The 911667-nt window shown below is 54.1% G+C and carries 865 protein-coding genes, 4 tRNA genes, 1 other RNA gene, 13 pseudogenes, 1 riboswitch and 2 other annotated features (2 of these 886 running past the window's edge); of the genes and pseudogenes, 433 read left to right on the top strand and 450 right to left on the bottom strand.

What is annotated here, in order from left to right; translation table 11 throughout:
• The 10 genes and pseudogenes from ACN9MQ_RS12880 to ACN9MQ_RS12835 all read left to right on the top strand — a co-directional run.
• A pseudogene (locus ACN9MQ_RS12880) lies at window positions 1–513 on the top strand (RHS repeat-associated core domain-containing protein); its annotated part reaches 15 nt to the left of the window's first position; the annotation flags it as partial.
• A 71-nt stretch (window positions 514–584) separates the two neighbouring features.
• Window positions 585–905, top strand: coding sequence for a hypothetical protein (locus ACN9MQ_RS12875; RefSeq protein WP_175556441.1), 321 nt, complete (start codon window positions 585–587; stop codon window positions 903–905).
• Entirely contained in the window at window positions 902–1333 is a 432-nt protein-coding gene (locus tag ACN9MQ_RS12870) for an immunity 26/phosphotriesterase HocA family protein (RefSeq protein ID WP_049023296.1), read from the top strand. The genes ACN9MQ_RS12875 and ACN9MQ_RS12870 overlap by 4 nt, the downstream gene beginning before the upstream one ends.
• Window positions 1334–1474: 141 nt before the next feature.
• On the top strand, window positions 1475–1957 hold the full coding sequence (gene comJ / locus ACN9MQ_RS12865; protein WP_426020996.1) for a competence protein ComJ: 483 nt from the start codon (window positions 1475–1477) through the stop codon (window positions 1955–1957).
• A 205-nt stretch (window positions 1958–2162) separates the two neighbouring features.
• A pseudogene (locus ACN9MQ_RS12860) lies at window positions 2163–2920 on the top strand (RHS repeat-associated core domain-containing protein); the annotation flags it as partial.
• Between the two features lie 68 nt (window positions 2921–2988).
• The gene (locus tag ACN9MQ_RS12855; RefSeq protein ID WP_131828540.1) at window positions 2989–3396 is read left to right on the top strand and encodes a hypothetical protein; all 408 of its coding nucleotides are present in this window, start codon (window positions 2989–2991) and stop codon (window positions 3394–3396) included.
• An 18-nt stretch (window positions 3397–3414) separates the two neighbouring features.
• Window positions 3415–3660, top strand: a complete 246-nt coding sequence (locus ACN9MQ_RS12850; protein WP_049022524.1) for a hypothetical protein — start codon at window positions 3415–3417, stop codon at window positions 3658–3660.
• Window positions 3661–3838: 178 nt separating this feature from the next.
• Window positions 3839–4363 carry a hypothetical protein gene (locus ACN9MQ_RS12845; RefSeq protein WP_426020997.1) on the top strand — a complete coding sequence of 175 codons (525 nt, stop codon included), beginning with the start codon at window positions 3839–3841 and terminating at the stop codon, window positions 4361–4363.
• 101 nt (window positions 4364–4464) lie between these two features.
• Window positions 4465–4845 carry a hypothetical protein gene (locus tag ACN9MQ_RS12840; protein ID WP_426020998.1) on the top strand — a complete coding sequence of 127 codons (381 nt, stop codon included), beginning with the start codon at window positions 4465–4467 and terminating at the stop codon, window positions 4843–4845.
• Between the two features lie 486 nt (window positions 4846–5331).
• Window positions 5332–5624: pseudogene (locus ACN9MQ_RS12835) on the top strand (YciI family protein).
• Between the two features lie 54 nt (window positions 5625–5678).
• Here ACN9MQ_RS12835 and ychF read toward each other — a convergent pair.
• Window positions 5679–6773, bottom strand: coding sequence for a redox-regulated ATPase YchF (gene ychF / locus ACN9MQ_RS12830; protein WP_014170508.1), 1095 nt, complete (start codon window positions 6771–6773; stop codon window positions 5679–5681).
• A gap of 126 nt (window positions 6774–6899) precedes the next feature.
• Entirely contained in the window at window positions 6900–7484 is a 585-nt protein-coding gene (pth, locus tag ACN9MQ_RS12825; protein ID WP_006175913.1) for an aminoacyl-tRNA hydrolase, read from the bottom strand.
• Between the two features lie 274 nt (window positions 7485–7758).
• Here pth and ychH point away from each other — a divergent pair, with 274 nt between their 5' ends.
• Together ychH and ACN9MQ_RS12815 are read left to right on the top strand one after the other, a co-directional pair.
• Complete coding sequence (gene ychH, locus ACN9MQ_RS12820) at window positions 7759–8034, top strand: stress-induced protein YchH (protein ID WP_014170506.1); 276 nt, start codon at window positions 7759–7761, stop codon at window positions 8032–8034.
• A 124-nt stretch (window positions 8035–8158) separates the two neighbouring features.
• A complete protein-coding gene (locus ACN9MQ_RS12815) occupies window positions 8159–9217 on the top strand; it encodes a MerR family transcriptional regulator (protein ID WP_426020999.1) in 1059 nt (352 codons plus the stop codon).
• Here ACN9MQ_RS12815 and dauA read toward each other — a convergent pair.
• From dauA to lolB, 4 genes are all read right to left on the bottom strand, one after another.
• Complete coding sequence (gene dauA / locus ACN9MQ_RS12810; RefSeq protein WP_426021000.1) at window positions 9203–10882, bottom strand: C4-dicarboxylic acid transporter DauA; 1680 nt, start codon at window positions 10880–10882, stop codon at window positions 9203–9205. The two genes, ACN9MQ_RS12815 and dauA, sit on opposite strands and share 15 nt — an antisense overlap.
• Before the next feature lie 124 nt (window positions 10883–11006).
• Window positions 11007–11954 carry a ribose-phosphate diphosphokinase gene (prs, locus tag ACN9MQ_RS12805; protein ID WP_003856663.1) on the bottom strand — a complete coding sequence of 316 codons (948 nt, stop codon included), beginning with the start codon at window positions 11952–11954 and terminating at the stop codon, window positions 11007–11009.
• 126 nt (window positions 11955–12080) lie between these two features.
• On the bottom strand, window positions 12081–12950 hold the full coding sequence (gene ispE, locus ACN9MQ_RS12800; protein WP_106504203.1) for a 4-(cytidine 5'-diphospho)-2-C-methyl-D-erythritol kinase: 870 nt from the start codon (window positions 12948–12950) through the stop codon (window positions 12081–12083).
• On the bottom strand, window positions 12947–13558 hold the full coding sequence (gene lolB / locus ACN9MQ_RS12795; RefSeq protein WP_025203912.1) for a lipoprotein insertase outer membrane protein LolB: 612 nt from the start codon (window positions 13556–13558) through the stop codon (window positions 12947–12949). Before lolB ends, ispE begins: the two co-directional genes overlap by 4 nt.
• Before the next feature lie 201 nt (window positions 13559–13759).
• Here lolB and hemA point away from each other — a divergent pair, with 201 nt between their 5' ends.
• Genes hemA through kdsA form a run of 6 tightly spaced genes read left to right on the top strand, consistent with a single transcriptional unit; the run spans window position 13760 to window position 19063 of the window.
• The gene (gene hemA / locus ACN9MQ_RS12790; protein WP_073397392.1) at window positions 13760–15016 is read left to right on the top strand and encodes a glutamyl-tRNA reductase; all 1257 of its coding nucleotides are present in this window, start codon (window positions 13760–13762) and stop codon (window positions 15014–15016) included.
• A gap of 41 nt (window positions 15017–15057) precedes the next feature.
• The gene (gene prfA, locus ACN9MQ_RS12785; RefSeq protein WP_014170499.1) at window positions 15058–16140 is read left to right on the top strand and encodes a peptide chain release factor 1; all 1083 of its coding nucleotides are present in this window, start codon (window positions 15058–15060) and stop codon (window positions 16138–16140) included.
• A complete protein-coding gene (gene prmC, locus ACN9MQ_RS12780) occupies window positions 16140–16970 on the top strand; it encodes a peptide chain release factor N(5)-glutamine methyltransferase (protein ID WP_032678346.1) in 831 nt (276 codons plus the stop codon). The genes prfA and prmC overlap by 1 nt, the downstream gene beginning before the upstream one ends.
• A complete protein-coding gene (sirB2, locus tag ACN9MQ_RS12775; RefSeq protein ID WP_025203913.1) occupies window positions 16967–17359 on the top strand; it encodes an invasion regulator SirB2 in 393 nt (130 codons plus the stop codon). The genes prmC and sirB2 overlap by 4 nt, the downstream gene beginning before the upstream one ends.
• 3 nt (window positions 17360–17362) lie before the next feature.
• The gene (gene sirB1, locus ACN9MQ_RS12770; protein WP_014170496.1) at window positions 17363–18172 is read left to right on the top strand and encodes an invasion regulator SirB1; all 810 of its coding nucleotides are present in this window, start codon (window positions 17363–17365) and stop codon (window positions 18170–18172) included.
• 36 nt (window positions 18173–18208) lie between these two features.
• The gene (kdsA, locus tag ACN9MQ_RS12765) at window positions 18209–19063 is read left to right on the top strand and encodes a 3-deoxy-8-phosphooctulonate synthase (protein ID WP_014170494.1); all 855 of its coding nucleotides are present in this window, start codon (window positions 18209–18211) and stop codon (window positions 19061–19063) included.
• Window positions 19064–19155: 92 nt separating this feature from the next.
• Here the strand turns inward: kdsA and chaA are convergent, their stop codons facing one another.
• The gene (gene chaA / locus ACN9MQ_RS12760) at window positions 19156–20250 is read right to left on the bottom strand and encodes a sodium-potassium/proton antiporter ChaA (RefSeq protein ID WP_020882349.1); all 1095 of its coding nucleotides are present in this window, start codon (window positions 20248–20250) and stop codon (window positions 19156–19158) included.
• 269 nt (window positions 20251–20519) lie between these two features.
• On the opposite strand from chaA, the gene chaB reads away from it, so the two are divergent.
• Both chaB and ACN9MQ_RS12750 read left to right on the top strand, forming a co-directional pair.
• Window positions 20520–20750: a putative cation transport regulator ChaB gene (gene chaB, locus ACN9MQ_RS12755; protein ID WP_032680829.1), complete on the top strand. Its 231-nt coding sequence runs from the start codon at window positions 20520–20522 to the stop codon at window positions 20748–20750.
• A gap of 177 nt (window positions 20751–20927) precedes the next feature.
• The gene (locus ACN9MQ_RS12750) at window positions 20928–21623 is read left to right on the top strand and encodes a gamma-glutamylcyclotransferase (RefSeq protein WP_020882351.1); all 696 of its coding nucleotides are present in this window, start codon (window positions 20928–20930) and stop codon (window positions 21621–21623) included.
• Between the two features lie 40 nt (window positions 21624–21663).
• On the opposite strand, the gene ACN9MQ_RS12745 is transcribed toward ACN9MQ_RS12750, so the two are convergent.
• The 3 genes from ACN9MQ_RS12745 to ACN9MQ_RS12735 form a co-directional block, all read right to left on the bottom strand.
• Entirely contained in the window at window positions 21664–21903 is a 240-nt protein-coding gene (locus ACN9MQ_RS12745; RefSeq protein WP_014170489.1) for a DUF1883 domain-containing protein, read from the bottom strand.
• A 211-nt stretch (window positions 21904–22114) separates the two neighbouring features.
• Window positions 22115–23899, bottom strand: a complete 1785-nt coding sequence (locus ACN9MQ_RS12740) for a methyl-accepting chemotaxis protein (protein WP_063924865.1) — start codon at window positions 23897–23899, stop codon at window positions 22115–22117.
• Window positions 23900–24005: 106 nt separating this feature from the next.
• Window positions 24006–24359, bottom strand: a complete 354-nt coding sequence (locus ACN9MQ_RS12735; protein WP_020882353.1) for a DsrE/DsrF/TusD sulfur relay family protein — start codon at window positions 24357–24359, stop codon at window positions 24006–24008.
• A 72-nt stretch (window positions 24360–24431) separates the two neighbouring features.
• Here ACN9MQ_RS12735 and nasR point away from each other — a divergent pair, with 72 nt between their 5' ends.
• The 7 genes from nasR (at window position 24432) to ACN9MQ_RS12700 (ending at window position 36749) form a co-directional block, all read left to right on the top strand.
• On the top strand, window positions 24432–25616 hold the full coding sequence (gene nasR, locus ACN9MQ_RS12730; RefSeq protein ID WP_426021001.1) for a nitrate regulatory protein NasR: 1185 nt from the start codon (window positions 24432–24434) through the stop codon (window positions 25614–25616).
• 228 nt (window positions 25617–25844) lie between these two features.
• Window positions 25845–27092, top strand: a complete 1248-nt coding sequence (locus tag ACN9MQ_RS12725; RefSeq protein ID WP_426021002.1) for a CmpA/NrtA family ABC transporter substrate-binding protein — start codon at window positions 25845–25847, stop codon at window positions 27090–27092.
• A 2-nt stretch (window positions 27093–27094) separates the two neighbouring features.
• Complete coding sequence (gene ntrB / locus ACN9MQ_RS12720) at window positions 27095–27976, top strand: nitrate ABC transporter permease (RefSeq protein WP_014170482.1); 882 nt, start codon at window positions 27095–27097, stop codon at window positions 27974–27976.
• A 9-nt stretch (window positions 27977–27985) separates the two neighbouring features.
• Complete coding sequence (locus ACN9MQ_RS12715) at window positions 27986–28774, top strand: ABC transporter ATP-binding protein (protein WP_014170481.1); 789 nt, start codon at window positions 27986–27988, stop codon at window positions 28772–28774.
• An 11-nt stretch (window positions 28775–28785) separates the two neighbouring features.
• Window positions 28786–32772: a nitrite reductase large subunit NirB gene (gene nirB / locus ACN9MQ_RS12710; protein ID WP_426021003.1), complete on the top strand. Its 3987-nt coding sequence runs from the start codon at window positions 28786–28788 to the stop codon at window positions 32770–32772.
• On the top strand, window positions 32769–35267 hold the full coding sequence (locus tag ACN9MQ_RS12705; RefSeq protein WP_426021004.1) for a molybdopterin-dependent oxidoreductase: 2499 nt from the start codon (window positions 32769–32771) through the stop codon (window positions 35265–35267). Before nirB ends, ACN9MQ_RS12705 begins: the two co-directional genes overlap by 4 nt.
• Before the next feature lie 75 nt (window positions 35268–35342).
• Window positions 35343–36749: a YchO/YchP family invasin gene (locus ACN9MQ_RS12700; protein WP_426021005.1), complete on the top strand. Its 1407-nt coding sequence runs from the start codon at window positions 35343–35345 to the stop codon at window positions 36747–36749.
• 3 nt (window positions 36750–36752) lie between these two features.
• On the opposite strand, the gene narL is transcribed toward ACN9MQ_RS12700, so the two are convergent.
• Window positions 36753–37403: a two-component system response regulator NarL gene (gene narL / locus ACN9MQ_RS12695; protein ID WP_003856701.1), complete on the bottom strand. Its 651-nt coding sequence runs from the start codon at window positions 37401–37403 to the stop codon at window positions 36753–36755.
• Window positions 37396–39192, bottom strand: a complete 1797-nt coding sequence (gene narX, locus ACN9MQ_RS12690) for a nitrate/nitrite two-component system sensor histidine kinase NarX (RefSeq protein ID WP_025203922.1) — start codon at window positions 39190–39192, stop codon at window positions 37396–37398. Before narX ends, narL begins: the two co-directional genes overlap by 8 nt.
• Before the next feature lie 309 nt (window positions 39193–39501).
• Here narX and ACN9MQ_RS12685 point away from each other — a divergent pair, with 309 nt between their 5' ends.
• The 5 genes from ACN9MQ_RS12685 (at window position 39502) to narI (ACN9MQ_RS12665) (ending at window position 47940) form a co-directional block, all read left to right on the top strand.
• Window positions 39502–40899 carry a NarK family nitrate/nitrite MFS transporter gene (locus ACN9MQ_RS12685; protein WP_020882361.1) on the top strand — a complete coding sequence of 466 codons (1398 nt, stop codon included), beginning with the start codon at window positions 39502–39504 and terminating at the stop codon, window positions 40897–40899.
• 381 nt (window positions 40900–41280) lie between these two features.
• A complete protein-coding gene (locus ACN9MQ_RS12680; protein ID WP_041162693.1) occupies window positions 41281–45024 on the top strand; it encodes a nitrate reductase subunit alpha in 3744 nt (1247 codons plus the stop codon).
• Window positions 45021–46556 carry a nitrate reductase subunit beta gene (gene narH / locus ACN9MQ_RS12675; protein WP_014170471.1) on the top strand — a complete coding sequence of 512 codons (1536 nt, stop codon included), beginning with the start codon at window positions 45021–45023 and terminating at the stop codon, window positions 46554–46556. The genes ACN9MQ_RS12680 and narH (ACN9MQ_RS12675) overlap by 4 nt, the downstream gene beginning before the upstream one ends.
• Window positions 46553–47263: a nitrate reductase molybdenum cofactor assembly chaperone gene (narJ, locus tag ACN9MQ_RS12670; protein WP_040017698.1), complete on the top strand. Its 711-nt coding sequence runs from the start codon at window positions 46553–46555 to the stop codon at window positions 47261–47263. The genes narH (ACN9MQ_RS12675) and narJ overlap by 4 nt, the downstream gene beginning before the upstream one ends.
• Window positions 47263–47940, top strand: coding sequence for a respiratory nitrate reductase subunit gamma (narI, locus tag ACN9MQ_RS12665; protein ID WP_014170469.1), 678 nt, complete (start codon window positions 47263–47265; stop codon window positions 47938–47940). The genes narJ and narI (ACN9MQ_RS12665) overlap by 1 nt, the downstream gene beginning before the upstream one ends.
• Here the strand turns inward: narI (ACN9MQ_RS12665) and ACN9MQ_RS12660 are convergent.
• A complete protein-coding gene (locus tag ACN9MQ_RS12660) occupies window positions 47937–48833 on the bottom strand; it encodes a DMT family transporter (RefSeq protein WP_426021006.1) in 897 nt (298 codons plus the stop codon). The genes narI (ACN9MQ_RS12665) and ACN9MQ_RS12660 overlap by 4 nt on opposite strands.
• Window positions 48834–48940: 107 nt before the next feature.
• Here ACN9MQ_RS12660 and ACN9MQ_RS12655 point away from each other — a divergent pair, with 107 nt between their 5' ends.
• Complete coding sequence (locus ACN9MQ_RS12655; protein WP_014170457.1) at window positions 48941–49384, top strand: Lrp/AsnC family transcriptional regulator; 444 nt, start codon at window positions 48941–48943, stop codon at window positions 49382–49384.
• 61 nt (window positions 49385–49445) lie between these two features.
• Here the strand turns inward: ACN9MQ_RS12655 and ACN9MQ_RS12650 are convergent.
• The 4 genes from ACN9MQ_RS12650 to ACN9MQ_RS12635 form a co-directional block, all read right to left on the bottom strand.
• A tRNA-Tyr gene (locus ACN9MQ_RS12650) sits at window positions 49446–49530 on the bottom strand.
• A 35-nt stretch (window positions 49531–49565) separates the two neighbouring features.
• Window positions 49566–49650, bottom strand: a tRNA-Tyr gene (locus ACN9MQ_RS12645).
• A 157-nt stretch (window positions 49651–49807) separates the two neighbouring features.
• Window positions 49808–50650: a formyltetrahydrofolate deformylase gene (gene purU / locus ACN9MQ_RS12640; protein ID WP_014170456.1), complete on the bottom strand. Its 843-nt coding sequence runs from the start codon at window positions 50648–50650 to the stop codon at window positions 49808–49810.
• 48 nt (window positions 50651–50698) lie between these two features.
• Window positions 50699–51157, bottom strand: coding sequence for a YchJ family protein (locus ACN9MQ_RS12635; RefSeq protein WP_426021007.1), 459 nt, complete (start codon window positions 51155–51157; stop codon window positions 50699–50701).
• Between the two features lie 114 nt (window positions 51158–51271).
• On the opposite strand from ACN9MQ_RS12635, the gene rssA reads away from it, so the two are divergent.
• The 3 genes from rssA (at window position 51272) to galU (ending at window position 54388) form a co-directional block, all read left to right on the top strand.
• On the top strand, window positions 51272–52174 hold the full coding sequence (gene rssA / locus ACN9MQ_RS12630; protein ID WP_032669742.1) for a patatin-like phospholipase RssA: 903 nt from the start codon (window positions 51272–51274) through the stop codon (window positions 52172–52174).
• A gap of 91 nt (window positions 52175–52265) precedes the next feature.
• A complete protein-coding gene (rssB, locus tag ACN9MQ_RS12625; RefSeq protein ID WP_014170453.1) occupies window positions 52266–53279 on the top strand; it encodes a two-component system response regulator RssB in 1014 nt (337 codons plus the stop codon).
• 200 nt (window positions 53280–53479) lie between these two features.
• On the top strand, window positions 53480–54388 hold the full coding sequence (gene galU, locus ACN9MQ_RS12620) for a UTP--glucose-1-phosphate uridylyltransferase GalU (RefSeq protein WP_014170452.1): 909 nt from the start codon (window positions 53480–53482) through the stop codon (window positions 54386–54388).
• A 200-nt stretch (window positions 54389–54588) separates the two neighbouring features.
• On the opposite strand, the gene hns is transcribed toward galU, so the two are convergent.
• Window positions 54589–55002, bottom strand: a complete 414-nt coding sequence (hns, locus tag ACN9MQ_RS12615; protein ID WP_008502781.1) for a histone-like nucleoid-structuring protein H-NS — start codon at window positions 55000–55002, stop codon at window positions 54589–54591.
• A gap of 549 nt (window positions 55003–55551) precedes the next feature.
• On the opposite strand from hns, the gene tdk reads away from it, so the two are divergent.
• Window positions 55552–56166, top strand: a complete 615-nt coding sequence (gene tdk, locus ACN9MQ_RS12610; RefSeq protein ID WP_025203928.1) for a thymidine kinase — start codon at window positions 55552–55554, stop codon at window positions 56164–56166.
• Window positions 56167–56231: 65 nt separating this feature from the next.
• Here tdk and adhE read toward each other — a convergent pair whose 3' ends face one another.
• Window positions 56232–58910 (bottom strand): bifunctional acetaldehyde-CoA/alcohol dehydrogenase, encoded by a 2679-nt coding sequence (gene adhE / locus ACN9MQ_RS12605; protein ID WP_025203929.1) that lies wholly within the window; start codon window positions 58908–58910, stop codon window positions 56232–56234.
• A 479-nt stretch (window positions 58911–59389) separates the two neighbouring features.
• On the opposite strand from adhE, the gene ACN9MQ_RS12600 reads away from it, so the two are divergent.
• The 7 genes from ACN9MQ_RS12600 (at window position 59390) to ACN9MQ_RS12570 (ending at window position 67278) form a co-directional block, all read left to right on the top strand.
• Window positions 59390–60037, top strand: coding sequence for a YchE family NAAT transporter (locus ACN9MQ_RS12600; protein ID WP_014170449.1), 648 nt, complete (start codon window positions 59390–59392; stop codon window positions 60035–60037).
• 772 nt (window positions 60038–60809) lie between these two features.
• Window positions 60810–62441: an oligopeptide ABC transporter substrate-binding protein OppA gene (gene oppA, locus ACN9MQ_RS12595; RefSeq protein ID WP_020882381.1), complete on the top strand. Its 1632-nt coding sequence runs from the start codon at window positions 60810–60812 to the stop codon at window positions 62439–62441.
• An 83-nt stretch (window positions 62442–62524) separates the two neighbouring features.
• On the top strand, window positions 62525–63445 hold the full coding sequence (gene oppB / locus ACN9MQ_RS12590; protein WP_014170447.1) for an oligopeptide ABC transporter permease OppB: 921 nt from the start codon (window positions 62525–62527) through the stop codon (window positions 63443–63445).
• Window positions 63446–63459: 14 nt separating this feature from the next.
• Complete coding sequence (gene oppC, locus ACN9MQ_RS12585) at window positions 63460–64368, top strand: oligopeptide ABC transporter permease OppC (protein WP_014170446.1); 909 nt, start codon at window positions 63460–63462, stop codon at window positions 64366–64368.
• Between the two features lie 11 nt (window positions 64369–64379).
• Entirely contained in the window at window positions 64380–65393 is a 1014-nt protein-coding gene (locus ACN9MQ_RS12580; protein ID WP_014170445.1) for an ABC transporter ATP-binding protein, read from the top strand.
• Window positions 65390–66394 (top strand): murein tripeptide/oligopeptide ABC transporter ATP-binding protein OppF, encoded by a 1005-nt coding sequence (oppF, locus tag ACN9MQ_RS12575; RefSeq protein ID WP_014170444.1) that lies wholly within the window; start codon window positions 65390–65392, stop codon window positions 66392–66394. The genes ACN9MQ_RS12580 and oppF overlap by 4 nt, the downstream gene beginning before the upstream one ends.
• A 14-nt stretch (window positions 66395–66408) precedes the next feature.
• Window positions 66409–67278, top strand: coding sequence for an ion transporter (locus tag ACN9MQ_RS12570; RefSeq protein WP_041162688.1), 870 nt, complete (start codon window positions 66409–66411; stop codon window positions 67276–67278).
• A 31-nt stretch (window positions 67279–67309) separates the two neighbouring features.
• On the opposite strand, the gene ACN9MQ_RS12565 is transcribed toward ACN9MQ_RS12570, so the two are convergent.
• Entirely contained in the window at window positions 67310–67639 is a 330-nt protein-coding gene (locus tag ACN9MQ_RS12565; protein ID WP_006810881.1) for an HI1450 family dsDNA-mimic protein, read from the bottom strand.
• 33 nt (window positions 67640–67672) lie between these two features.
• Complete coding sequence (gene cls / locus ACN9MQ_RS12560; RefSeq protein ID WP_014170441.1) at window positions 67673–69133, bottom strand: cardiolipin synthase; 1461 nt, start codon at window positions 69131–69133, stop codon at window positions 67673–67675.
• 144 nt (window positions 69134–69277) lie between these two features.
• Between cls and ACN9MQ_RS12555 the strand changes: the two genes are divergently transcribed.
• The 4 genes from ACN9MQ_RS12555 (at window position 69278) to leuE (ending at window position 70822) form a co-directional block, all read left to right on the top strand.
• A complete protein-coding gene (locus ACN9MQ_RS12555) occupies window positions 69278–69451 on the top strand; it encodes a YciY family protein (RefSeq protein WP_086463573.1) in 174 nt (57 codons plus the stop codon).
• A gap of 116 nt (window positions 69452–69567) precedes the next feature.
• A complete protein-coding gene (locus ACN9MQ_RS12550; RefSeq protein ID WP_223399121.1) occupies window positions 69568–69696 on the top strand; it encodes a KPN_01571 family protein in 129 nt (42 codons plus the stop codon).
• A gap of 12 nt (window positions 69697–69708) precedes the next feature.
• Window positions 69709–70119 (top strand): Exc2 family lipoprotein, encoded by a 411-nt coding sequence (locus tag ACN9MQ_RS12545; RefSeq protein WP_426021008.1) that lies wholly within the window; start codon window positions 69709–69711, stop codon window positions 70117–70119.
• 67 nt (window positions 70120–70186) lie between these two features.
• Window positions 70187–70822, top strand: a complete 636-nt coding sequence (leuE, locus tag ACN9MQ_RS12540; protein WP_020882385.1) for a leucine efflux protein LeuE — start codon at window positions 70187–70189, stop codon at window positions 70820–70822.
• Window positions 70823–70857: 35 nt separating this feature from the next.
• Here the strand turns inward: leuE and ACN9MQ_RS12535 are convergent, their stop codons facing one another.
• Entirely contained in the window at window positions 70858–71154 is a 297-nt protein-coding gene (locus ACN9MQ_RS12535; RefSeq protein WP_014170437.1) for a YciI family protein, read from the bottom strand.
• A gap of 221 nt (window positions 71155–71375) precedes the next feature.
• Between ACN9MQ_RS12535 and tonB the strand changes: the two genes are divergently transcribed.
• Complete coding sequence (tonB, locus tag ACN9MQ_RS12530) at window positions 71376–72098, top strand: TonB system transport protein TonB (RefSeq protein ID WP_025203933.1); 723 nt, start codon at window positions 71376–71378, stop codon at window positions 72096–72098.
• A 38-nt stretch (window positions 72099–72136) separates the two neighbouring features.
• On the opposite strand, the gene yciA is transcribed toward tonB, so the two are convergent.
• From yciA to ACN9MQ_RS12510, 4 genes are all read right to left on the bottom strand, one after another.
• The gene (gene yciA, locus ACN9MQ_RS12525; RefSeq protein WP_014170435.1) at window positions 72137–72532 is read right to left on the bottom strand and encodes an acyl-CoA thioester hydrolase YciA; all 396 of its coding nucleotides are present in this window, start codon (window positions 72530–72532) and stop codon (window positions 72137–72139) included.
• Window positions 72533–72636: 104 nt separating this feature from the next.
• Entirely contained in the window at window positions 72637–73176 is a 540-nt protein-coding gene (locus tag ACN9MQ_RS12520; RefSeq protein WP_020882387.1) for a septation protein A, read from the bottom strand.
• Between the two features lie 52 nt (window positions 73177–73228).
• Entirely contained in the window at window positions 73229–73972 is a 744-nt protein-coding gene (locus ACN9MQ_RS12515; RefSeq protein ID WP_020882388.1) for a YciC family protein, read from the bottom strand.
• A 25-nt stretch (window positions 73973–73997) separates the two neighbouring features.
• Window positions 73998–74402: a YkgJ family cysteine cluster protein gene (locus ACN9MQ_RS12510; RefSeq protein ID WP_346589110.1), complete on the bottom strand. Its 405-nt coding sequence runs from the start codon at window positions 74400–74402 to the stop codon at window positions 73998–74000.
• A 282-nt stretch (window positions 74403–74684) separates the two neighbouring features.
• Between ACN9MQ_RS12510 and ompW the strand changes: the two genes are divergently transcribed.
• Complete coding sequence (gene ompW / locus ACN9MQ_RS12505) at window positions 74685–75317, top strand: outer membrane protein OmpW (protein ID WP_014170432.1); 633 nt, start codon at window positions 74685–74687, stop codon at window positions 75315–75317.
• Between the two features lie 334 nt (window positions 75318–75651).
• Here ompW and uspF read toward each other — a convergent pair whose 3' ends face one another.
• The 4 genes from uspF to ACN9MQ_RS12485 form a co-directional block, all read right to left on the bottom strand.
• A complete protein-coding gene (gene uspF / locus ACN9MQ_RS12500) occupies window positions 75652–76086 on the bottom strand; it encodes a universal stress protein UspF (protein WP_014170429.1) in 435 nt (144 codons plus the stop codon).
• A 140-nt stretch (window positions 76087–76226) separates the two neighbouring features.
• Window positions 76227–76460 (bottom strand): sulfurtransferase-like selenium metabolism protein YedF, encoded by a 234-nt coding sequence (gene yedF / locus ACN9MQ_RS12495; RefSeq protein ID WP_014170428.1) that lies wholly within the window; start codon window positions 76458–76460, stop codon window positions 76227–76229.
• Complete coding sequence (gene yedE, locus ACN9MQ_RS12490; RefSeq protein WP_014170427.1) at window positions 76457–77668, bottom strand: selenium metabolism membrane protein YedE/FdhT; 1212 nt, start codon at window positions 77666–77668, stop codon at window positions 76457–76459. Before yedE ends, yedF begins: the two co-directional genes overlap by 4 nt.
• 177 nt (window positions 77669–77845) lie before the next feature.
• Entirely contained in the window at window positions 77846–78394 is a 549-nt protein-coding gene (locus tag ACN9MQ_RS12485; RefSeq protein WP_148576749.1) for a TetR/AcrR family transcriptional regulator, read from the bottom strand.
• A gap of 239 nt (window positions 78395–78633) precedes the next feature.
• Between ACN9MQ_RS12485 and ACN9MQ_RS12480 the strand changes: the two genes are divergently transcribed.
• The 4 genes from ACN9MQ_RS12480 (at window position 78634) to ACN9MQ_RS12465 (ending at window position 81761) form a co-directional block, all read left to right on the top strand.
• Entirely contained in the window at window positions 78634–79413 is a 780-nt protein-coding gene (locus tag ACN9MQ_RS12480) for an SDR family NAD(P)-dependent oxidoreductase (RefSeq protein WP_063156509.1), read from the top strand.
• A 98-nt stretch (window positions 79414–79511) separates the two neighbouring features.
• Entirely contained in the window at window positions 79512–80330 is an 819-nt protein-coding gene (locus ACN9MQ_RS12475) for an oxidoreductase (protein WP_426262633.1), read from the top strand.
• A gap of 4 nt (window positions 80331–80334) precedes the next feature.
• Window positions 80335–80745 carry a hypothetical protein gene (locus ACN9MQ_RS12470; protein WP_138013927.1) on the top strand — a complete coding sequence of 137 codons (411 nt, stop codon included), beginning with the start codon at window positions 80335–80337 and terminating at the stop codon, window positions 80743–80745.
• Window positions 80742–81761 carry an NADP-dependent oxidoreductase gene (locus tag ACN9MQ_RS12465; protein WP_138013926.1) on the top strand — a complete coding sequence of 340 codons (1020 nt, stop codon included), beginning with the start codon at window positions 80742–80744 and terminating at the stop codon, window positions 81759–81761. Before ACN9MQ_RS12470 ends, ACN9MQ_RS12465 begins: the two co-directional genes overlap by 4 nt.
• Window positions 81762–81848: 87 nt before the next feature.
• On the opposite strand, the gene attM is transcribed toward ACN9MQ_RS12465, so the two are convergent.
• Window positions 81849–82640 carry an AttM family quorum-quenching N-acyl homoserine lactonase gene (gene attM / locus ACN9MQ_RS12460; RefSeq protein ID WP_047744768.1) on the bottom strand — a complete coding sequence of 264 codons (792 nt, stop codon included), beginning with the start codon at window positions 82638–82640 and terminating at the stop codon, window positions 81849–81851.
• Between the two features lie 161 nt (window positions 82641–82801).
• Between attM and ACN9MQ_RS12455 the strand changes: the two genes are divergently transcribed.
• Window positions 82802–83701, top strand: a complete 900-nt coding sequence (locus tag ACN9MQ_RS12455; RefSeq protein WP_426021010.1) for a LysR family transcriptional regulator — start codon at window positions 82802–82804, stop codon at window positions 83699–83701.
• 160 nt (window positions 83702–83861) lie between these two features.
• Here ACN9MQ_RS12455 and ACN9MQ_RS12450 read toward each other — a convergent pair whose 3' ends face one another.
• Window positions 83862–84764, bottom strand: coding sequence for a LysR family transcriptional regulator (locus tag ACN9MQ_RS12450; RefSeq protein WP_426021011.1), 903 nt, complete (start codon window positions 84762–84764; stop codon window positions 83862–83864).
• Between the two features lie 98 nt (window positions 84765–84862).
• On the opposite strand from ACN9MQ_RS12450, the gene ACN9MQ_RS12445 reads away from it, so the two are divergent.
• Window positions 84863–85585: an SDR family oxidoreductase gene (locus ACN9MQ_RS12445; protein ID WP_079230902.1), complete on the top strand. Its 723-nt coding sequence runs from the start codon at window positions 84863–84865 to the stop codon at window positions 85583–85585.
• A gap of 141 nt (window positions 85586–85726) precedes the next feature.
• Here the strand turns inward: ACN9MQ_RS12445 and ACN9MQ_RS12440 are convergent, their stop codons facing one another.
• From ACN9MQ_RS12440 to ACN9MQ_RS12430, 3 genes are all read right to left on the bottom strand, one after another.
• Window positions 85727–86473, bottom strand: coding sequence for an SDR family oxidoreductase (locus ACN9MQ_RS12440; RefSeq protein ID WP_426021012.1), 747 nt, complete (start codon window positions 86471–86473; stop codon window positions 85727–85729).
• A gap of 102 nt (window positions 86474–86575) precedes the next feature.
• Window positions 86576–87457, bottom strand: a complete 882-nt coding sequence (locus tag ACN9MQ_RS12435) for a helix-turn-helix domain-containing protein (RefSeq protein WP_426021013.1) — start codon at window positions 87455–87457, stop codon at window positions 86576–86578.
• Window positions 87458–87588: 131 nt separating this feature from the next.
• The gene (locus ACN9MQ_RS12430) at window positions 87589–88080 is read right to left on the bottom strand and encodes an NADPH-dependent F420 reductase (protein WP_426021014.1); all 492 of its coding nucleotides are present in this window, start codon (window positions 88078–88080) and stop codon (window positions 87589–87591) included.
• Window positions 88081–88215: 135 nt separating this feature from the next.
• On the opposite strand from ACN9MQ_RS12430, the gene ACN9MQ_RS12425 reads away from it, so the two are divergent.
• Complete coding sequence (locus tag ACN9MQ_RS12425) at window positions 88216–89106, top strand: LysR family transcriptional regulator (protein WP_426021015.1); 891 nt, start codon at window positions 88216–88218, stop codon at window positions 89104–89106.
• Between the two features lie 46 nt (window positions 89107–89152).
• On the opposite strand, the gene ACN9MQ_RS12420 is transcribed toward ACN9MQ_RS12425, so the two are convergent.
• Window positions 89153–89929, bottom strand: coding sequence for a MipA/OmpV family protein (locus tag ACN9MQ_RS12420; protein WP_426021016.1), 777 nt, complete (start codon window positions 89927–89929; stop codon window positions 89153–89155).
• A gap of 105 nt (window positions 89930–90034) precedes the next feature.
• On the opposite strand from ACN9MQ_RS12420, the gene ACN9MQ_RS12415 reads away from it, so the two are divergent.
• Window positions 90035–90721, top strand: a complete 687-nt coding sequence (locus ACN9MQ_RS12415; protein ID WP_426262632.1) for a response regulator — start codon at window positions 90035–90037, stop codon at window positions 90719–90721.
• The gene (locus ACN9MQ_RS12410) at window positions 90718–91920 is read left to right on the top strand and encodes a sensor histidine kinase (RefSeq protein WP_044868160.1); all 1203 of its coding nucleotides are present in this window, start codon (window positions 90718–90720) and stop codon (window positions 91918–91920) included. The genes ACN9MQ_RS12415 and ACN9MQ_RS12410 overlap by 4 nt, the downstream gene beginning before the upstream one ends.
• A gap of 247 nt (window positions 91921–92167) precedes the next feature.
• On the opposite strand, the gene ACN9MQ_RS12405 is transcribed toward ACN9MQ_RS12410, so the two are convergent.
• Window positions 92168–93058 (bottom strand): GNAT family N-acetyltransferase, encoded by an 891-nt coding sequence (locus tag ACN9MQ_RS12405; RefSeq protein ID WP_020882406.1) that lies wholly within the window; start codon window positions 93056–93058, stop codon window positions 92168–92170.
• 248 nt (window positions 93059–93306) lie between these two features.
• On the opposite strand from ACN9MQ_RS12405, the gene ACN9MQ_RS12400 reads away from it, so the two are divergent.
• The 3 genes from ACN9MQ_RS12400 to ACN9MQ_RS12390 all read left to right on the top strand — a co-directional run bounded on the left by ACN9MQ_RS12400 (window position 93307) and on the right by ACN9MQ_RS12390 (window position 95786).
• Window positions 93307–93654: a MerR family transcriptional regulator gene (locus ACN9MQ_RS12400; RefSeq protein ID WP_020882407.1), complete on the top strand. Its 348-nt coding sequence runs from the start codon at window positions 93307–93309 to the stop codon at window positions 93652–93654.
• A gap of 37 nt (window positions 93655–93691) precedes the next feature.
• A complete protein-coding gene (locus tag ACN9MQ_RS12395; RefSeq protein ID WP_426021017.1) occupies window positions 93692–94444 on the top strand; it encodes a glucose 1-dehydrogenase in 753 nt (250 codons plus the stop codon).
• 136 nt (window positions 94445–94580) lie between these two features.
• Window positions 94581–95786, top strand: a complete 1206-nt coding sequence (locus ACN9MQ_RS12390) for an NAD(P)/FAD-dependent oxidoreductase (RefSeq protein ID WP_426021018.1) — start codon at window positions 94581–94583, stop codon at window positions 95784–95786.
• Between the two features lie 39 nt (window positions 95787–95825).
• Here ACN9MQ_RS12390 and ACN9MQ_RS12385 read toward each other — a convergent pair whose 3' ends face one another.
• Complete coding sequence (locus ACN9MQ_RS12385; protein WP_426021019.1) at window positions 95826–96722, bottom strand: helix-turn-helix transcriptional regulator; 897 nt, start codon at window positions 96720–96722, stop codon at window positions 95826–95828.
• 174 nt (window positions 96723–96896) lie between these two features.
• Here ACN9MQ_RS12385 and ACN9MQ_RS12380 point away from each other — a divergent pair, with 174 nt between their 5' ends.
• The gene (locus tag ACN9MQ_RS12380) at window positions 96897–97838 is read left to right on the top strand and encodes an MBL fold metallo-hydrolase (protein WP_426021020.1); all 942 of its coding nucleotides are present in this window, start codon (window positions 96897–96899) and stop codon (window positions 97836–97838) included.
• 106 nt (window positions 97839–97944) lie between these two features.
• Here ACN9MQ_RS12380 and ACN9MQ_RS12375 read toward each other — a convergent pair whose 3' ends face one another.
• Together ACN9MQ_RS12375 and ACN9MQ_RS12370 are read right to left on the bottom strand one after the other, a co-directional pair.
• Window positions 97945–98712, bottom strand: a complete 768-nt coding sequence (locus ACN9MQ_RS12375) for an alpha/beta fold hydrolase (RefSeq protein WP_086532431.1) — start codon at window positions 98710–98712, stop codon at window positions 97945–97947.
• Window positions 98713–98787: 75 nt separating this feature from the next.
• Window positions 98788–99609, bottom strand: coding sequence for an alpha/beta fold hydrolase (locus ACN9MQ_RS12370; RefSeq protein WP_047955710.1), 822 nt, complete (start codon window positions 99607–99609; stop codon window positions 98788–98790).
• Between the two features lie 140 nt (window positions 99610–99749).
• Between ACN9MQ_RS12370 and ACN9MQ_RS12365 the strand changes: the two genes are divergently transcribed.
• Window positions 99750–100229: a MarR family winged helix-turn-helix transcriptional regulator gene (locus ACN9MQ_RS12365; protein ID WP_025203961.1), complete on the top strand. Its 480-nt coding sequence runs from the start codon at window positions 99750–99752 to the stop codon at window positions 100227–100229.
• 181 nt (window positions 100230–100410) lie between these two features.
• Here the strand turns inward: ACN9MQ_RS12365 and ACN9MQ_RS12360 are convergent, their stop codons facing one another.
• The 4 genes from ACN9MQ_RS12360 to ACN9MQ_RS12345 all read right to left on the bottom strand — a co-directional run bounded on the left by ACN9MQ_RS12360 (window position 100411) and on the right by ACN9MQ_RS12345 (window position 104529).
• Window positions 100411–101559 (bottom strand): MFS transporter, encoded by a 1149-nt coding sequence (locus ACN9MQ_RS12360; protein WP_279257603.1) that lies wholly within the window; start codon window positions 101557–101559, stop codon window positions 100411–100413.
• A gap of 62 nt (window positions 101560–101621) precedes the next feature.
• Window positions 101622–102605: an adenosine deaminase gene (gene add, locus ACN9MQ_RS12355; protein ID WP_040017659.1), complete on the bottom strand. Its 984-nt coding sequence runs from the start codon at window positions 102603–102605 to the stop codon at window positions 101622–101624.
• Window positions 102595–103560, bottom strand: a complete 966-nt coding sequence (locus ACN9MQ_RS12350; protein ID WP_426021021.1) for a nucleoside hydrolase — start codon at window positions 103558–103560, stop codon at window positions 102595–102597. The genes add (ACN9MQ_RS12355) and ACN9MQ_RS12350 overlap by 11 nt, the downstream gene beginning before the upstream one ends.
• Before the next feature lie 303 nt (window positions 103561–103863).
• The gene (locus tag ACN9MQ_RS12345; RefSeq protein WP_063214333.1) at window positions 103864–104529 is read right to left on the bottom strand and encodes a Crp/Fnr family transcriptional regulator; all 666 of its coding nucleotides are present in this window, start codon (window positions 104527–104529) and stop codon (window positions 103864–103866) included.
• 254 nt (window positions 104530–104783) lie between these two features.
• On the opposite strand from ACN9MQ_RS12345, the gene ACN9MQ_RS12340 reads away from it, so the two are divergent.
• Window positions 104784–105317 (top strand): hypothetical protein, encoded by a 534-nt coding sequence (locus ACN9MQ_RS12340; RefSeq protein ID WP_025203966.1) that lies wholly within the window; start codon window positions 104784–104786, stop codon window positions 105315–105317.
• Window positions 105318–105634: 317 nt separating this feature from the next.
• On the opposite strand, the gene ACN9MQ_RS12335 is transcribed toward ACN9MQ_RS12340, so the two are convergent.
• Entirely contained in the window at window positions 105635–106240 is a 606-nt protein-coding gene (locus tag ACN9MQ_RS12335; RefSeq protein ID WP_063925456.1) for a hypothetical protein, read from the bottom strand.
• A 589-nt stretch (window positions 106241–106829) separates the two neighbouring features.
• Here ACN9MQ_RS12335 and cspE point away from each other — a divergent pair.
• The gene (cspE, locus tag ACN9MQ_RS12330; RefSeq protein WP_014170400.1) at window positions 106830–107042 is read left to right on the top strand and encodes a transcription antiterminator/RNA stability regulator CspE; all 213 of its coding nucleotides are present in this window, start codon (window positions 106830–106832) and stop codon (window positions 107040–107042) included.
• 166 nt (window positions 107043–107208) lie between these two features.
• Here cspE and ACN9MQ_RS12325 read toward each other — a convergent pair whose 3' ends face one another.
• From ACN9MQ_RS12325 to ACN9MQ_RS12315, 3 genes are all read right to left on the bottom strand, one after another.
• Complete coding sequence (locus ACN9MQ_RS12325) at window positions 107209–108465, bottom strand: mechanosensitive ion channel family protein (RefSeq protein ID WP_032678302.1); 1257 nt, start codon at window positions 108463–108465, stop codon at window positions 107209–107211.
• Between the two features lie 314 nt (window positions 108466–108779).
• Window positions 108780–109649 (bottom strand): aldo/keto reductase, encoded by an 870-nt coding sequence (locus tag ACN9MQ_RS12320; RefSeq protein ID WP_063156494.1) that lies wholly within the window; start codon window positions 109647–109649, stop codon window positions 108780–108782.
• 143 nt (window positions 109650–109792) lie between these two features.
• Window positions 109793–110557 carry an SDR family NAD(P)-dependent oxidoreductase gene (locus ACN9MQ_RS12315; protein WP_014170397.1) on the bottom strand — a complete coding sequence of 255 codons (765 nt, stop codon included), beginning with the start codon at window positions 110555–110557 and terminating at the stop codon, window positions 109793–109795.
• Window positions 110558–110821: 264 nt separating this feature from the next.
• Here ACN9MQ_RS12315 and ACN9MQ_RS12310 point away from each other — a divergent pair, with 264 nt between their 5' ends.
• A complete protein-coding gene (locus ACN9MQ_RS12310) occupies window positions 110822–111721 on the top strand; it encodes a LysR family transcriptional regulator (RefSeq protein ID WP_014170396.1) in 900 nt (299 codons plus the stop codon).
• Window positions 111722–111796: 75 nt separating this feature from the next.
• On the opposite strand, the gene ACN9MQ_RS12305 is transcribed toward ACN9MQ_RS12310, so the two are convergent.
• The 8 genes from ACN9MQ_RS12305 to ACN9MQ_RS12270 form a co-directional block, all read right to left on the bottom strand.
• Entirely contained in the window at window positions 111797–112588 is a 792-nt protein-coding gene (locus ACN9MQ_RS12305) for a carboxymuconolactone decarboxylase family protein (RefSeq protein WP_193162236.1), read from the bottom strand.
• Window positions 112588–113085 (bottom strand): (R)-mandelonitrile lyase, encoded by a 498-nt coding sequence (locus ACN9MQ_RS12300; protein WP_346589153.1) that lies wholly within the window; start codon window positions 113083–113085, stop codon window positions 112588–112590. Before ACN9MQ_RS12300 ends, ACN9MQ_RS12305 begins: the two co-directional genes overlap by 1 nt.
• Before the next feature lie 109 nt (window positions 113086–113194).
• On the bottom strand, window positions 113195–113551 hold the full coding sequence (locus ACN9MQ_RS12295; RefSeq protein ID WP_020882425.1) for a cyclophilin-like fold protein: 357 nt from the start codon (window positions 113549–113551) through the stop codon (window positions 113195–113197).
• Window positions 113552–113723: 172 nt separating this feature from the next.
• A complete protein-coding gene (locus ACN9MQ_RS12290) occupies window positions 113724–114827 on the bottom strand; it encodes a flavin monoamine oxidase family protein (protein ID WP_426021022.1) in 1104 nt (367 codons plus the stop codon).
• Window positions 114824–115507, bottom strand: a complete 684-nt coding sequence (locus tag ACN9MQ_RS12285) for a cupin domain-containing protein (protein ID WP_426021023.1) — start codon at window positions 115505–115507, stop codon at window positions 114824–114826. The genes ACN9MQ_RS12290 and ACN9MQ_RS12285 overlap by 4 nt, the downstream gene beginning before the upstream one ends.
• A gap of 43 nt (window positions 115508–115550) precedes the next feature.
• The gene (locus ACN9MQ_RS12280; RefSeq protein ID WP_014170390.1) at window positions 115551–115895 is read right to left on the bottom strand and encodes a carboxymuconolactone decarboxylase family protein; all 345 of its coding nucleotides are present in this window, start codon (window positions 115893–115895) and stop codon (window positions 115551–115553) included.
• Between the two features lie 38 nt (window positions 115896–115933).
• Entirely contained in the window at window positions 115934–116215 is a 282-nt protein-coding gene (locus tag ACN9MQ_RS12275; RefSeq protein WP_014170391.1) for a hypothetical protein, read from the bottom strand.
• 216 nt (window positions 116216–116431) lie between these two features.
• On the bottom strand, window positions 116432–117346 hold the full coding sequence (locus ACN9MQ_RS12270) for a LysR substrate-binding domain-containing protein (RefSeq protein ID WP_014170388.1): 915 nt from the start codon (window positions 117344–117346) through the stop codon (window positions 116432–116434).
• Window positions 117347–117522: 176 nt separating this feature from the next.
• Between ACN9MQ_RS12270 and ACN9MQ_RS12265 the strand changes: the two genes are divergently transcribed.
• Together ACN9MQ_RS12265 and ACN9MQ_RS12260 are read left to right on the top strand one after the other, a co-directional pair.
• The gene (locus ACN9MQ_RS12265) at window positions 117523–118299 is read left to right on the top strand and encodes an SDR family NAD(P)-dependent oxidoreductase (RefSeq protein WP_014170387.1); all 777 of its coding nucleotides are present in this window, start codon (window positions 117523–117525) and stop codon (window positions 118297–118299) included.
• Window positions 118300–118324: 25 nt separating this feature from the next.
• A complete protein-coding gene (locus ACN9MQ_RS12260; protein WP_426021024.1) occupies window positions 118325–119353 on the top strand; it encodes a zinc-binding dehydrogenase in 1029 nt (342 codons plus the stop codon).
• A gap of 43 nt (window positions 119354–119396) precedes the next feature.
• Here the strand turns inward: ACN9MQ_RS12260 and trpA are convergent, their stop codons facing one another.
• The 6 genes from trpA to trpL all read right to left on the bottom strand — a co-directional run bounded on the left by trpA (window position 119397) and on the right by trpL (window position 126071).
• Entirely contained in the window at window positions 119397–120206 is an 810-nt protein-coding gene (gene trpA / locus ACN9MQ_RS12255) for a tryptophan synthase subunit alpha (RefSeq protein ID WP_014170385.1), read from the bottom strand.
• Window positions 120206–121399, bottom strand: a complete 1194-nt coding sequence (gene trpB, locus ACN9MQ_RS12250; protein WP_020882431.1) for a tryptophan synthase subunit beta — start codon at window positions 121397–121399, stop codon at window positions 120206–120208. Before trpB ends, trpA begins: the two co-directional genes overlap by 1 nt.
• A gap of 10 nt (window positions 121400–121409) precedes the next feature.
• Window positions 121410–122768 (bottom strand): bifunctional indole-3-glycerol-phosphate synthase TrpC/phosphoribosylanthranilate isomerase TrpF, encoded by a 1359-nt coding sequence (gene trpCF / locus ACN9MQ_RS12245; protein WP_014170383.1) that lies wholly within the window; start codon window positions 122766–122768, stop codon window positions 121410–121412.
• A 3-nt stretch (window positions 122769–122771) separates the two neighbouring features.
• Window positions 122772–124367, bottom strand: a complete 1596-nt coding sequence (gene trpD, locus ACN9MQ_RS12240) for a bifunctional anthranilate synthase glutamate amidotransferase component TrpG/anthranilate phosphoribosyltransferase TrpD (protein ID WP_014170382.1) — start codon at window positions 124365–124367, stop codon at window positions 122772–122774.
• On the bottom strand, window positions 124367–125929 hold the full coding sequence (locus ACN9MQ_RS12235; protein ID WP_025203978.1) for an anthranilate synthase component 1: 1563 nt from the start codon (window positions 125927–125929) through the stop codon (window positions 124367–124369). Before ACN9MQ_RS12235 ends, trpD begins: the two co-directional genes overlap by 1 nt.
• A 26-nt stretch (window positions 125930–125955) precedes the next feature.
• Window positions 125956–126050: a sequence feature (Trp leader region), on the bottom strand.
• Complete coding sequence (gene trpL / locus ACN9MQ_RS12230) at window positions 126027–126071, bottom strand: trp operon leader peptide (RefSeq protein ID WP_106993556.1); 45 nt, start codon at window positions 126069–126071, stop codon at window positions 126027–126029. It overlaps the preceding feature by 24 nt.
• A 127-nt stretch (window positions 126072–126198) precedes the next feature.
• Between trpL and rnm the strand changes: the two genes are divergently transcribed.
• The 3 genes from rnm to ACN9MQ_RS12215 all read left to right on the top strand — a co-directional run bounded on the left by rnm (window position 126199) and on the right by ACN9MQ_RS12215 (window position 129340).
• Window positions 126199–127092, top strand: coding sequence for an RNase RNM (gene rnm, locus ACN9MQ_RS12225; protein WP_020882434.1), 894 nt, complete (start codon window positions 126199–126201; stop codon window positions 127090–127092).
• Complete coding sequence (locus tag ACN9MQ_RS12220) at window positions 127089–127709, top strand: L-threonylcarbamoyladenylate synthase (RefSeq protein ID WP_003856793.1); 621 nt, start codon at window positions 127089–127091, stop codon at window positions 127707–127709. The genes rnm and ACN9MQ_RS12220 overlap by 4 nt, the downstream gene beginning before the upstream one ends.
• A gap of 929 nt (window positions 127710–128638) precedes the next feature.
• Window positions 128639–129340 carry a YagK/YfjJ domain-containing protein gene (locus ACN9MQ_RS12215; protein WP_112047590.1) on the top strand — a complete coding sequence of 234 codons (702 nt, stop codon included), beginning with the start codon at window positions 128639–128641 and terminating at the stop codon, window positions 129338–129340.
• Window positions 129341–129624: 284 nt separating this feature from the next.
• Here the strand turns inward: ACN9MQ_RS12215 and ACN9MQ_RS12210 are convergent, their stop codons facing one another.
• The 4 genes from ACN9MQ_RS12210 to ACN9MQ_RS12195 all read right to left on the bottom strand — a co-directional run bounded on the left by ACN9MQ_RS12210 (window position 129625) and on the right by ACN9MQ_RS12195 (window position 135869).
• The gene (locus ACN9MQ_RS12210) at window positions 129625–132009 is read right to left on the bottom strand and encodes a DUF4238 domain-containing protein (RefSeq protein ID WP_112047591.1); all 2385 of its coding nucleotides are present in this window, start codon (window positions 132007–132009) and stop codon (window positions 129625–129627) included.
• Window positions 132010–132102: 93 nt separating this feature from the next.
• The gene (locus ACN9MQ_RS12205; protein WP_112047592.1) at window positions 132103–132672 is read right to left on the bottom strand and encodes a recombinase family protein; all 570 of its coding nucleotides are present in this window, start codon (window positions 132670–132672) and stop codon (window positions 132103–132105) included.
• An 862-nt stretch (window positions 132673–133534) separates the two neighbouring features.
• A complete protein-coding gene (locus tag ACN9MQ_RS12200; protein WP_112047593.1) occupies window positions 133535–134185 on the bottom strand; it encodes a hypothetical protein in 651 nt (216 codons plus the stop codon).
• Between the two features lie 160 nt (window positions 134186–134345).
• Window positions 134346–135869, bottom strand: coding sequence for a tyrosine-type recombinase/integrase (locus tag ACN9MQ_RS12195; protein WP_349665012.1), 1524 nt, complete (start codon window positions 135867–135869; stop codon window positions 134346–134348).
• Window positions 135870–136122: 253 nt separating this feature from the next.
• Between ACN9MQ_RS12195 and rluB the strand changes: the two genes are divergently transcribed.
• Window positions 136123–136998: a 23S rRNA pseudouridine(2605) synthase RluB gene (gene rluB, locus ACN9MQ_RS12190; RefSeq protein ID WP_008502809.1), complete on the top strand. Its 876-nt coding sequence runs from the start codon at window positions 136123–136125 to the stop codon at window positions 136996–136998.
• Window positions 136999–137033: 35 nt separating this feature from the next.
• Here the strand turns inward: rluB and cobO are convergent, their stop codons facing one another.
• Together cobO and ACN9MQ_RS12180 are read right to left on the bottom strand one after the other, a co-directional pair.
• Window positions 137034–137624 (bottom strand): cob(I)yrinic acid a,c-diamide adenosyltransferase, encoded by a 591-nt coding sequence (cobO, locus tag ACN9MQ_RS12185; RefSeq protein ID WP_020882435.1) that lies wholly within the window; start codon window positions 137622–137624, stop codon window positions 137034–137036.
• A complete protein-coding gene (locus ACN9MQ_RS12180; RefSeq protein WP_020882436.1) occupies window positions 137621–138382 on the bottom strand; it encodes a YciK family oxidoreductase in 762 nt (253 codons plus the stop codon). Before ACN9MQ_RS12180 ends, cobO begins: the two co-directional genes overlap by 4 nt.
• Before the next feature lie 250 nt (window positions 138383–138632).
• On the opposite strand from ACN9MQ_RS12180, the gene sohB reads away from it, so the two are divergent.
• On the top strand, window positions 138633–139679 hold the full coding sequence (gene sohB, locus ACN9MQ_RS12175) for a protease SohB (protein ID WP_020882437.1): 1047 nt from the start codon (window positions 138633–138635) through the stop codon (window positions 139677–139679).
• A gap of 34 nt (window positions 139680–139713) precedes the next feature.
• Here the strand turns inward: sohB and ACN9MQ_RS12170 are convergent, their stop codons facing one another.
• On the bottom strand, window positions 139714–139965 hold the full coding sequence (locus tag ACN9MQ_RS12170; protein ID WP_020882438.1) for a YciN family protein: 252 nt from the start codon (window positions 139963–139965) through the stop codon (window positions 139714–139716).
• A 399-nt stretch (window positions 139966–140364) separates the two neighbouring features.
• On the opposite strand from ACN9MQ_RS12170, the gene topA reads away from it, so the two are divergent.
• The 6 genes from topA (at window position 140365) to acnA (ending at window position 147854) form a co-directional block, all read left to right on the top strand.
• Window positions 140365–142962 carry a type I DNA topoisomerase gene (gene topA / locus ACN9MQ_RS12165; RefSeq protein ID WP_020882439.1) on the top strand — a complete coding sequence of 866 codons (2598 nt, stop codon included), beginning with the start codon at window positions 140365–140367 and terminating at the stop codon, window positions 142960–142962.
• A gap of 187 nt (window positions 142963–143149) precedes the next feature.
• The gene (gene cysB / locus ACN9MQ_RS12160) at window positions 143150–144124 is read left to right on the top strand and encodes an HTH-type transcriptional regulator CysB (RefSeq protein ID WP_006175683.1); all 975 of its coding nucleotides are present in this window, start codon (window positions 143150–143152) and stop codon (window positions 144122–144124) included.
• Between the two features lie 338 nt (window positions 144125–144462).
• Entirely contained in the window at window positions 144463–144603 is a 141-nt protein-coding gene (locus ACN9MQ_RS12155) for a YmiA family putative membrane protein (protein ID WP_214579162.1), read from the top strand.
• A 2-nt stretch (window positions 144604–144605) separates the two neighbouring features.
• The gene (locus tag ACN9MQ_RS12150; protein WP_032669764.1) at window positions 144606–144776 is read left to right on the top strand and encodes a hypothetical protein; all 171 of its coding nucleotides are present in this window, start codon (window positions 144606–144608) and stop codon (window positions 144774–144776) included.
• Window positions 144777–144916: 140 nt separating this feature from the next.
• Window positions 144917–145015, top strand: coding sequence for a small membrane protein YmiC (gene ymiC / locus ACN9MQ_RS12145; RefSeq protein WP_426021116.1), 99 nt, complete (start codon window positions 144917–144919; stop codon window positions 145013–145015).
• Between the two features lie 163 nt (window positions 145016–145178).
• A complete protein-coding gene (acnA, locus tag ACN9MQ_RS12140) occupies window positions 145179–147854 on the top strand; it encodes an aconitate hydratase AcnA (RefSeq protein WP_047955698.1) in 2676 nt (891 codons plus the stop codon).
• Between the two features lie 44 nt (window positions 147855–147898).
• On the opposite strand, the gene ribA is transcribed toward acnA, so the two are convergent.
• The gene (gene ribA / locus ACN9MQ_RS12135; RefSeq protein ID WP_003856813.1) at window positions 147899–148489 is read right to left on the bottom strand and encodes a GTP cyclohydrolase II; all 591 of its coding nucleotides are present in this window, start codon (window positions 148487–148489) and stop codon (window positions 147899–147901) included.
• Window positions 148490–148686: 197 nt separating this feature from the next.
• Between ribA and pgpB the strand changes: the two genes are divergently transcribed.
• From pgpB to yciH, 5 genes are all read left to right on the top strand, one after another.
• Window positions 148687–149454, top strand: coding sequence for a phosphatidylglycerophosphatase B (gene pgpB / locus ACN9MQ_RS12130; RefSeq protein WP_020882442.1), 768 nt, complete (start codon window positions 148687–148689; stop codon window positions 149452–149454).
• A 148-nt stretch (window positions 149455–149602) separates the two neighbouring features.
• Complete coding sequence (locus ACN9MQ_RS12125; protein ID WP_013096374.1) at window positions 149603–149911, top strand: LapA family protein; 309 nt, start codon at window positions 149603–149605, stop codon at window positions 149909–149911.
• Window positions 149912–149917: 6 nt separating this feature from the next.
• A complete protein-coding gene (gene lapB, locus ACN9MQ_RS12120; protein ID WP_014170367.1) occupies window positions 149918–151087 on the top strand; it encodes a lipopolysaccharide assembly protein LapB in 1170 nt (389 codons plus the stop codon).
• A 185-nt stretch (window positions 151088–151272) separates the two neighbouring features.
• Complete coding sequence (pyrF, locus tag ACN9MQ_RS12115) at window positions 151273–152010, top strand: orotidine-5'-phosphate decarboxylase (RefSeq protein ID WP_410388106.1); 738 nt, start codon at window positions 151273–151275, stop codon at window positions 152008–152010.
• Window positions 152010–152336 (top strand): stress response translation initiation inhibitor YciH, encoded by a 327-nt coding sequence (yciH, locus tag ACN9MQ_RS12110; protein WP_014170365.1) that lies wholly within the window; start codon window positions 152010–152012, stop codon window positions 152334–152336. The genes pyrF and yciH overlap by 1 nt, the downstream gene beginning before the upstream one ends.
• A gap of 103 nt (window positions 152337–152439) precedes the next feature.
• Here the strand turns inward: yciH and osmB are convergent, their stop codons facing one another.
• The 3 genes from osmB to ACN9MQ_RS12095 form a co-directional block, all read right to left on the bottom strand.
• Window positions 152440–152658 (bottom strand): osmotically-inducible lipoprotein OsmB, encoded by a 219-nt coding sequence (osmB, locus tag ACN9MQ_RS12105; protein ID WP_008501216.1) that lies wholly within the window; start codon window positions 152656–152658, stop codon window positions 152440–152442.
• Between the two features lie 263 nt (window positions 152659–152921).
• Entirely contained in the window at window positions 152922–153674 is a 753-nt protein-coding gene (locus ACN9MQ_RS12100) for a DNA-binding transcriptional regulator YciT (protein ID WP_032680886.1), read from the bottom strand.
• Between the two features lie 43 nt (window positions 153675–153717).
• Window positions 153718–153900, bottom strand: coding sequence for a hypothetical protein (locus tag ACN9MQ_RS12095; RefSeq protein ID WP_025204000.1), 183 nt, complete (start codon window positions 153898–153900; stop codon window positions 153718–153720).
• A 192-nt stretch (window positions 153901–154092) separates the two neighbouring features.
• Between ACN9MQ_RS12095 and ACN9MQ_RS12090 the strand changes: the two genes are divergently transcribed.
• Window positions 154093–154959: a crotonase/enoyl-CoA hydratase family protein gene (locus tag ACN9MQ_RS12090; protein ID WP_426021025.1), complete on the top strand. Its 867-nt coding sequence runs from the start codon at window positions 154093–154095 to the stop codon at window positions 154957–154959.
• On the opposite strand, the gene pdeR is transcribed toward ACN9MQ_RS12090, so the two are convergent.
• The 4 genes from pdeR to fabI form a co-directional block, all read right to left on the bottom strand.
• Window positions 154956–156947, bottom strand: a complete 1992-nt coding sequence (gene pdeR / locus ACN9MQ_RS12085; RefSeq protein ID WP_025204002.1) for a cyclic di-GMP phosphodiesterase — start codon at window positions 156945–156947, stop codon at window positions 154956–154958. The genes ACN9MQ_RS12090 and pdeR overlap by 4 nt on opposite strands.
• A gap of 324 nt (window positions 156948–157271) precedes the next feature.
• Complete coding sequence (locus ACN9MQ_RS12080; RefSeq protein WP_020882446.1) at window positions 157272–159206, bottom strand: exoribonuclease II; 1935 nt, start codon at window positions 159204–159206, stop codon at window positions 157272–157274.
• Between the two features lie 88 nt (window positions 159207–159294).
• Window positions 159295–160281 carry a CMD domain-containing protein gene (locus ACN9MQ_RS12075; protein WP_014170359.1) on the bottom strand — a complete coding sequence of 329 codons (987 nt, stop codon included), beginning with the start codon at window positions 160279–160281 and terminating at the stop codon, window positions 159295–159297.
• A 156-nt stretch (window positions 160282–160437) separates the two neighbouring features.
• A complete protein-coding gene (fabI, locus tag ACN9MQ_RS12070; protein ID WP_020882447.1) occupies window positions 160438–161226 on the bottom strand; it encodes an enoyl-ACP reductase FabI in 789 nt (262 codons plus the stop codon).
• 317 nt (window positions 161227–161543) lie between these two features.
• Between fabI and ACN9MQ_RS12065 the strand changes: the two genes are divergently transcribed.
• Complete coding sequence (locus ACN9MQ_RS12065) at window positions 161544–162437, top strand: helix-turn-helix domain-containing protein (RefSeq protein ID WP_257805691.1); 894 nt, start codon at window positions 161544–161546, stop codon at window positions 162435–162437.
• 238 nt (window positions 162438–162675) lie between these two features.
• Entirely contained in the window at window positions 162676–164025 is a 1350-nt protein-coding gene (locus ACN9MQ_RS12060) for a sensor domain-containing diguanylate cyclase (RefSeq protein ID WP_426021026.1), read from the top strand.
• Between the two features lie 52 nt (window positions 164026–164077).
• Here the strand turns inward: ACN9MQ_RS12060 and ACN9MQ_RS12055 are convergent, their stop codons facing one another.
• Entirely contained in the window at window positions 164078–164902 is an 825-nt protein-coding gene (locus ACN9MQ_RS12055) for a helix-turn-helix domain-containing protein (protein WP_426021027.1), read from the bottom strand.
• Window positions 164903–164974: 72 nt separating this feature from the next.
• Window positions 164975–165370, bottom strand: coding sequence for a RidA family protein (locus ACN9MQ_RS12050; protein ID WP_426021028.1), 396 nt, complete (start codon window positions 165368–165370; stop codon window positions 164975–164977).
• Window positions 165371–165502: 132 nt separating this feature from the next.
• Between ACN9MQ_RS12050 and ACN9MQ_RS12045 the strand changes: the two genes are divergently transcribed.
• Window positions 165503–166093: a TetR/AcrR family transcriptional regulator gene (locus tag ACN9MQ_RS12045; RefSeq protein ID WP_426021029.1), complete on the top strand. Its 591-nt coding sequence runs from the start codon at window positions 165503–165505 to the stop codon at window positions 166091–166093.
• A 147-nt stretch (window positions 166094–166240) separates the two neighbouring features.
• Here ACN9MQ_RS12045 and sapF read toward each other — a convergent pair whose 3' ends face one another.
• The 6 genes from sapF to pspF all read right to left on the bottom strand — a co-directional run bounded on the left by sapF (window position 166241) and on the right by pspF (window position 172586).
• The gene (gene sapF / locus ACN9MQ_RS12040; RefSeq protein WP_014170351.1) at window positions 166241–167047 is read right to left on the bottom strand and encodes a putrescine export ABC transporter ATP-binding protein SapF; all 807 of its coding nucleotides are present in this window, start codon (window positions 167045–167047) and stop codon (window positions 166241–166243) included.
• A 1-nt stretch (window position 167048) separates the two neighbouring features.
• On the bottom strand, window positions 167049–168041 hold the full coding sequence (gene sapD, locus ACN9MQ_RS12035) for a putrescine export ABC transporter ATP-binding protein SapD (protein ID WP_014170350.1): 993 nt from the start codon (window positions 168039–168041) through the stop codon (window positions 167049–167051).
• Window positions 168041–168931: a putrescine export ABC transporter permease SapC gene (gene sapC / locus ACN9MQ_RS12030; protein WP_014170349.1), complete on the bottom strand. Its 891-nt coding sequence runs from the start codon at window positions 168929–168931 to the stop codon at window positions 168041–168043. The genes sapD and sapC overlap by 1 nt, the downstream gene beginning before the upstream one ends.
• A complete protein-coding gene (gene sapB / locus ACN9MQ_RS12025) occupies window positions 168918–169883 on the bottom strand; it encodes a putrescine export ABC transporter permease SapB (RefSeq protein ID WP_014170348.1) in 966 nt (321 codons plus the stop codon). Before sapB ends, sapC begins: the two co-directional genes overlap by 14 nt.
• Window positions 169880–171520, bottom strand: a complete 1641-nt coding sequence (gene sapA / locus ACN9MQ_RS12020; RefSeq protein ID WP_044857369.1) for an ABC transporter substrate-binding protein SapA — start codon at window positions 171518–171520, stop codon at window positions 169880–169882. Before sapA ends, sapB begins: the two co-directional genes overlap by 4 nt.
• A gap of 88 nt (window positions 171521–171608) precedes the next feature.
• Window positions 171609–172586 (bottom strand): phage shock protein operon transcriptional activator, encoded by a 978-nt coding sequence (gene pspF / locus ACN9MQ_RS12015; RefSeq protein ID WP_193162225.1) that lies wholly within the window; start codon window positions 172584–172586, stop codon window positions 171609–171611.
• 166 nt (window positions 172587–172752) lie between these two features.
• On the opposite strand from pspF, the gene pspA reads away from it, so the two are divergent.
• The 15 genes from pspA (at window position 172753) to ACN9MQ_RS11940 (ending at window position 187182) form a co-directional block, all read left to right on the top strand.
• Window positions 172753–173421 carry a phage shock protein PspA gene (gene pspA, locus ACN9MQ_RS12010; RefSeq protein WP_014170345.1) on the top strand — a complete coding sequence of 223 codons (669 nt, stop codon included), beginning with the start codon at window positions 172753–172755 and terminating at the stop codon, window positions 173419–173421.
• 54 nt (window positions 173422–173475) lie between these two features.
• Window positions 173476–173700, top strand: a complete 225-nt coding sequence (gene pspB, locus ACN9MQ_RS12005; RefSeq protein ID WP_025204011.1) for an envelope stress response membrane protein PspB — start codon at window positions 173476–173478, stop codon at window positions 173698–173700.
• Window positions 173700–174059: an envelope stress response membrane protein PspC gene (pspC, locus tag ACN9MQ_RS12000; RefSeq protein ID WP_014170343.1), complete on the top strand. Its 360-nt coding sequence runs from the start codon at window positions 173700–173702 to the stop codon at window positions 174057–174059. Before pspB ends, pspC begins: the two co-directional genes overlap by 1 nt.
• Before the next feature lie 12 nt (window positions 174060–174071).
• Window positions 174072–174296, top strand: a complete 225-nt coding sequence (pspD, locus tag ACN9MQ_RS11995; protein WP_014170342.1) for a phage shock protein PspD — start codon at window positions 174072–174074, stop codon at window positions 174294–174296.
• Window positions 174297–174481: 185 nt separating this feature from the next.
• On the top strand, window positions 174482–176179 hold the full coding sequence (locus ACN9MQ_RS11990) for a sugar phosphorylase (protein ID WP_426021031.1): 1698 nt from the start codon (window positions 174482–174484) through the stop codon (window positions 176177–176179).
• Window positions 176180–176194: 15 nt separating this feature from the next.
• Complete coding sequence (locus tag ACN9MQ_RS11985; RefSeq protein WP_032678282.1) at window positions 176195–177487, top strand: ABC transporter substrate-binding protein; 1293 nt, start codon at window positions 176195–176197, stop codon at window positions 177485–177487.
• Window positions 177488–177509: 22 nt separating this feature from the next.
• Window positions 177510–178391 (top strand): carbohydrate ABC transporter permease, encoded by an 882-nt coding sequence (locus tag ACN9MQ_RS11980; RefSeq protein WP_426021032.1) that lies wholly within the window; start codon window positions 177510–177512, stop codon window positions 178389–178391.
• Window positions 178378–179220, top strand: coding sequence for a carbohydrate ABC transporter permease (locus ACN9MQ_RS11975; protein ID WP_025204015.1), 843 nt, complete (start codon window positions 178378–178380; stop codon window positions 179218–179220). The genes ACN9MQ_RS11980 and ACN9MQ_RS11975 overlap by 14 nt, the downstream gene beginning before the upstream one ends.
• A gap of 28 nt (window positions 179221–179248) precedes the next feature.
• Window positions 179249–180301 (top strand): zinc-dependent alcohol dehydrogenase, encoded by a 1053-nt coding sequence (locus ACN9MQ_RS11970; protein WP_284942444.1) that lies wholly within the window; start codon window positions 179249–179251, stop codon window positions 180299–180301.
• A gap of 16 nt (window positions 180302–180317) precedes the next feature.
• Window positions 180318–181106, top strand: a complete 789-nt coding sequence (locus tag ACN9MQ_RS11965; RefSeq protein WP_426021033.1) for a sugar phosphate isomerase/epimerase family protein — start codon at window positions 180318–180320, stop codon at window positions 181104–181106.
• Window positions 181107–181117: 11 nt separating this feature from the next.
• Window positions 181118–182176, top strand: coding sequence for a Gfo/Idh/MocA family protein (locus ACN9MQ_RS11960; RefSeq protein WP_154820319.1), 1059 nt, complete (start codon window positions 181118–181120; stop codon window positions 182174–182176).
• On the top strand, window positions 182170–184449 hold the full coding sequence (locus ACN9MQ_RS11955; RefSeq protein ID WP_426021034.1) for a glycoside hydrolase family 65 protein: 2280 nt from the start codon (window positions 182170–182172) through the stop codon (window positions 184447–184449). Before ACN9MQ_RS11960 ends, ACN9MQ_RS11955 begins: the two co-directional genes overlap by 7 nt.
• Window positions 184439–185116, top strand: a complete 678-nt coding sequence (pgmB, locus tag ACN9MQ_RS11950; protein WP_426021035.1) for a beta-phosphoglucomutase — start codon at window positions 184439–184441, stop codon at window positions 185114–185116. The genes ACN9MQ_RS11955 and pgmB overlap by 11 nt, the downstream gene beginning before the upstream one ends.
• 2 nt (window positions 185117–185118) lie before the next feature.
• Window positions 185119–186201: an ABC transporter ATP-binding protein gene (locus ACN9MQ_RS11945; RefSeq protein WP_032669771.1), complete on the top strand. Its 1083-nt coding sequence runs from the start codon at window positions 185119–185121 to the stop codon at window positions 186199–186201.
• Window positions 186202–186267: 66 nt separating this feature from the next.
• Entirely contained in the window at window positions 186268–187182 is a 915-nt protein-coding gene (locus tag ACN9MQ_RS11940; protein ID WP_025204021.1) for an OmpG family monomeric porin, read from the top strand.
• Between the two features lie 34 nt (window positions 187183–187216).
• Here ACN9MQ_RS11940 and ACN9MQ_RS11935 read toward each other — a convergent pair whose 3' ends face one another.
• Window positions 187217–188227, bottom strand: a complete 1011-nt coding sequence (locus tag ACN9MQ_RS11935) for a LacI family DNA-binding transcriptional regulator (RefSeq protein WP_025204022.1) — start codon at window positions 188225–188227, stop codon at window positions 187217–187219.
• Between the two features lie 155 nt (window positions 188228–188382).
• Here ACN9MQ_RS11935 and ACN9MQ_RS11930 point away from each other — a divergent pair, with 155 nt between their 5' ends.
• The 3 genes from ACN9MQ_RS11930 to tyrR all read left to right on the top strand — a co-directional run bounded on the left by ACN9MQ_RS11930 (window position 188383) and on the right by tyrR (window position 192484).
• Window positions 188383–189780, top strand: a complete 1398-nt coding sequence (locus ACN9MQ_RS11930; RefSeq protein WP_049021890.1) for a YcjX family protein — start codon at window positions 188383–188385, stop codon at window positions 189778–189780.
• Window positions 189777–190829, top strand: coding sequence for a YcjF family protein (locus ACN9MQ_RS11925; RefSeq protein ID WP_138614097.1), 1053 nt, complete (start codon window positions 189777–189779; stop codon window positions 190827–190829). Before ACN9MQ_RS11930 ends, ACN9MQ_RS11925 begins: the two co-directional genes overlap by 4 nt.
• Before the next feature lie 113 nt (window positions 190830–190942).
• Complete coding sequence (gene tyrR / locus ACN9MQ_RS11920) at window positions 190943–192484, top strand: transcriptional regulator TyrR (RefSeq protein WP_014170325.1); 1542 nt, start codon at window positions 190943–190945, stop codon at window positions 192482–192484.
• 36 nt (window positions 192485–192520) lie between these two features.
• Here the strand turns inward: tyrR and ACN9MQ_RS11915 are convergent, their stop codons facing one another.
• Both ACN9MQ_RS11915 and tpx read right to left on the bottom strand, forming a co-directional pair.
• On the bottom strand, window positions 192521–193729 hold the full coding sequence (locus ACN9MQ_RS11915) for an aldose 1-epimerase family protein (RefSeq protein WP_426021036.1): 1209 nt from the start codon (window positions 193727–193729) through the stop codon (window positions 192521–192523).
• A 332-nt stretch (window positions 193730–194061) separates the two neighbouring features.
• On the bottom strand, window positions 194062–194568 hold the full coding sequence (tpx, locus tag ACN9MQ_RS11910; RefSeq protein ID WP_020882472.1) for a thiol peroxidase: 507 nt from the start codon (window positions 194566–194568) through the stop codon (window positions 194062–194064).
• 107 nt (window positions 194569–194675) lie between these two features.
• Between tpx and ycjG the strand changes: the two genes are divergently transcribed.
• Window positions 194676–195641 (top strand): L-Ala-D/L-Glu epimerase, encoded by a 966-nt coding sequence (ycjG, locus tag ACN9MQ_RS11905; RefSeq protein WP_126488165.1) that lies wholly within the window; start codon window positions 194676–194678, stop codon window positions 195639–195641.
• Here the strand turns inward: ycjG and mpaA are convergent.
• A complete protein-coding gene (mpaA, locus tag ACN9MQ_RS11900) occupies window positions 195632–196345 on the bottom strand; it encodes a murein tripeptide amidase MpaA (RefSeq protein ID WP_020882474.1) in 714 nt (237 codons plus the stop codon). The genes ycjG and mpaA overlap by 10 nt on opposite strands.
• Before the next feature lie 185 nt (window positions 196346–196530).
• Between mpaA and ACN9MQ_RS11895 the strand changes: the two genes are divergently transcribed.
• Both ACN9MQ_RS11895 and ACN9MQ_RS11890 read left to right on the top strand, forming a co-directional pair.
• Window positions 196531–198147, top strand: coding sequence for a peptide ABC transporter substrate-binding protein (locus ACN9MQ_RS11895; RefSeq protein WP_426021037.1), 1617 nt, complete (start codon window positions 196531–196533; stop codon window positions 198145–198147).
• 169 nt (window positions 198148–198316) lie between these two features.
• Entirely contained in the window at window positions 198317–199021 is a 705-nt protein-coding gene (locus ACN9MQ_RS11890; RefSeq protein ID WP_237772142.1) for a hypothetical protein, read from the top strand.
• Between the two features lie 69 nt (window positions 199022–199090).
• Here the strand turns inward: ACN9MQ_RS11890 and ACN9MQ_RS11885 are convergent, their stop codons facing one another.
• The 4 genes from ACN9MQ_RS11885 to ACN9MQ_RS11870 form a co-directional block, all read right to left on the bottom strand.
• The gene (locus ACN9MQ_RS11885; RefSeq protein WP_131828543.1) at window positions 199091–199654 is read right to left on the bottom strand and encodes a DJ-1/PfpI family protein; all 564 of its coding nucleotides are present in this window, start codon (window positions 199652–199654) and stop codon (window positions 199091–199093) included.
• Window positions 199655–199871: 217 nt separating this feature from the next.
• Window positions 199872–200012 (bottom strand): Ecr family regulatory small membrane protein, encoded by a 141-nt coding sequence (locus ACN9MQ_RS11880; RefSeq protein WP_020882478.1) that lies wholly within the window; start codon window positions 200010–200012, stop codon window positions 199872–199874.
• Between the two features lie 73 nt (window positions 200013–200085).
• A complete protein-coding gene (locus ACN9MQ_RS11875) occupies window positions 200086–201318 on the bottom strand; it encodes a sensor domain-containing diguanylate cyclase (protein ID WP_196355538.1) in 1233 nt (410 codons plus the stop codon).
• 92 nt (window positions 201319–201410) lie between these two features.
• Window positions 201411–203540 carry a putative bifunctional diguanylate cyclase/phosphodiesterase gene (locus ACN9MQ_RS11870; RefSeq protein WP_426021038.1) on the bottom strand — a complete coding sequence of 710 codons (2130 nt, stop codon included), beginning with the start codon at window positions 203538–203540 and terminating at the stop codon, window positions 201411–201413.
• A gap of 457 nt (window positions 203541–203997) precedes the next feature.
• Here ACN9MQ_RS11870 and ACN9MQ_RS11865 point away from each other — a divergent pair, with 457 nt between their 5' ends.
• The 4 genes from ACN9MQ_RS11865 to dbpA all read left to right on the top strand — a co-directional run bounded on the left by ACN9MQ_RS11865 (window position 203998) and on the right by dbpA (window position 208191).
• The gene (locus ACN9MQ_RS11865; protein WP_426021039.1) at window positions 203998–205149 is read left to right on the top strand and encodes a methyl-accepting chemotaxis protein; all 1152 of its coding nucleotides are present in this window, start codon (window positions 203998–204000) and stop codon (window positions 205147–205149) included.
• Window positions 205150–205349: 200 nt separating this feature from the next.
• Complete coding sequence (gene zntB / locus ACN9MQ_RS11860; protein WP_047356423.1) at window positions 205350–206333, top strand: zinc transporter ZntB; 984 nt, start codon at window positions 205350–205352, stop codon at window positions 206331–206333.
• 271 nt (window positions 206334–206604) lie between these two features.
• Window positions 206605–206790, top strand: coding sequence for a hypothetical protein (locus ACN9MQ_RS11855; RefSeq protein ID WP_271661392.1), 186 nt, complete (start codon window positions 206605–206607; stop codon window positions 206788–206790).
• Window positions 206791–206817: 27 nt separating this feature from the next.
• Window positions 206818–208191: an ATP-dependent RNA helicase DbpA gene (gene dbpA / locus ACN9MQ_RS11850; protein WP_426021040.1), complete on the top strand. Its 1374-nt coding sequence runs from the start codon at window positions 206818–206820 to the stop codon at window positions 208189–208191.
• 74 nt (window positions 208192–208265) lie between these two features.
• Here the strand turns inward: dbpA and ttcA are convergent, their stop codons facing one another.
• Both ttcA and ACN9MQ_RS11840 read right to left on the bottom strand, forming a co-directional pair.
• The gene (gene ttcA / locus ACN9MQ_RS11845; protein ID WP_032678259.1) at window positions 208266–209201 is read right to left on the bottom strand and encodes a tRNA 2-thiocytidine(32) synthetase TtcA; all 936 of its coding nucleotides are present in this window, start codon (window positions 209199–209201) and stop codon (window positions 208266–208268) included.
• A gap of 141 nt (window positions 209202–209342) precedes the next feature.
• Window positions 209343–209459 (bottom strand): annotated as a pseudogene (locus ACN9MQ_RS11840) (site-specific integrase); the annotation flags it as partial.
• Between the two features lie 90 nt (window positions 209460–209549).
• Between ACN9MQ_RS11840 and ACN9MQ_RS11835 the strand changes: the two are divergent.
• From ACN9MQ_RS11835 to ACN9MQ_RS11815, 5 genes are all read left to right on the top strand, one after another.
• A complete protein-coding gene (locus ACN9MQ_RS11835; protein ID WP_020884005.1) occupies window positions 209550–209894 on the top strand; it encodes a DUF1294 domain-containing protein in 345 nt (114 codons plus the stop codon).
• Window positions 209895–210038: 144 nt separating this feature from the next.
• Complete coding sequence (locus ACN9MQ_RS11830) at window positions 210039–210488, top strand: hypothetical protein (RefSeq protein ID WP_025204100.1); 450 nt, start codon at window positions 210039–210041, stop codon at window positions 210486–210488.
• 134 nt (window positions 210489–210622) lie between these two features.
• Window positions 210623–210820: a hypothetical protein gene (locus ACN9MQ_RS11825; protein WP_014170281.1), complete on the top strand. Its 198-nt coding sequence runs from the start codon at window positions 210623–210625 to the stop codon at window positions 210818–210820.
• Between the two features lie 3 nt (window positions 210821–210823).
• A complete protein-coding gene (locus tag ACN9MQ_RS11820; RefSeq protein WP_020884007.1) occupies window positions 210824–211237 on the top strand; it encodes a GFA family protein in 414 nt (137 codons plus the stop codon).
• A gap of 69 nt (window positions 211238–211306) precedes the next feature.
• Window positions 211307–211384, top strand: coding sequence for a hypothetical protein (locus ACN9MQ_RS11815; protein ID WP_223263916.1), 78 nt, complete (start codon window positions 211307–211309; stop codon window positions 211382–211384).
• A 408-nt stretch (window positions 211385–211792) separates the two neighbouring features.
• Here the strand turns inward: ACN9MQ_RS11815 and ompC (ACN9MQ_RS11810) are convergent, their stop codons facing one another.
• Together ompC (ACN9MQ_RS11810) and nifJ are read right to left on the bottom strand one after the other, a co-directional pair.
• Window positions 211793–212902 (bottom strand): porin OmpC, encoded by a 1110-nt coding sequence (gene ompC / locus ACN9MQ_RS11810; protein ID WP_020884010.1) that lies wholly within the window; start codon window positions 212900–212902, stop codon window positions 211793–211795.
• Window positions 212903–213294: 392 nt separating this feature from the next.
• Complete coding sequence (gene nifJ / locus ACN9MQ_RS11805; protein ID WP_426021041.1) at window positions 213295–216819, bottom strand: pyruvate:ferredoxin (flavodoxin) oxidoreductase; 3525 nt, start codon at window positions 216817–216819, stop codon at window positions 213295–213297.
• Window positions 216820–217090: 271 nt separating this feature from the next.
• On the opposite strand from nifJ, the gene ACN9MQ_RS11800 reads away from it, so the two are divergent.
• Complete coding sequence (locus ACN9MQ_RS11800) at window positions 217091–217357, top strand: putative hemolysin (RefSeq protein WP_014170276.1); 267 nt, start codon at window positions 217091–217093, stop codon at window positions 217355–217357.
• Here the strand turns inward: ACN9MQ_RS11800 and hslJ are convergent, their stop codons facing one another.
• From hslJ to ACN9MQ_RS11780, 4 genes are all read right to left on the bottom strand, one after another.
• Entirely contained in the window at window positions 217358–217795 is a 438-nt protein-coding gene (hslJ, locus tag ACN9MQ_RS11795; RefSeq protein ID WP_014170275.1) for a heat shock protein HslJ, read from the bottom strand. It lies immediately after the preceding gene.
• 127 nt (window positions 217796–217922) lie between these two features.
• Window positions 217923–218051 (bottom strand): DUF2474 domain-containing protein, encoded by a 129-nt coding sequence (locus ACN9MQ_RS11790; RefSeq protein ID WP_014170274.1) that lies wholly within the window; start codon window positions 218049–218051, stop codon window positions 217923–217925.
• Window positions 218051–219061, bottom strand: a complete 1011-nt coding sequence (gene cydB, locus ACN9MQ_RS11785; protein WP_138614059.1) for a cytochrome d ubiquinol oxidase subunit II — start codon at window positions 219059–219061, stop codon at window positions 218051–218053. Before cydB (ACN9MQ_RS11785) ends, ACN9MQ_RS11790 begins: the two co-directional genes overlap by 1 nt.
• Window positions 219061–220461, bottom strand: coding sequence for a cytochrome ubiquinol oxidase subunit I (locus tag ACN9MQ_RS11780; protein ID WP_151712334.1), 1401 nt, complete (start codon window positions 220459–220461; stop codon window positions 219061–219063). The genes cydB (ACN9MQ_RS11785) and ACN9MQ_RS11780 overlap by 1 nt, the downstream gene beginning before the upstream one ends.
• 394 nt (window positions 220462–220855) lie before the next feature.
• On the opposite strand from ACN9MQ_RS11780, the gene ACN9MQ_RS11775 reads away from it, so the two are divergent.
• The 9 genes from ACN9MQ_RS11775 (at window position 220856) to ACN9MQ_RS11735 (ending at window position 229349) form a co-directional block, all read left to right on the top strand.
• The gene (locus ACN9MQ_RS11775) at window positions 220856–221044 is read left to right on the top strand and encodes a hypothetical protein (protein WP_020884014.1); all 189 of its coding nucleotides are present in this window, start codon (window positions 220856–220858) and stop codon (window positions 221042–221044) included.
• Between the two features lie 82 nt (window positions 221045–221126).
• Window positions 221127–222536: a PLP-dependent aminotransferase family protein gene (locus ACN9MQ_RS11770; RefSeq protein ID WP_044866726.1), complete on the top strand. Its 1410-nt coding sequence runs from the start codon at window positions 221127–221129 to the stop codon at window positions 222534–222536.
• A gap of 273 nt (window positions 222537–222809) precedes the next feature.
• The gene (ydcS, locus tag ACN9MQ_RS11765) at window positions 222810–223955 is read left to right on the top strand and encodes a putative ABC transporter substrate-binding protein YdcS (protein WP_020884016.1); all 1146 of its coding nucleotides are present in this window, start codon (window positions 222810–222812) and stop codon (window positions 223953–223955) included.
• Between the two features lie 15 nt (window positions 223956–223970).
• Window positions 223971–224984 (top strand): ABC transporter ATP-binding protein, encoded by a 1014-nt coding sequence (locus ACN9MQ_RS11760; protein ID WP_063214367.1) that lies wholly within the window; start codon window positions 223971–223973, stop codon window positions 224982–224984.
• Between the two features lie 43 nt (window positions 224985–225027).
• Complete coding sequence (locus tag ACN9MQ_RS11755; RefSeq protein WP_279262259.1) at window positions 225028–225930, top strand: ABC transporter permease; 903 nt, start codon at window positions 225028–225030, stop codon at window positions 225928–225930.
• Window positions 225920–226726, top strand: coding sequence for an ABC transporter permease (locus ACN9MQ_RS11750; protein WP_073396930.1), 807 nt, complete (start codon window positions 225920–225922; stop codon window positions 226724–226726). Before ACN9MQ_RS11755 ends, ACN9MQ_RS11750 begins: the two co-directional genes overlap by 11 nt.
• A 24-nt stretch (window positions 226727–226750) precedes the next feature.
• Window positions 226751–228175 carry an aminobutyraldehyde dehydrogenase gene (gene patD / locus ACN9MQ_RS11745; RefSeq protein WP_050736870.1) on the top strand — a complete coding sequence of 475 codons (1425 nt, stop codon included), beginning with the start codon at window positions 226751–226753 and terminating at the stop codon, window positions 228173–228175.
• A gap of 155 nt (window positions 228176–228330) precedes the next feature.
• Window positions 228331–228504 (top strand): GhoT/OrtT family toxin, encoded by a 174-nt coding sequence (locus tag ACN9MQ_RS11740; protein WP_032670341.1) that lies wholly within the window; start codon window positions 228331–228333, stop codon window positions 228502–228504.
• Window positions 228505–228590: 86 nt separating this feature from the next.
• Window positions 228591–229349, top strand: coding sequence for an alpha/beta fold hydrolase (locus ACN9MQ_RS11735; protein WP_426021042.1), 759 nt, complete (start codon window positions 228591–228593; stop codon window positions 229347–229349).
• Between the two features lie 33 nt (window positions 229350–229382).
• Here ACN9MQ_RS11735 and ACN9MQ_RS11730 read toward each other — a convergent pair whose 3' ends face one another.
• From ACN9MQ_RS11730 to ACN9MQ_RS11720, 3 genes are read right to left on the bottom strand one after another with little or no spacing between them, the layout of a single operon-like run.
• Complete coding sequence (locus tag ACN9MQ_RS11730) at window positions 229383–231557, bottom strand: virulence factor SrfC family protein (RefSeq protein WP_426021043.1); 2175 nt, start codon at window positions 231555–231557, stop codon at window positions 229383–229385.
• Window positions 231554–234535 carry a virulence factor SrfB gene (locus ACN9MQ_RS11725; protein ID WP_041162655.1) on the bottom strand — a complete coding sequence of 994 codons (2982 nt, stop codon included), beginning with the start codon at window positions 234533–234535 and terminating at the stop codon, window positions 231554–231556. Before ACN9MQ_RS11725 ends, ACN9MQ_RS11730 begins: the two co-directional genes overlap by 4 nt.
• A gap of 4 nt (window positions 234536–234539) precedes the next feature.
• Complete coding sequence (locus ACN9MQ_RS11720) at window positions 234540–235892, bottom strand: SrfA family protein (RefSeq protein ID WP_426021044.1); 1353 nt, start codon at window positions 235890–235892, stop codon at window positions 234540–234542.
• Between the two features lie 283 nt (window positions 235893–236175).
• Here ACN9MQ_RS11720 and ACN9MQ_RS11715 point away from each other — a divergent pair, with 283 nt between their 5' ends.
• Together ACN9MQ_RS11715 and ACN9MQ_RS11710 are read left to right on the top strand one after the other, a co-directional pair.
• Window positions 236176–237774 (top strand): ABC transporter substrate-binding protein, encoded by a 1599-nt coding sequence (locus tag ACN9MQ_RS11715; protein WP_426021045.1) that lies wholly within the window; start codon window positions 236176–236178, stop codon window positions 237772–237774.
• Between the two features lie 51 nt (window positions 237775–237825).
• Window positions 237826–238059 (top strand): YdcY family protein, encoded by a 234-nt coding sequence (locus ACN9MQ_RS11710; RefSeq protein WP_059305726.1) that lies wholly within the window; start codon window positions 237826–237828, stop codon window positions 238057–238059.
• Between the two features lie 14 nt (window positions 238060–238073).
• On the opposite strand, the gene ACN9MQ_RS11705 is transcribed toward ACN9MQ_RS11710, so the two are convergent.
• Both ACN9MQ_RS11705 and ACN9MQ_RS11700 read right to left on the bottom strand, forming a co-directional pair.
• Complete coding sequence (locus tag ACN9MQ_RS11705; protein WP_014170257.1) at window positions 238074–238523, bottom strand: DMT family transporter; 450 nt, start codon at window positions 238521–238523, stop codon at window positions 238074–238076.
• Window positions 238520–239038 (bottom strand): GNAT family N-acetyltransferase, encoded by a 519-nt coding sequence (locus ACN9MQ_RS11700; protein WP_020884028.1) that lies wholly within the window; start codon window positions 239036–239038, stop codon window positions 238520–238522. The genes ACN9MQ_RS11705 and ACN9MQ_RS11700 overlap by 4 nt, the downstream gene beginning before the upstream one ends.
• 150 nt (window positions 239039–239188) lie before the next feature.
• Between ACN9MQ_RS11700 and ACN9MQ_RS11695 the strand changes: the two genes are divergently transcribed.
• The 3 genes from ACN9MQ_RS11695 to ACN9MQ_RS11685 all read left to right on the top strand — a co-directional run bounded on the left by ACN9MQ_RS11695 (window position 239189) and on the right by ACN9MQ_RS11685 (window position 241792).
• Window positions 239189–239764 carry a helix-turn-helix domain-containing protein gene (locus ACN9MQ_RS11695; protein WP_426021046.1) on the top strand — a complete coding sequence of 192 codons (576 nt, stop codon included), beginning with the start codon at window positions 239189–239191 and terminating at the stop codon, window positions 239762–239764.
• A gap of 65 nt (window positions 239765–239829) precedes the next feature.
• The gene (locus ACN9MQ_RS11690) at window positions 239830–240870 is read left to right on the top strand and encodes an NADP-dependent oxidoreductase (RefSeq protein ID WP_426021047.1); all 1041 of its coding nucleotides are present in this window, start codon (window positions 239830–239832) and stop codon (window positions 240868–240870) included.
• Between the two features lie 253 nt (window positions 240871–241123).
• Window positions 241124–241792, top strand: coding sequence for a GntR family transcriptional regulator (locus ACN9MQ_RS11685; protein ID WP_020884031.1), 669 nt, complete (start codon window positions 241124–241126; stop codon window positions 241790–241792).
• Between the two features lie 133 nt (window positions 241793–241925).
• Here ACN9MQ_RS11685 and pqqU read toward each other — a convergent pair whose 3' ends face one another.
• Entirely contained in the window at window positions 241926–244040 is a 2115-nt protein-coding gene (pqqU, locus tag ACN9MQ_RS11680; protein WP_426021048.1) for a TonB-dependent receptor PqqU, read from the bottom strand.
• Window positions 244041–244281: 241 nt separating this feature from the next.
• Here pqqU and ACN9MQ_RS11675 point away from each other — a divergent pair, with 241 nt between their 5' ends.
• Window positions 244282–245343 carry a YncE family protein gene (locus ACN9MQ_RS11675; protein ID WP_032680940.1) on the top strand — a complete coding sequence of 354 codons (1062 nt, stop codon included), beginning with the start codon at window positions 244282–244284 and terminating at the stop codon, window positions 245341–245343.
• Window positions 245344–245414: 71 nt separating this feature from the next.
• On the opposite strand, the gene ansP is transcribed toward ACN9MQ_RS11675, so the two are convergent.
• Both ansP and ACN9MQ_RS11665 read right to left on the bottom strand, forming a co-directional pair.
• Complete coding sequence (ansP, locus tag ACN9MQ_RS11670) at window positions 245415–246911, bottom strand: L-asparagine permease (RefSeq protein WP_020884034.1); 1497 nt, start codon at window positions 246909–246911, stop codon at window positions 245415–245417.
• 347 nt (window positions 246912–247258) lie between these two features.
• Window positions 247259–248794 carry a methyl-accepting chemotaxis protein gene (locus tag ACN9MQ_RS11665; protein WP_426021049.1) on the bottom strand — a complete coding sequence of 512 codons (1536 nt, stop codon included), beginning with the start codon at window positions 248792–248794 and terminating at the stop codon, window positions 247259–247261.
• Window positions 248795–249136: 342 nt separating this feature from the next.
• On the opposite strand from ACN9MQ_RS11665, the gene ACN9MQ_RS11660 reads away from it, so the two are divergent.
• From ACN9MQ_RS11660 to pptA, 10 genes and pseudogenes are all read left to right on the top strand, one after another.
• Window positions 249137–249676 (top strand): AAA family ATPase, encoded by a 540-nt coding sequence (locus ACN9MQ_RS11660; RefSeq protein ID WP_421513972.1) that lies wholly within the window; start codon window positions 249137–249139, stop codon window positions 249674–249676.
• Window positions 249677–249786: 110 nt separating this feature from the next.
• On the top strand, window positions 249787–250806 hold the full coding sequence (locus tag ACN9MQ_RS11655) for an LLM class flavin-dependent oxidoreductase (protein WP_047356439.1): 1020 nt from the start codon (window positions 249787–249789) through the stop codon (window positions 250804–250806).
• On the top strand, window positions 250785–251906 hold the full coding sequence (locus ACN9MQ_RS11650; protein ID WP_079230998.1) for an amidohydrolase: 1122 nt from the start codon (window positions 250785–250787) through the stop codon (window positions 251904–251906). The genes ACN9MQ_RS11655 and ACN9MQ_RS11650 overlap by 22 nt, the downstream gene beginning before the upstream one ends.
• 16 nt (window positions 251907–251922) lie before the next feature.
• Window positions 251923–254186, top strand: a pseudogene (locus ACN9MQ_RS11645) (NtaA/DmoA family FMN-dependent monooxygenase).
• Window positions 254187–254195: 9 nt separating this feature from the next.
• On the top strand, window positions 254196–254705 hold the full coding sequence (locus ACN9MQ_RS11640) for a GNAT family N-acetyltransferase (RefSeq protein ID WP_014170241.1): 510 nt from the start codon (window positions 254196–254198) through the stop codon (window positions 254703–254705).
• 9 nt (window positions 254706–254714) lie between these two features.
• Window positions 254715–255641: an amino acid ABC transporter permease gene (locus ACN9MQ_RS11635; protein WP_073396907.1), complete on the top strand. Its 927-nt coding sequence runs from the start codon at window positions 254715–254717 to the stop codon at window positions 255639–255641.
• Window positions 255625–256398, top strand: coding sequence for an amino acid ABC transporter ATP-binding protein (locus ACN9MQ_RS11630; RefSeq protein WP_014170239.1), 774 nt, complete (start codon window positions 255625–255627; stop codon window positions 256396–256398). The genes ACN9MQ_RS11635 and ACN9MQ_RS11630 overlap by 17 nt, the downstream gene beginning before the upstream one ends.
• Before the next feature lie 9 nt (window positions 256399–256407).
• Window positions 256408–257295: a transporter substrate-binding domain-containing protein gene (locus ACN9MQ_RS11625; RefSeq protein ID WP_014170238.1), complete on the top strand. Its 888-nt coding sequence runs from the start codon at window positions 256408–256410 to the stop codon at window positions 257293–257295.
• Window positions 257296–257335: 40 nt separating this feature from the next.
• On the top strand, window positions 257336–257953 hold the full coding sequence (locus ACN9MQ_RS11620) for a glutathione S-transferase family protein (protein ID WP_426021050.1): 618 nt from the start codon (window positions 257336–257338) through the stop codon (window positions 257951–257953).
• A gap of 37 nt (window positions 257954–257990) precedes the next feature.
• Window positions 257991–258221: a tautomerase PptA gene (gene pptA, locus ACN9MQ_RS11615; protein WP_020884045.1), complete on the top strand. Its 231-nt coding sequence runs from the start codon at window positions 257991–257993 to the stop codon at window positions 258219–258221.
• A gap of 43 nt (window positions 258222–258264) precedes the next feature.
• Here the strand turns inward: pptA and ACN9MQ_RS11610 are convergent, their stop codons facing one another.
• Window positions 258265–258564, bottom strand: a complete 300-nt coding sequence (locus ACN9MQ_RS11610) for an ArsR/SmtB family transcription factor (RefSeq protein WP_014170235.1) — start codon at window positions 258562–258564, stop codon at window positions 258265–258267.
• A 160-nt stretch (window positions 258565–258724) separates the two neighbouring features.
• On the opposite strand from ACN9MQ_RS11610, the gene fusA reads away from it, so the two are divergent.
• Entirely contained in the window at window positions 258725–260824 is a 2100-nt protein-coding gene (fusA, locus tag ACN9MQ_RS11605; protein ID WP_221716285.1) for an elongation factor G, read from the top strand.
• 42 nt (window positions 260825–260866) lie between these two features.
• Here fusA and ACN9MQ_RS11600 read toward each other — a convergent pair whose 3' ends face one another.
• Window positions 260867–261442: a flavin reductase family protein gene (locus ACN9MQ_RS11600; RefSeq protein WP_020884047.1), complete on the bottom strand. Its 576-nt coding sequence runs from the start codon at window positions 261440–261442 to the stop codon at window positions 260867–260869.
• Between the two features lie 143 nt (window positions 261443–261585).
• Between ACN9MQ_RS11600 and nhoA the strand changes: the two genes are divergently transcribed.
• On the top strand, window positions 261586–262431 hold the full coding sequence (gene nhoA / locus ACN9MQ_RS11595) for an N-hydroxyarylamine O-acetyltransferase (RefSeq protein WP_020884048.1): 846 nt from the start codon (window positions 261586–261588) through the stop codon (window positions 262429–262431).
• Window positions 262432–262473: 42 nt separating this feature from the next.
• Here the strand turns inward: nhoA and narI (ACN9MQ_RS11590) are convergent, their stop codons facing one another.
• The 6 genes from narI (ACN9MQ_RS11590) to ACN9MQ_RS11565 all read right to left on the bottom strand — a co-directional run bounded on the left by narI (ACN9MQ_RS11590) (window position 262474) and on the right by ACN9MQ_RS11565 (window position 271361).
• Window positions 262474–263154: a respiratory nitrate reductase subunit gamma gene (narI, locus tag ACN9MQ_RS11590; protein ID WP_014170231.1), complete on the bottom strand. Its 681-nt coding sequence runs from the start codon at window positions 263152–263154 to the stop codon at window positions 262474–262476.
• The gene (gene narW, locus ACN9MQ_RS11585) at window positions 263151–263846 is read right to left on the bottom strand and encodes a nitrate reductase molybdenum cofactor assembly chaperone (protein ID WP_277492106.1); all 696 of its coding nucleotides are present in this window, start codon (window positions 263844–263846) and stop codon (window positions 263151–263153) included. Before narW ends, narI (ACN9MQ_RS11590) begins: the two co-directional genes overlap by 4 nt.
• Window positions 263846–265390, bottom strand: coding sequence for a nitrate reductase subunit beta (narH, locus tag ACN9MQ_RS11580; RefSeq protein ID WP_426021051.1), 1545 nt, complete (start codon window positions 265388–265390; stop codon window positions 263846–263848). The genes narW and narH (ACN9MQ_RS11580) overlap by 1 nt, the downstream gene beginning before the upstream one ends.
• Window positions 265387–269127: a nitrate reductase subunit alpha gene (locus tag ACN9MQ_RS11575; protein ID WP_063156456.1), complete on the bottom strand. Its 3741-nt coding sequence runs from the start codon at window positions 269125–269127 to the stop codon at window positions 265387–265389. The genes narH (ACN9MQ_RS11580) and ACN9MQ_RS11575 overlap by 4 nt, the downstream gene beginning before the upstream one ends.
• A gap of 66 nt (window positions 269128–269193) precedes the next feature.
• On the bottom strand, window positions 269194–270579 hold the full coding sequence (locus ACN9MQ_RS11570; RefSeq protein WP_025204128.1) for a NarK family nitrate/nitrite MFS transporter: 1386 nt from the start codon (window positions 270577–270579) through the stop codon (window positions 269194–269196).
• Window positions 270580–270785: 206 nt separating this feature from the next.
• Window positions 270786–271361: a TetR family transcriptional regulator gene (locus ACN9MQ_RS11565; RefSeq protein WP_020884053.1), complete on the bottom strand. Its 576-nt coding sequence runs from the start codon at window positions 271359–271361 to the stop codon at window positions 270786–270788.
• Window positions 271362–271477: 116 nt separating this feature from the next.
• Between ACN9MQ_RS11565 and ACN9MQ_RS11560 the strand changes: the two genes are divergently transcribed.
• Window positions 271478–272965 (top strand): MFS transporter, encoded by a 1488-nt coding sequence (locus tag ACN9MQ_RS11560; protein WP_426021052.1) that lies wholly within the window; start codon window positions 271478–271480, stop codon window positions 272963–272965.
• A 38-nt stretch (window positions 272966–273003) separates the two neighbouring features.
• Here the strand turns inward: ACN9MQ_RS11560 and ACN9MQ_RS11555 are convergent, their stop codons facing one another.
• From ACN9MQ_RS11555 to yddG, 3 genes are all read right to left on the bottom strand, one after another.
• Window positions 273004–273462 (bottom strand): GFA family protein, encoded by a 459-nt coding sequence (locus ACN9MQ_RS11555; protein ID WP_020884055.1) that lies wholly within the window; start codon window positions 273460–273462, stop codon window positions 273004–273006.
• Window positions 273463–273541: 79 nt separating this feature from the next.
• Window positions 273542–274615, bottom strand: coding sequence for a porin OmpC (gene ompC, locus ACN9MQ_RS11550; RefSeq protein ID WP_032678230.1), 1074 nt, complete (start codon window positions 274613–274615; stop codon window positions 273542–273544).
• Between the two features lie 630 nt (window positions 274616–275245).
• Window positions 275246–276124, bottom strand: coding sequence for an aromatic amino acid DMT transporter YddG (yddG, locus tag ACN9MQ_RS11545; RefSeq protein WP_014170222.1), 879 nt, complete (start codon window positions 276122–276124; stop codon window positions 275246–275248).
• A gap of 221 nt (window positions 276125–276345) precedes the next feature.
• Between yddG and fdnG the strand changes: the two genes are divergently transcribed.
• Genes fdnG through fdnI form a run of 3 tightly spaced genes read left to right on the top strand, consistent with a single transcriptional unit; the run spans window position 276346 to window position 280935 of the window.
• Window positions 276346–279393 carry a formate dehydrogenase-N subunit alpha gene (gene fdnG, locus ACN9MQ_RS11540; RefSeq protein ID WP_426021118.1) on the top strand — a complete coding sequence of 1016 codons (3048 nt, stop codon included), beginning with the start codon at window positions 276346–276348 and terminating at the stop codon, window positions 279391–279393.
• 11 nt (window positions 279394–279404) lie between these two features.
• Window positions 279405–280289 (top strand): formate dehydrogenase subunit beta, encoded by an 885-nt coding sequence (gene fdxH / locus ACN9MQ_RS11535; RefSeq protein ID WP_426021053.1) that lies wholly within the window; start codon window positions 279405–279407, stop codon window positions 280287–280289.
• Window positions 280282–280935 (top strand): formate dehydrogenase-N subunit gamma, encoded by a 654-nt coding sequence (gene fdnI, locus ACN9MQ_RS11530; protein WP_044859317.1) that lies wholly within the window; start codon window positions 280282–280284, stop codon window positions 280933–280935. The genes fdxH and fdnI overlap by 8 nt, the downstream gene beginning before the upstream one ends.
• A gap of 43 nt (window positions 280936–280978) precedes the next feature.
• Here the strand turns inward: fdnI and ppk2 are convergent, their stop codons facing one another.
• Window positions 280979–281797, bottom strand: a complete 819-nt coding sequence (ppk2, locus tag ACN9MQ_RS11525; protein ID WP_025204134.1) for a polyphosphate kinase 2 — start codon at window positions 281795–281797, stop codon at window positions 280979–280981.
• Window positions 281798–281963: 166 nt separating this feature from the next.
• On the opposite strand from ppk2, the gene araJ reads away from it, so the two are divergent.
• Window positions 281964–283142: an MFS transporter AraJ gene (araJ, locus tag ACN9MQ_RS11520; RefSeq protein WP_426021054.1), complete on the top strand. Its 1179-nt coding sequence runs from the start codon at window positions 281964–281966 to the stop codon at window positions 283140–283142.
• A gap of 30 nt (window positions 283143–283172) precedes the next feature.
• On the opposite strand, the gene ACN9MQ_RS11515 is transcribed toward araJ, so the two are convergent.
• Window positions 283173–284375, bottom strand: a complete 1203-nt coding sequence (locus ACN9MQ_RS11515) for an NAD(P)/FAD-dependent oxidoreductase (protein WP_059306107.1) — start codon at window positions 284373–284375, stop codon at window positions 283173–283175.
• Window positions 284376–284574: 199 nt separating this feature from the next.
• Here ACN9MQ_RS11515 and ACN9MQ_RS11510 point away from each other — a divergent pair, with 199 nt between their 5' ends.
• Complete coding sequence (locus ACN9MQ_RS11510) at window positions 284575–285081, top strand: RrF2 family transcriptional regulator (RefSeq protein ID WP_014170178.1); 507 nt, start codon at window positions 284575–284577, stop codon at window positions 285079–285081.
• A 43-nt stretch (window positions 285082–285124) separates the two neighbouring features.
• Here the strand turns inward: ACN9MQ_RS11510 and adhP are convergent, their stop codons facing one another.
• From adhP to ACN9MQ_RS11480, 6 genes are all read right to left on the bottom strand, one after another.
• Window positions 285125–286135: an alcohol dehydrogenase AdhP gene (adhP, locus tag ACN9MQ_RS11505; protein ID WP_025204137.1), complete on the bottom strand. Its 1011-nt coding sequence runs from the start codon at window positions 286133–286135 to the stop codon at window positions 285125–285127.
• A 205-nt stretch (window positions 286136–286340) separates the two neighbouring features.
• Window positions 286341–288050 (bottom strand): ABC-F family ATP-binding cassette domain-containing protein, encoded by a 1710-nt coding sequence (locus tag ACN9MQ_RS11500; RefSeq protein WP_426021055.1) that lies wholly within the window; start codon window positions 288048–288050, stop codon window positions 286341–286343.
• 323 nt (window positions 288051–288373) lie between these two features.
• Complete coding sequence (locus tag ACN9MQ_RS11495) at window positions 288374–290071, bottom strand: NAD-dependent malic enzyme (protein WP_020884079.1); 1698 nt, start codon at window positions 290069–290071, stop codon at window positions 288374–288376.
• Window positions 290072–290247: 176 nt separating this feature from the next.
• Entirely contained in the window at window positions 290248–290385 is a 138-nt protein-coding gene (gene sra, locus ACN9MQ_RS11490) for a stationary-phase-induced ribosome-associated protein (protein WP_013096533.1), read from the bottom strand.
• Between the two features lie 95 nt (window positions 290386–290480).
• Window positions 290481–290696, bottom strand: coding sequence for a biofilm-dependent modulation protein (gene bdm / locus ACN9MQ_RS11485; RefSeq protein WP_020884080.1), 216 nt, complete (start codon window positions 290694–290696; stop codon window positions 290481–290483).
• A gap of 231 nt (window positions 290697–290927) precedes the next feature.
• Window positions 290928–291779 (bottom strand): Vmh family MBL fold metallo-hydrolase, encoded by an 852-nt coding sequence (locus ACN9MQ_RS11480; RefSeq protein WP_426021119.1) that lies wholly within the window; start codon window positions 291777–291779, stop codon window positions 290928–290930.
• 111 nt (window positions 291780–291890) lie between these two features.
• Here ACN9MQ_RS11480 and ACN9MQ_RS11475 point away from each other — a divergent pair, with 111 nt between their 5' ends.
• Window positions 291891–292766, top strand: coding sequence for a LysR family transcriptional regulator (locus tag ACN9MQ_RS11475; protein ID WP_020884082.1), 876 nt, complete (start codon window positions 291891–291893; stop codon window positions 292764–292766).
• Window positions 292767–292789: 23 nt separating this feature from the next.
• Here the strand turns inward: ACN9MQ_RS11475 and ACN9MQ_RS11470 are convergent, their stop codons facing one another.
• Entirely contained in the window at window positions 292790–293749 is a 960-nt protein-coding gene (locus tag ACN9MQ_RS11470) for a hypothetical protein (protein ID WP_426021056.1), read from the bottom strand.
• Between the two features lie 127 nt (window positions 293750–293876).
• Between ACN9MQ_RS11470 and ACN9MQ_RS11465 the strand changes: the two genes are divergently transcribed.
• Window positions 293877–294305, top strand: a complete 429-nt coding sequence (locus ACN9MQ_RS11465; protein WP_014170171.1) for an OsmC family protein — start codon at window positions 293877–293879, stop codon at window positions 294303–294305.
• 23 nt (window positions 294306–294328) lie between these two features.
• Here ACN9MQ_RS11465 and ACN9MQ_RS11460 read toward each other — a convergent pair whose 3' ends face one another.
• Window positions 294329–295234 (bottom strand): LysR family transcriptional regulator, encoded by a 906-nt coding sequence (locus ACN9MQ_RS11460; protein WP_426021057.1) that lies wholly within the window; start codon window positions 295232–295234, stop codon window positions 294329–294331.
• A 153-nt stretch (window positions 295235–295387) separates the two neighbouring features.
• Between ACN9MQ_RS11460 and ACN9MQ_RS11455 the strand changes: the two genes are divergently transcribed.
• The gene (locus ACN9MQ_RS11455) at window positions 295388–296137 is read left to right on the top strand and encodes an SDR family NAD(P)-dependent oxidoreductase (RefSeq protein WP_020884087.1); all 750 of its coding nucleotides are present in this window, start codon (window positions 295388–295390) and stop codon (window positions 296135–296137) included.
• A 26-nt stretch (window positions 296138–296163) separates the two neighbouring features.
• On the opposite strand, the gene ACN9MQ_RS11450 is transcribed toward ACN9MQ_RS11455, so the two are convergent.
• The 7 genes from ACN9MQ_RS11450 to ACN9MQ_RS11420 are packed head-to-tail and all read right to left on the bottom strand — an operon-like array spanning window position 296164 to window position 303001.
• Window positions 296164–297096 (bottom strand): ABC transporter ATP-binding protein, encoded by a 933-nt coding sequence (locus ACN9MQ_RS11450; protein WP_025204144.1) that lies wholly within the window; start codon window positions 297094–297096, stop codon window positions 296164–296166.
• Window positions 297089–298075, bottom strand: a complete 987-nt coding sequence (locus tag ACN9MQ_RS11445) for an ABC transporter ATP-binding protein (protein ID WP_032678220.1) — start codon at window positions 298073–298075, stop codon at window positions 297089–297091. The genes ACN9MQ_RS11450 and ACN9MQ_RS11445 overlap by 8 nt, the downstream gene beginning before the upstream one ends.
• Window positions 298072–298968, bottom strand: a complete 897-nt coding sequence (gene ddpC, locus ACN9MQ_RS11440) for a D,D-dipeptide ABC transporter permease (protein WP_032678219.1) — start codon at window positions 298966–298968, stop codon at window positions 298072–298074. Before ddpC ends, ACN9MQ_RS11445 begins: the two co-directional genes overlap by 4 nt.
• Window positions 298965–299987: an ABC transporter permease gene (locus ACN9MQ_RS11435; RefSeq protein ID WP_032678218.1), complete on the bottom strand. Its 1023-nt coding sequence runs from the start codon at window positions 299985–299987 to the stop codon at window positions 298965–298967. Before ACN9MQ_RS11435 ends, ddpC begins: the two co-directional genes overlap by 4 nt.
• Window positions 299988–300010: 23 nt before the next feature.
• Window positions 300011–301543: an ABC transporter substrate-binding protein gene (locus ACN9MQ_RS11430; protein WP_025204146.1), complete on the bottom strand. Its 1533-nt coding sequence runs from the start codon at window positions 301541–301543 to the stop codon at window positions 300011–300013.
• Between the two features lie 15 nt (window positions 301544–301558).
• Window positions 301559–302134 carry a D-alanyl-D-alanine dipeptidase gene (gene ddpX / locus ACN9MQ_RS11425; RefSeq protein ID WP_014170160.1) on the bottom strand — a complete coding sequence of 192 codons (576 nt, stop codon included), beginning with the start codon at window positions 302132–302134 and terminating at the stop codon, window positions 301559–301561.
• Between the two features lie 12 nt (window positions 302135–302146).
• Window positions 302147–303001: a MurR/RpiR family transcriptional regulator gene (locus ACN9MQ_RS11420; RefSeq protein WP_025204147.1), complete on the bottom strand. Its 855-nt coding sequence runs from the start codon at window positions 302999–303001 to the stop codon at window positions 302147–302149.
• Between the two features lie 266 nt (window positions 303002–303267).
• Here ACN9MQ_RS11420 and ACN9MQ_RS11415 point away from each other — a divergent pair, with 266 nt between their 5' ends.
• The 9 genes and pseudogenes from ACN9MQ_RS11415 to ACN9MQ_RS11375 form a co-directional block, all read left to right on the top strand.
• On the top strand, window positions 303268–304749 hold the full coding sequence (locus ACN9MQ_RS11415; protein ID WP_426021058.1) for an alpha/beta hydrolase: 1482 nt from the start codon (window positions 303268–303270) through the stop codon (window positions 304747–304749).
• Between the two features lie 93 nt (window positions 304750–304842).
• On the top strand, window positions 304843–306054 hold the full coding sequence (locus ACN9MQ_RS11410; RefSeq protein WP_025204149.1) for a diguanylate phosphodiesterase: 1212 nt from the start codon (window positions 304843–304845) through the stop codon (window positions 306052–306054).
• Window positions 306055–306143: 89 nt separating this feature from the next.
• Window positions 306144–307049 carry an aminoimidazole riboside kinase gene (locus ACN9MQ_RS11405; protein WP_410397948.1) on the top strand — a complete coding sequence of 302 codons (906 nt, stop codon included), beginning with the start codon at window positions 306144–306146 and terminating at the stop codon, window positions 307047–307049.
• 173 nt (window positions 307050–307222) lie between these two features.
• Window positions 307223–308740: a carbohydrate porin gene (locus tag ACN9MQ_RS11400; protein ID WP_014170154.1), complete on the top strand. Its 1518-nt coding sequence runs from the start codon at window positions 307223–307225 to the stop codon at window positions 308738–308740.
• Between the two features lie 67 nt (window positions 308741–308807).
• On the top strand, window positions 308808–310178 hold the full coding sequence (locus ACN9MQ_RS11395) for a sucrose-specific PTS transporter subunit IIBC (RefSeq protein ID WP_014170153.1): 1371 nt from the start codon (window positions 308808–308810) through the stop codon (window positions 310176–310178).
• Entirely contained in the window at window positions 310178–311584 is a 1407-nt protein-coding gene (locus ACN9MQ_RS11390; RefSeq protein ID WP_426021059.1) for a sucrose-6-phosphate hydrolase, read from the top strand. The genes ACN9MQ_RS11395 and ACN9MQ_RS11390 overlap by 1 nt, the downstream gene beginning before the upstream one ends.
• Before the next feature lie 28 nt (window positions 311585–311612).
• A complete protein-coding gene (locus tag ACN9MQ_RS11385; protein WP_014170151.1) occupies window positions 311613–312629 on the top strand; it encodes a LacI family DNA-binding transcriptional regulator in 1017 nt (338 codons plus the stop codon).
• Between the two features lie 97 nt (window positions 312630–312726).
• Window positions 312727–314277, top strand: coding sequence for a methyl-accepting chemotaxis protein (locus tag ACN9MQ_RS11380; RefSeq protein WP_426021060.1), 1551 nt, complete (start codon window positions 312727–312729; stop codon window positions 314275–314277).
• A gap of 148 nt (window positions 314278–314425) precedes the next feature.
• Window positions 314426–314914, top strand: a pseudogene (locus tag ACN9MQ_RS11375) (replication endonuclease); the annotation flags it as partial.
• Between the two features lie 232 nt (window positions 314915–315146).
• Here ACN9MQ_RS11375 and ACN9MQ_RS11370 read toward each other — a convergent pair.
• Window positions 315147–317363 carry an AAA family ATPase gene (locus ACN9MQ_RS11370; RefSeq protein WP_426021065.1) on the bottom strand — a complete coding sequence of 739 codons (2217 nt, stop codon included), beginning with the start codon at window positions 317361–317363 and terminating at the stop codon, window positions 315147–315149.
• A gap of 439 nt (window positions 317364–317802) precedes the next feature.
• Between ACN9MQ_RS11370 and ACN9MQ_RS11365 the strand changes: the two genes are divergently transcribed.
• The 6 genes from ACN9MQ_RS11365 (at window position 317803) to dsbG (ending at window position 322749) form a co-directional block, all read left to right on the top strand.
• On the top strand, window positions 317803–318222 hold the full coding sequence (locus ACN9MQ_RS11365; protein WP_014170113.1) for a hypothetical protein: 420 nt from the start codon (window positions 317803–317805) through the stop codon (window positions 318220–318222).
• Window positions 318223–318227: 5 nt separating this feature from the next.
• On the top strand, window positions 318228–318788 hold the full coding sequence (locus ACN9MQ_RS11360; RefSeq protein ID WP_426021121.1) for an RNA polymerase sigma factor: 561 nt from the start codon (window positions 318228–318230) through the stop codon (window positions 318786–318788).
• 87 nt (window positions 318789–318875) lie between these two features.
• Complete coding sequence (locus tag ACN9MQ_RS11355) at window positions 318876–319247, top strand: hypothetical protein (protein WP_068794644.1); 372 nt, start codon at window positions 318876–318878, stop codon at window positions 319245–319247.
• A 47-nt stretch (window positions 319248–319294) separates the two neighbouring features.
• Entirely contained in the window at window positions 319295–321328 is a 2034-nt protein-coding gene (locus ACN9MQ_RS11350; RefSeq protein WP_426262727.1) for a protein-disulfide reductase DsbD family protein, read from the top strand.
• Between the two features lie 7 nt (window positions 321329–321335).
• Entirely contained in the window at window positions 321336–321947 is a 612-nt protein-coding gene (locus ACN9MQ_RS11345) for a DsbA family protein (protein ID WP_020884110.1), read from the top strand.
• A gap of 43 nt (window positions 321948–321990) precedes the next feature.
• Window positions 321991–322749, top strand: a complete 759-nt coding sequence (gene dsbG, locus ACN9MQ_RS11340; RefSeq protein ID WP_426021066.1) for a thiol:disulfide interchange protein DsbG — start codon at window positions 321991–321993, stop codon at window positions 322747–322749.
• A 46-nt stretch (window positions 322750–322795) separates the two neighbouring features.
• Here dsbG and ACN9MQ_RS11335 read toward each other — a convergent pair whose 3' ends face one another.
• From ACN9MQ_RS11335 to ACN9MQ_RS11325, 3 genes are all read right to left on the bottom strand, one after another.
• Complete coding sequence (locus ACN9MQ_RS11335) at window positions 322796–324088, bottom strand: glycoside hydrolase family 10 protein (protein ID WP_014170106.1); 1293 nt, start codon at window positions 324086–324088, stop codon at window positions 322796–322798.
• A 7-nt stretch (window positions 324089–324095) separates the two neighbouring features.
• On the bottom strand, window positions 324096–324383 hold the full coding sequence (locus ACN9MQ_RS11330; protein ID WP_014170105.1) for a VF530 family DNA-binding protein: 288 nt from the start codon (window positions 324381–324383) through the stop codon (window positions 324096–324098).
• Between the two features lie 153 nt (window positions 324384–324536).
• On the bottom strand, window positions 324537–326027 hold the full coding sequence (locus ACN9MQ_RS11325) for a UbiD family decarboxylase (RefSeq protein WP_020884113.1): 1491 nt from the start codon (window positions 326025–326027) through the stop codon (window positions 324537–324539).
• A 115-nt stretch (window positions 326028–326142) separates the two neighbouring features.
• Between ACN9MQ_RS11325 and ACN9MQ_RS11320 the strand changes: the two genes are divergently transcribed.
• Entirely contained in the window at window positions 326143–327027 is an 885-nt protein-coding gene (locus tag ACN9MQ_RS11320) for a LysR substrate-binding domain-containing protein (RefSeq protein WP_059306093.1), read from the top strand.
• Here the strand turns inward: ACN9MQ_RS11320 and ACN9MQ_RS11315 are convergent.
• From ACN9MQ_RS11315 to ACN9MQ_RS11300, 4 genes are all read right to left on the bottom strand, one after another.
• Window positions 327018–327929, bottom strand: coding sequence for a LysR family transcriptional regulator (locus tag ACN9MQ_RS11315; RefSeq protein WP_426021067.1), 912 nt, complete (start codon window positions 327927–327929; stop codon window positions 327018–327020). The two genes, ACN9MQ_RS11320 and ACN9MQ_RS11315, sit on opposite strands and share 10 nt — an antisense overlap.
• A gap of 13 nt (window positions 327930–327942) precedes the next feature.
• Entirely contained in the window at window positions 327943–328929 is a 987-nt protein-coding gene (locus ACN9MQ_RS11310) for an MBL fold metallo-hydrolase (protein WP_014170098.1), read from the bottom strand.
• Window positions 328930–329071: 142 nt separating this feature from the next.
• A complete protein-coding gene (locus ACN9MQ_RS11305) occupies window positions 329072–329815 on the bottom strand; it encodes a 5'-nucleotidase, lipoprotein e(P4) family (protein ID WP_194372958.1) in 744 nt (247 codons plus the stop codon).
• Between the two features lie 178 nt (window positions 329816–329993).
• Window positions 329994–330521, bottom strand: coding sequence for a GNAT family N-acetyltransferase (locus ACN9MQ_RS11300; RefSeq protein ID WP_014170096.1), 528 nt, complete (start codon window positions 330519–330521; stop codon window positions 329994–329996).
• 132 nt (window positions 330522–330653) lie between these two features.
• Between ACN9MQ_RS11300 and treZ the strand changes: the two genes are divergently transcribed.
• From treZ to glgX, 3 genes are read left to right on the top strand one after another with little or no spacing between them, the layout of a single operon-like run.
• Window positions 330654–332441: a malto-oligosyltrehalose trehalohydrolase gene (gene treZ, locus ACN9MQ_RS11295; RefSeq protein WP_410377089.1), complete on the top strand. Its 1788-nt coding sequence runs from the start codon at window positions 330654–330656 to the stop codon at window positions 332439–332441.
• Entirely contained in the window at window positions 332438–334906 is a 2469-nt protein-coding gene (gene treY, locus ACN9MQ_RS11290; protein ID WP_426021068.1) for a malto-oligosyltrehalose synthase, read from the top strand. Before treZ ends, treY begins: the two co-directional genes overlap by 4 nt.
• Window positions 334907–334922: 16 nt before the next feature.
• Window positions 334923–336998: a glycogen debranching protein GlgX gene (gene glgX, locus ACN9MQ_RS11285; protein WP_032680984.1), complete on the top strand. Its 2076-nt coding sequence runs from the start codon at window positions 334923–334925 to the stop codon at window positions 336996–336998.
• Here the strand turns inward: glgX and ACN9MQ_RS11280 are convergent, their stop codons facing one another.
• The gene (locus tag ACN9MQ_RS11280) at window positions 336999–337547 is read right to left on the bottom strand and encodes a winged helix DNA-binding protein (RefSeq protein WP_426262726.1); all 549 of its coding nucleotides are present in this window, start codon (window positions 337545–337547) and stop codon (window positions 336999–337001) included.
• Between the two features lie 244 nt (window positions 337548–337791).
• On the opposite strand from ACN9MQ_RS11280, the gene ACN9MQ_RS11275 reads away from it, so the two are divergent.
• Genes ACN9MQ_RS11275 through ACN9MQ_RS11265 form a run of 3 tightly spaced genes read left to right on the top strand, consistent with a single transcriptional unit; the run spans window position 337792 to window position 340519 of the window.
• Window positions 337792–338514, top strand: a complete 723-nt coding sequence (locus ACN9MQ_RS11275; protein WP_014170091.1) for a DUF969 domain-containing protein — start codon at window positions 337792–337794, stop codon at window positions 338512–338514.
• Window positions 338511–339497, top strand: coding sequence for a DUF979 domain-containing protein (locus ACN9MQ_RS11270; protein ID WP_014170090.1), 987 nt, complete (start codon window positions 338511–338513; stop codon window positions 339495–339497). The genes ACN9MQ_RS11275 and ACN9MQ_RS11270 overlap by 4 nt, the downstream gene beginning before the upstream one ends.
• Before the next feature lie 26 nt (window positions 339498–339523).
• Window positions 339524–340519 carry a DUF2891 domain-containing protein gene (locus ACN9MQ_RS11265; RefSeq protein ID WP_426262725.1) on the top strand — a complete coding sequence of 332 codons (996 nt, stop codon included), beginning with the start codon at window positions 339524–339526 and terminating at the stop codon, window positions 340517–340519.
• 35 nt (window positions 340520–340554) lie between these two features.
• Here the strand turns inward: ACN9MQ_RS11265 and ACN9MQ_RS11260 are convergent, their stop codons facing one another.
• Window positions 340555–341964, bottom strand: a complete 1410-nt coding sequence (locus tag ACN9MQ_RS11260) for an MFS transporter (RefSeq protein WP_426262724.1) — start codon at window positions 341962–341964, stop codon at window positions 340555–340557.
• Between the two features lie 116 nt (window positions 341965–342080).
• Between ACN9MQ_RS11260 and ACN9MQ_RS11255 the strand changes: the two genes are divergently transcribed.
• Complete coding sequence (locus ACN9MQ_RS11255) at window positions 342081–343004, top strand: LysR family transcriptional regulator (protein WP_044868033.1); 924 nt, start codon at window positions 342081–342083, stop codon at window positions 343002–343004.
• Here the strand turns inward: ACN9MQ_RS11255 and ACN9MQ_RS11250 are convergent.
• The gene (locus tag ACN9MQ_RS11250) at window positions 342991–344451 is read right to left on the bottom strand and encodes a Cu(+)/Ag(+) sensor histidine kinase (RefSeq protein WP_426021072.1); all 1461 of its coding nucleotides are present in this window, start codon (window positions 344449–344451) and stop codon (window positions 342991–342993) included. The two genes, ACN9MQ_RS11255 and ACN9MQ_RS11250, sit on opposite strands and share 14 nt — an antisense overlap.
• Window positions 344441–345124, bottom strand: coding sequence for a copper/silver response regulator transcription factor SilR (gene silR, locus ACN9MQ_RS11245; RefSeq protein ID WP_032670366.1), 684 nt, complete (start codon window positions 345122–345124; stop codon window positions 344441–344443). Before silR ends, ACN9MQ_RS11250 begins: the two co-directional genes overlap by 11 nt.
• 190 nt (window positions 345125–345314) lie before the next feature.
• Between silR and ACN9MQ_RS11240 the strand changes: the two genes are divergently transcribed.
• From ACN9MQ_RS11240 to ACN9MQ_RS11220, 5 genes are all read left to right on the top strand, one after another.
• A complete protein-coding gene (locus ACN9MQ_RS11240; protein WP_047356475.1) occupies window positions 345315–346700 on the top strand; it encodes an efflux transporter outer membrane subunit in 1386 nt (461 codons plus the stop codon).
• Between the two features lie 33 nt (window positions 346701–346733).
• Window positions 346734–347075, top strand: coding sequence for a cation efflux system protein CusF (gene cusF, locus ACN9MQ_RS11235; protein WP_044867030.1), 342 nt, complete (start codon window positions 346734–346736; stop codon window positions 347073–347075).
• Between the two features lie 11 nt (window positions 347076–347086).
• On the top strand, window positions 347087–348337 hold the full coding sequence (locus tag ACN9MQ_RS11230) for an efflux RND transporter periplasmic adaptor subunit (protein WP_426021073.1): 1251 nt from the start codon (window positions 347087–347089) through the stop codon (window positions 348335–348337).
• A gap of 10 nt (window positions 348338–348347) precedes the next feature.
• Window positions 348348–351482 (top strand): Cu(+)/Ag(+) efflux RND transporter permease subunit SilA, encoded by a 3135-nt coding sequence (gene silA, locus ACN9MQ_RS11225; protein WP_047356477.1) that lies wholly within the window; start codon window positions 348348–348350, stop codon window positions 351480–351482.
• 221 nt (window positions 351483–351703) lie between these two features.
• Complete coding sequence (locus tag ACN9MQ_RS11220) at window positions 351704–352012, top strand: hypothetical protein (protein ID WP_047356478.1); 309 nt, start codon at window positions 351704–351706, stop codon at window positions 352010–352012.
• A gap of 156 nt (window positions 352013–352168) precedes the next feature.
• On the opposite strand, the gene ACN9MQ_RS11215 is transcribed toward ACN9MQ_RS11220, so the two are convergent.
• The 5 genes from ACN9MQ_RS11215 to ACN9MQ_RS11195 form a co-directional block, all read right to left on the bottom strand.
• Window positions 352169–353371 (bottom strand): serine hydrolase domain-containing protein, encoded by a 1203-nt coding sequence (locus tag ACN9MQ_RS11215; RefSeq protein ID WP_426021074.1) that lies wholly within the window; start codon window positions 353369–353371, stop codon window positions 352169–352171.
• Between the two features lie 77 nt (window positions 353372–353448).
• Complete coding sequence (locus ACN9MQ_RS11210; RefSeq protein WP_426021075.1) at window positions 353449–354180, bottom strand: putative quinol monooxygenase; 732 nt, start codon at window positions 354178–354180, stop codon at window positions 353449–353451.
• Window positions 354181–354209: 29 nt separating this feature from the next.
• Window positions 354210–355229 carry an aldo/keto reductase gene (locus ACN9MQ_RS11205; protein ID WP_032678162.1) on the bottom strand — a complete coding sequence of 340 codons (1020 nt, stop codon included), beginning with the start codon at window positions 355227–355229 and terminating at the stop codon, window positions 354210–354212.
• An 18-nt stretch (window positions 355230–355247) separates the two neighbouring features.
• Window positions 355248–355805 carry an NAD(P)H-dependent oxidoreductase gene (locus tag ACN9MQ_RS11200; protein ID WP_047744661.1) on the bottom strand — a complete coding sequence of 186 codons (558 nt, stop codon included), beginning with the start codon at window positions 355803–355805 and terminating at the stop codon, window positions 355248–355250.
• Between the two features lie 94 nt (window positions 355806–355899).
• Window positions 355900–356202, bottom strand: coding sequence for a hypothetical protein (locus tag ACN9MQ_RS11195; RefSeq protein WP_032678161.1), 303 nt, complete (start codon window positions 356200–356202; stop codon window positions 355900–355902).
• A gap of 139 nt (window positions 356203–356341) precedes the next feature.
• On the opposite strand from ACN9MQ_RS11195, the gene ACN9MQ_RS11190 reads away from it, so the two are divergent.
• Window positions 356342–357241 carry a LysR family transcriptional regulator gene (locus ACN9MQ_RS11190; protein ID WP_426021076.1) on the top strand — a complete coding sequence of 300 codons (900 nt, stop codon included), beginning with the start codon at window positions 356342–356344 and terminating at the stop codon, window positions 357239–357241.
• A 49-nt stretch (window positions 357242–357290) separates the two neighbouring features.
• Here ACN9MQ_RS11190 and ACN9MQ_RS11185 read toward each other — a convergent pair whose 3' ends face one another.
• Together ACN9MQ_RS11185 and ACN9MQ_RS11180 are read right to left on the bottom strand one after the other, a co-directional pair.
• Window positions 357291–357875 carry a hypothetical protein gene (locus ACN9MQ_RS11185; protein ID WP_426021077.1) on the bottom strand — a complete coding sequence of 195 codons (585 nt, stop codon included), beginning with the start codon at window positions 357873–357875 and terminating at the stop codon, window positions 357291–357293.
• Window positions 357876–358167: 292 nt separating this feature from the next.
• Window positions 358168–359787: a mechanosensitive ion channel family protein gene (locus ACN9MQ_RS11180; protein WP_426021122.1), complete on the bottom strand. Its 1620-nt coding sequence runs from the start codon at window positions 359785–359787 to the stop codon at window positions 358168–358170.
• Between the two features lie 225 nt (window positions 359788–360012).
• Here ACN9MQ_RS11180 and ACN9MQ_RS11175 point away from each other — a divergent pair, with 225 nt between their 5' ends.
• Complete coding sequence (locus ACN9MQ_RS11175) at window positions 360013–360375, top strand: DUF4406 domain-containing protein (RefSeq protein WP_020884136.1); 363 nt, start codon at window positions 360013–360015, stop codon at window positions 360373–360375.
• Between the two features lie 60 nt (window positions 360376–360435).
• Here ACN9MQ_RS11175 and ACN9MQ_RS11170 read toward each other — a convergent pair whose 3' ends face one another.
• Window positions 360436–361209, bottom strand: a complete 774-nt coding sequence (locus ACN9MQ_RS11170) for a DeoR/GlpR family DNA-binding transcription regulator (RefSeq protein ID WP_153852957.1) — start codon at window positions 361207–361209, stop codon at window positions 360436–360438.
• Window positions 361210–361295: 86 nt separating this feature from the next.
• Between ACN9MQ_RS11170 and ACN9MQ_RS11165 the strand changes: the two genes are divergently transcribed.
• A complete protein-coding gene (locus ACN9MQ_RS11165) occupies window positions 361296–361880 on the top strand; it encodes an NUDIX domain-containing protein (protein ID WP_025204189.1) in 585 nt (194 codons plus the stop codon).
• An 82-nt stretch (window positions 361881–361962) separates the two neighbouring features.
• On the top strand, window positions 361963–362721 hold the full coding sequence (tam, locus tag ACN9MQ_RS11160; protein WP_073396807.1) for a trans-aconitate 2-methyltransferase: 759 nt from the start codon (window positions 361963–361965) through the stop codon (window positions 362719–362721).
• Window positions 362722–362727: 6 nt separating this feature from the next.
• On the opposite strand, the gene ACN9MQ_RS11155 is transcribed toward tam, so the two are convergent.
• The 5 genes from ACN9MQ_RS11155 to ACN9MQ_RS11135 form a co-directional block, all read right to left on the bottom strand.
• Entirely contained in the window at window positions 362728–363918 is a 1191-nt protein-coding gene (locus ACN9MQ_RS11155; protein WP_426021078.1) for a cytochrome c biogenesis protein/redoxin, read from the bottom strand.
• A 137-nt stretch (window positions 363919–364055) separates the two neighbouring features.
• Window positions 364056–365354, bottom strand: a complete 1299-nt coding sequence (locus tag ACN9MQ_RS11150; protein WP_138613989.1) for an ATP-binding protein — start codon at window positions 365352–365354, stop codon at window positions 364056–364058.
• On the bottom strand, window positions 365351–366091 hold the full coding sequence (locus tag ACN9MQ_RS11145; RefSeq protein ID WP_025204193.1) for a response regulator: 741 nt from the start codon (window positions 366089–366091) through the stop codon (window positions 365351–365353). The genes ACN9MQ_RS11150 and ACN9MQ_RS11145 overlap by 4 nt, the downstream gene beginning before the upstream one ends.
• Window positions 366092–366135: 44 nt before the next feature.
• On the bottom strand, window positions 366136–367131 hold the full coding sequence (locus tag ACN9MQ_RS11140) for an alpha/beta fold hydrolase (protein WP_032678150.1): 996 nt from the start codon (window positions 367129–367131) through the stop codon (window positions 366136–366138).
• A gap of 145 nt (window positions 367132–367276) precedes the next feature.
• Window positions 367277–367717 carry a GNAT family N-acetyltransferase gene (locus ACN9MQ_RS11135; protein WP_014170062.1) on the bottom strand — a complete coding sequence of 147 codons (441 nt, stop codon included), beginning with the start codon at window positions 367715–367717 and terminating at the stop codon, window positions 367277–367279.
• Between the two features lie 143 nt (window positions 367718–367860).
• Between ACN9MQ_RS11135 and ACN9MQ_RS11130 the strand changes: the two genes are divergently transcribed.
• Window positions 367861–368409 carry a GNAT family N-acetyltransferase gene (locus tag ACN9MQ_RS11130; protein WP_426021079.1) on the top strand — a complete coding sequence of 183 codons (549 nt, stop codon included), beginning with the start codon at window positions 367861–367863 and terminating at the stop codon, window positions 368407–368409.
• On the opposite strand, the gene ACN9MQ_RS11125 is transcribed toward ACN9MQ_RS11130, so the two are convergent.
• The 9 genes from ACN9MQ_RS11125 to sad form a co-directional block, all read right to left on the bottom strand.
• Entirely contained in the window at window positions 368397–369311 is a 915-nt protein-coding gene (locus ACN9MQ_RS11125; RefSeq protein WP_014170060.1) for a bestrophin family protein, read from the bottom strand. The two genes, ACN9MQ_RS11130 and ACN9MQ_RS11125, sit on opposite strands and share 13 nt — an antisense overlap.
• Before the next feature lie 202 nt (window positions 369312–369513).
• Window positions 369514–370965: a tagaturonate reductase gene (locus tag ACN9MQ_RS11120; RefSeq protein ID WP_160890618.1), complete on the bottom strand. Its 1452-nt coding sequence runs from the start codon at window positions 370963–370965 to the stop codon at window positions 369514–369516.
• Window positions 370966–371082: 117 nt separating this feature from the next.
• On the bottom strand, window positions 371083–371610 hold the full coding sequence (locus tag ACN9MQ_RS11115) for a GNAT family N-acetyltransferase (RefSeq protein WP_020884147.1): 528 nt from the start codon (window positions 371608–371610) through the stop codon (window positions 371083–371085).
• 82 nt (window positions 371611–371692) lie between these two features.
• On the bottom strand, window positions 371693–372658 hold the full coding sequence (locus tag ACN9MQ_RS11110; RefSeq protein WP_426021080.1) for a sensor domain-containing diguanylate cyclase: 966 nt from the start codon (window positions 372656–372658) through the stop codon (window positions 371693–371695).
• Between the two features lie 109 nt (window positions 372659–372767).
• Window positions 372768–374213 carry a sensor domain-containing diguanylate cyclase gene (locus tag ACN9MQ_RS11105; protein WP_426021081.1) on the bottom strand — a complete coding sequence of 482 codons (1446 nt, stop codon included), beginning with the start codon at window positions 374211–374213 and terminating at the stop codon, window positions 372768–372770.
• Between the two features lie 113 nt (window positions 374214–374326).
• On the bottom strand, window positions 374327–374683 hold the full coding sequence (locus ACN9MQ_RS11100; RefSeq protein ID WP_047356499.1) for a DUF4186 domain-containing protein: 357 nt from the start codon (window positions 374681–374683) through the stop codon (window positions 374327–374329).
• The gene (glsB, locus tag ACN9MQ_RS11095) at window positions 374683–375585 is read right to left on the bottom strand and encodes a glutaminase B (protein ID WP_153852981.1); all 903 of its coding nucleotides are present in this window, start codon (window positions 375583–375585) and stop codon (window positions 374683–374685) included. The genes ACN9MQ_RS11100 and glsB overlap by 1 nt, the downstream gene beginning before the upstream one ends.
• Window positions 375586–375671: 86 nt before the next feature.
• Window positions 375672–377261 (bottom strand): methyl-accepting chemotaxis protein, encoded by a 1590-nt coding sequence (locus ACN9MQ_RS11090; protein WP_421633430.1) that lies wholly within the window; start codon window positions 377259–377261, stop codon window positions 375672–375674.
• Between the two features lie 116 nt (window positions 377262–377377).
• Window positions 377378–378766, bottom strand: coding sequence for a succinate-semialdehyde dehydrogenase (gene sad / locus ACN9MQ_RS11085; RefSeq protein WP_041162600.1), 1389 nt, complete (start codon window positions 378764–378766; stop codon window positions 377378–377380).
• Window positions 378767–378865: 99 nt separating this feature from the next.
• Between sad and ptrR the strand changes: the two genes are divergently transcribed.
• Window positions 378866–379744, top strand: coding sequence for a putrescine utilization regulator PtrR (gene ptrR, locus ACN9MQ_RS11080; protein ID WP_426021082.1), 879 nt, complete (start codon window positions 378866–378868; stop codon window positions 379742–379744).
• Here ptrR and ACN9MQ_RS11075 read toward each other — a convergent pair.
• Complete coding sequence (locus tag ACN9MQ_RS11075; protein WP_426021083.1) at window positions 379698–380180, bottom strand: GNAT family N-acetyltransferase; 483 nt, start codon at window positions 380178–380180, stop codon at window positions 379698–379700. The genes ptrR and ACN9MQ_RS11075 overlap by 47 nt on opposite strands.
• A 61-nt stretch (window positions 380181–380241) precedes the next feature.
• A complete protein-coding gene (locus ACN9MQ_RS11070) occupies window positions 380242–381153 on the bottom strand; it encodes a LysR family transcriptional regulator (protein ID WP_426021084.1) in 912 nt (303 codons plus the stop codon).
• Between the two features lie 92 nt (window positions 381154–381245).
• Between ACN9MQ_RS11070 and ACN9MQ_RS11065 the strand changes: the two genes are divergently transcribed.
• Window positions 381246–382208: an NmrA/HSCARG family protein gene (locus ACN9MQ_RS11065; RefSeq protein ID WP_426021085.1), complete on the top strand. Its 963-nt coding sequence runs from the start codon at window positions 381246–381248 to the stop codon at window positions 382206–382208.
• Window positions 382209–382259: 51 nt separating this feature from the next.
• On the opposite strand, the gene ACN9MQ_RS11060 is transcribed toward ACN9MQ_RS11065, so the two are convergent.
• Both ACN9MQ_RS11060 and ACN9MQ_RS11055 read right to left on the bottom strand, forming a co-directional pair.
• Window positions 382260–383060, bottom strand: coding sequence for a PhzF family phenazine biosynthesis protein (locus ACN9MQ_RS11060; RefSeq protein WP_032681016.1), 801 nt, complete (start codon window positions 383058–383060; stop codon window positions 382260–382262).
• Window positions 383061–383087: 27 nt separating this feature from the next.
• A complete protein-coding gene (locus tag ACN9MQ_RS11055; RefSeq protein WP_025204207.1) occupies window positions 383088–383876 on the bottom strand; it encodes a PhzF family phenazine biosynthesis protein in 789 nt (262 codons plus the stop codon).
• A gap of 177 nt (window positions 383877–384053) precedes the next feature.
• Here ACN9MQ_RS11055 and ACN9MQ_RS11050 point away from each other — a divergent pair, with 177 nt between their 5' ends.
• On the top strand, window positions 384054–385250 hold the full coding sequence (locus tag ACN9MQ_RS11050) for a sugar transporter (RefSeq protein WP_020884157.1): 1197 nt from the start codon (window positions 384054–384056) through the stop codon (window positions 385248–385250).
• Window positions 385251–385308: 58 nt separating this feature from the next.
• On the opposite strand, the gene ACN9MQ_RS11045 is transcribed toward ACN9MQ_RS11050, so the two are convergent.
• Window positions 385309–385974, bottom strand: a complete 666-nt coding sequence (locus ACN9MQ_RS11045; RefSeq protein ID WP_014170045.1) for a MarC family NAAT transporter — start codon at window positions 385972–385974, stop codon at window positions 385309–385311.
• A gap of 256 nt (window positions 385975–386230) precedes the next feature.
• Between ACN9MQ_RS11045 and marR the strand changes: the two genes are divergently transcribed.
• The 3 genes from marR to marB are packed head-to-tail and all read left to right on the top strand — an operon-like array spanning window position 386231 to window position 387317.
• Window positions 386231–386665 (top strand): multiple antibiotic resistance transcriptional regulator MarR, encoded by a 435-nt coding sequence (gene marR / locus ACN9MQ_RS11040; protein ID WP_020884159.1) that lies wholly within the window; start codon window positions 386231–386233, stop codon window positions 386663–386665.
• A 20-nt stretch (window positions 386666–386685) separates the two neighbouring features.
• Entirely contained in the window at window positions 386686–387066 is a 381-nt protein-coding gene (marA, locus tag ACN9MQ_RS11035) for an MDR efflux pump AcrAB transcriptional activator MarA (protein WP_008502237.1), read from the top strand.
• Between the two features lie 32 nt (window positions 387067–387098).
• The gene (gene marB, locus ACN9MQ_RS11030; protein WP_014170042.1) at window positions 387099–387317 is read left to right on the top strand and encodes a multiple antibiotic resistance protein MarB; all 219 of its coding nucleotides are present in this window, start codon (window positions 387099–387101) and stop codon (window positions 387315–387317) included.
• Between the two features lie 38 nt (window positions 387318–387355).
• Here marB and eamA read toward each other — a convergent pair whose 3' ends face one another.
• Window positions 387356–388255 (bottom strand): O-acetylserine/cysteine exporter, encoded by a 900-nt coding sequence (eamA, locus tag ACN9MQ_RS11025; RefSeq protein ID WP_223397828.1) that lies wholly within the window; start codon window positions 388253–388255, stop codon window positions 387356–387358.
• A 247-nt stretch (window positions 388256–388502) separates the two neighbouring features.
• Between eamA and ydeE the strand changes: the two genes are divergently transcribed.
• Window positions 388503–389696: an efflux MFS transporter YdeE gene (ydeE, locus tag ACN9MQ_RS11020; protein WP_025204210.1), complete on the top strand. Its 1194-nt coding sequence runs from the start codon at window positions 388503–388505 to the stop codon at window positions 389694–389696.
• A gap of 48 nt (window positions 389697–389744) precedes the next feature.
• Here the strand turns inward: ydeE and zinT are convergent, their stop codons facing one another.
• From zinT to ACN9MQ_RS10980, 8 genes are all read right to left on the bottom strand, one after another.
• Window positions 389745–390383: a metal-binding protein ZinT gene (gene zinT / locus ACN9MQ_RS11015; RefSeq protein WP_041162947.1), complete on the bottom strand. Its 639-nt coding sequence runs from the start codon at window positions 390381–390383 to the stop codon at window positions 389745–389747.
• 52 nt (window positions 390384–390435) lie between these two features.
• Complete coding sequence (gene urtE, locus ACN9MQ_RS11010) at window positions 390436–391134, bottom strand: urea ABC transporter ATP-binding subunit UrtE (protein WP_014170038.1); 699 nt, start codon at window positions 391132–391134, stop codon at window positions 390436–390438.
• A 9-nt stretch (window positions 391135–391143) separates the two neighbouring features.
• A complete protein-coding gene (gene urtD / locus ACN9MQ_RS11005; RefSeq protein ID WP_063214471.1) occupies window positions 391144–391941 on the bottom strand; it encodes an urea ABC transporter ATP-binding protein UrtD in 798 nt (265 codons plus the stop codon).
• Window positions 391941–393014 carry an urea ABC transporter permease subunit UrtC gene (gene urtC, locus ACN9MQ_RS11000; protein WP_426021087.1) on the bottom strand — a complete coding sequence of 358 codons (1074 nt, stop codon included), beginning with the start codon at window positions 393012–393014 and terminating at the stop codon, window positions 391941–391943. Before urtC ends, urtD begins: the two co-directional genes overlap by 1 nt.
• The gene (gene urtB / locus ACN9MQ_RS10995; RefSeq protein WP_426021088.1) at window positions 393014–394588 is read right to left on the bottom strand and encodes an urea ABC transporter permease subunit UrtB; all 1575 of its coding nucleotides are present in this window, start codon (window positions 394586–394588) and stop codon (window positions 393014–393016) included. Before urtB ends, urtC begins: the two co-directional genes overlap by 1 nt.
• A gap of 24 nt (window positions 394589–394612) precedes the next feature.
• Entirely contained in the window at window positions 394613–395884 is a 1272-nt protein-coding gene (gene urtA / locus ACN9MQ_RS10990; protein WP_426021089.1) for an urea ABC transporter substrate-binding protein, read from the bottom strand.
• A 203-nt stretch (window positions 395885–396087) separates the two neighbouring features.
• Window positions 396088–397191, bottom strand: a complete 1104-nt coding sequence (locus ACN9MQ_RS10985; RefSeq protein WP_047356507.1) for a cobalamin-independent methionine synthase II family protein — start codon at window positions 397189–397191, stop codon at window positions 396088–396090.
• 156 nt (window positions 397192–397347) lie between these two features.
• Window positions 397348–397761, bottom strand: coding sequence for a rhodanese-like domain-containing protein (locus tag ACN9MQ_RS10980; protein ID WP_059305983.1), 414 nt, complete (start codon window positions 397759–397761; stop codon window positions 397348–397350).
• A gap of 73 nt (window positions 397762–397834) precedes the next feature.
• Here ACN9MQ_RS10980 and ftrA point away from each other — a divergent pair, with 73 nt between their 5' ends.
• Window positions 397835–398836 (top strand): transcriptional regulator FtrA, encoded by a 1002-nt coding sequence (gene ftrA, locus ACN9MQ_RS10975; RefSeq protein ID WP_426021090.1) that lies wholly within the window; start codon window positions 397835–397837, stop codon window positions 398834–398836.
• Window positions 398837–398994: 158 nt separating this feature from the next.
• Here ftrA and ACN9MQ_RS10970 read toward each other — a convergent pair whose 3' ends face one another.
• Window positions 398995–399357, bottom strand: coding sequence for a hypothetical protein (locus ACN9MQ_RS10970; protein ID WP_020884170.1), 363 nt, complete (start codon window positions 399355–399357; stop codon window positions 398995–398997).
• 242 nt (window positions 399358–399599) lie between these two features.
• Between ACN9MQ_RS10970 and ACN9MQ_RS10965 the strand changes: the two genes are divergently transcribed.
• Window positions 399600–399830, top strand: coding sequence for a DUF2554 family protein (locus ACN9MQ_RS10965; protein WP_025204219.1), 231 nt, complete (start codon window positions 399600–399602; stop codon window positions 399828–399830).
• On the opposite strand, the gene ACN9MQ_RS10960 is transcribed toward ACN9MQ_RS10965, so the two are convergent.
• Window positions 399831–401795, bottom strand: coding sequence for a peptidase U32 family protein (locus tag ACN9MQ_RS10960; RefSeq protein ID WP_040017455.1), 1965 nt, complete (start codon window positions 401793–401795; stop codon window positions 399831–399833).
• Window positions 401796–401875: 80 nt separating this feature from the next.
• Window positions 401876–402403 (bottom strand): helix-turn-helix domain-containing protein, encoded by a 528-nt coding sequence (locus ACN9MQ_RS10955; protein ID WP_014170026.1) that lies wholly within the window; start codon window positions 402401–402403, stop codon window positions 401876–401878.
• A 92-nt stretch (window positions 402404–402495) separates the two neighbouring features.
• Between ACN9MQ_RS10955 and ACN9MQ_RS10950 the strand changes: the two genes are divergently transcribed.
• Complete coding sequence (locus tag ACN9MQ_RS10950; protein ID WP_426021091.1) at window positions 402496–403662, top strand: benzoate/H(+) symporter BenE family transporter; 1167 nt, start codon at window positions 402496–402498, stop codon at window positions 403660–403662.
• Here the strand turns inward: ACN9MQ_RS10950 and ACN9MQ_RS10945 are convergent.
• Window positions 403642–404514, bottom strand: coding sequence for a helix-turn-helix domain-containing protein (locus ACN9MQ_RS10945; protein ID WP_113656205.1), 873 nt, complete (start codon window positions 404512–404514; stop codon window positions 403642–403644). The two genes, ACN9MQ_RS10950 and ACN9MQ_RS10945, sit on opposite strands and share 21 nt — an antisense overlap.
• 173 nt (window positions 404515–404687) lie before the next feature.
• Between ACN9MQ_RS10945 and ACN9MQ_RS10940 the strand changes: the two genes are divergently transcribed.
• On the top strand, window positions 404688–405584 hold the full coding sequence (locus tag ACN9MQ_RS10940) for a DMT family transporter (RefSeq protein WP_270291634.1): 897 nt from the start codon (window positions 404688–404690) through the stop codon (window positions 405582–405584).
• A gap of 32 nt (window positions 405585–405616) precedes the next feature.
• On the opposite strand, the gene ACN9MQ_RS10935 is transcribed toward ACN9MQ_RS10940, so the two are convergent.
• Entirely contained in the window at window positions 405617–406291 is a 675-nt protein-coding gene (locus ACN9MQ_RS10935; RefSeq protein ID WP_020884175.1) for a DUF3313 domain-containing protein, read from the bottom strand.
• Between the two features lie 135 nt (window positions 406292–406426).
• Window positions 406427–408022: an ABC transporter substrate-binding protein gene (locus tag ACN9MQ_RS10930; RefSeq protein WP_032681027.1), complete on the bottom strand. Its 1596-nt coding sequence runs from the start codon at window positions 408020–408022 to the stop codon at window positions 406427–406429.
• Between the two features lie 111 nt (window positions 408023–408133).
• On the opposite strand from ACN9MQ_RS10930, the gene pepT (ACN9MQ_RS10925) reads away from it, so the two are divergent.
• Entirely contained in the window at window positions 408134–409363 is a 1230-nt protein-coding gene (gene pepT, locus ACN9MQ_RS10925; protein WP_020884177.1) for a peptidase T, read from the top strand.
• Here pepT (ACN9MQ_RS10925) and tehB read toward each other — a convergent pair.
• Window positions 409360–409953, bottom strand: a complete 594-nt coding sequence (gene tehB / locus ACN9MQ_RS10920) for a tellurite resistance methyltransferase TehB (RefSeq protein WP_395014669.1) — start codon at window positions 409951–409953, stop codon at window positions 409360–409362. The two genes, pepT (ACN9MQ_RS10925) and tehB, sit on opposite strands and share 4 nt — an antisense overlap.
• Window positions 409953–410954: a dicarboxylate transporter/tellurite-resistance protein TehA gene (gene tehA / locus ACN9MQ_RS10915; protein WP_044867108.1), complete on the bottom strand. Its 1002-nt coding sequence runs from the start codon at window positions 410952–410954 to the stop codon at window positions 409953–409955. The genes tehB and tehA overlap by 1 nt, the downstream gene beginning before the upstream one ends.
• A 122-nt stretch (window positions 410955–411076) precedes the next feature.
• Between tehA and ydcK the strand changes: the two genes are divergently transcribed.
• Window positions 411077–412057: a YdcK family protein gene (gene ydcK, locus ACN9MQ_RS10910; protein WP_047366223.1), complete on the top strand. Its 981-nt coding sequence runs from the start codon at window positions 411077–411079 to the stop codon at window positions 412055–412057.
• Here the strand turns inward: ydcK and rimL are convergent.
• From rimL to ACN9MQ_RS10890, 4 genes are all read right to left on the bottom strand, one after another.
• Complete coding sequence (rimL, locus tag ACN9MQ_RS10905; RefSeq protein ID WP_426021093.1) at window positions 412052–412600, bottom strand: 50S ribosomal protein L7/L12-serine acetyltransferase; 549 nt, start codon at window positions 412598–412600, stop codon at window positions 412052–412054. The genes ydcK and rimL overlap by 6 nt on opposite strands.
• A 47-nt stretch (window positions 412601–412647) precedes the next feature.
• Window positions 412648–414303: a glucan biosynthesis protein D gene (locus ACN9MQ_RS10900; RefSeq protein WP_068794621.1), complete on the bottom strand. Its 1656-nt coding sequence runs from the start codon at window positions 414301–414303 to the stop codon at window positions 412648–412650.
• 242 nt (window positions 414304–414545) lie between these two features.
• Window positions 414546–415319, bottom strand: coding sequence for a transporter substrate-binding domain-containing protein (locus ACN9MQ_RS10895; RefSeq protein WP_025204230.1), 774 nt, complete (start codon window positions 415317–415319; stop codon window positions 414546–414548).
• Between the two features lie 10 nt (window positions 415320–415329).
• Window positions 415330–416499 (bottom strand): pyridoxal phosphate-dependent aminotransferase, encoded by a 1170-nt coding sequence (locus tag ACN9MQ_RS10890; protein ID WP_104439969.1) that lies wholly within the window; start codon window positions 416497–416499, stop codon window positions 415330–415332.
• 113 nt (window positions 416500–416612) lie between these two features.
• Here ACN9MQ_RS10890 and ACN9MQ_RS10885 point away from each other — a divergent pair, with 113 nt between their 5' ends.
• Window positions 416613–417470, top strand: a complete 858-nt coding sequence (locus ACN9MQ_RS10885; protein ID WP_426021094.1) for a LysR family transcriptional regulator — start codon at window positions 416613–416615, stop codon at window positions 417468–417470.
• Here ACN9MQ_RS10885 and ACN9MQ_RS10880 read toward each other — a convergent pair.
• Both ACN9MQ_RS10880 and hglS read right to left on the bottom strand, forming a co-directional pair.
• Window positions 417442–418947 carry a carboxylesterase/lipase family protein gene (locus ACN9MQ_RS10880; RefSeq protein WP_138278272.1) on the bottom strand — a complete coding sequence of 502 codons (1506 nt, stop codon included), beginning with the start codon at window positions 418945–418947 and terminating at the stop codon, window positions 417442–417444. The two genes, ACN9MQ_RS10885 and ACN9MQ_RS10880, sit on opposite strands and share 29 nt — an antisense overlap.
• Before the next feature lie 42 nt (window positions 418948–418989).
• Window positions 418990–420333, bottom strand: a complete 1344-nt coding sequence (gene hglS / locus ACN9MQ_RS10875) for a 2-oxoadipate dioxygenase/decarboxylase HglS (protein WP_014170009.1) — start codon at window positions 420331–420333, stop codon at window positions 418990–418992.
• Between the two features lie 645 nt (window positions 420334–420978).
• Between hglS and ACN9MQ_RS10870 the strand changes: the two genes are divergently transcribed.
• The 8 genes and pseudogenes from ACN9MQ_RS10870 (at window position 420979) to ACN9MQ_RS10835 (ending at window position 427508) form a co-directional block, all read left to right on the top strand.
• Window positions 420979–421158 (top strand): general stress protein, encoded by a 180-nt coding sequence (locus tag ACN9MQ_RS10870; RefSeq protein ID WP_020884187.1) that lies wholly within the window; start codon window positions 420979–420981, stop codon window positions 421156–421158.
• Between the two features lie 91 nt (window positions 421159–421249).
• Window positions 421250–421744, top strand: a pseudogene (locus ACN9MQ_RS10865) (ferritin-like domain-containing protein).
• Between the two features lie 23 nt (window positions 421745–421767).
• A complete protein-coding gene (locus ACN9MQ_RS10860; RefSeq protein WP_020884189.1) occupies window positions 421768–421971 on the top strand; it encodes a hypothetical protein in 204 nt (67 codons plus the stop codon).
• 25 nt (window positions 421972–421996) lie between these two features.
• Complete coding sequence (locus ACN9MQ_RS10855) at window positions 421997–422503, top strand: ferritin-like domain-containing protein (RefSeq protein WP_014170004.1); 507 nt, start codon at window positions 421997–421999, stop codon at window positions 422501–422503.
• A 16-nt stretch (window positions 422504–422519) separates the two neighbouring features.
• Window positions 422520–423392, top strand: a complete 873-nt coding sequence (locus tag ACN9MQ_RS10850; protein WP_020884190.1) for a manganese catalase family protein — start codon at window positions 422520–422522, stop codon at window positions 423390–423392.
• 68 nt (window positions 423393–423460) lie between these two features.
• On the top strand, window positions 423461–424864 hold the full coding sequence (locus ACN9MQ_RS10845) for a cytochrome ubiquinol oxidase subunit I (RefSeq protein ID WP_426021095.1): 1404 nt from the start codon (window positions 423461–423463) through the stop codon (window positions 424862–424864).
• Entirely contained in the window at window positions 424864–425874 is a 1011-nt protein-coding gene (cydB, locus tag ACN9MQ_RS10840; RefSeq protein WP_047955589.1) for a cytochrome d ubiquinol oxidase subunit II, read from the top strand. The genes ACN9MQ_RS10845 and cydB (ACN9MQ_RS10840) overlap by 1 nt, the downstream gene beginning before the upstream one ends.
• A gap of 8 nt (window positions 425875–425882) precedes the next feature.
• Window positions 425883–427508 (top strand): alpha-amylase family protein, encoded by a 1626-nt coding sequence (locus tag ACN9MQ_RS10835; RefSeq protein ID WP_020884193.1) that lies wholly within the window; start codon window positions 425883–425885, stop codon window positions 427506–427508.
• Here the strand turns inward: ACN9MQ_RS10835 and ACN9MQ_RS10830 are convergent, their stop codons facing one another.
• The 4 genes from ACN9MQ_RS10830 to ACN9MQ_RS10815 are packed head-to-tail and all read right to left on the bottom strand — an operon-like array spanning window position 427509 to window position 430002.
• Window positions 427509–428495: an SDR family oxidoreductase gene (locus ACN9MQ_RS10830; RefSeq protein WP_025204235.1), complete on the bottom strand. Its 987-nt coding sequence runs from the start codon at window positions 428493–428495 to the stop codon at window positions 427509–427511.
• 17 nt (window positions 428496–428512) lie between these two features.
• A complete protein-coding gene (locus tag ACN9MQ_RS10825) occupies window positions 428513–429031 on the bottom strand; it encodes a 2-oxo-tetronate isomerase (protein ID WP_426021096.1) in 519 nt (172 codons plus the stop codon).
• An 11-nt stretch (window positions 429032–429042) separates the two neighbouring features.
• On the bottom strand, window positions 429043–429489 hold the full coding sequence (locus tag ACN9MQ_RS10820; RefSeq protein ID WP_020884195.1) for a DUF421 domain-containing protein: 447 nt from the start codon (window positions 429487–429489) through the stop codon (window positions 429043–429045).
• 9 nt (window positions 429490–429498) lie between these two features.
• The gene (locus ACN9MQ_RS10815; RefSeq protein ID WP_410380689.1) at window positions 429499–430002 is read right to left on the bottom strand and encodes a hypothetical protein; all 504 of its coding nucleotides are present in this window, start codon (window positions 430000–430002) and stop codon (window positions 429499–429501) included.
• Window positions 430003–430140: 138 nt separating this feature from the next.
• On the opposite strand from ACN9MQ_RS10815, the gene ACN9MQ_RS10810 reads away from it, so the two are divergent.
• The 4 genes from ACN9MQ_RS10810 (at window position 430141) to ACN9MQ_RS10795 (ending at window position 435253) form a co-directional block, all read left to right on the top strand.
• Window positions 430141–430530, top strand: a complete 390-nt coding sequence (locus ACN9MQ_RS10810) for a YdeI family stress tolerance OB fold protein (protein ID WP_020884197.1) — start codon at window positions 430141–430143, stop codon at window positions 430528–430530.
• A 64-nt stretch (window positions 430531–430594) separates the two neighbouring features.
• Window positions 430595–431479, top strand: a complete 885-nt coding sequence (locus ACN9MQ_RS10805; RefSeq protein WP_014169994.1) for an SDR family oxidoreductase — start codon at window positions 430595–430597, stop codon at window positions 431477–431479.
• A gap of 186 nt (window positions 431480–431665) precedes the next feature.
• Window positions 431666–432589 (top strand): LysR substrate-binding domain-containing protein, encoded by a 924-nt coding sequence (locus tag ACN9MQ_RS10800; protein ID WP_014169993.1) that lies wholly within the window; start codon window positions 431666–431668, stop codon window positions 432587–432589.
• A 282-nt stretch (window positions 432590–432871) separates the two neighbouring features.
• Window positions 432872–435253 (top strand): glucose/quinate/shikimate family membrane-bound PQQ-dependent dehydrogenase, encoded by a 2382-nt coding sequence (locus ACN9MQ_RS10795; RefSeq protein WP_113656196.1) that lies wholly within the window; start codon window positions 432872–432874, stop codon window positions 435251–435253.
• Window positions 435254–435309: 56 nt separating this feature from the next.
• Here ACN9MQ_RS10795 and ACN9MQ_RS10790 read toward each other — a convergent pair whose 3' ends face one another.
• From ACN9MQ_RS10790 to ACN9MQ_RS10780, 3 genes are all read right to left on the bottom strand, one after another.
• On the bottom strand, window positions 435310–437001 hold the full coding sequence (locus ACN9MQ_RS10790) for a methyl-accepting chemotaxis protein (RefSeq protein ID WP_219372983.1): 1692 nt from the start codon (window positions 436999–437001) through the stop codon (window positions 435310–435312).
• Between the two features lie 161 nt (window positions 437002–437162).
• A complete protein-coding gene (locus tag ACN9MQ_RS10785; RefSeq protein ID WP_014169990.1) occupies window positions 437163–438281 on the bottom strand; it encodes an S-(hydroxymethyl)glutathione dehydrogenase/class III alcohol dehydrogenase in 1119 nt (372 codons plus the stop codon).
• A 33-nt stretch (window positions 438282–438314) separates the two neighbouring features.
• Entirely contained in the window at window positions 438315–438590 is a 276-nt protein-coding gene (locus tag ACN9MQ_RS10780) for a metal/formaldehyde-sensitive transcriptional repressor (RefSeq protein WP_014169989.1), read from the bottom strand.
• Window positions 438591–439514: 924 nt separating this feature from the next.
• Here ACN9MQ_RS10780 and ACN9MQ_RS10775 point away from each other — a divergent pair.
• The 4 genes from ACN9MQ_RS10775 to ACN9MQ_RS10760 all read left to right on the top strand — a co-directional run bounded on the left by ACN9MQ_RS10775 (window position 439515) and on the right by ACN9MQ_RS10760 (window position 442116).
• Window positions 439515–440339, top strand: coding sequence for an RNase A-like domain-containing protein (locus ACN9MQ_RS10775; RefSeq protein WP_032679680.1), 825 nt, complete (start codon window positions 439515–439517; stop codon window positions 440337–440339).
• Between the two features lie 3 nt (window positions 440340–440342).
• A complete protein-coding gene (locus ACN9MQ_RS10770; protein WP_050595736.1) occupies window positions 440343–440639 on the top strand; it encodes a contact-dependent growth inhibition system immunity protein in 297 nt (98 codons plus the stop codon).
• 416 nt (window positions 440640–441055) lie between these two features.
• Complete coding sequence (locus ACN9MQ_RS10765; protein ID WP_138013818.1) at window positions 441056–441724, top strand: epoxyqueuosine reductase QueH; 669 nt, start codon at window positions 441056–441058, stop codon at window positions 441722–441724.
• 119 nt (window positions 441725–441843) lie between these two features.
• Window positions 441844–442116 carry a DUF883 family protein gene (locus ACN9MQ_RS10760; protein WP_014169987.1) on the top strand — a complete coding sequence of 91 codons (273 nt, stop codon included), beginning with the start codon at window positions 441844–441846 and terminating at the stop codon, window positions 442114–442116.
• A gap of 33 nt (window positions 442117–442149) precedes the next feature.
• Here the strand turns inward: ACN9MQ_RS10760 and ACN9MQ_RS10755 are convergent, their stop codons facing one another.
• Window positions 442150–443613 (bottom strand): EAL domain-containing protein, encoded by a 1464-nt coding sequence (locus ACN9MQ_RS10755; RefSeq protein WP_426262723.1) that lies wholly within the window; start codon window positions 443611–443613, stop codon window positions 442150–442152.
• 290 nt (window positions 443614–443903) lie between these two features.
• On the opposite strand from ACN9MQ_RS10755, the gene ACN9MQ_RS10750 reads away from it, so the two are divergent.
• Window positions 443904–444788, top strand: a complete 885-nt coding sequence (locus ACN9MQ_RS10750; RefSeq protein ID WP_014169985.1) for a MarR family transcriptional regulator — start codon at window positions 443904–443906, stop codon at window positions 444786–444788.
• A 35-nt stretch (window positions 444789–444823) separates the two neighbouring features.
• Here ACN9MQ_RS10750 and ACN9MQ_RS10745 read toward each other — a convergent pair whose 3' ends face one another.
• The 5 genes and pseudogenes from ACN9MQ_RS10745 to ACN9MQ_RS10725 all read right to left on the bottom strand — a co-directional run bounded on the left by ACN9MQ_RS10745 (window position 444824) and on the right by ACN9MQ_RS10725 (window position 467716).
• On the bottom strand, window positions 444824–445999 hold the full coding sequence (locus ACN9MQ_RS10745; RefSeq protein ID WP_020884204.1) for an HlyD family type I secretion periplasmic adaptor subunit: 1176 nt from the start codon (window positions 445997–445999) through the stop codon (window positions 444824–444826).
• On the bottom strand, window positions 445996–448176 hold the full coding sequence (locus ACN9MQ_RS10740) for a type I secretion system permease/ATPase (RefSeq protein ID WP_047955582.1): 2181 nt from the start codon (window positions 448174–448176) through the stop codon (window positions 445996–445998). Before ACN9MQ_RS10740 ends, ACN9MQ_RS10745 begins: the two co-directional genes overlap by 4 nt.
• Before the next feature lie 76 nt (window positions 448177–448252).
• Window positions 448253–464647, bottom strand: coding sequence for an Ig-like domain-containing protein (locus tag ACN9MQ_RS10735; RefSeq protein WP_426262731.1), 16395 nt, complete (start codon window positions 464645–464647; stop codon window positions 448253–448255).
• Window positions 464639–466258 (bottom strand): annotated as a pseudogene (locus ACN9MQ_RS10730) (Ig-like domain-containing protein); the annotation flags it as partial. The gene ACN9MQ_RS10735 and the pseudogene ACN9MQ_RS10730, both read right to left, overlap by 9 nt.
• Before the next feature lie 120 nt (window positions 466259–466378).
• Window positions 466379–467716, bottom strand: coding sequence for a TolC family outer membrane protein (locus ACN9MQ_RS10725; protein WP_063924974.1), 1338 nt, complete (start codon window positions 467714–467716; stop codon window positions 466379–466381).
• A gap of 736 nt (window positions 467717–468452) precedes the next feature.
• Here ACN9MQ_RS10725 and ACN9MQ_RS10720 point away from each other — a divergent pair.
• Both ACN9MQ_RS10720 and ACN9MQ_RS10715 read left to right on the top strand, forming a co-directional pair.
• On the top strand, window positions 468453–469196 hold the full coding sequence (locus ACN9MQ_RS10720) for a DeoR/GlpR family DNA-binding transcription regulator (protein WP_020884208.1): 744 nt from the start codon (window positions 468453–468455) through the stop codon (window positions 469194–469196).
• 13 nt (window positions 469197–469209) lie between these two features.
• Window positions 469210–470277, top strand: coding sequence for an oxidoreductase (locus ACN9MQ_RS10715; RefSeq protein ID WP_047744621.1), 1068 nt, complete (start codon window positions 469210–469212; stop codon window positions 470275–470277).
• Between the two features lie 49 nt (window positions 470278–470326).
• On the opposite strand, the gene cybB is transcribed toward ACN9MQ_RS10715, so the two are convergent.
• A complete protein-coding gene (gene cybB, locus ACN9MQ_RS10710) occupies window positions 470327–470857 on the bottom strand; it encodes a cytochrome b561 (protein WP_025204247.1) in 531 nt (176 codons plus the stop codon).
• A gap of 189 nt (window positions 470858–471046) precedes the next feature.
• On the opposite strand from cybB, the gene gap reads away from it, so the two are divergent.
• Window positions 471047–472048 (top strand): type I glyceraldehyde-3-phosphate dehydrogenase, encoded by a 1002-nt coding sequence (gap, locus tag ACN9MQ_RS10705; RefSeq protein ID WP_020884211.1) that lies wholly within the window; start codon window positions 471047–471049, stop codon window positions 472046–472048.
• A gap of 48 nt (window positions 472049–472096) precedes the next feature.
• Here the strand turns inward: gap and ACN9MQ_RS10700 are convergent, their stop codons facing one another.
• Window positions 472097–472900 carry a YdcF family protein gene (locus ACN9MQ_RS10700; protein WP_044866483.1) on the bottom strand — a complete coding sequence of 268 codons (804 nt, stop codon included), beginning with the start codon at window positions 472898–472900 and terminating at the stop codon, window positions 472097–472099.
• Between the two features lie 202 nt (window positions 472901–473102).
• Between ACN9MQ_RS10700 and ACN9MQ_RS10695 the strand changes: the two genes are divergently transcribed.
• From ACN9MQ_RS10695 to ACN9MQ_RS10680, 4 genes are all read left to right on the top strand, one after another.
• Window positions 473103–474755, top strand: a complete 1653-nt coding sequence (locus tag ACN9MQ_RS10695; protein ID WP_014169975.1) for an MFS transporter — start codon at window positions 473103–473105, stop codon at window positions 474753–474755.
• Window positions 474756–474786: 31 nt separating this feature from the next.
• On the top strand, window positions 474787–475869 hold the full coding sequence (locus ACN9MQ_RS10690) for an HlyD family secretion protein (RefSeq protein WP_014169974.1): 1083 nt from the start codon (window positions 474787–474789) through the stop codon (window positions 475867–475869).
• Window positions 475866–477245, top strand: coding sequence for an efflux transporter outer membrane subunit (locus tag ACN9MQ_RS10685; protein ID WP_044857165.1), 1380 nt, complete (start codon window positions 475866–475868; stop codon window positions 477243–477245). The genes ACN9MQ_RS10690 and ACN9MQ_RS10685 overlap by 4 nt, the downstream gene beginning before the upstream one ends.
• Before the next feature lie 88 nt (window positions 477246–477333).
• Entirely contained in the window at window positions 477334–477993 is a 660-nt protein-coding gene (locus ACN9MQ_RS10680; protein WP_020884214.1) for an O-methyltransferase, read from the top strand.
• Between the two features lie 43 nt (window positions 477994–478036).
• Here the strand turns inward: ACN9MQ_RS10680 and hrpA are convergent, their stop codons facing one another.
• Complete coding sequence (gene hrpA / locus ACN9MQ_RS10675) at window positions 478037–481939, bottom strand: ATP-dependent RNA helicase HrpA (RefSeq protein WP_426021098.1); 3903 nt, start codon at window positions 481937–481939, stop codon at window positions 478037–478039.
• 205 nt (window positions 481940–482144) lie between these two features.
• On the opposite strand from hrpA, the gene azoR reads away from it, so the two are divergent.
• Both azoR and ACN9MQ_RS10665 read left to right on the top strand, forming a co-directional pair.
• The gene (gene azoR, locus ACN9MQ_RS10670) at window positions 482145–482750 is read left to right on the top strand and encodes an FMN-dependent NADH-azoreductase (RefSeq protein WP_025204253.1); all 606 of its coding nucleotides are present in this window, start codon (window positions 482145–482147) and stop codon (window positions 482748–482750) included.
• 96 nt (window positions 482751–482846) lie between these two features.
• Entirely contained in the window at window positions 482847–483530 is a 684-nt protein-coding gene (locus ACN9MQ_RS10665) for an RluA family pseudouridine synthase (RefSeq protein WP_073396722.1), read from the top strand.
• 7 nt (window positions 483531–483537) lie between these two features.
• On the opposite strand, the gene ACN9MQ_RS10660 is transcribed toward ACN9MQ_RS10665, so the two are convergent.
• Window positions 483538–484077, bottom strand: coding sequence for a DUF2058 domain-containing protein (locus tag ACN9MQ_RS10660; RefSeq protein ID WP_014169968.1), 540 nt, complete (start codon window positions 484075–484077; stop codon window positions 483538–483540).
• Between the two features lie 171 nt (window positions 484078–484248).
• Between ACN9MQ_RS10660 and ACN9MQ_RS10655 the strand changes: the two genes are divergently transcribed.
• Window positions 484249–485223, top strand: coding sequence for a DUF1852 domain-containing protein (locus ACN9MQ_RS10655; RefSeq protein WP_073396720.1), 975 nt, complete (start codon window positions 484249–484251; stop codon window positions 485221–485223).
• 26 nt (window positions 485224–485249) lie between these two features.
• On the top strand, window positions 485250–486278 hold the full coding sequence (locus tag ACN9MQ_RS10650) for a methionine synthase (protein WP_032681068.1): 1029 nt from the start codon (window positions 485250–485252) through the stop codon (window positions 486276–486278).
• A gap of 3 nt (window positions 486279–486281) precedes the next feature.
• Here ACN9MQ_RS10650 and ACN9MQ_RS10645 read toward each other — a convergent pair whose 3' ends face one another.
• Window positions 486282–487214, bottom strand: coding sequence for a LysR family transcriptional regulator (locus ACN9MQ_RS10645; RefSeq protein WP_032681069.1), 933 nt, complete (start codon window positions 487212–487214; stop codon window positions 486282–486284).
• A 99-nt stretch (window positions 487215–487313) separates the two neighbouring features.
• Here ACN9MQ_RS10645 and ACN9MQ_RS10640 point away from each other — a divergent pair, with 99 nt between their 5' ends.
• Together ACN9MQ_RS10640 and ACN9MQ_RS10635 are read left to right on the top strand one after the other, a co-directional pair.
• Window positions 487314–487748, top strand: coding sequence for a DMT family transporter (locus tag ACN9MQ_RS10640; protein ID WP_063215436.1), 435 nt, complete (start codon window positions 487314–487316; stop codon window positions 487746–487748).
• A gap of 4 nt (window positions 487749–487752) precedes the next feature.
• Entirely contained in the window at window positions 487753–488223 is a 471-nt protein-coding gene (locus ACN9MQ_RS10635; protein WP_426021099.1) for a DMT family transporter, read from the top strand.
• A 2-nt stretch (window positions 488224–488225) separates the two neighbouring features.
• On the opposite strand, the gene ACN9MQ_RS10630 is transcribed toward ACN9MQ_RS10635, so the two are convergent.
• Genes ACN9MQ_RS10630 through ACN9MQ_RS10595 form a run of 8 tightly spaced genes read right to left on the bottom strand, consistent with a single transcriptional unit; the run spans window position 488226 to window position 494100 of the window.
• Complete coding sequence (locus tag ACN9MQ_RS10630) at window positions 488226–488753, bottom strand: DUF3833 domain-containing protein (protein WP_032681071.1); 528 nt, start codon at window positions 488751–488753, stop codon at window positions 488226–488228.
• Window positions 488750–489274, bottom strand: a complete 525-nt coding sequence (locus tag ACN9MQ_RS10625) for a hypothetical protein (protein WP_426021100.1) — start codon at window positions 489272–489274, stop codon at window positions 488750–488752. The genes ACN9MQ_RS10630 and ACN9MQ_RS10625 overlap by 4 nt, the downstream gene beginning before the upstream one ends.
• On the bottom strand, window positions 489271–489756 hold the full coding sequence (locus tag ACN9MQ_RS10620; RefSeq protein WP_032678106.1) for a DUF2878 domain-containing protein: 486 nt from the start codon (window positions 489754–489756) through the stop codon (window positions 489271–489273). The genes ACN9MQ_RS10625 and ACN9MQ_RS10620 overlap by 4 nt, the downstream gene beginning before the upstream one ends.
• The gene (locus ACN9MQ_RS10615; protein ID WP_163326685.1) at window positions 489753–490973 is read right to left on the bottom strand and encodes an SAM-dependent methyltransferase; all 1221 of its coding nucleotides are present in this window, start codon (window positions 490971–490973) and stop codon (window positions 489753–489755) included. Before ACN9MQ_RS10615 ends, ACN9MQ_RS10620 begins: the two co-directional genes overlap by 4 nt.
• A complete protein-coding gene (locus ACN9MQ_RS10610) occupies window positions 490970–491692 on the bottom strand; it encodes a DUF1365 domain-containing protein (protein WP_050736757.1) in 723 nt (240 codons plus the stop codon). The genes ACN9MQ_RS10615 and ACN9MQ_RS10610 overlap by 4 nt, the downstream gene beginning before the upstream one ends.
• 1 nt (window position 491693) lies before the next feature.
• Window positions 491694–492953: an NAD(P)/FAD-dependent oxidoreductase gene (locus ACN9MQ_RS10605; protein WP_049022881.1), complete on the bottom strand. Its 1260-nt coding sequence runs from the start codon at window positions 492951–492953 to the stop codon at window positions 491694–491696.
• Window positions 492950–493669, bottom strand: coding sequence for an SDR family NAD(P)-dependent oxidoreductase (locus ACN9MQ_RS10600; RefSeq protein WP_426021102.1), 720 nt, complete (start codon window positions 493667–493669; stop codon window positions 492950–492952). Before ACN9MQ_RS10600 ends, ACN9MQ_RS10605 begins: the two co-directional genes overlap by 4 nt.
• Window positions 493666–494100 carry a nuclear transport factor 2 family protein gene (locus tag ACN9MQ_RS10595; RefSeq protein ID WP_014169955.1) on the bottom strand — a complete coding sequence of 145 codons (435 nt, stop codon included), beginning with the start codon at window positions 494098–494100 and terminating at the stop codon, window positions 493666–493668. The genes ACN9MQ_RS10600 and ACN9MQ_RS10595 overlap by 4 nt, the downstream gene beginning before the upstream one ends.
• Before the next feature lie 263 nt (window positions 494101–494363).
• Between ACN9MQ_RS10595 and ACN9MQ_RS10590 the strand changes: the two genes are divergently transcribed.
• Both ACN9MQ_RS10590 and ACN9MQ_RS10585 read left to right on the top strand, forming a co-directional pair.
• Window positions 494364–494561, top strand: a complete 198-nt coding sequence (locus tag ACN9MQ_RS10590) for a hypothetical protein (RefSeq protein WP_008502331.1) — start codon at window positions 494364–494366, stop codon at window positions 494559–494561.
• Between the two features lies 1 nt (window position 494562).
• Entirely contained in the window at window positions 494563–495333 is a 771-nt protein-coding gene (locus ACN9MQ_RS10585; protein ID WP_014169953.1) for a hypothetical protein, read from the top strand.
• A gap of 86 nt (window positions 495334–495419) precedes the next feature.
• Here ACN9MQ_RS10585 and ACN9MQ_RS10580 read toward each other — a convergent pair whose 3' ends face one another.
• A complete protein-coding gene (locus ACN9MQ_RS10580) occupies window positions 495420–496004 on the bottom strand; it encodes a TetR/AcrR family transcriptional regulator (RefSeq protein ID WP_073396715.1) in 585 nt (194 codons plus the stop codon).
• Window positions 496005–496107: 103 nt separating this feature from the next.
• Between ACN9MQ_RS10580 and ACN9MQ_RS10575 the strand changes: the two genes are divergently transcribed.
• A complete protein-coding gene (locus ACN9MQ_RS10575) occupies window positions 496108–496575 on the top strand; it encodes a DUF1348 family protein (RefSeq protein WP_014169951.1) in 468 nt (155 codons plus the stop codon).
• Between the two features lie 111 nt (window positions 496576–496686).
• Here the strand turns inward: ACN9MQ_RS10575 and ACN9MQ_RS10570 are convergent, their stop codons facing one another.
• The 3 genes from ACN9MQ_RS10570 to ACN9MQ_RS10560 form a co-directional block, all read right to left on the bottom strand.
• Window positions 496687–497226, bottom strand: coding sequence for an ester cyclase (locus ACN9MQ_RS10570; RefSeq protein WP_108648333.1), 540 nt, complete (start codon window positions 497224–497226; stop codon window positions 496687–496689).
• 72 nt (window positions 497227–497298) lie between these two features.
• Entirely contained in the window at window positions 497299–498021 is a 723-nt protein-coding gene (locus ACN9MQ_RS10565) for an SDR family oxidoreductase (RefSeq protein WP_175556440.1), read from the bottom strand.
• Window positions 498018–499130, bottom strand: a complete 1113-nt coding sequence (locus tag ACN9MQ_RS10560; RefSeq protein ID WP_073396712.1) for an alkene reductase — start codon at window positions 499128–499130, stop codon at window positions 498018–498020. Before ACN9MQ_RS10560 ends, ACN9MQ_RS10565 begins: the two co-directional genes overlap by 4 nt.
• Window positions 499131–499229: 99 nt before the next feature.
• Here ACN9MQ_RS10560 and ACN9MQ_RS10555 point away from each other — a divergent pair, with 99 nt between their 5' ends.
• The gene (locus ACN9MQ_RS10555; RefSeq protein ID WP_426021103.1) at window positions 499230–500165 is read left to right on the top strand and encodes a LysR family transcriptional regulator; all 936 of its coding nucleotides are present in this window, start codon (window positions 499230–499232) and stop codon (window positions 500163–500165) included.
• A 36-nt stretch (window positions 500166–500201) separates the two neighbouring features.
• Here ACN9MQ_RS10555 and ACN9MQ_RS10550 read toward each other — a convergent pair whose 3' ends face one another.
• The gene (locus tag ACN9MQ_RS10550) at window positions 500202–500570 is read right to left on the bottom strand and encodes a MerR family transcriptional regulator (RefSeq protein WP_020884230.1); all 369 of its coding nucleotides are present in this window, start codon (window positions 500568–500570) and stop codon (window positions 500202–500204) included.
• Between the two features lie 96 nt (window positions 500571–500666).
• Here ACN9MQ_RS10550 and ACN9MQ_RS10545 point away from each other — a divergent pair, with 96 nt between their 5' ends.
• The 4 genes from ACN9MQ_RS10545 (at window position 500667) to ACN9MQ_RS10530 (ending at window position 506613) form a co-directional block, all read left to right on the top strand.
• Window positions 500667–501485: an SDR family NAD(P)-dependent oxidoreductase gene (locus tag ACN9MQ_RS10545; RefSeq protein ID WP_426021104.1), complete on the top strand. Its 819-nt coding sequence runs from the start codon at window positions 500667–500669 to the stop codon at window positions 501483–501485.
• 273 nt (window positions 501486–501758) lie between these two features.
• Window positions 501759–502373 carry a TetR/AcrR family transcriptional regulator gene (locus ACN9MQ_RS10540; RefSeq protein WP_014169944.1) on the top strand — a complete coding sequence of 205 codons (615 nt, stop codon included), beginning with the start codon at window positions 501759–501761 and terminating at the stop codon, window positions 502371–502373.
• Window positions 502374–502447: 74 nt separating this feature from the next.
• Complete coding sequence (locus tag ACN9MQ_RS10535) at window positions 502448–503557, top strand: efflux RND transporter periplasmic adaptor subunit (RefSeq protein ID WP_025204274.1); 1110 nt, start codon at window positions 502448–502450, stop codon at window positions 503555–503557.
• On the top strand, window positions 503554–506613 hold the full coding sequence (locus ACN9MQ_RS10530; protein WP_063156026.1) for an efflux RND transporter permease subunit: 3060 nt from the start codon (window positions 503554–503556) through the stop codon (window positions 506611–506613). The genes ACN9MQ_RS10535 and ACN9MQ_RS10530 overlap by 4 nt, the downstream gene beginning before the upstream one ends.
• Here ACN9MQ_RS10530 and ACN9MQ_RS10525 read toward each other — a convergent pair.
• A complete protein-coding gene (locus tag ACN9MQ_RS10525) occupies window positions 506536–507516 on the bottom strand; it encodes a LysR family transcriptional regulator (RefSeq protein WP_073396708.1) in 981 nt (326 codons plus the stop codon). The genes ACN9MQ_RS10530 and ACN9MQ_RS10525 overlap by 78 nt on opposite strands.
• Before the next feature lie 128 nt (window positions 507517–507644).
• Here ACN9MQ_RS10525 and ACN9MQ_RS10520 point away from each other — a divergent pair, with 128 nt between their 5' ends.
• A complete protein-coding gene (locus tag ACN9MQ_RS10520) occupies window positions 507645–509039 on the top strand; it encodes an amidohydrolase family protein (protein WP_073396706.1) in 1395 nt (464 codons plus the stop codon).
• On the opposite strand, the gene ACN9MQ_RS10515 is transcribed toward ACN9MQ_RS10520, so the two are convergent.
• On the bottom strand, window positions 509036–509323 hold the full coding sequence (locus ACN9MQ_RS10515; RefSeq protein WP_014169939.1) for a DUF1330 domain-containing protein: 288 nt from the start codon (window positions 509321–509323) through the stop codon (window positions 509036–509038). The genes ACN9MQ_RS10520 and ACN9MQ_RS10515 overlap by 4 nt on opposite strands.
• A 149-nt stretch (window positions 509324–509472) precedes the next feature.
• On the opposite strand from ACN9MQ_RS10515, the gene ACN9MQ_RS10510 reads away from it, so the two are divergent.
• A complete protein-coding gene (locus ACN9MQ_RS10510; protein ID WP_068794593.1) occupies window positions 509473–510378 on the top strand; it encodes a LysR family transcriptional regulator in 906 nt (301 codons plus the stop codon).
• A 220-nt stretch (window positions 510379–510598) separates the two neighbouring features.
• Window positions 510599–511510: an omptin family outer membrane protease gene (locus ACN9MQ_RS10505; protein WP_426262730.1), complete on the top strand. Its 912-nt coding sequence runs from the start codon at window positions 510599–510601 to the stop codon at window positions 511508–511510.
• A 93-nt stretch (window positions 511511–511603) separates the two neighbouring features.
• Here ACN9MQ_RS10505 and paaY read toward each other — a convergent pair whose 3' ends face one another.
• From paaY to paaA, 13 genes are all read right to left on the bottom strand, one after another.
• A complete protein-coding gene (gene paaY / locus ACN9MQ_RS10500; protein ID WP_020884237.1) occupies window positions 511604–512200 on the bottom strand; it encodes a phenylacetic acid degradation protein PaaY in 597 nt (198 codons plus the stop codon).
• 9 nt (window positions 512201–512209) lie between these two features.
• Entirely contained in the window at window positions 512210–513145 is a 936-nt protein-coding gene (paaX, locus tag ACN9MQ_RS10495) for a phenylacetic acid degradation operon negative regulatory protein PaaX (RefSeq protein WP_014169935.1), read from the bottom strand.
• 130 nt (window positions 513146–513275) lie between these two features.
• Window positions 513276–514592, bottom strand: coding sequence for a phenylacetate--CoA ligase PaaK (paaK, locus tag ACN9MQ_RS10490; RefSeq protein ID WP_014169934.1), 1317 nt, complete (start codon window positions 514590–514592; stop codon window positions 513276–513278).
• A gap of 26 nt (window positions 514593–514618) precedes the next feature.
• The gene (pcaF, locus tag ACN9MQ_RS10485) at window positions 514619–515824 is read right to left on the bottom strand and encodes a 3-oxoadipyl-CoA thiolase (RefSeq protein WP_426021106.1); all 1206 of its coding nucleotides are present in this window, start codon (window positions 515822–515824) and stop codon (window positions 514619–514621) included.
• The gene (gene paaI, locus ACN9MQ_RS10480; protein WP_426021107.1) at window positions 515824–516246 is read right to left on the bottom strand and encodes a hydroxyphenylacetyl-CoA thioesterase PaaI; all 423 of its coding nucleotides are present in this window, start codon (window positions 516244–516246) and stop codon (window positions 515824–515826) included. The genes pcaF and paaI overlap by 1 nt, the downstream gene beginning before the upstream one ends.
• Entirely contained in the window at window positions 516236–517663 is a 1428-nt protein-coding gene (gene paaH / locus ACN9MQ_RS10475; protein WP_395014606.1) for a 3-hydroxyacyl-CoA dehydrogenase PaaH, read from the bottom strand. Before paaH ends, paaI begins: the two co-directional genes overlap by 11 nt.
• A gap of 1 nt (window position 517664) precedes the next feature.
• Complete coding sequence (gene paaG / locus ACN9MQ_RS10470; protein WP_025204280.1) at window positions 517665–518453, bottom strand: 2-(1,2-epoxy-1,2-dihydrophenyl)acetyl-CoA isomerase PaaG; 789 nt, start codon at window positions 518451–518453, stop codon at window positions 517665–517667.
• Complete coding sequence (gene paaF, locus ACN9MQ_RS10465; RefSeq protein ID WP_014169929.1) at window positions 518453–519220, bottom strand: 2,3-dehydroadipyl-CoA hydratase PaaF; 768 nt, start codon at window positions 519218–519220, stop codon at window positions 518453–518455. The genes paaG and paaF overlap by 1 nt, the downstream gene beginning before the upstream one ends.
• A complete protein-coding gene (paaE, locus tag ACN9MQ_RS10460) occupies window positions 519217–520287 on the bottom strand; it encodes a 1,2-phenylacetyl-CoA epoxidase subunit PaaE (RefSeq protein WP_426021108.1) in 1071 nt (356 codons plus the stop codon). The genes paaF and paaE overlap by 4 nt, the downstream gene beginning before the upstream one ends.
• A 7-nt stretch (window positions 520288–520294) precedes the next feature.
• Complete coding sequence (paaD, locus tag ACN9MQ_RS10455) at window positions 520295–520792, bottom strand: 1,2-phenylacetyl-CoA epoxidase subunit PaaD (protein ID WP_073396700.1); 498 nt, start codon at window positions 520790–520792, stop codon at window positions 520295–520297.
• Window positions 520793–520806: 14 nt separating this feature from the next.
• Window positions 520807–521553: a 1,2-phenylacetyl-CoA epoxidase subunit PaaC gene (paaC, locus tag ACN9MQ_RS10450; protein WP_108648337.1), complete on the bottom strand. Its 747-nt coding sequence runs from the start codon at window positions 521551–521553 to the stop codon at window positions 520807–520809.
• A gap of 8 nt (window positions 521554–521561) precedes the next feature.
• Complete coding sequence (gene paaB, locus ACN9MQ_RS10445) at window positions 521562–521849, bottom strand: 1,2-phenylacetyl-CoA epoxidase subunit PaaB (protein ID WP_003857353.1); 288 nt, start codon at window positions 521847–521849, stop codon at window positions 521562–521564.
• An 11-nt stretch (window positions 521850–521860) separates the two neighbouring features.
• Complete coding sequence (gene paaA, locus ACN9MQ_RS10440) at window positions 521861–522790, bottom strand: 1,2-phenylacetyl-CoA epoxidase subunit PaaA (RefSeq protein ID WP_014169925.1); 930 nt, start codon at window positions 522788–522790, stop codon at window positions 521861–521863.
• Window positions 522791–523074: 284 nt separating this feature from the next.
• Between paaA and paaZ the strand changes: the two genes are divergently transcribed.
• From paaZ to ACN9MQ_RS10420, 4 genes are all read left to right on the top strand, one after another.
• Entirely contained in the window at window positions 523075–525114 is a 2040-nt protein-coding gene (gene paaZ, locus ACN9MQ_RS10435) for a phenylacetic acid degradation bifunctional protein PaaZ (RefSeq protein WP_113656171.1), read from the top strand.
• A 165-nt stretch (window positions 525115–525279) separates the two neighbouring features.
• Window positions 525280–527556: a primary-amine oxidase gene (gene tynA, locus ACN9MQ_RS10430; RefSeq protein WP_138013800.1), complete on the top strand. Its 2277-nt coding sequence runs from the start codon at window positions 525280–525282 to the stop codon at window positions 527554–527556.
• A gap of 167 nt (window positions 527557–527723) precedes the next feature.
• Complete coding sequence (locus ACN9MQ_RS10425) at window positions 527724–529697, top strand: alkyl/aryl-sulfatase (protein WP_068794589.1); 1974 nt, start codon at window positions 527724–527726, stop codon at window positions 529695–529697.
• Between the two features lie 74 nt (window positions 529698–529771).
• Window positions 529772–530878: a GGDEF domain-containing protein gene (locus tag ACN9MQ_RS10420; protein WP_044858382.1), complete on the top strand. Its 1107-nt coding sequence runs from the start codon at window positions 529772–529774 to the stop codon at window positions 530876–530878.
• 41 nt (window positions 530879–530919) lie between these two features.
• Here the strand turns inward: ACN9MQ_RS10420 and ACN9MQ_RS10415 are convergent, their stop codons facing one another.
• Complete coding sequence (locus tag ACN9MQ_RS10415; RefSeq protein WP_073396694.1) at window positions 530920–532419, bottom strand: aldehyde dehydrogenase family protein; 1500 nt, start codon at window positions 532417–532419, stop codon at window positions 530920–530922.
• 241 nt (window positions 532420–532660) lie between these two features.
• On the opposite strand from ACN9MQ_RS10415, the gene feaR reads away from it, so the two are divergent.
• A complete protein-coding gene (gene feaR / locus ACN9MQ_RS10410; protein ID WP_014169920.1) occupies window positions 532661–533569 on the top strand; it encodes a transcriptional regulator FeaR in 909 nt (302 codons plus the stop codon).
• Here the strand turns inward: feaR and ACN9MQ_RS10405 are convergent, their stop codons facing one another.
• The 4 genes from ACN9MQ_RS10405 to ACN9MQ_RS10390 all read right to left on the bottom strand — a co-directional run bounded on the left by ACN9MQ_RS10405 (window position 533570) and on the right by ACN9MQ_RS10390 (window position 537263).
• Complete coding sequence (locus ACN9MQ_RS10405) at window positions 533570–533887, bottom strand: YdbL family protein (protein WP_014169919.1); 318 nt, start codon at window positions 533885–533887, stop codon at window positions 533570–533572.
• 7 nt (window positions 533888–533894) lie between these two features.
• Window positions 533895–534086 (bottom strand): YnbE family lipoprotein, encoded by a 192-nt coding sequence (locus ACN9MQ_RS10400; protein ID WP_014169918.1) that lies wholly within the window; start codon window positions 534084–534086, stop codon window positions 533895–533897.
• The gene (locus ACN9MQ_RS10395; RefSeq protein ID WP_047366268.1) at window positions 534083–536722 is read right to left on the bottom strand and encodes a YdbH family protein; all 2640 of its coding nucleotides are present in this window, start codon (window positions 536720–536722) and stop codon (window positions 534083–534085) included. Before ACN9MQ_RS10395 ends, ACN9MQ_RS10400 begins: the two co-directional genes overlap by 4 nt.
• Window positions 536723–536939: 217 nt before the next feature.
• Window positions 536940–537263, bottom strand: coding sequence for a hypothetical protein (locus ACN9MQ_RS10390; RefSeq protein WP_032678076.1), 324 nt, complete (start codon window positions 537261–537263; stop codon window positions 536940–536942).
• 252 nt (window positions 537264–537515) lie between these two features.
• Between ACN9MQ_RS10390 and ACN9MQ_RS10385 the strand changes: the two genes are divergently transcribed.
• Window positions 537516–538505 carry a 2-hydroxyacid dehydrogenase gene (locus ACN9MQ_RS10385; RefSeq protein ID WP_014169916.1) on the top strand — a complete coding sequence of 330 codons (990 nt, stop codon included), beginning with the start codon at window positions 537516–537518 and terminating at the stop codon, window positions 538503–538505.
• Between the two features lie 38 nt (window positions 538506–538543).
• On the opposite strand, the gene ACN9MQ_RS10380 is transcribed toward ACN9MQ_RS10385, so the two are convergent.
• Complete coding sequence (locus ACN9MQ_RS10380) at window positions 538544–539740, bottom strand: MFS transporter (RefSeq protein WP_426021109.1); 1197 nt, start codon at window positions 539738–539740, stop codon at window positions 538544–538546.
• A 219-nt stretch (window positions 539741–539959) separates the two neighbouring features.
• Between ACN9MQ_RS10380 and ACN9MQ_RS10375 the strand changes: the two genes are divergently transcribed.
• The 3 genes from ACN9MQ_RS10375 (at window position 539960) to iraP (ending at window position 541996) form a co-directional block, all read left to right on the top strand.
• Window positions 539960–540568, top strand: coding sequence for a TetR/AcrR family transcriptional regulator (locus ACN9MQ_RS10375; RefSeq protein WP_426021110.1), 609 nt, complete (start codon window positions 539960–539962; stop codon window positions 540566–540568).
• A gap of 51 nt (window positions 540569–540619) precedes the next feature.
• Entirely contained in the window at window positions 540620–541525 is a 906-nt protein-coding gene (locus tag ACN9MQ_RS10370; RefSeq protein WP_014169913.1) for an alpha/beta fold hydrolase, read from the top strand.
• 135 nt (window positions 541526–541660) lie between these two features.
• Complete coding sequence (iraP, locus tag ACN9MQ_RS10365; RefSeq protein WP_014169912.1) at window positions 541661–541996, top strand: anti-adapter protein IraP; 336 nt, start codon at window positions 541661–541663, stop codon at window positions 541994–541996.
• A gap of 88 nt (window positions 541997–542084) precedes the next feature.
• Here iraP and asd read toward each other — a convergent pair whose 3' ends face one another.
• The 3 genes and pseudogenes from asd to ACN9MQ_RS10350 form a co-directional block, all read right to left on the bottom strand.
• Window positions 542085–543203, bottom strand: coding sequence for an aspartate-semialdehyde dehydrogenase (gene asd, locus ACN9MQ_RS10360; RefSeq protein ID WP_106504068.1), 1119 nt, complete (start codon window positions 543201–543203; stop codon window positions 542085–542087).
• 234 nt (window positions 543204–543437) lie between these two features.
• A pseudogene (locus tag ACN9MQ_RS10355) lies at window positions 543438–543632 on the bottom strand (M3 family metallopeptidase); the annotation flags it as partial.
• A gap of 37 nt (window positions 543633–543669) precedes the next feature.
• Window positions 543670–544122, bottom strand: coding sequence for a cyclophilin-like fold protein (locus tag ACN9MQ_RS10350; protein ID WP_106504067.1), 453 nt, complete (start codon window positions 544120–544122; stop codon window positions 543670–543672).
• Window positions 544123–544347: 225 nt separating this feature from the next.
• On the opposite strand from ACN9MQ_RS10350, the pseudogene ACN9MQ_RS10345 reads away from it, so the two are divergent.
• Window positions 544348–544523 (top strand): annotated as a pseudogene (locus tag ACN9MQ_RS10345) (helix-turn-helix domain-containing protein); the annotation flags it as partial.
• 172 nt (window positions 544524–544695) lie between these two features.
• Window positions 544696–545442, top strand: coding sequence for an SDR family oxidoreductase (locus tag ACN9MQ_RS10340; RefSeq protein WP_032681105.1), 747 nt, complete (start codon window positions 544696–544698; stop codon window positions 545440–545442).
• Window positions 545443–545725: 283 nt separating this feature from the next.
• Here the strand turns inward: ACN9MQ_RS10340 and ACN9MQ_RS10335 are convergent, their stop codons facing one another.
• Both ACN9MQ_RS10335 and ACN9MQ_RS10330 read right to left on the bottom strand, forming a co-directional pair.
• Window positions 545726–546400 carry a glutathione S-transferase family protein gene (locus ACN9MQ_RS10335; protein ID WP_032681106.1) on the bottom strand — a complete coding sequence of 225 codons (675 nt, stop codon included), beginning with the start codon at window positions 546398–546400 and terminating at the stop codon, window positions 545726–545728.
• Window positions 546401–546479: 79 nt separating this feature from the next.
• Window positions 546480–547226, bottom strand: a complete 747-nt coding sequence (locus ACN9MQ_RS10330) for an SDR family oxidoreductase (protein ID WP_040017378.1) — start codon at window positions 547224–547226, stop codon at window positions 546480–546482.
• Window positions 547227–547362: 136 nt separating this feature from the next.
• Here ACN9MQ_RS10330 and ACN9MQ_RS10325 point away from each other — a divergent pair, with 136 nt between their 5' ends.
• Together ACN9MQ_RS10325 and ACN9MQ_RS10320 are read left to right on the top strand one after the other, a co-directional pair.
• Window positions 547363–548265, top strand: coding sequence for a LysR family transcriptional regulator (locus ACN9MQ_RS10325; RefSeq protein ID WP_426262722.1), 903 nt, complete (start codon window positions 547363–547365; stop codon window positions 548263–548265).
• A gap of 288 nt (window positions 548266–548553) precedes the next feature.
• Window positions 548554–549060 (top strand): AAA family ATPase, encoded by a 507-nt coding sequence (locus ACN9MQ_RS10320; RefSeq protein ID WP_032681109.1) that lies wholly within the window; start codon window positions 548554–548556, stop codon window positions 549058–549060.
• Window positions 549061–549136: 76 nt separating this feature from the next.
• Here the strand turns inward: ACN9MQ_RS10320 and ACN9MQ_RS10315 are convergent, their stop codons facing one another.
• The 3 genes and pseudogenes from ACN9MQ_RS10315 to dcp all read right to left on the bottom strand — a co-directional run bounded on the left by ACN9MQ_RS10315 (window position 549137) and on the right by dcp (window position 552385).
• Window positions 549137–549646: a DUF1963 domain-containing protein gene (locus ACN9MQ_RS10315; protein ID WP_426262721.1), complete on the bottom strand. Its 510-nt coding sequence runs from the start codon at window positions 549644–549646 to the stop codon at window positions 549137–549139.
• Window positions 549647–549978: 332 nt separating this feature from the next.
• Window positions 549979–550268, bottom strand: a pseudogene (locus ACN9MQ_RS10310) (DUF4113 domain-containing protein); the annotation flags it as partial.
• Between the two features lie 83 nt (window positions 550269–550351).
• A complete protein-coding gene (gene dcp / locus ACN9MQ_RS10305) occupies window positions 550352–552385 on the bottom strand; it encodes a peptidyl-dipeptidase Dcp (protein ID WP_426021468.1) in 2034 nt (677 codons plus the stop codon).
• A gap of 142 nt (window positions 552386–552527) precedes the next feature.
• Between dcp and ydfG the strand changes: the two genes are divergently transcribed.
• Both ydfG and ACN9MQ_RS10295 read left to right on the top strand, forming a co-directional pair.
• Window positions 552528–553274: a bifunctional NADP-dependent 3-hydroxy acid dehydrogenase/3-hydroxypropionate dehydrogenase YdfG gene (gene ydfG / locus ACN9MQ_RS10300; RefSeq protein ID WP_068794576.1), complete on the top strand. Its 747-nt coding sequence runs from the start codon at window positions 552528–552530 to the stop codon at window positions 553272–553274.
• Between the two features lie 91 nt (window positions 553275–553365).
• Complete coding sequence (locus ACN9MQ_RS10295) at window positions 553366–554052, top strand: GntR family transcriptional regulator (RefSeq protein WP_014169893.1); 687 nt, start codon at window positions 553366–553368, stop codon at window positions 554050–554052.
• A 35-nt stretch (window positions 554053–554087) separates the two neighbouring features.
• On the opposite strand, the gene ACN9MQ_RS10290 is transcribed toward ACN9MQ_RS10295, so the two are convergent.
• On the bottom strand, window positions 554088–554519 hold the full coding sequence (locus tag ACN9MQ_RS10290) for a universal stress protein (protein ID WP_426021467.1): 432 nt from the start codon (window positions 554517–554519) through the stop codon (window positions 554088–554090).
• Between the two features lie 289 nt (window positions 554520–554808).
• Between ACN9MQ_RS10290 and ydfZ the strand changes: the two genes are divergently transcribed.
• Complete coding sequence (gene ydfZ, locus ACN9MQ_RS10285; RefSeq protein ID WP_013096785.1) at window positions 554809–555012, top strand: putative selenium delivery protein YdfZ; 204 nt, start codon at window positions 554809–554811, stop codon at window positions 555010–555012.
• Between the two features lie 43 nt (window positions 555013–555055).
• On the opposite strand, the gene ACN9MQ_RS10280 is transcribed toward ydfZ, so the two are convergent.
• From ACN9MQ_RS10280 to ACN9MQ_RS10260, 5 genes are all read right to left on the bottom strand, one after another.
• Window positions 555056–556519: a mannitol dehydrogenase family protein gene (locus ACN9MQ_RS10280; RefSeq protein ID WP_426021466.1), complete on the bottom strand. Its 1464-nt coding sequence runs from the start codon at window positions 556517–556519 to the stop codon at window positions 555056–555058.
• A 220-nt stretch (window positions 556520–556739) separates the two neighbouring features.
• Window positions 556740–558119 carry an MFS transporter gene (locus ACN9MQ_RS10275; RefSeq protein WP_025204303.1) on the bottom strand — a complete coding sequence of 460 codons (1380 nt, stop codon included), beginning with the start codon at window positions 558117–558119 and terminating at the stop codon, window positions 556740–556742.
• A 73-nt stretch (window positions 558120–558192) separates the two neighbouring features.
• Window positions 558193–559212, bottom strand: coding sequence for a Zn-dependent oxidoreductase (locus ACN9MQ_RS10270; protein WP_020884261.1), 1020 nt, complete (start codon window positions 559210–559212; stop codon window positions 558193–558195).
• A gap of 14 nt (window positions 559213–559226) precedes the next feature.
• Window positions 559227–560441, bottom strand: a complete 1215-nt coding sequence (gene rspA / locus ACN9MQ_RS10265) for a starvation-sensing protein RspA (RefSeq protein WP_020884262.1) — start codon at window positions 560439–560441, stop codon at window positions 559227–559229.
• Window positions 560442–560554: 113 nt separating this feature from the next.
• Window positions 560555–560881, bottom strand: coding sequence for a YnfA family protein (locus ACN9MQ_RS10260; RefSeq protein ID WP_183516402.1), 327 nt, complete (start codon window positions 560879–560881; stop codon window positions 560555–560557).
• 152 nt (window positions 560882–561033) lie between these two features.
• Between ACN9MQ_RS10260 and ACN9MQ_RS10255 the strand changes: the two genes are divergently transcribed.
• Window positions 561034–561372 carry a DUF1283 family protein gene (locus ACN9MQ_RS10255; RefSeq protein WP_020884264.1) on the top strand — a complete coding sequence of 113 codons (339 nt, stop codon included), beginning with the start codon at window positions 561034–561036 and terminating at the stop codon, window positions 561370–561372.
• The gene (gene speG / locus ACN9MQ_RS10250; protein ID WP_020884265.1) at window positions 561372–561932 is read left to right on the top strand and encodes a spermidine N1-acetyltransferase; all 561 of its coding nucleotides are present in this window, start codon (window positions 561372–561374) and stop codon (window positions 561930–561932) included. The genes ACN9MQ_RS10255 and speG overlap by 1 nt, the downstream gene beginning before the upstream one ends.
• Window positions 561933–561948: 16 nt before the next feature.
• Here speG and ACN9MQ_RS10245 read toward each other — a convergent pair whose 3' ends face one another.
• The gene (locus tag ACN9MQ_RS10245) at window positions 561949–562659 is read right to left on the bottom strand and encodes a YnfC family lipoprotein (RefSeq protein ID WP_121340241.1); all 711 of its coding nucleotides are present in this window, start codon (window positions 562657–562659) and stop codon (window positions 561949–561951) included.
• Between the two features lie 422 nt (window positions 562660–563081).
• Here ACN9MQ_RS10245 and catA point away from each other — a divergent pair, with 422 nt between their 5' ends.
• The 6 genes from catA to dmsD all read left to right on the top strand — a co-directional run bounded on the left by catA (window position 563082) and on the right by dmsD (window position 568966).
• Window positions 563082–563780 carry a type A chloramphenicol O-acetyltransferase gene (gene catA / locus ACN9MQ_RS10240; protein WP_426021465.1) on the top strand — a complete coding sequence of 233 codons (699 nt, stop codon included), beginning with the start codon at window positions 563082–563084 and terminating at the stop codon, window positions 563778–563780.
• Between the two features lie 167 nt (window positions 563781–563947).
• A complete protein-coding gene (locus ACN9MQ_RS10235; RefSeq protein WP_044867985.1) occupies window positions 563948–564241 on the top strand; it encodes a DUF1161 domain-containing protein in 294 nt (97 codons plus the stop codon).
• A gap of 145 nt (window positions 564242–564386) precedes the next feature.
• Window positions 564387–566825: a selenate/tellurate reductase subunit YnfE gene (ynfE, locus tag ACN9MQ_RS10230; RefSeq protein WP_426021464.1), complete on the top strand. Its 2439-nt coding sequence runs from the start codon at window positions 564387–564389 to the stop codon at window positions 566823–566825.
• Between the two features lie 10 nt (window positions 566826–566835).
• The gene (locus ACN9MQ_RS10225) at window positions 566836–567453 is read left to right on the top strand and encodes a DMSO/selenate family reductase complex B subunit (RefSeq protein ID WP_014169373.1); all 618 of its coding nucleotides are present in this window, start codon (window positions 566836–566838) and stop codon (window positions 567451–567453) included.
• 1 nt (window position 567454) lies between these two features.
• Window positions 567455–568309: a dimethyl sulfoxide reductase anchor subunit family protein gene (locus ACN9MQ_RS10220; protein WP_020884269.1), complete on the top strand. Its 855-nt coding sequence runs from the start codon at window positions 567455–567457 to the stop codon at window positions 568307–568309.
• A 42-nt stretch (window positions 568310–568351) separates the two neighbouring features.
• Window positions 568352–568966, top strand: a complete 615-nt coding sequence (gene dmsD, locus ACN9MQ_RS10215) for a Tat proofreading chaperone DmsD (protein ID WP_104440200.1) — start codon at window positions 568352–568354, stop codon at window positions 568964–568966.
• Window positions 568967–568984: 18 nt separating this feature from the next.
• Here the strand turns inward: dmsD and atzF are convergent, their stop codons facing one another.
• The 8 genes from atzF to ACN9MQ_RS10175 form a co-directional block, all read right to left on the bottom strand.
• Window positions 568985–570784: an allophanate hydrolase gene (gene atzF, locus ACN9MQ_RS10210; protein WP_426021463.1), complete on the bottom strand. Its 1800-nt coding sequence runs from the start codon at window positions 570782–570784 to the stop codon at window positions 568985–568987.
• Window positions 570781–574383 carry an urea carboxylase gene (gene uca, locus ACN9MQ_RS10205; protein ID WP_426021462.1) on the bottom strand — a complete coding sequence of 1201 codons (3603 nt, stop codon included), beginning with the start codon at window positions 574381–574383 and terminating at the stop codon, window positions 570781–570783. The genes atzF and uca overlap by 4 nt, the downstream gene beginning before the upstream one ends.
• Before the next feature lie 152 nt (window positions 574384–574535).
• Entirely contained in the window at window positions 574536–575168 is a 633-nt protein-coding gene (locus ACN9MQ_RS10200) for an urea amidolyase associated protein UAAP2 (protein ID WP_025204312.1), read from the bottom strand.
• Between the two features lie 11 nt (window positions 575169–575179).
• Window positions 575180–575887 carry an urea amidolyase associated protein UAAP1 gene (locus ACN9MQ_RS10195; RefSeq protein WP_040019021.1) on the bottom strand — a complete coding sequence of 236 codons (708 nt, stop codon included), beginning with the start codon at window positions 575885–575887 and terminating at the stop codon, window positions 575180–575182.
• A gap of 13 nt (window positions 575888–575900) precedes the next feature.
• Window positions 575901–576677, bottom strand: coding sequence for an ABC transporter ATP-binding protein (locus tag ACN9MQ_RS10190; protein ID WP_014169870.1), 777 nt, complete (start codon window positions 576675–576677; stop codon window positions 575901–575903).
• Window positions 576674–577489 carry an ABC transporter permease gene (locus ACN9MQ_RS10185; RefSeq protein ID WP_014169869.1) on the bottom strand — a complete coding sequence of 272 codons (816 nt, stop codon included), beginning with the start codon at window positions 577487–577489 and terminating at the stop codon, window positions 576674–576676. Before ACN9MQ_RS10185 ends, ACN9MQ_RS10190 begins: the two co-directional genes overlap by 4 nt.
• 17 nt (window positions 577490–577506) lie before the next feature.
• The gene (locus ACN9MQ_RS10180) at window positions 577507–578565 is read right to left on the bottom strand and encodes a putative urea ABC transporter substrate-binding protein (protein ID WP_032681129.1); all 1059 of its coding nucleotides are present in this window, start codon (window positions 578563–578565) and stop codon (window positions 577507–577509) included.
• 57 nt (window positions 578566–578622) lie between these two features.
• Window positions 578623–578721: riboswitch (guanidine-I (ykkC/yxkD leader) on the bottom strand.
• A gap of 216 nt (window positions 578722–578937) precedes the next feature.
• Complete coding sequence (locus ACN9MQ_RS10175) at window positions 578938–579390, bottom strand: MarR family winged helix-turn-helix transcriptional regulator (RefSeq protein WP_040017354.1); 453 nt, start codon at window positions 579388–579390, stop codon at window positions 578938–578940.
• A gap of 68 nt (window positions 579391–579458) precedes the next feature.
• Between ACN9MQ_RS10175 and ACN9MQ_RS10170 the strand changes: the two genes are divergently transcribed.
• The 8 genes and pseudogenes from ACN9MQ_RS10170 to clcB all read left to right on the top strand — a co-directional run bounded on the left by ACN9MQ_RS10170 (window position 579459) and on the right by clcB (window position 586548).
• The gene (locus ACN9MQ_RS10170) at window positions 579459–579752 is read left to right on the top strand and encodes a DUF1330 domain-containing protein (protein WP_410378561.1); all 294 of its coding nucleotides are present in this window, start codon (window positions 579459–579461) and stop codon (window positions 579750–579752) included.
• Window positions 579753–579858: 106 nt separating this feature from the next.
• Entirely contained in the window at window positions 579859–580482 is a 624-nt protein-coding gene (locus ACN9MQ_RS10165; RefSeq protein ID WP_047955528.1) for a glutathione S-transferase family protein, read from the top strand.
• 156 nt (window positions 580483–580638) lie between these two features.
• Entirely contained in the window at window positions 580639–581382 is a 744-nt protein-coding gene (locus tag ACN9MQ_RS10160; RefSeq protein ID WP_032678052.1) for a YoaK family protein, read from the top strand.
• 273 nt (window positions 581383–581655) lie between these two features.
• Window positions 581656–582366, top strand: coding sequence for an osmoprotectant ABC transporter permease OsmY (osmY, locus tag ACN9MQ_RS10155; RefSeq protein ID WP_032678051.1), 711 nt, complete (start codon window positions 581656–581658; stop codon window positions 582364–582366).
• Between the two features lie 18 nt (window positions 582367–582384).
• Window positions 582385–583265 (top strand): annotated as a pseudogene (gene osmX / locus ACN9MQ_RS10150) (osmoprotectant ABC transporter substrate-binding protein OsmX).
• 8 nt (window positions 583266–583273) lie between these two features.
• Complete coding sequence (gene osmW / locus ACN9MQ_RS10145) at window positions 583274–583921, top strand: osmoprotectant ABC transporter permease OsmW (protein ID WP_014169860.1); 648 nt, start codon at window positions 583274–583276, stop codon at window positions 583919–583921.
• Complete coding sequence (gene osmV / locus ACN9MQ_RS10140) at window positions 583921–585069, top strand: osmoprotectant ABC transporter ATP-binding protein OsmV (RefSeq protein ID WP_047357361.1); 1149 nt, start codon at window positions 583921–583923, stop codon at window positions 585067–585069. The genes osmW and osmV overlap by 1 nt, the downstream gene beginning before the upstream one ends.
• A gap of 168 nt (window positions 585070–585237) precedes the next feature.
• Window positions 585238–586548, top strand: coding sequence for a voltage-gated ClC-type chloride channel ClcB (gene clcB, locus ACN9MQ_RS10135; protein WP_426021461.1), 1311 nt, complete (start codon window positions 585238–585240; stop codon window positions 586546–586548).
• Here clcB and bioD read toward each other — a convergent pair.
• The 3 genes from bioD to ACN9MQ_RS10120 form a co-directional block, all read right to left on the bottom strand.
• Window positions 586483–587178, bottom strand: a complete 696-nt coding sequence (bioD, locus tag ACN9MQ_RS10130) for a dethiobiotin synthase (RefSeq protein ID WP_014169857.1) — start codon at window positions 587176–587178, stop codon at window positions 586483–586485. The two genes, clcB and bioD, sit on opposite strands and share 66 nt — an antisense overlap.
• A 130-nt stretch (window positions 587179–587308) precedes the next feature.
• Complete coding sequence (mlc, locus tag ACN9MQ_RS10125) at window positions 587309–588529, bottom strand: sugar metabolism global transcriptional regulator Mlc (protein WP_020884286.1); 1221 nt, start codon at window positions 588527–588529, stop codon at window positions 587309–587311.
• Window positions 588530–588623: 94 nt separating this feature from the next.
• The gene (locus tag ACN9MQ_RS10120) at window positions 588624–589556 is read right to left on the bottom strand and encodes a LysR family transcriptional regulator (RefSeq protein WP_426021460.1); all 933 of its coding nucleotides are present in this window, start codon (window positions 589554–589556) and stop codon (window positions 588624–588626) included.
• A 121-nt stretch (window positions 589557–589677) separates the two neighbouring features.
• Here ACN9MQ_RS10120 and ACN9MQ_RS10115 point away from each other — a divergent pair, with 121 nt between their 5' ends.
• On the top strand, window positions 589678–590931 hold the full coding sequence (locus ACN9MQ_RS10115) for an MFS transporter (protein WP_020884288.1): 1254 nt from the start codon (window positions 589678–589680) through the stop codon (window positions 590929–590931).
• A gap of 1 nt (window position 590932) precedes the next feature.
• Here ACN9MQ_RS10115 and ACN9MQ_RS10110 read toward each other — a convergent pair whose 3' ends face one another.
• Window positions 590933–591295 (bottom strand): cell envelope integrity protein TolA, encoded by a 363-nt coding sequence (locus tag ACN9MQ_RS10110; RefSeq protein ID WP_426021459.1) that lies wholly within the window; start codon window positions 591293–591295, stop codon window positions 590933–590935.
• 155 nt (window positions 591296–591450) lie between these two features.
• On the opposite strand from ACN9MQ_RS10110, the gene ACN9MQ_RS10105 reads away from it, so the two are divergent.
• From ACN9MQ_RS10105 to ACN9MQ_RS10095, 3 genes are all read left to right on the top strand, one after another.
• A complete protein-coding gene (locus tag ACN9MQ_RS10105) occupies window positions 591451–592938 on the top strand; it encodes a carboxypeptidase M32 (RefSeq protein ID WP_426021458.1) in 1488 nt (495 codons plus the stop codon).
• Window positions 592939–593115: 177 nt separating this feature from the next.
• Complete coding sequence (gene asr, locus ACN9MQ_RS10100) at window positions 593116–593505, top strand: acid resistance repetitive basic protein Asr (protein WP_032670412.1); 390 nt, start codon at window positions 593116–593118, stop codon at window positions 593503–593505.
• 278 nt (window positions 593506–593783) lie between these two features.
• Window positions 593784–594605, top strand: coding sequence for a trypsin-like serine peptidase (locus tag ACN9MQ_RS10095; RefSeq protein WP_020884292.1), 822 nt, complete (start codon window positions 593784–593786; stop codon window positions 594603–594605).
• A gap of 1 nt (window position 594606) precedes the next feature.
• Here the strand turns inward: ACN9MQ_RS10095 and ACN9MQ_RS10090 are convergent, their stop codons facing one another.
• The 4 genes from ACN9MQ_RS10090 to ACN9MQ_RS10075 form a co-directional block, all read right to left on the bottom strand.
• Window positions 594607–596769, bottom strand: a complete 2163-nt coding sequence (locus ACN9MQ_RS10090; RefSeq protein ID WP_426021457.1) for a bifunctional diguanylate cyclase/phosphodiesterase — start codon at window positions 596767–596769, stop codon at window positions 594607–594609.
• Between the two features lie 85 nt (window positions 596770–596854).
• Window positions 596855–597184, bottom strand: a complete 330-nt coding sequence (gene mdtI / locus ACN9MQ_RS10085; protein WP_014169849.1) for a multidrug/spermidine efflux SMR transporter subunit MdtI — start codon at window positions 597182–597184, stop codon at window positions 596855–596857.
• The gene (mdtJ, locus tag ACN9MQ_RS10080) at window positions 597171–597533 is read right to left on the bottom strand and encodes a multidrug/spermidine efflux SMR transporter subunit MdtJ (protein WP_025204323.1); all 363 of its coding nucleotides are present in this window, start codon (window positions 597531–597533) and stop codon (window positions 597171–597173) included. Before mdtJ ends, mdtI begins: the two co-directional genes overlap by 14 nt.
• Before the next feature lie 117 nt (window positions 597534–597650).
• On the bottom strand, window positions 597651–597821 hold the full coding sequence (locus ACN9MQ_RS10075; RefSeq protein WP_086463355.1) for a hypothetical protein: 171 nt from the start codon (window positions 597819–597821) through the stop codon (window positions 597651–597653).
• A gap of 133 nt (window positions 597822–597954) precedes the next feature.
• On the opposite strand from ACN9MQ_RS10075, the gene ACN9MQ_RS10070 reads away from it, so the two are divergent.
• Window positions 597955–598998, top strand: coding sequence for an AI-2E family transporter (locus tag ACN9MQ_RS10070; protein ID WP_014169847.1), 1044 nt, complete (start codon window positions 597955–597957; stop codon window positions 598996–598998).
• An 89-nt stretch (window positions 598999–599087) separates the two neighbouring features.
• Here the strand turns inward: ACN9MQ_RS10070 and ACN9MQ_RS10065 are convergent, their stop codons facing one another.
• Window positions 599088–600113, bottom strand: coding sequence for an LLM class flavin-dependent oxidoreductase (locus ACN9MQ_RS10065; protein ID WP_014169846.1), 1026 nt, complete (start codon window positions 600111–600113; stop codon window positions 599088–599090).
• A gap of 178 nt (window positions 600114–600291) precedes the next feature.
• Between ACN9MQ_RS10065 and yajD the strand changes: the two genes are divergently transcribed.
• Window positions 600292–600639, top strand: a complete 348-nt coding sequence (yajD, locus tag ACN9MQ_RS10060; RefSeq protein WP_014169845.1) for an HNH nuclease YajD — start codon at window positions 600292–600294, stop codon at window positions 600637–600639.
• 56 nt (window positions 600640–600695) lie between these two features.
• Window positions 600696–600965, top strand: a complete 270-nt coding sequence (locus ACN9MQ_RS10055) for a hypothetical protein (protein WP_014169844.1) — start codon at window positions 600696–600698, stop codon at window positions 600963–600965.
• Between the two features lie 120 nt (window positions 600966–601085).
• On the opposite strand, the gene ACN9MQ_RS10050 is transcribed toward ACN9MQ_RS10055, so the two are convergent.
• A complete protein-coding gene (locus ACN9MQ_RS10050; RefSeq protein ID WP_025204325.1) occupies window positions 601086–601853 on the bottom strand; it encodes an arylamine N-acetyltransferase family protein in 768 nt (255 codons plus the stop codon).
• A 36-nt stretch (window positions 601854–601889) separates the two neighbouring features.
• Between ACN9MQ_RS10050 and ACN9MQ_RS10045 the strand changes: the two genes are divergently transcribed.
• Window positions 601890–603398, top strand: a complete 1509-nt coding sequence (locus tag ACN9MQ_RS10045) for a PLP-dependent aminotransferase family protein (RefSeq protein WP_426021456.1) — start codon at window positions 601890–601892, stop codon at window positions 603396–603398.
• A 66-nt stretch (window positions 603399–603464) separates the two neighbouring features.
• Here ACN9MQ_RS10045 and ACN9MQ_RS10040 read toward each other — a convergent pair whose 3' ends face one another.
• Window positions 603465–604520 carry an SDR family oxidoreductase gene (locus ACN9MQ_RS10040; protein WP_059306016.1) on the bottom strand — a complete coding sequence of 352 codons (1056 nt, stop codon included), beginning with the start codon at window positions 604518–604520 and terminating at the stop codon, window positions 603465–603467.
• A 97-nt stretch (window positions 604521–604617) separates the two neighbouring features.
• Here ACN9MQ_RS10040 and ACN9MQ_RS10035 point away from each other — a divergent pair, with 97 nt between their 5' ends.
• A complete protein-coding gene (locus ACN9MQ_RS10035) occupies window positions 604618–605499 on the top strand; it encodes a LysR family transcriptional regulator (protein ID WP_426021455.1) in 882 nt (293 codons plus the stop codon).
• A 7-nt stretch (window positions 605500–605506) separates the two neighbouring features.
• Here the strand turns inward: ACN9MQ_RS10035 and umuC are convergent, their stop codons facing one another.
• The 3 genes from umuC to ACN9MQ_RS10020 all read right to left on the bottom strand — a co-directional run bounded on the left by umuC (window position 605507) and on the right by ACN9MQ_RS10020 (window position 608287).
• Window positions 605507–606769: a translesion error-prone DNA polymerase V subunit UmuC gene (gene umuC / locus ACN9MQ_RS10030; RefSeq protein ID WP_014169839.1), complete on the bottom strand. Its 1263-nt coding sequence runs from the start codon at window positions 606767–606769 to the stop codon at window positions 605507–605509.
• Window positions 606753–607187, bottom strand: coding sequence for a translesion error-prone DNA polymerase V autoproteolytic subunit (umuD, locus tag ACN9MQ_RS10025; RefSeq protein WP_014169838.1), 435 nt, complete (start codon window positions 607185–607187; stop codon window positions 606753–606755). The genes umuC and umuD overlap by 17 nt, the downstream gene beginning before the upstream one ends.
• Window positions 607188–607420: 233 nt before the next feature.
• Complete coding sequence (locus ACN9MQ_RS10020; RefSeq protein WP_020884301.1) at window positions 607421–608287, bottom strand: aldo/keto reductase family oxidoreductase; 867 nt, start codon at window positions 608285–608287, stop codon at window positions 607421–607423.
• 144 nt (window positions 608288–608431) lie between these two features.
• Between ACN9MQ_RS10020 and tcp the strand changes: the two genes are divergently transcribed.
• Window positions 608432–610093: a methyl-accepting chemotaxis citrate transducer gene (tcp, locus tag ACN9MQ_RS10015; RefSeq protein ID WP_426021454.1), complete on the top strand. Its 1662-nt coding sequence runs from the start codon at window positions 608432–608434 to the stop codon at window positions 610091–610093.
• A 37-nt stretch (window positions 610094–610130) separates the two neighbouring features.
• On the opposite strand, the gene smrA is transcribed toward tcp, so the two are convergent.
• On the bottom strand, window positions 610131–610694 hold the full coding sequence (gene smrA / locus ACN9MQ_RS10010; RefSeq protein WP_044866938.1) for a DNA endonuclease SmrA: 564 nt from the start codon (window positions 610692–610694) through the stop codon (window positions 610131–610133).
• Window positions 610695–611049: 355 nt separating this feature from the next.
• Window positions 611050–611961: a LysR family transcriptional regulator gene (locus ACN9MQ_RS10005; RefSeq protein ID WP_014169834.1), complete on the bottom strand. Its 912-nt coding sequence runs from the start codon at window positions 611959–611961 to the stop codon at window positions 611050–611052.
• A 175-nt stretch (window positions 611962–612136) separates the two neighbouring features.
• Between ACN9MQ_RS10005 and ACN9MQ_RS10000 the strand changes: the two genes are divergently transcribed.
• The 7 genes from ACN9MQ_RS10000 to uspE all read left to right on the top strand — a co-directional run bounded on the left by ACN9MQ_RS10000 (window position 612137) and on the right by uspE (window position 619315).
• Entirely contained in the window at window positions 612137–613447 is a 1311-nt protein-coding gene (locus tag ACN9MQ_RS10000) for a M20 family metallo-hydrolase (protein WP_426021453.1), read from the top strand.
• Window positions 613447–614892 carry a M20 family metallopeptidase gene (locus tag ACN9MQ_RS09995; protein WP_063925037.1) on the top strand — a complete coding sequence of 482 codons (1446 nt, stop codon included), beginning with the start codon at window positions 613447–613449 and terminating at the stop codon, window positions 614890–614892. The genes ACN9MQ_RS10000 and ACN9MQ_RS09995 overlap by 1 nt, the downstream gene beginning before the upstream one ends.
• Before the next feature lie 44 nt (window positions 614893–614936).
• The gene (gene abgT, locus ACN9MQ_RS09990) at window positions 614937–616463 is read left to right on the top strand and encodes a p-aminobenzoyl-glutamate transporter (protein ID WP_426021452.1); all 1527 of its coding nucleotides are present in this window, start codon (window positions 614937–614939) and stop codon (window positions 616461–616463) included.
• A gap of 10 nt (window positions 616464–616473) precedes the next feature.
• A complete protein-coding gene (gene ogt, locus ACN9MQ_RS09985) occupies window positions 616474–616989 on the top strand; it encodes a methylated-DNA--[protein]-cysteine S-methyltransferase (protein WP_020884306.1) in 516 nt (171 codons plus the stop codon).
• Window positions 616990–617172: 183 nt separating this feature from the next.
• Window positions 617173–617925: a fumarate/nitrate reduction transcriptional regulator Fnr gene (gene fnr, locus ACN9MQ_RS09980; protein ID WP_014070017.1), complete on the top strand. Its 753-nt coding sequence runs from the start codon at window positions 617173–617175 to the stop codon at window positions 617923–617925.
• Between the two features lie 176 nt (window positions 617926–618101).
• Entirely contained in the window at window positions 618102–618254 is a 153-nt protein-coding gene (locus ACN9MQ_RS09975) for a hypothetical protein (RefSeq protein WP_223398027.1), read from the top strand.
• A 110-nt stretch (window positions 618255–618364) separates the two neighbouring features.
• Complete coding sequence (gene uspE, locus ACN9MQ_RS09970; protein WP_014169827.1) at window positions 618365–619315, top strand: universal stress protein UspE; 951 nt, start codon at window positions 618365–618367, stop codon at window positions 619313–619315.
• Window positions 619316–619364: 49 nt separating this feature from the next.
• Here the strand turns inward: uspE and pntB are convergent, their stop codons facing one another.
• The gene (pntB, locus tag ACN9MQ_RS09965; RefSeq protein WP_025204333.1) at window positions 619365–620753 is read right to left on the bottom strand and encodes a Re/Si-specific NAD(P)(+) transhydrogenase subunit beta; all 1389 of its coding nucleotides are present in this window, start codon (window positions 620751–620753) and stop codon (window positions 619365–619367) included.
• Window positions 620754–620763: 10 nt separating this feature from the next.
• On the bottom strand, window positions 620764–622293 hold the full coding sequence (gene pntA, locus ACN9MQ_RS09960; protein WP_020884308.1) for a Re/Si-specific NAD(P)(+) transhydrogenase subunit alpha: 1530 nt from the start codon (window positions 622291–622293) through the stop codon (window positions 620764–620766).
• Between the two features lie 535 nt (window positions 622294–622828).
• Between pntA and ydgH the strand changes: the two genes are divergently transcribed.
• The 3 genes from ydgH (at window position 622829) to folM (ending at window position 626103) form a co-directional block, all read left to right on the top strand.
• Window positions 622829–623773: a DUF1471 family protein YdgH gene (gene ydgH / locus ACN9MQ_RS09955; protein WP_020884309.1), complete on the top strand. Its 945-nt coding sequence runs from the start codon at window positions 622829–622831 to the stop codon at window positions 623771–623773.
• Between the two features lie 185 nt (window positions 623774–623958).
• Window positions 623959–625341 (top strand): amino acid permease, encoded by a 1383-nt coding sequence (locus ACN9MQ_RS09950; protein ID WP_020884310.1) that lies wholly within the window; start codon window positions 623959–623961, stop codon window positions 625339–625341.
• Window positions 625342–625380: 39 nt separating this feature from the next.
• Window positions 625381–626103: a dihydromonapterin reductase gene (folM, locus tag ACN9MQ_RS09945; RefSeq protein WP_020884311.1), complete on the top strand. Its 723-nt coding sequence runs from the start codon at window positions 625381–625383 to the stop codon at window positions 626101–626103.
• Here folM and ACN9MQ_RS09940 read toward each other — a convergent pair.
• Window positions 626100–626435, bottom strand: coding sequence for a GlpM family protein (locus tag ACN9MQ_RS09940; protein WP_025204336.1), 336 nt, complete (start codon window positions 626433–626435; stop codon window positions 626100–626102). The two genes, folM and ACN9MQ_RS09940, sit on opposite strands and share 4 nt — an antisense overlap.
• Window positions 626436–626563: 128 nt before the next feature.
• Between ACN9MQ_RS09940 and rstA the strand changes: the two genes are divergently transcribed.
• The 3 genes from rstA to tus all read left to right on the top strand — a co-directional run bounded on the left by rstA (window position 626564) and on the right by tus (window position 630068).
• Window positions 626564–627280: a two-component system response regulator RstA gene (gene rstA / locus ACN9MQ_RS09935; RefSeq protein ID WP_025204337.1), complete on the top strand. Its 717-nt coding sequence runs from the start codon at window positions 626564–626566 to the stop codon at window positions 627278–627280.
• Between the two features lie 485 nt (window positions 627281–627765).
• On the top strand, window positions 627766–629064 hold the full coding sequence (gene rstB / locus ACN9MQ_RS09930; RefSeq protein WP_014169816.1) for a two-component system sensor histidine kinase RstB: 1299 nt from the start codon (window positions 627766–627768) through the stop codon (window positions 629062–629064).
• A 74-nt stretch (window positions 629065–629138) separates the two neighbouring features.
• Window positions 629139–630068 carry a DNA replication terminus site-binding protein gene (tus, locus tag ACN9MQ_RS09925; protein WP_232946585.1) on the top strand — a complete coding sequence of 310 codons (930 nt, stop codon included), beginning with the start codon at window positions 629139–629141 and terminating at the stop codon, window positions 630066–630068.
• On the opposite strand, the gene fumC is transcribed toward tus, so the two are convergent.
• Both fumC and fumA read right to left on the bottom strand, forming a co-directional pair.
• The gene (gene fumC, locus ACN9MQ_RS09920; RefSeq protein ID WP_047357350.1) at window positions 630069–631463 is read right to left on the bottom strand and encodes a class II fumarate hydratase; all 1395 of its coding nucleotides are present in this window, start codon (window positions 631461–631463) and stop codon (window positions 630069–630071) included.
• A gap of 137 nt (window positions 631464–631600) precedes the next feature.
• On the bottom strand, window positions 631601–633247 hold the full coding sequence (gene fumA, locus ACN9MQ_RS09915; protein WP_426021450.1) for a class I fumarate hydratase FumA: 1647 nt from the start codon (window positions 633245–633247) through the stop codon (window positions 631601–631603).
• A 197-nt stretch (window positions 633248–633444) separates the two neighbouring features.
• Here fumA and manA point away from each other — a divergent pair, with 197 nt between their 5' ends.
• The gene (manA, locus tag ACN9MQ_RS09910; protein ID WP_020884317.1) at window positions 633445–634620 is read left to right on the top strand and encodes a mannose-6-phosphate isomerase; all 1176 of its coding nucleotides are present in this window, start codon (window positions 633445–633447) and stop codon (window positions 634618–634620) included.
• Between the two features lie 99 nt (window positions 634621–634719).
• Window positions 634720–636279: a YdgA family protein gene (locus ACN9MQ_RS09905; RefSeq protein ID WP_106503998.1), complete on the top strand. Its 1560-nt coding sequence runs from the start codon at window positions 634720–634722 to the stop codon at window positions 636277–636279.
• Between the two features lie 71 nt (window positions 636280–636350).
• Here ACN9MQ_RS09905 and ACN9MQ_RS09900 read toward each other — a convergent pair whose 3' ends face one another.
• Window positions 636351–637379 carry a Mal regulon transcriptional regulator MalI gene (locus ACN9MQ_RS09900; protein WP_014169810.1) on the bottom strand — a complete coding sequence of 343 codons (1029 nt, stop codon included), beginning with the start codon at window positions 637377–637379 and terminating at the stop codon, window positions 636351–636353.
• A 177-nt stretch (window positions 637380–637556) separates the two neighbouring features.
• On the opposite strand from ACN9MQ_RS09900, the gene malX reads away from it, so the two are divergent.
• The 3 genes from malX (at window position 637557) to add (ACN9MQ_RS09885) (ending at window position 641468) form a co-directional block, all read left to right on the top strand.
• Complete coding sequence (gene malX / locus ACN9MQ_RS09895; protein WP_025204342.1) at window positions 637557–639149, top strand: maltose/glucose-specific PTS transporter subunit IIBC; 1593 nt, start codon at window positions 637557–637559, stop codon at window positions 639147–639149.
• Window positions 639150–639197: 48 nt separating this feature from the next.
• On the top strand, window positions 639198–640370 hold the full coding sequence (locus ACN9MQ_RS09890) for a MalY/PatB family protein (protein ID WP_426021449.1): 1173 nt from the start codon (window positions 639198–639200) through the stop codon (window positions 640368–640370).
• Between the two features lie 96 nt (window positions 640371–640466).
• Window positions 640467–641468 (top strand): adenosine deaminase, encoded by a 1002-nt coding sequence (gene add / locus ACN9MQ_RS09885; protein WP_014169807.1) that lies wholly within the window; start codon window positions 640467–640469, stop codon window positions 641466–641468.
• Between the two features lie 45 nt (window positions 641469–641513).
• Here the strand turns inward: add (ACN9MQ_RS09885) and ACN9MQ_RS09880 are convergent, their stop codons facing one another.
• Window positions 641514–642554 carry an oxidoreductase gene (locus ACN9MQ_RS09880; RefSeq protein ID WP_014169806.1) on the bottom strand — a complete coding sequence of 347 codons (1041 nt, stop codon included), beginning with the start codon at window positions 642552–642554 and terminating at the stop codon, window positions 641514–641516.
• Window positions 642555–642797: 243 nt separating this feature from the next.
• Here ACN9MQ_RS09880 and blr point away from each other — a divergent pair, with 243 nt between their 5' ends.
• The 12 genes from blr to gstA all read left to right on the top strand — a co-directional run bounded on the left by blr (window position 642798) and on the right by gstA (window position 653092).
• Window positions 642798–642923, top strand: a complete 126-nt coding sequence (gene blr / locus ACN9MQ_RS09875; protein ID WP_168112406.1) for a division septum protein Blr — start codon at window positions 642798–642800, stop codon at window positions 642921–642923.
• A gap of 232 nt (window positions 642924–643155) precedes the next feature.
• Entirely contained in the window at window positions 643156–643371 is a 216-nt protein-coding gene (gene ydgT, locus ACN9MQ_RS09870) for a transcription modulator YdgT (RefSeq protein ID WP_006174966.1), read from the top strand.
• A gap of 86 nt (window positions 643372–643457) precedes the next feature.
• The gene (locus ACN9MQ_RS09865) at window positions 643458–643898 is read left to right on the top strand and encodes a DUF2569 domain-containing protein (protein ID WP_025204344.1); all 441 of its coding nucleotides are present in this window, start codon (window positions 643458–643460) and stop codon (window positions 643896–643898) included.
• A gap of 76 nt (window positions 643899–643974) precedes the next feature.
• Window positions 643975–644556 carry an electron transport complex subunit RsxA gene (rsxA, locus tag ACN9MQ_RS09860; protein ID WP_014169803.1) on the top strand — a complete coding sequence of 194 codons (582 nt, stop codon included), beginning with the start codon at window positions 643975–643977 and terminating at the stop codon, window positions 644554–644556.
• Entirely contained in the window at window positions 644556–645134 is a 579-nt protein-coding gene (gene rsxB, locus ACN9MQ_RS09855) for an electron transport complex subunit RsxB (RefSeq protein ID WP_032678028.1), read from the top strand. Before rsxA ends, rsxB begins: the two co-directional genes overlap by 1 nt.
• The gene (gene rsxC, locus ACN9MQ_RS09850) at window positions 645127–647250 is read left to right on the top strand and encodes an electron transport complex subunit RsxC (RefSeq protein WP_251884766.1); all 2124 of its coding nucleotides are present in this window, start codon (window positions 645127–645129) and stop codon (window positions 647248–647250) included. Before rsxB ends, rsxC begins: the two co-directional genes overlap by 8 nt.
• Entirely contained in the window at window positions 647251–648303 is a 1053-nt protein-coding gene (rsxD, locus tag ACN9MQ_RS09845) for an electron transport complex subunit RsxD (protein WP_014169800.1), read from the top strand.
• 10 nt (window positions 648304–648313) lie between these two features.
• Window positions 648314–648934, top strand: coding sequence for an electron transport complex subunit RsxG (rsxG, locus tag ACN9MQ_RS09840; RefSeq protein WP_251884767.1), 621 nt, complete (start codon window positions 648314–648316; stop codon window positions 648932–648934).
• A gap of 2 nt (window positions 648935–648936) precedes the next feature.
• Window positions 648937–649623, top strand: coding sequence for an electron transport complex subunit E (locus tag ACN9MQ_RS09835; protein WP_014169798.1), 687 nt, complete (start codon window positions 648937–648939; stop codon window positions 649621–649623).
• Window positions 649620–650255: an endonuclease III gene (nth, locus tag ACN9MQ_RS09830; protein ID WP_014169797.1), complete on the top strand. Its 636-nt coding sequence runs from the start codon at window positions 649620–649622 to the stop codon at window positions 650253–650255. The genes ACN9MQ_RS09835 and nth overlap by 4 nt, the downstream gene beginning before the upstream one ends.
• Before the next feature lie 617 nt (window positions 650256–650872).
• Entirely contained in the window at window positions 650873–652381 is a 1509-nt protein-coding gene (gene dtpA, locus ACN9MQ_RS09825) for a dipeptide/tripeptide permease DtpA (protein WP_014169796.1), read from the top strand.
• A gap of 105 nt (window positions 652382–652486) precedes the next feature.
• The gene (gstA, locus tag ACN9MQ_RS09820) at window positions 652487–653092 is read left to right on the top strand and encodes a glutathione transferase GstA (RefSeq protein WP_014169795.1); all 606 of its coding nucleotides are present in this window, start codon (window positions 652487–652489) and stop codon (window positions 653090–653092) included.
• Window positions 653093–653151: 59 nt separating this feature from the next.
• Here gstA and pdxY read toward each other — a convergent pair whose 3' ends face one another.
• The 5 genes from pdxY to anmK all read right to left on the bottom strand — a co-directional run bounded on the left by pdxY (window position 653152) and on the right by anmK (window position 657733).
• On the bottom strand, window positions 653152–654012 hold the full coding sequence (gene pdxY / locus ACN9MQ_RS09815; RefSeq protein ID WP_014169794.1) for a pyridoxal kinase PdxY: 861 nt from the start codon (window positions 654010–654012) through the stop codon (window positions 653152–653154).
• Between the two features lie 65 nt (window positions 654013–654077).
• Window positions 654078–655352, bottom strand: a complete 1275-nt coding sequence (gene tyrS, locus ACN9MQ_RS09810) for a tyrosine--tRNA ligase (protein WP_047744554.1) — start codon at window positions 655350–655352, stop codon at window positions 654078–654080.
• A 125-nt stretch (window positions 655353–655477) separates the two neighbouring features.
• Window positions 655478–656134, bottom strand: coding sequence for a pyridoxamine 5'-phosphate oxidase (gene pdxH / locus ACN9MQ_RS09805; RefSeq protein WP_025204349.1), 657 nt, complete (start codon window positions 656132–656134; stop codon window positions 655478–655480).
• A 57-nt stretch (window positions 656135–656191) separates the two neighbouring features.
• Window positions 656192–656515 (bottom strand): C-type lysozyme inhibitor, encoded by a 324-nt coding sequence (gene mliC, locus ACN9MQ_RS09800; RefSeq protein WP_020884329.1) that lies wholly within the window; start codon window positions 656513–656515, stop codon window positions 656192–656194.
• A 93-nt stretch (window positions 656516–656608) separates the two neighbouring features.
• Window positions 656609–657733 (bottom strand): anhydro-N-acetylmuramic acid kinase, encoded by a 1125-nt coding sequence (gene anmK, locus ACN9MQ_RS09795; RefSeq protein ID WP_020884330.1) that lies wholly within the window; start codon window positions 657731–657733, stop codon window positions 656609–656611.
• Window positions 657734–657988: 255 nt separating this feature from the next.
• Between anmK and slyB the strand changes: the two genes are divergently transcribed.
• Both slyB and ACN9MQ_RS09785 read left to right on the top strand, forming a co-directional pair.
• Entirely contained in the window at window positions 657989–658456 is a 468-nt protein-coding gene (gene slyB / locus ACN9MQ_RS09790) for an outer membrane lipoprotein SlyB (protein WP_014169789.1), read from the top strand.
• A gap of 248 nt (window positions 658457–658704) precedes the next feature.
• The gene (locus ACN9MQ_RS09785) at window positions 658705–660066 is read left to right on the top strand and encodes a sensor domain-containing diguanylate cyclase (protein ID WP_251884768.1); all 1362 of its coding nucleotides are present in this window, start codon (window positions 658705–658707) and stop codon (window positions 660064–660066) included.
• A gap of 35 nt (window positions 660067–660101) precedes the next feature.
• Here ACN9MQ_RS09785 and slyA read toward each other — a convergent pair whose 3' ends face one another.
• Complete coding sequence (gene slyA / locus ACN9MQ_RS09780) at window positions 660102–660542, bottom strand: transcriptional regulator SlyA (protein WP_014169785.1); 441 nt, start codon at window positions 660540–660542, stop codon at window positions 660102–660104.
• Window positions 660543–660728: 186 nt separating this feature from the next.
• Here slyA and ACN9MQ_RS09775 point away from each other — a divergent pair, with 186 nt between their 5' ends.
• From ACN9MQ_RS09775 to ACN9MQ_RS09765, 3 genes are read left to right on the top strand one after another with little or no spacing between them, the layout of a single operon-like run.
• On the top strand, window positions 660729–660965 hold the full coding sequence (locus ACN9MQ_RS09775; RefSeq protein ID WP_251884769.1) for a DUF1656 domain-containing protein: 237 nt from the start codon (window positions 660729–660731) through the stop codon (window positions 660963–660965).
• Window positions 660966–660967: 2 nt separating this feature from the next.
• Window positions 660968–661828, top strand: a complete 861-nt coding sequence (locus ACN9MQ_RS09770) for an efflux RND transporter periplasmic adaptor subunit (protein WP_041162561.1) — start codon at window positions 660968–660970, stop codon at window positions 661826–661828.
• A complete protein-coding gene (locus tag ACN9MQ_RS09765) occupies window positions 661828–663861 on the top strand; it encodes an FUSC family protein (protein ID WP_251884770.1) in 2034 nt (677 codons plus the stop codon). Before ACN9MQ_RS09770 ends, ACN9MQ_RS09765 begins: the two co-directional genes overlap by 1 nt.
• Here the strand turns inward: ACN9MQ_RS09765 and sodC are convergent.
• From sodC to ACN9MQ_RS09750, 3 genes are all read right to left on the bottom strand, one after another.
• Window positions 663840–664358, bottom strand: coding sequence for a superoxide dismutase [Cu-Zn] SodC (sodC, locus tag ACN9MQ_RS09760; RefSeq protein ID WP_020884336.1), 519 nt, complete (start codon window positions 664356–664358; stop codon window positions 663840–663842). The genes ACN9MQ_RS09765 and sodC overlap by 22 nt on opposite strands.
• Before the next feature lie 79 nt (window positions 664359–664437).
• Window positions 664438–665334: an aldo/keto reductase gene (locus ACN9MQ_RS09755; protein ID WP_014169781.1), complete on the bottom strand. Its 897-nt coding sequence runs from the start codon at window positions 665332–665334 to the stop codon at window positions 664438–664440.
• A gap of 48 nt (window positions 665335–665382) precedes the next feature.
• Complete coding sequence (locus ACN9MQ_RS09750) at window positions 665383–665622, bottom strand: DUF1289 domain-containing protein (protein ID WP_020884337.1); 240 nt, start codon at window positions 665620–665622, stop codon at window positions 665383–665385.
• Between the two features lie 149 nt (window positions 665623–665771).
• On the opposite strand from ACN9MQ_RS09750, the gene eptA reads away from it, so the two are divergent.
• The 5 genes from eptA to rnt all read left to right on the top strand — a co-directional run bounded on the left by eptA (window position 665772) and on the right by rnt (window position 670444).
• Window positions 665772–667397: a phosphoethanolamine transferase EptA gene (eptA, locus tag ACN9MQ_RS09745; protein ID WP_251884771.1), complete on the top strand. Its 1626-nt coding sequence runs from the start codon at window positions 665772–665774 to the stop codon at window positions 667395–667397.
• 41 nt (window positions 667398–667438) lie between these two features.
• On the top strand, window positions 667439–668038 hold the full coding sequence (locus tag ACN9MQ_RS09740) for a TetR/AcrR family transcriptional regulator (protein ID WP_014169778.1): 600 nt from the start codon (window positions 667439–667441) through the stop codon (window positions 668036–668038).
• A 53-nt stretch (window positions 668039–668091) separates the two neighbouring features.
• A complete protein-coding gene (locus ACN9MQ_RS09735) occupies window positions 668092–669189 on the top strand; it encodes an alkene reductase (protein ID WP_020884339.1) in 1098 nt (365 codons plus the stop codon).
• 100 nt (window positions 669190–669289) lie between these two features.
• A complete protein-coding gene (gene gloA / locus ACN9MQ_RS09730) occupies window positions 669290–669697 on the top strand; it encodes a lactoylglutathione lyase (protein ID WP_020884340.1) in 408 nt (135 codons plus the stop codon).
• Between the two features lie 96 nt (window positions 669698–669793).
• The gene (rnt, locus tag ACN9MQ_RS09725; RefSeq protein ID WP_014169774.1) at window positions 669794–670444 is read left to right on the top strand and encodes a ribonuclease T; all 651 of its coding nucleotides are present in this window, start codon (window positions 669794–669796) and stop codon (window positions 670442–670444) included.
• A gap of 45 nt (window positions 670445–670489) precedes the next feature.
• Here rnt and grxD read toward each other — a convergent pair whose 3' ends face one another.
• On the bottom strand, window positions 670490–670837 hold the full coding sequence (gene grxD / locus ACN9MQ_RS09720; RefSeq protein WP_003832760.1) for a monothiol glutaredoxin 4: 348 nt from the start codon (window positions 670835–670837) through the stop codon (window positions 670490–670492).
• 339 nt (window positions 670838–671176) lie between these two features.
• Here grxD and ACN9MQ_RS09715 point away from each other — a divergent pair, with 339 nt between their 5' ends.
• Together ACN9MQ_RS09715 and sodB are read left to right on the top strand one after the other, a co-directional pair.
• Window positions 671177–671950, top strand: coding sequence for a C40 family peptidase (locus ACN9MQ_RS09715; RefSeq protein ID WP_014169773.1), 774 nt, complete (start codon window positions 671177–671179; stop codon window positions 671948–671950).
• Window positions 671951–672072: 122 nt separating this feature from the next.
• Entirely contained in the window at window positions 672073–672654 is a 582-nt protein-coding gene (gene sodB, locus ACN9MQ_RS09710) for a superoxide dismutase [Fe] (RefSeq protein ID WP_148575809.1), read from the top strand.
• Window positions 672655–672692: 38 nt separating this feature from the next.
• Here sodB and ACN9MQ_RS09705 read toward each other — a convergent pair whose 3' ends face one another.
• Window positions 672693–673859: an MFS transporter gene (locus ACN9MQ_RS09705; protein WP_014169771.1), complete on the bottom strand. Its 1167-nt coding sequence runs from the start codon at window positions 673857–673859 to the stop codon at window positions 672693–672695.
• A gap of 163 nt (window positions 673860–674022) precedes the next feature.
• Window positions 674023–674112, bottom strand: a complete 90-nt coding sequence (locus ACN9MQ_RS09700) for a YnhF family membrane protein (protein WP_032670423.1) — start codon at window positions 674110–674112, stop codon at window positions 674023–674025.
• 297 nt (window positions 674113–674409) lie between these two features.
• Between ACN9MQ_RS09700 and purR the strand changes: the two genes are divergently transcribed.
• A complete protein-coding gene (gene purR / locus ACN9MQ_RS09695; protein ID WP_014169769.1) occupies window positions 674410–675435 on the top strand; it encodes an HTH-type transcriptional repressor PurR in 1026 nt (341 codons plus the stop codon).
• A 16-nt stretch (window positions 675436–675451) separates the two neighbouring features.
• Here the strand turns inward: purR and punR are convergent, their stop codons facing one another.
• Complete coding sequence (punR, locus tag ACN9MQ_RS09690) at window positions 675452–676363, bottom strand: DNA-binding transcriptional activator PunR (protein ID WP_014169768.1); 912 nt, start codon at window positions 676361–676363, stop codon at window positions 675452–675454.
• Window positions 676364–676478: 115 nt separating this feature from the next.
• Here punR and punC point away from each other — a divergent pair, with 115 nt between their 5' ends.
• Window positions 676479–677678 (top strand): purine nucleoside transporter PunC, encoded by a 1200-nt coding sequence (gene punC, locus ACN9MQ_RS09685; RefSeq protein WP_426021448.1) that lies wholly within the window; start codon window positions 676479–676481, stop codon window positions 677676–677678.
• Between the two features lie 299 nt (window positions 677679–677977).
• Window positions 677978–679126 (top strand): cyclopropane fatty acyl phospholipid synthase, encoded by a 1149-nt coding sequence (cfa, locus tag ACN9MQ_RS09680; protein WP_014169766.1) that lies wholly within the window; start codon window positions 677978–677980, stop codon window positions 679124–679126.
• Between the two features lie 29 nt (window positions 679127–679155).
• On the opposite strand, the gene ACN9MQ_RS09675 is transcribed toward cfa, so the two are convergent.
• The gene (locus ACN9MQ_RS09675; RefSeq protein WP_020884345.1) at window positions 679156–679797 is read right to left on the bottom strand and encodes a riboflavin synthase; all 642 of its coding nucleotides are present in this window, start codon (window positions 679795–679797) and stop codon (window positions 679156–679158) included.
• Between the two features lie 225 nt (window positions 679798–680022).
• Between ACN9MQ_RS09675 and mdtK the strand changes: the two genes are divergently transcribed.
• From mdtK to ACN9MQ_RS09655, 4 genes are all read left to right on the top strand, one after another.
• Window positions 680023–681396 (top strand): MdtK family multidrug efflux MATE transporter, encoded by a 1374-nt coding sequence (mdtK, locus tag ACN9MQ_RS09670; protein WP_014169764.1) that lies wholly within the window; start codon window positions 680023–680025, stop codon window positions 681394–681396.
• A 153-nt stretch (window positions 681397–681549) separates the two neighbouring features.
• Window positions 681550–681626 (top strand) — tRNA-Val (locus ACN9MQ_RS09665).
• 4 nt (window positions 681627–681630) lie between these two features.
• Window positions 681631–681707, top strand: a tRNA-Val gene (locus ACN9MQ_RS09660).
• Window positions 681708–681825: 118 nt separating this feature from the next.
• Window positions 681826–683421, top strand: coding sequence for an FAD-NAD(P)-binding protein (locus ACN9MQ_RS09655; protein ID WP_426021447.1), 1596 nt, complete (start codon window positions 681826–681828; stop codon window positions 683419–683421).
• Between the two features lie 28 nt (window positions 683422–683449).
• On the opposite strand, the gene ACN9MQ_RS09650 is transcribed toward ACN9MQ_RS09655, so the two are convergent.
• Together ACN9MQ_RS09650 and ACN9MQ_RS09645 are read right to left on the bottom strand one after the other, a co-directional pair.
• Window positions 683450–684085: a carbonic anhydrase gene (locus tag ACN9MQ_RS09650; RefSeq protein WP_014169762.1), complete on the bottom strand. Its 636-nt coding sequence runs from the start codon at window positions 684083–684085 to the stop codon at window positions 683450–683452.
• A 72-nt stretch (window positions 684086–684157) separates the two neighbouring features.
• Window positions 684158–684940 (bottom strand): MBL fold metallo-hydrolase, encoded by a 783-nt coding sequence (locus tag ACN9MQ_RS09645; RefSeq protein WP_426021446.1) that lies wholly within the window; start codon window positions 684938–684940, stop codon window positions 684158–684160.
• Window positions 684941–685065: 125 nt separating this feature from the next.
• On the opposite strand from ACN9MQ_RS09645, the gene ACN9MQ_RS09640 reads away from it, so the two are divergent.
• Entirely contained in the window at window positions 685066–685206 is a 141-nt protein-coding gene (locus tag ACN9MQ_RS09640; protein ID WP_020884349.1) for a hypothetical protein, read from the top strand.
• A gap of 35 nt (window positions 685207–685241) precedes the next feature.
• Here ACN9MQ_RS09640 and ACN9MQ_RS09635 read toward each other — a convergent pair whose 3' ends face one another.
• The 4 genes from ACN9MQ_RS09635 to ACN9MQ_RS09620 form a co-directional block, all read right to left on the bottom strand.
• Window positions 685242–685721: a GlcG/HbpS family heme-binding protein gene (locus tag ACN9MQ_RS09635; RefSeq protein WP_426021445.1), complete on the bottom strand. Its 480-nt coding sequence runs from the start codon at window positions 685719–685721 to the stop codon at window positions 685242–685244.
• A gap of 89 nt (window positions 685722–685810) precedes the next feature.
• Window positions 685811–686422 carry a response regulator transcription factor gene (locus tag ACN9MQ_RS09630; RefSeq protein WP_014169758.1) on the bottom strand — a complete coding sequence of 204 codons (612 nt, stop codon included), beginning with the start codon at window positions 686420–686422 and terminating at the stop codon, window positions 685811–685813.
• Entirely contained in the window at window positions 686415–687740 is a 1326-nt protein-coding gene (locus ACN9MQ_RS09625; RefSeq protein WP_426021444.1) for a sensor histidine kinase, read from the bottom strand. Before ACN9MQ_RS09625 ends, ACN9MQ_RS09630 begins: the two co-directional genes overlap by 8 nt.
• A gap of 107 nt (window positions 687741–687847) precedes the next feature.
• Entirely contained in the window at window positions 687848–688015 is a 168-nt protein-coding gene (locus ACN9MQ_RS09620; RefSeq protein ID WP_014169756.1) for a hypothetical protein, read from the bottom strand.
• Window positions 688016–688259: 244 nt separating this feature from the next.
• On the opposite strand from ACN9MQ_RS09620, the gene ACN9MQ_RS09615 reads away from it, so the two are divergent.
• From ACN9MQ_RS09615 to ACN9MQ_RS09600, 4 genes are read left to right on the top strand one after another with little or no spacing between them, the layout of a single operon-like run.
• Window positions 688260–689090 carry an ABC transporter substrate-binding protein gene (locus ACN9MQ_RS09615; protein WP_150343758.1) on the top strand — a complete coding sequence of 277 codons (831 nt, stop codon included), beginning with the start codon at window positions 688260–688262 and terminating at the stop codon, window positions 689088–689090.
• Between the two features lies 1 nt (window position 689091).
• A complete protein-coding gene (locus ACN9MQ_RS09610; protein WP_014169754.1) occupies window positions 689092–689907 on the top strand; it encodes an amino acid ABC transporter ATP-binding protein in 816 nt (271 codons plus the stop codon).
• Complete coding sequence (locus tag ACN9MQ_RS09605) at window positions 689907–690653, top strand: amino acid ABC transporter permease (protein WP_426021443.1); 747 nt, start codon at window positions 689907–689909, stop codon at window positions 690651–690653. Before ACN9MQ_RS09610 ends, ACN9MQ_RS09605 begins: the two co-directional genes overlap by 1 nt.
• Entirely contained in the window at window positions 690637–691323 is a 687-nt protein-coding gene (locus ACN9MQ_RS09600; RefSeq protein WP_047744540.1) for an amino acid ABC transporter permease, read from the top strand. Before ACN9MQ_RS09605 ends, ACN9MQ_RS09600 begins: the two co-directional genes overlap by 17 nt.
• On the opposite strand, the gene fumD is transcribed toward ACN9MQ_RS09600, so the two are convergent.
• The 4 genes from fumD to ACN9MQ_RS09580 all read right to left on the bottom strand — a co-directional run bounded on the left by fumD (window position 691304) and on the right by ACN9MQ_RS09580 (window position 694146).
• Window positions 691304–691513: a fumarate hydratase FumD gene (fumD, locus tag ACN9MQ_RS09595; protein WP_014831602.1), complete on the bottom strand. Its 210-nt coding sequence runs from the start codon at window positions 691511–691513 to the stop codon at window positions 691304–691306. The genes ACN9MQ_RS09600 and fumD overlap by 20 nt on opposite strands.
• Window positions 691514–691621: 108 nt before the next feature.
• Window positions 691622–692434, bottom strand: a complete 813-nt coding sequence (locus ACN9MQ_RS09590) for a MetQ/NlpA family ABC transporter substrate-binding protein (protein ID WP_014169750.1) — start codon at window positions 692432–692434, stop codon at window positions 691622–691624.
• Window positions 692435–692462: 28 nt separating this feature from the next.
• Window positions 692463–693131: a methionine ABC transporter permease gene (locus ACN9MQ_RS09585; protein WP_025204366.1), complete on the bottom strand. Its 669-nt coding sequence runs from the start codon at window positions 693129–693131 to the stop codon at window positions 692463–692465.
• Complete coding sequence (locus tag ACN9MQ_RS09580) at window positions 693124–694146, bottom strand: methionine ABC transporter ATP-binding protein (RefSeq protein WP_020884357.1); 1023 nt, start codon at window positions 694144–694146, stop codon at window positions 693124–693126. Before ACN9MQ_RS09580 ends, ACN9MQ_RS09585 begins: the two co-directional genes overlap by 8 nt.
• Window positions 694147–694545: 399 nt before the next feature.
• On the opposite strand from ACN9MQ_RS09580, the gene ACN9MQ_RS09575 reads away from it, so the two are divergent.
• The 5 genes from ACN9MQ_RS09575 (at window position 694546) to lpp (ending at window position 699410) form a co-directional block, all read left to right on the top strand.
• Window positions 694546–695916, top strand: coding sequence for a pyridoxal-phosphate dependent enzyme (locus ACN9MQ_RS09575; protein WP_014169746.1), 1371 nt, complete (start codon window positions 694546–694548; stop codon window positions 695914–695916).
• Between the two features lie 11 nt (window positions 695917–695927).
• Window positions 695928–697073 (top strand): trans-sulfuration enzyme family protein, encoded by a 1146-nt coding sequence (locus ACN9MQ_RS09570; protein WP_040017288.1) that lies wholly within the window; start codon window positions 695928–695930, stop codon window positions 697071–697073.
• Window positions 697074–697146: 73 nt separating this feature from the next.
• Window positions 697147–697443, top strand: a complete 297-nt coding sequence (locus ACN9MQ_RS09565) for a hypothetical protein (RefSeq protein WP_419145756.1) — start codon at window positions 697147–697149, stop codon at window positions 697441–697443.
• Window positions 697444–697450: 7 nt separating this feature from the next.
• On the top strand, window positions 697451–698863 hold the full coding sequence (gene pykF / locus ACN9MQ_RS09560) for a pyruvate kinase PykF (RefSeq protein WP_014169744.1): 1413 nt from the start codon (window positions 697451–697453) through the stop codon (window positions 698861–698863).
• Between the two features lie 310 nt (window positions 698864–699173).
• Window positions 699174–699410, top strand: coding sequence for a murein lipoprotein Lpp (gene lpp / locus ACN9MQ_RS09555; protein WP_001082307.1), 237 nt, complete (start codon window positions 699174–699176; stop codon window positions 699408–699410).
• A 60-nt stretch (window positions 699411–699470) separates the two neighbouring features.
• Here the strand turns inward: lpp and ldtE are convergent, their stop codons facing one another.
• The 9 genes from ldtE to ACN9MQ_RS09510 all read right to left on the bottom strand — a co-directional run bounded on the left by ldtE (window position 699471) and on the right by ACN9MQ_RS09510 (window position 708550).
• The gene (gene ldtE / locus ACN9MQ_RS09550; RefSeq protein WP_014169743.1) at window positions 699471–700484 is read right to left on the bottom strand and encodes a L,D-transpeptidase LdtE; all 1014 of its coding nucleotides are present in this window, start codon (window positions 700482–700484) and stop codon (window positions 699471–699473) included.
• Between the two features lie 97 nt (window positions 700485–700581).
• Window positions 700582–700998: a cysteine desulfuration protein SufE gene (gene sufE, locus ACN9MQ_RS09545; RefSeq protein ID WP_020884362.1), complete on the bottom strand. Its 417-nt coding sequence runs from the start codon at window positions 700996–700998 to the stop codon at window positions 700582–700584.
• Window positions 700999–701012: 14 nt separating this feature from the next.
• Window positions 701013–702233, bottom strand: coding sequence for a cysteine desulfurase SufS (gene sufS / locus ACN9MQ_RS09540; RefSeq protein ID WP_426021442.1), 1221 nt, complete (start codon window positions 702231–702233; stop codon window positions 701013–701015).
• On the bottom strand, window positions 702230–703501 hold the full coding sequence (sufD, locus tag ACN9MQ_RS09535) for a Fe-S cluster assembly protein SufD (RefSeq protein ID WP_059305564.1): 1272 nt from the start codon (window positions 703499–703501) through the stop codon (window positions 702230–702232). The genes sufS and sufD overlap by 4 nt, the downstream gene beginning before the upstream one ends.
• Window positions 703476–704222 (bottom strand): Fe-S cluster assembly ATPase SufC, encoded by a 747-nt coding sequence (gene sufC / locus ACN9MQ_RS09530; RefSeq protein ID WP_020884365.1) that lies wholly within the window; start codon window positions 704220–704222, stop codon window positions 703476–703478. The genes sufD and sufC overlap by 26 nt, the downstream gene beginning before the upstream one ends.
• 9 nt (window positions 704223–704231) lie before the next feature.
• Window positions 704232–705722, bottom strand: coding sequence for a Fe-S cluster assembly protein SufB (gene sufB, locus ACN9MQ_RS09525; RefSeq protein ID WP_020884366.1), 1491 nt, complete (start codon window positions 705720–705722; stop codon window positions 704232–704234).
• A gap of 8 nt (window positions 705723–705730) precedes the next feature.
• The gene (gene sufA / locus ACN9MQ_RS09520) at window positions 705731–706099 is read right to left on the bottom strand and encodes a Fe-S cluster assembly scaffold SufA (protein ID WP_014169736.1); all 369 of its coding nucleotides are present in this window, start codon (window positions 706097–706099) and stop codon (window positions 705731–705733) included.
• 313 nt (window positions 706100–706412) lie between these two features.
• Window positions 706413–707141, bottom strand: coding sequence for a MerR family transcriptional regulator (locus ACN9MQ_RS09515; RefSeq protein WP_410377407.1), 729 nt, complete (start codon window positions 707139–707141; stop codon window positions 706413–706415).
• 188 nt (window positions 707142–707329) lie between these two features.
• Window positions 707330–708550 (bottom strand): diguanylate phosphodiesterase, encoded by a 1221-nt coding sequence (locus ACN9MQ_RS09510; RefSeq protein WP_047744529.1) that lies wholly within the window; start codon window positions 708548–708550, stop codon window positions 707330–707332.
• A 341-nt stretch (window positions 708551–708891) separates the two neighbouring features.
• Here ACN9MQ_RS09510 and ycgZ point away from each other — a divergent pair, with 341 nt between their 5' ends.
• The 4 genes from ycgZ to fdhF all read left to right on the top strand — a co-directional run bounded on the left by ycgZ (window position 708892) and on the right by fdhF (window position 712107).
• The gene (ycgZ, locus tag ACN9MQ_RS09505; protein ID WP_020884368.1) at window positions 708892–709131 is read left to right on the top strand and encodes a regulatory protein YcgZ; all 240 of its coding nucleotides are present in this window, start codon (window positions 708892–708894) and stop codon (window positions 709129–709131) included.
• Window positions 709132–709135: 4 nt separating this feature from the next.
• Window positions 709136–709456, top strand: a complete 321-nt coding sequence (locus ACN9MQ_RS09500) for a hypothetical protein (RefSeq protein ID WP_426021441.1) — start codon at window positions 709136–709138, stop codon at window positions 709454–709456.
• 29 nt (window positions 709457–709485) lie between these two features.
• Window positions 709486–709764 carry a biofilm development regulator YmgB/AriR family protein gene (locus ACN9MQ_RS09495; protein WP_014169732.1) on the top strand — a complete coding sequence of 93 codons (279 nt, stop codon included), beginning with the start codon at window positions 709486–709488 and terminating at the stop codon, window positions 709762–709764.
• A gap of 192 nt (window positions 709765–709956) precedes the next feature.
• Window positions 709957–712107 carry a formate dehydrogenase subunit alpha gene (gene fdhF / locus ACN9MQ_RS09490; protein ID WP_068794541.1) on the top strand — a complete coding sequence of 717 codons (2151 nt, stop codon included), beginning with the start codon at window positions 709957–709959 and terminating at the stop codon, window positions 712105–712107.
• A gap of 95 nt (window positions 712108–712202) precedes the next feature.
• On the opposite strand, the gene ACN9MQ_RS09485 is transcribed toward fdhF, so the two are convergent.
• The 6 genes from ACN9MQ_RS09485 to ACN9MQ_RS09460 are packed head-to-tail and all read right to left on the bottom strand — an operon-like array spanning window position 712203 to window position 718224.
• Window positions 712203–712871, bottom strand: a complete 669-nt coding sequence (locus ACN9MQ_RS09485; protein ID WP_426021440.1) for a response regulator transcription factor — start codon at window positions 712869–712871, stop codon at window positions 712203–712205.
• Window positions 712872–712918: 47 nt separating this feature from the next.
• Entirely contained in the window at window positions 712919–713434 is a 516-nt protein-coding gene (locus ACN9MQ_RS09480) for a fimbrial protein (protein ID WP_014169728.1), read from the bottom strand.
• 8 nt (window positions 713435–713442) lie between these two features.
• Window positions 713443–714390 (bottom strand): fimbrial protein, encoded by a 948-nt coding sequence (locus ACN9MQ_RS09475; RefSeq protein ID WP_426021439.1) that lies wholly within the window; start codon window positions 714388–714390, stop codon window positions 713443–713445.
• A 2-nt stretch (window positions 714391–714392) separates the two neighbouring features.
• Window positions 714393–716918, bottom strand: a complete 2526-nt coding sequence (locus ACN9MQ_RS09470; protein WP_426021438.1) for a fimbria/pilus outer membrane usher protein — start codon at window positions 716916–716918, stop codon at window positions 714393–714395.
• Window positions 716919–716962: 44 nt separating this feature from the next.
• Window positions 716963–717640 carry a fimbrial biogenesis chaperone gene (locus ACN9MQ_RS09465; RefSeq protein ID WP_426021437.1) on the bottom strand — a complete coding sequence of 226 codons (678 nt, stop codon included), beginning with the start codon at window positions 717638–717640 and terminating at the stop codon, window positions 716963–716965.
• A gap of 53 nt (window positions 717641–717693) precedes the next feature.
• Window positions 717694–718224, bottom strand: coding sequence for a fimbrial protein (locus tag ACN9MQ_RS09460; RefSeq protein WP_020884377.1), 531 nt, complete (start codon window positions 718222–718224; stop codon window positions 717694–717696).
• Between the two features lie 452 nt (window positions 718225–718676).
• Here ACN9MQ_RS09460 and ACN9MQ_RS09455 point away from each other — a divergent pair, with 452 nt between their 5' ends.
• Complete coding sequence (locus ACN9MQ_RS09455; RefSeq protein ID WP_025204381.1) at window positions 718677–719336, top strand: winged helix-turn-helix transcriptional regulator; 660 nt, start codon at window positions 718677–718679, stop codon at window positions 719334–719336.
• Between the two features lie 67 nt (window positions 719337–719403).
• On the top strand, window positions 719404–720033 hold the full coding sequence (locus ACN9MQ_RS09450) for a winged helix-turn-helix transcriptional regulator (protein WP_044858819.1): 630 nt from the start codon (window positions 719404–719406) through the stop codon (window positions 720031–720033).
• Between the two features lie 56 nt (window positions 720034–720089).
• On the opposite strand, the gene ACN9MQ_RS09445 is transcribed toward ACN9MQ_RS09450, so the two are convergent.
• The 3 genes from ACN9MQ_RS09445 to ydiJ form a co-directional block, all read right to left on the bottom strand.
• Complete coding sequence (locus tag ACN9MQ_RS09445; protein ID WP_003857766.1) at window positions 720090–720284, bottom strand: YdiH family protein; 195 nt, start codon at window positions 720282–720284, stop codon at window positions 720090–720092.
• A gap of 85 nt (window positions 720285–720369) precedes the next feature.
• A complete protein-coding gene (gene menI, locus ACN9MQ_RS09440; RefSeq protein WP_138013762.1) occupies window positions 720370–720780 on the bottom strand; it encodes a 1,4-dihydroxy-2-naphthoyl-CoA hydrolase in 411 nt (136 codons plus the stop codon).
• Complete coding sequence (gene ydiJ / locus ACN9MQ_RS09435; RefSeq protein ID WP_014169719.1) at window positions 720777–723833, bottom strand: D-2-hydroxyglutarate dehydrogenase YdiJ; 3057 nt, start codon at window positions 723831–723833, stop codon at window positions 720777–720779. The genes menI and ydiJ overlap by 4 nt, the downstream gene beginning before the upstream one ends.
• Before the next feature lie 197 nt (window positions 723834–724030).
• On the opposite strand from ydiJ, the gene ydiK reads away from it, so the two are divergent.
• Both ydiK and rprA read left to right on the top strand, forming a co-directional pair.
• Complete coding sequence (gene ydiK, locus ACN9MQ_RS09430; RefSeq protein WP_020884383.1) at window positions 724031–725146, top strand: AI-2E family transporter YdiK; 1116 nt, start codon at window positions 724031–724033, stop codon at window positions 725144–725146.
• Between the two features lie 208 nt (window positions 725147–725354).
• Window positions 725355–725462, top strand: an RNA gene (rprA, locus tag ACN9MQ_RS09425) — antisense sRNA RprA.
• 4 nt (window positions 725463–725466) lie between these two features.
• On the opposite strand, the gene ACN9MQ_RS09420 is transcribed toward rprA, so the two are convergent.
• The 3 genes from ACN9MQ_RS09420 to ppsA all read right to left on the bottom strand — a co-directional run bounded on the left by ACN9MQ_RS09420 (window position 725467) and on the right by ppsA (window position 731856).
• Window positions 725467–727842 (bottom strand): glycoside hydrolase family 3 N-terminal domain-containing protein, encoded by a 2376-nt coding sequence (locus ACN9MQ_RS09420; protein WP_426021436.1) that lies wholly within the window; start codon window positions 727840–727842, stop codon window positions 725467–725469.
• Window positions 727843–727845: 3 nt separating this feature from the next.
• Complete coding sequence (locus tag ACN9MQ_RS09415) at window positions 727846–729246, bottom strand: MFS transporter (RefSeq protein ID WP_020884385.1); 1401 nt, start codon at window positions 729244–729246, stop codon at window positions 727846–727848.
• Window positions 729247–729477: 231 nt separating this feature from the next.
• Window positions 729478–731856, bottom strand: coding sequence for a phosphoenolpyruvate synthase (gene ppsA / locus ACN9MQ_RS09410; RefSeq protein ID WP_020884386.1), 2379 nt, complete (start codon window positions 731854–731856; stop codon window positions 729478–729480).
• A gap of 335 nt (window positions 731857–732191) precedes the next feature.
• On the opposite strand from ppsA, the gene ppsR reads away from it, so the two are divergent.
• The 8 genes from ppsR (at window position 732192) to ACN9MQ_RS09370 (ending at window position 740299) form a co-directional block, all read left to right on the top strand.
• On the top strand, window positions 732192–733025 hold the full coding sequence (gene ppsR, locus ACN9MQ_RS09405) for a posphoenolpyruvate synthetase regulatory kinase/phosphorylase PpsR (RefSeq protein ID WP_020884387.1): 834 nt from the start codon (window positions 732192–732194) through the stop codon (window positions 733023–733025).
• Between the two features lie 152 nt (window positions 733026–733177).
• Entirely contained in the window at window positions 733178–734224 is a 1047-nt protein-coding gene (aroH, locus tag ACN9MQ_RS09400; protein ID WP_014169714.1) for a 3-deoxy-7-phosphoheptulonate synthase AroH, read from the top strand.
• A gap of 166 nt (window positions 734225–734390) precedes the next feature.
• Window positions 734391–734579 (top strand): hemin uptake protein HemP, encoded by a 189-nt coding sequence (hemP, locus tag ACN9MQ_RS09395; RefSeq protein ID WP_041162553.1) that lies wholly within the window; start codon window positions 734391–734393, stop codon window positions 734577–734579.
• Window positions 734580–734655: 76 nt separating this feature from the next.
• Window positions 734656–736641, top strand: coding sequence for a TonB-dependent hemoglobin/transferrin/lactoferrin family receptor (locus tag ACN9MQ_RS09390; protein WP_025204386.1), 1986 nt, complete (start codon window positions 734656–734658; stop codon window positions 736639–736641).
• A gap of 47 nt (window positions 736642–736688) precedes the next feature.
• Window positions 736689–737717 carry a hemin-degrading factor gene (locus tag ACN9MQ_RS09385; RefSeq protein WP_134179188.1) on the top strand — a complete coding sequence of 343 codons (1029 nt, stop codon included), beginning with the start codon at window positions 736689–736691 and terminating at the stop codon, window positions 737715–737717.
• Window positions 737714–738535, top strand: coding sequence for a heme/hemin ABC transporter substrate-binding protein (locus ACN9MQ_RS09380; protein WP_153853322.1), 822 nt, complete (start codon window positions 737714–737716; stop codon window positions 738533–738535). The genes ACN9MQ_RS09385 and ACN9MQ_RS09380 overlap by 4 nt, the downstream gene beginning before the upstream one ends.
• Complete coding sequence (locus ACN9MQ_RS09375; RefSeq protein ID WP_032681198.1) at window positions 738535–739527, top strand: FecCD family ABC transporter permease; 993 nt, start codon at window positions 738535–738537, stop codon at window positions 739525–739527. The genes ACN9MQ_RS09380 and ACN9MQ_RS09375 overlap by 1 nt, the downstream gene beginning before the upstream one ends.
• Window positions 739520–740299 carry a heme ABC transporter ATP-binding protein gene (locus tag ACN9MQ_RS09370; RefSeq protein ID WP_041162550.1) on the top strand — a complete coding sequence of 260 codons (780 nt, stop codon included), beginning with the start codon at window positions 739520–739522 and terminating at the stop codon, window positions 740297–740299. Before ACN9MQ_RS09375 ends, ACN9MQ_RS09370 begins: the two co-directional genes overlap by 8 nt.
• On the opposite strand, the gene ACN9MQ_RS09365 is transcribed toward ACN9MQ_RS09370, so the two are convergent.
• Window positions 740266–741189 (bottom strand): LysR family transcriptional regulator, encoded by a 924-nt coding sequence (locus tag ACN9MQ_RS09365; RefSeq protein WP_020884395.1) that lies wholly within the window; start codon window positions 741187–741189, stop codon window positions 740266–740268. The genes ACN9MQ_RS09370 and ACN9MQ_RS09365 overlap by 34 nt on opposite strands.
• Before the next feature lie 140 nt (window positions 741190–741329).
• Here ACN9MQ_RS09365 and ACN9MQ_RS09360 point away from each other — a divergent pair, with 140 nt between their 5' ends.
• From ACN9MQ_RS09360 to ACN9MQ_RS09340, 5 genes are read left to right on the top strand one after another with little or no spacing between them, the layout of a single operon-like run.
• Window positions 741330–742037, top strand: a complete 708-nt coding sequence (locus ACN9MQ_RS09360) for a CoA transferase subunit A (protein WP_032677981.1) — start codon at window positions 741330–741332, stop codon at window positions 742035–742037.
• A gap of 2 nt (window positions 742038–742039) precedes the next feature.
• Window positions 742040–742696: a 3-oxoacid CoA-transferase subunit B gene (locus tag ACN9MQ_RS09355; RefSeq protein ID WP_252068151.1), complete on the top strand. Its 657-nt coding sequence runs from the start codon at window positions 742040–742042 to the stop codon at window positions 742694–742696.
• A 9-nt stretch (window positions 742697–742705) separates the two neighbouring features.
• A complete protein-coding gene (locus ACN9MQ_RS09350; protein WP_426021435.1) occupies window positions 742706–743887 on the top strand; it encodes an acetyl-CoA C-acetyltransferase in 1182 nt (393 codons plus the stop codon).
• A gap of 53 nt (window positions 743888–743940) precedes the next feature.
• The gene (locus ACN9MQ_RS09345; protein WP_223145393.1) at window positions 743941–745335 is read left to right on the top strand and encodes a GntP family permease; all 1395 of its coding nucleotides are present in this window, start codon (window positions 743941–743943) and stop codon (window positions 745333–745335) included.
• A 10-nt stretch (window positions 745336–745345) separates the two neighbouring features.
• A complete protein-coding gene (locus ACN9MQ_RS09340; protein ID WP_032681201.1) occupies window positions 745346–746116 on the top strand; it encodes a 3-hydroxybutyrate dehydrogenase in 771 nt (256 codons plus the stop codon).
• 58 nt (window positions 746117–746174) lie between these two features.
• Here the strand turns inward: ACN9MQ_RS09340 and selO are convergent, their stop codons facing one another.
• The 14 genes from selO to thrS form a co-directional block, all read right to left on the bottom strand.
• Window positions 746175–747617, bottom strand: coding sequence for a protein adenylyltransferase SelO (gene selO, locus ACN9MQ_RS09335; protein WP_426021434.1), 1443 nt, complete (start codon window positions 747615–747617; stop codon window positions 746175–746177).
• 64 nt (window positions 747618–747681) lie between these two features.
• A complete protein-coding gene (locus ACN9MQ_RS09330; RefSeq protein ID WP_020884402.1) occupies window positions 747682–748392 on the bottom strand; it encodes an EAL domain-containing protein in 711 nt (236 codons plus the stop codon).
• A gap of 294 nt (window positions 748393–748686) precedes the next feature.
• The gene (locus ACN9MQ_RS09325; RefSeq protein ID WP_020884403.1) at window positions 748687–749151 is read right to left on the bottom strand and encodes an NlpC/P60 family protein; all 465 of its coding nucleotides are present in this window, start codon (window positions 749149–749151) and stop codon (window positions 748687–748689) included.
• Window positions 749152–749225: 74 nt separating this feature from the next.
• Entirely contained in the window at window positions 749226–749981 is a 756-nt protein-coding gene (gene btuD, locus ACN9MQ_RS09320; RefSeq protein WP_196087758.1) for a vitamin B12 ABC transporter ATP-binding protein BtuD, read from the bottom strand.
• Complete coding sequence (locus ACN9MQ_RS09315; protein WP_014169696.1) at window positions 749981–750532, bottom strand: glutathione peroxidase; 552 nt, start codon at window positions 750530–750532, stop codon at window positions 749981–749983. Before ACN9MQ_RS09315 ends, btuD begins: the two co-directional genes overlap by 1 nt.
• A gap of 33 nt (window positions 750533–750565) precedes the next feature.
• Window positions 750566–751546 (bottom strand): vitamin B12 ABC transporter permease BtuC, encoded by a 981-nt coding sequence (btuC, locus tag ACN9MQ_RS09310; protein ID WP_025204397.1) that lies wholly within the window; start codon window positions 751544–751546, stop codon window positions 750566–750568.
• Between the two features lie 103 nt (window positions 751547–751649).
• Entirely contained in the window at window positions 751650–751949 is a 300-nt protein-coding gene (gene ihfA, locus ACN9MQ_RS09305; protein ID WP_003857805.1) for an integration host factor subunit alpha, read from the bottom strand.
• Between the two features lie 4 nt (window positions 751950–751953).
• Complete coding sequence (gene pheT, locus ACN9MQ_RS09300) at window positions 751954–754341, bottom strand: phenylalanine--tRNA ligase subunit beta (protein ID WP_073396608.1); 2388 nt, start codon at window positions 754339–754341, stop codon at window positions 751954–751956.
• A gap of 15 nt (window positions 754342–754356) precedes the next feature.
• Window positions 754357–755340, bottom strand: a complete 984-nt coding sequence (pheS, locus tag ACN9MQ_RS09295; RefSeq protein WP_020884406.1) for a phenylalanine--tRNA ligase subunit alpha — start codon at window positions 755338–755340, stop codon at window positions 754357–754359.
• Between the two features lie 62 nt (window positions 755341–755402).
• Window positions 755403–755527, bottom strand: a sequence feature (Phe leader region).
• Window positions 755478–755522 carry a pheST operon leader peptide PheM gene (pheM, locus tag ACN9MQ_RS09290; RefSeq protein WP_001386830.1) on the bottom strand — a complete coding sequence of 15 codons (45 nt, stop codon included), beginning with the start codon at window positions 755520–755522 and terminating at the stop codon, window positions 755478–755480. It overlaps the preceding feature by 45 nt.
• Before the next feature lie 118 nt (window positions 755528–755645).
• Window positions 755646–756002, bottom strand: coding sequence for a 50S ribosomal protein L20 (rplT, locus tag ACN9MQ_RS09285; protein WP_000124850.1), 357 nt, complete (start codon window positions 756000–756002; stop codon window positions 755646–755648).
• Between the two features lie 50 nt (window positions 756003–756052).
• A complete protein-coding gene (gene rpmI / locus ACN9MQ_RS09280; RefSeq protein WP_003030583.1) occupies window positions 756053–756250 on the bottom strand; it encodes a 50S ribosomal protein L35 in 198 nt (65 codons plus the stop codon).
• 97 nt (window positions 756251–756347) lie between these two features.
• The gene (gene infC, locus ACN9MQ_RS09275) at window positions 756348–756890 is read right to left on the bottom strand and encodes a translation initiation factor IF-3 (protein ID WP_023616141.1); all 543 of its coding nucleotides are present in this window, start codon (window positions 756888–756890) and stop codon (window positions 756348–756350) included.
• Window positions 756891–756893: 3 nt separating this feature from the next.
• A complete protein-coding gene (gene thrS, locus ACN9MQ_RS09270; protein ID WP_014169692.1) occupies window positions 756894–758822 on the bottom strand; it encodes a threonine--tRNA ligase in 1929 nt (642 codons plus the stop codon).
• A gap of 143 nt (window positions 758823–758965) precedes the next feature.
• Between thrS and yncL the strand changes: the two genes are divergently transcribed.
• Both yncL and yniD read left to right on the top strand, forming a co-directional pair.
• Window positions 758966–759238 (top strand): stress response membrane protein YncL, encoded by a 273-nt coding sequence (gene yncL / locus ACN9MQ_RS09265; protein WP_071605471.1) that lies wholly within the window; start codon window positions 758966–758968, stop codon window positions 759236–759238.
• Window positions 759239–759337: 99 nt separating this feature from the next.
• On the top strand, window positions 759338–759445 hold the full coding sequence (gene yniD / locus ACN9MQ_RS09260) for a small membrane protein YniD (RefSeq protein ID WP_008500658.1): 108 nt from the start codon (window positions 759338–759340) through the stop codon (window positions 759443–759445).
• 212 nt (window positions 759446–759657) lie between these two features.
• On the opposite strand, the gene ACN9MQ_RS09255 is transcribed toward yniD, so the two are convergent.
• Both ACN9MQ_RS09255 and ACN9MQ_RS09250 read right to left on the bottom strand, forming a co-directional pair.
• Window positions 759658–759891 carry a hypothetical protein gene (locus ACN9MQ_RS09255; protein WP_020884407.1) on the bottom strand — a complete coding sequence of 78 codons (234 nt, stop codon included), beginning with the start codon at window positions 759889–759891 and terminating at the stop codon, window positions 759658–759660.
• A gap of 262 nt (window positions 759892–760153) precedes the next feature.
• On the bottom strand, window positions 760154–760912 hold the full coding sequence (locus tag ACN9MQ_RS09250) for a DUF481 domain-containing protein (protein WP_025204400.1): 759 nt from the start codon (window positions 760910–760912) through the stop codon (window positions 760154–760156).
• A gap of 295 nt (window positions 760913–761207) precedes the next feature.
• Here ACN9MQ_RS09250 and pfkB point away from each other — a divergent pair, with 295 nt between their 5' ends.
• The 3 genes from pfkB to ACN9MQ_RS09235 all read left to right on the top strand — a co-directional run bounded on the left by pfkB (window position 761208) and on the right by ACN9MQ_RS09235 (window position 763502).
• The gene (gene pfkB / locus ACN9MQ_RS09245; protein ID WP_426021470.1) at window positions 761208–762140 is read left to right on the top strand and encodes a 6-phosphofructokinase II; all 933 of its coding nucleotides are present in this window, start codon (window positions 761208–761210) and stop codon (window positions 762138–762140) included.
• A gap of 105 nt (window positions 762141–762245) precedes the next feature.
• Window positions 762246–762536: a type V toxin-antitoxin system endoribonuclease antitoxin GhoS gene (gene ghoS, locus ACN9MQ_RS09240; RefSeq protein WP_050736661.1), complete on the top strand. Its 291-nt coding sequence runs from the start codon at window positions 762246–762248 to the stop codon at window positions 762534–762536.
• Between the two features lie 105 nt (window positions 762537–762641).
• A complete protein-coding gene (locus tag ACN9MQ_RS09235) occupies window positions 762642–763502 on the top strand; it encodes a fructosamine kinase family protein (RefSeq protein ID WP_014169687.1) in 861 nt (286 codons plus the stop codon).
• Window positions 763503–763538: 36 nt separating this feature from the next.
• Here ACN9MQ_RS09235 and ACN9MQ_RS09230 read toward each other — a convergent pair whose 3' ends face one another.
• The gene (locus ACN9MQ_RS09230) at window positions 763539–764075 is read right to left on the bottom strand and encodes a YniB family protein (protein ID WP_014169686.1); all 537 of its coding nucleotides are present in this window, start codon (window positions 764073–764075) and stop codon (window positions 763539–763541) included.
• Window positions 764076–764223: 148 nt separating this feature from the next.
• On the opposite strand from ACN9MQ_RS09230, the gene hxpB reads away from it, so the two are divergent.
• The 4 genes from hxpB to ACN9MQ_RS09210 all read left to right on the top strand — a co-directional run bounded on the left by hxpB (window position 764224) and on the right by ACN9MQ_RS09210 (window position 767990).
• A complete protein-coding gene (hxpB, locus tag ACN9MQ_RS09225) occupies window positions 764224–764895 on the top strand; it encodes a hexitol phosphatase HxpB (protein ID WP_426021433.1) in 672 nt (223 codons plus the stop codon).
• A 130-nt stretch (window positions 764896–765025) separates the two neighbouring features.
• On the top strand, window positions 765026–765787 hold the full coding sequence (gene kduD / locus ACN9MQ_RS09220; protein WP_426021432.1) for a 2-dehydro-3-deoxy-D-gluconate 5-dehydrogenase KduD: 762 nt from the start codon (window positions 765026–765028) through the stop codon (window positions 765785–765787).
• 93 nt (window positions 765788–765880) lie between these two features.
• Complete coding sequence (locus ACN9MQ_RS09215) at window positions 765881–766471, top strand: metal-dependent hydrolase (RefSeq protein WP_333191998.1); 591 nt, start codon at window positions 765881–765883, stop codon at window positions 766469–766471.
• Between the two features lie 127 nt (window positions 766472–766598).
• Complete coding sequence (locus ACN9MQ_RS09210) at window positions 766599–767990, top strand: L-cystine transporter (protein ID WP_014169681.1); 1392 nt, start codon at window positions 766599–766601, stop codon at window positions 767988–767990.
• 47 nt (window positions 767991–768037) lie between these two features.
• Here ACN9MQ_RS09210 and cedA read toward each other — a convergent pair whose 3' ends face one another.
• Window positions 768038–768277, bottom strand: a complete 240-nt coding sequence (cedA, locus tag ACN9MQ_RS09205; RefSeq protein ID WP_025204404.1) for a cell division activator CedA — start codon at window positions 768275–768277, stop codon at window positions 768038–768040.
• A 202-nt stretch (window positions 768278–768479) separates the two neighbouring features.
• Between cedA and katE the strand changes: the two genes are divergently transcribed.
• The gene (katE, locus tag ACN9MQ_RS09200) at window positions 768480–770729 is read left to right on the top strand and encodes a catalase HPII (protein WP_183516436.1); all 2250 of its coding nucleotides are present in this window, start codon (window positions 768480–768482) and stop codon (window positions 770727–770729) included.
• 87 nt (window positions 770730–770816) lie between these two features.
• On the opposite strand, the gene chbG is transcribed toward katE, so the two are convergent.
• The 7 genes from chbG to osmE form a co-directional block, all read right to left on the bottom strand.
• Window positions 770817–771575, bottom strand: coding sequence for a chitin disaccharide deacetylase (chbG, locus tag ACN9MQ_RS09195; protein WP_251884802.1), 759 nt, complete (start codon window positions 771573–771575; stop codon window positions 770817–770819).
• A gap of 11 nt (window positions 771576–771586) precedes the next feature.
• A complete protein-coding gene (locus ACN9MQ_RS09190; protein WP_025204406.1) occupies window positions 771587–772942 on the bottom strand; it encodes a 6-phospho-beta-glucosidase in 1356 nt (451 codons plus the stop codon).
• Between the two features lie 110 nt (window positions 772943–773052).
• Window positions 773053–773871, bottom strand: coding sequence for a transcriptional regulator ChbR (gene chbR, locus ACN9MQ_RS09185; RefSeq protein ID WP_020884416.1), 819 nt, complete (start codon window positions 773869–773871; stop codon window positions 773053–773055).
• A 29-nt stretch (window positions 773872–773900) separates the two neighbouring features.
• Window positions 773901–774248, bottom strand: a complete 348-nt coding sequence (gene chbA, locus ACN9MQ_RS09180) for a PTS N,N'-diacetylchitobiose transporter subunit IIA (protein WP_032681213.1) — start codon at window positions 774246–774248, stop codon at window positions 773901–773903.
• A gap of 47 nt (window positions 774249–774295) precedes the next feature.
• Complete coding sequence (gene chbC, locus ACN9MQ_RS09175) at window positions 774296–775654, bottom strand: PTS N,N'-diacetylchitobiose transporter subunit IIC (protein WP_014169674.1); 1359 nt, start codon at window positions 775652–775654, stop codon at window positions 774296–774298.
• 79 nt (window positions 775655–775733) lie between these two features.
• On the bottom strand, window positions 775734–776051 hold the full coding sequence (gene chbB, locus ACN9MQ_RS09170; RefSeq protein ID WP_008500676.1) for a PTS N,N'-diacetylchitobiose transporter subunit IIB: 318 nt from the start codon (window positions 776049–776051) through the stop codon (window positions 775734–775736).
• 281 nt (window positions 776052–776332) lie between these two features.
• Complete coding sequence (osmE, locus tag ACN9MQ_RS09165) at window positions 776333–776677, bottom strand: osmotically-inducible lipoprotein OsmE (protein ID WP_014169673.1); 345 nt, start codon at window positions 776675–776677, stop codon at window positions 776333–776335.
• A gap of 232 nt (window positions 776678–776909) precedes the next feature.
• Between osmE and nadE the strand changes: the two genes are divergently transcribed.
• Together nadE and cho are read left to right on the top strand one after the other, a co-directional pair.
• The gene (gene nadE, locus ACN9MQ_RS09160; RefSeq protein ID WP_020884418.1) at window positions 776910–777737 is read left to right on the top strand and encodes an ammonia-dependent NAD(+) synthetase; all 828 of its coding nucleotides are present in this window, start codon (window positions 776910–776912) and stop codon (window positions 777735–777737) included.
• Window positions 777738–777860: 123 nt separating this feature from the next.
• Complete coding sequence (cho, locus tag ACN9MQ_RS09155) at window positions 777861–778739, top strand: excinuclease Cho (protein ID WP_014169671.1); 879 nt, start codon at window positions 777861–777863, stop codon at window positions 778737–778739.
• On the opposite strand, the gene ves is transcribed toward cho, so the two are convergent.
• From ves to astC, 7 genes are all read right to left on the bottom strand, one after another.
• Entirely contained in the window at window positions 778717–779274 is a 558-nt protein-coding gene (gene ves, locus ACN9MQ_RS09150) for an environmental stress-induced protein Ves (protein ID WP_041162545.1), read from the bottom strand. The genes cho and ves overlap by 23 nt on opposite strands.
• A 297-nt stretch (window positions 779275–779571) precedes the next feature.
• Window positions 779572–780069: an ATP-independent periplasmic protein-refolding chaperone Spy gene (gene spy, locus ACN9MQ_RS09145; RefSeq protein ID WP_020884420.1), complete on the bottom strand. Its 498-nt coding sequence runs from the start codon at window positions 780067–780069 to the stop codon at window positions 779572–779574.
• Between the two features lie 338 nt (window positions 780070–780407).
• Window positions 780408–781373 (bottom strand): succinylglutamate desuccinylase, encoded by a 966-nt coding sequence (astE, locus tag ACN9MQ_RS09140; protein ID WP_040017244.1) that lies wholly within the window; start codon window positions 781371–781373, stop codon window positions 780408–780410.
• Between the two features lie 10 nt (window positions 781374–781383).
• Window positions 781384–782709 (bottom strand): N-succinylarginine dihydrolase, encoded by a 1326-nt coding sequence (gene astB, locus ACN9MQ_RS09135; protein WP_426262720.1) that lies wholly within the window; start codon window positions 782707–782709, stop codon window positions 781384–781386.
• On the bottom strand, window positions 782696–784183 hold the full coding sequence (gene astD, locus ACN9MQ_RS09130; protein WP_149376649.1) for a succinylglutamate-semialdehyde dehydrogenase: 1488 nt from the start codon (window positions 784181–784183) through the stop codon (window positions 782696–782698). The genes astB and astD overlap by 14 nt, the downstream gene beginning before the upstream one ends.
• Entirely contained in the window at window positions 784180–785214 is a 1035-nt protein-coding gene (astA, locus tag ACN9MQ_RS09125) for an arginine N-succinyltransferase (RefSeq protein ID WP_044857183.1), read from the bottom strand. Before astA ends, astD begins: the two co-directional genes overlap by 4 nt.
• Window positions 785211–786431 (bottom strand): succinylornithine/acetylornithine transaminase, encoded by a 1221-nt coding sequence (astC, locus tag ACN9MQ_RS09120; RefSeq protein WP_014169663.1) that lies wholly within the window; start codon window positions 786429–786431, stop codon window positions 785211–785213. The genes astA and astC overlap by 4 nt, the downstream gene beginning before the upstream one ends.
• Before the next feature lie 433 nt (window positions 786432–786864).
• Between astC and xthA the strand changes: the two genes are divergently transcribed.
• The 6 genes from xthA (at window position 786865) to ACN9MQ_RS09090 (ending at window position 793040) form a co-directional block, all read left to right on the top strand.
• Window positions 786865–787671: an exodeoxyribonuclease III gene (gene xthA / locus ACN9MQ_RS09115; RefSeq protein WP_020884424.1), complete on the top strand. Its 807-nt coding sequence runs from the start codon at window positions 786865–786867 to the stop codon at window positions 787669–787671.
• Between the two features lie 6 nt (window positions 787672–787677).
• Window positions 787678–788361: a TVP38/TMEM64 family protein gene (locus ACN9MQ_RS09110; protein ID WP_025204411.1), complete on the top strand. Its 684-nt coding sequence runs from the start codon at window positions 787678–787680 to the stop codon at window positions 788359–788361.
• A gap of 15 nt (window positions 788362–788376) precedes the next feature.
• Window positions 788377–789537, top strand: coding sequence for an ABC transporter substrate-binding protein (locus ACN9MQ_RS09105; protein ID WP_426021469.1), 1161 nt, complete (start codon window positions 788377–788379; stop codon window positions 789535–789537).
• Window positions 789510–791039 carry a thiamine ABC transporter permease gene (locus tag ACN9MQ_RS09100; protein ID WP_426021429.1) on the top strand — a complete coding sequence of 510 codons (1530 nt, stop codon included), beginning with the start codon at window positions 789510–789512 and terminating at the stop codon, window positions 791037–791039. The genes ACN9MQ_RS09105 and ACN9MQ_RS09100 overlap by 28 nt, the downstream gene beginning before the upstream one ends.
• On the top strand, window positions 791039–791659 hold the full coding sequence (locus ACN9MQ_RS09095; protein WP_126488355.1) for an ATP-binding cassette domain-containing protein: 621 nt from the start codon (window positions 791039–791041) through the stop codon (window positions 791657–791659). Before ACN9MQ_RS09100 ends, ACN9MQ_RS09095 begins: the two co-directional genes overlap by 1 nt.
• A gap of 73 nt (window positions 791660–791732) precedes the next feature.
• Complete coding sequence (locus tag ACN9MQ_RS09090) at window positions 791733–793040, top strand: rhodanese-like domain-containing protein (protein WP_228175627.1); 1308 nt, start codon at window positions 791733–791735, stop codon at window positions 793038–793040.
• On the opposite strand, the gene ACN9MQ_RS09085 is transcribed toward ACN9MQ_RS09090, so the two are convergent.
• Together ACN9MQ_RS09085 and ACN9MQ_RS09080 are read right to left on the bottom strand one after the other, a co-directional pair.
• Window positions 793037–793654 carry a CDP-alcohol phosphatidyltransferase family protein gene (locus tag ACN9MQ_RS09085; RefSeq protein ID WP_228175629.1) on the bottom strand — a complete coding sequence of 206 codons (618 nt, stop codon included), beginning with the start codon at window positions 793652–793654 and terminating at the stop codon, window positions 793037–793039. The genes ACN9MQ_RS09090 and ACN9MQ_RS09085 overlap by 4 nt on opposite strands.
• Complete coding sequence (locus ACN9MQ_RS09080; protein ID WP_014169655.1) at window positions 793647–794216, bottom strand: carboxymuconolactone decarboxylase family protein; 570 nt, start codon at window positions 794214–794216, stop codon at window positions 793647–793649. The genes ACN9MQ_RS09085 and ACN9MQ_RS09080 overlap by 8 nt, the downstream gene beginning before the upstream one ends.
• Window positions 794217–794291: 75 nt before the next feature.
• On the opposite strand from ACN9MQ_RS09080, the gene ACN9MQ_RS09075 reads away from it, so the two are divergent.
• Window positions 794292–794708, top strand: coding sequence for a pyrimidine (deoxy)nucleoside triphosphate diphosphatase (locus ACN9MQ_RS09075; protein ID WP_025204417.1), 417 nt, complete (start codon window positions 794292–794294; stop codon window positions 794706–794708).
• On the opposite strand, the gene ACN9MQ_RS09070 is transcribed toward ACN9MQ_RS09075, so the two are convergent.
• Window positions 794668–794940: a YnjH family protein gene (locus ACN9MQ_RS09070; RefSeq protein ID WP_032677956.1), complete on the bottom strand. Its 273-nt coding sequence runs from the start codon at window positions 794938–794940 to the stop codon at window positions 794668–794670. The genes ACN9MQ_RS09075 and ACN9MQ_RS09070 overlap by 41 nt on opposite strands.
• Window positions 794941–795168: 228 nt before the next feature.
• Here ACN9MQ_RS09070 and gdhA point away from each other — a divergent pair, with 228 nt between their 5' ends.
• Window positions 795169–796512, top strand: coding sequence for an NADP-specific glutamate dehydrogenase (gdhA, locus tag ACN9MQ_RS09065; RefSeq protein WP_014169652.1), 1344 nt, complete (start codon window positions 795169–795171; stop codon window positions 796510–796512).
• Between the two features lie 49 nt (window positions 796513–796561).
• Here gdhA and ACN9MQ_RS09060 read toward each other — a convergent pair whose 3' ends face one another.
• The 3 genes from ACN9MQ_RS09060 to ACN9MQ_RS09050 all read right to left on the bottom strand — a co-directional run bounded on the left by ACN9MQ_RS09060 (window position 796562) and on the right by ACN9MQ_RS09050 (window position 800185).
• Window positions 796562–798469, bottom strand: a complete 1908-nt coding sequence (locus tag ACN9MQ_RS09060; RefSeq protein WP_277492291.1) for a DNA topoisomerase III — start codon at window positions 798467–798469, stop codon at window positions 796562–796564.
• A gap of 4 nt (window positions 798470–798473) precedes the next feature.
• Entirely contained in the window at window positions 798474–799517 is a 1044-nt protein-coding gene (gene selD / locus ACN9MQ_RS09055) for a selenide, water dikinase SelD (RefSeq protein WP_020884436.1), read from the bottom strand.
• 116 nt (window positions 799518–799633) lie between these two features.
• The gene (locus tag ACN9MQ_RS09050; RefSeq protein ID WP_014169648.1) at window positions 799634–800185 is read right to left on the bottom strand and encodes an NAD(P)H nitroreductase; all 552 of its coding nucleotides are present in this window, start codon (window positions 800183–800185) and stop codon (window positions 799634–799636) included.
• Window positions 800186–800352: 167 nt separating this feature from the next.
• On the opposite strand from ACN9MQ_RS09050, the gene sppA reads away from it, so the two are divergent.
• The 4 genes from sppA to ACN9MQ_RS09030 all read left to right on the top strand — a co-directional run bounded on the left by sppA (window position 800353) and on the right by ACN9MQ_RS09030 (window position 805370).
• Complete coding sequence (sppA, locus tag ACN9MQ_RS09045; RefSeq protein WP_426021428.1) at window positions 800353–802209, top strand: signal peptide peptidase SppA; 1857 nt, start codon at window positions 800353–800355, stop codon at window positions 802207–802209.
• A gap of 63 nt (window positions 802210–802272) precedes the next feature.
• Window positions 802273–803289: an asparaginase gene (gene ansA, locus ACN9MQ_RS09040; protein WP_020884438.1), complete on the top strand. Its 1017-nt coding sequence runs from the start codon at window positions 802273–802275 to the stop codon at window positions 803287–803289.
• A gap of 9 nt (window positions 803290–803298) precedes the next feature.
• Entirely contained in the window at window positions 803299–803940 is a 642-nt protein-coding gene (gene pncA, locus ACN9MQ_RS09035; protein ID WP_020884439.1) for a bifunctional nicotinamidase/pyrazinamidase, read from the top strand.
• 170 nt (window positions 803941–804110) lie between these two features.
• A complete protein-coding gene (locus tag ACN9MQ_RS09030; protein WP_020884440.1) occupies window positions 804111–805370 on the top strand; it encodes a glycoside hydrolase family 18 protein in 1260 nt (419 codons plus the stop codon).
• A gap of 54 nt (window positions 805371–805424) precedes the next feature.
• Here ACN9MQ_RS09030 and ACN9MQ_RS09025 read toward each other — a convergent pair whose 3' ends face one another.
• Window positions 805425–805688, bottom strand: coding sequence for a YeaC family protein (locus ACN9MQ_RS09025; RefSeq protein WP_198921897.1), 264 nt, complete (start codon window positions 805686–805688; stop codon window positions 805425–805427).
• 56 nt (window positions 805689–805744) lie between these two features.
• On the bottom strand, window positions 805745–806158 hold the full coding sequence (gene msrB / locus ACN9MQ_RS09020; protein ID WP_020884441.1) for a peptide-methionine (R)-S-oxide reductase MsrB: 414 nt from the start codon (window positions 806156–806158) through the stop codon (window positions 805745–805747).
• 341 nt (window positions 806159–806499) lie between these two features.
• On the opposite strand from msrB, the gene gapA reads away from it, so the two are divergent.
• Both gapA and ACN9MQ_RS09010 read left to right on the top strand, forming a co-directional pair.
• Window positions 806500–807495: a glyceraldehyde-3-phosphate dehydrogenase gene (gapA, locus tag ACN9MQ_RS09015; RefSeq protein WP_020884442.1), complete on the top strand. Its 996-nt coding sequence runs from the start codon at window positions 806500–806502 to the stop codon at window positions 807493–807495.
• 74 nt (window positions 807496–807569) lie between these two features.
• Window positions 807570–808454 carry a D-hexose-6-phosphate mutarotase gene (locus ACN9MQ_RS09010; RefSeq protein WP_014169640.1) on the top strand — a complete coding sequence of 295 codons (885 nt, stop codon included), beginning with the start codon at window positions 807570–807572 and terminating at the stop codon, window positions 808452–808454.
• 47 nt (window positions 808455–808501) lie between these two features.
• Here the strand turns inward: ACN9MQ_RS09010 and ACN9MQ_RS09005 are convergent, their stop codons facing one another.
• Together ACN9MQ_RS09005 and ACN9MQ_RS09000 are read right to left on the bottom strand one after the other, a co-directional pair.
• Window positions 808502–809356: an aldo/keto reductase gene (locus tag ACN9MQ_RS09005; RefSeq protein WP_251884810.1), complete on the bottom strand. Its 855-nt coding sequence runs from the start codon at window positions 809354–809356 to the stop codon at window positions 808502–808504.
• Window positions 809357–809447: 91 nt separating this feature from the next.
• Window positions 809448–810197: a MipA/OmpV family protein gene (locus ACN9MQ_RS09000; RefSeq protein WP_251884811.1), complete on the bottom strand. Its 750-nt coding sequence runs from the start codon at window positions 810195–810197 to the stop codon at window positions 809448–809450.
• A gap of 432 nt (window positions 810198–810629) precedes the next feature.
• Between ACN9MQ_RS09000 and yeaG the strand changes: the two genes are divergently transcribed.
• The 4 genes from yeaG to ACN9MQ_RS08980 all read left to right on the top strand — a co-directional run bounded on the left by yeaG (window position 810630) and on the right by ACN9MQ_RS08980 (window position 816442).
• The gene (gene yeaG / locus ACN9MQ_RS08995) at window positions 810630–812564 is read left to right on the top strand and encodes a protein kinase YeaG (RefSeq protein WP_014169637.1); all 1935 of its coding nucleotides are present in this window, start codon (window positions 810630–810632) and stop codon (window positions 812562–812564) included.
• Between the two features lie 99 nt (window positions 812565–812663).
• On the top strand, window positions 812664–813944 hold the full coding sequence (locus tag ACN9MQ_RS08990) for a YeaH/YhbH family protein (protein ID WP_049022945.1): 1281 nt from the start codon (window positions 812664–812666) through the stop codon (window positions 813942–813944).
• Between the two features lie 640 nt (window positions 813945–814584).
• Entirely contained in the window at window positions 814585–815688 is a 1104-nt protein-coding gene (locus ACN9MQ_RS08985) for a glycosyltransferase family 9 protein (RefSeq protein ID WP_044868256.1), read from the top strand.
• 253 nt (window positions 815689–815941) lie between these two features.
• Window positions 815942–816442: a YbaK/prolyl-tRNA synthetase associated domain-containing protein gene (locus ACN9MQ_RS08980; protein WP_014169635.1), complete on the top strand. Its 501-nt coding sequence runs from the start codon at window positions 815942–815944 to the stop codon at window positions 816440–816442.
• A 19-nt stretch (window positions 816443–816461) separates the two neighbouring features.
• Here ACN9MQ_RS08980 and yoaI read toward each other — a convergent pair whose 3' ends face one another.
• Window positions 816462–816566, bottom strand: coding sequence for a small membrane protein YoaI (gene yoaI, locus ACN9MQ_RS08975; RefSeq protein WP_014169634.1), 105 nt, complete (start codon window positions 816564–816566; stop codon window positions 816462–816464).
• 145 nt (window positions 816567–816711) lie between these two features.
• On the opposite strand from yoaI, the gene ACN9MQ_RS08970 reads away from it, so the two are divergent.
• Window positions 816712–817158 carry a DUF441 domain-containing protein gene (locus ACN9MQ_RS08970; RefSeq protein WP_014169633.1) on the top strand — a complete coding sequence of 149 codons (447 nt, stop codon included), beginning with the start codon at window positions 816712–816714 and terminating at the stop codon, window positions 817156–817158.
• Here ACN9MQ_RS08970 and ACN9MQ_RS08965 read toward each other — a convergent pair.
• Window positions 817142–817933, bottom strand: a complete 792-nt coding sequence (locus ACN9MQ_RS08965; RefSeq protein ID WP_422711920.1) for an AraC family transcriptional regulator — start codon at window positions 817931–817933, stop codon at window positions 817142–817144. The two genes, ACN9MQ_RS08970 and ACN9MQ_RS08965, sit on opposite strands and share 17 nt — an antisense overlap.
• Window positions 817934–818032: 99 nt before the next feature.
• Between ACN9MQ_RS08965 and ACN9MQ_RS08960 the strand changes: the two genes are divergently transcribed.
• The gene (locus tag ACN9MQ_RS08960) at window positions 818033–819220 is read left to right on the top strand and encodes a CynX/NimT family MFS transporter (protein ID WP_014169631.1); all 1188 of its coding nucleotides are present in this window, start codon (window positions 818033–818035) and stop codon (window positions 819218–819220) included.
• Between the two features lie 29 nt (window positions 819221–819249).
• On the opposite strand, the gene ACN9MQ_RS08955 is transcribed toward ACN9MQ_RS08960, so the two are convergent.
• Window positions 819250–819957 carry a CTP synthase C-terminal region-related (seleno)protein gene (locus ACN9MQ_RS08955; protein WP_014169630.1) on the bottom strand — a complete coding sequence of 236 codons (708 nt, stop codon included), beginning with the start codon at window positions 819955–819957 and terminating at the stop codon, window positions 819250–819252.
• Between the two features lie 151 nt (window positions 819958–820108).
• On the opposite strand from ACN9MQ_RS08955, the gene ACN9MQ_RS08950 reads away from it, so the two are divergent.
• Complete coding sequence (locus tag ACN9MQ_RS08950) at window positions 820109–820453, top strand: DUF488 domain-containing protein (protein WP_073396579.1); 345 nt, start codon at window positions 820109–820111, stop codon at window positions 820451–820453.
• Here ACN9MQ_RS08950 and ACN9MQ_RS08945 read toward each other — a convergent pair whose 3' ends face one another.
• Window positions 820454–820759 carry a hypothetical protein gene (locus tag ACN9MQ_RS08945; protein WP_020884446.1) on the bottom strand — a complete coding sequence of 102 codons (306 nt, stop codon included), beginning with the start codon at window positions 820757–820759 and terminating at the stop codon, window positions 820454–820456. It lies immediately after the preceding gene.
• Between the two features lie 80 nt (window positions 820760–820839).
• On the bottom strand, window positions 820840–821094 hold the full coding sequence (locus tag ACN9MQ_RS08940; RefSeq protein WP_020884447.1) for a putative hemolysin: 255 nt from the start codon (window positions 821092–821094) through the stop codon (window positions 820840–820842).
• 304 nt (window positions 821095–821398) lie between these two features.
• Here ACN9MQ_RS08940 and ACN9MQ_RS08935 point away from each other — a divergent pair, with 304 nt between their 5' ends.
• Genes ACN9MQ_RS08935 through yoaJ form a run of 3 tightly spaced genes read left to right on the top strand, consistent with a single transcriptional unit; the run spans window position 821399 to window position 822646 of the window.
• Complete coding sequence (locus ACN9MQ_RS08935) at window positions 821399–822427, top strand: sensor domain-containing diguanylate cyclase (RefSeq protein WP_219372899.1); 1029 nt, start codon at window positions 821399–821401, stop codon at window positions 822425–822427.
• Between the two features lie 45 nt (window positions 822428–822472).
• Window positions 822473–822571 carry a YoaK family small membrane protein gene (locus ACN9MQ_RS08930; RefSeq protein ID WP_014883431.1) on the top strand — a complete coding sequence of 33 codons (99 nt, stop codon included), beginning with the start codon at window positions 822473–822475 and terminating at the stop codon, window positions 822569–822571.
• Window positions 822572–822646, top strand: a complete 75-nt coding sequence (gene yoaJ, locus ACN9MQ_RS08925) for a protein YoaJ (RefSeq protein WP_071605476.1) — start codon at window positions 822572–822574, stop codon at window positions 822644–822646.
• A 54-nt stretch (window positions 822647–822700) separates the two neighbouring features.
• Here the strand turns inward: yoaJ and ACN9MQ_RS08920 are convergent, their stop codons facing one another.
• The 3 genes from ACN9MQ_RS08920 to ACN9MQ_RS08910 all read right to left on the bottom strand — a co-directional run bounded on the left by ACN9MQ_RS08920 (window position 822701) and on the right by ACN9MQ_RS08910 (window position 826399).
• Window positions 822701–822949: a GlsB/YeaQ/YmgE family stress response membrane protein gene (locus tag ACN9MQ_RS08920; protein WP_006174788.1), complete on the bottom strand. Its 249-nt coding sequence runs from the start codon at window positions 822947–822949 to the stop codon at window positions 822701–822703.
• A 275-nt stretch (window positions 822950–823224) separates the two neighbouring features.
• A complete protein-coding gene (locus tag ACN9MQ_RS08915; protein ID WP_032679672.1) occupies window positions 823225–824697 on the bottom strand; it encodes a sensor domain-containing diguanylate cyclase in 1473 nt (490 codons plus the stop codon).
• A gap of 181 nt (window positions 824698–824878) precedes the next feature.
• The gene (locus tag ACN9MQ_RS08910; RefSeq protein WP_082209474.1) at window positions 824879–826399 is read right to left on the bottom strand and encodes an EAL domain-containing protein; all 1521 of its coding nucleotides are present in this window, start codon (window positions 826397–826399) and stop codon (window positions 824879–824881) included.
• A 237-nt stretch (window positions 826400–826636) separates the two neighbouring features.
• Here ACN9MQ_RS08910 and ACN9MQ_RS08905 point away from each other — a divergent pair, with 237 nt between their 5' ends.
• On the top strand, window positions 826637–828148 hold the full coding sequence (locus tag ACN9MQ_RS08905; protein WP_025204430.1) for an EAL domain-containing protein: 1512 nt from the start codon (window positions 826637–826639) through the stop codon (window positions 828146–828148).
• Here ACN9MQ_RS08905 and ACN9MQ_RS08900 read toward each other — a convergent pair.
• The 5 genes from ACN9MQ_RS08900 to icd all read right to left on the bottom strand — a co-directional run bounded on the left by ACN9MQ_RS08900 (window position 828145) and on the right by icd (window position 832841).
• Window positions 828145–828840 (bottom strand): hypothetical protein, encoded by a 696-nt coding sequence (locus ACN9MQ_RS08900; protein WP_032677945.1) that lies wholly within the window; start codon window positions 828838–828840, stop codon window positions 828145–828147. The genes ACN9MQ_RS08905 and ACN9MQ_RS08900 overlap by 4 nt on opposite strands.
• A gap of 243 nt (window positions 828841–829083) precedes the next feature.
• Window positions 829084–829329: a YmjA family protein gene (locus ACN9MQ_RS08895; protein ID WP_014169620.1), complete on the bottom strand. Its 246-nt coding sequence runs from the start codon at window positions 829327–829329 to the stop codon at window positions 829084–829086.
• 76 nt (window positions 829330–829405) lie between these two features.
• The gene (locus ACN9MQ_RS08890; protein ID WP_020884453.1) at window positions 829406–829756 is read right to left on the bottom strand and encodes a DUF1304 domain-containing protein; all 351 of its coding nucleotides are present in this window, start codon (window positions 829754–829756) and stop codon (window positions 829406–829408) included.
• Between the two features lie 198 nt (window positions 829757–829954).
• Entirely contained in the window at window positions 829955–831001 is a 1047-nt protein-coding gene (locus ACN9MQ_RS08885) for a glycosyl hydrolase (RefSeq protein WP_426021427.1), read from the bottom strand.
• A 589-nt stretch (window positions 831002–831590) separates the two neighbouring features.
• Entirely contained in the window at window positions 831591–832841 is a 1251-nt protein-coding gene (gene icd / locus ACN9MQ_RS08880) for an NADP-dependent isocitrate dehydrogenase (RefSeq protein WP_014169617.1), read from the bottom strand.
• Window positions 832842–832958: 117 nt separating this feature from the next.
• On the opposite strand from icd, the gene rluE reads away from it, so the two are divergent.
• The 7 genes from rluE (at window position 832959) to ACN9MQ_RS08845 (ending at window position 839877) form a co-directional block, all read left to right on the top strand.
• Window positions 832959–833612, top strand: a complete 654-nt coding sequence (rluE, locus tag ACN9MQ_RS08875; RefSeq protein WP_020884455.1) for a 23S rRNA pseudouridine(2457) synthase RluE — start codon at window positions 832959–832961, stop codon at window positions 833610–833612.
• A 9-nt stretch (window positions 833613–833621) separates the two neighbouring features.
• Complete coding sequence (locus tag ACN9MQ_RS08870) at window positions 833622–834095, top strand: NUDIX hydrolase (protein ID WP_020884456.1); 474 nt, start codon at window positions 833622–833624, stop codon at window positions 834093–834095.
• Between the two features lie 40 nt (window positions 834096–834135).
• Complete coding sequence (mnmA, locus tag ACN9MQ_RS08865) at window positions 834136–835248, top strand: tRNA 2-thiouridine(34) synthase MnmA (protein WP_032670452.1); 1113 nt, start codon at window positions 834136–834138, stop codon at window positions 835246–835248.
• 27 nt (window positions 835249–835275) lie between these two features.
• Window positions 835276–835905 carry a high frequency lysogenization protein HflD gene (gene hflD / locus ACN9MQ_RS08860; protein ID WP_014169611.1) on the top strand — a complete coding sequence of 210 codons (630 nt, stop codon included), beginning with the start codon at window positions 835276–835278 and terminating at the stop codon, window positions 835903–835905.
• 19 nt (window positions 835906–835924) lie between these two features.
• On the top strand, window positions 835925–837295 hold the full coding sequence (purB, locus tag ACN9MQ_RS08855; protein WP_047955424.1) for an adenylosuccinate lyase: 1371 nt from the start codon (window positions 835925–835927) through the stop codon (window positions 837293–837295).
• 409 nt (window positions 837296–837704) lie between these two features.
• Entirely contained in the window at window positions 837705–838385 is a 681-nt protein-coding gene (locus ACN9MQ_RS08850) for an SOS response-associated peptidase (RefSeq protein WP_426262719.1), read from the top strand.
• Between the two features lie 178 nt (window positions 838386–838563).
• Window positions 838564–839877 carry a hypothetical protein gene (locus ACN9MQ_RS08845; RefSeq protein WP_079230981.1) on the top strand — a complete coding sequence of 438 codons (1314 nt, stop codon included), beginning with the start codon at window positions 838564–838566 and terminating at the stop codon, window positions 839875–839877.
• A gap of 50 nt (window positions 839878–839927) precedes the next feature.
• Here the strand turns inward: ACN9MQ_RS08845 and ACN9MQ_RS08840 are convergent, their stop codons facing one another.
• The 3 genes from ACN9MQ_RS08840 to ACN9MQ_RS08830 all read right to left on the bottom strand — a co-directional run bounded on the left by ACN9MQ_RS08840 (window position 839928) and on the right by ACN9MQ_RS08830 (window position 842348).
• Window positions 839928–841196 carry a Y-family DNA polymerase gene (locus ACN9MQ_RS08840; RefSeq protein ID WP_426262718.1) on the bottom strand — a complete coding sequence of 423 codons (1269 nt, stop codon included), beginning with the start codon at window positions 841194–841196 and terminating at the stop codon, window positions 839928–839930.
• A gap of 2 nt (window positions 841197–841198) precedes the next feature.
• Window positions 841199–841618, bottom strand: coding sequence for a translesion error-prone DNA polymerase V autoproteolytic subunit (locus ACN9MQ_RS08835; protein ID WP_041162658.1), 420 nt, complete (start codon window positions 841616–841618; stop codon window positions 841199–841201).
• Between the two features lie 172 nt (window positions 841619–841790).
• On the bottom strand, window positions 841791–842348 hold the full coding sequence (locus ACN9MQ_RS08830; RefSeq protein WP_079231998.1) for a recombinase family protein: 558 nt from the start codon (window positions 842346–842348) through the stop codon (window positions 841791–841793).
• Between the two features lie 130 nt (window positions 842349–842478).
• Between ACN9MQ_RS08830 and ACN9MQ_RS08825 the strand changes: the two genes are divergently transcribed.
• A complete protein-coding gene (locus ACN9MQ_RS08825; RefSeq protein WP_426262717.1) occupies window positions 842479–843084 on the top strand; it encodes a pyocin knob domain-containing S74 family peptidase in 606 nt (201 codons plus the stop codon).
• On the opposite strand, the gene ACN9MQ_RS08820 is transcribed toward ACN9MQ_RS08825, so the two are convergent.
• The 19 genes from ACN9MQ_RS08820 to ACN9MQ_RS08730 form a co-directional block, all read right to left on the bottom strand.
• Entirely contained in the window at window positions 843081–844376 is a 1296-nt protein-coding gene (locus ACN9MQ_RS08820) for a tail fiber domain-containing protein (protein ID WP_426262716.1), read from the bottom strand. The genes ACN9MQ_RS08825 and ACN9MQ_RS08820 overlap by 4 nt on opposite strands.
• Window positions 844377–844802: 426 nt before the next feature.
• Window positions 844803–848801 carry a phage tail tip fiber protein gene (locus ACN9MQ_RS08815; RefSeq protein ID WP_426262715.1) on the bottom strand — a complete coding sequence of 1333 codons (3999 nt, stop codon included), beginning with the start codon at window positions 848799–848801 and terminating at the stop codon, window positions 844803–844805.
• 42 nt (window positions 848802–848843) lie between these two features.
• Entirely contained in the window at window positions 848844–849461 is a 618-nt protein-coding gene (locus ACN9MQ_RS08810) for a tail assembly protein (protein ID WP_100166207.1), read from the bottom strand.
• A complete protein-coding gene (locus ACN9MQ_RS08805; protein ID WP_100166208.1) occupies window positions 849454–850173 on the bottom strand; it encodes a C40 family peptidase in 720 nt (239 codons plus the stop codon). The genes ACN9MQ_RS08810 and ACN9MQ_RS08805 overlap by 8 nt, the downstream gene beginning before the upstream one ends.
• Before the next feature lie 2 nt (window positions 850174–850175).
• Entirely contained in the window at window positions 850176–850913 is a 738-nt protein-coding gene (locus ACN9MQ_RS08800) for a phage minor tail protein L (protein WP_016063063.1), read from the bottom strand.
• Window positions 850914–850969: 56 nt separating this feature from the next.
• A complete protein-coding gene (locus tag ACN9MQ_RS08795) occupies window positions 850970–851308 on the bottom strand; it encodes a phage tail protein (RefSeq protein ID WP_001704112.1) in 339 nt (112 codons plus the stop codon).
• Window positions 851305–854442, bottom strand: coding sequence for a phage tail tape measure protein (locus ACN9MQ_RS08790; protein WP_426262714.1), 3138 nt, complete (start codon window positions 854440–854442; stop codon window positions 851305–851307). Before ACN9MQ_RS08790 ends, ACN9MQ_RS08795 begins: the two co-directional genes overlap by 4 nt.
• On the bottom strand, window positions 854426–854698 hold the full coding sequence (locus tag ACN9MQ_RS08785) for a phage tail assembly protein T (RefSeq protein ID WP_426262713.1): 273 nt from the start codon (window positions 854696–854698) through the stop codon (window positions 854426–854428). The genes ACN9MQ_RS08790 and ACN9MQ_RS08785 overlap by 17 nt, the downstream gene beginning before the upstream one ends.
• A gap of 50 nt (window positions 854699–854748) precedes the next feature.
• Entirely contained in the window at window positions 854749–855180 is a 432-nt protein-coding gene (gene gpG / locus ACN9MQ_RS08780) for a phage tail assembly chaperone G (RefSeq protein ID WP_032638505.1), read from the bottom strand.
• A gap of 10 nt (window positions 855181–855190) precedes the next feature.
• A complete protein-coding gene (locus ACN9MQ_RS08775) occupies window positions 855191–855934 on the bottom strand; it encodes a phage tail protein (protein WP_426262712.1) in 744 nt (247 codons plus the stop codon).
• 9 nt (window positions 855935–855943) lie between these two features.
• Window positions 855944–856345, bottom strand: a complete 402-nt coding sequence (locus tag ACN9MQ_RS08770) for a phage minor tail U family protein (RefSeq protein WP_001704117.1) — start codon at window positions 856343–856345, stop codon at window positions 855944–855946.
• Window positions 856342–856920: a phage tail protein gene (locus tag ACN9MQ_RS08765; protein ID WP_032623278.1), complete on the bottom strand. Its 579-nt coding sequence runs from the start codon at window positions 856918–856920 to the stop codon at window positions 856342–856344. The genes ACN9MQ_RS08770 and ACN9MQ_RS08765 overlap by 4 nt, the downstream gene beginning before the upstream one ends.
• 9 nt (window positions 856921–856929) lie before the next feature.
• Window positions 856930–857172, bottom strand: a complete 243-nt coding sequence (locus ACN9MQ_RS08760; protein ID WP_230852446.1) for a DNA breaking-rejoining protein — start codon at window positions 857170–857172, stop codon at window positions 856930–856932.
• A gap of 25 nt (window positions 857173–857197) precedes the next feature.
• The gene (locus ACN9MQ_RS08755) at window positions 857198–857524 is read right to left on the bottom strand and encodes a DUF2190 family protein (protein WP_426262711.1); all 327 of its coding nucleotides are present in this window, start codon (window positions 857522–857524) and stop codon (window positions 857198–857200) included.
• Window positions 857525–857606: 82 nt separating this feature from the next.
• On the bottom strand, window positions 857607–859640 hold the full coding sequence (locus ACN9MQ_RS08750; RefSeq protein ID WP_426262710.1) for a ClpP-like prohead protease/major capsid protein fusion protein: 2034 nt from the start codon (window positions 859638–859640) through the stop codon (window positions 857607–857609).
• Window positions 859567–861066 carry a phage portal protein gene (locus tag ACN9MQ_RS08745; protein WP_426262709.1) on the bottom strand — a complete coding sequence of 500 codons (1500 nt, stop codon included), beginning with the start codon at window positions 861064–861066 and terminating at the stop codon, window positions 859567–859569. Before ACN9MQ_RS08745 ends, ACN9MQ_RS08750 begins: the two co-directional genes overlap by 74 nt.
• A complete protein-coding gene (locus ACN9MQ_RS08740; protein ID WP_001704123.1) occupies window positions 861063–861278 on the bottom strand; it encodes a hypothetical protein in 216 nt (71 codons plus the stop codon). The genes ACN9MQ_RS08745 and ACN9MQ_RS08740 overlap by 4 nt, the downstream gene beginning before the upstream one ends.
• Complete coding sequence (locus ACN9MQ_RS08735; RefSeq protein ID WP_426262708.1) at window positions 861275–863377, bottom strand: phage terminase large subunit family protein; 2103 nt, start codon at window positions 863375–863377, stop codon at window positions 861275–861277. The genes ACN9MQ_RS08740 and ACN9MQ_RS08735 overlap by 4 nt, the downstream gene beginning before the upstream one ends.
• Window positions 863377–863865: a DUF1441 family protein gene (locus ACN9MQ_RS08730; protein WP_426262707.1), complete on the bottom strand. Its 489-nt coding sequence runs from the start codon at window positions 863863–863865 to the stop codon at window positions 863377–863379. The genes ACN9MQ_RS08735 and ACN9MQ_RS08730 overlap by 1 nt, the downstream gene beginning before the upstream one ends.
• 32 nt (window positions 863866–863897) lie before the next feature.
• On the opposite strand from ACN9MQ_RS08730, the gene ACN9MQ_RS08725 reads away from it, so the two are divergent.
• Together ACN9MQ_RS08725 and ACN9MQ_RS08720 are read left to right on the top strand one after the other, a co-directional pair.
• Window positions 863898–864248, top strand: a complete 351-nt coding sequence (locus ACN9MQ_RS08725) for a hypothetical protein (RefSeq protein WP_426262706.1) — start codon at window positions 863898–863900, stop codon at window positions 864246–864248.
• An 18-nt stretch (window positions 864249–864266) separates the two neighbouring features.
• The gene (locus tag ACN9MQ_RS08720) at window positions 864267–864764 is read left to right on the top strand and encodes a helix-turn-helix domain-containing protein (protein WP_426262705.1); all 498 of its coding nucleotides are present in this window, start codon (window positions 864267–864269) and stop codon (window positions 864762–864764) included.
• A gap of 611 nt (window positions 864765–865375) precedes the next feature.
• Here ACN9MQ_RS08720 and ACN9MQ_RS08715 read toward each other — a convergent pair.
• From ACN9MQ_RS08715 to ACN9MQ_RS08670, 10 genes and pseudogenes are all read right to left on the bottom strand, one after another.
• Window positions 865376–866002 (bottom strand): hypothetical protein, encoded by a 627-nt coding sequence (locus ACN9MQ_RS08715; protein WP_426262704.1) that lies wholly within the window; start codon window positions 866000–866002, stop codon window positions 865376–865378.
• Window positions 866003–866222: 220 nt separating this feature from the next.
• Window positions 866223–866492 carry a hypothetical protein gene (locus ACN9MQ_RS08710; protein ID WP_426262703.1) on the bottom strand — a complete coding sequence of 90 codons (270 nt, stop codon included), beginning with the start codon at window positions 866490–866492 and terminating at the stop codon, window positions 866223–866225.
• Window positions 866493–866499: 7 nt separating this feature from the next.
• The gene (locus tag ACN9MQ_RS08705; RefSeq protein ID WP_426262702.1) at window positions 866500–867129 is read right to left on the bottom strand and encodes a glycoside hydrolase family 19 protein; all 630 of its coding nucleotides are present in this window, start codon (window positions 867127–867129) and stop codon (window positions 866500–866502) included.
• The gene (locus ACN9MQ_RS08700) at window positions 867126–867422 is read right to left on the bottom strand and encodes a phage holin family protein (RefSeq protein WP_331704393.1); all 297 of its coding nucleotides are present in this window, start codon (window positions 867420–867422) and stop codon (window positions 867126–867128) included. Before ACN9MQ_RS08700 ends, ACN9MQ_RS08705 begins: the two co-directional genes overlap by 4 nt.
• Window positions 867419–867823 (bottom strand): putative holin, encoded by a 405-nt coding sequence (locus ACN9MQ_RS08695; protein ID WP_047056281.1) that lies wholly within the window; start codon window positions 867821–867823, stop codon window positions 867419–867421. Before ACN9MQ_RS08695 ends, ACN9MQ_RS08700 begins: the two co-directional genes overlap by 4 nt.
• Before the next feature lie 342 nt (window positions 867824–868165).
• Entirely contained in the window at window positions 868166–868771 is a 606-nt protein-coding gene (locus ACN9MQ_RS08690; protein ID WP_426262701.1) for a hypothetical protein, read from the bottom strand.
• Complete coding sequence (locus ACN9MQ_RS08685; RefSeq protein ID WP_426262700.1) at window positions 868768–869124, bottom strand: RusA family crossover junction endodeoxyribonuclease; 357 nt, start codon at window positions 869122–869124, stop codon at window positions 868768–868770. The genes ACN9MQ_RS08690 and ACN9MQ_RS08685 overlap by 4 nt, the downstream gene beginning before the upstream one ends.
• A 1-nt stretch (window position 869125) precedes the next feature.
• Window positions 869126–870649, bottom strand: a pseudogene (locus tag ACN9MQ_RS08680) (DNA cytosine methyltransferase); the annotation flags it as partial.
• Complete coding sequence (locus ACN9MQ_RS08675) at window positions 870642–870938, bottom strand: Ref family recombination enhancement nuclease (RefSeq protein ID WP_426262699.1); 297 nt, start codon at window positions 870936–870938, stop codon at window positions 870642–870644. The pseudogene ACN9MQ_RS08680 and the gene ACN9MQ_RS08675, both read right to left, overlap by 8 nt.
• 144 nt (window positions 870939–871082) lie before the next feature.
• Window positions 871083–871301, bottom strand: coding sequence for a hypothetical protein (locus tag ACN9MQ_RS08670; protein ID WP_426262698.1), 219 nt, complete (start codon window positions 871299–871301; stop codon window positions 871083–871085).
• A 468-nt stretch (window positions 871302–871769) separates the two neighbouring features.
• Here ACN9MQ_RS08670 and ACN9MQ_RS08665 point away from each other — a divergent pair, with 468 nt between their 5' ends.
• Complete coding sequence (locus ACN9MQ_RS08665) at window positions 871770–873152, top strand: hypothetical protein (protein ID WP_426262697.1); 1383 nt, start codon at window positions 871770–871772, stop codon at window positions 873150–873152.
• On the top strand, window positions 873149–873547 hold the full coding sequence (locus ACN9MQ_RS08660) for a hypothetical protein (RefSeq protein ID WP_426262696.1): 399 nt from the start codon (window positions 873149–873151) through the stop codon (window positions 873545–873547). The genes ACN9MQ_RS08665 and ACN9MQ_RS08660 overlap by 4 nt, the downstream gene beginning before the upstream one ends.
• Window positions 873548–873705: 158 nt before the next feature.
• Here ACN9MQ_RS08660 and ACN9MQ_RS08655 read toward each other — a convergent pair whose 3' ends face one another.
• The 4 genes from ACN9MQ_RS08655 to ACN9MQ_RS08640 are packed head-to-tail and all read right to left on the bottom strand — an operon-like array spanning window position 873706 to window position 875645.
• A complete protein-coding gene (locus ACN9MQ_RS08655; protein ID WP_426262695.1) occupies window positions 873706–874668 on the bottom strand; it encodes a helix-turn-helix domain-containing protein in 963 nt (320 codons plus the stop codon).
• Window positions 874665–874922, bottom strand: a complete 258-nt coding sequence (locus tag ACN9MQ_RS08650) for a DUF4222 domain-containing protein (RefSeq protein WP_420278083.1) — start codon at window positions 874920–874922, stop codon at window positions 874665–874667. Before ACN9MQ_RS08650 ends, ACN9MQ_RS08655 begins: the two co-directional genes overlap by 4 nt.
• A 16-nt stretch (window positions 874923–874938) precedes the next feature.
• Entirely contained in the window at window positions 874939–875388 is a 450-nt protein-coding gene (locus ACN9MQ_RS08645; protein ID WP_426262694.1) for a toxin YdaT family protein, read from the bottom strand.
• Window positions 875388–875645 carry a transcriptional regulator gene (locus ACN9MQ_RS08640; RefSeq protein ID WP_426262693.1) on the bottom strand — a complete coding sequence of 86 codons (258 nt, stop codon included), beginning with the start codon at window positions 875643–875645 and terminating at the stop codon, window positions 875388–875390. The genes ACN9MQ_RS08645 and ACN9MQ_RS08640 overlap by 1 nt, the downstream gene beginning before the upstream one ends.
• Before the next feature lie 94 nt (window positions 875646–875739).
• Between ACN9MQ_RS08640 and ACN9MQ_RS08635 the strand changes: the two genes are divergently transcribed.
• Entirely contained in the window at window positions 875740–876135 is a 396-nt protein-coding gene (locus ACN9MQ_RS08635) for a hypothetical protein (RefSeq protein WP_044158267.1), read from the top strand.
• A gap of 438 nt (window positions 876136–876573) precedes the next feature.
• Here the strand turns inward: ACN9MQ_RS08635 and ACN9MQ_RS08630 are convergent, their stop codons facing one another.
• The gene (locus ACN9MQ_RS08630; protein WP_251884993.1) at window positions 876574–876828 is read right to left on the bottom strand and encodes a hypothetical protein; all 255 of its coding nucleotides are present in this window, start codon (window positions 876826–876828) and stop codon (window positions 876574–876576) included.
• A 120-nt stretch (window positions 876829–876948) separates the two neighbouring features.
• Window positions 876949–877452 carry a hypothetical protein gene (locus tag ACN9MQ_RS08625; protein ID WP_251884994.1) on the bottom strand — a complete coding sequence of 168 codons (504 nt, stop codon included), beginning with the start codon at window positions 877450–877452 and terminating at the stop codon, window positions 876949–876951.
• Between the two features lie 460 nt (window positions 877453–877912).
• On the opposite strand from ACN9MQ_RS08625, the gene ACN9MQ_RS08620 reads away from it, so the two are divergent.
• The 8 genes from ACN9MQ_RS08620 (at window position 877913) to ACN9MQ_RS08585 (ending at window position 885538) form a co-directional block, all read left to right on the top strand.
• Complete coding sequence (locus ACN9MQ_RS08620; RefSeq protein ID WP_251884995.1) at window positions 877913–878185, top strand: hypothetical protein; 273 nt, start codon at window positions 877913–877915, stop codon at window positions 878183–878185.
• Window positions 878186–878407: 222 nt separating this feature from the next.
• Window positions 878408–880327, top strand: coding sequence for an exodeoxyribonuclease VIII (locus ACN9MQ_RS08615; protein WP_251884996.1), 1920 nt, complete (start codon window positions 878408–878410; stop codon window positions 880325–880327).
• Window positions 880248–880529 carry a DUF4060 family protein gene (locus ACN9MQ_RS08610; protein WP_422710189.1) on the top strand — a complete coding sequence of 94 codons (282 nt, stop codon included), beginning with the start codon at window positions 880248–880250 and terminating at the stop codon, window positions 880527–880529. Before ACN9MQ_RS08615 ends, ACN9MQ_RS08610 begins: the two co-directional genes overlap by 80 nt.
• An 85-nt stretch (window positions 880530–880614) precedes the next feature.
• Window positions 880615–880830 (top strand): excisionase family protein, encoded by a 216-nt coding sequence (xisR, locus tag ACN9MQ_RS08605; protein ID WP_010429804.1) that lies wholly within the window; start codon window positions 880615–880617, stop codon window positions 880828–880830.
• Window positions 880830–882116 (top strand): Arm DNA-binding domain-containing protein, encoded by a 1287-nt coding sequence (locus ACN9MQ_RS08600; RefSeq protein WP_426262729.1) that lies wholly within the window; start codon window positions 880830–880832, stop codon window positions 882114–882116. The genes xisR and ACN9MQ_RS08600 overlap by 1 nt, the downstream gene beginning before the upstream one ends.
• Window positions 882117–882189: 73 nt before the next feature.
• Window positions 882190–882861 carry a two-component system response regulator PhoP gene (phoP, locus tag ACN9MQ_RS08595; protein WP_032670531.1) on the top strand — a complete coding sequence of 224 codons (672 nt, stop codon included), beginning with the start codon at window positions 882190–882192 and terminating at the stop codon, window positions 882859–882861.
• Entirely contained in the window at window positions 882862–884325 is a 1464-nt protein-coding gene (gene phoQ, locus ACN9MQ_RS08590) for a two-component system sensor histidine kinase PhoQ (protein ID WP_032677895.1), read from the top strand.
• Between the two features lie 91 nt (window positions 884326–884416).
• Window positions 884417–885538, top strand: coding sequence for a cupin domain-containing protein (locus ACN9MQ_RS08585; protein WP_032677894.1), 1122 nt, complete (start codon window positions 884417–884419; stop codon window positions 885536–885538).
• Between the two features lie 82 nt (window positions 885539–885620).
• Here ACN9MQ_RS08585 and tnpA read toward each other — a convergent pair whose 3' ends face one another.
• The gene (gene tnpA, locus ACN9MQ_RS08580) at window positions 885621–886055 is read right to left on the bottom strand and encodes an IS200/IS605 family transposase (protein WP_041162689.1); all 435 of its coding nucleotides are present in this window, start codon (window positions 886053–886055) and stop codon (window positions 885621–885623) included.
• A 171-nt stretch (window positions 886056–886226) separates the two neighbouring features.
• Entirely contained in the window at window positions 886227–887450 is a 1224-nt protein-coding gene (gene pepT, locus ACN9MQ_RS08575; RefSeq protein WP_073395923.1) for a peptidase T, read from the bottom strand.
• A 233-nt stretch (window positions 887451–887683) separates the two neighbouring features.
• Between pepT (ACN9MQ_RS08575) and potA the strand changes: the two genes are divergently transcribed.
• From potA to potD, 4 genes are read left to right on the top strand one after another with little or no spacing between them, the layout of a single operon-like run.
• Window positions 887684–888835, top strand: coding sequence for a spermidine/putrescine ABC transporter ATP-binding protein PotA (gene potA, locus ACN9MQ_RS08570; protein WP_337275739.1), 1152 nt, complete (start codon window positions 887684–887686; stop codon window positions 888833–888835).
• Window positions 888819–889676, top strand: coding sequence for a spermidine/putrescine ABC transporter permease PotB (gene potB, locus ACN9MQ_RS08565; protein ID WP_020884651.1), 858 nt, complete (start codon window positions 888819–888821; stop codon window positions 889674–889676). Before potA ends, potB begins: the two co-directional genes overlap by 17 nt.
• A complete protein-coding gene (potC, locus tag ACN9MQ_RS08560; RefSeq protein WP_014169603.1) occupies window positions 889673–890464 on the top strand; it encodes a spermidine/putrescine ABC transporter permease PotC in 792 nt (263 codons plus the stop codon). The genes potB and potC overlap by 4 nt, the downstream gene beginning before the upstream one ends.
• On the top strand, window positions 890461–891495 hold the full coding sequence (gene potD / locus ACN9MQ_RS08555) for a spermidine/putrescine ABC transporter substrate-binding protein PotD (protein ID WP_047744357.1): 1035 nt from the start codon (window positions 890461–890463) through the stop codon (window positions 891493–891495). Before potC ends, potD begins: the two co-directional genes overlap by 4 nt.
• Before the next feature lie 47 nt (window positions 891496–891542).
• Here the strand turns inward: potD and ACN9MQ_RS08550 are convergent, their stop codons facing one another.
• Window positions 891543–892772: an EAL and HDOD domain-containing protein gene (locus ACN9MQ_RS08550; protein ID WP_223398143.1), complete on the bottom strand. Its 1230-nt coding sequence runs from the start codon at window positions 892770–892772 to the stop codon at window positions 891543–891545.
• A 237-nt stretch (window positions 892773–893009) separates the two neighbouring features.
• Here ACN9MQ_RS08550 and ACN9MQ_RS08545 point away from each other — a divergent pair, with 237 nt between their 5' ends.
• Window positions 893010–894941: a methyl-accepting chemotaxis protein gene (locus ACN9MQ_RS08545; RefSeq protein WP_047357241.1), complete on the top strand. Its 1932-nt coding sequence runs from the start codon at window positions 893010–893012 to the stop codon at window positions 894939–894941.
• A gap of 46 nt (window positions 894942–894987) precedes the next feature.
• Here the strand turns inward: ACN9MQ_RS08545 and cobB are convergent, their stop codons facing one another.
• From cobB to lolC, 5 genes are read right to left on the bottom strand one after another with little or no spacing between them, the layout of a single operon-like run.
• Window positions 894988–895809 carry a Sir2 family NAD+-dependent deacetylase gene (gene cobB, locus ACN9MQ_RS08540; RefSeq protein ID WP_014169599.1) on the bottom strand — a complete coding sequence of 274 codons (822 nt, stop codon included), beginning with the start codon at window positions 895807–895809 and terminating at the stop codon, window positions 894988–894990.
• Between the two features lie 14 nt (window positions 895810–895823).
• Window positions 895824–896735, bottom strand: a complete 912-nt coding sequence (gene nagK, locus ACN9MQ_RS08535) for an N-acetylglucosamine kinase (RefSeq protein WP_020884655.1) — start codon at window positions 896733–896735, stop codon at window positions 895824–895826.
• Window positions 896736–896789: 54 nt separating this feature from the next.
• A complete protein-coding gene (gene lolE / locus ACN9MQ_RS08530) occupies window positions 896790–898034 on the bottom strand; it encodes a lipoprotein-releasing ABC transporter permease subunit LolE (protein WP_014169597.1) in 1245 nt (414 codons plus the stop codon).
• Window positions 898034–898735 (bottom strand): lipoprotein-releasing ABC transporter ATP-binding protein LolD, encoded by a 702-nt coding sequence (lolD, locus tag ACN9MQ_RS08525; protein ID WP_020884656.1) that lies wholly within the window; start codon window positions 898733–898735, stop codon window positions 898034–898036. Before lolD ends, lolE begins: the two co-directional genes overlap by 1 nt.
• Complete coding sequence (lolC, locus tag ACN9MQ_RS08520; protein ID WP_032681244.1) at window positions 898728–899927, bottom strand: lipoprotein-releasing ABC transporter permease subunit LolC; 1200 nt, start codon at window positions 899925–899927, stop codon at window positions 898728–898730. The genes lolD and lolC overlap by 8 nt, the downstream gene beginning before the upstream one ends.
• 256 nt (window positions 899928–900183) lie before the next feature.
• Between lolC and ACN9MQ_RS08515 the strand changes: the two genes are divergently transcribed.
• The 3 genes from ACN9MQ_RS08515 to ldtC all read left to right on the top strand — a co-directional run bounded on the left by ACN9MQ_RS08515 (window position 900184) and on the right by ldtC (window position 905967).
• On the top strand, window positions 900184–901257 hold the full coding sequence (locus ACN9MQ_RS08515) for an acyltransferase family protein (RefSeq protein ID WP_410377393.1): 1074 nt from the start codon (window positions 900184–900186) through the stop codon (window positions 901255–901257).
• 148 nt (window positions 901258–901405) lie between these two features.
• Window positions 901406–904852, top strand: a complete 3447-nt coding sequence (gene mfd / locus ACN9MQ_RS08510; protein WP_020884658.1) for a transcription-repair coupling factor — start codon at window positions 901406–901408, stop codon at window positions 904850–904852.
• Window positions 904853–905001: 149 nt separating this feature from the next.
• A complete protein-coding gene (ldtC, locus tag ACN9MQ_RS08505; protein ID WP_032681246.1) occupies window positions 905002–905967 on the top strand; it encodes a L,D-transpeptidase LdtC in 966 nt (321 codons plus the stop codon).
• A 79-nt stretch (window positions 905968–906046) separates the two neighbouring features.
• Here ldtC and bhsA read toward each other — a convergent pair whose 3' ends face one another.
• Complete coding sequence (bhsA, locus tag ACN9MQ_RS08500) at window positions 906047–906304, bottom strand: multiple stress resistance protein BhsA (RefSeq protein ID WP_013097102.1); 258 nt, start codon at window positions 906302–906304, stop codon at window positions 906047–906049.
• Between the two features lie 244 nt (window positions 906305–906548).
• On the opposite strand from bhsA, the gene comR reads away from it, so the two are divergent.
• Complete coding sequence (comR, locus tag ACN9MQ_RS08495) at window positions 906549–907184, top strand: TetR family copper-responsive transcriptional repressor ComR (RefSeq protein ID WP_193161891.1); 636 nt, start codon at window positions 906549–906551, stop codon at window positions 907182–907184.
• A 59-nt stretch (window positions 907185–907243) separates the two neighbouring features.
• On the opposite strand, the gene ACN9MQ_RS08490 is transcribed toward comR, so the two are convergent.
• From ACN9MQ_RS08490 to thiK, 5 genes are all read right to left on the bottom strand, one after another.
• Window positions 907244–907783, bottom strand: a complete 540-nt coding sequence (locus ACN9MQ_RS08490; protein ID WP_008500779.1) for a glycine zipper 2TM domain-containing protein — start codon at window positions 907781–907783, stop codon at window positions 907244–907246.
• A gap of 192 nt (window positions 907784–907975) precedes the next feature.
• Window positions 907976–909280: an NAD(P)/FAD-dependent oxidoreductase gene (locus ACN9MQ_RS08485; RefSeq protein WP_025204449.1), complete on the bottom strand. Its 1305-nt coding sequence runs from the start codon at window positions 909278–909280 to the stop codon at window positions 907976–907978.
• A gap of 236 nt (window positions 909281–909516) precedes the next feature.
• Window positions 909517–910059, bottom strand: coding sequence for an alpha/beta hydrolase YcfP (gene ycfP / locus ACN9MQ_RS08480; RefSeq protein ID WP_013097106.1), 543 nt, complete (start codon window positions 910057–910059; stop codon window positions 909517–909519).
• A 34-nt stretch (window positions 910060–910093) separates the two neighbouring features.
• Complete coding sequence (gene nagZ / locus ACN9MQ_RS08475; protein ID WP_020884661.1) at window positions 910094–911119, bottom strand: beta-N-acetylhexosaminidase; 1026 nt, start codon at window positions 911117–911119, stop codon at window positions 910094–910096.
• Between the two features lie 11 nt (window positions 911120–911130).
• A protein-coding gene (gene thiK, locus ACN9MQ_RS08470) for a thiamine kinase (protein ID WP_426021599.1) crosses the window boundary here: on the bottom strand, window positions 911131–911667 show its 3' portion. 288 nt of this gene lie beyond the right edge of the window; the window shows 537 of its 825 coding nt (coding positions 289–825); the start codon falls outside the window, past its right edge — the gene reads right to left on this strand; the stop codon is at window positions 911131–911133.

Genomic DNA, 911667 nt, shown 5'->3' with positions numbered 1-911667 from the left:
CATCCTGCTCTCAATAAGCTGTCGGTCTCAGATTTTAGCCGCGACGAACTTCACCGTGAGATCAGCCGCACCCAAGGGTTGCTGACCACCTGTCCGTCTTAGCCGACTGCATCGCCGCTGGGATTACGACTACCGCAATAATCTGGTGCGGGAAGAGCATGACGATAACCCGTTCAGCTGGTACCGCTGGCAATACGACAGCGCCGGGCGTTTGCTGGTTCAGGACGGTACGCTGCCTGGGCAGGTGCGCAGGGAAGCGGTGAACAGCGCCGGGGCAAGCTGCTGTGGGAAAGCGAGACGCAGGTATCAGGATATTCTCAGAACCTGCGCATGCAGGGGCAATACTTGGACCGTGAGACAGGGCTACACTACAATCTGTTCCGGTATTACGACCCGGACTGCGGGCGGTTTACGCAGCAGGACCCGATAGGGTTAAATGGCGGGTTAAATCTTTACAGCTATGCTCCTAATCCTATAATCTGGACTGATCCTTTAGGTCTAACACCTTGTAAGGTTTTACCTTCTACACGTAGGGGTGGGGGGCAGGTAAACATTATGATCCTGTAAATGGACAAGGGTTGTATGTGCTACACGATGGAAAGAATATTATCTATGTAGGACGTGGGGATGCACCAACGCGTTTGAATAGCCATGCGAATACACAGGGTAAATCTCATTTGGAACAGTTGACCATAGCTGAAGCTAAATACTTGGAACAAAGAATTATGGATCTTAATGGTGGAGCTAAGTCAACGAATTCTTTAACAAATCTCCTCAATGAAATCAGATCGTATAGTCCTAATAACCCAAAGGCTGGCACATATGATATTGTGGGTCAAAACAGTGATTGGGGTGGAAAAGTATTGAATGATGCGTTATCAATACTGAAAGGTAATGGCTTATGAAAGTAAAATACAAAGAGGGTGACATCTTTGTCATTCCATTGAGCAATGGGAAATATGCGATTTGTCATATTTTTTTTGCTCCAAGCAAAAAATTTAAGCAAGCAATAGGGTTCTGCATATTATCAATACAGCAGGCTGAAGAACTTATTGATGGCGGTTCATTAACACCGCTAAGTTTTGAAAGGTTTGGTAAAGAGACGAAAGTTATCTTTACCGGCAACCAAAATATCAGCAAGGGCGTTTGGAAAATTATTGGTCACACTGATCTTACAGAAGAAAAAAAACAATTGAAAATATTTAATTATGCTGGTGGTTTATATAATGGAGAGGACGAAATCAGGCGGTTATCTGTTGCCGAATACCCTAATTACACAACAATGGGGGTTTCAGGGTTTGAGCTTGCCGATAATATCCTGACCAATATTTGAGCATCAGGGGTAGGGTGCTTCCCCTGTAAGATTTCGTATTACCGCCACTCATTAACACCTTAAAAATATCACAGGTATTTTATTTTTGATGGCCTGGACTCACATTATTGGTAGAACGATAATAAAAATCGAGGTAATGTAATGAATGATAAAAAAATACAAATAGTTGATCTACTGATTTCACATAGTCAAATAGTGTTACGATCCCGAGACTATGACGAAAAGCTGAGTCAGTGGGGAAAGGGTAATGTTTCTCAAGGTGCTATTCTTCACAAGGATTATGTTATATTCGATCCATTACCAGAGGACGCGTTTGGAGCAAACGTCAATATCAAAATAGAGAATGCTTTCAAATTGGATGAAAATGCTCAGCGCTGTATTGTTGTACCATTTTTCATTACGGATAAACATAAGCTGCAAATCGCTTCTGCAACTGAGAAGTTTTATTTGAATTTAGAGTTGCACGATGAACTTTATTCGCTCTTCTATGAGGTTTGTGAAGGAGATGAAATTTACTATAATTTCACCCTTGTACCTACAAAAGAAGCTATTGCTGCTAAGTTTTTGTTAGACGACACTTGGGGGGGGATTAAGGAACATCCTCTCAAAGATGGTATTTTTTAAGGTTAATAGTAATTAAATTAAAACTTAAGAAATATAAAAACCACGCTTTGACGTGGATTTTTTCATTCAAATCAAATGCTAAACAAGAAGTTCATCACATCGTCATGTATAACGATAATCTTTCCCTTCCGCACGCGTTTTGGCTGCCTCTTACGCTCCTTGCTTATCCTTATTCACAACAAGTGTCAGCATACCCGTGAGGTCCCACCGGGAGGCCAGCCGCACCCAGGGGTTGCTGACCACCCTCAGCGAGTACGAACTTCTTGGTCGACTGCATCGTCGGGATGTATTCACTGACGATGCCCAGCGCCGCTGGGATTACGACTAGCGCAATAACTGGTGCGGGAAGAGCGTGACGATAACCCGTTCAGCTGGCAGTACGACAGCGCCGGGCGTTTGCTGGTTCAGAACGGTACGCTGCCGGTAACCCGCAGGAAGACTCTGCTGAGAAGGTCACGCACAACCGCCTGACGCAGCTGAACGACATTCGCTGGAGTTGTAACATACACGCCCGCACCATGGAGAAGGATAACAGCCAGACCCGCTGGCATTACCGCTACGACGGCGAGCACCGTCTGACGGAAGTCATCAGCCAGCCACGGGACCGCAACAAAACGCAGACGCAGGTCAGCTTCCGCTACGATCCGCTCGGCCGCCGCATCAATAAAACGCGACGCCAGATGATGGGCGGACAGCCAACAGGCAAGCCGGGTCAGCATCCGGTTTTTCTGGGAAGGGTTCCGTCTGCTGCAGGAAAGTGAAACGTAGGTATCAGGATATTCTCAGAACCTGCGGATGCAGGGGCAATACCTGGACCGTGAGACAGGGCTGCACTAGAATCTGTTCCGGTATTACGACCCGGACTGCGGGCGGTTTACGCAGCAGGACCCGATAGGGCTGGCGGGGGGGATAAACCTTTACCAGTATGCGCCGAATGCGCTGGGATGGGTGGATCTGTGGGGGGGAGTCGTGAGTGTAGCGGTAAAACAAAACCTGATTTCTATGTTGGGCCTGCTGGTCCAGGCGCTACAATGCCTTCAACTGCTTATCGTTATGTCCGATATTTGAATGACGATGGCAGTTTAGATAAATGGGTTCCTGGTCTTCTCGAAACTAAAAAAGCGCCTGTAACGTATTTTGGATTCGAAAAATTTTATATGGGTAAAGCGACTCGTGATGCGTTTCAGATAAAAGGTCCTGATAAAGTTGATCCGACTTTACCAGCGGATGTTTCTTGGAGTGATGCAAGAATTAGAGGGATATTTGATACATTGCAACCTTATGAAAATGGTACTTCTCAAGTGAGGCATCCAAGAATGTTTGGGGATGAAGTTGGTGCACCATTAGAACAATTTACAAATGCTTATCCGCAGTATGGGAAAGGGGGGCGTAGAACAAATGCACGCAGAAAAACGGGGAATTACTTTCGACAAAATTGATATTTTTCCGGAGGAATAATGAATTACGATTCATACAATGAGGTGCTCGACTATCTCAAGGAGTTTTTTAAGTCAAGAGTAGAGTCAGCACGTTATTTAGAAAAGCTAATAACTTTGATTGAAGCTTCTCGCTCTGACAAAACTGTGACAATAAGAGCTATTTATGAAACGTACATGCAGTATGTAAAAGAAAATAGAGAAAATATAAAAGTCATCGCTGGAGAAAAAGAAATGTGGATTAATTTATTGAACCATTGGCAATAAGGTTTTATTGTCACAAAGATTCCATTGGAAATGGTTCTTACATACCAGCGTTAATAAATTGATGTAAGTGAATTTTGGTGCCATGGTGAAAATTCCAGCATGCGCCTTGCGTATAAAGTATGTGATTTGCACGCATGGAAAATGCTTTTCATATAAGTGCTATGAGAAGGTAATTATATTGCCATTATCTATGGGTTACTCAAAATTGGAGCAAGGCAATATGCTTGAATTAAATTTAAACCCGATTACCGGTGAGCTAAACCTGGATGGTCTAAGTTTAGAGATAGATAGTGAAGAAGGATTTTGTAATTGTGACTTTTACCACAAATCAATAAAGCACAAAGCTATAAAAAAAATTATGCCTCATCACTATCTTATTGACTCAACAGTATTTTTCGAAAAAGAATTTCAAGCTATTATACGTCCAATATGTTTTGGTTTTCCTTTTATGGTTCATCTTGTCGATAAAGATAGTGAATATTATAAATCCCTAAAGGACTGGGATGCGAGAACTAATATTAACATGCTAAATAACTCAGTGAAAAGCTTGTCTGATTGGCTAAGCCTTTCTCTGAATTTAGGGGTTCCTGATGTTACGAAAACAGAAATGATTAGATGGGATTATGAATGGGGTCGAATTTCTGTCTCGTATGAGACAAAGTCATTCAACCATGGTATATATATAGTTTGGAATTCAATATAATCAATAACCAAGGCTTGCCTAAATTAAGTTATTGACTAATAACATCATTCATTTACTTTTAATCTTACTTGTTATTATTGGAGTTAAAGGTTATAGAGGAAATGAAAATAACTAATCGACTTAAAAAGAAGTTATTAGTCCTCGATGGCATTGACAATGATTTCATAGAGTATGGAAAGGAAATATCATGCCCTGAATGTGACGGGGTAATAGTCTACTCTATCGTAAACTCATATGAGTTTGACACGCTTACTGAAGAGGTAAAAAGCTTTTTGGTTAAGAAAATGAGAGGTGTGAAGCTTGTTAGTGAACATAAGAAATATAGCTACGACGGTAGCCAATTAGATGTTTCGAAAAATACATGTTCAAAGTGTTTGAAAGATTTTTCTAGTGTATTAACGTATAAAGAAGTGCAACCAGCACGATACCGGGTATATCTTGTGGGGCTTTTTGAAGGTTATTTGAAAAAGATCAAACTTTAAAAGTTGAGGTTTACGAAGGATTGAAAATCTCATTTATTTTAAAGAAAATAACCTGCTTCATTGGGCTAGTGGTGAAAGTAACAGAGTGGTTAGTATGCCATTTTTAGACCATGCAATGGTCGACTCAACACGCCAGTTAGTCTTTGCGTTAAGCGAGTCTAAGCCATTACCAACCGTTTTGACCATCTTCGATGCTCAGGGCGAAAAACTATTTTGATCTGCACCTCCTGAAGGTGCGACTTTCTATTACTTAACATTCAATCTGTCAAAGGAAGTGGTCGTTTTCTGTAGCTATCCAGCAAAACAAAATGGTTGGCATGATTGGTTTTATTCCTGGGATATGAAGCGTAACGCGTTGTCTCAATCGGGCCCTGCATATTAAGATCAAAAGCGCTAAAAAGAATGATAACTATAACCGGTGGCAAAACAGGGACTGTATCAGCAGTTCCAACAAGCGGTTTAAAAAACAGAGTTAAGAGGCAAAGGATGAGCACGGTTTACATTGTCATTTTGACCTATATAAAACCACTCGATGAAATCGACGCAGCGATACCTGCTCATGTTGAGTGGCTAAAAAAGGGGTATGCAGAGGGATTTTTCTGGCGTCCGGTAGACGGATCCTAAGAAACAGCGGTGTCATTCTCGCTAAGTGCGAGAGTCTTGCCTCTCTTGAAGAGCGCTTACGCGAGGATCCTTTTCAGAAGTTAAAACTTGCGACTGTTGAAATCATTCCCTTTGAACCCAGCATGAAAACAGAACTCCTGGAAAATGTGTTTTAACCCCGGAATAAAAAAATCCACGCCAAAGCGTGGATTTTTTTCATTCAAAACAAATCAAACGTTAAACAGGAAGTTCATCACATCGCCATCTTTAACGATGTAATCTTTCCCTTCCGCACGCATCTTGCCTGCTTCTTTCGCGCCTTGCTCACCCTTGTAGGTGATGAAGTCTTCAAACGCGATAGTCTGCGCACGAATAAAGCCTTTCTCGAAGTCGGTGTGGATCTTACCGGCCGCCTGAGGCGCAGTCGCACCCACAGGGATGGTCCACGCGCGCACTTCTTTCACGCCAGCGGTGAAGTAGGTCTGCAGGTTCAGCAACTCATAGCCTGCGCGGATCACGCGGTTCAGGCCCGGCTCTTCCAGACCCAGCTCGGCCATGAATTCGTCACGGTCAGCGTCGTCCAGCTCTGCGATGTCGGATTCAACGGCAGCGCAAACCGCTACAACCACTGAACCTTCAGCCGCGGCGATTTCACGCACTTTGTCCAGGTACGGGTTGTTCTCGAAACCGTCTTCGTTAACGTTGGCGATGTACATAGTTGGCTTCAGAGTCAGGAAGCTCAGGTATTTGATCGCCGCCTTGTCTTCTTCTGTCAGGTTTTTCAGCGCGCGCAGCATGCCCGCGTTTTCCAGCTGTGGCAGACATTTTTCCAGCGCAGCCAGTTCTGCTTTCGCATCTTTGTCGCCACCTTTGGCTTTCTTCTGCACGCGGTGAATAGCGCGTTCACAGGTGTCGAGGTCAGACAGTGCCAGCTCGGTGTTGATCACCTCGATGTCGTCAGCCGGGTCCACTTTGTTGTTAACGTGGATGATGTTGTCGTTCTCGAAGCAACGTACAACGTGACCAATTGCTTCCGTTTCACGGATGTTGGTCAGGAACTGGTTACCGAGGCCTTCGCCTTTGGATGCACCTTTCACCAGGCCCGCGATGTCCACGAACTCCATGGTGGTCGGCAGAATGCGCTGCGGCTTCACGATTTCCGCGAGCTGGTCCAGACGCGGATCGGGCATTGGCACAACGCCGGTGTTCGGTTCGATGGTACAGAACGGGAAGTTCGCCGCTTCAATACCTGCTTTGGTGAGCGCGTTGAACAGGGTGGATTTGCCCACGTTTGGCAGACCGACGATACCGCATTTGAATCCCATTTCTAAATCACCTTAATATCTTGATAATCAATCCGTTAACGATAACCGATTGATGAAAAGTAAATAACTACGCCTATTATACACGTAACCCGCACCACGCGCGGTAAAAAAGCCGTATCGGGCGGATTATTGCGCTTTGAAAGCGTGTAAGCGGTTTGTCGCTTTGGTTAGGCCATCCTGCAGCCAGATTTCAGTGCAGCGCACCGCTTCGTCGACCGCTTCGTCAATCAGTTTCTGCTCAGAAACCGGTGGCTTACCCAGTACGAAACCGACAACTTTGTTTTTATCGCCCGGATGGCCGATTCCCACGCGCAAACGATGGAAATTGGGGTTATTGCCCAGCTTGCTGATAATGTCTTTCAGACCATTGTGACCGCCATGACCACCGCCCAGTTTGAATTTTGCCACACCGGGGGGCAGGTCCAGCTCATCGTGGGCCACCAGAATTTCATCCGGGTTAATGCGATAAAACGTCGCCATGGCTGCAACAGCTTTGCCGCTCAGGTTCATAAAGGTGGTGGGCACCAGCAGACGGACATCTGCGCCAGCAAGATTGATACGTGAGGTATACCCGTAGAATTTTGGTTCTTCACGCAGGGGAGCACGTAACCGTTCGGCCAGCAGATCAACGTACCAGGCACCGGCATTGTGGCGGGTCGCCGCGTACTCTGCGCCTGGGTTCGCGAGGCCGACAATCAGTTTAATCGTCACGATTCAATTCCTAATGGGTTCCAGATCTGGCGCGTAGTTTACTGTCTGACGCGCCGCTTGACAAAATTCTGCTGCCCGAACCGCGAGATATGAATAATTACTTATCTGAACAATTAGAATTTCAAGCTGTTCAATGTCTTATTTGTAAACTTTTGTCTGGGAGTTATCTGTAAATGTGATCATTCACGCAACTCATAAAAGAGCCGTTGTCTATACTTTACACACAAGGATCAGGGGCTTTTCCCCTTACAACCCAAAGTTCCGGAGGTGACATATGAAACGCAAAAACGCTTCGATACTCGGTAATGTGCTGATGGGGTTGGGACTGTTTGTGATGGTCGCTGGCGTGGGTTATTCAATTTTAAACCAATTGCCGCAGCTTGACCTTCCGCAATACTTCGCGCATGGCGCGGTATTGAGTATTTTCCTTGGTGCAGTGCTATGGCTTGCCGGTGCACGCGTGAGTGGACATGAAGAAGTCTGCGACAAATACTGGTGGGTGCGCCATTACGATAAGCGCTGTCGCAGGGACCAGCACAAACACAGCTAACGTGCTACGGCGAAAGAACACCGAAACGGCTCCTCATGGAGTCGTTTTTTTTTGCATGAAAGGTTGACCCTCACGTAACGTAAGGCTTCAGAGTGGTGCCACTGGCAAAGTAAAAGGAGCAGTTATGTTGATTCAGGTGGGTGAACTCGCGAAACGTGCCGGGATCACCGTGCGAACATTGCATCACTATGAGCAAACAGGGTTGTTACTGCCTTCTGCCAGAAGTGCGGCAGGTTACCGGCTGTATAATCTGGCGGATGTACAACGTCTGCATATGATTCAGGTGCTGGCAAAAGCCGGGCTGGAACTTGCTGAAATCAGGGATTTTCTGAAACAGGAGTCGCTGTCGTTAACCGAATTACTCGATGCGCAAATCAGTTTGCTGGATAAGCAACTGCGTAGCATGCTGACGCTGCGCGAGAGGCTGGTGGAATTGCGTACCGGGCTTACCGACGATGCGGCACCCAATCTGGAATCCTGGCTACAGACTCTGGAGTTAATGAATATGTACGAACGCTGGTTTAGCAAAGAGGAGTTACAGCAGTTGCCGTTTGCCGTACAGAAGGAGGCACTTGCGGATATCTGGTCAGGTCTGGTTGCTGAGGCAAATAGCCTGCTGAAGCATAATATCGACGTTTCGGATCCCCGTGCCAGGGATCTGGCGGCGCGCTGGATGTCACGCCTGGAGCAGGATACGGCAGGTAAGCCGGAATTTCTCACCCGGCTGAACGAGATGCACAGCGTCGAGCCGCAGATGCGTGAGCAGACGGGTATTACGGCGGAAATGACTGACTATATTACGCGGGCGTTTGCCGAATCGAAGCTTGCCATCTGGGAAAAGTATCTCTCTGCAGAAGAGATGACCTTTACCCGCGCGCACTATTTTGATCGCATGATGGAGTGGCCGCCACTGGTAGCGAAATTGCATCAGGCGCAGCGGGAAAACCTTGACCCGTCTTCCGATGAGGCGCAAATGCTCGCTGAACACTGGCGGGTATTGTTCCAGTCATACGCGGGAACGAATCCTGAAACCCAGCAAAAGTTTCGCGTTGCCATGCAGCAGGAGGCGCATCTGATGAAAGGGACATGGATGACGCCTGCCGTGCTTGCATGGCTCCAGCAGGCGATAGCCGTGATGATGCAGAGACGTTTCTCTGCATCAGGGCATTCACAGATCCGCTAACGCGGCTTCACGGTTGGGATAAAAGGCCAGGCGGCCAGGGATAGGCTGCACGCCCGCGCGCGCCATGGTGCGCAGCGGCTGGAATTCGAGATTACTCACCCGCAGTTCGCAGCCTTCCGGCAGACGCGAAACGAAGCGCTGGAAGGCATCCAGACCACCCGCATCCAGCACCGGCACGGCATCCCATTTCAGCACCACAATGCGTTTGCCCACGATACGGGTTTCCAGTTCGCTGAACAGACCTTCCGCGGCGGCAAAGAACAACGGGCCAATCACACGCAGCACCAGCACATCGTCAGGTACCTCTACGTTAACCGGGGAAAGGCGCGTCATCTGCGCTATACGGCGCATAAACAGCAGGGAGGCCAGCACGATCCCGACGCTGATGGCGATAACCATATCGAACAGCACGGTCAGCGACATACAAATCAGCATCACGATGATGTCGTCTTTCGGTGCGCGACGCAGCAGATTGACCACCTTATGTGCTTCGCTCATGTTCCACGCCACCATCAGCAGCAGGGCAGCCATGGCTGAAAGCGGCAGCCAGGAGAGCAGCGGAGCGAGGACCAGCAGGGCGAGGATCACCAGCACGGAGTGGATAACTGCCGATACCGGCGACGTCGCCCCGGCACGTACGTTTGCCGCAGAGCGGGCGATGGCCGCTGTTGCCGTAATACCGCCAAAGAACGGGGCGATGAGGTTGCCCAGACCCTGCCCAACCAGTTCGCTGTTGGCTTTATGCTTGGTGCCGGTCATGCCGTCCAGCACGACGGCACAGAGCAGGGATTCAATGGCCCCCAGCATCGCCATTGAGAAGGCCGCGGGTAGAAGGGCGCGCAGGGAGTCCCAGCTTAAGGTGAAGCTGGAACCCGGCATATCCCATGGCAGTACCAGTTGTGGTAACAGTTGAGGAATACCGCTTCCCTGTGAACCGTCAGCCAGAACATAGTGGAACTGAGATCCAATGGTCGCGACGTGCCCACCAAAGAGATTAACGATGGCCATCATCGCACAGCCCAGCAGCAGGGCGGGCAGGTGGCCAGGCAGACGAATGCCTAAACGAGGCCAGATAATCAGCGTGCCCAGGGTAACAATCCCGATGGCGGCATCGCCGGGGTTGGCGGTGGGGAGCGCCATAAACAGCGCCCCGACTTTTTGCAGGTAATGTTCAGGGACGTGGGCTATCTGCAGGCCGAGGAAGTCCTTGATCTGCATTGTCCCGATGGTAATGCCAATCCCGGAGGTGAACCCCAGCGTCACGGAAAGGGGGATGTATTCAATCAGCCGGCCAAAACGGGCCAGACCAAACAGGATCAAAAAGACGCCGGACATCAGGGTGGCGACCAGCAGGCCTGCCAGGCCAAACTGCTGAGAAACGGGATAGAGGATCACCACAAATGCGGCTGTCGGGCCGGAAACGCTGAAGCGAGACCCGCCCGTTAGCGCAATCACAATCCCGGCGACGGCCGCCGTGTAAAGCCCATACTGCGGTGCTACGCCGCTGCCAATTGCCAGTGCCATGGCGAGCGGAATGGCGATAATCCCGACGGTGATACCGGCAATAAGGTCACGCATAAAACGTGAAGCGGTGTATTTCTCTTTCCAGCAAGCGTCGATGAGGGCGCGAAAGGGAAGAACATGTGAGGAGGTTACGTGTTTCACAATTATCTCTCATCCGTGTGCGCATCATCTGTCATATGAATGGCAGGTGAAGGAGGCATTGATCATACAAATAAATATCAGAGACAAAAAAACCCGCCGCAGCGGGTTTTTCGGCCGTGTTCGATTAGTGTTCGAACATTGCTGAGATAGATTCTTCGTTGCTGATACGACGAATCGCTTCGGCCAGCATCCCGGACAGGGTCAAGGTGCGCACGTTTGGCAGCGCTTTGATCTCGTCACTCAGTGGGATGGTATCGCACACCACTACTTCGTCGATAACGGAGTTGCGGAGGTTGTTTACTGCATTACCGGAGAAGATCGGGTGAGTCGCGTAGGCGAATACGCGCTTGGCACCACGCTCTTTCAGCGCTTCTGCTGCTTTACACAGCGTACCGCCGGTATCGATCATGTCGTCAACCAGCACGCAGTCACGGCCAGCAACGTCACCGATGATGTGCATCACCTGAGAAACGTTAGCGCGTGGACGGCGTTTGTCGATGATTGCCATGTCGGTATCGTTCAGCAGCTTAGCGATAGCACGAGCACGTACCACGCCGCCGATGTCCGGAGAAACCACGATTGGGTTATCCAGATTCAGCTGCAGCATGTCTTCCAGCAGGATTGGGCTACCGAATACGTTATCAACCGGAACGTCGAAGAAGCCCTGGATCTGTTCTGCATGCAGGTCAACGGTCAGAACACGGTCAACGCCAACGCTGGAGAGGAAATCAGCGACAACTTTGGCAGTGATTGGCACACGCGCGGAACGGACTCGACGGTCCTGACGGGCATAGCCGAAGTAAGGAATAACAGCAGTGATACGGCCTGCTGAAGCGCGACGCAGGGCGTCGACCATAACAACCAGTTCCATCAGGTTGTCATTTGTTGGAGCACAGGTGGACTGGATGATGAAAATATCACCACCGCGTACATTTTCATTGATTTGTACGCTGACTTCGCCGTCGCTAAAGCGACCTACAGCGGCGTCGCCGAGGGAAGTGTACAGGCGGTTGGCAATACGTTGTGCTAGTTCCGGGGTGGCGTTACCAGCAAAAAGCTTCATATCAGGCACGAGAAGAACCTCAGGCATGCGTCCAGTGGTGGATAGCGTTCGCCGCAAACTGTGCGGGCCAGGCGAAATGCTATCCAGGCGGTGTATTAAAGAGCGCGATGCAACGTCTGGAACAGGGTGACGTTGTCACCGAAACTCAGTCTGCGCCAGAATGGCTTGCTGTAGGGGGGAGGTGTTCATCCCACGTGCTACAAAACCATGCAGCCAAACCGGCGCTTGCTCAAGCACCTGACGAGCGGCGGATTCGGTGTCAAATTCAGCAAAGACACAGGCCCCTGTGCCAGTCAGGCGCGACGGCGCGTATTCTAACAGCCAGGAAAGCACCGCATCAACCTCGCGAAAACGTTTTCTTGCGATAACCTCGCAATCGTTGCTGAATTCACAATTTAATAACGTTTCTATTGACCGCACCGGGGTATTCCGTGGCAGGTCAGGATCGTTGAAGATGACCGGGGTCGGAATGCTGACGCCCGGGTGGGCCACCAGGTACCATTTTTCCGGCGGCTCGACCGGGGAAAGTATTTCGCCCACCCCTTCAGCAAACGCCGCATGACCGCGCACGAAGACCGGGACGTCCGCCCCCAGCGTTAAGCCTAACGCTGCCAGCTCATCCTGAGATAATCCGCAGCCCCAGAGGTGATTCAGGGCAACCAACACGGTGGCGGCATTTGATGAGCCACCGCCCAGTCCACCGCCCATCGGCAGACGCTTCTCAATACGGATATCCGCGCCGCTTCCTGCCGGCAGACGACCGGTGTCCGACGCCGTTTTCATCAGCAGACGTGCAGCGCGCACGATCAGGTTATCTTCATGCGCCACGCCATCAACCGGCGTCAGCAGGCAAACCTCGCCGTCCTGACGCGGGCCAATCGCGATCGTGTCGCCGTAATCAAGGAACTGAAACAGCGTCTGCAGGGTATGATATCCGTCAGCACGCTGTCCGGTGATGTATAAAAACAGGTTCAGTTTTGCCGGAGAAGGCCAGTGGGTCATCATTTAACGATCCAGTTGTCCATTTTCAGCTTGATGCGCTGGCTACCCTGGGTCAGTTCCATGTTGGATGGCAGGGAAGGCCTGGTGTTGCTGTCATAGGCGCTGTACACCACTTTCCAGGTTTTGCCGTTCTGGGTGTAGTTCACCTGGCTCAGACGGTACTGGTCGTCAAGCTGGTAGTCGGTCGCGTCACCCGGCAGGCCCAGGATCCACTGGCGCAGGCTGTTCAGCGGAATAGGCATTCCGGTCAGCTTGCCGATCATCTCTTCGGCGTCGGTGGCGGTATAGTGCTGGCCTTTGTTGTCGGTGATCTGCGCTTCACCCGGTTTGGCGATAAGCTCCAGTTCGGTGCTGCCCAGTGGGTTTAACAGCAGCAGGCGATAGTTGTCCTGCCCGGTTTGCTGCCAGAAGAAACGCGCATACACTTTTTGTTCATCAGAGAGATAAGCGAAGGCACCACGGGTCTGGTACTGGCTCAAATTGCGGACGTCCTGCTGGTGCTGACGCCACTGCGGTGAATCAGGGCTTTTGCCTGGGCCTTTAGGTTGGGTGACGGTACATGCGGTCAGAACCAGTGCCGCCAGGGGCAGCAGGCGAATCAGTCGGGTCATAATGAGGACAAATCCTTGAGATACGTTGCAGTTATAACTGTTAATGCTAGCGTCGAAGGGTGCCACCGTCTACGTTCAAATTATCTCAAAGCATTGTATAAGCTATTACTCCGAAAGGGGGCAGTCTCTTTTATTGATCTCGCGCATCCTGTATGATGCGTTCTGCTAACCTTATTAACGCTGGTACTACTCCCGCTCAACATGACCCTATTAGCACTCGGTATTAACCACAAAACAGCCCCGGTTTCGCTGCGAGAACGCGTCACGTTTTCGCCGGATACGCTTGACCTGGCGCTGGACAGCCTGCTTGCACAGCCGATGGTGCAGGGTGGCGTGGTGCTCTCGACGTGCAACCGTACTGAACTCTACCTAAGCGTTGAAGAGCAGGACAACCTGCATGAAGTGCTGATCCGCTGGTTATGTGATTACCACAACCTCAACGAAGAAGAGCTGCGTAATAGCCTCTACTGGCATCAGGATAACGATGCAGTCAGCCATCTGATGCGTGTGGCCAGCGGCCTGGACTCGCTGGTGCTCGGCGAGCCGCAAATTCTCGGTCAGGTGAAAAAGGCGTTTGCCGATTCGCAAAAAGGGCATCTGAAAGCCAGTGAACTGGAGCGTATGTTCCAGAAGTCATTCTCCGTGGCGAAGCGTGTGCGAACCGAAACCGACATTGGTGCCAGTGCGGTTTCTGTTGCTTTCGCGGCCTGTACCCTGGCCCGTCAAATCTTTGAATCCCTGTCGACCGTCACTGTGATGCTGGTCGGGGCGGGCGAAACCATCGAACTTGTGGCGCGCCATCTGCGCGAACACAAAGTTAAAAAGATGATTATCGCTAACCGTACCCGCGAACGTGCACAGGTGCTGGCGGACGAGGTGGGTGCCGAGGTGGTTGCGCTGAGCGACATCGATGAGCGCCTGAAAGAGGCAGATATTATCATCAGCTCTACCGCCAGCCCGCTGCCGATTATCGGTAAAGGGATGGTCGAGCGAGCGCTGAAATCCCGCCGTAATCAACCGATGCTGCTGGTGGATATTGCCGTCCCGCGCGATGTCGAACCGGAAGTCGGTAAACTGGCGAACGCCTATCTTTACAGCGTGGACGACCTGCAAAGCATCATTTCGCATAACCTTGCCCAGCGTAAAGCGGCGGCGGTTCAGGCGGAAACCATTGTAGAGCAGGAAACGAGTGAGTTTATGGCCTGGCTGCGCGCGCAAAGCGTCAGCGAGACTATCCGTGAGTACCGCGGTCAGGCGGAGCAGGTGCGTGATGACCTGACCGCCAAAGCGCTGGCCGCCCTTCAGCAGGGCGGCGACGCAGAAGCCATTATGCAGGATCTGGCCTGGAAACTGACCAACCGCCTGATCCATGCACCAACCAAATCTCTTCAGCAGGCTGCCCGTGACGGGGATGATGAACGCCTGACTATTCTGCGCAACAGCCTCGGGCTGGAATAGCGCCCTATACCCATTTTCTATTACAAGGTGCATTTACGCCTATGAAGCCTTCTATCGTCGCTAAACTGGAAGCTCTGCACGAGCGCCATGAAGAAGTACAGGCGCTGCTCGGCGATGCCGGGACCATTGCTGACCAGGAACGTTTTCGCGCGCTCTCGCGTGAATACGCGCAGTTGAGTGATGTATCAAAATGCTTTACCGACTGGCGACAGGTCCAGGAAGATATTGAAACTGCGCAGATGATGCTCGACGACCCTGAAATGCGCGAGATGGCGCAGGAAGAGTTGCTGGACGCAAAAGCGCGTTCTGAAGAGATGGAGCAACAGTTGCAGGTGCTTCTGCTGCCAAAAGATCCGGACGATGAGCGTAACGCCTTTGTCGAAGTCCGCGCCGGGACCGGCGGTGACGAAGCGGCACTGTTTGCCGGCGATCTGTTCCGTATGTACAGCCGCTACGCCGAAGCGCGTCGCTGGCGCGTTGAGATCATGAGCGCCAACGACGGTGAACATGGCGGCTACAAAGAGGTTATCGCTAAAATCAGCGGTGACGGCGTGTACGGTCGTCTGAAGTTTGAATCCGGCGGTCATCGCGTGCAGCGCGTACCTGCCACCGAATCTCAGGGGCGAATTCACACTTCTGCCTGTACGGTTGCGGTGATGCCAGAGTTGCCTGAAGCAGAATTGCCGGACATCAACCCGGCGGACCTGCGTATCGATACCTTCCGCTCCTCCGGGGCAGGGGGTCAGCACGTTAACACCACCGATTCCGCTATCCGTATTACCCACCTGCCAACCGGCATCGTGGTGGAGTGCCAGGACGAACGTTCACAGCACAAGAACAAAGCCAAAGCCTTATCCGTGCTGGGCGCGCGTATCCACGCGGCTGAAATGGCAAAACGTCAGCAGGCGGAAGCCTCCACGCGTCGTAACCTGCTGGGCAGCGGCGATCGCAGCGACCGTAACCGTACCTATAACTTCCCGCAGGGCCGTGTTACCGACCACCGCATCAACCTGACCCTGTACCGTCTGGACGAAGTGATGGAAGGAAAGCTGGATATGCTGATTGAGCCTATCGTGCAGGAATACCAGGCTGACCAGCTGGCAGCACTGTCCGAGCAGGAATAATGGAGTTTCAGCACTGGTTACGGCAGGCCGCCAGTGAGCTTTCCGCGAGCGAAAGCCCTAAACGTGACGCCGAAATTTTGCTTGAGTTTGTGACGGGGAAAGCCCGCACTTACCTGCTGGCTTTCGGCGAGACTCAGCTGAGCGCTGAGCAGGAAGCGCAGCTCGCTACGCTGCTTGCCCGCCGCAAAACCGGTGAGCCGGTGGCGCATCTGGTCGGGGAGCGTGAGTTCTGGTCACTGCCGTTGTACGTCTCCCCAGCGACCCTGATCCCACGTCCGGACACCGAGTGTCTGGTGGAGCAGGCGCTGTCGCGTTTACCCGCACAAGCCTGCCGAATTCTCGATCTTGGAACCGGCACTGGCGCAATTGCCCTGGCGCTGGCCAGCGAGCGTCCGGACTGCGAGGTGACGGCGGTTGACGTGATGCCCGATGCGGTAGCGCTGGCGCAGCGTAACGTGGCGCGTCTGGGCTTCCCGAACGTCACCGTTCTGCAAAGCAGCTGGTTTAGCGCGCTGGATAACCGCACGTTCGGGATGATTGTCAGCAACCCTCCCTATATCGACGAGCATGACCCGCACCTGACGCAGGGGGACGTGCGTTTCGAACCGCTGACGGCGCTGGTCGCTGCCAACGAAGGGCTGGCGGATATTGTGCATATTGTGACAACGTCACGACAGCATTTGCTCCCCGGCGGCTGGCTGCTGGTCGAGCACGGCTGGACGCAAGGGGACGCGGTGCGTGACGTGTTCATCGCAGCAGGTTATCGTGCGGTGGAAACCTGTCGCGACTATGGCGGCAACGACCGTCTGACGCTGGGACAATGGGCATGAGTCTCTTTACCGTGCTGATCACGGCCCACCTGATAGCCGTTGCCCTGACCATCAGCTTTTTCATCGTCCGTTATTGGTGGCGTTACAGCAATAATCCGCTGATTGACGCCCGCTGGGTGCGTATTGCGCCGCACTGTATTGACACGGTGCTGTTTCTCTCAGGGGCCGGATTAATGTGGAAGACCGGCTATCTGCCATTTACTGATAAAGGCGCATGGCTGACTGAAAAGCTGTTTGGCGTTATCATCTACATCGTTTTGGGTTTTATCGCGCTTGGGCGTCGTCGTCCGCGCAGCCAGCAGACCGGTTTTATCGCCTTTCTGCTGGGGCTGGTGGTGCTGTACATCATCATTAAACTCGCCACCACAAGAATACCGTTACTGGGGTAAGTCATGAGGTCCTTAGCCGATTTCGAATTTAATAAAGTGCCGCTTTGCGATGGCATGATCCTGATTTCGGAGATGATCCGCGACGATTTTACGTCGCAATACGTCTACGAAGAGCTGGAGAATCTGGTCAGCCTGGCGCGTGAAGAGATCAATCAGGCGCGCCCGCAGGACTGGCAATTAGAGAAGCTGCTTGAGCTTTTCTACGGCGAATGGGGTTTCTGCGACACGCGTGGCGTGTATCGTCTGTCTGACGCACTATGGCTGGATCAGGTCTTAAAAAATCGTCAGGGCAGCGCGGTTGCGCTGGGTTCCATTTTGCTGTGGGTCGCGCATCGTCTGGATATTCCACTGGTGCCGGTCATTTTCCCGACGCAGATGATCCTGCGAGCGGAGTGGCTGGACGGTGAGATGTGGCTCATCAATCCGTTTAACGGCGATACGCTGGATGAGCATACGCTGGACGTCTGGTTAAAAGGCAATATTAGCCCGGTTGCCGAGCTCTTTAATGAAGATCTCGACGAGGCGGATAACGCTGAGGTGATCCGTAAACTGCTGGATACGCTGAAATCTGCGCTGATGGAAGAGCGTCAGATGGAGCTGGCATTACGTGCCAGTGAAGTGCTGCTGCAGTTTAATCCGGAAGATCCGTACGAAATCCGCGATCGCGGGCTGATTTATGCCCAGCTTGATTGCGAGCATGTGGCGCTGAACGATCTGAATTATTTCGTTGAGCAATGCCCGGAAGACCCGATCAGCGAAATGATTCGTGCGCAGATCAACGCGATCTCGCACAAACAAATTACACTGCATTAATCTTAATTCCGATTCACACCTGAATAAGGCGATCCTATGAAACAAAAAGTGGTTAGCATTGGTGATATCAACGTGGCAAACGACCTGCCGTTCGTGCTGTTTGGCGGTATGAACGTGCTGGAATCCCGTGATCTCGCGATGCGTATCTGCGAGCACTACGTGACCGTGACCCAGAAACTGGGTATCCCGTACGTGTTTAAGGCCTCTTTTGACAAAGCCAACCGTTCCTCCATTCACTCTTACCGTGGCCCGGGCCTGGAAGAGGGGATGAAAATTTTCCAGGAACTGAAACAGACCTTTGGCGTGAAAGTGATCACCGACGTGCACGAAGCTTCTCAGGCGCAGCCTGTTGCGGACGTTGTCGACGTTATCCAGCTGCCGGCGTTCCTGGCGCGTCAGACGGACCTGGTGGAAGCGATGGCGAAAACTGGCGCGGTCATCAACGTGAAGAAACCTCAGTTCGTGAGCCCTGGCCAGATGGGTAACATCGTCGATAAATTTATCGAAGGCGGCAACGATAAAGTGATCCTGTGTGACCGTGGCGCAAACTTCGGTTATGACAACCTGGTCGTTGATATGCTCGGCTTCAGCGTGATGAAGAACGTGTCCAACCAGTCTCCGGTCATCTTCGATGTGACCCATGCGCTGCAGTGCCGCGACCCGTTTGGTGCAGCTTCTGGCGGCCGCCGTGCGCAGGTCACCGAGCTGGCGCGCGCCGGTATGGCGACTGGCCTGGCCGGTCTGTTCATTGAAGCGCACCCGGACCCGGACAACGCGAAGTGCGACGGCCCGTCCGCATTGCCGCTGGCTAAACTGGAGCCGTTCCTGAAACAGATCAAAGCGATTGACGATCTGGTGAAGAGTTTCGACGAGCTGGATACCAGCCACTAATAAAAAAACCCGCTTCGGCGGGTTTTTTTTGGTTATTCCTCTCCCGATGGAAGAGGTGTCGGGTGTGGCCTCAGAGCCTCACCGAACAACGCTTAGGCAAATATCGTCATCAGATAGGCCACAAACAGCGCCATGTGCGCCGCGCCGTTCAGCACGTTGGTGCGCCCGGTCGAGAAGGATATCTGGCACAGCAGCAGTGAAGCCACCATCACAATCATCTCTGGCGCACCCAGCGCGAACTGCAGCTCGTTACCGGTCATAAAGGCAATCAGCGTCACCACCGGCACGGTGAGTGAGATTGTCGCCAGGACCGAGCCAAAGAACAGATTCATTGCGCGTTGCACCTGATTGTTCAGCACCGCTCTCAGCGCCCCCAGCCCCTCAGGCGACAGGATAAGCAGCGCCACCAGGAAACCGGTAAACGCGACCGGGGCATTCAGCTCGGTTAATAGCGTCTCCAGCGGGTTGGCGTTCATTTTGGTCACGGCGATAACCGCAATCAGATGTACGATCAACCAAACCGTATGCCACGCGCTGCTATGAGCCGACGGCTTACCGTGATGCGGGTCGTCGCCGTCATCTTCATGTTCATAGACGAACAGGCTCTGGTGCGTTTTGGTCTGAATCAGCAGGAACACGCCGTACATGGCTGCGGAAATCAGCGCAACCAGCAGCGCCTGACCGGTTGAGAAGTTGGCCCCCGGCAATGCCATCGGAAAGACCAGCACAATAATCGCCAGCGGGAAAAGGGCAATCAGATACTGTTTTATGCCGAACAGATTCATGTACTGGGTCGCAAATTTGCGGCCGCCCAGTAACAGTGAAAAGCCCACCAGACCACCTGTCACAATCATAATGATGGAGTAGAGGGTGTCACGCATCAGGGTCGGTGCGGCGTCACCGGTCGCCATCAGCGCGGAAATCAGGCTGACTTCGAGGATAACCACCGAAAGGCTGAGAATTAACGAGCCGTAAGGCTCACCCAGGCGGTGGGCTAATACGTCCGCATGGCGAACGACGCTAAAGGCGCTGGTTAAGATACCCACCAGAGCAAGAATATTGATACCAACTACCACTGGCAGTGACTGACTGCTTCCCCAGAAGAGCAGCACAGCCAGTGCCAGGACCGGGAAAATGAGTGATGTCTCCTTGTGGCGGGTCTTCACCGCCTCGTGTGCTGCTGTCATGTGCTTCTCCATCAATGCAGGTGCTTGTAATTATAGATAGAATTTTCGGTCATTAAATTAACAGATCTCTGTTAAATACCCTTGATTTTTTACTCAATTTTACTGTTTGTAATGTTTTGGCTTTGGGGTGTCGATAATGGAACGTGTTCTGTAATTAATCCTTTAATAACATAATATTAAAATTATCATTTACGCATAATTCTCAATTGACTGGCACCATGCCGTATCGTCGTCCACACTTATCTCTTTAACCAAAAGAGGGGTTAGCGATGCCATATAAAACGAAACGCGAATTACCAGACAGCGTGCAACACGTATTGCCCGCGCACGCGCAGGATATCTACAAAGAGGCCTTTAACAGCGCCTGGGATCAGTACAAAGATAAAGAAGATCGACGTGATGATGCCAGCCGTGAAGAGACCGCGCACAAAGTCGCCTGGGCCGCAGTAAAACATGAATATGAGAAAGGAGACGACGATAAATGGCATAAAAAGAAATAGCCGTGAAATCATTCGCTGCCTTCGTTTTGACTTTTCAGGCGGTTGAACTTCCGTTGTATTGCAACTGGCCCGTGAATTGCTTATCGTTACTCAACTGCTGGCAAAATGACCAGCACACAATGCCGGGAAGGCGGATTACAGATGTCGCAAGGAAGCATGCAGTGGCGGAGGTGGAAAGTGTTAACGCGTGATTTCTTAATGAAGGCAGATTGTAAGACGGCATTTGGTGCTATTGAGGAATCGCTTCTCTGGTCAGCTGAACAACGTGCGGCGTCGCTCGCTGCCACGCTGGCGTGCCGCCCGGATGATGGCCCGGTATGGATTTTTGGCTACGGTTCGCTGATGTGGAACCCGGCTCTCGAATTTGTCGAATCGGCAACAGGCACACTTCCTGGCTGGCATCGCGCATTTTGTTTGCGCCTGACAGCCGGTCGAGGTAGCGCGTGTCAGCCGGGACGCATGCTTGCACTAAAAGAGGGCGGACGCACCACGGGGGTGGCCTACCGCCTGCCGGATGCAACGCTGGAAGACGAACTGACGCTGCTGTGGAAGCGCGAGATGATCACCGGCTGCTATATGCCGAGCTGGTGCAAGCTGGAACTCGATGACGGACGTACCGTTAACGCGCTGGTGTTTATTATGGATCCGCGCCATCCGCTGTATGAAGCGGATACCCGCACGCAGGTTATTGCCCCGTTGATCGCTGCCGCCAGTGGGCCGCTGGGCACCAACGCGCAGTATCTCTTTTCGCTCGACCAGGAGCTGACCCGCCTCGGCATGAAGGACGATTGTCTGAATGAGCTGGTGGTGAAAGTGAAAGCGCTGCTGGAAGGGAACCCGCTGAATAATACGCTGCGTCCCGGTTTTGCCTGAGAATGCGCCCGGCTGCGTGAGCAGACCGGGCGTTTGTGACTTATGCAGCAACGTAGCTTACGGAATGCTCCAGTGACTGGCTATGGCTGTCAATCAGGACATCCCACGTGCCGGTGTACGGCACGGTAAGCCATGCCTTGTCATCCTGCACGGTCAGGATATCCGCCTGCGAGTGTTGTTGTGCTTTCGAACTCATCAAATGAATGCGGCAGCGCTCAGAACACCGCACCACGACCGTATCCCCGCCAAACAATTTCAAACTTGTTTTTACCAGTGCCATTTTTTACCCCGTAGTCTTAAACAACGCTCTCCCTGCTGCCATATCCGAGCGTGATATTGTTCACAATTCACTCATGGCATAACACCAAAGGGGGAGGGTGAGGATGCTGACTTTGATCAAAAAATGGCGTAACGATTAAACAAAAATGACAAAATTTCTGAAAATTTACTCTGGCGCGCGTTTTGCCCGGTGAACGCGCGCCACCCTAAAATTAAATGCGGAAATGTCCGGCAGTTTCAGCAAGGTCGCCCGCCTGGCTCTGCAGCGCGCCGGCTGCAGCCGCAGATTGCACCACCAGTTCGGCGTTCTGCTGAACCATTCTGTCCAGATGGGTCACCGCATGGTTAATCTCCTGGATGCCTTTCATCTGCTCGCTGGTGGCGATGGAGATTTCACGCATGATGCCCGACACGCTACCGATGCTGGAGCGGATTTCGTTCATGCTTTCCCCGGCCAGATGAACGTAGCGGGAGCCGGTAGCCACGCTGTTGGTGGTGGAATCGATAAGCGTTTTAATCTCTTTCGCCGCCTGCGCGCTGCGGCTGGCCAGATTACGCACTTCGCCGGCCACCACGGCAAACCCACGGCCTTGCTCTCCGGCGCGTGCGGCTTCCACCGAGGCATTCAGCGCCAGGATATTGGTCTGGAAGGCAATCCCGTCAATCACGCTGGTGATGTCGCCAATCTTCGCGGAAGCCACTTCAATGGACTGCATGGTGCTGATGGCCTGCGATACCACCTCGCCGCCGCGAGCTGCCGCCGCAGAGGCCTTACTCGCCTGGTCATTGGCTTCAGCCGCAGACTCGTTCGACTGGGTTACCGACGCGGTGATCTCTTCCACGGCGCTGGCCGTTTCGCGAAGGCTGGAGGCGGCCTGCTCGGTACGCCCTGAGAGGTCCTGGTTACCTGCCGCAATTTCCCGCGCGGCGTTTTTCACCGATGCGCTGGCATCCCGCAGTTGTACCATCACCACCGAGAGCTTGTCGCTGAAGGCGTTAAACGCCTGCGCTATTTGCGCCACTTCGTCATCGCCGCTCTCCGGCAGGCGTTGCGACAGATCGTTAGTGCCGTTCGCAATGTTATGCATCGCATCGCGAATGTCAGACAGGCGCTTCAGCAGACGCGCAATCAGGAAGTGAACAATGGCGCCGCTGAGTAAGGCCAGGATCACCAGCGAGATGGCCGAGGCTTTCAGCAGCGAGCGCATTCCGGAGGTGGCATCGCCTGTGTCCAGGGCAACAACCAGCATCCAGTTCGTGCCCGGCACGGCGGTTGCCACGAAGGTTTTTTCGGCGCCATTGAAGGTCCCGTTTACCGGGTTTCCGCTTTTCAGCGCCGCAAAGTCGATGCCTTTGAGGGTTTCGGCGAACGGTTTAAGCGTCAGGGCAGGGTCGCTGGCGGCAATGACGGTGCCATCGCTATTCAGCAGCAGTCCGCTGCTTGCCGGGGTTGGGTGGATCCCGCGCACGTTAGCAACCACGCTGTCCATCGCCACATCGCCAGCCACCACGGCTTTCAGGGTACCGTTTTCTTTCACCGGCACGGCAAACGTCACCACCAGTTTTCCACTACCGGCGTCAACATATGGCGCGGTCACGACCGGGCTATCCTGGTTTACGACCTGCTGATACCAGGGACGGATCGTGGGGTCATAATCCGCCGGTACACCCGCTGGTTCAGAGAATTTCGCCGTTTTGCTGGCATAGCCAACGTATACGTTAGTGAACCCACCCGCCTGGGCAAGCTGTTTAAAGACCGGAACCGGATCGTCACTGAGCGCAACGGTTTGTGCGGAGGCGATAACCGTCATTTTGCTCTTCACCCAGTCGGCAATCGCCATGTTATGGCTGGCGCTGGTGCTGGTCAGGATGTCGCGCTGTGACTGCTGGTTATCCTGGCGTGTGACCTGAAAATTGATGACAGTATTAAGAAGAAGGGCGACGACCAGACAACCTGTCGTCGCGGCAATGATGCGTGCACGAATGGATCTGAACATAAGTGAAATACCTGCTGTGTTGTTTCCATGCCTATCGGCAACCCTGCAGGTAAACTTGATGCTGAAACCGCGTCCATAAGAAAATAATATTTTTACGGGTTTATTATTAAAAAGTTAATACTTTATCGGCGCGCAGAGTCCACTCGGCCAGTTCAACGAGCGTGCCGATTTCCACACCTTCAATCAGCGGTAATCCGGTGATGCCGCGCCCGTCGGTGCAGGTCTTGCACAGTTTGACCGGAACGTTTTGCGCGGTCAGGATCTCCAGCATCTGCTGGATGTTGTAACCTTCTGCCGGTTTTTGTCCCTTCAGCCCGGCGGTGACCGCATCCGACATTAAAAAGAGCCGTAACTCCAGTTCACTCTCTTTATCACGTAGCGCGATCGCCAGACGCAGGCTGTTAAAAAGGGATTCGCTGCCGTAAGCCGCACCGTTGGCGACGATAACAATCTTTTGCATGTTGACTCCTGTTCTTTTAAAGGCACGAATATTGCTTAGCTATCCAGGGTTTCGCTGTCCGGGAGAGTAAGCATGACATTAATGGCTGGCATTTCGCCAGGTGCGACCGAATGGCTCCAGCGTGCAAGGTCGATGCGCCGGGAGCAACTGAGCAGGCTGGCACAGCTTGGCGTGCTGGTTAACGCGATCAGCCTTCTGGTGCATATGCTGCAGTGCGAGCGTGGAGCCTCTAACGTCTGGCTCTGCTCACAGGGTAAGCTGTACGCTGCCGAATGCAAAGCGAGCCGGGCGCTGGTGAATGAAAACCTCACTGCGCTTTATGACGTTCTGGATAATCACTCCCCGTTCCAGGGCAGCGGCGTATGCGAACGTATAGCCGCCGCGCTGCTCAGTCTGGATAACCTGTCAGCCCTTCGTGATGGCGTTATTCAGCAAACCATTACGGCCCCGCAGGCGATGGATCACTATTGTCGCATCCTGCGTCATCTGCTCAGTATCGTACCGCAGCTTAATGACAGCATTGACGATCCGCAAATCGCAGGCCGTTTTGTCGCGCTTTATAGCCTGATGCAGGGTAAAGAGCTGGCGGGACAAGAGCGGGCGCTGGGCGCCATTGGCTTCACGCAGGGCTATTTTGACGATGGCATCCGTCAGCGGCTGGTGGACCGGATTGACGGACAGCAGGCCTGCTTCGAGATTTTCATGACCCACAGCACGGCGGATGTGCAAACCACCTTTTCCCAGAATTGCCAGCCTGACCGTGAGACGGAGCAACTGAGGCGCGTGGCCTGTACCCGCCAGCCAGCCGCTGACAATGGCCATACCGCACTGGCCTGGTTTGCTCTGCAAACGGCACGCCTTGAGCATCTGCGTACCCTGGAGGAGATGGTTATCGCCGATCTGATGATCGCGGTGGACGAGCGTATCCATCGACAGGAGGACTACACGCTACCGGCTGAGGAGCAGGACGATCCGCTGGCCTCTTATCCGGGTAAGCCCTTGTTAACCCTGGTTCGCCAGCAGGCGCGCGAGATAGAACAGCTTTCCCGTCAGCTCGCGTCACTGCGCGATACGCTCGAAGAGCGCAAAACCATCGATAAAGCGAAAAGCGTACTGATGACCCATCAAAAGATGAGTGAGGAACAGGCATGGACGGCGCTGCGTAAAATGGCGATGGACAAAAATCAGCGCATGGTAGATATCGCCCGCGCGCTGCTCACCGTGAAGAGCTTGTGGCAGGTAACCCCTAAGGAGTAGCTGCACAATCAGTGGGCATTTAGTGCCTGATTGAGGTGCGCGGTCGTGGGGAATTCCCGGTAAACGCCCGGAAAACAGGGCAGTAAAACCTGGCATTCCCTTTGCATTATCTGATTAACCATTTTTGACGGTGCGCCAACGGCGGTGCATCTGTCTTCGGGATAAAGGCGTCCAGCGGTGCTTCGGCACGGGTGGGCGCTTTTTTTTGTCTTTTTTTCAGGAGTGGTCATGGCGGATTTGTCGAGACGGCGGTTTTTACAGGCCAGCATGCTGGCGAGCGGCGCCATGTTGTTACCGGGCGTCATGCAGGCCGCGTGGGCGGCCGGCTCGGATAAACCGGAGCAGGAGACGGTGCGCATCGGGTTTATACCGTTAACCGACTGCGCGCCGGTGGTTATCGCGGCGCTGAAGGGGTTTGATAAAAAATATGGCATCACCATCGTGCCAACCAAAGAGGCAAGCTGGGCAGCCGTGCGCGATAAGCTGGTGGCAGGCGAACTGGACGCCGCCCACATTCTTTACGGCCTGCTGTACGGGCTGGAGCTGGGGCTTGCCGGTAAGCCACAGCAGATGGCAAACCTGATGACCCTGAACCAGAACGGTCAGGCCATCACGCTCTCCAGCGATCTGGCCGAGAAGGGCGTTCGCGATCTCGACGGGTTGAAAACGCTGATTGGGCAGCAGGCACCCGGCACTTACACCTTCGCACACACTTTCCCGACCGGTACGCATGCGATGTGGCTGTACTACTGGCTGGCCAGCGCGGGCATTAATCCGTTCGATGACGTCCGGACCGTGGTTGTGCCGCCGCCGCAAATGGTGATGAACATGCGGATTGGCAACATGGTCGGCTTTTGCGTTGGTGAGCCGTGGAATGCGCGCGCCATTAACGACCGCATCGGGTTTACCGCCGCAACGTCCCAGTCGATCTGGGCCGATCATCCGGAAAAAATTCTTGGCACACGCCGCGACTGGGTGGAGAAAAACCCGAACACCGCGCGGGCGCTGGTGAGTGCGGTACTGGAAGCCGCACGCTGGATCGATGCATCACCAGACAACAAACGTGAGACCGCCCAAATCCTCTCTCGCCGGGCGTGGCTGAACACCAAAGAGCAGTATCTCACCGGACGGATGCTGGGAGAGTACGACAACGGGCTTGGCCAGCGCTGGCAGGATGCGCATCCGATCCGTTTCTTCAACGAGGGTGCCGTCAGCTATCCGTACCTCTCCGACGGGATGTGGTTTTTAACCCAGTTCCGCCGCTGGGGCTTGCTCAAATCGGCGCCGGATTATGCCGCCATCGCGCAGCGCATTAACCAGACCTCGGTCTGGCAGGATGCCGCCACGGCGGTGGGAGGCATATCCACCCCGTCATCACCGTATCGCAGCAGCACCCTGATGGACGGTACCATCTGGAACGGTACCGATCCGGACGGTTACGCCAACCGCTTCGCTATTCACCGTAAAGGGGCCTGATTATGCAGCATCTGCACAGCACGAAATCGAAAGACGAGACGCCGGCGAGCGGGGAAGTGATTACCCTCCCTCCGGTACAGGTTCGCCGCCGCGCACCGACGTTCACGCGACGGATGAATGACCTTCTGCAGCGCGTGATCCCGGCGCTGCTGGGGCTCGGGTTACTGGTGTTGCTCTGGCAGCTGGCCGCGATCAACAGCAAAGGGTTCCCGACGCCGCTCAGCACGCTGGATTCCGCATTAACGCTCTTCGCTGACCCGTTTTACCGCGACGGGCCAAACGATATGGGTATCGGCTGGAACGTGCTCGCTTCGCTGCAGCGCGTGGCGGTGGGCTTTGGTCTGGCGGCGCTCGCGGGGATCCCGCTCGGTTTCTTGATCGGTCGCTTCACCTTTTGTTCGCGCATGTTCAGCCCGTTGATTGCACTGTTACGCCCGGTCAGTCCTTTAGCCTGGCTGCCTATCGGCCTGCTGCTGTTCCAGAAAGCGGAGCCCGCCTCCAGCTGGACCATTTTTATCTGCTCAATATGGCCAATGGTGATTAACACCGCCGAAGGGGTACGTCGTATTCCGCAGGATTACCTTAACGTTGCCCGCGTGCTGCAGCTCTCCGAGTGGACCATCATGCGGCGGATCCTCTTCCCGGCCGTGCTGCCCGCAGTGCTGACCGGGGTTCGCCTCTCTATTGGCATCGCCTGGCTGGTCATTGTCGCCGCCGAGATGCTCACCGGTGGGCTGGGGATCGGCTTCTGGATCTGGAATGAGTGGAACAACCTCAACGTCGAAAACATTCTCATCGCCATCGTCATCATTGGCGTGGTCGGGTTGCTGCTGGAGCAGGGGCTGATGCTGATCGCCCGTCGCTTTAGCTGGCAGGAAAAATAAGGAGCGAAGATGAAACCATTAATTCAGGTCCAGGCCGTGAGCCAGCGTTTTTCTACCGCCAGCGGCGAGTTTCTGGCGCTGCAGAACGTCTCTTTTGATATTCACGAAGGCGAAACCGTGAGCCTGATTGGCCACTCCGGGTGCGGCAAATCGACGTTGCTCAACCTGATTGCCGGGATCACCCTGCCGACCGAAGGTGGGCTGATTTGCGATAACCGCGAAATCGCCGGGCCAGGACCGGAGCGTGCGGTGGTATTTCAGAACCATTCTCTGCTGCCGTGGCTCACCTGCTTCGACAACGTTGCGCTGGCGGTGGATCAGGTCTTTCGCCGCACCATGAGCAAGGCGGAGCGCAAGGAGTGGATTGAACACAACCTCGATCGCGTCCAGATGGGGCATGCCCTGCATAAACGGCCTTCGGAAATCTCCGGCGGCATGAAACAGCGCGTTGGTATTGCCCGTGCGCTGGCGATGAAGCCGAAGGTCCTGCTGATGGATGAACCGTTTGGCGCGCTGGATGCGCTCACGCGCGCGCATCTGCAGGACTCGGTGATGCAAATCCAGCAGGCGCTGAACACCACCATCGTGCTTATCACCCACGATGTGGACGAGGCTGTGCTGCTTTCTGACCGGGTACTGATGATGACTAACGGCCCGGCGGCCACCGTCGGCGAGGTGCTGCACGTTGACCTGCCTCGCCCGCGTAATCGGGTTCAGCTGGCGGACGATAGCCGCTATCACCATATGCGTCAGCAGATCCTCCATTTCCTCTATGAAAAACAGCCTAAAGCGGCGTAACGGAGGCGGTGATGCGACTGATCGTTATCGGTAATGGGATGGCCGCAACACGGCTGATTGCCTCGCTGACCGAGCGTGCGCCCGGTCGCTTCACGATCACCGTGTTTGGCGAGGAGTCGGAACACGCTTACAACCGCATCATGCTCTCGCCGGTACTGGGCGGGGAAAAACAGGCGCAGCAGATCCGCCTGCAGGATGACGCCTGGTATCACGCACGGGGTGTGACGGTACGACGGGGCGAAAAGGTGCTCTCCGTGGATGTTGAGAAACGCGAGGTCCGTACCACAGCAACCACGCTGGCCTGGGACGAACTGGTCTTTGCCACCGGGTCGACGCCTTTTGTACCTCCCATTCCGGGCGGTGACGCTCCGCATGTCTTCACCTTTCGTACGCTGGCCGATATCCGCGCGATTCAGGAGAACCCGGGGCCAGCTGTAGTGCTGGGCGGTGGGGTGCTCGGCGTTGAGGTCGCTGCGGCACTGGCCCGGTCTTGTGACAACGTCACGCTGGTGCATCGTAGTGCGTGGCTGATGGAACAGCAGCTCGATCGGCAGGCAGGCGTTTTGCTTGAAGAGGCGCTGGCGGAGCGCGGCGTTCGCTGCGAACTGTCATCGGGAGTGACCGCCATTGCGGCGGATGCCGTGACGTTACACAACGGACGCAAGATTAACGCCTCTCGCGTGGTGCTGGCGACCGGCGTGCAGCCCAATGTCGCACTGGCAAAAGCCAGCGGCATTCACTGCGCCCGCGGCATTGTGGTCAACCACCAGATGCAGACCTCAGTCCCGGCGATCAGCGCCATCGGTGAGTGCTGCGAAATCGACGGCCAGACGTTCGGCCTGGTCGCACCTTGCCTGGCGCAGGCGGATATCCTCGCCGCCCGGCTGGCTGGGGAGGCTAGCACGCCATTTGCCCTGACCGACAGCGGCATGCGCCTCAAAGTGCCCGGTGTGGAGCTGTTCAGCGCCGGGCGAGCAGAGGTTCTGCCGGACGATGTGGTCTGGAGCGCCTGGGATCCGCTGACCCGTCACTATCGCCGTTTGTTACTGCATCGCGGTGCGCTTGCTGGGGTACTGCTGATGGGGGATTGCCGCAGCGCGGCAACATTCACCGATTTACTGGCAACGGCTGCGCCCGCCCACGCGGACTGGCTGTTCAATCGATTCACTACGCAACCGCAGGTTGCAGGACAAAACGCTATGACAAAACCTACGCTGGTGGTGGTTGGACACGGTATGGTCGGCCATCATTTTCTTGAAGACTGTGTGAAGCGCAATTTGCACCGGCAGTACCAGATTATCGTTTTTGGCGAAGAGCGCTATGCCGCCTACGATCGTGTGCATTTGTCAGAGTATTTTGGCGGACGAAGCGCAGAATCGCTCTCGCTGGTGGACGGTGATTTCTTTGCTGAACACGGCATTGAGCTTCGCCTCTCGCAGCAAATTGTGAGTATCGATCGCGACGCACACGTCGTGCGTACCGCCAGTGGGCATGAAACCCACTGGGACAAACTGGTGCTGGCGACCGGCTCGTACCCGTTTGTGCCTCCGGTACCGGGCAGCACGCTGCCAGGCTGCTTTGTTTACCGTACGCTGGACGACCTGGATAACATCGCCGCACAGGCAAAGCAATCCCGTCGCGGGGTGGTCATTGGCGGTGGCCTGCTGGGACTGGAAGCCGCGAATGCCCTGAAACAGCTGGGCCTGGAAACGCACGTCGTGGAGTTTGCGCCACACCTGATGGCGGTACAACTCGACAACGACGGCGCGGCCATGCTGCGCAAAAAAATCGAAGCGCTTGGCGTGGGCGTTCACACCAGCAAAGCCACCACCGACATCGTCTCTGCGAACGGCGGGCTGGTGATGCGCTTTGCGGACGGTGAACAGCTGGAAACTGACATCGTGGTCTTCTCTGCAGGTATTCGCCCGCAGGATGCACTGGGGCGCAGCAGTGGCCTGGCGACCGGAGAGCGCGGCGGGATTTGCATTGATAACCAGTGCCAGACTTCCGATAAAGACGTGTTCGCTATCGGCGAATGTGCGCTGTGGGAGAGTAAAATTTTTGGTCTGGTCGCCCCGGGTTATCAGATGGCGCGGGTGGCATCGGCCACGCTGGCGGGAGAGGCGAGCGCCTTTACCGGGGCTGACATGAGCACCAAACTGAAGCTGCTGGGGGTAGATGTGGCCTCGTTTGGCGATGCCCATGGAAGAACACCCGGCGCGCTTAGCTATCAATGGACGCATGGTCCGCAGCAAATCTATAAAAAGATCGTGGTCAGTGAGGACAATAAAACCCTGTTGGGCGGCGTACTGGTGGGGGATGCCAGCGAATATGCGACCCTGGTGCAGATGATGCTCAACGGCATAGCGTTGCCCAAAGAGCCTGAAACGCTGATTTTACCTTCCTTCGCCGGGAGCGCGCCAAAAGCCCTCGGCGTGGCGGCACTGCCTGACAGTGCGCAGATCTGCTCCTGCCATAACGTCAGCAAAGGTGATATCTGTCAGGCGGTAAGTGCCGGTGCCGCGGATATTGGAGCCATAAAACAGTGCACCAAAGCCGCGACCGGTTGCGGAGGATGCAGCGCGCTGGTGAAACAGGTGATGGAGTACCAGCTTGCGGAGCAGGGCGTGGAGGTGAAAAAGGACATCTGCGAACACTTCCCGTGGTCGCGTCAGGAAATCTATCACCTGGTGCGCGTCAATCATATTCGTACCTTCGACCAGCTTATCAGCCGTTACGGGCAGGGGCACGGTTGCGAAATCTGTAAACCGCTGGTGGGGTCAGTGCTCGCCTCCTGCTGGAATGAGTACCTGCTGAAACCGGCACATCTGCCGTTGCAAGATACCAACGACCGTTATTTTGCCAATATTCAGAAAGACGGGACGTACTCCATCGTGCCCCGGATGCCTGCAGGGGAAGTGTCGGCCGACGGCTTGATAGCTATCGGCCAGATTGCCAAACGCTACCAACTGTACAGCAAAATCACGGGCGGGCAGCGTATCGACCTCTTTGGCGCCACGCTCGACCAACTGCCGGCGATCTGGCAGGCGCTGGTGGAGGCCGGATTTGAGACCGGTCACGCGTACGGTAAATCCCTGCGCACGGTGAAATCCTGCGTCGGGTCGACCTGGTGCCGCTATGGCGTGCAAGATTCCACGCGTCTCGCGGTCACGCTTGAGCACCGCTATAAAGGCTTACGCGCGCCGCACAAAATTAAAATGGCCGTGTCCGGTTGTACCCGTGAATGTGCGGAGGCTCAGAGCAAGGACGTGGGCGTCATTGCGACCGACAAAGGCTGGAACCTTTATCTCTGCGGTAACGGCGGCATGAAACCGCGCCATGCGGATCTTTTTGCCAGCGATCTGGATGACGAGACGCTGATCCGCACCGTCGACCGTTTCCTGATGTTCTACATCCGCACGGCGGATCGCCTGCAGCGTACCAGTACGTGGATGGACAATCTGGAAGGGGGGATTGACTACCTGCGCGAGGTGATTCTTCACGACAGCCTGGGCATTGCGCACGAGCTGGAACAGGAGATGGCCCGCGTGGTGGAAACCTACCAGTGTGAATGGCAGACCACGCTTAACGATCCGAGCCGTCTGGCGCTGTTCCGTACCGAAGTGAACCGTCAGCCGGTAGAAGAGAATAAACGCTGGCAAGCGGTCTGCGCTATCGATGAGATCCCTGAGCAGGCGGGGATCGGCGCCCGGCTGGGGCGAAAACCGATTGCGCTTTTCCGCTTTGGTCAATCCGTCTATGCCCTCGACGACCTCGAGCCGGGCAGCACAGCAAACGTGCTTTCACGCGGTATTCTCGGCGATGCTGCCGGCGAGCCGGTAGTCATCTCTCCGCTCTATAAGCAGCGTATCCGTCTGCGCGACGGCTGTCAGGCCGATAACGGGGAACCTGCGGTGCGCGCCTGGCCGGTGAAAATAGAAAACGGTCAGGTGTGGGTCGGGAACGACGCGCAGATCTTGCGTGCGGAGGCGTCATGAATGAAACCCGAACGACGTGCCCTTACTGCGGGGTGGGTTGCGGCGTGATCGCAACGGTAGAGGGTGAGAAGGTCACCGTGCGCGGAGATGAACGCCATCCCGCCAGTTTTGGACGCCTGTGCGTTAAAGGCTCGGCATTAGGCGAAACGACCGGTCTGCAGGGGCGACTGCTGCACCCGGTGGTCGACGGGCAGGAGGTGAAATGGTCCCGGGCGCTGGCGGCGGCTGGTGAACGGCTGCAGACCATCATCGACACCTGGGGACCGCAGGCGGTGGCGTTTTACGCCTCCGGCCAGCTGCTGACCGAAGACTATTACGCCGCCAATAAGCTGATGAAAGGGTTTATCGGTGCGGCAAACATTGATACCAACTCGCGGCTCTGTATGTCGTCCGCGGTGACAGGCTACAAGCGCGCGTTTGGTGAAGATGTGGTGCCGTGCAGCTATGAGGATGTGGAAAACAGCGATCTGGTGGTGCTGGTCGGGTCGAATGCGGCATGGACCCATCCGGTGCTGTATCAGCGGCTGGTACAGGCGCGCCAGAACAACCCTGCGATGAAAGTTGTGGTCATCGACCCACGCAAAACGGCCACCTGTGATATCGCTGACCTGCATCTGGCACTTACGCCCGGCAGTGACGCCGGGCTGTTTGTCGGTTTACTCAATCTGATTCAGGGAACCGACGCGTGGCCCATCGCCCGGGTGGCTGAGTTTTGTGGCCTCTCAACCGAGGACGTGGGGGCCTTCTACGACTGGTTTGTGACTGCGCCGCGGGCCATCACGCTCTACACCATGGGCATTAATCAGTCCTCAAGCGGCAGCGACAAGTGTAATGCCATCATCAACGTTCATCTGGCCAGCGGAAAATTCGCCCGTCAGGGTTGCGGACCGTTTTCGCTGACCGGACAGCCTAACGCGATGGGGGGGCGGGAGGTGGGTGGGCTGGCGAACCAGCTTGCCGCTCACATGAATTTCGAGCCGGAGTCTCTTTCGCGGGTGGCGCGTTTCTGGGGTACGGAAAGACTGGCCCAGACGCCGGGCCTGATGGCGGTGGAGTTGTTTGATGCGATCGCCCGCGGCGAAGTGAAAGCGGTGTGGATCATGGGCACCAATCCTGCCGTCTCGCTGCCGGACAGCCACGCGGTGTGCCAGGCGCTGGAACATTGCCCGCTGGTGATTGTCTCCGAGGTGATGCAGGAGACCGACACCAGCCGCTATGCCCATATCCGCTTCCCGGTGCAGGCGTGGGGGGAGAAAGACGGTACGGTAACCAATTCCGAGCGGCGTATTTCGCGCCAGCGCGCCTTTCTGCCGACGCCGGGAGAGACCAAACCGGACTGGTGGGTCATCGCCCGGGTGGCACAGGCGCTGGGCTATGGTGAAGCCTTCGCCTGGGAACATCCGCAGCAAATTTTTTGTGAGCATGCAGCACTCTCGGCCTTTGAAAATGACGGTGCGCGGGCGTTTAACCTTCATGAACTGGCGTCACTTACCCGTGAGGAATGGGACCGGCTTGAGCCTTATCAGTGGCCAGCGGGGGCCTTTGCGCGCCGGGAAATTGTGCCGGTAGAGCCTCAGCCACACGGTGCGGCAATAAACGCGCTATACCCGCTGATTCTCAATACCGGGCGTATCCGCGATCAGTGGCACACCATGACCCGGACGGGGTACGTCCCGAAACTGATGCAGCATAGTGCTGAGCCGTGTGTTGAGATCGGCGCCGCAGATGCCATGCGCTTCTCACTGTGCGACGGACAGCTGGCGCGCATCAGTTCTCCGCGTGGGGTGATGCTGGCAAAAGTGCGTATCACTGACGGGCAGCGAGAAGGTGAGCTGTTTGTGCCAATGCACTGGAATGCCCAGTTTGCCCGCCAGGGGAAGGTGAATGCGCTGGTGGAGGGGCGTTGTGACCCGCTGTCCGGTCAGCCCGAGAGTAAACAGACGGCCGTCAGGATTATGCCCTGGCAGCCGGGCTGGCAGGGTGAGCTTTATGCCCGTGAACTGCCGGAGCTTCCCCCCTCTGTCTGCTGGTGGCGTAAAGTCTCACGTCTGACGGTGGCGGGGGATAAGCCGTTGCTGGCGTGGGTTATGCAGTACGCCAGTGAACGGGGCTGGCAGCTGCAGGTCGCGCAGACCAGCGAGCGCAGCAGCGTGCTGGCCTGGCATGACGGACAACTGATGCTCGGGTTCTGGGAAGGCACTGCGTTACCGCCACTGGCGCACGCGGTAATTGAAGCCGCGTTTCGTTCACCTCCCGTGACGCTTGCTGAGCGCCACGCGTTGTTGAATGGACAGGGATCCGGGGACAGTGTCGATCCGGGCCGGATCATCTGCAGCTGTTTCAGCGTGGGGGAAAACGTCATACGCGAGGCGATTGGGGGAGGGTGTGATTCCGTCGCGGCGCTGGGTGCCAGGCTGCGCTGCGGAACGAACTGCGGCTCCTGTGTGCCTGAACTAAAAACAATGTTTCAGGATATTCCGGAAAATTCCTCTTAAGGCTGCAAAACGTGAGAAATAACGGTAAGGTACCCGGTGTTCTCACGTAAGCATCGGGTATTTCTTACGACGTTAATGGCTGTTTCATCTCATCTTCGTTTGCTTGTTTTACTCCCCCTCATTCCGGTCGGAGCCGTTCACGGTGCGCCGAATTCCTTTGTGCAACAGGCACAGAACCCCTTTGATAACAACGGGGATAATCTGCCCGATCTCGGCATGGCGGCGCCCACGACCGAGGGCGAAAAACATCTGGCAGAAATGGCGAAAGCGTTTGGCGAAGCCAGTATGACCGATAACGGCCTGACGACAGGCGAGCAGGCGCGTCAGTTTGCCTTTGGCAAGGTTCGTGACGCGGTGAGCGGCGAAGTGAACCAGCATATTGAATCCTGGCTTTCACCGTGGGGGAACGCCAGCGTGAACTTGCTGGTGGATGACGACGGCAAATTTAACGGCAGCAGCGGCAGCTGGTTTATTCCGTGGAACGATAACAACCGTTATCTGAGCTGGAGCCAGCTTGGCCTGACGCAGCAGACTGACGGTCTGGTGAGCAATGCCGGCATTGGGCAGCGCTGGGTTGCCGGAAAATGGTTGCTCGGCTACAACACCTTTTACGACAACCTGCTGGATGAAAACCTGCAGCGTGCCGGGTTAGGTGCGGAAGTGTGGGGCGAGAACCTGCGTCTGTCTGCGAACTATTATCAGCCCTTTGCCGGCTGGCGCGATCGCTCTGATATTCAGGAGCAGCGCATGGCCCGGGGGTACGACGTGACCGCTAAAGCGTGGCTGCCGTGGTTCCATCACCTGAATACCAGCGTCAGTTTTGAGCAATATTTTGGTGATAACGTTGACCTGTTCAACAGCGGTACCGGTTATCACAACCCGGTGGCGGTCAATCTGGGGCTGAATTATACCCCCGTTCCGCTGGTGACCCTCACCGCCGGGCATAAGCAAGGGGAGAGTGGGGTGAGCCAGAATAATCTTGGCCTCAAGCTCAACTACCGCTTTGGCGTGCCGCTGGTGAAGCAACTTTCTGCCAGTGAAGTCGCCGCCACCCGTTCTCTGCGCGGCAGTCGCTATGATTCGCCAGAGCGGGATAACCTGCCGGTGATGGAGTTCCGCCAGAGCAAAACGTTGTCCGTCTACCTGGCGACACCGCCGTGGGATCTTAAAGGGGGCGAAACCGTGATGCTTAAGCTGCAGATCCGCAGTAAGCACGGGATTCGCCAGCTTCACTGGCAGGGAGATACGCAGGCGCTGAGTCTGACATCGCCGGCCAACAATACCAGCGAAGACGGCTGGAGCGTGATTATGCCTGCCTGGGATGACAGTGAAGGCGCGAGCAACCGCTGGCGGCTTTCGGTGGTGGTCGAAGATAATGATGGCAAGCGCGTCTCGTCCAATGAGATCACGCTGGCTGTGGCGCAACCGCTTGTGGCATTACCCACCGACGATCCGCGCTGGAAGCTGCTGCCGGATGAATAATGCTTAAAAAATACGTTCCTGGTGTACCCATACCGCGGCTTCAACCCGGGATTTTAACTTCATTTTCTTCAGCATATGTTTCACATGCACTTTGACCGTGCTTTCGGTGATATCCAGGCGACGCGCAATCATTTTATTCGGCAGGCCCTGGGCAATCAGCTTCAGAATATCGCGCTCACGCGGCGTTAGCTGGCTGACATCGCGATCCGAGGTGGCGCGGTTTGCCCGCAGGCTGGCGGCCAGCACCGGGGTTAAGGCTTCGCTCAGTACCATCTCACCCGCGGCGGCCTGTTGCAGGGCCTTGAGCAGATCTTCTGGCTCCATATCTTTCAGCAGGTAGCCGTCCGCGCCACGCTTGAGCGCCGTCACCACATCCTCTTCATGATTTGAGACGCTAAAGACCACTACGCGTCCGGAGAGCGATTTTTCCCGCAGCTTGTCGAGCGTTTCCAGACCGTTCATGCCCGGCATGTTGAGATCGAGCAGGATCAGATCGGGATCAAGCGATTCGGCAAGCTCAATGCCCTGTTCGCCATTGCTGGCTTCGCCAACGACGGTGATATCGGGTGCCATGCTGACCAGCTGTTTAACGCCAGTACGCAGCATCGGATGGTCGTCAATCAACAGGATGGATGCCGGTTCCTGATTAGTCATGGGTTTCTCCTTGAGCAGTTGTGAGCGGTTTTTCGGGAATAAAGGTGACCACGACTTCCGTGCCACCTGTCTCTCGCCGGCGAACCTGGCAATCACCGCGCAGGCTTTGGGCGCGGTCTCGCATGATAATTAAACCATAATGGTTAGTTCTTTCGGCATTTTCCGGCACGCCGCAGCCGTTGTCATGAACCGTGAGCCTGACCTGATTATCGTGCTGGCTGACGGTAACGGTGACCGCCGTCGCGTCAGCGTGTTTGAGCACGTTGCTCAGGGCTTCACGGGCGATCTGCAGTAAATGAATCGCCTGATGGGAGGGGACAAACCGCGGCGGCAGCTGATAATCAAGCTTCACCGGGAACCCCAGTCGGGCGCTAAATTCATGGCAGCTGGACTCCAGCGCGGGGCGGAGGCCAGGCTCGGTCAGCTGCAGGCGGAAGGTGGTCAACAGCTCGCGAAGCTGAATCCATGAGGTATTGAGTTCGTTGCGGATCTGGCTCAGCAGCTGTTTGTTGCTTTCCGGCATCTCCGCATCCTGCATCTGCAGACAGCTGACCTGCATTTTCATACAGGAGAGCGACTGGGCGATGGAGTCATGCAGTTCGCGCGCGATAGTCGCACGCTCTTCCATGACGATCAGCTGCTGTTGCTTTTCCTGATGGCGGTCGAGCGCCAGCGTAGCGGTCAGCTGTTCGACCAGCGTATCGACCAGCTGCTGCTGATCGTGGCTCAGATGCCGCCCGGCGGGCAACGTGGCCAGCAGGATACCGTACTGGGTATGGCTGTCCGTCAGTCGCCACTTCAGCGTCGTACCGCCGGAGGTCAGGGGCGGCAAGCCTCGCGGGCAAAGATGACAGCCTTTGTCATCGCAGGACATGTCGGACTGACAGGTAAATTCCTGATGATTATCTTCATCTTCAACATCGTAGACCCGCAGCTCCAGGTCATGCAGCAAGGTCAGATTTTGCAGGCCATTCAGCACCGGCGAGAGGCGTTCACATAACGGCACCTGCATATGCAGACGACGATTGGCCTGCCACAGGAAGGAGAGGATTTCATTTTTCTGCTCCAGCCCTGCCGTTTTCTCCTGCACGCGTTTTTCCAGCACGGCGTAGCTTTCAGAGAGTTCTTCCGACATGGTATTGAGCGCCTGGCCCAGCATCGCCATTTCATTCCGCCCGCTGATATGCGTGCGCTGAGTAAAATCGCGTGCGGTTACCGCGCGGGCCATTGCCAGCAACTGTTTCCAGGGGTTCAACAGCCGGGCGCGCAGCCAAAGAATGGTGAAAATCAGCAGCAGCCCCATAAACAACGCCATGGCACGGTGAACCATCAGCACCCGGTCGATACGCAATTCTGTGGTCTGATCGAAAGAGGAGACCAGCGCGTCAATGCGCGACACAAAGCCCGCGACGTCCCGTGCTACGGTCTCAGTATTGCGCGCCTGTTTCAGACCAGGCTGAAGCTGGGTGTGCCAGTAGTTTTGCAGGGATTTAAGCTGTGATTCCTGCCCGTCACGGATGGCGGCACGTTCCAGCTCCGGGCTGAACGCGGTACGCTCCATTTCGTCGATCAGAGGCTGATCGTCTTCCGTCAGCGGTACCGACGCCAGCAGGCGATAACTCTGCATGCGCAGAGAGCCTGCCTCGTTGATGGCATGCGCATTACCCTGTACGCCCTGTACCAGCCAGCCAGAAATCGCCATACCGGTCACACCGAGGGCGGTGGACAGCATAACGATCAGTGCCAACTGGTTAACCAGTGTTAGCGGAGATAAACATCTTTTTAACATAGAGTTGCCGGGCTCCTGACGTGGCCTGCTTGCAGGAATGGCGCTATTCTGGTGCATACCCAGGAGTATACCCATACCAATAAAGGATTACCCCTAAATTGCCAACGGAGTAAGCGGCAGGAGGAGGCAGTATCGGAGACGCTTCAGTGCCGTGAAAAACCACGTCTTTTTTACTGAAATAGCCTACTCACTAAGGATAAGGGCTTTTTTCGCGCCGTAAAACCTCCCACTTTTCCTTTGATTTATATCAACTTACCGCCGCCCTAAAACCCTAATGTTTGCAGCATCATTCGAGAATCAGAGGTGTCTATGAGTCACTCATCCGCTCCCGAAAGGGAAAATGGTGCCGTTATTACTGAATGGCGTCCAGAGGATCCGGCGTTCTGGCAACAGCGCGGCCATCGTATAGCGAGCCGGAATCTGTGGATTTCCGTTCCGTGTTTGCTGTTAGCGTTTTGCGTATGGATGTTGTTTAGTGCAGTGGCAGTCAATCTGCCAAAAGTGGGTTTTACCTTTACGACCGATCAGCTGTTTATGCTGACCGCGTTGCCGTCGCTGTCCGGTGCGCTGCTGCGCGTCCCTTACGCGTTTATGGTGCCGGTGTTTGGCGGTCGTCGCTGGACGGCGTTCAGTACGGGCATCATGATCGTACCTTGCGTGTGGCTGGGTTTTGCGGTGCAGGATACCTCCACGCCTTTCAGCGTGTTCGTGATTATCTCCCTGCTGTGCGGTTTTGCTGGCGCTAACTTCGCCTCCAGTATGGCGAACATCAGCTTCTTCTTCCCGAAAGCGAAGCAGGGCGGTGCGCTGGGTATTAACGGCGGTCTGGGAAACATGGGCGTAAGCGTGATGCAGTTAATTGCACCGCTGGCAATCTCTGTCTCCATTTTTGCAGCCTTTGGTGGCGGTGGCGTCGAGCAGGCGGATGGTTCTTCCCTGTACCTGCAGAATGCGGCGTGGATTTGGGTTCCGTTCCTGGTGGTCTTCACCCTGGCGGCATGGTTCTTTATGAACGATCTGTCGGCATCTAAGGCTTCGCTGAGCGAGCAGTTGCCGGTGCTGAAACGCGGGCACCTGTGGGTCATGGCGCTGCTTTATCTGGCAACCTTCGGGTCGTTTATCGGTTTCTCCGCAGGCTTTGCCATGCTGTCCAAAACACAGTTCCCGGAAGTGCAGATCCTGCAGTTTGCCTTCTTTGGTCCGTTCATCGGTGCCCTGGCGCGTTCGCTGGGCGGTATGGTGTCTGACCGTCTGGGCGGAACACGCGTGACGCTGGTGAACTTTGTGATCATGGCTGTTTTCTGTGCGCTGCTGTTCCTGACGCTGCCAGCCAATGGCCAGGGGGGCAACTTTACCGCCTTCTTCGGCGTGTTTATGGTGCTGTTCCTGACGGCCGGTCTGGGTAGCGCATCGACCTTCCAGATGATTTCCGTTATCTTCCGTAAACTGACGATGGATCGCGTTAAAGCGCAGGGCGGAAGCGAAGAGCAGGCCATGCGTGAAGCCGCGACGGATACGGCTGCTGCACTGGGCTTTATCTCTGCCATCGGCGCAATTGGCGGCTTCTTTATTCCGAAAGCGTTCGGTATCTCTCTGGACCTGACCGGCTCTCCGGCAGGGGCAATGAAAGTCTTCCTCGTTTTCTATATCGCCTGCGTAGTGATTACGTGGCTGGTATATGGCCGTAATACCAAGAAAAATAAGTAAGTGTGATTATCCGTTTGCGCGGCCTTCGGGCCGCGTTTTTTTATTACCACAGTAGTTACAACATACTGATGGCGTTTAAGGAACAATGCCTGCGGGTAACACTGTGATCGCCATCGCTTTACAGGGCGGTCTACCCCTTAATACCTGAGATGTTAAATTTAGCCCTCCTTTTTGTACGGTAAATTATAAATATCATTATAAATTAATGGCTTATAAAAATTAAAAACCTACCGCTTTGGTGGTATCCGATCTAATACCCCACCTGAAACTCCCTCTCCGCCTTGATCGTTATCAATTCTCGCCATCTATCAGAGCGTTACCTTCGCTGCAAATCAGCAATGTCGATTTAGAGAGCCACAGGCTCCACACAGGAGATACCCGATGAGCAAATTTTTGGACCGGTTTCGCTACTTCAAACAGAAGGGTGAAACTTTTGCCGATGGGCACGGCCAGGTTCTGGAGACCAACCGGGACTGGGAAGACGGTTACCGTCAGCGCTGGCAGCATGACAAAGTCGTCCGTTCGACCCACGGCGTGAACTGCACTGGCTCATGTAGCTGGAAGATTTTCGTTAAAAACGGTCTGGTGACATGGGAAATGCAGCAGACCGACTATCCGCGTACCCGTCCGGATATGCCAAACCACGAACCTCGTGGCTGCCCGCGTGGTGCAAGCTACTCCTGGTATCTGTACAGCGCCAACCGTCTGAAATACCCTCTGATGCGCAAACGCCTGATGAAAATGTGGCGTGAAGCGAAAGTGCTGCACAGCGATCCGGTTGATGCCTGGGCATCCATTATCGAAGATGCCGACAAAGCAAAAAGCTTTAAGCAGGCGCGCGGTCGCGGTGGTTTTGTTCGTTCTTCCTGGAAAGAGGTCAACGAACTGATTGCCGCTTCAAACGTTTATACCGTTAAAACCTACGGACCGGACCGCGTCGCAGGCTTCTCGCCTATCCCGGCGATGTCGATGGTCTCTTACGCCTCAGGTGCTCGCTATCTGTCGCTTATCGGCGGAACCTGTCTGAGCTTCTACGACTGGTACTGCGACCTGCCGCCAGCCTCTCCGCAGACCTGGGGCGAGCAGACCGACGTGCCGGAATCCGCTGACTGGTACAACTCCAGCTACATTATTGCCTGGGGCTCTAACGTTCCACAGACCCGTACGCCGGATGCCCACTTCTTCACGGAAGTGCGTTACAAAGGCACCAAAACCGTTGCGGTGACCCCGGACTATGCGGAAATTGCCAAGCTGTGCGACCTGTGGCTGGCCCCTAAACAGGGTACCGACTCCGCGATGGCGCTGGCGATGGGCCACGTGATGCTGCGTGAGTTCCACCTCGATAAACCCAGCCAGTACTTTACTGACTATGTCCGTCGTTATACCGACATGCCGATGCTGGTCATGCTGGAAGAGCGTGATGGCTACTATGCAGCGGGCCGTACGCTGCGTGCCGCCGATCTGGTGGATGCGCTGGGTCAGGAAAACAATCCTGAGTGGAAAACGGTCGCCTATAACAATAACGGCGAGCTGGTGGCACCCAACGGCTCTATCGGTTTCCGCTGGGGCGAGAAGGGCAAGTGGAACCTCGAGCAGCGTAACGGTACCACCGGTGAAGAGACTGAACTGCGTCTGAGCATGTTGGGTAGCCAGGACGAAATTGCTGATGTGGGCTTCCCGTACTTCGGCGGCGAAGGGTCCGAGCATTTCAACAAAGTTGAGCTGCAGAACATCCTGATGCATAAGCTGCCGGTCAAACGTCTGCAGCTGGCGGATGGGTCGACGGCGTTAGTGACAACCGTGTATGACCTGACGCTGGCCAACTACGGCCTGGAGCGCGGCCTGAATGATGAAAACTGCGCAACCAGCTACGACGACATCAAAGCGTATACCCCGGCCTGGGCAGAGCAGATCACCGGCGTGCCGCGTGGACACATCACCCGTATCGCCCGTGAATTCGCTGAAAATGCTGACAAGACGCATGGCCGTTCAATGATCATTGTTGGTGCCGGTCTGAACCACTGGTATCACCTTGATATGAACTATCGTGGCCTGATCAACATGCTGATCTTCTGCGGTTGTGTGGGTCAAAGCGGCGGCGGCTGGGCGCACTATGTCGGCCAGGAAAAACTGCGTCCGCAGACGGGCTGGCAGCCACTGGCGTTTGCCCTCGACTGGCAGCGTCCGGCGCGTCATATGAACAGTACGTCTTACTTCTACAACCACTCCAGCCAGTGGCGCTATGAGACGGTAACGGCCCAGGAACTGCTGTCGCCAATGGCGGATAAATCCCGCTACAGCGGCCACCTGATCGACTTTAACGTCCGCGCAGAACGCATGGGCTGGCTGCCGTCTGCACCTCAGTTAGGGACTAACCCGCTGCGCATTGCCGACGAGGCGAAGAAAGCGGGCATGACCCCGGCGGATTACACCGTCAAGGCACTGAAAGACGGCACCATTCGCTTTGCGGCCGAGCAGCCTGAAAACGGCAAAAACCATCCGCGTAACCTGTTTATCTGGCGCTCTAACCTGCTGGGCTCCTCCGGTAAAGGCCACGAGTACATGCTGAAATATCTGCTGGGTACTGAAAACGGTATTCAGGGGAAAGATCTGGGCAAGCAGGGCGGCGTGAAACCAGAAGAAGTGGAGTGGAAAGACAACGGTCTGGACGGCAAGCTGGATCTGGTTGTGACGCTGGACTTCCGTTTGTCCAGTACCTGCCTGTATTCCGATATCGTGCTGCCAACCGCCACCTGGTATGAAAAAGACGACATGAATACCTCGGATATGCATCCGTTTATTCATCCGCTGTCTGCAGCTGTTGACCCGGCGTGGGAATCCAAAAGCGACTGGGATATCTACAAAGATATCGCGAAGAAATTCTCCGAAGTGTGCGTAGGACATCTGGGCAAAGAGACCGATGTGGTGACCCTGCCGATTCAGCACGACTCTGCAGCCGAACTGGCGCAGCCGCTGGACGTGAAGGACTGGAAAAAAGGCGAGTGTGACCTGATCCCGGGCGTGACTGCGCCGCACATTATTCCCGTTGAACGTGACTACCCGGCAACGTACGAACGCTTTACCTCTATCGGCCCGCTGATGGAAAAAATCGGTAACGGGGGTAAAGGGATTGCGTGGAATACCCAGAGCGAAATGGACCTGCTGCGTAAGCTCAATTACACCAAAGCGGACGGCCCGGCCAAAGGCCAGCCAATGCTGAATACGGCCATTGATGCTGCAGAAATGATCCTGACTCTGGCACCGGAAACCAACGGTCACGTGGCGGTGAAAGCATGGGCGGCACTGAGTGAGTTTACCGGTCGCGATCATACCCATCTGGCAACGAATAAAGAGGAAGAGAAGATCCGCTTCCGCGATATTCAGGCTCAGCCGCGGAAAATTATCTCCAGCCCGACCTGGTCTGGCCTGGAAGATGAACACGTCTCCTACAACGCTGGCTACACCAACGTTCACGAACTGATCCCATGGCGTACCCTGTCCGGTCGTCAGTCCCTGTATCAGGATCACCAGTGGATGCGCGACTTCGGTGAGAGCCTGCTGGTTTATCGTCCGCCAATCGATACCCGCTCCGTGAAAGCGGTAATGGGTACGAAATCGAACGGTAACCCGGAGAAGGCGCTGAACTTCCTGACGCCGCACCAGAAATGGGGCATTCACTCCACCTACAGCGACAACCTCCTGATGCTGACGTTGTCCCGCGGTGGCCCAATTGTGTGGATGAGCGAGACGGACGCCAAAGATCTGGGCATTGAAGATAACGACTGGATCGAAGTGTTCAACAGCAACGGTGCGCTGACGGCGCGTGCGGTTGTCAGCCAGCGTGTCCCGGCCGGGATGACCATGATGTATCACGCGCAGGAACGTATCGTTAACCTGCCGGGTTCTGAAATCACCGAGCAGCGCGGCGGCATTCACAACTCCGTGACCCGTATTACGCCAAAACCGACGCACATGATCGGCGGCTATGCGCAGCTGGCCTACGGCTTTAACTACTACGGCACGGTAGGATCTAACCGCGATGAGTTCGTGGTGGTACGTAAGATGAAGAATATTAACTGGTTAGACGGCGAAGGTAATGACCAGGTACAGGAGAGCGTAAAATGAAAATTCGTTCACAAGTCGGCATGGTGCTGAATCTGGATAAATGCATCGGCTGTCATACCTGCTCAGTCACCTGTAAAAACGTCTGGACCAGCCGCGAAGGGATGGAGTACGCGTGGTTCAATAACGTGGAAAGTAAACCCGGCACAGGCTTCCCAACCGACTGGGAAAACCAGGAGAAATGGAAGGGCGGCTGGATCCGTAAAATCAACGGTAAACTGCAGCCGCGCATGGGTAACCGTGCGATGCTGCTCGGTAAAATCTTCGCCAACCCGCATCTGCCGGGCATCGATGATTACTACGAGCCGTTTGATTACGACTACCAGAACCTGCATAACGCGCCGGAAAGCAAACATCAGCCGATCGCACGTCCACGCTCGCTCATTACCGGACAGCGTATGGATAAGATCACCAGCGGTCCAAACTGGGAAGAGATTCTGGGTGGCGAGTTCGAAAAACGCGCCAAAGACCAGAACTTCGAGAACATGCAGAAGGCGATGTACGGCCAGTTCGAAAACACCTTCATGATGTATCTGCCACGTCTGTGCGAGCACTGCCTTAACCCGGCGTGCGTGGCGACCTGTCCGAGCGGAGCCATCTATAAGCGTGAAGAAGATGGCATTGTGCTGATCGACCAGGACAAGTGCCGCGGCTGGCGTATGTGTATTACCGGTTGCCCGTACAAAAAAATCTACTTCAACTGGAAGAGCGGCAAGTCTGAGAAGTGCATCTTCTGCTATCCGCGTATTGAAGCCGGTATGCCAACCGTCTGCTCTGAGAGCTGCGTGGGCCGTATTCGTTACCTCGGCGTGCTGCTGTACGACGCGGACGCGATTGAAAATGCAGCCAGCACCGAGAACGAGAAAGATCTCTATCAGCGTCAGCTGGACGTCTTCCTCGATCCTAACGATCCGAAAGTGATTGAGCAGGCGCTGAAAGATGGCGTTCCACAGAGCGTGATTGACGCGGCGCAGCAGTCTCCGGTGTACAAAATGGCGATGGACTGGAAGCTGGCGCTGCCGCTGCATCCGGAATACCGCACGCTGCCGATGGTCTGGTACGTGCCGCCGCTGTCTCCGATCCAGTCTGCTGCGGATGCGGGTGAGCTGGGCAGCAACGGCATTCTGCCAGACGTGGAAAGCCTGCGTATCCCGGTTCAGTATCTGGCAAACCTGTTAACCGCAGGGGATACCCAGCCGGTCCTGCTGGCGCTGAAACGTATGCTGGCGATGCGCCACTTCAAACGCGCTGAAACCGTTGACGGTGTTAACGATACCCGTGCACTGGAAGCGGTAGGTCTGACCGAAGCCCAGGCGCAGGAGATGTACCGTTACCTGGCGATTGCCAATTACGAAGACCGTTTCGTGGTGCCGAGCAGCCATCGTGAACTGGCTCGCGAAGCCTTCCCGGAGAAAAATGGCTGTGGCTTTACCTTTGGCGACGGTTGCCACGGTTCAGACACGAAATTCAATCTCTTCAACAGCCGCCGCATCGATGCCCTGGATGTGACGAGCAAAACGGAGCCGCACCAATGATTGAACTTGTCATTGTTTCGCGTCTGCTCGAGTACCCGGATGCTGCGCTTGCGCAGCATCAGCAGGAGCTCTTTGATGCACTCGCGTCATCTGAAAATCTTGAGAAAGAGGATGCCCAGACACTGGCCGTTTTCCTCCGGGACCTGTTAGCGCGCGATTTACTGGATGCGCAGGCGGATTACAGCCAGCTGTTTGACCGCGGACGCGCGACGTCGCTGCTGCTGTTCGAACATGTTCACGGTGAGTCACGTGACCGCGGTCAGGCGATGGTTGACCTGATGGGACAGTACGAGCAACACGGCCTGCAGCTCGACAGCCGCGAGCTGCCGGACCACCTGCCGCTCTATCTTGAGTATCTGGCGCAGTTGCCTAAAGAGGAGGCGCTGGGGGGGCTGCAGGACATCGCGCCGATCCTGGCGTTGCTCGGCGCACGACTTCAGCAGCGCGAGAGCCGTTACGCGGTGCTGTTCGACCTGCTGGTGAAACTGGCCAATGCATCGGTCGACAGTGAAAAAGTTGCGGAGAAGATCGCCGATGAAGCCCGCGATGATACGCCACAGGCGCTGGATGCGGTCTGGGAGGAGGAGCAGGTGAAATTCATGGCTGACCAGAACTGCGGTGAGTCTGAAATCTCCGCTCACCAACGTCGTTTTGCCGGAGCCGTTGCCCCGCAATATTTGAATATCTCTAACGGAGGACAGCAATAATGCACTTCCTGAATATGTTCTTCTTTGACATTTACCCGTATATCGCGGGCACCGTGTTCCTGGTGGGAAGCTGGCTGCGTTATGACTACGGCCAGTACACCTGGCGTGCTGCCTCCAGCCAGATGCTCGATCGCAAAGGGATGAACCTGGCTTCTAACCTGTTCCACATCGGGATCCTGGGGATTTTTGCGGGTCACTTCCTCGGAATGCTGACGCCGCACTGGATGTATGAGTCATTCCTGCCGATTGAGGTGAAGCAGAAAATGGCGATGATTGCCGGCGGTGCCTGCGGCGTGATGACGCTGGTGGGCGGTTTACTGCTGCTCAAACGCCGTCTGTTCAGCCCGCGCGTTCGCGCGACCACCACCGGCGCGGACATTCTGATTTTGTCCCTGCTGATGGTGCAGTGTGCGCTGGGTCTGCTGACCATTCCGTTCTCGGCTCAGCATATGGATGGCAGCGAAATGATGAAGCTGGTCGGCTGGGCGCAGTCTGTGGTGACTTTCCACGGTGGTGCGTCTGAGCACCTTGACGGTGTGGCGTTTATCTTCCGCGTGCACCTGGTGCTCGGGATGACGCTGTTTGTGCTGTTCCCGTTCTCTCGTCTGGTGCATATCTGGAGCGCACCGGTGGAGTATCTGACGCGCAAATATCAGATTGTTCGCGCCCGTCGCTAATTTGCTGATTTGATCCCAACCCCGCACTCGCGGGGTTTTTTCTCGCCCCAGCCCAGGTTATTACCTGCCGCCGCAAACAGTATCAATGCACCTCCTGCCAGTTGCGTGATATTCAGCGAGTGTCCGAACACCACGTTATCGACAATTATGGCCACCACGGGATAGATAAAAGACAGAGAACCGGTAACGGGCGTCGGGAGCTTCTGGATCGCGCTATACAGCAACTGATACATGATCCCGGTGTGGACGACACCTAACGTCAGTAAAATCGGCCATGGGAAATCAGCTGAAAATGACGGCTGGTGGGCGAAGGGCAACAGCATGACCACGCCGGTCAGTACCTGAATAAAGGCGATATGCTGGGGAGCAACTGATTTAAGTCTGCGGGCGATTATGGCTGTCAGTGCGTAGAAGAAAGCGGCCCCCATCGCCAGACCGATTCCTGCGAGCCAGCCTTTGCCCTGTGCGCCATTCAGCTCACTGGAGAGCAGGATGATCACGCCGCCAAAGGCGAGAACGAGCCAACCCCATTTCACCAGGCTCACGCGTTCACCTAAAAACATCCCCATCAACACCAGCATAAACGGCTGAGTGTTATAAACCACGGTAGAAAGGCCGATTGAAATACGTTCATAAGCCGCGAACAGCAGCAACCAGTTCACCACTAACGCAACACCGCCCAGAATTGCCAGCAACAGCGTGACACGGGTGAGCGGACTAAATGGTTTTCGACTTATTCGGATGAAAATAAAAAGGGCCATCGCCCCGATCAGGCATCGCCAGAAAACCACTTCCGTCACCGGCAGGCCGGAAAGCAGAACAAACGCGCCAATCGAGCCGGAAATTAACATCGCCAGGCTCATCTGCCAGACGCCTTTTTGTACATCACCCATTATTCACCTCCTGATTAATGACGATATTGTCGAATACCGGTGTCGGGAATAACATGGCTGATATAAGGTGAAATACAGTAATGGCTTTTTTAAATTAGGTAAAAACGATGGAAAACCTTCTCGATGACATCGATCGCCAAATCCTGGCCTGTCTGGTTGAGGATGCGCGCATGTCGCTAAAGGTACTCAGCGGACGTATTGGACTGACATCTCCCAGTACAGCAGAGCGTCTGAAAAGACTGGAAGAGCGTGGGGTGATTGAAGGGTATGGCGCGCGCGTCAATCTGACGGCGTTGGGGTATACGTTGCAGGCGCTGGTGCGGGTTCGTCCTTTACCGGGGTTGCTGCAAAAAGTAGATAAGTACATTCAGGCCATGCCGGAATGTATTGAGAGCGATAAAGTCACCGGTGAAGACTGCTTTGTTATCAGGCTGGTCGTGCGGTCGATTGAGCAACTGGATGCGTTGCTTGATGGTCTGGCGGAACATGCTCAGTGTAATACGTCGATCGTGAAAAGTTCACCGGTGAAGCGCCGGTTGCCACCAATGTGATCGTCTGTTGCTATGCATGACACATCGTTTGAAATACATCACTGGATTGGCTTTGAAATGATGGTGGTGGGGGAAGGATTCGAACCTTCGAAGTCGATGACGGCAGATTTACAGTCTGCTCCCTTTGGCCGCTCGGGAACCCCACCAGGGGTAATTCAAATTTTGAGGTAATGCTGAGAGATGGTGGTGGGGGAAGGATTCGAACCTTCGAAGTCGATGACGGCAGATTTACAGTCTGCTCCCTTTGGCCGCTCGGGAACCCCACCACGGGGTAATGCTATTTACTGGCCTGCTTCCTGCTGGAAGCGGGGCGCATCATATCAAATGAGACGCCCCTGTAAAGCGTTACCACAATAAAAATAAACTGGTTGCCTGAATTTTACGCGTTAAGCTGTAAAGCTAACCAGTTCATTTTCTTGTCGATTAAAGAATAATCGTTCTGTTACCGTAAACGAACACACGTTGCGCAAGCACCTGATAGAGCGCACGACTGAGTACGTTCTTCTCTACGTCACGCCCGGCGCGCATCATATCTTCTGCGGTATAGGTGTGATCCACGTGAATCACGTCCTGCATAATGATTGGGCCTTCGTCCAGGTTGTCATTCACGTAGTGCGCGGTGGCGCCGATGATTTTCACACCGCGTTCGTACGCCTGGTGATAAGGACGTGCACCGATAAAGGCTGGCAGGAATGAGTGATGGATGTTGATGATCTTGTTCGGGAAACGCGCCACGAAGGATGGGGTCAGCACACGCATGTATTTCGCCAGTACCACGTAATCCGGGTTATGCGCTTCGATAGCATTGGCCATCAGGTTGTCATGTTCTTCACGGGTATGGCCTTCATGGCTGACCAGCTCAAACGGAATATCAAAACGTTCAACCAGCGTGCGCAGCGTCTCGTGGTTACCGATAACGGCAGCGATTTCAACATCAAGGCCACCGTAGTTTGCTTTCATCAACAGATCGCCAAGACAGTGGGCTTCTTTCGTCACAAGAATAACCACGCGACGACGGCCAGCGGGGGTCAGTTCACGCACGGAGCCTTCAGGCAGCGCGCTGTCGAGATCGGCAAGCAGGGTGGTGTCGTTGAAAATCCCTTCGAGTTCGGTACGCATAAAGAAGCGTCCGGTACGGTGGTCAACGAACTCGTTGTTCTGCACGATATTCAGTTCATGCTTGTAACAAATGTTGGTAATTCGTGCGATCAGCCCTTTTTGATCGGGACAGATGGTGCGCAGAACTTTACGTTGTAGTGATTGCATCGCCGGGAAATCCTGTTTGAGTATTTGCGAAGTCTGGGTTGTCAGGCATTACTGCCCGCAACACTTTTTAAATTTTTTACCTGAACCACAAGGGCAGGGATCGTTACGACCAAACTGTGGGCGCGTTCCGTCAATATAATACCATTGCCCGCTTTCCTTTAAGAACCGGGAACGTTCGATAATGACACCGGGCTTATTGCGTTCGATAAAGCGGGCAACGAAGCTGACATAACCTTCATCAGCATCACTTTCCGTTGACGATTCATAGACGGTAAGGCCGAGCCATTGGGTATTAGCAAACCCGGCTTCAATATCCTGTCTGAAATCGGCAGCGTGGCAGGACGGGTGCCAGGTTTTAATCAGGTAGTCTGCGTCTTTGATCACAAAAGCAGTATACCGTGAACGCATGAGGTGTGACGGGTCTGGTGCAACCTGATCGCCAGACAGATATCGCTGGCAACATAGGCTATACTCCAGAGCGCTACCACAAGGGCAGAGTTGAGACACGATTCTCTTCCTGGAACAAAAAATAAGGGCGTTAAACGCTTCGGGTAGCACCATGTTAACTGAGCAGTTGCGTTGATGCTATGTCAGGAATCCAGGGGACGTAAAACAGGGCTAATGAGAAAGGTTAAAATTGGACTGGCGCTGGGCTCAGGTGCAGCCCGGGGATGGTCGCACATCGGCGTGATAAATGCCTTAAAGCAGATGGGCATTGACGTTGATATTGTTGCAGGGTGTTCAATCGGATCGCTTGTGGGGTCCGCATACGCGTGCGGAAAGCTTCCGGAACTTGAAACCTGGGTACGCTCCTTCAGTTACTGGGACGTATTGCGCCTGATGGATCTCTCGTGGCAGCGCGGTGGGTTGCTGCGCGGTGAACGGGTCTTTAACCAGTTCCGTCAGATTATGCCTCTCGATGACTTCAGTCATTGTCAGTTACCCTTCGGTGCCGTTGCGACGAACCTCAGTACCGGCCGCGAACTCTGGCTTACCGAAGGGGATATCCATCTTGCCGTTCGCGCGTCCTGCAGCATGCCGGGCTTAATGGCCCCTGTTCCGCACAACGGTTACTGGCTTGTCGACGGAGGCGTTGTTAACCCGGTCCCCATTTCCCTGACCCGCGCTATGGGTGCCGATATCGTTATTGCTGTGGATTTACAGCACGACGCTCATCTGATGCAACAAGACCTGATGCCAGTCAATCTTCAGAGTGAAGATGCCGAGGGCGAAAAACTGGCCTGGCATGAGCGTCTGCGCGGACGTCTCGGGCGCATGGCCGCCCGGCGTGCGGTAACGGCACCCACGGCGATTGAAATTATGACGACCTCAATCCAGGTCCTGGAGAACCGCCTCAAGCGCAACCGCATGGCTGGCGACCCGCCGGATATTCTGCTTCAGCCGTATTGTCCGCAAATTTCTACCCTTGATTTCCATCGGGCTGAGGCCGCCATCGCAGCGGGCTCGTTAGCCGTCGAAAAGAAAATAGATGAGTTGCTGCCTTTTGTGCGAACAGCACGTTAAGCACCTTTTTTTGACTACTTCAGCAAAATCTGACAGGCGACAGTGCCGATAGCATGCCACTATGTAGTTACTGTCAGCCAGGGGAGGAACCATGACGAAGCCATTGGCCGGAAAACACATTTTGATTGTTGAAGACGAGCCCGTTTTCCGATCGCTACTGGATTCGTGGTTATCATCACTGGGGGCAAACACTTCACTGGCTGACGATGGCATCGACGCGCTGGAAAAAATGGTCAATATCACGCCTGATCTGATGATTTGTGACCTTGAAATGCCACGGATGAATGGACTGAAGCTGGTCGAACATCTGCGCAATGAAGCCAACCAGATGCCGATACTGGTGATTTCCGCCACAGAGAACATGGCGGATATAGCCAAAGCCTTGCGTCTGGGGGTTCAGGATATTCTGCTTAAACCGGTTAAAGATCTTAACCGGCTTCGTGAAACCGTCTTAGCCTGTCTTTATCCCAATATGTTTAATTCCCGGGTTGAGGAAGAGGAACGCCTTTTCCAGGACTGGGACGCCTTAGTGAGTAATCCCCCTGCGGCGGCGAAACTGTTGCAAGAACTTCAACCGCCGGTACAACAAAATATTTCTCACTGTCGTGTGAATTATCGCCAGCTGGTGGCCGCTGACCAGCCAGGGCTGGTGCTCGATATTGCGCCATTATCGGATTCAGACCTTGCATTTTATTGTCTTGATGTCACCCGGGCAGGGGATAATGGTGTATTAGCCGCGTTATTACTTCGTGCGCTATTTAACGGGTTGCTGCAGGAACAACTCTCCCATCAGGGACAGCGGCTTCCCGAGTTAGGCAGTTTACTCAAACAGGTAAACCAGCTTTTCCGTCAGGCCAATTTACCCGGACAGTTTCCGCTGTTGGTAGGTTATTACCACAGCGGTTTGAAAAATCTTATCCTCGTTTCTGCGGGGCTTAATGCCTCGCTGAATACCGGGGAACATCATATTCAGGTCAGTAACGGTGTACCGCTTGGAACATTGGGTACGGCTTATCTTAATCAAATTAGCCATCGTTGTTCCTCCTGGCAGTGCCAAATTTGGGGTGCCGGGGGACGGCTACGCTTAATGTTGTCCACGGAATAAGCAGTTGGATCTTAATTTTAAGATTGCTTTACCTGTGATTTATGGGGAGTGCTACTATCGCTGCCCGGAATCATGCGTATTTGTCCTAATTGATCGGCAACGCGTTCTTTTCAGACCCGGACTGCGGGATGAGGCTGATATACTTAACGCGTTATTTATTGCATAAAAGTTCAAAACTTGAACAGCTCAGGAGAATTTGAATGGCTGCCCTAAATTCGAAAGTCAGAAAGGCCGTCATCCCGGTAGCGGGATTGGGGACCAGGATGTTACCAGCAACTAAGGCGATTCCTAAAGAGATGCTGCCTCTGGTTGATAAGCCATTAATTCAGTATGTCGTTAACGAATGTATCGCGGCCGGCATTACTGAAATTGTGCTGGTTACACATTCATCAAAAAACTCTATCGAAAACCATTTCGATACAAGTTTTGAACTCGAAGCCATGCTGGAAAAACGTGTTAAGCGCCAGCTGCTGGAAGAAGTTCAGTCTATTTGCCCGCCACACGTCACCATTATGCAGGTACGTCAGGGTCTGGCTAAAGGTCTGGGTCACGCAGTCATGTGTGCGCATCCCGTTGTAGGTGATGAGCCTGTTGCGGTGATCCTGCCTGACGTTATTCTGGACGAATATGAATCAGATCTTTCTCAGGACAATCTGGCTGAGATGATCAAACGCTTCGATGAAACAGGCAGCAGCCAGATCATGGTTGAACCTGTGGATGACGTTACCGCTTACGGTGTTGTTGACTGCAAAGGCGTTAACCTTGAACCGGGTGAGAGCGTGCCGATGATTGGCGTGGTTGAGAAGCCTAAGGCCGACGTAGCGCCTTCTAATCTGGCGGTTGTAGGTCGTTATGTCCTGAGTGCTGAAATCTGGCCTCTGCTGGCGAAAACGCCTCCAGGAGCGGGTGATGAAATCCAGCTTACCGATGCCATTGATATGCTGATCGAGAAAGAGACCGTTGAAGCTTACCATATGAAAGGTAAGAGCCATGACTGCGGTAATAAGCTCGGTTATATGCAGGCGTTTGTAGAATATGGCATTCGCCACAATACGCTCGGTGAAGAATTTAAAGCCTGGCTCAAAGAGAGCGCGGGTATTAAGAAATAACTCAGGCTTCATTTGATCTGAACCGGTGAGGCTCTGCCCACCGGTTTTTTTATGCCCATAACACGCCGTCATCACGTCCGATTGTAAGGTAAGCTAAATAGCCAAATAACGCTTTATGACAGAGTGTAAGGGGATGTTTGCGGTAAATTGCGGGTAAAAAAAATCCCGCATTACGCGGGATTTTTCTGGAAGCGAGATGATTAATCCTTGATCAGGAAGTCATCCAGCTGTTTACCTTGCTCGTCCATTGCTTTCTTGATAACAGCAGGAGTACGACCCTGGCCGGTCCAGGTTTTAGTTTCGCCGTTCTCGTCAACATAGCTATATTTAGCAGGACGAGCAGCGCGTTTTGCTTTGGTACCGGTTTTAGCTGCAGCCATGCTGTTCAGCAATTCATTTGGATCGATACCATCAGCAATCAGCATTTCACGATATTGCTGCAGTTTACGAGTACGCTCTTCGATTTCAGCAGCAGCAGCGCTTTCTTCTTCGCGACGTTCATTAACTACAACTTCTAATTTTTCCAGCATTTCTTCAAGCGTTTCGAGGGTACATTCTCTTGCCTGCGCACGAAGAGTACGGATGTTGTTCAGAATTTTAAGTGCTTCGCTCATTGTAGTAATCTCAAACTTATAATGGGGGGTGGTTTGTTGTCCTAATAATAGAGCGATAAATTCAGTTGTGCAATAGCTGGGAATGTAAGGAATTCAAAAAATAGTGAATATTGCCGCTATTATTAATTACGCTAACTTAAATTTCATAACCCGCCAGTCTCGCTTGTTATCACGTAAAGTGGCTTAACGCAGTCGATTGCATCTTTTTTTTGTGACATTTGCCTCAGGAATTATAGTTGCGGCGGATAAATATCAGCCTTTTGTATTAGTTTACACCGGGTATGCTAAGGCAGAAATAGTTAATAAATAGTGAATTTTAATGAACGATGATTCCACTATAAAATGAAGTGTTATGTTTGGCTGGCCCTATAACATATTGGCTGGGGTGGATGCGTTTACTTCATGTTTTAACGCAGTATTTTTGCAAAATGCCGGCGGTAAACCTCGCGCTGAACCGCATAGTCTGTGCGTCGTATCGCTGATAACCAGACAAAATATGGTACAATGAATCATCGGTAATATTACACATTGATTAGGGTTTTACGGCCAATGGCACAACTTTATTTCTACTATTCGGCAATGAATGCCGGGAAATCGACAGCGCTACTGCAATCCTCATACAATTACCAGGAACGTGGGATGCGTACCGTTGTTTATACGGCTGAAATTGACGACCGCTTTGGTGCAGGGAAGGTGAGTTCCAGAATAGGCCTCTCATCGCCTGCGAGGCTGTTTAACCCGCAAACTGACCTGCTGGAGGATATCCGCACAGCGCATGCTTCACAGCCCATCCATTGTGTTCTGGTTGATGAAAGCCAGTTTCTGACGCGTGAGCAAGTTCATGCGCTTTCAGAGGTTGTCGATGAGCTTGATATTCCCGTTCTGTGCTATGGGTTGCGCACTGACTTTCGTGGTGAGCTATTTGCCGGCAGCCAGTATTTACTTGCGTGGTCGGATAAACTCGTTGAACTTAAAACCATCTGTTTTTGCGGCCGTAAAGCCAGCATGGTGCTTCGCCTCGACCAGGCCGGAAAACCCTATGCTGATGGCGAGCAGGTGGTCATAGGAGGCAATGAGCGCTACGTATCGGTGTGCCGTAAGCATTATAAGGAAGCGTTGATTGTCGGCTCACTGACGGCGCTTCAGCCTGACAACCGCAAATAATCCTTCACAGTAAAATGCAGACATAAAAAAACCCGCCAGAGGCGGGTTTTTTATCAGGCTGTCAGTTACGCGTTTTTCTTCGCTTTCTTGTCAGCTTTAATGACAGGTGCGTCTACTTTCACAGCAACAGTGTCATTTTCTTTGAACTCGCGGCCGTAGAAGGTATCCAGCAGGATCTGTTTCAGCTCAGAGATCAGCGGGTAGCGCGGGTTGGCGCCGGTACACTGGTCATCGAATGCATCTTCAGACAGCTTATCAACATGCGCGAGGAAGTCAGCTTCCTGAACGCCCGCTTCACGGATAGATTTAGGAATACCCAGCTCAGCTTTAAGGCTTTCCAGCCATGCCAGCAGTTTCTCAATCTTCGCCGCAGTACGGTCGCCCGGTGCGCTCAGACCCAGGTGGTCTGCAATTTCAGCGTAACGACGACGTGCCTGTGGACGGTCGTACTGGCTGAAAGCAGTCTGCTTGGTTGGGTTGTCGTTCGCGTTATAACGGATAACGTTGCTGATCAACAGGGCGTTCGCCAGACCGTGAGGAATGTGGAACTGTGAACCCAGTTTGTGTGCCATTGAGTGGCAAACACCCAGGAAGGCGTTAGCAAACGCGATACCGGCGATGGTTGCTGCACTGTGAACACGTTCACGGGCAACCGGGTTTTTAGACCCTTCATTATAAGACGCTGGCAGGTTTTCTTTCAGCAGTTTCAGAGCCTGCAGAGCCTGGCCGTCAGAGAACTCAGAAGCCAGTACGGAAACGTAAGCTTCCAGGGCGTGAGTCACGGCATCCAGACCACCGAACGCACAGAGTGATTTCGGCATTTCCATGACCAGGTTGGCATCAACGATAGCCATGTCTGGCGTCAGCGCGTAGTCAGCCAGTGGGTATTTCTGACCGGTTGCATCGTCGGTTACAACGGCAAACGGCGTGACTTCTGAACCTGTACCGGAAGTGGTAGTAACGGCGATCATTTTCGCTTTTACGCCCATTTTCGGGAACTTGTAGATACGTTTACGGATGTCCATAAAGCGCAGCGCCAGTTCTTCGAAGTGTGTTTCTGGGTGCTCGTACATAACCCACATGATTTTCGCGGCGTCCATTGGGGAACCACCACCCAGTGCGATGATCACATCGGGTTTGAAGGAGTTCGCCAGTTCAGCACCTTTACGTACTACGGTCAGGGTTGGGTCAGCTTCAACTTCAAAGAACACTTCAGTTTCAACGCCAGCCGCTTTCAGAACAGAAGTGATCTGATCTGCGTAGCCGTTGTTGAACAGGAAACGGTCAGTCACGATGAGCGCACGTTTGTGGCCATCAGTAATCACTTCATCCAGCGCGATTGGCAGAGAGCCACGGCGGAAGTAGATAGATTTCGGAAGTTTGTGCCACAACATGTTTTCAGCTCGCTTAGCAACGGTTTTCTTGTTGATCAGGTGTTTTGGACCAACGTTTTCAGAGATGGAGTTACCACCCCAGGAACCACAACCCAGAGTCAGGGAAGGTGCGAGTTTGAAGTTGTACAGGTCACCGATACCACCCTGAGAAGCCGGGGTGTTAATCAGGATGCGCGCAGTTTTCATCATCTGACCGAAGTGAGCAACGCGCTCTGGCTGGTTATCCTGGTCGGTGTACAGGCAAGAGGTATGACCGATACCCCCCATTGCAACCAGTTTCTCCGCTTTTACTACCGCGTCTTCGAAATCTTTCGCACGGTACATAGCAAGCGTAGGCGAGAGTTTTTCGTGAGCGAACGGTTCGCTTTCGTCGACAACTTTAACTTCGCCGATCAGAATCTTGGTGGTTGCCGGAACGGTAAAGCCGGCGAGTTCAGCGATTTTATAGGCTGGCTGACCAACGATGGCGGCGTTCAGCGCGCCGTTTTTCAGAATGATATCCTGAACGGCTTTCAGCTCTTTGCCCTGCAGCATGTAGCCGCCGTGGCTGGCGAAACGTTCGCGAACCGCATCATAGACGGAATCTACAACAACAACGGACTGTTCAGACGCACAGATAACACCGTTGTCGAAGGTTTTAGACATCAGTACAGATGCAACAGCACGTTTAATATCGGCCGTTTCGTCGATAACAACAGGCGTGTTACCCGCACCTACACCGATAGCCGGTTTACCGGAGCTGTATGCTGCTTTAACCATGCCAGGACCACCGGTTGCCAGGATCAGGTTAATGTCCGGGTGGTGCATCAGGGCGTTAGACAGTTCAACAGACGGTTGGTCGATCCAGCCGATCAGATCTTTTGGCGCACCTGCAGCGATAGCAGCCTGCAGCACGATATCCGCTGCTTTGTTGGTGGCATCTTTAGCACGTGGGTGAGGGGAGAAGATGATTGCGTTACGGGTCTTCAGGCTGATCAGCGATTTGAAGATGGCAGTAGACGTTGGGTTAGTCGTTGGAACGATACCGCAAATAATACCGATAGGTTCAGCAATGGTGATGGTACCGAAGGTATGATCTTCAGCCAGGACGCCGCAAGTCTTCTCATCTTTATAGGCGTTATAGATATACTCTGAAGCAAAGTGGTTTTTGATCACTTTATCTTCAACGATACCCATGCCGGATTCAGCAACGGCCATTTTAGCGAGAGGGATTCGAGCATCTGCAGCAGCCAGAGCGGCCGCGCGGAAGATTTTATCAACCTGTTCTTGGGTGAAATTGGCGTATTCACGCTGGGCTTTTTTCACGCGCTCGACGAGTGCGTTCAGTTCAGCGATATTAGTAACAGCCATAATGCTCTCCTGATAATGTTTAAACTCTTTTAGTAAACCAGCGCTCGATACGTCTGACAGTATAGACAGAGCCACTACGACTTGCGTTAGATAAAGTAAAACAAAGAGTTACTTTATGCTCTGGCGCGCTAACTTACTAAAAGAGCCTTACCTTAACATCATCCCTTTGTGACAGGTGACCTTCCTGGGGGGCGTAATCAAGATTACTCACTTCTGAGTACGAAAATCATGATCTGCGTCAATTTTTCCCCAAGCTGATACCTTTCAGCAGGGTTATTTATTGTAGATATTTCCAGTGTTAAATAATTAAGTAACTATTGGAAGTGATGCTATCACTGATTCTACATCTGTTTAACATCCTGAAAGGATAACGTTTAGGCACAGATTTCTGGTGAAGTATGCTCATAAAAAGCGTATCTTCAGCGCGATTTTTCATGACAAAGTGTCAGTCCCGGGCATGTGCATAAGCGGAGCAAAACGTGATCCAAACGCTCTTTGATTTTCCAACGTATTTTAAATTTTTTATTGGTCTGTTTGCCCTGGTCAACCCGGTAGGGATCATCCCTGTCTTCATTAGTATGACCAGTTACCAGACGGCGGCGGCCAGGAACAAAACCAACCTCACCGCTAACCTGTCAGTGGCCATTATCTTGCTCACCTCGCTTTTCCTGGGTGATGCCATTCTCCAGCTGTTCGGCATTTCAATTGATTCTTTCCGCATCGCGGGCGGCATCCTGGTGGTGACCATTGCCATGTCGATGATCAGCGGTAAGCTGGGTGAGGATAAGCAGAACAAACAGGAGAAATCAGAAACCGCCATTCGCGAAAGTATCGGCGTGGTCCCGCTTGCGTTGCCTTTAATGGCAGGGCCGGGGGCGATCAGTTCCACCATTGTCTGGGGGACACGTTACCATAGCCTGATGCACCTGATTGGCTTTTCTGTCGCCATCGCTATCTTCGCACTGTGTTGTTGGGGTGTTTTCCGCATGGCACCCTGGCTGGTGCGCTGGCTGGGGCAAACGGGCATCAACGTCATTACGCGTATTATGGGCCTGTTGTTGATGGCGTTAGGCATCGAATTTATTGTCACCGGTATTAAAAGCATTTTCCCCGGCTTACTGCACTAATATTTCAAATGAAAGAACGGGGCCTGAGGCTCCGTTTTTTTACGTGATTATCAGCAAATCATATAACTAAAGTTGAAATGCTCACATATCATAATAAATTCTACTAATAATCCGCTTTTCTTATATTTCAATAAGTTATCAATTTACCTCGTGCCTCTCTGCGCATAAAACCTTCAATCGATCTGTTATTTTACTCACATGATACTCTGGGGCTTGCTGAGTCATAACCGAAATGATATTAGTAATTTCAACGTTCCCCTAGAGGAATGTGCTAAATAATAATCAGTTGTTAAATTTTTGTACAAAACCACTCGATGATAGCGCAGCGACGCGCTCGTAGAGAATGTTTTCTCTATCATATTGAATACCAATGTTTTTATGCGGTATTTGATGTCAGGCAGGGCTGCCCCCCGAGATACGGCACTCACCGTAAAAGAGAATTGCTTAACAAATTTGCAAAATGTATTGGCGCGCGTTTACGCCATTTGATACTTTCCGGCCTAATATTTTGCAGCATAAAACAAGCAGATGAGAATTATTTTCATATAGTCCTCTTCTCAGATATCCAGCGCAGGCCTCAGACAGGGGAGACCTGTGAAGAATCGACGCAAGACGGCCATACGAGCGGTCAGTAATAAAAAAGTCGGTGATAGCAAGAAGTAAAAAGAAGAACCTGACAGCAGCAAAAAAAACTCCTGCGCTGTACAGGCCCCAACAGGGGATTACACAGCTGGCGAAGGCCAGTAATTATAATGAGTGGAGTACCAACACAATGTCCATCATCACAAAAAAAAATCTGGTAGCGGCGGGGATTTTAACTGCGCTAATCGCGGGCAACGCTGCAATGGCTGCGGACGTTCCTGCAGGCGTTCAACTGGCTGAGAAACAGACGCTGGTTCGTAACAACGGTGCGGAAGTTCAGTCTCTTGACCCGCACAAAATTGAAGGTGTTCCGGAGTCTAACGTCAACCGCGACCTGTTCGAAGGCTTGCTGGTGACCGACGTAGACGGCCACCCGGCACCGGGTGTGGCGGAAAAATGGGAAAATAAAGATTTCAAAGTCTGGACCTTCCATCTGCGTAAAGATGCGAAATGGTCCGACGGTACGCCGGTTACCGCCGAAGATTTCGTGTATAGCTGGCAGCGTCTGGCGAATCCAACCACCGCCTCTCCGTATGCGAGCTACCTGCAATATGGCCACATCGCCAATATTGATGACATCATCGCCGGTAAAAAACCGGTCACCGACCTGGGTGTGAAAGCGATTGATGCCAATACCTTTGAAGTGACGTTGAGCGAGCCTGTTCCGTACTTCTACAAATTACTGGTTCACCCGTCCGTTTCCCCGGTACCAAAATCCGCGGTGGAAAAATTTGGTGAAAAATGGACCCAGCCTGCCAATATCGTGACCAACGGTGCTTATAAACTGAAAGACTGGGTGGTCAACGAACGTATGGTTCTGGAGCGTAACCCGCAGTACTGGGATAACGCGAAAACCGTCATTAATCAGGTAACCTACCTGCCAATCTCTTCTGAAGTTACTGACGTTAACCGTTACCGCAGCGGCGAAATCGACATGACCTATAACAACATGCCGATTGAACTGTTCCAGAAGCTGAAAAAAGAGATCCCGAAAGAAGTGCATGTTGATCCGTATCTCTGCACTTACTACTACGAAATCAACAACCAGAAAGCACCATTCACTGATGTGCGCGTGCGTACAGCGCTGAAGCTGGCACTGGATCGCGATATTATCGTGAACAAAGTGAAAAACCAGGGCGACCTGCCGGCATACAGCTATACCCCTCCTTATACCGACGGTATGAAACTGGTTGAGCCTGAGTGGTTCAAGTGGTCACAGGAAAAACGTAACGAAGAAGCGAAAAAACTGCTGGCTGAAGCCGGTTATACTGCTGACAAGCCGCTGACGTTTAACCTGCTGTACAACACGTCTGACCTGCATAAAAAACTGGCTATCGCCGTCGCGTCTATCTGGAAGAAAAACCTGGGCGTGAACGTGAAGCTGGAAAACCAGGAGTGGAAAACCTTCCTGGATACCCGCCATCAGGGGACGTTCGACGTGGCTCGTGCTGGCTGGTGTGCGGACTATAACGAACCAACATCCTTCCTGAACACCATGCTGAGTGACAGTTCGAATAACACCGCGCACTATAAGAGCCCGGCATTCGATAAGATCATTACTGATACGCTGAAAGTCACAGACGATGCGCAGCGCGCTGATCTGTACGCGAAATCAGAAGAGCAGCTCGATAAAGACTCTGCAATTGTACCGGTCTATTACTACGTTAACGCCCGCCTGGTGAAACCGTGGGTAGGGGGTTATACCGGTAAAGACCCGTTGGATAATATTTCCGTTAAGAATCTTTATATTATCAAGCATTAATGGCAATACGTGGGGCAGGCCTGGCTTGCCCCACTGTGTCTACTTTGTAACATTCATCAGGCACACGCCAGAAGGTACGGGCAATGTTGAAATTTATCCTGCGTCGCTGCTTAGAAGCGATACCAACGTTATTTATTCTAATTACGATTTCCTTCTTTATGATGCGTCTCGCGCCGGGAAGTCCATTTACCGGTGAACGTACGCTGCCACCGGAAGTGATGGCCAATATCGAAGCGAAGTATCATTTAAACGATCCTATCTCCACGCAGTACTTCAACTATCTGAAGCAACTGGCGCACGGTGATTTTGGGCCGTCATTCAAATACAAAGACTATTCCGTTAACGACCTGGTGGCGTCCAGCTTCCCTGTCTCGGCGAAACTGGGTGCTGCGGCATTCATCCTTGCCGTCGTTCTCGGCGTCACCGCGGGCGTTATTGCCGCGCTCAAACAAAATACCAAATGGGATTATACCGTAATGGGGGTGGCGATGACCGGGGTGGTTATACCCAGCTTCGTTGTCGCGCCATTACTGGTGATGATATTTGCCATTACGCTGAAATGGCTGCCCGGAGGCGGCTGGAACGGTGGGGCGCTGAAGTTCATGATTTTGCCAATGGTGGCACTCTCCCTGGCTTATATCGCCAGTATCGCGCGTATCACCCGCGGTTCCATGATTGAAGTGCTGCACTCGAACTTCATCCGCACCGCGCGTGCGAAAGGGCTGCCGATGCGCCGGATTATATTCCGCCATGCACTCAAGCCTGCGCTCCTGCCCGTGCTCTCCTACCTGGGGCCGGCATTCGTTGGGATCATCACCGGCTCAATGGTTATCGAAACCATCTACGGTCTGCCGGGCATTGGTCAGCTGTTCGTTAATGGCGCGCTGAACCGCGACTATTCACTGGTACTGAGCCTGACAATCCTTGTCGGCGCACTGACCATTTTGTTTAACGCTATCGTCGATGTGCTGTATGCCGTTATCGACCCGAAAATCCGTTACTGATACTGGAGCACGCCATGATGTTGAGTAAGAAAAACAGCGAGGCGCTGGAAAACTTCAGTGAAAAACTGGAAGTAGAAGGTCGTAGCCTCTGGCAAGACGCCCGTCGTCGCTTTATGCATAACCGCGCCGCGGTCGCCAGCCTGGTTGTTCTGGTGCTCATCGCGCTGTTTGTCACCCTGGCGCCGATTCTGTCGCAATTTACCTATTTCGACACCGACTGGGGCATGATGTCCAGCGCACCCGATATGACGTCCGGGCACTATTTTGGTACGGATTCCTCAGGGCGCGACCTGCTGGTGCGTGTCGCTATCGGTGGCCGCATTTCGCTGATGGTCGGTATTGCTGCCGCCCTGGTGGCGGTGATCGTGGGTACGCTTTACGGCTCACTCTCAGGCTACCTTGGCGGTAAAGTGGACTCCGTCATGATGCGTATGCTGGAAATCTTAAACTCCTTCCCGTTCATGTTCTTCGTTATCCTGCTGGTGACCTTCTTTGGCCAGAATATCCTGTTGATCTTCGTGGCAATCGGGATGGTGTCCTGGCTGGATATGGCGCGAATCGTTCGTGGTCAGACGCTGAGTCTTAAGCGTAAAGAGTTTATCGAAGCGGCGCAGGTGGGCGGTGTCTCCACCGGTAATATTGTGGTTCGCCATATCGTTCCTAACGTGCTCGGCGTGGTGGTGGTATATGCCTCGCTGCTGGTACCAAGCATGATCCTGTTTGAATCTTTCCTGAGCTTCCTGGGTCTGGGTACACAAGAGCCACTGAGCAGCTGGGGCGCGCTTCTGAGTGATGGTGCAAACTCAATGGAAGTCTCACCGTGGTTGCTTCTGTACCCGGCGGGCTTCCTGGTCGTCACCCTGTTTTGTTTCAACTTTATCGGCGATGGCCTGCGTGATGCCCTCGACCCGAAAGACCGTTAAGGAGCGCCGTCATGACGATTATTGAAACGGCCACTGCGCCACAGGCGCAACAGCAGGGTAACCTTCTGCTGGACGTAAAAGACCTCCGCGTGACCTTTAAAACGCCGGATGGCGATGTGACCGCCGTGAACGATCTCAACTTCAACCTGCGTGCGGGTGAAACGCTGGGGATCGTGGGCGAGTCGGGTTCCGGTAAATCCCAAACCGCCTTTGCGTTGATGGGGCTGCTGGCGTCTAACGGTGTCATTGGCGGTTCCGCCAAATTCAACGGGCGTGAGATCCTCAACCTGCCGGAATACGAGCTGAACAAGCTGCGCGCTGAGCAGATTTCGATGATATTCCAGGACCCGATGACCTCGCTGAACCCGTATATGCGTGTCGGCGAGCAGCTGATGGAAGTGCTGATGCTGCACAAAGGCCTGGGCAAAGCGGAAGCCTTTGAGGAGTCCGTCAAAATGCTCGACGCGGTGAAAATGCCGGAAGCGCGCAAGCGTATGCGCATGTTCCCGCATGAGTTCTCCGGCGGTATGCGTCAGCGTGTCATGATTGCGATGGCGCTAATGTGCCGGCCAAAACTGCTGATTGCCGATGAACCGACCACCGCGCTTGATGTGACCGTCCAGGCACAGATCATGACGCTGCTGAACGAGCTTAAGCGTGAGTTCAACACCGCGATTATCATGATCACTCACGATCTGGGCGTAGTGGCCGGTATCTGTGACAAGGTACTGGTGATGTATGCCGGTCGCACCATGGAATATGGTAAGGCGCGCGACGTGTTCTACCAGCCTGCACACCCTTACTCCATTGGTCTGCTGAATGCGGTGCCGCGCCTCGATGCAGAAGGGGAATCCCTGCTGACCATCCCTGGCAACCCGCCAAACCTGCTGCGTCTGCCGAAAGGCTGTCCGTTCCAGCCACGCTGCCCGCACGCGATGGAAATCTGCAATACCGCGCCGCCGCTGGAAGAGTTTGCACCAGGCCGACTGCGCGCCTGCTTTAAGCCGCAGGAGGATCTGGTATGAACGCATTAGATGAAAAAAGAAATGTCCTGCTCGAAATTGCTGACCTTAAGGTGCATTTCGACATTAAAGACGGAAAACAGTGGTTCTGGCAGCCGCCGAAAACCCTGAAAGCGGTCGATGGCGTAACGCTTCGTCTGTATGAAGGGGAAACCCTGGGGGTGGTGGGTGAGTCCGGTTGCGGTAAATCCACGTTTGCGCGTGCCATCATAGGCCTCGTGAAAGCCACCGACGGCAAAGTTGCCTGGCTGGGTAAAGATCTGCTGGGCATGAAGCCAGACGAGTGGCGCGATGTGCGTAGCGACATCCAGATGATTTTCCAGGATCCGCTGGCCTCATTGAACCCGCGTATGACCATCGGGGAGATCATTGCTGAGCCACTGCGGACCTATCATCCGAAGATGCCGCGTCAGGAAGTACGCGACCGTGTGAAGGCAATGATGATGAAAGTGGGCTTGTTGCCTAACCTCGTCAACCGTTACCCGCACGAATTCTCCGGTGGTCAGTGCCAGCGTATCGGTATCGCCCGCGCCTTGATCCTTGAGCCGAAGCTGATTATCTGTGACGAGCCCGTCTCGGCGCTGGACGTCTCTATTCAGGCGCAGGTGGTTAACCTGCTGCAGAAACTGCAGCGTGAAATGGGGCTGTCGCTGATCTTCATTGCGCATGACCTCGCGGTGGTGAAACACATTTCTGACCGCGTACTGGTGATGTATCTGGGTCATGCGGTGGAATTAGGGACTTACGATGAGGTGTACCATAACCCACTGCACCCCTATACCCGGGCACTGATGTCTGCGGTACCGATTCCCGATCCGGATCTGGAAAAAAATAAAACCATCCAGCTTCTGGAAGGTGAATTACCGTCCCCGATTAACCCTCCGTCCGGTTGTGTATTCCGTACGCGATGCCCGATGGCCGGGCCGGAATGTGCAAAAACACGTCCGGTTCTGGAGGGCAGTTTCCGACATGCTGTTTCCTGCCTGAAAGTAGACCCGTTATAATCGCAAGGGCTGACATGATGTCAGCCCTTATTATTTGCGAGGTTAATGTGTCGCGATTATTCACCTCCGTCCGTCGGCGGCTCTATCATCTTTTATTCGATCCTGAAACGGTAACCGGACGGCGTTTTGAAGCCCTCTGCGCGCTGTTTGCGCTGCTCAGCGTGGTGATCATTTTTATCGAATCGGGCGTCGGAACGCAGTATCACCTGACGCTGGAAGAATGGCATCTTTTTGTCTGGCTGGAGCTGGTCATTACGCTGGTCTTTACCGCTGAATATTTCCTGCGGGTATTCTGTTGGCCTGATCCGGCCAAATATGTCTTCAGCTTCTGGGGATTTATTGATTTAGCCACGATCCTGCCGCTCTATGTCATGTGGCTATGGCCGGAAATCAGTCTGAGCTATGTTTTTGCCTGGCGAGCGATGCGCGTTATTCGGGTGTTACGCATTCTTAAACTGCTGCGGTTTATGCCGTCATTGCGGATATTCTGGAGTGCCATCGTCAGCGCGCGGCATCAGCTGATCCTGTTCTATTCATTTATTGCCATCGTCATGGTGATATTCGGCGCGTTGATGTATTTGATAGAAGGGCCGAAGAATGGCTTCTCAACGCTGAATGCTTCTGTCTATTGGGCGATTGTGACCGTCACGACCGTTGGCTATGGTGATATAGCCCCTCATACTCCGCTGGGACGGATTGTCGCCTCGGTACTGATTCTGATTGGTTATTCGGTGATTGCGGTCCCGACAGGGCTCATTACTACGCACATGAGCAGCGCCTTTCAGAACCGTAAGGCGCAACGAAAATGCCCGAAATGTCACCGGGGTGAACATGAACACAGCGCGCGGTTTTGTAATCAGTGCGGAAGTGAGTTACCGGATTAAATAAAAAAGGCTGCAATCGCAGCCTTTTTTATTATTCGCGCCAGAGAATATGACACAGCTTGTGGTCTTTCTCGCGACACAGCAGGACGCGGGCGAAGATGTCGTTAATTTCACCGCCATCTTCATCGGCCAGGCCAATCACCACTTCGGCAAAGAAGTCAGGATTAAGGTCGAAATCCACATGTTCAGCCCAGTCTTCAGAAGGGTCGAACAACTCGGCGCCCCCGCGCTCTTCAAACTGGAGATTAAAGAGGATCACGTCTGCGGGATCGAGGTTATCAACCGCCAGTTCGAGAAAAATGTCATAGGCCTGTTCGAGCGTTTCGTCTTCGGTCAGGCGATTGTTCAGATCCATTTCCATGATGACTACCTGTTTAACATCGTTGGGCACGTTTTACAGCAACGGACTAAAGAAGTAAAACAGTCGTTCGGTAATTCTCTGCCACAGCGGGCGTTTAACCCACAGTCTGGCATCCAGCAGTCGCGAGCGGGAGATATAATCATCCTGGACCGCGGCCAGATCGCCGCCAAAGCCGGCATCATCGATCACCAGTGTGATTTCAAAGTTCAGCCACAGACTGCGCATATCCAGGTTAACCGTGCCCACCAGACTTAACTCACCGTCGACAAGCACGCTCTTGGTGTGGAGTAATCCGCCTTCAAACTGGTAAATTTTCACCCCCGCGGCCAGCAGTTCACTGAAGAATGCCCGGCTGGCCCAGCCCACCAGAAGCGAGTCATTTTTGCGTGGCAAGATGATACTCACATCGACACCGCGCTGTGCCGCGGTACAGATGGCGTGCAGCAGGTCATCGCTGGGAACAAAGTAGGGGGTGGTCATGATCAAATATTCACGCGCTGCGTAAGTGGCCGTCAGCAACGCCTGATGGATCAGGTCCTCCGGGAAGCCCGGTCCGGAAGCGATAGTATGGATGGTGTGCCCGCTGGCCTCTTCAAATGGCATGATATTGCCATCCGGTGGTGGCGGCAAGATACGTTTCCCGGTTTCTATCTCCCAGTCGCAGGAATAAACGATGCCCATCGAGGTGGCAATGGGCCCCTCCATTCTCGCCATCAGGTCTACCCACTGCCCGACACCCGAGTCCTGCTTGAAGAACCGCGGGTCAACCATGTTCATGCTGCCGGTATAGGCTATATAGTTGTCGATCATGATCATTTTACGGTGCTGGCGAAGGTCCATCCGGCGCAGAAACACACGCAAGAGATTGACCTTCAGCGCCTCAACCACTTCAATACCGGCATTACGCATCATGCCCGCCCAGGGGCTACGGAAGAAGGCGACGCTGCCAGCGGAGTCCAGCAACAGGCGGCAATGAATGCCCCGACGCGCAGCGGCCATCAGCGATTCAGCAACCTGATCGGCCATGCCGCCAGGCTGCCAGATATAGAACACCATCTCGATATTATGGCGAGCCAGTTGAATATCGCGGATGAGGGCCTGCATGACGTCATCCGAGGAGGTCAGCAACTGGAGCTGGTTGCCCTTAACGCCGCCAATACCCTGACGGAGTTCGCACAGCTTAAACAGCGAGGAGGCAACACTGCTGTTCTCCTCGGCAAAGATATGTTTACAGGCTTTGAGATCGTTGAGCCATTTGGCGGTTGAAGGCCACATGGCGCGGGCACGCTCGGCACGGCGTTTACCCAGATGAAGCTCACCGAAAGAGAGATAGGCAATAATCCCCACCAGCGGCAGGATGTAGATTATCAGCAGCCAGGCCATGGCAGAGGGTACGGCTCTGCGCTTCATCAGGATGCGCAAAGTCACACCCGCGATTAACAGCCAGTATCCCAGAATGACCAGCCAACTCACCACGGTGTAGAAGGTTGTCATAGGTAAAAAAATCCTTTTGAAAGCGTATTGTTATGAGTGTACGCATCAGGAATCATCTGGCAAATAAAAACGCCAGTTAAAAGCGCTGGTTTGCTGCGGGGTTGGGTTTATAATGGGGATTCTGTTAGAGAAAGAGTTGTAAACATGAAGCGCAGTAGAACAGAAGTAGGGCGCTGGCGCATGTTGCGACAGGTGAGTCGTCGCAAGGCTCGTTGGCTGGAAGCACAATCCCGCCGCAATATGCGTATACACGCCATCAGAAAATGTGGAATGACCAGACACCGTAACGCGTTGCTGTTCGCTACACAGGTTATCTGAGAACCATCAGGGCACCGTTAAGGTGCCCACTGATTTTCAGGCTATCATTTTTCGCAGTCTCTCCCCCGATTCATTCCGCGATATACTCCGCCCTCTTAATCTTATGCATTTCAAAGATGAATCCTTATCTCTGGGTATTTATTGTGCTGCTTGCGCTGGATGCGATCAGGGAAAAAGCAGGATTATCGTCATTATCCGCGTTGATTAATTTACTGCTCAGCGGGATATCGCACTGGATAAACTAAAAAGGAAAAGAGATGAACGGAAAAGTGGTTGCTGCCCTTCTTGGGATTGCCGTGTTGAGCGGTTGTGCCAGCAGTAAAACGTCACCGGAAAGGCATGCTTATTATTTCGTGTCGCATAAAACCAATTTTACTGGCGGCAATTTTACGTCAAGTGTATCGCAAAATTATCGTCTGAATGTCCCTCAGTTCCGTGAGCTGTATGAGCAGGGGAAAACCGATCGCGCTGCAGGACGCACACTGTCTGAGGCAAACCAGTACGCCCAAAGCATTCGCGATCAACTGAAGAAACAGGCGAAAACGGAGCATGCTTTCGACGGTAATACCGCGGATAAATGGACGTCTCGAATGGAAGAGAAGGACGCCGTTTTATTTGGTAACGAACTGGCTGCGACTTATCTTGATGGCTATAACGGCGTACAATAGCGTCTGATTTTGGGGATATCGTTTTTGCAGCGGTATTCCCGTCGTTTTTTAGCAAAAGGAGGGAGAGGTGTTTGCGGAGTTTGGTGTACTTAATTTCTGGACCTATGTTGTAGGGGCATTTTTTATCGTGCTGGTGCCTGGACCGAACACATTGTTTGTACTGAAAACCGGTATTGGGCACGGCGTTAAAAAAGGGTATCTCGCCGCCACTGGCGTATTTATCGGCGATGCAGTGCTGATGTTTCTGGCCTGGGCGGGCGTCGCAGCATTAATTCAGACGACCCCGGTTCTGTTTAATATTGTGCGCTACCTCGGTGCTTTCTATCTCCTGTGGCTCGGCGGCAAAATGCTCTGGTCAGTCATCACCCGTCAGAAGAATACCCATGAGAGCGGAACCGAGCCTGCGAGCATGATCATGAAACGCTCGCTGGTGCTGAGCCTGACGAATCCAAAGGCTATTTTGTTCTATGTCTCGTTCTTTGTGCAGTTCATCGATGTGAATGCGAAAAACACGGGCACGTCTTTCCTGATCCTCGCGACCACGCTGGAGCTGATTAGCTTCATGTATATGAGCTTCCTGATCTTCTCTGGTGCGTTTGTCACGCGTTATCTGAAAACCAAAAAGAAACTGGCAAAGCTGGGGAACGGGCTGATTGGGCTGCTGTTTGTCGGATTTGCGGCGCGCTTAGCGTCACTGCACTGAAGAGATGAGTGGCTCCTTTCGGAGCCACTTTTGCATCAAAACACTTTCTTGTACGGGCGAACCGTCACCTTCGCATAGACACCTGCGGCAACGTACGGGTCTGCATCAGCCCAGGCCTGAGCCGCTTCCAGGGATTCAAACTCGGCAATCACCGTGGAGCCCGCGAAACCGGCAGCGCCAGGGTCATTGCTGTCTACCGCAGGCATTGGACCCGCGGTCAGTAATCGACCTTCATCCTGGAGCAGTTGTAAACGCGCCAGATGGGCAGGGCGAACGGACTGGCGTTTTTCGAGGGAATCAGCGACATCTTCAGAGTAAATCACGTAAAGCACGGTGAAGCTCCTTAACCATTAAAAGTGTCAGTAACGTTATGTGAAAGGGCAACTGACTGCAATGTAAAGATAAAAACAATGTTAAAACCCTGATCTGAATGCGCCTTTTTTGGCCTCTCTTGCGCTTAAATTGCGCCAGGACAAAGTGTCTTATTGAATATGATTGCTATTTGCATTTAAAATCAGTGTTCGGTTTTTTAACGTTGATGATTATGACTTCGATGACCCTTGATTTACCTCGCCGCTTTCCCTGGCCGACGTTGCTTTCTGTCGTTATTCACGGTGCTGTCGTGGCGGGTTTGCTTTATACCTCGGTTCATCAGGTTGTTGAAATGCCAGCGCCCGCACAGCCTATTTCTGTGACGATGGTCTCGCCAGCGGATCTCGAACCGCCGCAGGTTGCGCCTCCGCCGCCACAGCCCGTCGCCGAACCGGAACCCGAACCTGAACCGGTGCCGGAACCGCCAAAAGAAGCTCCGGTGGTGATCCACAAACCCGAGCCGAAGCCGAAACCTAAGCCGAAGCCAAAACCGGTGAAAAAGGTAGAAGAACGTCCAAAACGCGAAACGCGTCCGGTTGAACCCCGCGCCACGCAGACGGTAGAAAATGCAGCACCTTCGCGTCCGGTGATGAATAACACCACGACGACAGCCAAACCGACAGTCACCGCACCCGCGGGACCGCGTGCGGTCAGCCGTAATCAGCCGCAGTATCCGGCTCGTGCTCAGGCATTACGTATTGAGGGGCGTGTACGGGTGAAATTTGATGTTACGCCGGAAGGGCGTGTTGAGAACGTGGAAATACTGTCCGCGCAGCCGTCTAATATGTTCGAAAGAGAAGTGAAAACGGCGATGCGCAGATGGCGTTATGAAGCCGGTAAACCGGGCAACGGACTGATCGTGAATATTGTCTTCCGCCTGAATGGCGGGGCACAGATGGAATAAAAAAAGCCTCCGCAAGGAGGCTTTTTTTTACCGGGCAATCAGGCCTGAGGAAGCGGTCGGGGTTTACCTTCGTTGTCCACGGCCACATAAATAAACAGCGCTTCTGTCGCTTTATAACGCTGTCCAATGGGTTCGGACGAGACCTTTTTCACCCACACTTCGATGTTAATGGAGATGGAGGTATTGCCACGTTTTACGCAACGCGCGTAACAGCAAACCACATCACCCACTGCAACCGGGCGCAGGAAGGTCATGCCATCCACTCTCACCGTCACTACCCGGCCATGTGCAATCTCTTTTGCCAGAATAGCGCCGCCCATATCCATTTGCGACATCAGCCAGCCGCCAAAAATATCGCCATTGGCATTGGTGTCAGCGGGCATTGCCAGTGTGCGTAAAACCAGTTCGCCCTGAGGGGCGTTATTTGTTGTCATTGTTTTAACTCGTAACTGAAGACTTCAGGCGGGATGCTACTATGATTTCAGGCTGGAGAGAATAGACCAGAACGCCTGCTGCACACGTTCTGGTCGGTGAACGATCAGTGCTGGTCGTCCTGTGGCATGTGGCGATAGATATAAACGCCACTTAACAGCGTGAAGATGAGCGTCAGAGCCGTCAGGCCAAAGACCTTGAAGTTGACCCAGATATTCTGCGGCAGCCAGAAAGCAATATAGATATTGGCAAGACCACAGAGAATAAAGAAGATCGCCCAGGCGATATTCAGTCGAGACCACACTTCCTGAGGCAGCGTCAGCTCTTTGCCCAGCATGCGCTGGATCAGCGGCTTCTTCATCACCCACTGGCTAATCAGTAACGCACCCGCAAACAGAGCGTAAATTACCGTGACTTTCCATTTGATGAATTCATCGTTGTGGAAGAACAGGGTTAGTCCACCAAACACCGCGACCAGGACGAAGGTCACCAGCGCCATTTTTTCAACTTTACGGTAGCGAACCCAGCTGTAGATCAGCACAACCGCTGTGGCCACGATCAGTGCAGTCGTGGCGGCATAAATGTCATACAGCTTGTAGAAAGCGAAAAAGACCACGAGCGGTAAAAAATCAAGAAACTGCTTCATTCTGTGATTCCATCTTCTGTGTAGGGCCGGGCTGACGTTCCCGGCCACAGGATTACTGACGAATTAACATATACAGGCGGAACAGATAGACCAGCAGTACCGCTGAAATGAGGTTGCTCAGCGTATTTGCCACCACCGCGCCAACATTTGGCGTGAGTACCGCAAAATTCGGGGCAAACAGCAGCAGGAGCGTTTTCGCCAACAGCCAGCCGATAACAGCCGGTGCCACCAGGCGTATATTTGCCCAGGCGAGCCGGATGCTGCTGCGCATCGCGGTAAAGATCCCCAGTTTATCCTGCACGACCATTACCGGCGCGAAGGAGAGCACGATAGCCAGTAATACACCCGGCACGACGACCAGCATAATCCCCATCTGCACCAGCATGGTGGTTAAAAAGATGAGGATAAACAGCTTCGGTAATACCGGCGCGCTGGCACCAATCGCCCGCAGGGCGCTGACACGCTGACCGGCGGAAACCAGCTGAATCATCAGCAGAACGCCACCTGCCAGAATCGCATTGCCGATAAGACCAGAGAATGTCGAAGCAGCGGAAGCCCGCAGCAGGATTTGTTGCTGCTCCGGCGTCATGTTTTGTACCAGTTCAAACAACCCCACGCTATCTGCAAGGTTGTCGCCCTGGCTCAGGCTGGCAATCTGTTCGTCACTTGGCGAGAACGCATGGCCAAGCACCACTGTAATGAAGGCGCATAGCAACGCGATCAGTAAAAAGGTTAAGAACTGATTGCGGAAAAAGTTTCCCGTGTCACGGTAGACAGACTTCGCCGTGATAGACATGCACTCTCCTTGAGTATTGCAGGTGTTAATTAGCCGGCAATTGTACACCGGATAACACTGTCGTGGCAGCATCAAGGCTTGTATGGAAAAGCATATCTTTGTAAAGCGGCGGTAATCCAAAGCGCGCACGGGCACGATTACAGGCTTCATTGACCTGCCCATCCTCACCTGACATGGAAAATTCCCGGCACGGGCTGGGGCGGTGCTCGTAGATAGAGCACCGGGTGGACACCCCAGGTTCACCTTGAAGCGCAGCGCATCGGCACGGTTTTTGGTTGGTGCCACTCATGCAGCGCAGAAAAGGCGTTAACGGTTCAGTGAGATGAACCGGAACGGTACCGCCGCCATCGTTGGCTTCGGCCCAGTAGAAAGAGACTCGAAAATACGCACAACAGGCTCCGCACGTCATGCACGGGTTAACATCACTCATGGCACACCTGCAAAAGAAGAACGCATCAAATCAACTTGTGAGAGCGCTAAATTATCCAGCCGCGAGAGGAAGAGCAAGAGGGTGAAAAGAGAAAATTTTGTAACGCCGAAATGCCAGAAATTGACCTGGCGACAACTTATCGCTTTACGGTGTGTCACCAAAAATTAACCCAGATCAATGAATGTTAACTTACTGGTTTTAATGTGATCTGTAGCAGATCACTTATTACTCATTTGTGAGTATATTCTCCTCCGCGACTAAAACCACAACGATGGAGCGGATATGAAAAAATTAGCGGTGGCAGCCCTTGTATTAAGCAGTCTCTCTGGCGGCGCGTATGCGCATGAAGCAGGTGAATTCTTTATTCGTGCCGGTTCGGCAACGGTGCGTCCAACAGAAGGCTCTGATAGCGTACTGGGTATGGGCGGTTTTAACGTCAGCAACAATACCCAGCTCGGTTTGACCTTTACGTATATGGCGACGGAGAACATTGGTGTTGAGCTTCTGGCAGCAACGCCATTCCGTCATCGCGTCGGTTTAGGGCCAACCGGGGATATCGCGACGGTGCACCATTTACCGCCAACACTGATGGCGCAGTGGTACTTTGGTGATGCTAACAGTAAGGTGCGTCCGTATATTGGCGCAGGGGTGAACTACACCACCTTCTTCGACGAGAAATTTAACGATACCGGTAAAGAAGCCGGGCTTACCGATCTCAGCCTGAAAGACTCGTGGGGTGTTGCGGGGCAGGTGGGGCTGGATTATCTGATTAACCGTGACTGGTTAATTAACGCCTCGGTCTGGTACATGGACATTGATACCGACGTTCGCTTTAAAGCGGGCGGTGAACAGCAAAGTATCAGCACTCGCCTCGATCCGTGGGTGTTTATGTTCTCCGCGGGTTATCGTTTCTGATTTATCCCCTGAGACTGGCCTGGTTATGGCCAGTCTTGCTTCGGGGGGCGATTAAGGTTGCCCCTCCATATTCCAGCGTGCTGTACTCATCTCATCAAATACATGCTGAACCGTAAACGGCGGAAATACTGCCCGTTTAGCCGCGTCAGCCAACGCCTGACAGTAACCTAATCACACCATCCCTAAAGTCGAGGTGCAGATTGCATCATTTACCGCTTCATGCGTGAGGATCGGTCAGGGCGGCGTCCAGTGATTGCTCAATGGCGCAGGCCTGTGGCCCTGGATACGATAATAAGCCCCGATAGCCCGGGGCTTATCTTTCCTCGCAGGCACGCTAACGCACCACCAGCACCGGGCATTTTGCGTGGCGCACGACGACCGCAGCGTTAGAGCCTAACAGATAGGTCGAAATATCAGGTCGATGAGACGCAATAATTATCAGGTCTGCATTGATACTCTCAGCCAGTTTCAGGATCTGATCTTTAGGCGTGCCAGAAATGGCGTGGGTCTGAATGCGGTCGGCCGGTAAATTGAACTGCGTAACGATCTCATTCAATTTCGCCAGCGCCTCCTGCTGCATTTCTTCCAGTTTTGGCATCTCAACGGAATAGGCCAGACCAAGAGAGGAATAGTAGGGGAAAGAAGGAACGACAGTCAGAAAATGCACTTTGCCGTTACTGATTGCTGCGTTCGCCTGAACATAGGGAATCACCTGTTCGGTCAGGCGACGCTCTGAAATATCGACAGGAACGAGAATTGACGCAAACATGCCACACCTCCTGTTTGTTTTTTATCCACTTTAAGTGTAGTTCCGGGGGAGAACAGGGGACTGTATTTACCGCCAAAGTGGGACGTAAGGCGGATTTTTGGGGCAGGAGACGCCCCGGTTAAGGAGCGTCTGTGGCGGGATTATTTCTGTATCAAATAACGAATGGTTGGCCCATCCTGTTGAATGTCCAGCACGGTGTAACCGTGGTTTTTAGCATCCAGAGGAATGTTGTTGATGGACTGCGGGCAGTCGCTCACCACCTCCAGAATTTCCCCTTTCCTGAGCTGAGGCAGGGCTTCCAGCGTAGCGACAGCGGGATAAGGGCAGGGTTCGCCCACCATATCCAGACGATAGTCAGGCACGATCTCTTTCATGCGGCATTCTCCTGCGTTTCATTTTTGACAGCAGCACGGCGGAAGAACCGTTTCTCCTGCGCAATCACCAGTAAAAAAGCGACCAGCAGCAGGGCGTACGTCACTAACAGGCCACCGAGCGGGCCGAACGTGCTGAGCAGGTTGACCTTATCCCAGTTCGTCGCGAGGACAGGAGAAAGGGAGTCCCAGTAGTACGCAAGGAGAGTTGACCCGAGCACGTTCCCCAGGCCAACCCACCAGTAATGCACTTGGCCTTCAACGGCGCGGTACATCCAGCCGGTTTCACAACCGCCAGCCAGCACAATCCCGAAGCCAAACAGCAGGCCGCCAATCACCGCATTCGGGCCGGCCCACATGATTTTCGGTTCAACGCCTAACTGAACATAGCTGAAGATGCCAATAGCACTCACCGCCATCCCGGCAATAATCGCTTTTGCCATCATTGTTCGCCCGGTGATCCACATATCGCGAAACGCTGAAGTAAAGCAGATCTGCGCGCGTTCAATAAGCAAACCAAAGCCCACGCCAAACAGCATTGCCAGACCCAGTTTAGGTTGATTGAGCGCTGTACACAGTGCCCATGCCACCATGGCGAAAAAGACCAGCATTCCCAGGCGGAAACGACGGTGTGCCTGAGCCGGTTTTTGCGTCAGCGGCGATGCGGCGCTGACCTTAACCATCCTGACGGGAATACGGAACAGCGGCAAAAGGGTAAATTTTGCGCCAAAGTAAGAACCGATGGCGGTAGCGACGGCAAAGAACCAGGCATGTAGCGAAAACTGTGGGATACCGGTAAAGAAGGCGGCAAGGTTACAGCCCATCGCCAGGCGCGCACCGAAACCGGCAATCATGCCGCCGATGACCGCCTGTACGATGCGGATCCGACTTTTTGGCATTCTCAGCTTAACGTTGTTTGCCCACAGCGCGGCGGCAAAACAGCCGCCGAACATGCCGATGATCATCATCCCGTCGATGCGGGTCAGCGGAGTGCCTTCCAGATGAATGAGCTTAAAGTAACCCCACTCTTCAGCATGCACGCCCGCAAGCTGCAGCAGCTGTCCACCCCAACGGGTAAACTCGCCGGTTACAGCCCAGAACGTACCGGTAATGCCAAAGTAGTAAGTAGACAGGATCCCCGCTGCGATAACGGCGGGTACAGGTGACCAGAACTTAACCAGGTAAGTCTGTTTGAAGTATTGCCATGACATGAGTAAGCCTCTGAACTCAGAAGGTATATTTGGATTTAACGGGCTGGAATATATAACTTTTTTTCTTTCTCCAAAACCTCTCCAAAACTTTTCTCAAAAATACCTACCTTTTTTATGACCTCCGTCATCAAATCTTCCTGATATCTTCTGGCAATCACTCACCCGGCTGCAAAATATTCACTCTTTTCGCGGCTCCTCACGCAGAATACGCGAGCGGCAGACATCCAGAATTTCGTCAGCGAGTGCAGAATTATCCGGGCAGGCACGGGACAACACCAGAGCACCGACAAGATGTGCAAAGGTGTCTATCAGGTCAGCACGTGAGACATTTTCGTCGCTTAACATTGCCAGCTGACGTTCAACCCCGGCTGCAAAGGTCGCTTTGATGGACCCGGACTGACGGGCGGTGTCGGTGCCCAGGGCTGACATCACACAACCCCTGGCCATATCATCGCGATGCTGTCGGGAGAGGTAATATTCAATGAATTTTTCTCGATCCACACCCGCCAGGTTTTCCGCGGCGTGTACAAAACCACAGTTCATGGCTTCTGACATCAGGTCAGCCTTTGAACCAAAGTGCTTATAAAACCCGCCGTGGGTTAAACCCGCCGCAGACATCAGCTCCGCCACGCCCACGCCGTCATAGCCGCGCTCACGAAAAAGTTCTGATGCCGTTTCAACAATGCGCATCCGGTTTTCCCGAACCTGCTCTTTTGACACTTTCATGCTTTCCCGCCCCCTTACAAAACAAGGCTCAATTATACATTGATGATGATCATAATCAAACCAGTTGACTTTATAGATTATGATAATCATCATTAAATCCATGTCCCCGACGGTGCTTCGCAGAGGTATGCGCGCTCTGCCAGTCTGACGGAGATCAGCAAAGAGAGCCGGACATATCCCGGATTTACCTGCATCGAACAGTGCAGATTCTGTTCAACATTGAATAAAGAAGATCACATATGACGAAAACTTCAGTTCTCATTACAGGCGCATCGACGGGTATTGGTGCTGTTTATGCGCAAAGATTTGCGAGCCGTGGACATGACCTGGTTCTGGTTGCCCGCGATAAAACAAAATTAGACGCACTCGCCGAGCGTCTGCGACAGGAGAAGGGCGTTTCTGTAGATGTTCTGCCAGCCGATCTCACTCAGGCAGCGGATTTAGCGACGGTGGAAGCTCGTCTTCGTGAAGACGAAAAAATAGGGGTGCTGATTAACAACGCAGGCATGGCACAGTCGGGCAATTTTACCGGCCAGACGCCTGAGGCAATTGAGCGTCTTATCGCCCTGAACGTCACTGCGCTGACGAGGCTTGCCAGTGCCGCGGCGCCACGGTTTGTCAAAACCGGAGAAGGCGCAATCGTCAATATCAGTTCCGTCGTTGGGCTCGCCCCGGAATTTGCCATGACGGTTTACGGGGCAACCAAAGCCTTTGTGCTTTTCCTGTCGCAGGGATTGCATCTTGAGCTGTCCTCCGCGGGCGTTTACGTCCAGGCGGTACTTCCGGCCGGCACTTACACCGAAATCTGGGAGCGTGCAGGTATTGATATCAGTAAGGCGCCCGAGATGATGGAAGTGGGTCAGTTAGTTGACGCAGCCCTGGCCGGCTTTGATCGTCGCGAACTCGTCACCATCCCTCCTTTACAAAATGCTGCCCACTGGGATGACCTGGAGAAGGCGCGTCAGGCTCTGCTGGCGGATATCAATCAGGCTAAAGCGGCAGAACGGTACACAGTGTAGCCACGGGGATTCGGCATAACCCTATGCCGCGTTGTTTCCCTGCAGCGTGTTGTTGCGCTGCAGGGTGAGCAGGACTCCATCAAGAGAGCGTAGTGAGAATGACAAAAAAACGTGTAGCACTGGTGACCGGAGCTTCTTCGGGGATCGGTGAGGCGTCGGCTAAAAAACTGCTGGCCGCGGGGTATACGGTCTATGGCACCAGACGGCGCGGTGCGCAGGCAGGTACACATCCCTTTGCGTTATTAACGCTTGATGTGACGGACGATGCGTCCGTGAGCGCCGCCATTGAGGCGTTACTGCACCTGGAAGGGCGGATAGATTTGCTGGTGAATAATGCGGGCTTTGGGGTTGCTCCTGCGGCCGCGGAAGAAAGTTCGATTGATCAGGCCAGGCGTACTTTCGACACCAACTTTCTTGGCCTGGTCAGAATGACGCGGGCAGTGATCCCGCACATGCGCCGTCAGGGCAGTGGGCGCATCATCAACATTGGTTCGATATTAGGGATTGTCCCGCTACCTTACGTGGCACTGTATGCAGCCAGTAAGCATGCGGTTGAAGGGTATACGGGCGCGCTGGACCATGAACTGCGCACACAGGGTATCAGGGTTTCCGTGATCGAGCCGGCCTATATAAAGACACAGTTCGACGTAAACAATGTAGAACCTGACGCGAAGCTAGAAGAATATGAACCGCTCCGGGCTAAGCTGAACAACGTCGTCAGCAAGGCAATGGACGAGGCGGAACGTCCGGAAGTGGTGGCTGATGTGGTGGTAAAGGCTGCCCAGTCTTTACGGCCTAAGGTGCGTTATACGGCGGGCACGCTGGCGGGGAAACTGAATTTCATTCGCCGCTTTGCGCCTGCTTCACTTCTGGACAAGGTAGTACGCAACAGTCTTCAGCTCGACGCGAAAGAATAAGAATATGAAATTTTCTCAACTGGCTATTCTGACTGCCGGGTTGTTTTTCATCCTGACGGCGATATGGATGTTCTTCCCGCAACTGCTGTTAACGCAGTGGGGAATCACGCCGACACCGGGAACTGATGTGCTCGGCCATCGCTCTGCCGCCCTGTACGCGGGCCTGGGGGTGATGTGTTTATTCGCCAGGCACGCAGAGCCCTCGCTGGCACGCTATGCCCTGGCAGCAGGGATCGGTACGTTATGTTTGATTTTAGCCGTGTCCGGCGTTGTTGAGTGGTATGCAGGACACGTTAATGGGCAGATCGTTATTGCAGTATTTATCGAGCTATTCCTGGGTATCGCTTTTTTACTCAGCAACAGCGTTGGTAAGAAACACGCCACCGGCAAACCCGGCAGAGTAAAAGACAAATGAATAAGAAGACGATGAAAGCATTTACGTTCAAACGCTATGGTAAATCCCCTGAACTGGGATTTGACGACGTAGATTTTCCGTCCCCTGGTGATGATGAAATTCTGGTCAAAGTGTATGCAGTAGGTCTGAACCCGATCGATAACATGATCCCGACCGGCATGTTCAAACGTGTTCTGCATTTCAGTCTCCCCGCGACGTTGGGCAGTGACGTGTCCGGCGTTGTCGTTGCCACAGGACGTCGCGTGACGCGTTTCAACGCAGGCGATGAGGTGTTTGCCAGTATTTTTGACAGGGGAACGGGTTCTCTTGCTGAATTTGTGCGGGTGCCAGAAAACCTTGCAGCGTTAAAACCCGCCACTCTGGATTTCGTACAGGCAGCGTCGCTTCCGATGGTCAGTCTCACCTCCTGGCAAGCGCTGACGGAACGCGCGAAGCTGCGAGCGGGGCAGAAAGTATTTATCCCGGCCGGCTCCGGTGGAATTGGCAGTTTTGCTATCCAACTGGCAAAACACCTTGGCGCAACGGTAGGGACGACAACCAGCACCGCCAACATTGACTGGGTGAGCCGCCTTGGTGCAGATGAGGTGGTTGACTATAAAAAGCAGGAATTCGAAAAAGTGCTGAGCGGCTACGATATTGTCCTCGGGACTATCAGAGGTGACGCGATTGAGAAATCCACCCAAATCCTTAAACCGGGAGGGAAGATAGTTTCCCTGATCGGGCCGTTAGATACGGCTTTCGCACGGGAAAGACACCTCAATGTTTTCCTGCGTTTTGTATTAGGACTGTTGAGCCGCAAAATCATGCGACTGTCAAAAAAACGAGGATTAACCTATTCGTTTCTCTTTGTCCGCCCTGATGGCAGCCAGCTTAGCCAAATCGCTGAACTCATGGACGCTCAACGCATCAAGCCTGTTATCGACAACGTTTTCCCCTTTGCCGAAACTGGCGACGCCTTCGCCTATCTGGCTCGCGGGCATGCAAAGGGGAAAGTGGTGGTTAAAATTCATGAGTGATAGAGACGAAGGCTTGCCTCTGCGCTAAGCATAAATGACCAGGGTTATCGCCTCAGGGAAGAGGTATAGTCACTATCACCGTTCGTATCAGTTATAGCCCTCCGTCTTCATCGCATAATGCGGCCAGATGTCAGGATCGTGCCCGGGAATAATTTCCGCATTATGCATCTGGGTAACCACTCTTAGTTTTGCCACCGATCGTGCCACCTCACTGGCCGATGTCATCAAGCCAGGCAGGGCTTTATCCTGAAAATGGTCAAGCGTATAGGCAGCATCTATCGCCAGGGTGAACGATTTTCCACTCGGCAGGGAGACGACAAAAGATTGATGACCCGGGGAGTGGCCTGGCGTGTAAATGATTTTCAGAACGCCATCGCCATACAGATCAAAACCGTCATCGGCATCTCCTGCCAGAAACTGCCATTTGAGACCTTCGCGATGAAAATCTTTCCGACAGTAGGCCCCGGCGGTAAACCAGTCCGGTGAAAAGGCATAGTCGTACTCAGCACGTTGCACAAGATGAGTGGCTTCAGGAAAGCGGCCAATCGCGCCGGTATGGTCAGAGTGGAGGTGGGAGAGTAAAACATAACGCACCGATTCTGGCCTTATTCCGAGCTTCGCCAGTTGTCTTCTACAGCCCTGGTTTGTATCCATGATGGGTTGATACTGGTCAACAGTCGGTCCCCAGTAGGCGCGGGGATCCTTCAGCCCTTCCACCGCAAGACCACCGTCAATAACAACATTCCCCTGCGGATGCGTCAGTAAAAACCAGGGGACAGGTATAATGTAGTCGGAGCCTTCACCCTGATTCATCCTGATATCGTGATATTTACAACGCTGATAGCCCGACTGGAACATATAAAGCCTGATATCTGACATGCTTCTTTTCCCGTAAAAAATGAAATGTTCTGTACGCCATAGCTACAACAGCCGTGGACGCACAGATTTTCATTAACAGAAGGGCCTGGCAGTAGAGGGGCGGGACCACTTTCATTTATCGGTTTTACCAATATAATCGGTGAATGGATTTACTTACGGCAATGCGTATTTTCATTCGGGTGGTTGAGCGCGGAAGCATGTCTGCCGCTGCGCGCGATCTCGGCATCGGACAGCCGGCGGTCAGTGAAAGGATAGAGCGTCTGGAAGCTCATCTTAATACCCGCCTGCTGCGACGTCACACGCGCCGAATGTCTCTCACCAATAGCGGGACGCTGTTCTATGAACGGAGCAAAAGCGCCGTTGCAGCGGCTGACCATGCGCTGGCAATCGCGGATAATGGTGAGGCAATTAGTGGAATCCTGCGCATTGCCGCACCCTATGGTGCCGGGGAAGAGTTACTTATGCCCGCCCTGCTTAAACTGCAATTGGCCTATCCGGGCATCAACATTGATCTGGTGCTCAGTGACAGAGTGACGGACCCGGTCACCGAAGGTGTGGATATCTCGCTACGTCTTGGTGAGGCGGGGGAAGGATATTATGTTGTCCGCCCGTTGGGGAAAATTGAGCGGTTGCTGGTGGCCTCTCCCGAATATTTGCAGCGTTATGATATGCCCCGTACACCGGGTGAGCTCGCCCGACATGCGTTTGCTCGTGTTTCGGGCCTGTTTATGAATAACCATGTGACGCTGATCGCGCCTGACAACGCATTACTCACCGTCCCTGTGAGAATAACATTCACTTCCAGCCACTGGCGGCCGTTACGTACTGTGCTTCTGGCAGGAAAGGCAATCGGGGTATTGCAGTCTCCGGTTTGCCGACAGGAGATTGCCGACGGGCATCTCGTACCTGTGTTACCCGACTACATTGTTCCTTCATTCCCTGCATATCTACTTTATCCCCCGGCTAATATCATCTCCGCTGAAACACGAGCATGTGTCGCTTTCCTTGAAAACGAACTTCGCACAAGCCTTACGCGCCCGGTAACAAAAGGGCAGCCATAGTTCTCAAGCTGGAATACGAGGTTGTTAAATGAACGTTGAAAAAAATTTCTTGCCTGCCTGAGGTACACCCCGGTTAATGGCTTGCCCAGTCGAGCATGCGTCATTCGCTGCTACGGTGCGGCAACTCTCCGGAAGCTAAATATTCTGCGCGGGTTTGAAACTACTGCAGTGACGTCTTCCCCCACTGCCTGACGTGTTCAATCAGAGCCCGCAGCTTGGGGGCCATATTTCGACGTTGCGGGAAGTACAGATAAAACCCAGGAAAAGGCGGAAGAAAATCATCCAGTAATGAAACAAGCTGTCCTTTTTCAATAAATGGCCTGAATGTTTCATAGGTTGCAAAGGTAATTCCTCCCCCCGCAAGCGCGAGCCTGAGCATGAGACGGAGATCGTTGGTGGTAATATGCGGTTCAACCGCCACGTCGAAAGGTATTCCCGCTTCCTCAAATTCCCAGCGATAGGGCGCGACGTCTGGCGATGGGCGCCAGCCGATACAGCGATGGCGGATAAGCTCTCGCGGATGGCGCGGTGCGCTGTGGGCCGCCAGATACGTTGGTGATGCCACCACCACTTCCCGTTGCTGTCCCGTCAGAGGGACAGCAATCATGTCTTTTTCGATCACGTCACCGAGCCTTACGCCGGCATCATAGCCCGCTGCCACGATATCAAATTCGTCATCCGACACGACGATATCGATGGTGACGGCAGGGTTAGCAGCTGCAAATGACGCGAGCAGAGGGCCTGAAAGAAATTCTTCTGCAATTGAGGTGACAGCAATTTTCAGATGCCCTCGCGGCCCGTTGTCAGAGAAAACGTCTTCGCACGCCGCGTCAATCGTTGATAGCGGTACGGACAACGATTTTCGCAGCCGTTCTCCCGCTTCAGTCAGGTTTACCGAACGCGTGGTGCGCATGACAAGCAGGGTCCCGAACGTATCCTCCAGGCGTCTGATCCCCTGGCTGACCGCCGATCGCGTCACGCCAAGACGTTCGGCGGCAGCGCTGAAGCTACGTTCCTCCGCGACAGCCAGAAACAGAGGTAAAAGATTAAGGTCAATTTTCATTGTTTAGATTTGCTAACCAGTGTGTACACCAGTGGCAGGATACACGAAACAATGCCCTCGTTCTATTATCCCTCTGAACTCAACTGAAGGAGTAAATCATGGATAAAGTCATCTTGATCACCGGTGCATCCAGCGGTATCGGAGAGGGTATTGCACGAGAGCTTGGTAATGCAGGCGCGAAGTTATTACTTGGGGCACGCAGGAAAGATCGTATTGAAGCTATCGCTGCAGAAATCCGCAGTACAGGCGGGCATGCTGAAGCCTGCGAGCTGGATGTCACAAATCGCCAGTCGATGTCTGATTTCGTGCAGGCGGGATTGACTACGTGGGGGCGTATTGATGTTCTGATCAACAACGCGGGAATAATGCCCCTTTCTCCGCTGGCAGCGGGTAAATATGATGAATGGGAACGTACCATTGATGTGAATATCAAGGGCGTGCTATGGGGGATTGGCGCCGTGCTTCCCACCATGGAAGCGCAGGGCTCCGGTCAGATAATCAATATTGGCTCTATCGGCGCGCTCTCTGTGGTGCCGACAGCCGCCGTCTATTGCGCCACAAAGTTCGCCGTTCGGGCGATTTCAGATGGCTTGCGACAGGAAAGTGCCAGCATCCGTGTCACCTGCGTCAACCCCGGTGTGGTGGAAAGCGAACTTGCCTCGACCATTACTCATCCGGAAACGCAGGCGGCAATGGAGGTATACCGTTCCATTGCACTCCAGCCGGCTGATATTGCCCGCGCTGTTCGGCAAGTGATTGAAGCGCCTGAAAATGTTGATACAACAGAAATCACGATTCGACCTACCGCGTCTGCGAACTGAACTGGCTAACGCATATTCACCACGAAAGCTGCCTGTAAGGCAGCTTTTTTTGTCGCGTCACAGAGTGCAGGGTGAAAATTGTATGTGTATTGAAAAGGTCATAACGCGGGCCAGACAACCGGTTTGGCCCGCATGACAAACTTACCACTGCTGCTCTGTGGGCATGATGAACAATTCTGCCACGTCGACATGGTCCGGCGCGCGCAGCACATAAAGGATGGAATCAGCAATATCCTCTGACTTCAGGAACATCATGTGTTCCTTCAGGTTTTCCATCTGTGCACGGTAGTTTTCGTCAGTAATGTGCTCGAATAATTCACTTTCAACCGCGCCTGGCTGAAGTGAGGTTACGCGAATATTGTATTGAGACGAAAGCTCCATGCGTAATACATCTGAAAATGCGGCTACCGCATGTTTCGTCGCGCAATATACCCCGAGTCCAGCGAACGTTTTTCTGCCCGCAATCGAGGACGTATTGATGATATGCCCTGACTTTTGCGCTTGCATCACAGGGAGTACCGCGGCAACCGTGTTCATTAAGCCCTTAATATTGACATCAACCATACGATGCCACTCCTCCAGTTTGAGACTGGCGATGTCTGAAATGGGCATGAGTCCGGCATTGTTAAAGGCGATATCAATGTGGCCATAGGCGTCGTGCAGTTTCTTCACGCCGTCGAAGACTGACGCCTGGTCAGTCACATCCATTTCCAGCGCAATGGCTTCTCCGCCGAAGGCCTTGAATTCTGACACCAGCGCCTGGAGACGATCCCGGCGGCGGGCCGCGAGTCCCACTTTGACCCCCTCTCTGGCCAATTTAATGGCGGTGGCTGCGCCGATACCGCTTGATGCACCGGTCACGATGGCTGATTTACCGTTGAGTTCCATGATTGATCCTCTTATGCGTTTGTTTCAGCGCTTCAGCAAAGAACATCTGAAGTTCGGGTCAATCATGTCTGCAAAAGGCACTCTCTTCGCGCGGTGGTTTGCTCACACTGTCGGTGTTTTGCTACGCATATTTTCGTGGCGATATTGGGAGGGCGAAATACCGGTGTGCTTGCGGAATATGGCAGCAAAATGGCTGGGGCTGTTGTAGCCCACGGTCAGGGCAATGCTGATCATCGAATCCTCTGTCTCGGACAACAGGCGGCGCGCCGCTTCCATTCGCAAGCGGATAAAATAATGGGAAGGCGAAAGCCCGGTAGACTGTTTAAAGACCCGGCTGAAATGGAATTCGCTAAGCTCGGCAAGGCCAGCCAGACGTGCTAAGTCAAAGGGGTGAGCCAGCTCTTCATGCATCGCCTTAAATACCCGGTGTAATTTATATGCCTGCAACCCGCCGTGGTGTCGCTTTGCCGATGTCCGGTAAGCACGGGAGAGATGTACGGCAAGGGCTTGAGCGATACCCTGGATGTAAGGTCCACTGGGTGGGTGCTGAAAATAAAGCTCTGCGCGCATAAGTTCCAGCAGGGCTGACAGTGTTTCATCGCGTTCGCCTGACACTTCCCGCAGCTCAATATCCTGCATCATGGACACACCAATATAGACGTGCATAACGATGAAAGGGCAGTCTGGCTCGGCTTGCCATCTCATCTCTGTCGGAGAGGTGTCGGTCGTGAGAAAAAAATCACCTGCGGCAACGTGGTTTTCTGACCACTCTCCGCCCAGAGGCCGTTCTTCAACGACGGCCCGTCCAGAGAGTATCCAGACAATAAAGGGCTCTGGCACAGCCGGGATAATAACGTTGTCCTGTCTCTGCCGGCGCGCCAGAATTTGAATGAAGACATCCCGGGAAGATTGTGCCCGATGTTCCTTGAGCAATTCGCCCGGAATGTACGCTTCGAATGATTCAGCGGAAGTACGTTGAGCCATATTCGTCAATAACGTCTCTTAAGCCAGTTTCACAAGGTTTAGCGCGGGAAGGGGACCACCCGGGAATTGTTGCAGATATCCCCCCATCTCAAGACTCCCTAAGTCTATACTGGCGAAGCCCATTCGGGTGGCTAATTCCTCAACGTCCGCTTTTGCATCAGCGTGGTCGCCGGACATAAAGACCACGCGGCGCCCGCCAGATTGGGACGGGTCTTGCGCAAGAACGTTTGCCAGAAGCGTGTTGAAGGCTTTGACGACCCGGGCTCCCGCTGCCCATTCTGAAACACGCTGGGATGAATTTTTACCCCCAGATCTGCAAGGGTGTAGCCCGGCAAAAGTACCGGGTTAGTCGCGTCAATCAGAATACGACCCTCCCAGTTCAACTCACTTAATGCGGCCTCGGTTCTGTTCCAGTTGGTACTTATAAAAACGATTTCGGCTTCGGCAGCCTGTTGTACCGTTCCGGCGCGAGCTTTGTCGCCCAATGCCTCAATCACTTCAGCCAGGCTGTCCGGGCCACGACTGTTACTGAGGATGACATTCACGCCTGCGTTGACCAGCTGGTGGGCAAAAGCTTGTCCGATGGCGCCTGCACCAATAATGCCGACAGTATTTGTTTTCATAGTTTGTTTCCTTAAATGAACAGATGCGTTGATGTGTTTGGCTACGTTGCTTAAAAACATGAAAGAAGAATAGTGCTCACCGATCTATCTGTGTAGCCTATATAATTAGATGGTATACATCTAAAGGGGCGATACATGCTGGATGGTATGTCGATTGATCAACTGCGTACTTTCATTGCAGCGGTTGATGAAGGCAGTTTCTCGGCCGCAGGTCGCAAACTTCGCCGGGCGCAGTCCGTCGTTAGCGCTACGCTGGCAAATCTGGAATCTCAGGTAGGCTTTCCTTTATTTGAGCGAACGGGACGTTACCCGAAACTGACGGAGGCGGGGGCAGCCTTACTGGAGGCCGCACGCCATACGCTTGCCGGAATGGACGCGTTTAAGGCTAAGGCGCGAATCCTGGCAGAAGGCCTGGAACCCGAACTCGCCGTGTCTGTGGATGTGATGTTTCCGATAGAGGTCCTGACCGCAGTCGTGAAGGAATTTCATCTGGCCTTTCCCGGCACACCGTTGCGTCTTTATGTTGAGGCGCTGGGGGCGGTACTTCAGCCGTTGCTGGCCGGCTACTGTCGGGTTGCGATTATCGGCTCGCTACCGGATGTTCCGACCGGGTGTGCCTCTGAGTTCCTGCTCAGTGTTCCTGCCGTGGCTGTGGTCTCACCCGATCATCCTTTGGCTAAAATGGCTGGCCCAATTCTTCGGCCGGTTATGGAGAACGCTGTGCAGCTTGTATTGGCTGACCGCTCATCACTCACGGCGGGTCGCAACTTTGGCGTGATGTCGGCTAAGACGTGGCGTTTGGGTGACATGGGGGCAAAACATGCATTCTTGCGTGCGGGCCTCGGTTGGGGTTATATGCCTTTGCCTATGGTTGAGGACGATCTTGCTAATGGCAAGCTGGTTATCCTGAACCTGGAGATGCAGCCCGATGTTGGCCCTGGTTTTTCCATGCATGCGGTACATATGACGCAATATCCTCCAGGGCCAGCCGGACGCTGGTTTATTAATAAACTTAAAACGCAATAAACCAGGTTATCTGGCGGTCAGAGCACCAGATAACCGATATCCTGCATCAGAATGTATAAAATGCCCCGACGGTAAAGAGAAGATATTCATCCTTTTGCACAATGGGGCTGCTGCTTACACGGTCTGCAAGCGTGATATACCCTAAATCCGCATAGCCGGACCAGTTATCATTAAATATGTGTTGCCAGTTAATATCGTAATTCACACTGTTTAATCCGCTACCCGCGTTGAAAGTCCTATATCCGGAATGGGTACTCTGATTTTCATTCACCCCAAACCAGGTATTATTATACCGTGCGTCGCCGTATTTTCTTTCGGTACTGATTAGCAGAGTATCTGTATCGTTAGCAAAAAGAACGACATTAAGTTTAATTTTATATTGCATTCCCTGGCTTTCAGTCAGCGGTGCCGTAATATTTCCCTCAAAGCCTATCCAGGGTGCCATCCACCATCCTGCCGTGGTGGTGGTATTCATTACGGTATTAATCTTACCCATACCTTTAAGTTTATCAGAGCCTTCCTGAAGCCAGGCGTTTCCGCTATCCGTGCGGCCAAGGGAATACCCCAGAGCTTGCCCCAGGTAAACGCCATTACTGAACTGATGGGAATAGACGATACCTTTGTCGGTATTGACGGACCAGTCATCGTAAGTCCATCCGAAATACGGCAGCGTATTGACATCATATTTATTCGAGCCGGTATATTCAGGCGCATATTGTGAACCCACGCCAATCGTGACATAAGATGCTTTTTTATCTGATGATGCCTGTGAAGTGAACGATGCTGCGATGAGTGTTACTAAGGCGATTTTTATTTCCTTCATAAAACTTCCTGAATGAATTATGCTTATATCTATGAATTGCGGAGTATGCGGGCGGTCAATCAATATTCCTGCAAGATTTAATCAAGATTCCATCAAGGTGCGAATGTGAAACGTGTTTTAATTATTGAAGACGATTTGGATGCCGCGAATGTGCTTGAGGCTTACCTTAAGCGCGATCAGTTTCAGACCTCTTCGGCCAGCAGCGGTAACCGGGGGCTTGAACTGGCATTCAGCTGGAAGCCCGACATTATTTTGCTGGATGTGATGTTACCCGGCATGAGCGGGAACGATGTTCTGCTGGCCCTGCGCCGGCGCAGTGATATTCCCGTGATTATGATCACCGCCATCCGCGACGGCAGCGACAAAATCAGCGCCCTGCGATTTGGCGCGGATGACTATGTGGTGAAGCCCTATAACCCGGGTGAGGTGGTCGCCAGAGTCCATGCTGTACTCCGTCGTTATTCCGGCGAGCGCAGCAGCACGCTTATTGAGTACCGGGGACTGCAGGCAGATACAGAGTCCATGACGGTAAGCGTTGAGAGCGAGAACGGGCAACGGACAGCGCTGGATTTAACGCCGACGGAACTGCTGCTGATGATGACATTTCTTAAGTCACCGAATAAGGCTTTCACCCGTCAGGCGCTTCTTGAAGCGTGTCTCCCAGAAAGTGAAGCCCTGGAGCGCGTTGTGGACACGCATATCTATAACTTGCGAAAAAAACTCGAGTCAGCGGGGCAGACTGATTTGCTGATAAACGTAAGAGGGATCGGTTACCGATTTGCAAATGCATGAAAAAGTTTACGTTATCTCCACGAGGCGAACCGAGTACGCTGTGGAACTGGATATGCAAGCGGCTGATATCTCTGGCAGTCGGAAGTATTATTCTTATCGCCTTTTTTATGTGGGTGCGATTTTTTGTTGAAAACAAATGGCACGCCTACCGGATGCCAGAGGCCGTCAGGGCTGAACTCTCAGTTCTGAGCAAGCACCCTGAACAGAACATCAACCGCTATCATGAAATTATCGACACCTGGTATGGGCTGTCCTACTCAGATCCGACGATGGGGATTAAGGACTGGGTCATTCTTGGCATCCTGGTTCTGATATTCATACCGATTATTTTTATGCTTACGCTGAAAACAGCGCGACCCATTTCCCATCATATTAGCCGGCTTGCCGGTGCGGCACGGTCTGTTGCTGAAGGCGGGTTTGGGACCCGCGTGCCCGTGCCGGACAATCTGCCGCTTGAATTGCGTAGCCTCAGCGAGAACTTTAACGGGATGTCGATGCAGCTGGAACGCTACGAGAAAGATTTGAAAAAATCGCATGTGATCATGGCACATGAATTGCGCTCGCCGCTGACGGCTGCCATCGGTCGTCTGCAGGGCATTATGGACGGCGTATTTGAACCCAGTCAGGCCCAGTTGAACATGATTATGCAGCAGATGAATGATTTAAACAGACTGGTTGACGATCTGCATCTGTTAAAACTGGCTGATGCCAACCAGCTGAATTTGAGCCTGGTATCAACCAGCCTGGACCAGATAATCCGCGAGAAAGTGGCATGGACGATGCCTTCAGCCCAAAGGGTGGGAGTGAACATTATCTACCATGAGGGGGAATCTGTGACCTGTCGGGTTGATCCGTACCGGATAGGCCAGGTCTTTTTGATCCTGATGGACAATGCTCTGCGCTACGCTGCGGAAGGGGGCATCCTGGATATTCGTTATCATGTCAGCGATAAAAAGGTATCCGTTATTTTCCGCGACAACGGTCCGGCAGTCCCGGACGCACTGCTTGAAACCATATTTTCACCGTTTGTGCGTGAGGAGCAGTCCCGTTCACGACATACCGGTGGGTCCGGGCTTGGGCTCTCTATTGCCCGAGCGATATGCGAGGCTCATCGCGGTACTGTCTTTGCAGAACGGAATGCCAGCGGAGGGCTATCGTTCACGATGACGATACCGCTAAGCGAAAAGGAGCAGCATTGACGGTTCCTTAACAAAGGGTGAACTGAATCTTGTAAAAATTGAGTTTAAATACATGGTAAACGGGGGTTTACCATGTCACCTGAATTACTTCTCTCTCTGCTTTCTGCCTTTCGTAAAATGGTACGATGTGGATGTTTTTTACTGTACATCGCACCGGTGATTGTCATATTTCAGATTATCATTATTGTTTTATTGGATGCGCCGAAAGGAGATAAATAATTGTTGAGGGCAGGGCGGCGAATACAGTTCAAAGAACCAGTGATTTACCTGTGGGCTGGGTTTCGGCCCAAAGCAGTTTATAGTCCCATTTTTTATCATACAATCCGATTGAAAATTGCATTGCCTTATTTTCATTGCGACACACTTCTCGTGCATCAACAATATTTTTCCACATGAGCAGACTTCCTGGGCTGAATGCGGTGATCGACGGGTCAATCCCTCCGTTAGGAACATCAAAATACAGGCTTTTTTCACTACGGGCACACAGTACGAGATCTATCGCAATGGGGGCACCTTCAAAGAAAAGTACATTGCCGGTGACCATATGTGGCAGGGCGGTTAACAGTTCAGTGATGTTTTTCCTGTTATAGCATCTGACGCTGTCAGCAAAACGCAGCCTGAAAAGATGCACGTAAATATCAGCAATATCCGCCGGTGACATCTCTCTGAGCGGGATGCATTCTCCGCCCGCAGTCAGCATTTTTTTTAGCTCGCCGTTTCTTTTTTTCACCGTTTTACCTGAGAAAGACGTTTTAATCAGGCAAACCTTACGTTTTTCACGAAAAGCATAGGTGGCATTTATTATATTCCCACGCAGCGATGAAGACAGCCGGTTTGTTTTTACTGGCAGAACGATTTTTTGATCGGCAGCCATGGGGATAATAATTTCATCATAAGATACCGGGTAATCGCGCCAGACATTCAGGCCGAAGGTATTTTCATCACTGGTAAAGTACGCTGCGGTGACCTCGCCATCGCGTCGGTAATGCCAGAATGCGAAATCTTTTTCCTTCTTCTGCATAAAGAAATTGATAATGTCGGGATGAGTATTAACACTGCCGCCGTACTTATAATAAGCCGCCTGGTAATGCGTGAAGTTTGAACGTTCCCATCCAAAAAGCGAATGTCTGAAGCCCATTATTGTTTCTCCTTGCAATCTCATCAGAGGGCGCTGTCAGCGCCGGGCAGTTCTGTCTGAACAGGCTGATTATCCCGACCGTTAATCAATAAACGGTCAAGGCAAAATCAAGATTGCTGCAATCTTCGTTGGCGGAGTTAATTTTTCCTGTCTCAGGAAATATCTGCTTACATTCCAGCTAACGCTATGCTCTTTACATTGACACTAGTGTCAATGTTGTAGAGTGCATCTATGACGAGGAGAAAGGTATGCGACCATCTGAACTGGCGGCGCTCACTGGCGTCAGCACCCGAGTGCTAAGACATTATGAAGCTAAAGGACTGATTGTTTCTCAGCGGTTGGACAACGGTTATCGGAATTACGACGCGAAAGACGTCGAGAAAGTGAGATGGATAATCTCGCTTTTAAAATGTGGGTTCAGTACCCGACAGATTGCAGAGCTGGAAAAGTTTTCTCAGGTAAGCGACATGGATGATGCGCGTTTTATCCAGTGTCTGGCGCAGCACAGAGAAAAACTTCGGGCACTGGACACGCTTATCGAATTACTTAATGAACGCAGAAATACACTTGCCACGCGTATTCACGCCTACGAGTGATCGCTCTGTCTGAGCAGTAATAACAGGAAATATCATCATGAAACAGTTAGACAATAAAGTCGCGTTAATTACCGGAGGCAGTAGCGGTATCGGGCTGGCCACGGCTAAACGGTTTAGTGAAGAAGGTGCAAAGGTGATTATCACTGGCAGGAATGCAGAAACCCTGCAGCAGGCGATGAATGAACTCGGTGACGATAATGCACTGTCAATACAACACGATAACGGTGACATACGAAGCCATGAAAACCTCTTTCGCATTATTAACGAAAAGTACGGCAAGCTGGATGTGATGTTTGCAAATGCTGGCGTTATTGTGCTTTCCGATTTCCCGGCCTCCACCGAAGATGATTTTAATACGCAGTTTGATATCAACGTAAAAGGGACGTTTTTCGCCGTGCAACAGGCCCTCCCGTTAATGTCCGACGGTGGCTCGATAATATTAACGTCCTCCATTGCGCATTATAAAGGGTTAGATGGCCACACTATCTATGCCGCCTCAAAAGCCGCGCTGCGATCTTTTGCCCGCAGCTGGACGACCGACCTTAAAGGTCGTGGGATCCGCGTGAATTGCCTGAGCCCAGGACCCGTCGCCACACCGATTATCAGTAAAATGGGCGTTTCCCTGAGCGATCGCGAGATTTTTGACGCCAGCATCGCAAGTCGTATTCCGTTAGGTCGATTAGGCAAGCCTGACGAGGTGGCCGCGGCAGCGCTGTTTCTTGCATCGGATGAAAGCAGTTTTATTTCGGGTATCGACCTGTCTGTCGATGGCGGGATGGGGCAAATTTAGCGGCGCGCGCAGCGCTGATAAAAAAACATCAAATTTGATTAAAGCACATCAATTTTGCTAGAGCAGGCAGGTTTGACTTTCACTACTCTTGGTGCGGTAACGACATTTTCATTATCCGCTGTTAACAGGTATCGCTATGAAAAAACGTATTATTATTGCCGGTTCGGGTTTTGCAGGTATGTGGGCCGCCATTTCAGCAGCAAGGCTGGTACATATGGAAAAGGCAAATGATCGGATTGAGATTTTTTTGGTTTCTCCGGAACCCGCATTAACCATTCGTCCAAGATTGTATGAAGCCGTACTGGAAAATATGGCACCCTCTATTCTGCGTGTTCTTGAGGCTGCGGGTGTGCACTATATTGCCGGTTATGTCACCAATATTGATGCAGAAAATAAAACTATCTTGGTAAAAAAAGAGAGTGGCGAAACCTCGGTTAATTTTGACAGTTTTGTGCTGGCCACCGGAAGCCAGGCATTTCACCCTGAACTGCCGGGGATCACGGAATACAGTTTTGACGTGAACTCATTGAATGCTGCTCATGAACTGGAGCAACACCTCATGTCGTTATCTTCAGAGCCTTATTCTCCCGCAAGAAATACTGTTGTTGTCGCCGGTGGGGGCCTGACCGGGCTTGAGACCGCCACTGAAATGCCGGAACGCCTCAGAGACCTCTTGGGTTCGGAGCGCCATTTGCAGGTTATTATTGTGGACAGTTCGAACAAAATTGGTCAGGCGATGGGCGAGGATGCCTGTGAGATCATCAATCAGGCGCTGGCCAGTAATGGCGTGACTGTTCGAACGGGCGTCAGAGTGCGCGCAATCAACGCTGAGGGGGTGATGCTTTCGGACGATGAATTTATCCCCAGCAAAACGGTGATATGGACGGCGGGAATGCGGGCCAGCGCGTTAGCCGGGCTCATCCCGGGCGACCACGATAATCTGGGTCGTGTTATAGGGGATGCGTATCTGCGGGCACCTGGCGCCAGGGGTATCTTCGTTACCGGCGATACCGTAAAAGTCCCTACGGATGATGAAGGTAATTATAACGTCATGTCCTGCCAGCATGCGATGAGCCTGGGGCGCGTCGCCGGTCATAACGCGGCAGCAGAAATACTGGGATTACCGCTACATCCTTACAGCCAGCCAAAATATGTTACCTGTCTTGATCTGGGCAAATGGGGGGCGGTCTACACGGAAGGCTGGGATCATCAGGTTATGTACCAGGGCATGGAAGCGAAAAAAATAAAGCAGGAAATTAATACTCAGTGGATTTATCCGCCAGAACCCGACAGAGAGAAAATGTTTTCTGTTGCTAACCCTGATTATATTATTGTTCCGTAACAGGGCATCTCTGTTGATGCTGTCTGGCGGCAGGCAGCATCAACGCGTGTTCTTTTTTTCACGCCATTGACCGGGGGTCAAGCCTGTTATTTTTCTGAAGGCCTGGGTAAATGCATTTTGCGAGCCATAGCCGCTTTCAATGGCAATTTCTGTAATCAGTTTATCGGTGTGTTGTAACTCGTGGAAAGCACGTTCCATTACGCGCTGCTTAAGCCACCCGTACGGGGTTAAGCCGGTACTGTTTTTAAAGGCACGGCAGAAATGAGCGGAGGAAACTCCCAGCTCAAAAGCCAGTGATTTAATTGTGACATCACCTATGGGGCTGTTATCCAGTTTTTCCAGCGCCATTTTTAATGCGCGCGAAGACAATACTCCTTGCGACTGACCTGCGGCTGTCAGCGTGTTGGAGTGGTTTTTTATTAACTGTAATATTAATGACAGTGTTAAGTGCTCGCAGAGCAGTTGGTTAATTTTGTTATTGTCCGAAATGATTTCCGCAACGGCCAGCGTAATTTTTGATGCCGTCTCATCAAAATGCGCTGTGCGTAAGAGTAACTCTGCAGTGGGTATCTCCATTTGATTCAGAAGATCGGCGAAAATATTATCAGGAATATATAAATGCATAACATCTACAAGACCAGCAATATCCCAGCGAGACGTACTTCCCTGAGGAATTGTCGTGATGGCGCCTTTCCGGATCGTGTTTTTAACGATTTTATTTTCTGTTTTTCGCTCAACACGTTGCATATGTCCAACGTGAGCAATAATCACATGTTGATCGAGTGGCGGGATAGTTTCATGCAATGGCCCATGCGGCCAGTGATAACAGCGAATTTGCAGCGCATCTCCACTGTCTATGCCTAATTCAGGTCGGTTCTTTAATACCTGAGCCATTTTATGAACGGCATCGTCAAGAGGAATGTCATGATTTTTCATGAGTATACCTGTTAATAACAGTGGGCATCATAAGAGTATAGCGATGTTTTAACCCTGTTTCATTGTGTTCTGTCTGCATGTTTATTTTTGATGATGGGAAATAACAGAGGGGGAAAAGTCATTTCTACGGTGTGTATACCCTTAAATCGATTAATTATGTTGTCTGGAGGAAATATGGCGATATCTAAGAATGATGCAGCGTCGTTAGCACCTGTTAATGGTACCTCGCATGTGGAAGCCGTTTATGAAAAGGTGCCATCACGTTATGCACTACAGGTCGGTAAGATTGATGTTCTGGTGATCAGTGACGGCGTGTTGTCATTACCTGGACCCATGTTGGGTCATAACGCGGAGGCCTCCGAACGTACCCACTGGTTTGAAGATAAGTTTCTGCCTGCCGATTTTCTCGACTGGGCATTAAATGTGGTTCTCGTGCGTAGCGGGGAGCGGACGATCCTGGTTGATGCAGGGATGGGGGAGGCTTTCCCTGATTTACCCCGCGCCGGTCGAACGGTTAACCGCCTGGCGTCAGCGGGGATAGATCTTGCCAGCGTCACGGATGTGATTATCACGCATCTGCATATGGATCACGTTGGTGGGCTGCTTATTGAGGGGGTGAAAGCGCGCATGCGGTCAGACCTTCGCATTCATGTCGCTGCTGCTGAGGTGGAATTTTGGCGTGACCCCGATTTTTCACAGGTTTCCATGCCGCCTGGTTTCCCGGAAGCACTGCGCCAAACCGCTACCCAATTTTTGCAAGCGTACCAGACTCAACTGCATACATTCGAAGAGGAATACGAGGTTGCACCCGGCGTGCGTGTTGTTCGTACAGGCGGGCATACTCCCGGACACAGCGTGGTAAGGCTGGCCTCTGAGGGGGAACGACTCACCTTTGCCGGCGATGTTATTTTCCAGGTTGGGTTTGAACATCCTGACTGGTTCAATGGTTTCGACCATTATCCCGAAGAAGCGGCACAGTTTCGCATTCGTCTGTTGCAGGAACTGGCAGATAACAGGGAGTCATTGATCGCTACTCATCTCTCATTCCCGTCTGTCTGCCATGTTGCTGTCGACGGCGATACGTTCCGTTGCATTCCGGGTCCCTGGGATTATTAAGAATACCGCTGACATCATTTTCACGGATACCGGCAGGAACATAAGAGGCATTACTTATACGGCCATCCCTCAGATGAGGGATGGCGTTCAGGGGGGAGAGCGATGTTTACTTCGCCGCTTCCTCAATAAGTGTGGCGACATCCTGCGGATGAGAAACCATCACGACATGGGATGCGCCCTTGATCACCACGGTGTGTTTTGAGCCCGCGCGTTCAGCCATGAATCGCAAACCCTGGGCGGGGATATTCTTGTCGCCGTCACCGTAAATGAAGTAAGAGGGCAGTTTTTTCCAGGCAGGCGCACCTGACTTTTCAGTTAAAGCCGCTTCGGTAATCGGTCTTTGCCCTGCGGCCATCAGCGCCGCCTCTTTAGCTGAAACGTCATGTGCGAATTGCTGGTGGAACTTCGCCTGGTCGATGGAGAGATCGACGCTACCATCAGCCAGCTTCACCGGTGCGGCGAGCGCCTGGCCAAGCGTGCCGCCAGGATATTTTCCGGCCAGGTCGGCTGCCGCTTCACCGGCATCCGGAGCAAATGCGGCGACATACACCAGCGATTTCACATTGTTTGTATCACGGGCCGCGTTCGTAATGACCTGGCCACCATAGGAATGGCCGACAAGGACGACCGGTCCCTTAATATTGTTCACCACGGAAGAGACGTAAGCCGCATCAGTCGAAACACTGCGCAGCGGATTCGCCGCAGCGACGACGTTATACCCGTCCTTTTGCAGGATTTGGGTAACGCCATTCCAGCTAGAAGAGTCGGCAAAGGCACCATGAACCAGGACAACAGTCGGCTTAGTGGTTTCTGCGATAGCGCTGGCAGACAGCAAAACGGTGGCAACGGCAAGGGAGGCAGCAAATTTGGACATGATCGTTCCTCTTTTCAATTCAGTTTAAAGGCTATGCGTATGATGGTTGCGGCCTGTCTGGAACAGGCCACCTTGTTAGCTGCGAATAAAGGCCAGTACGTCAGCGTTAAAGCGATCGGCTTCTGTCTCCGCCAGTCCATGTGAACCGCCGGCATATATTGTCAGCGTTGCATTCTCGACGATCTCAGCGGCGCGGTGTGCGGATGCCTTAATGGGGACAATCTGGTCGTCGTCGCCATGAATAATCAGGGTAGGGCGATCAATCTGCTGCAGGTCGTGTGTGTAATCGACTTCAGAGAACTCATGGATGCAGTCATATTGCCCCTTAATACCGCCCTGCAGGCCGATTCTGCGGAAGTTTTCCCGCAACCCGTCATTGGTGGGGACATGGTCACGGTTGAAGCCATAGAACGGAACCGTCAGGTCGAAGTAAAACTGTGAGCGGTTTTTGGCCGTGCCTTCGCGGATGGCATCAAACACCTCCATTGGGGTGCCGTCAGGATTGGCATCCGTCCGGAGCATCAGAGGAGGGACTGCGCCGACCAGAACGACTTTAGCCACACGTGAGGTACCATGACGACCGATATAATGTGCAACTTCGCCGCCCCCTGTTGAGTGACCCACTAAAATCAGATCCTTCAGATCCAGCGCCTCAATCAGCTCAGCGAGATCGTCCGCATACTGATCCATATTGTTACCGTGGAAAGTCTGGTCCGAACGCCCGTGGCTGCGACGGTCGTGTGCGATGACCCGGAACCCCTTCTGGCTGAAAAACAGCATCTGCTGATCCCAGGCATCAGACGATAACGGCCATCCATGAGCGAAGAGGATAGGCTGACCTGAACCCCAGTCTTTGTAGAAAATGCCTGTTCCGTCTGTGGTGGTGAAAGTTGTCATTTCGTTCTCCTGTCATGTGTTGTGCTATTAGTTTGTGTACGACTTGTTTGTGTGCAAATTAATATGGCAGCCCTTTTTGCCTTTGTCAATCGCTTGCAATTAAATCGTATGCAAATTATTTTAGGGGGACTGGAGGACATATGACTAAACACACTACTTCCGAGGATTCCCTGCCCGATGTGCACGGTATGCTCTGTTTCTCTCTTTACTCAGCGGGACATGCTTTTACCCAGCTCTATCGTCCCATGCTCGATAAGCTTGGCCTGACCTATCCCCAGTATCTGGTGATGGTCACCTTGTGGAATCAGGATGGGCGAACAGTGAAGGAACTGAGTGGAATTCTTTTTCTTGAGTCCAGCACGCTGACCCCTTTACTGAAACGGCTGGAGACTGCGGGGTTGATCACCCGGACACGCAATCCGAAGGATGAGCGCGAAGTGCTTATCCACCTAACGGAGAAGGGTGAGGCGCTGAAAAGCGAGACCAGCACTATCACGCGCTGTATTGTGGATACCCTTGGGATGGACGCCGACATCATTGCTGACATCAAAGCATCAGTTGATAAGATCCGTGACAAGATCCACCGTGCGCAGAAACCGGACGCCGATGACCTATCCTGATTGAGGCGGATTCGGGTTCCTGATAAGTGTACGTCTGGTGACTGACAAGACAGGTACCGGGGAGTTACTTTGCTTTAACTGCCGGGGTGGGCGGGTGCAATGTCCGCTGCGCCCCGAAGCGACTCTTCAACAGCGTTCATGCACTGCTGTAAAGAATATTGACTTACCCATTGTTGTTTATTCACTGGCGGTTCAGTTTTGGCAATAACACAAAAAGCAAAAATGACAGTAAGAACATGGCGGTGACTGACATGGCAAGAGGGGTGAGCCCACCCGTAATAAAATGTCCAGTTATGAGTGACCCCAGCGCAGTCGTTATGAAGGTGAGGAAAATCATAAGCGCAGATCCTCTGGCATCATTACTGCCTGCAGAAACGATACCCCTGTAGAAGGCGACGGGGCCCCTTAACCCCAGCGCAAAACCCATTGGCGTAAAGAGTATGGTCATAACAAAAGCCCGGCTTCCGTTCAGGAAACCATATCCCGATAGCGCGAAGGCGCTGAGCAATGCCATAAGCGTGCCGGCAAGAATTACTTTTTCATGGCTAAAACGTTCAGCCAACCCCGGAGAAATGTTGGCGGCGATGATGTAACCTCCTACGTTCAACATTTGCATAAGGATGAAGTCATTCAGGTTCCCGCCCATGGAAAGGATAATGACGCTTGGTGCTCCGAATACGAACGTTATCAGACCGCCAACGGCCAAAGCCTGGCTCAATGCATAGCGAAGATAAACAGCATTTTTCAATAATTGTACGTACGTTCCAGGCGTGTGCTGGCCTGGGTTTCGTTCTGGTCCCTTTGCAAACCTTATCATTACAGCTAAAGCCATCGTCAGTACGCCCAGAGAGATAAACGTGATTCTCCAGTTAAAGAACTGCAGGATAAGTGTACCTACTACAGGGGCTATCGCCGGAACTAATGCCTGTATGCTCCCTAACAATCCAATTGCCCGGGCTGCCTTCCGATGAGGAAACAAACCTCTAATAAATCCAGGGATGAAAACTGATGCTGCAGCAGAAGCCATCCCTTGTATAAATCGTAATATTAAAAGAAGTGTTATTTCTGGAGCATACGCGCAACCAAAAGAAGTTAGTGAAAATAAAAGTAGCGCAAAGAAGAGCATCCTGATTTTGCTGAAGCGATCGGCCAGGTTACCAAATAGTAATAAACCACAGGCATTACCTGCTACATATATGGAGAGTATCCTTTGTGATATCTCCGATGAGATATTAAAGACTGTAGCAAAAAGTGGAATAGCAGGCAAAACCATATCGGTGCCGGCGGCGGTAGACATCGCACAGAGTATTAGATAAAAAAATGTGGTCATGTTATTTCATATTCGATGTAATGAGCGCTCATGCCTGTTGTTTAAATGTATGTCTAGGATTATCACCCCGTAAGATTGGCTTTGAGTTGTTTCTTCAGCGGTAGCGAGGCAAAACATGCGTCAATAGCATTGATATTGCAAACCAGAAATTCTTCTGTGTCCCATCCAAAAACATGATGTAATAGTTGATATTCTTTATCCAGTGAGGTGTTGGCAACGGTTCTGGCATCAGTATTAATGCTTAATGAAATGCCTTCACGAAAAAGCGCATTAACAGGGTGCTCTTCAATGGAAGGATAAATATTACAGACAATGTTACAACCCGGGCAAATCTCCAGATGGATATGCTCTTCAAGCAACCGATCTAGTGTCGCTCTGTCAGCAATGCTTCTGACGCCATGTCCGATGCGAGAAACTTTCAGTTTATTAAGCGTTTCATTTACGCTGACGAAATCCTTAGCCTCTCCTGCATGTGCGATACAGTTGCCTCCATGCTGGCGTACATAATTAAACGCCTCAACATGGTTATCCAGCGGGTAGCGGGCTTCATCAGCTGCAAGGTCAAGCGCGACAACCCCATAATGCAGGTATTTTGTCACCAGTCTTGCCGTCTCAAGGCTCTGTTCTGCCGTAAAATGACGCAGTGTACATAATATTAAATTGGCTTTGATATCAAAAATATGGCTATTTATCTGCATGGCATCCAGGACGGTTTCAATGACCTCTTCAGCCGTAAGATATTGATTAAGATGTAAGAGTGGCGCAAAGCGTAACTCAGCATAAATTACCCCATCAGCATGGAGTTGATCAAACATGTCTTCGACGGCCTGACGTAATGCAGTGTGGGTTTGTAATAAGCTCAGCTGCGGAGAAATTCTTCTTAAAAAATCTCCCAGGTCAGTACATTGACTCGGTGCGATAAAATTCGACTGAAATACTTTAAGATTCAGTGCAGGCATCAGCATTTTTGCGCAATGATAGCTAATACAAGTATCCAAATGAACGTGAAGCTCAATTTTCGGAATCCTTCGGGAATTAAAATGCATCTAAAGTTCCTCTATACATCATTGCGGAGTCTGCGAGTAACGAGAATAATTTCTCTTTGAACATACCACTTTTTATTTTAAGTATAATTCTGGCATTGGGTGCTTTCCCTGTAAGGTTTGTCGCATCGATAACATAATGTCCATACGATGACTCACATTTGTACTCCACCCAGGAATAACGGGAAAACGCCTCCTCAACAATATCAGGAAAAAGCGCTACTGCCATGGTGGTGGGGTCTGGCAAATCAAAACCCTTGCGTACCGTTCGGCCTGCATTAAACTCCATCAAGGATTTGTTGCATCTTACGGCGAACTGACCCAAGGGGCTCAGTTGATTGAGGTATGCTATATCATCTTCATTAATGAAAGCTTCTCCCATGCCTATTTCCCACCCAACGACTGTCATAGGGAGCCCTGATTGCATCACTATATTTGCGGCTTCCGCATCAACAAAAAAATTGAACTCAGCCAGAGGCGTGATATTTCCCGAAGTAAGGCCGGCACCGCCCATGATATAAACATGTTTAATTTTTTTCGCAAGCGTTGGTTCCTTCAGTACTGCCATTGCCAGATTAGTCAGAGGTCCCAGGATAACGATCTCAAGTTCACCTTTGAATTTTTCTGCATAAAGAAGAATCGCATCTACCGCATGAAGTGATTCCGACTTTAGGGTGGTGGGGGGATTTTCCATATTACCCATACCATCTTTGCCATGAATATGGTGAGAAGTGAAGTGGGTTTTAAAAAGCGGCTTTGTCATTCCGGAAAATACAGGAGGAGCATATGTTCCAGCTTTTTCAATACTCACTAATGCGTTTTGAACACACTGTTCGATCTCACAGTTACCAACGACTACTGTGATTGCTTCAACCCTAACGGTACGCTCTCTGAGTGCCATCACAATAGCGACTGCGTCATCAGAAGCGGTATCAGTATCAATAAGTAATTTTCTCATAGTATTTCTCTCAGAAGGAAGCTTGTCACGAGATAAGATGACGAACAATGCATCCAAAAAAAAGGACATCTATCTCTTTTTAGTGGACATGCCAGTCGGTCTCGCTTCAATAACGATTAGTATTCTGAGCGCTAACTTCGCTAAGATATTTGTGAAAAAATCGCGCGCCATAGTTTTTATATATGGTTAGTGCTTTTATAAAATAAAAAACTTGTGATTAAAAAAGGCTTCATATAAATGAACCATCTTCCGATGGCGTTGAAAGCGGCTGTGGTAGAATGTGGTGCGAAGGTTATTTGCAGATTACTCTGGCTTTAATAATTCACTGTCTTTCACTATAATCGTTTTATTCTTGAGTTCTATGATTTGATTTTCTTGTAACTCTGCTAAAACTCGATTGAGATGTCTCACCGAAATGGAAAGAAATGAGGCGACCAATTCTCTTCGCTCAAGCCTGATAACGGAACCATGTTTATTATATTCATTCATGAGGTAATTTGACACTCTCTGTAATGAACTTAAACACATAGTGGTTTTTAATTGAGAAGAGATGAGTAATTTATTTGCAAGTTGTTTGCAAAGGAAACGAAGAAAAACTGGCTCATTTAATCCAATAGTATTTATATAGTTAAGTGAAAAATAAACTATCGTTGACGTCTTAAGGATCTTTACTGTACTCAGATTTCTGCTGGTGCTATCATGTTGGAAAATTTCAATGGCACCAATCACAGAGAGAGGTTCTTCTATACAAAAAGTAATATCTTTACCATCTTTAGATAAATGCTCTATTTGTACCTTACCTTTAATTAAACAGTAAACTCCCGATGGGGAATCTCCTTGGTGGAGTAAAATCTCTCCCTTATTAAAAATCAGTAATTTAGCTCTGCTGAGTATGTCATCTGGTAAAATGAATTTAAGTTTAGAGTTCAGAATGTCAGAATGTGATAAATCTATTTGTAATGATTTCATAAAGGTGACTCAACGCTTTGTTTGTGAATTATTATAGATTGCGCATGAAATAATCTCAAGTCATATGCCTGGCATCCCCAGGTTAACCTGTCAGCGATGATATTTCTGGCGCATCTATACCATTTTCTCAAATCGTCATCAACTCTTATAATAAAACTCCTTTCGAAAAAAGGACATGCGTCCTTTTTTTTCGATAAAGCGTTTTTTATACTCCAGGTAAATGGTCTGAGAGTTATTTTATTTGGGGCGGGTTTATGCATTCAGCAACCACTATCGTTACTTTTAGCGGCAAGAAAATTGATTTTCTTAATCTCAGTATAAATGATATAGATATAATTGATATCGCTAAGGGCTTGTCAAATGAATGCCGTTTTGGTGGGCAATGCGAAAGTTTCTATTCAGTGGCTCAGCATTCCGTTCTGGTAAGTTATTTAACGCCAGTGCATTTGGCTCTGGAAGGGCTTCTTCATGATGCCACCGAGGCTTACATAAAAGATTTCCCTTCTCCTTTAAAAAAATGTATGCCGCAGTATATAAACCTTGAGAAAGAAATTGAGTCATTGATCAGAGTGAAATTTAATATTTCCTCCTGTAAAGCCTCAGAAGTTAAGCATGCTGATCGGATCATGCTCGCTACTGAAGCGAGGGATCTGGGTATGGAAAAGGTATTAGACTATCCTTCCCTGCGAGATATATCACCATCGGTTATAATTAAAGTCGTTCCGATGCTACCGAAAGCGGCATTTAGTGCATTTCTTGAGAGATTCGCCGAATTAATAGAGCGTTAAGATGTTAGTCTGCGAATTCACATATAATCACGTGAATTTTTGCTGCGAGGGAGATTGACTTCACCATTAAAAATCTGAAGAAGAGATTTTTGATGTTGTTTTTTTATCTTCATCTGTTCAACGACTATTGATTCTTTTTCACTTTATAAGGGCATTACCTGAACACGGAGCACGCGGATGGCGTTAAGAGAGATGTAACGTATTATATTGGGCGCTACAACGTTTGCTTTTGAGAATAGAAGTCCGCTCTCCCTGTGGCGTTCAACTCATCGTCACAGGAAGATTGGCGTGTTTATCGTGCTCTCTAAATACCAGAATCATTTCTGGCGGGGAAGCGACCGGAAAGAGCAGTAGTACCCTACAGATGCTATAAGGCAGAGCATATACCCGAATGACTCGCTGCCTTCCTCCACGACATTTTTGACCACCCTGACGTAGCTTTGATCAAGTATCGCGTACCATAACCCGTGCATTCCAAACAGTCGGGAGAAGACCAGGACTGCCAACAGACCACTGAGCATCACGCCGTACCACGGGGTACGGGTATAGTCTGCCAGTTGCGTAAGGGTAAGACGATAATGCATAACGGGATAAAGCAAAGCGCAAACGGCGGAAAGCAGTGCAAACCATACCCAACTTCCGTGAGCCAGAAGATCGAAAAATGCATCCAGTTCTCGAATCAGCATGGAGAGGAAAAAGCCGCCAATCAGGATGTTGCAATAGCGCATGAATGCCCATTTCTTCGCCAGCAGGAAGTGTATAAATACGATGCCCCCTAAAACTGTTTCCTGCACAATTTCGGTCAGCGATATCTCCGGTATATCCAGATTAAATAAATAGATATCCGCCCACAGGCAAAGCACGGGCACAGTGCAGGCTGCTGACGCGAAGAGAAAGAAGAAAAAGCTTTTGAGCACAGACATTAACACCACCACTTTCATTCAAAACACTTATGATAAGTGGCTTCGAACGAAAATCTATTTCACTTTGTGCGCTATAGGCATGAATTTTAAGCATTTTGAGCTACTTAGCGAGGGCGCATTACCTTTCCACCTCAGACTTCAGCCTTGCATCAGAAATCCAGGTGGAAAGTCGCCTGAGCGATGTAATCCCATGCCACACGAGATCAGCCTCTGGTTGAGCAGTCACGCGCATACGATGACCCATCATCAGACGAGTATCCACCCTCAAAAGGGGCGGTATGCTTTAGCTAAACAGGGCGTGAATACGCTGCGCCAGCGCCTTAATTTCCATAGCCATTCAGCCGTCCGGGTGTTTAAGTGGTTATAATAAAAAATAAAAACTTTGCTTAAAAAATTTTTCTGTGCCTAAATAGCGTCATCGGTTTGGAATACAGACCTTATTAAAGCAGTTTAGTAAAGCAGTCCTCAGTTCAGGTGTTATCAATAGATACTCTTCTTCGTGAGCCTCCTCCTAAGTGCCAAATAAGTTACTCTCTAAATACAGGCCATCATCGCCGCGCTTAGTGGCTCAAAAAATAAGGAATTATCTATGTCTAATAAAATGACTGGTTTAGTAAAATGGTTTAACTCTGATAAAGGTTTTGGCTTTATCACTCCTGACGACGGCAGCAAAGATGTATTCGTACACTTCTCTGCTATTCAGAGCGACAGCTACAAATCTCTTGATGAAGGCCAGAAAGTGTCCTTCACCATTGAAAATGGCGCTAAAGGCCCAGCAGCGGGTAACGTTTCTCCGCTGTAAGTCGCGCACATTGTCGGTAAGCCTTACGATAGCGATGAAGACGCGAGTCTGAGCAGTTAAGCTTCACCGATAATAAAAAAACCCGCCGAGTGCGGGTTTTTTTATGGCTTCAGGATGGTGATAGGCTGTCTATTATTCCGTTTGACCGGCCTGTTTTCAAAAAAGCTTAACCTTCACCCGGAGGTGGGGTGCGGTCCCGAAGGCTGTGTTCCTGTGATAAACGCCAGAAATCATGTCCTGCCGGATACTGATATAAGCGGAGCGAGAATTGACCGGCGACAGCCGTGATGTATTCAAATATCGCTGACTGAGTATTTTCATACTCCATCCACAGTACGGAAGAGGTAAAGCAATAAATTTCCAGGGGAATACCCGACGGCGTAGGCTTCAACGTTCTCACCACAATATACATATCTTTGATAATATCAGGCCGATCGGCGAGCCAGGCCATCAGGTAGTGCCGAAAGAGCGTTAAATTTGTCAGGCCATTATCCATAAACCAACTGTCCGGTACGCCCAGGGGATCACGCCCGTCGATGAGTTTTGCCAGTGGTTCATTCGTGCCGCGCAGGGCCAGCATCGGGGCCAGCGTTTCCTGCGTGAGAAATGTAACGGAGTGCTGATCGATCGTGGTGCTGCGCATAATCCGGCGCGCGCCTGACGAAAACATGGCCTGCCAGTTGGTATACGTTTCGGTCAGAAAGTTTTTGGTCGGGATACGCGAGATCGTGTTATCCCAGTTACGGATAGTAATGGTGTGCAGCGCAATGTCGGTCACTTCGCCACTCAGGTTTTTATCGGGCATTTCAATCCAGTCCCCCAACTGCAGGACGTCATTTGACGAAAGCTGGATATTGGCAACGAGCGAAAGCAGGGTATGCTGAAAGACTAACATCAGCACGGCCGCCACGGCCCCGAGGCTGGAAATAATAATCGCGGGGGATTTATTCGACATGACGGCAAGGATCATGATCGCGGCGATGACGTGAATAAATATTTTCCCTATCTGGATATAGCCTTTGATAGAGTGATTTTTACGCTTCGTCTTGCGTAAATATGAGCTGTTGACAATATCCAGCATCTCATTGAAGAAAACCGACAGAAAAATAAAGAATAGAATCCCACAAATGGTATTTATTGCCGTCACCAGCGATGCTGGCATATTGGGCATAAACTGCAGGACGTAATAAACGATAATAACCGGAATGAAATTCGACAGCTTTTCGGCTATGCGGCGATCTTTTTCCAGCGGGACATCCTGTTTATGGCTGGCAAAGAAGACCTTACGAACGATTTTTATGAGCAGGAATTTGCACATCAGGTGCGCAAAGAAACCTGAGATGACCAACAGAATAAGATTAAATCCAATGGCCAGAGCCGGATTGCTTTCTATAAATGTTAATAAATAATCCAAGTACACCATCGCTTATCGCCTGAATAAGTATGCCATTTTGTATTAACCTTATTCAAAAGATAAATACAAAGATTTAACCAAATCATATAATGGCATATCCGGTACAGACAAGTCCACGGCCTGAATCCTAAGTCGCACAGACCTATTTTGTTTCGGTCGGTAACTTTATTTCCAGAACCGTTCCAGGCAATAAAAGCAGACGATGCCCACCTTCAGCATCTGGATCGCTAAAACATATATCCTCTCCCTGTTCGGTACCGAAGCAGGGAGAGGGGCGTAACATTCTCTGCAGAAGTGGAAGAGGGTGGCACGCCGCGTCGCGCTTAGTCGTGGATTTTTACACCCAGACACCCGCGAACAAACTCAGGGTTAAAGTGTTTAACCGCATCGCCAACATAGCCTAAGTCGAGCGAACTGATTTGCGCCATTTCGGCATCAGTCAGAGAGAAGTCCCAGATAGCCAGGTTCTCTTCAATCCGGTTCTGGTGCGTGGATTTAGGAATGACGGTAACGCCACGTTGCACATTCCAGCGCAGAATGATCTGAGCGATGGTTTTTTGATGCGCTTCGGCAATCCCCTTGAGCATTTCATTTTCGTACGGTTTGTGCCTTCCGCCGCCAAGTGGTGCCCAGGCTTCTGGCTGAACGTTGTAATATTTCATGGTCTCGAGCGCGTCAGATTGCGCAAAGTAAGGGTGTAATTCCACCTGATTTACCATGGGCTTAATTCTGACCGTTTCACAGAAGTTGGTGAGCACGTGGGCGTAGAAATTAGACACGCCAATCGCTTTTAGCTTTCCGGCATCATACGCATCTTCCAAAGCCCGCCACGCGCTGAAATAATCACGCATTGCCTGATGCAATAAGTAGAGATCGAAATAGTCTAATCCCGATTTTTTTAACGAGGCCTCAATACCTGCTTTGGCGGTCTCGTAGCTTGCCATGTCCTGCACCCACAGCTTAGAGGTAATAAATAACTCCTCGCGGGTACACAGACCTTCAGCGATGGCTTCACGAACGGCATCGCCCACGGCGTCTTCATTGCCGTACACTGCTGCGGTATCAATGAGGCGATAGCCTGTACGAATGGCGCTCAGCACTGACTGTTTACATTCTTCTTTATCGGTGACCTGAAAAACACCAAAACCCGCCATCGGCATTCTGAGGTTGTTGCTTAATACTGTATATTCCACTGAAGAGTTCCTCCACCCTGTTTAGACACCATTCAAAAGTATAAACAGAACCACGACGACCCCGTGGTAATCGTCTTTATTCTTTCAAATCGCTGAATACGCTGGTCTACACCCTGTCGGGAATAAACCAGAATGACATCTGATTACTGAACCGTATAACCGCCATCAATTGCCAGAGCCTGTCCGGTGACGAAGCTGGCATCGGAACTGCACAACCATAAGACGGCGCGCGCGATCTCTTCGGGCTCGCCCAGGCGACCAATTGGCTGCAGCTTCATGAGCTCGGCCATCGCATCAGGCTCGCTGTTCAGCATATTTTCGACCATTGGCGTGCGGATAATGCCGGGACAAACGGCGTTGATCTGTATTCCACGCGCGGCATATTCCAGCGCTGCGCTTTTGGTCAGCCCGAGGACGCCATGCTTTGTCGCATGATAAACGCCGCGCCCGGCAATGCCGACCAGCCCGCCCAGAGACGAACAGTTAACGATAGCGCCACTTTTCTGACGGCGCATTTGTTGCAGCTCATATTTCATGCAGTTCCAGATACCCCGCAGGTTAATCGCGTTGACGCGATCAAACTCTTCGCCGCTGGCATCTGCGGTTTCTGCAATGGGGCTCTGAATTCCGGCGTTGTTATAGGCGGCGTCGAGCTGACCAAACGCCTGTACTGCGTTCTCAATCATGCGTCTGACCTGCTCTTCGTCAGTCACGTCGCAGACAACGGGTTTCACGGTATACCCTTCAGCCAGTAGCGCATCCGCTTCGCGAGATAACGCATCCTCGCGAATATCCGCCATCACCACCGTTGCGCCAGATTCGCAAAATGCCCTGACGGTCGCGAGCCCCATACCGGAAGCCGCGCCGGTGACCAGCGCCACCTTGCCACTAAAATCATACTTAACCATTTGATACCTCTTACCGTGGAATCACGTGCAATGAAGACATCTCGCGTTGTGTAAAAGTATTCTGCGTGAAATGTGATGTTGTTAAAACTGACTAAATCAAAATGCAGTAATGAGGAATTTTCATAAATTAGATAGACTGCTTCTCGTACAGCGCAGGCGGCCGTCATTTATAATGAACGCCATACCGCCAGAACGCTTTTCGTCTGAAGAGACAGTGTATTGGGATGAATCAGCCACCCATTTTCCGGATATCAGAGGCCCAGATTGGCACGAGAAAATCTTAATGACTTAATGGCTTTTATTGCCGTTGCGCGCGAAAAAAGCTTCACCAAAGCTGCGGCCCAATTAGGCGTATCGCAGTCAGCCCTGAGCCATACTATGCGTACCCTCGAATCTCGGCTGGGGATGAAACTGCTGACTCGCACCACGCGCAGTATTGCGTTAACCGATATTGGTCAGTCCATGCTGGATGACCTGGGGCCTTACATCGATGGTATTCAGGGTCGTTTGCAGTCCCTGAAAGATCTCAACAGCAAACCCGCGGGTACGGTACGTATATCAACGTCAGATTATGCTATCGGGTCTGTTATCTGGCCGAAGCTGGAACCGCTGCTTAAAGAATATCCTGACATTAGTCTGGAGCTGATTGATGACTATGCCTTGACGGATATTGTTTCCGGGCGGTTTGATGCAGGAACCCGTCTGGGGGAACAGATCTCCAACGGCATGATTTCCGTGCGTATTGGCCCGGATGTCCGTTTTGCCGTGGTCGGCTCACCTGATTATTTTTCCCGCAATCCTCAGCCGCAGCACCCTAACGATCTGATTGATTACAACTGCATCAACCTGCGGTTTCCTACGCATGGCAATTTATACGTCTGGGAATTTGAAAAAGAGGGTAAAAGCCTGAACGTGAAGGTCACTGGTCAGCTGGTCTTTAGCCGGATCTATCAGTGTCTTCAGGCTGCAGTGGAAGGGTACGGCCTGGCGCATGTTCCGCGTGATATCGCAGAAAAGCATATCGCCCGTGGGGAGCTTATTAGCGTGCTCGACGACTGGTGCCCCTACTGGGATGGCTATTATATTTACTATCCCGAGAACCGAAATCTATCGAAAGCATTCCAGCTGGTGGTCGACGCGCTACGCCATTACAAACATCCCTGAAGAGAGACGTTTGTCAGCAACGCAAAGCCAGGCCCCTCATCCGGTGCCTGGCGTTTACAGTTGCGTGGCTAAACGTCAGGCTGGATCCCTGCCGGCAAACACCTCTTTAAAGACCGGCATCGCCGAGAAAACATTGGGCCAGCCCGCAACAAAGGCCAGTTGCGTCAGGACTTCGGACGCCTGGGTCCGGGTTAAACCATTGTCCATGGCGCGGTTGAGATGGTAAGGAACCTGGGCCACCTGGCCGGCAGTGACCAACGCGCTGACCGTGATCAGACTTCTGTCCCGTGGCGCCAGTCCGGGCCTGAGCCACAGGTTCTGGAATAGCGCGTCGGTCGTGTATTTCACTACGCCCGGCGAGACCTTGCCAAAGTTTGATTCAACCAGCGTGGCACGCTTGTTTTCCGACTCTTCATCCAGCGGCAGGAAATCCACCTTTCCGCCTGGCAAGGAAGCGGTATCGATATGGCGTTGAGCAAACAGCTGACGCGTGATCAGCGCCGCAGAGGTGGCGTTCGGCCAGCCGGCGTAAAAAGCCAGGTGGGTGATTGTTTCTGAGATTTCCGCAGGTTTTACGCCGCTGTCCAGCGCCACGTTGAGGTAGTGGGGAAGTTCCGCCGTATCATTGCGGCTGATCAGCGCTGCAACCGTCACCAGGCTTCGATCGCGTCGCGACAGTTCCGGGCGATTCCAGAGATCTTTTTCAATAAACTGTTCTGAATAGGCAGCCATTGCTGGCGCGACCTGGGCTACAGCGTCCCGTGAGTCTTCCGGTTTCATTGTCGAACTCCTGTTTTGAGTAGTCTGGGAGACACATCCGTTAATCAATAAGAGTGAAACGATAAGCAGGGCGGTTCTTTTCAGCATTAATGCCCTCCCGCCTGCAGGTACTGCGCATCGCTGACTTTTTCAAGCCAGTTCACGTTTTGCCCCTGCTCATTCGATTCCTGAATGGCCATATGCACCATCGTGGTTTTATCCGTTGCGCCGTGCCAGTGTTTAACCCCTGGCGGGCATTGAATGACATCCCCGGCGTGCACGGTTTTTCGCTCCTGCCCCCACTCCTGCACCCAGCCCGTCCCGGACGTGACCACCAGTGTTTGCCCAAGCGGATGGGTATGCCAGTCGGAACGTGCGCCGGGCACGAAGGTGACATACGCAGCGCCTGCTCTTTGCGGGGCGACAGGTGAGAAGAGGGGGTCAATGTAAGCACGTCCGGTAAAGTGGTCAGCGGGTTCGGCAATCGTCGCGCGACTGCCCATTTCAGACACGGTCATTTGAGCTGAAGGGGTGGTTTCGCTGTGTGCGGACATACCTGCAAATAACAATAGTGATGCTGCTACAGAGGTGAAACGGATCATCATACTCTCCTGTTGTGAATGAAACGGCAAACCCGGTACCGGGAAAAAGAGAAGGGGATAAATGTGTTGTGATGAGATTTGCCGGCTGTGCCGGAAATACATATTCGGGCGGCTACTTATCCGTCAGTAGCTCAAATCGGGCAGTATATTCAGCAGGTGATACGGGCAAGGCATCCGGTTCGTCTAATTGCCCCAGCGTAATTAATCCCGACGCATATCCGTGTGCTTTATAGAAAATCGCCAGATTTCCCCACGGGGCATATAGCGTGATATCACCCTTAGCGGCCGCGGTACCCGCAGGTGCGCCGGCCGTGGACAGGCGGCGAGGAAGATCGCCGATTTTCTCTTCCCCGGCATAATCTTTCAGCTGCAGCGTGAGGGGCAACAGTGCGATAAAGTCACGACTGGTTTGGCTGCTATTCAACGTTGCGGTCAGCGTCTTGTCGTTCAGTATAATTTTTATCTTCATCGGGTTTTCCTGTATGAGTTCGTTGCGCCAGCCGGCAATCGTCTGCAGTCATTGGCAACTATTCTTAACAGAAATAAACCTCGTGTTAATAGGCGTTATCAGAATAGAAAAATGAATAAATTTCATTAATCCGGTCCGGGAAGCAAATGTTTGTTATCGGCAGATACAGGCCTCAGGGTCTGGCAACGTGGCGTAACCAGTGCCCAACGCCTTCAGCAGCAGCGTCAATTGCGCCGGCCAGATAACCCGAAAATTGCGGTGACCATTCGCTGGCAATCCCGGTTAATTTATCAGCCCATTCTTCCTGCGCCGGAATCTGTTGCGGCTGTGCGTGCCCGACGTCCTGCTGCAGGTCAAATTCTGTCGTCGTAAACGGATCGGCGGCCCAGTCTTTTATCCACTCGGCTTCAGGCTCTGCCGCGTCTTCTCCGAAGAGTCGCACCAGTTGCTCCCGGCACAGTCGCTTGAGTTCGGCCTCGCTCACCGTCCATCGCGATTTTGCCGGTACGCCAATAAAACCAAAGATAGCCGTTTTGCTGGTATCGGGCTCTGACACATCGTGAATTTCAACCATCGGACCCACACGGCTGCTTACGTCGCCGGAGAGATACTGTGACTGCAAAAAGTCGGCCTGGTACAGGGCGACATATTTTGCGTGAGGCGCCATCCAGGTTGGCGTTTTACGCCAGTGTGAAAGTATCTGCTCCGGCAATGCCGGCTCGAACGTCATTTTTGCTGCCAGCGCGGGAGGCAGGGCGAGGAAAACGTGTTCACCGGTGAAAAGTGAGCCTTCGCCCGTTTCGGACTGCGTCGCGACCTGCATACCCTCGCCGAGACGGGAAATGGAAACCACCTGATGATCTGACTTAATCTTCTGCGCCGGGAGCTGGCGTGTTAATGCGCTCGTCAGCGCCTGCATTCCACCCTGAAGCCTGAACGACTCCGGTGATGTCCCATAGGCAGGATAACGTTGCGCAGGGGTCGTCGTCTGGCGTTCATAAAGCATATCCCCCGGTCGCCCCTGAGGGAGAGGCGTTAATCCAAGTTGATGAACCAGGTGTGCGAAGTCAGGCTGAATTTCCGGCCAGAACCAGGTCGCGCCCATGTCCACATGAACCCCATCAGGCGTGTTTGCTAACGCCTGACCTGAAAGTACGCGACCGCCGGTTCTTTTCCTCGCTTCCAGTATCACGTAATCCACTCCCGCTTTTTCAAGCACTGTGCCCGCATACAGGCCGCTGACACCCGCACCAATGATAATAACGCTGCCTTTCATGGTATCGCTCCGGTCAGTGTGGTGGGGCTGAGATGTCCCGTTTTAAGATAAAAAATTGCCCCAGAAGCGGCGGCCGTCAGCGCCGGCAAATCGCCTTCAGGAAATCTGAGCCAGCTTCCTTTCGGGTAACGACCTTCCGGTGCGCTGATTTCCCCTTCGAGAAGCAGGAGCTCGGCTCCTCCGGCGAGCGGAGCGCAGAAGAGTCGTTCACCCGGTGCGATCCTCTGAAGCTGGGTGGTTTCCGCTACGCTTGCGAACAGGGGACAAATGAGTCTGTGCGGCTGGCCGTGCCAGCGACTCGCCTCGTTGGTATTGATCCTGACCGGTTCCTGTTCTTCGGCGGTGAACTGGCGCAGCTTAACGAAAAGGGTGGTGCCGTCACGACTGGACGGTCGATGCGACGAGCCGTCCGGGCTGCGCAGATACCAGCCAGCCGGATAATCGGTTCCGTTTTCCGTAAAGGTACCGCTCAGCACCAGAATCTCTTCTCCGCCGGGGTGGGTGTGCTCAGGAAACACAGAATCAGGGGCATACCTGACAAGGCTGGTTGCGCGGGCCTGCTCGCGGCCAATGCGATCAAGCATGACGCGCTCCACACCGGGCTGCGGGGACGGCACCCAGCGGTAGTCATCAGGAGTAATGATGGCTCGCTGTGAAAAATCAGAATTCAGTAACATCATAGTCAGTCATTAAACGGCACCGCAGGCGGTGCCGTATACAGGTTTATTTTGTTGGCAGGTTGTCAAAAACATCCAGAGCCCGGGCGGTGTAGGTTAACGCAGCACCGGCGTTCAGACTGATGGCAACGGAAAGCGCTTCAGCTATCTCTTCACGCGTTGCGCCTTTCTTAACCGCAGCTTCCACATGTACCGCCAGGCAACCATCACAGCGAGTGGTAACGGCAACAGCCAGCGCAATCAGTTCGTGGGTCTTGGGATCAAGGTGCTGATTTTCAGAAGCCCCTTTATCCATCTGCTGTAAGCCTTTCATAAATTCAGGCTGCAGTCTGGCAAATTTCCCGACGGTGGCCAGCAGGCTGGTGCGATATTCATTCCAGTTTAAAAACATTCATAGCTCCGGTACGTGTAGGTTTCAGAAAATGCCCGTTACAGGACGTCGTAAATGCGGATTTCAGGCGCGCTGTTCAGATACGGTTTCAGTGCTTCAACGACATCCTGGGTGAAAAGCGGACTGCTGAGATACGCCTGTGCCTGGGACACGGTTTTAAATCCGTGCAGGACCTGTACGTCCTCGTCACGAACAAGCAGTTCTTTAGAGGTGGCACCGTCGATGGTGGTTAGGAACGGGGTTTTGTATTGCTGGTAGACCCCGGCGGCTGCCGCACGGTTTTCATTACTGATATCAAGGCTGATTTGCAGATAAGCCATCGTTCTCTCCTTCGCTCAGGGTTAAGGCAAGGCGGCCGGATAAGGTACCGGTCTGCTTTACCGTTCGTTGAGGGCGATTATGAGAAAGCCGGTGATCTTCAACAAATCAGTTAATCTTGCGTTGCAGAAAAGAAAAACTATGTCGGGCGTCTGAAGAGAGAAGCATCATGCCGGTACGCGATGACCCTTGCCGCATGATGCTTAAAAAAGGGGGAGTTAAGGATTGTCAGAGACCACGTCATGAAGAAGCCAGTCGTGAAATATTTTTACTTCTTCACGCATGGCGGTGTGCTGCGGGGTCACCAGGTAGTAAGACCATGTTAACGGCCAGCGATGGTCTGGGTGCAATTGAACCAGTTGCCCGGTTTCAATCAGCTGTTTCACCAGCGCGTGACGCACAATCGCCACCCCCCGGCCGCTCAGGGCCGAGAGAATAACCGCGGAGGTGGAGTTAATATGCAGCCTGCTTTCCAGCGCGCCAGGGGCATTGACGGTACGGAGAACGTCATCCCATGAGGGAAAATTCGCGCCCGGGTGCGGCGTGTCATCGTGGATCAGCTTCTGCGTGGCGAGCCAGTCACCACAGGCAATTTTCTCCGGAGGCACCAGGCGGGGGCTACAGACCAGCACCGCCTCTTCATCCATCAGCCAGGTTTTATTCACGCCGGGCCAGTCTCCCTGTCCGCAGCGAATGCCGATATCCGCCTCGCCGTGCGATACGTCCATCAGCTTTTCCGTGACGTTAAGCCGCAGATCGATTGTGTCATGCGTTTCTGAGAACCGGTTAAGACGCTCCATCAGCCAGTTCATCATCAATACCTGAGAGGCGGTGACGACCACGACAGAACGTGCGCGACGTCCGCGCAGTTTGTTTAACCCGCTTTCCAGCTTGTCCAGGCCCTGCGTAATGTCCTGCAGCGCATCCTGAGCCTCATCCACCAGCGTCAGGCGCTCCTTACCCGAACGCGTACGGCGAAGCAGCGGGTGACCAACCCAGTCTTCGAGCGAACGAACAAGCTGGCCCACTGCGGCAGGCGTCACGCCAAGCTCTTGTGCCGCACCGGTAAAGCTACCGTGACGGGCGGTCGCTTCAAAAGCATGTAGCCATTTAAGTCTGTTCAGGGAACGCATTGCAGGTACTCCGACTTATTCTTTCTTTCAGTATACCTGAGCGAAGAAGATTTTCTTTCCTGTGTCGCAATTTCTTCTCAGTCGTCAACCCTGATGCAGGGTGGCATTCTGGATGCACACGATGAGGAGCGAGGCTTTTCATCAATGACAACCAAATGTTTTAAAAGAGGTTAGCGATGAACGCATCTTTTGCCGGTAAAAAGCTGTTAGTGGTCGGTGGTACAAGTGGTATGGGCTTCGAAACGGCGAAGCGGGTTCTGAAAAACGGTGGCAGCGTGGTGCTGGTGGGGAACCGCAAGGACAAAGCGGAGCAGGCTCGTCAGGCGCTGGCGGTCGACGGACCGGTATCCATCATCGTGGCTGACCTGATGAAAGAAGAGGGTATGCAGCACGTGATGAATACCCTCAATGCTGAACACAAAGACATCAGCCTGCTGGTCAATGCCGCTGGCGTGTTCTTCCCGAAACCGTTTACTGAACATGAAGCGTCAGATTACGACATGTATATGAGCATCAACCGCGCAACCTTCTTCATCACCCGTGATGTGGTGCGCAATATGGTTGATGCCGGTATTAAAGGCTCCATCGTCAATATCGGCTCTATGTGGGCACAGCAGGCCATCGGGGCCACGCCGTCTTCCGCATATTCCATGGCGAAAGCCGGCCTGCATGCGTGGACCAAAAACCTGGCTATTGAGCTGGGCGGGAAAGGCATTCGCGTCAATGCCGTGTCTCCGGCCGTTGTTCACACGCCAATTTATGAAGGCTTCATCCCGAAAGACGATGTAAAAGAGGTGATGAACAGCTTCGACAGCTTCCATCCGATTGGCCGCGTGGGTACGCCGGGCGATGTGGCTGAAACGGTAGCCTTCCTGCTTTCTGACAAGACAGGCTGGGTCACCGGCGCAATCTGGGACATTGACGGCGGCGTCATGGCTGGCCGTAACGCATAATACACCGCTCATCACAGGTGATACCGTGAATAAAACTTTTCGTGCTATGCAGGTTTCCTCGCCGGGCGTGCTTGAAATGGTCGTCAGACCGTTGCCCGAGCCGGGACCCGAGGACGTACTGATTAAAATTGAGGTATGCGGGGTTTGTGGTGCCGATCTTCAGGACGCGGAGAAGGTACCGGAAGCGGGGCAGCCCGGGCGCATTCCGGGCCATGAAATTGTGGGCCACATTACCCGGATAGGAGATGCAGTTCCCGGGATCTGGCACACCGGTCAGCGCGTGGGCGTCGGGCGTCTTGGGGGATATTGCCAGCATTGCCTGCCTTGCCGCAACGGGCTTTTTCACCTGTGTGAAAATCAGCTAACGCCGGGGCTGAGCTGTGACGGAGGTTATGCCGAGTATGTTGTTATCCGCCATACCGCGCTGATTGCCATTCCTTCAGCGCTCACTTCCGTTCACGCGGCCCCGATCTTGTGCGCCGGTACGGCAACCTTTAACGCGTTGCGTCAATCCGGTGCCAGCGCGGGAGACAGGGTGGTTATTCTCGGTATTGGTGGCTTAGGCCATATGGCGATTCAGTACGCCCGTAGGATGGGGTTTGAGGTTATCGTGATTGCGCGCGGCAGTGAAAAGGCGCATGACGCTTTACAGCTGGGCGCTCATCACTATATCGATGCGCAGACGGAAAACGCGGCGGAACGGCTGAGAGCGGAAGGCGGTGTCGAGATTATTGTGGCCACTGCCCCGGATGCAGACGCGGTTTCAGCGTTATTGCCAGCCCTGGCCCCCAGAGGAAAAGCGATCCTGTTGGGTGCCGGACGCACACCGTTGCAGGTCATGCCGGGTATGATGATTGGCGCGGAACGCACCCTGACAGGTTCATTTGTCAGCACCCCGTCGCAAACCGAACGCGCGCTGCGCTTTAGCCACCTCTTTCAGACGCTGCCAGTCACAGAGCTGATGCCCTTTGAACAGGCAAATGAGGCGCTCGACAGGTTACGGCAGGGAAAGGCGCGCTACCGGATAGTGCTTACGATGAACCCGGATAACTGATCGGCAGAAACACCGTCTGGCGGGGAGCCAGACGGTGGAGAGGTTACGCTTTACGCGTTGCCGCTTTCATTGCGCTCACAAACGTTTTCAGCTCAGCCAGCATTTGCTCTGGCTTGTCCACGTTCTTCTCAATGATTTTAACGATAGCGGAGCCTGAAATTGCACCGGCTGCGTTAGCGTCAATTGCCGCCGTGACCTGATCGGGAGATGAAATCCCAAAGCCCTGCAGCGGAGGAGCCGCGTGGTATTCAGCCAGCTTCTCGACCAGATGATGCAGAGGCAGCGCCGCTTTGTTCTCCGCGCCAGTTACACCCGCACGGGAGAGCAGGTAGGTATACCCGCGACCATAAGAGGCAATCTGGCGCAGCAGTTCATCATCGGCGTTTGGCGGGCAGATGAAGATAGGTGCCACGTTATGGCGCATCGCCGCCTGGCGGAACGGCGCAGATTCTTCAACCGGTACGTCTGCCACCAGCACCGAGTCAACGCCCACGCGCGCGCATTCTGCATAAAAGGTATCAATACCGCGACTGAAGACCAGGTTGGCATACATCAACAGGCCAATCGGAATGGTCGGGTGCTTCTGGCGGATAGCGGCCAGCATCTCAAAACATTGCCCCGGGGTGACACCGGCCGCGAATGCCCGCAGCGTTGCGTTCTGGATAGTCGGGCCATCGGCCAGAGGATCGGAAAACGGAATACCCAGTTCCAGCGCGTCGGCACCGGCCTCAATCAGGGTGTCGATAATTTTCAGCGACTGCTCAGGACCCGGGTCACCCAGCGTCACGAAGGGAACGAACGCGCCTTCCTGGCGAGATTTCAGTGCTGCAAATGCGTTATCGTAGCGTTCCATCAGATTTCCCCTCGTGCTTTCAAAATATCGTGAACGGTGAAGATGTCTTTATCACCGCGACCGGAAAGGTTAACCACCAGCAGTTGCTCTTTTTCCGGGTTCTCTTTCATCATTTTCAGCGCATGCGCCAGGGCGTGAGAGGACTCCAGAGCAGGAATGATCCCTTCGTGGCGACAGAGCGTTTTAAACGCCTCCAGGGCTTCGTCATCGGTAATGGAAACGTAGTCCGCACGACCGGTACTGTTCAGGAAGGCATGCTGAGGCCCAACGGAAGGGAAATCCAGGCCTGCCGAGATAGAGTATGACTCTTCAATCTGGCCGTCATCGGTCTGCATCATCGGCGCTTTCATACCGAAGTAGATCCCCACGCGACCATGTTTCAACGGTGCGCCGTGCTCACCGGTTTCAATCCCGTGGCCTGCAGGTTCAACGCCAATCAGCCCGACGCTGGTTTCGTCGATGAAATCAGCGAACATGCCGATAGCGTTAGAGCCACCGCCAACGCAGGCGATCACCGCATCCGGCAGGCGACCCTCTTTTTCCAGGATCTGCGCTTTGGTCTCTTCGCCAATCATGCGCTGGAATTCACGCACTATCGTCGGGAACGGGTGCGGGCCGGCAGCGGTGCCAAGCATATAGTGCGCGGTTTCATAGCTGCCAGACCAGTCGCGCAGCGCTTCGTTACACGCATCCTTCAGCGTCGCGGAGCCGCTGTGCACCGGGATCACTTCAGCGCCCATCAGACGCATACGGAATACGTTAGGCGACTGGCGCTCAACGTCTTTTGCGCCCATGTAAATGCGGCATTTCAGACCGAGAAGGGCGCTGGCAAGGGCTGATGCCACCCCGTGCTGGCCTGCGCCAGTTTCAGCGATGATTTCGGTTTTACCCATCCGTTTTGCAAGCAGCGCCTGACCCAACACCTGGTTAGTTTTATGCGCGCCGCCGTGCAGCAAATCTTCACGCTTAAGATACAGCGTGGTTTTGGTGCCTTCGGTCAGGTTACGGCATTTCGTCAGGGCCGTTGGACGGCCAGCGTAGTTTTTCAGCAGGTCGGTAAACTCAGCCTGAAACGCCGGATCTTTCTGCGCGCTCACGAACGCTTCTTCCAGCTGGCGCAGGGCGGGCATCAGGATTTGCGGGACGTACATCCCGCCGAACTCACCAAAATAGGGGTTTAGTAATGTCGTCATCTTCTCTTCCTTAATATGCACGCAGAGTTTTAAATACCGAGGCCAGCTTACTGGCATCTTTGATGCCCGGTTGCGACTCTACGCCTGAATTGAAATCGAGGCCCGCGCAGCCCGCTTTGGCGGCTTCCACGCAGTTATCCGGGCTAAGTCCACCCGCCAGCAAAACATTGTCCAGCACTTCGCCGTGCAACAGGGACCAGTCAAAACGCTGTCCCGTGCCGCCCTGGCCATTATCGAGTACGTATTTATCAACATGATTCAGGTTACGCTCAGGCAACCTGTCGCCCACGCTCTGCGCTTTCCAGATTTGCACCTGAGGTGCCAGTGCGCTGCGCAGGGCATCGATATAGGCCTGATCTTCGTTGCCATGAAGCTGCACCGCATGCAGAGATAACGCTTCGGCTTTTGCTACCACGTCGGCGATATCCGCGTTGCGAAAGACCCCCACATAGCTGAGTGGCGCTGCCGTCATCACCTGACGCGCCTGCGCTTCGGTCACCACGCGAGGGGAGGAGGCGACAAAAATCAGCCCGCCGTAAATCGCACCGGCTTCATACGCGGCCAGGGCATCCTCTTCACGGGTCAAGCCGCACACTTTGTTTTCACCCAACAGTACGCGGCGCACCGCGGCATTGAGATCGTCATGTTCCATCATTGCTGAACCAATCAGGAAACCGTTGGCGAAATGGCTCAGCTCGCGGACCTGTGCGTAGCTGTTAATACCGGATTCACTGATCACGGTGACGCCAGAGCCCAGACGCGGCGCCAGCTGGCGCGTGCGGTTCAGGTCAATCGACAGGTCACGCAGATCGCGGTTGTTGATGCCGACCACTTTGGCTTTCAGCGCAATGGCGCGTTCCAGCTCCTCTTCGTTGCTCACTTCGGTCAGCACGCCCATATTCAGACTGTGCGCAACCGCAGCGAGCTGGCGATACTGTTCGTCATCCAGCACTGAGAGCATCAGCAGGCAGGCATCGGCCTGGTAAAAGCGAGCCAGCCAGATCTGATACGGGTCGATAATAAAGTCTTTGCACAGGATCGGTTGTGGCGCGATCCCGCTGACAACAGGCAGGAAATCGAAGCTGCCCTGGAAATACTTCTCATCCGTCAGCACGGAGATGGCTGACGCATGATGTTTGTAGATACCGGCAATTCGCGCCGGATCGAAATCGTCACGGATAACGCCTTTCGACGGGGACGCTTTTTTGCACTCGAGAATAAACGCGGTGCGTGCGCCCTGCAGAGCATCATAGAAACGACGGCTGCTCGGGACAACGTCATTCTGGAAGCTGGCCAGCGGCTGCTGTGCTTTACGTGCTTCCACCCAGATGGCCTTATCGGCAACGATTTTCGCTAAAACGGTCTGCATTCTTTACCCTCTTGCCGCAAGTGCGGTAACGCGATCGTAAGCTGCACCTGAGCGCAGTACGTTCAGAACTTTTTGTGCGTTGGCTTTGAGATCTTCCTCGCCGTGTAAACGCATCAGCATCGCGACGTTGGCAGCGACGGCGGCCTCGTGGGCGACCTCTCCTTTACCTTGTAATAAGCGCGTCAGAATGTCACGGTTTTCTTCAGGCGTGCCGCCCGCCAGCGCTTCCTGATGGTAAGGCGTTAAACCAAAGTCGCTCGCCTCCAGCTGATAGCTCAGGATTTCACCGTCGCGCAGTTCGGCCACCAGCGTTGGCGCATGCAGCGACACTTCATCCATTCCCCCGCTGTGAACCACCGCGGCACGTTGATAACCCAGCACGCGCAGGGTCTCTGCAATCGGCAGAACCAGCTCCGGGCTGTAGACGCCAATCAGCGCCAGCGGCGGATGGGCCGGGTTGATCAGCGGGCCGAGCACGTTAAACAGCGTGCGGGTTTTAAGCTGCTGGCGAACCGGCATCGCATGGCGGAAACCGGTGTGATATTTCGGCGCAAACAGGAAGCAGACGCCCAGGTCGTCCAGGGCTTCACGCGAACGTTCGGCGTTCATCTCGAGGTTGATGCCGAATGCGGCCAGCAGGTCTGACGATCCCGACCGGCTGGAGACGCTGCGGTTACCGTGCTTTGCCACTTTCAAACCACAGGCAGCCGCCACGAAGGCGCTGGCGGTGGAGATATTGATGCTGTTGCTGCCGTCACCACCGGTACCGACGATATCCGCAAACATATAGTCCGGGCGCGGGAATGGGGCGGCATTTTCCAGCAGCGCCGTTGCCGCACCGGCAATTTCCTGCGGGCTTTCACCGCGAACTTTCATGCTCACCAGCGCGGCCGCCAGTTGTTCAGGCTTCAGTTCACCGCGAACCACGGCGGAGAAGAGCTGGTGGCTCTCCTGCTGGCTCAGAGTCTGTGCCTGATACAATTTTTCCAGAACAGGTTGCAGGGTGTTGGTCTGTTCCAGTTTCTGCAGCGCCCAGTCCAGGGTCTGTTCCAGCAGACGCGCGCCGTGAGAGGTGAGGATTGATTCCGGATGGAACTGCATCCCACAGACACGATCGGTATCGTGACGTACGGCCATCACCATGCCTTCGAACGAGGCGTTAATGGTCAGGCCAGCCGGGATGTTGCTGCCGACCAGCGAGTGGTAGCGTGCCACCGGCAGCGGATTCGGCAGCCCGGCAAACATCGCCTGACCGTCATGTTCAATGCTGGAGGCTTTACCGTGCAGGATTTCACCCGCCTGGCCGACGTATCCGCCATAGGCTTCAACAATCGCCTGATGCCCCAGGCAGATGCCGATAATAGGCAACTTGCCGCGCATACGGGTCAGCAGTTCAGGCATACAGCCCGCTTCACTGGGGGCGCCGGGGCCAGGAGAGAGCATTAGCACCGGGTTTTGCATGGTTGCCAGACGCTCAATCAGGGTTTGCGCCGGCACGTGGTTACGATAGATAACGACGTTGTGACCATTCGCACGCAGCTGATCTGCCAGGTTATAGGTAAATGAGTCGATGTTATCGAGCAGCAGAATGTCAGCCATCAGAAAATCTCCTGTGCATGGTGTGCGGTAGCGATGGCGCGCAATACCGCGCGAGCTTTATTGCGCGTTTCGTCAGCTTCAGACTGCGGAACAGAATCAAGAACCACCCCGGCGCCCGCCTGGACGGTGGCAATGCCGTCTTCAACATAGGCAGAGCGGATAACGATGCAGGTATCAAGGTCACCATGCGCAGTGAAATAACCCACCGCACCGCCATAGCTGCCGCGACGACGCCCTTCGGCGGCGGCGATAAGCTGCATCGCACGGACTTTCGGCGCACCGCTCAGGGTGCCCATGTTCATGCAGGCGCGATAGGCGTGCAGCACGTCGAGGTCGTTGCGCAGTTCACCCACCACGCGGGAGACCAGGTGCATCACGAAGGAGTAACGGTCGACTTTCGTTAAGTCAGCCACATAGCGGCTGCCGGGAGTACAAATACGGGCCAGATCGTTACGCGCCAGGTCGACCAGCATCAGGTGCTCGGAGAGCTCTTTGTGGTCGGTGCGCATTTCCAGTTCGATACGGCTGTCGAGATCGCGATCCAGAGAGCCATCGGCGCGACGCCCGCGCGGACGAGTACCGGCAATCGGGTAGATCTCGATCTGGCGGCTGGTGGCGTCGTATTTCAGGGAGCTTTCCGGTGACGCGCCAAACAGGGTGAACTCGTTGTCCTGCATAAAGAACATATACGGGCTTGGGTTGCTCTTTTTCAGCACGTCATAGGCCGCCAGCGGCGACGGGCAGGGCAGTGAGAAACGACGGGACGGGACGACCTGGAAAATTTCCCCGGCGCGAATCGCCTTTTGCATCTGACGCACCACGGCACCGTACTGATCGTCGGTCTGGTTAACCTCACAGGTCATCTTCTCTACATGCTGAACCGGCAGAGCGGGTGGCGCTTCGGTCATTTGCTGTTGCAGCTGAGCAATGCGCTGCTCAAGACGTGTTTTCTCGGTCACGGATGGCGTGAACAGACTCGCCTGAATACGGGTGTATTTTTTCTGATGGTCGATCACCAGCAGGGTTTCGGCCAGGTAGAAGCAGTAGTCAGGGCAGCGGTTGCCCTGTTCGGTTTCCGGCAGGTCTTCGAAACCGGCGACCAGATCGTAAGCAAACAGCCCGCCAAAGAACATCGCTTCGCGTTCATCTTCTGGTACCGAGACCAGGTTTTGCAGCAGGCGGAAGGCATCGAAGACTGACAAAGAACAGAGGCGTGCATCTTCGTCCAGCAGTTGGCTGACCGGCGGGAAATGCAGTACCCGCACTTCCGGGTGACGTTCATTCTCGATGCCCGCTGGGAGGGAGGCGTCCAGCAGTGGCAGCAGCGCGGCACCGTTCTCAGAGAGCGCCTTAATCGTGACAGTGTCACCCAGCGCGGTAATGCGCAATGCGCTGTCGACCAGCAGCAGGCTCTTAAGATCGTCTTTACTGTCAATATCTGCGGATTCCAGCAGCAACGTCGCCGGACGCGCACCGCAGACCTGATGAAACAGCGCGGTTGGGTTGTGGCGATAGACCGCCTCGCAGGTCAGCAATTCGAGGTGTGGTTTGGCTGTTTGCATTATGTTGTTCTCATTTATTCTGTTCAAAAAAAAAGCCCGCTTAGTCGCGGGCTGGGTATCTGTTTGCATTTCGCAGACGTGTGACACTGCCCGATAATCAGGATGTGCGCCACCAACCGTGCAGAGTGAAATGTGCTGTCATTTTCAGATACCTTTCTCGTGTGAACTTGCGTACTAGTTAACTAGTTCGATGGCAAGTTGTCAACCCTTGATTTCAGAATTTCGCGCCAAGCCGTTATCATAGGGGTTTCGGATGTCTTTAACCTGCTATGGGAAGTGCTTTGAGCGATACCACCTACGCCGTAATTTATGATTTACACAGCCATACTCAGGCCTCTGATGGCCTGCTGACACCCGAAGCCCTGGTTCATCGCGCCGTTGAAATGCGTGTTGGCACGCTGGCGATAACCGATCACGATACGACAGATGCTATTCCCGCGGCGCGCGCCGAAATTGCCCGCAGCGGACTGGCGCTGAATCTGGTGCCCGGCGTCGAAATTTCGACAGTCTGGGAAAATCACGAAATACACATTGTCGGCCTCAATATCGATATTGAACATCCGGCAATGCGTGCGTTTTTGCAAGAACAAAAATCGCGCCGCAATGAACGCGCCGAAATGATTGGTGAGCGACTGGAAAAAGCGCATATTCCCGGAGCGCTGGAAGGTGCACAGAAACTGGCAAACGGTGGGGCGGTGACGCGCGGCCATTTTGCCCGTTTTCTGGTTGAGGCGGGCAAAGCCACGACGATGGCGGACGTGTTTAAAAAATATCTGGCACGCGGGAAAACCGGTTACGTTCCGCCACAGTGGTGTACAATAAAACAAGCTATTGATGTCATTCATCATTCTGGCGGTAAGGCTGTGCTCGCCCATCCGGGGCGGTATAATCTTTCTGCTAAGTGGCTGAAAAGACTGCTGGCACACTTTGCCGAATGTGGCGGTGAGGCGATGGAAGTCGCCCAGTGTCAGCAGGCGCCCAATGAGCGTGCGCAGCTCGCAACCTACGCGCGTCAGTTCGGTCTGCTGGGTTCGCAAGGGTCGGATTTCCATCAACCCTGTGCGTGGATCGAGCTGGGACGCAAGCTCTGGTTGCCCGCAGGCGTTGAGCCCGTCTGGCAGCTCTGGGAACAGCCGCAGAAAATTGAAGAGAGGGAAGTATGAGTCAGTTTTTCTATATTCATCCGGATAACCCGCAGCCACGCTTAATTAATCAGGCCGTGGAGATCGTTCGCAAAGGCGGCGTGATTGTCTACCCGACCGATTCTGGCTACGCGCTGGGCTGTAAAATTGAAGACAAAGGGGCGATGGAGCGCATTTGCCGCATTCGTCAGCTGCCGGACGGCCATAACTTTACCCTGATGTGCCGCGATCTTTCTGAACTGTCGACCTACGCGTATGTCGATAACGTGGCGTTTCGTCTGATCAAAAATAACACGCCGGGCAACTACACCTTTATTCTTAAAGGAACCAAGGAAGTGCCGCGCCGACTGTTACAGGAAAAGCGTAAAACCATCGGGATGCGCGTACCGTCCAACCCGATTGCGCAGGCGCTGCTGGAAACCCTCGGCGAGCCGATGCTTTCGACTTCTTTAATGTTGCCTGGCAGCGAGTTCACCGAATCCGATCCCGAAGAGATTAAAGACCGTCTGGAAAAGGTGGTCGAGTTGATTATTCATGGCGGCTACCTTGGTCAGCAGCCAACCACCGTTGTTGACTTAACCGAAGATGCGCCAGAAGTGATTCGTGAAGGCGTGGGTGATGTTAAGCCTTTCTTGTAAGGGTGTAAGCAGATATACTACGCGGCCATCAAAGCAGGGCTGAGCCCTCTTTTGACCTGATTCGACGCCTGTGAAGGCGTACAAGATAAAATTAATATCATTACAAATCAATGCATTGCCTTGTTAGCATAAAGGGCAATCATCGTTTTGTATGACAGCTTTAATTACACTCAGAATCCCATTTTTTATGCACACCGTTTTCCCCTTGGTCCATTCAGATTTAACTTGAATGGAGATATACATAGACTCGGGCATATACCGGTATCTGTGCTTAATATCATTATTGTCTCAAAGCTCAATTGAGAACAATTCTCAATTGAGCGGTTTTATGATAAAATATCATTCTTGATAACTTGACTCAAAGAGAGTGAATATTGCTTACAGGGTCCATTTTGCCTGCGTTTACCCCCCCGTTAAGGGATGATTATAATCGGATGGCTATTATCCTGAAGTCAGCAGGATTAACACTGACAACTTCACGTATAAATATTTCGCACCACCTTACTCAAACGTCTATTCCTAGCTCGGCTTTAGAACTTTCAAAGCTCCTGAACATCCCGCTTTCAACAACACACCGTAATCTTTCATCATTGGCCTATGCTGGTTTAGCCAATAACATCATTGACCGCTCAGGGATATCTCGTTGGTTTTGGTTAGTCGCGGGAAAGGTCAATTTTTGTCCATGCTGCAATCAGGAATTCACGACCTACAGTTAGAAACTCTTGCCGAACACAAAAGGTAGTGGTAATCTGATAGAGAAGCTGGTTTTTACCAGAAACTTTTCTAAGTGAAAATTTTCAATCATGCCTGTATTCCAATGCCAGAAGTGGTGTGGGTCTGCTGGGCTTTTTGCGTTTCAGTTTTCTACTGGTTTTTATTAATACCTATACCCTACATGAGGAACTATCTAACACTACTGAAGGAGGCGTATGCAGCAATCTATCTTATCTGTACAACAATCAACTAATTTACTGACATCTCACCGTGACAATGGTCATTACACCTTGATCCATTCCTCAACCTATCTCCACGATGGTTTGACCTATAAGCTTAACCATAATCCGTTAAGTAAGCGTAGCAGTCCAATACGAAAAGAAATTATCGACAGATTTATTGACCAGCTTCGCGCTATGTTGTCGCACTATAACGAACTGTATGGATTCCGCTTTGATTTGTCTGTCCCTGAAGGGATGTCTGTTGATGAAAGCAACAAACTGGTAAGTGAATTGTTTACTCGTCTGCGAGGCGAGTTCACCGCAAAAGCCTGGAACAATCAGCCTATCAAAAAATTCGCTTATGGCTGGGTTAGGGAGAAAGAAAGGGCTAAACAAGTTCATTACCACTGCTGGATAGCTTTACCATATTTCCAGGTAAACACTGCTGGTTTTGAAGACAAAGGGATTATTGGAAGGGTAAGCCGTATCTGGTCAGAACTCACGAATGGAGTTTCTCGGGTCCATCTTCCCGAGGATGGATACAGAATCAAAAGAGGTGATCACGATTCACTTACTAGGATGGTCAAACGGATTTCATATCTTGCCAAGAATCGCGGGAAGTATTCTAACGGTAAAGGGCAGCAAACATTCTCTGCGTCGAGGGTAAAATTCAAGACGGCTAATACGCTGCATTAGAATCCTTCGTAGGAAGCCCTGTATCGAACTTTACTTAGCAAGTAGTCCAGCGATCATCTACATGCAAAAAACCTCTCAGGGAGCGATACAGGCTGTTTAGCCGGGTTCTTTATTCCTTCTTTCAGCTCAGCATTTAAATTACTGAGCATTATTCTCATTTTTGTGCAGTGAATGACCATAGGGCTACTGCTTTCATCGGCATAGCCCTTTTTGCATTTCTCAGTTTTAAACCGAATTTAAAATGAGCTCATGCAACATTCTCAAAAAAACTAAAATGGCAATGATTACATCGTTGCAATGTCAATGCCTAAGATTGACCTAACATTATCATCATATTTAAGACAACTTGAACGGGCCAGCAATCGCTGAACATTCCTATCATAAAACCCACCCTCTGGAGAAGATATCATCATATTTTTAAGGACCAATGACTTGTTATCTGCATTTAGCTGTTTGATTAAGGCATTGATGTTAGTAGTTAGGAGCTGTATATGTGCTGTTGTACGATTATTTCTCAAAATGGTTTGGTCAACTTCTTTAAGCAGGTTTCTTGTCTTGGAGAATGGTCCTTGGGACTTCGTGAACGTGTCCTCAAACTGAAGGTCAAGAGGTACAATATTAAAGGCATCAAGTGCTTTACCCCATGGGAAAGAAGATATTCCTTGATCGCGGTGTTGTGCAGAATATAACTGTTTCCATCTGGAAATACTATCGGTCACAATAACTGAGCCTGTTACTTGGGCTATAAATAAAGCCATTTCATAATTAGGCCCATTCCGCGACATCATTAATTGCCCGCCACTACCTACTGATGTTTTTTGTAATAGTGTCAGAGGTGAAGACTCTGCATTTAGTTCAGATGTAGTAATTATATCACTTGCTGACACTTCATTTAAACCAAACTGACTTACAAGGAAATTAACTCTCATGTCCCTAGGCATTAATGCCGTTGAATTTAGTAAGTCCTCAGTCGATAAGATGAAGTGTCGTTGTAAATCTTGTTTGTGTATAGGTTCCTTTCTTTGACCTCTCTCCCTAGCCATGTCTAACGTTGCTCGCATGAGTCCAGTATCAAATTCGACCGGTTCAGGAATGATGTTTATCAAACCAAGTCCAATAAATGGTTCCATCTGAAGGAAAAATAAAAAATCCTTGAGTGATTGATACTTATATTGTGATGGGGATTTGATGGGGCTGAATTCTGGATTGGTAATGTTAGGGTTACATATGGGAGTCTCAATCAAAAATTCATCAAATAATGATGCCATTGGTACAGCATTTTCAGTTATGGTACGGACATCTACAGGCCCTGAATACAGCGCTCGTAGTTTTCCATCCGATTTTGGCAATAAATTATATATGTCTGTATCAACAGGCCATAGTATTGAATAGAATTCATATATCTTTGTTATATGATCTTCGGTAATTTCTTTTCTGACGTCTAGCCACGTTTTACCATTATTTAAACCTAAAACATCTTTAATACAATTACAAAATGCGAGATTTCTTTCTCTTATGCTTACTACATCCCACGATGTACGTAAGTTCTCAGCAAGATTGAGGCAGCAGTGTTTGTATTTTCTGCCGCTGCCACATCCGCAAGCGGAGTTACGGCCAATCTGAACTTTACTTGTCGTTTTCTGGAGGAACTCATGTGAGTGAGTTGTTCTACCAAGTGCATCTTGATAGTGTACTGAGCCATCCTCAAATTTGGCATACATGTCTCCGCCAAAACCAAATATACCATTTAACGATGGTAAAAGTAGATGACGTAGTTCAGCCCAATCAACTTCGATATCCTTTTCAGGGTAAAGCCAGTTTTCTCGACCTGCTGCGACTGATTTGTTAGATCTACTTTTAATAATATAATTTATCTTTTTAACTTCATCATCCGAAAGTTGGCGGCTATTAATGAAATTAATAGTATTTACCATGCTATTTCTAAGGCGAGTGGCATTGGTTCGCTGTTGAAGTGGGTTTGCATTTTCGGGATCTTGTGCATATTCAAGATTCGTTAAAATCAAACAACGATTTTTATCTAAAGGAAATATCGTCTGTGAACCTTTTAATGTAATATCTGGGTCGTTAGGATAATTACAAAGTTCATGATTTGGAGGGCAAGCATAGTTATAGATAGTGACTGGATGATCTGAAAGAATGAATTTTGTTTCTGCTTCTGAAGCTGAGACTAACTCACGCACCCCTTCAGCCCACAATGTACAATGCATTGTTCTAAGGGATTGCATTTCCATCATGAGTTGACTTTGATTGAGTTCAGGGTATTTGTTTTTAATCCAATCCAAACCTTTAGGGGTTCGTAGTTTCTGAGCATCAATATAAGTAAATAGATCACGGAAGTTATCATGCCATTCAGCTTGATTATTTCCAAGGAAGGCTCGAATAGATGTTGAGCCGCTGTTATCTATCGGGCCGAATAGTTTTCGCTCTATTTCATCATTAACTTCAGAACCAAAAAAAGTTGAATATAAATCGACTTCATAAAATCTCTGCGTTGGTGTTTGCCATTTTTTTGATTCGACTATCCTTGTTTCATCTCCGGGAATATTAATTTTACGACGCATTAAGTGGCAGAGTTGTTGTTCCCGTTCCTCCATAAATCCTTTTTGATACCATTGAGGCACATAGTGATTATCTCTAGTCTTTGTCACACTAAACTCCTTTATCGATCTTTGTCTCTGAGATAGTTGCCTGCACTAAGGACTCACTATCATATTGATAGCTACTTCACTGATACAAAAATATCAGATGTTCCAATGGCGCTTTATCGTGGCAATCCCTAGACCTAACGAGGAAGCCGCTTTTGCCTGACTCAGACCACTAGCTTTAGCCTCTTGTACACGCTTACACGTGTTTGCTGCCACAGGACGGCCTAATTTCTTGCCTTCTTTCTTAGCTCGCTCTAGACCTTCTTTAGTGCGCTCTGTAATACGTGATTTTTCAAACTCCGCAAATGCAGAGAACATTTGAAGCATCAACTTTCCTTCGGCACTGGCAAGGTTGCTCGCAGGCAGATCCAACGATACAACGTCTATTCCTTTGTCTACTAACATAGAGATTGTCTGTTGTACATCGATGTTATCACGTCCCAAACGGTCTAGTTTGAGCACGACCAGTTGATCACCTGACTCCAACTTGTGATTTACCATATCGGCAAAAGCTTTACGCTTCATTGCCTGTACACCACCTGAAACAACTTCGGATACGACACGGCTATCAATTACATCATAACCAGCATGACGGATTGCCATGATTTGGTTTTCAGTCGTTTGCTCGCTGGTGGACACACGACAATATGCAAAAGTACGGCTCATAACATCCTCTCAAGTGGTATCAAAAACGGTATCATAATTGATCGTTAGTATCTTTAAGTCAATATGGTAATTTATTGATACCAGATTTGTAGGAGATAGATTGGTATCGAAAAACGTTCGATTGTTGATACCAAGTGATTTGCACCATGAACCAAGCAGTGATATTTGATAAACATGATCAAGACCCACCTCCGTCCCTATTAGTGGTGCCTGGTTGCAATATCCAAACTCCCAGATATTTTTCCACCCAACTGGAAGGAATCCGCCCCTATTTTATGTTCGTGTATAGGTTAGGCTGAGGGAGGCTCGCCATTGTACACCCCCTGGATTTGGTGATCTGTTAAGTCATTGATTTTGATCGAATTTAGATCAATTATCCGTTACCGGGATTACCCACGCCCAGACGGATGGAACACAATGAATAACGATAAGTCAAACCACCCTAAATACTTCCAATACTTGGGCCGCATGATCACCGCTTACCCTACATACATCATTATTGACGGTATCAAGATTAGCCGTTCCCGCTTGTCATTTGCCTTTCAGTTGGAGTTAGCGAAAGCGCTACGGCTTCATGAGGAAAAGAACCAATAAAAAACCCCGCACAGAGGCGGGGTTAGTCATTACTTGCGCTTGCGGCTTTTGGCTCGGTGCCTATGTTCGGCGATGTACGCACCCACTAGACTGATGGCAGCTTATCACTCATTCTCAAGTCTAGTCCGTCGTGCTCTCGTAGAAACTATATTGAAGCCCATACATATCTCGAACCTATATATTCTGGATTCATCCCTTTATCTGTGGGTAATTTTGTGTGAAGCAGTCAGGAACTGTTTTTATTACCGATAGCGTCAATTAGACTTGCCTATATTAGTTTATTAGTACGAAGGGTGTTATAAAGGGATAGATATTCATTCGCCAAAAGCTCAATTGCATATTCAATATCTAATATGGGGAAATTGCACTGTTTCCCAAAGACAGATTCAAATATTGTTCCTAAACTACGTCCATGGGTATCAAAGCTTGTAATTCGATAGAGTGGGTAAAGGTATTTTAAAGTACCACCGCTATGGTTTTTTACATACCCAAGCATGGTATTTACATCGGGAAGTTTTTTGAGATTTTTCCATGTAGGGTCCGCTGGTTCTAGATTATTTCCATGTTGGGTCATGAAATTAGACCATACAGGCGCGTTAAGGTCATTCATTAATTTTCGATAGTTATCTTTAAATGTGTTTTTCTGTTCTTCATATCGTGCTGACATAAGTGAAAAATCATCAAAAATGTAGAGTATTGTAAAGTATGGCTCTAGCAGAGAGCGTGATAAAACATGTGTTAAGTATCTTCCGTCAACAGTAGAACTAGTATTAAGGCAGATATCACTAGTTAACAAAGTTCCCGCGATTGAGTAGAAACGAAGTACTTCCTGAAGGAAGAAGCCTGTTGCATCTGGATTTTGCTTTAACCCCTTGATATTGTTGAGTTCTTTCCCTAGTAAGTCGAAGTGTTGTGGCATGAGATTCCTTGTTTATTCAGATGTATGCGATGCGGATGTTGTACCATGTAACTTAGACAGCACGGTTGTATAAGAAATACCTTTTTAACTATATGCTACCATGTATCAATTGAATAAAAATACTCGTGTAATTAATATGTTGTAACTCATGTGAATCCATTCATGACTTGATTGTATAATCAATCACCGGAAGTAGATCTTTCAAGGGTGGTGTATGAGTATACCTTGAGGTGATACCTAGCGATTGTGTTCTGCTGTGACCAACAACAAACTGGATCAGTGCTGCGTTTCCAACGGATGCAATAGCATTGCTTATAAATGTGTGTCTCAGTGAGTGGACCCGGCGCTTGAGTCCGAACTCGTTGTAATCGGGGATGTCTAGTCCATTCATCATATCCACCCAATCTGTGGTTACGGTGGTGTAGTTGGGAAGTTTGCCAAATACACGGTCGGAATCCTTGAGGTTTTTTACACAAGCCAAAAGCCCCGCCTCAATAGTCTTATGTATTGGAACCTGGCGACGGGCGTGTTCGGTTTTCCCACCTTCAATAAAGATATACCCGCGCCCGGTCTCCTCATCTTTCCGTATGTGGTGCTTACGGATATCCGCTATTTCACCACGTCGAGCACCTGTATAAATCAAGGTCAGGAAGTACCATTTCCGATAATCACTGCTTGGTAGTGCAAAGAGATGCTCTTTGATTCGACTCAGTTCATTGGCTGTATAGTTCCCACCCCGGTTGGATTTAACCTCGTAACTAATCCCATCAGTAGGGGATTTGGTAAGAACATCTTTCTGATCGACTAGATACGTTTTGAACAATGAACGCCATAGCTTTAAATGTTTGTGGACATGCTCACTGGCGATCAGGTCATCCTCAGGGACATCGTAATCAATGCACTCGGCAAGACTCATTTTGGAGTAGGGTAGTTTAGTTCGAGTAGGCAGATTCTCTGCCACCTTGAGAGAATCCCTTAAATCCTGTTTCTTAACGCTATCAACAGGGACATCACCCACAACATGATAGAGGACATCAAAGAAACGCTGATTTTCATTTGCTGTTTGCTTGCGCCACTTTTGACCCTTATCCTTTATATAGTCGTTCCACGCTTCCAACAATCTTGGGCTGTGTGCTGGTTCAGTCTCGGCAGTTGTCGCTGTATTTTGCTCCATTGGTACTGGGGTAACTGCCGGGATTGCATTTTGTAAAGCTGACCCCATCGAATTAATGATCTGCTGGTATCGTGTCAAATCACCTGAATAGAATGCTTCATAAGCCTGTGACATAAGGGCCTGATTCATATCTATCTGGCTGGCGATATGGTGAACCTGATCAAGGTCGGATTCATTAACTGTTAACATCTGCTTTCTGAGTGCAGCGGTCATCATCCTGGCGGAAATATCGTTACCATTATACATATGCCCCATATAGGAGTTGGCGTAGCCTTGCGCCTTGTTTGCGGTGTCTAGGGGCGATAAAGATTCACCTGTAATCTGTTTATGGTACCTGCCTAATTCTGGTAACCTTTTAGCCTCTTCAAGGCCACCTTTAAGCCAATTCAAAAGATATTCATCAAAGTCCTGCTTGGTGGCGGTGCGGTAACCCTGCATTTTGTGTTTGAACTCTTCGAGGCTCATCGTTCCATTCTGTACAAGGGGTATGAAAGGGCGGATCTGATTCATGATCACTTCCGCTTGCTTTCGGCTATCAGTACCGAGACTTAAGCGCACAAAACTTGTTGAATCATTTAGTCTAAAGTTAGTGTAGTATGTGCGCCCACGAATCATTGTGTGTGACAGCTTGTGTGACATATTGTTTGCCATGCTGTGTACCATGAAATAGTTACATATCAGTGAGTTAAGTTGTTATTGATGCTAACTCGTTGTTTTTGAAAGTATACCAGACGCCTGTGAAGGCGACACCTGAGGAAGCTCAATGAGCGAGAAGTTACAGAAAGTGCTGGCGCGTGCCGGCCACGGTTCACGCCGTGAAATCGAAGCCATTATTGAAGCGGGTCGCGTGAGTGTGGACGGTAAAATCGCCACGCTGGGTGACCGCGTAGAAATCGTACCGGGATTGAAGATCCGCATCGACGGTCATCTTATCTCCGTGAAAGAGTCCGCTGAGCAGATTTGCCGCGTGCTTGCGTATTACAAGCCAGAAGGCGAGCTGTGCACGCGCAACGACCCTGAAGGTCGCCCGACGGTGTTTGACCGTCTGCCTAAACTGCGTGGCGCTCGCTGGATTGCCGTGGGGCGTCTGGACGTGAATACCTGCGGCCTGCTGCTGTTTACCACTGATGGTGAACTGGCAAACCGTCTGATGCACCCTAGCCGTGAAGTGGAACGCGAATACGCCGTGCGTGTCTTCGGCCAGGTTGATGAGAATAAACTGCGCGATCTGTCACGCGGCGTTCAGCTGGAAGACGGTCCTGCGGCATTTAAAACCATCAAATTCACCGGTGGCGAAGGCATTAACCAGTGGTACAACGTTACCCTGACTGAAGGCCGTAACCGCGAAGTGCGTCGTCTTTGGGAAGCGGTAGGTGTTCAGGTGAGCCGTCTGATCCGTGTCCGTTATGGCGACATCCTGCTGCCAAAAGGTCTGCCACGGGGTGGTTATACCGAGCTGGATCTGACACAGACTAACTACCTGCGTGAACTGGTTGGCCTGACGCCAGAAACCACCTCTAAAGTGGCGGTGGAAAAAGATCGTCGTCGTATGAAGGCGAATCAGATCCGTCGTGCGGTGAAACGCCATAGCCAGGTGAGCAGCAACCGCCGCTCTGGCAGCCGTAACAACAACGGTTAACATAAAAGCCCGGTGAAGATCACCGGGCTTTTTTCTTAGTAATCAATACCGATTTGCGCTTTGATTCCCGCGTCAAACGCATGTTTGACCGGACGCAGTTCGCTGACGGTATCAGCAAGCTCCAGTATTTCCCGATGACAGCCACGCCCCGTGACGATAACCGTCTGGTGCGCCGGGCGTTGTTGTAACGCCTCCAGTACCGCATCCAGCGGGAGATAGTCGTAGGCCACCATATAGGTTATCTCATCCAGCAGAACCATATTCAGGGCGGGGTCTGCCAGCATTCTTTTGGCGTGCTCCCAGACTGCAAGACAAGCTGCAGTATCGGTTTCACGGTTCTGCGTATCCCATGTAAAACCTGTCGCCATCACCTGAAATTCAACGCCATGCGGTTCAAGCAGATTACGTTCGCCGTTCGGCCATTCGCCTTTGATGAACTGAATGACGCCCACTTTCTGCCCGTGACCGACAGCACGCGTGGCGGTGCCAAATGCCGCGGTAGTTTTACCTTTGCCGTTACCGGTAAAGACGATAATTATCCCGCGCTCGTCCTGTGCGGCCGCAACGCGCGCATCGACCTGTTCCTTCAGACGCTGCTGGCGTTGTTGATGACGTTCTTCACTCATTGCGAAATCCCTGGTTTACGGCCCGGCTGGGCATCGAAGGTCATCCCCGTTTTACGACGGCTGTCGTCGCCCATCAGCCAGAGATAGAGCGGCATAATGTCTGCGGGTGTTTTCAGTTTCTGCGGGTCTTCCGACGGGAAGGCGCTGGCGCGCATTTTGGTGCGCGTTCCACCCGGGTTAATGCAATTTACGCGCAGATGGCGGCTTTGATACTCTTCCGCCAGCACCTGCATCATCCCTTCAGTCGCGAATTTTGAGACGGCATATGCTCCCCAGTTGGCTCGACCTTCGCGGCCTACGCTTGAGGAGGTAAAGACCAGCGAGCCGGACTCGGATTTAAGTAATAAAGGAAGCAAAGCCTGCGTCAGGAAAAACGTGCCGTTGACGTTGACCTGCATCACCTGCTGCCAGATATCGGGATCCTGTTCGTCCATAGGACGGACTTCTCCCAGCAAACCCGCATTGTGCAGGACACCGTCCAGCCGCGGATAGTGGGCGCTAATACGGTGAGCAAGCTCCTGGCACACCGCTGGCGTGCAGGTGAGTAAATCGAGGGTATACCACGGGGCCGGAATGCCGCCTGCCGCCTCTATTTCCTGCGCGACGCTTTTCAGTTTCTCTTCGTTACGACCAATAAGAATAACGCTCGCGCCATAGTCAGCGTAGGTCAGGGCCGCCTCGCGACCAATTCCGTCGCTGGCACCGGTGACCAGAATGATGCGATTTTGCAGCAGATTTTTTTGCGGTTGATAATGCACGGGGACTCCTCTGGCGCGCAGTGACGCAATGACGCCTTCTTTATGACTTTTCGGCTTTATGCCCGAATTAGCATGAGAATTCAATCAGTCTACAGGAGGCATTACTGTAAAATTAACAATTTGCAAATATTTAAACCCCCATGAGGGGATTCCTGAAGCAGGCTCGCAGAGGTAATGTCACGAGCGAGACGCATGGGCAGGGCTGTTGTACACTGCCGTGAAAGAATCGTGGTTAAACAAGGTGGAACGCGTGGAATTACTTTCTCAGTATGGGTTGTTTTTGGCCAAAATCGCAACGGTGGTGATTGCCATTGCGGTGATTGCCGTTCTGATTGTAAACCTGACGCAGCGTAAGCGTCAGCGTGGGGAGTTACGCATTACCCGCCTGAGTGAGCAGTATAAAGAGATGCAGGAAGATATGTCTCTGTCGCTGCTCGATAGCCATCAACAGAAGCAGTGGCTTAAAGCGCAGAAGAAAAAGCATAAACAGGAAGCCAAAGCGGCAAAAGCGAAAGCCAAGCTCAATGCACCGCAGGATGAGGCAAAGCCACGCGTCTATGTGCTCGACTTTAAAGGCAGCATGGATGCGCATGAAGTTTCTTCTCTGCGCGAAGAGGTCACTGCCGTTCTTGCCGTGGCAAAACCGCAGGATCAGGTGGTGGTGCGTCTTGAAAGCCCGGGCGGTGTGGTACACGGTTATGGACTGGCTGCGTCACAGCTGCAGCGCCTGCGTGAAAAACAGATCCCGCTGACCGTTGCGGTGGATAAAGTCGCGGCGAGCGGTGGCTACATGATGGCCTGCGTCGCGGATAAAATTGTGGCGGCACCGTTTTCTATTATTGGTTCAATCGGTGTGGTTGCGCAAATCCCTAACTTTAACCGCTTCCTCAAAAACAAAGAGATCGACATTGAACTGCACACGGCCGGGCAGTACAAACGCACTCTGACGCTGCTGGGGGAAAACACGGAAGAGGGGCGTCAGAAATTCCGTGAAGATCTCAATGAAACGCACCACCTCTTTAAAGACTTTGTGCACCGCATGCGCCCATCGCTCGATATTGAGCAGGTCGCGACGGGGGAGCACTGGTACGGTATCCAGGCCCAGGAGAAAGGACTGGTAGATGAAGTGGGCACTAGCGATGACCTGCTGTTGAACCTGATGGATGGCCGTGAGCTGGTGGGCGTGCGCTTTACGCAGCGCAAGCGTCTGCTCGATCGCTTTACCAACAGTGCGGCAGAAAGTGCCGATCGGCTGTTGCTCCGCTGGCTACAGCGCGGACAAAAACCGTTGCTGTAAACAAAAACGCGAGGCTCAGGCCTCGCGTTTTGCATTAATCAACCAGGTGATATTTCTCTGAAAGCGTATGCGCCAGGTATTTAAACATGTTAAACACGGCGGTGCTTTTCGGGGTAGGTAGCCCCTGTTCGTCAAGGAAGTATTCGCCGCTGAAAACCAGCACGCCATTACGCTGTTCTACGCCGGTGGCTTCAATGCCCGCCAGAGTATCTTCATGATCACGGATAAGCTTGTTTGCTTCGATAAGCAGAGAGACTCGGTCAATTGGTTGGGTCGTATTGTGCATAATCCACTCCTTAAACAGTGACAATAGTCTACGCCGAGGGCGCTTTGGGGGCAAATTTTCCCTGTAATCTGAGGGGATAAGGCGCAGGAGCCTGGCTGGCGTGATTTGCTTTTGCATGCTAATAAAGTTGCGTAACGGATTTTATCAGGTAGAGTGTGCGCTTTCGTCATTCTGGCAACAGAATTGCTTGACATTCGACCGGTAATTCGTCACGAATCATATGAGGCGTGAGAAAAATACCCGAAAACTCAATCACCTGGGCGTCTTTTCTCTGACGTTCGGTAAGACAAAGGGGTTGATATCCCCTGACGCAGTCGCAATATCAATGACGCGTCGTCAGTGGAAGGGAAATCAACGTGCGGCGTATTCCTGGAAGAATTAAATTAGGTAAAGGTGAATATGGGTAAAGCTCTCGTCATCGTTGAGTCCCCGGCAAAAGCCAAAACGATCAATAAGTATCTGGGTAATGACTACGTGGTTAAGTCCAGCGTGGGTCATATCCGCGATTTGCCGACCAGTGGCTCAGCCAGCAAAAAGAGCGCAGACTCTACCTCCACCAAAGGGGCTAAAAAGCCTAAAAAGGATGAACGTAGCGCGCTTGTCAACCGCATGGGTGTTAACCCATGGCACAACTGGGATGCACAATACGAAGTGCTGCCCGGGAAAGAAAAAGTTGTTAATGAGCTGAAACAGCTTGCTGAAAAAGCAGACCACATCTATCTCGCAACCGACCTTGACCGCGAAGGGGAAGCCATTGCGTGGCACCTGCGGGAAGTGATCGGTGGTGATGACAAACGCTACAGCCGTGTAGTGTTTAACGAAATTACGAAGAATGCGATTCGTCAGGCGTTTGAAAAGCCGGGCGAACTGAACATTGACCGTGTAAACGCGCAGCAGGCACGTCGCTTTATGGACCGTGTTGTAGGCTACATGGTGTCTCCACTGCTGTGGAAAAAGATTGCCCGTGGTCTGTCCGCAGGCCGTGTGCAATCCGTTGCCGTGCGTCTTGTCGTTGAACGTGAACGCGAAATTAAAGCGTTTGTGCCAGAAGAGTTCTGGGAAGTCGACGCGAATGTCACCACGCCGGGCGGGGATGCTCTGCCGCTGCAGGTGAGCCATCAGAACGACAAGCCTTTCCGTCCTGAAAACCGTGACCAGACCATGGCCGCAGTGGCGCTGCTGGAAAAAGCACGCTATCAGGTTCTGGAGCGTGAAGACAAACCGACCAGCAGTAAGCCTGGCGCACCGTTTATTACCTCTACGCTGCAACAGGCCGCAAGCACGCGTCTGGGTTATGGCGTGAAGAAAACCATGATGATGGCCCAGCGTTTGTATGAAGCGGGTTACATCACCTACATGCGTACTGACTCGACTAACCTGAGTCAGGATGCGGTTAACATGGTGCGCGGCTATATCGGTGACAATTTCGGTAAGAAATACCTGCCGGAAAGCGCTAACCAGTACGCCAGCAAAGAGAACTCACAGGAAGCGCACGAAGCCATTCGTCCTTCTGACGTCTCTGTGTTAGCGGAATCGCTGAAGGATATGGAAGCCGACGCCCAGAAGCTGTACCAGCTTATCTGGCGCCAGTTCGTCGCGTGTCAAATGACACCCGCGCAGTACGATTCCACTACGCTTACCGTTGGTGCGGGTGATTTCCGTCTGAAAGCGCGTGGCCGTATCCTGCGTTTCGACGGCTGGACGAAAGTCATGCCTGCACTGCGTAAAGGCGACGAAGACCGAACGCTGCCGGCGGTGAACAAAGGGGATGAACTCTCTCTGGTTGACCTCGTGCCAGCTCAGCACTTTACTAAGCCGCCTGCGCGCTTTAGCGAAGCATCGCTGGTAAAAGAGCTGGAAAAACGCGGTATTGGTCGTCCGTCAACCTATGCGTCAATCATTTCGACCATTCAGGATCGTGGTTATGTGCGTGTTGAAAACCGCCGTTTCTACGCTGAAAAAATGGGTGAGATCGTAACCGACCGTCTGGAAGCCAACTTCCGCGAGTTGATGAACTACGACTTTACCGCACAGATGGAAGACAGCCTTGACCAGGTTGCCAGTCATCAGGCGGAATGGAAGAAAGTGCTCGACAGCTTCTTCAGCGACTTTACCAACCAGCTTGAAAAAGCGGAGAAAGATCCTGAAGAGGGCGGCATGCTGCCTAACCAGATGGTACTGACCAGCATCGATTGCCCAACCTGTGGCCGTAAGATGGGGATCCGTACTGCGACAACAGGCGTCTTCCTCGGTTGCTCTGGCTATGCGTTATCGCCGAAAGAGCGCTGCAAAACCACCATCAACCTGGTACCTGAGAACGAAGTTCTTAACGTGCTGGAAGGTGACGATGCAGAAACCAATGCCCTGCGTGCCAAACGTCGTTGTAAGAAATGTGGCACGGCGATGGACAGCTACCTGATCGATCCGAAACGTAAATTGCACGTCTGCGGGAATAACCCAACGTGTGATGGTTATGAGATCGAAGAGGGTGAGTTCCGCATCAAAGGCTATGACGGCCCTATCGTTGAGTGCGAGAAGTGTGGCTCGGAAATGCACCTGAAAATGGGGCGTTTCGGGAAATACATGGCGTGCACCAACGACGAGTGTAAGAACACCCGTAAGATTCTGCGTAACGGTGAAGTCGCGCCGCCGAAGGAAGATCCGGTTCCGCTGCCAGAATTGCCGTGTGAGAAGTCTGACGCCTATTTCGTGCTGCGTGACGGTGCTGCCGGGGTCTTCCTCGCGGCCAACACCTTCCCGAAATCGCGTGAAACCCGCGCGCCGCTGGTGGAAGAGCTGCATCGCTTCCGCGACCGTCTGCCTGAGAAACTGCGTTATCTGGCCGATGCGCCACAGCAGGATCCTGAAGGCAATAAAACGGTGGTACGTTTTAGCCGTAAAACAAAACAGCAGTACGTTGCGGCTGAGAAAGAGGGGAAAGCGACCGGCTGGTCCGCCTTCTTTGTCGACGGAAAATGGGTTGAAGGCAAGAAATAATCTTCCCGTACAGTAACTTACCTGTAAAAGGGCCGGACTTCCGGCCCTTTTTTATTACCTTGTTATTATTTTTTGTTCCGTACTATACAGTCAGGCTATAAATGATATAGTGGTTATAGTTAACCCTTTTCTTATTATCAAATCGTCTTAAGCGATTGACCGCGTGCGCTAAATCGGATGGTCTGGCATGAAATTACAGCAGCTTCGTTATATCGTTGAGGTGGTGAATCACAACCTCAACGTCTCTTCTACCGCTGAGGGGTTATATACCTCGCAACCGGGCATCAGCAAACAGGTTCGTATGCTGGAGGACGAATTAGGTATCCAGATTTTCGCTCGCAGCGGTAAGCACCTCACGCAGGTGACACCCGCCGGGCAGGAAATCATTCGTATTGCCCGGGAAGTCCTCTCCAAAGTTGACGCTATTAAGTCCGTGGCGGGTGAACATACCTGGCCGGATAAAGGCTCGCTTTATATTGCCACAACGCATACTCAGGCGCGTTATGCGCTGCCAGGCGTTATTAAGGGCTTTATAGAACGTTATCCGCGCGTCTCTTTGCATATGCATCAGGGCTCGCCCACGCAAATCGCTGAAGCGGTTTCAAAGGGCAACGCGGACTTTGCCATCGCGACAGAAGCGCTTCACCTGTATGACGATCTGGTTATGCTACCGTGCTACCACTGGAACCGTTCTATTGTAGTGACCCCGGATCATCCGCTAGCGGGGAAAGGGTCGGTGACTATTGAAGAGCTGGCGCAATATCCTTTAGTGACATACACCTTCGGCTTCACCGGACGCTCTGAGCTTGATACGGCCTTTAACCGGGCGGGATTAACGCCGCGCATTGTCTTTACCGCCACGGATGCTGATGTCATTAAAACCTATGTGCGGCTTGGCCTGGGCGTTGGGGTGATTGCCAGCATGGCCGTCGACCCGGTTTCAGACCCGGATTTGGTTCGTCTTGATGCGCACGATATTTTCAGCCACAGTACGACCAAAATTGGTTTCCGTCGCAGCACCTTCCTGCGCAGCTATATGTATGATTTTATTCAACGCTTTGCCCCGCATTTAACGCGTGACGTGGTCGATACGGCTGTTGCATTACGCTCAAATGAAGATATTGAAGAGATGTTTAAAGACATCAAACTTCCGGCAAAATAATCACTCCCGGTATCTTTCCCTCACGGAAAGATACCGAATTAACTCCTCAAAGCTAAATCATAATTATCATCATCTACATTTTCCCTGCCATATAATGTCATTACCCATTTAATCTGTATGGTTTTAATGTCGTGAATTGGCGACAAAAGTAGAAAGTAATTTACGGCTACGCAAATATTTCTTTTCAATTATTTATTTCTGGTCAAAAGATTGAATATTTCCCACCCATTGATGCGTAAATTCACTGGCTTTTCGGCTAAAGTTTCTTTAGGATTTATCTCAACAGATGATTAATTGTACCAATTGTTTGGTCCTAAATGATAAGCGATATCGATTGTATGAGGTTAGCAATGCCTTCAGGAAGTGAAGAACCGCAAAGGGATCCTGCGCTCAAGCGTAAAGCCTGGCTGGCGGTCTTTCTCGTCTCCGCCCTGTTTTGGGTAGTGGTTGCTCTCCTTGCCTGGAAATATTGGGGTTGAATATGGCAGTGACGGTACGTACAGAAACGGTAAAACAGATGTGTCAGCATCGTGACAGTGGTCACAAAGGACGCAAAGCACCTGCGACCGTTGTCCCCGCGTCCTGGAAACTGACGCCACAGCAGCAAGCCTTTATTGATGTGTTCGCAGAAGACGAACCCAAAAAACAATAATTTAGTTAATTGCGTAATGATGCAAATAGTCTGAATAAAGACTCTGCACCTTTGTACTCTTTAATAAATACACATCAGCAATATAGAACTGAGGGCAAACCTCGGAGCCTTTTTAAAAATAATGCCTGGTGTACCCTATGATGATTAACATGATGTCTCACAAATACTGGTCATGGCTCGGCGTTTTTTCTGTGTCGATCCTGTTCTGGTCTCAGCTCATCTGGCTGGCCTTCCTGTAAATCCAAAACCTCGCTGCGGCGGGGTTTTTTGTTTTTGCACTTCACTGGACCATTCCTAAATTTATCAATTCGGGTTGTTATCAAAACGTTACGACATCTTTGTGTTATCTTTAATTACAGCCCTGATGATTGTCAGGACATCTCTGTAATTAAGGAGGAGCTTATGTCGTTAACCCTACGCGAAGCCAGTAAGGACACATTACAGGCAGAAAACAAAACCTGGCATTACTATAGCCTGCCACTGGCTGCCAGAACGCTTGGGGATATTTCGCGTTTACCCAAGTCCTTGAAAGTCTTGCTGGAAAACCTCTTACGCTGGCAGGATGGCGATTCCGTCACCCTCGAGGATATCCAGGCGCTGGCGGGGTGGCTGAAGAGTGCCCATGCCGACAGAGAAATAGCCTATCGCCCTGCGAGGGTCCTGATGCAGGACTTTACCGGTGTTCCTGCCGTGGTTGATTTAGCCGCCATGCGCGAAGCCGTTAAGCGCCTCGGTGGCGATACGGCAAAAGTGAATCCGCTTTCTCCCGTTGACCTCGTGATTGACCACTCCGTGACCGTTGACCACTTTGGTGATGATGACGCTTTTGGCGAAAACGTACGTCTGGAGATGGAACGTAACCACGAGCGCTATGTCTTCCTGAAATGGGGGCAACAGGCGTTCAGCCGCTTTAGCGTGGTTCCGCCTGGAACCGGTATTTGCCATCAGGTTAACCTCGAATATCTGGGCAAAGCCGTCTGGAGTGAATTGCAGGATAAAGAGTGGGTGGCTTATCCGGATACGCTGGTCGGGACGGATTCACATACCACCATGATTAACGGCCTCGGTGTGCTGGGGTGGGGCGTCGGGGGTATTGAAGCGGAAGCGGCTATGCTTGGTCAGCCGGTGTCGATGCTCATTCCTGATGTGGTGGGCTTCAAGCTCACCGGTAAGCTGTCGGAAGGCATTACCGCGACCGACCTGGTGTTGACCGTTACCCAGATGCTGCGTAAGCATGGGGTGGTGGGTAAATTTGTTGAATTCTACGGTGACGGACTGGATTCGCTGCCGCTGGCCGATCGCGCCACGATCGCCAATATGGCGCCGGAATATGGCGCGACCTGTGGCTTCTTCCCCATCGATGACGTCACGCTGGAATATATGCGCCTGAGTGGTCGCAGTGAAGAGCAGGTCGCGCTGGTCGAGGCCTACACTAAAGCGCAGGGGATGTGGCGAAACCCGGGCGATGAGCCGGTATTTACCAGCACGCTTGAGCTGGATATGGGAAGCGTCGAGGCGAGCCTTGCCGGGCCAAAACGCCCGCAGGATCGGGTCGCGTTACCGGACGTGCCGAAAGCTTTTGCCGCCAGCAATGAACTGGAAGTCAATGTCGCGAAAAAAGATCACCGTCCAATAGACTATGTCCTGAACGGACATCAGTATCAACTTCCGGATGGCGCGGTGGTTATTGCCGCTATCACCTCCTGCACCAACACCTCGAACCCAAGCGTTTTGATGGCCGCGGGACTGTTGGCCAAAAAAGCCGTTGAGCTTGGCCTGAAACCGCAGCCGTGGGTTAAGGCTTCGCTGGCCCCGGGCTCTAAAGTGGTTTCAGATTACCTGGCGCAGGCAAAACTCACCCCGTACCTTGACGAGCTGGGCTTTAACCTCGTGGGTTACGGATGTACTACCTGTATCGGTAACTCCGGTCCGCTGCCTGAGCCGATTGAAACGGCGATCAAGCAGGGCGATCTTACCGTGGGTGCGGTTCTTTCCGGTAACCGCAACTTTGAAGGGCGTATTCATCCGCTGGTGAAAACCAACTGGCTGGCCTCGCCGCCGCTGGTTGTGGCTTACGCGCTGGCGGGAAACATGAACATCAATCTCACGACAGACCCGATTGGTCACGATCGCAAGAACGAGCCTGTTTACCTGAAAGATATCTGGCCGTCTTCACGCGATATCGCGCGAGCCGTTGAAAAGGTCTCAACCGAAATGTTCCGCAAAGAGTATGCGGAAGTGTTTGAGGGCACGCCGGAATGGAAAGCAATTAACGTCGTGGGCTCGGATACTTATGGCTGGCAGGATGATTCGACCTATATTCGTCTGTCACCGTTCTTCGATGACATGCTGGCTGAACCTGCTCCGCTTAAGGATATCCACGGGGCGCGTATTCTGGCGATGCTGGGCGACTCCGTTACCACGGACCACATCTCGCCGGCGGGCAGTATCAAAGCCGACAGTCCGGCAGGCCGCTATCTGCAAAGCCGTGGGGTGGAACGCCGGGACTTCAACTCCTACGGATCGCGTCGTGGTAACCACGAAGTGATGATGCGCGGGACGTTTGCCAACATCCGCATCCGCAACGAAATGGTTCCGGGTGTGGAAGGGGGCATGACGCGTCATTTACCTGGCACGGAAGTGGTTTCGATTTATGATGCCGCCGTCAAATACCAGCAGGAAGGCACGCCGCTGGCGGTGATTGCCGGTAAAGAGTACGGCTCCGGCTCCAGTCGAGACTGGGCAGCGAAAGGTCCGCGCCTGCTTGGGGTTCGCGTGGTGATTGCCGAATCTTTCGAGCGTATTCACCGTTCGAATCTTATCGGGATGGGGATCCTGCCGTTAGAGTTCCCGCAGGGCGTCACCCGTAAAACGCTGGGACTGACCGGGGAAGAGCAGATTGATATTAGTGGTCTGCAAAACCTGCAGCCGGGTAAAACGGTTCCGGTGACGTTAACGCGAGCAGACGGTAAAACGGAAGTGCTTGAATGCCGGTGTCGCATTGATACGGCAACCGAGCTGACCTACTACCAGAACGATGGCATATTACATTACGTGATTCGTAAAATGCTGGATTGACGCAGTCAGCCCGGCTCGCGATGGCGATGCCGGGCATCTCGCGATCACTCGCTCAGGAGGTGACCCATTTTGGCGGCTTTGGTATCAAGATAGTGGGCATTTTTCGGGTTACGGCCGACAATCAGCGGAACACGTTCGACGATATTAATCCCCGCTTCGGTCAGGATTTCCACCTTTTTCGGGTTATTGGTCAGCAGACGGACCTCATCTACCCCAAGAAGCTTGAACATATCGGCGCACAGGGTAAAGTCGCGCTCATCGGCAGCAAACCCGAGCTGGTGGTTCGCTTCAACCGTATCGTATCCCTGATCCTGCAGCGCGTAGGCGCGGATTTTATTCAGCAGGCCAATATTACGACCTTCCTGACGGTGATAAAGCAGCACCCCACGACCTTCTTCAGCGATGTGAGAAAGGGCGGCTTCAAGCTGGAAACCGCAATCACAGCGCAGGCTGAACAAGGCATCGCCAGTCAGACACTCCGAATGTACGCGAGAGAGTACCGGCGTCTGTCCTGAAATGTCACCGAACACCAGCGCGACATGATCCTGTCCGGTTGCCAGTTCTTCAAATCCCACCATCAGGAAATCGCCCCATGGGGTTGGCAGTTTGGCTTCTGCCACACGTTTAAGCTGCATGTGATTCTCCAGAGTAGGCTGACACGTTTCGTGCCTTTCGCCTGTTTGGCTTTCTGTATCTGTTCATTTTGCCACAAGCTCAGCACGTTCGCCTAATGGGCGCCATGCTATATGGACGTTAAACGCACGATCCGACATATCCACCCAACAGATGAATTTCAGTTATGATTGTGGTGCTTAGCGAAAAAGGAGAAGACATGCTTTCAATCGCCAGACGTACGGCAGCAGGTGCGGCCATTCTACTTATTATGCCGCTGGCCGTATGGGTCTCAGGCTGGATGTGGCAGCCGGGGCAGAACGCCACATGGCTGAAAACATTATACTGGATAACGGAGACGGTCACCCAGCCATGGGGAATTATCACGCACGTGATCCTTTGCGCCTGGTTTCTGTGGTGTTTGCGCTTTCGTCTGCGTGCGGCGCTGATGCTCTTTGCGATACTGGGTGGGGCGATCCTCATCGGTCAGGGCGTGAAGTCCTGGGTTAAAGATCATGTCCAGGAGCCGCGTCCTTTTGTCGTCTGGCTGGAAAAAGCGCACCATGTTCCGGTGGATGAGTTCTACAATTTAAAACGTAAAGATCGTGGTGCGCTGGTCAAAGAACAGCTTGCGGAACAGCAGGATATCCCGAAGTTCTTACGTAAACACTGGCAAAAAGAGACCGGGTTTGCTTTTCCTTCCGGCCATACCATGTTTGCCGCCAGCTGGGCGTTACTGGGAGTAGGGCTGCTTTGGCCACGGCGACGTACGGTCACGATCGCGATTTTACTGGTCTGGGCCACAGGGGTGATGGGCAGTCGTTTGCTGCTGGGGATGCACTGGCCGCGGGATTTGGTGGTGGCTACGCTGATCTCATGGCTGCTTGTGACGCTGGCAACATGGCTTGCTGAACGCATCTGCGGTCCGTTAACGCCACCGCCTGTCGAGGAAGAAGAGATCGCCGAAAGGGACCAAAGCGACGCCTGACGGTTGATATTCCGTGTTTTGCCCATAAATCCATGACTGGCGCGTCACTTTTTCCGTTTCGCGCCCGTCACTAAAATGGTAGTTTATAAGGCTGATTGCGGTGAGTTGAACACACTTTATTCGCTTGAACCACATAACGGGAAGTAATGTGAAATATTTACTCATTTTCTTACTGGTATTGGCGATTTTTGTCATTTCAGTCACATTGGGTGCACAAAACGATCAACAGGTGACGTTTAACTATCTGCTGGCGCAGGGCGAGTATCGTGTATCGAGCCTTCTGGCGGTTTTATTCGCCGCGGGCTTTGCGATTGGCTGGCTGGTATGCGGTCTTTTCTGGTTGAAAGTTCGTGTTTCACTTGCGCGCGCTGAACGTAAAATTAAACGACTCGAACATCAAATTGCGCCTGCGTCCGACATTCCGGAAAGCTCTGGTGTACCGGTCGTCAAGGAATAATCGACTATGCTGGAGTTGTTGTTTCTGCTTTTGCCTGTAGCCGCAGCCTATGGCTGGTATATGGGCCGCAGAAGTGCGCAACAAACAAAACAGGATGAGGCTAACCGACTCTCCCGCGACTACGTTGCTGGGGTGAACTTCCTCCTGAGCAATCAACAGGACAAAGCAGTAGACCTGTTCCTCGATATGCTCAAAGAGGATACGGGCACCGTTGAAGCGCATCTCACCCTGGGAAACCTGTTCCGCTCGCGCGGCGAGGTTGACCGCGCCATTCGTATTCACCAGACCCTTATGGAAAGCGCCTCGTTGACCTACGATCAACGCCTGCTGGCGGTACAACAGCTGGGCCGTGATTACATGGCGGCGGGGCTGTACGACCGTGCAGAAGACATGTTCTCGCAGCTGGTGGATGAAACGGATTTCCGCGTCAGTGCCTTGCAGCAGCTGCTGCAGATTTATCAGGCCACCAGTGACTGGCAGAAAGCCATTGATACGGCCGAGCGTCTGGTGAAGCTGGGCAAAGATAAGCAGCGAGTTGAGATAGCCCACTTCTACTGTGAACTGGCCCTTCAGCAAATGGGCAACGACGACATGGACAAAGCCATGGCGTTGCTTAAAAAGGGTGCCGCCGCTGACCGTAACAGCGCACGTATCTCCATTATGATGGGGCGGGTATTTATGGCAAATGGCGACTATGCCAAAGCTGTAGAGAGCCTGTTGCGAGTTATTGACCAGGATAAAGAGCTGGTCAGTGAAACACTCGACATGCTGCAAACCTGCTACCAACAACTGGATAAGCAGGATGAATGGGTAGCGTTCCTGCGTCGTTGCGTGGAAGAGAACACCGGTGCGACTGCCGAACTGATGCTCTCGGACGTGGTTGAGCAGTATGAGGGCAGTGATACCGCGCAGGTCTATATTACGCGTCAGCTGCAGCGTCATCCGACCATGCGGGTATTCCATAAGCTGATGGACTACCACCTCAACGATGCAGAGGAAGGGCGCGCCAAAGAGAGCCTGATGGTACTGCGCGACATGGTAGGCGAGCAGGTACGAAGCAAACCGCGCTATCGTTGCCAGAAGTGTGGGTTTACGGCGTATACACTGTACTGGCACTGTCCTTCATGCCGGGCATGGTCCACCATCAAGCCAATCCGTGGCCTTGATGGGCAGTAATTTTTAAAAACGCTCTATTTTAGTTACAACATACTGATGGGTTTTCAGAACCCATCGAGTCCGTGCGGTTTGCCGGCCAGCCAGGAGAGTAAATCGATCCTGTCAATTTGCAGCGCTGGCAGGTAGAATGCTCGCCGTTTATCTGTTCCGCGCCGCTGCGCGCCCATAGACGAAAAGGGCTGGTCATGACGTCTGTTACTTCCTCCGCTTCCCGCGTAATTACTGATTCTCCTGTTGTTGTTGCGCTTGATTACAATAAACGTGACGCGGCACTGGCCTTTGTCGACGGTATAGACCCTCGCGACTGCCGTCTGAAAGTTGGCAAAGAGATGTTCACGCTGTTTGGACCGCAAATCGTACGCGACCTGCAACAGCGCGGTTTTGACGTTTTCCTCGACCTTAAATTCCACGATATCCCGAATACTACCGCGCACGCCGTTGCTGCTGCTGCAGAACTGGGGGTATGGATGGTCAATGTGCATGCATCGGGTGGGGCAAGAATGATGACCGCGGCCCGTGAAGCGCTCCTGCCGTTCGGCAGCGACGCACCGTTGCTGATTGCGGTTACCGTGCTGACCAGTATGGATGAGAGTGATTTACACGATCTCGGCGTGACGTTGTCACCTGCTGAGCATGCAGAGCGTCTCGCGCGCCTGACGCAAAATTGCGGGCTTGATGGTGTCGTTTGTTCCGCGCAGGAAGCCGTGCGTTTCAAATCAGAACTGGGCCAGGCTTTCAAACTTGTTACCCCAGGTATCCGCCCGGCCGGCAGCGAGGCAGGCGATCAGCGTCGCATTATGACGCCTGAACAGGCGCTGGCGGCAGGGGTAGACTATATGGTCATTGGGCGTCCTGTGACGCAGTCTGCTAACCCGTCAGAGACGCTCAAGGCGATCAACGCATCACTGAAAAAGGGGGGGTAATGACTGATTCCAACAGTCGTCTGGTCTACTCAACAGAAAGTGGGCGTATAGACGAACCAAAAGCGAAAGCCGAGCGCCCGAAGGGGGACGGTATTGTTCGTATCCAGCGTCAAACCAGTGGACGCAAAGGTAAGGGCGTATGCCTTATCTCCGGCATTGATCTTGACGACGCGGAACTGGTTAAGCTGGCCGCCGATCTGAAAAAGAAATGTGGCTGCGGTGGTGCCGTGAAAGACGGCATTATCGAAATCCAGGGCGATAAACGTGATTTAATTAAATCCCTGCTCGAAGCCAAAGGCATGAAAGTGAAACTGGCGGGCGGCTAAAATAGATGAGCCACGGCATTTGCCGTGGCTCTTTTTTTTACGTGCGTAAGTCAGACCTGAAATGCGTTCTAATATCGCAGTACGGTGGAGGCTTATTTAATAATTATTTGCCGACCTGGTGACCGATAATACCACCGACAGCAGCGCCACCTAATGTACCCAGCGTACTACCATCTGTTAATACCGCACCGCCCAGAGCACCAGCACCGGCACCAATTGCGGTGTTGCGGTCACGTTTAGACCAGTTAGAGCAAGCGCTCAGGGACATTGCTACAGTGATTGCCAGAACAGCGGCGGCTAATTTTTTGCTGGTTAAGGTCATAATACTTTCTCCTGAATTATCGATTCACGGAAAGAGCTACGCTTTAAGTATAGACGAATTGAATACTTAAAAACTGTTTTCCGTGAAAGCTGGTCGCGCAGGCGTTACGTAATCACGCAGGTGATAGTCACTTCCTGTTATATCGCTAACATTAATTTTACGACTTTAAGGCGGGTTAAACAGGTAAAAACTCTTAAAGGAGGGTTAGGAATCATCTCAGACAGTAGGGACATAGGCGCCCGACATTCGGGCGCTTAAAGGACTCAGGGCGACTTTTTAATAATATTGACGATAAGACCGTCATCTTCCAGTTTAATACGATGCTCATCGCTCAAACGTTCGTCGGTAATTACACGGCTAAAGCGAGAGACTGGCCCCATGGTATAAGGGTGAACGGCGCCAAATTTTGAGCTATCAGTCAGCACAATGGCCTCACACTCTTTTTCCAGCACCGCATTCACCACATCAGAACGCATCATATCGCGGCCGGTGAAGCCCGTTTCTGGCTGCCAGCCATCAATACCAATAAAGGCCTTACTGAAATGGACCTGCTGAACATACTGGCGGGTCAGGGGACCAACCATGCTTTCGCTTTTTTTCTGGTAAATGCCGCCCAGCAGGATCACCTCGCAGCGGGTCTCTTTGAGCAGGTGCGCGATATAGCTACTGACCGTGATGATAGTAACGTCTTTCTGTTCGGCAAGCGTGCGCGCCAGTAAGGCATTGCTACTGCCGTTTTCGATAAACACCGTCTCACCATTGTTGACTAAAGACGCGGCAAACTCCGCCAGTTCACGCTTCAGGGCGTAGTTGTTCATCATGCGCGTCTCAACATCCTCGCTATCGAGCGGGACCGCATACCCATGCGCACGACGCAGGTAGCTCTGTTTCTCCAGCAGGTTAAGATCCTGGCGGATGGTGACTTCTGAAACGCCGGTGGTTTTAGCGAGATCGACTACGCTGACGCGTCCCTGGTCAATGACCATCTGCAAAATGATTTGTTGTCGGGAATTCATAGCATCCAATTAATAAAGCGAAACAGGTTCGAAAACAGCAGGATCAAACTTCCCACGGCGCTTTTGGCTGTCCGTTCTCGGGCGCGTTTTCAGCACCCTTCTGAGCAAGAAGTTCAGACTTCAGGATCTCCAGATTACGGATCGCCGAGTGATAATCGCCTGCCACCAGGATATCCAGCACGGTATCAATACGTTGTGCTACAGCTTGTGCATCAATAGTAGACATAATCTCACCCCAGGTGCGAAAAGGTAATATTTTCAATGATGCAGAAAATGGGATCAAAAGAGAAGGGAAAAAATGCAATAACTAAATCACATAAATGAAAGTGATAAATTTATTCCCCCACATGCTGCGGGCTTAATGAGTGGATTAGTCTAAAACTGCGCGCAAGGCGCTTTTTCTGTGAGGAATTAGACTATGACAGTTATCAACCAGCCTACCTGCACCCTGTTTACCGATACTGAACGTTTCACACAGTTGTCAGCCTACTACGAGGAAGAGCGGCACACCATCTGGATGATGCTACGGGCGCAACCTCGTCCTTGTTTTAATCATGCGTTAATTGAGGAGATCATGAACCTCTCCTGGCTGGTTCGCCAGTCCGGGTATCTGGTCGATTTTTGGGTAACCGGGTCACTGGTTCCTGAAATGTATAATGCGGGAGGCGATTTACAGTTCTTCGTAGAGTGCATTCAAAATGGACGGCGTGAAGCGTTACGCGCGTATGCACGTGCCTGCGTCGACTGTGTGCACGCAGCGTCGCGGGGGTTTGATACGGGCGCGGTCTCTCTGGCAATGGTTGAAGGCAGCGCGCTAGGCGGTGGGTTTGAGGCTGCGCTGGCACACCATTTTGTTCTCTCTCAGCGCGATGCCCGTCTGGGCTTCCCGGAAATTGCCTTCAACTTGTTCCCGGGCATGGGGGCATATTCGCTGGTCGCACGTCGGGCAGGCATGAAACTGGCGGAAGAACTCATCTACAAGGGGGAGTCGCATACGGCAGAATGGTACGAACAACATGGATTGGTCGATGTGCTGTTTGAGCCCGGGCAGAGCTACGTCTGCGTCAGAACCTTCATCGACACGCTGCGGCCGAAGCTGAACGGGGTAAGGGCGATGTTGCGCGCCCGAACCCGGGTACTGCAACTGCCGCGCAGTGAACTGATGGATATCACGGAAGACTGGGTTGATGCGGCGTTCTGCCTCGAGCCAAAAGATATCGCCTATATGGAGCGTCTGGTGATGCTGCAAAACCGCCATCATGGGGCGTTACGCAAAGCCAGTTAACGTTGTTTTCGCGACTGATATCGCTTTAGCCATCGCTCGAATGCGGCAGCGGGCATCGGCTTAGCGAAGAGAAAGCCCTGCCGTTCGTTGACGCCGTTCTTGGTCAGAAAGGCGTCTTCTTTCGCGCTCTCGACCCCTTCAGCGATGACCTGCAGGTTTAAGGCCTGTGCCACCGCGACGATGGCCCGCACCAGAGACTGGGAGATCGATTGTTTATGTATATCCCTGACGAAGGATTGATCGAGTTTAATGGCGTCGATAGGGAACCGCGCCAGCTGCGACAGAGACGAGTAGCCGGTGCCGAAATCATCAAGATGAATTTGCGCGCCAAGTTTGCTGAACTGCTGGATCACAGAGAGCGCCAGCTCTTCGTTTTCGATAAGGCAGCTTTCCGTGAGTTCAACGTCGATAGGGCAGTATTCAAAATCCAGATCCTTCAGCGCCTGCTTTAAATCGCTGAAAATGGTCTGGTCGGCCAGCTGACGTGCGGAGACGTTGACCGCCACGCGCAGGTTAATCCCCTTATCGCGCCATTTAGCCACCTGGCGCACCACATCAAGCATCACCCAGCGGCCCAGCGGGACAATCAATCCCGACTCCTCGGCATAAGAGATAAACTCCAGCGGAGGGATTAAACCGCGTTCCGGCGACTGCCAGCGCACCAGCGCTTCAAGACTTCGGATTTCACCCCGCCAGGTAATTTTAGGCTGGTAATGAATCAGAAGCTGATCGTTATCCAGCGCTTTACGCAGGTTGGTATCCAGCCAGAGATATTCAAATACGCGCTGGTTCATCTCAGGTGAGAAGACGCAGAACTTGCCCCGGCCATTCTCTTTCGCCGTGTACATGGCGGTATCGGCATTACGGATGACGCTTTCCCTGTCGTTACCGTGCTGCGGGGCGAGGGCGATACCGAGCGAGCAACCGGTGTAAATTTCTATCAGGCCGATTCTGAACGGCTGGCGCAGACGGGTTAAGATCCGCGACGCCATGGCTTCCAGAGAGCCCTGAGAGGTATCTGTGGCCATGACAATAAACTCATCGCCGCCAAGTCGCGCCAGCACCTGACCGTCATCCAGACAGCTCAGAATGGCCAGAGCGACAGCCTGCAATAGCTGGTCGCCAAACATATGGCCGTAGGCATCGTTGACCTTTTTAAAGTTATCCAGGTCGAGATACACCACGCCTACCTGCGTTTCACCGCGGCTGGCGATGGCATCAGAAATCAGTTCGTGGATCGCATTACGGTTTGGTAAACCGGTAATGGTGTCGGTATTGGCCAGCACGCGCAGACGCTCCTGGGCGCGGCGCTCCTCGGTAATGTCGGTGCCGGAACAGATAAGGAAAATTTCATTTTTGCCGCTGCCGCTATGAACAAACTTGTTTCTGAACAAAAACAGCCGTTGCCCTTTACGCGTTTTGATCCAGCGTTCGACCTCGTAGGAGCTGCCGTTGCGAAAAAAACCGGTGATATTGCGCTTTGAAGCTGCCGCTTCGCTCCGGCTCATAAACAGCTTGAACACGTTCTGGCCAATAACTTCTTGTTCTTTCAGACCGGTATATTCTTCACTCAGCCGGTTAAAACGCTGAATATTGCCGTTATGATCGAGAATAACGATGACGGAGTTGGCTTCAGAGACAACCTGTTCAGCAAAAGAGAGGCCCTGAGCCAGGTCACGAGCCACGGAGGGCGTATCGTTCCACGCTGACGCGGTGCCGGCCCATTCATTTCGGGTTATTTTGCGCCCCACAAGATGAACCGGGACATCTTCGCCGTACAACGAGAGCGTCATGGAGATGCTGGAGGTAATGACGGTTAACTGGCGGATAAGTTCGGCTTGTTCATCATCCAGCGCCACCACCTCAGTCACATCGGCATTTTCGCTGGCGGCAAGGTGCAGAGCATTGCTGTCAGCTGTCATTCGCCACCAGGGGCTATGCGTACCCATGTAACGAAACAGCAAATTCTGCTCCAGATCGTCCATCATGTTTTCTCCCGCAGCTGCTCATTAGCGCACAAATTATTCATTTGCCGTCGACTTTTCCGTTGTGAAACAGCGGCAACCCCAAAATGAACGTCGTGTTTTTTCCCGGTTTTCTTATAAAAAACGCGTCTGGCGAAAAAGGCTATTTATTGTATAAAAATTCACGTAACCGAATATAACGGCACTCTTTTACTGTAGATAATTATGGCAATTTTGGGCGGGAAGGCGCTGAAAATAGTACGAAAAAATAATGATTTTGCGGCGGGGGTTCAAAAGAAAAATTGTCGGCGCTTCCCGAAGGGAAACGGCCGACAATTTAAGCGGTTATCAGGCGACCGGGCGCGCGATAACGCTGCGGGTTTCCATGCGAACTTCAGCGATGTTTACGTCAATCACGTCTGTGACTTTGTAAACTGTTTCACCTTTGATTTGCACAGTACCATTCTCCTGACTGCAGACCAGTTCGTCACGGACGGCATGCAGGAACGGGGCAGGGATAAAGGCGACGGCGCCGTTATCCACCAGGCGAACGCGCATACCGCCCCGGCTGATATCAATGATTTCTGCGGCGAAGCGAGTATCTGTACCCGCTTTATCCTGCAGGTAGCGTGCGTACAGCCAGTCTCCCACGTCACGTTCCGCCATACGGTTCAGGCGACGTCGTTCGGCCATCTGCAGGGTGGTGTCATTTTGCGGACGCGCAATGGACTCACCCTTAATGATCGCCTTCAGCAGACGGTGGTTGACCATGTCACCATACTTACGAATAGGTGACGTCCAGGTCGCGTAGGCTTCCAGGCCGAGGCCAAAGTGTGGACCCGGCTCGGTGCTGATTTCAGCAAAGGACTGGAAACGACGGATACGGCTGTCGAGGAAACCGGATGGCTGTGCATCCAGCTCGCGGCGCAGCTTACAGAAGCCCTGCAGCGTCAGCACTTCTTCAGGGTCAACGTGCACATCGTGGTTCTTCAGCAGGGCCGCCAGCGCTTCGGTATTGGCCGGATCAAAACCGGTGTGGACGTTGTAAATACCAAAGCCCAGCTTGTCACGCAGGACGCGAGCGGCACAAATGTTGGCAGAAATCATCGCTTCTTCAACAATGCGGTTCGCAATGCGACGCGGTTCGGCCACGATATTCAGCACTTCACCTTTCTCACCCAGCACAAAGCGATAGTCCGGACGATCCTTAAAGACCAGCGCATGGGTTTTACGCCACTCGCCGCGGTTCAGACAAATGCGGTGCAGCAGGCGGATCTGTGCGGCAATCGCGTCTGATTCCGGTTTCCAGGTGCCGGTATTCTCAAGCCAGTCGGAAACATTGTCATACGCCAGCTTGGCTTTCGATTCGATGGTTGCGGCAAAAAATTCAATATCGTCTTCGATCGCGCCATCGGCGGCGATGGTCATGCGGCAGGCAAGGACCGGACGCACTTCATTTGGACGCAGTGAGCAGAGGTCATCAGACAGTTCGCGCGGCAACATGGGGATGTTGAAGCCCGGCAGGTAGTTAGTGAACGATCGGACTTTTGCCATATCGTCCAGCTTGCTGCCTTCAACGATCCATGCGGTGGGATCGGCAATGGCGACGGTCAAATGCAATTTGCCATCAGCGCTCTCTTCCGCATACAGCGCATCATCCATATCTTCTGTGCTGGCGCTATCGATAGTGACAAACTCCAGGGCAGTGAGGTCGCGACGCGTCAGGCCTTCGTCCTGCATTTCAGTCGCTACGCCGTCTGGCGCTTCTTTCTCAAGATTATGGCGTGCAAGCGTCACCCACCATGGCACGAAATGGTCGTCGCCAAAGGTGATGAACTGGGTCAGTTCAGCATAAAAGCCACGATCGCCTTTCAGAGGATGACGGCGCATTTCTGCTACGGCCCAGTCACCTTCTTTGAAATCATGCTCAACACCACGGGCGGCGCGGCAAGGAATAGCATCTTTCAGCAGGGGATGATCCGGCACGATAGAAAGACGATCGTCTTTTCGCTGGACCTTGCCCACGAAGCGGGTCAGGAACGGTTCGATCAGTTCTTCCGGCTCGGCGGACTCACGTTCCTTTTCGGTATGAATGACGGCCGTAATGCGGTCGCCATGCATCACTTTCTTCATCTGCGGTGGCGGAATGAAGTAGCTTTTCTGCGCATCAACTTCAAGGAAGCCAAAGCCCTTTTCCGTGGCTTTTACGACCCCTTCTGCACGCGGCGTCTGGGAATGCAGTTGCTGTTTAAGCTGCGCTAGCAGCGGGTTGTCCTGAAACATAATGTTCTATTTTCGTAGCCATTGAGCGGCTGACAGTTTTACGCGATTCTCACTGTCACAGCAAGCGGTCTTTGGGTAATTAGTATGGTTATTCCCCTTTGCCAAACGCGACTTTCAGGCGTTCAAGCCAGCCATCCATCGCGCTCCGGGTGAGCAGTTTTATCGCCCGTACCGCAGGCAGTCCTTGTTCAGTGAGCGGGGTGAACTGTGCGGCACTGAAGCGGTCCGGAGAACGCGTCAACAAGTCGATTGCCGCCGAAAGCGCCGGCGAATCAAGAGAAATATCATCATGGCTGTTTACCAGGATCTCACCCGTCAGGTCGAGCAGGATGGGCTCATGGCTGAGTACCGGCGTCAGCGCTTCAAGGGCGGGTTCGGCCTGCCAGCGGGAAAGCGATTCAAGCTGATGCGCGCTGGCATAACGCAGTTCAACGACAGGTAAAAGCGCCACCCAGGACTCAGGAGCGGCTGGCAGCGTGTGCGGCTGAATATGGTGGCCGGGTAGCCAGCGTACAGGATGCCCCAGCAGGGCCTGAAAGACGGCCACCACGCGTGCCTGAAAACCGATAAAGCCGATAATCTGATTAATAAGCACCATGTCGTAGGTTGTCAGACCCACCTCATCAAGCTGCTGCTGTGCTTTATCATCGATGACATCAGGTGAGCTGGCGAGCTGACGGGCGTACTGGGTGATTTGTGCCAGGCGGCGGTTACTTTCGCGTGAGGAGTCAGGGCCGGGAAGCGGGGCGAGGAGGGCGGCATAGTGGTTACACAACCGTTGGACGCCACAGGCCTGCGCGACCGTTAATGCAGTACTCAATCTGTCGTAGGCGCTGAGCGTATGCAGCCGGTTAACGGAGATTGAGAGCGGAAACAACAGGTGGCATAAGGTTCTGGCAGGGGTGAGCCAGCCAGTACAGGCGGCGACAATCTCGTCAGGCAGGGCTAAATCGAGCAAAAAACGATCGTCGACGTTAGCGGCTTCGGGCACCAGAGGCAGAACATCCGTCTGCGCGTGGTTTGACTGGGTTTCGTGGTACCAGTGGCCTTTGCCGGAAAAACGGCGTTGTTCCATGGGCGTTCCTTGATCTCAAAATGGCGATCAATATCCTGGCGTAAGGTAGATGTGGGGAAAAATATTGTTAGGTGATAACAAATAGCTGAACGGAATAACGAAGGGGTCGGGCGGAGGAAGGAAAACTCTCTTCCCGTGAGGGAAGAGAGTCACAGCTTATTTAATTTCCAGCTCGTTCATTGCAGCGATGTTGAAGCCGCCGTCAACGTGAACCACTTCGCCGGAGATACCCGCGGAAAGGTCAGAGCACAGGAACGCTGCAGAGTTACCCACATCTTCAATGGTAACGGTACGACGAATCGGCGTAACCGCTTCGCAGTGCGCCAGCATTTTACGGAAATCTTTGATACCGGAAGCTGCCAGGGTACGGATTGGACCCGCAGAGATAGCGTTCACACGCACACCTTCTGGACCCATCGCGTTCGCCATGTAGCGGACGTTTGCTTCCAGAGACGCTTTAGCCAGACCCATAACGTTGTAGTTAGGGATAGCACGTTCTGCGCCCAGATAGGACAGGGTCAGCAGAGCTGCGCCGGGGTTCAGCATCGCACGGCAAGATTTAGCCATTGCCACGAAGCTGTAGGAGCTGATGTCGTGAGCGATTTTGAAGCCATCACGGGTTACCGCGTTCACGTAGTCGCCGTCCAGCTGATCGCCAGGAGCGAAGCCGATGGAGTGAACGAAACCGTCGAATTTCGGCCATGCTTTTGCCAGTTCAGCAAACATGCCATCGATGCTTTCGTCTTGTGCAACGTCGCATTCCAGAACAAGGCTGGAACCCAGCTGCGCGGCAAACTCTTCTACACGGCCTTTCAGCTTGTCGTTCTGGTAGGTGAACGCCAGCTCAGCGCCTTCGCGATGCATAGCCTGTGCGATGCCGTATGCGATGGACAGTTTGCTGGCAACGCCAGTTACCAGAATGCGCTTACCGGAAAGAAAACCCATAGATTTAATCCTTATATTCATTGCTTATTTTTTGCCTTGTAAATCATAGCATTACAGGCAACATTTCAAAGTCATTCGAAATTAGCTCGAAATTATATCCCACTCAGTGCCCCTTGTGTCACGCTATTTCTCGCTCAAAGCCCGTGACGTATGTCATGGAAGGGGGTGAGCGAACGCGTTATCACGCTGTTTCACAGGCATCCGTCCATTATATCACTGCGCGACCGGTTCGCCTCATCCAACCAGAGGCGGGCGTTTTTGCGCAAAATGATCCGTTCAGTGGATTTTACGTATTACAATCCAGTTAGAGTCAAAACATGAAAGAAATCATTAACAAACACGTTATAGACTGGGTTGAAGATAATATTTTATCTCTGGAGCATATCGATCGGCTGGTCGTAAAAACGGGTTACAGCAGAAGGACGCTCGAAATCTGGTTTAAACACCAATACCACCAGTCGCTGGGTGAGTATATGCTCAGGAGACGAATGAGCTATGCCGCGTCTTTATTAAGGATGACGTCTCTGCCGGTCACCGAAATCGCTCACATTTTTCAGTATCATAGTGGACAGGGTTTTGCCCGCGCGTTTAAGAAATTGACCGGGAAAACACCGTCTCAATATCGAAGCGATGAAATATGGGACTTCCAGCGTTACCATCCTTCACTGTTATTAGAAGGGCTCCGTAAACCTGACGTGAAGATTTGTCGGCTGGCGCGGACGTTTTCCTATAACGATACCCTGACGGAATATGATCATATTTTTAATCCTGCGATACAGGATGTGACCAAAAGACTGAGAAAACTTTTGCTTGATCATCGTGGGGAGGTAAAAGAAATCGCCATCAGGGGACGGCGTCCAGAAGGCCTGGATAAAAGCCGGGAAAACATGGCTGAAGTCATAATTGATTATCTGTCACCGGATAATACGTCGCACCAAAAACAGGAATATCATTTTTCCGGTAAATATGCCGTTATGCGGTATGACGGTAGCTGGTGCGCCTACGGTAAGCTCAGCAAAAAGAACTATTTTTATAACCGCTATAGACACCAGAATCTCGCCGTTCCTGCCTCTCATGTGGCAGGCCAGACGGAGCTGGCAACGAGCCTTGCGCTTTCGGAATCGGTTTATCAGACGTTTCAGAACAATAAGCGGCTGTATGTAGACTTCAATAGCCACGGCGATGTGGTGAATGTCAGCACATGGCGCTAGCGTTGCCTCTGGCCTTGCCGGTAAGGGTGATCTCACTGGTGAGTAAAGCGCAGTAGGGAATATCCCGGTTCGGTACGACATCGACCGGGATAATCCACTTCAACAGACTGAGGTCGGTTAACTGAAGCATCTGAAAAGAGGGTGGCAAGCCTGACCGGTTTGCCCCTCGATGTTAAGCAGAGAATGGTGTAAATCGCTCTGCCGTTTCACGTCTTTTATTTATGCGGTATTAATGAACATGAATAACATTACGTTGGCTGAGAAAATGATCGTGCTGTCCGGTGCGCTGCTGTTTGCACTGATGATCGCGGTGAACTCCTTTTTTGTTAATGATAATCCAGGTTTCAGGGTACCCATGACAACCTATTTGATCGTCATGATTGCGCTATTTTTTCTGGATACCATTATCTCTATTTTTATCCAGATGCAGTATGCGTCTGAACGATCTCATTTATCCCTGTTAATCCTGAGCATGGCGTTTCTGAGCGGTCTCATCTATTTCATAGAAACGATTATCGTCATTCAGCTTCCTGAAGACGCAGGGTTAACCCATACGCTAAAAACTAACGATACGGCGGTATTTTATTTTTTCCGCCAGTTAAGTTTTATTTTTTTGCTGGGGCTTGCTGTATGGGTGGAGAAACACACGGCACGGCGACGGTTCACATTACGGAATAAGGTCTGGCTGGCGCTAATATCGTTAATCCCCCTGGTTATGTTCCCGGTGCTGGCCCATGCGTTGAGCAGCTACAATCCAACCTGGACATTAACGATAGCCGCGTATCGCCCCGATCAGTATCATCCTGTCTGGGATGTCCGCTACGTTAACGCTCTGATAGTTCTCTGGTCGGCCCTGGCCTGCTACATGACTTACGTGACACGCTTTTCATCTGGCGTCTGGAACAGCATCATCGTGGTGTGCCTTTCTGCGATCACCTATAACTTTTTCCTGCTCTTACTCGATACGTATAACCTGTCGCTCTGGTATATCAGCCGGGCGGTAGAAGTGTTCAGTAAACTATTTGTTATCTGTACCTTACTGTTACATGTCTTCAGCTTGCTGAGATTTTTTGGCGATCGGGTTAACCGCGATCCCCTTACGCAGATCTTCAACCGCAAGTATTTTTTTGAGGCACTTCAGCGGCTCCGCATGCTCAGAACAGAAAAGGGCACCAGCATTATGATGCTGGATATCGATAACTTTAAGACCATTAATGACACCTGGGGACATCCTGTGGGGGACCGCGTCATTCTGGCGGTCGTGGATATTATTAAAGACAGTATTCGTGATAATGACGTCTTTGCCAGACTGGGAGGTGAAGAGTTTGGCCTGCTGTTGCCCGACACGGACAGGAGTATGGCCGTAGTCGTCGCAGAACGTATTCGCAAGAATGTTGAGCAACGCACCGGGCAGGGTAACCTGTACGCGGTGCCCCTGACGGTAACGTTAAGTATTGGCGTGTGCTCAGCCATTCAGGAAAACGTCAACAGTAGCGATATCATTCGTGATGTGGATGAAGCACTGTATGAGGCCAAGCACGGTGGTAAAAACAGAACCGTGTGCAGACAGGCCGCAGGGTCGGTCTGAACCGGCGTTGCGCGCCTCCCGCGGTGTGATTTACGCGCAAGAAAAAACGGGGTTATAACACAGGGATGTAAATATCAAAGTTAACGCGCTCATCGCTGCAGGCGTTAAAACGCATTAAATGAATGCCATCGCGCAACGTCAGGCGGTTCGTCACCATTGCCTTAACAAACGCAATTTTGTTATAGGCGCTATAACATTCCCAGCTGCCTTCAAAGGACATTTTTGCATATTTTCCGGTAAATAAAAGTGTGTCTTTCTTTGTTGTTTTAGTGCTGTCTAAACAATATGAAATTAAGACTTCTACCAGATAGGAACGGCTTTTACCCAGACGTTCTGGTCGGCGCGGCACTATGGCAAGCTGTTGGATCCGATCGCGATTCTCAAGCAGGAGTTTTTTGATTTTTTTAGTGACATCGTGCACCGCAGTATCAAAAAGATGATCGTGCTCTATAATCTCATGGGTATACGGAAAAATCTCATTGAGTTCACAGAGTGTTATTTCGGGTGTTTTAAGATCGTCTAATAAAAATGAGGGCTGAAGGATATCAAAATCCCACTCTTTTGCATTTCTGTATTCAGAAGGGGTGAGTCCCGACATCTTTTTAAAGGCTCTTGAAAACCCCTGGCTGCTTTGGTAGTGAAATAAATAAGCAATGTCCGTAACGGGAAGCGACGTCATTCTGAGCATGATGGCTGCAAGGCTCAGCCTTCTCCTTAGGATGTACTCACCTAAAGAGAGGTGATATTTCTCTTTAAACCATGTTTCCATGGTTCTTCTGCTATACCCGGTATCTTTAACCAATTGATCAATATGTAAAATAGAAAAATTATTTTCCTCTACCCAGGTGAGAATATATTTACTAATACTTTCTTTCATTCGATATCTACAGCATGTGGCGTCATGACGTAATTAATAAATTGCCGGTGGGGCTTATGCCGAATACTCGCGTTATTGCGGTGGGATTCTGCCAATGACCTTAATTTCAAAATCAAAGCCCGCAAGCCAGTTTACCCCCACGGCCGTCCAGTTTGGATAAGGGGGGCGGGGGAACGCTAATTTTTTGGCTTCCATGATGGTTGAAAACTGATTTTCAGGATCGGTATGAAACGTCGTCACGTCGATCACATCATCAAACGTACATCCCGCGGCAGAAAGCGTAGCCTGGAGATTATCAAAAGCCAGTTGTACCTGAGCGCCGAAATCCGTTTCAGGTGTGCCGTCGCTGCGGCTTCCAACCTGGCCTGAGACAAATAACAGATCGCCAGAGCGAATGGCAGCAGAATAGCCATGTTCTTCATAGAGGGCATGACGATTAGCGGGAAATACAGGTTCACGTGGGTGCATGGCATTTCCTTTTCGATTGGGGGTATTGTTGAGATCACGCGGTCGTATTAACATACGCGGCGTATGTCAAAATCTAAACCACATACGCCACGTATGTCAAACGGAAAAACACAACGTAACCAAGGACGTCTTATGGCTGCAAAAAGCCGTGCCGAAACGGCCCAGGAAAATCGCGAAAAAATGATTCAGGCAGGGCGCAAAGCTTTTGCCGAGAAAGGCTATGCCGGAGCCTCCATGGATGAACTGACCGCAAGCGTGGGGTTAACACGTGGAGCGCTATACCATAATTTCACTGACAAGAAAGGCTTGCTGGCTGCGGTGGTCGCCCAGATAGACAGCGAAATGGCACGAAAGGCGAAGGCAATTGCCGCCAGCGCCGAGAATGACTGGGAGCGACTACTGGCGGAAGGCGTCGCTTACATCAAAATGGCGCTCGATCCGGAAGTGCAGCGTATTGTACTGCGTGATGGTCCGGCTGTTCTGGGGGACCCGGCCCACTGGCCCAGCCAGAATAGCTGCCTGGAATCTACCCGTCAGACCATAGAAAAAATGATTGAATGCAAGGTCCTGAAAGACATGGATGCAAACGTCGCTGCGCAGCTGTTAAATGGCGCTGCGCTCAATGCTGCACTGTTGATAGCCGCCAGTGACGATCCGCAGAAGACGTTGCCACATGCGATTGAGGTGTTTGTCCTGCTTGCAAGCGGGTTACGCCATCAGTGAAAGGAAAGGGTTAACGCGCGCGAGCTGCTATTTAACCCTTAAAGGAACGGGGGTGCCGGGGGCATTTTTGTCGGATAAGGGGCGCTAAAACGTCGCGAGGATTTCGCGTGTAGTGAGCGTTGTTAATTCGCCCCTTGCACCAACGCGCTAGCGGTCTTTTCTCCACGCATCCGCGGTTAATGCTTCACCGAAATGGCCGGCAATCAATCGCTTAGTCAGTTCATGAAGCGGAGAGGCCATAACATCTGCGGTACTGCCACGTTCAACAACCTCACCCTGATGCATGACCATCACCTGGTCGCTGATGTGTTTCATCATCCCCAGATGTTGGGTCACGTAGATATACGAGATACCCTGTTTTTCCTGTAATTCGAGCATCAGGTTAATTAACTGCGACCGCATCGACATATCCAGCGAGGCGAGCGCTTCGTCGGCGATGATCACTTTCGGGCGCAATATCAGCGCGCGCGCGAGCCCAAGACGCTGTTTCTGGCCGGGGGCGAGCATGTGCGGGTAATAGCTCTCGTGATCGGGCAGCAGCCCAACCATCCGCAGGGTTTCAAAAACGCGTTTGCGTCGCGCTTCTGGCTCGAGATCGGTATTCAGACGCAGCGGAAAATCGAGGATTTGCGAAATACGCTGACGCGGGTTGAGCGATGTCGACGGATCCTGGAAGATCATGCGGATACGCTGGCTGCGGAAAGAGTAATCGCCGAATTCCAGCGGATGGTCATCTATCAGCACTTCGCCGCCGGAGGGTTCAACCATGCCTGCCAGCATCTTCGCCAGCGTGGATTTACCGGAACCGTTCTCACCGATGATCGCCAGCGTCTGTTTTTCGCGCAGGGTAAAGCTGAGCGGCTTCACGGCTTCAACGGTCTGACGATGGAACAGTCCGGTACGGTAGCGAAAGGTCTTACTCAGGTTACGGACTTCCAGTAAGGTTTCGACCATTTCACTCTCTCTCCATGTTCAGCGGGAAATGACAGGCATATAGATGATTTTTGGCCCCTGTCAGGCGTGGCGTCTCAATACATTTACGCTGCGCATACGGGCACCGCGGCCCCAGACGACAGCCAATCGGCAAGGACTCCAGCAGCGGGATAGCCCCGGGCAGGGTATTCAGGCGACTCTTGTGCGGCATGGCGCTGCCAAAATCTGGAATGGCGCGGATCAGCGCCTGCGTATACGGATGATGCGGCGCGGTGATGAGGTCTTCACTCGGGGCGGTTTCGACCGTCTGCCCGCAGTACATCACATCAATCTTATCAGCCCATTTGCTGAGCATTTGCAGGTCGTGACTGATTAACAAAATGGTGGTGTTGTTGTTCTGGTTCAGACGCGTCAGCAGGCGGAAAATCTGCGCCTGCGTGGTCGGTTCCATCGCGTTGGTCGGTTCATCCGCAATCAGCAGACGCGGCTGATTGGCCAGCGCGATGGCAATCATCACTTTCTGACACTCACCGTCGGTCAGTTCGTACGGAAAACTGCGCATGGCATCTTTATGATCTTTGATCCCGACGCGGTGCAACAGCTCAATTGCACGACGCTTACGCCAGCCGAACCGTTGCCACCAGCGGCCTTTATAGGTCCATCCGGGAATGTTCTGCATCAGCTGTTTGCCCACGCGCTCGGAAGGGTCAAGACAGGATTGCGGCTCCTGGAAAATCATTGATACGTTATGGCCGACCAGCTTGCGACGCTCGCGGGGAGAGAGGCGTTGCAGGTCGATATCATCAAAACGCATACGGTCAGCGGTGACGCGCCAGTTATCCTTCGCCACGCCACAGATGGCTTTGGCGATCAGGCTTTTCCCTGAACCGGATTCACCCACCAGCCCGCGAATTTCACCCTCAGCAAGGGTGATACTGATGCGATCGACGGCTTTCACCCAGCCTTCACCGGTTTTGAACTCGATGGTCAGGTTGCGAATATCAAGAAGCGGCATTATTGCACCCCCGCATTAATTGCACGGCGTATACCATCGCCCAGCAGGTTAACAAGCAGCACACTCACCATAATGGCTGCGCCCGGTAACATGACCGTCCACGGCGCAACGTAGATAAGCTCAAGCGCGTCACCGAGCATCGCGCCCCATTCAGGCGACGGCAGCTGCGCGCCGAGATCGAGAAAACCGAGCGCCGCGATGTCCAGAATCGCCATCGACAGGGCGCGGGTGATCTCCGTGACCAGCCCGGCAGCGATGTTCGGCAGTACGGCAAACCAAAGGATGTTTAAGGTTGTTGCACCGTCCAGGCGAGCTGCGACGACATACTCTTTTTCCAGTTCGTCATGCACCATGCTGTATACCGAACGCACGATGCGGGGCAGGATCGCCAGCCAGACCGCGAACATGGCATGCGACAGATGTGGCCCGACAAACGCCACCACAATGATGGCCAGCAGCAGGGACGGAATAGAGAGCAGGGTGTCGAGAATGTGGTTCAGTGCCGCCGAGCGCAGGCCATGCGTCGACCCGGCAAAGATGCCGAGCGCCAGACCGCAGATGGTGGCAGCAAACGTCACCACAAATGCACCGCCGACCGTCGGCGCCGCACCACTCAACAGGCGGCTCAATACGTCACGCCCGAGGTCGTCCGTACCGAGGAAGAAAGAGACTTCACCGTAGCGCGACCAGGATGGGGGCAGCAGTTGATAGCCAAGGAACTGCTGATCAATACCATAGGGCGCAAACCAGGAGCCAAAAACGCAGAGCAACACCAGCCCGGCGAAGCCATAAAGGCCAATCATTGCCGTGGTGTCACCATAGAATTTACGCCACACGGTACGCAGCGCTCCGGGCGTGCGCTTTTCACTGTATACGTTATCGTAGGGCATACCATTCCTTATGCTTCAACGGGTTGGCCATAGCACCCAAAATATCGGAAATCACGTTAACAATAATCACCAGAGAGCCAATCACCATGACGCCCGCCGAAATGGCGGCGTAGTCCTGCTGGCGGATAGCGTTGATCAACCATCGACCCAGCCCCGGCCAGCTGAAGACCATTTCGGTAATCATCGCCAGGGTGAGCATGGTGGAAAACTGGAGCCCCAGTCGCGGGATAACAGGCGGCAGGGCGTTATGCAGCACATTACGGCGCAAGATAGTCAGGCGCGATAAGCCGCGCGTGGCGGCCGCTTTGACATAGTTCTGATCGAACACCTCGATGGTACTCAGGCGCATCAGGCGGATCACTTCGGTTGTCGGTGCCACCGCCAGCGTCAGTACCGGCAAGACCATATGGCGTACGGCGCTGACGATCATCTCATGTCGCCAGGCTGAATCAGACAGCCAGGCGTCAACGATAGCAAACCCGGTCACCGTTTTTACCGTATACAACAGGTCAAAACGGCCAGAAACCGGTAGCCAGCCCAGGTTGAGGGAGAAGAAAAGCGTCAGCAGCAGCGCCAGCCAGAAGATCGGGATCGAGAAGCCGAGCAGGGCGAGGGCGCTGATAAATTTATCCTGCCATTTGTTGCGATAAATCCCTGCCAGCATTCCTACCGGAATACCAACCATTAAGGCAAAACCGAACGCCAGAATGCACAGCTCCATTGTCGCCGGGAAAACCTCTTTCAGCTGCTCAGAGATGAGCTGTCCGTTGATGCTTGAAACACCGAAATCCCAGTGCAGCAGACCGTTAAACCAGAAGAGCCACGCATCCCACAGCGACGACCCCTGAAGCGGGGCGTGCGGGGTGAAATAGCTCAGGCTGAAACCAACAAAGGTCAGGAAAAAGAGCGTCACCAGCAACAGCAGAAGGCGGCGCAAGGTAAAAATGATCATGGTTTTTTCACCTCTTGTTCTTTTTCGCGAGACACGCCAGCGAAGGAGGCGTTGCCAAACGGACTCAACACCAGGCCTTTAATATCATAGCGATAGGCCTGCAGGCGCAGGGACGAGGCCAGCGGCAGCACGGGCAGCTCTTCGGCAAGGATCTTCTGCGCTTCATCATAGGCGTCTATGCGTGACGCCAGCTGTTGGGACGCCAGCGCTTTTTGCAGCACGCCGTCAAATTCCCGGTTGCACCAGTGGGCGTAGTTGGTCTGGGAGTTAATCGCCGCACAGCTCAGCAACGGACGGAAGAAGCTGTCCGGATCATTACTGTCGGTCGCCCAGCCTGTCAGGGTTAAATCATGGTTCATGTCCATCAGGCGCGCCTCCTGGAAACGACCCTCAACCGGCACGATGATCACTTTCACCCCCACCTGCGCCATATCTGCCTGCAACAGCTCGGCGGTCTTCAGCGGGCTTGGGTTCCAGGCCTGAGAGCTGGTCGGTACCCAGAGTTGCAGCGTCAGGTTTTCTGCCCCCAGCGCTTTCAGCTGTTCACGCGCTTTTGCCGGGTTGTATTCCGTAATTTTAGCTTCACTGTCATAGGCCCACGAGGCTCGCGGCAAAATAGAGGCGGCGGTTTCTGCCGTACCGTAATAGATCGACTGCATCAGACGCTGGTTGTTAATGGCCAGCGCCAGCGCGTGGCGTACGGCAGGGTTGTTCAGCGGCGGCTTATCGGTATTAAACGCCAGATAGGCGATGTTCATGCCGGGGCGTAACGTCAGGCGCAAACGCGGATCGTCGCGCAAAATGGTGAGCTGGCTGGCAGCAGGCCACGCCAGCACGTCGCACTCCCCGGTCAGCAGTTTTGATAAACGCCCCGTCCCGCCAGAGCCAAGATCGACCACTACCTGTGGCATCAGCGGCGTGCCGCGCCAGAAATGCGCATGGCGCTGCAGGCGGATATATTGTCCGGAGCGATATTCGGCCAGCTGGAACGGACCGGTGCCGACTGGCTGACGGTCGATTAACTCCTGACGATCGATTTTGCTCAGGTTCGCGGCATATTCAGCAGACATAACGGACGCATAGTGGGTGGCCAGGTGCCAGAGGAAAGAGGCATCCGGGCGCTTCAGCGAAAACTCCACCGTGCGGTTATCCAGCTTGCGAACGCTTTTAACGGTATCGGCAAACTGCAGGCTGTCGAAGTAGGGGAAGTTGCTGCCGTTAACGTTATGCCACGGGTGATTACGGTTAAAGATACGCTGGAACGTAAAGACCACATCATCTGCGTTCAGTTTGCGCGTTGGGGTAAACCATGGCGTGTGCTGAAATGCGACATCATCGCGCAGGTGGAAACGGTAGGTCGCGCCGTTATCCAGGACTTCCCAGCTTTCGGCAAGCTCTGGCACCAGACGGTAGGTGTAGGGATCCACATCAAGCAGACGGTCATAGAGTTGCGCGGCAAGGGTATCCACAATCAAGCCGCTGCCCGCTTTTTGCGGGTTAAATGTATCAACCTGACCGCTTACGCAATAGACGAAGCCGCTGTCGCGAATATCAGGTTGCGTAGCGGGGTCGGGCGCAGCAAACGCCAGGCTGCTGAACAGACCAAGTGCAAAGAAGGACGATAAAACCAGACGCATAATTTTTAAGGTTTTTAGGTTCGATCTGCAAAGTGTATCGCACTTACGCCTGCTTCGTAAAAATGTCTGCGGGTAAGTGCTGATATTGTCAGCGCATTTGATGCTTTTTGAGCAATGCCCTTAATTGATGGTAGGTCAGACCCAGGAGTTCAGCCGCCCGTTTCTGGTTATATTTCGCCACCTTCAGGCTCTGCTCAAGCAGCTGTTGTTCCTGTTCATGCTGGAACTGCCGCAAATCCAGGGGAAGTGCAGGGGCAGCCCCGGACACGGGCGGAGCGGTAGCTGGCTGCAGGCTACGCTGAAAAGGATCGAGAATAATGTTATCCAGCTCGGTCTCACTGCTGTCGTGGCGATAGACAGAACGCTCCACGACGTTTTTTAACTCACGGATATTTCCCGGCCAGTGGTAAGCGAGGAGTGTCTCCTTTGCATACTCGCTGAACCCCGGAAAAAGCGGCAGGCCGAGCTCGCGACACATCTGAATCGCAAACTGCTCTGCCAGCAGCATGATGTCGCTTCTTCGCTCGCGCAGCGGCGGGAGCTGAACGACGTCAAAGGCCAGCCGATCGAGCAGGTCGGCACGGAATTTATCCTCTGCCACCATTTGCGGGAGATTGGCATTGGTCGCGCACACCAGACGCACGTTGACCTGCAACGGCTGGCTACCGCCGACACGCTCCAGCTCGCCATACTCAATCACGCGCAGCAGCTTTTCCTGTACCAGCATGGGCGCGGTGGCCAGTTCATCAAGAAACAGCGTGCCGCCGTCGGCGCGTTCAAAACGACCCGGATGGCGTTTTTGGGCACCGGTAAAAGCACCAGCTTCATGACCGAAAAGCTCCGTGTCGAGCAGATTTTCATTCAACGCCGCGCAGTTAAGCGAAATGAAGGGGCCATCCCAGCGTCCGGATAAATAATGTAGACGGTTAGCAATCAGTTCCTTACCCGTGCCGCGCTCACCGATAATAAGCACTGGCTTGTTGAGCGGCGCGAGACGGGAGACCTGTTCGAGGACTTCCAGAAAACTGTTGGCTTCGCCGAGTAAATTGTCTTTGTATCCAGCCATGATGAAATTAACCACTCCTTAGTGATATTCACCAGGTGAGCATAGTGTGCCGATGCCTGGAAATCAACCACATCAAATAAAATCAACAAGATAAAAACTTGGCACGGTATTTGTATTAGCTATTTAGCAGGGCATCGCCCGATAACAGAACTATGAGGATCACATTATGGGTATTTTTTCTCGTTTCGCCGACATCGTGAACGCCAATATCAACTCACTGCTTGAGAAAGCGGAAGATCCGCAGAAGTTGGTGCGCCTGATGATTCAGGAAATGGAAGATACGCTGGTTGAAGTGCGTTCTACCTCCGCCCGTGCGCTGGCTGAGAAAAAACAGTTAACGCGCCGCATTGAGCAGGCGACCGCTCAGCTTAACGAATGGCAGGAAAAAGCAGAACTTGCGCTGCGTAAAGATAAAGAAGACCTGGCCCGCGCCGCGCTGATTGAAAAACAGAAGCTGGCAGACATGGTCGCGACGCTCGAGCATGAAGTCACACTGGTCGATGATACCCTTTCGCGTATGAAGAAAGAGATTGGTGAGCTTGAGAATAAACTGAACGAAACGCGTGCGCGTCAGCAGGCGCTGGCATTGCGCCACCAGGCGGCAAGCTCATCCCGCGATGTACGTCGCCAGCTGGATAGCGGTAAGCTGGATGAAGCAATGGCACGTTTTGAGTCGTTTGAACGCCGTATCGACCATATGGAAGCGGAAGCGGAAAGTCACAGCATTGGTAAACAAAAGTCACTGGATCAGCAGTTCGCTGACCTGAAAGCGGACGATGAAATCAGCGAGCAACTTGCTGCGCTGAAAGCCAAAATGAAGCAAGACAACCAATAATAATTTGTGCGGCACCTGAGTGTGCCGCCACGCATCGTAAGACAAGGAGTACACATGAGCGCGCTTTTTCTGGCTATTCCCCTGACCATTTTCGTGCTGTTTGTTCTGCCGATTTGGTTATGGCTGCACTACAGCAACCGTTCTTCACGTGGTGAACTTTCCCAGAGTGAACAACAGCGTCTCGTACAGCTGACCGAACAGGCGAATAAAATGCGCGAACGCATTCAGGCGCTGGAAGATATCCTCGATGCAGAACATCCAAACTGGAGGGACCGTTAATGGCCGGACTGAACCTGAACAAAAAATTGTGGCGCATTCCGCAGCAGGGAATGGTACGCGGCGTCTGTGCCGGACTGGCCCATTATCTTGATGTCCCGGTCAAACTGGTTCGCGTGGTAACGGTGCTGTCGATCTTCTTCGGTCTGGCGTTTATCACCCTGGTGGCGTACATCGTACTGTCGTTTGTACTCGACCCGATGCCGGAAGGTGAACTGGCCGCAGAAGGCGCACCGACCAGCAACGATCTTCTCAACGCGGTTGACGATCAACTCGCCGCTGGGGAGAAGCGGTTACGTGAGATGGAGCGCTATGTCACGTCTGACACCTTCACGCTGAGAAGCCGTTTTCGTCAGCTTTAAGAGAGAATATACATGAAGCAAAACTGGCAACAGGCCGGTCAGAAGGTAAAACCCGGCCTGAAAATCGCAGGTAAACTGGTCCTGCTGACGGCATTACGTTTCGGCCCGGCAGGTGTGGCGGGTTGGGCGATAAAATCTGTTGCCCGCAAGCCGGTAAGAATGTTGCTGGCTGTGGCGCTCGAACCTCTGCTGCAAAAAGTGGCAAAACGGCTTTCACGCCGCTACTTTCCCCAATAATTCCTGCGTACGTTAGCCTTTCTCGTTTTCGGGGCAGGCTAGCGATACTTCTTCGCTTTCCCTTTCTTTCTTTGCGGCAGCTCACAATACTGCGTTGAGCTGCTTTGCAATCGCCTTTTTCTGCGTCCCGGTCCGTTGACAGATATTTTTCATGAGAGTAGATTGCGTTCCGTGGGACCGCTACCATGGAAAATAAAATGCAGGCTAAAATTAAAGAAATCATTAATCTTGTTTACGGGGAATCATTTTCCGATACCCATTTTTCGGTGTTGCTGGAAAAGATTGATAACGCGATTTCTGTTATTACAGATAAGCGTAAGGTGGGGTGGGATGAAAAAGATGTTGTCCTGATTACGTATGCCGATCAGTTTTCGGCAGAAGGGGAGAAAGCCCTGCCGGTTTTCACACGGTTTTATAATAAGTGGCTCTCTCACTCCTTTTCACATGTTCATCTTTTACCTTTTTATCCGTGGTCTTCTGACGACGGTTTTTCTGTTATTGATTACCACGAAGTTGCACCGGAAACAGGAACGTGGCAGGACATCGCCGAATTAAAACAATCAGCCAGTTTGATGTTTGATTTCGTCTGCAATCACATGTCGGCGCAAAGTCAATGGTTCGCGAATTACCTTAAGCAAATGCCGGGGTATAACGATTTCTTCATTTCTGTTGACCCTGAAACGGATCTGTCGGCCGTCACGCGACCGCGTGCTTTGCCCCTCCTCACGCCGTTTACGCTTCACGATGGCAGCGTACGCCACCTGTGGACCACCTTCAGCAGCGACCAGGTCGATCTCAATTTTGCCTCTCCTCAGGCTCTGATTGCGATGGTAGACGTGCTGCTGCACTACCTGACTGAAGGGGCGCGCTACATTCGTCTGGATGCCGTTGGGTTTATGTGGAAGATACCCGGAACGAGCTGTATCCATCTGGAACAAACCCATCAGCTTATCCAGCTTTTCCGTGCCATTACCGAGGCTGTCGCGCCGGGTACGGTGATAATCACTGAGACCAATGTCCCGCATAAAGACAACGTTGCCTACTTTGGTGACGGCAACAATGAAGCGCAGATGGTGTATCAGTTCTCCTTGCCGCCGCTTGTGCTGCATGCGCTACACCGTCAGGATGTCCGGGCGCTGTGTCAGTGGGCGTCGTCGTTGGCGCTTCCTTCCACGAAAACCACCTGGTTTAACTTTTTGGCCTCGCATGACGGGATTGGCCTCAATCCGTTACGCGGAATTTTACCCGAGTCTGAGATCCTCTCGCTGGTAGAGAAACTTCAGGCCGAGGGGGCGCTGGTCAACTGGAAAAACAATCCGGATGGAACGCGAAGCCCGTATGAAATCAATGTCACTTATCTTGATGCGTTAAGCACAAGGGACTGCGATGACAATCACCGTATTGCCCGGTTTATTCTGGCTCATGCTGTACTCCTGAGTTTCCCCGGTGTGCCTGCCGTCTATATCCAAAGTATTCTTGGCTCGCGTAATGATTATGAGGGCGTGGAGCGCCTGGGATATAACCGTGCGATTAACCGCAAAAAATACCTCGCCGGTGCAATCGACAGTGAACTTGAGAACGAAAATAGCCTGCGGCAGAAAGTCTATTATAGATTGCGTGAATTAATCGCCCTGAGGCGTGCAGAAAAAGCATTCCACCCTGACAGTCAGGCTTGTTTTAGTACGGCAGGCGAGCATGTATTAAAAATAATGCGTATTGCGCAAAGCGGCGAAAAAGTTACCGCGTTATTTAATTTCAGCGATCGCGTTCAAACGCTTGAGTCGAATATTCCATCCGGCAGGGAATTGATCGCCGGGAAAGATATTACTGGTACGACTCTGACCCTTAATCCATGGCATGTGTTGTGGGTTAAAGAAAACTAAAAAAGGACCTTAAACATGAATATGCCCAAAATTGTGCTGATATCAGCACTGGTTTCGTGCGCCTTGTTGTCAGGCTGTAAGGATGACAAACCCTCTGCTGTCACCATTGAGTTTATGCACTCCTCAGTTGAACAGGAGCGTCAGGCGGTAATTACAAAACTGATTGAAAAATTCGAGAAAGAGAACCCGACGATTACGGTGAAACAGGTACCGGTAGAAGAGGATGCCTACAACACCAAAGTGATTACGTTGGCCCGCACCGGTGCGCTGCCTGAGGTCATTGAGGTCAGCCATGACTACGCAAAAGTCATGGATAAAGAGCAGCTGCTGGACCGGGATGCGATCAACGCCGCCATCAAAGCGGTGGGCGAAAACACCTTCTATGACGGAATTTTACGTGTCGTTCGCACGGAAGACGGCTCAGCCTGGACGGGGGTGCCAATCAGCGCCTGGCTGTCTGGCGTCTGGTATCACAAAGATGTGCTTGCTGCGGCGGGTATTGAGGAGCCGCATAACTGGGAACAGCTGCTGAAAGCCAGCCAACGCCTCAGCGATCCGGCTAAAAAACGTTATGGCATAGCGCTACCCACGGCAGAAAGCGTGATGACCGAGCAGGCGTTTTCTCAGTTTGCGCTTTCCGGTGGCGCGAACGTTTTTGACGCCAACGGGAAAATCAACATCGATACCCCGGAAATGGTGAACGCGCTGGCGTTCTATAAAGCACTGGCCGCGACCACCATGCCGGGCTCGAACGATGTCATGGAGATTAAAGATGCCTTTATGAATGGTTCGGCGCCGATGGCGGTGTATTCCACCTATATCCTGCCGGCGGTCTATAAAGACGGCAACCCAGCCAACCTGGGCTTTGTCGTTCCGACTGAAACGTCTTCAGCGGTCTACGGCATGGTCACATCGCTGACGATCACCTCCGGTCAAACAGAAGATGAAACCCAGGCTGCACAGAAGTTTGTCACCTGGATGGAGCAGGCACAGAACGCGTCTGACTGGGTGATGATGTCCCCGGGTGCCGCGCTGCCGGTGAACAAACTGGTCGTCGGCACGGACTCCTGGAAAGACAACGAGGTCATTAAAGCATTTGGTCAACTTCCCTATGAGCTTATCGCCCAGTTCCCGAATGTGCAGGTATTTGGCGCCGTGGGCGACAAAAACTTTACCCGCATGGGTGATGTAACGGGGTCCGGCATCATCAGTTCCATGGTGCATAACGTCACAGTAGGTCAACAAGATCTCACTGCAACGTTAAGCAACAGCCAAAAGCGACTGACTGACCTGATTTCACAACGATAGGAGCGCTCTGCGGAAGGAAATTATGAAGACGTTGTTTTCTGGTCGTTCAGATATGCCTTTCGCCATGCTGCTGTTGGCCCCCAGCCTGATTTTGCTGGGGGGCCTGGTGGCCTGGCCGATGATTTCCAATATTGAAATCAGCTTTTTACGTTTGCCGCTTAACCCGCGCATTAGCGCCGTGTTTGTCGGGCTGGATAACTATGTTCGTATCCTCAGCGATGGCGCATTCTGGCACTCCCTGTGGATGACGTTCTGGTACACCGCCCTGGTGGTGATGGGCAGCACGGCGCTGGGGCTGGCCGTTGCCCTCTTTTTTAACCGGGAATTTCGTCTGCGGAAAACGGCACGTTCACTGGTGATTTTGTCCTACGTCACACCATCCATCTCGCTGGTGTTTGCATGGAAATACATGTTCAACAACGGCTACGGCATTGTGAACTATCTGGGTGTCGATCTGTTGCACCTGTATGACCAGGCGCCGCTGTGGTTCGACAACCCGGGCAGCAGTTTTGTGCTGGTGGTGCTGTTCGCCATCTGGCGTTACTTCCCCTACGCGTTTATCTCGTTCCTCGCGATATTGCAGACCATCGATAAATCGCTGTACGAAGCCGCGGAAATGGATGGGGCAAATGCCTGGCAGCGTTTTCGTATCGTCACGCTGCCCGCCATTATGCCGGTGCTGGCCACGGTGATTACACTGCGAACCATCTGGATGTTCTATATGTTCGCTGATGTTTATCTCCTGACCACCAAGATCGATATTTTGGGCGTCTATCTCTACAAGACCGCATTTGCCTTCAATGACCTCGGGAAAGCCGCTGCCATCTCCGTGGTGCTGTTCGTGATCATCTTCGCCGTCATTCTGCTGACCAGAAAAAGGGTAAACCTCAATGGCAACAAATAAACGCGTACTGGGTCGTCTCGGTTTTTATCTGGGGCTGGCGGTGTTTCTGATCATCACGCTGTTCCCGTTCTTTGTGATGTTAATGACCTCGCTTAAGAGCGCGAAAGAGGCGATATCGCTCCATCCGACCATCCTGCCGCAGGCGTGGACGCTGCAGCATTACATCGACATCTTTAATCCGCTGATCTTCCCGTTTGTGGACTACTTCAGAAACAGCATGGTGGTCTCGCTGACCTCGTCGGTAATTGCCGTTTTTCTCGGCACGCTGGGGGCTTACGCGTTATCCAAACTGCGTTTTAAAGGACGCACGACGATCAATGCGAGTTTTTACACCGTCTATATGTTCTCGGGGATTTTGCTGGTGGTGCCGCTGTTCAAAATCATCACCGCGCTGGGGATCTATGACACGGAGCTGGCGCTGATTATCACCATGGTGACCCAGACGCTGCCGACAGCCGTCTTTATGCTGCGCAGCTATTTCGACACCATTCCGGATGAAATAGAAGAAGCCGCGATGATGGACGGGCTTAACCGCCTGCAAATTATCTTCCGCATTACCGTTCCGCTGGCGATTTCCGGCCTCGTGTCGGTGTTCGTCTACTGCTTCATGGTGGCATGGAACGACTACCTGTTTGCATCCATTTTCCTGTCCAGCGCCAGCAATTTCACCTTGCCGGTTGGGCTGAACACCCTCTTTAGCACGCCAGATTATATCTGGGGTCGCATGATGGCGGCATCGCTGGTGACAGCGCTTCCGGTGGTCATCATGTACGCACTGTCTGAACGTTTTATCAAAAGTGGTTTGACCGCCGGTGGCGTTAAAGGCTGAGGCGGCCAGTTTTAACTAGGAGTCAGTCATGAAAAAGTTAGTTGCGACAGCGCCTCGTGTAGCGGCGCTGGTGGAATATGAAGATCGTCCTGTTGCCGTCCATGAAGTGAAAATTCGTGCGCGCTTCGGCGCGCCAAAACACGGCACCGAAGTGGTAGATTTCCGTGCGGCAAGTCCCTTCATTGATGAGGAGTTTAACGCGGAGTGGCAAATGTTTACCCCGCGTGAAGAGGGCGCGGCGCGGGGCATTGAGTTTGGTAAGTTCCAGCTGGGCAACATGATTGTTGGCGACATTATCGAATGCGGCGATGACGTGACGGAGTACCAGACGGGCGACCGTGTCTGTTGCTATGGGCCGCTGCAGGAGACGGTCATCGTGAATGCCGTTAATAACTACAAGCTGCGCAAAATGCCGCAAGGGTCTTCCTGGAAAAATGCCGTCTGTTACGACCCTGCGCAGTTCGCCATGAGCGGCGTGCGTGATGCTAACGTGCGGGTAGGGGATTTTGTCGTTGTGGTCGGACTGGGTGCCATTGGGCAGATTGCGATTCAGCTGGCGAAAAAAGCCGGTGCATCCATCGTCATCGGTGTCGATCCTATCGAACATCGCTGCGAAATTGCCCGCCGTCACGGGGCCGATTACTGCCTCAATCCGTTTGGCACCGATATCGGTCTGGAGATTAAAAAACTGACCGGAAAGCAGGGCGCTGACGTGATTATCGAAACCAGCGGTTTTGCCGATGCATTGCAGTCTGCGCTGCGCGGGCTCGCCTACGGTGGAACGATCTCCTACGTGGCTTTCGCGAAACCGTTCGCAGAAGGGTTCAATCTGGGGCGTGAAGCCCACTTCAATAACGCGAAAATCGTTTTCTCGCGCGCCTGCAGCGAACCCAACCCGGATTACCCGCGCTGGAGCCGCAAGCGTATTGAAGAGACCTGCTGGGAACTGCTGATGAACGGTTATCTGAACTGCGAAGATCTGATTGACCCGGTTGTCACCTTTACCACCAGCGCTGAGAGCTACATGAAGTATGTCGATCAGCATCCGGAACTGAGCATCAAGATGGGCGTCACTTTTTAAGCTAAGGAGAGCATCAATGAAAATCGCAACGCAAAACCAGGCCTTTTTCCCGATTTCTATTCTGGAGAAATTCCAGTACATCAAAGCGATGGGTTTTGATGGCTTTGAAATTGACGGCAAACTGCTGGTGGATAATCTCGATGAAGTGAAAGCCGCAATCACCGCCACGGGCCTGCCGGTGACCACCGCCTGTGGGGGATATGACGGCTGGATTGGTGACTTCATTGAAGAACGTCGTCTGAACGGATTAAAACAGATCGAACGCATCCTGGAAGCGCTGGCTGAAGTGGGTGGAAAGGGGATTATTGTGCCCGCCGCCTGGGGAATGTTTACCTTCCGTTTGCCGCCGATGACCTCTCCACGCAGCCTGGCGGGTGACCGCGAAGCGGTGAGTGCTTCGCTGCGTTGGCTGGATGAAGTGGCGGCGCGTACCGGGACCACCGTTTACCTTGAGCCGCTCAACCGCTACCAGGATCACATGATCAACACGCTCGCGGATGCGCGTCGCTATATCGAAGAAAACGCGCTCAGACATGTGCAGATCATCGGCGACTTTTACCACATGAATATCGAAGAAGATTCGCTAACAGAGGCGCTGCATCGCAACCGGGATCTGCTGGGTCATGTGCATATCGCCGATAACCATCGCTATCAGCCTGGCAGCGGGACGCTGGATTTTGCCACGTTGTTCGGGCAGCTTCGTGCGGACAACTATCAGGGCTACGTGGTGTATGAGTGCCGTGTCCGCGCCGACGATCCGGCCCAGGCTTACCAGGATTCACTCACGTATCTGCGTGAATGCTAAGGATGACGAGCGTGATGAGTGCTTCAACACCTTCGCTTCTGCGCGTCGCCATTATTGGCGCCGGGCAGGTCGCGGACAAAGTGCATGCCTCGTATTACGCCACACGCAGTGATGTTCAAATGGTCGCTGTCATGGACAGCGGCCTTGAACAGGCACAGGCGTTTGCGGAACGTCATGCAATTCCTTCGGTCTGGCAGAATGCATCTGAAATGCTGCAGGCGGCAAAACCTGATGTGGTCAGCGTCTGCTCCCCAAACCGGTTCCATTTTGAACATGTCATGGCGGCACTGGAGGCCGGATGTCATGTGATGTGCGAAAAACCGCCTGCCATGACGCCGCAACAGGCTGACCAGATGCGCAGGGCGGCCCGTAAAGCGGGAAAAGTGCTGGCGTATGATTTTCACCATCGGTTTGCGCTCGACACGCAGCTGCTACGTGACGCTGTCACAAACGGGGCGTTAGGTGAGATCTACTTTACGTCGGCGCAGGCGCTGCGTCGTTGCGGCGTGCCGGGCTGGGGCGTCTTTACGAACAAATCGCTACAGGGTGGCGGACCGCTTATCGATATCGGTATTCATATGCTGGATGCCGCGATGTATGTGCTGGGTTTCCCGGCGGTAAAAAGGGTGACCGCCCACAGCTTCCAGAAGCTGGGGAACCGTAAAAACAGTGGACAGTTTGGCGAGTGGGATCCCGCCCGGTTTACCGTTGAAGATGCTTTGTTTGGCACAATTGAATTCTGCAATGGCGGCGTTCTGCGCCTGGATACCTCGTTTGCGCTGAATATCCGCGAGCAGTCGATCATGAATGTTTCATTCTGTGGCGAAAAGGCGGGGGCCACGCTCTTCCCGGCTCACATTTACCACGATGAGGCGGGCGTTTTACAGACCCTCATGCAGCGTGATGAGGCAGACGACCAGCGTCACCTGCGCAGCATGGAGGCGTTTGTACGCCATGTGCTGGGAGAGCCGGTTATGATCGCAGATGCGGAACAGGGGCTGGTTATCCAGCAACTTGTTGCCGCGCTTTATGAATCGGCGGATACAGGGGAAAGCGTGACGTTATGCTGAATGTGTCTGTTTTAACCGAACCGGGCTTCTCTCCCCACAGTCTGAATAAATACGCCTCCATCATGGCTTGCGGCAATGGCTACATGGGCATTCGCGCGGCACACGAAGAGGATTACACCCAGCAAACCAGAGGCATGTATCTCGCCGGGCTTTACCATCGCGCAGGTCGCAATGAGACCACGGAGTTAATCAATCTGCCGGATATTACCGGTATTGAGGTTGAACTGGATGGTGTGAATTTTACCCTGCTTTCCGGGGCGCTTCTTGAGTGGCAGCGCGAGCTGGCGTTTGCCAATGGTGAACTGCGTCGCAGCGTGCTCTGGCGCTCGCCCGACGGGAAACGCTATCGCCTGGAGAGCCGTCGTTTCGTTTCTCTCGCTCAGCTGCCGTTAGTGGCAATGCAACTCGCCATCACTCCCCTTGATGGGCCCTCGCAGGTGGTGTTGAAAACCGGAATTGATGCGACGCAAACCAACAGCGGCAGGCAGCATCTGGATGAGATTTCAGTCCGGGTATTCGACCAGAACTGTATGCAGGGCGTGTATGAAACGCAGGACCGGGTCTCTGACGTCGTTATATCCGCGTTCTGCCGGCTTTCAGCGGGTAGCGAAAGCTGCTTTACCGCTAAAAATCGTCGCATCAGTGCGCATTACGACCTGAACGTTTCGCAGGGTGACACTGTCACGCTTGAAAAGATCGTCTGGGTCGCCCACCGCAGTGACAAAGCCCTTTCGCAGTCGTCGTTTGCGCGTAACGCACTGGCCGAACTCAAGGTGTGCGCAGCGCGAGGCTACGCATCGTTGCTGGAGAGCTCTGCCTGCGCCTGGGAAGACGTCTGGCGAGATGCGCGGGTGGCGGTAACGTCTGCGGAACCGCAGGATCAGCTCGCGCTGGATTATACCGTCTGGCATCTGACCGCCATGACGCCTGCCGACAATGAGCGCTGCAGTATCGCCGCGAAAGGATTGACCGGCGAAGGGTATAAAGGCCACGTCTTCTGGGATACCGAAATTTTCCTGCTGCCTTTCCATCTCTTTACGCGTCCGCAGGTCGCCCGCAGTCTGCTGCGTTATCGCTGGCTCAACCTGGCCGGGGCTCGTGAAAAAGCGCGTCGCAACGGCTGGCCTGGCGCACTTTTCCCCTGGGAGAGTGCCGCGAGCGGTCAGGAGGAAACGCCGGAATATGCGGCAATCAACATCCGCACGGGCACGCGCCAGAAAGTGGCCTCTGCGCTGGCAGAACATCACATTGTGGCGGACATTGCCTGGGCTGTCGTGGCCTACTGGCAGGCGACACATGATGACGCTTTTATGCGTAACGAAGGGCTGACGCTACTGATAGAGACGGCAACGTTCTGGATGGGGCGGGCGACGGAAGTCAATGGTCGCCTGGAAATCCACGATGTGATCGGGCCGGATGAGTACACGGAGCACGTCAATAACAATGCCTACACCAACTATCTGGCCTGGCACAATGTCGCCTGTGCGCGCCAGTTTATGGCGATGTTCAATCGTGAAGATGATGGCTTCATGGAGAATGCCAGCCGGTTTATGTCCCGTTTGTGGTTACCGCAAGCCAACGCAGAAGGGGTCCTTCCTCAGGATGATACCTTCATGGCGAAACCGGCTATCGATCTGAGCCGCTATAAGGCGAAAGCGGGTAAACAGACCATTCTGCTCGATTACTCCCGCGCGGAAGTGAACGAGATGCAGATCCTTAAACAGGCCGACGTGGTGATGCTCAACTACCTGCTGCCGGAACGGTTTACCCCACAGCAGTGTGCTGCCAACCTGGCGTACTACGAGCCGCGTACCATACACGACTCTTCGCTGAGCAAAGCGATTCACGGAATTGTTGCTGCCCGGTGTGGCGATACGGAAAGGGCCTACGCCTTCTGGCGCGAGGGTATCGCCATCGATCTGGGCGACGATCCGCACAGCTGCGATGACGGGATTCATGCTGCCGCCACCGGGGCTATCTGGTCCGGCGTTATTCAGGGATTTGCCGGCATGCAGATCGTCCAGGGGGAATTGCATCTTGCCCCGAAGCTGCCTGCCCACTGGCGAAAACTGGCTTTCCCGCTGCGATGGAGAAACGCGCGCATGCACTTCACGTTTGAAAATGATGTTTTAACGATTGAAACCACTGCACCGGTGACCTTAACGCTGTGGGGTAAAACCCTGTGCATAACGGATCGGCAGGTCTGCTCTTTCAGGGATTTTTTTACATCTCTTGGTGGGACCGCTACCACAGGAGCACATCATGAAGCCTGAGGCCGTTGTCTTCGATCTTGATGGTGTGATCACCGATACCGCGCATCTGCATTTTCTGGCCTGGCGTGCCGTGGCGCAGGAAATTGGCATCTCGCTCGACGTGGCGTTCAACGACGAGCTGAAAGGCATAAGCCGTATGGAATCACTGCAGCGGATCTTGCGCCATGGCGGAAAAGAGGGGGAGTTTAACGACCAGCAGCGGCAGGCGCTCGCGGATAAAAAGAACGCGCGCTACGTCGGGTCTCTGGCGTCGTTGACGCAGGATTCTCTGCTTCCGGGTATCCGCGAGGTGCTGGCGGAAATTCGTGCGGCGAACGTCAAAATCGGGCTGGCCTCAGTGTCCCTTAACGCCCCCGGTATTTTGCAGGCGCTGGGCATTGAGAGGGCCTTTGATTTCTGCGCCGATGCCTCGCGCATTGCCCGCTCAAAACCGGACCCGGAGATCTTTCTTGCGGCCTGCGCCGGGCTGAACGTGCGCCCCGAGCAGGCTATCGGAATAGAAGATGCTGCAGCCGGTATTGAGGCAATCAACGCGGCGGGAATGCTCTCGGTCGGGATTGGGCCTGGCCTGAACCATGCGGGATTACAACTTCATTCAACGCAGGAACTGACCTGGAAATGCCTGACGGATTTCTGGGCATCCCGAACGGTAATGATAAGGAATTAAAAATGGCTCAACTGTCTCTGAAACATATTCAGAAAATCTACGATAACCAGGTCCATGTGGTTAAGGATTTTAACCTCGAAATTGAGGACAAGGAGTTTATCGTCTTTGTGGGTCCCTCGGGGTGCGGTAAATCGACGACGCTTCGCATGATTGCCGGGCTGGAGGAGATCTCCGCCGGTGAGCTGGTGATTGACGGTGTCTGCATGAACGATGTGCCCGCCAAGTCCCGCGACATTGCGATGGTTTTCCAGAACTATGCGCTTTATCCGCATATGACGGTTTACGACAACATGGCGTTTGGCCTGAAGATGCAAAAAATTGCCCCCGCGGTCATTGAAGAGCGCGTGAACTGGGCGGCACAAATCCTGGGGTTGCGTGATTACCTCACGCGTAAACCTGGCGCATTGTCGGGTGGCCAACGTCAGCGCGTGGCGTTAGGACGGGCGATTGTGCGCGAAGCTGGCGTATTTCTAATGGATGAACCGCTTTCTAACCTCGACGCCAAGCTGCGTGTGCAAATGCGCGCTGAAATCAGCAAGCTGCACCAGAAGCTCAACACCACAATGATTTACGTGACCCACGATCAGACGGAAGCGATGACGATGGCGACCCGCATTGTGATCCTCAAGGATGGCGTTATTCAGCAGGTGGGGGCACCTAAGCAGGTCTACAACGAACCGGCGAATATGTTTGTGGCGGGCTTCATCGGATCACCGGCAATGAATTTTATTCGGGGCGCGATAGACGATCGCTATTTCGTGACGGAAACGCTGCGTCTGGAGATACCTGAAGACACGCTGGCGGCGGTGAATGCCGCCGGATATCAGCGTAAAGCCGTGGTCTTTGGGATCCGGCCGGAAGATATTCTGACGCTGCAAAGCCGTGGGGATGATATTGCGGCAAAAGTCAGCGTGGCCGAACTAACCGGGGCTGAGTTCATGCTCTATGCCACCGTGGGCGGGCATGAGCTGGTTGTTCGTGCAGGAGCGGTAAATGATTATGCGGCGGGGGATAATATCGGCATCCAGTTCGATATGAATAAATGTCATTTCTTCGACGCTGATACTGAAGTGGCTATTAGATAAGAAAGGCGTTCGCCGGAAATGCAAATTTCCGGTTTTTTTTGAGTTAATTATAAAGGGAACATTTAAATGAGTACTCTACTAAGAAGTGCTGCGCTCGTTCTGTGCGCAGGGGTTAGCTGCGCGCATGCAACGGAATCAGCAAAACACTGGGAATTTAATATCGGTGCCATGTATGAAATTGAAAACGTCGAAGGTCAGGGCGACGATAAAGATGGATTATATGAACCCTCTGTATGGTTTAATGCCACGTGGGATGCCTGGACTCTTTCGCTGGCAATGTATCAGGAAGGACCGGTTGATTACAGCAGCATGACCCGTGGGACCTATTTTGACCGTCCGGAATTTGAATTACGCTATCGCTTTATTGGCACCGATGATTTTACACTCGGGTTGACCGGCGGTTTCCGTAATTACGGTTATCACTTTAAAGATGAACACGGTGCCAAAGACGGTAGCGCAAATATGCAGCGTTACAAAATTCAGCCGGACTGGGATATTAAATTGTCCGACGACTGGCGTTTTGGTGGCTGGTTTGCCATGTATCAGTTTGCAAATGACCTGGAAAAAACCGGTTATGCCGACAGCCGTGTAGAAACGGAAACGGGTTTTACCTGGACCATTAATGAAACCTTCTCTGCTAAAGTGAACTATTATCTTGAGCGCGGTTTCAATATGGACAGTTCACGTAATAACGGCGAATTTTCAACGCAGGAAATTCGCGCGTATCTGCCTGTTTCATTAGGCCAGACGACGCTCACGCCATATACCCGTCTGGGGCTGGATCGCTGGTCGAACTGGGACTGGCAGGACGATCCCGATCGTGAAGGACACGATTTCAACCGACTGGGTTTATTGTACGCGTATGACTTCAACAATGGATTATCCATGACGCTGGAATACGCCTACGAATGGGAAAACCATGACGAAGGCGACAGCGACCGTTTCCACTACGCGGGTGTTGGCGTTAATTACGCGTTCTGACAGACCGGATGCCAGGGGCTTTCAGCCCCTGGTTTTAGCGAAGAGAGGGCGCTAACGTAAAGCGGGTATCGACAAGCACTTTTTGTGGCGCAGGCTGACCGGCGATACGCCTGAAAAGAAGATTGCAGCTCTCTTCACCCAGCTTGCGGGTTGGGATATCAAAGCCCCCGGGTGCTGGCGTTAAAATGAGAGAGAGCATCGGGTCACTGTATCCTGCAATCACAACCTGCTCGGGGATCCTCAGATCCAGAGTATCCGCCGCGCGATAAAGGCTGAGTAACTTCATGCTGTCGGTGGCAAATACCGCATCAGGTGGCGTGGCCGAGGAGAGCAATTCTGTGGCCGCGGCAAGCGCGCTTTCATGGGTATATCCGCCGTCGATGATCCACGCCGGGTTAATGGTGATGCCGTGTTTTTCCAGGCTGGATTTATAACCGGCAAGACGATCAATCGAAACATGATAATTGAGCGGCGCATGCAGACAGGCAATGTTACGTCGGCCATTTTTAATAAAGGTTTCTGTTAGCGTGGCGCTGTCGTGAAAATTATCCGTGTCGACCGAGTAAATATTCTGAAAATCACCTTCGACTTTCCCGATGACGACCACCGGTACGCCATAAGCATCCAGCGTTGTGAAAAAGGATTCATTTGCCGGTGAGCTCAGCATGATGATCCCTTTAATCATTTTTTGTTTTATTTTACTTTCGCATTTCAGCAGATCGTCTTCACTGCTTTTCGAGGTTTGCAAAATAACGTCAAAACCTTCCTCTTCAGCTTTGGCTGTAATGGCATGCAGAACATCAGAGAAAAACGGGTTGCCGGCGGTGGTTTTCGTCGAGCGTGTCGAAATAACCATAATGGCGTCGAAGCCAGAAGAGGTCAGGGCGCGGGCGAGTTTATTGGGTTGATAATTTAATTCGTCAATCGCCTTCAACACTTTTTCACGCGCTTCAGGAGAAATATTCGTTTGTTTATTCAGAACGCGGGAGACGGTTGATTTCGAAACGCCGGCAACCCGTGCGATATCATAGATGGTGGGTGACATACACCTTACTCACTCCTGACTAACAGCAATGTCGTTCATCTTACTGGAGAGAAAACGGCAATAGCAATAAATAAGAATTGATAATCAACGATCTGCCCCCATTTATTGTATTCTGAAGCAATGTATTTGAGGCTTCCGGGCAATGAAGGACGGCGATGAAGCGACTTAAGAACGAACTCAATTCACTGGTGAACCGTGGCGTTGACCGTCATCTGCGTCTGGCGGTGACGGGGCTGAGCCGCAGCGGCAAGACGGCGTTTATCACCGCGATGGTGAACCAGCTGCTTAACCTGCACAGTGGGGCGCGGCTGCCGCTGCTGAGCGCCGTGCGGGAAGAGCGCCTGCTGGGGGTTAAACGTGTGCCTCAGCGCGATTTTGGCATTCCCCGCTTTACCTATGATGAAGGGCTGGCTCAGCTTTATGGTGAACCGCCCACCTGGCCGACGCCGACGCGCGGGGTGAGTGAAATTCGCCTTGCGCTGCGTTTTCGCTCTAATGAATCCCTGATGCGCCACTTCAAAGATACCTCCACCCTGTATCTGGAAATTGTGGATTACCCCGGTGAGTGGTTGCTCGATTTACCTATGCTGGCACAGGATTATCTCAGCTGGTCACGGCAGATGACGGGGCTGTTGCAGGGCAACCGCGCCGAGTGGTCGACGAAATGGCGAAAACTGTGCGAAGGCCTGGATCCGCTGGCCCCTGCCGATGAAAACCGGCTGGCGGCAATTGCCGAGGCCTGGACGGAGTACCTGCATCAGTGTAAGCAGGAAGGGCTGCATTTCATCCAGCCGGGCCGTTTTGTTCTGCCGGGAGATTTGGCGGGCGCACCTGCGCTGCAGTTTTTCCCGTGGCCGGACGTGGATGGCATCGGGGAGTCAAAACTGGCCCAGGCGGACAAACACACTAACGCCGGAATGCTGCGCGAGCGTTACAATTACTACTGTGAAAAGGTGGTGAAAGGTTTTTATAAAAACCACTTTTTGCGTTTTGACCGTCAGATTGTGCTGGTGGATTGCCTGCAACCGCTGAACAGCGGGCCGCAGGCCTTCAACGATATGCGCCTGGCGCTGACACAGTTAATGCAAAGTTTTCACTACGGGCAGCGCACGCTGTTTCGCCGTCTCTTCTCACCCGTTATCGACAAGCTGCTGTTTGCGGCCACAAAAGCCGATCACGTGACGGTCGATCAGCATGCCAATATGGTGTCGCTGCTGCAGCAACTGGTGCAGGACGCCTGGCAGAATGCCGCGTTCGAAGGGATCAGCATGGATTGCCTTGGACTGGCTTCCGTACAGGCGACACAGAGTGGGTTGATTGACCTTAATGGCGAGAAAATACCGGCATTGCGCGGGAATCGTCTCAGCGACGGCGAACCGCTTACTGTCTATCCGGGCGAAGTGCCCGCCCGCCTTCCGGGGCCGGCCTTCTGGCAGAACCAGGGCTTCCAGTTTGAAGCCTTCCGCCCGCAGGCCATGACGGTCGATCAGCCGTTACCGCATATCCGTCTGGATGCGGCGCTGGAGTTTTTGATTGGAGATAAATTGCGATGACGGAACCGTTAAAACCGCGCATTGATTTTACCGGAACGCTTGAGCAAGAGCACCCGGAGGCGTTTAAAACCGCGCAGACGTTTAATGGCCCGCAGGCAGATAATTTTGCCCCGGCGCTGACCGAAGAGCTGCTTGTTGAAGAGGGGCCGGCTGAAGCGGTCGTGGAAGCCGCGCTACGCCCAAAACGCAGCCTGTGGCGAAAGATGGTGACTGCCGGGCTGGCATTGTTTGGCGTCAGCGTGGTTGGGCAAGGCGTCCAGTGGGCGGCCAACGCCTGGCAAACCCAGGACTGGGTCGCGTTGGGCGGCTGCGCTGCCGGTGCTCTGATTGTGGGGGCGGGTGTCGGGTCTGTTGCGACCGAGTGGCGTCGCCTGTGGCGCCTGCGACAGCGCGCCCATGAGCGTGATGAAGCGCGGGATTTGCTCCACAGTCACGGAACCGGCAAAGGCCGCGCGTTTTGTGAAAAGCTGGCCAGTCAGGCGGGTATTGACCAGTCACACCCGGCGCTTCAGCGCTGGTATGCCGCTATCCATGAAACCCAGAACGATCGTGAAGTGGTGACGTTGTATTCCCACATGGTGCAGCCGGTGCTGGATGCCCAGGCGCGGCGCGAAATCAGCCGCTCTGCTGCGGAATCAACCCTGATGATTGCTGTCAGCCCGCTGGCGCTGGTGGATATGGCGTTTATCGCCTGGCGTAACCTGCGTCTGATTAACCGGATTGCTGCTTTATACGGCATTGAGTTGGGGTACTACAGCCGCCTTCGCTTGTTCCGTCTGGTATTGCTCAACATCGCCTTTGCCGGAGCAAGTGAGCTCGTGCGGGAAGTGGGGATGGACTGGATGTCGCAGGATCTGGCGGCGCGTCTCTCTGCCCGTGCCGCGCAGGGTATTGGTGCCGGTTTGTTGACCGCCCGTCTGGGCATCAAAGCGATGGAAGTGTGCCGTCCACTGCCATGGATTGATGGCGATAAGCCGCGATTGGGGGATTTCCGACGTGAGTTAATCGGTCAGCTCAAAGAGACGCTCAATAAAAAACCGGTTCAGTAGCCGGTTTGGTCATTAATCGTGCTGGCTGTCAATATTTGTTGACAGCCATCTTCCCGATCACCGTGTTCTGACATATCATTTTAATGTTATTGGCTTAAAACGGTGAATTTCCCATGCGTCTTGAAGTCTTCTGTGAAGACCGTCTCGGTCTGACCCGCGAATTACTCGATCTTCTTGTTTTACGTAGCATTGATTTACGTGGCATTGAGATCGATCCTGTCGGGCGAATTTACCTCAATTTTGCCGAAATTGAATTTAATACGTTCAGTAGCCTGATGGCAGAAATACGCCGTATCGCTGGCGTTACGGATGTACGCACCATCCCCTGGATGCCGTCGGAGCGTGAGCATCTGGCATTGAGCGCATTGCTTGAAGCCATGCCAGAGCCTTTCCTCTCCCTGGATTTAAAAAGTAAGGTTGAGCGTGTTAACCATGCCAGCTGCCAGCTGTTCGCGCAGAGTCAGGAAAAACTCAGCAACCACAACGCAGCACAGTTGATTCCCGGCTTTAACTTCCAGCGCTGGCTGGACAGCAATCCGCAGAACACCCACAGCGAGCATGTGGTTATCCACGGACAGAATTTCTTAATGGAGATAACGCCGGTCTATCTGAAAGGCGAGGCCGACACGCGCGTTCTGACCGGCGCCGTGATCATGCTGCGTTCTACCGTGCGCATGGGCCGTCAGCTGCAAAATATCTCCAGTCAGGATGTGGGGGCATTCAGCCAGATTATTGCCGTCAGCCCGAAAATGCGGCATGTGGTGGACCAGGCGCGCAAACTCGCGAGTCTGACCGCGCCACTGCTGATTACCGGCGATACCGGTACCGGGAAGGACCTGCTGGCGCATGCTGTGCATCTGGCCAGCCCGCGAGCGGCAAAACCGTATCTGGCCCTGAACTGCGCCTCGATTCCGGAAGATGCCGTCGAAAGCGAATTATTTGGTCACGCGCCGGAAGGTAAAAAAGGGTTCTTCGAGCAGGCTAACGGCGGTTCCGTGCTGCTGGACGAGATTGGTGAAATGTCGCCACGCATGCAGGCCAAGCTGCTGCGCTTCCTCAATGATGGCACGTTCCGCCGCGTAGGCGAGGATCACGAAGTTCATGTGGATGTGCGTGTGATTTGTGCGACGCAGAAAAACCTGGTCGAACTGGTGCAAAAAGGGGTATTCCGCGAGGATCTCTACTACCGCCTGAATGTCCTGACCCTGAATATCCCACCGCTGCGCGATTGCCCGCAGGATATCATGCCGCTGACCGAACTCTTTGTGGCGCGCTTTGCCGACGAGCAGGGGGTACCGCGTCCGAAGCTTTCAGCCGATCTCGGCACGGTGCTCATGCGCTACGGCTGGCCGGGCAACATTCGCCAGCTCAAGAACGCCGTTTACCGCGCGCTGACGCAGCTGGAAGGTTATGAACTGCGTCCGCAGGATATTCTGTTACCGGATTACGATGCCGGGACGGTGTCAGTAGGTGAAGAGGCGATGGAAGGTTCGCTGGATGACATTACCAGCCGTTTTGAGCGCTCCGTGCTGACGCAACTGTATCGTAGCTATCCAAGCACCCGTAAGCTGGCAAAACGCCTTGGCGTTTCACACACCGCGATTGCCAATAAGTTGCGAGAGTATGGTTTGAATCAGAAGAAGGGTGACGAATAACGGTAAAAAGCCTCTGTAAAGAGGCTTTTTTTTTACTCATTCTTTTGCGATAGGGGTGCTATTAATGTCGACCTTTGTCTCTCCCTGAATCGATGCAATTCGGTTCTCCACGTCTTTCACCTGTTGCGGGTTATGGAGCAGGGTATAGGTCAGATCAAACTGTGTGCTGGCTCCCGGTTGCAATTGCTTAACGCGTTTTTGTTCGCGCTCAATGGTGACCGGGTAGGCGTAGCTGGTACCCGGCTCAATACCGGTCACATAACCTTGCTTCAGGGTGTCGGTGTTTTTCCATAAGGTCAGCACCGGCAACTGGCGGGTATCAAACTGAATGGACGCCCCTTTATCACCGGCTTTATTCACCACGGCCGCGAGGGTTTCGTGGTTGTTATCCGCAAGCGGTTTGAGGTTAAACACCATCTCATCGAAGCCTTTCGTTGGCCCGGCATAGGTCTGCCAGTCGTTGACACCGGCTTTCGCGTAGTCATTGAATGGACTGACGCTCGCGACCGGGGCAAGGAAGCGCGCGCCTTCTTCGAGGATCGGGGTACCAAAGTTGCTGTGGTAGATGATTTGATAATCATGCGGGTAATCAGCATGGTTTGTCAGAACATCATGCAAACTGAACTGGTTGGTTCCTGGGACGTAACGCAGTTCGGTCATGGTCTGCAAATCTGCTTTTTTGAACGTGCTCTCTTTGATCAAACCGCGAATTCGAATTTCATGGGGGGCGGCGTCAGCCACCTCAACTTCAACCTGCGATACAGGCGTATTGCCCGCCTTGCCGTGAAGCGTATAGATTTGGCCGTCAGCCGTGACCGGGTGGCCCGTCCACTCATAGCCACAGCGCACCATCATCTCGTTGAAACCTTCCAGCCAGCCAAGCCCGTTGCGACTTTCCAGATTAATATATGCCGGGTTCACGACCTCTTTTACCGGGGAATCCCAGCCCATTCTGGTGCCGAAGCCTTCCACACGGAGCAGGTTCATGCCGCGAGAGGGGCTTAAGGTAATTGTCAGGCCACTTTTACTGCTGATAACAAGGATTTTGCTGCCTTCCTGTTTGCCACCGTGCAACACTTTTTGTTCAATGCTGAACGCCTGATCTTTTACCTTCAGCTCATCGCTCGTTATTTTCCAGTTTCCTTTCTCCACGCCGCTTTCAGCGCTTGTCAGCACCCAGGTTTTCGCCGCAGCATGACCCGAAATCAAAGCCGCAAGGAGCGTAATAGCCAGTTTAATTTTCATATCCTTTCCTTTTTGCTGAAACGATTATTTGCTTTCGTCAGCAAATCTAATGTTTTGACCTGAAGGGAAATGTGATGTGCTTCACTGGGGAAGAAAATATGAATATTTAAGGTCTAATGTGCGAATAAGATCGCAATTAAGTTAACTTCAATACAATTAATTGCACAGTAAATGTGAACAGCGAAGGGTTTAGCTTTAACGATTCAGCTTAAAGGGAATAAAAAACCCCGCCAGTGCGAGGTTTGTCATGTGTCGTCTTCCAGAGCCTGCAAAGAGAAATAAACCCTGTTATTTCATTAGATTGCTAAGCTATATAGAATGCTAAGCATTCATTATGCTTTCAACACGTCCAGCGCGGCAGTGTAATCCGGCTCGGTGGTGATTTCGTTAACCAGTTCGCTGAACACGACGTTGTCATTTTCATCGATAACCAGTACAGCGCGCGCTGCCAGGCCTTTCAGTGGGCCTTCCGCGATGCTCACGCCGTAGTTTTCCAGGAAATCCGGGCTGCGCAGGGTGGAGAGGGTAATGACGTTGCTCAGGCCTTCAGCACCGCAGAAACGGGACTGGGCGAACGGCAGATCGGCAGAAATACACAGCACAACGGTGTTGTCCATTTCCGTCGCCAGCTGGTTGAATTTGCGCACGGATGCAGCACAGACGCCGGTGTCGATGCTTGGGAAAATGTTCAGGACTTTGCGTTTGCCAGCAAACTGAGACAGTGTGACGTCAGACAGATCTTTAGCCACCAGAGTAAAAGCCTGTGCTTTGCTGCCAGCCTGTGGAATGGAACCTGCAACAGTAACCGGGTTGCCCTGGAAATGAACGAGTTGTGACATAGATATCTTCCTGTTTACATATAGTTAACGTCGTGGCTAGTGTATGCCATCAGCGGATAACACGGCAAACCAATTTTTTCGCCTTTCCGGGCCGCAAGGAGTCAGTGATGAGAAGCGTTAAGGTCTATGAAGAAGCCTGGCCATTGCATACCCCGTTTGTGATCTCCCGCGGCAGTCGAAGCGAAGCCAGTGTGGTCGTGGTGGAGATAGAAGAGGACGGCATTAAGGGCGTCGGCGAATGCACGCCGTACCCGCGCTATGGCGAAAGTCTGGCGTCGGTGATGGCACTTATCGTGACGCTCGTTCCCGATCTGGAAAAAGGGCTCACCCGCGAGGCGCTACAGCAGCGTATACCCGCTGGCGCGGCGCGTAATGCGATTGACTGCGCACTCTGGAGCCTGGAGGCTGCCAAACAGCAAACCTCGCTGACGACGCTGCTAGGCGTCACGTTGCCGACATCGGTTGTCACGGCGCAAACGGTGGTGATTGGCGAGCCTGAACACATGGCCGCCAGCGCAAAAGCACTCTTTGATGCGGGGGCGACGCTGTTAAAGGTGAAGCTTGACGATCGTCTGATCAGCGAGCGTATGGTCGCTATCCGCTCGGCAGTCCCGACAGCCACGTTAATTGTGGATGCGAATGAGTCATGGCATCCCGAAGGCCTTGCCGCACGATGTCAGCTGCTGGCCGACCTGGGCGTAGCCATGCTGGAACAGCCTCTGCCGGCACAGGATGATGCGGCGCTGAAGAATTTTATCCACCCGCTGCCCATCTGCGCGGATGAAAGCTGCCATACGCGCGATAGCCTGGTTGAACTGCAGGGCCGTTACGAGATGGTCAATATCAAACTCGACAAGACCGGTGGGCTGACAGAGGCGCTGGCGCTGGCAGAACAGGCGCAAGCTCAGGGGTTTTCAATCATGCTGGGATGTATGCTGTGTACATCCCGGGCGATCAACGCGGCGCTGCCGCTGGTAAATCATGTCAGTTTTGCCGATCTTGATGGCCCGACATGGCTGGCGGTTGACGTTTCACCGGCACTCACGTTTACCAGCGGCGTCCTTCATTTTTGAGGCTGCCAGCGCAGAAGCTCCACCATGGCCTTTAAATATTTTTCGCTGGCTTCGTCTGACGATATCGGCGGGAATTCCGCGGTGATGCAAGGTAATCCCAGGTCGGCACACCAGCTGCCGAATGAGCCAGGGGTTTCATAGCCCACGCTGGAGACAAGCGGCAGGGCGAAAGCATTCGCCAGCCATTCGCCCAGCTCGGTGTGCCGCGGATCTTCGATGCAGGCCAGCGGATCGTGAAAGGTGACAACCCAGGCCGGGTGGATCTTATGGATTAACTGGCACAGCGCCTGTGTTTCCGGCTCCGAGCCCGGCGTGTCGCCGGTCAGCAAGACAACGTCACGCTCTTCGGCGGAGCTGTTCCAGCGATAAACCGTTTCACCGGCGCGCCAGTTTGCTGCAGGGAAATTACGGTTTAAATCGATGCCCCGCGCATTGGCGCGTAACCCAAGCTGACACCCATCCGGGTTGACGGCCAGAATCACGTGATGACGTCGTAAGCTGGGCGTCAACGTGCGCAGCGCGCACGAGAGCGTGACGACAGACGAGTTCTCGTCGCCGTGCGTGCCGGCAATGATTAAGCCGCTGTTGCGATCGGCATCGGGGGCCGGAAACCAAATCAGCGATGCGCCTAAAAATGAACGGCCATACTGCTCTGCACCTGGCGGGAAGGCGCCGCGTTCCGCTCTGGGTCGGGTGATTGCCATAGGAAATCCTGATAAAGAAGTCTCTACTGGCAGTGTTGTGCAAAACTCGCGGTTAATCAAATAGTTTCCGTATGGCGGGAAAATTGCCGGATATCAACTTTCCGGAGGAAGGTATTTGCAATTCTCATTGTCGAAACAAATAATTACGCATCTGCTTATTACCTGAATTCATAAAAGGGGATCTTATGAAGCATCCTGTTTCGCGTCTCTGTACTGCACTGTTGCTGTGCGGACTCTCTTCACTCTCGTACGCCGCTGATGTGCCACAGGGCACGGTACTGGCGCAAAAACAGGAGCTGGCCAGACACATTAAAGATGAGCCGGCTTCCCTTGATCCGGCAAAAGCCGTGGGATTACCCGAGATACAGGTCATTCGCGACCTTTTTGAAGGACTGGTTAATCAGAATGAGAAAGGTGAACTGACCCCGGGCGTGGCGACGCGCTGGCAGAGTAATGATAACCGTATCTGGACCTTCTCCTTACGTGATAACGCGAAATGGTCTGACGGTTCTCCAGTTACCGCTCAGGATTTTGTCTACAGCTGGCAGCGTCTGGTTGATCCGAAAACCACGTCTCCGTTTGCCTGGTTTGCTGCGCTGGCGGGTATCCATAACGCAAAGGCGATAATTGATGGTAAAGCCGCGCCAGATACGCTGGGCGTGACGGCCGTAGATGCAAAAACCTTACGTGTGCAGCTGGATAAACCGCTGCCGTGGTTTAGCAATCTGACGGCAAACTTTGCCTTCTATCCGGTGCAAAAGGCCAATGTGGAGAGCGGCAAAGAGTGGACGCGTCCGGGGGCTCTGGTCGGAAATGGCGCCTACGTTCTGAAAGATCGCGTGGTGAATGAAAAACTGGTTGTGGTGCCAAATACACACTACTGGGATAACGCCAAAACCGTCCTGCAAAAAGTGACGTTCATACCGATTAACCAGGAATCCTCGGCCACTAAACGCTATCTGGCGGATGATATTGATATCACCGAATCGTTCCCGAAAAACATGTATCAGAAGCTGCTCAAGGACATTCCGGGACAGGTGTATACACCGCCTCAGCTGGGCACCTATTACTATGCGTTTAATACGCAAAAAGGGCCCACGGCTGATGCCCGTGTACGCCTCGCCCTGAGCATGACCATCGATCGCCGCATCATGGCGGACAAAGTGTTAGGAACCGGTGAGAAGCCCGCCTGGCATTTCACGCCAGACGTGACGGCAGGGTTTACGCCAGAAACCTCGCCATTTGAGCAGATGTCACAGCAGGAACTCAATGCCCAGGCGAAAACGCTGCTTCAGGCCGCGGGCTATGGCCCTCAGCGCCCGCTGAAGCTGAACCTGTTGTACAACACGTCAGAAAACCATCAGAAAATCGCGATTGCGGTGGCCTCGATGTGGAAGAAAAACCTCGGCGTTGACGTCAAACTGCAGAACCAGGAGTGGAAAACCTACATCGATAGCCGTAATACCGGTAATTTCGATGTGATCCGCGCGTCATGGGTCGGGGATTACAATGAGCCATCGACCTTCCTGTCGTTATTGACCTCAACCCACAGCGGCAATATCTCGCGTTTCAACGATCCGGCGTACGATAAAATTATCCATCAGGCGACGCTCGAAAACACGGCGAAAGCGCGTAACGCAGACTACAACATGGCGGAGAAAATCCTCACGGAAAAAGCGCCAATCGCACCTATTTACCAGTACACCAACGGCCGCCTGATCAAACCATGGGTGAAAGGTTACCCCATTAATAACCCGGAAGACGTGGCTTATAGCCGGACGATGTATATTGAGAAACACTGACGAGCCGGGAACCGCCGGTCTTCGTTGTGAACGTTAAATTAAGAGCTGGCGCATTTGCGCCAGTTTTTCTTTATTGAACGAGGGATGTTTGTTCCGTGAGTCAAAGGGGAGGTAAATGATGACGGATGAAAAGAAAGAGAAAGCGTCTTTCCCGGCAGGGTTAGGGATTATGGATAAAATCTGGGAATGGCAATGGATTATCCGCTTCATCTATATTGTCCTTTTCGCCGACCTGGCGCTGCTGGTATACAGCGGGCAAGGAATATTGACCTGGCCTGTTCAGACACTTAACTGGACCGAACATCTGGGTTTTTTCTGCGTGGCGCTCGCCGCCTTAGGTTTGATTGCCACCACTCTGATGCCTTTTATAGCCAATATTGTCAGGCTACTACTCAATGAGTTCATCTACAGCAGAATCTTCCCGGATTTCTTGCGCGCGCAGAGTGATTATCAGAAGAGGTCGGGTGAAGTTCCTTCAGGCGAAGTACTTGATTTAGCGTTGAAGGAAAACAACCAGTTCCTGCTGAATTATTATGAAAAACATAATGCAAACTGGCGCACGAAATTTCATGAACGATTTAAAGTCGGGGATTTACTCTTTGGGATCCTGTTTTTCATGATGCTTGATGACCATCCGCAGTGGTTTAGCGACGCGCAGCATTCGCTGGTCATCGATCTGTTCAGCCACGGCGGTGAAAGCGGAACCGTTCTGTTTTATACCGTACTTATTATCATCTTAAGTACGCTGATGAGTCTCTGGTTCGGTAAATGGGACTGGGGGAACATCTACTATCCGCCACTGTATCGTGAAAAAGAGGAAGCCCGCAGAAAAGCGCGTGAGCGGGAAGCGCAGTGGGAGCGGCAGGATCGCTAAATCGCCGGGGGACACATTATTCCCAGCGGATTGCTCCCGCCAGGCGTTGCTGGCGGGAGCAGGGCAACGTTATTCCAGCAATGCACTGAATTTCGCCAGCCATTGCGGATGCGCAGGCCAGGCGGGGGCAGTGACCAGATTACCGTCTACGTGTGCCTGATCGATACCAATATTGGCATAGTGCCCGCCGCCGAGGCGGACTTCAGGCGCACAGGCGGGATAGGCGCTACAGGTTCGTCCTTTTAATATGCCGGCAGCAGCGAGCAGTTGCGGTCCGTGGCAAACCGCAGCAATCGGTTTGCGCGCGGTGTCGAAGGCCTGCACCAGTTTCAGCACGTCATCATTTAGCCGGAGATATTCAGGGGCTCGTCCACCCGGGATTAGCAGCGCGTCATAATCCTGCTCTTTTACGGCGGAAAAATCGGCATTGAGGATAAAACGGTGGCCCGGCTTTTCACTGTAGGTCTGGGCACCGTCGAAATCATGGATCGCCGTCATGATGTAGTCGCCACGGGATTTGTCCGGGCAGACGGCGTCCACCTGATGGCCAATCATCTGTAAAGCCTGAAAGGGCACCATTGTTTCATAATCTTCGGCGTAATCGCCGACCAACATCAGGATTTTCTTGCTCATCATTTCTCACCTTTAGGTTTAACGATGTTTAAGATATAGCCTGGCACAGCTGAATTGCCGGAAATAAAAAAAGCCCGTCAGAGAACGGGCGAAATAAGCAAATGATTTAATGATTCGTTATCAACTTGTTGGAGGATAACGTTGCGTATTTTACGCACCTCTTACCGGTGCTGATACCTGACAAATTCGGTAGGTGAAACAAGGAATTAAACATGCGTCATAGCGCATCGAAGGTGGGGTAGATACTGTTCTCAAGGTATTCCACCAGAAACCAGATCTCACCGCTGAAAATAAACCAGAAGCCGAATATAATAACGAATAAAATAATTATGGTGAGTATTATTTCTGTTTTTCCCATTGCACATCTACCCACCTGTGGTCCATTTATTCGAGAGGGGCATTGTAACGGGGCTGACGAAGATACACCAGTTTCATGCCGCCAGGACTTTATTGCGCCCATCACTTTTGGCGCGATAAAGCGCATCGTCCACACGTTTAAACAGCTCATCCATACTCTCGCCCGGATTATGTCGCGCCACGCCAATGCTGACGGTGAAACGAGGTAAACCCGGGATCGTGATGCGGGCGACCGCATCGCGCACAGTTTCGGCGATTTGCAGGGCGGTGTCGAGCGGGGTGCGCGGCAGCAGGATGACGAACTCCTCACCGCCCCAGCGGAAGACCAGGTCCTCTTTGCGGCTACAGGCTTCCAGCGTGCGCGAGAGCGAGATCAGCACCTCATCACCTTTCAGGTGGCCGAAGAGGTCGTTGATATTTTTGAAGTGATCGGTATCCACCAGCAACAGGCTAAATTGCTGCTGCGCGGGAAGATGATAGGTGTTGGCCTGGTCGGTGATGATATAGAACTGACGCCGGTTGAGCAGGCCCGTCATGGAATCACGCAGTGCCGCGTGTTCCAGCTCCTGCTCCAGCCTTTTTTGCTCGGTGATATCGTGGATAATGCACAACATCAATTTGTCACCGTAAATTTCAATCGGCCCGGCATAGGTCTGAACATGGCGGGTGGAGCCATCGGCCAGACGGTGGATAAAGTTGAGGGGCTTATGGCCGCCCGGCAACGCGGCAATCTCCGTCATCACGGGGATCACATCCCGCCCCAGCGTATTGATTTCCCAGGTATGTTTTCTGCACATTTCATCATGCGCATAACCGTAAAAAGTCAGCGCCGCCAGATTGGCATCCACAATCTGGCCATCCCGGGACGGATCGATAAGCAGCATTGGCGCGCTGTTGGTCAGGAAAAAGCGCGCGTAAAATCCCTGTTTTTTGCGCTGGTAGGTCGCGGAGCGGCTGGCCTTAAGCCCGGAGAGAACCTGCTGCGTCAGCCCTTCAAACACAATAACATTCCCCTGGGGCACGAAATGGGCAAGCGAGAGACGGCAGCTCAGCGCGGTTTCATGTCCATCGCGGGAGATGGTCCAGATTTCGACGATCTCCTGCTCACTCTTCAGTTCAGGCACATACATCGACAGCACGTGATGCGCATTGGCGGAATAGGTACCTTTGCGTAGGTCATCCAGGGTTTTATCGCCCATGATCTGAGCGGCGGCCGCATTTGCAAAAATGATCTGTTCTGAAGCAGGTGAAATGAGCCACACGGGGGTTTTAATTAAATTCAGCGCATCAAAACAATTTTGCGACATAGCGTATTCCTGTACATCGGCACAATGGGCCTGAGGATCATGACAGAATTAACGGGAGTGGACTCCTTTGAAACATACTCTACTTAACCCGGTCAGGCATGATTTTTTTGTGAAATATATGCGGGTTCCGCGTGAATTTTACCAATGGGTATAATTTGTTTGTCTGAGTTTTTTTGCAGCAGCAGCCAGGGAACCTGTTCGGCAGGTAAAGGACGGGAGAAAAGGAACCCCTGCAGGTAATCACAGCCGAGGTCCGTCAGCACCACCTGTTGTTCTTCCATCTCGATCCCTTCCGCAACCACATTCATTTCCATGGTCCGGGCGATATTGATAATGGTTTCCACCAGCTTGCGGCTTTTTTCATTTACCAGCATCGAGTGCACAAAGCTTTTGTCGATTTTTAGCTCTTTAGCGGGCAGAACGCTCAACATCAACAGGTTGGAATAGCCGGTGCCAAAATCATCAATCGAGACGGTAATCCCGGCTTGATTGAACGCATTGAGTAATTCAATACTGCGGTCGAGATTTTTCAGTGCGGTACTTTCTGTCACCTCAAGGATAAGCCGGGAGGGCGACAGATTATATTTATGCAACATCGACGAAATGATGTGGAAGATATCCGGCTGTTCGAACTGGACGGGGGAGAGGTTAAAGGACAATGTCCACTGGCTGAAACCTTGTTCTGTCCAGAAATGAAGCTGACGGCATGCCGCTTCAATCGCCCAGTTCCCCACCGGGATGATCAGCCCCGTTTGTTCCAGCGACGGTAAAAACAGATTAGGCAGCAACACCCCTTGCTCAGGGTGCCGCCAGCGCAGAAGGGCTTCAAAACCGTGAATAGTGGTGTCTTTTGCATGCCAGGTCGGCTGATACCACAGTTCAAACTGATCGCGTTCCAGCGCCTGAGTTAACTCCTGCAGGAAGCCGGGGTTGGCCGGAATGGCCGTTGACATCTCGTTCCGGTAGACGGCCCAGCCGTTTCGTCCATCCTCTTTGACGCGATTCAGGGCCGCATCGGCTTTTAGCTTCAGCTCATGCAGCGTCTCGCCATCCTGCGGGTAGAGGCTGACACCCGCGCTGATTGTTGTGCTCAGCGTGTGCCCACAAAGTGAAAACGGGCGGCGCATATCCTCCAGCAATGTCGTGAGCAGCGGGTTGAGTTTATCGTCGTCACACTCGGGAACCAGCAGGATAAAGGCGTCGCCGCCAAGCCTGGCGAGGGTCATCTCGCGGGTAAGGCGGGCGGTAATGCGCTGCGCGAGAGAGATTAACAACTCATCCCCGGTGTTGTGGCCCCAGGTATCGTTGATGCGTTTGAAATGATCGACGTTGAGGAAAATCACGGCGAATGGCTTCTTGCTGAGCAATGCGCTGCGCAGGCAATCCTGCATCCGAATGTCCATCTGGTGGCGATTAGCGAGACCGGTAAGCGCATCAAACCGCGCCTGCAGTTCAAGCTGACGATTAAGCTGGCGTAGGTTGTCGGTCAGTCGGTTCGTCCGCCGGTGCGAGTCGATGAGCGAAATCATTAACATACCCCCGAGCAGGCACAGTGTGGTGACAGAAACCCAGACCGATAACCCCAACTCGCTGATACCGCCGGGCAGGGTATGCGTCATTTCCTGAAAATGGGCAGCACGCATGCCGGTGTAGTGCATCGCACAGATGGCGACACCCAACACGCAGGCCGCGAGAATACGATTGATAAACACCCCTTTGCGCATATCCCGCAGGCGAAATGCCAGCCACAGCGCCGCGCCGGAGGCCATAACGGCAATCAACACGGACACGGCAACAATGCGTCGTTCCCAGAGAATATGGCTGTCCAGCATCAGTGCGGCCATACCGATAAAGTGCATACAGACCACGCCAGCACTCAGGAGCACCGTGGCAACGATCAATCGAAAAGGGGAAAGGGTTTTACCCGTTACGGCAATATTGATGGCGACCGTGGATGCAACCACCGCCACGCCCAGTGAGGCGAGGGTTAACCAGAGGTTATAGCTCATTATCATCGGCATTTGCATCGACAGCATGCCGATGAAGTGCATTGACCAGATCCCGATCCCAAGCGTGACGCCTCCGGCGATACGCCAGAATATCGCCGTTTTACGGCTGGAAAGCGGGATTTTTCCGGCGCTGTCCAGGGCCACAAATGAGGCGATAAAGGCCACCAGATACGAGAGGGCTATTAACACAGGGTCCCACGATATATTGAGCATTATGCAATCCCACGCCAAAGAGGGTTACCGATTTCGCCTGCCGGGCACGTCTTTAACTGGCAACGTACATGCGCATTCAAATAATATGAGTTAGGTATCGTGCAAAACGACCGGTCATATTAAAACGTTAAGGCTGGCGGTGAATATAAAATATATTCTTTCCGGCACCTATTAAGCATTGCTAAACAAAGGCGAATAATTGCAGCAAAGCTCCTTAAATATGAGCGCGGCCATATTGTCTCATCGCAGGCGATGGTATCGCTTAAAGTGGCAGGAAACCAGTATCACAGGATGCTGCATATAACATTTTCACTAATACCCTGTTTTTATCTGACTTAAGTTAAATCTCAGGTGGCTAACGGCGAAAGGTGAAACCAGCGTTGTTCATCAGGACAAACAACAACACGAATGCTATAAATCTTAATGCCGACCTAAATATAAAATCGTGGATATAATCATGCTAAGAAATATTAGTGTCAGAACCTTCATTGCCGGGTTCCTTTTATGTCTTTTCCTGGTTGATGCAGGTGTCATTGTTCTATTTTCCAGCAAATCCTCTCTCTTTATTTCACTCAATATCATTAATTTCGTTGCGCTATTTTTGCTCTGGGGCTACATGACAAAGTATCTTGTGACGCCGATCAATACTGTGAAAAAAAGTATTGAAGAAGTGACTGCAGGCAATCTTGGCGTGACTATCCCTGAATTTGGCAATAACTGTGCAGGGCGTTTAATACCCGGGATTAACAGCCTCTCCAGCAACATCGCGACCCTGGTACGCGAGATCAGGGCCTCGTCGCAAACCGCCATGACCTTGTCCGATCAACTCTCCGCGCGTAGCGCGCAGCTTTCGGTGAAAACAGAGCAGCAGTCTGCATCGCTGGTGCAAACGGCTGCCAGCATGGAGCAGATGGCAGCAAGTACCCGAAATAATGCCGATAACACCCGACTTGCCAGCGAGCAGGCAAACAGGGCAACACTGCAGGCGCGCAAAGGTGGCGAGTTGATGGGGCAGGTGTCCACCAATATGCAATCCATTACCGAATGTGCACAGCAAATGACGGAGATTATCTCGATGATCGACGGCATTGCCTTCCAGACGAATATCCTGGCGCTAAACGCGGCCGTTGAGGCGGCCAGAGCCGGTGACCACGGAAAAGGGTTTTCGGTGGTGGCAGAAGAGGTGCGAAACCTGGCCCACCGCAGCGCGGATGCCGCCAAAAACATCAAAACGCTGATTGAAGTGACCAGCAATAACGTTACTCAGGGCGTGACCGTTGTGTCCGAAGCTGAAAAGAATATGCAAGAAATTGTGACCGGCTCCGGCAATGTCAGCCAGTTGATGGATGACATTTTCACCTCGACGTCAGAGCAGGAGAAAGGCATTTCCCAGATTACGCTGGCCTTGTCTGAGCTGGAACGGGTCACGCAAAGTAACGTTACGATGGCAGAAGAACTCAACGGATCCTCTGATGTACTGCGTAATCAGGTAAGTGAACTGCAGGCGCGGACGCGTAACTTCCGGCTCGAAAAGGGGTATCAGGTTGAATCCACGCCTTCTCATGCTGGCCCGCTGTCATTCCACTCGCGTCCCGGTCACTCCCTCTGATGCACGAAAAGAGCCTGGTTAACCGGGCTCTTTTATCCCGACTTCTCGCCGCTGAATTACCCTCCCGTGCGGTCTGAAAAGGCGCCTGGCAAAATACGGTTATTTCCTGAGCGAATTCAGCGCGATGCGAAACATAGTTGTTGCTTAACCCCTGATGAAAGCTAGACTGACAACGAAAGAGCTGAAAAGGGGGAGGCGCGGTGGAGAGTATAAAAGGATCAGAACTAAACGTTCCTGATGCAGTTTTTGCCTGGGTGCTGGATGGTCGTGGCGGTGCCCGACCGCTGGAAGACAACGATGTCATTGATAATGAGCATCCCTGCTGGCTACACCTTAACTATACCCATCCGGACAGTGCCGACTGGCTGGCCTCGACGCCGCTCCTGCCGAACAACGTGCGTGATGCGCTGGCGGGGGAAAGCCTGCGGCCACGTGTGAGCAGAATGGGGGACGGCACGCTCATCACTTTGCGTTGCATTAACGGCAGCACCGATGAACGTCCTGACCAGCTGGTCGCGATGCGTGTTTATATGGACGATGGTCTGATTGTCTCCACCCGTCAGCGTAAAGTTCTGGCGCTGGATGATATCGTGAACGATCTGAAAGAGGGCACCGGACCGACCGATTGCGGAAGCTGGCTGGTGGACGTCTGCGACGCGCTGACTGACCATGCGAGTGAGTTTATCGAAGAGCTGCACGATAAAATTATCGACCTCGAAGATAACCTGCTCGATCAGCAGATCCCGCCGCGCGGTTTTCTGGCGCTCCTGCGTAAGCAGTTAATTGTCATGCGACGTTATATGACGCCACAACGGGACGTATACGCGCGTCTGTCCAGCGAAAGGCTCAACTGGATGAATGACGATCAGCGACGCCGAATGCAGGATATTGCCGACAGGCTGGGGCGCGGACTTGATGAAATCGATTCCTGTATTGCCCGCACGGGCGTCATGGCGGATGAAATCGCGCAGGTGATGCAGGAGTCGCTGGCAAGAAGAACCTATACGATGTCGCTGATGGCAATGGTCTTTCTGCCGAGCACATTCCTGACGGGATTGTTTGGCGTGAACCTGGGCGGAATTCCCGGCGGCGCGGCCCATTATGGCTTTACCGCATTTTGCGTCATGTTAGTTGTTTTGATCGGTGGTGTTGCATGGTGGTTGCATCGTAGTAAATGGCTGTAAATTTACGCTTTTTCCAGCTTTTACGGAGATCAAAACGCTCTTTTAATTGAGCGAAGTCAATAAACAATGACCGCGTAAGGTGCAATATTACTCCCGCAGGTGAATGCAACGTCAAGCGATGGGCGTTGCGCTCCATATTGTCTTACTTCCTTTTTTGAATTACTGCATAGCACAATTGATTCGTACGACGCCGACTTAACTAGTCGGCTTTTTTTTGCCTCCTGTTCCCCAGCGTCTACCCTAAAAGGGACGTCAGTAAACCCTGGAGGGAATGATGAGCATCTTACTCGCTCTGCAACTGCAGTATTCACGTCAGTCCGATCCGATCCCCACCGATCCGACACCGATGCCCGATCCTGTTCCGCGTCCGCAACCCATGCCTGACCCGCCGCCCGATGAAGAACCGATTAAATTGTCGCATCGAACCCCGAGATCTGCGAGGATACGCGCCATCTGACCGCAAAGATGACCACGAGAGACTATTGTGACCGCTTTTTCAACCCTGAATGTACTGCCCGCCGCCCAACTCGATAACCTCAACGAGTTGGGATACCTCACCATGACGCCTGTTCAGGCGGCCGCATTGCCCGCCATTCTTGAGGGGCGTGATGTACGCGTTCAGGCTAAAACAGGGAGCGGAAAAACGGCGGCTTTCGGTCTGGGTCTGCTACAGCATATTGATGCTGCCCTGTTTCAGACGCAGTCTCTGGTGCTGTGCCCAACCCGCGAACTGGCGGACCAGGTCGCGGGCGAGCTGCGTCGTCTGGCGCGATTCCTGCCTAACACCAAGATTTTAACCCTCTGTGGCGGACAACCGTTTGGCGCGCAGCGTGATTCGCTTCAGCATCCACCACACATCATTGTGGCGACGCCTGGCCGACTGCTCGACCACCTGCAAAAAGGTACGGTCTCGCTGGATGCATTACACACGCTGGTCATGGATGAGGCAGACCGGATGCTGGATATGGGCTTCAGCGATGCTATCGATGAAGTGATCCGTTTCGCGCCTGCAGACCGTCAGACGCTGTTATTTTCGGCGACCTGGCCTGAAGCGATCGCCGCAATCAGTGGCCGCGTGCAGAAAAATCCGCTCACCATCGAAATTGACAGTGTTGATGCGCTGCCTGCTATCGAGCAGCAGTTTTATGAAACGTCCCAGCACGGAAAAATCGCGCTCCTGCAGAAGGTGCTCAGTCAGCATCAGCCCGCTTCCTGCGTGGTGTTCTGTAACACCAAAAAAGATTGTCAGGCGGTCTGTGACGCCCTGAACGCTGCAGGGCAGAGCGCGTTATCGTTGCATGGCGATCTGGAACAGCGCGATCGCGATCAGACGCTGGTCCGTTTCGCCAACGGCAGCGCCCGCGTGCTGGTTGCCACCGACGTGGCGGCGCGCGGTCTGGATATTAAATCGCTTGAGCTGGTCGTGAACTACGAGCTGGCATGGGATCCTGAAGTACACGTTCACCGTATCGGCCGTACTGCGCGTGCCGGAAACAGCGGTCTGGCCATCAGCTTCTGCGCACCGGAAGAGGCGCAGCGCGCCAATATTCTGTCTGAAATGCTGCAGATTAAGCTTAACTGGGTGAATGCACCGGGCAACGTCAGTCTCGTTCCGCTGGAAGCAGAAATGGCAACGCTGTGTATTGATGGCGGTAAAAAATCCAAGATGCGTCCGGGTGATGTGCTCGGTGCGCTGACCGGAGACGTGGGGCTGGATGGGGCTGATATCGGCAAGATTGCGGTACATCCTGCACATGTTTATGTTGCTGTTCGCCAGTCGGTTGCCCATAAGGCCTGGAAACAGCTGCAGAACGGGAAAATCAAGGGTAAAACCTGTCGCGTTCGTCTGCTGAAATAAAGTTTAAACGCGTCTCAGACGGTGGTCTGAGACGCGTTTGCATTATTTCACTATTTCACTATTTCACTATTTCACTATTTTACTTCCACGACATTCAGGCGCAGTTCTTCAAACTGATTGTCATCTTCTTCTGGCTGCCAGCCAGCAGGTTTTACGGGGATCTCTTCCCGGTCAAACGCCAGATCGCCGCCATTCACCACTTCCGACTCATGGTTGATGCCTTTGAAATCGAAAAGCTCAACGTCCGCGAGGTGAGAAGGCACTACGTTCTGCATCGCGCTGAACATGGTTTCGATACGGCCCGGGTAGCGTTTGTCCCAGTCACGCAGCATGTCACCAATCACCTGACGCTGCAGGTTCGGCTGAGAGCCGCACAGGTTACATGGAATGATCGGGAACCCTTTGGCCTGAGAGAACCGTTCGATATCTTTCTCGCGGCAGTAGGCAAGCGGGCGGATCACAATGTGTTTGCCGTCATCGCTCATCAGTTTTGGCGGCATGCCTTTCATCTTGCCGCCGTAGAACATGTTCAGGAACAGCGTCTGCAGAATATCGTCGCGGTGATGGCCGAGTGCGATTTTGGTTGCACCCAGTTCTGTCGCGGTACGGTACAGGATGCCGCGGCGAAGACGAGAGCAGAGCGAGCAGGTGGTTTTGCCTTCCGGGATCTTCTCTTTCACAATCCCGTAGGTATTTTCTTCTACGATTTTGTACTCAACGCCCAGTTTTTCGAGGTATTCCGGCAGAATGTGTTCCGGGAAACCAGGCTGCTTTTGATCGAGGTTAACCGCCACCAGGGAAAACTTCACCGGCGCGCTTTGCTGAAGATTACGCAGGATCTCCAGCATGGTGTAACTGTCTTTACCACCTGACAGGCAGACCATAATGCGGTCGCCTTCTTCAATCATATTGAAGTCTGCAATGGCTTCACCGACGTTACGGCGCAGACGCTTTTGCAGTTTATTCAGGTTGTATTGCTCTTTCTTATTAATATCTTGATTTTGTTGCATTTAATCTGTACTCAAATTTCAAATGGGGCACCAGTGGGGCAAACGGTTTAGAGGGGCAGCTTCTGTCAGCATTGCCCTCTCTTTGCTGTTCATCTCTTCACTCTATGAAGCTTAGATTTCAAACACCCTCTGCGCATTTTAGTGCCCCATCTGACTGGCAATAAAAGACGGGTCAGCGCCTGCGGTTAACCACCAGCATACGAAAGTGTGCCGTGTATGGTACGGATTGTTGCGCCGAATGCCAGCACGTTTTACAGGATTTTGAATTGTGGACGGCAGCAACCTTGCTTTGTGATATCGCGTATAATGCGGCTTCGACATACTCTGAACATTCCAGTGGCTTGTGCTATGACCCTCAATCGCTTTTGTTATTTGCTTCTGTTGATCGCCGCAATCGGAAGTCTATTCACCTCGCATCCGTTCATCCTGTGGCTCCTGCTTATCAACGTACTGACGTTAGCGATGTATGGCGCCGACAAAATGGCGGCGCGAAGGGCCATGCGCAGAGTGCCGGAAGCCACACTGCTGGTATTTGGCCTTATCGGCGGATGGCCCGGGGCGATTATAGGTCAGCAACTGTTTCGCCATAAAACGCAAAAGCAGCCCTTCAAAACCTACTTCATTGTCAGTGTCATCGTCAGTATTTCAGCGATGGTGGCGGTGTACCAACTCTTTCCTGTTTTAACGTACTGAGCGTGTACAAACGGAATGCAATAACGCGATGACCACGGTAGATAACTAAAAACGACTGCCAATAGTAGTAGGAATATTCTTAAGGTGTTGCTGTTTTTTGCACGATCTGAATAATGTGTGCAACGACACGGATGACAACATCTCATGAAAATTCAAACTATTACACTGGCAATGCTGGTGGTCGTTTCTGCGCCTTCGAGGTCAGCTTTTCAGGAACGGGAATATAATACCTGGTATATAAAAAATGCTGTTCTTTACGATATGACCCAGACTTCAGACGGTTTCCCGGTCATGTTGAGCATCTCTCAGCCTGAGCGGAAATCAGCAAATTTGCTGGTCTCCTATATCACCGAAGGGCGCTGTGACGGGACCCGCCAAGAACTTAGCGTGAATGGCAAAGTGCTTCCGGCCACGTATTATTGTGTTCAGGTCGGGCAGAACCGGATAGAGCATTTTTCGGTGAAAGATGCGCAGAGCGTTAACGGCATGGTTAACCATCTGAAATCGGATTTTACCTTACTTCTTCAAAACGACATCAAGGTCTGGGCCGCGAACATTAATGCGCCCAAATACGGCCTCGCGCCGCGATTCTGACACGTACACCTCGACCTCATCGCCTGTTAGCGGAGGGGTTACGCCCTGTATCACAGAATAAATAGCATCCGTGACAACGCCACGTTTTACCACAATCCTGCTACGCTTTTTGTGTTGTACAAGGGAGCACAAACATGAAGAACAAAGATGAACAAACGGGATTAGTGGGACTGGCAATTGGTGCCGCCGTTATCGGTCTTGTTTCAGCACAGCAACCCATCCATCGCGACAGTATTGTGAGTGAACTGGTCAGACTCGGCAGACAGAAAGGCGATGGCGTTGAAGATGAGGTTTTCGTTAAGGCTGCCGAGCTCGTGAGAAAGGGGGTGTAACCGATGGCTGATATTCGTCATGCACAGTGCCATTGTGGCGCGGTGGCGTTTACCGTTGAACTCTCAGACGGATTAAATACCGCCCGGCGCTGCAGCTGCTCTTTTTGCCGGATGCGGGGCGCCGTGGTGGTCTCGGCACCGCTGTCGGGCATTACCGTAACGAAAGGGGCGGATAAGCTCACGGAATATCGTTTTAACACAGGAACAGCCCGCCATTTCTTCTGCTCGGTCTGCGGGATTTATACCTTCCATCAGCGGCGTTCAAATCCCAACGAATACGGCGTGAATGTGGCCTGTTTTGAAAATGTGACCCCCTTTGATTTTGCCGAAGTGGCGGTGATGGACGGCGTTAATCATCCCGCGGATGGCGACAGCGGGGTTTTCGGCTACCTCTCTTTTCGTCAAAAAGAAGCGTAACTGCCGCCTGGCCAGATTTTAACAATGCGGCCTATAGTGGGGAGTGGGTATCCGAAACAGGAGAGAAATATGCTGTATGTTGAGAAAGACGATCCGCGTGAGGCGCCTGAGTCAGGTGATAAAAAGCCTCAGCCGGTCAAAAAATAGTCCGTTGATACGTTTCCCGCCACCGGCCCTGCTGGTGGCGTATTGTTTGGGGGAAACCTTAGCTGCCATCCAGATGATTCAACAGTGCGCCGAGATGCCCAACGACACCACCAAAATCAAAAATTAACGCCATCCATATAATCGCCAGAAGGGTAAGTACGGCAACTGATACACGACCAAACAATGCAGTTATCCTTAATGAAGCAAAGTCTATAAGGCTAGTCTACATGGGTTTGTTTAAACTTACCCTTAACGACACCGTCATAAATTTTCCTTTTGAGATGATTCACACATTCACTGAGCCGAGAGGCGCGAAGAGAGGGAAATATGATGGGAGAGAAGAGGAGGGCTGGCGTCAGGCGTCGCAACGAAAATAACGAGCCCGCATCACGATGCGGGCTCCTGGGATCAGAACTGGTAAACCAGACCTAATGCAACGACATCATCCGTGCTAATGCCGTTATTTTTGTAGAAACTGTCATCTTCATCCAACAGGTTGATTTTATAATCAACGTAGGTGGACATGTTTTTGTTAAAGTAGTAGGTTGCGCCTACGTCAGCATATTTAACCAGATCCTGATCGCCCTGACCGTTGGCCAGGTCTTTACCTTTAGACTGCAGATAAGAAATTGCCGGGCGCAGGCCGAAGTCGAACTGATATTGCGCGGTCACTTCAATGTTTTGTGTTTTATTGGCCACGGCATCCGTATTATCGCCATAAGGGGTCATATTGCGGGTTTCAGAATACATTGCCGCCAGATAAATATTGTTGGCGTCATATTTCAGGCCTGCAGTCCAGGCATCCGCTTTATCGCCACCGGCAGTGGTATTCATCACCTGCTCGTTGGTACGGTCAGAAGAGGTATAGGCAGCACCCGCGCTGATACCCATGCCAAAGTCATAGGTGGTGGAGATACCGAAGCCGTCACCGTTCTCATGGCGCGTGTCGCGACCATTGTTGGTGCCTTCCTGGTTGTTGCTGGCATCTTCGTTTTTACCCTGATACTGCAGGGCAAAGTTCAGACCCTGTACCAGACCATAGAAGTCAGTGTTACGGTAGGTTGCGACCCCGTTGGCACGGCCAGTCATAAAGTTGTCTGCATTGGTGTAAGAGTCACCACCGAATTCAGGCAACATATCGGTCCAGCCTTCCACGTCGTACAGAACGCCATAGTTACGACCGTAATCGAAGGAGCCATAGTCACCGACTTTAACACCGGCGAAGGCCAGACGCGTCCATGACTGGTTATTAGACCCTTCAGTGTTATTGGCCTGGATGTTGTATTCCCACTGGGCGTAACCGGTCATCATGTTGTTGATCTGGGTTTCACCCTTGAAGCCCAGACGCATGTAAGTTTGATCGCCATCTTTAGAGGCATCGTCGGAGAAGTAATGCAGACCATCTACTTTTCCGTACAGATCTAATTTGTTGCCGTCTTTATTATAAATTTCTGCAGCATGCGCAGCGCCAGCCATTAACAGCGCTGGAATCATCAGGGCCAGTACTTTTCTTTGCATTTTGGAATTCCTTTGCAGTTGTTTTTATTTAATTACGTATTGAACTTTCCGCACGAGAAAGCTGTCTCATGCTAAATCACTCCTGACCAAGAATAATAAAATATAATTGTTACGAGTTAAGTTAATTCTTAACCGGATTATGCGGCGGAAATAGTCATTGGTTTTATGAATGATTTAAAGCTAATCATATTAAATAAAAATTATTAATTGCCCATTAAATCAGATAACCTCAGCGGCGTTATATGCCTTTAAGATTTTTCATCCATAATTTATGTGAATGTCATTTAGTGAATTAACGTGATATTCATTAATTATCTGGACTCGCCCGGTGTGAATACATCGGGCTTTTTTTATGGCAAAAAAATGCCCGGACAAGCCGGGCAGAGGGAGAGTCAGTCGCGGGTGGGTTTTTCCGCTTTTCCGGCCATTTGCGCCAGGAAATCATACCGTTTTTGCAGATCGGCGGCGGCATCTTTCCACAACTGCTCGGCCACCTCTGGTTGTTGCGCGTTGAGGCGACGGAAGCGCTGTTCCTGCATTAACGTTTCGGCCAACGCATCGGAAGGCGGGCGTGAATCCAGCGCCAGAGGCAATTTACCTTCATCGGCGCGGCGTGGGTCGAACCGGTAGAGCGGCCAGAAGCCGGTTGCGGTCAGCTGGCGCATCTGATCGTGGCTGAGTGCCAGGTCGTAGCCATGCTCTTCACACGGGCTGTAGGCAATGATCAGCGACGGACCCGGGTAGGCTTCCGCTTCCTGAATGGCTTTCACCGTCTGGTTCAGCTGCGCGCCCAGCGAGATTTGCGCGACATACACGTGGCCGTACATCATCATGCTGACGCCGAGATCTTTACGCGCCTTGCGCTTGCCGTGTTCACCAAACTTAGTGACTGCGCCAAGCGGGGTAGCTTTTGACGCCTGGCCACCGGTGTTGGAATAGCACTGCGTATCCAGAACCAGAATGTTGACGTTTTCGGTAAGGCTTAACACGTGATCCAGCCCGCCAAAGCCGATGTCATACGCCCAGCCGTCACCGCCGATCAGCCAGATTGATTTTTCCACCAGCGCGTCAGCGTCGGTCAACAGCTGCCCGGCACCTTCCACGTCCTGCAGAGCGTTGCGCAGTTCCGCAACCTGCTCACGACGACGTTCTGGCGTTGCATCAGCGTGCAACGCCTCATTCAGCTCCGCCGGGATGTGGACAGCAAACTGTTCCAGTAACCGCATCACGCGTGCGCGGTGCTGGTCAACGGTCAGACGGAAGCCCAGACCAAACTCGGCGTTATCCTCAAACAACGAGTTCGCCCATGCCGGACCGCGGCCATGGGCATCGGTGGTGTACGGCGTGGAAGGCAGATTACCGCCATAGATTGATGAACAGCCCGTGGCGTTAGCGATCAACATTCTGTCGCCGTACAGTTGCGTGAGCAGCTTGATATACGGTGTTTCACCGCAGCCAGAGCAGGCGCCTGAATACTCGAACAGCGGAGTAATGAGCTGCGAGGTACGAATATCAATACGCTCCAGCGTGCTGCGGTCGATCTCCGGCAGGTTCAGGAAGAAGTCATAATTTACCTTCTCTTCTTCGACATGCTCGAGGCGCGACATCATATTGATGGCTTTGATGTCCGGATCCTGACGATCTTTCGCCGGACAGACCTCAACGCACAGATTACATCCGGTGCAATCTTCCGGAGCGACCTGCAGAACATACTTCTGTCCGCGCATATCACGGGATTTCACATCAAGTGAATGCAGGCTGGCCGGGGCGTCTTCCATCGCTTCCGGGGAGACCACTTTGGCACGAATGGCCGAGTGCGGGCAGGCTGCTACGCAGTGGTTGCACTGGGTACACAGCTCCTCTTTCCAGATGGGGATTTCTTCGGCGATGTTGCGTTTTTCCCAGCGCGTGGTGCCCATCGGCCAGGTGCCATCGGGTGGCAGTGCGGAGACGGGAAGGGCATCACCCAGCCCGGCCAGCATGGCTGCCGTCACGGTTTTCACGAAATCCGGTGCCGCGTCAGAAACCACCGGTGGACGGTTCGGGCTGGACGGATCAACCGCTTGCAGCGGTACTTCAAATAAAGACTCGCGCGCCAGCGCCAGCGCCTGCCAGTTACGCTCGACCAGCTCCTGACCTTTACTGCTGTAGCTTTTGTCAATCGCTCCCTGCAGTTCCATCAGCGCGCTGTCTCCCGGCAGGATCTGCGTCAGGTGGAAGAAGGCCATTTGCATCACGGTGTTGATTCGCGCGGCAAGGCCACACTCGCGGGCAATTTTTGCAGCGTTAATGACGTAGAAGCGGGCTTTTTTCTGGTTCAGCACCGCCTGCACTTCCTGCGGCAGCCGCGACCAGACTTCATCCACGCTGTATGGCGTATTGAGCAGGAAAATACCGCCCGGTTTCAGGCGCTCTGCCATCTGGTACTTATCGATGAACTGCAGCTGGTGACAGCCCACAAAATCAGCCTGCGAGATAAGGTACGCCGAGCGGATAGGGTGCTCGCTGACACGCAGGTGGGAAACGGTCAGCCCGCCTGCTTTTTTGGAGTCGTAGACAAAATACCCCTGGGCATACCACGACGTGGAGTTCCCGATAATCTTAATGTTGTTCTTGGTCGCGGAGACGCTACCGTCGCTGCCCAGCCCATAAAACAGCGCCTCAAGTTTTGCGGTGGAAGGCAGCGTGTTTTCCGGCAGGGGCAGAGAGAGGTTGGTCACGTCATCATAAATACCGACGGTAAAGCGCGGTTTTGGTTTAGCCTCGCTCAGCTCATTAAACACCGCCAGCACACAGTCCGGGCCAAACTCTTTGGAGGACAACCCATAGCGACCCCCGATCACGCGGGGCAGTGTTTCGCGCTCACCGCAATTAAACGCTTCAGCCAGCGCGGACATGACGTCCAGATACAGAGGTTCTGCGTGGGCGCCAGGCTCTTTAGTGCGATCGAGCACCGCCACGGTGCGCGCGCTTTCCGGCAGGGCGGAGAGCAAATGTCGCGCGGAAAACGGTCGGTAGAGCCGCACTTTGAGCACGCCGATTTTTTCACCACGGGTCAGCAGTTCATCCACCACCTCTTCACAGGTGCCAATGGCTGACCCCATGAGCACAATGACCCGTTCCGCCTGCGGATGACCGTAGTATTCAAACGGTTTGTATTGCCGTCCGGTGGCCGCGGCAAAATCATCCATCGCCTGCTCAACGTGATCATAAACGGCGTTGTACCACGGGTTCGTTGCTTCCCGGGACTGGAAATAGGTATCCGGGTTGGCCGATGTTCCGCGGATCACCGGGTGTTCCGGGTTCAGCGCACGGGCGCGATGCGCGTCGATCTCCGCCTGCGGCAGAAGATTGAGGAGGGTGTCGTCAGCCAGCGGAACGATTTTATTGATTTCGTGAGAGGTACGAAAACCATCAAAGAAATGAATAAAGGGCACGCGACTCTTCAGCGTCGCCATGTGCGAAATTAACGCGAAGTCCTGTGCTTCCTGAACGCTGCTGGCGCACAGCATGGCGCAACCGGTCTGGCGGACGGCCATTACGTCTGAGTGATCGCCAAAGATGGAGAGGGCGTGTGTCGCAACGGTTCGTGCGGCAACGTGAAGCACAAACGGGGTGAGTTGTCCTGCCAGTTTATAGAGCGTCGGGATCATCAACAATAATCCCTGCGACGACGTGAATGACGTCGACAAAGCACCGGTCTGCAGCGCCCCGTGGACGGTCGCGATAGCGCCAGCCTCAGACTGCATTTCCACGACTCTTGGGACGTCGCCCCAGACGTTTTTCAGTCCGTTGCCCGCCCAGGCATCGGCCTGTTCGGCCATCGTAGAACTTGGCGTAATTGGGTAGATGGCGATAACTTCACTGGTGCGAAACGCGACGGACGCGACTGCACCATTACCGTCAATAGTTTGCATAGGACAACACCCTTACATTGCGCAAAAAAAGGAGCCCGAAAAAAACACAACGGGCTTTGAATATTATTCCCTTAGTTTAGCAAAGGTCGGATTTTACGATTTTCGCTTTTGTGTCCTCGGTATTCTCGACATCAATGAGTAGATCAATCTTTTGGCGAAAAAATTGCGAGAAATTGTTTCAGGAGCGCATAAATACGCACTTTCGCTCTCGACGACACGGCATGTGATGCCTATTATGCATAGGTTTCGCATTATTAATGGGGGAGAGAGCATGCGTTCAGCATTTTGGGTCGGGTGTGCCGCGTTATTATTATCGGCATGCAGCAGTGAACCTGTTCAGCAGGCAACGGCGGCACACGTAACGCCGGGAATGAAAGCGGCGATGTCCAGCTCCGGACAAGCCAACTGCGCGATGATTGGCGGCTCGCTGTCTGTTGCCCGCCAGCTTGACGGCTCAGCTATCGGGATGTGCGCATTGCCAAACGGCAAACGCTGCAGTGAACAGTCGCTTGCCGTAGGATCCTGCGGAAACTACTGATTACTCCGCACGCTTAAACATTAGCGTTTTATCGGCTGTCGCCAGCGTTAACTGGTCTTCAGTCAGGTCGACCTGCGCCCCTTTGCGCAGCATGTCGCCAATGGCCTGATCCAGTTCGTTCAACTGTGGTTCGGTACAGAGCTTGCGCGTCATGGCGAGCGTTTTGACCTTGAGCTCACCTTCGGACAATTTCCCCTGTCCGTTAAACGTGTTACACATCACGCCGGAAACGCTAATGTTATTAACCAGACTGATATCAGACAGGGCTTTGAAGCTGATCTCTGGTTGCGTTGTCGTGGCCTTAACGGCTTTCCCGTCCACATTCTCCAGCACAAAACGGTGGCTCTTAAGTTGGTCCGGCTGAACGGAGGCTTTACCAGGATTAACGCACCCGGTGAGGACAAGACTGATAACACTTAACGCAATGAGCTTTTTCATTTTTCTTCTCAGACGATAGATACTGTGAATCTTTTTTTCAGTGTAACGATACTCTGCCGTGCGTTAATGGGGTTTATCTGAAAGTGCGGGCGGGTACCGGGCAACGTTGTCGTTGCCCGCAATACGATCAGTGCGATTTAAACCCTGCGGCCGTCATTAACATGCGAAAGAGCATACTGACCGCCGCCAGTGCCAGTACGCTGCCGCCCCAGATAATGGCCAGCCACATGACTCTTTTCCAGAAAGGTTGTTGCATCAGTGATAACCCTCTCCATGCTGTACTTTTCCGCGAAACACGTAGTAACTCCAGAAGGTGTAGACCAGAATCACGGGAATGATCAACAACGCGCCCACCAGCATAAAGCCCTGGCTTTGTGTCGGAGCCGCCGCCTGCCAGAGCGTGATTGACGGGGGAATAATGTGCGGCCAGATGCTGATCCCAAGTCCGCTAAAGCCGAGAAAAATCAGCCCTAACGTCAGGATAAACGGCAAATGATGGCTCTCTGGGTTATTCAGGCAACGCCACTGACACAGGCTCAGGATCACCACCAGCGCCGGCACGGGCAGCAGGAAGAAGAGATTCGGCAGGGTAAACCAGCGCGCGGCGATGGCCGGCTGCGCCAGTGGGGTCCAGAGGCTGATTGCTGCAATGAATACCAAAAGCAGGATCAGGAGCGTTCTGGATACCCGTCGCATTCGCTGTTGCAGCGCGTTTTCGCTTTTCATCACCAGCCATGTCGAGCCTAACAGCGCGTAGGCCACCACCAGACCTGCGCCGCAGAACAGGTTAAAAACGGTCAGCCAGTCGAACGGTCCGCCACTGTATGTGCGCCCGGTGACGCTAAAGCCGTTGATCACTGCGCCCACCGTCATGCCCTGGGTAAAGGTCGCCAGGATCGAACCGCCGATAAACGCTTTGTCCCAGAAAGGGCGGTGTGCCGGCGTGGCTTTAAAACGAAACTCAAATGCCACGCCCCGGAAAATAAGTCCGATCAGCATTAACGTCAGCGGAATAGTGAGGGCATCAATAATGACCGCATAGGCCAGCGGAAAAGCGCCAAACAGCGCTGCACCGCCGAGCACCAGCCAGGTTTCATTGCCGTCCCAGACCGGCGCAACGCTGTTCACCATCACATCGCGATCGTCGGCATCAGGGGTAGCCGGGAACAGGATACCTATCCCCAGGTCAAAACCATCCATCACGATATACATCAGCGTGGCAAAGACGATGATAACAAACCAGATAATGGAAAGATCGATACCCATTATGGTTGCTCCTTATGTTCAGTAGTAACGGCAGAAAGCGGGCGTGCGGGACGTCCATCGGACTCGGTGGCAAACGATTCATGAGGCTGAGGTCCTTTTTTAATCAGGCGGACCATATAGCTGTAACCCACGCCAAATACGGAGGTGTAGACGACGAAGAAGGCCAGCAGACTCACGCTCATATGCAAGTCACCATGCGCAGAAACCGCATCCTTCGTTCGCTGAAGCCCGTAGACGACCCAAGGCTGGCGGCCCACTTCGGTAGTGACCCATCCGGCCAGGATGGCAATCAGCCCAGTGGGACCCATCAGGAGGGCAAACCACAGGAAGGGACGCGAAGCGTACACGCGCTTTTTATAACGTAACCAGAGCGCCGTTACCCCAAGCAGCAGCATCAGCATGCCTAAGCCCGCCATAATGCGGAATGACCAGAAGACGATGGTGGAATTTGGCCGGTCTTCCTTTGGAAATTCTTTCAGTGCCGGAACCTGTTTGTCGAGGCTGTGCGTCAGAATAAGGCTGCCAAGCGCCGGGATCTCCACCCCAAAGCGGGTGCGCTCCTGTTCCATATCCGGCCAGCCAAACAGCAGCAGCGGGGTGGGTTCACCCGGTGGGTTCTCCCAGTGGCCTTCAATGGCTGCTATTTTAGCGGGCTGGTGCTTCAGGGTGTTCAACCCGTGCATATCACCCACCATCGCCTGAAGGGGAGCCACAATCAGGGTCATCCACAGCGCCATGGAAAACATCGCGCGGATGGCGGGGGTGTTGTTTCCGCGCAGCAAATGCCAGGCTGCGGATGCGCCGACAAACAGGGCGCTACTCAGGAAGGCCGCTATCGACATATGCAGCAGGCGATACGGGAAGGAGGGGTTAAACACCACGGCAAACCAGTCTACCGGCACCACCTGTCCGTTGACGATTTCAAAGCCCTGTGGCGTCTGCATCCAGCTGTTTGATGAGAGGATCCAGAAGGTTGAGATAATGGTCCCCAGTGCCACCATACAGGTTGCAAAGAAATGCAGACCCGGCCCGACTTTATTCCAGCCGAACAGCATAACGCCGAGGAATCCTGCCTCGAGGAAGAAGGCAGTAAGCACTTCGTAGGTCAGGAGCGGGCCGGTAATACTGCCGGCAAATTGTGAAAACCCACTCCAGTTGGTCCCAAACTGGTAGGCCATGACCAGCCCGGAGACCACGCCCATACCGAAGTTAACGGCAAAAATCTTCGACCAGAAATGGTACAGCGAACGCCAGACCGGGTTTTTGGTTTTCAGCCACAGGCCTTCTAGCACAGCGAGATAACTCGCCAGACCGATGGTGATTGCCGGGAAAATAATGTGGAAGGATACGGTAAAGGCAAACTGTATCCGTGCAAGGTGAAAAGCATCTAAACCAAACATGCACAACCTCAATGTCAAACGGTGTGCTGTTATGGTATAGGGGCGAAATAACGAGTATCAGACGCAGAAAAGCGAAATTTACCTATAACAGTTCATGAAAACATCACGCTTTGCACATCTGATATAGCTTGCGTGAAAGAATAAAAAAATTATTTTTATGAAATTTATGCATTAAACAGCTTGCCTTGTTATCAACAACATGCGTTAATGGCCCTCTGGGTTTGAGTCCAAATAAACATCTGACGTAGTTTTATAAAGCAGTTCTCATCACGTTGTGCCTCTCCGCAGCCTCTCTTGGGTCTTTTTCTACACTCCGATTAGTTTTTGTTTCAAACCACTATCGCCTGAAGGGCCCATTAAGCAATTAACGTTTTTACGTTTACAGGAGAATCCTATGACTTCTTATATCCATTTCCGCTGCCCATGCTGCCATGGTTCGCAGTACCGTACCTCAGCTTTTGATGTGTCTGAGAAAAACCCGTTCGGTGCAAAATGCATTTTTTGCAAATCGTCGATGATTACCCTCGATCATCTGGCCGCTGCCCGCCACGCTCAGCGTAACGTCACCGAACTGCGTAAGTAATGCATCTGGCTAACTATAACAGTTAGCAAAATCTTCTCTTTTTCTCCTGCTGATATACACTGTCGGTCTTAAGGAGAATCTGATGAAAAAATACCAGCGTCTGGCGCAACAAATTATCTCGCAGATCGAGCTTGGCGTATGGTTGCCGGGCGATAAGCTGCCTTCTCTGCGAGAGCAGGTCGCGAGCAGCGGCATGAGTTTTATGACCGTGGGCCACGCGTATCAGATGCTGGAAAGCCAGGGGCGTATCGTCGCCAGGCCGCAATCGGGCTATTACGTTGCCTCGCGCCCGACCGCCCAACAACCTGCGCCGCCTGCCCAGGTGATGCGGGACGAAGTGGTGGATATCAACACCTATATCTTCGACGTATTACAGGCCAGCCGCGACCCGTCGGTGGTTCCTTTCGCTTCTGCCTTCCCCGACCCCCGGCTTTTCCCGCTGCAGCAACTTAACCGTTCGCTGGCTAATGTCAGTAAAACCGCCACAGCAATGAGCGTAATTGAAAACCTGCCTCCGGGTAACGTTGACCTTCGCCACGCCATTGCCCGTCGCTATGCGCAGCAGGGAATGAATATCTCGCCGGATGAGATTGTCATTACCGCAGGCGCACTCGAAGCCCTGAATCTTAGCCTGCAGGCCGTTACCGAGCCTGGTGACTGGGTGATTGTCGAAAACCCCTGTTTCTATGGTGCACTGCAGGCGCTTGAACGCCTGAAACTCAAAGCGCTGTCGGTGGCGACGGACGTCCGCGAAGGGATCGATCTGAATGCGCTTGAGCAGGCGCTCAATGAGTATCCTGTCAAAGCCTGCTGGCTCATGACCAACAGTCAAAATCCCCTCGGCTTCACGCTCAGCGCAGAGAAAAAAGCGCACCTGGTCTCGCTTCTCGCCAGGCACAACGTCACCCTGATCGAAGATGATGTCTACAGCGAACTCTATTTTGGCCGGGAGAAACCCCTGCCAGCGAAAGCCTGGGATCGTGACGATATGACGCTGCACTGCTCGTCCTTCTCGAAATGTCTGGTGGCGGGGTTTCGCATCGGCTGGGTGGCGGCAGGTAAACATGCGCGACGCATTCAGCAGCTACAGCTGATGAGCACCTTATCGACCAGTTCACCCATGCAGCTGGCGCTGGTGGATTACCTGGCGACAAAACGCTATGACGCCCATCTTCGCCGCCTGCGCCGCACGCTGGCCGAACGCAAACAGCAGGCGTGGCAGTCGCTTTTGCGCCATATGCCGGCAGGCGTCAAAATTCATCACAACGACAGCGGCTATTTTTTGTGGCTGGAACTCCCGGCGCAGCTGGATGCCGGGCTGCTGAGCGAGAAAGCGCTAATGCACCACATCAGTATTGCCCCCGGTAAGATGTTTTCGACCTCTGACGCCTGGACACCGTTCTTCCGGTTTAATACCTCCTGGGCGTGGGGGGAGCGGGAAGAACAGGCTGTGATTCAGTTAGGGAAATTAATTAGCAGCATGCTCGAATAATAATCTCCGCACCTTTCTAAAATAATCATTCCTTATCCTGATGGCGGTAGGGCGAATATTCCGCAGTACCGCATCATAGGAAATCTGCATACCGCCTCTCAACGCTAACTCCTTGTCTATAATCCAGTTAACGGGGAATGCGCCCTCGGTCACACCTTGATGAAATTTCTTTAAGCCGCACGGTGCGGCGCATTTGCGCGGTCTACGTTTAATAAGGGAGATATTTTTACGGCACGGCTGCCGCTAAATTTCATTGCGACAGGAGTAATTCTTATGAGCAAAAAATTTGCCCGCAGCAGCCTGTGCGCGCTCGGCATGACCCTCATGACAGCGCACGCCGCAGAGCCACCGAAGGCAATCGGCGACGGGGAAGGACGACTGGATATTATTGCCTGGCCCGGGTACATCGAACGGGGACAAACCGATAAAAATTATGACTGGGTCACGCAGTTCGAAAAAGAGACCGGCTGCGCGGTGAACGTTAAAACCGCGGCCACCTCGGATGAAATGGTTAGCCTGATGGCGAAAGGAGGATACGATCTGGTCACTGCCTCGGGCGATGCCTCACTGCGTCTGATCATGGGGAAACGCGTTCAGCCGATTAATCCCGACCTTATCCCAAACTGGAAAACCCTCGACCCGCGGATCGTCAAAGGTGAATGGTTTAACGTCGGCGGCAACGTCTACGGCACGCCGTATCAGTGGGGGCCAAACCTGCTGATGTACAACAGCAAAACGTTCCCGACGCCGCCGGACAGCTGGAGCGTCGTCTTTACGAAACAGAATTTACCTGACGGTAAAACTAATCAGGGCCGCGTGCAGGCCTATGATGGCCCGATTTACATCGCCGATGCGGCGCTGTTTGTCAAAGCCACGCAGCCGCAACTGGGTATCACCGACCCGTACCAGCTAACAGAAAAACAGTATGCCGCCGTCCTGAAGGTATTGCGTGACCAGCATGCGCTGATCCACCGCTACTGGCATGACACCACCGTTCAGATGAGCGACTTTAAAAATGAAGGCGTAGTGGCCTCCAGCGCCTGGCCCTATCAGGCCAATGCCCTGAAAGCGGAGAACCAGCCTGTCGCCACTGTTTTCCCGAAAGAAGGGGTAACCGGCTGGGCGGACACCACCATGCTACACGCGCAGGCCAAGCACCCGATGTGCGCCTACAAATGGATGAACTGGTCGCTGACGCCTAAGGTGCAGGGCGATCTGGCGGCCTGGTTTGGCTCGCTGCCCGTGGTGCCGGAAGGGTGTAAAGCCAGCACATTGCTCGGCGATAAAGGCTGCGAAACGAACGGCTACAACTATTTCGACAAAATCATGTTCTGGAAAACCCCGATTGCAGAAGGCGGCAAATTCGTTCCTTACAGCCGCTGGACACAGGATTACATCGCCATCATGGGCGGCCGTTAATCGCAGGAGCAGAACATGACGTACGCAGTAGAGTTTAATGACGTTTCCCGTCTGTACGGTGACGTGCGGGCGGTGGATGGGGTCACCATTGCTATTCATGACGGAGAGTTTTTCTCCATGCTGGGGCCTTCGGGCTCCGGCAAAACTACCTGCCTGCGTCTGATCGCCGGTTTTGAGCAGCTGTCAGGCGGCGCAATCAAAATCTTCGGTAAAGAGGCGAGCGCACTTCCCCCATGGGAACGCGATGTGAATACCGTGTTCCAGGATTATGCGTTGTTCCCGCATATGTCGATCCTCAATAACGTCGCGTACGGGCTCATGGTCAAAGGTATCGACAAGAAAACGCGCCATGCGCAGGCGCGTCAAGCGCTGGAAAAAGTGGGGCTAAGCTTTGCTGTCACGCGTAAGCCTTCGCAGCTTTCCGGCGGGCAACGTCAACGTGTCGCCATCGCGCGGGCGCTGGTCAATGAACCCCGGGTATTACTGCTGGATGAACCGCTCGGCGCGCTCGATCTTAAACTGCGTGAGCAGATGCAGTTCGAGCTGAAAAAGCTGCAGCAGGAGCTCGGCATCACCTTTATTTTCGTCACTCACGATCAGGGGGAAGCCCTGTCGATGTCTGACCGGGTCGCGGTTTTCAATAATGGCCGCATTGAGCAAGTCGACACCCCGCGCGATCTCTATATGCGTCCAGGAACGCCCTTCGTGGCGAGCTTTGTCGGGACCTCAAACGTGTTTGACGCCGGTATGGCACACAACGTGTGCGGGATGGAAGGCATCTATTCTTTACGGCCGGAACATATTCGCCTCAATGAGAGCGGTGAGGTTCAGGTTGAGGGCGTGGTGCAGGCAGTACAGTATCAGGGGGCGGCAACGCGTCTTGAGCTAAAACTCGCTGACGGTGCAAAACTGCTGGTCAGCCAGGCCAATTTTAGCGATGCCGCAACGCTGAGCGGCGTGACGCCGGGACAGGCGGTGATGGCGTCGTGGTCACGTGATGCCATGGTTCGCCTGCAAGAGGAGAGGTGACATGAACACGCATCTCGCGGCGCCTCCCGCCCACCGTAGCCGCATGAGCCGCCTTACCGCACTGTTCTGGCGTAAGCCATCGCTTGGTCTGTTCCTGCTGCTGCTCGCGCCGCTAATGTGGTTTGGCATCGTTTATCTGGGATCGCTTCTCACGCTTTTATGGCAAGGGTTTTATACCTTTGACGATTTCACCATGGCGGTCACGCCGGAACTGACGTTTGCCAATATCCTGGCGCTTTTTAATCCGGCAAACTATGACATCATTCTGCGTACGCTGATGATGGCCATTGCGGTGACCATCGCCAGCGCTATCCTCGCGTTTCCGATGGCCTGGTACATGGCACGTTACACCCACGGCAAGTGGAAGGCGTTCTTCTATATCGCCGTGATGCTGCCAATGTGGGCCAGCTATATTGTTAAAGCCTATGCCTGGACGCTGCTGCTGGCGAAAGACGGGGTGGCGCAGTGGTTTCTGAGCCACCTGGGGCTCGAGCCGATCCTGACCGCAATCCTTACGCTACCGGCCATTGGGGGAAACACGCTTTCCACCTCCGGGCTGGGGCGTTTTCTGGTGTTCGTCTATATCTGGCTGCCGTTTATGATCCTGCCGGTACAGGCGGCGCTGGAGCGACTGCCCGCGTCGTTACTGCAGGCTTCAGCCGATCTCGGCGCGCGACCACGCCAGACTTTTCGTTACGTCGTTTTGCCGCTGGCAATCCCGGGCATTGCCGCAGGGTCAATCTTCACTTTTTCCCTGACGCTGGGCGATTTCATTGTTCCACAGCTGGTGGGGCCGCCGGGGTACTTTATTGGCAATATGGTCTATTCCCAGCAGGGCGCTATCGGCAATATGCCCATGGCCGCGGCCTTCACCCTGGTGCCAATTGTCCTCATCTCGCTTTATCTGGCGTTCGTGAAACGTCTGGGAGCATTCGATGCACTCTGAACGCGCACCGTTGTTCCTGAAAGTGGCAGCCTGGGGAGGCGTTATCTTCCTTCATTTCCCGCTGCTGATTATTGCGACCTACGCCTTTAATACCGAAGACGCCGCGTTCAGTTTTCCGCCGCAGGGGTTGACCTTGAAGTGGTTCACCGTGGCCGCGGGGCGTGGCGACATCATTGAATCAGTGACGTTGTCACTTCAAATCGCTGCGCTGTCGACGGCTATCGCGCTGGTGCTTGGCACGCTTGCTGCAGCGGCGCTGTGGCGAAGCGCGTTTTTTGGCAAAAATGCGATCTCGCTGTTGCTGCTGTTGCCGATTGCGTTACCGGGGATTATCACCGGTCTGGCGCTGTTGACGGCATTTAAAACCATTGACCTTGAGCCGGGTTTTTTCACCATAGTGGTCGGTCACGCCACGTTCTGCGTGGTGGTGGTGTTTAACAACATGATTGCCCGTTTCAGACGCACCTCCTGGAGTCTGGTCGAGGCGTCAATGGATCTGGGGGCCGACGGCTGGCAAACCTTCCGTTACGTGGTCCTGCCGAATCTCGGTTCGGCGTTGCTGGCCGGGGGGATGCTGGCGTTTGCACTCTCGTTTGACGAAATCATCGTCACAACATTTACCGCGGGACACGAGCGCACGTTACCGCTGTGGTTGCTTAATCAGCTCGGGCGTCCGCGCGACGTGCCGGTCACCAACGTCGTCGCACTGCTGGTGATGCTGGTCACAACCCTACCCATTCTGGGAGCCTGGTGGCTAACCCGCGACGGCGAAAACAGTGCTGGAAGCGGGAAATAACATTGATTTCAACAGGACAATGCTATGCAAACACAACTGCTGATAAATGGTGAACTGGTAGCCGGGGACGGGGAAAAACAGCCGGTCTATAACCCTGCCACCGGAGAGGTACTTCTGGAGATTGCTGAAGCGTCAGCAGCGCAGGTCGACGCGGCGGTCCAGGCCGCCGATCGCGCATTCATTGAATGGGGACAAACCACGCCTAAAACGCGTGCCGAGTGTCTGCTGAAGCTGGCTGACGTGATTGAAGCCCACGGCGAAGAGTTTGCCCGTCTCGAATCGCTCAATTGCGGTAAGCCGCTGCACTGTGCGCTGGGAGATGAAATTCCGGCTGTGGTCGACGTTTTCCGCTTCTTTGCCGGCGCCGCCCGCTGCCTGAACGGGCTGGCCGCCGGCGAATATCTTGACGGTCACACATCGATGATACGCCGCGATCCGGTGGGCGTGGTCGCCTCCATTGCGCCATGGAACTATCCGCTGATGATGGCGGCATGGAAGCTGGCACCCGCGCTGGCCGCGGGTAACTGTGTGGTGATCAAACCTTCGGAGATTACCCCACTGACGGCCCTCAAGCTGGCGGAACTGGCGAAAGACATCTTCCCGGCAGGCGTTCTGAACGTTCTGTTTGGCCGCGGAAAAACGGTCGGCGATCCGCTGACCGGCCACGAAAAGGTGCGTATGGTGTCGCTCACCGGTTCTATTGCCACCGGCGAACATATTATTGGACACACGGCGTCCTCGATTAAACGCACCCATATGGAGCTGGGCGGCAAAGCCCCGGTTATCGTTTTCGACGACGCCGATCTTGATGCGGTTGTTGAAGGGGTACGTACTTTCGGTTTCTACAATGCGGGGCAGGATTGTACGGCAGCCTGCCGTATTTATGCGCAGAAAGGCGTTTATGCCGCGCTGGTGGAAAAACTGGGTGCCGCGGTGGCGAGCCTGAAGATGGGCGCGCCGGAGGAGGAAACCACCGAGCTGGGCCCGCTCAGTTCCGAAGCCCATCTTTCACGCGTCTGTAAGGCGGTTGATGAGGCTAAAGCCCTGAGCCATATTCGCGTGGTGACCGGCGGCAGCAAAAAGGAGGGGGCAGGCTACTATTTCCAGCCAACCCTTCTGGCAGGGGCAAAACAGGACGATGCTATCGTTCAGCGTGAAGTGTTTGGCCCGGTTGTAAGTGTCACCGAGTTTGATGACGAAGCGCAGGTGCTGGCATGGGCGAACGATTCGCAGTACGGCCTGGCGTCATCGGTCTGGACCCGCGATGTAGGGCGTGCCCACCGGATGAGCGCGCGTCTGCAGTACGGCTGCACCTGGGTTAATACCCATTTTATGCTGGTGAGCGAAATGCCGCACGGCGGGATGAAGTTATCCGGCTACGGCAAAGATATGTCGGTGTACGGCCTTGAAGATTATACCGTTGTTCGCCACGTGATGATAAAACACTAAGCCCCCATGCCCGGTCGCATTCAGCGCCGGGCATTCTCTCTTTTCAGTACATTATCCATAATATTCAAATGGTTATTCTGTAACGAAAAAACTTGATCTGTATCAACATATGACGCATATTGCGTGCGGTTATTTTTTCGGCTCTGGTAAACAGAATGACGTTGTATCAAAAGATGTTGGTTTTTTACGCAATCATGGCTTCTGTCTGTGCATTAATTACCTGGTTCCTCTCTAAAGACCGCAAACGTATCCGACTGCTCAGTGCTTTTCTGGTGGGGTCAACCTGGCCAATGAGCTTTCCCGTTGCGCTGTTGATCTCGCTTTTCTGAAGCACGCTTCCCGTTTTAAAAGATGAACATAGCATTCCAGACACGAAGACTGTATAAATACACAGTGAATCGTTAAAGGAGTGCTTATGAACAGTTTTTACTCGCAGCAGGCCGGCTGCGTTGTGCGCTGGCACGATCTTCCCGGCTCTGGCGATCCTGTGGTGTTTATTCACGGGTTAGGCTGCGCCTCTTCTTATGAATATCCTCGTATCGTCTCTGACGCCCGGTTTGGTGCGCGCAGAGCCATTCTTATCGATCTCCCCGGCAGCGGTTACAGCGACAAACCCGTGCAGTATCGTTATCGCACCAGCGAGCAGGCGCGAGTGGTGGCTGAACTGTTGGACCATCTCAAACTCGATAGCTTCTGGCTATATGGTCATAGTATGGGTGGCAGCATTGCTATCGAGGCAGCAGGACTGATGGCGCCACGCGTAAAAGGGTTGATGGTGTCGGAACCCAATTTTCACGCCGGGGGTGGCATGTTCAGCCGCTCTATTGCTGCACAGACGGAACAACAGTTCCTGGCGCAGGGGTATGATGCGCTGCTCAGTGCGGAAACCTCACCCTGGGCGGGCAGTCTGCAAAGCAATGCGCCGTATGCCGTGTGGCGTGGCGCGTCCAGCCTGGTGGAAGGGGTAGAGCCGGAATGGGAGGTTCAGTTTTTGTCTCTGCGCTGTCCGGTGACGTTGATTTTCGGCGAGCGGTCTTTGCCTGATGATGATGTGAACTCTCTGCAAAAGCGGGGCATAGAAGTGAAAATCATCCCAGCGGCCGGACACTCCATGTCATGGGAAAATCCGTCGGCACTGGCGCAGACGTTAGCAGAGTGTATGACCACGACCTGAAAGAATAGCCCGCATCTCTGCGGGCCAGGAGCGCTAACGTAACAGGGCTTGTAATGCCTGGCGTGCGGCAGGCTGTACATCGTGCGGGTGGTGGAAATCGATGTTCTCTATTGCCCGGCTATAGAGGGCGACCAGCCAGTCATAGACATACACCGTTGCCGCATGTACGGGTTGTTCTCCCAGACGCGTCAGGCGCGGCGCGGTACTGTTGACCACCGGCGTGACAAAGATTGCCTGGCCTTTACGGATGCGGCTCGCCGGGCGTGCCTCTGCGGGTGTCCGATCGTAGCCCAGCCAGCCAATGAAGTTGCCCATTACGGCATGCAGTTGGGCTGCGCTGCACTTGTCGGTTTCAACAATGTTCTGCAGCTGCTGCGGCAGGTTCAGTCGGTAGCTGGCCACCACCAGAACGTCAGCAATTTGCTGCAAAACAGCGGGTTCCAGCCCAAGGCGCGCGGCAGTGGCATCGTTGCGGCTCCACTGGCGCAGATGGTTTATCCAGACTTTATGCGCCAGGCGAGCTTTGTCTTTGGTCTGGAATGGACTGGTGTTCTCCTGGGCATGCTCGGCAAACAGGTCAATGGTATCCGTAAACAGTCCGTTCACCTGCTCCTCGCGGGGCTGCTGAACGGCCAGCAGGGTTTCAAAGGCTTTAAGCGGCGGCAGAAGACCTTCAAGCAGTTCACCGTGGCGGGCAGCGGAGCTTTGCAGAACGCGCACCATGTTTTCGGCCTGAGTTCGTCTGGCGCCGGGTTCCTCGACCAGCGGTGCCAGATACCCCTTCATCAGGGCCGAGAGTTCCTGGCGCAGCATTGCTTTCAGCGTGCTAAGACGCTTCTGCCGCTGAGCGGGTAACGTGGCCTGAGACAACCACTCGATCACGCGCTGCATGCTGTGGCTGTCCAGCGCCTGCAGTGTCCCCCAGCGCACACCCGGTTTGCCCAACAGGTGCTGTACCGTTTCATCGAGGTTCTGACGAGTGGTAAAACGTGCGTCGTGAGGCGTAATCGCCCACACCAGCCCCGGCAGGGCGGATTCTTCAACCGGCTGAGTCTCTTTGACCCAGTTCATCAGCACCCGGGCTTTTTTAGCCGTTTGCTCGTGCTGGGCTGTCGCATTGCAGATAACAAGCACGTCCGGCTGCAGCTGCTGGCGATAATGCTCCAGCAGCCACTGGCATTTAGCCTGATTCAGTGCATCGGCGCTGTTATCTGAAAAGACCGGAATATCAATAATATCGACATTATCCAGGGCGCTGCTTTCGACCGGCAAGACCAGCTCACGCGTCAGGAAGGCGAGCGTATCGACAGGGATACTGATGGCGTTAAGCATCTCGCCGTTGTTCAGCGGATGAAGCAGCGTCTCCTGGGCCTCCGGAAGGGTAAAGGTGCCGTGAGTCAGGAACCCTTCGCCCGGCAGCCCGAAGTTATCGACCAGCAGGCTGAGCGGGGCGGCGAGTGCTCCGGCATGGCTGGTCTGATGCAGGACATGAGCGAGCTTTAACCACTGCTGGGTCAACTCCTGTTGCTCACCCCACAGCAGCGACCAGACGCTGGCACGCGTGCTGAGATCGAGCGAAGGGACCAGCTGTGCAAACTGATGCCACAGGGCATCATCAATTTGGTGTTTCGCGGCAGGTACTGAGCTTTGCCAGAAGCGGGCGATGGCACCCACGTCCTGAGCCGTAATACCAGGAACGCCCTGCGGCTGGCGCAGGCCACGCCACTTCTCCAGGCGCGTCTCAATGACCGCTTTATCCACGGCGCGGATTTCCGGCTGCAGCGTGGTGCGGGCGATAAACAGCTGAACCAGCTCTGCCTCTGTCACCAGGCTCAGGCGCAGCGGGAACGCCTCATCCATCACCTCTGTATTTCCGCGGGTGAACCGCACGGCCATGTTGGTCAGGGCATGTCCCGGATTAATGTGCGAAAAATAGTCAAATGTACGCTGGCCTGGCGTAACGTTCAGGCGGCCATTACCGCTGCCGCACAGCGATAAAAGCAGATGCGCTTTAGCACTCTGAGAATGACCGTAAAGTCCAATACTGCCCGGGCGTGACAGGGCGCGGTCAATGGCCTGCTCCCGTGCCTGCGTCGCGTTGATGCGCGCAAGAAGGGCATCGGCCTCGTTATCCAGCACAGGGGCGTTCAGGCGCGTCTCATTTATCCACCCGATTAAGGCCTGAGTGGTGGTCATCGTCGCAGTCATTTCAGGTATACGCTCCCGCTGTCGATCCAGTAGTGGCTGCCGCTATGACGGCGATCGGCCAGAGTATTCAGTTTGAAGGTTAAAGCATCAGGCGGAACCGGCGTCCCGTCCTGCAACCAGGCATCGCTCAGCGCGAAGGATTCAGGCCCTTCATGCTTATTGCCGCCGCAAAGTTTGAGCCGCACGTTCAGCACGCCGTCACCCGCAATCGCTTTGGCCAGTTCGGCCGAGTTGATGCTAAGCGTATAGAGCGGCGTTGCCGGCCAGCGCGCGTTCGCCAGCTGGCGGAAACCGAGCGTCACATTTCCGCGCAGGGGGAAGTGCAGACGGGCGTCGAGTTTCGCACCCGGTTTATCCAGGTCGATATCCTGATACCAGACGTTTTCTTCACGCAGGGTGTTTACGGTGTTATCCAGGACGCCCAGATAGCGAACCGTCGAATATGCACCGATATCCGCGGCTTTAAAGTTAAAGCGCGGCAGTCGCAGGTCAAGCGCCAGGCTGCAAAGCATCGCGCCGACGGCGGCGGTCGATTTTGGATTACCAATGCGTCCTTGCTGGCTGAACGGGTACCATTCATGAACCTGGTATTTATCCAGCCAGACGATGCGATTAACCGGCACCGGCTGCAGGTGGCGAATAAGCGCCTGAACGCCAGGCAGGCAGCCCGGACGCCCCGTGATCAGCAGAATATCGCAGCTGTAATGTGAAATGGCCTCGCACACCGCATGCAGGGGTGACGCCAGCGTGAACTGGCCTGCCAGCATCGCATCCTGCATTTCACGGAAATTCACGTGCAGCGGAACGGCAAACAGATCGAAGGCGTCTGAACCTGCCGGCAAGGCATGATCGACGGCCTGTTGCAGATAATTCATCACGTTGCGGGTCGGTTTCTGCGACAGCAGATCGCCAAAGGTGGCATGCAAGCCTGCCAGCGGATCGTCGATGTCGCTGGATTCCCACGCGGCAAGGATGGCGTGACCAATCGGCATAAAGAGCTGAAGCGCCGTTTGCTGGCGCAATACCGCCTGGGTATCGATACGTCCTGAGTCACCAAACAGCGAGGCCATCAGCAGAGAGGCATCGGCGATGCCGGACTTCTGCAGCTGGGTTTGCAGGGCGGGTAACACATAGCGCTGGATGACGTCCAGCAGGGTGTCGTCGCCGGCCACTTTAAACCCTTCGCGGAACAGCAGCTGCGGCGTGATTTTGACGTTGTTACCGGAGCCGTCATCCAGCTGATAATGGGTGATCGCCATGTCGGTTGTGCCACCGCCAATGTCGATAGAGGCGACACGCAGCGAGCGCCCCGGCTGCACCCCCGGTTCAGGTTCACGATCCGGGCGGGCGAGGGAGGCGAAGAACGCTTCCGTCTGACCACCAAAATGTGAGATCGCTTCGTTGTATAGCCACACCAGTTGACCACAGCTGGCCTCGTCCCACTCCATCTGGATTGCAGGTACCGGCACCACGCTTTTTTCCTGGTGCTTACGGGTGGCAAAATCGTCGTCCTGCGGGTGCCAGCCCATCGCTTTCCAGACGATAGCGATCGCCTCGAACATGCGGCGACGGAAGATCTCGCGTTCCTGCTTCGGCATCGCCGAGGGCAGGGTCAGGATCAGCGTACGCAGCTGGCGTGGCGAGGCCGGAAAGCCCAGACGCAGGCGCGTGGCAACGCTGTTGATCTGCCCCAGCGCCTGTGCCAGCAGTTCGCACAGCATATGCGTCATCAGCGTGCTGCGGCTGTACTGCGGGGAGAAGACCGGCAGTCGCTCGTCCTGCGGCAGCGTAAAGAGTGGTTCACCGTCATCGTTCATCAGGTTCATCAGCGGGAACGCGGTCGCCAGCGGTTCGCGCTGGGTCTTGCTGTTCATCTGGCTAAAGCGCCAGTCCTGGACCACCGGGGTTTCATCCCACAGGTAGCGACGCGGGCTGGAGATACCGCTGTTACCTTCCGTGCCCAGACGGCGCGTAGCCAGTTTGCGGGCTTCATCGCCCACGCGGACAATAGACGGCCAGACAAAGGCATCTTCACGCCCACTTTCCACCGAGAAGTGCTGCTTGCCAAAACGCGCTTCTGAAAACTCCAGACGACTGGTAAACAGCGGCTCATTGAGGAACTGTGGCTCGCTTAACGAGCGCACCTGCAGTTCGGCCGTCTGGCGCAGACCGTCGTTCGCATCACCGTGATCTTCAATAATAACGCCGCAGGTATGGGTATTTCCGACGTCGAGGATCAGGTCGACCGGAATAGCCGGCGTACTGAGGGTATGGGTGACAAATTTCACTTCCGGCACGGTGAGCTGTTCACCGAGCATGGACAGCAGGTTGAGCCAGTGTGCCTGGTACTCAAAGCTGCGCATTGCCTGTTGCAGGTCGCGTTCCGCGCGGTTTTCGACGTCGGTCGCATAGTGGGTAAACGCCTCGCGCAGCCAGCCGTCAATCCAGGTCTGGTCGAGGAAGCTTTCCACCTCATCGTCACGCCATGCCAGTCCGAAACGGGTGCCGTTGAGAATGTCATTTTCAACCGGGGACAGCGCGGCAGTAGCATGCTCTGCAATCTGGCTGTCGAGAGCGAGCGTGACGCGGTGTGTATTGCCTGCCGCATCAGGCGTTTCAAGTTTACGCACCTGGACACGCGCCCAGTTATCCGGCCCGTCAACAAAGGTACGTGGCGGATTGAAGCGCAGGAAGGGAATGGGGAGCCAGACACCATCCAGCACCGTCAGGGACTGATGCAGTGGGATCGTGGTTTCCGGTTTCACCACTTCAGGCTGTCCGCCGTTCAATCCCGGCAGCGTGTAACGCCCGTTGACGAGATCGAAATCGAGACGCAGAAGCGGACCGTTGGCGGTTTTACGTACGAAGCGCCCGTTGCTGGCGGTGTCCTGCGGAGTCAGGCCAAAATCGAGGAATTGCACGCCGCTGTTGGCAATAAGCGTGACGCTCTGTTTATAGTCGCAAAGATTTACCAGCATAGGGTCAGGCACCTGCTTTCTTGAACGTCAGTGGAACGACGGTTTTGGCATCATAACGGGCATTACATTCAGCGACATCGCTGGTACCTGCTTTACAGGCAACTTCCGGCATCGGGTAGCGTGAACCGTCTGTGCAGCGGGCATTACCGCGACTCTTAATCATCAGTTCGCCATTGCTGTGCAGCCCGGAGAAAACCTCCACGCGGCAGACAACATTGTCACCGTGAACAACACGAGCGAAGCCTTTATTGTTCTGGATCTGATAGCGCAGCGACGGTGGTTTGCCGGTAATCGGATCTTTCACGTCGAGGATCGCACGCCATGTTCCGTTCAGAAAACGCGTCGACCCCGCTTTCACCTGGTTTGCTTCCATGACCATGGCGTCTTTCGGGATCGCCGCAATCACAACCGGCGCAGGCGCTGGGGCGGCAACGGGAGCCGGCTCTTTTTCTTTGCTCGCGACCACCTCTGCCTGATGCAGCGGTAATTTCATCGGCAGCGGCTCAACGGCTTTAATCGGCTTTGGCGCAATGGCGACAGGTTCAGGGGCAACGACAGCCACTGGCTCGGCAGAAGGGGCCTGTTTTGGCCACAGCAACGGGGTGGCAATCGCGGCAACGATCACGGCGGCAACCGGAAGCGTCCACAGGGGAACGCGGCGTTTTTTGGCGACGATCGCAGGCTCTGGATCGGGTTCTTCCACTGGCGGCACAATGACCGGCGCAGGTTCAGGCGTATACAGTTCGTCAGGCGTGATGCGCACCACAGTGGCCGGGGCGATCAGCGGCTCATCGGCCTGTTCAAAGGTCAGGACTGGGGTCGGTTCCGGCTCGGGTTCAGGGTCTTCAATGACAATCGGGGCTGGCTCAGGGATCAGCGATTCGCGTAAACAGTCGAGTACGTCGTCACGCGCATTCTCATTGAGATTTACAAACCCCCAGAAGCTTATGACCGGCTTTCCATCAACCAGGAAAAGGAAATTTTCGCCGGGAAACTGAAATGCTTTCGACAGCAGGGAGCCGAAAAGCTGTTGCGCTGTTTTTGGCGACTGCAGGCATTTCTTACTGAGCGATTCAACGCTGGCCAGCGTATTTTCCAGATAGCGAAGGGCGCGATAACGATCGTCTTCGTTCGCCGCTTTCCAGCTGGTTACACAACCGTCGACCGGCGAATACCAGTCGACACGGTCGCCACCATCATTGACCTGCGGAATAGCCAGACAGTCGACAATCGCCTGTTGTTTGCGTAACCGGAGCGCTTCCCGGATTTGTAACGCTGATTCAAAAACGGCTTGTCCGCCGCCGCCAACGGCCTGAAAGTCATCCAGATTACCGCTGCGTAAAAGAGTTTTTGCCACGATTTGATCCCATATACTTCTTCACACCGTTACTTTAACGAAATCGGGAAGCAACCAAACGGAGGAAGAGACGCCAAAAGGGACGATTTCTTGTGGCATAGAAAGGTGCGGTTGTGCTTGACGAATAATGGCACTTAAGGCAAATCAACCTCTGGCGCACTGGCTGTAAAACCAGCGGAAAACGTTGCTTTAGAATAACCTGATAGTGATTCGTTATTTGCCAGGTTATAGCGGCTGTGCTGTTATTACAGTCCAATATAATAAAACTGCCAGGGTTATAACCATGTCTACAGGGAAAACGCTGCTCGCCCTCGCGCTGAGCACTCTCTTACCAGCAGGTGCCGCATGGGCGGCGAATAATGACACCATCATTTATTGCTCTGAAGCATCACCGGAGTCTTTCAACCCGCAGATCGCCAGCTCGGGCCCGTCATTCGTGGCCAGCTCTCAGGTCCTGTATAACCGCCTGATCAATTTCGACCCGGTGAAAAACACCCCGGTACCGTCGCTGGCAGAGTCCTGGACAATTTCCCCGGACGGTAAGACTTATACCTTTACGCTGCGTAAAGGGGTCAAGTTCAACAGCAATAAATACTTCAAGCCGACCCGTGATTTTAATGCGGATGACGTTATTTTTTCCGTCATGCGTCAGAAAGACCCTAAGCATCCTTATCACAATGTCTCGCAGGGTAATTATGAATACTTTAATGACGTAGGTCTGGACAAGCTGATTCAGGACGTCAAAAAGGTTGATGATTATCACGTGCAGTTTACGCTGAACGAACCAAACGCCGCATTCCTTGCTGACTGGGGGATGGATTTCGCCTCTATTCTTTCCGCTGAATACGCTGACGCGATGCTGAAAAAAGGGACGCCTGAGAATGTCGATACCTGGCCGATTGGTACCGGGCCGTACGTTCTGCAGCAGTACAAAGTGGATTCGCTGATCCGCTACATCGCTAACCCGAACTACTGGGAAGGTGCGGTTCCGACGAAACACCTTATTTTCTCCATCACGCCAAACGTAGAAACGCGTCTGGCGAAGCTGCAGACCAACGAATGCCAGATTATTCCTGCGCCGTCACCGGTTCAGTTTGATGTTATTAACAAAAATAAAGACCTGAAGCTGCACGCCGTGGAGGCGTTGAACGTGGGGTATCTGGCGTTCAATACCGAGAAAAAACCGTTTGATAACGTGCTGGTGCGTCAGGCCCTTAACTATGCGACGGACAAAAAAGCCATCGTGAATGCGGTCTTTATGGGTTCCGGTACGGTGGCGAAATCACCCATTCCGCCGAATATGCTGGGCTTTAATAACGATCTGAAGGACTACAGCTACGATCCTGAAAAAGCGAAAGCTTTGTTGAAACAGGCCGGTCTGGAGAAGGGCGCGGACGTGACGCTGTGGTCAATGCCTGTGCAGCGTCCGTATAACCCTAACTCGAAGCGTATTGCGGAGATGATCCAGAGCGACTGGGCAAAAGTCGGCGTGAAGGCCAAAATTGTCTCTTACGAGTGGGGCGAGTATCTCTCCGGTATGCGTAAAGGGGAGCATGATTCCGCGCTGTTTGGCTGGATGTCCGATAACGGCGACCCGGATAACTTTGCTGATGTACTGCTGGGATGCGACAGCATCAAAACCGGATCGAACGCCGCGCGCTGGTGCGATAAGGGGTATGATGATCTGGTCAAGAAAGCCAAACTGACCAGCAACCCGGGTGAGCGTGCGAAACTCTACAGCCAGGCGCAGGAGATCTTCTATGCTCAGGCACCGTGGATTGCGCTGGCGAACGGCAAAACGTTCTACGCCACCCGCAGCAACGTAACGGGGTACAGCGTGAGCCTGATGGGCAGCGATTTCTCCAAAGCGAAACTGAACTGACTTTTTTCCCGGCAGGCACCGCGCCTGCCGGGCATCTGACAAGGAGTGACAATGTCACATTTAGATGAAGTTACCGCCCGTGTCGATACTGCCATCGAAGAGGGAGTGATTAGCCGAATGAATGAACTGCTGATCGAACTGAGCGATGACGCAGCGTTAAGCCGTGAAGATCGCTACAGTCAGCAGCAGCGTCTGCGTACCGCGATTGCACATCACGGTAAGCAACATAAAGAAGAGATGGACGCCCGTCAGGAATTGCTGACCAAAGGCGGTACGATTCTGTAGCGGTGAGCCGGGGGTCAGAACTGGCGTCTCGCAACCAGCCACGCCCCGACCACCAGCATTACGGCACCGCACACCGGGCCAATCAGCGCGCGCAAGGGGATGCCATTGCTTCTGAGTACATCCATTACCAGCCCGCCAATCAACTGGCTTGCCACCAGCACGGCGATGGTTGTCGCTGCGCCAACATTTTGATAGCCGCTGATACTGGCAAAAACAAAAAACGACCCTAACAGCCCCGGGATCAACGTCCACCAGCGGATCGTTGAGGCCAGCTCGCTAAATCCGGCGAAGCCCTGTTTTAGCAGCAGAATGCTGACAAACAGCACAATGCCAACCAGCGAATTCAGCAGCATCGCGATAAGAATGGTCGAGGAGGACTGAGTGATGCGCACCATTAAGGTGTTTTGCACCACCAGGCCAATTCCCGCCGCCACCAGAAAAGCCAGCGTCAGAGACTGATTCATGAGATAGCGTCCGGATCGCTGCGCTCATCAAGCTGCAACTGCATAAAGGTCAGATCCAGCCAGCGGCCAAACTTCGTGCCCACCTGCGGCATCTGGCCGGTGGTCACAAAACCGAGCGTCTCATGAAGATGAATAGAGGCCTGGTTTTGCGCCTCAATGCCCGCCACCATGACGTGTTTGCCGAGGGTCCGCGCTTCAATAATCAGCGCGTTCATCAGCGTGCGGCCAATACCTTTCCCCTGATGATCCGGATGAACGTAGACAGAATGCTCTACCGTATGCCGGAAACCGTCAAAGGCGCGCCAGTCGCCAAACGAGGCGTAGCCGGTGATAACGCCATTCTCTTCACTCACCAGCACCGGGTAGCCTGCGAGGGCACGCGCCTCAAACCAGGCAATGCGGTTATCCGTATCGACGGTTTTATCATTCCAGATCGCGGCAGTATGCAGCACCGCGTGGTTGTAAATCTCCCCAATAGCGGCGCAGTCTTCTTTGCAGGCATGACGAACGATCATGTTTGAACCTCTGAGTGTGTTGTTCACTATAGTATTACGTTGTGATTACGATATTACACAACTGTACAGACGGATGGCTATGACATAAGCCAGATTTTTTTGTTATCAAAACCACGTTGAAATGCCGTTCATACACTATAGTATGACGTCATGAATACTATGGCAGACACAATGAATCAAAGGATTAGCGCGCGAATTCGCCTTGAACGCGAGTCGCGAGGATGGTCATTAAGCGAGCTTGCTGACCGGGCCGGCGTCTCGCGCGCCATGATCCACAAAATAGAGCGCGGGGACAGCAGCCCGACGGCGACCTTGCTTGCGCGGTTATCCGGCGCGTTTGGCATCAGCATGTCAACGCTGATCGCCAGAGCCGAAATGCAGGAAGGAAAGCTGCTGCGTCTGGAAAACCAGCCCGTCTGGCGTGACCCTCAGACACACTACCTCCGCCGCCACGTTTCACCCCGCACCGATCTGCCCATCGATCTTGTTCAGGTTGAGCTGCCGGCGGGAAGCGATGTCCCTATGCCCGCCTCGTCGTATGCGCTGGCGCGCCAGCTTATCTGGCTGCAGTCTGGCGAACTGGTTTTCCAGGAGGGCGCTACCCGTCATGAAATGCACGCCGGTGATTGCCTGGAACTGGGGCCGCCCAACGACTGCCGGTTCATTAATGAGACGAATGAAACCTGTATCTATCTGGTTGTGCGGCTTAACCAGTCTGGCTCGTAAAGTTAAAGCGTTTACGCCGATCATGAGCCAGGCTCTAATGACATTTGTACCAGAAGGAGTTCCTGATGAATCAACCTGTTTCGCAAAATCGCCGCTGGGTTCTGGCTTCTCGTCCGCACGGTGCGCCGGTCGCGGAGAATTTTCGTCTGGAAGAGCAGCCTGTTCCTGAACCTCAGGCAGGACAGCTTTTGCTGCGCACGGTCTGGCTGTCGCTTGATCCTTACATGCGTGGGCGCATGAGTGATGCACCTTCCTATTCACCGCCAGTGGAAATTGGGGCGGTCATGGTGGGGGGAACGGTCAGCCGCGTGGAGCAGTCAAATCATCCGGACTATACGCCGGGTGAGTGGGTGCTGGGCTATAGCGGCTGGCAGGAGTATGCAATTTCAGACGGCAGCGGCCTGGTGAAACTGGGCGATAATATTTCTCACCCCTCGTGGGCGCTGGGCATTCTGGGTATGCCAGGGTTTACCGCCTATATGGGGCTACTGGACATCGGCCAGCCTAAAGCCGGTGAAACGCTGGTGGTTGCGGCGGCGACGGGGCCGGTTGGTGCGACAGTCGGGCAGATCGGTAAAATCAAAGGTTGCCGGGTGATCGGCGTTGCCGGTGGTGCAGAAAAATGCCGCCATGCCGTAGAGGTGCTCGGGTTTGACCAGTGCCTGGATCACCATGCCGATGACTTCGCGGCCCAGCTGGAAAAGGCCTGCCCGAAAGGGATTGATGTCTATTATGAAAACGTCGGCGGGAAAGTTTTTGACGCCGTGTTGCCCTTACTGAACACCTCGGCGCGCGTACCGGTATGTGGTCTGGTGAGCGGTTACAATGCGACGGGTCTGCCGGAAGGGCCGGATCGTTTGCCGTTATTGATGGCGACGATTCTGAAGAAACGGATTCGTATGCAGGGGTTTATCATCGCTCAGGACTACGGCCATCGCATCAAGGAGTTCCAGGATGAGATGGGGCGCTGGGTGCAGGAAGGCAAAATTCACTACCGTGAGCAGGTTACAGATGGCCTGGAGAATGCGCCTGATGCGCTGATTGGCCTTCTTGAAGGAAAAAACTTCGGCAAAGTCGTGATTCGCGTCGCGGGTGACAATAAATAATCTAAAATATGGCGGGGTTTCCCGCCATATTTATTTGTGAAGATACGATATATTGTCTTTAATTAACTGGACATGGCTTTTCGCGCCTTCCGTTCAGATGAGCACGAAAACGAAAAAAATAAATTTTGCATTTCTTGACATTTTTACAGACTTCCCATCACCAGGCATGACGATACAGGATATATCGGAACAGCGTCGTTTATAAAAAACGGCGTTTAAAAATAGCATTAAGTATTAGCTACAGGAATTGAACATGCTTGATTTGGACCATTTAGAAAAAGCGCAAAGGATCAGTCTTACCATGCAAGTCGAACTCAGTTTGAAAGGCGCGTTAATTACAGGCTCACTGAAACCTGGCGCTCGACTGATTACCAAAGAAATTGCTGATAAATTAGGAACCAGTATTACCCCGGTCCGCGAGGCGCTTTTGCGTCTGGTGTCGTCTGGGGCATTACACGCCACGCCGGCCCAGGCGTTTCTGGTTCCTGAGGTCACGCTTGAGCGTTATAACGAGATTAACGCCATCAGAAAACAGCTTGAGCCTATGGCGGTAGCTGCCGCCTGTCAGCATATGACGGAAAATAAGCTGGAGGTGTTGCGCAAGCTATCAGAGACATTCCATGAAGCCATGCGCAACGGGCACGTTCAGCAGGCGCTGCATGCTAATCGCATCTTTCGGTTTACGCTTTATCAGTACGCGGAAATGCCGACACTCAGCGCCTTAATTGAGCAGCTATGGGTGCGTATTGGACCTTGCATGAACTATCTGCATCAGGAGCTTAACGACATCAAGGTGTCGACTTATCACTACGCCGAGCTCCTGTCCGCGCTTGAGCGAAGAGATGTTGATGGCAGTCAGAAGGCGATAGAGACGTTGATTGACGAAGCGAACACGCTTTTACAGCGACAATATTTTAACTGAGAGATTATTTAGCAGAGCGACTATATCCTGCCGCGAATTATATTCCTGGTTAAATACTCCTGATGGCTTATTGCCATCAGGAGCGTTATTCCATTTATAAAAATAATATTAAGCAAAAAAGAATGCTTTTTGCTTACTCGAAGCGATAAGAGACTGACAGACCCACGCCGTAGTTACGGCCCGGTGCAGGTTCGTAATAACGCCCGTTGGATTCATTCACGATAACCGAACCGACATACTCTTTATCGAACAGGTTATCGACGCGACCAAAGACGTCCATTCCCCAGTTACCGTAGTTGAATTTATACCCGGTATTCAGCCCAACCACCGTGTAGGACGGGGCTTTCGCCGTGTTCTCGTCATCCGCCATGATATCGCTCATGTAGCGCACATCCGATCCCGCATACCAGCCTTCTTCCGGCTGCCAGCCAAACGAGGCATAACCCATGTTGCGGGCAATACCCGGCATACGGTTACCGTTACAGTCGCCGGTGCTGCACACGTTGGTACGATAGGTGGCGTCCAGATAGGTCCACGCCATTTTCAGCTTCCAGTTCTCAGCAAACTGCTGATCCAGGGAAACTTCAACCCCCTGACGACGGGTTTTACCGGCGTTTTTATAGCTGGTACGACCGCCAGCGCTGGCATCGACGACAATCTCATCATCCGTATCGGTGCGGAACAGCGCTGCCGTCAGCAGACCATTACCGATACGGGTTTTGCTGCCCACTTCATAGGTATTGTTCGTGGAAGGTTTCAGGCCAATGTTGAGGCCGCCCTGGTTATCCGCACGATAAGAGAGCTCATTGATGGTTGGCGTTTCAAACCCACGACCTGCCGCAGCATAGAGATTCCACGCATCGGTCACGGCATATTTCACCGAACCGGCCGGGAGCCACTTGTGATAGCTTGCGTCACCGCTGTCGTCTCCGTTGCCCGGGGTCACGTAATGGTCGTTGGAGTCAAACCAGACCGAGCTGTATCGGACGCCGGCATCCACGGAGAGTTTCTGCGTTAACTGCCAGCTGGTTTGCAGGTACGGGTCGACGTTCCACATCAGGTTACGTTCGTTACGACGTTTGTCACCCTTGACGCCGTACTCCGGCACGCCGTTGTTCATGACGAAGTTCTCGTATCCGCGACGATCTTCGCTCATGTTTTCGTAGTTCAGACCGGTGGTAAAGGTGACCGGAACCAGCAGTTCGCCATGGTGCGTCCAGCGGGTATCAATCCCCTGGTAATGGCGCTGCATATCAATCACGCCGCCGGAGTGGGAAGGTCTCAGCTGAGGCTGATAAGGAATTGACTGGTACTGCGTCATTTCACGTTCGCCGGCGTACATCATGACGCTGAGATCGTCCTGGGTGCTGAGCTGACGATCGTAGCGCAGGCCAGCCTGGGTCTGCTTGATGGTCTTACGCGTATTGTATTGATCGCCACGCGGAGACTGGCGAGGGTTGTCATGCCACTCCTGGGCACTCAGTCCACCCGGATCGTTGGCTTTCATGTCCACGCTGTTGAAAATCAGCGTCAGCTTGCTCACGTCATCAATACGAACACCCAGTTTAGCGTTGGCGAGATTCTTCCGCGCGCCGCTGTGGTCGCGATAACCTTTGGTCGTGAAACGGGTAGTGGACACGGTGTAGTCCACATCCCCGGCATGCGTCCCGTCACCCATCGCGCCGGTAGCTTTCATTCCATAGCGCCAGGTACCGTAACTGCCGTAATAGCTGCTGGCCTCAATGGTCGGCGGCTGCTGCCCGGTCTGGGTCGTCATGTTGATCACGCCGCCGGAGGCGTTGCCATAAAGGGCAGAGAAGGGGCCGCGCAGCACTTCTACGCTGTCCACGCTGGAGAGATCGATATTGGAGGTTTGTCCCTGTCCATCCGGCATGGTTGCCGGAATACCGTCGACATACATACGGATACCGCGCACGCCGAAGGTTGAGCGGGCACCAAACCCACGCATCGAAAGCTGGAGATCCTGAGCGTAATTCTGGCGGTTCTGGATCTGCAGCCCCGGCACGCTGCCAAGAGATTCAGAGAGGTTAATGCGTGGCGCAGCATGACGCATATCATCGCCATTCACGACGCTGACCGCCGCCGGGGTATCGAGCTCCGAGACGGTTTGCGGCGTGGCGCTGACGATCATGGTCTGTTCATCAGCACTCATCGCAGTGAGAGGCGCAGAGATAACAGGAACCAGCAGCAGTGGAAGCGTTGCCTTACGGGCAGAAATGATTTTCATGAAATAGACCGGTTATGGAAAAAACGTACCAAATGGAACATGTCCATATATGTTAAATCTTTTGTAAATCTTTTGAAAACTATAACCGCACATTGCGTTAATGAAAGGCCAGGGAGGAAAGAAAAACTCCACATTTAACTCATAAATGATTACTATTCTCATTATCAAGACGGCAATGCCATGACGTTGCCTGCCGGAAGTGATGTCAGCAGTAAACCCAGTGTTCAAAAAAGGAATTGTTATGTCTTTACGTCATCTGTGCTCGCCGCGCCTGAGTATGTCTCTGCTGTCAGGGGCGTTACTGTTTGCCGGAACCTTCCAGGTTCATGCTGCCGAAGAGATGTTGCGCAAAGCGGTCGGGAAAGGCGCATATGAAATGGCCGTGAGCCAGCAGGAGAATGCGCTGTGGGTCGCGACATCGCAGAGCCGCAAAACGGACAAAGGCGGGATTGTCTATCGCCTTGACCCGGTCACGCTGGACGTGACGCAGGTCATTCATAACGATCTCAAACCGTTCGGTGCCACCCTTGATAATGCCACCCAGACACTGTGGTTTGGTAACACCATCAACGGCGCGGTAACCGCGATTGATGCCAAAACAGGTGACGTGAAAGGGCGACTGGTGCTGGATAACCGTCAGCGCAGTGAAACCGTCAAACCGCTGCAGCCGCGCCAGCTGGTGGCCGATGACAGCACAAACACGGTTTACATCACCGGCGTAGGCCAGGAGAGCGCGATTTGGGTGGTGGATGGTGCAACGCTGAAGCTGAAAGAGACCATCGGCAGTACCGGTAAATTCAGCACCGGCCTGGCGCTGGATGCGAAGGCAAAACGTCTTTACACCACCAATGCTGATGGCGAACTGGTGACGATTGATACGGCAACCCACAAAATCCTCAGCCGTAAAAAAGTGCAGGACGACGGTAAGGAGCACTTCTACCTGAATCTGAGCCTGGATACCGCCGGACAGCGTGCGTTCTTAACCGACTCAAAGCAGCCGGAAGTGCTGGTGGTGAATCTGAAGGACGGCAGCGTCATCAAGAAAATTGCCGTGCCTGAATCGCTGGCCGTTCTGTTTAACCCGGCGCGCAACGAAGCGTATGTGACGCACCGTGAAGCGGGTAAGGTGAGCGTAATCGACGCGAAAACCTACAACGTTACCAAAACCTTCGACACCCCGGTCTATCCGAACAGTCTGGCGCTCTCTGCGGATGGGAAAACCCTGTATGTGACGGTAAAACAAAAATCGACCCGTCAGCAGGAAGCCACCCAGCCTGATGACGTGATTCGTATCACGCTCTAAGTTTCGCTCCTCAACACAAAGAAAAAGGGAAGGCGCAATGCCTTCCCTTTGTATTAACCAGCAGGTCGATATTAACGCGACGTCTCTTCAACCAGCGGGGCGTCGTGTTTGGCATCATCAGGATGAACCGGCGCCGTGCTGTGAATTTCTTGTACGCGTTTACGCACGCCAAACCAGCCGGCAATCAGCAATACGGCCAGCAGAGGAATGGTGGCAATCGTGTAGGTACCGTTCGGGTAATCAAACGCCATCAGCACCAGCACGCTGAACAGGAACAGCAGGGTGAGCCAGGAGGTCACCGGTGCGCCCGGCAGCTTAAAGCTGACTTCAGCGGCTTTGCCTTCTTTGATCGCTTTGCGCAGACGCATCTGGCAGACCACGATAAAGGCCCAGGAGGCGATGATGCCGAGCGCGGCAACGTTCAGCACGATTTCGAATACCTGAGACGGTACCAGGTAGTTCAGGAACACGCCGAAGACATACACCACCAGCGTCGCCAGAATGCCCGCGTAAGGCACATGCTGACGGCTCATCTTCGACATGAATTTCGGCGCCGAACCGCCCATCGACATGGAGCGCAGGATACGACCGGTAGAGTAAAGACCCGAGTTCAGACTGGAGAGCGCAGCCGTCAGCACCACGATATTCATGATGCTGCCAACATAAGGCACGCCCAGTTTAGAGAAGAAGGTCACAAACGGGCTTTGACCCGCCTGATAGGCGTTCCACGGCAGCAGCAGAACCAGCAGCACCACGGAACCAACATAAAAGAGACCGATACGCCAGATAACGCTGTTAATGGCTTTAGGTACCATGGTCTGTGGGTCTTTACATTCACCCGCCGCGGTGCCGACCAGCTCAATGGACGCGAAGGCGAACACCACACCCTGAACCAGTACCAGCGCAGGCAGCAGGCCATGCGGGAAGAAACCGCCGTTATCAGTGATCAGGTGGAAACCGGTGGCATTGCCATCGAGCGGTTTACCGCTACCGAGGAACACCGTACCCACGACCAGGAACACCACGATGGCCAGCACTTTTACCAGCGCGAACCAGAACTCCATCTCCGCGAACCACTTCACGCCGATCATGTTCATGGTGCCGACAATGGCCAGTGCGCCCAGCGCAAACACCCATTGTGGCACATCACCAAACGCGCCCCAGTAGTGCATGTAAAGCGCGACGGCGGTGATATCGACAATACCGGTCATTGCCCAGTTGACGAAGTACATCCATCCAGCAACGTAGGCCGCTTTTTCACCGAGGAATTCACGGGCGTAAGAGACAAAACTGCCGCTGGAAGGGCGATGCAGTACCAGTTCGCCCAATGCACGAAGAATGAAGAAAGAGAAGATCCCGCACACCAGATAGACCAGGGCGAGAGCCGGGCCAGCCATCTGCAGACGAGCGCCAGCACCTAAAAACAGACCCGTTCCGATAGCGCCGCCGATGGCGATCATTTGAACCTGACGGTTGCCCATCGCTTTGTGGTAGCCCTCTTCATGGGAGTTTAACCAGCGACGTTTAGCAGCGTGATGATCGGCTGCGCTTTTATTGCTTGTTTTCATTGAGTTACCTGTTTGCCTGTCTGAACCATTATCGTGATAGTCCTGCCTGGCAGAGTGCAATACAAACGATTGCTTCTGCGCAAACACATGTTGCCTTCCCAGTCATTCTGCGTATGGATAAGGCGAAACATGGCGAGGCATCCTACCTGCAATTCATAAGCGACGCAAAATATAACCGTGCCGAAAGTGATGCACGTCGAAGGAAATCGTGTGGTCAGAGCAGACGGGGATCACAACACGCTGAATAGCGGTGAGTTTTTAGACAAATCCATTAATGAAGTGGTGCTTTAATCATCAGTTTCGCTTAATGATTGCGCAAAGCAACCAGCGCATAACGGCGCCTTTGCTCAACCGCCAAAAACGGCAATCGCCTGTTGCAGGCGGGTCGTGCGCTGCGTCAGATGGTGTGCGGCGTCCGTCACGTTATCCACCATACCGGTATTGTTTTGGGTCATTGTACCGATGCGGGAGATGGACGCGTTAATCAGGGTCAGCGCCTGTGTTTGCTCCTGCGTGGCGTGGCCTATCTCCTTAATCAGAGAAGACATCTCCATGACATTGCCAATCATCACCGTGAGCTGCGATTCAGTTTGCTCGACCTTCTCCACGCCGGCGTTCACGCTGGAAACGTTTTTCTCTATAAGCGTTTTGATCTCTTTGGCCGCGGTGGCAGAGTGCTGGGCAAGGTTGCGGACTTCGGCCGCCACGACCGCAAAACCGCGTCCGGCATCACCCGCACGCGCCGCTTCAACGGCCGCGTTCAGCGCCAGAATATTGGTCTGGAAGGCGATACGATCGATGACGCTGATGATGTCGACGATCTGGCTGTTATCCTGCGACACGGACTGCATCATGCCGATAGTCTCTTTCATCATTGCTTCACCGCGGTGAGCGCTGGTGCGGGTGCGATCTGCCATCAGGATCGCGTCTTTCGCCGTTTCAGCCGTCTGCTGAACCGCGCTGGCAATTTCTTCCACGGCTGAGGCCGTTTGCTGCAGAAAGTCTGCGGTTTCTTCGGTACGCGTTTGTAATGCCATACCTTCTTTCGCCACCTGCTGGCTGATTGTACTTATACCGCTGATTTGCGCACCGACATCGTCCACCAGCGAATGGAGGTTCAGACCCGACTGATTCACCATGCGCATCATCAGGCCGATTTCATCGACGCGGTCAAAATGGTAATAGTCCGCTTTACGTCCTGAAACCACCCGCTGCATTTGCTGGACAATGGATTTAACCGGCTTCGCAATTTGCGCATGAAGATATACGGCCAGGGCAATAAATAGCAGAGCCAGACCTACAGACTCAACAATACGATCGGCAAATATAAACAGCTGCAGGCAGGCGAACAGGGCGGTTATCGCAATACCAAGATGGATCCTTTTACTGGTGCTGAGGCGTTTAAACAGCGACGCAAAAGAGAACAGACCGTGGCGAACAAACAGGCCCTTATAAAAGCGGTGATTTTTTAATTCATTATTGCGCACTTTCTCATACCGTTTTTCACTGACAGTAATCTCTTCACGTGAAGGAATATTCCGCACAGAAATATAGCCGGTTAACGTTTCATTCTGATAAACCGGGGTGACGTTTGCGCGCACCCAGTAGTGATCGCCGTTCTGGCGGCGGTTCTTGACCAGCCCCGTCCAGGTCTCACCCTGTTGCAGGGTAAACCACATGTCGCCAAACGCCTCGGCAGGCATGTCGGGGTGGCGAATAAGATTATGCGGCTCACCGAGAAGACTCTCTTCTTTATAGCCGCTGGCGTCAATAAAGGCAGAGTTCGCATAGGTAATATGGCTGTGCGTATTGGTGGTCGACATAAGCGTCGAACCTTCGTTAAGTAAATACTCGTTTTGTGTAACGGGAGTGTTATTCCGCATCAGTAACCCCATGGTCATATATCAATAAAAAAAGAGCCCGTTAAACATTCAGGCAAGTTTGAAAGGTTTGTTTTTATTTTTACTGTCGGCATATTCTCTACGAAAGTTATGCGTTCCGGAATACCCTGTATTTAGTATTTTTTATTTTTAAAATGCGACCGATGTAATAAAAATGAAAATATTTATCGATGCGTTTTTGTGGCGCCCTGCAAATAAACGCCATAAGGCAAATTAAAAGCGGGAGATCACTCTTCGACGTAAACTGACCCGCCGAAATAGCGTTTCGTTAACAAGATGAAAACGCTATGCTTTAAGGGTTTTTCTTCAACAGGGGGCAGCAGGGTGAAAGTAAATGTGATTGGCACCAGCGGGAGTGGAAAAAGCACTCTGGCGAAGCGTATCGCCGCAGAACTGGATATTCCTTACATTGAAATGGACCGACTTTACTGGTGTCCGGACTGGCAGGGCACACCGGACGCTATCTTGCTGGAAAAACTGGAGACGACGCTAAAGGCGTCAGCGGAGTGGGTGCTTGATGGCAACTATAACCGTACGCGTCCTGTGAAATGGCGAGACGTGGATCGGGTGGTGTGGGTGGATTATGGGTTCGCCCGAACCCTGTATCAGGCTGTCACCCGAGCGTTCAGGCGCGCCTGGCACAAACAGGAACTGTGGCCCGGTACGGGAAACTGTGAGAGTTTTCGTCGCGCATTCTTGAGCCGTGAGTCTATTATTATCTGGACAATCAAAACCTGGCGCAGCAACCGCGCACGTTATGTACGCGATATGGTAGATCCGCAATACGCCCATATTCATTTTGTCCGCATTACCCGCCGCAGTGAGGTGGAAAACCTCATTTCATCGCTTAAGTCACACGCGTAGCATGGATTTATATATCTGATTTCCGGCAAACCAAATGTAAATTAATTGTTTCTCAGAGGTGAAATACGCCTTTAATAATGACGACATGTTAAGTCAAACGAGAACGCAACATGTCCTGGCGAATCAGTATTCTGGATAAAAGCCCCATCGCTGAAAACGAAACGGCTGCCGATGCACTGGCGCGAACCCTGGCGCTGGCACAGCAGGCAGAAAATCTGGGCTATCACCGTTTCTGGATTGCCGAACACCACAACACGCCCCAGCTGGCCAGCCCTTCACCCGAACTGTTAATCGCCTGGATCCTCGGGCAAACCCGGCGTATCCGCGTGGGCTCTGGTGGCGTCATGCTCCAGCACTACAGCCCTTATAAAGTCGCAGAAAATTTCAACCTCCTGGCCGCGCTTGCTCCCGGACGCGTGGATCTGGGCGTCGGGAAAGCCCCAGGCGGCCTGCCGCTCTCCACCCGGGCGCTGCAACAGGGCCTCGATCAACAGCAAAAAGGCAGTTTTGCCGAACAGCTGACACAGCTTCATCACTGGATCCAGCCGGAAAATCAGTCGGTGGACGAGGCCGTTCGCGCGACGCCGCTGCCGCCGGTTCCGGCGCAGGGGTTCCTGCTGGGGGCCAGTACCGAAAGCGCGCTGCTGGCCGCGAAACTTGACTGGCATTTTGTCTTTGCTGCTCACCTGAATGGGGATCCGGCGCTGCTGCGTGAAGTCATCACCACCTGGCGTAACCACAGCGCCCGGGATGCGATTGTGGCGGTGCAGGTCATCGTCGCCCAGTCGCAGGCTGAGGCGGAGGCACTGGCACAACAGGTTGAAGTCTGGGGCGTCGAACTGGCAAATGGGCAGCGCGTCACCGTGGCCAGCGAAGAGCAGGCCTATGCCTTTGCCCGACAGGCGGGCAGCGAGCCGGTGCGCATTGCCCGTCGGGCACAGTCGCTGCTGGCGGGAACAGCCGAATCGGTGCTGGAACAGTTGAACGCCCTGCACGAAAAATGGGGCATTGATGAATTCATTATTGATACGCCCGTTGCGGATGGCGTAACGCGAATACAGTCCCTGCGTCTGCTGGCGCAGGCGAAGCTTAACAAGGAGGTCGCCGTATGCGTTTTGACGAACAACTGATTGCCTGGCGCCGGGAGCTGCACCAGAACCCGGAGCTGTCCGGCCAGGAGGTCGAAACGACCGCTCGCCTGCGTCAGTGGCTGACGAAGGCTGGCATTACGCCGCTGCCTTATGCGCTTCAGACCGGCGTGGTGGCCGAAATTGGCACGGGGAAAAAGCTGATTGCGCTGCGGGCCGATATTGACGCCTTGCCCATTGAAGAGCGCAGCGGCGTGCCGTTTAGTTCACAGCGTGCGGGTGTGATGCATGCCTGCGGACACGATATTCATACCAGTGTGATCCTCGGGGCGGCGTTAAAACTTAAAGAGCGTGAAGCGTCTTTAAACGGGCGCGTGCGGATCCTCTTTCAGCCGGCTGAAGAGAACTTTGGCGGCGCGAAAAGTATGGTGCGGGCCGGTGCCTTACGTGATGTCAGTGCCATCTTCGGGATGCATAACGAGCCGGGGCTGCCGGTCGGGGAATTTGCCACCCGCGGTGGGCCGTTCTACGCCAACGTCGACCGGTTTGTTATCCGAATTACCGGTAAAGGCGCGCATGCTGCACGTCCGCATGAAGGTAACGACGCCATCGTGCTGGCGAGCCAGCTGGTAACGGCGTTGCAGAGCGTTGCCAGCCGCAACGTCAACACGCTTGATTCCGTGGTGCTGAGCGTCACGCGCATTACCGGGGGCAATACCTGGAACGTCCTGCCGGAAAGCGTTGAACTGGAAGGCACGCTTCGCACCCACCGCGTGGAAGTGCAGCAGAATGTGAAAGCACGCGTCGGCGAAATTGCCGCCGGGTTTGCCAGCGCGTTTAGCGCGCAGATCGACATCACCTGGTACGCCGGGCCTACCGCGCTGGTCAATGACGCGCACTGGGCCGAATTTGCCACCGCCGTCGCCAGAGAGTCTGGGTATGAAACGCAGCACGCCGAGCTGCATATGGGCGGGGAAGATTTCGCGGTGTATCTGCAGCAGATCCCCGGGGCGTTTGTCAGCATCGGCAGCGCCAGTCCGTTCGGTTTACATCACCCGGCCTTCAACCCGGATGAAGCATTAATTGAGCCCGCTGCCCGCTATTTTGCACAGCTTGCGGAAAAAGCCCTGCAACACGTTTAATTCTGAAGAGGTGAATATGTCTGCAACCCGACAACTGCGGCTGGGAACCATTTTGCATGGTGCTTCTGGAAATATGTCTGCCTGGCGCCATCCGGCGGCGGTCGCCGATGCCAGCATTAATTTTGATTTTGTAAAAGCCACGGCGTTAAAAGCCGAAGAGGGGAAGCTTGATTTTTTATTCGTCGCCGACGGCCTCTATATTAACGAGAAATCCATTCCGCATTTCCTAAACCGGTTTGAGCCGTTAACGGTCTTGTCTGCACTGGCAAGTCTGACCTCGCGCCTCGGTCTGGTCGGCACCTTATCGACCTCCTACAGCGAACCGTTTACCGTGGCGCGCCAGTTTGCCAGCCTCGATCATTTGAGCAACGGACGCGCAGGCTGGAACGTGGTGACCTCACCGCTCGAGGGGTCGGCGAAAAACTTCTCGCGCGAGAAACACCCTGAACATGCGCTGCGCTACCGGATAGCGGATGAATACCTCGACGTGGTGAAAGGACTCTGGGATTCCTGGGAGGGGGATGCCTTTGTGCGCAACAAAGAGAGCGGGCAGTTCTTTGACCCGGCAAAACTGCATACGCTTGATCACCACGGCGATTTCTTCCAGGTGGCCGGTCCGCTCAATATTGGCCGCACGCCGCAGGGACGCCCGATTGTCTTTCAGGCAGGTGCATCGGACGACGGAAAAAAACTGGCTGCGAAACATGCTGACGCCATTTTTACCCATCATGAAACGTTAGAGGAAGCCAAAGCGTTTTATCGCGACGTGAAACACCAGCTTGAATCCAATGGCCGCAGGGCATCGGACTTACATATTTTTCAGGGTGTCAGCGTGATTGTTGGCAAGGACGCGGAGGACGTGGAGAACCAGTATCAGACAACCGCGGCTCTGGTGTCGATTAACGATGCCCTGAATTACCTCGGCCGTTATTTCGAACATCACGATTTCAGCCAGTACCCGCTCGACGAGCCGTTCCCGGACATCGGTGAACTGGGTAAAAACAGTTTTCGCAGCACGACCGATGAAATTAAGCGTAATGCTCGCGAACGCAACTTAACCCTGCGTCAGGTTGCACTCGAAGCGGCATCCCCGCGCCCGCGCTTTTCCGGTACGCCGGAGGAGGTGGCAGACGGTCTGCAGGGCTGGTTTGAGGCATTCGCCGCGGACGGTTTCATTATTCAGGGTGGAACGCCGGACACGTTCCCGCGTTTTGTTGACCAGGTTGTCCCGGTGTTACAGGCCCGCGGGTTATTCCGCACCGACTATCCCGGCACTACGCTGCGCGACAGTCTGGGTTTAGACGAACCGCAAAACCAGTTCACACAACAATAATAGAGAACCTCGCTATGCAGAAATCATCGCTTATTCTGGCGCTTGCGCTGGCCTTTTCCCCTGCCGTCTGGGCAGAGAATGTGAACATTAACGGTACTGGCGTGAGCCTGGAAGCCAACAAAACGCCCGTCAACACCGCCAAAAACAGCGACGCCATCGCGCAACTGCCGAAAGATTATCGCTTCGCCGTGCCGGGCAAATTCACCGTGGCGGTTGCCGCGCTTAACTCACCGCCGCTGACCGTTTTTTCCGACGACAATAAAACGCTGCTCGGAAGCGAGGTGGACGTTGCCCGTCTGGTGGCCGACAGCCTTGGGCTGGAGCTGAACGTGGTGCCAACCTCCTGGGAGGACTGGCCTCTCGGCGTCGCCTCCGGGAAGTACGATGCGGCGATCAGCAACATCACCGTGACCAGAGAGCGCAAAGAGAAGTTTGATTTTGCCACTTACCGTAAAGATTCCCTCGGCTTCTATGTGAAATCGACCAGCCCGATTACCTCGCTGCAGAAGGCGGAGGACATCGCCGGGCTGCGCATCATCGTAGGTTCCGGGACCAACCAGGAGGCTATCCTGCTGGCGTGGAATGCGCAGAACGTGAAGAAAGGCCTGAAGCCGTTTACCCCGATCTACACCAAAGACGATGCATCACAAACCCTGTCTCTCCAGTCAGGCCGCGCAGATGCGTTCTTTGGCCCGAACGTGACTGGCGCATGGAAAGCGGCGCTGACCGGGAAAACGAAACGGGTTGGGATTGTCGACGGCGGCTGGCCGAAGGCGGCGCACATTGCGGTGACGCTGAAAAAAGGCAGCGGCCTGGTCGAGCCGGTACAGACTGCACTTAACGGGGTCATCAAAAACGGCGATTACGACAAAGTGCTGAACCGCTGGGGGGAAGGGGTAGAACGTATCCCTCAATCAGAAGTGAACCCGGCAGGACTGGGTGACTAAGGAGGCGCTATGCGCGAGCATTTTCGGGACGTGTCACCAGAAGACGCCGATCTTCAGCCCATTATCGACGGATTATTCGGTGAATATGCCGCCCGCTATGGCGACTACTTCTCTAAAGACGCGGAAGTGGAGCTCACGGAGTGGTACCTGGCCCCGCAGGGGCTGTTTATTGTCCTTGAGCGTGACGGCGACATCATCGCCACCGGCGCGTATAAACCGTTTGATGAACGCACCGCTGAAATCAAACGAATCTGGACGCACAAGGCGCTGCGTCAACAGGGGCTGGCGGCCCGCGTCGTCCAGGAGCTGGAGCGTCGGGCGGTACAGGCCGGTTACAGCCAGATCTACCTCACCACCGGTTTTCGTCAGCCGGAAGCGGTCAGGCTCTATATCAGCCAGGGCTATCAGCCGCAGTTCGATCTGAATCGCGATCCGGAAGAGTACAGCCAGCCGCCGTTTGATGGCCGGCTGCGTTTCACCAAAACGCTGATCAGTGAAGCGTTCAGTAAAACAGCATGAGGAATGACGATGAGCAACGTTGAAACCATTAAGGTGGTCCCGGCGCGTTATCCGCTGCGGACTGTCGGTGCCGTGGTGGCGCTGTTTGTGCTTGCGGTGGTCATTCAGTCCGTGGCCTTTAACCCGCGCTGGGAGTGGTCTGTCTTTGCCCGTTGGTTCTTTGACCCGGTTATCCTCGAAGGCGTAGGGCAGACATTGCTGTTGACCCTGATCGGCACTGCGCTGAGCGTGGTCATCGGCGGCCTGCTGGCGCTGGCGAGGCTCTCTTCATCCTGGCTGCTGAGCAGCCTGGCCTGGGGGTATATCTGGCTGTTTCGTTCGTTGCCGCTGATTGTGGTTCTGATCATTCTCTATAACTTTTCCTATCTCTACGACACGCTCTCGCTCGGCGTACCCTTCACCGGCATTACCTGGGGTCGCTTCGAAACCATCAACGTGCTGGGACAGTTTTCCACCGCCGTGGTGGGGCTGACGCTGGTTCAGAGCGCGTATACCGCCGAGATCATTCGCGGCGGTTTTCTGGGGGTGGATCATGGTCAGTATGAAGCGGCGGCGGCGCTCGGTCTGCCAGCCTGGCGTCGCACGGTACGTATCATTTTGCCGCAGGCGCTACGCACGATTTTGCCGTCCGGATTTAATGAAATTATCAGTCTCGCGAAAGGCACGGCGATGGTGTATGTCCTGGCGATGCCGGAACTCTTCTATACCATTCAGATGATCTATAACCGCACGCAGGAGGTGATCCCGCTGCTGATGGTCGGTGCGGTCTGGTATCTGGTGATTACCACCGTGTTGTCTGCCATTCAGCATGTTGTGGAGCGCGGGCTTGCCCGCAGCGAACGTCGTTCAGCCGTTAATCAAAACCGGGTAGCCAGTCGCGTCCGTTCCGTATCCACCGCATCAGTACAGGAGCCCGTCCATGCAAACCTCTCCTGAAGGGCATATTTCGATTACCGGTGTCAGTAAGTTTTTTGGTCGCCATAAAGCGCTTGATAACGTCTCGCTGGAGATCCCACCCGGATCGGTAACGGTGATCCTCGGGCCTTCCGGATCGGGTAAATCGACGCTTCTGCGTACCATTAACCATCTGGAACGCGTCGACGAAGGGTTTATCCAGATTGACGGTGACTACATCGGTTACCGCCGTCAGGGTGACAAACTCTACGAGCTGAAAGAGAAAGAGATCCTCAAACAGCGCGTCAATGTGGGCTATGTCTTCCAGAACTTTAATCTTTTTCCGCATCTCACGGTGCTGGAAAACCTGATTGAAGCGCCCATCGCCCATAAAAAACTGAGTAAGAAAGAAGCCGTTGAAAGGGCATACAGCCTGCTGGATGTGGTCGGGCTGCGCGATAAAGCCGACGCCTGGTCGCGCCATCTCTCCGGGGGTCAGCAGCAGCGTATTGCCATTGCCCGCGCGCTGGCGTTACGTCCCCGGGTAATGCTGTTTGATGAGCCCACTTCAGCGCTCGACCCGGAACTGGTTGGCGAAGTGCTGGATGTGATTAAAAAGCTCGCCCGCTCGGGTACCACGCTGGTGGTCGTCACCCACGAGATCGGCTTTGCCCGGGAAGTGGCGGATCAGGTGGTCTTTATGGTCGACGGCAAAATTGTGGAGCAGGGCAGCAGTGACGACGTATTAACCCGTCCGTCGCACCCGCGAACGCGGCAGTTCCTGTCAAAAGTGCTGTAAGGAGTGCAGATGAAATATGCTTTTCTGGCCGGTCTGGCTTTTACGACCGCGAGCCATGCGGGTATCGATTTACACGCCAACGAGCAGCCGCTGCCGGTGACGGTAGATCGGCAGGCCGTCGCGAAGATCCCCGCGAACTATAAATTTGTTGAGCCGGGCACGCTCACGGTAGCGATCTCAGCGCTCAACTCTCCACCGCTGGCGCTGCTTGCCAGCGATAACCGGACGCGGATTGGCAGCGATCCGGATATTGCCCGCTTGCTCGCGGGCAGTCTGGGGTTAAAGCTGAAGCTTGTTCCCACGGCCTGGGAAGACTGGCCGCTGGGGATCAGCTCCGGACGCTATGACGTGGCGCTGGTGAATATTGCGGTGACCGAACAGCGAAAAGAGAAATTTGATTTTGCGACCTATCGCGTCGACTCACTGGCGTTTTCCGTGAAATCCACCAGCGCGGTCCAGGCGATTAACAGCGCAAAAGATCTGGCTGGCAAAAAGGTGATAGTCGGTTCCGGGACCAATCAGGAGCGCATTCTGCTGGGCTGGAATGAAGAGAACAAAAAAGCCGGTCGTGAGCCTGCGCTGCCGGTCTATCTGACCGATGATGCTTCCGGCAACCTCTATATTCAGTCCGGCAGGGCGGATGTGTTCTTCGGACCTCAATCCGTATCCGCCTATAAAGCGGCGTTGACCGGCAAAACGCGCGTAGTGGGTCTCGGGCCGAAGAGAGCCTATGTCGCCACGACGACCAAAAAAGGCAATGGCCTGGTTTATGCTTTGCAGGCTGCGCTGGAGGGCGCTATTACGCGTGGAGAGTACCAGCGGGTGCTGGCACGCTGGGGAGAAGAGGGCGAAGCGGTGACGCAATCCGACGTGAACCCGCCTGGGATAACCTATTAGTCGTGTCTACACTTAGGGTTTTCATCCCGGAGGGGGCAACATGATTAAACTCTATGGCGTACCCGGCTGGGGATCGGCAATCAGTGAAGTGATGCTGACTCTGGCAGACATCCCTTATCAATTTATTAACGTGGACGGGTTTGACCAGCCCGGCCCGCAACGTGAGTTGCTGAAAGCACGCAATCCGCTGTGTCAGGTACCCACGCTGGAACTGGAACACGGGGCGATCATGACCGAAACGGCGGCGATTGCCCTGATGGTACTGGACAGATGTCCCGATCTTGCGCCTGCCGTCGGCCAGGCTGAGCGGCAGCAGTTTCAGCGGTTGCTCATCTGGTTTGTTGCGAACGTTTATCCCACCTTTACCTACGCCGACTACCCCGAACGCTGGGTGCCGGATGCGCCGGAGCAATTGAAAAACAGCTGTATTGAATACCGAAAATCACTCTATCTGTGGTTTGACAGCCAGCTCAGTGCCACCCCTTTTGCACTCGGGGAACGGCTGACGCTGCTTGACGTCTACATCACGGTTGCACGCACCTGGGGGCCTCGCCATGCATGGTTTGCGGCGAATACGCCGAAGATAACGGCGATTGCGGATACCGTGTGCCAGCTGCCGGAACTGCACAAGGTGTTAAAGGCAAACGAGATAATCTGATAACGTGGAACTCACATTCATAACTGGAAGCCTGCATATGCCACACGTAGATATCAAATGTTTTCCCCGTGATTTGAACGACGACCAAAAAACCGCGCTGGCGGCGGATATTGCCGAGGTGATTACCCGTCATCTGAACAGTAAAGATCGCTCTATTTCGGTCGCCCTGAATGAAGTGCAGGAAGCCGACTGGAAAGCGCAGGTCTGGGATACCGAAATTGAACCCAACCTGGATCACTTAATTAAGAAACCCGGCTATTCAATGTGAGAGAGGGTCGGGCGGCGCGGAGTCGCCCGACACGACACACGCGTTACTTCGTCTGCAGCAATATTGCCATCAGCCCCGGAAAGCGGGCATCAAGATCGTCCCTGCGCAGTGATATCATATTTTCTCGCCCCTGCGGGCGCTGCCAAATCACGCCGCTGTCGCGCAAGACGCGCCAGTGATGGGTCATCGTCGATTTCACCACCTCGTCCGGGCGCAGCGCGTTACAGCTCAGTTCGCTGCCATCGGCCAGCCTGCGGATAATCGACAGCCGTAGCGGGTTACCGAGGGCAAAAAGTACATTTTCCAGCAGTATTTGTTCAGTTTCAGGGTGGTTCGGGATCATCGTTTTCCTGCGTCTGGTGTCAGATTGAGCTATATCAACAATAGGTCAACCGTAAAAAAATAGTTCGATAATACTCGTACAATAGGACTATTATAGCAAACGAACGAACACGCGACCATCCCGGTCGTCACAACGCAGTCTTAATGACTAAGGAAATATTATGCCCCGACCCATCCCTCTCGAACGTTATCGCAACATCGGTATCTCCGCGCATATCGATGCCGGTAAAACGACCACCACCGAGCGCATCCTGTTTTATACCGGTATGAGCCACAAACTGGGTGAAGTACACGATGGCGCGGCAACTACCGACTGGATGGCACAGGAGCAAGAGCGCGGGATAACCATTACCTCTGCGGCAGTCAGCTGTTTCTGGCCAGGTATGGACCGGGGCTTTGAACCGCACCGGATCAACATTATCGACACCCCGGGCCACGTGGATTTCACCATTGAGGTGGAACGTTCCATGCGTGTACTCGACGGCGCTGTCATGGTGTATGACTCCGTCGGTGGCGTGCAGCCGCAGTCGGAAACCGTCTGGCGTCAGGCGAACAAATATCATGTCCCGCGGCTGGCCTTCGTCAACAAAATGGACCGCCCGGGTGCGGACTTCTTCCGCGTCGTGCGAATGATGCAGGAGCGTCTGAAAGCGAATCCGGTCCCGATTGTTATTCCGGTGGGGGCAGAAGAACACTTCACCGGCGTGGTGGATCTCATCAAAATGCGTACCATTTTGTGGGACGATGCCACCCAGGGCATGGTGTTTACCTATGCTCCTGTGCCGGATGACGTAATGAGTACTGCGCAGGAATGGCGGGAAAAAATGGTCTCTGCTGCGGCGGAAGCCAGCGATGAGCTGATGGATAAATACCTGGAAACGGGTGATTTAGAGGAAGCGGAAATCATCAGGGGGCTGCGTATGCGGACCATCTCCGGTGAAATCCAGCCGATGCTGTGCGGCAGCGCGTTTAAAAATAAAGGCGTGCAACGCATGCTCGATGCGGTCATTGAACTGATGCCGTCGCCTCTGGACGTGCCCGCCATTGATGGTGTGGATGAGAATGGGCAGCATGCCGAGCGTCATCCAGACGACAACGAGCCGTTCTCCGCGCTGGCCTTTAAACTGATGAGCGACCCGTACGTCGGACAGCTGACCTTTATCCGCGTTTACTCTGGCGTGCTGCGCAAAGGCGACGCGGTGTACAACCCGGTGAAAGGGAAGAAAGAGCGCATTGGGCGCATCGTGCTGATGCATGCTAACGATCGCCACGAAGTGGATGAGCTGCGCGCGGGCGATATCGCGGCCTGCGTTGGGTTGAAAGATGTGACAACCGGTGACACGCTCACCGACCCGAACGCCGTCATTACGCTGGAGCGGATGGAATTTCCGGACCCGGTTATCTCGCTTGCGATCGAGCCGAAAACCAAAGGCGATCAGGAGAAAATGGGCATTGCATTGCAGCGCCTGGCAGCGGAAGACCCTTCGTTTCGTCTGCACACCGATGAAGAGTCCGGCCAGACAATTATCTCCGGGATGGGTGAGTTACATCTTGAGATTATCGTTGACCGCATGCGGCGTGAGTTCGGCGTTGAGGCGAACATTGGTCGCCCACAGGTCACGTACCGTGAAACCCTGCGTAAAGCGGTGAAGGATATCGAAGGGAAATTTGTCCGACAGTCCGGCGGTAAAGGGCAGTACGGCCATGTGGTGCTCAGTCTGGCGCCGTTAGAGCCCGGCAGTGGTTTTGTGTTTGAAGATGCCACCAAGGGCGGCGTTGTCCCGCGCGAGTATATTCCGTCTGTGGAGAAAGGCCTGCGCGAAGCCATGAACAGCGGTGTCCTGGCGGGGTATCCGGTTGTCGATGTGAAAGCGACCCTGACGTTTGGCTCCTATCACGAGGTCGACTCCTCGGAAATGGCGTTCCGCATGGCGGCGATCCTCGGCTTTAAAGAGGGCGCTCGCAAAGCGGACCCGGTGATTCTTGAACCGGTCATGCATGTCGAGGTGGAAACACCGGAAGAGTACGCCGGCAACATCATGGGCGATCTCTCTTCCCGCCGCGGCATGGTGCAGGGAATGGAAGAGCAGTACGGTAGTCAGATTATTCGCGCGGATGTGCCGCTGGCGGAGATGTTTGGCTATGCCACGACGCTGCGTTCGATGTCGCAAGGCCGCGCGACCTACACGATGGAATTCCATCATTTCGCGGAAGCACCGCGTAATGTTGCGGATGAAATTATTGCACGGCGCGCGAAGTAATTTAAAAGCCCTTTCCCTCGCGGAGAGGGCTTTTTTTATAGGCTATTTTTCCAGCGCCTTTACCATTTTCCCACTGGTCACAAACGTCCCGGCCCCCAGATGATGCAGGGTATTCAGCTTATCGCCGTCAAACTGCCAGCGTCCGGCGACAAACGCGCGTTCATCTGCGGCTGCCGAAACAACCTCACCAAACAGCGTGTCGTATTTTTCTGCGGCTGCGGTAACCGGGAGTAAACGACACTCCATCCACGCCAGGCATTTCTCTTCAATCACCGGCAGTCCGAGTACCGGACCTTGCACAACCGGGATCCCGTAGCAGTTGAACTTGTCTTCGTCGCGCCCGCTCACGCTGCCGACGGCGTAAGCCCAGTTAGCCGCTGCCACGCCGGGGATGACGATGCCGAACTTCCCACTGCGCTCAATCAGTTCGCGCGACCAGGTGCTTTTGTCCACCACAATTGCGATACGCGGTGGCTCAAACTCCACCGGCATCGACCAGGCCGCAGCCATGACGTTACGACGGTCGATAGACTCATCGCGGCTGGTAATCAGTACCGTAGGGCCATGGTTCAGCAGACGGCTGGCATGCTTTAATTCAACGGGACGAAACGCGCTCATGAACATTCCTCTCAGCAGGTATGCTGGCATTAAACGTCTGATGGGGAGCCGAAATCAAGATGCACCCGCAAAAAGCACTTTTGCGCATATGGAGGCCGGAAAATAGTTTATAAACAGGGAACATCACATCATGGAAGCGAATCATGTCCCCATTTCTGAGTGCTTATTTTGCCCGTACGGGCTGGCAACAGCCTGTTCAGGTTGACATCGACACCCTGCGGGCGCTGCATCTACACCACAACTGCGCGATCCCCTTCGAGAATATTGACGTCGTGATGCCGCGCGAAATCCATCTGGAAGATCAGTGCCTGGTCGACAAACTGGTGACGGCGCGTCGTGGAGGCTATTGCTTTGAGCAGAACGGCCTGTTCGAACGCGTTTTGCGTGAAGTGGGCTTTACGGTTCGCAGCGTGCTGGGCCGCGTGGTCTTAGCCAGTCCGCCACAGATGCCGCCGCGTACGCATCGTCTGCTGCTGGTTGAACTCAACGGCGAGCGCTGGATTGCCGACGTCGGTTTTGGCGGACAGACGCTGACGGCGCCGATTCGTTTGCTCGCCAACGAGGAGCAGGAGACACCCCACGGGCTGTACCGTTTGCTGAGCGAGGGCAACGACTGGATCCTGCAGTTCAGCCACCACGATCACTGGCAGTCGATGTACCATTTTGATCTGACAACACAGTATTTCAGCGATTACGTGATGGGCAACTTCTGGTCGGCGCACTGGCCGCAATCCCATTTTCGCCACCATCTGTTGATGTGTCGCCATCTGCCTGACGGCGGAAAGCTGACCCTGACCAACTTTAACTTTACCCACTGGCAGAAGGGGCATGCGGAAGAGCAGGTCCATCTTCCCGACGCGAACGCGCTGTATCAGGTGATGCAGTCACGGTTTGGACTGGGCGTAGACGATCCCAAACACGGGTTTTCGCTGGACGCGCTGACGGCGGTGATGGCCGGGTTTGATACACATCCTCAGGCCGGGAAATAGAACGGTGGCGCTGCGCTCAGGCGTAGCGCCACCCGGTAACACTCAGCGGCGCGATCTCACCACCTGATACCTGCGTGTTAAATACTCCACCGGCGCGCTCCAGACGTGTACCAGTCGGGTGAAGGGGAAGATCAGGAAAATGGTCATGCCCAGCACCAGATGGACACGGAAGATAAACGCCACGCCCGCCAGATGTTCGGACGAGCCACCGCGGAAGGTCACTACCGACTGCGCCCAGTCCACCAGCTTGAGCATCTCGCTGCCGTCGGGATATTTCGCGGAGAACGGTATGGTGGTGAGCCCAAGAATACACTGTACCAGCAAAATGCAGAGGATCAGGATATCTGCCGTGGAGGAGGTCGCCCGGATACGCGGGTTTGTCAGCCGGCGAATCAATAATCCCGCACCGCCCACCAGCGTAAGCACGCCGCAAACGCCGCCCAGAATCATCGCCATCAGCTGTTTCTGCGACATCGGCAGAAACCACGAATAAACCCAGTGCGGCGTCAGCATCCCGAAAAGATGTCCGAAGAAGATCCCCAGGATCCCGATATGGAACAGATTTGACCACAGCACCATGCCGCGCTTATCCAGCATCTGGCTGGAGGAGGCGCGCCAGGTATACTGCCCGTAGTCGTAACGCAGCCAGCTTCCCACCAGAAAAACTGTGCCGCACAGGTAGGGGTAAATATCGTAGAAAAAGACGTTCAGAAACTGGATCATTTTGGGCCTCCCGCACTGACGTCGACATACTGCGGGGCAACGTCCTGGCTAAAGCGTCGTTGATATTGCTGCATCGGTGAGGTATCACACGATGTGGCGTTGTCCTCGATAAACTTGACCTGTTCCTCTTCCCAGACGGCGTCCAGCGCCTGGCGGGTATCATCCCGTTTCTCGGTGGAAACCTGTTTCGCCACGCTGTCGCTGGTCAGACGCGTGCCCGCGAGCGTCAGGAGCGCATCGAACAGCTGATAATGCGCTACGCCGCGCTGCTTCAGGCGACCGCCAATCAGCGCCAGGATCGGCGCAACGTTGTGTAGCCCTTCGCGGGCCTCGTTGTCGGTGACGAGGCTGAGATACTCCAGGTAGAGCGGCAGATAGTCCGGCAATTCGCGACAGTCAAGCTGCAGGCCGGCTTTTTCGTACTGGCTCATCAGGTCGACCATCGCCTGGCCGCGATCGCGGGATTCAGCATGAACGTGCTCAAACAGCAGCAGCGAGGTCGCACGACCCCGCTCAAACACCTCGCACCATTCGGCCTGCTTATCCAGCAGCGCGGCATCCAGATGCTGGCGGGCAAAGGGCAGTAACGCAGGGAGATCCTGTTCTATCAGGGAAAGTGCTTCCTCGCGATTTTCCCATAATGTTTCATCGGGATACTCAATCAGCAGGGCGATGATTTTGAGGATCTGCATCACTCTCCCTCCCCGTGGTCGCGCACTTCGGTGATGTTGATGGCATCAATACGGCTGCTGTTAAAGAGGTTGAATTTGGTGTCGGAACCGTGGCACCCGTCGCCAAAGGAGAAGCCGCAGCCGTTGCGTTCCGGGAAGGCGTCGCGCGCCATTTCGCGGTGGCTGGTGGGGATCACGAAACGATCTTCGTAGTTGGCAATCGCCAGATAGGGGTACATCTCTTCGACCTGCTCAACGCTAAGGCCCACTTCTTCGATGGCGCGCGTATCGGTCACGCCTTCAACGGTCTGAGAGCGTTTGTAATGACGCATGGCCATCATGCGTTTGAGGGCGCGCAGCACCGGAGCAGGATCGCCCGCGCTGAGCATGTTGGCCAGATACTGCACCGGTATGCGCAGACTTTCGACCGCCGGTAACACGCCGTCGTTGAGCGGCAGGCCGCCCGCGTCCGCGTAAGACTGGATCGGTGACAGCGGCGGAACGTACCAGACCATCGGCAGGGTGCGGTATTCCGGATGCAGCGGCAGGGCCAGCTTCCAGTCCATCGCCATCTTGTAAACCGGGGAACGCTGGGCGGCGTCAATCACGTTCTGCGGAATACCTTGCTTGAAGGCTTCTTCAATGACCGCCGGGTCATGTGGATCAAGGAATACGTCACACTGGCGTTCATAGAGGTCGGTTTCATGTTCGGTGCTGGCCGCTTCTTCAATGCGATCCGCGTCATACAGCAGCACGCCCAGATAGCGAATACGCCCGACGCAGGTCTCCGAACAGACGGTTGGCTGGCCGGACTCAATGCGCGGGTAGCAGAAGATGCATTTCTCCGACTTTCCGCTTTTCCAGTTGAAGTAGATTTTCTTGTACGGGCAACCGCTGATGCACATGCGCCAGCCACGGCATTTGTCCTGGTCAATCAGCACAATGCCGTCTTCTTCACGCTTGTAGATGGCACCGCTCGGGCAGGTGGCCACGCAGCTCGGGTTCAGGCAGTGTTCACACAGGCGCGGCAGGTACATCATGAAGGTGTTTTCAAACTGGCCGTACATCTCCTTCTGGATCTTGTCGAAGTTGCGGTCGCGGGCGCGTTTTTCGAACTCGCCGCCAAGCAGTTCTTCCCAGTTCGGGCCGCCAACAATTTTGTCCATCCGTTTGCCGCTAATCAGCGAGCGCGGGCGGGCCGTCGGGAGGTGATCGCCTTGTGGTGCACGGTGCAGATCCTGGTAATCAAACGTGAAGGGTTCGTAGTAATCATCAATGCCGGGCAGGGACGGGTTGGCAAAGATTTTTGACAGCACGCCCACGCGCCCGCCGAGACGCGGCGTCAGCTTGCCGGTGATCCCGCGTACCCAGCCGCCTTGCCACTCCTCCTGATCTTCCCAGTTTTTCGGGTAGCCAATCCCCGGTTTGGTTTCGACGTTGTTGAACCACGCATATTCCATACCTTCACGCCCGGTCCAGACGTTTTTACAGGTGACCGAGCAGGTGTGACAGCCAATGCATTTGTCGAGATTCAGCACCATTCCAACCTGTGAGCGTATTTTCATTTTTTCGCCTCCTGTACCTGATCCCGACCTTCGCCATCCAGCCAGTTAATGTTTTTCATTTTGCGGATCATGATGAACTCGTCGCGGTTAGAGCCGACGGTGCCGTAATAGTTGAAGCTGTACGCCAGCTGGGCGTAGCCGCCAATCATGTGTGTCGGTTTGGGACAGACGCGCGTCACCGAGTTATGGATCCCGCCGCGACGGCCGGTGACTTCTGAACCCGGAATATTCAGGATACGTTCCTGCGCGTGGTACATCATGGTCATGCCCGGCGGGACGCGCTGGCTCACCACTGCCCGGGCGGTCAGAGCCCCGTTGGCGTTGAAGGCTTCGATCCAGTCGTTGTCTTCAATACCTAACTCTCTGGCATCGGTTTCGCTGATCCAGACGATAGGCCCCCCGCGTGACAGCGTCTGCATCAGCAAGTTTTCACTGTAGGTCGAGTGAATGCCCCATTTCTGGTGTGGCGTCAGGAAGTTCAGCGCCTTCTCCGGGAAACCGTTCGGCGGGATTTCGCGCATATGGCTAACACTTCGGGTATCAATCGGTGGGCGATAGGCCACCAGACTTTCCCCGAACGCGCGCATCCACGGATGGTCCTGATACAGCTGCTGACGACCGGAAAGGGTGCGCCAGGGAATAAGCTCGTGAACGTTGGTATAACCGGCGTTATAGGAGACATGCTCACTTTCAAGGCCCGACCAGGTGGGGCTGGAGATAATTTTCCGCGGCTGGGCCTGAATATCGCGGAAGCGGATTTTCTCATCTTCTTTGTTCAGCGCCAGATGGGTGTGATCGCGACCGGTCAGTTCGCCCAGCGCTTGCCAGGCTCGCACTGCCACCTGGCCATTCGTTTCAGGGGCGAGGGCGAGGATCACTTCAGAGGCGTCAATCGCCGTTTCAATACGCGGGCGTCCTTTTGCCGGGCCATCGAGCTTGACGTAGTTCAGCTTGCCAAGGAAATCGACCTCGCTCTGGGTATTCCATGAAATGCCTTTCCCGCCGTTGCCGAGTTTGTCCATCAGCGGGCCGAGTGATGTAAAGCGCTCGTAGGTTTCCGGATAATGCCGTTCGACCACCGCAATCGTCGGCGCCGTTTTACCGGGAATGAGATCGCATTCGCCTTTGCGCCAGTCCTGAATATCAAACGGCTGTGACAGTTCCCCCGGGGAGTCGTGCTGCAGCGGCTGCAGTACCACGTCCGTTTCGGTGCCAAGATGTCCGATGCACACCTCTGAGAAAACGCTGGCAATACCTTTGTAGATCTCCCAGTCGCTGCGGGATTCCCAGGCCGGGTCGACGGCAGCTGAAAGCGGATGAATAAACGGATGCATATCCGACGTATTCATGTCGTCTTTTTCATACCATGTCGCGGTGGGCAGCACGATATCGGAGAACAGGCAGGTGCTGGACATGCGGAAATCGAGCGTCACCAGCAGGTCAAGCTTGCCCTCGATGGCCTGAGTTTGCCACTCCACCTCTTCGGGCTTAACGTCATCCGTCGACCCTAAATCTTCGCCCTGGATGCCGCTTTCGGTACCGAGCAGGTATTTGAGCATGTACTCGTGACCTTTCCCCGAAGAGCCGAGCAGGTTAGACCGCCAGACAAACAGATTGCGCGGGTGGTTTTTACCGTTGTCAGGCTGTTCGCAGGCGAAACGTATGTCGCCCGATTTTAATGCCTGCACGGTGTACTCCTGCGGGGTCATGCCGGCGGCGTCGGCCCGGGCTTTAATGTGCAACGGATTGAGGTTTAGCTGCGGTGCCGAGGGCAGCCAGCCCATACGCTCTGCCCGGACGTTAAAATCGATCAGGTGACCGGTGAATTTTGTCGCGTCCGCCAGCGGAGAGAGTAACTCCTGTGCGGTCAGTTTCTCATAACGCCACTGGCAGGCGTGGTTGTAGAAGTACGACGTACTGTTCATCTGGCGCGGGGGACGGTTCCAGTCCAGCGCAAACGCCAGCGGCAGCCAGCCGGTTTGCGGACGTAACTTCTCCTGACCCACATAGTGTGACCAGCCGCCGCCGCTTTGACCCACGCAGCCGCAGAACACCAGCATGTTGATCATCCCGCGGTAGTTCATGTCCATGTGGTACCAGTGGTTCACCCCGGCGCCGAGGATAATCATCGACCGGCCGTGCGTTTTGTGCGCCGTGTCGGCAAACTCACGGGCAATTTTCTCTATCAGGTAAGCAGGGACGCCGGTAATTTGCTCGCCCCAGGCGGGAGTATAGGCTTTGATCTGGTCATAGCTGCCCGCCGCGTTGCTGTCTTCCAGACCACGATCGAGGCCGTAGTTAGCGAGAATCAGATCGTAGACGCTGACCACCCGTTTCTGGCTGCCATCGGCCAGCGTCAGGGTTTTACTCGGCACACGGCGCGTCAGGACCGGCTCCTGCTTGACGCTACGGAAGTGTGGATTTTCATTGCCGCCAAAATAGGGGAATGCCACCTCTGCCACGCTGTCGTGGGTAATCAGCAGCGAGAGGGTGAGCTCCGTTTCATGATCTGCCGCCAGCGGCGCCAGGTTCCATTTGCCTTTTTCGCCCCAGCGGAAACCAATGGACCCGTTCGGCACCACCAGATCGCCGGCGATATCAAAGGCGACGGTTTTCCACTCAGCATTATTGGTTTCTCCCAGCCCGTCCGTGAGATCAGAAGCCCGAAGCATCCGCCCCGGCACCACGCGGCCATCGGCCTGTTCGTCCAGCAGTACCAGCATCGGCATGTCGGTGTAGCGGCGACAGTAGTTGAGGAAGTACTCGCTGGGGTTGTCGAGATGGAACTCTTTAAGGATCACGTGACCCATTGCCATCGCCAGCGCGCTGTCGGTGCCTTGCTTGGGTGCCAGCCACTGATCGCTCAGTTTGGCGACCTCGGAGAAGTCCGGGGTGATGGCCACGGTTTTGGTGCCTTTGTAGCGGACCTCGGTAAAGAAGTGGGCATCTGGCGTACGCGTTTGCGGAACGTTAGACCCCCAGGCAATAATGTAGCTGGAGTTATACCAATCTGCGGATTCCGGCACGTCGGTCTGCTCGCCCCACGTCATGGGCGAGGCGGGCGGCAAATCACAATACCAGTCATAAAAACTGAGACAGGTGCCGCCCAGCAGAGAGAGATAACGCGTCCCGGCGGCATACGAGACCATCGACATCGCCGGAATCGGTGAAAAACCGGCCACGCGATCGGGACCGTAATGTTTAATGGTCCAGACGTTGGCGGCAGCAATCAGCTGGTTCAGCTCTTTCCAGCTGGAGCGGATAAATCCGCCGTGTCCGCGTGCCTGCTTGTAGCTCCGGCTCTTCTGCGGATCGTTCTGAATGGCATCCCAGGCCAGCACCGGATCGCTGTGTTGCGCCAGCGCGTCACGCCACAGTTCGATCAGCGTGCGGCGCACCAGCGGGTATTTCAGCCGGTTGGCGCTGTAAAGGTACCAGGAATAGCTTGCACCGCGCGGGCAGCCGCGCGGCTCGTGGTTAGGCAGGTCGGGGCGGGTACGCGGGTAGTCGGTCTGCTGGGTTTCCCAGGTAACCAGGCCGTTTTTGACGTAGATTTTCCAGCTACAGGAGCCCGTGCAGTTTACGCCGTGGGTGGACCGCACAATCTTGTCGAACTGCCATCGCTGTCGGTAGCTGTCCTCCCAGTCACGGTTGGTGTTGTACACCTGCCCGTGTCCATTGGCGAAGCTGTCGCCTTTTTGTTTGAAATAGCGAAAGCGATCCAACAGTTTACTCATGACATTTCTCCTGCTTCGATAGCCTTTTCGGAGAGGGCTGCCCACTCTCAGGCGAATGTGTAATTGTTATTGTTGTGAAGATTTGCGGCCATATACCAGCCAGGTCACCAGGACGCAGACGATGTAAAACACGAGGAAAACTTTCATGGCACCCACAGGCGAGCCGGTCATGGCCAGCGACGTGCCGAAGGCTTTCGGAATGAAGAACCCGCCGACGGCACCGATGGCGGAGATAAAGCCCAGCGCTGCCGCGGTTTCGGTCACTGCTTCATGCTGCGCCTGCTCGTCACTTCCCCCTTGTTGCTTCACGCGGGTGAGGGTGATTTGGCGGAAAATGATGGCAATCATCTGAAACGTTGACCCGCTGCCCAGTCCGGCGGTGAGGAACAGGCCCATAAAGACCAGATAGAAGGCGAGAAAACTGCCCGACCCGGAACCGGGAAGCGTCAGGAAAAGCAGGGCGCTGAAAAGCGCCATAAAGACGAAGTTAATCAGGGTGACGCGTACGCCGCCGAGTTTGTCTGAGATCATCCCGCCCGCAGAACGGGCCAGCGCGCCAATCAGTGGACCAAAGAAAGCCAGATGGAGGATATTGACGTCAGGAAACTGGGTTTTCGACAGCATGGCGAAGCCTGCTGAAAAACCGATAAACGAACCGAAGGTTGCCAGGTAGAGGAGGCTCAGGAGCCACAGGTGAAAACGTTTTAACACCGGTAGCTGGCTGGCAATCGTGGCCTTAGAGCTCGCGATGTCATTCATGCCGAAAAACGCCGCAATCGTGGCCAGCAAAAGAAGGGGCGCCCAAATCCACGCGGCATTGGCCAGCCACATCGTTGAGCCGTCATCCTGCGGCACGCCGTTTACGCCAAGAAAGGTGAACATGGGCAGGAAGATCACCAGCGGCGCGACCAGCTGCATTACGCTCACGCCCAGGTTCCCCAGCCCGCCGTTAATCCCCAGGGCGCTACCCTGTTTCGTTTTCGGGAAGAAGAAGCTGATATTGCCCATGCTGGAGGCGAAGTTAGCGCCGGCAAAACCACACAGCAGCGCGATGACGATAAAGATCCAGTAGGGAGTGGCAGTGTCCTGAATTGCGATCCCCAACCAGACGCAGGGAACAATCAGGATCACCGTGCTTAACACCGTCCAGTAGCGTCCACCAAAGAGAGGAACCATAAACGAATAGGGGACGCGCAATATCGCACCGGACAGGGAGGGTAAGGCTGTTAGCATAAAAAGCTGGTCGGTGGAAAAATTAAATCCAACTTTATTCAGATTGACCGCAATGGCACTAAATAACATCCATACGCAAAACGCTAATAACAGGCAAGCCACAGAAATTAAAAGATTTCTTCGGGCAATATGTTTTCCTTTATTTTCCCAGAATTGCGCGTTTTCGGGTTTCCAGTTGCTCAGCAGATAAGGATTATTCTTCTCACTTTGTTGTGACATGTCGCCCTCTTGCTTAACCATAAAAAGAAAAAATGGAGTAAAAACAGGTGGATGTCTGACAGTGTGTTTCTGGAATTATTGGATGGTTTGGGATACATCTGAAAGGATAGATAAAAAAGCGAATCCCTGAGCCGGGAGGGGAAATAAGGGTTCGCTTAATGTGTTACGAATTGTAAGTGAGGGCTGTTAATACTCATAAGTGAGTATTAACACAATTCCAGAGAGATTAATTTATCAAGATGGTTATTAAAGGCAGCGTCGTCCATCTCTGGGATATCTAATATATAAATGCCGTCCAGGCCACACACCAGACCAATTAAACGCCAGGCAATATTTTCTGGCCGATCGCCCGGGGTAAAATCTCCCGCGTCAGTGCCTGCTTTGATAAGGGCGACGGTCTCCTGGTGCCACATCTCCATGGTCAGTACATATGCACCCCTGATGTCCGTATCCCGGCTTGCCAGGATCTGCGCCTCACGCCACAGGCGAATATAGGGCTCAAACCGGCCATCATCGCTGCCGAGCATGGCATGTAGCTGCTGTCGCCAGCTGGCCTGCTTGCCGACCACATCCGCATCCAGCAGTTCACGGATCAACCGCACAAAAGCCAGCGATTTTAGCTCCCCGCCAGAGGTGAAATGATGGTGGACCTGTCCGGTGGCGACGCCGGCTTCGGCGGCAATTCGCCGTACCGTCATTGCGGAAAGTCCGTCAGAGAGCGCCACGCGCATAGCGGCCTGTAAAATCTCTTCCCGCCTTTCATCCTTGCTCAGATATCGCATTTTCACTCACTCTTAATGGGACTGAAACAAGTGTAACAAAAAGCTGGACACTCGTTCAACTTTACGTAGGATCGCAAGCTGGACATGTGTCCATGATTTAAAAGAAAAGGAAATTTATGTTTCGTCAGTGGATAGCGTTAGTCATTATCGTGCTGGTGTATATCCCGGTGGCGATCGACGCGACGGTACTGCACGTAGCGGCGCCGACGTTGAGTATGACGCTGGGTGCCAGCGGTAACGAATTATTGTGGATCATCGATATATACTCGCTGGTGATGGCGGGGATGGTGCTGCCGATGGGCGCACTGGGTGACCGCATTGGTTTTAAACGGTTGTTGATAATTGGCAGTACGCTGTTTGGCTTGTCATCGCTGGCAGCCGCGTTTGCGCCTTCAGCAGGATGGCTGATTGCTGCCCGCGCCTCGCTGGCGATTGGGGCGGCGATGATCATCCCGGCCACGCTTGCGGGGATCCGCACGTTGTTCGTTAATGCGCGCGATCGCAACATCGCGCTTGGGGTCTGGGCCGCCGTCGGTTCAGGCGGTGCGGCGTTTGGTCCGTTGATTGGCGGTATGTTGCTGGAGCATTTTTACTGGGGATCGGTCTTTTTGATCAACGTGCCGATCGTGGTCATCGTTGTTTCCCTTGCCGCGCGTCTGGTGCCTCGTCAACAGGGACGCCCGGAACAGCCGCTGAATATTGCCCATGCAATCATGCTGATTGTGGCGATATTGCTGCTGGTCTACAGCGCGAAAACCGCGCTCAAAGGGGTGCTTTCTCCGTGGCTGGTGGCAATGACGCTGCTCACCGGAGCGGTGATGCTGATGATCTTTGTGCGGATCCAGCTTCGCGCCCGCGTGCCGATGATCGACATGCGTCTGTTCTGTCATCGCATTATTTTAAGCGGTGTCGTGATGGCGATGACCGCCATGATCGCGCTGGTGGGGTTTGAGCTGTTGATGGCCCAGGAGCTGCAGTTTGTGCATGGCTTTACGCCATTTGAAGCGGGGATGTTTATGCTGCCGCTGATGGTTGCCAGCGGGTTTAGCGGGCCGATTGCCGGTGTGCTGGTCGGTCGTCTGGGGCTGCGGCTGGTGGCGGCAGGCGGAATGGGGCTGAGTGCCGTCAGCTTTATCGGTCTGTCGATGCTCGACTTCAGCACGCAGCACTGGCAGGCATGGAGTCTGATGGTGCTGCTGGGCTTCAGTGCCGCCAGTGCGCTGCTGGCCTCAACCTCGGCAATTATGGCGGCTGCGCCAAAAGAGAAAGCGGCTGCCGCAGGGGCGATTGAAACCATGTCCTATGAGCTGGGCGCAGGGTTGGGCATTGCCATTTTTGGTCTGCTGTTAACCCGCAGCTTCTCGGCGTCAATTGTCCTGCCGCAGGGACTGAGTGCGACGCTGGCCGATAAGGCCTCGTCATCGATTGGCGAAGCGGTAAACGTGGCGCAGAACCTGACTCCAGGGCTGGCGGAGTCGTTAATTGCGGCGGCAAAAACGGCCTTTATCACGTCACACAGCGTGGCGTTAGGCAGTGCTGGCGCAATGTTACTGGTGCTGGCGGTCGGGATTTGGTTTAGCCTGGCAAACGTACCGAAACAGTAAAAAACAGGCCCGGTGGCGCGATGCTTACCGGGCAACCCTCAGTGTGCGTCATGGGGAGTCAGCAGGCAGCGCTTGTCGTGTGCTTCAATTTCGGTGCCGCTAAAGCGCGCGTATTGCCCGGTCAGGCCGAAGAATGCGGGTTGCGTTTCTGTATAGATTTCAGCGGCAAGTATCAGACGGCGACGTTCGTCTTCGCTCATCTCAAGCTGCGTCCAGGGAATGAAATAGCGCGTCGTTGAGCGTGCGGTCAATGTGAACCACAGCGGGCAACCACATCCGGGACAAAACCAGCGTTCGCCGCGCGCAGATGACGTGAAATGAGAAGGGGCTATCGACTCTTCTTCCACAAGCGGTTGACCCTGCGCTTCCAGATACATGGCCATTCCCCCCGACCATTTCTGGCACTGGGTACAGTGGCAGGCATAGACGTCGAAATTGTTGAGGGAAACGCTGAATTGGCTCATCCCACACAGGCAGCGTCCTTTGAAAATATGCATGGCGTGCTCCTTTATTACGCCAGTCAAACCGAATAAAAAAAGCCAGCCACGAAGGCTGGCTTTTTTATACTAACAAATCTTAGAACTGGTAGGTCAGACCAACAGCAACGATGTTGTCGGTAGCAACGCCAGCTGCTTTAGTGAAGCTGCTGTCGTCAACCAGGTTGATTTTGTAATCAACGTAGGTAGACATGTTTTTGTTGAAGTAGTAGCTCGCGCCAACGTCAACGTATTCAACCAGATCCTGGTCGCCGTAAGTACCAATGTCTTTACCTTTGGATTTCAGGTAAGCAATGGATGGACGCAGACCGAAGTCGAACTGGTACTGAGCAACCACTTCGAAGTTCTGCGCTTTGTTAGCGATGAAACCGCTACCGAAGTTGGTCATGTTACGGGTTTCAGAGTAGGTGGTTGCCAGGTAGATGTTGTTGGCATCGTACTTCAGACCCGCAGCCCATACTTCCGCGTTTTCGCCGCCTGCATTCAGATTGCTTGCAGCAGCAACCTGACGGTCAGTACGGTCAGATTTCGCGTAGGTAGCACCTACACCGAAGCCTTCGAATTCATAAGTAGAAGACAGACCCCAGCCGTCACCGTTCGCTTCGGTGATGTCGTTACGGTCGTTTTTACCCTGGTACTGAGCAGCTACGTTCAGGCCATCAACCAGACCGAAGAAGTCGGTGTTACGGTAAGTTGCAACGCCAGTCGTACGGCCAGTCATAAAGCCATCAGTCTGAGTCCAGGTATCACCACCGAATTCTGGCAGAACGTCAGTCCATGCGCCGATGTCGTAAGCAACACCGTAGTTACGACCGTAGTCGAAAGAACCGAATTCGTTGAATTTCAGGCCCGCGAATGCCAGACGGGTTTTGTTGCCGTCAGAACCCTGAGATTCAGAGCGGTTGCCTTTGAACTCGTATTCCCACTGGCCGTAACCGGTCATCTGGTCGTTGATCTGAGTTTCACCTTTGAAGCCCAGACGAACATAGGTTTTGTCGCCGTCGTTGCCAGCGTCATCAGAGAAATAGTGCAGACCTGTTACTTTGCCGTACAGATCCAGTTTGTTACCGTCTTTGTTAAAAACTTCAGCCGCGTTTACAACGCCTGCTGCCAACATGGAAGTCACTGCCACTGCAACTAATTTAAGTTTCATCTTAAATATTCCTTATAATTTTCTTCAGTATTTCCTGGGCCACTTTGAACGATTTCTAAACGAGGCTAATCATCAATGGCATGCTATTTTTAAGAATCTTGTAGCAGGGTTTCAATAATAAGTTTCAAAATATTAGTAATAATTTCAATTAGTGTGATCCGGATCGGATAAATTGCGGCTGTAACGAATGAGATGGTGGGGATTTGTGCATTTTTTGATGAATTATTCAACAAAACCATTGGCCGAAATATAGTTTTCAGCCGTTTTAGTTTCTTTTGTTAATTGTCGGTATTTTCTGTCTTTCTGCGCATTTGATATAAATGTCATTTGTTTAAAATCAGTGGGTTAACTATTTCATTATACGGGATAATCGTTGTTGGACATGAAACACACAGAAACACACTATTGCACTTTGTGCTATATACATTGTTAATATTCGCAAGGGATTAATAACGTAACGGTGTCAAGTTATGTCAATAAAAGACGACGGGGATTTACGAAAGGGCGGTAATATAAACAAAATCTAAACGGCTTTTCTAACGCGCCGATCATTATTTTGACGCGCGATCACATATTAAATTTATGTTAATTCCCGCCGGGCGATTATGGACCCGGCAGAGAAGAGCGATATTATTTTCGCGTGGCGTACCAGCACAACAATGACCCGGCACAAACCATTAATGCGCCTTGCCAGAAAGAAAACGAGAGGGGGGAATTCAGCAATACGGCAGCAAGTGCTGCTGAGAGTACAGGCGTGAAATAGGATACCGCTGCGAGTACCGTGACGTTGCCATGAAGAATACCGATATTCCATGCCGCATAGCCAAACCCCAGTGCGACGCTGCACATGATGAGCTTCACGACCACCGGGAGAGTAAACACCATTTGCGGCTGTTCGCTGAACGCATATTTCACCCACAGACTGAGCGCGGTGAGCAGCACGAAAAGCGTTATCCCGTTTTGCCCGTTGGCAAACTTACTGGTGACGGTGCAGTAAGCCGCCCAGATAAAAGCCCCGGCGAACGCCAGCGCGTAGCTGAGCGGGCTTGAGATGACATTACGCATGATGTCATCAAGATGTAGCCCTTGTTCTCCGCCTAATACCCAACAGACGCCCAGCAATGAGACGGCTAAGCCCGGGATCACCCACAGGGTGGACCGTTGGCCGTTAAATAAAATGGCAAACACAATCGTCAGGCTTGGCCAGAGATAATTGACCATTCCCACTTCGATAGCCTGGGAGCGCGTTGCGGCATAGCCTAACGACAGGGCGAGGCAAATTTCATAGCTGACAAACAGCACGCTGCCGGCAATAAGATACCGGGGTGAAAACCGTCTGATATCAGGAAATCCTACCGTCACCAGGCATAGTAATCCGCTGAGGGTGTATATCATTGCTGCGCCTCCCACCGGTCCCAGCCCCTCACTGACGCTACGAATGAGGCCAACCATGGTGCTCCACAGCAGTATCGCCGCCAGTCCCGTGAGCGTTGCTCTCTTTCTGTCCATAACCCTGCCATCGCTATAAAAATCAAAGGAAAAATTTATAGCATTAATCCTCCTGCCATCGCGAATTATTCTCTTAAGTCTTTAATCAAAAAGAGGTATTTAAACTCCGTGGGGGTGACTATTAAGGGGGTGAAGACAAGTGACCTTGATTTGACGCAAAAAAAACAGGGGCTTTACTGCTAGTTTGCGGCGCGAAGTCTTAAATGAAAACGAGGACAACAATGGACGTCAGCCGCAGACAATTTTTTAAAATCTGCGCGGGCGGTATGGCCGGAACAACAGCCGCAATGCTGGGATTTGCACCCAAAATGGCGCTGGCTCAGGCACGCAACTATAAACTGCTGCGCGCTAAAGAGATCCGTAACACCTGCACATACTGTTCCGTAGGTTGTGGGCTTTTAATGTATAGCCTGGGCGATGGCGCGAAGAACGCCAAAGAAGCGATTTATCATATTGAAGGGGACCCGGATCATCCGGTGAGCCGTGGCGCACTTTGTCCGAAAGGGGCGGGTCTGCTGGATTATGTCCACAGCGAAAACCGTCTGCGCTATCCGGAATACCGTGCGCCAGGATCTGACAAATGGCAGCGTATCTCCTGGGGTGAGGCGTTTTCCCGAATCGCAAAACTGATGAAAGCTGACCGCGACGCCAACTTTATCGAAAAGAACGCGCAGGGCGTTACGGTGAACCGCTGGCTGTCGACCGGCATGCTGTGCGCGTCCGCGGCAAGTAATGAAACCGGCATGCTGACGCAAAAATTTGTGCGTTCCCTCGGCATGCTGGCGGTAGATAACCAGGCGCGCGTCTGACACGGACCAACGGTAGCAAGTCTTGCTCCAACATTTGGTCGCGGTGCGATGACCAACCACTGGGTTGATATTAAAAACGCCAACGTCGTGATGGTGATGGGCGGTAATGCCGCTGAAGCCCATCCGGTGGGTTTCCGCTGGGCGATGGAAGCGAAAAACAATAACGATGCGACGCTGATCGTTGTCGATCCGCGCTTTACGCGTACGGCATCGGTGGCGGATATCTATGCGCCTATTCGCTCCGGTACGGACATTACGTTCCTCTCGGGCGTTCTGCTGTACCTGATTGAAAACAATAAAATTAACGCTGAATACGTTAAGCATTACACCAATGCCAGCCTCCTGGTACGGGATGATTTTGCCTTTGAAGAGGGGTTGTTCAGCGGTTATGACGCGGAAAAACGGCAGTACGATAAATCGTCCTGGAACTACCAGTTCGATGAAAACGGCTACGCCAGACGCGATGAGACCCTGAGCCATCCGCGCTGCGTATGGAATTTGCTGAAACAGCATGTTTCCCGCTATACGCCGGACGTCGTGGAGAATATCTGCGGTACGCCAAAAGCAGATTTCCTCAAGGTGTGTGATGTACTGGCCTCTACCAGCGCCGCCGACAGAACCACGACGTTCCTGTATGCGCTCGGCTGGACGCAGCATACCGTCGGTGCGCAAAACATCCGCACCATGGCAATGATCCAGCTGTTGCTCGGAAACATGGGGATGGCCGGCGGTGGCGTGAACGCCCTGCGCGGACACTCCAACATTCAGGGCTTGACCGATCTGGGCCTGCTGTCGACCAGCCTGTCAGGCTATCTGACGCTGCCGTCTGAAAAGCAGACTGATTTGCACAGCTATCTGGCGGCCAACACGCCAAAAGCGACGCGTGCCGATCAGGTGAACTACTGGAGTAACTATCCGAAGTTCTTCGTCAGCCTGATGAAGTCGTTCTATGGCGATGCCGCGCAGAAGGAAAACGACTGGGGCTTCGAGTGGTTGCCGAAATGGGACCAGGCCTACGACGTCATTAAGTATTTCAACATGATGGATAAGGGCAACGTTACGGGCTACATCTGCCAGGGCTTTAACCCGGTGGCGTCATTCCCGGACAAAAACAAGGTCGTTCGCAGCCTGAGCAAACTGAAATACATGGTGGTTATCGATCCGCTGGTGACCGAGACCTCCAACTTCTGGCAGAACCACGGCGAGATGAACGACGTCGATCCTGCATCGATTCAGACCGAAGTGTTCCGCCTGCCGTCCACCTGTTTTGCAGAAGAAGACGGGTCGATTGCCAACTCCGGCCGCTGGCTGCAGTGGCACTGGAAAGGCCAGGATGCACCGGGTGAAGCGCGTAACGATGGCGAAATCCTGGCCGGGATTTACCATCGTCTGCGTGAAATGTATCGCACCGAAGGCGGAAAAGGCGCTGAACCGCTGCTGAGGATGAGCTGGAATTACAAACAGCCGGACCATCCTGAATCCGAAGAGGTCGCCAAAGAGAATAACGGCATTGCGCTGGCGGATCTGTATGACGCGAACGGCACGCTGCTGGCGAAGAAAGGTCAGTTGCTCAACAGCTTCGCGCTGCTGCGGGATGACGGCACGACCGCGTCGTCATGCTGGATCTACACCGGTTGCTGGACGGAACAGGGTAACCAGATGGCGAACCGCGATAACGCTGACCCGTCAGGGCTGGGCAATACGCTGGGCTGGGCGTGGGCATGGCCACTGAACCGTCGCGTGCTGTACAACCGTGCTTCTGCGGATATCAACGGCAAACCGTGGGATCCGAAACGGATGCTGATCGAATGGAACGGCAGCAAATGGACGGGTAACGATATTCCGGACTTCAGCACCGCCGCACCGGGCAGTGAGACCGGGCCGTTTATCATGCAGCCGGAAGGGCTGGGACGCCTGTTTGCCCTCGATAAGCTGGCGGAGGGGCCATTCCCGGAACACTACGAGCCAATGGAAACGCCGCTCGGAACCAACCCGCTGCACCCGAACGTCATATCCAGTCCGGTGGTGCGTATCTATGAAGAGGACGTCCTGCGTTTAGGCAAGAAGGACAGGTTCCCGTATGTCGGGACAACCTACCGCCTGACCGAGCATTTCCATACCTGGACCAAGCATGCACGGCTTAACGCCATTGCCCAGCCGGAACAGTTTGTGGAGATCAGCGAAACGCTGGCGAAAGCGAAGGGTATTGCCAACGGTGACCGCGTGAAGGTGAGCAGCAAGCGCGGCTTTATTCGCGCGGTTGCGGTGGTTACGCGTCGTCTGCAGGCGCTGAACGTGCATGGTCAGCAGGTGGAAACCGTCGGTATTCCGCTGCACTGGGGCTTTGAAGGGGTGGCGCAAAAAGGCTACCTCGCCAATACCCTGACGCCAAACGTCGGCGATTCCAACTCGCAAACGCCAGAGTACAAAGCGTTTCTGGTCAACATCGAGAAAGCGTAAGGAGCGAATACATGGCAATGGAAACACAGGACATTATTAAACGCTCCGCGACCAACTCCATCACCCCCGCGCCTCGTGCGCGGGATGATAAGGCAGAAGTCGCCAAGCTTATCGATGTCACTTCCTGCGTGGGTTGTAAAGCCTGCCAGGTGGCCTGCTCGGAGTGGAACGATATCCGCGATGAAGTGGGACACTGCGTCGGCGTTTACGATAATCCGGCGGATCTGAGTGCCAAATCCTGGACGGTAATGCGTTTTAGCGAAACCGATCAGAACGGCAAGCTGGAGTGGCTGATCCGTAAAGACGGCTGTATGCACTGCGAAGATCCGGGGTGCCTGAAGGCCTGTCCGTCAGCCGGGGCCATCGTCCAGTACGCCAACGGAATTGTCGATTTCCAGCAGGATAACTGCATCGGCTGCGGCTACTGCATTGCGGGCTGTCCGTTTAATATTCCGCGCCTCAGTAAAGAGGATAACCGGGTCTACAAATGCACCCTGTGTGTCGATCGCGTGAGCGTCGGGCAGGAGCCTGCCTGCGTGAAAACCTGCCCGACCGGGGCTATCCACTTCGGGACAAAAAGAGAGATGCTGGAGGTAGCCCAGCAGCGCGTGGACAAACTGAAAGCGCGCGGTTACGACAGTGCGGGCATTTATAACCCGCAGGGTGTGGGGGGAACGCACGTGATGTATGTTCTGCACCATAACGACCAGCCGGAGCTGTACCACAATCTGCCGAAAGATCCTGCGATCGATACCTCGATCAATCTGTGGAAAGGGGCGCTCAAACCGCTCTCTGCGGCGGGCTTTATCGCTACTTTCGCCGGGTTGATTTATCACTACATCGGTATCGGACCCAACAAAGAGGTGGATGACGACGAGGAGGAACCTCATGAGTAAGTCATGGATTGTGCGCACGAAGTTTGTCGACCGTGCCTGTCACTGGACGGTAGTGATCTGCTTCTTCCTGGTGGCGGTCTCGGGGATCTCCTTCTTCTTCCCGACGCTGCAGTGGCTGACGGAAACCTTCGGGACGCCACAGATGGGGCGTATTTTGCATCCGTTCTTCGGCGTGCTGATTTTCGTGGTGCTGATGTTTATGTTTGCGCGCTTCGTACATCACAATATTCCGGACAAGCATGACATTCCATGGCTGAAGGGGATTATTGAGGTTCTGAAGGGCAATGAGCATAAGGTTGCGAAGGTCGGGAAATACAACGCCGGGCAGAAGATGATGTTCTGGACCATCATGAGCATGATTTTTGTTCTGCTGGTCACCGGCGTCATTATCTGGCGGCCGTACTTTGCGCACTACTTCCCCATTCAGGTGATTCGCTACGCGCTGCTCATTCACGCGACGTCAGCCATCATTCTGATCCACGCCATCCTGATCCACATGTATATGGCCTTCTGGGTCAAAGGGTCGATTAAAGGCATGATTGAAGGGAAGGTGAGTCGCCGCTGGGCGCAGAAACACCACCCGCGCTGGTACCGTGACGTTGAGCGGCTGGAAGCGAAACAGGAAAGTACGAAAGGGATGCCGTAAGTCCCGCGCTCGCGGGTCATTCTCTGACCCGCGAACGCTTCAGTCAAAAACGCTCTTCAACATACCGGAACGGGTATTGGGTCGGCTTCACTTTACCAATCTTACGCTTTGGCAAACTCACCGCTTCGATGTGAATGGCTTTGTACGGGATTTGCGCCAGCAGGTGCGAAATAATGTTCAGGCGCACGCGTTTTTTATCTTCCGAACGGGCGACAAACCACGGTGCCCAGGCGGTGTCGGTGGCTGCAAACATCGCATCTCGTGCCACGGTATATTCATCCCACAAATTGAAAGACTTAATGTCCATTGGCGATAATTTCCAGGTCTTTCGCCCGTCGTTAATACGATCGCGCAGACGACGCTCCTGTTCTTTTGGCGTGACCTCCAGCCAGTATTTGAGCAGGATGATCCCGGCATCCACCATTGCTTTTTCCATCACCGGCGTGCCATCAAGAAACTTCTCGACCTGCTCCGGTGTGCAGAATCCCATCACCCGTTCAACGCCCGCGCGGTTGTACCAGCTGCGGTCAAAAATGACAATTTCGCCGGCGGCTGGCAGGTGGGGGACATAACGCTGGAAATAGAGCTGGGTCTTCTCTTTTTCCGTCGGGGCGGGGAGCGCAACAACCCGGAAGACGCGTGGGCTAACGCGTTCAGTGATGGCTTTAATGGTTCCGCCTTTACCGGCACCGTCGCGCCCTTCAAAGACAATGCAGACCTTTAACCCCTTTGCGACGACCCACTGCTGGAGCTTAACCAATTCAACGTGGAGGCGACGAAGCTCTTTTTCATACTCTTTCGTTTTTAACGGCTCATGCTTTATGACATCAACTGCGACACTGGTTTTCTTCTTGCTTCCCATGATTGTCATCCTCAGGTTGTCCGGCGCGGGAAAAAGCGGGGCCGCACTATGAAGTGTAATCCACCTGAATTAATGGATTAACGTGTCAGCCAGCTGATTTGAACTGGCTCACCATACAAGATTGTTCAATAATGCCCGTCGCGCGTTGTTAACCAGTGGTTGTGGTATGAAAAAGACAATTTTTTCGTTGGCACTTGGCACGTTTGGCCTGGGAATGGCTGAATTTGGCATTATGGGCGTATTAACTGAACTGGCCCACGACACCGGAATTTCAATTCCCGCCGCCGGGAATATGATTTCGTTTTACGCCTTTGGTGTGGTGATTGGTGCCCCGATTGTGGCGCTGTTCTCAGGCAAGTTCTCGTTAAAATCCACGCTGTTGTTTCTGTTGGTGCTGTGTGCCGTCGGTAATGCAATTTTTACCTTTTCTACGTCGTATGCCTGGTTGGCGATAGGGCGGCTGATTTCCGGTTTTCCGCACGGCGCCATTTTTGGCGTCGGGGCGATTATTCTCTCGAGAATTGCGCCTCCGGGGAAGGTGACGGTCGCCGTGGCGGGCATGATAGCCGGCATGACGGTTGCCAATCTGGTGGGCGTACCGCTGGGCACCTGGCTGGGTCATGAATTCAGCTGGCGCTATACCTTCTTCCTGATTGCCCTGTTTGATGCTCTGGTGATCATCTCGGTACTGGTCTGGGTGCCGCACATCCATGATCGCTCCGAAATCAAATTGACCGCGCAATTTTCCTTTCTGAAAAAACCGGAGCCGTGGCTGATTTTTGCCGCCACCATGTTTGGCAATGCTGGCGTGTTTGCGTGGTTCAGCTTCGTCAAACCGTTTATGGTCAACGTCTCTGGCTTCTCCGAAGGCGTCATGACGGTCATCATGATGCTGATGGGGCTGGGTATGGTGTTAGGTAATCTCCTGAGCGGGAAATTATCGGGCCGCTTCAGTCCGCTGCGTATTGCCGCCACTACCGACATGGTCATTGTCGCGTCACTGCTGTTGCTATTCGCCTTTGGGGAACATAAAACGGCGTCGCTGGTGATGGGCTTTATCTGCTGTGCCGGGCTGTTTGCACTCTCTGCGCCGCTGCAAATTCTGCTCCTGCAAAATGCCAGGGGCGGTGAGATGCTGGGTGCCGCTGGCGGGCAGATGGCATTTAACCTCGGCAGTGCGATAGGGGCGTATTTTGGCGGGATGATGATCACGCTTGGCTTTAGCTGGAGCTATGTCACGCTGCCAGCGGCTGTGCTCTCATTCTCAGCCATGAGTTCACTGCTGATCTACGCGCACCTTCGGGCCAGAAAGGCAGACGCCGGTTCGCTCGCTTCCGCACGTTGAACCGCGCCGGTGAGGCGCGGTAGAAGGGCGCTAGACAAATTTCGCCAACGGATCGGCAGCGGCAAACGCCACGGCTTTGTCCGCTGCTGGCGGGTAGATAAGTTCATTGGTGATGGCGATTTTGATTTTCTTTGCGTCATCACGCACCGATTTGACGGCCTGGTCCCACCCTTCAGTGTAAACGGCACCCCAGGCACCCAGGTCCAGACAGGTCACGTAGTTAACCTGGCGGTAAGGATAAGGCGTGCGATTCAACAGGCTGGCTGCCGCGTTGTGGCCGGCAAATTTACCCAACTGGATCGCGTGCTGGCAGGTCATTAGCGCCGTGTTCCCCATCTCGTCCGTTCTGGCGTAGGCCATATCTCCCGTCGCGTACACGTCCGGATGAGCCGGAACCTGCAGCGTTTCTGTCACTTTCAGACGCCCCTGGTTATCGCGTTCGCCGTTAATCTGTTGTCCAAGCGGGTTTGCTTCAACGCCTGCCGTCCAGACTACGGTTGCAGCGGGGATACGTTCGCCGTTTTTCAGCGTTACGCCGTTCGCATCGATGGCCTCAATTTCACTGTTCAGACGCCACTCAATCCCCAGTTCCTGGCTCGCGTCTTCAATGGTGTTACGCAATGCTTCACTGTATCGTCCGCCAATGACATGACCCCTTTCAACTACGATAACTCTTGTCGCTGTATCATCACCGAAGCGAGCGCGCAGTCGGGCAGGAAGCTCGGTTGCCAGTTCAATGCCGGTAAAACCGCCGCCACAGACAACCACGGTATTGCGCGCAGCGGTGGAAGGGCGCGAGACCAGGGAGTCAAGATGCTGCTCAAAGGTCTGTGCGGATTCAAGCTGATCGATATCAAAGGCGTACTCAGCCAGCCCGGCAATCGGTGGACGCTTGCTCTGACTGCCGGTGGCCAGCACTAACCGCTCGTAACTCACTGCGGCAGTTACGCCATTCGCATCACGATAGGAAACACTTTTCCCTTTTATATCAATAAATTCTGCTTTTCCGGCGATAAAATCAATACCCAGTTCAGCGAATAGTCCGGTCAGCGGAGAGACCAGCGACGTCACGTTCTCTTCATAGAAGCGCGGGCGAACACGCAACTCGGGGGCGGGTGCCAGTACGGCGATCTTCAGGCTGTTATTGCCCTCCAGCGCATTCAGACGCGCGGCGCTGACGGCAGCCCACATGCCGGAAAAACCGGTGCCCACAATTAAAATCTGCTTCTTCATCTTCGATCCTTTTGATCATCACGCTGTATACCTGACATAACTGCAACTATACTTGTCGCAGTTAACTGAGACAACTTCTTTCTGAGTTAAATTTTAATGCTGCATAAAATCAGCATGTTAATGAAAAAGGGGAGGGTAGTTGTGATTGTGGGCAATAACGCCGTTATAATGACCCAGATAAATAACTTCGGAGTTAACCATGGCGTTTTACAGTTCCGGTGTGGAATACGGCATTCACAGCCTGATGTGCATGGTGGATGCAAAAGGCAATGAGCGTGAGATGAGCGTCCGGGAAATGGCCGCCCTGCAGGGTGTGCCGTATGATTACCTGGGAAAAATCTTCACCCGTTTGTCACGTGCCGGGCTGGTGAGCAGCACGGAAGGTAAGGGCGGCGGGTTTAAACTGGCGCGCCCGGCGGAGTTGATCACCGTACTGGATGTGGCGCACGCCATTGACGGTGAGAAGAACATGTTTGAGTGTCGAGAGGTGCGTCAGCGGCTGGCGGTGTTTAATGAAACGCCTCCTGCCTGGGTGTGCAATGGCCCGTGTGGCGTACGTTCGGTCATGGACAGCGCACAGCAACGCATGGAAGAGGAGTTAGCGCGACATACCATTCTCGATCTGGCGCGCAAGATGTACCGCAAAGCGCCGGATACCTTTCAGATTGAGGTTCAGGAGTGGATTTCTGACCGGCGATCGTCGTAGTGAAATGCCGGGTAAGGCAAAACTGCCCCCCGGCAACCGGCGATTAAGAGCGTAAATCAATCACCATACGACCACGGATTTGACCCTGCTCCATCTCTTTAAAGATGGCATTGATATCTTCCAGCGGACGCATTGTCACTTTTGGCACCACTTTGCCCTCTGCCGCAAACTGGAATGCCTCCATCAGGTCCTGACGGGTTCCCACCAGCGAACCGACGACCTGAATGCCGTCCAGAACCAGGCGTGGAATATCCAGGCTCATCGCTTCCGGCGGCAGGCCCACGGCGACCACGCGGCCACCCGCACGCACGGCATCCACCGCTGAGTTGAAGGCTGCTTTTGCCACGGCAGTTACCACCGCGGCATGTGCGCCTCCGGTTTTCTCCTGAACAATTTTCGCTGCATCTTCGCTGCGAGAGTTAATGGTTAAATCTGCCCCCATGCTGGCGGCCAGTTTCAGCTGTTCATCGTTCACATCAATGGCGATGACCTTGGCGTTGAATACGTTTTTAGCGTACTGCAGCGCAAGGTTACCCAGACCACCAAGACCGTAAATCGCAATCCACTGGCCCGGCTTAATGTGGGACACTTTTACCGCTTTGTAGGTGGTGACCCCCGCGCAGGTGATGCTGCTCGCCGCTGCGGACTCCAGACCGTCCGGCACTTTTACCGCATAATCGGCGGTCACGATGCACTCTTCAGCCATCCCACCGTCCACGGAATAACCCGCGTTTTTCACATCGCGGCACAGGGTTTCGTTGCCGGTATTACAGTATTCGCAGTGTCCACAGCCTTCAAAAAACCATGCCACGCTCGCACGGTCGCCAATTTTCAGCGAGTTGACGCCTGGGCCAATCTCTTTAACGATCCCTATTCCTTCGTGACCCAGGATCACCCCGGTCTTATCGCCGAAATCACCGTTCTTCACGTGAAGATCGGTATGACATACGCCGCAGCATTCCATCTTCAGCAGGGCTTCTCCATGCTTAAGCGGACGTAATGATTTTTCGGTGACATTGACCTGATGATCCTGAGTGACAACAGCAGCCTTCATATGTTTCTCCTTGTTCATGATGAGATTCTGCATAGCAGGTGTACTACTTCTTAAGGATTAATACTTAGGCGCGTTAATGCAAGGTGGCAGCAACATAATGTCATCATTTGATTCGATTTCGGATTAAGAATACAGCGATCCTCTAATAATCAGGGGGGGCGTTCAGAGGCAGAGCGACCCGGCGAGACGCTCGCCGGGCGCGGACTTACAGTTTTGCTTCTATCGCCTCAATCTCCTGGCGCCATTGCGCCTGCAACTGCGGCTTCTGGTGCTTCGGTTTGCGGGCCAGGTCTTCCTCCAGCAATATCTCCAGCGCGATCAGCCGTTCAAGCAGGTCGTCAAACTGCGAAGGGCGATCGTGCTGTTGTTTCGGTGAACACGGCGATGTTATCAGGCCTGCACTTTCACGCAGCCGTTCAAAGACCGCTTCGGCGTCATGCCATTCACTCAGCCTGCCGTCCTCAATCAGCCAGAAACGGTTGCAGCTTTGGCTGATTAATTGACGATCATGGCTGACCAGCAGCACGCCACCTTCAAATTGCTGCAGGGTTTCTGTCAGCGCCTCTTTGCCTTCCATGTCCAGATGGTTGGTCGGTTCATCCAGCATCAGCAGGCTATAGCGCGCTAACGTCAGGCCAACAAACAGCAGGCGAGAGCGTTCTCCACCGCTGAGCGTACTGACTTTCTGACCGTGACGTGGCCACGCAAAGCCGGCACCGATCAGGGCCATCTTGCGATTCTGCGGATCGGGTGCAAACGGCTCCAGTGCGTCGAACAGCGATGCAGCGTCCGGGAGCTGGTTCAGCGTCTGGTCATAATAGCCAGGCGATACGCGGGGATGGAGTTTCAGCCCATCGTCAGCCTGCTCGCCGCGAAAATGCCGCCAGATCAGCTTCATCAGGGATGATTTACCACAGCCGTTACGTCCAACGATGGCCACGCGATCGCCGCTTTTGAGACGCGCGATGTCAATATTAAACAGCGCAGGCAGCCCGGGCGCCGGCGGCACCGCGAGGTTTTCCAGCTCCAGCAGACGGTCGGCCCGTAGCGCGTCGCCGCGCAGGGTTAATGTCCACTGACTTCCCGCCGTGACCTCCGTCTGGCTCTCTTTCAGCCGTTCAACCTGCTTTTCCATCTGTTTCGCTTTGCGGGCCAGGTCTTCGTTGTCGTAGACTTTGCCCCAGGTCGCCAGTCTTTTTGCGCTGGCCGCGACGCGGTCGATCTCCTTTTGTTCTGCCTTGTGGCGCTGCGCATCACTTTCGTCTTTCGCATCCAGCGCTTTGCGTGCGGCGGTGCAGGGAAGGGCAAAGTAATGCAGCATCTTATCGCGCAGGATCCAGCTGCCGTTGGTCACGGCATCCAGCAGTTGCCTGTCATGTGAAACCAGCACAAAGCTGCCTGACCAGGCCTGTAAAAACTGCTCCAGCCAGAGCATGGTGGGTAAATCGAGGTGGTTACTCGGTTCATCCAGCAGCAGCAGGTCCGGCGCATTAATCAAAGCCCGCGCCAGCAGCAGACGCGTATGTTGCCCGCCGCTCAACGTTGCCGAGGTTAATGTCCAGTCCTGCGGCGTAAAGCCCATACTCGCCAGCAGCGTTTCCGCTTTCCAGCGCAGGCTCTCGCGTTCAGCCGCAGGCAGTTGTGCCAGCACGGCATCCAGCATGCTCAGGGGATAAATCCCGTCCGGCAGATGTTGTTCTACGCGCGCCATGATGCAGTGCCCGGCCAGCGCGACCGTTCCGGCGGCAGGCGTGTCCGTACCGTCCAGCACCTTCAGCAGCGTGCTTTTACCGCAGCCGTTGTCGCCCAGCAGACCGATGCGATCGCCTTTTTTCAGCGTAAAGGAGAGAGAGTCGAAGAGCGTACCAAACGCCGTATCAACACGTAGAGATTGTGCAGTGAGTAAAGTGCTCATTGTTGCTTACCCAAGAGTTACAGGCATGTTTATGCCTCGTCAAACATCGCTGACGATAACTCAGTAAGCCCGAGAGAAGGGATTTCAGGGGTTGGTGTCTTCGCTCAAGCAGAAGTTATCGCAGCACGATACCGATAACGCTTGAGCTGGTGCGATCACCAAATGTATGTGAAACATTGAAAATTTCACAGTACAGCATAATTGGCCTCCTTATATATTCAGTAGGTTAATGGATGAAGGCAGTGTAGCGGGGATTTTACGGCCCGGCAAGCGCGGGCAGAATGGCAGGCCGGGAGGCATGATTGCCTGACCCGGCCTGTTCTTTAGATAGACGTTCTGCGATAGCTGCGGTATTCCGGCATCCAGAAGTTGTCGTCAATGGCCTGCTGCAGCGCATCGGCGGAGGTTTTCACCGCCACGCCTTGCTGCTGTGCCATTTTTCCTACTGCGAAAGCGATCGCGCGGGACACCTTATGAATGTCTTTCAGCTCTGGCAACACCAGGCCTTCACCGTTATTCACCAGCGGTGAGTGTTTCGCCAGGGTTTCGCTGGCGGACATCAGCATTTCATCGGTAATGCGTGACGCACCGGACGCGATAACCCCCAGACCAATCCCCGGGAAGATGTAGGAGTTGTTGCACTGCGCGATCGGATAGGTTTTATCCTTCCACACCACCGGGTCGAATGGACTGCCGGTTGCCACCAGTGCGTTACCTTCGGTCCAGGCGATGATGTCCTGCGGTGTTGCTTCTACACGGGAAGTCGGGTTAGAGAGCGGCATCACGATAGGGCGTTCGCAGTGCTTGTGCATTTCGCGAATAATCTCTTCGGTGAAGAGACCGGTTTGCCCGGAAACGCCGATAAGAATGTCCGGCTTCACGTTGCGCACCACGTCCAGCAGGGAGAGCACCTCGTTGTCGGTATCCCAGTTTTTCAGGTTCTCGCGTTTCTGAACCAGTCGGGTCTGGAACGGCAGTAGGTTAGGCATACCGTCGGTCAGCAGGCCGAAACGGTCAACCATATAGACGCGGGAACGGGCCAGTTCTTCACTCAAGCCCTCGCGCTGCGTCTGAGCAATAATCTGCTCGGCAATACCGCAGCCCGCAGAGCCTGCGCCCAGGAAGACGATTTTCTGGTAGCTCAACTGGCTGCCTGCCGCACGGCTGGCGGCGATCAGCGTCCCAACGGTCACGGCGGCGGTGCCCTGAATGTCGTCGTTGAATGAGCAGATGTCATCGCGGTAGCGATTCAGCAGCGGCATGGCGTTCTTCTGAGCAAAGTCTTCAAACTGCAGCAGCACGTTCGGCCAGCGTGCCTTAACGGCCTGGATAAAATCATCAACAAACTGATAATACTCATCGTCGGTAATGCGCGGATGACGCCAGCCCATGTACAGCGGATCGTTGAGCAGCTGCTGGTTGTTGGTACCCACATCCAGCACTACCGGCAGGGTGTACGCCGGGCTGATACCCCCACAGGCGGTGTACAGGGAGAGCTTACCGATTGGGATCCCCATTCCGCCAATGCCCTGATCCCCGAGGCCGAGAATACGTTCCCCGTCGGTCACAACAATGACCTTGATGTTGTGGTTCGGCACGTTCTGCAGAATATCGTCCATATTGTGACGGTTCTGATAAGAGATGAATACGCCGCGGGAGCGACGGTAGATCTCAGAGAAACGTTCACACGCCGCACCCACCGTTGGGGTGTAGATCACCGGCATCATCTCTTCGAGGTGGTTCTGAACCAGGCGATAGAAGAGGGTTTCATTGGTGTCCTGAATGTTACGCAGGTAGATGTGCTTGTCGATTTCAGTCTTGAAACCCTGATACTGGATCCACGCACGTTCAGCCTGTTCTTCAATGGTTTCCACCACTTCGGGCAGCAGACCAAGCAGGTTGAAGCTGCTGCGCTCTTCCATGCTGAAGGCGCTGCCTTTGTTGAGCAGGGGGAATTCCAGTAAAACCGGACCGGCATAAGGGATATATAAGGAACGATGTTTTTTCAGTTTGTTGTCCATGTCACTCACTCTTTTTTTGAAGATCCGTCCCTGACACTGCTGTTTGTCATCTTTCTGGCCTGTGCGGTGGGGTGCGGTCAGGCGGTATTATAAAGGAGCTAAATGTTAATTACCGCAACACATAAACAAAAACACCATCGGTTTTACCGATGGTGTTCAGGATCTCTTACTGGAACTTACTTGCCAGCGTGGCGTTTTCTGCCGGTGGCATGGGTGACTTGCGTTTCACTGTCGCCCTCAATCACCACTTTACGTTGGTTAGAAAGCTTGTAGTTCAGTCCCAGAATATGGCGTGCCTGACGGTTCGATTTCATCTTTACTCCTCAATCCTGTTGATAGTTTTAAGGACAAGTTTGCTTACGCAAACGAAATGTAACCCCTTAGGTTGCAGATCCAGCTTAGCAGGTTTTTACAAAGAGGCATTCTGTCCACTGACCACGTAGTTAATGGTCTGTTGGTAGATGTCACTGAGGATGTCATTGTCTGTGGATTCCACCCATTTGGTCAGTTCCATCAAAATGTCATCTTCAGTCACAGCACCGTGTTCGGCGTGAAGACCCTGTGCGATCGCGTTAACGAGTTCAGGTTGTGCTGCTGCAGTATTTGCCGGGTAATAAGTAAACATGCTGCCTCCGTGTCGTTGTCTGTGTAATGGTACGGCTCGCAAAAAATGTAATTCACAAACAGAATGGCAAATATTTTCCTTGCTGTGTCTAAGATTCATCTTAGAAATAAAAATGACATAAGTGCATGCTTTTAGACACTTTTAGAAATGGAGGAATAATGACAGGGGGCGAGGGGGAATATTTTGATGCTGCTCCTGCTATCCGAGAAAATAGCAGGAACAGAGATTAATTTACCATTTCATTTCCCCGGTATTCACTTTCGCACTTAATTCCAGCGAGCTCTCTTCGGCCAGGCCCGGATACGCTTTTTTCATGGCGCTAATGACGCCAGCAGAATCTTTTTGATTAGCCAGCGTCTGCTCGAACCGCTGCAGATATTCACGGGTAAAATCGATAGCGCCGGTACCTGACGGTGGCGTCCCCAGATAGTGACCCGGGATCACGCGCTCCGGTTTGTGCGCTGCCATGTTTTCCAGCGTGTCCTGCCACTGCTGGCGACGCGCCCGGGTCTGGGTATCGGCCGTCCACAGATGGATGCCCCATGAAACGCCCGTGCCGCCAAGAATCGTCTTCGCCGACGGGATCCAGACATAGGCCGCGTAGCTGTCTGGCTGTTCAATATCGATTTTCTCACCATCAACCATAAACGTGGTGGAGGTCAGCACCTGGGGAACGATCAGCGTTGTTGGCGCGCCGTCTTTCATCTGTGGGCCCCAGAAGGCCAGCTTGGCATCTTTGGTGGCCTTGATATGGTCAACCACCTGCTGAGTCGCCACGACTTTCGCATTCGGGAATGCTTTAACCAGCGGTTGCAGACCAAAGTAGAAGTCCGGATCGCCGGAGGTGATCACAATCTTGTTCAGGGTTTTACCGCTGCGGCGAATTTTCTCCACCAGTGCTTCACCGTCTTTCACGCTAAACTGCGCGTCAAACAGGACGGCCTCTTTCGGGCCAGACACCAGCGTCGACGAGACCGCAAAGATGCCTTTCTCCTGCGGGTTCCAGGTATCAATGGTCAACGGTGCGGCGAAGACCGCCGGCGTGAAGAGGGTGCATAGCAGTGCAAGGCGAGTGAGCTTCATCATCATGTCTCTTTTTATCAGGAAAGACCCTATTGTACCGAACTCTCCATTTGCCAGAATTCCTGAAACAAGACATGCTTAGTTTCATAAATCGAGCAAATGGAGCGTTATATGGATCGCGTTATTGCCGCACAGGTCTATAACCGGATTTGCGAGCTGGGAAGTTTGAGTGCCGCAGCCCGTGCGCTGGGCATTTCCCGGCCCATGGTAAGCCGTTATCTTGAGCAGATGGAGAAGTGGGCGGGGACCCGGCTGGTGAATCGCTCAACGCGCAAGCTGACGCTGACCGCAGCAGGGGAAAAGGTACTGCAGAAAACGCGTACCCTTTCGCAACTGTCGCAGGAGATTGAAGGCCAGTCGGAAAAAGATTTACCTTCCGGCACCTTACGGGTAGCCTGCGCGCACTTTACCGCCATGCACATGATTGCGCCGGTACTGCCCGGGCTGCTGGCGCGTTATCCGCAGCTCAGAATTGAACTGGATGTGAATAACCATCCCGTGAGTCTGGTGGGCGAGCGTATTGACGTAGCCGTGCGTATTACCGATAACCCGGAGCCGGGGATGATTGCCCGCAGGCTGGGTGAGTGCCGTTCGGTGCTTTGCGCCTCGCCGGACTATCTTGCCCAGCACGGCACGCCCGTGACGCCTGAGGATTTGGCGCAGCACAATTGCCTGCATTACAGCTTCTTTGCGGGTCAGTCGTGGCATTTTGTGACGCTGGAAGGCGAAAGCGTGAGCGTCGCGGTGAGCGGCAATCTTAGCGCCAGCATCTCGTCGTTGTTGATGGACGCGGCGGTTAAACATTGCGGTATTGCAATGCTGCCCGAGCACGAAGCGCAAGGGGCGCTCGAGCAAGGGCTGCTGGTACCTGTGCTCACAGACTTAGTGCCTAAGCCGCTCGCCATTCACGGGATTTACCAGTCGCGGGAATATCAGCCTGCGGCCCTGCGCGTCTTTCTTGATGAAATTGCAGGGCATCTGAACTGATGCCCGCGCAGTGAACCTGTGGCTTATTTCGTCGTCAGCCAGGGCGACGTCGTGCTCCAGAAAATAATATCTGCGCCGAGATACGCTTCTGCGAACTGAACAAATTCATCTTTGGTGAAGGGCTTGCCGGTAGCCGGGTTTCGGTAGGTGAGCGTGGGCTCCTGAACGGCCATGGCGACCAGCGGCAGTTTGTTTTTATACTGGTTAAAGAACGGATAGGCGTTTTTCATTTGCGCCTTGCGGTTGGGAACAATATCCGGTCCGCCAAGCCCGATATTATGGGCACTGGCGTATTCGAACAGCCGCCCCATGTAATTATGGTCATTGTTCCATTCACACGGCCAGAAGTTCACATATTGTACGACATGGGATTGCGTGAAAACCTTTCGCGCAAAGGCGAGGTTTTCCATTTCTCCGGCAAAATAGTTGTCGCACGAAAATCCTGTCGGCGGCTTTTTCTCATCAAGGTCAATGGCGGTTTCAGGTAAGTTCACACCGTAAACCTGGCCATCAAAACGCTTCGCCAGGGCTGCCAGTAAGACCTGATACCGTTCACGCACGGCAGGATCCCACTGACGGGCTACCCAGCCTGAACCTGTAGGTTTCCCTTCACCAGGGTTGTCAAACTGCGGAGAAATACCGCCGCTGTACTTTGTGTCTGCCATCAGATAATCAGGGACATACCGGGCATCTTTTTCGAAGAAGCGATCCTGAATTTGAATAAACAGCTTTTTATTGCTGGCCTTCAGGCGCGCCAGGTCTCGCTCTATGGATGAGAAGTCATATCTGTTTTTCTCAGGCTCCAGTGCACGCCAGTTATAAACGATCTGCGCGCCACCGATATCACGACGGGCGATAAGCGCGGCGGCGGCATCAAGGTCGCCCGAGCTGGTATAGATAAAATTCTCCGGCGTGCTGGCAAAGAGGGGGAACGTCACGGCGAGCGTGGTCAGCGCCACGACAATCCTGGTGTTTAGCATCATAGGCCTTTCCCTTTTGATGGTTCGAAGTGATGTATCGCATCAACGCCAACCAGAATACTCTGTGTTCCAGGACGCGTCAGATCTCTGGTCTATACTTAACCCTTTGTAAGCCAAAAGGAGAGCAAGAATGACAATTCATAAGCACGGTTCAGCACACTGGTCTGGCGATATTAAACGCGGAAAAGGAACTGTTTCTACCGAGAGCGGCGTTCTCAATCAACAGCCTTACGGCTTCAATACCCGTTTTGAAGGCGAAAAAGGGACCAACCCGGAAGAACTGATTGGTGCCGCACACGCAGCCTGTTTTTCGATGGCACTGTCGCTGATGCTGGGCGAAGCAGGCTACACCGCCGATTCCATTGATACCACCGCAGACGTGTCACTGGATAAAAAAGAGGGCGGTTTCGCCATTACGAAGGTCGCACTGCAGAGCAAGGTTACTGTACCCGGCATTGACCCTCAGCAGTTCGATGGCGTTATTCAGAAAGCGAAAGCCGGCTGCCCGGTTTCCCAGCTGTTGAATGCGGAAATCACGCTGGATTACACGCTCAATTAAACCTTAGCCGGGTTAACACCCGGCTATCCCTTCAGCGCGGCAGGAAACACTTCTGCCAGCCAGGCGATAAACACTCTCAGTCGATGTGTCAGATGCCGGTTCTGCGGATAAACCACATGAAACGGATAAGCGTCAGGTCGCCAGTCGCTAAGAATTTCAGTTAACGTCCCCGCCTGTAAATGCCTTTTTGCCGAATATTGAAACGTCTGAATAATGCCTAAACCTGCCACCGCCGCCGCCAGATGAGCGTTGCTTTCATTGACCCCAAGGAAGTGCGGAATACTTATCTCCAGCTTTTCTCCCTTTTCCCTGAAGCGAAACGGAAAGGCCCGACCGGTGACGGGAGAAAGGTAGCTAATCAGCTTATGGCCATTGCACAGTTCCCGCGGATAGGCCGGTACGCCATGATGTTTTAAATAATCGGACGTCGCGCAGGTGACCATTTCAGCGTCGCCCAGATGGCGGGCAATAAGGGAGGAGTCGTCCAGAGGGCCGCCGCGGATCACGCAGTCAACATTACCGCTGATCAAATCCACGGGCCGGTCGGCCACGCCAAGGTCGATGCGTATTTCCGGGTAACGCTGCATAAAATCCGGCAGCAGGGGGATCAGCACGTCGCGCGCGGTTGAACCGCCGACATCCACCCGCAGATGGCCTTTCGGCGTCGCGCGAGAAACGCGAAACGACGTATCGATATCTTCAATATCAATCAGCACCCTGAGCGCTTTTTCATAGTACCCGGCAACTTCCGGTGTGGTGACTACCCGTCGTGTCGTGCGATGTAAAAGCCGGATCTCCAGGTGCGCTTCGAGCGATTTCACCAGCTTGCTCAGGGTGGCGATAGGCATGTTCAGAGAATCAGCCGCACGCGTAAAACTTCCGGTTTCCACCACTCGCGTAAATGCGCGCATTGCCATGAGCTGGTCCATTCGTACTCCGGATTATTTCCACCTGTGAATAGTGATTTTCATTTTTGCCCGTTTTTCATTAATCCTGCAACCGATAGAGTTTATTCAACGCAAGCGAAAACCTCTTCAACCGTTTTTGCGGGCATCCTGAAAACATGATTAAAGGTGAATAACATGAATACGTCTCTCGCAGGTAAAATTGCCCTGGTTACGGGCGGTAGCACAGGTATCGGTCTCGCCACCGCGCAGGAACTGGCGGCCCAGGGCGCGAAGGTCTACATCACCGGACGTCGTCAGGCGGAGCTGGACGCTGCCGTTGCACAAATTGCCACCGCGGCGGTCGGCATTCGTGCGGACGTCTCTCAACTTTCCGACCTCGATAAAGTCTATGCACAGATTGCAAAAGACGAAGGGCGTCTGGATATTCTGTTCGCCAATGCGGGGGGTGGCGACATGCTGCCGTTAGGCGCTATCACTGAAGAGCAGTTTGACCGCATCTTTGCGACCAACGTTCGCGGTGTACTGTTCACCGTGCAAAAAGCGTTACCGCTGTTATCTGCCGGTTCGTCGATCATTCTGACCGGATCCACGGTGTCCATTAAAGGAACCGCAAACTTTAGCGTATACAGCGCCAGTAAAGCCGCCGTGCGCAACTTTGCCCGTTCGTGGGCGCTGGATTTGCAGGGGCGCGGTATTCGCGTCAACGTGGTGAGCCCGGGGCCCATCAAAACCCCAGGACTGGGTGACCTGGTGCCGGAAGAACATCGTCAGGGGCTGTATGACGCGCTGGCCGCCCAGGTGCCGCTGGGACGCTTAGGCGCGCCGGGAGAAGTGGGAAAAGCGGTGGCGTTTCTGGCCTCAGATGCAGCAAGCTTTATCAACGCCACCGAACTGTTTGTCGACGGTGGAATGGCGCAAATTTAAACGTGAAACAGCGCCACCCTGCGTGGCTACTCGCTCAGGTTGCGCCAGCAGCGCACGCTACAGCCCTCAACTGAAGGCTGTAGCGACTGCGGATGTTCGCATCCTTGCGCTGCCTGCGGACAGCGGTCCCGGAAATAACAGCCGGTGGGAAGGTGACGATTGCCAGGAAGCTCTGTTTTACGCAGCGCCAGGTTTTCATCCAGCGGTTCACCGGTTCTGGGAACGGAATCAAGCAGCAGCCGGGTGTAGGGATGGCGCGGCCTGACAAGAACCTGATCGGTAGTTCCCAGTTCCACGATCTGGCCCAGATACATCACCGCCACACGATCGCTCATATGCCTGACCACCGAGACGTTATGTGAGATCAACACATAGGTGAGGTTCCGTTCCTGCTGCAGTTTTACCAGCAGGTTGAGGATTTGCGCCTGCACGGAAATATCCAGCGCGCTGGTGGGTTCGTCGAGCACGATGATGTCCGGATTGGACGACAGCGCCCGGGCGATAGCAATGCGCTGGCGCTGCCCGCCTGAAAAGGCATGCGGTAACCGGTCAAGATATTCCGCACGAATACCCACCTGCATCGCCAGCGTCTCTGCCAGCTGGCGCCGTTCGCGTTCACTGCTGCGTTTTTGCACCCACACCGGCTCGGTGATGATGCGCCACACCGGCAGACGCGGGTCGAGGGAGGAGAGCGGGTCCTGAAAAACCATCTGCATGCCGCCCGCGTGATGCGTCCGCTGATAGTCGCCGGTGCTGGGCCTGAGCATGCCCATCAATAGCTGTGCCAGCGTGCTTTTCCCGCAGCCGGATTCCCCAACAATGCCCAGCGTTTCGCCGCGACGGATCTGCAGGTCCAGCCCATTGAGGGCATGCACCTGTTCCGTAACGCGGCCCAGCCAGTTTTTGCGCGCGGGAAAGTTGACATGCACGCTATCCAGTTCAAGCAAAATGTCAGACATGGTGTTTCTCCCGTTGCGGGTACCAGCAGGCAGCCATCTGGCCCTCTGCACCATTAGGAAGCAAGCGCGGTGCCTCACCGCATTTCGTCCCGGCGGCAAAGCAGCGCTCGCGGAACGCGCAGCCTTGTGGAAGCTGGCTGAGATTAGGCACCGTGCCGGGAATGGCCGGAAGCAACTCGCGCGGCGCACCGTTTTCAGGTGCACATTGCAACAGGCCGATGGAGTAGGGATGAACGGGATGGTGGATCAGCGTTTGTGTGGCACCGCTCTCAATTACGCTTCCCGCGTACATCACATACATCCGGTCACAGAGCTGGGAAACCACGGCCATATCGTGGCTGATAAACAGCACCGAGGTTCCGCTGGCCCGCGCCTTGTGCTTCAGCAGACGCAGGACCTGCAGCTGCACGGTCACATCCAGCGCCGTGGTCGGCTCGTCGGCGATGATAAGTTCAGGCTCGCAGGAGAAGGCAAGGGCGATCATCACCCGCTGACGCATGCCGCCGGAGAGTTCAAACGGATAACGCGCCATCACCGCTTTCGCGTCCGGGATTTGCATCTCCTCCAGCAGGGCAATCGCTTTTTGCTGCGCCGCGCGACGGTCGAGCGGCTGATGCTGGCGGATCACCTCCACCATTTGCTTACCAATCCGCCGCGTTGGGTTCAGGGCGGTCATGGGCTCCTGAAAAATCATCGCCACTTTTGCCCCGCGCCACTGGCGAAGCTGTTTTTCCGATGCGGTCAGAACATCTTCTCCCAGCAATGTCACCTGACCGTGATGAATTCGGTAGCTGCCTTCCGGCAACAGGCGCATAGCGAGCATGGCGGTAACCGACTTCCCCGACCCCGACTCGCCCACTACGCCGACAATTTCGCCCCGTTTAATCTCCAGCGAGACGTGGTTCAGCGCATGAACCTCACCGCAGTATATCGGGAAACTCAGATGTAAATCCTCGATGGTTAAAACCGAGTCGGTCATGACTGTTTCCCTCCTGATTTCGGATCCAGCAGGTCGCGGATGCCGTCACCAAAAAGATTAAAGCCCACGGCGGTAATCAAAATGGCCGCGCCAGGAAAAGCGCAATACCACCACTGGTCGAGTACATAGTTGCGCCCTACGGCAACCATCGCGCCCCATTCGGCGGTGGGTTGCTGTGCGCCCAGACCGATAAAGCCCAGCGTGGCGGCCATCAGAATGGCGCTGCCAATATCCAGCGAAGCCTGCACAATCAGCGGCGGGAGGGCGTTGCGCAGAATATGCCAGCTGATTAAATGCCAGCGTGATGCGCCGAAGGTGCGGGCCGCCTGAACATAGGTAAACTGGCGCACGACAAGGGTTTGCCCGCGTGCCAGACGCACGTAAAACGGAATACGTACAATCGCGATGGCGAGCATTGCGTTAAACAGGCTCGGCCCCAGCGCCGCTGCCAGTGCCATGGTCAGCACCAGCGAGGGAATGGAGAGCATCACGTCCATAATGCGCATAATAATGGCGTCGCCGCGCCCGCCCATTACGCCAGACAAACAGCCCAGAAGCGAGCCAATACCGCCCGCAATCACCACGACGGCCAGCCCCGCGCTGATCGACTGCTGGCTGCCGGCGAGCACCCGGCTGAACAGATCGCGGCCGACCTCATCGGTGCCAAACCAGTGTTCGGCAGACGGAGCCTGCAGACGCGCGGTCAAATCCAGCGCATTGGGGTCATGCGGTACAATCCACGGTGATGTCACCATCAGCAGGAGCATCAGGATCATGATCGCGGCGCCAATCAGCGTGAGGGGACTTTTACGCAGCATCCAGAACAGTTTTGCCCAGTTGATGCCTGCTTTCGCTGTTTTAACCGGGACGGGCGTTTCCTGAGTCAACATCATTCGGCACCTCCGCGCCCGATTCGCGGGTCAACCCACAGATAGAGCAGATCGACCACCAGATTAACCAGCACATAGGCCAGTGAGACTACTACCGCGAAGCCCATGACGGCAGGGAAATCGAGCGCCTGAATAGAGGTGACGACCCAGGCGCCCATTCCCGGCCAGGCAAAGACGGTTTCGGTGAGGACTGCGCCATACAGCAGATCGCCCAGCGCCAGTCCAAGCACGGTAATCGACGGGATCATCGCATTGGGCAGGGCATAGCGCAGCACGATGTACCAGCCGGGCAATCCGCTGGCGCGTGCGGTTCGTATGTAATCTTCACTGAGCTGCTCCAGCATGGCCGAGCGGACCTGACGCGCCACAATGCCGAGATGAACAAATGCCAGCGTCATCGAAGGTAAAATCAGATGCTGCAGGGCATTGAAAAAGACCTCCCCGTTGCCTTCCAGCAGCGCATCCACCAGATAAAAGCCGGTAACGCGCGTCGGCGGATCGAGCCAGTCGTCAAGCCTTCCGCCGCCCGGCAGAAGTTGCAGATGCCCGTAGAAGAGGACAATCACTCCCAACCCAAGCCAGAATGCGGGCGTTGAAATGCCCGTCATCGCCATTAAGCGCACCAGATGATCCAGCCAGCGGTCACGGTAGACCGCCGATAAAATCCCCAGCGGCACGCCGATAACCAGCGCCAGCAGCAGGGAACAAAAAGCCAGCTCCAGGGTGGCCGGGAAAAAGGCCTTCAAATCTTCCGCGACCGGACGTCCGGTGCGGATAGAGGTGCCTAAATCGCCATGGGCCAGCGCATCCACATAGCGACCAAACTGGATATACAGCGATTGATCCAGCCCCAGCTGCTGGCGGATGCCTTGCACAATGTCGTCGCTGGCGCGGTCTCCGGCCAACAGGCGGGCCGGATCGCCGGGGATCAGGTGTGAAATAATAAAGGTGATGATACAGACACCGGCCACCACAAGGATTAACCCCCAGCAGCGCTGGCGCACAATGCTCCAGAACGTCATACACTTTCCCCCGGCGAGAACCGTTATTTACTCATGGTGGCGATGTTAAAGACCTGCTCCAGCATTGGATTAAAGGTGAAGCCTTTCACCTCTTTGTTCATCGCCAGCTGGTAGTTCTTCTGGAACAGATACACGTAGGCCGCCTCGTCGATCACCACCTTCTGCGCCTGCTGGTAATCGTGGGTACGCTCCGCTTGATCGGTGGTTTTCAGGGCCGCCTTCAGCAGGGCGTCAACCTCTTTGTTCTCGTAAAACGAGCGGTTACCCGGCAACCCTTTTTTGTCCGACTCAAACCAGTAGTTCATGAACATGTACGGGTCGGCAAAGTCCGGGCTCCAGTTGCCAATGGCGATGTCATAGTCACCTTTCCCGACACGATCGCGCATGGTGGCGTTAGCCAGTTTTTCCAGCTTCACGTTGATGCCGATCTTGCCGAGGCTCGCCTGCGTGGACAGGGCGATCGGCTCCCAGTTGGGGTCGTTGTCTGAATAGAGGAATGTCAGGCTTGTCGGCTTGTCTTTGACTTTCTCCAGCGCGGCTTTGGCTTTGGCCTCGTCAAAGCTGTACTGCATTGCCGTGGCGTCAAACCCCCACATGCCGTCCGGTATCGGGCCGCGCATCTGTTTACCATTGCCGCTCAGGATGCCTTTCACCATCCCCTGATAATCTGTTGCCCAGGAGACGGCCCGACGTAAATCCACCTGATTGAGCGGGGCTTTGCTGTTATTCAGATAAAGATAGGTCACGCGCAGGGACGGATATTCCGCCACCGCCACTTTGCCTTCTTGCTTAAGGGCTGAAAGCTGATCGACGGGCAGTGAGTCGGCGATATCCAGATCGCCACGGGAAAGCTGCAGCCGGCGTGAAGCGCTTTCACCAATAATTTTCACCGAAACGCGCTTGAAGTGCGGCTTCTCACCCGCCCAGTGTGGGTTCGGAACGAGCACCAGCTGCTGACCTTTCTGCCAGCTTTTCAGCATGAAAGGCCCGGAGCCGGCGGTGTTTTGCGCTAAATAGCCGCGTGCATCATCAGCAGCGTTCGCCTTTAACACCGCCGGGTTAACGATCGACGCACCGTCGTTGGCCAGGGTGTAGAGGAACGGGGCAAACGGCTGGCTGAGGGTGAATTTCACCGTGTGCGGATCGACCGCATCAATTTTGAGATCTTTCGGGAACGCTTCAGACGGCCCCTGGCTAAGCTTCAGCAGACGTTCAAAGGAGAGTTTTACCGCCTCGGCAGTAACCGGCGTGCCATCGGCGAATTTTGCGTTATCGGTAAGGGTAAAGGTCCACTCTTTCTGATCCTCTGACGCTTTCCAGCCCGTTGACAGGTCGCCCTCCACCTCGGTGGAGCCTGGCTTGTACTTCACCAGACGCTGATAGGCGGGGTAAGTCACCGTCCAGTCGTTGTTATCAATGGTCACCGCCGGGTCGAGCGTTTGCGGGTCGGCCGCTTTCCCGATCACCAGCATATCTTTCGGGACGGCAGCCAGCGCAACCGGGGCGCTGAGTGCCAGCGAGGCGGCGATCAGGGTAGTAAGAAGCGTTGTTTTCATGGCAGTGCTCCAGTTTTAAAGAGGGGTGTGCGTCAACGGGAAACAGGCAAAACGATCGTCAAGCAGGGGATAGCTGGCCGCGTTCGGCAGCTCGAAGTGCCACCATTCGCTGCTGATCCCCACAAAGCCGCCACCGGACATGATGGCGTTAAGCAGCAGGCGATTGCGCTGCGCGTGCGGCGGCACGGACGGGTGCCAGGCGTGCGAGCGATCGTGCATTTCGTCAAAACCGGCCCCCATATCCAGCACGGTGTTCTGTTCGTCCATCAGCGTAACGTCGATGGCCGTCCCGCGGCTGTGATTGGAACCAATCGCCACATCAACCACGTATTCCGGGTTCGGGCAGGCATCCCACAACTGAGCCTGCGCTTCCTGCGGGCGATAAGCGTCGTAGACCACCAGCTTCAGCCCGGCCAGTGCGGCGATGCTGATGGCTTTCGCCAGCGCGGTGGCCGCATCGGTATGCAGCAGGCACAGCGCCTCCTGATAAATCGGACGACCCGTGATGTTGTCGGCTGTGGCGTATTTCAGATCGATATGCAGCGCAGGGAAGGTCTTCGCCACATCAATCAGTTCACTCTCTGGGGGCATAGCTCCGCTCCTTTAGCGTTCGAATTGACCAAACTCTTGTTGTAATTGCCGGTTTACCGCCAGCCGCTGTGGAAGGGCATCACCCAGCGCTTCCACGACACCTGACAGCAGCAGGTTGAACAGACAGCTCACAGGTGCCAGCGAATCCCAGAAATGGCCGGTTTCGGTTTTCACCTGCAGTAAATCAAGCGGGTAATCCCGCGCCCACGGGCACCAGATATCGGTGATCAGGGCCAGCGAAATACCTTTTTCGCTGGCGACCCGACAGTACTGCCGCGCAATGGTGGAATAGGTGCGGGTATCGGTCAGTACCACGTAGGGGTGGGCGAAACCGGAGTTCAGGGATTCAACCCAACTGCCGGACGCGCCTTCGGCGTAGCTGACGCGCGGGCGGAGGTACTCAAGATGACTGAAGAAGGCGTTGGCTATCCCACGTGTCGACTGGATCCCCAGCACAAAAACCGCATCCGCGTGGGCAAGCTGATGAACCACCTGGCGGAATGCGTCGGTGTGCGCCAGCTGATAAACCTGAGTGATGGCATCCACCTCCAGCGACAGAGAGTGCTGAAGGCGGTTGGGCAGAGGGGACTGCTGCTGCCAGGAGTCCAGCCGCTCGTTCATACCCCAGGGCTGATGCGGGTCGCGCAGGCTCTTTTTGGCATCTTCCAGATTGCGATAGCCGAGTTTTCGCAGAAAGCGTCCCACGGTAATGCCGCTGGTGCCGGTCGCCAGACCCACGCTTTCAGCCGTTTCAAACGGGATCTGTGCGGCATGCGCCAGCAGCCAGCTTGCCACCCGCTTCTCGCTGGGGGTCAGTTGGCTGAACGTGGCTTCAATACGGCTCAACACCTCGGGTTTCGTCGTCATACCGCCTCGCTGTTAACAGGCTGTCAGTCATCAGGTTTGTGTTATTTGATTAACAATGCATGACGCGTGCCATGTCCACAGCGCGACGGGACGCCGCTGTGCTGCAAACTTCATGCAATATTTAGTTAACCAATGATCAACATTTGTGCAGCGTAGTTCACTTTTGGTGCACTGGCTGAGCGGGGAGGTATGAATTTCGTGAATACGTCAGCGTCTTCACATTTTTGATAAGATAGAGACAACGTAAATATGAAAGGGATCCCGGCATGGCGAACTTGCCCTGGCGTATCAGCGTGCGCCTGATGGCGCTCGCAAAGAAAATGGCGACGATCGCAGGAGTGGTACTGATCGTCCTGCTCGCGGTTCGGGTTTATCTCTCGCAGCAGGGGCCGGAACTGCATCTCTGGCATACCTGGCGGGCAGATGAGATGTCCGTACGCGAGATCGATAAGGCGAATTTTGCTCAGTATGTCGCCCGGGAAAACGCCATTTTCGCCGATCTGGATAACGCGGTAACGCGCAAAACCCAGGGTGAGGAGCGCACGCCGTTAAACCGCTACTACCGTCAGAGCCTGGTTTGGCCCGGTAAATTTTCACCCGATGCCAACCGCTCCTTTGTGCTGATGCCTGCCGAAACGCCACGCGGCGCGGTGGTGTTGCTGCACGGGCTAACAGATTCGCCTTACAGTGTCCGGCATCTTGCCCGTGATTATCAGCAGCACGGTTTTGTGGCGGTGGTTCCACGCCTGCCCGGTCACGGCACCGCGCCCGGCGCGCTGACCGACGTTGACTGGGAGAGGTGGCTGGCGGCGACGCGCCTTGCCGTGCGCGAAGCCACGCGGCTGGCGGGAGACAATGTTCCCCTGCATCTGGTGGGTTACTCCAACGGTGGGGCGCTGGCGATGAAATATGCCCTTGATGCGCTGGACACGCCTGCGCTTCGCAAACCGCAACAGCTCATCCTGCTCTCGCCTATGATTGGCGTCACGGTGTTCGCCCGGTTTGCAGGATTGGCCGGATTGCCGGCGATGTTACCGCCGTTTGCCAAAGCGGCATGGTTAAACATCTCGCCGGAATATAACCCGTATAAATACAATTCCTTCCCGGTCAATGCGGCGCGCCAGTCATGGCTCTTGACCCAGGCCCTGCAGGAGCAAATGGGGCGGGATGCCCGGGAGCACAGACTGGACCAGCTGCCGCCGGTACTCGCATTTCAGTCGGTGATGGATTCAACGGTCAGCACCCGCGCCGTGGTCACCGGCTTATTTGACCAGCTTCCGGCGAACGGCAGCGAGCTGGTTGTATTTGATATCAATCAGGCCGCCAGCTTCCGTCCTCTCTTTAAACCGTCGTCGTGGGCGGCGACCTCTGAGTTACTGCCTGTGGCGAAAAGACGTTACGGTGTCACGATTATTACCAATGCCAGCGCGGACAGTTTCGCCGCGGTGGCGAAAATAACCCCGGCGGGACGCACCGATGAGACCGCGGTACCGCTGGCGATGTCCTGGCCGCAGGAGGTCTATTCACTGTCGCATGTCGCCGTGCCGTTCCCACCTGATGACGATCTCTATGGCCGACATCCTGCGGAGAAAAACCGGTATGGCATTAGCCTCGGCACGATTGCGCTGTGGGGGGAAACCTCCGTGCTGAGTGTAGGCAAAGACGCGTTAATGCGGGTGACCTCGAACCCGTTTTATGCCTACATGCAGGAGAGGATTGACAAACGCATCGGGGATGAGAAAAAGTAGCCTCTCCCGCAAGGGGTTAATCTGTTAGGTCGCGAAGATGAAGTATGTTAAACAGTAATGTCCAACGCATACCTCTTATCGGAACACGTTTTTGTGCTGACTACTCTTATCTACCGCAGCCAGTTGAATTTATCCTGCCGATCCGCCGAACTCCAGGCGCTGGTTGAACAGGCCAGGACGCGCAATGCCGGGTTGAATATTACCGGCGTTCTTCTTTCAAAAGGGGATGATGTCCTGCAACTCCTCGAAGGCTCGGAAGAGAGTGTGGTTAGGTTGTTTCAGAAGATCCGTGAGGATAAGCGGCATAGCGGCGTGGTTGAGCTTATGCGGGATTACGGCCCCCGCAGACGTTTTGAGAATGTCGGTATGCTGCTGTTTGACCTGCAGAACCAGTCGCCGAAAGACGTTCTGCAATCGGTGCTGCATTACAGCAAACTGGACAGTTATCTGACATCTGATGATCGGGTGTTCAAATTTATTCAGACGTTTATTACCGGCAAACGACCGGCCCCGTCGGGGGCGCGTTTTGCCCCGGAGAAATGGACGCTCTCGCGTGAGAAATCGCCGTTTGGCGAGAGTCTGGGTCTGCTGGACAAACAAACCTGCCAGTTCGCCCTCCAGCCCATCGTCGAACCGCTGGAAGGGAAAATCAGTTCGCTTGAGGCCCTTATCCGCGGTAATGACGGGGGAAGCCCGGAGCATTTTTTCAGCCGCCTCGATCAGGACAAAATCTATGAAGTCGATCTCCAGACCAAAGCCTGGGCTTTTGCGCTGGCCGATAAACTGGGGATCGGGAGCCATAAAATCGCGGTAAATCTTCTCCCTATGTCGCTGGTGAAAGTGCCTGGCGCCGTGGAGTTTCTGGTTGAACAGATTAAACAACATGGGCTTCAGCCGGAGCAGGTGGTCATTGAAGTAACCGAAAACGAGATGATTTCCGGGTTCAACAAGTTTAATAGCGCCATTAAACACCTGCGCGCTGAAGGTATTGGCCTGGCGATCGATGATTTCGGTTCCGGTTACGCCGGGCTTTCACTGCTGACCCGATTCCAGCCGGATAAAATTAAAATCGATCGCGAAATTGTCAGCAATATTCATCTCAGTGGGCCAAAACAGGCGATTGTGCGCTCGATAGTCAGCTGCTGCACCGACCTAGAAATTACCCTGGTGGCGGAAGGCATCGAGAAGCTGGAAGAGTGGTGCTGGCTTGAATCTGCCGGGATCCGACGCTTTCAGGGCTTTCTGTTTGCCCGTCCAGCGCTGAATGGCGTAGGCGATATTAGCTGGCCACACCTGGTGCGTTAAGCCAATTTTCCTTCCGTATTATTTCCCCTTCGTCCTGCCTGTGCTTAAATAGCTAAAACGGTTTAACATTGTTTAGCTGAGAGGATCACATGCAAAAAATCTGGGTACTTGGCGATGCGGTAGTGGATTTATTACCGGAGGGAGAAGGCCGGTTGCTGCAATGCCCTGGTGGCGCGCCGGCGAACGTGGCGGTCGGTATTGCCCGTCTGGGCGGGAAAAGCGCCTTTATCGGCAGGGTCGGCGACGATCCTTTCGGTCGCTTTATGCATAAAACGCTGGCTGACGAGCAGGTTGACGTAAAGTGGATGCACCTCGACCCGGCACACCGCACGTCAACCGTGGTCGTGGACCTGGACGAACAGGGCGAACGTTCGTTCACCTTTATGGTTCGCCCGAGCGCCGATCTGTTTCTGGCATCAGCCGACCTGCCGCCCTTTAGCGCAGGAGAGTGGCTGCATGTTTGTTCCATTGCCCTGAGCGCTGAACCGAGCCGTTCTGCAACGTTTCAGGCCATGAACGCGGTCAGGGAAGCGGGGGGTTATGTCAGTTTCGACCCCAATATCCGCCCGGATCTCTGGCCGGATGAGGACGACCTGCGCCGCTGCCTCGAACAGGCGCTGCAATGCGCTGACGTCGTCAAACTCTCCGTCGAAGAACTGGCTTTTTTAACCGCTGACCTTGGGGTCACGAAAGGGCTGACCGCGCTGATGCGCCGCTGTCCGGCCCGGCTGGTGCTGGTCACTCAGGGCAAAGACGGGGTCATCGCCTGGCATGACGGAACGGTAAAGCATTATCCGGCAACCCCCGTTGAATGCGTGGACACCACCGGCGCAGGTGATGCCTTCGTGGCGGGACTGCTTTATGGACTGGCTTCCGCTGGGAGTATCGACAGCCACGATCTTCCACGCGTGATCGCATTAGCCCAGCGCTGCGGCGCGTTAGCCACCACGGCTAAAGGGGCGATGACCGCGCTGCCTTATCACCCGCAACTGTAATTCCTCCCGCAACGGGCCGTCTGTCGACGGCCTGAATTGTCGCCTCGATCACACTTACTAAATCGGTTTAGCAAAAAAGATTGCCGATCCAAAATTGGCAGGTTTAGTATCATCAACCTAAACCGGTTTAGCAATTTAGCACTTTCAATGACTTCTTTTAGGGATGCGACAAAATGTATAAAAAACGCAGACTTGCCGTGATGATAGGCATGCTGGCCGGGAGTACCTCTGTTTTTGCCCAAACGGATATGACGAGTATCGAAGCGCGTCTTGCTGCTCTGGAGCAGCGTCTTCAGGCTGCGGAAACCCGCGCGCAGGTTGCGGAGAAACGCGCCACCGACGCAGAACAAAAAACGCAGCAGTTGGTGACTGCCCAGCAGCAGGCGCAAACAACAACCCAGCAAGTGGCGCAGCGTACCGCCGCACTGGAGAAGAAAGCCGATCAGAGCAGTGGGTTTGAGTTTCATGGCTATGCCCGTTCTGGCCTGCTGATGAACGATGCGGCGTCGAGCAGTAAAAGCGGCCCTTATCTGACGCCAGCCGGGGAAACCGGTGGTGCGGTCGGGCGTCTGGGGAATGAAGCCGATACCTACGTTGAGCTGAACGTGGAACACAAACAGACCCTGGATAACGGGGCAACCACGCGCTTCAAGGCCATGCTGGCGGATGGTCAGAAAACCTATAACGACTGGTCCGCTGACACCAGCGATCTCAATATTCGTCAGGCGTTTGCTGAACTGGGCAATCTGCCTGATTTTACCGGCGCGCTGAAGGGTAGTACCTTCTGGGCCGGTAAACGCTTCGACCGCGATAACTTTGATATTCACTGGCTGGACTCCGATGTGGTGTTCCTGGCCGGTACCGGTGGTGGCGTGTATGACGTGAAATGGAATGAATCGCTGCGCAGCAACTTCTCTCTTTACGGGCGTAACTTCGGCAGCGAAGAGCAAATCGACAATAACGTTCAAAACTACATCCTCAGCATGAACCACTTCGCCGGGCCGTTCCAGCTGATGGTGAGCGGCCTGCGGGCAAAAGACAACGACGACCGCAAAGACAGCAATGGCGATCTGATAAAAACCGACGCCGCCAACAATGGCGTTCATGCCCTGGTCGGATTGCACAATGAAAGTTTCTACGGCCTGCGCGAAGGTTCAGCCAAAACGGCGCTGCTGTACGGCCACGGGCTGGGGGCAGAGGTGAAGAGCATCGGTTCCGATGGCGCATTGCTCTCTGAAGCCGATACCTGGCGCTTTGCAAGTTACGGTGTCACGCCTCTTGGTGGCGGCTGGCATATCGCGCCTGCCGTACTGGCCCAGAGCAGTAAAGACCGCTATGTCAAAGGCGACAGCTATGAGTGGGTCACGCTCAATACCCGCCTGATTAAAGAAGTCACGCAGAATTTCGCCCTGGCGTTTGAGGGCAGCTATCAGTACATGGATTTAAACCCGGAAGGGTATAAAGACCGAAATGCCGTCAACGGAAGTTTCTACAAGCTGACCTTTGCCCCAACGTTAAAAGCGGGCAAGATCGGCGATTTCTTCAGCCGTCCTGAGTTGCGTCTGTTCGCCACCTGGATGGACTGGAGCAGCAAACTGGATAATTACGCCAGCGATGATGCCTTTGGCAGCAGCGGTTTCAACGCCGGCGGGGAATGGAACTTTGGGGTACAGATGGAAACCTGGTTTTAACCTTTTACGCTCCCGCAGTGCGGGAGCGTTTTTCACATCATAAAAATACAGTCAGGCAGAGGTATCTATGGATTTTGATAATATCGCCCGCGCGCTCATTCCGCTGCTCGGTGGCAAAGAGAACATCGCCAGTGCGGCGCACTGCGCAACGCGTCTTCGACTGGTGCTGGTCGACGACACGCTTGCCGATCAACAAGCCATCGGCAAGGTTGACGGCGTTAAAGGCTGTTTTCGCAACGCCGGGCAGATGCAGGTGATTTTTGGTACGGGGGTGGTTAACAAGGTCTACGCCGCGTTTATCCAGGCGGCAGGGATTAGCGAATCCAGCAAGTCCGAAGCGGCCGACATGGCGGCACGTAAGCTGAACCCGTTCCAGCGCATTGCCCGACTGCTCTCAAACATCTTTGTGCCGATCATTCCTGCGATTGTGGCCTCCGGTTTACTGATGGGCCTGCTCGGGATGGTGAAAACCTACGGCTGGGTCAATGCCGATAACGCGCTCTATATCATGCTGGATATGTGCAGCTCAGCGGCATTTATCATTCTGCCGATCCTGATTGGCTTCACGGCCGCGCGTGAATTTGGCGGTAACCCTTATCTGGGGGCGACCCTCGGCGGCATTCTGACGCACCCGGCGCTGACTAACGCCTGGGGCGTGGCGTCTGGCTTCCACACCATGAACTTCTTCGGCCTTGAGATTGCCATGATTGGCTATCAGGGAACGGTGTTCCCGGTGCTGCTGGCCGTCTGGTTTATGAGTATCGTGGAGAAAAACCTGCGCCGTATTATTCCGGATGCGTTAGATCTGATCCTGACGCCGTTCCTCACCGTTATTCTCTCCGGCTTTATTGCCTTGCTGATCATTGGCCCGGCCGGGCGTGCGTTAGGGGATGGTATCTCCTTTGTTCTGAGCACCCTGATCGCCCATGCGGGCTGGCTGGCCGGGCTGTTATTTGGCGGGCTTTACTCGGTTATCGTTATCACCGGTATTCACCACAGTTTCCATGCCATTGAAGCCGGGTTACTGGGGAATCCTTCGATTGGCGTTAACTTCCTGCTGCCTATCTGGGCGATGGCCAACGTGGCGCAGGGGGGAGCCTGTCTGGCGGTCTGGTTTAAAACCAAAGACGCGAAAATTAAAGCCATTACGTTACCGTCTGCGTTTTCGGCCATGCTGGGCATTACCGAAGCGGCAATATTTGGTATCAACCTGCGTTTCGTGAAACCGTTTATCGCTGCGCTGATTGGCGGTGCGGCAGGCGGGGCGTGGGTGGTCTCAGTGCATGTTTATATGACCGCCGTCGGGCTGACTGCCATCCCGGGCATGGCGATCGTGCAGGCAAGCTCGCTGCTCAACTATATTATCGGCATGGTGATTGCCTTCGGCGTGGCGTTTACCGTCTCGCTGCTGCTGAAATATAAAACGGATTCTGAATAATGACGTTACCTTCCCGCTGGCCTGCCATCCTGCAGGCCGTCATGAAAGGCCAGCCGCGTGCTTACGCCGACAGCCATTATCCGCAATGGCATCCGGCACCGGCGACGGGGCTGATGAACGATCCTAACGGGTTTATCTGGTTTGCCGGGCGCTACCACCTGTTCTATCAGTGGAATCCACTGGATTGCGACCATCGCTATAAGTGCTGGGGACACTGGAGCTCCGCAGACCTGGTCCACTGGCAGCATGAACCGATGGCGCTGATGCCCGATGAGGAGTATGACCGCAACGGCTGCTATTCCGGCAGCGCCGTCGATAACAACGGTGTCCTGACGCTGTGTTATACCGGCAACGTGAAATTTGATGATGGCAGCCGCACCGCCTGGCAGTGCCTTGCCACGCAACAGGCTGACGGTACGTTCAAAAAACTCGGTCCGGTTCTTGCGCTGCCGGAAGGCTACACCGGGCACGTGCGTGACCCGAAAGTGTGGCAGCACGACGGGGTGTGGTACATGGTACTGGGGGCGCAGGATCTGCAAAAACGCGGCAAGGTGCTGCTGTTCACATCTGCCGATTTGCACCACTGGGCGTCTTGCGGAGAGATTGCCGGTCATGGCGTGAACGGCCTGACCGAGGCGGGATACATGTGGGAGTGCCCGGACCTGTTTGACCTCGACGGGACACACGTACTGATCTGCTGCCCACAGGGGCTGGCGCGCGAACCGCATCGCTATCTCAATACTTATCCGGCCACGTGGACGAGCGGGGCGTTCGACCATACCCGCGCTACGTTTGAACATGGCGAGTTGCACGAGCTGGACGCCGGTTTCGAGTTCTACGCTCCCCAAACCACGGTGGCGGAAGACGGACGGCGGATACTGATCGGCTGGATGGGTGTGCCGGACGGAGAAGAGATGCTTCAGCCCACACGGGCGCAAGGATGGATCCATCAGATGACCTGTCCGCGAGAATTACACTTCCGTGACGGCAAACTGTGGCAGACGCCGGTGCGCGAACTGCACGCACTGCGCGAAGAGGAATGTCGCTGGCAGGGTAACGCCAGCGATGCCCCGGCTCTTGATGCGACGCGCCTTGAGTTCGAACTCACCTCATCTTCAGTAACCGTGGATTTCGCCGGTGCGTTGCGCCTTATCGTCGAGGACAGCGGATTGCGTCTGGAACGCGCCAGCCTGAAAACCGGGGAGACATTGACCCGTTACTGGCGGGGCGACGTTCATCATTTACGCGTTCTGTGTGACAGCTCCAGCGTTGAAATTTTCATCAATCATGGCGAAGGGGTGATGAGCAGCCGCTATTTTCCTGACCATCCGGCACGGGTGCGATTCGAAGGTGCGTCCGACATCACATTACGCTACTGGTCGCTGCGCGGCTGCATGGTAGAATAAGGGTTTTGGCAGCCGGATCTAAGTCGTTGTGAGAAAAACAAAACGCGTCACAATTAAAGACATCGCGGAACTGGCGGGGGTTTCAAAAGCCACCGCCAGCCTGGTACTGAACGGGCGCAGCAAAGAGCTTCGCGTGGCGGAAGAGACGCGTGAGCGCGTGCTGGCGATTGCGAAAGAGCATCATTACCAGCCCAGCATTCACGCGCGCTCGCTGCGTGATAACCGTAGCCACACCATCGGTCTGGTGGTGCCGGAGATCACTAACTACGGCTTTGCGGTGTTTTCTCACGAACTGGAGACGCTGTGCCGTGAGGCGGGCGTTCAACTGCTCATCTCCTGCAGTGATGAAAACCCGGGGCAGGAGACGGTGGTGGTTAATAACATGGTGGCGCGTCAGGTGGACGGGCTGATTGTGGCCTCCAGTATGCTCAATGATGCCGACTACCAGAAGCTGAGCGAACAACTGCCGGTCGTCCTTTTTGACCGCCATATGAACGACAGCACATTGCCGCTGGTGATCACCGATTCTATTACCCCGACGGCGGAACTGGTGGCCGACATTGCGCGCCAGCATCCTGATGAAATTTACTTCCTTGGCGGGCAGCCGCGGCTTTCCCCGACGCGCGATCGTCTGGAAGGATTCAAGCAAGGGCTGCAAGAGGCCAATGTGGCGCTGCGCCCGGAGTGGATCATTCACGGCAACTATCACCCGAGCTCCGGCTACGAGATGTTCGCCGAGCTGTGCGCCCGCCTGGGACGCCCGCCAAAAGCCTTGTTCACTGCCGCCTGCGGTCTGCTGGAAGGGGTATTGCGCTATATGGGGCAGCACAACCTGATGCAAAGTGATATCCGGTTAGCCAGCTTTGACGATCACTACCTTTACGACTCTCTCACCATTCCGGTTGATACCATTCGCCAGGATAACCGCCAACTGGCGTGGCACTGCTTTGATCTGATTGGCAAACTGATCGACGGCGAAACGCCACAACCGTTACAGCGAAAACTGGATGCCACCCTGCAGCGGCGCTATAAAGCGAAAGCATAGCTCTGGCTGCTGAAGGGAAACGTTAATAACTTTAATTAATTTAAGTTTTGGATCGGCCGATAACGATAGGGAATGTTTATTCTTGAGGTATCGGTCCATGTCGTTAAAAAAATCATCCCTGATTGTCCTTTTTGCTCTGCTTTTCTTCTTTGTCGTCAGCACCATTACCAGCGTTGGCCTCATTATTAAAAGTAATAATTCCCTGGATAATGTGAACAAAGAAATCCAGGTTGTGCTGTCGATCATTGATCCCATCAACCACAGCCGTACCTTGCGTGTCAGGGTGATGGAGTACGTGAAGATGGTGGAAGCGGGGAACTCGGCTGATGAGTCAGCGAAACTTTCCGCGGTTAAAGAGGCCCTCACAAAAGCGGATCACGCCTTTGCGGCGTTTATGGCGTCTCCGCGCCTGTCGGATGAAGCGCCGCTGGTGAGCGCGTATCAGGATGCCTGGCAAAACTACCGTAACCAGGGGCTGGCACCGCTGATTGATGCCGCCGCTGCGCACGATGTCGCGAAGTTTAATGCGCTTATCCCGGAGGTGTCCCGCCTCGACCGTCAGTATGAAATCGTTCTCGACCAGGTCCTTGCCGTTCACCAGAAATATGCCAAAACCCTGAATGAGGATGCGAGCAGTAATTTCATCTCCGGTCTGACGATCATTGCGGCGATTGCTTTGTTGTTTGTAATCGTGATTGTTGCCGTCAGCCTGCTGATGAAGCGCTTTGTTTTCGCACCGGTCAACCTGGCACGCGAGCACTGCAGCCAAATTGCCGCCGGTAAACTGGACATTCCAGTGCCGGTAAAAGGCACCTCCGGCAATGAAATCGATCACCTGATGGGCTCAATGGAGCAGATGCGCCAGGCGCTTCTGTCGACTATCGCCCAGGTGCGTGACGCGAGCCATACCGTCACCCACGCCGCGCAGGAAATTGCTTCCGGGAATATCGATCTGGCTTCACGCACCGAGCAGCAGGCCTCCGCGTTAACCCAGACGGCGGCCAGCATGGAAGAGCTGAGCGCGACCGTGGCGAATAACACCGATAACGTTCACCAGGCAGGAAAACTGGTGCAGGACGCGGTGAACAATGCGCACACCGGTGAGGCCGTGACCCGCGAAGTGATCGAAACGATGAATACCATCGCGGCGAACTCTAAGCGCATCGAGGACATCACCAGCGTCATCAACAGCATTGCTTTCCAGACCAACATTCTGGCACTCAACGCCGCGGTTGAAGCAGCACGCGCTGGCACACAAGGACGCGGCTTCGCCGTGGTGGCCAGTGAAGTGCGCACCCTTGCGCAGAAAAGCGCGGTTGCCGCGAAAGACATTGAAAGCCTGATTGCCCAGTCGGTTTCCAGTGTCAAAAACGGCGCAGAGCTGGTGAACCGTTCAGGCGAGGTCATTGATTCTATTATCAGCTCCGTGAATAAAGTGAATACGTTGATGGAGCAGATCTCCGTGGCCTCTGAAGAGCAAAGCCGCGGGATCAGCCAGGTCGGACAGGCGGTGACAGAGATGGATGGCGTGACCCAGCAGAACGCCGCGCTGGTTCAGCAGTCCGCCGCAGCCGCCGCTTCCCTGGAAGAGCAGGCGCAACAGCTCTCAAGGAGTATTTCGAGCTTTAGTTTGCCGGTGCAGGCTTGATTGATAATGAGAGGCTCCTGAGGGAGCCTTTTTAATGTCTGGTGTAACTGGAAATCTGCAGAAGCACTCCTAGGAGGGAAAGCGTGGGGGCATTTACGGCCAGCATTTGGACTCCGAGCTGGTACAAATTACCTGAGTAGTCGAATGACGCATCGTTCCAAAGCTTTTGGTCGTTAAGCCTTTGACTTTAAAAAGCGGTATGGCCGCGCCTCGGAGTCCTGTCAATAACTGTGGAAAGCTCACCGGCGGTGGCGATCCAGTTATGACCCCTACACCGTCTGAGCAAGCCGCTGCGGTGTTAAATCTGATTGAGCGCGGGGTTATCGGCTGGAATGAGCCGGACGTCGTGAAGGTGCTTAATGGGGCGTTAAAAGCTGGCGCACCGCGTAAACACCAGCAGCAAAAAAGCAATGCGCCGCTCAAAACCAGCGAGCTAGCGCCATCAGCCAGGATGACAAAAGCCGAAAGCGATCGTGTCGCAAAAATTCGTTTCGATTTGGCTCAGGAAGGGATTAACCCGGAACGGTGGGAAATTAACGCGCTGGCGCGTGGTGCAACAGTAGTTTATGGCAATAAGTCTTTTAGCTACTCGTTTGCTCAGGAGTGGGATGAAATCAAGTTAAATTTTGACTTCTGAAAGAAATTTAATAGAATGTTCGTGCTACCGCTTGGGATATCTACATCGCATTACTCTTCGTATTAGCTTTATACAGAGGGTATAAAGGCTGCTATTGGCAACAATGGTGCTTGCATGGAGATAAACTCATGTTAAAGCTAGTGAATGTACGCCAGTACAACCGCTACCGCTTCGGGCGTTGGGAGACGGTGCGCAAGCACCGTCGTTCATACCCGAATCGATAATATGCGGCCTAAGCGGTAGCGATTTCCTCATCGATTTCATCCATCATTTTAGCATAATGTTTTTCATCTCCTGTTGCTGAGAATATACTTTTTAGCTGTTTGAGGTACTTGTCTGGGTCAATGTCACCCATATCAGTGATATTCACAGAGTCAGAATGAGAACCTCGGTTTATGTATCGATAAAACGCTCTAAAATCGCTATTGTTCTCATCTTTTGCGAGTTTAGTTAGTTCATCTTGTAAGGAGTCTGTTCTATGAACAAAGCCAAAATAGTATTCTAAAATGTTTCTCATTATGTTTGGTATTATGATTTTATTGACCTTTTCTTCTTTGGCATCTTTTAATATCTGCCAAAGTGATTGATATTCATTTTGTATGCTATTTTTTTGTATTTCGGTGATGGTGCTAAACTCATTCTTTGTGATTCTAAAAAGACGGTAATCACGCTTGAACTTTTTGTCGTCTTTACTTTTAGGAGATAATTTTATCAACTCATGGAAAAAATATAGATTGTGTGTGAGTATTAGTATTTTTTTTGTGGTTTCATTTTTGATTAGTTCATGATGAATGATTGATGCTATATCATAAACATAATTTTGTGAAAGGCTAGATATTGGGTCATCAATGATTATTAAATTATCTCTGTTATCTTCGTCGTCTTTATCCGTTTTCCCTTTGCAACATTCCAAGAAATAGAGAAAAGTGATTAACGTTTTCTCTCCTTCACTAAGGGATTTGTATACATCATGATTTTCGTCTTTGTCTGAACGGGAAATGATGTACATTTCCTTATTTTCTTCATGTTTTTTTACACTAAAGCCATATATGCCTAAACTTTTCAGTCTCAAGTTGATAGACTCGATTGTTTCATCGATGTTAGAAATCTGTTCTCTCAGTTCTTTAATATTTTTAGCGTTGTCCTTTCCTTGGTTTTCAATTTCTTTCATTTCATCAAGTATCTTTTTATGGTTATCTTGAAAGTTTTTTTCGTGAGCAGCTAAAGTATTTAATTCTGGATTGCAGAAGTTTCTTAGAGCTGGCCATACTTTACTTTTAACTGCGTTTTCGGTTTCCTTGAACTTTGCAACTTTAAGATTGATATCTTTAATTTTTGCATTGTAATCATTAATGCATTTAATTATCTTTTGTTCGATTGACTCATCACTCTCAAGTATGATTATAGATGAAGGGTTATGAAGTTTGCTGGTTATTAGCTCTATATTCCTGCTTGCAATTTCATCTAAAATTTTGATGTGAGAAGTGGTGATTTCTCTATCCTCTTCAGTTATCAGTGCACAAGTAGATATTTCTTGAGTTAGTTTTTGATAAATTGGTTTTGTAGCTAACTCATAAGCTGATTTAATTTCGCTTATTTGATTTGTTTTATTAGAGTAACTTTCATCAAAGATAGACTCAATTGCCTCTATGAATTTAGCATTGATTGTGTTTTCTTGGCAGAATGGGCATAAATTATCTTTAAGATAAAGTTCTTTCCCCTTTTTTACCCAGTCAAGATTTTGAAGTCGTTTTATTGTTTCTGATAAATAACTGTTACTTGAGTCTATAATAGGTGTGGCTAATAGTTTCTTATCTTCTTCTGAAAGTGCAAATGATAACAAAACCGTTATAAGAGGTATTTCTTTATTTTTGTGCTTTATCAGTTCGTTGTAGTCTTTAGATAGTTGCTCCAGGTTTGCGATTGGTAATGCAAGTGTTTTTTGTAACTGAGCAAAAAAAGCCTTTTTGCTTCCTAGTTGACCTCGCATGACGTTTTTTAGATCAGACGATCTTATCGATTCTGTTTTTGCCCAAATGGCCTCGATGCAGTCATTTTCTTTGGAGTTTTGTTCTTCTTTTAATTTTGTTGCTGCATCTCTTTTATTCCGGTATTGATCTTTTAAATCTTGTCTTAAGCCTTCTTTTACTGCTAGGTCTTTTTCTATATCTGCATTTTTCTTACTAAGTGTGAATACACCTTTTTGTTCTTTTGCATGATAGAAGTTATCTTCAATAAATTTTGAATTATAAACGATTGGGCGATAGTCGTTTAGTAATGGACATTCGCATTCTGCAAAATCTTTGTGGGTCGTATTGTAAAAGAAATTTGAGATTGTAGATTTTCCACAACCATTTTGACCATATAGAATATTTATTTTCTTTGAGAAGTCTACATTTGTGAAAATGTTTTTATTATAACTTGTGACGTTTTTTAGCCTAAGTTCCATGTTTACGCCTCATTTGTCATATATGATTTGTGTGTAGTGTTAGGTTGCTCATTAGCCCCCTAAATCATAAAGTTCTATCTTAAGTCTGTGGGTGTTTCAAGCACAAAGATAGTAGGGCTCATGACAACTTATATTTTTAGTGATATAACTCAACCTTGAGTAGAAAATCATTCAAATTCAGCAGGTTTAGCGGCGCAAGACATAGGTGCATGAAGTTATTTGTGCATGCATCAGGTGCACGAGTTTGCAGATACTTTAACGCCGTTTTTGCTGATCCCGCTAGTTTCACTCAGGCGGCCAGGTAAGCGTAGTGTCACCTAGCAAAAACCGCGTTTCCACAAGCCTCAAAAAAATTTCCATTTCTCCAGCAATATTTCCCTGCCTCATCCGTCTACCTCATCACAAGCCATAATCAATCACTGTAAATGAGGTAAACACCATGAGAGATTTCGATATGCACGGAAGAGGGCACGGACGCGGGTTTGGCCGCCACCGTATGGGTAAAGGGCTGGTGATAGGCGCGGTAATTGTCCTTGTATTGGGACTGGTGGTCATGACCCTGTGGAATGCTTTACTCCCGGCTATTCTTGGCGTGAAAGCCATCGGTTTCTGGCAGGCGCTGGGAATTCTGGTATTAAGCCGGATCCTGTTCGGCGGACTGGGTTTCCGCCCGGGGATGTTCGGCGCGCACCGTCGTATGCACGAACGCTGGATGAACATGACCCCCGAACAGCGTGAGGCGTTTATTCAGCAGCGTCGCGAAGGCTTTGGTCGCCATGGTCGCGGGCATTGCGGCTGGCACGGTCATCGCGAAGATAAACGCGACGACAGCGCGCCAAAAACGCCGGAAGCAGAGTGAGCGAGATGAAAACCGGGCTGGCGGGAGAGTCATTGCTGATGTCGGCGCTTAATGCCTGCCGCGCCCGGCTGAAAGCCTTTATCCGCGGACGAACGTCCGTGCGCGATGATGCCGACGATATTTTGCAGGAAGTCACCTATCAGCTGATGAAAGTGGAGCAGCCGGTCGAAAACGTCGCCGCCTGGCTGTTTCGCGCGGCACGTAATGAGATGACCGACCGGGCGCGGAAAAAGCGTGAGGTCTCTCTTTCAGGATATTTTAACGGGGATGAAGATGAGGACTTCCCCGAAGATGAACTGGCGGAAACCCTGTTCGGTGTCCCGCATACGCCGGAGGAGGAGTACCTCAAAACGCTGCTGTGGGAAGAACTGGGCCAGGCGCTGTCTGAACTTCCGCTGCTTCAGCGCGAGGTTTTTGAAAAAACGGAGCTCCAGGGCTACAGCATTAAAATGCTGGCAGAGGAAACCGGGGCCAGCGAGCAGGCGCTGTTATCGCGTAAGCACAAGGCGGTGCTTTTCCTGCGCACGCGACTGCGGGACGTCTATGATGCGTTGACCGGTGACTAACGCCGACAGACAAAACCTTACATTGTCAGGACTTGTAGATTCATCACTATCGTTTATGATCGGGGCGTCTGGTAAATTTGGAACGTTATGCGCAACCGTCAGCTTCTGGGAAAATGGCTTTTGATAATCACGTGTCTGGCGATGGCTATTTGCCTGGTGCAGCGTGCGGTTTATCTCAACCATTTTTTGCAGGGACTGGATCCGCAAACGACCCTGATTGCTGATGCCCCGGCTCAAACCAACGACGCTGAGCCGTCCGGGCCATCGCCGTGTCAGTTAGGCGCACACTCGCTGCTTTGTGCTCAGCCTCTGTTCTTTGATGGTGCGCTACCGGCGATTATCATCTTCTTCGCGCTACTTCAGTTGTTTACGCAAGGGCGGGCATGCGTTCCGAGAGAACAGCCCGTTCAGGCACCGCCTCCCCGAATACACCTCAAAAACTGCGTTTTCCGTGAATGAAAATCATCGTCACCACACGATAATTTTCACTATTCACGGAGTAAAACATGTTTAACCTCTTCAGGGGATTCGTCTTCCTGTGGCTGTCCTGCATCGGCATTGTCCATGCGGCGGATACAGGCTGGCTGGTTTCCCCGCAAAACGATCATGCCCGGATCCGCGTTCAGGCGGAAAGGGAGCAAAACCGCATCCTCGCGCTGCTCACCGTTGAGCTGCAGCCCGGCTGGAAAACCTACTGGCGTTCACCCGGCGAGGGCGGCGTAGCCCCGAAAATCACCTGGCCTGCTGGCGTAACGGATGACTGGCACTGGCCGGTGCCTTCGCGCTTTGATATCTCCGGGATGACCACCCAGGGCTATCACGATAAGGTCATCATCCCCATCACCCTCGACGGTGCAGCGGGGGATGCGCTCGACGGGACGCTTACCCTTTCCACGTGCAGTAATGTCTGTCTGCTGACGGACTATAAGCTGCACCTTGATTTTAACCAGCCGGTGGATGAGGGATTCAGCCACGCGTTTAAACGCGCGATGCAGGCCATTCCCGCGACATCTGGCGTGTCCGCAGACCTGTCAGCCTGGTTATCAGACGACAAGCTGATCATTACGGGAACCACACAAGGGCAATGGGACAAGCCAGGGATCTATTTTGACCCGCTGGAAGGCGACATTCTTCCCGGTGAACCGACCCTCAAAGCCGATGGCAATCAGCTTCGGGTAACGGTGCCCGTGACCGATGAGTGGGGAGATAAACCCACTTCGCTGCAGGGAAAAGCGCTGTCGTTTGTGCTCACCAATGGCGATAAAGCGCAGCAAACCGTGATGACCGTCGGGGCAACGCCCGCGGAACCGTCAGCGGCGGGCGTGTCTGAGGGAACCGGCAAAATGGTGCTCTTTGCGCTACTGGGCGGGTTGATCCTGAACCTGATGCCTTGCGTGCTGCCGGTGATGGGCATGAAGCTCAACAGCGTGCTCCATGCGGGCTCAGACAGACGGATGATCAGGCTCCGTTTTCTGGCAACCAGTGCCGGGATCCTGGTCTCCTTTATGCTGCTGGCCACAATGGTAACCGCACTGAAGCTGACCGGTGCCTCGCTGGGCTGGGGTATTCAGTTCCAGAATCCGTGGTTTATTGGCCTGATGGTCGCGGTGACCTTCCTCTTCGCACTCAATCTGTTCGGGGCGTTTGAGATGCTGCTGCCTTCTGCCGCCGCAGGACGGCTGGCAACGGCAGGGGGAACGGGGCTTGCCGGCAGTTTCTGCGAAGGGATGTTTGCCACGCTGCTGGCCACACCATGTTCTGCGCCGTTCCTCGGCACGGCGGTGGCCTTTGCTCTTGGCGCACCGCTGCATTCCCTGTGGCTTATCTTCCTGATGCTCGGCGTGGGGATGAGTTTGCCGTGGTTGTTCGTTGCGCTGGTTCCAAAAACCGCCATGCTGCTGCCAAAACCTGGTCGCTGGATGAACGGCCTGAAGATTATTCTTGGCCTGATGATGCTGGCTTCCAGCCTGTGGCTGGTGACGTTGCTTAGCCCGCATCTGGGTGAGGCGGTGAGCCAGAGCGTGATGTTAGTGCTTATCGTCGTCGCTATCGCACTGCTTGCGATGACCGGGCAGAAAACCTCGCCGCTGTTCTGGTGCGTGGTGATCGCGCTGTCAGCCTTTGGCGGGTACCAGCTGCGCGGGTTGCTTACCTCACCGCCTGTAACAAACACCGCAAGCGTCGCTCAGGCAATCCCGTGGCAACCGCTAAGTGAAGACGCTATTCAGGGTGCCCTTGCGCAGGGCAAACGGGTCTTCGTGGATATCTCCGCGGACTGGTGTGTTACCTGCAAGGTAAATGAGCATCGGGTGTTGAATCAGCCTGACGTTATTGCCGCACTTAGCCAGCCGGACGTGGTGGCGCTACGTGGCGACTGGAGCAAGCCTTCAGCGTTTATCGCCGAATTCCTTGAAAAGCGAAACCGTTACGCCATCCCGTTTAATGAGGTGTACGGCCCGGGCTTCCCTGAGGGGGAGATGCTTTCGCCGTTGCTGGATAAAGACACGCTTATTGCCACCCTGAACAACGCTAAAGGCTAAATGTATTATGAAAAGAATCCTTATTACGCTTCTGCTACTGTTGACCTCAGCGCAGGTGATGGCGGCGCAGACCATGACGCCGGAACAGGAGCAACGTGCACAGAAGATGGTTTATGACTTTCTGTTTAACGACCCGGACTCGCCGCGCATTGGCGCTAAGGATCCGAAGCTCACCCTGGTGGTCTTTACGGATTACAACTGCCCTTACTGCAAGAAATTCGATCCTTACCTGGAAAAGATCGTCGAAAAACACCCGGATGTGGCGGTGGTATTTAAGTTTTTGCCTTTCCGGTCGGAAAGTTCACTGACCTCAGCACGCGATGCCTTAACCGTCTGGCGCGCGCATCCTGAGCAGTTTATGAAATTTAACCATACCCTGATGGCCAAAAAGGGATATCACGATGACGCCAGCATTCAGGAGGCGCAAAAACGGGCCGGGGTGAACGTCACAACGCCTGATGATGAGAGCCTGGTGACGATCAAACGCAGCCTGATCATCGCCGAAAAGATGGGTATCCAGGGAACACCGGCCACGCTGATTGGCGAAGGGTTACTCCCGGGCTGGGTTCCTTTTGAACAGTTCGATGAAATGGTCAGTGACGCACTGAAAAATCGTTAACGTGAAGGGGGCGGTTCGCCCCCCAATAATCCCGGAGCGGAAAATGAAAAAATTACTGTTACTGTCGGTGCTGGCAACGTCAGGGCTGGCGCAGGCCGCTGAAGCGATACCGGATGAGGTGAAGCTCTTCAGCGAGCAGCAGAATATCAAAATCATTAAGAAAATTGATGCGCCAGGGGGCGCGCCGGCCTGGCTGGGGCAGTATCAGGATATGGGCGTTACGCTGTTTTTAACCCCTGACGGCAAGCACGTAATTTCTGGCTATCTGTACGATGAAAAAGGAAAAAACCTGAGCGAAGGCTATTTCCAGAAAGAGATCTACGCCCCGATGGGACGCGAAATGTGGAAGCAACTGAACGCGGCGCATCCCCTGAAAGAGGGGGCGGATAACGCTCCGCGCAAAGTCTTCGTCTTCGCCGATCCGTTCTGCCCGTACTGTAAGCAATTCTGGTCCGAGGCGCAGCCGTGGGTGAAGGCGGGCAAGGTGCAGCTCAATACGCTGCTGGTGGCGTTTCTCAACCCCAACAGTGGGCGTAATGCCTCCGCTATCCTGAATGCGAAAGATCCCGTTTCGGCCTGGCGTGATTACGAGCTTTCTGGCGGGAAAAAATTGCCAAAACCGCAGGGCACTGCATCCCGTGAAACCGTCGACATACTGCAAAAACACCAGACATTAATGGACAACCTGGGCGCAAACGCTACGCCCGCCATTTATTATCTGAATGCCGAAAATGAGCTTCAGCAGGTGGTCGGCATGCCGGATGAGAAACAGCTTGAGGCGATGTTTGGGCCGAAGCCGTAGTAAAAAAACAGGCAGAAACAGGGTGTTTCTGCCTGATGTTGACCGGTCAGCTACCCCAGCGTCCGCGCAGGTAGCTGACGGCTTCCTGCGTCTGCGGCTGGTTAAGATAATCTTCGCGGAACAGGATCGTGCCATTCACGTTGGGCAGAGAATCGTTGAGATCGAGCTGTTTTTTCAGCTCCGGCACGCCGCCCTGAACCGTCCAGTCCGGTTCATTTTTCGACGGTTCACCTACCTTGTAGAACGCAATGCCGATATACAGGCGGGTATGCGTCGGTTTCACCACCTCTGCCCACCATTTCGTCAGCACGTCATAGCGCGCCGCATCCCGGGAGAAAGGCCAGTAAATTTGTGGCGCGATATAGTCCAGCAGACCCTGCTGCACCCACTGACGCGTGTCGGCGTAGGATTCATCATAGGCTGCGGCACCGCGCGTGTCTGAACCGGCCGGGTCGAATGAGCGGTTACGCCATACGCCAGCCGGGCTGACACCAAACTCCACGCCAGGTTTCGTCTGCTTAATGGCACGGGAAACCTGCACAATCAGCTGCTGCGTATTGTGGCGGCGCCAGTCTGCTTTAGAGGCAAAGCCCTGACCGTATTGTCTGAAAGTCTGCGCGTCATTGAGCGCGGATCCCGGTGATTCGGTATAGAAATAGTCGTCAAACTGCACGCCATCAATGGGATAGTGCGCAACCACTTCGGTGACCACCTGCGTTATCCAGTCGCGCACTTGCGGAATGCCGGGGTCGAGTACAAAACGATCGCCGGCAATACGAATCCATTCCGGATGCTGGACATAAACGCTGGAAGGGTGCAATGACGACGTGCGGTTCAGCGCGGCAATGGTCGACGGTTTGGTATTGGTTGAAACGCGGTAAGGGTTGAACCAGGCATGGACTTTCATGCCGCGTTTGTGCGCTTCATCGAGCATAAACTGCAGCGGATCGTAGCCCGGGTACTCGCCGATATTGCCGGTGAGCATATCTGACCACGGCAGAATTTTAGACGACCAGAGCGCCGTGCTGTCCGGTTTGACCTGGAAAAACACGGTATTGATACCGAGGTGCTTAAGCTTGTCGAGCTTGTTCGTCAGGGCCTGTTTTTGCATCGCGATGCGGTCTTGCGCATCGCGGCCATTCACTGAGGCCACCGGGGGCCAGTCCAGGCGTGAGACGGTTGCCAGCCAGATCCCACGCATCGGCTCGTTAGCCTGCTGGGTCGGTTTACTCGCGGTCGGGAGAGGCGTTACCAGTGATTTTGGTGGTTTTGAGGAGCAACTAACAAGTAAAAGTGCGCAGGCAGTCAGCGCACCAATCCGTTTTACATGTCGCGTCATTTGCGTTTTAGCTCTTGGTTATCCGACTGTTAGCCCAGGGGTTAAAGGCGGGTTCGTCCGGTTCTGCGATCCCCTCATCATTCAGGGAATCAAGATACAGGGCTTCAACTTCTGCGCGAGCCCAGGGGGTGCGGCGCAGAAATTTCAGGCTCGATTTAACGCTTGGGTCTTTTCTGAAACAGTTAATTTTGATTCGATCGCCCAACTCACTCCAGCCATATCGTGCAACCAGGGCATTGACCTGCATCTCCAGCGTTACGCCATGTAAAGGGTCTTTAGAAAGGTGTGCAGTCATAAGCGTCCGGATGTCTCAGTTCTTGTGGGGTTGGGGTTAACGACGAAAGGGTACAAGAAAGCAGGGGAAGCGGCAATTTCCCTTTTTGCCTGCGATGAAAAACAGAAGAGCGTATGACCCGAAAGCCATACGCTCTTTTGTATCGCGAACGCGCTAGTCGTGTTTTGTGTCAAACAAATCTGGCGCCCACGGACGTGGGTCAACCTCCATAAACGGCGCGCGTTCGAAGCGGTCCTTCAGCGCCCACGGTACCGTGCAGTCGAAGATGGTCTTACAGGAAATGCCATTTCCGCGAATCGACGTGCTGTAATCCGGCGACTGCGACGGATCCAGCTGGTGGCCGCGGATCCCTGGAATAGTGGTGATGCTGACATCTCCCTGCATGCGGGTGGTCATCGCCCACAGGATGTCGTCACTGTCGAAAATATCCACGTCTTCGTCGACAAGAATGATGTTTTTCAGCTCGGAATAGGTCGCGAGTGCGATAAGCGCCGCCTGTCCCTGACGTCCTTCATCGGATGGCTGGCGTTTTTTCACCTGCAGAATGCCGAGGAACTTACCGCCGCCCGCGGTATGCGCATAGACATTTTGCAGGAAGCCCGGAATGGCCTCTTCAACGGCATTGCGGATGCTGGCCTCCGTTGGCAGGCCAGCGAGCGTGGTGTGCTCTTCACCTGGCCCCACCAGCGTTTGCAGAATTGCCTGGTGACGAAGGGTGACGGCTTTCACTTTGATGACGGGCAAAGAAGGATTTGCCTCGCCGCAGTAGCCCGGAAATTCCGGCATCGCATGGCCACTGTTGGTGTGCTGGTCTTCTCTAACGCGCACGCCTGGCAGCAGTTCGCCTTCGATAATGATTTCAGCCCGCGCGATCGCTTTCTCTTTTACCGCCACGCCCTGCACCAGTTCGACCGGTTTCTGACGCAGCGCCCCGGCAACGCCCAGTTCGTTATAACCAAACGGCGTCGTGGGCGCTTCAAAGCAGGCGCCGATATAAATCGCCGGGTCGAGCCCCATGTTGATCGTCACCGGCAGCGGTTTTCCGGCTGCTTCAGCCTTTTTACGAAAGACCTCAATGTGGCGCCCCGCGGCCAGGAACATGGAAAGCTCATCGCGCTCCTGAACGCAGAGACGGTGAATCGTGACGTCAGTCAGCGAACTGTCTTCCGGATCGCTTGCCAGTACCAGCCCCAGACAGAAGAACGGGCCAGCATCAATCGGCGTGTTGGTCGGGGCCGGAAGCAGTTTACGCAGATCAAAATCAGGATCGTCAGCGTAGAATACCTGCTCCTGGCAAGGGGCCTGCGATGCCGGAACAACAACCGGCGCGATCGGGTTTTTCACGGCCTGACCGACGTGCTGCGCGAGCGTCGAGGGTTCACATCCCAGAAGGAGTGCCGCTCTTTCCCGGCTGGCGTGCATGCCCACCAGGATACGCGAATCCGGATAGCCTTTAACGTTATTGAACATCATGGCCGGGCCCGTTCGGGTAGGGCGTTTCACCGTGCCGCCCGCACCAATATGTCGATAAACACCCGCCAGCTCCGCGTTGGGATCGACCGGATGATCCGTTTCAATATACTGTCCTTCATGGCGTTGCAGTAACGCGATGGCACTTCTGAGATCGTTGACTGGGCTTTCCATTTTTTCCTCCCGTGTTTGCATGCCTCCATTTTTATGGCAACAGCCCATAGCATCAATTGCATCATTACTGATATTTTGATAAGAAATTTATTATCAAAAAATCCGGGGAAGCGTTATGCAATTTCGTCAGATGCGTAATTTCATTGTCGTTGCGGAAGAGCTTCACATGCACCGGGCTGCGGAGCGCCTGAACATGGCACAACCCGCGCTGAGTCAGCAGATTAAAACGTTAGAGGAACGGTTAGGCGTTACGCTCTTTAGCCGGGCGAACCGCCGTTTAACCCTGACGCCGGCCGGTGAAGCTTTCCTGGAGAAAGCCAGGCTGGCGATCGCCCTGACGGAACAGGCGGTACTGGACGCCAGGCAAACGGCGAGGGGGGAGCAAGGGGTGTTGAATCTCGGGTGCGTATCGAGCGCCATGTTTGACACCAGGCTGCCTGCCGCGCTGCGCCAGATGCACAGTCGGTGGCCTGCCATCACCATGTCGCTAATGACGGGGAATGTGCAGACGCTCTATACCGCCGTGCAAAGCAACCAGCTGGATGTGGCCATCATCCGGGCACCGCTGCCGTCTCTGCCTGACGACCTGCAAAGCCGCCCGTTTACATCCGAGAAAACGGTGCTGGCGCTCTCTTCACAGCACCCTCTGGCAAAATCGTCCGCGCTTACGCTCGCCTCGGTGAAAGACGAAAAATGGATCTCCCTGCGCGACCCGGAGGGAATGGGCCTCGAACAGTACTTCTATGACGTTTGTTACGGCGCAGGTTTCCAGCCTGAGGTGGTACAAAACGCCACCGACGTACCTACCGTCATCAGCCTGGTCTCTGCGGGGTTTGGCATGGCGCTACTGCCGGCCTCCGCCAGGGCAGTCAGCGTGGAGAATGTCGTGTACGTCGACATCATTGACAGGCTCAGGGAAAGCGAGCTGAAGCTGGTGTGCCACCGGATCATTCGCTCAGAGGTGTTAAAAAAATTCCTGCACACCCTCGATCACATCTGACGTCCCGCGGCCAGCAGCAGTTGCTCGCGCAGCCATAGGCTTGCCGGATCCTGACTGTTTTTCGGGTGCCAGTACATGCTGATGGTAATCGGCTGCAGCGGCAGCGGCGGGAGAAAGATATCCAGCGTCGAGGCAAAGCGTTGCAGCATACGTTCCGGTAAGGTGCAGAGCAGGTCCGTGCTGGCGACAAGCGGAGGTGCCATGGCGTAGCTCTGCGTGGACATCACCACGTTGCGCTGATACCCCAGTCCGCCCAGGGTTTGATCCACAAAGCCGGTAAACGGGTCACCCTCTGAAGAGACCACCAGATGAGAGAGCGCGCAATAGTGCTCCAGATCCAGTGGCCCGACACCGCGGGGGTGGCCTTTTCGCTGGGCTGTTGCAAACTGGTCATCGAAAAGTTTGCGTCTGACCCAGCCGTCGTGCGCGCCGGCGCTCACACCGATATAGGCATCCACATCACCCTTTTCCAGCTGCTGTGGCAGGGTTGCCATTTCTGGCAGCGCGAATCGCAAGCGGATCCCCGGGGCATGGGCCCGGAACTGATTAAGCAGTTCGGCACCCAGCATCAGGGCCGGATTTTCATGCAGGGCAATCACAAATGTCCGCTGGCTGGTTTGCGCATCAAAGGTGGTGGGAGCAAACATCGCGTTAATGCCCCGCAATACGGTCATGACCTGCGGTCGCAGCGCTTCCGCTCTGGGCGTGGGCAACACCCCACGTCCATGTGGGGAAGGGATAAACAACGGTTCGCCAAAGAGCGAACGCAGGCGCGCCAGACGGGCGGACATCGCGGGCTGGCTGATGCCGAGCCGCGCTGCCGCATGGGTGATGTTCTGATCCTGGAGCAATGCATCCAGCGTCAGGATCAGGTCGATATCCATCTCAGCAACGGGCGTCATCGTGTTATCCGTTTTACTTTGCGCTGTGGCTGTCGCGATTGGTGTAGGTGACGGGCACCCAGGCGTAACCGCCGTGCTCGCCTTTCGTGACGTAACCGATACCCGGGAACGGCAGGTGGGGTGCTGCGACAAGGTCTCTGTTTTTCACAAAATCAGCAAAAGCATCCTGGCGGACACGTGCTGCACCGTCCTGATCCTGGTCGTAGGCGATGGTCACGGCGGGCTGCGGGAACTGTACCGCCGCGACGTGGATAATATCGCCGACAAAGGTGATTTTCTCGCCTTTACTTTCCAGCGTATAGAAGGCCGAGCCAGGCGTATGGCCCGGGTGAACCGTGCCGGTTATCCCGGGCAGAAGCTGCGAGGTTCCGGAAAAAGGAACCACCTTGCCGGCATCACGATACGGTTTTAAGGTTTTCTGCGCGACATCGAAGTAGTTCTGGTCGTAGCCGGTTTTTTTCTGATTATCGTTGTTAAAGAAAAAGTCGATGTCAGGTTTGCCGACAAAAACGCGCGCATTGGTAAACACCGCCTTGCCATCTTTGACCAGGCCACCGGCATGGTCGGAGTGTGCATGGGTCAGTAAAATCTCGGTGATGTCCTGCGGCGCGATCCCCTGCGTTGCCAGACTCTCAATCAGTCGCCCGCCGTTACCGGGGCCAAAAAGCTGGCCTGAGCCGGTATCCACCAGAATCTTGTGGCCGGGCAGAGCAATCAGAAAAGCATTAATGGACGCCTCTACCGGGTTGGTCTGGAAATTTTGTGTGAGCAACGCATCGGTTTTCTGCGGGGTCGTCCGACGAAGTAATTTGTGCAGGTCTTGCGCCACGGTACCGTCGGTAAACGAGGTCACCATAATATCGCCAACCTGCACGCTGTAGCCCCCGGCAGGCTGTTTAACCACGTGCTGGGGCGTTTCTGCCGAAGCCTGAAGCGCAGGGTAGAACAATAACGAACTGGAAATCAGCGTTGTCAGGGCAAGTTTTTTTACGGTCAGCATAAGGGTCTCCTTCAGAAAGAGCTCATCTTACTTCTCCGTAAAATTATATGAACCCGCCTGATAATGATAGGACCTATAAACGGGATGGATAGGTCGGGTCAAATGTCGGGTGGCAGCAATGTGCCACCCGGCAAGCCAGACGTTATTGCTTCAGCGGGGCTTTCCAGCCTTCAAGCGTGGCTTTTGACCACGAGCCATACGCGGCATTGGGCAGCACAATCCAGTCACTGCCAAAGCGATCGGCACTGGCCTCAACGAGTTCACGCTGCGCTTCGCTCGGCTTTTTGTTTTTAAATTGCGCGGCGAAATCAGGCAGGCTGTCACCGAAGAGCATGATTATCTGCTGTTTCTTCAGGATGCTCTGGCGGCGGGCTTCTTTACTGACCGTATCGAGCAGAACGCTATCCTCTGAAACCTGCGGTAAGCCGAGGGATTTTAACGTATTGAGCGTATCTGCTTTGTTTTCCTGCATCCGGTCAGATACATAATAAATACGGACCTTACTTTGATTCACGCGATCAAGAAACGCCTTCGCGCCAGGAATTAATCCCGGTTTTCCCTGCTTTTCCCAGTCACTCCAGGTGTCCCATTTCGTGTAGTCGTGGCACTGTTCGGCATCACGCGCCAGTAACGGAGTGTTATCCAGCACCGTTTCATCAAGATCCATCACAACGGCATAGTTCTCAGGCGCAGTCAGCCCTTTTATTTTTTCGTTAAAACGCTCGGTGGCGAAACGATAGGTCTGCAGCTGTAGTGCCATAATTTCTGCCGATTTCTGTTGGTAGCGCAGCGCCATCTCATACGCTTTCGGCTCACAGATTTCGTGGTCGGCTGCCGTGGCGGTCGCGCTCATAACAGGTAATGCCAGCAGTAATGCCTTAGCCATTGAATTCACTCTTCTTTCCTTAACGTCATTTTCAAAATCATGTAAGCGTATTGAAATTAAGTGACAGAAAAATGAAGGGAGGCAGGTGAGTCATATTCTGACGCACATTCCCTTGCGCGCCGGGTGGATAATTTTCAGACAAATCGCTTTCGTCCGCCAATATCCGTTAGAGCCAGAGTCAGATCAGCATGTAATACCAGAACAGGGCGATTTCGTCTTTTTCCGGTAATGCGTTGTAGAGGAAACGATCGTATCCGCCTAACGTAAAGCCATAATGACGGTAGAACAGGCAGGCAGAAACATTCACATTCTGGGTTTCGAGCCTTAATCCAGCCGCGTTGACGCTTCGCGCCCACACGTGTGCGGCCGCCATCAATTTTTGCGCCGCGCCAGCTCTGCGTTTCGTGCGCTCAACGGCAATATAGTCAACGGCGATAAATTTATTCCAGCTCATTGACGCGGTGATAAAACCGGCAATTTCTCCCTCATCTGTTTCGGCCACAAGAAATATGGCATCCGGATTAACGCAATGATTTTCAAGGGTCTGCATATCGAGCTCATACGTTTTATGATAAGGCACGGCGACAGCGTCGATATGCAAATCACAATGTATAAAAGGCTCCCGCGCAACGTGACTGACGGTGAATGAAAAGTCACAGCATTCAAGACGTGCGAGGTCGGTATTTAATCCTTTTCGAATCTGCATGGTATTCCTTGTGGCGAATATTTTTATAAATAATAGATGAAGCCATTAAAACCGCTGGCGTAACACTCTTTTGATCCTGAACTAAGCTTGTACTTCATTCCGCGTAAAATGTGGGTCATTCGAGGACAATGAATGGAATTCAGGACATTTCAAAAACACTGGGGTGCTGAGTTTATTTCCAATGACGTTGTACGTTTTCGCGTCTGGGCAGAAGGACAGAAAGAACTTACGCTACGTCTGGCAGAAAACGACTTGCCAATGACGGCGGTCGGCAGCGGCTGGTTCCAGATTGACGTCCCCGGCGTCACGCACGGCACAGAATATCAGTATGTTTTGCAGGACGGCATGGCCGTACCCGATCCGGCGTCGCGCGCCCAGGCTGGGGATGTTAACGGTCCCTCGGTTGTTATCGATGCCAGACGGTATCCGCCCGGCAACCGGGAGTGGGCAGGGCGTCCGTGGGAAGACACGGTGATTTACGAGCTGCACATCGGCACCTTTACCCCGGAGGGCACCTTCCGGGCCGCCATTGAAAAACTGCCTTACCTGGCTGAACTTGGCATTACCCAGATTGAAGTCATGCCCGTCTCACAGTTTGGCGGATCGCGCGGCTGGGGATATGACGGGGTGTTGCTGTATGCACCGCACTCTGCCTATGGCACGCCAGAAGACTTCCACGCCTTTATCGATGCTGCGCATGGGCTTGGGCTTTCTGTCGTGCTGGATATTGTGCTTAACCACTTCGGCCCGGAAGGCAATTATCTGCCTGTGTTGTCACCCGCGTTTTTCGACGCGGAACGAATGACGCCCTGGGGCAACGGGATTGCTTACGAGACTGAGCCGGTCAGGCAATACATTACCGAAGCCCCGCTGTTCTGGCTGACGGAATACCATCTTGATGGATTACGGTTTGATGCCATCGACCAGATTAAAGACGCATCGGATAAACATATCCTGCAGGAGATTGCCGAACGCATTCGCGAGGCTATCCCCGGGCGGCAGATCCATCTCACCACCGAAGACAGCCGTAACGTTATCTTCCTGCATCCGCGTGACGCACACGGTGCGACACCGCTTTTTACCGCGGAGTGGAACGATGACTTTCACAATGCCGCGCATGTCTTTGCCACCGGCGAAACGCATGCGTACTACCAGGATTTTGCCTTTGAACCGGAGAAAAAACTCGCCCGTGCGCTGACAGAAGGTTTTGTCTATCAGGGCGAGGTTTCTCTCCAGACCGGCAAGTCACGCGGCGTGGAATGTCACACGCAGCCGCCACAGTTTTTTGTCGATTTTATTCAAAACCACGATCAAACCGGCAACCGCGCTCAGGGAGAGAGACTGATCGCCCTCGCGGGGGCCGATAAAACACGGGTGTTGCTTGCTGCACTGCTGCTTTCGCCCCATATTCCGCTGCTGTTTATGGGGGAAGAGTTTGGTGAAACCAATCCGTTTTTGTTCTTTACCGATTTTCACGGTGAGCTTGCCAAAGCAGTGCGAGAAGGGCGCGCAAAAGAGTTTACCGGCCATGCCGGGCACGATGCGTCCGTCCCCGACCCCAATGACGTGAAGACCTTTGTTCGCTCTAAAATTGACTGGAATAAGGTCGCCACCGATGACGGCAAAACGTGGCTGCGCTTCACGCGAACGCTGCTGACGTTGCGACATCGTCATATCGTTCCGTTACTGCGTAAGGGCGTCACGGTGGAGAGCAAAGTCATCAGGACGGCACCCGGCATGATTGCAGTGAGCTGGCGATTCCCGACCGGAACGTTGTCTCTGGCGTTCAATACCGGCAATAAGGCTGTTGATGTGCCTGCACTGACAGGAGAAACGCTCTTTAGCTGGCCGGAGGTGAACGAAGTGTTACCGCCGAACAGTATTGTTGTTCGCTTTGCTGATGGAGAAGCATCGTTATGATCCCTTCCGCGACCTACCGTATTCAGTTCCGTAACGGCATGACGTTTGACCGTGTCGTGGAACTGGTGCCGTATATGAAAGATCTCGGCATCAGCCATCTTTACGCCTCACCTGTGTTCACCGCCACGACCGGCTCTACACACGGCTATGACGTGACCGACCCGAATGAAATTGACCCCGCCATTGGCGGACGAGAAGGATTCGACCGTATGGCGGCCGCGCTCAAGCAGGCGGGAATGGGCTTGATACTGGATATTGTGCCTAACCACATGTCGACCTCGCTGGAGAATCACTGGTGGCGAGACGTGATTGAGCACGGCAAACAGAGCCGCTACGCACGCTATTTCGATATTGACTGGTCACGGCCGCTTACGCTGCCGTTTCTGGGCGACACCTTTGAGGCGGAGCTTGAGAAGGGCGCCATCACTGTAAAACGTGACCCTGTCACGGACAAAGCCGCGCTGGTCTACTACGACACCGCCTATCCTCTTAACCCGGGGACCTTTGTGGAGGGTAAAAGCCTTGCGGCGCTGCACGAGGCCCAGAGCTGGAGGCTGATGTCCTGGCGTGAAGCCCCGAAACAGCTCTCGTGGCGGCGTTTCTTTGAAATCACCGGCCTGGTGGGCGTGCGGGTTGAAGACGCGTCGGTATTTATGGATACACACCGATTGATCCTTGAACTGGTTCATTCTGGCGTTGTTGACGGTCTGCGAATTGACCATATCGACGGTCTGGCCGATCCGCTGGGCTATCTGCAGCGTCTGCGACAGGCAACCGGACCGGCGTGTTACATCACGGTTGAAAAAATTCTCGCCAAAGGGGAACAGCTGCCCGTCGAATGGCCAGTCTCTGGCACCACGGGGTACGAGTTTATTGCCTCGCTGGCGGAAGTTCTGGTGGACGACAGCCGCCTTGACCGCCTGGAGAAAATCCATGACGACACGCTCGGGGAAACCGTTGATCGGTTTGCAGCGTTACGGGATGCCAAAGGGCTAATGACCGATCGCAATTTTGAGGGCGAATTCACTACCCTGTTAACTATCGCCACCGATCTTGCCCGACGCAATGCAGTTGAACTGCAACCCGACGAGATCCACCATGCGTTGCGCGAACTGCTGATCGCGTTTCCGGTGTATCGGACCTACGGCACCCGTGAAGGATTAACCGCCTCTGACGTGGCGCTGCTCAATCGCGTTGTCGCAAGCGTTAACACCTCTGAAGCGGCCCTGAGCCTGATCGTATGCATTCTTACCGGCGATCTTCCTGAAAATTGCCACGACGACGCGGCACGTTTCAGAACCCGCTTCCAGCAACTCACCGGGCCACTGATGGCGAAATCCGTGGAAGATACGCTGTTCTTTCGCCATAACCTGGAGCTGGCGCTTAACGAAGTGGGGGCAGACCCGACGCCGCGCGCCTTTTCGCTATCGCGTTTTCATCAGGAAATGCGCATCCGTCTTGCCCGCCAGCCTGACGCCTTACTCGGGACATCCACCCATGACACGAAGCGCGGTGAAGATGCCCGGGCACGCCTCTATACCCTGACGGAAGCGCCGGAACAGTGGGGCGAAAATCTGGCCCGCTGGCGGCAGATGAATCAAACCCACGTGCGTTTTCTGAGCGACGGTACCGCGCCGAACGCAGCCGATACCTGGATGATTTATCAGGCTCTGGCCGGCGTCTGGCCCGCCACGCTGTCACCTGACGATGTCGACGGGCTGAAATCACTCGAAGAGCGCTTCCTCGGCTTCCTGGAGAAAGCGCTGCGCGAAGCCAAACAACGCACAGACTGGATAGACAGCAACGAAAGCTATGAGAGCGTGGTGCTGAGCTATGCCCGGCATCTGCTTTCACCGGACAACACGCTGTTCCTGAAGGATTTCAGTGAGGCGATGCAGCCCTTTATCCGTGCCGGGCTGATGAACAGCCTCAGCCAGACGGTGATCAAACTTACCGCACCCGGGGTACCGGACATCTATCAGGGCTGCGAAGCGCTTAACTTTAGCCTTGTCGACCCGGATAACCGACGGGAACCGGATTTCCCCGCGCTGGTGCACCACCTCAGCACGGCGGATGCCGGGGTATTTGCCCGCCCGGAATGCTGGCGAGACGGAAGCGTTAAGCAATATGTCACCGCCACGTTGTTACGGCTTCGTCCGCATTATGCCGCGCTATTCCATTACGGTGACTGGCTGCCGCTGAAGGTGAGCGGCGAGCGGGCGGAGAACCTGATTGTTTACGCACGCGTGAAAGACGAGGAGGCGCTGATTGTTGCCGTGCCGCGTCTGGTCTTCGACGTGGCAACCCATGAAGCACTGTGGGCCAATACCACTATTGCTATACCCGATGCGCTGGCAGGAAAACGCTACCGGGATCTGTTCACCGGTGAAAGCCGGGTTCTGCAAGAGACGCTGGATGTAACGTCTGAAACGGGATGCTTAATGGTTCTGCTTACCTGCGAATGATCGTGGAGAACAAAAAATGCCAAAGGATAATACGTTTGAAATTCGGGCCGGTCATGGCCAGCAGCAAGGCGCAAATTATGACGGGAAGGGGGTCAACTTTGCGCTGTTTTCAGCACATGCGGAGCGGGTTGAGCTCTGTCTGTTTGACCCTTCAGGAAAAACCGAAATCGCCCGGCTGGAGCTGCCGGAATATACCCATGAAGTGTGGCACGGCTATGTGCCGGATCTGAAGCCTGGCGCGCTGTACGGCTATCGTGTTTACGGCCCCTATGACCCGGAAAACGGGCATCGCTTCAACCCCAATAAACTGCTTATCGATCCGTATGCCCGTGAACTGGTGGGCGATATCGACTGGAACGACGCCCATTTCGGCTATGAGCTGGGTCATGACGATCTCGACCTCAGTTTTGATACCCGCGACAGCGCGCCGTTCACGCCAAAATGCAAGGTCATCGACCCCAATGCTTTTGACTGGCAGGATGATAACCGGCCAACCATTCCGTGGCCGAATACCGTTGTGTATGAGAGCCACGTGAAGGGCTTTACCCAGCTTAACCCGGCGATCCCGCCTGAACTGCGCGGTACGTTTGAAGGGATGGGACACAAAGCCTCGGTCGATTACATCAAAAGCCTTGGCATCACCTCGGTTGAACTGCTGCCGGTTCACTGGTTCCCGGACGATCAACACCTGCTCGACAGGGGGCTGAAAAACTTCTGGGGCTACAACACGCTCGGCTTCTTTGCACCGGCGTCACGCTATTACGGTCCGGCGGGGATCCAGGGTTTTCGCGATATGGTGCGCGCCTATCATGACGCAGGCATCGAGGTGATCCTTGATGTTGTCTATAACCACACGGCAGAAGGCAATGAGCTCGGCCCAACGCTGTCGTTTAAGGGGATCGACAACTTCAGCTATTACCGCACCTTACCCGATCAACACCGGTATTACATTAACGACACCGGCACGGGGAATACGGTGAATACCTCCCACCCGAGAGTGCTGCAGATGGTGATGGATTCACTGCGCTACTGGGCCGAATCGATGCATATTGACGGTTTCCGTTTCGACCTCGGGACAATTCTGGGCCGTGAGCCCGAAGGCTTTGATCCGCGCGGTGGCTTTTTCGATGCCGTCACGCAGGATCCGGTGTTATCCCGTCTGAAGCTGATTGGTGAGCCCTGGGATATCGGCCCCGGCGGTTATCAGGTCGGCGGCTTCCCGCCAGGCTGGGGGGAGTGGAACGACAAATACCGCGATACCGTACGTGAGTACTGGAAGGGCGATAACGTGTCTAACGACTTCGCCGCGCGCCTGCTCGGTTCCGGTGACTTGTACGACCTGCGCGGACGCCGTCCGTGGGCCAGCATCAACTTTATTACCGCCCACGACGGCTTTACGTTGAACGACCTGGTGTCTTACAACGAAAAGCATAATGCCGACAATGGTGAAGACAATAACGATGGGCATAACGATAACCGGTCGTATAACTACGGAGAGGAAGGGCCGACAGAGAATCCGGATATTATCGCTACCCGGGAGCGGCAGAAGCGTAATTTCCTCACCACGCTGTTGTTCTCTCACGGCACGCCAATGCTGCTGGCCGGGGACGAGTTTGGCCGTACGCAAAAGGGGAACAATAACGGGTATTGCCAGGACAGCGAGATCTCCTGGATCGACTGGAAGGGGTTATCGGAAAACGACACCGCCCTGCGCGACTTTACCCGCCATCTGATTGCCCTTCGCGCGAAACAGCCATTGCTGCGGCGAGAAAGCTGGCGCGACGGGCTTGAGATCCGCTGGTTTAACGCCGGCGGCGGCCCGCAGCAGGATGAGCAGTGGGATGAAGGTTCAACCCTCGGCGTATCCATCAGCAGACCGGACCTCAGACAGGAGCCGGGCCTCTGGCACGATGTGCTGATGCTGTTTAACCCGTTTGAAGGCACCGTGCCGTTCCAGATCCCCCAGTTTGGCGAAGGAGGCTGGGTACTGGAACTCTCCACGGCGGATGACGTTGTCCCCGGGACGGTCATCACCAAAGCCGTGGAATACCATCTGGCCGGACGAAGTATTTCGCTTTTCAGACGCCCTTAACTACAGTGATGCCGCCGCCCGCGCGGCGGTGTCATACAGGGAAGATATGGTCCGGAGCAACTGCGCAGTGTCACCTATAGACTCTCCGGAAATCCCGCTCTCCGCATGGATATTGATCAGGCACGCTTCCCGCACGTCGCGGTATTTCATGCATAGCGCTTTCCCTTCCTCCGTCGTTGAGAAATAGAGCTCTTTTCCGGCTTTTTCACTCGTCACGTAGCCCGCCTTGACCAGCTTCTTCAGTGCATACGTCACCACATGGGTATCTTCCACGTTCAGGACAAAACAGATGTCGGCCAGCTTTTTCTTGCGGTCGCGGTGGTTCACGTGATGCAGAAGCGAGACATCAAAAGCGCCCATATCTGGCTCACCGGCTGCAGTCATGCAGCGCACCATCCATTTGTTAAACGCGTTGCTGGTCATGATCAACGCGTACTCCAGCTCTGATAATTCCGCGCAACGTTCCGATACCAAATGGCGAGAGGACACGATACGGCCATCGGTTATATCGTCGTGATTTGATGATCCAGTACTCTTCTTTGCAGTCATAACGTTCCTTACGGGGGGTGACGTTGGCCCGGAAATGTAAACTCATCGATAAAATAAGAACATTTTATTGATAAATTGTTTACATGTTTTTGTGGTTCAGATATAGCTTTTTAGTGCAGGTTCTGCGGAGCCTGACGCAAAACACAACATCGCGCGCCGCACTGCATCCCGCTTCGCCATGATGCGAAGTATTAAAAAAATAGCCGCCGGCGCGCAACGCTCACTTTGGATAGGGTAAACGTTTATGGACGGTTCGACACTGTTGCCGCTCATCGGTATACCGGTGGTGGTTATTGGTTTTGCTCTGCGTTTCAACCCGCTACTGGTGGTTGTGGTGGCGGGGCTGGCTACCGGACTGCTGGTTGGCATGGATTTTGGGATGTTGCTGGAGACCTTTGGCGAGAAGTTCGTCAACAGTCGTTCCCTGGCAACCTTTATTCTGATCCTGCCGGTTATTGGCCTGCTGGAATATTACGGGTTGAAAGAGCGGGCGCAGGCGTGGGTGGCAAAGATTGCCAGCGCCACCTCGGCACGTATTCTGATGCTCTATTTTGTGGCGCGTGAAGGGACGGCCGCGCTGGGATTGATGTCGCTGGGTGGGCATGCTCAGACCGTTCGTCCGCTGCTGGCACCGATGGCCGAAGGCGCAGCGCTCAATGAGTATGGCGAACTGCCGCAACATATCCGGGACAAGATCAAAGCGCATGCCGCGGCGTGCGACAACATCGCGGTTTTCTTTGGCGAAGATATTTTTATCGCGTTTGGCGCGGTGCTGCTGATCGACGCTTTCCTGAAAGAGAATGGGATACAGGGCATTGAACCGTTGCATATCGGTCTGTGGGCCATTCCGACCGCCATCGCGGCATTGATTATTCATATGACGCGCCTGTTGCGTCTGGATGCCAGCATCCGTCGTGACGTTATGTCCTGGCGCGCTGAGCAGGGTACACAGGAGATCGCGCCATGATGACCCTGATCACCATTAACCGCGTGTATTACCTGATCGGCTTTGTCGTGATGCTGCTGGTCGTGATGACCCTGCGCGATCGCGCGAATCCTAAACGTTTTACCACCGCGCTGTTCTGGTTCCTGTTCGGCGGGATCTTCCTGTTTGGCGACCTGATGGTGCAGGAGCTGGGCAAATCCCTTGCTTATCGAATTATCGGCGGCTGCGTCATTGTGATTGCTCTGCTGGCGGGCTTTGGTCTGGTCGGGAAGGGGCATTATAAAATGGCTACCGATGCCGAGCGCGAAGCCTCGTCAACGCGGCTGAAAAACTGGCTGTTCCTGCCTGCGCTGATGATCCCGGTGGTTACGGTGATCGGGACATTATTCCTGAAAGGGGTGTCGATAGGGGGCGTATTCCTTCTTGACCAGAAACAGCTCACGCTGGCGGCACTGTGCGTCGCCTGTGTGGCGGCGATCCTGACCGGCTGGTGGCTGACAAAAGGCACACCCTTGCAGGCTATTCGCCAGTCCCGGCGCCTGGTCGACACCATTGGCTGGGCGGTGATTTTGCCACAGATGCTGGCCATGCTGGGTGGGGTGTTTGTGGTGGCGAACACCGGCGAATCAGTCCAGAAGGTCGTAAGCCTGTTTGTGAACCCCGATAGCCGGTTCATGCTGGTGGTGATTTACTGCGTGGGCATGGCGCTTTTCACCATGATCATGGGCAACGCCTTCGCGGCATTCCCGGTGCTCAGCGCCGGTATCGCCTTGCCGTTCCTGATTAACGTTCACCATGGTAACCCGGCACCGCTGCTGGCGATTGGCATGTACGCGGGCTATTGCGGCACGCTGATGACGCCGATGGCGGCCAACTTTAATATCGTTCCGGCCGCGCTGCTGGAGCTTAAAGATAAGTACCAGGTGATCAAGATCCAGATCCCAACGGCGTTAACCCTGCTGGTGGTCAACGTGTTCTTAATGTATTTCCTCGTTTTTCGCTAAGCGCGGCAACGATCTAAGGAGCTGATATGGAATTAACGCAACACCAGGCCGACGCGTTTGCCCGCATGCCTTTGACCTATTTACGCCAGGAATATCCGAACCACATTATGCACCTGCTTAATGATGACGGTGATGTCCTGCCACCCCGCGAACTGCACCCCATTTTTTATGGCTGCTTCGACTGGCACTCGGCGGTGCACGGCTACTGGCTGCTGCTGCGCTGCGTGCGGCTTTACCCTGAACTGTCGTGCCGGGATGAAATTGTCGCCCTGTTTGATGAACACATCACGCAGGAGAAGGTGGCGAAAGAGCTGGCCTATTTCAATGCACCGTTTCGCGCCTCGTTCGAGCGCCCTTATGGCTACGGCTGGCTTCTGGCGCTGGCGCAGGAGCTGAAGCAATCCGCGTTACCTCAGGCCGCCAGCTGGTATCAGACACTGCAGCCGTTAACGCAGGACATTCGCGACAGGCTGGTGGATTACCTCAGCAAGCTTACCTATCCGATCCGTGTCGGTACGCATTACAACACCGCTTTTGCGCTGGCGCTGGGGATTGATTACGCCCGTGCAGTGCAGGATAACACCCTTGAACAGGCTATTCTGACGGCGGCGACGCGCTTTTATCTGGCTGACACGCATTACCCGGCTCACTATGAACCGGGTGGTGATGAGTACATTTCCGGCGCGCTGACGGAAGCGCTGTTGATGAGTAAGGTGGCGGAGCATTTCCCGGCGTGGTTTGACGCCTTTCTTCCTGATGTGGGGTCTGTTTTGGCCCTGATGCACCCGGCAGAAGTGAGCGATCGTACCGACCCGAAAATTGCCCATCTGGATGGGTTAAACCTCAGCCGCGCCTGGTGCATGAAGCATATTGCCCGCGCGCTGCCGGATAACCATCCGGGACAACAGGCGCTGCGCGAGGCAGTCAACCGACATCTGACGGCAAGCGTCGAGCATGTGGTGGGAAGCCACTACAGCGGTGGACACTGGCTGGCGAGTTTTGCGCTGCTGGCGCTGGAGTAAATCACAGGTGCAGCGCGTTATGCGCTGCACCGTGTTTATGCCGTAGCCTGACGCGTGGCGCGCAGCCGGCTCACGCTAAACACGACAGAAACCGCCGAAGCAATGACCGCAATCCACAGTGAATAATGAACGGCCCGATCGTCAAAAGCCGGCTGATTCTGCGTTGTGGCCAGCAGAACGCCGACCACGGCAGCCCCCAGGCATTGTCCAAACGTCCGCACGATAGCCAGTACACCGGATGCGTAGCTGGCATACTCCCGTACCACGTTAGAGAGCATTTCCCGGTTATTAGGACTCTGGAAACAGCCAAAACCGATCCCGCACACCAGGCTTCTCAGGCAGATATTCCATGCGGAAGGGCTGGTGGGCAGTGTCGCGAGCAGGATCAACCCCACCACAAACACGATCAGCCCAAGGGTAGATATCAGCGGGGCTGAAATTGTGTCTGCCCAGCGGCCCGCATGCGGCGCAATCAGTACGATGCCTATCGGCCAGGGCGTGAACAGCAGCGCGGAGACCACCGGACTGTAGCCGTACACGCTCTGAAACAGGAACGGCAGGGCGATAAAGGTGATGCCCTGGCTCACAAACGAGGCCAGCGACGTGAGCGCGGCGAGCGTAAAGCGTCCGTTGTGAAAAATAACGGGAGGCAGTATGGGGCTTCGGGCGCGGCGAATATGCCAGACAAAGGTGATGGCGCTAATCGTGGCGAGCAGCGCCCAGCTGATAGCCTCGTGGCTGATGTGGTGCGAAGCACGCTGGAAACTGTTGGCCGTCATGATCATCGCCCCCAACAGGACCGCGGAGAGCAGTGCCCCCGGGGCATCGAACGGAGAAGGATCTGAAGCCGGTTGTCGTGGTAATGCCTTCCAGGCCAACAGCAGGGCAATCGTTCCGGGAACAAGGTTAATGGCGAATAACCACTGCCAGCGCAGTACGTCCAGGATCGTCCCGCCCAGTACGGGTGCAATGGCCGTGCTGGAGGCGATCAGCAGGGCGTGCAGTCCCAGAATGCGGCCAAGCAGTCGACCGGGGAAGACGGCGCGCAGTATCGCTGGGGCAATACTCAGTGTGGCCGCCCCGCCAATCCCCTGCAAAATCCGCATCCCGATCAGCATGTCCGGGGTGCGGGCCAGCGCGCAGCCGAGCGAGGTGAGTGTACAGACGGCAAGTCCGGTCAGAAACACCGGGCGGTAGCCAACCCGGGCCGCCAGGGCAGCGAAGATGGCCAGAGTCATGGCCGCGGACAACAGATACCCATTGGCGAACCAGACGGCCACATTCGCGGGCACCTGCATTGCGCTTGCCATCGAAGGCAAGGCGATGTTGATCATGGTGCCATCAAAAACGCCCATCAGCGTGGTGGTCATTACCGCGGCCATCACCCGGGCGCGTTCATGGCCGGGCAATCCTTCGTCGCCGGGCTGGTTTGAAAATAGCGTCATCGTCGTAACTCCGGAAAGAATGTTGATGACGAAACTATAATCATGGGATATACAAGGCGGAAGACGCAGCAGTTGCACTGTTCAGTTGCATACAACGCCTTATCTGAGGATGCATCATGTCCGATCCGGATTTTAATTTGCTTGTCGCCCTCGACGTCCTGCTGGCCGAAGCCAGCGTGGCGGGCGCGGCGCGGCGTTTAAACCTGAGTACGTCAGCCATGAGCCGTACCCTGAGCCGGTTGCGAGAGGTGACCGGCGACCCGATCCTGGTGCGGGCAGGGCGTAATATGGTGCTGACGCCCTGGGCCGAGGCCACCCGGGAGCGAGCCCGAGGCGCCGTGTATGAGGCTAGAGCCGTACTGCAGCCCTCCACTGAAACGCTGAAGGTGGAAAACCTCGAGCGGCTGTTCACCATCAGAGCCAATGATGGTTTTGTGGTTGCATTTGGCCCATTGCTGATTGCCGCCGTGGCCGAAGCTGCGCCCGATGTGTGTATTCGGTTCTCGCCGAAGCCCGAGAAAACGTCACGCTATCTGCGGGAAGGGCTGGTTGACCTGGAAATTGGCGTGCAGAGCAACATGGGACCTGAAATACGCCTGCAGCGATTATTTCAGGATCGGTTCATTGCCGCGGTGCGTAAGGGACATCCGCTGGCGGCACACCCCACGGTCAGCCTTCACGATTATGTTTCCTGGGGCCACGTGGTTGCCGCGCCCGACGGGTCGCTACACGGCTTTGTCGACGATGCGCTGGCAGAAGTGGGGATGAAGCGCAAAATTGCCAGCGTCGTGCCCGGTTTCCCGACGGCGCTATCCGTGGCGCTGGCGTCCGATCTGATCGCCATGGTTCCGGCATTGTATCTGCTGAACCAGCCGATGGCGCAGAGTGTGCATGTTTTTGAACTGCCGTTTAAAACCCGAACCATTACGGTATCGCAGATGTGGCACCCGCGAATGGAAAGGGATCCGGGGCACCGCTGGCTGAGAGAGAAAGTGCTGGACGTGTGTCGGACTGTGCAGCAACCACTCAGTGCTGAGTAACCCGCTTAGGCACGGACAAGATAAAGCGTGTCGACTGAGCATCCGATTCGACGCGGACTTTGCCATGATGCGCGGTGACAATTGACTTCACAATGGCAAGACCAATCCCGCTGCCTTCGCCTTTTCGCTGCCTGGAAGGATCCACCCGGTAAAAACGGTCAAACAGCCTGGGTAAATGTTCTTGCGGGACAGGTTTCCCGGGGTTGGCAATCATCAGCTCAAAATCGCTTTCCCGTTCGGCGATCGAGACGGTCACCGTCTTGCCTTCCGGCGTATAGCGCAGGGCATTGGATAACAGGTTGTTGATTGCGCGTCTGAACATCTGCGGATCGCCTTCGATCAGGCAGGGCATCCCGTGAAACGTCAGCGTGATATGACGTTCTTCCGCCCAGGCCTCGAAGAAATCAAAGACTTTAACGACCTCCGCGCTTAAATCAAACATCACCCTGTCCGGGATCAGCTGATTATTATCCGCCTGCGCCAGGAACAGCATATCGCTGACCATCCGGGTCATCCGATTATACTCTTCAAGGCTGGAGTAGAGGATATCCTCCAGCTCTTTCGGCGTCCGGTTCTGGCTGAGTGCGATTTCAGTCTGGGTCACCAGATTGGTGATGGGGGTTCTGATTTCGTGGGCGATATCGGCAGAAAAATTCGCCTGGCGGGTGAACACATCTTCAATCTTTTCAATCATATGGTTGAACGAAATCACCAGTTGCTCCAGTTCAACCGGAACGCGCGACGGTTCCAGCCTCGCATCGAGATTTTCAGAGGTGATATTTTTAATGGCATTGCTGACGTTACGCAGCGGCAGGTGTCCCTGACGGACCGCGATTCGAATGATAAGAATAATCAGCAGGCTGATCACCACGGCAATCGCAATCAGGTTCTTTTTCAGCGCATCGAGATAATGGAGATGGAAATTAATAGAAAGCCCGATCAGCATAACGTAATTCTGCGCTTTTCCCTGCAGCGTTGCCGTGCCTGACGAGGCGATAATCCGGTACGTGTCACTTTTCATCTCAGCGCCGGAATGACTTTGCCGGGTGGAGTCATCCACTGTCCAGAGAAACACATCCCGTGCCCGGCTGTGCGTGCTGAACGCCGCCGTGTTCACGGCAGGGCGTAACGCTGCCCCCTGCGCCATACTGAACAACACCTCCCCACGCGCGTCGAGAAGCAGAACCGCAACGTTACGATAGCTGGCAATTGACTCTTTGATTTTACTGATTTTCTTCTCGTCCGGATCTGCCGGGGACTGCAGGATACGGTGCATCGCGGTACTGATTTGCTGCAGATCGTTGATATCCTGCTCGGCAAAATGCTTTTCGACGGAGTGCAGCATAAACCAGGTGAAGGCGAAAAATGCCAGTATCGTGGAGAGGCTGATAAAAAACGTTAGCCTCAGGGCTAATGAAAAAGGGCGTCTGGGTAATTTAACGCGCATCCGGTGCCTCCAGCATATACCCCACGCCGCGGACCGTCTGGATCAGCTTCGGCTCATAGTCATTGTCTATTTTCGCGCGAAGCCGTTTGACGGCGACATCAATCGCGTTGGTGTCGCTGTCAAAATTCATGTCCCAGACCTGGGATGCAATCAGGGAGCGGGGCAGCACTTCCCCCTGGTGTCGCATAAAAAACTCCAGCAGGCTGAACTCTTTACTGGTCAGCAGGATGCGGTTCCCCGCGCGGCTCACCTTTCTGGACACAAGATCAATCATCAGATCAGCCACCTGAAACTGGCTTTCCGTGATCACCGTATTGCCCCGTCGCAGAAGCGTCCTGACGCGGGCGAGAAGCTCCGCAAAGGCAAAGGGTTTGATCAGGTAATCATCCGCGCCCAGTTCAAGACCCTTCACCCGGTGTTCAATAGTGCCAAGGGCTGAGAGTAACAGAACCGGCATTCCCTTCCCGGCGGAACGTAGCATGCGGATGATATCCCAGCCGTTAACGTCGGGAAGCATGATATCCAGAATCAGGAGGTCATACTCGGCGGTCATGGCGAGATGATATCCGGTCAGGCCATTGTCAGCGTGGTCCACCACAAACCCCGCCTCAGTCAGCCCCTTGCTGAGGTACTCCCCGGTTTTTATCTCGTCTTCAACGATCAGTATTTTCATCTTGTTCCCCTGACTGGCTGCTCTGGACATTCTAGAGAGCCTTAAGCCGTTATCAATGACTTACGTTAAGAATGACAACATTGTCATTATCCTGTCACCAGGCAAACAGGAAGCACGCTGTAGAGTAACCCTGGTAATACTCTGGACTTCATTTGAAACATTTACCAGGTCTGCCTGGACGAGAAGCGTGATGTGCACATTAAAACGACTTAGCATTAGCACAATATTTTTCCTGGCAGGCTGCGTCTCGCTGGCACCAGAATATGCGCGCCCGCCAGCACCGGTTCCGCAGCAGTTCTCGTTATCCCGAAATAGCCTCACGCCGGTGGTGGCGGGGTATCACGACAGCGGATGGCGTAGCTTTTTTACCGATCCTCAGGTCGCAGCACTGATCGCCGAAGCCCTGAATAATAACCGTGATTTAAAAATGGCCGCCCTTAAGGTTGAAGAGGCGCGCGCGCAGTTCAACGTGACGGATGCCGACCGGTATCCGCAGGTGAATGCCTCGTCAGGTGTGACCTACAGCGGTGGGCTGAAAACGGACAAGCCGACCACACAGCAGTACGACGCAGGGTTGAACCTCAGTTACGAACTCGATTTCTTCGGCAAACTCAGGAATATGAGTGATGCTGACAGACAGAACTATTTTGCCAGCGAGGAGGCCCGCCGTGCCGTGCATATCCTGCTCGTCTCCAGCGTGTCGCAGAGCTATTTCAGCCAGCAGCTGGCCTACAAACAACGTCGTATTGCCCGCGATACGCTAAAAAACTATCAACAATCCTGGGCTTTTGTTGAACAACAGCTGGTAACGGGCAGCACCAACGTTCTGGCACTTGAACAGGCCCGGGGGCAGATTGAAAGTACCCGTGCAGAAATAGCGAAAAGAGAAGGCGAGCTGGCTCAGGCCAACAATGCCCTGCAGCAGGTTCTGGGAACCTATCGCGCGCTGCCGGCAGAGAAAGGAGGCAGCGTCGATGAGATTACCCCCGTCAAACTGCCGCCTCGTCTGCCGTCAGAAATATTGCTTCAGCGCCCGGACATTATGGAAGCGGAGTATCAGTTGAAAGCGGCTGATGCCAATATTGGCGCGGCGCGTGCCGCCTTTTTCCCGTCCATTACGCTAACCAGCGGGCTTTCAGCAAGCAGTACGGAATTATCCAGCCTCTTCACCGCAGGAAGCGGGATGTGGAATTTTATTCCGAAAATTGACATTCCTGTTTTTAATGCCGGAAGGAATAAAGCCAATCTCAAACTGGCTGAAATTCGCCAGCAGCAGTCAATCGTCAATTACGAACAAAAAATTCAGGCGGCTTTTAAACAGGTCGCCGACGCGCTCGCATTGCGGGACAGCATCAGTCAGCAACTCGACGCCCAGCAACGTTATCTTGATTCGCTACACATCACCCTGCAGCGAGCCAGAGGTTTATATTCCAGTGGCGCGGTCAGTTACATTGAAGTGCTTGATGCCGAACGTTCTCTTTTTGCAACACAACAAACCATTCTCGACCTTATCTATTCCCGACAGGTGAATGAAATTAACTTATTCACCGCGCTGGGCGGTGGTTGGGTTGAGTAATTCCTTTTAATTACTCCATCAGGAAATCAAAAAATGAACAGTTTATTTAACGCGGTCGTACTGGGTGCACTCTCCGTTATATTTTCTGCAGGCCTGCATGCTGAAACACATCAGCACGGGGAGATGAGCACAGCAGCACAAGCCACGCCAGAGCAGGTCATCGCGGGAACCGGCGTGGTGAAAGCGGTTGATCTAAGCACTAAAAAAATCACTATCGCGCATGATGATATTCCAGCGATTGGTTGGCCCGCCATGACCATGCGTTTCACCTTTGTCCAGGCAGACGAAACTATTCTCGCCTTAAAAGCCGGCAGCCACGTTAATTTTACGTTTGTTCAGCAGGGCAATATCTCTTTACTCAAGAGCATTAAATAGCGAGAAAAAGCATGGCCTCTTTAAGAATAAAGTTTGCTGCCGTCATCCTCGGCAGCCTTATTGCAGGAGGGCTGATTTCAGTTATCGCCTGGCAGTCGGTGCATCCCGCAGAAAAAACAGAACAGACCACGACGGAGAGAAAAGTTCTTTTCTGGTATGACCCGATGAAGCCGGATACCCGGTTTGATAAACCCGGCAAGTCTCCGTTTATGGATATGGATCTGGTGCCGAAATATGCCGATGAAAATGACGAAAAAAGCAGTGAGGGTATTCGTATTGACCCGACGCAGGTTCAGAACCTGGGACTCAAAACGCAGAAAGTGACGCGGGGATCGCTGAATTACGCCCAGACCATACCGGCCAACGTCAGTTATAACGAATATCAGTTTGTCATTGTGCAGGCGCGTTCTGAGGGTTTCGTCGAGAAAGTGTACCCACTGACCGTGGGCGATCATGTTAAAAAAGGGACGCCGCTTATCGATATCACCATTCCGGAATGGGTAGAAGCGCAAAGCGAGTTCCTGTTGTTATCGGGTACCGGCGGAACCCCTACCCAGATAAAAGGTGTTCTGGAGCGACTACGTCTTGCCGGCATGCCGGAAGAGGATGTTCAACGACTGCGTGCGACCCGGAGTATCCAGACCCGTTTTACTATCAAGGCCCCCATAGATGGCGTGATTACGGCGTTTAACCTGCGCGCGGGCATGAACATTACCAAAGATAATGTGGTGGCACAAATTCAGGGGATGGATCCGGTCTGGATCAGTGCGGCCGTGCCGGAATCCATTGCGTATCTTCTCAAAGACAGCTCGCAATTTGAAATTTCAGTGCCCGCGTACCCGGATAAATCGTTTGCCGTTGAAAAATGGAACATTCTCCCCAGCGTGGATCAAACTACCCGCACGCTGCAGGTCCGTCTGCAGGTCTCCAACCAAGACGAAAGTCTGAAACCCGGCATGAACGCCTACCTGAAACTGAACGCCAGGAGCCAGGAGATGCTGCTGATCCCATCCCAGGCCGTGATTGATACGGGCAAAGAACAGCGGGTGATTGTGGTCGATGCGGAAGGGCGTTTTGTGCCGAAAAGCATTCATGTTCTGCATGAATCTCAGCAACAGTCCGCGATTGGCAGCGGACTGAGCGAAGGCGATGCTGTCGTGGTCAGCGGTCTGTTCCTGATTGACTCCGAAGCCAATATTAGCGGTGCATTGGAGCGCATGCGTCATCCTGAAAAAACTGACGACGCGCATTCGGGCCATTAAGGAGACGATGATGATTGAATGGATTATCCGGCGCTCCGTCGCCAACCGTTTCCTGGTGATGATGGGCGCTTTGTTTCTCAGCGTCTGGGGAACATGGACTATCATCAATACCCCTGTGGATGCATTGCCCGATCTGTCTGATGTGCAGGTGATCATTAAAACCAGCTATCCCGGTCAGGCTCCGCAGATTGTTGAAAATCAGGTCACGTATCCGCTCACGACAACCATGCTGTCGGTACCCGGCGCAAAGACCGTGCGTGGTTTTTCCCAGTTTGGCGACTCCTATGTGTACGTCATTTTTGAAGACGGTACTGACCTGTACTGGGCCCGCTCGCGCGTTCTGGAATACCTGAACCAGGTTCAGGGCAAATTGCCTGCCGGTGTAAGCTCAGAAATAGGACCAGATGCCACCGGTGTCGGCTGGATATTTGAATATGCCCTGGTGGATCACAGCGGAAAACACGATCTTGCAGAACTGCGTTCCCTTCAGGACTGGTTCCTGAAATTCGAACTGAAAACCATCCCTAACGTCGCGGAGGTTGCGTCAGTAGGCGGCGTGGTTAAGCAGTATCAGATTCAGGTTAACCCGTTGAAGCTAGCGCAGTACGGTGTCACGCTGCCCGACGTTAAACAGGCTCTCGAATCATCTAACCAGGAAGCAGGGGGATCATCCATTGAAATGGCGGAAGCGGAGTACATGGTCCGCGCCAGTGGTTACCTTCAGTCCATTGATGATTTCAATAATATCGTCCTGAAAACGGGCGAGAACGGCGTGCCGGTTTATCTGCGCGATGTGGCCCGCGTGCAAACGGGCCCGGAGATGCGGCGCGGTATTGCAGAACTTAACGGCCAGGGTGAAGTTGCTGGCGGCGTCGTGATCCTGCGCTCGGGGAAAAACGCACGTGAAGTCATAACCGCAGTGAAAGACAAGCTGGAGACGCTGAGAGCCAGCCTGCCAGAGGGTGTCGAGGTGGTGACCACCTACGATCGCAGCCAGTTAATTGACCGCGCCATTGATAACCTGAGTAACAAACTCCTTGAAGAGTTTATCGTGGTAGCCATCGTCTGTGCGCTGTTCCTCTGGCATATCCGCTCTGCGCTGGTGGCGATCGTTTCTCTGCCGCTTGGCCTGTGCATTGCCTTTATCGTCATGCATTTCCAGGGGCTAAACGCCAATATTATGTCTCTGGGCGGGATTGCCATTGCCGTGGGGGCGATGGTGGATGCCGCCATTGTGATGATTGAAAATGCGCATAAACGGCTGGAAGAGTGGGATCATCAACACCCTGGGGAGCAAATAGACAACGCAACCCGCTGGAAGGTCATTACCGATGCGTCCGTTGAAGTGGGCCCGGCGCTCTTTATCAGCCTGCTGATCATCACCTTGTCGTTCATCCCCATTTTCACGCTTGAGGGACAGGAAGGGCGCCTGTTTGGGCCGCTGGCCTTCACGAAGACGTATGCCATGGCGGGCGCGGCCGCGCTGGCAATCATCGTCATTCCTATACTGATGGGGTTCTGGATCAGAGGGAAAATCCCCGCGGAGACCAGCAACCCGCTGAACCGACTGCTGATTAATGCCTATCACCCGTTATTGCTTCGCGTGCTCCACTGGCCGAAAACGACCTTGCTGGTTGCGGCGTTAACAATTTTTACGGTCATATGGCCGCTGAGTCAGGTCGGGGGGGAGTTTCTGCCAAAGATCAATGAGGGCGACCTGCTGTACATGCCTTCAACGTTACCTGGCGTATCGCCGGCGGAGGCTGCCGCGCTCTTGCAGACGACAGACAAATTAATCAAAACCGTCCCTGAAGTGGCGTCCGTATTTGGTAAGACCGGTAAGGCCGAAACGGCGACCGACTCCGCGCCACTGGAAATGGTCGAAACCACCCTTCAGCTCAAACCTGAAGATCAGTGGCGACCAGGAATGACGATTGACAAGATCGTTGATGAGCTGGATAAGACCGTGCGTTTGCCCGGCCTGGCTAACCTCTGGGTACCGCCGATCCGTAACCGTATAGATATGCTCTCCACCGGCATTAAAAGCCCAATCGGTATCAAGGTGTCTGGCACCGTTTTGTCTGATATTGATGTCACGGCACAACGTATCGAAGCGGTGGCCAAAACCGTGCCGGGCGTGGTTTCAGCACTGGCAGAACGTCTGGAAGGCGGACGCTACATCGACGTGGATATCAACCGCGAGAAAGCATCCCGATACGGAATGACGGTGGGTGATGTGCAGCTGTTTGTCTCATCAGCCATCGGTGGCGCAACAACCGGCGAGACGGTTGAGGGCGTAGCCCGTTACCCGATCAATATCCGCTACCCTCAGGATTACCGAAACAGCCCACAGGCACTGAAACAGATGCCCATTCTGACGTCCATGAAACAACAAATTACCCTGGGCGATGTCGCTGATATTCGTGTCGTTTCCGGACCTACCATGCTGAAAACGGAAAATGCCCGTCCTGCCAGCTGGATTTATATTGATGCCCGTGGCAGGGATATGGTGTCGGTTGTAAACGACATTAAAACCGCTATCAGCCAGCACGTAAAATTAAGACCGGGCACCAGTGTCTCTTTCTCCGGACAGTTTGAATTGCTGGAACACGCCAATAAAAAACTGAAACTGATGGTGCCAATGACGGTAATGATCATATTCATTTTGTTATATCTGGCATTCCGTCGTGTTGATGAGGCACTGCTTATTCTGATGAGTCTGCCATTCGCACTTGTCGGCGGAATTTGGTTCCTGTACTGGCAGGGCTTCCATATGTCCGTGGCGACCGGAACCGGCTTTATTGCCCTGGCCGGGGTGGCAGCAGAGTTTGGCGTGGTGATGCTGATGTATTTGCGTCATGCCATTGAAGCCCATCCGGCGCTTGCCCAGCGGGAAACCTTTACCGCGGAAGGGCTCGATGAAGCCCTTTATCAGGGGGCGGTACTCCGCGTGAGACCGAAAGCGATGACCGTGGCGGTTATCATTGCCGGTCTGTTGCCCATCCTCTGGGGAACCGGTGCGGGCTCAGAAGTCATGAGCCGGATAGCCGCGCCGATGATTGGAGGAATGATTACGGCTCCGCTGTTATCCCTGTTCATTATTCCGGCCGCCTACAAATTAATCTGGCTGCGAAGACATAAATAAACGCGCGACGATATTAAAAGGACACGCTGGAGTGTCCTTTTTTATGCGTATGGGGCAGGGGGTTATTCCCCGTATGGCCCAGTGACAGAAATGTCATCAGCCCGTCACGGGATAAACAGAGGTCGGTTTTTATAATCAATGATAATTCAGACGCCGATGCATTTATCTCTGACTTTTCATTCAGCGATATTGCAGAGCATGTAAACTTAGGAGATTCGACCATGAAAAAGATCCTGTTATCCATTGTCACCATTATGGCTGTCACATCATCTGGCTGGGCAGCAGAAACGATCAACATGCACGACCAGGTTAATAACGCTCAGGCAACTGTGCATCAAACCATGGCTGAGATGCACAAGAAAATGCTCAAAGCTGGCCCCTGTAATACTCCCGAATCGGCAAAGTCTTTCTCTGCGATGAATGAGCATGAGAAGGCCGCCGTTGTGCATGAAACGGTGAACAATGGGCAGTCTTCTGTTATTCATCAGCAACAGGCAGAGAAACATCGCCGTATGAATCAGGCGAATTAACTGGCGCGTGGTGGATGTCACGGCTATACGCCCCTCGAGTGAGGGGCGTTTTCAGCATCTTTTAGAAGGTCGCAGTAAGGATGCAGCCACCGCTGAGCAGTATCATGCTAATACGGAGAAGCGCTGCAGTTGGTTTGCAGACATGACCAGGCGAGGTTACAGCGCGCGAGAATGTTCTTCTCTCTGGCTATCGTTTTTCGCCATATCCATTAATAGTGCGATACCAATATAGTTACTCCAGTTAAATGCATTTTGAAGCACGACTACCGCATTGCCTTTTTGTTTATCGAAACCGATAAAGCTTGAGTAGCCGCCAATATAGCCTACCTGATAAGTAATTTTTTCCAGACCGATAAAGTCGGTGGTCCAGGCAATACCCTGTACACCGTCGGGGCGTTGAATATCGGTATTACTGACTTCAGCAAAGACGCTATCCAATAAGCGATTGTCGGTTGTCGCCACATGATAGCGGGCATACGCGGCCAGATCTTCGGCGTTACTGTATAAACTCGCTGCCGCTACCATGTTGTTGGAAAAATACCAGTCGGGCGTCAGCTGCCCGCGCGGGATGAATTTGGGCTGATCGCCAGCATGGCCAAGCGCACGCTGCGGGTATCCCTTTAACGTCTGGGGAGTAAAACTACTGTTAGCCATTTGCAGCGGTTGAAAAATATAGCGCGAGGCTAAACTCTGAATATCTTCGCCGGTTTTGTGTTTCAGGATATAGCCAATCAGGGCATAGCCGGTATTAGAATATTGCGGCATTTTATGCTGCGGTGCATGCCAGTTGGCTAAATAGCGCAATACGTTATCGCTATCCAGTTCGCCATAAAAGTTATCGCCACTGCTTAAATAGCTGATGAATTTTCCCAGCATCGGAACATCCATATTCTGACGGGGCAGGCCAGAGGTGTGGGTCACCAGTTCCAGTAGAGTAATTTTTTGTGCATCTGCGCTTAAGGGCGTACCCGGTGGCAGCAATGTCGCCAGGTTATCGTCCCAACTCAGCCTTCCTTCGTTCACCAGACAAGCCACCACTTCCGCCGTAATCCCTTTGCTGAGCGAACCGAGGGCAAACAAGGTATTGGACCCGATCGGGTAGCGATTGGCCGCATCAGTTACGCCCCAACTGTAAAACTGCGGAGAACCGTAATTATGGATCACCGCAACCGTCATCCCGGGAACGGATTTTTGCGCCATATAGTGACGGACCACGCTATCAACGTCGCCGTCCAGCGATTTATGGGTGAGGAGTTCCTGTGTTCCTGCCGGGGAGGACATTTGCGAGAGGGTGCCACAACCGCTCAGTGACGGGATAACAAGCAGAAGCCAGCGAAAATGTTGAGTTATGTTCTGCATACCTGTCATGTGTGGTAGTCATTAGAGCGCCCGGAATGTATCACACCTGGCCTGCGTAAACGCCATTTTTCTACGCTTTAGCCGCCAGGGGCGATTTCTGCGGTTATCCCGCCTTTATTACGCAGAAATAGTGGTTTGACAGGAATAGACGTTTTACGGGTACTCATGTGCGCCGTTTGCTTTAGATAATCCCTAAAGTGCGGCGTCTGTCTGTGGAGTTGATAATCTTCCTCACTGGCGTAAATCTCATAGAAATACCAGCGGTGGGGATCATCTACGTCTGTCGCGGCATACATGGCAAGCACACCTTTTTCTATGTTGAGCGACTGAGCCATTTCAGGAAGGACAATGTTTTTGAATTCGGTCTGATATTCCGGCTTCACCTCGACTACCACCAGATTATTGATGGTCCGCCCATCGGATATGATGTGTTTGTCCCCTGTAAATTGCGGCACCAGTGTGATTTTCAGCTTCCGATCAATCATATCAGGTGCTTGAGTAACAAACGCTTTGTATGGAGAGGCATCCAGATGTTTGCGGTAGGCCAACTCGCTTGCATAAAGCTCAACCATATATGCCTGACGCGCATTGTCACTGCGTTTCAGCGCGTACATCGCCAGCGTGCCCACTTCATGATCAACCGAAGCGGTGATTGTTTGCCTGGCAACCTCATCAAAATGCCTGTCCCGATCGGGTGTGATGCTTATCTCAACGATATTCATCACGGGCGTATCCTGTATGCCCTGACTTTTTGCAAAGGCAGGGCTACTTATTAGCAGGTAAGCTAAAAACATGAGACTCTTTTTCATGATGATCCTTTTTCTAAACCAGAAACAGGCTACCGCGTCCAGACCTGCTTAACGTCTTTGGTATGCGGCGTATTTTGCGCCATAACCCCCGTCAGAAAGTGGGGCTGATAGCATTCTTCCAGATAGCGGATCGCCTCCGGACTCAGCTGCAGGCTCACGGCGTTTACTGCACCTTCGACATGACGTTTTTGCGTGGCACCGACAATAGGTGAGGTGACCCTGGTCAGTAGCCAGGCGAGAGATATTTCCGTCATGGATACCTGATACTGTTCGGCAAGCTCGGCAACGCGTTCGATAATGATCCGATCTTGTTCTGCCGTCCGGTCATACTTCCCGCGGGCGTAGTCATCCTCGACGGCTCGCCGCGTGTGGCCTTCTTTACGGGAGAGGCGGCCACTTGCCAGCGCGCTATAGGGCGTCAACGCAATCCCATCCTCAGCGCATAAACCGAAGAGCTCACGTTCATCTTCACGCATAATCAGGTTGTAGTGACTCTGCATGGAAACAAAGGGCGTCAGTCCTTCGCGTTCTGCAAGCGCGTTCGCCTTAGCCAGCTGCCAGGCGTAGCAGTTTGAGATCCCTATAGCGCGCACCTTGCCGGCAGTAACGGCGGCATGCAGCGCTTCAAGCACCTCAAGAACGGGCGTGTTGTAATCCCAGATGTGGTAAACGTAGAGGTCTATGTAGTCCATACCCAGATTTTGCAGACTCAGATCCAGCGAGCGGGCTATTGCCTGTTTTCCGCTGATCCCCTCGGCAATTTGCGCGGGCGTCCGCGGCAGAAACTTTGTAGCCAGCACCACATCATCGCGCTTCGCCATATCACGCAACGCCCGGCCAACAAACCGTTCACTCGAACCGTTCTGGTAGGCGATGGCGGTATCGTAAAAATTGATGCCCTGTTCAAGGCCGTAGCGAATGATGTGCCGGCTTTCCGTTTCGTCCAGCGTCCAGCGATGCTGGCCTGTTAACGGATCGCCAAACCCCATGCATCCCATGCAGATGCGAGAGACAAGTAAGTCACTTTTACCGAGCCGGGTATACTGCATCGTTATTCTCCTTCCGAATTATTCACCAATAGCGTTAAGCAGGTCGACAAGCCTTGACGCGTGCTCCCGGGCAAGCGTTTTTTGCTGGGCGATTTTCTCGGCATCCCTGTCGGCGTAGCTGATACCGCAGGTATAAACCGGTGCCAGCATCTCAAGATTGCACAGCCTTGCCGTCGTCTCGAACGCAATGAGATACTCCTCAATGGTATGGCCAAAGAAACCGTCAGCGGTGTAAAGCGCTTGCGGTGCCCCCGTTGTGAAGGAGAGAACCAGCTTTTTACCACCCAGTTTCGCCGTTGAACCATGCGCGAAACCGTGAACAAAAACTTCATCCAGCCACTGTTTCATGAGTCCCGGGAGTCCGTACCAGGAAAAAGGGAACTGCCAGACAATCACATCGGCCCTGAGCAGGCTTTCCTGCTCCGCACCGATATTGAATTTGCCGTCCGGATAGAGCCAGTCCAGACGACGAATTTCAGCGTCGGGCAGGGCTGTCGCCACCTCGTCAAGGATGGTGGCGTTGGCGACAGAATGGTTAAGCTCTGGATGTCCGGAAACGATAAGGATATTTTTCATTTCAATCAGTTATGCAGAATTGATGGATGTTTAACTCAGGCATGTTTTCAGATGCAGCGTCTTAAAAAGACGGGATGTCAGTCACGCCGTGTTTTTAGTTTTTAAATTCTTCTGAGAAGAGATTTTCCCAGTTAATAAAGGAGCCAAGAGGAATGCACTCGAAGCTTAATAAGCCTGCTTTCGCCAGAGGGAATTCGGCCATTACGTTCATCGCTTCATCGACAGCGTCACATTCAAGGAAAATAGCGACGCCGGGTCTGTCCTGACGAAAGTAGATGTCGCGGATGACGCCGGATTTATACAGTCCCCAGGCGTGCAGCGCTTCAGCAGTAAGGTGCGGTGCATATTTTTCCGGCGATGCACCCGCGGCGGGAATATCCAGACATAAAATTCGCATCAGTCGCTCCAGTAATCAGTTTTCAGTGAGAAGAGCAGAAAGTATAAGAGCCTCAATGTATGAAGATAAGGCGAGCATTGACTTAAGCATCTTTAGTCTGTACTTAATAATCAGGCAGTAATTGCTTAAGGAAAATGCTATGAATAACGCTCTTTATAATCAGATCCGCATCTTTCAGAGCATTGCGCGTGAAGGAAATATCTCGGCAGCCGCGAGGAAACTTGAAATTACGCCGCCATCCGTCAGCAATGCGCTTAAGTTGCTGGAAGAGCATATTGGACATCCGCTTTTTGTGCGCACGACCCGGCGTATTGAGCTGACCGAAACCGGGCAACAGTTGCTGGAACAAACGGCCGCCGCGGTGGATTCGCTGGAAAAATCGCTGGAAAGCATTCGCGATCGGAGTCAGGAACCCTCTGGTGTGGTAAGAATTACGCTCTCGCGTTTCGCCTATCTGTTAATTCTCAAGCCTGCAATGGCCGCGTTCTGTCAGCAATACCCAAGGATTCAACTGGAAATTTCGGTCTTCGACGGTACCGTGAATATTATCGAGGAGCGTTTTGATCTGGGGATTCGTTTTGGCGATATTCTGGAGGGTGGGGTGGTAGCACGGCCGTTAATGAAACCGTTTCGTGAAGGGTTATACGCATCCTCTGCCTATCTCGCTGAACAGGGTATACCTGAGGTGCCGGCAGATCTTAGTCATCACCGATTGATTGGTTACCGTTTTATCACTAACAACCGCATCCTTCCGTTGATCCTGAACGATCGCGGAGAACAGTTAACCGTTGAGATGCCCGGACAGTTAATCAGCAACGATATTGACGTTATGGCAGACGGAATTCGTAACGGACTGGGAATTGGGCGCTTGTTCGAACCCATCTGGCGGTTACAGCCAGATCGGGAACAATTTGTACCTGTGATGGAGAGCTTCTGGAAAACCTATCCGCCAGTGTATCTCTATTACCCGAAAAACGCGGGGAAAACGAAAAGGGTGAAAACCCTGATTGATTTTCTGATCTCCGCGACCGAGCGATAAGGTTGCGCAGGCACAGGGCGAAGTCCCGCCAGTAGTGGCGGGAATGTGTTTAACGCTGCATGTTATTGCGTGTCTGGCGAATTTGCTGGCGCCATGCGCGATTATGAAGGGTAAATAGCAGCATCTTATAGAAGGCAGGAGATCGTATACAGAAACCGCTGAGTATTAACATGACAACACTCACCAGTGCGGCTGTTAAATTGACGCCTGGCCAGATGGTGCCGCTCAGAGCCGCAATCAGATAAACGACCGTCAGCAGAAGGCTTATGAATGCCAGAGAAAGATGTACCCGCACGGCGCGAATGCTGCCTTTACCCATCATAAACATCGTCAGACCGTTGATGCCGGCGAAAAGAAGGGCAATCAACACTACCCACACAAATACCTTTTCTGCCGGCTGATTGAGTGCGGCGAATACGCCGTAGCCCAACCATAGCTGCGGAATAGCAAAACTGACAATCGCCCCGAGGGTGCTGATTGCCGCAGGGATGCCCATAGTATGTAGCCCCGCGGGCTTACCCATCTGCTGGGCCAACTGCGTTTTCAGTTCTTGCAGCTGCGAATCGTTGGCATTGTTTATACGTACTGCTATGTCGTTACAGTGTTGTAGACGACGGGATAGCTCTTTAAGCATTTGAATACTCTAGGCTCAACGCTTAATTTATGATTTCGATGATAACAGTGTTAAAACGTTGAGCCAATATCCTGTGGTCAGCAAGAATGGCCTGGAATTAGAAAAGGGTAGGATTGCGTAATGAGTGTTGCCCATGGATGGATCATAATAGTCAATTTAACATAATATACATTATGCGCACTTACATAGATTAAGGCAGAATCTGGCTTTTTATGGTCATCCTTGTTCTGGTGTTTGACAGCCTCTAATGCACCTTATCTGCTCCGAATCCTCTAAACCTGCATAGCCATCTTCACTCACGCTGTTTATTCTCTGGCTTCTCTGCCGGCGCTGCATACCAGTTATCTTCCGTCACGACGACCGCGCCTTCTGGTTGCATCACAAAGTTTGGCGACATGATTTGTACATTAAACTCGTTAAAGACATCCTGAATATTGCTGTGCAGTTCATTGCGGGCCTCCGCCAGTGATTGCCCGGCACGCAGCTTCACCTGAAGTTCATAAGCAATATACCAGTCCATCAAACTCAATTGTCTTACCAGCGGCTGTTGTGACTGATCGATACATTTCGCCCGTCTGGCGGCAATCTCCAGCATGGCATGAACTTGCCGCCATGGCGTGTCGTATCCGATAGTGACACCTGTCGTCAGGTTCACGCCACCATCTGGATTTTGCGCGCTCAGATTAGTGATTTTGCCGCTAACTACGACAGCATTCGGTACGGTTACAACATAATTCTCCCGCGTAATGATTTTCGTCGCGAGCATACCTATCTCTGTGACCAACCCTTCGTTATCCGCGACCCGAATGATGTCGCCTTTTCTCAATGCTCGCGAGTAAATCAGTACCAGGCCACTCATGGCATGGTTCATCACCCCGGCAGATCCCAGGGTCAACATCAGCCCAAAGAATACACTGATACCTTTAAAGGCCAGTGAATTGGCCCCGGGTAAAAACGGGTATGCCGTGGACAGAGCAAATAACCACACCACTACAGAAATTAACTTCCGCGTCGCGCCGACGGTTTCAGGATGGATCCCGGGAAGGTGTAAACGCCCTGCTTCTACCTGATTTAACAAGACTTTAAGGAGTTTTAGAATGAAGGCTGTGATAAGAAAAATAATCAGGACGATCAAAATGCCCGGCATAGCTGAGACTATGGACAGTGCGATATCCCGCAGAACACGCATGGTCCAGTCACCCAGCGATGCCCCCCAAACGCGCGTCCAGGGAAACAGACTGAATGACCAACTTAGCCAGATATAAAGCCCGAGAATACCCAGAATAATCATCAGCAAAGCATACAAACGAGTCTCAATCGCGCCGACAAACCTGTGCCAGCTTTGTGGAATGATACTGCGGTTCTCAAGAATGCGGCCTCGGTAAAAACGCCTTACTCCACGCCATGACCGCCAGGCACCGTACCAGAAAACAAACAGTGCCAGCAGCCCTGCGGCCGTTTTGCCTGCCGATAATGCCAGCCACCCGGCGTCATATTGATCGCGAAGCGCCGTACGTTGTGCCTCCATTCGGGTCAGCACACGTTGAGCTGCCTCATCAAGCGTCAGGTCGTCGCCCTCATCGAGATCGGCTTGTGCCAGTAACATCACCGGCTTGCCGTTCATCACAATCAGTCTTCCCGGTTGGTTGTAACGGGTAACCGGAATAATTTTCAGGGGCTCCCGAACATCCTGTTGAGAGAAATTGCGCAGCGTATTACGAATGCGCAAAACTCGCTCTTCAGGCGTGGTCAGACCGAATTTTGCCTGCAGCATAACAATCGGCTGATGGAAAATATAAACCGTTCTGGCGCGCTCCCGATCTGTCGGCTCCTGGCGCGGCTCTGCGGCTACGCTGAGAAAGGAGATTACCGAGAGCAAGCATGACAATGTAACGAGCAGGATCCTCTTCATTTCCCCCCCCTGAAACGCAAGATTATTGTTATTTTTCAATACGCCCAGAGAATGGTTGATCTCTGCTTTTTGAGCATAGACCAGCTCTACTCTTCTGCAACTGTCTTAAAAAACCATAATGCACAATATTGCTTGAAATTGCACGAAACTGGCGATTAATATGAAGTCAGAAACAAAAGACGCACAAACGTGCAAACTCATGCATTTTTACTTACTGAGGTTGATATGACACAACAGTTGATTTTAATCGCCGGCCCCTATCGTAGCGGCACCGATGGCGTGCAGGCGCGCATTGATGAAAACCTAGCTCGTCTTGAAAATGCGGCGTTAGCCGTCTATCAACGTGGCCACGTTCCGGTTATTGGCGAATGGCTGGCCTTACCGTTGGCAAAAGCGGCTGGCTCGAAATCGATGGGTGATGAAATCAGTGAAGCAATGCTGTATCCCGTCGCGCACCGACTCATTGCGAAATGTGATGCTATCTACCGGATTGCCGGCGCGTCCAAAGGGGCCGATATGGACATAGAGGTGGCGCAAACGCTGGGGCTTAAGATTTACACTGCGCTTGAGGATATCCCTCAGGTTTGATGTGGCCTGCCGGCCTGTCGGCTTACCGACAGGCCGGATCATAAAGGCTTTTCGCGTGGGTTATGCCTTTTCCGGTTCAGAGGTCATCACCACGGAAACCCCCTTTTCTTTTACCGCGTTAATCCAGGCGCTATCGGTATCGTCTTCAACGACAATCGTGTTCACCAGCGACAGATCGCCAATCACAAAAGATGACGCGGTATTGATTTTTTCGGGGGAAGCCAGCACAACCGTTTCGGCGGCTCTGCCGGAAAATGCACGTTTGATACTCGCCTCTTCAAAATCACCGGTCGTCAGGCCCGCATCAGGATGGATGCCAGTTACTCCCATAAAGAACAGGTCCGCATGGATTTTTTCGATGCCTTCGATAGCAGCCGCGCCGACCGCAACAATAGAGTGTTTATACAGACGGCCACCGATCAGGATAACCTCAATGGAGGGATGTTCGACAAGTCCCAGCGCAATGCCTGGGCTGTGCGTGACCACGGTTATCTTCAAATCAGGAGGCAGAAACGTAATCAGCTCTGACGTAGTCGTGCCGCCGTCAATGATCACCACCTGGCCGTCAGAAATCAGCTGCGCACCTTTACGGGCGACATTTTTCTTGGCATTCATCTTTACCGATTTACGCTCAGCAAACGGGGCAATGGCCGAGGATGACGGCAGCGCCCCGCCGTGAACACGCTGTAAACGCCCTTCTGCCGCCAGCTCGCGTAAATCACGCCGAATGGTATCTTCAGACACCGCGAAAAGCGTGCTGAGCGCTTTCGACTGGACCTGACCTTCAGCCTCGAGCTTTTCAAGGATCAATTGTTTTCGCTGCGTTGTGAGCATAAGGAATTCCTGATATTGCACGTTTAATCTTGAAACTGCACGACAATGCTGTTTATGATAATTACTCTACGTAAGGAGGAACAAACGTGCAATCAAAACGTGCAGATGTACGCATCATAGAAAGTGAAACACTGTCTGATAACTGGTACATCCTGAAAAAATATACCTTTGATCTGCAGCGACGCGATGGCGAATGGCAGCGGCAAAATCGCGAAGTTTACGACCGGGGAAACGGAGCCACCATCCTGCTTTATAACCGGGATAAAAAGACGGTGATCCTGACCCGCCAGTTCCGCTTCCCTGTCTTTATTAACGGGCACGAAGATGACCTTATTGAAGCTGCTGCGGGCTTGCTCGATAACATGGATCCGGAAAGCCGGATTAAAGCAGAAGCGGAAGAAGAGACCGGCTATAGCGTTTCCCGCGTTGAGAAAATTTTTGAAGCTTACATGAGCCCGGGCTCCGTCACTGAAAAACTCTATTTTTATCTCGCCGAATACCAGCCGAAAGACAGAACCAGTGAAGGCGGTGGACTCAAAGCGGAGGGTGAGGATATCGACGTACTGGAAATGACGCTGGAAGAGGCACTGCGCGGCATTGAAACGGGCAGGATTGTCGACGGGAAAACCATCATGCTGCTTTATCATGTTGCCCTGAAAGGCATTCTGTAATTGCCGCAGGACAGACACCTGCCGCAGTGCAGGTGTCTGCGTGTGCTATTCTTGCTGAAGCATGCACAACGGAGATGCAAAGATGGCTGACTGGAACCCTTCCCTGTACCTGCGATACGGAGCCGAACGTACGCGGCCCGCCGCTGAATTGCTCGCCAGAATTCCCCTGGATGACGTGTCATCCATCGTCGATCTGGGCTGCGGGCCTGGAAACAGTACGGCGCTGTTAAAATATCGCTGGCCTTCAGCGCACGTCACAGGGGTCGATAACTCACCTGCAATGCTCGACGAAGCCCGCAGCGCCTTACCGGATTGCCACTTTGTTGAGGCCGATATCCGCCAGTTTAAGCCTGGCCAGCCGCTGAGCCTGATTTACGCCAATGCCTCGTTGCAGTGGGTGCCCGACCACTACGATCTTCTGCCGCACCTGGTCTCTCTGCTCACGTTAAATGGCGTACTGGCCATTCAGATGCCTGACAACTGGCTTGAGCCCACTCATGTGGCGATGCGTGAAGTTGCCTGGGAGCAAGGCTATCCTGACCGGGGTCGTGAAGCCTTGCCCGGCGTGCATGCCTATTACGACATTCTGACAGACGCCGGTTGTGATGTGGATATCTGGCGGACGACCTATTTCCATAAAATGAGCTCACACCAGGCCATTATTGACTGGGTAAGCGCAACCGGTTTACGTCCGTGGCTGCAGGAGCTTAATGAGAGCGAGCAGAAACGTTTTCTCAAGCGCTACCATGAAATGCTGGAAGAGCAGTATCCGCTCCAGGAAAACGGGCAGATACTGCTGGCTTTTCCACGGTTGTTTATCATTGCTCAACGTCAGCCCTGAGCAACGTTATGAGCGGGCCTCTTTAAGCAGCTGCTGGATAACTTTTTCCTGTTCTTCATAGTTACCTTCGCCAAAAGAGGTATAACGTAACTGCCCTTTGGCATCGAAATAATAATGTGCCGGCCAGTACTGGTTACCGAAGGCGTTCCAGATCTGGTAGTTATTATCCGTCACGACCCGATACGGCAGTTGCCATTTGTTTACCGCGTTTTTCACCGACGAGAGCGGTTTTTCCCACGGATATTCAGGCGTATGCACGCCGATGACCACCAGACCCTGGGACTGATATCGCGTGGCCCAGTCGCGGACATGCGGGAGCGTATGCTGGCAGTTGATGCAGTCCCAGGTCCAGAAATCAATCAGGACGACTTTACCCCGCAATGATTCAGACGTGACAGGGTCACCATTAATCCACCCGGTCCCTCCACTTAACGAAGGCAACTGACTGCTGGGTTCGGTCATTACGACCGGCTGCAGTTTTACTGGCGCAGTGGCGGGCTTCGCCAGGGTCAATAGCGTGGTTTCAAGACGGTCTGCCACCCCATTTGCACCTTTCAGCACCGAGTTCATCCCCGTGGCGTTGAACGCCACAGCCGCTAACATCACCACGCCCGCCCCCTTGCGCAACCTTTCCATCAGCGCTGATTTGGCCCGCAGCGGTGTCATCAGTTTCCGACCGCCGGCCATAAGCAGGCCCAACATAAGCGCACATCCGCTGCCATACGCCGCCAACAGCGCGCCGGTGGTGATGGCCGAATGACCCGCAATATTGATACTGAAAATAGCCCCAAGGATCGGTCCGGCACAAGGAGACCAGAGCAGACCGACGGCCAGTCCGGCCAGGAAAGCGGAAAACATTCCGCGCGTTTGTCCGCTGCGGGTATTGAGGATATTGCCCACGCTGACCGCAGGTCCGGCTATACGCTGGGCGAAGGACGGGAAAATTAAGGCCAGCGCGGCTGTAGCCAGAATAATGAGTGCCAGCCAGCGCCCTATTATCGTGGCATCCGTGATCCATTCGCTGGCAACCGTGACAACCATCGCCACCACGGTAAACATCACGATCATCCCTGCCAGCAGAGCCAGGATATGTCTTCGCTGCCCCTGGAAACCGGCAAACAGAAGAGGTATCACCGGGAGCGTACATGGACTGAGCAGGCTTATCATCCCGCCCAGAAACGCGATTATCAAAAACATAAAAACCTCACATTACAGATGGCCTGCGACGCTGCAGTGAGGGTATTTCATCGTACGGATGTGTTTGGGATGTGTGCAAAACGGGACAATTTGTCTGCTCTCGTATCGGTCACGCAACCGGATACAAAACCGTACAATCAGCGACGCGGCAGCGTTACCGTGACCTTCAGCCCGCCTTCAGGAAGGTTTGCCAGCCGCAGTTTCCCGTCAAGCTGCGCGGTCAGCTGTGCAGCAATCGCCAGCCCCAGGCCGGTACCGCCGGTATCACGGTTACGCGATGTTTCTACCCGATAAAAAGGCTGTAATACCGCGTCGAGTTCAGCCTCGGGTATCCCCGGCCCGCCGTCCAGAATATGGATAGCAATGTGTCCGGCAGAAGAATCATCAATCTCAATAACGGCATAGCCACCAAACTTAAGCGCGTTATCCAGGAGGTTGGTCATCACCCGGCGAAGCGCCTGCGGCCGAGTCACTATCGGCAGGCGGGCGTCGTTTGCCTGAAACTGCACGTTTTTACCAATGTCCTGATAATCACAGGCAATGCTGTTTACCCAGGCATTGAGCTCCAGCTTTAGCGAGGTCTCTTCCAGAGATTCTGATGACCGGGCATAGGCAATCCCTTCCCGCACCAGACGGGTCATGTTATCGAGGTCGTTCAATAATTTGTCGCGTAACTCGGGTTGTTCGGCCATCTCGACGCGCAATTTCATGCGCGTGATGGGCGTCTGCAGGTCGTGAGAAATGGATGCCAGGATCTGCGCCCGTTCGCGAAGATAGGATTGAATGCGCGCCTGCATCGCGTTAAAGGCATGCGCGGCTCTTTGCACTTCTACCGGCCCCTTCTCCGTCATTGGTGTGTTTGCCGCCGGGTCAAGCGCGTCAACCGCACGGGTAAACTGAGAAAAAGGCCGAATCACCTGACGCACGGCGATCCAGGCACAGGCCGCAAGCAGCAGCAGCTGCAATACCAGCACGACAGGTAACCAGCTGGCGACCGGCGGCATGCGTGGCGTCAGATCGATGGTCAACGGTGCGCCATCACGTAAGGTGAGATGCGCCTGAATATGGGAAATGGGACCGGGAACGGCGGTAAACGTGAGTGGGTAGTCAGCCGTAAGGGTCTCTTTTAGCGTTCGAATGGCATCGCGTGAACGCTTATCCTCAGGCGGTGCGCCCGGTTCTCCAGGCCCGAGAATATAGCGATAGTTACCGCGCTCAAGCCGCGGCAGCCAGGCCGCCCGCTCCTGGGCGGGAAGCCGGTCAAGAATGGCCACGCTAGTGGCTACATCGTTTTCCAGATTACCCAGCATTACGGTGCGGGCGCTGTGCATGCGTTCAACCATCACCAGCGTCAGGCTGAGAGTATTCGCCAGTAAGAGTCCAGCCAGCACGATGACCAACAGCCGGGACAGCAACGAGCGTGGCCAAAGCGTCATTCATTGGCCTCTTTTATGGTCACCGGCATTGTAAAGACATAACCTTCACTGCGCACGGTCTTGATATAGGCCGGTGTGCGGGCGTCTTCATTCAGACGCTGACGCACCCGGCTCACCAGCAGATCAATCGATCGTTCAAAAAGCTCGGCATCGCGCCCCTGGGTCAAATTTAGCAGTTGATCCCGGGTCAGGACACGCTGAGGGTGATCGAGGAACACGCGCAGCAGACGATATTCCGCCCCGCTGAGCGCCACCACCATCCCTTCACTGTCGATTAAATGACGGGCCACGGTGTCCAGTTGCCATTCTCCGAACGTGACCAGTCGTCCGGCTTCCGTCACCTGTAAATTGGGGGGCATTGTGCGGAAACGACGTAAAATGGCTTTGATCCGCGCGAGTAACTCGCGTGCAACAAAAGGCTTCACGACATAATCGTCTGCCCCCATCTCCAGCCCCAGGATCCGGTCTGTTTCCTCGTTACGGGCCGTGAGCATCAGAATGGGCAAGTCTTTATGTTTACCGCTTCGGAGCTGACGACACAGCGTTAATCCGTCATCGCCGGGCATCATGACATCCAGCACCACAAGATCGATATGCTGTTTATCAAGCACAACTCGCATCTCTTTGCCATTTGCCGCGCCAGAGGCGCGATATCCGGACTTAACGAGGTAATCGACAATCAGCTCACGAATATCCCTGTCGTCATCGACGACAAGGATATGATCAATATGCTCCACAGAAATCTCCAGACTGAAGGGTAACGTATTGAAAATAGCACATTTCAGAGTTTATCTGCGTCCACAACTGCGTTGACGAAATCCTGCGGATCTTCCTGTGGTGGGTTGTGACCTACGGTTTTGCCAAAGGTACGGTGTTCATACTTGCCGGTGAACTTCCCGGCGTAGGCCTGTGGAGCAGGATGCGGCGCCCCGTTGTTTCCGCCTTCGATGGTGATCGTCGGGACGGTAATATTCGGAAGCGTTGCCAGTTTTTGCTCATAACTGTCGTATTTGCGCTCCCCTTTTTCCAGCCCTAAACGCCAGCGATAGTTACTGAGCGTCACCGCGACATGGTCCGGGTTATCAAGGGATTTGGCACTGGCGTTAAACGTTGCATCGCTAAATTTCCAGTCAGGTGATGCCTGCGACCAGATCAAACGGGCGAAGTCATGGGTGTTTTTGGCGTAGCCTTCAGCACCACGTTCGGTGGCGAAATAGAACTGATACCACCACTGAACTTCTGCTTTCGGCGGTAAGGGTTGTTTGCCAATCTGCTGGCTGCTGATCAGGTATCCACTGACGGAGACCAGCGATTTAACGCGTTCTGGCCACAGCGCCGCGACGATGTCCGCCGTACGGGCCCCCCAGTCGTATCCTGCAAAAACGGCCTGCTTGATGTTCAGGGCATCCATCAGGTTCACAACGTCTTTCGCCATGGCCGAAGGCTGGCCGTTACGCGGCGTTTTATCTGAGAGGAAACGGGTAGTTCCGTAACCACGCAGAGAAGGCACAATCACCCGATATCCTTTGGCAGCCAGCGCGGGAGCAACTTGCGCATAACTATGAATATCGTAGGGCCAGCCGTGTAATAAAATGATCGGTTGACCATTTTTCGGGCCGATGTCGACATAACCGACGTTAAGATCGCCGGCGTTAATCTGCTGAGGATGATCAAACGCCGTCGCGAAATCAGTACCGGTTGCTTCGGCCTGACAGGACATGACGGTACCAAGAGAAACGGTTAATGCGAGAGTTGAGTATGCGAGTTTGCTGAACATGTTGTTATCTCCGATTGAGTACGATTCACGGGGATATAACAACATCGGTTTGTATAGCGGATATGTGCGAATAGGCCTTTATTGCAAGCCTGTGTATGTATCAGCGGCGTTGATACAATGTGATACAAACACAGGTCATTGCGTCTTAAAGCGAGACGCGATAACGAACGTAATCGTCGGCTTCGCCATATTGGTCGTAGAGTTTACGTGCCGGGTTGTTCTGCCGCGTGACCCAGTAAAGTTTTGACCACCCTTCGCGCTTGCCTTCGTCCATCAGGGCGTCAATGAGCGCTTTTCCAGTCCCTGCTCCCCGTTGGCTGGCAGCAACAAACAGGTCTTCCAGATAACAAACGGGCGCTGTCGACCAGGTTCCTTCGTGCAAAATACACATGGCGAAGCCGATGACGTTGCCGTCGCTTTCCGCAACCCGGCAAAACATCGATGATCGCTCGTCAAGCGCCCTTTGCCATGTCGCGGCGGTCACGGACTCATCGAGGACACAGTCATAAAAATGAGTGTAGCCGTCCCACAGCGGACGCCACTGGGAATAATCTTCTGCGCGTAAAGCTCTTACCGTAACAGCCATATATTCCTCATATTACAAATCGAAAGCCTTTTAAAAGCAGTTATTGGTAGTAAAGAAGTCCAGCACACCGAAAAAGAATGTGATAGAGATGAAAATACCAGAAGGTGAACAAAAACATAACGCTTAAACAGGGAGAACCACGGATGACAATACCGACGCTAACGACAGACCGCCTGTTACTCATTCCCCTGGTCGCGGAAGATGCCGTCCAGATACAGCGGCTTTATCCACGCTGGGAAATCGTTCGCTATATGGTCTCCTCAGTGCCCTGGCCCTACCCGGATAACGGCGCGGAGTATTATGTTTATAACGTTGCGCTGCCGGATATGGAAAAAGGCATTGCCTGGTTCTGGAGTATTCGACGTCGCGAGGCGCCGGATGAGCTGATGGGGATTATCTGCCTGTACGATGTCGAAGATAACAACCGTGGGTTCTGGCTGGCGCCGGAGTTTCAGGGTAAGGGATACATGCGTGAGGCCAGTATTGCGGCGACGGATTATTGGTTTAACACCCTGAACAAGCCGGTGTTACGTGCGCCAAAAGCGGCTGCTAACAGCCGCTCCCGCCGTATTTCAGACAGTAGCGGCATGCGGCTTATCAGGACAGAAAAGAAAGCGTACGTCAGCGGCATACTGGATTCCGAACTGTGGGAAATCACCCGTGACGAATGGAATGCCCGTCAGGTCAGTTGATAATACTTATCCGGTAACAGTCTTTCGGGGATCTCTTCTTCATCGTTCATCTGCAACAGGTCACGTTCCATCATGTTGCAGATGGCGTCCAGCGGCAGGTCGTTATCTTCGGTACCAAACGGGTCTTCCAGCTCTTCCGCCAGCGTATCCAGCGAGATAAAGGTGTAAGAAATCAGCGCCGACACAAAAGGCGTCATGTAGTGCAGATCGACGACCAGCGCGAACGGCAGCATGATGCAGAACAGATACACCGTACGATGAAGGATCAGCGTGTAAGCAAACGGTACGGGTGTCGTCAAAATACGCTCGCAACCCGACAGGACGATGGACATGTCGTTCAGCCGGTTGTTGAGACTGTGGAACAGGATATCTGAGAGCTCGCCATTGCGACGCCTGACGGCAAGCCACTCCCCCATGATCAGTAAAATACGGTTCGCCGGCGAGTTGGCGTTCATCACCTTGCGTAAATCATCTTCCGGAAGATAACGGGAAAGTTGTTCGGCGTTCGTTTCCCGGCGCAGGGTCATGCGCAAACAGTTGGCAAAGGCAATCTGCAGGCGGACAAACTCGCCGAGATGTTTATCGTCCGGCAAGGTGTTTTTTACCTCGCGAAACAGAGAGCGTGCCGCTATCATCAGTTGCCCCCAAAGCTGGCGCGCCTCAACGTAGCGTGAATAGCAGGCGTTGTTTCGGAAACCAAGAAAGATAGCGATCGCCACACCGAGAATGCTAAATGGCGCAACGGTAAATTTGATGCCAAGGGACGTGTACCACGGCAGCATCAGGATCACGGCGATAGAAAGCAGAAAGTTAAGTAGCAAGCGGGTATAGATTTTTGGCAGTACCGAGCCATGCCAGACAAAGATGAGTTGTAACCAGTGCTGTTTAGGACGAACAATCATAGTGAGTTTCAGGAAAGAAAAAGAGCGTGGCTATTAAACGTGATCCCCCTCACGGTTGCAAGCATGTTAATAAAACATTGAATTTTCTGACCTGGCTAGCCTAAACCGCACGGTGCCAGAGGTGTTTTTTAAAAACAGAGCAAATAGTATGTTGTAACTAATAAGATCCCCATTAAAACCCGGCCGAAGCCGGGCAACGGTGTTAGCAGAGCGGTTTAACCGCCGCACGCATTCCTTGAAGCAGAATAGCATCCAGATCCCGCGTAACCTGCTCGACCAGGCCGTTAACCTGCGTAAGATCTTGCTCCCAGTGTTCGCTCACGCTCAGTACCGATTTTACCAGTTGGCGGGTAGTGATCTGGCGATCGTGATGCTGTGTCCACAGCTGCTGGAAACGCGCCAGCCAGTTCGCGTCGTCCTGAACCGGGTAACTTTCCCCGTTACGCTCCCCGCGATAAAACGCAATCAGTGCCGCTAAAGCAAACGTCAGTCGCGCAGGCAATGACCCGGTTGCTTTCTGCCCTGCCAGCAGCTGCGGCAGAATGCGGGTGCGGAACTTGGTCATCCCGTTGAGGGCAATCGACAGCAGCTGATGCCGGATGTAAGGGTTACGGAAACGACCCGTTACCGCACTGGCGAACGATTCAAGCTCATCACGCGGCAAATCCAGTACCGGAATAATTTCCTCATAGATAGCTTTTTCGACAAAAGCGCACACGTCAGCATCGTTCATCGCCTCGCCTACCGTGTCCAGCCCGGCCTGGAAGGCTACCGGTACCAGCGCCGTGTGCGCACCGTTCAGAATGGCGACTTTACGCTCTTTGTAAGGCCGGATGTCATCCACGATCAATACGTTGAGCGGGAACTTATCAAGACGCAGTTCGCTGGCAAGGGAGTCAGGGCCCTGAATCACAAACAGATAGAAGTGTTCGGCGGTATCCAGGAACCCGTCCTGATAACCCAGTTCAGCCTGCAGGGCGGCCACTTCGTCACGCGGGTAACCCGTTACAATGCGGTCAACCAGGGTCGAGCAGAAACAGTTGGCATCGTTCAACCATTCAGTAAAGGCCGTCGGCAGCGCCCACTCCTGCGCGTAGCGCAGCACCAGTTCCCGCAGCGCATCCCCGTTGTAGTCAATCAGTTCACACGGAATGATGACCCAGCCTTTGTCTGGCGCACCGTTAAAATGACTGAAACGCTCGAAGAGCAATCGCGTCAGTTTCGCCGGGTAGCTGACGGCAGGCGCATCTTCAAAGGTGTCGCCCGCGTGATAACCGATCCCCGCTTCCGTGGTATTCGAGAACACAAAGCGCATCTCCGGGTTATGAGCCAGCCTGAGGAACGCATCGTATTCGTTATAAACGTTGATTTCGCGGTTAACGGAACGGATAAGACGTGCATCGCTCACCGCATCGCCCTTCTCGTTCAGGCCGCGAATGATTGTGGTATACAGTCCATCCTGCGTATTCAGCGACGGCGGAAAATCACTTTGAATGGGACGAACGACCACCACACCGGCGTTAAGATCGGTATGTTCGTTTAACAGGTCGATTTGCCAGTCGATAAACGCCCGCAGGAAATTGCCTTCACCAAACTGAATGATACGTTCCGGATAGTGTGGACCGGGAAAATCATGACGGTTAAGTGTGTTCACAATGGGTTCCTTTTATAATTAGTCATACAGCCTGATAAGATTGGTACGATAACTTATCAAAACTTTACGACCGGGAACCCTGTTTTGATCAATTCATGATGGAGTTGTGAAAAATAATTATAAGAACTTATAGAACACGGAGGTGGCGGTCATCGCACCGTCCGGCATCAATGCATAGCGCGGGATCTCCCCCACTTTTTGCCAGCCAGCACGCTGGTAGAACGTCTCGGCACCGCTGCCGGTGGACGTATCCAGTACCAGGACCGAAATGCCTCTGGCTCTGGCCTGTACTTCAAGTTCTTCCATCAGGGCCATTGCCGCCCCTTTACGGCGCGCTTTTTCATGGACCAGCAGTTTTGCCACATCCGCGCGATGCGGCTGATTCTCCGGCTGATCGGTGATCAACTGTACCGTGCCGATAACACCGTCCTGCGGATCGATACTGGCCAGCACAAGACGTTCATTGCGTCCCACGCTCTCAGCAATACCGCGCCAGAAAGCACGCGCTTTTTCCGGGCTAAAGGGCAACATAAAACTGACGGATGCGCCGCCGTTAACGCAGTTTTCGAGGATCGCGGACAACGCATCAAGATGGGTGAGGATCTCTTCCCGGGTGAGGTTTTTGATGTGCAGTGAGGTATTCATTGTTTTTCCTTACGTTGAATACCGTCACTGTGCAATTAACATCTTATTAACGCAAACGGATCGATCATAGGCTTTTGTTATGTCATCTTTCGCGGTGGCGTTGCTGCTTCATGGCATACATCTTTTCATCGGCCTCTTTTAGCCACTGTTGCAGGTCATGGTCATTGTGGTCGAATTCACTGAGTCCCCACGAGAACAGAAGCGACCACGGATGCAGTTTGCGGGCATTATAATTTTCGACCTGCTCGGCCAGATACTGCATCGCAATCCAGGCCCCCTGCTCATCCGTATCGGCGAACAGCACGGCAAACTCATCCCCGCCAAAGCGAACCAGCAGATCCGCCTCACGGAAGGAGGAACGCATCAGTTGCGCCATCACGTTCAGCGCCTTATCCCCTTCCTCGTGGCCGTACCGATCGTTTATCTCCTTAAAGCGATCCAGATCCAGCCAGCCGAGGGTTAACGGCTCTGCACGGCGTCGGGCGACGGACAGGGTAAACCGGACGAGCTGATTAAAGCCCCGACGGTTGAATAAGCCCGTCAGTTCATCGGTAGTCGCCGCACTGACGGCGGCAAATTCATCTTCTGCCAGCGCGCCCAGGTCTCCCAGTACGGCAAGATCGGCCGCCGTAAACTCGCGCGGAGAATAATCAATCAGGCAAAGCGATCCGACGCTCGCGCCGTCGCGCAGACGCAGCGGGAAACCAGCGTAGAAACGAACGCCGGGCTCACCGGCCACCAGCGGATTATCGGCAAAGCGGTCATCCTGACGCATGTCCCCCACCACCAGCGGCGCTTCGCTGAGGATCGTATGGCCACAAAATGAGATATTGCGCGGGACCGAGTCCGGTGCCTGGCCATCCGCTGACTTCACGATCAGCGAATGCTCATCGATAAGATTGACCATCGCCAGCGGCACCTGGAAAAAGCGTTTTGCCAGACGCGTCAGGCGGTCAAAGGCCGGCGAACTGTCGATTTCAAGCAGGCCTGATTCGCGCAGCGAGTTCAGACGTTCCGTTTCATTTTCAGGGGTTGCAGGTGTTTTCATAACGTCTCCTGACGCAAGCTTTACTAAAAGCGTAGCTTAAACAGAGACATTGTCAGTGTACGAATATCCTGTTCAGACGCTATTTGTTAACGTCACTGGCTCATGACGACTAATGCAGTGATGTTTCGCTGCCGGAGGTTGCAGTAATCTGCTCATCCGACAGCCGGGCGCTGGTCCGATTTCGCCCCGCTTTCTTTGAACGATAGAGATGATCGTCCGCTTCAGCCATCAGCTTATTAAAGACCTCCGTCAACTGCCATGATTCAGATTTACCGCTGCCCAGGCCAATGCTGACGGTCAGATACAGCGTCTGCTGGCGCCAGGTAAACGGATGATGTGCGACGGTGGTTCGGATGCGTTCAGCCAGTTCAAAACCGTGCTGCGCATCCCCGGAGTTCACGACCACCGCGAACTCTTCTCCGCCCATTCGCGCCACCATACCGTCCTCACCGACAACCTGCTGAACCTGCCGGGCAAAGGCCGCCAGTATGCGATCACCGCACTCGTGACCGTAGTTATCATTGATGCTTTTGAAGTAATCGATATCCAGCAGCATGACGGTTAAAAAACGCGAATGCCGGTGCGCCTCTTCTTGCTTTAACGCTTCATAAAGCCCGGAGCGGGAATAGACATGCGTCAGAAAATCATAATCTGCCCGCAGTGACACCTGACGAATCAGTGAATTAATGGCCGCCACGCTGACGGAGACCATCACCGGACAAATAGCCATGGTGGCAATGCCCAGCCGGGCTGAGAACATCATCGGGGTCGAAAGCGGTGTCGCAACGGCAATATTGATAATGGAGTTGGCAACCAGAATGATCTCAACGGCACCCGTGAGAAACGTCAGTAAACAGGTGACGGGCAGCGGGTAGCGTACCGCACACCAGATAAGCGCCGGCAGCGGGAAACAGAGGCTCCCCGCGCCGCCAATCACCACCGACGCGACCACCGAGACAATCAACGCCATAACCGGGAACAGCTGCTCCAGACGTAACTGAATATCACGCACGGGCAGGCTAATCGTCAGCATACACGGCACAATCAGCACCCCCGTTGAAAACTGCTCGCTAAACCAGTCGGCAAACAGCGGCCAGAAGGTATGACTGTCGATACCGACCGACCCCACCGCGCCAAGCAAGGCACACAGCAGTGCGGCAATCAGGCAGTAGTTAAACAGACGCAGCGCATTAAGCGGATCGGGGGTTTTCATCAGCCGTTTATCACGCAGAACCAGTATGGCGACCACGACGATAAAAATCATATTCGACAGGTTAATCACCAGCGAGGCCATTCCCCAGCTGGTGGTGACCGCGTCGTACATCAGCATGGCAACATACGCGACCGCGTAGTTATGCAGACGATTAAGATAAGCATAACGGGCGAATACTCCCGCCATAACGCCATTCAGTGGCCAGAACAGCGACAACGCTTCAACCAGACGCAATTCAGCACCCACAAAATAGAATAAGGTGGTGAGAATAAAGATCCACGACGCATTACGCAGCGGAGTATCGGGTTGAAAAAACCTGAAGGCAGAGAGAGCAGAACGCATTAAATATCATTCCGTATAATAACTTATGGCGATTATGTCGATCGTCAGCAGGATCTAAACTAACTTAACCTGCATCTATAACACAAATACAACAGGATCATAACTCGTCAAATTTAGGCGTTCATCTGCAGCACCAGCCAGTGGTGGATCACGCTGACGATATAATGCTGTTGCTGCGCGCTGAGCTGAACACCCTGCGGAATGTTATGCCACTTTGCCAGACAGCCACGACAACAGGTGGCGGTGGCATGCTGAGCGATAAACACCGGATGACCGCGCATGGGCGTCTGTTTCCCGTCATTGGTGGGATGGGCCGGTGCAAGACGCCGGGCAATAAAATCGGCGGCGTGCTGGTCAATGGTTTCGGCACCTTTGTCCCAGCAGTACTGCCGTTCCTTCGTGCCTAAGCGAAAGCGCGAACGAAAAGGCGATCGCGCCAGGCGGACAAAAAGCGGATCCAGGGTCGACATCAGTATACGGAACGTCCCAGACGTTGGGTCAGTTTCTCCAGAACTGCCACACCGGCAAGTGAATTTCCCGTTTCATCCAGCTCCGGGCTCCAGACGGCAATCGCCATTTCGTGAGGCACGATTGCCACCACCCCGCCGCCGACACCGGATTTAGCCGGAAGACCGACGCGCCAGGCAAACTCTCCGGCGTTCTGATACATCCCGCTGGTCGCCATCAGGGCATTCACCTGACGCGCCTGCATGGGCGAGACAACATCTTGCGCGAGGTGCGGCGCATGCCCCTGATGGGCGAGGAACAAGAATGTCTGTGCCAGTTCAACACAGCTCATTTCCAGCGCGCAGTAATGAAAATAGTTTTGCAGCACGGTGGCGACATCGTTATGGAAGTTACCAAACGATTTCATGAGCCAGGCGATAGCCGCGTTACGGGCGGAGTGTTCAAACTCCGAGCGCGCCACCACCGCATTGTAGGCAATATCCGCGACGCCCGAGAGCTGACGGACAATTTCAAGCATACGCTGGCGAGGGGCGCTGAGACGGCTTTGCAGCATATCGCAAACCACCAGCGCACCGGCATTGATAAACGGGTTACGCGGCTTACCCTGTTCAATTTCGAGCTGAAGCAGTGAGTTGAAAGGCTGCCCGGACGGATCTTTCCCCACGCGATGCCAGATTTCGTCTTCCTCATACTGGCGCATGGCCGCAACCAGACTGAGTACTTTTGAAATGGACTGAATTGAAAAACGCTCGGTGGCGTCACCGGCCTGGTAACGCTGCCCGTCTACCGTACAAATGGCAATACCCAGCTTATTCCCGCTGACCGAGGCAAGGGCCGGAATATAGTCGGCAACCTTCCCTTTTCCAATTAACGGACGAACCTGCGACAAAATCTCGTCCAACATCTCATTATGGATGACCGCAGCCACACTTTGCTCCTTGCCCTCAGGCTAAAACGGGCTGCGAGTATAACAGAGGCTTATATGTTGCGTCAGGCGCTAAGACGAAAACGCGAAACTGCCTGCAATAAAAGATCGGATTGCTTATGCAGCCGTTCAGAGGCATCCGACGCGTCAGACACCAGCATGTCGGTCTGACGTGAAACCTGATTCAGCGCCTGAAGCTGCCGCGTCATTTGATGAATGCTCTCCCCCTGGCTCAGGGTCGCGACCGAGATTTCATTCAGCAGACTGCTTAAATTAGCCACCAGCCCGATCACCTGCTGCAGATTATCTTCCAGCAGGTTAACGGCCCGGGAACCGTCTTCGATGCCCTGCAAAGAGTGATTGATCAGTGCCTGAATAGTCTGCGTCGAGTGGCTGCTCTTTCTGGCCAGCAGCCCCACTTCCCGGGCGACAACGGCGAACCCGCGCCCGTGGTTCCCCGCATGGGCGGCCTCGATGGCCGCATTCAGTGCCAGAATGTTGGTCTGAAACGCCACGCTGTCGATCATCGCCACGATCCCGCGCATCTCTGACGATCGGTCAACGATCGCCTGCATGGAGGCATTGACGGTCGTCATCATCCGATCGCCACCCGCGGCTACCTGGCGCGCCTCGTCCGCCCTGGAGCTGGCGAGTTTTGCATAACCTGTATTCCCTTCTACGTGGTTTTCCAGCGCGGCAATGTGTGTCGTCACATCCTCAAGCTCTTTCGCCTGACGAGCCGACTGCAGATACAGCTTCTGGTTGCCCTGTGCCAGAGAGCCTATATTTTCAACCATTTCGTGGGTGGCATTGCTGACCTGGGTCACCAGTTCCTGCAGTCCGTGCTGCAGGGTGGAAACACTGTCGCTTAACTGTCCGATCTCCTTGTTAAAGCGCAGCACGCCCGGCGGTGTACCGGACAGGTCTCCTGCCGCCAGCTGGTTAATGTGAGCAATCAACCGACGCAGCGGCGTAATGACCCAGCGGGACATGCCTAACCACACCAGAATGGCGATGGCAAGTAGCAGAACCGGTGCAGCCAGGAAGAGCGTTTGCAGGCCAGAGAGTTGCGCCATCAGGCTCTGGCGGCCCTGCATCGCCTGCTTCTCGCTGGCCTGCTGATAGCGGGCATAGTTTTCGTTGAAGTCAGTCTGAAAAGCCTGGGCAGGTACGGCAAAAAAGGCATCGATCGTGTTGGTCTTGATGAGCCCTTCCGCCTGCTCCTTGATGGCACCGTAGAAAAGCTGGTAGCTGGTGATCAGGGCGTCATCTTTTGGCGGATTGAGCGCCAGCCAGGCGTTCCAGGCCTGCTGAGAAACCGTCAGCGACGCCTGAGCTTCGTCCATCAGGCTGTGCCAGCTTCCTTCAGAGCCGGTCTCTTTATCCTGCATAAACCAGACGCCGGAGCGGTTAAGCAGATCGCTTGCTGCCAGCAGAGACACGCGGGCCAGATCCAGTTTGCTCTGTTGCTGGTACGCCAGCAGATTTTGCTGCTCGTTGCGCTGAGCGTCCTTCAGGGAAGCATTGAGCAAAAATGAAGAGGAGAGTTGCAGTGCGGAGAAAAGACCAATAATACAGAAAATACCGGTCAGCAGGCCAAACTGACGAGGGATGAGGCGCTGCGCAATACGGCGAAAAATTTGCGTTAGGTTCATAATTTTCTTCAGTAACAAGACGTTAGACGCGTGCGAGTCTACGAAACGAAAATGACAGAACCATTGCAGGAAAATGACAACGGCCTTCGTGCTGAAGGCCGTTATCGGAGAGCGAACTAGACTCTATTCTTCCATACCGTCTGCACGTTACAGAACTCGTGCAGACCGAAGTGGGAAAGCTCACGACCAAAACCGCTCTTCTTCACGCCGCCAAAGGCCACGCGCGCATCGCTGGCGCTGAAACCATTGATGAACACCCCACCGCACTCCAGCTCACGGGAGAATTTCTCCGCCAGCGTATCGTTCGCGGTAAAGACGGTTGCGGACAGACCAAAGTCGCTGTCGTTAGCCAGCTGCAGGGCGTGCTCCGCGTCTTTCGCAACGCTAACCGCCGCAACCGGACCAAACAGCTCCTGACGAAATGCCGTCATGCTGGCAGTGACATTCCCCAGCACGGTCGGTGCATAGTAGTTACCTTCACCGGCGACTTTCTCCCCGCCAAGCAGCAGCGTGGCGCCTTCGGCCAGCGTGGCCTGCACCTGCTGATGCAGTTCATCACGCAGGTCAAATCGCGCCATCGGGCCAATAAAGTTTTCTTCGCTATCCGGCGTCCCCATCTTCAGGGCTGCCGTCGCCTCGACAAAACGCTGGGTGAAAGCATCAGCGATGCCCTCTTCCACAATAAAGCGCTTAGCGGCGGCGCAAACCTGTCCGGTATTCTGATAACGACCGGCCACGGCTGCTTTCACCGCCAGATCCAAATCAGCATCATTGAGCACAATAAACGGATCTGAACCGCCCAGCTCCAGGACGCATTTCTTGAGTGCTGCCCCCGCCTGCGCACCAATCGCCGCACCCGCGCGCACGCTGCCGGTTACGGTTACGGCGGCAATACGACGGTCGTTGATCGCCTGGCTCACCCCCTCATTCGTGGCATTCACCCAGCCAAAGACACCCTGCGGAAAACCGGCGTCAGCAAATACCTGCGCAATGAGGTCAGCCGAGCCGAGTACGTTTGGCGCATGCTTGAGCAGATAGCTGTTCCCGGCCAGCAGGATGGGTACCGCGCCACGCAGTACCTGCCAGAGCGGGAAGTTCCACGGCATGACGGCAAGAACAGGTCCCAGCGGCCGGTATTCAATCACCGCGTTTTGGTTTTCTACCAGGGTCGGTTCAGGCTGCAGCATGGCCGGGCCGTGTTCCGCATACCAGTCGCAGAGGCTGGCGGATTTTGCCACTTCAGCACGCGCCTGCAAAATGGGTTTGCCCATCTCACGGGAGATCATTCGGGCCATCTCGTCTGCACGGTTGCGCAGCGCGCTGGCGAGATCGCGCAGCTTTTGCGCCCGGTCTGAAACGCTTACGCGTCTCCACTGACGAAAACCGGCATCAGCCTGCGCAATTGCGCGTTCAACGTCGTCGGTGCTCGCCCACGGATACGCCGCGAGCGTCTCGCCGGTGGCTGGGTTAACAGAGAGGGCATGTGTAGCAGAGGAATAAGTCATGATGGTCTCCACGTAATAACGATTGATTCATTGTGGCGCACTCTGCTATTTCTTAAAAATGAATAATACTAACCACCTTGTTCACGAATCGAGAATGGTATGGACTTAACTCAGCTTGAAATGTTTAACGCCGTGGTGCTCACCGGCAGCATCACCCAGGCGGCGCAAAAGGTGCATCGCGTTCCATCGAACCTGACCACCCGCATCCGCCAGCTGGAGGCCGATCTTGGCGTGGAGCTGTTTATTCGTGAGAACCAGCGTTTACGTTTATCTCCCGCCGGGCATAACTTCCTGCGCTACAGCAAGCAGATCCTGGCGCTGGTCGATGAGGCACGAATGGTCGTCGCCGGTGATGAACCGCAGGGATTATTTGCGCTTGGCGCGCTGGAGAGTACCGCCGCCGTGCGTATTCCGGAAAGCCTGGCGCAGTTTAACCAGCGCTATCCACGTATCCAGTTTGCCCTCTCTACCGGGCCGTCCGGCACAATGATTGACGGCGTACTGGAGGGAACCTTAAGCGCCGCGTTTGTCGATGGCCCCCTTTCGCATCCGGAACTGGAAGGCATGCCGGTTTACCGGGAAGAGATGATGCTGGTCACGCCCGCCGGGCATGCAGAAGTGGCACGCGCCACGCAGGTAAGCGGCAGTGACGTCTACGCCTTTCGCGCAAACTGTTCGTATCGCCGACATCTGGAAAGCTGGTTTCACGCCGACAGAGCCACGCCCGGGCGTATTCATGAGATGGAGTCTTATCACGGCATGCTCGCCTGCGTCATCGCGGGCGCCGGTATCGCGCTGATGCCTCGTTCGATGCTGGAAAGTATGCCAGGCCACCATCAGGTGGAAGCCTGGCCGCTGGCAGAAAACTGGCGCTGGCTCACCACCTGGCTGGTCTGGCGCCGCGGGGCTATGACCCGCCCACTGGAGGCTTTTATAGCGCTGCTAAACGAACGTCAACCACCAGTGCCTTCTCCATAAACAGGCTCAGCGGGTCATCAACATACGGCGGAAACGCCGGACGTTGCTCATAGCCGCACTGCTCATACAGACGGACGGCGGCATGTTGCCGGATGCCCGTTTCCAGGCGAAGCGTGTGGCAGTGACGGCTCAGGGCTTCATCTTCCAGCGCCGCCAGCAGCATCTCGCCGAGATGTTGCCCGCGATGAGCCGGATCGATATACACCCGTTTCATTTCACCGGTCCCGTCGCCGTTGAGCACCACGGCACCACACCCGACGGCATGAAGCTGCCGGTCCCGAATAATCATCAGGATCAGCTCGGCTGTCGGCAGTTCGGTCAGATCGAGCAGGTGGTTACTTTCAGCGGGATAGAGTTCGCTCTGATAGCGGTCAAGCGCGGCAATCAGATTCAAAATATCAGGGTGATGTGCAGATTCAGCGGTAATGGAATACATGGCGGGCTCCTTGTTGTTTTTATTTCAACATAGCGCAGCCCTGCACACGTGCTTCATACCGTTAACTTATATCAGCATTGCGGTTCAGGCTGACGAGGGTATCTCTTAGCCAGCGGTGTCCTGCGTGGTTATGGCTGCGTTCATGCCAGATAAGACTGACGTCAAACGTCTCTTTCAGCCAGGGGAGTTCCACCACGGTGAGCGGGTTAATGGTTCCCATAATTAATCGTCGGGGCACCAGTGCTACCAGATGGCTCATCTGCACCATGCCGGGAACAAACAGAAATGATGCCGCAGATACCGCAACCTTACGTTGCAACCCTGACTCCGCCAGCATGACATCCAGCGGCGTGGTAAAACCGCCCCCCGAGGGGGACACGATAATATGCTCAAGTTTTGCGAACGCCTCCATTGTCAGTTGGTCGTTCAGTTCAGGATGCTGAGGGCGCCCGATAAGCACGTACGATTCGTCATAAAGATGTTGCGCTCTGAGCTGCGCCTGCGCAGGGTCTGGCGTAGCAATGGCAGCATCAACATCGCCTGAGCTCAGTTGATGGGCTAGCTGATGCGGATCGTAATTCCTGACAGCAATACGCACGCCGGGGGCAATCTCTTGCAGGGTCACAATCAGCGGCGTAATGACCGCGGCCTGCACGTAATCAGTACAGGCCAGAGAGACCGTTAGCGAATCGTGCAGCGGATCAAAGTCCTCATGTGATTGCAGCGTATCCCGTATTTTTGCCAGCGCCCCGCCAAGCGTCGCCATCAGCTCAAGAGCTTTGGGGGTTGGCGTCATCCCCCTGCGCCCCGGGATCAATAACGGATCGTTAAACATCCCCCTCAGCCGGTTAAGCTGCGCGCTGACGGCAGGCTGGCTAAGACAAAGCCGGCTGGCGGCCCTGGTGACATTTTGCTCCGCGACCAGCGCTTCCAGAGTCAGCAGCAGGTTTACGTCAGGCTTTTTGGTATTCATAGGATGGATATCATGTAAGAAATAAATCGATTTCACGCTCGCCGCCCGCATTCCGATAATGCACTACCGCAACAACACAGAGCGAGAATGAAATGTCGTATGATAAAAAACCACTCATAACAGTTTTTGGTGCCACCAGTAAACAAGGACGTAGCGTAACCACAACCTTGCTGCAAAGTGGGCGCTATCGGGTGCGCGCCTTAACGCAAAACACGGACTCTCCTGCGGCGAAACAGCTGGCGGAACGGGGTGCTGAACTGAGACAAATCACCCTTAAGACGGGCAATGATGCGCATCTGATCGGGACGTTTGCCGAGTCAGACGGAGCGTTTCTGATGACACCGGGTTTCATCCCCGTATCGACGCAGATGCCAACGGGTGAAACGGCGCTGGGCTACAGGCTTGCAGATGCCGCCGTCAACGCCGGCGTAAAACACCTTGTCTTCAGCAGTCTGGAAAACGTCGAGAGAATAACGGCCGGAACTCTATGGGCTCCTCATTTCAGCGATAAGGGCCGAATTGAGGAGTACATCCGCACACTCCCCGTCAGCGCGTCGTTTATTCAACTGGCGTTCTTTTACACCAATCTGGCCGAATATTATCCGCCGCGTAAAGAAGGTGACGAGCTGATCTTTCCCCTCTATCTCCCGGAAGACGTTCGGGCGCCCTTTGTCGACCCGCTCACGGCAACCGGCCCTGCGGTGCTTGAGATGTTCGATAACCCCGAACACTACAACGGCATGACGTTACCCGTTGTCGGTGAGTGTCTTTCGCCGCGTGAGATGGTGGAAACCTTCACGGAGGTCACCGGCATAAAAGCCCGGTATCGCTCAGCCTACACGCGAGAAGAACTCCTTCACCACTTCCCCGATTTCGCAGACAACGCGGCACTGGTCAGTGAAATTACCGGCATGACGGAATATGCCGTGAACTACGGCTATTACGGAAAAGACCGGGATCTTACCTGGAGCAGAACCATAAACCCTGCCACCTTAACGTGGCGTGAATTTCTGATTGCGTCTGGCTGGCAGGGGGAAAAACGAACGTTTGATTAACGCAAGCCACCGTCATTCCCGATGATGAAATGACGGTGGCCCATTCCTGGCTTACATCGCCTGGCGTAAATAGATATGCCCTTTCAGATACAGGGTGGCCTGACCGCCGATTAACACCCGGTCCCCCGCCAGCTCACAGCGTAAATCCCCGCCCCGTCGCGAGACCTGGCGCGCGTTCAGCACGGTTTTGCCCAGCTTTTCGCTCCAGTAGGGAATCAACATGCTGTGAGTGGACCCCGTGACCGGATCTTCCGGCACCCCTTCTCCCGGACAGAAGAAGCGGCTGACGAAGTCATATTCATCGCCCGGTGCCGTGACGCAGACCATCTTATCCAGCGGAATCATTGCTGAGATATCCGGCGTAAGGGCCTCTACCTGCTGCTGGTTCTCCAGCACCACCATGTAGTCGCGCCCGACACGCACCTCTTTTGCCCGCTCAATGCCCAGCGCGCTCAACAGCAGCGCTGGCGGATTATCGACGACCGCCGTCGGCCAGGCCGGAAAGTTGAGCGTCAACCAGTCACCGCTGCGTTTTACCGTCAGCTCGCCGACGAAACGGGTGGTGAAGGTGATTTCCGTGTGTGGATAATCAAGGTATTCGAAAATGACATGCGATGCCGCCAGTGTGGCATGTCCACACAGGTTAATTTCGTCAAGGGTAGTGAACCAGCGCAGCTCGAATCCACCGTCAGTGCGTACGAAAAAGGCCGTTTCAGACTGATTGTGCTGTTGCGCCATGTTGAGCAGCGTCTCGTCCGGCAGCCACTCTTCCAGGGGGCAAACCGCCGCTGCGTTGCCGCCAAACGCCCTGTCGCTGAAGGCATCGACCAGATAGAAATCAATTTCCTGCATTGTCTCTTCCTCTTTTGTTATGGTTATTTAGCGCAGAAAGACGGTGCCTTTCAGATACAGCGAGGCCTGCCCGCTCATCAGCACGCGTGAACCTTTCAGTTCGCAGCGCAGATCACCGCCACGAGCCGACACCTGGCGGGCAAACATCGCTGTTTTACCCAGTTTTTCACTCCAGTAGGGAATAAGCATTGTATGCGCGGATCCGGTGACCGGATCTTCCCAGACGGCAACTCCCGGTGAGAAAAAGCGGCTCACAAAATCATAATCCCCCTCTCCCCGCGCCGTCACGCTGACCTTATGTTCGCCTGGCGTCATTGCCGAGATATTCGGCGCAAGCGCCTCAACCTGCTGGCGGTTTTCCAGAACCACCACCCAGGCTCGCCCCTTACGGGCTTCTACGTAATGGCCGATCCCCAGCGCTGCAAGCATCGCCGGCGGGGGCGTCTCTTCCTGCGTCGGGCATGCCGGGAAGTCCAGCGTCATCCAGTCCCCTTCCCGGCTAACCGTCAGCTGGCCAGAGGCGGTATCAAAGTGGATACGCGGGTCAGGATAGTTGAGTTCATTAAACAGGACGTACGCGGCTGCCAGTGTGGCATGTCCGCAAAGGTTGACTTCGGTAAGGGTGGTAAACCAGCGTAACTCAATTCCCGCTTTACTGCAGACGAAAAACGCCGTTTCCGACTGATTATGCTGCTGTGCCATTCTGAGCAGTGTCTCATCAGGCAACCATGCGTCTAACGGGCACACGGCCGCCGGGTTTCCACCAAAAGAAGCATTGCTGAACGCATCTACCAGATAAAAATCAATCTCCTGCATTGTCTTACCGCCTGTTTTTGTTGTGATGTTCTTTTATATTCAATGAAAACCATGCCCCCGGCTACCGCTTTTACCAGGTGAATTTTGAGATCTGCATCACATAATGGTTGAGTTTTCGCCGGTTGACGTTTTAAGATCGTCTCCTCTTCTTTTCAGCAACGAATCTCCGACATCGCTATGACAACGAACACAGTTACCCGCAGAGTCGCGTGGCTACGCGTGGTCACGCTGGCAATTGCCGCGTTTATTTTTAATACCACAGAATTTGTTCCGGTTGGGCTGTTGTCTGACATCGCTGAAAGTTTCCAGATGGAAACCGCGCAGGTGGGCATTATGTTGACCATCTATGCCTGGGTGGTGGCACTGATGTCACTGCCGTTTATGCTGCTGACCAGCCAGATGGAACGGCGAAAGCTGCTGATCGGGCTGTTTGCTCTGTTTATCGTCAGCCACGTCCTGTCGTTTCTGGCGTGGAACTTTACGGTGCTGGTCATCAGCCGCGTCGGTATTGCCTTTGCCCATGCCGTATTCTGGTCGATCACCGCGTCACTGGCCATCCGCCTGGCACCTGCGGGAAAACGCGCGCAGGCGCTGAGCCTGATAGCCACCGGCACGGCACTGGCTATGGTCCTGGGCCTGCCGATTGGCCGTATCGTTGGGCAATACTTTGGCTGGCGAACCACGTTCTTCGCTATCGGCATGGGGGCAATGATCACCCTGGTCTGCCTGATTAAACTGCTGCCGAAGCTGCCAAGCGAACACTCCGGCTCGCTGAAAAGCCTGCCGCTGTTAATGCGTCGTCCGGCATTGCTGAGTATCTATCTGCTGACGGTCATTGTGGTCACGGCACATTACACCGCCTACAGCTATATCGAGCCGTTCGTTCAGGTCGTGGCCGGCTTTAGCGCCAACTTTGCCACCGTTCTGCTGTTGATCCTGGGGGGCGCGGGCATTATTGGCAGTATTCTGTTTGGTAAGCTCGGCAATCAGCACGCGTCGGCGCTGGTCAGCAGCGCCATTGGTTTACTGCTGGCGTGCCTGGTGTTACTCATGCCAGCAGCGGGCAGCGAGGGTCATCTGGCCGTCCTGAGCCTGTTCTGGGGAGTGGCGATCATGATTATCGGTCTGGGTATGCAGGTGAAGGTGCTGGCCCTCGCGCCGGACGCAACGGATGTGGCGATGTCACTGTTCTCGGGGATTTTCAATCTCGGTATTGGCGCGGGCGCGCTTCTGGGAAATCAGATTAGCCTTCACGTGTCGATGTCGGCGATTGGCTATCTGGGTGCCATTCCGGCACTGGTGGCGCTCATCTGGTCCCTGCTCATCTTCCGTAAATGGCCGGTCGCACTGGAAGAACAGGCCCATCACGGGTAGACCGCAGTCAACGCAAAACGGCAACCGAGGTTGCCGTTTTGCATTACCGGGCGGGTGATTAATGGTACGTCTTAATAATCTCCAGCACGCCGTTGATAATAAACTGCACGCCCATACACACCAGTAAGAAGCCCATCAGGCGGGAAATCGCCTCAATACCGCCCTTGCCGACCCAGCGCATGATCGCGCCTGAACTGCGCAAGGATGCCCATACGATGATACCAATCAGTGCAAAAATCAGCGGGGGCGCAACCGTGATGACCCAGTCCGGAAAGGTCGAGCCATCCCGCACCGTTGACGCGGAGCTGATGATCATCGCAATCGTTCCTGGCCCCGCCGTACTTGGCATCGCCAGCGGGACAAAAGCAATATTCGCGCTGGGCTCGGTTTCCAGCTCTTCGGATTTGCTTTTGGCCTCAGGTGACTCATGCGCTTTCTGCGCAGGGAACAGCATACGGAACCCGATGAAGGCGACAATCAGTCCGCCGGCAATACGCAGACCCGGGATGGAGATTCCGAAGGTGTTCATCACCAGCTGTCCGGCGTAGTAAGCCACCATCATGATGGCAAACACATAGACCGAGGCCATCATCGACTGATGGTTACGCTCGGCGCTGTTCATGTTCCCTGCCAGCCCCAGGAAGAGCGCAACCGTCGTTAGCGGGTTAGCCAACGGCAGCAGTACCACCAGCCCCAGACCAATTGCTTTAATCAAATCCAACATAGTGCGTCGTTGTCCTTATCCATGTTTATCACCGCAATTATAGGGTGAAAGTGTGACGTTCAGCCATTCGCTCAACGTAACGATTATTTACGGTCATTAACGATAACCCTTCGTTATCTATTTGAATTGAAAGCATGCAAAAAAAGTTCATGAAACGTTTTAGCAATTCGTGGCATCCGCTGATCCATTCAGTTGACTTATACTTGCCTGAGCAATAATATCTGCCGTGACTAAACTACTTGCCAGGGCAACCATTGTGAAAAGCACCAGTGATCTCTTTAACGACATTATTCCGCTGGGTCGTCTTATTCATATGGTTAACCAGAAAAAAGATCGCCTGCTCAATGACTATCTGTCACCGCTGGATATCACCGCCACGCAGTTCAAAGTGCTGTGCTCCATTCGCTGCGAAGTGTGTATCACGCCGGTTGAGCTGAAAAAGGTGCTCTCTGTCGATCTGGGTGCGCTAACCCGCATGCTCGATCGTCTCGTTTGCAAAGGATGGATAGAACGAAGCCCTAACCCGAATGACAAACGCGGCGTCCTGGTGAAACTCACCAGCGATGGCGCGGCTATGTGCGAGCAATGTCATCAACTAGTAGGACAAACACTGCATCAGGAACTAACAAAAAACTTAACGGCAGATGAAGTGGCAACGCTTGAGCTTTTGCTTAAGAAAATACTGCCGTAAACAGAAAAAGAGGTATGACGATGTCCAGACGCAATACTGACGCTATTACTATTCATAGCATTTTGGACTGGATCGAAGATAACCTGGAATCGCCGCTCTCCCTTGAAAAAGTGTCAGAGCGTTCAGGTTACTCCAAATGGCACCTGCAACGGATGTTCAAAAAAGAGACCGGCCATTCATTAGGTCAATATATTCGCAGCCGCAAGCTGACGGAAATTGCCCAGAAGCTGAAAGAAAGCAATGAGCCGATCCTCTATCTGGCGGAACGTTACGGTTTTGAATCACAGCAAACCCTGACGCGTACGTTTAAGAACTACTTCGACGTGCCGCCTCACAAATACCGTATTACCAGCGTGCCGGGTGAATCCCGATACCTGTATCCACTAAAACATTGTAGTTAATCATCGCCTGTAAAGACGTAACCGAGGAAATCATGAAAGTTACAGCCTCCGCCGCCCTCGCCTTGCTGGTGCTGTTTTCCAGCCAGACCTTCGCGGAGCAAACCCCTCGTGCAACGCAGCAAAATAATCGTGACACGATGATTTTGCCGTCAGCACATGACCAGTCACCTTATGACTTCAACCACATGGGTGCTGGTAGTGACAAATCCGACGAGTTAGGCGTGCCTTATTATAATCAGCACAGCTTCTGATTCGTTTTTGCCCCGCGGATGCGGGGCTTTTTTTATGCCTATCCTCTTGCCCGCGTTACCCGACGCACGCGCAAACCAAACACGTTGATGTACAGCCCGGCCATGATCAGCACGGTCCCCAGCAGCTGCAGCGCACTCAGCTTTTCATCGAGCAACAGCGCGGCGCTGGCCAACCCTACCACCGGAACCAGCAGGGATAACGGCGCAACGCGCCAGGTTTCGTAGCGACCCAGCAGCGATCCCCAGATCCCGTAACCAATAATGGTGGCCACAAACGCCAGGTAGATCAGCGATAAAATGGTGGTGAGATCGATTTCCACCAGGCTTTTCAGCATCACGTCCGGCCCATCAAAAATGAGCGCCGCAACCATAAACGGAACAATGGGGATCAAGGCGCTCCAGACCACCAGCGACATCACCTTCGGGCGCGCCTCATGCTGCATAATCAGCTTGTTGAAGATATTCCCGCAGGCCCAGCTCAGCCCCGCTGCCAGCGTTAACATAAAGCCCAGTAACGCCACGTGCTGCCCGTTCAGGCTGGCTTCTATCAGCACCAGCACGCCGAACACCGCAAGAGTGATCCCCGCCAGCTGTTTACCCTGCAGACGCTCGCCAAAGACAAACGCCCCGAGAATGATGGTAAAGAACGCCTGAGCCTGTAACACCAGAGAAGCCAGACCGGCGGGCATCCCGAACTTAATGGCGCAGAACAGAAACGCGAACTGGCCAAAGCTGATGGTCAGGCCGTATCCCAGTAAGAGTCTGAACGGAATTTTCGGGCGCGCGACAAAGAAGAGCGCCGGGAAGGCCACCAGCAGAAAACGCAAACCGGCCAGCATGAGTGGGGGCATGTTATGCAACCCAAGCTTGATGACCACAAAATTCAGACCCCATACGATGACCACCAGCAACGCCAGCAGCCCGTCTTTTCGCGTCATACTCTGCCCCTGAATGATTAAATTTTTGTAAACACTTCAAGGTAACGAAAAAAACATGCCACGAGAAGATCATTATTTCTGGCAGTCAACTGAAGCACTTACGGATAAATTAGGCGCTATACAAGCCCCTTATGTCGTGATACTCCTGATATATACCTAAAATAATACACGTTGCAGGATGGCGGCGAGCAAGCGCGGCCAGAATCTCTGCGGCTCAAAAAAACAAACGCAATTGTCAGGCAGGAATATGAAACCATCACTCAGGCGCTCAACCGCAGCGCTGCTGGCGTCGTCGTTATTATTAACCATTGGTCGTGGGGCAACGCTGCCGTTTATGACCATCTATCTCACGCGCGTATTTAATATGAGCGTTGAGAATATTGGTTATGCCCTGACCATTGCGCTTACCGTCGGTGTGGTATTCAGTATGGGGTTTGGCATCCTCGCCGATAAGTTTGATAAAAAGCGCTACATGCTGATTTCTATCGTCGCCTTTATTGCCGGGTTTGTTGCTATCCCGCTGGTGGATAACGTCACGCTGGTGGTGCTCTTCTTTTCCCTGATTAACTGCGCCTATTCGGTGTTTTCAACGGTGCTGAAGGCCTGGTTTGCCGATGTGCTGACCTCGAGTCAAAAAGCGCGCGTTTTCTCGCTAAACTATAGCTTCCTGAACATTGGCTGGACGATCGGGCCGCCGGTGGGCACCTTACTGGTGATGTACAGCCTGCAGCTGCCGTTCTGGCTGGCCGCTTTTTGTGCCGCACTGCCGCTCGGTTTTATCCATTTCTTTGTGCAAAAAAGCGTTGCGCTCGATGCCACCGAAGAGAAAATGCCGTGGCAACCGTCAGTACTGCTTAAAGACCGTGCCCTCTTCTGGTACACCCTTTCCGGCCTGCTGGCGTCGTATGTGGGCGGGTCATTCGCCAGCTGTATTTCGCAGTACGTGCTGGCTGCGAATGCCGACAGCAACTTTGCGCAAAACGTGGTCGCCGTGGTGCTGCCGGTGAATGCTGCGGTGGTCGTCACCCTGCAATATGTTATCGGTCGCAAGATCTCCGCCACCAATATACGTCCGCTGATGACGGTGGGAACACTCTTCTTCGTCCTGGGTCTGGGCGGTTTTATGCTCTCCGGGGAAAACCTGGTCTACTGGGGCATTGCGGCAGCGGTGTTTACGCTGGGTGAGATTATCTATGCACCGGGCGAATATATGCTGATCGACAATATTGCCCCGCCGGGTATGAAAGCGAGTTACTTCTCTGCCCAGGCGCTGGGCTGGCTTGGGGCGGCGGCAAACCCGATGATCACCGGTATTATCCTTACCAACCTGCCGCACTGGTCACTGTTTGCGATCATGATGGTTGCCATCGTGATTGCCTGGCTGATGATTTTGCGCGGGATGAGCGTGAAGGCGTGGTGCGAAATGCCGAAAGTGGCTTAAGTCCTCAACGCCGGGCGGCATGACGCCCACCCGGCATCGGGCAGGCCATTAATGGTGCAGCATCTCGTCGACCACCTGCTGTTTGTACATTTCGTTCGGGTAGTACGTCGGCCAGTTATCCATCTCTTTTAGCAGCGCCTCGTGGGAGGTGTTGCCCATAAAGATATGGAAATGGGAAGAGGCTTTTGGGGCGATGGTATGGTCGCTGAACTGGACAAACTTCGGCGCCTTGCTGTCCGGATCTTTACACTCGAACAGATAGCGAACCCCTTTCTTACCTGATGCATAAGTCAGGATCTTATAGCCGCTGTAATCATACTGGCAGCGACTGATAGCCTTACCTTTGTGGAATTCCATCACGTTGTTTTCGATGCCGATAGCCTCAACGTCCGTCGCATACCCTGTGCGGTAGTAAGCTTTCACCTCGTCGAAGGATTTTTTATCCTTCTGCGCTTTCTGTTTAAAAACCGGATCCAGCGCGCCATCGAGCAAAAACGGATAGACGGATTGCCATGTCCCATCCCAGTCAGACAGCTTTCTGTCTTTGACGTCTTTATCCTCAAAGACGCCGTTCGCCGCCTTCTGTTCCGCTTCCGTCATCTGATGACCATGCGAATGGGCAAACAGCTGACCGCTTACCAGCAGCGCCCCCAGAGTCATTGCAAATTTGCCAATATGTGCAGCCAAAACAAACTCCTCACTCCGTTTTATGAGAATGAGAATGTTATAATATAACATATCAAATCGCAACCAGTCCGCGAACGCCCTCTTGTTCCATTGTATCGCCCCGTCCACGCTGAATGATGGTCCCGCGCGACATCAGCAGATAGCTGTCGGCAAGTTCAGCGGCGAAATCGTAAAACTGCTCTACGAGCAGGATTGCCATATCCCCTCTGTCCGCCAGCTTGCGGATCACCAGGCCTATCTCTTTGATTACCGACGGCTGAATACCTTCCGTGGGTTCATCGAGGATTAACAGCTGTGGCCGGCTCGCCAGGGCGCGACCAATCGCCAGTTGTTGCTGCTGACCGCCGGAGAGATCGCCTCCACGACGATGCTTCATCTCTTTAAGCACCGGGAACAACTGCCAGATATCCTCCGGGACGCGCTTTGCGTCGCGGGCGGGGAAGCGTGACAGCCCGAGCAACAGATTCTCCTCGACCGTTAAGCGTGGAAAAATCTCACGCCCCTGCGGAACATAGGCCACACCGGACTGCACGCGCTGGTGCGGTTTGCTATGGGTGATTTTTTTCCCCTGCCAGATAATGTCGCCTGTTTTTACCGGGATCAGGCCCATCAGACACTTCAGCAGCGTGGTTTTCCCTACCCCGTTGCGCCCCAGCAGGCAGGTCACTTCGCCGGTCGCCGCCTCAAAGCTGACCCCGCGCAGAATATGACTGCCGCCGTAATACTGATTCAGTTCGTTCACCTGTAACATGACGGCTCCTTAGCGTCCCAGATAGACTTCTATGACCTGCTCATTGGCCTGTACCTGGCGAAGTGACCCCTCCGCCAGCACGCGTCCCTGGTGCAGCACCGTCACGTGGTCGGCAATGGTTTCGACAAAGCCCATATCGTGCTCGACCACCATCAGGGAGTGTTTGCCCGCAAGGGTTCTGAACAGCTCAGCCGTATAGTCGGTCTCCGCGTCGGTCATTCCGGCCGCCGGTTCATCCAGCAACAGCAGATGCGGGTCCTGCACCAGCAGCATGCCAATCTCCAGAAACTGCTTTTGCCCGTGCGAAAGCAGCCCGGCGCGGCGATTGCGCTCGCCGCCAAGCCGCAGCAAGAGCAGCATCTCGTCAATACGGTCCCGCTGCTCGCCGTTGAGTCTGGCCCGCAGGCTCGCCCAGACGGATTTGTCGGTTTTCATCGCAATCTCAAGGTTTTCCCACACCGTGAGCGCTTCAAAGACCGTGGGCTTCTGGAACTTACGTCCGATGCCCTGGCGGGCAATCTCGGCGGGTTCGAGCGCCGTCAGGTCGATGGACTGATCGTACAGCGCTCTGCCGCTTTTAGGCCGCGTTTTGCCGGTAATCACGTCCATTAACGTCGTTTTTCCCGCACCGTTGGGGCCAATCACGCAGCGCAATTCACCCACGCCAATGTTCAGTGAGAGGTCCGTCAGCGCCTGAAAACCATCGAAATTCACGTTGATGGCTTCAAGCTGCAGTACCGGATCGGTCTGGTCGCGATAGCGATCCCCGGGTAACTGGCGGGTAAATAATTCTTCGGCTGGCTGCATTAGTGTTCTCCCTTACGAAACAGACCGTAGACACCGCGCGGTAAAAACAGCGTCACGGCGATGAAAATCAGCCCCAGAAACAGCTGCCAGTATTCCGGCAGGGCGACGGTAAAGACGCTCTTCGCACCGTTCACCAGCGCCGCGCCTATCACCGGGCCGACCAGCGTGCCGCGCCCCCCCAGCGCGACCCAGATGGCCGCTTCAATTGAGTTGGTTGGCGACATTTCACCCGGGTTGATAATGCCCACCTGCGGCACATACAGTCCACCGGCCAGACCGCAAAGTACGGCTGATAGTGTCCACACCAGCAACTTGAAACCGCGGGGATCGTACCCGCAAAACGTCAGGCGGTTTTCGGCGTCACGCACTGCGGTCAGAATGCGACCGAACTTACTTTTCGCCAGCGCGAAGCCTGTGCCCAGCGCTATCAGCAACAGCATCACGGTAGCCAGAAACAGCGCAATACGGGTGGTGGTCGCGGTAACGGAAAACCCGAGCAGCGTGGTAAAACCGGTAAATCCGTTATTCCCGCCAAAGCCGGTTTCATTGCGAAAGAACAGCAACATCCCCGCGTACGTCAGCGCCTGGGTCATGATCGAAAAATAGACCCCTTTGATTTTTGAGCGAAAGGCAAACCAGCCAAACACCAGCGCCAGCAGCCCCGGCACCATCACAATTAATACCAGTGCCCAGACAAAGTGCTGCGTCCCCCACCAGAACCACGGCAGTTCACTCCAGGAGAGAAACGACATAAACGCGGGCAGCCCGTCACCCGCCGCCTGGCGCATCAGGTACATGCCCATCGCATAGCCGCCCAGCGCGAAGAAGATACCGTGACCCAGGGAGAGCATTCCGGCATAGCCCCACACCAGATCGAGCGCCACGGCGACAATGGCATAGCAGAGGATCTTACCCGTGAGCGTGAGCATCCAGGTCGAAATCGCCAGCGGATGCGTCGCGGGCAGTAAGGCGAAAAACGGTAAAATCAGCAGGCAGGCCACGATCAGGCTACCGGCTATCTGCGTCGTGCGTGGCGCTTTGCGCGCCAGCGTTAAGGTAAGCGGCTGGCTCATCAGTCAGTAACCCTCCCTTTCAGTGCGAATAACCCCTGCGGACGTTTCTGAATAAACAGAATAATCGCCACCAGGATCAGGATCTTGCCCAATACCGCCCCCATTTGCGGTTCGAGAATTTTATTAAAGATCCCCAGCCCAAACGCCGCGGCCACGCTACCCGCCAGTTGACCCACCCCGCCAAGCACCACCACGAGGAACGAGTCGATGATGTAACCCTGGCCCAGTTCTGGCCCAACGTTGCCTAACTGCGATAACGCCACGCCCCCCAGACCCGCAATCCCCGAGCCAAGCCCAAAGGCCAGCATATCGACGCGACCTGTCGGTACCCCGCAGCAGGCCGCCATGCTGCGATTTTGCGTCACTGCGCGCACGTTCAGACCAAGACGGGTTTTGTTCAGAATGAGCCACGTGAAGAACAGCACCAGCAGCACAAAACCCAGTACCACAATGCGGTTCCACGGCAGCGTCAGATTGGCAAACACCTGCACGCCACCGGACAGCCATGCCGGGTTTGCCACCTCCAGGTTCTGGGCACCAAACGTCATGCGTACCAGCTGAATAATCATCAGGCTAATACCCCATGTCGCCAGCAGCGTTTCCAGCGGTCGGCCATACAAATGACGAATAACGGTACGTTCGAGCACCATCCCGATGCTGGCGGTCACAAGAAACGCCACCGGCAGCGCAACGATCGGGTAGAGCGCCAGCCACTGTGGGGCGAAGCCGGCCATCACCTGCTGAACCATCCAGGTGGCGTACGCGCCCAGCATCAGCATCTCCCCGTGGGCCATGTTAATCACCCCCAGCAGGCCGTAGGTAATTGCCAGCCCCAGCGCGGCGAGCAACAGTACCGACCCCAGCGAGAGCCCCATAAACGCCTGACCAAGCAGATCGCCCCACATCAGGCGATGCTCAATCTGTTTCAGACTTTCGGCAGCGGCAGCACGCACGCCGGCATCCGGCTCCGATGCGGCCTGCGTATACGGCATCAGCCGGGGCTGAACGTCCGGATCGTCTGATTGCCCTAACAGCGCCACAGCGTTCAGGCGCACCGCAGCCTGCGGACTTGCCAGCTGGAGGTTCGCCAGCGCCAGCTTCAGCGACTGACGGGCCACATCATCCGTTTCGCTGCTCACCCGTTTTTGCAGGAACTCGAGCATTTCAGGCTGCGCATCCCGCTGGAGTTGACGGGCTGCCGCACGTCTTTCCGTGACACTGTCACTCACGAGCTGATGGGTTGCCATTGCCGTCGCCACCAGATTGCGCAGCCTGTTGGTCAGACGCACGGCTTTGGTTTGGCCTGCTGCGGCTTTTGTTTCACCCAGGGGAACCATTGCCCCCTGGCGTTGTGCAAACGCATGTTTCTGGCTGTCGGTGTAGAGACTTTCACTCTGCAGCGCCTGGAGCAGCGGCAACCGTGCCGCCTCCGGCGCGGTTGCCCACTGCGTCAACAGTTCTGCCTGCTGGCTGCGACTGGCGGCCACGAATTGGTCGGCATCCGATGCCTGCACCATCCCTGGCAGCAGTCCGGTAAGCCACACAATAGCGATGATCGTGCGTATGGCGTTCATGACTTTTCTCCCTGCGGTGATAACTTAGTTGCTGGCGGTTTTCATCGGCTGATCGGGCTTTTTGTCATTACCGGCAATGAAGGGACTCCACGGCTGGGCGCGCACCGGCTGTTCCGTCTGCCAGACCACATTAAACTGGCCGTTACCTTCAATTTCGCCAATCATGACCGGCTTATGCAGATGGTGGTTGGTGGCATCCATGGTGAGCGTAAAGCCCGAAGGTGCCTTGAAGGACTGACCGGCCATTGCCGCCCGAACTTTATCGACGTCGGTGGTACCTGCTTTTTCAACCGCCTGCGCCCACATGTGGATCCCGACGTAGGTGGCTTCCATCGGGTCGTTGGTGACCACGGTGTCGGCGTTCGGCAATTTGTGTGCCCTGGCATACGCTTTGTAATCCGCCACAAACGCCTGGTTGGTCGGGTTATCAACGGACTCAAAGTAGTTCCACGCCGCCAGGTTGCCCACCAGCGGTTTGGTGTCGATCCCGCGCAGCTCCTCTTCTCCCACGGAGAAGGCTACAACCGGAACATCGGTAGCTTTCAGGCCCTGGTTAGCCAGCTCTTTATAGAACGGAACGTTGGAGTCGCCGTTGATGGTGGAAACCACCGCGGTTTTCCCTCCGGCAGAGAATTTTTTGATACTGGAAACGATTGTCTGGTAATCGCTGTGACCAAACGGGGTGTATACCTCTTCAATGTCTTTGTCTTCCACCCCTTTCGAATGCAGGAAAGCACGCAAGATTTTGTTCGTGGTGCGGGGATAAACGTAGTCGGTGCCTAACAGGAAGAAGCGTTTCGCGCTGCCTCCGTCTTCACTCATCAGGTACTCCACCGCCGGGATAGCCTGCTGGTTTGGCGCGGCACCGGTATAGAAGACGTTAGGTGACATCTCTTCACCCTCATACTGCACCGGGTAGAACAGCAGTCCGTTCAGCTCCTCAAACACCGGCAGCACCGATTTACGCGACACCGACGTCCAGCAACCAAACACCACCGCTACTTTGTTCTGGCTCAACAGCTGGCGCGCTTTTTCGGCAAACAGCGGCCAGTTCGAGGCCGGGTCAACCACTACCGGTTCCAGCTTCTTACCCAGCACGCCCCCTTTGGCGTTGATCTCATCGATGGTCATCAGCGCAACGTCTTTAAGCGGCGTTTCAGAAATCGCCATCGTGCCGGAAAGGGAATGCATGATCCCCACCTTGATGGTATCGGCCGCCTGAGCGCCAAAACTCATCCCCATAGCTACGACAGACGCGGACAATGCGAAGGCTTTTAATAAGGTACGACGGTGCATATTTTCACTCCTGAAAAAGAAAGCTGTGCAAAGGCGTCCGTTACGGCGTGGACGCAGAAAATAAAAACGTCAGCTTAGAGAGAGCAAAAAGGATGCCAGGATGGATAAAGCGCTATGACAGGAGAAGTAACGAAGGATGTAAAAAGAACGACTCAGAATGGTACAGCGCTGCACTTTTATAATGCAGCGCTGTGGCGGAAGGTTTACCAGACTTCGCTGGCGATCTGCGTCACCAGGCGGACTTTGTCCCACTGCTGGGTTTCGCTCAGGCTGTTGCCCTCTTCGGTAGAGGCAAATCCGCACTGCGGGCTCAGGCAAATCTGCTCTTTAGCCACATATTTCGCCGCCTCTTCCAGACGCGCCTTCACCCCTTCCGGGTTCTCCAGCTCGCCATTTTTGGTGGTGATAAGGCCGAGCACCACCTGCTGCTTGCCCGGGCGAACAAAACGCAGTGGCGCAAAATCACCGCTCCGGTCATTGTCGTACTCAAGGAAAAAGGCATCCACGTTGACCGTCCCGAACAGCACTTCAGCCACCGGCTCATAGCCCCCTTCGGAAATCCAGGTTGAACGGAAGTTTCCGCGACAGACATGCAGCCCGATGGTGAGATCGTCCGGCTTGCCCTCCAGTGCCTTATTCAGAACGCGGGCATATATACGCGCCAGCTCGTCGGCATCGTCACCACGCTCGCGGATCTGACGACGTTGATCGTCCGAACAGAGATAGGCCCAGACGGTGTCATCCAGCTGCAGATAACGGCAGCCCGCGTCGTAAAACGCCCGGATCGCGTCCCGCCAGGTGGTCGCCAGATCGTCAAAATAGTCCTTCAGATCCGGGTAGACCGTCGCATCAATGTCTTTGCGTCCACCGCGGAAATGCAGCACGCTCGGGCTGGGAATGGTCATCTTCGGCTGAGCATTCCCGCTAATGCTTTTCAGGTAGCGGAAATCCTCCAGCATCGGGTGATCGCCAAAGCCCAGTTTGCCGGTCACGCGCACGCCGTGGGCTTTGGTCTGTACACCGTTGAACTGAATACCCTGCTGAGAATCGTAACGCTCAACACCCTGCAGACCGTCGAAGAAATCAAAGTGCCACCAGGCACGACGAAATTCACCGTCGGTCACCACATGCAAGCCACAGGCGCACTGCTGCTCGACAACATGGCGGATCGCCTCATCCTCAACCGCACGAAGCTGCCCGGCATCAATTTCGCCGCTGGCGAATTTCAGGCGAGCCTGTTTGATGGCATCCGGACGTAAAAAGCTGCCAACTACATCGGCGCGGTATGGGGCATGGTGTCGTTGCATGGAAATCTCCTCTATCTGCCGACAATAATTGCCTGCAGTGATAATTCATTATTTGAATCTTTAGACTTCTGGATGTCTAAATGTCCAAAAAAGATGTCATACCTGCCGCCAGCCGGCAAACGAGAAAATTTCACGGGTGTTGAAAAAAATTCATCTTCACAGTGCGGAGAGCGATTCCTGGCTCGCAAACTCAAACTTTTCATCTTCCCAGCCGGTGATCCCACCAAGCATAATTTTCACCGGCAGCCCCAGACGCGCCAGCTTCAGCGCGGCTCTGTCCGCACCGTTGCAGTGAGGCCCGGCGCAATAGACCACAAACAGCGTGCCGTCAGGCCACTGGGCCATGCGTTCGGCGGTGATCTGACTCCACGGCATATGTAGCGCACCGGGAACGTGACGGCGGGCGAACTGCTGCGGGCTCCCGACGACGTGCAGCAGGACGAAATCCTGTTCGTGATTCGTGATGGCATGATGCACATCGGCGCAATCGGTCTCGACGCTCAGGCGGCGCAGAAAATGGGTAACGGCTTCCTGGGGTTCAGCAGCCGGAAATTCAGTAACATAACTCATGATCCTTCCTCATCTTTGGCGTTTGTGTTAACACTACTCTATCCACAAATTCAGCCCGTGAATGCGCTCGCTTATGCCAGAAAACAGCAAAAAGATGACAAACTTAAGACAGATTTCCCGCCCTCAGGTCATTGTGCTGGCGTATGACGGTTTGTGTACCTTTGAGTTTGGCGTGGCAGTGGAAATCTTTGGTCTGCCGCGTCCGGAGCTGGGAGACGAATGGTATCGTTTTGCCGTCGCGGGCGTAGACAGCGGTGAACTTCGGGCGACCGGCGGGATTCGCCTCATCACCGACGGCGATTTAACCCTGCTTGAGACGGCCGACCTGATCGTTGTGCCCGGCTGGCGAGGACTGGATTCACCGGTTCCGCCCGCGCTCTGCGCGGCATTACGTAAGGCCAATGCGCGGGGATGCCAGCTTTTGTCGATCTGTTCCGGCGTGTTTGTTCTTGCCGCTGCCGGGCTGCTGGATGGGCGTAAAGCCACAACGCACTGGCGCTATATTGAGGCGCTTAAGGCCCGTTACCCGGCCATCGAGGTGGTTGAAGATGTACTATATCAGGACGACGGCGACATTCTCACCTCGGCGGGCAGCGCGGCAGGCATCGATTTATGCCTGCACGTAGTCCGGCGGGATTATGGGATGGAAATCGCCAACACCGTAGCGCGTCGTCTGGTCATTCCGCCGCACCGGGATGGCTCACAGCCGCAGCAGCTAAGCCGCCCGGTGGCGCAACTGCGCGAAAGTCAGCGTCTCGGTCAGCTGTTTGATTTTCTGCACACCCATCTTGCCGTATCGCACAGCGTTGATTCACTGGCGCGTCGGGTCGGCATGAGTCAACGCACCTTTCTGCGCCGCTTTCAGGATGCGACCGGCACCACGCCCGCGCGCTGGCTGCTCAATGAGCGCCTGCTGAGGGCAAAAGATTATCTGGAAAGCAGTCGCTTAAGTATCGACAGCATCGCGGAGCAGACCGGATTCGGTCAGGCATCGACCTTGCGTCACCATTTTCGGCAGCAGTTCGCCCTTTCCCCGGCCCAGTATCGCAAACACTATTCGCGTCCTGACCGCTAGTGGCCGGATTGCAGACAAAAAAAACCGCCATAATATGGCGGTAAATGCTTGCATGGATAGATTTGTATTTTGGTCTCTACGTCCCGACACTCCATGGCCGGGCAGCGGATCTCTTACAAACTAACATCCATAGTCTCAATGAAAGGTAAACAGCCTGATTAACCCGCTTTGGTATTGATTTGCAAATAACGCATCAGACCCTGCTCCGCGCTCTGTTTTGCATCATCATTGATGGCTTCCAGATAAAACGAACGCGACACACCATACGGTGCTTTTTCAGACGGATAAACCGCAAACTCGAATGTTTTACCTCTTGCCTGATTGGTGCAGCCTAATTGCCAGCGCTGGTCATCAATTTTGGTGCTATTACAGGCCACGCGTCCGTAATCGCTGGTTAAATATGACCCAACACGCGCTTTCGCGGACTGAATATATTCTGGTTCGTCATTACTAATAGAGTAAATACCTGCACCCGCCCCAACAGCAACCACCAGCAGCGCAAGCGCTATCATTTTTTTCATTTAACAAGACCCATTCCTTAGCCAGAGTTTAACCATTATATAGGATTTATCCTTAAAGCTAGTGGCTAATTACGTACCAGAATTGGCGGTTAACAAACTTGATGCTAATTTTAGGAAAAGTCTCATCACAGCTGTCGCCGCACAGAATTTGACACTCTCTTTGCGCTAATTTGAATATTTGAATAATTTCCCGACGAAATTATTGGCATGATAGTCCCGCGATGGCATTCAACGGTGAAATAATGATGAGAAAAGGGTTAACGCTGATATTGCTGGTGTGTGGGTTATTTTCAGGGCAGCTGATGGCAGGACATAAAGGCCATGAATATGTGTGGGTAAAGAATGTGGAGCATCAGCTCCGCCATGAAGCGGATAGCGATGAATTACGCAGCGTTGCAGAAGAGTCAGCGGAAGGTTTGCGCGAACACCACCTGTGGCAGAAATCGCGCAAACCTGACACGCACTTTCGGTAATTAATTACCCTTACGCTTCGGCAGGGTTTTCATTAAATCGTCCGGGCTCACGGAGGCCACAACGCTACCCGGCGACGGCATTTTGAAAATATGATTTTTCATCTTGCCAATCACATGCATTTCGCACGGACGGCAGTCAAATTTCAGGGTCAGCACTTCGTCGCCATTCACCAGCTGCATCGGTGTGGCCTTCCAGCTTTTAATATTCCCTTTCGCCTGTTTCGGGCAGAGGTTGAAGGCGAAGCGGAGACAGTGCTTGGTGATCATCACCGGCACGTCGCCCTTCTCTTCATGCGCTTCATAGGCTGCGTCAATCAGCTGTACGCCGTGACGGTGATAGAATTCACGCGCTTTGTGGTTATAGACGTTCGCCAGGAAGGACAAGTGCGTGTCAGGGTAAACCGGCGCAGGAACGGTTTCGGCCTTGCGGCTGCCGCGTGGATAGTTAGCCAGGCGGGCGGCATCCAGCATTTCTGCCGTCTCGCGGCGGAACTGATTCAGCTGGCTGTTCGGAACAAACAGGGCATCCGGCAGGTTAACGTCGATATGACGCGCGTAGTAAAGGGTCTGCCCCAGCTTCGCCACGCCATCCTTCAGGTTGTTAAGGGCTTTTTCCGCGTTGTTTGCCACCTCGAACAGGCCATCAAGCGTGTGCGTCACGCTGATACCGTCTTCACAGGTCATGGTCAGGATCAGCTGCTCTTCCCAGCCGCCCAGTTCAATGTCCACCGCGATACGACGTTCGCTCGAGGTTTTCAGTAGCGCCTGCTGCCAGTTGTGGTCAAGGTTACGGTTCAGTGCCGCGTTAGGGCGCGCTTTGTAGAGATCCGCAGGCATCTCGTTTGGCCATACGCGATAGCGATTTTCACCGGTTTTTTCCACCGTATTCGCACGGAAGCCCACCACTTCACGCTTGATCATCACGTTCAGGCCATCGCCGTTGGCCAGCGGCTCGGTCACTTCCACGTCGAGGTGATCTTTTGCCACTTTCAGCACTTCACCCACCGGTAAACCGATAAACTTCGGTGAATCAAACGCGCCGATATCCCCTTTACGGGCATTCACAAAGTAGTCAGTGCTGCCGCGATGGAAAGTTTTGTCCGTTGACGGAATAAAGAAATGCTCGGTACGACCGGCCGACGCACGCGCCAGGTCACCGCGATCTTCAATGATGGCATCCAGCATCTGACGATAGTGAGCGGTGATGTTCTTCACGTAGCTCATGTCTTTATAACGCCCTTCAATCTTGAAGGAGCGCACGCCAGCGTCAATCAGCGCACCCAGGTTGGCGGTCTGATCGTTATCTTTCATCGAGAGCAGGTGTTTTTCGAACGCCACAACGCGGCCCTGATCGTCTTTCAGGGTATACGGCAGACGACATGCCTGAGAGCAGTCGCCGCGGTTGGCGCTGCGCCCCGTCTGGGCGTGGGAAATATTGCACTGACCAGAATAGGCGACGCACAGCGCGCCGTGGATAAAGAATTCAATGGTTGCGTCGGTCGCCTGGTGAATATCGCGGATCTGGTTCAGGTTCAGCTCACGCGCCAGCACGATCTGGGAAAAACCCACATCAGAAAGAAACTTCGCCTTCTCTACCGTGCGGATATCGCACTGGGTACTGGCATGCAGTTCAATGGGAGGAATATCCAGCTCCAGCACGCCCATATCCTGCACAATCAGGGCATCGACGCCGGTCTGGTAGAGATCGGTAATTAAACGTTGCGCAGGCTCCAGCTCATCATCATGCAGAATGGTGTTCAGGGTCACGAACACTTTCGCCCCAAAGCGATGGGCGAACGGCACCAGTTCAGCAATATCGCTCAGGCTGTTGCTGGCGTTATGGCGGGCACCAAAGCCAGGTCCACCAATGTAGACGGCATCAGCACCATGAAGGATCGCTTCACGGGCGATGGAGGCGTCGCGGGCCGGGCTTAAGAGTTCGAGATGATGGGATTGCAGGCGCATACTTCGTCGTTATCCGTTATGGTCAAAATGGCGGCTATTGTAGTCAGAAGTATGCGGCAGCGAAACAGTTTTGCGTCGCTTCAGCGGGGATAATGGATCAGGGAGTGAAAATGCACCGGCCGGTCGCTGCTGTTGCGATAGGCGTGCGGTTTATCCCCGGCAAAACGCACCCCCGAATCGGCAGTAATGGTCTGCCACTCGCCATCAATGTTCATCTCCAGTTCGCCGCTGATCACCACCACGTGTTCAATCACGCCAGCCTCGTGGGGCGTGGATTCGCTCAGGGCACCGGCAGCGAGGGTTATCGAAAAGTGGTCAAACTTTAGCGTCTCATCCCACGGGAATAACGGTTTCACCACCATCGCCTGCTGTTCCGGGTCGAATACCGCCTGCCTGTCAGCTGCCGGCGTGATGAAGGCAGAAAAAGGGATGTTCAGCCCCGTGGCGATTTTCCACAACGTGGATACCGTCGGGCTGGATTCATTGCGCTCGATTTGCCCGAGCATGGCCTTTGAAACGCCGGTCTCTTCCGCCAGTCTGGCGAGGCTCCAGCCACGCGCCTGACGCTCGGTTTTCAGTGTGTAAGCAAGATGTTGTGTGATGTCCATGTTCCCTCCTGATGCGACCGATCATACCACTTGTACGCTATAACGCACAGTGTTACCTTAGGGCGGACGTTATAACGCACAACGGAGTTTTCATGCGCCCTTTATCCTCACTCTTTCCTGCCGTTCTCGCCGGTTTTGTCGCCGTTCTGGTGGGATATGCCAGTTCCGCCGCCATTATCTGGCAAGCCGCCGCTGCCGCAGGCGCAAACGCGCAGCAGATCGCCGGCTGGATGACGGCCCTGGGGATAGGTATGGGGGTCAGCACGCTGGCGCTTTCCTGGTGGTATAAAGCCCCGGTGCTCACCGCCTGGTCTACACCAGGCGCGGCGCTGTTAGCCACCAGCCTGCACGGGGTAACGCTTGCCGAGACCATCGGGATTTTTATCTTTGCCAACGCGCTCATTCTGCTGTGCGGCGTAACCGGGTTGTTTGCTCGCCTGATGAAGCTTATCCCGCATTCCCTTGCCGCCGCTATGCTCGCCGGGGTGCTGCTCAGGTTTGGACTGCAGGCGTTCAGCAATCTTGAGGGGCATTTTTTACTGTGCGGCAGCATGCTGGCGGCATGGCTGTTCGCCAAAGCGCTGGCACCCCGCTACGCCATTGTCGCCACGTTGCTGGTGGGCAGTATGGTGGCCTGGGCGGGAGGTGACGTTGTCACAAAAGAGTTAACCCTTTCCGTGGTGATGCCCACGTTTATCGTGCCAACCTTTACGTTAACCAGTCTGATAAGCATTGGCGTGCCCTTCTTCCTGGTCACCATGGCGTCCCAGAATGCGCCGGGCTTCGCCACGATGCAGGCTTCCGGCTATCCGCTGGCCGTATCACCGCTGATGATCGTCACCGGAGGGCTGGCACTGGTGTTATCCCCGCTCGGCGTCTTTTCCATCTGTATCGCCGCGATCACCGCTGCGATTTGCCAGAGCCCGGATGCGCACCCGGATGCCAGCAAACGCTGGCTTGCCGCCATGGCCGCAGGCGGGTTTTATCTGCTGGCGGGCATTTTTGGCGGATCCATTTCTGGGCTGATGGCCTCCCTTCCCCTGAGCTGGATCCAGATGCTCGCCGGCCTGGCGCTACTGGGCACCATCAGCGGGAGCTTGTATCAGGCACTGAACAACGAAACGGAGCGCGACGCGGCAATTGTCACCTTTCTGATGACCGCCAGCGGCGTCACGATCCTGGGTATTGGCTCTGCGTTTTGGGGGCTGGTGTTGGGCGGCGTATGTTATACGGTCTTTTCACACCTTCGCCGCGCGTAGCTGCGAGGGCGTTATGCCCATCATGCTGCGAAAGCGGTTACTGAAATGGCTGGCGGAGTTAAACCCGCAGGCCAGCGCGATATCGGTGAGCGGTGTGCTTGTGTGCTGCACCAGCGCTTTGGCTTTCTCCATTCGACGCTGCATCACGTACTGATGCGGTGCCAGCCCCATGGACTGACGGAACATCCTGGCGAAATGATACTCGCTCAGCGCGGCCTGTTCGGCCAGTTCCGCCAGCGTCAGCGGCTGGGAAAGGTTCTCTTCGATAAACGCCAGCACGTTACGCAGCACAAACGGCGACAACCCGCCGGTCACCACCGGCAGCTTCCACTGCACGCTGGAGTAATTCTGTAACAGGTGGGTCATCAACAGCGTAGACGCGGTACTCAGGGTGAGCTGGTTAGCTTTTTGCTGCCAGTCGCAGCCGAGCAAAAACTGACGGTAAAGCGCGGTAATTTTCGGGTCGCTGCCGAAGATCTTTTCATCCAGCGTCAGGGACAGCGGGCGCTTGTCCCAGATTTTTTCCCCGACATCACGCAGATGCTCATCGGTGCAGTAGAGATGGACAAACGACAGATCATCGCGAATATCCCACGTCGATTCACTCTCTTTTGGCATCAGACAGAAACGGTCCGGGCCGCCGCCGTTTTTCCAGCCGCCCGGCGTTTTTTGATAGCTCTCATAACCGTCCGCCACGTACAGGCTGAGGGTATGGTGATTACTTTTCACGGTTATCGTGTCGTGCTTGTTGTACCAGGCTGCCAGTTGAATACCGGAATTCAGCGCAACGGTTTCCCGCAGCACGGCGTTCTGCTGGCGTAGCGTTTCAAAGGTATCGTAAGCGCGAGACATAGCTATTAACGGGTGAGTAATCAGACTCTCAGTCTATGAAGTGTTGCGCCACGATGCCAGATCTGCAGCCACAAAAAAGCGCAAGAATATGCAAGTCCACCGCAAATCGGTGAAAGCAATGTCATGCCACTCGCGCCAGACTGCTCTTTTCGCTGTGTGAGAAGAGAGCAACAATGAACGCATTACTCTATGGACTGGTGGTGGTGATATGGGGAACAACCTGGATTGCCATTTTCCTGCAACAGGGGCCAGTCGCAGCCCCGGTGTCAATTTTCTGGCGCTTTGCCGTGGCCTGCGCCACGATCATGATCGTCTTAATTGCCCTGCGCCGGCTTCGTAAACTGGCCTTGCGGGATCATCTCTTTTGCATGCTGCAGGGATGCTGCATTTTTTGCTTCAACTTCTGGTGTTTTTATACCGCCGCCGCGCACATTAATACCGGGCTGGAGTCGGTGATTTTCTCGATGGCCGTACTGTATAACGCCATCAACAGCTTTATTTTCTTCGGTCAGCGCCCACCCGCACGCTTCTGGACGGCGGCGGCCCTGGGGCTTATCGGGATCATCACCCTCTTCTGGGACGACCTGCTGGCGAGTGGCTGGAGTGCCTCCCTGCTGACGGGGATTGGTCTTTCAGCACTGGGGACCTACGGGTTCTCGCTGGGCAATATGATCAGCATGCGCCACCAGCGAAAAGGGCTGGAGACCATGACCACCAACGCCTGGGCGATGTTTTACGGTACGGTCATTATGGGCTGCATTGCCCTGTTCCGGGGTGACAGTTTTATCCCCGAGTGGACGGTGAGTTACATTGGCGCGCTGCTTTATCTCGCCATTTTTGGTTCGGTCATCGCTTTTGGTGCCTACTTCACGTTGGTGGGACGCATTGGCCCGGGCAAAGCGGCATACAGTACGCTGCTCTTCCCGCTGGTGGCGCTGTCCATCTCCACGGTATATGAAGGTTACGTGTGGCATCTCAACGGCATCATTGGATTACTGCTGATTCTGGGCGGGAATATGGTGATGTTTACGAAACCGGAAACCTGGTTCAGACGTTTGCGTATGGCATAAAAAAAGGCCTGCATTGCTGCAGGCCGTTTTGATTATTTCGCGGTTTTCTTAACATCAAACATGGTGGCATCCGTCGCCATGTCATCCACAACCTGTTTTAACGTTGCGAAGCCCATTGGCGTGTTTTCGTTCGCCAGCTCTTTACCTTCGCCTTTACGCACGACCTTCATGACCGGCTTATTCGTCGCCGAATCAATCAGCTCGCCTTCGAAGAAGAGATGGGTATCCATGGTGCGGTGCCCCGTTGCCATCTGCGTACCTGCAACCACTAACGCGACGGGCACTACTTCATAGAACTGCAGACCTTCTTTCTGTGAACTCACACCGGTAATCGCACCGCGGAAGATCAGGCTGTGTTTACCTGGCGTTGTAACAACAGGTTTACGCTGGCTGATTGCCGCTTTCATTTTGGTGTTGGTATAAGCCAGAAGCTCATCAAGCGTTTTTTGACCAATTTGGGTCGTTGGTTTTGGCGCTGGATAATAGGTGATTGGCGTCCATAAAATACTGTCGTAATTTGCCTCGTTATACGACGGGTCGACCCAACGCAGCGTCGGTTTACCCGTTGCGGACGTTGTTTGCTGCAATCCAGAATAATCTTTTAAAAAGCCTGAATATTGTTCGGGGGCGGCGACTTTAGACGAACAGCCCGCTAACGCCAACAGACCAGAAAGCACTGCAACTTTAAAAAAAGTGTGAGTACGCATGATGGTATTCCATGTTATCTGCAAGTATGCATTTGAAGTTATAGCAAAAGTCTGGCGGGTTTGTTGTGACAAAAAATGATGTAAGCAGCACAAATTGCGAAAAGATTGCCCGACTGAACGCCGGGCAGAGAAAAACTACTGATTAATATCAACCTGCCAGAACAAATGCTTGCCAAACGGATCGATTTCATAGCCCGTGACTTCCTTGCGCACCGGTTCAAAAATCGTCGAATGGGCAATCATTACTGCCGGCATCTGGTCATGCATCATCTGCTGGGCCTCTTTATACAGCGCCACGCGTTTATCATGATCGGTTATCGATTTCGCTTCAGCGATAATTTTATCAAATGGTTTGTAGCACCATTTGGCGGAATTAGATCCACCGTTAGCCGAAGTACAGGTAAATAACGGACCAAAGAAGTTGTCCGGGTCGCCGGTTGCGGTCGTCCAGCCCATCAGCGCGGCCTGGTGTTCACCGCCCTTCACCCGCTTAAGATACTCGCCCCATTCATAGGTGACGATTTTGGTCTGGACGCCAACCTTCGCCCAGTCGGCCTGAATCATCTCCGCCATCCGTTTTGCGTTCGGATTGTAGGGACGCTGAACCGGCATCGCCCATAAATCGATGCTGATGCCGTTTGCAAAACCAGCCTCCTTTAACAACGCTTTCGCTTTTTCCGGATCGTAGTCGTAATCCTTCAGTTCGCTGTCGGCGCTCCAGACGCCGGGTGGCAGTAGGTTTTTCGCCGCCGTGCCGGTGCCGTGGAATACCGCGTCAATAATGGCCGGCTTATTGATGGCCATTGCCAGCGCCTGGCGAACCTTCACGTTATCCAGCGGAGGTTTTTGCGTATTGAAGGCCAGAAAACCGGTATTCAGCCCGGCTTTACTCATCAGATTAATGTCTTTGTTAGCCTTCATGCGCGGCAGATCCGCCGGGTTTGGAAACGGCATCACCTGACATTCGTTCTTCTCGATTTTGGCAAAACGCACCGAGGCATCGGGCGTGATGCTAAACACCAGCCGATCCAGCTTCGATTTGCCCTGCCAGTACTCCGGAAACGCAGTGAACAGGATGCGCGAATCTTTCTGGTACTGCGCCAGCTTAAACGGCCCGGTGCCAATCGGGTCCATATCCACCTTCTCCGGCGTACCGGCTTTCAGCATCGCGTCGGCATACTCCGCCGACAGGATCGAGGCGAAATACCACGCCAGATCGGCGACAAACGGCGCTTCCGGATGGGCGAGCGTAAAGCGCACGGTGTGCTCATCGACTTTATCAATGGCCGTGATCAGGCTACCGAACTCAAGGCTCTCGAAATTGGAATAGCTGCCGTTAGAGACGTTGTGATAGGGATGGTTTACATCCTTCTGGCGCATAAATGAGAAAATCACGTCGTCGGCGTTAAAGTCGCGCGTCGGCCTGAACGATTTATTACTCTGGAATTTCACCCCTTTACGCAGATGGAAGGTATAAACCTTGCCGTCCTCGCTCACCTCCCAGCGTTCCGCCAGGCTCGGGACCAGTTCCGTTGTACCCGCCCTGAAATCGACCAGCCGGTTATAGACCGGCACGGCACTGGCATCCACGCTGGTTCCCGACGTGTATAACTGAGGATTAAAGTTTTCCGGCGATCCTTCAGAGCAATACACCAGCGTTTTTGCCGCGACGGTGGAACTGACCGTGAGCGCAGCAAGTGCCAGCGTTAACATTGTGAGTTTGCTTTTCATCATTTATTCCTGTCTTTTTAATTCGACGGCTAATTAATTCTTTTGCCATTTCATAAATATCATTAAAGTGATGTAGCAAACACCTGAAAAATAAATACAGAAGGAATCACTATGGGCTCGGCACTCTCCAGACAATTAACGCACCGCTTCTTCCGCTATCTCGCCATCACCAGCCAGAGCGATCCCAGAGTGAACACCCTTCCCTCTACGCCGGGCCAGCACGACATGGCGCGTGAGCTGGCCCAGGAGCTGGCGCAGCTGGGTTTAGACGATATTGTGATTGATGAATACGCGACGGTTACTGCGGTTAAAAAAGGTAATGTAGCCGGGGCGCCACGCATCGGTTTTATTACCCATATTGATACCGTCGATGTCGGTTTATCACCGGATATTCATCCACAAATATTAAAATTTACGGGTGAAGACCTCTGTTTGAATAAAGAGAAATCAATCTGGTTACGCGTAAAAGAGCATCCGGAAATTCTGGCTTACCCGGGTGAAGAGATTATTTTCAGCGACGGGACCAGCGTATTAGGCGCAGATAATAAAGCCGCCGTCACCGTGGTCATGACGCTGCTGGAAAACCTGACGCCAGAACATCAGCATGGCGACATTGTGGTCGCGTTTGTGCCGGATGAGGAGATCGGCCTGTGTGGCGCGAAGGCGCTGGATCTAAACCGTTTTGACGTTGATTTTGCCTGGACCATCGACTGCTGTGAGCTGGGTGAGATTGTTTACGAGAACTTCAACGCCGCGGCGGCAGAAATTCGCTTTACCGGCGTAACGGCTCACCCCATGTCCGCCAAAGGCGTGCTGGTTAACCCACTGCTGATGGCGACAGACTTCATCAGCCATTTTGACCGCCAGCAAACCCCGGAATGCACCGAGGGGCGTGAAGGCTATATCTGGTTTAACGGCATTCAGGCGGGGCAAAACGAGGCCGTCTTAAAAGCGAATATCCGTGATTTCGATAAAGCACAGTTTGCCGCCCGCAAGCAGCAGATTGCCGATGTCGCGGCGTTGATTGCCGGACAGCATCCTACGGCAAAGGTGGAGTATCGCATTGAAGATACCTACAGCAATATCAGCAATGCGATTGGTGAGGATCGTCGCGCTATCGACCTGATGTTTGAAGCCATGGAATCCCTTGGGATCACGCCCAAACCGACGCCAATGCGCGGCGGTACTGACGGCGCAGCGCTCTCGGCAAAAGGCCTGCTCACGCCAAACTTCTTCACCGGCGCGCATAACTTCCACTCGAAGTTTGAGTTTTTGCCGCTGTCGTCGTTCGAGGCCTCATACAACACAGCCCTGCAGCTCTGCCTGCTGGCCGCCCGTTAAGCGGGCTTGCGCGCCAGCAGCGTGGCAAAACGCAGTTTGATGCGGTTACCGTTCTCGTCGGTGCGGTGCAGTTCGCCCACCTCTTCGTTGTACTTGAGCAACGCCCAGCCCTCGTAGTAGTTGCTCAGTTCACCGCTTTTGAACGCAAACGGGAAGCCGACGGTGCACGGGTAATCCGCCGTGTCCATCGCGGCAACAATCAGGTTATAACCGCCGGGTCTGGTGCAGCGCTGCATATTGCCGATCAGGCCCGGAATGGTTTTCGCGTCCAGGAACATCAGCACCACGGTAGAGAGAATAAAATCGTATTCGCCCTCAAAGCTCAGGTTGTTCAGATCTTTGATTGCCGTCTGCAGGTTTACGATGCCTTCTTCCGCTTTGATACGCTCAATATTATCGATACTCAGGGGATTTTTATCCCACGCGGTCACGTCGTAACCGTTGGCTGCCAGATAGAGGCTGTTACGCCCGTTACCACAGCCCAGATCCAGCGTTTTACCCGGTTTCACAATGCCCGCGCTGTACAGCACTTCTGAGTGCGTACGGGTTAAGCCATATTTCTCTGTGAAGTAATTTTCATCAACAGCCATTATTTTTCCTCAGATTGCATAAGCAGCGCTTTATCAGTGCGCACCAGAAGTTTGCCCTGTATCAGCAAGATAAACGTTCTTACCAGCAGCATCCCGATGATGACATTGGTAAAGATAAACAGTGGGACGGCAATGGCGTGGAAAAAGCCCGACGGACTGCTCTGCCCAAGATGAAGCCCCGTGGTGGCCAGGGCCGACACGCCAAACGAGAAGCTCCAGAACGAGGCGTTAAACGGCTGGGACAAATACCATGGCATCAGCCGTAACATAAACAGCAGTTGCAACAGGCCGTAGCCGAACAGCATTTTGGCAAATGTATCTGCCTCACCACCATTGACGCTAAACCAGGCGCTGCAGGCCACCAGCGCGGGGGCCAGCTGAATACCCAGCGAGGTTCGCAGCGCGGAAGGTAACTCCCCGGCGCTACGAAGTCGTTGCAAAATCACCGGCTCAAGGCTGAGCCAGGAAAAAACGCCCGCCCCGAGAAACACCAGCCCGGCATCGTTAAACCCCAGCGCGCCGCACGCCATGGCGCTGATAAAGTTGTTTGCCACCGTGGGCAGATATAACCCCGGCGTGGTGGCCTCTTGCGGATGGTTACCGCGCCATAATCCGGCGCTTTGCCAGGCAGCATAAGCCAGCTGTATCACCACCCCGACGCTAAATAACACCAGTGACACCGGACGCAGCCAGGGCACAAAACCGATGGCGACCAGCATCGTTGTGGCGGGAAAAAGGCTGACAAAACTGCTCATCACCGGGTGGCGCATCTCGGCCAGCACACTTCGCGGGAAACGGATCGCCCGGGCGATAAACGCCACCGTCAGCAAAAACCAAATCACAATCGCAAGGGCCACCAGGCTCTCACCCGGCCAGCGCGTTACGGGCCAGAGCGTGCTGGCGTATCGCCAGGCGAATCCCATCCCAATGATGCCAAGCACCATACCGAAGTAACCCGCGGGCAGGTTAAGCACTTGTTGAGCGTTGTTATTTTTATTCATTAATTTGAATTTTTAAAATGTATTTTAAATGCCATTTTAAGGGGTTTCCGCGACGGATGCCAGCACTACGAAACACCGAAAGTTTGCTACGTTTAGTGGAGACGCTTACCCGAGACTCCATGATGAAAAAATACAGGCTCAGCGAGGACACCCGCCTCTGGCAATGGAAAAACGGCGAGACAACGCACTCGACGTCGTTACGACAGATTATTGCCACGGCGAATTTTAACGACATCGTGAGCGGCACGAAAGGCGGTTGGGTTGAAGATGAGAGCGCCCTCGCGCACGAAGGCGACTGCTGGATCTACGATGAAAACAGCGTCGTCTTTGCCGGTGCGACGGTGTCCGGCAACGCGCGCCTTACCCTGCCTTGCATCGTCAGTCATGACGCGCAGATTGGCGACAACTGCTGGCTGGACGGCGCGGAGGTCAGTCACGGCGCGCGCATAAGTGACAACGTCACGATACAGCAATCCTGTGTGCGCGGCGAATGCCATATTTTCGGCGAGGCGCGGGTGCTTCATAACAGCGTGGTGATTGCTGCCAAAGGGCTTACGCCGGACCATGAGCAGATCCTGAAAATTTATGACAAGGCGACGGTAAGCCAGTCACGCATTGTGCATCAGGCGCAAATCTACGGCGAGGCAATGGTTAATTATGCCTTCGTTGAACACCGGGCGGAAGTTTTCGACAGCGCCATCCTCGAAGGCAACGATCTCAATAACGTCTGGGTATGTGACTGCGCAAAAGTGTACGGTAACGCCCGCGTCATTGCCGGTTTTGACGACGATGCCATCCCTACCGTCCGCTACAGCTCTCAGGTGGCTGAAAACGCGGTGGTGGAAGGAAATTGTGTCATTAAACACCACGTCCTGATTGGCGGTCAGGCCTGGCTGCGCGGCGGCCCTATCCTGCTTGACGATAAGGTCGTGATCCAGGGACGGGCGCGTATCAGCGGCGATGTGCTTATTGAGCATCGGGTTGAAATCACCGACGATGCGGTGATTGAGGCTTTTGCCGGTGAGAACATCCACCTGCGCGGAGAAAAGGTGATTAACGGCGACCAGCGCATCACCCGTACGCCTCTGTTGGGGGCGTTATAGCGGGTAAATTTTGCCGTAGAGATTCACATCGTCAAAACGGCCATTCAGGAACTCCGCTTCCCGCAGGCACCCCTCCAGCGTAAAACCGTTGCGCAGGGCAACGTTGTTGCTGGGTTTATTCGCCACCCGACACTTAATGACAAAACGGCGGATCTCGCCTCGCTCGACGTAATAGCGCATAAACGCCTGCAGCGCCTGCGACAGAATGCCCTCTCCCTGATGCGCCTCATCCAGCCAGTAACCGATGTATCCGACTTTGTTGGCGGGTTCAATCGCATTAAACGACAGCACGCCGACCAGGTCCTCATCCTTGAAAATCAGAAACATTTTGGCGTAGCCGCGCTGGTGCAGCATCTGATTACTCAGCACATTACGACGGGTGTCATCTTCGGTGCCCACATGCTGCGCCCAGTCAAAGGCGGTTTGCAGCCAGGCTTTGTTTCTGATGACCATGTTGTGCAGATCGGCGGTATAGCGCTCTTCGACGGCGCGAAGCTCAAGATGGTCAGTCACCGGGATAATTTCAGATTCAGTATCGATCATGGTCCCTTCCCGTCACCCTCTCCCCGCCGGGGAGAGGGAATAAATGGTCAACGCATGATGCGATCGTCAACGTAGTTACGTTTGTCCGGCGCAGGCGGGAAATACTGATACAGCCAGGTCTCACTGATCGCATCTCCCTGACAGCGCAGGAACATGCGCATGTCCACCGGTTCGGTCGAATCCGAGGTAGGATACCAGTCGAACAGAATGCGATAGCCGTCAAACGGCTCAACGTAGAGGATCTCAACCTGCTTCGCCTCACCGCTGGAGAGGGTAATGACCGGCTCAATGCCTTTTGGCGCGGCAGCTTTCAGATCGCCCCCGACGAAGTCGATAGCAAAGCGACGGGCCCACACTTTCGGGTAGTTTTCGCCCGGCGCCCAGCCTTCCGGGAACCCACCCATACCGGTACGGGTCGCGAAGACATTCGCCAGTGGGGAACGGACCGGCGGCATGGCGCTCCAGTAAAGACGGTATTTAAAGTCCAGCTCATCGCCCGCTTTCACCGGTTTTTCTGGCTGCCAGAAGCAGACCACGTTATCCAGTGTTTCACCCGTTGTCGGGATCTCCATCAGGCCAACCGCACCTTTACCCCAGTCGTTACGCGGCTCCACCCAGAGGCCTGGGCGTTTGTTATACCAGCCCATGACGTCCTGATAATGCGAGAAATCGCGATCGAGCTGGAGCAAGCCGAACCCTTTCGGGTTTTTGTCCACAAACGCATTAAACTGCAGCTTCTGCGGGTTGTTCAGCGGACGGCAAATCCACTCCCCGTTACCGCGCCACATGGCGAGACGGTCAGAGTCATGAATTTGCGGGTGGATGGTATCGCACATGCGGCGTTCGTTTGTACCGCAGCTGAACATACTGGTCATCGGCGCAATGCCGAGCTGTTTAATGTCTTTACGCGCATAGAGATGGTTTTCCACCTCCATGATCACCTGGCTCTTCTCGCAGTGGATCACGAACTTATACGCACCGGTGATGCTTGGGCTGTCCAGCAGCGTATAGACGGTGAAGGTAGTGTCGCCCGGTTTGACGGTTTCGAACCAGAACGCGGTGAAGTCAGGGAACTCTTCCGGCGTGTCGGTAAAGGTATCCACCGCCAGACCCCGCGCGGAAAGACCATACTGATAGGTATCATCAACCGCACGGAAATAGCTCGCCCCCAGGAATGAGACGATATCGCGACGCGCCAGTTCCGGTGCCTTGAAGGCGCGGAAACCGGCAAACCCAAGATCGCTTTGCCCTTCCAGCTGCTTCGTATCAACACCGGTTTCACCGTAGCTGAACAGCTCAGGACGGAAGTGGATTTCGCGCGCCTGTGACGTTGACTGATCCAGCGAGAACATGCGCACGCGGCGACGGAAACCCATGCCCATATGGAAGAACTGCACGTCCAGCTGACGGCCTTCAATGTTATTCCACAGTGACTGTTTTTCATCGTAACGGATGGCGTTATAGGCCTGCGGCGTCATGGTCGCCAGCGTGTCCGGTAACGGTCGCGGTGCTCCGCCCCATGGGGTTTTCGCCAGGTCATGGGCCATGGATTGCAGTACGGAGAAGTCAAAACGACGGCTCTGACCGTCAGCAATGTCAGAGTCAGCAGCGTAAGCCGCTTTGGAAAACAGGGAAGCAAGGCCAGTTGTGCCGCTCAGGGCTGCCATTGCCAGCGAGCCTTTTAGAAAACGTCTGCGATTCATGCCTGGAAAAACGTCCTTATGGTCGTGTGAATGTGTTTCGCACTCGGCGAAATGACGGCAAGAAAGAACGCACAGCCTAAACAAAAATGGTTAAGAATCCAATTGTTGGGCGGCGATTATCTGTACAAAGTGCGAAATATTTTCTGTCGACCAGAACGACCCGAAAAAGGTGTAAAGAAAGGTATAAAGACGTGTATAAAAATGCCCCGGCTGGACATCGTCAGTCGGGGCAAATGAGGCGGTTATTTTACGCTGACATCGATACCTGGGAAGTACTTATCAGCGAGTTTAGCGATCGTGCCATCGGCACGCACTTTATCAATTGCGGCATCAAGTTGCTTTTTGGTGGCCTCGTCCCCTTTACGCAACCCAAAGCCGATCCCACTGCCGAGGATAGTGTCGTCCGACACCGGTTTGCCGATAAAGCCAAACCCTTTCCCCTGCGGCTTGCTGAGGAAACCTGCCTGCCCGGCCGCGGACATGACCAGCGAGGCGTCGATACGGCCATTCAGCAGATCGCCCCAGGCCATATTCTGATCTTTATAAGACACCACGGTGACACCCTGCTTTTCCCAGTGCTCTTTCGCGTAGGTTTCCTGAATGGAGCCCTGCAGGACACCGATGGTTTTGCCCTTAAGCCCCGCGGGCGTTGCCTCTACCGCGGTACCGGCCTTGCCAACGAGCTGCGACGGGATGCGGTAAATCGGCTGGGTAAAATCAATACTTTTACGTCGCTGTTCGGTGATGTTCATCGCCGAGTTAATGGCATCAAATTTCTTCGCCACCAGGCCCGGTATTAACGCATCAAAAGAGGTTTCAACCCAGGTGCATTTCAGCGCTGCGGCTTTGCAGATGGCATTGCCCAGCTCAACGTCAAACCCTTCCAGTTCGCCGGCAGCATTTCGGCTTTCAAACGGCGGATATTCCGCCTCCAGCCCGTACCGCAGTTCGGTAGCCGCGAATGACGAAAACGTACACAGCAATCCCATGCCGACAACTAACGCGCGTAATTTCATCTCCAACTCCTTAGCGTGGTTTTACCCGACACAGGGCCTGGGCACCTGCCCGTAACGTCGCCTCATCTTTCGCAAAAGAGAGACGAATCAATTTATTATCCGTACCATCCGCATAAAACGCCGACAGCGGAATGGTGGCCACTCCATACTCAACGATCAGCCGTTTCACCAGTTCACTGTCGCGCTCATCGCTAAACTGGCTGTAGTCGGCCAGCAGGAAAAACGAACCGGCGCTCGGCAAGAGTCTGAACGGTGATGCCTCCAGCAAACTTTGCAGCAGATCACGTTTGCGCTGATAAAACGCCGCCAGCGACAGCCAGGTTTGCGGGTCAATCATGTGCTCTGCAAACGCATGCTGCATTGGCGTATCGGCAGAAAACATCAGAAATTGATGGACTTTACAAATCTCATCCATCAGTACCGCCGGAGCAACACAGTAACCCACGCGCCAGCCGGTCACGTGATAGGTTTTTCCGAAGGAAGAGATAATGACGCTCCGCTCCGCCAGCTGCGGATGTGTCGCCATACCGTGGTGCGGTTCACCATCAAAGACGACGTGTTCATACACTTCGTCAGACAAAATAATGATATCGGTATTGCGGGTCACCGCCACCAGCTGCTGCAGGTCCTCTGCTGAGAAGACCTGCCCGCTCGGGTTGTGCGGGGTATTGATGATAAGCATGCGCGTGCGCGGGGTGATCGCCGCACGGACTTCATCCCAGTTGACGGCAAAATCCGGCACCGTCAGTTTAATGGCAACCGGCGTGGCCCCCTGCAGGCGAACAATCGGGGCATAACTGTCAAACGACGGTTCAAAGTAGATCACTTCGTCGCCCGGGTGCACCAGCCCGCTGATCGCCGAATAGAGTCCTTCACTGGCACTGGCGGTGACCAGCACTTCGCTGGCCGGGTCATAGCGCGTGCCGTAGAGGGTGGCAATTTTATCCGCAATACGCTCTTTAAGCGGCTGCAGGCCGGTCATTGCTGCGTACTGGTTGTGCCCTGCCTCCATCGCCCGGGTCACCCCGGCGACCAGTTTGGGATCGCAGGAAAAATTGGGTGCACCCTGAGAAAGATTGATGGCGTTATGCCGGGCGGAGAGCTGGCCGATAACGGTAAAAATCGTGGTTCCCACATCGGGTAATTTGGAACGGGTGTGCACCGGAGTGTGTAACGTCATCCTCTTTCCTTTCTCATGATGAATGCATAACTATTCAAACAACAAGTCAGTTGTCGGGACAATCGAATTGTTGTCATAATAGCCATGAGAAAAACGCATACCTGAGGTGTTTAATGTCGCGCCGTTCGCTCCCGCTTAATGCCATCGATGCCTTTTTAGTCACCGCGCGTCATCTGAATCTGACCCATGCCGCAACAGAACTCTGTCTGACGCAGGGAGCCGTAAGTCGCAAAATCGCCACCCTTGAAGCGTGGTTCGGCTTTCCGCTGTTCGAGCGCCATGCGCGAGGCCTGCGCCTCTCCCCACAGGGCAGCGCCCTGCTTCCGGAATTGCAATCCACTTTTGAAACGCTGCTGACCCTGGCCGATCGGGCCCGTACCCAGCAAACCGTGATCCGACTCAAAGCCCCCACCTGCGCCATGCGCTGGCTGGTGCCTCGTCTGCTGGAGGTGGAGCGCGAGCAGCCGGATCTGCAGATCGCATTGACCACCACTACCGACCATAACGTCAATTTCAAAACGGAATCTTACGACGCGGCCATTGTATTTGGCACCCATATGAGCGCGGGCGATCTGCTGTTTGAAGAGGCGTTAACCCCGGTAATGAGCCCCCTGCGAGCAGGTTGCGAACTGGGTGCGTTAACCTTCCTTCACCCGACACGGGATAAGACAGACTGGTCATTGTGGCTGGCGAAGCAGGAAGGCCCTGGGGTTGTTATGCACAAAAATCAACACTTCGACACGATGGACCTTGCCATCACGGCCGCCATTCAGGGGCTGGGGGTGGCCATTGCCGACGAAACGCTGGTGGAAGAAGATGTCCGCGCCGGAAGGCTGGCGCGGCCTTTTGAGAGCAGCATTAAAACGGGTGCGAGCTACAGACTGGTTCTGCGCGAATCGCCTGGCCAGGAAAATGGGCTGTCGGCGTTTCGCGCCTGCCTGCTCAGTCGAGGCTCACATGGTGTTTCATGACGCGCTTAAAGAGACTCATGCGCGCGCGCATAAAGCGGTTTTCAAGCCTGAAACCTGCATGTTTATTCACGCCGATACGTAGCAGCACGTCCCTTCCTTTTCGACAGGCCGGCCAGTGCGTCGGGCCAGGAAGACTTTCCCGGTGACCGGCGTCACGCGCAAAACTCACCCAATAATCTGCAACCTGCGCTGCGAATTGCCGGTCTCGCGCATTAACGTAGTGGCAGGAAGGCTCAATCTCACCAAGGGTGTCAAACACGTACGGCACCTCATTACCGTGCCAGGCACCGTTGATATAGGTTGCGTGCTCTGCTTCCGCCACATAGTCGAACCAGTAACGCCAGCACAAGCCGCCCACGCGCTGTTGGGCCTGCATCACCACATATCCCATGGTGGTAAAAGCCATATCCCGGCACACCTGCCTGCCAAGCTCCACATCCCCTTTCACACCTGGATAGAGCAGTTTGATCAGCCCCAGTCCAAAACGACGTTCACGGCGAAGCTTCTGGATCTGACCGGCGAGATCGATACCAAATACCGCCATCACGCTGGCTTCGTCACTGTTCGACCCAATCATCACCGGAACAGGATGCTGACGCGCGGCAAAGAACACATCGAGCATTGATTCCGGCAGAACACAGTCTCCGACGATGGGTGCCGGGGCGATGTTCAGCGGCGCGGCCAGCGGCCAGAACGCTTCGGGGGGAATGGCACGTAACTGTTCTGCTGACGCCTCCTCAAGGCCGAAATGCGCCGCCAGCGCTTCCCCTTTTTGCAGGGCCTGTTCCCGCGGCGTATCCGGCAGGGTGTATCCGCTTTGCACAATCGCCTTGTGGAAGAGTCCCTTCGCCAGCGGAGACGCCAGCAGCGACAGCACGCTGCGCGCGCCGGCGGATTCACCAAACAGGGTGACGTTGTCAGGATCGCCACCGAAAGCGGCAATATTCTCCCGAACCCATTCAAGGGCGGCAATCTGATCCAGCAGCGCAAAGTTATGCACCACCCGGTCTTCTTCTCCCTCCAGCGCGGGATGGGCAAAAAAGCCAAGGTGACCAAGACGGTAATTGATCGTCACAACCACCACGCCGCGCGTTGCCAGCGCCTTACCGTTATAGGGCGGCAGGCCACCCGCGCCAATGGTAAACCCCCCGCCGTGTAGCCAGACCATGACGGGAAGCGGTACCGGGCGCTCGACGGGTGACCAGACGTTAAGATACAGACAATCTTCTGAGAACCGGCCGGGATCGCCACCGCCTAACGCCTGGCAATACTCACTGTTCTGCCAGCTTGAGGGCGAAAAAGCGGTGGCCAGACGCAGCCCCTCCCAGCGTTCAGGCGGCCGTGGCGAACGCCAGCGCCAGTTGCCAACGGGAGGCGCCGCATAGGGAATACCACACCAGAGATGAACGTTTTCATCCGTTAAACCAGACAGTGCGCCCTGGCGCGTTTCAATCACAGGGGCGGAGGGATTTTGCATAACAACCTTCTGTTTCCATCACACCCCAGAAGAGTAACGATTTCAGAGCAAACCGCAACGCTGTTTGCTGCGGATTTCAGCCTCCTGATAGAGCATGAACTCATCGTACACCGGGCAACCCAGCGCCGCTTCGAACGCGTCGCGACTGGCGTTACCGTGGCTACGCGCCTGGGTTTCATTGCCCAGATTCGACTGGAAAATCCCTGCGGCACTGACCGGGAGGAAATCTTCATAGGTGATCGGCTGAGCGACAACCCACCCGCGCTCAATTAACGGCTGTGGATCGTCTCCCGGACGAAACGCATGACGATGCGCTTCCCCGGATGGCGTCAGGCGATAGCGGAAATAGGCGAGTTCCTGACGGCGCATCAACAATTCGCTGTCCGGGAAGGCGCTGAAGATTTCGCGCAAATGGAGCTGGTGCGTCATGTTGTCTTTACCGGTACCGGCCTCTGCAAGCAGGCTGTCATAAAGCGCACGACCTTTTGGCGTCAGCGCCACGCCACGCTGTTCAATTTCGCCAAAGCGCGCGGTATGCGTTCCTGTATGCTCCCCGGCAAACAGCACCGGCTCTTCCAGCGCTTTAAAGCTGGTCTGGCGCAGTAATACGGGAACCTCGCGGCGCGGTGGTCCTTCAATCAGAATTTTGGGTTCAATCCCGTACTTCGGCATCAGCTCCTGCACCCGGTCAATATCCAACGTACGTGGCGTGAGGTGGTTGATATGGCACCCCGGAAAACAGACCACATCCGCAATCAGTCGGTGCTCGTTATGCAATGCCAGATAGGTCTCCTGGTCGACCGTCGCATGACGATGCCAGCGGAAGGTTTCTAACGCCTCCTGTACAAACGCCTGCGCCTGCGCATCCGTAAAGTGCCCTTCTGCCTCATGCAGCGCGATAAGCTCCAGACAACGCGGGGTAAAGATATTGCGGTGAGACAGGATCTCCGCGGCACGCTCACGCAGGACGACGTTGTCAATCAGTTCGAGGCGCAGCAGCGAGGTAAAGATACGAAACGGATTTCGGCACAGCGCCGCATCATCGACCGGGCGGAACGCCGTGGAGTGGACGGGCACGCCCGCCTGAGAGAGGTCATAATAGCTGACCGGGTACATCCCCATAATGGCAAACATACGACGCAAGGTCGAAAGCTCTTGCGCGGTACCCACGCGGATCGCCCCGTGACGCTCCACATTCAGGCGCGCCAGTTCATCCGCGTTCGCCAGTTGTTCATGTAATAGTGGGTTATTTTCCAGAACCGCCAGGTTTACGTCCGCAACCAGGTCGAGCAAGGTGCCGTACTGCGGAACTTCCTGCTGGTACATCGCCGACATAGCCTGCGAAAAGTGTTCCCGAATATCATCAGCCGTGATGGTGTTCGCCATGATGTCATGCCTCCAGTGAATATTACCTGGAGTGTAGAGAAACCCGTTCCCTCTGGGGGGAAGAATTTCCGATTTGTGATCTTAAGACAGGAGTGGTTAAAGCGTGTGCTGGCCTGCCCCTGACACCCATATGACCTGGCAGATTCACCTTCTCTAAATGTAGATTCACCTTCTCTAAATAAAGCGCTTTCTGATTAAACTGTATTATTAATAACCTCATCGCTTAACCATTAAGAGGTAATAAATAGCATTATCTTAAGAGGTAATATCTCATTAAAAACAAATATCAGTGGCATATATCTTGTTTCGTTAACGCAACAAGCGGATTTTCAATATTTCTCCTTAAGATTAATCTGTAATTTTTAGACTGCCGCACGCGCTTCAGGCATAAACAATGCAAGAAAAACAGTTATCCCCTGCGGCTCGCGGATTAACTCTATGAAGACAGGCAGTTAACCGCAAGCCATCAAGGATATATTCATATTAACCGAAGCGTTAACCATCAGAAATATCTCAGCAACGAAGCGATGGTTTACAAAACATATTTGACGAATATGAAACACCGACTAAAGTTATTATTCGAACGACGAGTGATACGGAATATTTTCGTATCTTAACTGACATAACCAATATATGAGGTTTAATATGGCAGAGCATCGTGGTGGTTCCGGTAATTTCGCACAAGACCGTGAAAAAGCATCAGAAGCTGGACGTAAAGGTGGCCAGCACAGCGGCGGTAATTTTAAAAACGATCCGCAACGCGCATCTGAAGCAGGTAAGAAAGGAGGAGAAAACAGCCACGGTGGTGGCCGTAAAAACTCCTGATCTGATGTAAATCTCTTTTATTTAAAACAGAGAGCATGCTGCGGGCCTCCAGGCTCGCAGTACCCCTTCTTTATTTTACCGGAGCGTAATGATGAATATGAAAAGTGTCGAAGATGTGTTTATTCACCTCCTGTCCGATACCTACAGCGCTGAGAAGCAGCTGACCCGCGCGCTCGGCAAACTGGCTCGTGCTGCCTCCAGTGAAAAACTGAGCGCAGCCTTTAGTGCACACCTTGAAGAGACGCAGGGTCAGATTGAGCGTATCGACCAGATTATCGAGCAAGAATCTGGCCTTAAGCTCAAACGTATGAAGTGAGTAGCAATGGAAGGCCTGATTGAAGAGGCCAATGAGGTCATCGAGAGCACCGAGAAAAATGAGGTGCGTGACGCCGCATTAATCGCCGCAGCACAAAAAGTGGAGCATTACGAAATTGCCAGTTACGGTACCCTCGCCACATTAGCAGAACAACTGGGCTATAAAAAAGCCGTTAAACTTCTGGCCGAAACGCTGGAAGAAGAGAAAGAAACCGATCTTAAACTTACCGACCTGGCCGTAGGCAATATTAACCAAAAAGCGCAAAAATGACGTTATAGCAAAGGTTAAATAAAATGAGCATCAGTCCCAGGACTATTAAACGGTGCCATTTAACGGCAGCAATAATATGGTTCATACTCGCTATCCCTTCCGTTTTATGGTGGAAGAGCAGCGTGCTATGGGTCATTATCATCAGTATCTACGCCAATATTGTCGGCCATTTATCTGGCTACAGTGCTGCGCGTGCCGATCAGGCTGCTGAGAGTGAGACCAAATAAGCGACACCATAATGAGGACATTATAATGAATCACGTAGAACACTACCATGACTGGCTACGCGATGCCCATGCGATGGAAAAGCAAGCCGAATCTATGCTGGAATCCATGGCCAGCCGTATCGATAATTATCCCGATGTTCGCGCCAGAATTGAGCAGCATATTAGTGAAACAAAGCGACAAATTACCTTACTGGAAGAGATCCTCGACCGTAATGATATTTCTCGTTCGGTTTTAAAAGATTCGATGAGTAAAATGGCGGCGCTCGGACAATCCATTGGCGGGATGTTCCCCTCTGATGAGATCGTCAAAGGGTCTATCAGCGGCTATGTTTTCGAACAGTTTGAAATAGCCTGCTACACCTCCCTGCTGGCCGCGGCCAAAAAAGCGGGCGACATGGCTTCCGTGCCCGCCATCGAAAGTATCCTGGCGGAAGAGCGCGAGATGGCCGACTGGCTGATTCGCCACATTCCACAGACCACCGAACAGTTCCTGCTGCGTTCAGACGCATCCGGTGTCGAAGCAAAAAAATAACCTCAGGAGAGAAGACATGTTTCGACACGTCAAACAATTACAATATACGGTTCGGGTTGCCGAACCGAATCCCGGCCTTGCCAATTTATTACTGGAACAATTCGGCGGTCCTCAGGGCGAGCTGGCCGCCGCCTGCCGTTACTTCACTCAGGGGTTGAGTGATGACGACCCGGGTCGTAAAGATATGCTAATGGATATCGCGACCGAAGAGTTAAGCCACCTTGAAATTATCGGTACCCTGGTGGGTATGCTTAATAAAGGGGCTAAAGGCGCACTGGCGGAGGGCGTGGAAAATGAAGCCGAGCTGTATCGGTCCATGACCGAAAACGGTAACGACAGCCATATCACCTCCCTGCTTTACGGTGGCGGTACTCCGTTGACCAACTCCGCCGGGGTGCCGTGGACGGCGGCTTATGTCGACACCATTGGCGAGCCGACCGCCGATCTGCGCTCAAATGTGGCAGCCGAGGCCCGAGCGAAGATCATCTATGAACGGCTGATTAACGTCACGGACGATCCAGGCGTGAAGGATGCGCTGGCGTTTCTGATGACGCGTGAGGCAGCGCATCAGCTCTCCTTTGAGAAGGCGCTTCAGTCCATTCGTAATAATTTCCCTCCGGGAAAACTGCCGCCAATCGAGGAATACACCAACAAGTACTACAATATGTCTGAAGGTGGAGAGGTTCGCGGAAGCTGGAACAGCGATAAACATTTCGACTACGTTGAATCCCCCCAACCTGCCGTTGACGGCGGAGACGGGAGTGCAAGCGTGACGCTGACGACCGAACAGGCCACGCTGGTCAAAGCGATGTCGGCCCGCACGAAGTCCGATCCACATTCCGACCCGCTGACCGGCGCCGAACTGGGTGCCGGGAAGAAAAAACCGTAACCGATTTTGCCAGGCAGCCCCGGACTGCCTGGCAATCCTCGTGCGCAACAGTTCCAGAGGTACGGACCATGTTCGAACTCGACGCATTTCACCTCGCCAGAATCCAGTTCGCTTTTACCGTCTCGTTTCATATTCTCTTCCCGGCGATCACCATCGGTCTTGCCAGCTATCTGGTGGTGCTCGAAGGGATGTGGCTTCGCACCAAAAATGAGGTGTGGCGCTCGCTGTACCATTTCTGGCTAAAGATATTTGCCGTTAACTTCGGTATGGGGGTCGTTTCCGGTCTGGTCATGGCCTATCAGTTCGGCACTAACTGGAGCGGGTTCTCACAGTTTGCCGGCAGTATCACCGGCCCTCTCCTGACCTATGAAGTCTTAACCGCCTTCTTCCTCGAAGCCGGTTTTCTTGGCGTGATGCTGTTCGGCTGGAACAAGGTCGGCCCGGGCCTGCACTTCTTCTCGACCTGTATGGTCGCGCTGGGTACGCTGATGTCCACCTTCTGGATCCTCGCCTCCAACAGCTGGATGCACACGCCCCAGGGGTTCAGTATTCAGAATGGTCAGGTCATTCCGGAGGACTGGCTGGCCATCATTTTTAACCCCTCCTTCCCTTACCGGCTCATTCACATGGCTATCGCCGCGTTCCTGAGCAGCGCACTGTTTGTGGGGGCGTCGGGCGCATGGCATCTGCTGCGCGGCAACGACACGCCCGCGATACGCACCATGTTTTCCATGGCAATGTGGATGGCCCTGCTGGTCGCGCCCATTCAGGCCATCGTCGGTGATATGCATGGCCTGAATACCCTCGAACATCAGCCAGCCAAAATTGCCGCCATCGAAGGTCACTGGGAGAACCCGCCAGGCGAAGCGACACCGCTGCTGCTGTTTGGCCTGCCGGATATGGAGCAGGAGCGCACCCGCTACGCGCTGGAAGTTCCTGCCCTTGGCAGTCTGATTCTGACCCACAGCCTGGATAAACAGGTCCCGGCACTGAAAGACTTCCCGAAAGAAGATCGCCCGAACTCACCGATTGTTTTCTGGTCATTCCGCATTATGGTCGGCATGGGTCTACTGATGATCACGCTGGGTCTGGTCAGCGTCTGGCTACGCTATCGCCATCGACTCTACCAGTCGCGGCCCTTCCACTGGTTCGCGCTGTGCATGGGACCGGCGGGCCTACTGGCGCTGCTGGCTGGCTGGGTCACCACCGAAGTGGGTCGTCAGCCGTGGGTGGTGTATGGCTATCTGCGCACAATCGACGCGGTCTCGCTGCACAGCACGCTGCAGATGAGCATCAGCCTGCTGGCCTTCTTTGTGGTCTATTCGTCGGTGTTTGGCGTGGGCTACGTCTACCTGATTCGGCTTATCAAGAAAGGTCCGCAGCCCGTTGATACCTTGACGTCAAATACCTCGGGCACCCCTGCCCGTCCGCTGTCTGCCGCTGAGTCTGTTCCGGAACAGGAGAGAAACTGATGGGCGTCGATATCTCAGTTATCTGGTTTGCCATCATCGTGTTCGCCACGCTGATGTATATCATCATGGATGGCTTTGATTTGGGCATCGGGCTGCTTTTTAACTTCGTGGGCGATGCCAGAGAGCGTGACGTAATGGTCAACAGCGTAGCGCCGGTGTGGGACGGCAACGAGACCTGGCTGGTGCTCGGCGGTGCGGGGTTGTTCGGCGCGTTTCCGCTGGCCTATGCGGTGATTATCGATGCGCTGACCATCCCTCTTACGGCCATGTTAATTGGCCTTATCTTCCGCGGCGTAGCCTTTGAGTTCCGCTTTAAGGCAACGCCTTCGCACCGCAAATTCTGGGACTACGCCTTCGCCGGCGGCTCTTTGCTTGCCACCTTCAGCCAGGGGGTGGTGGTGGGAGCAGTGATTAACGGCTTTGACGTTGAGGGCCGGCGTTTTGTCGGCTCCGCCCTTGACTGGTTAACGCCCTTCAATCTTTTCTGCGGCATCGGGCTGGTTGTGGCCTACACCCTGCTCGGTACTACGTGGCTTATCATGAAAAGTGAAGGCGCGTTGCAAAACCGCATGCGTGAACTGACCCGGCACGTGCTGCTGGCGCTGGTGGTGGTGATCGCAGTGGTGAGTATCTGGACGCCGCTTGGCTGGCAGTATGTTGCCGACCGCTGGTTTACCTTCCCCAACTTCATCTGGTTCCTGCCGGTCCCCTTGCTGGTAGGCGTGTTTAGCCTGTGGATCTGGCGACTGACGCGCAACCCGGCCAGCCACTCGCGTCCCTTCCTGCTGACCCTTGGGCTGATCTTCCTCGGATTTAGCGGTCTGGGAATTAGCCTGTGGCCTAACATTATTCCGCCGCGCATTACCCTGTGGGAGGCTGCGGCACCACCGGCCAGCCAGCTGTTTATGCTGGTCGGAACGTTACTGATTATTCCGGTGATTCTGGTGTACACCGCCTGGAGCTACTACGTTTTCCGGGGCAAAGTTTCCGACACGGAAGGTTATCACTGAGGTGAACTATGGCAGACTGGCATACCCGAGCCATTATTTATCAGATTGATACTGCACTCTTTTATGATTTAAACGGCGATGGCTGCGGGGACATCGCCGGGATTGGCGCAAAGTTGCGCTACATTCGCCGCATGGGGGCGACGGTTATCTGGATCACCCCTTTCTACCTCACCCCGTTTCTGGATGAAGGCTACGACGTCAGCGACCATCTGCAGGTTGATCCTCGCTTCGGAAAGCTGGCCGACATTATCGCCTTTATTGAACAGGCCCGGGAGCTGGGTATGCAGGTCATTATTGAGCTGTTGATTCAGCACACCTCGGACGCCCATCCCTGGTTTCAGCAGGCTCGCCGCAACCCAACTTCACCTTTTCGTGACTACTACATCTGGTCGGATAATAACGAGGACGATACCTCTCCGATGTTTCCCGGCGTGGAAGAGAGCGTCTGGACATGGGATGACGAGGCCGGGCAATACTACCGACATATGTTCTATCACCACGAGCCCGACCTGAATCTGACCTGCCCCGCGCTGCTCAACGAGATCGAAAATATTATCCTCTTCTGGCTCAAGCTCGGGGTGTCGGGATTTCGCCTTGATGCCGCAACGCATCTGACCGCGCAGGCAGGCGGCGGTGACGAGAAAAAGGGGTTATGGATCCTGGAGCATATGCGCCGCCTTATTGAAGCACGTAATCCGGAAGCGATCCTGCTCGGTGAGGTGGACGTCGACGTGGAGGCGTATAAAGACTATTTCGGCGAAAATAACCGTCTGAATCTGGTGCTAAATTTCTGGCTCAATAAGTATTTCTACGTCAGCCTTGCCAGGAAAAGCGCCCGACCGCTGCGCAATGCCATAAAGAAGATGATTGTCCCGCCTGACTCGTGCTGCTTTGCCAACTGGCTGCGCAACCACGATGAGTTGGATCTGGAAGGGATCGGTAAAAAAGAGAAACAGATTGTGGTCGACACCTTCGCCCCTGACGAAGAGATGAACGTCTACCAGCGCGGGATACGACGCCGTCTGGCACCGATGTTAAAGGGCGATCAAAAACGGCTGGCGTTCTGCCACGCGGTGCTCTTCTCACTCCCGGGCGTGCCGGTCATGCGCTACGGCGATGAGATTGGCATGGGTGACGATCTGACGCTGGAAGAGCGCTATGCCGTACGTACGCCAATGCAGTGGGCGGGGTCAGAAGGCGGTGGCTTTTCAGCAGCGGATCCTGAGCGGTTTATCGCCCCGATCATCGATCGCGGTCCCTGGCGTTATCAGAAAATCAACGTGGCCGATTCCCTGCTGCACCGCAATTCCCTGCTGCACCGGATCATCGACATGGCCAATACGCGCTCTGAATTTCCGGAGATTGCTGTCGCACCGTTTCGTCTCATCAATATTGATGATGACGCGGTACTGGGCATTTATTACGAGGCCGAAGCGCGCAGTATCCTGACTTTCGTTAACTTTAGCGACAAGCCGGTCCAGTTTACCGCCCGCGGGATCCGTCACGCCACCTGGACCGCCTGCCTGGCGGATAAACGCTATGACGACGCGCTGATCTGTGGCAAAACCGTCCAGCTAACCCTCAGCGGCTACGGCTATCGCTGGTTCTGGACTAACCGTAGCGCGCTGCGCTGATTACCTTTTACGCCGGGTCATCAGCCGCGTCAGCACAACGCCCGCCACCGCGAGGGAGCCTAACAGGACTTTCCCGGGCACACCTGAGGTGATCGCCGTGGCGCGGTTTTTCGCTTCCGGGGTAAAACGCCCATGGATTTTGTGCAGGTCGTTGACCGGCTGGTCGAGATAATCCTGGCGATCCCGGTCATTCAGATCGTCAGTCATCTGACCTTCCCAGGCCTTCTTCACCATCAGCCGGTCCAGGAAACCCGGGAAGAGGAATTGTCCGACGATCGACTGAATGGTACTGCTGCCCACCCACAGTTCGCGCACCGGTTTTTGCGCGACCTTAAAAATCGCGCTCGCGGCAACTTCAGGCTCAAACACCGGCGGAACCGGACGCATAGCCCAGGCGAATTTGTTTCTTGCCCAGTCAAACTGCGGTGTATTCAGCCCCGGCATCTGCACCATTGAAAGCTGCACCCGGCTGTTCTCATGCATCAGTTCCGTGCGTACCGCATCGGTGAATCCCCGAATCGCCGCTTTGGCGCCGCAGTAGGCCGATTGTAACGGGATCGAGCGGTAGGCCAGCGCGGACCCGACCTGAATAATCACGCCGCGATCGCGTGGCACCATCAATTCCAGCGCGGCGCGGGTTCCGTTTACGAAGCCAAGATAGGTCACGTCAGTGACGCGGCGAAATTCATCCGGCGTCAGGGTACGAAACGGTGCCAGCACCGCACCCATCGCATTGTTAACCCACACATCAATCGCGCCGAGGCGATATTCAATCTCGTTTGCCGCGTCCACCACCGCCTGGCTGTCGGCGACATCCGCCTGTACCGCACAGGCTTTGACGCCAAATCGCGTTAACTCCTCCTGGGTCGAGTGCAGGCTTGTCTCATCGCGGGCAATAATGCCCACATCGTAGCCTGCCTTTGCGAAGTGCAGCGCCGTTGCCTTCCCCACACCCGCCGTACCGCCGGTAATGACAATCACAGCCATAGAACCTCCGCGCTAATTTACTCGTTATCCCAGCCTGATAATCTGGTCACTAATTCAGACAATGAATACTGCACCGCCTTCTCAACCACATCCTGGCAGTCGCCGGAAAACAGGACGGTACGGGTTTCCGTGTGTCCACGAAGGTTCCAGGCGAAGCAAACGGTCCCTGCCGCCGTGCCATCGTCGCCCCCTTCTGGCCCGGCATAACCGCTGATGGCAATACTGACATCCGCCTGGGCAATCTCCAGGATCCGGGCGGCCATTTCGGTTACCGTCTGTTCACTCACGGCCGTATACCGTTCAAGGGTATCAGGACGCACGCCCAGAATGCGCTCTTTTGCGCCGTCACTGAACACGACCAGGCCGACATCATAAAATTCGGCCGTGTTCTCTTCAGCACAAAGGGCGACGGAGAGTTTTCCGCCGGTGCAGGATTCTGCCGTGGTTAAGCGAAGCCCTAAGTCTGTTAATTTGCTCGCCACTTTTTTGGTCAGTTCGGCGACGGTATAATTGTTATCATGGTGAAGGTTGCTCATTTCGTGGCCTCTTACTTCTCAAAAGGAATGATTGAAATATGACCATTGCGCTCAAGAATGGCATATTTAATTTCACTCAGCTGCGTAACACCATTATTCTGGCGTGCCGATACCAGAATATCATCACAGGAAACGTCGACTTTTTTGAGTTTATCTGCTAGCGGCACGCCGTTCTCAACCAATATCACCGGAGTGCCATCAAGAATATTTTCTACCGGTGAGAAATATTTTTTCATTATCCCAAAGATAATATCCACTACCACCAGCGTGGTAATGGTAATCATTGCGCCGGTGACCGAAAAATCTTCCCCGAGCAGCGCCTGTTGCGTCGCCTCACTGATAATTAACAGGAGAATCAGATCAAAGCTGGTCATCTGCAGCAAAGCGCGCCGTCCGGCAACTTTAAATACCACGACGAGGAACAGGTAAATAGCCAGCGCACGAAAGACCATATCCATATCAGCCTCCTACGGGTAAATAAATTGCCAGAAAGGGATTTCCGGCTCGTTGTTTATGCGAACGACATTGTTCCATTTACCTGCGCGTGCAGGGGTCGTGAAAAGTAAGACAGAGAAGTTGTCGGACATTTTCAGGTTGTTATAAACAAAAAAGAGCGTATTCCCGCGACTGAACATGCTGTCCGGTTGCGGCCAAACGCTTCCTGGCTCGTAAACATCGTTGCTCTCGCTGGTCACACTCAGGGTGTATTTCCCTTCTGTTCTGACCGGGAATGAAAGGTGGATCTTCGACTCCGTCTGGCGTCGGCCAAAGCGCTCGTAGTTGATGGTCAGCGACTTTGCCGAGTTTGTTCTTTGCGAATCACTCACCACTCCGCTTGAAAAGAAGCCCGCTATCGCCGCAACGATAATGGCCAGCAGGACAATAAAACCCACCTGACGAAATCCATATTCAAACGTCAGCAATCGGTAATTCTCATCTATCCCAGGTAACTTATCACTTTGATGCTTCATGGCGGCTATCACCGTTTCGCTTATTAACCGATATTTTTGATTTCAAAAGCGAATGTTTTTAAGACTTATCACATTTGCCACATAAAGGAATAGCAACAATACTTAATAAGTCAAGACACACAAAATGAAGGATATCAGATGAAATTATCGCTTATTTCCGCTTTTTTGATATTTCTGGTACCGGCCGCATGGGCAGATAATAACGGCGGGTTACAAAAAGGTGAAGCACCGCCACCGCCGCACGCACTGGATAGCGGTTATCGTGGAACCGATGACGCACGAATTATGACCATTGATCATGCAAAAGAAATGCATGATGGTGCGACTATTTCATTACGCGGAAACCTTATTGACGGTAGCGGCGATAAGTTTGTATTCCAGGATAAAACCGGAAAAATAGACGTTATTATTCCCCAGGCAGTATTCGACGGCAGAACAGTAAAACCCGATCAGATGATCAGTATCAACGGATCGCTTGATAAGAAATCTTCGCCGCCTGTCGTGCGCGTCGATCATTTGCAGAAATAATTCAGCGAAGCGTTAACGCTGCAACTATCCATCAAATCTCACCCCTTGGCTTAAGGAGTCAGCTATGAGTGATACTACACAACGTCAGAACGCTTACCCGCAACCCCCTTTCCCGGAGCAACCGCAAACGCCGCCGGGACTGGCATCAGAAATGCAACCCGTACCCGACCACGGGGAAACGAGCTATAAAGGGCATGGCCGCCTTGCCGGCAAGAAAGCATTGATCACCGGAGGCGACTCCGGTATTGGTCGCGCAGTCGCGATCGCTTACGCCCGTGAAGGGGCTGACGTCGCAATCAACTATCTGCCTGAAGAAGAGAAAGACGCGGTTGACGTCATTGAGCTTATCAAAGCGGAAGGACGCATTGCCGTCGCGCTGCCGGGTGACATCCGTGATGAGACGTTCTGCCAGAATCTGGTAGAAGAGGCGGTGGCCAAACTGGGGGGACTGGACATTCTGGTGAATAACGCCGGTCGTCAGCAATACCGGGAATCCCTTGAAGAGCTTACCACGGAAGATTTTGACGCGACCTTCAAAACCAATGTCTATGCGCCTTTCTGGATAACCAAAGCGGCGCTGCGCCATCTGAAACCGTCGGCCTCTATCATTAATACTTCCTCGGTCCAGGCGGTTAAGCCCAGCCCTGTGCTGCTGGATTATGCCCAGACAAAAGCCTGTCTGGCGGTATTCACCAAATCCTTAGCGAAACAGCTTGGTCCAAAAGGAATACGCGTCAACGCGGTTGCCCCGGGTCCTTACTGGACGGTGCTGCAATCCAGCGGCGGCCAGCCGATGGAAAAAGTGAAAGAGTTTGGTGGTGATACCCCGCTGGGGCGTCCGGGTCAACCTGTTGAAATCGCACCGCTCTATGTCACGCTGGCCTCGGATGAATGCTCATTTACCTCCGGTCAGGTATGGTGCTCTGACGGCGGTGATGGCGTGATTTAACCCGGCTATACACTGACGTAACGCTCTCAATGTGCTCGAAAAGAACAAGGACGTTCTTCCTCTCCCCCCTGCCAGAAAACATGTTGTAACTCAAACAGATCAAATGTTAAAAATATTTTGCTATCAAGTTATCAAAATTAAACAACTTAGCTTGTCACCCGCATCGCTCTGTTTTTAACATCGCCTATGGAAAAAAATGGTCTGTTCAGTCAGCGCATACGCTTGCGCCATTTGCATACATTTGTGGCCGTCGCTCAACAGGGAACGCTGGGGCGAGCGGCTGAAACTCTCAACCTAAGCCAGCCTGCGCTCTCCAAAACGCTGAACGAGCTGGAACAACTCACCGGAACCCGTCTCTTCGACCGCGGTCGGCTGGGGGCACAACTCACCCTCGTGGGTGAACAATTTCTTACGCACGCCGTCAAGGTTCTCGATGCGCTGAATACTGCCGGACAGTCGCTCAACCGCAAAGAGGAGCACGCCACGGAGATTGTGCGCGTGGGTGCCCTGCCAACGGCGGCGCTCGGCATTCTGCCTCCGGTCATTGGACAGTTCCACAAACATCAGCGGCATACCACTATTCAGGTTGCCACCATGAATAACACTATGCTGCTCGCTGGGCTAAAATCCGGCGAACTGGATCTCGGTATCGGGCGCATGTCCGACCCCGAGCTTATGGGCGGGCTTAACTACGAGCTGTTGTTCCTGGAATCCCTGAAGCTGGTCGTGCGTCCCGGTCACCCCCTGCTGCAGGATACGGTGACGTTAAGCCGCGTAATGGAGTGGCCGGTGGTGGTATCCCCAAAAGGCACCGTTCCGCGTCAGAACGCCGAGACACTGCTGCAGATGCAGGGCTGCTCACTGCCTTCAGGTTGCATTGAAACGCTGTCGGCCTCGCTTTCGCGCCAGCTTACGGTGGATTATGACTACGTCTGGTTCGTTCCCTCCGGCGCGGTGAAAGATGATCTCCGCCAGGGCACGCTTACCGCACTGCCGGTGACGTCGCCAGGTGCGGGCGAACCTATCGGTATATTAACCCGCGTGGATACCCCGCTCTCCCCGGGTGCGCAGACGCTGCTCAGCGCCATCCGCAAATCCATGCCTGCCTGAGACGCCTTTACAACCTCAACCACTAACCCGTCCTGTCGACGGGTTTTTTGTTTCTGTGGTCAAAAAATGCGAAATCATCCATTAACAATTGCGTAAAACAATTTAACAGTTTTATCATAGCCGCGAATTCACCAAATGGTTCGCATGCTATTTGTTAAACAGGAATTCAACCGCACATGATGCGGATAAACCGTATAAAACCTCATCCCCCTCCGCGATTATTACCCAATTGGTACATATTCGGCACCGTTCCGCAACGCGGGGGATTTAAAGGAGACAGAAATGGCATTTGGCAGCGCGCCACGTGGGATACCCCGTATCCTGCAGTGGCTCCTTGCCGGACTGATGACGCTCATCGGTCTGGCTGTTGGCGGCTTAGGTTTAAAGCTTGTTACCGTAGGCGGAAGTGGGTACTTCCTGATCATGGGCGTGGCGATGGTGATTGCCGCCGTCCTGATTTTCATCAACCGCGCCAGCGGGATCGTCCTCTATGGCATCGCGTTTATCGCCTCGCTGTTCTGGGCCGTCAGCGATGCCGGATGGGATTTCTGGCCGCTCTTCTCGCGCCTCTTTACGTTTGCCGTGCTGGCCTTCCTCTGTGCCATCGTCTGGCCGTTTATGCGCGCAGCAAACCACAACGCCCCGAACAAAGCACCGGCATTTGGCGTCGCGGCCGTTCTGGCGGTCGTGATGCTGGTGAGCCTCGGCTGGATGTTCAAGCCGCAAACGCTGGTGGCGGCGAATGAGCCGGTACCGGTAAAACCGGTCGCACCGGGTCAGGAGCAGAAAAACTGGGCGCACTGGGGCAATACCACCCACGGTGACCGCTTCGCCGCCCTCGATCAAATTAACAAACAAAACGTGAATGATCTGAAGGTGGCCTGGGTTGCCCACACGGGGGATATTCCTCAGAGCAACGGCTCCGGTGCGGAAGATCAGAACACCCCATTGCAAATTGGCGACACGCTGTATGTCTGTACGCCGTACAGTAAAGTCCTGGCGCTGGACGTCGACTCCGGTAAAGAAAAATGGCGTTACGACGCGAAAGCCTCGGCACCGAACTGGCAGCGTTGCCGCGGTCTGGGCTATTTTGAAGATCACAGCAGCGTGACAACGTCACAGGCAGATGCACAGCCTGCGGCATGCCCTCGTCGTCTGTTCCTGCCGACCACCGATGCGCGACTGATAGCCATCAATGCAGATAACGGCAAGGTCTGTGAAGACTTTGGCAATCGTGGCACCGTTGACCTGAGCATCGGGATGGGGGAAATCAAGCCGGGTTACTATCAGCAGACCTCCACGCCGCTGGTCGCGGGGAATGTGGTGGTGGTTGGCGGTCGTATCGCGGATAACTTCTCCACCGGCGAACCGCCGGGCGTCGTGCGTGCGTATGACGTTCATACCGGCAAGCTGGCATGGGCATGGGATCCGGGTAATCCGCAGCTGACCGGCCTTCCACCGGAAGGACAGACCTATACACGCGGCACGCCGAACGTCTGGTCTGCCATGTCTTACGATGCAAAACTGAACCTGATCTATCTGCCAACCGGCAACGCCACGCCAGATTTCTGGGCGGGTGAGCGTACGGCGCTGGATGACAAGTACAGCTCCTCCATCGTGGCGGTGGACGCCGCCACCGGTCAGGTGCGCTGGCATTTCCAGACCACCCACCACGACCTGTGGGACTTTGATCTCCCTTCCCAGCCGCTGCTGTACGATTTACCCGACGGTAAAGGTGGCACCACGCCGGTGCTGGTGCAGACCAGCAAACAGGGCATGATCTTTATGCTCAACCGCGAAACCGGCAAGCCCGTGGCGAAAGTGGAAGAGCGCCCGGTACCGGCCGGTAACGTTGAAGGTGAACGTTACTCCCCGACCCAACCGTACTCTGTTGGCATGCCGATGATTGGCAACCAGACGCTGACCGAATCGGATATGTGGGGGGCGACGCCAGTCGACCTGCTGCTGTGCCGCATTCAGTTTAAAGAGATGCGTCACCAGGGCGTCTTCACCCCACCGGGTCTCGACCGTTCCCTGCAGTTCCCGGGCTCCCTTGGCGGGATGAACTGGGGCAGCGTCTCAATCGACCCGAACAACAGCCTGATGTTCGTTAACGATATGCGCCTGGGCCTGGCAAACTACATGGTACCGCGTGCCAACGTGGCGAAAAACGCCAGCGGCATCGAGATGGGTATTGTGCCTATGGACGGTACACCGTTCGGAGCTATGCGTGAACGCTTCCTGTCGCCGTTGGGCATTCCGTGTCAGAAGCCACCGTTTGGCACCATGTCAGCCGTTGACCTGAAATCAGGCAAGCTGGTGTGGCAGGTTCCGGTCGGTACGGTGGAAGATACGGGCCCGCTTGGCATTCGCATGCATATGCCGATCCCAATCGGTATGCCGACCCTGGGCGCGTCCCTCGCTACCCAGTCCGGTCTGCTGTTCTTTGCCGGCACCCAGGATTTCTACCTGCGCGCGTTTGATACCGCCACCGGGAAAGAGATCTGGAAAGACCGTCTGCCGGTCGGTAGCCAGTCCGGACCGATGACCTATGTTTCACCAAAAACCGGTAAACAGTACATCATCATTAACGCGGGTGGTGCCCGTCAGTCGCCGGATCGCGGTGATTACGTGATTGCCTACGCGCTGCCGGATAAGCAGTAACGCAATAAAAAAGGGACCTGACGGTCCCTTTTTTTCACCCGTTTACCCCGGACGACTCAGAACGTTTCCCAGTTATCACCCGACACCGCAGGCGCAGGACGTAAAGGTGCGTTTTTCGCCGCTGGCGCAGACGAGACTGAACGGCCAGGCTTTGCGCCACTCAGACGAAATGCCCCGACTGCCTCGGTCAGACGCGCGCCCTGTTCTTCCAGGGAGGCCGCCGCCGCAGAGGCTTCTTCCACCAGCGAGGCGTTCTGCTGCGTCACTTTGTCCATCTCCGAAATCGCCTGGCTGACCTGCTCGATACCGCGGCTCTGTTCGTCGGAGGCGGCGGCAATTTCCAGCATAATATCGGTGACGCGTTTCACCGCATCGACGATGTCGTTCATGGTGTTGCCCGCGGCGACCACTTCACCGGAACCCTGATCGATCAGGGAAACCGACTCGTTGATCAAGCTTTCAATCTCTTTCGCGGCATTTGCACTTCGGCTCGCCAGGGTACGCACTTCGCTCGCCACCACCGCAAAGCCGCGTCCTTGTTCACCCGCACGCGCTGCTTCTACTGCCGCATTGAGCGCCAGGATATTGGTCTGGAACGCAATGCTGTTAATTACCGCAGTAATCTCAGAGATCTTCTTCGAGCTGGTGGAGATATTGCTCATCGTTTTCACCACGCCGGAGACCATCTGGCCGCCACGGCTGGCTTTACCGGAGGCATCTTCCGCCAGCTTGCTGGCATGGTGCGCGTTATCGGCATTCTGTTTCACCGTCGCGGTCAGCTGTTCCATACTTGCGGCAGTCTGCTCAATGGCGGCCGCCTGCTGTTCGGTACGGGATGAGAGATCGGTGTTGCCAGCCGAGATTTCACTGGTTCCGCGATAGATCTCTTCCGCCCCCTGGCGTACGGTGCCAACCGTGGTCTCCAGCGAGTGCTGCATGGTTTGCAGGTCGCGCGTCAGCCGGCCAATTTCGCTGCGCCCGGCGACATCATCCGGCATCGTCAGGTCGCCTTTCGCAATGTTCTCGATTCGCGTGGCAGCACGCTGAAGCGGATTGATGACCGTGCGGCGCAGCACGATAAAGGTCAGCGCGGTCAACACCAGCGCCAGGGCAAACGCCCCGACCATAAACATCAGGCCCAGCTGCGTGCGGCTGTGCGCCTGCGCCGTCAGGGCATTGGCCCGGTCGGTACGGATCTTAATCGCCTTCAGCAGGACGGCGTTATAGGCGTCATCCAGCGGGCGCGCGGATTCGTTTTCATGGTTAATGATCGCTTCAAACATGCCGTTTTTGGCAAATTTCACCATCGGCTGAAGGCCCGCGATATAGGCGTCAAAGCGTGTTTTCAGTTCGGCATCCAGCGCTTCATCCTCCGCCGTACGAACGGGGCGGTTCATGTACGCATTAAAGCCATCCTGAGACTGCTTAATACGTTTTTCCGCCTCGCTGATGTTCTGCTTCATTGCATCCATCTCGGCGATACGGCTGGCCGCGCCAGCGTGGATCATATTGATACGCGCGGTGCGAAGATGGTTAGAACTGTTCGACAGCCCCATACGCACCTGAATTTCTGATGTGACATCCTGCTGATCGGCGTCTGCCTGCAGCAGGAAATAGCCCGCCAGACCTGAGCTCAAGGCGAACAGCAAAATAATGCCACCGAGAATGGAGGAAAACAGCGGAACCAGCCTGATATGATGCAAAAAGCTCAGCGTGCGCTGCGCCTGCATCGTTGTTGTGTTGTCCATGACCGTCGACTCTCTTGTAGGTAAGATGCGTAAAAACACGCCTGTAAAATAGTCATCGGCACGGCTGGAGATTAGCTTACGGCTAAAAGCGCAAGGCAGGTCACACTTTAGAGAAGATTATGCAGGAAACGCCAGCGGCAAAAAAACCGCTGGCAGAAGAGTTACTTGTCGCCGAAGTGAATCACGGTACGGATGGACTTACCTTCGTGCATCAAATCGAACGCGTCGTTGATTTGCTCCAGCGGCAGGCGATGGGTAATGAACGGGTCGAGCTGAATTTTCCCGACCATTGCATCTTCCACCATGCCCGGAAGCTGGGTGCGCCCTTTCACGCCGCCAAACGCTGAACCACGCCACACACGGCCGGTCACCAGCTGGAATGGACGGGTTTTGATCTCCTGGCCCGCACCGGCAACGCCAATGATGATGCTCTCACCCCAGCCTTTGTGGCAGCATTCAAGCGCGGAGCGCATCACGTTAACGTTACCGATACATTCGAAGCTGAAGTCAACGCCGCCATCGGTCATCTCAACGATCACATCCTGAACCGGCTTATCGTAGTCTTTCGGGTTCACGAAATCAGTGGCACCCATTTCGCCTGCCAGTGTGAATTTCTCCGGGTTAGTATCGACAGCGATAATACGACCCGCCTTCGCCTGCACCGCCCCCTGGATTACCGCCAGACCGATACCGCCCAGACCGAACACCGCAACGGTGTCGCCCTCTTTCACTTTTGCGGTGTTATGCACCGCGCCAATCCCGGTGGTTACGCCGCAGCCCAGCAGGCAAACCTTATCCAGCGGCGCCTGTGGGTTCACTTTCGCCAGCGAAATTTCCGCGCACACGGTGTATTCGCTGAAGGTACTGGTGCCCATGTAGTGATAGATCGGCTCACCGTTATAGGAGAAGCGAGTGGTACCGTCTGGCATCAGACCTTTACCCTGAGTAGCGCGAACCGCCTGGCAGAGGTTAGTTTTGCCGGATTTACAGAACTTACACTCACCACATTCTGCCGTGTACAGCGGAATCACATGGTCACCCGGTTTCAGGCTGGTCACGCCCTCGCCGACTTCCACCACAATCCCGCCGCCTTCGTGGCCGAGTACCGCCGGGAAAACGCCTTCAGGATCGTCACCCGAAAGGGTAAACGCATCGGTATGGCACACGCCGGTATGGGTAATTTTGATCAGGACTTCGCCTTTCTTCGGCGGAGCCACGTCGATTTCAACGATTTTGAGCGGCTGGCCGGGGCCAAATGCGACAGCAGCGCGAGATTTCATAATGTCTCTTCCCTTATTGTGAGGTCTGTGGGTTTATTTTAGATAAGAGCGCAGCAAATGGCCGACTTCTGCCATGCGAACGGCCCGCTGGTCCGGCGTTGTTTCCCCGGTCACCAGCTCATCTTTGAGGTGAATTTCAACCATTTCGCCCATCAGCCCATTCGCAGCACCGCGCACGGCGGCAATTTGCTGCAGGATGGCCAGACAGGGGTCGCCCGATTCCAGTGCACGCTCAAGAGCATCAACCTGCCCTCGAATGCGGCGGACGCGCGTCAGAATACGTTTTTTATCTGCGGGTGAATGCGGCATACGCCCTCCTGATACTATAGGGGGGTATTGTATCTTTTAAAACAGCTTTATGTAAACATTAGGTTTGACGTGGTTATCGTATAGTTAGCTGAGGGGGTAAAAGGCTCTTTCGGACATAAAGTAACTTTATACTCATTCCATTACCTATTTTTCTAAAATATTCAGTGTGTTACATGTCTACACCCACTTATTCTTAGCCAATTGATAGGTACAACGTCGCACCAGGCACGAGAGCCCTGTGGCTGAGCAAACAAGGGACTGTAGCCATCACATCCCGCTCATTCATCACAATAAAAAAGGCCACCGAATGGCAGCCCTGGTCGCTAGGTATTTATCAATATCGTTTCATGGTGCCGACTGGCGTCCTTTCTGACCAATCAGGCCTCTCGCCAGCCATGATCGCACGCTGTTGGGATGGCGTCACAGACTGGGTTATCTCTGGCATTGCCTTGTATTCAGGTTTTTGAGGTGGGCTGAGAACCAGATCGGAACTACAACCTGTCAGCAAAAAAATCGCAAGAAGAGAGGAATTAAACTTGTGCACTCTATACCCTTCCAATGGGATAAAAAATTAAAGAAAGAATCGTGGTGGCGGGTGCATCCCAGTGACTCTTCCCAGATAAGCAAAGATGCGTGCATACCTGCGGACAGCAGTAGTCTGGAACGCCCTCTCTTCAGAGAAGATTCACCACAGAAATAAATTATGTCGAATTTATTCCTTCGGTCAATGCATGATTGCTGCGAGTCGTCGCAGGATCAGGGGAATACGAGGTGACTTGATGGGAGCCTTAGAATACCCCCCAAGGCAGTGTATCTATAATCAATCGGTGTGTTGAAGAGACTACGCTTTGCACACTAGAACACTTTTTGCGTAACGCACTAATTTTTCTTATTATCGAGGAATATCTTCATCGGAGTATGGGTATGAGTGAAGGATTACAGGTAGTTATGTCACCGGTTCAGATGGCTGCAGTGTTGTCTGATAAAACAGTAACTGAAGCAGAGACACTGCAGAATCGGTTGTTGGGCGGACTCGGTGTGGCAATGAGTACTGTTGAACTGGCCGGCGCGACAATTTTGTGCGCAGCACCAGACCCAACTACGCTGACTAAAGCAGCCTGCATTGTTGTTGGCGCGCATGGGCTCGATAGCCTCAATGCAGCTATTGACCAGACTATTTCTGGTCGAGATACCCGAACAGCAGCATACCAGTTAGCTGTTGATACAGCTCGCCGTCTTGGTGCTGATGAAAAGACCGCAATTAATATAGGTCTGACCGTCGATATTGCCGTGCCCGTAGCTTTTGGCCTTGCTCTCGGAGCTGTCCGTGTCGCATCAGTGCGCGTCGGAAGAATTAGGCTTATTGAGCATGAATCTGCATCTGGATATAAACCCGGTGGGCATACACTCTCTCGCCATGTAGGTTTAAGTGAAGCAGATCTCAGAACACGTATGGCTAACAGACCCACGCTATCTGGAAGCAGCACTTTTTATAACAGACGCATAGCTGAAGATGCCATTTCCCAGGCACTGAAATTCAATTCCTCTTATATAAATAACTGGGCCAAAACTGCGAGAACTGGCTCAAAATTGAACCTCGATTTTTTTGCAGGCAAAGAAGTTGGCTTCGGCATAGAGTCTGCGACTGGCCCCATAATCAAGTCATATAAAATGCGTGTCGTTCTTGAGTGCCAGTTGTATAACAACAAGCCGTACTACGTACTGACTGCATTCCCGGTACTGAGATAAATCATGATTAATAAATTTTTAGATCATCTAATGGGTGCTTACTTTAACCAGGATTACGACCTGTTCGGCGAGACGATCGAAGAGGTGATGGAAGAGTATTTGAAATCCGAAGGACCTGAATATGCAAAGGGACTGATTGAGGATTGCCATAATTTCATCAACAAAAATGATGATGTGGAACTGGAATTTCTTAACTTGTATAGGTTCGATTTTGACCCATCTTTATGGGGTATTACCGCAAAGCAGTTTCTCACAATGATATCGACGCAGGCTTCCCATTATCTTGATGTTAAAAAGTAGGGCCCTTTTCAGGCCCTTTCAGAGTTAATTATCCATCTCAAGTTAAATCCAGCATCGCCAAACACCCTGCGATAAAACCTTCTGCCATCTAATACTCAGTTCGAACCATTCCTTCAGGCAACCAGAGCCTGCGTGCTTATGCGCGTTTGGGTATGTCTCTGACATAGGGGTCAAAAAGAAGATGCTATCCGCCGACGTACACCTCACCAGTCATGACACACTTAGACATGTTGGGCACTGACCGCTCTTTCATCACAAGCCAGGTCGGGGTATACCAGGTATCTATACGGCATAAAAATGTTTGATGAGGAACATGCAGAGTTGCTGAACCAAAGGTTGGGGTTTGCCCTGAACGTTCACTTTCTTCGATTACGGGACTACAATTCAATAAATTTCATTCACATAGAGTTGATACGATGAGTACAACCCCCTTTATCCGCCCTCAACTTACCCTGCCAGACGGTGCCGACAAACTGCTGCTGCACTCCTGTTGCGCCCCCTGCTCGGGAGAAGTGATGGAGGCCATCCAGGCGTCGGGAATTGATTACACCATATTTTTCTATAACCCCAATATTCATCCACAAAAGGAATACCTCATCCGTAAGGAGGAGAATATTCGCTTTGCGGAAAAACACGGCGTGCCGTTTGTCGATGCCGATTACGACACCGATAACTGGTTTGAACGCGCTAAGGGCATGGAATGGGAACCCGAGCGCGGCATCCGCTGCACCATGTGCTTCGATATGCGTTTCGAACGCACAGCGTTGTATGCGGCAGAAAATGGTTTTCGCGTCATCAGTAGTTCATTAGGGATCTCCCGCTGGAAGAATATGCAGCAGATAAATGACTGCGGCCAGCGTGCGGCAGCGCGCTATCCGGGGATGGTCTACTGGGACTACAACTGGCGCAAACAGGGCGGTTCCTCGCGCATGATTGAGATAAGCAAGCGAGAACAGTTTTACCAGCAGGAATATTGCGGGTGCGTGTATTCGCTCAGGGACAGTAACCTGCACCGCAAGTCTCAGGGCCGCCCGCTTATCCGGATTGGAAAACTGTATTACGGTCAGGATAAGAATGAGAAATAAAGGGTGTGTAGCATAGAGATATATCCGAAAACAGGAGGATTTTGTGCCAAATTACGCCCTGCTTCCCTTAAAACGCAAAAGAGAGGCTATCCTTATACTATCAACACAAGGAGGCAAAAATGACTGATTTCAATACTGATAAAAATACACAGTTTGCAGAAGACAAAGCGAAAAATAAACTCGATGAACTGGCAGGCTCAGCCCAGCAGCAGTTTGGCGATTTCGTTGACTCCCCTAAGCATCAGGTTAAAGGTGCAGCCAAAAAATATGCCGCACAGGCCAGCGACGCCGTTTCCGATGTCACTGAAGCGGTGAGAAACAATCCCCTGACGGGTTTAATTGCTGCGGGGGCGGTAGGTATTGTTCTCGGCCTGTTACTGGGTCGAAAATAAATAAAGGCCCTTCGGGGCTTTATTTTTTTCGCTTTAGCTAAACTGTCTGACCATGCGATCTAATTCGTCTTCTTTCACCGCCCGCGACAGATAATAGCCCTGAAAACTTTTAACCCCAAGGGCGACTAACTTCTCAAACTTCTCTTCGCTATCCACCCCTTCAGCAATACAATCCGTGCCGGTCATATCGCTGTATATCTGTATCGCTTTAATAAGATTATAATCGTTGTCATTCGCCACAAAATGCTCGACGATATCCCGGTCAAGCTTTAATCCATCAAAATGCACCTGCCTTACCGGGAACATGGTTTGATGGTTGGAAAAGCAGTCATCGAGAAACAACCGGCACCCGGTATTGCGTAAACGCCGCATGGTTTCTGGGATCGTCCTATCCTTGGTCACATCAATATCTTCCGCAAATTCAAAGACCAGTTTGTCGGCCCACTGCGGATTGAGCAGCATCGCCACAGCCTTTTTGGCCATGTCGGGAAGTGCATTACCCGAGGCAAGTCGCGGGGGGATATTGACGGAAAAATAATATTTACCGTTATATTTATTAATCCCCGACACCGCAGCATGAATCACTAGCGCAGTAATTTTTAGCCATATTTCCTGGCTTGAAATATCAGTAAGAAAATTAACTGGCTTGATAATTTTACCATTATTATTCCAGCGAATAAGTATCTCAAACCCCACCCCTTTCTTATAACGATCGGTTATGATCTGATATGCAGGGAATATCTCTCTTTTTAGCAATGCATTATAAACCGCCGTCTCTTTGGCAGAGAGACTTTCTTTTTGCGTTAACCGTTCCGTGCTTCCTTCCATTCTTAAGGCATGCGGATCTTTCAGCCAACGTCGGATCTGGTGTAATTTTTTCACCCCTTCCTTACGATGGGTATAAACCGTTTTATTAGACAGCCCCATTTTTTCACACTGCTCTTTTACTGACATTCCGCGATAAAAATTTAATAAAACGCTTACCTCTCTTTCGGTTAAACCTTTTACGTTTTCCTGATAAGACACCCCCCAGTATTGGTCACGCAATGAACGTGAGTTATCCTTAAATACGTCATTATGCATACGAAAACAGGTCATAACATCAGACACGCTGGCTATACGAATCAATGAAAGCTGGAAAGTATTATTTAAAAGATTCCCCAGCGTTCGATACAACCAGCCATCCGGCATTTCCCCGTACAGGGTTACCTTTCGAATAACAGGAAGTTTATTTAGCACGCAAGCGAGTCGCTTCAGGCTCTCCAGCAGAGAGACCACACCTTTGCCGAGAAACACCGAGATTTGAGCGTTTTGACTGCTAAGGATATTTTCCAGATCCTGCCGGGAAGGTTCATCCCCCTCAAAACGAACGTGCGAAGCGTCTATACCGTACTGTTTGAGTAACAGACTGTACCCCTGAAATGTGAAATGGCAGGTTGAGATGACAAATTTTTGCTCATAAAAAGCAGCATTTCTGAAAGAAATATTTTGGGTCATAACCTGCTCCTGGGCACAAAAACACATATCCCATTTGTGAATGTAACAAAATATAAAAAACCCTGTTGTTGATAATAATTTTACAGTACACCATCAGGTTAAGAAACCGTTATCAACGTGACTAACGAGAACATCTTTGTGTTAATCACCGCCTGTATCCATATGCAGTATAAATATAAAATTCGCATCAAATAATAACGGTAAATATGTCAATCTCAAGGTATAATGAAAAATCCGAAAGAAGACTGGATACTTCATCTATCGGCTCATTCATATAAGAGACAAACGCTATGGATAATCATATCTCATCCAGGGCCTTGCTACATCGAAGGGATGTCATTAAAAACAATCCGCGATTCAGTGAGGCAATAACAGAGCACTACACCATTAATGACGCCATCTACAAAAAACAACCTTTGTTCTACAAAACGATGCTTCAGGAATCACGGTTCAACATTATTCTTTCCATGTGTTGTTTTATCTTTGGAAATCAGGCTGAGTCAGTATCAGAAATTAAAGAATTATGTTCCCGTTATAAAATAGCCAGCCCCAACAGTGTGATTGCGATCATCACCTTGCTCAGAACCACCGGGCGCATCAAGACCTGGCGCTGCAGTGAAGACAGACGCAAAACGAGAATCGCACCGACTGAAAAGGGACTTAATGAACTTAAACGCTACATGTCCGGCGCATTTTTGCCGGTAAGTATTCTTTTCCCAAAGTTTAATATCAACGTTAATCTGCTGGATAACGACATCCTGCGAAATAACTTTTTCCGTCGCGCAGCGGAATACCTTTTCAGGGGATTAACGTTCAGGAAGGTTTTGCCTGAAGTGGGATTGTTTATTGATAAAGACGGAGGGCGGATGATAATGTTATATCTTTACCTGCAGGCCATAAAAAATAAAACCGCACATGGCGCAGTCATACCTTATTCAGCCAACTTACTGGCTAAAGAATTTTTTGTTTCACGGATCCACGTCAACCGTATTATCAAATCGGCACAAGAGGCGGGTTATCTTAAAGATCAGGGTGATGGCCAGATGTCGATTTACCCGGCGTTTATAGAACTGGTCGAAAACTATGCCGGATTATACTTCGCCTATGTGACTCACTATATCAACGTCGTTCCTAAAGAACGACGCCACGTTGTTAACGTAACGTCGACGGTATAATGTTTCTGGCGTTCGGTTTCCCGAACGCCCTTTGTTTACCGTTCCCGCAGTGCCTCTTTCGCCTTATTAAGCGGTTTCAACAGATAATCCAGAATCGTTTTGCTGCCTGTTTTAATATCAACGGTCGCAATCATCCCAGGAAACACCGGGAAGGCTTTGCCTTGTTTATTGGTCAGATGGTTACTGTCAGTGCGTATATAGACCCGATAGTAATACACATCCCTTTTCACCTCATCCTGAAGCGTATCCGGCGAAATCATGGTCACCTCGCCCTCCAGCCCACCGTAAATGGAGTAGTCATAGGCGGTCACTTTCACCAGCGCTTTTTGTCCCGGATGAATAAAGGCGACATCGCGCGGCGAGATTTTCGCTTCAATCACCATCTGGTCATCAAGCGGAACCAGGCTCATCAGCTTGCCGTTTGGCGGAATCACCCCTCCCACGGTTGTCACGTCGATATCCTTAACGATCCCGCGCACCGGCGCATTGAAGGTCAGTCTGGTCAACGAATCTTCACGCCCTTTCATCACCGAACGTTGCGCTTCAATCTCCGCGTTCGCTTTCGCCAGCTCTTCACGGGCGCGAACGTAATACTGGTTTTTCATCTCGGTGATTTTGTTCTCAAGCTCATTTTTTTGACGCTCAAGACGTAACACCTCCACCTTACTGGCTGCCCCCTGCGTCACCAGCGGACGGGTCAGCGACAGCTCTCGCTGCACCAGCTCGGCCCCCTGCCGTAAACCCGCCAGCCCTTTCTCAAGACTTTCGCGACGAGACTGATACAGCGCCGTTTCCTGTTTGACCAGCTCAACGTCATCATCCAGCTCTGCCGGAAAAGCCAGTGCCGTGTCGTTCACTTCGGCCTTCAGACGCGAGGCGGTTGCCAGCGCGGCATTCAGGCGCGATTCACTCTCCAGCACGCTTGATTCGGTTTTCGTCCGGTCAAGCTGTGCCAGCTGCTGACCACGCTCAACGATGTCGCCTTCACGCACCAGCAAACTGTGAATAATGCCCCCTTCAAGGGACTGGATCACCTGCTCGTGCGAAGAGGGGATCACCTTGCCGCTACCGGTGGTGACCTCATCAAGGCTGAACAGGCTTGCCCAGGTGATAAATACCGCCAGCAGGGCGAACAGCGACCAGGCGACCCAGGTTGACCGCGGCAAGCGTGGCTCCTTCAGGCGGCTGTTGACGCGAGAGAAATCAGTCATGCTACGCCCTCCTCTGCTACTGGTGTCGGTTTCATGGTCACGGTACGCTGTGAGGCTTTTTGCGGCGCCATACCGTGCTGACGAAGGATGGCGTCGCGCGGGCCATCCATGATCACCTTGCCGTTTTCCAGCACGATGATACGGTCAACCAGTTCCAGAATAGGCAGACGATGGGTCGCGACCACCAGCGTCCGGCGCTTGCCCAACCACGGTTTAAGGTGCTGGATAAATTGCTTCTCACTCATCTCGTCAAGCCAGGCGGTAGGTTCATCCAGTAACAAAATGTTCGGAGAGGTGATCAGGGCGCGAGCCAGTAATAACGCCTGACGCTGCCCGCCGGACAGGCCCGCACCGCCTTCGTTGATAATGTAGTTGAGCCCCATTTTCTGTTTGCGGACAAACTCCAGCGCACCACTGTTCACCAGCGCCTGATGGATCTCATCGTCGGTGGCCAGCGGGTTGCCCATCAGAATGTTGTCCCGCACGGAGCCAAAGAATAGCCGCGCCTGCTGGCTCAGCAGCTGCATGTCGCGGCGCACGTCAGCCGGGTCCAGATGGTTCAACGCGATATTATCCAGCAGAATGCTGCCCTGCTGAGGCTCCTGCATCCCTGCCAGCAGCTGCAGCAGCGTGCTTTTGCCGGAGCCATTGCGTCCGAGCACCGCCACCCGCTCACCGGCGCGAATCTGCAGTTTGCTGATGTTCAGAACGGTGAGTTTTTCTTCATCGTCGTACCAGAACCCCACCTCTTCCAGTGCATAATCCCCCCGCAGATGGGCTTTATGCACCTTCTTGCCCTGCTGAGGATCGTCAATCGGGCGCTGCATCAGATCGTCGAGTCCTTTACGCGCCACTTTCGCCGACTGCCAGCGGGAGAGCACGCCTGAAATTTGCGACAGCGGCGCGATGGTCCGCGACGCGAGAATAGAGGTCCCCACCAGCGCACCGGTGGTCATGTCCCCGCTGATAACCAGGTAGCACCCCACCAGCAGCACCACGGCATACACAATCGACTGCACCTCCTGCGTCCAGGTCAGCAACAGCCCGGTCAGCCAGCGCTGCTTCATGCCGACGTTAGCGGCAACATCATTGGTGTTATTCCACTGATTCTGGAAGCGCTGTTCAGCGCGCATCAGCTTGATGTCTTCAATGCCCTGAACCGCTTCCACCAGCGTGGCGTTACGAATGGCAGACTCGCGCATCCCTTCGCTGGACAGTTTGCCCAGCGGGCGCTGGACCAGCAGGCCCGGGATAAGCAGCAGCGGCACGGCAAGCAGGACAACCAGTACCAGCGGTCCGCCAATCATCCACAAAATGAACACAAACAGCAGGAAGAACGGCAGATCGGAGATGGCCGCAATGGTGGTGGACGTGATCAGTTCACGTACCGACTCCAGCTCGCGGATCTGGGCAATGAACGACCCGGTTGACTTAGAGCGGGCCCCGTTTTTAATTCGCAGCGCGTGTGCAAAAACGCGTTCAGAAATACGCAAGTCGGCGCGCTTACCCACCACATCCGAAATGTGCACGCGCAGCATGCGCATGATGAATTCGAAAACAATGGCGATCATCACGCCGCCAAACAGGACCCACAGCGTGGCTTCCGATTGCGAGGGCACCACCCTGTCATACACCTGCATGGAAAAGACCATGCCGGAAAGGGCCAGGACGTTAGCGACCAGCGCCACCAGCATAATATCGCTGTAGCGTCGCCAGTCCTTCAGGGCCAGCTGCCAGAACCAGTTTTTCTCATACGGTTTGATGTAATCATCTACCCGGGCATCCGGCGTGGACTCGAGCGGGCGCAGCACCAGCAGTCCTGTCAACCGTGAGCACAGCGCCTCACGCGTCAGCGTCGTCTCCAGGCCGCCGTCACCGCTGAACTGCAGGCTCACGTTGCCCTCGCTGTCCATGCGGTTAATGACCGCGATTTGCCCGCCGGTAAATTCCGCAAGCAGAGGTAAACGCCACGGGTCGAGGGAGACCGCGTCGGCCGCCACCATACGCATCCCTAACCCAAGCTGGCGTGCCATCTCTTCCAGCACCAGCTGGCGTGGAGACTGGCTTTCATGGTTAATCGTGACCCGAACATGCTCTGCCGAGAAGTCCAGCCGATAGTGCTTCGCGATGATGAGCATGCCCTGCAACCAGGGTTCGTACTGTGGATGTGTCTTCATAATGTTGTGAAATCTTTTATCGCTCTTCGTTGTAGCCACGCAAAAGGCCGCGAGGATCGCTCCTCGCGGCATAGTTTTACGCAATTAACAGTTGATGATTTGCCAGCAGCGTAGCCAGATCGGTCTGCACGCCGTTCAGCGTGACCAGCGTTGTGGGTGAGAACTGGCCGCCGCTACCGTCCAGGTCAACCTGGATTTCGGTATTGCTGCCGTTTTGCACCACGCGGATGTAATCGGTGATATTCCCCGCACTGCCGTCCAGCGTGGCGACCCCGTTCACGTAGCTCGCTGAGCCCGTACCGGTGTAGCCGCTGCCTGAAAGCAGGTCGCGCAGGTCAATACGGTCCGTATCCGCCGTGCCTTCCCAGGTGCCTACCGTAAAGCCGTTCACCACATCACTGCCGTTACCGCCTGTGGCATTGGAGGCGTTGATCAACGTGTAGAGCAGCGTATCGTGACCGCCGCTGCCAATATTGAACGTGTCGTTACCGCCACGGCCTTCGAACTGGTTGTTACCGCTGTTGCCGGTAATGACATCGTCAAAGTCCGAGCCGTTAATGCCCTCAATGTTCAGCAGGCGTGAGGTACCAAACCCGGTGTCCTGCGCGGTAGAAAGACGCAGGTCGACGGTCACGCCGGACGTCGCATTGCGGTAGTCCACCACGTCCATCCCCCCGGTGTTACTCCAGGTGTCGTGATCCGAGTGGGTCGTCCAGCCGCCGGAACCGTTATAGGTATACGTGCCGTCCTCGGCGATAAAGGTGTCGTTATACCCGGTACCGGTAAGCGTCCCGCTGTGCCCCCCGGTTGCTGCTTCGGCAGTGAGGACGTAGCCCTCTTTACCGTTGCCGGCTTCCAGACCGCTCCAGGTGACGTTATCCGACACGCCATTGGTGATTTTCAGGATCTCGGCCGAGTAAGTTTCATTCGGATCCAGACCGTAGAAACTCACCAGTGCAGAGGTATCGTTCGAACCGATACCGGACTGGGCGTTGATGATCTGCGAGGCCACCAGTACGCCCGCCGCGTTATACAGATTGACCGTATTACCGTAGTAGGCGTTGATACCCTCACTGTCGACAATGTGCAGATGCATCGCCGTGCCGTCGGCAACGGTTTTGCTGTTTTGCACCAGCACCACCTTGCCGTTCTGCTGCGACACCAGCAGATCCTGCGCGCCGTCCCAGTTGTAATCCACGGCGGCCACACCGGTGACGTTCGCCAGTCCGGAAGCCAGCTGACTTGCTGTCCAGCTTGAACCGTAACCGTTGTTGGTAAACAGGGTTGCGGTCTGCGATCCGCTGTAGGTACTGAGCTTGATGACGTCCATCTGGCCGTCTGCGTTCCAGTCCACCGCCACCGACAGATACCCTGCAGACGCGTTAGAGGCCTCAACCGCGCTCTTGGTGGTGGAGAGTTTCCCGGTACCGTCGTTGTAGTAGATCACCCCGCCGTTGTTGTTGTAGCTGCTGCCCAGGTACAGATCCATGTAGCCATCGCCGTTGAAATCCGCCCACGTCATCGACGCCGCTGTGGTGGTATTCGCCACGTTTGCAACAAACACGTTAGTCAGGTTCTGACCGAGGGATAACGTCCCGTTACCGTTGTTGTTAATCACGGTAAGCGAGTACGCGCCGCTGCGGTTGGTGTGCTGAACCACATCCACGGTGCCGTCGTTATTCAGGTCGACGCCGGAGATTTCACGCATGGTGGTGAATTGTCCCCAGAACCCGGCGCCGCCATAGTTCCCATCCGGCGTGAGCACCCCTTTGTTGTTAATAAGGTAGGTAATGGAGTCCGCACCGGCATCGCCATACGCAAGGTCCAGATACCCGTCACCGGTTTTATCGTAGGCAATGACACCGCCGTACCAGATAGTGGTTCCCATACCCAGTTGGCTGGCGTTGTAAGTGCTGCCATCGTAGGTCCACATCACCTGTGTAGACCCGCCGTAGGTGGTTTCAGTCGCAAAGATGTCCTGCGTGCCGTTACGGTCAAAATCGGCGGCGGTCTGGCTTACGGCAGGGAAGCCACGCGTATTGGTCAGCGCGTTCGCCGCGTAGGTTGAATCATCACTGCTGGAATAGGACTGTCCGTTAGCAATGATATTCCACAGGCCGCTGCTGTTCATGCCGACGGTCATGGTCGAGTTTTCGCTGTTACCCGCCGTGGTGGCCCAACTGGTATTCACCGTGGTGGTGTCAATCACCAGGCTGCCGCTCGCCGTCCCGGTGGTATTGCCGTTACCCGCGCTGCTCTTCACCTGTGCCGTTACGTTATAGCTGGCAACGCTCAGTGCATCGCTGTCCGGGATCTGCAGATACCAGGTGTTGTGATCCGGGTCGACCACCACCGCGCCGCCCGTCTGCGAGGTGTAGGTTTTACCGTTCACATTCACCACCAGGTACTCGCCGTTCACCAGATCCGCGGAGACCGTTCCGCTGACAATCGGCGTGGTATCCGATGTTGTCTGCGCGGTAATTGCCGCCGTGGTGGTCGGGATACTGGTATCGACGTTCAGTACAAACCCGTCCGATTCCGTATAGTTACCGGCTTTATCGGTTACCCGCAGGATATACGTATGATTGCCATCGCTCAGGCCGTTATCCTGGAAGGACCAGCTTGCGCTACCGTTCATCGTGACCTGGCCCAGCAGGATCCCGTCACGATAAAGCTGCACAATCTCACCGTCATCCGGTGCGCGGTTCAGCGTTCCGTTGATCAGCGGCGAGCTGTCATCCGTCGCCATCGCGCTGCCAAAGGAGCCCAGACGCTCACCTTCGTCATCGGTATAGCTCATCACGGTTCCCACGGTGGTTGGCGGCGTGGTATCCACCGTCACCACCTGCGATGAGGTTGAGCCCACGTTGCCCGCCTGGTCGATAATCCGCACCTGATAGGTGTAATCACCGTCAGCCAGATCGCGGGTATCGGTGTAGCTCCAGCGCTGGTTGGTTACCGTTGCATCTGTCCAGGTATTCCCGCCGTCCAGGCTAATCTGCACGCGTTCATCATTGGCCAGCGCGCTGCCAAGCGAGCCGTTGAGCGTAAGCGTGGTGTCCATGGTGATGAAATCAGTGCCGGACTGCCCGGTATCTTCACTGATGCTGTCAATGGTGATGCCGTACTGAGGCGCGTGGGTATCAACCGTGACCGTCTGCGACGTGGTTGCCCCGACGTTACCGGCCAGATCGACCACCCGCACCTGATAGTTGTAGCTACCGTCGGCCAGGGTACGCGTGTCGTTATAGCTCCACTGTGTGCCATTCACCGTCGCGTTAACCCAGGTGGTGCCGCCATCCATACTGACCTGAACATACTCGCCCGCACCGGGTTGCGCCCCCAGCGTCCCGTTCAGGGTGTATGACGTTGAACTGGTCAGGAAGTCGTTGTGGTCGAAGCCGGTATCCACGGTGATGTTATCCACGGTCACCGTAATCGCCGCATCCGGGGCGACCGTATCGACAGTCACCTGCTGATGGGCACTGGATCCCACGTTACCTGCGGCATCCACCACGCGCACATAATAGTCATAGGTGGCATTACCCAGCGTGCGGCCGTCCACGTAGTACCAGCTGTTACCGGTGACAATCACGTTCTGCCAGGTCACGCCACCGTCGATGCTGATTTGCGCATATTCGCCGTCAGCCAGCGTCGCGCCGAGCGAGCCATGCAGCGTTAGCGAGGTATCATGGGTGATAAAGTCGCTGCTGCTCAGGCCAGTGTCATCGCTGATGCTGTCAATGGCGATGGTTTTACTGGCATCGGGTGCCACGGTATCAATGGTGACCACCTGGCTGGTGGTGGCGCTGATATTGCCCGCATCGTCAATCACGCGAAGCTGATAGTTATAATCGCCGTCCGCCAGCGTGCGGGTATCAACCCAGGTCCAGCTCAGTCCGCTGACGCTGACATCCGTCCAGGTTACACCGCCATCGAGGCTGATCTGCGCGTGATCGCCACTCCCCAGCGCCGCACCGAGCGTCCCTTTCAGGCTGATCTGGTTATCGCTGGTGATAAAGTCGCTGCCAGACAAACCGGTATCCTGACTGACGGAATCGACCGTAATGGTCGTCGCCGCAGGCGCGGTGAGATCCACCACCACGTTCTGGCTGTCCGTTGCCCCTACGTTACCCGCGTTATCAATCACGCGGACCTGGTACTGATACGTACCGTCCGTCAGGGTGCGGCCATCGGTGTAGCGCCAGGTGGTGCCCGTGACGGCCAGGTCAATCCAGCTCGCCCCGCCGTCCACGCTGATCTGCGCTTTCTCGTTATTGCCGAGCTGCGCGGTCAATGAACCGTTAACAATAATCTGGCTGTCGTTGGTGATGAAATCACTCGCGCTCAGCCCGGTATCGTTTTGCAGGGCGTCGATACTGATCCCCATTGACGGCGCGGTCAGATCCACGGTCACGGTGTGATCGTCGCTGGCAGTGTTACCGATGGTGTTACTCACCTGGGCATGGATCACATACGATCCTCCATCTGCCAGCGCGGTCACGTCTGCACTGCCTACGGTGTAGTTCCAGCTACCGTCAGCCTGCACGGTTGTGGTGTAGGTTTTGCCGTTCAGGGTGATGGTCACCGTCTGGCCCGCAGGCGCGTCGGTGGTACCACCGACCACCAGAGGGATACCATGTTCAGCGGCGCTGACGATATCGTCCTGCGCAAAGGAGTGGATAGTTATGGTCGGGACATCACCGTTCAGCGTCACGTCGTGCGTCGCGCTGCCCGGGTTACCGGCCTTATCGTTCACCGTCGCCGTTAGGGTGTAATTTCCGTCGCTCAGGCCGAGGAAATCATGCCCCGGCACAAAGACCGACCACGAGCCGTCCGCCCCCACGGTCGCCTGATAGTTGTGATCGTTGAAGGAAACCGTCACCGTCTGGCCCTGCTCCGCCGTGGTGGTGCCGCTGATGGTCTGGCCTGCCAGCTGCTCAGCGTTATTGATAATATCGTCATCCGCCACAGTGCCGATGGTTACGGTTGGCGCCACGGTATCCACCGTCAGGGTGTGAGTGGTCTGTCCGCTGTTACCCGCTTTATCGTTGACTGAAGCGGTCAGCGTCAGCGCCCCTTCATTCAGGGCCGCCAGGTCGGCGGCTGGCACATCCAGCGTCCACGTACCATCGTTCGCCACCGTTGCGCTGTAGGTTTTACCCCCCAGCGTTACGGTAACGGTCTGCCCGGCTTCCGCGCTGGTAGAACCATGCACGGTCAGCGGCTGCTGTGCTTCTGCTGCATTTAACACGTCGTCGCCAGAGAGCGTATTCACACCGATCACCGGCGCGGTGGTATCCACGCTGATGCTGTGCGTTGCCGACGCGCTGTTGCCCGCGCTGTCCTGGGCAGCAACGGAGACAGGATAATGTCCGCCATCGGTCAGTGCGCCCACATCAGCAGCCGGCACGGTAGTCGTCCAGGAGCCGTCGCTCTGAATGGTGGCGGTGTAGCTTTTACCGTTCAGGGTTACCGTGACCTGCGTCCCGCTGGCAAACTGCGCGCTCGAGCCGTTAATCACCAGCGAGGTGCCTGCTTCTGCCGCGTTGATCACGTCGTCGCCGGCAATGGTATTCACGGTCAGCGCCACCGAGGCCGTGTTGACCACCACATCATGGGTCTTCGTGCTGCTGTTGCCCGCACTGTCGGTAATGGTTGCGCTGAGGGTCGCGGTGCCGTCAGCCAGCGAGGAAATGACGCTGGCCGGTACGCCCACACTCCAGTTGCCGCTCGCATCTACCGTTGTCGTGTACTGATGAGACCCGACGGTAATCACCAGCCTGTCGCCGACGTTTGCACCGGTTGCACTACCGCTGACGATCTGCGCCTGCGCATGCTCCACGCTGTTGATCACATCATCAACGGCGACCGCGTTAAAGCTGATAACCGGTGGCGTGGTGTCAAGGGTAATGGCTTTATCCGCGCTGCCTGGGTTACCGGCCGCATCGCTCACGCTAACCTGTACGGTGTAGCCGTTGTCGGCCATCGCGGTCAGGTCGGCCCCGGGCACATTCACACTCCACGTGCCGCCTGCCTGAACCTGCGCAGTGTACTGCTTATTGCCGAGCGTTACGGTGACCGTCTGACCCGCTTCTGCCGTGGTGGTGCCGGTGATGGCCACACCTGCAGACGCTTCGCTGGCGTTGATCACGTTGTCGCCGGCAACCGTATCAATCGTCATGGCAGGCGCGGTCGCATCGACGCTGTATTCGCGCCCTGCTGAGGCGCTGTTGCCGTTCACGTTGGTGACGCTCACCTGTACGCTGGCATCGCCGTCTTTCAGACCGGCCAGGTCAGCAGACGGTACCGTCGCCGTCCAGTTACCGCTGGCATCAACGGTGGCCGTGTAGTGCTTGCCGCCAAAGGTGATGCTGACGGTCTGGTTGGCTTCCACGTTGCTGGTGGTGCCGGAAAGCAGCAGATCTGCCCCTTTCTCCGCCGCGTTAATCACATCGTCAACGGCAATGGTATCAATGCTGATGGCGACGGTCGCCAGATCAACAGTGACGTCATGGCTGATGGTCACCGGATTGCCCGTGGTGCTTTGGCCTGCAACGGTAACGGTTACCGTTCCTGCCGGCAGCGCGCTTACATCCGCCGCCGGAATAGCCGCGTTCCAGGTCCCGTCCGCCAGTACGGACGCCGCATAGGTTTTGCCGTTCACCGTTACCGTAAGCATGGTCCCCGCTGCCAGCCCATCGCTGGAGCCGCTGACAATCAGGTTCTGACCCTGCTCAATGCTGTTGATCACATCGTCGCCTGCCACGGTATCGACACGCAGGCCCGGCAGGCTGGCATCGATGGAGATATCACGCTCGCCGGAACCGGTATTGCCGTGTCCGTTGGTAACCGTTGCGGTGACGGTCAGGTCGCCATTACCCAGCGCGGTCAGCACGGACTGCGGGACGTCTACAGACCAGCTCAGATCGCTCTGTACCGTTGTGGTGTAGGTATTGCCACCGACAGAGACCGTCACGGTATTACCCGCTTCGGCGTTCACCACTTTCCCGCCGATCGTCTGGCCTGCCGCCACTTCCGCTGCATTGATGACGTTGTCACCGGCCACGGTGTTGATGATGACGGTCGGCAGCGCGGTGTCGACCTGCAGGTTCGCCGTATTGCTGACGCTGTTACCCACGGTGTTCGTCGCGGTTGCGCTCAGGGTGTAGTTCGCCTCACCCAGCGCGGCCAGATCCGCTGCCGGTACCGTCAGGCTCCAGCCGCCGTCCGCCGCGGTTGTTGCGGTGTATTGTTTGCCGTTCAGGGTCACGGTGACCAGGGTACCTTCCGCAAGGTTGGCGCTGGTACCGCTGACGCTCAGATCCTGACCTTTCTCCACCGCGTTCAGCACATTGTCGCCGCTCAGGGTACTGAAGCCCACGGAAGGCAGCCCGGTATCGACGGCCACGTTATGGGTGCCGGATCCGGTATTGCCCGCGGCATCGGTGACGCTGACGCTGACCGTCACGGTGCCATCCTGCAGCGCGGAAATCACGTTCGCCGGAACGCCCACGCTCCAGTTGCCCGCGGCGTCCAGCACGGTGGTGTAGGTCTGGCTGCCAAGGGTCACGGTGACTTTATCGCCCGCCGCCGCGCCGGTGGCAGAGCCGCTGACGATCTGCGCCTGCGCATGCTCAGCCACGTTAATCACGTCGTCGCCCGCCACGGTGTTGATGGTCACGACCGGCACCGTCACGTCAACAGCCAGGTTATGATCCACCGAGACCGGGTTACCCGCCTTGTCACTGACGGCGGCCGTCACGGTCACGCTGCCGTCCGTGAGCGCCGCCAGGTCGGCTGCCGGAACGTCCAGCGTCCAGTTGCCGTCTGCCCCCACGGTGGTGGTGTAGTTCTTCCCGTTCAGGCTCACGGTGACCGTCTGGCCCGCTTCGGCGGTGCTGGTACCGGACACCGTCAGGTCAGCTTTCGCTTCGGTCGCATTCAGGATGTCGTCAGCCGCCAGGGTGTTAATCGTTACGGACGGCGCGGTGGTGTCCACGCTGTACTCGCGGCCCGCAGACGCGCTGTTGCCGTTGACGTTGGTAACGCTCACCTGCACGCTGGCATCGCCCTCTTTCAGACCGGCCAGGTCAGCAGACGGTACGGTATAAGTCCAGTTACCGCTGGCATCGACAGTGGTGGTATAGATTTTACCGCCCATGGCGAGGGTGACGGTCTGTCCGGCTTCCACGTTGGTGGTCGCACCTGACAGCACCAGATCGGTCCCTTTTTCCGCCGCGTTAATCACGTCATCGGTAGCGATGGCGTTAATGCTGATCGCCACGGTCGCCAGATCCACCGTCACGTCGTGGCTGATGGTCATCGGGTTGCCCGTCGGGCTATCGCCGGTAACGGTAATTTTCACGGTGCCTTCCGGCCACGCGCTGACGTCTGCGGCCGGCACGGCTGCGTTCCAGGTCCCGTCCGCCAGTACGGACGCCGCATAGGTTTTGCCGTTCACGGTGACGGTCAGTGCCGTGCCCGCTGCCAGCCCATCGCTGGAGCCGCTGACAATCAGGTTCTGACCACGCTCGATGCTGTTAATCACATCGTCGCCTGCCACGGTATCGACACGCAGGCCCGGCAGGCTGGCGTCAATGGTGATATCGCGTTCGCCGGAACCGGTATTGCCGTGCCCGTTGGTGACGGTGGCCGTCACGCTCAGTCCGCCGTTACCCAGCGCCGTCAGCACCTCTGAAGGCACGTTGACGGACCAGGTCAGGTCATCCTGCACCGTCGCCGTCCAGCTGTTACCGCCCATCGTAACGGTGACGGTATTGCCCGCTTCGGCGTGGGCAACGGTACCGCTCAGGGTTTGCCCGGCAGCCACTTCCGCCGCATTGATGACGTTGTCACCGGCCACGGTGTTGATGATGACGGTCGGCAGCGCGGTGTCGACCTGCAGGTTCGCCGTATTGCTGACGCTGTTCCCCACGGTGTTCGTCGCGGTTGCGCTCAGGGTGTAGTTCGCCTCACCCAGCGCGGCCAGATCCGCTGCCGGTACCGTCAGGCTCCAGCCGCCGTCCGCCGCGGTTGTTGCGGTGTATTGTTTGCCGTTCAGGGTCACGGTGACCAGGGTACCTTCCGCAAGGTTGGCACTGGTACCGCTGACGCTCAGATCCTGACCTTTCTCAACCGCGTTCAGTACGTTGTCGCCACTCAGGGTACTGAAGCCCACAGAAGGCAGCCCGGTATCGACGGTCACGTTATGGGTGCCGGATCCGGTATTGCCCGCGGCATCGGTGACGCTGACGCTGACCGTCACGGTGCCATCCTGCAGCGCGGAAATCACGTTCGCCGGAACACCCACGCTCCAGTTGCCCGCGGCGTCCAGCACGGTGGTGTAGGTCTGGCTGCCAACGGTCACGGTGACTTTATCGCCCGCCGCCGCGCCGGTGGCAGAGCCGCTGACGATCTGCGCCTGTGCATGCTCAGCCACATTAATCACGTCGTCGCCCGCCACGGTGTTGATGGTCACGACCGGCACCGTCACGTCAACAGCCAGGTTGTGAGCCACCGAGGCCGGGTTACCCGCCTTGTCACTGACGGCGGCCGTCACGGTCACGCTGCCGTCCGTAAGCGCCGCCAGGTCGGCTGCCGGAACGTCCAGCGTCCAGTTGCCGTCTGCGCCCACGGTAGTGGTGTAGTTCTTCCCGTTCAGGCTTACGGTGACCGTCTGGCCCGCTTCGGCGGTGCTGGTACCGGACACCGTCAGGTCAGCTTTCACTTCGGTCGCATTCAGGATGTCGTCAGCCGCCAGGGTGTTAATCGTTACGGACGGCGCAGTGGTATCCACGCTGTACTCGCGGCCCGCAGACGCGCTGTTGCCGTTGACGTTGGTGACGCTCACCTGCACGCTGGCATCGCCCTCTTTCAGACCGGCCAGGTCAGCAGACGGCACCGTCGCCGTCCATTTGCCGTCAGCATCCACCGACGCCGTATAGGTTTTACCGCCGAAGAGGATGCTGACGGTCTGATTCTCCTCCACGTTGGAGGTGGTGCCAGAGAGCACCAGGTCCGCGCCCTTCTCAGCAGCGTTAATCACATCATCCGTGGCAATGGCGTCAATCCCGATGGCGACCGCCGCAAGGTCCACCGTCACATTGTGGGTAATGGACACCGGCGTACCGGCGCTGTTCTGCCCCTCAACGGTGACCGCTACCGTGCCTGCCGCCAGCGCGCCAACATCGGCCGCCGGAATAGCCGCACTCCAGGTGCCGTCAGCCAGCACGGTGGCCGGATAGGTTTTATTATTTACCGTTACGGTCAGAGCGGTCCCTGCCGCCAGTCCTTCGCTGGTGCCGGTCACGATCAGGTTCTGACCATGCTCGATGCTGTTGATCACATCGTCACCCGCCACGGTATCCACGCGCAGGCCCGGCAGGCTGGCGTCGATGGTGATATCGCGCTCGCCGGTGCCGCTGTTGCCCACGCCGTTAGTCACGCTGGCGGTGACGGTCAGTTCGCCGTTACCCAGTGCGGTTAACATGGACTGCGGTACGTTGACGGACCAGGTCAGGTCATCCTGCACCGTGGCGGTCAGGGTGTTACCGCCGAGGGTCACGGTGACGGTGTTGCCCGCTTCGGCATTCACCACGGTACCGCTGAGAGTCTGGCCGGTCGCCAGCTCCGCGGTATTGATAATATCGTCGCCAGCCACGGTGTTGATGGTGACACCTGGCAGGACAGACTCCACGTTCACGGTGTGAGTCACGCTGGTACTGTTGCCAACAGCATCGGTAGCAGACGCGGTGAGGGTGTAGATCGCTTCACCCAGTGCGCCAACCTGATCCGCCGGAACGGTAGCCGTCCACAGCCCGTTATCATCCACCGTTGCGCTGTAGGCTTTGCCGTTCAGCATCACGGTGACGATCGCGCCCGCCGCCAGACCTGACGCGGTGCCGGTGAGGGTGAGATCCTGCGTTTTCTCGGTGCTATTGATGACATCGTCGTCTGAAACGGTGTCAATGGTCAGCACCGGAGCGGTAAGGTTGACGGCCACGTCGTGAGTCGCACTGTTGCTGTTGCCCGCTTTATCGGTCAGGGTCGCGGTGATGGTGTGATCCCCGGCGGCCAGAGCATTGACGTCGACCGCAGGCACTCCCACGCTCCAGTTGCCCGCGGCATCCAGCGTGGCGGTGTAAGATTTATTATTGATGGTGACGGTGACCACATCACCCGCTGCCGCGCCGGTGACAGACCCGGTGACAATCAACGCCTGCGCGTGCTCAACGCTGTTGATGACGTCGTCATCCGAAACGGTGTGAATGGTCAACTGCGGCACCGTGGTATCCACCAGCACGTCACGATCCACCGAGGCCGGGTTGCCCGCTTTGTCGGATACCGCCGCGGTGATGGTGTAGTTTCCGTCGATAATGCCGCTCAGGTCGGTTGACGGTACGCTCAGGCTCCAGCTGCCATCCGCCTGCACGGTGGTGGTGTAATCCTTGCCGTTCAGCGTCACGGTCACGGTCTGACCCGCTTCCGCATTCGTGATGCCGTTAACCACCAAATCCTGCTGCGCTTCAGACGCATTAATGACGTTGTTGTCGCTGACAATGTCGATAGTGACCGTCGGCGCGGTCGTATCCACGCTGTATTCACGGCCCGCTGACGCGCTGTTGCCGTTCACGTTGGTGACGCTAACCTGCACGCTGGCATCGCCCTCCTTCAGGCTGCCTAAATCAGCAGAAGGCACGGTAGCGGTCCAGTTACCGCTGGCATCCACGGTCGCGGTGTAAGACTTGCCGCCAAAGGTGATATACACGGTCTGGTTGGCTTCGACTTGGGTGGTGGTACCCGACAGGACCAGGTCCGTGCCTTTTTCCGCCGCGTTGATCACATCGTCGGTGGCAATCGCGTTGACGCTGATCGCCACCGCGGCCAGATCGACCGTGACGTCATGCGCGATCGTCACCGGGTTTCCTGCGGTGCTCTGACCCTCAACGGTTACCGTCACCTTGCCTGCGTTCAGCGCGCTGACATCGGTGGCCGGGATCGCTGCCGCCCAGGTCCCGTCGGCCAGAATCGTCGCCGCATAGGTTTTACCATTGACGGTCACCGTCAACGCAGTACCTGTTTTCAGCCCATCACTGGAGCCGCTAATAATCAGGTTTTGGCCATGCTCGATGCTGTTAATCACATCGTCGCCCGCCACGGTATCGACCCGCAGACCCGGCAGGTTGGCATCAATGGTGATGTCGCGGCTGCCGGAGCCGGTATTGCCGTGACCATTAGTGACGCTTGCCGTCACGGTCAAATCGCCGTTGCCAATGGCCTTTAAGACTTCAGGCGGCACATTGACCGACCAGCTCAGATCATCCTGAACGGTGGCGGTCCAGGTGTTGCCCCCCATTGAAATCGTGACAGTGTCACCACTTGCGGCACCGCTGACTTTTCCGCTCAGGGTCTGTCCCGCAGTCACTTCCGCCGCATTGATGACATCATCAATGGCGACAGCGTTAATGGTCACCACCGGTAGCGCACTGTCGACAAGTGCCTGATGGCTGGTGCTCGCGCTGTTGCCTGCGGTATCGGTCACGCTCGCGGTGACGGTGTAGTTCGCTTCGCCCAGCGCCGAGACGTTTGCTGCCGGTACCGTCACGCTCCAGTTGCCGCTGGTGTCAGTCGTGGCCGTGTAGTTAATGCCATTCAGGGTCACGACGATCGTGGTGCCGTCCGGCTGGTTGCTGGTGCCGGAGAGTTGCAGATCTTCGCCTTTCTCGATGGCATTGATCACATCATCGCCCGCAACGGTATTGATAGCGATAACCGGAGCGGTCAGGGAAACCGCAATCTCATGCGTCTGCGTGGTGCTGTTGCCCGCTTTGTCGGTGAGGGTCGCAGACATCGTATGGTCGCCATTGCCCAGCGCGCCCGCGTCAGCCGCCGGAATACCCATACTCCAGTTGCCGGACGCGTCCAGCATTGCGCTGTAATTTTTACCGTTCAGCGTCACGGTGATCACGTCGCCTGCCTGTGCCCCGGTGACTGTGCCAGAAACGTTCAGCGCCTGACCGTGTTCAGCAATATTCAGAATGTCATCACCGGCAACGGTGTTGAAGGTGATCTGCGGCACGGTAGTGTCCACCAGCACAGACGCATCCGTGCTGGCCGGGTTACCGGCTTTATCCGACACGGTCGCCGTAACGACGGCAGTGCCGTCGGTGATACCGGCCAGATCGGCTGCCGGCACGTCAAGCGTCCAGCTGCCGTCAGCCTGTACCTGTGCGGTGTATTGATTGCCATTAAAGGTCACCGTGACCGTCTGCCCCGCTTCGGCAGTCGAGGTGCCGCTCAGGGTGAGATCCTGTGCCGCCTCTGCCGCATTGAGCATGTTGTCGTGACTGACCGTATTGATGGTGACCGTCGGCGCAGTGGTATCGACGCTGAATTCGTGTGACGAAGACGCCGGGTTGCCATTCACGTTGCTCACGCTCACCTGAACGCGGGCATCGCCCTCTTTCAGGCCGCTTACATCCGCAGCCGGAACGGTGTAAGCCCAGTTGCCATTCGCATCCACGGTGGTGGTGTAGCTTTTGCCACCAAAGGTGACCGTCACCGTCTGACCGGCTTCGACCCCAGACGTGGTGCCGGAGAGCGCCAGATCGTGTCCCTTCTCCGCCGCGTTCAGCACGTTATCAGGGGTCACGCTGTTAACGCTTATCGCGACCGGGGCGAGATCGACATCCACCACGGTCCCGATATTCACCGGGTTGGCGGAAGCATCCTGTGCGCGGGCTGTAATGTTGAGAGGACCGTCCGCCCACTGGCTGACATCCGCCGCAGGCACAGCCGCTTTCCAGGTTCCGTCGGCCAGGACCGTGGCGACGTACTCAATGTTGTTAATGGTCACGGTAACGGTGCTGCCCGCGGCCAGATCGGTGCTGGTACCGGAAACAATCAGATTCTGACCGTGCTCGATGATATTGATAACATCGTCGCCCGCCACGGTATCAATACGCAGACCAGGCAACTGGGCGTCGATGGTGAAGTCCAGCGCGGCAGAACCGGTGTTTCCGTGCGCATTCGTCACGCTGGCCGTAACCGTCAGCTCACCGTTACCGAGCGCGGTTAACTGGCTCTGGGTTAACGGCAGGCTCCAGGTAAGATCGTCCTGCACCGCAACGGTATACGTCTTGCCGCCCAGGGTAAGGGTGACAATGTCGCCTGCCGCCGCGTTGGCGACTTTCCCCGTCAGGGTCTGGCCTGCCGCCAGTTCCGCCGCGTTGATGATGTTATCGCCCGCCAGCGTGTTGAGCGTGACCACCGGCAGCGAGCTGTCTACCAGCACATCGTGCGTGGCCGACGCGCTGTTACCCACACTGTCCGTGACGCTCGCCGTCACCGTGTAGTGCGCCTCGCCCAGCGCGCTTACTGCGGAGGCCGGTACGGTAACACGCCAGTTACCGCTGGCATCCGTAATGGCGGTGTAGTGAATGCCATTCAGGGCCACGGTGATCGGGGTGCCTTCTGGCTGGTTGCTGGTCCCGGAAAGCAGCAGATTTTCGCCTTTTTCGGTGGCGTTAATCACGTCGTCCGCCGCCAGGGTGTGAATACCTATCTGCGGCGTCACGGTATTAACCACCACCTCCAGCGTGCTGCTGCCGGTGTTGCCAGATTGATCGGTCACAGAGACCGTTATCGTCCAGGTTCCGTCCGCCAGGCCCTGTACCACAGACGCAGGCAGGCCGAGGCTCCAGTTGCCCGCCGCATCCACCACGGTGGTGTAATCCACGTTATTGATGGTCACCGTGACCCAATCACCCGCTGCCGCTCCGGTCACGGAGCCGCTGAGAACCTGCGCCTGGGTATGGGCAAGCTGGTTTATGGTATTGGTATCGGTGACAAAATCGTTAATGGTCACCTGCGGTACGGTGGCATCCACCAGCCCGACGCGATCCGTGCTGCTGCTGTTACCTGCCACATCGCTCACGGTTGCCGTTACCGTGACGGTGCCATCGACCAGTGCGCCGACGTCCGCAGCAGGTACTGTCAGTTGCCAGCTACCGTCATGTTGAACGGTGGTCTGGTAGGTTTTACCGTTCAGCGCGACGGTGACCGTCTGGCCCGCTTCCGCCGTGCTGCTACCGCTTAACACGATATCCTGCTGCGCTTCGGCGGCACTGATGATGTTGTCATCGGTCAGATTATTGATCGTGATGTCCGGAGGCAGCGTATCGACCGTCACCACGCGCGACGCATCGGCGCTGTTGCCGTTAACGTTCGTCACGCTGACGCTCACCTGCGCGCGGCCGTCAATCAACGTTTCCATGGCGCTAGCCGGTACGGTCAGGCTCCAGGTGCCATCCTGCTGCACCTGCGCGGTATAGGTCCGATCGGCGAATTTCACCACCACAGTCTGCCCAGCTTCCACGCCCTGCGTCTGGCCAGAGAGCGTGAGATCGCTGCCTTTTTCCGCCGCGTTCAGTCGGTCATCACCGGAGATGACATCAACAGTCACCGCCACGGCGTTCAGGTCGAGTTCGATCGGATGTTCAGCGGCAACGGCATTGCCCCACGCATCTTCTGCACTGACGTGCACTGCGATATGGCCCGGCGTCCAGGACTGGAGGTCGCTCGCCGGAACACCAATCTGCCAGCCACCGGTGGCGTTGACCACGGTGACATAGTCGACGTTATTGATGGTGACGGTGATCTGCGTGCCTGCGGCCAGATGGCTGCTGGAGCCGGTCACAGTAAGATCCTGATGCTGCTCAATGGCATTGATCACGTCATCACCGGAAAGGGTGTTAACGCGCAGACCCGGCAGCGCCGCGTTGATATTGATATCGCGCTCGCCGCTGCCCGTATTGCCGTGGCTGTTGGTGACTGACGCGGTAATGGTCAGGTCGCCGTCGCCGAATGCCCTGAGATCCGCAGACGGGATAGTGAGGTTCCAGGTCAGATCGCTACCCACGGTGGCGCTGTAATGCTTGCCGCCAACGGAAACAGACACCGTATCCCCTGCCGCTGCACCCGTGACACGACCGCTGATCGTTTGATCGGCGGCCACTTCGGCGTTATTCACCCGGTTGTCGCCGGCAAAGGTATTGATGACCACCTGTGGCAACACGGTATCAACCAGCAGTGTGGCCTCTGCTGAGCCGCTGTTGCCCACGCTGTCGGTACCGCTGACGCTGACGGTGTACAGCGTGTTCGCCAGTTGCAGGACGTCGGAAACCGGTACCTGAACTGACCAGCTCCCGTTCTCGACAACGGTTTGATAATTGACGTTGTTCAGCGTCACGGTGATGGCGCTGCCGTCTGGCAGCGTGCTGGTGCCGGTCAGGCTCAGCGGCTGCATAGCCTCCTGAGCATTGAGAACGTTATCCTGGCTGATGGCATGAACGGTAAATTCCGGTGGGTTACCGCTCAGCGTAATGCCGTGTGTGGCGCTGCCGGTATTGCCCGCGGCATCGGTAACGGAAACCGTAATGTTGTGGTTGCCTTCTCCCAGCAAGCCCACCACGGACGCAGGCACCCCCACGCTCCAGCTGCCGTCCGCCTGCACCACACCGGTGAAGGTCTGACCGCCAACGGTTACGCTCACGACATCCCCTGCTGCTGCGCCGCTCGCCGTACCGGAAATAATCTGCGCCTGGCCCTGCTCGCTGGTATTGAGGATATTGTCGTCAGCAACGGTGTTAATCGTCACGACCGGGGCGGCGGTATCCACGGTGAAATCGACGGTCGTGGAAGATCCGTTCCCCGCTTTATCGCTGACGTTCACCGTTAGCGTATGGTCGCCATTCGCCAGCGATTGCACCTCGCTGGCGGGCAGCGTAACGGACCACGTGCCGTTGCTCCCCACCGTGGCGGTATGATTTTTCCCGTTGAGCGTTACCGTCACAATCTGGCCGGCTTCCGCATCGGTTTTACCGGTGAGCGTCAGCGCCTGGTTGTGCTCAGCCGCGTTGATGACGTTGTCCTGCGCAATCGTATCAACAGAAAGCGCTGGCGCGTTGGTATCCACACCTATCGTCTGGCTGCCGCTCACGGTATTGCCCGCGGCGTCTTTACCGCTGACGTTCACCGTCCAGGTGCCGTCACCCAGCGCCTGTGCATCCGCGGCAGGCACGTTTACGCTCCATGCGCCGCCGGCCCCCACTTCCGCCGTGTAGGTTTTGCCGTTCAGCGTGACGGTAAGCCCGGTTCCCTGCGCCAGATTTTTGCTGGTGCCGGACAGCGTAAAGCCAGCGGAGTGTTCGCTGGCATTGATCACGTTGTCACCGGCCGTTGTCCCCAGCGTGATGCTGGCGTCAGCGGTAGAAATTGTGACGGTAATGCTGCCCGCCGGCGTCGTTTTGCTCCCGTCGATTTGCACGACAGACCAGGTATGTTCGCCGTCAGCCTGAGTCGGGAGTTTTACGGTCCAGGTACCCTCTTTCCCGACCATGGTGCTGGCAATGGTGCTTCCGCTGCTGTCTTTGATCTGAATGGTCGCGCCCGGCTGCCCGGTACCGCTAAAGGTTGGGGTGTTGTCGTCCGTGATCTCTTTTCCACTCAGCACACCCTGCTTATCACCCGCGTTGTCCGTCAGCAAAAAGGTCGGCGTCGCGCTTTCAACATCTTTGGTGTTGTCGATGACTTTGGTTTTGGTTTCGCCGTCACCCCCGTGCGCCAGCAGTGCGCCAATGGCACCGCCGCCCAACGCAGCGCCTGCAATCCATCCCCATGGCGCGTCATTGAGAACGCTTCCCTGCTCGAGAAAAGGCTCAATGCTGGCAACCGGCGTAGCCTGCGCGGTTAACTCGGTAACAGCAACGCCAGACGCTTCCCCGGCATCGGCAAAAGAAATATGCGTCAGTTCCTGCTGATCGTTGAAGACCAGTTCTGATTGATTATGGGTCTGTGGATCTTCAACAAAATAGTTATTGCAGCGAATAACGCTGCCGTCTTTCATATAAATAAGCAGGTCTTTACCCTGGCGAACATAACGCACAACATCCTGAGCAGAACCCTGAATTTCAATCACACTTGGCGAAGAAATAGAAACCGACAAATTACCCTCTCCGGTTAATTTCGTTTTCTCGGCCGTTTTGCGAATGATGACATCAACAATTTTTACGTTACTCATTTTCCTCTCCTTGCAGGTGTCCGGATTCCTGTGGATATGTCCACCAAATGGATGTAGCTATCCCTGGGAAAAAGCACCCATTATTTTCTTACTTATTTCGCACAAAAAGACGCGTGTTTTTTAACTCAAATCAGGTAATTTTGCGGCAGCGTTTTTCTCTATGCCGATCAGCGGCATCAAATTATCAACGGCAGATGCGTAATTAATCGCCGAACTCCAGCCATCATATTCAGCCATTATTTTGGCTGAGGTGGCTTGCCAGACATCCTGTTCAACGCTGAGCAAATCGTTAATGCTCCGCTTGCTCAGGGTATATTCATTTCTGTAAACATCCCGGGCGCGTAACGCGCTTTCCAGCTGCAGCTTCCCCGCCTGCATTCTTCCCTGCGCGCCGGTCCAGTCAGCCTGCGCGACAGAGGCTTTTTGCAGGACATCGAACCGCGCCTGGTCAACCTGAGACGATGCCATGGCCCTTGCCCCTTCGGCCTGGCGAACGCGGGCTGAAACGGCGCCCCCCTGGTATAGCGGTGCGTCAATATTGAGCTGAATCTGGTCATCCCAGTAAGAACGGTTGTCGGACTCGTAGCGGGTGCGGCCTCCTTTCAGGCTTAACGTCGGCCAGTGCTGAGACTTTGCCGTTGCCACGCCATACTGAGCTGAACGCTCCATATTCTGCGCGGCCATGACCGCCGGTATGGCCGAGTAATCAATGCGATTAAGCGAATCTTGCTCAACGGCAAGCTTCGCCGGTACAGGTGAATAGCGCTCGGCCTCCATGCCAGTCAACACCGCAAGCCGTGCGCGGGCGCTGTTTAACGCCGCGTTATACTGCTCGACCGTGGCCTGCATACCGGCAATGCGCGTGCGCGTCTGAAGCTCGTCAGAGGTTGAGCTGACGCCTGCGTCGGCGCGGAGTTTGGCCAGTTGTTCAACGTTTTTAAGCGCCTGAACGTTCTCTTTGGCGGCCTGTAACAGATCGGAATAGCGTTTGACTTCTACGTAGCTGAGCGCCGTTTTTTCCGCCACCGCAGACAAGGTGCTCATCAACTGGTAACGATAGCTATCGCGCTGCGCCGTGGACTGGTCGATGCTGTTGTTGGTCTTGCCAAAATCGTATACCAGCTGCGTCAGACTCAATCCCCAGGCCGCAGAATTGCGCAGCGAGCCGCTGGAATCGGTGGTCTGGCTATGGCCGGTGCTACCGTTTAACGATATTTGTGGCATCCAGCCGCTGCGTGCTTCATCTATTTGTGCCTGACCTATTCCCAGTTGCGCGGCCTGCTGGCTAATCGACGGATCGCGATCGATGGCAAAAAGAATACTCTCTTTTAATGTCGTCGCGGCAATCGGAGCAATCCCCACCTGGCGGCTATTCGCAGAGGCCGTATTAAAGGCCAACGAAATTAATGCCAGGGCGACTGGAAATCTCAGCAACATATTATTTCGCATGATAGTCATTTTTATCTCCCTGACTCTGAATGACGCTTAAATATTTACCCCTAAAGGGGTATAAATAATTCGACAAATATCTTACCCGGGTCCGAATAAATATTGGACAAACGCTCCCCAACCCCATTTCCATTGGAGATGAGAGCCGACCATATTCTTATGACAATAAGAATTTACTTATTTCTTTAACTGGTTTGCAGCATAACAAAATGCGCTATAGGCAACTACACCCACAATGTTAATGTGGTGTTACAGATAAGAAAAAAGATGGGGTTTCTGGACAAAACCTTAAAAAGGGGCTTTCAAATGAAACAAATAAAGTCTTTGTTATTTAAGTAAAATTTTAGAATCGCCGGATGCACATTTTTGCGTTAATTTCAGCATGCGTCAGACACAAAGATTTTCAAAGAAATGTCAATTTAAGTAACCATAATGCCATATACAACATTAATATCTATTAATATAAAAATACACAGAATTTATTGCTATTTATTAATTTCATTAAAGCATTAATGGTTGCATATTGGTATCACAATGGTTATATCCGCCAGTGTGTTTAATAAAACACAACAGTAACATTGCTGTTAACATTTGGAATGAATCACTCACACCGTATTAATAACATTTTAATAATAACCAATGTGAACAATACCGGACATTGATACTTACTGGCGATCAACACCCTTCCCTCTGCGGTAAAATGCTGTAATATGCAACTTATTGCGACATTTTGCGGGATTCACCCATGCACAAAACGGCCAGACAAAAATATGTGCTTGATATCATTAGTGAGCACGGGCAGGCCAGCATTACGGAACTGGCGGACAAACTGCAGGTCTCAGCGGACACCATCCGCCGGGATCTGACCGATCTCGAGAAACAGGGGCTGGCGCAAAAGAACCACGGCGGTGCAATTGCCCTGAATCTGTCGGCTATGAATCGTCAGGGGCGCAATACACTGCTGCCGGAAACCAAACAACGTCTTGGTAAACAGGTGGCGCAGGCTGTTCCGCCAGGTTCGACGCTGTTTCTGGATGCGGGGAGCACGGTAATGGCTGTCGCCTCGTTCCTGAAGGGACCGCTGACAATCATCACCACCTCGCTGGATATCGCGTGGCACTTCAGCGACCGTGACGATATCGAACTGATCCTGCTCGGCGGAAAATGGGATCACAAGCAGCGACTGTTTGCCGGCAGCGCCACCCTCTCCCTGCTGTCACGCTACCGCGCGGATATCGCCATTCTGGGAGCCTGTGCTATCCATGCTGAACTCGGTCTGAGCGCCGGAAAAGAGGCCGATGCCGAGGTCAAACGGGCGATGCTCGCGGCCAGCCATGAGCGCTGGATTGTCGCCGACCATCTGAAACTAAACCGCTGTGAACCGTATCTGGTCAGCGGATTATCCAACATCCAGCACCTCTTTTTAGATCGTCCCTGGCCTGAGCTTGGGGACCCTGGCGCAATGCACATTACGGTTTGCGCGAAATAACGTGGAGAAGGTCATGAGTAAAAAGAAGACAATCAACATTGCGCTGATCGGGTATGGATTTGTAGGCAAGACCTTCCATGCCCCGCTGATCCAGTCCGTGGACGGCCTTAAGCTGGCGGTGGTTTCGTCTCGTGATGAAGAGAAGGTTAAACGCGATCTTCCTGATGTTCAGGTGGTGGCAACCCCGCAAGAAGCAATTCAGCATCCCGATGTCGATCTGGTGGTAATTGCCTCCCCTAATGCCACCCACGCGCCGCTGGCAACGCTTGCCCTGAATTCAGGCAAACATGTGGTCGTGGATAAACCGTTCACGCTCGACATGCAGGAAGCCCGCGACCTGATTGCCCTGGCGCAAGAGAAGCAACGGCTGCTCTCCGTCTTCCATAACCGCCGCTGGGACAGCGACTTCCTCGGCATTAAGCAGGTTATTGAGCAAGGAACCCTTGGCAAGGTCAAACACCTTGAGTCGCACATTGACCGTTTCCGCCCGGAAGTGCGCGTGCGCTGGAGAGAGCAAAACGTGCCCGGTAGTGGTCTGTGGTTTGATCTGGGGCCGCACCTGATTGACCAGACGCTGCAGCTCTTTGGACTGCCACAGTCGGTACAGGGCAATATCGCCACGCTGCGTGACGGCGCGGAAATTAACGACTGGGCACACGTAGTCTTACATTATCCGCAACATAAAGTGATTCTGCACTGCAGCATGCTGGTGGCTGGCGGAACGGCACGTTTTACCGTGCACGGCGATAAAGGCAGCGTGGTGAAAGCCCGAATCGACCAACAGGAAGCGCAGCTGCTGGCGGGCGTGATCCCCGGCAGTGAGGCCTGGGGCGAGGACAGTGACAGCATGGTGTTCTTTGGTGCAAACGGTGAGCCGCAGACCGTTACCACGCCGAAAGGCGATCAGCGTCAGTACTACATCAACGTGCGTGATGCGCTACTCGGAAAAATCACCAATCCGGTTCATCCGGTCGAGGCGCTGGCGGTGATGGCGGTACTGGAAGCGGCCGTGAAATCCTCAGAGACGGGCACCACTCAGGCGCTGGAGTTAACCCCGGAAGAGCGCGCTCAACTGCAATAAAACGCTAAAAAAAAGCCCTGCAGACTGCTGCAGGGCTCGCGGTTATGGGTTACTGGCGTTTTTTTGGCATCATGCGCAGGAGGGTGTTGTCTTTCCAGAAATAGTGATGCATCAGCGCCGCCATCGCGTGCAGACCAATCACAACGTACCCCACGTTGGCCAGCGTCTCGTGCCACTCTTTCAGAACGTCGACCAGATCAAAATTCGATTCTGCCGCGTGCGGCATCACCAGACCAAAGGCTAACCAGTCAGTACCGCGGTTATACATCATGACAATACCAATCAGCGGCAACGCGATGAACAGCAGATACACCACCAGATGACCAAGATGGGACAGTCCGGTCACCATCGGTTTTGGCTTCGGTTCAATCGGCGGTGCGCGGAATTTAAGGCGAACCACTAAACGCGTCACCATCAACACCAGCACAGAGATGCCGCACGAAACGTGGATCATGTTGATTACCGGCCGGGCGGTGCGTGGGAAGAAGCCTTTGAACTCCATCGCGCAGTAGGCGACGATGATTAACAAAAACACCAGCCAGTGGATAGCAATTTGCAGGCTTGTATATTTAGTACGCATGAGATTTCCTGATAAATAACCGATATCGCGCCAACATAATCCCCTTTCCTTAAAAATTCATTAATTTTTCTGTATGGTTTTTCAAATACTTCCCCTCGCATGAAGCTTCTTCAATTGCCGCCCTGTCCGTGATGGTCTAAGCCTGGATGAGTTCAAACTGTCGTAAAGACGCGTTCACAGGAGTACACCATGAGTAAAATTGGCATTAACGGATTTGGACGCATAGGACGCCTTGTCCTGCGTCGCCTTCTTGAAACCCAGGACAGCAACACCGTCGTCGCCATTAACGATCTCACCTCTCCCAAAGTGCTGGCCTACCTGCTCAGGCATGATTCCAACTACGGTGGCTTCCCGTGGAGCGTAGATTTCACCGAAGACGCCCTGATTGTTGACGGAAAAACTATCGCCGTATACGCCGAAAAAGAGGCAAAACATATCCCGTGGAAAGCCGCGGGCGTCGATATCGTCGTGGAATGCACCGGCTTCTACACGTCGGCAGAAAAATCACAGGCACACCTTGAGGCCGGTGCCAAAAAAGTGCTGATCTCTGCCCCTGCCGGTGAGATGAAAACCATCGTGTATAACGTGAATGACGATACCATTGACGCCAGTGATACGATTATTTCCGTTGCTTCCTGTACCACCAACTGCCTCGCCCCACTGGCAAAAGCCCTGCACGATGCGTTTGAAATAAAAGTGGGCACCATGACAACCATTCACGCCTATACCGGAACGCAGGCGCTGGTGGATGGCCCGCGCGGGAAAGACCTTCGCGCCTCACGCGCCGCGGCGGAGAATATCATTCCGCACACCACCGGGGCGGCCAAAGCCATCGGTCTGGTGATTCCGGCCCTCAGCGGCAAGCTGAAAGGCCACGCCCAGCGCGTACCGGTGAAAACCGGTTCAGTGACCGAGCTGGTCTCGATTCTGGGTAAAAAGGTCACCGTTGAGGAGATCAACGCCGCGCTGAAAAAAGCGACACAGGGGAATAAATCTTTTGGTTATACCGATGAAGAGATTGTTTCGTCTGATGTGATCGGCTCCCACTTTGGATCTGTCTTTGACGCCACACAGACCGAAGTTTCAGAGGCTGGCGATCTGCAACTGGTGAAAACCGTCGCCTGGTATGACAACGAATACGGTTTCGTCACCCAGCTGGTGCGCACGCTGGACAAATTCGCCTCGCTGTAATGCCTGTCCCCTCTCCGCGGAGAGGGGAAAACCGCAAACGGCCTCTGCTCAGAGAAGCGACCGGTGATTCAGGGCATCCGTAAGCACAGGATCCTGCTTTAACCGTGCCCACGCTGCAGTCACCTCGTCGGGGAATTCAACGTGTGCAATAAAATCACGCCCGGCCGGGCCATAGCCGTTCATGTCATCACAGAGTCGCGGAAGCTCGCCTAAAATGAGCGAGAGATAACGCTCTACCGGCCAGAGGCCAGCGCTCTCCCCGCTGAACACCAGCCCGTTTTCGCCATTTTTCAGCACCGGTGTATAGCCCGGGTGGCTGACCCACTGCGGCGAAGCAGACTCGTCACGGCACACGCGGGCAAAGGTTGCCATCGTGCGGCGTTGCATGGTCGGATCCTGCACGACCAGCACGCGCCCGGACGTCTGATGATGCTGTTTGAGCATGTTCCAGCTAAAACGCGCGTTTTCTCCGCAGTTGGTTGATTGATCGTCAACCCACACGTGCGCATCAGGGATCTGCCAGAACTGGCGGGCAATATCGGCCAGAATGCTTGCTTCCGCTCGCCCCGTTACCGGGACAGTGTGATAACGCGGATGCTGAGCGATGGCCGCATACAAAAACGCGGTCGAATGGCCAATCCCTCCGCTAATCAGTAACGGAACGTCGTGTTCAGCGGCAATACGGCAGGCAGCGTCGATGGTCGGCATCACCGCGTTTCCGGCCAGAATAACCCTGTCAACCGCCGCCACGTCGCGGGTATCGCCCAAATCATCCTGTGCCAGCCACTGGCCGACCGTGTTGATTGCCGCCAGGGTTGACTCCGGCAGAAGGGGAAAATGCGTCTGAACCATGGTGATGTCCTCAGTTGCTCAGGTTCAGATTAACGACTTCAGATCGACAAAACAACGGCCTTCCGGGCCGCTCTTTTTCCTTAACCTGTTCTTCAACATTTGATTAACCTGCGAAAATCATATTCACTTGAATTATCATTTGCGGCAAACGTAGAATCGTTAGCCCACTCATTATTCAATTTTTTCTAAGGTAAAAGACGTTATGCGCCTGCCCGAACGCGACCCTTATGCTCCTCGCGAGTGGCAGCCTCATGAGAAACCCGCCCTGTTGGGTTCGCCCTCCACGCCAGAACACAGCACGCCAAAACGGATTGCCTACGGGGTTGTCGGTCTGCTGGTGTGCCTGACGGGGGCGCTGGGTAATGCGGTGGTCACCGCCAATCTGCAAAATCTGCAGGGAACCTTCGGGGCCTGGTCGACAGAAATCGCCTGGCTCCCGGCGGTGTATGTGATGACCAACATCTCCATCAACCTGCTGCTAGTGAAATTCCGCCAGCAGTATGGTTTGCGCGCCTTCACGGAAGGTTTTCTGGTGCTGTATGTGCTGGTCACCTTTTTCCACCTGTTTGTAAACGATCTCAGCTCCGCGCTGATGGTGCGTGCCGCACACGGGATGGTGGCCGCCGCGCTCAGCTCCCTCGGTATTTACTACCAGATACAGGCCTGGCCCGCGAAACACCGTCTGAAGGCACTGACCATCGGGATTACCGGGTCATCGCTCGCCATCCCCCTCGCCCGCCTCTTTTCGACCGAGCTGCTGCAGCTTGACGAGTGGCGCGGGCTTTACTTCTTTGAGCTCGGGCTGGCGCTCATTTCATTGGCCTGCGTGATAGCGTTGAAATTGCCTCCTGGCGACCGGCGCAAGGTCTTCGAGAAAAAAGACTTCATCACCTTCTTTTTACTGGCCCCGGGGATGGCGCTGCTCTGCGCGGTACTTTCCTTAGGCCGTCTTTACTGGTGGTTTGAAGCGCCGTGGATCGGCTGGTCGCTGGCATTAGCGCTGGTATTAATCGTGTCTGCGATCGTGTTTGAACATAACCGTTCTAACCCGTTACTGAATACCCGCTGGCTGTCGAGCGGCAGCATCGTGCGTCTCGGGCTCATTATGCTGCTGATCCGCATCGTGCTGGCGGAGCAAAACACCGGCGTTATCGGCTGGCTGCAGTATGTCGGCTTGCAGAATGAGCAGATGACCCACCTGGCGTGGTCTATTTTTGCCGGTATTGTCTGCGGGATTGTGACCAGCTGTTTGACCATCAAGCCCACAAAACTGGCGTGGCCGATCATTACCTCGCTGGCGCTTATGATTGTTGCCTCCCTGCTGGACAGCCAGTCGAACAACCTGACCCGCCCGGACCAGCTGATGCTCAGCCAGTTCCTGCTGGGCTTCGGCAGCGCCTTCTTCCTCGCGCCCGCCATGCTGGCCGCCATTGGCGGGGTAATCGCCGATCCGCGCAACCTGGTGAGCTTCTCGGTGATGTTTGGCATGAGCCAGAACCTCGGCGGCCTGCTCGGCTCTGCCATCCTGGGGACCTTCCAGACCTGGCGCGAGAAATACCACTCCAGCATGCTGGCCGATCAGCTCACAACCCTGAACCCGCTGGTGAATGACCGTATTCAGGCTTACACCGGGCTGTACCGGAGCCTGATTGGCGACAGCTCGCTGCTGGGCACCCAGGCCATCACCCAGCTGCAAACGGTTTCAACGCTTGAGGCAAATATTCTGGCTTATAACGATACTTATTTACTGACGGCGAGCATTGCCGCCGCCACCCTGGTCTGGATTTTATGGCGCTTGCTGCGCCTGCGCCTGACTGCCCGTATGGCCCTGAAGAAGGCAACAGGCAACAAGTAATGAATATGAAGATGATTTCTCTGGAGATGTTATGAGTCAGCAGGATGCCGCTAAAGAGCAGGCCAACACCCGTAAAAATGTCCGTATCGTTTCGGTTTTCACCGCGGCGGCAATCGGTATTGTCGGCGTACTGGTGATCCTCTACGCCTGGCAGCTACCCCCGTTCACCCGCCACTCGCAGTTTACTGATAATGCCTACGTGCGCGGACAGACGACCTTTATCAGCCCGCAGGTTAACGGCTATATCACTGAGGTGAAGGTGCAGGATTTCGACCGGGTTAAAAAGGGCGAGCTGCTGCTGCAGATTGATGACCGTATCTACCGCCAGCGGGTGCATCAGGCCGAAGCGCAGCTGGCGATGAAGATTGCCGCCCTGAACAACAACCTGCAACAGCGCAAAAGCGCCGAAGCGGTGATCGCCAAAAACGAAGCGGCTCTGAAAAATGCCCGCGCCCAGAGTCTGAAATCCCAGGCAGATTTGAAGCGCGTAAAGGACCTGACGGCGGATGGTTCACTGTCTATCCGTGAGCGCGACGCCGCGCTGGCAAGCGCAGCCCAGGGCAGCGCCGACATTGATCAGGCGAAAGCCACGCTGGAAATGTCGCGCCAGGATCTGCAAACGGTGATCGTCAATCGCGGCGCGCTGGAGGCGGATGTGGAAAACGCCAAAGCGGCGCTGGAGCTGGCGCAAATTGACCTGCAAAACACGCGCATTGTGGCGCCACGCGACGGCCAGCTTGGTCAGATCGCCGTTCGTCTGGGGGCTTACGTTACCGCCGGAACCCACCTCACCACCCTCGTGCCGCCTCAGCACTGGGTGATCGCCAATATTAAAGAGACGCAGCTGGCGGAGCTTCGGGTGGGTCAGCCGGTGAAATTCACCGTCGATGCGTTAAATGATAAGGCCTATCAGGGCCGCGTGGAGAGCATCTCTCCGGCAACCGGCGTTGAGTTCAGCGCCATCACGCCGGATAACGCCACGGGTAACTTTGTCAAAATTGCCCAGCGTATTCCGGTGCGAATTGAAGTATTGGGTGACCAGGAAGCCTATCAGCTTCTGCGTCCGGGCATGTCGGTGCAGGTGACCATTGATACGCGGGAGGCGAAGCAATGACCCTTCGCCCGATAGCCGTTCTGATGATCATGACCGTGCTGGCCGGTTGCCAGTCGGTCGACGTGAAACCGGCGCAGCCGTCGCTGCACATCCCCACACAATGGCGAGCAACAGCAGGCCCGGCAAGCCCAGCAGAACAGCTCTGGTGGCGTAATTTCCACGACAATAATCTGAACCGCTATGTGGACCTGGCGCTTAAGAACAACAGCGACGTGCTGATTGCCCGCGAACGGATTAACGAGTATCAGGCGCGGGTCTACGCGGCCGACGGCAGCCTGTTTCCGTCGCTGGATGCTGGCGTCACGGGCACCCGCGCGCGGACACAATCTGCGGCCACCGGTCTGCCGATCTACAGCAGCCTGTATAAAGGCAGCCTCACCGCCAGCTATGATGTCGATATCTGGGGCGTAAACCGCAGCACCGCGAATGCGGCTGAAGCCTCGCTGGACGCGCAGAAAGCCGCGGCGGCGGCAGCAGATCTTACCGTGGCATCCTCGGTCGCCTCCGGCTATATCACCCTGCTGTCCCTCGATGAACAGCTTCGCGTTACCCGCTCCACGCTGAAGTCCCGGGAAGAGGCATTCACTCTCGCTAAACGCCAGTTTGAAACGGGCTACAGTTCACGCCTGGAGCTGATGCAGTCCGACTCCGAACTGCGCTCCACGCGGGCGCAGGTTCCCCTGCTGCAGCATCAGATTGCACAGCAGGAGAACGCCCTGAGCCTGCTGCTGGGGAGCAACCCGGGCGAGGTCGCGCGCAGTGAAAACTTCGCAGCCCTGACGCCCCTGACATTGCCCTCGCAACTGCCCTCCTCGCTGCTTAATCGCCGTCCGGATATTGTGCAGGCTGAAAAGCAACTGGTTGCGGCTGATGCCTCGCTGGCTGCCTCACGCGCCAGCCTGCTGCCGTCGATCAACCTGACCGCAACCGGATCGATACAGGATCGCACGCTCTCCGGCTTACTCGACAACCCGCTGCAGCTCTGGAGCGTCGGCGGCAGCATTCTTGCTCCGCTGCTCAACCGCCAGGCGCTGAACGCACAGGTGGATATTTCGCAGTCCCAGCGCAACCAGGCGCTTTACAGTTATGAAAAAACCGTCCGTAACGCCTTTGCCGAGGTCAATAACAGTCTTGATGCCATCACGCGCTATCAGGAACAACTGACGGAGCTGCTTGCCCAACAAGATGTGGCGCAAGAGACGCTGCGCATAGCGCAAAACCGCTATCGCAACGGCTATTCGTCGTACCTGGATGTGCTGGATGCCCAGCGCACGCTGTTCTCGGTACAAACCAGCGTCGTGCAAGTCAAAAATAACCTGCTGCTGGCGCAGGTTGATTTGTACAGAGCACTGGGCGGAGGCTGGAGCAACGCGTGACCTGATACCCCACAGGCCCTCTCCGGCATGGAGGGGGCGAAAACCGGATCGCAGCGCAACCCGGTGTTTGCCACTCAGGAGTCAATCTATGCAACAACAGTGGTCTGCAGTCGATAATTACATGATCTCTTCACTCATTCCCGAGGATGATATCCTCCAGCGGGTGCTGGAAAACAACCAGCGAGCTGGTTTACCCGAACACGATGTCGCGGCCAATCAGGGGCAGCTACTGGCGCTTTTTGTCCGCATGACGCAGGCACGGCGGATCCTTGAAATCGGCACGCTGGGCGCCTACAGCACTATCTGGATGGCGCGTGCGCTGCCACCTGACGGGAAGTTGATCACCCTCGAAGCGGACCCCATCCATGCCCGCGTTGCACGGCAGAATATCCAGCTGGCGGGGCTCAGCGATCGGATTGAGCTCATTGAAGGCCCGGCGCTGTACTCTCTTGAACACATCGGTGATATTCCGCCGTTCGACCTGATCTTTATCGATGCCGATAAGCCAAACAATCCGGGGTATCTGGAGTGGGCACTGTACTACTCGCGTCCGGGAACGCTGATCGTCGGGGATAATGTGGTTCGGGACGGCGAAGTGATTAACGCGCAAAGCGACGATGCCCGCGTACAGGGCGTCAGACGATTTATTGAGATGATCGGGGATAACCCGCGCCTGACGGCGACCGCGCTACAAACGGTGGGCAGTAAAGGATGGGATGGCTTTACCCTGGCCGTGGTGAATCGCTAAACGCAGATGCCCTCTCTCACAGAGAGAGGGCGAACACCCGACGTTACGCCGAAATCTGCTCCATTGCCTGCAAAATACGCTTATCCGAAATGGGATACGGCGTACCGAGCTGCTGGGCAAAGAAGCTGACGCGCAGCTCTTCGATCATCCAGCGGATCGCCTGCACGTCTTCATCGTCACGGCGCGCTGGCGGCAATTTGTTGAGCCACTGCTGCCATGCCTTCTGCACGCTTTCCACTTTCAGCATCTGCGCGCGGTCACGATGCGGATCGATAGCCATTTTCTCCAGACGTTTTTCGATCGCCTGCAGATAACGCAACGTATCGCCAAGGCGTTTGAAGCCGTTGCCGGTAACGAATCCACGGTACACTAACCCGGCCATCTGCGCTTTCACGTCCGACAGCCCCAGCGCCATGGTCATATCCACGCGCCCTTTCAGGCGTTTGTTGATATTGAACACGCTGGTGAGGATCTGCTCGACCTGTTTCGCAATGTCGACCACGGTGTCGTTCAGTTCTGCCCTGACTTTCTCATGCAGTACCGCAAACTCCGCTTCTGACCAGACAGGACCGCCCGCCTCGTGGATAAGCTTGTCCACACCACAGGAGATGCAGTCGTCAATCAGATCCAGCACTTTACCGTACGGGTTAAAGTAGAGGCCAAGCTTGGCTTTGTTCGGTAACTTCTCGTGCAGATATTTAATCGGTGACGGAATATTAAGCAGCAGCAAACGACGCAGACCACGCCACATCATCTGCTGTTGTTCCTGTGGATTATCAAAGAGTTTGATGGCCACGCTGTCACGCTCATCTACCAGTGCAGGCCAGGCCTTCACCCTGTAGTTGCCGCGTTTTTGCTCGTAGCTTTCCGGAAGCGCGCCAAAGCTCCAGATGTGCAATCCGCTCTGCTCGATACCGTCATCAGCCACCGCAGAAAGCGTCTCCTGGACTTTACCTTTCAGCGCCTCTTTCATTTCGGTCAGCGATCGGCCTTCCTGCAGCTTTTTGTTTTTGTCGTCCACCACGCGGAAGCTGATTTTCAGGTGATCGGGCACCTGATCCCAGTGCCAGTCGTCGCGGTCGACGGTTACGCCCGTCATGCGCCTGAGCTCACGCTCCAGCGAATCCAGCAGCGGCAACTCCAGCGGCGTTACGCGGCCTAAAAACGCTTCGGCATAGTTTGGCGCAGGCACAAAGTTACGACGCACCGGTTTTGGCAGCGATTTGATCAGCGCAATCACCAGCTCGCGACGCAGCCCTGGAATTTGCCACTCGAATCCGCTCTCTTCGACCTGGTTTAACAGCGGCAGCGGAATGTGTACGGTGACGCCATCCGCATCCGCGCCCGGCTCAAACTGATAGGTCAGGCGCAGCTTGAGAGAGCCCTGATGCCAGAAGTTCGGGTAATCGAGTTTGCTGACCGACTCCGCTCCCTCTTTGATCAACATGCTCTTTTCAAAGTTGAGCAGGTCCGGGGTCTCTTTGCTGGCCTTCTTCCACCAGCTGTCGAAGTGGCGGGCAGAAATCACATCGTGGCTGATACGCTGGTCGTAAAACTCAAACAGCGCCTCGTCGTCGACCAGAATGTCGCGGCGACGGGATTTATGCTCAAGCTCTTCCACTTCGGCACGCAGTTTGAGGTTTTCACGGAAGAACGCATGACGCGTCTGCCAGTCGCCCTCCACCAGCGCGTGACGAAGAAACAACTCGCGGCACAACGCGGGATCTATCTGGCTGTAGTTAACCTTGCGCGCGCCAACCACCGGCAAACCGTAAACGGTCACTTTTTCGGTCGCCATCACCGCGCCCTGCGCGCGCTCCCAGTGCGGTTCACTGTATGAGCGTTTCAGCAAATGCTGGGCAACAGGTTCAACCCATTCGGGATCAATGCGCGCCGCAATGCGGCCCCACAGGCGGCTGGTTTCCACCAGTTCGGCCACCATGGTCCATTTAGGCGGTTTCTTGAATAAACCGGACCCCGGGAAGATGGAGAAACGGGCGTTACGCGCCCCGGTATACTCCTGCTTGTCGGCATCCTTCATCCCGATATGGGAGAGCAGACCGGTCAGCAACGCAATGTGAATTTCGCGGTACTCCGCCGGTTCACTGTTAACCGGAATGCCCAGCTCTTTCACCACCTGACGCAGCTGCGTGTAGATATCCTGCCACTCGCGCACGCGCAGATAATTGAGGAAATCGACGCGGCACTGGCGGCGGAACTGGTTCGACGACAGCGCTTTCTGCTGCTCGCCGAGGTAGTTCCACAGGTTCACAAAGGCGAGGAAGTCGGACTCTTTATCGTGGAACCGACGGTGTTTTTCATCAGACGCCTGCTGCTTGTCCATCGGACGCTCGCGCGGATCCTGAATCGAGAGCGCGGAGGTAATGATCATTGCTTCACGCACACAGCCGTGTTTCTGTGCTTCCAGCACCATGCGCGCCAGACGCGGGTCAACCGGCAGCTGGCTGAGCTGACGACCCAGCGGCGTCAGTTTGTAGGCGCTAGCCTGCTCGTCGGTGGTGATGGCACCCAGCTCTTCCAGCAGGCGCACGCCGTCCTGAATGTTGCGCTTGTCCGGCGCTTCGACAAACGGGAACGCGGCGATGTCGCCAAGCCCTAGCGCGGTCATCTGCAGGATGACCGACGCCAGGTTGGTGCGCAGAATTTCCGGGTCAGTAAACTCCGGTCGCGACAGGAAATCGTCCTCGGAATAGAGGCGAATACAGATCCCTTCCGACACACGGCCGCAGCGCCCTTTACGCTGATTAGCGGAAGCCTGAGAAACCGGCTCAATTGGCAGGCGCTGCACTTTGGTGCGGTAGCTGTAGCGGCTGATACGCGCCGTACCCGGGTCAATCACATATTTGATGCCCGGCACGGTAAGCGAGGTTTCCGCCACGTTGGTGGCCAGCACAATACGACGTCCGCTGTGCGACTGGAACACGCGGTTTTGTTCGCTGTTTGACAGGCGCGCATACAGCGGCAGAATTTCGGTATGGCGAAGATCGCGCTTGCTGAGGGCGTCAGCGGTATCGCGAATTTCCCGTTCGCCGCTCAGGAAAATCAGAATGTCGCCCGCGCTTTCATTTCCCAGCTCGTCGACGGCATCAAAGATGGCCTGCAGCTGGTCGCGCTCGGTATCGTCCGCGTCTTCCACTATCGGGCGATAGCGCACCTCCACCGGATACGTTCGGCCAGAGACCTCGATAATCGGCGCATTGTTGAAATGCTTTGAGAAACGCTCCGGATCGATGGTGGCGGAGGTGATGATAATTTTCAGGTCCGGGCGACGCGGTAACAGTTCTTTCAGATACCCGAGCAGGAAGTCGATATTCAGGCTGCGTTCGTGCGCTTCATCGATAATGATCGTGTCGTACTGCATCAGCAGACGATCCTGCTGGATTTCCGCCAGCAGAATACCGTCAGTCATCAGTTTGACCATGGTGTTATCGCTAACGTGGTCGCTGAATCGCACCTTATACCCAATGCAGCCACCGGGCTGCGTTTGCAGCTCTTCGGCAATACGGTTCGCCACGGTACGCGCCGCCAGACGACGCGGCTGGGTGTGACCAATCAGCCCTTTCACTCCACGCCCCAGCTCCATACAAATTTTCGGCAGCTGAGTGGTTTTCCCTGAACCGGTTTCCCCTGCAACAATCACCACCTGGTGGTCGCGCACGGCGTCAAGAATGTCCTGTTTTTTCTGACTGACCGGCAGGTTTTCCGGGTAGGTAATCTCCGGACGTGCGGCTTCGCGCAGCACGACTTTCCCTGCCGCCTGTTCAATCTCTTTCGCCATCTCCTGATAAATGGCCTGTTGTGCATCAGGATTTTTAACCTTCTTCACCCCGTGCAGACGGCGGGCAAACCGCTGTTTATCACGCAGCATCAGTGAATCAAGCTGTTGCAGGAGCATCGGGAAGGTTAATTTTTGTTGTTCTGTCATAGCGTTAACGGGCAGTGCACTGCCGGGTAAAATCTCTTTTTAATGATTGCTATAGAGTATCACATTGGCGCTTTGAGTGCCTTATTCAAAAAATTCGAACATAGACTTCGATATATTGCGCTATCCCTGCGACAGGATTGTGAATAGAGTGTCAACAAGCAACGGGGCAACCCCCTTCAATCAAATGCAAAAACAGGAATCACCCATGAGCAAAGTATTAGTATTGAAATCCAGTATTCTGGCAGGGTACTCACAGTCTGGTCAGCTCTCTGACTACTTCGTTGAACAGTGGCGTGAACAGCATTCTGCTGATGAAATCACCGTGCGTGACCTGGCTGCAAACCCGATTCCTGTGCTGGATGGCGAACTGGTTGGCGCGCTGCGTCCAGGCGACGCTCCCCTGACGCCACGTCAGCAGGAAGCCCTGGCCCTCTCTGACGAGCTGATTGCTGAACTGCAGGCGCACGACGTTATCGTGATCAACGCGCCAATGTACAACTTCAACATCCCTACTCAGCTGAAGAACTACTTCGACCTGGTTGCCCGTGCCGGCGTAACCTTCCGTTACACTGAAAACGGCCCTGAAGGTCTGGTGAAAGGTAAGCGTGCGATTGTACTGACCAGCCGTGGTGGTATTCACAAAGACACCCCAACTGACCTGGTTGCACCGTACCTGACTCTGTTCCTGGGCTTCATCGGTATTACCGACGTGAATTTCGTGTTTGCTGAAGGTATTGCCTATGGCCCGGAAGTTGCGACCAAAGCGCAGACCGACGCGAAAGCCGCTATCGACAGCCTCGTAGCCGCTTAATCATCCCCCTCTCACCGCCTGGTGGGAGGGTTTCTTTCTGTCCCCACCGCTAAAAATTCGCTATCATCCGCACCCACTCTTCTGTCGGGCCGTCTGATGTCTGCGATTATAGATTCTTTTATTGCCCCACCGTGTCACGACGAGATCGAGATCCTCTGGCAGGACGAACATCTGGTCCTGATTAATAAGCCTTCCGGTCTGCTCAGCCTTTCAGGCAAAAATCCGCGAAACCGCGATTCAGTGCATTATCGACTGGTACAGACGTTTCCCGGCTGCACGCTGGTGCATCGTCTGGATTTCGGTACATCCGGGCTGATGGTGATTGCGCGCAATAAAGCGATTAACGCCGCCCTCTGTCACCAGTTCAGCCAGCGCGCCGTGCGAAAGGTATACAGCGCCCTGCTTTGCGGGCATGTGGAACACGACGAGGGAGTGATTGATGCCCCGATTGCTAAAGATCCGGCGCTGTTCCCGCTGATGTCGATTTGTGCAATTACCGGCAAACCCGCACGTTCACGCTATCAGGTGATGGACCGGTTTTATGATGCGGCACTGCCGTTGACGCGGGTCAGACTGACCCCGGAGACCGGGCGAACCCACCAGCTGCGTATTCACTGCCAGCAGTTGGGCTACCCTATTTTAGGCTGCGATCTGTATGGTGGTCTTGCACTGCCGGGCACCGAACAGATACCGCGACTGATGCTGCACGCCAGCGAGCTGGATTTTGTGCATCCGGTGAGCGCAGAGGCAATTAACGCCCGTCACGCCGCACCGTTTTAAGCGTTGCTTACCACATCAAATCGTCAGGAATTTTGAAATCTGCGTACGGATCGTCTTCATCCTGCTCTTCCTGACTCAGGGCACTGTTTAACACGATACTCTCGGCATCGCGCTGGGCGATTTTATCGGCCACCACTGCCGGGATAATCGCATAGTCGCAGTCGCCATTGGCATTAATCACCAGACGCGCAATCGCCAGGCGGCCATTGATCAGCTGGGCCTGCGTCTGCTTGTCGACCTCGATTTTTTTGATGAGATTGCCGTCGGTAAAGTTAAAGGCGATGGTGCCTCTGGTCACGGTGATGCGGTTCATTTCGATCAGCTGCTTGACCTGCGCTTTAAACTCTTTCGCCAACGTCGCCTGCTTCTGCTGCTCGCTCAGCTGCTTGTCACGCTCGAGCTGCGCTTTTTTATTCTCTTCTACTGCTTCCCTTGCTTCACGGGCCTGAACGCGCGATTTCTTGGCCGTGCGCTGAACTTTAGCCATCTTCTTACTGCTGACTAAGCCTGCTTTCAGCATCTGCTCTTGTAGGGTGAGTTTTGTCATGATCGTTTCTAAACCGTATTGAAATTTTGGGGATTATACCTGGAAAGGCGCTGTTCATGAAGATAGCTCATGTTGCAGTGAAATTAAGTCACTTCCCCTCCGTCACGGGCTCAGGCATAAATTATGCATTGGTAACTTCTTAGCAACAAGAACTTAGGATGTATAACGACGATGAGTAATGCTTTTACATTTAGCCTTAAGCGTAGTTGCTTTGATGAAAATTATAACCCTTCAGAAAACACGCGTACCACCACCAACTTCGCCAACCTGGCCCGTGGCGAAAAACGCCAGCAAAACCTGCGTAATACGCTGGTGATGATGAATAACCGTTTTAACGCGTTAGCGCGCTGGGATAACCCAAAAGCCGATCGCTATGCGCTCGAACTGGACATTATTTCTGTGGATTTGCATATCGGCGCTGAGAAGCCCTTCCCGGCTATCGAAATATTGCAGACAACGATCGTTGATAAAAAGACCCATGAGCGCATCGACGGTATCGTTGGAAATAATTTCTCGTCCTATGTCCGCGATTATGATTTCAGCGTCTTGCTGCCGGAGCACAATAAAAATCAGTCCCGCTTCGCGATCCCGGATAATTTTGGTGAGCTGCACGGCACTATTTTCCGGCATTTCGTTAACTCACCTGAATACAAAGAGAACTTCAAAAAGGCACCGGTGATCTGCCTGAGCGTCTCCAGCAAAGACACCTACCGCCGCACGGGCAACCAGCACCCGGTGCTGGGCATCGAGTATCGTCCGGACGGTACATCCTTAACCGAGCAGTACTTCGGGAAAATGGGTCTGCAGGTTCGTTACTTTATGCCTGAGAATAGCGCAGCGCCGTTTGCGTTTTATTTCACCGGCGATTTATTACGGGATTACACCAACCTGGAGTTGATTAGCACCATCAGCACCATGGAGACTTTCCAGAAAATTTATCGCCCTGAAATTTACAATGCGAACTCGACCGCCGGAGAATGCTACCAGCCCGATCTGAATCATGAGGATCATTCATTAACAAAAATTGTTTATGACCGTGAAGAACGCAGCCGGCTGGCAATTGAACAGGGCAAATTTACGGAAGCGTATTTCATCAAGCCCTATAAACCTCTTCTTGAGCAGTGGTCAGGTCGCAACACGCTTTAATTAATCGATAATAAAGGTCTTCTACTATGAAAACATTGCTCCCGACTTCAACGGCTGGCAGTTTGCCTAAGCCAACCTGGCTTGCGCAACCCGAAACGCTCTGGTCGCCATGGAAATTGCAGGATCAGGAATTACTTGCCGGTAAACAGGATGCGCTGCGTTTATCTCTGGATGAGCAGATCCGTGCGGGCATTGATATTGTCAGCGACGGCGAACAGACTCGTCAGCACTTCGTCACCACCTTTATTGAACACCTCAGCGGCGTTGATTTTGAGAACCGCCAGACCGTGCGAATTCGTAACCGCTATGACGCGAGCGTGCCGACCGTGGTGGATGCCGTCGCGCGTCAAAAACCGGTGTTCGTTGATGACGCAAAGTATTTACGTCAGCTCACGGATAAACCGATCAAGTGGGCTCTGCCCGGCCCGATGACCATGATCGACACCCTCTATGACGCTCACTATAAAAGCCGCGAAAAGTTGGCCTGGGAATTTGCCAAAATTCTCAACCAGGAAGCGAGGGAGTTAGAAGCGGCAGGCGTTGATATCATCCAGTTTGATGAACCGGCCTTTAACGTGTTTTTTGATGAGGTGAACGACTGGGGTATTGCCGCGCTGGAACGCGCCATCGAAGGTTTGCGCTGCCAGACCGCGGTCCATATCTGCTACGGGTATGGCATCAAAGCCAATACCGACTGGAAAAAAACGCTCGGTTCAGAATGGCGGCAGTATGAAGAAGCCTTCCCTAAACTGCAGACGTCCAATATCGACATCGTCTCGCTGGAGTGCCACAACTCCCGCGTACCGATGGACCTGCTGGAACTGATCCGCGGCAAAAAGGTGATGGTGGGTGCCATTGACGTGGCGACCAATACCATTGAGACGCCAGAGGAAGTGGCCGATACGCTGCGTAAAGCACTGCAGTTTGTCGATGCCGACAAGCTGTGGCCATCAACAAACTGCGGGATGGCCCCGCTCTCACGTCAGGTAGCCAACGGAAAGCTCAACGCCCTGAGCGCCGGCGCCGACATTATCCGTAAAGAACTCGGCGCATAATCGCTACGTCTGCCAGTAAGGCGGGGTGCCGAAACGCGCCACGTAATGATCAATCACCGCCCTGACGTTCAGGGGCGGATGACGGGCGTGAGGATAGATCGCCGCAATGTTCAGCGGCTCGGTATTTATGGCGCACTCCCGTTCCGCGAGGAGTGCGACCAGTTCCCCCTTCTGCAGTCTGTCGCCAATCAACCAGTCCGGAAACAGCACGATCCCCATCCCGCCCAGCGCGGCAATGAGCAGCGACTCCGCATTATTGGAGGTCATCAGCGGCACCACGGGGTAATGCACCCAGGCTTCCCCCTGACCTCGCACCAGCCAGCGATTGGGACCTGACGACCCGCGGTAGACCAGGCACCGGTGACGACTGAGGTCATCCGGCCCGTCTGGCACACCGTGTTTTCGCAAATAGTCCGGCGACGCGGCCAGATGGTAACGCTGCTGGCCAAAAACCCGCGCGTGAAAGGTTGAATCCGTCAGCATGCCGATGCGAAAGATAACGTCGGCGGCATCTTTGTGCGGGTCGATAAAGTCATCGGTCAGCGTCAGCTCTATATTCAGCCGGGGATACCGCGCCGCCAGTGCAGGCAGGCCAGGGGCAACGTGTCGCTGCCCAAAGTACACTGGGCCATTAATGCGCAGCGTGCCGGAAGGCTCCGTCGAACGCTCATCCAGCTCCCGACGCGCCTCCTCCAGGCTTTCCACCATCGCTCTGGCGTAGCGGATAAAAAGGTGGCCGCTTTCCGTTGGGATCACCGCCCGGGTATTACGATAGAAAAGCTGCTGGCCGAGCGCATCCTCAAGCTGATGGATAACGCGTGAAACCTGCGAAGCAGACATCCCCTCCCGCCGGGCAACCACAGAAAAGTTTTGCGCTTCGTAAACCGCAATAAAAACCCGCAGCGAGCGGATATTCATATTTCCGGCATCAACCATTAGTGCATTTCCTGCAAAGGTGTTTCCTGCATTATGGCATTTTTCTCATCGATGTTCAGGGCTAGTCTGTTTCGCCTTCAGAACGTAGAGATAATGAATATGCAATGGTTATTAATTTTACTGGTTATTCTCGGCGGCATGGGCCTCTCCGTAGAGGCTGGCTTGCTGGGGCCACTGGGTGGGGAAGTCGGCGATTTATGGGCCACGTTCAGTATTTTCGGTACAGGTGCCGCGCTGACGTTTCTGCTGATGCTGTTTTTCAGCCCGCGTAACAGCCCGTCGTTTTTCGCACAGCCCGCATGGCAACTGCTCGGCGGCGTACTCGGGCCCGTTTACGTCGTCATTTTGACCCTCGCCACGCCGGCCATCGGCATTGCTCTGACGATGATTGGCATTCTGGCAGGTCAGGTCTTTAAGAGTCTTATCATTGACCACTTTGGGTTGCTGGGCACCACGCCCAGAAAGATTAACGGTAAACGCATCATCGCGCTGCTTTTCATCATTGCCGCGCTGATTCTGGTTGCACAGGGGTAACAAAATGACACTGATTATGATTATGTTGGCAGTGTGTGGCGGTGCGACGCTGAGCATCCAGGCCGCTATCAACGGACAGCTGGGAAGCCGCGTGGGCGTCTTTAAAAGCGCGTTTCTGACGTTTTCCGTTGGTGCGCTGGTCACCGCCCTGCTGATCTTCTTCTTTGAACCCAAACAGGCCGTTACCCTGATGGACGTGCCCAAATGGCAGCTGCTCGGTGCCCTGTTCGGCGTGCCCTACATTGTGATAATGGTACTGGCGGTACAACGTATCGGTACCGCCGTTGCCACGGTCGCGGTGATCTTCGGCCAGCTCACCATGAGTATGTTGATTGACAGCTTTGGCTGGCTGGGTAACGCCGTCATTCCGTTTTCGCTGAGCCGTCTCGGGGCCATCGTCTGCCTGGCCATTGCGCTGATCTTCATCTACCTCAGCAGCAAAACCCCCGCCGAACCGGCGCCCGGGAGCGAGTAACGTCACGCCTTGCGGGTAAAGAACAGCGTCACCGTGGCGACGGTGACGCCCAGTTTCTTCAGCTCTGTTTTATTGAACAGATGGGTTTCATCCTGCAGGTACATCCAGTCGTCAAAGTGCAGCAGCCAGGTGCTGCCATTGGCTTTCACCTGCATACTGTAATGCCAGTTGAAGGCGTTTCCCGCCGCCTGCCCGGTTGCCACCCCTTCGATATCCCCTGCCGTGCCTTCGTAGCGATCGCCACCCATCCGTCGGATATGCCATACCCGCTGCTGCTTTTCGCCGTCGTCATAGACGAAATGTTCATTGAGCGTCAGCGTATCGCCGATAACGTCCCCGGCAATCTCAACGTGAAACCGGCGCAACTGTTTACCGCTGCGATCCTGCACCATGCCCCACGCTTCGGTTTTCCCCTGAAAATAGCGGAAGATATCCAGCTTCGGCTGCTGCTGACGGTATTCCGTCACCTCTGTACTGCAGCCGGCCAGCAGCATCGTTACCGCCAGCGCGATGACCAGAATACGTTTCATTGTTGCCCTCCTGTCAGCTGCTGACGCAGCGCGGGATATTGCGTGCGGGGACTGAGCCAGATTGCCAGAAAGCGCGTGCTGAACGCGGCGGACTGACGTGGTCCCAGTGGAATAAAGTTTTTCTGCGCCGCCGAAGCGCGGTACCAGAACTGCCCCTGCCTGTCGGTGACCACAAACGCCAGCTGGCTGCCCGGCCCAACATCGGGCCAGAGCGACTGGAGCATACGCAGCCAGGCTTCGCTTTGGGGCTCCTGCTCGAGGATCCCCTGCGCCTGCCACTGATCGCGCGTTGCCTCAACCAGGTCGTCACGGTCGATTTCACGCACGTAAGTGATGATCAGCGCCCGATCCCCGTTCTCCCCGCTGTAACGCCCCTCCGGCGTGCGAAGCTGTGAGGTATAGACGGTGAACGGCCCCCAGGTCAGCGTGGCGTCACCGACCTTGCGCCAGGTCAGCCAGTCGGCAGCCTGAGCCACGGGGGACAGGATTATCAGTAAGAGAAGCAGTGCCGCAGCTCTCATTTTTGTCTCCCCACCAGCAGATGGAAAAACAGCATCAATACCAGCCAGCCCGGTGCCATCCAGCTGATGACAATAAAGGTCGGCTCCAGAAAAGTAATGGCGCCAAGCCGTTCGCCAATCAGATAGGCGACAGGCCCGCCCACGGTTGCCAGCAGGGTCAGCAGCCAGCCGGGTAATGTTGTTGTGCGCGTCAGCTGAGTCCAGACGGTGGCGAACATCAGCCACAGTGCCACCATCCACAGCGGCAGCAGTGACTCACCCGTAAACGCAATCAGGCCCGTCAACGCCCAGAGCGCATCCAGCAGGCTCCCTGCCGCGGCCAGCGCAATGGCGTAAAGTCGGTACGCGGACGGCAACAGCAGGCAGGCCACGACCGCCAGCACGATCCAGATAATCAGGCCCTGCTCGCGAAAGAGCACCACCAGCGCCCAGTAAAAATCGAACGCGATAGCCAGCAGAAAGACCTGCAAATAATGTTTCATACGCGCTCGGCGGTCAGTTGCACCACGCTGATGGTGCGGGCGTTAAACCCGGCTTCGCAGTAGCCGAGGTAGTACAGCCACATCCGACGAAACCGCTCATCGAACCCGAGCTTTTCAATCTCCTGCCATGCATGCACGAAGCGCTGGCGCCAGAGAGCCAGCGTGCGGGCATAGTCGGGCCCCATATCAAAGAGATTGCGCATCACGAAATCGGTGTGGCGCGTCATAAGCTCATTCATGGCGGTGATGCTTGGTAAAAAACCGCCGGGAAAAATGTAGCGCTGGATAAAGTCGACGCTTTTGCTGTAGTCGCGATAGCGCTGGTCCTGAATGGTGATGGCCTGTATTGCCATACGACCTCCCGGTCGCAGCCTGGCCTGACAGGTGCGGAAGAAGGTTGGCAGATAGCGCTGCCCCACGGCCTCAATCATCTCTATCGAGACCAGCTTGTCGTACTCTCCGGTGAGGTCGCGGTAATCGCACAGCAGTACCTCAACGCGATCCTGCAACCCGGCGCGGACAATCCGTTCTTTCGCCCAGAGATACTGCTCCTGCGACAGCGTCGTGGTGGTCACCCGACAGCCATAATGACGGGCGGCATATTCCGCCATCGCACCCCAGCCGGTGCCAATTTCCAGCAGGTGATCATTGGCGTTCAGCGCCAGCTGATCGCACAGGCGAGCCATTTTGGCCTGTTGAGCCGCCGTGAGATCCTGCTCATCTGCGGTGAACAGCGCACTGGAGTAAAGCAACTCGTTATCCAGAAAATGGGCATAAAAGGTATTGCCCAGATCGTAATGCGCGGCAATATTTTCGCGGGCCTGGGCGCGTGAGTTTCGCCGCGTCCAGTGACGAAACCGTTCAAGCGGCCTGCTGAACAGGCGAAATCCCTTTTCCAGCCGGCCAAGCACCGGCCCGTTAAGCGCCAGGATCTCAAGCAATGGCGTGAGCTGTGTGGTTTCCCATTCGCCATCCATCCAGGCCTCAGCGGCGGCGAGGCTACCCCCCGTTAAGACACGCCAGTACACGCCCGGGCTCAGGATCTGAACGTCAGCATGCAGCGCAGCGGATGTCTCGCCGAAATGGAACGTCTGCGCACCCTCACGCAGGGTCAGCGAGCCGCCGCGGATACCGCTTAACAGACGAAACAGCAGCCAGCGCGCGATGCGGACGTTGCGCGGGATATCGGGTTCAAGCGCAAAGACGGGATCGGTCATGAGCGTTCACTCCTGCTGACGGGATGGTTATACAGCGGCACGCGCTTGAGCCACAGCCGCAGCGCCTGCCAGTAAATAGCGAAAACGGTTTTGAGGGTCATCAGTGGAATGCGCAGCAGCAGCGACCGCAGTGCCGCCCGGGTAAGCGGCTCCCGGCGTAGCGCCAGCGTGGCGTCAAACACCTTCGCTTCCTGATGGTTTTCAATGTGCATATGCAACGAGTCGTCAGGCGGGTTAAAGCGCCAGTGGTAAACCATGTCCATCGGGTTAAAAGGGGAAACATGAAACGCTTTTTCTGTGGGACGCGCATCCTGCCCATTCACCGCGTAGTAATGACGCTCATTCCAAGGGGTATTGCGAACTTCCGCCAGCACCCAGCGCAGCGTCTCCGCCCGGTCATAGCAGTAGTAAAAGTTGACCGGATTAAAATGGAATCCGAAGTAGCGCAGCTGCGTCAGGAGCATAACCCGCCCCTGCGGCCGTTCTCCGGTCAGGCTTTCAAGCCTGGTGAGGACATTATCTTTAAGCGGCGTGCCCAGCGGATAATCCGCATCATGGAACGAGGCGGCGGCAACACGATTGCGACGGACCCCGACCGCGGGCAACGTCTCCAGCTCATCGAGATCGAGCCAGGCCATAAAGACGCTGTAGCGGAACTGGTGCGCTTTCGGCCGGAAGCGACGATGGCGTAAGACACCGTGATAGAGGCAGCTGTTCATTTCAGTTCCCCTCCCCGGCGGCTATTGCATTCACCACGTCCAGCGCACTGCGCACGCCATCTTCATGAAAGCCGTTGTACCAGTAAGCGCCGCAGAACCAGCTACGCTGGTGGCCGTTAATCTCACCGCGACGCGCCTGTGCACGCCAGCTTTTGGGGTTAAACAGCGGGTGTTCATAGACAAAGCGTTTCAGAACGAAGCGTTCATCCACGGGGATGTCCGGATTAAGGGTGACGCAGAACAACGGGCTACCCGCAGGCAACCCCTGCAAAATATTCATGTTGTAGGTGACGCAGGCGCTGGCCTGATCCTGCTGGCTCAGACGGTAGTTCCAGCTCGCCCAGGCACGCTGACGTACCGGTAGCCAGCGCGGATCGCTGTGAAGTACCACCTCATTACGCTGCCAGCCGATATCGCCCAGCACGTCCTGCTCAGCCGCGCTCGGCGCGTCAAGCATCGCCAGCGCCTGCCCGGAGTGACAGGCAAAAATCACCTGATCAACGCTGTGGCTCGCGTTGTCGAGCTGGATCGTTACCCCATTCTGCTGACGAATCACGCGCTGCACCGGGGCGTTGAGGTGCAGCGTCAGGCGATCACCGAGTTTATCCAGCATGGCGCGGATGTATTCCCGCGAACCTCCGGGCACGACGTACCACTGCGGACGATGCGTCACATCCAGCAGGCCGTGATTGTCAAAGAAACGCAAAAAGAGCGGCAACGGGAAACGTTTCATCTCCTGCAACGACGATGACCAGATGGCCGCCCCCATCGGCAGAATGTAGTGACGCGCGAAAAACGGCGTAAAGCGGTGCCTGTCCAGAAACGTCTGCAGCGTCGCGTGTGGGTCTGGCTCGCTCTCCAGCGCCTGTTTCGCCAGGCGATTAAAGCGGACAATCTCCCCGAGCAGCCGCCAGAACGATGGGTTCACCAGGTTTCGACGCTGAGCAAATAACGAGGTCAGGGTGTGTCCGTTGTACTCCAGCCCGGTTTGCGGGTTATGCACCGAAAAGCTCATCTGCGTCTTTTGCCCGCTGATACCCAGCTCGCTCAGCAGGCCCATAAATCGTGGGTAGGTACGGTCGTTGTAGACGATAAAACCGGTATCGATGGCGAAAGTGCCCTGTGGCGTCGGCACGTCAACCGTCGCGGTATGACCGCCGGGAGTGGCCCCCGCTTCGAAGAGCGTCACCTCGTGATGACCGGCAAGACGCCAGGCACAGGTCAACCCGGCGATGCCGCTGCCGATAATGGCAATCTTCATGAACGCACCATCCTGCGCAGCAGTGTGCGCTGAAGAAATGCGGGAAGCCCTGAGAGCAACCGCAAGATAAGGCCAAACCCCACCGGAAACGCAATTTGCATTTTCCCTTTGGCCAGCCCGGTCCGAATGGCCTGCACGGCCTCCTCAACGCTCACCCTGCCCGGCATGTCAAAGTCATTTTTTCGGGTCAGCGGCGTATCAACGAAGCCCGGGAATACCACCGTCACGGCGATCCCTTTCGGCTCCCAGTCGAGCCGCAGACTGTCGGCAAACCAGCTCAACGCCGCTTTGGACGCGCCGTAAGCCTCTGCGCGCGGGAACGTCAGCCAGTGCGCCATGGAGCTGACCAGCACCACGCGGTTGCCTGAAACCAGCTGCGGCTGTAACGCGGCCAGACAGTTCACCGGCCCGAGGAAATTGGTGGTCATCACCCGCTCTACCAGCGCTGCATCCACCACGCCCTGCTCAAGGTATTCGCAGGTACCGGCGCAGAGAATAACCAGGTCGGCATAGCAGCCCGTCAGCGCCTGGCGACAGGCGTCCCTGTCTGTCATATCGAACAGGCGAACCGTGATAGTGGGGCTGTGCTGATGCAGGGCGTCCAGACGCGCCGGATCGCGCCCGCAGGCGATAACCGTGTGGCCGTCAGCGGCGAAGGATTTCGCCAGCCCGGCGCCGATGCCCGAGCTTGCTCCGGTAATCAGAACCGTGCTCATGCGTTCACCCTCCGCTTCACGCCGCGCACTGCCCAACCGAGGAGCGGAAGGTGTTCGTAGATCATCTCTCCGGCGTCGTAATAGTCACGCTGGCGAGTAATCAACCCATGCTCGGTCTCCACCACCGAACATCCCGGCAGGTCGAGCGGCTCGCCTCCGGCAATGCGCGGATGTGACCAGTGCATAATCCACGTGACAACGAAACGGCGGTCACCAAACAGCGGAGGATCAATGGTAAAACGGCAATTTTCAACATTGGCCAGCAGATGGGTGAAATAGCGCTGGAGCGCGAAAATCCCGTCATGCTCGCCGAACGGATCGATAAGCGTGGCATCCGAATGATAAAGCCCGACCAGCGCTGAGGGCGGCTGGCTATCCAGTGCGGTGTAGTACTCAACAAACCGACTCACGACAGAGGGCAAAGTGCTCATGGGTCACATCCTGGCGGTAAACAACGTGGCGTAATCGCATAATTAAAACTTACACAATTAACGTTATTTGTCCAAGTTTGTGTAAAACTATTTTTTATTTATATTGTTTTTCAAATAGTTACACCTTGCTCGTCGATACTTTTTTCAGCACCTTTTCTGACACACCTGTTTCCCGTTTTGCTTTTCAGTTTTACCTTAAGGCGAATTTCCCCTTCTTCTTCCAGACTTATCCTTTTTAATCATAAGGATGAGGAAACCCCGCGATGAAACGTTTCTTTCTGTCACTTTTCTCCAGTCCGGAATCATTGCTCCAGGTGATGAGCCAGCAGGAAATTATCGAAGCCGTGGAGGATGGCGATCGCATCATCATCGACCAGGACGGGAACGCCTCGGTGAACTACAAGAGCAACGAGGTGCGACAGGATTTCCTGCGTCATGTTAACGCGCTGAAGAGGGCCTGATATGGGAACGGCTATCTTTATGGTGCTGATGGTCTGTGGGTACTGGTACACCAGCCGTGACCTGTCGACCCGTTTTAAAATCAAGCGATCTTTCGGCTGGGATGTCTATTTTCTCGTTGCCCTGTATGGCTGTATCTTCGTTCTGCAAGGGGTGATCGCCACGGGGCTGCTCTGGCTGTTGCTCTATGCACTTTCTGCCGCCGACAACACCTTCCACTTCACCGCGCAAACCTATGCCGACTGGCAAATAGATTTTATGAACTGGAGCTTTTTAGGTATTCAGGCACCGGTTGTCGTCATGCTGGCCTTCGCCATCCTGTTTTGTCTTTATCGTTCTAACTGGGCAGGCAGCGCCAGGCTGGACGGAGAAGGCAGGAAGAAGCTCTACAAACGTCTCGCGCAGTCGAGCGGTATCGAACAACTGCTGTATCAGTGTATGGAGCAAGGGGAGCTGGCGCAGGTGACGCTGCGTTCGAGACGGATTTATGTCGGCATGATCCACACCGCAACGCTCGAGTATGAAAAAACCGCCAATATCGTGCTGATCCCCATGCTAAGCGGCTATCGCGATGAGAAGACAATGCGGATCTGCATCGAAAATAATTACAGCAAATGGTATGCCCGCCACGACATTACTCTGGATTCAGAACCCGGAAGCGCGATGGACTTCAGAAAGGTGATCATGCTAAATCAGATCGAGAGTATTTCCCTGTTTGATCCGGCCAGTGCCAGCTCGCTGGCGCTGGCGGAACGGGCAGAAGATGATGACTAAAGGCAGGAGCCTGGCATTCACTGCCAGGCTCAGCGCCAGCCCCTCCATGCTAAGCGTATTTCGTCGGCGGCCGATCGTGCCCCGGGTCAGGCGGCGTTTTCTGTTAGCCGTTCTACTCCCTTTTTCAATGAGCTTATGACCTCATCCGCTGCGATCCCCATTTGCGCATGAATAATCGCACCGTCGAACAGCATCATAATTTCATTAACGGTTTTCTCATCGGTTATGCCGGTCAGGGACGCTATTTTTGCCTTTGTTTCGGTTTTATGATTGCGGCAAATATCTTTTATTTCGCGTTCATTTTCTTCAGATTTTGCTTCTGCGCTGGCATTAATAAAGGCGCACCCATGGAATAACGGCGAAATAAACCATTCATACAGCGTGTCAGATAATGCACTGGCCAGGGTTTTACCCGCAGCAAGATGTCGACGCAGCGTGCTTTCAAACCAGTCAATCCATATTTCGTGTCGATAGTGGAGATAGGCAACAATCAGTAAACTTTTTCCCGGAAAATGGCGATAAAACGTCACTTTAGTGACTTTAGCCTGCTTGATAATGGTATCCACGCCCGTTGCTTTAAATCCGCTGGAATAAAACAGATCGTGCGCGGTCAGCAAGATTTTTTCCCTCACACTGATTGTTTTATCGTTATTCAAGTTGACTCTGTTCACAGATCGACGGCCTCAATTGACAGGTTGACAGCGTTATTTTTCAGGCCTAGATTAACACCAGTAGACAGACCTGTCTACCTAATACCAACCAGAGGTAGCCGAAATGAACACACGCCCCCCTTTACCGCCTTTTACGCGTGAAAGTGCCATCGAAAAAGTCAGACTGGCAGAAGATGGCTGGAACAGTCGCGACCCGGCCAAAATCGCACTTGCCTATTCGCTCGATACCCAGTGGCGAAATCGCGCGGAGTTTGCCACTAACCGTCAGGAAGCACAGGCATTCCTGGAGCGCAAATGGAAAAAAGAGCTGGATTATCGTCTGATCAAAGAGCTGTGGGCATTTACGGAAAACCGTATCGCCGTGCGCTATGCCTATGAATGGCATGATGATTCGGGCAACTGGTATCGGTCTTACGGTAATGAAAACTGGGAATTCGAGCCGGATGGTCTGATGAAGCGCCGCTTCGCCTGCATCAACGATATGCCGATAAAAGCGTCTGAGCGCCTGTTTCACTGGCCGCTGGGCAGACGTCCTGATGACCACCCTTCACTGAGCGACCTGGGGCTGTAGGTTTCGTCAGGATCATGCTTCGCCATTACGAGGGGTTATACGCTCCGGGTAACCTTTCGGTTACCCGGGCGGGCTTATCTTTTACACCATGAAAAAGAGGCAGACTATTATTTAAATCACACCCAACTGTTTCATCAGCGTCAGGTTATCTTCAATATGCCAGTTGGACACTATTTTACCGTTGCCGATCTCATAGATATCCGTCGCGATAAAATCCACGTTCTGACCCTGCCCTTTTATTTTGCCAAATGTCCCGCTGAAATGACCGTGGAAATGCAAATGGGACACGACACGATTACCCGTAACGATCATTTGTTCCACCTCGCAGCGTAAATCCGGCACCGCGGTGCGAAATGCCCTCGAGGCCATAATGGCGCCCTCTGGCCCCTGTTTTCGGCCTTCCGGTGGGGTTTTATCCACAAAATTAACCGCCAGCGCTTCCCGCGCCAGAGACTCTTTGCCGGTATCCCAGAACGTGGCATACGTAACGGCCGCATGTTCGCTCGCCGTTAATTGCGTTTGCGACAGCGTGTTATCCACAATAAGAAGATTCAGTTTCACCCAGTCGCTCTGGGCCGAATAAGCCACGCCGGATACGCCAGCCAGAATTAACGCCAGCACAGCTGGACGTGCATATGTTGAATATTGCATAAACGCTTACAACCTGTGATTAAGTTTCCGCCAGCATGTTCACTGCCGGAATCAATTCGGATCAACACGGGGTCAGTTAAGTAATGCCCCGCCCTCAATATCAATCACCGAGCCCGTAACAAAGGCATTATCGATGGCAAAGAGATAGCCCTGAGCAACGTCTTCCGCTCGTCCCCACGCTTTAGCGGGCAACGTCTGTGCTGCAACAGTCAGCATTTTTTCCCGCGCAGCCGCATCCATCCCGGCGTGGGCTTCGGTATCGGTCAGACCCGGGCTGATGACGTTTACGCGACGCGGTGAAAGCTCTTTTGCCAGCACTTTTGTTGCCGCCTCGATGGCGGCGTTCATGGTGGTTTTGACTATGGCACCGGCTACCACGCGGCGTGCAACAAATCCGCTGGTCAGCGTCAGCGTACCGCGGGGCGAAATATTCCCGCTCAGATACCTGGCGACATGCATGCTGCCCCAAAATTTGGTATCAAAAGCCAGTCTCGCCGCGCCAGGGTCGAGGGTGGAAAGCGGCCCTCCCGGTGCCTGAGAGCCGGCCGTGACAATAATATTGTCGACCTCACCCAGCGTTTCGCTTAACGCGATCACCTCTGCTTCATTGCTAATATCGAGGACGAGGGTCTCAACAGAGGCGGGAGATGGACTGAGCCGCGCGCGGGCAGCGTTCAGTTTCTCTTTATTGCGTCCCGCGAGAATAATGGCGTCGCCGCGTGCTGCCAGGGCACGGGCTACAGCAAAACCAATACCGGACGCGCCGCCAATAATTAACGTTTTACGGGTCATCATTTTTCCTCACTCAGGTTGTAGGTGGGATAATCGGTATACCCCACCGCTGTACCACCAAAGAGCGTGGCGGGATCGCTGACGTCATTCAGCGGCCAGTGGTGCGCCAGCCGCTGTGGTAAATCGGGGTTGGCAATAAACGGGCGTCCAAACGCAATCAAATCGGCATACCCTGCTGCGAGGATTTTTTCCGCCTTTTCGGGGGTATAATTTCCTGCCACGATCAGGGTGCCACGGAATGTTTCGCGCAGTTTTTTGCGGAAACTTTCCGGAACCTGTGGCGCATCATCCCAGTCGGCTTCCGCCAGGTGAATAAACGCAATGCCTCGTTGCTGGCACCAGGCCCCGAGGGCGAGAATGGCTTCGATGACCTGCGGATCGTTCATTCCCCGTTGTGTAATAAACGGCGAAAGCCGGATACCGGTGCGCTCAGCGCCAATGGCCTGCGCAATGGCATCGAGCACCTCCTGTGCGAAGCGGATCCGGTTCACGAGACTGCCGCCATACTCATCCGTACGGATGTTTGACGTGGATCTCAGGAACTGATCAATCAGATAGCCGTTTCCGCCGTGCACCTCCACGCCATCAAACCCGGCCTGAACGGCATTGAGCGCCGCCTGTCGGTACTGTTCGACGACGCGCGCGATCTCTTTTCGCGACAGCACGCGTGGCGTCGGGCAGTCAACCATTTGACCTTCGCCATGTTCATTCACCACCCATACTTTCGCATCGGGTGCCAGCGCGGAGGGCGCGACGGGCAGTCCGTCTTCGTGAAAACGGGCATGAGACATCCGCCCCACGTGCCAGAGCTGGGAAAAAATTACCCCTCCCGCCTGATGGACCGCGCCGGTAGTGAGTTGCCACCCCGCAACCTGCTCTGGCGTATGGATCCCCGGAGTCCATGAATAGCCCTGGCCCTGAGGCGAAATCTGCGTGGCTTCGGTGATGATTAAGCCCGCGCTGGCCCGCTGTCGGTAATATTCAGCCATCAGCGTCGAGGGAATATTTCCCGGCTGAAGAGCGCGGGCACGGGTCATTGGTGCCATGACGATGCGATTTTTCAGGTTGAGATCCCCTAACCTGTAGCGTTCAAAAAGTGAGGTCTGGTTCATCTGGACGTCCCTTGTGGTTACGATGAAATCACTTTACAGGCAGCATCTTATTTTGATAATTACACTAAAATCAGATGCACTTTTCGGAAAATATGAATAATGGGTAAACTCGAAGATATGGCGCTGCTGGTTGAAGTGGCCGAGGCTGGCGGGCTTTCCGCCGCTGGCCGCCGCCTGTCACTTTCCCCGGCCACCATGACCGCCCGCCTCAAAGCGATTGAAGAACGCTACCAGACGCGCCTGTTTCACCGTTCCACGCGGGCTATCTCCCTCACCCGGGCGGGCGAAGAGTTTTACCATGCGGCACTGCGCGTGCTGGAAGAGATGCATCATGCCGAGTCGTTACTGGCACAAAAAGAGGGCGTGCTCAGCGGCAACATTCGTCTTTCCGCCCCCTCTGACTTTGGCAGGCAGTATCTCAGCCCCGCCGTCATGGCATTTTCCCGCCTGCATCCGGAAATCAAATTTTTCGTTTACTTAAGAGAACACGTAGAGGATCTGGTCGCTAACCGGCTGGATATGAGCATTCGCTTCGGCAACCTGCCGGACAGCAGCCTGGTGGTCAGAAATATCCGTCCCAATCACCGGGTGCTGGTCGCGTCAGCAGCGTATCTTAGCGACCAGGGTATCCCTGCCTCCTGTGACGCGCTGACGGACCACCGCTGTCTGGCGCTGGAGTCGCAAGGAGTGGTGATGAATGAATGGCGGTTTGAGGTTGAGGGGAAAGAGCGCGTCGTTCGCGTAGAGCCTGCCATGGTCTGTGATGACGGAGCGCTGCTTCGTCAGTGGGCCCTCGACGGGGCTGGCATTGTGGGCAAATCGTGGTGGGACGTGAAGGACGATGTCGAGAAAGGAAGGCTGAAAGTGTTGCTTGCCGGGAGCTTCACCGGCTTTAGCCGGTTTGATCGCAAAGATGTCGGGCTACAGTTTGTCTACCCGCAACGGAAACTCCAGCCGCTTCAGGTCACCGCATTTAGCCAGTTTTTTATCGACTGGCTTAAAAAGACTGAACGCGGTGAGCTGATGACGTCGTGAAGCCGCCGGTTGCGTTAAACGGCCCGCGTCGGCCGGTTAAAATACATCAACACACGGCTGACCGACTTTATGAAGGGCATCGGTCAAACGGGTCCGAAGTTCATTCAGCGCCGCTTCTTTCTCCGCCAGTTGCGCCAGTTTGCGCCGCAAAGCGGCCTGTTTTTCCTCCGCGGTAAAGCGGTCATCAACCCAGACCGCCAGAACATCGGCGATTTCAGCCAGGGTAAACCCCAGCATTTTGGCATGCCCGATCAGCTTCAGCCGTTGTAAATCCACAGCCGAGTAGACTTTGTAGTTATTACTGCCGTTTGGCTGCGGAATTTTTTCCAGCAAGCCCGCCCTTTCATAATAACGCACCGTCTCTTTCGATAACCCAGTTCTGGCACACAGCTCGCCGATCCTCATCGCGTCGTTCTCACTTTGTAAAAATCACGCTTGACCGTGTACCTGAGTACACGGTTTATCCTGTGCCGCACAGACAGGGAAAACGGGATTTATGTTATGAATTCTTTTGATTATACAGGAAAAACAGCACTGGTTACCGGTGCATCCTCGGGCATAGGACGGGAGTTCGCCCGCCAGCTCGCGGCCCGTGGCGTGGGGTTGATCCTGGTTGCCCGCTCCGAGGCAACGCTGCAGGCGCTTGCGGCTGAGCTACACAAAACGCACGGCGTATCACTCACCGTTATCGTGCAGGACTTAACGCTGCCTGAGGCCATTACCCACATTGTGGAACGGCTGGAAGCGTTACGGTTTTATCCCGATATTTTGATTAATAGCGCGGGGTTTGCCACCTACGGGCGATTTGAAAAGCTATCTCTGGCGCGCCAGCGTGAAGAGATCAACGTCAACTGCGTTGCCCCCGTGGCGCTCGCACACGCCCTGCTGCCCGCCATGCTGCGTAAAGGTTCAGGCGTGATGATTAACGTGGCCTCGACCGCGGCCATGCAACCGGATCCGTATATGGCAATTTATGGGGCAACAAAGGCATTTTTACTCTCCTTTTCGAACGCGCTGTGGGGAGAATACCGCGCTCACGGCATCCGCGTGCTGGCGCTTTGCCCCGGCGCAACGGATACCGCCTTTTTTGAGGTGGTGAACGCCGAGGAAGCGTCAGTGGGCAAAAGAATGCCAGCGCAGAACGTGGTCGCGCAGGCGTTACGGGCCGTGGATACGCAACGCAATACGCTGATCCCCGGCTGCGGCAACTGGCTGCTGGGCCAGTTACACCGGTTTGTCACCCGCCGACGTCTGGCGATCATTGCTGAAAAAGTATTACGACCTAAGCCCGCCGGTCAGGGGACGCGCTCAGACGCATAATCCCGTTCGGGCCAAAGCGTGACGTTTCAGTGCCGAGCAATTGCACTGAAACGCGCGCAACCTCTCGCAAAGACTGACAATATCCCGCGAAAAACAGTGATACACTTAGCCGACCTGGTTGATGATGCAGTCTTAACGGCTCAGGGCTAACGAGTATTATCCCTCGGGTTCCACAGACGACTGTGCATGTGCCATCTGCCCACTCAACCATGTGACCCAATTACCAAATGGTCACACGTTGTCAATCGGAGCCTGTCACGCTAAGCTGAAATAATGACTAAAGACATGAACACCCCATCCACACGTGGTCCACTCGATCACACGGTCCGAGAGCAAATCGTCGAAGCTGCGTATGAGCACTTCGGCCATTACGGCTATGAAAAAACCACCGTCGCTGAACTTGCCAAAGCCATCGGTTTTTCAAAAGCCTATATCTATAAGTTTTTTGATTCCAAGCAGGCAATCGGCGAGGTCATCTGCGCGAACCGTCTTGATATGATCATGGCGGCGGTCAATGCAGCCATCGCTGATGCGCCATCCGCAAGCGAAAAGCTGCGTCGTCTGTTCAGGGCGCTCACCGAGGCGGGAAGTGAACTGTTTTTCCATGAGCGTAAACTCTACGACATCGCCGCCGTTGCCGCGCGGGACAAGTGGCCTTCAACCGAAAGGTATTCCGAACGTCTGCTGAAATTGATTGAGAGCATTGTTGTCGAGGGCAGAAAAGCCGGTGAGTTCGAGAGAAAAACCCCTCTGGACGAAGCTACACTGGCGATCTATATGGTGATGTGCCCTTTCATTAACCCTGTTCAGCTGCAGTACAACCTCGAAGCCGCCCCGACCGCGGCGGTTGTCCTCTCCTCTCTGATTTTGCGAAGCCTCGCCCCCTGATTAGTGACCATTGACTTTATTGGTCACTAGAATGAGAATGCGGATACCGTCCTGTTAATGTAATAAGGGTTCCCATGCTCAGGCTTCATTCAGCCCGCCTTGCCGTATGCCTCCTGCCGTTTGCCCTGGTGGCATGCGGCGATAACCACGCCAGTGACGATCCGCGCACGCAGCCACCGCTTGTCAGGTCTGCGTCCGTGATCCCTGCGAACGAGACGTCACGCGCCTTTACCGGCGTGGTGGTGGCAAGAACGCAAAGTGATTTAGGCTTCAGGGTGCAGGGCAAAATTCTCGAACGTCTTGTCGATACGGGTCAAACCGTTAAGCAGGGCCAGCCTTTAATGCGTCTGGATCCTGTTGATCTGAAATTACAGGCGCAGGCCCAGCAGCGAGCGGTGGATGCTGCCCAGGCGCGCGCACGTAAAGCGTCCAGCGATGAGGCGCGTTATCGCGGCCTTGTGGCATCCGGTGCAGTGTCGGCGTCGGAATACGACCAGATTAAAGCCGCAGCCGACAGCGCCAGAGCGGAGCTCAGCGCTGCCCGGGCACAGGCAGGCGTGGCGCAAAACGCCACCGGTTATGCCGTGCTACTTGCCGATTCAGACGGCGTGGTGATGGAGACACTTGCCGAGCCTGGACAGGTGGTCAGCGCCGGGCAGGCGGTGATCCGTCTGGCCCGCGCGGGGCAGCGCGAGGCGCTGGTCCAGTTGCCGGAAACCCTGCGCCCTGCCGTGGGAAGTACAGCCCTGGCAACGCTCTACGGTAACGAAAAGCAGCCCGTTAGCGCGAAGCTGCGCCTGCTGTCTGATTCAGCCGATGCGACCACCCGTACCTTTGAGGCCCGATACGTGCTGGATGGCGCGCTGGCGAACGCGCCGCTGGGGGCGACCGTGACGCTGAGCATCGAACACGGCAAAGGCGACAGCCGGGTAATGCAGGTTCCTCTGGCGTCTCTCTACGATGCGGGGAAAGGGCCTGGCGTCTGGCGTATTTCCGCTCAGCCGACAAAAGTCGTCTGGCAGCCTGTCAGGGTGCTTAGCGTAGGGGATGATATCGCCAGAGTGACCGGCGGCGTGCAGCCCGGAGAGAAGATTGTTGCGTTAGGCGTCCATCTTCTGCACGAAGGCGAAGCGGTCCGGCTGGCGGAACAGCGCGATGCCACTCAGGCGGGGATGACACCATGAGTGGAGGTCGTTTCAACCTGTCAGCGCTTGCGGTACGCGAGCGCTCGGTCACGCTGTTCTTGATTATTCTGGTTACCCTTGCCGGTATTTTCTCGTTTTTTGGCCTTGGCCGCGCGGAAGATCCCCCCTTCACGGTTAAGCAAATGACGGTTATCACCGTCTGGCCCGGCGCAACCGCGCAGGAAATCCAGGATCAGGTCGCCGAGCCGCTGGAAAAACGTCTGCAGGAACTCAAATGGTATGACCGCACGGAAACGTATACCCGCCCCGGTATGGCGTTTATCACGTTGTCATTGCAGGACAAAACCCCGCCTTCTCAGGTTCAGGAGGAATTTTACCAGGCGCGAAAGAAACTGGGGGATGAAACCAAAAACCTTCCGGCAGGCGTCATGGGGCCGATGATCAATGACGAGTTTTCCGATGTCACCTTTGCCCTTTTTGCACTGAAAGCGAAAGGCGAACCACAGCGTCTGTTAGTGCGTGACGCCGAAGCCCTGCGCCAGCAGCTTTTGCACGTTCCGGGCGTAAAGAAAGTGAACATCATCGGGGAACAGGCCGAGCGGATTTACATCTCCTTCTCGCATGACCGTCTGGCAACACTGGGACTCTCGCCGCAGGATATTTTCACCACGCTCAACAGCCAGAACGCATTAACCGCGGCGGGCTCGATTGAAACGCGCGGGGCGCAAATCTTTATCCGCCTCGACGGCGCTTTCGATAAATTGCAGAAGATCCGCGATACGCCCCTGATCGCGCAGGGCAAAACGCTCCGGCTGTCCGACGTGGCAACGGTTGAACGGGGCTATGAGGACCCACCGACCCTGCAGATCCGTAACCAGCAAGAACCCACCCTCCTGCTCGGTATTGTCATGCGTGAAGGCTGGAACGGCCTGGCGCTGGGTAAAGCGCTGGATGCTGAAACGGCAAACATCAATGCCAATATGCCTCTGGGGATGACCCTGACGAAAGTCACCGATCAGTCGGTGAATATCCGCTCGTCGGTCGATGAGTTCATGATCAAGTTCTTCGTCGCCCTGCTGGTGGTGATGGTGGTGTGTTTTGTCAGTATGGGGTGGCGCGTGGGCATCGTTGTCGCGGCGGCAGTGCCGCTGACGCTGGCGGTCGTTTTTGTCGTGATGGAAGCCTCCGGTATAAACTTCGACCGCGTTACCCTGGGCTCCCTTATTTTAGCCCTCGGCTTACTGGTTGATGATGCCATTATCGCCATCGAAATGATGGTGGTAAAAATGGAGGAAGGCTACGACAGAATCAAAGCCTCCGCCTACGCCTGGAGCCATACCGCCGCGCCAATGCTGGCCGGAACCCTGGTGACAGCCATCGGGTTTATGCCGAATGGTTTTGCGCAGTCAACCGCCGGGGAGTACACCAGCAATATGTTCTGGGTAGTCGGCCTCGCCCTGATAGCTTCGTGGTTTGTGGCGGTGGTGTTCACCCCTTATCTGGGCGTCAAAATCCTGCCGGACATCGCAAAAGTCGAAGGTGGTCATGCCGCCATCTATGACACCCCGCGCTATAACCGTTTTCGTCATACCCTGAGCCGCGTGATCGCCCGAAAATGGATCGTCGCCGCGTCCGTCGTGGCCATCTTCACCCTCGCAGTACTGGGGATGGGGCTGGTTAAGAAACAGTTTTTCCCGACGTCCGACCGCCCCGAGGTGCTGGTGGAAGTGCAGATGCCGTATGGCACATCGATTGAGCAAACCAGCGCCGCCACCGCGAAAATCGAAGCGTGGCTGCGCAAACAGCCTGAAGCCAGCATCGTCACCGCCTACATTGGCCAGGGTTCGCCGCGCTTTTATCTGGCGATGGCCCCTGAGTTGCCCGATCCCTCTTTCGCGAAGGTTGTCGTCATGACGGACAGCGAGAAGTCACGCGAGGCGCTTAAGTTCCGCCTTCGCGAAGCGGTAGCCCGCGGGCTGGCTCCGGAGGCACGCGTGCGGGTCACGCAGCTGGTGTTCGGGCCTTATTCTCCCTTCCCGGTCGCCTGGCGAGTAATGGGACCGGATGTCAATAAACTGCGTGACATTGCAGATAACGTCAAAGGTGTGCTGCAGGCCAGTCCGATGATGAGAACCGTCAATACCGACTGGGGTTCACGCGTACCGACCCTGCATTTCACCCTCGATCAGAACCGCCTGCAGGCGACCGGTTTAACGTCGAACGCCGTTGCCCAGCAGCTTCAGTTCCTGCTGTCGGGCGTTCCCATCACCTCCGTGCGGGAAGATATTCGCTCGGTACAGGTTACGGGCCGCGCCGCGGGTGATATCCGCCTCGATCCAGCGAAGATAGAGGGCTTTACCCTGGTGGGTAACGCCGGGCAACGCGTTCCGCTGTCACAAATCGGGGAGATTGAGATCCGAATGGAGGATCCGCTGTTGCGCCGTCGCGATCGTACGCCCACGATTACCGTGCGGGGAGACATTGCCGAAAACCTTCAGCCCCCGGATGTGTCAACCGCCATCATGAAACAGCTGCAACCCATTGTTGATTCACTTCCACCTGGCTATCGCATCGAAATGGCGGGATCGATTGAGGAATCCGGCAAAGCCACCCAGGCCATGGCCCCGCTGTTCCCCATCATGATTGCCCTGACGCTGCTGATAATCATTCTGCAGGTGCGTTCACTCTCGGCCATGGTCATGGTATTCCTGACCGCACCGCTGGGGCTTATTGGTGTGGTTCCTACGCTGCTGCTTTTCAATCAGCCGTTTGGCATCAATGCCCTCGTCGGCCTGATCGCGCTGTCGGGGATCCTGATGCGAAACACGCTGATACTCATTGGTCAAATCGATCACAACCAGAAGGACGGTCTCGATCCGTTCCACGCCGTGGTTGAGGCGACCGTACAGCGCGCGAGGCCGGTCTTACTGACGGCCATGGCCGCCGTGCTGGCGTTCATTCCCCTGACGCACTCCGTGTTCTGGGGAACGCTGGCCTACACGCTGATTGGCGGAACGCTAGGGGGAACCATTATTACCCTCGTCTTCCTGCCTGCGATGTATGCGATCTGGTTTCGGATCAAGCCCGCCGCCTGACGGTGCCGGGCTGGCGTTCGGGATAAGCCCGGCAATCCAGTCTGCAAAGGCACGCACTGCGGGAGAGAGAAAACGCTGATGGGGATAAAGCAACGTAACGGGCACCGAAGGCGGTTGCCAGTCAGCCAGAACCTCAACCAGCCTTCCCTCCCGCAGATGCGCTGAGACAATACTCTCAGCCAGCTGCGCCAGCCCGAAACCTTCAAGGCACATGTTGATATAAAGCCCGGTGGCATTTACGGCCGCTTCGCCGCGGACAGGGATGGAGACGGTCTCTGTCCCGCGGACAAAGCGTAACGCATCCGCCCGTCGGGTCTGATCGGAAAAATAGTGTATCGCCCGATGCTGTGACAAGTCGTCTGGCGAGCGGGGAGTACCGAACTTCCTGAGATAGTCCGGTGAGGCACAGGTCACCCAGCGAAACCGGCCCAGAGGACGGGCAACAAGAGTCGAGTTATTCAGATCCCCCGTTCGGATCACACAGTCAACTCCCTCCTGCACCAGATCAACCTGCCGATCGTTGACGCCCAGCATCAGGTAGATATCCGGATAAAGCCGGTAAAAATCTTTCAGGTGAGGCATCACGATGAAATCTGCGATCCCGCCCGGCATATCCACCCGCAAGCGTCCCTGCGGGCGCCGGACTGACGCCGTCAGGCTTGTTTCGGCATGCTCGATTAACGCCAGTATTTCCTGGCATTGCGCCAGATACTGCACACCTTCAGCGGTGAGGCTCACCCGCCTTGTCGTTCTGTTAAGCAGGCGCACCTGGAGGTAATTCTCCAGATTTTTTATGCTGCTGGTGACCGTTGACGAAGGCAGAGAAAGCGTTTCGGCTGCGCGGACAAAGCTTCCGGCCTGCGCTACCCGCATGAAGATCTGCATTGCCTGAATACGATCCATTTTTTCTCCCCCGACCGTCGCTCACATTATTCTTCGTAGATTATGAATAATGAAAACACGTTAAGCATCTTTTTCGCCGTAATCGGGTGGCGTAATTTCTCACCCATGAAGAGATAAAGGACAAGAAGATGAGCGATTACCTGAGAAATATGATTAACAATCAGAGCATAACCCCACCCGCCACGTTGATTAAGGGCGCAACCTTGCTCAGCATGGATGACAGGGTGGGTAATCTTGAGCGCGGCGATATCCTTATCGAAGGCGCAAAGATCGTCGCCATTGGTGAAAATCTGGCAGCAGAAGGCGCCAGCATAATAGATGCCACACATATGATTGCCATGCCGGGCCTGGTAGATACCCATCGCCATGCCTGGGAGGGACAACTGCGCCGCATTAACCCCGACGCCAAAACGCTTGAAGATTACTGCAACGCCACGCACTTCTCATTCGCCAGGTATTATCGCCCTGCCGATATTTATATCGGCAACCTGCTCACCGCCCTGGGGTGTATTGATGCCGGTATCACTACGGTGATTGATAATTCCCATAACAGCCGCACCGCTGCGCATTCGGACGCGGCCGTTGAGGCCCTGCTGGATGCAGGGATCCGCGCCGTACACGCTTCCGGTGCACCGGTGTCCGGAGAATGGGACCGCGCGCACTGGCCCGGTAACTGGCAGCGCCTGCAAGAAAAGTATTTCCAGAATAACCCTGAAAGTCTTGTTTCGCTGGCGGTCATGGCCCAGCTGGAGCCGGAGAGATGGCTGGAGGCCCGCAGGCTGGGGTTGCCAATCGTGACCGAATTCTTTGGGGGTGAAATGGCGTCGCAGCTTGAGGCGCTGCATCAGCAGGGGCTTCTGGGACCGGACAATATTTTTAATCACTGCACCGCACTGCCGGACGACGGATGGAAAATCCTGCGGGACGCGGGTGTACGCGTGAACGTCTGCCCCCGTTCCGATGCGCACTATGGGATTGAAGACGGCATGTTTGCCCTTCAGTCCGCGCTGCGCCACGGCATCAGCCCCGGCCTCAGCGTTGACAATGAAACGTCGTACAGCGGCGACATGTTTATGGAAATGCGCGTGGCTTTTTACCTCCAGCGCGTCATGGGCATGCATCAGCAGCGCTGCTGTGGTTCAGCGCACACCGTAAATACGCTTCATACCCAACAGCTCCTGAAAGCAGCCACCGTCGATGGTGCGGCCTGTGCAGGGTTACAGGAGAGCATCGGCAGCCTGACGCCGGGTAAACAGGCCGACCTGGTGCTTATTAACGCCGGCGATCTCAACCTCTATCCGTCCGGCAATGCATTTGGCACGGTGGTCCATGCGGCAGAGCGCAGCAACATCCATACCGTCATGATTGCCGGACGAATCGTGAAGCAAGACGGCAACGTGCTGGGGGTAGACATCACCCGCCTTCGCGAGGCCATTGATGAATCACGTCATCATCTCTTTACCTCAGCCGGGTATGAGCCGGACATATTTGCTGACGCCTTCCTGCCGCTGGCGCAGGATTAAGCCCCTTCAACCACAACAAATGTCCCGGTTGCCGCCCCCGCGCGCAGCTTTCTGGCGGCAACGTACCCGGGACTGTTATAAAAACGTTTGGCCTCAGCATACGAATCAAACTCTAAAACGACATGGCGTTCATGCGCCTCCCCTTCGAGATTTTCATATTCCCCTGACCAGACGATGACCCGGGGGTTGAACCCCTGCAGCGCTTCCCCGGCAGCGTTCGCATATTCTGCATAGGCAGCAGGATCTGTGACGGTCACGTGGGCGATTAAATAACCTTTATTCATCTTCTTTATCCTTCCTGAGGACTGTTGCCGGTGGTGTAAAACGCATCAACCTGTTTGACAGCGTTACGCGGTACGAAGACACTCTATTAGTCATCAATAAGGGAATAAATCACCCAAAAAATAACGCACTGTTACCCGGAAGGTGAACAATGAAAAACCTGCATGCACTGACTATTTTTGCGCGCGTCGCAGAAATGCAGAGCTTTACTCAGGCGGCGGAGAGCCTGGGCATTAAGAAAGGCCGCGTTTCAACGGTCGTACGTGAGCTTGAGCATGACCTCGGGACGACGCTGTTGCACCGGACTACCCGCGCGGTACAGCTGACCGAAGACGGTCGGGCTTTTTATTCCCGCGCCCGGGATTTGTTAGCAGATGCTGAAGATCTGCAGTCCATGTTTGCGCCTGGCGGCATGTCACTGCGGGGACGTTTACGCGTCGATATGCCAGCAGTGTTAGCCCAAAGCGTAGTGATTCCCGCCCTGCCACAACTGCTGGACGCGCATCCTGAACTTGAAATAGAACTTTCAAGCACAGACCGGCGAGTCGATCTGGTTCAGGAAGGCTTTGACTGCGTGATTCGTTTTGGGCCCATTGTTGATGAGACCCTCATTGCCCGACCGCTGGGTCAGTTACGGATGATTAACGCCGCCAGCCCACGCTATCTGGAGCGCGTCGGAGTGCCCGAGACGATTGACGACCTGCTTCGTCAGGGACACCGAATGGTGCATTACATGCGAAATTTTGGTGCCCGACCTGATGGCTGGCAGTACCCGGACGGTGATGGCTACCGGTCCGTCATGTTACCCGGCGCCGCGCGGGTCAACAGCGTACCGGCCTATCATGAGGCCGGGCTGGCGGGTCTGGGCTTAATTCAGGGCGGGTATTCCGCGCTGGCGCCCCATATCCAGCGCGGCGCGCTGGTTGAAGTGCTTCCCCATTTGCCTCCTGAACCGCTTAATGCCGCTTTTGTGGTCGCCCATCGGCGCAATTTATCGCAGCGTGTCAGAGCTTTTATGCACTGGACGGAAGTCATTTTAAAACCGTACTTTGATTAATATCCTGCTAAAGATATTCACGCTAATTGTCGGAGGCCGGACGGCAATATTATCTCGCCCAGGGGCGTTTCTTGTGAAAGGAATATACAGCGCAAATGCGAATAATGACTAAAACTGGCAGTTGATTGTTATTTGCGTGGCTTTTAAAATTTAATTGCAAGGTATTTATTAAATTTTAATTAGGGACATAAAAATGACAAGAAATACGCTTTTACTGACAATGATGGCCGCCTTTTCAGGCGCAGTATACGCAGGGGAAACGCAATTTACGCCGAATTTCTCACCTGACAGCGTCACCGTTTCAGCCTCGGGCGGGATGCTCAGTGGGAAATCCCATGAAATGGTGTATGACGACGTCACAGGCAGAAAAATCAGCCAGCTGGACTGGAAAATTAAAAACGTCGCCATCCTGAAAGGCGACATTTCCTGGGATGCGTACCCTTTCCTGACCCTGAACGCACGCGGCTGGACCTCGCTGGCATCCGGCTCGGGTCATATGGATGACTATGACTGGATGAACGAAAGACAATCCAGCTGGACAGATCATTCGACGCATCCGGCAACTAACGTCAATTATGCCAATGAATACGATCTCAATGTAAAAGGCTGGATATTGCAGGGCGAAAGCTATAAAGCGGGCGTGACTGCCGGTTATCAGGAAACCCGTTTTAGCTGGACGGCCACCGGTGGCTCTTATAATTATGATAACGGTACCAACACGGGGAATTTCCCGGCGGGCAAACGCGGCATTGGTTATAGCCAGCGCTTCTCAATGCCTTATATTGGGCTTGTGGGGCAGTATCGTATTAATAATTTCGAATTTAATGGCCTGTTTAAATTCAGTGACTGGGTGCGCGCTCATGATAACGACGAGCACTATATGCGCGACCTGACCTTCCGCGAGAAAACCTCAGACTCTCGCTATTATGGTGCGTCAGTGGATGCAGGATATTACGTCACGCCACACGCCAAAGTCTTTGCCGAGTTCGCGTATAGCCGTTACAAAGAGGGCAAAGGCGGCACGCAGATTATTGATACTAACACGGGCGAATCCGGGTCAATTGGCGGTGATGCGGCGGGCATTTCCAACAAAAACTATACCGTTACCGCCGGTCTGCAATACCGGTTCTGATTTCGCGCAACGCATCAGGCCAGCGTAAACATGCACAGGCCCCTGACGGGGCCTTTTTCGATGCGCTGCTTTGACATCAGCAGGTGCGCCCCTTCATGACGCCGATTTTGGTCGCAGATCCTCGTCAAACTCCAGACGTTTTCGACCGGGCTCCACTTCGCGCAGGGGTTCGACCTGATGCAGGGTCAGCTTGCAGCGATCCACCAGCACCTGATACTCACGCGTGCCCTGCTTCTTCCAGGCAATTTCCTGCTCGCTCAGCACACGTATCGCTTTTGCCGGACTGCCAATGATCAAATGGTTGGCGGGCATCTCCGCTTTCGCTTTCACAAAGGCCGCCGCGCCGACAATGCTGTTTTCGCCAATCACCGCGCCGTCCATGACCACCGCGTTCATCCCTACCAGGGCGTTACGGCGGATAATACAGCCGTGCAGAATCGCGCTGTGGCCGATATGGCCGTCCTCTTCCACCACCGTGTCCTGCTCCGGGAAACCGTGCATGACGCAGTTATCCTGAATGTTCGCGCCGTCTTTCACCACAATCCGGCCAAAATCGCCGCGCAGGCTGGCATTCGGGCCAACATACACGCCTTTGCCCAGGATCACGTCGCCGATGAGCACCGCCGTCGGGTGAACGTAGCTCTCATCAGGCACCACCGGCGTCAGACCGTCAATTTGATAAACGGGCATCTCCACTCCTTATACGATAGTAAGACCACCAAAGCGTTGATAGTAGAGCGTGCCGGGCACAGGCAGTTCGCCGACGGAGGTTTCACCTTTCTCGCTGACAAACGCCAGCGCCCCTGGTGCCACACGCTGATAAATATTAATGCACAGCTGTCGCGCACTTTGTCCGGCCCAGTGTGCAGGCAATAACTCCTCCGGCAACAGCGGGTCTTTCAGCACCACGCGACGGTAAAAATGGATCAGCAACAGCTGGATCTGGAAGCAGCGTTCCGGCGTTAATTCGTCCGGCGCGGCCTCTTTCAGCAGCGGCAGAAGAGGACGGAACGAGTGGATAAACGTCTCGTACATCGCGTTCTGTTCGGTCAACTGCCAGCACTCCTCGACCCGGGCACGCAGCGCCGCGCGGGACAGCGCCAGCGGCGAATGGGCCTCGAAGAAGATGACGTTTTCCGCCACGCCTGCGTCGTGTAAAAGCGACTGCACATCCGCCAGATGCTGCGACGGGGAGGCCATCAGGCTGGGAGCCAGGGTGCCAAAACCCTGCCAGATCAGCTGCTTCTTGACGTCAGCAAGGGTGGTTTTATCCAGACCTTCCGAGAGCAGCAACAGCCACTTGCCGTCCCATGCCGGGAGTTCTGCACGGTAGATTTTACTCTCCGCGCGGCGGGTCAAACGCAGCCCTTTGTCGCTCAGCCGGTAAAAGCTGCGTCGTCCGATGCGCGACACATCCAGCCAGCCCTCTTTGTTAAGACGAAACAGCGCAGTGCGCACAAAGCGCTCGCCAAACCCCATGCCTTCCAGTAAGGCGGCGAGGCTGCCAAGCCAAATCTCGCCACCGCGATGTGAAAGCGCGTCACCGTATAATGAGGAGATAAGCGACGTTCCGCTAACGGGAACCGAGCTAACCGCGTGCTGGATAAAGGCATCGAGTTTATTCATGTGATTCATTCTGTTGTTATTTTTGGTCTGGATGAATCATAGCATATTCCCCTCACCCCGGCCCTCTCCCAAAGTGAGAGGGGGACAACGTCCCTTCTCCCCTCCGGGGAGAAGGTTAGGATGAGGGGGTGAGGGAAACTCAACCGTTAGCCGCAACTTTACGCAAATCAAACACCCGACAGGCTTTGCCCTCTGAGCGCGGGATACTGCCGCAGTTGACAATCATCACGTCGGTGGAGATCCCGACCATCGATTTAATCCGATGGCGCAGCTGATGGCATACCTGGCAGCGCTGCTCGTGGGTCAGGGTCAGACTGCTCTCTTTGAGCTCCACCTTCACGGAAAGTGAATCAAGATGGCCGCGGCGATTGACCTCCAGCTGGTAGTGCGGGGAGAGGTGTTCGAACTTCACGATCTCCTCTTCCAGCTGGGACGGGAAGACGTTGACGCCGCGGATGATGAGCATATCGTCACTGCGACCGCTGATCCGGTCCATACGACGCATGGTGCGGGCGGTCCCTGGAAGCAGGCGCGTCAGGTCGCGGGTGCGATAACGAATAACCGGCAGCGCCTCCTTGGTCAGCGTGGTGAACAGCAGTTCGCCCTGCTCGCCATCATTAAGCGGCGTGCCGTCGTTCGGGTTGACGATCTCCGGATAGAAATGATCTTCCCAGATGGTCGGACCGTCAGCGGTTTCGATACACTCCATCGCCACGCCTGGCCCCATGACCTCGGAAAGCCCATAGATATCCAGCGCGGTGATCCCCAGACGTTTCTCGATTTCGCGGCGCATGGCCTGCGTCCACGGCTCTGCGCCAAACACCCCCACACGCAGGGAGCAGGCGCTGGCATCGCCTCCCATCTGGCGCTCCAGCTCTTCGATCAGATTGAGGCAGTAGGATGGCGTCACCATGATCATATCCGGCTGGAAATCGCGGATCAGCTGCGCCTGTTTCTCCGTCTGACCGCCGGACATCGGGATAACGGTCGCCCCTAAACGCTCTGCGCCATAGTGCGCGCCCAGCCCACCGGTAAACAGGCCATACCCATAGGCCACGTGAATTTTGTCTTTCGCACTGCCGCCCGCGGCGCGCAGAGAACGGGCCACCAGATTAGCCCAGTTGTCGATGTCATGCTGGGTATAACCGACGACGGTCGGCTTTCCGGTGGTGCCGGAAGAGGCGTGAATACGCACCACCTGCTCCATCGGTACGGCAAAGGTATCGAACGGATAGTTATCACGCAGGTCCTGCTTGGTGGTGCACGGGAACTTACGGATGTCTTCCAGCGTTTTAAAATCGTCAGGGTGAACGCCCGCAGCGTCAAACTTGCGTTTGTACATCGGAACGTTGTTATAGGCGTGATGCAGCGTCCATTTCAGACGCTCGGTTTGCAGCGCCTGTAATTCGTCAATGGAGGCCGTTTCGATCGGATCAAGCTTTGTTGTATTTGTCATTGTAGGGTACTCACACTGTTATTCGCTCAAACACGCTCAAGGATCATGGCAATGCCCTGACCCACACCGATGCACATCGTACACAGCGCATAGCGCCCGTTGCGTCGATGCAATTCATTGCTCGCGGCCAGCGCCAGCCTGGCACCGCTCATGCCCAGCGGGTGGCCCAACGCAATGGCCCCTCCGTTCGGATTAACGTGTTCAGCGTCATCCGGCAATCCCAGCTGACGTAACACGCCCAGCGCCTGAGAAGCGAAAGCTTCGTTAAGCTCAATCACGTCCATATCGTTGATGCTGAGCCCGGCACGCTCCAGCACTTTGCGGGTGGCTGGCACCGGTCCTAAGCCCATCAGACGTGGCTCCACGCCAGCGGTAGCCATCGCCACGATCCGCGTGCGCGGGACAAGCCCTTGCGCGAGCGCCATCGACTCGCTGGCGATAATCAGCGCCGCAGCGCCATCGTTTACTCCGGAGGCGTTACCCGCCGTCACGACACCGTTCCTGCGAAACGGTGTTTTCAGCGCGGCAAGTTGTTCAAGCGTGGTATCAGCACGGGGATGCTCATCTACCGAAACTTCCGTAACCGTTCCTTTTTTGCCGGGCACCTGCACCGGCACAATCTCCTGCGCCAGAATGCCGTTCTGCTGTGCCTGAGCAGTACGCTGCTGGCTGCGCAGCGCGAAAGCATCCTGATCGGTCCGGCTGATATTTAACAATTCAGCTACATTCTCTGCCGTTTCCGGCATGCTGTCAGTTCCGAATTGCTGATGCATGAGCGGATTCACAAATCGCCAGCCGAGGGTGGTGTCGAAAATCTCCGCCTGACGCTGGAACGCCGCCGTGGCTTTACCCATTACAAACGGCGCCCGGGACATTGACTCGACGCCGCCTGCAAGCAGCATGTCGCCATCACCCGCCCTGATCGCCCGCGCGGCAAAGCCAATCGCGTCCAGACCCGAACCGCACAGGCGGTTCAGCGTGGTGCCGGAGACCGTCTGAGGCAGTCCGGCCAGCAGCAGCGACATACGCGCCACGTTGCGGTTATCTTCCCCCGCCTGGTTGGCGCAGCCGAAGATCACATCATCAATCCGCTCGAGGTCGAGCTGCGGATAACGGGCCAGCAGCGCACGCAGCGGCACCGCGCCGAGATCGTCGGCGCGAACGCTGGCCAGCGCCCCGCCATAGCGTCCCACCGGGGTTCGAACGCCATCACAAATAAAAGCGTCACGCATCAGGCTTCTCCTGTCACACTGCCGCCGATGCGGTGAGATTTTCCGCGAAACAGGGCAACGGTTTTCTGTTGTTGGTTCTGAATTTCAATGTCATACACGCCGGTCAGTTTGCCCTGATGCTTAACCCGCGCGGTGGCGGTCAGCGTGTCGCCGGCAAACCCCGGGCGCAGAAAATCGATTGAACAGCCTGACGCCACTGCCGCCAGCCCCTGGCTGTTGCAGGCATAGGCAAAGGCGGTATCGGCCAGTGAAAACAGCTGTCCTCCGTGGCAGGTTTTGTGGCCGTTGAGCATCTGCGGGGAGATGGTCATCGTCACTACCGCGTAGCCATCGTCCATGTCGATGATGTCGATCCCCAGCGCCTGGGCGCAGGCGTCCTGTTCATACATGGTGCGGGCGTTATGCCAGGCGTTATGACTCATAGCTACTCTCCAGAAGCGCACGCTGGCGCAGCAGTGAACAAGGGCGATAGCGTTCTTCGCCGTAATGGCGTTGCAAATTTTCAAGCAGCGTTAACAGCCGTTGCCAGCCCAGACGCTCACCCCAGGCAATGGGCCCGTTCGGGTAATTCACGCCGAGGCGCATGGCAGTGTCGATATCCTTCTCGCTGGCCACCCCTTTTTGCAGCGCATCCAGCGCTTCGTTGGCGATCATCGCCACCGTCCGCCAGACCAGCAGGCCAGGGTAATCGGCAATGCGCAGTACCCGGTGTCCCTGCTGTTGCAGGTACCAGACGGCTTTTTGCGTGGCGGTATGCGGGTTATCCGATGCGGCTGCGATCACCGCCACGTCGCGTTCGATGCGGTCAATCACCACGACCGGACAGTTAAAACGCCGGGCCAGCGCCTGAGCGGTCTCCCCCTGGGTTTCAATCAACAGGAGCTCATCAATTTCCGTGACACCGTCACCTCTTCGCTGCACGCGCATGGGGGTAAAGCTGTCGTTTACTGCGTCAAGCCACGGCACAGACGGTTTCTCGCCGTGCCAGTCGTAAACGCCCTTCCCGCTTTTTTTGCCCAGCCGCCCCGCCAGCACCAGTTCCTGCTGCACCAGCGACGGCAGGAAACGACGTTCCTGCCAGAAGGCATTGAATACGGAACAGGTCACCGCAAAGTTGACGTCCTGACCAATCATGTCGGTCAGCTCCAGCGGTCCCATCGGGAAACCGCCGCCGTCGCGCAGGGCGGCATCAATCACTTCTGGCGCGGCGACCTGCTCTTCCAGGGCGCGCCAGGCTTCAGAATAGAACGGACGCGCAACGCGGTTGACGATGAACCCTGGCGTTGACTGGCAGCGGACGGGCTGTTTCCCCCAGTTCAGCGCCAGCTCGCACAGCGCATCGGCCACTTCGGGCGATGTCGCCAGCCCGCTCACCACCTCGACCAGCTTCATGACCGGTGCAGGATTAAAGAAATGCAGCCCCGCGACGCGCTCCGGATGGTGAACATCCGCCGCAATCGCCGTAACAGAAATGGAGGAGGTATTGCTGGTCAGCAAGGTCTGCGGCGGGCAAATCTGAGCCAGTTGCGCAAACAGCGCTTTTTTGACGTCGATACGCTCAGAAGCTGCTTCAATCACCAGATCTGCCGCGGCGAGCGCTTCGATATCCGTTACCGGCAACAGCCTGGCAAGAATCTGGCTGCCAGCATCGGCGGAAAGTTTTCCGCGAGTCACCCGGGAGGCGAGACGCTGGCGGATCCCGTCAATCGCGCGTGAAATCGCGTCTGAAGCAATGTCATACATCAGAACCTGATGACCATGACTCGCCGCGACTTCCGCAATTCCCGCGCCCATCGTGCCGCTTCCAATGACGGCAACAGTACGAACCGTGATCGCCATCTTATTTCCCCGTGAATGTCGGTGCGCGTTTGGCAAGGAAGGCGCTGACCCCTTCCCGGTAGTCGTCGCTGCGACCGGCCAGACGTTGATAATCGCGCTCCAGGTCAAGCTGGGCGTCGAGGGTGTTGGTCTCTGCCGCGTTAATCGCCTGCTTAATCAGCCCCAGACCAAAGGTGGGCTGAGAAGCAAAGTGCAGCGCCATCTGCTGGGCCGTGGCGGAGAGGTGTTCGTCATCCACCACCTGCCAGATCATCCCCCAGGCGTGTGCCTGTTCGGCGCTGAGTTTGTCTCCGAGTAACGCCAGCCCCATTGCGCGGGCGCGCCCGGCGACGCGCGGCAGGAACCATGTTCCCCCGCAGTCCGGCACTAATCCGAGCTTGCTGAAGGCCATCACAAAGGTGGCAGAACGGGCGGCAATGACCATGTCACACCCCAGTGCCAGCGTGGCCCCGGCCCCGGCGGCCACGCCGTTGACCGCGCAAATCACCGGTTTCGGCAACGTCGCAAGACGGCGAACCAGCGGGTTGTAGAACGTCTCCACGGACATTCCCAGATCCGGCGCCGGACCGTTAGGGTCGACGTTGCGGTCATTAAGATCCTGACCCGCGCAGAAGCCGCGCCCCGCCCCGGTAATAAGCAGACAGCGGATGGTGTCATCGCGCTCGGCCTGCTTCAGGCACTCAGCGAGTTGCTGATGCATCACGTCGTTAAAGCTGTTCAGACGCTCCGGACGGTTCAGCGTCAGGGTCATCACGCCTTGTTCTACATGACTGAGAATAAATTCCACGATTAGCGTCCTTTAAAGTCGGGGGTACGTTTCTGTAAGAATGCGTCGATGCCTTCTCGCCGGTCTTCGGTCGCTGAAAGCAGCGTAAACAGCTGTCGCTCCTGGACCAGTCCGGCCTGCAGGGAAACCTCCTGAGACTGGCGCAGCGCCTGCTTTGCCGCCTGGAGCGCCAGCGGTGAGTGTCGAGCCATCAGCGCCGCCTGTTTCAGGGCATATTCCAGCGTCAATGAAGCCGGGAACACATCGCTGACCAGCCCGGCGCGCTGCGCCTGCTGCGCGGTAATGCTCTCCCCGGTCAGCACCATTTTGCTGGCCAGCGATTTGCCCACGCTACGAATCAGGCGCTGCGTACCGCCCGCCCCGGGCATGATGCCGAGCGTAATTTCCGGCAGACCAAAACGGGCGTTATCCCCGGCAATCACCACGTCGCACAGCAGCGCAAGCTCGCAGCCCGCGCCCAGCGCGAAGCCGTTGACGGCGGCAATCAGGGGTTTGTTGAAGGCGTTGATCCGGGCCCACAGCTGGGGACGGATATCGTTCAGAGTGGCAGGCAGGTCTTTCTCCGCCATTTCGTTGAGATCTGCGCCGGCAGCAAAACAGCGTGCGTTGCCGTAAATCACGCAAACGGAGAGATCGCGATCGGCCGCAGCGGCGTCGAGCGCGTCAGCAATCTGCTCTAACAGGGCGTTATTCAGCGCGTTACGTGCCGCCGGACGGTTAAGCGTCAGCTGCAGGACACGACCATGACGGGTGACCATCAGTTCGCTCATGCCATCCCCCTGGAGTCAAAATCGACGATCACGTCAGCGGTTAATGGCAGCGACTGACAGCTCAGCACATACCCGGCCGCCAGTTCGTCCGGCTCAAGGCTGTAGTTCGTCGCCATATCAACTTTGCCACGCAGCACTTTGCATTTGCAGGTCGCGCATACGCCGCCCTTGCAGGCATACGGCAGGTCGGCGCCCTGACGCAGGGCGGCATCAAGAATGCTTTCATCGTTTGCCGTGAGGGTAATTTCCCGGTCGCGACCGTCCTGACGCACGGTGACTTTCTGCCCTTCAGCCTGCACGCTGACCGTGCGTTTGACGGTCGAGCCTGGCGTATTAAAACGCTCAAGGTGAATCGATTTCTCTGGCATCCCCAGCGCTTTCAGCGCCGCTTCCGCGTCGTCCATCATGGCGGACGGGCCACAAATAAACGCTTCATCATACTGGCGGAAGTTGATCAGGGTTTTCGCCAGCGCCTGCAGCTTCTCACCGTCGATACGTCCATGCAGCAGATCGCTGTCGAGCACCTCCTGGCTGAAGATGGCGACCAGCTGCAGACGCTGCGGGTATTTGTCTTTCAGATCGGCCAGCGCCTCGCGAAACATCATGCTCTGGCTGCTGCGGTTGCCGTAGATCAAGGTGAAATGACTGTTCGGCTCGGTGGCGAGCGTGGCGGATAAGATGGCCAGCATTGGGGTAATGCCTGAACCCGCGGCAATGGCCAGATAATGCCCTTCCCGGTCAGCGCGCGGCTGGTAACCAAACTGGCCCTGCGGCACCATGACCTCCAGCGCCATGCCCTGTTTGATCTCATCCCGGGCATAGCGGGAAAAACGTCCGCCCTCGATGGCTTTCACCGCTACGCTGATCTCACCCGGCGCGGTACTGCGGCAGATGGAGTAGCAGCGACGCAGCTCATCCTCACCCAGCTTCGCTTTCAGGGTCAGGTGTTGTCCGGGACGAAAGCGATAGGCGTCCTGCAACTCCTGCGGTACCGCGAAAGTGATGGTCACCGCGTCGCGGGTTTCGGGTTCCACTTTTGCCACTGTTAATGAATGAAACGTTGTCATGGCAACCTCAAATACATTTGAAATAGTCGAAAGGCTCACGGCAGTCGTTGCAGCGATAAAGCGCTTTGCAGGCCGTCGAACCAAATTCACTGATAAGCGAGGTATGTGTGCTGGCACAGCGTGGGCAACTCACCTCGACCGGGGCATGCGCGTGGCAGCTGTGGCCCTCCGGTGGGCTGATGCCATATGCGCGCAGGCGTTCACGCGCATCCGCCGTCATCCAGTCGGTGGTCCAGGCTGGTTCGAGCTGAAGCACAATATGCACTGGCGTAAAGCCGTGTGCGGTCATCGCCTCGCGAATCGCGCCAAGCAAATGTTCCGTCGCCGGGCAGCCTGAATAGGTTGGCGTAAAGCCAATGACCCAGCCTTCGCCCTGCGCCGATACGCTACGCACCATGCCTAAATCGGTGATGGTTAACACCGGCACTTCCGGGTCCGGGATCTGGCTTAACAACGACCAGATTTGAGGGATCTCCGCGGGTGCAATCCCGGCAAAACGCTGCATCTTAACCTCCGTACTTACCACTGCTGACCCGGATGGGCACGCTGGAGATACTGCATTTCTGCCAGCATTGGGCCGAGATGTTCGGTATGCAGCCCGCGCTTGCCCCCCGTGCGATACGCCACTTCCGACGGCACGCTCAGGGTGGCCTCCTGCAAACCGGAAAACACTTCCTGCTCCCACGGCTGACGAAGCTCGCGCGGATCAACCGCGACGCCGGAGGCAATCAACGCCAGCTCGACGTCATCGGCTTCAAACAGCTCGGCCGTAAACCGCCACAGGGTGTCGACCGCCTGCTGCATACGCTGTGAAGATGTTTCCGTTCCGTCACCCAGACGCACCAGCCAGCCACGACTGAAGCGCAGGTGGTAGCGCGCCTCTTTAATGGCTTTCGCTGCGATGGCGGCAAGCTGGCTGTCGCTGCTGTGGGTCAGGCGTTCATACAGCGCTACGTTCCAGGCATCCATAAAGTACTGGCGCGCGAGCGTGTCGGCGAAACTGCCGTTAGGCTGTTCCACCAGCAACACGTTGTGAAACTGGCGCTCATCACGCCCAAACGCCAGGGTGTTTTCATCGCCCTGACCTTCCAGCTCTGCGGCATAGGTCAGGAAATTGCGCGCCTGCCCCAGCAAGTCGAGACCGATGTTGGCGAGCGCGAGATCGATTTCCAGCTCCGGCGCGTGACCACACCAGGCGCCCAGACGCTGGGAGAGCACCAGACCGTTGTCGCCCAGACGCAGGGCATATGCGGATAATGTTTTCATCCCTGACCTCACATGTGCTCGATGCCATCAGGGATGGTGTAAAACGTAGGATGGCGGTAAACCTTACTTTCCGCCGGGTCGAAGAACTCGCCGCTCTCTTCCGGCTGAGAGGCGACAATCTCGCTCGCCTTCACCACCCAGATAGAGCAGCCTTCACTGCGACGGGTATAGGCATCACGCGCATTTTCCAGCGCCATGCGATCGTCGGCGGCATGAAGACTTCCCACATGACGGTGGGACAACCCTTGTTTGCTGCGTACGAACACTTCGTACAGCGGCCAGTAGACATTGCTCATCGTGTTTCCTCTTAAGCCACTTTGCGGGCGTGTTGTTTTTCCGCGTGCGCCAGTGCGGCTTCACGCACCCACGCCCCGTCTTCCCAGGCTTTACGTTTGGCAGCCAGACGTTCGTGGTTACAGATACCGCGCCCGTTAATGACCTCATCAAACTCGTGCCAGTCGATCTCGCCAAAGCGGTAGTGACCGCTCTCTTCGTCAAAACGCAGGTCAGGATCCGGAACCGTCATGCCCAGCATTTCTACCTGCGGAACCGTGTTGTCGACAAAGCGCTGGCGAAGTTCGTCATTGCCGAAGCGTTTGATTTTCCAGGCGAGGCTGCGGGCGCTGTTCGGCGAGTTATCATCGTTTGGGCCGAACATCATCAGAGCGGGCCACCAGAAGCGGTTAATGGCGTCCTGCAGCATCTGGCGTTGGGCGTCACTCCCCTGCGCAAGCGCCATACAGGCTTCAAAGCCCTGACGCTGGTGGAAACTCTCTTCTTTACAGATTTTCACCATCGCGCGGGCATAGGGGCCATATGAGGTACGGCAGAGCGCCACCTGGTTGACGATCGCCGCACCGTCCACCAGCCAGCCGATCACCCCGATATCCGCCCAGCTCAGGGTCGGGTAGTTGAAGATGGAGGAGTATTTCATCTTGCCGTCGAGCATCTTCTGGTAGATGTCTTCCCGCGCGCAGCCCAGCGTCTCGGCCGCGCTGTAGAGGTACAAACCGTGCCCGGCTTCGTCCTGCACTTTTGCCAGCAGGATCGCTTTGCGGCGCAGCGTCGGCGCGCGGGTGATCCAGTTTCCTTCCGGCAACATGCCGACAATTTCGGAGTGCGCGTGCTGACCAATCTGGCGGATCAACGTCTTACGATAGGCATCAGGCATCCAGTCCTGAGGCTCAATCGCCGTCTCCTGCGCTATGCGCTGCTCAAAGCGTTGTTCTTGCGTCACGTCATCACCTTTATGATTCGATTATTTACCACTTAAAGTGAAATACTGAATCACTTCATTTCTTAAAAGTTACACAAAGGTTAAATATAACCCCAAGAAATGTTTCCCCATTTTGTGATGGTGCTCGCAAGGCTTTTTGCACAAGGCCTACACGACGGGGCTTACGGCCCTCTGCTTCATTATGCTGGATCACAATGTTAACAATTCATTAAAACTCAGCTTGCTTTTTATGATTCATGATTAAACTATTGATAGTGAAATCACGTAACACTTGGAGATAAGCGATGCAGCAGTTAGCCAGCTTCTTGTCCGGTGCCTGGCAGTCTGGCCGGGGCCGCGAACGTACTATCCATCACGCCATCAGTGGCGAAGCGCTGTGGTCCGTGACCAGCGAAGGGCTGGACATGGCGGATGCACGTCGCTATGCGATCGCGCGTGGCGGCGAAGCCCTGCGCGCCATGACCTTTATCGACCGTGCCGCCATGCTGAAGGCGGTGGCGAAACATCTGCTTAGTGAGAAAGAGACGTTCTATGCCCTGTCTGCCCAGACCGGGGCGACCCGAGCGGACAGCTGGGTGGATATTGAGGGTGGGATCGGGACGCTGTTCACCTATGCCAGCCTGGGGAGTCGCGAGCTGCCTGATGACACACTCTGGCCGGAAGATGAGTTGATCCCGTTGTCGAAGGAAGGCGGCTTTGCTGCGCGTCACGTACTGACGTCAAAATCGGGCGTGGCGGTCCATATCAACGCCTTTAATTTCCCGTGCTGGGGAATGCTGGAAAAACTGGCGCCCACCTGGCTTGCGGGGATGCCTGCCATTATCAAACCCGCCACCGCTACCGCGCAGGTCGCGCAGGCGATGGTGAAAGCGATTGTGGAGAGCGGTCTGGTGCCGGACGGTGCTATCAGCCTTGTCTGCGGCGGCGCGGGCGATCTGCTGAATCATCTCGACAGCCAGGATGTGGTGACCTTTACCGGCTCCGCCAGCACCGGCCAGAGCCTGCGCATTCACCCGAATATCGTGGCGAATTCCATTCCCTTTACCATGGAAGCCGACTCCCTCAACTGCTGCGTTCTGGGTGAGGATGTAACGCCGGAACAGCCAGAATTCGCGCTGTTTATTCGCGAAGTGGTACGCGAAATGACCGCCAAGGCAGGGCAAAAATGTACCGCCATCCGCCGCATAATTGTGCCTCAGAGTCAGATAGATGCCGTCAGCCAGGCGCTGATCGCACGGCTGCAAAACGTGGTCGTCGGCGACCCGGCAGAGGACGGGGTGAAGATGGGTGCGCTGGTGAACGGCGAGCAACGCGCGGACGTACAGGAGAAAGTCGATCTGTTGATTGCGGCGGGTTGCCAGGTCAGACTCGGCGGAAAAGCCGATCTGCAGGCTGCGGGGGCATTCTTCCCGCCGACGCTGCTTTTCTGCCCACAGCCAGATGAAACCCCCGCCGTGCATTGCACCGAAGCCTTCGGGCCGGTCGCCACGCTGATGCCCTCCCGCAATTCAGACCACGCGATGCAGCTGGCACGGGCGGGTGGCGGGAGTCTGGCCGGTACGCTGGTCACCGCCGACCCGGCTATCGCCCGCCAGTTTATTGCCGGCGCGGCGCGGGCGCACGGACGAATTCAGATCCTTAACGCCGAATCCGCCAGGGAGTCCACCGGACACGGCTCTCCGCTGCCGCAGCTGGTGCACGGCGGTCCTGGCCGCGCAGGTGGCGGTGAAGAGCTGGGAGGACTGCGTGCGGTGAAGCACTATCTGCAGCGCACCGCCATTCAGGGCAGCCCGACCATGCTTGCCACCATCGGCAAACAGTGGGTACGGGGTGCTGCGGTTCATGAAGATCGCGTTCATCCGTTCCGGAAATACTTTGAAGAACTGCAGCCGGGCGACAGCCTGCTGACCCCGCGCCGCACCCTGACGGAAGCCGATATCGTTAACTTTGCCTGCCTGAGCGGCGATCACTTCTACGCCCATATGGACAAAATCGGCGCGGCAGAATCCATCTTTGGCGAACGGGTGGTACACGGTTACTTCCTGATCTCTGCCGCGGCGGGTCTGTTTGTTGATGCCGGCGTTGGGCCGGTGATTGCCAACTACGGCATGGAAAACCTGCGCTTTATCGAACCGGTTAAGCCGGGCGATACCATTCAGGTGCGCCTCACCTGTAAACGTAAAACGCTCAAGAAACAACGGACCGCCGATGAGAAGCCAACCGGCGTGGTCGAATGGGCCGTTGAGATCTTTAACCAGCACCAGCAGGCGGTCGCGCTCTACTCCATCCTGACGCTGGTGGCGCGCCAGCACGGCGACTTCTGACACGTTCCTCTCTCGCACGTTGACCGGGGTGTGATATCGCCCCGGTCTTTTTTTAACCTGGCAAGACTAACAAATAACCTGGCAGATGCAGGCAAACGCTTTTCTCGGGCGCCTGTCAGGATAAGGCTGTCACAACACAATAAACACAACAAGATGAGGTCTACGATGGGAAGCAATTCTTCTTTTTCTGCCCGTAGAACGGCACTGGCTATGGCCGTTGCGCTGTGTTGCGCCTGGCAATCACCTGTTTTCGCACACGGCAGTGAGGCGCATATGGTCCCGATGGACAAAACGCTGCAGGCGTTTGGCGCCGATGTGCAGTGGGATGATTACGCACAGATGTTCACTATTGCAAAGGACGGGGCATATGTGAAGGTCAAGCCCGGCGCGAAAACCGCTATTGTGAACGGCAAAACCCTCACGCTGCAGGTGCCGGTAGTCATGAAAGGCAAAAAAGCGTTCATCTCCGAGACCTTCATCAACGACGTTTTCCAGTCTGGTCTCGACCAGACCTTCCAGGTTGAAAAACGCCCTCACCCGTTAAACGCGCTAACGGCTGACGAAATTAAGCAAGCCGTGGAGATTGTGAAAGGCTCTGCGGATTTTAAACCGAACACCCGCTTCACCCAGATAGCCCTGGCCGAACCCGAGAAAGCCAAAGTGTGGGACTTTGTGCTCAACGGCACGGCGGTGGACTCTCCCCGCCAGGCGAACATCACCATGCTGGACGGGAAACACGTTATTGAAAGTCTGGTGGACCTGAAGGATAAAAAGATCCTGCGCTGGGACGCCGTTAAAGATGCCCACGGCATGGTGCTACTGGATGATTTTGCGACCGTTCAGCAGATCATCAACGAGAGTGCAGAGTTTGCCGAGGTTCTGAAAAAGCGCGGCATTACCGATACGAAGAAAGTGATCACCACGCCACTGACCGTCGGCTATTTCGACGGCAAAGATGGCCTGAAACAGGAAGACCGGTTGCTGAAAGTGGTGAGCTATCTGGACGTGGGCGACGGCAACTACTGGGCGCACCCGATTGAGAACCTGGTGGCAGTGGTCGACCTTGAGCAGAAGAAGATTCAGAAGATTGAAGAAGGTGCCGTTGTGCCGGTGCCGATGACGCCGCGTCCGTATGATGGACGTGACCGCATCAACACGCCGAAAAAGCCGCTCGACATCATTGAGCCGGAAGGCAAAAACTACACCATCACCGGCGATATGATTCACTGGCAGAACTGGGATTTCCATCTGAGTCTGGATTCCCGCGTGGGCCCAATGATTTCTACCGTCACCTACAATGACAACGGCAAAAAACGCCAGATTATGTATCAGGGCTCCCTGGGCGGGATGATCGTTCCTTACGGTGACCCTGACGTGGGCTGGTACTTTAAAGCCTATCTGGATTCCGGCGACTACGGTATGGGCACCCTGACCTCTCCGCTGGTGCGCGGCAAAGACGTGCCGTCCAACGCCGTGATGCTCAATGAAACCATTGCCGATTACACCGGTGCGCCGATGGAGATCCCCCGCGCCATCGCCATTTTTGAACGCTACGCAGGACCGGAATATAAACACCAGGAGATGGGTCAGCCTAACGTCAGTACCGAGCGGCGCGAGCTGGTGGTTCGCTGGGTGAGCACCGTTGGCAACTACGACTATATTTTCGACTGGGTATTCCACGAAAATGGCACCATCGGGATTGATGCCGGTGCAACGGGGATTGAGGCGGTGAAAGGCGTACAGGCGAAAACGATGCATGACCCTACTGCCAAAGACGATACCCGATACGGCACATTAATTGATCACAACATCGTCGGGACCACCCACCAGCACATCTATAACTTCCGTCTCGATATGGATGTGGATGGCATCAACAACACGCTGGTGGCAATGGATCCACAGGTGAAACCGAACACCGCCGGCGGCCCGCGAACCAGCACCATGCAGATCAATCAGTACGCTATTGATACCGAGCAGCAGGCGGCGCAGAAATTTGACCCGGGCACCATTCGTCTGCTGAGCAACACCAGCAAAGAGAACCGCATGGGGAACCCAATTTCGTATCAGATAATCCCTTACGCCGGGGGGACGCACCCGGTGGCGACCGGCGCGAAGTTTGCCCCGGACGAGTGGATCTATCACCGCCTGAGCTTTATGGATAAACAGCTGTGGGTCACGCGTTACCATCCGGATGAGATGTACCCGGAGGGCAAATTCCCAAATCGCTCAACCCACGATACGGGGCTTGGCAAATACAGCAAAGATAACGAGTCGCTAAACGATCAGGATGACGTGGTCTGGATGACCACCGGCACAACCCACGTCGCGCGCGCCGAAGAGTGGCCAATCATGCCAACGGAATGGGTGCATACCCTGCTCAAACCGTGGAACTTCTTCGACGAAACGCCGACACTCGGCAGGAAAAAAGACGCGCAGAAATAAAAACAGACCGGGCGTAATGCCCGGTTTTTTATTCGTTTATTTGCTGAATATCTCATCCTGATTATAGTTATTTTACTCCACACATTCCGATTGCATCTTTTGAAACATTTTCAGCCAGGACGCGAAGTTTTCACAAACGACGTAGTACTTTCTCTGAGAGGTTTTAAATGAAATTGAATCTGATTGTCAGAAGTTTCGTGCTGGCTGGAATGATCATGTCCAACAGTCCCTCTTATGCGGCGGAAGCACCAAAGGACGCGTCTGCCGCAACACAACAAGCCAACAATGCCCTTTTTAACCAGCTTCCTTTCTCCGATAACACTGATTTTACCAATGCCCATAAAGGATTTATCGCTCCACTTCCTCAGGACGTTATCAAAGGCGAACAAGGCAATGTCATCTGGGATCCCCAACAGTATTCATTTATTAAAGAAGGTGATAAATCGCCGGATTCGGTAAACCCCAGTTTATGGCGTCAATCCCAGCTGATTAATATCAGCGGTCTGTTTGAAGTTACCGAAGGGGTATATCAGATCCGCAATCTCGATCTGTCAAATATGACCATCATCGAAGGCAAAGAAGGGATTACCGTCGTCGATCCGCTGGTCTCAGCAGAAACCGCCAAAGTCGGCATGGATCTTTATTACAAAAATCGCGGCCAAAAACCGGTCGTGGCGGTGATTTATACCCACAGTCATGTTGACCACTATGGCGGTGTGCGGGGTGTGGTTGATGAAGCCGACGTGAAGGCTGGCAAGGTAAAAGTTTATGCCCCTTCCGGATTTATGGAGGCGGCGGTTGCGGAAAATATCATGGCGGGCAACGTTATGAGTCGTCGCGCCAGTTATATGTATGGCAACCTGCTGAAGCCTGATGCAAAAGGACAAGTGGGTGCGGGTCTGGGGACGACCACGTCCGCCGGTACCGTCACCCTTATCGCACCGACTAACATCATTGAAAAAGACGGACAAAAAGAGGTCATTGACGGGCTGACCTACGATTTTATGCTGGCCCCCGGCTCTGAAGCACCTTCAGAGATGCTCTGGTTTATCGAAGAGAAAAAAATCATTGAATCCGCAGAGGATGTGACCCATACGCTGCATAACACCTACTCGCTGCGCGGCGCAAAAATTCGTGAACCGCTGCCCTGGTCAAAATATATTAACCAGGCGATTGTGCGCTGGGGCGATAAAGCCGACATCATCATGGCACAGCATCACTGGCCAACCTGGGGCAATGATAATGTCGTCACACTGCTGAAGAGCCAGCGCGACCTCTACCGTTACATCAACGACCAGACGTTACGCATGGCGAATGAAGGCCTGACGCGTGATGAAATCGCCGCTAATTTCAAACTCCCGGATTCCCTTGCCCATATCTGGGCTAACCGCGGTTACTACGGTTCTGTCAGCCATGACGTTAAAGCCACCTATGTGCTCTATCTGGGCTGGTTCGACGGTAATCCCGCCACGCTGGATGAACTGCCACCTGAAGAGGCTGCGAAGAAATTTGTTGAGTATATGGGCGGCGCGGAGGCCATTCTGAACAAAGCGAAAACTGACTTCGATCAGGGCAACTATCGCTGGGTGGCGCAGGTCGTGAGTAAAGTGGTGTTTGCCGACCCGAACAACCAGGCCGCGCGTAATCTCGAAGCAGATGCGCTGGAACAGCTGGGTTATCAGGCGGAATCCGGCCCGTGGCGCAACTTCTACCTGACCGGCGCGCAAGAGCTGCGTAACGGCGTGGTGAAAGGCCCGACCCCGAACACCGCCAGCCCGGATACCGTGCGGGCGATGACGCCAGAGATGTTCTTCGACTACCTTGCCGTTCATATCAATGGCCAAAAAGCCGGCGATGCCAAATCGGTGTTTAACATCGATCTGGGCAGCGATGGCGGCAAATACAAACTTGAACTGGAAAACGGCGTGCTGAACCACACGGCAAATGCCGAAGCGAAAGACGCTGACGCTACGCTTACCCTGAACCGTGATACCCTGAATAAAATTATCCTGAAAGAAGTCACGCTGAAACAGGCGCAGGACAGTGGCGATATCAAGATCAGCGGCGACAGTGCCAAACTGGACGCTATGCTTGGCTATATGGATAAGTTCGATTTCTGGTTTAATATTGTGACACCGTAACGGTGCAAAACAGACGGGCGGTCCTTCCGCCCGTTCCTGCTTCACTTGCTCCCAGGAAAGGGTAAAGAGCATTTATGGAAAAAAGAAAAAAAACGACGCCAGAGCGGGCTGCCTGGCCGACGCGTCAGGCGATGGTCATGCACGGGCTGGCGATGAACCTGCCGTGGCTGGCATTCGTCAACATCAGCTTCGCCGTGATGATCCTGCTGCGCCACGTCTCGCTTAAGCCCGACGACCCCCTCTACCTCCGGTCGCTGCCTCTGCTGAAGTTTATCGATGCCTCGATGTTCGGCATTATTATTCTGTCAGCTGCGTTAATCATCATGGCCTGGCGACGTATTGCCGGCATCAGCGTGGTGCTCTTTTTCTGTAGCGTCATCTGGTCGATATCCTGTTTCTGGTTTATCACCGATCTGTTGCTGCCTCACGTCTGGCCCCTGTGCGCGATTCTGTTACTCGCCGGGTTGACGGCACTCTACTTTTACCCTCGTGGGTTACTCGCCTTCGTGATCCCGCTCTGGGTCACGCTACCGGTCGCAAGCTGGGTACTCAATGATGGTGTCAACCTTCACTTTGCCGCCGTCTGGACCGTCTTTACGCTGATTTTGCTCTGCGGGCGTTTCATCCTGATAAGCTGGTTTGATGAGGCCTGGCGACGTAACCAGCAAAACCAGCTGTTGATTTCGCGGCTGGAAGCGCTGGCGCATCAGGATCCGTTAACCCAGACCGCCAACCGTCGCAAGATGGAAGTGGTGCTGGAGAATGCCGTTGAGCAGAAAAAAGCCTTCTCGCTGATTATGCTGGATATAGATTATTTCAAACTTTACAACGACACCTATGGTCATCAGGCCGGTGACGAATGTTTGACCCGCGTGGCGCAGGTGCTCCGGCAGTCGGTGCGAACACCTGATGATGTCGTGTCTCGCTACGGCGGTGAAGAGTTTGTGGTGATCCTCTTTGATTGCCCGGAAAACACAGCCGAAAAAGTTGCCATGCGTATTCAGGACGGCCTGCGCGCGGAAGCGATAGCGCACGACGCCTCAAAAGTCAGCGATCACGTCACCGTAAGCATGGGCATTGCAGGAATGGCAGAGGGTCTGGCGGGGACGGAGATTATTGCCCGCGCCGATGAGGCGCTGTACCGGGCGAAAGCGGCCGGACGGGACCGCTGGTCACGATAGCCGTGTCGGGTGGACGTTGCGCCAGCCCGACACGCTTTGTTTTAATACCGTACACATACCGATTTGGTTTCACACCAGCCATCCAGCCAGTCCGGGCCGAAATCGCGCCCGGTGCCGGACTGCTTCATGCCACCAAACGGCAGGTTGGCGTCGATCAGCGTATGGCTGTTCACCCAGACGGTCCCCGCCTGCAGCCGGTCGGTGTATTCCAGCGCCTTGCTGATATTTTGCGTCCAGACGCTGGCCGTCAGCCCGTATTCGGTGTCGTTGGCCAGCGCCAGCGCTTCTTCGCCATCCGCGACGCGCACCAGGTTGACCACCGGGCCGAACACTTCTTCGCGGGTGAGTCGCAGCGCGGCATCCGGGTTCACCACCAGCGTCGGCGACACGTAATAACCTTTGCCATCCGGGCCCCGATTACCGGTGATCAACTCCGCATTGCGCGATTTTGCCTCGTCGAGGAAGGTCTGCACTTTATCGCAGTGCGCGCGCGAGACCAGCGGGTTGATGAACGCCTCCGGCGACATGCCCGGCCCGACGCTCAGGGATTTCACCGCCTGCTCAAACCCGCTGACCAGCGTGTCAAACAGCGGCGCTTCAATATAGATACGGGAGCTCGCCGCACAAACCTGCCCCTGATTCAGGAAGCTGCCGGTCATCAGGCCTTCAATTACCCAGGCCGGGTCAGCATCTTTCAGTACGATAGCCGGGTTTTTACCCCCCAGCTCCAGCGTCACCCCCGTGAGCGTATCCGCCGCCGCGCGGGCAATTTGCTTGCCTGTCGCCGTTGAGCCAGTAAAGCTCACTTTGGCAATATGCGGATGTGAGGTCAGCGCGACACCGCACACCGCACCGCTTCCCGTGACCACATTAAACACCCCGTCGGGGATGCCCGCTTCACTTGCCAGTTCCGCCACGCGCAGCATGGTGAGCGGCGTGGTTTCTGAAGGCTTAATGACAATGGAACACCCCGCCGCCAGCGCAGGCATGACTTTCCACATCCCGATCATCAGCGGGAAGTTCCACGGCACAATCCCGGCCACCACGCCAACCGGCTCTTTGCGCGTCCACGCCTGATAGCGGGCCCCCTGCGGTAAGGGGATGGAGAGGTCGAGGGTTTTACCGGCAATTTTCGTGGTAAGCCCTGCGGTATAGCGCATCCAGTTCAGGGTGCAGCCCACTTCAAAGGCGCGGGAGATATGAATGGATTTCCCCTGCTCCAGCGTCTCAAGCTGGGCCAGCTCTTCGCTGTGCTGCTCAACCAGATCGGCGAAATGCAGCAGGATACGCTCACGCTCTGCCGGTAATTTTCCGGCCCAGCTACGGGCAACAAACGCACGCCAGCCGGACATCACGGCGCGGTCGACATCATCAACGCTGGCATCGGCGGTGGAGGCGATGACGTCGCCCGTTGCCGGATTATAGACATTGAGCCGCTTTTCACTGTCCGACGCGGCCTGACGCCCTTCAATCCACAGGCCATGATGTCGGTCTAAAAACTGCTGTACGGCAGGCTGAACGGCTACCTGAGATTCAGACATAGGGTACTCCTTCGTTTTTATTCGCAGGGTGTTAATGCAGTCTAAGAGGGGTTTTGGATTCTCGCTTTTGTCTCTGTGACATTCGCTTTGCCACCTGTGACAGGCTCCGCAAATCGTGATAATTCCGTCTTATAACGCTGTTACCGGTGAGTGTTCTTTCCTATAGTCAGCCTCATAGCTCTGACAAAATGCAACACAAATGCAACAATGCAAAAACATTGACGGTGCAGCGAGATAAGCGATGGCGTGTGCAAGCGAAGAGGAACAGTATCAACAGTGGCTGGCACAAATTAACCAGGTCTGCGGGCGTTTTAATGCGCGTCCGCTGGAGGGGGAATTCGTCGGCGAGCTGGAAACCAGCTATGCCCGTAGCCTGAAGTTAAGCACCGTAACCGCAGGTGGCGTTAACCTGTTCCGATCCCGCCATGAGATTAACGACAGTAACGATGCCTGGTTCTACACCGTATTTCAGCTGGAAGGCAGCGCGGAGATTGAACAGGACGACCGCCGCGCGGTGCTGAAGACCGGCGATATCACGCTGCTTGATGCTTCCCGCCCGTGCTCCATTGCCTGGCATGAAAAATCCCGCCAGATTTCGCTGCTGGTTCCGCGCCAGATTATTGAGCAACAGTGTCGTTTTCAGGAGGTAAGCTGCGCGCTCACCCTTTCGCGCACGCTGCCCACCGTTCAGTTAAGCCACCACCTGCTGATGGAAAGTATGGGGAATGCCGATCTGAGTGACCGGGAGAGTGAAGCGGCGCTGGAAGCGATGATCTGTCTGCTTCGCCCCGCGTTCCAGCAGCGCGACGTGGCTCAGCCACGTAAAGAACGCCTGTTCCGCAATGTGCTGTCATTGATTGACGATCATATTCAGTCTGAATCACTACGACCGGAATGGATTGCTGCACAGAGCGGGATGTCGGTGCGAAGCCTCTACCGCATGTTTGCTGATAAGGGGCTGGTGGTCGCCCAGTACATTAAAAACCGCCGTCTCGACCTGTGCGCACAAGTGTTGCGCTCCGCCAGCGATGATGAAAAGCTGGCGGGCATTGGCTACAGCTGGGGCTTTTCCGACCACAGCCATTTTTCAACCGCCTTTAAGCAGCGTTTTGGCGTCTCGCCTGGCGAATATCGTAAGCGCTTTCGCTAACTACTTCTTCAGCCATTTCCCGTTAATGCCTTTCACGTACTCGCCCGGCTGGGCGCGGGCAACCAGCTTTTGCCCTGCCATTTTCGCTACTTCATCCACCGGCAGATTGTTGCTGTCAGCCAGCTTCTGATAGCTTTCCGTGCGCGCGGCGTTAATGCGATTGACCAGCGCCAGGGTTTCCGCATCCTGTTTGATTGGCGCAAGATAACCGCTCAGGGTTTCCCCCACGCGCCCCTGCGTCCGGGCGTCATTTAAGGTCAGTGTTGCCGCCTGCACGTTCATGCCGAGCGCCAGTAACATCAGAGCTAATCGTTTCATGGCATCCTCAGAACAGATCGCTGCGTGATTTCAGCAGGGTTTCAACGTCTTTATCGACCTTAATGTGGATCTCATGTTCGATTTTGACATTCATATTGATGGTAATCGGCTCCTTCGGCGCGGCGACTTCAATGCGCGGCGTACAGCCGGTCAGTAGCGCGGCAACGGCAACGGTGAGCACACCAGCCATCTTTTTCATTGTTGTTCCTCACTTTCCTTGCCAGTCGAACTGCGGATACCAGGTATTGCCGCGTGTTGCTCAAACCAGGTTTGCAGGTTGTCTCCAAAACGCAGGCTGCGCCAGAGGGTAAAGACATTCTCTTCATGGGTATAGTTCAGATTAACGTAGCTGCTTTTACCCTCTACCCGGCTGGTTCCCTTAAGGGTCGCCTGCATGGTTAATTCACCCAGATTATCTAAATTGATTCTTGTCCACGAGCGAGAAATTTCCATATAGCGCAGCCAGTTAATTGCGGCGCCCGCCACCATATTATCTTTTACGATGGCGTCAGCCGTGTCTTTATCGATACGCAGCGTCATCGGGCCGGGGTTGGTCAGCCAGCCATCTTTGATGATCCATTTTTCATTGTCCAGCCAGAACGGCAGCGCCCCGCTCACCGGGCCAGACATCGTAAACTGCTTCGGATTAACGGCACTGATCAGCTCGCTGGAGGAGATATTGTCTACCCGCAACAGCGCCGGATCGTGTTGCGGCATCCTCAACTGCTGCATGGTGATTTTTCCGCCGAGGGTTTCCACCTTCACATTGGTGAGCAGAAGCGGGTTCGCCTCACTCCAGGGGTAGTCACCCTGCAGGTCCGCCGTGATATTCCGCGCGGTCACCAGGTTTACCACCTCGCCAATCCGCAAGGTTACCGGGCCGCGCGTTCCCAGCGACCAGGTGCCCTCACTAAACCGGAACGGCAGGACAAAGTCGACGCCGTTGATCTGGTTGTCTGGCATCCAGGCGCTACCGGCTTTCAGTACGCCGTGACCGCCCGCCTCAAAGCCCTGACCCGCGGCGGCCGAGAAGGCCACCTGCGCATACAGTTCGCCGTCACGCAGCGTCATTTTCCACTCTGGCGGGATCAACGGCTGGAACACGGTGAGCGATTGTTTCGGCCACCAGGCCTGCCCGCGAAGGCGCTCCCCGTCCCAGCGTCCGTTCACCTGTACCGGTCCGATATCATCAGCATGCAGATCGCCCTTGAACTGGAACAGTGTCGGGTCTGTTCCGTCTACGCTGAAGGTCAGCACCGACGGCGGCAATACGCTGCCGCCGCTGAAACGGGTTTGCCCGGCATTCAGCGACAGCGCTCCGCTGAATGTCGGCTTGTCAGGATCGCGATACCAGCGCACCGGGTTATCCAGCACCAGACGGGGTTTACTGACCTCCATGGCACCGTACTTGAGCTGGTCAAAACCGGTTGAAAGCGCAGTCAGCTCAATAAGTTTGTCGCGCCATTCGCCTTTTCCGGCAACATCCCAGCGCGCATTCATTGGGGTGAAGCCCCCTTTGCCCCAGTAGCGCCACTGCCACAGGCCGTTGTCGGGTAAAAAGTCACTGGCCTGGCCATCCAGATGCAGTTCAAAATCACCCATCTCGTTCTCGTGCGCCCGCAAAATGGCCTGCAGGCGTCCATCGACACCCTTTTGGGTCAGCCTGACGCCCGCCAGCGGCCAGCGAATTTCATCAATATCCAGTGAATCGATAATGCGACCACGTGAGCGCAGCAGCGCGCCCGGCTCAAAGGAGAGCTGCGGTTCATACAGGCTTCCGGTCAATTTTGCCGGCAGTCTGGCATAGAGCACCAGGTCGTTATGTTTCGCCTCGCCGCTCAGATGAAGCGGCATGTCGCTTTGTTCCATACTGAGCCTGCCCGGTCCGATATTCAGCACCGCGTTGCCCTTCCCCGCATCCCCTTGAGTGAGCACATTCAGACGCCCGGTCAGGGTCGCTTTCTCAAGCCCCGCCTGCCAGTTATCGACACGAAGGCCAACGCGCCCGCTCAGCGGCATGCCGGAAAGGTTCCAGTTCCAGCGTCCGTCACTGATATTCAGCTGTTCCGCGGTTATTTGCCACGGCAGATCGAGCAGCGGATCGGGGTTATCCCGCGCCATGACCACCAGTTGCCCCTGATTGGCTTCCCAGTCGAGATCGGCATCGACCAGCGAGGTTAACTGTGGCACGTTAAAGGTCGCAACCGCATGGCCTTTAACCGGCACGCCGTCCGGCACCAGCGGCAGGGTGAATTGTCCCACCAGTTTTATCGGCTGTGGCTGGTCGGGAAGTTGTACATCGAACTGGGTGACAGAGAGGGTCTGACCGCGGAGCATCCCTTTAATACTGACCTGCTCACCTTTGTAGGCAATCTCCTGACGGGCGGGCGTCAGCGACGCCTGAAGTTCTCCCTGCCACTGCTGCCAGGGCGAGAGCGTCAGACGATGGACAGTAAGCCAGGTATTCGGTAACACCGCCTGCCACTGCGCCAGCGTTTTGGGCGCGACCGTGGACGGTGCGGACTGGGGAATTTTATTGAGGCAAACGGAGTTCAGTTCGAGCGCGCCGACATCCAGTTTCCAGCGGCTGGGGTGCGACAGGGTCGCGTTATCGACTCGGGCAATTTCGCAGTCATCCACAAGATAGCGAAGATCGGGGATGATCAGGGCATGACGCGTGAGTCTGGGACTTTGTTCAAAGGCGATGCGTGTCCCGACAGGAAGCCAGATCCCGGCAAGGGTTGGTACCCACTGGGCAAGGGTCATCAGCAGCGTCAGCGGCACCAGAATGAACAGCAGTAAGAGCGCGATTGCGGCTTTGTATGTACCCCTCATGGGCAGTTAATATCCTGATTTAGCGAAAGAATTAAGCCGACAGTGCCGATCATTGTCGCATGTTTAGCCAGTCAGTTGAAGAGAATGCCAAATTTAAGGATAGATGCTCTGACCGTATGCGCTAAAAATTTTATTATACTTAACGTCAATAAGTCATCTTAAATTCAATGGGTTAGGCTGTATTTCAAGACGACCTTCAGCGTTGTAGCGTCAAAAGTTAGAATTTGTTGCGCGGCATTGCCAGCAGGTAAACCATCGCAAAAACCAGGGAACCCCAGTACACGGAGTCATACCGATGAGGATCAAAATCTATGTGCAAAAATCCATTCACAAACTCATGACCATTCGCAAAAATGTTTATCTGTACGGCAGCGACTGCAATCACGAGCAATGTATAAGCAATGAAGAGAGGGTATTTGCGGAGTCGGTTGATTTTTATCTTCCCCAGATACAGGAGGACAAAAATTGCAATAGATACAATAAAATAGCAAAAAGCGGGCCACATAGGTGGGTTTAGGGATAACTCAAGTTGTGGTGACATAATCAATTCTCTTTAGCAATCTGGTACATCTGCCATCCTGTAACGCTTCCACTTCGCCCACCTTCTGACACCTCCGCCCCAGGGTGCATCAAATCTATACTTAAGCAGGGGTGTAGATTGAATATCATAGAGTTAACGGGTAAAGATGCTCTAAAATAATTGATAGAACTTATTGAATTCAATAATATTTCAGAAATTGTAAGATAATTTTAATCATGCTAACGTGAATGCAAAATCACTGGAGAAAGTCTTATGAAACTCGCGGTATATAGCACAAAGCAGTACGACAAAAAGTATCTGCAACATGTTAACGAGGCTTACGGGTTTGAGCTTGAATTTTTCGACTTTCTGCTGTCCGAAAAAACCGCCAAAACGGCGCACGGCTGTGAAGGCGTTTGCATTTTTGTGAATGATGATGGCAGCCGTCCGGTGCTGGAAGAGTTGAAAAAACAGGGCGTGAAATATATCGCCCTGCGCTGCGCTGGTTTCAACAACGTAGATCTTGATGCCGCAAAAGAGCTGGGGCTGAAGGTGGTCCGCGTCCCGGCATATTCTCCGGAAGCGGTCGCGGAACATGCCATCGGTATGATGATGTCACTGAACCGTCGTATTCACCGTGCTTATCAACGTACCCGTGACGCCAACTTCTCTCTGGAAGGGCTGACCGGCTTTACCATGTACGGTAAAACCGCGGGCGTTATCGGTACCGGTAAGATTGGCGTTGCCGCCCTGCGCATTCTGAAAGGGTTTGGTATGCGTCTGCTGGCGTTTGATCCATACCCAAGCGCTGCCGCGCTGGATCTGGGCGTGGAATATGTCGACCTGCCGACGCTGTTTTCACAGTCTGACGTTATCTCCCTGCACTGCCCGCTGACGCCGGAAAACTACCACCTGCTCAACCAGGCGGCGTTTGACCAGATGAAAGATGGCGTGATGATCATCAACACCAGCCGCGGCGGGTTGATTGATTCCCAGGCCGCTATTGAAGCGCTGAAAACCCAGAAGATTGGCGCGCTGGGGATGGACGTGTATGAGAATGAGCGCGATCTGTTCTTTGAAGACAAATCTAATGACGTGATCCAGGACGACGTATTCCGCCGTCTGTCTGCCTGCCATAACGTCCTGTTCACCGGACACCAGGCGTTTCTGACTGCCGAAGCGCTGATCAGCATTTCAGAAACCACGCTGGGGAACTTGCAGCAGCTGGAAAAAGGGGAAGAGTGCCCTAACGCTATCGTGTAAACCTATGTGCCGGGTGCGGCTCTGCCCTGCCCGGCCAGCTACGCCCGGTCTGGTGCCCAGCTCCGGTGAGCAAAGCGCCACCAGAGCAGGACAGCCAGCAGCGCAATGGCGCTGAGCACACTAAAGGCCGTCGCAAAAGAGTAATGACCGGCAATGGTGCCGGTTAACGCCGGGCTCATTGCTGCCCCGCCCCCCTGCATCAGCATTACCACACTCTGCCCGGCATTCACGTGCCCACTCCCGCGCAACAGCACCACGATAAACGACGGCACGACAACGCCCAGGATCCCCGCGGCCAGACCATCAAGAATTTGTACCGGGATCATCATCAACGGGGCGTCTGTGGAGGCTGCCAGTGCCGCCCGAACGGGCATGATCAACAGGGGCAGCATGATGAGACGCCAGTAACCGTAGCGCTCAATTCGGCCTGCCACCCCAATGGCGACGGGGATCATCACCGCCTGAGAAATGATGACGGTGGCCGCCGCAAATAATCCGGGATTGATGGTTGCCGGTGCCGCAGCAACCCTCATGCTCAGCATCGGCAGCAGTGCGGCATTGGCCAGATGGAACAGCAGCAGCGTCAGCCCGGTTATCAACAGCGCCCGGTTTTTAATCAGCACCGCGACGCCGGGGACCGGTTGACGGTCTGAAGAGGTCAGCCCCCGCGCCGCATCGTTGTCGATATCTGTATGACGAATGGCAAGCAGCGCGCACAACGTCAGAAGCGTCGTACAGGTCATCAGCAGGAAAATGCCCCCGACGCCCCAGAACCAGGCAATGCCGCCTGCAATCACCGCCGTCAGGAAATTGCCGGCGTGGTTGAACGCCTCGTTCTTCCCCATCTGCGCGCTAAACCCGCTCGGGCCCGTCAGACCCAGCGTAATACCCGCAATCAGTGGCCCCACAAACGCCGCGCAGATACCGGTGATAATTTGCGAGACGGCGACGACGCCGCTCTGCTGACTAAACCAGAGCAGCAGCGTACTCAGCGTAATGGCGATACAAAGCAGTGCCAGAACCGAACGCTTATTACGGGAGGTATCCGTAATAAATCCCGCCGGCAGCGTTGCCAGTAATCCCGCCAGCCCCCCGGCGGTCATCAGGATGCCGATATCATCCGGGGTCCAGTGACGTTCCGTCAGGAAGATGCCGAGAAAGGGCCCGAGGCCATCGCGAACATCAGCAATGAAAAAACTTGTCAGGCACAACGCCCGCAGTGAACGAAGAGACATACTTCCTGCCTTTTGCATATTGGCTGGCTCTGTTAGCGACGGCCTGTACGTTCGACGCCCTGTTAAAATCACGATGCAGTATACCGGAGCGTGTTGAAGCTAAAATGACCTCTCCACTCTTCTGCCGCGGCAAACTCTTTTTATAGAACTTCACGCTTTCCAGATACGCCCATTTATGGGAGTATTTAGGAATCGATTGTTTCCTAAATGATGAGCACAATGTCTGAGAAGCTACAGAACGCACGCGAGCGCGGACGTCCGCGGCAATTTGATCTCGATGCGGCCCTGGATCTGGCGATGCCGGTATTCAGAGAAAAGGGTTACCACAGCGCGTCGATAAGTGACCTGAGCGACGCGATGCAGCTCACTGCGGGCAGTATTTATAAAGCCTTTCACGATAAACGTGGCCTGTTCCTGCAGGTATTCGCGCGTTATACCTCCCTGCGCAATCAATCGTTGCGCGAGCGTCTGGCGCGACAACCTGATGGCCGGGCCAAAATAGCCGAGCTGCTGAACTTTTATCTTGAATCGGCCAGCGCTGTCGAAGGACGCCGCGGCTGCCTGGTGGTCGGCAGCACCCTTGAACTCAGCCAGTTTGACCGCGAAATTGCCGGGCTGGTGCAGAGCGCGCTTGCGCGAAATCAGCACGCGATCCTCCAGCTGATCGAACAGGGTATGCAGGACGGTTCAGTTAATTCGCGACACGACGCGCAGGCGTTGAGCGGCGTTTTGCTGTGCCTGGTCCTGGGCATGCGTGTGGCGGGTAAAGCCGGAGAATTACCGGCACGCGAACGGCTGGCAGAGACGGTGATGGCGCTACTCGCCTAAAAAATTTACCCATAAAGGAAATGATAATTTCCTAAATAGCTGGAGGTAGTCATGTCTGAGAATTCAATCCCCCTTCCGTGGTCGCAGCCTGTCGCGGGCTTGCCCGGTTTTGCGCACTATTACTCAACGGTCGATGGGGTTCGCCTGCACTATGTCAGAGGCGGACAGACGCAAGGTGAAACAATCGTGCTGCTTGCAGGCTTCCCGCAAAGCGGGTTTGCCTGGCATAAGGTGATGGCTCTTTTAGCCGATCGTTACGATATCATCGCACTCGACCTCCCGGGCCAGGGCGACTCCGATAAGCCACAGTCTGGCTACGATACCCTCACGCTGGCCAGTTCGGTTTTTGGGCTGGTGCAGGCACTTGGGATCACAAGACATTACCTGGCCGCCCACGATGTAGGTGCATGGGTTGCCTGGCCGTATGCCCTGCGTTATGAACAGCAGGTAATCAAGCTGGCTCTGCTTGATGCCGGTATCCCGGGTATTACTTTGCCGGACGCCCTGCCCGCGACGCCAGAAAAAGCCTGGAAAACCTGGCACTTCGCGTTTCATCTTCTCCCCGACCTGCCGGAAGCCTTAATTAGCGGGCGTGAAGAGATTTACCTCGAATGGTTCCTGCGGCGAAAAACCGCCAGTCCGATGGCCTTTAGCGATGCGGATATCGCCCGGTATGTCCGCCTGATGCAGCAAAACGGCGCGCTGCGTGCCGGGCTGGCCCCTTACAGAGAAGCGGCAGTCTCCGCTGTTCAGAACCGGACGCTGGCTGAAACGCAAAAACTTCGAGTGCCGTTGCTGGCCGTCAGTGCCGATCAGGGTTCGATTGCCGATATGGCTGCCCCGCTTCGCCAGTTTGCAGAGACAGTGAGTGGCATTACGCTTGCTCATTGCGGTCATTTCATTCCGGATGAACAACCTCAGGCCCTGAGTGAGGCCCTGGCAGACTTCTTCCGTTAACAGGAAGCGCACGGTGTTGATCACTGCTGGCACCGTGCCCTGCTTCATCAACAAAGACAATTGCTGTCGCCATAAAATAAACCTCGCTCAAAATTTATTAAGGAGTTAATCTCGCAAAGAAAATAAGGGGGCATTATGAAAAACTTGATACTCAGTGTTATCGCAAAAATTTCCAAAATGGACGCTGAAGCTAAAGAGCTGGCGGCCAAAGTAGAAGCACAGTCTTTGTTGATAGGCGCGTTGTTACTGACCATTGGTAAAAATGGCGGTATGAACGAAATGCTCGAGAATGTCAGAAAAGCGATCAACGCGGCGCTTGAAGCAGCAGATACGCCGCTCAAATCCGACGCTGAAATGTTACTGAACGAATTCAATAACCTGATTTTATTAACCCAGCTACTCGAAACTAATGACTCAGAGATAAGTATCGAGTCGTTAAAGGAAGCCCCAGGCGAAACGGCCTCAGATTGAAACCCATTCCTAGAGGCTGGAGTTCAGTCTCCAGCTTCTCGTTAAACCCACGCCTTACGCGCAGCGCGCCATGACCGTGTGAGCGTGATTAGACTTTACCAAGCAGAATATTCAACATCCGTCGCAAGGGTTCCGCAGCGCCCCACAACAGCTGATCGCCGACCGTCAGAACCGAGTATATGGGGTCATTGTTAAGCGACATTTTCTTATAACGGCCAATACCCACCTGCAGCGAACCGCTAATGTTAGCGGGAGTCAATTTACTGACACTGTCATCCTTATTATTGGGCACATAGTTAACCCATGGATGGGAATGCGTCACAAGCTCTGCAAATTCTTCTTCGCTGACTTCACGCTTGAGCTTCAGGGTTATTGCAGCACTATGGCAACGGATCACACCGACCCGAATACACAAGCCATTTACTGCAATCGTACCCGGAGAGAGACCAAGAATTTTGTTCGTTTCTGCCTCACCCTTCCATTCTTCTCTGCTATTACCATCCCCTAAATCGCTGTCAATCCATGGAATAATACTGCCCATTAAAGGCGCGCCGAAATTCTGGATGGGCATGTTAGCACTGTTAATTAATTCACTCACTTTATTGACTAAAGGAAGCACTGAACCTGAGGATTCCAGCTCATCAGCAGATAAATATTTACTGATATAAGCGCTTTGAGCAATTAATTCCCGGACATATTTAGCACCCGCTCCGGATGCAGACTGATAGGTCATCACACTCATCCACTCGATCAGGTCAGCTTTAATTAACCCTGACAGTCCCATAAGACTCAGCGTAATGGAACAGTTGCCCCCAACAAAAAGTTTAATTCCCTCTTTGATGGCACGATCGATATTTGTGCGGTTAACCGGGTCGAGAATAATGCAGGCTTTTTCATCCATCCGGAGCGCTGAGGCCGCGTCAATCCAGTAGCCTTGCCAGCCATGGCTAATCAACGCAGGATAAATTGCTTTGGTATAATCCCCGCCCTGACAGGTTATGATGATATCCATTTCGGCCAGGGCGCTAATAGAATTAGCATCTTTGAGTGTGTGGTTGACGCCACCAATGACTGGACCAGCGGCCCCTGCACTGGAAGTACTGTAAAAATGCGCGGAAATATTGTCGAAGTCGTTCTCTTCGACCATTCTTTGTAACAAAACAGAACCCACCATTCCTCGCCAACCAACAATACCAACCTGCTTCATTTGCTTAACCTTAATGACGTTATGAGAATGTTAATTTTTCAAAACATGTTATATCTCATCCCACATTAATGGTCATTACGAATTGCATCACATTCGGCCATTATTAAAATGTTTCATACGGCATCAGCAATTTTTATACCTTTTACACGGCATAATTAATAAAAATTGTGGGGAAGACATAATCAAACAAAAACCGGGCCTCACGCCCGGTTTTGTGGCTGACCTGAATCAGCGCTACGCACTCAACCCGCGATTCTCCAGCATCGGTTCAATCCTCGGATCGTGGCCGCGCCAGTTCCGGTAAAGTTCAGCTCAATCACTACTGCTCCCGCGCGACAGAATCACCTCGCGGAATGTCTGTCCGTTTTCGCGGGTCAAACCACCCTGCTCGACAAGCCACTGATAGCCATCGTCTGCCAGCATTTGCGTCTATAGGTAATCCAGATTCAGTGTTTGATAATACAGGTCAACCTTTTTTATCTGTGGTAAACGTTGCTATTACTTTTTTTTCATCTGCAATTTTACCAAGATTTTCTGGCGCTATTATTCTGCCAACGGGTGTGTATCCGTAGTTTGTCTGAAAGGTCTCATAAAAAAGTACCAGGGTACGATGGCCGTATAACATGAGATCGCCCTGATTAATGGTTCCAGGTTTGACCTGGCGGGTCGGTAAGGGACGGGGCAGATCAGCAAATTTCTCGTTCCCGTTAAGTTCCTCCATCGTTAGAGTCAGGGGAAGCTGTTCAATAAATGCCTTAGCGGCTGGATTATTCTTAAGTTCAACGTAAAAAGTTTGCTGATTGATAGTCATTTTAACGGTCACGGCTTCTTCCTTGTCTGGCTGCAAAGAATTACTGGCACGAACCGGGAATAAAAAGTTCGTGATGATAATAAATAACAGGAATAATATTTTTTTCATCCAGATTCTCTCCTGCAAATGTGCTGCACCTTTCAGGTGCAGCATCAATGATTATTTTAGATAAGCTTTTAAAAAGAAGTCAATTTATCAAATGGGTTCAGATCCGTATGCTTATCTCCGGACTCCTCTCTTACTGGAAATTCTACACGAAAGATGTATGCTGACTAGCTAATGAATGCTTAATGGGCTTATAAGCTATAGTTATGTTTTGTGAGTATTTCACCGATGAAACGTAATCTGAATGACCTGTTTTATTTCATTACCGTCACCCGCGAAGGGAGTTTAACCCGTCGGGAGGCTCAACCAAGGGGGCGCAACCGGCTCTCAGCCAGGCAATATCGGCGTGGGAATATCGGCTGCAGATCAGCCTGCTCATACGAACTACCCGTAACGTATCTCCAATTAATGAGCTGTACTCATAATCAATATAAGTTTATACGCATTATCGAATTAATGCTCTGCTGCTAAGATTATCCCTGTTCAGGAATGTGTCACTGAAGTCTGAAGAGATTGAACCTGTTCTCAGTCTGATAGTGGTGACAACAGCCCATCTCCTATTCAGGAAGAGTAAAAATGACAGATAACATCATAGGCAAAGTAATTGTAATCACGGGCGCATCAAGCGGTATGGGTGAAGCGGCTGCACGTTATCTTGCTGAAAAAGGAGCAAAGGTTGTGATGGCTGCGCGGAGAATAGACCGCATAGAGGCCATTGCGAGTGAGCTCCAAAAGCAGAATAAAGAAGCCATCGCCGTCGCAACCGATGTGACGAAACTTGATGACGTAAACAACCTCATTGAGACTGCGGTCAACAAATTCGGTCGTGTAGATGTTCTTATCAATAATGCCGGCCTGATGCCTCTTTCCCGCCTTGAACAGGGAAATGTCGATGAATGGAATCAGATGATTGATGTCAATCTGCGCGGGGTTCTACACGGGATTGCTGCGGTGTTGCCTTATATGAAATCACAAAAAACAGGTCATATCATTAACACCGCATCTGTTGCTGCACACCTTGTCTTCCAGAGTTCTGCTGTCTATTCGGCGACAAAATTTGCTGTTCGAGCATTAACCGACGGTTTGCGCCAGGAAATGGCGGCACATAACATTCGCGTCACGTTAGTCTCCCCCGGTGCTGTTAAAACAGAACTACTGGAGCATATAACGGATAAAGATGTTAAGGCTGCAAACCAGGATTACGTTGAAAATGTTGGCGTACCAGCAGAAACCTTTGCACGCATGGTAGCCTTCGCAATTAATGAACCAGAAGATGTTGGTGTGAGTGAAATTATTTTCAGACCAACGGCTCAGGAATTGTAATTAGTTTAGTGGCGGCAACTGGAGAAAAACTATCAGGATTTAGGCTTTTAGATTCGGCATACTCCTATGCCTTTTCCTAAGCCTAAAAACACGATTTTTCCTGCACCTAACAGCGAGAAATGTCCGCTTCTGGCACGAAGCGGACAAGATGGCTAGGCTGAAGGTCTGTTGTGAGCGAAAAGCGGAAGTTCGCATTTGTCGTAACAACCGGGTGCTGGGACTATCATTGGCATCTGATAATCAACAGGGAGAAGAGCAGGTCACGGTTTCTCAAAAAATATCTTCAGGCAGCGAGAATTGCAGAATGCTGACGAAGATGATTTTGGAAAAGTTCTGCATAATCTGGTGATACAGCGGCATTTACGCTTTCCCTTTTCGCAAGTGCAGTTTTCCATGCGGAAATCCGCGGAAGTCCCTCAAAAATCGCCTCAGATACTGATGCATCAATGATGGAGAAGTAACGGAAAACAGGAGCGTAGATCGCATCAACCATACTGAATTTGGAACCCGAGAAATAAGGCCCTGAATTCAATTCAGATTCAATATATTCAAGTTGCTCACGGAGCACAGCGCGTTTGCTGTCTGCCATGGCCTGATCAGTCGCATTTAAAAATTGCCAGGCATTTCCAAGCATTAATGTAGAGAACTCGATCCATGCTCGCTGTCTAGCCCTTTCTAATGCATCGTCAGCATACAGCGAATCACCATCTTGCGTTTCATTAAGATACTCGCAGATCACCATGCTCTCAAAAATAATGGCATCTTCGCCCTCTGCATGATGCACTTTAAGTAGCGGTACCTTGCCGGTGGGTGACAGAGCAAGAAACCAGTCAGGCTTCGCCGACAGATCTACATTTACACGGTCAAATGGCACATTTTTTTCGAGAAGAACGATCGCTGAACGCTGCACAAAGGGACACAATGGGTGGCTAATCAGTGTCAGGTCATGGGTAGACATCTCAACCCCCAGATAAAATAATAGCCCGCCGCCATAAAAGGTGGCGGGCTTGATGAATTGTAAATCTTATTTTGGTGGCTTAGATTGAAACGCCGCCGTCGATGATGATTTCTGAACCCACGGTCCAGGCAGACGCATCGGAGGCAAAGTAAAGCACCGCTTGCGCGACTTCCTGAGGCTTACCAAAACGACCGGCAGGGATGGTTGCAACGATATCTTTCATCACTTGATCATGATATTCCACGGGGATCCCCGCCTTATCGTAAAGCGGCGTGTCAACCGGGCCTGGGCTCACCGCGTTGATACGGATCCCGCGAGAAAGTAACTCGTTAGACAGTGTTTTCGACATGTTGAGTAATGCGGCTTTGGTGGAGCCATAAACTGAAGAGTTCACCGGGCCCGTGTGCGCATTTATAGATGTATTAAAGACCACTGATGCAGAGCTTGCGAACACTGGCAACAGCGCCTGCATCAGGAAATAAGGACCTTTAACGTTGATATCATAAATGCGGTCGAACATTTCTTCTGTCCATGCCTCAATTGGCATATACATTGATATACCCGCATTCAGGAAAGCAATATCCAGCTCACCAAAATGTTCCTGAACCGTCTGAGCCAGCGCTTTCTGTGCATTCACATCTGCAGAATCCGCGCTCACGACGACCACATCTTTACCCAGCTCGAGTTTCGCCTTTGCGACAGAATCAGGGTTAATACCAGTAACCATTACGCGTGCACCTTCTGCGACAAACAGCTTCGCGGTTGCAAGACCAATACCACTTGTTCCACCCGTGATGAGTGCGCGTTTACCTTGTAATCTGGACATGAACATATCTCCCGTGAGTTTTAACAGCTGATCGGCAAATGACCGATTTGATCGCCACTCTATACTCATGCTTTAAGGGTGATAAGATTGTATTTATGAATATGTTCCATGCGTTAAAAGCATAAATAGGTTTAGGATGGACAGATTACTTTTGATGACATGCTTTGTCCGCACTGCGGAGACAGGCAGCTTTTCTGCAGCAGGCAGGGATTTAGGCTTAGGGCAACCGAACGTGAGTCGTCATGTTGCAACCCTCGAAGAGCATTTGCAGACCAGATTACTCCACCGATCAACCCGCAAGCTTTCCCTGACTCCTGAAGGAGAACGTTATTATCTGGAAGCAAGGCGTATTCTGGAAGCGGTCGAAGAGTCAGAGTCTTCTTTCAGAGAAAATGTGACACCCACAGGGTTACTGCGCGTTGCTTGTCCCACTGCACTGGCTCACACATTTTTGATTCCGCGCATACCCGATTTTTTAGAACGCTACCCTGAGCTAACACTCGATCTACAGATTAATGACCGCTATATCAATCTCGTTGATGAAGGCGCTGAGCTGGCAATCCGCATTGGTCACCTTGAGGACAGTGCAATGCGTGCCCGCAGATTTGGCATGTATGAGCGAGTCTGTGTTGCCAGTCACAAGTACCTGGCTGAACATGGGATTCCTGACACCCCGGAGGATTTAAAAAAACATGATTGTTTGATCTATACCCTGTTATCAACGGGCGCTACCTGGAGATTTCGGGATATGGATGTGCCTGTTTCTGGCCGGCTCAGGGTCAATTCACCTGAAGCAGTGCAGAAATTTGTCAATGCTGGGGTTGGGATCGCACAGGGCCCAGAATGGTTGTTCGAGGAGGGACTGGCAAATGGCAACTTACAATTATTACTGGCGGATTACACTGCATCTCCCGTTCCCATTCAGGCTGTTTATGTTGCAAATCGACTTTTACCAAAACGCGCGATTGTGTTCATGGATTTTGTTGCTGAGATTTTTGAAAAAAATCCCGGCTTCAAAGTTTACAACCCATTGAAATGAAGCTGAGATGACGAACTGACCGGCTGGCCGTAAATTGCATAGCAAGGTGTAAATAACTTCCGCTCTTGGCACGAAGCGGCCAAACTCACTGGAGTGGACATTCAATTTATAAGGGAAAAAATTGCTGATTTTGCATTCAGGCCCTGTTAACTTGAATGACAATGAAAACACACTCTGTCCTATTCCATTCAATGATTATTATCACCTGTCTGACTCAGGTGGGATAACGTTCGCCATTTTCCCGCCGGTAAGGCGGGCCTTACCGGTAACAATCCCGTGAGGTAAATAATGGATATCACTTCAGTAACAACGTCAGAAAAACCCACTTTGCACTTGTTATGTGGGAAAATCGCATCAGGCAAATCCACATTGTCAGCAAAGTTAGGTGCATTACCCGGCACCATAATTGTCAGTGAAGATTATTGGCTGGCTGCCCTCTTTGCCAATGAAATGCAATCCATAGCTGATTATGTGCAGTATTCCTCAAGACTCAGAAACGCTATGAAGCCTCATCTGGTGTCGCTACTCAAAGCGGGTTTATCCGTAGTTCTGGATTTTCCGGCAAACACACAAACCAATCGTGAATGGATGATGAGCATCATTAAGGAGTCAGGTGCCAGTAACAGGCTGCATTACCTGAAAGTTACTGATGAAGTATGTAAATCCCGCTTGCGCGCCCGTAATGCAGAAGGAATGCATGAATTTACAGCCTCAGATCAACAATTTGAAACCATAACGCGCTTTTTCGCAGAGCCAACGGCTGATGAAGGGTTTGATATTATTGAATACAGCTGAATTTATCTTTCTGCACAAAGCGGACCGGCATAAGAGCCGCAAGGTCCGCTGTGAGCGATAAGAGGACGTTGAGTTTCTAGTAAAACTGACATGAAAACGTCCAAAGTCCCTCTGGGGATTTGTGAAAGTAGCCGATACCATTGTCCGCCCACATCCAGTTTACTTTTTCTTCTGACCCCACTTGAAAGACAAAATCTTGAATCCCCACACCATGTTGTATCTCCATTGGATATCCTCCAACCTTGGTTCCCCTGTACCGGTTAAAACCATCATAGAATCTATTACTTGCATCCTCATCATCGTTTACGTCAGACAAGTCAATAATATCCCAAGCATCCTCCCATCCCGGAGCATCATCATTGACACTCACCCACCGAACCGGAAATGCTCGATATGGAGTGTTAATTGCAGGCAATAACTCAAGCCCATCAAGGGTTGCGTATTCTCGTATTAGCCACCCCTCGCCATGAGGTTTATCAAATGGATGGCTTTCCATATTATGATAAAGCACTAAGAGCGCGATCCCCTTCAGTTGTTCAGGAATCACGGGAAGCTCATCTACGCGAATCTGGAGAAGCGGAAACATCGGCTGCCCCTTCCAAACTGGCAACCCTTCACCTGGAAGAGCGACTCCTTTTAAAAACTAGGATGTAATTGGGTCTGCTGTAGGGCGGAAACCACCGACTTGTGCCACAGATGCAGTACGTAATTTGGATCTGAGTTCTTCTAAAACTAACGCACTCTTGGATTTCATAATTGCATCCTTGCGTATGCCCATACTCTTGGATTCTGAAATGGAGGAGTTTTTATTATATATCGTAATTATTACCCAACAGACCTAAATATTTCTGTGCTTCCTCTTCAGGATAGTTACGGAGGTCCGCTTCTGGCACATAACGGCCCTGGAAATTGGGAAAATCACCGGACCCTTAGCAGATCTGAATATCTGGTCGTATATCTCGGCGACAGCATTTCACGGTTCATCTGCCAATACTGCTGTATGCCCTGTCCTGCAAAGTAAAGCGTGCCTTTCCCGTCTTTCGCATTCAGGTGATCGAGCACCTTAATCAACTTTTCGCTGCCAGCATACGGTGCGTTCTCATCGAAAAGGTTGAGCTGGGCCCCCCCTGGCTGAAGAAGTCACCCGACATTATTCCGGCTTTCTGGTAACGATGGCCATCCTTCCAGATTTTATCCAGGCACTTTATGTGGCGTTAATGATTTTGGGGAAGAAAAATCGGTCAAAAAACCGGGCATCGCGCCCGGTTCTGTTCCCATACTAAAAAAGCCCTTAAGCACTCAATCCACGATTCTCCAGCATCGGTTCAATCCTCGGATCGTGCCCGCGCCAGTTCCGGTAAAGTTCAGCTAAATCAGTACTATTCCCGCGCGACAAAATGGCCTCGCGGAATTTCTGCCCGTTTTCGCGGGTTAAGCCGCCCTGCTCGACAAACCACTGATAGCCATCGTCTGCCAGCATTTGCGTCCACAGGTAGGCGTAATACCCCGCTGCGTAGCCGCCGCCGAAGATATGGGCGAAGTAGCTGCTGCGATAGCGCGGTGGAACGGCGGGCAGATCCAGCCCCTCTTTGTGCAGTGCTGCCGCTTCAAAAGCGTCAACATCGTCCACGGGTTCGCTGATGCCGTGCCAGTTCATATCCAGCAGCGCAGCGCTAAGCAACTCGGTCATGTCATAACCTTTATTAAACTGCGTCGCGTTAAGCATTTTATCGCGCAGCGCCTCCGGCATCGGCTCTCCGGTCTGATAGTGGCGGGCATAGTGGGCAAACACCTGCGGATGGCTCGCCCAGTGCTCGTTGATTTGCGATGGGAACTCGACAAAATCACGCGGCGTATTGGTGCCGGACAGGGAGGCGTAGCGCTGGCTGGCAAACAGACCGTGTAGCGTATGACCAAACTCGTGGAACAGGGTAACCACATCGTCCCAGGAGATCAGCGCCGTCTGACCGTTAGCCGGTTTTTGATAGTTGCAGACATTGTAGATAACCGGGCGCGAGGCAAACTCATACGATTGCTCGACGAAATTCCCCATCCACGCCCCACCGGCTTTCGATTCGCGGGCAAAGAAATCACCGTAGAACAGCGCCATCCCTTCGCCGGTGTGGTCGAAAATTTCCCACACGCGGACATCAGGATGGTAAACCGGAATATCGAAACGCTCGACAAAGCGGAGGCCAAACAGCTGGCTTGCAGCCCAGAATACGCCCTCCTGCAACACGGTGTTGAGCGCAAAGTACGGCTTAATTTGCGACTCGTCGAGGGCATATTTCGCCTGGCGCACACGCTCGGCATAAAAGGCCCAGTCCCACGCCTGCACGGTGAACCCACCCTGCTCGTCATCAATCACTTTTTGGATATCGGCCTGCTCAAGCGTCGCTCGGGTGCGTGCGGCGGGTACAATTCCGCGCATAAAAGCCAACGCGGCGGCAGGTGTTTTCGCCATTTGATCGGCGATACTCCAGCTTGCGTAGTCCTCAAACCCCAACAATTTTGCCTGACGCGCACGCAACGCGGTGAGACGCAGGATCAGTGTCCGGGTATCGTTTTCATCCCCTTTCTGGGTACGCGTCCAGCCCGCGTTAAACAAATTTTCGCGCGTCTGACGGTCACGCAGCGCAGAAAGTGCGGGTTGTTGAGTGGTATTCAGCAGCGGAATCAACCAGCGTTCGTTCAGCCCTTTCTCCGCGGCGGCATGGGCGGCCGTCGCAATCTCGTCAGGACTGAGTCCATCAAGCTGATGAGCATAATCCACGACCAGCCCACCGGCTTTGGTGGCGGCCAGCAGACGCTGATTAAACTGGCTGGTGAGGGTCGCCGCCTCAGTATTCAGCGCTTTCAGCTCCGCTTTTTCTGCATCATTCAGCCGCGCACCGGCCAGCACAAAGTGCTGGTACGTCTCTTCTGCCAGCCGACGGGATTCGGCGTCCAGCGCAGCACAATCCTGCCAGACGCTCTCCACGCGAGAGAACAGCGTGTCGTTAAGCCAGATATCGTTCGCCAGCGCAGCAAGCTCGGTAGAGATCTGCTCCTCAAGCGCCTGTAAGTCATCATTGGTGTGCGCAGAGGTCATGGCGAAGAAAACGCTGCTGACACGCGAGAGCATGGCACCGCTTTTTTCGAGTGCCAGCACGGTATTGTTGAAATCGGGGGCGGCCGTTTGCGCGACAATCGCGTCAATTTCGGCTCGCTTCTGGCGTATCGCTTCATCGAATGCCGGGCGGTAGTGGCCGTCGTTGATTTCGTCGAATCGGGGTGCCTGATAAGGCAACAGGCTGCTTTCAAAAAAGGGATTAGTGGCCGACATCTTTCACTCCTGAGTACGGTTATCTTCCCAGAGTAGGCCAGGCCGCCACTGCCTGCAATGCCGTCATACAAATGTTGCCTTAACGCATCCTTCGCGGCCGTGCTATGTTAGTACAACACAAAAAGCGTTGAGGAACAGTGAGATGATTATTTTAGTTACCGGGGCAACGGCAGGTTTTGGTGAAAGCATCACGCGTCGCTTCGTCGCCAACGGGCATAAGGTGATTGCGACGGGTCGTCGTCAGGAGCGTCTGCAGGAGCTGAAAGATGAGCTGGGTGACAGCATCCTGACCGCGCAGCTTGATGTCCGTAACCGTGCCGCCATCGAAGAGATGATTGCTAACCTGCCGGCCGAATGGCGTGCCATTGACCTGCTGGTCAACAATGCCGGTCTGGCGCTCGGTATGGAGCCTGCCCATAAAGCCAGCGTTGAAGACTGGGAAAACATGATCGACACGAACAACAAAGGGCTGGTGTACATGACCCGCGCCGTGCTGCCAGGCATGGTTGAGCGCAATCGCGGCCACATTATTAACATCGGTTCGACCGCAGGAAGCTGGCCTTATGCGGGCGGTAATGTTTATGGCGCGACCAAAGCCTTCGTGCGTCAGTTCAGCCTTAACCTGCGTACCGATCTGCACGGCACCGCCATTCGCGTGACCGATATTGAGCCGGGCCTGGTAGGCGGAACCGAATTTTCCAACGTTCGGTTTAAAGGTGATGACGCGAAAGCAGGCAAAACCTACGAGAATGCGAACGCCCTGACGCCGGAAGATGTCACCGAAGCGGTCTGGTGGGTGGCAACGCTGCCAAAACACGTCAACATTAATACGGTAGAAATGATGCCAGTCAGCCAGAGTTTTGGCGGACTTAGCGTCCATCGTGGCTAACATTGCCCTTCCCGGCCTGCGGGCCGGGTCTGTTTCAGGCCATAAAAGAATGGTAGTATGTTCAGGCTAACTCTCTGAGAAATGACAACTCATGGCCGCTGAATCGCAACTCAATCCTACCCAGCCCGTAAACCAGCAAATCTATCGCATTTTGCGACGTGATATTGTCCATTGCCTGATCCCACCCGGAACGCCGCTCTCTGAAAAAGAGGTGTCCGTACGGTTTGACGTGTCCCGCCAGCCCGTGCGTGAGGCGTTTATCAAGCTTGCAGAAAACGGTCTGATTCAGATCCGCCCGCAGCGCGGCAGCTATGTGAACAAAATCTCGCTCTCCCAGGTGCGTAACGGCTGTTTTGTCCGTCAGGCCATTGAGTGCGCGGTGGCGCGCCGTGCCGCATCCTTGATTGATGACAACCAGTGCTACCTGCTGGAGCAAAACCTGCATCAGCAGCGTATTGCGATTGACCGCAAACAGCTCAACGACTTCTTCCAGCTTGATGACGAGTTTCACCAGAAGCTGGCGCAAATTGCAGACTGTCAGCTGGCCTGGGACACGATTGAAAACATCAAAGCCACCATCGACCGCGTGCGCTATATGAGCCTCGACCACGTCTCACCACCGGAAATGTTGCTCCGACAGCATCATGATATTTTCAGTGCGCTGGAAAAACGCGATCAGGACGGTGTAGAAAAAGCGATGACGCTGCACCTGCAGGAAATCAGCGAATCCGTACAGTTAATTCGTCAGGAAAACAGCGACTGGTTTAGCGAAGAGTAAAATACGCCGCCCCCGTTTCGGTTGCGGCGAAGAGATTAGCGAACCACCAGCACCGGAATACTCGCATAGCGCAGGATAGATTCCGCATTTGAACCGAGCAGATGGGTGCTGATGCTCGGGTTTTTCGACCCGATGACGATCACGTCATATTTCCCTTCTTTGCTCAGTTTGATAATTTCGTCACGCACGTTGCCAAAGCAGACCAGGCTGTGGATATTCTCCCCGGGGAGATCAAACAGCCTTTTTAGCTCGTTCATTTTCTTCCCGGATTCTGCGGTCATAAACGCTTCAAACTTTTTGATATCGGCGTTGAATCCGCGCAGCAACGAGCGGCTGCTGTTGGGGAGAATGTTCACCAGCGTAATCGACGCACCTTCCGCCTTTGCAAGGTTGGCCGCGTGGCGAACCGCTTTGTCGCTCAATTCCATTTCAAATACATCAACAGGCATTAAAATCTTCTTATACATAAGCCTGACTCCTTATTCCTGTGAAAGGGGTATTCCCTGCTCCAAGAATGACAGCCGGAATATAAACAAACCCTAAACGCTTGCCTGCAGAAACTATCAACAAAGGAAAATAAATGTGGGCTTTGTAAATTGCTGTCGTGAACCGTCAGCACGCACCAATATTGAGAAAAAAGTGTGAGTTTGATCAAAAACAAAAAAATGAGATGCAGACAGGCGTATTTATAGTGCCCCGTGAACGGTGAAACCTGAAATAGCGCCGTAACGGATAAGTGAGAGAGGAGAAAATACCATGATGACATACGACCGTAACCGTAACGCAATTACCACCGGCAGCCGTGTAATGATCAATGGCACAGGACACACCGGCGTGATTAAAGCGATCCACAGCGAAGGGCTGGATGCCGCGCAGGTGCGTCGCAGCAAAACGGTAGAAGTGGAAGGTTGCGAAGGTAAGTTCGAACCGATTGAACTGATTCGCCTGGGTATGCACTGATTCATGCGACATCATGCCGCCGCACGCGGCGGCATGTGATGACTTAGCCGTTCGCCGCGTACTCTGCGACCGTGGCTTTTGCACCTTTTTGCACTAACGTCTGGTAAGCACGCAGTACCGCATCCACAAAGACGGTTTCATACGGGAGTTCTTTGCCAAAAATGGCCTCAATGCCCAGCAGCGCCTTCACCCGGTCTTCGCCCTCAGCACTTCCCTTCACCGCCGCCTGAATGACCGCCAGCTGCGGGTCGCTCACGTCGATAGCGTTGCCCTGCTCATCGACACCACCGACATACCGCATCCAGCCTGCAATGCCTAATGCCAGCAGCGGGAAGCTTTTTTGATGCACCAGATGCCAGCGCACGGAATCGAGCATACGCTGCGGGAGCTTCTGGCTGCCGTCCATCGCGATTTGCCAGGTACGGTGACGTAACGCCGGGTTGCTGTAGCGGGCAATCAACAGGTCAGCATAGTGGCCTAAATTAACGCCTTTCACTTTTAAGGTCGGCGCCTGCTCGTTCAGCATCAGCGCATGGGCGGCAGTACGGTAGTACGCGTCTTCCATGCAATCGTTGATATGCGGGTACCCCGCCAGATAGCCAAGATACGCGAGGAAAGAGTGACTGCCGTTAAGCATGCGCAGCTTCATCTCTTCAAACGGAATGACGTCTGAAACCAGCTCCGCCCCGGCCTTTTCCCACTGCGGACGGCCTGCAACAAAGTTGTCCTCAATCACCCACTGACGGAACGGTTCGCACGCCACGCCTGCCGGGTCACGAACGCCGGTCAGCTGTTCAATTTTATCCAGCGTCTCCGGTGTAACCGCGGGAACAATACGATCCACCATGGTGGACGGGAAAGTGACGCTGGATTCAATCCAGTCTGCCAGCTCGCCGTCAACCGCGCGGGCATAAGCGCAGGTCACATTACGCATGACGTGACCGTTCTCCGGCATATTGTCACAGGACATGACGCTAAACGCGGGCAGCCCGGCAGCTTTGCGTCGCGCGAGTGCTTCCACCACCACACCCGGCGCAGATTTCGGCTGATGCGGATTTTGCAGGTCGGCGGCAATTAACGGGTGATCGAGCATCAGTTTCCCGGTCGCCGGCGAGTGGCAATATCCCTTTTCAGTAATGGTGAGCGAGACAATCGCCACCTGTGGCTCACACAGTGCGGCCAGCACGCGTTCCAGCCCGTCAACCTGTGCATGCAGTGCGTTCCTGACCACGCCCACCACCCGCGATGTCCACGCATCGGCAGACATTTCCGCCACGGTGTAGAGATGATCCTGTGCGTTCAAATCGGCAATCTGCTGTTCACCGCCAATCAGGTTTACCTCACAGTAACCCCAGTCGCTGTTGTGTTCCGCGGCGAGAATGTCGGCGTACACCGCCTGGTGCGCACGGTGAAATGCGCCAAACCCTAAATGAACAATGCGTGCCTTGAGGCGTTCGCGATCGTACTGAGGAAGCGTCGCTTTCGCCTGTAATAACCGGTTTTCCATGATTAAGACTCGTTAAGTTATGTACGCTGGGATTCGCTGCCGCTCTAAACGAGCAGCAGCGCCTGCTGACTACACCAACTAGAATGGCAGTCGGGGTAAAAAAGAACTGCCATTAACCATACTGATCCTGCAGTTTGAGATTTTGATTTATATTAACTTTTACGCATGTGGTGTGACATGAACATAAAGTTGTGTGACAGGTCACTAAAGATATAAACCATTACCGCCGCGATGAAACCGCCCCATAGCCGACGGAATCACGTGCCGGCCCCTCCGCGGCATCTTCCGCCACGCTCAAATCACGATCGCAGACCTCTGGCATGCAGATGGCGGCGATCAGCCCAATCACGGAGTAGGCGATCATCATGGCGACAATTGGCCACCAGGAACCGGTCATATTGCAGAAGATCCCGGCGAGCACTGGCCCAAAGCCTACCGCCACCAGCCCGCCCGCCTCTTTTGAGATAGCCATCCGGGTAAAGCGGTTACGCGAGCCAAACATCTCCGCCATCGTGATGTTTTCCAGGGCAAACAGTCCCAGTACGGCGAAATTATGGATAACGATGATGGAAAGCATGATCACGCCCGGCGCATAGCTCTTATCAACGATAATCGACAGCATCGGGTACGCCAGAATAATGGCGGAGATATTGAGCAGAATGTACGGCAGACGACGCCCCACTTTATCGGAGAGCCAGCCCAACAGCGGGATAGAGATAAACCCGAGAATTGAGCTTATCATCAGCGCATCGGTGGGAATCGCTTTATCGAACAGCAGCGTCTGAACCAGATACCCGGCAAGAAACGTCTGGATCAGACCTGAATTCCCCGCCTGACCAAAACGCAGCCCGGTTGCCAGCCAGAAGGACTTACTCTTCACCATCGCTGCAAATGATAAATCGTGTTTTGTCACCGGTGCGGTTGTCTCAGCCTCGTTCACTTTTTCAAATACCGGGCTCTCCTTGAGGTTCATTCGCAGCCAGATGGCGAAGATCATTACCACCACGCTTGCAAGAAACGGTACACGCCAGCCCCAGGCAACCAACTGTTCGCGGTCGAGGGCGAAGAACATAACTGCCCAGATAGCCGTTGCACTTAGCGTCCCGCAGTTGGTGCCCATCGCCACCAGCGAGGAAATAATGCCCCGTTTCCCTTTAGGGGCGTACTCCGCCAGCATGGTCCCGGCGCCGGAGATTTCAGCCCCTGCCCCCAGCCCCTGGATAATACGCAGCGTCACTAACAGGACGGGCGCGAAAATCCCAATCTGCGCGTAGGTCGGCAAGACCCCGATCAGGGTCGTGCAGATCCCCATCATAGTAATGGTGATAAACAGCACCTTTTTTCGGCCAATGCTGTCGCCCATTCGCCCGAAGATAAAGGCGCCGACAATGCGCGCGATATAGCCTGCGCCGTACGTCCCCATCGCCAGAATCAGCGCCATTGCGGCCGATTGTTCCGGGAAGAAGATCTCATGGAACACCAGTGCGGCCCCCAGCGAATAGAGCTGGAAATCCATAAACTCCAGTGCGGTGCCCAGCCAGCCGGAAACGGCGGCTTTCACCAGATCTGAAGTCGTTCTTTGTGGTTGTGTTTGCGTCATAATGGCTATCTCTGCAAGGTAAGATGCGTACCACTCAGAGCCTGTCTGCGCAGGCTCTTAACCGCGTGAATTATTATTGCCCGAACGTGAGTAAGACTTTGCAGCACTGCCGCTGATCTTTTTCAAACCGTTCGATGGCGTCTGTTACGTGGTGATAGTCAAAAGTGTGGGTGATCAGTTTGTCCGGGTCGATCAGCCCCTTTTCCAGCCAGTCGATGACGACGGGGAATTTGTTGGCATTCAGCCGTGATGAGAATATCGCCAGCTCTTTTCCGGTGATCCCCTGCTGAACAATCTGGCTTGGGTCGCTGGAAAACCCCATCAGCACGATGCGTGCCGCCGGAGAGGCAATGGTGATGGCTTCCTGTAAAATTGTCGGATGACAGGCTGCGTCAATAATAAGCGTTGGTTTGATCCCTTTTTCTTCCAGCGCCGCCTGTAACGACAGCTCCGCGTTGTTGAACACCCAGTCCGCGCCGCTGCGTTGCGCCATCGCCAGCCGTTCATTGATCCGATCGACAACGATAACCTGCTTCACCTTATAGACACCTTTCAGCGCCTGGAGGGTGACAAGCCCCATGGGGCCTGCGCCGTAGATCAGGGCGATATCCTGCCCGGTGGGTTGTGCGTGGCCCGTCACGTTAGCGGCAATCGTGAACGGCTCGATCATTACCGCGTGTTTATCTGGAATAGCGTCCGGAACAACCCAGGCATTTTTTGCCGGTACGACGGCATACTCACTAAAGCCTCCGTCGCGATGAACGCCCAGCACCACCAGAGAAGTACAGACATTGGGTTTGCCCACGGAGCACGGATAGCAGTGTCCGCAGCTGATCACCGGGTCAACCGAGACGCGCTCGCCCACGCGGGCCGGGTCAACCCCCTCACCAACGGCATCAATCTCACCAAAAAATTCATGGCCAATCACGCGCGGATATCGGGCAAACGGATTATGCCCGCGGTAAATATGGCTGTCTGAACCGCAAATACCGGCCAGTTTGACGTTGACGCGCACTTCACCTGCCGCGGGTTCCGGGAGTGGACGATCTTCAATCACCAGTGCGTTGGGTTGTTGAATCACTACGCTTTTCATCGTTCGCTCCTCGTTTACCAGTTCCACAACGTGCCATCTTCGAGACGGGCAACCGGAAGATAGGCAGGATCGTACGGGTATTTCGCCGCCAGTTTTTCGTCAAATTCAATACCCAGCCCGGGTTTGTCGCCCGGATGCATATAGCCATTATCAAAGCGCCAGCTGTGCGGGAAGACCTCCAGCATTTGTTCGGAGTAACCCATATATTCCTGTACACCAAAGTTTGGCACCCACAGGTCAAAATGCAGCGCGGCGGCGTGGCAAACAGGCGACAGATCCGACGGTCCATGTGAGCCGGTACGCACCTGATAAAGCGAGGCGAAGTCCGCGATGCGCCGCATGCCGGTGATGCCGCCCGCGTGGGTAATGGTGGTGCGGATATAGTCGATAAGCTGCTCTTCAATAAGCTGCTTGCAGTCCCAGATGCTGTTAAATACTTCCCCAACCGCAATCGGCGTGACCGTGTGCTGACGGATCAGACGGAAGCAGGCCTGGTTTTCCGCTGGCGTAGGATCTTCCATCCAGAACATACGGAATGCTTCAATGCTCTTACCGAATCGCGCCGCCTCAATCGGCGTCAAACGGTGGTGCATGTCGTGCAAAAGATGCTCATTAAAGCCAAACTTACTGCGCACCGCATCGAACAGCTTCGGTGTGAAATCGAGGTATTTTTCGGTGGACCAGAGCTGCTCTTCCGGCCAGTCACCTTTAGTGGCGGGCTCGTAGGCCAGCCCTTTTCCTTTCGACATGCCATAGGTGGTTTTCATACCCGGCACGCCGCACTGAACGCGGATCGCCTTAAAGCCCATCTCTTTATGCCGTGCGTAATCTTCCAGCACGTCATCAATGGAGTGTCCGGTGGTATGACAATAGACCATCACCCCTTCCCGGGATGCGCCGCCCAGCAGCTGGTAGAGCGGCATATTGGCCGCTTTGGCTTTGATATCCCACAGTGCCATATCCACGGCGGAAATGGCCGACATGGTGACCGGACCACGACGCCAGTAGGCGCCTTTATAGAAGAACTGCCAGATATCCTCAATGCGGTGCGCATCACGGCCGATCAACTGCGGGCAAAGGTGATCTTTCAGATAAGAGGCCACCGAAAGTTCACGTCCGTTGAGGGTGGCATCACCCAGGCCGACGATGCCCTCGTCGGTGGTAATTTTAAGGGTGACAAAGTTACGCCCCGGGCAGGTAACAAAGACTTCAGCCCCGACAATCTTCATAATCCATTTCCTTACATCGCTCATTGTGATGCTGGAAACTTACTCTTCTGCACTACTACCATACAAGTATAATGATCATAAAATCAGCGAACGGTCACAAAAAAATCGGGCGCTCAGGCGCGCCCCCATCCGGCAACAATAATCAACATGCCGCACAGCGCAACCAGCGCCCCGGCCCAGTCATAGGCGCTGAGCTTCACACCATCCACCATGCGTAACCACAGCAGCGCGGTACAGACATAAACGCCACCATAAGCGGCGTAGACGCGCCCGCTGGCCGCCGGGTGCAGCGTCAACAGCCAGACAAACAGGGCCAGCGCAATGCCCGCCGGGATCAGCAGGAAGACGGTTGCCCCCTTCTTCAGCCATAGCCACGGAAGGAAGCAGCCGATGATTTCACACAGCGCGGTGGCAAAAAAAAGCAGAGTGGTTTTGAGCATATTTACGGTCATGTGATGATTTATTTAGACATCATACCTGATGATATCGTTTACTTTTCCATACCCGTGCCGCGGGTATGCCGTTATTTCTCTTTGGTGTAGAATCTGAACGGGATAACTTAATTATCTGCGCCCATTTAAAAGGAAACGCTATGACTACATTAAGCAAACGCCTTTGTCTGACAGCCCTGCTGGCGCTGTCATCGTTCGCCTTTGCCGCCTCTGCCACCGCCGAAACCAGCAAACTCATTATTGAGTCTGGCGACAGCGCGCAAAGCCGTCAGAACGCCGCGATGGACAAAGAACAATGGAATGACACCCGTAGCCTTCGCCAGAAGGTGAACAAACGTGTTGAAAAAGAGTGGGACAAAGAAGATGTCGCTTTCGACGCGCGCGATAAGTGTCAGCAAAGTGCCAACGTTAACGCCTACTGGGAGCCAAATACCCTGCGCTGCCTGGATCGTCGTACTGGCCGCACGGTCGCGCCATAATGTCAGTGCAGTGTGACGTTAAGCTCCGCCCGCTGGAGCGTGAAGACCTGCGCTTCGTCCACCAGCTCGACAATAACGCCAGCGTGATGCGCTACTGGTTCGAAGAGCCTTACGAGGCGTTTGTTGAGCTGTCGGATCTCTACGATAAGCACATTCACGATCAGAGCGAACGCCGTTTTGTCGTGGAGTGTGAAGGTGAAAAAGCCGGTCTGGTGGAACTGGTTGAGATCAACCACGTTCATCGTCGGGCAGAATTCCAGATTATCATTTCACCTGAGCATCAGGGGAAAGGTCTTGCCACGCGGGCGGCGAAGCTGGCGATGGATTACGGATTCAACGTCCTGAATCTCTACAAGCTTTATCTCATCGTGGATAAAGAGAACGAGAAAGCAATCCATATCTACCGCAAGCTGGGCTTTATGGTGGAAGGCGAACTGGTTCACGAGTTCTTTATCAACGGTGAATACCGCAACACCATTCGCATGTGCATCTTCCAGCATCAGCACCTGGCCGGACACAAACCGTCAGGCGCCAGCCTGCTGAAACCCACCGCGCAGTAACCTGCGCGGCTTTTTCTCAGTAGTATTCAATACTGTTCTTAATGGTGTACTTGCGCTCAACAGCGGGCTTCACGCTGTTGTCGGTGATTGTCAGATCGCAACTCACCGGATTATTGTGTCGATCGTAATCGCAGCTCTGATTGACGTTGCCCAGCGGCTTGTCATTCAGCATGCTCACGGCGGAGTAATCCATTCTTTTGCGAAGATCTTTAGACGGCGTCGACTGGACGGATAAATGCTGGTCCCCGGAGACGGTGGTTTTCCCCAGCGGATAGCCATCCGCATCATAGCGGTACTTCACTTCCATCTCTTTGCCGTGCGCCGCCACCACAAACCCGTTATCGTCGGTATCCCACGTTACGCCCGCCGACGGTAATTCGGCCAGCTGGCATTTCCCCTGCAGTTTCACTTTTCGCTGCTGGGTTTCCGCATCAAGGTAGTAATTAGCATCCAGTACCAGCGCCACGCCGGTATTGGCCTCGAGGTCGTGCAGTTCGAGGGTATCGAAACACCCTTCCGTCGACATCGTACCGGTTACCCGTTTGGAGACTTCACCTTTGTCGTTGAACAGTGTCTGGGTGAAGTCTTTTACCGGGCCGCGCAGAGGGTCAAAATCAAATTCATTGGAGAAGCTCGCCATCTCGGGCGTAAACGACAGCGGCGCGGAAGAGTTGTCGCACCCCACCAGTGTTGCTGCCAGTAGCGTTATCGCTGCGTAGTTCTTCACATCATTTACCGAATCAGGGAGAGTATTCCCGATCATATTAGCAAATACCGCTGTTCACACGATAGCAAAATGTCAGGCGAAAAGAGACGTACAATCAATACATTAATCTCTCTTACCCTCTGCAAAACCTCGCCAGAACGAGAAGGCGCTGTGCCCGCTGTTGAACAGGAAACACACCTGCTTTGAGCGCATGACGGATATTCTGTGACATATTAACAACATGAAAGCGCCGGCAGATTGCGCCATCTAACTTTATTCTTTGATATATTAAATGTTTACCATCCCCTTTCTTCCTCTATAAGGATGCGCTACCCTCACAAATGCGTTCGCGTCCAAAACCGCCTGGAATCTCTATGCTTTCTTTATTCATGAAAAAACGTAGGCAAAACGCTGATTTTTGATTGCTCATCAAAGGTTAAAAAATGAAAAAAACAATCCCAGAATATACGCCTGTTGACTTATCACGTTGGGCCAGAAAAGAACATTTCGAGGTATTTCAGTCATTTGCTCAATCTACATTTAATCAAACTGTTCAAATAGACATCACCGCATTGCTCAAGGATATAAAAGGACTGGGCTGGAAATTTTATCCGACGATGATTTCCCTCCTTTCTAAAATCGTCAACAACCATTCGGAATTCCGTATGGCCATGAAGAACAATGAACTTGTCATATGGAATGAAATTCATCCAAACTATACCATTTTCCATAATGAAACGGAGACCTTTTCTTCATTATGGAGTCACTTCGATGGCAATATTGATCATTTCCAGAACGTTTATTCGGAAGATGTTGCTCGCTATGGTAATACCCTTTCTTATTGGCCGAAGGAAGAGTCGCGGGAAAATGTATTTTTCGTGTCGGCGATCCCCTGGTCAAGTTTTACCAGTTTTAATATCAACGTAGCCAATATGCAGAACTTTTTTGCCCCCATGTTCACTATGGGGAAATACGACAACCAGGGTGGAAAAGTATTGTTGCCCCTCGCCGTGCAGGTCCATCATTCCGTGTGCGATGGTTTCCATGTGGCAAGATTGTTCAATGAGTTACAGGCGATGTGTGATGACTTACGGCATCACTCCGGCGAACGCCAGGTGCAGAGCAAAACGCAACGCGCTTAACGTCGCGATGCCGGGCGGGTATCACCGCCCGCAGGACGTGTTGATGGAAATTGGGGAAAATGAGCGCAGGAAGCCTGTATAAGATTGTTCAGAAAGTTATCCCCAATAACAAAAGCTTACACGAACCCTGCTAAGCTTAACCGACACACAGAGAAAAGGAGCTACAGATGAAACGGTTACCCTGGATTACCGCCCTGCTGTTAATGAGCGCTTCTACAGCGGCTCTGGCTGCCCCGGATTCCTGCGAGCGCGTAAAAAGCGACATTCAGCAGAAAATCATCAATAACGGCGTGCCCGAGTCCGGCTTTACGTTAAATATTGTGCCAAACGATCAGGCTGACCAGCCGGATGCACAGGTAGTCGGTCATTGTGCGAACGATACTTTTAAAATTCTCTATACCCGCACCGGTAGCGGTGCCGCATCAGGGGTGCAGGATAATGGTCAGGGCGAACCTCAGTGATTTTAATCACTTTCTCGCGGCCAATTCCCTTTGACTTGATGAGGATTAATATTTAATACCTCCAAATAAGTAACATTCACCCCATCATTAGCCCAGTTGTAATCACGGGCGAAAATAATACGCAATTAAAATGATGGGGTGAGTTATGTCCGATGTCGATAATCACGGCGGGATCAGCCGTCGAACGTTGGTTAAATCCACTGCAATAGGCTCTCTGGCACTTGCCGCCGGGGGGATTTCACTGCCTTTTGGCCTCAAACGCGCCGCTGCCGCGGTACAAAACGCCGTAAAGCCCGCTGAAGACAAAGTGGTCTGGGGTGCCTGCTCGGTCAACTGCGGGAGCCGTTGTGCGCTGCGCCTTCACGTCCGTGATGAAGAAGTTTACTGGGTCGAAACGGATAACACCGGTGAGGATATTTATGGCAATCATCAGGTTCGCGCCTGCCTGCGCGGGCGTTCTATTCGCCGTCGGATCAACCACCCCGATCGTCTGAACTACCCCATGAAGCGCGTAGGGAAACGCGGTGAAGGAAAATTTGAGCGTATCTCATGGGATGAAGCCCTGGACACCCTTACCCGCAGCCTGAAAGATGTCGTCGAAAAATACGGCAACGAAGCGGTCTACATTAACTACTCCTCCGGCATTGTGGGCGGTAATATCACCCGCTCCTCCCCTTATGCTTCGCTGGTCGCGCGTCTGATGAACTGCTACGGCGGCTTTTTAAGCCACTATGGCACCTACAGCACCGCGCAAATAGCCTGTGCAATGCCCTACACCTACGGCAGCAACGACGGCAACAGCACCTCGGATATTGAAAACACGAAGCTGGTGGTGATGTTCGGCAATAACCCGGCAGAGACGCGAATGAGCGGCGGGGGGATAACCTATTATCTCAAGCAGGCCCGCGAGCGGTCTCACGCGCGCATGATCGTCATCGATCCGCGGTATACCGACACCGCCGCCGGGCGTGAAGACGAGTGGATCCCGATTCGCCCGGGGACGGATGCCGCGCTGGTCGCGGGTATCGCCTGGGTACTGATCGACGAAAACCTTGTCGATCAGCCGTTCCTCGACACGTACTGCGTCGGCTATGACGAAAAAACGCTGCCGGAAGGTGCGCCTGCTAACGGACATTACAAAGCGTATATTCTCGGTCAGGGTGATGATGCCACCGCCAAAACGCCGGAATGGGCCTCCCGCATCACAGGCATACCGGCCGATCGCATCATCAAGCTTGCACGAGAAATTGGCAGTACCAAACCGGCTTACATCTGTCAGGGCTGGGGCCCCCAGCGCCAGGCCAACGGCGAGCTGACCTCCCGCGCCATTGCCATGTTGCCGATTTTGACCGGAAACGTCGGTATCAACGGCGGGAACAGCGGCGCACGTGAATCGACCTACACGATCACCATTGAGCGTATGCCACTGCCGGATAACCCGGTGAAAACGCAAATCTCATGCTTTAGCTGGACCGACGCCATCGCGCGCGGCCCCGAAATGACCGCCCTGCGCGACGGCGTGCGGGGAAAAGAGAAGCTGGATGTGCCGATCAAATTCATCTGGAACTACGCCGGCAACACCATCATCAACCAGCATTCCGACATCAACAAAACCCACGATATTCTGCAGGACGAGAGTAAATGCGAAACCATCGTGGTGATCGACAACTTTATGACCTCGTCGGCGAAATATGCTGACATCCTGCTACCCGATTTAATGACCGTTGAGCAGGAAGACATTATTCCTAACGATTATGCAGGCAACATGGGCTATCTGATTTTCCTTCAGCCCGTGACCGCACCGAAGTTTGAGCGCAAACCGATCTACTGGATCATGAGTGAAGTGGCGAAACGCCTCGGCCCGGATATTCATCAGCAATTTACCGAAGGACGTACCCAGGCGCAGTGGCTGCAGTATCTGTATGCCAAAATGCTCGAAAAAGATCCGCAGTTGCCGTCCTATGACGAACTGAAAGAGAGGGGTATTTATAAGCGTAAAGATCCGGCCGGGCACTTCGTGGCCTATAAAAAATTCCGCGATGATCCGCAGGCTCATCCGCTCAACACCCCCTCGGGCAAGATTGAAATTTACTCCAGCAAGCTGGCAGAGATTGCGGCTACCTGGGAGCTCGCCGACGACGAAACCATCAGCCCGCTGCCGGTCTACGCCTCGACCTTCGACGGCTGGGACGCCCCGGAACGCCATAAATTCCCGCTGCAGCTCTTCGGCTTCCACTTCAAAGCCCGCACCCACTCCAGCTACGGCAATGTCGACGTGCTGAAAGCCGCCTGCCGTCAGGAGGTCTGGCTTAACCCCGTGGACGCGGCGCAACGCGGCATCAAAAATGGCGATACGGTGCGCGTGTTTAACGATCGCGGCGAGGTACGCATCGAAGCGAAAGTCACACCACGCATCATGCCCGGCGTAAGCGCGATGGGCCAGGGAGCCTGGCATGACGCCAATATGAACGGCGATCGTGTCGACCACGGTTCATGCATCAACACCCTGACAACGCACCGCCCGTCACCGCTGGCCAAAGGTAACCCGCAGCACACCAATCTGGTGCAGATCGAGAAGGCGTAAGGAGTAAGTGATGACCACTCAGTATGGATTTTTTATTGATTCCAGCCGCTGCACCGGGTGCAAAACCTGCGAGCTCGCCTGCAAGGATTACAAAGATTTAACCCCGGACGTCAGCTTCCGTCGTATTTACGAATACGCGGGCGGTGACTGGCAGGAAGACAACGGTGTCTGGCACCAGAACGTGTTTGCCTACTACCTGTCGATTGCCTGCAACCACTGCGAAGACCCGGCCTGCACCAAGGTCTGCCCGAGCGGGGCGATGCACAAGCGTGACGACGGGTTCGTGGTAGTGGATGAAGATGTCTGCATCGGCTGTCGCTACTGCCACATGGCTTGTCCGTACGGTGCCCCGCAGTACAATGCCGCCAAAGGGCATATGACCAAGTGCGACGGCTGCCACACCCGCGTGGCAGACGGCAAAAAGCCGATCTGCGTGGAGTCCTGCCCGCTGCGTGCGCTGGACTTCGGTCCCATCGACGAACTGCGTAAAAAACATGGTCAGCTGGCGGCCGTCGCGCCGCTGCCGTCCGCGCACTTCACGAAGCCAAGCATCGTGATTAAACCTAACGCCAACAGCCGCCCGACAGGGGATACCACCGGCTACCTGGCAAACCCGAAAGAGGTGTGAGATGGGAAGTGGATGGCATGAATGGCCGCTGGTGATCTTCACCGTCTTCGGACAGTGCGTCGCCGGGGCATTGATCGTTATGGGGCTCGTCTGGCTTACTGAAAAAGACGACGCGGTGAAAACACGCCTTGTCCGCAGTATGTTCTTTCTGTGGCTGGTGATGGGCATCGGATTTTTGGCGTCCGTGCTGCACCTTGGCTCCCCGCTCCGGGCCTTTAACTCGCTCAACCGCGTGGGTGCTTCGGCGCTCAGTAATGAAATTGCCGCGGGATCCATTTTCTTTGCCGTTGGCGGTTTCTGGTGGCTGGTATCCGTTATCGGTAAAATGCCCCCGGCACTGGGTAAAATCTGGCTGGTCGTTAGCCAGATCCTGGGCGTTGTCTTTGTCTGGGCGATGACCCGGGTTTATCAAATTGATACCGTACCGACCTGGTACACGGGTTACACCACGCTGGCCTTTTTCCTGACGCTGGTATTGGGAGGGCCGCTGTTTGCAGCCCTGTTGCTGCGCGTGGCAAACACGACATATAAAAGCACATTCGCGGCCTCTGTCAGCGTGCTGGCACTCCTGGCCTGTGTGGCGGTCATCGTGCTGCAGAGCAATGACCTGGCGACAATCCACAGTTCCGTTCAACAGGCGAGTGCCCTGCTGCCTGACTATGGCGCACTGCAAATCTGGCGTATCGTACTGCTTGCCGCCGGACTCGGCTGCTGGTTGTGCCCGCTGATGCGTCGGCAGGAGCCTAAAGCCCTCGCTCTTTTTGCAGGCGTGATACTGGTCGTCGTGGGTGAACTGATTGGCCGTGGTCTTTTCTATGGTCTGCACATGACCGCAGGTATGGCGATTGCGGGTTAACACAGTCGCGCGGGCTACTCCGCGCGAGCAAGGAAGGTAGTCATGAAAGAAGTCTCACAGCGTGATTCGTTCGCGTTCAGCGCCCGGGTACTGGGCGCGCTGTTTTATTTTGCTCCAGATAGCGAGCAGACTGCGCCGCTGGTGCAGGCGCTCACCGCAGGCGACTGGATTCAGGACTGGCCGCTGGCGCCGGAAACGCTGCAGCCCGTTGCAGATGCGTTCAAAACGCCAGCAGATGAAGCATTGAAAGATGCCTGGCAACGTCTGTTTATTGGCCCTTACGCCCTGCCGTCACCGCCGTGGGGTTCCGTCTGGCTGGATCGGGAATCCGTGCTCTTCGGCGACTCCACCCTCGCGCTGCGCCAGTGGATGCGTGAAAACAACATTGCCTTCGAGATGAAGCAGAACGAACCGGAAGATCACATCGGTACCCTGCTGTTACTGGCCGCGTGGCTGGCAGAAAATGGCCGCGACGCTGAACGCGACCAGCTTCTGGCGTGGCACCTGCTGCCGTGGAGTACCCGCTTCCTGTCCGTGTTTGTTGAAAACGCCGGGCATCCGTTCTACACCGCACTGGGCAAACTCGCACAGCTGACGCTCGCGGACTGGCAGGACACGTTAATTATTCCGGTCGCGGAAAAAACGCTGTACCGCTAACGCCAGCACCTGGCTTGCTCACCGCTTCCGGGCAAGCCAGGCTCTCCAGCCACCAAATTCGGTGATATCCCGTGCCCCCTCCAGGCCATACGCCTCGCAGATAAACCCGGTCAACCACCGTCCGTCCTGCAGCTCGATTTTTCCCAGCCCCAGAGGTGCGGGGATCCCGGCGAGAAACGACCCCACTTCGCTGTGCGGTAGCTCCCAGACTTCGACCGCAATCCCGGCCCCCTGGTCTGCCACCCGAACCATTCCGGGACGTTTACCGTCCGCCAGCGCATACAGACGGTAATAAGGTGCGCTGGTGGTCGCGTCTACAAGACGTGCTCCGCGCTCTCGTAACTGAACATTGAGCGCCAGACCGTCCATATGCGCACCGCAGACCACTATCCGCAGGCGGTCATGGGTTGCGGTGCAGGTCGGCGCGTCGTCCAGCATGGCACGATTGCCCGGTAACGTTAATTTTGTGTGACGTTGTAACGTATCGGCCAGACTGAGCAGATACTGATCGGTAAACGCGCGGCCAAACAGCGTGACGCCGGATGGCAGCCCATTGTTCATTTCTCCGACCGGGACCGCTACGGCGGCATAGTCGAGCAGGTTCATAAAGTTGGTATAGATGCCCAGCGCCGAGTTGCTTTTAACCGGTTCATCGGCCAGCTCAGCCAGACTCACCGGGCGGGGATACGTCGGGATTAATACGCAATCCAGGTCGGCCATCATGGCATCGCACTCGGCTTTATACCGCTGGAGTTTGTACTGCGCGTCAAACGCCGCCACCGCAGTGGCTGCAGGCGCGTTTTGCAGAACATCACGGATAACCGGCAATACCGCGTCGGGCTGGCGTTCAATCAGCGCACCCGCGAGGTGATAACGCTCGGCGACCCACGGGCCGTCATAGAGCAGTTTCGCGGCCGACAGAAACGGTGCAAAGTCGAGAGTCACGGGCACGCCACCCAGCGCGATAAGCCCCGTCTTCGCGCGGTGATACAGCGCCTCGCTTTCTGCACAGCCGAGAAACTCCAGCGTCTCCGGCACGCCAAAGCGAAAGCCCGCAGCAGGGACACCAAAAGCCTGCGGGCCGTTCCACGCCGGGTTGGACCGACTGTATTCGTCACGCGGATCCTGTCGCGCCGTGAGTGCCAGCAGCTGGCTGGCCTCTGCTGCTGTCGCGGTGAAAAACGTGACGCAGTCCAGCGTGCGGCAGGCTGGCACAACCCCAGCCGTGGAGATGAGTCCTTTGGTTGCCTTGAGGCCGACCAGATTATTCAGCGAGGCCGGTACGCGCCCGCTGCCGGCCGTGTCCGTTCCCAGCGCGAAGCTCGCCAGACCCAGGGCGACCGCCAGCGACGACCCCGCGCTGGAGCCACCGGACGGGTAATCCGGATGAACGCTGTTACGACATGGGCCATACGGCGAGCGCGTACCGTTTAAGCCGGTTGCGAACTGATCGAGGTTAGTTTTCCCCAGCGGAATCGCCCCCAGCGCAATCAGCTGCGAAACTATCGTTGCATCCTGCTCTGCCCGATACGCAAATGCCGGACAGGCGGCGGTGGTGTAGATACCTGCCAGATCGATATTGTCTTTGATGGCAAAGGGCACGCCGAACAGCGGCAGCGTGTCCGGCGCTACGCCCTCCAGCGCGGCGAGGTACGGCTCCAGCTCTTCAGGGGTGAGCAGATAAATAAAAGCGTTAAATGACGGGTTCAGCGCCAGCGCGCGCTCGCGTAATGCCGTTATCACCTCACGCGGGGCGATCTGGCCTTCACGGTATGCCTCTGCCAGCACAGAGAGACGTAAATCATAAAGAGGCTTCATGCTGTTTTCTCCAGAACGACCACGCACTGGCCCGCCCGCACCGACGACCCCGGCTGGACACGGACCTGACTGACCACACCGTCCTGAGTGGCAACTAACGGGATCTCCATTTTCATCGACTCCAGCACCACCAGCACATCGCCTTCGCGCACGGTGTTGCCGACCTCAACGTTCACCTGCCACAGGTTGCCGGCAACCGGGCTTTCAACACCGGATTCTCCCGACCGTAACGGCGCGTCGTCACCGTCATCCGTCAGTTCATCGCTACTGTCAAAATGCGCCTGCCCGCCCGCTATCCAGCGCTCACGCTCGGCGTTAAACGCCGCCTGCTGATGCGTACGGAATGCCTCAATCTCAGGTGCTTCGTCAGCCAGAAACTGCTGATACTCCGCCAGTTTCAGCGTGGTGTGTTCAATACGCAGCGGATAACGCCCCAGCGGGAAATCCCGGCGGATATTTTGTAACTCCCCGGCAGAAACCGGATAAAAGCGAATTTGATCGAAGAAACGCAGCAGCCAGGGCTTGCCGCCGAAATCCTCTACCGTGCGATAGCGATTCCACATCTGCAGGGTTCGCCCTACAAACTGATACCCGCCCGGCCCTTCCATACCGTAGATGCAGAGGTATGCCCCACCAATGCCCACCGAGTTCTCCGCCGTCCAGGTACGCGCCGGATTGTATTTGGTGGTCACCAGACGGTGTCGCGGGTCGAGCGGCGTGGCCACCGGCGCGCCGAGGTAGACATCCCCCAGCCCCATCACCAGATAACGGGCGTCGAACACCGTTTTATACACTTCATCAATGTTAGCCAGATCGTTTATGCGACGGATAAACTCCAGGTTGCTCGGGCACCACGGCGCATCGCGGCGCACGGTGGTCATGTATTTGTCGATGGCTTTCTGACACGCCGGATCGTCCCAGGAGAGCGGCAGCCAGACGATGCGCGACGGCACGTCCAGCGAGTCCTGGTCACAAACGCCCTGCCACAGCCCGGCGATCACCTCCAGCAGGCTATCCAGGCGCAGCGTTTCCGGCTGATAATGAATTTGCAGGGAGCGGATCCCCGGCGTGAGATCGATAACGCCTTTCAGCGCCCGGTCCTCCAGCGCCTGCATCAGCGCGTGGCCGCGAAAACGCAGTACCAGATCCAGCTCAGGCTCGCCAATCTCCAGCAGCAGATGGGTATCACCCGACACTCTCGCCACCAGACGTTTATCGTCCGTCCCCTGCGTCAGCACAATCGGTGAGTCCAGACCGGCAGGTTGCCACGTGACAGGTTGCGGGGTCAGGCTGGCGATTTGGCGCTCCTGCGCCTGCGCCAGCCGTCGCGCGGTGGCAATATCCACCGGCACAAAGCGAACGTAATCTCCCGCCTTCAGTTGCCCTACCGCGTGCAGATCGGCCTCGATGATGGTGACCGGACAGACAAACCCGCCCAGGCTTGGGCCATCCGGGCCGAGGATCACCGGCATATCGCCGGTAAAATCCACCGCGCCGATGGCATACGGATTGTCATGAATGTTCGACGGATGCAGGCCCGCCTCGCCGCCGCTGTCGCGAAGCCATTCCGGTTTCGGGCCAATCAGGCGTACCCCCGTCCGGCTGGAGTTGAAATGCACTTCCCATTCGGTGGCGAAAAACGTCGCGATGTAATCCGGCGTGAAATACTCCGGCGCACCGTGCGGGCCGTAAATCACCCGCAGTTCGCGCACCGCGTCCAGCCTCGTGTGCAGCGCCTGCGGCAGCGGCGCGTCCGCAACCGGCTCGATTAACGGAGCCAGGTGCAAAATGTCACCTGTGCGGAGCGCCCGTCCGGCGTGCCCCCCGAACTGCCCCAGCGTGAAGGTGCTTTTACTGCCCAGATATTCCGGCACGTTAAACCCGCCGCGCAGGCAAAGATAGCTGCGCACGCCCTCACCGCGGATCTCTCCCATACGCAGCGTCATGCCCGCACGGACGCGAAAAACGTGATTATTGGCCAGCGGTTCACCGTCCAGCGTGAGCGCAATTTCAGCGCCCGTCACCACCAGCTGCGCATCGCAGTTGAATTTCAGCGTCGGGCCGCTGAGGGTGATCTCAAGCGCGGCGGCATCGTCTTTATTGCCCAGCAGACGGTTACCGAGACGCAGCGCCAGGCTGTCCATTGGCCCGGATGGCGGAACGCCAACCGCCCAGTAGCCTGTGCGTCCCGGGTAATCCTGTACCGTGGTCTGCGTACCGGCGCTGAGCACCTCCAGCGTGGACGCCTGGTACATCAGGTGCTCAAGACAGCGGGTCCAGGGCTCACCTGCGGCAAACGGCGCGAAGGTCAGGATCTGCTGCAGATAGCTGCGGTTGGTTTCAACGCCATAAAGACGGGTCTCCCCCAGCGCGGAATGCAGCACGCGGATGGCGGCTTCTCGTGTCGGTTGCCAGGCGATCATTTTGGCTAACATGGGGTCAAAAAACGGCGGGACTTCACATCCGGCCTCAACCCAGCTGTCGATGCGCAGCGTAACGCGGTCATCGCGCGGGAAAGCCACGTCGGTGAGCAGTCCCGGTGAAGGCTGGAACTGGCGGCCCGGGTTCTCGGCATAGATCCTGGCCTGAATGGCATGCCCCTTCGGTTTCAGGGTGTCACGCAGTGTCGCCAGTGGCGGCAATGTTCCGGCGGCAAGTTCGATCATCCAGCGCACCAGATCCACGCCCCACACCTGTTCGGTCACGCCGTGCTCCACCTGCAAACGGGTATTCACCTCAAGGAAGTAAAAGCGGGCGGCGTCGCTGTCATAAACGAATTCAACGGTGCCCGCGCTGCGGTAGTTGACCGCTTTACCCAGCGTTATCGCCGCCTCGCACAGTGCCTGCGCCATGCCCGCCGGCAGGTTTGGCGCGGGCGTCTCCTCCAGCACTTTCTGGTTACGCCGCTGCACAGAGCAGTCGCGCACGCCGAGGGCAATCACCTCGCCCTTGCCGTCGCCAAACAGCTGTACTTCCAGATGACGCGCCCGCTCGATGTACTTTTCGATAAATACACCCGCGTCGCTGAAGTTATTTTTCCCCAGACGCACTACCGCATCGAACGCGTCGCGCAGCGCTTCTGCGTCATAGCAGACGCGCATACCGATGCCGCCGCCTCCCGCCGTGCTTTTCAGCATCACCGGATATCCCACTTCGGCGGCAGCGTTGACGGCCTGGTTAACATCGGCCAGCAGGTCGGTGCCCTCCAGCATCGGAACCCCGTGCGTTTTCGCCAGCGCGCGAGCGGTATGCTTTAGCCCAAACAGACGCAGCTGTTCCGGCGTGGGGCCCACAAAGGCAATCCCCGCGGCGTCACACGCTTCGGCGAACGCGGCGTTTTCCGAGAGAAAACCGTAGCCCGGATGAATGGCCTGTGCGCCGCTGGCTTTCGCGGCGGCGATGATCTTCGTGCTATCCAGATAGGTGTTCGCCGCCGGGCCATCGCCCAGACTCAGCGCTTCATCGGCCTCGCGAATATGCAGGCTGCTGATATCCGCCTCGGAATAGACTGCCACACCACGGATTTTCATGGTGCGCAGGGTGCGTAAAATGCGGCAGGCTATCGCCCCGCGGTTCGCAATCAGGAGTGTCGTCAACATAGGTCAGACTCAATCGTGGCGGGTCGTCCCGCCGAAAATCGGCTCACCCATGGTCGTCCATGGGGGAAAAAGCGGTTACGGCAGAATGCGTCCGGCACGGACTTCAAACAGGCGGTACAGCGCCTGGCGCAGTCGCTGCCAGCGGGTGGGCGTCAGTTCCATACCAGCACCTCAGCGGGCGTTGGGTTCCAGCCGTTGCAGGGGTTATTCAGCTGTGGACAGTTGGAAATCAGTACAATGACGTTGCACTCGGCGCGCAGGTCGACGTATTTCCCCGGCGCGGAGATGCCATCTTCAAACGTCAGCCCGCCCTCTGGCGTCACCGGCACGTTCATAAAGAAATTGATGTTGGCCGTGATGTCACGTTTTTGCAGACGTCCATCGTGCAGACAGGCGCAGAGGAAGTTATCGCGGCAGCTGTGCATATGGCGTTTATCGAGGGCGTATCGCACGGTGTTGCTCTCCTGGGCGCAGGCCCCGCCGAGGGTATCGTGACGCCCGCAGGTATCGTCGATAATGGTCAGCAGGGGGTTACCGAGGCTGGAGTACAGGACGCTGCCACGCGTGAGATAGGCGTTGTTCTGACGGCGCAATGTGCGCTGTGCATCGTAACGTTCACGCGGGTTATCGGCATTGTAGAACAGCGTGTCGACCGCCTGGTTACCTTCCAGGTCGAGCAGGCGCAACGTCTGCCCTTGTTTCACCTCGAACAGGTACGGTTCACCTGCCGGGATCACGTGGCGAAATACCGCGTCTTGCACATGCTTTTCAGAGATCATGGTCATTTTACTGCTCCTTACAGGGCGAAAAGCCGGGTATTGGTCATGGCGCGTTCGTTTTCCGGGCGCGTCAGAAGCGCGTTAACGGCCCCCTCTTCATCCTCAGCCTGTCGCCAGCTCAGCGCGACCGGTCGTGGGGCATATTCCCGGGACGGATCCATCGGATGCTGCAGCGCGGTCATCACCACAAGCGTGTCCATGGGGGCGTACAGCTCCACGTAACTGCCCGGCTGCGAATAACCGCCGTGGAAGGTGAACTGACCGCGGTCATCGACGGTGACTTTGCTGAAGAAGTTGACCACCATCAGCAGATCTTCGAGATTGAGATCCCACTTCCCCATCTCCACCAGCAGGTTGTCCGTTCCGTTTCGGTAAAACCCGTTGCGCAGTTCCTGATAGCGTCCCTGGCCATACTTTTCAGTCACCTCGGCGGCGTTCAGTACGCCGCCAAACGGGTCATGCCAGCCGCAGGTATCTGCGGTGATGCCTGCCAGCACGCGTCCCATGTCGGAGTAAAAGCAATGTCCGGCGGTCAGACGTGCGGTGTGCTGGCCTTTCAGGGTGTCGGGCAGGTTCAGACGTTCACTTTTCTCGTGCGGATTCAGCATCAGCAGGCTGACGTTTGCTCCACCTTCAATGTCGGTCATACGCAGGATCTGCCCGCGCTTAAGCACAAATGAGAGGTGACCGCCGCCGGGCAGGATCTCTTCACGTAACATGGTCATGGTATTCACGGTGTTAACCCCTTAATGCATAAACGTTATCGGGAGCCGTTCCACTCAGCGCGGAGAGCCGCGTCTCGTTGAGCGGAATGTCGTAGGTAATACGGGCGCCAAAGGCGTTGGGCGCCTGCGGGTCGAGGCGCACTTTGTCGAACACCAGTAAGCGAGTGCCGAGGTTAAAGCCTTCCGAAAGATCGTGGGTGACCATAAAGACGGTCATGCGGGTCTCCCCCCACAGTTGAAGCAACAAGGCGTGCATATCTTTACGGATACCCGGGTCCAGGGCGCCAAACGGCTCATCCAGCAGCAACACGCGCGGCTGCATGATGAAGGCCTGCGCAATGGCTAAACGTTGCTGCATACCGCCTGAAAGCTGGGCCGGGTATTTGTGCATCGCATGCCCGAGACCGACTTTTTCCAGCATCCCGGTGGCCCGCTCACGCGCCGCGCGTTTCTTTGCCCCAAACAGGCGCCCGAACAGCGGCGCTTGCGGCAGTTCGAGCCCTATGGTGACGTTATCCAGCACGCTGAGATGCGGGAAAACGGAGTAGCGCTGAAACACCACGCCCCGGCTGCTGTCCGGCTCGGCGCGCAGCGGTTTACCGTCGAGCGTAATGGACCCTCGGCTGGGCGCTTCCTGACCGAGCAGCAGGCGCAAAAACGTGGATTTTCCGCAGCCAGAGGCCCCCACCATTGAGCAGAACTCGCCCTCTTTCACCTGCAGATTGAGGCGCTCCAGCACCACGTGGTCGCCGTACTCCTGCCAGATATTGTTGATGGTGATAAAGCTCATGCCTTCCCTCCTTCCGCCCAGGGAAACCAGGTTTTATGTAACTGGCGCAGGGCCAGATCCATCAGCCAGGCCAGCAGCGTGATCCACAGGACGTACGGAATGATCACATCCATCGCCATATAGCGGCGCACGAGGAAAATGCGATAGCCCAGCCCGGCGGTTGAGGAGATGGCCTCTGCCGAAATGAGAAACAACCATGCCGACCCCAGCAGCAGACGCAGCGAGGTCAGCAGCCGCGATAACAGCTGCGGAAGTACCACGCGCAACACCAGCGTCCAGCTGTTGGCACCCAGCGTCTGGGCTTTGATCAGAATCTCCGGTGGGATTTCGCACGCGCGATGCTCCAGATCGCGCGCCAGCATCGGCGTGATGCCGATGACAATCAGCATCACTTTCGACAATTCATCCAGCCCGAAAACGATAAATAGCACCGGCAGGATCGCCAGCGGCGGGATCATCGACAGCACCGTCATCAGCGGCGAGAGCGACGCGCGCCACAGCGGGAAAACACCGGCGGTGACGCCAACACAGAGGCCGATGATCGAGGCGATGACCAGCCCCGTCAGAAGACGGGCAAGGCTCACCAGCGTATCCACCCAGAACAGATAGTCACCGCTGCGTTTATCCGGGGTAAACGCCATGCGTGATAGCGCGTCCAGCATCTGCTGCAGGCCAGGCAGCAGCTTGTCCTGCGGGTTAGCCTCCAGCCTGACCGCGGAACCGAAAAAGTATGCGGCCAGCAGCAGGACGAAAGGCAGCATCACGAGCATCAGCCGCATGCCGGGCGTGGGATGGCGATTAATTTGTCGCATGGATGTTCCGTCCGTTATCACAGCGTGCCGGCAGCGGCCATTTTCACGAAGCTGTCGTCAAAGCGCAGCTTCACGTTGCTGGCATCGCCCTGGGTGACATTGCCCGGGAAGCGCATGCCGATGAAATCCGCGCTTTGCGCCCCATCGCCCAGCAGCCCTTTATCGAACGAAAACGTGGCTACGCGCTGCATGGTTTTCGCCAGCTCCGGCGACGTTAAAAAGGCAATATTGTCCTGCGGGGTATAGAACAGGTGGGTTGTTTTCAGCTGCGCCTGATAACCGGCCAGATCGGTACCGGAGGCGGCGGCCATTGCGTTGAGCACGGTGGCATCCTGCGCTTTCATCAGCCCCATCATCTCGTACCATGCGCCGGTTAATGCTTTGCCAAGCGCCGGGTTGTCTTTCAGGGTTTCGCTGTTGACCACCATCATGTCGATAAGCTCACCCGGTACCTGAGAGGAGCTGAACACTTCTGTTGTTTTTGGCGTGCCTTTGATGACCGACAGCTGCGGGTTCCAGGCTACCGCCGCCTGCACATTTGCCGTGCCAAAGGCGGAGACGATATCCGCGTCAGACGTGTTTACCACAGTGACGTCTTTTTCGGCCAGGCCGGCTTTTTCCAGGCCGCGCACCAGCAGATAGTGGGAAACAGAGAGCTCAGGCAGGTAGACTTTCATCCCTTTCAGGTCGTTGAGCGTTTTGCCCTCGCCCTTCATCACCACGCCGTCGTTGCCTTCTGAATAGCTGCCAAGGATCAGCGCCGTGGTATCAACGCCGCCAGCGGCCGGTATGGTCAGCGCATCCATATTGGTCATGGTGCAGCCGTCAAACTGGCCCGCAGTGTACTGGTTGATGGATTCGATATAGTCGTTGAGCTGAACAACGTTGATTTTGATGCCGTATTTATCGGCCCATTTATCGATGATTTTGCTACTGCTAAGGGTGCCCCAGGGCATCCAGCCGGCGTAGATGGTCCAGCAGACGTTGAACTCTTTCTTCACCGCAGCAAAGGTGGGGAGACTGACCAGCATCGCCAGGGAGAGTACCAGGGTGCGGAATAATGGCGTTTTCTTCATGCTTGACCTCTGAGTGGCACAAAATTAGGGGGCAGCGCGACACCTTCAGGTGCTGCTGTCTCCCGGGCTTTTGTCCCGCCGTGTAACCTCTCAGAGGTCGCCAGCTCTTGGACCAGCCATTCACCGCAGTGAACCGGAACCCTAGCCAGCTATTTTTCAAATTGTGGTGTGCTGCCCTTCAGTGTTAAGCGTTGCAAGGGATATGCCAGAATTTTTTATGTTAATTATTAAACTGTTAAGTCTGCCTGTGCAGGCTCTTTCACCGTTTTGGTGAGACAAGGCGAGTTGAGTGCACCGTGCTGGTGCTCTTTGGGATGACGCGTGGTGCTGACGGCGTTGCCCACAGAACGTGTCTGCGACAGCAGGAAAGGCTCAAAATGATGTGCTGGTTTTTGCCAGGTCTTTCATCATCGTCGTCGTCAGGCTGAGCTGCTCGCTTCCCATTTTACGTGACAATTCCTCTCTTGCGGACTGCCATACGGGGATCACGGATGTCAGAAGCGCCCACCCCTGCGAGGTCAGGCTAAGTTGTTTTCCACGGCGCCCGCGCCCCCCCGTTGATTCAATAACCCCACGGGACTCCATAATCCGTATGTTTCGGCTCAGTGTGGTTGCATCCACCCCGGCCTTTGATGCAAGCCCTGCCACCGTTTCATTTACGCCACCGCCGATCCCCACCAGCAGGCTGAACTGTTCTGCCGTCAATTCATAAGGTCTGAAGCAGGCGTTGTAATAACGCGTAATAGCCCGTGCTGTTGCACGTGCCTGATACGCCGGACAGGTCTCGGGGATGGTTTTTAGTAACGCCAGATCAACAGTGTTCATACTTTACGCTCGACAGATACGGTGAGATAAAATAGTGTATATACACTATTAATGCTATTCAAGGTTTCATGATGCCCGCATTTATCCATATCAATTTACGTGTTATAGACCCTGCACGGCAGGCCAATCTTGCCCCTCACTTCAGACTGGCACTTGAAGAGGCCGGCGGCAAAATTCTGCATTTTGGTCCTGTTGTCGAACGCCTTGAAGGCGATGAAGAACCGCTACCCTTTGCTGGCATTTTTGAGTTCCCTTCACTGCAGCAGGCGCTGGCGTTTTACCATTCGGAAAAATATGCCCCGATCAAAGCTGAACGCCAGCTGGCACAGCAGGCAAAAATGTTCGTTGTCACCACTGACTAAGCGTTTCGTTTCCTTGCCTGCGGTATCGTTTCCAGATTTCTCCACCCGTTCGCCAGAACCGGTGTAGAGTTTTTAAACACTGCATCTCTAAAAGGACACCGGCATCATGTTAAGCATCCTGGGCAAGACAACCTCGATCAACGTACGTAAAGTGCTCTGGACCTGCGAAGAAGCGGGTATCGAGTATCACCAGGAAGACTACGGCAGCGGTTTTGCCTCCACGCAAACCGCTGCGTTCCGCGCCCTGAATCCCAACGCCATGGTTCCCGTGCTGCTCGATGACGAGTTCGTCCTCTGGGAATCTAACGCAATCTGCCGTTATCTGGCCCGTAAAGCCGGCCGTGAGGATCTCCTGCCAACGGAACCGCAGGCCTGCGCCAACGTCGAACGCTGGATGGACTGGCAGGCAAGCGAATTCAACAATGCCTGGCGGTATGTCTTTCCGGCACTGGGACGCAATAACCCGGACTATAACGACCCGGAGCGTATTGCCGCCGGAATTAAAGCGTGGAACCACTGCATCGCTATTCTGGAGGAGCAGTTGCAACGCACTGCAGCCTATACGGCGGGCGAGGTGTTTACCCTTGCAGACGTGGTACTTGGTCTTTCGGTGAACCGCTGGAAAATGACGCCATTTGATAAGCCTGATGTGCCGTCAATTAACGCCTGGTTCGAACGGCTTAATCAGCGACCGGCATTTTTACGTCACGGGAATAACGGTATGGTGTAAGTTTTTCAGCCCACACACATTCAGCAAGGATATTTTATTTAATTACAAAACCCTGAATGCCGTTATCAGGAATAATAATTAAGCAATATTCTGGACAGCCCCTTGCACCGCTTTGCTAGCCTGAATAGTCAGGCAAAGCTCAACCCGGAGGTATTCTTGCTGATTAAACTCAAAAAAGAACGAACGCATCAGGAGGATCGCCTGCTCGCACTCTGGCTGGCGACCTCAGCAGGCTTGCTCAACGCCATCGCCCTCGGGGCATTTGGCTTTTTTCCCTCCCATATGACCGGCAATACCTCCCAATTATCCAGCGAAGTTTCCTCTACCGATCTGAATGATATTTTGTTCTTTGGCGCCATTATTCTGTCTTTTGTTGCCGGCGCAATCATGGCCCGTATCATCGTGTTATGGGGGGTTATCCATAATATCAGGCTGGTTTTTTGCCAGATACTGTTGGTCGAGGGATTATTACTGACCGGCGTTTCCTGTTACGAGATGTATTTCCATGCCCTCACGACTAACCGTGAAATTATTATCTTTCTTTGTGGTCTGATGGGGATTCATAATTCAACGTCGACCCAGCTTTCCGGCGGCCGGGTAAGATCAACCCATATTACCGGCACGCTGACGGACGCGGGAATATCCCTGGCCTCGGTCCTGGTGGCGATGCTCCGCCGGGATTATTCCAAAGATACGGCAGCGCAAAAAAGTCAGCTCAAAACCCACTTAACCACCATTTTCTCGTTTATTACCGGCGGTATCGCCGGGCTGATCCTGTTCAGGTGGATTGGGTTTAACGCCATGCTGGCGCTTGGGGTGATGCTCGTCGTTGTCGCCGCCTTTTCCATCATCAGCACCTCAGTGCGCGTTCGCCGGGTGCGCGCCGCCTTCAGCCGATAATGAGGGTCGCAGGCGTGAGGAGACGCTCACGCCATGTGACACTGTCACATTTTAAATTACGCTTTAGGACAATTCTGTCTGCCCCACAGCCAGCCCTTGCTCCATAAGGCTTAACCTAAGGTTGTCACTAATTTCATAGGGTTACTGATTTTCCCCCTTCGCTGGAACCCATCCCAAACGCTTGCTATAGGTCATCTACCCCTGCCGAAACATGGCATAACAACAGGCAACCCGTGGTTGCTATAACGCATGCGCACAGGGAGACACATCGCAATGCACCCATTACTCACACGTTCGCTGCTTTTTGTCGGCGCCATTATTGTGGTCGTTGCCCTCCTCACCTGGGGAATTGGGCTGGATACAATTAAGGCGCGTCAGGTTGACCTGATTTACCTCGGGCAACAGCATTTAATCCTGGTATTCTCCTCCATGTTCTTTGCCCTGCTGATGGGCATTCCCAGCGGCATTTTGTTGAGCCGCCCGTCAGCACGCGGTATCGCTGAATACGTGATGCAGATCTTTAACGTTGGTAATACCCTGCCGCCGCTGGCCGTTCTGGCGCTGGCAATGGTGGTGATTGGTATCGGTGATACGCCTGCGATTATCGCCCTGTTCCTCGCCTCGCTGCTGCCGATAGTGCGAAACACCTATGCCGGACTGTGCTCGGTTCCGGCGTCGTTACTGGAAGCGGCTAATGGCATTGGGATGACGAAATGGCAGCGTCTGCGCCAGGTCGAACTTCCCAACGCCTGGCCGGTAATGCTCTCCGGGATCCGCATTGCCACCGCCATCAACGTGGGTACCGCCCCGCTGGCCTTCCTGATTGGTGCCAGCAGCTACGGCGAACTGATTTTTCCCGGTATCTACCTCAACGACTTCCCGACGCTGATCCTCGGCGCGGCGGCCACCGCCCTGTTTGCTCTGATCCTCGACACCCTGCTGGCTGCGCTGGGTCGCGTGATGAGTCCACATCTCGCTCGATAACAATAACAAGGAGCTTTTATGAGACTGATATCCAGCCTGACGGCGCTGTGTGCCGCGGCACTGTTCACCAGCCAGGCGATAGCGGCCCCGCTGATCCTGGCGACCAAGAGCTTTACCGAGCAGCACATTCTCTCGGCCATGACCGTCCAGTATCTGCAAAAAAAGGGGTTTCAGGTCCAGCCACAGACCAATATTGCCACGGTCATTTCCCGCAACGCGATGATCAACAAACAAATTGATATGACCTGGGAGTACACCGGCACGTCGTTAATCATTTTTAACCACATCAACAAGCGCATGTCACCACAGGAGTCTTACGAGACGGTGAAACGCCTGGACGCGAAGCACGGTCTGGTATGGCTCAACCCCGCCGATATGAACAATACCTACGCCTTCGCCATGCAGCGTAAACGCGCCGAAGCGGAACACATCAATACCATGTCTGAAATGGTCGCAAAGATTGAGCAGATCCGTAAAACCGATCCGGATAAAAACTGGCTGCTCGGTCTGGACCTCGAATTTGCCGGACGCAGCGACGGGATGAAACCGCTGCAGGCGGCATACAACATGGAACTGGATCGCCCGCAGATCCGCCAGATGGACCCCGGCCTGGTCTATAACGCAGTGCGGGACGGTTTCGTCGATGCCGGGCTTATCTATACCACCGACGGGCGGGTAAAAGGCTTCGACCTGAAGGTGCTGGAAGATGATAAAGGCTTCTTCCCGTGGTGCGTAAAGACACCCTTGACGCCAATCCGGGTCTGAAAGAGGCGCTGAATACTCTCTCCGCCCAGCTCAATAACGACGTTATCACCGAACTGAATAAGAAGGTGGATATCGACCATCAGTCACCGCAGCAGGTCGCCCGTGATTTCCTGCGTAGCAAACAGTTGCTGTAGGAGGCGCTATGGAGACGATTCATTACATTCTGGATAACTGGGACTATCTGTTAACCCTGACGCTGCAACACCTGTGGCTGGTGGCGCTGGCGGTTGGGCTAGCCATACTCATCGGCGTCCCTCTGGGGATTTTGATTGTCCGCCACAAATGGCTGGCGACGCCGGTGCTGGGGATTGCCACCATCGTGCTGACGATACCGTCCATTGCGCTGTTTGGCCTGATGATCCCGCTCTTTTCGCTGATCGGTCAGGGCATTGGTGCCCTGCCCGCTATCACGGCGGTGTTTCTTTACTCGTTGCTGCCAATTGTGCGTAACACCCATACCGCGCTGGACAGCCTGCCGCCGGGCCTGCGTGAAGCCGGACGCGGTATCGGGATGACCTTCTGGCAGCGTTTGCGCTGGGTTGAAATCCCGATGGCACTGCCGGTGATTTTTGGCGGTATCCGCACCGCCGTCGTGATGAACATCGGCGTGATGGCCATTGCTGCAGTGATTGGCGCTGGTGGCCTTGGCCTGCTGCTGCTTAACGGCATCGGCGGTAGTGATATTCGTATGTTAATTGCGGGTGCGCTGATGATCTGTCTTTTAGCGATTGTGCTCGACTGGCTGCTGCATCGTCTGCAGGTCGTTCTGACTCCAAAGGGGATACGATAATGATAAAACTGGAAAACCTCACCAAACAATTTTCGCAGAAACACGGCCAGAGCGTTAAGGCCGTCGACAACGTCAACCTCAACGTGCCTGAAGGGGAAATGTGCGTCCTGCTCGGCCCGTCAGGCTGTGGGAAAACCACCACCCTGAAGATGATTAACCGTCTGATCGCACCAAGCAGCGGCACGATCCTGATTAACGGCGAAGACACCAGCGGGATGGATACCGTGACCCTGCGCCGCAATATTGGCTACGTTATTCAGCAGATTGGTCTGTTCCCGAACATGACCATTGAGGAAAACATCACCGTGGTGCCGCGCATGCTGGGCTGGGATAAAGCCCGATGTAAAACCCGCGCTGAAGAGCTGATGGATATGGTGGCCATGGACCCGCATAAATTTCTCAACCGCTATCCGCGTGAAATGTCCGGCGGTCAGCAGCAGCGTATCGGCGTGATCCGCGCCCTGGCCGCGGATCCTCCGGTACTGCTGATGGATGAACCGTTCGGTGCGGTGGACCCGATAAACCGCGAGGTGATCCAGAACCAGTTCCTGGAGATGCAGCGTAAACTGAAAAAGACCGTGATGCTGGTCAGCCATGACATCGACGAGGCCCTGAAGCTTGGGGATCGTATCGCCGTCTTCCGCCAGGGGCGTATTGTCCAGTGCGCCAGCCCGGACGAACTGCTGGCAAAACCGGCGAACGAGTTCGTCGGCTCGTTTGTCGGCCAGGACCGTACGCTCAAGCGTCTGCTGCTGGTATCGGCAGGCGATGTCACCGACCAGCAACCGACCCTCACCGTACGGGGCTCTACCCTGCTTTCTGAGGCCTTTGCAACCATGGATGACAACGATATTCGCGCCATTACCGTCGTGGACGATCGGGGTAAACCGCTGGGCTTTGTGAAGCGTCGGGAAGCGCGTAATGCCAGCGGCACCTGTGCCGATATCCTGCATCCGTTCCGTATGACCGGCAAAGCGGAGGATAACCTGCGCGTGGTGCTTTCACGGTTGTATGAGAGCAACACCAGCTGGATGCCGATTGTCGACGAAGAGGGCCGCTATAACGGCGAGATCTCACAGGATTATATTGCCGAGTATCTCAGCTCCGGCCGTACGCGCCGGGCGCTGAATATTCACAGCGAGAGTTAAGCGAAAACTCTATGCCGGGCGGGCCAGACGTATGGCGCTGACCTGCCCGGCGGCACGCTCCCCTACAGCGCATTTGCTCAGGCCGACACGGTTCATCGCACGCATACCTTTTGCTAAGCCCGCGATTTCCCCTCACAATATTGTATCTCCCACATTTAATTGCGGCCCATGCAACGTCTTCACGCTTATCCCGACATCCGCGCGATGTTTCGCAGACTTCTGATTGCCACCCTTACCGGCATACTGGCCGCGCTGGCCGTCGCGGTGTTCCGCCACAGCATGTATCTGCTGGAGTGGCTGTTTCTCAGTAACAACAGCGGCAGTCTGGTGAATGCCGCGGCCGCGTTATCCCCGTGGCGTCGCGCGCTGACGCCCGCACTGGGAGGGCTGGCGGCGGGGTTATTGTTGTGGGGATGGCAGCGGCTTACGGCGCAACGTCCTCATGCGCCGACAGATTATATGGAAGCACTGGAGACGGGCGACGGCCAGTTTGATTATGGCTCGAGCCTCGTAAAATCCCTTGCGTCACTGCTGGTTGTCTCCAGCGGGAGCGCCATCGGCCGCGAAGGTGCCATGATCCTGCTTGCGGCGCTGGCCGCCTCCTTTTTTGCCCAACGCTTTACGCCGAAATCCGAATGGAAATTATGGATTGCCTGCGGAGCCGCGGCCGGGATGGCCAGCGCCTATCACGCGCCCCTGGCCGGCAGCCTGTTTATTGCCGAAATTCTGTTTGGCACGCTGATGGTGGCCTCGCTCGGGCCGGTGGTGATTGCGGCGGTGGTAGCCCTGCTTACCACGCGACTCTTAGCGCCCGGTGCCGGTACGCTCTATGACGTCCATCTGAGTGGCCTACTCAGTGCGGCAGATTATGGCCTGCTTGTCGCGACAGGCCTGCTGGCGGGCCTGTGCGGACCGCTGCTGATGTGGCTAATGGCGTTCAGCCATTCGTTATTTCTGCGTCTCAGGCTTTCGCCGCCCTGGCAACTGGCGCTCGGCGGAGCGATCGTCGGGCTGCTGTCGCTCCTGACGCCTGACGTGTGGGGGAATGGCTACAGCGTGGTTCAGGCTTTTCTGCTCGCCCCACCGCTGCTGTCCGTGATAGCAGGTGTATTTCTCTGTAAATTACTGGCGGTACTGGCAAGCAGTGGTTCTGGCGCGCCGGGCGGGGTTTTCACACCGACGTTGTTTGTCGGCTTGGCCACAGGAATGCTGTTTGCACAACTCTTCGGGCTGTGGTTTCCGGGGTCTGAAACGGTGATTTTGCTGGGGCTGGCAGGCATGGCGACGTTACTCGCCGCGACGACCCATGCGCCCATTATGTCTGCGTTGATGGTCTGTGAAATGACCGGGCAGTATTTTTTGCTGCCCGGTTTGCTGATTGCCTGCGTGATCGCGTCCGTCTTGTCGCGGACGTTACGCCACGACTCGATCTACGGACAACATCCGACCGAGGGAAGAGAGATCGATGTACTGCGCTAATTCACGCTGTTCGGCACGCGGCAGATAAGGCAGCTCGCCCACCAACGGTCCCGGCAGTTTTTTGCTCAGCACGTCGATGATTTCCGCGTAGTGCGCCAGGCCCGGGTTGATACGGTTTGCGACCCAGCCAATCAACGGCAATCCGTCATTGGCAATCGCCTGCGCCGTCAGAAGCGCATGGTTGATGCACCCTTCCTGAATACCGACCACCATGATCACCGGCAGTTGCTCCTGCACCACCCACTCAGAAAGCGGGCGCAGATCGTTCATCAGGCTGCGCCATCCGCCGGTACCTTCCACCACGACATGGTCGGCCATCTCGCTCAGGTTCGCCAGACCGTCGGACAACAGGGTGTAATTAATCAGACCGCTGTGCGCCACGCTGCTTTCATCTTCGCTTAAGGCAATGGGATTGATCGCGTGATATGGCAGTTCCAGTGACGAGACGCTTTGTAACACCAGGGCGTCTTTATTCCGCAATCCTTCGGGCGTCTCTTTACTGCCTTTTGCGACCGGTTTGTACCCTGCAACACGTTTACCGCTTGCTGCCAGAGCCTGTAGCAACGCGCGGGATACAACGGTCTTGCCGACAGAGGTATCTGTACCCGTAACAAAGAAACGCTTAAGCATGACTCATTCCACCTCTTGGGTATGCTTCGAAAATATAAACCAGAGAAATAATTCAGTGGGGGAAGTCTACGGGATGCGTGCGCTACCCAGCTTGAGATAGCGCAATTTTTCGTACATCTGCGGAAAAGAGTTAACCCTGTAGCAGGCGGATCAGCAGCGAGCCGTTGTACATGGCGTCCTTGACCAGGGCTGCACCAGCCATGGTGCCCTGATTGGAAAACTGGGTGCTTTCCACGGCAATATTTTTGCTGTAGGCCGGGAGCGCCTGTTGATGAATACAGGCCGAGATAGCCGGGAAGAGGATTTCCGCCGCCTGACTCAGCGGTGAGCCAATCAGGATTTTTTGCGGGTTGAAGAGATTCACCATAATGGCCAGAATGCGGCCAACGTTATTCCCCACTCCGGTAATAATATCCTTTGCCAGCAGATCCCCCTGACGCGCTGCGGCGCAGAGTGAATCGACGGTCAACGGTTGTCCGTGCAGCGAAGAGCTCATGGACTGGCTGAGCCTGACCTGCGCCAGCTCCAGCACGCTTTCCACGCTGGCGATGGTTTCCAGACAGCCATGGTTGCCGCAGTAACAGCGCTTGCCGTAGGGATCGACCTGCGTGTGGCCGATTTCGACCAGGCTACTGCTTCCGGCATGCAGAAGGCGTCCGTCGGTGATGACGCCCGCCCCGACGTTATGGTCAATCACCACCTGAATCACGTCCCTTGCGCCGCGGGATGCGCCAAACAGCGCCTCCGCCATCGTCCAGGCGCTGATGTCATGCTGAATATAGACCGGCACGCCGGTGTGATTTTTCAGCACCTCGCCCAGCGGCATCTCTTTAACATCGTCGTAGAACGGCATGCGGTGCACGATTCCATTTTCGGTATCAATAATACCCGGCATGGTGATCGCAATGGCCGTTAAGCGTTCAAGGCGTTGCTGATGGCGAATAAAGAAGTGATCGATATGGGTGACAATGGCATCGAGGAGCGATTGTTCAGCCTTGAGCGGCAGTTCCAGCCGGTCTTCTACCACCAGCTTGCTGCTTAAATCGCGCAGGGCAAGGAAGATCTCTCCCCGGCTAATGCGCAGTGACAGGTAGTGCCACGCTTCGGTCTCCACCACCAGACCGACCGCCGGACGGCCGCGGCTGCCCGGCTCCTGAATTTCCGTCTCCTGGACCAGGTGGGCTTCCAGCATTTCACGAACAATCTTGGTAATACTGGCAGGTGCCAGTTGTGCCAGGCGCGAAAGATCGATACGCGAAACCGGGCCAAGCTGATCAATCAGGCGATAAACCGCGCCAGCGTTGGTCTGCTTAATCTGATCAATGTGCCCTGGCTGACTATCAGCAACCACCTCGTACTCCCTTATTTTCGAGCATCGAAATAAACTGTGGGCTATGGTGAAGCACTTCAATGGCCGTCGTCAAATATTTACTTAGCCATGTGATTTACTGCACATTTTTACCCACTTTTCCCTCTAAATATTGTCCTGCAGAGGCGCTTAACAGTTGTGCTTTAAACCGCTGCGCTGCATGGCTCTGCTCATGATGTTTCGACCATACCAGCCACATTTCCGAAACAGCATCGCCTTCGGCGATAGCAACCCAGCGCATTTCACGCAATTGTACCCGTTTAAACGAGGCCGGAAGAATAGAGACACCCAGCCCCGCCGCGACAAGCCCAATGATGGTCATCGCTTCCCCGACTTCCTGCGTAATGATCGGGGCAAGATCGTAGCGTCGTAACAGGCCCAGAATATCGTCGTACAGACCGGTACCTACCTGCGGGTCGAAAAAAACAAACGGCTCTTTTGCCAGCTCTGCCAGCGTGACCGCCGAACGCGAGGCGAGCGGATGATCGTGCGGGATCATTGCCATCAACGGTTCGCGCAGAATAACCTGCCACGCCAGCGTATCCGGGAGTTGGGTGTTACGCATCAGACCTAAATCAAGAGAACCTTCATTCAGCGGAGCGATTTGCTCGCGGGTATTAATTTCGCGCGTCTGAATATGCACATCCGGAAAATGCCGGCGAAACGACGACAGGGTCTGCGAAACAGCGCTGATAAACGGTGCAGACGAGGTAAACCCAATCCGCAACTCTCCGGTTTCTCCGAGATAAAGCCGCTCTGCCCGGGCTGCCGCCTCATCCACCATACTGAGAATTTGTCGGCTGTCGGCCAGAAATTGCTTCCCGGCCGCCGTCAGGCTCACGCTGCGGTTGGTCCGTGCCAGAAGGCGCGCCCCGACCTGTTGCTCAAGGATCTGGATCTGCTGGCTTAGCGGGGGTTGTGAGATATTCAGTCTTGCCGCCGCGCGGCCAAAATGAAGCTCTTCAGCGACGGCGACAAAGTAGCGCAGATGACGCAGTTCGATATTCATATTTTTAAAGTATCATTTGAGATTATTAATATATTAGACAGAATATTTACATTTTCCTACTCTGATCGTGTGGTCATACCCGTCACCCGAAACCACGGGGATGTTTAAGCAAGGACATTGTGTGAGTCGTACATCTACCATTGATATCGATCCGGCCAGAGATATTGATGATTTACCCGCAGCATCGCAGCCGGTTCAGTTCATTAAACGTGGTACCCCCCAGTTCATGCGCGTCACGCTGGCGCTTTTCTCAGCGGGTCTGGCAACCTTCGCCCTGCTCTATTGCGTTCAGCCGATCCTGCCCGTTCTTTCCCATGAATTTGGCGTATCGCCTGCCAGCAGCAGTATTTCGCTCTCCATCTCTACCGGCATGCTGGCGATTGGTCTGCTTTTCACCGGGCCACTATCCGACGCCATTGGCCGTAAACAGGTGATGGTTACCGCCCTGATGCTGGCTTCGATTTGTACGTTACTCTCCACGATGATGACCAGCTGGCACGGTATCCTGGTGATGCGCGCGTTAATTGGGTTATCCCTGAGCGGCGTGGCGGCGGTCGGGATGACCTATCTCAGCGAAGAGATCCACCCGAGCTTTGTCGCCTTCTCTATGGGGCTGTACATCAGCGGGAACTCGATTGGCGGAATGAGTGGACGTCTGCTGAGCGGGGTGTTTACGGACTTCTTTAACTGGCGTATTGCGCTGGCGGTCATCGGCTGCTTTGCCCTTGCGTCTGCGCTGATGTTCTGGAGAATCCTTCCGGAATCACGTCATTTTCGTTCCACCTCCCTGCGCCCGAAAACGCTGTTTATCAACTTCCGTCTGCACTGGCGTGACAAAGGGTTGCCGCTGCTGTTCCTGACCGGCTTTCTGCTGATGGGCTCATTCGTTACGTTGTTTAACTATATCGGCTATCGCCTGATGCTCTCCCCGTGGCACCTGAGCCAGGCGGTGGTGGGTCTGCTCTCTGTAGCGTATCTCACCGGTACGTGGAGTTCACCTAAAGCCGGAGCGATGACGGCCCGCTTTGGACGCGGTCCGGTTATGCTGGTCTCTACCGCCGTCATGCTGCTCGGCCTGTTGATGACCCTTTTCGCCTCCCTGTGGCTTATCTTCGCCGGGATGCTGCTTTTCTCTGCCGGTTTCTTCGCCGCTCACTCGGTGGCCAGCAGCTGGATTGGGCCACGCGCTCGCCGGGCCAAAGGCCAGGCGTCGTCTTTGTATCTGTTCAGCTATTACCTCGGTTCCAGCTTTGCGGGGACGCTGGGTGGGGTGTTCTGGCATAACTATGGCTGGAACGGCGTGGGCGGTTTTATTGCGCTGATGCTCTGCGGGGCGCTGTTGGTAGGGACCCGTTTACACCAGCGTCTGCACTGATTCAGGGTTTGAAATCGAGCGTGTAGTTTTCCCCGATACGCTCATCAGGTACCACTGGGAGCACATGATCGTCACTGGCAGACTGTAAGGCCGCAATGGCGGCCTTACACAGCTCAGGATCGCTGCCTTTTACCACCTGAATGTCGGTCACATAGGCCGCGCCTTTGGGCTGGTGAATCTTTAACGAGCAGAGCTTCCCTTCATACTGCTCTGCGGTCATCATCCTTTGTTTCACTGTTTCCACATACGCAAACGCCCATGTGTGCGCGGAGTCTTCTTCGGTGTTGAACGGGATCACGTCATGATGATGTGTCTGGCACCCCGTCAGCAACACTGCAATCCCTACACTCACAACCTTGTTCATTTTCCATCCGGCAGTCGTTTTTTTTAGGGTTATAACACAGCGTTACTGAACGAAATAGCACCAAACTCTAAGGGGTAATGGCTTGGATTCTGGCGGGAATTTTGATACTACTCACTCTTCATGCCTGAAACATCGCCTTGCAAAGAGAAAACGAAATGAGCGAAAACAGCCACTACCAACAACTCACCCGCACCTTCCAGCGCCTCTCCCGTTTCTCCCACCTCTCCTCCATCGCCAGCTGGGATATGTTTACCATGATGCCGCCGGGTGGCAGTGCTGCGCGCGGTGAAGCGCTGGCCGAAATGAGCGTTCTGCAACACCAGATCCTGACCGATAAAAAGGTGGGTGAATGGCTCACCGCCGCGGCCGGTGAGGACCTGAATGATATTGAACAAGCCAACCTGCGTGAAATGACGCGTCATTACCAGCAGGCGTCGCTGTTGCCGGAAGCGCTGGTGGAAGCCAAATCGCTGGCAGGCAGCAAATGTGAGCACGCCTGGCGTACTCAGCGCCCGGCCAATGACTGGCAGGGGTTTGCCGCCAACATGAAAGAGGTCGTCAAACTGAGCCGCGAGGAGGCTCGTCTGCGTGCTGAAGCCAAAGGCTGCAGCCCTTACGACGCGCTGCTGGATATTTTCGAGCCGGACATGACCAGCGCGCGTCTGGACGTACTGTTCGCGGATATGAAATCCTGGCTGCCGGACCTGCTGGCAAACGTTGTGGAAAAACAGGCTCAGCAGTCGTTCGTTCCGCCGCAGGGCCCCTTCCCGACGGCAACGCAGCGTGAACTCGGGCTTGAAGCCATGAAGATGCTCGGCTTTGACTTTAACGGCGGTCGCCTGGACGTCAGTGCACACCCGTTCTGCGGTGGCGTGCCGGAAGATGTGCGCATCACCACGCGTTATGATGAGGACGAGCTGCTCAGCGCGCTGTTTGGCGTGATCCACGAAACCGGACACGCGCGCTACGAGCAAAACCTGCCGCGAACGTGGGCCGGTCAACCTGTCGCGCTGGCCCGTTCAACGGCGATCCACGAATCCCAGAGCCTGTTCTTTGAGATGCAGCTGGGGCGCAGCGACGCTTTCCTTAAACATCTCCTCCCTGCGGTTCACGCCCGTTTTGGCAGTCAGGCGGCGTTCAGTGAAGAGAACTTTATTGCCTGGAACCAGCGCGTGAAACCGGGCTATATCCGCGTCGATGCCGACGAAGTCAGCTACCCGGCACATGTGGTGCTGCGCTATGAAATTGAACGTGCGCTGATCAATGGCGATATCGAGGTGGATGACATTCCGGCGCTGTGGGATGAGAAAATGCAGGCCTGGCTCGGGTTATCAACCAAAGATAACTACCGCAACGGCTGTATGCAGGACATTCACTGGACCGACGGCGGTTTTGGCTACTTCCCGTCCTACACGCTCGGCGCGATGTACGCCGCGCAATTGTTCCATGCGGCCAAAACGGCGCTGCCGGGTCTGCAGTCCTCCATCGCTGAGGGCGATTTCTCCGCCCTGTTTGACTGGCTGCGTCAGAACATCTGGCAGCACGGTAGCCGCTTCACCACTTCGCAACTGATTACCCAGGCGACGGGTGAAGACCTGAATATCCGTTACTTCCGCGAGCATTTGACGTCCCGTTATCTGTAATCCAGCGGCCGGAGTACGCTCCGGCCGTTTTCCTTTTGCGCACCCTGTACCGCCCTTTGTACATTCCGTTACACGCCGATACCAATCACTCACGGAAACCCCGAATTTACAGGGATATAGTTCTTTCAACGGCCCCGCAGTGGGGTTAAATGAAAAACCAAATTCGAGGGTATGAACATGAAAAAAGTATTAGCTCTGGTTGTTGCCGCTGCTATGGGTCTGTCTTCTGCTGCGTTTGCTGCTGAAACCACTGCTGCACCGGCTGCTGCTGCGCCAGCTGCAACAACGACTGCTGCTCCGGCAAAAACCGTGCACCACAAGAAACACCATAAAGCCGCTAAACCTGCTGCAGAGCAAAAAGCCCAGGCTGCTAAAAAACACCACAAAAAAGCCGTTAAACAAGATGCCGCTAAACCGGCTGTAGAGCAGAAAGCGCAGGCCGCTAAAAAGCACCACAAAAAAGCGACCAAACCTGCTGTAGAACAGAAAGCCCAGGCGGCTAAAAAGCATCACAAAAAAGCAGTAAAACACGAAGCTGCTAAACCAGCTGCACAGCCAGCTGCGTAAGAGTACAAGCTTAACCGTGCCTTTCGGGGCACGTTGGTAAACCGGCGCTGAACCGGAAAGGTCCAGCGCCGTTTTTTTTATCCGGAGGGCGTATGCTGCGGCGCTATCGGTTTGAGCTGATTCTTATCCTGCTTATTTTATGCGCGCTCATCGCAAGCCATTTTTATCTTTCCTGATCGTAGCACGCTGATTTTACTCCCACTTTAGCGCTGTCCCGTCTATAGTATTTTCATAGGGTTCACTTTTAATAATCATAATTGCCCCCACCAGAGTGTGATATGCGTAAATCTGTTGTGTTGTTACTGGGAACGTTTGGTCTTTTTTCTGGATTCTCACATGCGGATGATGGCGGTGATGAAACCATTAGCGCGAAAGAGCTTAAAACGCTGTTTTTCGGTCATGACGATCGTACGCGCGTCGCCGATCCTACCCAGGCACCCTGGGACGCTATCGGGCAACTGGAAACCGCCAGCGGTAATTTATGTACCGCTACGCTGATTACCCCGCAACTTGCCCTGACGGCAGGCCACTGCCTGCTGACACCGCCAGACGGCAAGCCAGACAAAGCCGTTGCCCTGCGATTTGTGTCGCAAAAAGGGATGTGGCGTTATGAAATTCACGGTATTGAGGGACGGGTTGATGCTTCTCTCGGCAAACGTCTGAAGCCCGACGGTGACGGCTGGATAGTGCCTCCGTCAGCGGCATCCTGGGATTTTGGCCTGATCATTTTGCGCTACCCGCCTTCTGGCATTACCCCGCTTCCGTTATTTGACGGAGACAAAGCCGCGCTCACTGCCGCACTGAAAGCCGCCGACCGTAAGGTGACGCAATCAGGCTACCCTGTCGATCATCTGGACGCGCTTTACACCCACACGGACTGTATTGTCACAGGATGGGCGCAAAACAGCGTGCTCTCACATCAGTGCGATACGTTACCCGGTGACAGCGGCTCGCCGCTGATGTTAAAAACGGATAACGGCTGGCAGCTGATTGGTGTTCAAAGCTCTGCGCCAGCGGCAAAAGACAGATGGCGTGCAGATAACCGGGCCTTAGCCGTGACCGGTTTTCGTGACAAGCTGGAAGCACTGGCGCAGCAGTAGCTCAGCACTGTCTGACCTGACGTAACGCCCTGATTGATTCAATCGGCATCGGCTGGCTGAACCAGAATCCCTGCAGCTGATCGCAGCCAGCCAGCCGTAACAATTTCATCTGCTTTTCGTTTTCCACCCCTTCAGCGACCACCGCCATGCCCAGGGCATTGGCGATCCTCACCGTGCCGCTCACCAGCGCCGCCGCCTGCTCATCGTTGTCCACCAGCCCGGCCAGTGATTTATCAATCTTAATGGTGTCGAAATTAAAACGCCGCAAATAGCCAATACTCGAATAGCCCGTGCCAAAATCATCCAGCGCCACCGCGGTGCCCAGCGCTTTAAGGTTGGCAATCGCCGTGCGGGCACGCTCGGGGTTTTCCAGTACATAGGTCTCCGTGACTTCGAGCTGGAGTCGCCTGGCCGGGAAACGGGTGCTTTCCAGAACCCAGGCCACTTTTTCTTCGAATTCAGGGTCGCGAAACTGCGCCGGGGAGATATTAACGGAGAGCTTCAATTCGCTGTACGGCTCCAGATCCTGGCAGGCACGCTGCAAAACAAACTGGCCCAGTTTGTAAATCAGCCCACTCGTTTCCGCAATGGAAATGAAGGTATCCGGACCGAGTTCACCTTCCGGACGACGCGGCCAGCGAACCAGCGCTTCCACACTGCTCATTTTCTGACTGCGGGCGTCAATAATCGGCTGGTACCAGACCTCAAACTCGTCTCGCTCCAGTCCGTTACGGATCTGGTTTTCAATCGCAAGCTTGCGTTCCCGGGCGTTATTCAGCGCCGCGTCATAGTGGGTGACACGCCCTTTCCCGCTAATTTTGGAATGGTACATGGCGATATCGGCGCGGCGAAACAGCTCGGAACTGGTGCATTCAATCAGGGTTCCGCTGGCAATCCCGATGCTGGCACCGATATGAATGGTGCGCTCCCCCAGACGAATGGGGGTATTGAGAAAATCCAGTACCGATTCGGCAAAGGTGGTCGCCAGCGCTTCTGCCCCTTCACCGCCGATGGTCATGGCAAACTCATCGCCTCCCATGCGCGCCAGCATCCCGCCCGGTGGAACGCATTCATTCAGCGTTTTGGCGATGGTCACAATGAGATCGTCACCGACGCTGTGGCCGTAGATATCGTTGACGTCCTTGAAGCCATCCAGATCGATAAACACCACGCTTTTGACGTCAATATCGCCACGCAAACTCACGCGGTCCAGCGCTTCAATGAGTGCGCGGCGGTTCGGCAGATGACTTAGCCAGTCCGTTCTGGCGACCAGACGCGCCTGGCTTTCTCCGCGGGCCAGTTTGTACAGGCCCACACAGCTCACCATAATAAACAGCAGGATCAGCACCGATGCCAGCACCACTATCTGCGTAATATCGGATGATGCGGCCCGGGCCGCCTGCGCGCCAGGAAGGCGTGCCTGCCAGTTGAGGTACCCCAGTAACTCCCCTGCAGAACTGCGCAGCGGCATACTCAGACTGTTGATTTTATCCGGGGTAAAGTTGAGGTTATCAATCTGAAAGGTCTGCCCCAGATCGGATAATATGCCGCCATTCAAATGGCGGGTAATCACCAGATAGCGGCGTGTACCGTCGTTAACCTGCAATCGCCCGATCATCGGTCGGATCAGCCCTATTCCGACAAACGCGACGCCGTGACGCGTTCGGGTGATCCCGGCATAAATATTCTTCTGGCTGGGTAATTCACGTCCGTGCTGCTGAATAAGCGCTTGCAGGCCTTTGCCAAAAAAGTTGAGATTCGACTCCGCAAAAGGCTGGCTTTGAAACGATCCCCAGATAACGTTGAAATGCTCATCCAGCACGAAAGTGCCGTCATAGAGGTTATTGACTTTAAAGCCCGCTCCCCAGGTGTTGTATAACCATTCGGTATCGAGCTTTGGGCGGTAGACCTCGCGTACCGCATCGTCCCAGACGGCATTATCAATCACCAGGGTCGAGACACGGTTAACCGACGTTTGTATCGCACCCTGCACGGAAAGCGTGGTGCGGTGCTCGTCAATTTCATTGGTTTTGGTGCTGATCAGGTGCAGAGATAAATAGAGCAGCGCGACAATGGAGATGATTAAGCCGATCCCCGCCATGAAGATCATGGCGAACAATGTTCTCGCGGTGGGAATATTGCGCCAGCTTAATGTGCGATACATTAGCCATCCTCTTCAATGTTTTGCTTTTTTTAAGAGTAATACAGGCAGCGAATTTCGCTGCCTGTAAATAATGGCTTAACGTGTATCAGGCGAGTTTTATCATGATCATGCCAGCAAGCAGCAATATCAGTCCAATCCAACCTTTGTTATTTAAACGCTGACCGAACAGCACCCAGCCGGCTGCCAGGGTGGCGGCAATACCAAACCCGCCCCACAGCGCATAGGCCACGGACAGATCGATACCCTTCACCGCCTGTGACAGGGCGCTGAACGCCCCCAGTACGGCGGCAATCGACAACAGTCCGTAAATTTTACGACGAAAACCGTCAGAGAATTTTAGCAGGACGTTCGCTAAAATCTCCAGCACGATGGCAAACCCCAACCAGGCCGCGTGGATCCATTCAAACTGCTGCATGGGTCTGCTCCTTCGGCTGCTTAGTCGGTTTGCGTGTACCCGATTTAATCAGCACGATACCTGCTACCAGCGTCGTTAACCCGGCAATCTTCATTGTTGATAATGTTTCGTCAAATAATAAGACGCTGAACAGGGTGATCAACAAAATACCGATCCCTTCCCACAGCGCATAGGCCACACCCAGCGCAATTTTCTTCACTGCAAACGACAGGAAAATATAGGAAAGTGAAATCATCACCAGCATTAAAATAAAGCCGGTATTGCCATCGCTGACGCTTGCCCATTTCATCGACAGCGTGCCGGTAATTTCAGCGATAATAGCAAGGGCTAATAAAATCCAGTAAAACATGTTTTTCTCCTGCTTGAGAATATAATCCATCGTGGCCTGCTACGTGCAGCAAACCCAAAAATATGAAATTAAATCAGACAGCTAAGCGCGTAGCGCCAGCTCAGGCAGAAGATGTGACTATAGCGCGTTGCGCCAGTGTTGCTCACCAGAAAGAAGGCAGAAGGAAGTGAAAAATACAGCGGTGTTGTTTGAAGAATACGTCCTGAACAAATTGTCCATAAAATTACAATTATCCGCGTTGTTGCTTCTCGTCTTTGCGGATGAAAATTGTCCTCGGTAGTTGAACACGCCAAATTTGTACCATAAGTAAGGCTTTTACTCAAAGTCTTTTCAATTCTTTACCCATCCCGTTTGATTTTGGTTAGTTTATTGAAACGGGTTTCGCCTTTATTATAAATAAAAATATTATTCAGGAACCCCCATGGCTAAACCCATCATTACCCTGAACGGGCTAAAAATTGTCATCATGCTGGGCATGCTGGTGATCATACTGACGGGCGTCCGTTTTGCCGCCGACATCATCGTGCCGTTTATTCTGGCCCTGTTTATTGCGGTGATCCTTAACCCGCTCATACAGCGCATGACGCGGTTCCGCATCCCGCGCGTGCTGGCAATCACGATGCTTATCAGCATCATTATTATTGCCATGGTGCTGCTGGTCGCTTATCTCGGCACCTCCCTGAATGAACTGACGCGAACGTTACCGAAATACCGCTCGTCGCTGGCGATACCGCTGTTGCAGCTTGAACCCTGGCTGCAGCGTGCGGGAATCGAAGTGTCCGTTGAGGAGTTGCTGAAGTACATTGATCCGAATGCCGCCATGACCCTCGTCACCGGCCTGCTGGCGCAGCTCTCTAACGCCATGACCTCGATTTTCCTGCTGTTTTTAACGGTGGTGTTCATGCTGCTGGAAGTGCCGCAACTGCCCGCAAAACTGCAGCAAATAATGGTCCGTCCGGTTGAAGGCATGGGAGCGATTCAACGCGCGCTGGATAGCGTCTCCCGCTATCTGGTCCTGAAAACCGCCATTAGCCTGGTCACCGGGGCCGTGGTCTGGGGAATGCTGATGGCGCTGGATGTCCGGTTTGCGTTCGTCTGGGGATTACTGGCCTTTGCGCTCAACTATATCCCCAACATCGGTTCGGTGCTGGCCGCTATTCCCCCTATTCTGCAGGTGCTGGTGTTCAGTGGATTCTATGATGCGCTGATTCTGCTGGCCGGGTATCTGGTGATTAACCTGGTGTTCGGGAACATTCTTGAGCCACGCATGATGGGGCGCGGTCTGGGATTGTCCACGCTGGTGGTATTTCTGTCCCTTATATTTTGGGGATGGCTGCTCGGCCCGGTCGGCATGTTGCTCTCCGTTCCGCTGACCATCATTGTGAAGATTGGCCTCGAACAGACGGCGGGCGGGCAAAGTATCGCCGTGCTGCTGAGCGATATGAGCCATAAGCCAGTCGAATAACCTCCGCAGATGCCTGCCTCGTCCCCCTTACCGGGGGTGACGAGACAGGCAGGCGTTACGGCCTTCGCGCTCGGCGCACAACAAAATGACTACTCGCGCCATCCCATTGCCGGTGCAACATGCTTCAGAATGGATTCGATAACATGCGCGTTGTAATCAACTCCGAGCTGGTTCGGCACGGTGAGCAATAAGGTGTCCGCTTCGGCAATCGCTTCGTCCTGTTTCAACTGCTCAATCAGCTTTTCAGGCTCAGCGGCATAACTACGTCCGAAAATGGCGCGCGTTTTCTCATCAAGGTAACCCACGCTATCGCTGTCGTTCCGGCTTGCGCCGAAGTACATGCGGTCACGATCGTCCATCAGCGCAAAAATACTGCGGCTGACCGAGACGCGCGGCTGACGAGTATGCCCTGCTTCCGCCCAGGCCTGTCGGTAGGCGCGGATCTGTTTTGCCTGCTGAATATGGAATGGCTCACCGGTTTCATCATCTTTCAGGGTTGAGCTTTGCAGGTTCATCCCCAGTTTTGCAGCCCATACCGCTGTCGCGTTCGACCCTGCGCCCCACCAGATGCGCTCACGTAAACCTTCGGAATGTGGCTCCAGGCGCAGCAGTCCCGGTGGATTTGGGAACATGGGTTGTGGGTTCGGTTTTGCAAACCCTTCTCCGCGCAGCACCTCAAGCAGTACCTCGGTGTGTCGGCGTGCCATATCTGATTCATTTTCCCCTTCCTGCGGGACATAACCAAAATGACGCCAGCCATCAATGACCTGCTCCGGAGAGCCCCGGCTGATCCCCAGCTGCAAACGTCCGCCGGAGATTAAATCCGCCGCGCCCGCATCTTCCGCCATGTACATCGGATTTTCATAGCGCATATCGATCACACCAGTACCGATTTCGATGCTTTTCGTTTTGGCACCGATCGCCGCCAGTAAGGGGAATGGAGAGCTGAGTTGACGGGCAAAATGATGCACACGGAAATAGGCACCATCTGCGCCCAGCTCTTCAGCGGCGACGGCCAGGTCGATGGATTGCAACAGGGTGTCCGCCGCGGAACGCGTGCCGGACTGAGGTGACGGTGTCCAGTGACCAAATGACAAAAAGCCGATCTTTTTCATAACGAGATATCCTGATGATGCTTTGCGTTATCTCTACTTTACGCATTACCCGGGGAGAATAAATGCCCTTTATTTAACGGAATAATTCAAATAAATTGACAGAATTGAGCGGATCGCAATGACGCCCCATAATGAGATATAGTGCGTCTTTCTTTTTCCCTGGCAGGTAAAACCGGCAATGGCTCTGATCCCTAAAAACTACGCGCGACTGGAAAGTGGCTACCGTGAAAAGGCATTAAAAATCTATCCCTGGGTCTGTGGACGCTGCTCACGCGAGTTCGTCTATTCAAACCTGCGGGAGCTCACGGTTCACCATATCGATCACGATCATACTAATAACCCGGAAGATGGCAGCAACTGGGAGCTGTTGTGCCTGTTTTGCCACGACCATGAACACTCGAAATACACCGAAGCAGATCAGTACGGTACTACCGTTGTGGCGGGTGAAGACGCGCAAAAAGACATGGGCGTGGCCACTTTCAACCCGTTTGCCGATCTAAAGGCGATGATGAATAAGAAAAAATAATTCCCTAATATTGCCCCTCTTCGTCATATGGGCCGCACAGTTACAGGTAAAAGGATATGGATACACTCCGTTGCTACTGGGACGTTTTTTTCAATGCTTATGGCTCACTGCTCACGAAAACCGTGCTGGTATTACTGCTGGTGTGGTGGTGTCATCAAACCCTGCAGCGCTTCAGAAAAGAAGCCCCTGACGCTACCGGCCCCATTGCCGAGGCCAATGCCAGAGAACGCTACCAGTGGCGCTACTTGCGGTGGGCTTTAAGTAGCATCCAGGGCATCCTTTCCCTGTATATTATAGGGTTGATTATTACGACGCTTTTTACGTAGCGGATACGGTTTCTGCCCTGAAGACGTCTCAGGTAGCCTCTGTATTTAACAGTCCGCATTGTCGATGATAAGCCGGGGACGCATGCGCAGACTCGATACAGTCCAGCGTCCCCCTGCGGCTCACTCAACCGTCAGCGCAAAACAATTTTTCAGTACAGAGGCAATGTCATCTTCTGCCAGCTGCTGCGTTTCCACGCCCTGCGCGGTGATCGTTTTCAGCACGTTACCCAGCAAAATCTGGCGTCCTTCCGGGCGATGCTGTACGACGAGCAGCTTCTGCACAAAAATGGCGTCCGGGTGCGTGGAGTTAAGGTAGTTTGCAGGCACAAAATCAATCCACTCCTGAGGAGAGAGGTCAAAGCCGTACTGACTGGCCCATTTACCCTCCACCCGTGCCTGAAGCAGATACTCACCCTCCGCGTTACGGGTCAGCCGGAACGTGTCGAAATCCTGCCGGATATCCGTATCAAGCATGTCTAACGCCATCGGCGCACGGATGCCGTAGCTACCGAACCCGAGGTCACAAAGCCACTGACGACCGTCAATCTCAGCAATGAGTGCCATATGGGTTTTAGGCCGACGCACCGGGTAGAACATCGGGCGCGCCGCGACAAAACGCCAGCGAATGCCCAATGCCTCCAGCGCCATCGCAAATAGCCCATTCACCTCATAGCAGTAGCCGCCGCGCTTCTGCCTCAACAGCTTATCGGCAATGTCTTCGGGGACCAGCGAGACGACTTTACCCGCCTGTACATCCCCATTTTCAAAGGGTATCGAAAAGAGCTGATGGCGCATAAGCGCATGCAGGGTAGCAGTATCGGCAGCCGCCGGGCCGGTATAGTTTATGCGCCTGAAATAGGCAGAAATATCGAAATTGTCGCTGTGCATAGTGCCTCCTTGTCTGGAACATGCCGGACACTATAGATGGGGCACTTCATTGGCTGTATAGTCAGTTTTATCGAAAATTTGACTGCACAGATCCCCATGGCCGCCCCGTCCCCCCATTACCGTCGGATTGCTGAGATGCTGCGTCTTACGCTGGCTTCTGGCGCGTTGCAAATCGGCGACCGGATGATCTCTGCACGTAAACTGGCCGAGCGCGAACAGGTCAGTCTCCCGACGGCACTGGAAGCACTCCGCTGCCTTGAGGCCGAAGGCCTGATCGTTGCGCGTCCGCGTTCGGGCTACTACGTCCGTCAGACCCGCCAGTCCCGATGCGTGCAGCCCACGCGTTCCCTGCCCGGCCCCGTGCCTGTGACAATGTCAGCCGTCGCGCGCTCGTTATTCAGTAGTGCAGAAGCCCGACTGGTACCGCTGGGGGCTGCCTTGCCCGACCCCGCGTGGCTGCCAGGCGATACCCTGCAACGTGCGCTGCAGTCTGCAGGTCGACGTCTGGAAGCGCGTGGGCAAAGCTATAGCCTGCCTCCGGGACGGGTTGATTTGCGCAGTAAGATTGCCGCCCGGGCAGCGCAATGGGGCGGCCGTTTTGGTGCAGAGGATCTCATCATTACCGCTGGCGCGACACAGGCGCTGCGTCTGGCGTTGCGGGCTGTGTGCCAGCCTGGCGACGTGGTAGCGATAGAACAACCCGCCTATTTCGGTACGCTGTTGTTGCTGGAAGATTTGGGCCTGAAGGCGCTGGAGATCCCAACCGATCCTCAAGAAGGGTTGCTGCTGGCGCCGCTCGCCGATGCTATTCGGTGCCATCATCCAGCAGCCGTTCTGGCCTCGCCCACCGTGCAAAATCCGCTGGGCGCCAGTATGTCCGTCACCCGCAAGCAGGAACTTGTTGCCCTGCTGGAAGATGCAGGCATCGCGTTAATTGAGGACGATGTTTATGGCGATCTGGTCGGCGAAGGGCAACGTCCTCCGGCCTGTAAAGCGTTCGACCAGAGCGGGAATGTCATTTACTGCAGTTCATTTTCTAAAACGCTTGCGCCCGGATGGCGCATCGGCTGGATTGCGGCCGGACGTTACCACGCCCAGGTCCTGCAGGCGCGTATGGCCGGAGACTGGGCAGGTGCGCCGCTGTTTGAGGCCGCAACGAGCGAAATCCTGGCCAGTGGCGACTACGATCGTCATCTGCGGCGGCTAAAGCGGCGCATCGCAGAAGGGATTGGTGCCGTCATTGCGCGCGTCAAGGCAAGCTTCCCTCCCGGCACACGCGTTAACGTGCCGGCTGCCGGTTTCCTGTTGTGGGTTGAACTTCCACACCAGGTGAATGCACTGGAGGTGCACCGCCGCGCGCTGACACTGAACATTGGCGTTAGCCCCGGGCCGCTGTTCTCCCCCCGCGCACACTTAACGAATTACCTGCGATTAAATTGTGCCAACGAACCCACGCCTCTCCTGCTGAATGCGGTGGATCGGATTGGCGCGCTTTGTCATGAACTGGCCGGCTCCTCTGGCCCTATTCCAGAAAGTGAACATTGAGCGTTCTTTACTCCCTGCATCCGGGTTCGCGTTTTTTACTGCCGTCAGAAACGCACTCCCCTTTTTTTACGGAATAATACGTGCCGCTCTTAGCTGCGAGAACAGGCTGAAAAACATCTCATCGGTTGCCTGCATTCGCGTGAACCCTGACCGGCGGAGCTTACTGCCGTCGCCAAACATGTCGTAATTCCAGCTAAAGACAAAATCGGCAAAATGCCCGTCGTTCAGCTGCAAAATATCCGCCTCCACCAACCGCTCCCCGGCAATGTCGCGCCATAACGCACGATAGTCCTTAAACAGCTGATGGAATGACAATCTGACCGGCGGCGCAGAGTCCAGTTCAAACCAGCGTGCGATACGCGGCCACAGCTCGCTCCAGCGCCAGATGTCCCCATTATTCACGTTGAAAGCCTGGTTGTTAGCCCTACGTGATGTGGCTGCCCACAGCGTTGCCTCCGCCAGCAATCCGGCGTCAGTATGATCAACAATGCTGTGCCAGGTCTGTTCCGAACCGGGAAAACGCAGAGGTAAACCCAGAGCCTTACACAGGGACGCATACAGTGCGATGCTCAGCGCAAGGTTCATGGTATTGCCTGGCACCGAACTGCCCACCACGCCTGGCCTGATGGCATTCCAGTGCCAGCGTTTTCCCCGCTGAAAATCACGGAGCCACGCGAGCTGAGCGGCGTTAAATTCTGCCCCGGGTACGCCCGGATCGCTTTCGCGTGCCGGGGTTTTGAACGGTCCCAGGTGCGCGCCATACACTTTGTATCCCTGCATCAGGCTTACCGTCTGCAAAGGTGCCGTTTTTTCAATATTGCTGACCAGGTTGCGCAACATCGTGACGTTCGGTTCAACCATTTCCGTCCAGCTCCCGGCATTCATCCAGGCGCTGTAAAAAATATGGGTGATCTCGCCAGCGGCTTGCAAAGCCCTGGCGCTATCCTCCGCATCCAGTAAATCAACGTTGATCAGCGAAATAGCATCAGGATGGGATAAGGCATGGCGGCTCAGGCCAATCACCTGCCATTTGTTGTCCAGGAGCGTTTTGACGAGCTGTCTGCCTACGATCCCGCTGGCGCCAGCGACCAGCGCGACGTTTTGTGGCTGCATCTTATTCACGGTGTTTCTCCAGTTAGGGTGACAGACACAGTGTGATATATTATTTTTTCCCTACATATCCCCTGAATTCGATGGCACTTATAAGAAAAAAAATTAAATGAACAATAAGCTCAACGCCATTTCCACCTTTCTGCGCGTCGCAGAAGCGGGTTCCTTTTCGGCAGCCGCTCGTCAGAGCGGAATGAAGCAGTCTGCCGTCAGCCAGCAGATTGCCGCCCTGGAACAGGAGCTCGGGGTGGTATTACTGCATCGGACAACGCGAATGATGAAGCTCACCGAGCAGGGTGAACGTTATCGCCGTGATATGCAGCTTTTGCTGGATGCCATGCAGGAAGCGGAGAGACGGTTGAACCCTGCCGATCATCAGTTTCAGGGCAGCGTCCATGTTCAGTTGCCAAGCGGTCTGGGGCAGATCGTTTTGCCCCCTCTGCTGGCGCTTCAGCGCCTGCATCCGGCGTTGCACCTGACGCTGTCCCTGGATGACCGCATCGCCGACCTGGTGAGCGAAGGGGTGGATGTCGCGCTACGCCTTAGCGCTGAGCCTCCGCAGTCGCATGCGGCACGTCTGCTGATGCGGATTGAAACCGCGCTGTTCGCTGCTTCCGGCTTTCAGGCGGTACACTCCGTCAGCGAACTGGCGGCACATCCCCATGTGCGATTTAGCGGCATCCCGCGGGATGCGCCTCTACGGTTGATCGCCGGTGAGGAAACAATTGACGTGAAAGTGCATACCGTTTTTCGTGCCAACACCAGTGATGCCCTGTTACAGGCGCTGGAGTCAGGCATCGGGATTGGCGGCATGCAGTTGCCGCTTGCGGCAAAGGCGTTGCAAGCCGGCACGCTGGTGCCGGTATTACCGGCCTGGCGGTTACCTGACCGGTATCTCTATGCCGTCTACCCCGACGCCCGCTTTATCCCACAACGCGTCAGAAGCGTGATACAGGTGATCGAACAAATCCTGCCGACGCTTGCCAAATAACCGGCGTCTACTTCGCTACCGGCAAATCCGCGTACCGCGTCGTATAAGCCGGTGACAACATCTCGCGCTTCATCGCCCAGGATTTCTCAATCCCCTGCCCGGCAAACCATATCTTCCCTTTCCCGGAATGATTCACGCTGTCGATCAGCGCCATCAGCGCCGCGCTGTTGGCGCGCAAACGGTTATCGTCAAATAAATTCAGCTGGGCGACGCCGCTACTGAAAAAGTCCGCCAGCATCACCCCCGCTTTCATGTAGCGATAGCCGTCAAGCCATATGCGCCCCAGCGCATCGGTGGCGGCACGGATGATATCGCGCGAGTCATTGGTGGGCGTCATCAGGGTGACAGACGCCTGATTGCCGTAATAAACCTCGTTGTCCGCATGCGGGCTGGTACGCAAAAACACGCTGATAAAGCGACAATATTGATGCTCGCTGCGCAGCTTTTCCGCAGCCCGTTCAGCGTAGGCGCAAATGGCCTGGTGCATCTCCTCGTATTGCGTAATACGGTGTCCAAACGAGCGGCTACAGATAATCTGCTGCTTCGTGGGCGTAAACTCTTCCAGATCAAGACAGGGCTCGCCGCGCAGCTCGCGCGCCGTGCGCTCCAGGACAACGTTAAAATGTTTGCGAATGACCCACGAGGAAGCTTGTGCCAGATCCAGCGCCGTGGTGACGCCCATCGCATTAAGTTTTTTGGTAATGCGCCGCCCGACGCCCCACACCTCCTCTACCGGTACGCGCGCCAGCAGTTTACGCTGCCGCTCGCGATCCGATAAATCCACTACGCCTCCCGTGCTGCTCCACCGCTTTGCCGCATAGTTGGCCAGCTTCGCCAGCGTTTTCGTGGGGGCAATGCCTACGCCAACGGTTAATCCCGTATTTTTAAACACCTGCGTGCGCATATGATGACCAAACGCCTCCAGCGCCATGCAGTTGCTGACGCCAGCAACGTTCACAAACGCCTCATCAATGGAGTAAATCTCTATGGCCGGGGCGAAATCGGTCAGCGTCTGCATCACCCGGCTGCTGAGATCGGCGTAAAGCGCATAGTTCGAGCTAAAGACGTAAACCCGCGCGGGAAAGCGCTTCTCTTTGAATTTGAAATACGGCTCGCCCATTTTTATATCGAACTGCTTTGCCTCCCGCGACAGCGAAATAATGCAGCCGTCGTTATTGGAGACCACCACCACGGGTTTACCCCGCAGATCGGGCCGAAACACCGTCTCGCAGGAGGCATAAAAGCTGTTCACATCAACCAGCGCGAACATGTTTATGCGTTTTGAGTGTGTGGGTGACAACACCGAAGATCTGCAGTTCCTCTTCGGACTGAAACGTGATCGGCTGATAGCGAACGTTATGCGGCACTAACCTCAGGATCGGACGGGTCTGCAACTCTTTGACCGTAAACTCACCCGCGACGGATGCCACCACAATATCCCCGTGCACGGCGTTTAACGAACGATCGACGACCAGCAGATCGCCATCGCCGATCCCAACGCCGATCATCGAGTCTCCGCTTACCTTCACAAAGTAGGTCGCGCTGGGATGCCTGACGGCCAGGCGGTTAAGATCGAGACGATCCTCCACATAATCCTGTGCCGGGCTTGGAAAACCACACGCTACGCGTTCTACAAATAACGGTAATTCAAGAGGTTGCTTTGGATAATAAGAAAAGAGAGTGTCCATAAATGCCTTTCTCGCCAGATACTGTATATAAATACAGTATTACGGATTATGGACAAGGATCAAGGTCCTTTACGGGGGTCACCCCAAACGCATTGAAGTGTGTGCGGATTTAATTCAGCCGTATCCTGCGCATCGGCGAAAGAATAGCCAGATAACGCCTGCGGCAGCGACATCCAGGTTTCAAGAGGGACAAAAAAGCCCAAAGCACTGCTTTGGGCTTATGCCTGTCTGGCTTAATCCGCCAGCGAATCGAGCGTTTCCAGCGCGTCAGCCGGGAGTACCAGCTCCGCCGCCGCAAGATTTTGTCGCAGATGCGCCACGGAGGAGGTGCCGGGGATCAGCAGGATGTTCGGCGAACGTTGCAGCAACCACGCCAGCGCGACCTGCATTGCCGTTACGCCCAGCGAATCAGCGACCGCCTGCAGCCCGGATGATTGCAGGGGTGTAAAACCACCCAGCGGGAAGAACGGCACATACGCAATCCCCTGCTGCGCCAGCGAATCCACCAGCGCATCATCGCCACGGTTCACGATGTTGTACATGTTCTGCACACACACCACCTGCACCATCTTCTGCGCTTCCGCAACCTGGGTGGCCGTGACGTTGCTCAGGCCAATATGGCGCACCAAACCTTGCTGTTGTAACTCGGCCAGCGTGGCGAGAGGTTCAGCAATTGAGCCTTCTGCTGGCCCGTGTGCGCTGAACATGATGCGCAGATTAACCACGTCCAGCACATCCAGCTGCAGATTACGCAGATTGTCATGTACCGCCTGCGTCAGTTCCTGCGCGGAGAAGGCCGGCAGCCAGGAGGCATCACTGCCGCGACGGGCACCGATCTTGGTGACGAGCGTCAGATCGTCGCGGTACGGATGAAGCGCCTCGCGGATCAGCTGGTTGGTGATATGCGGCCCGTAAAAATCGCTGGTATCAATGTGATTCACCCCAGCAGCCACCGCTTCGCGGAGCACATCCAGCGCGGCATTTTTGTCCTTTGGAGGACCAAACACGCCCGGCCCGGCAAGCTGCATCGCGCCATAGCCAAGCCGTTTAACCGTCCGCGACCCCAGTGCGTACGTCCCGCTTTTATCAATGCTGCTCATGTCGACCTTCCTCATAAAAATGATCCGGATTTACAACGAGTTCCTTAACAGACCCCGTAGTTAAGCGCGAGTTAAATTAAAGTTTAATTTCTCTACGACGATAGTATTTGTGTAACCCTGCATCTTCTCTAACGGACGACCGCTATGCTGAAAAATCTGCACGTGATTACCGGTATTATCTTTGCTCTCACCATATTCTGTCTGTTGCAAGTTGTCACGGGAGGGTTGTTCTACTCTGCCGTCAGCAACGACCGCCATAACTTCCAGAACTCCGGGGTGCTCAATGCCCAGCAGGAGAGCCTGAGCGACAGCGTAAACACGCTGATCAAAACGCGCGTCACCGTCACCCGCGTGGCGATCCGCTACCTGAAAAACCAGCGCGACCCGGCGTCCCTTGCGGCGATCAACAAACTGCTTGGCACCGCGGCTGATTCTCTGGCTAAAGCGGAAGCCTATAACAAAGAGTGGCAGAAAATGCCGCAGGTTAACGGCCAGAACGCGGCATTAACCGACGAAATGCAGAAATCATGGAGCCAGATGCATGAAGTGATGCGTCTCTCCATTGCGTATCTGCGTGCCGACAACTACCAGGCCTATGGCGATCTGGATGCCCAACAGGCCCAGGACGATATGGAAGGGGTTTATAACCGCTGGCGCGCCGAAAACAACACCCTGCTGAAAGCCGCAACCGAAGAGAACCAGAGCAGCTTTACCCAGATGCAATGGACGCTGGCAGCGATCTTCCTGGCCGTGATCGCGGTACTGGTGGTGATCTGGCAGGGTTTACAACACCTGCTGTTAAAACCGCTCCACATGATTATGAACCATATTCGCGCCATTGCGGGCGGCGATCTGACGCAGGATATCGCCCTGTCTGGCCGCAATGAGATGGGTCAGCTGGCGGCGGGTCTGCATGAGATGCAGCAGTCGCTGGTGATCACCGTCAGCGCCGTGCGTGGTAGCACCGACTCCATTTACACAGGCGCAGGTGAAATTGCCGCCGGAAGCAACGATCTGTCTGCCCGCACCGAGCAACAGGCGGCTTCGCTGGAGGAGACGGCTGCCAGCATGGAAGAGCTGACCGCAACGGTTAAACAGAACTCCGACAACGCCCGCCAGGCTACGCTACTGGCGAAAAACGCTTCAGAAACGGCGGCCCGTGGCGGTCACGTGGTGGATAACGTTGTCCGTACCATGACCGAAATCGCCGACAGCTCGCAGCAAATTGCGCACATTACCGGCGTGATTGACAGCATTGCCTTCCAGACAAACATTCTGGCGCTTAACGCGGCGGTGGAAGCCGCGCGTGCCGGGGAGCAAGGTCGTGGCTTTGCGGTCGTCGCAGGTGAAGTCCGCACGCTGGCCAGCCGCAGTGCGCAGGCGGCGAAAGAGATCAAAGGGCTGATTGAGAACTCCGTCAGCCGGGTGAATACCGGTTCAGAGCAGGTCAGCGAAGCGGGCGCAACCATGAAGGAGATTGTCGCTGCCGTGACCCGCGTGACCGATATCATGGGCGAGATTTCGTCGGCGTCCGATGAACAGAGCCGCGGCATTGAACAGGTGAGCCTGGCCGTTTCGCAGATGGACAGCGTCACACAGCAAAACGCCGCGCTGGTACAGCAATCCGCCACGGCGGCGGCGGCCCTGGAAGATCAGTCGGAACAACTGCGCCAGGCTGTGGCAGCGTTTCGCCTGAACGGAAAGGAAAAAGCCACCGCACCCCGCCCGGCCACGGTGAAAACCCCACAGCTGTTACGCCCGGCAACGGCCAACACCGCCACCGACAGCAACTGGGAAACCTTCTGAGTGACAGGCGGGCGAACGTCTCGCCCGCCAGAAGCGCTTAACGGCTGCGCTTAGCGTGCCGTTCCCAGTTCTCCTGTTTCGCTTCGTCAGACTTTCGTAGCGAAACATAGCATGCTCCGCTGCCACCGTGATGCGGCAGCGCCACGCAAAAGGCCTGCACTTCCTCGAACTCGGTTAACCAGCGCGCCAGATAGCTGCGTACCACGTTGGGATGGGCGTTCTGCTCCCGCCCTTTTCCATGAATGATCACCAGGTTACGTAATCCATCGCGTCCAGCCTGGCGGATAAAGGAAAACAGCATCTGCCGGCAACGCTCGGCGGGCTGGCGTAACAGATTTAAGCTGGCCTGGCGGGAATATTTACCCGAGCGGAGCTTATCAATAACGCCCTGTTGCACCCCTTCCCGTCTGAACGCCAGCGGCTCATCCAGGGGCAGAAGTTCCAGGAAGCCCAGGGTCAGGAAGTTATCCAGTTGCTCGGTATCAATCTCCTGACGCGTTCGCGTGTTGCGGCTCGGCTGCCAGTGAATATCCGTGCAGCGCTTCAGGGGCTGGATACCCTCCATGGCGTCAAGAAAAAGTGATTTGTCGTCAGGGTTCATGGACATCCTCCCGCTACATCTGAGCCTGTACTATACCTGCGCCAGGCATGGGCCTCAATAACCGCTACCCCAGGATGAGGGCATAAATATTAACCTGATGAATATAAAAATTATTTCTTCGCAAAAGTTAAACGCGACTTAACTTAAATTTCAGCACACATAAAACAGAAAGTTTAGGTTAAAAAAATGTGGAATCAATGATGCTAAAACATATCTTTTTGAGGGTGGGCTGTTATAATTAAATAAACCTGCTTCACGGATATAACATTCAGGATCTGCGAAGGGAAGCACTGCTGTGTGTTGTAGGGTCTGTCTGATGTCGGACAGGCTCTGTTTTTTTATTTTACTCCCCGCTTCACTCCGATACTATTTTCCGCGCCTCTCTTCTGAATTGCGTAATTAACGATTCGGTCAGGGGTGTCTGACGAGAATCACGGCGCTGAATTAAATAATAGGCCGCTTTAGGTAGCGATTCGACAACGGGCAGCATAACCAGACGGTGCGCCAGCAGCGGGTCACAGCCCAGTTCCTTTGGCAGGATACTTAAAAAATCACTTTGTGCAACAAGGCTAATGCAGGAAGAAAACGTTTCGCAGACAACGTCAATGCGCGGTATTTGCGAGCGATGAGTAAAAACATCTTCCAATTGCTTATAATAACTCCCGCGTGGCGTCGGCATTGTCCAGTTATAATTCAGCAATTCGGTAATGGATGTCGCGCCCGTCGCCGGATGCCCTTCCCGACAAAATACGGCGAAAGGCTTTTCAAACAATTTTTCAAACGTAAACTCATGATCGTACGGCCCCTGATAATAGGTGTTAATGGTGAAATCCAGCTCGCCCTGGCGTAATTCATTGATCATCGACACCAGTTGCCCTTCCATAATCCGGACTTTTACCTGCGGATGTTGTGCATGAAAGCGGGTGATCACCGCGGGCATAAGGCTTCGCGAAATACTGGCTCCCATTCCAATATTAATCTGCCCGGCCAGTTCCCCCTGGCGCTGGCGGATATCATCCTGCGCCGCGCGTAACTCTTCCAGAATCAGCCTGGCGCGCGAGTAAAACCCTTCCCCACATTCGGTCAATGCGACGCCTTTACTCCTGCGCACAAAAAGCTGCGCCGCCATCCCCTCTTCCAGCTCTTTGATCGATTTGGTCAGCGCCGGTTGCGAAAGATTAAGCGTCCTGCTGGCGCCGCGGATACTGCCCTGACGCGCGACTTCAACAAACGCCCGGATTTGATGAAATTTAATCTGAAATGACATAGCCCGACCGATAACCGTTGTTTATCAGAGTAAAGAAACTGTCATCTACTTTAATGGAAATGAATGTGCGAGGGTAATTCCTGAACGGTTAAAACTGTGAAAAAACGGTTAGTGATAAGTAAAAACTATCACAGCGTGAAGCAGTTCACATATTTTAATGATGACAGGAACAGATATGGAATCACTGGCGCAGTACATCCAGACATTAGCCCCACAACTGAGCGCATGGCGTCGCGATTTTCACCATTTCGCGGAGTCCGGATGGCTCGAATTTCGCACGGCGGCGAAAGTCGCGGAAATCTTAGACCAGCTGGGTTATTCGCTGGCGGTGGGCCGCGACGTGGTGGACGCCGAAAGCCGTATGGGATTACCCGATGACGCCACGCTGGCGCGAGAGTTTGCCCGCGCCCGGGCGCAAGGCGCACCAGAGAAATGGTTGACCCCGTTTGAAGGGGGATTTACCGGCATTGTGGCGACCCTGAATACCGGCCGGTCAGGTCCGACGCTGGCGTTTCGCGTGGATATGGACGCGCTGGATTTAAGCGAAGCACTCGATGACAGCCATCGCCCGTTCCGCGACGGGTTTGCCTCCTGCAACCCGGGGATGATGCACGCCTGCGGCCACGATGGCCACACCACCATTGGTCTGGGGCTGGCGCACGTGCTTAAGCAGAATGAATCGCAACTCAATGGCACCATCAAACTGATCTTCCAGCCTGCCGAGGAAGGCACCCGAGGCGCTCGCGCCATGGTGGCCGCCGGGGCGCTCGACGACGTGGACTACTTCACCGCGATTCACATTGGCACCGGTGTGCCCGCCGGTGTGGTAATTTGCGGCAGCGATAACTTTATGGCCACCACCAAGTTCGATGTGCATTTTACCGGGGTTGCCGCACACGCCGGCGGTAAACCGGAGGACGGCCGTAATGCCCTGCTCGCCGCGGCTCAGGCCGCTATCGCGCTTCACAGCATTGCCCCACACAGCGAAGGTGCATCGCGGGTGAATGTCGGCGTGATGCAGGCCGGCAGCGGACGCAACGTCGTGCCGGCTAACGCCCTGCTCAAGGTTGAAACCCGCGGCGTAAGCGAAGCCATTAACCAGTACGTCTTTGAACGCGCGCAGGCCGTGATTACCGGTGCGGCGGCACTCTACGGCGTGAGCGTCGAGATGCGTCTGATGGGCGCCGCCACCGCCAGTGCCCCTACACCGGCCTGGGTAGATTATCTGCGCCAGCAGGCAAGCCAGGTGACCGGCGTGGTGCAGGCCATTGACAGAGTCAACGCCCCCGCAGGTTCCGAAGACGCGACGCTGATGATGGCCCGCGTGCAGCAGAACGGCGGAATGGCGTCGTATATGGTGTTCGGTACCGAGTTAAGCGCAGGTCATCACAATGAAAAATTTGATTTCGATGAGCAGGTCATGAACCTCGCTATCGAAACGCTGGCGCGCACTGCGCTTAATTTCCCGTGGACGCGAGGTGTGTAATGCAGGAGAACTACGCTTTTATTGCCGATGCCATCGACACGCGATGTCAGCTGTTAACCGATATTGCCGACGACATCTGGGATCACCCTGAAACGCGTTTTGAAGAGTTCTGGTCCGCGGAACGGATTGCCGGCGCGCTGGAAGCGGAAGGTTTCACCCTGACCCGTGAAGCCGGCGGGATTCCGAATGCCTTTATCGCCTGCTTCGGCAGCGGTAAACCCGTTATCGCCCTGCTGGGGGAATATGATGCTCTGGCCGGATTGAGCCAGCAGGCACATTGCGCGACGGCACAGTCCGCCACGCCGGGTGCCAACGGCCACGGCTGTGGCCACAATTTGCTGGGAACGGCAGCGCTGGCGGGTGCCATTGCGGTGAAAAGCTGGCTGGAGCAGCACGGGGGGAGCGGCACCGTGCGTTTCTACGGCTGTCCTGGTGAAGAAGGCGGTTCAGGGAAAACCTTTATGGTGCGCGAAGGTTTGTTTGATGACGTTGATGCCGCCGTCACCTGGCACCCTGAAGCATTTGCCGGCATGTTTAACGTCAGCACGCTGGCCAATATTCAGGCCGCCTGGCGGTTTCACGGCGTGGCGGCACATGCTGCTAACTCGCCGCATCTGGGGCGTAGCGCGCTGGATGCCGTAACGCTGATGACCACCGGCACCAATTTCCTCAACGAACACATCATTGAGAAAGCGCGCGTTCATTACGCTATCACCGATACCGGTGGAATCTCACCCAACGTGGTGCAGGCGCAGGCTGAAGTGCTGTACCTGATCCGCGCGCCGGAAATGGCCGATGCGCAGCAGATCTACGAACGTATCGAGAAAATCGCTCAGGGCGCGGCAATGATGACCGAAACCACCGTTGCGTGTCGCTTTGATAAAGCCTGCTCCAGCTACCTGCCCAACCGCACGCTCGAAGCGGCGATGTATCGCGCCCTGCAGCATTACGGCACACCGGAGTGGACGGAAGAGGAGCGCCAGTTTGCGCAGGATATTCGTGCCACGCTAACGCCAAATGACCTGCAAAACAGCCTGAAGAACATTGCCGCGACGGGGGGAGAAGCCGGTAACGCTTTTGCGCGCCGTCAGCAGGAGATGTTACTGACAGATGAGGTCGCACCTTACGCCATTACCGATAACGTACTGGCCGGGTCAACCGATGTGGGCGATGTCAGCTGGAAAATGCCGGTGGCACAGTGTTTCAGCCCCTGCTTTACCATCGGAACGCCTTTGCATACCTGGCAACTCGTGGCTCAGGGGCGAACCTCCATTGCTCATAAAGGCATGCTGCTGGCCGGAAAAGTGATGGGCGCAACCGCGCTAAATCTGCTCCAGGATGCAACGCTGCTGCAACAATGCCGGGAAGAGTTCGAACAACAAATCACCGAAAAGCCGTACGTGTGTCCGATTCCGGCAGGCGTGACACCGTCACCTTTAAAATAATAAAACACAACACAACAACACAACAACAGTCCCGAGGAACGCCCATGAGTATGTCTTCCATACCTTCGCATTCCCCATCCGGTAAGCTCTATGGCTGGGTTGAAAGGATCGGCAATAAAGTGCCGCACCCTTTCCTGCTTTTTATCTGGTTGATCGTGGTTTTGATGGTGGCGACAGCGGTGCTGTCCGCCTTTGATGTCAGCGTGCGCAGTCCGGCCGATGGCAGTATGGTGGCGGTCAAGAACCTGTTGAGTGTCGAAGGGTTGCACTGGTTCTTACCGAATGTGGTTAAAAACTTCAGCGGCTTCGCCCCGCTGGGAGCCATTCTGGCGCTGGTACTGGGCGCCGGGCTTGCCGAGCGTGTCGGACTGTTACCGGCGCTGATGGTGAAAATGGCCTCCCACGTCAGCGCACGTTACGCCAGCTACATGGTGCTGTTTATCGCCTTCTTTAGCCACATCTCCTCTGATGCCGCGCTGGTGATCATGCCGCCCATGGGCGCTCTGATTTTCCTCGCCGTCGGACGCCATCCCGTGGCGGGTCTGCTGTCGGCGATTGCGGGCGTAGGCTGCGGCTTTACCGCCAACCTGCTGATCGTGACCACCGATGTTCTGCTCTCAGGCATCAGCACGGAGGCGGCCAAAACCATCGACACCGCGATGCACGTCAGCGTCATCGACAACTGGTACTTTATGGCCAGCTCGGTGGTCCTGCTGACCCTGGTGGGCGGACTGATTACCGATAAGCTCATTGAGCCGCGTTTAGGGAAATGGGAAGGCCGAAGTGATGAGAAGCTGGAGACGCTGAGTAAAGAGCAACGCGTTGGCCTGCGCGTGGCAGGCGTGGTCTCGCTGGCGTTTATTGCCGCGGTCGCGCTGATGGTGGTACCGGAAAACGGCATCCTGCGCGATCCGGTTAAACATACCGTTCTCCCCTCGCCGTTTATTCAGGGCATTGTGCCGCTGATTATTCTGTTTTTCTTTGTCGTTTCGCTCGCCTATGGGATCGCCACCGGCAAAATTCGCCGTCAGGGCGATCTGCCGCAGCTGATGATCGAACCCATGAAAGAGATGGCGGGCTTTATTGTGATGGTGTTCCCGCTGGCGCAGTTCGTGGCGATGTTTAACTGGAGCAACATGGGCAAATTTATGGCCGTGGGGCTGACCGATGCGCTGGAAGCGGCGGGGTTAAGCGGCGTCCCGGCATTTGTCGGCCTTGCGCTGCTGTCGTCACTGCTGTGCATGTTTATCGCCAGCGGCTCGGCAATCTGGTCGATTCTGGCCCCCATCTTTGTGCCGATGTTTATGATGCTGGGGTTCCACCCGGCGTTTGCCCAGATCCTGTTCCGTATCGCAGACTCCTCCGTCATCCCCCTGGCACCGGTCTCGCCGTTTGTTCCGCTGTTTTTGGGCTTCCTGCAGCGCTATAAACCAGAGGCAAAACTGGGTACCTACTATTCGCTGTTTTTACCCTATCCGCTTATCTTTTTAGGGGTATGGCTGGTGATGCTGGTGGCATGGTATCTTGTCGGTCTGCCGATTGGGCCGGGGATTTACCCAAGGCTGCACTAAAGGATTATCGATGCTGAGATTACTCGAAGATAAAATTGCCACGCCGCTTGGTCCACTGTGGGTGATTGCAGACGAGCAGTTCTGTCTGCGCGCCGTTGAGTGGGAAGAACACAGCGACAGGATGGACACGTTGCTCAACGTGCACTATCGCGCGCAGGGTTATGAACGTATCAGCGCCACCAACCCCGGCGGCCTGAGCGACAAACTGACGGCGTACTTCGAGGGCGATCTCAGCATCATTGACACCCTGCCGACCGCCACGGCAGGCACACCTTTCCAGCGCGAAGTCTGGCAGGCGCTGCGCAGTATTCCGTGCGGACAGGTCATGCATTACGGCCAGCTCGCCGGGCAACTCGGCCGTGCCGGCGCGGCCCGCGCGGTCGGCGCGGCAAATGGCGCTAACCCCGTCAGTATTGTGGTCCCCTGCCACCGCGTGATTGGCCGCAACGGCACCCTGACCGGCTATGCCGGTGGCGTGCAGCGCAAGGAGTGGTTACTGCGTCACGAGGGGTATCTCCTGCTCTAGTTTCCAGGCTTTTAGTGCTTAATTTTCTTCCGGTTAGGCTAAAAATCCATAATCAAGCTGTGGAATTTCAAGAAGATGGCAACAGGTTGCCGTCTCTTGTCCTTATTGATGGTTTGGCAGGCTTACGTACTTACCAAAAAGATGTTAAAATTGACCAATATCAATTAAGGCTTGAGCAAACCTATGATCCCGGAAAAGCGAATTATACGACGCATTCAGTCTGGCGGTTGTGCTATCCATTGCCAGGATTGCAGCATCAGCCAGCTCTGTATCCCGTTTACCCTGAATGAGCATGAACTCGATCAGCTTGATAATATCATCGAGCGCAAAAAGCCTATTCAGAAAGGGCAGACGCTGTTTAAAGCGGGAGACGAACTGAAATCGCTCTATGCTATCCGTTCTGGCACCATCAAAAGCTACACCATCACTGAACAGGGTGATGAGCAGATCACCGGCTTCCATCTGGCGGGTGACCTGGTTGGCTTTGATGCCATCGGTACTGGCCATCACCCGAGCTTTGCTCAGGCGCTGGAAACCTCAATGGTTTGCGAAATCCCGTTTGAAACGCTGGACGATCTCTCAGGCAAAATGCCCAATCTGCGTCAGCAGATGATGCGTCTGATGAGCGGTGAGATCAAAGGCGATCAGGACATGATTCTGCTGCTTTCCAAAAAGAATGCAGAAGAACGCCTGGCCGCGTTTATCTATAACCTCTCACGCCGCTTCGCGGAGCGCGGTTTCTCCCCCCGTGAATTCCGTCTGACCATGACACGTGGCGATATCGGTAACTACCTGGGCCTGACCGTGGAAACCATCAGCCGCCTGCTGGGTCGTTTCCAGAAAAGCGGAATGCTGGCCGTTAAGGGTAAATACATTACCATCGAAAACGGTGAAGCTCTGGCCGTTCTTGCCGGTCACTCCCGCAACGTGGCATAACGCCCCCGCATGATTGATGCCAGACCGATAAATTTTTATGATTTATTGGTCTGGTACGTCACCACTTCCGTTTCACCACGTTTCCCTGGCACCGCCCCACTCAGTCCCTGAAAGGTTCTTGTTGAGGTTATGAATTGAGAGAAAGTTTATTTTTCGTTTCAGTCGTTATCGCCTCAGTGACCTTCATATTCATCTGGATCATGCTTGTCGGGCCAATGAAGGGTGAAGAAAAAACCTACGTACAGGATTCAACGACGTTTGCGATTGCGGTGATGGTACTGCTGCTGATTGCCTTTATCGCGGTAACGACAACGGTTCTGTTTCTGTGACAGATTTTCATGATTTATTGATCTGACAAAAACTTCCCCCCTGTTTCATTCAAGATATATAGGTTACTCTTTTAATTACAGACTGTGGTGACAGTAGTAAGGAGACCTGTATGGCAAAGTATCAAAACATGCTGGTGGCTATCGATCCTAACCAGGACGATCAGCCGGCATTACGACGTGCTGTGTATCTACATCAACGGATTGGTGGCAAAATCAAAGCGTTTTTGCCGATCTATGACTTCTCATATGAGATGACCACCCTTCTGTCGCCTGACGAACGCACCGCAATGCGTCAGGGAGTGATCAGCCAGCGTACCGCGTGGATCCGTGAACAGGCCAAATATTACCTGGAAGCGGGTGTTCCTATCGATATTAAAGTGGTCTGGCATAACCGACCTTTCGAAGCCATTATCCAGGAAGTGGTCGCCGGTGGGCACGACCTGTTGCTGAAAATGGCGCACCAGCACGACAAGCTGGAATCCGTGATCTTTACCCCTACCGACTGGCACCTGCTGCGTAAATGCCCTTGCCCGGTGTGGATGGTAAAAGACCAGCCGTGGCCAGAAGGCGGCAAGGCCGTCGTGGCGGTCAACCTGGCGAGCGAGGAGGATTACCACAATTCGCTCAATGAAAAGCTGGTCAAGGAGACGATCCAGCTTGCCGAACAGGTTAACCACACTGAAGTCCATCTGGTGGGCGCTTACCCGGTAACACCGATTAATATTGCTATCGAGCTGCCTGAATTTGACCCGAGCGTGTATAACGATGCGATCCGGGGGCAGCACCTGCTGGCCATGAAGGCGTTACGCCAGAAATTCAGCATTGATGAGAAAATGACACATGTGGAAAAAGGGTTACCTGAAGAGGTGATCCCGGATTTAGCAGAACATCTGCAGGCGGGGATTGTGGTACTGGGTACCATTGGCCGGACCGGTATTTCTGCCGCGTTCCTGGGCAATACCGCCGAACAGGTGATCGACCATCTGCGCTGTGACCTGCTGGTCATCAAGCCGGATGAGTATCAGACACCGGTTGAACTGGACGACCCGGAAGACGACTAAGTTCAGACATAAAAAAACCGCCGGAAACGGCGGTTTTTTTGTCGCTGATTTACAGCGATTTCAGAATAGCATCGACACTGGCTTTTGCATCGCCAAACAGCATGTGCGTGTTCTCTTTAAAGAACAGCGGGTTCTGAACCCCTGCATAACCGGTGTTCATGGAACGTTTGAAGACAATCACGTTCTGCGCCTTCCACACTTCCAGAACCGGCATACCGGCGATTGGGCTACGCGGATCGTCCTGCGCCGCCGGGTTAACGGTGTCGTTGGCACCAATAACCAGGACGGTGTCGGTATCGGTGAAATCATCGTTGATCTCATCCATCTCCAGCACGATGTCGTAAGGCACTTTCGCTTCCGCCAGCAGCACGTTCATGTGGCCTGGCAGACGCCCCGCTACCGGGTGAATGCCAAAGCGAACCTTGATACCGCGCGCACGCAGCTTCTCGGTGATCTCCGCAACCGGATACTGAGCCTGTGCCACCGCCATGCCGTAGCCTGGGGTAATGATGACCGAGTGTGAGTTTTTCAGCATCTCTGCGGTATCTTCCGCGGTGATCTCACGGTGCTCACCCACTTCTTCGTCAGAACCGGTTGAGGAGCCATCAGAACCAAAGCCACCCGCGATAACGCTGATAAACGAACGGTTCATCGCCTTACACATGATGTAAGACAGGATCGCACCAGAAGAACCGACCAGCGCACCGGTGACGATCAACAGATCGTTGCTCAGCATGAAGCCTGCTGCCGCCGCGGCCCAACCGGAGTAGGAGTTCAGCATGGAGACAACCACTGGCATATCGGCACCCCCAATGGAGGCCACCAGGTGCCAGCCAAAGGCCAGAGCAATCAGGGTCATCACCAGTAACGCCAGCACCTGCAGGCCCACGCTTTCAGTGCGCACGAAGACCACCAGCAGCACAAAGGACACGACCAGCGCCGCCAGGTTCAGCTTGTGACGGTTTGGCAGCATCAGCGGTTTAGAAGAGATCTTACCGCGCAGTTTGCCGAACGCGACAATTGAGCCGGTGAAGGTCACCGCACCAATGAAAATGCCGAGGAACACTTCCGTCAGATGGATGTTGACCAGAATCGGTTCCAGACCGGGTGTGTGGTACAGATAGCTGTTGAAGCCCACCAGCACCGCCGCCAGCCCCACGAAGCTGTGCAGAATGGCCACCAGCTCCGGCATCTCGGTCATTTCAACGCGTTTCGCCAGGCGAATACCAATCGCGCCACCGATGATCATCGCCACCAGGATCCATGCAACGTTGCCGGTGTCCGGCCCGAAGATGGTGGCAATCAGCGCAATCGCCATACCGGCGATACCAAAGTTATTTCCCTGCTGAGACGTTTCGTGTTTGGAAAGTCCCGCCAGACTGAAAATAAACAGGATTGCAGCAACAATGTATGCGGCTGTGACTAATCCTCCAGACATATGCTACCCCTTAGCCTTTACGAAACATTTTCAGCATGCGCTGAGTCACGGTGAACCCACCGAAAATATTGATACTGGCGATCAGCACCGCGATAAAGCTCAGGAAGCTTACCCAGCCGCCGTGGCCAATCTGCAGCAGCGCCCCGACCACGATAATCCCGGAGATGGCGTTAGTGACCGACATCAGTGGCGTATGCAGCGCATGGGAGACATTCCACACGACGTAGTACCCCACCACACACGAGAGCGCGAAGACGGTAAAGTGGCCGAGGAATTCTTTCGGCGCGACGTCTGCCAGCCAGCCAAACAGAATAATGACCAGCGCCATGATCGCGTACTTGCGCCACGGAGAAGCCGGTTTAGCTGGCTCTTTAGGCTCAGGCGCCGCTTTCGGTGCCGCCTGAGGCTGCGCGGACACCTGAATCGGTGGCGCAGGCCAGGTGATTTCGCCTTCACGCACCACCGTTACGCCACGCACAACAACATCGTCAAAATCAACGGTGATGTTGCCGTCTTTCTCTTTGCAGAGCAGTTTCAGCAGGTTAACAAGGTTGGTACCGTACAGCTGAGAAGACTGCGTTGGCAGACGGCCCGGCAAATCGGTATACCCGATCACCTTCACGCCGTTAGCAGTGGTGGTCACCTGATTTGGCACGGTGTATTCACAGTTGCCACCGTTTTGCGACGCCAGGTCGACGATCACGCTGCCCGACTTCATTGAGTCAACCATCTCACGGGTAATCAGCTTCGGCGCGGGTTTACCGGGGATAAGCGCGGTAGTGACAATGATGTCGACATCTTTGGCCTGCGCGGCGAAGAGTTCCATTTCCGCTTTGATAAAAGCTTCGGACATGACCTTCGCGTAACCGTCACCGCTACCCGCTTCTTCCTTGAAGTCCAGCTCAAGGAATTCGGCACCCATACTTTGTACTTGTTCTTTTACTTCAGGACGGGTGTCAAAAGCGCGTACGATAGCGCCCAGGCTGTTTGCTGCGCCGATAGCCGCAAGACCCGCCACGCCCGCGCCAATCACCATCACTTTCGCCGGAGGCACTTTCCCTGCCGCAGTGATCTGACCGGTAAAGAAGCGACCAAACTCATGCGCCGCCTCAACAATCGCGCGGTAACCGGCGATATTCGCCATGGAACTTAAGGCATCCAGCGACTGCGCGCGCGAAATACGCGGCACGGAGTCCATGGCCATCACGGTCACGCCACGTGCTGCCAGCTTCTCCATCAACTCAGGATTCTGTGCAGGCCAGATGAAGCTCACCAGCGTCGTGCCAGGATTCAACAGTTCAATCTCGCTCTCTTCCGGCGCATTAACCTTGAGAATAACGGGCGACTGCCAGACTTCAGCACCGTCCACCACTTCCGCGCCAGCCTGAATAAAGGCCTCGTCATCGAAACTCGCCAGTTTGCCCGCGCCGCGTTCAACTGCGACGGTAAAACCCAGTTTAAGCAGTTGCTCCACCGTTTTCGGTGTTGCCGCTACGCGGGTTTCATTGGCTAACCGTTCTTTTGGTACCCCAATACGCATAGTTTTCCCTTCCATCGGTTTTTGATGATGGTTTGTCGATAAATGCCCGCGGTTTGTATCAACTTTCGCCAGCAGGACAGCGACGACATATGATTAACCCCAGAAAATAAAACAGTAACAAACTTTCTATAACCTACTGAAAATAACGCCCGTGATCTACCGCCAGAAAACACTATTTCTTACTTTATCTGTGAAAAATAAGTGATCTGCGTCGCTGACAGTGATATTTACCTTAAATTCATCGCTGAGACCGATAAATAGCGCAAGCGAAGCGGTAAAAACATGATATAGCGCCATTAGAGAACAACTTATTAACATTAAATTAACTTGTAAAAGTCATAAGCTTTATCAGTTTTGCTTGTCAGACGCCTGTTTTTTCAACATATCACTAAATGTTATCAAATCAGATGATTCAGTGAGCACAGGCTGTGAAAAATGGCGCAGACAGCGACGGGTTTTAAATGCCATAATCGGGACCGTCTCAAATTAACAACAATACCAGTACATGGTTTGCGCAAGGCGAAGGATTATTTTTATGAAGCTTAAGAACACACTCCTGGCGTCCGCACTTCTCTCCGCGACCGCCCTGTCTGCGAATGCCGCGACAGAGTTAACGCCGGAGCAAGCGGCAGCGTTAAAACCTTTTGACCATACGGTCATTGTGGGTCGTTATAATTCTATTGGCGATGCCGTCGCCGCCGCATCAAAAGCCGCCGATAAAAACGGTGCGGCCTCGTTTTACGTTGTTGATCAGTCTGACTCCGGCAACAGCGGTAACCAGCGCGTGACCATTGCGCTGTATAAAGACAATGCGCCGAAAGCTGACGCACCGAAAAACCGCGTGATTAACGGCGTCGTTGAATTACCAAAAGATCAGGCGATTGAGCTGGAACCTTATGACACCGTCACCGTGCAGGGCTTCTATCGCAGCCAGCCTGAAGTGAACGATGCCATCACCAAAGCCGCAAAAGAAAAAGGCGCGTACTCTTTCTTTATCGTGCGTCAGGTCGATGCTAACCAGGGTGGCAACCAGCGCATTACTGCGTTCATCTATAAAGAAGATGCGAAGAAACGCGTTCTGCAAAGCCCGGACGCCATCCCTGCAGATTCCGAAGCGGGTCGTGCGGCGATAGCAAAAGGCGGCGAAGAAGCGAAGAAAGTGGAAATTCCAGGCGTAGCCACCTCTGCCGCACCAAGCGCTGAAGTGGGCCGTTTCTTCGAAACGCAATCCACCAAAGGTGGCCGTTACTCCGTTACCCTGCCAGACGGAACCAAAATTGAAGAGCTGAACAAAGCCACTGCAGCGCAGATGGTGCCGTTCGACAGCATTAAATTTACCGGCAACTACGGCAACATGACGGAAGTCTCTTATCAGGTCGCGAAACGTGCGGCGAAGAAAGGGGCGAAGTATTACCATATCACCCGCCAGTGGCAGGAACGTGGTAACAACGTGACCATCAGCGCCGACCTGTACAAGTAACAGAACGGTTGACCCGAGGCGGCGCAATGCCGCCTTTTTTGTTACTTTTTTTTGAAATTCGGCCCCACGTCATTGCATGCTCTCGTGACACTCCGTAAAATCCCGCGCCTTAGTGTGATCCACCATTTTTATGCGCCTGTGCGAAATAATTATTCTGGATTTGGACCTTTCATAACAGGAAGCCAATGGAAAAGAAACTAGGCCTGAGTGCTTTGACTGCACTCGTTTTGAGCTCAATGCTGGGTGCGGGCGTGTTCAGCTTACCGCAGAATATGGCGGCGGTCGCCAGCCCTGCCGCACTGCTTATAGGGTGGGGCATCACGGGGGCCGGGATTTTGCTGCTGGCGTTCGCAATGCTGCTGCTGACCCGCATCCGCCCGGATCTGGATGGGGGGATTTTCACTTACGCCCGTGAAGGTTTCGGCGAACTGATTGGCTTCTGTTCCGCATGGGGCTACTGGCTGTGTGCGGTCATCGCAAACGTCTCCTACCTGGTGATCGTCTTTTCGGCGCTCAGTTTCTTTACCGATACTCCTGAACTGCGGTTCTTTGGCGACGGCAATACCTGGCAGTCCATTGTGGGCGCTTCGGTACTGCTGTGGGTTGTTCACTGGCTGATTCTACGTGGCGTACAGACGGCGGCCAGCATTAACCTGGTGGCAACCCTGGCCAAACTGGTTCCGCTCGGCCTGTTTATCGTGCTGGCCTTTATGGCGTTCCGTCTCGATGTGTTCAGTCTCGATTTCAGCGGTGTCGCGCTGGGCGTACCGGTCTGGGAGCAGGTCAAGAACACCATGCTGATCACCCTGTGGGTCTTCATCGGTGTTGAAGGGGCCGTCGTGGTCTCTGCCCGGGCGCGGAATAAGCGCGATGTGGGTCGCGCCACGCTGCTGGCGGTACTGGCGGCGCTGGGCGTGTATCTGATGGTGACGCTGCTGTCGCTGGGGGTGGTCGCGCGTCCTGAACTGGCCGAAATGCGTAACCCGTCGATGGCGGGCCTGATGGTGAAAATGTTCGGACCGTGGGGTGACGTGGTGATTGCCGCGGGGCTGATTATCTCCGTGTGCGGCGCGTACCTGAGCTGGACCATTATGGCGGCAGAAGTGCCGTTCCTGGCCGCAACGCACAAAGCATTTCCACGCCTGTTTGCTCGTCAAAACAAAAACAGCGCGCCGTCGGCCTCACTCTGGCTGACCAACATCAGCGTTCAGGTCTGTCTGGTGCTGATCTGGCTCACAGGTTCAGACTATAACACTCTGCTGACCATCGCCTCGGAGATGATTCTGGTACCCTATTTCTTAGTGGGTGCATATCTGTTAAAAATCGCCACACGTCCGGCGCACTATGTGGTGGGTGTCGGAGCCTGTATTTACGGCCTGTGGTTGTTGTATGCTTCCGGGCCTATGCATCTGCTGCTGTCGGTGGTGTTGTATGCACCGGGCCTGCTGGTGTTTATCTACGCCCGCCGCACGCATCAGTTAGAGAACGCGCTTAGACGCCGTGAGATGGCCTTAATCGGGCTGTTACTGGTTGCTGCCGTACCGGCAACCTGGATGTTAATGGGATAGAATCGCCTTTCCCATTGTTGAACTGAAAAGGAGAACACGATGGGAAACGCGCAGCAACGCCCAATACTGATTACTGGTGGAGGCCGTCGTATCGGCCTCGCCCTTGCCCATCACTTTCTCAATCTTCGCCATCCGGTCATCATCAGTTACCGCAGCGAATATCCCTCGATTGAGGGGCTACGCAAAGCCGGTGCGATCTGCATTCAGGCCGATTTCTCAACCGATGACGGTATTCTGGCCTTCGCTGATAAAGTGAAATCTACCACCCCCGGGCTGCGCGCCATTATCCATAATGCCAGCGCCTGGCTTCCCGAAAAATCCGGTACGCCACTCAGCGAAACGCTCTCCTGCATGCTGCAGATCCACGTCAATGCGCCCTATCTGCTGAACCATGCCCTGCTCGACCTGTTGCGCGGTCACGGACATGCGGCGGGTGATATTATTCATTTCACCGATTACGTCGTGGAGCGCGGCAGCGACAAGCACATCGCCTATGCGGCCAGTAAAGCCGCACTCGATAACATGACGCGTTCGTTCGCCCGTAAACTTGCCCCTGAAGTTAAGGTCAACGCCATCGCCCCGGCGATGATTTTGTTCAACGAAGACGATGATGCGGAGTATCGCCAGCAGGCGCTGAATAAATCGCTGATGAAAATTGCGCCAGGTGAAAAAGAGGTTATCGATCTTATCGATTATCTGCTCACCAGTTGCTACGTCACTGGCAGAACCTTTGCCGTGGACGGCGGTCGACCGCTGCGCTAGTGAAAGCGGCTCCAGAAGAAGATAAGCACCCAGGCGCTGAGCCCCCAGCAGACAACGGCCCCGCTCAGCGCCAGGGGAAGTCGCATAAAACCGGTGAAGTACCAGAGCGAAAGCAGATAGAGAAAATAAGGGATAATCGACCACATCCCGAACACGATGGTTGTACGCAATGCTTCCGTGCCTCGTTCTGAGGCGACAATATAGTGCGCTATTAACGCAAAGGTCGGGAAGAGTGGGATCAGCCCGGCAATATAATAATTCCTGGTTTTAGCCAGAACACCTATCAGTAACACCACCAGCGCACCCAACGCGGCTTTTATCACCAGCCCCATCTTTTTCCCTATAACAATCAAATAACACTATGAGCCAGAATAACGGAACTGGCGTTAATTATGAAAGATTAATGGAACGTTAAGGTTGTGCGGTGTATGTTGGCTTTTTTCACGATAACAGACGTTGTATGAATAAGATTGTTTATGTTGAAGACGAGCCCGAAGTGGGGCAATTGATCGCCGCCTATCTGGGTAAGCATGATATGGACGTCATTGTTGAGCCTCGTGGCGATCGTGCCGAAGAGGTGGTCTTACGTGAAAACCCGGACCTGGTGCTGCTGGACATTATGCTGCCCGGCAAAGATGGCATGACGGTCTGCCGCGATCTGCGCGCCCGGTGGGAGGGCCCTATCGTGCTGCTGACCTCGCTGGACAGCGACATGAACCATATTTTGTCACTCGAAATGGGTGCCAATGACTACATTCTGAAAACCACGCCCCCTGCCGTCCTCCTTGCTCGTCTGCGCCTTCATTTACGCCAGCGTGCCAGCGTTGAACGAGAAGCGCCTGCTCAGTCGCTGACCCCGCACAAAGCGATGCGTTTTGGTACCTTGTCTATTGATCCGATTAACCGTCAGGTTCTGCTTTCTGGCGAGCTTATCGCCCTTTCCACCGCAGATTTTGACCTGCTCTGGGAACTGGCAACCCACGCCGGGCAGATCATGGATCGCGATGCATTACTGAAAAACCTGCGCGGCGTCAGCTACGACGGAATGGATCGCAGCGTTGACGTGGCTATTTCGCGCCTGCGTAAAAAACTGCAGGATAATGCCACTGAGCCGTACCGCATTAAAACCGTGCGTAACAAGGGCTATCTGTTCGCGCCTCACGCCTGGGAAACCTGATGCCGGTTACCCGAACGACACTGTTTAAAACATTGTGCAGACGAGGTCTGACAGTTGCATAAAATAAGAATACTCAGCCTGATCTGCTGTTTTGGGTTAACCGGGTGCGTTGTCGCAGATATGGATTCAAGTAATTATGACTATGTTCCGTATATTCAGACTATCCAGAATCCCAGGACCCCGGGCCATACCAATGTGCAACAACGCCGTGAGGATTTGTACGCCTGCGGCGTTGATCGAAAGTATTCGCTCAATTCATGGGACGAAAACTTCAGTCGTAACCGCCTGCTGCCGGGCGAAACGATAGAACAGCAAGATTCCAGGATCAAAAAAATAGAAGACTGTATGAAATCAAAAGGGTACGTTCTGTGGGATTACTCACAATGCGGGCCCCGTAAAAAACCGAGCGGTATGTGTAACTAGTTTGGGTTTGCGTGTTTGTCTTCGACGCAGGTTGTTAACGTATTGATTTTCGGTGAGATTGAATGAAAAAGCTGTTTGTACAGTTTTATCTCCTGCTGTTTGTCTGCTTCCTGGTGATGACCATGCTGGTTGGGCTGGTCTATAAATTCACCGCTGAACGTGCAGGCAGGCAGTCACTGGATGATTTAATGAAAAGCTCGCTCTACCTGATGCGCAGCGAGCTGCGAGAGATCCCGCCACACGACTGGGCCAAGACCTTAAAAGAGCTGGATCTGAACCTGTCGTTTGATCTGCGCATCGAGCCGATGAAGGATTTCGATTTAGAGCCACCCGCCATGCAGCGACTGCGTGACGGGGACATTGTGGCGCTGGATGAGAAATATACCTTTATCCAGCGCATTCCACGGAGCCATTACGTTCTGGCCGTGGGGCCGGTACCTTATCTCTATTATCTGCACCAGATGCGCCTGCTGGACCTTGCCCTGCTGGCTTTCATTGCCATTTCGCTCGCGTTCCCGGTCTTTATCTGGATGAGGCCACACTGGCAGGACATGCTGAAACTGGAATCAGCTGCGCAACGTTTTGGTGACGGGCATTTTACCGAGCGCATTCACTTCGACAGCGGTTCCAGCTTCGAGCGTCTTGGCGTGGCGTTTAACCAGATGGCCGATAACATCAATGCGCTGATTATCAGTAAAAAACAGCTCATTGACGGAATTGCTCACGAGCTGCGTACGCCACTGGTACGCCTGCGCTATCGGCTGGAGATGAGCGAAAACCTGACGGAGGCCGAGTCGCAGGCGCTGAACCGCGACATTGGTCAGCTTGAGGGCCTCATTGAGGAACTCCTGACCTACGCGCGCCTCGATCGCCCGCAAAACGAACTGAACCTCAGTACGCCGGACCTGCCCGGCTGGTTACAAACCCATATCGATGATGTCCAGAGCGTAAACCCGCAACGTACCCTGCTGACACACGTCACGCCCGGCGATTATGGCGCACTGGATATGCGTCTGATGGAACGCGTGCTGGATAATCTGATGAACAACGCCATGCGCTATAGCGAGAGCACGCTGCAGATTGGCTTAGATTTACAGGGTAGTCAGGCCTGTCTGACGGTTGAGGATGACGGACCGGGCATCGCCCCGGAAGCGCGTGAAACGGTGTTTGAGCCGTTTGTACGCCTCGACCCCAGCCGCGATCGTGCCACGGGGGGATGTGGCCTCGGGCTGGCAATTGTTTACTCCATTGCGCAGGCGATGGGCGGCACGGTGCATTGTGAAGAGAGCGCGCTCGGCGGCGCGCGCTTCTGCTTTAGCTGGCCGGTATATCACAACATCACCCTTCCCGTCCCTGCCTGACCTTTATCGCTCGCTGGCCTGACCCGGCGTGCTGTGCTATATGATAAGTATGTTGTAACTAATGAAGAGTTATCATGGCGACGTACGATCTCATCGAAAGGCTGAACAGCACGTTCCGCGACATTGAACACGAGTTACTGACCCTGACCGAACGTTTGCAGACCTGCCGTCTGTTAGCCGCGCGGGTCTTCACCTTGCCGGATGTGGTGAAAGGCGCTGAACACGACCCGCTGGAAACCATAGAAGTACAGCAGCATATCGGCAAAGCGGCGCTGGAACTGACGCTGCGGCACTACCGTCGCCTGTTTATCCAGCAGCAGTCAGAAAACCGCAGCAGTAAGGCGGCCGTTCGTCTGCCGGGCGTAATCTGCCTGCAAACCGATGCATCAACGCGAGAAGCGCTGGAAAACCAGATTGCGCATATCAACACGCTTAAGGCGACGTTTGAAAAGATCATCACTGAAGAGTCGGGTCTGGCTCCTGCCGCCCGTTTTGAATGGGTACACCGACAGCTACCGGGATTAATCACCCTGAATGCCTATCGTACGCTGACGGTACTGCGTCATCCCGCCACGCTTCGCTTCGGCTGGGCCAACAAGCACATCATTAAAAACTTCACCCGTGATGACATTCTGGCGCAGCTGGAAAAGAGTCTGAAGGCACCGCGGACTGTCGCACCGTGGTCACGCGAGCAGTGGATTGAACGGCTTGAGCAGGAGTACCACAGCATCGCCTCACTGCCGGCGGATACACGGCTTAAGATTAAGCGCCCGGTGAAGGTACAGCCTATCGCACGCGTCTGGTATTCCGGCCAGCAAAAGCAGGTACAGTATGCCTGCCCGACGCCGCTGATCGCACTTTATGATGCCGATCAGGGGGCCATTGTGCCGGATATTGGCGAACTGCTGAATTACGATGCTGAAAATGTCCAGCATCGTTACAGACCTCAGGCGCAACCGCTGCAGCTGATTATTCCGCGGCTGCACCTGTATGTGGCGCAGTGATTATTTCAGGCTGCCGACCATCGATTCCGGGCGTACCCATGCATCAAACTCAGCCTCCGTCAGGTAACCCAATGCCAGAGCGGAGGCTTTCAGCGTCAGCCCCTCTTTATGCGCTTTTTTCGCAATCTCGGCGGCTTTGTCGTAGCCGATATGGGTATTCAGCGCGGTCACCAGCATCAACGACTCATTGAGCAACTGGCTGATGCGCTCGCGGTTTGGCTCAAGGCCTGACGCACAGTGCTCGTTGAAACTCTCCATACCGTCCGCCAGCAGGCGTATGGACTGAAGCACGTTATGAATCACCATCGGGCGATAGACGTTCAGCTCAAAGTTACCGGATGCGCCGCCCATGTTAACGGCAACGTCGTTACCCATTACCTGACAGCAGAGCATGGTCATGGCTTCACACTGGGTCGGGTTTACTTTGCCCGGCATGATAGAGCTACCCGGCTCGTTTTCCGGAATGCTAATTTCACCGATACCGCAACGGGGACCCGAGGCCAGCCAGCGCACATCATTGGCGATTTTCATCAACGACGCTGCCAGACCCTTGAGGGCACCGTGGGTATGAACCAGCGCATCACAGGTGGCCAGCGCTTCAAACTTATTCGGCGCCGTGATAAACGGCTGCCCGGTGATGGCCGCCAGCTCGTCGGCAACGCGCACCGCATATTCCGGATGGGTATTTAACCCCGTACCGACCGCCGTTCCGCCCAGCGCCAGCTCTGCAAGATGCGGCAGGCTGTACTCGATGTGCTTGAGGTTATGTTCTAGCATTGCCACCCAGCCGGAAATCTCCTGGCCGAGCGTCAGCGGCGTGGCATCCTGCAGGTGAGTACGTCCTATTTTGACGATATCGCTGAAAGCCTGCGCCTTCTCGCCAAGGGTGGTTTTAAGCACGTTGAGCTGCGGGATCAGCTGTTCACGAAGCGCAATCACCGCCGCCACGTGCATCGCCGTCGGGAAGACGTCGTTCGAACTTTGGCTTTTGTTTACGTCATCGTTCGGGTGAACCTTACGCTCCATACCGCGCACGCCGCCCAGCAGTTCGCTTGCCCGGTTCGCCAGCACCTCGTTCATATTCATGTTGCTCTGGGTGCCAGAACCGGTCTGCCAGATGGCGAGGGGGAATTCATCGGGATGCTTGCCGGCCAGAACTTCATCGGCAGCAGTGATAATCGCGGTGGCCTTATCTGCCGCCAGCAGGCCTAAATCCTGATTCACTTTGGCGGCCGCACGTTTAGTGAGCGCCAGCGCCTGAATCAGCGAGACGGGCATTTTCTCGGTCGAAATACGGAAATGTTCCAGCGAACGCTGGGTTTGCGCGCCCCATAGCTTGTCAGCCGGGACATCGATCGCGCCCATAGAGTCTTTCTCACGGCGTACCGTAGTCATTACTTTCTCCTTGATAACACTGTCGGGATTGCTCACATGCTTCAGAGATAAGTATTGATTGCTTTACAGAAAAGATATGGCGCTTTGTGCGCTCTTTGATGTGCCGGGTGACGTGAACGCCACCCGGCTATAGTAGATTACTTCACACACGCCGAACATTGAGAGGACTGGATCTGCCTGAAGAAGTCGTTACCTTTGTCATCCACAAGGATAAACGCCGGGAAATCTTCCACTTCAATTTTCCAGATAGCTTCCATACCCAGTTCCGGGTATTCAATGCACTCAAGGCTCTTAATGCTGCCCTGCGCGAGTACGGCAGCCGGACCGCCGATGCTGCCCAGGTAGAAGCCACCATGTTTATGGCAGGCATCCGTCACCTGCTGGCTACGGTTTCCTTTTGCCAGCATGATCATGCTGCCGCCGTTGGCCTGCAGCTGGTCAACATACGAGTCCATACGGCCTGCGGTGGTCGGGCCTAACGAGCCAGAGGCGTAGCCTTCTGGCGTTTTGGCCGGGCCTGCGTAGTAAATCGGGTGATCTTTGATGTACTGCGGCAGCCCTTCACTATTGTCCAGACGCTCTTTCAGTTTCGCGTGAGCGATGTCACGACCAACGATGATGGTTCCGTTAAGAGAGAGACGGGTCGACACCGGATACTGAGACAGCTGCGCCAGAATCTCTTTCATCGGACGGTTCAGGTCAACGTGAACGGCTTCACCCTCGCCCGCTTTGCGCAACGCTTCAGGAATGTACTTCCCTGGGTTGTTCTCCAGTTTTTCGATCCAGACGCCTTCGCGGTTGATCTTCGCCTTGATGTTACGATCCGCAGAACAGGAGACCCCCATCCCGACCGGGCAGGAGGCACCGTGGCGCGGCAGACGGATCACTCGCACATCATGGGCAAAATATTTGCCGCCGAACTGCGCGCCCAGGCCGAGGTTACGCGCTTCTTCCAGCAGTTCCTGTTCGAGCTGAACATCGCGGAACGCCTGGCCGTGCTCGTTCCCTTCGGTAGGCAGGCCGTCATAATATTTGGTCGACGCCAGCTTCACCGTTTTCAGGGTGCTCTCTGCTGACGTACCGCCAATCACAAAGGCAATATGGTACGGTGGGCAGGCAGCGGTGCCGAGCGTGCGCATTTTCTCAACCAGGTAATTCTTCAGCTTGCCCGGTGTGAGCAGCGCTTTGGTTTCCTGGTAGAGATAGGTTTTGTTCGCTGAACCGCCACCTTTGGCGATGCAGAGGAATTTGTATTCATCACCGTCCACGCTATACAGGTCAATCTGCGCAGGCAGGTTTGTGCCCGTGTTGACCTCTTTGTACATATCCAGCGCCGCGTTTTGCGAGTAGCGCAGGTTGTCTTCGGTGTAGGTGTTGTACACGCCATGCGCCAGCGCCGCTTCGTCGCCGCCGCCGGTCCAGACACGCTGGCCTTTTTTACCCACAATGATGGCCGTGCCGGTGTCCTGGCAGGTAGGTAAAATACCTTTCGCCGCGATATCCGAGTTACGCAGGAACTGCAGGGCGACGTATTTGTCGTTTTCGCTGGCCTGCGGATCGCTCAGGATATCGGCAACCTGCTGCTGGTGCGCAGGGCGGAGCATAAACGAGGCGTCGTGGAAAGCCTGCTGCGCCAGTAACGTCAGCGCCTGCGGATCGACCTTGAGGATCTCCTGCCCTTCGAATTCAGAGACGGAGACGTGATCGCGGGTTAACAGGTAATATTCGGTTTGATCCTTACTGAGGGGGAAAGGATCCTGATAATGAAAGGGTTTGTTCGACATTGTTCTCTCACTTACTGCTTCAGTCTGATTATTTGGGCAGATGTTCCGCTGCCCGCTTAAAAGCGAGTCAGCTTATCCTACACAATTTTTTAACAAAAACTGAGACTAGTACGACTTTTTACATCCACAGGTTACTTCCATGTGGTTTATTGCTTTAATACCCGGAGTTAATTCCACCATTGAATCAGGGCTTGATAATGCAAAAACTCATTAACTCAGTGCAAAACTACGCCTGGGGAAGTAAAACTGCGTTAACGGATCTCTACGGTATCGCGAACCCAAACAACCTGCCAATGGCAGAACTGTGGATGGGTGCGCACCCGAAGAGCAGCTCAAAAATTGAAGACGCAAGCGGCCAGGTTCGCTCTCTGCGCGACGTGATTGATGCCGACAAAGCCACCCTGCTGGGTGACAAGGTTGCCAGCCGTTTTGGTGAGCTGCCGTTCCTGTTTAAAGTGCTGTGCGCCGACCAGCCGCTCTCGATCCAGGTGCACCCGAATAAAAAAGCCTCTGAGATGGGCTTTGCGAAAGAGAACGCGGCCGGTATTCCGTTAGATGCCGCCGAGCGTAACTACAAAGATCCTAACCACAAGCCGGAGCTGGTCTTTGCGCTGACCCCCTTCCTGGCGATGAACGCGTTTCGCGAGTTCTCAGAAATTATCTCCCTGCTGCAGCCGGTGGCGGGTGCTAACAACGCTATTGCCCACTTCCTGGAAAACCCGAATGCAGAAGGCCTGAGCCAGCTTTTCGCCAGCCTGCTGAACATGCAGGGAGAAGAGAAATCTCACGCCCTGGCGGTGCTGAAAGCGGCGCTGGACAGCCAGCACGGTGAGCCGTGGGATACTATCCGCCTGATTTCTGAATTCTACCCGGACGACAGCGGCCTGTTCTCCCCTCTGCTGCTGAACGTGGTGAAGCTGAACCCGGGCGAGGCGATGTTCCTGTTTGCTGAAACCCCGCACGCCTACCTGCAGGGCGTGGCGCTGGAGGTGATGGCCAACTCAGACAACGTACTGCGTGCAGGCCTGACGCCGAAATACATTGATATCCCTGAGCTGGTTGCCAACGTGAAGTTTGAGGCGAAGCCTGCGGATCACCTGTTGACTCAGCCTGTTAAACAGGGTGCGGAGCTGGACTTCCCGATCCCGGTGGATGATTTTGCCTTCTCACTGCATGACCTGAGCCCGGCAGAAACCGCCATCGCGCAGGAGAGCGCGGCAATCCTGTTCTGCGTTGAGGGTGAAGCAACGCTGCATAAAGGTGGCGAGCGTCTGGTGCTCAAGCCAGGCGAATCGGCATTTGTAGCGGCAAACGAGTCGCCGGTGAGCGTGAGCGGTACCGGTCGTCTGGCGCGTGTTTTTAATAAGCTATAAGCACTTACTGAATTTTTTAACAACTCTTGCTAAGCTAGTTGAAGACTTTACATCACCGGGCGGTTTCTACCGCCTGGTTTCATTTTAGGGATAGTCGCAATGAAAAAATCGGTCGTAGCGGTAGGAGTGATTGTAGCGTTAGGCGTGGTCTGGACAGGTGCCTCCTGGTTTACCGGGAAACAGCTGGAAAGCCGTCTGGCTGAGATGGTGGCACAGGCTAACGGAGAGCTCAAGCGTGGTGCGCCGGAAGCAGGCGTGGAGCTTGCCTACCAGAATTATCAGCGTGGTATCTTTACCAGCCATATGCAGGTGGTTGTCAAGCCTGTTGCCGGTAATGAAAATGGCTGGCTGAAACCGGGCCAAAGCGTGGTGCTGGATGAAGTGGTCAGCCACGGTCCGTTCCCGCTGGCACAGTTAACGTCTTTTAACCTGATCCCGTCGATGGCATCCGTTCATACTGTACTGGTGAATAACGACTTAACCAAACCTCTGTTTGATCTGGCAAAGAATGAGTCACCTTTTGAGGTTAACACCCGCATCAGCTACGCCGGTGACACACGTTCCAGTATCGATCTGAAAGCACTGAACTACGAGAAAGATAACGAGAAAGTGACCTTTAGCGGGGGGAATTTCAAGGTTGATGCTGACCGCGATGGAAATGTCTTCTCCCTGACCGGTGAAGCAGAGAGCGGCCTGATCAATGCCGTCAATGAATACGGTCAAAAGGTTCAGCTGACGTTCAATAACCTGAAAGCCGACGGCGACAGTAAGATGACCGATTTTAAAGAGCGTATCGGTAATCAGAAACTCTCTTTCGACAAGATTGCTATCGCGGTTGAAGGGAAAGAGATGGCCGTGCTGGAAGGCATGGAGGTGGACGGCAAATCCGACGTGTCTAAAGACGGTAAGAGCATCAATACCCAACTGGATTACGCCCTGAAGAGCCTGAAAGTGCAGAACCAGGATCTCGGGACCGGCAAACTGTCGCTGAAGATTGGCAATATCGACGGTCAGGCGTGGCATGAATTTAGCCAGAAATACAGCAAAGAGAGCCAGGCACTGCTGAGCAATGCCGCGCTGCAGCAGAATCCGGAAGTTTACCAGCAGCAGGCCATGGCGGTGCTGATGAACAACCTGCCAATCCTGCTGAAAGGCGAGCCGGTTATCACCGTGGCCCCGCTGAGCTGGAAAAACAGCAAAGGCGAAACCAACTTTAACCTGTCCCTGTTCCTGAAAGACCCGGCAACCGCAACGGGTGAACCTCAGACCCTGGCGCAGGAAGTGGATCGCAGCGTGAAGTCACTCGACAGCAAGCTGACCATCCCTGTGGATATGGCGACCGAGTTTATGACCCAGATTGCGAAGCTTGAAGGGTATGGCGATGAAGATGCCGGCAAGCTGGCGAGCCAGCAGGTGAAAGGCCTGGCGGCAATGGGCCAGATGTTCCGCATCACGAAGATGGAAGACAACACCATTTCCACCAGCCTGCAGTATGCCAACGGTCAGGTCACGCTAAACGGCGATAAAATGCCGCTGGAAGATTTTGTCGGGATGTTTGGTATGCCTGCTCTGGGGATGCCGGAACCGGCTGAACCTGCAGCGCCGGCCGTGCCTGAAGCACCTGCTGCACCTGCTGCACCTGCTGCACCACAGCAGTAATCATCAAAACCCCTCTCTGATGAGGGGTTTTTTATTACCGGTTGCAGGTACTCAGCCTGGTGCCACGAATACTATTTCACCGTCACTAACCGTGCCGACACAATCTGGTGCCCGGCCTGCACGTCTGCTTTTTCGATGCGCTGCATAATCCTGTCCGCCAGCGTGTAACCCATCTCCCGGGCAGGTGTGGTGGCCCAGACAATGGGCAGATCGTCCAGCGCGTTTTCACCAACGTCGGCAAATGCCCCTAACGCCACCTGGTGGCCGAAGAAGGTTTCAACTCCACCCTCGCCGCTCTGACGCCCGGCGCGGATCAGGCCAAACCAGGCCCCCATCGCAATCACCTCGTTATAGCAAATCACGGCGCTTATCGTCGGGCTACTCCGTAATAACGCGTTTATCGCTTCCGCGGCTTTCTTCTGGCTGGATTCGCATTCCACCACCCATTCGCTGTGGAACGGGAGGCCGTATTTAATCAGCGTCGCGCAGTAACCGCCTACCCGCTCGGCTCGCGTCAGGGACGAGCTTTTTCCGCCAAGCCAGGCAATGCGCTGATGCCCCCGATGAATAAGATGCTCCGTCAACATTTGTGCGGCCTGCATGTTGTCCGGTCGCAGGGTATCGGCTTCGTCCAGATAACTGGCGCGCGAGGCAAACACCAGCGGCACGCCTTTTTCGGCGGCGCGCTCGCACAAGTCATTACTCACACCCGACGCGCCGGCGACGATCACCCCGTCGACGCCCTGCGTAAGCAGCATATCCAGACGGGAAAGGAGCTGATCGGCCTCGCGACCGCCGTGAAGCAAAAAGACCATCCGTCCCTGCGCTTCAAGCGCTTCGGTCAGGCCCGCGGTCAGTTCGGCATAAAAGGGAGAGGTCAGGTCACGCACAATCAAACCGATCACACCGCTTTGGCCGCCGCGCAGCGCTGATGCCTGGCGGTTACGTACAAAGCCCAGTTGCTCAACCGCCTCGTTAACCCGTTGCCCGGTCGCGGGAGAAATGCGTCCTTTCCCACTGAGCACCAGTGAAACGGTGCTGACGGAAACCCCCGCCGCCAGCGCGACATCGTTGATGGTGATTTTTTTCGCTACAGCCATGTGTCGGCGTGACTCCCTGAAATGAGATCGGTAAAACGTTTTATCAATATGCAATCTTTATACTACCAGTCAAAGCCTGAGAATGTGATTCAGAGCGCACTAAACTTTGATAAAACGTTTTATCTTCTCGCAGCATTGAAGCAGATAAACTGATTTTAACAATAAAGGAGTCGTTTTATGACGGCGAAAACAGCACAAAAAATATCGCTGTGGGAATTTTTCCAGCAACTGGGTAAAACCTTTATGCTGCCCGTGGCACTCCTCTCGTTCTGCGGGATCATGCTCGGGATCGGCAGTTCGTTGAGCAGTAAGGACGTCATCACGCTGATCCCGTTCCTCGGGACACCTGTGCTGCAGGCGATCTTTATCTGGATGAGTAAAGTTGGCTCCTTCGCCTTTAGCTTCCTGCCGGTGATGTTCTGTATTGCTATCCCGCTGGGTCTGGCACGCGAGAACAAAGGCGTGGCCGCCTTTGCCGGGTTTGTCGGTTATGCGGTAATGAACCTTGCGGTGAACTTCTGGCTGACGGCAAAAGGCATTCTGCCCACCACCGATGCCGCCGTGCTTAAAGCGAACAACATTCAGAGCGTTATCGGGATTCAGTCCATTGATACCGGGATCCTCGGTGCGGTGATCGCCGGGGTGATTATCTGGATGCTGCATGAGCGCTTCCACAATATCCGCCTGCCTGATGCGCTGGCGTTCTTCGGGGGCACCCGCTTTGTACCCATTGTAACCCTTGTGGTCATGGGTCTGTTTGGCCTTATTATTCCGCTGATCTGGCCAGTCTTTGCGCTGGGGATTAACGGGATTGGCCGCATCATCAACGGTGCGGGCGATTTTGGTCCGATGATCTTCGGAACCGGCGAACGTCTACTGCTGCCGTTTGGTCTGCAACATATTCTGGTGGCGCTGATCCGCTTTACCGAAGCGGGCGGCACAATGGAGGTGTGCGGACACGATGTGAGCGGTGCGCTGACCATCTTCCAGGCACAGCTGAGCTGCCCGACCACGCACGGCTTCTCTGAAAGTGCGACCCGCTTCCTGTCACAGGGTAAAATGCCGGCCTTCCTCGGCGGCTTGCCGGGTGCGGCGCTGGCCATGTATCACTGTGCTCGTCCGGAAAACCGCCATAAAATTAAAGGGCTGCTGATTTCCGGGGTCATCGCCTGCGTCGTGGGCGGTACAACGGAGCCAATCGAATTCCTGTTCCTGTTTGTCGCGCCAGTGCTGTATCTCATCCACGCGGTACTGACCGGTCTGGGCTTCACCGTGATGGCGGTGCTGGGCGTCACCATCGGGAATACCGACGGCAACGTCATCGACTTTGTGGTGTTCGGGATCCTGCACGGGTTGTCGACTAAGTGGTACCTGGTACCGGTGGTCGCCGCTATCTGGTTCGCGGTGTACTACGGCATTTTCCGCTTCGCCATCACCCGCTTTAACCTCAAAACGCCTGGGCGGGATACCGATACCGCCAGCAGCGTTGAGCAGGCTGTTGCAGGTACCGTGGGTAAGTCCGGCTATAACACCCCTGCTATTCTGGCAGCGCTGGGCGGTGCGGATAACATTACCTCTCTGGATAACTGCATCACCCGACTGCGCCTGTCGGTGGCGGATATGTCGAAAGTGGACACCAACGCCCTGAAAGCCAACCGGGCCATCGGCGTGGTACAGTTAAATCAACACAATTTGCAGGTGGTTATCGGCCCGCAGGTTCAGTCAGTGAAAGATGAGCTGGCAACCCTGATGCGTACAGTGGAAGCCTGATGCCTCACCCCCTCGCGCTGAGGGGGTTTTTCTTTAAGGACTTGAGTCATGTTCGATTTTTCAACCGTCGTGGATCGACACGGCACCTGGTGCACGCAGTGGGACTATGTCGCCGACCGCTTTGGCGCGGCCGATCTGCTGCCCTTCACCATCTCCGATATGGATTTCGCGACCGCGCCCTGCATCACCGAAGCGCTGCATCAGCGTATTCATCACGGGGTGTTTGGCTACAGCCGATGGAAAAATGAAGAGTTTCTCGCCGCTGTGGCGCACTGGTTCCGGCAGCGCTTTAACAGCCACATTGATACCGAATCGCTCGTGTACGGGCCTTCCGTTATTTATATGGTGTCCGAACTGATTCGCCTCTGGTCAACTCCCGGCGACGGCGTGGTGGTCCATATCCCCGCTTACGATGCGTTCTATAAGGCCATCGAGGGGAATGCCCGCCAGGTGGTCGGCGTGGCGATGGAAAAACATGCCACGGGCTGGCAGGGAGATATGGCCGCGCTTGAGGCGGCGCTGGCAAAACCGGAAAACAAAATTTTGCTGCTGTGCAGCCCGCAAAACCCCACGGGTAAAGTCTGGACGCGTGAAGAGCTGAGTCACATGGCTGAACTGTGCGCCCGTTATGACGTGGCGGTGATCAGCGATGAAATTCATATGGACATGGTGTGGGGAGGCCGTCGCCATACGCCGTGGAATGAAGTGGCACGCGGCAAATGGGCACTTCTGAGCTCTGGTTCAAAAAGTTTTAACATACCGGCGCTCACCGGTGCCTGGGGGCTTATTGGCGATGAACAGAGCCGTAACGGTTACCTCAGCGCATTAAAAGGTCGTGACGGGCTCTCTTCCCCTTCCGTACTGGCGCTGACGGCCCACATTGCTGCCTATCAGCAGGGAGAGCCATGGCTGGATGCATTGCGGGCGTATCTGGAGGAAAACCTGGCGTACATTGCACGCGAATTACACCGCGCGTTTCCGACGCTCAACTGGCAGCCACCCGAAGCCACGTATCTGGCCTGGATCGATTTACGTCCACTCAACCTTGACGACAAAATGCTACAAAAAGTCCTGATTGAGCAGCAAAAGGTCGCCATCATGCCGGGATACACCTACGGCGAAGAGGGTAACGGTTTTGTCCGTCTGAACGCGGGATGCCCGCGTAGCAAGCTTGAGCAAGGGGTTCAGCGGCTGATCGCTGGCATAACGACGCTCCTGTAATCAGATTGCGCAACGGAATATTCCCTTGCGCAAATAGCTTTTTACCTCGTTTTGTTTTTATAATATGACGCACTTTAACCAGAAAAGAGTGCGACCATGATTGATACACGCCTGCCACTAACTGATATTCACCGCCATCTTGACGGTAACATTCGTGCCCAAACCATCCTCGATCTTGGCCGCCAGTACAATCTCACGCTCCCTGCTCAAACGATTGAGACCCTAATCCCCCACGTTCAGGTCACCTCAAATGAACCGGATCTGGTCAGTTTCCTGAGCAAACTCGACTGGGGCGTGAAGATGCTGGCCTCGCTGGATGCCTGCCGCCGTGTTGCTTTCGAAAATATTGAAGATGCCGCCCGTAATGGCCTGCACTACGTTGAACTGCGCTTTTCGCCAGGCTATATGGCGATGACCCACAACCTGCCCGTTGCAGGCGTGGTTGAAGCGGTAATTGACGGCGTGCGCGAAGGGTGTAAAACCTTCGACGTTCAGGCTCGCCTGATTGGCATTATGAGCCGCACCTTCGGTGAAGCGGCCTGTCTGCAGGAGCTGGAAGGGTTACTGGCGCATCGTGATGCGATCGCTGCCGTTGACCTGGCGGGTGATGAACTCGGCTTCCCGGGCAGTCTGTTCCTTTCTCATTTCAACCGCGCGCGTGACGCCGGCTGGCACATTACCGTGCATGCCGGTGAAGCGGCAGGCCCTGAAAGCATCTGGCAGGCCATCCGAGAGCTGGGTGCAGAGCGTATCGGTCATGGTGTCAAAGCCGTTGAAGATCGCGCCCTGATGGATTTCCTTGCCGAGCAGCGTATTGGTATTGAATCGTGTCTGACGTCCAATATTCAGACCAGCACAGTGGCATCACTGGCGCATCACCCGCTGAAAACCTTCCTGGAGCACGGTGTTCTGGCCTCACTGAATACGGACGATCCGGCGGTACAGGGCGTGGATATTATTCATGAGTACACCGTCGCCGCACCGCAGGCTGGCCTGAGTCAGGATCAGATCCGCCAGGCGCAGATTAACGGCCTGGACATCGCCTTCCTGACGCCAGCAGAGAAACAGGCGCTGAGGGATAAGGTCGCCCGCGGCTAAGCCCGTTGCCGGGTGGGCGCTTAGCCTTACCCGGCTTTGCCAGAATCACGCCAGACAGAGCGTTGCGCGGTGTTTGGCTGATTCAATCCCCAGTTCAATCAATTCCATAATCTGAATCGCCTGGCTGGCCGGAACCGGGTTATCCCCCGTCCCGTTTAGCGCATCACGGATAGCGGCATAATACGCCGGATAGTTACCCGGGATCGTCAGTAACGTTTCTTCAACCCTCTCCTCGCCTTCCACCCGCGTCACAACCCCGTCCCGCATGTCATAGCCCCAGTCTTCCTGCGGCAAACGCTCGCCGTTTTTCAGGCGTTCTTCCTGAGGATCGAGACCAAACTTCACATAGCTCCCGCGGGTACCGTGAAGGATATAACGCGCTGATTCGGCGGCTGCCACCATTGTCCCGTGCAGTACAATACGCCGCTGCGGGTAACTCAAGACGGCATGAAAGTAGTCAGTGGTTTGCGCTCCGGGTCTGAGCTGGGCCAGATCAACCGTCATGCTGACCGGCAGGCCAAACAAATTTACGGCCTGATCGAGAAGATGCGGCGCTAAATCGTACCAGATGCCGCTGCCCGGCCCGGCTTGCTCACGCCAGCGGTTTCGGACCTGAGGGCGGAACCGGTCAAAGTGCGATTCAAAAAAGAGGATTTCGCCCAGCGTACCTTCATTAAGGAGCGCTTTTACCGTCAGGAAATCACTGTCCCAGCGGCGGTTATGAAATACCGAAAGCACTCTGCCAAAACTTTTTGCCAGCGCATCCAGTTCGCGCGCCTGTGACAACGTCACCGTGAAAGGTTTATCGACAATAACGTGCTTACCGGCTTCCAGTGCGGCCTTTGCCAGCGGAAAATGCGTGTCATTGGGGGTGGGAATGACGATCAGATCAATATTAGGGTCGTTAAAAAGATGCTTAGGTTCAGAAACAACCGGCACGGAGGGCCAGTCGGCATGCACTTTCGTGGCATCGCTACTGGAAACTGCCGCCAGCGCCATGCCCGGCGTCCCGGCAATCAGAGGCGCATGAAAAGTCTTGCTCGCGTAACCGTAACCAATAAGCCCGACGCGGATGCTATCACTCATAATGTTGCCCTCTTTTATGACTATCTTATTTCACACTGGCTACTCTGACGTTCTTACAGATTAATCATGTGCCATATGACGTAAAATAGCAGGCTATGCCGGTTGTTTTTGTTACATAGATTTAACGTTCTGATTTCGTTTAGGGGAACCGTTCCCAAAGCACTTGCCGCGGGGGAAACGGCGCTGTAACATTTGCAACCTGTATTTATGGATAAATTACACGTACCAGTCATGACGTCAATTATTAATCGAATCATTGAATTAGCGGGATGGATTGTCCTTGGGGTATCGGTCATTTTGCTTGGCGTTGCCAGCCATATCGATAACTACCAGCCGCCGGAGCCTGTCACCGTCGCCCAACCTAAGTAACCGGTTACCGCAATAAAGAGTGACATAATATGTCAGTTACTTATTGCCAGCCCTGGTGAACACGGTTAACCTTCTCTTCCAGGCATCGTCTGATGCCTGTACTTTCAGCAAAGAAAACTCCTAATTTAGTCGCGTTATCTGAGTGGGCTGTTTACGTCTTTATTAATCCGTTTATTATTCGGACGAATTACCTTAACTGGTATTACTCACTTTTATATGGAAACTTATTAATATGACAGTTCAGGACTATTTATTAAAATTTCGCAAGATCAATTCGCTTGAGAGCCTGGAAAAACTGTTTGACCATCTGAACTACACGCTGTCGGATAATCAGGAAATCATCAATATGTATCGCGCCGCTGACCACCGCCGTGCGGAGCTGGTCTCCGGTGGCCGTTTGTTCAACGTCGGTGAAGTGCCTAAGTCTGTATGGCGCTACGTTTTATAAGAAAGTAGCCATCCGCGCGAAATGTTATATACTCTCCGCCCTGCAAACTGGCTGTACAACATTTCGCGCAGATTATGGGAGAGTTCATGACCGCAACGCCTGGAGAACGAATTGGAGGCTGGTTAATCGCCCCACTGGCATGGCTGCTGGTTGCCTTATTAAGCGCATCACTTGCGCTGCTGCTTTATACCACCGCTCTGATTACACCTCATGCAATCCAGACCCTGATGTCGCAAAGTGTGCTTAATATTACGATGTGGTTTGTGTCGTTCGTTTTTGCAATCGGGATGTGGTACTACACGCTATGGCTGACCATTGCCTTCTTTAAGCGCCGTAAGGGTGTCCCTAAACACTACATTATCTGGCTGCTGATTTCGGTCCTGCTGGCGGTGAAAGCCTTTGCTTTTTCGCCAGTTTCTGATGCCCTGGCCGTTCGCCAGCTGCTTTTCCCGTTACTGGCCGCGGCGCTGCTGGTGCCCTATTTCAAGCGTTCGACGCGGGTGAAGAACACCTTTGTGAACCCGTAATAACCTTACAGATAACCTGTTGTCGCCTGCGGTGGTTTGTCCGATAATAGGCGGCTTTTTTATTTCAGGCTAAATAATGACCGATTACTTACTGCTCTTTGTCGGCACTGTGCTGGTTAACAACTTCGTCCTGGTGAAGTTCCTTGGCCTGTGTCCATTTATGGGGGTTTCCAAAAAGCTGGAAACTGCGATGGGCATGGGGCTGGCCACCACCTTCGTGATGACGATGGCGTCTATCTGCGCGTGGTTGATTGATAACTGGATCCTCATCCCGCTGGATTTAATCTATCTGCGTACGCTGTCCTTTATTCTGGTCATCGCGGTGGTAGTGCAATTCACAGAAATGGTGGTGCGTAAAACCAGCCCGGCTCTCTATCGCCTGCTGGGTATCTTCCTGCCGCTGATTACCACCAACTGTGCAGTACTTGGCGTGGCGCTGCTGAACATCAACCTTGGGCATAACTTCATGCAATCGGCGCTGTACGGTTTTTCTGCCGCCGTCGGTTTCTCTCTGGTGATGGTGCTGTTCGCCTCGATTCGCGAACGCCTGGCAGCAGCGGATATCCCTGCGCCATTCCGCGGTAACGCGATCGCCCTGGTGACAGCAGGTTTAATGTCTCTGGCCTTTATGGGCTTTAGTGGTCTGGTGAAGTTGTAATGAGTACTGTCTGGATAGCCATCGCCTCTATCAGCGTGCTGGGGTTGGTGTTTGGCCTTATTCTGGGTTATGCCTCCCGCCGTTTCGCGGTAGAGGACGACCCTGTTGTAGAAAAAATCGATGAGCTTCTGCCGCAAAGCCAGTGCGGGCAGTGTGGCTATCCTGGCTGCCGCCCCTATGCCGAAGCGGTAGGCGTGCAGGGTGAAAAAATTAACCGCTGCGCACCCGGCGGTGAAGCGGTAATGCTGAAAATAGCCGCCCTGCTTAACGTTGATCCGCAACCTGTTGACGGCGATGAAGATGTGCAGGAGCCGGTTCGCGCCCTCGCCGTGATTGACGAAGCGAACTGCATCGGCTGCACAAAATGCATTCAGGCATGCCCTGTCGACGCCATCGTTGGCGCAACCCGTGCCATGCACACCGTCGTGGCGGATCTGTGCACCGGCTGTAACCTCTGCGTGGCACCCTGCCCGACGCAATGTATCGCGTTGCGCCCGGTTGAACCGACTACCGAAAGCTGGAAGTGGGATCTTCAAACCATTCCGGTTCGCATCATTCCTGTGGAACAACATGCTTAAGTTATTTTCTGCTTTCAGAAAAGAGAAGATTTGGGACTTTGACGGTGGTATCCATCCACCTGAAATGAAAACCCAGTCCAACGGCACGCCGCTGCGCCAAATTCCGCTGGCGTCCCGTTACGTCATGCCACTGAAACAGCATATCGGTGCTGAGGGTGAACTGTGCGTGAAAGAAGGGGATACCGTCCTTCGCGGCCAGCCGTTAACATTCGGTCGCGGACGTATGCTGCCGGTCCACGCTCCGACGTCCGGTACAGTGGTGGCGATCGCCCCCCATACCGTTGCACACCCCTCTGCGCTCTCCGAGCTGAGCGTCATTATTGAAGCCGACGGAGAAGACCGCTGGATAGACCGTGACGGCTGGAGCGACTACCGCAACCGGAGCCGCGAAGCGCTTATCGAGCGTATTCATCAATTCGGCGTTGCCGGCCTGGGCGGCGCGGGGTTCCCTACTGGCGTCAAACTGCACGGCGGCGGCGATAAAATTCAGACTCTGATCATCAATGCAGCAGAATGTGAACCCTACATCACCGCCGACGATCGTCTGATGCAGGACTGCGCCGCGCAGGTCGTGGAAGGGATCCGCATTCTTGCCCATATTCTGCAGCCACGCGAAGTGCTGATTGGCATTGAAGATAACAAGCCACAGGCTATTTCGATGCTGCGTGCCGTCCTCAACGGCAGCCACGATATCGGCCTGCGCGTTATCCCAACCAAGTACCCCTCTGGCGGTGCCAAACAGCTGACGCAAATTCTGACCGGCAAGCAGGTTCCGCATGGCGGACGCTCTTCGGACATCGGGGTGCTGATGCAAAACGTCGGGACAGCCTACGCCGTGAAACGTGCGGTGGTGGACGGTGAACCGCTGACCGAGCGCGTGGTTACGCTGACCGGTGAATCTGTCGCACGTCCGGGCAACGTCTGGGCGCGTCTGGGTACGCCGGTTCGTCATCTGCTGGAACAGGCTGATTTTTGCCCGGGCAGCGACCAGATGGTGATCATGGGTGGCCCGCTGATGGGCTTTACCCTGCCGTGGCTCGATGTCCCGGTAGTAAAAATCACAAACTGCCTGCTTGCCCCCTCCCCGACCGAAATGGGTGAAGAGCAGGAGGAGAAAGGCTGTATCCGCTGCAGCGCCTGTGCCGATGCCTGTCCGGCGGATTTACTTCCGCAACAATTGTACTGGTACAGCAAAGGTCAGCTGCACGATAAAGCGCAGGCCCATAACCTGGCCGACTGCATCGAATGCGGTGCCTGCGCCTGGGTCTGCCCAAGTAACATTCCTCTGGTGCAGTACTTCCGCCAGGAGAAGGCCGAGATTTATGCCATCTCCATGGAAGAGAAACGCGCAGCCGAAGCGAAAGCGCGTTTTGAAGCGCGTCAGGCGCGTCTGGAACGTGAAAAACTGGCCCGTCAGGCGCGTCACAAACAGGCAGCAGTTCAGCCCGGCGAAAAAGACCAGGATGCGATTAATGCCGCACTGGCACGCGTGCGGGAGAAAAAAGCGACGGCAGCCCAGACCGTGGTGATCCCGGCCGGTGAAAAACCGGATAACAGCGAAGCGATTGCCGCCCGCGAAGCGCGTAAAGCGGCTGCGCGCGCCCGTCAGGCAGAAAAAGCACAGTCAGCCTCCTCTGACGCTGAGATCGATCCGCGTAAAGCCGCCGTTGAAGCCGCCATTGCCCGCGCCAAAGCCCGTAAGGCCGGCGAGCAAAACGTGGTAGTTGAACAAGAAGCGGAGGCCGTAGATCCCCGTAAAGCGGCTGTTGAAGCGGCGATCGCGCGCGCTAAAGCGCGCAAAGCAGCGGCGCAGACTGAAACCGCTACGCCTGAAGCCCCCGTCGACCCGCGTAAAGCGGCTGTCGAAGCCGCCATTGCCCGTGCCAAAGCGCGTAAAGCGGCGGCGCAGCCTGAAGCCGCTGCGCCTGAAGCACCTGTCGACCCGCGTAAGGCGGCTGTTGAAGCCGCCATTGCCCGCACCAAGGCCCGCAAAGCAGCACAGCAGGAAGAACAGCAGCCGGCCGCAAACGACGACCCACGTAAAGCCGCAGTCGCCGCCGCCATTGCGCGCGTTCAGGCGAAGAAAGCCGCACAGCAAGCAGTTAACGAGGATTAAATGGTTTTCAGAATCGCAAGTTCCCCTTACACCCATAATCAGCGCCAGACATCACGCATCATGATGCTGGTGTGCCTGGCGGCGCTGCCGGGCATTGCCGTACAGTGCTGGTTTTTCGGCTGGGGAACGCTGTTCCAGATAGTGCTGGGCTGTGCAAGCGCCTTAGGGGCAGAAGCCCTGGTGCTTAAACTGCGTAAGCTGGCGGTTTCCCGCATCCTTGCCGATAACTCAGCGCTGCTGACTGGCCTGTTGCTGGCAATCAGTATTCCGCCGTTTGCCCCGTGGTGGATGGTGGTGCTCGGTACGGTGTTTGCAGTCATTATTGCCAAACAGCTTTATGGTGGGCTGGGCCATAACCCGTTCAACCCGGCGATGATTGGCTACGTCGTACTGCTGATCTCCTTCCCGGTTCAGATGACCAGCTGGTTGCCGCCGCATGACATTGCCGCGACGGTACCCGGCTTTATGGATGCCCTGCACGTTATCTTTACCGGCCATACCGCGCTCGGTGCGGATATGAACGCGCTGCGTATGGGCGTGGATGGCATCAGCCAGGCCACACCACTCGATACGTTTAAAACCTCCCTGCATGCCGGGCACTCCGTCGATCAGATTATGAAATCTGCCATCTTCAGCGGCATGTTGGCGGGCGCGGGCTGGCAGTGGGTGAACCTTGCTTATTTGCTGGGCGGGCTGTTCCTGCTGCAGCAGAAAGCGATCCGCTGGCATATTCCGGTCAGCTTCCTCGTGACGCTGGCGGTCTGCGCCACACTGGGATGGGTGTTCTCGCCAGAATCGCTCGCCAGCCCACAGATGCATCTGCTCTCGGGGGCAACCATGCTGGGTGCGTTCTTTATCCTGACCGATCCGGTAACGGCATCTACCACGAACCGTGGCCGCCTGATCTTCGGTGCACTGGCCGGCTTGCTGGTGTGGCTCATCCGCAGCTTTGGCGGTTACCCGGACGGTGTGGCATTCGCGGTTCTGCTTGCAAACATCACCGTTCCGCTCATCGACTACTACACGCGTCCGCGCGTGTACGGCCACCGTTAAGGGTTTCGCGATGCTGAAAACAATGCAAAAACACGGTGTCACGCTGGCCATTTTCGCCGCGGTCCTCACCGGACTGACGGCCCTGGTGAACAACCTGACCAAATCGACCATCGACGAACAGGCGGTGAAGCAGCAAAAAGCCCTGTTCGATCAGGTGATCCCCCCTGATTTCTACGATAATGACCTGCATAAAAGTTGCTTCGTGGTCCAGGCACCTCAGTTAGGCAAAGGCCCGCACCGCGTCTTTATTGCCCGTAAGGGGGATAACGCGGTAGGCGCGGTAATGGAAGCGACGGCGCCCGATGGCTACTCCGGGGCGATTCAACTGCTGGTCGGCAGCGATTTCTCCGGTACCGTGTTGGGTACGCGCGTGACGGAACATCATGAGACGCCAGGCCTGGGGGATAAAATTGAAACCCGTCTGAGCGACTGGATTTTGCATTTTGCCGGAAAAGTGATCCACGGCGAAGCGGATCCTGCATTTGCTGTGAAAAAGGATGGCGGCGAGTTTGACCAGTTCACGGGGGCAACCATTACCCCACGGGCCGTGGTCAATGCCGTAAAACGAGCCGGGCTGTATGCGGAAACGCTGCCCGCGCAGATGAACAATCTTCCGGCCTGTGAGGAGTAATCATGAGCCAGGTTAAAGAGGTTATCGTCCAGGGATTGTGGAAAAACAACTCCGCGCTGGTACAGCTGCTGGGGATGTGTCCGCTGCTGGCAGTGACATCCACCGCCACCAACGCGCTGGGTCTGGGGCTGGCAACCACGCTGGTTCTCACCCTGACCAATCTGTCCATCTCTGCCCTGCGCCGCTGGACGCCATCGGAAATCCGTATTCCGATTTACGTCATGATCATCGCGTCGGTGGTGAGTATCGTCCAGATGCTGATTAACGCTTATGCGTTCGGTCTGTATCAGTCGCTCGGGATCTTTATTCCCCTCATCGTAACCAACTGTATTGTGGTCGGGCGTGCGGAAGCTTTTGCCGTGAAAAACAGCCCGGCGATGTCGGCTCTGGATGGTTTCTCTATTGGTATGGGGGCAACCGGTGCCATGTTCGTGCTCGGCTCAATGCGTGAGATCCTGGGTAACGGAACGCTGTTTGATGGCGCAGATGCGCTGCTCGGCGGCTGGGCTAAAGCGCTGCGCATCGAAGTCTTCCACACCGATACGCCGTTCCTGCTGGCCATGCTGCCGCCAGGCGCGTTTATTGGCCTCGGCATGATGCTGGCGATAAAATACCTGATTGATGAAAAACGTAAGCGCCGCGTGGCTGAGCGCAGCGTACAGGAAGGGATACCCGAGAAGGCCTCATGAATAAAGAAAAGCGCATTGCGATCCTGACCCGTCTGCGGGATGAGAACCCACATCCGACGACGGAGCTGAATTTTAACTCCCCGTTCGAGCTGTTGATCGCCGTGCTGCTCTCTGCGCAGGCTACCGACGTGAGCGTTAATAAGGCGACCGCCCTGCTTTATCCGGTCGCCAACACGCCAAAGGCGATGCTGGAACTGGGCGTGGACGGGGTGAAGTCCTATATCAAAACCATCGGTCTGTTTAACAGCAAGGCTGAGAACGTGATCAAAACCTGCCGGATCCTGCTGGAACAGCACGGGGGTGAAGTGCCGGAAGATCGCGCCGCGCTGGAAGCATTACCCGGCGTGGGACGCAAGACTGCGAATGTGGTACTTAACACCGCGTTTGGCTGGCCGACTATCGCCGTTGATACCCATATTTTCCGCGTCTCTAACCGCACGAACTTCGCACCGGGCAAGAATGTCGAGCAGGTTGAAGAGAAACTGCTAAAAGTGGTTCCCGCCGAATTTAAGGTGGATTGCCATCACTGGCTCATTCTCCATGGCCGTTATACCTGTATTGCCCGTAAGCCTCGCTGTGGCTCCTGTATTATCGAAGATCTCTGCGAGTACAAAGAGAAAGTGTATCCCTGATATCTTCCGCTTTTCGTTTTCTGACGCAACGGCAATTCCTTACCAAGAGAGGGTCTACCAGAAGACCTTCTTTTGACCATAATTTATCCGCCTTCATTACCGCTTCCCTTATCACTTGTTCGAGCCTTTAACGCTCAAACAGGTTAATACTTTTTTCATAGCCAAAAATTTCTATACATATGTGATCAAGATCACCCTGATAACTTCGTGTTGAATTTTTGTTGTTAAAAGCGGCGTAAACCCTTTGCCAGACAAGATCAAACTCATCACGAGCAACACATAAGACCAGCTATTTTTCAGAATATGGGCTATATCACTGCAATAAACCTCAAATAGCAGAACATATCGCCATTGAGGGCAAAATACGGGTGGATGCCAGTCAAAAAAACTCCCTTTACAGATCGTATGAAATTTAACGCTGAATAACATTTGTATGAACCGCCGATTATAGCGGCCCAGTTATATGTAACAGATTATTACAAACGTATTGCCAGACGGTGCAGGATAGTGAACATTACCCGCCGTTTCTCCTCCCAATATAACTATAAGGCGGATGGACTACGGCCATCACGCGATGAACACCCCCGTTAATATGGGATGTAAAAAAAGAGGTATATGTGTCGACTGCAAACAATAAACCAACAGATGAAAGCGTAAGTCTTAACGCTTTTAAACAACCTAAAGCGTTCTATCTCATCTTCTCTATCGAGTTATGGGAGCGTTTTGGTTATTACGGCCTGCAAGGGATCATGGCGGTTTACCTGGTAAAACAGCTGGGTATGTCCGAAGCAGATTCCATTACGCTGTTCTCCTCTTTCAGTGCCCTGGTGTACGGTCTGGTTGCTATCGGCGGCTGGCTGGGTGATAAAGTCCTCGGGACTAAACGTGTCATTATGCTGGGTGCGATTGTCCTGGCCGTTGGCTATGCGCTGGTTGCATGGTCTGGTCACGATGCCGCTGTGGTGTATATGGGTATGGCGACTATCGCCGTCGGTAACGGTCTGTTCAAAGCGAACCCGTCTTCCCTGCTCTCTACCTGTTACAACAAAGATGACCCGCGTCTGGACGGTGCATTCACCATGTACTACATGTCCGTGAACATCGGTTCCTTCTTCTCCATGCTGGCAACCCCGTGGCTGGCCGCTAAATTCGGCTGGAGCGTTGCGTTCTCCCTGTCCGTTGTCGGTATGCTGATCACCGTGGTTAACTTTGCCTTCTGCAAACGCTGGGTGAAAGACTACGGCTCCAAACCAGACTTCGAACCGGTTCACATTGGCAAACTGCTGGCGACCATTGTCGGCGTGGTGATCCTCGCGGCAATCGCAACCTGGCTGCTGCATAACCAGGGCATCGCGCGTGCGGTTCTGGGTGTGGTTGCGCTGGGTATCGTGATCATCTTCGCGAAAGAAGCCTTCGCCATGCAGGGTGCCGCTCGTCGTAAGATGATTGTGGCCTTCATTCTGATGCTGGAAGCGATTATCTTCTTCGTTCTGTACAGCCAGATGCCAACGTCTCTGAACTTCTTCGCTATCCGTAACGTTGAACACTCAATCCTGGGTATCGCGTTCGAGCCGGAGCAGTATCAGGCCCTGAACCCGTTCTGGATCATGATTGGTAGCCCGATTCTGGCTGCTATCTATAACAAGATGGGCGACCGTCTGCCGATGCCGCACAAATTTGCTATCGGTATGCTGCTGTGTTCTGGCGCATTCCTGGTACTGCCGCTGGGTACGAAATTTGCGACTGACGCCGGTATCGTCTCCGTTAACTGGCTGATCCTGAGCTATGCGCTGCAGTCTATCGGTGAACTGATGATCTCCGGTCTGGGCCTGGCGATGGTTGCACAACTGGTTCCTCAGCGTCTGATGGGCTTCATCATGGGTAGCTGGTTCCTGACCACTGCGGGTGCCGCCATCATCGCAGGTAAAATTGCAAACCTGATGGCCGTGCCGGATAACGTGACTGACCCACTGGTCTCTCTGAACGTCTACGGTACCGTGTTCATGCAGATTGGTATTGCTACTGCGGTTATCGCGGTTCTGATGATGCTGACTGCGCCGAAGCTGAATCGCATGACTCAGGACGACGACAAGACGGCGAAAGCGACCGAAACCGCTACCGCATAATGTCACTGAGAAACGACTGAACAGAAGCCGCTAATGTATTAGCGGCTTTTTTTTTACCCGTTCGCGCACTAACATAGCTGAAACCTCAGCAAAAAGGAGTTACCGATGAAACTGTTCTACAAACCGGGCGCGTGCTCTCTTGCTTCCCACATTACCCTGCGCGAGAGCGGCAAAGATTTCACGCTGGATGGCGTTGACCTGATGAAAAAACGCCTGGAAAACGGCGATGATTTTTTTGCTATTAACCCGAAGGGACAAGTTCCGGCTCTGCTGCTGGATGACGGTACCCTGCTGACCGAAGGCGTGGCGATTATGCAATTCCTCGCCGATAGCGTGCCCGACAGGCAATTGCTGGCACCGGTAAGTACGGTTTCTCGCTACAAAACGCTTGAGTGGATGAACTACATTGCGACCGAGCTGCACAAAGGCTTTACGCCGCTGTTCCGTCCGGAGACGCCGGAAGAGTACAAACCGACCGTACGTGCTCAGCTGGAGAAAAAACTGCAGTACGTTAACGCATCGCTGAAAGACGATCAGTGGATTGGGGGCGCGCGTTTTACGATTGCCGATGCCTATCTGTTCACCGTGCTGCGCTGGGCGCGGGCCATTAAGCTCAACATGGACGGGCTGGACCACATTGCATCGTACATGGATCGCGTAGCCGCGCGTCCTGCGGTGGCTGCAGCGCTTAAAGCAGAAGGGTTGAACTGACCGGCGCACTGTATTGCCGGGTGGCGCTGTCGCTACCCGGCTGACAGGAACGTGAACCGTTATAACCGGGTCGCGCTGAAGTAATGCTCCGGTTTCGCGATACGATCCTGTGCCGCGACCACCTGCAGTTCATACTCCTGCATCTCTTTCGTCGCCTTCATGATTTCGTACACCGCAGCAGTCACATGCTCAAGCGCATCCCGTAGCGTGGCCCCCTGAAGTAATTTCACCAGCAGCAAACCGCTTGTCACATCACCGACACCCACCGGCTGACGCATGCCGAAGTCCACCAGCGGACGGCTGATATGCCAGGCTTCGTCTTTCGTCACCAGCAGCATCTCAAAACGGTCCCTGCTCAGCCCTGCGCGCGCGAGATGTTTCACCAGGACAATCTCCGGCCCCTGGGCTATTAACTCGCGAGAAGCGCTTACCGCCTCTTCTACGCTATTCACCGGATGCTCGCAGAGAATTTCCAGCTCAATCAGGTTCGGCGCAATAATATCGCTGGCTGGCAGCGCATGACGCACATGGAATTCAGCCACGCCGGGGGCCACGATACAGCCTTTCTCCGGATGCCCCATAACAGGATCACAAAAGTATTTCGCCGCCGGGTTTGCCGCTTTCACCTGGCGGACAATGCCCAGGATATGCTCTCCCTGCTCTGCCGAACCGAGATATCCGCTCAGTATCGCATCACAGCGTTTTAGCTGATCGATATTGGCAATGCCCTGCACGATGTCGGTGAGGTGCGAAGGCGGCATCACGCAGCCGGTCCATTGACCGTATTGTGTATGGTTAGAGAACTGCACGGTATTGAGGGGCCAGACGTTGGCACCGAGGCGGCGCATCGGAAATTCCGCGGCGCTGTTGCCAGCATGCCCAAAGACAACGTGGGACTGAATGGCGAGGATGTTCTTCATTTTTACTTACCAAACCCTGAAAAAACAAAAGGGGCGTGGTTTCCCACGCCCCTGGATACTTTTAATTATTTCCAGCAGACCAGACAGTAGTTTTTCTTACCGCGACGCAGAAGCGTGTAGCGGCCATACAAACGATCGCTATCAGCGAAGGTGTATTCCGGGTCGGCCTGTTTTTCACCGTTAATGGTGATAGCGTTCGAGGCGATGGTTTTACGCGCCTGACCTCGGGATGGCTGCAGCTCGGAGTCCACCAGCGCCTGCATCAGGTCGGCACCTTTTTCCATCTCAACCATCGGCACGCCATCCTGCGCCAGCTGTTCGAAGTCCGCTTCGCTCAGATCGCTCAGCGTCCCGTTGAACAGGCTTGCAGTAATGCGTTTTGCCGCGGCCAGACCTTCTTCACCGTGAACCAGTTTGGTCACTTCATCAGCCAGTACGTACTGAGCACGTGGCGCTTTACCGCTGTTTTTGTCTTCTTCTTCCAGAGCATTGATCGCCTCAATGTCCATAAAGGTGAAGAACTTCAGGAAGCGATAAACATCGGCATCCGCCGTGTTAATCCAGAACTGGTAGAATTTGTACGGGCTGGTTTTCTTCGGATCAAGCCATACCGCGCCGCCTTCGGTTTTACCAAATTTGGTGCCGTCGGCTTTGGTGATCAGTGGAACGGTCAGACCGAAGACCTGGTTCTGGTGCAGACGACGCGTCAGATCGATACCCGACGTGATGTTGCCCCACTGGTCAGAGCCGCCAATCTGCAGGCAGACGCCGTGCAGTTTATTCAGGCAGGCGAAGTCATAACCCTGCAGCAGGTTGTAGGAGAACTCGGTAAAGGAGATGCCCTGGTCGTCACGGTTCAGACGCTGCTTCACCGCTTCTTTGTTAATCATCTGGTTAACAGAGAAGTGTTTGCCAATGTCGCGCAGGAAGGTCAGCACGTTCATGCCGCCAAACCAGTCATAGTTGTTGGCCGCAATCGCAGAGTTGTCACCGCAGTTAAAGTCGAGGAAAGGCGCAACCTGTTTGCGGATCTTATCCACCCACTCCTGCACGGTGTCTTCGGTGTTCAGTTTACGCTCAGCAGCTTTAAAGCTTGGGTCACCAATCAGACCGGTCGCGCCGCCTACCAGTGCGACAGGCTTGTGGCCCGCCATCTGGAAGCGTTTCAGGCATAACAATGGAACAAGATGCCCCAAATGCAAGCTGTCAGCGGTAGGATCGAAGCCGCAATAGAGCGCGATCGGGCCTTGCGCCAGTCGCTCTGCTAACGCTTCCTCGTCCGTCACCTGAGCCACAAGGCCCCGCTCTTGCAATTGTTTAATCAAGTTACTGCTTGCCATCAAATTCTCCATGTATAAACGACTGCACCTTTGCCGGTACACGACTTTTCGCCTGATGCGAAAGGTACATAGAATAAAGCGCAAGCGCGGCCTGCGCTAGCGCTTAAATCAACAAATTTCGGCGATTACGGTGCCAGCCTGTCGATTTTCCAGCCGCCATTTTCACGCTGGTATAAAAAGCGGTCATGCAGACGGTGTTCGCCGCCCTGCCAGAATTCCATCTGCTCGATCGGAATGCGGAAGCCCCCCCAGAAACTGGGCAACGGAACTTCGCCCTGCTGGAATTTCTGCTTCAGTTCGAGAAATTTGCTTTCAAGCACGCCACGCGCCGAAATACGGCTGGACTGTTTTGAGACCCAGGCGCCAATCTGGCTGTCACGCGGACGGCTGTGGAAATACTTCACCACTTCCAGCGTGGAGAGACGCTCTGCTTTGCCGGTGACCATCACCTGACGCTCCAGCATATGCCACGGGAACAGCAGGCTGATACGAGGATTGTTTTCTAAATGGTGTGCCTTACGACTGCCCAGGTTGGTGTAAAACACCAGGCCTTTCTCGTCATAATGTTTGAGCAGGACGATACGCTGATACGGTTGACCGTTTTCATCTACCGTTGCGACAACCATTGCCGTTGGGTCGGCGAGTTTGGCTTCACAGGCCTGTTTCAGCCAGCGTTCAAAAAGCACGAGGGGTTCGGCGGGAAGATCCTGGCGACGCAGGCCGCCTTTGGTGTATTCACGGCGCAGATGCGCAATTTGCTGCAGTTCGTCGTTATCTGACATGGCGTTAGCTGACATTGACATTGGGTGGCGCTATTGTGCGCCGCCCCTGTAAAAATCTCAACGCTTCGGATTTTCGAGCTGGCAATTGTTCAGCACAATACGGTCGCGTTTGTAGACGGTGGCGCTGTCGCCTTTCGACCAGAAGACATAAATTCCGTCCGTGTAGCGTGCGCCGGAGGCAGAAATGCCCTGCTTGAGGGTGAGCAATTTGTTGTCGTAGACAAAACTGGCTTCCTGACGCGGATTGTTCAGCTTAACGGTCAGCGGTTTTTCATCACAGCGATACTCCAGGGTATCGGTCTGCATGCGATCAAGGAACTGGTTGTAGACGCTGCATCCTGACAGCAATAAAGGCGCGGCAATAAGAAGAAGTTTTTTCATGGGCGTATTCCGAAGACTTTCCTGGTCCTGGAGGGCATGGCTGCCCTCCTGTTTCATTCCATTCTAACGACCACACGCAGCGCTGAATTTCAGTTAACTCTGATTATGACGTGGATTCGCCGGGAAAATAGCCCCGAGGACGCTGGCCTCACGTGCGCCAGTCACCGACGGCAAATTGCCCGGAAGCCCGGCAATGGTGCGCCAGGCAAGCCAGGCAAAGGCCAGCGCTTCCATATCATCGCCGCTGATGCCGGCTTCATCGGTGGTCGTCACCTCGGTACCCGGCAATAACCCGGCAAGACGTGCCATCACCAACGGGTTACGGCTGCCACCGCCGCACACCAGCAGGCGTTCACATCCACCGCTGAGAAGAACCTGTTCCGATATCGAAACCGCCGTTAACTCGGCGAGCGTCGCCTGGACATCCTGCGGTGCAAGTGCCGGGAACTGCGCCAGCTGACGTTCGAGCCAGCCATAATTGAAATATTCGCGCCCCGTGCTTTTGGGCGCCGGTAAAGCGAAGTACGGATCGCTTAGCATGGACTGCAACAGCGGGATGATCACTTTGCCTTCGCTGGCCCATTGCGCGTCTTTATCATACGCCTGACCACGCTGACGCCAGATCCAGGCATCCATCAGCATGTTACCCGGGCCGGTGTCATAGCCGCGTACGGGTTGATCCGGGATAAGCAGAGACAGGTTGGCGATACCGCCAATGTTCAGCACCATTCGGCGCTCTGTCGGATGGGTCAACAATGCCTGATGAAAAGCGGGCACCAGCGGCGCGCCCTGCCCGCCAAGCGCAATATCGCGACGCCGAAAATCACCGACTACGGTCACGCCCGTCTTCGCCACAATCTGGTTGTTGTCGCCAATTTGCAGGGTATGCGGTGCATCGCCGACCGGCTCATGCCAGACCGTTTGTCCGTGACAGCCGATAGCGACGACATCCTGCGGGCGAAGCTTTTCTTTATGCATCAGGGCCAGTACCGCATCGGCAAACAGCGCCCCCAGCCGCACATCAAGCTGACCAAGCTGAGAAAGCGTCAGTTGCTGCCCCTGACAGACACTGAGAATGTCCTCTTTCAGCGCCAGGGGGATAGGCCAGGTCAGGCTCGCCTGCTGTGCCACCATGTTTTCATCAATAGCGGCCAGAACGACGTCTACGCCATCCAGACTGGTACCCGACATCACACCAATGTAGCGACCCGATTTCATGCGCTTTCCTTACGTTGCGTGGGCTAATGCTCTCCACTCAACCATAAACAGCGCCGCTTTGCTATCCGGCGATAATATTTTTTAACAATCTCAGACAGGTAACCTGCCGGGTGCCCGTTTATGTCTCGTTAAGTTAAATTCAAGTACAATTTTCTTATTGTTAGTGCAAAGATATGAACTATGACCCCTTATGCCATATAATTTAGCCATAACGGATGCCCGCCATCGGGCGTTTTTGGTGAACAGGAGATTCAAATGATTTTACGTGTACTGGGCGTTTCGCTGATCGGTTTAACCCTTGCAGGCTGTGTGAATGACAGTTCACTTTCTGGCGACGTGTACAGCGCTTCTGAAGCCAAACAGGTTCAGAGCGTCACTTACGGTACCGTTGTTAACGCACGCCCTGTACAAATTCAGGGTGGCGATGACAGCAACGTGATGGGTGCCATCGGCGGTGCTGTGCTGGGTGGCTTCCTCGGTAATACCGTAGGCGGTGGCACGGGTCGTTCGCTGGCCACGGCAGCAGGTGCCGTTGCGGGTGGTGTTGCAGGCCAGGGCGTTCAGGGTGCAATGAACAAAAGCCAGGGCGTAGAACTGGAAATCCGTAAAGATGACGGCAGCACCATCATGGTAGTACAGAAACAAGGTAATACCCGTTTCTCTGCCGGCCAGCGCGTTGTTCTGGCGAGCAACGGAAGCCAGGTCACCGTTTCTCCACGCTAATTCAAAATGGATGTGGTCATCAGACCACATCCATTTAACAAATCCATTTAGCAAAGCCATTTAACAAAGCCCGTAAACAAATCTATTTACATAAAATATAATTATCAGCAATATATTTACAAAAAACATTCCCGCCATGAATCATTAAGCGCGGTATATCTTGTTCCTGCGCAAAGTATTTACTCTCCACGCCTGTTACTCTCTTTCTTACTTTACATTTTTTAATTTTATTATTCCGTCAAATCCCTATGCTTGCACTACAACGATATTTTAAGAACCCTTATATTACATTCTGTTTTGGATGCATCGTCGTCGTTGGAATATTACAAGGTCTCTTTGTAAAACTGGTTGAATTAGTCCCTTCATTCTCACCGCTGCTATTCCCGACACTTACCATATTTTTGCTGGTATTCCACCTGTTTATTGCCTGCTTCATGGTCATGAAATACTGGTGCGACAGACGGCGGTTGTACCTTATCGCCCTCGCCTCGGCCTTCGCCGGGTCGACGATGCTGATGGCCGGTACCCTGTCCAGCTTCCCGTCATGGCTGGATCTCTATCAGTTCAATGTTGTCGACTATAACGACGCCATGATCTTCTTTATGTTCCGTCATATTCTTATGGCGGTGCTGATAATAGTCTCAGCCTTGCTCTATTCTATTCGGGATTATCCCCTTTCACGCCCCGCGCATATTGCCGTGGTTATCGGTACAATGCTGTTTACGGTTTCTATGGTCGCCCTGGCCTGGTTCTGCTCCAGCCACTCGGCACTGATAACGCTGGATCTGGTGGATAATGAAACCCGGCAATTTATGGTTCTCTGGAGCCAGGTCATAAATATCTTTTTGATTCTTCTCTGGGTTGTGGCATTAGCAACGTTAATGACGATTACCCGGGTGCGGAATCTTTTTTGGGTTGGCGGTAATTTCTTATGTGTTTGTTATGTCCTGACGCTCTCATTACTGTTAGCCGGCGGGCATGCTGAGGACACGTCCTGGTATCACGCTCGCTTATTCGAAACCGTGGCGACGCTGATGATTATTTTTGTCCTGCTGTACGACGTCTTTAACCTGTATCGCGACTCGCACATAAAGTATCAGCAGTCTTATCAGAACTCGATCCGCGACCCGCTGACGCGCCTCTACAACCGCAGTTATTTTTACGACGCCTTAAATCAGGCACTCAGCATCAGCAAAGCCAACCACCCTGTGTCGGTTATCGTCAGCGATCTCGACCGTTTTAAGCGCATCAACGACTGCTACGGCCATCTGCAGGGAGACAAAGTATTGCAGTTTGTTGCCAACCTGCTGATGGATTCCGTCCGCCCACAGGACATCGCGGCACGTATTGGCGGGGAAGAATTTGTCCTGATGCTGACCAATACTTCATCGGAGTCGGCGTACCAGGTGGCTGAACGCATACGGCTAAAGCTGAGCAGTTTTGATAAGGTCAGCAGCGGGGGTCAGTTACCTGAATCCATCACGATTAGCATGGGGGTGTTTACCGCCACCTCTCCGACGACGACCGCTGAAGCGTGCGTGGAGAATGCTGACAAGGCGATGTATGAAGCGAAAGAGACCGGGCGTAACCGCGTCGTTGTGTCGAGGTAAAAAAGGCCTTGCTGCTGCAAGGCCTTGTGATGGTGTCAGTCGCGTGACTGCAGCTCATGGATGTTCTGCTCAAGGCGCCCAATGAGGCTGATGAGCAGTTCAAGCTCTGCGGGTGAAACCCCGGAAAGGATTTCGCCGCGCGTTTTGGTGATAACGGCTTCCATTTCAGTAATGATAGGGGCCGCTTTCTCAGTGAGCTTAATCCGCTTAGCGCGACGATCGCTGGCGCAGGTTTGCCGGGAGATGAGTCCTTTCTCTTCCAGTTGGTCAAGCGTACGTACCAGTGACGGTTGCTCAATGCCGATCGCTTTTGCCAGTTGAATTTGTGACTGGTCGGGTGGCAGCTGATGAATGTTATGCAGCGTGACCCAGTGCGTCTGTGTCAATTCCAGAGGTTTCAGGCGATGGTCAATCAGAGCACGCCAGACGCGTACCAACCTTGCCAGATCAGAACCTAATGGCGATTCCAATTTCATCTCCTTATAATTAGCTTGCTAAGTTATTATACTGATTTTAGAATAGTGTGCAGCATTTGTATTGGCAAAACAAATGCAATACTGCATTCATCGAACTTAAAAGGATGACTTACACTGAATTGTGATGTTCCATCAGATTAAGACTCGCCCTCGCGGCATTTTGTTCACTGCAAAGGATCTCTGCCCGTGACGTTTTTTCAAAGCTCCGTGGGACTCCCCCTTCAGGACCTGATTTTCGGTGCGTCAGTCTACTTTCCGCCCTTGTTTAAGGCCGTCCTGGTCGGCTTTATGATTTGGCTCATAGCCCATCGCCTGCTTCGCGACTGGATGTACTCCGGCGAGATTTGGCACCCCATGTTAATGGATCTCTCCCTGTTTGCCCTTTCCGTATGCCTGGGCCTAGCTGTCTTGATTATGTGGTGAATATGCCCCTGAAAACGCTGAAGTACTTTTCCACGCTGATTGTTCTTGCCCTGGCCCTGGTTGCCGGGTGGTGGCTCTGGAATTTTTATATGCAGTCACCCTGGACACGTGACGGCAAAGTGCGGGCTGAGCAGGTCAGCATTACCCCACAGGTTTCGGGCAGCATTACGACGCTTGTTGTGAAAGATAACCAGTACGTTAAAAAGGGTGACGTGTTATTCCGTATCGACGACACCCCCTATCATATTGCGATCCTTAACGCCCAGGCACAGCTGGCGAAGGCCCAGTCTGATTTAGCAAAAGCCAATAACGAAGCCAATCGCCGCCGGCATTTGTCGCGCAACTACATTTCCGCAGAAGATTTAGATACCGCCAATATCAACGTTAAGGCCATGCAGGCGAGCGTGAACGTCGCGGAGGCTACGCTCAAACAGGCGCAGTGGGAGCTGACACAAACCGTTATTACCGCGCCTGTCGATGGATGGATCACTAACCTGTCAGCCCGCGTGGGGAATTATGCCACCGCCGGGCAACCCGTTTTCGCCCTTGTCGACAGCCACTCGTTCTATGTGGTGGGTTATTTTGAAGAGACCAAGCTTCGCCATATTCGCGAAGGGTCTCCCGCTACCATTACGCTTTACAGCGGCTCGCAGCGGTTACAGGGTCACGTCTCCAGCATTGGCCGCGCCATTTACGATCAGAGTGTTGAAATGGATTCAGGCCTGGTACCGGACATTAAACCGAACGTGCCGTGGGTGCGTCTGGCCCAGCGCGTACCGGTTCGTGTGGAGTTTGACCATTTACCGCAGGCCATAACGCTGGTCTCCGGCACAACCTGCACCGTCGCCATCGGGACCCGTTGATGAACCTGCAGGCCTTCTCCTGGCGAAATACGCCGTGGATGAAAGCGACACGTCCGCAGTGGCGCTATGCGCTGCGTAATGGCATTGCGATGTGTCTGGCGCTGACTGTCGCCTATTACCTCAACCTTGATCAGCCCTACTGGGCAATGACCTCTGCCGCGGTGGTGAGTTTCCCCACCGTCGGCGGGGTGATCAGCAAAAGTCTTGGACGTATTGCCGGCAGCCTGTTGGGTGCCACCGCAGCGTTAATCATTGCAGGTCATACGCTGAACGATCCGTGGCTTTTTTTGTTGAGCATGGCGATATGGCTGGGCTTTTGTACCTGGGCCTGCGCGCACTTTACGAATAACGTTGCCTATGCCTTCCAGCTGGCCGGCTATACCGCCGCCATTATCGCCTTTCCGGTGGTGAATGTGCTCGATACCACCGAGCTGTGGGACATCGCTCAGGCGCGCGTCTGCGAAGTGATTGTCGGTATTCTGAGCGGCGGTTTCATGATGATGATACTGCCGAGCACCTCCGATGGCACCGCGCTTATTACCGCCCTGAAGACCATGCATACCCGTTTACTGGAGCACGCAAGCCTGCTCTGGCAACCGGATACCAACGACGACATCCGTCTCGCGCACGAAAAGGTGATCGGCCAGATCCTGACCATGAATCTGTTACGCATTCAGGCCTTCTGGAGCCACTATCGCTTTCGTCGTCAGAACACCCTGCTTAACTATCTGTTGCATCAGCAGTTGCGTATGACCAGTTCAATCTCCAGCCTGCGCCGGATGCTGCTCAACTGGCCCACGCCCCCTGCACATACGCGCGCCGTGATTGAAACGCTGCTCGCGGCGCTTGCACGCCCGGATGCCGACATCTACACCGTCGCGAAGATTATCGCCCCGCTCGCGCCAGTTGATGAGTACGATTACCGTCACCGCGCCTTCTGGCAGCGTCTCAACTATTTTTGCCGGTTGTATCTGCGCAGCAGCCGCTGGATTAACGCCGTGGAAAATGCCACCCCGGTCACCGAGTTCGCTGTCCCCGGTAGCCCGGCGCTGGCACGACACACAGACTCGATGGAGGCACTGTGGAGTGGTTTTCGTACCTTTTGCGCGCTCACGCTGGTTGGCGCGTGGAGTATCACCACCCAGTGGGAGTCAGGCCCTGCGGCCCTGACGCTTGCTGCTATCAGCTGCGTGCTGTACTCCGTCGCCGCGTCACCGTTCAACTCCCTCACGCTGCTACTGCGCACCCTGGTGCTGCTCTCGCTGTTTAGTTTTGCCGTGAAGTTTGGGTTGATGGTGCAGATAAGCGACCTGTGGCAGTTCCTTCTGTTCCTGTTCCCGCTGTTAACCACCATGCAGCTGCTAAAGCTGCAAATGCCCAAACTCGCGGGGCTGTGGGGACAGCTGATTGTGTTTATGGGCTCGTTTATCTCCGTCACTAACCCGCCGGTTTATGACTACGCCGATTTTCTCAATGACAATCTGGCGAAGATCCTTGGCGTTGGGCTGGCGTGGCTGGCATTTGCGGTGTTACGTCCGGGTTCAGATGCGCGCAAGAGTCGCCGGCATATCCGCGAGTTACGCAGAGGTTTTGTCGACCAGTTGAGTCGGAAACCGCATTTACGTGAAAGTGAGTATGAATCGCTGGTCTATCACTATGTCAGCCAGCTCAATAACAGCCAGGACTCCCTTTCGCGCCGCTGGCTGTTGCGCTGGGGCGTGGTGCTGTTGAACTGCTCTCACGTGGTCTGGCAACTTAGGGCATGGGAAACACGTTCCGACCCGCTGTCGCAGGTTCGTGATGTCTGCATCACCCTGCTACGCGATGTCATGAGCGAACGCGGTGTCCAGCAGCGTCCACTGGAAACCACGCTTGCTGAACTTCAGCGAATTTGCGATACCCTTGCGTACCACCACTCGCCTGCAGCACGAGATTTAGCCTCGATAATCTGGCGCCTGCACTGCTCGCTGTCGCAGCTGGAACAGGCACCGGCTCCGGGTACAATTGGGGATCACATCACCCCGCAGGCATAGCGAGCCCCGCCACCGCCAAGCGGTTTTGGCTGATCGGACATATTGTCGCCGCCGACATGGATCATCAGCGCCTTGCCTTTCACTTCATCCAGCTTTTTCAGCCGCGGCGCGACGACGGGATCCGTGGCTTTTCCGTCGTTATTCACCACCAGCACCGGCAAATCGCCCAGATGTCCCATACCGTCAGGACCTTCATGCTTACCGGTATGTTGTGGGTCGAGGTGGCCGCCTGCCGCCTCCGCAGCCGAGGCTTTACCCTCTTTTAATGCGGGCTGACAGCTACCGTTAGCATGGACATGGAAACCATGTTCGCCAGGAGGAAGGGCTTTGAGATTGGGCGCGAATTCCAGTCCCTTGTCGGTTTCAGTGATTTTCACCGTGCCGATGGACTGACCTACACCCTGAGAGGTGACGAGATTCATTTCCACTTCATCACTGGCCGCCTGCGCACCTGCACAGACCACCAGCGTGACGAGAGCCAGAGTAAAACGCTTCATATGACCTCCACGGGTTGTTTTTTGCCCCTTAAGTTTATACCAGGGGCAAAGATTTCACCGGAAAGTCACGTTTTACCGGTTACGGGACGTCGTAACCCAGCGCCGCTTTGCGGATGCGGAACCACTGCTGACGGGTCATCTGCAACTCTTCCGCGGCAATGGCGGCGCGTACGCGTTCAATTTTGCCCGAGCCAATGATTGGCAGTGGTTTTGACGGCAGACGCAGGATCCACGCGTACACCACCTGTTCGATGCTCCCGGCATTCAGTTCGCGGGCAATGGTCTCAAGCTCAGTGCGCAGCGGCTGGAATTCATCATCATTAAACAGACGTCCGCCGCCCAGACACGACCACGCCATCGGACGGATACGCAACTGCTGGAGCTGATCGAGCGTGCCATCCAGCAGCAGCGGCTGATGAACCGGAGAAATTTCAACCTGGTTGGTGGCCAGGGTAAACGGCAGACGAGACTGCAGCAGCGCAAACTGTGCAGGGGTAAAGTTTGATACGCCGAAATGACGCACTTTGCCGCTTTGATGCAGATTCAGAAACGCTTCGGCCACCTCATCGGCATCCATCAACGGATCGGGGCGGTGGATCAGTAGCAGATCGATATGATCGGTCGCCAGGTTAACCAGCGACTGTTCGGCGCTCTTAATGATGTGCGCGCTGTCGGTAATGTAATGGCCGAGAGCATGTTCCGGTTTTGCCGTCGTGGCAATCCCGCATTTGGTGACGATCTCCATGCGTTCGCGTAACGCAGGAACCAACTTGAGTGCCTCGCCGAACGCGGCTTCACACTGATAGCCACCGTAAATATCAGCGTGATCGACCGTGGTGATCCCTAAGTCGAGATGCTCTTCAATAAAGCTTGCCAGCTGGAGGGGGGACATATTCCAGTCCATAAGGCGCCAGTAGCCCATCACAAAGCGGGAGAATTCTGGCCCCTGGGGGGCAAGGGTAATTCGCTGAACCATAACATTTTCCTCAAGGACGTGATGTCATGAGTATACGCAATTACCGTGTTAAAACAGTGAAGGTTGCTGGGGTTCTTCGGTGTCACCGGCTTTGTTTGCGCGTATTTTGCGCAGAAGTCGCTGTCGACAGAGACGGAGCACCTCCTGTTTCTGCGTGTCGCTGAAGTGTTGCCAGTTAAAACGCTCATCGCGCGTGCGCATGCAGCCACGGCAATATCCGCGTTCATCCACCTGACAAATACCCCGGCACGGGCTCTGGATGGGGAAAAACTCCAGTTGCTCTGCCACACTCACCTCCCGATAACGACTATCACCTACAGTGAAGACGCTAAACGTCCCGCGTGCAAGGGCTTTACCACAGTTTTGTGGCATTAAGGTTTCACTAATCTTCGTTCTCTATACTCGCCCCATCATTAAAATTGCAGGTTTTCTGATCGATGTGGCCAATCAAAAAGTTACAATGTAACGATATAAAATTTACTCTGGGCTGTGCACTTTTCTTTACCGTATTAAACGCGCTGTTTATTCAGCGTAGCTGGGCAATTATCGCGCCCGCGCATATCCATGACGTCCTCTTTGCCGCGTCCGTTCCACTGGTGCTGTTTTGCGGCTGGGTCATTGTTTTTAGTCTGCTTAATATCCCGTTTATCCGTAAGCCGCTGCTGATTGTCTTGACCGTCGGATGCGCCGCCGCGACCTACTTTATGTATACCTACGGCGCGGTTATCGATCAGAACATGATTGTTAACGTGTTCGAAACCAACTCTCAGGAAGCCACTGCCCTGGTGACGCCGCAGATGATCCTGTGGATTGTCGTTGCCGGTCTTGTTCCGTCCGTGGTGCTGGCCATGACCCGCATTCGCACCGGGAAATGGTGGTACGCCCTGCTGACCCGTTTTGCCGCAATGCTCGGCGCCCTGCTGGTTATCATCCTCATCGCCGCCCTGTTTTATAAAGACTACGCGTCGCTGTTTCGCAATAACAAAAGCATCGTCAAAATGGTGACCCCCGCAAACTATGTCAGCGCGATGGTCAAATACAGCAAAATGCGCTGGTTTGCAGGCGATCAAACGCTGGTCCGCATCGGTGAAGATGCCCATAAAGGGCCGCTGATTGCAGGCCAACAAAAGAAAACCGTGCTGGTGCTGGTCATCGGCGAAGCGTCACGCGCCGCGAACTACTCGTTGAATGGCTACGGGCGTGAAACAAACCCCGAGCTGAAAAAGCAGGATGTGATTAACTTCCCGCAGGCCTCCTCCTGCGGCACCGAAACGGCCGTCTCCGTGCCCTGCATGTTCTCCGGTATGACGCGCAGTAAATACGATGCCGATCTGGCCCATCACCAGGAAGGGTTGCTGGACGTGCTCGCCCATGCGGGGATCAATATGCTGTGGCGTGACAATGATGGCGGTTGTAAAGGTGCCTGCGATCGTGTTCCCCATACCGACATGACCCAGTGGAAACTCGATCAGTTCTGCAAAGACAACTCCTGCATTGACGATGTGAACTTCACCCGTCTGGATAATGTCCTGGATGGCCTGAAGCAGGACTCCGTACTGGTCATCCACCTGATGGGCAGCCACGGCCCGGCATACTATCGCCGTTATCCGGATAATTTCCGCAAATTTACGCCAACCTGCGATACCAATGAAATTCAGGATTGCGATCACCAGGCGCTGATGAATACCTATGACAACACCATCCTGTATACCGACAGCATGGTCAGTAAAACCATCGATGCCCTAAAAGCGCGTCAGGCGAGCATGAATACCGCCCTGATTTACCTTTCGGATCACGGGGAGTCGCTGGGCGAAAGCGGGATTTATCTGCACGGCACGCCGTATCTGCTGGCCCCAGAGCAACAAACGCACATTCCGTTTATGTTCTGGTTATCACCAGACTATGCGAAAAATTTCGGCGTCAACGCGCAGTGTTTACGTGACCATGCAGCAAAAAATGCGGTTTCGCAGGACAATTTGTTCTCTACCGTATTGGGTATGATGGACATTAAATCAAAGGTTTATCAACAACAGCTGGATATTCTGAACGCATGTCGCCACTGAACACGCTTGCAATAGACCGAACGGTCTATTAGAGTGCGGCCATGAGCAGAAATACAGAACACGATACCCGAGAACATTTACTGGCGACCGGCGAGCGACTTTGCATGCATCGCGGGTTTACCGGTATGGGGTTGAGCGAGTTATTAAAAACCGCTGAGGTACCGAAGGGGTCGTTTTATCACTACTTCCGGTCCAAAGAGGCGTTTGGCGTGGCAATGCTGGAGCGGCACTATGCCAGCTACCATCAGCGCCTGGCAGCGCACTTCGCCACGGGCGAAGGTAATTATCGCGATCGTGTTCTGCACTTCTATCAGGAAACGCTGAACCAGTTCTGTCAGCAGGGCATCATCAGCGGTTGCCTGACGGTAAAACTTTCTGCCGAAGTGTGCGATCTTTCAGAAGATATGCGCACAGCAATGGATAAAGGGGCCCGCGGGGTTATCGCCCTCATGGCACAGGCGCTGGAGAAAGGCCGCGATGAAAAAACGCTGACTTTTCCCGGCGAACCTTTAACCCAGGCGCAGGTTTTATACGCCCTCTGGTTAGGCGCGAACCTGCAGGCCAAGATTTCACGCAGTGCGGTGCCGCTTGAAAGCGCACTGGCACATGTAAAAAGCAGCATTACTACGCCTCGCGTATAGCAGGCGTTTTTATTTACGTAATCACTAGACGACTGGTCTACTCAGGAGCCTTTATGTCCGCTGAAAAATTATTTACCCCCTTGAAAGTGGGTGCCGTTACCGCGCCAAACCGTGTGTTCATGGCCCCGCTTACCCGTCTGCGCAGCATTGAGCCGGGTGATATCCCTACCCCGTTGATGGGTGAATATTACCGTCAGCGCGCAAGCTCTGGCCTGATCATCACCGAGGCCACTCAGATTTCTGCTCAGGCTAAGGGTTACGCTGGCGCACCAGGTCTGCACAGCCCGGAACAGATTGCCGCGTGGAAAAAAATCACGGCTGGCGTTCACGCTGAAGAGGGTCGTATTGCGGTCCAGCTGTGGCATACCGGTCGTATCTCTCACAGCAGCATCCAGCCTGGCGGTCAGGCACCGGTTTCCGCCTCTGCCCTGAGCGCGAACACCCGCACCTCGCTGCGTGATGAAAACGGCAATGCGATCCGCGTTGATACGTCTATGCCGCGCGCTCTTGAACTGGACGAGATCCCGGGGATTGTTAACGATTTCCGCCAGGCCGTGGCGAATGCGCGTGAAGCCGGTTTCGACCTGGTTGAACTGCACTCCGCGCATGGTTATCTGCTGCACCAGTTCCTGTCACCGTCCTCTAACCATCGTACCGACCAGTACGGCGGCAGCGTTGAAAACCGTGCGCGCCTGGTGCTGGAAGTGGTGGATGCCGTATGTCAGGAGTGGAGCCCGGATCGTATTGGTATCCGCGTTTCCCCGATTGGTTCTTTCCAGAACGTTGATAACGGCCCGGACGAAGAAGCGGATGCCCTTTACCTGATTGAAGAGCTGGCAAAACGGGGTATCGCGTATCTGCATATGTCCGAGCCAGACTGGGCCGGTGGTCAGCCTTACACTGAAGCCTTCCGTCAGAAAGTACGCGAACGCTTCCACGGTGTGATCATCGGTGCAGGGGCATATACCCCTGAGAAAGCTGAAGATCTGATTAGCAAAGGTTTGATCGACGCCGTTGCATTCGGTCGCGATTTTATCGCTAACCCTGATCTGGTCGCCCGTCTGCAGCAGAAAGCCGCGCTGAACCCTCAGCGTCCGGAAAGCTTCTACGGCGGCGGCGCTGAAGGTTATACCGACTACCCTACCCTGTAATCTCTTCATTGCTCATTGATAGCGGCGACCTTTCGCCGCTATACTAAAACATCGTTTCTGTTCAAATAGATATTCTATTCCATTGGTTAATGAGGAAATTATGCGCCTACTTCACACCATGCTGCGCGTTGGCGATCTGCAACGTTCTGTCGATTTCTACACTAACGTACTGGGTATGAAACTGCTGCGCACCAGCGAAAACCCGGAATATAAATACTCGCTGGCGTTTGTGGGTTACGGCCCGGAAACGGACGAAGCGGTCATCGAATTGACCTACAACTGGGGCGTGGACAGCTATGAGCTGGGCACCGCTTATGGTCATATCGCGCTGGAAGTGGACAACGCAGCCGAAGCCTGTGAACGTATTCGCAGCAACGGCGGTAACGTGACGCGCGAAGCTGGCCCGGTCAAAGGCGGCACCACCGTGATCGCGTTTGTTGAAGATCCGGACGGCTACAAAATCGAACTGATTGAAGCCAAAGACGCTGGTCGCGGTCTGGGCAACTGATCCCGCAGGGCGCAACATGCGCCCGTACTTTTACTGCATCCCCATCCAAAATTTGCCATAATGCGCACTGCTTTTTTCCCCATGTAAGAGACCCTGATGTCCGATAACGCTCAATTTAGCGGTCTGTGCGACCGTTTTCGTGGTTTTTATCCTGTTGTGATCGATGTTGAAACAGCCGGATTTAACGCTAAAACCGATGCGCTGCTTGAAATTGCCGCCATCACGCTGAAGATGGATGAACAGGGATGGCTTACACCGGACACCACGCTGCATTTCCACGTTGAACCCTTTGAAGGGGCCAACTTACAGCCCGAAGCGCTGGCCTTTAACGGCATCGATCCGCATAACCCGCTGCGTGGTGCGGTAAGTGAATACGACGCGCTGCACGCCATTTTTAAAATGGTGCGTAAAGGCATGAAAGAGAGCAACTGCAGCCGCGCCATTATGGTGGCGCATAACGCCACGTTCGATCACACCTTTACCATGGCCGCCGCCGAGCGCGCGTCGCTCAAGCGTAACCCTTTCCACCCGTTTGTGACCTTCGATACCGCGGCACTGAGCGGTCTGGCGTTGGGACAAACGGTATTATCAAAGGCCTGTATTACGGCAGGCATTGAGTTTGACGGTACGCAGGCGCATTCCGCACTTTATGACACCGAGCGGACGGCGGAGCTGTTTTGCGAAATTGTGAACCGCTGGAAGCGTCTGGGCGGCTGGCCACTGCCGATGGGTGACAGTGAAGAATAAAAAAAAGCGACCTCATGAGGTCGCTTTTTTGTCTTCGCAGATAACTTACTCCGCGTCTGGCTCTTCCGTTTTGTACTTCGCAGCCGTTTCTTTGATCAGCTGCTGCAGTTCGCCGCGCTGATACATTTCGATCAGGATATCGCAACCGCCGACCAGCTCACCGTCTACCCACAGCTGTGGGAACGTCGGCCAGTTAGCGTATTTAGGCAGCTCAGCGCGGATGTCCGGGTTCTGCAGGATATCAACGTAAGCAAAACGCTCACCACAGGCAGACAGCGCCTGAACCGCTTGCGCGGAGAAGCCACAGCTTGGCAGCTTCGGAGAACCTTTCATATACAGCAGAATCGGGTTTTCAGCGATCTGGCGCTGGATTTTTTCAATAGTGGTGCTCATGTCTTGCTTCCTTTAACTTCTGTTACGGCATTCGTCTGTCATTGTAGCGGTTCAGACTGCCATCGGAAAATAACATTTTTGTCACGTCTTTCTTATTTTACCGCGAGTGATGAAAAGTTGCATTGCAAATGGTGTTTAACCCTGCGGCACTCAGGGTTTTGTTTAGGGAGTGAACAATAGTGCGACAGATTGATGAATTTTTTTGCACTTGCTAACGAAACAGGATTGTAGATTGAAAAATGCTATTAACTTATCGGGTTTTTATAGATTAGAATCGACGGGCTTTGTAAATCATTCGCGGGTATTATTGATGACCTGCATTTATCAGGGGACTGCCCAGTGGCGCGGATAAATAAAATCTCGATCACGCTCTGTGCTTTACTGTTTACAACACTCACTTTCACGCCAGTGGCGAACGCCTCTCAACAGGCGCGGCACTCTGCTGTACAAAAAACGCATCTGGCCAAAACCACAGACCGTAAGAAAAAAACCACCAGCAAGAACGACAAGAAAAAGACCACCACCCAGACTAAAAAGACCGCCTCCAGCAAGACGAAAACAAAACCTTCCCGCACTGCCCACGCAACCAAAAGCAAAGCCTCGCAAACTGCAGCTAATCTCGTGACGGAAAAATGCATCCCCCGCAAAGGTCATAAAGCGAAATGCACGAAGGTCACGAAAATAGCGGAAGTGCATAAGGTTCGCGTGCAGAAAGCGCAAAAAACGGCGTTGAATAAACTGATGGGGCAGATCGGCAAACCCTATCGCTGGGGCGGCAGCTCACCGCGTACCGGTTTCGACTGCAGCGGCCTCGTCTATTACGCCTACAAAGATCTGGTGAAGTTCCGAATTCCACGTACCGCCAATGAGATGTATCACCTGCGCGACGCGTCACCGGTCAACCGCGGTGAACTGGAGAATGGCGATCTCGTCTTCTTCCGCACTCAGGGGCGCGGCACGGCTGACCACGTTGGCGTATATGTAGGCAACGGGAAATTTATCCAGTCCCCACGTAGCGGCCAGGACATCCAGATAACCTCTCTCAGTGAAGACTACTGGGTACGTCACTATGTCGGCGCACGCCGCGTGATGACGCCAAAAACCATTCGCTAACCCCTGCCCTGCCACAGCCGTGGCAGGGTAAGTTCCTCTTTTGCATACCCTTTCAATTTGCTATTCTGTCCCTGTTGTCTGCGTGGTTATTGGCAACATAAAAAACAATAAGGAGAGAAGCAATGTCGTTCGAATTACCTGCACTACCATATGCAAAAGACGCCCTGGCCCCGCACATTTCTGCGGAAACCCTGGAGTATCACTACGGCAAACATCACCAGACGTACGTCACCAATCTGAACAACCTGATCAAGGGCACCGATTTTGAAGGCAAAACGCTGGAAGAGATCGTCCGCAGTTCAGAGGGCGGTGTCTTTAACAATGCCGCTCAGGTGTGGAACCACACCTTCTACTGGCACTGCCTGGCACCGAATGCAGGCGGCGAACCTACGGGTGAACTGGCTGGCGCGATTAACGCGGCATTTGGCAGCTTTGCTGATTTTAAAGCGAAGTTTACGGATGCTGCAGTCAAGAACTTCGGTTCTGGCTGGACGTGGCTGGTGAAAGACGCGGATGGCAAACTGGCTATCGTTTCCACCTCAAACGCGGGTACGCCACTGACCACCAGCGCGACGCCGCTGATGACCGTGGACGTCTGGGAACACGCTTATTACATTGATTACCGTAACGCGCGTCCGAACTACCTGGAGCACTTCTGGGCACTGATTAACTGGGCGTTTGTGGCGAAGAACTTCGCCGCGTAAGAGACACGCAGAAGGGGTTGCCCTTCTGCGTTTTTTCATTATTCAGCAGCGCACGCTGCTTCCGGCTGTTTACGGCCAGACATCATTACTAACAGCAGGCCGAGCGCGGCAATTATCGCCCCCATCACCGGCACAAAGCTGTATCCCAGGCCACCAGAAATGACGGCACCACCGGCAGCGGCACCGAGCGCATTGCCAAGGTTAAACGCGCCAATATTGACCGACGACGAGAGACCCGGTGCCTCATGGGCAACGCGCATCACGCGCATCTGCAGCGGCGGAACCACGGCAAAGGTCGCAGCCCCCCAGACAACCATCGCCATCGCCGCCCCGACTTCATTACGCGCCAGCCACGGAATGGCGATCATGATGACAATCAGCAGCGTTAAAAAGCCTTTCAGCGTCCCGCTCACGGAACGATCGGCGAATTTCCCGCCGAGATAGTTGCCTATAGAGAACCCGACACCAATCAGCACCAGCATCGCGGTCACAAAGAGAGGCGTCGCGTGGGTGATATCGTGCAACACCGGTGAAATATAGGTGTACAGGGTAAACATGGCGCCCGCCCCCAGTACGGTGGTCAACAGTGCGGAGAGCACCTGCGGGCGCATCAGTACCGACAGCTCTTTGCGGACGTCAGGACGTTCACCAGCGCTGCCTTTCGGCAAGGAGAAGTACAACGCCACCATGGCGATAACACCCAGCACGGCCGTCGCCAGGAACGACATGCGCCAGCCGATCGCCTCACCCAGCCAGGTTGCGGCAGGTACACCGCCAATGTTGGCAATCGTCAGACCCATAAACATGGTTGCCACGGCACTCGCCTGCTTGTGTTTTGGCACCACGCTTGCAGCCACAACCGATCCCAGCCCAAAGAACGCGCCGTGGTTAAGACTGGTCAGAATGCGGGACAACATCAGGGTGGTGTAATCCGGAGCAATGGCGGAGAGCACGTTGCCCAGCGTAAATATCGCCATCAGGAAAATCAGCGCATTGCGGCGCGCGCGGTGTGAAAGCAGAAGCGTCATGAGCGGTGCCCCCACCATCACGCCAATGGCGTAGGCGCTGATGAGCATCCCGGCCGCCGGGATAGAAACATCCACGCCCCGGGCGATAACAGGCAGTAACCCCATCGGGGAGAATTCAGTGGTGCCAATCCCAAAAGCGCCAATCGCCAGGGCAAGCAGGGGAAAATTGATTTTCATGCGTCAACTCCGGATGCCGTGTCATGTCGTGACACAGAACAAAGAAGCCGAAAGCATGACATCAATCACAAAAAATGAGAAGTTAACAAATTGGCAAAAGATTTTTGCCGCAGGCGTAACAATCAGGAAAACTGAGAGGGAGAGAGCTCTCCCTCCGTGTAAATCAGTGCAATGCAGCCGTCAGACCCGCCGCAACAATCAGAGCCAGTACAATAACGGTGGTCACCAGCGAAAACTTCAGATCGTAGCTCATCAATTTTTCTCCTTTTAATCTCCCCACGAAAAGTGAGCCTGCTCATTTTTACACAGTTTAGTTCAAAAATCTTCCTGGATTTAAACTGATAACCACTTTAGCTCTTCCCCTTTTCATCAAGATAGGACAAAATTCCACGCTAAATTTATTAGCGTACCGGCCATTGACCCCCTCCTGACGTCCTGTGTCGTTTTCCCGGCGTGCCGCAATTCAAGATTGCGTGATAAGGGTGAGAGAAGGCAAACGTTTACCTTCAAGTTTTTCAGGAGTTTAGGATATGGTCTGGAGTGACATTTAATGGCAACAATTAAAGACGTAGCAAAACGCGCAAACGTTTCCACTACAACCGTATCACATGTAATTAACAAAACCCGCTTTGTGGCGGAAGAGACGCGCAACGCCGTCTGGGCGGCAATCAAAGAATTACACTATTCACCGAGTGCGGTGGCGCGCAGCCTCAAAGTTAATCACACCAAATCCATTGGTTTGCTGGCAACCAGCAGTGAAGCGGCCTATTTTGCCGAGATCATTGAAGCAGTCGAGAAAAACTGCTTCCAGAAAGGCTATACCCTGATTCTGGGCAACGCGTGGAACAGCATTGAAAAACAGCGCGCTTATCTCTCCATGATGGCGCAAAAGCGTGTGGATGGCCTGCTGGTAATGTGTTCAGAGTATCCGGAGTCCGTGCTTTCCATGCTGGAAGAGTACCGCCATATTCCTATGGTGGTCATGGACTGGGGCGAAGCGCGTGCAGACTTCACCGACTCCGTCATCGATAACGCGTTTGAAGGCGGCTATATGGCAGGCCGTTATCTGATTGAACGCGGTCACCGCGAGATTGGTGTGATCCCGGGTCCACTGGAGCGCAACACCGGTGCCGGACGTCTGGCCGGGTTTATGAAAGCCATGGAAGAGGCGCTGATTACCGTGCCGGAAAACTGGATCGTGCAGGGTGACTTTGAACCGGAATCCGGTTACCGCGCGATGCAGCAGATTGTCTCCCAGTCGCATCGCCCGACAGCCGTTTTCTGTGGCGGTGACATTATGGCGATGGGTGCTCTCTGTGCCGCCGATGAACTGGGTCTGCGCGTGCCGCAGGACATTTCCGTGATCGGGTATGACAACGTGCGCAATGCGCGCTTCTTTACCCCGGCGCTGACCACCATCCACCAGCCAAAAGACTCGCTGGGTGAAACGGCCTTCAATATGCTGATGGACAGGATCGTCAACAAGCGTGAAGAGTCTCAGTCCATTGAAGTTCACCCGCGTCTTATCGAACGCCGTTCCGTTGCGGATGGTCCGTTCCGCGACTATCGTCGTTAATCTTTTACGGGGCCAGTTATACTGGCTCCCGTAGCCATTCCCGGTTAAGCGTCTCACTGTCTCCCAGGTAATCCAGAAGCCAGGCCATTGCGGGCGACACATCATTTTGTTGCCAGGTGAGGCAACAGGCCGCATCCGGAAAAGGATTTTCCAGCGTCAGTTCAACCCATTCACCGGTGTCGATTCGGGGCCGTGCAAAATGGCCAGGGACCATGGCAACGCACAGCCCGGCGCTGAGGCATGTTGCTGAGGATTCCCAGTCCGGCGCAACCACCCGTCGCTGGTTATCCAGCAGCCAGGTAATGCGTTTGGGCAACGAACGCGAGGTATCTTCCAGCACCAGCGAGGGCCAGTTACGGAGCGTTTCGTCGCTGAGCGGCCCGTCCAGGTCAGCCAGCGGATGATCGCTTGCCACCACACATTTCCAGTTGAGCATGCCCATGTCGCGAAAGGCAAAGCGTCCCCCAACCGGGATCGCCTGCGTGGCACCGATCGCCATCTCTGCCCTGCCATCTGCCAGCGCATCCCAGACGCCGTTAAACACTTCCTGGGATACCCGCAATTCGACATCCGAGAAATGGCGATAGAAATCGACAATCATCTGCCGGGTACGTTCTGGTTTTACGATGTTATCCACGGCAATCGAAAGATGTCCTCGCCAGCCGTTAGCGATCTGCTGACACTGTTCGCGGGTGATCTGCATTTTTTTGATAACAGAACGCCCTTCTTTCAAAAACCATGCCCCGGCGGGCGTTAATTCCACATCACGGTGACGCCGTTCAAACAGCGGAACGGCCAGCCATTCCTCAAGCTGACGCACCGTATAGCTGATTGCCGAGGGGACGCGGTGCAACTCCTGCGCTGCACCGCTAAAGCTGCCGTTGCGCGCAACAGCATCGACCACTTCAAGAGAATAATCTGACCACATTTTCTGCCTGCAAAAATTTTGAATGCACTCGCCAAATATTAGCGTTTCACAAGCTGCTTTGCACTCCCTACACTCTGCGCAAACATAGACCTGCCTCCCTCAGGAGAAAAAAACAATGCAACCCAGGAAAGGATTTTTAGTCTGGCTCGGTGGTTTAAGCGTGCTGGGCTTTTTAGCCACTGATATGTACCTGCCCGCCTTCGCCGCAATGCAGGAAGATTTACAGACCCCGGCGGCAGCCATCAGCGCCAGCCTGAGCTTATTCCTCGCGGGCTTTGCCTTCGCGCAGCTGCTCTGGGGGCCTCTCTCTGACCGCTTTGGCCGTAAACCGGTGCTGTTGCTGGGGCTGGCTATCTTTGCCGTCGGCTGTCTGGGAATGTTATGGGTACGCGATGCAACCTGGCTGCTGGTACTGCGCTTCGTGCAGGCCGTTGGCGTCTGTGCTGCCGCGGTGACCTGGCAGGCGCTGGTCACCGACTACTATCCGGCCAACCGGACAAACCGCATTTTCGCCACCATTATGCCGCTGGTAGGGCTTTCGCCTGCCCTCGCCCCGCTGCTCGGGAGCTGGATCCTGGCGCATTTCGACTGGCAGGCCATTTTCGCTACGCTGTTTGCCATCACGCTGGTCCTGATGATCCCGGCATTCACACTCAAAGCGGCACATAAGAAAGAGACGCCTGCTGACACGACACCGGTGACCTTCACCTCTCTGCTGAGCACCAAAGCGTACCGCGGTAATGTCCTGATTTATGCCGCCTGCTCGGCGAGTTTCTTCGCGTGGCTGACCGGTTCGCCGTTCATTCTTCACGATATGGGTTACAGCCCGGCCGCCATCGGTCTGAGCTATGTCCCGCAGACCATCGCGTTTCTGGTCGGGGGCTATGGCTGCCGCGCGGCGCTGCAAAAATGGGAAGGTCAGCAGATGCTGCCCTGGCTGCTGGTACTCTACGCGCTGAGCGTGATCGCCACCTGGGCTGTGGGCTTTATCCCGGGCGCAGGTCTGGCAGAAATTCTGATTCCATTCTGCGTGATGGCCGTGGCGAACGGTGCGATTTACCCTATCGTCGTAGCCCAGGCGTTACGTCCGTTCCCACAGGCAACAGGCCGTGCGGCCGCGCTTCAGAATACCCTGCAGCTGGGTCTGTGCTTCCTGGCAAGCCTGGTGGTCTCTGCGCTGATTGCCACGCCGCTCCTGACCACCACCAGCGTCATGCTGGTTACGGTTGCGCTGGCCCTTCTGGGATACCATATGCAGTCTGCGGCACAACGTGAGCAGGATGACCGCGCAGAGGTGAAAACCTCGCATGCATAATCGCGCCAGAAATTATGTTAAATATCAGTGATTAGGTTGCTAAGAATTTTCTATTGAATCACCAAATTTTGAGGCCTATACTAAATTTGGTTCGATTAAATACGATAAATATTAAGTGTTAACGGGAGCCGGAGCGCTCCCGTTTTACCATGGAAGGCATTTCGGCAAGGGTTATCTCCCTTCCTCTGTTCTACGTCGGATACTAGCCTCACGGGGAAATACCGTGAGATTTCTCACAAACCATAAAAAGCGTCTACGCTGTTTGAAGGTTCTGATCACAGTAAGGTGATGGAGAAGCTATGAGTTCATCGTGTATAGAAGAAGTCAGCGTTCCGGACGATAACTGGTCCCGGATCGTCAGTGAACTGTTAGGTCGCGCAGGCATCACTATTAATGGATCTTCGCCATCCGATCCACAGGTTAAGCATCCCGACTTTTTTAAACGCGTATTGCGGGAGGGATCGTTAGGCCTGGGGGAAAGTTATATGGACGGCTGGTGGGAGTGTGAACGGCTGGATATGTTTTTCTCCAGCGTTTTACGCGCCGGTCTGGAAAACCAGCTCCCCCGCAATCTGAAAGATACATTACGTGTCGCCTCCGCCCGGCTGTTTAATCTGCAAAGCAAAAAACGGGCGTGGATCGTCGGCAAGGAGCATTACGACCTCGGTAATGACCTGTTCAGCCGCATGCTCGATCCTTTCATGCAATATTCCTGCGCCTACTGGAAAGAGGCCTCAACCCTTGAAGAAGCACAGCAGGCTAAGCTGCGTCTGATTTGTGAAAAACTGCAGCTACAGCCGGGCATGCGTGTGCTGGATATCGGTTGTGGATGGGGTGGTCTGGCCTATTTTATGGCGAAGCATTATGGTGCCAGCGTGGTCGGTGTGACCATTTCAGCTGAACAGCAAAAAATGGCACGGGAGCGCTGCCAGGGCCTTGATGTGGATATTCGCCTTCAGGATTATCGCGACCTGAACGAGCAGTTTGATCGCATAGTCTCCGTAGGCATGTTCGAACACGTGGGGCCGAAAAACTATGACACCTACTTCAGCGTGGTGGACCGTAACTTGAAACCTGACGGCATCTTCCTGCTGCACACCATTGGTTCTAAGCGCACCGACAATAACGTCGATCCGTGGATCAACAAATACATCTTTCCGAATGGCTGTTTGCCGTCCGTTCGCCAGATTGCTAACGCCAGTGAACCTCATTTCATTATGGAAGACTGGCATAACTTTGGCGCGGATTATGACACCACGTTGATGGCATGGCACTCACGTTTCCAGGAAGCCTGGCCAGAAATTGCGGACAACTATTCTGAACGGTTTAAACGGATGTTCAGCTATTATCTCAATGCCTGCGCAGGCGCCTTTCGCGCGCGTGATATTCAACTTTGGCAGGTTGTTTTCAGCCGAGGGATAGAACACGGTTTGCGGGTCGCACGCTAAAAAAAAACCCCGGATTTCCGGGGTTCATTTTATTCTTCTTCTGCGGTCTTTATTATTGCGGCTTCTTTTGCCGCCAACAGCCGCTCAACGGTATCCACAACCGCCTGAGTCTGCGGATCGATTTCGATATTAACCCGATGCCCCAGTTTTTTCGCCCCCAGGGTTGTACGCTGGAGAGTTTCAGGAATTAAATGCACGCAGAAACGGGTCGGCGTCACTTCCCCAACCGTCAGGCTAATCCCATCAATACCAATAAATCCTTTATACAGGATGTATTTCATTAATGAAGGATCCTGCACTTTAAACCAGATTTGACGGTTATTTTCCGAGGTGACAATCTTCGCCACTTCCGCGGTGGTCATAATATGGCCTGACATCAGATGGCCGCCAATCTCATCGCTGAACCTGGCCGCACGCTCTACGTTTACGGTATCCCCTACCACCAGCTCGCCCAGGTTGGTGATGCGCAGCGTCTCTTTCATTAAATCAAAGCTAATCTGGTTCCCGTTAATTTCGGTTACCGTCAGGCAACAGCCGTTATGTGCAATCGAGGCGCCAGTTTCAATGCCATCAAGCATATATTCCGGAAGCTCAACCACATGAGTTCGGAAATTAGGTTTTTCATCAATGGACACCACTTTGGCGGTGCCCTGCACAATACCAGTAAACATGCTTACAACTCCTGTTTTTTCCGGACGGTGGTGACACCGTTTAATCCCACCACAATAACAGTTGGAAAAACAGGTTGCCAGCGGAGCGCATTTTGTGGCGATTTTTTCACTAGATAAATAGCTAAACCCCGCTACAATAGCTGGCACCCCCCTGCATTTTCTTCTTGCTGCCAGTTACGGCGGCCTTTTTAGTCTCTCAAATAACTAGAATATAAAGGTGTTCACGTGCAGAAGTACATGAATGAAGCGCGCCAGTTATTGGCACTGGCTATACCAGTGATCATCGCGCAAGTGGCCCAGACCGCAATGGGATTTGTGGATACGGTAATGGCGGGTGGCTACAGCGCCACCGATATGGCCGCCGTGGCAATAGGCACCTCGATCTGGCTTCCGGCCATCCTGTTTGGCCACGGCCTGCTGCTCGCCCTCACCCCGGTTATCGCTCAGCTTAATGGCTCAGGGCGACGTGAACGTATTGCCCATCAGGTTCGACAGGGGTTCTGGCTGGCAGGGTTTGTCTCCGTGCTGATAATGGTTGTGCTGTGGAATGCCGGTCATATCATCCGCGCCATGCATAATATTGACCCGGCTCTGGCTGACAAAGCCGTCGGCTACCTGCGGGCCCTGCTGTGGGGTGCGCCTGGCTATCTGTTCTTCCAGGTCGCGCGTAACCAGTGTGAAGGTCTGGCGAAAACCAAGCCCGGAATGGTAATGGGCTTTATCGGCTTGCTGGTGAATATTCCGGTGAACTATATCTTCATCTATGGTCACTTCGGTATGCCGGAGCTCGGCGGCGTCGGCTGCGGCGTGGCGACGGCTGCCGTCTATTGGGTGATGTTCTTCAGTATGATCTCCTATGTGAAACGTGCCCGTTCAATGCGCGATATCCGCAATGAACGTTCGTTCAGCACGCCGGACTGGAACATCATGACGCGTCTGGTGCAGTTAGGCCTGCCGATTGCACTGGCGCTGTTCTTTGAAGTGACGCTGTTTGCCGTGGTCGCCCTGCTGGTTTCTCCGCTCGGCATTGTGAACGTAGCCGGTCACCAGATTGCGCTGAACTTCAGTTCCCTGATGTTCGTATTGCCGATGTCGCTGGCCGCAGCGGTGACCATTCGCGTGGGCTTTCGTCTGGGGCAAGGTTCGACGCTGGATGCGCAAACGGCGGCCCGCACGGGGCTTGGCGTCGGTGTCTGTATGGCCATCTGTACGGCACTGTTTACCATCACGCTGCGTGAGCAAATTGCCCTGCTTTACAACGACAACCCGGAAGTGGTGGCGCTGGCATCCCATCTGATGCTGCTTGCCGCGGTGTACCAGATCTCCGACTCCATACAGGTGATTGGCAGCGGCGTACTGCGTGGGTATAAAGATACGCGTTCGATCTTCTTTATCACCTTCATCGCTTACTGGGTGCTGGGTCTGCCGTGTGGTTATATCCTGGCGCTTACCGACCTGGTGGTTGACCGCATGGGGCCGGCAGGATTCTGGATGGGCTTTATCATCGGCTTAACCTCTGCGGCAATTATGATGATGCTGCGCATGCGCTTCCTGCAACGCCAGTCATCCTCGGTAATATTGCAACGCGCTGCACGTTAAATACGCAGTAGCCGCCAGCTGGCGGCTACTTTCTCTTCACTTTGCGCGGTAATAAAGCAATCGCGTGAAATCAGAGAGAAAAATGCATTTTCCCTCTTGCCTCAACGATGCTGTGCCGCTAATATTCGTCCCCGTTGTCACCGACAACACGTTGCGTTCATAGCTCAGTTGGTTAGAGCACCACCTTGACATGGTGGGGGTCGTTGGTTCGAGTCCAATTGAACGCACCATTCTGCGTCCGTAGCTCAGTTGGTTAGAGCACCACCTTGACATGGTGGGGGTCGGTGGTTCGAGTCCACTCGGACGCACCATTTCAGTCCTGAAATGGTGCAAATCCTCTTCTTAAGCCCTGATTTTTCTTAATACCCCAATTTCATCATTATTCTCCTGCTACGCTTTTCTTATGGAAAAAAAACAGGAAGACTGTCGATGAAGAAAATCGCCATTATCGGCTCCGGCCCTACAGGGATTTACACCTTTTATTCTCTTCTTAATAACGCGGCGCCGCTCTCTGTCTCCGTTTTTGAACAGGCAGACGAAGCTGGCGTGGGAATGCCCTACAACGACGACGATAACTCTCGCCTGATGCTGGCGAACATTGCCAGCATTGAGATCCCGCCCCTTTTTATGACCTACCTCGACTGGCTTAAGCGCCAGAGTGAAGCCCATCTGGCGCGCTTTAAGGTTGATAAAGCCGCCTTGCATGACAGACAGTTTTTGCCCCGTATTCTGCTGGGCGAGTATTTTCGCGACAGTTTCCAGACGATAGTCCAGGAAGCTAAGAGGCGGGGATTTCAGGTTGAGATCCACACGTCTGCCACCGTCACCGATGTTGCCCCGTCCTCCTCCGGCGTGACGCTTTCGGTCAATGACACGCCGTTTCCGGAACGATTCGATCTCGCCGTGATCGCCACCGGGCATGTCTGGCCAGAAGAAGAGGAAGCCACGCGCGCGTATTTCCCAAGCCCGTGGTCAGGGTTGATGGATGCCCGCATCCGCCCCTGCCGCGTCGGTATTATGGGAACATCCTTAAGCGGGCTGGACGCGGCGATGGCCGTGGTCATGCAGCACGGTGAGTTTCGCGACGGCACGTTCCTCCTCGATAAAGGAAGTGAAGCGTTAAAAATTGTACTCATGTCCAGGACCGGGATTCTGCCAGAGGCCGATTTTTACTGCCCTATTCCGTACGAACCGCTGTCGGTATTAACCGAATCGGTACTCGAAGCCGAAATCGCCAAAGGATCAGACGGTCTGCTTGACCGCATTTTCGCCCTGATGGTGAAAGAGCTTGAACTCGCCGACCCGGCCTGGTGTGAGAAAATATCGCTGCGCATGCAGACGGCGGACAGCCTTCGCGAAGCGTGGTTTGAGGATCGAAAACAGCACGGTCCGTTTACCTGGGCTGAAGAGAACCTGAATGAGGTCGAGCGGAACAAACGTGACCGGCGCACGGTGGCCTGGCGCTACACCGTGCTTCGGCTGCATGAAGTGGTCCAGGAGATGGTTCCTCATCTTACCGAAAAGGACGCTGAACGCTTTAAAAACGGGCTGGCACGCGTCTTTATCGACAACTATGCCGCCATTCCCCCGCAGTCGATTCGCAGGCTTCTCGCGCTTCGTGAGGCCGGCATCATTAGTGTTGTGGCGCTGGGTGATGATTACACGCTGGATATTGGCAGCGCGCAGACGGTGATCGCCACTAAAGAGACGACCTACCGTTTCGACGTCTTTATTGATGCCCGCGGGCAAAAGCCGCTTAAAACAAAAGATCTGCCCTTCCCTACGCTGCGCAAGCAGCTACAGGCGACGGGCGATGAGATCCCGGATATTGGCGAGGATTACACGTTAAAAGCGCCGGAAATGCTTCGCGGACGCATTGCATTTGGCGCAATCCCGTGGCTGATGCACGATCACCCTTTTGTTCAGGGACTGGCGGAATGTGCAGAGATAGCAGAGGCGATGGCAAAAGCCGCAGAGAAAACCGCATCGGGTTCAAGAAGGAAATTACCGTACAGTGATGACTGACAGGGCATCCGTGCCCTGCAACGCGGGATTACTCGAAGTAAACCTGCGGGTTATCGGATAAAGAGACAAAGGTTTTCGTCTCTTTATCCAGTGCAAGAATTTTGCCGCTTTCAATGTCATACACCCAGCCGTGAAGACGGATGGCGTTGTTGCGCAGGCCCACCGCCACTGACGGGTGAGTCTTAATGTTGCTCAGCTGCGCAAACACGTTTTCCTGCACCATCGCATTCACTTTATCGATTGGCTTATCCCAGGTTTTCTTCTCAACCACCGCTTTTGCCGCATCGGAATAGCGTAACCAGTGAGAAACCGCCGGCATAGGTTCGAGGTCCGCATTGTCGGCAATGGCTTTCATCGCCCCACAGTTGGAGTGGCCGCAGATAACAATATCGGTCACGCCCAGCGCGACAACCGCGTATTCAATCGTTGCGGAGACACCGCCTGGCTCAGGGCCGAACGGTGGCACGATGTTGCCAGCATTACGAATGACAAAGAGTTGTCCTGGCTCTTGCTGAGTGACCAGTTCTGGGACCAGACGGCTGTCGGAGCATGAGATGAACAGCGCTTTGGGATTCTGGCTGGACGCTAAACTGCGGAAGAGCTCTTTACGTTGCGGGAAAATCTCTTTTTGAAAGCTGAGAAAACCTTCAATGATATGTTGCATAGCAATTTCTCTGTTATCTGTTTTAGTTTAGGTATGATCGGGATCACACAAGTAAAGTTTACCCACCGGACTTTACTTCAGACAAGCAATATATTTCTGGCCCGACCGCTGCACAATCTCATCCGCATTCGCCAGGATATTTTGCCCTTCAAAAGCGCCGTACAGGCGAGCGAATTTTTTCCCCACCAGCCGCCCGGTCACGTCTTCGACGCTGCGGGCGGGCAACGGTAGCATATTCGGATAGCTCCACATAAACGAGACAGCATCTTTGCCCGGCGTGACCTGTAGAATATCGCCTGCCAGCAAGACACCATCACCCTCCTGCCAGTGCAGCACCGTTCCGCCAGCGAAATGTCCTCCGAGGCGTAATAACGTTACCGCGGGGAAAATGTCCAGCGTATCGCCCTGCCAGAAGTGGAGCATCGGACTGTCGCGCATAACCCACTCGCGATCGTTCGCGTGCAGGTAAACCGGCGCATCGAAAGCCCCGGCCCACTCCTGCATCGTGGTGTAGTAGTGAGGATGTGAAATCGCGATCGCGCTGATGCCGCCGAGCGCCGTGATGACGGTTCTGGTTGCCGGGTCGAGATTCGCAATGCAATCCCAAAGGATATTGCCGTGGGGGGTACGCAGAAGCAGCGCGCGCTGGTTGATGGCAAAAGCGGGCACCGTTTTGATGCTGAGCAACTGCGGCTCAAGCTGCTGCCATTTATTGCTGTGTGTGGTCGTCACCGTCGCAAAATCACTCCACGCCTGGCCGCTGGCCGGAACATACTGGCGTTCATCCTCGCATACAGGGCATCGCGCCGGCGTTGCGTCATAAGAGGTACCGCAGGTTTTACACAGTGTAATCATGATCTCTCCTCAGCGATAAAGCACTGAGTATGGCAGGGATTATCGTTATGTGCTGCGCGGTACATTGCCGGCTCTTTTTGCCCTATACTGTGCCAGTATCAAAAACCGAACAAAGCAGGTGCCATATGGAAATTGATCTCGAAAACTTGGTCTTTAACGGGCTGGATGAAGCTGAAGAGCGTAACGCGGAACGTCTCGACGACGCTGATAAAAAAGCGCAGTCGATTATCGCCGATGACGACTGCGGTGATGCCTGCAAGATCTGATGATAAAGCACCGGAAAACCCGGTGCTTTTTTATATTATTTCTTCAGCCCGTCAATCGCCGCCTGCGCGCACGCTTCATCCAGATGACCACCCGGCGCACCGCCGATCCCTATTGCCCCGATCACCTCATCCCCCTCTTTCACCGGCAGACCACCGGCCAGCAGCAGGAAGCCCGGAATATCACGCATGTTTTGTGCGCCGGCATTGCTCTGCGCGGCGTCCATAACCTTGCCTGACGCATTTTTTGCACTCAGCGCGGTATAGGCTTTCATTTCGCTGGCTTTTACCGTGTGTGGCCCGGCATTATCTGTACGCTGCACCGCTTTGACCACACCGGCGCGGTCCACCACGGTGACCGTCACCTGGTAGTTTTTCGCTACGCAGGCCTGAATGGCGGAGGTCGCCAGCGCGTTGGCCTGCGCCAGGGAGAGGTTTTTCTGGTTCAACGCGTCGGCCTGTGCCGTCAGGCTTACGCTACCGGCGACAAGCGCGGCTACCATCATTACTTTTTTCATCGCACGTCCTCGAATGATTGAATACCGTTCAATCGTACTCAGACGCGCGATGAAGCGTAATTCGGTTGATTACGCAATTATCCTGGTAGTTATACGGATTGTAATTTGTCGTAATCGCGGATTGCCTGCACCAGGCTGGTCACGCCAAGCTTGGCGAACGCCGCGGCCCGGTGCGCTTCAACCGTTCTGGGCGAGAGGTTCAACTGCAGGGCCACCTCTTTATTGCTGCGTCCTTCCATCAGCACCGCCAGCACCTCGTGCTCACGTGCCGTCAGTTGTTCGAAACGCGCTTTAATCCGCGACGTTTCCTGCCAGCGGGTCAGTCGTCTCTGGCTCTCTTCGAAGGCGAGCCCCACCGTTTCAATGAGCTTATCGGCATCCAGCGGCTTGGTGAAAAACTCAAAGACGCCATTGCGAAAGGCGCGGCGGCAGGCATCAACGGTGCCGTGTCCGGTCATGACGATAACCGGCAACAGCGGCCAGGGCCATTTGCCCTCCTCCAGCCAGGTCAGCCCGCCTTTTCCCGGCATGCGCATATCCAGCAGCAGACAGCCGACGAGCGCCGCGCGCCCACCGTGCGCTGACGTAAACGCGTCCACGCTTTCAAACCCATTGACCTGCCAGCCCATTCCCGAGAGTAAGAAGGCCAGCGACTCACGGATGGATTCATCGTCATCAATCAGCCAGACTGTGTTATCCACGCGTATTTACCTCTCCACTCGCCAGTTGTAACCGGACCTGCGCCCCGCCCTGGGGCACATTGCCCAGCGTAATTGATCCGTTCATGCGCGTCATCAATGACTCCGTTAACGTCATTCCCAGCCCTATTCCCTCCGTCCGCCCGCTGTAAAACGGCATAAAGGCGTTCTGCAAGGCCTCCGGGCTAAAGCCAGGTCCGCCATCGGTGAGGGTGATATAAATCCAGTTTTCCCGTTTCTCGCTGGTTATTTTCACCCACCCTTGCGCGCACTCTTGCTGGGCCTGAATGGCATTACTGAGCAGATTATGCAGCACCTGTTCAAGCCAGAGTCGGTCTGCCAGAACCCGCGTGGCACCTGCCGCGAACGCATGGCTCACCGCGATATGCTCAGAGCGGCGTTCATGTTCCAGGAGATCGACCACCTGCTGCCAGCACGGTTTCAGGTCGATGTCGCGCAAGGTGACTTTTTCCTGAACCACATGTTCGCGAAAGCGGGTTAAGAGCGCGCTGATACGCTGGGTTTGTACCAGCGCGGCAGCCAGCGCCTGCGATACGGCCTGCGGATTCGCCTGCTGTTGCTGGCGCTGAGCACCCTGGATCCAGGTCTGAACGGCAGTCAGCGGCTGGTTAATCTCATGCACGATCCCAGCGGTGATCTCTCCCAGGGTGTTGAGCCTTGCATGCTGGTAATAGTGTGCGCGCTGTTCGGCGTGCTGGCGCTGCCGCCGTTGCCAGAGCAGCAGGCTGGCCGCGGCGATAAGCACCGCCCAGCCGAAGAACAGGAACGGATATACCCACCAGGAGACGGCCAGCCAGTGCGGCTTTGCCGTGGCCATAAGGGTAAAAGGTTGTGTGGGTTGCGTGAAGGTCCGCTGCCAGTGCCAGAAAGCCCCGGCAGGGGGCGCGTTATCTGCGTCATTGAAGCGAATGGCAAGTGCGTCAAAGGTATGTTGGGTGCGGAGCAGCGGCGCAAGATCGATAAGTACGCGGATCTGACGCCAGGAGTTATACAGCCAGTACTGACAATCGCGGGTCGATTCCACACGGGCGGCGTTCAGCGCACGGCCTGAGGTTTTCTCAAGGGCGAGGATGTGCGGGAATTTTTTGCGCAGGGCCGCGAGGTCTTCCTCGCCGTTGAGTAACGGCAAAACAGATTCATTTTGCGTCAGTACGGCGCTAAGGGTGGAATAGCGTGTCGAAAACTCACGATCGCGTTCCCAGAACTGGCGGCGGATCTGTTCGGCATAAAGCAAAACGCCGCTGATGAGGCACGCCAGCAGCCAGACAATAACCGTGCGCCTGAAAAGAGTGTTATTCATTCCGTTAACGGGTCAGGAGATTCATCCTGCCGACATTAGCAGTTAACCGTTGTCAGAACAAAATTTCGCACAGCTCATTCCAGTACATTTCGCGCGTGCGGCGCAGTTCAGCGTGACGTTTTATCATGGAACCACTCCGGATCAATGTTGGCAACGTCTACGCCATACAGGCTGGCGACAGGCAGTACGGACTCAAGAACACGTTGCGCGCTGTTCTCCGCATTCGCTGGTCGGGTCGCAAAAAACCGCCGTAACGTGTTTATCCACTTTTTCATCGTCTTTCCCCCTTTCGCTTCACTTGCCCTAAGTTAAACACCCAACACCCGCGCAGGGGAAATACCAAAATCCACTGTCGATGTGCAGGATTTGCAAATAGCCTTCCATTCTTTTACTCACCATTAACACCTTGTTCACTAATGCTTTTTTGCTAATAGCAAAGAACGATTTCTTATTTGGCGAGAGCTTTCGCTTATGGGAGCGTAACGGGGTAAAACAAAAACAACGGGATGAACAATCACTATGGCAGCAAACACGAAAGGGTTTAAAAAAAGGACACTGGTGCTGGGCTTACTGGCGGCAGGCGGTCTGTTCTCGATGCAGGTGCAGGCCGATAAACTGGCGGATATTAAAGCCGCAGGCGTGGTCAAAGTTGCCACCTTTGATGCCAATCCACCGTTTGGCTCCATCGATGCAAAGACCCATGAGATTGTCGGCTACGACGTCGATTTCGCCAGAGCGCTTGCCAGTGCACTTGGCGTGAAGCTTGAACTGGTCGCCACCAACCCGGCTAACCGCATTCCCCTCCTGCAGTCCGGTAAGGCGGATTTGATTGTGGCAGATATCACCATTACCCCGGAACGGGCGCAGGTAGTTGATTTCTCCCTTCCCTATTTCGTGACCGGCCAGCAGTTCCTGGTACCGGTAAAAGCTGCCGATACGCTTGAGGCCTATAGCCGGGCGCGCATTGGCGCGGTAAAAGGCACAACGGGTGAGCAGGCGCTGCACCAGCGTTTCCCGCACGCCCGCGTGCTCTCTTATGACGATATTCCGCTGGCGCTGACGGCCCTGCGCAACGGTAACGTGCAGGCTATCACTCAGGACAGTACGATTCTGGCCGGTCTGCTGGCGCAGGCGCCGGACAAGGCGAACTTCAAAATCCTGCCCGATCTGCTCAGCAAAGAAGAGATTGGCGTGGGGGTAAAAAAAGGCGAAACCGCACTGCTGAAAGCCGTCAACGACGAGCTTGTTAACCTTGAGAAGAACGGTCAGGCGGCAAAAATCTATGACGTCTGGTTCGGTCCGGATACCCCCTCCCCACAGCCTCGTGCCTTTAAAATAGAAGCTCAGTAATATGCTCTCAGCGCTTTTTTCACACTCCGCGGCCGGTGCCGCGGATTTTTCACATCTGGAACACGCCAGCGTCGAGTTTCGCGATGTGCAGAAACATTACGGTAATCATCAGGTCTTAAAGGGCATTAACCTCACCATCACGCCGGGTGAAGTGGTGGCCATTCTCGGGCCTTCGGGTTCCGGTAAATCTACCCTGATCCGGCTTATCAATCAGCTTGAAACCCTGAGCGGTGGCGAGATCCTGATCGATAACAAACCCACCGGACGGCTCTCCGGCACCGCGCTGCGTCAGTTGCGTAGCCGCGTCGGGTTTGTGTTTCAGCAGTTCAATCTTTACGCCCACCTCACCGCCAGTCAAAACATCACGCTGGCGCTGGAGCATGTTCACGGCTGGAAGGCCCAGCCAGCTCAGGCGCGGGCGCTGGCACTGCTGGAAAAAGTGGGGATGCTGGAAAAAGCACACCATTTCCCTGCCGAACTTTCCGGCGGTCAGCAACAGCGCGTGGCGATTGCCCGCGCGCTGGCCTCTTCACCGCAAATCATTTTGTTCGATGAGCCGACCTCCGCGCTTGACCCGGAGATGATTGGCGAAGTGCTGTTCGTGATGAAGGCGCTTGCGCACAGCGGGATCACCATGATTGTGGTGACGCATGAGATGCAATTTGCCCGGGAAATTGCCGACCGGATTGTGTTTATCGACGCCGGGCACGTTCTTGAAACCGCGCCACCGGAGCAATTTTTCAGGCAACCGTCGCATCCACGCGCTCAGCGATTCCTGCAAAAAGTCCTGAACCCGCTGCATCAGGAGCATCTCTAATGCCCGCACTTGACTGGCAGGGCGTGCTGACCGGACAGCCCCTGCAGTGGATCGCATCCGGATTTCTCACCACCCTGTGGGTGACGCTCGCGGGGATGCTGCTGGCAACCCTGCTCGCGCTGCTTTTTCTGCTTCTTCGCCTGACGGGTGGACGTGTCGGGAACGCGGTCGTCAGTAGCTGGGTGTCGCTGTTTCGCAATACGCCGCTGCTGGTGCAACTGCTGTTCTGGTATTTTGCCGCCTGGAACGGGTTACCACAGGCGTTCCGGGATGCCGTGAATGCGGATCACCGCTGGTCCGTTTTGCCCGGTGACGTCTGGTGGTTTACCCCTGAGTTTTTATGTTCTGCATGGGGGTTAGGCGTATTCACCTCGGCTTTCTTGATTGAGGAAGTGGCATCGGGACTACGTTCAGTCCCTGCCGGGCAACGGGAAGCGGCGCTCACACAGGGATTTTCCGCGTGGCGCTTGTTTCGTTACATCCTTCTGCCGCAGGGGCTGGCCAACGCCTGGCAACCCGTTGTCGGGCAGTATCTCAATCTGATGAAACTCTCATCGCTCGCCAGCGGCATTGGCTTTGCCGAATTGACCTATCAGGTGAGACAGATTGAAAGCTACAACGCCCATGCGCTGGAGGCGTTTACCGTCGGCACCGTCCTGTACCTGCTTACCGGTATGCTGATGGGGGCGGTGCTGGTGCGCCTCGGCCCAATCTCAGGAAGGGGAAACCATGCTTGCCGGACTTAATGTCATTACCGATAACCTGGATTACCTGCTCTGGGGACGTGCGGCAGTCGGTGAGCCTGGCGGGGTCTTGCTCTCGTTGCTGATGGCGCTGGGCGCGGCGGCTCTCGCCCTGCCCGGTGGAATTGCTCTCGCGTGCCTGGCCTGGCGTTTTACGGGGCTTGTGCGCAAGGCGCTCTTTGTATGGGCGGAATTAATTCGCGGGATCCCGTTAATCTTTGTGATTTTCTGGATGTGGTATCTGCTGCCGCTCATCACCGGCGGCGATCTCCCGGGGGCGCTCACCGTCACGCTGGCCCTGGCCTGGTTTACCGCGGCCTCGGTTATGCATTCAGTACTGGCCGGACTCAGTGCCTTACCGTCAGGGCAATACGAGGCCGCCCTGTCTCAGGGTTTCAGTACCCGGCAAACGCTGTCGCGCGTGCTGCTGCCGCAGGCGATGCGCAATATTCTGCCGTCACTGGTGGGGATTTTTATCAGCCTGCTGAAGGATACGTCGCTGGCGTTTATTGTGAATGTCCCTGAGCTCACCACGGTGGCCGGCCAGGTGAACAACCGGGTGCAAATTTACCCGGCGGCCATTTTTATCTTTACGGGTGTGGTCTACTACCTGCTCTGCTGCTCCCTTGAGCAGCTTGCGAAACGCTGGCGCTTCAACCGGCCAGCGCTTTGACCACGGTTTCCATCGCCTGGGTGGTTAACTCGCTACGTTTTACGCGCTGGTTCGCCAGCGCCGTACGCAGCACCCCCGCAATGACAATATGCTTCGGCTCCTGCCCCAAATCACGCATCTCCAGAACGACCTTCCCGACCACCCGACACATCTCCTGATACAGCGCTTCGTCTTTGGTCACATTACCCATCGTCAACACTCCATTGCCCTAAACTCTCAGCTTAAATGATTCATCGCCCGGATACAAAAAAGAAGCCCGGCGAGAGTCCCGCCGGGCTTCATTCGTAAAATCAATAAATTAGTTGTTTACCGGGATCACTGCGCCTTTGTATTTGGTGCGGATCCAGTCCTGAATCGCTTTGGAGTGCAGAACGTTCACCAGCGCGACGATATCTTTCTTCTTCTCGTCACCACGATGCACGGTAATGATGTTGGCATACGGGTTATTTTCACCACTCTCTACCGCAATCGGGTCATGTACAGGATCAAGGCCCGCATCAATCGCGTAGTTGGCGTTAATCACGACCGCGTCACCTTCGTCGTTGTTGTACATCTGTGGCAGCAGAGAGGCTTCCACGTTAGGTGTAAACTGCAGTTTTTTTGGGTTTTCCACGATATCGCTGATACGCGCGGTCACTTTGTCGATGCCCGGTTTCAGTTTGATCACACCCTCTTTTTCGAAGATAGAGAGAATGCGGCCCTCTTCAGATACAGCATCACGCATGATGATTTTGCCGCCCTGCGGCAGATCTTTCAGGGATTTGTATTTTTTGGAATAGATCCCGATTGGCTCGATGTGGATCGCGCCCGCGCTGACAAAATCATAATCCTTATCACCGGCGTGATCTTTCAGCACGCTGTTCAGATAAGGAATATGCTGGAAATAGTTAGCGTCAATATCATGACCCGCCAGCGCGGTGTTGGGCAGAATGTAGTCCTGGAAAGGTTTGATCTCCAGATCGATACCCTGCTTCGCCAGGATAGGCTTCGCCTGCTCCAGAATTTCGGCGTGCGGCGTGTTGGATGCCCCCACGGTCAGGGTATCAGCCCAGGTGGCAAAGCTCAGGGCGCTCAGGGTTGCTGCGGCGATCAGTGTCAGTGTTTTTTTCATGATGATGGTTCCTGTGTGTTATTAGAGATTATCGTTTATCTAACAGTGAGGTCAGGACGTCGCCGCAGAACTGGATAATGAAAACGATGATCAGAATGGTCACCGTCGCCACCAGCGTGACGTCGCCATGGTTGCGCTGGAATCCTTCCAGATAAGCCAGATTTCCCAAACCGCCTGCGCCAATCACCCCCGCCATGGCGCTGTAACTCACCAGCGCAATCAGCGTTACCGTAATACCTGATACCAGTGCAGGTGATGACTCCGGCAGTAAAACCCGAAACACCAGGGTGCTCAGCCGTGCGCCCATTGAGCGCGTGGCTTCAATAACCCCCTTGTCCACTTCACGCAGGGCAATTTCGACCAGGCGTGCGTAGAACGGTGCCGCACCGACAATCAGAGCCGGCAGCGCCGCGTTTGCGCCAAGAATGGTGCCGACAAGGGTTTTCGTGAACGGGATCAACAGCACAATCAGAATGATGAACGGGATAGAACGAAACACGTTCACCACAATTGAAATCACGCTGTAGACCGCGCGGTTGTGGAACAACCCGCCGCGCGCGGTTAAAAACAGCGCCAGGCCAAGGACGATCCCAAGAACAAAGGTTGCCACGCCGGAAAGCGCAGTCATGTACAGCGTTTCCAGCGTCGCCGCCCAGAGTTGCTCCCACTTCAGATGAGGAAAAAGCGTCTCAGCCATGTTTAATTACCTCGCCTTCAATATCGCTGTGCTTCAGGTCGGCGAGGATATTGCTCAGTTGTTCATCCGATGCCACGACGTGTACCCAGAGTTGCCCAAATACGCCGTGGGCCGTTTGGGTCATTTTTCCGTGCAGAATGTTAAACGGCAGGCCGTAGCGCAGAGTCAGCTCGCCCACGATCGGCTTATGGGTGCTGTGGCCCGTAAAGGTCAACCTGATGACGCTACCTTCAAGATCAGCTGCCAGCTCCGTATTAAACGTCTCTTCCTCGGCATACTGGCTCACCTGGCGGACGAACTGCTGAGTGATAGGCTGCTGCGGACGGGTAAAGACGCTCAGCACCTCCCCCTCTTCCACCACTTTGCCGTTCTCCATCACCGCCACGCGGTCGCAAATTTTGCGCACCACGTGCATCTCGTGCGTGATCAGCACAATGGTCAGCCTGAAGCGGCGGTTAATGTCCAGCAGCAGATCGAGGATCTGATCGGTGGTCTGCGGGTCGAGGGCTGACGTGGCTTCATCGCAAAGCAATACGTCGGGGTTATTGGCCAATGCACGCGCAATCCCCACACGCTGTTTTTGCCCGCCACTCAGCTGCGAGGGATAGGCGTTCTCGCGTCCCTTCAGCCCAACGAGATCGACCAGTTCGGCCACGCGGGCCTTAATGTTGGCTTTTGGCACACCGGCGATTTGCATTGAGAACGCAATATTCTCACTCACCGTGCGCGACCAAAGCAGATTAAAGTGCTGGAAGACCATGCTGATCTTCAGACGCGCCTGGCGCAGTGCTTCGCCCTTTGCGGCAGAAATGTCCTGTCCGTTGATGGTCACGCTGCCGCGAGTGGGTTTTTCCAGTCCATTCAGCAAACGAATAAGAGTACTTTTACCCGCGCCGCTGTAACCGATAATGCCGTATATCTGCCCCTGCTCTATCGTCAAATTGACGTTATCAACGGCTGTGAGTGCAACCTTCCCGTTGTCAAAAACCTTCGAAATATTGCTGAGTACAATCATTCTTATGTGTAATCCGTCCCGCGCATGGCGGTTTAGCAGTATGGATGTCCAAATGATAGTAAACAGGCGTTATCACCTTTTAAATGAACAAAAAGGAATTTGTTATAACTTGCAGGAATAAATAGCGGTTTTCGCGCCGGCAGGCATTTAGACCAATTTCAGAAATGATTATCTGGCATGTGCATATCAGCGGTTCATCACCTGATGAAAACGGTTAATTTTGCAGCATTTTTGACTGATATAGCCATCCTCACATCCAGAGCACTTTACGTCTTGCTATCCCTCCATCCAAAAACGGCATTTATATTCTTTTCTGTTCTAAAACGGAGTGAAGGATTCTTTAAGGGGTTAATTTTCCCGCCCTATCATCCTGTCATGACCTCCTGAAAGGAAAACACCATGACGATTTACCACTCCGTCACCGAACTGATTGGCCACACCCCGCTTATCCAGTTGCATAAGCTTGATACCGGTCTCTGCTCGTTGTTTCTGAAGCTGGAAAACCAGAACCCGGGCGGCTCGATTAAAGACCGCGTTGCACTGTCGATGATTAACGAAGCGGAGCGCAACGGCCAGCTCCAGCCAGGCGGTACCATCATTGAGGCGACGGCGGGAAATACCGGTCTTGGCCTGGCCTTGATCGCCGCGCAGAAGGGCTATTCACTGATCCTGGTGGTGCCAGACAAAATGAGCCGCGAGAAAATTTTCCACCTGCGGGCACTGGGCGCTCAGGTGGTACTGACCCGCTCCGATGTCAATAAGGGCCACCCTGCCTACTATCAGGATTACGCGCAACGTCTGGCGAATGAACTGCCGGGGGCGTATTACATCGATCAGTTTAATAACGAAGCCAACCCGCTGGCGCACCGCACTACCACCGCGCCTGAACTGTATGAACAGCTTGACGGTAAGATTGACGCCATCGTCGTCGGCGTGGGGTCTGGCGGCACGCTGGGTGGGCTACAGGCGTGGTTCGCTGAGCACTCACCGCAGACTGAATTTGTGCTGGCCGACCCGGCCGGTTCGGTCCTGGCCGATCAGGTAGAAACGGGACGCTATCAGGATGCGGGCTCGTGGCTGGTTGAGGGGATTGGTGAAGACTTTATTCCTCCGCTGGCACACATCGAAGGGGTGAATCGAGCCTGGCGCATCACCGATCGCGAGGCTTTCACCACCGCCCGCGAGCTGCTGAAAACGGAAGGCATCCTGGCAGGCTCCTCCAGCGGCACCCTGCTGGCGGCTGCGCTGAAATATTGCCAGGCACAGACCACCCCGAAACGGGTTGTGACCTTCGCCTGCGACAGTGGCAACAAATATCTCTCAAAGATGTTCAACGATGACTGGATGCGCCAGCAGGGTTTGATCTCCCGGCCGCAGGCTGGCGATCTCTCCGACTACATTGCCCTGCGCCACGATGAAGGCGCAACCGTCACCGCCGCGCCGGATGACACCCTCTCCACCGTACTGGCGCGGATGCGTTTGTATGACATCTCCCAGCTGCCGGTCCTGGAGAACGGTCAGGTCGTGGGCATCATCGACGAGTGGGATCTTCTGCGCCATATCGGTGGCGATGGCGACCGCTTCTCGCTTCCCGTGACCGCGGCAATGACCCGTCAGGTGGAGTTCCTCGATAAAAACGCCCCGGAAAGCGCCCTGAACGCCATTTTCGATCGCGGTCTGGTGGCGGTCATTAATGACAATGACCGCTTCCTGGGCCTGATTACGCGCAGCGATGTTCTTACCGCCTGGCGCAACCGTCTTCAGCAATAAAGGAATACATGATGAAAAATCTGGCAACCCTGAGCGTACACAGCGGTGAGTTTAACGATCGGCATGGCGCGGTCATGCCCCCGATTTACGCCACCTCCACGTTTGCGCAACCGTCACCCGGCGAGCACACCGGCTATGAATATTCGCGCAGCGGCAACCCGACCCGCCATGCGCTGGAAACCGCCATCGCCGAACTGGAAGGCGGGACCCGCGGCTATGCCTTCGCTTCCGGCCTCGCCGCCATCTCTACCGTGCTTGAACTGCTGGATAAAGACAGCCATATCGTCGCCATTGACGATGTCTACGGCGGGACCTGGCGCCTGATTGAAAACGTGCGCAAACGTAGCACCGGCCTGCAGGTGAGCTGGGTCAAACCGGACGATTTGGCCGGTCTTGAAGCCGCCATCCGGCCGGATACGCGAATGGTATGGGTTGAAACGCCAACCAATCCGTTGCTTAAACTGGCGGATCTGGCGGCTATCGCCGACATCGCCCGTCGTCATCACGTCATCAGCGTGGCCGATAATACCTTCGCGTCGCCCGTCATCCATCGTCCGCTGGAAACGGGTTTCGACATCGTCGTGCACTCTGCCACCAAATACCTGAATGGTCACTCGGACGTGGTCGCCGGACTGGCAGTTGTGGGGGATAACGCCGCGCTGGCGGACAAGCTTGCCTACCTGCAGAACGCGGTCGGCGGTGTACTGGATCCGTTTAGCAGCTTCCTGACACTGCGCGGTATTCGTACGCTGTCGCTGCGGGTAGAAAAACACAGCACCAACGCGCTGGCCATTGCGCAATGGCTGGAGCAACAGCCGCAGGTCGAAAAGGTATTTTATCCGGGGCTGGAATCACACCCGCAATATTCGCTTGCCCGCACGCAGATGGCGCTGCCGGGCGGCATGATTTCTCTGGTGGTGAAAGGCGATGCGCAACGGGCCACAGAGGTGATCCGCTCACTGAAATTATTCACCCTCGCCGAAAGCCTGGGTGGCGTGGAAAGTCTGGTCAGCCAGCCTTACAGCATGACTCACGCTTCGATTCCGCTTGAACAGCGGCTGGCCAACGGCATCGTACCGCAGCTGATTCGTCTGTCCGTGGGCATTGAAGATGCCAAAGACCTGATTGCCGACCTCAGCCAGGCGCTGAAAAACTAAGCAAAACGCGGCAGGTCACGCACCTGCCGCGATAAGATGTCATCTAACCTTAACGCCTTGATAACAATCTCATGTGGATCTGCACAGATTATTTTTGAAACGCTGTTTTCATTTTCCTTTTATCTTAAAATCAGCGTATAATGCGCGCCTAATCCCTGGTGAATGGTTTCAGCGCTTGGAATACAAAAAACAACGTACAACTACTCCTCTCCTTCGTTGGGCTGTCACTCAGGCACACTTTCTTCTGCACGCTCATTTGATGTCTCCTATCCTTAGTGCGTGTCATATACTCTTTTGCAACACAGGTTTGACTCCGCGGCGGTGCGCCCCCGGAGCGAGATTTCCATATCCTTCCCAACTTAAAGACTAAGACTGTCATGAAAAAGACGAAAATTGTTTGTACTATCGGCCCGAAAACCGAATCTGAAGAGATGCTGAGCAAAATGCTGGACGCCGGCATGAACGTTATGCGTCTGAACTTCTCCCACGGTGACTATGCTGAACACGGTCAGCGTATTCAGAACTTGCGCAACGTGATGAGCAAGACCGGTAAAAAAGCAGCCATCCTGCTGGATACCAAAGGTCCAGAAATCCGCACCATCAAACTGGAAGGCGGTAACGACGTCTCTCTGAAAGCGGGCCAGACCTTCACCTTCACCACTGACAAGACTGTTGTCGGTAACAACGAAATCGTTGCGGTCACCTATGAAGGTTTCACCAGCGACCTGTCCGTTGGCAACACCGTGCTGGTAGACGATGGTCTGATCGGCATGGAAGTGACCGCCATCGAAGGTAACAAGGTTATCTGTAAAGTGCTGAACAACGGCGACCTGGGTGAAAACAAAGGCGTTAACCTGCCAGGCGTTTCCATCGCGCTGCCAGCCCTGGCTGAAAAAGACAAACAAGACCTGATCTTCGGTTGCGAGCAAGGCGTCGACTTCGTTGCGGCATCCTTCATCCGTAAACGTTCCGACGTGGTTGAAATCCGTGAGCACCTGAAAGCGCACGGCGGCGAGAAGATCCAGATCATCTCCAAAATCGAAAACCAGGAAGGCCTGAACAACTTCGACGAAATCCTCGAAGCGTCAGACGGCATCATGGTTGCACGTGGTGACCTGGGTGTTGAAATCCCGGTTGAAGAAGTTATCTTCGCGCAGAAGATGATGATCGAGAAGTGTGTTCGCGCGCGTAAAGTGGTTATCACCGCAACGCAGATGCTGGATTCCATGATCAAAAACCCACGCCCAACCCGCGCAGAAGCTGGTGACGTGGCTAACGCCATCCTCGACGGTACCGATGCAGTCATGCTGTCCGGCGAATCCGCGAAAGGTAAATACCCGCTGGAAGCCGTTGGCATCATGGCGACCATTTGCGAACGTACTGACCGCGTGATGACCAGCCGTCTGGACTTCAACAACGACAGCCGCAAACTGCGTATTACCGAAGCAGTCTGCCGCGGTGCGGTAGAAACCGCTGAGAAACTGGAAGCGCCTCTGATTGTGGTTGCCACCCAGGGCGGTAAATCTGCTCGCGCAGTCCGTAAATACTTCCCGGACGCGACGATCCTGGCGCTGACCACTAACGAAACCACTGCCCGTCAGCTGGTGCTGAGCAAAGGCGTGGTTGCGCATCTGGTGAAAGAAATCGCGTCTACTGACGATTTCTACATTCAGGGTAAAGCGCTGGCGCTGGAAAGCGGCCTGGCACAGAAAGGCGACGTTGTGGTCATGGTTTCTGGTGCGCTGGTACCAAGCGGAACCACCAACACAGCATCTGTTCACGTGCTGTAATAATTCCCGAACGAATTAATTTTCATAAAAAGCGTCCTCCGGGACGCTTTTTTTATTTCATGCATTAGCCAAAGTCATTCAAAAAGCAAATCGGGTTTCTCTATTTAATTGCGAATTATCTAAGATGAATCCGATGAAAAATGCCTTTTTTTACAGAGCTTTTTGCCAAAAAAGGGCCGATTCGATGCTTCTTTGAGCGAACGATCAAAAATAGGCGTATTCCCATCAAAAAAATATTCTCAACCTAAAAAACTTTGTGTAATACTTGTAACGCTACATGGAGATTAACTCAATCTAGAGGGTATTAATAATGAATCGTACTAAACTGGTACTGGGCGCGGTAATCCTGGGTTCTACTCTGCTGGCTGGTTGCTCCAGCAACGCTAAAATCGATCAGCTGTCTTCTGACGTTCAGACTCTGAACGCTAAAGTTGACCAGCTGAGCAACGACGTGAACGCAATGCGTTCCGACGTTCAGGCTGCTAAAGACGACGCAGCTCGCGCTAACCAGCGTCTGGACAACCAGGCTACTAAATACCGTAAGTAATAGTACCTGTTAATAAAATGGCGCACATTGTGCGCCATTTTTTTTGTCTGCGTCAAACCCCTACTGCGTCACCTTCTCACCGTCATTTTCCGCGACCACAGCGGATGTCCGACTGTTCTGTACTGACAACACGTTCTGACGCGCTGACGCGCCGTTATCGGCCGACACGGCTACCGGGATCCCCGCGCGGCGTGACAAGGCTTTATCGATAAGCGCTTTATCACTTCCTGACTGCGAGACAAACGTCGCAAAGTCTGCGGAATGCGAAATGGGTGTCATCTGGGGGTTTTCACCCTCAACCTGCGCCAGCGGACGATGCACTTCAATATAGCGTTTACCGTCAGGCTCAACGGAGAACTTCACCGGCTCATTAATGATTTGCACCCGCGTGCCGACCCGCACCTGCTCAAACAGCGCTTTAATATCCGGCGCGTTCATGCGCATACAGCCAGAGCTGACCCGCAGGCCAACGCTGTCCGGTGCACTGGTGCCGTGGATCAGGTATTCCCCGTGACCCACGCCTAAACGCAATGCAAAGCGTCCTAGCGGGTTATTTGGCCCGGCCGGGACCACGGGCGGCAATTTGATGCCCTGCTCCAGAGAGCGCGCTCTGATGCCCGGTGTTGGGGTCCAGGTAGGATTAGGGATCTTCTGGCTGACCCGGGTGGTGGTGACCGGCGTTTCCAGCCCCAGTTGCCCAATGCCGAGCGGGAAAACCTGAACGATGTTTTCGCCCGGCGGGAAGTAGTAAAGCCGCAGCTCCGCCAGGTTCACGACAATCCCCTCACGGGGCGTGTCGGGCAACAGCATCTGCGAAGGGATCGTGATCACTGTCCCCGGCGCAGGGTTTACCGGCGCAATAGTATTATTGGCTTCAAGGATAAGCTGTGCTGCAGTATTAAACCGGCGAGCGATGGTCTGAAGTTTATTATCCCCTTCCTGTATCGTGTAGGTTTGATTTTGCCCAATCAGACGGCTGCCTGCGGGCGGCAACGGGTAATCCATCGCGCGGGCCGAATTAAGAGCACCGAGCGAACCCAGGAGTAATAGAGTTATTAGAGACGCGCGCTTCATGCTGAGATTCCTTATTCACTGACCGGATGCCAGAAAGCTGAAAAACCAGCGAGGCGGGAACCACCTCGCGAAACAGAATGAATGCTGTTCTGTAAGTCTAGCTAAGGATTGCAGCTTTGGCGCGGATGGCGCGAATCATCGCTTCCAGCCCCTGGGAACGGGACGGGGTGAGGTGTTGGGTCAGGGCCATTTTTTCAAACCACGGGCGGACATCAAAAGCGACAATATCCTGCGCTGACATCTGGTGATAGAGAATAAATACCACCGCAATAAGCCCTTTCACAATAGCGGCATCGCTGTCGCCCTGTAATTCGATCACGCCGTCGCGCGTCTGCTCCATCACAATCCAGACCTGGCTCTGACAGCCCTGAATAATATTTCCCGGGTTGTGTGCCTCTTCGCTGAGCGGCGGTAAACGCTGACCCAGCTCAATAATATAGAGGTACTTCTCTTCCCAGTTTGCGCAACGCCCGAAGTTACGCAGTAATTTTTCTTTATCCGGCAAATCTGCCATCTTTCGCCTCTCCGTTAGCCCAGCAACTGGTGAATGCGCTTAAGCCCCGCCACCAGCCTGTCGACCTCTTCCGTTGTGTTGTACATCACCAGCGATGCGCGGCACATCGCCGGCACCTGGTAAAACGCCATCAACGGCATAGCACAGTGGTGCCCGGTACGCACGGCCACGCCGTAATTATCGAGGAAACTGCCCACATCGTATGCATGGTGTTTACCCAGATTGAACGCAATCACCCCCTGGCGGTCCGCCGGGCCATACAGGGTCAGCGCCGGTACGCTGGCAAGCTCCTGCAGCGCGTAGTGCATCAGCAGGTGTTCGTACTCCTGAATCGCGTCAAGGCCAACAGACGTAACATAGGAGATGGCTGCCCCCAGCCCGATAATCCCGCCGGTATTCGGCGTGCCAGCTTCAAAGCGCCACGGCGCGCGTGCGTAGGTGGTCCCTTCCGACAGACTGACGGTCGCGATCATCGAGCCGCCCCCTTCCCACGGTGGCATCGCCTGCAGAATATCTTCTTTCACGTACAGCACGCCAATCCCGGTCGGCCCATAGAGTTTGTGCCCGGAGAAGACGTAGAAATCGCAGTCCAGCGCCTGGACGTCGACCGCGTGGTGCATGACCGCCTGCGCACCATCAATCAGCACCTTCGCGCCAGCCTGGTGGGCTTTCTCAATAATCGCTGCCACCGGGTTCTCGGTTCCCAGCACGTTAGAAACCTGGGTCACGGCCACCAGCCGCGTACGCGCATCCAGCAACACGTCAAGTTGCTCAAGCTGCAGGGTGCCATCAACGTTCAATGGGATCACCCTCAGTTGCGCACCGACACGCTCACAGAGCATCTGCCACGGCACGATATTGGCATGGTGCTCCATCTGGGTGATGATGATGTTATCCCCCGCGTGGACCTGCGCGTTGCCCCAGCTGTTGGCAACAAGGTTGATCCCCTCGGTGGTACCGCGCACAAACACCAGTTCCTCTGGCGAGCGTGCATTGAGGAAAGTGGCGATTTGGGTACGCACATTTTCCATACGCTGGGTCGCCTCCGCACTCAGGGTGTGGATCCCCCGGTGCACGGCGGCATAACCGTGGCGGTAGAATTCCGCTTCCGCTTCGATCACCTGATTCGGTTTCTGCGCGCTGGCCGCACTGTCCAGATACGCCAGGGGCAGACCGTTCACTTCACGGGTCAGAACCGGAAAATCTGCCCGTACTTTCTCTACGGGAAAACTCATGCTTCGCCTCCAGGCAGACGCTGCCCGATACGGGCCAGCACCTGCTGTTTTAACAGGCCATCGTGCAGCGCTTCCGTCAGTTCAGCGGCAAACGCATAGATAATCATTTGCTGCGCCGCCTGCTGGTCGATACCGCGGGAGCGTAAATAGAACATCTGTTCGTCATCAATTCGCCCGACCGTCGCGCCATGGCTGCACTTCACGTCATCAGCATAGATTTCAAGCTGTGGTTTGGTGTCCACTTCCGCCAGGCGTCCCAACAGCAGGTTGTTGTTGGTCATCTGCCCGTCGGTTTTAATCGCGTGCTGCGCCACGTTAATCAGGCCGTTAAACACCGCCCGTCCTTTGTCGCTGACAATGGTTTTGTGCAGCTGGCGACTGTTACAGTAGCCTTTGTTATGCTCAAGCCAGGTGCGTGTATCGCACACTTGCGTTTTAACCGGCATCGCCAGGCTGTTGATGCGAAGCGTTGTATTCTCGCCGTTAAGCTGCGTGCTGGTGTTGTGGCGCAGTACTGCGCCGCCCAGCAAAAAGCTGTGGCTGTATGCCGCGGCATCTTGTCCAAGCAGCATGTCGTTATGCGCAAAGTGGTGGCTTTGCGGGTTTTCAAACGCCAGTTTGATATGGTGAAGTTGGGCATTGGCGGCAACATGCATTGTCAAACGCGCCCCGGTAAAGTGCCGGGCCTCGTTGAGGCTGACGTAATGCTCAATCACCGTGGCCTCCGCCCCTTCCGCCAGCTCAAGGTGGTGGCGATAGTGAGCAGTGTTGATCTCGTCGCCGTCTGCTCCCTGAGTGATGTGCATCAGCAGCAGCGGTTTTACCGGACGCTGGTTACGCTTAACGCGAATATGCGTCACGCTCCGCGCCAGGCTCTCGGTGAGATGCAGGAAGACCTCGGGCTGTACCGGGGCGCTCAGGCTCTGACGGTCATCGTTAATGGCAATCTCAAACCCGCTGTCCTGGATGCTGTCACTCAGCTCAGGGCGGAACTGACCATCGACGAAGACCAGACGCACGGCATCCACGGTCAATGCCAGGGCATCGCGCTGCGCCGGGCTGATGTCTGCCAGGCGGGTGACAAACTCGCCGTTCAGCAGGCCATCAAGCGGCGTGTACTTCCAGTTCTCCTGCTTGCGTGACGGCAAACCGAGACGCAGCATCTGCTGCAGGTGCTGTTGCGCCTGTTCCGAGCGCGTATTGCCCTGCGCTTCAAACAGACGGTGCCACTGCTGGAGCGCATTACTGCTGTTCGGTAAGCCAGCCATAACCCTGCTCCTCCAGTTGTTTAACCAGCGTGAAATCACCGGATTTCACAATACGCCCCTGGTAAAGCACATGGACGTAATCCGGCTTGATGTAATCCAGAATACGCTGGTAGTGAGTGACGATGATGAACGCGCGTTTGCCGTCGCGCAGGGAGTTCACCCCGTCGGCGACAATCTTCAGGGCATCGATATCCAGACCGGAGTCGGTCTCATCCAGAATGCACAGTTCAGGCTCAAGGACCGCCATCTGCAGAATGTCGTTACGCTTTTTCTCACCGCCTGAAAAACCGACGTTGACCGAGCGGGTCAGCAGGTCTTCCGGCATTTTCAGCAACTTAATCTTCTCTTCCATCAGGTCCTGGAAATCAAAGCGGTCCAGCGCCTCCAGTCCGCGATATTTACGTACCGCGTTCAGCGCCGTTTGCAGAAAGAACTGGTTACTCACCCCCGGGATCTCCACCGGATACTGGAAGGCCATAAAGATACCTTCACCGGCCCGCTCTTCCACCGACATCTCCAGCAAATCTTTGCCGTTAAACTCGACCGACCCGTGGGTCACTTCGTAATCTTCGCGTCCTGCCAGCGTCGCGGAGAGCGTACTTTTCCCGGAGCCATTGGGCCCCATAATGGCGTGGACTTCACCCGGTTTGACGTCAAAATTGAGACCACGCAGGATCTCTTTGTCTTCCACGCTAACCTGTAAATCTTTAATACTTAACATGTGCTTTCCTTAACCGACGCTGTGTTCAAGACTAATAGCGAGGAGTTTCTGGGCTTCAACGGCAAATTCCAGCGGCAGTTCAGAGAACACATCCTTACAGAAGCCGTTCACTATCATTGAGATGGCATCCTCCTCACTGATCCCGCGCTGCAGGCAGTAGAAGAGCTGATCTTCCCCAATACGTGACGTCGTCGCCTCGTGCTCAAGCTGGGCGGTATTGTTACGGCATTCAACGTACGGGAAGGTGTGTGCCCCGCAGTCTGCGCCAATTAACATTGAGTCACACTGGGTAAAGTTTCGGGCATTGGTGGCCGTCGGCATGATTTTGACCAGCCCACGATAGCTGTTCTGACTGTGCCCGGCGGAGATGCCTTTGGAAATAATGGTCGACCGGGTGTTTTTACCGATGTGGATCATCTTGGTACCCGTATCTGCCTGCTGATGGCCGCTGGTCAGGGCCACGGAGTAGAACTCACCGATCGAGTTATCCCCACGCAGAATACAGCTCGGGTATTTCCAGGTGATCGCAGAGCCGGTTTCCGACTGGGTCCAGGACATTTTGCTGTTTTCGCCTTCGCACAGCGCACGCTTGGTCACGAAGTTCAGAATACCCCCGGTGTTGCCATCGCCCGGGAACCAGTTCTGCACCGTGGAGTATTTCACCTCGGCATCTTTATGAATGATGACCTCAACCACCGCAGCGTGAAGCTGGTAGCTGTCACGGACCGGTGCGGAGCACCCTTCAATGTAACTGACGTAGCTGCCTTCATCGGCCACCAGAATGGTGCGTTCGAACTGACCGGTTTTTTCCGCGTTGATGCGGAAATAGGTCGACAACTCCATCGGGCAGCGAACGCCTTTTGGCACGTAGATAAAGGTGCCATCAGATGCTACCGCCGCATTAAGCGCGGCAAAAAAGTTATCGTTACTCGGCACCACGGTGCCGATGTACTTTTTCACCAGCTCAGGGTGCTCGTGAATCGCTTCGCCGAAGGAGCAGAAAATAATCCCCTGCTCTGCCAGTTTTTCACGGTAGGTTGTCGCCACTGAGACGGAGTCAAAAATGGCGTCCACCGCCACCTCTTTCCCTTCGCGAACGGGCACACCCAGCTGGTTAAACGCCTCTTCCACTTCTTTGCTCAGGAAGCTGTTGTCCGCACCGGTTTGCTGCACAGCGCCAGGCTGTGAGGCGCAGGTGTCGTCGCAACTCCCGCAGGATGGCGCAGAGTAGTAGCTGTAATCCTGATAGTTCAGCTTGTCATAATGCGCTTTCAGCCAGTGAGGTTCTTCCATTTCCAGCCAGGCCCGGAAGGCGCTCAGACGAAACTCCAGCATCCACTCAGGTTCATTACGCTTGGCCGAGATCGCCCTGACGACATCTTCATTGATGCCTTTCGCCAGTTCATCGGTCTGCAGCTGGGTAAAGAACCCCTCTTTATAATTGAGGTGGCCGCCACTCCAGGTGTTAACATCACTCGTTGCTTCAGTATTACGAGACATAGTACCGCCTATACCCCAAAGCTTTCGCCGCACCCACATTCGTTCTGGGCTTTCGGGTTATGAAATTTGAATAACTGGTTTAAACCTTCACGTACGTAGTCCACTTCCGTGCCGTCAATAAACGGCATGGCCTGCAGGGCGACATACAATTTTGCGCCGTCAGTTTCGAATACCAGATCATCTTTCTCGGGTTCTGTGACGGTATCGAGCACGTAACCGAATCCTGCGCAGCCGGTCTGTTTCACCCCCAGGCGCACGCCGAGGATATCTGGCTTTTTCGCCACCAGTTCGTGAATATGTGCCGCCGCCGCTGGCGTGAGCGTTAAGCCACGCCAGGCGAAGTCGGCAGGATTGAAGGTTTCTGAATGCAGTTCCATAGGTCCACCTCATCTAATAAGCCCCAGGGCATAACACCATGTTAGTGATAACGATTATCACTTCAACCCTCTGTCAGCAGGGGCATTGGGCTAAATCGCCCTTTTTGCATACTTTTATTAAGCATAGACCCTGTCAGCGGATGCGGGCGGGATGGATTTAATTGTTCAATACTTTGAAAAATAATGGGTTATCGAATCAGAAAAGCAGAGTAAAGGGGAAAAGTAAAATATGTATCGGAAATACCTATTTTTAAGATAGATTTTATCCAGGGGAACGACGAGCAAAAAAAAAGGCCTTCAAGGCCTGCGGAAATTAATGATGAAAGGAGACAACAAAACCCTGTTCACGCCAGTGGTCAAGCAGTTCCTGCTGACGCGGCGTCGGCGCTTTACCGGTCCAGACGAAAATTCTTTGCCCAGGAAAAAGCTCCGGACGAGGGGAATCAATCGGGTCGGCCAGCACGTCAATATGCCACCCCTTTTGTGCCAGACGCGCAGCCTCAAGCCACAGGTGGGTCCGGTCATCGCACTCCCAGCCAATAAGCAGAGCTTCTTTACCGGCTTTCTTACGTGACTCCGCCAGGCTTGCGACAGCAAACTCTATCAGCACACCGTCAAGCAGGCTCGCCATATGACGCACCGTATTTTGATCCTGATTCATTCGCTGACGAACGGGAGAAATAATATTATCGATAAGCGCATCCATCGCGTGATCGCGGCGGAACTCGCCTATTTTGGCGCGCAGCTTTGCCGGGCTGGCATAACGCAAAACCGTCATCATCTCTTCCTGGATTGATGCCCAGTTACCCTGAGTCATCACTTCTTTGTTTTCCAGCAAGCCTTTGACTTTGCCGACCGAAACGCCGCTTTTCATCAGGCGTTTGATCTCTTCAATACGCAGGATATCTTCATCGTCAAACTGACGATGGCCCCCTTCGCTTCGCTGCGGCTTCAACAATCCATAACGGCGCTGCCAGGCACGCAGCGTAACGGGGTTGATACCGCATCGTTCGGCCACTTCGCCGATACTGTAATAGGCCATTAACTCCCTCACGCTTAGAACTTCCATACCCAACCAGACCAACCTTATCAGATTGTACAAACCATTTGTATAACTAAGGCCTCTTTTTGAGCGGGTGAAGGGTATACAAGTTCCTTCACCCGTTAATGTATTGTTGTACAAATTTTGCCGCGCGTACAGTCAAGCTTGCAGGTTTATGTACAGCTTTCTCAAAATTCAAACTTCTTCTCTGGCCACGCGATCGCCGGAATTCCCCCGTGACGCGGGCTGGCAAACAGATGCCCCTGGAACTGGGAAATGCCTGCAGACTCCAGCCACATCCACTCTTCAGGCTTCTCAACGCCAACGGCACAGAACTGGATCTCCAGCGAGGAACAGCAGGTGATAATCGCCTGAATGATGGCCTGCCGCGGGCCGCTTTTGTGCACATTCGCGACCAGATCGCGGTTAATCTTAATTCTGTCAGGCTGGAATTGCGCCAGTAACTGCAGACCGGCAAAACCGGCACCAAAGTGATCGATGGTTACGCTGATACCGGCACTTTTTAGCTGCCTGACCGAATGGGTAAACTCTTCAAAACGGGAAATCGCTTCGCTCTCGGTGAATTCCACCACAACCTGCTCCGGCACAAAGCCATTCGCGTCAATGGCCGTCAGCAGGAAATCCACGGCGCCAGGCACGTTGACCAGCGTCATGGGCAGCAGGTTAATGGATAATGTCTGATCCTGTAATCCCAGTGCGCTCGCCATGGAGAGCGCGACCTGCTTGCTTTTCAAATCAGAGGCGTACACCTCTTCACGAGGAATTTGGGCAAAATAGGCCCCAGGCGATTCACCGGTGGGCGTGCGGATCAAGGCCTCCCAGGAGACGACCTGCTGCATAAACGGATCCACGATAGGCTGGAACGCAAAGCTGCAATCCGCACCTTTAGCCACCACCTCCGGTTGCGCCGATAAAGGCGTCTCTTCCGGGATAAAATCCCAGGCATCTGCAGGCGGCAGTTCAAAATAGTTGGCTTTCTCCGTGGCCTCCACGAAGGTGCGGAAAAACTGCAGGGCGCGATCGCTATATGTCAGCTGATACCTGCTGGTGCCTTTGTCGAGAACCTGCTGAAGCACCTCTTCCCTGTCGAACTGACGCAAGTCAAAAAGCTCCATGCCAACCTTGCCGAAGCGTCGGGAGGGGCCGTGATCGCGCATCAGCTCCACCACGTTATGGTGGCGCGTGTCCTGGCAAATCTGCTCGTAAATGGATGAAACGTTTTCCGCTGGGCCTTCGAGCAACTGAAAAAAATGCGTGCCGTTAAACAGCAAGATCCCCGTGACATTGGATTGCCGGTTTTTACTATTTGCAGCAGCTACCATGTTTTCCAGCGCTTTCACTGGAACGTCCTCGCAGATATGACTGCGGTATATGATGGTTGTAAGCATGCTTATCCTGAAGGGGGTTAGGGGTTGGCCACAAAAACACGTTGGTAAACATCTGTTATAGCATATTAATTACGTGACAAATAATTTACATCTCAACCATTTACGGCACCTAATGCATCCGTTTCCCGCATTGTACAACTTATCCATCACCGTGCGTATTGTACAATATATTCTGTAACGGAAATGCTTCATTTTTATGACTCAACCGACTGATAAACATAGAATTTATAAAATATATCACAATTATTTTAAAAAATTGTACATTTCCTATGTACAGATTTGGAAATTGTGTATACCTTAAATGTAACGTTAGTGATTACATTTTTTTACAGGAGCGAAACATGCAGCAGAAGGACTATGTCGCAGATTCAGCAGCAGCGATCGCGCACTACTTCGAGAAGGCCGCGCTTCCTACCCAACAGGAGACGCTCGGTCAGGTCGTGGTTGAGATTCTTAGCGACGGGCGAAATCTGAATCGCAAATCGCTCTGTACCAAACTCTTAAGCCGCCTCGAAAAGGCCGATGGGCCTGAAGAGGAACAGCATTACCACATGCTGCTTGGTCTGCTTTTCGAACGGTAATGTTATGAACAGCAGTGATGCAGACCGACTGACTGACCAGCTTATCGGTGAAGCCGTTCTTTCTCTTTTGAAAGAGCGAGGCCCCGTCACAACCGAAGCTCTGGTTCAGCGTCTGCGGGATATGAAAGCACATGAAAAGGATCCCCAGCGGCGGGAGACACTTGCGATGGTGATTGCCGACATCGGTTCAAACAACATCGCCCTGAAACGTCGCAGAACCGCGCAAGGACGAACGGATAGAGAGGGATCTCTCAACGTTAAAAGAGACAATGTAGTGCCGTTATTTGGAAATGGAAAACCGTCCGATCCCAGGAAAATACATTGACTGCAATTTTACAGCTACGGTGAGAACAAATGAGACAAAATATTCAGCTTCAACCCGAATACCATTCCGCTTTTTTAGAAAGCGCGCTGTCGGAATATTTCCGTCACGCAGGCGATCGTTTTGCTGAAGAGTCCGCTGTTTTTTCTACTGCAGTACGCTGTGTTCTGGCTTCTGAAGGACACCTGTCCAACAAAGCGATCATTTTGTGGCTGATCCAGACGCTGGAATCCACAAACGACGTTGTGCAGGCAGATGTTATTCGTAAGACCCTGGAAATCGTTGTGGGTCACACCATGGACGATCTCTAAAAACCCTCCCCTCTGTGAATACTAACGTGTCATCGTCAAAACTGACGATCGGGCTGACGATGACACGTTCCCTCCTCGTATAACACCCTGTAAAACCTACAAAGTAAATGTGGCATGGTTCCTGCTTACTCCCGTTTACGGGACTGGGCTACCCAGTCAACTTTGCTTCATTTCTTAACAGGTCTGTTATTGATGAAAAAAATCGCCAGCGTCTGCCCCTACTGTGGTGCAGGCTGCAAATTAAACCTTGTCGTCGAAAATAACCGTATCCTCCGTGCCGAAGCGGCCGAAGGCGTAACAAACCAGGGCACCCTGTGCCTGAAAGGCTTTTATGGCTGGGACTTCCTGAACGATACGCGTCTGCTTACCCCCCGTCTGACTCAGCCCATGATCCGCTACCACAAGGGAGAGGCTTTTACCCCCGTCACCTGGGAAGAGGCGATCCGCTATACCGCCCATAAACTCAGGAGCATAAAAGAGCAGTATGGCCCGCGGTCCATCATGACCACCGGTTCCTCCCGGGGAACAGGGAATGAAACGAACTATGTGATGCAAAAATTTGCCCGTGCGGTGCTGAATACCAACAACGTGGACTGCTGCGCGCGCGTCTGTCACGGCCCTTCTGTTGCCGGGTTACAGGAAACCCTCGGCAACGGTGCAATGAGCAATTCCATTAACGATATTGAAAACTCAAAATGCCTGCTGGTGTTTGGCTATAACTGCGCCGATTCACACCCCATCGTCGCCCGTCGGGTCTTAAAAGCCCGCGAAAATGGCGCGAAAATCATCGTCTGCGATCCCCGTCGCATTGAAACCGCACGCATTGCCGACCAGCACCTGCAGCTGAAAAACGGCAGTAACATGGCGCTGGTCAATGCGTTTGGCTATGTCCTTCTGGAAGAGGAGCTGTACGACAAAAACTACGTCGCGCGCTTTACCGAAGGGCTTGACGCTTATCGGGAAACGGTTAAAGACTACGCGCCCGAAAACGTCGAACATCTCACCGGCATTCCAGCCCGGGATGTGCGTCAGGCGATGCGGACGTTCGCGGCTGCGCCTTCCGCCACCGTCATGTGGGGCATGGGCGTAACGCAGTTTGGTCAGGCTGTAGACGTGGTCAAAGGTCTCTCCAGCCTGGCGCTGCTGACCGGAAACCTTGGTCGACCTGCCGTCGGCGTTGGGCCAGTACGTGGTCAAAACAACGTTCAGGGCGCGTGTGATATGGGCGTTCTGCCCAATATGTTCCCGGGGTATCAGGACGTTACGGACCCGGCGGTCCGGCAGAAATTCGCCACTGCCTGGGGAATCGATGTCGGGATTATGGACAAAGAGGTTGGAACGCGTATCACCGAAGTCCCTCACCTTGCGCTGGAAGGTAAGGTAAAAGCCTATTACATCATGGGCGAGGATCCGCTGCAGACTGAAGCCGATCTGGGGCTGGTGCGCCGCGGTTTTGAAGCACTCGATTTCGTGGTGGTTCAGGACATCTTTATGACGAAAACGGCGGAAGTGGCGGATGTTCTGTTACCTGCCACATCGTGGGGAGAACACGGTGGCGTCTTTACCTGTGCCGACCGCGGTTTCCAGCGTTTCGGTAAAGCCATTGAGGCCAGCGGCAACGTGAAACGTGACTGGGAGATCATCAGCCTGCTTGCTACCGAAATGGGCTACCCGATGCATTACGCATCCAACCAGCAGATCTGGGACGAGATGCGCGAGCTCTGTCCGCTGTTCTATGGCGTGACATACGAAAAAATGGGTGAAATGGGCCATGTGCAATGGCCGTGTCCAACGCTCGATCACCCGGGGACGCCGTATCTCTATAAAGATAACCAGTTCGATACGCCGAGCGGCAAAGGCCAGCTTTTTGCGGCAGCCTGGCGCGCGCCAGCCGAGATACCGGACGAAACGTATCCGCTGGTGCTCTGCACCGTGCGTGAGGTCGGCCACTACTCCTGCCGTTCAATGACCGGCAATTGCGCCGCGCTGCAAAGCCTTGCCGACGAACCAGGCCGTGTACAAATGAACCCCCTTGATGCGGACAACCTGGGCATTAAAGACGGACAGCTGGTGTGGGTGCATTCCCGTCGGGGCAAAGTCATTACCCGTGCCAGCATCAGCGAGCGCATCAACGCCGGTGCGGTTTATATGACTTACCAGTGGTGGATTGGTGCCTGTAACGAACTGACGCAGGATAACCTTGACCCGGTCTCCAAAACGCCAGAAACCAAGTATTGTGCGGTTAAGCTTGAGGCAATTGAAGATCAACGCTGGGCGGAAGACTTTGCGGCGTCGTCTTATCAGACCATGAAGACGCGGTTAATCACGGCGGTGAACGTCTGAGGAAAAAGAGGCTCGCCACGGCGAGCCTCTTTATACGTTTGCTTATAATCATATGTAACATCGCTAAATATCAGTAGTCATAGATTTTTTGTTCTTTATATAAACGCCTCAAAACAGGGGCGGTCCTGTAAACCCTGTCTCACAGAATCACGAAAAATATTGGGGGTGCCGTTTTTCTTCACCATCCTGTTGAGCAGCGCGATAAGCTCATAATCACTTCGCAGGTTAAATTTTTGCATGATCATGTATTTGTGCGCAAAAACGGTCTTATAGCTGATCTGTAACGCGTCTGCCGTCTGCATAACGGATAAGCCTTTATACAGGTTCATGACGATGCGTATTTGCTGCGGTGATAATATTTTATGCTCGCAATCGAAACAGGACGTTTTCTGCATCACATGCCCCTTCAACTGCGTTTTACGCCACGCGCACCCTACCGTCTCGCCAATCATGTCAAGAGAGGCCCTGCGGGAGATGAAAATAATATCCTGATAACAGGATTGCGACGCCGTAGACCGTTGCTCATCGTCAACCCAGCCGATCACAATGCCTTTTTGCCGTGACTGTAATTCCGGAAAACAGGTCAGGGTTTCTCCCTGGCATAAAGAGAGGACAATAATATCCGCCGTGCTGACGTTATGCGGCGTCATTTCATAATCAAAGTGAATACAGTCATTAAAATTACGCCAAAAGAAATCCATAAAAAAATACTGCAGGCCAGACTGAAATAACGAATCCGTCTCGCTAATTAAAATATTCAACATAGACCACACCGACGGGAAGCAAAAATGCGCGTGAAATCCCGCGCGACTTAATTGTATTGCAGCGTAATGACCACCACTGCGCTGAGGGTGCCGGGCGTCGCCCTGCCTCCGGTGGATATAACCGCAGCCTGCATCGCCATCTTCGCCGTCCGGTCTGAGGCGACATATTCCGTCATGCTGGAGCCGTTCCCTTTCAGTATGCCACTTCCGGCCTCGCGCATTGCTATCGCCACGTGGGTGGCCGTACCGCGATTAATGTAATAGTCGGCGCCGGCAACAGGGTCAGGTGTACCCGTAAAGGTAGCGGTGACGCTACGCGTCCCCACCGGACATTGGGTAAATAACAGATCAAACGTAACCGGGTCTGAGGATGATCCTGGCGTCACCATATTACTCGCCTGGATATTGCCCAGATTAATATCGAGATTCGTATTGCCGTTATTAAACAGGCAGGGTGAGGCCACGATATTTCCGGTGACCCCGATATTTACGCTGTCTGCACATAGCGCTTTGCCGCACAGTAAACCCGACACAAGCAACGCCGCGGGAATTATTTTCATCATCTCACCGGTTATTGATAGGTTATCGTGAGCGTGGCTGACGCATTTGCCGAGCCTGATTCCACGGTGGTTAACGTCTGGTAATAGCGCGCGGTTAACGGGAGCGTCTCCTGTCCTCCCGCAGACTGTTTTAATAACAGGCGACCGTTCATTACCAAAGGAGAACCGTTATAAAGTAGCTGAACCCCTACCCCTTTTGCCGTACCGGCATTCCCCTGACCGGTTAATGCCATGACGCTGGTATTGGCGCTGTCCGGATTTTGCATACCGCTGAGTGACACACTGATATTGGTGCCGGCACTGCAGGTTAACCCCAGATTTTGCGTATTTTGGGCGCCGGATGGCGTGGTTCCAATAACGGAGCCAAACGATGAGGCCGGAATATCGCCTATCGGGAACGTCAACTGCGCCGTCGTTATCGTGCATGCCAGCGCATTAATTGTGCCGTCAGTTAACTGGACCGTCAGACCGTCACGATAAACACCGTCACTTCCCTGAAGCGCCACGGTTCCGATAACCCCCGGCGTTAAAGCGCCCGACGTTACCGGGCCGGTCACCACCAGCTCAACTTTTCCACCAAACCAATCCACATACGACGTCACCGCGTTATACGAAAACGTATAAGCCGGGTTTTCAAAATAATTCCCCGAGGAAAAGCGAATACCAATACCGCTGACATTGGTGGCATAAACATGGTTACCGTAGCTGCTCAGGTTCCCATTGTTATATCGCATACTGAATCCCAGCATCAGCGGGTTAGAACATCCCGTTAAATAGGTTCCCGTTGATGAGGCGGCGCGAGAAAAAATAATGGTGCCCACGGGGGCATCGCGCTGCACGTTAATCGCGCCCACAGATATCGTCGATATTTGCGGCGTGATGGTTGTACAGGTGCCGGCACGGGCGCTATTCCACCCGCTCAGTAAACAGAGCAGGATCAGAGATAAAGCAAATTTCATTTTTAACCTTCCTGGCGGCAAAGCGCGTTAATGTCGGTTATTCCGCCGTAGGTGGGTTGTGCAGGCAGGCTAAACTGCGCGCGGCACTGCTGACCGGCTTGATTTCCCCAGGTTGCCACGATTTCGCCCTGTCCGGGCAGTCCCGTTAAATAGACCTGACCACGGTCGCCCACAATAAAGCTGCTGTTGCTGTCGCCTTTGAGCGTGACGACCGCACCAAACGGAACGGCATACTGCCCGTCGGACAGGGTCATTAGCACCCGGCGCCCGATTTTAGACACATAATCGGCTTCCACTATCGCCCCGCGGGTCGGTGTTACGGTGCGTGTATTAATCTCAAGTTCCACGTCATCCGGCATAGTTTCCGGCTCAAGAGTGATGTCGTTTTTTCGGTATACCGACAGATTATTAACCACCGTATACCCGCGGTAATCCGTACGAACCCCGGGTTGATTGCGAATATCGACACCGTGTGCACCCGGCGCTTTCACCAGGATATTGGTTTCACCGAGCGGCTGCGAAAGCGTGATGCCGTCACGGTGAGCAATGACGCCCCCCTGCAACCCGTAATTCAGGCGCTCGCTGTGTTTGTCGTAGCTGTAGCCCGCGACAATTTCGCCATAGGTGCCTTTATAGTCGCCGTTCAGGTTGCCGGTATTTCCCGTGCCCTGTGTGCCATAACCTTGCTGCACGTTCCAGTTCAGGGCACTGTTTTCCAGAGACACGCCGTTCAGCCCGACCACGTGCGTCGTGCCGTTGTGCTTACTGGCGTTCATGCCATAGTTAGCCCAGGTACGCGGCAAGAATTTGTCCAACGGTACGCTGACGTTAAAGGCCAGCAACCGATCGTGGTCCGCGTTTTGTGCGCTCCCGCGTCCATTCTTGCTGTAGGTCCAGGTCAAACCGTAACTGACGTTGTTCCAGTCATTGTTGTAGCCCACGCTCCAGGAGGCCATCGCCTGACCAGAATTCCAGTAATCTTCGCGTGCGGCGCTGAGTGTCAGTGAACCCAGCGCGCCGCCCAGCGCCTGGCTCATGGTCAGTTCAGCACGGTTACGCCGCCGGTCCTGCAGGGCACTGCTGTCGCCGTAGGAATCCAGCACGTCCTGCATCCCGTAATAGCCACGGGTTGAATATCGGTATCCCGCAATTGAAAAGTTTGTCCCGGTCTTCGCCATATTTTTGCTGTAACGCGCGCGCAAGGACTGACCGGATGTTTTGTCGGTGTTATTCGGCGTTGACCAGGCCTGGGTCACGTCGGCAGAGATCGCGCCGATATCCCCCATGTTTTTACCGATGCCAAACGCCACTGAACGGTATTTATCAGACCCCTGCATCCCACCGTAAAGGGTGATGCCGTGCTGAATCCCATAAATACCGGTGATTTGACCAAAAGACGTTTTCTCCACGCGGCTGTTGTAGGCGCGATACTGCCCGGCCGTCACCGCATACTTCAGTCGTCCTTCCCGCTGCAGGACCGGCAGCGAGGCATAAGGCAGCGTGAAATGCTGCTCACTCCCGTCAGCCTCTTTGATGGTCACATCCAGATCGCCTGCGCCGCCGGTGGGATACATGTCCGAGATTTCAAACGCGCCTGGCGCCACGTAGCTCTGATAAATTTGATAACCATTCTGGCGGACCACCACCTGCGCATTGGTTCGCGCGATGCCGCGGACCACGGGCGCATAGCCTTTAAGAGAGTCCGGCAGCATGTCATCATCCGAGGCCAGCTGACCGCCGCGAAATGGCATACTGTCGAAAACATCCGCCGGTGCGGTACTGTCCCCGATAATCAGCTGTGCTTTCAGCGGAATGACGGCGCGCTGCGCATAGGTATACACGTTGTCCCACCGATCCTCACCGGTGGAATCCCGTGACCAGGTGGTGTAATTACGTAAGCGCCACGGCCCGATATTGACCCCGGGGCGCAGGTTGGCGTACTGGCTATCATTCTGGCTGCCGCGAGTGTTCTTCGCCCACGCGTTTGCGCCGCTCAGACTGTAATTAAGCATGGCGGCATTAATCCCCTCATCCCACATCTCTGGCGGGACCGCGTCCCTGGCTGGCAGGTCGATGGCGGCCTGAGGAATGCTGATCACCAGCCGCTGTGCGCCAAACTGAAAATCGCTACTGGCCTGCGGGATCGCCTGAAGGTTTGCGCATTCACCGTTGTTCGCCGCCAGCTGCGGGAAAAGCGTGGTTCTCACGCCCCACTGTTTTAACTGGTCAAGACTCAGGCACGGCCGGAGGACGTCATTGCCTTTTTCGTCTTTTACTGCAGTAAAGGTGATATCGCGGGTCGCCATTAGCTGGTCATCAAGAACAATATCGACGTGATAGGTGCCGGGTGCCTGCGATCCGGATTCAAATGCCGATAAATCCGTTCTCCCTCTTCCTGGATTATCAAGTTCAACCAGTTCGGCATTAAATGTCTCACCGGCAAAAAGCGCCTGCGATGAACCTGCAAGTATTAATCCGATCACTGTCGCCAGGGGTGCAGGTCGAGCCCGAAAATAGTGTATTGCCATCGCTTTTAACTCATTTATGACAGGCAATGCCCGCGTTTCACCGGTTATAAGGTTGCCTGATGCGGGCCCCCAGGGCTGCCGAAGTCATTAATCACTTTAAACGTCAGTACACTGCCGCTGGCCCCCTGCGGTAACGTGAAACGGACTGAGCCACCGGGTAAGACATACGACACGTCATCGATTTTTTTCCCCCCAAAGGTGATTTCATTAAAATTGATGACATACGCGGTCGGGTTATTAACCTGAAGTTCATTCCCGGTTCTGCGCCAGCGTAATTGACTGGCCTGTTCGTCAGGCGTGGACGCGTGCAGCTCAGCGGGCCGATAAATCAGTTTGATACGCGTTTTAACCGCAATTTGTAATGCGTTCATCTGCGTTGAGGCAGACGGAATCGCTTTAATATTCAGCCAGAATAACCTTTCCCGATCCTGAGGCAGTGCCCCCGTCATCACGATGCGCTCAACGTTTTTTTGCCCGCCATCCAGACGATACAAAGGCGGCGTAATAATAAAAGGCACCTTGCCTGACGCCCCTTCCTGCACGTCGATCCATGACTGAATTAAATACGGCGTACCATCAGGGTTATTCACACTGAGTGACGTTTCCTTTTTAGCGCCATCAAAAATAATGCGCGTACCACCAATAATGACGCCGGCATGAGCCGTTGACAGCATCAGAGATAACAACGCTGTTGTCAGTAAAGGGGTTCTGAAAAAATACATTCTGTTCCTCATAAAATTGGGGGCCGGGGCGGCCCCGACGTTCAGGCAAAGAGCTAGTTATAAACCACCGAGAAGTTGGCGACAGAATTCGCCGGGCCCGCCGTGACGCTGGCCGTGGTCGAAATATACTGGGCATAGAAATTGAGCGTATTGTCTGCGGAGCTGCTGAGCATGTAGGTGTAACCATTGCTGCCATGCAAAGGCAGGTCGGCTTTATCCGCGGTCATCAGGTTGATCGCCACGCCCGTTGCGGCACCCGCCACGGAGGTGTCAATCGCCAGAAGATTACTATTAGACGCATCCGGAGTACCGTCAAAGCGCACTTTGGCGTTCGTGACCGAGACCGGACAATTTTTCAAAATAATATCGAATTTCGTTGCCGCGGTTCTCGCCCCCGTCGCGGTAAACTCTGTTTTATAATAATCCCCAAGTACAACCACCTGGTTCTGCGATGCCACATCAACATCACAGGCAGAATCCAGAATATTTCCGTTAAAATTAACGGTACCTGCAGCGGCAAACGCATTGGCCATTGTCAGTACGGAACCTGCTGCGATCGTTGCCAGAAGAAGTGTTTTTTTCATCATGCTATATCCTGTATCACTTTATTTATTATTAACATTCAGACAAAAAGACGCGTCGGTTTTTTCACCCGCTTAATGTTTTGCCTTTTACAGACAGCAGCGAAAAAAAATGAAATAACCTTATTTCATTAAACGTCTGAAGACGCATATAACTTGCTGTCGATGAAATAAAATTTATACAACTCCTTTGACGTCGACAATCATTTTCGGAGTCTTTCCGTAGACCCGTAATTAACAAAAATAAAACATTGTAAATAAGGAATGCCTTATGCATATAACAGGCAGTCTATTAATAGACCGGAGTGTTAAGATCATTAAATTCAAAATGTTAGTCAGGATAATATTGAAAGTCTACTTTTAGACCTGTGCTGCATATTCCCGTAGTCGCTGTTTTTTAAGATAATTCTCTACGCCGGTCACCCATGATCGCAATGAAAGCAGTGGAGCACCTTATGAACACGCGAATGACAGCGGTCCTCACCGATGTAAAATCTACCGTACTGGATTTAAAGCCGTATGCCCATATTGATAAGTTAATCAGTACTGTGCTGCCTTTTACGGAAAGGCATATTCTCGCGAAAGGCGAAATTATTCAGTATCACAATAATGATGTTCGCCTCTGTTTTTTGCTGTTACACGGCAGCGTTGCGCTGCATCGTCGTGGCGATGGTATTGTTTTAAACTCAGAGTCCTCACCTTTTATTCTGGGTGTCAGCAGCCAGTTCTCCTCTGAACATCTGTACGTCAGAGCGCTTGAAACCTCAGAAATAGCGCATGTCTCTCTGGATAATTTTAATAAGATCGTGGCGGAAAAAAACTTATGGGAACATTTTTCAAAGCTACTCATCTATACCGCCTCCCGGGTATACGAGCACTGCGCGCAAATATCGCAGATGTCAGCCTATGACATTATCCGGTTCCAGCTGGTCGAACTGATGCAGGAGCCAGATGCCGTACGGAAAAACATCACGGCGGCAGCGTATATCAAGAGTCGAACCTACCTTTCGCGCAGTGGGATTATGCGTATTCTCGCGGAACTGCGTACCGGAAAGTACATCACGATGGAGCGTGGCGTGCTGCTGGAAATCCGTCATTTACCACGTAAATACTGATTGGCCTCGTGTTTACGATAAGGAGTAACGCTATAATCAGGGGGGTTATCGCTACGGGTTATAGGTTATGTCCTCTACTGAAAAAATGCATCGTGGTTCTCCTTACGCGCGAGAACTGATTTCATTCCTGCAACCCTACTGTACCACGCGCAATGTCGCTCCCGGCGAACAGCTGGATCTCCAGGTGAATGGCCAGAGCGTGTGCTATTTGATCCTCGAAGGCACCGTTGCTATCTACCGCAGAAGCGACAACATGATGCTCACCACCGCACGTAGCCCGGCGCTTTTTGGCCTCGCCAATCTGACAGACATCTACTTCAATGATTATCTTAAAACCGTGACCCCCTGCCTGACGGGTATGCTTACCACCGCTCAGGTGGAAGCCGTTATCAAAGAGAATGGGTTATGGGGGTTGTTGTCTAAGCACCTGATGTTTGTTTATAACCGGCTATACAATAATGTGATGCCTCAGGGCGCGCCCACGGCCTATGAGATGATTCGCCAGCAATTGATAAAGCTGATGGATGAAGATGAGAGTTATCGCAACGCCATCACCGCAGAGCGGTATATTCGCGAAAAAACCCAGCTGTCGCGCAGCGGGGTGATGCGTATTCTGGCGGATTTAAAAACAGGCGGGTTCATTGAGATAGAAGATGGCAGGCTCGTTAAAATCAATAAACTGCCTGCCCGGTACTGAATGTCAGATACAAAAAAGACCGCTGACGCGGCCTTTTTTACTGTCACGATCAATGATCAATGGACGTGAACGCCCAACCGCCAGGCAAAGTAGATCTCTTCTTTAAGCTCATTTGAAGAGAGCGCCAGCAAATCTGTGAACTCCAGTTCAAGCTGTTTCAGCTTTTTCAGGTACTGCGCCGGAGACAGGTTGCTTTTATCACGACGTAAATATTCAATTGCCAGCTGTGTTGGGGTTATTTCAGTATCCATGATGTCCTCGCTTATGTACAAAACCTGACCAGTATATCATAAGAGGCTGGCTAGTTTTTGACCAAAGGCAAAACATCTGAAAACTTTACACGACCGCCGTCGTCAGTCGCGACGAGCAGCAGAGCCGATCCTGCTCGTCAAGAATATCAATCTGCCACACCTGATGGCGGCTACCGGCGTGTAGCCCGCGACAAACGCCACGCACCCGTCCACTTCGCACCGAGCGAATATGGTTCGCGTTCACCTCCAGCCCGACGACCTTTTGCTCCCCTTCGGTGCAAAGATAACCCGCCACGGACCCCAGGGTTTCGGCCAGCACGACGGATGCGCCGCCGTGCAATAAACCAAACGGCTGATGCGTGCGATGATCGACAGGCATCGTGGCCTCCAGTTCATCCTCGCCAATACGCGTGAACTGAATGTCCAGCAGCCCTACCATATTCCCCTCGCCCATGGCATTCAGCGCCTGCAGCGTCACGGCTCGTTTCCAGATCATCCAATTATCTCCAGTAAGGCCTGTAATGGGTGACGCACCCCGTTCCCTTCAACCCGTTTCACCTGGCTTCGGCAGGAGTAGCCCGTGGCCAGACAGCGGTTCCTCGGCAAACGCTGCATCGCCTGATGCCACGACAACTCATAGATACCGAGCGAGTTCGCGTGGTTTTTCACTTCGTGCCCGTAGGTACCTGCCATGCCGCAGCAGCCCACGTTGACGCTCTCAAGCTTCGCCCCGAAGCGGGCAAAGATAGAAGCCCACTGCGCCGGGGCGCCCGGCAGTGCCGTCACTTCCGTGCAGTGGCCGAACAGATACCACGATTCACCGCTCACATCCTTCACGGTCGCCTGTTGCAGCGCCGCCGGCAGCCACTCGTGCACCAGCATGACGTGGAAATCACCGCGTTGCTCCCCCAGCGTCTGCTTATACTCATCGCGGTAGCAGAGCACCAGCGCCGGATCGACACCGACCATCGGCATCCCTAGCTGCGCCACCCGGTTGAGGAAGTCAGCGGTTTTCCGCGCCGTTTTCGCAAAACGGGTAAGGAAACCTTTAATGTGCTGCGCTTTGCCGTTTGGTGAGAACGGCAGTACCACCGGCTGATAGCCCAGTTTTTCTACCAGACGGATAAAATCGGCTACCACCTGGGCATCGTAGTAACTGGTAAACGGATCCTGCACCACCAGCACCACATTGGCTTTCTGCTCAGGGGTCAGCGCCTCAAGCTGCTCCAGCGTCATATTCGCCGAGCGGTGCCCCACGAGCTGACGCTGTAGCGAAGGGACTGACAGCAGCGGCAGATCCACCATCCCGATATGTTTTTCGGAAAGCTTTCGCACCAGCGGCTGATTGATGAAGAAGTTAAAGGTCTTCGGCGCACGCGCCATCAGCGGGGCATAGCTCTCCACCGTCGCCACCAGATGGTCACGCATTGGACGCAGATAGCGGGTATGGTAAAGCTGCAGGAAGCGTGAGCGAAACTCCGGCACATCAATCTTGATCGGACACTGGGTTGAGCAGGCTTTACAGGCCAGGCAGCCGGACATGGCCTCCTTCACCTCGTGGGAGAAATCATACTCGCCTTTGTTCGCATGCCAGCTGTTGCGGGTACGTTCAATCAGCGAGCGCAGACTGGCGCGTTTTTCCGGTAATTCCTGTTCCAGCTTCAGCGGATCAACCCCGCGGTCGGCCAGCAGACGCAGCCATTCGCGGACCAGCGTTGCGCGGCCTTTGGGCGAGTGAATGCGGTTACTGGTAATTTTCATCGACGGGCACATTGGGCTTTTCACGTCGAAGTTGAAACACAGACCGTTACCGTTACACTCCATTGCACCGCGCCAGGAGGCGCGCACCGCAATCGGGATTTGTCTGTCATAGGTGCCGCGCTTAACGGCGTCCACCTGCAGCATTGGGGCATCGACGCCCTCTGGCGGGCAAATTTTACCCGGGTTGAGACGGTTATCCGGATCGAATGCCGCTTTGACCTTACGCAGCTCAGCGTAGAGCGTTTCACCGAAGAACGCCGGGCTGTACTCCGCGCGGAACCCTTTCCCGTGTTCTCCCCAGAGCAGGCCGCCATATTTCGCGGTCAACGCCACCACATCGTCGGAGATCTGTTTCATCAGGATCTCCTGCTGCGGATCGCACATGTCCAGCGCCGGACGCACGTGCAGCACCCCGGCATCCACGTGGCCGAACATGCCGTAGCTCAGACCGTGGCTGTCCAGCAGGGCGCGGAACTCAACGATGTAATCCGCCAGATGCTCAGGCGGGACGCAGGTGTCTTCAGCAAAGGGAATCGGTTTGGCAGCCCCCTTCGCGTTGCCCAGCAGCCCCACTGCTTTTTTACGCATCGCGTAAATACGCTCAATGCCGGAGAGTTCGCTGCAAAGCTGCCAGCCAATGACCCCACCTTCGCCTGCTGCAATCAGTTCGTCCAGCCGCTGACAGAGCGTGGTGACCTGGCTTTCAATCAGCGCTTCGTCATCACCGGCAAATTCAACGATGTTAAGACCCAACATCTCTTTATCAGGTACATCGGTGATAAGCTCACTCACCGAGTGCCAGACGATGTCTTCTCGAGCCAGATTAAGCACTTTGGAGTCGACGGTTTCCACCGACAGCGCCCGCGCGTCAACCATAAAGGGCGCATTTCGCAGGGCAGAATCGAAGGAGTTGTATTTGACGTTCACCAGCCGACGCACTTTCGGCAGCGGCGTAATGTCCAGCCGTGCCTCGGTAATAAATGCCAGCGTCCCTTCGGAGCCGGTCAGCACGCGGGTTAAATCAAACTGCGTCAGGTCATCGTTAAAGACATGACGCAGATCGTAGCCGGTTAAGAAGCGGTTCAGTTTAGGGAATTTGTCGAGGATCAGCTGGCGGTTATCGCGACAGCGCTCAAGCACGGTGCGGTAAATCCGCCCGTTGGCCGTGTTGTCTTTACCCAGCGTTTCCGCCAGTTCGACCGGCATCGGCTGGGTATCCAGGATATCGCCGCCCAGCAGCACCGCACGCACGCCAAGAACGTGATCGGAGGTTTTACCGTAGACCAGCGACCCCTGCCCGGAGGCATCGGTGTTAATCATCCCACCGATTGTCGCACGGTTGCTGGTTGAGAGCTCGGGGGCAAAGAAGTAACCATAAGGCTTGAGGTACTGGTTAAGCTGATCTTTGATGACGCCCGCTTCGACACGCACCCATCCTTCTTCGGGATTGATCTCAATGATGCGGTTCATATAGCGCGACATATCAATGATGATGCCCTGGTTCAGCGCCTGACCATTGGTGCCGGTGCCGCCGCCGCGTGGCGTGAACACCAGCGAGGTAAATCGCTCCTGCGTTGCCAGTCGCGCAATAAGCGCCACATCGGCCGTTGAACGGGGAAACACGACTGCATCGGGAAGAAGCTGGTAGATACTGTTGTCGGTCGCCATTGTCAGCCTGTCGGCATAATGTGTGGCGGTATCCCCTGTAAAACCCTGTTGCTCCAGTGCCTGCAAAAAATTAAGCACCAGCTGAACGACGCCAGGTGCCTGAGAAATCTGTGGGATCATTACTGTCGACCCTAATTAGAGGTGTGAAATCGTTTGCGTGTATCGTAAAAGTTTTATCACATTTTTTTCTTATACGCTCTGCAGAATTACAGGCAGAATTCGCCTGTCAAAAATCGCTGAAATCATTAATGATTAGAGAATCGCGGTTTTCCGTTCCCGCCAGCCACGCTGGTGTTCAATTAAGGAAAGTTTCATTTATGGTCAATCTTCGCCAGCCCAGGGATGTTGCGCAAATTTTGCTGTCGGTGCTGTTCCTGGCCCTCATGATTATTGCGTGTTTGTGGATCGTTCAACCCTTCATTCTCGGCTTCGCCTGGGCTGCAACCGTTGTGGTTGCCACCTGGCCTTTACTGTTACGGTTACAGAAACTGCTCTTCGGACGTCGTGGGCTGGCGGTCCTGGTGATGACGTTGCTGTTGTTCCTGCTGTTCATTATTCCCGTTGCGCTGCTGGTCAACAGCCTTGTCGACTCCAGCGGCCCGGTGATTCGCGCCGTGACCAGTGGCGATCTGACGCCGCCGGATCTCGCCTGGCTTAACAGCATTCCGGTTGTTGGCGCAAAACTTTACAGCGGCTGGCATGGCCTGCTGGAGATGGGTGGCAGCGCGCTGATGGCGAAAGTGCGCCCGTATATTGGCACCACCACCACCTGGTTTGTGGGTCAGGCGGCGCACATTGGCCGCTTTATGATGCACTGTACGCTGATGCTGGTCTTTAGCGCCCTGCTGTACTGGCGCGGTGAGCAGGTAGCTTTAGGCGTGCGTCATTTTGCCACTCGCCTGGCGGGCAAACGGGGTGATGCCGCGGTTCTGCTGGCGGCGCAGGCCGTGCGCGCGGTTGCGCTTGGCGTCGTGGTAACGGCGCTGGTTCAGGCGGTGCTGGGCGGTATTGGTCTTGCGATTTCTGGCGTGCCGTACGCCACCGTCTTCACCGTGGTCATGCTGATGACCTGCCTTGCGCAACTGGGTCCGTTGCTGGTGCTGGTACCCAGCATTATCTGGCTGTACTGGACCGGCGATACCACGTGGGGCACCGTTCTGCTGGTATGGAGCTGCGTGGTCGGCACCATGGATAACGTTATTCGTCCCATCCTTATTCGCATGGGCGCAGACCTGCCGCTGATCCTTATTCTCTCAGGCGTCATTGGTGGATTGATTGCCTTTGGGATGATTGGTCTGTTTATTGGTCCGGTGCTTCTGGCCGTGACCTGGCGTCTGTTCTCCGCCTGGGTGCACGAAATCCCGCCTCCGGGAACGGACCCGGACGTGATTTTGAGCGAACTGGAAGAGCTGGAAGATAAGAACAAGCAGTAATGGACAGGCCGGGTAACGCAGTCGCGTACCCGGCCTACATATTCCCCTATAATACTTAAACGTTGCTAAAGTATTTATTCGTTGCGCACTGGTCAGACCCGCTATTACGGCTCTAAGTCCCCTATTAACCTCAAGAAATCTTTACGTCTCTTTAACTATTGAGACGAATCTGATCGACGCTAAAAGCTGACATGCCTACTATTAGGACACGGTTATAAATCAACACCTTGATTTATAAGCATGGAAATCCCCTGAGTGAAACAACGAATTGCTGTGTGTAGTCTTTGCCCATCTCCCACGATGGGCTTTTTTTATCCTGATTACGTGCGGCTGACGTCACAGGTGCTGAGCATCCGCCATTCCGTTGACAATACACGGGTTTCCCCGGTCACATTGACCGTCACCACCTCGCGAATATCCGCCGACGATGCACCAATCTGCAGCTCAAATTCACCCGGCTCGACGATCCGTTTGCCGTCACGACGGGTAAAGTTGAACATCTCAACGGGCAACGTAAAGGTGAGCGTGGCGGTTTCACCCGGTGAGAGCGTGACGCGCTGGAACGCCTTCAACTCCTGCAGGGGCCGCACCTGCGTGGCGACGTTATCCCGGACATAGACCTGTACCACCTCGCTGCCGCTGCGCTCACCGGTATTGGTGATATCCAGGCTTACGACCACCTCGCCGTCGATCGGAACGCGGGGTTCAGCCACGCGCGCCGTTCCCCAGCTAAACTGCGTCCAGCCGAGACCGAAGCCAAAGGGATAGCGGGAGCCAAAATGGAAAGCGAACGGTGTGCCGCCACTTTTGAGCTTGTGGTTGTAGTAATAGGGCATTGCTCCCGCGCTTTTCGGCACGCTGACCACCAGACGTCCCTGCGGTTCAGCGCGGCCCGTTAATACATCCGCAATCGCCCAGCCGCCCTCCTGCCCTGGTGCCCAGGCCATCATCAGCGCGGCGACGTTATCTTCCAGCCCCTGAAGGTTGTAAGGCCTCCCGCCGGTCATGACCACGATAACCGGCTTGCCGGTGGCCACCAGCGCAGCCAGCAATTGTTGCTGTACGCCCGGCAGATTCAGAGAGTCGGTATCAGAGCCCTCCCCGACGGTTCCGCTCTGGAACAGCCCGGCGAGATCGCCAACGCAGGCCACCACCACGTCACTCTCCTGTGCGGCTTTCACGGCTTCAGGGATCAGGTCGGTACGCTGCGAAACCGGAGATTGCTGCATGGGTTTACCGCCGCTGTCACCCGGAAACACCGGCGCACCCGCCATCCGTTTTTCGATAATGTGACAGCCTTTGGCATAACGTACCCGCGAGGCCCCCAGATACTGCTCGAGCGCCGCGCGCGGTGTCGTGACCTGCGAGGTCTCTTCCACCATGTCGCTAATAATTAAGTGCACCGGAAAACTGTAACCGCTGAGGAGCGCCAGCGGATCGTCTGCCGTTGGCCCGACGACCGCCACGCGAGGGTTGCCGCCGAGGGGCAAAATGCCGTTATTCTCAAGCAGCGTCAGCGAACGGGTCGCCACTTCCCTTGCAACCTGACGCGTTGCCTCATTTTGCAAATCGATGCCCTGTTCATCGGCATACGGTTTTTCAAACAAGCCAAGACGGAATTTTTCGGTCAGGACGCGTGCCACTATTTCATCGACTTTCGCCATGGAAATCAGTCCGCGTTCAACGGCGTGTGCCAGATGACGCGCGCAGTCATCTTTTGGCAATTCGACATCCAGCCCGGCATTGAAGGCCAGCGCTGCAGATTCGGCGGCATCGTGCGAGATGCCATGATGCTGGTGCAGCAGGCTCACGCCGCCGTAGTCCGCAACGATGATCCCATCGAACCCCCACTGTTCACGCAGCACGGTTGTCATCAGGAAGTGGTCGCTGTGTCCGGGCTGGTTATCGATATCGTGATAGGCAGGCATCACCGAACCGGCATTGGCCAGCTTCACTGCCATCTCAAACGGCAGCAGGAAGATGTCGTTCAGTTCGCTAAAGCCCAGATGCACCGGCGCGTGGTTGCGTGCCCCTTCGCTGAAGGAGTGGCCCACATAATGTTTGAGCGTTGCCAGAAGATCGCGCTTATCGCCCTGCAAACCCTTCACGTATGCCGTGGCCATCACCCCCACCAGCCACGGGTCTTCTCCGAAGGTCTCTTCGGTGCGTCCCCAGCGAACGTCGCGAGAGACATCCAGCACCGGGGCCAGCCCCTGCTGGCAGCCAACAGAGCGTGCTTCTTTGCCAATCTGTTCTGCCGCACGCTGCACCAGCTGCGGATCCCAGGTCGAACCGTAGTTCAGCGACGACGGGAACAGCGTGGCATCTTTGCACAACAGCCCCACCAGGCACTCTTCATGGAACAGCGCCGGAATACCGAGGCGCGTCTCTTCCATCATCATGCGCTGCAGACGGTTAGCGGCACGCACGCCTGTTTTCGCATCAACAATATGGGTGCCCAGTGGACGCGTGATCTGTCCCACCCCCAGTTTCAGCCGTTCGCTAAGCGCAGCCTGTTCGCTCACGCCCGCGAATTCATCGCTCAGATCGCTGCGTTCGCGGTGGTTACCGTTTTCATCGAGGATCAACCAGTAGGCATGCATCTGGGCGAACTTCTCTTCCGGGGTCATGCGTGCCAGTAGGTCGGCGACGCGTTCATGCACGGGACGTCCCGCGTCCTTATAAATCGCAGTCATGTGTTACTCCTGTATTGCGGAATGGGTGGCCGGGGTGAGTTGTCCTGTCTCGTCTCGCACCTCGCGTTTGCTGGCCAGCTCGCGGGCGATGGAATTGACGAGCTTGCTGTTGAGTTTGTAAATGGTCAGCAGCGCGACCATACAGAGGAACAGCACGCAGGGGATGAGGGTGAAGAGCGCATTAATGGTAGAGAGCACGTGCGGTGCCTGGGTTGCCTGACCGGGCGCATAATCCACCATCCCGAGAACCCAACCGACCACCGCCCCGCCCAGCGCCAGACCAAATTTGATGGCAAACAGCGCGGTAGAAAAGACCAGACCATCCAGACGACGGCCGCTGCGATGCTCCTCATAATCGACCACATCAGAGAACATGGTCCACTGCAGCGGCGTGGTCAGATTCTGAATAAAGCTAAAGATAATGTTGAGGCCAAAAATCAGCCAGATCTGCGAAGGCGGCAGGAAGAAAATCAGCGCGCCGAAAATCACGAAGGAAATAATGGTCCACTGATAGGCGCGGACGCGGTCAAATTTCCCCAACAGACGTTCAGATAATAATGCCCCCGTTAAGGACGCCACCATCCCGGAAACAATAAAGGCAAATACCAGCTCCGGGCGCAGAAGCACATATTTCACGTAATACATGGTGGCAGAACCACGCGTCACCACTGCGGTTAACAGCAAAATATTAAACAGGAAAACAATTCGCCACTGGCTATTTCCGGCCAGCAGTTTTAAATCACCGATCATCGAACCCGAGGTGTCATTGCGCGGGGAATAACGCTCGCGGGTCATCAGGAAACAGCAGAAGAAGAGAATAATACCCAGCAGGCCCATCATGCTCATGGCATAGAAATAGCCTTTCTGAACGTTGCCCTGGCCTAACAGCGAGACCAGCGGTAAGGCGATCACCGTCACAATCAACCCGCCGATGAACGACAGGCCGAAGCGCCAGGACTGCAGCGAGTGACGCTCACGCGGATCCAGCGTCAGCGCCCCGGGCATGGCGCAATACGGGACGTTAATCGCGGAATAAATAAGGCTTAAGATGGCGTAAGTAACGCAGGCATAGACGATTTTCGCCGTCGGCCCGACGTCCGGTACATAGAAGGTGATAAGGCAGCTTACGCCAAATGGGATGGCAAACCACAGCAGCCAGGGACGAAAGCGACCGTGCCGCGTCTGGGTGCGGTCGACCAGCGCGCCAATGCAGGGGTCGACAAAAGCATCCACCACGCGCACCACTAAAAACATGGTTCCCATGATGGCCGCTGGCAAACCGAAAACATCCGTATAAAAATAGGCGAGAAATAAGGTTGCCGTTTGCCAGACCAGCGCACTGGCCATATCACCTAAGCCATAACCTATTTTATCTTTGGTACGCAATACAGAGGAGATTGTCATTGTTATTTGCCTTTTTATCAGGTTAAAACGTATTTCAACCAGTTGCGCATCAGCGAGGGAAATGCGCGGTAAGGCTCAAGTATTAGCAACGCTTTGCGCGCTAACAATTGTCTAAATTAACAGACAAATTATGATATTTGGTTTTTTACTTTATTTGTGATGGGGAGCAAATAAGGCATGAAATAAAAAAGGCGAGGAATATATCCTCGCCTTTTTCTGGTGCTGATGGCGTTACTTGTTGAGTTCGGCCAGGCTCAGCCAGGTTTGCACCACGGTGTCCGGGTTCAGGGACAGACTGTCAATCCCCTCTTCCATCAGCCATGCTGCAAAGTCTTCATGGTCAGACGGACCCTGACCGCAAATCCCGACATATTTACCCTGTTTCTTCGCCGCGCGGATGGACATCGACAGCAGCGCTTTCACCGCCTCGTTACGCTCATCAAACAGTTCAGAGACCACGCCGGAGTCACGGTCAAGACCGAGCGTCAGCTGCGTCATGTCGTTCGAGCCGATAGAGAAGCCGTCGAAGTACTCCAGGAACTGCTCAGCCAGCAGGGCGTTGGACGGAATTTCACACATCATGATAATCTTCAGCCCGTTTTCGCCGCGCTTCAGACCCTGACGTGCCAGCTCCTCCACCACCGCTTTTGCCTGATCCACGGTACGCACGAACGGGATCATGATCTCAACGTTGGTCAGTCCCATGTCGTTGCGCACGCGCTTCACGGCGTCACATTCCAGCGCGAAGCAGGCACGGAAGCTGTCAGAAACATAACGTCCGGCGCCACGGAAGCCGAGCATTGGGTTCTCTTCTTCTGGCTCGTAACGCTCACCCCCCACCAGATTCGCGTATTCGTTTGACTTAAAGTCGGACAGACGCACGATCACGCGCTTCGGATAAAACGCCGCGCCCAGCGTGGCAATCCCCTCGGTCAGACGACCGACGTAGAACTCTTTTGGCGAGTCGTAACCTTTCATCATCTCGCGGATTTCGTTCTGCAGCTTCGCGTCCTGGTCGTCGAATTCCAGCAGCGCGCGCGGGTGAACGCCAATCATACGGTTGATGATAAATTCCAGACGCGCCAGGCCAACGCCTTCGTTCGGCAGGCAGGCAAAGTCAAACGCACGATCCGGGTTACCAACGTTCATCATGATCTTCAGCGGCAGATCCGGCATGGTATCGACGCTTGAACTCTTCACGCTGAAGTCGAGAATATCGGCATACACGTAACCGGTATCGCCTTCCGCACAGGAGACGGTCACTTTCTGATCGTCCTTCATGCGTTCGGTCGCATCACCGCAACCGACAACGGCAGGGATCCCCAGCTCACGGGCGATGATTGCCGCGTGGCAGGTACGGCCGCCGCGGTTGGTGACGATGGCCGCCGCTTTCTTCATGATCGGTTCCCAGTCCGGGTCGGTCATGTCGGTCACCAGCACATCGCCTGGCTGAATGCGGTTCATCTCGCTGATGTCATGGATCACTTTGACAGGACCGGCACCGATGCGATGGCCAATCGCGCGGCCTTCCGCCACGATTTTGCCCTGTGCGTGCAGGGTATAACGCTCCATCACCTGACCGCGGGAGCGGACAGTTTCCGGACGCGCCTGCACGATAAACAGCTTGCCGGTGTTGCCATCTTTGGCCCATTCGATATCCATCGGACGGCCGTAGTGTTTTTCGATCTGTACCGCCTGTTTCGCCAGCTCCTGCACTTCTGCATCGGTCAGGGAGAAACGGTCACGCATTTCCTGCGGTACGTCTTCAATCTTAACCTGCTTGCCATGCTCCTGCGTCGGGGCATAGATCATGCGGATTTTTTTCGAGCCCATCGTGCGGCGAACGACCGCCGGACGGTTTGCGGCCAGTGTCGGCTTATGAACGTAGAATTCGTCAGGGTTCACCGCGCCCTGTACTACCATCTCACCCAGACCCCACGCCGAGGTGATGAACACCACCTGGTCGAAGCCGGATTCGGTGTCGATGGAGAACATCACGCCGGAAGAGCCCACGTCGGAGCGCACCATGCGCTGTACGCCAGCAGAAAGCGCCACGCCGCGATGGTCATAGCCCTGGTGCACGCGGTAAGAGATGGCGCGGTCATTGAACAGGGACGCGAAGACGTGCTTCACCGCCACCAGGACGGCGTCATAACCCTGGACGTTAAGGAAGGTTTCCTGCTGTCCGGCGAATGACGCATCGGGCATATCTTCCGCGGTGGCAGAAGAACGCACGGCAAACGACGCCTGGGCATCATCCGCTGAGAGCTGGTTGTAGGCTTCGTGAATGGCTTTTTCCAGTTCCGGCTGGAAAGGTGTGTCGATAATCCACTGGCGGATTTGGGCACCGGCTTTCGCAAGCTCGGTCACATCATCAATATCCGTTTTATCCAGCAGGTCATAAATGCGCTGGTTTACACCGCTCTGGTCTAAAAACAGGTTAAAGGCATCGGCGGTTGTGGCAAACCCGTTCGGTACGGAGACACCCATACCCGACAGATTTGTAATCATTTCACCCAGGGAGGCATTTTTGCCCCCAACTCTGTCTACATCATTCATGCCGAGTTGGTTATACCAAAGCACCAGCGGTGACGAGCCATTGTTGGACATCGAAACAATCCTTTTGTGATATTTGATCGGAGTAAGAAACACCTGACTACGTATTTATACTGGCATAATTATTTCCGCTAAAAAAACGGTGAATCGTGTAAGCAATTTAAATTTTCAACTTTTCGGATACTTTCCCACCATCCGCTAACCCGATGATTCCTATATATTCAGCCAAAAACCCTAAAAATAAAGTCGCTAATTGAAAAATGAAATCCACTTTTCAGGAAAATCAAAAACGCCGTTTCATTTATAATTAGGATAAGTTCTTTGCTGTGTAATTTACTTTTTTAATTTATGCTTTCAGACAATTACGTACGATATTCAGGGTGGGTAAAATGGATAATGCTGTCGATCGCCACGTTTTTTATATTTCTGATGGTACGGCGATTACCGCCGAAGTGCTGGGACATGCGGTGATGTCGCAGTTCCCCGTTTCGATTAACAGCATCACGCTGCCGTTTGTGGAAAATGAGAGCCGTGCAAAGGCGGTGAAGGACCAGATTGACGCCATCTTCCAGCAGACGGGGGTCCGCCCGCTGGTCTTCTACTCCATCGTGATCCCTGAAATTCGTGCGATTATTTTGCAAAGTGAAGGGTTCTGTCAGGATATCGTCCAGGCGCTGGTGGCCCCGCTGCAGAGCGAACTGAAACTCGACCCGACGCCTATCGCCCACCGAACGCACGGGCTGAACCCCGGCAACCTGACCAAATACGATGCGCGTATCGCCGCCATTGATTACACCCTGGCGCACGACGACGGTATTTCGCTGCGTAACCTCGACCAGGCGCAGGTGATACTGCTGGGCGTCTCGCGTTGCGGGAAAACCCCGACCAGCCTTTACCTGGCGATGCAGTTCGGTATCCGCGCCGCCAACTACCCCTTTATTGCTGATGACATGGACAATCTGGTGCTGCCAGCCGCCCTTAAGCCGCTCCAGCACAAGCTGTTTGGCCTGACCATCAACCCGGAACGGCTGGCGGCAATACGTGAAGAACGCCGTGAGAACAGCCGCTACGCCTCAATGCGCCAGTGTCGAATGGAGGTTTCCGAGGTGGAAGCGCTGTACCGCAAAAACCAGATCCCGTGGCTAAACAGCACTAACTATTCGGTAGAAGAGATCGCCACCAAAATCCTCGATATCATGGGACTCAACCGCCGCATGTACTAACATGCTAGTACAATAACTCAGAATCGGGTATCATCACCACATCCTCGGCGCGCAGGCGCGCCGAACTTGAATTCAGCAGGGATTGGTTTAAGGTGATGCCCATCACTTCCCGGTAGTCTGCCGATGAAGCAAAAATTTTTCTGAGACATTTCATGAATAAAACCGATGAACTCCGCACTGCGCGCATTGACAGCCTGGTCACGCCGGCTGAACTGGCACAGCGGCATCCTGTTTCCGCGGGTGTAGCGGAACATGTCACGGCATCCCGCCGTCGCATTGAAAAAATCCTTAATGGCGAAGACAAACGTCTTCTGGTGGTGATTGGCCCTTGCTCCATCCACGATCTGGATGCCGCAATGGATTACGCAAAACGGCTTCAGGGACTGCGGGACAAGTACCAGCATCGCCTTGAAATTGTCATGCGCACCTACTTTGAAAAACCGCGCACCGTCGTGGGCTGGAAAGGGCTGATTTCCGACCCGGACCTGAACGGCAGCTACCGTGTTAATTATGGTATTGAGCTGGCGCGTAAACTGCTTTTGCAGGTCAATGAGCTGGGCGTACCGACGGCCACCGAGTTTCTCGATATGGTGACCGGACAGTTTATCGCCGATCTCATCAGCTGGGGCGCTATCGGTGCGCGCACCACGGAAAGCCAGATCCACCGTGAGATGGCCTCTGCCCTCTCCTGCCCGGTTGGTTTTAAAAACGGTACCGATGGCAACACGCGAATTGCCGTTGACGCGATCCGTGCATCGCGTGCCAGCCATATGTTCCTGTCGCCGGATAAGCGCGGTCAGATGACCATTTATCAGACCAGCGGCAACCCATACGGGCATATCATCATGCGTGGCGGGAAAAAGCCTAATTACCACGCGCAAGATATTGCTGCGGCGTGTGAAACGCTGGCCGAGTTCGACCTGCCGGAACACCTGGTGGTGGATTTCAGCCACGGCAATTGCCAGAAACAGCATCGCCGCCAGCTGGATGTGTGTGATGAGATCTGCCAGCAGATCGTCAGCGGTTCAACCGCCATCGCGGGCATTATGGCCGAAAGTTTTATCCGGGAAGGCACGCAAAAAATCGTAGCCGGACAGCCAATGGTTTATGGCCAGTCGATCACCGACCCGTGCCTGAGCTGGGAAGACAGCGAACAGCTGCTGGAGAAACTGGCGGCAGCGGTCGATTCACGTTTTTAGTCCTCGCCTTTTACCCTCTCCTGCGGGAGAGGGTCTACGTTCGCGCAAGGCCACATCCTCTTCTGTTTTGATCCCATCACAGTTTTTTCACAAAAACGCTTGCCGTGAATTTTCACTTTGTTGATAATGATTATCATTGTTACATTGATTGTTATTTATAAACATTATGTCACGTACGGATAACAACGCGGCAACGCCCGAAAACACACACACAGTACCTGCCCCAGCGCGCACCGATCGTCGGATCGACAGTAAAAGCCTGCTGGGGGACGAGGGACGCGTGATCATCGAGCATGACGGCCAGCTTTATCTGTTGCGCCAGACCCATGCCGGGAAGCTGATCCTCACCAAATAAATACCACAATACCTTCGCCAGCCACCCAGGTGATCCCCAGGCAGCCAGCGCTTTCGATTCTTTATGGAGAGTTGCTATGCCACACCTGCATTCCGCATTTTTGCGCCCGTCCTGCCTTGCGCTATCCGTTGTCAGCGCCCTGCCGGGCGTCGCGTTTGCGGCCACAGATGACATGACCGTTATCGCCACCGGCAACGCCCGCAGCGCCTTCGAAGCCCCGATGATGGTCAGCGTGATTGACACCGCGGCCCCGGAAAACCAGACCGCCAGCTCGGCCGCCGACCTGCTGCGCTACGTCCCAGGCCTGATGCTTGACGGCACCGGGCGCACCAATGGTCAGGACGTCAACCTGCGCGGTTACGACCGTCGCGGCGTACTGGTGCTGGTGGATGGCGTGCGCCAGGGGACCGACACTGGCCACCTGAACAGCACGTTCCTCGACCCGGCTCTGATTAAACGTATCGAAGTGGTTCGCGGCCCGTCAGCCTTACTGTACGGCAGCGGCGCACTGGGGGGCGTGATCGCGTATGACACCGCCGATGCAAATGACCTGCTGGAACCGGGAAAAAACAGCGGCTACCGCGTGTTTGGTACGGGCGCGACGGGCGATCACAGTCTGGGCATGGGGGCCAGCGCTTACGGGCGTACCGAAACCCTGGACGGACTGGTTGCCTGGTCGAGCCGCGATCGCGGCGATCTGCGCCAGAGCGACAGTGGAACAGCGCCGAATGACGAATCCATCAACAACATGCTGGCAAAAGGCCGCTGGGCCATCGACCCGGCCCAGACGCTGAGCGGATCCCTGCGCTATTACAATAACGCGGCGCAGGAGCCAAAAAACCCGCAAACCCCCGCCGCAGACGCCAGCAGCAATCCCATGACCGATCGCTCCACCATTCAGCGAGACGCTCAGCTGGGCTATCACCTGGCTCCCCAGGGCAACGACTGGCTGAATGCCGATGCGAAACTCTACTGGTCTGAAGCGCGCATTAACGCCCAGAACATTGACGGCACCGGCGAGTTTCGCAAGCAGACCACCCAAGGTGGCAAAGTGGAAAACCGCACCCGTCTGTTCAGCGACACGTTTGCCTCACATCTTCTGACCTATGGCGGCGAATACTACCGTCAGGAGCAACATCCGGGGGGCACCACCACCGGCTTCCCGGAGGCTAAAATCGATTTCAGCTCCGGCTGGCTGCAGGACGAGATCACCCTGCGCGACCTGCCGGTCACGCTTCTCGGCGGTACCCGTTACGATAATTACCGCGGGAGCAGCGAAGGATACGACGATGTGAACGCGGACAGATGGTCCTCCCGTGCCGGACTGACCGTCAGCCCGACCGACTGGCTGATGCTGTTCGGCTCTTACGCACAGGCCTTCCGTGCGCCGACCATGGGTGAAATGTATAATGATGCTAAACACTTCTCCATCGGCCGCTTTTACACTAACTACTGGGTACCGAACCCGAACCTGCGTCCGGAAACCAATGAAACGCAGGAGTTTGGCTTCGGACTGCGCTTTGACGACGTCATGCTTGCTAACGATGCGCTGGAATTCAAGGCCAGCTACTTCGACACCAAAGCCAAAGACTACATCTCCACCAGCGTCGATTTTGCGGCTGCGACCACCATGTCCATGAACGTTCCCCACGCCAAAATCTGGGGCTGGGACGTGATGGCGAAATACACGGCCGACCTGTTCAACCTCGACGTCGCCTACAACCGCACCCGGGGAAAAGATACCGATACGGGCGAGTATATCTCCAGCATCAACCCGGATACCGTCACCAGCAAGCTGGATATCCCGGTGGCGCAAAGCGGTTTCTCCGTCGGCTGGATCGGCACCTTCGTCGATCGCTCAACCCATATCAGCAGTAGCTACAGCGAACAGCCGGGCTATGCGGTTAACGATTTCTACGTAAGTTATAAAGGCCAGGAGCAGCTCAAAGGGGTAACTACGACGCTGGTGCTGGGTAACGCGTTCGACAAGGCGTACTGGTCTCCTCAGGGCATTCCTCAGGACGGACGCAACGGTAAGATTTTTGTGAGTTACCAGTGGTAATCCCCACGCCCCGGCCTGCCGGGGCCCTTATTCGAAAGGAAGAGACAATGAATCACTACACACGCTGGCTTGCGCTGAAAGAAGAAAACCCGGGTCAATACGCACGTGACATCGCAGGCTTAATGAACATCAGCGAAGCAGAGCTGACCTTCGCCCGCGTGGGCCACGACGCCTGGCGCCTGCACGGCGACATCCGCGAAATCATCGGCGCGCTGGAAGCCGTGGGCGAGACCAAATGCATCTGTCGTAACGACTATGCAGTTCACGAGCAGGTGGGCGCGTTTACGCATCAACACCTTAGCGGCCACGCCGGGCTGGTACTGAATCCGCGGGCGCTGGATCTGCGCCTGTTTCTCAACCAGTGGGCGAGCGCGTTCCACATCAGTGAAACCACCGCCCGCGGTGAGCGTCAGAGCATTCAGTTCTTCGACCTTCAGGGCGATGCCCTGCTGAAAGTTTACACGACCGATAACACCGATATTTCTGCCTGGGGCGACCTGCTTACGCGCTTTATCTTTGCCGATAATCCCCCACTGGCGCTGAAGCATGCCGATGTCCCTGCCCACAACGAAAAGGCTGATGCCGCCCTCGTTGATCAGGAGTGGCGCGCCATGACCGACGTGCATCAGTTCTTCGGCCTGCTGAAGCGCCACAATCTGAGCCGCCAGCAGGCGTTTCGTCTGGTGGGTGACGATCTGGCCTGCAGGGTAGACAACACCGCTCTGGCACAGCTGCTGGAAACGGTCCGCCTGGAGGGGAATGAAATGATGATCTTCGTCGGCAACCGCGGCTGCGTGCAGATCTTTACCGGCGTGGTGGAAAACGTCGTCTCGATGAAAGGCTGGCTCAACATCTTCAACCCAACCTTTACCCTGCATCTGCGGGATACGTCCATCGCCGAAACATGGGTGACGCGTAAACCCACCGCTGACGGGCACGTCACCAGCCTGGAGCTCTTCGCCGCCGACGGGACGCAAATCGCTCAACTGTACGGTCAACGCAGCGAAGGTGAACCAGAGCAGCGTCAGTGGCGCAGCCAGGTCGACGCCCTGACCCGAAAAGGGCTGGCCGCATGAAAAAATGGCTCGCCCTGCTCTGCGCCCTGCCGCTGGTGACGTTCGCGGCCACACCGCAGAAAATTGTCGCCCTGGGGGGTGACGTGACTGAGATTGTTTATGCCCTTGGCGCGGGATCGTCACTGGTTGCCCGCGACAGCACCAGCCAGTGGCCGCAGGCGGCGAACGCCCTGCCCGACGTCGGCTATTTGCGCCAGCTTAACGCGGAGGGGATCTTATCCATGCGCCCGACGCTGGTGCTGGCCAGTGCTCAGGCGCAGCCCTCGCTGGCGTTAAAACAGGTCGAGGAAAGTCACGTCAGTGTCGTCACCGTTCCCGGCAGTCATGACCTGAGCGTGATTGACGAAAAGGTGCGAGTCATTGCCGAAGCGACGCATCGCGAAGCACAGGGTGACGCATTGCGCGCCAGGCTGCGCCAGGCGCTGGCAGCCCTGCCCACCTCGCCACTCGACAAACGGGTGCTGTTTATCCTCAACCACGGCGGGATGACCGCGATGGCTGCCGGACAACAGACCGCCGCGGATGCAGCCATTCGCGCAGCGGGTTTGCAAAACGCGATGCAGGGCTTTACCCGTTATCAGCCGCTGTCCCAGGAAGGCGTGATTGCCAGCCAGCCTGACCTTGTCGTGATTTCGCAGGACGGCGTAAAGGCATTGGGTGGCGAAGCGAATGTGTGGACACTTCCCGGCCTGGCGCAAACGCCGGCGGGACGGAACAGGCAGGTGCTGGCCATCGACGATATGGCGCTGCTGGGCTTTAGCGTGCGCACGCCGCAGGCCATACAGCAATTGCGCACCCGGGCGGAGCAACTGCCCTGATGTCCCGACGGATCGCGTTGTCGCTGTGGATGCTGGCCGCCATCCTGACGGTCATGACGCTGGCGGCCTCCGGGGCTGGCGCACTGCATCTGCCGGTCAGTCTGCTGTGGCGCGGCAGTGATGAAACCCTGCGTCAGATCTGGCTGACCATTCGTCTCCCCCGGGTTCTGCTGGCGCTGGTCACCGGCGGCTCGCTGGCGCTGGCAGGCTGCGTTATGCAGGGGCTTTTTCGTAATCCGCTGGCGGATCCGGGGCTGCTTGGGATCAGCAGCGGCGCTGCGCTGGCCGTAGCGCTGTGGGTGGTCATTCCCCTCTCGCTCCCCGCGCTGATGATGCTTTACGCTCCCATGATCGCGGCATTTGGGGGTGCGCTGGCGGCCACCTTCGTCATTTTTGTCCTTAGCCAGCAGCGTAACAGCACACTTTCACGGCTGTTACTGGTAGGCATTGCCCTCAATGCCCTGTGCGGTGCGGCAGTCGGCGTACTGTCATGGCTCAGCAATGATGCCCAGCTTCGCCAGCTCTCCCTCTGGGGCATGGGCAGCCTGGGTCAGGCGCAGTGGTCTACGCTGCTGGCCGTCACCTCGCTGATGGTGCCAGGCGTTCTGATTATCTGGCGTCTTGCCTGCACGCTCAATTTACTGCAGCTGGGTGAAGAAGAAGCGCACTACCTTGGCGTGGCGGTGGCGACGGTACAGCGGATCCTGTTGCTGTGCAGCGCCTTACTGGTTGCCGCCGCGGTTGCCGTCAGCGGGGTGATTGGTTTTGTCGGTCTGGTGGTGCCGCACCTGATACGGATGTGGCTGGGCGCCGATCACCGGGCCGTGATCCCCGGCTCCGTACTGGCCGGGGCGTCGCTGCTGCTGGTTGCCGATACGGTGGCGCGCACGCTGGTCGCACCGGCTGAAATGCCGGTCGGTTTACTGACCAGTCTCTTCGGCGCGCCGTGGTTCCTGTGGCTCATTTTTCGTCGTGGAGGCGCACATGGCTGAACGCTACTGCGCGGAACGTCTTGTTTATCAGGTCGGGCAACGGACGCTTATCAACGACGTGTCGCTGGCGTTATCTCCGGGGGAAATGGTGGCGTTGATTGGGCCTAACGGTGCCGGAAAATCGACGTTACTGCGCCTGCTCACGGGCTATCTCACGCCTTCTGGCGGGCAATGCAGCCTGGCGGGTACGCCGCTTGAGGCGTGGCACCCGCAAAAGCTTTCACGCCGCCGGGCAGTGATGCGCCAGAATACGCAGCTCGGTTTCGACTGGCCGGTCGACGCGGTGGTGGGTATGGGCCGCGCGCCCTGGACGCGCTACCCGGAAGCCCCGGTTGTCGAAGCCGTAATGGCGATAACGGGCTGCCTGCCCCTCGCAGACCGACACTTTTCGGCCCTCTCCGGTGGCGAGCAACAACGGATCCAGCTCGCCCGCGCCCTGGCGCAGCTCTGGCATGACGGCGGGCCACGCGGCTGGCTGTTTCTCGATGAACCCACTTCCGCGCTGGATCTTTACCACCAGCAGCATCTGCTGCGGCTGTTGAAATCCCTGACCCGTCAGGGCGATTTTCACGTGTGCGTGGTGCTGCACGACCTCAATCTGGCAGCGCTGTGGGCGGACCGGATCCTGCTGCTGCATAACGGCACGCTGGTTTCTCAGGGCACGCCGGAAATGGTTTTACAGGCCGACGCGCTGGCCCGGTGGTATGGCGCTCAGGTATACGTTGGCCCACATCCGGTTCACGCCTCACCGCAGGTGTTTCTCGCCCCCTGACCGGGCTGATAAAAATCTTTCAGCGTCTCAAGCAGGGCATGCGCCGCTTTTGAAAGCTGCGTATGCCCGGGGTGGATCACGCCGATGCATTTTTCAATCGGCGGGTTATCGAGTGGAATACAGACCGCGCCTAACGAGGTCATCTGCGCCTCACACAGTGCCGGGACCGCACTGCCGCCCAGACCGCTGGCGACCATTCTGCCCACCGTCACCAGCTGATGGCTCTCCAGCGCCACATCCAGTTTACGACCGCTGCGGGCCAGCTCCTCTTCCATCATCAGACGAACGGCCGAAGGGCGCTGCAGGGTAATGAAATCCAGCGTCAGTAGCGCCTCCCATGAAAGGCGTTTTTTGGCTGCCAGAGCGGATGATTTCGGCACAATGGCGACAAATCGATCGAGACCCAACGGCGTAAAAAGCAGGTTATGGGTCGGCGCCGGTTCAAACGCGATCCCCATCTCGACCCGCCCTTCCCGCACCATTTCAATTACCTGCTCGTTGATAACATCGTGCACGGTGACGTTGATCCCGGCGTGGCGATCGCGAAATGCCTTGAGCACCTCCGGCAGGACATTCGCCGCAAATGACGGCATCGCCGCGACTGAGATTTTGCCGCGCTGCAGCGTAAAGCACTGATGCATGGCCTCTTCGGCGTTATCCCAGTCCGCCAGCAGCTGCCGCGCCATCGGTAAAAAGGTTTCCCCCTCCTGCGTCAGCGCCACCTTGCGGGTGCTGCGCTGCAACAGCGGTCCCCCCAGCGCCTCCTCCAGACCCTTGATCGTCAGGCTGAGCGCCGGCTGGGAAAGATTCAGCCGTTCACTGGCATGCGCGAAATTCAGAGTGTGAGCTACCGCTAAAAACGCGCGTAACTGTTTGACACTCATTCTCATTTTTCACCTTGTTAACTAATTGAAAAAATTTAGTTAACAGGAAATTAATAAAAAAACCAAATGAGTGGGTCACAAATTCAAAATTAACAAATGAGTCGCCGCCCCTAATGATACCGGCACGGATAACGGGAGGGATGATTATGGCGGGACTGGATAAGCGCGTCGGCAGCTATGCGCAGGCGCTGGACGGGCTGACGGACGGAATGACATTGCTGGCGGGCGGCTTCGGCCTGTGCGGCATTCCTGAGAACCTGATTGCCGAAGTCAGACGCCGTCAGGTACAGGGGCTGACGGTGGTTTCAAACAACTGCGGCGTCGATGGTTTTGGTCTCGGGATACTCCTTGAGACGCGCCAGGTACGAAAAGTGGTGGCGTCGTACGTGGGCGAAAACGCGCTGTTCGAGCAACAGGTGTTGAGCGGCGAGCTGGAAGTGGAACTCACCCCACAGGGAACCCTGGCAGAAAAGGTTCGCGCTGGCGGAGCGGGTATTCCGGCGTTTTACACGGCCACCGGCTATGGCACCCCCGTGGCTGCTGGCAAGGAAGTTCGCCAGTTTGCCGGCAAGCATTATGTCCTCGAAGAGGCCATCACCGGCGATTTTGCGCTGATCAAGGGCTGGAAAGCGGACTGGTACGGCAACGTTATCTATCGCCATACCGCGCAAAACTTTAACCCGCTGATGGCCACCGCGGGCCGGATAACGGTAGTGGAAGTGGAAGAGATCGTCGCCCCGGGCGAACTGCCCCCGTCGGCCATTCATACCCCGGGGATCTACGTCGACAGGCTGATTGTCGGCCAGTTCGAGAAACGCATTGAACAGCGCACGCTGCGCGCAGAGGGAGTCTGAAGATGTTAACCCGTGAACAGATGGCCATGCGCATCGCCCGAGAACTGCGCGACGGTTACTACGTCAACCTGGGGATAGGGATCCCGACCCTTGTGGCGAACTATATTCCGGCGGGAATGGACGTAATGCTCCAGTCTGAAAACGGCCTGCTGGGGATGGGAGCCTTTCCGGATGAGCAGAGCCTTGACGCCGACATGATCAACGCCGGTAAGCAGACCGTCACCGCGAGGATCGGTGCCGCCATCTTCGACTCGGCTCAGTCGTTCGCCATGATCCGAGGTGGCCATGTTGACCTGACCGTACTCGGGGCGTTCGAAGTGGATGTCGAAGGCAACATCGCCTCGTGGATGATCCCGGGCAAGATGGTGAAAGGGATGGGAGGCGCGATGGATCTGGTCGCCGGGGCGCAGAACATCATTGTGGTGATGACCCATGCCGCAAAAAACGGAGAGTCAAAACTGCTGCCGCGCTGCACGCTGCCGTTGACCGGCGCTGGCTGCATCCGTCGGGTGTTAACCGACCTTGCGTTGTTGGAGATTGAAGACGGCGCGTTCATTCTGCGGGAATACGCCCCCGGCGTCAGTATTGACGACATCGTCAGTAAAACAGCCGGGAAAATCATCGTGGCGGACGACGTGCGCGAGATGCGCTTCAACTGAGGAGTGAACATGAATGAGGTCATGATTGTCGGGGCCACGCGAACCCCTGTAGGCAGTTTTCGCGGATCGCTCTCTTCCTTTTCCGCGGTTGAACTGGGTGCCGTAGCGGTTCGTCGCCTGCTTGAGAACAGCCGGCTGTGCGCAGATCAGGTAGACGAACTGATTTTCGGTCAGGTGCTGACGGCAGGGTGCGGACAAAACCCCGCCCGTCAGACCGCTCTCACGGCCGGATTGCCCGTCAGTACGCCCGCGACAACCGTCAATCTGGTGTGTGGTGCCGGCTTAAAAGCGGTGCAGCTCGCCGCGCAGGCTATCCGCTGCGGCGATGCCGACGTGGTTATCGCTGGCGGCCAGGAGAGCATGAGCAATGCCCCTTACCTGCTGGACGGTGCGCGGTCAGGGTTGCGTTTTGGTCATACAGGATTGCAGGACAGCATGATAACGGACGGCCTGTGGGACGCATTTAACGATTATCACATGGGCATCACCGCGGAAAACGTTGCCCGCCAGTATGGTATCTCCCGCGAGCAGCAGGACGCTTTTGCCGCCCGGTCGCAGCAAAAAGCGGCGTCGGCCATTGCGCGCGGTCTGTTTGACGCGGAGATGGCTCCGGTCACGGTAAGCGAGGGTAAAAAGCCGCCGAGCCTGGTCAGCAGTGATGAACAACCCCGGCCGGGAACCACCGCTGAGCAACTCGCGCACCTGCGCCCTGCCTTTCGTCGTGAAGATGGAACGGTGACGGCGGGTAATGCCTCAACCCTGAACGATGGTGCCGCTGCGGTGCTGTTGATGAGCGGTGAAAAAGCGCGGGAAAGCGGATTACCGATCCTGGGACGGGTCGTGAGTTATGCCGTGACCGGCGTTGATCCATCGGTGATGGGCATCGGGCCGGTCAGCGCCTGCCAGACGGCTCTGGCCCGGGCAGGCTGGGCGCTGGATGAGGTGGACGTCATTGAAGCGAATGAAGCCTTTGCCGCGCAGGCGCTGGCCGTTGGCAAACTGCTCGGCTGGGATGAACGCAAGGTGAACGTTAACGGTGGTGCGATTGCGCTTGGCCACCCCATCGGCGCCTCTGGCTGTCGGATCCTCGTCACGCTGCTGCATGAGATGCAACGCCGCGACGCGAAAAAAGGGCTCGTCACCCTGTGTGTGGGAGGTGGGCAAGGCATTGCATTAACCCTTGCGCGCTAACCGCGCCCGGACATCTCGTTGGTACCCGAATATAACAATGATAGTGAGGAGTCATAATGAGTGTGTTGATTGCCCTGGCGGCGCTGGCATTGCTGATGCTTGCGGCCTATCGCGGATACAGCGTTATTCTGTTTGCCCCCATCGCGGCGCTGGGTGCCGTGCTGCTGACCGACCCGGGGGCCGTCGGCCCGACGTTTACCGGTCTGTTTATGGAAAAGATGGTCGGCTTCGTCAAGCTCTACTTCCCGGTGTTCCTGCTGGGTGCCGTGTTTGGCAAGCTGATTGAGCTTTCCGGTTTCTCACGCGCTATCGTCGCTGCAGCGATCCAGATCCTCGGGCGCCGCCATGCGATTCCGGTCATTGTGCTGGTGTGTGCATTGTTAACGTACGGCGGCGTTTCGCTCTTCGTGGTGGCGTTTGCCGTCTATCCTTTTGCCGCCGAACTGTTCCGCCAGAGCGGCATCCCCAAACGTCTTATCCCGGCGACCGTCGCTCTGGGTGCGTTCTCGTTTACCATGGACGCCCTGCCCGGTACGCCGCAGATCCAGAACATTATCCCCACCAGCTTCTTTGGCACTAACGCCTGGGCCGCGCCGTGGCTTGGGCTGATTGGCTCGCTGTTTATCCTCTGTTTTGGCCTGCTCTGGCTGGAGCGTCAGCGGCGAAAGGCGCTCAACAACAATGAGGGTTACGGTTCCGATCTGAAAAATGAACCTGAAACGCCGGACAACATTAATCTGCCCCATCCGCTGATCGCCATTTCCCCTCTGCTGCTGGTCGGGATCCTCAACCTGCTGTTTACCCGCTGGATCCCCGGCTGGTATGGGACGCGCCATGAGCTTACCCTGCCCGGGCTGGCGAAGCCGATTGTCACCGAGGTCAGCAAAATCACCGCCATCTGGGCCGTGGAAGCGGCGCTGATCGCGGGTATTGTCATGGTACTGCTTTTTGGATTTCGCAATATCCGGGGACGGCTGGCAGAAGGCAGCCGGACGGCGGTCAGCGGCGCCATTCTGGCGGCAATGAATACCGCATCTGAATACGGTTTCGGGGCGGTGATCGCTGCGCTGCCCGGTTTTCTGGTCTTATCCAAAGCGCTCGCCGCTATCCCGAACCCGTTGCTCAACGAAGCCATCAGTGTGACCGTGCTTGCCGGGATCACCGGTTCGGCGTCGGGCGGGATGAGCATCGCCCTTGCGGCCATGGCCGATACGTTTGTCGCGGCCGCCCACGCAGCCAATATCCCTCTGGAGGTTCTCCACCGCGTGGCCTCGATGGCCAGCGGCGGCATGGATACGCTTCCCCATAACGGGGCCGTGATTACGTTGCTTGCCATTACGGGTCTGAGCCATCGTCAGGCGTATGGCGGCATTTTCGCTATCACTCTCATCAAAAGTCTGGCGGTGCTTTTTGTCATTGCCGTGTTCTATCTCACCGGCATTGTGTAAGGAGAATAAAATGAATCTGAACGGTAAAACCGCACTGGTGACCGGCTCGACCAGCGGTATTGGACTTGGGATCGCTGGCGTGCTGGCGAAGGCCGGCGCGCAGTTGATTCTTAACGGTTTCGGCGACAGTGAATCGGCAAGAGACGAAATCGCGAAACGGGGTAAAACGCCGGGCTATCACGATGCGGACCTGCGTGACGTCCAGCAGATTGAAGCCATGATGCACTACGCCGAAACCCGGTATGGCGGAGTCGATATTCTGATCAACAACGCCGGTATACAGCACGTCGCACCTGTTGATGCGTTCCCGGTGGAGAAATGGAACGACATTATCGCCATCAACCTCTCTTCCGTCTTTCACACCAGCCGACTGGCGCTGCCTGCGATGCAGGCAAAAAACTGGGGGCGCATCATTAATATCGCCTCCGTGCATGGGCTGGTTGCGTCGAAAGAGAAATCCGCCTATGTTGCCGCCAAGCATGGCGTGGTGGGCTTTACCAAATCCCTGGCGCTGGAGACCGCCCGCACCGGTATTACCGCCAATGCCATCTGCCCGGGCTGGGTGCTGACCCCGCTGGTGCAGCAGCAAATCGACAGACGTATTGCCGATGGCGTCGCACCGGATGTCGCTCGTGAGCAACTGCTGGCAGAGAAACAGCCCGCCGGTGAGTTTGTTACGCCGGAACAGCTAGGCGAGCTGGCGTTGTTTTTGTGCAGTGACAGCGCCGTACAGGTCCGCGGCGCCGCCTGGAATATGGATGGCGGATGGGTCGCACAGTGACCGCGGTATCGGCATAAAAAACCTGGCACCGCAAGGTGTCAGGTTTTGTCGGCCCGGGCTAGCTCGAACAGCTCACTTCCAGGCGTTTTCCCCAGTCCGGCGGACGGCTGACATAGTCGTCATCACGGTCAGCAAACGGCGTACGCAGAGCCACATGCAGGCGATGTAGTTCGTCATACTCCCCCTGCTCTGCCTGTTCAATGGCCCGCTGCGCCAGCCAGTTGCGCAACACCATCGCCGGGTTCGCCGCATTCATTTGCGCCTGACGGGTTGCGTCGTCGACCTGCTCTTGCTGCAACCGCGCACGGTAAAGCGCAAACCAGTCGTCAAAGCCCTGCCTGTCAATGAACTCGTCGCGCAGCGGTGAGGCACTACTGTGTTGCTCAGTCTGGCTCAGCATCCGGAAGGTGCGGGTGTAATCGCTGCCTTCACGTTCCATGAGGGCAAACAGAGCGTTCAGGATGTCGTTATCGCCCCTCTCCTGCGTCACCAGCCCCAGCTTGTTGCGCATCAACGCGCCATATTCGCGCAGTAAAATGTCCTGGTAGCTGTCGAGCGCATCATTCAGGGCATCAACGTCGATAAACGGCGACAGAGTTTGCGCAAGGCGCTGCAGGTTCCACAGGCCAACAGCCGGCTGATTGTCGAAACTGTAACGTCCCTGATAGTCAGAATGGTTGCAGATATAACCCGGCTGATAGTCATCAAGGAAGCCAAACGGACCGTAATCAAAGGTCAACCCGAGAAGCGACATGTTGTCCGTGTTCATCACCCCATGGGCAAACCCGACCGTCTGCCAGCGGGCAATCATGGTTGCGGTACGGGCTACCACATCGCGGAACCAGAGAATGTACTTATCGGCCTCGTCCTGGAAATGAGACCAGTGATGACGAATGGCATAATCCGCAAGCTGGCGGACTTTTTCCGGCTCACGACGATAATAAAAGTGTTCAAAGTGGCCAAAACGCAGATGGCTTTGCGCAACGCGCATAAGCATCGCCCCTTTTTCCATCGTTTCACGCGCCACCGGGGTGTCACTGGTTACAATCGACAGTGCGCGGGTGGTGGGGATCCCCAGCGCATGCATCGCTTCGGATGCCAGACATTCGCGAATAGTCGAACGCAATACCGCGCGCCCGTCGCCCATTCGCGAGTAAGGGGTCAGGCCGGCACCCTTCAGGTGCCAGTCCATCGTCTCTCCGTTGGGCAGCCGTTGTTCGCCCAGCAGGATCCCCCGGCCATCGCCCAGTTGTCCTGCCCAGACGCCAAACTGATGTCCGCTATAGACCTGAGCCAGAGGCTGCATACCGGCAAGCAGCGTTTCGCCTCCCCAGACGCCAGCGCCGTCGGAGGGATGAAACATCTCAGGTGGAACAGCCAGCTCATCTGCCAGCCGATCGTTATGCCAGATAAGACGGGGATTTTGTAACGGTGTGGGTTTGAGTGCGGTATAAAAACCCGGCAACTCGTCATGCCAGTGAGCAGTAAAAGACAGGGTCATAGGTCCTCCTGCTTTTAGTGTAGAGGGTTTACCCGGACTTAAACACGGGCGAAAGAGAGGGTTATCACTGAACGAGCGTGGTGACGTGCTCTGCAGAGACGGCCGGCCAGAGCGCCCCCTGCATTGCGCCAAAGTTAAAGGACAAGACGCGCTGCAATAAGCCGTGGTCATCAATGCCGCCGACGAGCACGGACTGACAGTGAGGCGTTATTTGCCAGAGGATTGCGCGCATAAAAGGCTCAAAAGAGAGTTCAGAAGCACGCTGCTGGATAAATCCCTTGTCGAGAATGACCCGTTTAAACAATCCATCATAAACGGCTTTCAACGACGCTGCGCCTGCGCCAAAGTTTGCCAGCACCAGCGGAAAATGGATTGCCATTCTCGCCAGCTGCAGATCGTCCTTCCCGTTATTTAAACCTGGATAATTCTCATTAACAGTAAACTCAAGAAACGGATAACGCTCAAGTATTGAAACAGCGTTCCCATTACTTAATAAAAATTCAACAATTACAGGTGTAATATTGATCCATGCAATTAACTGATGCTGAATAAAAAACAGTTTACAGGTATCAAGCAATTGCAATTTCTCGTTAAACAACGCTAACTCTTCTTCAGCAGAAAGCCGAGGGATAACGAGTTCGGTGGGGATCCGAACGTGGGTACCGACGCCAGTAAAGTTAACCAGAACCTCTAAACCTTTAAGCTCGCCGGCGCTATTTCGGGCAGGCAGAAGCATCAGTTCAGACTGGTAAGCATTATCTAGCGTAATAATCATTGCACTCGCCCCGCATTAAAGATGAGAGAGGACATCCTGGAGCAATTGCCGACACAATTCCACTGTCTTGATTTTAATAAGATTAATTTCATTAGTTCCGTATTATTTTTCAGATTTATCCCTGAATCTAAAATAATCTTATCCTGGTTGCTCAGTAATAGCCAGTTTTAGATAAAACAGACACCTGAGGAGATAAGTCATTTTTCGTAAATTTAACTTTAAACCTCTTATTTGAGAAAAAATGGCATGATTTATTAGTTATCATGCCATCATAAGAGACTGCTCTTTGACAGACTAAATACGTCGTGCCTGCCAGAAGTTTTTACGCCAGTAAACATTATCGAGCGACGAGCGCATCACCCCACGACTGGTCGAGGCGTGAATAAACTGATTATCGGTATCATAAATACCGACGTGAAGCCCACTGTCACCCGAGCCGGTTTTGAAAAAAACCAGGTCGCCGGGCAGCAAATCATCTTTATCGATTTCCGTGCCAATTTCCGCCTGTTTGCGCGTTTCGCGCGGAAGCTGTAAATCAAACTTATCGCGAAACGTCATCAGAACAAAGCCAGAACAATCTACGCCCCCACGGCTCATGCCGCCATAACGATAGGGCGTGCCGCGCCAGTTGCTCAGCTGATCGTTAAGGCTGGCAATGACGGTAATAGAATCTGAAAGCCGCGGGTTAGGCGGCGGCGCACGATGGCTACTGCATCCCGCAAGAAATAACGCGGCCATCAGGAGAAACCAGAATCGCATTTTCAGACGAATCCTCTGCTTTTTTTGTTCTTTTCGTAATTTAGCGTGCAACGGCGTTAACAGGCAAGAAACGGTTACGCCTGCGCGGTAGAAATCAGCATCTTATGCCCTTCTATATCCAGCCTGCGGAAAGACATATTGTACGCGCGGGCAAGATTTGGCGGCGTCAATACCGCATCGCGCGTGCCGCTGGCAATCATCTTTCCTCGCGCCAACAGCCACACCCGGTGGGCGTGACGCAGCGTATGGTTCAGGTCATGACTGCTCATGACCACGCCGATCCCTTTTCTGCTCAGGGAGCTTAACAGGGTGTCCAGCGCGGCCTGTTGTGCCACATCCAGACCGCTCATCGGTTCATCCAGAAGCAGCAGTCTGCCGTGCGGATTGCCGGCCGGGTGAATCTGCAAAATGACGGCCGCGAGACGCACGCGCTGCCACTCGCCCCCGGAAAGCTGGCTGGCATGCCGGGACAGTTTATCTTCTAGCCCTAATCCCGCCGCTACCTCAGTGAGCAGCGACGTATGCTGTTTATCGTGCAGATGCAGCATCAGGTAGTGCCAGACGGGCATCGCAAAGGGCGGGACCTGCTGCTGCACCAGATAACTGCGCCTGTGCGCCAGCGAGACTGGCGACCAGTCAGCAAGGTTATGCTCCAGCAGGGTTATCTCCCCCGCGCCGGCGGTCATCCCCGCCATGCGCGCCAGTAAGGTGCTTTTTCCTGCGCCGTTCGGCCCGACAAGATGCAGGATTTCGCCTGCATTGATGGCACCGGTTATCGGCTCCAGACGCCCCGTATCGGCGACGTCCGTGAGCTGCATCAGCAACGTCATTATTTCGCCAGCGCCAGCTTGATAGACTCCATCACAATCGGATCTTCAGGCGTCATGTCCGGTGAAAAACGCTGTACCACCTGTCCGTCACGACCAATAAGGAATTTTTCAAAATTCCACAGGATATCGTCCGGATAGAGCGGCGCGCGTCCTTTACTGGCCATGCGCTCATAAAAACCGCTGCCTTCCGGCGCAACGGCGGTCGGCGCGGCCGCCACCAGCTTGGCATACAGGGGATGGCGATGTTCACCGTTAACATCGATTTTGCTGAACATCGGGAACGTCACACCGTAGGTGGTGCTGCAAAACGTTTTGATTTCGTCTTCGCTGCCCGGCTCCTGGCCCAGGAACTGGTTGCACGGGAAGCCCAGCACGGTGAAACCGTCTTTCTCCCAGGCTTTTTGAATGTTTTCCAGCTGCTCATACTGCGGCGTCAGGCCACATTTGGAGGCCACATTCACGATGAGCAGCACGTTGCCTTTATAGCTTTCCAGCGTGGTTTTCTCACCCTCAATGGTGGTCACTTCGGTATTCAAAATATCAGACTGCATAGCATTCCCTCAGGTTATCTTACGGGTAGTGATTTAACGTCCGGATTTTAATAGTAGCCAGATAAATACCGGCGCGCCCAGCGTGGCGGTCACCACGCCTATTGGCAGCTCAGCGGCTGTCAGGGCGAGCCGGGCGATGATATCCGCCACCAGCAGCGTTACCGCCCCGGCAACCGCCGAGGCCGGCAGTAAGGTTCGATGGTCGGTGATCCCGCACAGACGCAGCATGTGGGGGATAACCAGCCCAATAAAGCCAATCGCCCCGGCCAGTGCCACGCTCACCCCAACCAGCCAGCCAATGGCAATGACCAGCACGTTACGCCAGAAGCCTATCGGCATGCCAAGCTGGCGGGCCGAGGTTTCCCCCAGCGCGAGAATATTCAGCGGCTGTGCCTGCAGGCCTGCCCACAGCAAGACCGGTATCAGCAGTGCCATCAGCCAGCCCTGGCGCCAGTCTACGCCCCCGAAGCCGCCCATCATCCAGTACATCAACTGACGCAAGTCAAAGGACGTGGAGAAATACACCGCCCAGGTCATCAGCGCGCTACAGATGATCCCCAGAGCCACCCCGGCAAGCAGCAGCCGACTGGTTGATAAGTGCCGTCTGGCAAAGCGCAAAAGGATTACTGTTATCAGCAACGCGCCGATAATGGCGCTGAGGCTAATTCCCCATGAGGAGAGTTCCCCCCCGCCCAACATCACCGCCGCCACCAGCCCTACGCCCGCGCCATTCGACACACCGAGCAGCCCGGGCTCCGCCAGCGGGTTATCAAATAATGCCTGCATAATGGTGCCGCACAGTGCCAGCGCGGCGCCCACCAGGATCACTGCCAGCGTGCGCGGCAGACGGATTTGCCAGACGAAAAGCTGCCCCTCAGGCTCAAACCAGTGTTCAGGTCCTATCCACTGTTCCCCTGCGCACAGGCTAACGCCTGCGGTAACAATGAGCAGCAGCACGAGCAAAAGCAGGTGTCGTTGATCTAAACGGTGCTGGCGATGGGCATAATCAAGCATGGACATGGTTTTAGTAGCGTGTGATGTAATTGATTTTACGGCGGGTTTGCCAGAGAGCGCAAAGAAAAAAGGCCGCGTGAGCGGCCTTTTTAGTTAGTTCATATTACTCTGCTTTGGGCGTTGCGTTTTCGACACGGCTTTTTAACTTCTGGCCGGGTCTGAAGGTCACCACGCGGCGGGCTGTAATCGGAATATCTTCCCCCGTCTTTGGGTTACGGCCCGGACGTTGGTTTTTGTCACGCAAATCAAAATTGCCAAAACCGGAGAGTTTTACCTGCTCACCATTTTCCAGAGCACGACGGATCTCTTCGAAAAACAGCTCTACCAGCTCTTTGGCATCTCGTTTGCTAAGCCCAAGCTTATCAAACAGATATTCTGACATTTCAGCTTTTGTAAGCGCCATAGGTTCAATCCCTCAATGATGCCTGGAATCGCTCTTTTAATGCCTCTACACATTTGGCGACGGTAGCGGCAATCTCCTCTTCTTCGAGTGTACGGCTGGTATCCTGAAGGATAAGGCTAATAGCGAGGCTCTTGAAACCTTCTGCTACGCCCTTGCCGCGGTACACGTCAAATAAGTTTACGCCAACTACCTGATTTACGCCAACTTTCTTACATTCGGCCAAAATATCTGCTGCGGGCACATTTTCCGCGACCACAACCGCGATATCACGGCGGTTTGCCGGGAAGCGTGAGACGTCGCGGGCCTGAGGAATAACGCGGTCTGCAACCGGGCTCCATTCCAGCTCGAACACGATGGTACGGCCGTTCAGGTCCAGCTTGCGCTCCAGCTCAGGATGAACAACGCCAATGAAACCAATGCGTTTGCCGTCTAAATAGATAGCCGCGCTCTGGCCTGGATGCAGCGCAGGGATCGCTTCTGCACGGAATTCAATTTCAGATAATTTACCGGTCAGATCGAGAATTGCTTCCAGATCTCCCTTCATATCGTAGAAATCAACCGTGCCTTTTGCCAGGTCCCAGTGCTCTTCGTAACGGTTACCGCTGATGGCACCAGCCAGCATGAGATCCTGACGGATGCCTAAATTTGCCTGATTATCCGGTACAAAGCGTAAACCACTTTCGAAAATTCGCACGCGGTTTTGCTGACGATTCTGGTTGTAAACGATAGTCCCCAGCAGACCGGTCCACAGGGACAGGCGCATCGCGGACATTTCGCTGGAGATTGGGCTTGGCAGGATCAGCGCCTCCTGGCCCGGATGGATCATCTGCTGCAGTTTTGGATCAACAAAGCTGTAGGTGATCACTTCCTGATAACCTTTGTCGTTCAGCATGGTTTTCACACGCTTAAGAGACAAATCTGCTTCACGGTGGCTTCCCATCACCAGACCCGCCTGAACAGGCTCATCCGGGATGTTGTTGTAGCCGTATACGCGAGCCACTTCTTCCACCAGATCTTCTTCGATCTCCATGTCGAAACGCCAGGATGGCGCAACGGCTTTCCACTCGTCCTGCCCTTCGGTCACATCACAACCCAGGCGGCGAAGGATATCGCTGACCTGTGCGTCAGAAACATGGTGACCAATCAGACGATCCAGCTTGCTACGACGCAGGGTAATGGTCGCACGCTTCGGTAACGTCGCTTCGTGGGTGACGTCGATAACCGGGCCCGCTTCACCGCCGCAGATGTCGATCAGCAGACGCGTCGCACGCTCCATCGCTTTGTGCTGCAGTGCCGGATCGACGCCACGCTCATAACGGTGAGAGGCATCGGTATGCAGGCCGTGACGACGTGCGCGACCGGTGATAGAGAGCGGGCTGAAAAACGCACATTCCAGCAAAACGTTTTGCGTTTCATCGTTTACACCGGAGTGTTCGCCACCGAAGATACCGCCCATCGCCAGCGCTTTAACGTGGTCCGCTATCACCAGCGTATCAGCATTCAGTTTTGCTTCGCTGCCGTCGAGCAGAACCAGGGTTTCGCCCTCTTTCGCCATACGCACCACAATACCGCCTTCGATACGATCTTTATCGAACGCGTGCATCGGCTGACCCAGCTCCAGCAGAACATAGTTGGTCACGTCAACGACGGCGTCGATAGAACGAATACCACAGCGACGCAGCTTCTCTTTCATCCACAGCGGGGTTGGCGCTTTTACGTTAATGCCTTTCACCACGCGACCAAGGTAGCGTGGGCACGCATCAGCGGCTTCAACCTGAATCGGCAGTGTGTCACTGATGGTAGCGTCAACCGGTACGATTTCCGGTACGTTCAGTTCAGTCTGGTTCAGCACGGCCACATCGCGGGCCACGCCGATAATGCCTAAGCAGTCCGCACGGTTTGGCGTCACGCTGATTTCAATGGTGTTGTCATCAAGTTTCAGGTATTCGCGGATGTCGGTACCAATAGGCGCATCAAGCGGCAGCTCAATGATGCCATTGTGATCGTCGGAAATACCCAGCTCAGAGAACGAACACAGCATGCCTTCAGACGGCTCACCGCGCAGTTTCGCTGCTTTAATTTTAAAATCGCCCGGCAGTACTGCCCCCACGGTCGCCACGGCCACTTTCAGGCCCTGACGGCAGTTTGGCGCGCCGCAGACGATATCCAGCAGGCGATCGCCGCCTACGTTAACTTTTGTCACACGCAGCTTGTCAGCGTTAGGGTGCTGACCGCACTCAACCACTTCGCCCACAACGACGCCATTGAAAGCGCCAGAAACCGGCTCAACACCGTCAACTTCCAGACCCGCCATGGTGATCTGGTTGGAAAGCGCTTCGCTATCAAGCGTGGTGTTCACCCATTCGCGTAACCACAGTTCACTGAATTTCATTGTTCTGTCCTGCCCTTATTTAAACTGTTTGAGGAAACGCAGATCGTTTTCGAAGAATGCACGCAAATCGGTCACGCCATAGCGCAGCATTGTCAGACGCTCCATGCCCATACCGAACGCAAAGCCGGAGTAGACTTCTGGATCGATACCCACGTTGCGCAGAACGTTTGGATGCACCATGCCGCAGCCCAGCACTTCCAGCCATTTGCCGTTTTTACCCATCACGTCAACTTCCGCAGACGGTTCAGTGAATGGGAAGTAGGACGGACGGAAACGAACCTGCAGGTCTTCCTCAAAGAAGTTGTTCAGGAAATCGTGCAGCGTACCTTTCAGGTTGGTAAAGCTGATGTTCTTATCAACAATCAGGCCTTCCATCTGATGGAACATCGGGGTATGGGTCTGATCGTAGTCGTTACGGTACACGCGGCCCGGTGCGATGATGCGGATCGGGGGCTCCTGCTCCTTCATGGTACGGATCTGAACGCCCGAGGTCTGAGTACGCAGCAGACGGGTGGCGTCGAACCAGAAAGTGTCGTGGTCAGCACGTGCCGGATGATGGCCTGGAATATTGAGGGCGTCGAAGTTGTGGTAATCATCTTCGATTTCCGGGCCAGTCGCCACGGTAAAGCCGAGCTCACCGAAGAAACTTTCAATGCGATCAATGGTGCGGGTAACCGGATGCAGGCCACCATTTTCAATACGGCGACCCGGCAGGGAGACATCGATAGTCTCTGCCGCCAGACGCGCATTCAGCACCGCGCTTTCCAGCTCAGCTTTGCGCGCGTTCAGTGCCTGTTGCACCTGCTCTTTGGCTTCGTTAATGACCGCACCCGCTGCCGGGCGTTCCTCTGGCGGCAGTTCACGCAGGGTTGTCATTTGAAGGGTCAAATGCCCTTTCTTACCGAGATATTCGACGCGGACATTGTCTAACGCGGCAACATCTGAGGCCTGATTAATGGCGGCTGTTGCACTGGCAACCAGCTCTGCGAGATGTGACATGATTTTCCTCATTATGTCGGTGCAGACACCGATTTGGTGGAGTTATTCTCTCGAATTTAGACACAAAAAAAGCCTCCATCAGGAGGCTTATCTGGCGCTGTTTTTCGTTTCATCTTTCACGCGCTAGCCTCCTGAATTCAGGTGCTAAAGTAAAAGAAGAAGCGGAAAATAGCAGCATTCATGCTTGCGTTACCTTGTGTGGTAAAAAACCGTTAAGACCTTATTGAAAAGGTTGCACGGGTAAAAGTCAATGTTCTGATGGTGTTAAATGAAAAGAGGGAGCGAAGCCCCCTCTTTCAACTGGCTTATGCCAGTGCTGCTTTCGCTTTTTCGACCAGAGCGGTGAACGCTACTTTGTCGAATACTGCGATGTCAGCCAGGATCTTACGGTCGATTTCAACAGAGGCTTTTTTCAGGCCGTTGATGAATTTGCTGTAAGAAATACCGTTCTGACGTGCTGCTGCGTTGATACGCGCAATCCACAGTTGACGGAACTGACGCTTACGTTGACGACGGTCACGGTAAGCGTACTGACCTGCTTTGATAACAGCCTGGAAGGCAACGCGGTATACGCGTGAACGCGCACCGTAGTAGCCTTTAGCTTGTTTCAAAATTTTCTTGTGACGTGCACGTGCAATTACACCACGTTTTACGCGAGCCATATGTGCTCTCCTGTATCTATATTCTTAGTAAAAAATTAAACGTTAACGGCTTATGCGTACGGCAGGCACGCGATAACCAGACCCAGATCGCCTTTAGAAACAAGGCCTTTTGGACGCAGGTGACGTTTACGCTTAGTAGATTTTTTGGTCAGAATATGACGCAGGTTTGCGTGCTTACGCTTAAATCCACCACCACCGGTTTTTTTGAAGCGCTTAGCAGCACCGCGTACGGTCTTAATTTTTGGCATCTTAATTACTTCCACTTCGCATTGTTAAATAAACGAAACATAGGCGAACAAAACCTATGAGACCCGAAGGCTCCACAGGTTTTGCTGCTTGAAGGCCTTACTGTTTCTTCTTAGGAGCGAGCACCATGATCATCTGGCGGCCTTCGATCTTCGTAGGGAAGGATTCGACTACTGCCAGTTCACTCAGATCGTCACGGACGCGGTTAAGCACTTCCATACCAATCTGTTGGTGGGCCATCTCACGACCGCGGAAACGCAGTGTGATCTTGGCCTTATCGCCATCTTCCAGAAAGCGAATCAGGCTGCGGAGTTTTACCTGATAATCGCCATCGTCGGTACCAGGACGGAATTTAATTTCCTTAACCTGGATAACTTTTTGCTTTTTCTTCTGTTCCTTAGAAGACTTACTCTTTTCATAAAGGAACTTGCCGTAGTCCATGATACGACAAACTGGCGGTTCGGCGTTAGGGCTGATTTCAACTAAATCTACTCCAGCTTCTTCAGCCTTTTCGATCGCTTCTCTCAGACTCACAATCCCCAGCTGCTCGCCTTCCAGACCTGTTAAGCGAACTTCCTGGGCGCGAATCTCGCCATTGATACGATTCGGACGTGCCGTTTGAACTCGTTTTCCGCCTTTAATACCTTATTCCTCCAGTTGTTGAAGACTGCGGCTGCGAATCTCTTGTTGCAGCTTCTCAATCACTTCACTTACGTCCAGGCTCCCCAGGTCTTTACCACGGCGGGTGCGAACGGCAACTTTGCCTGCTTCCACCTCTTTATCACCACAGACCAACATATACGGGACACGACGTAAAGTGTGCTCGCGGATTTTAAAGCCAATCTTCTCATTTCTCAAGTCTGCTTTTACGCGAATGCCCGCATTTTGTAGTTTCTGCGTCAATTCTTTAACGTATTCAGCCTGAGAATCGGTAATGTTCATCACCACGACCTGCACTGGCGCAAGCCAGGTTGGGAAGAAGCCGGCAAACTCTTCCGTCAGGATGCCGATGAAGCGTTCCAGAGAACCGAGGATTGCACGGTGAATCATAACCGGTACCTGACGTTCGTTATCTTCGCCAACATAAGAGGCGCTTAAACGCTGCGGCAGGGAGAAGTCCAGCTGTACAGTACCGCACTGCCATGCGCGATCGAGGCAGTCATACAGGGTAAATTCAATTTTCGGACCGTAGAATGCGCCCTCGCCCAGCTGGTATTCGAACGGAATGCCGTTCTCTTCCAGCGCCACGGCGAGATCCGCTTCTGCGCGATCCCAGGTCTCATCGCTACCGATACGTTTTTCCGGACGCGTTGAGAGTTTGACGACGATCTTCTCGAAGCCAAAGGTGCTGTACATATCGTAGACCATACGAATACAGGCGTTAACTTCATCACGAACCTGATCTTCAGTACAGAAGATATGCGCATCATCCTGAGTAAAGCCACGAACACGCATCAGACCGTGCAATGCACCTGATGGCTCGTTACGGTGGCAGCTACCGAACTCTGCCATACGCAGCGGCAGATCGCGGTAGGATTTCAGACCCTGGTTGAAGATCTGAACGTGGCCAGGGCAGTTCATTGGCTTAATGCAGTATTCACGGTTCTCAGAAGAGGTGGTGAACATCGCATCTTTGTAGTTGTCCCAGTGGCCGGTTTTTTCCCACAGCACACGGTCCATCATGAACGGGCCTTTCACTTCCTGATACTGGTACTCTTTCAGCTTGGAGCGTACGAACGTTTCCAGTTCACGGAAGATAGTCCAGCCGTCATTGTGCCAGAACACCATACCCGGCGCTTCTTCCTGCATGTGGTACAGGTCAAGCTGCTTACCGATTTTACGGTGGTCACGTTTAGCCGCCTCTTCCAGGCGCTGCAGGTAGGCGTTAAGGGCTTTTTTATCGGCCCACGCGGTACCATAGATACGCTGCAACATCTTGTTGTTGCTATCGCCACGCCAGTAGGCGCCCGCGATTTTCATCAGCTTAAAGTGATGACAGAAGCGCATGTTCGGCACGTGCGGACCACGGCACATGTCGACGTATTCTTCGTGATGGTACAAGCCAGGCTTGTCATCATGAGAGATGTTTTCATCAAGAATAGAGACTTTATAGCTCTCGCCACGCTTCACGAAGGTTTCACGCGCTTCGTGCCAGCTGACTTTCTTCTTAATGACGTCATAGTTAGTTTCGGCGAGCTCGTGCATACGTTTTTCGAGCGCGTCGATATCTTCCTGAGTCAGGGTATGGTCAAGATCAACGTCATAGTAGAAACCGTTGTCGATAACCGGACCGATCGCCATTTTGGTGTTCGGCCACAGCTGTTTGATCGCATGACCTAACAGGTGCGCGCAGGAGTGACGAATGATCTCCAGACCTTCTTCGTCTTTCGCTGTGATGATAGACAGCTGCGCATCGCTTTCAATCAGGTCAGATGCATCAACCAGCTCACCATTAACACGGCCAGCGATGGTTGCTTTCGCGAGTCCAGGACCAATGTCCAGGGCAACATCCATTGGGCTTACAGCGTGGTCGTAATGGCGTTGGCTGCCATCAGGAAGAGTAATTACAGGCATTTTATATCCTTATTTGCAGTGATGCCCCACACATAAGAGCATATACAAAGAAAATAATCGTGATTTGACAATAGATTACGACACCATCTGACCAACAATCGTCAAATTGGCTCGCGATCATTCACCCGCCGAAAATCAGATAAATGCGGATTTACGGCAAGCCCTGCAATGGTAACACTAACAAAAGAGAGATTGCACCCTTTGCGGGCAGATTGCTGCGCTGGCACTTTCGCATGAATTTGCAGGGCGCATATCTCCGGTGCTCGCATTCCAGAGATGCTGGGCTACTCTTGAACAAGTCTTTAAACCCAAAGGTGCATACCATGAACGTATCAAGTAGAACGGTTGTGATATTGAACATCCTTTCAGCCACCGGTTTATTGTTGATTCTTGCAGAACGATTCCACTGGTTCTAACCGAACCGGAAGCAGGCATAACCTGATTCACCACTGGAGAAGGGGCATTTCCCCGCCCTGTTTGGTAAACTGTTCGCATCAACTTACAAGGATCAGGTTATGCCAACAAAACGATTTGCCGTAAAACACTGGAAAATGGTACTGGTGCTGATTGCCATCTGCGGCGCGATGCTGCTTCTGCGTTGGGCGGCAATGATTTGGGGCTGAACGTGAATATAAATAACTGCGCAGGGAATAACGTCGTTATCCGTAATACCCTTTTGCGGGTATTCATCTTGCGGGTATTCACCGCCAGGACGAAATACGGACGATAGGTTTACGTCAAATAGGTTTACCGCGAAAAAACCGGTACCACAAAATCCGGTTTTTTGGCGCGTTGAATTAGCGTTTAAACGTCAATAACAACTCGGCAAAACCCATCAGGACCATTCACCTGCAACCAGTTTATGGACGTCAAAAGCATCATTCATAGACTGACCGGTGGACTGAGAGGCTGGCGCGATGTTAGATCCGGCTTCAACGTCAGCGGCTTTCGCAATGCCGATTTGGCTGTGGGTGTCACTGGCTGTCGGGGTGGTTTCATCAGCAGCAAATACGCCAAAAGACAGTGCGGAAAGCACCATCGCTGCTGCGGCAGTTTTGATTTTTTTCATAATGTTTTTCTCTTTCTACATTTAATGCTAAATACCTTAAGGCCGAATTCTGCCCGTGCTAAGAGTGTAGATCCAGATCACACTTTTGCCTAGCCTGTTACGTTATCAATTCGTGTCAAATAAGCCGCAAATTAATGAAAGCGCATTATGAAGAAATGATGGAGATATCAGCAGACCAGATATTTCAAAACAGTGTTTAATATAAAACAGCACAGTTTCAAAAAATAAAAAACGGGCCGATAGCGTAATCGGCCCGAGAATATTACATTTTATAACCCAGTGAAACCGTGGTTCTGCGGTCGGTATGATCCGGAGCAGAATCAGGAGGAGAAGAGTTCCAGGTGACGTTGTAGGCCACTTTCAGGCCAAAGTGTTCGTTGATGGCCACGTTCAGCGCTGTTTCTGAGTTCAGCGTCGTATCGTCGGCACCAAACACAGACACTCCCTGGGTAAATTTGGTGTTGTCAGTCATCTGCCAGGCATAGGTGCCGGAAGCGTAACCGAGCGGTTGAGTTTTGGTTTCGCCGTCGGTGTACTCGTCGTAGCGCACACCTGGACCGAATTCAAAACGTAAACTGTGTACCGGACCGTTCAGGAACTGACGACCGTAACCGGCAGTGAACACATCACGCTGGCGATAGCCGTTGTAACGGTCAGTTAACCAGCTGGCCTGACCAAACAGGTAGTCAAAGTCGGTCATGTTGTAACGGCTACGTCCGCCAACCGCATATTTCTCGGAAGAGCGTTCGTCATTCGCGGAGGTGTTACTGGCATTTCCCCACAGAGACCAGGCGGTGGTATTACCGTACCAGGTCAGCGTACTGTCCGCCGTGAGAGAGGAGCTTTTCGTGTTACCGGATTGTGCAAGATAGCCAGCGTTCAGGTTACCTTCAAACGGTTTTTGCGCGGTGGCTGGATCGTCCATGACAGTAAAAACGGAATCATCTGCGGTCGCGTTCATTGCAGCAAACACGCCACCCGCCAGCATCAGTGCAGCGGGTACTGTCTTCAAAAGCTTCATTTTATTAAGGAGTCCGTACAACAAAAAAAGAGACCACACGGTCCCGGAAACTTTCTTGAGGATCAATGACAAGGCGTCCAGAGAAAGGTAACAAATTATAAAAAGCCGCAAATAACATAGCAATGATTTCTTATTTCATTTTTTGAATAAGAACGATCTCAAAAAGCGTTTTATTTTATATAAGCCGCCGCAGACTTTATGTCAGTATTCATATTTAAAATCATACTGTTATTTACATTGCCTTCCTGACAAATGGTGCCAGACTAAAAGGAACCCACGCTAAAAGGAGGTAATGATGGTTTCTATCTACACCCTGACGCTCTCCCCTTCCCTCGACTCCGCCACCCTGACGCCCCAGATTTACCCGGAAGGTAAATTGCGCTGCAGCGCCCCGGTGTTTGAGCCCGGCGGCGGCGGTATCAATGTGGCGCGAGCCATAACGCACCTCGGTGGAAAGGCGACAGCAATTTTCCCCGCAGGCGGCGCGACCGGTGAGCACCTGGTCTCTCTGCTGGCCGATGAACAGGTGGCCTCGCAGACCGTCGAGGCCAAAGACTGGACGCGGCAAAACCTGCATGTGCACGTGGAGTCCAGCGGCGAGCAATACCGTTTCGTCATGCCGGGTGCAAAACTCAGTGAAGATGAGTTTCGTCAGCTTGAAGAGAAGGTGCTGGCCATTGAGAACGGTGCTCTGCTGGTGATAAGCGGCAGCCTGCCGCCCGGTGTCAGCACGGAAAAACTGACGGCGCTGATTCGGGCCGCGCAGCAACGCGGTATCCGCTGCATTGTCGACAGTAGCGGCGAGGCGCTGCAGGCAGCCCTGACGCCGGGAAATCTTGAGCTGGTTAAACCCAATCAGAAAGAGTTAAGCGCGCTGGTGAACCGCGAACTGAACCAGCCGGACGATGTCCTCACCGCCGCGCAGGAATTGGTTCACAGCGGCAAAGCGCGACGGGTCGTGGTCTCCCTTGGCCCGCAGGGTGCCCTGGCCGTGGACGAAACGGGGTCCGTTCAGGTTGTCCCGCCGCCGATGAAAAGCAAGAGTACCGTGGGCGCGGGTGATAGCATGGTTGGAGCGATGACCCTGAAACTGGCCCAGGGTGCTTCATTACTGGAGATGACACGCTACGGCGTCGCAGCGGGTAGCGCTGCCACCATCAACCAGGGCACACGTCTCTGTTCGCTTAGCGACACGCAAAAAATCGTCGATTACCTGTCCCGAAATTAATCCCCCTTTTCCCCTTCTCTGTGAAGGGGAAATACGCGGCATAGTCGCCAAACGCAGCCTATCGACTATGCTAAGAAAACTTCCAAGATAACAATGAGGTGAATTATGAGCAGTGGTGACATCACCCGCTACGTCGTTACCATCAACATTCATCAAGCGTCGCTGACCGAGCTTAATGAGCTCAACAACGCCTTTACCCGGGCCAATTTCCTGCTCACACTCACGGATGACGAGGGCAATATCCATGATTTAGGCACCCTGACGTTTGGCCTGATCAGCGCTCTGAGTAAAGAAGAGGTTCACGCTCTGGCGGCCAGTCTGGTCGAAAGCGTGACCGACAAAGCGGCAGAAATTGATCTTGACACCTGGGAAAACTGGCAGAAAAAAGAACAATAAGTGCCCTGCATGAATTTAAACCGCTCAGGTGTGCGTTAGTTCGTATTTTTTTACCGCAATTATGCGCTAACTTTATGATCTGGCAGACAACATGGGAGAGATAACATGTGGCAGGCTATCAGTCATCTTTTAAGTGAGCAACTGGGTGAAGGTGAAATTGAACTGCGGAACGAACTGCCAGGCGGAGAAATCCACGCCGCATGGCACTTACGCTACGCCGGGCGCGATCTCTTTGTTAAATGCGATGAGCGAGAGCTGCTTCCGATTTTCACCGCCGAAGCCGACCAGCTGGAACTGTTGTCGCGCAGTAAAACGGTGACGGTCCCACAGGTCTGGGCCGTGGGCAGCGACCGCGACTACAGTTTTCTGGTCATGGAATTTCTTCCTGCCCGCCCGTTAGACGCCCATAACGCCTTCATTCTCGGCCAACAGTTAGCGCGACTGCATCAATGGAGCGACCAGCCGCAGTTTGGTCTCGATTTTGACAACGACCTCTCCACCACCCCACAACCCAATGCCTGGCAACGACGCTGGTCGACATTCTTTGCTGAGCAACGCATTGGCTGGCAGCTGGAACTGGCTGCGGAGAAAGGTCTGGAGTTTGGCAATATCGATGCCATCGTCGAACACATTCAGCAGCGTCTGGCATCCCACCAGCCTCAGCCGTCTCTGCTGCATGGCGATTTGTGGTCAGATAACTGCGCGCTGGGTCCTGACGGCCCCTATATCTTCGACCCGGCCTGTTACTGGGGCGACAGGGAGTGTGACCTGGCGATGCTGCCACTGCACCCTGAGCAACCGCCGCAAATATACGACGGTTATCAGTCCGTGCTGCCTCTGCCGCAGGGTTTTCTTGAGCGCCAGCCGGTGTATCAGCTCTACACACTGATGAACCGCGCCATTCTGTTTGGCGGAGAGCATCTGGTCAATGCCCAGAGGGCACTTGAACGTGTGCTTGCCGCGTAATGGCGGGACGGGTGGCTATGTCGCCACCCTTATCTGTTACAGGAATCCCAACAGCGAAAAGAAGAAGTAACCCGCCACGATGATAATGACTGGCAGGATATACAGCGGGAAAATTTGCAGGAAAATGGTGTGACGCGGCACAACAATGCGGGACTCAATCTGCTCGCGGCTCATCCCTTCCGGGCCTTTCGCCTGTTCGAGAATCATCTGGTCTTCCACACCTTCGCGTAAAAAGCGCGTCTGACGGCTCATGCGTGCGCCAGAGGCCTGCAACGCCATACCAATAAAGATCAGCGCGTAGATCACCCAAAACCCGAGATTCAACTGCTGATGAAAATTCGGCGTCGGCGAATTGAACCAAAAGACATTCAGAAACGGCGTGTTAAAACGCATCATTTCAATCATGACATGAGCAAAATCAAGCATTACCGCATTAATACCTGGCTGTTTTTCACTGTGATCGTACATAAATTTGAGCACAGAGATCAGCGTCGAAATGACGGCTGGAATAAAAATTACCCAGCCAGCAATACGTTTTAAGACAGCAATGCGTCCAGCTTGTTGATACGTCATCAGTTCCCCTTCATAAAGACGCGTTATTTCTGCCTAAGTCTACCTGCTGACCATCATTTTCGCCCGCTCTTTAAAGGCAATATGCTAAATTGCAGAGTGCACTTAGCATTTATCGTCTGTCGTACACCCTGGATAAGGAGACGTTGTGATGTCGACACCGCGCCAGATTCTTGCCGCAATTTTTGACATGGATGGATTACTGATCGATTCCGAACCGTTGTGGGATCGCGCCGAACTGGACGTTATCGCCAGCCTGGGCGTTGATATCAGCCGCCGTAATGAACTTCCGGATACGCTTGGTCTGCGCATCGATATGGTGGTGGACCTGTGGTATGCCCAGCAGCCGTGGGTGGGACCCGATCGCGACGAAGTGACCGCGCGCATTATCAGCCGCGCCATCTCACTGGTGGAAGAGAGCAAGCCCCTGCTGCCCGGCGTGCGTGAAGCCGTCGCGCTGTGTAAAGCGCAGGGGTTGAAAGTTGGCCTGGCGTCAGCTTCACCGCTGCATATGCTGGAAAAAGTGCTGACCATGTTTGAGCTGCGCGACAGCTTCGACGAGCTGGCCTCAGCGGAAACGTTGCCATACAGCAAGCCGCACCCGCAGGTCTATCTCGACTGTGCCGCTAAGCTCGTTCTTGATCCCCTCTGCTGTGTCGCGCTGGAAGATTCCGTTAACGGAATGGTGGCCTCAAAGGCCGCGCGCATGCGCTCGATTGTTGTTCCCGCGGAGGAAGGCCGACACGATCCCCGTTTTGCCCTTGCCGACGTAAAGCTGAACTCACTGGTTGAGCTGACGGCGCAGCACCTGCGCGGCGAGTAACCCGCCCCTTTCAGGCAGCGTCAGGCTGCCTGCTTTAAAAACAAAACATCGTTTCATTTTGTTTGCTTTTCTTATCCCCCGCTTCTATCCTTAGCGTCAGAATGACAATAACCTTACTTCTGAGGCGCGTATGATACTGGATAACTTCACTCTGTCAGGAAAAGTGGCCATCGTCACCGGATGCGATACCGGTCTGGGACAAGCCATGGCCATTGCGCTGGCGCAGGCGGGATGCGACATCGTGGGTGTTAACCGCAAAGCGCCGGAGGAAACGGCTGCCTGCATTAGCGCACTCGGAAGGCGGTTCAGGGCGATTCGGGCCGACCTCAGTCAGCAGAAGAGTCTTCAGAACGTTGTTGACAGCGCGGTGGCTGAGATGGGGCGAGTCGATATTCTGGTGAACAATGCCGGGACCATACGCCGTGAAGATGCTCTCGCGTTCAGCGAAAAGGACTGGGACGACGTCATCAACCTGAATCTGAAATCGCTTTTTTTCCTCTCCCAGGCCGTGGCTAAACAGTTTATTGCGCAGGGACAGGGCGGGAAAATCATTAATATCGCCTCGATGCTCTCATTCCAGGGTGGCATCCGCGTGCCCTCTTACACCGCGTCCAAAAGCGGCGTGTTAGGGATCACGCGTCTGCTGGCGAATGAATGGGCGACACACGGCATCAATGTTAACGCCATCGCGCCAGGCTACATGGCGACCAACAACACTCAGCAACTGCGGGATGATCAGCAGCGCAGCCAGGAGATCCTCGACCGGATACCTGCCGGGCGCTGGGGAGTACCAGAAGACCTGCAGGGACCGGTGGTCTTTTTAGCCTCCGCCGCCTCGGATTACGTGAACGGTTATACGTTAGCCGTCGACGGGGGCTGGCTGGCGCGCTAGGCGCGTTTGTGACATACAGTTACACCGTCACCTCTTTCGTCTACTGTATAAAAACCCTATACTGTATGAATTGACAGTTTTGTGGGTTTTATCATGACGGCGGAAGGCCATCTGCTTTTTTCCATTGCGTGCGCAGTTTTTGCCAAAAACGCTGAACTTACCCCTGTGCTCGCACAGGGGGACTGGTGGCATATTGTCCCGTCCGCCGTGTTGACCTGTCTGCTGCCCGATATCGACCATCCAAAATCGTTCCTGGGACAGCGGCTAAAATGGATATCAAAACCCATCGCCCGCGCGTTTGGTCACCGTGGGTTTACCCACAGCCTGCTGGCCGTATTCGGCCTGCTCACCCTTTTCTATTTGAAAGTCCCTGAGAGCTGGATAGTGCCCGCCGATGCTATCCAGGGAATGGTGCTGGGTTATTTAAGCCATATCCTTGCCGATATGCTGACGCCTGCGGGCGTGCCGCTGCTCTGGCCATGCCGCTGGCGTTTCCGTTTGCCCATTCTTGCGCCGCAGAAAGGTAATCAGCTTGAGCGTGTGTTGTGTATGGCGCTCTTTGCCTACGCCGTCTGGATGCCGCAAACCTTGCCCGAAAACAGTGCAGTGCGCTGGTCATCTCAGATGATCAATTCGCTGCAATTTCAGTTCAATCGTTTCATTAATCACCAGATTGAACGCTAAGCACACAAATTATTTCCATTTGTCATAACCCATTCCATTTGGATATAAGTGCCACATCACACTTCTGATAACCTTGAGCCAACAGGATCGGTAAAAACCGACCGTATAATAAATCAGGAGAACGGGGATGAATTTTCCACTCATCGCGAACATTGTGGTGTTCGTTGTATTGCTATTGCTTCTCGCGCAGGCGCGCCACAAACAGTGGAGCCTCGCGAAGAAAGTGCTGGTTGGTCTGGCCATGGGTGTCGTGTTTGGTCTGGCGTTGCAGGCTATTTACGGCTCCGATAATCCAGTTCTGAAAGATTCTATTCAGTGGTTCAACATCGTCGGTAACGGCTATGTCCAGCTGCTGCAGATGATCGTTATGCCGCTGGTGTTTGCCTCTATTCTGAGCGCCGTTGCCCGTCTGCATAACGCCACCCAGTTGGGTAAAATCAGCTTCCTGACCATCGGTACGCTGCTGTTTACCACACTGATTGCTGCTCTGGTCGGTGTGCTGGTCACCAACCTGTTCGGGCTGACCGCAGAAGGTCTGGTGCAGGGTACGGCTGAAACGGCGCGTCTTACCGCGATTCAGACCAACTACGTGGGTAAAGTCGCTGACCTGACGGTGCCACAGATGGTGCTCTCTTTCGTGCCGAAGAACCCGTTTGCTGACCTGACCGGTGCCAGCCCAACCTCCATTATCAGCGTGGTGATCTTTGCGGCCTTCCTCGGTGTGGCGGCGCTGAAGCTGCTGAAAGACGATGCGCCGAAAGGCGAGCGCGTGCTGGTGGCTATCGATACCCTGCAAAGCTGGGTAATGAAGCTGGTCCGTCTGGTGATGCAGTTGACCCCTTACGGTGTTCTGGCGCTGATGACCAAAGTGGTCGCCGGCTCTAACCTGCAGGACATCATTAAGCTGGGTAGCTTCGTCGTCGCCTCTTATCTGGGTCTGGGCATTATGTTCGTGGTGCACGGTATCCTGCTGGGCGTCAATGGCGTTAGCCCGCTGAAATACTTCCGTAAAGTGTGGCCGGTACTGACCTTTGCGTTCACCAGCCGTTCCAGCGCCGCGTCTATTCCGCTGAACGTTGAAGCGCAGACCCGTCGTCTGGGCGTACCGGAATCTATTGCCAGCTTCTCTGCCTCATTTGGTGCCACCATTGGTCAGAACGGTTGCGCAGGTCTCTACCCTGCAATGCTGGCGGTAATGGTGGCTCCGACCGTGGGTATTAACCCACTGGATCCCGTCTGGATTGCCACGCTGGTCGGGATTGTTACCATCAGCTCCGCAGGCGTTGCGGGTGTTGGCGGTGGCGCAACCTTCGCCGCGCTGATTGTCCTGCCGGCCCTGGGTCTGCCGGTGACGCTGGTTGCCCTGCTGATCTCCGTTGAGCCGCTGATCGACATGGGTCGTACTGCGCTGAACGTGAGCGGTTCCATGACCGCCGGTACGTTGACCAGCCAGTGGCTGAAGCAGACCGATAAAACCATTCTGGAAAGTGAAGACGACGCTGAACTGGCGCACCGTTAATCACGGATGAATAAAAAAAACCGCCTGATGGCGGTTTTTTTTGGCTGTTATTCTTCAATCTCTTCATCCTGGCGGACCTGGTTCGCCCATCGCTGGGCCGACTCCGGCCCCGAAAACGCGGGCGAACGACGGAAGTGTTCTCCCATCAGAACAAACGCCACGTATTTACCGCGCAGTTGCCAGACATCACGAAAACCATCCACCTTCAGGGCGTGTTCGGGCGGCGCGGGTTCGACGCGGGGCACGTAGCTAATGACAGGGCGGTTTTGTTGACGAAAAGGTTTCATAAGCGACGGGTTCACTAAAGCACATTCTGAAAGCAGGAAAATTCTATGATAGCCGATCCTCCCCCCACGCGTCGCGCCCTGCATCGCTCTGATAGCGCATTCCTTAACCAGGTCATCTGAAAACTCTTAGTTCGCCCGCCCTTTCGCCACATTGTTCTATAGTTAACAAGGTTTTTAGCAATGGATAAAGGAGAAGCGTGCAATGTCGAACAAAGATAAAACACATCAATCACCCATTCATGGCACTGAAGAATCTCAACCAGGCATGGACTCTCTGGCCCCAGCGGATGGCTCTCATCGCCCGTCCCCCGGCCCTTCCGCACCTGGCGAACAGCCTACCGCGCCGGGAAGTATGAAATCCCCGGATACCGGAAACGAGAAGCTGAAATCCCTTGAGTCCCACCGTAAAGGCGGCGAAGGTTTTGCACTTACCACCAACCAGGGCGTGCGCATTGCTGACGATCAGAACTCGCTGCGTGCGGGAACGCGCGGACCGACCCTGCTGGAAGACTTTATTCTGCGGGAAAAAATCACCCATTTTGACCATGAACGTATACCTGAGCGCATCGTTCACGCGCGTGGCTCCGCGGCACACGGCTACTTCCAGCCCTACAAAAGCCTCAAAGAGATAACCAAAGCGGATTTCCTTTCCGATTCGGACAAAATCACACCGGTCTTTGTCCGCTTTTCAACCGTACAGGGCGGCGCGGGTTCGGCAGATACCGTGCGTGATATCCGCGGCTTCGCCACCAAATTTTATACCGAAGAGGGTATTTTCGATCTCGTCGGCAATAACACCCCGGTGTTCTTCATTCAGGATGCGCATAAATTTCCTGACTTTGTCCATGCGGTAAAACCGGAGCCCCACTGGGCCATACCGCAGGGACAAAGTGCGCATGACACCTTCTGGGATTATGTCTCACTGCAACCAGAAACGTTACACAACGTGATGTGGGCGATGTCAGACCGGGGCATTCCGCGCAGCTACCGCACGATGGAAGGGTTTGGTATTCATACCTTCAGGATGATCAACGCGGACGGGAAAGCCACATTCGTACGCTTCCACTGGAAGCCTGTGGCGGGCAAAGCCTCGCTGGTGTGGGATGAAGCCCAGAAGCTGACCGGGCGCGATCCGGACTTCCACCGTCGCGAACTGTGGGAGTCGATTGAAGCCGGTGACTTCCCGGAATATGAACTGGGGTTACAGCTGATCCCGGAAGAGGATGAGTTTAACTTCGATTTCGACCTTCTCGACCCGACAAAGCTGATCCCAGAGGAGCTGGTGCCGGTTCAGCTGGTGGGTAAAATGGTGCTCAACCGTAACCCGGACAATTTCTTTGCCGAAAATGAGCAGGTCGCGTTCCACCCGGGGCATATCGTTCCGGGGCTGGATTTCACGAACGATCCCCTCCTGCAGGGGCGATTGTTCTCCTATACCGATACGCAGATCAGTCGCCTTGGCGGGCCAAACTTCCACGAAATTCCGATTAACCGTCCAACCTGCCCGTACCACAATTTCCAGCGCGACGGGATGCATCGCCAGGATATCGATACCAATCCGGCTAACTATGAGCCGAACTCCATCAACGATAACTGGCCGCGCGAAACGCCGCCGGGACCGAAACGCGGTGGTTTTGAGTCGTACCAAGAGCGCATCGATGGCAATAAAATCCGCGAGCGCAGCCCGTCATTCGGCGAGTATTATGCCCAACCTCGCCTGTTCTGGAACAGCCAGACGCCGATCGAGCAACAGCACATTATCGGCGGCTTTAGCTTTGAACTGAGCAAAGTGGTGCGGACTTACATCCGCGAGCGCGTGGTCGATCAGCTCGCCCATATCGATATTCAGCTTGCCCAGAGCGTGGCGGATAATCTTGGCATTACGCTGACGGACGAGCAACGCAATGCGGCCCCACCGAAAGACGTTAACGGCCTGAAGAAAGATCCGTCCCTGAGTCTGTATGCGGTGCCGGGTGGCTCGATAAAAGGCCGGGTAGTGGCCATTCTGCTGAATGACAACACCCGTGCCAGCGACGTGCTGGGGATTATGCAGGCGCTGAAAACCAAAGGCGTTCACGCCAAACTGCTCTATTCCCGCATGGGGGAAGTGACCGCCGACGACGGTTCAGTGCTGCCGGTTGCGGCCACCTTTGCCGGAGCACCATCGCTCACCGTTGATGCGGTGATTGTGCCGTGCGGCGACATCGACAGTCTGCTGAACAATGGCGATGCGATTTATTATCTGCTGGAAGCCTATAAGCACCTGAAGCCGATCGCCCTTTCCGGCGATGCGCGACAGTTTAAAGCGCACCTGAAGGTGGCTGAGCAAGGTGAAGATGGTATTGTCGAAGGCGATAACGTCGATGATGCGTTTATGACGAAGCTGTTCGATCTGCTCGCAGCGCACCGTGTGTGGTCACGCAGCAGTAAGATTGATCGTATACCGGCATAAAAGAAAAGCCGGGTCTGGCTTTGCCCGACCCGGCGCTGATTGACATCGTTTACTCAGCCCGGCAGGCACCGCGCCTCCGGGCTATTTTCATACATCCTCAAAGGTGCCCAGACGGTACCCACGCTCGGCAATGGCGTATTTCAGCGATGCCGACGTCAGCACATCCAGTTCCGCCAGTCGCGGCCAGCAGTAGGCACTTTTACGCACAATGTTATCGACAAATGCAGGGTGTGCCATCACTTCCAGCGACCGTTCCCCGCGCGCGGCGGACTCATCCAGCACCTGCAGGAACAGCGCTTCGCTAATCTCGTCGCCGTAGAACGCGCTACTGAACCCGTCCGTTGTGGGCACAGAAGACAATGACAGCCCGTGCAGCGCCTGCCCCTCACGATCAACGCGCATTGCCACGCCTTTGCGCTGTGCAAATTCCGCCACTGACGGGAAAAGTGCCGGGATCATATGCACGTGATGATGGCTGTCAATATGCGTGGGTTCACGGCCAAAGAGATCGACGAAACGGTTGAACTGACAGTCCAGCTCGTGGCTAATCTCCTCGAGCGGCAGCGTGCCCTGCTCTGCCTGCTCCCAAATCCATTTGCCCAGCTGTCCGTCCCGCGTCAGTCCTGGCATCGGTGAAAGCGGCATCCCGAGCGTCAATACAAAGTGCATGCCGACGCCCAGCGCTGGCACCTCGCGGCTGAGCTGCGCCGCGTGTTCAACCGCGTCACCATTCACCAGTGCCGTTGTTGAGGTCACCACACCCCGGCGGCAGGCTTCAATAATGCCGTAGTTTTGACCTTTTGAGAGGCCAAAATCATCAGCATTGACGATCAGCAGGTTTTCCATCACACATCCTCTCAGTGCTGTTTGAATTTCAGCTTCTCAATCGTGGCGGCAAAATTAGGCAACCATTTTTCATGCGCCAGAATCATTTCGCTGGCCAGTTGCTCGGCATCGCGATCGGAATGGACCAGCGGGCTGAGATTGAGCGCCAGAAGAACGTCATTGAGTTCACCGCTCAGCGCCGCGTTGCTGGCTGCCACTTCAAACCCTTTGATGGTGTGGATCAACCCCATCACTTTGTCGTCAAAGTGGGTAATCCGTGGATGCGGCCTGGCGCCATCACGTCCCAGAATGCAGGTCATCTCAACGGCCCAGTCAGCCGGGATGTTGTCGATATGACCGTGATGCGGCACATTGACGTAGTGCTCGGCCTGCTTGTCGTTGTAAATGGCGTTGATCACTTCACACGCCGCATCGGAATAATACGCTCCGCCGCGCAGCTCAAGCTCTTTCGGTTTCACGTTCAGGTTCGGATCTTTATACAAATCAAACAGCTGCTTTTCAACTTTCTGCACCACCTGAGCGCGTGCGCCACCCTTATAGTACTCACCCATCTCGATGGCCAGCATCTCTTTCTGTTTGAAGTAGTAAAGCAGGTATGAGCAAGGCAGCAGATTAAGCGAGCGGATCAGCCCTTCGCTGAACGGCAGGTCAAAGATGTTTTTCACTGACGCAGCGGTCAGGCGCCCGGAGGCTACGCCGTCAAGCAGTTCGCTAAAGCGAGACTGACCATTCACGATGACATCTTTGATAAACACCATGTGGTTCAGGCCAAAGAGATCGATAGAAAGATCGTCGGTATCGGTCAACTCCAGCACATCGCTGATGAACATCTTCATGCCAATCGGAATATTACAGACGCCGATAAAGCGTTTGAAACCGGTGTGGCGATAGACCGCCTCGGTCACCATCCCGGCCGGGTTGGTGAAGTTAATCACCCACGCGTTGGGGCAGATCGCTTCCACATCGTTGATGATGTCAAAAATGACCGGAATGGTACGCAGCCCTTTGAACAGGCCGCCCGCGCCGTTGGTCTCCTGTCCCAGATAGCCGTGGCTCAGTGGAATACGTTCATCCATTTCACGCGCTTTGAGCTGACCGACGCGCAGCTGAGTCGTCACGAAGTCGGCATCCTGCAGCGCCAGGCGACGGTCGAGGGTTTTATGCACGGTCAATGGCACACCGGCTTTCGCGACCATCCGCTTGCAGAGCTCAAAAATGATATTCAGTTTCTCCTGACCTTCCTCAACGTCCACCAGCCATAATTCGCTGACCGGTAATTCATGATAACGTTTCAGGAAACCTTCGAGTAATTCCGGGGTATAACTGCTGCCGCCGCCAATGGTTACGACTTTTAATTTCTTCTGCATAATATCTCCCTTAGCATATCAGGTTAATCGCCTGCAAGGTGTAGCGTACTCTTCCCGCTCTGTGGGCAAGCAATCAAGGCAATATTTGTGGCGGGTAAATCCGCCGAAATTTAATTAATTACCGTCAGGTTCTTCCGGTAACTGTTCGGTGTGAACGAGGTCAATTTCTTAAAGGTCTTAATAAACAAGCTGGGACTACTGTAGCCTGACTCATAAGCAATATCGGTAACCGAGTAGTTGGTTATTTCCAGCTGTTTTTTTGCAAAATTAATGCGGATTTCATTAATAATTTGCACTGGCGTTTTACGATAATAACGCTGAGTTGCTCGGGTCAGATATTCCTGTGATTTACCGGACAAAGCGACCATATTTTCCAGCGCATTTTCGCTGAACTGCCCTTTATCGTGCATCAGTTCAACCGTACTGCGCAGCCACTGCGGAATATCATCGCTCACCTGCTGCTCTTCACGATGATGGCGCAGACGGTTCATCACATAAAACGTCACCGTTTCAATAAACTCATCAAATTCATTCTCGCGAAAGTTAAGCGAGGCGATAACCGTTTCAATCCAGGTCATGAATTCGTTTTTGATGCGATAAACCTGCGAGGCCACAAAGCAGAACGGCACCAGCGGCAGATAGTGTTTCTCAAAGAAGCGTCTGCTGACACCTACGTTAAGAATGCGGGTTGCACCAAATTCATAAAAGCTCTGGTGATGGGACCCCATCGGCAGGAAGACGAAATCTCCCCGCTCAAGCAGGACGCGCTTGCCGTTGATTTCCTGGTAGTAGCGACCGGTCAGAACAATCGTGAACTCATAGTAGTCATGCTGATGCAGACCGCTCGCGCTCTCCGTCTTGTTGTAAATAATCACGTGAAAATTTTTGCCATTAAACAGTTGCTGTTCAAGTGCGGTTTTTATTTCCATCGCGCTGACCTCCTGCTGCAAAATCTGCCTTACTGCATCTTCTCGTGAAGCTCAATTAACTCGGCCACCAGTTCACGTGCCAGCATCGACGTCATCAGATGATCCTGCGCATGCACCAGCACCAGACTGACCTTCATCTTGCCTTCACCCTGGTCACTTTCGATAAGCTTTGTCTGCACCAGGTGCGCTTCGTTCAGCGCCGTACGGGACTGTGCCATCATGGTTTTCGCGGCTGCGAAATCACCCTGCTTGGCCTGCTTGAGCGCGGCATACGCCAGGCTACGCGCCTGCCCGGAATTGATGATAAGCCCCATCACCACCTCTTCCAGATCGTTCTCTGCGGTTTCTTCTGCGACAATACTGTCCAAATCTAACATTTTTAAGCTCCTTTTGGCTGGCGCGGGTTGCCCCGCGCCGTGCAATTTTAGAATTTCAGTGCGAGGGCGATATCCTCTTCGCTCTCTTCTTCATCGATAACGGTTGCAGCTTTGTTTGCTATCGCCACGAATGGCATATAGAGCAGTGTTGCAATCCCGAGGTTGAATATCGCCAGCAGGAAGGCAGCCACGCTACCGTTGGTGTTGAAGAACGCCCCCAGACCCGCCGGCATGGTCCACGGCGCAATGTTGGTGACGGGCGGGATAATGCCCAGGTAATAGGCCGTCAGGGTAATGGCCGCCAGCAGTGGCTGAACCAGAATGAACGGAATGAACATCACCGGGTTCATGATGATTGGCAGACCAAACAGAATCGGCTCGTTAATCTGGAAGATGCCTGACGGCAGTGCCAGCTTCGCAACCTGACGATGGTCAGCGCGACGAGAAACAATAAAGACCGCGATGATCAGACCCAGCGTCGCCCCGGTACCCCCCAGGAAGATATAAGAGTCGAGCATCGGCTTCGCCCACACATGGAAGGTTTTACCGGCTGCCAGCGCCGCGTCAACAGAGCCGTACTGCTGGTAAAGTGCAACGTTTTCCAGTGCCCATGGGGTCATGATACCGCTGTCCAGCGCCGCCAGTGCCAGTGAACCATGCACGCCAAAGAACCACAGCAGGGAGGTGAAAATCACATACGCCCAACCGACCACGCTACCCATTGACGCCAGCGGCGTTGAGATAGAGTCCATAATGATCTGGTGGAAGTTAGTGCCCCAATGAGAGAGCGCCCAGGCGATAATCCCCATGATGGAGAGAATAATGAAGCCTGGAATCAACGCGGAAAATGAACGAGAAACGGACGCCGGCACGCTATCCGGTAAACGGATAACCCAGTTGCGACGAATAATAAAGGTGAACATCTCCGCAACCACCAGGCCGATAACGATACCGGAGATGATATTAGCGCCCCCCAGCCAGTTGGCCCCTACGGCATAGGCCTCACCGACGCTGTATGGCGTCACGGTCATAAAGGCGGCAATGGATAATAAACCTGCGGCCAGCGGATCCACTTTCCGCTCTTCCGCCAGTGCCATGCCAATAAAGAAAGGTGCCATCAGCGACATAATACCTAACGTACCGTTATATACGTTGCCGCCGATGGCTTTTAAACCATTAAGGGTTTCAATTGTGGAAGCGTCTAATCGAATTCCTAATGAATAAAAAAAGGAACCTTCACCAAAGCTCAGAAAAACGTTGTTAATTAAAACGAACATTGCCCCAGCCAGCGTCAACGGCATTAATCTAATAAAACCGTTTTTGATGGCATTAACGTGAGGCTGCTTTCCTATTTTAACAGCAAAAGGAAGGAGTACCTTTTCAAGTGAAGCGATGACTTTACTCATAGGAAAATACCCTTAAATGCCGCAACGCAGGTTACGGCGTATTGTGTGTGAAATAACTCTTTGACGGGAAAAATAAAAATTAATTAGCAGCTTTTTTAATTGCTGCAACAGCAGCTTTCAATACACCTAAACCATCAATCTTGCCGTACAATCCCGAATCGATTACTTCGACCGGTTTATTGGGTAACAGACGTTGAATTTCGGGCAACATATAGGCAATTTGCGGCCCCAGTAAAACGACGTCGGCTGTTTGGCCCTTTTCGCCCGCCAGCGTCTCCGGAAACGCTTCGATCACCACCGGGACTTCATACTTCTCAGCCTGAGCACGCATCTTTGACACCAGAAGCGAGGTTGACATGCCTGCTGAGCAGAACAGATAGATATGTTTCTTTTCCATAGTAACTTCCCTCTCGTATGACTACCTGCCATCGCGCTATCACTCGACTCGCTATCCTGGCAGACAGGTAGTTTGCTTACTGTTGTTTGTCGTTGGAGTGAGTATACGCAATGGTACAGACAGGAGATAATTCTGCACAGGGGCAAATTGTCTCTCATTGACCTGGCGTGTTGACTACCTTCACATTTCAGGCAAATAATTCGCGAGAAGAAATAAGATTTACGTATGTATAAAAAAACCGGCCCAACGGCCGGTTTTTTAACATACTCAGGCAAGAAGGGTTACTGCGCCTTAGGTGCCTGCGGATCGGTATCGTATTCAGTACAGGTCTGGTAACCGGAGTTGATCACATGACCGGTCTCATCCAACGCAACGAAGTAGGTCTCTGCCTTACCATCACGTTGACCCAGGATATAGGTCTGGCAGGTACCGCGTGCATGAATCATTGTCACTTCAGAAGAAGGCTTGCCGGCAATCGCAGCCACCTGCGAACGGGTCATGCCTTTTTTGACATCTTTCACTACGGGCTGTGTAAACTGATCTTTGGTGCGGTCGTAGGCCGTACACCCTGCCAGCATAGTCAGTACCGCCGCTGCGCTAAGAATTCCTGCTACGTTCTTGTTCATATTCCGTCCTCTTGTTTATCAGCGTGTTATCTAAGCATGGAATAAAAAGTACTATTGTTCAACTTTGTGAATTCCGCCAGACGAATTTCGGAAAATTCTAATAAAACAACGATAACCTGCTAAATCGCCGCAATTTAGCGCACTCGAAACTGTGATCCTTGTCGTTTCTCGTTCAAAGGGTTAGTTTTAACAGTTAACACAATCTGTTTATGTTCTGCATATGGAGGGCGTGATGGCTCTGCAACAAGAGATTATTCAGGCGCTGGGCGCAAAGCCCGCGGTAGACGCACAAGAAGAGATCCGCCGCAGCGTGGATTTTTTAAAGTCTTATTTAAAAACTCACTCGTTCCTGAAATCCCTGGTGCTGGGCATCAGCGGCGGTCAGGACTCAACCCTGGCCGGTAAACTCTGCCAGATGGCAATTTCAGAGCTCCGCGAAGAGACGGGTGATGACGCGCTGCAGTTTATTGCCGTGCGTCTTCCCTATGGCGTGCAGGCCGATGAACAGGATTGCCAGGATGCCATCGCCTTCATCCAGCCCGATCGCGTGCTCACCGTCAATATCAAAGGATCGGTGCTGGCCAGCGAGCAGGCGCTTCGCGAAGCAGGCATTGAGTTGAGCGATTTTGTCCGCGGCAATGAAAAAGCCCGTGAACGTATGAAAGCGCAATACAGCATTGCCGGGATGACCAAAGGCGTTGTGGTCGGTACCGATCATGCGGCAGAAGCCATCACGGGTTTCTTCACCAAGTATGGCGACGGCGGTACCGATATTAACCCGCTCTTCCGTCTGAACAAACGTCAGGGTAAGCAGCTGCTTGCCGCGCTGGGTTGCCCGGAGCACCTTTACAAGAAAGCGCCAACGGCAGATCTGGAAGACGATCGCCCCTCCCTGCCGGATGAAGCGGCCCTGGGTGTCACCTATGACAATATTGATGATTATCTGGAAGGCAAAAAACTGGATGAAGGTACCGCGAAGATCATTGAAAGCTGGTATCTGAAAACCGAGCACAAGCGTCGCCCGCCGATCACCGTGTTCGATGATTTCTGGAAAAAGTAACACTCTGGCCCCCTCTCTCTGGGGAGGGGGTGTTCGCCCGCACCGTCCGTTGCGCCATCCGGCTCTTTTTTAACCAAACCGGCTCTGCTACACTGTATGCCTGAACAGTATATGGAGTAGTATGTGAGCAGGCGTCAATCCGCCCCGCGTCTTGAGTTTGAAGCGGCGGCTATCTACGAATATCCCGAACATCTTCGCCCCTGGCTTGAGGAACTGCCTAAACAGCCGGGCGTGTATATCTTTCACGGTGAGAGTGACACCCTTCCGCTCTACATTGGCAAAAGCGTAAATATTCGCAGCCGGGTCATGTCTCATCTGCGTACGCCAGACGAGGCGGCAATGCTGCGCCAGTCGCGACGCATCACCTGGTTTCGTACCGCCGGAGAGATGGGCGCGCTCTTACTGGAAGCCCGGCTGATCAAAGAGCAACAGCCGCTGTTCAATAAGCGCCTGCGCCGCAACCGGCAGCTCTGCTCCCTGCAGATAAACGCCGGTAAGCCGCAGGTTGTCTACGCACGGGAAGTCGATTTTTCTCACGCCCCCAATCTCTACGGGCTGTTCGCAAATAAACGGGCGGCTCTGCAGGCTCTGCAAACGCTGGCCGATGAGTTACAGCTGTGCTACAGCCTGCTAGGCCTCGAAGCAACCACCCGCGGGCGTGCCTGTTTCCGCTCAGCGTTGAAGCGCTGCGCAGGTGCCTGCTGCGGGAAAGAAAGCATTGAGGAACACCACGCCCGGCTCCTCGCAGGGCTGGCGGCGCTTAGCGTTAACTGCTGGCCGTGGGAGGGTGCCGTTGCGCTAAAAGAAGTCGGTGACGCGATGACCCAGTACCACATCATCAATAACTGGCTCTGGCTGGGAGCTGTTGACGATGTAAACGATGCGGCAACCTTGCTGCGCACACCCGCCGGTTTCGACCACGATGGCTACAAAATTCTCTGCAAGCCCGTGTTAACCGGCAAGTATGAGGTCATTGAGCTTAGCGCCCCGGCAGCCAGTTAATTTCGCTGAATAATAAGGTGCCCTGAGCCTCCAGCAGGCGGAGAGTATGGACGCCCTCCTCCCAGCTGGCGCCCTGATCGGCCGTCAGCAACTTATCGCCAAGCTGCCACGCCCCGCTTAACACGAACGCGACGCCCCCGCGGGAGCCGAACGTGGTAAAGGTGCGGTCAGCGACACGCACTTTCGCCTGACAACGGTCACGCCGGGTCATGATGTTGAAATCCATCGACATCCGTCCTTCGGAAAGCAGTGCTTTCACCGGCTGATCGCCGGAAAAATGGTATGGCTGATGATGTTTCAGGGTATGGCAGAACGCCTGACCGGCATCCAGCGTTACCTCACCCCCTTCAAGCAAGGTAATCACCCGATCGACACCGGGAAAAGAAGAGAATTCGCCATTGCTGGCGATGGTCGCGATACTGGCACGCCAGTAAAAATCGCGCGTTGCGGGCGGAAAACAACAAATTTCCCGCGTCTCGCCTGCGCCATTGCGCCAGAGGCTGACCGGCATCTTACGGATATCAAAGAACTCCATCACCACTCCTGAAAGGCACAACCTGTGCCAGGGCAAGGATATCGCTATCGTTGCTGTCTTGTTTGTTATCGTTGGGTTTTCACAGACACAGTATCGGCAGCAGAGCGGGCAGGCCTTAGCGGAACGTTAATAAAAATTATAACGCCATGACTCTGCAAACATTCTCTGAAGCGACTACAGGAGAATACCGCTCTGGCGGCGGCAGACAAGAGGGCAGGAAAGAAAAACCGCCGGTCCTGTCCACAGCGTTAGCGCTTTTGTGGACAGGATCCCGGCGGTCTTAAGATGTTGAACCGATTATTCGGTTGGTGCTGGCATTTTACCTTCCATTGCTGGACGTTCTGTCAGACGCTTCTCAAAATTGGCATTAAATTGTTTTTTCTGTTCCGGCGTCAGAATGTTGTAGATCTTGTTCTGGGTTTCCATATGCGCCAGCATGCGGGCTTTATGCTGCTCAGCCATTTTGTCGATCTGCGCTTCGGCTTTTGCTTTATCGAAGCTGTCGCTGGCGATGATGTCATGCATCGCGCGGCGTTCGTCCAGTGACGGACGTTTCATCTGGTCGCGCTGGCTTTTCATGATGTCGCGGACCTGCTGTTTCTGTGCATCCGTCAGGTTCAGATCTTTAAACATCATCATCTCGTGGTGCATACCCGGCTTGCCTTTATGATGCATCATCATTTTGCCTTCGACAGGCGCGGCAGTGGTGGTGGTCGCGGTATCTGCAGCGAACGCCATGCTGGTAGCGCCCAGAGCCAGGGTAGAAGCAACAAACAGTGCAGTAAACTTACGCATAATTTATTTCCTTACTTTCAGTTATTCTTCGGCGCTATGCCGTGTTGACGAGATTAACTTTACGGGGTTTATCGTCAATTAATCAGAGCAACAGTAAAACAATGAAAGTGTAAAAAACAAATTACCGCCAAATGTGGAGGAATTAAGGATAAAGGATGGAGAGTTGCAACGAAAATATTCAAGATGATGATTTTCAAAGCAATTTAAAAAAGTATAGCGAAGTGAAGACCAATAATAAAGCAATTCACCAGGAATATTCTGCAATAGTTGTCATTGCGCTTTAATCGCTAAGAAAAATATTTTGACGCTCCCCTCTCAGGCAATGAGAGGGGAGATGTTCAGGACACTTTTTCCAGCATCAGCCCGGCGCGCAGGCCAAACGCTACTGATGGATTAGGGAACAGAACATATTCAGTGGTTTTCTGCACCTCGTAACGCTCGTCGCCATCTTCCGCCAGCAGAACGCCTTTGCGAAAAGGGGTGAAGTTCAGCGTGTGGGCGGCCATATGCAGCCGGAAGGCTTCGCTGCGGCGAGTGATCTGCTGTACGACCCGATAACGCACGACAGTCTGTTGCGTTGGCTCGGGTGCCAATCCCCCGAGCAGCGCGCGAAGCGCAAGATGTGTTGGCGCGAAGCGCGTGAGATCGTTCTGGCCAAACGGTAGCGCTTTTCCCAGTTCCAGCGTGCAGGCCAGCGCGCCGAAATGCTCACAGGTGAAATGGGTAAATGTGCCCCCCGGCGACTGATGAAACACCAGAGCCTCCAGCCCGGCGTCGCCCAGCCAGCTCAGAAACGCCTCATCCCACGGCTGGTTACGCTGGGGCAGAACACCAAAGCGCACATGATAAGAGGCGCGAATTGCCGTATGCAGGTCGAGATGCCAGCGCACGGGACCGGCCGCGGCGAAAAATGTGGCAACCACGTGCTCAAGCCACTGCGCCCGCGACGTTTCATCGCCTGGCACAAACTGTGACCAGCGGCCGCCAAACATGCGGTTAAGGTCGCTCTCAAGATAACGTTTGTTTTGCGCCAGCGCTGGCGGGTTGCCAAGCACCACCAGCAGACGGCACTGCAGGGTGATATCTCCCCGATACAACGCGCGAAGCAGCAGGTCGACAATTTCAACCGGCGCGGTTTCATTGCCATGGATGCCGGTTGAAAGCAGCAGCGATAACTCACTCTTCGCGGCCGGTGTCAGTTCAAGGACGCCGCGACCCAGCCACCGCCAGTGAAATGAGGGGCCCTCCCCCTCACGCTGTTCGGGGGTTTCATCGGCCAGTGTCAACGCCAGTAAATTTTCCATAGCCACTCCTTTAGCGCTGGAACGGATAAACCGATCCCAACTGCAGGATTGTTGTTAACGCGTCCAGTGCCTCACGCCCTTCACGCAGTAGCTGAGGGTCGACCAGATCGGCCTGCGTTAATCTGTCGCGATAGTAACGATCCACCCAGTCATTCAGGGAGTTAAACAGCGTCTCATTCATCATCACGGCCGGATTAACAGCCTGCATTTCGTTCTGCGTCAGCACTACGCGCAGGCGTAAACAGGCCGGACCGCCGCCGTTGGCCATGCTTTCGCGCAGGTCAAAGACGCGCAATTCATCGATCGGGTTATCGGCTTTCACCAGTTCAGACAGATAACGCCACACCCCTTTATGGTCCTGCGACTCTTGCGGCAGCACCAGCATCATGCTGCCGTCCTCACGGCTCAACAGCTGGCTATTAAAGAGGTAAGTTTCAACCGCATCCTGCACGCTGACCGCCTGGGTCGGCACCTGAATCGGCATAAATCCCGGCACCCGCTCATGCAGCGTAGCGAGCAGCTTCTCCTGATGGGCAAACGCCTGCTCATGGCAGAACAGCACCTGGCGGTTAGAGACGGCAATGACGTCATTGTGGAAACCCCCCTGGTCAATCACCTGCGGGTTCTGCTGAGCAAAAATCACCTGTGAGGGATTCACCTGATTCAGCCGCGCGACGGCCTGGCTTGCCGCCAGCGTCTGGCGGGCGGGATAACGGACAGGTGCCGAATGGCCGCCCTCTTCTCGCCCGTAAATGAACAGCTGCACGCCGGGATCGCCATAATCCCCCCCGAGACGGTTATGGTTTGCCGCTCCTTCATCCCCGAAAATGGCCACCTGTGGCAATGCCTGATGGACCTCAAAGTGGGCCTCATCACGGAAAATCGCACGCAGAACGCGCTCGGTCGTCTCCGCTTCGGTAGCACGGTGGAATTTGTTATTCAGGTTCGCCACCGTTAAATGTACTTTGCCATCCAGCGTATCGGCCGACGGTGCAACGGTAGCAGCGTTTGCCACCCACATCGACGAGGCAGAGCTCGCCGCTGAAAGCAGGTGCGGCGTCTGCGTACCCGCTTTTTCGATAACCTGCTCATCGCTGCCGCTAAAGCCGAGCTGACGTAACACCGCCACGTTCGGACGCTCCTGCGGCGGGATCACCGCCTGCGGGAAACCGGCATCCGACAGGGCTTTCATTTTCAGTAGCCCCTGCTTCGCCGCCAGTTTCGGGTTGGAGACCTGAAAACGGTGCTTCGTCGAGGCTTCATTACCAAACGAGAGGCCGGCATAGTGGTGCGTCAGCCCCACCAGCCCGTCAAAGTTAACTTCACGCGCTTTCATGACGATCCCCCTGAGTAAAATCCAGCCCCGGACTCAGCGTTTCCGGCAGCGTCAGCGCAGGCGTTTCCAGGCTCGCCATCGGCCACGCGCAGTAATCTGCGGCATACCATGCGCTGGCGCGGTGGTTACCCGAAGCGCCTACCCCGCCAAACGGTGCCGTACTCGCCGCACCGGTAAGCGGTTTATTCCAGTTCACAATCCCGGCGCGTGCTTCGAGCAGCAGCTGATCAAATTTCTCACGATGCGGGGAAATCAGACCGCTCGACAGGCCATAGCGGGTGTGATTGGCCATCTCAATGGCGCTGTCAAAATCGTCATAACGCCAGACGCAGAGCAGCGGGCCAAAGACCTCTTCATCCGGCACGTTGCGTGCGCCACTCATCTCAACAATGCCCGGCGTCAGGAGCGATGTTCCGGGCTTGATTTGCTTTGGTTCAAGCAGGGTTTTCGCCCCGCGCGCCACGTGATCCTGCCAGGCTTTCAGCACGTTCAGCGCGGCCTGCTCGGAAATCAGCCCCCCAATAAACGGCTGTGGGTCGGCATCCCACTGCGCAGGTACCAGACGCGCGCTGATTTCCACCAGCCGCGCGAGGAAGGCATCGCCCTGTGCACCCCGTTTCACCAGCAGACGACGCGCGCAGGTGCAGCGCTGTCCGGCGGTAATAAACGCTGACTGGAGGGTCAAATGCACCGCCGCGTCGATATCATCAGGATCTTCAACGATCAGCGGGTTGTTACCGCCCATCTCCAGCGCGAGAATTTTTTCCGGCTGCCCCGCCAGCTGGCGATGCAGTTGGTAGCCTGTTCCGGCGCTGCCGGTAAACAGCAGGCCGTCGATATCACTCAACGCACTCAGCACCTGGCCGGTTTCACGTCCCCCCTGCACCAGGTTGAGCACCCCGTGCGGCAGACCAGCCTGTTCCCAGAGCTTCACCACCACCTCACCGGTCAGCGGCGTTAACTCACTCGGCTTGAAAATCACGCTATTGCCCGCCAGCAGCGCGGGCACGATATGCCCGTTCGGCAGATGCCCCGGGAAGTTATAGGGGCCAAATACCGCCAGCACGCCGTGCGGACGGTGGCGCAGCGTGGCCGCGCCGTCAGGCATATCGGTATGTTGCTCACCGGTACGGGTATGGTACGCCTTCACCGAAATGGCGATTTTATTGATCATCGCCGTCACTTCCGTGGCCGCCTCCCAGCGCGGCTTGCTGGTTTCCTGAGCGATAACGCGCGTCAATTCGGCTTTATTGGCCTCCAGCAGTGATGCAAATTTCTCGACAATTCCCTGACGTACGGAGAACGGTTGTTTCGCCCATCCCGGGAAAGCGCGACGGGCGGCGTGACAGGCCTGTTCGACCTGTCCGGCGCTGGCGTCATTTCCCTTCCAGAGCACTTCTTGTCCGACCGGATTGGTCTTTATGCGCGGCTCGCCTTCGCCCGTGACCCAGTCACCGTTGATCCATAAAGTCATGCTGTTTTCTCCTCAGGGCAGAGACGCACCAGGCGAACCGTGTCGCCGGCGTTACATTTCAGGGCATCCAGTTGCGCGGCCGTCAGCACCAGACGTTCACATTTCGGGTTGGTTCGCACCAGCATGGCGCGGAAATTGTTGTACTGCTCGTTAGCCACCAGACATGCTGGCCACTCACCCGGTGCAGGCTGGCCTTCGGAAACCTCAACCAGCCGGCTTTTACGGATCGCACGCACGCGGTCGATATCGCACTCCAGGGTGGGTCCGCCATCAAAGATGTCCACATAGTTACGGTAGCGGAAACCCTCTTTTTCCAGCACCGCCCGGGCCGGCGCGGTTTGCGGGTGCACTTCGCCAATCACCGCCTGCGCCTGTGGGCTTAAGAAATGGGTATAGATGGGGTGTTTCGGCATCAGTTCGGCGATAAACGCTTTCTGCCCGGTGCCGCACAGATAGTCCGCCCGGCTGAACTCCATCGAGAAGAAGCGCTCGCCGAGGCTCTCCCAGAAAGGTGAATAGCCGGTGTCGTCGATCACGCCGCGCATCTCGGCGACGACCTTTTCGTTAAAACGATCGCGGAACGCGGCCATAAACATGAAGCGCGACTTGGAGAGCAGATAACCGTTGCCCTCTTTTCGCCACGCAGGATCGAGGAACAGCGTGCAAAGCTCGCTGGCTCCCGTGTGGTCATTACAGAGAAAAAGCGTGGGCAGCGCGTTATAGACGTTCAGCTCTTTTGAGGCGTGAACCATCGTACCGACACGGTAGTTGTACCACGGGTCGTTAAGCCCGACGGCCACTTCGATTGCGCAAATGCCGGCCACGGTACCGGTGTCGGTATCTTCGAGAACGAACACGTAACCCTGTTCGCTTTTTGGCAACGTCCCCTGCCAGGTTTGCAGGGCGCGCTCAATGCGCGCCGACAGCGTTTTTTCATCGGCAGGAAGCGAGGTCAGCCCGCCTCCCGTCTTACCGGCAAGCTGCATGAGCCCGGCGATATCGCCGCGCTCAACGGGACGGATGACCATCATGATGACACCCCGGACTTCACATGTTCACAGGCCAGTGCAAAACGGTCTAAACCGGTTCTCACCTCCTCCTCGCTGACAATCAGCGCAGGGGCAAAACGCACCACGTTGGCACCGGCAATCAGTACCATCACGCCCATTTTTGCCGCTTCCTGTGAAATAAGTTTAGCTTTTCCGGCAAACTCAGGTGTGAGTTCGCAGCCAATTAACAGACCCAGACCGCGGATCTCTTTAAACAGTCCCGTCTTGCTGTTGATGGCGTTCAGGCGCTCAACAAACCAGTCATGACGTTGTTTAACCCCCTTGAGCACTTCCGGCGTGTTAATGATGTCGAGTACCTGTCCGGCCACGGCGGTAGCCAGCGGGTTACCACCGTATGTTGTACCATGCGTACCCACGGTCATTACGCTGGCGAATTTATCGGTGGTCAGCATGGCGCCAATCGGGAAGCCGCCGCCCAGCGCTTTCGCCGTAGAGAGCACGTCCGGCGTTACGCCGTAGTGCATATAGGCATACAGCTCACCGGTACGCCCCACACCCGTCTGGACTTCATCGAAAATCAGCACCGCGTGATGACGATCGCACAGCTCACGCAGCCCCTGCAGGAACGCTTTTTGCGCCGGAAGGACCCCGCCCTCACCCTGCATAGGTTCGACGATCACCGCACAGGTGGTGTCGTTGATAAGCTCACTGGCGGACTGCAGATCGTTATACACGCCGTGACGAATATCCGGCGGCAGTGGCGCAAAATCCTGCGAGTATGACGGCTGACCGCCAGCGCTGACGGTAAAGAGCGTACGGCCGTGGAACGCGTTTTTAAACGCCACAATGCCGCTCTTATGAACGCCGAATTTATCGTGTGCATATTTGCGTGCCAGCTTCAGGGCAGCTTCGTTTGCTTCCGCACCTGAGTTACAGAAAAAGACTTTTTCGGCAAACGTTGCGTCGATCAGCTTTTTCGCCAGTCGCAGAGCGGGCTCGTTGGTAAAACCGTTACCGGTATGCCAGAACTTCGCCGCCTGGTCGTTTAACGCCTGACGCAGCGCAGGGTGCGCGTGACCCAGCGCGTTTACCGCAATCCCGCCTGCAAAGTCGATATACTCTTTGCCCTGTTGATCCCACAGGCGTGAGCCTTCCCCCCGTACCGGAATAAAAGCCGCCGGAGCGTAAACCGGCATCATCCATTCATCGAAATTTTCACGCGTAATTGACAGAGACATAGCGACCTCATCCGGTAAATAAAAGGTTATTTAGATGTTAAATAATTGAGTGTTTGCACTGTGAATGTAGATTGCAGCCTTCGTGCCAGCCAGCGATAAAAATGCATAAACGGGTTAGGGTTACAGAATATCAATAAGTTACGATATGGAGTTATTCACTGTTATTGCATAAAAAGTGAATATTTTTACGACAAGCGGCGCTTTGCCGCACGAAAATAAGAAAGAGTATGCAGAAGCCAAATATAATTCTGGAATTGTGATCGCTCGCGAAATTTATCGGTTCTTTACGCCCTGTTGGGGGGCAATGCGCGTCAGAATGGTGCAAATATTGCACCGTTGGCATGATCTGTCGCAGTTATTGGTCGAACCCCGTAACAGTTGACGCAAATTCTGCTACCATCCATGCACTATTCACCTTGCATTGGCAGCGACTATGAAATTTGTCTCTTTTAATATCAACGGCCTGCGTGCCCGCCCTCACCAGCTTGAAGCAATTGTTGAGCAACATCAGCCAGATGTGATCGGCCTGCAGGAGACAAAAGTTCACGACGATATGTTCCCCCTCGAAGAGGTGGCGAAGCTCGGTTACAACGTCTTCTATCACGGACAGAAAGGTCACTATGGCGTGGCGCTGCTGACCAAAGAGACGCCGGTTTCCGTACGTCGTGGCTTCCCGGGCGATGATGGCGAAGCGCAGCGTCGCATCATCATGGCGGAAATTCCTTCACCACTTGGCAATATCACGGTGATTAACGGGTATTTCCCGCAGGGTGAGAGCCGCGACCATGAGACAAAATTCCCGGCCAAAGCAAAGTTTTATCAGGATCTGCAGGATTACCTGACCACCGAACTGAAAAAAGAGAATCCGGTGCTGATCATGGGCGACATGAATATCAGCCCGACCGATCTCGATATCGGCATTGGAGAAGAGAACCGCAAACGCTGGTTGCGTACCGGTAAATGTTCTTTCCTGCCGGAAGAACGCGAGTGGATGGAACGCCTGCTCGGCTGGGGTCTGGTTGATACTTTCCGCACCGCCAACCCGGAAACGCAGGATCGCTTCTCGTGGTTTGACTACCGCTCAAAAGGCTTTGATGACAACCGCGGTCTGCGTATAGACCTGCTGCTGGCCAGCCCGCCGCTGGCGGAACGCTGCATCGAAACCGGCATCGACTACGATATCCGCAGCATGGAAAAACCGTCTGACCATGCGCCGGTCTGGGCGAAATTCAAACTGTAACCTCGTGTGAACACGCAAAAAATACTCCTGATGTGCGCCCTTCTGGGCGCATTTGTTCTGACCTTCGTCTTTCTTCCGCCGGGGACGCTCTCCCTGGAAACCATCAAAACGCACCAGCAGTCGCTCCTCTCGCACGTGGAACAGGCACCGTGGCAAAGCGCGTTTTTCTTTTTCGCCCTCTACGTGTTGGTCTCCGCCCTGTCGATACCCGGTGCGGCGATACTGACGCTGCTGGCGGGAGCGCTGTTTACGCTGTGGGAAGGCACCCTGCTGGTCTCGTTTGCTTCTACCCTCGGCGCCACGCTGGCGATGCTTGCCAGCCGTTATCTGCTGCGCGACTGGGTACAGCGGCGATTCACATCACAGATGAATACGGTGAACGCCGGTATGGCGCGGGACGGTGCAGGGTATCTTTTTGCCCTGCGTCTGATGCCCTTGTTCCCGTTTTTTCTGGTGAATCTGCTCATGGGGCTGACCCGTATTGCGGTCAGTCGCTACTGGTGGGTGAGCCAGGTCGCCATGCTGCCTGCAACCATTATCTTTCTGAATGCCGGACGCGCGCTGGGGAAAGTGAATTCGCTTCGCGATATTTTATCGCCGGGACTGATATTCGCCTTTACACTACTGGGGTTATTGCCGCTGGCGACGCGCTGGCTGTTTTCCCGTTTTACCCCTTCATCAAAAAAGTGAGGCATTATGCGCCGTGTGCGTTTTTGCACGTTTCTGAGCGGTCTGCTGCTGGCAGCCCCGCTGTTTGCAGCGGACAACTGGCAGGCTATCCAACAACAAGCCAAAGGCCAGACCGTCTGGTTTAACGCCTGGGGCGGCGATCGGGCGGTAAACCGCTACCTCGAGTGGGTAAGCGGTGAGATGAAAACGCATTACGACATAACCCTTAAAATCGTCCCACTGGCGGATGCCGCCGATGCGGTCAAACGTATTCAAACAGAAGCCGCCGCAGGCCGGAAAACGAACGGGTCAGTCGACCTCTTATGGGTCAACGGTGAGAACTTCCGTACCCTGAAAGCCGCTAACCTGCTGCAAACCGGATGGGCGCAGACCTTGCCCAACTGGCGCTATGTCGATACCCGTAAACCGGTTATGGAGGATTTTGCTGTCCCCACCGATGGCGCGGAATCCCCGTGGGGCGGTGCACAACTCACCTTTATTGCCCGCCACGCAAGCCTGCCTGCGCCCCCAAACGATCCTCAGGCGTTGCTGGCGTATGCGCAGCAGCATCCGGGCAAAGTCAGCTACCCACGCCCGCCCGATTTTACCGGTACGGCATTTCTGGAACAGTTGCTCCTGACCCTCACCGCTCACCCGGAGGCGTTGCAAAAAGCCCCTAATAACACCTTTGCCCAGGTGACGGCTCCGCTGTGGCACTACCTGGACAAATTACACCCGCTGCTGTGGCGAAAGGGAGAGGACTTTCCTCCCTCGCCCGCCAGAATGGATACCTTGCTTGCCAGCGGTAGTCTTAATCTCTCCCTGACCTTTAACCCGGCACATGCGCAGCAAAAAGTGGCCAGCGGTGAACTGCCTGCCGACAGCTACAGCGTTGGTTTTGACAACGGAATGATAGGCAACGTCCATTTTGTGGCCATTCCGTCGAATGCCAGCGCAAGCGCAGGCGCGAAGGTGGTCGCCAATTTCCTCCTTTCACCGCAGGCGCAAATTCGCAAGGCCGACCCGGCCATCTGGGGAGACCCGAGCGTACTGGATGCGAAAACACTGCCCAAAAAAGAAGCGAAGCAGCTCGCTGCCCATACGCCGGCAGGGCTGCCGAAAATACTTCCCGAGCCGCACGCTGCCTGGGTTAACGCGCTGGAGCAGGAATGGCTGCGTCGTTACGGCACCCGCTGAGCTGGCTCGTCTGGCTGGCAATGGCGGTCATCTATATGCCGCTGCTCCCCGCCGCCGCCATACTGTTTGCCCCGGCATTCTCGCTGAACAACTGGCAGTTGCTGCTTAACGACCCGCAACTGCCACAGGCTACGGTCGCCACGCTGGTCTCAACGCTTATCGCGTCGCTGGGGTCGATGTTTATCGCTCTGGTGATCGTGGCCCTCCTGTGGCCGGGCGAGCGCTGGCGACGGCTCAGCAGCCGACTGCCGTGGCTGCTCGCCGTTCCTCATGTGGCCTTTGCCACCAGCGCTTTACTGCTGTTTGCCGAAGGGGGCCTGTTGTATCAGGTGTGTAGCGTCTGTACGCCGCCGCTTGACCGATACGGTGCAGGGCTGGGGCTGACGCTTGCGGTAAAAGAGAGCGCGTTTGTGCTGTGGGCCCTTTACGCCGTCCTGCCGGAAAAACGCCTTGCGCAGCAAAAGGTCGTGCTGCATACCTTCGGCTACGGGCGTTTTCAGGCGCTGAACTGGCTCATCCTTCCAACGATCGCGCCGGCTCTTGGCGCGGTGATGCTGGCGGTGCTGGCCTGGTCCCTGTCGGTTGTGGACGTGGCGATGGTGCTCGGGCCTGGCAATCCCCCGACGCTTGCCGTACTGGCGTGGCAGTGGCTCAGTCAGGGCGATGCGCAGCAGCAGACAAAGGGAACGCTGCTGTGCCTGCTTCTCCTTCAGCTGCTGGCCGCGCTTTCTGCACTGGGTTACGGCGCATGGAGATTCTGGCGTCGCACGCTGCCGGATCTGAGCGGACGCCGTCGAATGTCGCTTATCGCGCCACCAGCGCGTCTGCTCAGCGGATTTCTGCCCGCCTGCGGGGTGCTTTGCGCGGTCGTGCTGCTCATGCTGGCGCAGCGGGACGACATCGGTGCGGTTGGCGCCAGTCTCACCTTTGGCCTGCTCGCCAGCCTGATTTCGCTGGGGGTAATTGTTCTCTGGCTTGAGTGGGGACCGCAGCGAGGCACACAGTGGGTGTGGTTGCCGCTGGCGCTGCCGGCGCTGCCCCTCGTTACCGGACAATACGTTATCGCGTTGCGACTGGGTATCGACGGGCACTATGCCGCCGTGCTGTGGAGCCATCTGCTGTGGGTTTTACCGTGGATGTTGCTGGTCCTCCAGCCGGCCTGGCAGAGGATCGATCCCCGTCTGATCCTTACCGCCAGAACGCTCGGCTGGCGGCGGGGAAAAATCTTCTGCTGTCTGAAATGCCCCTTGCTGGTACGCCCGGCGCTGCTGGCTTTCGCGACCGGGTTTTCCGTCAGCATGGCGCAATATATGCCAACCCTCTGGCTGGGCGCAGGCCGTTTTGCGACGCTGACCACTGAAACCGTGGCGCTCAGCAGTGGAGGCAGCATTCCGCTTCTGGCTAACCGGGCGCTGGGGTTGCTGTTGGTCACGGGGAGTGTGTTTGGCCTTGCCGCCCTGCTATCCCGGCTCGCAAGCCGTTACCGACGAGGATTACGTTAATGCTGCAGGTCAGCAATCTCACCATTGAACCGCTTTTCCGCGAGGTCAATTTTTGTGTACCACGCGGCGAAATAGTCACGCTGATGGGGCCTTCCGGCAGCGGAAAATCAACCCTTTTTGCCTGGATGGTGGGCGCACTGCCAGACGACTTTCAGGCTCAGGGCGAACTGTGGCTTGATGAACGTCGCTGCGACGGACTGCCCGTGGAGGCCCGCGGGTTGGGGATCCTCTTTCAGGATGCCCTGCTGTTTGACCATTTCAGCGTCGGACAAAATTTGCTGCTGGCATTACCTGAACGGATTGTCGGACGAGCACGGCGGGAAGCGGTCGAGCAGGCGCTCGGTTCTGCCGGGCTTGTCGGGCATTACGCCAGCGATCCGGCGACCCTTTCCGGCGGCGAACGTGCCCGGGTCAGTCTGCTGCGTGCCCTGCTTGCAGAGCCGCAGGCGTTACTGCTGGATGAACCGTTCAGCCGTCTCGATAATGCGTTACGCGCCTCGTTTCGGGCATGGGTATTTGACACTACCCGCGCACGCAATATTCCGGTGGTTCTGGTCACGCATGACGACGAAGACGTGCCCCCGGGCGGCGAAGTGATTGAGATTTCTCGCTGGCAATAATGTGCTAACGCAATGTTTTACCTTTCAGGAGAGACGACAATGCCCCCCTCTTTTACTGACGTCAGGTTATTCGATGAAACGTGTTTCTCAACTGACCGCGCTGGCCATGCTGTGCGGCCTCGCTTCATTTTCCTCTCTGGCTGCTGATATGCCGCACGCCATGACGCTGTCTCAACTTCAGGCACAACACGGCGCGGTGATCGACACCCGCGCCAGCGCGTTTTACAACGGCTGGCCGCAAACGCTGAGCGCGCCCTCCGGGCATGAGCCCGCCGCACTTAACCTTTCCGCCTCCTGGCTTGGCGCGATGAGCGATGACCAGATTGCCGTCTGGGCCAGACAGCACCAGCTTACGCCGGCCATGACGATCGCGCTCTACGGTCGCGACGCCGATAATCAGGCGGTCAAAGCGCGGCTGGAAAAAGCCGGCTACCACCAGATTTCCGTGCTCAACGATGCCCTGCAGGTACCTGAGCGTCTGCAGCGTTTGCCGCACTTTGAACAACTCGTCTACCCGGAGTGGATCCACCAGCTTCAGCAGGATAAACCCGTCGCTGCCGCGCCGACGGGCGACTGGAAAGTCATTGAAGCCGCATGGGGCGCGCCGAAGTTTTATCTGCTGAACCATATTCCCGGTGCCGGCTACATTGATACCAACGAAGTGGAAAGCGAACCGCTGTGGAATAAAGTTTCTGACGACACGCTAAAAGCGATGCTGGCGAAGCACGGGATCCGTCACGATACGACCGTCATTCTGTATGGCCGTGACGTATATGCCGCCGCCCGCGTGGCGCAGATCATGCTGTATGCGGGCGTGAAGGACGTCCGCATTCTTGATGGCGGCTGGAAAGCCTGGTCTGACGCGGGTCTGCCGGTTGAACGGGGAATGCCCAAAGACGTGAAGCCCGCCCCCGATTTTGGTGCACCGATCCCTGGCCAGCCGCAGTTGATGGTGGATATGGCGCAAGCACGCGGGATGCTGCATCGCCAGGACGCGTCGCTGGTCAGCATTCGTTCCTGGCCGGAGTTCATCGGCGAAACCAGCGGCTACAGCTACATCAAGCCAAAAGGTGAAATTGCCGGTGCCCGCTGGGGTCATGCCGGTAGCGACGCCACCCATATGGAAGATTTCCATAATCCGGATGGCACCATGCGCAGCGCTGACGACATCGCCGCCATGTGGAAAACCTGGAACATCCTGCCGGAACAGCACGTCGCGTTTTACTGCGGCACCGGCTGGCGTGCGTCCGAGACGTTTATGTACGCACGGGCGATGGGCTGGAAAAATGTCGCCGTCTATGACGGCGGCTGGTACGAGTGGAGCAGTCATCCACAGAACCCCGTCTCCAGCGGAAAACGCGGGCCAGAAAGTTCACGCTAACGGGTAAGTGACTTCAGCGTCACATACCCGCTCCAGATGCGCGTTGTGGTGGTCAGCCAGCACAACGCGCCAAATATCCACGCCAGCACGCTGAAGTGCGCCGGATACAGGCAGCACAGCACGAACAGCGCGATCGTCTCCGTCCCCTCCGTTAACCCCCCGAGATAGTAAAACGACTTATGCGCGTAGCCGGGGTTGTCGATGTTGTGTTTCGCTGCCAGCGCGGCAAATGCCAGAAAACTGCTCCCGGTACCGATAAAGGCAAACAACAGCCAGCCAGCGGCAAGCGCATTCTCTGCGGGGGCCGCCAGCGCGAATCCGAAGGGAACCAGCGCGTAAAACAGAAAATCGAGGGCGATATCAAGAAAGCCTCCCGCATCCGTCAGCCCGCGCCGGCGCGCCAGCGCACCGTCCAGACCATCCAGCAGGCGATTCAGCACGATGGCGACGAGCGCCGCCGGATACCAGCCGAGGGCCAGAAACGGTAAGGCCAGCACGCCTATGGCAAACCCGGTCAGGGTTAATCCGTCAGGCGTGATCCCCGGCTTATCCAGTACTGACACCAGCCGGTTGAGCGTGGGTTTAATCCGCGGGTGCAGATGACGATCAAGCATGGGGATCCTCTTTAAACGTGGCACATAACCCCTGCGCCGGGATGTCCAGCGCGGCATTAAAGCGTGCAGAGAGATTCTGAAACGCAATCAGCGCCGTCATTTCGGCGATCGCGTCCTCGCTGAAATGGCGTTTGATCTCACTTTTGATTTCGTCATCCACACGGGGCGGCGTCGCGGTGACAGCCTCGGCATAGGCCAGAGCCGCACGCTCCTCTTCGCTAAAAAGAGCGGAATCACGCCACGCGTTGACGGCCTGAACCTTATCCAATGCGCCCGAGCGCTCCGCCAGGCGCAAACTGTTGGCATCGATACAAAAAGCGCAGTGACAAAGCTGCGATACCCGGGTCATTAACAGCGAACGGAGCACCGGCGACAGGCGCGCGTGACGACGTTCGAGAAAACCGACGAACAATGCCACCAGCCAGAAAAGACGTGGCATCCTTCCCCACCAGCGCGTGGGGTTAAGCACGGCACCAAAGTGTTTTTTCTGCATGGCGGCAATCGGTTTTATGCTGACCGGAAGGGTGGCGATGGGATCTACCCAGGTGGACGTCTCTTTCACCTGATTCTCCTGATGGCTGGACTCTTAGAAAGGGCACGATAATATGGTGTTTTTCGCTAACAAGTATTGACGACCATGCTAAAAACAGTCGATGTCGTTGCGGCAATCATCGAAAAAGACAACAAAATTTTACTGGCCCAGCGCCCGGCTCATGCCGACCAGCCGGGCATGTGGGAATTCGCAGGCGGAAAAGTAGAAGCCGGTGAGACACAGCCCGAGGCGCTTGTCCGCGAGTTGCACGAAGAGCTCGGCATCCACGCGCAGCCAGGTGAGTATGTGGCAAGCCATCAGCGTGAGGTGTCACAGCGGTTAATCAACCTTCACGCCTGGCACGTTCCGGCATTCAGCGGCGCGCTGACGGCGCATTACCACAGTGCGCTGGTGTGGTGTACGCCCGAAGACGCATTTGGTTTCAACTTAGCGCCTGCGGACATCCCGCTGCTGGAGGCGTTTATTGTTTTACGCGACGCCAGACCAGCGGATTCGTGCTAATGGTGCGTTCATCACGCTGGCACTGCAACAGAATACCGTCCGCTTTTACCACTGCCCCTTCCGAATAGTTCTGATCCTGATAGATGCAGCACTGGTTACACGGCTGCGCTCGCTGGCCACTGGAGCTGAACACCTCCGGCGGCACATTCACGTCCACATCCGGGCGAATGCGGTCTGCCTGCGCGCCTGCGGTAAACATCAAACATAACGCGGTTATCACGTAACGGTTCATAGACTTATCTTCCTGTTGTGCCCTGATAAAGACTATAACGGTAAACCGGCGCAGAACCTTTAATTTATCTCGTCATCGCTTTTGGTTATGACGCAGCCCCGCTGATTAATTTCCCTTTCGGCATACATTTCTGCTTGCTTCACAAAGCGGTACGGATGGTATAGTCAAAAAAACAACACAATTCGTATAAGCAATATACATAAAATAATATAAGGGGTTCTTATATCTATGGATCAGACACGCTCTCTGGAAACTTTCCTCTCTTATGTTCAACAGCGCGACCCGCATCAAAGTGAGTTTGCGCAGGCCGTACGTGAAGTCATGACCACGTTGTGGCCGTTCCTTGAAGAAAACCCGCGTTATCGCCAGATGTCACTGCTTGAGCGCCTCGTGGAGCCGGAGCGCGTGATCCAGTTTCGCGTGACCTGGGTAGATGACCGTAATCAGGTCCAGGTTAACCGCGCGTGGCGCGTGCAGTTTAATTCCGCCATCGGCCCGTTTAAGGGCGGGATGCGTTTCCATCCTTCCGTGAATCTGTCGATTTTAAAATTCCTCGGCTTTGAGCAGACGTTTAAAAACGCCCTTACGACCCTGCCCATGGGCGGCGGGAAAGGCGGCAGTGATTTCGATCCGAAAGGCAAAAGCGAAGGCGAAGTGATGCGTTTCTGTCAGGCGCTGATGACCGAACTCTATCGTCATCTTGGTCCCGATACTGACGTTCCGGCGGGCGATATCGGCGTCGGTGCGCGTGAAGTGGGCTTTATGGCCGGCATGATGAAAAAGCTCTCGAATAATAGCGCCTGTGTCTTTACGGGCAAAGGGCTCTCCTTTGGCGGCAGCCTGATCCGTCCGGAAGCCACCGGCTACGGGCTGGTCTATTTTACCGAGGCGATGCTGAAGCGCCACGGCTTAGGGTTTGAAGGTATGCGCGTGGCGGTGTCCGGCTCCGGTAACGTGGCTCAGTACGCTATTGAGAAGGCGATGCAGTTTGGTGCCCGCGTGGTTACCGCGTCAGATTCACGCGGTACCGTGGTGGATGAAGCCGGTTTTACGGCCGAGAAGCTGGCACGCCTGTGCGACATTAAAGCCAGCCGCGACGGCCGTCTGGCGGATTATGCCCGTGAATTTGGTCTGACCTGGCTCGAAGGCAAACAGCCGTGGGGCGTGCCGGTCGATATCGCCCTGCCATGTGCGACCCAGAACGAACTGGATACCGAGGCCGCACGCACCCTGATTACCAACGGCGTGAAGGCCGTGGCCGAAGGGGCGAATATGCCAACCACCATCGAAGCGACCGATCTGTTCCTTGAGGCTGGCGTGCTGTTTGCGCCGGGCAAAGCCGCGAACGCCGGCGGCGTGGCGACCTCTGGCCTGGAGATGGCGCAAAACGCCGCGCGCCTCGGCTGGAAGGCAGAGAAAGTGGATGCGCGTCTGCACCACATTATGCTGGATATTCACCACGCCTGCGTCGAGTACGGCGGTGAGGCATCGCAAACCAACTACGTGCGTGGCGCAAATATCGCCGGGTTCGTGAAGGTCGCGGATGCGATGATGGGGCAAGGGGTTATCTAAGCACGCTGTCGCCCTTTCCCGTTGGGAGAGGGCGACAACCGAAAGCACATCAGGCTGCGCTTTTTTTCTTTTTGAACGGTTTCTTCGGCGCACCACCCGGTGCAACCATCCCCCGGAACTGCTTCACCGGCGTATTACGCGCCTGGTTAATCAGCTCGTACAAGGTCCCCACCAGCGGTTGCATAAAGTCCTGATAGCGACACTGCTTTTCACTGATTTGCGTTAGCACAGATTCCCAGTGTGCCGTCATGTCCGGCCTTGCGGCCAGCTCAGGCAGTGAGTGGATCAATGCGCGCCCCGGTTCAGTCGAGTGGATATAGCGCCCTTTTTTCTCCAGAAAACCGCGCTTAAACAGCAACTCGATAATGCCCGCACGGGTCGCTTCCGTGCCCAGTCCGTCGGTGGCACGCAAGATCTTCTTCAGATCCTTATCCTGAACAAAACGGGCGATCCCGGTCATTGCCGAGAGCAGTGTCGCATCGGTGAAGTGGCGCGGCGGTTGGGTCTGGCGTTCAACCACTTCGCCTTTCTCACACAGCAGCTCGTCATCTTTGGCAACCACCGGCAGCGGCGTGCCGTCATTCTCTTCGTCACGCTCTTTGTTGCCAAGCAGCGTGCGCCAGCCAGCCTCCGCCAGGAAACGCGCCTTGGCGATAAATTTCCCCTTGGCAATTTCCAGCTCAATCACGCATTTGCGGAACACTGCGTCCGGGCAGAACTGCATCAGGTACTGACGAGCCACCAGGTTATACACCTTCGCTTCGTTTTCCGTGAGGTTAACGTTACTGGTGCGCGCCGTCGGGATAATCGCATGGTGGGCATCCACCTTTTTATCATCCCAGCAGCGGTTATGAATGTCCGGATTCACAACCGGTTGTGGCAGCAGATCCGGCGCGTGAACGGCAATGGCGTTCATCACCGAGTGACGACCGGCAAAGTGCTCTTCCGGCAGATACCGGCTGTCCGAACGCGGATAGGTAATGAGTTTGTGGGTTTCGTAGAGCTTCTGGCAGATATCAAGGACGTTCTGCGCGCTCAGACCGAAGCGTTTCGCCGCTTCAATCTGCAGCGCGGAAAGCGAGAACGGCAGCGGCGCGGGTTCTGATTCCCGTTTATCGTTATAGCTGGAGACAATAGCAGGCTGACCGGTAATCCGGTTGACCACGTGCTCCGCCAGCGGACGGTGCAGCAACCGTCCCTCTTCATCCTGATACGATTCGCAGGCATCGCTTGGCTGCCAGACGGCGGTAAAGCGCTCGTCTTTCGGCGTGACGATATGCGCTTTAACCTCAAAGAAATCTTTGGCGACGAAATTCTCAATCTCTTCGTCACGACGCACCACCAGCCCCAGCACCGGCGTTTGCACACGCCCGACGGAGAGGACGCCCTGATAACCGGCATTACGCCCCAGAATGGTGTAGGCGCGGGTCATATTGATCCCGTAAAGCCAGTCCGCTCGAGCGCGGGCCAGCGCGGAAACGCACAGCGGAATAAACTCGCTGTTCGCGCGCAGACGTGAAATGGCCCGCTCCACGGCCTGCGGATTGAGGTCGTTAATCAGGCAGCGCTGGACCTGCTGGCGTTTTTCCGGCGCCAGCTCCAGATAGTCCAGCACCTCATCCACCAGCAGTTGCCCTTCCCTGTCCGGGTCACCCGCGTGGATGACTTCCGTCGCGTCATGCAAAAAACGTTTAATCACGTTGAGCTGTTTGGTGACGGAAGGCCGTGGCTGCAGGCGCCATTTTTCAGGGACGATGGGCAGGTCATTGAGGTTCCAGCGGGCATAGCGGCTGTCGTAGACATCTGGCTGCGCCTGCTCAAGCAGGTGACCGATACACCAGGTGACCACCTGCCCGTTACCGCATTCGATAAAGCCGTCTCCCTTGCGATGCGGCTTCGGCAGCACATCGGCAATGGCACGGGCCAGGCTCGGCTTTTCGGCAATAAACAACCGCATTGAATTAACGGATCTCAATCATCGGTCGGCCACCGCGCGCGGTCACCAGTTCACCGATCGCCGTCAGGGTAATACCAAACTCTGCGGCCGTCGCCTGGACGTCGGCTTCAGCGTCTGGCGTGACCGCCAGCAGCAAACCACCGGACGTTTGTGGATCGCACAGCAGATTGCGCCACGCTTCAGGCATTTCGCCCATCAGATGACCATAGCTGGCAAAGTTACGCTGGGTACCGCCCGGAACGGCGCCCGCTGCAATGTACTCCTCCACACCCGGCAGCTTCGGCACGTCCTGATACCAGACCTGCGCCTGTACGCCCGCGCCCTGACACACTTCGGAGAGGTGTCCGAGAAGGCCAAAACCGGTCACGTCGGTCATGGCTTTCACGCCGTCGATATTCGCAAAGGCCGCACCCGCGAGGTTCATCTGGCACATGACCTCGGTTGCCAGCCCCTGGTGTTCCGGCTTCAGCAGCGATTTTTTCTCCGCAGTAGTGAGGACACCAATGCCCAGCGGTTTGGTGAGGAACAGCTTGCAGCCCGCCTGCGCGGTGCTGTTGCGTTTCACGCGCTCGGTGGGCACCACGCCCGTGACCGCGAGACCGAAGATTGGCTCCGGCGCATCGATAGAATGACCCCCGGCCAGCGCGATCCCCGCCTGCTGGCAGGCAAAACGTCCCCCTTCAATCACCTCACGGGCAATTTCAGGGGCAAGGGTGTTAATCGGCCAGCCCAGAATGGCAATCGCCATAATCGGTTTGCCCCCCATGGCGAAAATATCGCTGATGGCGTTGGTGGCCGCAATACGCCCGAAATCGAACGGGTTGTCGACAATCGGCATAAAGAAGTCGGTGGTACTGATAATGCTGGTGCCGTTACCCAGGTCATAAACTGCCGCATCGTCACGCGTTTCGTTACCGACAAGCAGGTTCGGGTCGACAAACTTCGCCTGTTCACTGTGGAGAATGGTCTCCAGCACTTTCGGGGAAATTTTACAACCGCAACCGGCTCCGTGGCTGTATTGCGTTAAACGAATGGTTTGCTCGCTCATGGACGTCTCCTGTCATCTCAATCGCGCTATGGTAGCGCTCATTCCATAAAGAGGTAAGTATGACTGTCTGAATTCTGCGGCAGATGCTCAGAATCCAGACAGTTTAGCGCGCGTTATCAGAAACGGCTGACGAAAGGCGTGGTGTCCGGCACATTAATGGTGGCGGAGGCTTTAAGCTGAGGCGTGCCGAGATAGAGGAAGCCGACAATTTTATCATGTTCACCACAGGCGAATCCGTCGCGAACCGGCTGGCTGTTGGTCAGCGGCCCTGTGCGCCAGATACCGTTAAACCCTTGCGCCACGGCGGCCATTTGCATTGCCATGACGGCACAGCCGGCAGACATTTCCTGCTCCCAGACCGGCACTTTGTGGTCGGCCTGACATTTCGCCACGACAGCGATGATCATCGGCGCACGGAATGGCGCACTGCGGGCTTTCTCAATACCCTTCTCATCCTGACCTGCGGCAACTGCCCCCTGCTCCAGTATCTGACTGAAACGATCGCGGCCTTCACCTTCAATCACAAAGAAGTGCCATGGCTGCAGCGTACCATGATCCGGTGCACGCAGGCCGGCACGCAGAATATTCTCCAGTTGCTCCCCTGCCGGCGCCGGCTCGGTGAGACGTGAAGCGCTACGGCGGTTAACAAGCAGTTCAAGTGCGTCCATTGGTTAACTCCTTTCTTGAAATTTACTCACAAAATTAACACGGCGGCAGATTTTGTTACAGCGTAGCAGGCGATTCCTGCTGACAAGTGACGGTTGGGTCATTACGATAACCGCACATTGCCGTCCCGTGGCGACGGAAACAGTCATTTTCTGGTTAGGGAGAATACATGCGAACCCTTTGGCGAATCATTGCCGGTTTCTTTAAATGGACGTGGCGACTGCTCAACTTCGTCCGCAACCTGGTGATGAATATCTTCTTCATCCTCCTGGTTCTGGTTTGCGCAGGCGTCTGGATGCATATCAGCAACGCAAATCAGGCGCAGCATTCGACTCGCGGGGCGCTGTTACTTGATATCACGGGCGTCATCGTCGATAAGCCGTCCACCAGCAATCGTCTGGGCGTTATTGGCCGTCAGCTGTTTGGCGCGACATCAGACCGTCTTCAGGAAAACTCCCTGTTCGATATCGTCGACACCATTCGTCAGGCAAAAGACGACCGCAACATTACCGGCATCGTGCTGGATCTGAAAGATTTTGCCGGCGGCGACCAGCCTTCGATGCAATACATTGGTAAAGCGCTGCGCGAATTCCGTGACAGCGGCAAGCCGGTGATTGCGGTCGGGGACAGCTACAGCCAGGGGCAGTATTATCTGGCCAGCTTCGCCAATAAAATCTGGCTCTCCCCGCAGGGTACGGTCGATCTGCATGGCTTCGCCACTAACGGTCTGTATTACAAATCGCTGCTCGACAAACTGAAAGTCACCACCCACGTCTTCCGCGTCGGAACCTATAAATCCGCCGTGGAGCCGTTTATTCGTGATGATATGTCCCCTGCGGCCCGTGAAGCGGACAGCCGCTGGATTGGTGAGCTGTGGCAGAACTATCTGAGCACCGTGGCCGCTAACCGCCAGATAACCGCTGAACAGGTGTTCCCTGGCGCGCAGGGCGTGCTGGAGGGCCTGCGCAAGGTTGATGGTGATACCGCAAAATATGCGTTGGATAACAAACTGGTCGATGCGCTGGGCACCAGCGCGGATATCGAAAAATCACTGAGCAAACAGTTTGGCTGGAGCAAAGAGGATAAAAACTTCAGCGCTATCAGCATGTACGATTATGCGACCAAAAAGCCGGATGACAGCGGTGACAGCGTCGCGGTGGTCTTTGCTAATGGTGCCATCATGGACGGCGAGGAAACGCCGGGTAACGTGGGCGGCGATACCACCGCATCGCAAATCCGCGATGCTCGCCTTGATCCGAAAGTGAAGGCGATTGTACTGCGCGTAAACAGCCCTGGCGGCAGCGTCAGCGCTTCTGAAGTGATCCGCGCTGAACTTGCCGCGGCACGTGCAGCCGGCAAGCCGGTAGTGGTATCGATGGGTGGAATGGCGGCCTCGGGCGGTTACTGGATTTCAACCCCGGCTAACTACATCGTCGCCAACCCGAGCACGCTGACCGGCTCGATTGGCATCTTTGGGGTGATTAACACCGTGGAAAACAGCCTGGATTATCTGGGCGTCCATACCGATGGCGTTGCCACTTCACCGCTGGCGGATGTGTCGGTCACCAAATCGCTGCCGCCTGAAGTCTCTGAGATGATGCAGCTCAGTATCGAGAGCGGCTACAAGCGCTTTATTACGCTGGTGGCAGAGTCCCGTAAAAAGACACCGCAACAGATCGACGACATTGCGCAGGGCCATGTCTGGACCGGCCAGGATGCGAAGAATAATGGTCTGGTAGACAGCCTGGGCGACTTTGATGACGCGGTGAAGAAAGCCGCCGAACTGGCGAAGCTCAAGCAGTGGCACGTTGAGTATTACCAGGACGAGCCGTCGTTCTTTGACCTGGTGATGAACAGCATGTCCGGCTCCGTGCGTGCCATGCTGCCTGAGGCGCTGCAGGCGTATCTGCCTGCGCCAGTCGCGACGGCGGCTAAAGCGATGAAAGCGGAAAGCGACAAACTGGCGGCCTTTAACGATCCACAAAGCCGTTACGCGTTTTGTCTGACCTGTGCAAACGTCCGTTAAACACCGTCCCCTCTTCCCGTGAAGAGGGGATTTTTTTCTTTTGAAGAACAAGAACTCACTACCATGCAGAAGAAATCGATTTATGTAGCCTACACTGGCGGTACCATCGGTATGCAGCGCTCTGAAAACGGCTATATCCCGGTCTCCGGCCACCTTCAGCGCCAGCTCGCACTGATGCCTGAATTCCACCGTCCTGAAATGCCTGACTTCACCATTCACGAATACGAGCCGCTGATGGACTCCTCCGATATGACGCCGGAAGACTGGCAGCATATCGCGGACGACATTAAAGCCCATTACGACCAGTACGACGGCTTTGTGATCCTGCATGGTACCGACACGATGGCGTTTACCGCCTCGGCACTCTCCTTCATGCTGGAGAATCTGGGCAAACCCGTCATCGTCACCGGCTCGCAAATTCCGCTGGCGGAGCTGCGTTCTGACGGGCAGATCAACCTGCTCAACTCCCTGTATGTGGCAGCGAATTACCCGATTAACGAAGTGTCGCTGTTCTTCAACAACCGACTGTATCGCGGCAACCGGACCACGAAGGCGCACGCCGATGGCTTTGACGCTTTCGCCTCACCGAACCTGCAGCCGCTGCTGGAGGCGGGCATCCATATTCGTCGTCTGGGCACCCCGCCTGCGCCGAGCACGGCGGGCGAACTGATTGTTCATCCGATCACGCCGCAACCGATTGGCGTGGTAACGATTTACCCGGGTATCTCTGCAGATGTGGTGCGTAACTTCCTGCGCCAGCCGGTGAAAGCGCTGATCCTGCGCTCTTACGGCGTGGGCAATGCCCCGCAGAACGGCGAGTTCCTGAAAGAGCTGCAGGAAGCGAGCGAGCGTGGGATCGTGGTGGTTAACCTGACGCAATGCATGTCCGGTAAAGTCAACATGGGCGGTTACGCCACCGGTAACGCCCTCGCGCATGCAGGCGTTATCAGCGGATTCGATATGACCGTTGAAGCCACGCTGACTAAACTTCACTATTTACTGAGTCAGGATCTGGACATTCAGTCCATCCGCAGCGCGATGATGCAAAACCTGCGCGGCGAACTGACGCCGGACGAATAAGGAGGCACCATGACGCAACGCGCCCTGTTACTGGTCGATTTGCAAAATGATTTCTGTGCGGGCGGCGCACTGGCCGTCGCTGAAGGTGACAGCACCGTAGACGTGGCGAATACGCTGATTGAGTGGTGCAAAACGCGGGGTGAGGCAGTAGTCGCAAGCCAGGACTGGCACCCGGCTGATCACGGCAGTTTTGCCAGCCAGCACGGCGTTGAGCCCTTCACTCAGGGTGAACTTGACGGCCTGGCACAAACCTTCTGGCCGGATCACTGCGTGCAACAGACGGAAGGTGCGCAGCTGCATCCGCTGCTGAATCAGAAGGCCATCGACGCGGTGTTTCATAAAGGGGAAAACCCGTCTATCGACAGCTACAGCGCCTTCTTTGATAACGGACATCGCCAGAAAACGGCGCTGGACGGGTGGTTACGCCATCACGAAATCACCGAACTGATTGTGCTGGGTCTGGCGACGGATTACTGCGTGAAGTTCACCGTGCTGGACGCTCTCCAGCTAGGCTATACCGTCAGCGTCATCACCGATGGCTGTCGCGGGGTGAATATTCAACCGCAGGACAGCGCACAGGCGTTTATGGATATGGCCGCGGAAGGCGCCACCCTGTATACCCTGGAAGACTGGCTGGAAACGCACGCCTGACCTTCTCGCCGGGCAAGCCACAGTGCTGCCCGGCACGCCCCGTCTCGTTCCCCATAAAGTGAACTCCCTCGCATCACCAGCGAAGCGGCAATGCTATTCTCTTCAGGCTGTTTTTTCGCCACGCCTTTTCCGTGGCGTGGTTATTTTTGTTAAGTCAAAGAGGAACTTGTATGAAACGTTTGCCTTTGCTGGCAGCATTACCCTTGCTTTGCGCGTCAGTTGCTTCCGCCACTCCCCTGATGTCTGTGGGATATTTTAACGGCGGTGGCGATGTCACCGCCGGTCCCGGTGGCGATATCAATACGCTCGACGTTCGTCAGATTACCCACCTGAACTACTCATTTGGTCTGGTCTATAACGATGAGAAAGACGAAACCCATGCTGCGCTGAAAGATCCGGCGAAACTTCATCAGATCTGGCTGTCGCCAAAAGTCGCCGCCGATCTGGCGCTAATCCCGACGCTGCGTAAGCAAAATCCAAACCTGAAAGTGTTGCTCTCCGTTGGCGGATGGGGTGCGCGTGGCTTCTCCGGCGCAGCCGCGACCCAAGAGAGCCGTGCGGTGTTTATCCGCTCGGCTCAGGAGATTGTCGAAAAATATGCGCTCGACGGCATCGATCTTGACTGGGAATACCCGGTAAATGGCGCATGGGGACTGGTGGCCAGCACGCCAGCCGATCGCGATAACTTCACCGCACTGCTGAAAGAATTGCGCGCCGCCTTCGGGCATAAAAAGCTGGTCACCATCGCGGTGGGGGCAAATGCAGAAAGTCCGAAAAGCTGGGTGGATGTGAAGGCCATTGCCCCGCTGCTCGACTACATCAACCTGATGACCTACGACATGGCGTATGGCACACAGTATTTCAACGCCAATCTGTATGACTCCAGCGACTGGCCAACGGTGGCCGCCGCAGACAAATACAGCGTGGATTTTGTGGTGAACAACTATCTGGCGGCCGGGCTGAAGCCGCAGCAGATGAACCTCGGGATTGGTTTTTACGGCCGCGTGCCGAAACGCGCCGTGGAGCCCGGTATTGACTGGACAAAACCCGATGCGCAAAACCATCCGGTGACCCAGCCCTACTTTGGGCCTCAGGAAACCGGCTTGTTCGCTTCACTGGGTTACGACCTGACCAAAGATACGTATGTGAAGTACAACGATATTGTGAAAAAGCTCTTAAACGATCCGCAGAAGCGTTTTACCGAACACTGGGACGAACGGGCGCAAGTGCCGTGGCTTTCAGTGAATGCGGCGGACGGCAAGGCGCTGTTTGCCCTTTCCTATGAGAACCCGCGTTCCGTCGCCATCAAAGCGGATTACATCAAGGAGAAAGGTCTCGCCGGGGCGATGTTCTGGGAGTACGGCGCGGATGACAATAACCAGTTAGCGAAACAGCTGGCGGAGTCGCTGGGAATTAAACCCAAAGAGTAAGGTAAGCACGCCCTCTCTCCAGAGAGAGGGCGCTGGCAGGACTGCCGCCCACCGTTACTGCATTTTTATCGTCGCGATCGGCTTTGGCGTGATACCAAAGTCCTCTTTCAGCTCGCGCTTGCTCTTCATCACCATCTGGCCTTGAGTGTCGATAGTCATGTGTTGCGCGTCGGTATTGTTACGCGCCTGCCAGAGCATCACCAGTTGCAGACTGTTCTCTTTTTGCGCCGGCGTGAGCGCGACACCGTCCGGCCATTTTCCCAGTTCAACAGCAGTCACCAGGCGCTGATACACCTCCGGCGTCATACCGCTAATCATGTCATCAATATTCACGATCTCTCCCTTTCAAAGGAATAATTTGCTGAATCGTTTTTTCAACCTTTTATCTGGTCACCGTTTTCATCATCGGTGAAGCTCATCGACGCTGAATTCACACAGAAACGCTCACCCGTCGGTTGAGGGCCATCCGGGAAGACGTGTCCAAGGTGGGCGTCACAGGTTCCGCAACGAATTTCAGTACGCACCATGCCGTGCGACGTGTCGCTCAGGTAGCGGATCGCATCGTCGCTGACCGGCTCATAAAAGCTTGGCCAGCCACAGCCAGAATCGAACTTCGTTTGGGAATTGAACAACGGGGCGTCACATACCAGACAGTGGTAGACACCGTCGCGCTTGTTGTGCAGTAAACGGCCGGTAAAAGGCGGTTCGGTTCCGTGATTTTGCGTCACGTAAAACTGCATTTCGGTGAGGTTTTTTTTCAAATCGTCAGGGTTACGTTGGTTCGACATATGCTTACATCTCGCTGTAGAAACAGACACCTTTTAACCCGGATTCTAACAAAACATTAACACCCTTGCGTGCACTTTTGTTCTAAACTTATGTGTCGCGAAAAGGCGGTCAGGCAATTGTGATCATGTTCACATTTTTATCCTGCGAGGACTTTAAAATGCCGCGCGCAGCCCCCATGTGGTTGCTAGCTCAAAGGGAAAGTGAGGCGAGTCAGTCGCACAAACGTTAGTCACAGGATTGATTTGTCGCAATGATTGACACGATTCCGCTTGACGCTGCGTAAGGTTTTTGTAATTTTACAGGCAACCTTTTATTCACTAACAAATAGCTGGTGGAATATATGACTATCAAAGTAGGTATCAACGGTTTTGGCCGTATCGGCCGTATTGTTTTCCGTGCTGCTCAGAAACGTTCTGACATCGAAATCGTTGGTATCAACGATCTCCTGGACGCTGAATACATGGCGTACATGCTGAAGTACGACTCAACTCACGGTCGTTTCGACGGCACCGTTGAAGTGAAAGACGGCCACCTGGTTGTTAATGGCAAAACCATCCGCGTTACTGCTGAGAAAGACCCAGCTAACCTGAAATGGAACGAAATCGGTGTTGATGTTGTAGCTGAAGCTACCGGTATCTTCCTGACCGACGAAACTGCGCGTAAACACATCACCGCGGGTGCGAAAAAAGTTGTTCTGACCGGTCCTTCTAAAGACAACACCCCAATGTTCGTTCGTGGTGCAAACTTCGAAACTTACGCTGGCCAGGACATCGTTTCTAACGCATCCTGCACCACCAACTGCCTGGCACCGCTGGCTAAAGTAATCAACGACAACTTCGGCATCGTCGAAGGTCTGATGACTACCGTTCACGCGACCACCGCGACTCAGAAAACTGTTGACGGCCCGTCTCACAAAGACTGGCGTGGCGGCCGTGGCGCGGCTCAGAACATCATCCCATCCTCTACCGGTGCAGCTAAAGCTGTAGGTAAAGTACTGCCAGAACTGAATGGCAAACTGACTGGTATGGCGTTCCGCGTTCCAACTCCTAACGTATCCGTTGTTGACCTGACCGTTCGTCTGGAAAAAGCTGCTTCTTATGAAGAAATTAAGAAAGCAATCAAAGCTGCTTCCGAAGGCGCAATGAAAGGCGTTCTGGGCTACACCGAAGACGACGTTGTATCTACCGATTTCAACGGCGAAGTGTGCACTTCCGTGTTCGATGCTAAAGCAGGTATCGCACTGAACGACAACTTCGTGAAACTGGTTTCCTGGTACGACAACGAAACCGGCTACTCTAACAAAGTACTGGACCTGATCGCTCACATCTCCAAATAAGTTGAGATGAGTTCTTGATCCAAAAAGGCGACTTCGGTCGCCTTTTTTATTGTTTTTAGACAGAGGATTGCTTAATGATTAATAAAATTTTTGCACTTCCGGTAGTCGAACAACTTACCCCTGTGCTCTCCCGCCGACAGATTGATGGTGCGGATATCATCGTCGTTGACCACCCGCGCGTAAAAGCCTCCGTGGCGCTGAACGGCGCACACCTGCTCTCCTGGAAACCTGAAGGCGAAACGGAAGCACTGTGGCTGAGCGACGCGACCTCCTTTAAAAAAGGGGATGCGATTCGCGGCGGCGTGCCTATTTGCTGGCCATGGTTTGGTCCTTCCGCTGAGAAAGGCCTACCCTCTCACGGTTTTGCCCGTAACCAGCAGTGGACGCTGAAAGCGCACAATGAAGACGATAACGGTGCGGTACTGACCTTTGAGCTGCAGGCGAATGAGGAAACCCGCGCCCTGTGGCCGCACGATTTCACCCTGTACGCACGCTTCAAGCTGGGCAAAACCTGCGAAATCGAACTGGAAGCGCACGGTGAATTTGAAACCACCTCCGCCCTGCACACCTATTTCAACGTTGGTGACATCAGCGCCGTGAAGGTGAGCGGCCTTGGCGATACCTTTATCGACAAGGTGGATAACGCGAAAGAAGGAAAACTGAGCGACGGCATTCAGACGTTCCCGGACCGTACTGACCGCGTTTACCTGCATCCGGAAGCGTGCAACGTGATCCACGACAGCGCCCTGAACCGTGGTATCGAAGTGGTACACCACCATCACAGCAACGTGGTGGGCTGGAACCCAGGCCCGGCACTTTCTGTCAGTATGGCCGACGTGCCTGATGACGGTTACAAAACCTTCGTCTGTGTGGAAACGGCGTGCGTCACTGCGCCACAAAAAACCAGCGAAGAAAAACCGTCTCGCTTAGGGCAGACAATCAGTATTGTGAAGCGCTAATACGCTACCGCCCCTCTTCCTGTAAAGGAGAGGGGCATGCGTCAGGATTAAACGACATCCAGCGGGAGTTTATGGGTGGGTGGCGGGAAAGCATTATCCAGTTTGTGACGTTCTTCCGCGGTGAGGGTTATCTCCAGCGCTCCAGCGTTGGCGTTAACATGCTCAATCGAGGCCGCTTTCGGTATGGCAATAACACCCTGATGGCGGATAACCCACGCCAGCAGAATTTGGGCGGCAGTGGCGCGGTGGTTATGCGCGATGGCATTCACGACCGGATGGTTCATCAGCCCCGAACGCAGGCGCCCGGCCTGAGCCAGCGGGCAGTAAGCCATCACCGGCATCGCCTGTTGCTGACACCAGGGAAGCAGATCAAATTCAATTCCCCGTGACGCCAGATGATAAAGCACCTGATTAGTGGCACAGGCGGAACCGCCCTCTTCACGCCACAGCGCCTGCATATCTTCATAATCCAGGTTTGAGACGCCCCAGCGGCCAATTTTTCCCTGCTGCTGGAGTGTGTCCATCAGCGTAATGGTTTCATCCAGGCCATAGTTACCGCGCCAGTGCAGAAGGTAGAGATCGATATGGTCTGTCCCGAGACGTCGCAGACTGGCATCACACGCCGCCAGGCCTTTCTGACCGCCAGCGTTCCACGGGTAGACTTTTGATACCAGAAAAACGTTGTCGCGCTGGCCCTTAATCGCCTCCCCGACCACCTCTTCCGCTCCACCTTCGGCATACATTTCAGCGGTATCAATTAACGTTAACCCCAGATCAATGCCCGCCCGCAGTGCATTCACTTCGGATTTACGCTGGCTGGCTTTTTCTCCCATATACCAGGTACCCTGTCCGATAGCCGGAAGTGGACGCCCTGCGGAAAAGGTCACGGTTTTTACGTTCATATCATCCCCTCTTTTTCGTTGCACCACACCAATGCAAACGGGGCGCAAGCGCCCCGTTTTGATGCAATGATTGCACTTTTTTAATGCACAATCAGAACTTGTAGGACACACCGACTGAGAATATGCCCGCCCAGGACTTATCAACCATCGGGCTGTCTTTCACTTCATCGCTCAGACGCTCATAGCGCCCGGTACCGTAGACGTTCCAGTCACCGAGGAAGTTATAGCTTGCCGTCAGCTCAAGGTACGGATCCCAGCCGTCGTCCGCACTGTAGCTCTTCAGACCGCTACGACGGGATTCGTTCTTAGAAACACCATAGTAGTAGTCGTTGTAGTTCTCACTGTTATATTGCACACCGATACCCGGGGTTAGCGTTAACGCACCGTTGGTGTAGCGATAGAGCCAGGCCAGATCCCAGATAAAACCGTTGCTGTTATCCAGCGTATCCCCCGCAAGTGCGGTACGCAGGAAGCCATATTCGGTGTTATGCACATAAGAGAGTCCCGCCATCATGGTGCTCTTACGCTTGTCGAGCTGGCGAAGCGCATGGCTGTCGCTGTCACCCGGCTTGAAGTGCGTCGGATCGTAGTAAGCCATGATGGAGAGCTTGTCGGCCGTATCATTCCAGAGATAGTAGCCACCGCCCAGACCGCGGAACCAGAAGTTATCGCCTTCATAGGTGACAACCGGAACTGGATAAACATCACGATCATACTGTTTGTATGGGCTGTTAATCACACCAACGCCCGCGCCAACAGTCCACTGACTTTCCGCCGCCTGTGCGGTGCTAACAGCGGTTGTGGCAAGTACGCCCAATGCCAGAAGTTTGAGTTTGGTCACAATCCATTCTTTCCTGTAGTCAAATAATCAGCGAGAGAAGTTTAACCGCCATTGTCGTACATCCCAAAATTTTTTGCCTGCTAATCAGTCTGATTAACCCGTTATTTTCAACTTTTCAGGTGACAGCCTGCTTTCATTTATATGACTACTGAATGAAAAACGTGCTTTTACCCTAAAACAGCAGGGGAAATTTTTGGATGAGTTATTGATATGTCATTGAAATTAGATTTTATCGGCATGCAAGTTTTGCAAATGCCATCTACGCTTTAAATTAAGAAGAGTTTTTTCTTAACACCCTGCGGTTCTTAGCGTCTGACCTGGCACACAGGTTGCTGCTCTGGCAGTGAGGTGCGAGAGATTCTCTTCCGGGAGCCTCCACTACTCATACGAACGGCTCTTATCCTGTGCTAAAAAACGAAAGGACGGCATGCCATGAATATATTCGATCACTATCGCCAGCGTTATGAAGCTGCCAAGGACGAAGAGTTCACACTGCAGGAGTTTCTTACCATTTGTCGGCAAGATCGCAGTGCCTATGCCAATGCGGCAGAACGGCTATTAATGGCTATTGGTGAGCCAAACATGGTTGATACTGCCCTGGAACCTCGGCTTTCCCGTCTCTTTTCGAATCGGGTGGTCGCCCGCTACCCGGCGTTTGAAGAGTTCTATGGTATGGAAGATGCCATCGAACAGATTGTCTCCTACCTGAAGCATGCCGCCCAGGGTCTGGAAGAGAAGAAACAGATCCTTTATTTACTCGGCCCTGTGGGTGGGGGTAAATCATCACTGGCTGAACGTCTGAAATCACTGATGCAGCGCGTCCCTATCTATGTGCTGAGCGCTAACGGTGAACGCAGCCCGGTGAATGACCATCCGCTGTGCCTGTTTAATCCGCAGGAAGATGCGCAAATTCTGGATAAAGAGTTTGGTATTCCGCGGCGCTATCTTGGCACCATCATGTCGCCTTGGGCGGCAAAACGCCTGCACGAGTTTGGTGGGGATATCACCAAATTCCGCGTCGTCAAGGTGTGGCCATCCATTCTGGAACAGATTGCTATCGCCAAAACTGAACCGGGGGATGAGAACAACCAGGATATCTCCGCTCTGGTGGGTAAAGTCGATATTCGTAAGCTGGAAAACTACGCGCAAAACGACCCGGATGCCTACGGTTACTCGGGTGCGCTGTGCCGCGCCAACCAGGGGATTATGGAGTTCGTCGAGATGTTTAAAGCACCAATTAAAGTGCTGCATCCGCTGCTGACGGCCACCCAGGAAGGCAACTACAACGGTACGGAAGGTATTTCCGCCCTGCCGTTTAACGGCATTATCCTCGCGCACTCGAACGAATCTGAGTGGGTCTCCTTCCGTAATAACAAAAACAATGAGGCGTTCCTTGACCGTGTCTACATCGTCAAAGTGCCTTATTGCCTGCGGATCTCCGAAGAGATCAAAATTTACGAGAAACTGCTTAACCACAGTGAGCTGGTACACGCACCTTGCGCACCAGGCACCCTGGAAACGCTGTCGCGCTTCTCCATTCTCTCGCGCCTGAAAGAGCCGGAAAACTCCAGCATCTACTCGAAAATGCGCGTGTATGACGGGGAAAGCCTGAAAGATACCGACCCGAAAGCGAAGTCTTATCAGGAGTACCGCGACTACGCCGGTGTGGACGAAGGGATGAACGGTCTGTCCACGCGTTTCGCCTTTAAGATCCTCTCCCGCGTGTTTAACTTCGACCATGCGGAAGTGGCGGCCAACCCGGTTCATCTGTTCTACGTGCTGGAGCAGCAAATTGAACGCGAGCAGTTCCCGCAGGAACAGGCTGAACGCTACCTTGAGTTCCTGAAAGGCTACCTGATCCCGAAATATGCGGAGTTCATCGGCAAAGAGATCCAGACCGCCTACCTGGAGTCTTATTCAGAGTACGGGCAGAACATTTTTGACCGTTATGTCACCTATGCTGACTTCTGGATCCAGGATCAGGAGTACCGCGACCCGGATACCGGCCAGCTGTTCGACCGGGAATCCCTGAACGCAGAGCTGGAAAAAATCGAGAAGCCAGCCGGGATCAGTAACCCAAAAGACTTCCGTAACGAGATTGTGAACTTCGTCCTGCGCGCCAGAGCGCATAACAACGGACGTAATCCGAACTGGACCAGCTACGAGAAACTGCGCACGGTAATCGAGAAGAAAATGTTCTCCAATACCGAAGAGCTGTTGCCGGTGATTTCGTTTAACACTAAAACGTCAACCGATGAGCAGAAAAAACACGACGATTTTGTCGACCGTATGATGGAGAAAGGCTACACCCGCAAACAGGTTCGCCTGCTCTGCGAATGGTATCTGCGCGTACGTAAATCGTCTTAATACAAGTACAAGTGCCCGGTAGCGCATACGCCTGCCGGGCTACAAAAATGTCCGGCACGTCCGGACACTGCAAGTTGGCAAATGCAGTACGGGGGATATATGACCTGGTTTATTGACCGTCGTCTTAACGGCAAAAACAAGAGCACGGTAAATCGCCAGCGCTTCTTGCGCCGTTATAAAGCGCAAATTAAACAGTCGATCTCCGAGGCCATCAACAAACGCTCGGTGACCGACGTCGACAGCGGCGAATCTGTCTCCATCCCCACCGATGACATCAGCGAACCGATGTTTCATCAGGGACGTGGCGGCCTTCGCCATCGCGTACACCCAGGTAATGACCACTTCGTGCAGAACGACAGAATCGAGCGCCCGCAAGGCGGCGGGGGCGGTTCAGGAAGCGGTCAGGGACAGGCCAGCCAGGACGGTGAAGGACAGGATGAGTTTGTCTTCCAGATTTCAAAAGATGAGTATCTCGACCTGCTGTTTGAGGATCTGGCGCTGCCGAATCTGAAAAAGAACCAGCATCGTCAGCTTAACGAGTACAAAACCCATCGCGCGGGATATACCGCAAACGGCGTGCCCGCCAACATCAGCGTGGTCCGTTCGCTGCAGAACTCTCTGGCGCGACGCACGGCTATGACGGCAGGTAAACGGCGCGAACTCCGCGAGCTGGAGAGCAGCCTGAAGGTGGTGGAAAATACTGAACCGGCGCAACTGCTGGAAGAGGAACGCCTGCGCAAAGAGATAGCCGAACTCCGGGCTAAAATAGACCGGGTACCGTTTATCGACACCTTCGACCTGCGCTACAAAAATTACGAAAAACGCCCCGAACCGTCGAGCCAGGCGGTCATGTTCTGTCTGATGGATGTCTCCGGTTCGATGGACCAGGCCACCAAGGATATGGCGAAGCGTTTTTATATCCTGCTCTATCTGTTCCTGAGCAGAACCTATAAGAACGTGGAAGTGGTCTATATTCGCCACCACACTCAGGCGAAAGAGGTGGATGAACATGAGTTCTTCTACTCGCAGGAGACCGGTGGCACCATCGTGTCGAGCGCTCTGAAACTGATGGATGAAGTGGTGAAAGAGCGTTACGACCCGGCGCAGTGGAACATCTATGCCGCGCAGGCATCAGATGGCGATAACTGGGCAGATGACTCCCCGCTGTGTCACGATATTCTGGCGAAGAAAATTCTGCCGGTGGTGCGTTACTACAGCTATATCGAAATTACCCGCCGTGCTCACCAGACGCTGTGGCGTGAGTATGAACATCTGCAATCGATGTTTGATAACTTTGCCATGCAGCATATCCGCGATCAGGATGATATCTATCCGGTGTTCAGGGAACTGTTCCATAAACAAAGTTCAACAACAAGTTAATCATCATTAATCAGCCAGTTATTTATACTAACTGGCTGATCTTTTGGCTTTCAGGGTAATTAGCCTGTAAAGGGCAAGCGGATTATTTAATACCTCAACAATCCCATGTTTGACTAAAATTCTTTCTTCCGATATTGGCACACCCCTACCAGGGTTATATGTTTGTTGGATAAGCTATACGATAAACTAAGGATAAGCATATCCGGAGAAGGAAGAACAACAGGCGCATAAAAATTGCCCAAAGCAGGAACGTATTGCTGACCTACCAAAACCGAACATTGAATCCACCTTACCTCCAGTGTTAGAGTCATCAACTCGCGGCCATTTACACATAATTTTAAGCGTTAAGCCCCGTAGGGCCTTTTCACAGATGCGTTATGCAGCCATTGAAATTATTTCTCCACCGACGGCAGAACAACTTACCCAACTCCAGGGCGCGCCAGAGCTTACTGACGCACAGGTGGCCTACCTCGCAGTAATGACTGGTAGCAATCACTACAGGTAATATACGGGTGGAGAGCCTCCTCGTGGATGGGAATGCATATACTATTTTTATGGATGTCGAGCTGACTTTTAGCCAAAATGAAAAGAAATTGGTACCACGCTAACTAACACCAGATAAGTATTCAAGGAGTCTTTAATGTTTCGATGGATAAAAAAAGCAAACAGATCTAAAAACTATTTTTTGAAAAGGATCAAACTTAAGTTAAAACTTAACTTATTGAGTATGATTGCCGCTCAGGGGCGTACTTCTCGAACGAGACATGGGTCGGGCACAAACCATCTGATTATCCCCTTCATTGGTAAAGGGATTGGTGATGCTATTGTCATTGGTGGTGTGATTGAGACTCTGGTAAGAAACAATTTTCAGGTCTCTGTTATTGCAGATAAAAGGACGCACTTTCTCTTCAAAGAATGGCACAATTTAGAAGCTCTTTACTTTTATGAACCTAACAACAAAAAGATGCTAATCAAGGTGTTAAGGGAACTTCCACCTTTTGTATTTGTTGACTCGCATGAAATAACTCATTCAAATGTCGAAACATTTAATTTAATCAGACTAATAAAACCACACAAAACAATCGGTTTTACCAGGAAGTATCGTATCTATGACGAAGTAATTAACATTAGCTGCCCTTTGTCACATATAAGCACAAGATACATTGATTTCCTGAAGCATCTGGGGATATCGGCACAGAACTATGATTACACTGTGATCATACCTGACGACGATGTACAAAAAGCAAAGGATTTTCTTAAGAAAACCACTGATAAAAAAACGGTTGCGTTCATTCCTTACGGCAGTGTGAGTGAACGTTTCTTCTCAACAGCGCAGATTGAGGCCATTACCAGTCACATGGCTAAATATAAAGATACTTTTCACTTAATCATTCTTGGCGAACAACATAAAATAAAGCCTATTCCCGATGCAGATCATGTCACTAAGAGTTCATTGCCCTCATTCTTTTCGGCTGCACAAATCATAAAAGAGAGTGCACTCGTGATTTCTCCAGATACATCATTCGTGCATGTATCCAGAGCATTTAAGAAAAAACTAATTTGCCTCTATCCATTTAAAATGCTTGTCGCTCAGGCAGATAATGCTGATGTCTGGGGGCCAAACTATGAATCAGCTATCCAGGTTAGACTGAAAGAGCGCCGCGTGATGGATACTGATGTTCGGCCTATACTGAATATTATTGACGAACAATTGAAGAGTATCGCCGATAATAGTTCGAGATAAAGAAATCACATCTGTAATTTTTCTCGCTTCTCAGGACTTTCACTTTATGAAACCTGAGAAGCTTCATGCCTGTTAAGCGTTTTTAAATCTTTCTCCGATCTCACCTGCACATTGCAGCTGGATATAATCTCTTCTGATGCCGACACATAATCAGCGGGTAAAGCAATCGCCCAACAGCAACGTCTATACCAACGGCGAAATATTCTGTGCTAAGGTTAAACGCTGCGTATTGGTATTTAACAGGTAAATCGCTATGTCTGATGACGTTAAGGGAACAACAACCCACCAGCAACTCATTACGTTGTTAACCCAGCAGGGCGCGCGATTTCGCGTCATGGAGCATGACGCCGTGGGGAAATGTGAAGCGGTGAGTGAGATCCGCGGAACCGATCTGGGACAAGGGGCAAAAGCACTGGTCTGTAAGGTGAAGGGAAACGGCGTAAAAAAACACGTTCTGGCGATCCTCGCCGCCGATCTGCAGGCCGATTTAAGCCAGCTTGCCAGCCATTTTGGGGGGATAAAAGCGTCTCTCGCAAGCCCTGCCGAAGTCGATACCCTGACCGCCTGCGTTTTTGGCGCCATTCCGCCTTTTAGCTTCCATCCCGATCTGGCACTGGTGGCCGACCCGCTCCTGTTTGAGCGTTTTGATGAAATCGCGTTTAACGCCGGTCTGCTGGAAAAATCCGTGATTATGGATACGCAGGATTATTTGCGTATCGCCCGTCCTGAGCTGGTGACGTTCCATAAAGCGTAATCGTGTAGCTGGCATCGTGTCAGCCTTTTTTTTCCAGAAAAATAACTGACGCGACCAGGATAATGGCAACAGCGAAAAACGATGAAGAGATGATCAGCGTTTCGACAAACATGTGATCGTACATTTTTGCGACCCTTTTTCGATGCCTGCCCCTGTTTTATCCCCCGTAAATGACAGGGTTATGACAGCAGTAAAATCTTTTTAAAAACTGTCTTCAGCCGTGTTTCCGCGTAAAGTAAGCAGGCTTACTCTTTTGGCAAGGATTCCTTATGTTTGACCCGACTCTGCTCATTCTTCTGGCCCTCGCTGCGCTTGGCTTTGTCAGCCATAACACCACCGTCGCTATCTCAATTCTGGTGCTGATCATTGTGCGCGTGACCCCGTTAAACACCTTTTTCCCGTGGATAGAAAAACAAGGTCTCACCATCGGGATCATCATTCTGACCATTGGGGTGATGGCACCTATCGCCAGCGGTACGCTGCCTGCCTCGACGCTGCTGCACTCGTTTGTGAACTGGAAATCGCTGATAGCGATAGCGGTAGGCGTTTTTGTCTCGTGGCTGGGCGGGCGTGGCGTTACGCTGATGAGCAGCCAGCCCTCGCTGGTGGCCGGTCTGCTGGTGGGAACCGTGCTCGGTGTGGCGCTCTTTCGTGGCGTTCCGGTGGGCCCGCTGATTGCAGCCGGGCTGGTCTCACTTTTTATCGGGAAGTCGTAGTCAGGCTGGCTATATAGCGCGCTGGCGTCTGCCCCAGCCCCTTCTTAAACATCGTGATAAACGCGGTGGTGGAGTCGTACCCCAGCGACTGTGCCACCTGCTGTACCGACTTTCCCCCAATCAACAGCTGTAACGCCACAATAAGCTGCAGCTGATGCCGCCAGCGGCGAAAGCTCAGGCCCGTTTCTTTCACCACCAGGCGCGCCAGATTGCGCTCACTCATGGCAAAGTGGCTCGCCCATTGCGCCAGCGTCTGCCAGGCGGCAGGCTCTTCCGCCATCTTCTCGCTCATCAGCCGGATTTTTGGATGAGGCGAAACGGGCAGTTGCAAATGTTCCTGACGCTGCAGCGGTAGCTCGTCAAAAAGAACATCCACCAGACGCAATGTGGCAGCAAGCGAAAGCGCTTCACGTGATTTTTCCGCCAGCGATAAGATCAGTTCCCGCACCAGAGGGGAGATCTTCAGGGTGCAGCAGCGATCGGGCAAACTTACCGCTCCGGGTTCAATAAATAAAAAGCAAAGCTGGGCACCCGGCGTGGCCTTATTGCTGTGCGGCATCTGGCCAGGGATCCACACGGCATACTGGGGCGGTACCATCAGCATGGCGTTTTCCACTTCACAGGTGATGGCGCCCCCCAGCGCCAGAATCAGCTGTCCCTTACGGTGTTGGTGTCGCGGAATGTATTGTTCCTGCGCCACCACGCGGATGCGAAACGCGACAGCCGCATCATGCTGGCTATCGGGATCGTAGCCGTCCAGTCCGAGACCAATCATCAGGTTGTCCGATATTAGCGATAAACTGTCATTTTAGCCTGATTTCAACCGTGGAGAAAATCGGTATTGTGTGCGCTCGCTTGAACGTATGAGAACACAATGACTACTGCAATTCGGGTTTCAGGAAAACAAGGCGCGCTGCTGATCGCAGGTATCCTGATGATTGCCACTACGCTTCGCGTCACCTTTACCGGAGCAGCACCACTGCTCGATACCATTCGTCTCGATTATGGCTTGAGTACGGCGCAAACCGGTCTGCTGACCACCCTGCCTCTGCTGGCTTTCGCCCTTATCTCCCCGCTCGCCGCAGGTGTTGCCCGGCGTATCGGCATGGAACGCAGCCTGTTTATCGCCCTGCTGCTGATTTGCGTCGGCATTGCTGTGCGCTCCCTGCCTTCCGCCCCCCTGCTTTTCATCGGTACGGCGGTGATTGGTTGCGGTATCGCACTGGGTAATGTGCTTTTGCCTGGGTTAATTAAACGTGACTTCCCGGGACAGGTTGCCAGACTCACCGGTGCGTATTCCCTGACGATGGGGATCTCCGCGGCGTTAGGTTCCGCACTGATTGTTCCGCTGGCGCAAGGGGAAGCCGGCTGGCATGGCGCCCTGCTAATGCTGATGGCCTTTCCGCTGGCTGCACTACTGCTCTGGCTGCCACAGTGGCGTCAGAAACACGTTGCGACGGTGACCGGTGCAGGCGCGTTACATAACCGCGCCATCTGGCGCTCTGCCCTCGCCTGGCAGGTCACCCTTTTTCTGGGGATTAACTCGCTGATTTACTATGTCATCATCGGCTGGCTACCGGCGATCCTGCTCAGCCACGGGTATAGCGAAGCCCAGGCGGGTTCTGTGCACGGACTCTTACAGCTGGCCACCGCCGTTCCGGGTCTCGCTGTCCCGCTGATCCTCCATCGTCTGAAGGATCAGCGAGCAATCGCCGGCGTCGTGGCGCTGTTGTGCGCGATAAGCGCAGCAGGATTGTGGTTTGCGCCGGGAATGGCGGTCATGTGGACGCTGGTGTTTGGTTTTGGTACCGGGGCAACGATGATCCTTGGCCTGACTTTCATCGGGCTGCGCGCCAGCTCTGCGCATCAGGCCGCGGCCTTGTCCGGCATGGCACAGTCGGTGGGCTATCTGCTGGCCGCCTGTGGCCCGCCGTTGATGGGCAAAATTCACGATGCTGCCGGTGACTGGCGGTATCCGCTTCTGGCCTGTGCACTGGCCGCCGTGATCATGGCCGTTTGCGGTATGCTTGCCGGGCGTGACCGGGAGGTCACGCCCCGTTAGTAGAATGGCAGACCACCAGGTCTGCCTTTTTATCCGCGCGCCGCGCGCAGCATTGCCTGTACCAGCACCACCGGTCGACCTTCCAGCGCGGCACGTTCATGCTGGAATAAAGTGATCACGAAGAACGGATGGGTCAGTAGCTCCGCGGCGCGAATTTCACCCTGCTCGTCCCAGCCGGTGACGCGCATTTCACCGCTCTCCAGCTCCCGTGCAAATTCCGGCGACACACCGTAATTGCAGTGATATCCCTCCACGATTTCCGGTTTGCCATAGGCTTTGGCGATGAGCGTATTGTTGCGCAGCTCAATTGCATCGGTTTTTTCCACCAGCGAGCAGGTTAATGGCGCAATCACCATTGTGCCTTCGGTATCCGTTTCGGCATGAGCCGCATCGTGCCAGCCCAGCACATTACGGGCGTACTCAATCAGCGCATGCTGGAACCCGCCGCAGGTGCCGAGGAAGGGAATGCTGTTTTCGCGTGCGTAGCGTGCAGCGATAAAGGCCGCCGCCGTGTTTTTGTACGGGCTTGCGGGAACCAGCCAGATAGCGTCATAACCCACCAGATCTTCCGGGCTGGTCAGTTCCGTGGTCGCGAGCCAGTCATAATCAGCGGTGAGGTCAAGAACGGCAGCGGCGTCGTCAATTGCCAGCGGGATCGCCTGGTGCGCAATAACATCGGGATTGTAATCGCCAACCAGCGCAATGCGCAGTGTGGTTTTAGCCGGGAGGTGTTCCATGAAAGGTTCCTTATGCCTGAGTATTAGCAGATAACATAAGGAACCTCAGACTACCGATCTTCTGCAATTATCACAATACCTTAAATTGGGTGGGTAAAGACAAAGTGCTAGAGTAATACGCAGAACGTTTTGCCGCAGCTGAGGAGAAAAGATGATCCAGTGTAAACGCGTATACGAACAGGCAAGCCCGGACGATGGTTATCGGGTGCTGGTAGACAGACTCTGGCCACGTGGCGTGAAAAAAACCGATCTCGCGTATGATGAATGGTGTAAAACGCTCACCCCGTCCAACGATTTACGCAAGGCGTTTCATAGCGAAACCCTTGATTTCAACGCCTTCAGCAAGGCGTACCGGGAAGAGCTGGCGCAGCACAAGGACGAGGGGTTGCGTCTTGTGGCGCTGGCCAGCAAGCAGACCTTAACCCTTCTCTATGGCGCGAAAGATAAGGAACACAATCACGCCCTGGTGTTAGCCGACTGGCTGCGTAATGTCTAGTCAGTCGATCATCAGTTCATCAAGGATTTGCGGCGCCGTATCCGGGGTAAGCGGCATCAGATGTTCGGCGCGAATAAACGCAAAGCCGTGCTGATTGTCAAACGCGAAGACATCACCGGTCACCAGCCAAAGCGCGCGATCCGAGGTGGTGGGTAACTGCGTCATGACGCCATTGACCGGATTAACGAAACGCTGGCCGGGCTGACACAGGCCAAACAGTTCAACAGATTTACCAATATTACGACGGCCGGACGCCGTGCGGGCACCGATGATCATCGCCATGCTGCCCGGTTTAAGCTGAAACATACTTCTCTCACGATAACGGTAGCCATCGAAAGGCTAAGAATAATCCTAAAGAGAAGTGTACCGCAGCCACTATCCCGCTGTCACCTGGCAGGTTGCGGATGATCGCGACGATAAAGCGCCCATTCATCGATCACTTCGCCGCCGGGCAACTTGCACTCCGTGCGAACCCCTTGCGGGCTCTGAACCGGGACCTGTTCCCCGCCTTTATTCAGGCAGTAGACGGAGGCGGGATTAGCCATCCCGATAACATGGGGCGGTTTCGGGGCATCAGGCGGGGATGTTTTGGAGGTACAGGCGGCCAGCGGTAACGCCAGTGCCAGAAGCAGTAATCTCATCTCATTGATCCTTTTAACTTCATCAGACTTTAAGGGTAACGGGTCATCGCCGCTTTCTCCACGATTTCTCCATCTTAACTGCACTTTTCCACACTACAGTGGCACGTGTTCTCAATGACCAGAGAACATCATTCCGTAATCAAGATGTCTTTGCCCCGGTCTCAACATCGGGGCTTTTTTTCTCCCCCGCTCCCCTGTGATGAATATTAAAATTTTTATATTCATGTTTTACTATGCCCGAAGTCGAAAAATTCAGCATAACATGCAGATGCAGACGTCTTCTGCATGGGAGTGAGCCTACGTCATGTCGGATATTATCCTTGCCCGTGTTTCAGAAACGCTCTCCACTGAGCAGTCCCTTGAAAGTCTCGTCCGCCAGCTGCTGGAGATGCTGGAGATTGTGACTGAAATGGAGTCCACCTACCTGACGAAGGTCGATATCAATGCGCGGCTGCAGCATATCCTCTACGCCCGCAACAGCAAGCAGATGCAGATCCCTGAGGGGCTTAACGTTCCATGGGGCGACACGTTGTGTAAGCGCGCCATCGAGAGTGGTACGTTGTTCAGTAACGAGGTGGCAGAGCGCTGGCCGGATTGCGATGCCGCGAAAGCCCTTGGCATTACAACCTACATGAGTATCCCTATTCACCTTGCGGATGGTTCACTCTATGGCACGCTCTGCGCCACCAGCACGGAAAAGAAACATCCCAGCGATCGCGGTGAACAAGTTCTGAAATTATTCGCCGGGTTGATTGCCCAGTATATTCAGAAAGAGTCGCTGGTGATCCAGCTTCGGGAAGCCAATGCGGCACTCATTGCGCACTCTTATACCGATGCCCTTACCGGATTACCAAACCGCCGCGCCATCTTCGAAGAGCTGACGACCCTGTTTTCACTGGCAAAGCACCTTAAACGCAACGCCATCATCGCGTTTATCGACCTTGATGATTTCAAGCTGATTAACGACCGTTACGGGCATGAATCAGGCGATCGGTTCCTGATTGAAGTGGGTAAACGTCTGACTGAAGAAAAACAGGCGGACGAGATAATCGGCCGGCTGGGCGGTGATGAGTTTCTGGTGGCCTCGCTTAGCCAGACCAATAGTACGGGTGAGAGCACACAGATTAACCTGCTTAAAACGCGCCTCGACGCCCGTATTGCAGGAGAATACTGGCTGGGGAGCGTAAACATTATTTATCCTGGTGCCAGCTTCGGTGTGATTGAAGTTGACCCCACCGTGACCGATCCGGACAGTGCGTTACGCGCGGCTGATGTCGCGATGTATCAGCATAAGAAAGGAAAAAGCAAAACGCGCTTTCTCGCGATGGATTAACCCCGTACACTCTACGGCGTTATAAAAACCGAAACAGGTGATGGTATGAGAATAGGGATCCTCTTCCCGGTCGTTATTTTTATAACGGCGGTAGTGTTTTTGGCCTGGTTTTTTGTCGGTGGTTACGCTGCTCCGGGGGCATAAATGAGAAAAACAACCCTCATTATGCTGATCGTGGCAATCGTGGCTGTTGCAGGCTCGCAGCTAGGCTGGTGGTAAATCCACCACGTAAAAAGGCCGCCATATGGCAGCCTTTTTCAACATTTATCAGGCTTAGCTTTTGATTTTTCTGTAGATAAACAGAACAACCAACGCACCGATCACCGCGACAGCGAAGCTGCCGAAGTTAAAGCCATCGACCTTACCAAAGCCGAACAGCGTACTGATCCAACCGCCCACCACTGCACCGATAATCCCCAGTATTACGGTGACGATAAACCCACCGCCATCTTTGCCCGGCATAATCCACTTCGCCAGAATACCTGCAATAAGCCCAAAGATAATCCAGGATAAAATTCCCATAAGTTTCCTCTCCGTATGGTTTTTGTCATTAAATCAACGACACAAGAAAGGATAGCACAGGATTTCAGAAAGGAAATTTGTGATAAGCATCACGGTGAGAGAGTGCGCGTTTATTCATCAACAGCACCACAAGAAATGTGGGGTTGCATCTTTTGTTGAGAAAGATTATCTTTCTCAACACTGAATAGTTGAGCGAAACACTCAGGTATTCAGTACGACATTGCTCACATTGCTTCCAGTATTTCTTGCCCACTCTAGAGTGGGCTTTTTTTTGCCTACACCGCTACAAAAGCGTGCCGGTTTCGCCCTGCACGTTTTGCCTGATAGAGCGCCTGGTCGGCGGCTATAATGATGTTCTGCTGGCTGCCCGCGATATCCACGGCACGCGCAGTGGAGATCCCGACGCTAACCGTGACCCGCCCGAAGGGACTGAAAGCATGTTCAATATGCAGCGAAAAGACATTGCGAATGATCGTCTGACCGAGGCGGAGCGCTTCCTGGATATCCGTGTCTGGCAGGATCAGTGCAAACTCTTCCCCACCATAGCGCGCCACAACCTGGTTGTCCCGGTTGAGGCTCTCCCTGAGGCTATTTCCCAGCAGGGTTAAACAGCGGTCCCCTTCGGGATGACCATAGTTATCGTTGTATTTTTTGAAGTAGTCCACATCGACAATCAACACCGAAATCGGGGCGTCGCTGGCCGCACAGGCCGCAATTTCTGACAGAATTTTTTCATCAAAAATGCGTCGGTTGAAAAGCCCTGTTAGCGCATCTTCAGACGCAATAATCTTCAGCGCCCTGTTATCCCGTGTTTTTCTGGATAAATCGGAATAGAGGAAACAGGACGCCGCAATGAGTATCGCGGTAAAAACCAAAATGAGTACAGAAAGCTGGAGAGCCTGCTTGCGCCAGGGGGCGAGCGCTTCTTGCGTACTGACCGCCACGGTGGTGACGAGCCCGTAGCGCTTGTTCTTCTCGAAAGCATAAATGCGTTCGATTTTATCAAACCGTGAGACAGAGCTGGCGATACCCGCGTTTTGTACCTTGAGGTATGTCCTGAAGAGAGGCGAATCCGAAACAATCGCGCCGATGTAATTATTTTTAAACGGATGACGTACCAGCAACACGCCTGACTGGGTTGTTAAGCCGATCACGCCTGAGTGACCAATATTGATCTGCCCGTATAACGCCAGAAAATTTTCGATACCCAGCGTAACCACAACGACACCGTTAAACGCGCCGGTAGGGGTTTCCAGCCGACGACTAATGGTTATGACCCATTTACCATTCGTTCTGCTGACCACCGGCTGGCCAATAAAAATCTGCTGGCTCTTATTTTCTTTGTGGTAGATAAAAAACGACCTGTCCACCCCTTTCCGGGGTCCGGAAAAACTTTCATGCAGTGCCGTAAAAATATTCCCTTGCGCATCGTAAACAACCACATTATTTATCTGGATAAGAAGATTATCCTGATTGCTTATCATCCGCTGGATATTTTTGGCCTGTTGTGGGGTCATGCCATAAATTTTGATTATGTCTGAAACCGAAGTAATCAACATTTCACTTTGGCGCATGATCCCTTCGCTGTACACGTCTAAGGTATGGCTCAGGTTGGCAACACTGGTATTTATTTGCTGGATTGACTGCTGCCTGGACGTGGTAATTTGGACGGCAAGCGACAGCGAAATGATCAATGAGACAATGATGACGGTAATAGTTGTTGTGTAAAAAGTATTTTTCACATGCACGAGCTCTTCCACCTTATCAGGCCTGACATCCCTGGCTGACAACTAGAGTCACTGTAACAAAGCTCAGGATAAGAGGAAAATGAATTGCACTTAAGCATACAACAGAAATCTGATGATATTTCGCTTTTCGCAAACGGGCATCAGATATTATTACTGGGCCCCTTTCACAGAAAAAAATCTCTTACAGACTGACCTTCTCCAGCGGCTTAGATAAGATGACTTTAATAAATTCTTTATACGAGACCGGTTTACCAAAATAGTATCCCTGCAACAGGGTAATCTGATTACGGTTGAGATAGTCCAGTTGCTCCTTCGTTTCTACCCCTTCAGCCACGATATGCAGTGAGAGTTTTTTCGCCAGGTCAATCACACAGTCCAGCAGGATCGTAGAGTCTTTCGCCTCTGATACCCGGTTCACGAAACTTTTATCGATTTTAATATAATCAATCGCCAGCGCGTGCAGACAGGAGAGTCCGGAATACCCGGTCCCAAAGTCATCAAGCGCAATGACGAAACCGGCGTTATGTAACGCATTGAGATTTTCCACCAGATGAGGATTATCGATCAGCGGTTCACGCTCGGTCACTTCGAGAACCAGTTTGACCTCTTTACCATAAAAGCCTTTTCCAAAGACCCGGCAGTCAGCGATAAAAGAAGGCGCATTGATGTGTCTGGCGCTAATGTTCACCCCGATGTGAAATCCGTCCGGCAACTTAGGCAAAAGCGGCTTAAGCTCGGTCACCACTTTCGCCATTAACCCTTTGGTCAGCGGAATTATCAGACCGCTGCGCTCGGCAATCGGAATAAAAACATCCGGTGGGATAAAGCCTGATTTTGGGTGCTTCCACCTTGCCAGTACTTCCACGCCATACAAACCGCCGGTATCGCCATTCACGATCGGCTGATAGTACGGAACGATCTCGCCGTGGATGATGGCTTTACGCAGATCGTCTTCAAACGAGTTGCTTTTCCCCCTGTAGCGACGGATAAGAATGCCAACAGCCGCAGATAACGCAAGGATAAGCAGTATCAGGCTCCATCCCTGGTGCAGTAAACGCGTCAGGCTGAAAAAGGCGGGAGGCTGCCAGGCCATGCTAAACGGAAAATGTGCCGATGCAGTTAAGGAGCCCACCCACTTCACGGGGGGCCAGCCGCTCACATCGCCCGCGCCGGCTATCGCTTTTTCGCCAACAACCAGCCTCAGTCCCGTGCTGTTTGCTGCACTCGCAATAACATCCCGCAAATGCGCATCGCTAACGCTTACGATAACGCGCCCTTTCGCGACGGGCATCTGGAAAAGTAACACCGGAATGCCGTTCACCAGGCGATTACCGGGGAGCAGCATCAATTCTTTGTTGGGCAGCGTCTGCGGGCGAACAATCAATACGCCGTTTCCGGGAAGGGAGGTACAGACGATCCTGCCCTGCTGCTCAATCATAATGGCGCGAAGATGCGGTTTCAGCGCAGCTTCCGAACCCAGTTCACGCTGTCCGGTGTCGGTACACCCTGCAGCGGCGACCCGTTTTGCGGTATCTGCAGCACTGACAGCCTCAGCAAGAATGGCCTCAATTTTACGCGTGCTTGCGGCGGCGATTTCGGCATAATTTGACCGGGCCATATGCCACAACTGCCAGTTAATGATCAGCATGCCACTCAGAAACACAAATAAGGCACACAGAATGGGGAGCATAACGTTGCGCACGATTTTTTCCTTAAGAGAAAAATGCTCATTTATGACCTGTATAAGGCGATCGCCTGGCAAACTCTGCGCTGCTTAAAGCAATGTGAAAAGTTTAGTTAAGATTTATCTTAAAAAACTGGTACTTCCGCATGAGTTACTCTGACTGAATAAGATAAACCTCCGTTATTATCAGGCTTGTGCCTTGCCCTGGCTGTGTTAAGATTTGTGAAATCAGGGAGCGGACGGGACCACTGGAAAATGAAAAAGATCATTGCCGTTGCTATCATTTCAACGTTGCTGGTCGCCCTCTCTCTCTACGCGGTTAATGCGGTTATCGTAGCCCAGCAAAAGAGCAAACAGCTCGAGGTTTCCCATTCCCTTTTGCAATATTCAGAAGGCCTCTCTCAAAGTGTGGCGCAGGCGCTCAAAAGCATTACTACACAGGGTTGTGATAAAACCAGTCTCGATAGTTACAGGCAGATAAAGTTAGATAGCCTCTATTTCGGGGATATCGGCTTTATTGAAAAGGGGAAAATAGCCTGTACTGCTTTTTGGGGTAAACTCGCCACTCCCGTTGCCCTTCCTGCAGAGCTGCATAAAACGCCACGGGGTTTTCTTCTGGCACAGTTTTCCAGAAAAGATTTTTTTACAGGCAATGCGGCAATTTATAATAACGTGATTATATTCACCTCCCGCTATGCTTACGATAAGTTCACGCCGATTACGGCGAACTATTCACTGAGTACAACGACCAAAGATTTCGGCAGAACATTTTTCTCAGCCTCCCCGGTGATAAAAGAACAGAGCTGGCTGCATTCGAATCTTTTTACCTTAACCCTGACGCAGTGCAGCGCCGTATGGGATTTGTGTGTGATCGTGAAGCATCACAACGCAGGGCTGGCTTCGTTGTCGCTGGTGGTGTTTACCCTTCTCACGGCAATTCTGGCTTTCATCTGGATAGCGATCACGCTGTTTTTCTTCCGCATCTATGAAGATCGGTTCTCACTGGAGCGCACGCTGGTTAACGCGGTAAAAGCCAATACCATCAGCGTTAACTACCAGCCCATTATTCGAATCCAGGATAAAAAAATGGTGGGCGTTGAAGTTCTGTCGAGATGGCGCGATAACAATCATGGAGAGGTATCGCCTGAGCTCTTTATTCCCTTAATTAAGAAAATTGGCCTGTATCAAAAGTATTATATCAATATCATCGAAAAATCCCTGGCAGAAATCGCCTCGCTGGCGATTAAACATCAGCTGGTGATTTCATTAAACATTGGTCGAACCGAGATTGAAGACGGGCAATTCATTAAGATTCTGTGTCGTGAGTGTTTAGTGAATAGCATTCCACTCTCCTTGATAAAAGTTGAACTCTCTGAAAAGGCGGTCTCCACTGCGGATGTTCTCGAAGGGTTTTGTCAGGCGTTAAAATCACTGGGTGTGAGAATATCAATTGACGATTTTGGAGTGCAAAACTCTAACCTCGCCCGCATATCGCTTCTGGAATACGATGAGATCAAAATAGATAAATCGCTGGTAGATGGTATTAATGAGCATTATAAACAGAATATATTCGTCATCTTTAGTGACGCCCTCGCCAGACTGAATAAAACGCTCGTCTTTGAAGGTGTGGAAAGCGAAACGCAGTATCGCTTTATCGCAGATCGGTATCCTGATGCCCTGATTCAGGGATGGTATTTCTCTAAATCACTGACCATTGATGAACTGACGCAGCAACTTAACAACGATAAGCAAAAACCAGCGCGTTAGCATGTCAACATTGACGACGTGACGGCTCTGCATAACGTCCAGTTATAATTCACGACGTTGAGTTTTAGCTCTCCGCAAACCTCACCGTAACGCTGCATGCGGCGCTCACGGAAAAACGCCCTCAGCGATTCAGGCAGACAGTCTGCCTGGTAGCGTAACAGCGTAGTGTGCCAGAACGGCGCTGGCAAAGGGGTATTGCCATGGCGTAAGCGCAACGCCTCTTGCCAGTCCGTGGTTAACAGACATTCACAAAACGCCTGCCGCTGCCTCAAGGCAAGTGTATCGGGTATGCCTGCAAGCAAGAGCTGGTTGGGCAATGCCACCAGCCTGAGTTCCCGAACCGTGATACCCAGACCGGCGAAAGGGGTCCATGCGTCGATAAGCTGATGCGTCTTCGCCGGTAACGGTGCATTCTCGTCGTAGAGAGGGAGCGTTATGGGTACGAAGGTGAAATGGAAGCCGGATGGCGGCTGGAGGTCTACTAACGAGTCGTGGCGGGTCAACGCCCGCAGTTCCCGAAACAACATGTCGACAGACGCGGCCATTTCCGGCTGGAAACCTGTCGCCAGTGCGAGCTTTTGCGTAGCATAAAACGGCTCCCTTACCGCTCCGATACCGTCCCGCTTTTCCCAGAGCGCCAGCGTCTTCGCGTTGGTGTCGTGGTAATGTTTTTCCAGATCAGACGTTTCCATTTCTTTCCTAAAAACATATAGTCGTCACATTCAGACCGTAGATTACCCTGAAGCACACTCTCATTTGGTTAAAACGTGAAAAATTCCCTGTTGTTTCCGCTGGTACTCTTTTTCCTGATCGTTATTTTCGCCCTGCTCATCGGTAAACCCTCAACGCACATCCCGGATAAAAAATGCATGTGGTCCGATAGCGTGATGCTGAGCTGTTTAGCAAAGCATCAGCACAACGGTTTTTGAGGCGGACTATTCATTTCCCCACTGATTGAGGAAGTTCGCAATATCATCAATGCGCGCGCTACGGATGCCGGCTTCACTGGCCATCTCTTGCTGGGCTTCCTCGCTGATCTCTTCATTGTTCGATAAACGGGTGAGCAGCAACTGGAAATAACAGGCAAGAGGATCGCGCTCTGCCTCACTTACCGGCTCCGCGGCTTCCGACGCGTATTCATCGACGATGTCATAATATTTAAGTGGAATTTCATTGTGCATAAACAGTTTCTTCTCTGACCTTTAAGGGTAATGCCTGAGTATATCGGACGGCACTCTTAGACCAAAGCCTTGTTAATCAACGCAACCACAATGCAATCAATGCAGCCAGCGCCGGTAAAGCCTGAACATAGAGTATTTTTCGGCTGGCGGTCATGGCACCGTAAATGCCCGCAATCAACACGCAGGTCAAAAAGAAGAAGACCACAGGAACACCGCTTTCACCAAGCCACAGTCCCCAGAGCAGTCCCGCTGCCAGAAAACCGTTATACAACCCCTGATTTGCCGCCAGCACACGGGTATCGCGTGCAAAATCAGGGCTGAGATTAAATGCCTTGTGGCCTGTTTTTGTGTTCCACAGGAACATTTCCAGCACAAGTATGTAGAGATGAATTAATGCAACAATAGCGACAAGGATCGTAGCTAACATCTTACAGTCTCCCGCAGGCAGAGGAAAAAACGGGGACCTTCTGGCCCCCGTTCACGTTTAACCCAGAATCTGGATGACATATTCGCGATGATCGCGTCGCCAGACTCTGAACATTTTAGCATCTTCTATAGCGTTAACGATCGGGCCAGCGACTTCAACCATTTTATATGGTGCATCAACGTGACACCGGAACGAACGTTAACTCAGAACGCTGCCGTTCCATACATCTCCGAGATTTATTACCCGGTCATTATTGTATGCACCAGAGGCATTCAGGTTTTTCAGCGGGCTCCAGTCATTGTTCCAGGGGATAAACATGGTTGCTTTAGGGTATTTCTGAAGAATAATACTCACTAAATTTGCATAATCAAACTGGCCGTTAATTGTTGATGGCCCCACTTCTGCAAAGGCAAACGGCTTATTCAATGCCACCATTTCATCGTAACCGTTTACAGTGGCAGGATTGTCTGTATACAAGTCCAGGCCAGTAATATCAACATACTCTGCGCCAGGGTAATAAGATGTCTTATAATCCCGGTTTGCATCAGGAGAGAAGACCCAGAGTAAATTGTTTAACCCTTTCGTTTTAACGAAATAGTTAAAGATATCCTGATACAGGCGTCGATACAGATCCATACGTACAGTATCGTTTGTATTCTCACCGGTTGCCCCCCACCAGAACCACTCGCCATTCATCTCATGCAAGGGTCGATAAAAGACGGTGACACCTTTCTCATTCAGTTGCTGTAGGCCCTGAGCGACTTTATCAAGCATTGCCAGCCAGCGCCCACGCGACGGCGTTCCAGACTGTAAGATTGCAGAAAATTCATCATTACTCACAGGATGCTTGAGAGCCCCCTTTCCATCACCAGGATTATTCCCCGCAAAACAAGGGTTTGGTAAATGGTGGCTGATCGCGACCAGTCCGCCTTTTTTCCAGTGGTCGATCAGATCGGTATTACAACCAAAATCGATCAAACTGGCTTCCTCTCCAGGGGTACAGGCATCCCAGCCACGGGCATAGTCAGCGCTATAAATAGCGGGGAATTTCCCGGTCAGGGCCTGCAGGTCTTTTCCTTGTTGCAGGGAAAAAGCATCGACGCCGCCGATATTGCTATAGCCACCAAAAATACCCGAAATGAGCTTTTTACCCTGTCGTTCGGACAGACCACTCAACCACTGATAAATCATTTTCGCATTATTATCTGCAGACTGATTTGCGGGTACTACAGTAAAAGTACTCATTTGTAGAATATCCTTACGTCTCGATTGGAAAATACATGGCAATCAATGACCATGCGTGTTTGCTATGTACACAATAAAACCGACATTACCCGGCTTTATTTTTTCGTACAGTTTGTCTGGCTTTTCCCACTACCGCGGACAGTGCCAGCGCAGCAATACCGTTTGATTAAACAACTTGCTGCGACAGGGATATTTATATCAGCCGCCTGCTTAAAATGATGCTAATTCACGTTGTGCTATCTCCCGTAATACGAGTGATATTCCGCACACCAGAAAGTTATGCTGACAAGAGAATTAATGAGAGTTTCACCGTAATCGCGTCGTACCCGATAAGTCAGATCAGGCATTCATGAGCGCGGTACCGGGTGAGGCCGGACACCATAACAATGAATTTAGTGAGACGTGGAATTAAGATATTCAAGAAATTTTGGGGTATACATCGCCGAATCAGACGGCGAAAGCGCATGATGGCCCGGTAAAGCGTGGACGGTAAATGCTATTTAAGTGAGGGTTTTGATAACCTTACGAAATAGGATAATAAAAAACGGGACCCCATCGGCTCCCGTTCTTGTTTAACCCAGACTCTGGATTACATGTTCGCGATAATCGCGTCGCCAAACTCTGAACATTTCAGCAGCTTAGCGCCTTCCATCAGACGTTCGAAATCGTACGTTACGGTTTTGGCGTTAATCGCGCCTTCCATACCTTTAACGATCAGGTCTGCGGCTTCGAACCATTCCATATGACGCAGCATCATTTCTGCAGACAGGATGATAGAACCTGGGTTCACTTTATCCTGGCCGGCATATTTTGGTGCCGTACCGTGGGTCGCTTCGAACAGTGCGCACTCGTCACCGATGTTCGCACCAGGGGCGATACCAATACCGCCAACCTGCGCCGCCAGGGCGTCGGAGATGTAGTCACCGTTCAGGTTCATACAGGCGATAACGTCATATTCAGCAGGACGCAGCAGGATCTGCTGCAGGAACGCATCGGCGATCACATCTTTAATGATGATCTCTTTGCCGGTGTTCGGGTTCTTGATCTTCTGCCATGGACCACCGTCAATCAGCTCACCACCGAACTCTTCCATCGCCAGCTGGTAGCCCCAGTCTTTGAATGCGCCTTCGGTGAACTTCATGATGTTGCCTTTGTGAACCAGCGTCACAGAGTCACGGTCGTTGGTGATCGCGTATTCAATAGCCGCACGCACCAGACGTTTAGTCCCTTCTTCGGAGCAAGGCTTGATACCGATACCGCAATGTTCAGGGAAGCGAATTTTCTTCACGCCCATCTCTTCGCGCAGGAATTTAATCACTTTCTCTGCGTCAGCAGAGTCTGCTTTCCACTCGATGCCCGCGTAGATGTCTTCTGAGTTTTCGCGGAAGATAACCATGTCGGTCAGTTCAGGGTGCTTAACCGGGCTTGGGGTGCCCTGATAGTAACGAACCGGACGCAGACACACGTACAGATCCAGCTCCTGACGCAGCGCAACGTTCAGGGAACGAATACCGCCACCGACTGGAGTTGTCAGAGGGCCTTTAATAGCAACGCGGTAGTCGCGGATCAGGTCCAGCGTTTCAGCTGGCAGCCAAACGTCCTGGCCATAAACTTGAGTAGATTTTTCACCGGTGTAAATTTCCATCCAGGAAATTTTACGCTCGCCTTTGTAGGCTTTCTCAACAGCGGCATCAACCACTTTCAGCATTGCCGGGGTAACGTCTACACCGATACCGTCACCTTCGATGAACGGGATAATCGGATTGTGAGGAACGTTAATCTTGCCGTTTTGCAGGGTGATCTTTTTACCTTCCGCCGGAACAACTACTTTGCTTTCCATTAACCTCTCCTTCGAGCGCTTCTGGTTGTTACTGATCTTATGTTAATAAATTGTAATGAGCCCTTCGATAGTACCTGATTGTCCGACGCCATGAAAGGTCTTCGTTAATAGGCTATAATGCGGCAATTGATAACGTCTGAAAATACCATGAAGAAAACTTCTTTTACAAAACACCGGGTTGAGCGATTCAGCTCACGACAAGCCGCCAGAAGACCACAAGAATCCCAGCCAAAGCGGGTGATTTTGTTCAATAAACCCTACGATGTTTTGCCGCAGTTTACTGACGAAGCCGGACGCAGCACGCTGAAGGATTACATTCCTGTTCAGGGCGTCTACGCCGCTGGCCGTCTGGACCGGGATAGCGAAGGACTTCTGGTCTTAACCAACGATGGTGCCTTACAGGCCAGGCTCACTCAGCCGGGCAAACGCACGGGAAAGATTTACTTCGTCCAGGTTGAAGGTGAACCGGATGATGAGACGCTGGCGACATTACGCCGCGGCGTGACGTTAAACGATGGTCCTACCTTGCCTGCAGGTATTGAGCTCGTCAGCGAGCCGGAATGGCTGTGGCCACGCACGCCGCCTATCCGCGAGCGCAAATCCATCCCGACGAGCTGGCTCAAGATCACCCTTTATGAAGGCCGTAATCGCCAGGTTCGCCGGATGACCGCACACGTGGGCTTCCCTACCCTGCGACTTATTCGCTACGCCATGGGCAACTTCACCCTGGATTCACTGGCAAACGGTGAATGGCGGGACGTTACCCCTTAAGGAGTCACTATGTTTAAACCGCATGTCACGGTCGCCTGCGTGGTTCACGCGCAGGGTAAGTTTCTGGTCGTAGAAGAGAGTATTAACGGCAAGGCGCTGTGGAACCAGCCTGCCGGGCACCTAGAAGCCAATGAAACCTTACTGCAGGCCGCTAAACGCGAACTGTGGGAAGAGACCGGTATCCACGCGGAGCCGCAGCACTTCATCCGTATGCACCAGTGGATTGCCCCTGATCACACCCCGTTCCTGCGCTTTTTATTTGCCGTCGAGCTTAGCGAAACGTGCGCCACAGAGCCGCAGGACGATGATATCGATCGCTGCCTGTGGGTCACTGCCGAAGAGATCCTGAACGCGCCAAACCTGCGCTCGCCGCTGGTTGCCGAGAGTATCCGCTGCTGGCAGTCTGCTGGTCGCCTGCCGCTTGAGGTGATTGGAGAATTTAACTGGCCGTTTACAGAGGGTGCCAATGGTGGGGGGGCGTGATAGAATACGCCGCCTTGAAGTTCAATGTCGTGAGTATTCCATGTCAGATAACAGCCAGAAAAAAGTGATCGTCGGCATGTCCGGCGGTGTCGATTCCTCCGTTTCCGCCTACCTGTTGCAACAACAGGGCTATAAGGTGGAGGGCCTGTTCATGAAGAACTGGGAGGAAGATGATGGCGAGGAATATTGCACTGCTGCTGCGGATCTCGCCGATGCGCAGGCGGTGTGCGATAAGCTGGGCATTGAACTGCACACCGTTAACTTTGCCGCAGAATACTGGGACAACGTCTTCGAGCTTTTCCTGGAAGAGTACAAAGCCGGTCGTACCCCGAACCCGGACATTCTGTGCAACAAAGAGATCAAATTTAAAGCCTTCCTGGAATTCGCCGCAGAAGATCTGGGCGCAGACTATATTGCGACCGGGCACTACGTGCGTCGTGCCGATGTGAATGGCAAAAGCCAGCTGCTGCGCGGTCTGGATGGCAACAAAGATCAAAGCTACTTCCTTTATACACTCAGCCACGAACAGATTGCGCAAAGCCTGTTCCCGGTAGGCGAGCTTGAAAAGCCGCAGGTGCGTAAAATCGCCGAAGAGCTGGATCTGATCACTGCTAAGAAAAAAGACTCTACCGGTATCTGTTTTATCGGCGAGCGTAAATTCCGCGACTTCCTTGGTCGTTACCTGCCGGCACAGCCGGGCAAAATCGTTACCGTCGACGGTGATGAGATTGGTCAACATCAGGGGCTGATGTACCACACGCTGGGCCAGCGTAAAGGGCTGGGTATTGGCGGCACCAAAGAAGGCAGCGAAGATCCGTGGTATGTCGTAGATAAAGATGTCGAAAACAATATTCTGGTTGTTGCTCAGGGCCACGACCATCCGCGTCTGATGTCCGTCGGCCTCATCGCACAACAGCTGCACTGGGTCGATCGTGAGCCGCTGAAGGGTACGCTGCGCTGTACGGTAAAAACACGCTATCGCCAGACCGATATCCCTTGTACCGTCACCGCGCTGGATGATGAACGCATTGATGTGCGTTTCGACGAGCCGGTTGCGGCGGTCACCCCAGGCCAGTCCGCCGTATTCTACAGCGGCGAAATCTGTCTGGGCGGCGGGATCATTGAACAGCGCCTGCCGCTGCCGGCCGTTTAACACGATTGCACACATAAAGGAGAACGTGTGGCGAAGAACTATTATGACATCACCCTGGCACTGGCTGGAATTTGCCAGTCTGCCCGTCTGGTGCAACAGCTGGCGCATCAGGGTCATTGCGATGCTGACGCGCTGCACGTTTCACTCAACAGCGTTATCGACCTCAACCCCGGTTCGACTCTGGGTGTCTTCGGTGGGAGTGAAACCAATCTTCGTCTCGGTCTTGAAACTTTGCTTGGCGTGCTTAACGCCAGTAGCCGTCAGGGGTTGAACGCGGAGCTGACCCGCTACACGTTAAGCCTGATGGTACTGGAGCGTAAGCTCAGTGCGGCCAAAGGTGCGCTTGATACGCTCGGTGACCGCATTGCCGGGCTGCAGCGCCAGCTCGACCATTTTGATCTGCAGTCCGAAACGCTGCTCAGTGCCATGGCCGGCATTTATGTTGACGTCATCAGCCCGCTGGGCCCACGTATTCAGGTCACCGGCTCTCCTGCCGTGCTGCAAAGCCCGCAGGTTCAGGCAAAAGTCCGCGCCTCCCTGCTGGCGGGTATTCGTGCCGCCGTGCTGTGGCATCAGGTTGGCGGTGGCCGCCTGCAGTTAATGTTTTCTCGTAATCGCCTGACGACTCAGGCAAAACAAATTCTTGCTCATTGTTAACCTCCCGGAGTTGCGAATTATGGAATTATCCTCACTGACCGCCGTATCCCCTGTAGATGGACGCTACGGCGATAAAGTCAGCGCGCTGCGCGGGATCTTCAGCGAATATGGTTTGCTGAAGTTCCGTGTTCAGGTTGAAGTACGCTGGCTGCAAAAGCTGGCCGCCCAGGCAGCAATCAAGGAAGTTCCTGCTTTTGACGCCCAGGCAAACGATTACCTCGATAAAATCGTTGCTGACTTCAACGAAGACGATGCTGCGCGCATTAAAACTATTGAGCGCACCACCAACCATGACGTAAAAGCGGTTGAGTATTTCCTGAAAGAGAAAGTGGCAAGCGTGCCTGCTCTGCATGCCGTGTCTGAATTCATTCACTTCGCCTGTACCTCAGAAGACATTAATAATCTGTCTCATGCGCTGATGCTCTCCACCGCGCGTAAAGAAGTGGTGCTGCCTTACTGGCGTAAAATCATCGACGCGGTAAAAGCACTGTCTGTCGAATATCGTGATATTCCGCTGCTGTCCCGAACCCACGGTCAGCCGGCCACTCCCTCCACGATGGGTAAAGAGATGGCAAACGTGGCGTACCGTATGGAACGTCAGTATCGTCAGCTGGAGCAGGTCGAGATTCTGGGTAAAATCAACGGTGCGGTAGGTAACTACAACGCCCACATCGCCGCCTACCCGGAAGTGGACTGGCATCAGTTCAGCGAAGCGTTCGTGACCTCTCTGGGCATTCAGTGGAACCCGTACACCACCCAGATTGAGCCGCACGACTATATCGCGGAACTGTTTGACTGTATCGCTCGCTTCAACACCATTCTGATCGATTTCGATCGTGACGTGTGGGGTTACATCGCGCTGAACCACTTCAAACAGAAGACCATCGCCGGTGAAATTGGCTCCTCAACCATGCCGCACAAAGTCAACCCAATCGACTTCGAAAACTCCGAAGGCAACCTGGGTCTGGCGAATGCGGTGCTGCAGCACATGGCGAGCAAACTGCCGGTTTCCCGCTGGCAGCGCGACCTGACTGACTCCACCGTGCTGCGTAACCTGGGCGTGGGTATTGGCTACGCGCTGATCGCGTATCAGTCCACCCTGAAAGGTGTAAGCAAACTGGAAGTGAACCGCGACCGTCTGCTGGACGAGCTGGATCACAACTGGGAAGTGCTGGCAGAACCCATTCAGACCGTCATGCGTCGTTATGGCATTGAAAAACCGTACGAGAAACTGAAAGAGCTGACGCGCGGCAAACGCGTAGACGCCGAAGGCATGAAACAGTTTATCGACAGTCTGGAACTGCCGGAAGACGAGAAAACCCGCCTGAAAGCGATGACCCCGGCAAACTATATCGGCCGTGCCATCACCATGGTTGACGAGCTGAAGTAACCTCCCTTCCCCCTTTCCGCCTGGAAAGGGGGCTGCTTTTCCCCGGTTTACTTAATGTTTATCCCCACAACAACATAATCAGCGTTAGACTGCATGGCAAAAAACACAACTATCGCCAAAACAATTACTTAGTTAATAATCAGTAACTTACATCAATTACATCGCGGACATTATCGGACATTAATGGTCATTTCATCGCCCCAAATCATGCCCCCAGCACGATTTTGCCCCCAAATTTGCCCCCAAAATTCACGCTTTTGCGTAGCTCCTTCCAGTTTCAAAACGTAACGCTTCACGCGCCTCTTCCCGATCACCATAATCGACACGAATCCGTTTGTAAGACTTAAACAGCGCGCTGCTTTTTCTCCCTGCCCTATACTTTCAGTCTGACATCCGACTGGAGGTTTCTATGTGTGGACGTTTTGCACAAGCCCAAACCCGTGAAGAATATCTGGCCTACCTGGCCGATGAAGCCGATCGCGACATTGCATACGACCCTGAGCCAATTGGACGTTACAATGTGGCGCCCGGAACCAAAGTCCTTCTGCTGAGCGAACGCGATGAGCAACTACATCTCGATCCTGTTTTCTGGGGTTACGCGCCTGGGTGGTGGGATAAACCGCCACTGATTAACGCTCGAGTCGAAACGGCGGCCACAAGCAGAATGTTCAAACCACTCTGGCAGCATGGCCGGGCGATCTGTTTTGCGGATGGATGGTTTGAGTGGAAAAAAGAAGATGATAAGAAACAGCCCTACTTCATTCATAGGGCTGATGGCCAGCCTATATTCATGGCAGCGATAGGCAGCACGCCATTTGAAAGAGGTGATGAAGCGGAAGGCTTTCTGATAGTGACCTCAGCAGCTGATAAAGGCCTGGTCGATATTCACGACCGCAGGCCATTGGTTTTGTCGCCGGAAGCAGCACGCGAATGGATGCGCCAGGATATAGGCGGGAAAGAAGCTGAAGAGATTACTGCGGATGGAGCTGTTCCCACTGACAAGTTTATTTGGCATGCTGTGTCACGAGCCGTTGGGAATGTTAAGAATCAAGGAATAAAATTGATCCAGGATGTTTCTGCAGACAACTAGTTTCTGTGACAACAGGCTTTTGCCGTACAATAGATGAACAGACATTAAGGTAAAATTCTTTTGAGCTGTCTAAAACGGAAAGTTAGAGGGAGAATGAGATTTGTGTGAGAGAAATGTTTTTATGTTGATGTTTTTCTGGTAAATTAATATTCATGTTCACTCACTCTCACTTGGAAAAATGAAATTTTTAGACGATATATTTACATCAATAGCAGGAAATGCTAAGACTAAAGTAAATGATCCATTTATTGGTACTTTTTTTTGCTCATGGATAATTTGTAATTGGAAAGAACTATCTCTACTCTTTTGGGGGGATGGTAAAGTTTCAGAGCGAATCGATGTTTTTTATAGTTATTTATCTGACACACCAATTTTAGGATGGAATAAACTTTTCCTAATTCCATTCACAATTGCTGCATTTTACTTGTTCCTTTTCCCATGGTTTTCATTCATTATTAACTTCCTACAACACTGGGCAAATGAAAGTCTTCATAAGCAAGCAGTCGATATCGAGTTAATTAAAATAAACCATCAAAAAAACCTAAACAAAGAGAAATTAAAGTCCAATCCTAACAAACAATTCTTAGAACAATTAGTTCAGCAAGATATAAATAAAAAAGATATTATACTTAGTCATTTGAAGGAGCGTTCCTCTCGATTAGAACAAAAAGCCTTGGAGGCAAAATCCAAACTAAAAGAACAGGAAGCATTAACACAAGAAGCACAAAATAAAGAGAACATATCAAAACTTGATTTGGAGAAAAAAAGAAAGCAAACAGATTTAGAAAGATTGAGATTTGAAAACGACAGTGCCAAAGCAAGGGCTACACATGCATCGAACAGATTCCCATCTGCGTATTACCTTATACGAGAAATTGATAAAAGCTTAAGGCAGGATAATATATGCATTTCCCTTAATGCTTTAAGCTTAATTGTCGCATCTCTATTTGGTTATGAAGATTTCGAATCCTTATTGAATGACAAGAATTTCAACAATGAAACTTTAGGAAAAGTAAAGTATGTTTATATTGATGATGAATTGGCAAAGAGGCTCGAACTAATAGTTGAAGAAGAGAATTCTGACAATGAAGATTTCACGGCTGATTATGTTTTTGAACATCTCGAGAGTTTATTCGACGGAATACCATTTAAACTTATTTCTGGTGACCTGCTTGCTGAAGAGTGTAAGGATGAGTTTGAAAGGCAGCCATTTAATATTTTCGATGGAGAGGGTGTTTCAGGTGCCATTGCGATGTCGAATACAATTTTTGAGACTGTCGAAGATGTAAACTTGGAGAGTTATAATTTCAATGAAGGTTTCCAAGCAGAATTATCAGCTGTTGCAAGTGGCGAATATCGTAACGAAGCTGGAGTTCCAGGGCGGACTATGAGTGTTTCAATAACTATGCAATGTGATGTCTTAGTTGGAAAATTCGGTCTTGGTGATATCGAAGAAGGCATAATAAACGGTACATTGGATGATTTTGAATAGTTTATTTACCCCCTGCTAAGACTGAGATCAGTCGAAGGGTTCAATGAAGGTCATCGAACCCTAATGAGATCTGAAAACCTTGTAGTGTACCGCGGAGAAAGCATCTCACGCTTCATCTGCCACTGCTGCTGAATGCCCTGCCCGGCAAAGTAGAGCGTTCCTTTTCCGTCTTTCGCGTTCAGGTGATCGAGCACTTCCATCAACCTTTCGCTACCGGCCCGCGCCGCATTCTCATCGAATAAGTTGAGCTGGGCCACTCCCTGGCTGAAGAAGTCACCCAGCATAATTCCGGCTTTCTGGTACCTGTGACCATCCTTCCAGATTTTGTCCAGGCACTTTACCGCGGCGTTGATAATGTCGCGGGAATCCTGAGTAGGAGTAAGAAGCTTAATTGATGCACTGTTACCGTAGTATGGCTCGTTAAGTGCAAAGGGAGAGGTTTTCACGAATGCAGAAATAAAGCGGCAATACTGGTGCTCGCCGCGAAGTTTTTCGGCGCCACGCGCTGCATAACTGCAGATAGCCTGGCGCATCTGTTCGTACTCGGTGACGCGTTCGCCAAATGACCGACTGCAGACGATTTCCTGCTTTGCCGGCGCAAACTCTTCCAGCTCAAGACAAGGCTCGCCGCGCAACTCACGAACGGTTCGCTCCAGCACAACATTGAAATGTTTGCGAATAATCCATGTGCTTTGTTCTGAGAGATCCAAAGCCGTTTTAATGCCCATAGCGTTAAGCTTCTTGCTGATGCGCCTGCCGACGCCCCATACGTCCTCAACGGGTACTAGGGCAAGGAGTCGGCGCTGGCGATCGATATTGGACAAATCAACCACCCCGCCAGTCTGGCGCTGCCATTTCTTAGCGGCGTGGTTTGCCAGCTTTGCCAGTGTTTTGGTCTGAGCAATGCCAACCCCGACGGTGAGATGCGTCCGCTTCAGAACCGTAGCGCGGATCTCCTTGCCGAACTCGGTCAGGTCCCGGCAGTTTCTCACTCCAGTAAGATCACAAAAAGCTTCATCGATACTGTAAATTTCGACGCGGGGGCTCATTTCTTCCAGTGTCGTCATTACCCGGTTCGACATGTCAGCGTAAAACTCGTAATTGCTGCTGAAGCAAACAACGCCAGCGCGCCGGAAGAGCTCCTTTTGCTTGAAGAATGGCTCCCCCATTGTGATTCCGACCGCTTTCGCTTCTGCGCTGCGTGCGATTACACAGCCATCGTTATTTGAGAGAACGACAACCGGCCTCCCTCTCAGGTCCGGCCTGAATACAGTCTCGCATGATGCGTAGAACGAATTCACATCACAGAGGGCAAACATATTCAGCTCGCAGATTTAACGATGAAAGTAACAACGCCAAACACGTCCAGCGTGTCTTCACTGCCAACAACAATTGGACTGTAGGCGCTGTTCATAGGATTGAGTTGTACGGTCGGGCGCAGTTGCAGACGTTTAACAGTGAACTCCCCTTCCACAGCGGCGATGACAATGTCACCATGCTCAGCAGTCCTGGAGCTGTCCACCACCAGCAGATCGCCGTCGCTAATCCCGGCTTCGATCATTGAGTCGCCGGCCGCCTTAACGAAATATGTCGAGCTAGGGTGGGAAACCAGTAACTCATTGAGATCGATACGCTGTTCAACGTAATCAGCCGCTGGGCTTGGGAAACCACACTGTACTAAGTCACTGAAAAGCGGGAGAGCAATAATTTCTCGCAGTTCTGTAGGCCTGATGAACTCCATAATGCACACCTCAAACACTGTTTTTATATACAGTAGTTTTATTTGAGTATGCACGCAAGACACAGGGTCTGTCATGGCTGATTAAAGCTTCGCCGTTTCGTTTCTAAGTTTCTATGTCGCTTCGGATTATGAGTTTTGTAAATTTTAAGGCCGCAATTCTATGTGAGCAGATTTAAGCCGACTTTGAAGCGGGAAATTTTTTATAAAGCGTGCATACGGCAACGTCATAAATTATCGCTACCTGCTTCCTGTCCATGCCGTTTGCAATCAGTCGGCCCGCCTGGTCCCATTGTTCTTGCGCAAGCTTCGGACGCCTGCCGCCGATTCGCCCTTTCTCACGTGCTGCAGCCAGACCTGCCCGGGTGCGCTCAACAATCAACTCCCTCTCCATTTCCGCCAGGGCTGACATGATATGAAAGATGAAGCGCCCCATCGGGCTGGATGTATCGATACTGTCCGTGAGGCTCTTAAAGTGGATACCGCGCTGCCGAAGCTCGTCCACCAGCAGAACCAGATTACGCATGCTGCGCCCAAGGCGATCCAGCTTCCAAACAACCAGCGTGTCGCCCTCACCCAGCGTTCGCAGAAGCTTTTTCAGTTCTGGCCGGTTCGCCACTGTTCCGCTCATTTTTTCTTCGAAAATCTGTTCACATCCTGCACGTTCGAGAGCTTGTCGCTGGAGATCCGTATTTTGGTCATTTGTTGACACCCTTACATAGCCGATTTGCATATTTTTCACCCACTCATTCCTGCAAAAAAATCAGGTGAAGTTATCGGCCAGGCCGCTCAAGAGCAATCTATAAAACGTCGGTTTAGGAAGTAGCGCCACGCTGGATGCAGGAACAGCAGCCGGGAATGTCATGCAGGTGGGGGCATTCGGGTTGCCAACTGGTGATGCCAGGGCCTTTAAAACAGATATGGCAGTTGCTCCTGAGGGGACAAACTTCAATAGCTTAACTGAGCCCGGTACTTATCGTTTGTTGTTAGATATGGCGAAATCAACTTCAGGGCCAATCACCAATTGGTATGGGTATGTTCAAAATTATGTTCGTATTTCTGATGCAGCCTTGACGCAGTTCTGCTTGCCGTATGCCAGCAAAACTGATGCGGGAAGGTTTTTTTTCAGGGGTTACAACACTGATGCATGGAGCCCATGGAAGGAGATAATGACGTCTGCAGTTTCTGACAAATTTATGAAAAATATTGGTTACGACCTCGATCCAGAAGAGGCGCTGGGCAACATTTCACGGATGGAGTTCAAACACTTCACCTTCAAAGATGATGAAACGCAAACCCCGCGTCGCGGAGTGATATCACAGCAAATTGAGACAATCGATCCTGAATATGTCAAAGAAATTGGCGGCATATTACACCTTGACCAGACGCCCCTGTTGCTCGATGCGCTGGCCGCTATAAAAGCCCTGATAATCCGCGTAAGGGCTTTAGAAGATAAGACAGAAAATTAAGCATTTGAGCGGTCCCGTAGCGCAGCAAGTTCGCTCTCAACATTTTTTAACCGGTTAGTTAATTCTTTGATTGCCTCAACGTATAGGGCGCTCATTGCGCTGTAGTCTACGGTTTTGAGGTCATTAATCTCTTTGCCTTCCGGAGTTGTGCCGGTGCCGCCAGAACTCACCGCAACCGGCAGAACCTGCTCCAGTTCCTGGGCGATGATGCCTGCGCTACGTACCGACTCTGATTCAGTGAGCTGAATGCCGAATGTGTAGCCCGTCAGGGAACAAATCTTCTCCAGAGCCTCACTGACGGACTCTTTATCGAATTTCACTCGCTCATCTGAGGTCTGGTTCATCGTGACACAGGTAAATCTGCCATCAGCTCCAAATGCGAAGCTATAGCCATTCACCCCGCCATTATCATTATTGTCCGGCCTGATTCGCATAGAGCCATCCCTGCCAGCATAGATTACCCCGCGCGATGCATTCCCACTGGCTCCATAAAACCACACATGGGCGTTTTGAGTATCGCTGGAAGCCCAAATGTTTGATGCTGTGGTTGCTCTGATTGAGCCATCAGCGGAGATGCCGTTCTGGCAGTTGATGGGGTTACGAAACTCGAAACTATCACCGATAAACACGTATTTCCCGGCGTAAAATGTAAAGTCTCCCTTGCCAATAGCACCAGTAGAATTACCACCACACAGAATGCGAGCGTCATAGTCATTCGTGCCCAAAAAATGGAAATCAATAAAGCTTGCTGAAGAGGCTTTTTTCGCTCCAATTTCGAGGCTTCCGAAGTTGGCTGTGACGCTATCTCCCAAACCGAGGTTTGTGCGAGCGTCTTCCGCCTTCGTTGCTCCGGTGCCGCCATCAGCAATAGCAAGCGCACCGTTGCTCCCTTTCTGCGCCAGTTTACCGATGCCGGGGATCGTTACGGCGGTACCGTTGATGGTTACGGTGATGTTCTGATTTGCCGATGTGGTGGCGAACGTCTCCCACGCACCGATGTTCTCGTCATAGTCGTTGATGAGCTGTGACATCGCCTGCGCCAGGCCATCGACAGAGATATTGTCTGATACCAGAATGCCGTACTTCTGGCCGCTCAATGCCGGGGAAGCAGCTGGCGTAACTGTCATTGACGTGGCGCTGTTCACTGATGAAATCTGGAACAGCTGGACCGGGTTAGACATGACGATAATCGTCTGGCCAGCGCGAACCTGGCTGGCCGGTGCCGTCCAGTTTGTGCCAGTGCCGGTTGCGGTATTTCCGTTAATAGCGATAGTGCCAGTATTATAAAGCATAGGTACCTCTTAATTAATTGATCGCTATAAACGATCAATAACTAAATATTGATTCGCACAAACGATCTGAATAATTAATGTTTATTTGTGAATATGTGCATTCTACTAATTAATGGAATGTAAAAATGAAAAAGAACTATTTATCGATGCTTATAGGCGTGACGTTAATGTCAATATCATCACTGTCTGTAGCTTCAGATGCGGGACACACATCCAATCCTGGTTATGGCGATGGTGGAACAGCACAGAAACGCCAGATTGACGCCTGTGTTAACGCGAATACATCCACTGTCACGTCTTACGATAATGTCTCACACGTAAAGCCATGTACTAGTGGCGTCTCTTACAAAGACAGAGAACTCCCGGCCCAAAAAATTAAAGCACCATTCAAGTAAAATAAATAAAGCCCCATCAGGGGCTTTATTTTTATGACGAGGAAAATGAACCTGAACCACGTGCAATCTGCAACACCGGCGATAGAATCTCTTTCTTCGATGCGTTAGTTCCTCCCGACATATCATTTACGCTTATTGATGCAGTCACTACCTGTTTCGTAATACCGCTTTTCGCAAAAATCACCGGGACCGCGACAGCGTTGGTTGTATTTCGGGTTGAACAGGTTACCCACTGATAATCCTTTGTGGTTCCGTCGATGGTCACTGATATCCGCGCAGTGGCATCGTCGCCAGATACGCCATATATCAATACAACCGCTGATACAATTACTGTCTTGGGCTTGCTGGTTCCGGTTGTATCCGTATAAGTCAGATTGGTCGTTACACCTCCTGAGCCGGATTTGGATTTATCCAGACCGACACCTGCGTTAACCACATCACCGACAAAATTCTCAGCCTCCACTGTCCCCCTGAATGAACCACTGGTTGCCGTCACTTTCCCGGTAAACTCCCCGTTCGTGGCGTAAACCGTTCCACGCACGGTGACATTATTGAACACGGCATAACCGGATTTGTTTATGTGCCAGCCAACGTTTCCGGTTCCATCCCAGGTTGTCGACTGGATGTAGTTGCCGAGTTTGAGGTTGCCGATTGTCCCGTCACCAATGAGCGTTTCCCGGATGATGGTCTGCCCGTTCTGAATAACAAACGGAAGCGTAACCGTGGCTCCGGCGTACTGGGTCACAGCAAAACGGTCAGCCAGAAAAACAACCTGCGACTGCATGCCACCAGGGGTATTCTCAACCCCAATCCCCATCCCTGCTACGTAATACTGACCGTTACTGGATAACCCGACTTTGATGCTGTACATAGCTTTCAGGTCGCCGTTAACGTTCGCAATGGCCTCAGCGTTGGTGGTGATCGCAGAAGTGTGTCCATTGACGGTCGCCGTGATGCTGTTTACCTGCGTGGCCATAGCCTGCTGGTAATCCGAAAACGTCTGATTCAGGCTATTAATGGATGCTTTGTTGCCGTTGACGTCCGTCTGCAGACTAAGCAGAGCACGCGCCGTTGCCTCCTTCTCGTTAACGATCACCTCATCAATGCGGTCCAGCTGCGCGCTGTTACCGGCGACCGTTGCGGATAGCCTTTTGCGTGTGGCGACCTGCGCCAGCCCGTTCTGGATAATAGCGATTGCCGAGTTTTTCACCCCGCCCGTCATGCCGTCCATGGATACACTGATGTTATCTATGCGCTGGCCCAGCGCGGTATCAGCCGTCGCCACGGTCTGCTCAAGCTCCGAGAGAGAAGACGATACATCTCCGACCGTGCTGGAGAGCTCATTAACGCTGCTCTGAACCTTCCCGACGTCCTGGGCGTTTTTGGCGATATCCTTCGCATGCTGCTCAAGTTCATCATTGGCCTGTTTGATGTCGTCAGCCATGCCAGCAATTTTTTCATTGCTGTCCACCGCGTTCTCGATTAGGTCCTTGAACGTTTCCGACTCTTTCATATCCTCCAGAATGTCATTGGTTATTTCGCTGACATCTATCGAGGACGTGCCCATGACCCAGTCGGTCCAGTCCCCGGCGTTGCCGATACGGTCAATCAGGCGCGCGCGGTACCACTGGCGAACGCCGGCCGGCATGGGGCCATGCTGATAATCTGCAGCCGGGTACGGCACCAGGACCAGCAGTTCAGGATTGGCGTAGTCGGCAGTTGTGGCGCGCTGAATCTCTGTATAGGCCGTGTCGCCTGAGCCATCCGGAAATTTCCAGGTCAGGTCGATATGCCAGACCACATCTTCGGTCGCCAGGAAGTTGAGCGGAGTACCCGGTTTTCCCGTTTTACCGGAGAGATAAGTTGTTTCACCGTATCCCCATGGTGACGACGTATCCTGCGCATTCAGCGCCCGTACGCGCACGTCATAGCTGCCCGAATAAATGCCCTGAACCGAGAAACCCTGCGCGCTGGTAACCGGAACGTTTATCCAGTCCCCGTTGTCCTTACGCCACTGGGCAACATACCGGATTGCGCCCTCTACCTTATCCCATGACACGTCCAGGCTTGCTACAGTCAGCCCCTGAGACACATGATCGCTCTCAGTCACCACGATATTCTTCGGAGCAGACAGGACGCTTATCGGCGTGACGGTGATCGGGGGAGACTCGACCCGAACGCCGTCATCGATGTAACGATATTTGTTTGGATCGTGCTGAACGGCCGTAATAGTGAAACCGCCTGTGCTGTCGTCGTTAGCCGCGATTGAGGTGACCCTGAAGTACTGTATTGCGAGGTTGTCACTGTCTATCGCCCAGACAGCGCCCGCCACAGGAACCTGACTGAATGCCGTAGCCACCGTCACCGTTTTTTTATCGGCGCTCACCGCGCTGATTGTCCGCGTCTGGGCTTTTCCGTCGGGAAGGTTAACCACCAGCCGGTCTTTCGCCGCGTAGTCTATTTCTCGATCGAGGGTAATCTGGCGGCCGTTGGCCGCGCTTATGCGGCCCCCGTTCTCCTTACCAGAGCGGAAAGGATCGGCGACACCGATAATTTCAGCGGGCAAAGGGATATAACCGTCCAGCCCCACGCCAAACGATACGGTCCCGTCTTTGGCATTGGAGAGCAATACCCAGCGACCGCGTCGGTGCGCTTCACTTTGCGAGGTGCAGCCGATTGCGGTCAGGGACGTCTGCCGGACGTCGTAACGTTCTACAAGTGCCGAATCGTAAACCCCCTCAACGGTATCGCTGTAATGGTTCTGCGGATCGGACCAGGACACCAGGCAGGAGCTGTAGCGATTCTTGTATGAGCCGCCCGCATAAGTAAACAGCCCATCGATAACGTTTGAGACGTTATAAACCCAGTCAACATCGTCCTGCGGGACGTCTGCCTGGACATAAATCTGATCGTTGCCCCAGAACGTTATTCCACGAAATACCGCGGCGAGATCGTTAAGTACCTGCCAGGCGTCCTCCTGGCTCTGAATGAAAACGTTGCAGGTGAAACGCGGTTCGGTGCCACCGGCCCCGTCGGAAACCATTTCGTCACAGTACTGGGCGATTGAATACAGCGCCCACTTATCCACCATGGACGCATCCACGCGCGTGCCCATGCCGTAAATTTCATCCAGAACCAGATCGTAAAAGATCCAGGCAGGGTTATTGGACCATGCCATTTTGAACCCGCCGGACCATGAACCAGAATAGGTTCGGGTTTTCGGATCGTAATTATCCGGAACCTTAATCAGCTTGCCTTTTATCTTACAGGTCACTTTCGGCGCGCTGCCGTTAAATTGGCTGCTGTCCACTTCGACATACAGGAGCGCTGTTAAAGGATAACGAAGCTTGCTGTCGATGACTTCCGCATACGAAAACACCTTGAAGGCGTTAACCAGTTTCGAATTTGATCCGCTGGCATCAGCCGTAATACGCCTGACCCTGACAGACCAGCCGGACGTGGATTTTGGCAGATCGATACGGTGGTCACGCTGATATTCCGTCGTGGTCTTTCCGTCAAACTTGCCGTTTACAACCGTTTTCCAGGCGCCGCCGTCCGTTGATAAATCGATCGCATACTCGGTGACCGTGCCCACCATATCGCCGTTATCTTTATAGAGATACTGGACCGGAAGGCTGAGCTTGATGCGGATGGCATCCAGGGAAAGGTTGGTAAACTGGCGTGTCCAGGGCGCGGTGGTGGTGACAGTTGTGCCAACCGCCAGCTCGTTATCGACCTGGGGCATCCCGGCAATATAGGTCTGGTCCTGTGTGCCCTTGCGGAACTCCCATTTCACGCCGCTGAAGTTGTATTCCCCGCTGTCGTTTGCCAGCGGCGTATCGTTGAGAAAAATGTTCTGAGCGGTCAGGTCGCCCTGTATTTCCCCCTCAGAAACGGCAATGAGCATTTTTAATTTTGCGACCGACAGCAGATCGTCAGGCTGCTCAACCGGAGTATGTGAACTGCCACCTCCCCCTTTGGCACCCCGCAGGATGGTTTCTTGTTTAAGAAGCTGCATTTTTTCACCCATAAAAAAAGGTGCCGAAGCACCTTTAAGTTAGTGGCCACTGGCCTACTGCTGATCGCTCGAGTACATACCGGCGCTGACTATCGCTCCCCCTGCCTCAGTCAGACCGTAGGCCAGGGGGACAGGATGCCCCATAGCGACGGTATTAACCGGCGCCCCGAAGGCGTAGTTAGGCGTGTTGTCCGTGCTGGAGGATTTACCCGCGCCGAAGGATGGCTGGGGCGTGAGCATCTGGACAACGCCGCCCAGCATCATGGACACCCCGACCCCGGTCAAAATTGACGTGGCGCTGATGGCTGTTGCACTCATCGCCGCCCCCCAGGCTGCCATACTCGCACCGGCGGTAAAGAATGCAGCGACCAGCGCAACGGCACCGACAACTATCTGGAGGACGCCCGAACTTTTGGCCCCCTCATAAACGGGCACGATCCGGTACAAGCTTCCACCGCGGGTCATATCAAACTCTTCCAGCCCGATATTGTTGTCACCGTTAAAAAAGGCGAAACGGATCCCCTTCATATGAGCTTCAGACATATATTTTTTGAATCCGGGAACCTGTGAACACATGGCCCTGAGCATCTCGCGCAGGTCGGCAACATCAAACTGAACGCGTTTACCGAATTTTTTAGCCATTTTCCCTTCAAGAATAAGCGTCTTAACCATGCATTCTGTCCTTATGCCTGACCACCCGGACCGTTCTGTCGCGATAATATTTTCCATAAGGCGTTCGCGAAGAAAGGTGCCCGAACAGATGATGGAGAATGTTGTTGTCACCCACATATACCGCGGCGTGATTGGTCACGGATGCCTGCACACTCATCATGATGATGTCCCCTGGCTGCATTGCACCAGCGGCAACCTCAACAAATCCCTCACGCTCCCAGTTGTCGTCGTAGAGCCGCTCCTCGCCGCTTTCCCACCATTCGTAAGGTACTGAATAATTGCCGAGAACAATGCCGTATTCGCGCAGATAAAATTCACGGATAAGCGACCAGCAGTCGGCGTAACCCAGCACCCACTGCCGCCCGGCATAATCCCGGTCTTCACGCGGGGAAATCGTACAAAAATCCCCGTCCGGCCAGGACATGATCCCCCACTCAATCCCCGACCAGTCGCACTGGATCCGGTCCAGCTCTGAGGGCACCAGACGGACCACATCCGGATGGGAATGAATGAGCATGATGATCTCACCGCGCGCGCGGGCAGCGAGCTGGTCTTCCGGGGAGAGCGTGAATGTCTCCTCGGGTTTATCGGCAATGTTGCGGCAGGGAATAAAGATTTGTTGCTGGCCTGACTGAACAATCAGGCCGCAGGCTTCTTTGGGGTATTCAGCAGCGACGTGCTGACGGATAGCATCCAGCAATTTTTCACGCATTTTTATTTCCCCTGCAGGTTTGCAGCCGGAAAACCGCCGAACGGCAGCGGCGCGTCCGGGCCGTGACGATCCTGACAATCCTGCCGGCGGCCGCCACAAACATCTTTCGACGGGTCATCGGTCGGTGTACCGTCTTTGGTAAAGTATTTCGTGCCGTTGTAATCGCATCCGGTCCCGCTTCGGTACCAGCCCCGCATACACCAGGTGCAGACAGGCGTAATCTGCCGTGTCGGCAGCTGCAGGCTCTGAATATCGAAAGGAGAACACAGCTCGAAATCAACCTGTACCCGCGTCTCTGCGGTTTTAGCATTGACGTAAAAGAGCTGTACGCGCTCATCGGCCGGGCTGGCACCCGGATTACCGTTTTTCCAGTTGGCGGCATCGAGATACTTCGAAAGCGTGGTATGGATTTTGACCTTAGCCCTGACCATATCGTCATATTCAAGACACAGCGCGGTGACATAGTTTCCGACGTTCCCGACGGACAGCGTGGGCGTTGGCTGGGAACCTGTACTCGATAACTCCATCCCCTTAAGTTCGTAGGGATGGGGATCGTACTGGTTTCCCTGCCAGATAATGGCGGGCAGATTTTCTGCGGCGAAGGCTGCCCACCCCTCTTCCTGAATATTGTGCGCATGAAAACGCAGCACCTGATCCATACCGAATTCAGTGCCGTCGATCTCAATCAGCTGAATAACGCTGCCGGGCTCAAGCTGTTGTATGTCTGCCGTAAAACTCATACTCCCCCCATAAAAAAAAGCCGCCCAGAGGCAGCTTTCAGTGTTTTTCGAGAAAATCAGGGCGCGAACGCCTGTTCAAAAGTGAAGGCCACCGTGGCTTTTTTCCCGGTAGGGAATGAAACGCTGAACGAATCGGCCTTCATTCTGAACAGCTTTTTTTCACCCCATGGCGTGGTCCACCAGAACGATTTAGTAACGTGAGACATCAGAAAAGCGCGCAGCGCAGCCGCCTCCTGTCTGGTTCCAGTCCAGTCCAGATTCCACGTTTCCTGTTTGTCGTTGATCCCCATCCCTGCTATCTGTTTGTAGCCATCCCCGAACTGGGCCTGCAGCGTTCGGGCTGTTTCAGTGCCCTGCGCGGTTTTGCGCGTGCGCCAGGTAAATGTGTCCGTCACAGTGTCCTCCTCGAATAAAGCACGCCGCCTGCGGACATTTCTTTTTTCAGTCGCTCGGTGATTGTCTGCTGAACAATCGCCTGCAGCTGTTTCGCCGTCCCCGTGGCGTTCGCCTGATTTATGCTCCCGTCACTCCCCTGCTGGCTGATGCTCACTGGGGCATAAACACTGATACCGCCCATGCCAGGCCCGGCTATGCTCCCGCCACCGACCAGTCCCCCCGTGGCGTACCCGCGCATCAGGCGATAAAGGTTGCTCACGCCAAGACGGCTGGTTGACTCTTTGTTGAAGACGAACTCTCCCCTGTGCACAAGACCGGCAGGCTCATACTTGCCGCCATCTCCTGTGTAACCACCCACGTCGTAGAGCTTGGGCCGGAAAGACGGGACCGCGAATGACTGACCTGCAGAGGAGGTTTTTGCCCCGCCGCTAACCCAGCCCATTGCACTCTGGATGGTGTAAGCCACCAGCAGCTGGTTGATAACGGACACAATCATTTTAAGGATCGAGCTGGTGAAGTCCCGGAAACTCGCCTTCCCGGTTGTCGTCAGGCTGGTAAGCTGGCCCGCCAGCCCGCTGAACGTTGCCTGCGAAATCTGCTGAACGGAGCTGAAAACGTTTGTCGCTGAATCCTGATATTCGGCCCAGCCCTGTTTCGCACCGGCCAGCCAGTTTGCGCGCAGGGCATCTTCAGCCTCGAACGTCGCCCTTTGCTCTTCGAGAACCTTTTGCTGCGCCTGAGGGTTGTACGAATAGCTTTCGCTGAGGCGCTGCAGCGTAGTTTGTCGCCCTGCTTCCCGGGTGGATACCCCCTCAGACTGAGCCTGCAGGCCCGCCCTGGCGGCTTTTTGCTGCTGCTCAAACTTCACGGCCTGATCGGCCAGCTGGTTGAGCTTTTGCTGCCTGGCAACCTTATCGCCCAGGTCGGCCAGCTGCCGCTTGTACTCGAGCGTTTCTTCCTTGTGCGCCAGCAGGGATTTTTCCCGCACCGTAAACTGACGACGCCCCGCGGCTTCCTGCAGAACGGTGAACTGATTTTCAGTCTGCCAGAGATCCTGACGCTGTTTGCTTATGACGTCGTTTACGCTGGTATGCTGCTCGAGCGTTTTAAGCTGGGCCTGAAGGGTGAGAAGTTCAGCCTGCGCTTTTTCTTCAGCTTTGTCCCCGGCTGGCGTTGAATAGCTTTTGCCTTTCGGCGTTTTGGGATCCTTCCACTGCTTTTCAATACCGGCGCGTGCTGCCGCTATGTCCTTTTCAGTCCACAACGTGGCGATGCCGTCTTTCGCATCCTGGCGGTTTTTAGCAATAAGCTGATTGAGTTTTTTCTCCGCAAGGGCACGTTTTTCTGCCGCCGTCGCCCCGAATTCAACCATCTGATTAAATTGCTGCTGGGTCCGGACGGCCTGTGTCTGCTGTTCCGTCCGCATTTTTTCCCTGGCAGCTGCCAGCCCTTCCTGGGCATATTGCTTATCGGCAAGATCGTAAGCCTGCTTCTTAAGCTCTACCTGCTGGCGCGCGTTTCTCAGCCTTTCCGCATCTGCCTTTTGCAGAACGTTGTTACCGGCATAGTCCGGATCAACCTTGAGATTGCCGGACAGTGCACGGTACTCTTTCTCTGCTGCCTGCCATTCAGCAAAAGAGTCCTGGCGCTTCATCGCGGTGTCAGGATTACGCCCTATGCCCAGCATCGCATCCCACGCGCCTGAGGCCGCATTCTTCACCCAGTTCCAGGCTTTTTCGAGGGAGCCAAGATTTTCCTCAATCGCCCCGGCCCGCTGAATGACCGCATCAGAATACGCACGCATGGCAAGCTCTGATGCTTTCTGCGTATCTCCCATCGCCTGAGCAGAGGCAATCTGTTCATACTGCGTGGCCGTCAGAAAATGCAGCGAATCGTTGAGCGTTGTGACTGCATTAACCGGATCATCCTTCAGGCGTTTAAACTGGTTGATGGTTTCGTCGACGGCCTGCCCGGTGGCCTGCTGCAGCCTGGCAGCAACATTGCTCACCATGCTGACATCATTACCGCTAAACGCACCACTTCCGACAACCTGCGCCAGCACACCTGCAGCAGCATGCTGTGTAATGCCATTACCTGCCAGCGAGCGCGCCAGTGCCTGTAGCTGTCCGGACGTTTTCCCGGCGTAATTCCCGGTCAGGATCAGCTGCCTGTTAAATTCCTCGGACTCTTTGCTGCCGTCATACCAGGCCTTACCCAGCCCGTAAACCGCCGCGGCAATACCACCAACCATGCCGGCGATCCCAAGCCCGCGCAGCGACAGCAGCTGGTCAATCCACCCCGCCCGGTTAGCCAGCGTAATCCCGGAGCCGCGAAGCGCGCCGAAGTTACCGCGCATAACTTCGCCGATCAGTATCCCCAGTTCCTGCCGCGCTGCGGCACTTTGCAGGCCCAGACCGTGCGTGGCCACTTTGGCAGCCTCGAGCTTGCGGATATAGACCTCAGCCGCATCGCTTGCACCAACCTGCGCCGCCTTCATGCGCAGCAACTCGGTACCGGAGAGTTTTTGCTCTGCGACCTGTTGCTTCAGCTGACTGAGGAATCGGGTACGCGCGGCGGCCGATTTTTCCTCCACGATCTGCAGCTCTTTTTGCCTGGCCGTGGTGCGGGAAATCAGGGCGAGATAATCCTGCTGAGTGATATTGCCCTGTGCCCTTGCCGCACGAAAGCGCGCCTGCACGTTCGCAAGCGACTGCGTTTCACCATTGAGCTGGCGAACGCCGTCAATCTGGCGGAAAAAGGATGCCGCCAGTTCATCCTGCCGGCGGGCAAGCGCTGCGGCCTGTCCGTCATTTTCCCGCATACGCTGATTAAGCTCGGTCACGCGGCGGTGAGTTTCATCAACGGACTTAGAAACGTTCTGCCAGTCTTTGGTCAGCCCTTCCGTTGCAGCAGACTGTCGGGCTTTCATATCTGCGGCAGCCGCCGCACCAGCGTCGCCCACGCTCTTTAATGCCGCGCTCTGACGGTCCGCTGCACGCTGCATTCGCGTCTGGGCTTTTTCAGAGTCCTCAGCCATCCCGGTTAGCTGCCCCTTTATGCGGGCAACCTGCTCACTAAACGTGGCGCTGTCGACGTCAAGGTTGATGACCAGATCGCTAATCTGCTGGGCCATATCGGATACCTCCTGTTATCCCCTCAGCTGCGGCCATCAGCGCATCATCATCCGGTTCGTCATCGCTGATGACGACACCGGAAGGAGAAAGCAGGCTGAAATGTGCGGGGGTAAGTTCCGGGTCGCGGAAGAAAAGAGTGGAGATGGAATAAAGCAGCTCTGAGAAATGCGCATCGAGCTGCGCGTCCTGAAAATAATGCTCCCGGTAGAACTGGTGCCAGTCGCCCAGCTCACTGGAAGTCATTCCAGCCAGCATGGCGCGCCAGTCGGGTCGCCCGAACTCGCGCGCCAGATTCAGGACAAACTTCAGCTCGCTGGCAAGGGCTTTTCCGCCGTAACGGGTTCAGCGCTTTCGGCCTCCGCTGAGGCATCCGGATCGGCAACGTTGTCATCCTCAACCGGAACGAGCATGCCGGAGAGCAGCTTTATTTCCATTTCTGCTTTACCGATCGCCTCTGGCGGCCAGCCGCTAAGCACCTGCTGATAAAGCGTTTCCACATCCGTGCCAGCCGGATCGTTATGCCACAAAGACATCGCGATCAAACGCGCACCGCAGCGAATATTTGAGCCTATCAGCCTGGCCGTCATTTCCTGATCGCTGATGCCGTCGCTGTCAGCGCTGACGGCCTTTTCCTCTGCGGCCATAAACGTGATGTACTCAATACGCTGCAGCGCCGACAGCTCGAAGATGGTCAGGGATTCTGTTTGCCAGGTGAACTTCTCTTTTTTCAGAAACATGCGTCCTTCCTTACGCTGCAGTTACGGTGACTTTGCAGACCGCAACGAAATTACCGTCGCTGGTCATAACAATAACGTCAGCGGTGCCTGCCGCCACGCCGGTGACGGTGATCGCGTTGCCGCTAACGGTGACCGTTGCTTTTGCCCCGTCGGAGGTTGCCACGCGGAACGAGGTATCTGAGGCGCTGGCAGGGTTAACCGTCACATTGAGCGTTGTGGTTGCGCCGACGGCCACGCTTGCCGTGGCTTTATCGAGCGTAACGCCGGTCACGGCGATATTCGGGGTCCCGCTTTCTTCTGCCAGTTCCGGCTTGCCGGTATTGGTGATTTTCGCTGTACGGGTAATGACTTCTTTTGCCGGAATGGCTTTACCCAGGCTGCTGCACCAGCCGCGGAAAACGTCGACGGTACCGTTCGGGTATTTGATTTTGTAATAGCGTACTGAGCCATCAATAAACCATGCGACAAGGTCTTTTTGCCCTTCTTCGCCCGGCTTCCAGGCGAGGGTGAACGAGGTATCGCCAGCAGATTTTGCCCCCTGGGCCGTCGCGTTCCAGTCGGCATCCTCGTCGTCGAGGTAAGTGTCGTCATACGATTCGGCGGTCATTTCGCCCGGCGTCAGCTCTTTAATTTTCGCCAGGCGGTTCCAGTCGATATCCGAGAGTGGGTTAGCGAAAGCGTTGCCCGTTCCGGTGTAAAGCCAGAGGGTGGTACCGGCACCTTTCACGGGGGCCAGCGGGTTTGGAGTAGGCATAAGTACCTCTTAAATTGAATAGGTGATTAAGTACGTGAAATCGACTGAACCCCAGGTGGCCATTTCATCATCCCGCTGATAGTCATAACCCTGCGGGGTGAACGTCTCGACCAGTTCGGTCAGGCCCGGGATGAAGGCCATTGCCGGATACACTTTCTCTTCCATCCAGGAATCAAGCGCGCTGTCGGGGCTGGAGGCTTTAAGAAATACCTCGATGTGAACAACCGCCTGCCACGAATCTTCGTCAAGCGAATCGCCGGTGTACTCCGCGTCAGAAAGGTATACAGCCACGGCAGGGAGATCCTGCTCTTCAAGAAAAACAGGGCGCCCGTCAAACCAGGTGACCGTGTCGGTGATCTCGGCTTTCAGTTTTGCCAGAATGGCTGCACGAATTGCGCTGTGTCTGTTCATCGCTTCAGGTGGATCCTCAGTTGGTTTTTCAGGGCTGCGGAAAGTTCTTTGGGCATATCGCTTTCAATAAGGCGCTTTGAAATAGCGGTGAAGGCCACGGTGAGCGGTGTCTCAAGAGGAACTTTGACCACATCAATCGGATAACGGGCCTGACCTACGCGCCGCATGACCTGCCAGCGCCCGTTCGAGAGCTGTTGGATAAAAGCGTTACGAAAGGTATAGGGCCCGATTTTAAGGACGCTGCCCGCTCCGTTTCTGGCCCCTTTTTTACGCGAGAGCCGGACGCGCGCCGTGCCGAGCTTTATCGCAGGAAGATTACCGCGGTTGATTTTTATCGACGCGACCGGGCGATCGTGACGGGCCTTGCGCAAACGGGAACGCTGGCGGACCAGACGAACCGGAAGCCCCTTTTTCCGGTTATCATCAACTGTTGCTTCTTTCGCTACAGCTTTGCTCCCCTGGCTTATCGTTCTGCTGGCCACCCGGTTTAGTGCTTTTGCGGTTGCCTCAGGAACGATTAACCGGCTGAGGCTGTTCAGGTTCTGAATAGCCCTTTCCAGTCCTTTCACAGACATAGCGCCTCCTCATTCGAGATGGATGCGGGGTTTTCCGTTGAACATGTCATAGCGGGTAACGGTCAGGTTCTTACCGTCGTAGTCGACGCTGTCGTTTCGGCGTGGCTGGTAAAGCTCAGAGAAAACCACCAGCGAAGTACCAGTTCCAGACAATGGCCCCATTTCCTCGAGTTGCTCGGCTGGAACAACGTCATAGCTGCTGCCATTGATGATCGCTGTCTTTCCCATCTTTTTTATGGTGGCCGCGTCCATGCGCGCCGCCATCCGGTCAAAGGGGTTAGGCATTGATCTTAACTTCAACAACGGTGGTGTTTGCCCCTGCATCTTCCCAGGCGATGCCCGCGGCAACGGCGTCCGTTTCTTCGATCGTGATTTTGCCGTCCTTCAGATACACCTGCGCCCCGGCAGTAACCGCATCTGCGGATACTTTTGGCAGGAGGAAAACACCCTCAGAAAAACCGTCCCCGGTATCGCCAGCCGGGATATCGGTAATTGCCACCGCGATAAGTTTTCCAACAACAACCGGTTCGCCGCTGTGAACATCGGTTGCACCACTGTTTACCAGAGGGATCGTTTTCCCGTCCTGCGCATAGTTCTTAGCCATAACTTCTCCATTCAGCCCCTTGCGGGGCTTGTTTCAGGTATAAAAAAAGCCCTTACGGGCGTCTGTTTGTCAGGACTGTTTTTTACTGACCAGAGGATTTGGTCATGCCGCGATAGTCCAGCGGCGCCACACCTGCATCAATACGCACTTTCGTGGCGATACCATCAGTGGTGAAGCCTTCCTGCTGATCGATGTATGGCGTGTCGACGCCGTTGAGATAAGCGACCTCGATGGTGTCGGTGCCCTTCGCGGCAGCCAGATACCAAGCTTTCGCATCAGCTTCATCCAGGCGTGGTTCGGCAATGACTTCTGCAAAGTTCTGGATAGGGTTAACGATCCCGGCATTGATGTCTGCACCTTTAACACTGGCCGACTTGATGGTCTGATTTGCCAGAGTTTCCAGGGCGACGGGCACCAGCATGTAGGCCGGACGGATATTCAGGGTTCGCTCCCCCTCCTTCTGCAGACGCATCAGCTTGCGCGATTCGTCCAGGCTGGCCACGGAAATTGCGCCCGAGCTCAGGTTCTTGTGATCGGCATGGAACAGCGCCTTTCCGTCTGAGAGTTTAGGGTTTTTGGTCAGAATGGCGTAAACCAGATCGCCAATCGTTGCTTTCGCCGCGCGCCCCATCTTCATCGGTACGTCGGTAAGCTGGTTCAGATCGTCGTTAATGATCGCCTGGCGGGTTACTGAGAAGATTTCACCATACGTGGCAAGCGCGATGGTTTCGCCTTTGTCACTGGTAGTGATGTACTTGTACTCCGCCCCTTCGCGAACCTGTCGCAGAGAAGGGAAACCACCCATACCGACACGATGCGCCGTTTTGAAGTCCGACAGCTGGCCTTTTTTGGTCCACTGCTCGAAGGTTTCCTGCGCCTCGTCCCAGCCCTGAATCAGCGCTTTGTTCGCAACATCAAGCAGAATGTTGCCAAAGTCAGAGGTGCTGTGGGTCAGCGCCAGGCCAACCATCTGCATCGGGTTGTAGCTGGCCACGCCGATACCTTTTTCTGTCAGGGCCATACGCGCATACTCGCGCAGCGTCATACCGTTATAAACGTTATCCCGCTCCTGACCTTCGAACCCGGCACGCGCCATCAGTGCCTGGCGAATACCATCCGCGACGAAGTTACCGTTGCCCGCATGAATATGCGGCTGGGTGGTTTTATTGGACGGCGTGGCCGTTTTACCGAGTTCTGCCAGCAGCAAATCTTTCGCCTTATCGACGGAACAATCAGGGTCGGCCACACACTGATTCTGCAGTTCCATGTGCTTATTGCCGAACATGGCAAAGAGACCGCCGATAGCATTAACACGGGCTTTCTGCTCAGCCAACACCTGCGCGCGGATCGCATTTTCATCCGGTGCCGGGTCTGTTTTTGCCTGCGGTGCCTGAGGCTGGGTAATAACCGGGTCACGCTGGGTAGTGTTGCGCGGCGGGGTGATCATGTTGCGAATGCTTTTTGGCATTTTTTCAAATTCCTCAATACGTTTTGAATGAATACAGGCCATAGCCTGAAGGGATGGTGTCACCTGGTCGGCAAAACCCAGTTCAAGGCACTCGCTGCCGTTCATCCAGGTTTCGTCCTCCAGCATTGCCGCAATTTCTTCGGTGGATTTTCCGGTTTTCTGCGCATAAGCCGGGATAAGAACGGATTCAACCTTGTCGAGAAGATCCGCATAGTCGCGCATATCGCTCGCGTCACCACCAGCAAACCCCCAGGGCTTATGGATCATCATCATCGTGTTTTCAGGCATGATGACCGGATTGCCTACCATCGCAATCACCGAGGCCATGGAGGCCGCCAGACCGTCGATATGCACGGTAATCGCCGCGCCGTGGTGCTTCAGCGCGTTATAAATAGCAATACCGTCGAAGACATCACCACCGGGCGAATTGATATAAAGGTTGATGTGGGTGACGTCCCCAAGTGCCCGGAGATCATTGACGAACTGTTTCGCCGTTACGCCCCAGTACCCGATTTCGTCATAAATAAAAATGTCGGCCTCGCTGTTATTGCTGGCCTGCATGCGGAACCACGAATTACTTTTTGCGCTGGCTTTCGGACGGTGGCGCGCCCGGTTCTTTGGCTTCGGCACTGGTGCCTCCTCTATCATTGGCGGGGTCGGTGTCAAACACCAGGCCCTGTTCACGGTTCTCGTCAACCTCCGCTTTACGGCGTGACTTAACATCATCCGGGTTGCGACCGCTGGCACGTATCCAGTCGGATTCAGTAGCAGCACCGCCGCGGATCTGCGTTTTCCAGGCATTCGCTTCTTTAACGGGATCAATCCACGGCATAACGGGCCCCGAATAAACCGCGTTATAAAGCGAGTCCATATCGATGCCTCTCGGCAGCATGATTTCTCCGGCAGCAATAGCCATCTTCAGCCAGGCCCGGTACATGGGCCGGGTCACTGAACCGATGAACCAGTCCTGAAGAATCAGATAGCCGTCGGTTGACTCGACAAGCTCCTGCCGCTGGGCACTGTACGTTCCGTTGTAGTTTCTGGATGTGCTGGAAAAGCTGAGGCGACTGCCGGCGGACACGGCACGCAGCTGTCCGTTACGAAACGACTCGAGGTTAGGGTTCGGGCGATCGGATTTAATCATCCCGATTTCTTCCCCGGCCTGCAGCTCGTCATAGAGCATACCGGGCTGAATCATCAGCTCGCGGTCATCGCTGCTGGAATCAGACTCGAAGCTCTGTCCATCGCCTTTTTTGATATACATGCCGAGTGCGGCAGCAATTCTGGCAGCGGTAAGCTCCGAGTCCTCGTACTCTTTCAGCGCGCTCAGACGCATCAGAACACCTGATAAAAGAGACGTTCCGCGGGTCTGGTGCAGGCGTCGTGTGAATTTGAGATGAAGCATGTTTTCTGCATCTATCTCTTTGGTATCGAACTGACGCCCGGATACTGGCAGGCTTTTATAGACCTGGTATTTTTTCGGGCGCCCCCAGTTATCGACAAAAACGCCCTGATTGAGCTGGGTGGCGGCATCACTGTTCATCGGCACGAAGTCCGGCTCCAGCGCTTCCAGCCAGAACGGCACGCCAGCAATCGGCTGAAGACCATTTCCGGTACCGCGAACCAGCTGAGCAAATACCTCACCGTCCCGGAGCCACGTTCGCAGCATCAGCCGCTCCAGCATGGGGCGGGTAAACTGGGTTGTAACATCGGGTCTTACGGACCATTCGCCCCACTTTCTGCGGATATCAGTGGCCAGCTTTTTAGCTATCTTCCCGTTAGTCAGCATCGGATGCGGTTCAACTATGATGCCCTTCGCACCCACCACCCTTTCTTCCAGCTTGTCGAAAACGCCAATCACCAGATCGTGGTTGTTGTCCAGCCAGCGCGCCTGCTGCCTCAGTGAAACCGCCCCCATCTGGCTGAGCTGATCGGCTGAACGATTTTCCTTCTGGGCTTTGTGGGTACGCGTTTGCTTTACCGCCTCATACGCCTTAATAACTGCGCGGGCACGCAGGCGTGAGGCTTTCCAGCCTGGTGAAAACAGGCCAATCGCATCATCTAAAAAACTCATCCAAACCTCGCCAGCCTGTAGCCGGGTCGCCCGCGGCGTTTGTTATTGAGCGTAGCCAGTCGTCGCTCCCATTCCTGACGGCCTTTTCTGATTTCCGACAGGTTTTCGAGCGTCATCTGCTGCCCGTTGAAAGTGATTGATTTCCCCTCCAGAACAGACAGCTCGGCTGCAGCGTAGCGGTCGATCATGTTTTGAATATCTGCTGGATTCACACCCAACCTCCTGACGAAGACCACGGATTAGCCTGCTCGGTTACGGGCTTCTCACGTTTTGGTTTTGATTTTGATTTCGGCGCAGGCGGCGGGGATGGCATTTCGCCAGTTTCCGTCTGCGTGTCCTCGATCCACGTTTCCCGCCGTGCCCACTCAGGAGCAAACGGCCATTTGATTTTTTCGTAACCACTAAGGATGGCGAGCGCGTCGGCATAAACGAGCAGGTCAAATGCTTCGTTTGCGCCCCGGCCGGGCTTACTCCATTTCCCTTCATTCGAGCGTTCCTCATACGTCAGTTCGTCATAGAACCAGCTGCCCAGCCAGGCGGGGAAATGCACATAGCCAGGGCCAGGTGAATCACGCCACAGCGCATTATTCACCCGGTCTTTAAGGGCATCGGTCTGGAGAAGATAAAGAGGCACATCACCCGTCGCCTGTGCGCGGCGCGTTGATCTGCCCGTGTTGTCGGGAAACGTTCGCTGGATAAGTTTGCTGCGCCTGACGCTGTCCCCCTTGAAGAGATAGATACGTTTACCCAGCCCCTCACGGCGACATCTGCGCCAGAACTTGTAGGCATTATCCGTCACGCCATCTTCACCCCCTGAGTCCACGGCCATCGACATCAGACGCATGCCCTTTGACGGGTCAGCTGCGAGTGGCCACGTTTTATCAAAGACGTCGGTGAGTAAAAGATCCCAGTCCTCCGGGTAGCTCGCCGGATCCACCTGTAAGCTTTCCCCGTTGCCGTCGCAGCGCAGCGAATGCCGGATGTTGTAACGGTCAACTATCCAGCGCTCACCCATACTTCCATAACCCGTAATCTGCACAACAAAGCGCCGGTTGCGCCCGGCCTGCACGTCCACGGTCGCAGTGAGAAACTGCACGCCGTCCGGTACCGAGCGTTTTGGGACTTCTTCGGCACGATGCTCAAGCAATTCACTTTTACGCTGCTCCATGCTGGCCCGCGGCAAATAGGGCCTGCCGAAATCGGTGTTGATCACCGTCTTCAGGGTTTCTTCGCTGCGCGTGGATTCATATTCCTGCTCGGCGGTCAGGAACTTATAAATAAGCTGCGCCCAGGTCTGGTAAGCAGCTGCCGGACCTTCCATCCAGAAGGAGGCAATACGGGAACGACGGCCATCACCGCTAACCTGGCCTTTACTGTCGATGGTTTGCCCGTCCCGGAGCCAGACACATTTCATGTTCAGCGCACGCTTCATGTCCGGTGTGATCCTGCCTTTACAGGCAGGGCACTGAAGAAACGCCGCTTCGCTGGCAAGCACAGGATCGCTGCTGTCGCGATACCCGGTCATATTGTCAATTTCCGGCTGGAAATATTCGCCGCAATGTGGGCATGGCCAGTAAAGACGACGGCGGTCACCACGGTTATAGAGCGATAAAATTCCGGTGGTCGGAGGGGCTTCATGGGGCGTGGAGCGCCGCCATTTTGTGTCTCTGATATCCCTCCCGGGCGAGCTCTCAACCAGCGTCATCCCGGAGGACATGAATGTCGTGGTACGCTTCGATGCCAGTGAAAAAGCATCCCCCTCCCCGTCGATATCTTCCGGAAAGCGGTCATAATCCGTCAGCGCCACACTCTTATAGTCCGAGGACGACATGATATTGACGGATGGCCAGCCAAGCTTCAGATAGTTACCGGCGCGGAATGTACGGTCGTAGACGTTGTTATCGTTACGTCTTGGGCTTAGCCGGGTTTTAACTTCAGGGCTACAGCGAAAAGTACGGTCCAGGCGTTTTTTGGAATGCTCACGCGCTTTTTCCTCAGATACCTGAATCACAAGCATATCTGCCGGATCGCAGACAATGTTATAAACAATCCAGCCGTCAATCAGCCCGATGGTTTTACCCGTTCGCGCCGGGCCCACAAACACCACCGCATCGTATTCACGCGATGCCAGGCAGTTCATCGGCTCAATCACATAGGGTGCCAGTTCCGGATCCCATGGAACTGAGTTTCCCGCCCCCATTGGCACGCGCATATAAGTACTGACCGCATCGGCCACCGGCATACGACGCGGGGCTCGTAAAATACCGGAGACATCGCGGCGAATGTCCCTGGCGGATGCCCGCTTTGCCATCAGTCCTCCTCAGGCTCTTCCTCCTCATTTTCAGCGTCCTGCACCCTCTCCGCCATCTGGTCGCGCAGATCATCAATAACGCTTTGCACACGAACTACCGCAGCAGGCGTTAAAGCACAGTCGCGCTCGAGCACATCCGGGAGGGTTTCAAGTACCATGACGACGGCTTTCGCCATCAATGAGAATTCTCGCGCCACTTCATCTGCGGGTATTAACTGCCCCATATCCTGTTCGAACTTCAGCCTCTCATTCTCTGCTTTCCAGTGGGACAGCCTGTCAGAGGGGGGCATATCATCGATGTTGGCCGAAACGGTAGGGATCATCAGTTCGGTCAGAATGTCGGTCACCAGATAGAGCTTTAACTTGCTGTTGCTGCCTGGAGCAGGTTCAACATTTTTCAGTCTCGCGGCAACCGTCTGACGGTGTACGCCGGTTATCCCTGCCAGCTGGTTGATATTGAGTTTTAAAGTGGCAATTTCCTGGTCCATGATGGTGAACACTTTTTGAACGATTCGACATCTTGCGAAAATGGCCTCTAATTAAATCAAAGACCTGCGCACATGATGATGATGACCCTGGATCCGAAAAACTAGCCGTTTCCCGCGAGCGCGCCGCCCCGTGGCTGATCAGTTTCGCGGAGGACCCATTGAAAAAATTTAGAAAGCAAAATCAAAAGAAACAACATAACCGAATGATTTTTATTCAAAAAACACCAGCCATCTATTTAAAGCACGACCACTTTATAATAAATGACAACGAGATTTTAGGAAATGATATTGCCCAGCAAGACATTGTGTTGTATAAATACAATCACAATGTCTTGCTGGGACGCACAACTTCCCGAAGGGACATGTCTTGTGATTTAACTTAACATATATCGGGAGCTGTCATGAATGAATCCTCAAGAAGATTAACAAATTTCACGAGTGTACTATTACTGATTATCAAAGAGATCCGACTTGAAAAGAGTATGCATCAAGCACAACTCGCCGAAAGAATCAATAAAACTCCTAGTGCTTTAGCAAAAATTGAAACGGGTAAGAGCCCCTTGTCAATGGAAGTATTTTTAGCCTATTGCGCTAATTTGTCCGTCTCTCCATCTGCTGTTATGGCCACTGCTGAACGTTATGCTAGCTTGTTGAACAACAACGGCTGGACTTTGCTTAACAGCGCCTTAGAAGAGAATGACGATGAGCTTCTTAAAGAGGCTCAAGAGTACTATGCCTCATCCGCTTATAAAAACCGGATTAGCCTTTTCCAATCAGCTTTAAACGGACCGACCTATTACCCTAACGGTAATGTCGATGGCTTAGCTGTATTCCTTTTTGCTATATCACCACAATACAAAGCTCAGCAACTAGCCCAACCAGTGCTTAGCGGAAGGTGATTCATTTTTAATGAGCCCCAGCCTAATCGGGGCTCATTATCTCAAAATGAACAATCATTCCAGCGCGCCGACTGACAGGTGCCTCAGGTGCTTTCCAGCGCTCGTTTCAGAACGTCGGCGAGTTGGTGTGTCGTTGTTGCAATGCCGATCCGCGATGAAATTGCGCAGGCGGGTGCATATGGGACACTATTAATAGCTACCTGCATTTGATTGTCCTTTTAGGCGTGAGCTTGTCGTACGGCAAAGCCATCAAAGTTTAACGGTATGCCCAAGCTTGCAGCTGAAACCTTTCTTTGAAGTGCGCGTCCGATGGGCTGGTGTATTGCAGCGTAGCTATTAGTTTCTTAGGCGGGCCCAGAGCATGCTGCCGTTGAGAGCCATCGACACCCACGCCAAATTCATAGATACGTTGGCAATTATTAAAAACTCTAAGAGATCTTAAACATTGCTTTATCATCTGTTGGGTATAATTGTTACTTCACCAGATTGTAGGTATAACTCTCTTCATGGCCTCCAAGGAGGCCATTTGATAGAGGGCTTGATAAAACTACAATTAATTTGCAATGAACCGCTTATTTGCAAAAATACTAAAAAATAGAAAAATTATTTTTTTACAAACCTATTACTTTCTGATTTGGATTCATATCCTTTATTGCTTTCGCTGTCCCATTAGTAGTCATAATAGTAACTTGAACAAAAGTACATTCAAGAAAAGTACAATCTAAAAATTTTATTACACCAGGTAAGTAAAGATACCCTTCCTCAGGCAAGGCTATTATTTCTTCGCAGAAATTAAGATTGGAGTTGGAAAGATTTCCACTAATTAATGCAACAGTCATTGGACCTACCAAGTGACAACGTTTGAAACGTTTATTTTTATGAACCTCGCTCATCGGTAAGCGCAGATCCTCTAAGTTAATCATTAAGTCATTGAAGGTCTCACTTAATGGATTTACATTACTGTTAGTAATTGCTAATGAGTTAAAATATTTTTTCTTGGCAGAACTTGCTGCGGAGGAGTTGATAAAATAAAATATGACGGATATCAAAAAAACAAAAAGAATAATTAATAAAAAATACCTAAAAAAAGTCATATTTTTAAAAAAAGGATCAAAACTAGCCAGCAACCCTGCTAAAGAACCGCCTGAAAACACTAGCATAAATACTGCAAATTTATACAGCTTTTCTCCAACTGCATATGCTGTGTTAAGTTCTTTTGCCTTGCCCCAAAGGTTCATGTTATCTCCGAGATTACTTTGAAAAGAATCTTGGCAATCATACCTCACTGGCTTAGTTTTGAAATAATCTTTCTTTCTTCCCTTTTATCACCGTTCACAATTTATTTTCCACGCTTTGTTATGCGCCAAGATGTCTTTCTTCGTCTGCTTATCCAGCACATCCCAATCTTGAGCCATGCCGTAGATGGGTTTAACCCAGTCGCAAGCCGTGTCCACTACCTCAACCTTTACGGGTCCAGTTATCCCGCAACTCGCGATCAACATCGTCGCCAGACATATGGTTAACAGTCTGCTGTACATTGCTGGCTCCTTTAGTTGTCCCTACCCGGCGTTCTACTGCTGCGACCGTTGCCGCTGCATTATCTTCGGTGCGCTGCTGATCTGCTTTTGCTTCTGCTTTGCTGGTGCCGCGGATATGGCCCAAGCCGAAAGCACCAGCTATGGCAGCTATGACTGCTGCAGCAATGCCTATTAAAGTTTCAAATCCCATAGTGACCTCACACCAGCACTGATTTCGCCAGGCTAAATAGCTCGCGGCGTTTATCCAGGCCTTTACTGCCGCCGTTAATAAGCAGCGTAACGCGCTCAACATCGCCGGAGTGAAGCAGGCAACCGCGGGACACATAAAACCACGCAGCGGAACGGGCGGCGTACTCATCAACCTCAAGCAATTCTGGGTGCGCCACCAGGTCAAGCTTTAGCGCCTGGCCGCAGCTGCGATAGTTGCTCAGACCGGTAATTTGCTTAAGTCCCCGGCCGCGATATTTCCAGCCATCACCAGCAACCTGATTACCCAGTTTCTTTTTGCCCCACTCACCGCCGTATACCAGATTAGCTATCGCTTTCTGGTTGGCCGGTTGTGTTGCCGTTCTGCCAAGTGCGGCAGCCTGCCGGGAAGTGATTCGGTGCCTGCCGAATGTGGGCACTAAGTTTTCAGCCGCATAATTCAGACTCTCCACCAGCCGGGTAAATCCTCCAGACTCATGGCCCATCTGAGCGATAAACATGGCCTGATCGAGCGGTGCGGTAATGCCGTATTCCTTCATTACCTTGTCTATTTGTGGAAACCAGCGTGCAGCCAGTCCGGCGCTTATACCAGCCGCCTTTTGAAATTGTGCTTGGTTCACGTTGTGCTCTCTCCAGTTATACGAGCGATATTGCCGCCCGCACGCCAGATAGCGACACAGACAACAACGTTGATGAGTATTTCTCCGTAATCGACCTGGACATAATCACCGTGCCAGATACGAAAGGCGGTGTATGCCGGGGCCAGAATTAGCCCATACGCCAGCAGCTCCATAATTCGGCGTCTACGCATACTGCGCTTACGGAAGAACATCAGGCGGAACGAAATCATGATGCAGGCCAGTGCATTAAGGTGAAGCAATAGCCACGGATAGTTCTGCAGCAGCCACGTCATTCTTCCCCCTTCACGCCGGGCAGATTGCCTGTTTTTGAGCGGGCAAGAATGCGCAGCAGAATAGTCACGGAAACAGTAGATGCCGCCAGTGCGCCAATCGCGGGCGATACTTTGATTGTTACTGGCGGACTAAGCTGATTTAGTCCGGCGTTGATAAGGGCGGCGATAATTTCTGAAGCAGTACCGGCACAGTAAATGCCACCGATAAAGGAGATGAGAGCAAAAAGAATCTGCTTCCAGATTTTGTGATCCTCAGAGCTGAGGATATAAAGCGCCGCCCCTGCGAGGGAGCAGACCATAACAGCAGGCGTAGCCTCTGGAAAAAGCGTGGCGAATGTAATTCCGGTTGTGCCAGCAGCCACGCCCGCCGTTACCGTTGCAGTTATTGGTTCTGCGGACATTGAGCCCCCTCTTATTGCTGTGAATCCTCTCAGAAAATTTGAGGGGAATGAAAAAAGGCCACCAGATGGCAGCCTTCAAAGATGATGTTTTGGATCGATTAAATCAGGTGGGATCGACGATATGACAGGGGTACTGGTGCAGTGCACCTTCGCGAATACCCCTGTCGTATCGCCGGATAACAAAAAACCCCGACTGGCGGGGTTTAGAGTTTTTTCAAATTGTCGCTTTACATCGCTGCCATCGTGGCGCAGCTCTGCCAAGCATGAATGGATTATCTGATTTTCTGGTCCGTTTTCAACATGCAATCTTTATAACAGCACTTTTTGCTAAAAACAGCTTGATCATGAATCACCTCTCAGGCTATTCCGCGCTGCCAGAAAAACCTTCGCCCTGAATATCTCCAGGCACCAGCGCACCCGCTTTCTGGCCTCGTTATCAGTCAGCCATGGCGCCAGGGTCTGAAGTTCTCTGGTGATGTCCGCGATTTTTTTGCGCGTGGTGTAATACTGGCGTCCAACGATATAAACCGGATCCTTCAAATCGAACGCCTGCAGCACTACGTCCTCCATAAATTCAGCGTCATCGCTATTCATAGCCTCGTCGATTACCCTGACCGTTGGCTCAGGCCAGAGTATCAAGCGCGCGCGTCTCAGTGCAGCCTCACCACGGAAACCTTCTTCTCTCGCCTTGTTCAACGCCACGGTAAAACGCTCAAGCGCTTTGTCGGACCAGTTCTTACCCCTGAGGACATTCCAGCATGAATGGCCACACGGTTTCGCCGGGGCAGTGCCACCGCGTACACATTCTCCCCATACGGTCAGTAGCGATTTAACCCACCCGGACTGCACATCGGTAAGGAGAATGCTTTTTCCCAGCCAGCTCTTGCGTGGAGCCATTGCGGTTTTTCCCAGCCCCTCTAAATACTGGCGTTTCTGGCGTGGTGTCATTTTATGTCCTCGATAATTATCATTCCGATTTCGCCCCATACTTTTGATGTCCGGGCGTCCCAAATGTGGGAATCATCCTCAAACAAGGCATCCAGTAGCGATTTAGTGAGATTGTCCAGGTCTGGCTTTACCATATGTGGCTGGCCGTCCATCGCAGCGCGTTTTTTCTTACTCCAGCTCTGTGGCATCGGCAAAACGAACGTAATATGAGCGCCGTTCTCCGGCACCCGGATGCCATGCAGACGTGCTTCATCGCAAAACATGCGATAGCGCATCACAGGTGGCCGCTGCTTCCATTTATCACGTCGTGTCATGCGGGGTTTTCCGACAGGGGTGATGATGTATTTAGGCATGCAGCGCCTCCTGTATGCGGGAACCAATCCAGCGCATAACCGGTACCGCCATTGAATTGCCGATCGCTTTATAGCGAGGACCATCGGCGGCCAGGCGGAAAGCCTGTTCTGCAGTCAGTTCCGGCCGGTGGTGGCGAAGGTAGGCGTATTCTTCAGCGGTGAGCTGCTTACGTTTTTGTGTCGGGATCAGCGTGTGATTATCAGTGAATCCCTGCAGGCGCTCGCATTCGACAGGGGTTAGGCGGCGAACTGCCATATTTTGCATTATTGCAGGAGCCAGATTGCTTCCGCTATTTGCGCTGGTAAGCGTAGGTGCCTGTTCGCATGCATAACCTATTCCATGGGCTTTTGCGCCCTGCCCAGCTTTGAAGGCGTAAGCGACTGCGGGAGGAGATCCAGCATTTTGGTTTCCATGTACGCTGTTGCCGGCACGGAGTGTTGGTGAAATTTCGCTGGAGGCATCGTGTCCACTATCCTTAGAGCTGAATGCGATAACCGCATTTTCCTGACCATGATTGCGCCCCAGCGTATGGGCTATGTTTTTCAGTATGTCGGGGTCCTGAGTTCCGTGCACCGACATAACGGCCAAATCGGTTGCGTCTTTATGGTCCCGGGCTTTACATGTTGAACCTGTTCCATCATTCACGTATTCGCCAAACGCCCTCATGCGAAAAGCTCCTACGGCGATGTAATGTCCAGCCGCGGCCCCTTCCGGTCTACCACCCGCTCCGCCAGTAAATGAATGAGCGGCAATTGTGCCAACTACTGCCTGAAGATGGCCGGCTTGTGCCTGGTTGTCGTCTGCGCCACATGTTCCAACGCCTCGCGCAGTAAGGGCGGCAACGATTTCCGTCGTTTCTCTGCGCGGCGGAGAATTCCGGCGCAGGCCTTTGGACTCAAAAAGAATTTTTGCGGGATCGATATCCCCTCGAGCTGTTGCGACAACAAACACACGTCTGCGTCGTTGGGCCACTCCGAAAAATTGAGCGTCGAGCACTCGCCAGGCAATAGCTCTTTCTGGTCCAAGCACATAACCAGCGTTTGCCCATCGCTTCCCTGGTGATTCCAGCGCGCAGCTTTCGCCGGCAAGCCCTGCAAGAAAACATCCGAAAGCGTTATCTTTGCTGCTGAATACTCCGGGTACGTTTTCCCAGACGACGATGACAGGTGATTTTCCCTGTTCGCTTCGTTTTTCATCGATAGCATTTACCAGATCCACAAAAGCCAAAGTTAACTGGCCGCGTTCGTCAGCCAGTCCATTACGTAACCCCGCAACGCTGAACGCCTGGCAAGGGGTTCCCCCCACCAGCACATCGGGCGCGTCAATTTTTCCGGCACGGATTGCCGCGGCGATTTGGGTCATGTCGCCCAGATTGGTAACATCCGGCCATCGGTACGCCAGAACAGCGGAGGGGAATTTTTCTATCTCAGCGAACCATGCAGGGCGCCAGCCCAGACAATGCCATGCCACGCTGGCGGCCTCGATGCCGCTGCATACTGAGCCGTAACTGACTGGCTTATTCATCTGCAGGCTCTCCCAGCAAATAGAGAACCTGCACCAGCAGCTCTGCTTCGGTGCCGTGCTTCATTTCCCAGGCACGACGGCCAGCATGAATAGCCACACCATAACCGCCGTTGCGATGGTGCATATGGCAAAGGGGAATTGATTTACGATGTTCAGCGCGCTGGCTTGTGCCCTGCCCGGTTCGGATGTGGTGGATTTCCGCAGGCGTTTCGCCCAGGTTCTGATTTCTGCACACGATGCAGCCCATTGCGGCCACACGCGAAAGATGGAGGCTATCTGCTTTCTTCATGCTGGACCACCAGCACGAGCAGAAACACCGCGCGTAATCGTGCGGTGAAGGTGATTTGGGGTAATGCTCTGCGCCATTTTGATTCCTCAGGTTGGCGCAGTAATCAGTGGGTGTTCAGCCCGTTTGATTATTATAAATCAACCCTTACGGCTTGAGAACCTTGAGTACTTCCTGGAGGGAGTTTATGTTGATTATCCTCTCATCCGCAGTAAGAGCCCGGGCCGATAGTGTGTTGCCTTCCCGGCGTATCAGTGTGTGCAAAGTAGTACTGGTTACCAAATAGTCGGTTATTTCGCCATCAGACAGACATAAAACAAGCAAACCATCTTCAGTTAATCCGGCGACAAATTCATTTAGTTTCATGGGTATATCCCTAAGTTGGTCTTCCCCTTACGGGAGCGGTCCTTTATTCCCTGCACACTGATTCATCAAAGGCTCCGCTAACCAGACGTTTTATAGGTTAGACAGAGCAATTTGCAGAAATTGTTCTGTCTAACCGATCGGCTATCAAGGCGCAGGAATCAGTTACAATCTCTCAGATAACCGGCCACCAATCAGTGTATGGTATGCAGCCATGGAAATGCGCCATGTGTCCCTTAGCAGAACGTTATCTTCACCTCCTGAACCATCAACAAATGTAATCTTCACTTCAAATACAAAATGGTTGAACGCGTAATTACTAAGCGTTATTACCCTTTAGATTCCGTCAAAAAAATACTACTTTCCTGTTAGAGAGGTTATTTTTTTAGCAGTTATCCTTTGTCATGTGTATACGTAGTAAAGCTCATCCATTCAGCCAGGAATTTCCACATGTAATTTCGGAGGTATGCTATGTCTATTTTTGAAACCAGTGACTCTGCATGGTCCGCACTGACAAAGCAATTTGAACAAATGTCAGGCTCCCCTGGTACGCCACTTATTGTTCAGTCTCCCACTATCTTCCGGCCACTTACAATAACTGGTATCAATCCCGCACTCGCCTTAACCCGAAAATTGCTTTTGGGTGATAACCAACCTGCGTATCATAATTTAAACCAGACCGCATATACGCAGAGTAACAAATCAGTCCAGAAGGGATATATTCAATACCTTCAAACACTGCTTGTCGAAATGACAAAACGAATGAGTGCCCCTGTTGATTATGATGAGATTGAAAGGCTTCAAAAAATATATACAAAAGCACAAAGCGCCTTAAATATTTTCGTCAGAGATGCGAATGCTGACTGGGCATTGGAAAAAAGAAACAACCCCGGGCTTTCGAGGCAAACATGGGATGCCAATTATTGTCCTGAAGGTTTCACACCAAAAAAAACATTGCTTCAAAAAGACACGATGGCTAAGTATGGAGCGCTACAATCAAAACAATCCGCTTACCCGGCTTTGACCAGAGTTACAACCGCGCTATTCAATTGTGAAATGAATGCCAGAGAAATTATAAACCTCCCTTTGTCTGAAGATGACTTAGCCTTACCTGATACATGGACACCTTTTTTAAGAACCAATCTTGAACCCGGAATGAAATGGGAAGATTTCTTCAATAAGGATGCCCCACAAACTATAGAAATCACATCAAGTTCATTCCATTCTGAGCATTATGACTCCTCCTGGTCCGCTGGTGGTTCTTTCTCATATGGTTTTTTCAGTTGTGGCGGAAGTGCAAGCGGTGGGCATGTAGAAGATCATTTAAGAAAGGGAACGCAAAAATTAAGATTCATTTTCAAACGCATGATTCCGGTTCAAATACAGCGTGGGGCATGGTATGACGAAGGCCTGTTAACGTATACGGATTATGTCGATAAGGAAGAGTTCTGGGGTCCCAGGGGTACGTTGAATCTTATACCAGTCAGCGCTGTTATCGGTAGAGGCTTAACTATTGAAATTGAAACGACAAGCGAAGCGTATGATTCATTTCAAGACTGGCGTAAAGCTTCTGGTAACGCAGGATTTAGTTTTGGGCCCTGGTCAGTAGGTGCAGGGGCAAACAGTTCAACCAATTCATCTTCCGTTTCCGATGAATCAACAGGAACAACGCTGCGTTTTACCGACAACTCAGATCAGATTTATATTCTGAGTGTAATCTCAATGAAAATGGATGAATATCTTAAACCTCAGTTTTTTGAAGAAATAGCGATGCAGGAACTTAATAAACTTGAATTGCAGTCCGACGTGGCATCCGAAACCATGAAGTCACTCCAGGAGTTTCTGGAAAAATGATGAACGCTTATTCCAGCATCACTCTCATGATAACCACATTTCTCGTGGGATGTAGCAGCGTTGCTACTTATCCGGTATGTGTCATGCAGGATGAAGTATCCGTTCAACAATGGAATACGATCAAGGAAAATCTTGAAACAAGCATCAGGGTTATCGACCCAAATGCTAAAGTCAATATTGTCCCGAGTGTCGCTATTATCGAAGCAACCTCCGTAACCCATTCACGTCTCCGGGATGTATGGCCAAGCCAGGCATGTATTAGCACTGTTCGCACTGATGGAGATGATATCCTCTGGAGGGAATGTCAGCGTGTCGTAGCCGAATATGTTCATAAACCCTGGACATCCTGGCCTGGCGAAATCAAGAAAGGTCAGGTTTACTGTAAAACGCCATAAAATATTTTTATTAATTATGCATATGTCATGTTCAGGTTTACGCTCATGGTGTATGAGACCATTATATCAGGTAAGAAAGGCAGGCTTACCTGCCTTCTTGCCACTAAAATTTTAATCATAATTTGATTATCTCAAATAAAATATTCTCCTGATTCATTTTATTCAGGTCTGACCCTAAAACCCGCGCTGGCTGCGACCTCATTATCGTTTTTGTAGTATTCATCGTCAAAGGAACTGCGCATTACTCCGCTATGAGCGACAGGTGCCAGTTTCAGTACCAGGTCATCCCATTTTTCACGCAACTTCGCTGGGCTTAGCACGTTTCGGCACCAGAACGGGTCGCTCTGGACTCGCCTGAACATGTCGCAAATCTGGCGGTGTGTGCGCCCGTCGATAGTGCGCATCAGCCGGATCTCGTTTGCCCATGCGTTCCAGTTTGGTTCTCTGGGGCGAGCAACTTCACCATCGGTTTCGGCTGCTTGTTCATACAGAGTTCGGATCCTGGAAAATATCCAGCTTGCGCATTGATGATCTTCTGGTGTGCCCCATTTTTTCGCGGCCGGTATTTTTTTGGCTGAATCTTCGCCGTCTGGAGATTCGTCAGAATTTCCGGACGAAGAGATCTGTTTTAATGATGGATCTGTAGTTACTGACGGATCGTGTCCAGATTCTGAACCCTGAGAACCCTGTTTATTCGCGTTTTCTGAACGTTCGGGATTTGAACGTTCAGAACCTGAATGTTCAGAATCTGAATCATCAGGGTTGGCTAACCCCTTGTTTAATTGGTGTCCAGATTTTGAACGTTCAGAATCTGAACTCTGAAAATATGCTGCCGCCGTGCGTAATTTTTCAGCATTCAGCGTGTATAAATTAGTGCCGCTGCGCTGGCCGTTTCGACGTTCGGTACGGGTTAACCATCCGTCTGCCTCAAGCTGGGTTATCGCAGTTATCACAGTACTTCGCCCGGCCCCAAGCTGGCGGGAAATGGTGGCAACAGACGGCCAGCACACACCCTCATCCGAGCTAAAATCGGCCAGGCGAGCCATAACCAGCAGTTTTATGCCCTTGACACCTTGTGCGGCACAACCGTCCCACACCCAGGAAGATAATTTCACGCTCACGACTTCACCTCAGTGAACTTAATTTCAAACTCTCGGCGCCCTGTTTCACTAACGCCGGCGTGCCCCTCCCGGCGATATGACACGCGAAGCTGGGATGCACGTAAAACAGTCACCATGCGCCCGCGTTCGTCGCGGTATCGCTTCCCTGGAATGATTTCACCGCGGCGATCCACTGGCTCCTGAGCGGGTCGGTTATTCATTGCGTTTTTCATGCGCTCTGCCAGTGCGCTCGCTAATTCCTGAGAAGTACGCATAGTTGCCTCCAGAACGTTATGCAGCCCGATGGCTGTTCATGATTTGAACCTTTACGCCCACCAGCTGCGCCAGCGCGTCTATCGCTTCCAGGGTTTCTCGCCTGATTACCGGTTGCGGTTTGCCGGTGAAGACCGCGTTGGTGGCTTCGATACACTCTTTGTTAACCCTGGCAGCCCGGTAGAGCATGCAGTCTTTCTGCTTCAGTTCGTTATCAATGGCGGTGCGGATGGCATAGCTCAGCGCTTGCGCCTGTTTAAGGTAGTTCGGGGTATCTTTCCGAAATGCCCGCTGAATGATCTGCTTGTTGTTGTGCAGTCGGCGCGCATACTCGTCAGGGTCCGTCACGTTATCCAATGGCTGAAGCAGATCGCCAAAATGATGCGGAGTTATCAGCTGGGTGACTGTCTTCCATCCCTTTTCCTGAGCCCACGACTCCAGTTCATATGCCAGTTTTTTGATTTCCATCAGTCAGTATCCTCCTGAGCTGTTGTGCTATTTTTTGGCTTGTAATCAGGCCAAATTTCAGCCCAATCGCTTGGCCGCATATCAGATCGAGATACCTTTCCATCGGTGAAGGTTTCGATAACGATGCATCGACTTGGCGAAATAGCAGCCCGCCCCGTTGCAAGTTGGGAGAGGTAAGATTTCGATATCCCTAGGTGTTGCTCCAGGGCCTTGCGGGTCCTTGGCCCACCGGCTTTCAAAAAGTCATTGAGTTGCATAATTGCTCCTGTGTGTTGAGTTGTAAGTTTATAAACCGCTAAACATTAATGTCAAGTTTTTGCTTGTTTAGAAATTACTAATCAAAATGACTGCATGGACACAAAAGAAATCAGGCGTAAGCGCCTAGCGGCATGGTTTTCTAGCAGAACATTGCCGGAGAAAGAGAAGAGCTACCTTTCACAGCTGATCAACGGCAAAGCGTCGTTCGGCGAGAGAGCTGCGCGCCGTATTGAACGAGATTACGGCATGGCTCCTGGTTATCTTGATGAAGAACCAATGGGTGAAGAGATAAAATCCCCTCGCCCGTTTGATGCGCGCCATGAAGAATTGCTTGACCTTTTCGACAGCCTTGCTGAATGGGAAAAAGAGCAGCACATGGTAAACCTCAGAGCCCAAGTAAACTCTATAGACAATGAGCTCAAGGCAAGGCTGAAAGGTAAGTCCAAACAAGAAATCCTTCAGATGCTGAAAGACCTAGAGATAGACTAACTCCTCCAAAGACCGCCTGTTGCGGTCTTTTTTTTCCTCACAATACAACCACATCCAAATTTTCACGCCTTGCTGTTTACTATTAACTTTACATGTATGTTTATTTGCATATAAACTTAAGCCAACAAAACACGCAGTAATCAGTAAACGTTCCGCCTACCCGGCGATAAGGGTAAAAAAAAGCGAACAGGCAAGATGCCCACGAAGTAGCTGCCCGGGGAATATGAAGACTGGGATGATTCGCCAGTGCGAAATGGAGAAAGCCAATGGATAAGAAGTTAGAAGCTCTATTCGAAAAGATTGCGCGTCTGGAGTTGGCAGCCAAACGAGGGTTGCAGATCAACGAAGAGATTAAGCCTCATTTAACACAAGGCCAAGTTATCTCCGTCGAATACTGCAACGGAACGCTGAAAAGTTGCGCTCTATTTCGCAAATGGATCAACGAGTATTTCGGATCATCTGAATCGACTGCTGCTCAGACATGCCGTGATTCTGAACAATGACATCGAGCTCTTCATTCTCCGTTTCATTGTAAAAAGTTTCACCGCCAAGACTGTGGAGATTACCGGATATTACGTGTCCCTTCTCGACGTCATAACCACCGAGCAGTTCGGCGACCGTGAATTCTCCGATTGGGTCACGGATAACGATGTAACCAATGCGGTGCTCATGATGTACGACGACTCCGCGCATGAAAGCTTCCTTCTGGCTGTGTGAGAGCGACCAGAGTACCACCGAGCCTGAAGTGGTGAAAAGACAGGCGACAAAAAAGCGCCCCTTAGGACGCTTTGCTCTTTAACAATCTGGATATCTCTAACAGACATAAACCATATCTACCGGTTTGTAATCAGACCTGTTCATTGAGTAAAGGGAGCTGCAGCAATGACAACGACTTTGGTAAAAATATTTACCTGTGTGAGCGTCGTACGCTGTGTCGCCAGTAGGTTGAAGCATCGATATTACACGCTTGGAATGACAGTTTGGGCAAAGATGCACTGCTACCTCTGTATCTCCCACGGTTTGGTTCTTGGTGTAAACAAGCGTACCCGATTCAAGCTTGTTGAGAACATAACCTTCAGTCTGGGCTTTAAAATCTTCGAACTCTGCAATTTTTGCTTTGAGATGCATTAACTCTTCGTCGCGCGAGCGAACAGCATCGCCAAGAGTAAAGCAGTCGGATTGAAGTGTGATTAATTTGCTTTGAAGTTCAAAGGTTGCCGCTTTTATCTCTGCATCAGTCTTTGCAGAGCTAATTACTTTCACAAGCCCAGCGGTTTCTTTAAGCGCGGCCATTGCCGCTGATAATTCAGCGATCACTTTCAATACTCTTTTTGTTTTTGGGGATATCCAGATTACCTGAATCCTTGTTGTTGGGGAATAGCAGGATCCACCGAGCCTGATGTGGTGAAAAGACAGGCGCACAACATGGAAGCTCATTCCACCCTTTCACTAATGGGGATTGGTTTGTTAGCTGGCGGAGTGTGCTTCCAGTTGTGGGCAATCGAAAATTGTAGATGGCTGTTAATAATCTTAATAAGGGATTCATTATGACAGACTTTAATCGTCAACCTTCACGGCAACAGGCAGTCCGCCTTAACTGGTTTGAAATAAAACTTCGGCAACTTTGTTATTTGCTGGCTCAAAAAGGCAACCCTGAACTCTGAAGGTTGATAGAGTCGATAAAAGCGCAATAACCTGACTGTCATTTAATTATATACGATTAAAAACCATGCCTTAAACGGCAGGAATTTTCACACCTTAAATTAAGGATCATAAAATGAAAGCAACTATTACTACCGTAGAATTGAGACTGGCAATCGTAAATAAAGAAATTGCGACATTTAATATTAATGGTGCAATTTCGGGCGTGGTTCATTTGCCAGCTTCTGGCCCTGTAACCGTTGTGCTTGATGGCGGCTATGTGCTCGGCGAATTTCATTGCCCCGGTTGCGCTGTTAAGAACATTAGCTTGCTGTCTATGGATTTCACTCCAGCGCAGAACGCCTGCGGCATGTCCTATTACGACCACAAGCGCCAGTATCTGAACTGATATGGATGACATCATTTGTCATTGCGCTGTTTGTTGTCATGAATACAAAAAATCGGAAATGCATGAAAGGGAAACGGAGATATATCCGTATAAGCGCACGATTTATTCGTGCGAGCAATGCAATGAAAAAAGAGAAAGGCGAGACGTTTTAAAAATGATAAAGCGCGGCCAACGCAAACCGTTTCATTCAAAATCATCTTTCAAATATTAATAGAGGTTCTTATGTCTGTTGAGTTAAAAGTATTTGGCGGAGCTTATTTCCCGAAAGATAAAGCATTAAAAAAACATCCGAGTTTAAAACCCCTCGCCACTGCTGTTAATGCTTCTACAAAAGCTATCGCAGAAGCCGTTATTTTCGGTAAGCTGGCGGCCGAACAGCCTGAACATATCGATGATTACTTTAAGGTCAAAATCTGGGAGCACCGCGAAGATCTTCCCTGCCCTGACCTTGATGTTTTCTCACCTGAGTTTTTCGACAGCGTGGCTGTATGGAATGTGAATGCCGGTGAACCAGCTGCGGCACCACAGCCAGAAAGTGATGAAAAATCAGACTGGGAGGAAAACAAGGCACAGGAAGAAATTAAAACTGTTGCGCGGCTCGACCAGGCATCCCGAGCAGCTTGCCTGGCACTGTTCGGCCCGGTCCCTGGCATCACTACGGCCCAATACGGCCAGATCGTCGATCTGCTGAATGATGATGAATCAAGTTATGCCCGCGAACTGGCAGAAGCTCTGGGGAAAGAAACCCGCGCGCTGGCATTAGCACCAGGACGGCAGGAGCAGTTACTCGCGTGGCTACGTGAGAACACAAAAGAGTCTGCTCAATGGCCGGACATTAAAAAGCAGATCGCCAAATGGATTGACATTCCTGATGATAAGCGTCCTCAGGCCTCCAGCACTGTAAGTGAAAAAGTGGAAATTATTCGCACTGATTCTGGCGCGCGTCTTTGCACGGGCGCGCCTACAGACCGTAATTTCAAGCACAGCAAAGATAGTCTGGGTAACGAGATTGCCTTGGGTATTAAAGCGCGCAAGCAAGAATTCAACATTTACTCCGTGCCCCCCTCCCTTTACCAACAGGCCGAAACTATTCGCCTGTCAGGTACTAATGAGGAGTACGAGGCCTGGTATCGCATGGTTATCTCTACGCCCGGTGGAATGGACATTTCGCGAGCGATGATTATTGCAATGGTTAAGACAGCACCTGAAGGCATTTGGAAAGACCGTGTCAAGCATCGCGAATACTTCAATCGCGTCATGACAGAATCAGATCATGCTAACCCTGATCCGCTTATCGTCGATATTGCCTGTGGCAGGTCCTCTTCTCCAATGCCACAAATCATTAAAAAGAACGCTTCCCATGATGAAACCAAACCGACTGTACCGGGCGAAACAGAGTTACCAGTAGTTTGCCCTGGCAAAGCCGCGAAACTCGACAAAGAACTCAACGATGCATTCGCCCCTAACTCAGCACCAGAAGAGCAAGCCAGTGATCAGCCGCGGGTGGAGAACCTGGGCGGCGGAGTCTTCTCTGTCGATGCGTTGTTAAATACCCCTCCCTCAAATGAGGGTGAAAAACAGGAAGTGCCACCAGCATTAAATGATCGCGAGATTGAAATCGCCCATGCACTAAACGAGCTAGTGTCAGGGCGCACAAATATCGTTGATAAAGACGAAATCGAATATCTCATCACCACCACGGGTAAAGACATTGTGCATCTTTTCCCGCTACTGATTGTAGACATCACAACGACTGAATTTTGTCTGTCACCCGATTTCAGTGATGAAGAAGTGCAGGACGTTGCCACTACGATTCTCGAAAAGTGGTCTGACGATATCAGCGTTCGTCAGAAAGTAGCGCTTGATGCGATCGTAGAGTACCGCCGTCCTGAACCACCAAAATCTGTCGTGCTCGATCCGCCCGCAGTTACTGCAAAGTCGAAAAACGAGCCCGAACCAGCACCTGAAAAAAACGCTCCGATTTCGTCTGTCACCTACCTACAACAGCTGACCATTGCTGCGCTGCAGGGCTTATGTTCCAACCCGGCATATTGCAATCAGTATGAGGAATTACCGGCTATGGCCGCCGGGCTTGCCCGCAGCGTTATCAACCATCAGGAAGGCTCCTGTGCGTCTGATTAACCGCAGCAAGGGAGACAGTATCGGCGGGCCAGCATGCGCCGCCGCGCTCAAATGCCATTTTGAGAGATATGGCGAGCATGGTCGCAGCGACAAAAAGACTTTTTACACCATTAAGTTCCAGGGGAGAAAAATTACGGTTGAGGTTGTTAACCGCCCCCGTAGTTACGTGGCAACGGCAATGACCCGCGCCAGGCATCTCTAGTGCCTCCCTGGCCTTGGACGGTGATTTTTGACAATCAATAAACTATCTGCCGCTACGGTATCGTGGCGGCGTCATGGAGTTAAGCATGGCGCAAATCATTTTTGATGAAGAGTGGATGGTGGCGGGAAAGCTAACTGAGAAAACGGGGCTGGATGACAGGCAAATAAAAGCTTATCGCCTTGGATGCTGGATTGAAGGGGTTCATTTTAAGCGAGTACCCGCAGTACCCGGTGGAGAAAGCAAACGCGCTTTGGTCTGGTACAACTTTCCGCTGATTAATAGATTTATTCAGGAAGCATGATGAACTTTCCAACCGGCGTCGAACTCCATAACGGGAAAATCAGGATTGCGTTTACCTATCGCGGCATTCGCTGCCGCGAAGTTCTCCGTGGCTGGATGGTTAACAGCAGCAATATCAAGAAGGCGGGAAACCTTCGCGCGGTCATCGTGAGTGAAATCCAGTTAGGCCAGTTCAACTACGCGGCACGCTTCCCTGAATCAAAGGCTCTAAAAAAATTTTCATCAACAAAGCGGATCACCACATTTAGAGAACTGAGCGACTTCTACTTAGATACAAAGGCACTGGAGGTGTCAGCGGCTACGCTACATTCACTCACATCTGCAATTAACACCCTGAAGCGTGTCGTGGGGGAAAATACTCCTTTGGCTGATATTCAGTATGCCGATGTTCTGAATTACCGCAAAGAGCTGCTGACCGGCTGCATATTAAACCCTTCAATGCCAAACCTGGTTAAAAAGGGGCGCGCGCCCTCAACAGTAAATAAACAGATGGCGGTTTTATCAGAAATGCTGAAGCTTGCGAATCGAAGTCAGTTTATATTACACGCTCCTTATGAGGGCGTATCCAGGCTAAAGCTATCTAAGGCAGACCCCGATCCGCTTCTACTTCATGAGTACCAGGCACTGATTGCCGCCCTTCCCCGAAAACTGGCTTTGATCATCATTGTAGCCGTCCATACGGGAATGAGGCCCGGCGAGATTTGTGCTCTGGCGTGGGAGGACATCGATCTGAGAAAAGGTGAGATTCATGTATCAAGAAGCCTGACGAACAAAAGGGTATTTGTGCCGCCGAAAACAGATGCTGGCATCAGAACGATCACACTCCTTAAGCCTGCACATGATGCGCTGCTGGAGCAGTTCGAAAACACCGGCAAGAACCCGAGGCAGCAAATCATTTTTCATCACCGGGAGATCGGCAAAACCGAGCAACAAAATCTGCGTTTTGTATTTTCTCCTGAAAAGAAATCGTCAGTGAATGAGAGCTTTTTTTCCAAAAATTCGATTTCGTATGGATGGAAACGGGGCACTAAACTTTCTGGTATACGTGAGAGAAATCCTTATCAGTCTCGGCACACGTATGCATGCTGGACACTTATGGCCGGTGCTAACCCTTCCTTTATCGCCAGCCAGATGGGACATGAGGATGCGCGTATGGTGTATGAGGTTTATTCAAAGTGGATCGGCGATATGAACCAGGACCAGGTCAACATGCTGAACACTCAGATGCCGACAGCTTTGCCCCCAGGACGCCCCCAAGGGATTGGGAACATTAAAAAAGTCATTTAATTTCATGACGCTGGTTTCAAACTACATAATCAGCGTTAAACTATTCATACCATTCATATAGGGAGAAAAGATGATGCGCGTACTGGTTGTTGAGGATAACGCATTGCTACGCCATCACCTGAAGGTTCAGCTTCAGGAGATGGGACATCAGGTGGACGATGCCGAAGATGCAAAAGAAGCCGATTATTATCTCAATGAGCACCTGCCGGACATCGCCATCGTCGATCTCGGATTGCCTGATGAAGACGGTTTGTCGTTGATTCGTCGCTGGCGCAGCCATGATGTCTCCCTTCCGGTTCTGGTGTTGACCGCACGTGAAGGCTGGCAGGACAAGGTTGAAGTGCTCAGCGCGGGCGCGGATGATTACGTCACCAAGCCGTTTCACATCGAAGAAGTGGCGGCACGCATGCAGGCACTGCTACGCCGCAACAGCGGCCTGGCCTCCCAGGTGATTTCGATTCCCCCTTTCCAGGTTGATCTCTCCCGTCGTGAATTCTCGATCAATAATGAAGTCATTAAGCTGACCGCGTTCGAATACACCATCATGGAAACGTTAATCCGCAACAGCGGCAAAGTGGTGAGCAAAGACTCCTTAATGCTTCAGCTTTATCCGGATGCCGAGCTGCGTGAGAGCCACACGATTGATGTGTTGATGGGACGTCTGCGCAAGAAAATTCAGGCGGAGTACCCGCAGGACGTGATCACGACCGTCCGTGGTCAGGGTTATCTGTTCGAAATACGCTAAATGAAAGGGATCTTGCGTCATATTCTGCCCCTCTCGCTGCGGGTTCGCTTTTTACTGGCAACAGCCGCCGTCGTGCTGGTGTTATCCCTCTCCTACGGCATGGTGGCTCTGGTGGGCTACAGCGTCAGTTTTGATAAAACAACTTTTCGGCTGTTGCGTGGTGAAAGCAACCTGTTTTATACCCTGGCGAAATGGGAAAACAACACGATCACCGTCGAAATGCCGGAAAACCTTAACCAGCAAAGCCCGACGCTGGCCCTGATTTATAACGAAAAGGGAAAACTACTTTGGGCACAACGCGATATCCCATGGCTGGTTAAAAGTATTCGTCCGGAATGGCTTAAGACCAATGGTTTCCACGAACTTGAAGCCGATCTGAACACCACCAGCTCGCTGCTGCGCGAGGACCGGTCCCTGCAGCAAAAGCTGAATGAGATCCGCGCAGACGATGCCGAAACAGAAATGACGCACTCCGTGGCGATTAACCTCTACCCGGCCACGATGAACATGCCGCAGTTAACCATCGTGGTGGTCGATACCATCCCGGTCGAGCTTAAACGTTCTTATATGGTATGGAACTGGTTCGTCTATGTTCTGGCCGCGAATCTGCTGCTGGTAATCCCGCTGCTGTGGCTCGCCGCGTGGTGGAGTTTACGCCCCATCGAATCGCTGGCGAGAGAGGTGCGCGAGCTGGAAGAACATCATCGTGAGAAGCTCAACCCGGAGACTACCCGCGAGCTGACAAGCCTGGTGCGTAACCTCAACCGTCTGCTGAAAAGCGAACGTGAGCGCTATGATAAATACCGCACCACCCTCACCGACCTCACGCATAGCCTGAAAACGCCGCTGGCGGTGATGCAAAGTACCCTGCGTTCGATGCGCAGCTCAAAGCTGAGCGTTGATGACGCCGAGCCGGTGATGCTGGAACAGATCAGCCGTATTTCTCAGCAAATTGGTTACTATCTGCACCGTGCCAGCATGCGTTCCGGCAGCGCGTTATTGAGCCGCGAACTGCATCCTGTGGCACCGCTTCTGGATAACCTCACCTCCGCGCTCAACAAGGTTTACCAGCGCAAAGGGGTCAATATCAGCCTCGATATCTCTCCCGAAATCAGCTTTGTTGGTGAACAAAATGATTTCATGGAAGTGATGGGCAATTTGCTGGATAACGCCTGTAAATATTGCCTGGAATTCGTGGAAGTTTCCGCGCGTCAGACGGATAACGAATTGCATATTATCGTTGAGGATGATGGCCCGGGGATCCCACGCAATAAACGTGATGTGGTATTCGACCGCGGTCAGCGTGCGGATACGTTACGCCCCGGCCAGGGGGTTGGGTTAGCGGTGGCACGCGAAATCGTCGACCAGTACGACGGAAAAATTGAAACCGAAGACAGTTTACTCGGAGGCGCCAGAATGGAGGTCATTTTCGGTCGCCAGCAGCCCACATCGAACGATAGTTAACCCGTTATGTGAAAAATGCGAGGATCTCGCACCCAGGCTCCTGTGCTTCCGTTATAATCCGAGTCAGTAAGAGCCTGCGGAATAAAAAAATATGGATTATCACTTAACACTTAACTGGCCCGAATTTATTGAACGTTACTGGCAGAAGCGCCCGGTCGTTCTTAAACGCGGGTTCAGCAATTTTGTCGATCCCCTCTCCCCTGACGAACTGGCCGGCCTGGCCATGGAGAGCGAAGTCGACAGCCGCCTGGTAAGCCACCAGGACGGGAAATGGCAGGTCAGCCACGGTCCTTTCGAAAGCTACGATCACCTCGGTGAAAACAACTGGTCATTGCTGGTTCAGGCGGTTAACCACTGGCATGAACCGACTGCGGCGTTAATGCGTCCGTTCCGCGCCCTGCCCGACTGGCGAATGGACGATCTGATGATCTCCTTCTCCGTGCCAGGAGGGGGCGTTGGTCCGCATCTGGACCAGTACGACGTGTTCATCATTCAGGGTACAGGCCGCCGCCGCTGGCGCGTGGGCGACAAAGTGCCGATGAAACAGCACTGCCCGCATCCGGACCTGCTTCAGGTCGATCCGTTTGAAGGGATTATCGATGAAGAGCTGGAGCCGGGTGATATTCTCTATATCCCACCAGGGTTCCCGCACGAAGGGTATTCGCTGGAAAACTCGCTGAACTACTCCGTCGGATTCCGCGCACCAAGCGGTCGCGAAATGATCAGCGGCTTTGCTGACTACGTGCTGCAGCGTGAACTGGGCAGCCATCGTTACAGCGATCCGGATGTGCCTGCACGCGAGCACCCGGCTGATATTGTGCCAGCCGAACTGGACAAGCTTCGCGGCATGATGCTGGATTTGATCAATGAACCGGCGCATTTCAGCCAGTGGTTTGGTGAGTTTATCAGCCAGTCACGCCATGAGCTGGATGTGGCACCGCCAGAGCCGCCATACCAGGCCGACGAGATTTATGACGCACTGCAGCAGGGCGACAAACTGGTTCGTCTGGGCGGGTTGCGCGTACTGCGCATCGGTGAAGATGTTTTCGTTAACGGCGAGAAGCTGGACTCCCCTCACCGTCCGGCGCTGGAGGCTATTGCCAGCCACCTGACCTTAACGGCTGATACCTTTGGCGATGCGCTGGAAGATCCCTCTTTCCTCGCGATGCTTGCCGCGCTGGTGAACAGCGGGTACTGGTTCTTTGAGGACTAAACCGTAAGTAAAAGACCACCTTCTTAGAAGGTGGCTTTTGAGAATGCCCCCTGTAAGGGGGGCTACTATCACTTTCCACTAACTACTCTAACAATTCCATCTGCTGTTCATGTGTCTGTTCCGTTTTCTCCTGATGCCGCACATATCGTCTGATTATTTCTTCATTTACCCCCACCGTATCTACAAAGTATCCGCGGGACCAAAAATGATTGCCCCATAGCTTCTTTCTTATGTGCGGAAAACGATTGTAGAGCCTGATAGCGCTGCGGCCTTTCAGATGCCCCATCAGAGTGGATATAGAAATTTTCGGTGGGACAATGACAACGAGATGTACATGATCTGGCTGAACATTTAGCTCCAGAACCTCACAATCTTTGATTCCGCAGAGAATGTAGATTGTCCTGTAAAGTTCTTTACCCAGCTTATCTTTCAGGATCCTGAAACGGTACTTCGGCGTCCAGACTATGTGGTATTTGCAACGCCAATATACATGTGATGAACTCCTGTAAAGCCCCATGTCGGTTTGTCTCCTTTTACTTGTGGTGAGTAAGCAAAGATATTCCGACATGGGCATTCTTCAGGCTAGAGCCTTACAGGAACAATCACCACCTCCCCAGGAGGTGGTTTAGGGATGACAAGAAAAGCGTGCCGGGGGGCGGCTTCGCCTGACCCGGCCTTTTTTTTGTCATTACCGCGCCGCGGTCAGCTCCGCAATTCGCACAATCACCTTCACCGCTTTTTCCATACCTTCCAGCGTCACGAACTCGTGCTTGCCGTGATAGTTGTAGCCACCGGTAAACAGATTCGGGCAAGGCAGCCCCATGAACGACAGCTGCGAACCGTCTGTGCCGCCACGAATCGGTTTTAACAGCGGTTCAATATCACAGTCACGCATTGCCTGCTGCGCGATATCGAGGATATGCGGATGCGCCATCACTTTCTCGCGCATATTGTAGTAGCTGTCTTCGATAATCAGCTCGATATAGCAATCCGGATGCAGGCCCTTACCAACCTTTTTGGCTATCTCCATCATCTTACGTTTACGCGCTTCGAATGCTTTACGGTCAAAGTCGCGAATGATGTAGTGCATCTGCGCACTGTCTACGGTGCCCTTAATGCTGGTCAGGTGATAAAAACCTTCATAACCGTCGGTCTGTTCCGGGCTCTCTTCTGGCGGAACTTCCGCATGAATACGCGCCGCCAGCGACAACGCGTTCACCATGACCCCTTTGGCGGAGCCAGGATGAACGTTGTTTCCGACGATTTTGATTGTCACGGACGCCGCGTTGAAATTCTCGAACTCCAGTTCCCCTACGCCGCCACCGTCGACGGTGTAGGCCCACTTCGCGTTAAAGGCCTCTACGTCGAAGTGTTTTGCCCCCTTGCCGACCTCTTCATCCGGCGTAAAGGCGACACGGATATCCCCGTGCGGGATATTTTTCTCTTTCAGCACCGCCAGCGCCGTCATGATCTCGGCAATCCCCGCTTTGTCATCGGCGCCCAGCAGCGTTTTGCCGTCGGTGGTGATGAGCGTCTGACCGAGCAGCTGGTGCAGCACCGGGAACATCACCGGCGACAGTACTTCGTCACCAATCCCCAGCGCAATGTCGCCGCCGCGGTAGCTTTCAACAATCTGCGGGTTCACATGTTTACCGCTAAAATCCGGAGAGGTGTCGACATGGGAGATAAAGCCAATCGCCGGGATATCACCGGAGACATTCGCCGGCAGCGTTCCCATCACAGTGCCTTTCTCGCTTAACGTGACGTTAACCAGCCCCATGGCGTCGAGCTGCTCTTTGAGCAGGTTTAATAACTTCCACTGGCCTTCGGTGCTTGGCACCTGGCGGACACCCGGTTTAGATTGGGTATCCAGCGAAACGTACTGTAAAAAACGCTCAAGTAATTTATCCATGCAGTCACCCTCACTTTTTGTGACAACATTATCAATAAGCATCAAAAGGCAAATATTGCGTCAGGTCACTTTTATCCCGCAAACGAGAATATTTTCCGTTTATATCGTATCCGTTAGTAAATGTAGCTTATGAATCAGTGACAAGGATTGGCGATTACAGTGGTTTGCCGTAGAATGTCCGCCCTCATTACGAGTCACCAAGGTGGTTACACACAAACCCCGCTTCGGTCTGCATCCCGGAGCGTCTATATGGGACAGCGCAAAAATTGAATACACAATCCCGTTCATGTTCACCGCTGGTGCAACTGGAACGAATTCGTAAAAGTTTTGATGGTAAAGATGTTATTTCCGGGCTCAACCTGACCATCAATGACGGTGAGTTCCTCACGCTGCTTGGCCCCTCTGGCTGCGGCAAGACAACCGTACTGCGCCTTATCGCCGGACTGGAAAACGTCGATAGCGGTCACATCCACCTTGAAAACCAGGATATCACCCAGGTCCCCGCCGAAGAGCGGCACGTGAATACCGTCTTTCAGAGCTATGCCCTGTTTCCGCACATGACCGTGTTCGAGAACGTCGCATTTGGCCTGCGGATGCAAAAAACACCGGCCAGCGAGATCCCTGCTCGCGTTACCGACGCGCTGCGCATGGTGCAACTGGAAGAATTTGCCCAGCGTAAGCCACACCAGCTTTCCGGCGGCCAGCAGCAGCGCGTTGCTATCGCCCGCGCTGTGGTCAATAAACCGCGTCTGCTCCTGCTGGATGAGTCACTTTCCGCGCTGGACTACAAACTGCGCAAGCAGATGCAGAATGAGCTTAAAGCCCTGCAGCGCAAGCTCGGCATTACCTTTGTCTTCGTTACCCACGATCAGGAAGAGGCACTCACCATGTCGGACCGTATCGTGGTGATGCGTGACGGCAAAATCGAGCAGGACGGCACGCCACGTGAAATCTATGAAGAGCCGAAAAACCTGTTCGTGGCCAGCTTCATTGGGGAGATCAACATTTTCAACGCCACGGTGATTGATCGCCTGGACGAACAGCGCGTGCGGGCCAACGTAGAAGGCCGCGAGTGCAATATCACCGTGAATTTCGCCGTCGAAAAAGGGCAAAAGCTCAACGTCCTGCTGCGCCCGGAGGATCTGCGCGTTGAAGAGATCCACGGCAATACTGATGCCGAGGGCCTGATTGGCTATATCCGGGAGCGCAACTATAAAGGGATGACGCTGGAGTCTGTCGTCGAACTGGAAAACGGTAAGATGGTGATGGTCAGCGAGTTCTTTAATGAGGACGACCCTGATTTCGACCACTCCCTCGACCAGAAAATGGTTATCAACTGGGTAGAAAGCTGGGAGGTTGTACTGGCTGATGAAGAACACAAGTAAATTCCAGAATGTGGTGATTGCTACTATCGTCGGTTGGCTTGTGTTGTTTGTCTTCTTACCCAACCTGATGATCATCGCCACCAGCTTCCTGACCCGCGACGATACTGACTTCGTAAAGCTGGTCTTTACGCTGGACAACTACTCGCGTCTGCTCGATCCGCTCTATTTTGACGTGCTGTTGCACTCGCTTAATATGGCGCTGATCGCCACCGTTGCCTGCCTGGTGCTGGGTTATCCCTTTGCATGGTTTCTGGCGCGTCTGCCGCAAAAAGTGCGTCCACTGCTGCTCTTTTTGCTGATCGTGCCTTTCTGGACCAACTCCCTGATCCGCATCTACGGGCTGAAAATTTTCCTCAGCACCAAAGGCTATCTGAACGAGTTCCTGTTGTGGCTGGGCGTGATTGATACGCCAGTGCGCATCATGTTTACGCCGGGTGCGGTCATTGTGGGTCTGGTCTACATCCTGCTGCCCTTTATGGTGATGCCGCTCTACTCCAGCATTGAGAAGCTGGATAAACCGCTGCTGGAAGCTGCGAGAGACCTGGGCGCCAGCAAACTGCAGACCTTTATCCGGATTATCATTCCGTTGACCATGCCTGGCATCATTGCAGGTTGTCTGCTGGTAATGCTGCCGGCAATGGGCTTGTTCTACGTGTCCGACCTGATGGGCGGCGCGAAAAACCTGCTTATCGGCAACGTGATTAAGAGCCAGTTCCTGAACATTCGCGACTGGCCGTTCGGTTCCGCTACCAGCATTACGCTCACGGTGGTGATGGGCCTGATGCTGTTGATCTACTGGCGTGCTTCACGATTACTGAATAAAAAGGTGGAACTCGAATGATCGGTCGACTGCTTCGCGGCGGTTTTATGACCGCCATCTATGCGTATCTTTATATTCCGATCATTATTTTGATCGTGAACTCGTTTAACAGCTCGCGTTTCGGCATCAACTGGCAAGGTTTCACTACCAACTGGTACAGCCTGCTGATGAACAACGACAGCCTGCTGCAGGCTGCTCAGCACTCCCTGACGATGGCGATTTTCTCCGCCACCTTCGCCACGCTGATTGGTTCGCTTACCGCCGTGGCGCTCTACCGCTATCGCTTCCGGGGTAAACCGTTCGTCAGCGGGATGCTGTTTGTGGTGATGATGTCGCCGGATATCGTCATGGCGATTTCGCTGCTGGTGCTGTTTATGCTGCTGGGCGTCCAGTTGGGCTTCTGGTCACTGCTGTTCTCCCACATCACTTTCTGCCTGCCGTTTGTGGTGGTCACCGTCTTCGCACGCCTGAAAGGGTTTGACGTGCGCATGCTGGAAGCCGCAAAAGATCTGGGTGCCAGTGAGATGACCATTCTGCGCAAAATCATCCTGCCGCTGGCGATGCCCGCTGTTGCTGCCGGATGGCTGCTGAGTTTTACCCTGTCGATGGACGATGTGGTGGTCTCCTCCTTCGTCACCGGCCCGAGTTATGAAATTCTGCCATTGAAGATCTATTCAATGGTGAAAGTCGGCGTCTCGCCCGAGGTGAACGCGCTGGCGACCATACTGTTAGTGTTCTCGCTGGTGCTGGTGATTGCCAGCCAGGTTATTGCTCGTGATAAAACAAAATCTCAGGGGACAATGAAATGAAAAAAATGCTTGCCGCTGCGGCACTGGTGCTCGGAATGGGTGCCGCGCACGCTGATGACAGCAAAACGCTCTATTTCTATAACTGGACCGAGTATGTGCCACCTGGCCTGCTGGAGCAGTTCACGAAAGAGACGGGCATCAAGGTTATCTATTCTACCTATGAGTCGAATGAAACCATGTACGCCAAGCTCAAAACTTACAAAGAAGGCGCGTACGATCTGGTCGTCCCGTCGACCTATTTCGTCGATAAAATGCGCAAAGAGGGCATGATTCAGAAGATCGATAAAACGAAGCTCACACACTTCAACAATCTCGATCCGGAGATGCTCAATAAGCCGTTTGACCCGAATAACGACTACTCCATTCCTTACATCTGGGGCGCAACCGCCATTGGGGTCAACAGCGAGGCTATCGATCCGAAAACCGTTACAAGCTGGGCCGATCTGTGGAAACCGGAATACAAAGGCAGCCTGCTGTTAACCGACGACGCGCGCGAAGTGTTCCAGGTAGCGCTGCGTAAGCTCGGCTACTCAGGCAATACGACGGACCCGAAAGAGATTGAAGCGGCCTATAACGAGCTGAAAAAGCTGATGCCTAACGTGGCGGCATTCAACTCTGATAACCCGGCAAACCCGTATATGGAAGGCGAAGTGAATCTGGGCATGGTGTGGAACGGCTCCGCGTATGTTGCCCGTCAGGCCGGTACGCCGCTGGAGGTAGTGTGGCCGAAAGAAGGCGGGATCTTCTGGATGGATAGCCTCTCTATTCCTGCAAACGCGAAGAACGTTGACGGTGCCCTGAAGCTGATTAACTTCCTGCTGCGCCCGGACGTCGCGAAACAGGTTGCGGAGACCATTGGTTATCCCACCCCGAACCTCGCCGCGCGTAAGCTGCTCAGCCCGGCCGTCGCGAACGACACATCGCTCTATCCGGATGCGCAAACCATCAGTAAAGGCGAGTGGCAAAACGATGTCGGTGACGCAAGCCGCATCTATGAAGAGTATTACCAGAAATTAAAAGCGGGCCGGTAAGCGGCCAGGCTTTCTTCCTCACTCCGTCTTAGCGGAGTGAGGAACGATTAACTGACGGCGTTCTCCCCGGCCCAGATCGTGGCCTTCCTCATCGCCTCTACGATGTCTTCCTCTGCCAGCCCCAGCGCGTGACTTATTCTGCTTGCCTCATCCCACTGCTGTTGCTCGTAATAATGGCAGAGGCGAACCATGTCCGCTAACTGCCCTTCCTGATGGCACAACGCATTACTCACGCTCTGCGGGACAGCAATTTGCGTCATCAGCTCTGCCATCGGCAGCTCAAGCAGGGTATCAAGCAGTGAGAACAGACCGCACATGAACGCATTCTCAGCCAGCATCGGCTCATTCAGTTTCTCGGCAATCAGTTCACAGAATTTCCCGCGCATCATACTCATCGGGTAAAGCTCGGTGACGGTGTCGTTGGCTGCACTTGCCAGCACTACAACGGCCACAAACCTTCTGAGCTGATTTTCCCCGAGATACCTCAGCACTTCACTCAGCGTTAACTTGCTGAAATTACAGGCCCCCATGTGTTTAAAAGCGGTGTGCTTCATATAGCGCATGATTTTATAGGACAGCGTGAGGTCGCTTTTGATTAACGACTCGATGATCCGAAAGTCAGGTTTATTGCGCCCTACTTCCATTTGCAGACGGAAAATTGCAAGCTGATTTTGCGATAGCCGTTTATATTTAATCACCTCCGGACGACAGAAAAAATATCCCTGAAAAAGAGAAAATCCGGCATCGCTGTATTGTTTGAATTCCTCTTTAGTCTCAATTTTTTCAGCCAGATATTTAATATGCCCGGTCAGGCTTTTACGCTCACTCAGGTAATTTTTAATTTGCGCTAAGGTGTAATTCTGGACATCGAATTTGATGATGGAAATATAGGGCAAAAAAACATCCCATTCCGGTGCGAGAGTGAAATCATCGAGCGCAAAGCAGTACCCGTGCTCATACATTTCTCTCACGGCCTGCAAAAGCGCCTCACCCGGGTCAGCATCCTCAAGGATCTCAATGACCACGTTGTTTTTGTCCAGCGCCTCAGCGCTGCGGTCAATGATCATCCGGGAAGGAAAATTGATAAACGACGTATGTTCTCCGGCGATGCGCTGGGACGGCACGGATAAGAACTGGTCTGATATCATTCTGGACGTGGCATATTCCGCCGACACATCGGGGAAACGGTTGGTCATTCCGTCTCTGAAAAGCAGCTCATAGGCCACGGTATTCATATCGAGGTTAAAAATGGGTTGTCTCGCGATAAATCCATACATATCCCATCCTCCTGAACGTCTTTATATTTATTAGCATCCCCTATCTGCACAACGATAACGAGCATTATCGAACACTAATTTGATTGAATGCACAAAATAAAAGCATCCACACTAATTAACGGGAATTAGCGATCAAAAATTTAAATTAAATATACCCGGTGCTCTACAGAAACATGGCGAAATATCCGATAAGTGATCTGTGCCTGCCCGACATGCACGTCATTACGGGAGTTGAGAATGAAAGACGCCATGGTCCGAAAACAAAAAATAAGAGTCAAGACGTTGATGCTATTGTCCATTTTCCTCACCGTGACGGTGGGCTTTACGGCAACGATCGGTTTTATGATGTGGCAGTGGATGGATCAGCAAGAAGTGCTGGCTAAAAAACACATCCGCCAGATTGCTGAAGTGCAGTCTTTGCAGGTCAGTAAACAGATGGATTCCGCCCTGGCGGCCGCGCGTGACATGGGAAATAGCGCTCAGGCACTGCGCGACGCGGGCATCGCTGATCGACAGGGGCTCAACCAGCTGCTAATCCATTATCTCTCAGCGCACCCTCAGTTTCTTTCAATGTCGATGGCCTTTGAACCTGATGCCTTCGATGGCAACGATGCCACCTTTGCCGGTCAGAGCGGTGAAGATCCCGCCGGACGTTACGCCCGCTACGTTGACCGCGACGCCACAGGCAAACCGGCATTACATCTGCTGACGGACATCGAAACGCCCGGCAGCGGCGATTATTATCTGCTGCCGAAGCAACGGCAAAAAGATGTCATCATCGAACCCTATATTTATCCCTACAATGGGGTGGACGTAATGCTCACCTCGATTGCCGCCCCCATCATGCGTGAGGGTCAGTTCCTGGGGTCCGTCACGTCGGATTTCTCACTCGCTACCCTGCAATCGATGATCGGGGCGATTAAACCGTGGAACGGTACAGGCTACGCCCTGCTTCTGTCGGCGGGCAACAGCGTGGTTTCCAGCCCGGATAAACGTGCCGTAGGCAAGCCTTACACCGGAACTGTCACAGGGGATGAGGTGATACGCACAAACGATCCTCAACTGAAGGAAGAGGCATTTATCACCTGGCAGGCGATTACCATCGGCAACAGTCAGACGCCCTGGAAGCTGGCTATCGTCACCCCGGTCAGCGAAGTGATGGCCGAGGCAAGACAATTTTTACTGAAAGCCATCCTCCTGATGGTGTTAAGCATTGTGGTTGTCAGCCTGGTCATGGCGCAAATCTTTACCCGTAAAGTGGACCGTCCGGTGGGGGGCGAACCGTCAGATGCCGCCGGGATCGCGCTGGCCGTGGCCGGAGGCGACCTGAACAACGCTATCCCGGTGCGTCCCGGGGATACCAGCAGTATTTTTTACGCCCTGCACACCATGCAGATGCAGCTCAAGCGCATCGTGGGTAACATCAGCGAAGCCAGCCACTCCGTTCACGGTGGCACCAGTGAAATTTCGGCAGGCAATCTCGATCTGGCCTCACGCACCGAAGAACAGGCAGCGGCGATTGTCGAAACCGCGGCCAGCATGGAAGAGATTTCGGTCACGGTGAAAAATAACGCCGACAATGCGCACAAAGCTACCACCCTTACCGATCGCGCCGCGACCCTTGCCGGACATGGCGAGACGCTGGTCAACGATGTCGTGGTGGTGATTGGGGAAATTGACGAAAGCGCCCGTAAGATTGGAGAGATCAACAGCATTGTGGACGGTATCGCCTTCCAGACCAATATTCTGGCGCTGAATGCCGCCGTAGAAGCGGCGCGCGCGGGCGAACAGGGGCGCGGTTTTGCAGTGGTGGCGGGTGAAGTGCGCAACCTTGCCCAGCGAAGCGCCAACGCGGCAAAAGAGATCTCCCAGCTGATAGCCGAGTCTTCAGGCCGTGTCAGCAAAGGCGTTGAGCTGGTCAATGAAACCGGCGTCATGATGAAGCAGGTCATTGAGGCCGTGTCGCATGTGCATCTGGTGATAAACGATATTGTTCAGGCTCTGGATGAGCAGAATCGGGGAATTAGCCAGGTCAGCATTGCCGTCAATCAGATGGACAGCACGACCCAGCAAAACGCGTCCCTGGTACAACAGATCTCGGCAGCGGCCCTGTCACTGGACGAACAGGCAAAATCGCTGGAGAAAACGCTGGCCTACTTTACGCCATAAACAAAAAAGGCACCCGCAGGACGGGTGCCTTTTCAGGCTATCGCGATTACAGCCCTTTCAGGAGCTTATCGACAAACTCCGGTACGACGGTACTGGCCAGGCCATAGTGCTTCTCTTCGAACTCGCTGCCCACCTGGCTCGGCTCCAGATTCAGCTCAACCGTATGCGCGCCGTGCAGCCGCGCTTCGTGAACAAAGCCGGCCGCCGGATAGACATGGCCAGACGTGCCAATAGCGATAAAGACATCCGCCATGGCCAGCGCGCTGTAGATGTCATCCATACCAAGCGGCATTTCACCAAACCAGACCACATGCGGGCGCAGGCGCGACGGAAACTGGCAGCAGTGGCACTTATCTTCAGGCAGCACGTCCTCTTTCCAGTCCAGCACCTGACCGCTCCAGGCGCAGCGAACTTTCAGCAGTTCACCGTGCATATGGATGATGTTTTTGTTACCGGCCCGTTCATGCAGATTGTCGATATTCTGCGTAACCAGCAAAAAACGATCGCCAAGCGCCTCTTCCAGCTTCGCCAGCGCCAGATGCGCCGGATTAGGCACAACCTCTGGCTGCTGCAGCTGACGACGGCGGGCGTTATAAAACGCCTGCACAAGATCCGGATCGCGGGCAAAGCCTTCCGGCGTCGCCACATCCTCAACACGGTGCTCTTCCCATAACCCGTCCGCAGCGCGGAAAGTACGAATACCTGACTCTGCGGAGATCCCCGCCCCGGTCAGCACCACCACTCTGGGTTTATCCATCGCTTCTGGCATCATTCTGTCTCTGAAAAAGATCCGCTGGCGCAAGCGCTCACGTAAGCGGCGTTTATTTTTGCGAAAACGGCTGAGTCGACCTAAGCGACGCGACAGCATAAAAACCTCGTAAACTAATCGGTGAGATGAAGGAATGCGGCTCCGCGCATCCCTCCTGCGTCCCCGTGTCGCGCACGTTCAATACGCGGCACGCGGGCAACCGGCAATAAATGTCGGGGCAAACGCCCGGACAGCTGTTCCGTTAACGCGCTAAAGTTTGAAAGCCCTCCACCAATCACCAGCAGATCCGGGTCGACGATGGTGAGAATATTTCCCAGACACACCGCCAGCAAATCCAGATAGCGCTCAACGTGCTCTCGCGCCTGCGCATCCCCCTGCTCCCACAAGGTAATGATTTGAGGGGCTTCAAGTTTCTGATGATAGAAGTGTTCGTAAAGCCATGCAAACCCACGTCCGGAGAGGTAGTTCTCAATACAGCCGTGCTGACCGCAACCGCAGCGGGTCAGCGGGAAGTCGCGCCCGACGACCGCCAGGGCATCAACCGGCAGGCGGATATGGCCGAACTCTCCCGTAATGTAACTGCGCCCGGTAATCGGCTTACCGTTGATGACGATCCCTCCCCCTACGCCCGTGCCGAGGATCAGCCCCATCACCAGCGGATAGCGCTGAAACTCATCGTCCCAGGCTTCGGAGAGTGCAAAACAGTTGGCATCATTATCTAAACGCACGTCGCGTTCAAGCAGAGCGGAGAGATCGGCGCGCAGCGGTTTACCGCTGGCAGCAGGAACGTTGGCCGCATACAGCGTACCATCGTCAGTTTCGGGCATTCCCGGAATACCAATGCCGACGCTGCCTTTCACGGCAAAACGTGAATCAGCTTGCGCCACCAGCGCGGCAATGGCGGTTAAAAATTCATCATAGCTTTCGCGTGGTGTGGGAACGCGGGTTTCCCACTGCAGTTTGAGGTTTTTATCAAACACGCCCAGCGCAATTTTGGTGCCGCCAATATCAAATCCATAATACATCATGCATTCCTCTTTTTGATTTGGCGGCCTGACGACCGCTAAATCATGACGTAATTACTGGCCACTTAGTACCCTCGCCGGATCAATTCGGCTTGCGCGACGCGCCGGATACCAGCTTGCCAGCAGACTCAGTAAAAGTGCCGTTACCAGCACATAAAAAACGTCCAGCCAGTGCAATTCAGACGGCAGGAAGTCAATAAAATAGATATCACCTGACAGGAACTGGTGGCCAATAAGCGCCTCGATGCCATTGATAATTGGCGTCAACTGCAGAGAAACCACCACGCCAATCACCACGCCACAGAGGCTCCCGAACAGTCCAGCCAGCAGACCGTACCAGACAAAGATGGCGCGAATAAGACCGTCTTTTGCCCCCAGGGTACGCAGGACGGCGATGTCGCCGCTCTTGTCTTTGACCGCCATCACCAGCGTCGAAACGATATTAAAGCACGCGACCCCAATCACCAGCACCATCGCCAGATACATAATGGCGCGGATCATCTGGATATCACGGTACATATAACCGTAAGTGCCAATCCAGCTTTTGATGTAGACATAGTTATTGGTCACGCTGCCGGCATCACGCACCAGTTTATTGGCGTTGAAGACGTCGTTGACCTTAATGGCAATCCCCGTCACGCTGTCGGCCATGTCGAGATACTGGCGCGCATCTTCCATCGGCACCATCGCAAAGCTGTGATCGAGCTGGCCGCTTAACTGAAGAATACCGGTGACGTGCAGACGTACGCGTTTAGGCTGCTGCAGCTTGTGGTCGGCACTGGCGTTCGGGATCATGATAGAGACCCAATCGCCCTGCTTAACCTTCAGGGCCTCGGCAACGCCTTTGCCCATAATAATTTGCTGTTCACCGGCCTTAAAGTTTGCCCACGCGCCGTTTTGAACATATTTCGGCAACGCGCTGAGGCGCTCTTCCTGCACCGGGTTCACCCCTTTTACCTGAATGGCGCGCAGGTTAACGCCGCTCTCGACCAGCCCGGTAAAGTTAATGTAAGGCGCGGCCGCCACGATGCCTGGCACTTTTTCGATTTTGCTCAGGGCATCGCTCCAGTGCGTCCACGGCTGATTCACCGGTTCGATTTCACCGTGCGGGACCACCGCCAGGATGCGGTTATTCAGTTCACGCTCAAAGCCGTTCATGGCGCTAAGGCCCACGATCAGCACCGCCACTCCCAGCGCAATACCGATGGTGGAGATCACCGAGATCAGTGACACCATGCCGCCGCGACGACGTCCGCGGCTAAAACGCAACCCTATGAGTAACGATAACGGTGAAGCCATTACTCCGCCCCCATCAGGGTCAGTTCTGGGTTCAGATGACCGTCGCGCATCTCAAGCTGACGTCCCATCCGTTTTGCCAGCTGGAGATCGTGGGTTACCACCAGAAACGCGGTTCCCTGCGAGGCATTCAACTCACCCAGCAGCTGGAAAATACTGTCCGCGTTGCGGGCGTCCAGGTTACCCGTTGGCTCATCCGCCAGTACCAGGCGCGGATTGTTGACCAGCGCACGCGCAATGGCCACACGCTGGCGTTCACCGCCGGAAAGTTCAGAAGGACGATGGTTACCGCGATGCCCAAGCCCAACCGCTTTCAGCATATCGCTGGCGCGGGTGTTAATTTCTGCGGGTTTCTTTTTACCAATCAGCAGCGGCATCGCCACGTTTTCCAGCGCCGTGAAATCCGGCAGCAGGTGGTGGAACTGGTAGATAAAGCCCAGCTCGCGGTTACGCAGCTCCGCTTTTGCCGCAGATGACATTTTGCTCATCGGCTGGCCGGAGAAAATCACGTCACCGCTGGTGGGTGTATCCAGCCCACCGAGCAGGTGTAATAACGTACTTTTGCCGGAGCCGGAACTGCCCACAATCGCCATCATCTCACCTTCGCCCACGCTGAAGCTCACATTGTGCAGCACGTCAGTCTGCACAGTGCCTTCCTGATAGCGTTTGGACAGGTTGTCGCATTGCAACAGGATCTTATTCATAACGTAAAGCCTCAGCGGGTTGAGTGGCGGCAGCGCGCCAGGAAGGATAAAGCGTAGAAAGCAGCGCAATGGCCATCGCAGCCAGCGCAATTCCAATCACCTGTAACGGTTCGATAGCCACGGGCAGCGCCGCACCATCAAGCAGAGCGCCGATGATCGGCATTAAATTGTTAAGCTGGCTGGCGAGCAGCGCCCCCAGGGCCGCACCGAGTAGCGCACCGATAATCCCGGCACTGGCACCCTGCACCATAAATACCGCCATGATCTGGCGCGGCGTTAACCCCTGAGTCTGCAGAATGGCGACCTCACCCTGCTTTTCCATCACCATCAACCCCAGTGAGGTGATGATGTTGAAGGCTGCGACCGCCACGATCAGGCTCAGCAGCAGCCCCATCATATTTTTTTCCATCCGCACGGCCTGGAACAGCTCGCCCTTGCGTTCACGCCAGTCCTGCCATTTGGTCCCTTCCGGCAACGTTTGCTGGCTGAGGGTATCCACTTTTAGCGGGGCGTCGAGCCACAGGCGCCAGCCAGTGATATTCCCCGCCGGATAGCGCATCAGACGTGACGCGTCCTGAATATTCACCAGCATCTGATAACCATCGACTTCGCTGTTGGCGGCAAACGTGCCAACCACCGTGAACAAGCGCTGGCTTGGCAAACGTCCCATCGGCGTAAACTGACTGGCCGACGGTACCATTACGCGCAGCTGGTCACCACGGTTGACGCCAAGCTGCCCGGCCAGTTGCTCGCCGAGGATCACGTTATATTTGCCAGCTTCCAGGTCGGTCTGCTTCACGTTCACGAGGAACGGCGTCAGCGGGTCGTTTTGCGCCGGGTCAATACCCAGCATCACGCCAACCGCCACGCTACGGGCGCTTTGCAGCACCACATCGCCCGTGGTTAACGGCGCAACGCGCGTGACACCCTGTAACTTCGCCGCGCTTTCCGGGAGCTGTTGTGGGTTAACGGAACCGTTGGTTGAGGAGAGGATAGCCTGCGGCATCAGCCCCAGGATGTTGTTTTGCAGCTCGCGCTCAAAGCCGTTCATGACGGAAAGAACCGTCACCAGAGCCATTACGCCAAGCGTAATGCCAATAGTCGAAAGCCAGGAGACAAAACGACCGAAGCGGTCCGCGGCGCGCCCACGCATGTAACGTAAGCCTATGAAGAGTGCGACAGGTTGGTACATGAAATCCGTCTGTTTGCTGATAGCAGACCCACGAGTATATAAGCGAATCCCTTAAGCGTAAATGACTGAAACCGTAAGCTTTGGTAATCATTTTTCTGAAAAATTCAGATAAATCAGGGTACTACTCTCTGAAACCTCACTGTACAGCCTCCACCTTTTCCGAAAAACCTCCTGATACAGACTGTTACCCGTTACATCACGGTTTTGTTTAACAACAATTGTTCGTTCGTTTATGGCAAAAAGGTAGTCGCGAACAATGAAGCAAAAAGCATTATGGATTAACCACATAAAAGGGCTGTGTATCTGCCTGGTGGTTATCTACCATTCAGTCATCACCTTTTATCCCCATCTCAATGGGTTACAACATCCGTTATCCGGTCTTCTCGCCAAATGTTGGGTCTATTTTAATCTCTATCTTGCTCCCTTCCGCATGCCGGTGTTTTTCTTCATTTCCGGCTATCTGATTCGACGTTACATCGATGAGGTGGACTGGCGTACCAGTCTCGATAAACGGATCTGGAGCATTGTCTGGGTACTGGCGCTGTGGGGCGTTCTGCAATGGCAGGCGCTGAGCCACCTCAACGCCTGGCTTGCTCCCGAGCGTGAACTGGCCACTTCCTCCAATGCGGCCTATGCCGATTCCCTTTCCGGGTTTGTGAAGGGAATGCTCACCGCCAGCACCAGTCTCTGGTATCTGTATGCCCTGGTGGTCTATTTCACGCTGTGTAAACTGCTGAGCCGCTGGAAGCTGCCGGTACTGGGGCTGCTGGCACTGGCGAGCGTCGCGATAAACTTCCTGCCGCTGCCGTGGTGGGGAATGAACAGCGTGGTGCGCAACATGATCTACTACAGCCTCGGCGCGTGGTATGGCGCTGAGCTGATGGCGTGGATGAAAGGGTTCAATCTGCGTCGCGCCTGGCTGGCGTTAGCCGCGTTCGCTGCCGTCTCTGTGGTGCTGTGGTTTGCTAACGTCCCGCTGCTGCTCTCCCTGCTGTCGATTGTGTTGATCATGAAGCTTTTCTACAGCATTGAGCAACGTTATGCCGTCCATCCTAATAATCTGCTTAACGTGATCGGTTCTAATACCATCGCGATTTATACCACCCATCGCATCCTGATTGAGGCCTTTAGCCTGTTCCTGATTGGTGAGATGAATGCCGCATACTGGCCGGTCTGGGCGGAGCTGACGTTGATTCTGGTCTACCCGTTTGCCAGCCTGTTGCTCTGCACCCTTGCCGGGCTTGGGGTGCGTAAGGTCTCCACCGCACTGTTTGGTGATGTGTTCTTCTCCCCGCCTTCCACGCTTTCTCCGTCATCGGCCAGCCGCTGATGCGCTTTTCGCCCCCTTTTGGGGGCGAATTTCCTCCCTGTGCGGTTCCGGTTTGATTATGTAAAACGATCGAGGATAATAAAGACATTGCGTATCAGTGATATGCCCCAATACTGTTGGTATATCCCCAAGAGACTCTGACATAGCCATGCCTGAACACTATCGATATTCCTTGCCTGTCAAAGCGGGCGATCAGCGCCAGCTGGGCGAACTTACTGGCGCGGCGTGCGCCACGCTGGTGGCAGAAATCGCTGAGCGACACCCGGGTCCGGTGGTACTGGTTGCCCCGGATATGCAAAATGCCCTGCGCCTGCATGATGAAATCCGCCAGTTCACTGACAATCTGGTGTTCAGTCTGGCCGACTGGGAAACGCTGCCCTATGACAGTTTCTCGCCGCACCAGGAGATCATCTCCTCTCGTCTGTCGACCCTGTATCAGTTACCGACGATGCAGCGCGGCGTGCTGATCGTCCCCGTAAACACCCTGATGCAGCGGGTCTGTCCGCACAGCTATCTTCATGGCCATGCGCTGGTGATGAAAAAAGGCCAGCGCCTGTCCCGGGACGCCCTGCGCGCGCAGCTCGACAGCGCCGGTTATCGCCATGTCGATCAGGTGATGGAGCACGGGGAATATGCCACGCGTGGTGCACTGCTCGATCTTTACCCGATGGGCAGCGACCAGCCGTATCGTCTGGATTTCTTCGATGATGAAATCGATAGCCTGCGCGTGTTCGACGCCGACACGCAGCGCACGCTGGAAGAAGTGGACTCCATCAATTTACTGCCCGCACATGAGTTCCCGACCGACAAAACCGCAATCGAGCTGTTCCGCAGCCAGTGGCGCGACAGATTCGACGTTAAACGCGATGCCGAACATATCTATCAGCAGGTCAGCAAAGGGACGCTGCCGGCGGGGATTGAATACTGGCAGCCGCTGTTCTTTAACGAGCCTCTGCCCGCGCTGTTCAGCTATTTCCCGGCCAATACGCTGATTGTTAACACCGGTGATATCGACGCCAGCGCCAGCCGTTTTGAGAGCGAAACTCGCGCCCGCTTTGAAAACCGGGGCGTGGACCCGATGCGTCCGCTGTTGCCACCGGAAGTGCTGTGGCTGCGCACTGATGAGCTGAACGCCGAGCTGAAACGCTGGCCGCGTATGCAGCTCAAAACCGATTCGCTCGCCGACAAGGCCGCCAATACCAACCTCGCCTTCCGCACGCTACCGGATTTATCCGTTCAGGCGCAGCAGAAGTCGCCGCTGGATAATCTGCGCAAGTTCCTCGAATCCTTTACCGGGCCGGTCGTGTTCTCCGTTGAAAGCGAAGGCCGCCGGGAAGCGCTGGGTGAACTGCTGGGGCGGATCAAAATTGCCCCGAAACGTATTTTGCGCCTGAGTGAAGCCACCGGTAATGGCCGTTATCTGATGATTGGCTCCGCCGAGCACGGGTTTGTGGATACTCTCAACAATCTGGCGCTGATTTGCGAAAGCGACCTGCTGGGGGAACGCGTGGCGCGCCGCCGTCAGGACAGCCGTCGCACCATTAATCCGGACACGCTGATCCGTAACCTCGCCGAACTGCACCCCGGCCAGCCGATTGTTCACCTCGAGCACGGAGTTGGCCGTTATCAGGGCATGACGACGCTGGAAGCCGGTGGCATCAAGGGCGAATACCTGATGCTGACCTACGCCAATGACGCCAAACTCTATGTGCCGGTCTCTTCCCTGCATCTCATCAGCCGCTATGCCGGCGGTGCAGAAGACCATGCGCCATTACATAAACTGGGCGGCGACGCCTGGGCGCGCGCGCGGCAGAAAGCCGCGGAAAAAGTGCGTGATGTGGCGGCAGAGCTGCTGGATATCTACGCCCAACGCGCGGCCAAAGAAGGCTTTGCCTTCAGGCATGATAAACAACAGTACCAGATGTTCTGCGATAGCTTCCCGTTTGAAACCACGCCGGATCAGGCCCAGGCCATTAATGCTGTGCTGAGCGACATGTGCCAGCCGCTGGCGATGGACAGGCTGGTTTGCGGCGATGTCGGCTTCGGCAAAACCGAAGTGGCGATGCGCGCCGCCTTCCTCGCGGTAGAAAACAACAAACAGGTCGCGGTACTGGTGCCTACCACCCTGCTCGCCCAGCAGCATTTTGACAACTTCCGTGACCGTTTCGCCAACTGGCCGGTTCGTATCGAGATGCTGTCACGTTTTCGCAGTACCAAAGAGCAGTCGCAGATTCTGGAACAGGCCAGCGAGGGTAAGATCGATATTCTGATCGGCACCCACAAGCTGCTGCAGAGTGATGTGAAGTGGAAAGATCTGGGGCTGTTGATCGTCGATGAAGAACACCGCTTCGGGGTCCGTCATAAAGAGCGTATTAAAGCGATGCGTGCCGACGTCGATATCCTCACCCTGACCGCCACACCGATTCCGCGAACGCTGAATATGGCGATGAGCGGCATGCGCGACCTGTCGATTATCGCCACGCCGCCGGCACGTCGTCTGGCGGTAAAAACCTTTGTTCGTGAGTACGACAACCTGGTCGTCCGCGAGGCTATTCTGCGTGAAGTACTGCGCGGGGGTCAGGTCTATTATCTCTATAACGACGTGGAAAATATCCAGAAAGCGGCGGACAGGCTGGCAGAACTGGTGCCGGAAGCGCGCATCGCTATCGGTCACGGTCAAATGCGCGAGCGCGAGCTGGAGCGGGTGATGAACGATTTCCACCACCAGCGCTTTAACGTCCTGGTGTGTACCACCATCATTGAGACCGGGATCGATATTCCGACGGCCAATACCATCATTATTGAGCGCGCGGATCACTTTGGACTGGCGCAGCTTCACCAGCTGCGTGGCCGCGTTGGCCGCTCGCACCATCAGGCCTACGCCTGGCTGCTGACCCCGCATCCGAAAGCGATGACCACCGATGCACAAAAACGTCTGGAGGCTATCGCATCGCTGGAAGATCTGGGCGCGGGCTTCGCGCTGGCGACACACGACCTTGAGATCCGCGGTGCAGGTGAACTTCTGGGCGAAGACCAGAGCGGGTCGATGGAAACCATCGGCTTCTCGCTCTATATGGAGCTGCTGGAAAATGCGGTCGATGCCCTGAAGGCCGGACGTGAGCCATCGCTGGAAGATCTGACCAGCCAGCAGACTGAGGTGGAACTGCGCATGCCTTCCCTGCTACCGGATGATTTTATTCCGGATGTGAACACGCGTCTGTCGTTCTACAAACGTATCGCCAGTGCGAAAAATGAGAACGAACTGGATGAAATTAAGGTAGAGCTGATCGATCGCTTTGGCCTGTTGCCGGATGCCGCGAGAAACCTGCTGGATATTGCGAGGCTGCGCCAGCAGGCACAGAAGCTGGGCATTCGTAAGCTCGAAGGCAATGAAAAAGGTGGCGTGATTGAATTTGCCGAGAAGAATCACGTTAATCCGATGTGGCTAATCGGTCTGCTCCAGAAACAGCCGCAGCATTTCCGTCTGGATGGTCCAACGCGTCTGAAATTTACGCAGGAGCTGACGGATCGTAAAAACCGGATGGAGTGGGTTCGTCACTTTATGCGTCAGCTGGAAGAGAACGCTGTCGCATAATTCCCCTTCCCCCCGTTGGTGCAATGCTTACGGGGGGACAATTTACAAACTCTTTGCACTTCACCTGGATTTCCCGACATACCCATTCGCCATAATTATCGTTAACGCCTTATAAAACAATAACCTTATTATTTATATGGATTATGGTGATGATGACCTCTTCGCGTTTTACCCGCTGGATAACCGTGTTTGCGCTGGCAGCAACGGTCGCTGTTGCGCTTCCTGCACGCGCAAATACCTGGCCTCTTCCCCCTGCTGGCAGCAAGGTCGTGGGCGAAAACCGTTTTCATGTGGTTGAAAATAATGGGGGATCGCTCGAAGCGATTGCCAAAAAATATAACGTAGGCTTTCTGGCTCTGCTGCAGGCTAACCCTGGCGTCGACCCCTATGTGCCACGCGCTGGCAGCGTCCTGACCATCCCGTTGCAGACCATTCTCCCGGATGTAGCGCGCGAAGGGATCGTGATAAACCTTGCCGAGCTGCGTCTTTACTATTACCCGCCGGGTAAAAATGAAGTCACCGTTTATCCAATCGGTATTGGCCAGCTGGGCGGCGACACGCTGACCCCAACAATGGTCACCACCGTATCGGATAAACGTGCCAACCCAACCTGGACGCCAACGGCTAATATTCGTGCTCGCTATAAAGCACAGGGAATTGATTTGCCGGCTGTGGTGCCAGCGGGTCCGGAGAATCCGATGGGTCACCACGCGATCCGTCTTGCGGCCTATGGTGGCGTTTACCTTCTGCATGGAACAAATGCGGATTTCGGTATCGGGATGCGCGTCAGTTCCGGCTGTATTCGTCTGCGCGATGATGATATCAAGACGCTCTATAGCGTGATCACGCCTGGTACCCGAGTGAATATTATTAATACGCCCATTAAGGTTTCTGAGGAGCCGGGTGGCGTAAGACTGGTTGAAATTCACCAGCCGTTATCGAAAAACATTGGCGACGATCCGCAGACACTGCCAATTAATCTGAATGCCGCGATGGTGAGCTTTAAAACGAATGCCCGCACGGATGGCATCGTGATGGAGCGTGCGATGGAGGCGCGTTCCGGGATGCCCACCGATGTCACCCGGCATCAGGATGTCACCCAGCAGTCGATGTGATCCCCAATAAAAAAAGCCCTGCTGAGCAGGGCTTTTTTACAGTGGCATCGCAGTGGCATAAATGAGGGTTTAGCCAGGCTTATTTGTAGATAACAGCGGTGCCGTGCAGGGTGTTAGGACCGGTCACTGAGGTGATGCGGAAAGATTTTGCACCCATCTCGTCAGCTTTCTGCGCCAGCTGATCTTCCAGTGAGCCCAGGTTAGTCCCGGCAGAAGCAGAGATAGTCCCGACTTTATGCTGGTCAGCAGGGGTTGATTGCACTTCAACAGCAGCGAAGCTTGCGAAAGAAAGTGAACTCAGAACAGCAGCAGCGATGAGGGTTTTTACGTTTTTCATGTTTTTTACCTTTGGGCAGATGATTTGGAGGTCGTTAGCTATTTAGTTAACGATCGATAGGTAAATCATAAATGTGATCCAGCTCACGCGTCAACATCTTTTTATAACGAACATTAATTAAATTTTAAATTCGTTATTTTTCATACCCATATGATTAATTTATTTTTCTCTCATCAGTGCTGGTGGTCACCCGCGATTATTTTTATAATGATTATTCAACAAACCAACAGAGGACCAACGGCAAATGACAACCGACGTGACGAGTTGCGTGAAGAAAAGCCGTGGCCGACCAAAAGTGTTCGACAGGGATGCAGCGCTTGATAAGGCCATGACTCTCTTCTGGCAACATGGATATGAAGCGACCTCGCTTTCCGATCTGGTGGAAGCTACCGGTGCCAAAGCACCCACGCTGTATGCTGAATTCACCAATAAAGAGGGGCTGTTCAGGGCGGTGCTGGACAGATACATTTCGCGCTTTGCGGCGAAACACGAAGCCCAGCTGTTTTGTGAAGAGAAAAGCGTCGAACAGGCGCTACGGGACTATTTCACCACCGTCGCGACTTGCTTCACCAGTAAAGATACCCCTGCGGGTTGCTTTATGATTAACACCTCTGCCACCCTTGCGGCCTCCTCAAAAGAGATTGCCAACACGGTGAAATCGCGCCATGCCATGCAGGAAGAGACGCTAAGCGCGTTCCTGTCTCAGCGCCAACAACGAGGTGAAATTCCTGCGCATTGCAATCCACAGATGCTGGCGCAATACCTGAACTGTATTTTGCAGGGTATGTCGATAAGCGCCCGTGAAGGGGCTACGCTGGAAAAACTGCAAACCATTACCGCGACCACGCTGAAACTGTGGCCTGAACTGCTCAAAATCTGACGCAAAAAAAAGCTCCTCAGCCTGAGCGCTTGAGGAGCTAAGTTCAGAGAACATCTTTTTTACACTTTGTTATTCAGTACCAGCTGGCCGTTTCCATCCAGCGGAATTTGAGTACCCGGGTCTTTATCCATGCGGATCTTGCCCTGCTGATCGCCAATTTTGTACGTCACGTCGTAACCCAGCATTTTCTCCGACTTGTCATAGACGGTTTTGCAGCGCTGCTGAGTCGTCGTGTACGTGTCGTTATCCTGCATAGCGCCCTGCACCTGGTTACCGGCATAGCCGCCGCCCAGCGCGCCGACCACGGTCGCCACATCTTTACCACGACCACCACCAAACTGATGGCCAATCACACCACCGGCAACCGCACCCAGTACTGAACCGGCGATACGGTTTTCATCCTGTACCGGACGGCGATGGGTCACGGAGACGTTACGGCACTCCTGACGAGGCGTTTTCACGGTTTCTTTAATCGGGGTAGCAGACACGACCTGTGCGTATTGTGGGCCGCGATCCAGTACGTTGAGACTGGCAACGGCAGCCACACCTAACGCAGCAGCGACGCCAATCCCTATACCCGCCAACATTGATTTATTCACGGGACTTCCTCCTTTGTTGCTATTGGTAACAATTTTGCAATGCAGGTCGCGCTTCGCCAATAAGACAAAGGATCAAAAAGTGGACGTGGAGGAGAGATATATCGTGTTTAGGAGAACTCTTAAGCACTCAATGTACGATGAGCAGCATGATATGCTAAAAATTCCCTCCGGAGGCCCCGGAGGGAGAGAATATTAGTGCAGCTTCAGGCGTGGTCGAATAACGCGGTTGATTCGTCCCACCAGCATCATCAGCCCGGTTTTGAAGTAACCGTGCAGGGCAATCTGGTGCATACGATAGAGCGAGATATAGACAAAGCGTGCAATACGCCCTTCCACCATCATAGAGCCGCGCATCAGGTTACCCATCAGGCTGCCGACGGTAGAGAAGTTCGAGAGCGATACCAGAGAACCATGGTCTTTATAGACATAAGCTTTCATCGGCTTACCTTTGTACTGCGCCAGAATATTGTGCAGTACCAGGCTTGCCATCTGGTGCGCTGCCTGAGCACGCGGAGGCACAAAACCGCCCTCCGGACGCGCGCAGGAAGCACAGTCGCCGATGGCGAAAATGTCCGGATCGCGTGTGGTTTGCAGGGTTGGCTCGGTCACCAGCTGGTTAATACGGTTCGTTTCCAGCCCGCCAATCTCTTTCATAAAATCAGGCGCTTTGATGCCAGCAGCCCAGACCATCAGGTCTGCTTTGATGTACTCGCCATCTTTGGTGTGCAGGCCGCCGTCGTCCGCGCTGGTCACCATGGTTTGGGTCAGAACCCGCACGCCCAGCTTGGTCAGTTCATTATGCGCCGCACCGGAAATGCGCGGAGGCAGCGCCGGCAGGATACGTTCACCCGCTTCAACCAGCGTCACGTTCAGCGCGTCATTGGTTAAGCCTTTATAACCGTAGCTGTGCAGCTGTTTCACCGCGTTGTGCAGTTCAGCAGAAAGCTCGACGCCCGTCGCCCCCCCACCAACAATCGCGATATTAACTTTCCCGTTCGCACCCATATTGCTGGTGTACTTCAGGAACAGGTTCAGCATTTCCTGGTGGAAACGACGTGCCTGATGTGGGTTATCGAGGAAGATACAGTGCTCTTTTACACCTGGTGTGTTGAAGTCATTGGAGGTACTGCCCAGCGCCATGACCAGCGTGTCATACGGCAGTTTGCGCTCAGGAACCAGCAGTTCCCCTTTTTCATCGCGCAGCTCTGCCAGGGTAATGGTTTTGCTCTCACGATTGATATCCACCACGGAGCCCAGCTGGAACTGGAAATGGTGATTGCGCGCATGTGCCAGATAGCTCAGCGCGTCCACGCCCTCATCCAGTGAACCGGTCGCCACTTCGTGCAACAGCGGTTTCCACAGATGGCTATGGTTGCGATCCACCAGCGTAATTTTGGCTTTTTTGCCGCGACCGAGCTTCTTGCCTAACTGTGTAGCCAGCTCCAGCCCGCCAGCACCACCGCCGACAATCACTATCTTTTTCAATGGCGTAGTCAACGTGACCCCCTCAAATTATTAACCAATTGTTAATTAAAAGTTATAAAAATAACCCTTAATTAACAACAGGTTACAGCACTGAAACCATTCAGGTGCATTGAGAATACCACGTCAGGCGCATTGGTCATACCAAAATTGATATGCATCAAGTTTTGATGGCTTAAAAGTAGACAATTCTGGACAAAAAGAAAGCCCGGCGCTTTCGCGGCCGGGCCTGGCAGGTCGTACGCAGTGGCTTAGCCCAGGGTTTTGAAGGCTTTGATCCGCTGCAAATGCGGGGAGATGTTCTTGAATTTGTGGGTCTGTTCTTCATCCCAGACAATTTCATAGTAATGATGCAGCAGCTCAGCCGCACGGTGGCTGTTAAGGGCTTCATCATTACGCGACAAGATCACCAGACAACGGTCGCGGTTTTTCTCCCGAAAATTACTGACGCACTTGGTGGCAATATCGACATACTCTTCAGGGCGGTCAATTTTACCTTCCATGTTCTCATTCGGGAAAAGATTAGGATTGAACACCACCTGGCGGATATCGCACAGGAATCCAATCCGCTCTGCCCAGTAGCCACCTAATCCCACGCCACAAATCAGCGGACGGTCATCGATGTTGAGCTGCAACATCTTGTCCACCTCTTTGAGCAGGTGCTGCATATCATGCTTTGGATGGCGTGTGCTGTAACTGATTAGCCGGACATCCGGATCGATAAACTGCAGCTGCAGGACCTTCTCATGATTACCAGGACTGTTTGAGTCAAAACCGTGTAAATAGATGATCATTGTCTTCTCACCACGCTACGCCTTCCGGGAGGATTTACAGGCTGGCTTTATGTGCCTGCCAGCGTTCATTCAGGGCTTCAAGCTGCGCGTTGACCGTCTTCCAGCGCGCCGAGTCCATCAGCTCCTGACGGCTAAATGAACCTTTATGATACAATTGTGTAACACGCTGTGCATTGATCGGCGACAGGTTATCCAGCACGCTGACGGCACCTTTACGATTATTGCAGACGAGGATCATATCGCAACCTGCGTCCAGCGACGCCTGACCGCGCTCGGCGTAGCTGCCCATAATCGCCGCCCCTTCCATCGACAAATCGTCTGAGAAAATCACGCCATTAAACCCCAGTTCCTGACGCAAAACGGTTTTCAGCCAGTGCGCGGACCCGCTTGCAGGACGCGGGTCGACGTCGCTGTAAATCACGTGCGCTGGCATGATAGCGTCCAGCTTGTTATCGGTGATCAGGGAGCGGAACACCGACATATCTTTGGCACGAATGTCAGCTTCCGGACGCGGATCGCGCGGCGTCTCTTTGTGCGAGTCGGCGGTCACCGCACCGTGTCCCGGGAAATGTTTCCCGGTGGTTTTCATTCCCGCGTCGTGCATACCGTCAATGAAACAGCTCGCTATCGCCAGCGCAATACGCGGATCTTCATGGTATGAGCGTTCGCCAATGGCGGCGCTGATATGCCCCACGTCCAGAACCGGCGCAAAACTGATGTCGATATCCATGGCAATCATCTCGCTGGCCATCAGCCAGCCGGCCTCTTGCGCCAGTTTGCCACCCTCTTCCGTGCCCAGTAATGCCGCAAAAGATTGGGCGGCAGGCAGGCGAGTAAAGCCTTCGCGGAAACGCTGTACGCGTCCGCCTTCCTGATCGACGGCCACCACCAGATGATTGCGCGATGCAGCACGGATCTGGCGCACCAGTTCTCGCAGCTGCGCCGGATCGTGATAGTTGCGGGTGAACAGGATCAAGCCTCCCACCAGCGGGTGCGCCAGTATTTCACGCTCCTCCGCATCCAGTTCAAACCCTTCTACATCCAACATGACTGGACCCACACCAACCTCTCTTATCCTTTAGTTTGTAACTGACGCCAGGCATCATCTGCCAGCGCAATAAATTGTTTGTCTCGGGATTGCTGAAAGCGCATTTCAAACCAGCCAGCCATCAGCATGACGACCCACGGTCGCCAGCGCCTCACCTGACGCCTCAGGGCGTCGGCATTCATGTGCGCTATCCGGGCGTAGTCGGTGATGAGCCGCTGCCGCGCAGTATCATCTTCCGACCAGACGGCCGCCAGCTCCAGCGCCACGTCTCCGTCACCGGCATATTCCCAGTCGATAAGCCTCGCACCGAGGGACGTATGAACAATATTTCCGGCATGAACATCCATATGCAGCGGCGAGAGCCGAAGCGGCTGCGGTTCGCCCGTTTTACGCAGCCGTTTTAGCTGTGCCAGCCAGAATGGGGTTCGCCTGTCGGCTGAAGCCTGCTGCCAGTATTGTTCAAGCAACGGCAGCAGCGTCACCCGCCACCCCAGACGCGGTTGCTGGTGCAGATGACAGAGCATAGCCGCAAGCACTGCCGTTTCCGGTAGCGTGTTGCC

The sequence above is a fragment of the Enterobacter sp. R-25 genome (assembly GCF_049913205.1).
GTDB classification, from domain to species: domain Bacteria; phylum Pseudomonadota; class Gammaproteobacteria; order Enterobacterales; family Enterobacteriaceae; genus Enterobacter; species Enterobacter ludwigii.
The sequence above is the reverse complement of the archived record's forward strand: the minus strand, read 5'-3'. Positions and strand labels throughout refer to the sequence as shown.

What these genes read in the sequence shown, in the direction of transcription:
- ACN9MQ_RS12870 (WP_049023296.1), top strand. Translation starts at nt 902, where the DNA reads ATGAAAGTAAAATACAAAGAGGGTGACATCTTTGTCATTCCATTGAGC.
- comJ (WP_426020996.1), top strand. Translation starts at nt 1,475, where the DNA reads ATGAATGATAAAAAAATACAAATAGTTGATCTACTGATTTCACATAGT.
- ACN9MQ_RS12855 (WP_131828540.1), top strand. Translation starts at nt 2,989, where the DNA reads ATGCCTTCAACTGCTTATCGTTATGTCCGATATTTGAATGACGATGGC.
- ACN9MQ_RS12850 (WP_049022524.1), top strand. Translation starts at nt 3,415, where the DNA reads ATGAATTACGATTCATACAATGAGGTGCTCGACTATCTCAAGGAGTTT.
- ACN9MQ_RS12840 (WP_426020998.1), top strand. Translation starts at nt 4,465, where the DNA reads ATGAAAATAACTAATCGACTTAAAAAGAAGTTATTAGTCCTCGATGGC.
- ychF (WP_014170508.1), bottom strand. Translation starts at nt 6,773, where the DNA reads ATGGGATTCAAATGCGGTATCGTCGGTCTGCCAAACGTGGGCAAATCC.
- ychH (WP_014170506.1), top strand. Translation starts at nt 7,759, where the DNA reads ATGAAACGCAAAAACGCTTCGATACTCGGTAATGTGCTGATGGGGTTG.
- ACN9MQ_RS12815 (WP_426020999.1), top strand. Translation starts at nt 8,159, where the DNA reads ATGTTGATTCAGGTGGGTGAACTCGCGAAACGTGCCGGGATCACCGTG.
- ispE (WP_106504203.1), bottom strand. Translation starts at nt 12,950, where the DNA reads ATGATGACCCACTGGCCTTCTCCGGCAAAACTGAACCTGTTTTTATAC.
- lolB (WP_025203912.1), bottom strand. Translation starts at nt 13,558, where the DNA reads ATGACCCGACTGATTCGCCTGCTGCCCCTGGCGGCACTGGTTCTGACC.
- hemA (WP_073397392.1), top strand. Translation starts at nt 13,760, where the DNA reads ATGACCCTATTAGCACTCGGTATTAACCACAAAACAGCCCCGGTTTCG.
- prfA (WP_014170499.1), top strand. Translation starts at nt 15,058, where the DNA reads ATGAAGCCTTCTATCGTCGCTAAACTGGAAGCTCTGCACGAGCGCCAT.
- prmC (WP_032678346.1), top strand. Translation starts at nt 16,140, where the DNA reads ATGGAGTTTCAGCACTGGTTACGGCAGGCCGCCAGTGAGCTTTCCGCG.
- sirB2 (WP_025203913.1), top strand. Translation starts at nt 16,967, where the DNA reads ATGAGTCTCTTTACCGTGCTGATCACGGCCCACCTGATAGCCGTTGCC.
- sirB1 (WP_014170496.1), top strand. Translation starts at nt 17,363, where the DNA reads ATGAGGTCCTTAGCCGATTTCGAATTTAATAAAGTGCCGCTTTGCGAT.
- kdsA (WP_014170494.1), top strand. Translation starts at nt 18,209, where the DNA reads ATGAAACAAAAAGTGGTTAGCATTGGTGATATCAACGTGGCAAACGAC.
- chaA (WP_020882349.1), bottom strand. Translation starts at nt 20,250, where the DNA reads ATGACAGCAGCACACGAGGCGGTGAAGACCCGCCACAAGGAGACATCA.
- chaB (WP_032680829.1), top strand. Translation starts at nt 20,520, where the DNA reads ATGCCATATAAAACGAAACGCGAATTACCAGACAGCGTGCAACACGTA.
- ACN9MQ_RS12745 (WP_014170489.1), bottom strand. Translation starts at nt 21,903, where the DNA reads ATGGCACTGGTAAAAACAAGTTTGAAATTGTTTGGCGGGGATACGGTC.
- ACN9MQ_RS12740 (WP_063924865.1), bottom strand. Translation starts at nt 23,899, where the DNA reads ATGTTCAGATCCATTCGTGCACGCATCATTGCCGCGACGACAGGTTGT.
- ACN9MQ_RS12735 (WP_020882353.1), bottom strand. Translation starts at nt 24,359, where the DNA reads ATGCAAAAGATTGTTATCGTCGCCAACGGTGCGGCTTACGGCAGCGAA.
- nasR (WP_426021001.1), top strand. Translation starts at nt 24,432, where the DNA reads ATGACATTAATGGCTGGCATTTCGCCAGGTGCGACCGAATGGCTCCAG.
- ACN9MQ_RS12725 (WP_426021002.1), top strand. Translation starts at nt 25,845, where the DNA reads ATGGCGGATTTGTCGAGACGGCGGTTTTTACAGGCCAGCATGCTGGCG.
- ntrB (WP_014170482.1), top strand. Translation starts at nt 27,095, where the DNA reads ATGCAGCATCTGCACAGCACGAAATCGAAAGACGAGACGCCGGCGAGC.
- ACN9MQ_RS12715 (WP_014170481.1), top strand. Translation starts at nt 27,986, where the DNA reads ATGAAACCATTAATTCAGGTCCAGGCCGTGAGCCAGCGTTTTTCTACC.
- nirB (WP_426021003.1), top strand. Translation starts at nt 28,786, where the DNA reads ATGCGACTGATCGTTATCGGTAATGGGATGGCCGCAACACGGCTGATT.
- ACN9MQ_RS12705 (WP_426021004.1), top strand. Translation starts at nt 32,769, where the DNA reads ATGAATGAAACCCGAACGACGTGCCCTTACTGCGGGGTGGGTTGCGGC.
- ACN9MQ_RS12700 (WP_426021005.1), top strand. Translation starts at nt 35,343, where the DNA reads ATGGCTGTTTCATCTCATCTTCGTTTGCTTGTTTTACTCCCCCTCATT.
- narL (WP_003856701.1), bottom strand. Translation starts at nt 37,403, where the DNA reads ATGACTAATCAGGAACCGGCATCCATCCTGTTGATTGACGACCATCCG.
- narX (WP_025203922.1), bottom strand. Translation starts at nt 39,192, where the DNA reads ATGTTAAAAAGATGTTTATCTCCGCTAACACTGGTTAACCAGTTGGCA.
- ACN9MQ_RS12685 (WP_020882361.1), top strand. Translation starts at nt 39,502, where the DNA reads ATGAGTCACTCATCCGCTCCCGAAAGGGAAAATGGTGCCGTTATTACT.
- ACN9MQ_RS12680 (WP_041162693.1), top strand. Translation starts at nt 41,281, where the DNA reads ATGAGCAAATTTTTGGACCGGTTTCGCTACTTCAAACAGAAGGGTGAA.
- narH (WP_014170471.1), top strand. Translation starts at nt 45,021, where the DNA reads ATGAAAATTCGTTCACAAGTCGGCATGGTGCTGAATCTGGATAAATGC.
- narJ (WP_040017698.1), top strand. Translation starts at nt 46,553, where the DNA reads ATGATTGAACTTGTCATTGTTTCGCGTCTGCTCGAGTACCCGGATGCT.
- narI (WP_014170469.1), top strand. Translation starts at nt 47,263, where the DNA reads ATGCACTTCCTGAATATGTTCTTCTTTGACATTTACCCGTATATCGCG.
- ACN9MQ_RS12660 (WP_426021006.1), bottom strand. Translation starts at nt 48,833, where the DNA reads ATGGGTGATGTACAAAAAGGCGTCTGGCAGATGAGCCTGGCGATGTTA.
- ACN9MQ_RS12655 (WP_014170457.1), top strand. Translation starts at nt 48,941, where the DNA reads ATGGAAAACCTTCTCGATGACATCGATCGCCAAATCCTGGCCTGTCTG.
- purU (WP_014170456.1), bottom strand. Translation starts at nt 50,650, where the DNA reads ATGCAATCACTACAACGTAAAGTTCTGCGCACCATCTGTCCCGATCAA.
- rssA (WP_032669742.1), top strand. Translation starts at nt 51,272, where the DNA reads ATGAGAAAGGTTAAAATTGGACTGGCGCTGGGCTCAGGTGCAGCCCGG.
- rssB (WP_014170453.1), top strand. Translation starts at nt 52,266, where the DNA reads ATGACGAAGCCATTGGCCGGAAAACACATTTTGATTGTTGAAGACGAG.
- galU (WP_014170452.1), top strand. Translation starts at nt 53,480, where the DNA reads ATGGCTGCCCTAAATTCGAAAGTCAGAAAGGCCGTCATCCCGGTAGCG.
- hns (WP_008502781.1), bottom strand. Translation starts at nt 55,002, where the DNA reads ATGAGCGAAGCACTTAAAATTCTGAACAACATCCGTACTCTTCGTGCG.
- tdk (WP_025203928.1), top strand. Translation starts at nt 55,552, where the DNA reads ATGGCACAACTTTATTTCTACTATTCGGCAATGAATGCCGGGAAATCG.
- adhE (WP_025203929.1), bottom strand. Translation starts at nt 58,910, where the DNA reads ATGGCTGTTACTAATATCGCTGAACTGAACGCACTCGTCGAGCGCGTG.
- oppA (WP_020882381.1), top strand. Translation starts at nt 60,810, where the DNA reads ATGTCCATCATCACAAAAAAAAATCTGGTAGCGGCGGGGATTTTAACT.
- oppB (WP_014170447.1), top strand. Translation starts at nt 62,525, where the DNA reads ATGTTGAAATTTATCCTGCGTCGCTGCTTAGAAGCGATACCAACGTTA.
- oppC (WP_014170446.1), top strand. Translation starts at nt 63,460, where the DNA reads ATGATGTTGAGTAAGAAAAACAGCGAGGCGCTGGAAAACTTCAGTGAA.
- ACN9MQ_RS12580 (WP_014170445.1), top strand. Translation starts at nt 64,380, where the DNA reads ATGACGATTATTGAAACGGCCACTGCGCCACAGGCGCAACAGCAGGGT.
- oppF (WP_014170444.1), top strand. Translation starts at nt 65,390, where the DNA reads ATGAACGCATTAGATGAAAAAAGAAATGTCCTGCTCGAAATTGCTGAC.
- ACN9MQ_RS12570 (WP_041162688.1), top strand. Translation starts at nt 66,409, where the DNA reads ATGATGTCAGCCCTTATTATTTGCGAGGTTAATGTGTCGCGATTATTC.
- ACN9MQ_RS12565 (WP_006810881.1), bottom strand. Translation starts at nt 67,639, where the DNA reads ATGGAAATGGATCTGAACAATCGCCTGACCGAAGACGAAACGCTCGAA.
- cls (WP_014170441.1), bottom strand. Translation starts at nt 69,133, where the DNA reads ATGACAACCTTCTACACCGTGGTGAGTTGGCTGGTCATTCTGGGATAC.
- ACN9MQ_RS12555 (WP_086463573.1), top strand. Translation starts at nt 69,278, where the DNA reads ATGAAGCGCAGTAGAACAGAAGTAGGGCGCTGGCGCATGTTGCGACAG.
- ACN9MQ_RS12550 (WP_223399121.1), top strand. Translation starts at nt 69,568, where the DNA reads ATGAATCCTTATCTCTGGGTATTTATTGTGCTGCTTGCGCTGGATGCG.
- ACN9MQ_RS12545 (WP_426021008.1), top strand. Translation starts at nt 69,709, where the DNA reads ATGAACGGAAAAGTGGTTGCTGCCCTTCTTGGGATTGCCGTGTTGAGC.
- tonB (WP_025203933.1), top strand. Translation starts at nt 71,376, where the DNA reads ATGACCCTTGATTTACCTCGCCGCTTTCCCTGGCCGACGTTGCTTTCT.
- yciA (WP_014170435.1), bottom strand. Translation starts at nt 72,532, where the DNA reads ATGACAACAAATAACGCCCCTCAGGGCGAACTGGTTTTACGCACACTG.
- ACN9MQ_RS12520 (WP_020882387.1), bottom strand. Translation starts at nt 73,176, where the DNA reads ATGAAGCAGTTTCTTGATTTTTTACCGCTCGTGGTCTTTTTCGCTTTC.
- ACN9MQ_RS12515 (WP_020882388.1), bottom strand. Translation starts at nt 73,972, where the DNA reads ATGTCTATCACGGCGAAGTCTGTCTACCGTGACACGGGAAACTTTTTC.
- ACN9MQ_RS12510 (WP_346589110.1), bottom strand. Translation starts at nt 74,402, where the DNA reads ATGAGTGATGTTAACCCGTGCATGACGTGCGGAGCCTGTTGTGCGTAT.
- ompW (WP_014170432.1), top strand. Translation starts at nt 74,685, where the DNA reads ATGAAAAAATTAGCGGTGGCAGCCCTTGTATTAAGCAGTCTCTCTGGC.
- uspF (WP_014170429.1), bottom strand. Translation starts at nt 76,086, where the DNA reads ATGTTTGCGTCAATTCTCGTTCCTGTCGATATTTCAGAGCGTCGCCTG.
- yedF (WP_014170428.1), bottom strand. Translation starts at nt 76,460, where the DNA reads ATGAAAGAGATCGTGCCTGACTATCGTCTGGATATGGTGGGCGAACCC.
- yedE (WP_014170427.1), bottom strand. Translation starts at nt 77,668, where the DNA reads ATGTCATGGCAATACTTCAAACAGACTTACCTGGTTAAGTTCTGGTCA.
- ACN9MQ_RS12485 (WP_148576749.1), bottom strand. Translation starts at nt 78,394, where the DNA reads ATGAAAGTGTCAAAAGAGCAGGTTCGGGAAAACCGGATGCGCATTGTT.
- ACN9MQ_RS12480 (WP_063156509.1), top strand. Translation starts at nt 78,634, where the DNA reads ATGACGAAAACTTCAGTTCTCATTACAGGCGCATCGACGGGTATTGGT.
- ACN9MQ_RS12475 (WP_426262633.1), top strand. Translation starts at nt 79,512, where the DNA reads ATGACAAAAAAACGTGTAGCACTGGTGACCGGAGCTTCTTCGGGGATC.
- ACN9MQ_RS12470 (WP_138013927.1), top strand. Translation starts at nt 80,335, where the DNA reads ATGAAATTTTCTCAACTGGCTATTCTGACTGCCGGGTTGTTTTTCATC.
- ACN9MQ_RS12465 (WP_138013926.1), top strand. Translation starts at nt 80,742, where the DNA reads ATGAATAAGAAGACGATGAAAGCATTTACGTTCAAACGCTATGGTAAA.
- attM (WP_047744768.1), bottom strand. Translation starts at nt 82,640, where the DNA reads ATGTCAGATATCAGGCTTTATATGTTCCAGTCGGGCTATCAGCGTTGT.
- ACN9MQ_RS12455 (WP_426021010.1), top strand. Translation starts at nt 82,802, where the DNA reads ATGCGTATTTTCATTCGGGTGGTTGAGCGCGGAAGCATGTCTGCCGCT.
- ACN9MQ_RS12450 (WP_426021011.1), bottom strand. Translation starts at nt 84,764, where the DNA reads ATGAAAATTGACCTTAATCTTTTACCTCTGTTTCTGGCTGTCGCGGAG.
- ACN9MQ_RS12445 (WP_079230902.1), top strand. Translation starts at nt 84,863, where the DNA reads ATGGATAAAGTCATCTTGATCACCGGTGCATCCAGCGGTATCGGAGAG.
- ACN9MQ_RS12440 (WP_426021012.1), bottom strand. Translation starts at nt 86,473, where the DNA reads ATGGAACTCAACGGTAAATCAGCCATCGTGACCGGTGCATCAAGCGGT.
- ACN9MQ_RS12435 (WP_426021013.1), bottom strand. Translation starts at nt 87,457, where the DNA reads ATGGCTCAACGTACTTCCGCTGAATCATTCGAAGCGTACATTCCGGGC.
- ACN9MQ_RS12430 (WP_426021014.1), bottom strand. Translation starts at nt 88,080, where the DNA reads ATGAAAACAAATACTGTCGGCATTATTGGTGCAGGCGCCATCGGACAA.
- ACN9MQ_RS12425 (WP_426021015.1), top strand. Translation starts at nt 88,216, where the DNA reads ATGCTGGATGGTATGTCGATTGATCAACTGCGTACTTTCATTGCAGCG.
- ACN9MQ_RS12420 (WP_426021016.1), bottom strand. Translation starts at nt 89,929, where the DNA reads ATGAAGGAAATAAAAATCGCCTTAGTAACACTCATCGCAGCATCGTTC.
- ACN9MQ_RS12410 (WP_044868160.1), top strand. Translation starts at nt 90,718, where the DNA reads ATGAAAAAGTTTACGTTATCTCCACGAGGCGAACCGAGTACGCTGTGG.
- ACN9MQ_RS12405 (WP_020882406.1), bottom strand. Translation starts at nt 93,058, where the DNA reads ATGGGCTTCAGACATTCGCTTTTTGGATGGGAACGTTCAAACTTCACG.
- ACN9MQ_RS12400 (WP_020882407.1), top strand. Translation starts at nt 93,307, where the DNA reads ATGCGACCATCTGAACTGGCGGCGCTCACTGGCGTCAGCACCCGAGTG.
- ACN9MQ_RS12395 (WP_426021017.1), top strand. Translation starts at nt 93,692, where the DNA reads ATGAAACAGTTAGACAATAAAGTCGCGTTAATTACCGGAGGCAGTAGC.
- ACN9MQ_RS12390 (WP_426021018.1), top strand. Translation starts at nt 94,581, where the DNA reads ATGAAAAAACGTATTATTATTGCCGGTTCGGGTTTTGCAGGTATGTGG.
- ACN9MQ_RS12385 (WP_426021019.1), bottom strand. Translation starts at nt 96,722, where the DNA reads ATGAAAAATCATGACATTCCTCTTGACGATGCCGTTCATAAAATGGCT.
- ACN9MQ_RS12380 (WP_426021020.1), top strand. Translation starts at nt 96,897, where the DNA reads ATGGCGATATCTAAGAATGATGCAGCGTCGTTAGCACCTGTTAATGGT.
- ACN9MQ_RS12375 (WP_086532431.1), bottom strand. Translation starts at nt 98,712, where the DNA reads ATGTCCAAATTTGCTGCCTCCCTTGCCGTTGCCACCGTTTTGCTGTCT.
- ACN9MQ_RS12370 (WP_047955710.1), bottom strand. Translation starts at nt 99,609, where the DNA reads ATGACAACTTTCACCACCACAGACGGAACAGGCATTTTCTACAAAGAC.
- ACN9MQ_RS12365 (WP_025203961.1), top strand. Translation starts at nt 99,750, where the DNA reads ATGACTAAACACACTACTTCCGAGGATTCCCTGCCCGATGTGCACGGT.
- ACN9MQ_RS12360 (WP_279257603.1), bottom strand. Translation starts at nt 101,559, where the DNA reads ATGACCACATTTTTTTATCTAATACTCTGTGCGATGTCTACCGCCGCC.
- add (WP_040017659.1), bottom strand. Translation starts at nt 102,605, where the DNA reads ATGCATTTTAATTCCCGAAGGATTCCGAAAATTGAGCTTCACGTTCAT.
- ACN9MQ_RS12350 (WP_426021021.1), bottom strand. Translation starts at nt 103,560, where the DNA reads ATGAGAAAATTACTTATTGATACTGATACCGCTTCTGATGACGCAGTC.
- ACN9MQ_RS12345 (WP_063214333.1), bottom strand. Translation starts at nt 104,529, where the DNA reads ATGAAATCATTACAAATAGATTTATCACATTCTGACATTCTGAACTCT.
- ACN9MQ_RS12340 (WP_025203966.1), top strand. Translation starts at nt 104,784, where the DNA reads ATGCATTCAGCAACCACTATCGTTACTTTTAGCGGCAAGAAAATTGAT.
- ACN9MQ_RS12335 (WP_063925456.1), bottom strand. Translation starts at nt 106,240, where the DNA reads ATGTCTGTGCTCAAAAGCTTTTTCTTCTTTCTCTTCGCGTCAGCAGCC.
- cspE (WP_014170400.1), top strand. Translation starts at nt 106,830, where the DNA reads ATGTCTAATAAAATGACTGGTTTAGTAAAATGGTTTAACTCTGATAAA.
- ACN9MQ_RS12325 (WP_032678302.1), bottom strand. Translation starts at nt 108,465, where the DNA reads ATGGTGTACTTGGATTATTTATTAACATTTATAGAAAGCAATCCGGCT.
- ACN9MQ_RS12315 (WP_014170397.1), bottom strand. Translation starts at nt 110,557, where the DNA reads ATGGTTAAGTATGATTTTAGTGGCAAGGTGGCGCTGGTCACCGGCGCG.
- ACN9MQ_RS12305 (WP_193162236.1), bottom strand. Translation starts at nt 112,588, where the DNA reads ATGCTGAAAAGAACCGCCCTGCTTATCGTTTCACTCTTATTGATTAAC.
- ACN9MQ_RS12300 (WP_346589153.1), bottom strand. Translation starts at nt 113,085, where the DNA reads ATGATGATCCGTTTCACCTCTGTAGCAGCATCACTATTGTTATTTGCA.
- ACN9MQ_RS12295 (WP_020882425.1), bottom strand. Translation starts at nt 113,551, where the DNA reads ATGAAGATAAAAATTATACTGAACGACAAGACGCTGACCGCAACGTTG.
- ACN9MQ_RS12290 (WP_426021022.1), bottom strand. Translation starts at nt 114,827, where the DNA reads ATGAAAGGCAGCGTTATTATCATTGGTGCGGGTGTCAGCGGCCTGTAT.
- ACN9MQ_RS12285 (WP_426021023.1), bottom strand. Translation starts at nt 115,507, where the DNA reads ATGATGTTACTGAATTCTGATTTTTCACAGCGAGCCATCATTACTCCT.
- ACN9MQ_RS12280 (WP_014170390.1), bottom strand. Translation starts at nt 115,895, where the DNA reads ATGTTTTTAAACTGGAATGAATATCGCACCAGCCTGCTGGCCACCGTC.
- ACN9MQ_RS12275 (WP_014170391.1), bottom strand. Translation starts at nt 116,215, where the DNA reads ATGGCTTATCTGCAAATCAGCCTTGATATCAGTAATGAAAACCGTGCG.
- ACN9MQ_RS12270 (WP_014170388.1), bottom strand. Translation starts at nt 117,346, where the DNA reads ATGCGTTCCCTGAACAGACTTAAATGGCTACATGCTTTTGAAGCGACC.
- ACN9MQ_RS12265 (WP_014170387.1), top strand. Translation starts at nt 117,523, where the DNA reads ATGAACGCATCTTTTGCCGGTAAAAAGCTGTTAGTGGTCGGTGGTACA.
- trpA (WP_014170385.1), bottom strand. Translation starts at nt 120,206, where the DNA reads ATGGAACGCTACGATAACGCATTTGCAGCACTGAAATCTCGCCAGGAA.
- trpB (WP_020882431.1), bottom strand. Translation starts at nt 121,399, where the DNA reads ATGACGACATTACTAAACCCCTATTTTGGTGAGTTCGGCGGGATGTAC.
- trpCF (WP_014170383.1), bottom strand. Translation starts at nt 122,768, where the DNA reads ATGCAGACCGTTTTAGCGAAAATCGTTGCCGATAAGGCCATCTGGGTG.
- trpD (WP_014170382.1), bottom strand. Translation starts at nt 124,367, where the DNA reads ATGGCTGACATTCTGCTGCTCGATAACATCGACTCATTTACCTATAAC.
- ACN9MQ_RS12235 (WP_025203978.1), bottom strand. Translation starts at nt 125,929, where the DNA reads ATGCAAACAGCCAAACCACACCTCGAATTGCTGACCTGCGAGGCGGTC.
- rnm (WP_020882434.1), top strand. Translation starts at nt 126,199, where the DNA reads ATGGGAAGTGCTTTGAGCGATACCACCTACGCCGTAATTTATGATTTA.
- ACN9MQ_RS12220 (WP_003856793.1), top strand. Translation starts at nt 127,089, where the DNA reads ATGAGTCAGTTTTTCTATATTCATCCGGATAACCCGCAGCCACGCTTA.
- ACN9MQ_RS12215 (WP_112047590.1), top strand. Translation starts at nt 128,639, where the DNA reads ATGCAGCAATCTATCTTATCTGTACAACAATCAACTAATTTACTGACA.
- ACN9MQ_RS12205 (WP_112047592.1), bottom strand. Translation starts at nt 132,672, where the DNA reads ATGAGCCGTACTTTTGCATATTGTCGTGTGTCCACCAGCGAGCAAACG.
- ACN9MQ_RS12200 (WP_112047593.1), bottom strand. Translation starts at nt 134,185, where the DNA reads ATGCCACAACACTTCGACTTACTAGGGAAAGAACTCAACAATATCAAG.
- ACN9MQ_RS12195 (WP_349665012.1), bottom strand. Translation starts at nt 135,869, where the DNA reads ATGAATCAGATCCGCCCTTTCATACCCCTTGTACAGAATGGAACGATG.
- rluB (WP_008502809.1), top strand. Translation starts at nt 136,123, where the DNA reads ATGAGCGAGAAGTTACAGAAAGTGCTGGCGCGTGCCGGCCACGGTTCA.
- cobO (WP_020882435.1), bottom strand. Translation starts at nt 137,624, where the DNA reads ATGAGTGAAGAACGTCATCAACAACGCCAGCAGCGTCTGAAGGAACAG.
- ACN9MQ_RS12170 (WP_020882438.1), bottom strand. Translation starts at nt 139,965, where the DNA reads ATGCACAATACGACCCAACCAATTGACCGAGTCTCTCTGCTTATCGAA.
- topA (WP_020882439.1), top strand. Translation starts at nt 140,365, where the DNA reads ATGGGTAAAGCTCTCGTCATCGTTGAGTCCCCGGCAAAAGCCAAAACG.
- cysB (WP_006175683.1), top strand. Translation starts at nt 143,150, where the DNA reads ATGAAATTACAGCAGCTTCGTTATATCGTTGAGGTGGTGAATCACAAC.
- ACN9MQ_RS12155 (WP_214579162.1), top strand. Translation starts at nt 144,463, where the DNA reads ATGAGGTTAGCAATGCCTTCAGGAAGTGAAGAACCGCAAAGGGATCCT.
- ACN9MQ_RS12150 (WP_032669764.1), top strand. Translation starts at nt 144,606, where the DNA reads ATGGCAGTGACGGTACGTACAGAAACGGTAAAACAGATGTGTCAGCAT.
- ymiC (WP_426021116.1), top strand. Translation starts at nt 144,917, where the DNA reads ATGATTAACATGATGTCTCACAAATACTGGTCATGGCTCGGCGTTTTT.
- acnA (WP_047955698.1), top strand. Translation starts at nt 145,179, where the DNA reads ATGTCGTTAACCCTACGCGAAGCCAGTAAGGACACATTACAGGCAGAA.
- ribA (WP_003856813.1), bottom strand. Translation starts at nt 148,489, where the DNA reads ATGCAGCTTAAACGTGTGGCAGAAGCCAAACTGCCAACCCCATGGGGC.
- pgpB (WP_020882442.1), top strand. Translation starts at nt 148,687, where the DNA reads ATGCTTTCAATCGCCAGACGTACGGCAGCAGGTGCGGCCATTCTACTT.
- lapB (WP_014170367.1), top strand. Translation starts at nt 149,918, where the DNA reads ATGCTGGAGTTGTTGTTTCTGCTTTTGCCTGTAGCCGCAGCCTATGGC.
- pyrF (WP_410388106.1), top strand. Translation starts at nt 151,273, where the DNA reads ATGACGTCTGTTACTTCCTCCGCTTCCCGCGTAATTACTGATTCTCCT.
- yciH (WP_014170365.1), top strand. Translation starts at nt 152,010, where the DNA reads ATGACTGATTCCAACAGTCGTCTGGTCTACTCAACAGAAAGTGGGCGT.
- osmB (WP_008501216.1), bottom strand. Translation starts at nt 152,658, where the DNA reads ATGACCTTAACCAGCAAAAAATTAGCCGCCGCTGTTCTGGCAATCACT.
- ACN9MQ_RS12100 (WP_032680886.1), bottom strand. Translation starts at nt 153,674, where the DNA reads ATGAATTCCCGACAACAAATCATTTTGCAGATGGTCATTGACCAGGGA.
- ACN9MQ_RS12095 (WP_025204000.1), bottom strand. Translation starts at nt 153,900, where the DNA reads ATGTCTACTATTGATGCACAAGCTGTAGCACAACGTATTGATACCGTG.
- ACN9MQ_RS12090 (WP_426021025.1), top strand. Translation starts at nt 154,093, where the DNA reads ATGACAGTTATCAACCAGCCTACCTGCACCCTGTTTACCGATACTGAA.
- pdeR (WP_025204002.1), bottom strand. Translation starts at nt 156,947, where the DNA reads ATGATGGACGATCTGGAGCAGAATTTGCTGTTTCGTTACATGGGTACG.
- ACN9MQ_RS12080 (WP_020882446.1), bottom strand. Translation starts at nt 159,206, where the DNA reads ATGTTTCAGGACAACCCGCTGCTAGCGCAGCTTAAACAGCAACTGCAT.
- ACN9MQ_RS12075 (WP_014170359.1), bottom strand. Translation starts at nt 160,281, where the DNA reads ATGGAACAACGCCGTTTTTCCGGCAAAGGCCACTGGTACCACGAAACC.
- fabI (WP_020882447.1), bottom strand. Translation starts at nt 161,226, where the DNA reads ATGGGTTTTCTTTCCGGTAAGCGCATTCTGGTAACTGGCGTTGCCAGC.
- ACN9MQ_RS12065 (WP_257805691.1), top strand. Translation starts at nt 161,544, where the DNA reads ATGAAAGAAATCATTAACAAACACGTTATAGACTGGGTTGAAGATAAT.
- ACN9MQ_RS12060 (WP_426021026.1), top strand. Translation starts at nt 162,676, where the DNA reads ATGAATAACATTACGTTGGCTGAGAAAATGATCGTGCTGTCCGGTGCG.
- ACN9MQ_RS12055 (WP_426021027.1), bottom strand. Translation starts at nt 164,902, where the DNA reads ATGAAAGAAAGTATTAGTAAATATATTCTCACCTGGGTAGAGGAAAAT.
- ACN9MQ_RS12050 (WP_426021028.1), bottom strand. Translation starts at nt 165,370, where the DNA reads ATGCACCCACGTGAACCTGTATTTCCCGCTAATCGTCATGCCCTCTAT.
- ACN9MQ_RS12045 (WP_426021029.1), top strand. Translation starts at nt 165,503, where the DNA reads ATGGCTGCAAAAAGCCGTGCCGAAACGGCCCAGGAAAATCGCGAAAAA.
- sapF (WP_014170351.1), bottom strand. Translation starts at nt 167,047, where the DNA reads ATGGTCGAAACCTTACTGGAAGTCCGTAACCTGAGTAAGACCTTTCGC.
- sapD (WP_014170350.1), bottom strand. Translation starts at nt 168,041, where the DNA reads ATGCCGCTTCTTGATATTCGCAACCTGACCATCGAGTTCAAAACCGGT.
- sapC (WP_014170349.1), bottom strand. Translation starts at nt 168,931, where the DNA reads ATGCCCTACGATAACGTATACAGTGAAAAGCGCACGCCCGGAGCGCTG.
- sapB (WP_014170348.1), bottom strand. Translation starts at nt 169,883, where the DNA reads ATGATCATTTTTACCTTGCGCCGCCTTCTGCTGTTGCTGGTGACGCTC.
- sapA (WP_044857369.1), bottom strand. Translation starts at nt 171,520, where the DNA reads ATGCGTCTGGTTTTATCGTCCTTCTTTGCACTTGGTCTGTTCAGCAGC.
- pspF (WP_193162225.1), bottom strand. Translation starts at nt 172,586, where the DNA reads ATGGCTGGATACAAAGACAATTTACTCGGCGAAGCCAACAGTTTTCTG.
- pspA (WP_014170345.1), top strand. Translation starts at nt 172,753, where the DNA reads ATGGGTATTTTTTCTCGTTTCGCCGACATCGTGAACGCCAATATCAAC.
- pspB (WP_025204011.1), top strand. Translation starts at nt 173,476, where the DNA reads ATGAGCGCGCTTTTTCTGGCTATTCCCCTGACCATTTTCGTGCTGTTT.
- pspC (WP_014170343.1), top strand. Translation starts at nt 173,700, where the DNA reads ATGGCCGGACTGAACCTGAACAAAAAATTGTGGCGCATTCCGCAGCAG.
- pspD (WP_014170342.1), top strand. Translation starts at nt 174,072, where the DNA reads ATGAAGCAAAACTGGCAACAGGCCGGTCAGAAGGTAAAACCCGGCCTG.
- ACN9MQ_RS11990 (WP_426021031.1), top strand. Translation starts at nt 174,482, where the DNA reads ATGGAAAATAAAATGCAGGCTAAAATTAAAGAAATCATTAATCTTGTT.
- ACN9MQ_RS11985 (WP_032678282.1), top strand. Translation starts at nt 176,195, where the DNA reads ATGAATATGCCCAAAATTGTGCTGATATCAGCACTGGTTTCGTGCGCC.
- ACN9MQ_RS11980 (WP_426021032.1), top strand. Translation starts at nt 177,510, where the DNA reads ATGAAGACGTTGTTTTCTGGTCGTTCAGATATGCCTTTCGCCATGCTG.
- ACN9MQ_RS11975 (WP_025204015.1), top strand. Translation starts at nt 178,378, where the DNA reads ATGGCAACAAATAAACGCGTACTGGGTCGTCTCGGTTTTTATCTGGGG.
- ACN9MQ_RS11970 (WP_284942444.1), top strand. Translation starts at nt 179,249, where the DNA reads ATGAAAAAGTTAGTTGCGACAGCGCCTCGTGTAGCGGCGCTGGTGGAA.
- ACN9MQ_RS11965 (WP_426021033.1), top strand. Translation starts at nt 180,318, where the DNA reads ATGAAAATCGCAACGCAAAACCAGGCCTTTTTCCCGATTTCTATTCTG.
- ACN9MQ_RS11955 (WP_426021034.1), top strand. Translation starts at nt 182,170, where the DNA reads ATGCTGAATGTGTCTGTTTTAACCGAACCGGGCTTCTCTCCCCACAGT.
- pgmB (WP_426021035.1), top strand. Translation starts at nt 184,439, where the DNA reads ATGAAGCCTGAGGCCGTTGTCTTCGATCTTGATGGTGTGATCACCGAT.
- ACN9MQ_RS11945 (WP_032669771.1), top strand. Translation starts at nt 185,119, where the DNA reads ATGGCTCAACTGTCTCTGAAACATATTCAGAAAATCTACGATAACCAG.
- ACN9MQ_RS11940 (WP_025204021.1), top strand. Translation starts at nt 186,268, where the DNA reads ATGAGTACTCTACTAAGAAGTGCTGCGCTCGTTCTGTGCGCAGGGGTT.
- ACN9MQ_RS11935 (WP_025204022.1), bottom strand. Translation starts at nt 188,227, where the DNA reads ATGTCACCCACCATCTATGATATCGCACGGGTTGCCGGCGTTTCGAAA.
- ACN9MQ_RS11930 (WP_049021890.1), top strand. Translation starts at nt 188,383, where the DNA reads ATGAAGCGACTTAAGAACGAACTCAATTCACTGGTGAACCGTGGCGTT.
- ACN9MQ_RS11925 (WP_138614097.1), top strand. Translation starts at nt 189,777, where the DNA reads ATGACGGAACCGTTAAAACCGCGCATTGATTTTACCGGAACGCTTGAG.
- tyrR (WP_014170325.1), top strand. Translation starts at nt 190,943, where the DNA reads ATGCGTCTTGAAGTCTTCTGTGAAGACCGTCTCGGTCTGACCCGCGAA.
- ACN9MQ_RS11915 (WP_426021036.1), bottom strand. Translation starts at nt 193,729, where the DNA reads ATGAAAATTAAACTGGCTATTACGCTCCTTGCGGCTTTGATTTCGGGT.
- tpx (WP_020882472.1), bottom strand. Translation starts at nt 194,568, where the DNA reads ATGTCACAACTCGTTCATTTCCAGGGCAACCCGGTTACTGTTGCAGGT.
- ycjG (WP_126488165.1), top strand. Translation starts at nt 194,676, where the DNA reads ATGAGAAGCGTTAAGGTCTATGAAGAAGCCTGGCCATTGCATACCCCG.
- mpaA (WP_020882474.1), bottom strand. Translation starts at nt 196,345, where the DNA reads ATGGCAATCACCCGACCCAGAGCGGAACGCGGCGCCTTCCCGCCAGGT.
- ACN9MQ_RS11895 (WP_426021037.1), top strand. Translation starts at nt 196,531, where the DNA reads ATGAAGCATCCTGTTTCGCGTCTCTGTACTGCACTGTTGCTGTGCGGA.
- ACN9MQ_RS11890 (WP_237772142.1), top strand. Translation starts at nt 198,317, where the DNA reads ATGGATAAAATCTGGGAATGGCAATGGATTATCCGCTTCATCTATATT.
- ACN9MQ_RS11885 (WP_131828543.1), bottom strand. Translation starts at nt 199,654, where the DNA reads ATGAGCAAGAAAATCCTGATGTTGGTCGGCGATTACGCCGAAGATTAT.
- ACN9MQ_RS11880 (WP_020882478.1), bottom strand. Translation starts at nt 200,012, where the DNA reads ATGGGAAAAACAGAAATAATACTCACCATAATTATTTTATTCGTTATT.
- ACN9MQ_RS11875 (WP_196355538.1), bottom strand. Translation starts at nt 201,318, where the DNA reads ATGTCGCAAAATTGTTTTGATGCGCTGAATTTAATTAAAACCCCCGTG.
- ACN9MQ_RS11870 (WP_426021038.1), bottom strand. Translation starts at nt 203,540, where the DNA reads ATGCTCAATATATCGTGGGACCCTGTGTTAATAGCCCTCTCGTATCTG.
- ACN9MQ_RS11865 (WP_426021039.1), top strand. Translation starts at nt 203,998, where the DNA reads ATGCTAAGAAATATTAGTGTCAGAACCTTCATTGCCGGGTTCCTTTTA.
- ACN9MQ_RS11855 (WP_271661392.1), top strand. Translation starts at nt 206,605, where the DNA reads ATGATGAGCATCTTACTCGCTCTGCAACTGCAGTATTCACGTCAGTCC.
- ttcA (WP_032678259.1), bottom strand. Translation starts at nt 209,201, where the DNA reads ATGCAACAAAATCAAGATATTAATAAGAAAGAGCAATACAACCTGAAT.
- ACN9MQ_RS11835 (WP_020884005.1), top strand. Translation starts at nt 209,550, where the DNA reads ATGACCCTCAATCGCTTTTGTTATTTGCTTCTGTTGATCGCCGCAATC.
- ACN9MQ_RS11830 (WP_025204100.1), top strand. Translation starts at nt 210,039, where the DNA reads ATGAAAATTCAAACTATTACACTGGCAATGCTGGTGGTCGTTTCTGCG.
- ACN9MQ_RS11825 (WP_014170281.1), top strand. Translation starts at nt 210,623, where the DNA reads ATGAAGAACAAAGATGAACAAACGGGATTAGTGGGACTGGCAATTGGT.
- ACN9MQ_RS11820 (WP_020884007.1), top strand. Translation starts at nt 210,824, where the DNA reads ATGGCTGATATTCGTCATGCACAGTGCCATTGTGGCGCGGTGGCGTTT.
- ACN9MQ_RS11815 (WP_223263916.1), top strand. Translation starts at nt 211,307, where the DNA reads ATGCTGTATGTTGAGAAAGACGATCCGCGTGAGGCGCCTGAGTCAGGT.
- ompC (WP_020884010.1), bottom strand. Translation starts at nt 212,902, where the DNA reads ATGCAAAGAAAAGTACTGGCCCTGATGATTCCAGCGCTGTTAATGGCT.
- nifJ (WP_426021041.1), bottom strand. Translation starts at nt 216,819, where the DNA reads ATGCAAACTATTGACGGTAATGGTGCAGTCGCGTCCGTCGCGTTTCGC.
- ACN9MQ_RS11800 (WP_014170276.1), top strand. Translation starts at nt 217,091, where the DNA reads ATGCGTTCAGCATTTTGGGTCGGGTGTGCCGCGTTATTATTATCGGCA.
- hslJ (WP_014170275.1), bottom strand. Translation starts at nt 217,795, where the DNA reads ATGAAAAAGCTCATTGCGTTAAGTGTTATCAGTCTTGTCCTCACCGGG.
- ACN9MQ_RS11790 (WP_014170274.1), bottom strand. Translation starts at nt 218,051, where the DNA reads ATGCAACAACCTTTCTGGAAAAGAGTCATGTGGCTGGCCATTATCTGG.
- cydB (WP_138614059.1), bottom strand. Translation starts at nt 219,061, where the DNA reads ATGGGTATCGATCTTTCCATTATCTGGTTTGTTATCATCGTCTTTGCC.
- ACN9MQ_RS11780 (WP_151712334.1), bottom strand. Translation starts at nt 220,461, where the DNA reads ATGTTTGGTTTAGATGCTTTTCACCTTGCACGGATACAGTTTGCCTTT.
- ACN9MQ_RS11775 (WP_020884014.1), top strand. Translation starts at nt 220,856, where the DNA reads ATGACTTCTTATATCCATTTCCGCTGCCCATGCTGCCATGGTTCGCAG.
- ACN9MQ_RS11770 (WP_044866726.1), top strand. Translation starts at nt 221,127, where the DNA reads ATGAAAAAATACCAGCGTCTGGCGCAACAAATTATCTCGCAGATCGAG.
- ydcS (WP_020884016.1), top strand. Translation starts at nt 222,810, where the DNA reads ATGAGCAAAAAATTTGCCCGCAGCAGCCTGTGCGCGCTCGGCATGACC.
- ACN9MQ_RS11760 (WP_063214367.1), top strand. Translation starts at nt 223,971, where the DNA reads ATGACGTACGCAGTAGAGTTTAATGACGTTTCCCGTCTGTACGGTGAC.
- ACN9MQ_RS11755 (WP_279262259.1), top strand. Translation starts at nt 225,028, where the DNA reads ATGAGCCGCCTTACCGCACTGTTCTGGCGTAAGCCATCGCTTGGTCTG.
- ACN9MQ_RS11750 (WP_073396930.1), top strand. Translation starts at nt 225,920, where the DNA reads ATGCACTCTGAACGCGCACCGTTGTTCCTGAAAGTGGCAGCCTGGGGA.
- patD (WP_050736870.1), top strand. Translation starts at nt 226,751, where the DNA reads ATGCAAACACAACTGCTGATAAATGGTGAACTGGTAGCCGGGGACGGG.
- ACN9MQ_RS11740 (WP_032670341.1), top strand. Translation starts at nt 228,331, where the DNA reads ATGACGTTGTATCAAAAGATGTTGGTTTTTTACGCAATCATGGCTTCT.
- ACN9MQ_RS11735 (WP_426021042.1), top strand. Translation starts at nt 228,591, where the DNA reads ATGAACAGTTTTTACTCGCAGCAGGCCGGCTGCGTTGTGCGCTGGCAC.
- ACN9MQ_RS11730 (WP_426021043.1), bottom strand. Translation starts at nt 231,557, where the DNA reads ATGACTGCGACGATGACCACCACTCAGGCCTTAATCGGGTGGATAAAT.
- ACN9MQ_RS11725 (WP_041162655.1), bottom strand. Translation starts at nt 234,535, where the DNA reads ATGCTGGTAAATCTTTGCGACTATAAACAGAGCGTCACGCTTATTGCC.
- ACN9MQ_RS11715 (WP_426021045.1), top strand. Translation starts at nt 236,176, where the DNA reads ATGTCTACAGGGAAAACGCTGCTCGCCCTCGCGCTGAGCACTCTCTTA.
- ACN9MQ_RS11710 (WP_059305726.1), top strand. Translation starts at nt 237,826, where the DNA reads ATGTCACATTTAGATGAAGTTACCGCCCGTGTCGATACTGCCATCGAA.
- ACN9MQ_RS11705 (WP_014170257.1), bottom strand. Translation starts at nt 238,523, where the DNA reads ATGAATCAGTCTCTGACGCTGGCTTTTCTGGTGGCGGCGGGAATTGGC.
- ACN9MQ_RS11700 (WP_020884028.1), bottom strand. Translation starts at nt 239,038, where the DNA reads ATGATCGTTCGTCATGCCTGCAAAGAAGACTGCGCCGCTATTGGGGAG.
- ACN9MQ_RS11695 (WP_426021046.1), top strand. Translation starts at nt 239,189, where the DNA reads ATGAATACTATGGCAGACACAATGAATCAAAGGATTAGCGCGCGAATT.
- ACN9MQ_RS11690 (WP_426021047.1), top strand. Translation starts at nt 239,830, where the DNA reads ATGAATCAACCTGTTTCGCAAAATCGCCGCTGGGTTCTGGCTTCTCGT.
- ACN9MQ_RS11685 (WP_020884031.1), top strand. Translation starts at nt 241,124, where the DNA reads ATGCTTGATTTGGACCATTTAGAAAAAGCGCAAAGGATCAGTCTTACC.
- pqqU (WP_426021048.1), bottom strand. Translation starts at nt 244,040, where the DNA reads ATGAAAATCATTTCTGCCCGTAAGGCAACGCTTCCACTGCTGCTGGTT.
- ACN9MQ_RS11675 (WP_032680940.1), top strand. Translation starts at nt 244,282, where the DNA reads ATGTCTTTACGTCATCTGTGCTCGCCGCGCCTGAGTATGTCTCTGCTG.
- ansP (WP_020884034.1), bottom strand. Translation starts at nt 246,911, where the DNA reads ATGAAAACAAGCAATAAAAGCGCAGCCGATCATCACGCTGCTAAACGT.
- ACN9MQ_RS11665 (WP_426021049.1), bottom strand. Translation starts at nt 248,794, where the DNA reads ATGCGGAATAACACTCCCGTTACACAAAACGAGTATTTACTTAACGAA.
- ACN9MQ_RS11655 (WP_047356439.1), top strand. Translation starts at nt 249,787, where the DNA reads ATGTCCTGGCGAATCAGTATTCTGGATAAAAGCCCCATCGCTGAAAAC.
- ACN9MQ_RS11650 (WP_079230998.1), top strand. Translation starts at nt 250,785, where the DNA reads ATGCGTTTTGACGAACAACTGATTGCCTGGCGCCGGGAGCTGCACCAG.
- ACN9MQ_RS11640 (WP_014170241.1), top strand. Translation starts at nt 254,196, where the DNA reads ATGCGCGAGCATTTTCGGGACGTGTCACCAGAAGACGCCGATCTTCAG.
- ACN9MQ_RS11635 (WP_073396907.1), top strand. Translation starts at nt 254,715, where the DNA reads ATGAGCAACGTTGAAACCATTAAGGTGGTCCCGGCGCGTTATCCGCTG.
- ACN9MQ_RS11630 (WP_014170239.1), top strand. Translation starts at nt 255,625, where the DNA reads ATGCAAACCTCTCCTGAAGGGCATATTTCGATTACCGGTGTCAGTAAG.
- ACN9MQ_RS11625 (WP_014170238.1), top strand. Translation starts at nt 256,408, where the DNA reads ATGAAATATGCTTTTCTGGCCGGTCTGGCTTTTACGACCGCGAGCCAT.
- ACN9MQ_RS11620 (WP_426021050.1), top strand. Translation starts at nt 257,336, where the DNA reads ATGATTAAACTCTATGGCGTACCCGGCTGGGGATCGGCAATCAGTGAA.
- pptA (WP_020884045.1), top strand. Translation starts at nt 257,991, where the DNA reads ATGCCACACGTAGATATCAAATGTTTTCCCCGTGATTTGAACGACGAC.
- ACN9MQ_RS11610 (WP_014170235.1), bottom strand. Translation starts at nt 258,564, where the DNA reads ATGATCCCGAACCACCCTGAAACTGAACAAATACTGCTGGAAAATGTA.
- fusA (WP_221716285.1), top strand. Translation starts at nt 258,725, where the DNA reads ATGCCCCGACCCATCCCTCTCGAACGTTATCGCAACATCGGTATCTCC.
- ACN9MQ_RS11600 (WP_020884047.1), bottom strand. Translation starts at nt 261,442, where the DNA reads ATGAGCGCGTTTCGTCCCGTTGAATTAAAGCATGCCAGCCGTCTGCTG.
- nhoA (WP_020884048.1), top strand. Translation starts at nt 261,586, where the DNA reads ATGTCCCCATTTCTGAGTGCTTATTTTGCCCGTACGGGCTGGCAACAG.
- narI (WP_014170231.1), bottom strand. Translation starts at nt 263,154, where the DNA reads ATGATCCAGTTTCTGAACGTCTTTTTCTACGATATTTACCCCTACCTG.
- narW (WP_277492106.1), bottom strand. Translation starts at nt 263,846, where the DNA reads ATGCAGATCCTCAAAATCATCGCCCTGCTGATTGAGTATCCCGATGAA.
- narH (WP_426021051.1), bottom strand. Translation starts at nt 265,390, where the DNA reads ATGAAAATACGCTCACAGGTTGGAATGGTGCTGAATCTCGACAAATGC.
- ACN9MQ_RS11575 (WP_063156456.1), bottom strand. Translation starts at nt 269,127, where the DNA reads ATGAGTAAACTGTTGGATCGCTTTCGCTATTTCAAACAAAAAGGCGAC.
- ACN9MQ_RS11570 (WP_025204128.1), bottom strand. Translation starts at nt 270,579, where the DNA reads ATGTCACAACAAAGTGAGAAGAATAATCCTTATCTGCTGAGCAACTGG.
- ACN9MQ_RS11565 (WP_020884053.1), bottom strand. Translation starts at nt 271,361, where the DNA reads ATGCGATATCTGAGCAAGGATGAAAGGCGGGAAGAGATTTTACAGGCC.
- ACN9MQ_RS11560 (WP_426021052.1), top strand. Translation starts at nt 271,478, where the DNA reads ATGTTTCGTCAGTGGATAGCGTTAGTCATTATCGTGCTGGTGTATATC.
- ACN9MQ_RS11555 (WP_020884055.1), bottom strand. Translation starts at nt 273,462, where the DNA reads ATGCATATTTTCAAAGGACGCTGCCTGTGTGGGATGAGCCAATTCAGC.
- ompC (WP_032678230.1), bottom strand. Translation starts at nt 274,615, where the DNA reads ATGAAACTTAAATTAGTTGCAGTGGCAGTGACTTCCATGTTGGCAGCA.
- yddG (WP_014170222.1), bottom strand. Translation starts at nt 276,124, where the DNA reads ATGGACAGAAAGAGAGCAACGCTCACGGGACTGGCGGCGATACTGCTG.
- fdxH (WP_426021053.1), top strand. Translation starts at nt 279,405, where the DNA reads ATGGCAATGGAAACACAGGACATTATTAAACGCTCCGCGACCAACTCC.
- fdnI (WP_044859317.1), top strand. Translation starts at nt 280,282, where the DNA reads ATGAGTAAGTCATGGATTGTGCGCACGAAGTTTGTCGACCGTGCCTGT.
- ppk2 (WP_025204134.1), bottom strand. Translation starts at nt 281,797, where the DNA reads ATGGGAAGCAAGAAGAAAACCAGTGTCGCAGTTGATGTCATAAAGCAT.
- araJ (WP_426021054.1), top strand. Translation starts at nt 281,964, where the DNA reads ATGAAAAAGACAATTTTTTCGTTGGCACTTGGCACGTTTGGCCTGGGA.
- ACN9MQ_RS11515 (WP_059306107.1), bottom strand. Translation starts at nt 284,375, where the DNA reads ATGAAGAAGCAGATTTTAATTGTGGGCACCGGTTTTTCCGGCATGTGG.
- ACN9MQ_RS11510 (WP_014170178.1), top strand. Translation starts at nt 284,575, where the DNA reads ATGGCGTTTTACAGTTCCGGTGTGGAATACGGCATTCACAGCCTGATG.
- adhP (WP_025204137.1), bottom strand. Translation starts at nt 286,135, where the DNA reads ATGAAGGCTGCTGTTGTCACTCAGGATCATCAGGTCAATGTCACCGAA.
- ACN9MQ_RS11500 (WP_426021055.1), bottom strand. Translation starts at nt 288,050, where the DNA reads ATGAGCACTTTACTCACTGCACAATCTCTACGTGTTGATACGGCGTTT.
- ACN9MQ_RS11495 (WP_020884079.1), bottom strand. Translation starts at nt 290,071, where the DNA reads ATGGACAACAAACTGAAAAAACATCGTTCCTTATATATCCCTTATGCC.
- sra (WP_013096533.1), bottom strand. Translation starts at nt 290,385, where the DNA reads ATGAAATCGAACCGTCAGGCACGCCATATTCTGGGACTGAACTACAAG.
- bdm (WP_020884080.1), bottom strand. Translation starts at nt 290,696, where the DNA reads ATGTTTACTTATTACCCGGCAAATACTGCAGCAGCACAACCTGAACTC.
- ACN9MQ_RS11480 (WP_426021119.1), bottom strand. Translation starts at nt 291,779, where the DNA reads ATGAAGCTCACTCGCCTTGCACTGCTATGCACCCTCTTCACGCCGGCG.
- ACN9MQ_RS11475 (WP_020884082.1), top strand. Translation starts at nt 291,891, where the DNA reads ATGGATCGCGTTATTGCCGCACAGGTCTATAACCGGATTTGCGAGCTG.
- ACN9MQ_RS11470 (WP_426021056.1), bottom strand. Translation starts at nt 293,749, where the DNA reads ATGATGCTAAACACCAGGATTGTCGTGGCGCTGACCACGCTCGCCGTG.
- ACN9MQ_RS11465 (WP_014170171.1), top strand. Translation starts at nt 293,877, where the DNA reads ATGACAATTCATAAGCACGGTTCAGCACACTGGTCTGGCGATATTAAA.
- ACN9MQ_RS11460 (WP_426021057.1), bottom strand. Translation starts at nt 295,234, where the DNA reads ATGGACCAGCTCATGGCAATGCGCGCATTTACGCGAGTGGTGGAAACC.
- ACN9MQ_RS11455 (WP_020884087.1), top strand. Translation starts at nt 295,388, where the DNA reads ATGAATACGTCTCTCGCAGGTAAAATTGCCCTGGTTACGGGCGGTAGC.
- ACN9MQ_RS11450 (WP_025204144.1), bottom strand. Translation starts at nt 297,096, where the DNA reads ATGTCTGACATTTTGCTTGAACTGGATAGCGTGCATGTCAACTTTCCC.
- ACN9MQ_RS11445 (WP_032678220.1), bottom strand. Translation starts at nt 298,075, where the DNA reads ATGACCGACTCGGTTTTAACCATCGAGGATTTACATCTGAGTTTCCCG.
- ddpC (WP_032678219.1), bottom strand. Translation starts at nt 298,968, where the DNA reads ATGATGTTGACTCAGGAAACGCCCGTCCCGGTTAAAACAGCGAAAGCA.
- ACN9MQ_RS11435 (WP_032678218.1), bottom strand. Translation starts at nt 299,987, where the DNA reads ATGACGTTCTGGAGCATTGTGCGCCAGCGCTGCTGGGGGTTAATCCTT.
- ACN9MQ_RS11430 (WP_025204146.1), bottom strand. Translation starts at nt 301,543, where the DNA reads ATGAAAACAACGCTTCTTACTACCCTGATCGCCGCCTCGCTGGCACTC.
- ddpX (WP_014170160.1), bottom strand. Translation starts at nt 302,134, where the DNA reads ATGCCCCCAGAGAGTGAACTGATTGATGTGGCGAAGACCTTCCCTGCG.
- ACN9MQ_RS11420 (WP_025204147.1), bottom strand. Translation starts at nt 303,001, where the DNA reads ATGACGACGAAACCCGAGGTGTTGAGCCGTATTGAAGCCACGTTCAGC.
- ACN9MQ_RS11415 (WP_426021058.1), top strand. Translation starts at nt 303,268, where the DNA reads ATGGCGAACTTGCCCTGGCGTATCAGCGTGCGCCTGATGGCGCTCGCA.
- ACN9MQ_RS11405 (WP_410397948.1), top strand. Translation starts at nt 306,144, where the DNA reads ATGCAAAAAATCTGGGTACTTGGCGATGCGGTAGTGGATTTATTACCG.
- ACN9MQ_RS11400 (WP_014170154.1), top strand. Translation starts at nt 307,223, where the DNA reads ATGTATAAAAAACGCAGACTTGCCGTGATGATAGGCATGCTGGCCGGG.
- ACN9MQ_RS11395 (WP_014170153.1), top strand. Translation starts at nt 308,808, where the DNA reads ATGGATTTTGATAATATCGCCCGCGCGCTCATTCCGCTGCTCGGTGGC.
- ACN9MQ_RS11390 (WP_426021059.1), top strand. Translation starts at nt 310,178, where the DNA reads ATGACGTTACCTTCCCGCTGGCCTGCCATCCTGCAGGCCGTCATGAAA.
- ACN9MQ_RS11380 (WP_426021060.1), top strand. Translation starts at nt 312,727, where the DNA reads ATGTCGTTAAAAAAATCATCCCTGATTGTCCTTTTTGCTCTGCTTTTC.
- ACN9MQ_RS11370 (WP_426021065.1), bottom strand. Translation starts at nt 317,363, where the DNA reads ATGGAACTTAGGCTAAAAAACGTCACAAGTTATAATAAAAACATTTTC.
- ACN9MQ_RS11365 (WP_014170113.1), top strand. Translation starts at nt 317,803, where the DNA reads ATGAGAGATTTCGATATGCACGGAAGAGGGCACGGACGCGGGTTTGGC.
- ACN9MQ_RS11360 (WP_426021121.1), top strand. Translation starts at nt 318,228, where the DNA reads ATGAAAACCGGGCTGGCGGGAGAGTCATTGCTGATGTCGGCGCTTAAT.
- ACN9MQ_RS11355 (WP_068794644.1), top strand. Translation starts at nt 318,876, where the DNA reads ATGCGCAACCGTCAGCTTCTGGGAAAATGGCTTTTGATAATCACGTGT.
- ACN9MQ_RS11350 (WP_426262727.1), top strand. Translation starts at nt 319,295, where the DNA reads ATGTTTAACCTCTTCAGGGGATTCGTCTTCCTGTGGCTGTCCTGCATC.
- ACN9MQ_RS11345 (WP_020884110.1), top strand. Translation starts at nt 321,336, where the DNA reads ATGAAAAGAATCCTTATTACGCTTCTGCTACTGTTGACCTCAGCGCAG.
- dsbG (WP_426021066.1), top strand. Translation starts at nt 321,991, where the DNA reads ATGAAAAAATTACTGTTACTGTCGGTGCTGGCAACGTCAGGGCTGGCG.
- ACN9MQ_RS11335 (WP_014170106.1), bottom strand. Translation starts at nt 324,088, where the DNA reads ATGACGCGACATGTAAAACGGATTGGTGCGCTGACTGCCTGCGCACTT.
- ACN9MQ_RS11330 (WP_014170105.1), bottom strand. Translation starts at nt 324,383, where the DNA reads ATGACTGCACACCTTTCTAAAGACCCTTTACATGGCGTAACGCTGGAG.
- ACN9MQ_RS11325 (WP_020884113.1), bottom strand. Translation starts at nt 326,027, where the DNA reads ATGGAAAGCCCAGTCAACGATCTCAGAAGTGCCATCGCGTTACTGCAA.
- ACN9MQ_RS11320 (WP_059306093.1), top strand. Translation starts at nt 326,143, where the DNA reads ATGCAATTTCGTCAGATGCGTAATTTCATTGTCGTTGCGGAAGAGCTT.
- ACN9MQ_RS11315 (WP_426021067.1), bottom strand. Translation starts at nt 327,929, where the DNA reads ATGACGCCCGTTGCTGAGATGGATATCGACCTGATCCTGACGCTGGAT.
- ACN9MQ_RS11310 (WP_014170098.1), bottom strand. Translation starts at nt 328,929, where the DNA reads ATGCTGACCGTAAAAAAACTTGCCCTGACAACGCTGATTTCCAGTTCG.
- ACN9MQ_RS11305 (WP_194372958.1), bottom strand. Translation starts at nt 329,815, where the DNA reads ATGGCTAAGGCATTACTGCTGGCATTACCTGTTATGAGCGCGACCGCC.
- ACN9MQ_RS11300 (WP_014170096.1), bottom strand. Translation starts at nt 330,521, where the DNA reads ATGCAGATTCGAAAAGGATTAAATACCGACCTCGCACGTCTTGAATGC.
- treZ (WP_410377089.1), top strand. Translation starts at nt 330,654, where the DNA reads ATGGAATTCAGGACATTTCAAAAACACTGGGGTGCTGAGTTTATTTCC.
- treY (WP_426021068.1), top strand. Translation starts at nt 332,438, where the DNA reads ATGATCCCTTCCGCGACCTACCGTATTCAGTTCCGTAACGGCATGACG.
- glgX (WP_032680984.1), top strand. Translation starts at nt 334,923, where the DNA reads ATGCCAAAGGATAATACGTTTGAAATTCGGGCCGGTCATGGCCAGCAG.
- ACN9MQ_RS11280 (WP_426262726.1), bottom strand. Translation starts at nt 337,547, where the DNA reads ATGACTGCAAAGAAGAGTACTGGATCATCAAATCACGACGATATAACC.
- ACN9MQ_RS11275 (WP_014170091.1), top strand. Translation starts at nt 337,792, where the DNA reads ATGGACGGTTCGACACTGTTGCCGCTCATCGGTATACCGGTGGTGGTT.
- ACN9MQ_RS11270 (WP_014170090.1), top strand. Translation starts at nt 338,511, where the DNA reads ATGATGACCCTGATCACCATTAACCGCGTGTATTACCTGATCGGCTTT.
- ACN9MQ_RS11265 (WP_426262725.1), top strand. Translation starts at nt 339,524, where the DNA reads ATGGAATTAACGCAACACCAGGCCGACGCGTTTGCCCGCATGCCTTTG.
- ACN9MQ_RS11260 (WP_426262724.1), bottom strand. Translation starts at nt 341,964, where the DNA reads ATGACGCTATTTTCAAACCAGCCCGGCGACGAAGGATTGCCCGGCCAT.
- ACN9MQ_RS11255 (WP_044868033.1), top strand. Translation starts at nt 342,081, where the DNA reads ATGTCCGATCCGGATTTTAATTTGCTTGTCGCCCTCGACGTCCTGCTG.
- ACN9MQ_RS11250 (WP_426021072.1), bottom strand. Translation starts at nt 344,451, where the DNA reads ATGCGCGTTAAATTACCCAGACGCCCTTTTTCATTAGCCCTGAGGCTA.
- silR (WP_032670366.1), bottom strand. Translation starts at nt 345,124, where the DNA reads ATGAAAATACTGATCGTTGAAGACGAGATAAAAACCGGGGAGTACCTC.
- ACN9MQ_RS11240 (WP_047356475.1), top strand. Translation starts at nt 345,315, where the DNA reads ATGTGCACATTAAAACGACTTAGCATTAGCACAATATTTTTCCTGGCA.
- cusF (WP_044867030.1), top strand. Translation starts at nt 346,734, where the DNA reads ATGAACAGTTTATTTAACGCGGTCGTACTGGGTGCACTCTCCGTTATA.
- ACN9MQ_RS11230 (WP_426021073.1), top strand. Translation starts at nt 347,087, where the DNA reads ATGGCCTCTTTAAGAATAAAGTTTGCTGCCGTCATCCTCGGCAGCCTT.
- silA (WP_047356477.1), top strand. Translation starts at nt 348,348, where the DNA reads ATGATTGAATGGATTATCCGGCGCTCCGTCGCCAACCGTTTCCTGGTG.
- ACN9MQ_RS11220 (WP_047356478.1), top strand. Translation starts at nt 351,704, where the DNA reads ATGAAAAAGATCCTGTTATCCATTGTCACCATTATGGCTGTCACATCA.
- ACN9MQ_RS11215 (WP_426021074.1), bottom strand. Translation starts at nt 353,371, where the DNA reads ATGCAGAACATAACTCAACATTTTCGCTGGCTTCTGCTTGTTATCCCG.
- ACN9MQ_RS11210 (WP_426021075.1), bottom strand. Translation starts at nt 354,180, where the DNA reads ATGAAAAAGAGTCTCATGTTTTTAGCTTACCTGCTAATAAGTAGCCCT.
- ACN9MQ_RS11205 (WP_032678162.1), bottom strand. Translation starts at nt 355,229, where the DNA reads ATGCAGTATACCCGGCTCGGTAAAAGTGACTTACTTGTCTCTCGCATC.
- ACN9MQ_RS11200 (WP_047744661.1), bottom strand. Translation starts at nt 355,805, where the DNA reads ATGAAAAATATCCTTATCGTTTCCGGACATCCAGAGCTTAACCATTCT.
- ACN9MQ_RS11195 (WP_032678161.1), bottom strand. Translation starts at nt 356,202, where the DNA reads ATGCGAATTTTATGTCTGGATATTCCCGCCGCGGGTGCATCGCCGGAA.
- ACN9MQ_RS11190 (WP_426021076.1), top strand. Translation starts at nt 356,342, where the DNA reads ATGAATAACGCTCTTTATAATCAGATCCGCATCTTTCAGAGCATTGCG.
- ACN9MQ_RS11185 (WP_426021077.1), bottom strand. Translation starts at nt 357,875, where the DNA reads ATGCTTAAAGAGCTATCCCGTCGTCTACAACACTGTAACGACATAGCA.
- ACN9MQ_RS11180 (WP_426021122.1), bottom strand. Translation starts at nt 359,787, where the DNA reads ATGAAGAGGATCCTGCTCGTTACATTGTCATGCTTGCTCTCGGTAATC.
- ACN9MQ_RS11175 (WP_020884136.1), top strand. Translation starts at nt 360,013, where the DNA reads ATGACACAACAGTTGATTTTAATCGCCGGCCCCTATCGTAGCGGCACC.
- ACN9MQ_RS11170 (WP_153852957.1), bottom strand. Translation starts at nt 361,209, where the DNA reads ATGCTCACAACGCAGCGAAAACAATTGATCCTTGAAAAGCTCGAGGCT.
- tam (WP_073396807.1), top strand. Translation starts at nt 361,963, where the DNA reads ATGGCTGACTGGAACCCTTCCCTGTACCTGCGATACGGAGCCGAACGT.
- ACN9MQ_RS11155 (WP_426021078.1), bottom strand. Translation starts at nt 363,918, where the DNA reads ATGTTTTTGATAATCGCGTTTCTGGGCGGGATGATAAGCCTGCTCAGT.
- ACN9MQ_RS11150 (WP_138613989.1), bottom strand. Translation starts at nt 365,354, where the DNA reads ATGACGCTTTGGCCACGCTCGTTGCTGTCCCGGCTGTTGGTCATCGTG.
- ACN9MQ_RS11140 (WP_032678150.1), bottom strand. Translation starts at nt 367,131, where the DNA reads ATGTTCAGCAAACTCGCATACTCAACTCTCGCATTAACCGTTTCTCTT.
- ACN9MQ_RS11135 (WP_014170062.1), bottom strand. Translation starts at nt 367,717, where the DNA reads ATGGCTGTTACGGTAAGAGCTTTACGCGCAGAAGATTATTCCCAGTGG.
- ACN9MQ_RS11130 (WP_426021079.1), top strand. Translation starts at nt 367,861, where the DNA reads ATGACAATACCGACGCTAACGACAGACCGCCTGTTACTCATTCCCCTG.
- ACN9MQ_RS11125 (WP_014170060.1), bottom strand. Translation starts at nt 369,311, where the DNA reads ATGATTGTTCGTCCTAAACAGCACTGGTTACAACTCATCTTTGTCTGG.
- ACN9MQ_RS11115 (WP_020884147.1), bottom strand. Translation starts at nt 371,610, where the DNA reads ATGAATACCTCACTGCACATCAAAAACCTCACCCGGGAAGAGATCCTC.
- ACN9MQ_RS11110 (WP_426021080.1), bottom strand. Translation starts at nt 372,658, where the DNA reads ATGAAAACACCTGCAACCCCTGAAAATGAAACGGAACGTCTGAACTCG.
- ACN9MQ_RS11105 (WP_426021081.1), bottom strand. Translation starts at nt 374,213, where the DNA reads ATGCGTTCTGCTCTCTCTGCCTTCAGGTTTTTTCAACCCGATACTCCG.
- ACN9MQ_RS11100 (WP_047356499.1), bottom strand. Translation starts at nt 374,683, where the DNA reads ATGTCGACCCTGGATCCGCTTTTTGTCCGCCTGGCGCGATCGCCTTTT.
- glsB (WP_153852981.1), bottom strand. Translation starts at nt 375,585, where the DNA reads ATGTTGGACGAGATTTTGTCGCAGGTTCGTCCGTTAATTGGAAAAGGG.
- ACN9MQ_RS11090 (WP_421633430.1), bottom strand. Translation starts at nt 377,261, where the DNA reads ATGAACCTAACGCAAATTTTTCGCCGTATTGCGCAGCGCCTCATCCCT.
- sad (WP_041162600.1), bottom strand. Translation starts at nt 378,766, where the DNA reads ATGACTTATTCCTCTGCTACACATGCCCTCTCTGTTAACCCAGCCACC.
- ptrR (WP_426021082.1), top strand. Translation starts at nt 378,866, where the DNA reads ATGGACTTAACTCAGCTTGAAATGTTTAACGCCGTGGTGCTCACCGGC.
- ACN9MQ_RS11075 (WP_426021083.1), bottom strand. Translation starts at nt 380,180, where the DNA reads ATGTATTCCATTACCGCTGAATCTGCACATCACCCTGATATTTTGAAT.
- ACN9MQ_RS11070 (WP_426021084.1), bottom strand. Translation starts at nt 381,153, where the DNA reads ATGAATACCAAAAAGCCTGACGTAAACCTGCTGCTGACTCTGGAAGCG.
- ACN9MQ_RS11065 (WP_426021085.1), top strand. Translation starts at nt 381,246, where the DNA reads ATGTCGTATGATAAAAAACCACTCATAACAGTTTTTGGTGCCACCAGT.
- ACN9MQ_RS11060 (WP_032681016.1), bottom strand. Translation starts at nt 383,060, where the DNA reads ATGCAGGAAATTGATTTCTATCTGGTCGATGCCTTCAGCGACAGGGCG.
- ACN9MQ_RS11055 (WP_025204207.1), bottom strand. Translation starts at nt 383,876, where the DNA reads ATGCAGGAGATTGATTTTTATCTGGTAGATGCGTTCAGCAATGCTTCT.
- ACN9MQ_RS11050 (WP_020884157.1), top strand. Translation starts at nt 384,054, where the DNA reads ATGACAACGAACACAGTTACCCGCAGAGTCGCGTGGCTACGCGTGGTC.
- ACN9MQ_RS11045 (WP_014170045.1), bottom strand. Translation starts at nt 385,974, where the DNA reads ATGTTGGATTTGATTAAAGCAATTGGTCTGGGGCTGGTGGTACTGCTG.
- marA (WP_008502237.1), top strand. Translation starts at nt 386,686, where the DNA reads ATGTCCAGACGCAATACTGACGCTATTACTATTCATAGCATTTTGGAC.
- marB (WP_014170042.1), top strand. Translation starts at nt 387,099, where the DNA reads ATGAAAGTTACAGCCTCCGCCGCCCTCGCCTTGCTGGTGCTGTTTTCC.
- eamA (WP_223397828.1), bottom strand. Translation starts at nt 388,255, where the DNA reads ATGACGCGAAAAGACGGGCTGCTGGCGTTGCTGGTGGTCATCGTATGG.
- ydeE (WP_025204210.1), top strand. Translation starts at nt 388,503, where the DNA reads ATGAAACCATCACTCAGGCGCTCAACCGCAGCGCTGCTGGCGTCGTCG.
- urtE (WP_014170038.1), bottom strand. Translation starts at nt 391,134, where the DNA reads ATGTTACAGGTGAACGAACTGAATCAGTATTACGGCGGCAGTCATATT.
- urtD (WP_063214471.1), bottom strand. Translation starts at nt 391,941, where the DNA reads ATGCAGCCAGCCGAAGAATTATTTACCCGCCAGTTACCCGGGGATCGC.
- urtC (WP_426021087.1), bottom strand. Translation starts at nt 393,014, where the DNA reads ATGAGCCAGCCGCTTACCTTAACGCTGGCGCGCAAAGCGCCACGCACG.
- urtB (WP_426021088.1), bottom strand. Translation starts at nt 394,588, where the DNA reads ATGAACGCCATACGCACGATCATCGCTATTGTGTGGCTTACCGGACTG.
- urtA (WP_426021089.1), bottom strand. Translation starts at nt 395,884, where the DNA reads ATGCACCGTCGTACCTTATTAAAAGCCTTCGCATTGTCCGCGTCTGTC.
- ACN9MQ_RS10985 (WP_047356507.1), bottom strand. Translation starts at nt 397,191, where the DNA reads ATGCAACGACACCATGCCCCATACCGCGCCGATGTAGTTGGCAGCTTT.
- ACN9MQ_RS10980 (WP_059305983.1), bottom strand. Translation starts at nt 397,761, where the DNA reads ATGAGTTATGTTACTGAATTTCCGGCTGCTGAACCCCAGGAAGCCGTT.
- ftrA (WP_426021090.1), top strand. Translation starts at nt 397,835, where the DNA reads ATGCCAGAAAACAGCAAAAAGATGACAAACTTAAGACAGATTTCCCGC.
- ACN9MQ_RS10970 (WP_020884170.1), bottom strand. Translation starts at nt 399,357, where the DNA reads ATGAAAAAAATGATAGCGCTTGCGCTGCTGGTGGTTGCTGTTGGGGCG.
- ACN9MQ_RS10965 (WP_025204219.1), top strand. Translation starts at nt 399,600, where the DNA reads ATGATGAGAAAAGGGTTAACGCTGATATTGCTGGTGTGTGGGTTATTT.
- ACN9MQ_RS10960 (WP_040017455.1), bottom strand. Translation starts at nt 401,795, where the DNA reads ATGCGCCTGCAATCCCATCATCTCGAACTCTTAAGCCCGGCCCGCGAC.
- ACN9MQ_RS10955 (WP_014170026.1), bottom strand. Translation starts at nt 402,403, where the DNA reads ATGGACATCACACAACATCTTGCTTACACACTGAAAACCGAGCGTCAG.
- ACN9MQ_RS10950 (WP_426021091.1), top strand. Translation starts at nt 402,496, where the DNA reads ATGCGCCCTTTATCCTCACTCTTTCCTGCCGTTCTCGCCGGTTTTGTC.
- ACN9MQ_RS10945 (WP_113656205.1), bottom strand. Translation starts at nt 404,514, where the DNA reads ATGTCTCGCGCTTACGATACCTTTGAAACGCTACGCCAGCAGAACGCC.
- ACN9MQ_RS10940 (WP_270291634.1), top strand. Translation starts at nt 404,688, where the DNA reads ATGAACGCATTACTCTATGGACTGGTGGTGGTGATATGGGGAACAACC.
- ACN9MQ_RS10935 (WP_020884175.1), bottom strand. Translation starts at nt 406,291, where the DNA reads ATGCGTACTCACACTTTTTTTAAAGTTGCAGTGCTTTCTGGTCTGTTG.
- ACN9MQ_RS10930 (WP_032681027.1), bottom strand. Translation starts at nt 408,022, where the DNA reads ATGAAAAGCAAACTCACAATGTTAACGCTGGCACTTGCTGCGCTCACG.
- pepT (WP_020884177.1), top strand. Translation starts at nt 408,134, where the DNA reads ATGGGCTCGGCACTCTCCAGACAATTAACGCACCGCTTCTTCCGCTAT.
- tehB (WP_395014669.1), bottom strand. Translation starts at nt 409,953, where the DNA reads ATGGCTGTTGATGAAAATTACTTCACAGAGAAATATGGCTTAACCCGT.
- tehA (WP_044867108.1), bottom strand. Translation starts at nt 410,954, where the DNA reads ATGAATAAAAATAACAACGCTCAACAAGTGCTTAACCTGCCCGCGGGT.
- ydcK (WP_047366223.1), top strand. Translation starts at nt 411,077, where the DNA reads ATGAAAAAATACAGGCTCAGCGAGGACACCCGCCTCTGGCAATGGAAA.
- rimL (WP_426021093.1), bottom strand. Translation starts at nt 412,600, where the DNA reads ATGATCGATACTGAATCTGAAATTATCCCGGTGACTGACCATCTTGAG.
- ACN9MQ_RS10900 (WP_068794621.1), bottom strand. Translation starts at nt 414,303, where the DNA reads ATGAATCGCAGACGTTTTCTAAAAGGCTCGCTGGCAATGGCAGCCCTG.
- ACN9MQ_RS10895 (WP_025204230.1), bottom strand. Translation starts at nt 415,319, where the DNA reads ATGAAATTACGCGCGTTAGTTGTCGGCATGGGATTGCTGTGTACGTTT.
- ACN9MQ_RS10890 (WP_104439969.1), bottom strand. Translation starts at nt 416,499, where the DNA reads ATGACGTTACACACTCCGGTGCACACCCGTTCCAAATTACCCGATGTG.
- ACN9MQ_RS10885 (WP_426021094.1), top strand. Translation starts at nt 416,613, where the DNA reads ATGTCGCGCCGTTCGCTCCCGCTTAATGCCATCGATGCCTTTTTAGTC.
- ACN9MQ_RS10880 (WP_138278272.1), bottom strand. Translation starts at nt 418,947, where the DNA reads ATGCAAAATCCCTCCGCCCCTGTGATTGAAACGCGCCAGGGCGCACTG.
- hglS (WP_014170009.1), bottom strand. Translation starts at nt 420,333, where the DNA reads ATGGCGAACACCATCACGGCTGATGATATTCGGGAACACTTTTCGCAG.
- ACN9MQ_RS10870 (WP_020884187.1), top strand. Translation starts at nt 420,979, where the DNA reads ATGGCAGAGCATCGTGGTGGTTCCGGTAATTTCGCACAAGACCGTGAA.
- ACN9MQ_RS10860 (WP_020884189.1), top strand. Translation starts at nt 421,768, where the DNA reads ATGAGCATCAGTCCCAGGACTATTAAACGGTGCCATTTAACGGCAGCA.
- ACN9MQ_RS10855 (WP_014170004.1), top strand. Translation starts at nt 421,997, where the DNA reads ATGAATCACGTAGAACACTACCATGACTGGCTACGCGATGCCCATGCG.
- ACN9MQ_RS10850 (WP_020884190.1), top strand. Translation starts at nt 422,520, where the DNA reads ATGTTTCGACACGTCAAACAATTACAATATACGGTTCGGGTTGCCGAA.
- ACN9MQ_RS10845 (WP_426021095.1), top strand. Translation starts at nt 423,461, where the DNA reads ATGTTCGAACTCGACGCATTTCACCTCGCCAGAATCCAGTTCGCTTTT.
- cydB (WP_047955589.1), top strand. Translation starts at nt 424,864, where the DNA reads ATGGGCGTCGATATCTCAGTTATCTGGTTTGCCATCATCGTGTTCGCC.
- ACN9MQ_RS10835 (WP_020884193.1), top strand. Translation starts at nt 425,883, where the DNA reads ATGGCAGACTGGCATACCCGAGCCATTATTTATCAGATTGATACTGCA.
- ACN9MQ_RS10830 (WP_025204235.1), bottom strand. Translation starts at nt 428,495, where the DNA reads ATGGCTGTGATTGTCATTACCGGCGGTACGGCGGGTGTGGGGAAGGCA.
- ACN9MQ_RS10825 (WP_426021096.1), bottom strand. Translation starts at nt 429,031, where the DNA reads ATGAGCAACCTTCACCATGATAACAATTATACCGTCGCCGAACTGACC.
- ACN9MQ_RS10820 (WP_020884195.1), bottom strand. Translation starts at nt 429,489, where the DNA reads ATGGATATGGTCTTTCGTGCGCTGGCTATTTACCTGTTCCTCGTCGTG.
- ACN9MQ_RS10815 (WP_410380689.1), bottom strand. Translation starts at nt 430,002, where the DNA reads ATGAAGCATCAAAGTGATAAGTTACCTGGGATAGATGAGAATTACCGA.
- ACN9MQ_RS10810 (WP_020884197.1), top strand. Translation starts at nt 430,141, where the DNA reads ATGAAATTATCGCTTATTTCCGCTTTTTTGATATTTCTGGTACCGGCC.
- ACN9MQ_RS10805 (WP_014169994.1), top strand. Translation starts at nt 430,595, where the DNA reads ATGAGTGATACTACACAACGTCAGAACGCTTACCCGCAACCCCCTTTC.
- ACN9MQ_RS10800 (WP_014169993.1), top strand. Translation starts at nt 431,666, where the DNA reads ATGGAAAAAAATGGTCTGTTCAGTCAGCGCATACGCTTGCGCCATTTG.
- ACN9MQ_RS10795 (WP_113656196.1), top strand. Translation starts at nt 432,872, where the DNA reads ATGGCATTTGGCAGCGCGCCACGTGGGATACCCCGTATCCTGCAGTGG.
- ACN9MQ_RS10790 (WP_219372983.1), bottom strand. Translation starts at nt 437,001, where the DNA reads ATGGACAACACAACAACGATGCAGGCGCAGCGCACGCTGAGCTTTTTG.
- ACN9MQ_RS10785 (WP_014169990.1), bottom strand. Translation starts at nt 438,281, where the DNA reads ATGAAATCTCGCGCTGCTGTCGCATTTGGCCCCGGCCAGCCGCTCAAA.
- ACN9MQ_RS10780 (WP_014169989.1), bottom strand. Translation starts at nt 438,590, where the DNA reads ATGCCGCATTCACCCGCAGATAAAAAACGTATTCTGACGCGCGTCCGC.
- ACN9MQ_RS10775 (WP_032679680.1), top strand. Translation starts at nt 439,515, where the DNA reads ATGAGTGAAGGATTACAGGTAGTTATGTCACCGGTTCAGATGGCTGCA.
- ACN9MQ_RS10770 (WP_050595736.1), top strand. Translation starts at nt 440,343, where the DNA reads ATGATTAATAAATTTTTAGATCATCTAATGGGTGCTTACTTTAACCAG.
- ACN9MQ_RS10765 (WP_138013818.1), top strand. Translation starts at nt 441,056, where the DNA reads ATGAGTACAACCCCCTTTATCCGCCCTCAACTTACCCTGCCAGACGGT.
- ACN9MQ_RS10760 (WP_014169987.1), top strand. Translation starts at nt 441,844, where the DNA reads ATGACTGATTTCAATACTGATAAAAATACACAGTTTGCAGAAGACAAA.
- ACN9MQ_RS10755 (WP_426262723.1), bottom strand. Translation starts at nt 443,613, where the DNA reads ATGACCCAAAATATTTCTTTCAGAAATGCTGCTTTTTATGAGCAAAAA.
- ACN9MQ_RS10750 (WP_014169985.1), top strand. Translation starts at nt 443,904, where the DNA reads ATGGATAATCATATCTCATCCAGGGCCTTGCTACATCGAAGGGATGTC.
- ACN9MQ_RS10745 (WP_020884204.1), bottom strand. Translation starts at nt 445,999, where the DNA reads ATGACTGATTTCTCTCGCGTCAACAGCCGCCTGAAGGAGCCACGCTTG.
- ACN9MQ_RS10740 (WP_047955582.1), bottom strand. Translation starts at nt 448,176, where the DNA reads ATGAAGACACATCCACAGTACGAACCCTGGTTGCAGGGCATGCTCATC.
- ACN9MQ_RS10725 (WP_063924974.1), bottom strand. Translation starts at nt 467,716, where the DNA reads ATGACTATCATGCGAAATAATATGTTGCTGAGATTTCCAGTCGCCCTG.
- ACN9MQ_RS10720 (WP_020884208.1), top strand. Translation starts at nt 468,453, where the DNA reads ATGCACAAAACGGCCAGACAAAAATATGTGCTTGATATCATTAGTGAG.
- ACN9MQ_RS10715 (WP_047744621.1), top strand. Translation starts at nt 469,210, where the DNA reads ATGAGTAAAAAGAAGACAATCAACATTGCGCTGATCGGGTATGGATTT.
- cybB (WP_025204247.1), bottom strand. Translation starts at nt 470,857, where the DNA reads ATGCGTACTAAATATACAAGCCTGCAAATTGCTATCCACTGGCTGGTG.
- gap (WP_020884211.1), top strand. Translation starts at nt 471,047, where the DNA reads ATGAGTAAAATTGGCATTAACGGATTTGGACGCATAGGACGCCTTGTC.
- ACN9MQ_RS10700 (WP_044866483.1), bottom strand. Translation starts at nt 472,900, where the DNA reads ATGGTTCAGACGCATTTTCCCCTTCTGCCGGAGTCAACCCTGGCGGCA.
- ACN9MQ_RS10695 (WP_014169975.1), top strand. Translation starts at nt 473,103, where the DNA reads ATGCGCCTGCCCGAACGCGACCCTTATGCTCCTCGCGAGTGGCAGCCT.
- ACN9MQ_RS10690 (WP_014169974.1), top strand. Translation starts at nt 474,787, where the DNA reads ATGAGTCAGCAGGATGCCGCTAAAGAGCAGGCCAACACCCGTAAAAAT.
- ACN9MQ_RS10685 (WP_044857165.1), top strand. Translation starts at nt 475,866, where the DNA reads ATGACCCTTCGCCCGATAGCCGTTCTGATGATCATGACCGTGCTGGCC.
- ACN9MQ_RS10680 (WP_020884214.1), top strand. Translation starts at nt 477,334, where the DNA reads ATGCAACAACAGTGGTCTGCAGTCGATAATTACATGATCTCTTCACTC.
- hrpA (WP_426021098.1), bottom strand. Translation starts at nt 481,939, where the DNA reads ATGACAGAACAACAAAAATTAACCTTCCCGATGCTCCTGCAACAGCTT.
- azoR (WP_025204253.1), top strand. Translation starts at nt 482,145, where the DNA reads ATGAGCAAAGTATTAGTATTGAAATCCAGTATTCTGGCAGGGTACTCA.
- ACN9MQ_RS10665 (WP_073396722.1), top strand. Translation starts at nt 482,847, where the DNA reads ATGTCTGCGATTATAGATTCTTTTATTGCCCCACCGTGTCACGACGAG.
- ACN9MQ_RS10660 (WP_014169968.1), bottom strand. Translation starts at nt 484,077, where the DNA reads ATGACAAAACTCACCCTACAAGAGCAGATGCTGAAAGCAGGCTTAGTC.
- ACN9MQ_RS10655 (WP_073396720.1), top strand. Translation starts at nt 484,249, where the DNA reads ATGAGTAATGCTTTTACATTTAGCCTTAAGCGTAGTTGCTTTGATGAA.
- ACN9MQ_RS10650 (WP_032681068.1), top strand. Translation starts at nt 485,250, where the DNA reads ATGAAAACATTGCTCCCGACTTCAACGGCTGGCAGTTTGCCTAAGCCA.
- ACN9MQ_RS10645 (WP_032681069.1), bottom strand. Translation starts at nt 487,214, where the DNA reads ATGGTTGATGCCGGAAATATGAATATCCGCTCGCTGCGGGTTTTTATT.
- ACN9MQ_RS10640 (WP_063215436.1), top strand. Translation starts at nt 487,314, where the DNA reads ATGCAATGGTTATTAATTTTACTGGTTATTCTCGGCGGCATGGGCCTC.
- ACN9MQ_RS10635 (WP_426021099.1), top strand. Translation starts at nt 487,753, where the DNA reads ATGACACTGATTATGATTATGTTGGCAGTGTGTGGCGGTGCGACGCTG.
- ACN9MQ_RS10630 (WP_032681071.1), bottom strand. Translation starts at nt 488,753, where the DNA reads ATGAAACGTATTCTGGTCATCGCGCTGGCGGTAACGATGCTGCTGGCC.
- ACN9MQ_RS10625 (WP_426021100.1), bottom strand. Translation starts at nt 489,274, where the DNA reads ATGAGAGCTGCGGCACTGCTTCTCTTACTGATAATCCTGTCCCCCGTG.
- ACN9MQ_RS10620 (WP_032678106.1), bottom strand. Translation starts at nt 489,756, where the DNA reads ATGAAACATTATTTGCAGGTCTTTCTGCTGGCTATCGCGTTCGATTTT.
- ACN9MQ_RS10615 (WP_163326685.1), bottom strand. Translation starts at nt 490,973, where the DNA reads ATGACCGATCCCGTCTTTGCGCTTGAACCCGATATCCCGCGCAACGTC.
- ACN9MQ_RS10610 (WP_050736757.1), bottom strand. Translation starts at nt 491,692, where the DNA reads ATGAACAGCTGCCTCTATCACGGTGTCTTACGCCATCGTCGCTTCCGG.
- ACN9MQ_RS10605 (WP_049022881.1), bottom strand. Translation starts at nt 492,953, where the DNA reads ATGAAGATTGCCATTATCGGCAGCGGCATCGCCGGGTTGACCTGTGCC.
- ACN9MQ_RS10600 (WP_426021102.1), bottom strand. Translation starts at nt 493,669, where the DNA reads ATGAGCACGGTTCTGATTACCGGAGCAAGCTCGGGCATCGGCGCCGGG.
- ACN9MQ_RS10595 (WP_014169955.1), bottom strand. Translation starts at nt 494,100, where the DNA reads ATGAGCACTTTGCCCTCTGTCGTGAGTCGGTTTGTTGAGTACTACACC.
- ACN9MQ_RS10590 (WP_008502331.1), top strand. Translation starts at nt 494,364, where the DNA reads ATGAAACGTTTCTTTCTGTCACTTTTCTCCAGTCCGGAATCATTGCTC.
- ACN9MQ_RS10585 (WP_014169953.1), top strand. Translation starts at nt 494,563, where the DNA reads ATGGGAACGGCTATCTTTATGGTGCTGATGGTCTGTGGGTACTGGTAC.
- ACN9MQ_RS10575 (WP_014169951.1), top strand. Translation starts at nt 496,108, where the DNA reads ATGAACACACGCCCCCCTTTACCGCCTTTTACGCGTGAAAGTGCCATC.
- ACN9MQ_RS10570 (WP_108648333.1), bottom strand. Translation starts at nt 497,226, where the DNA reads ATGCAATATTCAACATATGCACGTCCAGCTGTGCTGGCGTTAATTCTG.
- ACN9MQ_RS10565 (WP_175556440.1), bottom strand. Translation starts at nt 498,021, where the DNA reads ATGATGACCCGTAAAACGTTAATTATTGGCGGCGCGTCCGGTATTGGT.
- ACN9MQ_RS10560 (WP_073396712.1), bottom strand. Translation starts at nt 499,130, where the DNA reads ATGAACCAGACCTCACTTTTTGAACGCTACAGGTTAGGGGATCTCAAC.
- ACN9MQ_RS10555 (WP_426021103.1), top strand. Translation starts at nt 499,230, where the DNA reads ATGGGTAAACTCGAAGATATGGCGCTGCTGGTTGAAGTGGCCGAGGCT.
- ACN9MQ_RS10550 (WP_020884230.1), bottom strand. Translation starts at nt 500,570, where the DNA reads ATGAGGATCGGCGAGCTGTGTGCCAGAACTGGGTTATCGAAAGAGACG.
- ACN9MQ_RS10545 (WP_426021104.1), top strand. Translation starts at nt 500,667, where the DNA reads ATGAATTCTTTTGATTATACAGGAAAAACAGCACTGGTTACCGGTGCA.
- ACN9MQ_RS10540 (WP_014169944.1), top strand. Translation starts at nt 501,759, where the DNA reads ATGACTAAAGACATGAACACCCCATCCACACGTGGTCCACTCGATCAC.
- ACN9MQ_RS10535 (WP_025204274.1), top strand. Translation starts at nt 502,448, where the DNA reads ATGCTCAGGCTTCATTCAGCCCGCCTTGCCGTATGCCTCCTGCCGTTT.
- ACN9MQ_RS10530 (WP_063156026.1), top strand. Translation starts at nt 503,554, where the DNA reads ATGAGTGGAGGTCGTTTCAACCTGTCAGCGCTTGCGGTACGCGAGCGC.
- ACN9MQ_RS10525 (WP_073396708.1), bottom strand. Translation starts at nt 507,516, where the DNA reads ATGGATCGTATTCAGGCAATGCAGATCTTCATGCGGGTAGCGCAGGCC.
- ACN9MQ_RS10520 (WP_073396706.1), top strand. Translation starts at nt 507,645, where the DNA reads ATGAGCGATTACCTGAGAAATATGATTAACAATCAGAGCATAACCCCA.
- ACN9MQ_RS10515 (WP_014169939.1), bottom strand. Translation starts at nt 509,323, where the DNA reads ATGAATAAAGGTTATTTAATCGCCCACGTGACCGTCACAGATCCTGCT.
- ACN9MQ_RS10510 (WP_068794593.1), top strand. Translation starts at nt 509,473, where the DNA reads ATGAAAAACCTGCATGCACTGACTATTTTTGCGCGCGTCGCAGAAATG.
- ACN9MQ_RS10505 (WP_426262730.1), top strand. Translation starts at nt 510,599, where the DNA reads ATGATGGCCGCCTTTTCAGGCGCAGTATACGCAGGGGAAACGCAATTT.
- paaY (WP_020884237.1), bottom strand. Translation starts at nt 512,200, where the DNA reads ATGCCCGTTTATCAAATTGACGGTCTGACGCCGGTGGTGCCTGATGAG.
- paaX (WP_014169935.1), bottom strand. Translation starts at nt 513,145, where the DNA reads ATGAATCACATGAATAAACTCGATGCCTTTATCCAGCACGCGGTTAGC.
- paaK (WP_014169934.1), bottom strand. Translation starts at nt 514,592, where the DNA reads ATGACAAATACAACAAAGCTTGATCCGATCGAAACGGCCTCCATTGAC.
- pcaF (WP_426021106.1), bottom strand. Translation starts at nt 515,824, where the DNA reads ATGCGTGACGCTTTTATTTGTGATGGCGTTCGAACCCCGGTGGGACGC.
- paaI (WP_426021107.1), bottom strand. Translation starts at nt 516,246, where the DNA reads ATGAGTCATAACGCCTGGCATAACGCCCGCACCATGTATGAACAGGAC.
- paaH (WP_395014606.1), bottom strand. Translation starts at nt 517,663, where the DNA reads ATGGCGATCACGGTTCGTACTGTTGCCGTCATTGGAAGCGGCACGATG.
- paaF (WP_014169929.1), bottom strand. Translation starts at nt 519,220, where the DNA reads ATGAGCGAACTGATGGTCACCCGTCATGGTCGTGTCCTGCAGCTGACG.
- paaE (WP_426021108.1), bottom strand. Translation starts at nt 520,287, where the DNA reads ATGACAACGTTTCATTCATTAACAGTGGCAAAAGTGGAACCCGAAACC.
- paaD (WP_073396700.1), bottom strand. Translation starts at nt 520,792, where the DNA reads ATGCAGCGTTTTGCCGGGATTGCACCCGCGGAGATCCCTCAAATCTGG.
- paaC (WP_108648337.1), bottom strand. Translation starts at nt 521,553, where the DNA reads ATGAAAACATTATCCGCATATGCCCTGCGTCTGGGCGACAACGGTCTG.
- paaB (WP_003857353.1), bottom strand. Translation starts at nt 521,849, where the DNA reads ATGAGCAATGTCTACTGGCCGCTGTACGAAGTGTTCGTACGCAGCAAA.
- paaZ (WP_113656171.1), top strand. Translation starts at nt 523,075, where the DNA reads ATGCAGCAGTTAGCCAGCTTCTTGTCCGGTGCCTGGCAGTCTGGCCGG.
- tynA (WP_138013800.1), top strand. Translation starts at nt 525,280, where the DNA reads ATGGGAAGCAATTCTTCTTTTTCTGCCCGTAGAACGGCACTGGCTATG.
- ACN9MQ_RS10425 (WP_068794589.1), top strand. Translation starts at nt 527,724, where the DNA reads ATGAAATTGAATCTGATTGTCAGAAGTTTCGTGCTGGCTGGAATGATC.
- ACN9MQ_RS10420 (WP_044858382.1), top strand. Translation starts at nt 529,772, where the DNA reads ATGGAAAAAAGAAAAAAAACGACGCCAGAGCGGGCTGCCTGGCCGACG.
- ACN9MQ_RS10415 (WP_073396694.1), bottom strand. Translation starts at nt 532,419, where the DNA reads ATGTCTGAATCTCAGGTAGCCGTTCAGCCTGCCGTACAGCAGTTTTTA.
- feaR (WP_014169920.1), top strand. Translation starts at nt 532,661, where the DNA reads ATGGCGTGTGCAAGCGAAGAGGAACAGTATCAACAGTGGCTGGCACAA.
- ACN9MQ_RS10405 (WP_014169919.1), bottom strand. Translation starts at nt 533,887, where the DNA reads ATGAAACGATTAGCTCTGATGTTACTGGCGCTCGGCATGAACGTGCAG.
- ACN9MQ_RS10400 (WP_014169918.1), bottom strand. Translation starts at nt 534,086, where the DNA reads ATGAAAAAGATGGCTGGTGTGCTCACCGTTGCCGTTGCCGCGCTACTG.
- ACN9MQ_RS10395 (WP_047366268.1), bottom strand. Translation starts at nt 536,722, where the DNA reads ATGAGGGGTACATACAAAGCCGCAATCGCGCTCTTACTGCTGTTCATT.
- ACN9MQ_RS10390 (WP_032678076.1), bottom strand. Translation starts at nt 537,263, where the DNA reads ATGTCACCACAACTTGAGTTATCCCTAAACCCACCTATGTGGCCCGCT.
- ACN9MQ_RS10385 (WP_014169916.1), top strand. Translation starts at nt 537,516, where the DNA reads ATGAAACTCGCGGTATATAGCACAAAGCAGTACGACAAAAAGTATCTG.
- ACN9MQ_RS10380 (WP_426021109.1), bottom strand. Translation starts at nt 539,740, where the DNA reads ATGTCTCTTCGTTCACTGCGGGCGTTGTGCCTGACAAGTTTTTTCATT.
- ACN9MQ_RS10375 (WP_426021110.1), top strand. Translation starts at nt 539,960, where the DNA reads ATGTCTGAGAAGCTACAGAACGCACGCGAGCGCGGACGTCCGCGGCAA.
- ACN9MQ_RS10370 (WP_014169913.1), top strand. Translation starts at nt 540,620, where the DNA reads ATGTCTGAGAATTCAATCCCCCTTCCGTGGTCGCAGCCTGTCGCGGGC.
- iraP (WP_014169912.1), top strand. Translation starts at nt 541,661, where the DNA reads ATGAAAAACTTGATACTCAGTGTTATCGCAAAAATTTCCAAAATGGAC.
- asd (WP_106504068.1), bottom strand. Translation starts at nt 543,203, where the DNA reads ATGAAGCAGGTTGGTATTGTTGGTTGGCGAGGAATGGTGGGTTCTGTT.
- ACN9MQ_RS10350 (WP_106504067.1), bottom strand. Translation starts at nt 544,122, where the DNA reads ATGAAAAAAATATTATTCCTGTTATTTATTATCATCACGAACTTTTTA.
- ACN9MQ_RS10340 (WP_032681105.1), top strand. Translation starts at nt 544,696, where the DNA reads ATGACAGATAACATCATAGGCAAAGTAATTGTAATCACGGGCGCATCA.
- ACN9MQ_RS10335 (WP_032681106.1), bottom strand. Translation starts at nt 546,400, where the DNA reads ATGTCTACCCATGACCTGACACTGATTAGCCACCCATTGTGTCCCTTT.
- ACN9MQ_RS10330 (WP_040017378.1), bottom strand. Translation starts at nt 547,226, where the DNA reads ATGTCCAGATTACAAGGTAAACGCGCACTCATCACGGGTGGAACAAGT.
- ACN9MQ_RS10325 (WP_426262722.1), top strand. Translation starts at nt 547,363, where the DNA reads ATGGACAGATTACTTTTGATGACATGCTTTGTCCGCACTGCGGAGACA.
- ACN9MQ_RS10320 (WP_032681109.1), top strand. Translation starts at nt 548,554, where the DNA reads ATGGATATCACTTCAGTAACAACGTCAGAAAAACCCACTTTGCACTTG.
- ACN9MQ_RS10315 (WP_426262721.1), bottom strand. Translation starts at nt 549,646, where the DNA reads ATGTTTCCGCTTCTCCAGATTCGCGTAGATGAGCTTCCCGTGATTCCT.
- dcp (WP_426021468.1), bottom strand. Translation starts at nt 552,385, where the DNA reads ATGTCGGCCACTAATCCCTTTTTTGAAAGCAGCCTGTTGCCTTATCAG.
- ydfG (WP_068794576.1), top strand. Translation starts at nt 552,528, where the DNA reads ATGATTATTTTAGTTACCGGGGCAACGGCAGGTTTTGGTGAAAGCATC.
- ACN9MQ_RS10295 (WP_014169893.1), top strand. Translation starts at nt 553,366, where the DNA reads ATGGCCGCTGAATCGCAACTCAATCCTACCCAGCCCGTAAACCAGCAA.
- ACN9MQ_RS10290 (WP_426021467.1), bottom strand. Translation starts at nt 554,519, where the DNA reads ATGTATAAGAAGATTTTAATGCCTGTTGATGTATTTGAAATGGAATTG.
- ydfZ (WP_013096785.1), top strand. Translation starts at nt 554,809, where the DNA reads ATGATGACATACGACCGTAACCGTAACGCAATTACCACCGGCAGCCGT.
- ACN9MQ_RS10280 (WP_426021466.1), bottom strand. Translation starts at nt 556,519, where the DNA reads ATGGAAAACCGGTTATTACAGGCGAAAGCGACGCTTCCTCAGTACGAT.
- ACN9MQ_RS10275 (WP_025204303.1), bottom strand. Translation starts at nt 558,119, where the DNA reads ATGACGCAAACACAACCACAAAGAACGACTTCAGATCTGGTGAAAGCC.
- ACN9MQ_RS10270 (WP_020884261.1), bottom strand. Translation starts at nt 559,212, where the DNA reads ATGAAAAGCGTAGTGATTCAACAACCCAACGCACTGGTGATTGAAGAT.
- rspA (WP_020884262.1), bottom strand. Translation starts at nt 560,441, where the DNA reads ATGAAGATTGTCGGGGCTGAAGTCTTTGTTACCTGCCCGGGGCGTAAC.
- ACN9MQ_RS10260 (WP_183516402.1), bottom strand. Translation starts at nt 560,881, where the DNA reads ATGCTCAAAACCACTCTGCTTTTTTTTGCCACCGCGCTGTGTGAAATC.
- ACN9MQ_RS10255 (WP_020884264.1), top strand. Translation starts at nt 561,034, where the DNA reads ATGACTACATTAAGCAAACGCCTTTGTCTGACAGCCCTGCTGGCGCTG.
- speG (WP_020884265.1), top strand. Translation starts at nt 561,372, where the DNA reads ATGTCAGTGCAGTGTGACGTTAAGCTCCGCCCGCTGGAGCGTGAAGAC.
- catA (WP_426021465.1), top strand. Translation starts at nt 563,082, where the DNA reads ATGAAAAAAACAATCCCAGAATATACGCCTGTTGACTTATCACGTTGG.
- ACN9MQ_RS10235 (WP_044867985.1), top strand. Translation starts at nt 563,948, where the DNA reads ATGAAACGGTTACCCTGGATTACCGCCCTGCTGTTAATGAGCGCTTCT.
- ynfE (WP_426021464.1), top strand. Translation starts at nt 564,387, where the DNA reads ATGTCCGATGTCGATAATCACGGCGGGATCAGCCGTCGAACGTTGGTT.
- ACN9MQ_RS10225 (WP_014169373.1), top strand. Translation starts at nt 566,836, where the DNA reads ATGACCACTCAGTATGGATTTTTTATTGATTCCAGCCGCTGCACCGGG.
- ACN9MQ_RS10220 (WP_020884269.1), top strand. Translation starts at nt 567,455, where the DNA reads ATGGGAAGTGGATGGCATGAATGGCCGCTGGTGATCTTCACCGTCTTC.
- dmsD (WP_104440200.1), top strand. Translation starts at nt 568,352, where the DNA reads ATGAAAGAAGTCTCACAGCGTGATTCGTTCGCGTTCAGCGCCCGGGTA.
- atzF (WP_426021463.1), bottom strand. Translation starts at nt 570,784, where the DNA reads ATGAAGCCTCTTTATGATTTACGTCTCTCTGTGCTGGCAGAGGCATAC.
- uca (WP_426021462.1), bottom strand. Translation starts at nt 574,383, where the DNA reads ATGTTGACGACACTCCTGATTGCGAACCGCGGGGCGATAGCCTGCCGC.
- ACN9MQ_RS10200 (WP_025204312.1), bottom strand. Translation starts at nt 575,168, where the DNA reads ATGACCATGATCTCTGAAAAGCATGTGCAAGACGCGGTATTTCGCCAC.
- ACN9MQ_RS10195 (WP_040019021.1), bottom strand. Translation starts at nt 575,887, where the DNA reads ATGACCATGTTACGTGAAGAGATCCTGCCCGGCGGCGGTCACCTCTCA.
- ACN9MQ_RS10190 (WP_014169870.1), bottom strand. Translation starts at nt 576,677, where the DNA reads ATGAGCTTTATCACCATCAACAATATCTGGCAGGAGTACGGCGACCAC.
- ACN9MQ_RS10185 (WP_014169869.1), bottom strand. Translation starts at nt 577,489, where the DNA reads ATGCGACAAATTAATCGCCATCCCACGCCCGGCATGCGGCTGATGCTC.
- ACN9MQ_RS10180 (WP_032681129.1), bottom strand. Translation starts at nt 578,565, where the DNA reads ATGAAGAAAACGCCATTATTCCGCACCCTGGTACTCTCCCTGGCGATG.
- ACN9MQ_RS10175 (WP_040017354.1), bottom strand. Translation starts at nt 579,390, where the DNA reads ATGAACACTGTTGATCTGGCGTTACTAAAAACCATCCCCGAGACCTGT.
- ACN9MQ_RS10170 (WP_410378561.1), top strand. Translation starts at nt 579,459, where the DNA reads ATGATGCCCGCATTTATCCATATCAATTTACGTGTTATAGACCCTGCA.
- ACN9MQ_RS10165 (WP_047955528.1), top strand. Translation starts at nt 579,859, where the DNA reads ATGTTAAGCATCCTGGGCAAGACAACCTCGATCAACGTACGTAAAGTG.
- osmY (WP_032678051.1), top strand. Translation starts at nt 581,656, where the DNA reads ATGCACCCATTACTCACACGTTCGCTGCTTTTTGTCGGCGCCATTATT.
- osmW (WP_014169860.1), top strand. Translation starts at nt 583,274, where the DNA reads ATGGAGACGATTCATTACATTCTGGATAACTGGGACTATCTGTTAACC.
- osmV (WP_047357361.1), top strand. Translation starts at nt 583,921, where the DNA reads ATGATAAAACTGGAAAACCTCACCAAACAATTTTCGCAGAAACACGGC.
- clcB (WP_426021461.1), top strand. Translation starts at nt 585,238, where the DNA reads ATGCAACGTCTTCACGCTTATCCCGACATCCGCGCGATGTTTCGCAGA.
- bioD (WP_014169857.1), bottom strand. Translation starts at nt 587,178, where the DNA reads ATGCTTAAGCGTTTCTTTGTTACGGGTACAGATACCTCTGTCGGCAAG.
- ACN9MQ_RS10120 (WP_426021460.1), bottom strand. Translation starts at nt 589,556, where the DNA reads ATGAATATCGAACTGCGTCATCTGCGCTACTTTGTCGCCGTCGCTGAA.
- ACN9MQ_RS10110 (WP_426021459.1), bottom strand. Translation starts at nt 591,295, where the DNA reads ATGAACAAGGTTGTGAGTGTAGGGATTGCAGTGTTGCTGACGGGGTGC.
- ACN9MQ_RS10105 (WP_426021458.1), top strand. Translation starts at nt 591,451, where the DNA reads ATGAGCGAAAACAGCCACTACCAACAACTCACCCGCACCTTCCAGCGC.
- asr (WP_032670412.1), top strand. Translation starts at nt 593,116, where the DNA reads ATGAAAAAAGTATTAGCTCTGGTTGTTGCCGCTGCTATGGGTCTGTCT.
- ACN9MQ_RS10095 (WP_020884292.1), top strand. Translation starts at nt 593,784, where the DNA reads ATGCGTAAATCTGTTGTGTTGTTACTGGGAACGTTTGGTCTTTTTTCT.
- ACN9MQ_RS10090 (WP_426021457.1), bottom strand. Translation starts at nt 596,769, where the DNA reads ATGTATCGCACATTAAGCTGGCGCAATATTCCCACCGCGAGAACATTG.
- mdtI (WP_014169849.1), bottom strand. Translation starts at nt 597,184, where the DNA reads ATGCAGCAGTTTGAATGGATCCACGCGGCCTGGTTGGGGTTTGCCATC.
- mdtJ (WP_025204323.1), bottom strand. Translation starts at nt 597,533, where the DNA reads ATGTTTTACTGGATTTTATTAGCCCTTGCTATTATCGCTGAAATTACC.
- ACN9MQ_RS10070 (WP_014169847.1), top strand. Translation starts at nt 597,955, where the DNA reads ATGGCTAAACCCATCATTACCCTGAACGGGCTAAAAATTGTCATCATG.
- ACN9MQ_RS10065 (WP_014169846.1), bottom strand. Translation starts at nt 600,113, where the DNA reads ATGAAAAAGATCGGCTTTTTGTCATTTGGTCACTGGACACCGTCACCT.
- yajD (WP_014169845.1), top strand. Translation starts at nt 600,292, where the DNA reads ATGGCTCTGATCCCTAAAAACTACGCGCGACTGGAAAGTGGCTACCGT.
- ACN9MQ_RS10055 (WP_014169844.1), top strand. Translation starts at nt 600,696, where the DNA reads ATGGATACACTCCGTTGCTACTGGGACGTTTTTTTCAATGCTTATGGC.
- ACN9MQ_RS10050 (WP_025204325.1), bottom strand. Translation starts at nt 601,853, where the DNA reads ATGCACAGCGACAATTTCGATATTTCTGCCTATTTCAGGCGCATAAAC.
- ACN9MQ_RS10045 (WP_426021456.1), top strand. Translation starts at nt 601,890, where the DNA reads ATGGGGCACTTCATTGGCTGTATAGTCAGTTTTATCGAAAATTTGACT.
- ACN9MQ_RS10035 (WP_426021455.1), top strand. Translation starts at nt 604,618, where the DNA reads ATGAACAATAAGCTCAACGCCATTTCCACCTTTCTGCGCGTCGCAGAA.
- umuC (WP_014169839.1), bottom strand. Translation starts at nt 606,769, where the DNA reads ATGTTCGCGCTGGTTGATGTGAACAGCTTTTATGCCTCCTGCGAGACG.
- umuD (WP_014169838.1), bottom strand. Translation starts at nt 607,187, where the DNA reads ATGGACACTCTCTTTTCTTATTATCCAAAGCAACCTCTTGAATTACCG.
- ACN9MQ_RS10020 (WP_020884301.1), bottom strand. Translation starts at nt 608,287, where the DNA reads ATGAGCAGCATTGATAAAAGCGGGACGTACGCACTGGGGTCGCGGACG.
- tcp (WP_426021454.1), top strand. Translation starts at nt 608,432, where the DNA reads ATGCTGAAAAATCTGCACGTGATTACCGGTATTATCTTTGCTCTCACC.
- smrA (WP_044866938.1), bottom strand. Translation starts at nt 610,694, where the DNA reads ATGAACCCTGACGACAAATCACTTTTTCTTGACGCCATGGAGGGTATC.
- ACN9MQ_RS10005 (WP_014169834.1), bottom strand. Translation starts at nt 611,961, where the DNA reads ATGTCATTTCAGATTAAATTTCATCAAATCCGGGCGTTTGTTGAAGTC.
- ACN9MQ_RS10000 (WP_426021453.1), top strand. Translation starts at nt 612,137, where the DNA reads ATGGAATCACTGGCGCAGTACATCCAGACATTAGCCCCACAACTGAGC.
- ACN9MQ_RS09995 (WP_063925037.1), top strand. Translation starts at nt 613,447, where the DNA reads ATGCAGGAGAACTACGCTTTTATTGCCGATGCCATCGACACGCGATGT.
- abgT (WP_426021452.1), top strand. Translation starts at nt 614,937, where the DNA reads ATGAGTATGTCTTCCATACCTTCGCATTCCCCATCCGGTAAGCTCTAT.
- ogt (WP_020884306.1), top strand. Translation starts at nt 616,474, where the DNA reads ATGCTGAGATTACTCGAAGATAAAATTGCCACGCCGCTTGGTCCACTG.
- fnr (WP_014070017.1), top strand. Translation starts at nt 617,173, where the DNA reads ATGATCCCGGAAAAGCGAATTATACGACGCATTCAGTCTGGCGGTTGT.
- uspE (WP_014169827.1), top strand. Translation starts at nt 618,365, where the DNA reads ATGGCAAAGTATCAAAACATGCTGGTGGCTATCGATCCTAACCAGGAC.
- pntB (WP_025204333.1), bottom strand. Translation starts at nt 620,753, where the DNA reads ATGTCTGGAGGATTAGTCACAGCCGCATACATTGTTGCTGCAATCCTG.
- pntA (WP_020884308.1), bottom strand. Translation starts at nt 622,293, where the DNA reads ATGCGTATTGGGGTACCAAAAGAACGGTTAGCCAATGAAACCCGCGTA.
- ydgH (WP_020884309.1), top strand. Translation starts at nt 622,829, where the DNA reads ATGAAGCTTAAGAACACACTCCTGGCGTCCGCACTTCTCTCCGCGACC.
- ACN9MQ_RS09950 (WP_020884310.1), top strand. Translation starts at nt 623,959, where the DNA reads ATGGAAAAGAAACTAGGCCTGAGTGCTTTGACTGCACTCGTTTTGAGC.
- folM (WP_020884311.1), top strand. Translation starts at nt 625,381, where the DNA reads ATGGGAAACGCGCAGCAACGCCCAATACTGATTACTGGTGGAGGCCGT.
- ACN9MQ_RS09940 (WP_025204336.1), bottom strand. Translation starts at nt 626,435, where the DNA reads ATGGGGCTGGTGATAAAAGCCGCGTTGGGTGCGCTGGTGGTGTTACTG.
- rstA (WP_025204337.1), top strand. Translation starts at nt 626,564, where the DNA reads ATGAATAAGATTGTTTATGTTGAAGACGAGCCCGAAGTGGGGCAATTG.
- rstB (WP_014169816.1), top strand. Translation starts at nt 627,766, where the DNA reads ATGAAAAAGCTGTTTGTACAGTTTTATCTCCTGCTGTTTGTCTGCTTC.
- tus (WP_232946585.1), top strand. Translation starts at nt 629,139, where the DNA reads ATGGCGACGTACGATCTCATCGAAAGGCTGAACAGCACGTTCCGCGAC.
- fumC (WP_047357350.1), bottom strand. Translation starts at nt 631,463, where the DNA reads ATGACTACGGTACGCCGTGAGAAAGACTCTATGGGCGCGATCGATGTC.
- fumA (WP_426021450.1), bottom strand. Translation starts at nt 633,247, where the DNA reads ATGTCGAACAAACCCTTTCATTATCAGGATCCTTTCCCCCTCAGTAAG.
- manA (WP_020884317.1), top strand. Translation starts at nt 633,445, where the DNA reads ATGCAAAAACTCATTAACTCAGTGCAAAACTACGCCTGGGGAAGTAAA.
- ACN9MQ_RS09905 (WP_106503998.1), top strand. Translation starts at nt 634,720, where the DNA reads ATGAAAAAATCGGTCGTAGCGGTAGGAGTGATTGTAGCGTTAGGCGTG.
- ACN9MQ_RS09900 (WP_014169810.1), bottom strand. Translation starts at nt 637,379, where the DNA reads ATGGCTGTAGCGAAAAAAATCACCATCAACGATGTCGCGCTGGCGGCG.
- malX (WP_025204342.1), top strand. Translation starts at nt 637,557, where the DNA reads ATGACGGCGAAAACAGCACAAAAAATATCGCTGTGGGAATTTTTCCAG.
- ACN9MQ_RS09890 (WP_426021449.1), top strand. Translation starts at nt 639,198, where the DNA reads ATGTTCGATTTTTCAACCGTCGTGGATCGACACGGCACCTGGTGCACG.
- add (WP_014169807.1), top strand. Translation starts at nt 640,467, where the DNA reads ATGATTGATACACGCCTGCCACTAACTGATATTCACCGCCATCTTGAC.
- ACN9MQ_RS09880 (WP_014169806.1), bottom strand. Translation starts at nt 642,554, where the DNA reads ATGAGTGATAGCATCCGCGTCGGGCTTATTGGTTACGGTTACGCGAGC.
- ydgT (WP_006174966.1), top strand. Translation starts at nt 643,156, where the DNA reads ATGACAGTTCAGGACTATTTATTAAAATTTCGCAAGATCAATTCGCTT.
- ACN9MQ_RS09865 (WP_025204344.1), top strand. Translation starts at nt 643,458, where the DNA reads ATGACCGCAACGCCTGGAGAACGAATTGGAGGCTGGTTAATCGCCCCA.
- rsxA (WP_014169803.1), top strand. Translation starts at nt 643,975, where the DNA reads ATGACCGATTACTTACTGCTCTTTGTCGGCACTGTGCTGGTTAACAAC.
- rsxB (WP_032678028.1), top strand. Translation starts at nt 644,556, where the DNA reads ATGAGTACTGTCTGGATAGCCATCGCCTCTATCAGCGTGCTGGGGTTG.
- rsxC (WP_251884766.1), top strand. Translation starts at nt 645,127, where the DNA reads ATGCTTAAGTTATTTTCTGCTTTCAGAAAAGAGAAGATTTGGGACTTT.
- rsxD (WP_014169800.1), top strand. Translation starts at nt 647,251, where the DNA reads ATGGTTTTCAGAATCGCAAGTTCCCCTTACACCCATAATCAGCGCCAG.
- rsxG (WP_251884767.1), top strand. Translation starts at nt 648,314, where the DNA reads ATGCTGAAAACAATGCAAAAACACGGTGTCACGCTGGCCATTTTCGCC.
- ACN9MQ_RS09835 (WP_014169798.1), top strand. Translation starts at nt 648,937, where the DNA reads ATGAGCCAGGTTAAAGAGGTTATCGTCCAGGGATTGTGGAAAAACAAC.
- nth (WP_014169797.1), top strand. Translation starts at nt 649,620, where the DNA reads ATGAATAAAGAAAAGCGCATTGCGATCCTGACCCGTCTGCGGGATGAG.
- gstA (WP_014169795.1), top strand. Translation starts at nt 652,487, where the DNA reads ATGAAACTGTTCTACAAACCGGGCGCGTGCTCTCTTGCTTCCCACATT.
- pdxY (WP_014169794.1), bottom strand. Translation starts at nt 654,012, where the DNA reads ATGAAGAACATCCTCGCCATTCAGTCCCACGTTGTCTTTGGGCATGCT.
- tyrS (WP_047744554.1), bottom strand. Translation starts at nt 655,352, where the DNA reads ATGGCAAGCAGTAACTTGATTAAACAATTGCAAGAGCGGGGCCTTGTG.
- pdxH (WP_025204349.1), bottom strand. Translation starts at nt 656,134, where the DNA reads ATGTCAGATAACGACGAACTGCAGCAAATTGCGCATCTGCGCCGTGAA.
- mliC (WP_020884329.1), bottom strand. Translation starts at nt 656,515, where the DNA reads ATGAAAAAACTTCTTCTTATTGCCGCGCCTTTATTGCTGTCAGGATGC.
- anmK (WP_020884330.1), bottom strand. Translation starts at nt 657,733, where the DNA reads ATGAAATCGGGTCGCTACATTGGTGTGATGTCGGGTACCAGTCTGGAT.
- slyB (WP_014169789.1), top strand. Translation starts at nt 657,989, where the DNA reads ATGATTTTACGTGTACTGGGCGTTTCGCTGATCGGTTTAACCCTTGCA.
- ACN9MQ_RS09785 (WP_251884768.1), top strand. Translation starts at nt 658,705, where the DNA reads ATGCTTGCACTACAACGATATTTTAAGAACCCTTATATTACATTCTGT.
- slyA (WP_014169785.1), bottom strand. Translation starts at nt 660,542, where the DNA reads ATGAAATTGGAATCGCCATTAGGTTCTGATCTGGCAAGGTTGGTACGC.
- ACN9MQ_RS09770 (WP_041162561.1), top strand. Translation starts at nt 660,968, where the DNA reads ATGCCCCTGAAAACGCTGAAGTACTTTTCCACGCTGATTGTTCTTGCC.
- ACN9MQ_RS09765 (WP_251884770.1), top strand. Translation starts at nt 661,828, where the DNA reads ATGAACCTGCAGGCCTTCTCCTGGCGAAATACGCCGTGGATGAAAGCG.
- sodC (WP_020884336.1), bottom strand. Translation starts at nt 664,358, where the DNA reads ATGAAGCGTTTTACTCTGGCTCTCGTCACGCTGGTGGTCTGTGCAGGT.
- ACN9MQ_RS09755 (WP_014169781.1), bottom strand. Translation starts at nt 665,334, where the DNA reads ATGGTTCAGCGAATTACCCTTGCCCCCCAGGGGCCAGAATTCTCCCGC.
- eptA (WP_251884771.1), top strand. Translation starts at nt 665,772, where the DNA reads ATGTGGCCAATCAAAAAGTTACAATGTAACGATATAAAATTTACTCTG.
- ACN9MQ_RS09740 (WP_014169778.1), top strand. Translation starts at nt 667,439, where the DNA reads ATGAGCAGAAATACAGAACACGATACCCGAGAACATTTACTGGCGACC.
- ACN9MQ_RS09735 (WP_020884339.1), top strand. Translation starts at nt 668,092, where the DNA reads ATGTCCGCTGAAAAATTATTTACCCCCTTGAAAGTGGGTGCCGTTACC.
- gloA (WP_020884340.1), top strand. Translation starts at nt 669,290, where the DNA reads ATGCGCCTACTTCACACCATGCTGCGCGTTGGCGATCTGCAACGTTCT.
- rnt (WP_014169774.1), top strand. Translation starts at nt 669,794, where the DNA reads ATGTCCGATAACGCTCAATTTAGCGGTCTGTGCGACCGTTTTCGTGGT.
- grxD (WP_003832760.1), bottom strand. Translation starts at nt 670,837, where the DNA reads ATGAGCACCACTATTGAAAAAATCCAGCGCCAGATCGCTGAAAACCCG.
- sodB (WP_148575809.1), top strand. Translation starts at nt 672,073, where the DNA reads ATGTCGTTCGAATTACCTGCACTACCATATGCAAAAGACGCCCTGGCC.
- ACN9MQ_RS09705 (WP_014169771.1), bottom strand. Translation starts at nt 673,859, where the DNA reads ATGAAAATCAATTTTCCCCTGCTTGCCCTGGCGATTGGCGCTTTTGGG.
- ACN9MQ_RS09700 (WP_032670423.1), bottom strand. Translation starts at nt 674,112, where the DNA reads ATGAGCTACGATCTGAAGTTTTCGCTGGTGACCACCGTTATTGTACTG.
- purR (WP_014169769.1), top strand. Translation starts at nt 674,410, where the DNA reads ATGGCAACAATTAAAGACGTAGCAAAACGCGCAAACGTTTCCACTACA.
- punR (WP_014169768.1), bottom strand. Translation starts at nt 676,363, where the DNA reads ATGTGGTCAGATTATTCTCTTGAAGTGGTCGATGCTGTTGCGCGCAAC.
- punC (WP_426021448.1), top strand. Translation starts at nt 676,479, where the DNA reads ATGCAACCCAGGAAAGGATTTTTAGTCTGGCTCGGTGGTTTAAGCGTG.
- cfa (WP_014169766.1), top strand. Translation starts at nt 677,978, where the DNA reads ATGAGTTCATCGTGTATAGAAGAAGTCAGCGTTCCGGACGATAACTGG.
- ACN9MQ_RS09675 (WP_020884345.1), bottom strand. Translation starts at nt 679,797, where the DNA reads ATGTTTACTGGTATTGTGCAGGGCACCGCCAAAGTGGTGTCCATTGAT.
- ACN9MQ_RS09655 (WP_426021447.1), top strand. Translation starts at nt 681,826, where the DNA reads ATGAAGAAAATCGCCATTATCGGCTCCGGCCCTACAGGGATTTACACC.
- ACN9MQ_RS09650 (WP_014169762.1), bottom strand. Translation starts at nt 684,085, where the DNA reads ATGCAACATATCATTGAAGGTTTTCTCAGCTTTCAAAAAGAGATTTTC.
- ACN9MQ_RS09645 (WP_426021446.1), bottom strand. Translation starts at nt 684,940, where the DNA reads ATGATTACACTGTGTAAAACCTGCGGTACCTCTTATGACGCAACGCCG.
- ACN9MQ_RS09640 (WP_020884349.1), top strand. Translation starts at nt 685,066, where the DNA reads ATGGAAATTGATCTCGAAAACTTGGTCTTTAACGGGCTGGATGAAGCT.
- ACN9MQ_RS09635 (WP_426021445.1), bottom strand. Translation starts at nt 685,721, where the DNA reads ATGAAAAAAGTAATGATGGTAGCCGCGCTTGTCGCCGGTAGCGTAAGC.
- ACN9MQ_RS09625 (WP_426021444.1), bottom strand. Translation starts at nt 687,740, where the DNA reads ATGAATAACACTCTTTTCAGGCGCACGGTTATTGTCTGGCTGCTGGCG.
- ACN9MQ_RS09620 (WP_014169756.1), bottom strand. Translation starts at nt 688,015, where the DNA reads ATGAAAAAGTGGATAAACACGTTACGGCGGTTTTTTGCGACCCGACCA.
- ACN9MQ_RS09615 (WP_150343758.1), top strand. Translation starts at nt 688,260, where the DNA reads ATGGCAGCAAACACGAAAGGGTTTAAAAAAAGGACACTGGTGCTGGGC.
- ACN9MQ_RS09610 (WP_014169754.1), top strand. Translation starts at nt 689,092, where the DNA reads ATGCTCTCAGCGCTTTTTTCACACTCCGCGGCCGGTGCCGCGGATTTT.
- ACN9MQ_RS09605 (WP_426021443.1), top strand. Translation starts at nt 689,907, where the DNA reads ATGCCCGCACTTGACTGGCAGGGCGTGCTGACCGGACAGCCCCTGCAG.
- ACN9MQ_RS09600 (WP_047744540.1), top strand. Translation starts at nt 690,637, where the DNA reads ATGCTTGCCGGACTTAATGTCATTACCGATAACCTGGATTACCTGCTC.
- fumD (WP_014831602.1), bottom strand. Translation starts at nt 691,513, where the DNA reads ATGGGTAATGTGACCAAAGACGAAGCGCTGTATCAGGAGATGTGTCGG.
- ACN9MQ_RS09590 (WP_014169750.1), bottom strand. Translation starts at nt 692,434, where the DNA reads ATGAAAAAAACACTGACACTGATCGCCGCAGCAACCCTGAGCGCCCTG.
- ACN9MQ_RS09585 (WP_025204366.1), bottom strand. Translation starts at nt 693,131, where the DNA reads ATGGCTGAGACGCTTTTTCCTCATCTGAAGTGGGAGCAACTCTGGGCG.
- ACN9MQ_RS09580 (WP_020884357.1), bottom strand. Translation starts at nt 694,146, where the DNA reads ATGATTGTACTCAGCAATATTTCGAAGGTTTTTGACAACGGGAAGGTT.
- ACN9MQ_RS09575 (WP_014169746.1), top strand. Translation starts at nt 694,546, where the DNA reads ATGACGATTTACCACTCCGTCACCGAACTGATTGGCCACACCCCGCTT.
- ACN9MQ_RS09570 (WP_040017288.1), top strand. Translation starts at nt 695,928, where the DNA reads ATGAAAAATCTGGCAACCCTGAGCGTACACAGCGGTGAGTTTAACGAT.
- pykF (WP_014169744.1), top strand. Translation starts at nt 697,451, where the DNA reads ATGAAAAAGACGAAAATTGTTTGTACTATCGGCCCGAAAACCGAATCT.
- lpp (WP_001082307.1), top strand. Translation starts at nt 699,174, where the DNA reads ATGAATCGTACTAAACTGGTACTGGGCGCGGTAATCCTGGGTTCTACT.
- ldtE (WP_014169743.1), bottom strand. Translation starts at nt 700,484, where the DNA reads ATGAAGCGCGCGTCTCTAATAACTCTATTACTCCTGGGTTCGCTCGGT.
- sufE (WP_020884362.1), bottom strand. Translation starts at nt 700,998, where the DNA reads ATGGCAGATTTGCCGGATAAAGAAAAATTACTGCGTAACTTCGGGCGT.
- sufS (WP_426021442.1), bottom strand. Translation starts at nt 702,233, where the DNA reads ATGAGTTTTCCCGTAGAGAAAGTACGGGCAGATTTTCCGGTTCTGACC.
- sufD (WP_059305564.1), bottom strand. Translation starts at nt 703,501, where the DNA reads ATGGCTGGCTTACCGAACAGCAGTAATGCGCTCCAGCAGTGGCACCGT.
- sufC (WP_020884365.1), bottom strand. Translation starts at nt 704,222, where the DNA reads ATGTTAAGTATTAAAGATTTACAGGTTAGCGTGGAAGACAAAGAGATC.
- sufB (WP_020884366.1), bottom strand. Translation starts at nt 705,722, where the DNA reads ATGTCTCGTAATACTGAAGCAACGAGTGATGTTAACACCTGGAGTGGC.
- sufA (WP_014169736.1), bottom strand. Translation starts at nt 706,099, where the DNA reads ATGGAACTGCATTCAGAAACCTTCAATCCTGCCGACTTCGCCTGGCGT.
- ACN9MQ_RS09515 (WP_410377407.1), bottom strand. Translation starts at nt 707,141, where the DNA reads ATGGCCTATTACAGTATCGGCGAAGTGGCCGAACGATGCGGTATCAAC.
- ACN9MQ_RS09510 (WP_047744529.1), bottom strand. Translation starts at nt 708,550, where the DNA reads ATGCTTACAACCATCATATACCGCAGTCATATCTGCGAGGACGTTCCA.
- ycgZ (WP_020884368.1), top strand. Translation starts at nt 708,892, where the DNA reads ATGCAGCAGAAGGACTATGTCGCAGATTCAGCAGCAGCGATCGCGCAC.
- ACN9MQ_RS09500 (WP_426021441.1), top strand. Translation starts at nt 709,136, where the DNA reads ATGAACAGCAGTGATGCAGACCGACTGACTGACCAGCTTATCGGTGAA.
- ACN9MQ_RS09495 (WP_014169732.1), top strand. Translation starts at nt 709,486, where the DNA reads ATGAGACAAAATATTCAGCTTCAACCCGAATACCATTCCGCTTTTTTA.
- fdhF (WP_068794541.1), top strand. Translation starts at nt 709,957, where the DNA reads ATGAAAAAAATCGCCAGCGTCTGCCCCTACTGTGGTGCAGGCTGCAAA.
- ACN9MQ_RS09485 (WP_426021440.1), bottom strand. Translation starts at nt 712,871, where the DNA reads ATGTTGAATATTTTAATTAGCGAGACGGATTCGTTATTTCAGTCTGGC.
- ACN9MQ_RS09480 (WP_014169728.1), bottom strand. Translation starts at nt 713,434, where the DNA reads ATGATGAAAATAATTCCCGCGGCGTTGCTTGTGTCGGGTTTACTGTGC.
- ACN9MQ_RS09475 (WP_426021439.1), bottom strand. Translation starts at nt 714,390, where the DNA reads ATGAAATTTGCTTTATCTCTGATCCTGCTCTGTTTACTGAGCGGGTGG.
- ACN9MQ_RS09470 (WP_426021438.1), bottom strand. Translation starts at nt 716,918, where the DNA reads ATGGCAATACACTATTTTCGGGCTCGACCTGCACCCCTGGCGACAGTG.
- ACN9MQ_RS09465 (WP_426021437.1), bottom strand. Translation starts at nt 717,640, where the DNA reads ATGTATTTTTTCAGAACCCCTTTACTGACAACAGCGTTGTTATCTCTG.
- ACN9MQ_RS09460 (WP_020884377.1), bottom strand. Translation starts at nt 718,224, where the DNA reads ATGAAAAAAACACTTCTTCTGGCAACGATCGCAGCAGGTTCCGTACTG.
- ACN9MQ_RS09455 (WP_025204381.1), top strand. Translation starts at nt 718,677, where the DNA reads ATGAACACGCGAATGACAGCGGTCCTCACCGATGTAAAATCTACCGTA.
- ACN9MQ_RS09450 (WP_044858819.1), top strand. Translation starts at nt 719,404, where the DNA reads ATGTCCTCTACTGAAAAAATGCATCGTGGTTCTCCTTACGCGCGAGAA.
- ACN9MQ_RS09445 (WP_003857766.1), bottom strand. Translation starts at nt 720,284, where the DNA reads ATGGATACTGAAATAACCCCAACACAGCTGGCAATTGAATATTTACGT.
- menI (WP_138013762.1), bottom strand. Translation starts at nt 720,780, where the DNA reads ATGATCTGGAAACGAGCCGTGACGCTGCAGGCGCTGAATGCCATGGGC.
- ydiJ (WP_014169719.1), bottom strand. Translation starts at nt 723,833, where the DNA reads ATGATCCCACAGATTTCTCAGGCACCTGGCGTCGTTCAGCTGGTGCTT.
- ydiK (WP_020884383.1), top strand. Translation starts at nt 724,031, where the DNA reads ATGGTCAATCTTCGCCAGCCCAGGGATGTTGCGCAAATTTTGCTGTCG.
- ACN9MQ_RS09420 (WP_426021436.1), bottom strand. Translation starts at nt 727,842, where the DNA reads ATGACTGCGATTTATAAGGACGCGGGACGTCCCGTGCATGAACGCGTC.
- ACN9MQ_RS09415 (WP_020884385.1), bottom strand. Translation starts at nt 729,246, where the DNA reads ATGACAATCTCCTCTGTATTGCGTACCAAAGATAAAATAGGTTATGGC.
- ppsA (WP_020884386.1), bottom strand. Translation starts at nt 731,856, where the DNA reads ATGTCCAACAATGGCTCGTCACCGCTGGTGCTTTGGTATAACCAACTC.
- ppsR (WP_020884387.1), top strand. Translation starts at nt 732,192, where the DNA reads ATGGATAATGCTGTCGATCGCCACGTTTTTTATATTTCTGATGGTACG.
- aroH (WP_014169714.1), top strand. Translation starts at nt 733,178, where the DNA reads ATGAATAAAACCGATGAACTCCGCACTGCGCGCATTGACAGCCTGGTC.
- hemP (WP_041162553.1), top strand. Translation starts at nt 734,391, where the DNA reads ATGTCACGTACGGATAACAACGCGGCAACGCCCGAAAACACACACACA.
- ACN9MQ_RS09390 (WP_025204386.1), top strand. Translation starts at nt 734,656, where the DNA reads ATGCCACACCTGCATTCCGCATTTTTGCGCCCGTCCTGCCTTGCGCTA.
- ACN9MQ_RS09385 (WP_134179188.1), top strand. Translation starts at nt 736,689, where the DNA reads ATGAATCACTACACACGCTGGCTTGCGCTGAAAGAAGAAAACCCGGGT.
- ACN9MQ_RS09380 (WP_153853322.1), top strand. Translation starts at nt 737,714, where the DNA reads ATGAAAAAATGGCTCGCCCTGCTCTGCGCCCTGCCGCTGGTGACGTTC.
- ACN9MQ_RS09375 (WP_032681198.1), top strand. Translation starts at nt 738,535, where the DNA reads ATGTCCCGACGGATCGCGTTGTCGCTGTGGATGCTGGCCGCCATCCTG.
- ACN9MQ_RS09370 (WP_041162550.1), top strand. Translation starts at nt 739,520, where the DNA reads ATGGCTGAACGCTACTGCGCGGAACGTCTTGTTTATCAGGTCGGGCAA.
- ACN9MQ_RS09365 (WP_020884395.1), bottom strand. Translation starts at nt 741,189, where the DNA reads ATGAGAATGAGTGTCAAACAGTTACGCGCGTTTTTAGCGGTAGCTCAC.
- ACN9MQ_RS09360 (WP_032677981.1), top strand. Translation starts at nt 741,330, where the DNA reads ATGGCGGGACTGGATAAGCGCGTCGGCAGCTATGCGCAGGCGCTGGAC.
- ACN9MQ_RS09355 (WP_252068151.1), top strand. Translation starts at nt 742,040, where the DNA reads ATGTTAACCCGTGAACAGATGGCCATGCGCATCGCCCGAGAACTGCGC.
- ACN9MQ_RS09350 (WP_426021435.1), top strand. Translation starts at nt 742,706, where the DNA reads ATGAATGAGGTCATGATTGTCGGGGCCACGCGAACCCCTGTAGGCAGT.
- ACN9MQ_RS09340 (WP_032681201.1), top strand. Translation starts at nt 745,346, where the DNA reads ATGAATCTGAACGGTAAAACCGCACTGGTGACCGGCTCGACCAGCGGT.
- selO (WP_426021434.1), bottom strand. Translation starts at nt 747,617, where the DNA reads ATGACCCTGTCTTTTACTGCTCACTGGCATGACGAGTTGCCGGGTTTT.
- ACN9MQ_RS09330 (WP_020884402.1), bottom strand. Translation starts at nt 748,392, where the DNA reads ATGATTATTACGCTAGATAATGCTTACCAGTCTGAACTGATGCTTCTG.
- ACN9MQ_RS09325 (WP_020884403.1), bottom strand. Translation starts at nt 749,151, where the DNA reads ATGCGATTCTGGTTTCTCCTGATGGCCGCGTTATTTCTTGCGGGATGC.
- btuD (WP_196087758.1), bottom strand. Translation starts at nt 749,981, where the DNA reads ATGACGTTGCTGATGCAGCTCACGGACGTCGCCGATACGGGGCGTCTG.
- ACN9MQ_RS09315 (WP_014169696.1), bottom strand. Translation starts at nt 750,532, where the DNA reads ATGCAGTCTGATATTTTGAATACCGAAGTGACCACCATTGAGGGTGAG.
- btuC (WP_025204397.1), bottom strand. Translation starts at nt 751,546, where the DNA reads ATGCTTGATTATGCCCATCGCCAGCACCGTTTAGATCAACGACACCTG.
- ihfA (WP_003857805.1), bottom strand. Translation starts at nt 751,949, where the DNA reads ATGGCGCTTACAAAAGCTGAAATGTCAGAATATCTGTTTGATAAGCTT.
- pheT (WP_073396608.1), bottom strand. Translation starts at nt 754,341, where the DNA reads ATGAAATTCAGTGAACTGTGGTTACGCGAATGGGTGAACACCACGCTT.
- pheS (WP_020884406.1), bottom strand. Translation starts at nt 755,340, where the DNA reads ATGTCACATCTCGCAGAGCTGGTTGCCAGTGCAACAGCCGCCATTAAT.
- rplT (WP_000124850.1), bottom strand. Translation starts at nt 756,002, where the DNA reads ATGGCTCGCGTAAAACGTGGTGTAATTGCACGTGCACGTCACAAGAAA.
- rpmI (WP_003030583.1), bottom strand. Translation starts at nt 756,250, where the DNA reads ATGCCAAAAATTAAGACCGTACGCGGTGCTGCTAAGCGCTTCAAAAAA.
- thrS (WP_014169692.1), bottom strand. Translation starts at nt 758,822, where the DNA reads ATGCCTGTAATTACTCTTCCTGATGGCAGCCAACGCCATTACGACCAC.
- yncL (WP_071605471.1), top strand. Translation starts at nt 758,966, where the DNA reads ATGCGGATTTACGGCAAGCCCTGCAATGGTAACACTAACAAAAGAGAG.
- yniD (WP_008500658.1), top strand. Translation starts at nt 759,338, where the DNA reads ATGCCAACAAAACGATTTGCCGTAAAACACTGGAAAATGGTACTGGTG.
- ACN9MQ_RS09255 (WP_020884407.1), bottom strand. Translation starts at nt 759,891, where the DNA reads ATGAAAAAAATCAAAACTGCCGCAGCAGCGATGGTGCTTTCCGCACTG.
- ACN9MQ_RS09250 (WP_025204400.1), bottom strand. Translation starts at nt 760,912, where the DNA reads ATGAAGCTTTTGAAGACAGTACCCGCTGCACTGATGCTGGCGGGTGGC.
- pfkB (WP_426021470.1), top strand. Translation starts at nt 761,208, where the DNA reads ATGGTTTCTATCTACACCCTGACGCTCTCCCCTTCCCTCGACTCCGCC.
- ghoS (WP_050736661.1), top strand. Translation starts at nt 762,246, where the DNA reads ATGAGCAGTGGTGACATCACCCGCTACGTCGTTACCATCAACATTCAT.
- ACN9MQ_RS09235 (WP_014169687.1), top strand. Translation starts at nt 762,642, where the DNA reads ATGTGGCAGGCTATCAGTCATCTTTTAAGTGAGCAACTGGGTGAAGGT.
- ACN9MQ_RS09230 (WP_014169686.1), bottom strand. Translation starts at nt 764,075, where the DNA reads ATGACGTATCAACAAGCTGGACGCATTGCTGTCTTAAAACGTATTGCT.
- hxpB (WP_426021433.1), top strand. Translation starts at nt 764,224, where the DNA reads ATGTCGACACCGCGCCAGATTCTTGCCGCAATTTTTGACATGGATGGA.
- kduD (WP_426021432.1), top strand. Translation starts at nt 765,026, where the DNA reads ATGATACTGGATAACTTCACTCTGTCAGGAAAAGTGGCCATCGTCACC.
- ACN9MQ_RS09215 (WP_333191998.1), top strand. Translation starts at nt 765,881, where the DNA reads ATGACGGCGGAAGGCCATCTGCTTTTTTCCATTGCGTGCGCAGTTTTT.
- ACN9MQ_RS09210 (WP_014169681.1), top strand. Translation starts at nt 766,599, where the DNA reads ATGAATTTTCCACTCATCGCGAACATTGTGGTGTTCGTTGTATTGCTA.
- cedA (WP_025204404.1), bottom strand. Translation starts at nt 768,277, where the DNA reads ATGAAACCTTTTCGTCAACAAAACCGCCCTGTCATTAGCTACGTGCCC.
- katE (WP_183516436.1), top strand. Translation starts at nt 768,480, where the DNA reads ATGTCGAACAAAGATAAAACACATCAATCACCCATTCATGGCACTGAA.
- chbG (WP_251884802.1), bottom strand. Translation starts at nt 771,575, where the DNA reads ATGGAAAACCTGCTGATCGTCAATGCTGATGATTTTGGCCTCTCAAAA.
- ACN9MQ_RS09190 (WP_025204406.1), bottom strand. Translation starts at nt 772,942, where the DNA reads ATGCAGAAGAAATTAAAAGTCGTAACCATTGGCGGCGGCAGCAGTTAT.
- chbR (WP_020884416.1), bottom strand. Translation starts at nt 773,871, where the DNA reads ATGGAAATAAAAACCGCACTTGAACAGCAACTGTTTAATGGCAAAAAT.
- chbA (WP_032681213.1), bottom strand. Translation starts at nt 774,248, where the DNA reads ATGTTAGATTTGGACAGTATTGTCGCAGAAGAAACCGCAGAGAACGAT.
- chbC (WP_014169674.1), bottom strand. Translation starts at nt 775,654, where the DNA reads ATGAGTAAAGTCATCGCTTCACTTGAAAAGGTACTCCTTCCTTTTGCT.
- chbB (WP_008500676.1), bottom strand. Translation starts at nt 776,051, where the DNA reads ATGGAAAAGAAACATATCTATCTGTTCTGCTCAGCAGGCATGTCAACC.
- osmE (WP_014169673.1), bottom strand. Translation starts at nt 776,677, where the DNA reads ATGAACAAGAACGTAGCAGGAATTCTTAGCGCAGCGGCGGTACTGACT.
- nadE (WP_020884418.1), top strand. Translation starts at nt 776,910, where the DNA reads ATGGCTCTGCAACAAGAGATTATTCAGGCGCTGGGCGCAAAGCCCGCG.
- ves (WP_041162545.1), bottom strand. Translation starts at nt 779,274, where the DNA reads ATGGAGTTCTTTGATATCCGTAAGATGCCGGTCAGCCTCTGGCGCAAT.
- spy (WP_020884420.1), bottom strand. Translation starts at nt 780,069, where the DNA reads ATGCGTAAGTTTACTGCACTGTTTGTTGCTTCTACCCTGGCTCTGGGC.
- astE (WP_040017244.1), bottom strand. Translation starts at nt 781,373, where the DNA reads ATGGAAAATTTACTGGCGTTGACACTGGCCGATGAAACCCCCGAACAG.
- astB (WP_426262720.1), bottom strand. Translation starts at nt 782,709, where the DNA reads ATGAAAGCGCGTGAAGTTAACTTTGACGGGCTGGTGGGGCTGACGCAC.
- astD (WP_149376649.1), bottom strand. Translation starts at nt 784,183, where the DNA reads ATGACTTTATGGATCAACGGTGACTGGGTCACGGGCGAAGGCGAGCCG.
- astA (WP_044857183.1), bottom strand. Translation starts at nt 785,214, where the DNA reads ATGATGGTCATCCGTCCCGTTGAGCGCGGCGATATCGCCGGGCTCATG.
- astC (WP_014169663.1), bottom strand. Translation starts at nt 786,431, where the DNA reads ATGTCTCTGTCAATTACGCGTGAAAATTTCGATGAATGGATGATGCCG.
- xthA (WP_020884424.1), top strand. Translation starts at nt 786,865, where the DNA reads ATGAAATTTGTCTCTTTTAATATCAACGGCCTGCGTGCCCGCCCTCAC.
- ACN9MQ_RS09100 (WP_426021429.1), top strand. Translation starts at nt 789,510, where the DNA reads ATGGCTGCGTCGTTACGGCACCCGCTGAGCTGGCTCGTCTGGCTGGCA.
- ACN9MQ_RS09095 (WP_126488355.1), top strand. Translation starts at nt 791,039, where the DNA reads ATGCTGCAGGTCAGCAATCTCACCATTGAACCGCTTTTCCGCGAGGTC.
- ACN9MQ_RS09090 (WP_228175627.1), top strand. Translation starts at nt 791,733, where the DNA reads ATGAAACGTGTTTCTCAACTGACCGCGCTGGCCATGCTGTGCGGCCTC.
- ACN9MQ_RS09085 (WP_228175629.1), bottom strand. Translation starts at nt 793,654, where the DNA reads ATGCTTGATCGTCATCTGCACCCGCGGATTAAACCCACGCTCAACCGG.
- ACN9MQ_RS09075 (WP_025204417.1), top strand. Translation starts at nt 794,292, where the DNA reads ATGCTAAAAACAGTCGATGTCGTTGCGGCAATCATCGAAAAAGACAAC.
- ACN9MQ_RS09070 (WP_032677956.1), bottom strand. Translation starts at nt 794,940, where the DNA reads ATGAACCGTTACGTGATAACCGCGTTATGTTTGATGTTTACCGCAGGC.
- gdhA (WP_014169652.1), top strand. Translation starts at nt 795,169, where the DNA reads ATGGATCAGACACGCTCTCTGGAAACTTTCCTCTCTTATGTTCAACAG.
- ACN9MQ_RS09060 (WP_277492291.1), bottom strand. Translation starts at nt 798,469, where the DNA reads ATGCGGTTGTTTATTGCCGAAAAGCCGAGCCTGGCCCGTGCCATTGCC.
- selD (WP_020884436.1), bottom strand. Translation starts at nt 799,517, where the DNA reads ATGAGCGAGCAAACCATTCGTTTAACGCAATACAGCCACGGAGCCGGT.
- ACN9MQ_RS09050 (WP_014169648.1), bottom strand. Translation starts at nt 800,185, where the DNA reads ATGGACGCACTTGAACTGCTTGTTAACCGCCGTAGCGCTTCACGTCTC.
- sppA (WP_426021428.1), top strand. Translation starts at nt 800,353, where the DNA reads ATGCGAACCCTTTGGCGAATCATTGCCGGTTTCTTTAAATGGACGTGG.
- ansA (WP_020884438.1), top strand. Translation starts at nt 802,273, where the DNA reads ATGCAGAAGAAATCGATTTATGTAGCCTACACTGGCGGTACCATCGGT.
- pncA (WP_020884439.1), top strand. Translation starts at nt 803,299, where the DNA reads ATGACGCAACGCGCCCTGTTACTGGTCGATTTGCAAAATGATTTCTGT.
- ACN9MQ_RS09030 (WP_020884440.1), top strand. Translation starts at nt 804,111, where the DNA reads ATGAAACGTTTGCCTTTGCTGGCAGCATTACCCTTGCTTTGCGCGTCA.
- ACN9MQ_RS09025 (WP_198921897.1), bottom strand. Translation starts at nt 805,688, where the DNA reads ATGATTAGCGGTATGACGCCGGAGGTGTATCAGCGCCTGGTGACTGCT.
- msrB (WP_020884441.1), bottom strand. Translation starts at nt 806,158, where the DNA reads ATGTCGAACCAACGTAACCCTGACGATTTGAAAAAAAACCTCACCGAA.
- gapA (WP_020884442.1), top strand. Translation starts at nt 806,500, where the DNA reads ATGACTATCAAAGTAGGTATCAACGGTTTTGGCCGTATCGGCCGTATT.
- ACN9MQ_RS09010 (WP_014169640.1), top strand. Translation starts at nt 807,570, where the DNA reads ATGATTAATAAAATTTTTGCACTTCCGGTAGTCGAACAACTTACCCCT.
- ACN9MQ_RS09005 (WP_251884810.1), bottom strand. Translation starts at nt 809,356, where the DNA reads ATGAACGTAAAAACCGTGACCTTTTCCGCAGGGCGTCCACTTCCGGCT.
- yeaG (WP_014169637.1), top strand. Translation starts at nt 810,630, where the DNA reads ATGAATATATTCGATCACTATCGCCAGCGTTATGAAGCTGCCAAGGAC.
- ACN9MQ_RS08990 (WP_049022945.1), top strand. Translation starts at nt 812,664, where the DNA reads ATGACCTGGTTTATTGACCGTCGTCTTAACGGCAAAAACAAGAGCACG.
- ACN9MQ_RS08985 (WP_044868256.1), top strand. Translation starts at nt 814,585, where the DNA reads ATGTTTCGATGGATAAAAAAAGCAAACAGATCTAAAAACTATTTTTTG.
- ACN9MQ_RS08980 (WP_014169635.1), top strand. Translation starts at nt 815,942, where the DNA reads ATGTCTGATGACGTTAAGGGAACAACAACCCACCAGCAACTCATTACG.
- yoaI (WP_014169634.1), bottom strand. Translation starts at nt 816,566, where the DNA reads ATGTACGATCACATGTTTGTCGAAACGCTGATCATCTCTTCATCGTTT.
- ACN9MQ_RS08970 (WP_014169633.1), top strand. Translation starts at nt 816,712, where the DNA reads ATGTTTGACCCGACTCTGCTCATTCTTCTGGCCCTCGCTGCGCTTGGC.
- ACN9MQ_RS08965 (WP_422711920.1), bottom strand. Translation starts at nt 817,933, where the DNA reads ATGATTGGTCTCGGACTGGACGGCTACGATCCCGATAGCCAGCATGAT.
- ACN9MQ_RS08960 (WP_014169631.1), top strand. Translation starts at nt 818,033, where the DNA reads ATGACTACTGCAATTCGGGTTTCAGGAAAACAAGGCGCGCTGCTGATC.
- ACN9MQ_RS08955 (WP_014169630.1), bottom strand. Translation starts at nt 819,957, where the DNA reads ATGGAACACCTCCCGGCTAAAACCACACTGCGCATTGCGCTGGTTGGC.
- ACN9MQ_RS08950 (WP_073396579.1), top strand. Translation starts at nt 820,109, where the DNA reads ATGATCCAGTGTAAACGCGTATACGAACAGGCAAGCCCGGACGATGGT.
- ACN9MQ_RS08945 (WP_020884446.1), bottom strand. Translation starts at nt 820,759, where the DNA reads ATGTTTCAGCTTAAACCGGGCAGCATGGCGATGATCATCGGTGCCCGC.
- ACN9MQ_RS08940 (WP_020884447.1), bottom strand. Translation starts at nt 821,094, where the DNA reads ATGAGATTACTGCTTCTGGCACTGGCGTTACCGCTGGCCGCCTGTACC.
- ACN9MQ_RS08935 (WP_219372899.1), top strand. Translation starts at nt 821,399, where the DNA reads ATGTCGGATATTATCCTTGCCCGTGTTTCAGAAACGCTCTCCACTGAG.
- ACN9MQ_RS08930 (WP_014883431.1), top strand. Translation starts at nt 822,473, where the DNA reads ATGAGAATAGGGATCCTCTTCCCGGTCGTTATTTTTATAACGGCGGTA.
- ACN9MQ_RS08920 (WP_006174788.1), bottom strand. Translation starts at nt 822,949, where the DNA reads ATGGGAATTTTATCCTGGATTATCTTTGGGCTTATTGCAGGTATTCTG.
- ACN9MQ_RS08905 (WP_025204430.1), top strand. Translation starts at nt 826,637, where the DNA reads ATGAAAAAGATCATTGCCGTTGCTATCATTTCAACGTTGCTGGTCGCC.
- ACN9MQ_RS08900 (WP_032677945.1), bottom strand. Translation starts at nt 828,840, where the DNA reads ATGGAAACGTCTGATCTGGAAAAACATTACCACGACACCAACGCGAAG.
- ACN9MQ_RS08895 (WP_014169620.1), bottom strand. Translation starts at nt 829,329, where the DNA reads ATGCACAATGAAATTCCACTTAAATATTATGACATCGTCGATGAATAC.
- ACN9MQ_RS08890 (WP_020884453.1), bottom strand. Translation starts at nt 829,756, where the DNA reads ATGTTAGCTACGATCCTTGTCGCTATTGTTGCATTAATTCATCTCTAC.
- ACN9MQ_RS08885 (WP_426021427.1), bottom strand. Translation starts at nt 831,001, where the DNA reads ATGAGTACTTTTACTGTAGTACCCGCAAATCAGTCTGCAGATAATAAT.
- icd (WP_014169617.1), bottom strand. Translation starts at nt 832,841, where the DNA reads ATGGAAAGCAAAGTAGTTGTTCCGGCGGAAGGTAAAAAGATCACCCTG.
- rluE (WP_020884455.1), top strand. Translation starts at nt 832,959, where the DNA reads ATGCGGCAATTGATAACGTCTGAAAATACCATGAAGAAAACTTCTTTT.
- ACN9MQ_RS08870 (WP_020884456.1), top strand. Translation starts at nt 833,622, where the DNA reads ATGTTTAAACCGCATGTCACGGTCGCCTGCGTGGTTCACGCGCAGGGT.
- mnmA (WP_032670452.1), top strand. Translation starts at nt 834,136, where the DNA reads ATGTCAGATAACAGCCAGAAAAAAGTGATCGTCGGCATGTCCGGCGGT.
- purB (WP_047955424.1), top strand. Translation starts at nt 835,925, where the DNA reads ATGGAATTATCCTCACTGACCGCCGTATCCCCTGTAGATGGACGCTAC.
- ACN9MQ_RS08850 (WP_426262719.1), top strand. Translation starts at nt 837,705, where the DNA reads ATGTGTGGACGTTTTGCACAAGCCCAAACCCGTGAAGAATATCTGGCC.
- ACN9MQ_RS08845 (WP_079230981.1), top strand. Translation starts at nt 838,564, where the DNA reads ATGAAATTTTTAGACGATATATTTACATCAATAGCAGGAAATGCTAAG.
- ACN9MQ_RS08840 (WP_426262718.1), bottom strand. Translation starts at nt 841,196, where the DNA reads ATGTTTGCCCTCTGTGATGTGAATTCGTTCTACGCATCATGCGAGACT.
- ACN9MQ_RS08835 (WP_041162658.1), bottom strand. Translation starts at nt 841,618, where the DNA reads ATGGAGTTCATCAGGCCTACAGAACTGCGAGAAATTATTGCTCTCCCG.
- ACN9MQ_RS08830 (WP_079231998.1), bottom strand. Translation starts at nt 842,348, where the DNA reads ATGCAAATCGGCTATGTAAGGGTGTCAACAAATGACCAAAATACGGAT.
- ACN9MQ_RS08825 (WP_426262717.1), top strand. Translation starts at nt 842,479, where the DNA reads ATGCAGGTGGGGGCATTCGGGTTGCCAACTGGTGATGCCAGGGCCTTT.
- ACN9MQ_RS08820 (WP_426262716.1), bottom strand. Translation starts at nt 844,376, where the DNA reads ATGCTTTATAATACTGGCACTATCGCTATTAACGGAAATACCGCAACC.
- ACN9MQ_RS08815 (WP_426262715.1), bottom strand. Translation starts at nt 848,801, where the DNA reads ATGGGTGAAAAAATGCAGCTTCTTAAACAAGAAACCATCCTGCGGGGT.
- ACN9MQ_RS08810 (WP_100166207.1), bottom strand. Translation starts at nt 849,461, where the DNA reads ATGGTTAAGACGCTTATTCTTGAAGGGAAAATGGCTAAAAAATTCGGT.
- ACN9MQ_RS08805 (WP_100166208.1), bottom strand. Translation starts at nt 850,173, where the DNA reads ATGCGTGAAAAATTGCTGGATGCTATCCGTCAGCACGTCGCTGCTGAA.
- ACN9MQ_RS08800 (WP_016063063.1), bottom strand. Translation starts at nt 850,913, where the DNA reads ATGAGTTTTACGGCAGACATACAACAGCTTGAGCCCGGCAGCGTTATT.
- ACN9MQ_RS08790 (WP_426262714.1), bottom strand. Translation starts at nt 854,442, where the DNA reads ATGGCCCAGCAGATTAGCGATCTGGTCATCAACCTTGACGTCGACAGC.
- ACN9MQ_RS08785 (WP_426262713.1), bottom strand. Translation starts at nt 854,698, where the DNA reads ATGCTGGCTGGAATGACTTCCAGTGAGCTGGGCGACTGGCACCAGTTC.
- gpG (WP_032638505.1), bottom strand. Translation starts at nt 855,180, where the DNA reads ATGTTTCTGAAAAAAGAGAAGTTCACCTGGCAAACAGAATCCCTGACC.
- ACN9MQ_RS08775 (WP_426262712.1), bottom strand. Translation starts at nt 855,934, where the DNA reads ATGCCTACTCCAAACCCGCTGGCCCCCGTGAAAGGTGCCGGTACCACC.
- ACN9MQ_RS08770 (WP_001704117.1), bottom strand. Translation starts at nt 856,345, where the DNA reads ATGAACAGACACAGCGCAATTCGTGCAGCCATTCTGGCAAAACTGAAA.
- ACN9MQ_RS08765 (WP_032623278.1), bottom strand. Translation starts at nt 856,920, where the DNA reads ATGTCTGTGAAAGGACTGGAAAGGGCTATTCAGAACCTGAACAGCCTC.
- ACN9MQ_RS08760 (WP_230852446.1), bottom strand. Translation starts at nt 857,172, where the DNA reads ATGGACGCGGCCACCATAAAAAAGATGGGAAAGACAGCGATCATCAAT.
- ACN9MQ_RS08755 (WP_426262711.1), bottom strand. Translation starts at nt 857,524, where the DNA reads ATGGCTAAGAACTATGCGCAGGACGGGAAAACGATCCCTCTGGTAAAC.
- ACN9MQ_RS08750 (WP_426262710.1), bottom strand. Translation starts at nt 859,640, where the DNA reads ATGATAGAGGAGGCACCAGTGCCGAAGCCAAAGAACCGGGCGCGCCAC.
- ACN9MQ_RS08745 (WP_426262709.1), bottom strand. Translation starts at nt 861,066, where the DNA reads ATGAGTTTTTTAGATGATGCGATTGGCCTGTTTTCACCAGGCTGGAAA.
- ACN9MQ_RS08735 (WP_426262708.1), bottom strand. Translation starts at nt 863,377, where the DNA reads ATGGCAAAGCGGGCATCCGCCAGGGACATTCGCCGCGATGTCTCCGGT.
- ACN9MQ_RS08730 (WP_426262707.1), bottom strand. Translation starts at nt 863,865, where the DNA reads ATGGACCAGGAAATTGCCACTTTAAAACTCAATATCAACCAGCTGGCA.
- ACN9MQ_RS08720 (WP_426262705.1), top strand. Translation starts at nt 864,267, where the DNA reads ATGAATGAATCCTCAAGAAGATTAACAAATTTCACGAGTGTACTATTA.
- ACN9MQ_RS08715 (WP_426262704.1), bottom strand. Translation starts at nt 866,002, where the DNA reads ATGAACCTTTGGGGCAAGGCAAAAGAACTTAACACAGCATATGCAGTT.
- ACN9MQ_RS08710 (WP_426262703.1), bottom strand. Translation starts at nt 866,492, where the DNA reads ATGGGATTTGAAACTTTAATAGGCATTGCTGCAGCAGTCATAGCTGCC.
- ACN9MQ_RS08700 (WP_331704393.1), bottom strand. Translation starts at nt 867,422, where the DNA reads ATGACGTGGCTGCTGCAGAACTATCCGTGGCTATTGCTTCACCTTAAT.
- ACN9MQ_RS08695 (WP_047056281.1), bottom strand. Translation starts at nt 867,823, where the DNA reads ATGTCCGCAGAACCAATAACTGCAACGGTAACGGCGGGCGTGGCTGCT.
- ACN9MQ_RS08690 (WP_426262701.1), bottom strand. Translation starts at nt 868,771, where the DNA reads ATGACACCACGCCAGAAACGCCAGTATTTAGAGGGGCTGGGAAAAACC.
- ACN9MQ_RS08685 (WP_426262700.1), bottom strand. Translation starts at nt 869,124, where the DNA reads ATGCCTAAATACATCATCACCCCTGTCGGAAAACCCCGCATGACACGA.
- ACN9MQ_RS08675 (WP_426262699.1), bottom strand. Translation starts at nt 870,938, where the DNA reads ATGAAGAAAGCAGATAGCCTCCATCTTTCGCGTGTGGCCGCAATGGGC.
- ACN9MQ_RS08670 (WP_426262698.1), bottom strand. Translation starts at nt 871,301, where the DNA reads ATGAAACTAAATGAATTTGTCGCCGGATTAACTGAAGATGGTTTGCTT.
- ACN9MQ_RS08665 (WP_426262697.1), top strand. Translation starts at nt 871,770, where the DNA reads ATGTCTATTTTTGAAACCAGTGACTCTGCATGGTCCGCACTGACAAAG.
- ACN9MQ_RS08660 (WP_426262696.1), top strand. Translation starts at nt 873,149, where the DNA reads ATGATGAACGCTTATTCCAGCATCACTCTCATGATAACCACATTTCTC.
- ACN9MQ_RS08650 (WP_420278083.1), bottom strand. Translation starts at nt 874,922, where the DNA reads ATGCGTACTTCTCAGGAATTAGCGAGCGCACTGGCAGAGCGCATGAAA.
- ACN9MQ_RS08645 (WP_426262694.1), bottom strand. Translation starts at nt 875,388, where the DNA reads ATGGAAATCAAAAAACTGGCATATGAACTGGAGTCGTGGGCTCAGGAA.
- ACN9MQ_RS08640 (WP_426262693.1), bottom strand. Translation starts at nt 875,645, where the DNA reads ATGCAACTCAATGACTTTTTGAAAGCCGGTGGGCCAAGGACCCGCAAG.
- ACN9MQ_RS08635 (WP_044158267.1), top strand. Translation starts at nt 875,740, where the DNA reads ATGGACACAAAAGAAATCAGGCGTAAGCGCCTAGCGGCATGGTTTTCT.
- ACN9MQ_RS08630 (WP_251884993.1), bottom strand. Translation starts at nt 876,828, where the DNA reads ATGCGCGGAGTCGTCGTACATCATGAGCACCGCATTGGTTACATCGTT.
- ACN9MQ_RS08620 (WP_251884995.1), top strand. Translation starts at nt 877,913, where the DNA reads ATGAAAGCAACTATTACTACCGTAGAATTGAGACTGGCAATCGTAAAT.
- ACN9MQ_RS08615 (WP_251884996.1), top strand. Translation starts at nt 878,408, where the DNA reads ATGTCTGTTGAGTTAAAAGTATTTGGCGGAGCTTATTTCCCGAAAGAT.
- ACN9MQ_RS08610 (WP_422710189.1), top strand. Translation starts at nt 880,248, where the DNA reads ATGAGGAATTACCGGCTATGGCCGCCGGGCTTGCCCGCAGCGTTATCA.
- xisR (WP_010429804.1), top strand. Translation starts at nt 880,615, where the DNA reads ATGGCGCAAATCATTTTTGATGAAGAGTGGATGGTGGCGGGAAAGCTA.
- ACN9MQ_RS08600 (WP_426262729.1), top strand. Translation starts at nt 880,830, where the DNA reads ATGAACTTTCCAACCGGCGTCGAACTCCATAACGGGAAAATCAGGATT.
- phoP (WP_032670531.1), top strand. Translation starts at nt 882,190, where the DNA reads ATGCGCGTACTGGTTGTTGAGGATAACGCATTGCTACGCCATCACCTG.
- phoQ (WP_032677895.1), top strand. Translation starts at nt 882,862, where the DNA reads ATGAAAGGGATCTTGCGTCATATTCTGCCCCTCTCGCTGCGGGTTCGC.
- ACN9MQ_RS08585 (WP_032677894.1), top strand. Translation starts at nt 884,417, where the DNA reads ATGGATTATCACTTAACACTTAACTGGCCCGAATTTATTGAACGTTAC.
- tnpA (WP_041162689.1), bottom strand. Translation starts at nt 886,055, where the DNA reads ATGGGGCTTTACAGGAGTTCATCACATGTATATTGGCGTTGCAAATAC.
- pepT (WP_073395923.1), bottom strand. Translation starts at nt 887,450, where the DNA reads ATGGATAAATTACTTGAGCGTTTTTTACAGTACGTTTCGCTGGATACC.
- potB (WP_020884651.1), top strand. Translation starts at nt 888,819, where the DNA reads ATGAAGAACACAAGTAAATTCCAGAATGTGGTGATTGCTACTATCGTC.
- potC (WP_014169603.1), top strand. Translation starts at nt 889,673, where the DNA reads ATGATCGGTCGACTGCTTCGCGGCGGTTTTATGACCGCCATCTATGCG.
- potD (WP_047744357.1), top strand. Translation starts at nt 890,461, where the DNA reads ATGAAAAAAATGCTTGCCGCTGCGGCACTGGTGCTCGGAATGGGTGCC.
- ACN9MQ_RS08550 (WP_223398143.1), bottom strand. Translation starts at nt 892,772, where the DNA reads ATGTATGGATTTATCGCGAGACAACCCATTTTTAACCTCGATATGAAT.
- ACN9MQ_RS08545 (WP_047357241.1), top strand. Translation starts at nt 893,010, where the DNA reads ATGAAAGACGCCATGGTCCGAAAACAAAAAATAAGAGTCAAGACGTTG.
- cobB (WP_014169599.1), bottom strand. Translation starts at nt 895,809, where the DNA reads ATGCTGTCGCGTCGCTTAGGTCGACTCAGCCGTTTTCGCAAAAATAAA.
- nagK (WP_020884655.1), bottom strand. Translation starts at nt 896,735, where the DNA reads ATGTATTATGGATTTGATATTGGCGGCACCAAAATTGCGCTGGGCGTG.
- lolE (WP_014169597.1), bottom strand. Translation starts at nt 898,034, where the DNA reads ATGGCTTCACCGTTATCGTTACTCATAGGGTTGCGTTTTAGCCGCGGA.
- lolD (WP_020884656.1), bottom strand. Translation starts at nt 898,735, where the DNA reads ATGAATAAGATCCTGTTGCAATGCGACAACCTGTCCAAACGCTATCAG.
- lolC (WP_032681244.1), bottom strand. Translation starts at nt 899,927, where the DNA reads ATGTACCAACCTGTCGCACTCTTCATAGGCTTACGTTACATGCGTGGG.
- ACN9MQ_RS08515 (WP_410377393.1), top strand. Translation starts at nt 900,184, where the DNA reads ATGAAGCAAAAAGCATTATGGATTAACCACATAAAAGGGCTGTGTATC.
- mfd (WP_020884658.1), top strand. Translation starts at nt 901,406, where the DNA reads ATGCCTGAACACTATCGATATTCCTTGCCTGTCAAAGCGGGCGATCAG.
- ldtC (WP_032681246.1), top strand. Translation starts at nt 905,002, where the DNA reads ATGATGACCTCTTCGCGTTTTACCCGCTGGATAACCGTGTTTGCGCTG.
- bhsA (WP_013097102.1), bottom strand. Translation starts at nt 906,304, where the DNA reads ATGAAAAACGTAAAAACCCTCATCGCTGCTGCTGTTCTGAGTTCACTT.
- comR (WP_193161891.1), top strand. Translation starts at nt 906,549, where the DNA reads ATGACAACCGACGTGACGAGTTGCGTGAAGAAAAGCCGTGGCCGACCA.
- ycfP (WP_013097106.1), bottom strand. Translation starts at nt 910,059, where the DNA reads ATGATCATCTATTTACACGGTTTTGACTCAAACAGTCCTGGTAATCAT.